At 58.0% G+C, this 922746-nt stretch carries 849 protein-coding genes, 14 tRNA genes, 3 rRNA genes, 3 other RNA genes, 4 pseudogenes and 3 riboswitches (2 of these 876 running past the window's edge); of the genes and pseudogenes, 530 read left to right on the plus strand and 343 right to left on the minus strand.

All coding sequences use genetic code 11. The annotated features are described in order from the left end of the window. From QY316_00270 to QY316_00295, 6 genes are all read left to right on the plus strand, one after another. Positions 1–300 carry the 3' end of a ParB/RepB/Spo0J family partition protein gene (locus QY316_00270; GenBank protein WKZ34131.1) on the plus strand. The gene continues 570 nt to the left of window position 1, outside the view, so only the last 300 of its 870 coding nucleotides appear in the window; its start codon lies off the left edge, out of view; its stop codon occupies positions 298–300. 111 nt (positions 301–411) lie between these two features. Beyond that, positions 412–870 carry a polymer-forming cytoskeletal protein gene (locus QY316_00275; protein ID WKZ32876.1) on the plus strand — a complete coding sequence of 153 codons (459 nt, stop codon included), beginning with the start codon at positions 412–414 and terminating at the stop codon, positions 868–870. A 9-nt stretch (positions 871–879) separates the two neighbouring features. Further along, positions 880–2313 carry a hypothetical protein gene (locus QY316_00280; protein WKZ32877.1) on the plus strand — a complete coding sequence of 478 codons (1434 nt, stop codon included), beginning with the start codon at positions 880–882 and terminating at the stop codon, positions 2311–2313. A gap of 6 nt (positions 2314–2319) precedes the next feature. Then, positions 2320–3672: a chloride channel protein gene (locus tag QY316_00285; protein WKZ32878.1), complete on the plus strand. Its 1353-nt coding sequence runs from the start codon at positions 2320–2322 to the stop codon at positions 3670–3672. After that, complete coding sequence (locus QY316_00290; GenBank protein ID WKZ32879.1) at positions 3662–4345, plus strand: endonuclease V; 684 nt, start codon at positions 3662–3664, stop codon at positions 4343–4345. Before QY316_00285 ends, QY316_00290 begins: the two co-directional genes overlap by 11 nt. Before the next feature lie 465 nt (positions 4346–4810). After that, complete coding sequence (locus QY316_00295) at positions 4811–5314, plus strand: type 1 glutamine amidotransferase domain-containing protein (GenBank protein WKZ32880.1); 504 nt, start codon at positions 4811–4813, stop codon at positions 5312–5314. On the opposite strand, the gene QY316_00300 is transcribed toward QY316_00295, so the two are convergent. Next, complete coding sequence (locus tag QY316_00300; GenBank protein ID WKZ32881.1) at positions 5311–8904, minus strand: EAL domain-containing protein; 3594 nt, start codon at positions 8902–8904, stop codon at positions 5311–5313. The genes QY316_00295 and QY316_00300 overlap by 4 nt on opposite strands. Positions 8905–9330: 426 nt before the next feature. Between QY316_00300 and QY316_00305 the strand changes: the two genes are divergently transcribed. The 11 genes from QY316_00305 (at position 9331) to QY316_00355 (ending at position 17135) form a co-directional block, all read left to right on the plus strand. Then, positions 9331–9798 carry a Na+/H+ antiporter subunit E gene (locus QY316_00305; GenBank protein ID WKZ32882.1) on the plus strand — a complete coding sequence of 156 codons (468 nt, stop codon included), beginning with the start codon at positions 9331–9333 and terminating at the stop codon, positions 9796–9798. A gap of 2 nt (positions 9799–9800) precedes the next feature. Further along, positions 9801–10055, plus strand: coding sequence for a monovalent cation/H+ antiporter complex subunit F (locus QY316_00310; protein WKZ32883.1), 255 nt, complete (start codon positions 9801–9803; stop codon positions 10053–10055). Next, positions 10055–10369 (plus strand): monovalent cation/H(+) antiporter subunit G, encoded by a 315-nt coding sequence (mnhG, locus tag QY316_00315; GenBank protein WKZ32884.1) that lies wholly within the window; start codon positions 10055–10057, stop codon positions 10367–10369. Before QY316_00310 ends, mnhG begins: the two co-directional genes overlap by 1 nt. Before the next feature lie 143 nt (positions 10370–10512). Further along, positions 10513–11076 carry a DUF4040 domain-containing protein gene (locus QY316_00320; protein WKZ32885.1) on the plus strand — a complete coding sequence of 188 codons (564 nt, stop codon included), beginning with the start codon at positions 10513–10515 and terminating at the stop codon, positions 11074–11076. Continuing rightward, positions 11073–11498 carry a Na(+)/H(+) antiporter subunit B gene (locus QY316_00325; GenBank protein ID WKZ32886.1) on the plus strand — a complete coding sequence of 142 codons (426 nt, stop codon included), beginning with the start codon at positions 11073–11075 and terminating at the stop codon, positions 11496–11498. Before QY316_00320 ends, QY316_00325 begins: the two co-directional genes overlap by 4 nt. Continuing rightward, on the plus strand, positions 11491–11853 hold the full coding sequence (locus QY316_00330) for a cation:proton antiporter subunit C (GenBank protein ID WKZ32887.1): 363 nt from the start codon (positions 11491–11493) through the stop codon (positions 11851–11853). The genes QY316_00325 and QY316_00330 overlap by 8 nt, the downstream gene beginning before the upstream one ends. Positions 11854–11926: 73 nt before the next feature. Then, positions 11927–13441 carry a monovalent cation/H+ antiporter subunit D family protein gene (locus QY316_00335; GenBank protein WKZ32888.1) on the plus strand — a complete coding sequence of 505 codons (1515 nt, stop codon included), beginning with the start codon at positions 11927–11929 and terminating at the stop codon, positions 13439–13441. A gap of 3 nt (positions 13442–13444) precedes the next feature. Continuing rightward, positions 13445–14932, plus strand: a complete 1488-nt coding sequence (locus QY316_00340; protein ID WKZ32889.1) for a monovalent cation/H+ antiporter subunit D family protein — start codon at positions 13445–13447, stop codon at positions 14930–14932. 4 nt (positions 14933–14936) lie between these two features. Further along, entirely contained in the window at positions 14937–15065 is a 129-nt protein-coding gene (locus QY316_00345; GenBank protein WKZ32890.1) for a hypothetical protein, read from the plus strand. Positions 15066–15100: 35 nt separating this feature from the next. Beyond that, positions 15101–15346 carry a hypothetical protein gene (locus QY316_00350; GenBank protein WKZ32891.1) on the plus strand — a complete coding sequence of 82 codons (246 nt, stop codon included), beginning with the start codon at positions 15101–15103 and terminating at the stop codon, positions 15344–15346. Beyond that, complete coding sequence (locus tag QY316_00355) at positions 15339–17135, plus strand: Na(+)/H(+) antiporter subunit D (protein ID WKZ32892.1); 1797 nt, start codon at positions 15339–15341, stop codon at positions 17133–17135. Before QY316_00350 ends, QY316_00355 begins: the two co-directional genes overlap by 8 nt. 71 nt (positions 17136–17206) lie before the next feature. Here the strand turns inward: QY316_00355 and typA are convergent, their stop codons facing one another. The 3 genes from typA to QY316_00370 all read right to left on the minus strand — a co-directional run bounded on the left by typA (position 17207) and on the right by QY316_00370 (position 20669). Continuing rightward, entirely contained in the window at positions 17207–19018 is a 1812-nt protein-coding gene (gene typA, locus QY316_00360; GenBank protein ID WKZ32893.1) for a translational GTPase TypA, read from the minus strand. Positions 19019–19279: 261 nt separating this feature from the next. Then, complete coding sequence (locus QY316_00365) at positions 19280–19729, minus strand: hypothetical protein (protein ID WKZ32894.1); 450 nt, start codon at positions 19727–19729, stop codon at positions 19280–19282. Positions 19730–19814: 85 nt separating this feature from the next. Next, positions 19815–20669, minus strand: a complete 855-nt coding sequence (locus QY316_00370) for a ribonuclease H-like domain-containing protein (GenBank protein ID WKZ32895.1) — start codon at positions 20667–20669, stop codon at positions 19815–19817. Positions 20670–20784: 115 nt separating this feature from the next. On the opposite strand from QY316_00370, the gene QY316_00375 reads away from it, so the two are divergent. Continuing rightward, positions 20785–21657, plus strand: a complete 873-nt coding sequence (locus tag QY316_00375) for an isoaspartyl peptidase/L-asparaginase (protein ID WKZ32896.1) — start codon at positions 20785–20787, stop codon at positions 21655–21657. Here the strand turns inward: QY316_00375 and QY316_00380 are convergent. Both QY316_00380 and QY316_00385 read right to left on the minus strand, forming a co-directional pair. Further along, entirely contained in the window at positions 21654–21992 is a 339-nt protein-coding gene (locus QY316_00380) for a cupin domain-containing protein (protein WKZ32897.1), read from the minus strand. The two genes, QY316_00375 and QY316_00380, sit on opposite strands and share 4 nt — an antisense overlap. Positions 21993–22037: 45 nt before the next feature. Then, positions 22038–23219 carry a hypothetical protein gene (locus tag QY316_00385; GenBank protein ID WKZ32898.1) on the minus strand — a complete coding sequence of 394 codons (1182 nt, stop codon included), beginning with the start codon at positions 23217–23219 and terminating at the stop codon, positions 22038–22040. A gap of 155 nt (positions 23220–23374) precedes the next feature. On the opposite strand from QY316_00385, the gene QY316_00390 reads away from it, so the two are divergent. Continuing rightward, entirely contained in the window at positions 23375–24781 is a 1407-nt protein-coding gene (locus QY316_00390; GenBank protein ID WKZ32899.1) for a diguanylate cyclase, read from the plus strand. Between the two features lie 176 nt (positions 24782–24957). On the opposite strand, the gene QY316_00395 is transcribed toward QY316_00390, so the two are convergent. Beyond that, complete coding sequence (locus tag QY316_00395; protein WKZ32900.1) at positions 24958–28365, minus strand: acyl-[ACP]--phospholipid O-acyltransferase; 3408 nt, start codon at positions 28363–28365, stop codon at positions 24958–24960. Positions 28366–28896: 531 nt separating this feature from the next. Then, positions 28897–29190 (minus strand): hypothetical protein, encoded by a 294-nt coding sequence (locus QY316_00400; GenBank protein WKZ32901.1) that lies wholly within the window; start codon positions 29188–29190, stop codon positions 28897–28899. A gap of 191 nt (positions 29191–29381) precedes the next feature. Between QY316_00400 and QY316_00405 the strand changes: the two genes are divergently transcribed. After that, positions 29382–30149, plus strand: coding sequence for a DpnI domain-containing protein (locus tag QY316_00405; protein ID WKZ32902.1), 768 nt, complete (start codon positions 29382–29384; stop codon positions 30147–30149). Here QY316_00405 and QY316_00410 read toward each other — a convergent pair. Continuing rightward, positions 30146–31300, minus strand: coding sequence for a deoxyguanosinetriphosphate triphosphohydrolase (locus QY316_00410; GenBank protein ID WKZ32903.1), 1155 nt, complete (start codon positions 31298–31300; stop codon positions 30146–30148). The two genes, QY316_00405 and QY316_00410, sit on opposite strands and share 4 nt — an antisense overlap. Before the next feature lie 33 nt (positions 31301–31333). Between QY316_00410 and QY316_00415 the strand changes: the two genes are divergently transcribed. Further along, positions 31334–31900, plus strand: coding sequence for a Slp/YeaY family lipoprotein (locus QY316_00415; protein ID WKZ32904.1), 567 nt, complete (start codon positions 31334–31336; stop codon positions 31898–31900). A gap of 440 nt (positions 31901–32340) precedes the next feature. On the opposite strand, the gene QY316_00420 is transcribed toward QY316_00415, so the two are convergent. The 7 genes and pseudogenes from QY316_00420 to QY316_00450 form a co-directional block, all read right to left on the minus strand. Then, complete coding sequence (locus QY316_00420) at positions 32341–32484, minus strand: hypothetical protein (GenBank protein ID WKZ32905.1); 144 nt, start codon at positions 32482–32484, stop codon at positions 32341–32343. After that, positions 32481–33167, minus strand: a pseudogene (queC, locus tag QY316_00425) (7-cyano-7-deazaguanine synthase QueC). The gene QY316_00420 and the pseudogene queC overlap by 4 nt, the downstream one beginning before the upstream one ends. A 33-nt stretch (positions 33168–33200) precedes the next feature. Further along, positions 33201–33515 carry an AAA family ATPase gene (locus QY316_00430; GenBank protein WKZ34132.1) on the minus strand — a complete coding sequence of 105 codons (315 nt, stop codon included), beginning with the start codon at positions 33513–33515 and terminating at the stop codon, positions 33201–33203. A 17-nt stretch (positions 33516–33532) separates the two neighbouring features. Further along, positions 33533–33886 (minus strand): AAA family ATPase, encoded by a 354-nt coding sequence (locus QY316_00435; GenBank protein ID WKZ32906.1) that lies wholly within the window; start codon positions 33884–33886, stop codon positions 33533–33535. Positions 33887–33928: 42 nt separating this feature from the next. Beyond that, a complete protein-coding gene (locus tag QY316_00440) occupies positions 33929–34072 on the minus strand; it encodes a hypothetical protein (protein ID WKZ32907.1) in 144 nt (47 codons plus the stop codon). A gap of 131 nt (positions 34073–34203) precedes the next feature. Next, the gene (locus tag QY316_00445) at positions 34204–34695 is read right to left on the minus strand and encodes a hypothetical protein (protein ID WKZ32908.1); all 492 of its coding nucleotides are present in this window, start codon (positions 34693–34695) and stop codon (positions 34204–34206) included. A gap of 26 nt (positions 34696–34721) precedes the next feature. Further along, complete coding sequence (locus QY316_00450; GenBank protein WKZ32909.1) at positions 34722–35024, minus strand: phosphoribosyltransferase family protein; 303 nt, start codon at positions 35022–35024, stop codon at positions 34722–34724. A gap of 391 nt (positions 35025–35415) precedes the next feature. On the opposite strand from QY316_00450, the gene QY316_00455 reads away from it, so the two are divergent. Both QY316_00455 and QY316_00460 read left to right on the plus strand, forming a co-directional pair. Further along, on the plus strand, positions 35416–36774 hold the full coding sequence (locus QY316_00455) for a DUF3426 domain-containing protein (GenBank protein WKZ32910.1): 1359 nt from the start codon (positions 35416–35418) through the stop codon (positions 36772–36774). Between the two features lie 19 nt (positions 36775–36793). Beyond that, on the plus strand, positions 36794–37534 hold the full coding sequence (locus QY316_00460; protein ID WKZ32911.1) for a hypothetical protein: 741 nt from the start codon (positions 36794–36796) through the stop codon (positions 37532–37534). Positions 37535–37707: 173 nt separating this feature from the next. Here the strand turns inward: QY316_00460 and QY316_00465 are convergent, their stop codons facing one another. The 47 genes from QY316_00465 to QY316_00695 form a co-directional block, all read right to left on the minus strand. Beyond that, positions 37708–38814 carry a DNA cytosine methyltransferase gene (locus QY316_00465; GenBank protein WKZ32912.1) on the minus strand — a complete coding sequence of 369 codons (1107 nt, stop codon included), beginning with the start codon at positions 38812–38814 and terminating at the stop codon, positions 37708–37710. Positions 38815–38816: 2 nt separating this feature from the next. Then, positions 38817–39575, minus strand: a complete 759-nt coding sequence (locus QY316_00470; protein WKZ32913.1) for a DNA adenine methylase — start codon at positions 39573–39575, stop codon at positions 38817–38819. Between the two features lie 161 nt (positions 39576–39736). Then, positions 39737–40051, minus strand: coding sequence for a hypothetical protein (locus QY316_00475; GenBank protein ID WKZ32914.1), 315 nt, complete (start codon positions 40049–40051; stop codon positions 39737–39739). Continuing rightward, entirely contained in the window at positions 40048–40296 is a 249-nt protein-coding gene (locus tag QY316_00480) for a hypothetical protein (GenBank protein WKZ32915.1), read from the minus strand. Before QY316_00480 ends, QY316_00475 begins: the two co-directional genes overlap by 4 nt. Before the next feature lies 1 nt (position 40297). After that, positions 40298–41392 carry a hypothetical protein gene (locus QY316_00485; protein WKZ32916.1) on the minus strand — a complete coding sequence of 365 codons (1095 nt, stop codon included), beginning with the start codon at positions 41390–41392 and terminating at the stop codon, positions 40298–40300. Continuing rightward, the gene (locus tag QY316_00490) at positions 41393–42256 is read right to left on the minus strand and encodes a hypothetical protein (protein ID WKZ32917.1); all 864 of its coding nucleotides are present in this window, start codon (positions 42254–42256) and stop codon (positions 41393–41395) included. A gap of 47 nt (positions 42257–42303) precedes the next feature. Next, positions 42304–42732, minus strand: coding sequence for a hypothetical protein (locus QY316_00495; GenBank protein ID WKZ32918.1), 429 nt, complete (start codon positions 42730–42732; stop codon positions 42304–42306). Between the two features lie 29 nt (positions 42733–42761). Continuing rightward, positions 42762–43115 (minus strand): hypothetical protein, encoded by a 354-nt coding sequence (locus QY316_00500; protein ID WKZ32919.1) that lies wholly within the window; start codon positions 43113–43115, stop codon positions 42762–42764. Positions 43116–43124: 9 nt separating this feature from the next. Beyond that, the gene (locus QY316_00505; protein WKZ32920.1) at positions 43125–43976 is read right to left on the minus strand and encodes a hypothetical protein; all 852 of its coding nucleotides are present in this window, start codon (positions 43974–43976) and stop codon (positions 43125–43127) included. Positions 43977–43985: 9 nt separating this feature from the next. Next, positions 43986–45671, minus strand: a complete 1686-nt coding sequence (locus QY316_00510; GenBank protein WKZ32921.1) for a hypothetical protein — start codon at positions 45669–45671, stop codon at positions 43986–43988. Further along, positions 45668–46435, minus strand: coding sequence for a hypothetical protein (locus QY316_00515; GenBank protein WKZ32922.1), 768 nt, complete (start codon positions 46433–46435; stop codon positions 45668–45670). The genes QY316_00510 and QY316_00515 overlap by 4 nt, the downstream gene beginning before the upstream one ends. Beyond that, positions 46435–48612 carry a hypothetical protein gene (locus QY316_00520; protein ID WKZ32923.1) on the minus strand — a complete coding sequence of 726 codons (2178 nt, stop codon included), beginning with the start codon at positions 48610–48612 and terminating at the stop codon, positions 46435–46437. The genes QY316_00515 and QY316_00520 overlap by 1 nt, the downstream gene beginning before the upstream one ends. A 238-nt stretch (positions 48613–48850) precedes the next feature. Continuing rightward, the gene (locus tag QY316_00525) at positions 48851–49276 is read right to left on the minus strand and encodes a hypothetical protein (protein WKZ32924.1); all 426 of its coding nucleotides are present in this window, start codon (positions 49274–49276) and stop codon (positions 48851–48853) included. Positions 49277–49302: 26 nt separating this feature from the next. Next, positions 49303–50238 (minus strand): phage tail tube protein, encoded by a 936-nt coding sequence (locus QY316_00530; protein WKZ32925.1) that lies wholly within the window; start codon positions 50236–50238, stop codon positions 49303–49305. Between the two features lie 34 nt (positions 50239–50272). Continuing rightward, on the minus strand, positions 50273–50686 hold the full coding sequence (locus QY316_00535; protein WKZ32926.1) for a hypothetical protein: 414 nt from the start codon (positions 50684–50686) through the stop codon (positions 50273–50275). Further along, positions 50687–51112, minus strand: a complete 426-nt coding sequence (locus QY316_00540; protein WKZ32927.1) for a DUF1320 domain-containing protein — start codon at positions 51110–51112, stop codon at positions 50687–50689. 24 nt (positions 51113–51136) lie between these two features. After that, positions 51137–51340, minus strand: coding sequence for an HI1506-related protein (locus tag QY316_00545; GenBank protein WKZ32928.1), 204 nt, complete (start codon positions 51338–51340; stop codon positions 51137–51139). 33 nt (positions 51341–51373) lie between these two features. Beyond that, positions 51374–52249, minus strand: a complete 876-nt coding sequence (locus QY316_00550) for a Mu-like prophage major head subunit gpT family protein (protein WKZ32929.1) — start codon at positions 52247–52249, stop codon at positions 51374–51376. A gap of 85 nt (positions 52250–52334) precedes the next feature. Next, positions 52335–52745 (minus strand): hypothetical protein, encoded by a 411-nt coding sequence (locus tag QY316_00555; protein ID WKZ34133.1) that lies wholly within the window; start codon positions 52743–52745, stop codon positions 52335–52337. Between the two features lie 182 nt (positions 52746–52927). Continuing rightward, positions 52928–53947: a phage protease gene (locus QY316_00560; GenBank protein ID WKZ32930.1), complete on the minus strand. Its 1020-nt coding sequence runs from the start codon at positions 53945–53947 to the stop codon at positions 52928–52930. Positions 53948–53950: 3 nt separating this feature from the next. Further along, on the minus strand, positions 53951–54457 hold the full coding sequence (locus QY316_00565) for a phage virion morphogenesis protein (protein WKZ32931.1): 507 nt from the start codon (positions 54455–54457) through the stop codon (positions 53951–53953). 107 nt (positions 54458–54564) lie between these two features. After that, positions 54565–55779 carry a phage minor head protein gene (locus QY316_00570; protein WKZ32932.1) on the minus strand — a complete coding sequence of 405 codons (1215 nt, stop codon included), beginning with the start codon at positions 55777–55779 and terminating at the stop codon, positions 54565–54567. A 121-nt stretch (positions 55780–55900) separates the two neighbouring features. Continuing rightward, the gene (locus QY316_00575) at positions 55901–57421 is read right to left on the minus strand and encodes a DUF935 domain-containing protein (protein WKZ32933.1); all 1521 of its coding nucleotides are present in this window, start codon (positions 57419–57421) and stop codon (positions 55901–55903) included. After that, complete coding sequence (locus tag QY316_00580) at positions 57421–58722, minus strand: terminase family protein (GenBank protein ID WKZ32934.1); 1302 nt, start codon at positions 58720–58722, stop codon at positions 57421–57423. The genes QY316_00575 and QY316_00580 overlap by 1 nt, the downstream gene beginning before the upstream one ends. Further along, positions 58722–59240, minus strand: coding sequence for a DUF3486 family protein (locus tag QY316_00585; protein WKZ32935.1), 519 nt, complete (start codon positions 59238–59240; stop codon positions 58722–58724). Before QY316_00585 ends, QY316_00580 begins: the two co-directional genes overlap by 1 nt. Before the next feature lie 4 nt (positions 59241–59244). Continuing rightward, entirely contained in the window at positions 59245–59565 is a 321-nt protein-coding gene (locus tag QY316_00590; protein ID WKZ32936.1) for a hypothetical protein, read from the minus strand. Then, the gene (locus QY316_00595) at positions 59562–59873 is read right to left on the minus strand and encodes a hypothetical protein (GenBank protein WKZ32937.1); all 312 of its coding nucleotides are present in this window, start codon (positions 59871–59873) and stop codon (positions 59562–59564) included. Before QY316_00595 ends, QY316_00590 begins: the two co-directional genes overlap by 4 nt. Before the next feature lie 25 nt (positions 59874–59898). After that, positions 59899–60486, minus strand: coding sequence for a hypothetical protein (locus tag QY316_00600; GenBank protein ID WKZ32938.1), 588 nt, complete (start codon positions 60484–60486; stop codon positions 59899–59901). Next, entirely contained in the window at positions 60470–60697 is a 228-nt protein-coding gene (locus tag QY316_00605; protein ID WKZ32939.1) for a hypothetical protein, read from the minus strand. The genes QY316_00600 and QY316_00605 overlap by 17 nt, the downstream gene beginning before the upstream one ends. A gap of 4 nt (positions 60698–60701) precedes the next feature. Further along, complete coding sequence (locus QY316_00610) at positions 60702–61106, minus strand: lysozyme (GenBank protein ID WKZ32940.1); 405 nt, start codon at positions 61104–61106, stop codon at positions 60702–60704. Positions 61107–61270: 164 nt separating this feature from the next. Beyond that, on the minus strand, positions 61271–61600 hold the full coding sequence (locus tag QY316_00615) for a Mor transcription activator family protein (GenBank protein ID WKZ32941.1): 330 nt from the start codon (positions 61598–61600) through the stop codon (positions 61271–61273). A gap of 113 nt (positions 61601–61713) precedes the next feature. Next, complete coding sequence (locus QY316_00620) at positions 61714–62145, minus strand: hypothetical protein (protein WKZ32942.1); 432 nt, start codon at positions 62143–62145, stop codon at positions 61714–61716. Further along, complete coding sequence (locus QY316_00625) at positions 62135–62509, minus strand: hypothetical protein (protein ID WKZ32943.1); 375 nt, start codon at positions 62507–62509, stop codon at positions 62135–62137. The genes QY316_00620 and QY316_00625 overlap by 11 nt, the downstream gene beginning before the upstream one ends. 336 nt (positions 62510–62845) lie before the next feature. After that, positions 62846–63100, minus strand: coding sequence for a hypothetical protein (locus tag QY316_00630; GenBank protein WKZ32944.1), 255 nt, complete (start codon positions 63098–63100; stop codon positions 62846–62848). Between the two features lie 46 nt (positions 63101–63146). Continuing rightward, the gene (locus tag QY316_00635; GenBank protein ID WKZ32945.1) at positions 63147–63674 is read right to left on the minus strand and encodes a hypothetical protein; all 528 of its coding nucleotides are present in this window, start codon (positions 63672–63674) and stop codon (positions 63147–63149) included. Beyond that, on the minus strand, positions 63671–63991 hold the full coding sequence (locus QY316_00640) for a hypothetical protein (protein ID WKZ32946.1): 321 nt from the start codon (positions 63989–63991) through the stop codon (positions 63671–63673). The genes QY316_00635 and QY316_00640 overlap by 4 nt, the downstream gene beginning before the upstream one ends. Then, entirely contained in the window at positions 63981–64508 is a 528-nt protein-coding gene (locus QY316_00645) for a hypothetical protein (protein WKZ32947.1), read from the minus strand. Before QY316_00645 ends, QY316_00640 begins: the two co-directional genes overlap by 11 nt. Then, the gene (locus QY316_00650; GenBank protein ID WKZ32948.1) at positions 64508–64792 is read right to left on the minus strand and encodes a SpoVG family protein; all 285 of its coding nucleotides are present in this window, start codon (positions 64790–64792) and stop codon (positions 64508–64510) included. The genes QY316_00645 and QY316_00650 overlap by 1 nt, the downstream gene beginning before the upstream one ends. Before the next feature lie 18 nt (positions 64793–64810). Beyond that, positions 64811–65329 carry a host-nuclease inhibitor Gam family protein gene (locus QY316_00655; protein ID WKZ32949.1) on the minus strand — a complete coding sequence of 173 codons (519 nt, stop codon included), beginning with the start codon at positions 65327–65329 and terminating at the stop codon, positions 64811–64813. Positions 65330–65342: 13 nt separating this feature from the next. Continuing rightward, positions 65343–66290: an AAA family ATPase gene (locus QY316_00660; protein WKZ32950.1), complete on the minus strand. Its 948-nt coding sequence runs from the start codon at positions 66288–66290 to the stop codon at positions 65343–65345. 19 nt (positions 66291–66309) lie between these two features. Then, entirely contained in the window at positions 66310–67893 is a 1584-nt protein-coding gene (locus QY316_00665; GenBank protein WKZ32951.1) for a hypothetical protein, read from the minus strand. A 3-nt stretch (positions 67894–67896) separates the two neighbouring features. Continuing rightward, on the minus strand, positions 67897–68727 hold the full coding sequence (locus tag QY316_00670) for a hypothetical protein (protein WKZ32952.1): 831 nt from the start codon (positions 68725–68727) through the stop codon (positions 67897–67899). Then, the gene (locus tag QY316_00675) at positions 68702–69034 is read right to left on the minus strand and encodes a hypothetical protein (protein WKZ32953.1); all 333 of its coding nucleotides are present in this window, start codon (positions 69032–69034) and stop codon (positions 68702–68704) included. The genes QY316_00670 and QY316_00675 overlap by 26 nt, the downstream gene beginning before the upstream one ends. A gap of 45 nt (positions 69035–69079) precedes the next feature. Continuing rightward, positions 69080–69295, minus strand: coding sequence for a hypothetical protein (locus QY316_00680; protein WKZ32954.1), 216 nt, complete (start codon positions 69293–69295; stop codon positions 69080–69082). Positions 69296–69332: 37 nt separating this feature from the next. Beyond that, positions 69333–69620, minus strand: a complete 288-nt coding sequence (locus QY316_00685; GenBank protein WKZ32955.1) for a hypothetical protein — start codon at positions 69618–69620, stop codon at positions 69333–69335. Then, positions 69613–69762 carry a hypothetical protein gene (locus tag QY316_00690; protein WKZ32956.1) on the minus strand — a complete coding sequence of 50 codons (150 nt, stop codon included), beginning with the start codon at positions 69760–69762 and terminating at the stop codon, positions 69613–69615. Before QY316_00690 ends, QY316_00685 begins: the two co-directional genes overlap by 8 nt. A gap of 2 nt (positions 69763–69764) precedes the next feature. Next, positions 69765–70247 (minus strand): hypothetical protein, encoded by a 483-nt coding sequence (locus QY316_00695; GenBank protein ID WKZ32957.1) that lies wholly within the window; start codon positions 70245–70247, stop codon positions 69765–69767. A 266-nt stretch (positions 70248–70513) separates the two neighbouring features. On the opposite strand from QY316_00695, the gene QY316_00700 reads away from it, so the two are divergent. Then, positions 70514–70984 carry a hypothetical protein gene (locus QY316_00700; protein WKZ32958.1) on the plus strand — a complete coding sequence of 157 codons (471 nt, stop codon included), beginning with the start codon at positions 70514–70516 and terminating at the stop codon, positions 70982–70984. A 143-nt stretch (positions 70985–71127) separates the two neighbouring features. Here QY316_00700 and QY316_00705 read toward each other — a convergent pair whose 3' ends face one another. Further along, positions 71128–71331, minus strand: coding sequence for a transcriptional regulator (locus tag QY316_00705; protein ID WKZ32959.1), 204 nt, complete (start codon positions 71329–71331; stop codon positions 71128–71130). Next, positions 71331–71717 carry a hypothetical protein gene (locus QY316_00710; protein WKZ32960.1) on the minus strand — a complete coding sequence of 129 codons (387 nt, stop codon included), beginning with the start codon at positions 71715–71717 and terminating at the stop codon, positions 71331–71333. Before QY316_00710 ends, QY316_00705 begins: the two co-directional genes overlap by 1 nt. An 81-nt stretch (positions 71718–71798) precedes the next feature. On the opposite strand from QY316_00710, the gene QY316_00715 reads away from it, so the two are divergent. Both QY316_00715 and QY316_00720 read left to right on the plus strand, forming a co-directional pair. Beyond that, complete coding sequence (locus QY316_00715) at positions 71799–72386, plus strand: helix-turn-helix transcriptional regulator (GenBank protein ID WKZ32961.1); 588 nt, start codon at positions 71799–71801, stop codon at positions 72384–72386. A gap of 150 nt (positions 72387–72536) precedes the next feature. After that, entirely contained in the window at positions 72537–73220 is a 684-nt protein-coding gene (locus QY316_00720) for a hypothetical protein (GenBank protein ID WKZ32962.1), read from the plus strand. A gap of 436 nt (positions 73221–73656) precedes the next feature. Here the strand turns inward: QY316_00720 and tatA are convergent, their stop codons facing one another. Together tatA and QY316_00730 are read right to left on the minus strand one after the other, a co-directional pair. Continuing rightward, positions 73657–73839, minus strand: a complete 183-nt coding sequence (tatA, locus tag QY316_00725; protein WKZ32963.1) for a twin-arginine translocase TatA/TatE family subunit — start codon at positions 73837–73839, stop codon at positions 73657–73659. 126 nt (positions 73840–73965) lie between these two features. After that, on the minus strand, positions 73966–74280 hold the full coding sequence (locus tag QY316_00730) for a hypothetical protein (GenBank protein WKZ32964.1): 315 nt from the start codon (positions 74278–74280) through the stop codon (positions 73966–73968). Between the two features lie 340 nt (positions 74281–74620). Between QY316_00730 and QY316_00735 the strand changes: the two genes are divergently transcribed. Both QY316_00735 and QY316_00740 read left to right on the plus strand, forming a co-directional pair. Continuing rightward, positions 74621–75058 (plus strand): energy transducer TonB, encoded by a 438-nt coding sequence (locus QY316_00735; GenBank protein WKZ32965.1) that lies wholly within the window; start codon positions 74621–74623, stop codon positions 75056–75058. Between the two features lie 132 nt (positions 75059–75190). Next, positions 75191–76543: a hypothetical protein gene (locus QY316_00740; GenBank protein ID WKZ32966.1), complete on the plus strand. Its 1353-nt coding sequence runs from the start codon at positions 75191–75193 to the stop codon at positions 76541–76543. A 1-nt stretch (position 76544) separates the two neighbouring features. Here QY316_00740 and QY316_00745 read toward each other — a convergent pair whose 3' ends face one another. Together QY316_00745 and QY316_00750 are read right to left on the minus strand one after the other, a co-directional pair. Next, positions 76545–77888, minus strand: a complete 1344-nt coding sequence (locus QY316_00745) for a glycerate kinase (GenBank protein ID WKZ32967.1) — start codon at positions 77886–77888, stop codon at positions 76545–76547. Next, a complete protein-coding gene (locus tag QY316_00750) occupies positions 77866–79599 on the minus strand; it encodes an NAD+ synthase (protein WKZ32968.1) in 1734 nt (577 codons plus the stop codon). The genes QY316_00745 and QY316_00750 overlap by 23 nt, the downstream gene beginning before the upstream one ends. A 105-nt stretch (positions 79600–79704) precedes the next feature. Here QY316_00750 and QY316_00755 point away from each other — a divergent pair, with 105 nt between their 5' ends. From QY316_00755 to bfr, 4 genes are all read left to right on the plus strand, one after another. Then, positions 79705–80733: a tetratricopeptide repeat protein gene (locus QY316_00755; protein WKZ32969.1), complete on the plus strand. Its 1029-nt coding sequence runs from the start codon at positions 79705–79707 to the stop codon at positions 80731–80733. A gap of 3 nt (positions 80734–80736) precedes the next feature. Continuing rightward, complete coding sequence (locus QY316_00760) at positions 80737–81546, plus strand: undecaprenyl-diphosphate phosphatase (GenBank protein ID WKZ32970.1); 810 nt, start codon at positions 80737–80739, stop codon at positions 81544–81546. A 186-nt stretch (positions 81547–81732) separates the two neighbouring features. After that, positions 81733–81915, plus strand: a complete 183-nt coding sequence (locus QY316_00765; GenBank protein ID WKZ32971.1) for a hypothetical protein — start codon at positions 81733–81735, stop codon at positions 81913–81915. Between the two features lie 87 nt (positions 81916–82002). Then, a complete protein-coding gene (gene bfr, locus QY316_00770; GenBank protein ID WKZ32972.1) occupies positions 82003–82482 on the plus strand; it encodes a bacterioferritin in 480 nt (159 codons plus the stop codon). Positions 82483–82552: 70 nt separating this feature from the next. On the opposite strand, the gene QY316_00775 is transcribed toward bfr, so the two are convergent. The 8 genes from QY316_00775 to aroD all read right to left on the minus strand — a co-directional run bounded on the left by QY316_00775 (position 82553) and on the right by aroD (position 91013). After that, entirely contained in the window at positions 82553–83161 is a 609-nt protein-coding gene (locus QY316_00775) for a M15 family metallopeptidase (GenBank protein WKZ32973.1), read from the minus strand. A 214-nt stretch (positions 83162–83375) separates the two neighbouring features. Beyond that, entirely contained in the window at positions 83376–85496 is a 2121-nt protein-coding gene (locus QY316_00780) for an acyltransferase family protein (protein ID WKZ32974.1), read from the minus strand. 495 nt (positions 85497–85991) lie between these two features. Continuing rightward, positions 85992–86076 (minus strand) — tRNA-Leu (locus tag QY316_00785). A gap of 138 nt (positions 86077–86214) precedes the next feature. Next, positions 86215–86547 carry a preprotein translocase subunit SecG gene (gene secG / locus QY316_00790; GenBank protein ID WKZ32975.1) on the minus strand — a complete coding sequence of 111 codons (333 nt, stop codon included), beginning with the start codon at positions 86545–86547 and terminating at the stop codon, positions 86215–86217. Between the two features lie 154 nt (positions 86548–86701). Further along, positions 86702–87457: a triose-phosphate isomerase gene (gene tpiA / locus QY316_00795; protein WKZ32976.1), complete on the minus strand. Its 756-nt coding sequence runs from the start codon at positions 87455–87457 to the stop codon at positions 86702–86704. A gap of 114 nt (positions 87458–87571) precedes the next feature. Then, positions 87572–88789, minus strand: coding sequence for a phosphoglycerate kinase (locus QY316_00800; GenBank protein ID WKZ32977.1), 1218 nt, complete (start codon positions 88787–88789; stop codon positions 87572–87574). A 76-nt stretch (positions 88790–88865) separates the two neighbouring features. After that, on the minus strand, positions 88866–89873 hold the full coding sequence (gap, locus tag QY316_00805) for a type I glyceraldehyde-3-phosphate dehydrogenase (protein ID WKZ34134.1): 1008 nt from the start codon (positions 89871–89873) through the stop codon (positions 88866–88868). Positions 89874–90320: 447 nt separating this feature from the next. Further along, positions 90321–91013 (minus strand): type I 3-dehydroquinate dehydratase, encoded by a 693-nt coding sequence (aroD, locus tag QY316_00810; GenBank protein WKZ32978.1) that lies wholly within the window; start codon positions 91011–91013, stop codon positions 90321–90323. A 339-nt stretch (positions 91014–91352) separates the two neighbouring features. On the opposite strand from aroD, the gene QY316_00815 reads away from it, so the two are divergent. After that, positions 91353–95963 carry a LysM peptidoglycan-binding domain-containing protein gene (locus QY316_00815; GenBank protein WKZ32979.1) on the plus strand — a complete coding sequence of 1537 codons (4611 nt, stop codon included), beginning with the start codon at positions 91353–91355 and terminating at the stop codon, positions 95961–95963. Between the two features lie 94 nt (positions 95964–96057). On the opposite strand, the gene QY316_00820 is transcribed toward QY316_00815, so the two are convergent. Continuing rightward, positions 96058–96582, minus strand: coding sequence for a hypothetical protein (locus QY316_00820; GenBank protein WKZ32980.1), 525 nt, complete (start codon positions 96580–96582; stop codon positions 96058–96060). A gap of 303 nt (positions 96583–96885) precedes the next feature. Here QY316_00820 and smc point away from each other — a divergent pair, with 303 nt between their 5' ends. Both smc and QY316_00830 read left to right on the plus strand, forming a co-directional pair. After that, a complete protein-coding gene (gene smc / locus QY316_00825) occupies positions 96886–100428 on the plus strand; it encodes a chromosome segregation protein SMC (protein ID WKZ32981.1) in 3543 nt (1180 codons plus the stop codon). A gap of 98 nt (positions 100429–100526) precedes the next feature. Continuing rightward, positions 100527–100883 carry a roadblock/LC7 domain-containing protein gene (locus QY316_00830; GenBank protein WKZ32982.1) on the plus strand — a complete coding sequence of 119 codons (357 nt, stop codon included), beginning with the start codon at positions 100527–100529 and terminating at the stop codon, positions 100881–100883. 156 nt (positions 100884–101039) lie between these two features. Here QY316_00830 and ppdK read toward each other — a convergent pair whose 3' ends face one another. Continuing rightward, positions 101040–103769, minus strand: coding sequence for a pyruvate, phosphate dikinase (ppdK, locus tag QY316_00835; protein WKZ32983.1), 2730 nt, complete (start codon positions 103767–103769; stop codon positions 101040–101042). 358 nt (positions 103770–104127) lie between these two features. On the opposite strand from ppdK, the gene gyrA reads away from it, so the two are divergent. The 8 genes from gyrA (at position 104128) to QY316_00875 (ending at position 118421) form a co-directional block, all read left to right on the plus strand. Beyond that, a complete protein-coding gene (gene gyrA / locus QY316_00840; protein WKZ32984.1) occupies positions 104128–106575 on the plus strand; it encodes a DNA gyrase subunit A in 2448 nt (815 codons plus the stop codon). A gap of 70 nt (positions 106576–106645) precedes the next feature. Then, positions 106646–107641, plus strand: coding sequence for an NAD(P)H-dependent glycerol-3-phosphate dehydrogenase (locus tag QY316_00845; GenBank protein WKZ32985.1), 996 nt, complete (start codon positions 106646–106648; stop codon positions 107639–107641). 204 nt (positions 107642–107845) lie between these two features. After that, entirely contained in the window at positions 107846–110206 is a 2361-nt protein-coding gene (locus QY316_00850; protein ID WKZ32986.1) for a response regulator, read from the plus strand. Positions 110207–110626: 420 nt separating this feature from the next. Next, entirely contained in the window at positions 110627–111988 is a 1362-nt protein-coding gene (locus QY316_00855; GenBank protein ID WKZ32987.1) for a class II fructose-bisphosphate aldolase, read from the plus strand. Positions 111989–112183: 195 nt separating this feature from the next. Continuing rightward, on the plus strand, positions 112184–112753 hold the full coding sequence (gene efp, locus QY316_00860) for an elongation factor P (protein WKZ32988.1): 570 nt from the start codon (positions 112184–112186) through the stop codon (positions 112751–112753). Between the two features lie 704 nt (positions 112754–113457). Next, a complete protein-coding gene (uvrC, locus tag QY316_00865; protein ID WKZ32989.1) occupies positions 113458–115305 on the plus strand; it encodes an excinuclease ABC subunit UvrC in 1848 nt (615 codons plus the stop codon). 80 nt (positions 115306–115385) lie between these two features. Then, entirely contained in the window at positions 115386–117812 is a 2427-nt protein-coding gene (locus QY316_00870) for a DNA internalization-related competence protein ComEC/Rec2 (GenBank protein WKZ32990.1), read from the plus strand. A gap of 87 nt (positions 117813–117899) precedes the next feature. Next, positions 117900–118421: a DUF4124 domain-containing protein gene (locus QY316_00875; protein ID WKZ32991.1), complete on the plus strand. Its 522-nt coding sequence runs from the start codon at positions 117900–117902 to the stop codon at positions 118419–118421. Between the two features lie 25 nt (positions 118422–118446). Here the strand turns inward: QY316_00875 and QY316_00880 are convergent, their stop codons facing one another. The 12 genes from QY316_00880 to QY316_00935 all read right to left on the minus strand — a co-directional run bounded on the left by QY316_00880 (position 118447) and on the right by QY316_00935 (position 133019). Beyond that, on the minus strand, positions 118447–119289 hold the full coding sequence (locus QY316_00880; GenBank protein WKZ32992.1) for an MBL fold metallo-hydrolase: 843 nt from the start codon (positions 119287–119289) through the stop codon (positions 118447–118449). 182 nt (positions 119290–119471) lie between these two features. Next, the gene (larC, locus tag QY316_00885; GenBank protein WKZ32993.1) at positions 119472–120647 is read right to left on the minus strand and encodes a nickel pincer cofactor biosynthesis protein LarC; all 1176 of its coding nucleotides are present in this window, start codon (positions 120645–120647) and stop codon (positions 119472–119474) included. Positions 120648–120823: 176 nt separating this feature from the next. Beyond that, positions 120824–121573, minus strand: a complete 750-nt coding sequence (gene larB / locus QY316_00890) for a nickel pincer cofactor biosynthesis protein LarB (protein WKZ32994.1) — start codon at positions 121571–121573, stop codon at positions 120824–120826. Next, positions 121570–123186: an ATP-binding protein gene (locus QY316_00895; protein ID WKZ32995.1), complete on the minus strand. Its 1617-nt coding sequence runs from the start codon at positions 123184–123186 to the stop codon at positions 121570–121572. The genes larB and QY316_00895 overlap by 4 nt, the downstream gene beginning before the upstream one ends. 97 nt (positions 123187–123283) lie before the next feature. Next, positions 123284–123643 (minus strand): response regulator, encoded by a 360-nt coding sequence (locus QY316_00900; protein WKZ32996.1) that lies wholly within the window; start codon positions 123641–123643, stop codon positions 123284–123286. Next, positions 123612–124076 (minus strand): chemotaxis protein CheW, encoded by a 465-nt coding sequence (locus QY316_00905; GenBank protein ID WKZ32997.1) that lies wholly within the window; start codon positions 124074–124076, stop codon positions 123612–123614. The genes QY316_00900 and QY316_00905 overlap by 32 nt, the downstream gene beginning before the upstream one ends. Positions 124077–124266: 190 nt before the next feature. After that, a complete protein-coding gene (locus QY316_00910) occupies positions 124267–125589 on the minus strand; it encodes a methyl-accepting chemotaxis protein (protein WKZ32998.1) in 1323 nt (440 codons plus the stop codon). A gap of 71 nt (positions 125590–125660) precedes the next feature. Next, positions 125661–126677, minus strand: a complete 1017-nt coding sequence (gene thiL / locus QY316_00915) for a thiamine-phosphate kinase (GenBank protein WKZ32999.1) — start codon at positions 126675–126677, stop codon at positions 125661–125663. An 8-nt stretch (positions 126678–126685) separates the two neighbouring features. After that, positions 126686–129109: an endopeptidase La gene (gene lon, locus QY316_00920; protein ID WKZ33000.1), complete on the minus strand. Its 2424-nt coding sequence runs from the start codon at positions 129107–129109 to the stop codon at positions 126686–126688. Positions 129110–129285: 176 nt separating this feature from the next. Further along, positions 129286–129735: an Hsp20/alpha crystallin family protein gene (locus tag QY316_00925; GenBank protein ID WKZ33001.1), complete on the minus strand. Its 450-nt coding sequence runs from the start codon at positions 129733–129735 to the stop codon at positions 129286–129288. 57 nt (positions 129736–129792) lie between these two features. After that, positions 129793–130653: a UTP--glucose-1-phosphate uridylyltransferase GalU gene (galU, locus tag QY316_00930; GenBank protein ID WKZ33002.1), complete on the minus strand. Its 861-nt coding sequence runs from the start codon at positions 130651–130653 to the stop codon at positions 129793–129795. Between the two features lie 179 nt (positions 130654–130832). Then, entirely contained in the window at positions 130833–133019 is a 2187-nt protein-coding gene (locus QY316_00935) for a UvrD-helicase domain-containing protein (GenBank protein WKZ33003.1), read from the minus strand. A gap of 200 nt (positions 133020–133219) precedes the next feature. Here QY316_00935 and glgA point away from each other — a divergent pair, with 200 nt between their 5' ends. The 7 genes from glgA to QY316_00970 all read left to right on the plus strand — a co-directional run bounded on the left by glgA (position 133220) and on the right by QY316_00970 (position 140836). Further along, positions 133220–134680, plus strand: a complete 1461-nt coding sequence (gene glgA / locus QY316_00940; GenBank protein WKZ33004.1) for a glycogen synthase GlgA — start codon at positions 133220–133222, stop codon at positions 134678–134680. Positions 134681–134797: 117 nt separating this feature from the next. Continuing rightward, positions 134798–135379 carry a response regulator gene (locus tag QY316_00945; protein ID WKZ33005.1) on the plus strand — a complete coding sequence of 194 codons (582 nt, stop codon included), beginning with the start codon at positions 134798–134800 and terminating at the stop codon, positions 135377–135379. A gap of 1 nt (position 135380) precedes the next feature. Further along, positions 135381–136085, plus strand: a complete 705-nt coding sequence (locus QY316_00950; GenBank protein ID WKZ33006.1) for a type 1 glutamine amidotransferase — start codon at positions 135381–135383, stop codon at positions 136083–136085. A 156-nt stretch (positions 136086–136241) separates the two neighbouring features. Then, complete coding sequence (locus QY316_00955) at positions 136242–137318, plus strand: porin (protein ID WKZ33007.1); 1077 nt, start codon at positions 136242–136244, stop codon at positions 137316–137318. 82 nt (positions 137319–137400) lie between these two features. Further along, positions 137401–138684, plus strand: a complete 1284-nt coding sequence (locus QY316_00960; protein ID WKZ33008.1) for an ammonium transporter — start codon at positions 137401–137403, stop codon at positions 138682–138684. A gap of 316 nt (positions 138685–139000) precedes the next feature. Further along, positions 139001–139339 carry a P-II family nitrogen regulator gene (locus QY316_00965; GenBank protein WKZ33009.1) on the plus strand — a complete coding sequence of 113 codons (339 nt, stop codon included), beginning with the start codon at positions 139001–139003 and terminating at the stop codon, positions 139337–139339. A 195-nt stretch (positions 139340–139534) separates the two neighbouring features. Then, positions 139535–140836, plus strand: coding sequence for an ammonium transporter (locus QY316_00970; GenBank protein ID WKZ33010.1), 1302 nt, complete (start codon positions 139535–139537; stop codon positions 140834–140836). A gap of 16 nt (positions 140837–140852) precedes the next feature. Here the strand turns inward: QY316_00970 and thiE (QY316_00975) are convergent, their stop codons facing one another. The 3 genes from thiE (QY316_00975) to QY316_00985 are packed head-to-tail and all read right to left on the minus strand — an operon-like array spanning position 140853 to position 144012. Then, the gene (gene thiE / locus QY316_00975) at positions 140853–141500 is read right to left on the minus strand and encodes a thiamine phosphate synthase (protein ID WKZ33011.1); all 648 of its coding nucleotides are present in this window, start codon (positions 141498–141500) and stop codon (positions 140853–140855) included. Then, entirely contained in the window at positions 141497–142927 is a 1431-nt protein-coding gene (locus QY316_00980; protein ID WKZ33012.1) for a sigma-54 dependent transcriptional regulator, read from the minus strand. Before QY316_00980 ends, thiE (QY316_00975) begins: the two co-directional genes overlap by 4 nt. Beyond that, a complete protein-coding gene (locus QY316_00985; GenBank protein ID WKZ33013.1) occupies positions 142924–144012 on the minus strand; it encodes an ATP-binding protein in 1089 nt (362 codons plus the stop codon). Before QY316_00985 ends, QY316_00980 begins: the two co-directional genes overlap by 4 nt. Before the next feature lie 137 nt (positions 144013–144149). Between QY316_00985 and QY316_00990 the strand changes: the two genes are divergently transcribed. Beyond that, the gene (locus QY316_00990; GenBank protein ID WKZ33014.1) at positions 144150–144554 is read left to right on the plus strand and encodes an NUDIX hydrolase; all 405 of its coding nucleotides are present in this window, start codon (positions 144150–144152) and stop codon (positions 144552–144554) included. A gap of 255 nt (positions 144555–144809) precedes the next feature. Here the strand turns inward: QY316_00990 and QY316_00995 are convergent, their stop codons facing one another. The 11 genes from QY316_00995 to QY316_01045 all read right to left on the minus strand — a co-directional run bounded on the left by QY316_00995 (position 144810) and on the right by QY316_01045 (position 159081). Continuing rightward, positions 144810–145322 (minus strand): hypothetical protein, encoded by a 513-nt coding sequence (locus tag QY316_00995; protein WKZ33015.1) that lies wholly within the window; start codon positions 145320–145322, stop codon positions 144810–144812. 128 nt (positions 145323–145450) lie between these two features. After that, positions 145451–145723 (minus strand): hypothetical protein, encoded by a 273-nt coding sequence (locus QY316_01000; protein ID WKZ33016.1) that lies wholly within the window; start codon positions 145721–145723, stop codon positions 145451–145453. A 13-nt stretch (positions 145724–145736) separates the two neighbouring features. Then, entirely contained in the window at positions 145737–146771 is a 1035-nt protein-coding gene (gene mtnA, locus QY316_01005) for an S-methyl-5-thioribose-1-phosphate isomerase (GenBank protein WKZ33017.1), read from the minus strand. Positions 146772–146940: 169 nt separating this feature from the next. Continuing rightward, the gene (locus tag QY316_01010; GenBank protein WKZ33018.1) at positions 146941–148179 is read right to left on the minus strand and encodes a molybdopterin molybdotransferase MoeA; all 1239 of its coding nucleotides are present in this window, start codon (positions 148177–148179) and stop codon (positions 146941–146943) included. Positions 148180–149219: 1040 nt separating this feature from the next. After that, positions 149220–150647, minus strand: coding sequence for a transglycosylase SLT domain-containing protein (locus QY316_01015; GenBank protein ID WKZ33019.1), 1428 nt, complete (start codon positions 150645–150647; stop codon positions 149220–149222). An 8-nt stretch (positions 150648–150655) separates the two neighbouring features. Further along, positions 150656–152161 (minus strand): radical SAM protein, encoded by a 1506-nt coding sequence (locus tag QY316_01020; protein ID WKZ33020.1) that lies wholly within the window; start codon positions 152159–152161, stop codon positions 150656–150658. Between the two features lie 290 nt (positions 152162–152451). Next, the gene (gene uvrA, locus QY316_01025; protein ID WKZ33021.1) at positions 152452–155274 is read right to left on the minus strand and encodes an excinuclease ABC subunit UvrA; all 2823 of its coding nucleotides are present in this window, start codon (positions 155272–155274) and stop codon (positions 152452–152454) included. Between the two features lie 119 nt (positions 155275–155393). After that, positions 155394–156194, minus strand: a complete 801-nt coding sequence (locus QY316_01030; GenBank protein ID WKZ33022.1) for a hypothetical protein — start codon at positions 156192–156194, stop codon at positions 155394–155396. Between the two features lie 351 nt (positions 156195–156545). Next, positions 156546–157247, minus strand: coding sequence for a transporter (locus QY316_01035; GenBank protein WKZ33023.1), 702 nt, complete (start codon positions 157245–157247; stop codon positions 156546–156548). Positions 157248–157373: 126 nt separating this feature from the next. Beyond that, complete coding sequence (locus QY316_01040; protein ID WKZ33024.1) at positions 157374–157997, minus strand: DUF5667 domain-containing protein; 624 nt, start codon at positions 157995–157997, stop codon at positions 157374–157376. A gap of 226 nt (positions 157998–158223) precedes the next feature. Next, positions 158224–159081 carry an MBL fold metallo-hydrolase gene (locus QY316_01045; protein ID WKZ33025.1) on the minus strand — a complete coding sequence of 286 codons (858 nt, stop codon included), beginning with the start codon at positions 159079–159081 and terminating at the stop codon, positions 158224–158226. A 140-nt stretch (positions 159082–159221) separates the two neighbouring features. On the opposite strand from QY316_01045, the gene pyk reads away from it, so the two are divergent. After that, positions 159222–160697 (plus strand): pyruvate kinase, encoded by a 1476-nt coding sequence (gene pyk, locus QY316_01050; protein WKZ33026.1) that lies wholly within the window; start codon positions 159222–159224, stop codon positions 160695–160697. Positions 160698–160800: 103 nt separating this feature from the next. Here the strand turns inward: pyk and QY316_01055 are convergent, their stop codons facing one another. From QY316_01055 to glgP, 4 genes are all read right to left on the minus strand, one after another. Then, complete coding sequence (locus tag QY316_01055; GenBank protein WKZ33027.1) at positions 160801–161820, minus strand: DUF481 domain-containing protein; 1020 nt, start codon at positions 161818–161820, stop codon at positions 160801–160803. A 54-nt stretch (positions 161821–161874) separates the two neighbouring features. After that, positions 161875–164763: a DUF748 domain-containing protein gene (locus tag QY316_01060; protein ID WKZ33028.1), complete on the minus strand. Its 2889-nt coding sequence runs from the start codon at positions 164761–164763 to the stop codon at positions 161875–161877. A gap of 87 nt (positions 164764–164850) precedes the next feature. Next, positions 164851–165294, minus strand: a complete 444-nt coding sequence (gene mscL / locus QY316_01065; GenBank protein ID WKZ33029.1) for a large conductance mechanosensitive channel protein MscL — start codon at positions 165292–165294, stop codon at positions 164851–164853. A gap of 163 nt (positions 165295–165457) precedes the next feature. Further along, the gene (gene glgP / locus QY316_01070; protein WKZ33030.1) at positions 165458–167173 is read right to left on the minus strand and encodes an alpha-glucan family phosphorylase; all 1716 of its coding nucleotides are present in this window, start codon (positions 167171–167173) and stop codon (positions 165458–165460) included. A 248-nt stretch (positions 167174–167421) separates the two neighbouring features. Between glgP and QY316_01075 the strand changes: the two genes are divergently transcribed. Continuing rightward, a complete protein-coding gene (locus tag QY316_01075) occupies positions 167422–169824 on the plus strand; it encodes a transglycosylase SLT domain-containing protein (GenBank protein WKZ33031.1) in 2403 nt (800 codons plus the stop codon). Here the strand turns inward: QY316_01075 and QY316_01080 are convergent. Continuing rightward, the gene (locus QY316_01080; GenBank protein WKZ33032.1) at positions 169739–170803 is read right to left on the minus strand and encodes a hypothetical protein; all 1065 of its coding nucleotides are present in this window, start codon (positions 170801–170803) and stop codon (positions 169739–169741) included. The genes QY316_01075 and QY316_01080 overlap by 86 nt on opposite strands. A 218-nt stretch (positions 170804–171021) precedes the next feature. On the opposite strand from QY316_01080, the gene QY316_01085 reads away from it, so the two are divergent. Next, the gene (locus QY316_01085) at positions 171022–172278 is read left to right on the plus strand and encodes a M48 family metallopeptidase (protein WKZ33033.1); all 1257 of its coding nucleotides are present in this window, start codon (positions 171022–171024) and stop codon (positions 172276–172278) included. Positions 172279–172770: 492 nt separating this feature from the next. On the opposite strand, the gene otsB is transcribed toward QY316_01085, so the two are convergent. From otsB to QY316_01105, 4 genes are all read right to left on the minus strand, one after another. Then, positions 172771–173556 (minus strand): trehalose-phosphatase, encoded by a 786-nt coding sequence (gene otsB, locus QY316_01090; GenBank protein ID WKZ33034.1) that lies wholly within the window; start codon positions 173554–173556, stop codon positions 172771–172773. Then, on the minus strand, positions 173501–174961 hold the full coding sequence (locus QY316_01095) for a trehalose-6-phosphate synthase (GenBank protein WKZ33035.1): 1461 nt from the start codon (positions 174959–174961) through the stop codon (positions 173501–173503). The genes otsB and QY316_01095 overlap by 56 nt, the downstream gene beginning before the upstream one ends. A gap of 139 nt (positions 174962–175100) precedes the next feature. Beyond that, on the minus strand, positions 175101–176315 hold the full coding sequence (locus QY316_01100; protein WKZ33036.1) for a glycosyltransferase: 1215 nt from the start codon (positions 176313–176315) through the stop codon (positions 175101–175103). Beyond that, complete coding sequence (locus tag QY316_01105) at positions 176312–176962, minus strand: DUF5752 family protein (GenBank protein ID WKZ33037.1); 651 nt, start codon at positions 176960–176962, stop codon at positions 176312–176314. The genes QY316_01100 and QY316_01105 overlap by 4 nt, the downstream gene beginning before the upstream one ends. 316 nt (positions 176963–177278) lie before the next feature. Between QY316_01105 and QY316_01110 the strand changes: the two genes are divergently transcribed. The 11 genes from QY316_01110 (at position 177279) to rimO (ending at position 188169) form a co-directional block, all read left to right on the plus strand. After that, a complete protein-coding gene (locus QY316_01110; GenBank protein WKZ33038.1) occupies positions 177279–180221 on the plus strand; it encodes a PAS domain S-box protein in 2943 nt (980 codons plus the stop codon). 271 nt (positions 180222–180492) lie between these two features. Then, positions 180493–180945, plus strand: a complete 453-nt coding sequence (locus tag QY316_01115) for an Rrf2 family transcriptional regulator (protein WKZ33039.1) — start codon at positions 180493–180495, stop codon at positions 180943–180945. A gap of 115 nt (positions 180946–181060) precedes the next feature. Further along, complete coding sequence (locus tag QY316_01120; protein ID WKZ33040.1) at positions 181061–182263, plus strand: FAD-dependent oxidoreductase; 1203 nt, start codon at positions 181061–181063, stop codon at positions 182261–182263. Positions 182264–182306: 43 nt separating this feature from the next. Beyond that, positions 182307–182633: a 4a-hydroxytetrahydrobiopterin dehydratase gene (locus QY316_01125; protein WKZ33041.1), complete on the plus strand. Its 327-nt coding sequence runs from the start codon at positions 182307–182309 to the stop codon at positions 182631–182633. Between the two features lie 60 nt (positions 182634–182693). Next, positions 182694–183446, plus strand: coding sequence for an SDR family oxidoreductase (locus QY316_01130; GenBank protein ID WKZ33042.1), 753 nt, complete (start codon positions 182694–182696; stop codon positions 183444–183446). Continuing rightward, a complete protein-coding gene (gene folB, locus QY316_01135; GenBank protein WKZ33043.1) occupies positions 183415–183777 on the plus strand; it encodes a dihydroneopterin aldolase in 363 nt (120 codons plus the stop codon). Before QY316_01130 ends, folB begins: the two co-directional genes overlap by 32 nt. After that, a complete protein-coding gene (folK, locus tag QY316_01140; protein WKZ33044.1) occupies positions 183777–184286 on the plus strand; it encodes a 2-amino-4-hydroxy-6-hydroxymethyldihydropteridine diphosphokinase in 510 nt (169 codons plus the stop codon). Before folB ends, folK begins: the two co-directional genes overlap by 1 nt. Before the next feature lie 173 nt (positions 184287–184459). Then, a complete protein-coding gene (locus QY316_01145) occupies positions 184460–184843 on the plus strand; it encodes a hypothetical protein (GenBank protein ID WKZ33045.1) in 384 nt (127 codons plus the stop codon). 598 nt (positions 184844–185441) lie between these two features. Then, positions 185442–186284 carry a zinc metalloprotease HtpX gene (htpX, locus tag QY316_01150; GenBank protein ID WKZ33046.1) on the plus strand — a complete coding sequence of 281 codons (843 nt, stop codon included), beginning with the start codon at positions 185442–185444 and terminating at the stop codon, positions 186282–186284. A 229-nt stretch (positions 186285–186513) separates the two neighbouring features. After that, positions 186514–186693: a hypothetical protein gene (locus QY316_01155; GenBank protein WKZ33047.1), complete on the plus strand. Its 180-nt coding sequence runs from the start codon at positions 186514–186516 to the stop codon at positions 186691–186693. 129 nt (positions 186694–186822) lie between these two features. After that, positions 186823–188169, plus strand: a complete 1347-nt coding sequence (rimO, locus tag QY316_01160; GenBank protein WKZ33048.1) for a 30S ribosomal protein S12 methylthiotransferase RimO — start codon at positions 186823–186825, stop codon at positions 188167–188169. Here rimO and QY316_01165 read toward each other — a convergent pair. Next, positions 188147–188458, minus strand: a complete 312-nt coding sequence (locus QY316_01165; GenBank protein WKZ33049.1) for an MTH1187 family thiamine-binding protein — start codon at positions 188456–188458, stop codon at positions 188147–188149. The genes rimO and QY316_01165 overlap by 23 nt on opposite strands. A 271-nt stretch (positions 188459–188729) precedes the next feature. On the opposite strand from QY316_01165, the gene QY316_01170 reads away from it, so the two are divergent. The 6 genes from QY316_01170 (at position 188730) to QY316_01195 (ending at position 193328) form a co-directional block, all read left to right on the plus strand. Further along, positions 188730–189062, plus strand: coding sequence for a cytochrome c (locus QY316_01170; GenBank protein WKZ33050.1), 333 nt, complete (start codon positions 188730–188732; stop codon positions 189060–189062). A gap of 273 nt (positions 189063–189335) precedes the next feature. Continuing rightward, positions 189336–189740 (plus strand): response regulator, encoded by a 405-nt coding sequence (locus tag QY316_01175; GenBank protein ID WKZ33051.1) that lies wholly within the window; start codon positions 189336–189338, stop codon positions 189738–189740. A gap of 42 nt (positions 189741–189782) precedes the next feature. Then, entirely contained in the window at positions 189783–189968 is a 186-nt protein-coding gene (locus QY316_01180) for a hypothetical protein (GenBank protein ID WKZ33052.1), read from the plus strand. A 44-nt stretch (positions 189969–190012) separates the two neighbouring features. After that, complete coding sequence (locus QY316_01185; protein WKZ33053.1) at positions 190013–191203, plus strand: porin; 1191 nt, start codon at positions 190013–190015, stop codon at positions 191201–191203. A 298-nt stretch (positions 191204–191501) separates the two neighbouring features. Beyond that, on the plus strand, positions 191502–192533 hold the full coding sequence (pstS, locus tag QY316_01190) for a phosphate ABC transporter substrate-binding protein PstS (GenBank protein ID WKZ34135.1): 1032 nt from the start codon (positions 191502–191504) through the stop codon (positions 192531–192533). Positions 192534–192647: 114 nt separating this feature from the next. Further along, positions 192648–193328: a response regulator transcription factor gene (locus QY316_01195; GenBank protein WKZ33054.1), complete on the plus strand. Its 681-nt coding sequence runs from the start codon at positions 192648–192650 to the stop codon at positions 193326–193328. 38 nt (positions 193329–193366) lie between these two features. Here the strand turns inward: QY316_01195 and arsB are convergent, their stop codons facing one another. The 8 genes from arsB to QY316_01235 all read right to left on the minus strand — a co-directional run bounded on the left by arsB (position 193367) and on the right by QY316_01235 (position 199365). Then, complete coding sequence (arsB, locus tag QY316_01200; GenBank protein ID WKZ34136.1) at positions 193367–194380, minus strand: ACR3 family arsenite efflux transporter; 1014 nt, start codon at positions 194378–194380, stop codon at positions 193367–193369. 57 nt (positions 194381–194437) lie between these two features. Then, entirely contained in the window at positions 194438–194866 is a 429-nt protein-coding gene (locus QY316_01205; GenBank protein ID WKZ33055.1) for an arsenate reductase ArsC, read from the minus strand. Then, positions 194863–195228 (minus strand): metalloregulator ArsR/SmtB family transcription factor, encoded by a 366-nt coding sequence (locus tag QY316_01210; protein WKZ33056.1) that lies wholly within the window; start codon positions 195226–195228, stop codon positions 194863–194865. The genes QY316_01205 and QY316_01210 overlap by 4 nt, the downstream gene beginning before the upstream one ends. A gap of 203 nt (positions 195229–195431) precedes the next feature. After that, positions 195432–195830, minus strand: coding sequence for a rhodanese-like domain-containing protein (locus QY316_01215; protein WKZ33057.1), 399 nt, complete (start codon positions 195828–195830; stop codon positions 195432–195434). Positions 195831–196019: 189 nt separating this feature from the next. Next, positions 196020–196829 (minus strand): metal ABC transporter permease, encoded by an 810-nt coding sequence (locus tag QY316_01220; GenBank protein ID WKZ34137.1) that lies wholly within the window; start codon positions 196827–196829, stop codon positions 196020–196022. A gap of 5 nt (positions 196830–196834) precedes the next feature. Next, positions 196835–197725, minus strand: a complete 891-nt coding sequence (locus QY316_01225) for a metal ABC transporter substrate-binding protein (protein ID WKZ33058.1) — start codon at positions 197723–197725, stop codon at positions 196835–196837. Positions 197726–197735: 10 nt separating this feature from the next. Further along, on the minus strand, positions 197736–198980 hold the full coding sequence (locus QY316_01230) for a hypothetical protein (GenBank protein ID WKZ33059.1): 1245 nt from the start codon (positions 198978–198980) through the stop codon (positions 197736–197738). 121 nt (positions 198981–199101) lie between these two features. Then, positions 199102–199365, minus strand: coding sequence for a hypothetical protein (locus QY316_01235; protein WKZ33060.1), 264 nt, complete (start codon positions 199363–199365; stop codon positions 199102–199104). Between the two features lie 300 nt (positions 199366–199665). Between QY316_01235 and ndhC (QY316_01240) the strand changes: the two genes are divergently transcribed. The 13 genes from ndhC (QY316_01240) to QY316_01300 all read left to right on the plus strand — a co-directional run bounded on the left by ndhC (QY316_01240) (position 199666) and on the right by QY316_01300 (position 214684). Then, entirely contained in the window at positions 199666–199995 is a 330-nt protein-coding gene (gene ndhC / locus QY316_01240; protein ID WKZ34138.1) for an NADH-quinone oxidoreductase subunit A, read from the plus strand. A 21-nt stretch (positions 199996–200016) separates the two neighbouring features. Continuing rightward, positions 200017–200628: an NADH-quinone oxidoreductase subunit B family protein gene (locus tag QY316_01245; protein ID WKZ33061.1), complete on the plus strand. Its 612-nt coding sequence runs from the start codon at positions 200017–200019 to the stop codon at positions 200626–200628. Between the two features lie 340 nt (positions 200629–200968). Further along, complete coding sequence (gene nuoC / locus QY316_01250; GenBank protein ID WKZ33062.1) at positions 200969–202726, plus strand: NADH-quinone oxidoreductase subunit C/D; 1758 nt, start codon at positions 200969–200971, stop codon at positions 202724–202726. Between the two features lie 10 nt (positions 202727–202736). After that, positions 202737–203210, plus strand: coding sequence for an NADH-quinone oxidoreductase subunit NuoE (gene nuoE, locus QY316_01255; GenBank protein WKZ33063.1), 474 nt, complete (start codon positions 202737–202739; stop codon positions 203208–203210). Further along, positions 203198–204493, plus strand: a complete 1296-nt coding sequence (gene nuoF, locus QY316_01260) for an NADH-quinone oxidoreductase subunit NuoF (protein ID WKZ33064.1) — start codon at positions 203198–203200, stop codon at positions 204491–204493. The genes nuoE (QY316_01255) and nuoF (QY316_01260) overlap by 13 nt, the downstream gene beginning before the upstream one ends. Position 204494: 1 nt before the next feature. After that, a complete protein-coding gene (nuoG, locus tag QY316_01265; protein ID WKZ33065.1) occupies positions 204495–207218 on the plus strand; it encodes an NADH-quinone oxidoreductase subunit NuoG in 2724 nt (907 codons plus the stop codon). A 10-nt stretch (positions 207219–207228) separates the two neighbouring features. Further along, entirely contained in the window at positions 207229–208224 is a 996-nt protein-coding gene (gene nuoH / locus QY316_01270) for an NADH-quinone oxidoreductase subunit NuoH (GenBank protein WKZ33066.1), read from the plus strand. Then, positions 208181–208723, plus strand: coding sequence for an NADH-quinone oxidoreductase subunit NuoI (gene nuoI, locus QY316_01275; protein ID WKZ33067.1), 543 nt, complete (start codon positions 208181–208183; stop codon positions 208721–208723). The genes nuoH (QY316_01270) and nuoI overlap by 44 nt, the downstream gene beginning before the upstream one ends. A gap of 12 nt (positions 208724–208735) precedes the next feature. Further along, the gene (gene nuoJ / locus QY316_01280) at positions 208736–209221 is read left to right on the plus strand and encodes an NADH-quinone oxidoreductase subunit J (GenBank protein ID WKZ33068.1); all 486 of its coding nucleotides are present in this window, start codon (positions 208736–208738) and stop codon (positions 209219–209221) included. A gap of 151 nt (positions 209222–209372) precedes the next feature. Further along, on the plus strand, positions 209373–209681 hold the full coding sequence (nuoK, locus tag QY316_01285) for an NADH-quinone oxidoreductase subunit NuoK (GenBank protein ID WKZ33069.1): 309 nt from the start codon (positions 209373–209375) through the stop codon (positions 209679–209681). A 151-nt stretch (positions 209682–209832) separates the two neighbouring features. Further along, the gene (gene nuoL, locus QY316_01290) at positions 209833–211686 is read left to right on the plus strand and encodes an NADH-quinone oxidoreductase subunit L (protein ID WKZ33070.1); all 1854 of its coding nucleotides are present in this window, start codon (positions 209833–209835) and stop codon (positions 211684–211686) included. Further along, on the plus strand, positions 211683–213257 hold the full coding sequence (locus QY316_01295) for an NADH-quinone oxidoreductase subunit M (protein WKZ33071.1): 1575 nt from the start codon (positions 211683–211685) through the stop codon (positions 213255–213257). The genes nuoL and QY316_01295 overlap by 4 nt, the downstream gene beginning before the upstream one ends. Continuing rightward, a complete protein-coding gene (locus QY316_01300) occupies positions 213254–214684 on the plus strand; it encodes an NADH-quinone oxidoreductase subunit N (GenBank protein WKZ33072.1) in 1431 nt (476 codons plus the stop codon). Before QY316_01295 ends, QY316_01300 begins: the two co-directional genes overlap by 4 nt. A gap of 8 nt (positions 214685–214692) precedes the next feature. Here QY316_01300 and QY316_01305 read toward each other — a convergent pair whose 3' ends face one another. Both QY316_01305 and QY316_01310 read right to left on the minus strand, forming a co-directional pair. Beyond that, positions 214693–215796, minus strand: coding sequence for a calcium/sodium antiporter (locus QY316_01305; GenBank protein WKZ33073.1), 1104 nt, complete (start codon positions 215794–215796; stop codon positions 214693–214695). Positions 215797–215915: 119 nt separating this feature from the next. Then, positions 215916–216893, minus strand: coding sequence for a DUF481 domain-containing protein (locus QY316_01310; GenBank protein WKZ33074.1), 978 nt, complete (start codon positions 216891–216893; stop codon positions 215916–215918). Between the two features lie 342 nt (positions 216894–217235). Between QY316_01310 and QY316_01315 the strand changes: the two genes are divergently transcribed. The 3 genes from QY316_01315 (at position 217236) to QY316_01325 (ending at position 221414) form a co-directional block, all read left to right on the plus strand. Then, a complete protein-coding gene (locus QY316_01315) occupies positions 217236–217628 on the plus strand; it encodes a hypothetical protein (GenBank protein WKZ33075.1) in 393 nt (130 codons plus the stop codon). A gap of 583 nt (positions 217629–218211) precedes the next feature. Next, positions 218212–219270 (plus strand): glycosyltransferase family 4 protein, encoded by a 1059-nt coding sequence (locus QY316_01320; GenBank protein ID WKZ33076.1) that lies wholly within the window; start codon positions 218212–218214, stop codon positions 219268–219270. Continuing rightward, positions 219249–221414, plus strand: coding sequence for a glycogen debranching N-terminal domain-containing protein (locus tag QY316_01325; GenBank protein ID WKZ33077.1), 2166 nt, complete (start codon positions 219249–219251; stop codon positions 221412–221414). Before QY316_01320 ends, QY316_01325 begins: the two co-directional genes overlap by 22 nt. Before the next feature lie 16 nt (positions 221415–221430). Here the strand turns inward: QY316_01325 and dauA are convergent, their stop codons facing one another. Continuing rightward, a complete protein-coding gene (dauA, locus tag QY316_01330; protein WKZ33078.1) occupies positions 221431–223173 on the minus strand; it encodes a C4-dicarboxylic acid transporter DauA in 1743 nt (580 codons plus the stop codon). Positions 223174–223550: 377 nt separating this feature from the next. Then, positions 223551–225353, minus strand: a complete 1803-nt coding sequence (locus QY316_01335) for a diguanylate cyclase (protein WKZ33079.1) — start codon at positions 225351–225353, stop codon at positions 223551–223553. A gap of 447 nt (positions 225354–225800) precedes the next feature. Between QY316_01335 and msrB the strand changes: the two genes are divergently transcribed. Further along, positions 225801–226196, plus strand: coding sequence for a peptide-methionine (R)-S-oxide reductase MsrB (gene msrB, locus QY316_01340; GenBank protein WKZ33080.1), 396 nt, complete (start codon positions 225801–225803; stop codon positions 226194–226196). 82 nt (positions 226197–226278) lie between these two features. Here the strand turns inward: msrB and QY316_01345 are convergent, their stop codons facing one another. Beyond that, positions 226279–228381, minus strand: coding sequence for a tetratricopeptide repeat protein (locus tag QY316_01345; protein ID WKZ33081.1), 2103 nt, complete (start codon positions 228379–228381; stop codon positions 226279–226281). 199 nt (positions 228382–228580) lie between these two features. On the opposite strand from QY316_01345, the gene QY316_01350 reads away from it, so the two are divergent. Next, positions 228581–229369 carry a glycosyltransferase family 2 protein gene (locus QY316_01350; GenBank protein ID WKZ33082.1) on the plus strand — a complete coding sequence of 263 codons (789 nt, stop codon included), beginning with the start codon at positions 228581–228583 and terminating at the stop codon, positions 229367–229369. Between the two features lie 93 nt (positions 229370–229462). On the opposite strand, the gene hemL is transcribed toward QY316_01350, so the two are convergent. Continuing rightward, a complete protein-coding gene (gene hemL, locus QY316_01355; GenBank protein WKZ33083.1) occupies positions 229463–230746 on the minus strand; it encodes a glutamate-1-semialdehyde 2,1-aminomutase in 1284 nt (427 codons plus the stop codon). Positions 230747–230999: 253 nt separating this feature from the next. Here hemL and QY316_01360 point away from each other — a divergent pair, with 253 nt between their 5' ends. From QY316_01360 to phoU, 6 genes are all read left to right on the plus strand, one after another. After that, positions 231000–232166, plus strand: a complete 1167-nt coding sequence (locus tag QY316_01360; GenBank protein ID WKZ33084.1) for a porin — start codon at positions 231000–231002, stop codon at positions 232164–232166. Between the two features lie 1148 nt (positions 232167–233314). Further along, entirely contained in the window at positions 233315–234349 is a 1035-nt protein-coding gene (gene pstS, locus QY316_01365) for a phosphate ABC transporter substrate-binding protein PstS (GenBank protein ID WKZ33085.1), read from the plus strand. A 102-nt stretch (positions 234350–234451) separates the two neighbouring features. Continuing rightward, the gene (gene pstC, locus QY316_01370) at positions 234452–235438 is read left to right on the plus strand and encodes a phosphate ABC transporter permease subunit PstC (GenBank protein ID WKZ33086.1); all 987 of its coding nucleotides are present in this window, start codon (positions 234452–234454) and stop codon (positions 235436–235438) included. Further along, on the plus strand, positions 235439–236281 hold the full coding sequence (pstA, locus tag QY316_01375; protein WKZ33087.1) for a phosphate ABC transporter permease PstA: 843 nt from the start codon (positions 235439–235441) through the stop codon (positions 236279–236281). Then, the gene (gene pstB / locus QY316_01380) at positions 236282–237037 is read left to right on the plus strand and encodes a phosphate ABC transporter ATP-binding protein PstB (GenBank protein WKZ33088.1); all 756 of its coding nucleotides are present in this window, start codon (positions 236282–236284) and stop codon (positions 237035–237037) included. A gap of 182 nt (positions 237038–237219) precedes the next feature. Beyond that, on the plus strand, positions 237220–237885 hold the full coding sequence (gene phoU / locus QY316_01385; protein WKZ33089.1) for a phosphate signaling complex protein PhoU: 666 nt from the start codon (positions 237220–237222) through the stop codon (positions 237883–237885). Between the two features lie 45 nt (positions 237886–237930). Here the strand turns inward: phoU and QY316_01390 are convergent, their stop codons facing one another. The 16 genes from QY316_01390 to QY316_01465 all read right to left on the minus strand — a co-directional run bounded on the left by QY316_01390 (position 237931) and on the right by QY316_01465 (position 255503). After that, a complete protein-coding gene (locus tag QY316_01390) occupies positions 237931–238338 on the minus strand; it encodes a hypothetical protein (protein ID WKZ33090.1) in 408 nt (135 codons plus the stop codon). Continuing rightward, a complete protein-coding gene (locus tag QY316_01395; GenBank protein ID WKZ33091.1) occupies positions 238339–238851 on the minus strand; it encodes a hypothetical protein in 513 nt (170 codons plus the stop codon). A 22-nt stretch (positions 238852–238873) separates the two neighbouring features. After that, positions 238874–239764, minus strand: coding sequence for a glycine--tRNA ligase subunit alpha (glyQ, locus tag QY316_01400; protein WKZ33092.1), 891 nt, complete (start codon positions 239762–239764; stop codon positions 238874–238876). A 175-nt stretch (positions 239765–239939) separates the two neighbouring features. Then, positions 239940–240710, minus strand: a complete 771-nt coding sequence (recO, locus tag QY316_01405) for a DNA repair protein RecO (protein WKZ33093.1) — start codon at positions 240708–240710, stop codon at positions 239940–239942. A gap of 1 nt (position 240711) precedes the next feature. Beyond that, positions 240712–242070 (minus strand): magnesium transporter, encoded by a 1359-nt coding sequence (gene mgtE / locus QY316_01410; GenBank protein ID WKZ33094.1) that lies wholly within the window; start codon positions 242068–242070, stop codon positions 240712–240714. Between the two features lie 399 nt (positions 242071–242469). Continuing rightward, positions 242470–243303: a universal stress protein gene (locus tag QY316_01415; GenBank protein WKZ33095.1), complete on the minus strand. Its 834-nt coding sequence runs from the start codon at positions 243301–243303 to the stop codon at positions 242470–242472. Further along, on the minus strand, positions 243300–245582 hold the full coding sequence (locus QY316_01420) for an ATP-dependent Clp protease ATP-binding subunit (protein ID WKZ33096.1): 2283 nt from the start codon (positions 245580–245582) through the stop codon (positions 243300–243302). Before QY316_01420 ends, QY316_01415 begins: the two co-directional genes overlap by 4 nt. A 217-nt stretch (positions 245583–245799) precedes the next feature. After that, the gene (locus tag QY316_01425) at positions 245800–246681 is read right to left on the minus strand and encodes a DnaJ C-terminal domain-containing protein (GenBank protein WKZ33097.1); all 882 of its coding nucleotides are present in this window, start codon (positions 246679–246681) and stop codon (positions 245800–245802) included. Between the two features lie 355 nt (positions 246682–247036). Then, positions 247037–248923, minus strand: a complete 1887-nt coding sequence (gene dnaK / locus QY316_01430) for a molecular chaperone DnaK (protein ID WKZ33098.1) — start codon at positions 248921–248923, stop codon at positions 247037–247039. A gap of 282 nt (positions 248924–249205) precedes the next feature. Next, on the minus strand, positions 249206–249814 hold the full coding sequence (locus QY316_01435) for a cytochrome c1 (GenBank protein ID WKZ33099.1): 609 nt from the start codon (positions 249812–249814) through the stop codon (positions 249206–249208). After that, positions 249807–251012: a cytochrome b/b6 gene (locus QY316_01440; protein ID WKZ33100.1), complete on the minus strand. Its 1206-nt coding sequence runs from the start codon at positions 251010–251012 to the stop codon at positions 249807–249809. The genes QY316_01435 and QY316_01440 overlap by 8 nt, the downstream gene beginning before the upstream one ends. 205 nt (positions 251013–251217) lie before the next feature. After that, positions 251218–251808 (minus strand): ubiquinol-cytochrome c reductase iron-sulfur subunit, encoded by a 591-nt coding sequence (gene petA / locus QY316_01445; protein WKZ33101.1) that lies wholly within the window; start codon positions 251806–251808, stop codon positions 251218–251220. Positions 251809–251951: 143 nt separating this feature from the next. Continuing rightward, positions 251952–252737 (minus strand): cytochrome c3 family protein, encoded by a 786-nt coding sequence (locus QY316_01450; GenBank protein ID WKZ33102.1) that lies wholly within the window; start codon positions 252735–252737, stop codon positions 251952–251954. Next, positions 252734–254017, minus strand: coding sequence for a polysulfide reductase NrfD (nrfD, locus tag QY316_01455; GenBank protein ID WKZ33103.1), 1284 nt, complete (start codon positions 254015–254017; stop codon positions 252734–252736). Before nrfD ends, QY316_01450 begins: the two co-directional genes overlap by 4 nt. Before the next feature lie 68 nt (positions 254018–254085). Further along, a complete protein-coding gene (locus QY316_01460) occupies positions 254086–255129 on the minus strand; it encodes a 4Fe-4S dicluster domain-containing protein (GenBank protein ID WKZ33104.1) in 1044 nt (347 codons plus the stop codon). A gap of 71 nt (positions 255130–255200) precedes the next feature. Next, positions 255201–255503: a hypothetical protein gene (locus QY316_01465; protein ID WKZ33105.1), complete on the minus strand. Its 303-nt coding sequence runs from the start codon at positions 255501–255503 to the stop codon at positions 255201–255203. 850 nt (positions 255504–256353) lie between these two features. Here QY316_01465 and QY316_01470 point away from each other — a divergent pair. The 4 genes from QY316_01470 (at position 256354) to QY316_01485 (ending at position 260507) form a co-directional block, all read left to right on the plus strand. Next, positions 256354–257820, plus strand: coding sequence for an NFACT family protein (locus QY316_01470; GenBank protein ID WKZ33106.1), 1467 nt, complete (start codon positions 256354–256356; stop codon positions 257818–257820). Further along, positions 257817–258275 (plus strand): hypothetical protein, encoded by a 459-nt coding sequence (locus tag QY316_01475; GenBank protein WKZ33107.1) that lies wholly within the window; start codon positions 257817–257819, stop codon positions 258273–258275. Before QY316_01470 ends, QY316_01475 begins: the two co-directional genes overlap by 4 nt. Before the next feature lie 11 nt (positions 258276–258286). Beyond that, a complete protein-coding gene (locus QY316_01480; protein ID WKZ33108.1) occupies positions 258287–259201 on the plus strand; it encodes a TIGR01212 family radical SAM protein in 915 nt (304 codons plus the stop codon). A 235-nt stretch (positions 259202–259436) separates the two neighbouring features. Next, the gene (locus QY316_01485; GenBank protein ID WKZ33109.1) at positions 259437–260507 is read left to right on the plus strand and encodes an aminopeptidase; all 1071 of its coding nucleotides are present in this window, start codon (positions 259437–259439) and stop codon (positions 260505–260507) included. A gap of 146 nt (positions 260508–260653) precedes the next feature. Here QY316_01485 and QY316_01490 read toward each other — a convergent pair whose 3' ends face one another. After that, entirely contained in the window at positions 260654–261841 is a 1188-nt protein-coding gene (locus QY316_01490; protein WKZ33110.1) for a hypothetical protein, read from the minus strand. A gap of 244 nt (positions 261842–262085) precedes the next feature. Between QY316_01490 and QY316_01495 the strand changes: the two genes are divergently transcribed. From QY316_01495 to QY316_01530, 8 genes are all read left to right on the plus strand, one after another. Then, on the plus strand, positions 262086–262670 hold the full coding sequence (locus QY316_01495) for a D-sedoheptulose 7-phosphate isomerase (GenBank protein WKZ33111.1): 585 nt from the start codon (positions 262086–262088) through the stop codon (positions 262668–262670). A gap of 163 nt (positions 262671–262833) precedes the next feature. Beyond that, the gene (locus QY316_01500) at positions 262834–263772 is read left to right on the plus strand and encodes a hypothetical protein (protein WKZ33112.1); all 939 of its coding nucleotides are present in this window, start codon (positions 262834–262836) and stop codon (positions 263770–263772) included. 1 nt (position 263773) lies between these two features. Then, positions 263774–265162, plus strand: coding sequence for an argininosuccinate lyase (gene argH / locus QY316_01505; GenBank protein ID WKZ33113.1), 1389 nt, complete (start codon positions 263774–263776; stop codon positions 265160–265162). Between the two features lie 440 nt (positions 265163–265602). Next, positions 265603–266886, plus strand: a complete 1284-nt coding sequence (lysA, locus tag QY316_01510; GenBank protein ID WKZ33114.1) for a diaminopimelate decarboxylase — start codon at positions 265603–265605, stop codon at positions 266884–266886. 8 nt (positions 266887–266894) lie between these two features. Next, positions 266895–267710 carry a diaminopimelate epimerase gene (gene dapF / locus QY316_01515; GenBank protein WKZ34139.1) on the plus strand — a complete coding sequence of 272 codons (816 nt, stop codon included), beginning with the start codon at positions 266895–266897 and terminating at the stop codon, positions 267708–267710. Positions 267711–267736: 26 nt separating this feature from the next. Then, positions 267737–268627, plus strand: coding sequence for a 4-hydroxy-tetrahydrodipicolinate synthase (gene dapA / locus QY316_01520; protein WKZ33115.1), 891 nt, complete (start codon positions 267737–267739; stop codon positions 268625–268627). After that, positions 268624–269433: a 4-hydroxy-tetrahydrodipicolinate reductase gene (gene dapB / locus QY316_01525; protein ID WKZ33116.1), complete on the plus strand. Its 810-nt coding sequence runs from the start codon at positions 268624–268626 to the stop codon at positions 269431–269433. Before dapA ends, dapB begins: the two co-directional genes overlap by 4 nt. Before the next feature lie 103 nt (positions 269434–269536). Then, the gene (locus QY316_01530) at positions 269537–270304 is read left to right on the plus strand and encodes a DsbC family protein (protein ID WKZ33117.1); all 768 of its coding nucleotides are present in this window, start codon (positions 269537–269539) and stop codon (positions 270302–270304) included. Between the two features lie 156 nt (positions 270305–270460). Here the strand turns inward: QY316_01530 and QY316_01535 are convergent. Beyond that, positions 270461–270535: transfer RNA gene (locus tag QY316_01535), tRNA-Thr, on the minus strand. Between the two features lie 97 nt (positions 270536–270632). On the opposite strand from QY316_01535, the gene QY316_01540 reads away from it, so the two are divergent. Beyond that, the gene (locus QY316_01540) at positions 270633–272084 is read left to right on the plus strand and encodes a diguanylate cyclase (GenBank protein WKZ33118.1); all 1452 of its coding nucleotides are present in this window, start codon (positions 270633–270635) and stop codon (positions 272082–272084) included. A 189-nt stretch (positions 272085–272273) separates the two neighbouring features. Here QY316_01540 and thiC read toward each other — a convergent pair whose 3' ends face one another. The 11 genes from thiC to QY316_01595 form a co-directional block, all read right to left on the minus strand. Beyond that, the gene (gene thiC / locus QY316_01545; GenBank protein ID WKZ33119.1) at positions 272274–273542 is read right to left on the minus strand and encodes a phosphomethylpyrimidine synthase ThiC; all 1269 of its coding nucleotides are present in this window, start codon (positions 273540–273542) and stop codon (positions 272274–272276) included. 51 nt (positions 273543–273593) lie between these two features. After that, complete coding sequence (gene thiE / locus QY316_01550) at positions 273594–274232, minus strand: thiamine phosphate synthase (GenBank protein ID WKZ33120.1); 639 nt, start codon at positions 274230–274232, stop codon at positions 273594–273596. A gap of 28 nt (positions 274233–274260) precedes the next feature. Next, a complete protein-coding gene (gene lgt, locus QY316_01555) occupies positions 274261–275046 on the minus strand; it encodes a prolipoprotein diacylglyceryl transferase (protein ID WKZ33121.1) in 786 nt (261 codons plus the stop codon). 8 nt (positions 275047–275054) lie between these two features. Beyond that, positions 275055–275819: a thiazole synthase gene (locus tag QY316_01560; protein ID WKZ34140.1), complete on the minus strand. Its 765-nt coding sequence runs from the start codon at positions 275817–275819 to the stop codon at positions 275055–275057. 50 nt (positions 275820–275869) lie between these two features. Then, positions 275870–276070 carry a sulfur carrier protein ThiS gene (gene thiS / locus QY316_01565; GenBank protein WKZ33122.1) on the minus strand — a complete coding sequence of 67 codons (201 nt, stop codon included), beginning with the start codon at positions 276068–276070 and terminating at the stop codon, positions 275870–275872. Beyond that, on the minus strand, positions 276070–277422 hold the full coding sequence (gene hydG, locus QY316_01570; protein ID WKZ33123.1) for a [FeFe] hydrogenase H-cluster radical SAM maturase HydG: 1353 nt from the start codon (positions 277420–277422) through the stop codon (positions 276070–276072). Before hydG ends, thiS begins: the two co-directional genes overlap by 1 nt. A gap of 104 nt (positions 277423–277526) precedes the next feature. Further along, positions 277527–277630: riboswitch (TPP riboswitch) on the minus strand. A gap of 126 nt (positions 277631–277756) precedes the next feature. Next, entirely contained in the window at positions 277757–278350 is a 594-nt protein-coding gene (locus QY316_01575) for a response regulator (protein WKZ33124.1), read from the minus strand. A 91-nt stretch (positions 278351–278441) separates the two neighbouring features. Then, positions 278442–279857, minus strand: a complete 1416-nt coding sequence (locus tag QY316_01580) for a hypothetical protein (GenBank protein WKZ33125.1) — start codon at positions 279855–279857, stop codon at positions 278442–278444. After that, complete coding sequence (locus QY316_01585) at positions 279850–280248, minus strand: DUF2304 domain-containing protein (GenBank protein ID WKZ33126.1); 399 nt, start codon at positions 280246–280248, stop codon at positions 279850–279852. The genes QY316_01580 and QY316_01585 overlap by 8 nt, the downstream gene beginning before the upstream one ends. 11 nt (positions 280249–280259) lie before the next feature. Further along, on the minus strand, positions 280260–281003 hold the full coding sequence (locus QY316_01590; protein ID WKZ33127.1) for a glycosyltransferase family 2 protein: 744 nt from the start codon (positions 281001–281003) through the stop codon (positions 280260–280262). A 296-nt stretch (positions 281004–281299) separates the two neighbouring features. Further along, positions 281300–281386: transfer RNA gene (locus QY316_01595), tRNA-Leu, on the minus strand. A gap of 168 nt (positions 281387–281554) precedes the next feature. On the opposite strand from QY316_01595, the gene fsa reads away from it, so the two are divergent. From fsa to QY316_01635, 8 genes are all read left to right on the plus strand, one after another. Beyond that, positions 281555–282199: a fructose-6-phosphate aldolase gene (gene fsa, locus QY316_01600; GenBank protein WKZ33128.1), complete on the plus strand. Its 645-nt coding sequence runs from the start codon at positions 281555–281557 to the stop codon at positions 282197–282199. A gap of 400 nt (positions 282200–282599) precedes the next feature. Continuing rightward, entirely contained in the window at positions 282600–282887 is a 288-nt protein-coding gene (locus QY316_01605; protein WKZ33129.1) for a Dabb family protein, read from the plus strand. Further along, a complete protein-coding gene (gene rnr, locus QY316_01610; GenBank protein ID WKZ33130.1) occupies positions 282877–285036 on the plus strand; it encodes a ribonuclease R in 2160 nt (719 codons plus the stop codon). Before QY316_01605 ends, rnr begins: the two co-directional genes overlap by 11 nt. Next, entirely contained in the window at positions 285033–286709 is a 1677-nt protein-coding gene (locus QY316_01615) for an AarF/ABC1/UbiB kinase family protein (protein WKZ33131.1), read from the plus strand. Before rnr ends, QY316_01615 begins: the two co-directional genes overlap by 4 nt. A 287-nt stretch (positions 286710–286996) precedes the next feature. Beyond that, on the plus strand, positions 286997–287932 hold the full coding sequence (locus QY316_01620) for a bifunctional riboflavin kinase/FAD synthetase (GenBank protein ID WKZ33132.1): 936 nt from the start codon (positions 286997–286999) through the stop codon (positions 287930–287932). 4 nt (positions 287933–287936) lie between these two features. Beyond that, complete coding sequence (locus QY316_01625) at positions 287937–288809, plus strand: shikimate dehydrogenase (GenBank protein WKZ33133.1); 873 nt, start codon at positions 287937–287939, stop codon at positions 288807–288809. Further along, positions 288806–289534, plus strand: a complete 729-nt coding sequence (locus QY316_01630) for a UDP-2,3-diacylglucosamine diphosphatase (GenBank protein ID WKZ33134.1) — start codon at positions 288806–288808, stop codon at positions 289532–289534. Before QY316_01625 ends, QY316_01630 begins: the two co-directional genes overlap by 4 nt. A 10-nt stretch (positions 289535–289544) precedes the next feature. Further along, positions 289545–289778, plus strand: a complete 234-nt coding sequence (locus tag QY316_01635; GenBank protein WKZ34055.1) for a YheU family protein — start codon at positions 289545–289547, stop codon at positions 289776–289778. A 452-nt stretch (positions 289779–290230) separates the two neighbouring features. On the opposite strand, the gene QY316_01640 is transcribed toward QY316_01635, so the two are convergent. The 12 genes from QY316_01640 to QY316_01695 all read right to left on the minus strand — a co-directional run bounded on the left by QY316_01640 (position 290231) and on the right by QY316_01695 (position 302781). Further along, the gene (locus QY316_01640) at positions 290231–290695 is read right to left on the minus strand and encodes an RDD family protein (protein ID WKZ33135.1); all 465 of its coding nucleotides are present in this window, start codon (positions 290693–290695) and stop codon (positions 290231–290233) included. Further along, entirely contained in the window at positions 290688–290894 is a 207-nt protein-coding gene (locus tag QY316_01645) for a DUF4177 domain-containing protein (protein ID WKZ33136.1), read from the minus strand. The genes QY316_01640 and QY316_01645 overlap by 8 nt, the downstream gene beginning before the upstream one ends. Before the next feature lie 34 nt (positions 290895–290928). Next, positions 290929–291732, minus strand: coding sequence for a chlorite dismutase family protein (locus tag QY316_01650; GenBank protein WKZ33137.1), 804 nt, complete (start codon positions 291730–291732; stop codon positions 290929–290931). Positions 291733–291839: 107 nt separating this feature from the next. Next, complete coding sequence (ahbD, locus tag QY316_01655) at positions 291840–293057, minus strand: heme b synthase (GenBank protein ID WKZ33138.1); 1218 nt, start codon at positions 293055–293057, stop codon at positions 291840–291842. A 170-nt stretch (positions 293058–293227) separates the two neighbouring features. Continuing rightward, on the minus strand, positions 293228–294202 hold the full coding sequence (hemB, locus tag QY316_01660) for a porphobilinogen synthase (protein ID WKZ33139.1): 975 nt from the start codon (positions 294200–294202) through the stop codon (positions 293228–293230). A 155-nt stretch (positions 294203–294357) separates the two neighbouring features. After that, a complete protein-coding gene (gene cobA / locus QY316_01665) occupies positions 294358–295911 on the minus strand; it encodes a uroporphyrinogen-III C-methyltransferase (protein WKZ33140.1) in 1554 nt (517 codons plus the stop codon). 109 nt (positions 295912–296020) lie between these two features. Further along, positions 296021–296482 (minus strand): hypothetical protein, encoded by a 462-nt coding sequence (locus QY316_01670; GenBank protein ID WKZ33141.1) that lies wholly within the window; start codon positions 296480–296482, stop codon positions 296021–296023. Positions 296483–296730: 248 nt separating this feature from the next. Continuing rightward, positions 296731–297675, minus strand: a complete 945-nt coding sequence (gene hemC, locus QY316_01675) for a hydroxymethylbilane synthase (protein ID WKZ33142.1) — start codon at positions 297673–297675, stop codon at positions 296731–296733. A 246-nt stretch (positions 297676–297921) separates the two neighbouring features. After that, the gene (gene hemA / locus QY316_01680; protein ID WKZ33143.1) at positions 297922–299229 is read right to left on the minus strand and encodes a glutamyl-tRNA reductase; all 1308 of its coding nucleotides are present in this window, start codon (positions 299227–299229) and stop codon (positions 297922–297924) included. A 228-nt stretch (positions 299230–299457) separates the two neighbouring features. Then, positions 299458–300276 (minus strand): c-type cytochrome biogenesis protein CcsB, encoded by an 819-nt coding sequence (gene ccsB / locus QY316_01685; protein ID WKZ33144.1) that lies wholly within the window; start codon positions 300274–300276, stop codon positions 299458–299460. 32 nt (positions 300277–300308) lie between these two features. Continuing rightward, positions 300309–300989, minus strand: coding sequence for a bifunctional precorrin-2 dehydrogenase/sirohydrochlorin ferrochelatase (locus QY316_01690; GenBank protein ID WKZ33145.1), 681 nt, complete (start codon positions 300987–300989; stop codon positions 300309–300311). Positions 300990–301317: 328 nt separating this feature from the next. Next, on the minus strand, positions 301318–302781 hold the full coding sequence (locus QY316_01695; protein WKZ33146.1) for a site-specific DNA-methyltransferase: 1464 nt from the start codon (positions 302779–302781) through the stop codon (positions 301318–301320). Positions 302782–303094: 313 nt separating this feature from the next. Here QY316_01695 and QY316_01700 point away from each other — a divergent pair, with 313 nt between their 5' ends. From QY316_01700 to QY316_01745, 10 genes are all read left to right on the plus strand, one after another. After that, positions 303095–303424 (plus strand): (2Fe-2S) ferredoxin domain-containing protein, encoded by a 330-nt coding sequence (locus tag QY316_01700; protein ID WKZ33147.1) that lies wholly within the window; start codon positions 303095–303097, stop codon positions 303422–303424. 396 nt (positions 303425–303820) lie between these two features. Further along, entirely contained in the window at positions 303821–304201 is a 381-nt protein-coding gene (locus tag QY316_01705; protein WKZ33148.1) for a hypothetical protein, read from the plus strand. Positions 304202–304325: 124 nt separating this feature from the next. Further along, complete coding sequence (locus tag QY316_01710) at positions 304326–305327, plus strand: VCBS repeat-containing protein (protein WKZ33149.1); 1002 nt, start codon at positions 304326–304328, stop codon at positions 305325–305327. Between the two features lie 45 nt (positions 305328–305372). After that, positions 305373–305448, plus strand: a tRNA-Met gene (locus QY316_01715). 94 nt (positions 305449–305542) lie between these two features. Further along, entirely contained in the window at positions 305543–305878 is a 336-nt protein-coding gene (locus QY316_01720; protein ID WKZ33150.1) for a hypothetical protein, read from the plus strand. Between the two features lie 435 nt (positions 305879–306313). Next, on the plus strand, positions 306314–307804 hold the full coding sequence (locus QY316_01725; GenBank protein WKZ33151.1) for a PIN domain-containing protein: 1491 nt from the start codon (positions 306314–306316) through the stop codon (positions 307802–307804). Then, on the plus strand, positions 307794–308186 hold the full coding sequence (locus QY316_01730) for a hypothetical protein (GenBank protein ID WKZ33152.1): 393 nt from the start codon (positions 307794–307796) through the stop codon (positions 308184–308186). The genes QY316_01725 and QY316_01730 overlap by 11 nt, the downstream gene beginning before the upstream one ends. 116 nt (positions 308187–308302) lie before the next feature. Beyond that, positions 308303–309382, plus strand: coding sequence for a hypothetical protein (locus QY316_01735; GenBank protein ID WKZ33153.1), 1080 nt, complete (start codon positions 308303–308305; stop codon positions 309380–309382). Between the two features lie 459 nt (positions 309383–309841). Then, complete coding sequence (locus QY316_01740) at positions 309842–310450, plus strand: peptidylprolyl isomerase (GenBank protein ID WKZ33154.1); 609 nt, start codon at positions 309842–309844, stop codon at positions 310448–310450. A 313-nt stretch (positions 310451–310763) separates the two neighbouring features. Next, on the plus strand, positions 310764–311174 hold the full coding sequence (locus tag QY316_01745; GenBank protein ID WKZ33155.1) for a universal stress protein: 411 nt from the start codon (positions 310764–310766) through the stop codon (positions 311172–311174). Positions 311175–311562: 388 nt separating this feature from the next. Here QY316_01745 and QY316_01750 read toward each other — a convergent pair whose 3' ends face one another. Both QY316_01750 and QY316_01755 read right to left on the minus strand, forming a co-directional pair. After that, complete coding sequence (locus QY316_01750) at positions 311563–312492, minus strand: hypothetical protein (protein WKZ33156.1); 930 nt, start codon at positions 312490–312492, stop codon at positions 311563–311565. A 110-nt stretch (positions 312493–312602) separates the two neighbouring features. Then, a complete protein-coding gene (locus QY316_01755) occupies positions 312603–314036 on the minus strand; it encodes a radical SAM protein (protein ID WKZ33157.1) in 1434 nt (477 codons plus the stop codon). A gap of 263 nt (positions 314037–314299) precedes the next feature. Here QY316_01755 and QY316_01760 point away from each other — a divergent pair, with 263 nt between their 5' ends. Then, positions 314300–314881, plus strand: coding sequence for a nucleoside deaminase (locus QY316_01760; GenBank protein ID WKZ33158.1), 582 nt, complete (start codon positions 314300–314302; stop codon positions 314879–314881). A gap of 110 nt (positions 314882–314991) precedes the next feature. Here QY316_01760 and QY316_01765 read toward each other — a convergent pair whose 3' ends face one another. The 8 genes from QY316_01765 to QY316_01800 form a co-directional block, all read right to left on the minus strand. Next, positions 314992–315762, minus strand: a complete 771-nt coding sequence (locus QY316_01765; protein ID WKZ33159.1) for a hypothetical protein — start codon at positions 315760–315762, stop codon at positions 314992–314994. Positions 315763–315870: 108 nt separating this feature from the next. Continuing rightward, positions 315871–316308, minus strand: coding sequence for a nucleoside deaminase (locus tag QY316_01770; GenBank protein ID WKZ33160.1), 438 nt, complete (start codon positions 316306–316308; stop codon positions 315871–315873). 413 nt (positions 316309–316721) lie between these two features. Further along, positions 316722–317273, minus strand: coding sequence for a DNA protection during starvation protein (gene dps, locus QY316_01775; protein WKZ33161.1), 552 nt, complete (start codon positions 317271–317273; stop codon positions 316722–316724). 150 nt (positions 317274–317423) lie between these two features. Beyond that, positions 317424–318011 carry a HupE/UreJ family protein gene (locus tag QY316_01780; GenBank protein WKZ33162.1) on the minus strand — a complete coding sequence of 196 codons (588 nt, stop codon included), beginning with the start codon at positions 318009–318011 and terminating at the stop codon, positions 317424–317426. Positions 318012–318139: 128 nt separating this feature from the next. Beyond that, positions 318140–318559 (minus strand): nickel-responsive transcriptional regulator NikR, encoded by a 420-nt coding sequence (gene nikR, locus QY316_01785; protein ID WKZ33163.1) that lies wholly within the window; start codon positions 318557–318559, stop codon positions 318140–318142. Positions 318560–318915: 356 nt separating this feature from the next. After that, positions 318916–318991: transfer RNA gene (locus tag QY316_01790), tRNA-Phe, on the minus strand. Between the two features lie 100 nt (positions 318992–319091). Next, positions 319092–320849: a YgiQ family radical SAM protein gene (locus QY316_01795; protein WKZ33164.1), complete on the minus strand. Its 1758-nt coding sequence runs from the start codon at positions 320847–320849 to the stop codon at positions 319092–319094. Between the two features lie 202 nt (positions 320850–321051). Beyond that, on the minus strand, positions 321052–321438 hold the full coding sequence (locus QY316_01800) for a cupin domain-containing protein (protein WKZ33165.1): 387 nt from the start codon (positions 321436–321438) through the stop codon (positions 321052–321054). A gap of 667 nt (positions 321439–322105) precedes the next feature. On the opposite strand from QY316_01800, the gene QY316_01805 reads away from it, so the two are divergent. The 44 genes from QY316_01805 (at position 322106) to QY316_02020 (ending at position 370745) form a co-directional block, all read left to right on the plus strand. After that, on the plus strand, positions 322106–325255 hold the full coding sequence (locus QY316_01805) for an SLBB domain-containing protein (GenBank protein WKZ33166.1): 3150 nt from the start codon (positions 322106–322108) through the stop codon (positions 325253–325255). A gap of 13 nt (positions 325256–325268) precedes the next feature. After that, the gene (locus tag QY316_01810) at positions 325269–326267 is read left to right on the plus strand and encodes an SDR family NAD(P)-dependent oxidoreductase (protein WKZ33167.1); all 999 of its coding nucleotides are present in this window, start codon (positions 325269–325271) and stop codon (positions 326265–326267) included. After that, positions 326236–327417: a LegC family aminotransferase gene (locus QY316_01815; GenBank protein ID WKZ33168.1), complete on the plus strand. Its 1182-nt coding sequence runs from the start codon at positions 326236–326238 to the stop codon at positions 327415–327417. Before QY316_01810 ends, QY316_01815 begins: the two co-directional genes overlap by 32 nt. Further along, entirely contained in the window at positions 327418–328047 is a 630-nt protein-coding gene (locus QY316_01820) for an acetyltransferase (protein WKZ33169.1), read from the plus strand. Beyond that, positions 328044–329048 (plus strand): N-acetylneuraminate synthase, encoded by a 1005-nt coding sequence (neuB, locus tag QY316_01825; GenBank protein ID WKZ33170.1) that lies wholly within the window; start codon positions 328044–328046, stop codon positions 329046–329048. Before QY316_01820 ends, neuB begins: the two co-directional genes overlap by 4 nt. Beyond that, positions 329049–330209: a UDP-N-acetylglucosamine 2-epimerase gene (gene neuC / locus QY316_01830; GenBank protein WKZ33171.1), complete on the plus strand. Its 1161-nt coding sequence runs from the start codon at positions 329049–329051 to the stop codon at positions 330207–330209. Continuing rightward, positions 330209–331096, plus strand: coding sequence for a methionyl-tRNA formyltransferase (locus QY316_01835; protein ID WKZ34056.1), 888 nt, complete (start codon positions 330209–330211; stop codon positions 331094–331096). Before neuC ends, QY316_01835 begins: the two co-directional genes overlap by 1 nt. Then, entirely contained in the window at positions 331093–331758 is a 666-nt protein-coding gene (locus QY316_01840; GenBank protein WKZ33172.1) for a PIG-L family deacetylase, read from the plus strand. Before QY316_01835 ends, QY316_01840 begins: the two co-directional genes overlap by 4 nt. Beyond that, positions 331758–332837, plus strand: a complete 1080-nt coding sequence (locus QY316_01845) for a sugar phosphate nucleotidyltransferase (protein WKZ33173.1) — start codon at positions 331758–331760, stop codon at positions 332835–332837. The genes QY316_01840 and QY316_01845 overlap by 1 nt, the downstream gene beginning before the upstream one ends. Then, the gene (locus QY316_01850; GenBank protein WKZ33174.1) at positions 332827–333603 is read left to right on the plus strand and encodes an SDR family oxidoreductase; all 777 of its coding nucleotides are present in this window, start codon (positions 332827–332829) and stop codon (positions 333601–333603) included. Before QY316_01845 ends, QY316_01850 begins: the two co-directional genes overlap by 11 nt. Next, positions 333600–334568 (plus strand): Gfo/Idh/MocA family oxidoreductase, encoded by a 969-nt coding sequence (locus QY316_01855; GenBank protein WKZ33175.1) that lies wholly within the window; start codon positions 333600–333602, stop codon positions 334566–334568. The genes QY316_01850 and QY316_01855 overlap by 4 nt, the downstream gene beginning before the upstream one ends. After that, entirely contained in the window at positions 334555–335271 is a 717-nt protein-coding gene (locus QY316_01860; GenBank protein ID WKZ33176.1) for an acylneuraminate cytidylyltransferase family protein, read from the plus strand. Before QY316_01855 ends, QY316_01860 begins: the two co-directional genes overlap by 14 nt. Then, entirely contained in the window at positions 335256–336080 is an 825-nt protein-coding gene (locus tag QY316_01865; protein ID WKZ33177.1) for a 3-deoxy-manno-octulosonate cytidylyltransferase, read from the plus strand. Before QY316_01860 ends, QY316_01865 begins: the two co-directional genes overlap by 16 nt. Next, entirely contained in the window at positions 336077–337108 is a 1032-nt protein-coding gene (locus QY316_01870) for a hypothetical protein (protein ID WKZ33178.1), read from the plus strand. Before QY316_01865 ends, QY316_01870 begins: the two co-directional genes overlap by 4 nt. A gap of 2 nt (positions 337109–337110) precedes the next feature. Continuing rightward, a complete protein-coding gene (locus QY316_01875) occupies positions 337111–338943 on the plus strand; it encodes a hypothetical protein (GenBank protein ID WKZ33179.1) in 1833 nt (610 codons plus the stop codon). After that, positions 338940–340484 (plus strand): hypothetical protein, encoded by a 1545-nt coding sequence (locus QY316_01880; protein ID WKZ33180.1) that lies wholly within the window; start codon positions 338940–338942, stop codon positions 340482–340484. Before QY316_01875 ends, QY316_01880 begins: the two co-directional genes overlap by 4 nt. After that, positions 340478–341164, plus strand: a complete 687-nt coding sequence (locus QY316_01885; GenBank protein WKZ33181.1) for an acylneuraminate cytidylyltransferase family protein — start codon at positions 340478–340480, stop codon at positions 341162–341164. Before QY316_01880 ends, QY316_01885 begins: the two co-directional genes overlap by 7 nt. Position 341165: 1 nt before the next feature. Next, positions 341166–342224: a class I SAM-dependent methyltransferase gene (locus QY316_01890; GenBank protein ID WKZ33182.1), complete on the plus strand. Its 1059-nt coding sequence runs from the start codon at positions 341166–341168 to the stop codon at positions 342222–342224. 13 nt (positions 342225–342237) lie between these two features. Further along, positions 342238–343185: a class I SAM-dependent methyltransferase gene (locus tag QY316_01895; protein WKZ33183.1), complete on the plus strand. Its 948-nt coding sequence runs from the start codon at positions 342238–342240 to the stop codon at positions 343183–343185. Further along, positions 343182–344939, plus strand: coding sequence for a hypothetical protein (locus tag QY316_01900; GenBank protein WKZ33184.1), 1758 nt, complete (start codon positions 343182–343184; stop codon positions 344937–344939). The genes QY316_01895 and QY316_01900 overlap by 4 nt, the downstream gene beginning before the upstream one ends. 223 nt (positions 344940–345162) lie before the next feature. Further along, positions 345163–345948, plus strand: a complete 786-nt coding sequence (locus QY316_01905) for an aldolase/citrate lyase family protein (GenBank protein ID WKZ33185.1) — start codon at positions 345163–345165, stop codon at positions 345946–345948. Next, a complete protein-coding gene (locus QY316_01910; GenBank protein WKZ33186.1) occupies positions 345945–346898 on the plus strand; it encodes a phosphoglycerate dehydrogenase in 954 nt (317 codons plus the stop codon). The genes QY316_01905 and QY316_01910 overlap by 4 nt, the downstream gene beginning before the upstream one ends. A 5-nt stretch (positions 346899–346903) precedes the next feature. Then, positions 346904–347533 carry an HAD hydrolase-like protein gene (locus QY316_01915; protein WKZ34057.1) on the plus strand — a complete coding sequence of 210 codons (630 nt, stop codon included), beginning with the start codon at positions 346904–346906 and terminating at the stop codon, positions 347531–347533. Between the two features lie 10 nt (positions 347534–347543). Next, positions 347544–348467 (plus strand): NAD(P)-dependent oxidoreductase, encoded by a 924-nt coding sequence (locus QY316_01920; GenBank protein ID WKZ33187.1) that lies wholly within the window; start codon positions 347544–347546, stop codon positions 348465–348467. 11 nt (positions 348468–348478) lie between these two features. Continuing rightward, the gene (locus tag QY316_01925) at positions 348479–350038 is read left to right on the plus strand and encodes a radical SAM protein (GenBank protein ID WKZ33188.1); all 1560 of its coding nucleotides are present in this window, start codon (positions 348479–348481) and stop codon (positions 350036–350038) included. 11 nt (positions 350039–350049) lie between these two features. Continuing rightward, the gene (locus QY316_01930) at positions 350050–351465 is read left to right on the plus strand and encodes an aspartate aminotransferase family protein (protein ID WKZ33189.1); all 1416 of its coding nucleotides are present in this window, start codon (positions 350050–350052) and stop codon (positions 351463–351465) included. Beyond that, a complete protein-coding gene (gene rfbF, locus QY316_01935) occupies positions 351462–352238 on the plus strand; it encodes a glucose-1-phosphate cytidylyltransferase (protein WKZ33190.1) in 777 nt (258 codons plus the stop codon). The genes QY316_01930 and rfbF overlap by 4 nt, the downstream gene beginning before the upstream one ends. Continuing rightward, positions 352229–353359, plus strand: a complete 1131-nt coding sequence (gene rfbG / locus QY316_01940; GenBank protein WKZ33191.1) for a CDP-glucose 4,6-dehydratase — start codon at positions 352229–352231, stop codon at positions 353357–353359. Before rfbF ends, rfbG begins: the two co-directional genes overlap by 10 nt. Next, positions 353356–353796 carry a dTDP-4-dehydrorhamnose 3,5-epimerase family protein gene (locus QY316_01945; GenBank protein ID WKZ33192.1) on the plus strand — a complete coding sequence of 147 codons (441 nt, stop codon included), beginning with the start codon at positions 353356–353358 and terminating at the stop codon, positions 353794–353796. The genes rfbG and QY316_01945 overlap by 4 nt, the downstream gene beginning before the upstream one ends. A gap of 10 nt (positions 353797–353806) precedes the next feature. Next, on the plus strand, positions 353807–354742 hold the full coding sequence (locus QY316_01950) for a glycosyltransferase family 2 protein (GenBank protein ID WKZ33193.1): 936 nt from the start codon (positions 353807–353809) through the stop codon (positions 354740–354742). Beyond that, entirely contained in the window at positions 354729–355703 is a 975-nt protein-coding gene (locus tag QY316_01955) for an aminotransferase class V-fold PLP-dependent enzyme (GenBank protein ID WKZ33194.1), read from the plus strand. The genes QY316_01950 and QY316_01955 overlap by 14 nt, the downstream gene beginning before the upstream one ends. Positions 355704–355809: 106 nt before the next feature. Continuing rightward, complete coding sequence (locus QY316_01960; protein ID WKZ33195.1) at positions 355810–356856, plus strand: GNAT family N-acetyltransferase; 1047 nt, start codon at positions 355810–355812, stop codon at positions 356854–356856. A 2-nt stretch (positions 356857–356858) separates the two neighbouring features. Further along, positions 356859–357884 carry a polysaccharide deacetylase family protein gene (locus tag QY316_01965; GenBank protein WKZ33196.1) on the plus strand — a complete coding sequence of 342 codons (1026 nt, stop codon included), beginning with the start codon at positions 356859–356861 and terminating at the stop codon, positions 357882–357884. Beyond that, positions 357874–358944: a glycosyltransferase family 4 protein gene (locus QY316_01970; GenBank protein ID WKZ33197.1), complete on the plus strand. Its 1071-nt coding sequence runs from the start codon at positions 357874–357876 to the stop codon at positions 358942–358944. The genes QY316_01965 and QY316_01970 overlap by 11 nt, the downstream gene beginning before the upstream one ends. Further along, positions 358926–360278, plus strand: a complete 1353-nt coding sequence (locus QY316_01975) for an O-antigen ligase family protein (GenBank protein WKZ33198.1) — start codon at positions 358926–358928, stop codon at positions 360276–360278. Before QY316_01970 ends, QY316_01975 begins: the two co-directional genes overlap by 19 nt. Beyond that, positions 360275–360901 (plus strand): YdcF family protein, encoded by a 627-nt coding sequence (locus QY316_01980; protein WKZ33199.1) that lies wholly within the window; start codon positions 360275–360277, stop codon positions 360899–360901. Before QY316_01975 ends, QY316_01980 begins: the two co-directional genes overlap by 4 nt. Then, positions 360898–362058: a glycosyltransferase family 9 protein gene (locus tag QY316_01985; protein WKZ33200.1), complete on the plus strand. Its 1161-nt coding sequence runs from the start codon at positions 360898–360900 to the stop codon at positions 362056–362058. Before QY316_01980 ends, QY316_01985 begins: the two co-directional genes overlap by 4 nt. Further along, entirely contained in the window at positions 362055–363515 is a 1461-nt protein-coding gene (locus QY316_01990) for a radical SAM protein (GenBank protein ID WKZ33201.1), read from the plus strand. Before QY316_01985 ends, QY316_01990 begins: the two co-directional genes overlap by 4 nt. A gap of 50 nt (positions 363516–363565) precedes the next feature. Further along, complete coding sequence (locus QY316_01995) at positions 363566–364735, plus strand: glycosyltransferase family 2 protein (protein ID WKZ33202.1); 1170 nt, start codon at positions 363566–363568, stop codon at positions 364733–364735. A gap of 5 nt (positions 364736–364740) precedes the next feature. Continuing rightward, complete coding sequence (locus QY316_02000; GenBank protein WKZ33203.1) at positions 364741–365739, plus strand: glycosyltransferase family 4 protein; 999 nt, start codon at positions 364741–364743, stop codon at positions 365737–365739. After that, positions 365736–367676: a nucleoside-diphosphate sugar epimerase/dehydratase gene (locus tag QY316_02005; protein WKZ33204.1), complete on the plus strand. Its 1941-nt coding sequence runs from the start codon at positions 365736–365738 to the stop codon at positions 367674–367676. The genes QY316_02000 and QY316_02005 overlap by 4 nt, the downstream gene beginning before the upstream one ends. Position 367677: 1 nt before the next feature. Further along, positions 367678–368547: a Wzz/FepE/Etk N-terminal domain-containing protein gene (locus QY316_02010; GenBank protein WKZ33205.1), complete on the plus strand. Its 870-nt coding sequence runs from the start codon at positions 367678–367680 to the stop codon at positions 368545–368547. After that, positions 368544–370061, plus strand: a complete 1518-nt coding sequence (locus tag QY316_02015; GenBank protein ID WKZ33206.1) for a capsule assembly Wzi family protein — start codon at positions 368544–368546, stop codon at positions 370059–370061. The genes QY316_02010 and QY316_02015 overlap by 4 nt, the downstream gene beginning before the upstream one ends. A gap of 249 nt (positions 370062–370310) precedes the next feature. Then, a complete protein-coding gene (locus QY316_02020; GenBank protein ID WKZ33207.1) occupies positions 370311–370745 on the plus strand; it encodes a peptidylprolyl isomerase in 435 nt (144 codons plus the stop codon). 76 nt (positions 370746–370821) lie between these two features. Here QY316_02020 and ligD read toward each other — a convergent pair whose 3' ends face one another. The 10 genes from ligD to QY316_02070 all read right to left on the minus strand — a co-directional run bounded on the left by ligD (position 370822) and on the right by QY316_02070 (position 381440). Next, entirely contained in the window at positions 370822–373392 is a 2571-nt protein-coding gene (gene ligD / locus QY316_02025; protein WKZ33208.1) for a DNA ligase D, read from the minus strand. A 9-nt stretch (positions 373393–373401) separates the two neighbouring features. Beyond that, positions 373402–374238: a Ku protein gene (locus QY316_02030; GenBank protein WKZ33209.1), complete on the minus strand. Its 837-nt coding sequence runs from the start codon at positions 374236–374238 to the stop codon at positions 373402–373404. A gap of 89 nt (positions 374239–374327) precedes the next feature. After that, entirely contained in the window at positions 374328–375668 is a 1341-nt protein-coding gene (locus tag QY316_02035; protein WKZ33210.1) for a deoxyribodipyrimidine photo-lyase, read from the minus strand. Positions 375669–375674: 6 nt separating this feature from the next. Next, entirely contained in the window at positions 375675–376619 is a 945-nt protein-coding gene (locus QY316_02040) for a DUF523 and DUF1722 domain-containing protein (GenBank protein ID WKZ33211.1), read from the minus strand. Between the two features lie 321 nt (positions 376620–376940). Further along, entirely contained in the window at positions 376941–377783 is an 843-nt protein-coding gene (locus tag QY316_02045; protein WKZ33212.1) for a tetratricopeptide repeat protein, read from the minus strand. After that, positions 377773–379215, minus strand: coding sequence for an adenylate/guanylate cyclase domain-containing protein (locus QY316_02050; GenBank protein ID WKZ33213.1), 1443 nt, complete (start codon positions 379213–379215; stop codon positions 377773–377775). Before QY316_02050 ends, QY316_02045 begins: the two co-directional genes overlap by 11 nt. A 289-nt stretch (positions 379216–379504) precedes the next feature. Continuing rightward, an RNA gene (rnpB, locus tag QY316_02055) (RNase P RNA component class A) lies at positions 379505–379874 on the minus strand. A 154-nt stretch (positions 379875–380028) separates the two neighbouring features. Then, positions 380029–380607: a ribonuclease HI family protein gene (locus QY316_02060; protein ID WKZ33214.1), complete on the minus strand. Its 579-nt coding sequence runs from the start codon at positions 380605–380607 to the stop codon at positions 380029–380031. Then, positions 380608–381339: a C4-type zinc ribbon domain-containing protein gene (locus QY316_02065; protein WKZ33215.1), complete on the minus strand. Its 732-nt coding sequence runs from the start codon at positions 381337–381339 to the stop codon at positions 380608–380610. Positions 381340–381364: 25 nt separating this feature from the next. Then, a tRNA-Ile gene (locus QY316_02070) sits at positions 381365–381440 on the minus strand. A 316-nt stretch (positions 381441–381756) separates the two neighbouring features. On the opposite strand from QY316_02070, the gene QY316_02075 reads away from it, so the two are divergent. From QY316_02075 to QY316_02090, 4 genes are all read left to right on the plus strand, one after another. Next, complete coding sequence (locus tag QY316_02075) at positions 381757–382527, plus strand: response regulator (GenBank protein ID WKZ33216.1); 771 nt, start codon at positions 381757–381759, stop codon at positions 382525–382527. Between the two features lie 626 nt (positions 382528–383153). Continuing rightward, the gene (gene glyS / locus QY316_02080; protein ID WKZ33217.1) at positions 383154–385340 is read left to right on the plus strand and encodes a glycine--tRNA ligase subunit beta; all 2187 of its coding nucleotides are present in this window, start codon (positions 383154–383156) and stop codon (positions 385338–385340) included. A 91-nt stretch (positions 385341–385431) separates the two neighbouring features. Then, entirely contained in the window at positions 385432–385989 is a 558-nt protein-coding gene (locus QY316_02085) for a DUF3365 domain-containing protein (protein ID WKZ33218.1), read from the plus strand. Then, positions 385986–386459 (plus strand): cytochrome c, encoded by a 474-nt coding sequence (locus tag QY316_02090; GenBank protein WKZ33219.1) that lies wholly within the window; start codon positions 385986–385988, stop codon positions 386457–386459. The genes QY316_02085 and QY316_02090 overlap by 4 nt, the downstream gene beginning before the upstream one ends. A gap of 51 nt (positions 386460–386510) precedes the next feature. Here QY316_02090 and QY316_02095 read toward each other — a convergent pair whose 3' ends face one another. The 5 genes from QY316_02095 to QY316_02115 all read right to left on the minus strand — a co-directional run bounded on the left by QY316_02095 (position 386511) and on the right by QY316_02115 (position 390132). Further along, entirely contained in the window at positions 386511–387401 is an 891-nt protein-coding gene (locus QY316_02095; protein WKZ33220.1) for a PfkB family carbohydrate kinase, read from the minus strand. Continuing rightward, positions 387398–387817, minus strand: coding sequence for a secondary thiamine-phosphate synthase enzyme YjbQ (locus QY316_02100; GenBank protein ID WKZ33221.1), 420 nt, complete (start codon positions 387815–387817; stop codon positions 387398–387400). The genes QY316_02095 and QY316_02100 overlap by 4 nt, the downstream gene beginning before the upstream one ends. A 615-nt stretch (positions 387818–388432) precedes the next feature. After that, positions 388433–388879, minus strand: a complete 447-nt coding sequence (gene dtd / locus QY316_02105) for a D-aminoacyl-tRNA deacylase (GenBank protein ID WKZ33222.1) — start codon at positions 388877–388879, stop codon at positions 388433–388435. Continuing rightward, positions 388880–389668, minus strand: a complete 789-nt coding sequence (locus QY316_02110) for an SAM-dependent chlorinase/fluorinase (GenBank protein WKZ33223.1) — start codon at positions 389666–389668, stop codon at positions 388880–388882. It lies immediately after the preceding gene. A 173-nt stretch (positions 389669–389841) separates the two neighbouring features. Beyond that, positions 389842–390132 carry a DUF1540 domain-containing protein gene (locus tag QY316_02115; protein WKZ33224.1) on the minus strand — a complete coding sequence of 97 codons (291 nt, stop codon included), beginning with the start codon at positions 390130–390132 and terminating at the stop codon, positions 389842–389844. 312 nt (positions 390133–390444) lie between these two features. On the opposite strand from QY316_02115, the gene QY316_02120 reads away from it, so the two are divergent. The 3 genes and pseudogenes from QY316_02120 (at position 390445) to QY316_02130 (ending at position 392338) form a co-directional block, all read left to right on the plus strand. Continuing rightward, complete coding sequence (locus tag QY316_02120) at positions 390445–391698, plus strand: HD-GYP domain-containing protein (protein WKZ33225.1); 1254 nt, start codon at positions 390445–390447, stop codon at positions 391696–391698. Between the two features lie 163 nt (positions 391699–391861). Then, positions 391862–392071, plus strand: a pseudogene (locus QY316_02125) (DUF2249 domain-containing protein). A gap of 42 nt (positions 392072–392113) precedes the next feature. Further along, a complete protein-coding gene (locus QY316_02130; protein ID WKZ34058.1) occupies positions 392114–392338 on the plus strand; it encodes a NifU family protein in 225 nt (74 codons plus the stop codon). Positions 392339–392590: 252 nt separating this feature from the next. On the opposite strand, the gene QY316_02135 is transcribed toward QY316_02130, so the two are convergent. After that, positions 392591–392743, minus strand: a complete 153-nt coding sequence (locus tag QY316_02135; GenBank protein ID WKZ33226.1) for a YHS domain-containing protein — start codon at positions 392741–392743, stop codon at positions 392591–392593. Between the two features lie 209 nt (positions 392744–392952). Continuing rightward, positions 392953–394170 carry a radical SAM protein gene (locus QY316_02140; protein WKZ33227.1) on the minus strand — a complete coding sequence of 406 codons (1218 nt, stop codon included), beginning with the start codon at positions 394168–394170 and terminating at the stop codon, positions 392953–392955. A gap of 204 nt (positions 394171–394374) precedes the next feature. Here QY316_02140 and QY316_02145 point away from each other — a divergent pair, with 204 nt between their 5' ends. The 47 genes from QY316_02145 (at position 394375) to QY316_02375 (ending at position 448532) form a co-directional block, all read left to right on the plus strand. Next, on the plus strand, positions 394375–395757 hold the full coding sequence (locus QY316_02145; GenBank protein ID WKZ33228.1) for an MBL fold metallo-hydrolase: 1383 nt from the start codon (positions 394375–394377) through the stop codon (positions 395755–395757). A 633-nt stretch (positions 395758–396390) separates the two neighbouring features. After that, positions 396391–396825 (plus strand): division/cell wall cluster transcriptional repressor MraZ, encoded by a 435-nt coding sequence (gene mraZ / locus QY316_02150; GenBank protein ID WKZ33229.1) that lies wholly within the window; start codon positions 396391–396393, stop codon positions 396823–396825. Between the two features lie 3 nt (positions 396826–396828). Then, positions 396829–397764 (plus strand): 16S rRNA (cytosine(1402)-N(4))-methyltransferase RsmH, encoded by a 936-nt coding sequence (rsmH, locus tag QY316_02155; GenBank protein ID WKZ33230.1) that lies wholly within the window; start codon positions 396829–396831, stop codon positions 397762–397764. Positions 397765–397991: 227 nt separating this feature from the next. After that, positions 397992–398336, plus strand: a complete 345-nt coding sequence (locus QY316_02160; protein WKZ33231.1) for a cell division protein FtsL — start codon at positions 397992–397994, stop codon at positions 398334–398336. Further along, a complete protein-coding gene (locus QY316_02165; protein WKZ33232.1) occupies positions 398333–400297 on the plus strand; it encodes a penicillin-binding protein in 1965 nt (654 codons plus the stop codon). Before QY316_02160 ends, QY316_02165 begins: the two co-directional genes overlap by 4 nt. 117 nt (positions 400298–400414) lie before the next feature. Beyond that, positions 400415–401944 (plus strand): UDP-N-acetylmuramoyl-L-alanyl-D-glutamate--2,6-diaminopimelate ligase, encoded by a 1530-nt coding sequence (locus QY316_02170; GenBank protein ID WKZ33233.1) that lies wholly within the window; start codon positions 400415–400417, stop codon positions 401942–401944. A gap of 20 nt (positions 401945–401964) precedes the next feature. Beyond that, complete coding sequence (murF, locus tag QY316_02175) at positions 401965–403335, plus strand: UDP-N-acetylmuramoyl-tripeptide--D-alanyl-D-alanine ligase (protein WKZ33234.1); 1371 nt, start codon at positions 401965–401967, stop codon at positions 403333–403335. Positions 403336–403387: 52 nt separating this feature from the next. Continuing rightward, entirely contained in the window at positions 403388–404458 is a 1071-nt protein-coding gene (gene mraY / locus QY316_02180) for a phospho-N-acetylmuramoyl-pentapeptide-transferase (protein ID WKZ33235.1), read from the plus strand. 14 nt (positions 404459–404472) lie between these two features. Continuing rightward, positions 404473–405846: a UDP-N-acetylmuramoyl-L-alanine--D-glutamate ligase gene (murD, locus tag QY316_02185; protein WKZ33236.1), complete on the plus strand. Its 1374-nt coding sequence runs from the start codon at positions 404473–404475 to the stop codon at positions 405844–405846. 29 nt (positions 405847–405875) lie between these two features. Further along, entirely contained in the window at positions 405876–406943 is a 1068-nt protein-coding gene (gene ftsW, locus QY316_02190) for a putative lipid II flippase FtsW (protein WKZ34059.1), read from the plus strand. A 6-nt stretch (positions 406944–406949) separates the two neighbouring features. Further along, positions 406950–408062 (plus strand): undecaprenyldiphospho-muramoylpentapeptide beta-N-acetylglucosaminyltransferase, encoded by a 1113-nt coding sequence (murG, locus tag QY316_02195; GenBank protein WKZ33237.1) that lies wholly within the window; start codon positions 406950–406952, stop codon positions 408060–408062. 21 nt (positions 408063–408083) lie between these two features. Then, positions 408084–409469 carry a UDP-N-acetylmuramate--L-alanine ligase gene (murC, locus tag QY316_02200; GenBank protein WKZ33238.1) on the plus strand — a complete coding sequence of 462 codons (1386 nt, stop codon included), beginning with the start codon at positions 408084–408086 and terminating at the stop codon, positions 409467–409469. A 2-nt stretch (positions 409470–409471) separates the two neighbouring features. After that, positions 409472–410410, plus strand: coding sequence for a UDP-N-acetylmuramate dehydrogenase (gene murB / locus QY316_02205; GenBank protein WKZ33239.1), 939 nt, complete (start codon positions 409472–409474; stop codon positions 410408–410410). 15 nt (positions 410411–410425) lie between these two features. Continuing rightward, positions 410426–411328, plus strand: a complete 903-nt coding sequence (locus QY316_02210) for a D-alanine--D-alanine ligase (GenBank protein ID WKZ33240.1) — start codon at positions 410426–410428, stop codon at positions 411326–411328. 11 nt (positions 411329–411339) lie between these two features. Further along, positions 411340–412167 carry an FtsQ-type POTRA domain-containing protein gene (locus QY316_02215; GenBank protein ID WKZ33241.1) on the plus strand — a complete coding sequence of 276 codons (828 nt, stop codon included), beginning with the start codon at positions 411340–411342 and terminating at the stop codon, positions 412165–412167. Further along, the gene (gene ftsA, locus QY316_02220) at positions 412151–413380 is read left to right on the plus strand and encodes a cell division protein FtsA (GenBank protein ID WKZ33242.1); all 1230 of its coding nucleotides are present in this window, start codon (positions 412151–412153) and stop codon (positions 413378–413380) included. Before QY316_02215 ends, ftsA begins: the two co-directional genes overlap by 17 nt. Positions 413381–413440: 60 nt before the next feature. Beyond that, a complete protein-coding gene (ftsZ, locus tag QY316_02225) occupies positions 413441–414601 on the plus strand; it encodes a cell division protein FtsZ (protein WKZ34060.1) in 1161 nt (386 codons plus the stop codon). Between the two features lie 267 nt (positions 414602–414868). Further along, positions 414869–416590, plus strand: coding sequence for a radical SAM protein (locus QY316_02230; GenBank protein WKZ33243.1), 1722 nt, complete (start codon positions 414869–414871; stop codon positions 416588–416590). 159 nt (positions 416591–416749) lie between these two features. Then, a complete protein-coding gene (locus tag QY316_02235; protein ID WKZ33244.1) occupies positions 416750–419284 on the plus strand; it encodes a TIGR03960 family B12-binding radical SAM protein in 2535 nt (844 codons plus the stop codon). Positions 419285–419323: 39 nt separating this feature from the next. Continuing rightward, positions 419324–420796 carry an Rne/Rng family ribonuclease gene (locus QY316_02240; protein WKZ33245.1) on the plus strand — a complete coding sequence of 491 codons (1473 nt, stop codon included), beginning with the start codon at positions 419324–419326 and terminating at the stop codon, positions 420794–420796. Positions 420797–421331: 535 nt separating this feature from the next. Beyond that, complete coding sequence (locus tag QY316_02245) at positions 421332–421997, plus strand: cytochrome c (GenBank protein ID WKZ33246.1); 666 nt, start codon at positions 421332–421334, stop codon at positions 421995–421997. Beyond that, the gene (locus tag QY316_02250; protein WKZ33247.1) at positions 421994–422365 is read left to right on the plus strand and encodes a c-type cytochrome; all 372 of its coding nucleotides are present in this window, start codon (positions 421994–421996) and stop codon (positions 422363–422365) included. The genes QY316_02245 and QY316_02250 overlap by 4 nt, the downstream gene beginning before the upstream one ends. Positions 422366–422420: 55 nt before the next feature. Next, on the plus strand, positions 422421–422630 hold the full coding sequence (locus QY316_02255; protein WKZ33248.1) for a DUF2065 domain-containing protein: 210 nt from the start codon (positions 422421–422423) through the stop codon (positions 422628–422630). 103 nt (positions 422631–422733) lie between these two features. Continuing rightward, on the plus strand, positions 422734–423855 hold the full coding sequence (locus tag QY316_02260; GenBank protein ID WKZ33249.1) for a SpoIID/LytB domain-containing protein: 1122 nt from the start codon (positions 422734–422736) through the stop codon (positions 423853–423855). Between the two features lie 55 nt (positions 423856–423910). Further along, complete coding sequence (gene queA / locus QY316_02265; protein WKZ33250.1) at positions 423911–424930, plus strand: tRNA preQ1(34) S-adenosylmethionine ribosyltransferase-isomerase QueA; 1020 nt, start codon at positions 423911–423913, stop codon at positions 424928–424930. A 239-nt stretch (positions 424931–425169) separates the two neighbouring features. Continuing rightward, positions 425170–426294 (plus strand): tRNA guanosine(34) transglycosylase Tgt, encoded by a 1125-nt coding sequence (tgt, locus tag QY316_02270; protein ID WKZ33251.1) that lies wholly within the window; start codon positions 425170–425172, stop codon positions 426292–426294. Positions 426295–426361: 67 nt separating this feature from the next. Beyond that, positions 426362–426682: a preprotein translocase subunit YajC gene (yajC, locus tag QY316_02275; protein WKZ33252.1), complete on the plus strand. Its 321-nt coding sequence runs from the start codon at positions 426362–426364 to the stop codon at positions 426680–426682. 136 nt (positions 426683–426818) lie between these two features. Further along, entirely contained in the window at positions 426819–428405 is a 1587-nt protein-coding gene (secD, locus tag QY316_02280) for a protein translocase subunit SecD (protein WKZ33253.1), read from the plus strand. A gap of 67 nt (positions 428406–428472) precedes the next feature. Then, positions 428473–429387 carry a protein translocase subunit SecF gene (gene secF / locus QY316_02285; protein WKZ33254.1) on the plus strand — a complete coding sequence of 305 codons (915 nt, stop codon included), beginning with the start codon at positions 428473–428475 and terminating at the stop codon, positions 429385–429387. A 340-nt stretch (positions 429388–429727) separates the two neighbouring features. Next, positions 429728–431293 (plus strand): diguanylate cyclase, encoded by a 1566-nt coding sequence (locus tag QY316_02290; protein ID WKZ33255.1) that lies wholly within the window; start codon positions 429728–429730, stop codon positions 431291–431293. After that, positions 431283–433496, plus strand: coding sequence for an ATP-binding protein (locus QY316_02295; protein ID WKZ33256.1), 2214 nt, complete (start codon positions 431283–431285; stop codon positions 433494–433496). Before QY316_02290 ends, QY316_02295 begins: the two co-directional genes overlap by 11 nt. After that, a complete protein-coding gene (locus QY316_02300) occupies positions 433480–433848 on the plus strand; it encodes an STAS domain-containing protein (GenBank protein ID WKZ33257.1) in 369 nt (122 codons plus the stop codon). Before QY316_02295 ends, QY316_02300 begins: the two co-directional genes overlap by 17 nt. A gap of 162 nt (positions 433849–434010) precedes the next feature. Next, entirely contained in the window at positions 434011–435237 is a 1227-nt protein-coding gene (locus QY316_02305; protein ID WKZ33258.1) for an HD-GYP domain-containing protein, read from the plus strand. Between the two features lie 322 nt (positions 435238–435559). Further along, complete coding sequence (gene recJ, locus QY316_02310; protein WKZ33259.1) at positions 435560–437272, plus strand: single-stranded-DNA-specific exonuclease RecJ; 1713 nt, start codon at positions 435560–435562, stop codon at positions 437270–437272. A 228-nt stretch (positions 437273–437500) separates the two neighbouring features. Beyond that, positions 437501–438112 (plus strand): lytic transglycosylase domain-containing protein, encoded by a 612-nt coding sequence (locus tag QY316_02315; protein WKZ33260.1) that lies wholly within the window; start codon positions 437501–437503, stop codon positions 438110–438112. Positions 438113–438300: 188 nt separating this feature from the next. After that, positions 438301–439236 (plus strand): agmatinase, encoded by a 936-nt coding sequence (gene speB / locus QY316_02320; GenBank protein ID WKZ33261.1) that lies wholly within the window; start codon positions 438301–438303, stop codon positions 439234–439236. Positions 439237–439301: 65 nt separating this feature from the next. Further along, positions 439302–439847 (plus strand): arginine decarboxylase, pyruvoyl-dependent, encoded by a 546-nt coding sequence (locus tag QY316_02325; protein WKZ33262.1) that lies wholly within the window; start codon positions 439302–439304, stop codon positions 439845–439847. A 171-nt stretch (positions 439848–440018) separates the two neighbouring features. Continuing rightward, a complete protein-coding gene (locus QY316_02330) occupies positions 440019–441032 on the plus strand; it encodes a D-alanine--D-alanine ligase (GenBank protein WKZ33263.1) in 1014 nt (337 codons plus the stop codon). Further along, positions 441029–442072, plus strand: coding sequence for an ATP-grasp domain-containing protein (locus QY316_02335; GenBank protein ID WKZ33264.1), 1044 nt, complete (start codon positions 441029–441031; stop codon positions 442070–442072). Before QY316_02330 ends, QY316_02335 begins: the two co-directional genes overlap by 4 nt. Then, positions 442069–442584: a GNAT family N-acetyltransferase gene (locus QY316_02340; GenBank protein WKZ33265.1), complete on the plus strand. Its 516-nt coding sequence runs from the start codon at positions 442069–442071 to the stop codon at positions 442582–442584. The genes QY316_02335 and QY316_02340 overlap by 4 nt, the downstream gene beginning before the upstream one ends. A gap of 1 nt (position 442585) precedes the next feature. Beyond that, positions 442586–443203, plus strand: a complete 618-nt coding sequence (locus QY316_02345) for a methyltransferase domain-containing protein (GenBank protein ID WKZ33266.1) — start codon at positions 442586–442588, stop codon at positions 443201–443203. A 13-nt stretch (positions 443204–443216) separates the two neighbouring features. After that, the gene (rimI, locus tag QY316_02350) at positions 443217–443687 is read left to right on the plus strand and encodes a ribosomal protein S18-alanine N-acetyltransferase (GenBank protein WKZ33267.1); all 471 of its coding nucleotides are present in this window, start codon (positions 443217–443219) and stop codon (positions 443685–443687) included. Positions 443688–443709: 22 nt separating this feature from the next. Next, complete coding sequence (locus tag QY316_02355; protein WKZ33268.1) at positions 443710–444528, plus strand: dihydroorotate dehydrogenase electron transfer subunit; 819 nt, start codon at positions 443710–443712, stop codon at positions 444526–444528. 23 nt (positions 444529–444551) lie between these two features. Further along, positions 444552–445448 (plus strand): dihydroorotate dehydrogenase, encoded by an 897-nt coding sequence (locus QY316_02360; GenBank protein WKZ34061.1) that lies wholly within the window; start codon positions 444552–444554, stop codon positions 445446–445448. A gap of 169 nt (positions 445449–445617) precedes the next feature. Next, positions 445618–445920, plus strand: coding sequence for a hypothetical protein (locus QY316_02365; protein WKZ33269.1), 303 nt, complete (start codon positions 445618–445620; stop codon positions 445918–445920). A gap of 135 nt (positions 445921–446055) precedes the next feature. Further along, a complete protein-coding gene (locus tag QY316_02370; protein WKZ33270.1) occupies positions 446056–447705 on the plus strand; it encodes a glycosyltransferase family 39 protein in 1650 nt (549 codons plus the stop codon). 38 nt (positions 447706–447743) lie between these two features. Beyond that, entirely contained in the window at positions 447744–448532 is a 789-nt protein-coding gene (locus QY316_02375) for a glycosyltransferase (GenBank protein ID WKZ33271.1), read from the plus strand. 82 nt (positions 448533–448614) lie between these two features. Here the strand turns inward: QY316_02375 and QY316_02380 are convergent, their stop codons facing one another. The 6 genes from QY316_02380 to QY316_02405 form a co-directional block, all read right to left on the minus strand. Next, on the minus strand, positions 448615–449667 hold the full coding sequence (locus QY316_02380; GenBank protein WKZ34062.1) for an Mrp/NBP35 family ATP-binding protein: 1053 nt from the start codon (positions 449665–449667) through the stop codon (positions 448615–448617). Positions 449668–449695: 28 nt separating this feature from the next. Beyond that, the gene (locus tag QY316_02385) at positions 449696–449881 is read right to left on the minus strand and encodes a DUF542 domain-containing protein (protein WKZ33272.1); all 186 of its coding nucleotides are present in this window, start codon (positions 449879–449881) and stop codon (positions 449696–449698) included. Further along, positions 449871–450113 (minus strand): DUF1858 domain-containing protein, encoded by a 243-nt coding sequence (locus QY316_02390; protein WKZ33273.1) that lies wholly within the window; start codon positions 450111–450113, stop codon positions 449871–449873. The genes QY316_02385 and QY316_02390 overlap by 11 nt, the downstream gene beginning before the upstream one ends. A gap of 1 nt (position 450114) precedes the next feature. Continuing rightward, positions 450115–450534 carry a hypothetical protein gene (locus tag QY316_02395; protein ID WKZ33274.1) on the minus strand — a complete coding sequence of 140 codons (420 nt, stop codon included), beginning with the start codon at positions 450532–450534 and terminating at the stop codon, positions 450115–450117. 152 nt (positions 450535–450686) lie between these two features. Further along, positions 450687–450896: a 4Fe-4S binding protein gene (locus QY316_02400; protein WKZ33275.1), complete on the minus strand. Its 210-nt coding sequence runs from the start codon at positions 450894–450896 to the stop codon at positions 450687–450689. Positions 450897–451018: 122 nt separating this feature from the next. Next, positions 451019–451243, minus strand: coding sequence for a NifU family protein (locus QY316_02405; protein WKZ34063.1), 225 nt, complete (start codon positions 451241–451243; stop codon positions 451019–451021). Between the two features lie 241 nt (positions 451244–451484). Here QY316_02405 and QY316_02410 point away from each other — a divergent pair, with 241 nt between their 5' ends. The 5 genes from QY316_02410 (at position 451485) to QY316_02430 (ending at position 459910) form a co-directional block, all read left to right on the plus strand. Further along, entirely contained in the window at positions 451485–452876 is a 1392-nt protein-coding gene (locus QY316_02410) for a cbb3-type cytochrome c oxidase subunit I (protein WKZ33276.1), read from the plus strand. Between the two features lie 78 nt (positions 452877–452954). Beyond that, positions 452955–453821, plus strand: a complete 867-nt coding sequence (gene cyoE / locus QY316_02415; protein WKZ33277.1) for a heme o synthase — start codon at positions 452955–452957, stop codon at positions 453819–453821. A gap of 125 nt (positions 453822–453946) precedes the next feature. Next, the gene (locus tag QY316_02420) at positions 453947–454279 is read left to right on the plus strand and encodes a cytochrome c (GenBank protein WKZ33278.1); all 333 of its coding nucleotides are present in this window, start codon (positions 453947–453949) and stop codon (positions 454277–454279) included. Positions 454280–454593: 314 nt separating this feature from the next. Next, complete coding sequence (locus QY316_02425; GenBank protein WKZ33279.1) at positions 454594–458823, plus strand: acyl-CoA dehydratase activase; 4230 nt, start codon at positions 454594–454596, stop codon at positions 458821–458823. 4 nt (positions 458824–458827) lie between these two features. Beyond that, positions 458828–459910, plus strand: a complete 1083-nt coding sequence (locus tag QY316_02430) for a DNA recombination protein RmuC (protein ID WKZ33280.1) — start codon at positions 458828–458830, stop codon at positions 459908–459910. Between the two features lie 3 nt (positions 459911–459913). Here the strand turns inward: QY316_02430 and QY316_02435 are convergent, their stop codons facing one another. Continuing rightward, entirely contained in the window at positions 459914–460390 is a 477-nt protein-coding gene (locus QY316_02435; protein WKZ33281.1) for a hypothetical protein, read from the minus strand. Positions 460391–460657: 267 nt separating this feature from the next. On the opposite strand from QY316_02435, the gene rpsU reads away from it, so the two are divergent. After that, positions 460658–460864, plus strand: coding sequence for a 30S ribosomal protein S21 (gene rpsU, locus QY316_02440; GenBank protein ID WKZ33282.1), 207 nt, complete (start codon positions 460658–460660; stop codon positions 460862–460864). Between the two features lie 301 nt (positions 460865–461165). On the opposite strand, the gene acs is transcribed toward rpsU, so the two are convergent. After that, positions 461166–463160, minus strand: coding sequence for an acetate--CoA ligase (acs, locus tag QY316_02445; GenBank protein ID WKZ33283.1), 1995 nt, complete (start codon positions 463158–463160; stop codon positions 461166–461168). Between the two features lie 480 nt (positions 463161–463640). On the opposite strand from acs, the gene hisS reads away from it, so the two are divergent. The 9 genes from hisS to QY316_02490 all read left to right on the plus strand — a co-directional run bounded on the left by hisS (position 463641) and on the right by QY316_02490 (position 474344). After that, positions 463641–464891, plus strand: coding sequence for a histidine--tRNA ligase (gene hisS / locus QY316_02450; protein ID WKZ33284.1), 1251 nt, complete (start codon positions 463641–463643; stop codon positions 464889–464891). Then, complete coding sequence (locus QY316_02455) at positions 464888–465142, plus strand: hypothetical protein (GenBank protein WKZ33285.1); 255 nt, start codon at positions 464888–464890, stop codon at positions 465140–465142. The genes hisS and QY316_02455 overlap by 4 nt, the downstream gene beginning before the upstream one ends. Positions 465143–465323: 181 nt before the next feature. After that, the gene (locus QY316_02460; protein ID WKZ33286.1) at positions 465324–467117 is read left to right on the plus strand and encodes a GspE/PulE family protein; all 1794 of its coding nucleotides are present in this window, start codon (positions 465324–465326) and stop codon (positions 467115–467117) included. Continuing rightward, positions 467114–467704 carry a ribosome biogenesis GTP-binding protein YihA/YsxC gene (yihA, locus tag QY316_02465; GenBank protein ID WKZ33287.1) on the plus strand — a complete coding sequence of 197 codons (591 nt, stop codon included), beginning with the start codon at positions 467114–467116 and terminating at the stop codon, positions 467702–467704. Before QY316_02460 ends, yihA begins: the two co-directional genes overlap by 4 nt. 165 nt (positions 467705–467869) lie before the next feature. Next, positions 467870–468592 (plus strand): tol-pal system protein YbgF, encoded by a 723-nt coding sequence (gene ybgF, locus QY316_02470; protein ID WKZ33288.1) that lies wholly within the window; start codon positions 467870–467872, stop codon positions 468590–468592. A 7-nt stretch (positions 468593–468599) separates the two neighbouring features. Continuing rightward, entirely contained in the window at positions 468600–469751 is a 1152-nt protein-coding gene (locus QY316_02475; protein WKZ33289.1) for a LysM peptidoglycan-binding domain-containing protein, read from the plus strand. Positions 469752–469835: 84 nt separating this feature from the next. Then, complete coding sequence (dprA, locus tag QY316_02480; protein ID WKZ33290.1) at positions 469836–470921, plus strand: DNA-processing protein DprA; 1086 nt, start codon at positions 469836–469838, stop codon at positions 470919–470921. 347 nt (positions 470922–471268) lie between these two features. Beyond that, positions 471269–473404 carry a type I DNA topoisomerase gene (topA, locus tag QY316_02485; protein ID WKZ33291.1) on the plus strand — a complete coding sequence of 712 codons (2136 nt, stop codon included), beginning with the start codon at positions 471269–471271 and terminating at the stop codon, positions 473402–473404. Between the two features lie 196 nt (positions 473405–473600). Next, positions 473601–474344, plus strand: a complete 744-nt coding sequence (locus QY316_02490) for a response regulator (GenBank protein WKZ33292.1) — start codon at positions 473601–473603, stop codon at positions 474342–474344. 64 nt (positions 474345–474408) lie between these two features. Here QY316_02490 and QY316_02495 read toward each other — a convergent pair whose 3' ends face one another. From QY316_02495 to ileS, 3 genes are all read right to left on the minus strand, one after another. After that, the gene (locus tag QY316_02495) at positions 474409–475911 is read right to left on the minus strand and encodes an MFS transporter (GenBank protein WKZ33293.1); all 1503 of its coding nucleotides are present in this window, start codon (positions 475909–475911) and stop codon (positions 474409–474411) included. Positions 475912–476321: 410 nt separating this feature from the next. Then, positions 476322–476819, minus strand: a complete 498-nt coding sequence (gene lspA, locus QY316_02500) for a signal peptidase II (GenBank protein WKZ33294.1) — start codon at positions 476817–476819, stop codon at positions 476322–476324. Further along, the gene (ileS, locus tag QY316_02505; protein WKZ33295.1) at positions 476789–479626 is read right to left on the minus strand and encodes an isoleucine--tRNA ligase; all 2838 of its coding nucleotides are present in this window, start codon (positions 479624–479626) and stop codon (positions 476789–476791) included. The genes lspA and ileS overlap by 31 nt, the downstream gene beginning before the upstream one ends. A 215-nt stretch (positions 479627–479841) precedes the next feature. On the opposite strand from ileS, the gene uvrB reads away from it, so the two are divergent. Continuing rightward, complete coding sequence (uvrB, locus tag QY316_02510; protein WKZ33296.1) at positions 479842–481848, plus strand: excinuclease ABC subunit UvrB; 2007 nt, start codon at positions 479842–479844, stop codon at positions 481846–481848. Between the two features lie 4 nt (positions 481849–481852). Here uvrB and QY316_02515 read toward each other — a convergent pair whose 3' ends face one another. Beyond that, positions 481853–481996: a hypothetical protein gene (locus QY316_02515; GenBank protein ID WKZ33297.1), complete on the minus strand. Its 144-nt coding sequence runs from the start codon at positions 481994–481996 to the stop codon at positions 481853–481855. Positions 481997–482305: 309 nt separating this feature from the next. On the opposite strand from QY316_02515, the gene QY316_02520 reads away from it, so the two are divergent. The 5 genes from QY316_02520 (at position 482306) to QY316_02540 (ending at position 488272) form a co-directional block, all read left to right on the plus strand. Beyond that, positions 482306–484735 (plus strand): homocysteine S-methyltransferase family protein, encoded by a 2430-nt coding sequence (locus tag QY316_02520; GenBank protein WKZ33298.1) that lies wholly within the window; start codon positions 482306–482308, stop codon positions 484733–484735. Between the two features lie 278 nt (positions 484736–485013). Beyond that, complete coding sequence (locus tag QY316_02525) at positions 485014–486342, plus strand: class I SAM-dependent RNA methyltransferase (GenBank protein WKZ33299.1); 1329 nt, start codon at positions 485014–485016, stop codon at positions 486340–486342. 31 nt (positions 486343–486373) lie between these two features. Further along, positions 486374–486865 (plus strand): transcription elongation factor GreA, encoded by a 492-nt coding sequence (gene greA / locus QY316_02530; protein WKZ33300.1) that lies wholly within the window; start codon positions 486374–486376, stop codon positions 486863–486865. Between the two features lie 81 nt (positions 486866–486946). Continuing rightward, positions 486947–487714, plus strand: coding sequence for a carbonic anhydrase family protein (locus tag QY316_02535; GenBank protein WKZ33301.1), 768 nt, complete (start codon positions 486947–486949; stop codon positions 487712–487714). A gap of 135 nt (positions 487715–487849) precedes the next feature. Further along, complete coding sequence (locus QY316_02540; protein WKZ33302.1) at positions 487850–488272, plus strand: EamA family transporter; 423 nt, start codon at positions 487850–487852, stop codon at positions 488270–488272. 2 nt (positions 488273–488274) lie between these two features. Here the strand turns inward: QY316_02540 and QY316_02545 are convergent, their stop codons facing one another. Then, positions 488275–489402 carry a site-2 protease family protein gene (locus QY316_02545; GenBank protein WKZ33303.1) on the minus strand — a complete coding sequence of 376 codons (1128 nt, stop codon included), beginning with the start codon at positions 489400–489402 and terminating at the stop codon, positions 488275–488277. A 188-nt stretch (positions 489403–489590) separates the two neighbouring features. On the opposite strand from QY316_02545, the gene QY316_02550 reads away from it, so the two are divergent. Together QY316_02550 and QY316_02555 are read left to right on the plus strand one after the other, a co-directional pair. After that, complete coding sequence (locus QY316_02550) at positions 489591–490322, plus strand: ABC transporter ATP-binding protein (GenBank protein ID WKZ33304.1); 732 nt, start codon at positions 489591–489593, stop codon at positions 490320–490322. Next, entirely contained in the window at positions 490319–491116 is a 798-nt protein-coding gene (locus QY316_02555) for an ABC transporter permease (GenBank protein ID WKZ33305.1), read from the plus strand. Before QY316_02550 ends, QY316_02555 begins: the two co-directional genes overlap by 4 nt. A 571-nt stretch (positions 491117–491687) precedes the next feature. On the opposite strand, the gene QY316_02560 is transcribed toward QY316_02555, so the two are convergent. From QY316_02560 to QY316_02575, 4 genes are all read right to left on the minus strand, one after another. Then, positions 491688–492035: a rhodanese-like domain-containing protein gene (locus tag QY316_02560; GenBank protein WKZ33306.1), complete on the minus strand. Its 348-nt coding sequence runs from the start codon at positions 492033–492035 to the stop codon at positions 491688–491690. A 174-nt stretch (positions 492036–492209) separates the two neighbouring features. Further along, positions 492210–492746, minus strand: a complete 537-nt coding sequence (locus tag QY316_02565; protein ID WKZ33307.1) for an O-acetyl-ADP-ribose deacetylase — start codon at positions 492744–492746, stop codon at positions 492210–492212. A gap of 32 nt (positions 492747–492778) precedes the next feature. Further along, the gene (locus tag QY316_02570) at positions 492779–493348 is read right to left on the minus strand and encodes a methyltransferase domain-containing protein (GenBank protein ID WKZ33308.1); all 570 of its coding nucleotides are present in this window, start codon (positions 493346–493348) and stop codon (positions 492779–492781) included. Beyond that, positions 493348–493821, minus strand: coding sequence for a DUF4149 domain-containing protein (locus QY316_02575; GenBank protein ID WKZ33309.1), 474 nt, complete (start codon positions 493819–493821; stop codon positions 493348–493350). Before QY316_02575 ends, QY316_02570 begins: the two co-directional genes overlap by 1 nt. Before the next feature lie 181 nt (positions 493822–494002). On the opposite strand from QY316_02575, the gene QY316_02580 reads away from it, so the two are divergent. Beyond that, positions 494003–494179: a DUF1328 domain-containing protein gene (locus QY316_02580; protein WKZ33310.1), complete on the plus strand. Its 177-nt coding sequence runs from the start codon at positions 494003–494005 to the stop codon at positions 494177–494179. Between the two features lie 232 nt (positions 494180–494411). On the opposite strand, the gene QY316_02585 is transcribed toward QY316_02580, so the two are convergent. Further along, complete coding sequence (locus QY316_02585) at positions 494412–494798, minus strand: hypothetical protein (protein WKZ33311.1); 387 nt, start codon at positions 494796–494798, stop codon at positions 494412–494414. Positions 494799–495087: 289 nt separating this feature from the next. Between QY316_02585 and QY316_02590 the strand changes: the two genes are divergently transcribed. The 9 genes from QY316_02590 (at position 495088) to QY316_02630 (ending at position 502416) form a co-directional block, all read left to right on the plus strand. Then, positions 495088–495480 carry a hypothetical protein gene (locus QY316_02590; GenBank protein WKZ33312.1) on the plus strand — a complete coding sequence of 131 codons (393 nt, stop codon included), beginning with the start codon at positions 495088–495090 and terminating at the stop codon, positions 495478–495480. After that, complete coding sequence (locus QY316_02595; GenBank protein WKZ33313.1) at positions 495467–495766, plus strand: YtxH domain-containing protein; 300 nt, start codon at positions 495467–495469, stop codon at positions 495764–495766. Before QY316_02590 ends, QY316_02595 begins: the two co-directional genes overlap by 14 nt. 158 nt (positions 495767–495924) lie before the next feature. Beyond that, complete coding sequence (locus QY316_02600; protein WKZ33314.1) at positions 495925–497025, plus strand: fructose 1,6-bisphosphatase; 1101 nt, start codon at positions 495925–495927, stop codon at positions 497023–497025. 38 nt (positions 497026–497063) lie between these two features. Further along, on the plus strand, positions 497064–498119 hold the full coding sequence (locus QY316_02605; protein ID WKZ33315.1) for an AIR synthase family protein: 1056 nt from the start codon (positions 497064–497066) through the stop codon (positions 498117–498119). Positions 498120–498138: 19 nt separating this feature from the next. After that, on the plus strand, positions 498139–498675 hold the full coding sequence (locus QY316_02610) for a BCAM0308 family protein (protein WKZ33316.1): 537 nt from the start codon (positions 498139–498141) through the stop codon (positions 498673–498675). Between the two features lie 24 nt (positions 498676–498699). After that, a complete protein-coding gene (amrS, locus tag QY316_02615; GenBank protein WKZ33317.1) occupies positions 498700–499713 on the plus strand; it encodes an AmmeMemoRadiSam system radical SAM enzyme in 1014 nt (337 codons plus the stop codon). A 678-nt stretch (positions 499714–500391) separates the two neighbouring features. Next, positions 500392–500700 (plus strand): MTH1187 family thiamine-binding protein, encoded by a 309-nt coding sequence (locus QY316_02620; protein WKZ33318.1) that lies wholly within the window; start codon positions 500392–500394, stop codon positions 500698–500700. Between the two features lie 5 nt (positions 500701–500705). Then, the gene (gene rtcA, locus QY316_02625) at positions 500706–501656 is read left to right on the plus strand and encodes an RNA 3'-terminal phosphate cyclase (GenBank protein ID WKZ34064.1); all 951 of its coding nucleotides are present in this window, start codon (positions 500706–500708) and stop codon (positions 501654–501656) included. Positions 501657–501816: 160 nt separating this feature from the next. After that, positions 501817–502416 (plus strand): MarC family protein, encoded by a 600-nt coding sequence (locus tag QY316_02630; protein ID WKZ33319.1) that lies wholly within the window; start codon positions 501817–501819, stop codon positions 502414–502416. 481 nt (positions 502417–502897) lie between these two features. On the opposite strand, the gene argC is transcribed toward QY316_02630, so the two are convergent. The 3 genes from argC to rplM all read right to left on the minus strand — a co-directional run bounded on the left by argC (position 502898) and on the right by rplM (position 504854). Further along, a complete protein-coding gene (argC, locus tag QY316_02635; GenBank protein ID WKZ34065.1) occupies positions 502898–503926 on the minus strand; it encodes an N-acetyl-gamma-glutamyl-phosphate reductase in 1029 nt (342 codons plus the stop codon). Positions 503927–504007: 81 nt separating this feature from the next. Then, positions 504008–504397 (minus strand): 30S ribosomal protein S9, encoded by a 390-nt coding sequence (gene rpsI / locus QY316_02640; GenBank protein WKZ33320.1) that lies wholly within the window; start codon positions 504395–504397, stop codon positions 504008–504010. 28 nt (positions 504398–504425) lie between these two features. Further along, complete coding sequence (gene rplM / locus QY316_02645; protein WKZ33321.1) at positions 504426–504854, minus strand: 50S ribosomal protein L13; 429 nt, start codon at positions 504852–504854, stop codon at positions 504426–504428. Between the two features lie 176 nt (positions 504855–505030). On the opposite strand from rplM, the gene ligA reads away from it, so the two are divergent. After that, complete coding sequence (gene ligA / locus QY316_02650) at positions 505031–507040, plus strand: NAD-dependent DNA ligase LigA (GenBank protein ID WKZ33322.1); 2010 nt, start codon at positions 505031–505033, stop codon at positions 507038–507040. A 67-nt stretch (positions 507041–507107) separates the two neighbouring features. Here ligA and QY316_02655 read toward each other — a convergent pair whose 3' ends face one another. From QY316_02655 to QY316_02670, 4 genes are all read right to left on the minus strand, one after another. Continuing rightward, on the minus strand, positions 507108–507563 hold the full coding sequence (locus tag QY316_02655; GenBank protein WKZ33323.1) for a hypothetical protein: 456 nt from the start codon (positions 507561–507563) through the stop codon (positions 507108–507110). A 130-nt stretch (positions 507564–507693) separates the two neighbouring features. Further along, complete coding sequence (locus tag QY316_02660) at positions 507694–508173, minus strand: flavin reductase family protein (GenBank protein ID WKZ33324.1); 480 nt, start codon at positions 508171–508173, stop codon at positions 507694–507696. Then, the gene (locus QY316_02665; protein WKZ33325.1) at positions 508160–508942 is read right to left on the minus strand and encodes a DUF3047 domain-containing protein; all 783 of its coding nucleotides are present in this window, start codon (positions 508940–508942) and stop codon (positions 508160–508162) included. The genes QY316_02660 and QY316_02665 overlap by 14 nt, the downstream gene beginning before the upstream one ends. 165 nt (positions 508943–509107) lie before the next feature. Further along, positions 509108–509605: a ribonuclease H-like YkuK family protein gene (locus QY316_02670; protein ID WKZ33326.1), complete on the minus strand. Its 498-nt coding sequence runs from the start codon at positions 509603–509605 to the stop codon at positions 509108–509110. Between the two features lie 188 nt (positions 509606–509793). Between QY316_02670 and QY316_02675 the strand changes: the two genes are divergently transcribed. Together QY316_02675 and QY316_02680 are read left to right on the plus strand one after the other, a co-directional pair. Then, entirely contained in the window at positions 509794–510003 is a 210-nt protein-coding gene (locus tag QY316_02675) for a helix-hairpin-helix domain-containing protein (GenBank protein ID WKZ33327.1), read from the plus strand. A 19-nt stretch (positions 510004–510022) separates the two neighbouring features. Further along, a complete protein-coding gene (locus QY316_02680) occupies positions 510023–510277 on the plus strand; it encodes a hypothetical protein (protein WKZ33328.1) in 255 nt (84 codons plus the stop codon). Between the two features lie 10 nt (positions 510278–510287). On the opposite strand, the gene QY316_02685 is transcribed toward QY316_02680, so the two are convergent. Beyond that, positions 510288–510734, minus strand: coding sequence for a hypothetical protein (locus QY316_02685; protein WKZ33329.1), 447 nt, complete (start codon positions 510732–510734; stop codon positions 510288–510290). A gap of 110 nt (positions 510735–510844) precedes the next feature. Beyond that, positions 510845–511057, minus strand: a complete 213-nt coding sequence (locus QY316_02690) for a hypothetical protein (protein ID WKZ33330.1) — start codon at positions 511055–511057, stop codon at positions 510845–510847. Between the two features lie 24 nt (positions 511058–511081). Between QY316_02690 and QY316_02695 the strand changes: the two genes are divergently transcribed. From QY316_02695 to QY316_02720, 6 genes are all read left to right on the plus strand, one after another. Next, a complete protein-coding gene (locus tag QY316_02695) occupies positions 511082–511501 on the plus strand; it encodes a 3TM-type holin (protein ID WKZ33331.1) in 420 nt (139 codons plus the stop codon). Between the two features lie 4 nt (positions 511502–511505). Next, positions 511506–512846, plus strand: coding sequence for a hypothetical protein (locus QY316_02700; protein ID WKZ33332.1), 1341 nt, complete (start codon positions 511506–511508; stop codon positions 512844–512846). A 9-nt stretch (positions 512847–512855) separates the two neighbouring features. Next, complete coding sequence (locus QY316_02705) at positions 512856–513119, plus strand: hypothetical protein (protein WKZ33333.1); 264 nt, start codon at positions 512856–512858, stop codon at positions 513117–513119. Further along, positions 513119–513244 carry a hypothetical protein gene (locus tag QY316_02710; protein WKZ33334.1) on the plus strand — a complete coding sequence of 42 codons (126 nt, stop codon included), beginning with the start codon at positions 513119–513121 and terminating at the stop codon, positions 513242–513244. Before QY316_02705 ends, QY316_02710 begins: the two co-directional genes overlap by 1 nt. Continuing rightward, positions 513244–513798, plus strand: a complete 555-nt coding sequence (locus QY316_02715) for a hypothetical protein (protein ID WKZ33335.1) — start codon at positions 513244–513246, stop codon at positions 513796–513798. The genes QY316_02710 and QY316_02715 overlap by 1 nt, the downstream gene beginning before the upstream one ends. A gap of 200 nt (positions 513799–513998) precedes the next feature. Continuing rightward, entirely contained in the window at positions 513999–514232 is a 234-nt protein-coding gene (locus QY316_02720) for a hypothetical protein (protein WKZ33336.1), read from the plus strand. Between the two features lie 56 nt (positions 514233–514288). On the opposite strand, the gene ssrA is transcribed toward QY316_02720, so the two are convergent. The 4 genes from ssrA to QY316_02740 all read right to left on the minus strand — a co-directional run bounded on the left by ssrA (position 514289) and on the right by QY316_02740 (position 517933). Further along, positions 514289–514642, minus strand: a transfer-messenger RNA (tmRNA) gene (gene ssrA / locus QY316_02725). Between the two features lie 76 nt (positions 514643–514718). Beyond that, positions 514719–515180 carry an SsrA-binding protein SmpB gene (gene smpB / locus QY316_02730; GenBank protein ID WKZ33337.1) on the minus strand — a complete coding sequence of 154 codons (462 nt, stop codon included), beginning with the start codon at positions 515178–515180 and terminating at the stop codon, positions 514719–514721. An 84-nt stretch (positions 515181–515264) separates the two neighbouring features. Then, positions 515265–515699, minus strand: coding sequence for a SoxR reducing system RseC family protein (locus QY316_02735; protein WKZ33338.1), 435 nt, complete (start codon positions 515697–515699; stop codon positions 515265–515267). A 113-nt stretch (positions 515700–515812) separates the two neighbouring features. Then, complete coding sequence (locus QY316_02740) at positions 515813–517933, minus strand: methyl-accepting chemotaxis protein (protein WKZ33339.1); 2121 nt, start codon at positions 517931–517933, stop codon at positions 515813–515815. 207 nt (positions 517934–518140) lie between these two features. On the opposite strand from QY316_02740, the gene rsmB reads away from it, so the two are divergent. After that, the gene (gene rsmB / locus QY316_02745) at positions 518141–519478 is read left to right on the plus strand and encodes a 16S rRNA (cytosine(967)-C(5))-methyltransferase RsmB (protein WKZ33340.1); all 1338 of its coding nucleotides are present in this window, start codon (positions 518141–518143) and stop codon (positions 519476–519478) included. Positions 519479–519501: 23 nt separating this feature from the next. On the opposite strand, the gene QY316_02750 is transcribed toward rsmB, so the two are convergent. From QY316_02750 to QY316_02820, 15 genes are all read right to left on the minus strand, one after another. After that, a complete protein-coding gene (locus tag QY316_02750; protein ID WKZ33341.1) occupies positions 519502–519840 on the minus strand; it encodes a flagellar basal body rod C-terminal domain-containing protein in 339 nt (112 codons plus the stop codon). Positions 519841–519968: 128 nt separating this feature from the next. Then, a complete protein-coding gene (locus QY316_02755) occupies positions 519969–520580 on the minus strand; it encodes an L-threonylcarbamoyladenylate synthase (GenBank protein WKZ33342.1) in 612 nt (203 codons plus the stop codon). Positions 520581–520584: 4 nt separating this feature from the next. Then, entirely contained in the window at positions 520585–521082 is a 498-nt protein-coding gene (purE, locus tag QY316_02760) for a 5-(carboxyamino)imidazole ribonucleotide mutase (GenBank protein WKZ33343.1), read from the minus strand. A gap of 37 nt (positions 521083–521119) precedes the next feature. Further along, complete coding sequence (purD, locus tag QY316_02765) at positions 521120–522406, minus strand: phosphoribosylamine--glycine ligase (protein WKZ33344.1); 1287 nt, start codon at positions 522404–522406, stop codon at positions 521120–521122. A gap of 28 nt (positions 522407–522434) precedes the next feature. Then, positions 522435–524018 carry a bifunctional phosphoribosylaminoimidazolecarboxamide formyltransferase/IMP cyclohydrolase gene (gene purH / locus QY316_02770; protein WKZ33345.1) on the minus strand — a complete coding sequence of 528 codons (1584 nt, stop codon included), beginning with the start codon at positions 524016–524018 and terminating at the stop codon, positions 522435–522437. 233 nt (positions 524019–524251) lie between these two features. After that, the gene (locus tag QY316_02775) at positions 524252–525496 is read right to left on the minus strand and encodes an ASKHA domain-containing protein (GenBank protein ID WKZ33346.1); all 1245 of its coding nucleotides are present in this window, start codon (positions 525494–525496) and stop codon (positions 524252–524254) included. A gap of 422 nt (positions 525497–525918) precedes the next feature. After that, positions 525919–527457 carry an MlaD family protein gene (locus tag QY316_02780; GenBank protein WKZ33347.1) on the minus strand — a complete coding sequence of 513 codons (1539 nt, stop codon included), beginning with the start codon at positions 527455–527457 and terminating at the stop codon, positions 525919–525921. A 103-nt stretch (positions 527458–527560) separates the two neighbouring features. Next, the gene (locus tag QY316_02785) at positions 527561–528322 is read right to left on the minus strand and encodes an ABC transporter ATP-binding protein (GenBank protein WKZ33348.1); all 762 of its coding nucleotides are present in this window, start codon (positions 528320–528322) and stop codon (positions 527561–527563) included. A 6-nt stretch (positions 528323–528328) separates the two neighbouring features. After that, positions 528329–529102 carry an ABC transporter permease gene (locus QY316_02790; protein ID WKZ33349.1) on the minus strand — a complete coding sequence of 258 codons (774 nt, stop codon included), beginning with the start codon at positions 529100–529102 and terminating at the stop codon, positions 528329–528331. Between the two features lie 7 nt (positions 529103–529109). Next, positions 529110–530228, minus strand: coding sequence for an alanine racemase (gene alr, locus QY316_02795; GenBank protein WKZ33350.1), 1119 nt, complete (start codon positions 530226–530228; stop codon positions 529110–529112). 446 nt (positions 530229–530674) lie between these two features. Further along, positions 530675–531478, minus strand: coding sequence for a sigma-70 family RNA polymerase sigma factor (locus QY316_02800; protein WKZ33351.1), 804 nt, complete (start codon positions 531476–531478; stop codon positions 530675–530677). Between the two features lie 205 nt (positions 531479–531683). Continuing rightward, on the minus strand, positions 531684–532016 hold the full coding sequence (gene atpE, locus QY316_02805; GenBank protein ID WKZ33352.1) for an ATP synthase F0 subunit C: 333 nt from the start codon (positions 532014–532016) through the stop codon (positions 531684–531686). A gap of 305 nt (positions 532017–532321) precedes the next feature. After that, positions 532322–532978 (minus strand): F0F1 ATP synthase subunit A, encoded by a 657-nt coding sequence (gene atpB / locus QY316_02810; GenBank protein ID WKZ33353.1) that lies wholly within the window; start codon positions 532976–532978, stop codon positions 532322–532324. Further along, complete coding sequence (locus QY316_02815) at positions 532971–533381, minus strand: ATP synthase subunit I (protein ID WKZ33354.1); 411 nt, start codon at positions 533379–533381, stop codon at positions 532971–532973. The genes atpB and QY316_02815 overlap by 8 nt, the downstream gene beginning before the upstream one ends. Beyond that, positions 533371–533589 (minus strand): AtpZ/AtpI family protein, encoded by a 219-nt coding sequence (locus QY316_02820; GenBank protein ID WKZ33355.1) that lies wholly within the window; start codon positions 533587–533589, stop codon positions 533371–533373. The genes QY316_02815 and QY316_02820 overlap by 11 nt, the downstream gene beginning before the upstream one ends. 413 nt (positions 533590–534002) lie before the next feature. Between QY316_02820 and QY316_02825 the strand changes: the two genes are divergently transcribed. From QY316_02825 to coaBC, 3 genes are all read left to right on the plus strand, one after another. Continuing rightward, a complete protein-coding gene (locus tag QY316_02825) occupies positions 534003–536516 on the plus strand; it encodes a mannose-1-phosphate guanyltransferase (protein WKZ33356.1) in 2514 nt (837 codons plus the stop codon). Next, positions 536501–537148 carry an MBL fold metallo-hydrolase gene (locus tag QY316_02830; GenBank protein WKZ33357.1) on the plus strand — a complete coding sequence of 216 codons (648 nt, stop codon included), beginning with the start codon at positions 536501–536503 and terminating at the stop codon, positions 537146–537148. The genes QY316_02825 and QY316_02830 overlap by 16 nt, the downstream gene beginning before the upstream one ends. 390 nt (positions 537149–537538) lie before the next feature. Beyond that, on the plus strand, positions 537539–538726 hold the full coding sequence (gene coaBC / locus QY316_02835) for a bifunctional phosphopantothenoylcysteine decarboxylase/phosphopantothenate--cysteine ligase CoaBC (GenBank protein WKZ33358.1): 1188 nt from the start codon (positions 537539–537541) through the stop codon (positions 538724–538726). A 543-nt stretch (positions 538727–539269) separates the two neighbouring features. Here the strand turns inward: coaBC and QY316_02840 are convergent. After that, positions 539270–540106 (minus strand): zinc dependent phospholipase C family protein, encoded by an 837-nt coding sequence (locus QY316_02840; protein ID WKZ33359.1) that lies wholly within the window; start codon positions 540104–540106, stop codon positions 539270–539272. Between the two features lie 225 nt (positions 540107–540331). Between QY316_02840 and QY316_02845 the strand changes: the two genes are divergently transcribed. From QY316_02845 to QY316_02860, 4 genes are all read left to right on the plus strand, one after another. Continuing rightward, entirely contained in the window at positions 540332–541063 is a 732-nt protein-coding gene (locus QY316_02845; GenBank protein ID WKZ33360.1) for a hypothetical protein, read from the plus strand. 168 nt (positions 541064–541231) lie between these two features. Further along, complete coding sequence (locus tag QY316_02850) at positions 541232–542524, plus strand: nodulation protein NfeD (protein ID WKZ33361.1); 1293 nt, start codon at positions 541232–541234, stop codon at positions 542522–542524. 186 nt (positions 542525–542710) lie between these two features. Continuing rightward, positions 542711–543481: a slipin family protein gene (locus QY316_02855; GenBank protein WKZ33362.1), complete on the plus strand. Its 771-nt coding sequence runs from the start codon at positions 542711–542713 to the stop codon at positions 543479–543481. Between the two features lie 4 nt (positions 543482–543485). Beyond that, positions 543486–544169 (plus strand): JAB domain-containing protein, encoded by a 684-nt coding sequence (locus tag QY316_02860; GenBank protein ID WKZ33363.1) that lies wholly within the window; start codon positions 543486–543488, stop codon positions 544167–544169. 741 nt (positions 544170–544910) lie between these two features. Here the strand turns inward: QY316_02860 and thiD are convergent. The 4 genes from thiD to QY316_02880 form a co-directional block, all read right to left on the minus strand. After that, positions 544911–545657, minus strand: coding sequence for a bifunctional hydroxymethylpyrimidine kinase/phosphomethylpyrimidine kinase (thiD, locus tag QY316_02865; GenBank protein ID WKZ33364.1), 747 nt, complete (start codon positions 545655–545657; stop codon positions 544911–544913). After that, entirely contained in the window at positions 545654–546259 is a 606-nt protein-coding gene (locus QY316_02870) for a DUF445 family protein (GenBank protein WKZ33365.1), read from the minus strand. The genes thiD and QY316_02870 overlap by 4 nt, the downstream gene beginning before the upstream one ends. A gap of 263 nt (positions 546260–546522) precedes the next feature. Then, complete coding sequence (locus QY316_02875; protein WKZ33366.1) at positions 546523–546798, minus strand: DUF507 family protein; 276 nt, start codon at positions 546796–546798, stop codon at positions 546523–546525. Between the two features lie 140 nt (positions 546799–546938). Then, the gene (locus QY316_02880; GenBank protein ID WKZ33367.1) at positions 546939–547220 is read right to left on the minus strand and encodes a DUF507 family protein; all 282 of its coding nucleotides are present in this window, start codon (positions 547218–547220) and stop codon (positions 546939–546941) included. 250 nt (positions 547221–547470) lie between these two features. Here QY316_02880 and QY316_02885 point away from each other — a divergent pair, with 250 nt between their 5' ends. The 5 genes from QY316_02885 to ilvA all read left to right on the plus strand — a co-directional run bounded on the left by QY316_02885 (position 547471) and on the right by ilvA (position 551446). Further along, the gene (locus QY316_02885) at positions 547471–547881 is read left to right on the plus strand and encodes a PA2779 family protein (GenBank protein WKZ33368.1); all 411 of its coding nucleotides are present in this window, start codon (positions 547471–547473) and stop codon (positions 547879–547881) included. A 239-nt stretch (positions 547882–548120) separates the two neighbouring features. After that, entirely contained in the window at positions 548121–548690 is a 570-nt protein-coding gene (locus tag QY316_02890) for a cysteine peptidase family C39 domain-containing protein (protein WKZ33369.1), read from the plus strand. Next, a complete protein-coding gene (locus QY316_02895) occupies positions 548687–549319 on the plus strand; it encodes a tetratricopeptide repeat protein (protein ID WKZ33370.1) in 633 nt (210 codons plus the stop codon). The genes QY316_02890 and QY316_02895 overlap by 4 nt, the downstream gene beginning before the upstream one ends. Beyond that, positions 549316–550050 (plus strand): 23S rRNA (guanosine(2251)-2'-O)-methyltransferase RlmB, encoded by a 735-nt coding sequence (gene rlmB, locus QY316_02900; protein WKZ33371.1) that lies wholly within the window; start codon positions 549316–549318, stop codon positions 550048–550050. The genes QY316_02895 and rlmB overlap by 4 nt, the downstream gene beginning before the upstream one ends. Before the next feature lie 187 nt (positions 550051–550237). Next, complete coding sequence (gene ilvA / locus QY316_02905) at positions 550238–551446, plus strand: threonine ammonia-lyase (protein WKZ33372.1); 1209 nt, start codon at positions 550238–550240, stop codon at positions 551444–551446. A 329-nt stretch (positions 551447–551775) separates the two neighbouring features. Here ilvA and QY316_02910 read toward each other — a convergent pair whose 3' ends face one another. From QY316_02910 to hisIE, 3 genes are read right to left on the minus strand one after another with little or no spacing between them, the layout of a single operon-like run. Beyond that, on the minus strand, positions 551776–552054 hold the full coding sequence (locus QY316_02910; GenBank protein ID WKZ33373.1) for a zinc ribbon domain-containing protein: 279 nt from the start codon (positions 552052–552054) through the stop codon (positions 551776–551778). A 22-nt stretch (positions 552055–552076) separates the two neighbouring features. Then, on the minus strand, positions 552077–552415 hold the full coding sequence (locus QY316_02915) for a histidine triad nucleotide-binding protein (GenBank protein ID WKZ33374.1): 339 nt from the start codon (positions 552413–552415) through the stop codon (positions 552077–552079). Further along, the gene (gene hisIE, locus QY316_02920) at positions 552412–553101 is read right to left on the minus strand and encodes a bifunctional phosphoribosyl-AMP cyclohydrolase/phosphoribosyl-ATP diphosphatase HisIE (GenBank protein ID WKZ33375.1); all 690 of its coding nucleotides are present in this window, start codon (positions 553099–553101) and stop codon (positions 552412–552414) included. The genes QY316_02915 and hisIE overlap by 4 nt, the downstream gene beginning before the upstream one ends. Positions 553102–553276: 175 nt before the next feature. Here hisIE and pdhA point away from each other — a divergent pair, with 175 nt between their 5' ends. The 3 genes from pdhA (at position 553277) to QY316_02935 (ending at position 556867) form a co-directional block, all read left to right on the plus strand. Then, positions 553277–554344: a pyruvate dehydrogenase (acetyl-transferring) E1 component subunit alpha gene (gene pdhA / locus QY316_02925; GenBank protein WKZ33376.1), complete on the plus strand. Its 1068-nt coding sequence runs from the start codon at positions 553277–553279 to the stop codon at positions 554342–554344. After that, entirely contained in the window at positions 554332–555294 is a 963-nt protein-coding gene (locus tag QY316_02930) for an alpha-ketoacid dehydrogenase subunit beta (GenBank protein WKZ33377.1), read from the plus strand. The genes pdhA and QY316_02930 overlap by 13 nt, the downstream gene beginning before the upstream one ends. A 253-nt stretch (positions 555295–555547) precedes the next feature. Beyond that, positions 555548–556867, plus strand: a complete 1320-nt coding sequence (locus tag QY316_02935; protein ID WKZ33378.1) for a dihydrolipoamide acetyltransferase family protein — start codon at positions 555548–555550, stop codon at positions 556865–556867. A gap of 812 nt (positions 556868–557679) precedes the next feature. On the opposite strand, the gene QY316_02940 is transcribed toward QY316_02935, so the two are convergent. The 5 genes from QY316_02940 to QY316_02960 all read right to left on the minus strand — a co-directional run bounded on the left by QY316_02940 (position 557680) and on the right by QY316_02960 (position 561255). Beyond that, positions 557680–558294 carry a superoxide dismutase gene (locus tag QY316_02940; protein WKZ33379.1) on the minus strand — a complete coding sequence of 205 codons (615 nt, stop codon included), beginning with the start codon at positions 558292–558294 and terminating at the stop codon, positions 557680–557682. Positions 558295–558638: 344 nt separating this feature from the next. Continuing rightward, positions 558639–558974, minus strand: coding sequence for a phage holin family protein (locus tag QY316_02945; protein WKZ33380.1), 336 nt, complete (start codon positions 558972–558974; stop codon positions 558639–558641). 140 nt (positions 558975–559114) lie between these two features. After that, positions 559115–559900 carry an inositol monophosphatase family protein gene (locus QY316_02950; protein ID WKZ34066.1) on the minus strand — a complete coding sequence of 262 codons (786 nt, stop codon included), beginning with the start codon at positions 559898–559900 and terminating at the stop codon, positions 559115–559117. Positions 559901–559964: 64 nt separating this feature from the next. Next, positions 559965–560729 (minus strand): inositol monophosphatase family protein, encoded by a 765-nt coding sequence (locus QY316_02955; GenBank protein WKZ33381.1) that lies wholly within the window; start codon positions 560727–560729, stop codon positions 559965–559967. A 274-nt stretch (positions 560730–561003) separates the two neighbouring features. Then, positions 561004–561255, minus strand: a complete 252-nt coding sequence (locus tag QY316_02960) for a zinc ribbon domain-containing protein (GenBank protein ID WKZ33382.1) — start codon at positions 561253–561255, stop codon at positions 561004–561006. 231 nt (positions 561256–561486) lie between these two features. On the opposite strand from QY316_02960, the gene QY316_02965 reads away from it, so the two are divergent. After that, a complete protein-coding gene (locus QY316_02965) occupies positions 561487–562788 on the plus strand; it encodes an MFS transporter (GenBank protein WKZ33383.1) in 1302 nt (433 codons plus the stop codon). On the opposite strand, the gene QY316_02970 is transcribed toward QY316_02965, so the two are convergent. The 6 genes from QY316_02970 to QY316_02995 form a co-directional block, all read right to left on the minus strand. After that, positions 562778–563785 (minus strand): peptidase U32 family protein, encoded by a 1008-nt coding sequence (locus QY316_02970; GenBank protein WKZ33384.1) that lies wholly within the window; start codon positions 563783–563785, stop codon positions 562778–562780. The two genes, QY316_02965 and QY316_02970, sit on opposite strands and share 11 nt — an antisense overlap. Positions 563786–563826: 41 nt before the next feature. After that, a complete protein-coding gene (locus tag QY316_02975; protein ID WKZ33385.1) occupies positions 563827–566709 on the minus strand; it encodes an EAL domain-containing protein in 2883 nt (960 codons plus the stop codon). Positions 566710–566916: 207 nt separating this feature from the next. Further along, positions 566917–567330 (minus strand): single-stranded DNA-binding protein, encoded by a 414-nt coding sequence (locus tag QY316_02980; GenBank protein ID WKZ33386.1) that lies wholly within the window; start codon positions 567328–567330, stop codon positions 566917–566919. 136 nt (positions 567331–567466) lie between these two features. Beyond that, positions 567467–568978: a tetratricopeptide repeat protein gene (locus QY316_02985; protein WKZ33387.1), complete on the minus strand. Its 1512-nt coding sequence runs from the start codon at positions 568976–568978 to the stop codon at positions 567467–567469. 26 nt (positions 568979–569004) lie between these two features. Continuing rightward, positions 569005–570798, minus strand: a complete 1794-nt coding sequence (locus QY316_02990; GenBank protein WKZ33388.1) for a tetratricopeptide repeat protein — start codon at positions 570796–570798, stop codon at positions 569005–569007. Positions 570799–570876: 78 nt separating this feature from the next. Then, positions 570877–572724, minus strand: a complete 1848-nt coding sequence (locus QY316_02995; protein ID WKZ33389.1) for a tetratricopeptide repeat protein — start codon at positions 572722–572724, stop codon at positions 570877–570879. 361 nt (positions 572725–573085) lie between these two features. On the opposite strand from QY316_02995, the gene QY316_03000 reads away from it, so the two are divergent. From QY316_03000 to QY316_03030, 7 genes are all read left to right on the plus strand, one after another. Beyond that, positions 573086–573799, plus strand: coding sequence for a lysophospholipid acyltransferase family protein (locus tag QY316_03000; protein WKZ33390.1), 714 nt, complete (start codon positions 573086–573088; stop codon positions 573797–573799). Positions 573800–573808: 9 nt separating this feature from the next. Beyond that, positions 573809–575470, plus strand: coding sequence for a ribonuclease J (locus QY316_03005; protein ID WKZ33391.1), 1662 nt, complete (start codon positions 573809–573811; stop codon positions 575468–575470). Between the two features lie 166 nt (positions 575471–575636). Then, positions 575637–576740: a DUF362 domain-containing protein gene (locus QY316_03010; protein ID WKZ33392.1), complete on the plus strand. Its 1104-nt coding sequence runs from the start codon at positions 575637–575639 to the stop codon at positions 576738–576740. Between the two features lie 36 nt (positions 576741–576776). Further along, the gene (locus tag QY316_03015) at positions 576777–578654 is read left to right on the plus strand and encodes an ATPase, T2SS/T4P/T4SS family (GenBank protein WKZ33393.1); all 1878 of its coding nucleotides are present in this window, start codon (positions 576777–576779) and stop codon (positions 578652–578654) included. A 331-nt stretch (positions 578655–578985) separates the two neighbouring features. After that, complete coding sequence (locus QY316_03020) at positions 578986–579504, plus strand: cytochrome c3 family protein (protein WKZ33394.1); 519 nt, start codon at positions 578986–578988, stop codon at positions 579502–579504. Next, the gene (locus tag QY316_03025; GenBank protein ID WKZ33395.1) at positions 579504–580088 is read left to right on the plus strand and encodes an autoinducer binding domain-containing protein; all 585 of its coding nucleotides are present in this window, start codon (positions 579504–579506) and stop codon (positions 580086–580088) included. Before QY316_03020 ends, QY316_03025 begins: the two co-directional genes overlap by 1 nt. A gap of 24 nt (positions 580089–580112) precedes the next feature. Further along, entirely contained in the window at positions 580113–580844 is a 732-nt protein-coding gene (locus QY316_03030; protein WKZ33396.1) for a LuxR C-terminal-related transcriptional regulator, read from the plus strand. On the opposite strand, the gene QY316_03035 is transcribed toward QY316_03030, so the two are convergent. Next, positions 580783–581460, minus strand: a complete 678-nt coding sequence (locus QY316_03035; GenBank protein ID WKZ33397.1) for an acyl-homoserine-lactone synthase — start codon at positions 581458–581460, stop codon at positions 580783–580785. The genes QY316_03030 and QY316_03035 overlap by 62 nt on opposite strands. Positions 581461–581684: 224 nt before the next feature. Between QY316_03035 and radC the strand changes: the two genes are divergently transcribed. Continuing rightward, on the plus strand, positions 581685–582398 hold the full coding sequence (gene radC, locus QY316_03040) for a DNA repair protein RadC (protein ID WKZ33398.1): 714 nt from the start codon (positions 581685–581687) through the stop codon (positions 582396–582398). Between the two features lie 401 nt (positions 582399–582799). Here radC and QY316_03045 read toward each other — a convergent pair whose 3' ends face one another. Further along, positions 582800–585010 (minus strand): PAS domain S-box protein, encoded by a 2211-nt coding sequence (locus QY316_03045; protein WKZ33399.1) that lies wholly within the window; start codon positions 585008–585010, stop codon positions 582800–582802. Between the two features lie 327 nt (positions 585011–585337). Between QY316_03045 and QY316_03050 the strand changes: the two genes are divergently transcribed. Continuing rightward, positions 585338–586102 (plus strand): hypothetical protein, encoded by a 765-nt coding sequence (locus tag QY316_03050; protein ID WKZ33400.1) that lies wholly within the window; start codon positions 585338–585340, stop codon positions 586100–586102. Between the two features lie 834 nt (positions 586103–586936). Then, positions 586937–587671 carry a DUF72 domain-containing protein gene (locus QY316_03055; GenBank protein WKZ33401.1) on the plus strand — a complete coding sequence of 245 codons (735 nt, stop codon included), beginning with the start codon at positions 586937–586939 and terminating at the stop codon, positions 587669–587671. Between the two features lie 16 nt (positions 587672–587687). Here QY316_03055 and QY316_03060 read toward each other — a convergent pair whose 3' ends face one another. The 3 genes from QY316_03060 to QY316_03070 all read right to left on the minus strand — a co-directional run bounded on the left by QY316_03060 (position 587688) and on the right by QY316_03070 (position 590320). Continuing rightward, a complete protein-coding gene (locus QY316_03060) occupies positions 587688–588557 on the minus strand; it encodes a sugar phosphate isomerase/epimerase family protein (GenBank protein WKZ33402.1) in 870 nt (289 codons plus the stop codon). Next, a complete protein-coding gene (locus QY316_03065; GenBank protein ID WKZ33403.1) occupies positions 588554–589762 on the minus strand; it encodes an inositol-3-phosphate synthase in 1209 nt (402 codons plus the stop codon). The genes QY316_03060 and QY316_03065 overlap by 4 nt, the downstream gene beginning before the upstream one ends. Positions 589763–590140: 378 nt before the next feature. Then, complete coding sequence (locus tag QY316_03070) at positions 590141–590320, minus strand: hypothetical protein (GenBank protein WKZ33404.1); 180 nt, start codon at positions 590318–590320, stop codon at positions 590141–590143. A gap of 276 nt (positions 590321–590596) precedes the next feature. Here QY316_03070 and QY316_03075 point away from each other — a divergent pair, with 276 nt between their 5' ends. The 34 genes and pseudogenes from QY316_03075 to ccsA all read left to right on the plus strand — a co-directional run bounded on the left by QY316_03075 (position 590597) and on the right by ccsA (position 624866). Next, complete coding sequence (locus QY316_03075; GenBank protein WKZ33405.1) at positions 590597–592099, plus strand: hypothetical protein; 1503 nt, start codon at positions 590597–590599, stop codon at positions 592097–592099. A gap of 45 nt (positions 592100–592144) precedes the next feature. Next, complete coding sequence (locus QY316_03080; GenBank protein ID WKZ33406.1) at positions 592145–593344, plus strand: nucleotide sugar dehydrogenase; 1200 nt, start codon at positions 592145–592147, stop codon at positions 593342–593344. Further along, the gene (locus QY316_03085; protein WKZ33407.1) at positions 593344–594363 is read left to right on the plus strand and encodes an NAD-dependent epimerase/dehydratase family protein; all 1020 of its coding nucleotides are present in this window, start codon (positions 593344–593346) and stop codon (positions 594361–594363) included. The genes QY316_03080 and QY316_03085 overlap by 1 nt, the downstream gene beginning before the upstream one ends. A 238-nt stretch (positions 594364–594601) precedes the next feature. After that, positions 594602–595345: a glycosyltransferase gene (locus QY316_03090; protein ID WKZ33408.1), complete on the plus strand. Its 744-nt coding sequence runs from the start codon at positions 594602–594604 to the stop codon at positions 595343–595345. A gap of 9 nt (positions 595346–595354) precedes the next feature. Then, complete coding sequence (locus QY316_03095) at positions 595355–596614, plus strand: hypothetical protein (GenBank protein ID WKZ33409.1); 1260 nt, start codon at positions 595355–595357, stop codon at positions 596612–596614. A 72-nt stretch (positions 596615–596686) separates the two neighbouring features. Further along, the gene (locus tag QY316_03100; GenBank protein WKZ33410.1) at positions 596687–597949 is read left to right on the plus strand and encodes a hypothetical protein; all 1263 of its coding nucleotides are present in this window, start codon (positions 596687–596689) and stop codon (positions 597947–597949) included. 83 nt (positions 597950–598032) lie between these two features. Further along, positions 598033–599088 carry a hypothetical protein gene (locus QY316_03105; protein ID WKZ33411.1) on the plus strand — a complete coding sequence of 352 codons (1056 nt, stop codon included), beginning with the start codon at positions 598033–598035 and terminating at the stop codon, positions 599086–599088. Between the two features lie 288 nt (positions 599089–599376). Then, positions 599377–600174, plus strand: a complete 798-nt coding sequence (locus QY316_03110; GenBank protein ID WKZ33412.1) for an RNA methyltransferase — start codon at positions 599377–599379, stop codon at positions 600172–600174. Next, a complete protein-coding gene (locus tag QY316_03115; GenBank protein ID WKZ33413.1) occupies positions 600155–601072 on the plus strand; it encodes a diadenylate cyclase in 918 nt (305 codons plus the stop codon). Before QY316_03110 ends, QY316_03115 begins: the two co-directional genes overlap by 20 nt. 267 nt (positions 601073–601339) lie before the next feature. Beyond that, positions 601340–601539, plus strand: a riboswitch (cobalamin riboswitch). Between the two features lie 162 nt (positions 601540–601701). Beyond that, positions 601702–602061: pseudogene (locus QY316_03120) on the plus strand (CbiX/SirB N-terminal domain-containing protein). A 3-nt stretch (positions 602062–602064) separates the two neighbouring features. Next, positions 602065–602730: a precorrin-8X methylmutase gene (locus QY316_03125; protein ID WKZ34067.1), complete on the plus strand. Its 666-nt coding sequence runs from the start codon at positions 602065–602067 to the stop codon at positions 602728–602730. A gap of 193 nt (positions 602731–602923) precedes the next feature. Then, positions 602924–603895 (plus strand): cobalt transporter CbiM, encoded by a 972-nt coding sequence (gene cbiM, locus QY316_03130; GenBank protein ID WKZ33414.1) that lies wholly within the window; start codon positions 602924–602926, stop codon positions 603893–603895. Continuing rightward, the gene (gene cbiQ / locus QY316_03135; GenBank protein ID WKZ33415.1) at positions 603883–604752 is read left to right on the plus strand and encodes a cobalt ECF transporter T component CbiQ; all 870 of its coding nucleotides are present in this window, start codon (positions 603883–603885) and stop codon (positions 604750–604752) included. The genes cbiM and cbiQ overlap by 13 nt, the downstream gene beginning before the upstream one ends. Further along, the gene (locus QY316_03140; GenBank protein ID WKZ33416.1) at positions 604749–605570 is read left to right on the plus strand and encodes an ABC transporter ATP-binding protein; all 822 of its coding nucleotides are present in this window, start codon (positions 604749–604751) and stop codon (positions 605568–605570) included. The genes cbiQ and QY316_03140 overlap by 4 nt, the downstream gene beginning before the upstream one ends. A gap of 200 nt (positions 605571–605770) precedes the next feature. Beyond that, a complete protein-coding gene (locus QY316_03145; GenBank protein ID WKZ33417.1) occupies positions 605771–605938 on the plus strand; it encodes a CbtB domain-containing protein in 168 nt (55 codons plus the stop codon). 11 nt (positions 605939–605949) lie between these two features. Then, positions 605950–606369, plus strand: coding sequence for a hypothetical protein (locus QY316_03150; protein ID WKZ33418.1), 420 nt, complete (start codon positions 605950–605952; stop codon positions 606367–606369). Then, complete coding sequence (gene cbiD / locus QY316_03155) at positions 606356–607441, plus strand: cobalt-precorrin-5B (C(1))-methyltransferase CbiD (protein ID WKZ33419.1); 1086 nt, start codon at positions 606356–606358, stop codon at positions 607439–607441. Before QY316_03150 ends, cbiD begins: the two co-directional genes overlap by 14 nt. Then, entirely contained in the window at positions 607438–608652 is a 1215-nt protein-coding gene (cbiE, locus tag QY316_03160; protein ID WKZ33420.1) for a precorrin-6y C5,15-methyltransferase (decarboxylating) subunit CbiE, read from the plus strand. Before cbiD ends, cbiE begins: the two co-directional genes overlap by 4 nt. Further along, a complete protein-coding gene (cobI, locus tag QY316_03165; GenBank protein WKZ33421.1) occupies positions 608649–609365 on the plus strand; it encodes a precorrin-2 C(20)-methyltransferase in 717 nt (238 codons plus the stop codon). The genes cbiE and cobI overlap by 4 nt, the downstream gene beginning before the upstream one ends. After that, complete coding sequence (gene cobM, locus QY316_03170) at positions 609358–610134, plus strand: precorrin-4 C(11)-methyltransferase (protein ID WKZ33422.1); 777 nt, start codon at positions 609358–609360, stop codon at positions 610132–610134. The genes cobI and cobM overlap by 8 nt, the downstream gene beginning before the upstream one ends. After that, positions 610131–610523, plus strand: coding sequence for a VanZ family protein (locus QY316_03175; protein ID WKZ33423.1), 393 nt, complete (start codon positions 610131–610133; stop codon positions 610521–610523). Before cobM ends, QY316_03175 begins: the two co-directional genes overlap by 4 nt. Before the next feature lie 46 nt (positions 610524–610569). After that, on the plus strand, positions 610570–611286 hold the full coding sequence (locus QY316_03180; GenBank protein WKZ33424.1) for a creatininase family protein: 717 nt from the start codon (positions 610570–610572) through the stop codon (positions 611284–611286). Continuing rightward, positions 611270–612337: a cobalamin biosynthesis protein gene (locus QY316_03185; protein WKZ33425.1), complete on the plus strand. Its 1068-nt coding sequence runs from the start codon at positions 611270–611272 to the stop codon at positions 612335–612337. The genes QY316_03180 and QY316_03185 overlap by 17 nt, the downstream gene beginning before the upstream one ends. Next, entirely contained in the window at positions 612271–613074 is an 804-nt protein-coding gene (gene cobJ / locus QY316_03190) for a precorrin-3B C(17)-methyltransferase (protein ID WKZ33426.1), read from the plus strand. Before QY316_03185 ends, cobJ begins: the two co-directional genes overlap by 67 nt. Continuing rightward, a complete protein-coding gene (locus tag QY316_03195) occupies positions 613074–614249 on the plus strand; it encodes a phosphopentomutase (GenBank protein WKZ33427.1) in 1176 nt (391 codons plus the stop codon). Before cobJ ends, QY316_03195 begins: the two co-directional genes overlap by 1 nt. Positions 614250–614723: 474 nt before the next feature. Beyond that, positions 614724–615167 carry a PilZ domain-containing protein gene (locus tag QY316_03200; protein ID WKZ33428.1) on the plus strand — a complete coding sequence of 148 codons (444 nt, stop codon included), beginning with the start codon at positions 614724–614726 and terminating at the stop codon, positions 615165–615167. A 50-nt stretch (positions 615168–615217) separates the two neighbouring features. Then, positions 615218–616609 carry a PAS domain-containing sensor histidine kinase gene (locus tag QY316_03205; GenBank protein WKZ33429.1) on the plus strand — a complete coding sequence of 464 codons (1392 nt, stop codon included), beginning with the start codon at positions 615218–615220 and terminating at the stop codon, positions 616607–616609. A gap of 76 nt (positions 616610–616685) precedes the next feature. Beyond that, positions 616686–616817: riboswitch (molybdenum cofactor riboswitch) on the plus strand. A gap of 49 nt (positions 616818–616866) precedes the next feature. After that, positions 616867–617631 (plus strand): molybdate ABC transporter substrate-binding protein, encoded by a 765-nt coding sequence (gene modA, locus QY316_03210; GenBank protein ID WKZ33430.1) that lies wholly within the window; start codon positions 616867–616869, stop codon positions 617629–617631. Continuing rightward, positions 617632–618288 (plus strand): molybdate ABC transporter permease subunit, encoded by a 657-nt coding sequence (gene modB, locus QY316_03215; protein ID WKZ33431.1) that lies wholly within the window; start codon positions 617632–617634, stop codon positions 618286–618288. Between the two features lies 1 nt (position 618289). Continuing rightward, entirely contained in the window at positions 618290–619378 is a 1089-nt protein-coding gene (locus tag QY316_03220; protein ID WKZ33432.1) for an ABC transporter ATP-binding protein, read from the plus strand. A 160-nt stretch (positions 619379–619538) separates the two neighbouring features. Then, entirely contained in the window at positions 619539–620489 is a 951-nt protein-coding gene (locus QY316_03225; protein ID WKZ33433.1) for a cation diffusion facilitator family transporter, read from the plus strand. 201 nt (positions 620490–620690) lie between these two features. Continuing rightward, positions 620691–623174, plus strand: coding sequence for an ATP-binding protein (locus tag QY316_03230; GenBank protein ID WKZ33434.1), 2484 nt, complete (start codon positions 620691–620693; stop codon positions 623172–623174). Continuing rightward, positions 623161–623802, plus strand: a complete 642-nt coding sequence (locus QY316_03235; protein WKZ33435.1) for a radical SAM protein — start codon at positions 623161–623163, stop codon at positions 623800–623802. The genes QY316_03230 and QY316_03235 overlap by 14 nt, the downstream gene beginning before the upstream one ends. Positions 623803–624083: 281 nt before the next feature. Beyond that, a complete protein-coding gene (ccsA, locus tag QY316_03240) occupies positions 624084–624866 on the plus strand; it encodes a cytochrome c biogenesis protein CcsA (GenBank protein ID WKZ33436.1) in 783 nt (260 codons plus the stop codon). A gap of 185 nt (positions 624867–625051) precedes the next feature. Here the strand turns inward: ccsA and QY316_03245 are convergent, their stop codons facing one another. From QY316_03245 to QY316_03265, 5 genes are all read right to left on the minus strand, one after another. Continuing rightward, entirely contained in the window at positions 625052–625801 is a 750-nt protein-coding gene (locus tag QY316_03245) for a methyltransferase domain-containing protein (protein WKZ33437.1), read from the minus strand. 17 nt (positions 625802–625818) lie between these two features. Next, on the minus strand, positions 625819–629145 hold the full coding sequence (locus QY316_03250) for an AsmA-like C-terminal domain-containing protein (GenBank protein ID WKZ33438.1): 3327 nt from the start codon (positions 629143–629145) through the stop codon (positions 625819–625821). Between the two features lie 189 nt (positions 629146–629334). Next, a complete protein-coding gene (locus QY316_03255) occupies positions 629335–630063 on the minus strand; it encodes a DUF3047 domain-containing protein (protein WKZ33439.1) in 729 nt (242 codons plus the stop codon). Positions 630064–630280: 217 nt separating this feature from the next. Continuing rightward, positions 630281–631411 carry a DUF362 domain-containing protein gene (locus QY316_03260; GenBank protein WKZ33440.1) on the minus strand — a complete coding sequence of 377 codons (1131 nt, stop codon included), beginning with the start codon at positions 631409–631411 and terminating at the stop codon, positions 630281–630283. Positions 631412–631435: 24 nt separating this feature from the next. Next, the gene (locus tag QY316_03265) at positions 631436–632227 is read right to left on the minus strand and encodes a hypothetical protein (GenBank protein WKZ33441.1); all 792 of its coding nucleotides are present in this window, start codon (positions 632225–632227) and stop codon (positions 631436–631438) included. Positions 632228–632367: 140 nt separating this feature from the next. Between QY316_03265 and QY316_03270 the strand changes: the two genes are divergently transcribed. Further along, the gene (locus QY316_03270) at positions 632368–633192 is read left to right on the plus strand and encodes an aldo/keto reductase (GenBank protein WKZ33442.1); all 825 of its coding nucleotides are present in this window, start codon (positions 632368–632370) and stop codon (positions 633190–633192) included. A gap of 263 nt (positions 633193–633455) precedes the next feature. Here the strand turns inward: QY316_03270 and QY316_03275 are convergent, their stop codons facing one another. From QY316_03275 to QY316_03285, 3 genes are read right to left on the minus strand one after another with little or no spacing between them, the layout of a single operon-like run. Further along, positions 633456–634172 (minus strand): pirin family protein, encoded by a 717-nt coding sequence (locus QY316_03275; GenBank protein WKZ33443.1) that lies wholly within the window; start codon positions 634170–634172, stop codon positions 633456–633458. Positions 634173–634188: 16 nt separating this feature from the next. Then, the gene (tpx, locus tag QY316_03280; protein ID WKZ33444.1) at positions 634189–634719 is read right to left on the minus strand and encodes a thiol peroxidase; all 531 of its coding nucleotides are present in this window, start codon (positions 634717–634719) and stop codon (positions 634189–634191) included. An 8-nt stretch (positions 634720–634727) separates the two neighbouring features. Next, positions 634728–635363 (minus strand): nitroreductase family protein, encoded by a 636-nt coding sequence (locus QY316_03285; protein ID WKZ33445.1) that lies wholly within the window; start codon positions 635361–635363, stop codon positions 634728–634730. A gap of 162 nt (positions 635364–635525) precedes the next feature. On the opposite strand from QY316_03285, the gene QY316_03290 reads away from it, so the two are divergent. The 6 genes from QY316_03290 (at position 635526) to tatC (ending at position 639430) form a co-directional block, all read left to right on the plus strand. After that, positions 635526–636017 (plus strand): DUF3568 family protein, encoded by a 492-nt coding sequence (locus QY316_03290; protein WKZ33446.1) that lies wholly within the window; start codon positions 635526–635528, stop codon positions 636015–636017. Next, the gene (locus QY316_03295) at positions 636014–636688 is read left to right on the plus strand and encodes a rhomboid family intramembrane serine protease (protein WKZ33447.1); all 675 of its coding nucleotides are present in this window, start codon (positions 636014–636016) and stop codon (positions 636686–636688) included. Before QY316_03290 ends, QY316_03295 begins: the two co-directional genes overlap by 4 nt. Before the next feature lie 13 nt (positions 636689–636701). Further along, positions 636702–637856: a nicotinate phosphoribosyltransferase gene (locus QY316_03300; GenBank protein ID WKZ33448.1), complete on the plus strand. Its 1155-nt coding sequence runs from the start codon at positions 636702–636704 to the stop codon at positions 637854–637856. Between the two features lie 101 nt (positions 637857–637957). Further along, positions 637958–638422 (plus strand): universal stress protein, encoded by a 465-nt coding sequence (locus QY316_03305; GenBank protein ID WKZ33449.1) that lies wholly within the window; start codon positions 637958–637960, stop codon positions 638420–638422. Between the two features lie 4 nt (positions 638423–638426). Next, positions 638427–638666: a twin-arginine translocase TatA/TatE family subunit gene (locus QY316_03310; GenBank protein WKZ33450.1), complete on the plus strand. Its 240-nt coding sequence runs from the start codon at positions 638427–638429 to the stop codon at positions 638664–638666. Further along, positions 638663–639430, plus strand: a complete 768-nt coding sequence (tatC, locus tag QY316_03315; GenBank protein WKZ33451.1) for a twin-arginine translocase subunit TatC — start codon at positions 638663–638665, stop codon at positions 639428–639430. Before QY316_03310 ends, tatC begins: the two co-directional genes overlap by 4 nt. A gap of 45 nt (positions 639431–639475) precedes the next feature. Here the strand turns inward: tatC and QY316_03320 are convergent, their stop codons facing one another. The 3 genes from QY316_03320 to QY316_03330 form a co-directional block, all read right to left on the minus strand. Further along, positions 639476–640339, minus strand: a complete 864-nt coding sequence (locus tag QY316_03320; GenBank protein ID WKZ33452.1) for an NYN domain-containing protein — start codon at positions 640337–640339, stop codon at positions 639476–639478. A gap of 278 nt (positions 640340–640617) precedes the next feature. Further along, a complete protein-coding gene (gene gyrB, locus QY316_03325; protein ID WKZ34068.1) occupies positions 640618–643041 on the minus strand; it encodes a DNA topoisomerase (ATP-hydrolyzing) subunit B in 2424 nt (807 codons plus the stop codon). A gap of 201 nt (positions 643042–643242) precedes the next feature. Then, positions 643243–643318, minus strand: a tRNA-His gene (locus tag QY316_03330). Positions 643319–643453: 135 nt separating this feature from the next. On the opposite strand from QY316_03330, the gene QY316_03335 reads away from it, so the two are divergent. Then, positions 643454–646141, plus strand: a complete 2688-nt coding sequence (locus tag QY316_03335; protein ID WKZ34069.1) for a PD-(D/E)XK nuclease family protein — start codon at positions 643454–643456, stop codon at positions 646139–646141. Next, positions 646119–649436, plus strand: a complete 3318-nt coding sequence (locus QY316_03340; GenBank protein ID WKZ33453.1) for a UvrD-helicase domain-containing protein — start codon at positions 646119–646121, stop codon at positions 649434–649436. The genes QY316_03335 and QY316_03340 overlap by 23 nt, the downstream gene beginning before the upstream one ends. A gap of 230 nt (positions 649437–649666) precedes the next feature. Here the strand turns inward: QY316_03340 and QY316_03345 are convergent, their stop codons facing one another. Beyond that, a complete protein-coding gene (locus QY316_03345) occupies positions 649667–650098 on the minus strand; it encodes a bacteriohemerythrin (GenBank protein WKZ33454.1) in 432 nt (143 codons plus the stop codon). Between the two features lie 276 nt (positions 650099–650374). Here QY316_03345 and QY316_03350 point away from each other — a divergent pair, with 276 nt between their 5' ends. The 7 genes from QY316_03350 (at position 650375) to QY316_03380 (ending at position 658181) form a co-directional block, all read left to right on the plus strand. After that, positions 650375–652867: a PAS domain S-box protein gene (locus QY316_03350; GenBank protein WKZ33455.1), complete on the plus strand. Its 2493-nt coding sequence runs from the start codon at positions 650375–650377 to the stop codon at positions 652865–652867. A gap of 19 nt (positions 652868–652886) precedes the next feature. Then, positions 652887–653306, plus strand: coding sequence for a response regulator (locus QY316_03355; protein ID WKZ33456.1), 420 nt, complete (start codon positions 652887–652889; stop codon positions 653304–653306). 5 nt (positions 653307–653311) lie between these two features. Next, complete coding sequence (locus tag QY316_03360; protein ID WKZ33457.1) at positions 653312–654694, plus strand: sigma-54 dependent transcriptional regulator; 1383 nt, start codon at positions 653312–653314, stop codon at positions 654692–654694. Positions 654695–655056: 362 nt separating this feature from the next. Further along, the gene (locus QY316_03365) at positions 655057–655749 is read left to right on the plus strand and encodes a response regulator (protein ID WKZ33458.1); all 693 of its coding nucleotides are present in this window, start codon (positions 655057–655059) and stop codon (positions 655747–655749) included. Then, positions 655746–656732, plus strand: coding sequence for an RNA polymerase sigma factor RpoD/SigA (locus tag QY316_03370; protein ID WKZ33459.1), 987 nt, complete (start codon positions 655746–655748; stop codon positions 656730–656732). Before QY316_03365 ends, QY316_03370 begins: the two co-directional genes overlap by 4 nt. A gap of 274 nt (positions 656733–657006) precedes the next feature. Then, entirely contained in the window at positions 657007–657429 is a 423-nt protein-coding gene (locus tag QY316_03375) for a hypothetical protein (protein WKZ33460.1), read from the plus strand. A 344-nt stretch (positions 657430–657773) separates the two neighbouring features. Further along, a complete protein-coding gene (locus QY316_03380; GenBank protein WKZ33461.1) occupies positions 657774–658181 on the plus strand; it encodes a bacteriohemerythrin in 408 nt (135 codons plus the stop codon). Here the strand turns inward: QY316_03380 and QY316_03385 are convergent. The 9 genes from QY316_03385 to QY316_03425 form a co-directional block, all read right to left on the minus strand. After that, the gene (locus QY316_03385; GenBank protein WKZ33462.1) at positions 658159–660039 is read right to left on the minus strand and encodes a hypothetical protein; all 1881 of its coding nucleotides are present in this window, start codon (positions 660037–660039) and stop codon (positions 658159–658161) included. The two genes, QY316_03380 and QY316_03385, sit on opposite strands and share 23 nt — an antisense overlap. An 8-nt stretch (positions 660040–660047) precedes the next feature. Continuing rightward, positions 660048–660620 (minus strand): hypothetical protein, encoded by a 573-nt coding sequence (locus QY316_03390; GenBank protein WKZ33463.1) that lies wholly within the window; start codon positions 660618–660620, stop codon positions 660048–660050. An 8-nt stretch (positions 660621–660628) separates the two neighbouring features. Beyond that, positions 660629–664345 (minus strand): hypothetical protein, encoded by a 3717-nt coding sequence (locus tag QY316_03395; protein ID WKZ33464.1) that lies wholly within the window; start codon positions 664343–664345, stop codon positions 660629–660631. Continuing rightward, a complete protein-coding gene (locus tag QY316_03400) occupies positions 664335–665279 on the minus strand; it encodes a class I SAM-dependent methyltransferase (protein ID WKZ33465.1) in 945 nt (314 codons plus the stop codon). The genes QY316_03395 and QY316_03400 overlap by 11 nt, the downstream gene beginning before the upstream one ends. A 92-nt stretch (positions 665280–665371) precedes the next feature. Beyond that, on the minus strand, positions 665372–666307 hold the full coding sequence (locus QY316_03405; protein WKZ33466.1) for a glycosyltransferase family 2 protein: 936 nt from the start codon (positions 666305–666307) through the stop codon (positions 665372–665374). A 5-nt stretch (positions 666308–666312) separates the two neighbouring features. Then, positions 666313–667239, minus strand: a complete 927-nt coding sequence (locus QY316_03410; protein ID WKZ33467.1) for a glycosyltransferase family 2 protein — start codon at positions 667237–667239, stop codon at positions 666313–666315. Then, positions 667229–669094, minus strand: a complete 1866-nt coding sequence (gene asnB, locus QY316_03415; protein ID WKZ33468.1) for an asparagine synthase (glutamine-hydrolyzing) — start codon at positions 669092–669094, stop codon at positions 667229–667231. The genes QY316_03410 and asnB overlap by 11 nt, the downstream gene beginning before the upstream one ends. Then, a complete protein-coding gene (locus tag QY316_03420) occupies positions 669082–669774 on the minus strand; it encodes a class I SAM-dependent methyltransferase (protein WKZ33469.1) in 693 nt (230 codons plus the stop codon). Before QY316_03420 ends, asnB begins: the two co-directional genes overlap by 13 nt. Positions 669775–669777: 3 nt before the next feature. Continuing rightward, the gene (locus QY316_03425) at positions 669778–670527 is read right to left on the minus strand and encodes a class I SAM-dependent methyltransferase (protein ID WKZ33470.1); all 750 of its coding nucleotides are present in this window, start codon (positions 670525–670527) and stop codon (positions 669778–669780) included. Between the two features lie 151 nt (positions 670528–670678). Between QY316_03425 and QY316_03430 the strand changes: the two genes are divergently transcribed. After that, entirely contained in the window at positions 670679–670846 is a 168-nt protein-coding gene (locus tag QY316_03430) for a hypothetical protein (protein ID WKZ33471.1), read from the plus strand. A gap of 352 nt (positions 670847–671198) precedes the next feature. On the opposite strand, the gene QY316_03435 is transcribed toward QY316_03430, so the two are convergent. The 3 genes from QY316_03435 to QY316_03445 all read right to left on the minus strand — a co-directional run bounded on the left by QY316_03435 (position 671199) and on the right by QY316_03445 (position 671920). Next, positions 671199–671275, minus strand: a tRNA-Arg gene (locus QY316_03435). 45 nt (positions 671276–671320) lie between these two features. Continuing rightward, positions 671321–671397 (minus strand) — tRNA-Pro (locus tag QY316_03440). 190 nt (positions 671398–671587) lie between these two features. Beyond that, a complete protein-coding gene (locus QY316_03445; protein ID WKZ33472.1) occupies positions 671588–671920 on the minus strand; it encodes a cytochrome c in 333 nt (110 codons plus the stop codon). Between the two features lie 851 nt (positions 671921–672771). Between QY316_03445 and mdh the strand changes: the two genes are divergently transcribed. The 22 genes from mdh to QY316_03555 all read left to right on the plus strand — a co-directional run bounded on the left by mdh (position 672772) and on the right by QY316_03555 (position 694705). Next, positions 672772–673707, plus strand: a complete 936-nt coding sequence (gene mdh / locus QY316_03450) for a malate dehydrogenase (GenBank protein ID WKZ33473.1) — start codon at positions 672772–672774, stop codon at positions 673705–673707. A 54-nt stretch (positions 673708–673761) separates the two neighbouring features. After that, positions 673762–674598, plus strand: coding sequence for a fumarate hydratase (locus tag QY316_03455; GenBank protein WKZ33474.1), 837 nt, complete (start codon positions 673762–673764; stop codon positions 674596–674598). Beyond that, positions 674598–675158: a Fe-S-containing hydro-lyase gene (locus QY316_03460; GenBank protein WKZ33475.1), complete on the plus strand. Its 561-nt coding sequence runs from the start codon at positions 674598–674600 to the stop codon at positions 675156–675158. The genes QY316_03455 and QY316_03460 overlap by 1 nt, the downstream gene beginning before the upstream one ends. After that, the gene (locus tag QY316_03465; protein WKZ33476.1) at positions 675155–675562 is read left to right on the plus strand and encodes a 4Fe-4S dicluster domain-containing protein; all 408 of its coding nucleotides are present in this window, start codon (positions 675155–675157) and stop codon (positions 675560–675562) included. Before QY316_03460 ends, QY316_03465 begins: the two co-directional genes overlap by 4 nt. Before the next feature lie 188 nt (positions 675563–675750). After that, on the plus strand, positions 675751–676620 hold the full coding sequence (locus QY316_03470) for a CoB--CoM heterodisulfide reductase iron-sulfur subunit B family protein (GenBank protein ID WKZ33477.1): 870 nt from the start codon (positions 675751–675753) through the stop codon (positions 676618–676620). Positions 676621–676735: 115 nt separating this feature from the next. Further along, entirely contained in the window at positions 676736–678709 is a 1974-nt protein-coding gene (locus QY316_03475; GenBank protein WKZ33478.1) for a CoB--CoM heterodisulfide reductase iron-sulfur subunit A family protein, read from the plus strand. A gap of 71 nt (positions 678710–678780) precedes the next feature. Then, positions 678781–679254: a hydrogenase iron-sulfur subunit gene (locus QY316_03480; protein WKZ33479.1), complete on the plus strand. Its 474-nt coding sequence runs from the start codon at positions 678781–678783 to the stop codon at positions 679252–679254. 45 nt (positions 679255–679299) lie between these two features. After that, a complete protein-coding gene (locus QY316_03485; protein ID WKZ33480.1) occupies positions 679300–679515 on the plus strand; it encodes a type II toxin-antitoxin system HicB family antitoxin in 216 nt (71 codons plus the stop codon). 75 nt (positions 679516–679590) lie between these two features. After that, entirely contained in the window at positions 679591–680484 is an 894-nt protein-coding gene (locus QY316_03490) for a 4Fe-4S dicluster domain-containing protein (GenBank protein WKZ33481.1), read from the plus strand. Between the two features lie 36 nt (positions 680485–680520). Next, complete coding sequence (locus tag QY316_03495; GenBank protein ID WKZ33482.1) at positions 680521–681531, plus strand: 4Fe-4S dicluster domain-containing protein; 1011 nt, start codon at positions 680521–680523, stop codon at positions 681529–681531. 114 nt (positions 681532–681645) lie between these two features. After that, positions 681646–682479: an FAD/NAD(P)-binding protein gene (locus QY316_03500; GenBank protein ID WKZ33483.1), complete on the plus strand. Its 834-nt coding sequence runs from the start codon at positions 681646–681648 to the stop codon at positions 682477–682479. Positions 682480–682516: 37 nt separating this feature from the next. Then, a complete protein-coding gene (locus QY316_03505) occupies positions 682517–683305 on the plus strand; it encodes a 4Fe-4S dicluster domain-containing protein (protein ID WKZ33484.1) in 789 nt (262 codons plus the stop codon). An 87-nt stretch (positions 683306–683392) separates the two neighbouring features. Beyond that, positions 683393–685042 carry an FAD-binding protein gene (locus tag QY316_03510; protein WKZ33485.1) on the plus strand — a complete coding sequence of 550 codons (1650 nt, stop codon included), beginning with the start codon at positions 683393–683395 and terminating at the stop codon, positions 685040–685042. A 186-nt stretch (positions 685043–685228) separates the two neighbouring features. After that, the gene (gene sucC / locus QY316_03515; GenBank protein WKZ33486.1) at positions 685229–686401 is read left to right on the plus strand and encodes an ADP-forming succinate--CoA ligase subunit beta; all 1173 of its coding nucleotides are present in this window, start codon (positions 685229–685231) and stop codon (positions 686399–686401) included. A 26-nt stretch (positions 686402–686427) separates the two neighbouring features. Then, a complete protein-coding gene (sucD, locus tag QY316_03520; protein ID WKZ33487.1) occupies positions 686428–687303 on the plus strand; it encodes a succinate--CoA ligase subunit alpha in 876 nt (291 codons plus the stop codon). A 118-nt stretch (positions 687304–687421) separates the two neighbouring features. Next, positions 687422–687625: a 4Fe-4S binding protein gene (locus tag QY316_03525; protein WKZ33488.1), complete on the plus strand. Its 204-nt coding sequence runs from the start codon at positions 687422–687424 to the stop codon at positions 687623–687625. A 56-nt stretch (positions 687626–687681) separates the two neighbouring features. Further along, positions 687682–688815 carry a 2-oxoacid:acceptor oxidoreductase subunit alpha gene (locus QY316_03530; protein ID WKZ33489.1) on the plus strand — a complete coding sequence of 378 codons (1134 nt, stop codon included), beginning with the start codon at positions 687682–687684 and terminating at the stop codon, positions 688813–688815. Positions 688816–688864: 49 nt separating this feature from the next. Continuing rightward, complete coding sequence (locus tag QY316_03535; protein WKZ33490.1) at positions 688865–689725, plus strand: 2-oxoacid:ferredoxin oxidoreductase subunit beta; 861 nt, start codon at positions 688865–688867, stop codon at positions 689723–689725. A gap of 25 nt (positions 689726–689750) precedes the next feature. Further along, a complete protein-coding gene (locus tag QY316_03540) occupies positions 689751–690296 on the plus strand; it encodes a 2-oxoacid:acceptor oxidoreductase family protein (GenBank protein ID WKZ33491.1) in 546 nt (181 codons plus the stop codon). Positions 690297–690906: 610 nt separating this feature from the next. Further along, positions 690907–692577 (plus strand): FAD-binding protein, encoded by a 1671-nt coding sequence (locus tag QY316_03545; protein WKZ34070.1) that lies wholly within the window; start codon positions 690907–690909, stop codon positions 692575–692577. A gap of 281 nt (positions 692578–692858) precedes the next feature. Then, positions 692859–693827 (plus strand): succinate dehydrogenase/fumarate reductase iron-sulfur subunit, encoded by a 969-nt coding sequence (locus QY316_03550; GenBank protein WKZ33492.1) that lies wholly within the window; start codon positions 692859–692861, stop codon positions 693825–693827. A gap of 2 nt (positions 693828–693829) precedes the next feature. Continuing rightward, positions 693830–694705 (plus strand): CoB--CoM heterodisulfide reductase iron-sulfur subunit B family protein, encoded by an 876-nt coding sequence (locus tag QY316_03555; GenBank protein ID WKZ33493.1) that lies wholly within the window; start codon positions 693830–693832, stop codon positions 694703–694705. 404 nt (positions 694706–695109) lie between these two features. Here QY316_03555 and QY316_03560 read toward each other — a convergent pair whose 3' ends face one another. Next, positions 695110–695577: a YbhB/YbcL family Raf kinase inhibitor-like protein gene (locus QY316_03560; protein WKZ33494.1), complete on the minus strand. Its 468-nt coding sequence runs from the start codon at positions 695575–695577 to the stop codon at positions 695110–695112. 387 nt (positions 695578–695964) lie between these two features. Between QY316_03560 and QY316_03565 the strand changes: the two genes are divergently transcribed. The 4 genes from QY316_03565 to QY316_03580 all read left to right on the plus strand — a co-directional run bounded on the left by QY316_03565 (position 695965) and on the right by QY316_03580 (position 701036). Continuing rightward, entirely contained in the window at positions 695965–696852 is an 888-nt protein-coding gene (locus tag QY316_03565; protein ID WKZ33495.1) for a diacylglycerol kinase family lipid kinase, read from the plus strand. 264 nt (positions 696853–697116) lie between these two features. Then, on the plus strand, positions 697117–698373 hold the full coding sequence (locus QY316_03570; GenBank protein WKZ33496.1) for a glycoside hydrolase family 15 protein: 1257 nt from the start codon (positions 697117–697119) through the stop codon (positions 698371–698373). Between the two features lie 41 nt (positions 698374–698414). Continuing rightward, on the plus strand, positions 698415–699266 hold the full coding sequence (locus QY316_03575; GenBank protein WKZ33497.1) for a cation diffusion facilitator family transporter: 852 nt from the start codon (positions 698415–698417) through the stop codon (positions 699264–699266). Between the two features lie 159 nt (positions 699267–699425). Continuing rightward, on the plus strand, positions 699426–701036 hold the full coding sequence (locus QY316_03580) for an ATP-dependent helicase (GenBank protein ID WKZ33498.1): 1611 nt from the start codon (positions 699426–699428) through the stop codon (positions 701034–701036). Positions 701037–701049: 13 nt separating this feature from the next. Here the strand turns inward: QY316_03580 and QY316_03585 are convergent, their stop codons facing one another. Next, a complete protein-coding gene (locus QY316_03585) occupies positions 701050–701601 on the minus strand; it encodes a DJ-1/PfpI family protein (protein ID WKZ33499.1) in 552 nt (183 codons plus the stop codon). A 396-nt stretch (positions 701602–701997) separates the two neighbouring features. Between QY316_03585 and QY316_03590 the strand changes: the two genes are divergently transcribed. Next, positions 701998–703794: a thioredoxin domain-containing protein gene (locus tag QY316_03590; protein ID WKZ33500.1), complete on the plus strand. Its 1797-nt coding sequence runs from the start codon at positions 701998–702000 to the stop codon at positions 703792–703794. Here QY316_03590 and QY316_03595 read toward each other — a convergent pair. The 4 genes from QY316_03595 to QY316_03610 all read right to left on the minus strand — a co-directional run bounded on the left by QY316_03595 (position 703748) and on the right by QY316_03610 (position 708235). Beyond that, complete coding sequence (locus QY316_03595; protein WKZ33501.1) at positions 703748–705007, minus strand: glycosyl transferase; 1260 nt, start codon at positions 705005–705007, stop codon at positions 703748–703750. The genes QY316_03590 and QY316_03595 overlap by 47 nt on opposite strands. Positions 705008–705447: 440 nt before the next feature. Then, positions 705448–706140, minus strand: coding sequence for a hypothetical protein (locus tag QY316_03600; GenBank protein WKZ33502.1), 693 nt, complete (start codon positions 706138–706140; stop codon positions 705448–705450). After that, on the minus strand, positions 706137–707411 hold the full coding sequence (locus tag QY316_03605; protein ID WKZ33503.1) for a glycosyltransferase: 1275 nt from the start codon (positions 707409–707411) through the stop codon (positions 706137–706139). The genes QY316_03600 and QY316_03605 overlap by 4 nt, the downstream gene beginning before the upstream one ends. 2 nt (positions 707412–707413) lie before the next feature. After that, on the minus strand, positions 707414–708235 hold the full coding sequence (locus QY316_03610; protein ID WKZ33504.1) for an HAD-IIB family hydrolase: 822 nt from the start codon (positions 708233–708235) through the stop codon (positions 707414–707416). A gap of 155 nt (positions 708236–708390) precedes the next feature. Between QY316_03610 and QY316_03615 the strand changes: the two genes are divergently transcribed. From QY316_03615 to QY316_03640, 6 genes are all read left to right on the plus strand, one after another. Continuing rightward, positions 708391–709200 (plus strand): N-acetylmuramoyl-L-alanine amidase, encoded by an 810-nt coding sequence (locus QY316_03615; GenBank protein ID WKZ33505.1) that lies wholly within the window; start codon positions 708391–708393, stop codon positions 709198–709200. Beyond that, entirely contained in the window at positions 709196–709918 is a 723-nt protein-coding gene (gene rph, locus QY316_03620) for a ribonuclease PH (protein ID WKZ34071.1), read from the plus strand. The genes QY316_03615 and rph overlap by 5 nt, the downstream gene beginning before the upstream one ends. A gap of 92 nt (positions 709919–710010) precedes the next feature. Next, positions 710011–710619, plus strand: a complete 609-nt coding sequence (locus QY316_03625; protein ID WKZ33506.1) for an XTP/dITP diphosphatase — start codon at positions 710011–710013, stop codon at positions 710617–710619. Between the two features lie 166 nt (positions 710620–710785). Further along, a complete protein-coding gene (locus QY316_03630; protein ID WKZ33507.1) occupies positions 710786–710995 on the plus strand; it encodes a cold-shock protein in 210 nt (69 codons plus the stop codon). 158 nt (positions 710996–711153) lie between these two features. Beyond that, the gene (locus QY316_03635; protein WKZ33508.1) at positions 711154–712305 is read left to right on the plus strand and encodes a citrate synthase; all 1152 of its coding nucleotides are present in this window, start codon (positions 711154–711156) and stop codon (positions 712303–712305) included. Continuing rightward, positions 712302–713165 (plus strand): ChaN family lipoprotein, encoded by an 864-nt coding sequence (locus QY316_03640; GenBank protein WKZ33509.1) that lies wholly within the window; start codon positions 712302–712304, stop codon positions 713163–713165. Before QY316_03635 ends, QY316_03640 begins: the two co-directional genes overlap by 4 nt. Here the strand turns inward: QY316_03640 and QY316_03645 are convergent. Beyond that, positions 713141–714256, minus strand: a complete 1116-nt coding sequence (locus QY316_03645; protein WKZ33510.1) for a response regulator — start codon at positions 714254–714256, stop codon at positions 713141–713143. The two genes, QY316_03640 and QY316_03645, sit on opposite strands and share 25 nt — an antisense overlap. Positions 714257–714530: 274 nt before the next feature. On the opposite strand from QY316_03645, the gene QY316_03650 reads away from it, so the two are divergent. Next, positions 714531–715820, plus strand: coding sequence for a peptidoglycan DD-metalloendopeptidase family protein (locus QY316_03650; protein WKZ33511.1), 1290 nt, complete (start codon positions 714531–714533; stop codon positions 715818–715820). Between the two features lie 74 nt (positions 715821–715894). On the opposite strand, the gene QY316_03655 is transcribed toward QY316_03650, so the two are convergent. Both QY316_03655 and QY316_03660 read right to left on the minus strand, forming a co-directional pair. Continuing rightward, entirely contained in the window at positions 715895–717058 is a 1164-nt protein-coding gene (locus QY316_03655; protein ID WKZ33512.1) for an acetate/propionate family kinase, read from the minus strand. Positions 717059–717142: 84 nt separating this feature from the next. Further along, positions 717143–717556, minus strand: a complete 414-nt coding sequence (locus tag QY316_03660; protein ID WKZ33513.1) for a hypothetical protein — start codon at positions 717554–717556, stop codon at positions 717143–717145. Positions 717557–717725: 169 nt separating this feature from the next. Here QY316_03660 and QY316_03665 point away from each other — a divergent pair, with 169 nt between their 5' ends. Further along, on the plus strand, positions 717726–718253 hold the full coding sequence (locus QY316_03665) for a methylated-DNA--[protein]-cysteine S-methyltransferase (protein ID WKZ33514.1): 528 nt from the start codon (positions 717726–717728) through the stop codon (positions 718251–718253). On the opposite strand, the gene QY316_03670 is transcribed toward QY316_03665, so the two are convergent. Then, positions 718250–718723, minus strand: a complete 474-nt coding sequence (locus tag QY316_03670; GenBank protein WKZ33515.1) for a hypothetical protein — start codon at positions 718721–718723, stop codon at positions 718250–718252. The genes QY316_03665 and QY316_03670 overlap by 4 nt on opposite strands. 144 nt (positions 718724–718867) lie before the next feature. Between QY316_03670 and QY316_03675 the strand changes: the two genes are divergently transcribed. From QY316_03675 to QY316_03690, 4 genes are all read left to right on the plus strand, one after another. Then, entirely contained in the window at positions 718868–719365 is a 498-nt protein-coding gene (locus QY316_03675) for a hypothetical protein (protein ID WKZ33516.1), read from the plus strand. A gap of 114 nt (positions 719366–719479) precedes the next feature. Next, the gene (locus tag QY316_03680; GenBank protein WKZ33517.1) at positions 719480–719902 is read left to right on the plus strand and encodes a transcriptional repressor; all 423 of its coding nucleotides are present in this window, start codon (positions 719480–719482) and stop codon (positions 719900–719902) included. 21 nt (positions 719903–719923) lie between these two features. Then, positions 719924–720523, plus strand: a complete 600-nt coding sequence (locus tag QY316_03685) for a peroxiredoxin (GenBank protein ID WKZ33518.1) — start codon at positions 719924–719926, stop codon at positions 720521–720523. A gap of 123 nt (positions 720524–720646) precedes the next feature. After that, positions 720647–721543, plus strand: a complete 897-nt coding sequence (locus QY316_03690) for an RNA polymerase sigma factor RpoD/SigA (protein WKZ33519.1) — start codon at positions 720647–720649, stop codon at positions 721541–721543. Positions 721544–721716: 173 nt separating this feature from the next. Here the strand turns inward: QY316_03690 and QY316_03695 are convergent, their stop codons facing one another. Continuing rightward, the gene (locus tag QY316_03695) at positions 721717–723159 is read right to left on the minus strand and encodes a rhomboid family intramembrane serine protease (protein ID WKZ33520.1); all 1443 of its coding nucleotides are present in this window, start codon (positions 723157–723159) and stop codon (positions 721717–721719) included. Positions 723160–723403: 244 nt separating this feature from the next. Here QY316_03695 and QY316_03700 point away from each other — a divergent pair, with 244 nt between their 5' ends. The 3 genes from QY316_03700 to QY316_03710 all read left to right on the plus strand — a co-directional run bounded on the left by QY316_03700 (position 723404) and on the right by QY316_03710 (position 725390). Then, a complete protein-coding gene (locus tag QY316_03700; protein WKZ33521.1) occupies positions 723404–724186 on the plus strand; it encodes a hypothetical protein in 783 nt (260 codons plus the stop codon). Then, positions 724176–724868: a hypothetical protein gene (locus QY316_03705; protein WKZ33522.1), complete on the plus strand. Its 693-nt coding sequence runs from the start codon at positions 724176–724178 to the stop codon at positions 724866–724868. Before QY316_03700 ends, QY316_03705 begins: the two co-directional genes overlap by 11 nt. 279 nt (positions 724869–725147) lie before the next feature. Beyond that, on the plus strand, positions 725148–725390 hold the full coding sequence (locus QY316_03710) for a hypothetical protein (protein WKZ33523.1): 243 nt from the start codon (positions 725148–725150) through the stop codon (positions 725388–725390). 64 nt (positions 725391–725454) lie between these two features. Here QY316_03710 and QY316_03715 read toward each other — a convergent pair. The 4 genes from QY316_03715 to QY316_03730 all read right to left on the minus strand — a co-directional run bounded on the left by QY316_03715 (position 725455) and on the right by QY316_03730 (position 727457). After that, a tRNA-Pro gene (locus QY316_03715) sits at positions 725455–725531 on the minus strand. A gap of 21 nt (positions 725532–725552) precedes the next feature. Further along, positions 725553–726644 carry a tyrosine-type recombinase/integrase gene (locus QY316_03720; GenBank protein WKZ33524.1) on the minus strand — a complete coding sequence of 364 codons (1092 nt, stop codon included), beginning with the start codon at positions 726642–726644 and terminating at the stop codon, positions 725553–725555. After that, the gene (locus QY316_03725; GenBank protein WKZ33525.1) at positions 726644–726901 is read right to left on the minus strand and encodes a hypothetical protein; all 258 of its coding nucleotides are present in this window, start codon (positions 726899–726901) and stop codon (positions 726644–726646) included. Before QY316_03725 ends, QY316_03720 begins: the two co-directional genes overlap by 1 nt. A 238-nt stretch (positions 726902–727139) precedes the next feature. Then, the gene (locus QY316_03730) at positions 727140–727457 is read right to left on the minus strand and encodes a helix-turn-helix transcriptional regulator (protein ID WKZ33526.1); all 318 of its coding nucleotides are present in this window, start codon (positions 727455–727457) and stop codon (positions 727140–727142) included. Positions 727458–727574: 117 nt separating this feature from the next. Between QY316_03730 and QY316_03735 the strand changes: the two genes are divergently transcribed. The 13 genes from QY316_03735 (at position 727575) to QY316_03795 (ending at position 749953) form a co-directional block, all read left to right on the plus strand. Continuing rightward, positions 727575–728717 (plus strand): tyrosine-type recombinase/integrase, encoded by a 1143-nt coding sequence (locus QY316_03735; protein WKZ33527.1) that lies wholly within the window; start codon positions 727575–727577, stop codon positions 728715–728717. Between the two features lie 215 nt (positions 728718–728932). After that, the gene (locus tag QY316_03740) at positions 728933–729553 is read left to right on the plus strand and encodes a hypothetical protein (GenBank protein WKZ33528.1); all 621 of its coding nucleotides are present in this window, start codon (positions 728933–728935) and stop codon (positions 729551–729553) included. A gap of 270 nt (positions 729554–729823) precedes the next feature. Then, the gene (locus QY316_03745) at positions 729824–731938 is read left to right on the plus strand and encodes an N-6 DNA methylase (protein WKZ33529.1); all 2115 of its coding nucleotides are present in this window, start codon (positions 729824–729826) and stop codon (positions 731936–731938) included. Next, the gene (locus tag QY316_03750) at positions 731935–733161 is read left to right on the plus strand and encodes a restriction endonuclease subunit S (protein ID WKZ33530.1); all 1227 of its coding nucleotides are present in this window, start codon (positions 731935–731937) and stop codon (positions 733159–733161) included. Before QY316_03745 ends, QY316_03750 begins: the two co-directional genes overlap by 4 nt. A 76-nt stretch (positions 733162–733237) precedes the next feature. Beyond that, a complete protein-coding gene (locus QY316_03755; protein ID WKZ33531.1) occupies positions 733238–734209 on the plus strand; it encodes an ATP-binding protein in 972 nt (323 codons plus the stop codon). Positions 734210–734215: 6 nt separating this feature from the next. Then, positions 734216–736702: a S8 family peptidase gene (locus QY316_03760; GenBank protein ID WKZ33532.1), complete on the plus strand. Its 2487-nt coding sequence runs from the start codon at positions 734216–734218 to the stop codon at positions 736700–736702. 18 nt (positions 736703–736720) lie between these two features. Further along, complete coding sequence (locus QY316_03765) at positions 736721–739990, plus strand: type I restriction endonuclease subunit R (protein WKZ33533.1); 3270 nt, start codon at positions 736721–736723, stop codon at positions 739988–739990. Between the two features lie 373 nt (positions 739991–740363). Then, positions 740364–741812 carry a toll/interleukin-1 receptor domain-containing protein gene (locus QY316_03770; GenBank protein WKZ33534.1) on the plus strand — a complete coding sequence of 483 codons (1449 nt, stop codon included), beginning with the start codon at positions 740364–740366 and terminating at the stop codon, positions 741810–741812. After that, positions 741812–743338, plus strand: coding sequence for a hypothetical protein (locus QY316_03775; protein WKZ33535.1), 1527 nt, complete (start codon positions 741812–741814; stop codon positions 743336–743338). The genes QY316_03770 and QY316_03775 overlap by 1 nt, the downstream gene beginning before the upstream one ends. A 142-nt stretch (positions 743339–743480) precedes the next feature. Continuing rightward, positions 743481–744592 (plus strand): IS3 family transposase gene (locus tag QY316_03780; GenBank protein WKZ33536.1). Its coding sequence is split into 2 segments (ribosomal slippage): positions 743481–743742 and positions 743742–744592, totalling 1113 coding nucleotides; the frame shifts between segments, so codons are not numbered across the junction. A gap of 122 nt (positions 744593–744714) precedes the next feature. Beyond that, a complete protein-coding gene (locus QY316_03785; protein ID WKZ33537.1) occupies positions 744715–745872 on the plus strand; it encodes a hypothetical protein in 1158 nt (385 codons plus the stop codon). A 2-nt stretch (positions 745873–745874) separates the two neighbouring features. Continuing rightward, positions 745875–747653, plus strand: coding sequence for a hypothetical protein (locus tag QY316_03790; protein ID WKZ33538.1), 1779 nt, complete (start codon positions 745875–745877; stop codon positions 747651–747653). Beyond that, entirely contained in the window at positions 747650–749953 is a 2304-nt protein-coding gene (locus QY316_03795; GenBank protein WKZ33539.1) for a DEAD/DEAH box helicase family protein, read from the plus strand. Before QY316_03790 ends, QY316_03795 begins: the two co-directional genes overlap by 4 nt. Positions 749954–750704: 751 nt before the next feature. Here QY316_03795 and QY316_03800 read toward each other — a convergent pair. Next, complete coding sequence (locus QY316_03800) at positions 750705–751289, minus strand: PAS domain-containing protein (protein WKZ33540.1); 585 nt, start codon at positions 751287–751289, stop codon at positions 750705–750707. 365 nt (positions 751290–751654) lie between these two features. Here QY316_03800 and QY316_03805 point away from each other — a divergent pair, with 365 nt between their 5' ends. Further along, the gene (locus QY316_03805; protein ID WKZ33541.1) at positions 751655–751903 is read left to right on the plus strand and encodes a hypothetical protein; all 249 of its coding nucleotides are present in this window, start codon (positions 751655–751657) and stop codon (positions 751901–751903) included. A 12-nt stretch (positions 751904–751915) separates the two neighbouring features. Here QY316_03805 and QY316_03810 read toward each other — a convergent pair whose 3' ends face one another. After that, positions 751916–752530, minus strand: coding sequence for a hypothetical protein (locus QY316_03810; GenBank protein ID WKZ33542.1), 615 nt, complete (start codon positions 752528–752530; stop codon positions 751916–751918). 150 nt (positions 752531–752680) lie between these two features. On the opposite strand from QY316_03810, the gene QY316_03815 reads away from it, so the two are divergent. From QY316_03815 to QY316_03835, 5 genes are all read left to right on the plus strand, one after another. Continuing rightward, a complete protein-coding gene (locus tag QY316_03815; GenBank protein ID WKZ33543.1) occupies positions 752681–753940 on the plus strand; it encodes an oligosaccharide flippase family protein in 1260 nt (419 codons plus the stop codon). A 322-nt stretch (positions 753941–754262) separates the two neighbouring features. Continuing rightward, positions 754263–756752 (plus strand): hypothetical protein, encoded by a 2490-nt coding sequence (locus QY316_03820; protein WKZ33544.1) that lies wholly within the window; start codon positions 754263–754265, stop codon positions 756750–756752. A gap of 34 nt (positions 756753–756786) precedes the next feature. Then, positions 756787–757323, plus strand: coding sequence for an HAD family hydrolase (locus QY316_03825; GenBank protein ID WKZ33545.1), 537 nt, complete (start codon positions 756787–756789; stop codon positions 757321–757323). A gap of 28 nt (positions 757324–757351) precedes the next feature. Beyond that, positions 757352–758743: a hypothetical protein gene (locus QY316_03830; GenBank protein ID WKZ33546.1), complete on the plus strand. Its 1392-nt coding sequence runs from the start codon at positions 757352–757354 to the stop codon at positions 758741–758743. A 207-nt stretch (positions 758744–758950) separates the two neighbouring features. Further along, entirely contained in the window at positions 758951–759844 is an 894-nt protein-coding gene (locus QY316_03835; protein WKZ33547.1) for a PIG-L family deacetylase, read from the plus strand. A gap of 160 nt (positions 759845–760004) precedes the next feature. On the opposite strand, the gene QY316_03840 is transcribed toward QY316_03835, so the two are convergent. Then, positions 760005–760781, minus strand: coding sequence for an ion transporter (locus QY316_03840; GenBank protein ID WKZ33548.1), 777 nt, complete (start codon positions 760779–760781; stop codon positions 760005–760007). 291 nt (positions 760782–761072) lie between these two features. Here QY316_03840 and QY316_03845 point away from each other — a divergent pair, with 291 nt between their 5' ends. From QY316_03845 to QY316_03870, 6 genes are all read left to right on the plus strand, one after another. Further along, positions 761073–761879 carry a glycosyltransferase family 2 protein gene (locus QY316_03845; GenBank protein ID WKZ33549.1) on the plus strand — a complete coding sequence of 269 codons (807 nt, stop codon included), beginning with the start codon at positions 761073–761075 and terminating at the stop codon, positions 761877–761879. After that, positions 761876–763132 (plus strand): hypothetical protein, encoded by a 1257-nt coding sequence (locus QY316_03850; GenBank protein WKZ33550.1) that lies wholly within the window; start codon positions 761876–761878, stop codon positions 763130–763132. Before QY316_03845 ends, QY316_03850 begins: the two co-directional genes overlap by 4 nt. After that, positions 763129–764097, plus strand: coding sequence for a glycosyltransferase (locus QY316_03855; protein WKZ33551.1), 969 nt, complete (start codon positions 763129–763131; stop codon positions 764095–764097). The genes QY316_03850 and QY316_03855 overlap by 4 nt, the downstream gene beginning before the upstream one ends. Continuing rightward, positions 764094–765602, plus strand: coding sequence for a radical SAM protein (locus tag QY316_03860; protein WKZ33552.1), 1509 nt, complete (start codon positions 764094–764096; stop codon positions 765600–765602). Before QY316_03855 ends, QY316_03860 begins: the two co-directional genes overlap by 4 nt. A gap of 108 nt (positions 765603–765710) precedes the next feature. After that, positions 765711–766745 (plus strand): glycosyltransferase, encoded by a 1035-nt coding sequence (locus QY316_03865; GenBank protein ID WKZ33553.1) that lies wholly within the window; start codon positions 765711–765713, stop codon positions 766743–766745. 10 nt (positions 766746–766755) lie between these two features. Then, a complete protein-coding gene (locus QY316_03870; GenBank protein ID WKZ33554.1) occupies positions 766756–768180 on the plus strand; it encodes an oligosaccharide flippase family protein in 1425 nt (474 codons plus the stop codon). Here QY316_03870 and treY read toward each other — a convergent pair. From treY to QY316_03890, 4 genes are all read right to left on the minus strand, one after another. Next, entirely contained in the window at positions 768167–770953 is a 2787-nt protein-coding gene (treY, locus tag QY316_03875; protein ID WKZ33555.1) for a malto-oligosyltrehalose synthase, read from the minus strand. The two genes, QY316_03870 and treY, sit on opposite strands and share 14 nt — an antisense overlap. Position 770954: 1 nt before the next feature. Then, complete coding sequence (locus QY316_03880; protein ID WKZ33556.1) at positions 770955–773378, minus strand: DUF3536 domain-containing protein; 2424 nt, start codon at positions 773376–773378, stop codon at positions 770955–770957. After that, positions 773379–775214: a malto-oligosyltrehalose trehalohydrolase gene (gene treZ / locus QY316_03885; GenBank protein ID WKZ33557.1), complete on the minus strand. Its 1836-nt coding sequence runs from the start codon at positions 775212–775214 to the stop codon at positions 773379–773381. It lies immediately after the preceding gene. 126 nt (positions 775215–775340) lie between these two features. Then, positions 775341–777749, minus strand: coding sequence for a phosphoketolase family protein (locus QY316_03890; GenBank protein WKZ33558.1), 2409 nt, complete (start codon positions 777747–777749; stop codon positions 775341–775343). Positions 777750–778238: 489 nt separating this feature from the next. On the opposite strand from QY316_03890, the gene QY316_03895 reads away from it, so the two are divergent. Next, entirely contained in the window at positions 778239–780284 is a 2046-nt protein-coding gene (locus tag QY316_03895) for a sodium-translocating pyrophosphatase (protein ID WKZ33559.1), read from the plus strand. 593 nt (positions 780285–780877) lie between these two features. On the opposite strand, the gene QY316_03900 is transcribed toward QY316_03895, so the two are convergent. Beyond that, positions 780878–781519, minus strand: a complete 642-nt coding sequence (locus QY316_03900; GenBank protein ID WKZ33560.1) for a DedA family protein — start codon at positions 781517–781519, stop codon at positions 780878–780880. A 354-nt stretch (positions 781520–781873) separates the two neighbouring features. Between QY316_03900 and QY316_03905 the strand changes: the two genes are divergently transcribed. The 7 genes from QY316_03905 (at position 781874) to QY316_03935 (ending at position 789016) form a co-directional block, all read left to right on the plus strand. Beyond that, complete coding sequence (locus QY316_03905) at positions 781874–782041, plus strand: DUF1328 domain-containing protein (protein WKZ33561.1); 168 nt, start codon at positions 781874–781876, stop codon at positions 782039–782041. Positions 782042–782391: 350 nt separating this feature from the next. Further along, positions 782392–784527 carry an AAA family ATPase gene (locus QY316_03910; GenBank protein ID WKZ33562.1) on the plus strand — a complete coding sequence of 712 codons (2136 nt, stop codon included), beginning with the start codon at positions 782392–782394 and terminating at the stop codon, positions 784525–784527. Between the two features lie 11 nt (positions 784528–784538). Beyond that, positions 784539–784874: a hypothetical protein gene (locus QY316_03915; GenBank protein ID WKZ33563.1), complete on the plus strand. Its 336-nt coding sequence runs from the start codon at positions 784539–784541 to the stop codon at positions 784872–784874. An 8-nt stretch (positions 784875–784882) separates the two neighbouring features. Continuing rightward, the gene (locus QY316_03920; protein WKZ33564.1) at positions 784883–785068 is read left to right on the plus strand and encodes a hypothetical protein; all 186 of its coding nucleotides are present in this window, start codon (positions 784883–784885) and stop codon (positions 785066–785068) included. A 91-nt stretch (positions 785069–785159) separates the two neighbouring features. Continuing rightward, the gene (locus tag QY316_03925; GenBank protein ID WKZ33565.1) at positions 785160–785729 is read left to right on the plus strand and encodes a 4Fe-4S single cluster domain-containing protein; all 570 of its coding nucleotides are present in this window, start codon (positions 785160–785162) and stop codon (positions 785727–785729) included. After that, positions 785726–788380 (plus strand): Hsp70 family protein, encoded by a 2655-nt coding sequence (locus QY316_03930; protein ID WKZ33566.1) that lies wholly within the window; start codon positions 785726–785728, stop codon positions 788378–788380. Before QY316_03925 ends, QY316_03930 begins: the two co-directional genes overlap by 4 nt. A 204-nt stretch (positions 788381–788584) precedes the next feature. After that, positions 788585–789016 carry a hypothetical protein gene (locus QY316_03935; GenBank protein ID WKZ33567.1) on the plus strand — a complete coding sequence of 144 codons (432 nt, stop codon included), beginning with the start codon at positions 788585–788587 and terminating at the stop codon, positions 789014–789016. Positions 789017–789061: 45 nt separating this feature from the next. Here QY316_03935 and hemW read toward each other — a convergent pair whose 3' ends face one another. The 4 genes from hemW to QY316_03955 form a co-directional block, all read right to left on the minus strand. After that, positions 789062–790243 carry a radical SAM family heme chaperone HemW gene (gene hemW, locus QY316_03940; protein WKZ33568.1) on the minus strand — a complete coding sequence of 394 codons (1182 nt, stop codon included), beginning with the start codon at positions 790241–790243 and terminating at the stop codon, positions 789062–789064. Beyond that, on the minus strand, positions 790210–790683 hold the full coding sequence (locus QY316_03945) for a CBS domain-containing protein (GenBank protein WKZ33569.1): 474 nt from the start codon (positions 790681–790683) through the stop codon (positions 790210–790212). Before QY316_03945 ends, hemW begins: the two co-directional genes overlap by 34 nt. A 22-nt stretch (positions 790684–790705) precedes the next feature. Further along, positions 790706–791986, minus strand: a complete 1281-nt coding sequence (locus tag QY316_03950) for an ArsB/NhaD family transporter (protein ID WKZ33570.1) — start codon at positions 791984–791986, stop codon at positions 790706–790708. A gap of 87 nt (positions 791987–792073) precedes the next feature. Then, positions 792074–792949, minus strand: a complete 876-nt coding sequence (locus QY316_03955) for a phosphatidylglycerol lysyltransferase domain-containing protein (GenBank protein WKZ33571.1) — start codon at positions 792947–792949, stop codon at positions 792074–792076. A 279-nt stretch (positions 792950–793228) separates the two neighbouring features. On the opposite strand from QY316_03955, the gene QY316_03960 reads away from it, so the two are divergent. From QY316_03960 to QY316_04020, 13 genes are all read left to right on the plus strand, one after another. After that, the gene (locus tag QY316_03960; protein ID WKZ33572.1) at positions 793229–793666 is read left to right on the plus strand and encodes a hypothetical protein; all 438 of its coding nucleotides are present in this window, start codon (positions 793229–793231) and stop codon (positions 793664–793666) included. 683 nt (positions 793667–794349) lie between these two features. Beyond that, on the plus strand, positions 794350–795375 hold the full coding sequence (gene hrcA, locus QY316_03965) for a heat-inducible transcriptional repressor HrcA (protein WKZ33573.1): 1026 nt from the start codon (positions 794350–794352) through the stop codon (positions 795373–795375). Between the two features lie 280 nt (positions 795376–795655). Continuing rightward, complete coding sequence (grpE, locus tag QY316_03970) at positions 795656–796225, plus strand: nucleotide exchange factor GrpE (protein WKZ33574.1); 570 nt, start codon at positions 795656–795658, stop codon at positions 796223–796225. A gap of 3 nt (positions 796226–796228) precedes the next feature. Beyond that, positions 796229–797344 carry a molecular chaperone DnaJ gene (gene dnaJ / locus QY316_03975; protein WKZ33575.1) on the plus strand — a complete coding sequence of 372 codons (1116 nt, stop codon included), beginning with the start codon at positions 796229–796231 and terminating at the stop codon, positions 797342–797344. Beyond that, complete coding sequence (locus QY316_03980) at positions 797341–798912, plus strand: penicillin-binding protein activator (protein ID WKZ33576.1); 1572 nt, start codon at positions 797341–797343, stop codon at positions 798910–798912. The genes dnaJ and QY316_03980 overlap by 4 nt, the downstream gene beginning before the upstream one ends. Positions 798913–799283: 371 nt before the next feature. Continuing rightward, on the plus strand, positions 799284–799757 hold the full coding sequence (moaC, locus tag QY316_03985; GenBank protein WKZ33577.1) for a cyclic pyranopterin monophosphate synthase MoaC: 474 nt from the start codon (positions 799284–799286) through the stop codon (positions 799755–799757). Positions 799758–799862: 105 nt separating this feature from the next. After that, positions 799863–800225 carry an RNA polymerase-binding protein DksA gene (dksA, locus tag QY316_03990; GenBank protein WKZ33578.1) on the plus strand — a complete coding sequence of 121 codons (363 nt, stop codon included), beginning with the start codon at positions 799863–799865 and terminating at the stop codon, positions 800223–800225. Between the two features lie 85 nt (positions 800226–800310). Further along, positions 800311–801309, plus strand: coding sequence for a galactose-1-phosphate uridylyltransferase (galT, locus tag QY316_03995; GenBank protein WKZ33579.1), 999 nt, complete (start codon positions 800311–800313; stop codon positions 801307–801309). A 36-nt stretch (positions 801310–801345) separates the two neighbouring features. Then, complete coding sequence (locus tag QY316_04000) at positions 801346–802587, plus strand: ATP-binding protein (GenBank protein WKZ33580.1); 1242 nt, start codon at positions 801346–801348, stop codon at positions 802585–802587. 31 nt (positions 802588–802618) lie between these two features. After that, entirely contained in the window at positions 802619–802981 is a 363-nt protein-coding gene (locus QY316_04005; GenBank protein ID WKZ33581.1) for a response regulator, read from the plus strand. Then, entirely contained in the window at positions 802978–803865 is an 888-nt protein-coding gene (locus tag QY316_04010; protein WKZ33582.1) for a complex I NDUFA9 subunit family protein, read from the plus strand. Before QY316_04005 ends, QY316_04010 begins: the two co-directional genes overlap by 4 nt. A gap of 159 nt (positions 803866–804024) precedes the next feature. Beyond that, positions 804025–804100 (plus strand) — tRNA-Ala (locus QY316_04015). 123 nt (positions 804101–804223) lie between these two features. Beyond that, on the plus strand, positions 804224–805912 hold the full coding sequence (locus QY316_04020; protein WKZ33583.1) for an ATPase, T2SS/T4P/T4SS family: 1689 nt from the start codon (positions 804224–804226) through the stop codon (positions 805910–805912). Positions 805913–806050: 138 nt separating this feature from the next. On the opposite strand, the gene QY316_04025 is transcribed toward QY316_04020, so the two are convergent. Together QY316_04025 and QY316_04030 are read right to left on the minus strand one after the other, a co-directional pair. Beyond that, a complete protein-coding gene (locus tag QY316_04025) occupies positions 806051–806509 on the minus strand; it encodes a phosphate-starvation-inducible PsiE family protein (protein ID WKZ33584.1) in 459 nt (152 codons plus the stop codon). 132 nt (positions 806510–806641) lie between these two features. Then, complete coding sequence (locus tag QY316_04030; GenBank protein ID WKZ33585.1) at positions 806642–807274, minus strand: thioredoxin fold domain-containing protein; 633 nt, start codon at positions 807272–807274, stop codon at positions 806642–806644. Between the two features lie 351 nt (positions 807275–807625). Between QY316_04030 and QY316_04035 the strand changes: the two genes are divergently transcribed. The 3 genes from QY316_04035 (at position 807626) to QY316_04045 (ending at position 810415) form a co-directional block, all read left to right on the plus strand. Beyond that, on the plus strand, positions 807626–808003 hold the full coding sequence (locus tag QY316_04035) for a response regulator (protein WKZ33586.1): 378 nt from the start codon (positions 807626–807628) through the stop codon (positions 808001–808003). A 630-nt stretch (positions 808004–808633) separates the two neighbouring features. Next, complete coding sequence (locus tag QY316_04040) at positions 808634–809677, plus strand: DNA polymerase IV (GenBank protein WKZ33587.1); 1044 nt, start codon at positions 808634–808636, stop codon at positions 809675–809677. Between the two features lie 120 nt (positions 809678–809797). Then, entirely contained in the window at positions 809798–810415 is a 618-nt protein-coding gene (locus tag QY316_04045; GenBank protein WKZ33588.1) for an outer membrane beta-barrel protein, read from the plus strand. A 60-nt stretch (positions 810416–810475) separates the two neighbouring features. On the opposite strand, the gene hflX is transcribed toward QY316_04045, so the two are convergent. Then, positions 810476–812005: a GTPase HflX gene (gene hflX, locus QY316_04050; GenBank protein WKZ33589.1), complete on the minus strand. Its 1530-nt coding sequence runs from the start codon at positions 812003–812005 to the stop codon at positions 810476–810478. 273 nt (positions 812006–812278) lie between these two features. On the opposite strand from hflX, the gene QY316_04055 reads away from it, so the two are divergent. The 20 genes and pseudogenes from QY316_04055 to rrf all read left to right on the plus strand — a co-directional run bounded on the left by QY316_04055 (position 812279) and on the right by rrf (position 832031). Continuing rightward, complete coding sequence (locus QY316_04055) at positions 812279–812842, plus strand: HdeD family acid-resistance protein (GenBank protein WKZ33590.1); 564 nt, start codon at positions 812279–812281, stop codon at positions 812840–812842. 391 nt (positions 812843–813233) lie between these two features. Next, positions 813234–814655 (plus strand): aldehyde dehydrogenase family protein, encoded by a 1422-nt coding sequence (locus QY316_04060; GenBank protein WKZ33591.1) that lies wholly within the window; start codon positions 813234–813236, stop codon positions 814653–814655. 341 nt (positions 814656–814996) lie between these two features. Then, positions 814997–815176, plus strand: a pseudogene (locus QY316_04065) (4Fe-4S binding protein). Positions 815177–815430: 254 nt separating this feature from the next. Beyond that, positions 815431–816378 carry a CoB--CoM heterodisulfide reductase iron-sulfur subunit B family protein gene (locus QY316_04070; protein WKZ33592.1) on the plus strand — a complete coding sequence of 316 codons (948 nt, stop codon included), beginning with the start codon at positions 815431–815433 and terminating at the stop codon, positions 816376–816378. Positions 816379–816393: 15 nt separating this feature from the next. Continuing rightward, positions 816394–816873: a 4Fe-4S dicluster domain-containing protein gene (locus QY316_04075; GenBank protein ID WKZ33593.1), complete on the plus strand. Its 480-nt coding sequence runs from the start codon at positions 816394–816396 to the stop codon at positions 816871–816873. Then, positions 816870–817946: a glutamine amidotransferase family protein gene (locus tag QY316_04080; protein WKZ33594.1), complete on the plus strand. Its 1077-nt coding sequence runs from the start codon at positions 816870–816872 to the stop codon at positions 817944–817946. Before QY316_04075 ends, QY316_04080 begins: the two co-directional genes overlap by 4 nt. 55 nt (positions 817947–818001) lie before the next feature. After that, positions 818002–819510, plus strand: coding sequence for a glutamate synthase-related protein (locus QY316_04085; GenBank protein WKZ33595.1), 1509 nt, complete (start codon positions 818002–818004; stop codon positions 819508–819510). Positions 819511–819844: 334 nt separating this feature from the next. Continuing rightward, entirely contained in the window at positions 819845–820576 is a 732-nt protein-coding gene (locus tag QY316_04090; protein ID WKZ33596.1) for a hypothetical protein, read from the plus strand. Positions 820577–820953: 377 nt separating this feature from the next. After that, the gene (zapB, locus tag QY316_04095; protein ID WKZ33597.1) at positions 820954–821184 is read left to right on the plus strand and encodes a cell division protein ZapB; all 231 of its coding nucleotides are present in this window, start codon (positions 820954–820956) and stop codon (positions 821182–821184) included. Between the two features lie 7 nt (positions 821185–821191). Next, complete coding sequence (locus tag QY316_04100; protein ID WKZ33598.1) at positions 821192–821461, plus strand: cell division protein ZapA; 270 nt, start codon at positions 821192–821194, stop codon at positions 821459–821461. Positions 821462–821469: 8 nt separating this feature from the next. Continuing rightward, a non-coding RNA gene (gene ssrS, locus QY316_04105) (6S RNA) lies at positions 821470–821648 on the plus strand. A 212-nt stretch (positions 821649–821860) separates the two neighbouring features. Beyond that, entirely contained in the window at positions 821861–822502 is a 642-nt protein-coding gene (locus QY316_04110) for a 5-formyltetrahydrofolate cyclo-ligase (protein ID WKZ33599.1), read from the plus strand. A 50-nt stretch (positions 822503–822552) separates the two neighbouring features. After that, the gene (gene rny, locus QY316_04115; protein ID WKZ33600.1) at positions 822553–824121 is read left to right on the plus strand and encodes a ribonuclease Y; all 1569 of its coding nucleotides are present in this window, start codon (positions 822553–822555) and stop codon (positions 824119–824121) included. Positions 824122–824330: 209 nt separating this feature from the next. Then, complete coding sequence (locus QY316_04120; GenBank protein WKZ33601.1) at positions 824331–825131, plus strand: TIGR00282 family metallophosphoesterase; 801 nt, start codon at positions 824331–824333, stop codon at positions 825129–825131. Positions 825132–825137: 6 nt separating this feature from the next. Further along, the gene (tyrS, locus tag QY316_04125; protein ID WKZ33602.1) at positions 825138–826334 is read left to right on the plus strand and encodes a tyrosine--tRNA ligase; all 1197 of its coding nucleotides are present in this window, start codon (positions 825138–825140) and stop codon (positions 826332–826334) included. A gap of 455 nt (positions 826335–826789) precedes the next feature. After that, positions 826790–828347 (plus strand): 16S ribosomal RNA (locus QY316_04130). A gap of 184 nt (positions 828348–828531) precedes the next feature. Next, a tRNA-Ile gene (locus QY316_04135) sits at positions 828532–828608 on the plus strand. Between the two features lie 48 nt (positions 828609–828656). Continuing rightward, a tRNA-Ala gene (locus QY316_04140) sits at positions 828657–828732 on the plus strand. Between the two features lie 126 nt (positions 828733–828858). Continuing rightward, positions 828859–831833: ribosomal RNA gene (locus QY316_04145) — 23S ribosomal RNA — on the plus strand. Positions 831834–831914: 81 nt separating this feature from the next. Continuing rightward, positions 831915–832031: ribosomal RNA gene (gene rrf / locus QY316_04150) — 5S ribosomal RNA — on the plus strand. Together the 16S, 23S and 5S rRNA genes with 2 tRNA genes alongside form the textbook arrangement of a ribosomal RNA operon. A 59-nt stretch (positions 832032–832090) precedes the next feature. Here rrf and QY316_04155 read toward each other — a convergent pair. The 3 genes from QY316_04155 to QY316_04165 all read right to left on the minus strand — a co-directional run bounded on the left by QY316_04155 (position 832091) and on the right by QY316_04165 (position 835732). Beyond that, positions 832091–833029 (minus strand): response regulator, encoded by a 939-nt coding sequence (locus QY316_04155; GenBank protein ID WKZ33603.1) that lies wholly within the window; start codon positions 833027–833029, stop codon positions 832091–832093. A 49-nt stretch (positions 833030–833078) separates the two neighbouring features. Continuing rightward, positions 833079–835184, minus strand: coding sequence for a methyl-accepting chemotaxis protein (locus QY316_04160; GenBank protein ID WKZ33604.1), 2106 nt, complete (start codon positions 835182–835184; stop codon positions 833079–833081). A 293-nt stretch (positions 835185–835477) separates the two neighbouring features. Then, positions 835478–835732 carry a hypothetical protein gene (locus tag QY316_04165; GenBank protein WKZ33605.1) on the minus strand — a complete coding sequence of 85 codons (255 nt, stop codon included), beginning with the start codon at positions 835730–835732 and terminating at the stop codon, positions 835478–835480. A gap of 254 nt (positions 835733–835986) precedes the next feature. Here QY316_04165 and QY316_04170 point away from each other — a divergent pair, with 254 nt between their 5' ends. The 5 genes from QY316_04170 to QY316_04190 all read left to right on the plus strand — a co-directional run bounded on the left by QY316_04170 (position 835987) and on the right by QY316_04190 (position 843329). After that, positions 835987–837687, plus strand: a complete 1701-nt coding sequence (locus tag QY316_04170) for a glycosyltransferase family 39 protein (GenBank protein WKZ33606.1) — start codon at positions 835987–835989, stop codon at positions 837685–837687. Between the two features lie 113 nt (positions 837688–837800). Then, positions 837801–839453: a glycosyltransferase family 39 protein gene (locus tag QY316_04175; GenBank protein ID WKZ33607.1), complete on the plus strand. Its 1653-nt coding sequence runs from the start codon at positions 837801–837803 to the stop codon at positions 839451–839453. A gap of 49 nt (positions 839454–839502) precedes the next feature. Further along, entirely contained in the window at positions 839503–839859 is a 357-nt protein-coding gene (locus QY316_04180) for a pyrimidine dimer DNA glycosylase/endonuclease V (GenBank protein ID WKZ33608.1), read from the plus strand. Positions 839860–840098: 239 nt separating this feature from the next. Continuing rightward, on the plus strand, positions 840099–841037 hold the full coding sequence (locus QY316_04185; GenBank protein WKZ33609.1) for a DmsE family decaheme c-type cytochrome: 939 nt from the start codon (positions 840099–840101) through the stop codon (positions 841035–841037). Positions 841038–841106: 69 nt separating this feature from the next. Further along, positions 841107–843329 carry an MtrB/PioB family decaheme-associated outer membrane protein gene (locus QY316_04190; protein ID WKZ33610.1) on the plus strand — a complete coding sequence of 741 codons (2223 nt, stop codon included), beginning with the start codon at positions 841107–841109 and terminating at the stop codon, positions 843327–843329. Between the two features lie 198 nt (positions 843330–843527). On the opposite strand, the gene QY316_04195 is transcribed toward QY316_04190, so the two are convergent. Next, on the minus strand, positions 843528–844166 hold the full coding sequence (locus QY316_04195) for a plastocyanin/azurin family copper-binding protein (GenBank protein WKZ33611.1): 639 nt from the start codon (positions 844164–844166) through the stop codon (positions 843528–843530). Positions 844167–844306: 140 nt separating this feature from the next. On the opposite strand from QY316_04195, the gene QY316_04200 reads away from it, so the two are divergent. The 3 genes from QY316_04200 (at position 844307) to nth (ending at position 846996) form a co-directional block, all read left to right on the plus strand. Further along, entirely contained in the window at positions 844307–845167 is an 861-nt protein-coding gene (locus tag QY316_04200) for a TIGR02757 family protein (GenBank protein ID WKZ33612.1), read from the plus strand. A gap of 191 nt (positions 845168–845358) precedes the next feature. Continuing rightward, positions 845359–846333: a polyprenyl synthetase family protein gene (locus QY316_04205; GenBank protein WKZ34072.1), complete on the plus strand. Its 975-nt coding sequence runs from the start codon at positions 845359–845361 to the stop codon at positions 846331–846333. Between the two features lie 6 nt (positions 846334–846339). After that, on the plus strand, positions 846340–846996 hold the full coding sequence (gene nth, locus QY316_04210) for an endonuclease III (protein WKZ33613.1): 657 nt from the start codon (positions 846340–846342) through the stop codon (positions 846994–846996). A 9-nt stretch (positions 846997–847005) separates the two neighbouring features. Here the strand turns inward: nth and QY316_04215 are convergent, their stop codons facing one another. After that, positions 847006–848679 carry an ABC transporter ATP-binding protein gene (locus QY316_04215; GenBank protein ID WKZ33614.1) on the minus strand — a complete coding sequence of 558 codons (1674 nt, stop codon included), beginning with the start codon at positions 848677–848679 and terminating at the stop codon, positions 847006–847008. A gap of 265 nt (positions 848680–848944) precedes the next feature. On the opposite strand from QY316_04215, the gene QY316_04220 reads away from it, so the two are divergent. Continuing rightward, the gene (locus tag QY316_04220; GenBank protein ID WKZ33615.1) at positions 848945–849901 is read left to right on the plus strand and encodes an alcohol dehydrogenase catalytic domain-containing protein; all 957 of its coding nucleotides are present in this window, start codon (positions 848945–848947) and stop codon (positions 849899–849901) included. Positions 849902–850266: 365 nt separating this feature from the next. Here the strand turns inward: QY316_04220 and hypE are convergent, their stop codons facing one another. From hypE to QY316_04255, 7 genes are all read right to left on the minus strand, one after another. Continuing rightward, positions 850267–851286 carry a hydrogenase expression/formation protein HypE gene (gene hypE / locus QY316_04225; GenBank protein WKZ33616.1) on the minus strand — a complete coding sequence of 340 codons (1020 nt, stop codon included), beginning with the start codon at positions 851284–851286 and terminating at the stop codon, positions 850267–850269. Next, entirely contained in the window at positions 851283–852374 is a 1092-nt protein-coding gene (gene hypD / locus QY316_04230; GenBank protein ID WKZ33617.1) for a hydrogenase formation protein HypD, read from the minus strand. The genes hypE and hypD overlap by 4 nt, the downstream gene beginning before the upstream one ends. Further along, positions 852371–852586 (minus strand): HypC/HybG/HupF family hydrogenase formation chaperone, encoded by a 216-nt coding sequence (locus QY316_04235; GenBank protein ID WKZ33618.1) that lies wholly within the window; start codon positions 852584–852586, stop codon positions 852371–852373. Before QY316_04235 ends, hypD begins: the two co-directional genes overlap by 4 nt. 6 nt (positions 852587–852592) lie before the next feature. Continuing rightward, on the minus strand, positions 852593–854863 hold the full coding sequence (gene hypF / locus QY316_04240; GenBank protein ID WKZ33619.1) for a carbamoyltransferase HypF: 2271 nt from the start codon (positions 854861–854863) through the stop codon (positions 852593–852595). A 158-nt stretch (positions 854864–855021) separates the two neighbouring features. After that, a complete protein-coding gene (hypB, locus tag QY316_04245; GenBank protein ID WKZ33620.1) occupies positions 855022–855684 on the minus strand; it encodes a hydrogenase nickel incorporation protein HypB in 663 nt (220 codons plus the stop codon). Positions 855685–855758: 74 nt separating this feature from the next. Continuing rightward, entirely contained in the window at positions 855759–856091 is a 333-nt protein-coding gene (locus QY316_04250; GenBank protein ID WKZ34073.1) for a hydrogenase maturation nickel metallochaperone HypA, read from the minus strand. Positions 856092–856160: 69 nt separating this feature from the next. Next, positions 856161–856682, minus strand: a complete 522-nt coding sequence (locus QY316_04255) for a HyaD/HybD family hydrogenase maturation endopeptidase (GenBank protein ID WKZ33621.1) — start codon at positions 856680–856682, stop codon at positions 856161–856163. Positions 856683–857086: 404 nt separating this feature from the next. On the opposite strand from QY316_04255, the gene QY316_04260 reads away from it, so the two are divergent. The 4 genes from QY316_04260 (at position 857087) to QY316_04275 (ending at position 861848) form a co-directional block, all read left to right on the plus strand. Then, entirely contained in the window at positions 857087–858865 is a 1779-nt protein-coding gene (locus QY316_04260; GenBank protein ID WKZ33622.1) for a cytochrome ubiquinol oxidase subunit I, read from the plus strand. After that, positions 858858–859379, plus strand: coding sequence for a hypothetical protein (locus QY316_04265; GenBank protein ID WKZ33623.1), 522 nt, complete (start codon positions 858858–858860; stop codon positions 859377–859379). Before QY316_04260 ends, QY316_04265 begins: the two co-directional genes overlap by 8 nt. After that, the gene (locus tag QY316_04270) at positions 859376–860125 is read left to right on the plus strand and encodes a cytochrome c (protein ID WKZ33624.1); all 750 of its coding nucleotides are present in this window, start codon (positions 859376–859378) and stop codon (positions 860123–860125) included. The genes QY316_04265 and QY316_04270 overlap by 4 nt, the downstream gene beginning before the upstream one ends. A gap of 217 nt (positions 860126–860342) precedes the next feature. After that, the gene (locus QY316_04275) at positions 860343–861848 is read left to right on the plus strand and encodes an ethylbenzene dehydrogenase-related protein (GenBank protein WKZ33625.1); all 1506 of its coding nucleotides are present in this window, start codon (positions 860343–860345) and stop codon (positions 861846–861848) included. Between the two features lie 178 nt (positions 861849–862026). On the opposite strand, the gene QY316_04280 is transcribed toward QY316_04275, so the two are convergent. The 6 genes from QY316_04280 to QY316_04305 form a co-directional block, all read right to left on the minus strand. Continuing rightward, complete coding sequence (locus QY316_04280; protein WKZ33626.1) at positions 862027–862200, minus strand: hypothetical protein; 174 nt, start codon at positions 862198–862200, stop codon at positions 862027–862029. 26 nt (positions 862201–862226) lie between these two features. Next, positions 862227–863438, minus strand: a complete 1212-nt coding sequence (locus QY316_04285; protein ID WKZ33627.1) for a radical SAM protein — start codon at positions 863436–863438, stop codon at positions 862227–862229. Next, on the minus strand, positions 863435–864610 hold the full coding sequence (locus QY316_04290; GenBank protein WKZ33628.1) for a universal stress protein: 1176 nt from the start codon (positions 864608–864610) through the stop codon (positions 863435–863437). Before QY316_04290 ends, QY316_04285 begins: the two co-directional genes overlap by 4 nt. A gap of 336 nt (positions 864611–864946) precedes the next feature. Continuing rightward, positions 864947–865630 carry a carbonic anhydrase gene (locus QY316_04295; GenBank protein WKZ33629.1) on the minus strand — a complete coding sequence of 228 codons (684 nt, stop codon included), beginning with the start codon at positions 865628–865630 and terminating at the stop codon, positions 864947–864949. 75 nt (positions 865631–865705) lie between these two features. Continuing rightward, the gene (locus tag QY316_04300) at positions 865706–866962 is read right to left on the minus strand and encodes an endonuclease Q family protein (protein WKZ33630.1); all 1257 of its coding nucleotides are present in this window, start codon (positions 866960–866962) and stop codon (positions 865706–865708) included. A gap of 197 nt (positions 866963–867159) precedes the next feature. Continuing rightward, complete coding sequence (locus tag QY316_04305) at positions 867160–867930, minus strand: enoyl-ACP reductase (protein ID WKZ33631.1); 771 nt, start codon at positions 867928–867930, stop codon at positions 867160–867162. Between the two features lie 168 nt (positions 867931–868098). Between QY316_04305 and QY316_04310 the strand changes: the two genes are divergently transcribed. The 3 genes from QY316_04310 to QY316_04320 all read left to right on the plus strand — a co-directional run bounded on the left by QY316_04310 (position 868099) and on the right by QY316_04320 (position 870317). After that, entirely contained in the window at positions 868099–868590 is a 492-nt protein-coding gene (locus QY316_04310) for a ferritin family protein (GenBank protein ID WKZ33632.1), read from the plus strand. Between the two features lie 126 nt (positions 868591–868716). Continuing rightward, the gene (gene galT, locus QY316_04315) at positions 868717–869712 is read left to right on the plus strand and encodes a galactose-1-phosphate uridylyltransferase (protein WKZ33633.1); all 996 of its coding nucleotides are present in this window, start codon (positions 868717–868719) and stop codon (positions 869710–869712) included. 179 nt (positions 869713–869891) lie between these two features. Continuing rightward, positions 869892–870317 carry an NUDIX hydrolase gene (locus QY316_04320; GenBank protein ID WKZ33634.1) on the plus strand — a complete coding sequence of 142 codons (426 nt, stop codon included), beginning with the start codon at positions 869892–869894 and terminating at the stop codon, positions 870315–870317. Between the two features lie 305 nt (positions 870318–870622). On the opposite strand, the gene QY316_04325 is transcribed toward QY316_04320, so the two are convergent. Then, positions 870623–871279 (minus strand): outer membrane beta-barrel protein, encoded by a 657-nt coding sequence (locus QY316_04325; GenBank protein WKZ33635.1) that lies wholly within the window; start codon positions 871277–871279, stop codon positions 870623–870625. Between the two features lie 176 nt (positions 871280–871455). Here QY316_04325 and QY316_04330 point away from each other — a divergent pair, with 176 nt between their 5' ends. Both QY316_04330 and QY316_04335 read left to right on the plus strand, forming a co-directional pair. Then, on the plus strand, positions 871456–871893 hold the full coding sequence (locus QY316_04330; protein WKZ33636.1) for a hypothetical protein: 438 nt from the start codon (positions 871456–871458) through the stop codon (positions 871891–871893). A 132-nt stretch (positions 871894–872025) separates the two neighbouring features. After that, on the plus strand, positions 872026–872553 hold the full coding sequence (locus tag QY316_04335) for a hypothetical protein (GenBank protein ID WKZ33637.1): 528 nt from the start codon (positions 872026–872028) through the stop codon (positions 872551–872553). Positions 872554–872769: 216 nt separating this feature from the next. Here QY316_04335 and gatB read toward each other — a convergent pair whose 3' ends face one another. The 3 genes from gatB to gatC are packed head-to-tail and all read right to left on the minus strand — an operon-like array spanning position 872770 to position 876016. After that, complete coding sequence (gene gatB / locus QY316_04340; protein ID WKZ33638.1) at positions 872770–874209, minus strand: Asp-tRNA(Asn)/Glu-tRNA(Gln) amidotransferase subunit GatB; 1440 nt, start codon at positions 874207–874209, stop codon at positions 872770–872772. Positions 874210–874239: 30 nt separating this feature from the next. After that, positions 874240–875700 carry an Asp-tRNA(Asn)/Glu-tRNA(Gln) amidotransferase subunit GatA gene (gene gatA, locus QY316_04345; protein ID WKZ33639.1) on the minus strand — a complete coding sequence of 487 codons (1461 nt, stop codon included), beginning with the start codon at positions 875698–875700 and terminating at the stop codon, positions 874240–874242. A 28-nt stretch (positions 875701–875728) separates the two neighbouring features. After that, the gene (gene gatC, locus QY316_04350; protein ID WKZ33640.1) at positions 875729–876016 is read right to left on the minus strand and encodes an Asp-tRNA(Asn)/Glu-tRNA(Gln) amidotransferase subunit GatC; all 288 of its coding nucleotides are present in this window, start codon (positions 876014–876016) and stop codon (positions 875729–875731) included. Positions 876017–876152: 136 nt separating this feature from the next. Between gatC and QY316_04355 the strand changes: the two genes are divergently transcribed. The 56 genes from QY316_04355 to QY316_04630 form a co-directional block, all read left to right on the plus strand. After that, complete coding sequence (locus tag QY316_04355) at positions 876153–876314, plus strand: hypothetical protein (protein ID WKZ33641.1); 162 nt, start codon at positions 876153–876155, stop codon at positions 876312–876314. A gap of 161 nt (positions 876315–876475) precedes the next feature. Beyond that, the gene (locus QY316_04360) at positions 876476–877267 is read left to right on the plus strand and encodes a nitrilase-related carbon-nitrogen hydrolase (protein WKZ33642.1); all 792 of its coding nucleotides are present in this window, start codon (positions 876476–876478) and stop codon (positions 877265–877267) included. A gap of 206 nt (positions 877268–877473) precedes the next feature. After that, positions 877474–877839 (plus strand): NADH-quinone oxidoreductase subunit A, encoded by a 366-nt coding sequence (gene ndhC / locus QY316_04365; GenBank protein WKZ33643.1) that lies wholly within the window; start codon positions 877474–877476, stop codon positions 877837–877839. 47 nt (positions 877840–877886) lie between these two features. After that, positions 877887–878462: an NADH-quinone oxidoreductase subunit B family protein gene (locus QY316_04370; protein ID WKZ34074.1), complete on the plus strand. Its 576-nt coding sequence runs from the start codon at positions 877887–877889 to the stop codon at positions 878460–878462. 37 nt (positions 878463–878499) lie between these two features. Beyond that, on the plus strand, positions 878500–878973 hold the full coding sequence (locus tag QY316_04375) for an NADH-quinone oxidoreductase subunit C (GenBank protein ID WKZ33644.1): 474 nt from the start codon (positions 878500–878502) through the stop codon (positions 878971–878973). Between the two features lie 87 nt (positions 878974–879060). After that, positions 879061–880260: an NADH dehydrogenase (quinone) subunit D gene (gene nuoD, locus QY316_04380; protein ID WKZ33645.1), complete on the plus strand. Its 1200-nt coding sequence runs from the start codon at positions 879061–879063 to the stop codon at positions 880258–880260. Between the two features lie 12 nt (positions 880261–880272). Further along, a complete protein-coding gene (nuoE, locus tag QY316_04385) occupies positions 880273–880743 on the plus strand; it encodes an NADH-quinone oxidoreductase subunit NuoE (GenBank protein WKZ33646.1) in 471 nt (156 codons plus the stop codon). A gap of 99 nt (positions 880744–880842) precedes the next feature. Then, positions 880843–882105, plus strand: a complete 1263-nt coding sequence (gene nuoF, locus QY316_04390; GenBank protein ID WKZ33647.1) for an NADH-quinone oxidoreductase subunit NuoF — start codon at positions 880843–880845, stop codon at positions 882103–882105. A 16-nt stretch (positions 882106–882121) separates the two neighbouring features. Next, complete coding sequence (gene nuoG / locus QY316_04395; protein ID WKZ33648.1) at positions 882122–884593, plus strand: NADH-quinone oxidoreductase subunit NuoG; 2472 nt, start codon at positions 882122–882124, stop codon at positions 884591–884593. Between the two features lie 47 nt (positions 884594–884640). After that, positions 884641–885114 carry a cyclic nucleotide-binding domain-containing protein gene (locus tag QY316_04400; GenBank protein WKZ33649.1) on the plus strand — a complete coding sequence of 158 codons (474 nt, stop codon included), beginning with the start codon at positions 884641–884643 and terminating at the stop codon, positions 885112–885114. 24 nt (positions 885115–885138) lie between these two features. After that, positions 885139–886173: an NADH-quinone oxidoreductase subunit NuoH gene (nuoH, locus tag QY316_04405; protein WKZ33650.1), complete on the plus strand. Its 1035-nt coding sequence runs from the start codon at positions 885139–885141 to the stop codon at positions 886171–886173. Then, positions 886170–886742: an NADH-quinone oxidoreductase subunit I gene (locus tag QY316_04410; GenBank protein ID WKZ33651.1), complete on the plus strand. Its 573-nt coding sequence runs from the start codon at positions 886170–886172 to the stop codon at positions 886740–886742. The genes nuoH (QY316_04405) and QY316_04410 overlap by 4 nt, the downstream gene beginning before the upstream one ends. A gap of 61 nt (positions 886743–886803) precedes the next feature. Next, entirely contained in the window at positions 886804–887292 is a 489-nt protein-coding gene (locus QY316_04415) for an NADH-quinone oxidoreductase subunit J (protein WKZ33652.1), read from the plus strand. Positions 887293–887294: 2 nt separating this feature from the next. Then, positions 887295–887597, plus strand: coding sequence for an NADH-quinone oxidoreductase subunit NuoK (gene nuoK, locus QY316_04420; protein WKZ33653.1), 303 nt, complete (start codon positions 887295–887297; stop codon positions 887595–887597). A 3-nt stretch (positions 887598–887600) separates the two neighbouring features. Then, positions 887601–889127: an NADH-quinone oxidoreductase subunit M gene (locus QY316_04425; GenBank protein WKZ33654.1), complete on the plus strand. Its 1527-nt coding sequence runs from the start codon at positions 887601–887603 to the stop codon at positions 889125–889127. Then, complete coding sequence (locus QY316_04430; protein WKZ33655.1) at positions 889124–890581, plus strand: NADH-quinone oxidoreductase subunit N; 1458 nt, start codon at positions 889124–889126, stop codon at positions 890579–890581. The genes QY316_04425 and QY316_04430 overlap by 4 nt, the downstream gene beginning before the upstream one ends. A gap of 18 nt (positions 890582–890599) precedes the next feature. Next, entirely contained in the window at positions 890600–892066 is a 1467-nt protein-coding gene (locus QY316_04435) for a monovalent cation/H+ antiporter subunit D family protein (GenBank protein WKZ33656.1), read from the plus strand. Further along, positions 892063–892311 carry a hypothetical protein gene (locus QY316_04440; protein ID WKZ33657.1) on the plus strand — a complete coding sequence of 83 codons (249 nt, stop codon included), beginning with the start codon at positions 892063–892065 and terminating at the stop codon, positions 892309–892311. The genes QY316_04435 and QY316_04440 overlap by 4 nt, the downstream gene beginning before the upstream one ends. Before the next feature lie 20 nt (positions 892312–892331). Next, positions 892332–894083, plus strand: a complete 1752-nt coding sequence (locus QY316_04445; GenBank protein WKZ34075.1) for a Na(+)/H(+) antiporter subunit D — start codon at positions 892332–892334, stop codon at positions 894081–894083. Between the two features lie 7 nt (positions 894084–894090). After that, a complete protein-coding gene (gene ispE, locus QY316_04450) occupies positions 894091–894942 on the plus strand; it encodes a 4-(cytidine 5'-diphospho)-2-C-methyl-D-erythritol kinase (protein ID WKZ33658.1) in 852 nt (283 codons plus the stop codon). A 34-nt stretch (positions 894943–894976) separates the two neighbouring features. Continuing rightward, a tRNA-Gln gene (locus QY316_04455) sits at positions 894977–895051 on the plus strand. A 188-nt stretch (positions 895052–895239) separates the two neighbouring features. Continuing rightward, complete coding sequence (locus QY316_04460; protein WKZ33659.1) at positions 895240–896178, plus strand: ribose-phosphate pyrophosphokinase; 939 nt, start codon at positions 895240–895242, stop codon at positions 896176–896178. Positions 896179–896216: 38 nt separating this feature from the next. Beyond that, positions 896217–896864 carry a 50S ribosomal protein L25 gene (locus QY316_04465; GenBank protein WKZ33660.1) on the plus strand — a complete coding sequence of 216 codons (648 nt, stop codon included), beginning with the start codon at positions 896217–896219 and terminating at the stop codon, positions 896862–896864. Positions 896865–897012: 148 nt separating this feature from the next. Then, on the plus strand, positions 897013–897567 hold the full coding sequence (pth, locus tag QY316_04470) for an aminoacyl-tRNA hydrolase (GenBank protein ID WKZ33661.1): 555 nt from the start codon (positions 897013–897015) through the stop codon (positions 897565–897567). 65 nt (positions 897568–897632) lie between these two features. Further along, positions 897633–899651: a sodium-translocating pyrophosphatase gene (locus QY316_04475; protein ID WKZ33662.1), complete on the plus strand. Its 2019-nt coding sequence runs from the start codon at positions 897633–897635 to the stop codon at positions 899649–899651. A 241-nt stretch (positions 899652–899892) separates the two neighbouring features. Beyond that, positions 899893–900984 (plus strand): redox-regulated ATPase YchF, encoded by a 1092-nt coding sequence (ychF, locus tag QY316_04480; protein WKZ33663.1) that lies wholly within the window; start codon positions 899893–899895, stop codon positions 900982–900984. A 210-nt stretch (positions 900985–901194) separates the two neighbouring features. Further along, positions 901195–901461 carry a hypothetical protein gene (locus QY316_04485; protein ID WKZ33664.1) on the plus strand — a complete coding sequence of 89 codons (267 nt, stop codon included), beginning with the start codon at positions 901195–901197 and terminating at the stop codon, positions 901459–901461. Next, entirely contained in the window at positions 901388–901675 is a 288-nt protein-coding gene (locus QY316_04490) for a hypothetical protein (protein WKZ33665.1), read from the plus strand. Before QY316_04485 ends, QY316_04490 begins: the two co-directional genes overlap by 74 nt. 136 nt (positions 901676–901811) lie before the next feature. Continuing rightward, positions 901812–902006, plus strand: a complete 195-nt coding sequence (locus QY316_04495) for a hypothetical protein (GenBank protein ID WKZ33666.1) — start codon at positions 901812–901814, stop codon at positions 902004–902006. 23 nt (positions 902007–902029) lie between these two features. Continuing rightward, on the plus strand, positions 902030–902467 hold the full coding sequence (locus QY316_04500; protein WKZ33667.1) for a hypothetical protein: 438 nt from the start codon (positions 902030–902032) through the stop codon (positions 902465–902467). After that, the gene (locus tag QY316_04505; protein WKZ33668.1) at positions 902385–903656 is read left to right on the plus strand and encodes a hypothetical protein; all 1272 of its coding nucleotides are present in this window, start codon (positions 902385–902387) and stop codon (positions 903654–903656) included. Before QY316_04500 ends, QY316_04505 begins: the two co-directional genes overlap by 83 nt. Before the next feature lie 40 nt (positions 903657–903696). Next, positions 903697–905058, plus strand: coding sequence for a hypothetical protein (locus QY316_04510; GenBank protein WKZ33669.1), 1362 nt, complete (start codon positions 903697–903699; stop codon positions 905056–905058). Between the two features lie 75 nt (positions 905059–905133). Continuing rightward, positions 905134–905796, plus strand: a complete 663-nt coding sequence (locus tag QY316_04515; GenBank protein ID WKZ33670.1) for a hypothetical protein — start codon at positions 905134–905136, stop codon at positions 905794–905796. 29 nt (positions 905797–905825) lie between these two features. Further along, positions 905826–906689 (plus strand): hypothetical protein, encoded by an 864-nt coding sequence (locus tag QY316_04520; protein ID WKZ33671.1) that lies wholly within the window; start codon positions 905826–905828, stop codon positions 906687–906689. A gap of 88 nt (positions 906690–906777) precedes the next feature. Then, a complete protein-coding gene (locus QY316_04525; GenBank protein WKZ33672.1) occupies positions 906778–907119 on the plus strand; it encodes a hypothetical protein in 342 nt (113 codons plus the stop codon). A gap of 6 nt (positions 907120–907125) precedes the next feature. Continuing rightward, on the plus strand, positions 907126–907281 hold the full coding sequence (locus QY316_04530; GenBank protein ID WKZ33673.1) for a hypothetical protein: 156 nt from the start codon (positions 907126–907128) through the stop codon (positions 907279–907281). 155 nt (positions 907282–907436) lie between these two features. Further along, a complete protein-coding gene (locus tag QY316_04535; protein WKZ33674.1) occupies positions 907437–908324 on the plus strand; it encodes a hypothetical protein in 888 nt (295 codons plus the stop codon). Further along, positions 908321–908755 carry a hypothetical protein gene (locus tag QY316_04540; GenBank protein WKZ33675.1) on the plus strand — a complete coding sequence of 145 codons (435 nt, stop codon included), beginning with the start codon at positions 908321–908323 and terminating at the stop codon, positions 908753–908755. Before QY316_04535 ends, QY316_04540 begins: the two co-directional genes overlap by 4 nt. A 76-nt stretch (positions 908756–908831) precedes the next feature. Further along, entirely contained in the window at positions 908832–909923 is a 1092-nt protein-coding gene (locus tag QY316_04545; GenBank protein WKZ33676.1) for a phage tail tube protein, read from the plus strand. A 49-nt stretch (positions 909924–909972) separates the two neighbouring features. Further along, the gene (locus QY316_04550) at positions 909973–910347 is read left to right on the plus strand and encodes a hypothetical protein (protein ID WKZ33677.1); all 375 of its coding nucleotides are present in this window, start codon (positions 909973–909975) and stop codon (positions 910345–910347) included. A 68-nt stretch (positions 910348–910415) separates the two neighbouring features. Then, the gene (locus tag QY316_04555) at positions 910416–910745 is read left to right on the plus strand and encodes a hypothetical protein (protein ID WKZ33678.1); all 330 of its coding nucleotides are present in this window, start codon (positions 910416–910418) and stop codon (positions 910743–910745) included. Between the two features lie 7 nt (positions 910746–910752). After that, a complete protein-coding gene (locus QY316_04560) occupies positions 910753–911652 on the plus strand; it encodes a hypothetical protein (protein WKZ33679.1) in 900 nt (299 codons plus the stop codon). A gap of 15 nt (positions 911653–911667) precedes the next feature. Further along, a complete protein-coding gene (locus tag QY316_04565; protein WKZ33680.1) occupies positions 911668–912441 on the plus strand; it encodes a hypothetical protein in 774 nt (257 codons plus the stop codon). A gap of 8 nt (positions 912442–912449) precedes the next feature. Continuing rightward, positions 912450–914264, plus strand: coding sequence for a hypothetical protein (locus QY316_04570; protein WKZ33681.1), 1815 nt, complete (start codon positions 912450–912452; stop codon positions 914262–914264). A gap of 70 nt (positions 914265–914334) precedes the next feature. Further along, on the plus strand, positions 914335–916053 hold the full coding sequence (locus QY316_04575) for a hypothetical protein (protein ID WKZ33682.1): 1719 nt from the start codon (positions 914335–914337) through the stop codon (positions 916051–916053). 9 nt (positions 916054–916062) lie between these two features. Next, positions 916063–916512 (plus strand): hypothetical protein, encoded by a 450-nt coding sequence (locus tag QY316_04580; GenBank protein WKZ33683.1) that lies wholly within the window; start codon positions 916063–916065, stop codon positions 916510–916512. Positions 916513–916521: 9 nt separating this feature from the next. Further along, positions 916522–916848, plus strand: a complete 327-nt coding sequence (locus QY316_04585; GenBank protein WKZ33684.1) for a hypothetical protein — start codon at positions 916522–916524, stop codon at positions 916846–916848. A gap of 2 nt (positions 916849–916850) precedes the next feature. After that, a complete protein-coding gene (locus QY316_04590; protein ID WKZ33685.1) occupies positions 916851–917084 on the plus strand; it encodes a hypothetical protein in 234 nt (77 codons plus the stop codon). Between the two features lie 13 nt (positions 917085–917097). After that, a complete protein-coding gene (locus QY316_04595) occupies positions 917098–917451 on the plus strand; it encodes a M15 family metallopeptidase (protein WKZ33686.1) in 354 nt (117 codons plus the stop codon). A gap of 156 nt (positions 917452–917607) precedes the next feature. Next, positions 917608–917823, plus strand: a complete 216-nt coding sequence (locus QY316_04600) for a DUF2905 domain-containing protein (GenBank protein ID WKZ33687.1) — start codon at positions 917608–917610, stop codon at positions 917821–917823. A gap of 134 nt (positions 917824–917957) precedes the next feature. After that, complete coding sequence (gene lpxC / locus QY316_04605; GenBank protein WKZ34076.1) at positions 917958–918875, plus strand: UDP-3-O-acyl-N-acetylglucosamine deacetylase; 918 nt, start codon at positions 917958–917960, stop codon at positions 918873–918875. A 246-nt stretch (positions 918876–919121) separates the two neighbouring features. Further along, positions 919122–920060 carry a PhoH family protein gene (locus QY316_04610; GenBank protein ID WKZ34077.1) on the plus strand — a complete coding sequence of 313 codons (939 nt, stop codon included), beginning with the start codon at positions 919122–919124 and terminating at the stop codon, positions 920058–920060. Next, positions 920060–921772 carry an HDIG domain-containing protein gene (locus QY316_04615; protein WKZ33688.1) on the plus strand — a complete coding sequence of 571 codons (1713 nt, stop codon included), beginning with the start codon at positions 920060–920062 and terminating at the stop codon, positions 921770–921772. The genes QY316_04610 and QY316_04615 overlap by 1 nt, the downstream gene beginning before the upstream one ends. Further along, positions 921762–922103, plus strand: a complete 342-nt coding sequence (ybeY, locus tag QY316_04620) for an rRNA maturation RNase YbeY (protein WKZ33689.1) — start codon at positions 921762–921764, stop codon at positions 922101–922103. The genes QY316_04615 and ybeY overlap by 11 nt, the downstream gene beginning before the upstream one ends. A 5-nt stretch (positions 922104–922108) precedes the next feature. Next, complete coding sequence (locus QY316_04625) at positions 922109–922624, plus strand: YIP1 family protein (protein WKZ34078.1); 516 nt, start codon at positions 922109–922111, stop codon at positions 922622–922624. A 9-nt stretch (positions 922625–922633) separates the two neighbouring features. After that, a protein-coding gene (locus QY316_04630; protein ID WKZ33690.1) for a diacylglycerol kinase crosses the window boundary here: on the plus strand, positions 922634–922746 show its 5' end (the start). 616 nt of this gene lie beyond the right edge of the window; 113 of the gene's 729 nt are visible here — the first part of the coding sequence; its start codon is at positions 922634–922636; the stop codon falls past the right edge of the window.

A 922746-nucleotide genomic window follows, 5' to 3' on the forward strand; every position in this document is an offset into this window, starting at 1 on the left:
GCGCTCCTTTCGCTTGAAAGCCACTCGGCGCAGGCCGAGCTCTGCAGGCAGATAATCACGAAGGGTCTTTCAGTACGCGAGGCCGAGGCCCTTTCCTCTGCCCCGAAAAAGGAGAAGGCCGGAAGGCCCGCAAAGGACGGCGGGAGCGGGAATACGGAGCTCGAGGACGAGCTCCGGGGGATATTCGGCACAAGGGTGGCGCTAAAGGACAGCAAGGGGAAGGGGAAGATAGAGATAAGCTATTTCTCCGTTGACGAAAGGGAGAGGATACTTGATCTCCTCCGCTCGGCCGGCGGCTGATGTGACCCGGGTCCTTGCATTCCTTTCCGGCACCCCTTATAACAAACCCCGAACGAGCCCGTTTGCGTGAATTAAATCGAACAGGCCCAGCATGGAATAAGGAGGTCCCTGATGTTCCGAAAGGAAAAGGACAGGAATGAGAAGAGCAAGACCGCTGTAGCGGGCGATATCACCGGCTTTATCGGCAAGGGCGTTGCCATGGAAGGGAGGCTCTCGTTTGAGGAGACGATGCGGGTCGACGGAAGCTTCAAGGGCGACATCTCGGCCCCCTCGGGCGCGCTCGTGGTGGGAGAAGGCGCCCATATCGAAGGGGATATAAGGGTCGGCACGGCTGTCATCTCCGGGACGGTCAAGGGGAAGATAGAGGCGGCCCAGAGGGTGGAGCTCAAGTCCCCGGGCAACATGGCCGGAGAGATAAAGACCCCGACCCTCATCATCGAGGAAGGCGTCGTCTTTGACGGCACCTGCACCATGTTAAGGAAAGACGGCACTGCACGGGAGACGGTCGAGTACGGCGAGGTCCCGCAGGAGGCGACCATAGTAGGTGGCTGGGCCGGGCCGTCCTCATAAGGAGTTTCGATGAAGGATGAGAGCCAGGCAGGGTCCGGCCGTACAGGTGGAAAGGACCTCTGGGCCCTGCTCGCGATCGCGGCTATAGTCTTTGCCGCGAAGTTCAACACGATAACCCTGCCCTTCCACTGGGACGAGCTCGGGGCATATGTCTCTCCTGCCTACTGGCTCTCCCAGGCGGGCCTCTACCGCGCCCTTCCGGGCCTTCACCCTCACGAGGCCTTCTTCGGACACCCGTTCGCGCTTTATCTCACCCTCGCGGCTCTTTTCAAGGCCTTCGGCGCGTATCAGATAACCGCACATGTTTTCATCCTGGCCATGGCAACACTGGGGCTCTGGTATACCCTTTTGCTCGGCAAGCTCCTACACGGCTGGATGGCCGGGGCGATAGCAGCCATCTTCCTCTTCCTCTTTCCGATGTATTTTGCCCAGGCCGGGATAGTGACCGGAGACATCGTCGTCACTTCCCTTGGCGTAGCAACGGTCTATTACGCGCTCCTGAAAAAACAGCTTCAATATGTCGCCTTCGCGACCGTCCTCCTCCTTACAAAAGAGAGCGCGATGGCCATAGTCGCGAGCGTAATCGCATACCTCCTCATAACCGATCCGTCTGCCCGGAATTGGAAGGCCGTGGCCGTCTACTGCGCCCCGATTGCCCCCTTCATACTTTTTTTCGCGGCACAGAAGGCCGCAACCGGGCAATTCCTCCCAAACCCCTATTTCACCCACAACAGCTTCGCCGAGTTCGGGTTCGAAGATGCGGTGAGGAATTTCAAGAACGTCGTCTACTTCGGCTTCTACATGCAATACAGGGTGGTACTCTTCGCCGCCATACTCCTTAACTTCGTGGTGTACGGGTCCCGCGCATTCCGGAGGGAGCACCTGCTCTTCTTCTTCCTTTTCGCTTCCTTCGTCGCCGCACATACCTTCATATACTATATAGGCAGGTACATATTGCCGGTCCTGCCATATTTCGCGATAATGGCGGCAGCCTCGATCGTGATGCTCGCAAGGACAAGGGCCGTGGCGGTTTTGGCGGCAGCGCTTATAATCGTGCTATTCATAACCAGGATGCACGGGCGCGACGACGGCTGCCTGAGCTGCGAGGCTGACCTGCAGTATACGGATATTGTAAAAGTCCACAAGGAGGCGAGCGTCTTCCTCGAGGAACACCACCCCGGAAAGAGGGTCCTTACAAACTGGCCCCTTTATCACGCGTTCACCAGGCCGTATCTCGGGTATGTCCGCAATCCGCTTCAAACGGTCTTTTTCGAGTCCGCGGACAGAACGGGCCCCGACGATTACGATATAATCGCCTATACTCCCCAGAGCATCGATTCGAGGGCGGGACTCAAGGAGCTTGCAGAGCGCGAAGGGATGGTCTCCGCCGGGGCGTTTGCCAGGAACGGCAAGACCGTTGAAATCTATATCAGGCCTGAATAGGATGCGATGCAGAGGAAAATCAAGGAAGAGACCGTAATATTCATAAGCGTCCTCAAGTGGATATTTCTTGCCACGGTCGTAGGCGCGATCGTCGGCCTCTCCACCACTCTTTTCGTCAAATCCCTGAATTTCGGGGCGGAGCTCGCGGCCCGTTACGATTATTTTTTCGTCATAATGCCCCTCGGCCTCCTTGCGAGCGTCCTCATAATAAAGTACGTCTTTCCGCAGGCTGCCGGACACGGCGCGAACATGGTCATATCGAGCATCCACAAGAACGACGGCAAGATAAGACCGCTCGTCATACCCGTGGAGTTCATCCGCACCTTCATAACGCTCTCCACCGGCGGCTCTGCCGGAAAAGAAGGGCCGAGCGCGCAGATAGGAGCGGGGCTCGCGTCGCTCGTAGCCGACCTCCTCCGGTTCGACGGCTCGGACAGAAGAAAGCTCGTCATCTGCGGCATAAGCGGCGGCTTCTCCTCTGTCTTCGGCACCCCGCTCGCCGGCGCGATATTCGGCATGGAGGTCCTTTTCGTGGGGAGCATACGCTACGAGGTGCTCCTCCCTTCGTTCGTCGCCGGGATCATAAGCTACCAGGTCTCGTCATGGATGGGCCTTACCTATTTCTACAACCCCATTACATTCATACCTGTTTTCAGCGAGGCCTTTTTCATAAAGGTCATAATCGCAGGGGCCCTCTTCGGCCTCTGCTCCTTTCTGCTCGTAGAGACGCTACGGCTCGGGAAGAAGGCCTCTAACGCCATAAGCCTCAGGGAGGAATACAAGGCGCTCCTTGCCGGGAGCGCCCTCGTGGTCCTGAGCTTTATCTTCTCGGGCAAGTACCTGGGCCTGGGCCTCGACGTGATACAGTCGGCCCTCGAGGGCGGGGAGGTCCCCTGGTACGCGTTCATCATGAAATCGTTCTTCACCTCCGTGACCTTGAGCTTCGGCGGCAGCGGCGGCATCGGCACGCCCATATTCTTCGTCGGGGCGACGGCCGGGTCCGCCTTTTCGAGGCTCCTCGACATGGACCCGGCCATGCTCTCGGCTATCGGGTTCGTGGCGCTCCTTGCCGGGGCAGCCAACACGCCCATAGCCGCGAGCATAATGGCGGTCGAGCTATTCGGGGCCGAGGTCGCGCCCTACGCGGCCGTCGCATGCGTCATAAGCTACATTATCACCGGGCACAGGTCCGCTTACCCTTCGCAGGTCCTGGCTGTAAAGAAATCCGGCTCCATAGCGATCGAGGTCGGGGCCGAGGTCTCCGGCACGAAACCGGATGTCGAGTACAGGGACCGGAGCGTGATAGGGATTATCAGGCAGATACTTGAAAAAAGCCGGAACGGCCGCAGTGGACCCTGAAATAATAAGGGGCCTCAGATGGCCCGCCGACAAAGAGCGTATCAGGGATATACAGGCCGAAATAGCCAAGAGGAAAAATATAACGCCCTTGAGGAGGCGTCCGTGCCTGGTAGCGGGCATTGACGCCTCTTTTTTGGATGATAAGATTATTAGTGTAGCCTCGCTCTTAAGCTTCCCCGCTCTTGAACCGCTCGAAGAGAGCATCGTTGTTGGAAAAGCCGAGTTCCCGTACATTACGGGCCTCCTCTCCTTCAGGGAGGGGCCTGCAGTGCTGGACGCGCTCAAGGGCTTGAAGAGAAGGCCGGACCTCATCATCTTCGACGGACAGGGCATAGCGCATCCGCTGGGTCTCGGGATTGCGGCGTTCATGGGCGCGCTCTTGGACGTGCCCTCCATAGGCTCTGCAAAAACTAGGCTTGTTGGAGAGTACAAAGAACCCGGGCAGAAGAGAGGCGATTTTTCCGACCTGGTATATAAGGGGACGGTCGTGGGCGCGGTCGTCCGGACCAGGGATAGCGTAAAGCCCCTCTTCGTATCCCCGGGGCACAGGATAGATGTAGCGGGCTCTGCGGAGATGGTGCTTGAATGCGCCCCGCGCTTCAGGATTACAGAGCCGGTCAGGAGGGCGCACCTCCTTGCGAGGAAAATGAAGAGGGAGCTAATGAGAAAGTGAGGATTTTGGGATTCAGTTTGGAAAAACATGCTCTTTGCAAAAGGCCTTTTAACGCGCTGCCGCGCTCTTTTTGGGCATAAGGCTCCGCTCCCTTTCCGCCTCCATCCTCCGGGCTCGGCCCTTAAGTCGCTCGGCCCTTTGGGGCCTCGCTCCTGCTGCCCCGCCTCGCCCGCCCCTCCTCCATCCCTATGTTCGCTCCGCCTTATGCCCTGGGTTGTTTTAAATGCAAAAACAAAAGTGCTGTAAAAGTCCTTTTTTGTCTTGAAACAAACCCCGGAGGGTAAGGCGAGCGTAGCATAAGGGAGGAAGAGCGTGAACGGGCCGGGGAAGCCAGGAGCGAAGCGACTTTGGGGGTCCGTTCACGGGGTGGGGGAGGGGGTTAGCAAGCGAGCCTTACCCTCGAAAACCGCGCGGAAGCGCGGAAAAGGCCGCTTTTCGAAAAAAAGCTACTGAACAGGAGCCATCATGGCAAACGTAATCATGCTCATCGAGAACGGGTTCGAGGACGTTGAGGCCCTGTATCCCTTCTACAGGATGCAGGAGGCGGGCCACAAGGTCACTGTAGTGGGACCGAAGCCGGGCACATACAAGAGCAAGCACGGCTATCCGATCGAAGCCGTAAAGGGGGCAGGGGAGGTGCGGGCCGCGGATTTCAAGGGCCTCATCATACCCGGAGGACAGGCGCCGGACAGGATGAGGATACACGAAGACATGGTAAGGCTCGCAAGGGAGGCGGTCGAGAAGGGGCTTGTTGTGGGCGCCATCTGCCACGGCGCGCAGCTCCTCATAGAGGCTGACGTGCTCAGGGGCAGGAGGGCGACCTGCTATATATCCGTCAAGACCGACGTCATAAACGCGGGCGCCGTGTACATGGACGCTCCTGTCGTTGTGGACGGCAGGCTCGTCACCTCAAGGAACCCCGGCGACCTGCCCGTCTTCGGCAGGACCCTCGCCGAGATGCTGGGCTAGCCGGAAATACCGGCCGGGAGGGGCCCACTTTCCTTCCCGTCCGTCACAAGGCCGGGCGAGGGCTTTCCGATAAGGTACCCTTGCGCGTAGTCCACCCCGAAGGACCTGAGTATCGAAAGCGTCTTTTCGTTCTCGACGAACTCGGCGATGGTCTTTATCCGGAGGCCCCGGGCCATCTCGGTCATCGCCTTCACAAGGACCTGGTCATCGGGGTTCTCGTCGAGCTTCCTTATGAAAGAGCCGTCTATCTTGATGTAGTCGACCGGCATCTCCTTTAGATAGGTAAAAGAGGTGAAGCCCACGCCGAAATCGTCTAAGGAGAACCGGCAGCCGGTCTCCTTCAGCGATTTCACGAACCTGATGGCCTTTTCGAGGTCGCCTATCGCGGCGGTCTCGGTTATCTCGAATACGAGCATTTCAGGCTCAGCCCCGGTCTCCATTATCTTCCGTTTTATGAAATCAAGGAGCTCCGCGTCGCCCAGGTCCTTTCCGGAAAGGTTCATGCCGAAGGATAGGCCGCGCCCCGCTTTCATCTCTTCCGCCTGCGTGCGCATCGTCTTCTCTATGATGACCCGGTCTATGAGGCCCACAATGCCGAACCTCTCGGCGATGTCTATGAACGCGCCCGGCAGGAGCACCTTCCCGTCCTCCGAGACGAGCCTCGCCAGGGCCTCGTAATGGTGTATCCCGTCAGTTTTCAAATCCAGTAGGGGCTGGAACCAGGGCACGAACCGGTTCTCCCTTATGCCCTTGAATATCCTTTCCTTCCACGCGAGCCTCGAATGCATCTTTTCAAGGTCCTGGTCCTCGGGCCGGTAGGCGTGGGTCCTGTTCCTTCCGAGCTCCTTTGCGCGGTACATGGCGGCGTCCGCCTTAGAGAGAAGCTCTTTCATGTGGAGTCCGTGGTCGGGGTAGAAGGCAACACCGGCGCTTACGGTAAGCGTGCTCGACGCCTCCGTGAAATAGAAGCCCTCGACCTCGGCCCTGACCGACTCGATTAATTCCATGCCCCTTTTCCGGTCGATACCCGGGAAAAAGACCGCGTACTCGTCCCCGCTAAGGCGTGAAAGGAGCGGACGTGAGTCGAATGCGGCCGGCTCCTCCCCGTATTCCCTGTCCAGGAGATCCTTGATGACCTTTCCGAGCCTCCTCAGGTACTCGTCCCCCGCGCCGTGGCCGAAGGTGTCGTTAAGGAGCTTGAACTGGTCCATGTCTATTATCGAGAGCGCGGCTGTAACGCCCTTGGGCCCCGCCTCCAGCATCCACGCCTCAGCCTCCTCGATGAAACGGGAGCGGTTCATGAGCCCGGTAAGCTCGTCGTGCACCGCGAGGTAATTGAGCCGCTCCTCGTTCATCATCTTCTCGGTCACGTCCTCCTGCACGGCCAGGAAATGCGTTATCTGGCCCTTTTCGTCCCTTATGGGCGTGATGACGGAGTTCGCCCAGTAGTATGTGCCGTTCCTCTTTCTGTTCTTGAGGGTGCTCCGCCAGGTCCTGCCCGAGAGGATGGTATTCCATAGCTCCTGGTAAAGGGCGTTCGTTCCATCTCCCGATGAGAGCACCCTCGGGGTCTGGCCGATTATCTCCTCCCTCGTGAACCCGGTGACCTGCTCGAAGGTGGGGTTCACGTACTGGATGGCGCCGTCCCTGTCGGTTATGAAGAGGAGGTTTACGCTGTGCTCCAGCACCGCGGAAAGCTTCCTCTGCTCGAATTCAGCCGTCTTCTGCTCGGTCAGGTCCTGGACCGTGCCTATCATCCGCTGCGGCCTTCCCTGCGGGTCTGGCAGGACCTCCGCCTCCTCGTGCACTATCCGCACCGTTCCGTCCGGGCGCATTATCCTGTGGTCGATGGAATAGGGCCGTCTGTTCTGGAAGGCCTGCGCGACCGAATTCTTCACGAACTCCCTGTCGTCCGGGTGCACGTATTCGAGAAAGGCCTCGTAGGTCGCGCCGAATTCCCTGGGCTTAAGGCCGAATATGCGGTAAATCTCGTCGGACCACCAGAGCGTGTTCTCGCGGATGTCCCATTCCCAGCTCCCCATGCGCGCGAGCTCCTGGGCCTTTCTCAGGCGCTCCTCGCTTTCTCTCAGGGCCGTTTCCACGCGTTTCCTTTCGGTTATGTCGGTAGAGACGCAGCAGATGGCGTACGGAAATCCCTCCTCGTTTAAAAGGGGGAATTTCATCGATATATACGTGCGGACCCCGCCGGGCAGGGGCAGGCTTTCTTCGAACTCGAGCCTCAATCGGCGTTCAAGGACAATCGAGTCGTTCTCCTTGAGGCTATCGGCCGCCTCCTTGGGCAGGAGGTCATGGTCCGTCCTGCCGGCCATCTCTTCGGAAGAGGTCCTGAAAAGGAGCTCGAATTCCTTGTTGACCAGGATGTACCTGCCTTCAAGGTCCTTCATGTATACCAGTGCCGAAGAGTTGTCCAGTATGGATTTCAGGCGCTTTTCGCTCTGTGCAAGGGAGCGGCCCCGTTCCTTTATCTGCCGGGCCATCTCGTTGAAGGCCCGCGCGATTTCGCCGATTTCGTCGCTTGTTCCGTCCCTGAGGCCCGTGTCGTAGTTGCCTTTTGCGATCTGGGCGGCCGCATTGGTCACGGCCTGGAGCTTAAGGACCACCCGGCGATGGAATACGATGAAGAGCAGGGCCGTAAGAAGGGCCACAACGAGGGCGGTAAGCCCCGCGGACCGGCCGATCCGCGATACCGGGAAAAGGGCCTCGCTTGAATCTATTTCGACCAGGAGGGTCCATCCGAGCTCAGGCAGGCACATGGACGCGCCAGCGACCTCGACCCCTCTATAATCTGCATAGAGGCCAGTCATCTCGCCGCCCCGCTCCAGGCAGGCAGAAACAGGCAACGTGTCCACGCGCTGGTCGAATGCGGCCCCGTCCCTGAAGATAGAGTCGGTTATCATGAGCCTGTCGCGGTTTACAAGGTATGCCTCGAAGGTCTCGCGGCGGTCGAGGCGGGAGCTTAATGCGCCGAGGTTTCTCGCAAGCTCGCCCGAGAGGAGGCCCCCCAGTTCGGAGGCGCTCACGAAATTGACCAGCACCCCGATGAGCTCGCCCCCCTCATTCCTTATGGGTGCGGAAAAAGCGAGGTCCGGGCCCCCCCGCAAGCCCTGCCGCCTCTCGGAAACCGCGACGCCGAGCCCGCCCTTCTTAAAGAAGTCTTCCTTCGAAAGGTCCGCGCCCCGCAGCGACCCCTCGCTTGAGACGATCACTTTTCCGAGCGGCGAAATGACCGCTATGGCGCTAATCTCACCGTTCAGCGGCAGCTTTTTCGATATTACATGGCGCTCGATTCCGTCAGCCGACCGGCTGCCAACCGATGCCCTTTCAAGCTCGGATATTATAAGCCCGTCGCTTGCGAAGTCCTGTGCCCTGCGCTTCCCGGCGTCGAGGAACTGGTAGACCTGGACCTCTATAGCCTCTGCCATTAGCGCCAGGTCGTCGAGGAAATACCTCTTGAGCACTTCCTTATTGTCCCTGAACCCGGCAGCAAAGGCGAACAGGATGGGCAGGAGTATTATGACGACCGCCAGGAAGGCCTTGGCCGATAGGGAAAATTTCAGTCTTTTCTTCATTATCAGGGTTTGCCGGTTTTGGGAGAGGGTCGTCAAAGGCGTGCTTTCAGGCGAAGCCCTGCCGTTCGGGAAAACGGCGCTGAACCGATTCTGCCCGGCCTTTGCAAATCATATAATCAAAGCCTGAAAAAAGCAAACGGAACCACTGCCCCCTACTCTTATCGACAGGAACATGGAGGGGTTTAGCCATATATTGGGCCTTTTGCGCGTCCAGGCGCGGAATTCGCCATCGCCTGACCGAAAAGCCTTGACAATTCCGGACGAAAAAATTATTTTTACTGTGAATTGAAAAAAGATGCGAAGAGGCTTGGGCCGCGCGGGATTTGGGCGCCTGCCTTTTTAATGGCATGACGAATTCCGGACGGATTCTCCGGGACCCGGGGAGGAGCGTGACCCGGTGGGTTTGAAACCAAGGAAGCGATTCACATGAGCTTTGTGCTGACTGCAATAATAATGTTCGCCTTCTGGCTGCTCCTTTCCGGGGAGTTCGCTCCCATTCTACTCGGCGCCGGGGCGGTATCCTCTCTCCTGGTGGCTTACATCTCCCACGACATGCTCTTCGGGAATGTCCGTTTCAGCGTGCTGGCGGGCCGGTTCTGGCGCTTCCTCCTTTATCTCCCCTGGCTCTTCAAGGAAATAGTGGTCGCGAACTTCGACCTCGTATACAGGACCCTCCACCCCGGGATGCCCATAGACCCCGAGGTCACGAGGTTCCAGACCGGCCTCAACACGGACACCGGGATCACGATGCTCGCCAACTCCATCACGCTTACGCCTGGCACGGTCACGATGGAGGCCAGGTCCGACGGCTCCTTCACCGTGCATTCGCTCGTGCGCGGCTCCGACGCAGAAGACATGGAGAGGCGCATCAAAAGAATAGAGGGGGGCGCGTAGCCATGTTCACTGGAGCCGCCCTCGTGGTGGTGTTCGCAGCGGTGCTAGTCCTTTACAGGGCGATAAAGGGGCCCAGGGTCTACGACAGGCTCCTGGCAGTGAACGTCATCGGCACGAAAACGGTCATACTCATGGCGCTTATCGGCTTCATGTACGAGCGTCCGTATTTCCTGGACGTCGCGCTCGTGTACGCGCTCATAAACTTCATAGCCACAATAGCTTTTCTCAAGTACAGGGAATTGGGGAGGCTTGACTGATGGACCTGAGGGTGGTTCTGGCGGGGCTCTTCATAGCAGCAGGGTGTTTTTTCCTAATCGTAGCCGCGATCGGCATACTAAGGTTCCCGGACTTCTACACCCGCATGCACCCCGCCGGAAAGGCCGACACGCTCGGCCAGGCCCTCATCATAGCGGGCCTCATCATCTACTGGGGCATAAACCTCGTAAGCGTGAAGCTGCTCATCATCGCGCTCTTCCTCATGGTGGCCAATCCCACCGCGGCGTACGCCCTTGCTAACGCGGCCTACTCCTCGGGGATAAAGCCGTGGAAAAAGGGGGAGGAGCGGAGATGAGAAAGCCGTCGTACTGGCCGGCCCTGTAATGCCCGGCCCGTCGCGGCCTGGCCGAGCCCTTTTCCGGGCGTCCGTCCGGGCACGGGCGCGCAGCCGCGGACAGCGGCTGCCTCCGGTTCAAGGGGCCGGCATATAGGTTTGAAATGGGCGGAATAATAATCGACATCGTGCTCCTTTTCTTCCTGGTCGTCTGCGCTCTCGCCGCGGTCAGGATGAAGGACCTCCTTAGCGCCACTGTGGTGCTTGGCGCCTACAGCCTCATCATGGCCGTCATCTGGACCGTGCTGAACGCGGTCGACGTCGCGTTTACCGAGGCGTCGGTCGGCGCCGGCATAACGACGGTCCTCCTGCTTGCGGCGCTAAGCAGGACCAGGAGGGGCGAGGCGGGGTTCGACAGCGCGCCCAAAAGAAAGGTCGTGACCGGCTTCAGGCCCGGGAACCTGGTCCTCTTCCTCGTGGCCGTATTCACGTTCGCCATGCTTGTCTACGGCTCTACCGACCTGCCTGCTTTCGGCGACCCTGAAGCCCCGATCCATACCCATGTCGCGCCGCGCTATATCGAGAGCGCCTATAAGGAGACCGGGGTCATCAACCTCGTGACCGCGGTGCTGGCGAGCTACAGGGGATATGACACCCTCGGGGAGACCACGGTCATCTTCACGGCAGGCCTGGCGGTCATAGTCCTCCTCAGGAGGACCCGGGAATGAAAGAGCATGTGGTATCGAAAACGGTCGCCAAGCTTCTTATACCGTTCATACAGCTCTATGCCCTGTACGTCCTGGCCCACGGCGAAAACGGCCCGGGCGGAGGGTTCCAGGCGGGCGTCATCTTCGGCGCCGCCCTCATCCTCTACGTGATCTGCTTCGGCATCGACGAGGGGAGGAGAAGGTTTTCGGAGAAGACGGGTGACATACTGAAGTCGCTCGGCGTCCTCATATTCGCGGGCATCGGCATTGCCTGCCTGTGGGCCGGGGGCGCTTACCTCGAGTACGCGGCCCTGCCGCTCGGCGCTCCCAAGCTCGCAAGCCATTTGGGGATATTCGGCATCGAGATAGGCGTCGGGATAGCCGTCGCCGGGGTCATGATAACCATATTCTTCGAGACCGCGAGGAAGGACGAGGATGATTGAGCTCATCCTGGGCAAGTACAATTACTGGATATGCATTGCCCTCATGATGGTGGGTTTCTACGCCATGATAGCGAAGGAGAACCTCATCAAGAAGGTCATAGGGATGAACATATTCCAGACAGCCGTTTTCCTCTTCTACGTCTCGGGCGCGAAGGTCAACGGCGGCACCGCCCCGATATTGACGGAAGGAGCGAAGCTCTACGACAACCCGCTCCCCCACACCCTGATGCTCACCGGGATAGTCGTGGGCGTAAGCACCACGGCAGTGGCGCTGGCTCTCATAATAAGGATATACAAGGCGTTCGGCACCATAGAGGAAGACGAGATACTGAAGATGCGGGAAAAGGACGGATAGCGTCCGCTCCCTCCACCCAGCCAACCAACAGCGGAGAAGACAGGGCATTGGACCGGGCCCGTAGCATAAATTGATGCTTGCAGACAACTATCCTATCCTCGTAATAGTAATCCCGCTCATAGCGGCCGTAATCGCCTTCCTGGCCGGGCTCCTGAAAAAAGAGCTCGCCTGGTATGTGACCGCCCTCGCGTGCCTGTCGTCCTTTCTCATGGCCATGTCCATGCTCCTTTCCGTCCTCGGCGGCGAAACCATAAGCTACCGTCTCGGCGGGTGGGAGCCGCCCTGGGGCATAGAGTACGTGGTCGACTACCTGAGCGCCCTTGTGCTCGCGATAGTCACCTTCATCGCGCTCGCCGTGACCCTGTACGCGAAGCGGAGCGTCGAGCATGAGATAGTCCCGGGCAAGCATGCGCCGTTCTACGCCCTGTACCTTCTCATGGTAGCGGGCCTCCTCGGCATGACCATAACCGGGGACGTCTTCAACCTGTTCGTATTCATCGAGATCGCGTCGATATCAGGGTACGCGCTCGTGGCGATGGGCCGCAGCCGCGACGCACTCATATCGAGCTTCAATTACCTCATCCTCGGCACCGTGGCCGCCACCTTTATTCTCATAGGAATAGGCTACATCTATATGGTCACCGGCACGCTCAACATGGCGGACCTGCGGATTAGGCTCCCGGAGCTTTACGACACCAGGGCAGTGAGGACCGCTTTCGCCTTCCTCACGGTGGGCCTGAGCCTGAAGCTCGCGCTCTTCCCGCTCCACATATGGCTCCCGGGCGCCTACACGCACGCGCCCTCGGCCGTATCGTCCCTCCTTGCGGCTACAGCCACCAAGGTAGGGGCTTACGTGCTACTGAGGTTCATGTTCACGGTCTTTACCGTGGATTTCGACCTGGAGATAGTGCCGGTAACCAGGATATTCATAGCGCTTTCGTCCGCGGCCATAATACTGGGCTCTGTGCTGGCGATCTCCCAGACGAACCTCAAGAGGATGCTCGCGTATTCGAGCGTGGGACAGATAGGCTATATAGTGCTCGGGGCCGCCCTCGTGAACGAGCTCGGGCTCACCGGGAGCATCATCCACATCTTCAACCACGCGCTGATGAAGGGCGCCCTTTTCATGGTGGCGGGCGCGGTAGTCCTCCGGACCGGTTCCGAGAAGATTTCCGACCTTAGGGGCATTGGGAGAAAGATGCCCTTCACCATGGCCGCGTTCACGGTAGGGGCCCTTTCCATGATAGGGGTGCCCCTGACAGTGGGGTTCGTGAGCAAGTGGTACCTGGCGCTCGGCGCCCTCGAGGCCGGGATGTGGTTCCTGGTGCCCGTGATACTCGTAAGCTCGCTCCTCACGGCGGTCTATTTCTGGAGGATAGTGGAGGCCATATACTTCCGCCCTTACGAGGCGGCCGCCGCCAGGCCGGGGCACGCGTTTGACGGCGCCGGACGGCCCGTAAGCGAGGCGCCTTTCACGATGGTCGTGCCGATGGCGGTCCTGGCCGCGCTCTGCATCGTATTCGGGGTCGCCGCCCACCTGCCGGTCTCGGTCGCAGGCAAGGCCGCGAGCCTTCTACTGGGGAGCTAAACGGTGGAGATCATCCATTCCATAAAGCCGCTCCTGGCCGTATCCGTCTCGCTCGCGGCAGTGCTCCTTATCGGGCTCTCGTCGAGGCGTCCGGACATCCGGGAGTCCTGGACGGTCCTGGCCGCCCTGGCCAAGTTCATAATAGTCGCCTCGATGCTGCCGGAGGTCCTCTCGGGCAAGTCCCTTGCCATCCATCTTGCGACGGTGGCCCCCGGGCTCGAGATAAAGCTACAGGCGGACGCGCTTTCGCTCGCCTTCGCGGCCACGGCCTCTTTTCTCTGGATAATCACCTCGTTTTATTCCATAGGGTACATGCGCACGCTGAACGAGCACGCGCAGACCAGGTACTTCATGAGCTTCGCCCTTGCCATGTCCGGCGCCATGGGCGTGGCCTTCTCGGCAAACATGTTCACGCTCTTCATCTTCTACGAGATGATAACCTTCTCGACGTTCCCGCTCGTCGCTCACAAGGAAACCCCCGAGGCCATACAGGGCGCGAGGCGCTATCTCGTCTATCTCCTCGGCACCTCGCTCGCGTTCCTCCTGTTCGCCATGTTCCTCACCTACCAGGCAGCCGGCACGCTGGATTTCAGCCCCGGCGGCATACTCGACGGCAAGGCTTCGGACGCGCTCATAGCGGTCATCTTCATACTTTTTATCGCCGGGATAACCAAGGCCGGCATGATGCCGTTCCATTCGTGGCTGCCCGCCGCCATGGTCGCGCCCACCCCGGCGAGCGCGCTCCTCCATGCCGTGGCGGTCGTGAAGGCCGGGGTCTTCACCGTAATTAAAGTCGTCCTTTTCATATTCGGCACGGACGTGCTCTCCAGGATCGGGCTCAATGAAGCGCTCATGTACTTTGCCGCCGCGACCATAGTCATCTCTTCCATAGTGGCCCTGAAGCAGGACAATTTGAAGAGAAGGCTCGCCTACTCGACGATAAGCCAGCTTTCGTACATAGTGCTGGCCGTGGCCATACTCACGCCCGGGGGCATTACCGGGTCGGTTATGCACATAGTCGCCCACGCCTTCGGCAAGATCACACTCTTTTTCGCAGCCGGGGCCATATATGTGGCCCATCACAAGACCAAAGTAAGCGAGCTCGACGGCATAGGGAGGAAGATGCCATTCACAATGGGCGCCTTCGCCGTGGGGTCGCTATCCATGATAGGCGTGCCGCCTTTCGCGGGCTTCATAAGCAAGTTCTACATCTTTACCGGGGCGATAGAGGCCGGGCACCTCGTGGTGCTCGCGGTTCTTGCCGTCAGCACCGTCTTGAACGCCTGTTACCTCCTCCCGATAGTCTACGCGGCGTTTTTCAAAAAGCCTGCACCGGCCCCGCGCGACTACCCCTTGAAGCCCGACCTGCACGAGGCGCCGACCCTGATGCTCATACCTCTTGTGCTTACGGCGGCGGCGACGCTGGTCTTGTTTTTCTATCCGTCGGTCTTTCTCGAGCTCGCGGCCTCGGTGGCCGGGGCGGGGAGGTAAGCGCATGAAGAGCGAAGAGGGAAAGGAAATACAGGTGCTTCAGCATGACGAGGTGCCGGGGTACAGGACGGCGTTCTATATCGTCTTCGCCGTGGCCGTCATTTATTTCTGGGCCATCATAAGCTACGGTTAGCCAAGTCGGCGCGGCTGCGCCGGGGAGAGATCGCAATGTCAGGTGAGAATCCGCTTTTCAAGAGCCCGCGCACCCTGAAGGTGCTGCTAAGGGTGTTCTTCGCCTCTCTTGTCGGGCTGGTAATCCTCGATTTTTTCATAGAGAAGCACCCGGAATTCCCCTGGGAAGGCTATCCGTCCTTTTACGGCACCTATGGCTTCGTAGCCTGCGTGGTTCTGGTGCTCGCGGCCAAGTACATACTGCGCCCGCTCGTGAAGCGCAGGGAGGACCACTATGGTTAGCGCCGTGCACCCTGGTGCGCTCCTCATAGCCGGCGCGCTCCTCATCCCCTTCCTCCGGGGGAGCGTGAAGCAGGCGTATCTTCTGCTCCTCACTGCCGGCGCGTTCCTTGCGGCGATAAGCCTGCCCGAAGGCGTTTACTGGACGGTCGAGTCCGGGTTCCTGGGCCACGACCTCGTATTCGGAAAGGTGGACAGGCTTAGCCTGGTATTCGGCTACATCTTCACGCTCATGGCCTTCATAGGCACGCTCTTCGGTATACACATGAAGGACGACGGCGAAAAGGTCGTGTCGCTCATCTACGCCGGGAGCTCCATAGGGGCGGTGTTCGCGGGGGACATGCTGACCCTATTCATATTCCTGGAGGTAATGGCCCTGACCGCCACCTATCTGGTCTGGGCCAGGAAGACCGCCGCCTCTTATCTGGCCGGGCTCCGCTATTTCACGGTGCACGCCATAGGCGGGCTCCTTTTCCTCGCGGGCCTCATAATGCACTCGTACGAGACCGGCTCCATAGCCTTCGGGCTCATCGGCCTCGATTCATTGGCGTCCTATCTTATACTCCTGGGCTTCGGCGTCAACTGCGCCTTCCCGCTCCTTCACGCGTGGCTGCCCGACGCCTATCCGGAATCGACCATACTGGGGACCATCTTCCTGAGCATCTTCACGACCAAGACTGCGGTATACCTCCTGGCCAGGGCCTTTCCCGGGACCGAGGAATTAATCTACATAGGGGCGGTCATGACGGCCTTCCCCATATTCTATGCGGTCATCGAGAACAACATGAACCGCGTGCTCTGCTACAGCCTCATAAACCAGGTGGGGTTCATGGTCGTGGGCATAGGCATCGGGACCGAGCTCGCCGTGAACGGCGCGGTTGCGCACGCCTTTACCAACATACTCTTCGAGGGGCTCCTTTTCCTCTGCATGGGCGCGGTATACCACCAGACCGGCAGGATAAACGCGACCGACATGGGCGGCCTCTACAAGACCATGCCCCTGACGGCGTTCTTCTGCATCATAGGCGCGGCCTCGATATCCGGCTTCCCGCTCTTTAGCGGCTTCGTCACGAAATCGATGATAGTGAGCGCCTCGGCGCACGAGGGGCTCGCCATAATCTGGTTCACGCTCCTCTTCGCGGCCGCGGGTGTTTTCCACCACGCCGGCATCAAGATACCGTTTTTCGCGTTCTTCTCGCACGATTCGGGCCTCAGGCCCAAGGAGCCGCCCGTCAACATGCTCATCGCGATGGGAATAGCCGCGTTCCTCAGCGTCTTCATAGGCGTCTACCCCTCGTCGCTATATTCGATACTCCCGTACCCCGTCGATTACGTGCCTTATACCGGGGCCCATGTGATGGCTCAGACCCAGCTCCTCTTCTTCTCGGCGCTGGCCTTCACGCTGCTCATGCTCGCGGGCATTTATCCCGCCGAGATGCGCGCCATAAACATCGACGCGGACTGGTTCTACAGAAGGGGCGCGGCCTGCTTCATGTGGCTTCTGCGGAACACCTTCACCCGGTTCGGCGAGGCCGTATCCAGGTTCGCCTTCGCCACGGTCCCCGGCGCGGCCATCCTTCTCAGCAGGAACCCGGTCGCGGCCCTCAAGATAGCCGGGGACACCCTGGCCGCGAGCTTCAGCTCCGAGCCCAGGAGGACCGTCATAAAGAGCCGCATCAGCCACGAGAAGGCCATATACCCGGGCGACATCATAAAGCACTGGCCGATAGGCGCCACCATGCTGTGGATAGCAATCTTCCTCGTGGCCTACCTTCTACTGTACTATATCTGAGCGTCCGAATGAAAAAGGGCCGCCGTTATCATAACGGCGGCCCTTTTGTTTTTACGGTATAAAAACCGGCCTCAATCCGCTTTCTGCTGCTTCGGCCTTTTCCCGGCCTGGAGCACCCTTTTCCGTATCCTTATGGAGGCGGGCGTGACCTCCACGAGCTCGTCGTCCCGGATGAACTCCAACGCCTGCTCGAGCGTGTGGGACTTGGGCGGGAAGAGGAACATCGAATCGTCCGAGCCAGACGCCCTCATGTTCGTGAGCTTCTTCTCCTTCACCACGTTCACGTCCATGTCGTTTTCACGGGAGTTCTCGCCTATTACCATGCCCTCGTAAACCGGGGTGCCTTCCTTAATGAAAAGCGTTCCCCTGGGCTGGAGGTTATAGAGGGCGTATACCGTCGAGGCCCCGGCCCTGTCGGCCACAAGAGCGCCCGTTGCCCTCGTGGACATGGGGCCGTGCCACGGCTCGTACCCGTCGAAGAGGTGGTTCAAAAGGCCCGTGCCCTTTGTGTCGGTGAGGAACTGGGAGCGGAAGCCTATGAGCCCCCTAGATGGTATCCTGAACTCCATCCTCACCCTGCCGTGGCCGTTGTTCTGCATCTTCTGCATCCGGCCCTTCCTGGCCCCGACCTGCTGCGTGACGACTCCTATGAACTCCTCGGGCACGTCTATAACGAGGTGCTCCATGGGCTCATGGAGCTTCCCGTCTATTTCCTTTGTGATGGTCTCGGGCATGGAGACCGAGAGCTCGTAGCCCTCCCTCCTCATCATCTCGATGAGGATCGCGAGCTGCAGCTCCCCCCTGCCCATCACCCTGAAGGCGTCGGCCTTCTCGAAATCCACCCTTATCGAAACGTTATATAGGAGCTCCTTTTCGAGCCTCTCGCGGAGGTTCCTTGAGGTGACGAACTTCCCTTCCTTTCCGGCGAACGGAGAGGTGTTAGGGGAGAAGATCATCGATATGGTCGGCTCGTCCACCTTTATCCTCGGCAGGGCCTTCGGAAATTCTGCTGAAGTGATGGTATCTCCTATGCAGACGCCCTCCATGCCCGCGAGCGCGACTATCTCTCCGACACCCGCCAGGGCGGCGTCCTTCCTTTCGAGCCCCTGGAAGACATACAGGGCCGAGGCCTTAGCCTTGATGGTCCTTCCGTCCGCGTGCACCATTGCGACGGTGTCCGCCGCCTTGATGGTGCCGCCGAATACGCGGCCCACCGCGAGCCTCCCTACATAGTCGCTGTAGTCGATATTGGTCACAAGGACCTGGAGCGTCGCCTGGCAGTCGCCCCTGGGCGGCGGCACGGTCTTGATTATGAGCTCGAAGAGCGGCCTAAGATCAGGCGAGTCCGCCTGAAGGTCCAGGGTCGCGGTGCCCTTTTTCGCGTTGGTGTAGACGATGGGGAAGTCGAGCTGCTCCTCTTTTGCGTCCAGGTCTATGAAGAGGTCGTAGACCTCGTTTATGACCTCCTGTATCCTGGCGTCAGGCCTGTCTATCTTGTTTATGACTATGATGGGCACGAGCTCCAGCTCAAGGGCCTTCTTGAGGACGAACCTCGTCTGCGGGAGCGGCCCCTCGGAAGCGTCGACAAGCAGCAATACCCCGTCGACCATCTTGAGGGTCCTCTCGACCTCGCCGCCGAAGTCCGCGTGCCCGGGCGTGTCGACGATATTTATCTTTACCCCGTCGTACTCTATGGCCGTGTTCTTGGCCATTATGGTTATGCCCCGCTCGCGCTCAAGGTCTATGTTGTCCATGACGCGCTCCTGGACCTTCTCGTTTGCGCGGAAGGTCCCTGCCTGCCTGAGCATCGCGTCAACGAGGGTCGTCTTCCCGTGGTCGACGTGCGCGATTATGGCTATGTTCCTCAAATGGGTCTGTTCCATGTTCACCGGCTCTTTCTTAAGTTTTTTGGCCCTGAAAAGAATCAGATATTTTAACCTGAAAGGGCCGCGTAGTAAAGAGAAAACAGGCACATACAAAAGAAAGGCCCCTTTGGGAAAAGGGGCCTTTCTCGGGTCACTAAAAAAATTCCGCTTACTTGTCGAGTCTATATCACTCCTTCCCCTTGATGGGGAGGCTGTGAGGGGTATTCGCCAACCCTCTCCAATCCGTCTGCGGGGCAGTCCAGTTGCCGCGGAGATTGTTCAGGGCCTGAAGACGGAATGGCAGCTTACGCAGCCGTCGAGGAGCTTCTTCGTAAGGCCGCTCATCTTCTGGATGTCGCTTGAGTGCGCGGCCTTCGCGAGTGATTCGAGGTCGGCGTGGAACTCATGGTCCATGCGCTTGAACTCCTTTGCCTTTGCCGCGTTTTTCCTGAGCTTTACCTCTCCGTGGTGGAGCGCCTCCTGCGTTTTTTCCATGGTCCCGTGAAGGGAGTGGACAGCTTCATGCACCCTGTGCCCGTCGCCGAGGGCGACCGCCGATACTATCTCCCTGAACGCGGCGTCGAGCTGCCGCATCTCGTCGATAAGGGCGTTTGTCGAAGCGCCTTTCGCCGGTGCCTGGTGATCGTGCCTGTGGTGGTCGTCAGCCGCAGAGGCGATGCCCGGGGCGCATAGCAGGAAAGCAAGAAAAATAGCGGATAAGTTTTTCATCCTTTCACCTCCTGTGAATGGGCAAGCAGCTTATCATCTCCCGTTGGATGCATATATGACAAGGGTCATATTCGGGGGGGTGCGCTCAGGTATTCAAGCTGAAAGACGCCCTCCCAAGCCCTGCCCTGATCCTCTCAATAGTTTCGGGATCCGGCTTGAAGGGGAGGTCTGTTTGAGGAGCGGGCATCTCTATCCGGTAGTCGCCTTCAAAGGGGGTCGAGGAGACCTTGAGGTTGTGCGCGGTGACCATGAGCGGCTCGAGGTTCACAACGTCCTGTATGTTGTATGCCAGGAGCGTTTCGAGCGCCTTGGGGTTCCTGTTCCTTCTGTAATCCTTCCAGAGGAGGACCGCGAAGTATCCGTCAACTCCGTCGAGCCCGCCGCGGTCGATGCCTATGAGCTTTTCGCAGCCCTTGAGGCCTCCCTTGAATCCCAGGTCGCGGAGCACGAAACGGAGGTCGATGTGCGCATGGGGGAGGCGGATATCCATGCTGCTTTCGATAAAGGGTATGTCAAAACACCTGCCGTTGTAGGTGACGAGGAGCTTGTACCCGAATATGTCCTTCTTGAATTTGTCGAGGTTCTCGCCCCGTATGTAATAGCGGACCCTCCTTCCGTCGTAAAGGGAGATCGCGGTTATGTAGCCGTGGCTGCCCACATAGCCGTTTGTCTCTATATCGATATAGGCGACGTCATCCCTGAATTCCGAAAATATCCTCCATGACTCCTTGGGCGGAATCAGCTTTCCGAAAAAAGCAGGGTCGCCTTCGAGAAGTTTCAGGCGGGATTGGTCCAGGACGGATTGAAAGACGCCTTCGGCGGTCCTCCGGAGCTTGAAATCCCCGAGCGGGGAGTCCCAGTCCACGATGCCGTTTTCCCAGAGCCTCCGCTCGGTCTTCAGCCCCACGCCCGGGATATGGCAGAAGGTATTCTTGAGCATCAGGCGTATTCTAACATGGAAAGATTTACGGTAAAAACGAAAATGGCGTATATACTTAAAAAATCCGGCAGCACAGGCCCCGCAATGGGCATTGCCGGTCTGGGGGGGGCGCGTAATGATAATACTTGTCCACGGCGGAGCGGGCGCAAAGAGGCCCCTTAAGAAGGCCCTGCAAGGGATAGGCGAGGCGCTTAAAACCGGATATGGCGTGCTTGAGCGCGGGGGAGCAGCGCTCGACGCGGTCACCGGGGCCATCTCGTTGATGGAGGACTCCGGCCTATTTAACGCCGGTGACGGCTCAAACATCCAGCTCGACGGAGTAAGGCGGCTCGACGCAGCGCTCATGGAGGGCGAAAGCCTCGGGGCAGGCGCGGTCATCGGCCTCGAAGGCTTCAGGAACCCGATAAGGGCCGCAAGGGAGGCTATGGGGCTTCCGAATAATGTATTCACGAATACGGGGGCGGCAGGCATAGCCGAAAAGGCCGGACTTCCGCGCCTCGGGCCGCCTACCGCGAAAGTCCTTGAACGGCTCGAGAGGGCGCGGAAAACCGAGCCGGGCAAGCTATACGAAAAATATTTCTCGACGGTCGGCGCGGTCGCGATGGACAGGGAAGGGAACCTCGCGGCAGGCTCCTCCACCGGAGGTGTCTTTGCCATGCTCCCCGGGAGGGTGGGAGACACTCCGCTCATAGGCTCCGGCGTCTACGCGGATAATAGGCTCGGGGCGGTCACGTGCACCGGAAGGGGCGAGGAAATACTGAGGGTTTGCCTTGCCAAGGAGGTCTCCATGCTCATGGGCGGATGGACCGCGCCGGAAGCTGCCAGGGCGGCGTTAAAAAGGCTTGTTGGCCTTGGCTTCCAGGCAGGGTTCCTGGCCCTGGATAGAAGCGGGAGCTACGCGATCGCGCATACGACCGCTTATATGGCGGCAGGCACCGCAAGCCCGGAAGGGGTCTTCGTCGGAACCAGCTTCGAAGCCGCCGGTTAGCCGGTTGCCGAGTCGACCATCAGATAGACCATCTCGGACCCGGCGCTTACCTCCACTATGGCGTGCTCCTCTCCGGGCTCTACCACAAGGAGGTGTCCCCTTCTTAAAAGGACGCGCTCGCCCATGACGCTAAAGGTAATAGCGCCACTTACGCAATAGAAGATCTCTGATGAGCCCTCGTGCGTGTGGGCCGAGGCGGTCGCGCCCTGCTCGAGAACGATATGGCTTATCTTCTTAACACAGGAGACCGGTTCATCGAGGAGGACCCTTTTTTTAAGCTCCGGGTCGTGGGATACCGGCCTTTCAGGAGCGCCTTCGAGAGAGTAGTGCCTCATGTGGAAAGGATATACGATGCCGGGGTTATTTCAAGGACCTGCGCCTTATTCAATGACCAGGACCGGCACCGGCGAGGAGAAATCGGTTCCGTCCCCGAGCTGGCCCGAGGTATTCCTTCCCCAGCAGGCTATCCTTCCGTCGTCCAGGCCCGCGCAGGAATGGAAAAAGCCCGCTGTTACGGAAGTAGCCGTTGCGATTCCAGCCGCAGGCACCGGGTTTATCGTGGTGGTCGGCGGAGCGCCGGACCCGGGGGGAACGAACCCCGCGAAGCTCCCGTTTCCAAGCTGCCCGTCCGCGTTTTCACCCCAGCAGAAGACCCTTTTATTCGAGAGCGCGGCGCATGAATGCGAAAGGCCCGCGGCAACTGAAACAGCCCCGGACAGACCCGGCGAAACTGGCGTGCTGGAGGAGATAAGGTCCGGGGCGGGCCAGAACGAGCCGAGCTGCCCCGAGGAATTATCCCCCCAGCACCTTATCGAACCGTCTCCGAGAAGGGCGCAGGTGTGGCTTTCCCCGGCGCTCAATGAGACCGCGTTCGAAAGGCCGGTGACCTCCACAGGGGAGAGCGAGCCTGAGCCGGTCGGTATGCCCGCGTTGCCGAGCTGGTCAAAGAGGCTCGAGCCCCAGCACCGGACTTCGCCGCCTGAAACGAGGGCGCAGGTATGGGTGCCGCCCGCTGAAACGGCCGTGGCCCCCGTGAGGCCGGTGACCGCGATTGGGGAGGCCGAGTGCGCGAAGGAGCCGTTACCGAGCTGCCCAAACTCGTTATTACCCCAGCACGCGACCGTGCCGTCGGAGAGAACCGCACAAGTGTGCGAGTTTCCAGCGGAAGTCGAAGCCGCCCCAATAAGGCCGGATACCTCGATTGGAGTGGTCGAGCTCGCAACCGTTGCGTTGCCGAGCTGGCCAAAAGCATTTCTTCCCCAGCACCGGACAGTGCCGTCCGGAAGGAGGGCGCAAGTGTGCGCCCTTCCCGAAGAGACCTCGACAGGGGCGGACAGGCCCCCTACGGTGACCGGGAAGGGAGAATCGAGCCTTCCTCCATTGCCGAGCTGGCCGTCCGAATTTTCACCCCAGCATACGGCCGAATCGCCCGAGGCGGCGCATGTATGGAAGCCCCCGGCAGAAATTAGCGTTGCCCTGAGCTCAGTGCCGTCGTCCCCGTTACCGCAGCCCCAGAGGGATGGGAGGAGAAAAATAATAAGTAGAAACGGCTGGATTCTCAATATTTTCGCTCCGGATGCGCTCGTTTCCCGGCCCGATTAAGTATTCCGCAAAAAAGGGGCGTGTCAAGGGCCTAACCCGGATGAGCCCGGATGCTTGTAATTGACCGGAAGGCCGTTTTCTGCTATTTTAATCTGAGTTTCCAGCAGGGGTATTCATGGGCAAGGGAAGGATTCTCGTAATCGATGACGACGCGTTCTTCAGGGTCCTTTGCTCTGACATGCTGACGGGCGGAGGTTACTCCGTAATAACCGCGTCCTCCGGAAAAGAGGCCCTGGCCGTCATGGAGGACGAAAGCTTCGACATCGTCATGACCGACCTCGTCATGCCGGACCTAAGCGGCATAGAGGTGCTGGAAAGGGTAAAGCAGAAAAACACGCTCACGGACGTAATCCTCGTAACCGGCCACGGCTCGATAGAGTCTGCCATAGCGGCCTTGAGGAGCGGCGCTTTCGACTACATAATGAAGCCGCTCAACGAGGCCGAGCTCCTCCATACGGTCGGGAGCTGCATGGAGAAGCGCAAGCTCCTCGAAGAGAACCAGGAGATGCGCCAGTCGCTGCGGCTCTTCGAGGTGAGCCGGGCCATAACCACCACCCTCGACATACCCAGGCTTTACGAGCTCACCCTCGACGCGCTCCTCCAGACCGTCCCGTCTGACTCAGGCATCGCCACCTTCTATGAAAGCGACTTAAGGACCCTCGCGGTAAAGGCGTCAAGGCACATAGACCCGGACCAGGCCGAGCGGCTTGCAGGACTCTTCAAGTCCATATTCGAGAGGGACTACGAGGCCAAGCCCGAGATACGGGTCTTTCCAAAAGAAGGGCTGGGCTTCGCGGAGAACGGGCCGCTTAAGGGGTTCGAGTCCTTCATCGTCGCGCCACTGGCCAGGGGGCAGAAGGCCATCGGCTACTTCATCCTCCTCTCCCGCAAGCGGAAGGAGGAATACTCCGAGAAGGACCTGCTGAACGCCTCTTTCATATCGGAGCACGCCTCGACCGCCTATGAAAACGCGGAGAAGTACGCGGACGCCAAGGAGATGGCCTTCATAGACAGCCTCACGAACCTCTATAACGCCAAGTACCTGGACCTCGTCCTCGACAAGGAGATAAAGAGGGCGGACAGGCTCAGGATGCACGTGACGGTCCTCTTCCTCGACCTCGACAACTTCAAGAACGTGAACGACTCTAACGACCACCTCGTCGGCTCAAAGGTGCTCATTGAGCTCGGGCATCTCCTCTTGAAATGCGTGAGGGAAGTGGACACCGTTATAAGATACGGAGGCGACGAGTTCGTAATCATACTGGCGGACGCGGACCACAAGGCGGCGATGCAGGTCGCGAACAGGATACGGGCGGCCATAGAAAGGCACGAGTTCGTGCAGGCCGAAGAGAAGCTTGTCCTCAAGATAACCGCCTCGATCGGGGTCGCGACCTACCCCACCCACACGAGGAACATGCGCGAGCTCCTGAAGACCGCGGACAAGGCCATGTACAAGGCCAAGGACCTTTCCAGGAACACGGTATTTCTCGCGCCGATACCTGAAATCGTGGTTCCCAAATAGGGACGAATTCCCCCACAAAAAGACAGCCCTGCCATTTTGCGGAAAAAGCAAAATAGTTTAGCTGCTGAAAAGCTCCGGATGCGCGGCCCCAATAACAGGGAAGCGGGGAATCAGGAGTATTATCGTATAAGCCGGAGTATCGATCGGCAAGAAAAACGAAGCGGATTTCCAGCAGCCTAAAGGAAGCTCCCGCCTGCCCGGGCGAGCTCCGCCGCAAGCCCCCGTATCCTCTTCATGTCGGTTTTTCCGGTCGCTGTGACCGGAAGCTCCTCAATGAAAAAGAAGCTGTCCCGCTTGGGGAGCCATAGCCGCGGCAGGTCCGTATCGGCCAGCGCCTTCCATGCCTCTTCCGGGGCCGTATCCTTTTTCGTGTAAAAGGCCACGAGCCGTTCCCCCCGCGCCATGTCCGGCACAGCCGTTACGACGCAGTCCGAGGAGAGGGCGTTTGCGAGGGCTTCCTCTATCCTTATGTGCGGTATCATCTCGCCGCCTATCTTGCTGAACCTGGCGAGCCTGTCGAGTATCGTGATGAACCCGTCCTCCCCTATCGAGGCTATGTCCCCGGTAACGTACCACCCGTTCCTTAAGACGCGCGAGGTGGTCTCGGGGTCGCCGAGATAGCCGAGCATGAGGTTCGGCCCTTTTACGAGGAGCATCCCTTCGCCCCCGGGCGGGAGCTCCATTCCAGTTTCAGGATTAACCACCTTTGCCGAGACCCCGGGTATGGGGTGGCCTACAGTGCCCGTACGCGAGCCCCTCTGGCGCACCCCGCCGTGCTCGATATCAGGGATGTTGACCGAGACGACGGGCGACATCTCAGTTGCGCCGTAGCCTTCGAGGAGGTCGATGCCGAACCTTGATTTGAACTCCGCGGCCACCTGTGGCTTAAGCTTCTCCGCGCCGGCTACGGCGTACCTCAAGGATGTGAAATCCCCGGGCTCGCACTTCTTCACGTAATGGGAGAAGAAGGTGGGCGCGCCCATTATCATCGTCGCGCGGTATTTACGCGTAAGCTCGCCTATGCCCCTCGCGTCCATGGGGTTGGGGTGGTATACCGCGCGGAATCCCGAAAGGAGCGGGAACCAGATTGTGGCCGTGTAGCCGAATGAATGGAAGAACGGGAGCGTGCCCATTATGGTGTCCCTGTGGGAATGGACGAATATCTGCTGGAGCCCCTCTACGTTGGAGATGATGTTGTGGTGCGACAGCATCACGCCTTTAGGGATCCCGGTCGAGCCGCTCGTGAATATGATGGTAGCGAGGCCCTTTGGGTCTTTGTTCACGCAGTAAAGGGCCGAAATGAGGCGGGCCGGGAAAAGCAGGGCGGCGGCCATGCCGAAAAGGCGCCCGGTCCCGGAGACCTTTGCCATCACGTCCTCGAGGAAGAGCATCCTGCCGTCCATCTCGATGCCCGCCTTTTCGATAAACGCCCTGGATGTGACTATCTCGCTCGCGCCGCTTTGCGAGACGGCTGACTGCACGGCCTCCCTGCTCGCGGTGAAGTTGAGGTTAACCGGGACCTTGCCGGCCATGAGAAGCGCGATATTGGCGAGCGCCCCTGCAACGCTCGACGGAAGGAGCAGGCAGACCTTCTCTCCCTTGAGGTTCGAGGCGGCCCACTTCGAGAGGATGATGCTCCCGGCAAGCGCGCGCGCCCAGGATAGCTTCTTTCCTGTAGAGTCGGCCATGCAGAACGAGAAGAGGCGCGAGCGGGCCTCTTTTATGAAACCCGAATGCAAGAGGTCGTCCTGAGAGCGCCTGTGGTCATGGGCAGCGCTCCCGAGTTCCATAACGGCCTGCCTCGCCTCCAGGGCCGCTGCGCCCCGGAGGGGTTTGCCGAATGAGACCGTGACCGGGTAAGGGAAATGCGCGGGGAACTTCCAGAAGAACTTCATGCCCTTGAAGCTGAAGACCGAGCCCCAGACCCGGTCGAGGTGGACCGGTATCACCGGGACGTCGAGGCCGTCTATTATCCTCTCGAAACCCTTCTTGAAGGGCAGGAGGTTCCCTGTCCGCGTTATCGCGCCCTCGGCGAATATGCAGACCATGTGTCCGGCCTTGAGTTCATCCCTTGCCCGCGAGATCGACTGAAGCACCTCTTTCCTGTTGCCGTCGGCTATGGGCAGGGCCTTCATGAGGCGTAAAAGCCACTGAATGGGTTTTATGTTGTAGAAGTACTCGTAAATGAGGAAACGGATGAAGCGCTGAACGCACGCCCCCACAAGAAAGGCGTCAACGAACGACATGTGGTTCGAGACGAGGAGCGCGGGGCCCGTAAGCGGCACGTTCTCCTGGCCGACCACCTTTATCTTGTAGAGGGTATGGGTAAGCATCCAGAGTATGAAGCGCGTAAGGAAATCCGGCAGGGCCTTGAGTACAAATACGGTCGAGAGGAGCGTTACCACGCCGAAGATGAGTATTATCTTATCCGCCGCAAGTCCCAGCGTCTCTGTCGCTACCCAGAGCACGCCCGAGGCGGCGAGAATGCCGCATGTGTTGAAGAAGTTGTTGGTCGCTATTATGCGGCCCTTCTCTACCGCCGCGCTCTTCTGCTGTAGAAGCGCGTTAAGGGGAACGATAAAGAGGCCGCCGGAAAAGCCGAGCATGAGCATGGCCGCCCCGGTTCGCGGGTACGAGTCCGGCGAGAAGGCGAGGAGGAGCGAGAATAGCCCCATGCCTATCCAGCCGAGCGGCACGAGCCCCGGCTCCACCTTGTCGCCGGAAAGCCTCCCGGCGGTGATGCTCCCCAGCCCTATGCCCACCGCGAGAAAGACTATCAGTATCCCGACCCATAGGTCGGTAAGGCCCATTACCTCCTTTCCGAGGAGGATTATGACCATCTGGAGGAGCGAGCCGAGGAACCAGAAATACGTTATGCCGCCGACGGTGAAGAGGAGGAGCCTGTTCTTAAGAAGGCTCCTGGAGCCTTTCCCTATCTCGGAGAAGGGGTTCCATTTGAAGCGCTTGACTGCGCCGGAATCCTTGACGACCGGCACACCGAAGCTCATGAGCATGCCTACAAGGGCCGTTACCACGAGGACGAGGCCCACGACCGTGAGCCTGTCGCTCCAGGCCGAATACATTATCGTGCCGAGGGAGGTGCCCAGTATTATGGCAAGGAAGGTGGACATCTCAAGAAGGCCGTTTGCGCGGGATAAGTCCCTGTCCGGGAGCATCTCGGGCACTATGCCGTACTTTGCGGGGCTGAAAAATGTCGAGTGGAGCGCCATGAGGAAGAGGGTGCCGAGCATGAGCTCGATCCTCCCGGACCAGAGCGCGGCGAGCCCGAAGAGCACCGCGACCACCTCGAAGCCCTTGGTAGCTATTATGACGGTCCGCTTGTTGAAAACATCCGCAACGTGGCCCGCATAACCGGAAAAGAAGAAGAAGGGGAGTATGAAGACCGCGCCCACCATTGAGAGGTAAGCCCCGCCCGAGGCGCCTTCCGAGCCCGCGATGTTCACGGCCACGAGGGACAATACTATCTTGAAGGCATTGTCGTTGAACGCGCCCAGAAACTGGGTCCAGAGGAAGGACTGGAAGCCCATTGATTTTATGAGGTCTTTATATCTGCCTATGCTCATTTATATTATTCATGGAGTTATCTTTTTTATTCCACGGGTTCAGCTCTTGCGAGGATCGTATCGGGTTCCGACGGGCATCACGGCAAATGAACCTCCCCTCAGGAAGCTCCGGGGCATCTTCAAACACCCCTCCCCATTAACAAGCAGGCGGGAGGGGATAGGAGGGGAGGGTTGCTTATCCTTCACCCCCTCCCAAACTCCCCCATCAAGGGGGAGGAGTTAAAGACAGCGCAGCAAGCTGCGTGGAATTTGACCTGAACATGATTAAAAAGCGAAGGTCTATTATACCCCAAGAGGGCCCCGGATGGGGCAAAAAGCCGGGCCGCCCTGGATGAAAGGCGCTTGCTTTATACCCGGCATTCGGGCCAAAGGGCTTTTCTGGCAATCGAGCGAAATCAGGGGAGCGCAGGGGTGGAAAGGGATCGTTCAGGAGTGCTGGCTTTTCCGGTCCCTGGCATCCGCGCCATAAAAGCGGACTCCCGGCAAATAAAAAACCCCTCAGGGACTGAGGGGTTTTTCTTTGAAAGGGGATTACCTTTCGTGTGGGAGCTTGTAGCCGACACCGGCGAACTGGATGTTCTCCGGGTCGTCGCACCTCGGGGGGGATACCGCGTGCACGCCGCCGCACTTGGGGCACTTGCCGACGAAGGTCTTCAGGACGAAGGCCTCGCCGCAGCCCTGGCACTTGGCGTTAAGGCCGCCGTCCGGGATGGGGGCATTCCTCACCCCGCCGCCGTGCGCGTGATAGACGAACTCCACCAGCTCAAGACCTTCCGAGAACGGGCCGCCGCCGGCAGGCCCGCAACTTCCGCAACCGTCACCCATAAGACCTCCTGAAAAATAGAAATAAGCTATTGGAAAACTTACATTAAAGGATACTACACTTCTTGAGGTCGTTCAAACAAAAATGTTCACCGACCCGTATAATCTCATAACCTGTTATTTCATTCTTTCTTCAAGGGAACATCGGTAAAACCGCTTGTCTTAACGGAGATGATTTTGTATCCTGATTCCCGGTGGACCTGTATTTCGACATAAGTAAATCCAGGGGGTACAAAAGCCCCTCGCAGATCGCCCGCGTCCTGACCGAGGACTGGGGGAGGCGGAACCTTTTCTGCGCCTCGTGCAGCCGCAATAGCCTCGTGTCCTCGAAAGACAACACGAAAGTACACGACTACGCTTGCGGGTGCTGCGGCGAAACCTACCAATTGAAGAGCCAGCGGAATCCGCTTGGAAATAAGTTCGTGGATTCAGCTTATCTCCCGATGATAGAATCCATTCGGGAAAACCGCGCTCCGAACCTGCTCCTTCTGCATTATCATCCCACGGAGCGCTGCGCGGAAAACCTTATTATCGTCCCCAGGTTTTTTCTATCCGAATCGTGCATAGAGGCGAGAAAGCCGCTTTCGGAATTCGCTCGCCGCGCGGGCTGGGTGGGCTGCAATATAGTCCTTAAGCAGCTCCCGCCTGACGGAAGGATCCCTATTATAAGAGATAGGCAGGCAATGAACAAAGGCCTGGTGAGGCGGGAGTTCAGCAGGTTCAGATTCCTGCTCGAAAAGAGGAGCGAGCTACGGGGCTGGACCTCGGACGTGCTTAAGGTCGTAAGGGATTTGGGAGAAAGAGAGTTCAGCCTCGAACAGGTATATTCCCGTGAGGATGAGCTTTCAAGGCTTCACCCGCATAACAGTCATATAAGGGCCAAAATCCGCCAGCAGCTCCAGCTTCTGAGGGACAAGGGGGTTGTGAAGTTCCTCGGAAACGGGCGTTATGGCCTCCTCTAAACCCTCTCGTACGGGTCCCACAGTTTCTTGAACTCATCCAGCGCGAACCTGTCCGTCATGCCTGCTATGTAGTCGCAGATCACCCTTTCCTTGCCGTGTCTCTCTATTTCCATGCAGGTCTTGGGCGGCAGCAGCTTCGGCTCCCTCATGTAGACCGTAAAGAGGTTCCTTAATATCCTCCGGGCCTTGTCCGCCATCCTTATCACCCTGTGGTGGTTGTAGAGGTTGGCCTTCAAAAACCTCTTAAGCTCCCGGTTTTTGGCGTCCATCTCCGGGCTGAAGCCCGCGATGTTCGCCCCGCGCGCCCTCACGTCATCGATAGAGCCGATGCCCTCGTCGGTTATGGCCTTAATGATGATCCCCACGAGGTCGGTAACCTGCGCATTGATTATCCTTATTATGGTCTGGGAGACGAGTATCCTCCGGTCCTCTCCGGGATAAAGGGCCTTCACCTCTTCAAAGTGCTCCTTCCAGAGCGCCACTTCCCTGAGGGAGTCGATTTCCAACATGTCGGACGAGAGGCCGTCGTCTATATCGTGGTTGTTGTAGGCGATCTCGTCGGCTATGTCCACTATCTGGGCTTCGAGCGAGGCGGAGCTCCCGCCGTCGTATTCGGAATTGCGGCCGGGCCGGTCGTGCTCGGAAGAGTGCTTCACGATCCCTTCCCGCACTTCATAGGTGAGGTTGAGGCCGTTGAAGCCCGGGTATTTCCTCTCAAGCTCCTCCACTATGCGGAGGCTCTGCCCGTTGTGCTCGAAGCCGCCGTGCCCTTCCATCAGGTGGTTTAGCGCGTCCTCGCCCGTGTGGCCGAAGGGCGGGTGCCCTAGGTCGTGGGCCAGGGCTATGGCCTCGGCAAGGTCTTCGTTAAGGCCGAGGGCGCGCGCGATGGTCCGGGATATCTGGGCCACCTCGATGGTGTGCGTAAGCCGCGTCCGGTAGTGGTCTCCCTCGTGGTAGACGAAGACCTGGGTCTTGTATTCGAGCCGCCTGAAGGCGTGGGAGTGGATTATCCGGTCCCTGTCCCTCTGGAATGGGGTCCTGAACGGGTGCTCGGCCTCCGCGTGCCTCCTGCCCCTTGTAGCCCCGCTCCAGGCCGCGTAGGGCTGAAGCCTCCTTGATTCCGCCTCGATGTAATTCTGGGCCTTTGCCATTGACTTTTCCCCGGAAGATAATAGAATTAATGCATGAGAACTCTCGTCCTCATCCTGGCAGTTGCGGTGCTTGCGGGCTGCTCGGTCATGCCCAGGGGCGTCCTGAAGGCCGTGGACCGCGATATCACGCTCGACCAGGTCCAGGCCAACCCCGACCGCTATCTCGGCTCGAACGTCCTCTGGGGCGGCATAATCCTCGGCGCCGAAAACCTCGAGGACGCTACAGAGATAGAGGTGCTTGAGACGAAACTCGGGTTCGACGAGCGCCCCGGTAACGGAACATCAAGGGGCAGGTTCATAATCCGGGCGAGGGGCTTCCTCGACACCAACATCTACTCCAAGGACAAGCGGATAACCGTTGCCGGTACCGTAAGGGCCGTCGAGATGAGGAGGATAGGCAGGATGGAATACCCCTATCCGGTCCTCGAGCCCATAGAGGTACGGATTTTCGACCCGATCGAGGACAGGTACGTTTACCAGGACCCCTTCTTCTACGGGCCGTTTTACCCATACGGTCCCTACGGGCCCTTTCATCCCTTTAACCCCTACTACCCGTTCGGCCCGAGGCGGCCTTACTATCCCTACCCGTTCTTCCCTTAAGAGGCAACCTCTAAAAATTGATCTTTTCCCCGGATTCTGGGTAGTTACGGGAATAAAAATGCTCACATATTATCATATATGCTCCGCTTTTTATTCCCGGCCTTCCTCGACTGCGGGAAAAATCTCTAATTTTTAGAGGTTGCCAAGAAAGATTCTTCGGGTCGAAAAAAGTCCGTTTGTCATTGCGAGAAGCGGTTTTGCGCGGCGAAGCAATCTCCTGATATTTGATTTTCCTGAAAACGAGATTGTTTCGCTTCGCTCGCAATGACGGAAAACCTTGGGAACCTCTGATTAATTCGCAAATGTTGTCATTCTGAGCGCAGCGAAGAATCTCGTATTTAGAAAAATCATCAAGTTACGAGATTCTTCGGTCGCTTACGCTCCCTCAGAATGACAGAAAACGGAATCAATCAGACCTTCCCTTGTTTTTAAGCGAACCGCTAATCCTTTACCGGCGAGCAGCCGTCCTTCAAGCCCCGAAGATATTCCATATACTCGTCGTAATAATCGTCCATGAACTCGAAGACGTTCCTGCCTTCGGTGTCCAGCCCTTTTTTGATTTTCAGGAACTCCTTGAAGGTCATTGCCTTCCCCTTTTCGTAACGCTTAAGCGATAGGGTATTGGGTCGGTTACCCCTGCCTCCCTGAACCCCCGGAGCCGGAGGAGGCACGAGTCGCACTCCCCGCAGGCGGCCTCCTCGTCGATGTAGCAGGACCACGTAAGACGGAACGGCGCCCCGAGCTCAACGCCCTTTTTTACTATATCGGATTTCCTGAGGCTTATAAGCGGGGTTACTATCGTTATCCTCGTCTCTGCCGGGTGCCGAGGTTCGCCGCCCCCTCGAATGCCTTGAAAAAATCGAGTGTGCAGTCCGGGTAACCGGAGCCGTCCTCCTCGACCGCGCCTATGTAAATCTCCCTTGCGCCCGTAACCTCGGCCCATGAGACGGCTATTGAAAGGAGGTGCGTTCCTGAACGGGACATAGGTCGCGGGCACATCTTTTCTATCGAGCTCCCCGCCCGGCACATCGATATTCCTGTCGGTCAGGGCCGAGCCGCCTATGAGCCTCAGGTGGCTTATATCCACGACGAGCCTTTCCGTTACGCCGTAGAAATCGGCTATCGCGTTAAACGACTTAAGCTCCCTCGACTCGGTCCTCTGGCCGTAGTTCACATGGAGGAACGCGCATCCGCCCTTTTTCGCGGCAAATGCCGCCGTCACAGTGCTGTCCATGCCCCCGCTCAAGAGGACTATCGCCTTGCCCATAAGGGAGATTAAAGCACATAAGGCTTGGACGGCTCAACCGAAAATTATGGAGAATACGTTCCTGACCCGCTCCTGTAGGGGGTCCTCTGCCCAGGAAACGAAGTGAGGCCCGGATATCTGCTCGAAGAGGGCCTTCTGCCTGAGATAGATGTCCCAGTCCGCGTCAGAGACAGCCTTGCCCGGCTCGGCGAGCCTCGCCCTCAGGCGCTCCCGTATCGTGGAATTCCGGGCGGTGCATTCGACGGTGTTGACGAAAACGCGGTTCCGTGCCGCCATTTCACTGGCCCTCAGAAGGTGCTTCCGTTTTCCGAACGTCGCGTCCAGGATGACCGAACGGCCCTTTTCCAGCAGGTCAGAAGAGCGCCTTATGAGCTCGTCATATGTCCTCTCGTGAAGTCATCGGAATAAATACCCTCTCCGAAGGGCTCCTTCCTCCTCTCGCCGGGAGAGAGCCCTGCCAGCTCCTTCCTGACCGCGTCCGAAGAGAGGTGGACGAAACCGGTATGCCCGGCTATTTCGGCTGCCAGAGTGGATTTCCCGGTCCCGGAAGGCCCGGAGACTATAGCATGGGGCCTGAAACCCGCCCGCGGCGTAGAGCCCGGAGAGGTGGAAATGGTAGGCGGCGCGGAGGAATGAGGCTTCCTTCTCGGCCCCCTTGACCTCCGGCTCCGAGGCCTTGAAGCCCTCGACCTTGCCCCGGACGAATGCGCCGGTAGCACCTGTAGAAGTCTATGAGGCGGCCGCCTTCGTAATCCCCGGTTTCATGGAAGTACGCTTCGTCGAAGGCGGAGGAAAGGCCGTGGCTGTTGAGGAAATCGAGGGTCCATCGAGAGAAAGGCGGCGTCGGCGATAACGTCCGAGTACCTGAAGCGCTCGTTGAACTCTATGCAGTCTATTATCTGCACTCCGCCGTCGATGAAGACGTGCTCGGGAATGGATGTCGCCGTGGCAGTCCCTTATGAAGCCGTTCCTTATCCTGCCTTGAAGGAGGGGGGCCTCGAAGGAAAGGAACCCCTCGGTATGGTCTTTTATCAACTTATAGAGCCGCTCGCTCAGTGTCTTTCCGATAAATGGAAGGGTCTGGGAGAAGTTCTCGCCGGTATTTTTCTTTATGGCCTCTATCGAGCCGAAGCCTGAGATATGCGCGTCCCGTGCGGGCTTTTTGATGGAACGAGGCTATGGCGCGCGCGACTTGCGCTACGGTCTCCGGTGCAGCCCTGTCCGACGCGATGAGTGTCGAGAGGCACTGCCCGTTGTCGAGCCGCTTCATCTTGACGGCGTATTCGACGGTCTTGCCCGGCCCGTCAACGAAAAAGGCCCCGCCCTCCTCGGTCACACGCGAGACACCCAGGTATGCGCCGGGCGCAAGCCGGCGGTTGAGCCTGACTTCCTCCTCGCAGAAGAAGCGGCGCTTCTCGAGGCTGGTAAAATCCAGAAACCCGAAGTCAACGGGCTTTTTTATCTTATAGACGAAATCCGGCGTGAACAGTAGATATGAGACGTGAGTCTGGCGGAGTTCGATTTCCAAAGGGCGCTCAGGGAACGCCTCGGGCCTCAAAGCCCGCCTATGAGCCTGGCAGGTCCATCCACTGCTCCCCCTCTTCCTGAACGGTGTAGAGGGCCGGGAAGGCCCCTCAGCCTCTCCTTGTAGTCCATCCCGTAGCCGACGACGAAGCCGGGCCCGATTATCGCTCCCGTGTAGTCGGCCTTAAGCTCCGGGGCCCCGCCTTCGCGCTTGAGGAGCGTGCAGAGCCTTATGGAGGCCGCGCCCCTGTCGGAGAAGTACTTCATGAGCGCCTTCGCAGTGTGCCCCCTGTCGATGATGTCCTCCACAATTATCACGTCGCGCCCGCTCAAGTCCGCTGTTATGTCCCGTACTATCAGTACGTCCGCAGCCGGGGTGTCGCGGTGCCCGTAGCAGGGAGGTCTGGATGAAGTCTATCTCGTGCTCGATATCGAGCTTCCGTACGAGGTCCGAGAGGAAGAGAAAAGCGCCCTTGAGCACGCCCACGAGCAAGGGCGTCCGTCCGCTGTAATCGCTATTTATCCCGGCGGCGAGCCGCCTTACTATCTCGTCTATCGCTTCTCGCGGGATGCAGGGCTTAAGGTTCATATTGTTTGAGGAGTCCGATTTTAGTAAAGCATATAATCCCGGCCCTCCGGTGTCAAGCGGAGTTGGACTTGAATTGGGGTTCTCCGGTGTGCTACATATTTACAATAACTTAACCCTCAAACGCAGGGGAGAAGAATGATAATACATTGCGACAGGTGCGGCACCAAGTTCCGCCTGGACGATTCACGTATAACCGGCAAGGGGGTAAGGGTCCGGTGCACCAAGTGCCAGAACGTCTTCGTGGCCGCCCCGCCTCCGCCGGTCGAGGAGATACAGCTGGAAGATATCTTCGGGGCCTCGGCAGGCGAAGCTGCGGCGCAAGCGGATGCGCCGAGGCGGGATAAGGCCGGGCGAAAGACTGGCGGGGACGAAAAAAGAGAGAACCTCGCCTTTGACTTCAGGGAGGGTTCTGAAGGGACCGAGGCACGTGAAGCCGCCGCGCACGAGTCCGTAAACGAGCAGGATACGGGAGGCGGCTTCGGTTTGGATGCCGGGCCGGATACCGGTTCGGATAGGGTCGATTCCGGTGTCGCAACAGGCCAGGGCTTCGAGTTCAGCCCCGAAGACAAGGCTCATGAAGAGAAAAATGAGTGGGGCCTCGGGGATGAGAAGGACGATTTCAGCTTCGGCTTCGAAGGCGCTGAAAAGGATCGCCGTGCCGAAGAGGAAAGGGAGCCGATAAAAGAGGAACCAAAAGAGGAAGAGGACGATATAAACTTCAGCTTCGAAACCCCCGAGCTCGTCAATAGAGAGGCGGCCCCCTCCCTCCAGGGCGCTATCGCGGCAGAGGCGCCGCAAGCGGCAAAGGCAGCCAATGAGAAGGTGGAGAAGGCGATACCTTTTTCCGCCTCGGGCTACGCCAAGGAGGCCCTTGCCCCTGAAAAGGGCAAGCAAAAGGCCCCGGATGACGATTTCAAGGAGATACTCTCCCAGAACCTTTCGAGAGAAGACCTTCCGGCCTTTGAGGATGGCGGAGAGGAAGAGGAGCGGGAGAGGGGAGGCAATAAGACGGCCCCGCAGCGGCCCGCCTCTTTCGGCCTTATAGTAGCCGCGCTAATCGTACTGATAGGAGGCGGCCTCGTTTACTTCACCGGGGCCATAGACAAGCTCGCGCAGGCGCTTACGCCCGGAGAAGCGAAGGCCAAGACCGTAGGCATAGAGACCATTGAGGGCTATTATGCCGAGAATGGGAATGTCGGAAGGATATTCGTCATACAGGCGCGCGTAAGAAACCTGACCGAAGAGCCCCAGGAGATAAAGGCCGCAACCGGGGCCATCTACGACCGGAGCGGCAAAAAGCTGGGCTCGCGCTCTGTATCACCCGGCAGGGTGGTATCGCTCGAGGAAGTGGGGAGCCTCTCGAGGGAAGACCTCCTCAAGGCCTTCAAGGACCCGTCCGGCGGCGTCATACCGCCCAGGGGCACGGTGCCTGTTATGGTAGTCTTCACCGAGGCGGAGGGAGTGGCCGAGTACGGCATAGACATCGTAAGGTAACCGCCCTTCGGAAAACTCGATGCGCCGCCTTGAGGGCATAGCAGAGAACCTCCTTTCCGGCCTTTCGGCCCTGCCCGAGAAAAGCATGAGACTCGGGCTCTTCGCAAGGACCCTGGCCGCCCTGCCGCCCGAGGACGCCGCCAACCTCATCGAGATAATCTACGGGATGGACCCGCGCGGCGCGGGCGTTTCGATAGTCCGCGCCATGATGGTGGACCATGACGCGCTCGGGAAGGCGCTTGGCCGTGCCGCGGATTCCATCTACCTCTCGGCGCTCAGGCTTAATCTATCGAGGGTAGAAAGGCTATTCAACTATTTCGAGCCCTTCAGGGAAGGGGTGAGCGGCTATGAGGATGAGGAATTCGTCAAGACCGGCCACCTCACTCTCGGAGAGCGGAGAAGCCTCTCAAAATCGCACCGCTACAAGGACATAGAGAGGCTCCTTACCGACCCGGACCCGGTCATCGTAACGAACCTACTAAATAACCCCAGGATAACCGAGAGGGAGGTCTTGAAGATCGCCTCCAGGCGGCCAAACTCGCCACATGTCTTGAAGCTCGTCGCCCTTCACGGGAGATGGTCGGGCAGGTACGAGGTCCTTAAGGCCGTATCGAGAAACCCGTACGCCTTTCCGAGGGTGTCGATGGCCCTCATCGAGGGCCTCCTTGCCCAGGACCTCAATGAAATAGCCGAAGACAATACCCTTCACCCGGAACTTAAAATAGCGGCAAGGGACCTGCTGGATAAAAGGAAAGGCTGATTAAAGGCAACCTCTAAATCGGTCTTTTCCCCGGACTCCGCGTAGTTACGGGAATAAAAATGCTCACATATTGAATATATGCTCCGCTTTTTATCCTCTCTGTAGCGCGTCGAGATAAAAAACGGGAAAAATCGCGATAACTGCCTTTTCGCCTCCGTTTGACCCAGTAAAACCTATTTTGAATTCCAGCCCGCTATCAGCCTTTCCCCTATGGCCCTGACCACCGGAACGCTCACCGCGTTCCCGAGGCATTTATACCTCTGCGTGTCCGAAACCCCTTCCGTCCAGCCGTCCGGGAATCCCTGGAGCCGCTCACATTCCAGCGGGGTCAGTCTCCTTATCCCTGTGACGGTCTCAACGGCCTGCCCGTTCCCGCTATCCAGGCAATAGGTGTTACCGTCCTCCCTGCTTAAAGGCCCGCTCCCGCCCGAGGACGTCTTGTTCCTCAAGGAGGGCCTGTCCGGGCTCCTGGGCTGAAGGGAGTGAACGATGATCCCGTGCCTGTCATGGCAGGTCAGCGTGAACATGGGCTCCTCCGGCTCCTTGAAGCGCCTGCCGCCCCAGACTTTCTCATTAGCCGCGCTCTTTACCGGGATGACGTAGCCACATAGGGGTCCGTCCGACCCTGCTTGGCATACCTGGCCGTCAGGGTGCCCGCCACCTGGTCCTCGCCTTTGGGCTTGCATTTGCCCCCGAAGCCGCCGTTGTAGCTCAATAATCTCCGGGTCGCCTTCTCCGAAAGGGAATACTTTGGGGCGGGATTTTCCTCTAAGATGTCCGATAAAGTAGACGCGTTCTCTATTTTGGGGTAGAAACCACTGTGTATTAAGCAGCTGCCATTCGCATTCATAAACCCCAAGGTCGGCAATTGCTCGCAGGACGGCCGTAAAGTCTCGCCAGTCCGATGATGATAGGAGCCCTTTGACGTTTTCAAAGATAAAGACCGTGGGGCTGGCAGCTTTAATGATTTGCACAGCCTCAAAAAAGAGCCCACTCCGTGCCGCATGAAGTCCTCTTCGTTTTCCTGCCATTGATAGATCCTGGCATGGAAACCCGAACGTAAAGAGGTCGAGTCGACCCGGCAATTTTCCAGCAGGGATAATTGTTCTGACATCGCCCATATCCTCCGCACTCGGAAAGTGCTTTTTGTAGATCTGTTTAGCGTACTTGTCTATCTCGGAAAAACCGACCCACCCGAACCGAAACCCGGCTTCCTCGAGTCCTCTATGGAAGCCTCCTATTCCGGAGAACGCGTCAAGGTAATTAAGCGGCCTGGCCATAATCAGAAGTTCCTCACCAGGAGCTCGCCTCTTGCCGCCGCCTTGCCGCATTTGCTCCCCAGGCTGTAGTCGGTTTTGAGGGCTGTCTGTTTAAGCCCCTTGAACGCCTTCCTCATCTCCGGGATGTCGTTTACGCTTATAAGCATCTTTCCCTTTACGGACCTGGCCTTCTCGGCCAGGAGGTCGTACTGCTCGAGGCCGAAGTCCACCCCATACCCTTCCGTGCCCCAATAGGGCGGGTCGCAATAGATGAAGGTGTGCTCCCGGTCATATTTCTCGATGCATTCCTGCCAGCTAAGGCGCTCCACAAAGACCCTGGAGAGCCTCAGATGGGCTTCGCTCAGCTCCTCCTCGATCCGGAGGAGATTAAGCCTGGCCGGGGATGTGGTCGCGGTCCCGAAAGACTGTCCCCGGACCTTCCCGCCGAAAGAAAGCCTCTGGAGGTAATAGAACCGGGCGGCCCGCTGGATGTCGGTCAAGGTCTCGGGCGGGGTGTCCTGAAGCCAGTCGTATATTTTCCGGCTGGTAAGCGCCCATTTGAACTGCCGAAGGAACTCCTCGAGATGGTGCTGGACCACCCTGTAAAGGGTCACCAGGTCCAGGTTGACATCGTTAAGGACCTCCACCTTCGAGGGCTCCTTAAGGAAAAAAAGGGCTGCGCCCCCGGCAAAGGGTTCGCAATAACAGGTGTGTGTTGGAAATAAAGGCAGGATTTGCTTGGCTAACCGGCGCTTTCCGCCGATCCACGGGATTATGCTCATTACAGGAGGCCCCTCCTTATCAAATAGGATTTGATTTCCATGAGGGTGCCCTGCTACATTAAATCCGCCCTTGCGCGAGGGTGCGGATAGTAGCGGGCAACCGTCCTGTGTTATTGCACAGGGTTGGGGAGGGGCAAACTCCCCGACTGCTATCCGCTCTGCTATTTCAGCTTGAAAGCCTTCTCTTCTGTCGTCACGTCCGTATAAGTCCCGTCACCCCCTTTGCACTTGGCCTTGTATTCCCCGGTAAGCCAGTTTTCCGCCGTCTGGCAGATGTAATAATACTTCCCGACCTGGCCATCTTTCTTCGTCATGGTCGTTTCAGCCACCTTTTCCACATTCTGCGGGTCCAGGATCGCGATAGTCGGCAGGGTAGGAGGGTCGAAATACTCGATGGCTCCAAACGGGGTATTTCTTTTGAACTCGACCTGGATCAGGATCGCCGACCCCCTGTCCTTGGTTACTATGGCACTCATATGTCCTCCTGCGCCTGTATTGCTATTTGAATGTTTCTACAGGCAGAAAATTCCGGATTAATGAAGCGCTCCGCGTTAATAAAGGTGTCTCCCAGGCCAATCCCGAGCATCGAGGCATTGAGGAGCTCCTTTCCATCAAGATCCGCGTCAATGAGGTTCTCCGCCTCGATAGCTGTCTCATCCCTTTCAGCCCCGGATATGAAGGCCTCCAGGAGACCTTTTGAAAGCAGGAACTCCCCGTCCATATCAGTAATCCGGCACCGTTATAGTCGTTTGAACGTAGGGTTTTATTCTGATCAGAGAGTAAGGTACGGCCGTCGACATTCCTCCGGACCAACCCCAAAACGCGATGCTGTCCCCGCCTGCTCTCCAGCCCCAAAAGGCCGGGTCTATCTGCCCTGATTGCTCCGCGGCGGAATCCAGAACCCAACTCAAGAAGGCCGCCCTGCCGCCCAGGACCAGCCCGCCCTGGCCATGTCTTACTGCCCCGCGCTTTATAACGGCCGTCCCGCCGAGAATAAAGCCGCCGCTCCCGGTTATGGACGGGCTGGCGGGCTCCCCTGTCATGTCGGCCGACCCGCCGAGAATGAAACCTCCGGTTCCCGCCAGGGATTGCGTTTGCGGTATATGGAGGTCTACGCCCCCCATTTCGCCCGACGAATACCTTTGCGCGCGGTTGCAGATGTTCCATAGCGCCCAGTAGTTATCGCCATATACGAACTCATCAATCTCTCGGTCGAAATCGAGCGTTAGCGTGGTGACCAGGTTTGTCCGCGCCGCATCGCTGAAGAGCTTGAGGTTTACTCTTCCGTAGGTTCCGCCGTCCACCCTCTCGAATCGGCCATAATAGCCAGTGTTAAGGGAGATGGTCGCCTCGGTTGAATAGGTCTCCGGATTGACCCCTATCTCCTCCGTATACGAAATCGAAAAGAATGCCTTTAGTGGCCCGCCTTCTGTCTCTCTCCTTATGTCGGCATACAGGTATGTTTTGGCCCAGTTCTCCTCCCAATTCGGGTCCCATATCGGCGCGGAAGTAAGCTCATAAATCTGGAGCCTGTGGGTGCCGACTGTCCCGCCGCCCTCGAACTCGGTAATCTTGAAATAAAAATCATGCCGGAAATTCCCGCATGGAGTTCCCGAAAGAGCTGCCAGCTCCCGTGCGCCATATGCGGTCGCCTCGTCGCCGTATTCGGTGCCGCCGTAGCTCGGCCCGGCAAACAATTTCGTCCAGGTAAAGTAATCCTGGTAGACCGTAAATACAGGGTCGTAAGGAGGGTCGGGCTGAAGCCGTGCGGAGTAGAACTCCCACGGCGGCTGCTGTAAAAGGTCCTCGATGGCCATTTATTCCACTATGACAACTTTGCTGCGGACCTTGGTGGCCGGGTTGTACTCGTAGGTCATCACGGGGTATTCGCCGTTTGCATCAAACGCAGCCCAAATTTCAATACCTTCAGGAGTTACAGATATTCGAGCAAACTTGTGAGTCATAAGCACGTAAATCGTTTCTATCTTGGCCGCCAGCTCGGGCGATATGCTCGGTTCGCTGTAGGGCGTACCTGTCATCGTCCCCGAGCCGCCGAGCACGAAGCCTCCTGAGCCGTTTATGGTCTGGTCCTGCGCCTGCCCGGCTGGCGTACCTGTCATCGTCCCCGAGCCGCCGAGCACGAAGCCTCCTGAGCCGTTTATGGTCTGGTCCTGCGCCGAGCTCTCCTGATAGATGATCCCTTCGATACGGGAATCCCTTGTGGAATTACCGTAAGTGAGCTCCGCCTCGCCCCATTCGGCGGCATCGGCAAAGGTCCATCTGATAAAATCCCATGTGGCCGCGCTCAATACCCCGTCAAAGCCGAGCTGGGCTGAAATCCATGTCCTGGTGTATGTGTTGGCTCCTATAATGAGCTTTTCAACGACCTTGATGGCATCTGTTGAAACGACAGAAACATTATTATTGAGCGTAAAACCGGCGTTCTGATAGCCTTCGCCATCTGCACTGCGCGAAACGGACGCGACATCCGTGCCCAACGAGGTTTCAGAGCCGTTTGAATGGCGAATAGAAATATTCGCCCGCCAGGTAACCGTCCCGCCGGAATACCCGGCTCCATGCGCCTCCGGGTCTCCGGACGTCTGGACGGTGTCGAGCTTTTTTCCGGCCTGCCCGTTTATAGTGACGTCGGTTTTTGTATGGTGAAGGATCAACTCTGCCATCAGAAGCTCCTAAGGGGGCCGGAGCCCCCTCGTGGATTTTAGAAAGATCAGGTCGGCGTGCCTTTGGATGCCTGGATTTTCAGATTGATCTTATAGGTATCCCCGTCGCCGGCCGGGGTGAACGGATTCGGGTCCCTCTCTGCATAGATATGCACCCCGTCGGCGTCCAAAACCTCATATCCATAGATGGTCGCGCCTCCGTTAAGGGGTCCCGTGAAGGTGAATGTCTGTTCGGGGTAGATCGCCTGGTCTATTCCGCCGACATTCGAGACCGTGAACGAGCCGTTGGCGAGCGTCTTGGCCGCATACCCCCCGCCGGCTGCCTCGGTGAAATTGCCAGCCGTGTGAGAGTCCAGCGGAGTTATGTCGTTCGTGAAGAGCTTCAGTTGAAAATTGCTTCCTCCAGCGGGTCTCACATTGTTGAAGTAAGTATTAAGTATTGCATTTGCCCCTGAATCGCCAAGTACGAGTGCCATTTTTTATACCTCCGTTTAAGGTTCAAATTTCAATCCCGCCTTACCAGCCGCCGCACCTTCATCCCCTCGGGGATCAGGACTCCCGGAGGCGGGGTGAATTCGTAGGCCGTGTCCACCTTGTAATTCCCCATGACGTATTCGGCCCTGTCCACGTTCACAATTTCGGGCTGGCCGGTTTCAGGGTTCAGTGCGGCCTTCTGCCCGCTTGCTCCGTCGATTTCCATCGCGGTGAGCGTGTCGATATTTATCCGGGTCTGCTCATAGCCTTCCGGCACGCCTTCGCGGATCGTGAACAAAGGCGCCCCGCTATTCACCGGCAGGGAATCGGTGCAGTAGCAGCCGAGAATATTGCCCTCCGAGTCGTGCAAAACCTCCAGATACATAAGGCCTCCTTAATTGCTGTGGTAGTCCCAGTAAACTATAAAGGTCTCGCCGTTGCCGATTGGCATACTCAACATGACCTGTCTGGCGGCTCCGGTTGAGACAAGGTCGGTCTGGCAGATCATTCTGCCGCTGTAGACGCTTCCGTACTTGTACAAATCCGGGTAATGAGAATACCTATGGACTGTGATATATACGTCCCCTCCGAAAGCATACGAATAACTTCCCTGAGTCATCTTGAGCTTGGAAAGGGTTATGGCCGTATCCGGCGACTGGAATAGCTGGACACCGTCGAAGTAGGTCGAGCCCGCCACGTCAGTATCCGTATACCCGCCTATCAAACGGATTTTGATATAACGCGCGTTCGCCGGAGGGGTGAAGTTATAAGAGAGCGACCGGGCATTGGCATCCGGGGCCGTGGCGTTGTAAAGGTCCGCTGAGGAAAGGAAGACCTTGTCTTTATCGAAATAGCGGACCTGGACGATGTTCCTTATGCCCGAAACCGAGGACCTGATGTTGAGCTTGATCGAGTTCTGGTCGAGGCTCGAGACCTCTACATAATCGCTGTCGAGATAGCCGCCGCCGTTCCCGCCGCCTCCGGGGTGAGTGAAACGGTACGCCCTGGTCCCGTGCATCGGGTTGTCGGTGTCAAACCCGGCAGACCCGCCCGGATACAGGCTCCGCGTCCAGTTGTCCGGGATGCCGTCCTCGTCCGTGTCCGTTTCAAAGGAGCCGTTCTTAAGCCCGCCTTCCACTGCGATGCTGAAAAGGTGCTCGAAGTTCCCCTTGATCTTCTGCCAGAGGCTCCTTTTGGCCGGGCGTCCCACGACTATGTCGTTGTCTGTTATCGCCTCGTAAGCCATCCTGCTCTCCTAATATATGTGGTAGCCGGGGCTGCCGTCGGGCATGAGCCCGTCGTCGTCGCAGATATACCCGTACTCTTTGTCCTCTTCCGTCGCCTGGTCCCAGTCGGGAGCGTCATCGGGGGCGATTATGTCGATCTTCCTCGGGCTTATCCGGAGGGCCCTGAGAGCTATCCTCTTGCCCTTGAATTCGCGCTTGATTATCTGGAAGGGCGCCCTCACCAGGGGGCTTCCGTCCGGCTCCACGACCTCGTCGGTCGAGAGCCTTATGTTCTCTCCGGTTTTTGCATCGGCGTCCTTCAGGTGCGCGTCGAAAGAGACTATCGGCATGGGGTCCCTCTGCCGCCAGACCTGACGCATTGCAAAGTCCTTTATGAAGCTCGCAATCGTCTCCTCCTGGGCGTACCAGGTACCGAGCCAGCGGCAGAAGAATTTCTTCTCGGCCGCCGTGCCGTATGAATTCGCGCTCTCCGCGTCCGGGTCCACGGCCAGGTCGAGCCTGCCGTATGATCCGGGCGAGTCGAGCTCGCCTATGGGGCTTTTGTCCCAATAGACCAGGACCCTCGATACTCTTGACGACTTGTTATCGTCCACCCCGGAAGAACCGTTGATGATATTAGCCTCGTCGCTGAATTCCCTGTACGACCGGCCGGGCTCGTTAGGGATGTTCCGCCGTATGGTGACCTTGAGGTCCTCGCCCACCCATGATTTGCAGTCCAGGAGGTCTACTATCTCGAAATAGAGCTCTTTGAGCTTGGTCGGCTCTGAGACGACGGCCGAGAAATCGACCTCGCCGCCCGGCCAGTCCCGCCAGTAATCGAACCCGTCCGAATCCACGCTCCCGGCGTCGTAGCCCGCGTCCTCGAGGAGCATCTGCTTCAGGATGTCGAAGGGATTCGCCGGGGCGTAGTACCTTACCTTCTGCACCTTCTCTCCGGGGCCGTATCCGGCGGCGATGGTGCCGAAGTGGCCCCTCTGGCAGCCGGTCAGCTGGTTTGCCTGGGCGCTTGCCCCGGTGTAGCTGATTATCTCGTCTCCCATCCTGATATAGCCCGAGGGAGATTTCAGCCCTTCGACCGTCGTAAGCGTCATCTCATTCGCCGCTTCGTCCACGGCGGCCACTAACTTTATATCGAGCTTCGGAGGCACTTCGATCTTGTCGAGGGCCTTCAGGAGGTCCACTATCTCCACCTCCACGGTCCCCTTGCCGCGCTTGATGTTCTCGATCCTGCCGATGAAGGTCTGACGGAACTCCTCTTCCGGGTCTCCCAGGTTACCCTCATAGACCCTGGCCTCGCGGCCCTCGTAGTTTTTGTTCCTGGCCAGGAGCTTCTTCCAGTAGGTGCCCTGCACCGAGGATCTCTGAGAGACATACGGGTCTATCCCTATGTCGGTGTCCGGCTCGTCGTATAGGGTCGCCTTCACTCGGGCGCTCGCGGTCAGGTTGTCCTTTATCTCCGTGGGCATATAGGAGATCTTCTCGATGTACGGCCGCTCCCCGCTCCTGAAAGGCAAGGCGGCATCATTCGATGTGAATTTATAGTCCCTCGTCTGCCTGAGATAGGCGCTCTTGTACCTGCAGGTCGGGTAAGTGTTGTAGCACGGCTCGCCGGTCGCCAGGCACGGGTTCGCGCCGAAAGTCCTGCCGCAAAAATCGAGCGTGAGTATGAGCATGGAAACCGGCGTCACGTTCATTCCCGCGTTCCCTCCATGTCGAGGACCAGCTCGTCTACCAGGCTCAGGACGCTAAGCGGCGTCTGGTAGGTAGCCCCGTCCTTCATCTTGACGAAGAAGGCGTCCTCCGGAAATTCATCAAGGTCCCAGGAGTAGAAGAACTGGTTCATGCCCCGCGCGTGCCCTTCCCAAAAAGGGGCGTACTCCTCGAAGACAAAATCCCGCGGCAGGTTTGCAAAACGCGCGTTTATCTCTATGGGGCTGTACCTTATGACGGTCCCCAGGGCGTGCCCTTTTTTGCTCCTCGAGGTCTCGGCCTCGCCGATCTCCTTGAACGGTATATAAGGCGACTCGGGCGGGTAGGGGAACTGAAGCCTTTTCCCGAACATAAGGACCGCCATCTTTGGGGCCGCGCTCATGCCTGTTATCCGGAGCCGCCAGTGGCGCTTCCATTCCTGGGTAAAGCACCGGAGGATCGACTTGTCGTTCTCCGGGGTGAGACTCATTACGGTTTCCCTGTTGCCGCCCCATTGCTCGTCAGGGCACCACTGGAGGTCTATGGTGGCGCCGATGCTTCCGAGGTTGTGCCCTGCTATCCCGAGGCAATCGACGGGCCGGGGCTCGCCGCAGTCGATGGTAATGGTCTGCTCATCGGTATTCGCCGCCTGCCAGAAGGTATAGGTACGCAGATCCCGCAGGTTCAGGACGCTCGTGCCAGTGGCCTCGCTTGTGGCCACGGGCGCCCCGTCATTCAGCCGGTTATCGTAGAGGATCACGGGCTCCATCAGTGTACGTTGTCCTCCACGGCCTTCTGTATCGAGGGAAGCATTATGCGCGCAAGCTCGTCATGGCTGTTGAGCACGTCCCCGTAAATATGCACCTCCACGGCTATGGGCCGTTTCTCAGGCTCGAGCCTCTGCGGGACAGGGTACGCGTTCGGCGAGCCGCCCCCGTATGACGGAGTGGCCGAGCCGCCCGCGCTGATGCTCGCAGTGCTGCCCGGCTGCTGCGATTTAATGGCCTGCACCCTTGCCATGCCCGCAGCGATCGCGGCAGCCGCCGCCGCAACGCCCAGGGCAGGGCCGACTATCGGTATCGAAGCAAGCGCCGTGTATGCCTGCTGTGCGCCCTTATACGTCGATATGACCGTCTCCGCGATCGCAAAGACCTTCATGGCCTCGAACATGGCCTTGTTCTTCGAGCCGGTCGCGGTATAGAGGTTTTGCAGGATGTTGGACATGGCGCCAGCCGCACCTGCGGCATAGGAGAGTTTCAGCTCATTTTTCTTTTTCTCCGTCTCGGTCTCCAGGTGGCTGTACATCTCAAATATCTGCTGTTGAGAAGCCCCTGAGTCGATCATCGCCTGGATGACCTGGGCGTTGTAGTCGTGCAAGGCCCCGAGCTTCTGCTGGTATTTGGCCTGTAGAGCGCCTATCTCGTTATCGCCCTCGAAGTTCTCGATCGAGGGCTCGTAAGGGCTTTCCTGCTTCAATTTCACGAGGTCCTGTTCAGCCTGCCTTTTGCTCTTTTCCTCTTCGATAGCCCTTTCTATTTCAAGCTGCCTTTCTCTGGCGGCAACATATCTCTCGACTTGCTCTGTAGTGGCCCCCTGGCCCGAGAGTTCGAGGCTTTCGAGTTCCAGCTGCCGTTCCTTGCTCGCGTTAAGCTTTTCAGTAGCCACCCCGACAGAACGAATCCTCTCCTCGGCGCGTGCCTCGGTTACTTCAGCCTCCTTGGCTGCCTTAGCCTCGTTGAATTTTTGCTGTGCCGCCGTGAGCTCGTTTACCAGCTTTATATCCGCACCCTTGGCGACGAGGCTTTTACTCTGCGCCTCGGAATACGCCGAGGCGCTCATCGTAAGCCTGTTGTATTCGTCACTGAGCTTTTCGATCTCCGACCTGAGTGATTTATTAAGTTCCTCTATTTTCTTTGAGGTGGATTCGCCCTCGTTTTTCGCCTGCTGCTGAGAAGCGGCATACGCGGCCATGACGGTCTCGCTTGATTCAAATATCGTTTTAAGGTTCTCCTGCGACTTCTTGGCCAGATCGTCTGCGGCCGCAAAAGCGGCCTCCGCGTCCATCTCCCATCTCTGTGTAGCCCCGGATGTTATTCCGAGCCAGTCGGAAAGCTTTGACAGCGCGGATATCATCTTGAAGATGCCGCCCGCGAGGAAGAGCGCCGCGGCGGCAGCTCCCTGGAAAATCCCGTATAAGGCTATCCCGCCTTTTACTACAAAAGCACCTGCCATGAGCTTGAGATTCCCTATCGTGGCCGTGAGCTGCTCCATTTTCTCCTTGGCGGTAAGGACCTCGAGGTTGTGCCTGCTGAGGGCCTCTTTCCCGGCCTCCAAGGTGGAGTTCAAGATCGCGAGCTTCTGGTCCTTGGCCGAGAGCTCCTCGACCGACTTTCCGAGGGACCTGGCCATCGCCTCGTTCGCCTCGCCAAGTCTGAGGGTAAGGCCGAGGTTATCGATGATCATGGGGCTTCCGCGCCCGATGCCAGTAGCGAGGTCGTTGAACGCCTGGGTGGTGGATATCCCCATGTCCCTGGCCTTGGCCCTTGCCACGAGCATGAGGTCTCCGAGCTTTTCGACCGGTATCTGAAGGGACATGGCCCTGTTGGCAGCTTCCGTAAGGGACTTGTTATCGATCATCCCTGCAGAGAGGGTCCTCAGGCGTCCAAAGACCTGCTCCGCATCGTGCCCCATGCCCTCGACCATCGAACGGAAAGCGGCCCTCGACTGCTCGTACTGCGCAGCCTGCTCGGCGAGGTTCCAGGCGCCCTGCAGAGCTTTCACGGCTCCGTAGACCGCTGCCGAGACCTCGAGCCAATGCTTCTTGATCTTCCCGGTGAGCCCGCCGGTAGAAGTCTCGAACTTCTCGGTCGATTCCTCGACCTTCTGCATGTTCTCGATGTAGGCCTTGCCGTTCGCGTCGATTACTATCGTGACCTTGTTAGCCATAGCTCGAATTCATCCTTTAAGACCCCGATATCGGTCCACTCCTGGAGCGTCAGATCATCCGCCTCGAAGGGAAAGCCGCCGCGCTGTAGCCTGAAAAGGTTCCATATATGGCCGAACCACCTGCCCGGCTCATAGGGCTTTGAGAGCGGGCATCTGGCGCACATCGTTGCGAGGTGAGGCCCGGAGTTTGCCGCGCACTCTTTTTTCTTCGCCGTCGTGCACCTGTCGAGAAACCTCTTTAGTTCTTCTCCAAAGGGGCGGGCTCTTCGTCAATGACCTCCTCGATATCGATATCGTCCGCGGAATCCACCCTTACCCCCTCGAATACCGCGAGTGCGAGCGTACGCACTATGTCGGACGCGCCCTCGGCCACTATCATCTTCCAGTCATCCCGGTAGTTCGGGTCGTTCGGGTCGCTCGATATGGGCTCGCCGCCCACGCCGAAGTCGCCGGTCCTGAAGCCGGTGAGTATCTTTAGGCCGAATTCCGCTCTCACATCGAAGGAACGGACGACTATCTTGCCGCCCTTCTTTTTCATAAGCCTGGACTGATAAAGCGCCTCCTCCCTGGACGTGGGATTCCGGTAGTAAAGCTCTATCTCCGAGCCGCTCCGGGAGTCGAGGACAGTCAAAGTGTTTTTTTCGCTTCTGGTGAGTTCCCTCATCTGTTCATCCTCCGCTTTCTTCTTTTTTACTGGAATGAAAGGCTTATCTCGTCGTTGCCCGCGTCCGGCGTGAATATGATGGGGAGCGCGTAGGTGAGTATGTTCTCCCGGTCGCCGTACTTGGGCACGTCGAGCTGGACCTTGGGTGCAGTTATCACGCATTTGTTCCCCGCCGCGCTCCCCACCGTGGCCGAGAGCGCAACCTGGGCCGACGTCTCCCACATGGACCAGAAGTTTTTGGTCGCGAGCGCCACGGCCTCAGGGTCGCACTCGCCCTTGATGGATCGCCCCTTGATGAAATACTCGAGTATGCCCGTCGCCGCGTTCGCGCTGTTCCGCCTGGCTATCTCGTTCCCGGCGTCGAATTTGAAGTTCTCGATCACCGCCGCGTACCCGTCGATGGCGAAAGCCGCGGAAAGGACCCTGGCCGGGTCGGTTTCGTTGAAGACCGGGTCCGCCGGGATGTTCTGGTCCACCGGCCCCTGCCACAGGCCCGTAAAATCGAATTTGACGTTCCCGTACTCCCCGGCCTTGAGCTCGACACCGAAGGTGCCCCTGCAGCCCGAGACCTTATGGAGGATGTTGTGCCGGTAGAAATAGATGGTGACCGACTCGCCGGTAGACGCGTCCGAGTTGGGGTCGTAGTCCACCTGGGTATCCGGCGTGACCGTCTCCGTGAAGTTGCAGGCCCTGAGAAGCGGCCCGATTTCCGGCGCGACACCCAGAGCGCCAGATCCCTTGAGCTCGGTGGTGAACGATACCTTCACCCCTTCGCCGATGTTGAACCCGGTCTGCGCCCCGTAATGCGGCTTCACGTTTGCGCGCTCTATCCTCCTCCCGAGAGATTCGACCTCGGGCGCGGAACAGAGTATTGCGTTTGCGGCGGCCGTGGGCACCGGGTCCACCCCGTAGCCGCCCGCTTCAAGCTTCACGAGCACGACCGCCTTGCTTTTCTGGAGCATCTTTTATTCTCCTTTCTTGCCCTTGCCGGTTTTCCTAAGCCGGTATGGGAAGGTACTGCCTGGTCCTGAATCTCACCGCGTACTCGATGACCCCGGACTCATACCCCGCGATCTCCCGTGATACGCAGGCAAGCGGCTCGATGTCGCTAAAGCCCAAAGTATTGCCGATGAGCGCGTCCCTCACCGCGTCCATTATCGAGTAGGCGTCCCTCGCGGCATCCTTCTCAGACCTGAGGTTCTTGACCGCGACCACCACGTCATATACGAGCTCGACCACCGGCCTCGGCTTCGTCCCGGTATCCCTCTCCGAGACGAAGTAAACATAGGCCGCAGGATGGGATATGGACGCGGGGATTTCCTTCCTCCCCACGGACCAGACACCTTTGAAGATTTCGAGGCCGGTAACCGCCTGGATGATCCTGTCCTCGATGTCGGCGATCGTGCTCACCTAAAGGTCCTCCATCCTGCTCCGCGAGAAAATTCGGGCCGGGCCGCTTATGTCCGGCCGCTCGCTCTGCGTACCCGACTGGGGAGGGGGGTCCACTCCGAGAGATATGGTCCCCTTCGATATCCCCTCGAGCTGGCGGATGGCGTTCCGATATCTATCCGTCCTGGTCTGCGGTATTTCCTCGACACGCCTCGAATAGAGGTTATATACGGCCAGGTCCACGGAGCACTTCCTCAGCAGGTCCGGGACCGGGTCGAACGGGACCCTGTATTTAACGGCGCAGTACGAGTCGATCTCGGCGTCTGCCTGGGCTATCGCTTCGTCCACCCGGCCCTGGTCGACGGTCCCGTTCCCCTCATCGTCGGTGAGCTGGATAAGTATTTCCTCGGGTAGGAGCTTCTTTATGTCGTCGAGCGTGCAGTACATGACCGGTCCTCAGGAGAAGGGCGCTTAAGCGCCCTTCTCCTTCTTGTCTTCCTTGCCTTCTTTCTTTTTGTCTTCCTTCTCTTGCAGGACCTCGACCGCTAACATGGGCTCGTCCTGGAGGACCTTGAGCGTCTTTTCGTCGACCTCGACCACCCTGGCCTCCCGAGTGAACTCCATCCCGGCGCGCCTGAAGCGCTCGGGCCTTGAACTGACTTTTGCCTTAGGCATTATTTTCCTCCGCTATTTTTTATGCACTGCGCATTACAGCCAGGGCGTTACGAGCAGCTCGGCCGTGGCCCTCCATGAGTTGGTGGCTCCGGCGTCATCCCGCTCGTTAAGGAGTATCGCCCTCCCATTGCCCTCGAGCGAAGGCGGTACCACGAGGAGGTTCGGCTTTATGCCGAGCGGCTTGCCCTCATCGTCCTTGAAGGACATCATGGCAGCCCTGGCCGCGGCATAGTTTGTTGCGTCGAGCGTCTGCTTGGAGGCATAGGCCAGCTGCCAGAGGCCGAACCCGGCGTTGTCCCTGCAGTCCACGCCATAGATGTATTCCTTCCTCATGAAGACGTTCTCGTCCGTGGGCCTGTCAAGGGAGATGAACTCGGCCGGTTTTCTCTTCTGGAGGATTATGGGCTTTATCGCCCTGGTCGTATCCAGGAGGTACCAGGCCGCGCCCGCGCCGCCTCCGTAGTTGGAAACGACTCCGGCCCCGACCGGATGATCGGTATCGAAGAAATACTGGCCGTCGTAACAGAGGGCGGTCAGGCCGAGGGGCAGCATGGAAAAGGAGAGCTCGTCGTAATGCGCCGCAGAGGACCGTCCCATCTCTGCTATGAACGGGCGGCATACCCCGTAGGTGTCGTCTTCTATGCTGTTCCTGTTGACGGCGACCGAAGACTCCCAGTCCTTGTTCTTTATGGAGTAGCCGTGCGCCTCGAGGTTCTTTATGTGCCTGTCGCCTATCCACTCCCTGAGCTTGGGGAAGGCGCCGAGCCATCCGTACTCCTCAGTGCCGGTCGATGACGGCACTGACATGGCTATTTTCTCCCATTCCGGGGCGACGCCCTGGAACGCCTCGTTGTATATGGTTTTGAAGCTCTTGTAGACGGCCGCAAGGGCGGCCTGATTGAGTTCCATTTTTTGCCCTCCGTAGTTTTAAAGTGAACGGCCTCGGTCCGGAAGAGGCCGTGTTGCTACTCAGTCCTTAAATCCGGGAACCTTTTTAGCCGAACTTCACCCAGACGCCGTTCGCGTCGACATCGAAGACCTTTCCGGCCACGCTCCTTGTATTGGTGCCGTTCGTCTTGGCCACGGTCTGGTCGTCGACGATATAGCAGTCCGCGCCGATATCTGCCGTAGTAATGGCGTCACCGGCTCCGGAGTTGCCGAACCTGAAGATGCCCTTTTCTATCCTTACGCTCCTGGCTCCGGCTGCTCCGTCCGTATTGTCAACGAACTCGGCGAAGCGTCCGATGCCGAGCAGGGTGGTCGCCACGGCTCCGGGCGTTACATTGCCGTCGGCATCCCTTGCCGCGAGCCCTCCGGCGAAGCACTTGACGTCGGCCGCGACCGGGAGCACTAATGAATCCCCGCTCCTCTTCAGCGTGTTCCTGTCGGCTGTAAGGGCCGCCAGCCCGAAGACCGGGAGCGCCGAGGCCGCAATCGTCGTTTCAGTCGAGGAAAGGACGCCGACGCCGTAGAGGACTATCACCGCCATGAGGGCCAGCGCAAGACATGCCCAAATGCTCTTTCTCATTTTCAAATCTCCTTTGAGTTTTTAGTATCACTTTGCCGCCTCCGGCAAAGTGATCAGGATCAGTTCCCGGCGTTGTGCTTCTTGAACGCCTCGTCCGAGACGCCGAGGTTCTTGTTTACGAGCTTCTGGATTTCGTCCGCGTCCTCTCCCTTCCTGGCACCGCCGCCGGGCAGGGCGTCCACAGGCACCACCTTCGGTGCCTTGTTGACGAATATCCGGAACCCGTCGGGGTCGCCAAGGGCGTAGGCCTCGGCCCATTCCTTCTGGGCGGCCGTTATCTTGCCTTCCTTCATGGCATGGGCCACGAGCTCGTCCCTGTTCCTTTTTGCGAGGTCCTCCTTGAGCTTCCTGAACTCCTCGACGCTTACTACGCTCCCCGGCTGTTTCATGGCCAGTATAGTGGCCTTGGCCTCGGACGCGCTCGCCCCTTCCTGGAGGCCCAGGACCTCCGTTATTTCTTTCGGCACAGCCCCTTTGTTTGCCAGTGCGGCGGCTTCCGTCTCCGCGCCCTTTGCCAGGAGCGCCTCGACGGCCTTCAGCACGTCCTCTTCCGTGGCGCCCTCCGCAAGCTTGAACGCCTTAATGAGTTTTTCCAGCATCTCTTCCTCTCCTTTCTCGTTTGTTAGTTCGAGCTTGTTGACTATCGGCACCATGCCGTCTATCTGAGGCGTATTCGTGAGCCCCGCGGAATGGAATATCGAGGGGCGCCAGAACCCGTCCGCGTCTTTTTTCTTCGAAAGGAGCACCGGCGAGAGATAGCGGTACTCCTTGTTCCTGAGATACTCCTGGGCCCTGCCGGTCCATTCCACGACTCCCCATAGCCCGCCCTTGCCCTTATTGATGTACTCCTTCACCCATCCGGCTGCCGGGGCCTCGGAACCCGCCAGGGTCTGGTGCTCGTAGTCAATTACCGCGTCGTTCACCTTCCCGGCTGCGTTCGCGATGATCGCTTTGACATCCTCTTCCGTCACCCTGAAGGGCCTGCCCTCGGAGTCCTTAAACTCCCCGAGCGGAGAGAGCTGTATCTCTGCCGGGGTTTCGTCAACCTGCATGGTTTTGAGTATCAGAAAGCGCTTCACCTGCTACCTCCCTTTCTCTGCCGCCATGATATGCGCCGTTATCGCCGTCCTGATCTCGGCTATGTCCTCGTTTTGGACCATGAGATAGGGGCGGGCGGGGATCATGACTCGCTTCCGCTTCCTCCCAGCCTCTCCGCCGAACTGATGTATAGCGGCATAGACCTTGTTTGTCCCTACCTCGACCCGGTTTGCAGAAGCCCTCCAGTTCACCGAGCCCATAAGGTGCGACTCCTTTATAAGCACCTTCCTGTTCCGGAACTTTTCCTCAACGCCTTTCCTGAACCGGCCTCTTTTGGTTACGAACTTGCTCTTTTTTCCCGCGAAGAGGGTAGCCATCGAAAGCGGCGCCCATCTCTCCGGGCGGCCGCCCTCACGGAAGTTCCGCTTAACGGATTGCGTTACCGTCGCCCCTATCCGCTTCATGACTGGGGTAAGGTCTCCGCCCGCCTTCCTGAGCCTTCTAAAGAGGTCCCTGACTCCGGCGAGGTCCATTTTGATGTTTATATCCATACTTGAAAAATCAAACCTTATTTGGTATATTCAGATTGCAGGCACCGGTTGGGCCGTACTCCTATAATCGGTTGCCGGGCGACGTGCCCTGTACGGGGGGCATAGTCTCAGTCTCTTCCATATAGAAGCCTGCCCTTGCGCAGGTTTTTTAATGCCGTAACGCTCCCCCGAAAGAATCCCTCACCGGTCCACAGTCCATTCCTTGTTTCGGCATACATGCCAAGAACCCTGTCCTTTTCATCAAGGCGAAGCAGCTTGACATACCTCTTCCGTATCGCGACCCTGCCCGACATCTCGCTTTTTGCGAAACCGACCCATATCTCGTAGGGGCTCTCGATCAATTCCGGTATGAAAGGGAAGTAGGCTTCACGCCCGTCCAGTCGACGCGACACCTTTACCATATGGTCCACTATGGCCTGCGTAACCAGCGCTCCTTCGCCTGTCGGGTCCCTGAACGTCTTCTCATCTCCGCCGATAGCTTCTTTCAGTGCGCGCCTGACGCCTTCTATCGTGTCTGAGGGCTTACCGAGATCGGCCTTGGGCTGGTCCGCCGGAATCCGCTCTCGCCTCCCATAAGCCGCAGGCCCCCGCGGGTCCAGGTCCACCCACGGCCCTTTGTCCTCCATGAGCCTCAGCGCCTCGTTGCGCCCCCAGGCCGCCTCTCCGGGGTTGTAGCCCCAACCTGGGTCTATGCCCTGAGGCACCTTGATAACCTCGCCGGTACGCGGATTGCTCCATTCATAGCTCTTCACAGGAGGGGCCTTGCTCACCTTGAGGCCCTGTTTTTCCAGCTCACGCCCAGAGAGGCTTATCACCTTGCACTTGCATCCCCATCCGTTTGGCGGGTAATGAGTCTTCCACCACGGGTCGTCGGCTGGCAGCACCATGCCGTTCCATTCAAGGTGCTCGGGCCTCGGCTCGGCGGAGAGGCCGCCTATGTATTGCCAATACGGCCGCTCGCTAATGACATCCGGGTCGGTCATCTGGCTGTAATGCCCGGTCGCGTAGGCCGTCCTCATGTTCGTGTTGAAGATCGTCGCGGTCCTCCAGCCCCTGCCGCCCTTGTAGCTCCATCCGTGCTTCTCCACGGTCTTGTCAAAGGACTTCCGGAACTCCTGTATAGTGGTGCCCTTGGCTATGGCATCGTCCACCGCCGTCCTGAGGTCCGAAAGCAGTTCCCCCTTCATGGCCCCTGCCACTACAAAGGCCCTCGAATGCATGCCTTCCCAGAGGTCCGTCCACCTCTCGGTCGGGAGGTTGACTTTCTGCCTGAAAAACTCGATGGCCTTATCAAAGGGAAGGCTTGTGAATCTTGCGTCCATTTTGCCCAAAAAGTCCCACAGTGGATTTTTCGCCTGAGCCGCCTTTTCGAGGTCGGCCCTGCCCACGGGCCGGGTTTTGGAACCCGGCCCGCCGTAGCCCGTTTATAAACGCTCTGAGGGGCTATTCTGCCTCATACCTGCCGAGCATCTCGGCTGCCGCAAAAGCCCTTTGGAGGAGGTTGCCGAGTTTTACCGGGTCCATGCCCTGAAATGCGTCCAGGAGACGGTCCCTGAAATCCTCCATGCTCCCCGCCTCGGCAAGGAGCTTCCTGACCGGCTCCATGAGCGCGTCCAGGTCGGCCTCGTCGAGGAGCCTTTCTGTCAGTGCGTCTACCGCGTCCGATTTGCTGCCCGCCTTGTTGACCAGGCGGGAATACCCGGCCTTCATCGGAAATGCCGGCGCCGGTGCAGCGGGCGCCACTGTCTCCTCGCCTTCCTTAGGCATCGGGATACCGAACCTCTCATGCACCCACTTTACCGGTATGGTCTTGACTCCGGCCCGAGTGAGCACATCGATCTTCTCGGCCTCGACTTTCAGGTCCTCCTCGGGCTGGTATTTGAACCTGAGCCAGGGAAGCCCGGCATCCCACCCGAAGTTGAAGCCCACGAGCGGCCTGAAAATGTCGCGCCTCACGGTCTTCGATACCATCTCGCAGTCCGCGCGCTTCAAGTCCTGCCTGACCTCTCCGGCCTGGTTCTCGTTACCGAGCTTCCCTGCCGTTGAGTCCGCGCCCGCGGAGTGGCCGAGGACCGCCTTGGACATCTGTGCGTCGCAGAACCTTGCGAGCGCCTCGTAGACGGCCTCTCCCGAGTTCTTCACCGCCTCGACGAACTCGATCTCCGTGGACTTCGATATCACGCCCGCCGCGTCATGCCCCAGGGACCGGACCGCCTGTATGAGGGCGTCCCTGTCGTCCTTGGTTGCGCCGGCGTCGTACTTCCCGAGCCGGAGCGGCATGCCGTAGACCTCGGCGAAGGCCACCCAGTCCTTTATGTCGTAGTTCTTGAAGAGGTACATCCATGCACAGGTGCGGAGCACACCCTGCCTGGTGGGATAGCCCGACCTGGCCTTATGGAGATGGAAGACGAACTTGAAAGGCGGCAGGTCTATCCCGTTGGCCTGCGCCTCTTCGGTCAAGAGGCGAGGTTGAAGGGAATTCGCCCAGGTGAACCTTTTCGGATGCACCCACTCAAGATGGCGAGCTACGTTTTTCCCCTCCCTTACCTCCCAGTATATTTCGAGGGCGGAGAATCCCTTGCCTATGGCGTCCAGCATGTCAAGAAGGTTGTCCTCGAAGTCCGGAAGGTCGAAGATCGCCTTCCGCACGAACTCCGCTATCTCGATGTCTTTCCTTTCCTGGGAGAATGGCTCGACCTCGAAGTCGAGGCCCGTGACCGCCAGCTTCCGGGTCTGCAGGATCGAGAAAAGGTGCCCGTCTTTTTCCTCCATCTCCTCGAAGAGCTCCGCCTGCCTGTAGACGTCCCCGGAGTCGGCCTCCCTGAATATCGCGCCGAGCTTCTCCGGGGTGAGCCCCTTCGAGGGATACCCGCTCCAGCGGTCCCGAAGCGTTGCGACCGCCAGGACCCTTTCGTCCGGCCTCTTTACCGGCCTTACTTCTCTCCCGAAACCGTCGTAGAGCATCAGTACGCTCCCGCTCCCTGCATCTTCCTGCCTTCGACCTTCTCGTATTCGGGCTTCTGGTAAGGCGTGTGACCGCCGTAGAGGCCCAGGAACCCGGCCCAGGTCCTGTCGGCGTGCCCCTTCGTCTCGCTTCCGTCCACGTCGAACCTTATGTTTCCGGCCTGGGTGGTGACCTTCCTGAGGGAATGGAGGTCGCCTCTAAGCTCCCTGTCGCCCATAGGTATCCTGACCTTGCGGTCCTCGAACATCTGCTTGCCTATGGTGGCGAGGTGCTGTTTTGATGCAATGGTAAAGAGCACGCCCTCGGTTCTTGCCGCGCCGTACCGCCTGATCGCGTCCTCGACCGGCTTCTCTCCCATGCCGGTCTGGTCCATCGAAAGCCTTACAACCCTGTACCGACCCATCAGCTCGTCAAGCACCGCATCCTGCTCTGCAAAGGACTTTCTCTTCAAAACTCTTATATCCCTGGTCCAGAAGACGTCACCGACCTTCTCCCAAACCCATGCGACCCAGAGGTCGTTTCGCCTTCCTATGTCGTTTCCTATATAGCAGGGGCCTTCCTGGTAAAGCTCCGGGAGCCCGGCCTCATCGTGCTCGACGCTGTTTATGAGGTCGTAGTCCAGCCAGGCGCTCGCCTCGTCGAGCCACTTGAGTTCGTACTCCTGGGACCATGCGTCCTCGTCGTTCAGTCCGGTCCGGAGCTCCTCGATATTCCTCGGCAGCCCGTCGGCCACAGCCTGATAGATGTCCGTGGTCTGCCTGTACCAGAGGTCGTCCTCCCCGGTCATGATGTCGTAGAACTTGTTCCCCTTGCCGTTGGGTGTCGATACGACCCGCAGCTTGTGCCCTGCCGATATGACCGGGAAGAGCGCCTGCCAGATCTTCCGGCTATCGGCATGGAAGGCGAATTCGTCCAGGAAGACGTTGGCCGAGAAGCCCCTGGCCGTGTCGGGGTTTGCCGGAAGAGCCGTTATCCTGGACCCGTTCGGGAATACGACCTCGAGGGATTTATACGTCGCCTCCCCGGTCCATTCCCCCTCGATGGCGGTTATTCCGGCCCCGTATGCCTGACAATGGCGCTTTACGCCTTCCTCGACCGCCTCCTTGGCCTGCCGCTCTCCCCTTGAGAGGATTACCCACCGGGCCTTCCTGCCAAGCGACTCGGCCTCTACGCAATCGTCGACTATCTCAAGAGTGGTCGTAAAGGTCTTTCCCGTTTGCCTGGCGAACATTCCGGCCTTGAAACGGGAGCGGTTCTTGAACCACCGCTGCTGGAATCCGTAAAGGGTGATAGCTGGCACTAAAACACTCCGTATATTTCTTCCCGCACCCGCTTAAGGGTGGCCGGGTCGAGCTTGCCGTTCTTTCCTGCCTCCGCCTCAAGGGCCTTGAGCCTGTCTTCCATCCTGCCCCGGACTTCGGCCCGGTACTTTTTAAGGGTCACGGACGACCGGTTCAGGTCGGCCACCATCTTTCCTATCGAGGCCAGGTTCACCTTGCCGGGGTCCTCGAGCTTCATGAGCGCCTCAAAGGCCTTCTGCTGGACGACTTGGGCGAGGGCGTCGCCGAGCGCGTTCTCCTCGTCCCCGACCTCTTCTACCACGGCCCTTGCCTGCTCGGTCGCGAGCTTAATGGCCGCGAGCTTTGATTCGAACTCCCTCCCGTACCTGTGTATCGAGCTCTTGGAGATTGAAAAACCCTTCTCCTTGAGCGTCTCCTCGAGGGCCTTGTAGTCTGAGAAGTTGCTCTTTATGAGCGCCTGGTCCAGCCAGGCCTTGACCTCCGGAGGGAGCCCCTTTACCGCGCTTCTCTTCGGCATGGCCTCAATCCCACCACTTGGGCGGCCTGGCGATGCCGGGGTCGCATTCGACCGTATATTCCACGACATCAATGCCGGCCCGCGTCAGGTTCGCGAACCATTTTCTTGACGGGTCGGATTTGCCTTCGATGGAGATGAGCCCCCTGGTCTCGAGGTACCCCATCTCCTTTCGCAGCTCATGGCGGGTTATCTGCACGGGCACGGCATTGATAGCAGAAAGGACCATGTCCTCGTTCGCGCCCATAGGCCGCGCAATGTCCAGCGTGGCGAGTATCAGCCACCGTACCTGCTCGCGTATTTGTTTCTGCACATCAAACCCGTTCATGTCCCGCGCCTCCCCCAAATCTCCATTTTCTCGGCCAGGGCGTCGAGCTTGGCGTTTATAACGACCTCCTGCCTGATGGCGTCCTCGCGTCGGACATATTCCATCGGGAGGTCGGCCTTGAGCTCGAGGAGCTCCCTTTCTATGCGCTGCCAATCCCTTGCCTCTTCTTCGTTGGCCTTTTCAAGGGTTGAAAACCTTTTATCTATGTGTGCCTGGTTTCTGTCGAGCAATGTTTTAATAATCCCGATGAGAAGACCGCTCCAGGCGAGCAGTACGGTCACCAGCAATGCGATTATCTCTATTTCCACTGCGCTCCTTTCTTACTCCAGAAATTCAGAACCTCAGCCCGGCCTTGAGCCTTATGTCAAAACCGTATGCCTCCGACTGGTTAAGCTCGGCTCCCACGCGGAAGGGCCCGAAGTCGCGGTCCACGAACGCGCCATATCCCCGCCCTACCGGGCTCATGGTGAGCCCGGCTGCCCACTTGGGCTCCTTCACCTGGCGCGCCGCCTCGACAGGGATATCCACCCCGGCCACGACCTCGCCGTTTACGCTCGATGCTATGACCCTCCTGGTCTCGTCCGGCAGCTTCACAAGCGAGAGGTCGACCTGCACCGGCGGACAGTCTACTTTTTCCCCCTCACCCTTGCCCTCTCCCGCCAGGGGAGAGGGGATTACAGGCCGTGACTTTATAGCCAACTTGACCACGCGCTCGACTTTCGCGCCCGCAGGAATCTGATGGACCGGCTTTGCAGCCGCATCGGGCTTCCGCTCGAGGAGCGCGCTCCCGTCCGCCTGTTGCTCTGCAGCCGCGTAGGTCTCGATGACGGGGGCCTTGTGCCAGAGCCTCCAGTTGACCAGGGAGGCCAGGGCCGCGCCCGCGATGAAGGCGATGATGATGAGGTTACGGTTTGCGATCATTGCCGCCCCCGAGGTTTATGTTCGCCGTGTTGAACCCGTATAAGCCGACGAGGAGTCCCGCCAGGCCGTATGGCATATCAGGGATTGTATGCCTGGCTATGACTATGACTGTCGCCCATCCGATGTAAGAGATGAGGATGAGGAATATCGTGAGCCGCGTCATTGAGAGCTGGCCGCTCTCTTCCTGGAGGAACTCTTTCATCCTTCCCATATTCCTACCCCCTCCCGGTCCTCATCATCTCCACGAGCTCCGGCCCTCTCTTGCCGACCTGGGTGAACCAGGCCGAGAGCACCATTTCGGCTGAGGCCGCGTGATAGTCTCCGGCCTCAAGGGCGGCGATGGTCTTTTTGAAGCCCAGGAACCTCGACAGGCCAAGATTGAAGACCATGCTGGCGACCACGGTCTTCCTGACGTTATCGAGACTTTCATACCAGGGAAATGTCTGACATTCCCGGATGGTCTCCTTGATGTCGTTTTCGAGCATGTACATGGCCTCGTCGTTCGAGATGCCCCGGTCTTCGAGGTTCCTGCCGACGCCGATGGTAAGCTTTCCTGCCGTGCACCTGTACGGCTTGAGCTTCAGCCCTTCATGCTTGATGAGCAGTTCCTTGAGCGTCACGCAAATGTCCTTTTTTTTAGGGGAGGTGGGGCGGCCACTCGCCGCAAAGTGGACCGCCCCGGTTGGATAAAGATCAAGCGTGAAGATTCTAACTCGGGGGATATGAAGACGGGAATACGAAGCCCTTCATATGAAGGGCTTCCGGTGCTTCGTTTCGGTTTTGGTCAGCGGGATTTTTCGAAGAGGGTAAAAAGGGGCAGGGGCAAGTCGGCCCTGTCAGTGCCGGAGAGGATGTCGCTGATCCTCCTGTCGGTAAGATTGAACTTTAATGCAAGCGCTCGTATATCACATTTTCCGGAGTCGTACAACTCCCTGATCTTCCGGTTACGCATTTCCCTGAGCAGGTCCTCGCACTTCGGCACGTGGATGTAGGTGCCCCCGTACCTCTCCACCAGGCGCATGGTCAGCTCGACGCCTATCAGCTCGGCCACGTCCTTTAGGTCGCCGGGGAGCTGCTCTATGATTTCATTCTGCGCGTTTTTCTTCTTGCTCATTTCGACGAAGCGAGGCTCCTTTGTATTTTATCCAGGGAGAATCGCAGTGAGCGCATCTTCTTTTGAAAGTATCAGACCGGCTCACTTCAAAGACCTTTCTGCATTCCAGGCATTCATATTCCATGTTCGCCCTCTTTCTTGTTCAGTTCCTTTATCCTTTCCTTGAATGCCTTTAGCTCCGCGACCTTCATGAACCTGTAATGCGTGTAGGCGCCCTTGAGCCCGTGGCTGTTGATGAACGCCAGGAGAGGCTTCTTGAACTCCTCGCCCCACCTGGCCCTTGCCGCGGCCTCGAGCTCGAGGAGTAGCCCGGTCTTGCTGCTATCGAATTTCTGGTAGCCGGACTGCATGTATATTTTGGTCACATGGTCAAGGACCTTGAAGAGTTCTTTGGAGGATGCCTCGGACAGGCGCTTCCCTATCACGGAGGGCGCTATCCTTTCGCGCAGCTCGTCGGATTCAATGCCGTACTGCCTGGCCTTGGCGAATAGGGACTGAAGCAGCCTCTGCCTCGGCTCGGTCTTCGGGAACGATTTACACTCCATCTATGTCCAGCCTCCCTTGCCTGAATATCTCCTCGATGCTCGACTTCGAGAGCGCCGCCGCCCGGACCAGGCACATGATGCCGCGGTGCCTAAGGCTCTTTATCTGCCGGTCGAGCTCCGCCTGGTCGGTTATGACGTAAAAGCCCGGCGGGTTGCCCGTGCTGCTGCCTATCAATTTGCCGTGCTCCCTGATGAGGTGCGAGACTATCTCCCGGACCTTCACTCCCTCGATCCCGGTCTTCCAGGCGAGGGCGTCCGCCTTGATGGCGTTATCCCGGCCCCTGTGCGCCTCGATGATCTCCCAAACCCTGTATTCCTCGGCGCTCAAACCCTGCTGGAATATGTCGAGCTGGTCAGCGGTCATACCTGATACAAAAACCCCTACTGAGTATATCCAGTGCATAGACCCCGGCGCCCGGACAGCTATGATGATTCCAGTAGTTCAGAAATTTTTCTCTTTTCCCCGAACACATGGAGCGTAAGATCATGCGCACCTTTCGCCAATCATCTGCATGGGACTTCCGCATCATCTCCAACCATGAATCAAGACTTTCCTGCATCCTATTCTGGTATTCTTCTGCGCATTTGACCAGGGCGGGGAACAGCGGTACTTTTTGGAGTTCTCTTTTGCGCCTGCGCTCCCCATATCCGGGCTTTATTTTTCTCCTCCCCGGCTTTAATAGCTGGCAACGGCTAAATCTCAAGTGCGCTCCTTATTTTTTCTGGCTTGATCCCATCCCATCAAGGCAGCAGTTGCCTCGTTAGAGATGCGAATTCCAAGCATCTTCAGATATGCAATCGCAAGCGTCTGCCCCGGCTCCGGGGCTTCCATTTTTTTTGCATACCTAATAAGGCGTTTCGTCGCTTTTAAATCACCGATGAGCTTTGTAACCTTTTTCCACTCAGGTGATTGTGTTCTCCGTCTTTTCTTTCGCATGCTTCTCCCGGTCATCATCAGGCACCGCCTTACGGTGCGACGGGGCTTAGCCCCGTTTCGACCTTTATATTTTTGGCTCTTCTGAAGATGCGGAGCTCGAACAGCCACCAGTGAGCCTCTTTTCGATCTCTTCCGTTTTAGCAGCCTGCCCCTTCTGGTAAGGCATCCAGACGGCATAGCCATCTTCGTTCGGAACAGCCTCGCCCTGAACGAGCTCGACACCGATGTGGCTGTGCCTCTCTCCGCACTCGTCGAAGACGACCAGGTTTACGCAGGTTTCGGAATGGACTTTAGTGATGAGGGCAGCAAGCGGTTCCTCGGCACCAACCCCCCTGTTCCTGTAGTAATGAACGACCCTTCCTACTGTCGGACGTATTACCGGTCCGGTCTTTACTATTTTCTTCTCTTCCATCTTTTTCACCTCCTTCCTCTCCTTGTAATCTTTACACTTCCGTCCCGGCTCGACCCATGCCCCTTTCAAGGCACACCAGATTTTTCCCTTCTTATAGCCCATCGGAGCCCAATAGAGGCACGTATCGAGACAGAAGGGCAGAAGCCCTTGTGTCTCCTCCTCCGTCCACATCGGGTTCACGCGGCCCTCCTTTTTCTATCGTGTTCAAGGAGCCGGAGAATCCTCCCGCATCTCTCTTCCGTCATCTCTATAAAGGAAATCCCCTGACGAATCTGCGAAAGGTTTTCCTTGAGGCCGGTGAGCCCATGCCGGAGCTGGTCCTGCATTGCAAGAGCGAAGGTATCCAGCTTTCCGTATCCCGCGCCCACGAGCGTATCTGCTATCTCGCAGGCGAGCTGCTCTGTTGCAATAGACTTGTGTTTTTTGAGCACGTCGAAGACTATCTCCATCATGCTCGCGTAATCGTTCGGCACATTCTTGACCGTTTCATTGTTCATCGTTTCTCCTCCACGGCAGTTTACTGATCGCCTCTCCTATCGGAGCCGGTCTGTCCCCCGGCTCGACCGGCCCCTCCCTCCGTCCGGTCCGGAGCCGCGCCTCCCTCTCCCTCAATTCCTTCTCCGCCTGTGCCGAGCGGCGCTTTGCCTCTTCTTCCGATATCGAGATGAGGACCTTCTTAAGGTAGTTGTGGTTCTCAAGCCCCGCCTCGAAGCGCTTGTTGCAGACCGTCTTCATGCCCTGGACGATCCCGGCCTTCGATATCTCATAGACCCGCTTCTGAAAGGCGAACTTCTCGCCGGTCCAGATATCGCGCACCTCGGTAAGTATTCGGAGAAGCTTGGCTGGCTTGAGCGGCCTGGTGGTCTGGAAGAGCTCCGAGTACTCGAAGACGAGCCTGCTGTGCGGGGCGAAGTCGGCCTGCATCTCTATGATCGCGATGAGGTCCTTATCCTTCGTCGCTTCCCGCACGTCGTACTCGTAAATGCACCTCGGGCATTTGAGCTTAAAGGACATCAGGCCCTGGGCCTCCGTACCGGTCCTTTTGCGGCGACCCTCCTGTACTCCTCGAGTACCGCCCTCTCCACCATCTCCCGCGCGCCGCGCGTCACGGGGAAGGCCAGGTCCTTATGAGATCCGTCCTTGAGCTTTTTGGAGGGCATGGCGACTATCATGCCGCCCGGCCCCTCGACCACCCTTATATCCCTTATGGCAAAGCTTCCGCCGATGGTTATCGAGGCGTATGCCCTGAGCCTGCCGCCGTCCGAAAATGGAGTAACCCTTACCTCTGTCACCTGCATCTGCGTCCTCCTCTTCGCCTAAGCTTCCTCGTTTTCCGCGCCCTTGAGGAGCGCGGCCACCATTTTCTCAACGTCGCTGGCCACCGGCTTTATGACGACCACATCCCCGGTCTCCTCGACCGACACGCCGAGCCTCCGCAGGTCCCTCGCGTCCAGGCCGTCCAGCGCCTGCTTGTCCGGAGTCTCCTTCGTTCTGATCAGTAGCTCGACCTGCTCCGGAAAGTGCTTCTTTATAAGCTGGACGACCATGTCCGGGTCGCTCCATTCCAATTTGCCCTTGCCCTTCTTGAAGCCCACCTTCACGCCGTGGAAGATAAGCGTCTTCGGTTTTACGAACGCCTCGGGGTGGGCCTCAAGCGCGGCCTTGAGTTTCTGCTCGGCCTCGGCTACCTTAGCGAGCGTCTTCCTGATGCCGGGGAGCTTCTGCCTCTTTATGAGGTCCAACTCGTCGTTGAACGCGCTCACGCGCTCAGAGAGGAGGTCCCTCAGCTCCGAGTATGCCCTTGTGAGTCCTTCGATATGCTCGACTGCTGACATTGCCGTTCTCCTTTTACGCTACTCCCTTGCGCCTGAGCACGTCGGTTATCGCCCGGCGCGCGTCGTGGTAGGTGTCGTCCGTGAGCGTGCCCTGCTTTTCGTTCGTGACCAGACTGAGGGTCGATTTGGGTATGCCCGTTTCCGCCGCGAGCTCCCCGAGGGATATATTCACGCGCTTCATGACTTCCTTGAACCCGCCGCCGTATAAGTCGAAGACTTCGAGGACCGAGACGGTCTTTTGCCCGATCTCTATGGCCTTGCTCATGAGGTTGAGGAGTATCTCCTGGAGGTCGAGGTAGTTCCTGGTGCCGGTGAGACGGGAAACGGCCTCCACGGCGTCCGGCTCGAAGCTCTTCCCGACCGTGTTCCTGGTATACTCGCGGACCTCCGAGTCGGTGAGCCCCTTCATGAAAACGGTGTCGCTCCTGAGCCGCACCTCGTCTACATACTTCTTCCGCATGGGGTCGTACTGTCCTATCATGACGACTGTGAAGAGCGGGCTCTGCCCCATCCACTCCATCTCCCGGAAGGTCTTCAAGGCCCGGAGCGTCTGCCCGTGCATGCGGTGGGCCTCCTCGAGGATGAGCACTATCGGCTTCTCGCGCGAGGCCTCGCCTAATATCCTCCGTATCTGCCTGGCGCGGACCTCCTTGGTCCGTTTGCACGACTCGTTCGATAAGCCGAGGATAAGGGCCTTCTCTATGTCCGAGACGACCACGCGCTCCTTGTCGGGCGTTATGAGCCTCACCATGTGCGCGTCTATCTCCCGGAAGGCTATCTCAAGGGCGCTCGTTTTCCCGAAGCCCCAGGACGCCACCACCGACACCATAGCTTTGGATTCAATAGCCATCTTGAGGAGCCGCTTGAGCCGCAGGCTGTCGGCCGTCTCCATCCTGAAGCCTTTGAAGGGGTCTTTCGAGTAACCGAATTCCGCAAGCACTTCCAACCTTGATACTGCCATCTCTCCACCTCCGAGTTAGTTAACCGGCGCTTGCGCGCCTGATCTCGATCTCCGCCCTGAGCTCAAGGGCAAAGTCCCTCACGAATTCCTTTTTCATGCCGTTTTCTGCGATCAGCTCCTCTATGCCCCTCCTTTCGACCGCCGATATCCCGGTTCCCACTATTGAGATAAGCTCCCTGAAAGCCTCTTCCATGCTGGCGTATGTCGTGGTGTCGAACGGGTCCTCGATTTCGCGCTCGGTCTCCCTAATAGGCAGCTCGACTATGCGCCCGTCCTTTTCCCGCGATTCCGTATAGGGCAGGGCGGCGTCCGAGATATTGAGGCTCGCCGCTTCCTTTACGGCCTTCTGGTGCGGCGTTTCCGGGTGGGCCCTGTATTCCCCAAGGGGGACCGGCGCGAACCTCATGACTTCGTATTTGTCACCGGTCGATATCTCCTGGACTACGAGCCTGTCCTCAAAGACCCCTTCAAAGACCCATACCTCGGCCTCATGCAGGCCCTTGACCTCGTATATGCCACCCTCGTATTGCAGGATACCGTCCGCGCCGACCTTCCTCTTTGCCCGGCGCGCCGCTGTCGCCAGCGCGTTCTCGGGTATAGTGACAATGCCTCCGTGCAGGCGTATCCTGCCCCACGCCTGCATCCGGGTTATCTCCCGCTCGAAGCGGTGCGGCATGCTGTTGTACTCTTCAAGGTATGCATCGAGCCGCCTGTTAAGCTCCGCCTCGGTAATCTCGTATTTCTGCCAGTCGTCCACCGCGAAGAAGGGCTTCTCGAACCGTTGCCATGCAGTCCGCCAGGGCCGCTCTATCTTGCCGTGAGCTTCCTTTTCGTATGGCATCATCTCCGGCAGGGCGACATCGAGCCGTCTTATGAGGTCCTGCGAGGGGAGGCCTTTTTTGAGGACGCCCTGGTCCGCGAGGAGTTGCTCGGGAAGGCCTATCTCCGACCACGCCCGCTGGAGGAAGAGGAGGGCATCGGCCATCGATTCGCCGGCGGCAATCGTGTAGCGGGCGAGCATGCGCCCCGAGTGGTCGTCCACCAGGCCGTATATCCAGGGCCTTAGCCGGTCGCACGGGATCGGCTTGTTCTTGTAGCCGTTCGCGCCGGGCCGGTGGATCCTGAGCACGTAGTCGTTGCCGACCCTGCGGTGAACGTAGAAGAACTTCGACGATGAGGCGTCTATGTGGTGGGCCAGGTTGGGCCTCTCGGCCTGGTAGCGTGTGAAGCGTCGCTTCCTTCTCGTCACGCCGGTTTCCCGCATTATCCTGTCGAAGGTGCCGATTGCCACTGATAGGGCCTCTTCCGGTATGAGGCCGCGCCTGGCGGCTATCTCAACGGCCTGGTCCGTCGATATCTCCCCGGCGCCGTCGGGCGGGCGCTTCTTAACCATCGCGACTGCCTTCGCCCACGCGCGGTATTCGGGCCGCCGCGCGCTTGACGACCGGGCCTTTTTCGGGCCGTCAGCGGCAATGCGGTACACCTGCTGGAGACTTACGCCAAGGACCTCGGCCCACCGCCGGGCTATGACCGACTTGTGTCCGTGCGGGGCTTCCCGGAGCTCGCGCCTTATCTGCTCGACTATCGCGGACGAGACCGCCATCGGCTATTGGGCCTCCCCGTTCACATAGGCATCCCAGTCCGAGACGAAGAGCTTGAAGCGTTTCTCAACCCTGGTCTGGATGGCCTCGACCTTTGCCTGGAGTTCCGGGTGGTCGAGGATGCGCGAGTCTTTCATGAACCTCCGGAGCGCCGTGTCGAACTCGTCGGCGAGCTCGTCAATGAGCTGCATCTGCCCGACGCACCAGGAGGCGTCCTTGCCCTCGGGGTCGAAGGCCTTGAGGCGCTCGACCTCCTTGATCAGGGCCTTTTTCTCGGTCTCGATGTTCTTGACCTCGGCCTTGACGACCTTCTCTGTCTCGTTTTTGAGCTTTTTAATGAGGTCGCGCATTTCCTTGACGGACATGCGATGGAGTTCATCGATGGTGTTTCCTGCCAGAACCCCCTTAGACTCAAGCTCTTTCAGGTCTTCTTCTGGGGCTTCGAGGAGGGTATAAACGTTGCTCAAATTCCCAAGTTTGGGAAAACTGGAGGCTAAGGTTGGGTACTTTTCAGCTTTTAAGGCGGCGTTCATGAATCGGTAGGCCGTCGTATGAGGAATGCCGATCTCTTCCTCGAGGACCTTCACGAACTCGCCATAGCCTTCTTTTTCCTTGATGACAAGGAGCCTTTTGCCTGCCTCGACAATACCCTCGGCGGTCCTTTGCATATAGAATTTCACGCCGTCAACATAGACTCGCCTTGAGTAAGGCAGGTCGCCCTCGATCTGCATTGTCTTGGATGCCCTCGCGAGCTTCTCGATGTCGTTCTTTTTAAGCGCCTCCCGTATCTCGGGCGATACCTTCCCGTGCTTATCCTCTTGCTTCTTGTTCGCCATGCTGCTTTCCCTCCTCGACCGGTACCAGGTATTTTTTTAGCGTATCCGCGACCGCCTGCCTGAGCCTGTCCGCCATGAGCGTGAGGCGGGGGCTCAGGCGGTAGCCGTAGGCCCCTTCCTCGACCCACCCCACGTCCTTCAGGTTCCAGAGGGTCCTGAAGGTGACGTCCCTCGATAGGTTGAGGGCCTCCATGACCTCCTTCATGGTCTTGGGCGTGAGGATGTCCTGCGCGAGGTACATGGTCACCCGCGCCATGTTCTGCTGGTTCTCGTTCGTGTACTGCCGCTTGTCTTTCGCTTCTTCCATCTCCGCCTCCGCATCCGCTTTTCCCCCTCCCCGATGGGAGGGGGATTACCTTCCGAACATCCTGTCGAGCCGTGCATCGTCATTGTGCTGCGAAAGGGCTATGTAGCTCGCCCGCCTGAACCGCGTCGCGTCGGGCAGGCGCCGGTTCCTCCGCCTGGCAAGGGCAGTCGCTATGCGCTCCCAGGCAAGGAGGCCGACGAGCACAAAAGCCGCCCCCGTGAAAAACCCGCTTGCGAAACCCTGCTGGAATAAGGTGAACATCCGTTCCTCCTGTGTAGGGTGGGCACCGCCCACCGGCTCAACCGCAGAACTCGCATGTGGTGAAACCCGCCCTGGCTTCCTGCGCCGAAAAAAGGCGTCCGCACCTCTTGCATGGCGTGCCTGAGAATTGCGGGCCCGCGAGCGGTATAAGACAGTTGATGCAGACCTCCGGCGCTGCCTTCCGGCTTGCCTCGCACGTCGCGTCGGTAATGCCCATCCCCGTTGCCGGGCAGACGAATCTCCTGGCCTCGGGGGTGGGCGTGGCCGCGAACCCCCTGAACCTGTAAGCGGTTTTTTTGTGCACTTCCGTCAATGCCTCATCCATTGCCATCCACCTCCTCCATCGATTTTTCAGCGTTCTCGTTCAGGACGGAAGCCGAATAGAGCAGGGCATATCCTGCAACCCCGAACAAGAACACCGCCAACACAGCGCCGGTCAGTTTCCCCAGGTAAACCCACTCTTCCATCCTCACCTCCTGTTCTTGCCCCCGAGCTCTTCGAGGGTCTGCCTTACGAGTTTTTCCTTTTTCGCCAGCTCTTCCTTGGTCTTCTCGATGCGACCGAGCTCTGTTAATAGCGCGTCCTCGCCCTCGACCAGGTAGCAGCCGGTCATCTCTGCCATGACCTTGAGGATTTCCCTGTCGCCGGTGGCCTCGATGAATGCAGGCAGGTACTTGGCCGGGAACCTGTGCTTGGCCTTGGAGCTCGCGGTCCATGCATCTATCGTTGTTTTGGTTATCTCTTCGCCGGTGAGCTCGCTCATTTTGCCTGCCACGAGCTCCCTGGAGAGGGGGCAATGCTTGAGGGCCTTTGAAAGGAGGGCGTTCAGCCGGTGCTCCATGCTGAACGATCCGGCAATGGTGCGGTCCTCTTTTTTCCGCTCTTCTATCTTTTTGATAACGTCGAAGAGCGACAGCTGGTTCGTATCCGCTTTTTTCTTTTTCGTAGACATCCGACGGCCTTCTCCGGCTTGCGACGTGCTTCGCGTGTCTATTTTTAATTCGTACTTAGATATGTACTTTTCTTCCCGGTTTTGGTAATTTCACCTAAACAAAAAGTGGGACGGGCCGTCCGCCCCTTAAACGTCCGGCCCGCCCCCGCGCGAACACCCGTTTTTCTTCCTCTCCCCTTGCGGGAGAGGACTGAGGAGAGGGGGGGTAGCCCCTTTCCTGTTCCGGGCGTTCCCTTGTCCCGCCCTTTTGGGGCAGGAGGTGAAAGGTGAATGAAAGTCCCCTTGTTAATTACGACCTGTACCTGATTGCAAAGCATCTTAAAAATGTTGGCTTTGATATTGAGCTGCCTGATCCAGTGCCTATCGGGCCTCATATGCCTGGCAATTACAGGGTATATTTCGCTACCTCGCGCGGGGAAGTCATTGCTGGCTTTGATGGCCCTGGCAGCACAAGCCTCCTCTTTACCAAGGCTGTTGCCAGTGGACGCAAGGGCACCTGTTTCATTTTTATATTCAGGGATACTCATTTAATCGAAATCCTCACGCCTGAGCCGGAGCAGATGGCCCTTGCGCTATCCGCTTTCGCAGGATCAAACGTATGTTCTCCTCTATTTCAGACCAACTTACTGGGGACAGTGTCCCTCTGGAGAGAGCGGCTGTGGAGAGAAGGTATGGCTGATATTGCCCAGCTTTCCGATGACGATCTCCTGGACTGGCTTTACCGCGATCAGTCATAAGGATCGCGGTTTCGGTTCTCGGCTCTTTATTCATGTGGCTTATTCTCCTGTGCGGGTTTGGCTTCTTTTAGGATTGACCGCGGTTCATCGGTTGCCGCCGCGAGCTCTTCTAAGGTGATCCGACTATGGTCCATAATGTCTCCTTATGCGGCTTTATTGTTCCCGTTCGGCCAGAGGTCCTCGACCGTCATATCCAGGGCCTCGGCAACTGCCTTCTGTATCCGGCGGGACTTGCCCTTGCCGGACAGGACGACATATACGGTTGTGGGGCTGACTCCGAGTTTCTTCGCTATATCCACGCCCTTGATGTTATTGAGGACCATCAGGGCTTTTACTTTGCGATTCATTAGAGGACTCCATCTATGCCGAACTCTTTAAGTTCGCCTGCCTTCGCGCTCAGCCAAAAGCGGTGGGCCGCTGATTTGGACACATGTTTTTCGGGCTCGTTGGGGAACGCCTTTTTCACTGCGACTGCAATATCTATAAACGCCATGCCTGAGGCGCGTAATTTAAGAACCAGTTCCCTTACATCTGAATGTCTGAAGGCACCCTCTCTGCGCCAGTTGGGGCTTTTGTTTCTACCTTTGGATTCGAGCAACTCTATGGGTGATTCCGGGATTGGAAAATACAAACACTGCCCCTTGAATTTTCCAACGACCGACTTTGTTGCCGTAGCCCCAATAAGGTCATGGAGTTCTTGATACAGCTCATGCCCAAGGAATTTTTCGCTCATATTTTTTTTGCCCTCTGGCGTAAAGGTTGCTTTATGCAGAAAGCATATTAATCAAATTTTAAATAGTGGTCAAGTAAAAAAATGAATAATAGGGATTCCAGTTATAAAAAAATTGATTTAAAGGCGCTTGGAGAACGCATAAGGGGACTGCGCGGAGTGGAAAGCCAAGGCTCATTTGCTGAGCGATTTGGGGTGTCTCAAGTGGATGTTAGCCGCTTGGAAAGGGGCTCTGTTATAAACCCACCCCCGGAATTATTATTTAATATTTGTATAAGATTTAATGTAAATTTTGATTGGCTTCTTACTGGAGAGGGGCCTAAAGAGAAAGAACTCCAGGTGTTTAATCTTATTAGGCGGGCAGAGGAATATGGAGCTTCCCTTTATGCCACAAACGAGGGCCCCCTCCCAGAATGTTTGATCGAGGAACGATTAGGTTTAGAAGCAGGAACACTTGATAATTGGCTCGCTGGAAAAAAAGAAGGTGTTGAGAAACCTGAATTGAGCGAGGAGGATCAAATATTAAAAGGTCTTTTAGATAAGGCAAGGTCCGTCTATAAGGAAGGGGACTTCGATGTTAAAGCCCGGTTACGAGGAACTATTGATATTTTATATGATGAACTGATGGCAAAAAAGAAGAGTTCTACTGAGAACATTAAAAAAGGGGCATAGTTGTCCAATTGTACAGTTTCCTCGACGCCTGCGCTCATGGTATTCTGAGCGGATAAAAGGCAGAGGTGCCCTTATCGTTTACTCCATTAAGGACAGAGGGCCAGTGTTTATATTGGTTTAGTATTAAAATACCGAATAGGGAGGGGGACTATGAAAAGGCTTTTTGCGTGTTTATTTGCGGGGGTATTACTATCAAGCTGTGCTGCTGTCACTCCGGTTTTTATGCCGCTCGAGCATAAAAAAAGCACATCTTTTCAGCTTGGAGAAATTCAGGAGGCGAGCCTGGGTGATGCCATGGTTGTTGAAGAGGATATTTTTTTCTATGAGGGCATGGTTGCATCAGACGATTTTCAGCCGCCAGCTCAATTGGGCTCCCCCGCATACCCGATGATTCCTAAGGGATCTGCATTTAAAATCTACGGCAAATTACAGAACGGGACAACTCTATATAAGGAACCTATGAAGCTGGTTTCAAGGGATGGCGTTTGGAGTTATTGCCTGGCGGTGAACAAAGTGAACCAGGTCTATGGAGATACGGCCTGTGAAATAGGTCTAATACGGGATTGGAAACTACCAGAAACTCCTTTTAAGCTCTCGAAGGTTTATGAGAAAGGGTCTTTCAAGTCTGAGTTGCTCTATAACGGAAAATCTGGCGATACAATTAAAGTCTCATATCGCGAATACAAGGACGATCTGGCACGCCCGTCCTTTTACCAGGACATCTCCTATGACCTCTCAGAGTCCACTGAGATTGGCTTCAAAAAGATGAAAATAGAGGTCCTCAAGGCAACCAACTCCTCCATAGAATATATCGTTAAATCACCTATGAATTGAATTATATAAGAGCGCATGCCTCAGGCGGCCCTGGGGTGTGCGCTCTTACTGAACTTTGTGAGTCAAAAAAATGTTGATTCTATCCCGCATCAGCACGCATCATTCATGCAAGTCCCACACGCCGCGGCGCGATTTTTAGCATTTCCCCTTACTTCCTTTAACAATCCCCAATACTCTTAGGGTTCACAATACCCCGGCGGCTTGCCACGTTTTTCCCCCTCCCCTTAATCCCCTTCCGTCGAGGGAGGGGAAGTATAAGGAGACACACCCGGCTTGCTGCGGGGTAGTTCATTCCCCGGCCTTCCGGGAAAAGCGGGAAAAATCTTCTGATTTTTGGAGGTTGCCTGAAGGTGTAGGTTAGAGCCGGCTTAAGGCGTACTTCGGATAAGGCAGGACTATACGGGGAATTTCGTCGGCCAGTACAGGCGGCGGGAGGCTACTTCAAATGCTCCTTTTTGTCCCTCGGGGCGGCGTCCATATCGGTTTCGCTTGAAGACCTCTTGAAATTCTTTATGGCCTTGCCGAGGCCAGAGCCTATCTCAGGCAGCTTCCCGGCCCCGAAGATGAGTAGGACCACGACCAGTATCAGTATAAGCTCCGTTGTGCCGAGCCCGAACATTGTATTACCCCGCTCTTAAGTGTAAAATACGGATAGGCCACTTAACAGGCTGCTGAAAAAGCCCAATCTGCGGCGTCGTCTTCAAAATTCGTCATTGCGGCGTACAAGGAGAGTACGCCTCATTCCTCATTTTTCGACTCCTTGCATCTTGAGCTTTTTGAGCAGCCTGAATATGATTTTGAGTTTTTTAACTGTTAAGTCAACCCACTTGAAATTCTGACAGAAATACAGGTGCATGTCAATCGAAACCTTCCAGGGCCCCCAGGGCCATATGCCGCGTACCTTTTTGATTTTCCTTGCGCTTTCCGTGCTCTTGCACGTCCTTGCGCTTTGGGCGGCTACACTTTTCCCGAAGGACGCCGTCCGGAGCAGGGAGGCTGCCGCGCCCATACCCGTGGAGATACTGGACCCGCCCCGGCCAGTAGAGGAAAAGAGGAGCATCCCCGTAGCCGAGGCCCCTCAGGCCGAACCGGATAATTTATCCCCCCTAAAAAAACCGCCTTCGGTCTTTGCGGACAAAGACCAGAGCGTTAAAAAGGAGACCGTGCCTCCTCCGGCCCCGCCGGGCCCGATGACCCAAAGAGCCCGCCCGGCAATGCCGGAGAGCAAGCCGTCGTTGGAGGAATCCGGGGACAAAACCGGGGAGGCCGGGAGAGGTCCCGGAGCAAGCGCCGGAAAAACAGGCGAGAAGCCGGGCCCCCCTGCCGCCGAAATTGACGGACCGGTCCGGACCGGTCCGGATAGGCCCGCCTCTCCGGGAGCACAGGCGGAGCCGCGCATATTGCAGGGAGAACAGAAAAGGCCGAGCCTCTTTCCCTCTGACGAAAGGATAGCCGAGCTTACCAGGAACTACGAGGCCGGGACCCATGAAAAGGAGACGGGCAAGACCCTTCAGCTCAATACGGCGGAGCTCAAGTACCAGAAGTACCTCCTGGACATGAAGAGGAAAATTGAGTTCTACTGGGACTACCCGGCCCTGGCGGCGCGTAACGGCTGGCAGGGGAGCCTCTTCATAAACTTCACGATAAACAGGGACGGCACCGTATCAGGGGTACGCCTCGAAAGGTCTTCGGGCTACCCCATGCTCGACGACGCGGCAATAACCGCCATCAGGCTTGCGGCCCCGTTCCCGCCCTTCCCGGCCGACTTCACTGTCGAGGACCTGAGCATAAAGGGGCAGTTCCAGTACCATATCGTCTCGACGAGAGGCGGCGGTTAGGCAGAGTTTTCGGCAAACTGCTGAAATAACAGAACGATTCTCACACCGCCTTCCGCCTTGAAAGACCTGCCTGAAAAAGATAAGATGCCGTTTCAGAAAGAGAATTCAAACCGTTCCGTTCCTTCTCGATATATGGCTTATATTTCAGAAGAGACCATAAAGGCGTACCCGCGCCGGGCCTTTGCTTTCGCATTCCTTGTGCTTGCGAGCGCCGCTGTCTTTCTTTCGCTCGTCCTTGTGGTCGACTCCCGGATGGAGATTATCCATAATAGCGACGACGGGCATTATTTTTCGTACGTCAGGTCGGCTGTCATCGACAGGGACATGGACCTTCTGAACGAATACGAGCGCCTCGGCATCACGGATTTCCGCCTGACGCCCGCGGGGCTCCCCGCGAACAAATATTCGATAGGCCTTCCGCTCGCGGTCCTGCCCTTCTATGCTTTAACACACACGGCCGTGCTCGCATTGAACGCGCTCGGGCTCGCTTTCGACAGCTCGGGTTATTCCATCCCCTATCAGCTGTCGTTTTCCCTCGGGAGCATCTTTTACGGGTACCTCGGGCTCCTTGTCTCGTACAGGCTCGCAAGGAGGTACTACCCGGAAGCGGTCTCCTTCCTCTCAACGGCCTTCATCTTCCTGGCCTCGAATCTCGTCTACTACTTCATGAGGGAGCCGTTCATGTCGCATCTGGTCTCCTTCTTTGCGGCGGCCCTATTTTTCTACATGTGGAGCGTTACGAGGGAGGGGGAGGGCGGCAAGAGGGCCTACTTCGTGATGGGGCTTTCCGCCGGACTCATGGTCATAACGAGGCAGCAGGACGCGGTATTCCTCATGGTGCCGCTCGTGGACGGCGTTATCGGCTTTATCAGAGAGAGGAGGCTTCCCTGGTTCCTGGCCGCCGGAAGGCTTTTCCCGTTCATGGCCGGGCTCGTTCCCGCGGCCTTTGTCCAAACCCTTGTGTGGAAGCTCATATTCGGCTCTTTCCTCGTCTACTCCTATGGCGGCGAATCCTTCATCCATGCGGCCTCGCCGAAGGTGGTCGAGGTCCTCTTCTCCTCGAAGCACGGGCTCTTGAGCTGGAACCCGATAATAATATTCGCCCTTTTCGGACTTATTTGCTTCGTAAAGGCCGAGCGGCGGCAAGGAGGCCTGCTCCTCATGGCTTTCATGCTGCAGCTCTATGTGAACGCGTCGTGGTTCATGTGGTGGTTCGGGCATTCATTCGGGCACAGGGCCTTCATAAGCTCGGCTCCTATCTTCATCATCGGGCTCGCGGCGCTTTTTGAGAAGCTCGACAGCAGAATGCTCCTTGCCTGGGGCATAGGCCTCGCCGCCTTCCTCTCCGTCTGGAACATGGTGATGATATTGGCCTATCTTTCGGAGATGATACCTTACGCGGATTACTTCAGCTGGAAGGAGCTCTTCCTGAACCTACTGGAGCTGCCGGACGCGGTCTTTAAAAAGCTGCTTTCCCTTTCCTGATCTATTCCGAAATCCCGATTGCGATGTCCATAACGTTCGTGCCGGTCGGCCCGGTCATGAAAAGACCGCCCAGAGGTTTAAAGAAATTATAGGAATCGTTCCGGGAGAGGAAGTCCGCAGGGTCGAGGCCGAGGGCCGAGGCCTTTTTTAGCGTCCCTGGAAGGGCAAATGCCCCTGCGGCGTCTGTCGGGCCGTCAGTGCCGTCCGTGCCCGCCGAGAGGATGTATATCCCCTCTTCGCCGCCAAGCGCGAGGGCCGCGCTCAACGCGAACTCCTGGTTTCTTCCGCCCTTCCCCTTTCCGGCCACCTTCAGGGTCGTCTCCCCGCCCATGAGGAGGCAGACGGGCGGCCTTGCCGGGTTACCGGACCTCTTAATTTCCATGAGTACCGACGAGAAGAGACGGGCCGCTTCGCGCGTATTGCCGGTCGCCGTTGAAGATAGTATGAGAGGGCGATAGCCCAGCAAGGCGGCCTTCTCCTTTGCAGCCAGAAGGGCCGTTAAGTTGTCGGCAAGGACGATATTTGCTGTACGGCTGAACGCCTTGTGGCCGGGCTTGGGCGTCTCGGCTTCATCGCCTTTTGCGCCGCCATTGAGGAGCTTGAGCGCGTTTGCAGGTACTTTCTCTTTCAGGCCGTATTTCCCGATTATGCGGATACAGTCCCCGAAAGTCGAGGGGTCGGGCGCTGTCGGCCCAGAGCCGATCGAAGAGAGGTCGCTGCCGACTACGTCCGAGATGATGAGTGTGAGGACTCGCGCGGGCCACGCAAGCTCGGCGAGGCGTCCGCCCTTCAATCGCGAGAGGTGTTTACGTACAGCGTTTATCTCGTTAATCGAGGCACCGGAATTTATGAGAAGCCTCGATACGGCCTGCTTCTCCTTGAGGGTAATCCCCCCTGCCGGCGCCGGGAGCAATGCCGAAGCGCCCCCGGTAAGGAGGAACAGGACGAGGTCGCCCTCGCCCGCGTCTTCGGCTATCCTGATAATCCTCTCCGCAGCCCGTATACCGTTACGGTCGGGTATGGGATGGCCCGCCTCCACGACGTCCATGCTCTTAAGCGGAAGCGAGTGGCCGTACTTGGTCACGACGAGGCCGCCGGAAATCCTCTTGCCGAGGATGCCCTCCACTGCCCGGGCCATCGCAGGCGCGCCCTTGCCCGCGCCTATGACAAAGATCCTGCCCCCTTTTTCGAGGCCGATCGAAGTGTTTTTTATTTTGAGGACTGATTTACCGGCTGAACGGGCTAAGCGGAGGTTTTCACGGACTGCCGCGTAAGGCGAGGCGGCCCTGACCGCCGCCTCGAATATCTTCCTCAGAGGTGCCTTAATATCTGCCGCCGTTCTCATAGCGGTTCGTAATAGGCATGCGCCTGTCCTTGCCGAGGGCCCTCGGGGTTATCTTTATGCCTGGCGGGGCCTGCCGCCTTTTGTATTCGCTCCGGTCGACCATGCGGGCCACCTTCCTTACAAGCTTCATTTCAAAGCCCAGGGCCGCTATTTCCTCTATGGAGCGGTCCTCTTCAACATAGGCCTTGAGGACCCTGTCGAGCACGTCATAGGGTGGGAGCGTGTCCTGGTCGGTCTGGTTTGGCCGTAGCTCCGCGGTCGGCACTTTTGTAAAGACCCGCTCGGGAATGACCTCCCTGCCTTCAAGCTCGTTTATCTTTCCCGACACCTTGTATACGAGCGTCTTGGGAAGGTCCTTTATGACCGCGAACCCCCCTGCCATGTCGCCGTAGAGGGTCGCATAGCCCACGCTCATCTCGCTCTTATTTCCCGTCGTAAGCACAAGCCAGCCGAATTTGTTGCTCAAGGCCATGAGGATATTTCCGCGTATCCTGGCCTGCATGTTTTCCTCTGCCTCGTTGGGCCTCGTCCCCCTGAAGGCGTCCCTCATGGTCTCGAGATAGGCCTTGAAGGGCTTCTCTATGGGTATGGTAAGGGTCTTCATCCCGATGTTCCGGGCAAGGAGCTTCGCGTCTTCGATGCTCTCATTAGAAGTATACCTGGAAGGCATGAGAACGCCCGTGACGTTCTCTTTTCCGAGCGCGAGCCCGGCAACGCAGGCCACGAGAGACGAATCTATCCCGCCGCTCAGGCCTATTACCGCGTGCCTGAACCCGTTCTTCCGGAGATAATCCCGGGTGCCGAGTACGAGCGCCTTGAGGACCTCCTCCTTCTCTTCTATTATCAGGGGCTTCCGCTTCGGCAGGCCGAGGTTCGCTTTGGCCTTGCCGTTCCCGAGGTCTATGGTCCTGACGACGGGTGAGCCCCTCTTCCCGGCCTTAATCCTTTTTCTGCGTTCAAGGCGGGCCGCTGATACCGTGTCCGCGTCCAGGTCGGCAATGACGAGGTCCTCTTGAAAGGGCTTGCCCCTTGCGATGACCTCGCCTTTCTCGTTTACCACCATTCCGGCTCCGTCAAAGACGAGCTCGTCCTGTCCGCCAACAGTGTTGTTGTAGGCTATGATGGCGGTGTTGTCCGTTGAGCGGGCCTTTAAAAGATCCTCCCTTATGAGCGGCTTTCCCATGTGGTATGGTGAGGCGTTTATGTTCACGATGACCTCTGCTCCAGCGAGCGCCTGCGCCCTCGCGGGCCCTTCCGGGAACCAGATGTCCTCGCAAATCTCGAGGCCGAAGGTTATGCCGTTAAGGACGAAGTTCAAGGGGGTCTTCCCGGCACGGAAATAGCGCTCCTCGTCGAAGACGCCGTAGTTCGGGAGATGCATCTTGTGGTAGACCGCCGAAACCTGGCCTTTGTGCACCAGTGCCGCCGCGTTGTAGAGCCCGGCCTCCCTGTCCACAAAGCCGACGACGGCGGTTATGCCGCGTATTTTTCTGGCGAGGCTTTCGATGGCCGCGAGGTTATCGTCTATGAAGCGGGGCTTAAGGAGGAGGTCCTCCGGCGGATAGCCGGTAAGGGCGAGCTCAGGGAAAAGGACGAGCGCAGCGCCGGCCTTCCTGGCCTTTTCCGCGTACGAGAGGATCTTTTTGGCGTTGCCTCCGATGTCCCCGACCACCGGGTTTATCTGGGCCATGGCGAGCCTGAGATTGCGCATGGGTAGAAGATTATCAAAAGGGGTTTTCCGTGTAAAGGAGAAGGATGGGCCGCGGGCGCTCTCTCCTTTACAATCGCTCCCCGGAGGTCTATAATCACCATTCCGATGGGCAACCCTTACTCCATATTCGACAAGGCCGAGCGGAAAAGGTCTGTTTCCAGGTTCCTGGAGGCAATCCCCCTTTACCTCGAGGCAAGGAGGCTGGCCGGGCTCGACGACGAGCTGAAGAGCGCCTGCTATTTTTCGCTCGGCGACACCTACAGGATGGTCGGCGAGTTCACCAGGGCGGGGAAGTGCTATGCCGAGTCGCGGAAACTCCTTCTCGCCCTCGGCGACGAGGAAAGGGCGCTTGACGCTATGGTGGGGCTGGGCCTGAGTCTACGCGCAACCGGCGAGGTGAAAGAGTCGCTTGCCATATTCAACAGGGCGCTCAAGGCCTATGAAAAACTTGGCGACAGGGCAGGGGCCGCGTTCACGCTGTGGGCAAGGGCAGGGGCGCTCCGCTTGAAGGGCGACCTCAAGGCCGCGATTGCAGGCTTCAAGGAGGCCAGGAAAGGCTTTACGCGCCTCAAGGACAGGAGCGGTGTCGGCTACTGCCTTACCGGCCTCGGCGGCGCGTCGAGGGTGTCAGGCGACTTCAAAGCGTCTTTCAGGTATTATAGCGAGGCGAACGCCCTCTTCAGGGAGCTTAAGGACACGTTCGGGGTCGCGTACTCGTACTGCGGCATAGCAAACTCAATGCGCATGAACGGGGACTTCCCGGGGTCTCTCAAGTTCTTCAGGAAGGCCCGGGAGAACTATAAGAGGATCGGCGACAAGGTGAGCTACGCCTATACGTTATGGGGCGAGGGAACGGCCCTTCAGATGCTCGGAAGGGACAGGGAGGCGCTCAGGGATTTCGAGGAGGCCTGGTCGCTATTCAGGGAAACGAAAGACAGGAGAGGGCTTATCTATTGCCTTATCTCCATCGGAGAGCTTGATTTCAAAAAAGACCCTAAAAAGGGATTGCGCGCGTTCAATACGGCCCTCAAGAGGGCCGAGGCCCTCGGCCTCGGGGTGGAGGCGCGCTACGCCAAATCGCTCATCCAGGCCGGAATGAAGGAGCCGGGGGCGATACCCCTCAATCTTGCGTAGAAGATGGACATAACCCAGGCCCTTGTGCTCGCTCTGGTCCAGGGCATAACCGAATTCCTCCCAATATCATCGACGGCGCACCTCATCATGGTGCCGCTCTTTACAGGATGGCCGGACCAGGGCCTCCCCTTCGACGTCTCGTTGAATACCGCGACCTGGCTCGCGGTAGTCGTGTACTTCAGGAGAGACATTATCTGCATTTCAATGGGTTTCGGCAGGAGCCTCTCGGAGCGGACCCTTAAGGGGAACCACGAGGGCGCGCTCGCGTGGATGGCGATTGCCGCGACCGTTCCCGTATTGCTCGCCGGGGCGTTCGCCCACGACATCATAGCGCATGACCTCCGTACCTTCGAGGTCATAGGCTGGTCCTCGGTAATATGGGGGCTCGTGCTCTGGGCCGCGGACAGGAGGCCGGGGAAGACCGAGATAGAAGGGATAGGCTGGAAGGAGGCGATCCTGGTGGGCCTTGCGCAGGCGCTCGCGCTCATACCCGGGACCAGCCGCTCGGGCATTACGATCACGGCCGGGCTATTTGCCGGGCTTTCTCGGACCGCCGCAGCCCGGTTCTCGTTCCTGCTGGCGATCATCGTGGGCGCCCTTGCCGGCGCGCGCGAGGGCGCCGAAGTGGCAGGCGCGGGATATGAGGCGCCCTGGCCCGCCCTCATCGCGGGCTTTGTTGTCGCCTTTGCCTCGGCCTATCTCGCCATACATTATTTTCTTAAGCTCATCTCCCGCTCGTCCATGCTCCCCTTCGTGGTCTACAGGGTTGGACTCGGCGCGCTGATACTCGCATACGCATACGGCGCGTTCTGAGGGCGGCTGGCTTCCACAAAAAAAGTCAGACTAGAATAAGCCAAGCGCCTGTTCCTGCTGGGAAAACCGGGCCGCCCGCCCTCGCATGCGCGCGTCTTCAATAAGGAAAAATCCGATTGCAGAGCAGATCCAGCTTGACAATCCAAATGAAAATGATTATTATTTTCAAAAAGGGGGTGGAGCGCCATGTATATTTGCCTCTGCAAGGGAATAACGACTTCGGCCGTAAGGAGCGTCTGCCGCCCGGATATGTCCGCTGACGAGCTTGCCTCTTGCCTCGGGATAGACAAGGACGGGTGCTGCGGCAAATGCGTGCGTAATATCCAATCGATCGCCGAGCTCGCGTCGGGCGCACAGGCCGGGGTCTGAGCCCCGGCTTGACGTTATCCGCGGTTTTGATATGATTGTCCAGAAAACCCGAGTGGGTAAATCTTTCTTTGAAGGAGGCGTTCCGAGGTGAAGGCAAAAGAAGGTATACTGGATATGCTGAACGACATCCTTACCTCAGAGCTCACAAAGGTAAACCAGTATTTCGTGCACGCGGAGATGTGCCGCAACTGGGGCTATGAGAGGCTCTACAAAAAGATAAGGACCGAGTCGATACGGGAGATGAAGCATGCCGAAAGGATAATCGAGCACATACTGTACCTCGAAGGCGTGCCTAACATGCAGAGGCTCGGGGACGTGCTCGTGGGGGAGACGGTCCCGGAACAGCTTAAGCTCGACCTCAAGAAGGAGCAGGACTCGGCCGTGTCTCTCAACAAGGCCATAGCTAAGTGTACAGCCGCGGGGGACAACAATACCAGGCACAAGCTCGAAGAGATGCTCGAAGAGGCAGAGGAGCAGATAGACTGGCTTGAGACCCAGCTCGAGGCAATAAGGCAGGTGGGGCTTGAGAACTACCTGAGCGAGCAGCTTAAAAAAGAGGAGTCCTGAAGCAGCACCGGGAATAGACGATTTAAAGAAACGGCCCGCATGGGCCGTTTCTTTTTCTTCGGATACCGAGCTACTCTACTATCTGATAGGTTTTGCGTATGAATTTCTTGTCGAGCGCCTCGAAATGCCACCATTCTATCGGGATCCCCTGAAAACCCGCGGCGTACATCACCTTCCGGAGGAGCCTCCGGTTTGATAGCTGCTCTTCAGTAAGCTTTCCTTCCTTCAAGAACCTCTCCTCGAAGCGGGGCTCGGCGAGCTCCCCGAAATAATCTATAGGCGTGCCCATGTCGAGCCTGTTCCCCTCCATGTCGCAAATGGTTATGTCCACGGCAAAGCCGTAGTTGTGGATCGAGCCCCTGCTCGGGTCTGCCACGTAGCGCTGCATGGGGCTCCTTGAAAGGCGGGTCCACATCATTTGGGATACCCTCCTGGGACGGAGCGCGTCTGCCACAAGGAGCGTAAGCTCCGGTCTCATTTCCCTGAGATATTTGTTCGCGAGGGCGAGCTTTACTGCCGCCTCTTCCCGCAAATAGGCCCTCTTCAAGCCGCCGTATACGGCCTCGCGCATGAAATTGTCCTCGGAAGCGTACTTGAGCTCCACCCTGATATGGGGGTCGAGCGCCTGGACGTCAACGAAACCGAGCGGCACGAGGGCGGCTTCGGAAAAAGGAAGCATCTCACCGGCTGCCTGGGCCAGTGGATCGCTTTCAGCCTGTGCAGCAGAATGGGGGAAAAGAGGAACGAGCGAAAGCGCGAGCAAGGCCGGGAAAAGATGGAAACGGAAAGAAACCAATGAAGACCCTTTCTGGAATAAGAGTAAACCAGATTTCTTCCAATATTTCCAGAGGTTTGTGCGCCGGGAAGGATGCGGGTACCGTGGGGCCGTGAGCTTATCTCTTCTGACCCGCAAGCCAGGCAAGGCCCGCGTTGTAGACGACGTCATGGCTGCCCTTGTAGATCTTCACTACCGCGCTCTCCGATTCCCTTTCATAGAGGAACGGCACGCCCGCGTCCTCGTAAAGGCGGTCTGAATATGCGACGCCTCCCAGCCCTGAAGGGAGCGCGTGCCGCCTTGAGACGTACTCTATTTCTTCCTCGGAAAAACGGTCTTCCTCGTCTGCAAGGTCGTTGAAGGCGCGTAGCGAATGCGCGGGCGGAACGAACTTGTCTTCAGACCCTACGGCAATATAGACCGGGACCTTGCCCCTCGCGTTTTCAAGGTATGTGCTGGGGCTGCGCCTCCGGCATTCAGCCTCGTGCGCGGTGCCGGAGAGCGGCGGCCCGCCGCAGGAGCTTGCTATCTGGCTTGAGTAGTCGTGGGTGGCGTTCCTGGTATGCGCGTACCAGTCCACAAGGTCGTATACGGCGCCCCAGGCAACGACCCCTGCCCATTTTTCCGGGAACCTCCCGGCCATCAGGAGGGCCGCCATGCCGCCGCCCGAAAAGCCCGCCAGGTATATGCGCGACTCATCGATGCGGGCGCTCCTCTCGGCATATGCGAGCGCGTCCAGGATATCTTTGACCGCCGGTTCAGAGGCGGTTGAGAGCGGGTTTGTGAAGGCGCCCCTGAAATCGGGCTGGATAAAGACCCAGTCGTTTTTTACGGCCCAGAGCCCGTATGGTATGCCGAAGGACTGGAGGTAGTCCTCGCTCCAGCTGTGGAGGACTATGAGTAGCGGCTTTTTCCGGGGCGAGCCTGAATCATAAAAAAGGGCAGGCTGGCTGGTCCAGTCGTGGCTGGACTCGATTGAAACCATAGAGACCTGGGGGACGGCCTTTTTCCAGGCATCCCGCTCCGGCATGCCCCTGAGTGGCGTTTTGGCAAGGCGGGTCAGGGTCTTGAATTCTTCCTTTTCGATAAGGCCCGTCTCTTCCGCCGCGTAAAGTACCGGGTTTAAGACTGTGACAAGGATGAGGACAGCCGGGACCGTGTATTTGACGAGCGGCAGGACCTTGATGGCCATGACCACCGAGAGGGACGCGAGGAATATGCCCAGCGCGAATACGGGGATGCCTATGAAGGGGTCCATCAGGTCCGGCGTGAACCTGAAGCCAAGCATCCCCCTTTTGGCAACGGCGATGAATATGGCGTGCACGAGATAGATTCCTGGCACGCAGGCCGCGGTCAGGCGGATGAGCTTCCTGAGATAGCCGGGATTGCCGGAGAGGACCGAAAGCCGAAGGCCCTTTACCAGAACATATATGGAGACGGACATAAGAAGGACGCTGAAGCTGAAGTATTCGTAAAATATGCCGCTGAATTGGCCGTTGTTTTTTATAACACTCGCGATATACGTGCCGTAGGCGGTTATGAAAAGGCCGAAAAGGAAAAGCAGGAGGAAGAGGGATTTTTTCAAGGGCGTTAGCTTGAGGTCCTTGAGCATCCATCCCAGCGCGAAATACCCGACGAAGTTGAATACGGAATTCCCGGCGTCCGGAGTGAGATAGGTCGCTACCCCGCACCAGGTATCGATAAAGGTGAGGCCCGGGGCAAGCGCAACCCACAAGGCCAGATAATACCAGAGGTGGCGCTGGCGAGTGCCCCTTGCGTAAAGGCCGATAACGGGGGTAAGGATGTAGAGGCCTAAAATGAGGTACATGAACCACAGGTGGTAATAGACGGGCTCCTTGAGGAGCATGGGGATAAAATAGGAAAAGGAGAGGTCTTCGTTGTTCGCGTATATCCTCCAGAGGAAGTAAATCAAGCTCCATATGAGAAGGGGGACGAGGACCCTGGAGAACCTCCTCATGAAAAAGCTCCCGAGCTTCTCATCCCGGTAGTTGCCTATGAGAAAAAAACCGCTAAGCATTACGAAGACGGGGATGCACCATCTGGAAATCGAATCGTAGATATTGCCCGCCCACCAGCGGTAAAGGCTGCCGGCTTCCCCAAGCAGGAGATACGGGGCTGCGGTATGGATAACGATGACCGCGTAAACCGCGGCTATTTTGAGCACGTCCGGCCAGACGAGATGGTCTTTTCTTTCCGCGCCTCCGCTGTCGTTCGCCATTATTAAAGCTTAGCAGAGGCCGGAGGGGATGCAAAAGGCGATGGGACGGGATCTTATGCCGCTCGACCGCGTCGGATATGATCACATTGAATTGAAGAAAGTAAAAATGTTTTTGAAAGACTTAAAGCGGCGGGACTTTAAGGGCTCCGTCCGGCGCCCGGCCGTTCGCTCTGCCCCGCGTTTGCTCGCTTACGCGCCATCTCCCGATGGCGCTCATCCTCGCATCCGCTCGGCGCTCGCAAACTGTTCGAGTCCCGCCAACTTGATATCGAAATTAAAAAAACCGGCCGAAGCCGGTTTTTTTAATTTGGTGCCGAAGGGGGGACTCGAAGGCCGCCGCTCGATGCTCCCGCATCTCGCTCTGACCCGCGCGCCTTCCGGCCTTTCTCCCGAAAGGCCTCTTCCTCGCGTCCGCTCGGCGCAAAAGCGCTGTTCGAGTCCTACCGTCGCAAAAAAATAAGGGGCTTGGTCTTTTTTTGACCAAACCCCTCAATTTGGTGCCGAAGGGGGGACTCGAACCCCCACGGGTTTCCCCACTACCCCCTCAAGATAGCGTGTCTGCCAATTCCACCACTTCGGCTTTCAGAGGGACTTTAAGACTAAAAAAAGGCCTTTGCGGGCCCTTTTAGAAGCGTCTTACTCCTGTCCCGATGCGCCCATCGGTAGCTGAAAAATTAACATGAAGCCCTGATGCCAGTCAAGGGATTAATCCCCTTTCCTACTCTGCGGGCGTGCCCGGCTGTGTAGAAGGCGTTTCAGGCGGGGCTGCCGGCGCGGTCGCGGCCGGCACATCGTCCATTATCGACCTGGTCCGGTCTTTCCCGGACATGTAAGTCAGGGCAAGCGAGGTCAGCATGAAGGTCGCAGCGCACGCGTATGTTATCTTGGCGAGCATTGTCGCCGGCCCGGCGCTCCCGAAGATCGTCTGGGACGAGGAAGACGAGCCGCCGAATGTGGAGCCTATGGAAGCCCCCTTCCCGACCTGCAGGAGCACGGCCCCTATCATAACGATGCTAACAAGAATATGTATTATGAGGAGAACAGTAAACACCAGAATCCTCCGGAATGCCCGAATGCGCTTACGGCCTAACGGGCGCAGGTTTTGCCCTTAAAATAGGTATTTTAACCATACCGAAAGGAAAAAGCAAGAGGGAAGATTGCGGAAGCTGCGAAGGGGCTGTCCCCGGGGAAACCGGGCGGCTGTATCAGAGCGGCTGGAAGCCGACTATCCGGGCGAAGTCCTCGGCCTTGAGGCTAGCGCCCCCCACGAGCGCGCCATCGATGTTCGGCTGGGCCATGAGCTCGTCAATGTTGTCGGGCTTTACGGACCCCCCGTAGATTATGCGGACATTACGGACCGACTCGCGGTCAGAAAGCTCATGCAGGAGCTCGCGTATGGAGTTATGCACCTCCTCGGCCTCCTGGGACTTTGCCGTCTTTCCGGTGCCTATGGCCCAGACCGGCTCGTAGGCTATCGTGACCTCCTTCATCGCGGAGCCCGCTAGCCCCGAAAGTGCGCCGGAAACCTGCGTCCTTACCCTTGAGAGGGTCTTCCCGGCCTCCCGCTCATCAAGCGTTTCGCCCACGCAGACTATAGGCCTAAGCCCGTGCCTCAAAGCGGCAAGGACTTTCCTGTTGACGGTCTCGTCGGACTCGCCGAAGAGCTGGCGGCGCTCCGAGTGGCCGATTATCACATACTTGCATCCCGTTGACTTGAGCATCTCCCCGGATATCTCTCCGGTATATGCCCCGCTCTTCTCCCAGAAGAGGTCCTGGCCGGCGAGCTTGATGTCGCTATCGGCAAGGAGGTGGTTCAGGTGATGGAGGGATGTAAACGGGGGGGCTATTACTATTTCGACCGCATGGACGTTCCTGAGGAGGTCCCTGAGCCTGAAGACCAGGGCGGCCCCCTGGTCAATGTCCATGTTCATCTTCCAGTTTCCGGCAATTAGCGGCAGCATTCGGCAGTCCCGGGTAGTTTTCGGAGTGGTTTCCTGTCCTCTTCCGCGTTCATCCTGCAGGCGCGTATCGCTTGCGAATACCCCCTGCCTCGTGCCGAGGCGAGGAGGGATAAATCAGTTTGCCGCCCTGGGCTTTTCCTTCTTCTGCCTGAGCGCCGCTATGCCCGGCAGCTCGGCGCCTTTCAGGAGCTCGAGGAAGGCGCCGCCGCCTGTGGAAATGTAGCTCATCTTGGCGTACTCCCCGGCCCTGTGCACGGCGACGTCGGTATCGCCCCCGCCCACTATGGTCATTGCATAGGTGCTGGCAACGCTCGATACCATCGCAAAGGTGCCCCGGCTGAAGGCGTCTATCTCGAAAACGCCCATCGGGCCGTTCCATACTATGGTCTTCGCGTTCTGAATGGCCTCGGTAAAGAGGGTCACGGTGGCCGGGCCTATGTCAAGCGCCATCCATCCCTTGGGAATCTCCTGGTAGGTGACTACCTTCGTCTCCGCGTCCGCTGCAAACCTGTCCGCCACTACGAAGTCTACTGGCATGAAAAGCTTGATGTGCTTCTGGCGGGCCTTTTCAATGACCTCCCTGGCTGTATCCAGGGCGTCTTCCTCGGCGAAGGAGCTTCCCACCTCGTAGCCGAGCGCCTTGAAGAACGTAAGCGCCATGCCGCCGCCGATTATGAGCTTGTCGACCCGGTCGCAGAGCGAAAGGAGCACTCCGACCTTGTCAGAGACCTTTTTCCCCCCTATTATGGCCACGAGCGGCCTAGTGGGCTTTTCAAGGGCCATGCTGAAATAGGTGAGCTCCTTTTTCATGAGGAACCCGGCCCCTGCCTCTTTTACGAAGTTGGTTATGGCCACGTTCGAGGCGTGCGCCCTGTGGGCCATCGCGAATGCGTCGTTTATGTAGACGTCGGCGAGCCCGGCGAGCTTCTTGCCGAAGCCCTGGTCGTTCTTCTCCTCCTCGGGGTGGAAGCGGAGGTTTTCAAGGAGGAGGACGTCCCCGGGGCTCATCGCGTCCACCATCTTTTTCGTCTCGTCGCCCACGCAGTCCGGGGCCATTGCAACGTCCTTTTCAAGGAGCCTGCCGAGCCTCTTGGCCACCGGCGTAAGGCTCATCTCAGGGACCCTCTTCCCCTTGGGGCGGCCGAGGTGAGAGGCCAGTATGACCTTTGCGTTCTCGTCCAGGGCGTAGTTTATGGTGGGGAGTACGCCCCGTATCCGGGTGTCTTCCCTTATGTTCTGGTTCTCGTCGAGCGGGACGTTGAAGTCCACCCTTATGAGGACCCTTTTGCCCCTGAGATTGATCTCGTCAATGTATTTGAGCCCCTGGTTCAAAACCCACCTCCAGCCGCTGGAGACAATATGTCCGTTCGAATCGTCAAGAGTGCAGCAGATATCGCGCCGCCGAGGATCAAAGGCCCTTGCCGGCCATATAGAGCACCACGTCCCGCATCCTGCAGGAGAAGCCCCATTCGTTGTCGTACCAGGCCAGGACCTTGACCATCTTTTCGCCGATGACCTTGGTGGACTGTGCGTCGAATATGGAGGAATGGGGGTTGCCCTTGAAATCAACCGATACGAGTAGCTCCTCGGTATACTCGAGCACGCCTTTAAGGGTCGAGTTGGAGGCCTCGAGGAAAGCGGAGTTTATCTCGTCAGCGGTAGCCGCCTTCGATAGCTCGGCGGTAAGGTCCACGACCGATACCGTAGGGACAGGCACCCTTATGGCCATGCCGTCGAGCTTCCCCTTGAGCTCGGGAAGCACGAGCGAGACGGCCTTCGCGGCGCCCGTGGACGTCGGTATCATCGAAAGCGCGGCGGCCCTGGCCCTCCGGAGGTCCTTGTGCGGCAGGTCAAGGATCTTCTGGTCGTTGGTGTAGGCGTGGACTGTGGTCATGAGGCCCTTTACGATGCCGAACTTGTCGTTAAGCACCTTTGCCACCGGCGCAAGGCAGTTTGTCGTGCAGGAGGCGTTGGAGATAATGTTGTGCTTCCCGGGGTCATAGCTCTCGTGGTTAACCCCGAGGCATATGGTTATGTCTTCGTTCTTTGCAGGCGCGGATATGATGACCTTTTTGGCCCCGGCAGCAATGTGCGCCTCAGCCTTGTCCCGGTTGGTGAAAAGTCCGGTGCACTCGAGCGCGATATCTACCTTCAGCTCCTTCCAGGGGAGTTTTGCGGGGTCCCTTTCGGCGGTAACTTTTATTTCCTTGCCGTTCAGTATGAGCGAGCTGCCCTTGACGGATATCTCGGCGGGAATCCTGCCGAAAACGGAGTCGTATTTCAGTAGATGGGCGAGGGTAGGGGCGTCCGTGACGTCGTTTATGCAGACGAAGTCTATTTTGTCGAGATTGCCGAGGGAGGCCCTGAGTATATTCCTCCCGATGCGTCCGAACCCGTTTATCGCGACCCTAACCATCATTTACCTCCATAAGCCGTCATATTTTACCCCCTCAGGGGAGAAAATTCCGAGCGAAGACGTATCTTAATTCAACAGGCTTATAATGTCAATCGGACGGCACATGCGAATACTTTAGCAGGCTGCTGAAAAAGCCCAATCTGCTGTGTCGTCTTCAAACTTGGACACTCCGGCGTACAAAATAGTACGCCCCATTCCTCATTTTTCGACTCCTTGCATCTTGAGCTTTTTGAGCAGTCTGCATGATTTTGAGTTTTTCAGCACCCTGTTAGGCAACCTCTGAAAATTGTTCTTTTCCCCGGATTCCAGGTAGTTATGGGAATAAAGATGCTCGCATATTATAATAATATGCTCCGCTTTTTATCCCCGGCCTTCCTTGACTGCGGGAAAAACCCTAATTTTTTTATGAGGTTGCCTTGAATGATTCCTTCAGGCGCCGCCGCACGCTCAAAAACCGTAACGCTCGAATTCCTTTTTCAGGGCCCCAAGCGAGAGCTGGCCCGGGGCCGTCTTCCTTGAGACCGACCCGTACGTCACAAGGGAGCCTATCATGGGGAAAAAGACCCTTGAGGCGGCCCCAAGGGCGCCCATGCCGATAACGATCAGGTCTTTATGGGCGAAAAGGAGCCGGGCAAGCCTCCTCAAATCCCCAGGCGAGCCCACGAATGTAGCGAGCTTTATTATATCAGCGCCCGCTGAGCGGCCTGACTCGATGATTTCGTTGAGCTTTTTATCCCCGGGTGTGGACCTGAAGTTATGATAGGATGCTATGACCTTTTTTCTTTTTCCTTTGGCAGATTTTACCACATCTTTGAAGATCCCGCTTGAGCGGGCCTCTATGTCGACGTAATCCGCGTAAGGTATAAGCGCCCTGAATAATTCGAGCCGTTCACTTTCGGTCAGGCGGGCCGTTCCGCCCTCCGCCCTGCTCCTTATGGTGAGTATGACGGGCAACCCTGTGATTTTTTTCAATCTTTTGATCGAAGAAGAGACAGGGCCGGGGTCGAGCGAGCGGAAGGTGTCGACCCGGGCCTCGATGAGGCCCGCCCCGCCCGAGACAGCTTTCCTTGCCGCGGAATCGTTTGCCCCTCCTGTAATGACGGCGGCAGTCCTGGCCTTTCCAAGGCCCCTGGAAGACATGGCTGATATCCTTTAAACAAATTATTGAAGAGCGGCTGGCCGGAACATGTGAATCGGTATACGTTTACTTAAAAGAAGGCTGGAAGTCAAGGATAAAGCAACTTTCCGGAAGTCACTGGCGGGATAGAAAATTTTTTTAATGTAAACCATTTCCAAGATTTAATTTTATGGTTTGATAATATCCTCCGGATTGTATTCGGGGCCGCTCTGTCCCAGTCATGTTTTCGGCGGCTTTTTTTGCCCCGCACTATTGAAAATCGCAAGTTCCCGAGGTATAATCCCGCTACCGGAACAATTTTTTTCTGGCTTGAACCGATTCCAAACGCATTCGGAGTTTAGATGGGCGGCGTAGGCATAGTACTCGGTCTTTTTCTCGTCTTTTCCGTTGCCGTCTCCTGGGTCTCTGGAGACAAGGAGAAGAACAGGCTCGAGCTCTCCATGAAGGAGAGGGGCGCCAAGGAGAAGCAGCTCGAGGAAGAGATAAAGAAGGCCAAGATAAAGTTCGCACAGGACGCCGAGGCCCTGAAGGACATAGAGAGCAAGCTAAAGGCCGAGGTCGCTGAAAAGAGGAAGGTAGAGAGGGCGCTCGCGCAAGAGGAGCGCCAGAGGAGGATGCTCGAGAAGGCGGGCGCTACCGTCGATATAGAGCAGGAAAGAGAAAAGATCAGGTCAGAAATTGAGGCCAGGACGAAACAGGAGATCGCGAGCCTCGAAGAAAGATTGAACGCCGTCGAGGAGGCCAGGAAGAGGCTTGAGGCTGAGATGAAGCTCAAGCTTGAGGAGGGGGCCAGGAAAAAGGCCGAGGACGCCTGGACCCAGGCCGAGCTTGCCAGGGCAAAGGCGCAGGAGTCGGCTGCGCGAGCCGGCGAGCTGGAATCAAGGCTCAAGGAGCTTGAAAAGGCCGGGAAGGAAATGGAGGCCCGCCTCCAGCAGCACGAGTTCGCGAGGATGGACGCAGAGCGCCGCCTTGCCCAGGAAAAAGAGGCCAGGGACTCCATGGAAGCCATGCTCAAGGAGTCTGAAGAGGCCCTTGCGGCGGCGCGGGCCCAGGCCGAGGCCGTAAAGGAAACAGCGCTTGAAGAGGCTTCGCCAGCAAAGCCTGAACCAGCCATAGCAGCCCGGGAAGCGGCCGCGGAAAGGTCCGCATCCCCCACGGCTCCCGCAACCCCAAAAGATGACCGGCTCATCGCCGACCTCGAAAGCGCGAGAGACGAGGCCAGGGCAAGGCTCGACGAGAGCCTTGCGGCACTGACCAGGCTCGAGGGCGAGGTCGGCTCGCTCACCGCCGAAAGAGACCAGCTCAAAACAGATTCCGCTCAAAAGGAAGAGGTGATCGCCTCTCTACGCCAGGAGCTCGAAATGGCGCGGGAGTCGGAGGCCGGGCTCAAAAGGGAGCTCGCCTCCCTTAACGCCGCAGCCATTCAGGCCAAGGCCAATGCGGAGGCCGAAATAAGGGCGCGGCTCGAGGTCGAGACGGCGAAGGCAGCCGAGGCCCTTGGCCAGGCGGAGCTCGCGCTCAAGCAGGCAGAGGAGGCCGGGAAAAGGAGCGCGGAGCTCGAGATAAGGCTCGCCGAGACCGAGAAGATAAGCCAGGCTTTTGAGGCGACTCTTCGCGAGCAGGAAACCCTTAAGAAAGAGGAAGAGCTTAAGCTCGAAAATGCGCTCAAGGAGAAGGAGGCCATCGAGGCGAGGCTCGCCGAGGCAGAGGAGCAATTGAAAGCGGCCGTTGCTTCGGCGGAAGGTGCCGGGGAGCCCGCTCCCGGACCGGAGACGACTGTAGCCGCAGGGCCGTCCGGCGGTAAGGGGGCCGAGGAAGCGTTTGCAAAGGTCGCGGAACTTGAGAAGTCAAGGGACGAGGCCAGGGCGGCGCTCTCGGAGCTTGAGGATGAGCTCAAGAGTATTAACGCCGACCGCGAGCTCATGGCCGGCGAGATTTCCGGCCAGGCCGATACGATAGAGGCGCTCCGGTCAGAGCTCGAAGAATCGAGAAGGGCCGAGGCGGCCTTGAGGGGCGAGATAGAGGCGAGGCTTGCTGAGCTTGAGAACGCAAGGCTCGAGCTTGCCAGTGAGACTGGCCTTGGCAGCAAAGAGGAATCCGACAGTGTCAGGGCGGCTTTGGAAGAGGCCGAGATTGCGAAGAAGAGCGCCCGGGAAGAGGCGGCCAGGGGCGCGGCGCTGGAAGCCAAATACGCGGAGCTTGAGACCGCGAAAAAGTCCATGGAGGCTTCGCTTCGCCGGCACGAAGAGGTCCGGGCCGAGGCCGAGCTCAAGCTCTCGCGCGAAAAGGAGGCGAAGGACCAGCTCGAGGCCAGGCTCAAGGAGGCGGAAGAGGCTCTCATTTCGGCAAGGGCCTCGATGGACGCGGTAAGCGAGAAGTCCCTCGCGGAACCCGCTGATACCGATGTTACGGCCTCGATGGAAGAGGAGCTGGAAAAGGCCAGGAGGGAAGCAAGGGCGGCGGAAGAGGAAGCCGTCTCCGCAAGGAAAGAGACCGAGGCCGCGAACCTCATAATAGCAGAGCTCGAGAGGTCAAGGGACGAGGCCAGGGTAAGGCTCGAAGAGAGCATGGCTTCCATTTCCACGCTTCGCGAGGAGATGGCCAGGACACAGGGCGAGGCAGAGCTTATTAGGAAGAACGAGTCCGAGGGGGCAAAGGCGCTGGCCCTCCTCAAGGAGGAGCTTAAAGAAGCCCGTGGGGCAGAGGCAGGGCTCAAGGCTGAATTCGAGAGTCTGGAAGCCGTCTCCAGAGAGGCGCTTCTGAAAAAGGAGACAGAGAGGGAAGGGCTGGCAGCCAGGGCCGCGGCCCTTGAAGAGAAGCTCGCGGCCGCGGAAGCGGCCCGCGTGAAATCAGAAGAGGCCGCAAAGGCCGGCCTTGAGTCGATCGTGGCGCTCGAAAGGGAGGCCGCAAGGCTCAGAGACGAGAGAGAGCTTGCGGTAAATGACGCTGCCCATAAGGCCCAGGCAATTGCCGCGCTCAGGAACGAGCTTGACGAGACGAGAAAGGCCGGGGTCGGACCGGGGGAGAGGACAGAGGAGCTGGCCGCCGTGCCGGTTGAGACAGCGCCTGCGTCCGTTGAAGAGCCCTCGACGAGAATAAAGGAGCTTGAGACGAGGCTTGCGGAGGCGGTAGCGGCGCGCATGAGATCAGATGATGCCGCGAAAGCCGTAGCAGAGGCCCTCGCCGCGCTCGAAAAGGATTCCGCGCTCCTCAGGAAGGAGAATGAGCTTGCGGTGAACAAGGCGTCTCAGGAGGCCCAGGCAGCGGCCTCGCTCCGTAGCGAACTCGAATCTCAAAGGGAGAAAGAGGCAGCGCTTATGGGCGAGCTCGATGAAGCGAGAAGGCTCGCGTCCGCTGAAGCCGCCAGGCTGGAAGCGGAAGAGCGAGAGCTCGGGGGCCGGACGGCCGCGCTTGAGGAGAAGCTCGCCAAGGCCGAAGAGGCCCGCGTTAAGTCGGAGGAGGCCTCGAAGGCCGAGCTCGCGAGGCTCGGCGCCCTGAATATCGACCTGGAGGCCAGGAACCGGGACCTCGAGGAAAGGCTCAAGGAGACGAATACCGCGCTTGCCAGGGCAGAGGCCGCCGGCGAGGTCGCAAAGGAGCTCATAGTTAAAAATTCGGAGCTCGAGCAGAAGCTCAAGGAGGCCGGACTTGCCAACCTCCAGGGCAAGGCGTCAAGCTATGTCGCGCAGAAGCTCATAGAACGCAATACCGAGCTTGAGATGAGGCTTAAGAAGGCCGAGCTCGCGCTCGCGCAGTCTGAAGCTGCAAGGGCGCAGGCCGAGGCCGTAATCAGCAGGAATACCGAGCTTGCCTCCATGCTCAAGGAAGCTGAGATGACGCTTGCGAGGACGGGCGACCAGGCCCCCCTGCTTGAGACCCTGAACAAGAGGAACTCCGAGCTCGAGACGAGGATACGGGAGGCCGAGGGGGCGCTTGCCGAGGCCGAGGCGGCACGTTTCATGGTCGAGGAGCTTAAGGCAAGGAATAACGAGCTTGAGGAAAAGCTCAAGGCCGGCGGAAGCGGCGCGGACCCCAGGGCCTTTGATGAGCTGAGGAAGGCGAGGCTTGAAACCGAGGCCATGCTCAGGCTGGAATCCGAGGCCCGGAGCTCGCTTGAGGCGCGCCTCCGCGAGGCCCAGGCGGCCAAGGGCGCGGGCGAGGCGGCGATAAAGGAGCTTACGGTCATGGCCCGGGAGACCGAGACGAAGCTCGGCCAGGAGGCTGCCGCAAGGAGCGCGCTGGAGGCCCAGCTCAGGGAAGCGATTGCGTCGAGGGAGGCCAATGAGGCCTCGTTCACGGAGCTCAATGCCGCAAAAGCGGAGCTGGAAGCCCGGCTTGGCCGTGAGGTCGAATCCAGGCGCGTGATGGAAGCGCGCTTAAGAGACATGGAGACCTCCGAGGGCGCGCGGAAGGCGGCAATGTCGGAGCTTGAAAAGGCGCTTGCCGAGACAAGGGAAAGGCTCGCCAGTGAAACGGACGCGCGCAAGCGTCTCGAGCTCGAGATCTCCAGGCTCAGCAAGGAGACGGAGCTCGTTTCAAGGTCGGGCATGGACCCGGCCGGGCTTGCGAAGCTCCAGGACGAGTTCGCAAACCTCCGGACGAGCATCGCAAGGAAGCTCAAGTCAGGCGACATAAAAAGCGATGAGCTCATCAGGCTCATGCAGGCCGACGACGTCATAGGCTTCTACATAGTTAAGAAGGGAGACACGCTCTGGAAGATCGCCAAAGAGGATTCCTACGGGAACCCCTGGAAATGGCCGCTCCTTTACAGGTATAACGTGTCGAGGCTCAAAAACCCCGATATCATAAAGCCGGGGAACGTATTGATATTCATGAAGAACGTAAGCGAGAAAGAGGCAAGGGACGCTGTCAGGAAGGCAAAGCTCAGAGGTGACTGGAAGAAGTGGTCCGAGGGCGACAGGAAATCCTGGCTCGAAGACTGGCTGAACTGAAAACGGCCCTGAGGGGCCGCAAATAACGAAAAAAAGGGGGCTCAATCGAGCCCCTTTTTTATTAAATGAGTTTCATAAAGAGCCTTACGCGGTATCAGCCGACCATGTCCTCGTCCTCTGTCCCGTAGAGGACCTGTACGTGCACGACCTCGTTCGTCTCAGGGTTGCCAATGAGGAGCACCCTCTTGTCTTCCTCGGCAATAGGGCCTATCTCTTCTATGTTGGCGAGTATCTCCCATCCCCTTTCAGCCGCGAAAAAGGACTCGCAATTGAAGACAGACCTGAAGCATACCCCTATAGTGGTGTCCGGCCCGGTCTGGAACGGCACGTCCGCAAGCTGCGGCCCGAGGAGCCCCGGCACCTCTGTCTTCATGACGAGTTCGTTCCTTTCGGGGTCTATCCCGGTAAGGGTACCCATGTAAAAGACGCCCTCGCCCTCGCCTACCACGCCAGAGTCGAAGATAAGGTCGCCGCCGAGCGGCGGGGACGGCTCTGCCCCCTGGAAGGGCGGCTCTATTCTTGACGTCATGCCCGGGTCCTGGTGCTGGGCGCTCGCCGGAACGGACAGGAATAGCGCAAAAAGGATGGGCATTATTCCCAAACCCTTGATTATCTTCATTAAAAACACCTCCTTTACGGTTCCTTAATAAATTATAGCTCAATACAGCCATCCGGAGTTGAAGGGCTTCCTTATTCCTGCCTGATATGGCATCCGCATCCAAGACGGTACGGACCGGGCCGATTGGTCATCTTCCGGCGAGCGTCCTTCAAATCCAGGCCCTTCCTCCTTTTTGTGCCGCTCCTTTCCGCTACCCCTATATATGGTGTTTCTCTTTTCAAATTAACACTTTGTATTGTATTTTTCCGCTTTACAAGAATGAGAAACTCTGTTACCATTCACGGCTACAAACCCGGGTGAAAGATGAAAATAAAAAAACTCACTATCCACGGCTTTAAATCCTTCGTTGACAAGGTCACGCTGAATTTCCCTTCCGGCACTTCCGGCATAATAGGCCCCAACGGCTGCGGAAAGAGCAACATAGTGGACGCCATCAGGTGGGTCCTGGGGGAGCAGAACGCCCGGCACCTTCGCGGCAAGCAGATGGAGGACATTATCTTCAACGGCTCGGAGTCCAGAAAGCCCCTGGGCATGGCCGAGGTCGTCCTTACCTTTTCGAACGAGGAAGGGCTTGCGCCGGCGCACTTCGCCAACTTCTCCGAAATAGAGATATCGCGCCGCCTCTACAGGTCCGGCGAGAGCGAGTATTACGTAAACAGGGTCCAGTCGAGGCTCAGGGACATAGTAGACCTCTTTACCGATACCGGCATAGGAACCCGCGCGTACTCCATTATCGAGCAGGGGCAGGTGGGCTGGCTCATAAGCGCCAAGCCCGAGGACAGGAGAAGCGTATTCGAGGAAGCGGCCGGCATAAACAAGTTCAAGCACAAGAAGGACGCGGCGCTCCGGAGGCTCGAATCAACGAGGGAGAACCTCACCAGGGTAAGCGACATCATAAGCGAGGTAAAGCGCCAGCTCAATTCGCTCAACAGGCAGGCCAGGAAGGCCGAGAGGTACAAGGCGCTCCGGGAGGAGCTAAAGGAGCTGGAACTCCTCCTTTCATCGATAGAGCATTCAAGGATGAAGGCCGAGCTTTCAGACCTCATGAGGCGGCTTGAGGCAGTAAAGGACGAGGAGGTATCGCTCGGGGCGCTCTCCACTGCCAAAGAGGAGCAGGCGGAGGAGCTCAAGGTCGAGTTCCTCGGCGTCGAGGGCGAGTACAAGGCCATACGGGAGAGGTCCTTCGGGCTTGAGCGCTCCATCCAGGACGAGGAGAGGAAGAGCGCGCTCGCCGGAATGAGGGTAGAGGAGCTCAAGAGGGCGGAGGAGCGCCTTTCAACCGAAATAAGCGAGCTTTCAGGCGCAAGGGACGCGGCGGCGGCTGAAATAGAGGCGCTTTCCGCTTCTCTGTCGGCCCTGGGCTCCGAGATAGAGGCGGAATCAGGGCTCCTTGCCGGCCATTCGTCTTCATTAGAAGGCGTATCGTCCGAGCTAAGGGGCAAGGAAGAGGCGCGCTCGGGGCTGAAGGCCGAATCTCTCAAGCTGTCCACGAGGCTCACCGAGACAAGGCACGCCATCCAGAACTGCCTCCGGGAGGAGGAGGACCTTCGCGCAAGGGAAGCGCGTTCGAGGAAAGAGCTTGAGAACGTCTCCATTGAGCTCGCGTCCAGGGAGGGCCCGCTTGGGGCGCTAAAGGCCCGCATAGCCGAGGCGGAATCCGGGAAAGGCGCGATAGAGGCTGAAATAGGGGCCATAAGGTCCATGCTCGAATCCCTCGAATCCGAGCGGGCCGCAAAAAGCAACGAAACCCAGAGGGCCAGGGACGAATACTCCAAGGCATCCGCCACGCTCGCCACACTCGAGGAGATGGAGAGGAATTTCGAGAGCGTAAAGGGCGGGGCAAAGGCCATAATGCAGCGGGCGGACAGGTCAGGCGTCTACGGGCTCATAGCCGACTGCATCGAGACCAGCCCCGGATACGAAAAGGCCGTTGAGGCGGTCCTTGCCGACAAGCTCCAGTACGTGCTGGTCGAGAGCGCGAAGGAAGGCATCGAGGCCATAGAATACCTGAGGTCAAAGGGCGCCGGCAGGGGGAGCTTCGTTCCTGTAAGGGACGCCCGCCCCGTGGCGAGCCCTGTGCCTGCAGAGGGCTGGGGCGCCGGGAATATCCGCGCGCTCGGCTCCGAGATGAAGATAAAGAACGGCTACGAGGAGATAGTGAACTATCTCCTCGGCGACGTCTTCCTCGCGGACAGCCTTGAGGACGCGCTCTCAGCCTGGAGGGAAAGCGGCGGCTTCCGCGCCTTCGTAACACCCGAGGGCGACATGGTAGACGCGCAGGGCGTCATCACGGGCGGAGGGGCCATCTCAGACGGCGGCATCCTCCAGAGGAGGAACGAGACCAGGAAGGTGCGGGCCAGGGCCGGGGAGCTTGAAAAGGCCATAGCCGCGCTTGAAGAGGCGCTGCGCTCCGTCCAGGAGGCCATACAGTCAGAGGGCGCCCGCCTCGAAAGCTCAAGGGAAAGGCTCCATGCAGCGGACATAGAAAAGGTTAACCTCCTGAGCGAGCTCAAGAGGGAGGAAACCGAGATCGAGAGGCTCGGGCGCCTTCGGGGCACGCTTCTGGCCGAGTCCTCGCAGGCGGCGGAAAGGCTCCTCGGGACTTCCGAAAGAAAGGCTTCGCTCTCTTCGGAGCTGGAAGGGACCGAGCGGGAGCTTGCCGAAAAGGAGCGCTCCATCAGCGGCCTCTCGGATGAAATTGGCGCGCTCGCCGCAAGGAAAGAGGAGATCTCGAACATAGTGACCGAGGCCAGGGTGCGGCTTGCGAGCTCCAGAGAGCGCCTCGAGGCGCAAAAGAGGGCGCTTGCCGAGAAGGAGCGCGCGGTAAGCGATACCGGGCTTCGGATACAGTCCAGGCAGGCCGACATCGAAAAGGGCCGCGTTGAAGCGGAAGAGAAAAAAGAGGAGCTCGCCCTTATAAAGGAGCGGCTCGAAGGCCTGCTCGCAAAGGTCGACGAGATAAAGAAGGAAGAGACTGAGAAGGCGGAGGCGCTCGAAAACATAACGGGCCAGATAAAGACCGCCGAGCACGAGCTCAAGGAAGTAAAGGCCAGGTATTCCGAGCTCGGCGAGCTCAAGGGCGAACTGACGATTGAGATACGCGAAAAGGAGCTCGCCATCGCGAACCTCATCGAGAGGATGCGCGAGAAGTATTCTTCGGCGGTCGGGGAGTTCAGGCCAGCCGAGGGCGAGGCAATCCCGAGCGTCGAGGAGCTCGAGGAGAAGCGCTCGGATATGCGCGAAAAGATAGCCTCCCTCGGGGAAGTGAGCCTCTCGGCGCTCGAGGAGTACAACGACCTCGAGAGGAGGCACCAGTTCCTCCTCGACCAGCAGGCCGACCTGACGAAATCCGTCGAGAGCCTCCATACCGCCATACAGAGGATAAACAGGACCACCCGCGAAAGGTTCAAGACCACATTCGACGAGATAAACGCGAAGTTCCAGGAGACCTTCCCGAGGTTCTTCAGCGGCGGCAGGGCGGAGCTAAGGCTCACGGACGATTCCGACATACTCGAGGCCGGGGTCGAGATAGTGGCCCAGCCGCCTGGCAAAAGGCTCCAGAACATAACGCTCCTTTCCGGCGGCGAGAAGGCCCTCACCGCGACCGCGCTCATCTTCGCCATATTCCTCATCAAGCCGAGCCCGTTCTGCCTCCTTGACGAGGTGGACGCGCCCCTTGACGACGCGAACATCGACAGGTTCAACCTCTTCGTGAGGGACATGTCGAAGATAAGCCAGTTCCTCCTCATAACGCACAATAAAAAGACTATGGAGATGGCCGACTCGCTCTACGGCATCACCATGCAGGAGCCCGGGGTCTCGAAGGTAATCACGCTTAAGTTCTGATACCCAGGCCTGACATGCGCGCGAAGGAATGCATACCGGCCCCCGTCCAGGCATACCCGCCCTGAAAGCGTATTGGCCGTAACGCGAAGAGAAAAGAAATGGCGTTTGACAGCATACTCGAAGACCTTTCGATGAGGGCCGGGGCAAACGGCGCGATACTCATAGACTGGGACGGGGAGATAGTAGCTTCCTGGGCGGCATCCAGGGACGTCAATATCGACCTCATCGGCGCCCACCATGAGATTATCCTTGATATAGTGAAGGAGGCCGCCTCTCGCCACGACAGGCAGGATGTCAGGCATCTGGCCATAACGACGGATAAGGCCAAGCTCGCCATATCGACCGTGAAGGAAGGCTATTGCCTTGTTGTCGCGCTCGGGAATGAACGGCCAATGGGAAAGGCCCTCTTCGAATCGAAGAGGGCGGTGGAGAGGATAGAAGAGGAGATGGGATGAAAACGGGGCTTTTAGCGACCCGGGCTGGCTGTATGTAGTCGAAATGCAAGAAGGTCCGGATGAGGACCGCTTGAAAGCGATACGCAGGAAATGGGAAAAGGGGGCGAGCCTTTTTGGAGCTCGCCCCCTTTTTAATTATCGGTCCAGGCCTTTTTTCTATCCTACTATCTTCATCGTGACCTGGCGCTTGCCCTTGACTGGCATGGGGTGCCGTATCTCGGCCTGCGCTGCCGCGAGCCTTGCTATGGGGACCCTGAAAGGAGAGCACGAGACGTAGTCGAAATAGTTCAGATGGCAGAACCGGACAGAATCCGGGTCGCCGCCGTGCTCGCCGCAGATGCCGATCTTGAGCTTCTCTTTCCTGGCCCTGCCCTTCATTATCGCGAGCTTCATGAGGAACCCGACCCCGTCCTGGTCTATGGACTGGAAGGGGTCGCCTTTCAGTATGCCGGTCTTCTTCTCGTCTATGTAGTCGGGCAGGAACCTCCCGGCGTCGTCCCTCGACATGCCGAGGGTCATCTGCGTGAGGTCGTTCGTGCCGAATGAGAAAAAGTCCGCCTGCTCCGCTATCTGGTCGGCAAGGAGCGCGGCCCTCGGCACCTCGATCATGGTGCCGATGAGGAACTCCACGGTTATCTCCTGCTCCTTCATCACATCCGAGGCTATCTCCCTGGCCCTTGCCGCGAGTATCTGGAGCTCCTTGGCGTCTATTATGAGGGGGAGCATTATCTCCGGGAATACCTTTATCCTCTTCCTCTTGCAGTCGCAGGCGGCCTCTATGATGGCGCGTACCTGCATGTCGAGTATCTCCCTGTAGGTGATAAGGAGCCTCGAGCCCCTGTGCCCGAGCATGGGGTTCGCCTCATGCAGGCGCTCTATCCTCCGCTTTACCTGGTGGAATGGCACGCCGAGCTTGCTCGCGAGCTGCTTCTGCTCGCTCTCGGTATGGGGAACGAACTCATGGAGCGGCGGGTCTATGAGCCTTATGGTGACTGGTTTTCCGTCCATTGCCCTGAAGATGCCGACGAAGTCCTTCCTCTGGAAGGGCAGGAGCTCGTAGAGGGACTTTTTCCTGGTCTTCTGGTCTTCCGAGATTATCATCCGCTGGATGGCTAATCTCCGCTCCTCGGTATCGAAGAACATGTGCTCGGTCCTGCATAGGCCGATGCCCTCTGCCCCGAGCCTTATGGCGTTCTCGGCGTCGTATGGCGTATCCACGTTCGTCCGGACCTTGAGGCTCCGGGTCTCGTCAGCCCACCTCATGAGCGTGTGGTAGGCCTCGGGCAGCTCCGGCTTTATGAGGTTCATGGATGCCTTGAAGACCTCGCCAGTGGAGCCGTTTATGGTAAGGGGGTCGCCCTCCTTGAGGACGGTCTTCCCGACGGTGACGGTCTTGGCGTTATAGTCAATGTTCAGGTCCTCGCATCCTACTATGCAGCACTTGCCCCATCCCCTTGCGACGACCGCCGCGTGTGAGGTCTTGCCGCCGGTCGCGGTGAGGATCCCCTTGGCCGCGTGCATGCCGCCCACGTCCTCGGGGCTCGTCTCTTTCCTTACGAGGATCACGGCCTTGCCCTCGGCGGTCCGGTCCTCGGCGTCCTTGGCGGTAAATACGATCGAGCCGGTGGCCGCGCCGGGAACGGCGGCTATGCCTGTGGCAAAGAGGTTCTGCTGGAGCGTCTCTATCGGTATCTTGGGGTCTATTACGGGATAAAAAAGCCCTTCTATTTCCTTGTCGGAAATTCTGAGTATGGCGTCCTTCTTGGTTATGAGCTTCTCCTTCACCATGTTCACGGCGATCCTGAAGGCCGCCATGGGGGAGCGTTTCCCGGCCCTGGTCTGGAGGATGTAGAGTTTGCCAGTCTCGATGGTGAACTCGATGTCCTGCATGTCCTTGTAGTGCCGTTCGAGCTTCTTCCTGACGTCAAGGAGCTCCTTGTACGCCTTCGGCATGAGCTTCTGGAGGTCCGAGAGGTGGAGCGGCGTCCTTATGCCGGCTACCACGTCCTCGCCCTGCGCGTTCATCAGGAGGTCGCCGTAAAAGATGTTCTCGCCCGTATTCGGCTCCCTCGTGAAGCAGACGCCTGTGCCGGAGTTCTCGCCCATGTTGCCGAAGACCATCTGGACTATGTTCACGGCAGTGCCGCGCAGCCCGTTTATCTTCTCGACCCTCCTGTAGGTAACGGCTTTTTCCGCCATCCACGATCCGATGACCGCGTTTATCGCGCCCTCAAGCTGCTCATTTGGTTCCTGCGGGAAGGGCTTCTTCGTGTGCTCCTCGTAGACCTTCTTCAGGCGGGGTATGAGGACTTCCAGTTCCTGCTCGTTCACGTCCGTATCGAGCACTGGACGGGACCTCGGTATGTGGAGCCTGAGCCTGCTCTTCCTGTCCTTTATGTCGTCGAACTCGTAGTCGAACCTGTGCCTCGGCACCCCCATCGCCGTAGAGCCGTACATGGTTATGAAGCGCCTGTAGGCGTCGAGTGCGAACCGGCGGTTCCCGGTCTTCTTCGCGAGCCCCTCGACCGAGGAGTCGTTAAGGCCGAGGTTGAGGATGGTCTCCATCATGCCGGGCATGGACCTTGCCGCGCCCGAGCGGACTGAGACGAGTAGCGGGTCCTCGGGGTCGCCGACCTTTTTGCCCGTAAGCCTCTCAAGCTTCTTGATATTCTTCTCAAGCTCGACGTGGAAGCCCTGGGGGTATTTACGGTCGTTCTTGTAGAAAAAGTCGCAGACCTCGGTGGTGATGGTGAAGCCGGCAGGCACGGGAAGCCCGATGTTCGTCATCTCGGCGAGCCCCGCGCCCTTGCCGCCAAGGAGGTCTTTCATGTCCCCCCTGCCTTCGGCCTTTCCGCCGCCGAAAAAATAGACATATTTCTTGGCCATAATAAGGTGTCCTCCGGTATATGTCGAAAGATTCAGTAGAGAGCTGGAGGGGAACCCGCCTCATCAAAGGTTTTGAAGGGGCTCCTGATTCAAAACATTGAGATTAGCAAAATTAACAGGGAATGTCATTAAAAATGGGTAAAAAAATACCGTATTAAAGCCCTGGCCGGGGCTGTCCCGGGGACCTGTTAAACTCCTTGACACACTTGCAAAACCTTCGGTATTATTTAATATTGACCCATTAAGTATACACCCTATTTCCACGCCTTGCACCCTGGGAAGCCTCGGTTCAGGTCCTTCGGCGGTTGTCCGGGGTGGAATTTCAATAGCATTTTTAAAGCTTTAGGGAAGAGGAAAAATGGCACAGGAGCAAAGACCGGTCTATATAGAAGACGAGATGAAAAAGTCCTACCTGGACTACGCCATGTCGGTCATAATCGGCAGGGCGTTGCCGGACGTGAGGGACGGCCTTAAGCCGGTCCACAGGAGGATACTCTACGCCATGCACGAGATGGGGGTAGAGTGGAACAAGCCCTACAAAAAATCCGCCCGCGTGGTCGGTGACGTCATAGGCAAGTACCACCCCCACGGAGATTCCGCGGTCTACGACGCCATAACCAGGATGGTGCAGGACTTCTCGCTCCGGTACCCGCTCATAGACGGCCAGGGCAACTTCGGCTCCATAGACGGCGACCCTCCGGCTGCCATGAGGTACACGGAAGTCAGGATGGCGAAGCTTGCAAGCGAGCTCCTGAAGGACATCGACAAGGAGACCGTCGATTTCCAGCCTAACTATGACGAGTCGCTCAAAGAGCCGATGGTGCTCCCAGCGGCCTTCCCCTGCCTGCTTGTGAACGGCTCATCCGGCATAGCGGTCGGCATGGCTACCAACATGCCGCCTCACAACCTCTCCGAAATAATAGACGCGCTCATCCATATAATCGGAAAGCCGGAGGCGACCGTAAAGGAGCTGATGCAGCTCGTCCCGGGTCCGGACTTCCCGACAGCCGGGTTCATAAGCGGCAGGAAGGGCATAAGAGACGCCTACGAGACCGGGAGGGGAGTGCTTCAGCTCCGCGCAAAGGCCAGCATAGAGAAAAACCCCCGGACGGGCCGCCAGGCGATCGTCATAACCGAAATACCTTACCAGGTAAACAAGTCCAAGCTCATCGAGAGCATCGCCGAGCTTGTGCGCGAAAAGAAGGTCGAGGGCATCTCGGACGTCCGGGACGAGAGCGACCGCGAGGGCATGAGGATCGTGGTGGAATTGAAGAAGGACGAGGTCGCCGAGGTCATCCTCAACAACCTCTACCACCACACCCAGATGAAGACCTCCTTCGGAATAATAAACCTCGCTATAGTCGACGGCCAGCCCAGGGTCCTGCCCCTCAGCCAGCTCCTTAAGGAGTTCGTCCGGTTCAGGAAAGAGGTGGTCGCGAGGAGGACCGTATTCGAGCTAAGGAAGGCCCGCGAGCGGGCGCATATATTGGAGGGCCTGAAGATAGCCCTCGACAACCTTGACGCGGTCATAAAGCTCATACGCGCATCGAAGAGCCCGCAGGAGGCCAAGACCGGCCTTGTAAAGAACTTCAAGCTCTCGGAGATACAGGCCCAGGCCATCCTGGACATGAGGCTCCAGAGGCTTACGGCACTCGAAAGGGACAAGATAATAGAGGAGTACCGGGAGCTCCTCAAGCTCATAAAGATGCTCGAAGAGAGGCTCGCCAGCGAAAAGCTCCTCATGGCCGTGGTCGTCGACGAGTTGAAGGACATAAAGGAGAGGTTCGGAAGCGCCAGGCGTACCCAGATCGTGGACGAAGCCGGGGAGATAACCCTCGAGGACATCATCGCCGAAGAGGACATGGTGGTCACCATAACGAGCGGCGGCTACATAAAGAGGAACCCCACCAGCCTTTTCAAGATCCAGAAGCGGGGCGGCAAGGGGAAGACCGGCATGACCACCAAGGAAGAGGACTTTGTCTCGAACCTCTTCATAGCCTCGACCCACAGCCATATCCTCTTCTTCACGGACAAGGGCAAGGCCTACTCTCTCAAGGTCTATGACATACCGCAGGCCGGGAGGGCGGCCAAGGGCAAGGCCATTGTGAATATCCTCAATATCGCCCAGGGCGAGCACATAACCGCCTTCCTTCCTGTCCGCGAGTTCAGGGAAGGAAACTTCATAACCATGGCGACCGCCCACGGGGTCATCAAGAAATCCGACCTCATGAGCTTTTCCCACATACGCTCGGGAGGGCTCATAGCCGTGAGCCTCGACGAGGGCGACAGCCTCATCGCCGCGCGCCTGACCGACGGCAAGACAGACCTCTTCCTGGGCACCCGCCTCGGGCAGGCCATAAGGTTCCACGAGGACGAGGTGAGGGAGATGGGCCGCCAGGCCAGGGGCGTAAAGGGCATCAAGCTCGACGAGGGCGACCGCGTGGTCTCCATGGAGACAGTCGAGGAGAACTCGACCGTCCTTACCGTCACGGAGAACGGCCACGGGAAAAGGACCGAGTTCGCAGAGTACCGCGGCCAGGGCCGGGGCGGAAGCGGCCTCATAAACATCAAGATAACCGAGAAGAACGGGCCCGTCGCAGGCATAGTCAAGGTGACCGACGCGGACGAGCTCATGATTTCCACGAGTTCCGGGAAGATAATAAGGATAGCCATGAAGGACGTCCCGGTCATAGGCAGGAACACCCAGGGCGTCAAGCTCATGGACATCGAAAAAGGCGAGCATATATCCGGAATGGCCCCCATAGCCGAGAAGGACGATTCCGGCGAGGCGGAAGAAGAGGAGTGAGCCGCTTGGGTAACCGGGCCGGAATGCCGGGATTCGAGATGCCTGAGCGGGCCTTAAAAGGACGGGGCTGATGGGACGGATTGCCGTGCTCGGGGCAGGGAGCTGGGGAACGACGCTCGCCCAGGTGCTGGCCCATAAGGGAAAAGACGTAAGCCTGTGGGCAAGGGAGGAAGAGGTCAGGGCCTCCATCGCCGAAAGGCGCGAGAACAGCATGTATTTGCCGGGGGTGGAGCTCTCTTCGGGCATAACTCCCTTCACGAGCATTGAAGAGGCCCTGGACGGCTCGGATTTCATCGTAAGCGTCATCCCTTCCCACGGCTTGAGGGGCGTATTTTCCGGGGCCAGGGGCTTTATCCGGGACGGCGCACTCGTCGTTAGCGCCACCAAGGGCATAGAGGAAGGGAGCATGATGCCCCCTTCGGGTGTCATCTCCGAGGCCCTTTCAGGCAAGGCCTTTTCATTCGCGGTCCTCTCCGGACCCTCTTTCGCAAAAGAGGTTAGCCGCGCTCTCCCCGCGGCCCTGACCGCCGCATCCGCTTCCGTTGAGTCGGCCCGCAGGGTGCAGGACGAGTTCTCGACGAACTACTTCAGGGTCTATACTAACGACGACGTGACCGGCGTTGAGCTCGGCGGCGCTCTTAAGAACGTCGTTGCCGTGGCCTCGGGCATATCCGACGGGCTGGGGCTCGGCCACAACGCCAGGGCCGCGCTCATCACCCGGGGCCTTGCCGAGATGGCCCGCCTCGGCGTAAAGATGGGCGCGCGTAAAGAGACCTTCTCGGGCCTCTCGGGCCTGGGGGACCTGGTCCTTACCTGCACAGGGCCCTTGAGCCGGAACTATTCGGTCGGAGTCTCGATAGGCAAAGGCGAGGCAATAGGCGACATCACGGGCCGCATGCTCGAGGTTGCCGAGGGCGTCAAGACCTCGCGGGCGACAAGGGAGCTTGCCTTGAGAAACGGGGTCGAGATGCCCATTGCCGAGGCGGTATACAGCGTTATCTACGAAGGAAAGCAGCCCAGGGAGGCTGTGCTCGATCTAATGGGCCGCGACCTCAAAGGCGAGTAGCATCCTCCTCTCCAGCAGCCCCTTTTTTTTCTACCCGGCCCATTCAAAATGGGCTAAAATATTCCAGCTTTCGTCCGATAAGAGTAGATATCCAGAAAAGATAAAGCGCCTCTTCCGCGGTATTGATGGGAAAGTGCGCGTAAAATCAGCCTGAAAGGGGCCTCAGCGGGTCCGTTAGCCGAATCCCGGGCGCTCTGTATCGGTATGCTCAAGAAAAGCCTACATTCCAGGATACTCGTCCTCATCATCGGGCTCATCACCATCGGCGTCGTCATCTCCATATACTGGGAAATCAGCAACAAGGAAAGGGAACTCCTGGAGGAGAAGCTCCGGGCATCCCGGTTCATGGCCCAGCCCATACTTACCGCCATATACGAGGACATGATAGAGGAGAGGGCGGACCTCGCGCGCCACCTGATAAACTCCTTGAGCAAGACGCCGGGCATCGAGAGCGTCTACATAGTGCGGAGCAACGGCGTTGAAGAGGCCTTCAAGGACCTTAAGACCATAAGGGCCGTAGAGAAGGAGTTCGGCGAGATACGGCCGGAATGGCTCGCGGGCCACCCCGACCTTGAGGAGAGCCCCCCGGCCAGGGGCGTCGGCAACCCCGAGTTCAGGGACGCGCTTGCGAAGTTCAGGAAGGACTGGCAGAGAGGCGAGGTATACTACATAGACAGGAGCGGTCCGGAGCCGCTCTTCACCTATCTTCAGCCGATTGAGAAGAAGCCCAAGTGCCAGAGCTGCCATGTGAGCGAGGACGCAAGGGGCATACTCGTCATAAGGACCCCGCTTTCCGACATGTACGGGATGCTCTCGCAAAGCAGGAACCAGTGGGTCCTCTCCGGCATCTTCGCAATAGGCGTTGGCGGGATACTCCTTTCGCTGCTCATCCGCAAATCCATAACAGGCCCCATCAGGAAGAACGTCGAGATAATAAGGCGGATAGCCGACGGCGAGGCGGGCATAAACGAGCGGATAAAGGTCGAGGCCGAGGACGAGATAGGGTACCTGGCCACGGCCTTCAACAGCATGCTCGACTCCCTTGAGAAGAGGGCCGAGGAGAACACGAAGCTCTTCGGGCTCGTCATGAAGAGCAAGGAGGAGTGGGTCGCCACCTTCGACGCCATCCAGGACCTCATCTCCATTCACGATAACGAGTACAAGATAATAAAGATAAACAAGGCGCTCGCCCGTAAGTTCAACTCCACGCCCGAGGAGCTCATAGGGAGGAAGTGCTACCAGCTCCTTTACTGCAGGCACGAGCAGAAGGAGATGTGCCCCCATTCGAGGACCCTTGCCACCGGCGAGGTGGCCAACGCCGAGGTGGAGGACCTGGTTTTCGAGGGCAGCTATAAGATTACCACCTTCCCGGTCTTCAACGCCGAGGGGAAGGTATGGGCGAGCGTGCACGTCGCCAGGGACATAACCCACGAGAAGCTCCTGCGCGAGCAGCTCCTGCACTCCGAGAAGCTATCGAGCCTCGGAAAGCTCGTCGCGGGCATAGCGCACGAGCTCAACAACCCCCTCATGGGCATCATGGGATTCAGCCAGATACTCATGGACACGCCCGGGGACAAGAAGCTCGACGACATCAAGGACAAGCTCCGGAAGATCTACCACGAGTCGCTCAGGACCGCCAAGATAGTCCAGAACCTCCTTACCTTCGCCAGGGCCAAGAAGACCGAGAGGGAGTACCACAGCGTAAACGAGATAATAAGGCACACGATAGAGCTCAGGGAGTATTCGCTCAAGGCCAACAACATCCAGGTGGCGCTTAAGCTCGAGAACGGGCTCCCGCGGACGATGGTCGACCTCTTCCAGATGCAGCAGGTCTTCATAAACATCATAAACAACGCCGAAGACGCGATGGTCGCGAAGAAGGGCAAGGGCAAGATAGAGATATCCACCCGTGTAGAGGGCAAGAGGATCGTAATCTCCTTCAAGGACGACGGGCCGGGGGTATCGAGAGACGTCATACACAAGGTCTTCGACCCGTTCTTCACTACCAAGGACGTGGGCAAGGGCACGGGCCTCGGCCTCTCCATAACCCACGGCATAGTGACGGAGCACGGCGGCTCCATAGACATCACGAGCCCTGAGGAGGGAGGGGCCGTCGTGACCGTCGAGCTCCCGGTCGTCGAGATGGCGCAGTGGGCGGCAAAATCCGGGAAGCCCGCCGAGGCCGGGGATGTATCGGCCTCGGGGAAAAAGGTCCTCATAGTAGACGACGAGAAGTCCATAAGGGAGACCCTCGAGGACATATTCACCCGGGAGGGCTACAGGGTCGAGACCGCGAGGGACGGAAGGGAAGCCCTTGACATCCTGGACAAGGAGAAAGTGGCCCTGGTCGTCACCGACCTCAAGATGCCGGGCTACGGCGGGACAGACCTCTACGACAATATCCTCAAGAAGCACGCCTACCTTAAAGACAAGGTCATAATCCTCACCGGAGACGTCTTCAGCCAGGACGCGAAGGAATTCCTTTCCGGAAGCGGCTGCCCTTGCGTGTTGAAGCCCTTTGAGCCCAAAAAGCTCATAGAGCTCGCAAGGGAGCTCCTGAAATAGCTTTCACGTGAAATTATTCTGCTATACTGATTGGGCAACCTCTAAAAATTGATCTTTTCCCCGGACCCTGGGTAGTTACGGGAAGCGGGTAAAATCTCCAATTTTCAGAGGTTCCCGGATAAAAGCCGGGTCCGACAGTGGACTCCGGAAACTCCCCTTGATGGAACAGGCCTGTTGTGTTAGAAGGTAAAGGGGCGGGAACCAATATTCCCACGGGGCAGGTCGTTTTCCCAGCCGGCAGACCGAAATCCAGATGGGCGGGACAGGCGGCGTAATGTAAAGACCTTTCCTGCGCCCTTTCGAACCACCCTTCAAAAGGCTTAGAGGCGCTGTTATCCCGGAAGATGTTCCGGTTTTGTAGCAGCCTTGAAATTATCCAAAAATATGGTTTGACCGGAAGCGGCGAAAGGAGGTTTTTCAATGGAGTTCAAGTCCATCGGCAGTCTCTATGACGCCCTCAAGGGCGCCGTAAAGGAGGTCAGGGAAGGGGCGGTCGAGGTCCTCGACGAGAGGCTCGTGCGCGGCGCGGCCATAGACAGGCTCGTCTACAACGCCGTCTTCAGCTCAAATGGCGAGGTCCGGGACACCTCAAGAAAGCTTATAAAGTACATCGCGCTTGGGCTCGGCATACGCTCCGCCTCCATACAGGGCCTTTACGAGGCAATGGGCAGGGGCGAGTGCGGGGGCTTCACGGTCCCGGCCATAAACATCCGCGGCCTCACATACGATACGGCCCGGGCCATATTCAGGTCGGCCCAGAGGAACAACTCGGCTACCTTCATATTCGAGATAGCGAAGAGCGAGATAGGATACACCGAGCAGAGGCCTGCCGAATACACGGCCTGCTGCCTGGCTGCCGCCATAAAAGAGGGGTGGAGGGGCCCGGTATTCCTCCAGGGCGACCACTTCCAGATAAACGCGAAGAAATACGTCCAGGACAGGGAAGCGGAGATACGGGACCTCAAGAAGCTCATAAAGGAGGCGATAGACGGGGGTTTCCTCAATATCGACATAGACGCCTCGACCGTCGTGGACCTCTCGAAGCCCACCGTCACCGAGCAGCAGAGGCCGAACTTCGAGACCACCGCCGTCCTTACGGACTACATAAGGGAGAACGAGCCAAAGGGCGCGACCATCTCGGTCGGAGGCGAGATAGGCGAGGTCGGCGGAAAGAACTCGACCGAGGAAGAGCTTCGCGCCTTCATGGACGGCTTCCTTGCGGCCCTGCCAAAGGGCAGGAAGGGCATAAGCAAGATAAGCATACAGACCGGCACCTCTCACGGCGGGGTCGTGCTCCCGGACGGCACGATAGCGAAAGTGAAGGTGGACTTCGACACCATAGCGAGGCTCTCGAAGGTCGCGAGGGAGGCATATCAGCTCTCTGGTGTAGTCCAGCACGGCGCATCGACCCTTCCGGACGACGCCTTCGACCTCTTCACCAAGAACGGCGCCTCGGAGGTGCACCTCGCGACCGGCTTCCAGAACATAATCTACGACAACCCGGCCTTCCCCGAGGGGCTCAAGAAGGAGATTTACGCCCACCTTGCCGATAAGCACTCGGACGAAAGGAAGCCCGCGGACACCGAAGAGCAGTTCATCTATAAGACAAGGAAAAAGGGCTTCGGCCCGTTCAAGGAGAAGATCTGGACCCTCGACGAGGACAGGAAGAAGGCCATAGCAGATGAGACCGAGAAGAAACTCGACCTCTATTTCCGGACGCTCAACGCGCGGAATACGAAAGACCTGGTCTCCAAGTACGTAAAGGCAACCTCTAAAAATTGATCTTTTCCCCGGACCCTTTGTCAGGCCGGGAATAAAAATGCTCACATATTGTCATATATGCTCCGCTTTTTATTCCCGGCCTTCCTTGATTGCGGGAAAAATCTCTAATTTTTAGAGGTTGCCTAAAATAATGAAATACGGCGCGGCCGTATGTTATAATGTCCGCACAAGTTCTTGAAAGGAGCCGAGAGGCAGATGATAGCCGCAACGCAATTGAGAGTCGGGATGACGATCCTCTTCAACGGGGAGCCGTACAGGGTCGTATCCGTGCAGCACATAACGCCCGGGAACTGGCGCGGCATGGTTCAGACGAAGCTGAAGCACCTTAAGACCGGTTCGAGCGTCGAGAACAGGTTCCGCTCGGAGGACAAGCTCGAGAAGGCGCACCTCGAGCAGCACGAGATGGAGTACCTTTATAACGACGGCGACGACTACCATTTCATGAACAGCGAAAACTACGAGCAGGTCTCGCTCTCAAAGGAGATACTCGGCGACAACACCTTTTACCTCATACCCAATATCAAGTTCATGGTGGAGTACTATAACGACGCGCCAGTCGGGGTGGACCCGCCGAAGGTAGTGGAGCTCAAGGTGGTGGATACCGTCCCGTTCATGAAGACGGCGACCGTGACCGCGTCCCAGAAGCCGGCCACCCTGGAGACCGGCCTCGTCGTGAACGTGCCCGGATTCATAGAGGCGGGGGAGGTCATAAGGGTCGATACGACCGAGGGTAGGTACCTCGAAAGGGCAAAGGCGGCGCAGTAGACCGCCAGCTTAACGCGGACATCAGAAAGGCCCCGCCCGGAAACGGACGGGGCCTTTTAATTTCGGGATAGCAAGATCGGTAAATGCGAAAGGACGAGTAGCGTGCTGCCGCGTTTTATGGTTTATGCGAAAAGGCCTTTTCCGCACTGCCGTGCGGTTTTGAGGGTAAGGCTCGCTTGCTTAGCCCCCTCCCCCACCCCGTGAACACACAAAAGCGAGCAGAGACCCGAGTTTTATGGGGTCGAGCGAGCGGATGCAAATCCGGAAAACTTCCTCTTGTGTCGGAGATTCCCGGCGGAATGCCGGGAATCTTCAACGGGCCCCTAAAGTCGCTTCGCTCCTCTCATCCCCGGCCCGTTCACGCTCTTCCTCCCTTATGCTGCGCTCGCCTTACCCTCCGGGTTTTGTTTCAAGACATAGGAATTTACTGTTCTTTTGTTTTTGCATTTCAAGATAACCAGGGGCATAAGGCTTATGCGAATAAGGCTGGGGGAAGGGCGAGCGAGGCGGGGAAGCAGGAGCTCGGCCCCAAGGGGCCGAGCGACATAAGGGCCGAGCGAGGAGGATGGGGGCGGGTAGCGAGAGCCTTATGCCCAAAAAAGCGCGGCAGCGCGCAAAAGTTCTTCGCACAAGGGTTTTTGAATTGTGGATAGTATGAAAACCGGTTTGTATTCCAGAAATCTCCTGTGAGATAATATATCGATATGACCGCCATCGAAGAAAAACTCGCGAAACTGCCCCAGCTCCCTGGCGTTTACATGATGAAGGGAGCATCGGGCGAGGTCCTCTACATCGGGAAGGCAAAGGACCTCCGGGCGCGGGTGCGCTCGTATTTCAGGGAGGGCGGGGACGGCAGGTACGCCGTCAGGTTCCTCTCATCCAGGACAGCCGATATCGACTATATAGTCACCACGAACGAGAAGGAGGCCCTTCTCCTCGAAGACACGCTCCTTAAGAGGCACAAGCCCAGGTACAACATACGCCTCAAGGACAGCAAGACCTATGTGAGCATCAAGATAACGATGAAGGAGAAGTTCCCCCGCATACTCGTTACCAGGCAGAGGAAAAAGGACGGATCGAGGTACTTCGGCCCCTACATCTCGGCCCGCGAGGTGAGGGACACGATAAAGTTCATCCGGAGGATATTCCCGCTCTGCGTCTGCTCGGAGGGCGAGTTCAGGAACAGGGTAAGGCCGTGCCTCGACTACCAGATAGGGCTCTGCGCGGCCCCGGCTGCCGGGCTCATATCCGAAGAGGCCTACAGTGAGCTCGTGGACGGTGCGATAATGTTCCTTGAAGGGAAGAACAGGGAGCTCCTTAGAATGCTCCGGGAGAAGATGAAGGAGGCTTCGGCGGCGCTCGAGTTCGAGAAGGCCGCAAGGCTCAGGGACAGGGTGCTGTCGATAGAGGGGATGCTCGAGGAGCAGAAGGTGGTTGCGGCCAGGGCGGCCGACCAGGACGTTTTCGCATTTATCAGGGAAAGGGAATCGATAGTGCTGCAGGCCCTCTACATACGCGACGGCAGGCTCACGGGCGGGAGCGACTACTTCTTTCACGACGCGGGACTGCCGGACGAGGAGATACTCTCTTCGTTTGTCGCGGAGTACTACAGGGGCGAGCGTTTCGTGCCTGACGAGGCCATCGTGCAGACGGAGCTGGATGACAGGGAATTACTGGAGGACTGGCTCTCCGAGAAAAAGGGGAGAAGGGTCGCCATTACTATGCCGCATAGGGGCGGAAAGGCGAAGCTTCTTCAAATGGCCCGATCGAACGCGGCAGAGGCCCTCCGGAAGCGCTCCGAGGCCGCTCTTTCCAAGGCTGGTGTGGTAGAGGAGCTTCAAAAGAGGCTCCGCCTGAAGGGCGCGCCGCACAGGATCGAGGCCTTCGACATATCCAACATAGGCGGAAGCCAGGCCGTGGGCGCGATGGTCGCCTTCAGGGACGGCGAGCCGGACAAGGACTCCTACAGGCTCTTCCGGATAAGGGGGCTCGAAGGGCCTGACGACTATGCGATGATGTACCAGGTCCTGTCGCGGAGGTTCCTTATGGAGGGGGCCGGAAAGGGCCCGGGCTTCCCCGACCTCGTCCTGGTGGACGGGGGCAAGGGGCAGCTCAATATAGCGATCGAAGCCCTTAAGGAGCTCGGCGTGAGGGGTGTCGAGGCGAGGGCGCTCGCAAAGGACAGGGATAACGGGCCTCCGGCAAAGGGCGCCAAGCCAAAAGGCGAGCGTGTCTTCATCCCTGGAGTAAAAGACCCCATACTACTCAAGGAGGGCTCGAAACCGGACCTCCTCGTACGGAGGATACGGGACGAGGTCCACAGGTTCGCAATTTCCTACCATAGGAAACTGAGGTCAAAAGAGATCGGCTCGCTCCTTGACCGGGTGCCGGGCATAGGAGGAAAAAAGAAAAAGGCCCTCTTCGAGAGGTTCGGAGACCTGGAGTCTATACTGAACGCCGACTTACAGGAGCTCATGTCTATACCGGGGATAACGGAAAGGCTCGCGGAAGAGATAAGGAAGCTAAAGGGCCAGGGCAGCGGCGGGGAATAGGGCCGGCCTTCTTTTCCGTATTTAGTGCAAAAAAGGCCCGGCCTGTGTTAAAAAGGGACTGCCGACCCACAAAGCCCCTTATGCGCCCACTCGTCCCTGTTGCCCTTACCGTCCTGTCCGGGATAGTAGTCTCGGACCAGCTGGACTTTTCCTACGGCCCGGTGCTCGCCGGGCTTTCACTCTCAATAATCGCTCTCGTACTGGCGTACGCGTTCAGGCTCGGGTTCAGCCGCCTCGCGGTCCTCCCGATTTTTTTCTTTACGGGCGCGCTTCTGATCCTCCCCCACTCAAGCCCGGAAATCCCGCCGGGCCACATACTTGACCGCATCCGGGCCGAAAATATCGAAGCCGTAATGTTAGGCCACGCGATAGAGGGGCGCGTACTCGAGATCGAGCCGGCCGGAAGGAGGACCAGGTTTCTAATCGATATCGAGAGATACCGGGAAGGCGAAATTTGGGAATCTTCAAGCGGAAAGGCCCTTCTGACCGTCAACGGCAGGGTTGGCCTCAAGCCCGGGGATACGGTGCGGACATTTGCCATGCTCGGCGAGCCCCGTACCTTCGGCAACCCCGGAGAGTTCGACTACAAGCGCTGGCTCGGGAGAAGGGGTGTTTTCGTTACCGGGTTCATAAAGAGCGAGAGGCTAATAGAAATAACCGCGGAGTCCTCCGGAGGGCCGCTCAATGTCCACGGGATGCGGGACCGTATAGGGAAGTTCATCGAGTCGAGCGGGCTCAGGCACAGGGACTCCCTCAAGGCGCTCATCATATCCGGCCAGGGCGGCATAGACAAGGAACTCAGGGACGCGTTCGCCTCAACGGGCACGGCCCACATACTTTCCATATCAGGCCTCCATGTGGGCATGGTCGCGGCATTCTGCTACGGGCTTTTTCTTCTCCTCATGAAGCGGTCAGAAACGCTCCTCCTTGCGGTTCCGGCTAAAAAGGCCGCTCTTGCGCTCTCGGCGGCGCCGGTCGTTTTCTACGGGATGCTTGCAGGCTTCCCGGTCCCCACCCAGAGGGCGGTCATAATGGCGCTCGCCTTCCTCCTCTCCTTCGCGCTCGGCAGGGGAAAGGACTACATCAATACGCTCGCCCTCGCGGCCATAATCGTCATGGCGCTTGCCCCCTATTCCGTGTGGGACGCCTCCTTCCAGCTGAGCTTCGTAGCGATGGCTTCCATCATAACCCTCGTCCCCGGGATGAGGAGCTATCTTGAAGGAAGTGGAAAAAAGGAAAATGATGACGGGCAAAAGACATTCAAAGCGCTCTCCCTCGCATTCCTTAAAGAACGGGCCGTGCCTTTGGTCCTGGTGACTGCAGCCGCGGGAATTGGTACCTCTCCCATTCTTGCGTGGCATTTCAACAGGGTGTCGATAGTCGGGCTTGCGGCAAACCTCGTCGTAGTGCCCCTTTCGGGCATAGTCGTGCCCTCTCTATTCGTCTCAGCCGGGCTACTCCCTTTTTCAGAGGCCCTGGCCTTGATGCCGCTCAAGATAGCCGACCTTGTCTTCAGCATCATGGCGGGCGCGGCACGGATTTTCTCTGCCATCCCCTACGCCTCCTCGTGGGTATCCCCGCCCCCGCTCCACGAATTAGCGATATTCTACGCCCTCGTTGTTTGCGCTGTCAGGCTTGAATGGAGGCGCGCGAGGCTCCCGGTCATTGCCCTTGCGGCTCTTTTATTGGCGAGCTACGGGGGCAGGGGATTTTTTTACGAAGGGGATTCAGGCAAGCTCACGGTCACTTTCCTGAGCGTGGGGCAGGGAGACTCCTCTTTTATAGAATTCCCTGACGGCACGACCATGCTCGTTGACGGAGGCGGGCTCAACAACCCGGACTTCGACACGGGCGAGAGGGTAGTTGCCCCGTTCCTGAGGTCAAAGGGAGTAATGAAGATAGATTACATGCTCTTGAGCCACGCCCAGCAGGACCACATGGGAGGCCTGCCGTTCATAGCTGAAAACTTCAGGGTTGGCGAGTTCTGGTGGAACGGCCGCGGGGATCTCGGCAGGCTCGGGACTATCCTGGAAGAGAGGGGTGTGCGAGCCAGGGTCGTTAACGCCTCTACGCCTGAAATACCGATCGGCGGTGCAACGGTCGGAATACTCCATCCGGCTGAGAGCACGGAGGGCCTGGACCTGAACGAGTCGTCGGTTGTCATGAGGGTCTCATACGGCGAAGAAAGTTTCCTTTTTACCGGGGACATAGGGAAGAGCGAGGCGCTCCTTTCGGGCCCGGCCCTCGCCTCTACCGTGCTGAAGGTGCCGCACCACGGCTCCAGGAACTCGTCAAGCGCGGGGTTCCTTGCCGCCGTGGCCCCCGAGATAGCCGTAGTCTCGACGGCAAGGCTTAATTCCTTCGGGTTCCCTCACAGGGAGACGCTTGAGAGGTACTCGGCCCTGGGCGTACGGGTCATGCGGACCGACTCGGGCGGGGCGATCGTGGTCACGACCGGCGGCAAGGGTGTGGACGCAAGGCAGTATTTGACTGGCAGCGGCCCGTAGATTATACTTATTCAGCAATTTGGAATACCTCTTGAGAAGCACGGAAGGTTCAAATCCACCCCTGGCCCGCAAAGAAAGAGGCCCCCTATGAGGCTTATACCGTTTCTCCTCGCCGCGCTTGTCTTGGCCCCTCCGGCATACGCCGAGCTCTATTACTGGACCGACGGGCAGGGGAACGTCCACATAACCGACAGCCTGGAAAAGGTCCCCCAGGAATGGCGCGGCAAAGTGAGGGTTCAGAAGGAAGAAGAGGCTCCAAAAGGGCCTCAGTTCGAAACCGAAACACCGCCCCCTCTCCCTGTCGAGCCAGGGGCTGTCCTCTATGGCGACCAGACGTTCGATTGGTGGCGGATTTCGCTGGCCCGGAAAAAAGGCGAGATTAACGAGCTCCAGCAGGCGATCAACGTGAAAACGAATTACGTGGAGGTATTCGAGGCCGGAAGGAGGTTCGGGCAGGTCTTCGCATCCGAGCAGGTCGCGAAGTACAATCTCTACAAGGAGGAGCTTCCGGCGGACCTGAGGAACCTGGCCGCGTTGCGTGAGGAATACGGGGAGCTCCAGAGGAAGGCGCGGATAGCCGGGGTGCCCAAGGAGGCAAGGGAGCCCTGACGGGCCGGACCGCAAACGCCGCGCGTCAGATCTCTATTTCAGTACCAGCCGCAACGGCCAGGCATTCGAGCCCTGAGCCGTTCTTTTTTATAAGTTCCCTGCATTCCTCGACGATGCCGTCGACCTGGTCGTCGGTCCTGTCCTGGTTCTGGTGGAACAGCCCCAGCTTCCTTACGCCAGCTTCCATCGCGAGCCGCACCGCGTCAAGGTAGGCCGAGTGACCCCAGCCTTTCGTGCCGGCCTCGTATTCCTCTTTTCGGTACTCGGCGTCGTGGAAGAGGAGGTCCGCCCCCTTGCTGAACTCGCGGTATCCCTCGTACCCGAGGCCGAAGGGGTGCCGGTAGGCAAGCTCGTTGTCCGTAAGGAATACGAAGGCCTTTCCGTCCTCTTCGAGCCTGTAGCCCACGCCCATGTTGGGATGGCTGAGCGGTATGGTCGAGACATTTACCGACCCTATGGAGTAGCCGTTGAAGCCCATGCCGAGAAAACTTATGTCCGCCTTGATGTCCTCGAACTCTACCGGGAAGTTGGGCGCGGTCATTGTCTTTGAGATTATGCGCTTCAAGGAATCCTGCGTGGGCTGCGGCCCGTATATCTTTATCTCGCTCCCCTTCGAGTAAATCGGCTTGAAGAACGGGAACCCGAAGAGGTGGTCCCAGTGGGCGTGCGTAAGGAGGAGGTTTATCTTCCGGGTCCCGTTGTTGGAGAGCCTGTTCCCCAGGAGCCTTATGCCGGTCCCCGCGTCCAGTATTATGAGGTCGCCCGAGGCGCTCACGACTTCTACGCAGGTCGTGTCGCCGCCGTATTTTATGAACTCCCTGCCGGACACAGGGACGGAACCCCTCGAACCCCAGCACCTGATAAGCATGAAAATCCTTCTTGAAGACGAAAGTATGGAGGGAATTCTTGCCCTGGAGGGCTGCGGAAAGCTTGTCTTCCCGGCGTCCTGGAAAAATCATCCAGGCCGGAATCCACTCCAGGTAAAATTATAACACCGCATTATAAAAAGGTTTTGTGACTTAAGTCAACGGAGGCAGCCTCGCCTAAAATTTACCCCAATCTTTCCAGCGCCGCTGCCTTTGCGGAATCCATTACCACTTTAAGCGCCACGCCCTTCTTCTCGGCCAGCAAGCGGCAGTCCTCGTACTCGGGCTGCGCGTTTACGGCCCTGCCTGAAAGGTACGATGCCTTGACGCTTACGGTGCCAAAAGGGGTCCTGACCTTGAGGACCTTCCTGTCAAGGCAGTGCCTCTCCACCGGATAGGACCTTACCCCTATGGAGGTGGATTCCCTGAATATCATCTCCATGAGCCGCGCCCGGTCTTCTTCTTTCGCAAGGACAGTGAGGAGGACGCCGGGCCTGGACTTTTTCATCTGGACCGCGGTATGGAATGCGTCGAGCGCGCCGGAACTGATAAGCTTCTCGATAAGATAGCCCGAAAGCTCAGGGCTCATGTCGTCTATGTTCGTCTCAATGACGTGGAGCCTCTCGCCTTCGGGCCCGCCCAGGGCGCCTTTAGAGCCGAGGACCGCCCTTACGATATTCGCCCGCTCCTTAAGGTCTTTTTTCCCGGCCCCGTACCCGACCCTCTCGACTGTCATGGCGGGCATGGGCCCGAATGAGGCGGCAGCTTTCATGATGGCCGCGCCCGTGGGCGTCGTAAGCTCGAACTCGATTGGCGAGGACGCTACCGGAGCGCCCTTCAGTATCTCAAGCGTGGCGGGTGCGGGGATGGGGAGCTTCCCGTGCATGGTAGTTGTCCAGCCCGAGCCGAGCGGCAGAGGGGAGCATATTACCCTCTCCGGCCCGATCGCCTCGAGCGCCACAGCCGCTCCCACGATGTCGATTATCGAGTCCATCGCGCCTATCTCGTGGAAATGGACCTCATCCGCGCTTATGCCGTGGACCTTGCCCTCGGCCTCCGCGATTATCCTGAATATTTCGGTACTCAGTTTTTTTACGCCGGGCGAAAGGGAGCTTCCGGAGATTATTCTTTTTATGTCCCTGAAGGTCCTGTGGTGGCTGCTCTCGCGTAGTTTCACCCTGAAGGAGGTGCAGGATATGGAATGGCGAAGCTCTTTGCCCACGGCCACTTCTATCCTGTCGACCTTGAGCTTTCGGACCTCTTTCAATATGAGCCGCCTGTCGACCCCGAGGTCTATTAGGGAAGCAAGGAACATGTCGCCGCTTATGCCCATCGGGCAGTCGAAGTAGAGGAGTTTCATCTGAACCTTTCAGGCAACTTCTTAAAATTGATCTTTTCCCCGGACTCTGCGTAGTTACGGGAATAAAAATGCTCACATAATATCATATATGCTCCTCTTTTTATTCCCGGCCTTCCTTATTTGCGGGAAAAACCTCAAATTTTCAGAAGTTGCCTGTAGTCTGTCTTCAGGGGGCTTTATCCCCTGTTTATAAGGCTCGCCACGTAAGCAGCGCCGAAGCCGTTGTCTATGTTCACGACCGAGATCCCCGAGGCGCAGGAATTGAGCATGGCCATGAGGGTGGTAATGCCCCCGAGGTTTGCGCCGTAGCCCACGCTAGTGGGCACCGCGATTACGGGCCTTGAGACAAGGCCCGCGACCACGCTCGGGAGAGCGCCTTCCATCCCGGCCACGACTATTATGACGTTAGCGTCCCAGAGCTCCTCTTTCCTGTGAAGGAGCCTGTGTATGCCGGCGACACCGACATCGTAAAGCCGTTTTACCCGGTTCCCCATGCACTCGGCCGTTATGGCCGCCTCTTCGGCGACCGGCACGTCTGATGTGCCCGCAGATATCACGAGCACCGTGCCCTTGCCGGAGGGGGCTATTGCGTGCGACTTGACGAAGAACGTGCGCGCGATCTCGCTATGCTCCGCCCTGGGGAAGGCCCTCTTGAGGGCCCTTCCGCTTTTCGTGTCGAGCCTGGTAACGAGGACGTTCTCCTTCCTCTTCAGCATGCTCGTAATGATGGCCTTCATCTGGGGCACACTCTTCCCCTGGCCGAATATGACCTCAGGGAAACCCTGGCGTAGCGCCCTGTGTGTGTCGAGCGTTGCGAATTCGAGGTCCTCGAACGGGAGCTTCCTGAGCGCTTCGAGCGCGCCGTCAACGCTTGTTTTGCCGTCCTTCACGTCTTCAAGGAGCTTTTTTAAGATGCCGACATTCATATCGCCCTCTCAAGCGCCCTTGAGATCAGCTGCTGGACGTCAAGGAGAAAGACCGGGCTTCCGTCAACCATCATGGTCATGCCCGAGGCCCCCCAGAGCCTGGAGATGGGAGGGAGGAGGGGTTTCACGTACGCGTCTATCTCGGCGCCGAAGCCGTCCACCCTGAACGCGGCAAGCGGGCTTCCTCCGTCCTGCCCGAGCAGAGGGCTCCCGTCTACCAGCACGAGAGTATGGCCACCCCCGTCCCGCTCCGGGAGACCGAAAAGGGAGGCGAGAGAAACGACCGGGACCATTGCCCCCTCGTAGTTTAAGACGCCTCCTGCGCCCGTATCGGCCTCGATTACCTTCTCTATCTTTGATATCGGGATAAGGAAGCGCTCAGGGCCTATGCCCACGATAAGGGCCTTGGTTATCAGGGTAGTACGCGGCAGCTCCAGGATGACCTTCGTGCCCTTGCCCTCTTCCGATTCGATCTCGAGCGTTCCGCCGAGGCCTTCTATTGCGTCCTTTACGACATCCATCCCTACTCCCCTGCCAGATGTCTCCGATACCTTCCCGGCGGTCGAGAGGCCCGGCAGGCATACGAGCTTAAGGAGCTCCTTGTCGGGCATCGCGGCGGTCTTCTCAAGGGGGATCCCCCTTTCAGCGGCCTTTTTCCGGAGCGCCTCTTTCCGGATGCCCCTGCCGTCGTCCGATACCTCGATAACGGCACGGTCCTTCCGGGCATGGGCCCGGACCTTTATTGAGCCGATTGAGAGCTTGCCGCTGGCGATGCGCTCGCTTGACGTCTCTATGCCGTGGTCTATCGCGTTCCTTATGAGGTGCACGAGCGGCGAGGAGAGGCCTTCGAGTATGGCCCTGTCGAGGCTTATGTCCATGCCCTCCGTGTAAAGGGAGACCTCCTTGCCCGAGCCCGCCGTCAGGTCCCTTATTATCCTCGGGATGCCGGCTGCAAGGTCCTCAATGGGGAGCATGCGCGCTGAAAGAATGCTCCCGTGGAGCGAGCCGACGGTCTTCCCGAGCATGTGGACCCCGTCCTTGAGCTCTATTGAGCGCGACTCATGTGTAAGGGCCTTGAAGGAGGAGAGCACCATGAAGAGGTCGCCCACGGTAGCGAGCAGCTCGTCAAAGACCCTGCCCTCGACCCGCATGACATTCGAGAGCCTCAGGCCGCCCGCGTGCGCCGCTGCCATTCCAGGCAGGTTGGCTGAAGGCCTTGGGACCGGTGCGGGCCCGCCCCTTAAAGCGGCAGCCAATTCGTCAAGGAACGGGTCGATTGATACGTCAAGCGGCTCGCCGTTTTCGACCTTCCCGACCAGCTCGCGCTTAACGTCCAGGCATTTGAGAAGGGCCGAGGTCATCTCCCCAGTAAGGCCGAGCTTCCCTTCGCGGAGCTTGTCAAGCAAGTCTTCCTCGGCGTGCGCAAGCCTCATTATGGGCGTGTATCCCATGGACGCTGACATCCCCTTGATGGAATGGTAATGGCGGAAAAGGGAGTCGAGCGTGTCTTTCCCGTCCGGGTCCCGTTCGAGCGAGAGGAGCCCCGACTCGATATCGGAGAGGTGGGCCTTTGCCTCCTGCAGGTATATGCCTTTGTATTTGGAGGTATCCATGAAAGTATGCGCGGAGGTGCGCTGTTTGCGTTTTCCTCCTCCGCACGCTCCTCGGGTTAATGATCGAGAGCAAGGTCCCCGGCCTGCGGACGCCCCCTTAGAGGGCTTTCAGGGCGGCCAGGACCTTTGATTCTGAAGGGGGTTTGATTATGTAGCCCGATGCGCCCGCCTTTACAGCCTCCTCCACAATCGGCTCGTAGCCGAGCGAGGTGCACATGACTATCTTTAACGGCAGGTTCAGAGCGGATATGGCCCTCGCGGCCTCGATCCCGTTCTTGGCCGGCATGACGACGTCGAGTATGACGAGGTCGGGCCTGAGCGTACTTGCAAGCTCTATCGCTTCAGCCCCGTTCGAGGCCTCGCCCACAACCTCGTATCCGGCCCTTGACAATATGTCTTTCAGGGCGGCCCTGAAAAACTCGGTGTCATCTGCTATGAGGACTCTCTTTGGCGGCATGGTCTTCAGCTGAAAGCATCCTTAGCGTCTCGTCGTACAGGGCCGGCCAGTCGACAATGTCGATGGGGCCGGTCCCCGCGTGTATCCTTCCAGAGGTGTAGAGCCCTTTTTCGGCCGTTACCTTGCCTTCGATATTCTCCTTCCAGAGAAAGGAGACCACTGAGCTGCCGACGTCGACCCCCAATATCCGTCCCTTGTCCTTGAGCACTATGACCTTGTGCGAGGATGGCGGGGCGGACCCGAAATCGCCGAGCGCGGCCGGGAGGTCTATCACCGTAACGGGCTCGTTCCTGAAGGAGATTACGCCTGAAGCGAACCCCCTCCCGCCGGGCAGGAACGGGAGCCTCTCTTTTTCCACCACCCCTGCGACCGCGCTCGTGTCGAGCGCGTACCTGCCGAGGTCCAGGTCTATTACCAGCTTGTCTCCGCTCATGTCAGACCGCGAACCCGCCGGGGGCGAGCATACCTAACTGGATTTTGGACAAGTCCTTCCCGGACTTTTTCAACCACGGCCTGGCCGGAATGGATCCATCCGAGCCTCACAAACTGCCCGGCTGGGATATTCTTCGCGATTTGGCAATCCACCCGTGGATTGCCTGTCAGGGTGTTTTTAAACACCCTGACTAAAGGGTGAACCTGGCGACCACGGCCCGGAGGTCTTTTGAAAGCCCCGACAGCTTTTCAGACGCGGCAAGGGTTTCGCTTATCGCCGCCCCGTGCTTCTCGACGGCCGACTCGACCCGTTCGGTCGAGGCTACGTTTTCGCGGGCTATCTTGGCCACCTGCTCTATTATCTCGACGGTCTTTTCCGCCTTTTCCTTCTGCTTCTGCGTAAGGCCCAGTATTACCGTGGCCTTCTCGGCCACTTCCGAGGAGTAGTTGGTTATCTCGACGAGTATCTCGCGTATCTTCCGGAGGTCGTCCCTGCCGCCCTTCAGGTTCGCGGTCCCCTCGCTCGCCGAGGCCACGACCCGCTCGACTTCCATGCGGAGGTCCTTCACGATGGAAGAGACGTCTTCCACGCTGTTATTCGTGTTGTCGGCAAACCTCCTGACCTCCTCGGCCACTATGGCGAAGCCCCGGCCGTGCTCTCCGGCCTTTGACGCCTCTATCGTGGCGTTGAGCGCCAGGAGGTCGGTCTGCCTCGATATGTGCGTTATGACGTCGAGTATCCTCGGTATGTCGCCGAGCTTGTCCTTCAGGCGTATTGCCGCCCCCCCGGTGTTCTCGATGCCCCTGAATATGGTCTCCATTTTTTCCATGGCCGAGGTGGCCGCGGTCGCGCCCCTCTGCACCATGGAGTTCACCCTCTGCGAGGCGTTCGCGCTCTCGGTAACGCGGTCGGCAACGTCATCAGCGAGCTCTGACATGGATTTTACGGTGTGGGAGGCGTCGCCTATGTGGTTGGCCTGCTCGAGCGCGCCGTTGAAGATGTCCGAGGCGCCGGATATGACGTCTTTCGAGGTCTCGTGACCCCTGGCCACGACCGACGAGAACGATTCCTGCGCCTCGGAAAGATCCGAGGCGGTCGATTTTATCTGCGTGACGAGGGTTTTAAGGCTCTCGGACATGAGGGAGACAGCCTGCGAGAGTTCCGCTATCTCGTCCTTTATGAGCCGGGCCTCGCCTGAATCGAGCTCGCCCGAGCCGGTGAGGTCGCCCTTGCTTATCTTCCCCGCTATGGCGGCGATGCGGTTGAAGTCTCTCGTGAAATTGCGGGTAAACACGGAGCCCAGGACAAGCCCCGTGACGATGGCGACGAGGAAGCTCAGGGGCTGCTTCATCCATTCGGCTATTTCGAGCTTTTCGACGATGCCTGGCACGAAAGCCGCGGCCGCGACCACCGCGATGAAGCCGAGTATGAACTTGTATCCTATGGGTATCCTTATGGCCAGAACCCGCCTTTCTCCGATTTCGGCGGTATTATATGTCTCTTTCAAATCCATTGTCAATCCACAAGCGTTTTCCGGTATTTCGGACGTTAATGCCGTTTGCTTTAGGGCCGCCCGAGAGTCCCTCAGAAGTGCTCGAACCCTTCCCTTTCGAGCGCAACCGGGCTTCCGTCCTCGCCTAAAACGGTAACGGCCCTTGCCGCCCTTTTTGCCGGGACTATCCTGCCTATGGGAGTGAACGGGAGCGAAAGCCCCCTGGACAGCCTGGAAAGCCTGTTAAGGTTACTTTCAGGGGAGGTGAATAGGAGCTCGTAGTCCTCTCCGCCCGTAAGGGCGAACTCGAACATGCGTCTCCGCCCTGTCTGTTTGCCGAATTTTTGAAGCTCTTTTGAGGCCGGGAGAGAGCTCATGCTGACGACCGCGGCCCTGCCGCTCTCGATGCAGAGCCTTTTGAGGTCAAGGACGAGGCCGTCGCTTAGATCCATCATCGCGGTTGCAAGCCCGGAGGCTGCAAGCGCTTTTCCGGCCGATAGGCGCGGCTCGGGGTCGAGGTGTTTGTTTACGGATTCCCTGTAAGGCCCTCTTGCCGCCGCTTTCCCGCGCTCTCCGAGCGCCCAGAGGCCGAGCGCCGAAGAGCCGAGCTCGCCCGTAACGAATATAAGGTCCCCGGCCCGCGCCCCTTTCCTGTATACGACCCCTCCGGCAGGCGCCTCTCCGAAGACCGTAGTCGAAACCGTTATCCCGTGCCTGGATTTTGCCGTGTTTCCGCCGATAAGCAGGCACTTGCCCTTCCTGCCCGCCTCTCCGAGCCCGTCATAGAGCCCGTCGACGAACCTCTTGTCAGTCTCCGGCGGGAGCGCGATGGATACGAGGAAGAAAAGGGGCTCTCCGCCCATTGCGGCTATGTCGGAGAGGGATATCGATAGCGCCTTTCTGCCCAGGAGGCGGGGAGGGGTGTAGCTCTGCCTGAAATGGGTGTCCTCGATCAGTACGTCGGTCGTGGCAAGGAGGGCCCTGCCGCCGAGCTCCCTTACGACGCAGGCGTCGTCGCCTATGCCCTTTTCAAGGCGCGGGTGCCTGGCAGCGAACCTCCTGGCAATGGCCGCTATGAGGGCGTCCTCGCCCCAGTCCTCAAGGCGCATCCGGCTCTTCAGGGCCTTGCGTGCTTCCGGCCAGCGGGCCTGGCCTTTCTCGGCCCGGGCTTTTTCCCGCCGGGGAGCCTGTGCTTCCTGAATACGACCTTCAATACGTCATCCATGTGTTTTACGAATATGAAGTGTATCTTCTTTCTTATGTCCTTGGGTATGTCCTCTATGTCTTTTTTATTCCGGTCGGGGATGATTATGTTATTTATCTTTGCCCTTAGCGCGGCAAGGCACTTCTCCTTTATGCCGCCGACCGGGAGCACCCGGCCCCGGAGAGTTATTTCGCCTGTCATGGCTATTCCCTTGTCGAGCGGCGTCTGGGTGAGCGCCGATATGAGGGAAGCGGCCATGGTTATACCGGCCGAGGGCCCGTCCTTGGGTATCGCGCCCGAGGGCACATGGATGTGAATGTCAAGGTCCTTGTAGAAGTCCGGCGTGAGGTTGAAGAGGTCGGCCCTCGACCTGGCGTAGGAGAGGGCCGCGTGCGCGCTCTCCTTCATGACGTCTCCGAGGTGGCCGGTCAGCGTAAGCTGCCCCTTGCCGTTCATGATCGTCGACTCGATGTGGAGTATTTCTCCCCCTACCGGCGTCCACGCAAGTCCGGTCGCAACGCCTATCTCCTCGGATTCGTGCTCGGTCTCGGGCAGGAACTTGGGTATCCCGAGAAACTCCTGCACGAGCCTGGGCGAAACGGTCGTAAGGGTCGCTTTGCCGGAAGCCACCTTTTTCGCGACCTTCCTGCAAAGCGACGCTATCTCGCGCTCGAGGTTCCGAAGCCCCGCCTCCCTCGTGTACTGGGATATTATCTTCTTTATGGCCTCGTCCTGGACGGTTATGAGCTTTTTATTCAGGCCGTGCTCCTTGATCTGGCGGGGCACGATGAATTTGCGCGCGATCTCGAGCTTCTCCTCCTCGGTGTAGCCCGGGAGGTTAAGGAGCTCCATCCTGTCGAGGAGCGGCTCCGGGATGGGGTCGGTCATGTTCGCGGTCGTTATGAACATCACCTTCGAGAGGTCGAAGGGGAGGTTCAGGTAATGGTCGCTGAATGCGTAGTTCTGCTCGGGGTCCAGCACCTCAAGCAGGGCCGAGGACGGGTCTCCCCTGAAGTCCATGCCTATCTTGTCTATCTCGTCCATCATGAAGACGGGGTTATTCGTGCCCGCCTGCTTTATGCCCTGTATTATGCGGCCCGGCAGCGCGCCGACATAGGTCCTCCTGTGCCCCCGTATCTCGGCCTCGTCCTTTATGCCGCCGAGCGAGATACGGACGAAGTTCCTGCCCATTGCCCTGGCAATGGAGCGGCCGAGCGAGGTCTTTCCCACGCCCGGGGGGCCTACGAAGCATAGTATGGGCCCCTTTGTCTTTGGCTGGAGCTTCCTCACGGCAAGGTACTCTAAGATCCTCTCCTTGACCTTTTCGAGGTTGTAGTGGTCGGTATCGAGCACCTTCCTCGCCTTCTCTATGTCGAGGGTGTCCTTGGTCTGTTTGGCCCACGGGAGGTCCACCAGCCATTCTAAATAAGTGCGTATGAGGGCGGCCTCGGCAGCGTCCGGGTGCATCATCTCGAGCCTGTCGAGCTGCTTGCCGGCCTCCTTCTCGACGTCCTGCGGCATCTTCGCCTTCTTAATCTTCTCCCTGAACTCCTCGAGCTCCTCCGAGGGCTCCTCTATGTCGCCGAGCTCGTTCTTTATGGCCCTCATCTGCTCGCGGAGGTAGTACTCCCGCTGGCTCTTGTCCATTTCCTCTTTGGCCTGGGACTGTATCTTCACCTGCATCTGGGCGACCTGGAGCTCCTTTACGAGGAACTCGTTCACCTTCTCGAGCCTCTTCACGGGGTCGAGCGTTTCGAGCACGGACTGGGCCTCTTCGATCTTAAGGCCGAGGTTGGCGGCAACGAGGTCGGCCATCCTGCCCGGGTCGGCTATGTTGTCGAGGACCATCATGACTTCCTGGAAGACGACCTTCCCCAGGGTGGCGAGCTTCTCAAGCTGCTCCCTTACGGTCCTCATGAGGGCCTCTACCTCAAGGGAGAGCTCTGTTTCGTGCTGCTCTTCCACCTTCTCGATTGAGACGAGGTAGTTGGGCCTGGTCTGGGTAAAGCTGGCGATGTTTCCCCTGCTCAGGCCCTGGACGAGTATCTTGACCCTGCCGTCCGGGAGCTTGAGCATCCTCATTATCATGCAGACGGTCCCGGCCCTGTAGAGGTCCTCGGGGTCGGGGTCCTCCTTGGATATGTCCTTCTGGGTAGCCGTGAAGACGAGCCGGTCCTTAGTAAGCGCCGCGTCGACCGCGTTGATGGAGCGCTCCCGGCCCACGAAAAGAGGCACTATCATGAAAGGGAATATGACTACGTCCCTTACCGGCAGGAGCGGCAGCACGTCCGGTATCTCGAGCTGCTGCTCCTCTTCTTCTCTTTTATCTTCTGGCATTTAGTCTGTACTCTCCTTTTAGTCAATCTCTTAAGGCTACCTCTAAAAATGATTATTTTTCCTGATCTCTGTGTCAGGGCTGAAATAAAAATGCTCACATATTCCCATATATGCTGCGCTTTTTATTTCCGCCCTTCCTTGACCTCAGAAAAAATTCTTAATTTTTAGAGGTAGCCTTAAATGGATTCCACCGGCACCTTTTTCGTAGAGTTTCTCTTATCCTGGACCCTCGGAAGCGTTACAAGGAGTATGCCATTCCTGTACACTGCCTTTGCCCTGGCCGTGTCCACCGGGTACGGGAGGTCTATCGACCGGAAGAGCCTGCCGAAGGACCTCTCCATGCAGACGTAGTTTATCTTGTCCTCCTCGAAGCACTCGAATTTCACGGATCTGATGATGAGCTTGTCCCTGGACATGGTCAGGTCTATGTCTTCCCTCCTCACGCCCGGGAGCTCGACCTCGATTACGAGCTCGTCCTGGGTGGCGTACATGTCGAGGGCCGGCATGTGGGTTATGGGCTCGGGCTTGAAAAAGCTCTCGCCCTCGTCCAGGCAGTCGAAAAGGAAGCGGTTCAGGTGCTCTGTCTTTACTGGCGTCTTAGTCGGTTTTTTGGAGAATTTGGCCATAAATAGCTCAAAGGTGTCCTGAAACCATGCCCTTAGGCGAAAGCCCCTGAGTACGCGTCAGAGGGCGAGGCCCTTGAGGAACTTCCTCAAGTCGCCTTTCAGTTCAGGGCGCTTAAGGGCAAGTGAGATGTTCGCCTTGAGAAAGCCTAGCTTGTCGCCGGCGTCATACCTTGTGCCCTCGAACTCCAGGGCGTATATGTCCTGGCTGCGTAAGAGTATCTTGAGGGCGTCAGTAAGCTGTATCTCGCCGCCCTTTCCGGGCTTCGTCTCATCAAGCGCCGGGAATATGCCGGGGGTCAGTATGTACCGCCCTATTATCGCGAGGCTGGACGGCGGGTTGGACTTCGGCTTCTCCACAAGGTCCAGCACCTTGTAGATGCCCGGCGCAACCTTCTGCCCTTTTATCACCCCGTACATATGGGCCTGGCTCTTCGGCACCTTCTGCACGGCAAGGACCGAGGTTCCGAACTTACGGTTTACCTCGATCATCTGCTTCATCACGGGGACCTTAGAATCAATTATATCGTCCCCGAGGAATACCGCAAACGGCTCGTTATTTATGAGGTTCACGGTTATGCTTATGGCGTGGCCGAGGCCGAGGGGCTTTTTCTGCCGCGTATAGGCGAAATGGACGAGGCCAGAGACGTTCTCTATCATCCGGAGGAGCTCGTTTTTCCCCCTCTCCTGGAGGAGCTTCTCGAGCTCGAAGGAGGTGTCGAAGTGGTCTTCGATCGCGGTCTTCCCCATGCCCGTGACGATGACTATCTCGGAGAGCCCCGAGGCCTTGGCCTCTTCGACGCCGTACTGTATGAGCGGCTTGTCCACAAGGGGGAGCATCTCCTTGGGGATGGCCTTTGTGGCCGGAAGGAACCTGGTGCCAAAGCCGGCAGCAGGGAAAACCGCTTTCTTAAGCCTCATATCCCATCCTGTGGACGCCCGTCCGGGGCACAGCCGGGCAGTACGGTAATGTTTGCGAAGTTTAAGTCAGAAAAAATTACAGCGCGACTCAGGGAAAACCGTGAAGATTTTGCAGGAGCCAGGGTTTGCCATTGAGGGATGATAATAAGTTTTTCCTTATAAGTCAAGGGGTCGGGTCGTCAGGAAAGCGGGGTAAGCCCGGCGTACTTTACCGCGAGCTTTTTAACGCCCGAGGAGCTGAAATTTACCGTCACCTTCACGTCCTGGCCTGAGCCGCTCCGCTCCCTTATGATGCCCACCCCGAAGCTTGGGTGCGAGACCTTCATGCCCACCCTCCAGGGAAGGGCCTCTCCACCGGCGTCATTGCCGGGGCCTGAGGGGAAGTCCTCAGGAGAATAGTATATCTCATTAGGGGCCGTGTAGACCGGCTTCCGTTCACGGGACTCGCCTCCAAGAAACCTGATGCGGCCAGGGCATATCTCGTCGAGGAACCTCGAACGGGCCTGGTATCTCGTCTCCCCGTAAAGGGACCTTGAAGCAGAGGAGAAGAGATAGAGCTCCTCCTTGGCCCTGGTCATGCCCACGTAGCAGAGGCGTCTTTCCTCCTCCAGCCCCTCGGGGTCGTCAATGCTCCGGGAGTGCGGGAATATCCCCTCCTCCATGCCGGCGAGGAAGACGAGCCTGAACTCGAGCCCCTTTGCCGAATGCAGGGTCATGAGGGTCAATTTGTCGGATTTTTCCTCGTAGGAGTCTATGTCGCTTATGAGGGCGACCTGGTCGAGGAAGTCCGGGAGCGTCGCCCCCGGGTTGGCGGCCTCGAAATCCTTTATCGCGGAGATGAGCTCGAATATGTTCTCAAGCCTTTCCGAGGCCTCGTCCGTCCCCTCGTCCTGCCACATGGCCATGTAGCCCGAGTCCTCGAGGAGCCGTAACGCCAGTTCGTTCAGCGGCAGCTTCCCGAGCCCGGACCTGAAGGCGTCGCAGGCGTCGAGGAACTGGCGCAGCCTGGTCTTTCCGAGGAGGCCTCTTCCCAGGGCCGCCCTTGCGGCTTCGAGGAGCGGCGCCCCGAGCTCGTCGGCCAGGGATATGATCCTGTCGAGCGTTGCTTTGCCCACTCCCCGGGCAGGCCTGTTTATTATGCGCTGGAGGCTTATGGAATCGCCGGGGTTGGCTATCACCCGTATGTACGCGAGCGCGTCCCGTATCTCCATCCTGTCGTAGAACCTCGTCCCGCCGACGATGGTGTAGGGGATGCCCTCCCTTATGAGGAGCTCCTCGAATACCCTGGACTGGGCGTTCGTCCGGTAGAAGACCGCCGCGTCCCGGTAGGATATGGCGCGGTCCTCTCTCATCCTGGATTTCAAACGCGAAAGCACCCTCCGGGCCTCGTCGTACTCGTCTTTCGCCTCCTCGTGTACGAGCGGGTGGCCCTCGCGGTTCTCGGTCCACAGGGTCTTCTCCATCCTCCGCTGGTTCCGCTCTATTACAGAATTGGCGGCAGAGAGTATGTTGGCGGTCGAGCGGTAGTTCTGCTCAAGCCGGAGGACGGTTGAATCCGGGTAGTCCTTCTCGAAATCCAGTATGTTCGATATGTCCGCCCCGCGCCAGCCGTATATGGACTGGTCAGGGTCGCCCACGGCAAGTAGGTTCCGCGAGCCCGACGCAAGCAGGCCCGTAAGCGTGTACTGGGCCCGGTTCGTGTCCTGGTATTCGTCGACGAGAATATAGCGGAAGCGGTTCCTGTATTTATCCAGTACAGGCTCGTTTTGCCGGAAAAGGTTGATGGGTTCGCATATGAGGTCGCCGAAATCCAGGCAGCCCATCCCGCGTAGCTTCTTCTGGTATCTTGCGTAGACCTTGGCAATCCTCTCGGAGAAGAAGTCGTTCACGTGCGAGGCGTATTCCGTTGGCCCTATGTTCTCGTTCTTTGCCTGGTTTATGCGGGCAAGGACGGATTTGGGGGGCATGACCTTTTCGTTAAGGTCGAGCTCCTTCAAGACCTCTTTAATGAGGGCCAGCTGGTCGTCGTCGTTATAAACGGTGAGCTCGGAGGCGAGCCCGGCGGCCCTGCTCTCCCTGCGAAGAAGGCGCAAGCCCAGCGAATGGAATGTGCCGAGCCATACGGAACGGGCGCTTCCGCCGATTGTCCTCTCAAGGCGCTCGCGCATCTCTCCGGCGGCCTTGTTCGTGAAGGTAACGGCAAGGATGTTCTCAGGGGAGACATTCATCTTGGCGATGAGAAAGGCTATTCTGGAGGTAAGGACGCGCGTTTTGCCGCTCCCTGCCCCGGCGAGAATGAGGAGCGGCCCGTCGCCGAATGTCACGGCCTCGAGTTGGGTGGGATTCAAGGATTTTAAAAAAGGCATAATATTGTTTTTCTTAGAAATGCTGTCATTCTGAGCGAAGCGAAGAATCGCAGGTTGAGCTTGGCTACGATATCATTTCAAATTAACACAAAGGCGGGGGGAGGGCAATGGGAGAAAGGACGTTTTTGCAGTGCCTGTTGAGCGGGAAAGAGGCCTCCTCCCTTGAAAACCCGCCGTTTTTCTGCTAAGTTCAATCAATCATGGCGCTTAATGTGGTTATCGCGGCCCCTGAGGCCGTGCCTTTTGCCAAGACAGGCGGGCTTGCTGATGTCGCAGGGTCGCTTCCGGCGGCTCTCTCGCGCCTGGGCTTGAGGGTCGTCCTTTTCATGCCCTTTTACAGGCAGGTGGCGGACAAGGGCTTTGAGCTCGAGCCCACCGGCATAGAGGTGGCGGTCCCGATGGGGAGAAGGGTGGTCCGGGCAGAGGCCCTCCTGGGCCATCATCAGGGGGTTCCGGTCTATTTCATCAAAAGAGACGAGTTCTTTGACAGGACCTATCTCTACGGGACGCCCGAGGGCGACTACTTCGACAACCTTGAGAGGTACGCCTTCTTTTCAAGGGCAATCCTCGAGGTATTGAAGGCGCGGAATCTCTCCCCTGACATAATACACTGCAACGACTGGCAGACAGGGCTAATCCCGGCGTATCTAAAGGACATGTACCGGGGCGAGCCAATATTCTCAAAGACCGCCACGGTATTTACAGTCCACAACATAGCCTACCAGGGGCAGTTCCCGGCAAACCTCTATGACGCCACGGGCCTTAGCTTTCAGCTCTTCAACCCTGAGGGGGTCGAGTTCTGGGGGAGCATAAACCTACTTAAGGCGGGCCTCGTCTTTTCCGAGGCAATAACGACCGTAAGCAAGGCGTACAGCCGCGAGATACAGCGGCCCGAGTACGGCTACGGCCTTGACGGCGTGCTCCGTAAGAGGAAGGACGTGGTATTCGGCATACTCAACGGGGTCGATTATTCCGAATGGGACCCGGAGAGCGACCCGGCTATCCCGCAGAACTATTCCCCATCGGACATGAAAGGCAAGTCGGCGTGCAGAAAAAAGCTATTAAAGGCCTTCGGCCTCAAGGGGATAAAGGCTAAAACGCTCATCATAGGCATGATAACGAGGCTCGCGGACCAGAAGGGCCTCGACATACTCTCCGAGGCCATGCCCGAGCTCATGGAGATGGATATAGCTTTGGTCGTCCTGGGCTCCGGCGACAGGAGGCACCAGGAGGGCCTTAAGGAGCTCTCCGCCCGATATCCGGAGAGGCTCTCGGTCAGGATAGCCTTCGATAGCGAACTATCGCATCTCGTGGAAGCGGGCGCCGACGCGTTCCTCATGCCTTCGAGATACGAGCCGTGCGGCCTTAACCAGATATACAGCCTCAAATACGGCACTGTCCCCATAGTCCGCGCGACCGGCGGCCTCGACGACACTGTCCGCGACTACTCGGAGGAGGGCGGGAACGGCTTCAAGTTCAGGGAGTATTCGGCCTCAGCGCTCATCGATAAAGTGGCAGAGGCGATCGATGTATACTCCCGTAAAAAGGAATGGACCACGCTCCAGAGGCGCGGCATGGCCGATAACTTCTCCTGGGACGATGCTGCAGCCAAATACCTGGAGGCCTACAAGACCGCAAAGGCAAGGCTGCACAAAACTTAATCACGTCAAGCCTCAAAAACACGCACATCCGAATCCCGCCTTTATGAAGACCCGCGAATAAGCGCGCACCCGGGCCCCAAACCCTCCGTGGCACCCATATTGCTTTAATCACTTGTCATGAAAAGGATAGCCGTCGTGGATGATAGCGCCTCTGAAAGGCTTGTCCTTAAGGGTTTCATCGAGGCGGCCGGGTTTGCGTTCGATGGCGAGGGGGCAAACGGGCTCGAAGCGATCGAGATATGCAGGGAGAGGCGGCCGGACCTCCTGATTATGGACCTCCGCATGCCGGTGAAGGACGGCATCAATGCCGCGGAAGAGATAAGCCGATCCTGCCCGACGCCAATAGTGCTCCTTACGGCGGACGAGGACGGCGAGACCGCAAGGAAAGCGGCCCTGGCCGGGGTCATGGGCTATCTCGTCAAGCCGGTGAGGGCCGAGGAGTTAGCGCCGGTTATAGAGATGGCCATCTCGAATTTCAATGAGTTAAAGGCGCTCAAGGAAGAGAACGACAATCTCAAGAAAACCCTTGAGGCCAGGAAGATAATCGCGAAGGCGAAGGGTCTCCTCATGGAAAAAGAGAATCTCAGCGAAAGGGAGGCCTTCGGCCGCATAAGAAGGATAAGCATGGACAAGAGGAAGGGCATGGCCGAGATAGCCGAGGTGCTCATCATGGCGCTCGAAAAGGGCGGGAAGATTTAGCGTGGAGAGGGCGCTTGTCATAACGCACGTCGCCCATGAAGGCCTCGGCACATTCAGGAGGCCGCTTGAGAAGGGCTTTATCGTCGAGCGCCTCGATATGCACAGGGGCGCGCCCCTTCCGCCCAGGATAGGCGGCTTTGACGCGCTTATCGTCATGGGCGGGCCCATGGGCGTATACGAGGAAGAGAAGCACCCATTCATAAAAAAGGAATTGAGGCTCATCGAATCGGCCCTTAAGGAGAGGGTCCCGGTGCTCGGGGTCTGCCTTGGCGCGCAGCTGCTTGCCAGGGCCTCCGGGGCCAGCGTATATAAGGGCGGCGCAAAGGAGATAGGCTGGCACAGGGTCGTCCTCGAAGACGAGGCGGCCTCCGACCGGCTCTTCATGGGCTTCCCTGACGAGTTCACGGTCTTCCAGTGGCACGGCGATACCTTCGACGTGCCGCGCGGCGCCGAAAGGCTCGCCTCCTCCGCGCTCTTCCCCAACCAGGTGATAAGGGTCGGGCCGAACGCGTACGGAGTGCAGTTCCACTTCGAGGTCACGGAGGCGATGGTCAGGGAATGGCTGGCCCTTAATAGCGCCGAGGTGGCCGAGGCAAGGGTGGATGCCGGGGCCGTACTTGACGGGATGCCGTCCGTAATAGGAGAGGTCAACAGGCTCGGGAACATGCTCTTTTCGAGGTTCCTCCGCATGGCGGAAAAATGGTAAACGCATAGCCCTAACGGTATAAAAAATAAAGAACGGCTACAAGGGAGTGGCCATAAGCGAAAAAGGCAACGGCGCCTTCTTACGGGAAGTGTGCCGTTTTTTATTTGGCGCAAAAAAAATTCGAATGGAGGTCTTAAAGAGATGGGAAAGGCATTGATGAAGATTCTTCTCGTAGCAGCGCTCCTGGTCCCCCTGCCTGCGTGGGCCCAGGAGAAGCTCACGGCCGCGGACATCCTCAACGGCACGGAGCTGAATGGTTTCTTTTCCGCGGGGTATAACTACAACTTCAACACCCCGGGCGGTCAAGCCATCGACCTCCGGCCTTTCAACGACACCCACGACAGCTTCGCGCTCGAACTGGCCCAGCTCGTATTCCACAGGGACGCCGAAGAGCCGGGGAGCGCCGGGTTCAGGCTTGACCTGAACTTCGGCTACACTGTTCCGGCGGCCATTCATTCGACCGGAGCGAACAGCTCAGATGATTTCGACATCCGCCAGGCCTATATCTCTTACATGGCCCCGGTAGGGAAGGGCCTCAGGCTCGACTTCGGCAAGTTCGTTACAGACCACGGCCTCGAGGCCATAGAGGGATACGAGGGCTGGAACTGGAACTATTCGCGCTCCTTCCTCTTCTATTTCACAATACCCTTCACGCACACTGGGCTCAGGGCAACATACGAGGTAGACGACAGGATAACCCTCTCCGGCGCAATCGTAAACGGCTGGGACAACGTGAAGGACAACAACACAGCAAAGTCGCTCCACCTCCACGCGGCGCTCTCCCTTGCGGACGAGAGCACGGTCAATGTCAAATACATGGCCGGGCCCGAGCAGGACGACGACACCGGGAACTGGAGGCACCTTTTTAACCTCAATCTCTCGACGGCCATCGGCAAGGCGCTGGTCATGGCCGACCTCGTATACGGAAAAGAGGAGGACGTGCCCAGCATTGGCGACAGCACGTGGAGCGGGGTGGCCGGGTATATCCGTTATCCGCTGAGCGAAAAGTTCTTCCTCAACGCGCGCGCCGAGCTCTTCTCCGACGACGACGGCGCCAGGACAGGCACTGCACAGGACCTCTGGGAGTTTACAATCACCCCCGAGTACATCGTGAACGAAAACCTTGTCGTCCGGGCCGAGTACCGCCACGACTCCTCCGACAAGAAGGTCTTCGACAGCGGAAGCACCAAGCGCCAGGACACGGTTGGCTTTAACGCGGTATTCCATTTCTGAGCGCATTGAAAGAAGCCGGCAAGGCCGCCCGCGCCCATAAGGGGGCTTCAGAGATCAAGGGAGATCAGGAGGAAGTCGAAAAATGAAGAGCCATTTGAAAACGGTTATGCCGGGGGCCGCGCTCCTTGCGCTTCTCGCCTTTACCGGCGAAGCGGCTGCCGGAGAAGCGGCGATAGACAAGGCCGACACCGCATGGGTACTCGTATCAACGGCCCTGGTGATGTTCATGGTGCCGGGGCTCGCGGTCTTCTACGCGGGCATGACGAGACAGAAGAACGTCCTCTCGACCATCATGCAGAGCTTCTTCATACTCTGCCTCATAACGGTCCAGTGGGTCATAGTCGGGTACAGCCTCTCATTCGGGCCTTCAAGCGGCTGGCCCATAGGCGGCCTCGATTACTTCGGCCTCTCGGGCGTGGGGGTCGAGCCCAGGGGGACCATACCGCACCTCCTCTTCATGGCATTCCAGGGCATGTTCGCGGCCATAACGGTCGCGCTCATAACAGGGGCATTTGCAGAGCGGATAAAGTTCTCGGCGGTAGTCCTCTTCAGCCTCCTCTGGGCGTTCATCGTCTACGACCCGCTCTGCCACTGGGTCTGGGGAGGCGGGTGGCTGCAGTCGCTCGGGGTGCTCGATTTTGCGGGCGGCATAGTGGTCCACATAAGCTCAGGCGTATCCGCGCTCGTCGCCGCCCTCTATATCGGCAAGAGGCGGGGCTGGCCGAGGGAGCTGATGCCGCCGCACAACCTGACGCTCACGGCCATAGGCATGGGCATACTCTGGTTCGGCTGGTTCGGCTTCAACGCCGGGAGTGCGCTCGCAAGCGACGGGGGCGCGGTCATTGCCTTCGTGGCGACGAACATAGCGGCAGCGGCAGGCACGCTCGTCTGGGCCTTCCTCGAATGGGCGCACAGGGGAAAGCCCACCATGCTCGGCGCGGTATCGGGCACGGTCGCGGGCCTCGGCTCAATAACGCCGGCAGCAGGGTTCGTTACGCCGATGGCGGCCCTCCTCATAGGCCTTGTCGGGGGCGTCCTCTGCTACGCGGCGGTCATAATCCTCAAGCCTAGGTTTGCCTACGACGACACGCTCGACGTCTTCGGCATCCACGGGGTCGCGGGCACATGGGGGACCCTGGCGACCGGGCTCTTCGCCTCCATAGGAGCAACAGGCCTCTTCTACGGCAACCCGGCGCAGTTCATGGCACAGGCCATCGGGGCGGGCGTGACGATCGCGCTCTCGGTCGTGGGCACCCTGTTGATACTGCAGATAGTAGACATGACTGTAGGCATAAGGGTAACGAAGGAGGAGGAGATTCAGGGGCTGGATCTTACGCAGCACGAGGAGCGGGGATACTCGCTCTAGGCTCTAAAAATTGATCTTTTCCCCGTACTCTGCGTCAGTCCGGGAATAAAAATGCTCACATATTATCCATATATGCTCCGCTTTTTATTCCCGGCCTTCCGGGAAAAGCGGGGAAAATCTCTAATTTTTAGAGGGTGCCGCAGCTGGAGCTTTTTGAGCAGCCTGAATTAAAACGGAGGAGCTGATTTTCAGAATCACCTTTGGATAAAAAACGATCCGGCACAGGGCTGTGCCGGGACACAAGGCAAGGGCGCCTTCGGGGGGACGGGTCAAATCCGTATTCTGGGGCGCCCTTAATTTTTTCAAGGAGGCGTAAATGAAGAAGGTGGAGGCAATAATAAAACCGTTCAAGCTGGACGAAGTGAAAAAGGCGCTCGGGGATATAAATATCGAGGGCATGACCGTCTCGGAGGTCAAGGGCTTCGGCAGGCAGAAGGGGCATTCCGAGTTCTACCGTGGCGCGGAGTACACGCTCGATTTCCTGCCCAAGGTAAAGGTGGAGGTGGTGACGACAGACGAGCTTACGCCGAAGGTGGTCGAGGCCATCATGAACGCGGCAAAGACCGGGAAGATAGGGGACGGCAAGATATTCATTAGCCCGATAGAGGACGGGGTGAGGATACGGACGGGTGAGCGCGGGAGCGACGCCCTGTGACAGGCTGCTGAAAAAGTCGTTCTCCGTCGAAGTGCTACGTCGCTCGTAACTCCGGCGTACACGAAAAGTACGCCTCATTCCTCGCTCCCCTGTTTAAACGGGGCCTCGCATCTGGAGCTTTTTGAGCAGCCTGAATAAAAACGGAGTTTTTCAGCAAGCTGCTAAGAAGAAAAAAGAGTAACCGAGGAGGAAAAAATGAAAACCGTAATATACGCTCTTTTGGTCCTTGTTCTGCTGCCGCTTGGGGCCGCTGCGGAGGAAGCGCCATCCATCGATACGGGAGACACGGCCTGGGTGCTCGTGTCCACGGCCTTCGTGCTCCTTATGACCGCGCCCGGGCTCGCGTTATTCTACTCGGGCCTCGTGAGAAGGAAAAACGTCCTTTCAACGATAATGCAGAGCTTTGCCGCGCTCTCGATAGTGAGCATACAGTGGGTGCTCTGGGGCTACAGCCTCTCCTTCGGCCCGGACCGCTGGGGCCTCATAGGCGGGCTCGAGCTCATCGGCCTCAATGGCGTCGGGCCCGAGCCTGGAGGCTACGCGGCTACCATACCCCACCAGGCCTTCATGGTCTTCCAGATGATGTTCGCGGTCATAACCGTCGCCATAATAACCGGCGCTGTCGCGGAGAGGATGAAGTTTTCTGCCTTCGTTGCCTTCGCGCTCCTCTGGACGACCTTCGTCTACGACCCGCTCGCGCACTGGGTCTGGGGCGGCGGCTGGATAGGGAAGATGGGAGCGCTGGATTTCGCGGGCGGCACCGTCGTTCACATAAGCTCGGGGGTGGCCGCGCTTGCAGCGGCCATTGTGACCGGGAGGAGAAAGGGATACGGGACCGACCTCATGCTGCCGCATAGCCTCCCGCTTACGCTAATCGGCGCCGGGCTTCTCTGGTTCGGCTGGTTCGGCTTCAACGCTGGTAGCGCACTCGGCGCGAACGGGCTTGCCGCGACCGCCTTCATGGTCACTAACACCGCGGCTGCAGCTGCGGCCCTCTCCTGGATGGCTGTCGAGTGGCTCCACAGGGGAAAGCCCACGCTCCTGGGCCTTGCCTCGGGCATAGTTGCAGGCCTGGTCGCGATAACGCCCGCAGCCGGCTTCGTGGGCCCGGTATCGTCGATATTTATCGGGCTTGCAGCCGGTGCGGTCTGTTATCTCGCGGTTACGCGGCTCAAGCCGCTCCTCGGATATGACGACTCGCTCGACGCCTTCGGCATCCACGGCGTCGGCGGCGTCTGGGGCGCTATCGCGACCGGCCTCTTTGCCTCGACCGCGGTGAATGCGGCCGGAGCTGACGGCCTTTTCTTCGGAGGGGCTGGGGCCGGGCTCCTTCTTAAACAGCTCATAGCGGTCGGCGCGAGCGCGGCCTACGCCTTTGTCCTCACATTCATAATCCTCAAGGCGCTCGACTGGGCGATCGGCCTCAGGGTCGCGGAAGAGGACGAGGTGCAGGGGCTCGATATCACCCAGCACAGCGAGAGCGGATATTCGCTTTAGGGGCGCGGCTAAGCCTTCAGCCGTGGTTACGGGCCCTGGATATGAGCGCCGATATCGATGCCGCCTTGGCCTTTATGCTCGGCGCAAGGAGTATGTCGGATATAAGCGCGGCTGAACAGGCGCCGGATTCCAGGACAGATACTATCGTTTCCCCTGTTATGCCGCCGATTGCGACCACCGGTATGTGCACGCTCGCGGAGACCTCCTTGAGCCCCGATAATCCCTTCGGCGTGTCCGCGTCTGTTTTAGTCCTTGTGGGGAATATGGGGCCGAACGAGATGTAGTCCGCTCCTCCGGCCTCGGCCTTTTTCGCCTCTTCGCGGTTGTGGGTGGATACGCCTATTACCGAAGAGGGGAGGAGCCTCCTTGCGTCCTTCAGCGGTATGTCGTCCTGGCCGAGGTGCACCCCTTCGGCAGAGGCCATGAGGGCTATGTCGATCCTGTCGTTTACGATGAAGATGGCCCTTCCCGCAAGGGCCTTCCTCATCTCCAGCGCCGCCCTGAGCATGGCGCCGCTCGTTTCCCCCTTTGCCCGGAGCTGCACGATCCTTGCGCCGCCAGAGGCGAGCTCGTCAGCGCATTCGCCCGCCCTTTCAAGGCTCACGTAGGCCGAATCGACAATGGCGTACAGGCCCGAGATGAACGTGGGATGAGAGTTCTTCATCCTTTGAGCTTCCCCATGCTTATATCGAGCTCCCGTATCTTCTTCCGAAGGGTGTTCCTGTTTATGCCGAGCATCTCCGCGGCCTGCACCTGGTTGCCCCTGGTCTTCTCCAGCACAAGCTTTATGAGGGGCCTTTCCATGTACGGCATGATGAAGGAGTAGAGCTCCTGCCTTGAGCGGTGGTCCGTCTTGTCGATGATGGGCCTCAGGCGCGCGGCAATCATGTCCTCGATGGACTCTTCCCTCCTTGCCCGCTTCTCCGGGAGGGCAAGGTCTTCGTCCTTGATGCTGACGCTCCGCGACATCAGGACGGCCCGCCTTACGGTGTTCTCAAGCTCACGGACGTTCCCGGGCCACTGGTAGGCCTCGAGCGCCTCGAGGGCGGATCCGTCGAACGACCTCGGCCCGCAGTTGAATTCCCTGCTGAACTTCTCGAGGAAGTGCTGCGAAAGCACCGCGACGTCTCCCCTCCGGTCGCGTAGCGGCGGAAGAGTAAGCGTTATGCCGTTGAGCCTGAACAGGAGGTCCTCCCTGAAGCCCCCCCCGGCAACGGCCTTTTCAAGGTCCTGGTTGGTGGCCGCTATTATCCGGACATCCACGCGCACCGGCTCCCTGCCGCCAACGCGGTAGAACTCCCTCTCCTGTATGACGCGCAGAAGCCGCGCCTGCAGGTCCGGGCTCATGTCGCCTACCTCGTCGAGAAAAAGGGTGCCTTTGTCGGCAAGCTCGAACTTCCCTTTTTTCGATTCGACAGCGCCGGTAAAGGCACCCTTTTCGAAGCCGAAGAGCTCGCTCTCCATGAGGTCCCTGGGCACTGCCGCGGTGTTTACGGCAACGAAGGGGCCCTCGGCCCTCGGGCTGTTCACGTGGATGAGCCGCGCAAGCAGCTCCTTGCCCGTGCCGCTCTCGCCGAGGACGAGGACGGTAACGTCCCTCGCGGCGACCTTCCCGGCCTTCTTGAAGACCTCCTCCACGGCCTTGCTCTTCCCGATGAAGACGGTCTCGTCCGAGAGCTTCTGGAGGAGCCTTTCCTTCAGGGTAGAGACCTTTTCCTTGAGCCTCGAGTTCTCGATTGCCCGCTCGACAGTGAGCTCCACCTCGGCGAGGTCAAAGGGCTTGGTTATGTAGTCGAAGGCGCCGAGCTTCATGGCCTCGAGAGTGTTCTTCATGCTCGGCTCGGCGGTCATTATGATGAAGGAAGCGCCGAGGCCGGCTTCCCGCGCCTCTGTAAGGAGCTTCAAGCCGTCCTTGCCCGGCATGTTTATGTCAAGGAGGGCGAGAGAGACCTCCTGCCCCGAAAGTATCTTCCAGGCCTCGCCGCCGTCCGAGGCCCTGACCACATCAAGCCCCTTCTCCCTGAGAAACCTCTCCAGCACCCATAATACGCTCTCGTCGTCGTCCGCAACGAGCACCCTTTCCGCGCTCATCCCGCCCCCCTGTCCTCTACCGGGAGATAGACAAGGACCGAGGTGCCTTCTCCCTGCTCTGAAGCTATCTTCAAGTGACCGCCGTGCTCTTTGATTATTTTAAGGGTGATTGCCATGCCGAGGCCGCTCCCCCTGGGCTTTGTGCTGAAAAAGGGCGTAAAGACGTTTTCAAGGTCTTCGGGCTTTATCCCGCACCCGGTGTCCCGGACCTCTACGGATACCATGCGGCCCGTGCCGCCCTCGCCCATGTGGAATTCGGTTATGGCCCTTGTAGAGACGCTCACGATGCCGCTCTCCGAGACGGCCTCGATCGCGTTCTTTACCAGGTTGAGGAAGACCTGCTTGAGCTGCCCCTCGTCCCCGGCGACCTCCGGGATGCTCGGGTCGTAGCTCTTTACGAAGGCGCAGCGCCCTGCCCCCTCTCCGAGGAGGAGGACCACGGAGTCGAGCACCTGGTGTATGTTGACCGGCTTTTTAACGAGCCTGGCGGGCCTTGCGAAGTCGAGCATCTCGTTAAGTATGCCGTTCAGGCGGTCGGCCTCTTTTATGATCACTTCCATGTATTCGTTGAGGCCCTTGTCAGGGGCCTTCCTCGAGAGGAGCTGGGCGGCGCCCCTTATTCCGCTAAGCGGGTTTCTTATCTCGTGCGCGAGGTTTGCGGCGAAGGCGCCTATGTACGCGAGCCGCTCCTTCCGGAGGGCGCTCGTTTCGAGGGGCTTTATGCCCGAGAGGTCTTTCAATAACGCAACGGCCCCCCTCAGGCCGCCTTCGGGGTCGAAGACGAGGCTTGTGGTCACGCTCACCGGCAAGGCGTCGCCTGTGATCCTCCTCCAGAGCTTCTCTTCGTACTCGGCGAAGATGCGACCCTTGGCCAATGTTTCCCGGAGCATCTCGGCTATGCGCGGGTTCCGCTTTAAGCATGCGTCAAGCGGCTTGCCGAGCACAAAGGAACGCGAAAGCTCGGTCATCTTTTCAGCCGATTGGTTGAAGACGCAGACTTCCATGTCCGGGCCGACGGCGATCACGCCCTCGGCCAGGCTTTCGAGTATGTCTTCCAGGGAAAGCTGGGATGGGTGGGTAGTCATGCGCACTCTGCCTATTTATTAGGCAATGATAGCAGGGCCGCTCTATAAACGCAACGGAAAACAAGGGGATAGGGAATGGGACCCGGAGAAATGCAATAGTGATTGTTTTCTGTTCCTCCCGAAAGCATAATGTCTCCATGCGCGAGATGTCCGCAGGAATAATCATAAAGGACAAGAAGGTGCTCCTCGTACATAACGTGAAGCACGGGCTGAGGGTCGAGCCTCCGGGCGGAAAAAAACTGTCAGACGAGGGCTGGGAGGAATCGGTCACGAGGGAGATACGGGAAGAGCTCGGGGCGGAGGTGCGGGTCACAGGGCTGTTCGGCGAATACAGGACCCATTCGCCCGAGGGGGATTTCATTGTCAGGATGTATTTCTGCGAAATAGTTTCCGGAGTACCCAGGATAATGGAGCCGGAAAAAATACCCTCATTCGGGTGGTATTCCCTTGAAGACCTGAAAAGGCTCTCAAGCGAGGGCACGCTCGTCCCTAACATGCGTCTTGCCCTGGACGATTTTGAGGGCCTCTTGTCCGGGAAATAAAAAAGCCCCGCCTTGAAGGCGGGGCTTTTTTTATGAGCTGGGTGTTGAAAAAACACCCCGCTAATCAATCAACGGATGGACTGCAAAACTGCGAAGACCATCCAGGTCGAGCAATTTGCGAGGCTTGGACTAGATTCTCCGAGGCGCTCGCCAAGCAACGCGCGGAAAGGACCCGAGGCCCCTTTCCGCCTGTTTGCCTGTGGTTCCAATCTGCCCGGGAGCCCGGCTTTTTGCCAGGCCCTGAACCGGCCTGCGTCAGTAGGACTGGCCGGTCTGCCCGGCGTCGCCGCTCATGGTGCCGCCGGCAGCGCCGCCGCCCGTGGTTCCGCCGTCCATTGCACCCTCACCGCCCGGCATACCTGCAAGCTGCGAATCCACGCTCGCGCGTATGTCGCTGCCGAGGTCGGCAGGGTCGGCCACCTCGCCCTCGCGGGCCTGCACCTGGTCGCGGAGCGTCTGTGAGACCATGTCATGGGCGTCGGTATCAGAGAGCCCCCTCTGCATGGCGCTGCTCATGCTGGCGAGAACGTCCCTAAGGCAAGGGCCGGTGCAGTCGTTGTCAACGGCCGTCTTGGCCAGGTCAGATACGGCCTGGGGGTCCGCGTCGTGCTGGGCGAACTCGTTAAGCTGGGGCTCTATTGCGTCGATGTCGGCCTGGGAGAGATCGGTGTTTTCCTGTATCTGCGTCTTGAACTTCTCTACGTCCGCTCCGGCGCCGGTCCTCTCGCCGGCAGCGTAGGCGGAAGGTGCGGCAACGGCTAATACCAAGCCAAAAGCTGCAGCCAGTCGGAAGAAATTGCTTTTCCTCATTTCTGCCCCCCTCTTTTTAAAGTTGCTGGTTTTTATGCCGCATATAAAAAAGTATATACCAGCATCGGAGGGCGTCAAGGGAGGGCTTACGGATTGCCGCGTTTTTCCTTTTCTTCCATGCTGTCGTAGCCGTAAAAAAGGAAGTATACCAGTACCCCGGCCAGGGTTATGAACATGAATATGCCGTTTGAGGTGGCATACCAGAGGACCCCGCCCGCGATTCCAACTATGAAACCAATCCAGTTCAGGGTCTTTACCGTGCCCGGGTCCATCTTCTTCACCAACCGGTCGGCGTACTTGTAGACGAGTATCATGGCGACTACCACGCCTACCGTTATCATGAAGCCGGTTATGGACATAAGCAGCCTTTCGTCATTTAAAAAGCGCCTTGAGACCCTTCTTATAAGGGGCCCGCACGACGCCCTTCTCGGTTATTATGCCGGTTACGAGCCTTGCGGGCGTGACGTCGAATGCGGGGTTTCTTACGCCCACGCCCTTCGGGGCTATCCGCCTCTTCTGTATGTGCGTTACCTCCGAAGGGTCCCTCTCCTCGATGGGGATGAGGTCGCCGTGCGGGGTCTTCAGGTCGATGGTAGAGAGCGGGGCCGCCACATAGAACGGGATGCCGTGCTCCCTCGCGAGCACCGCGACCGTGTAAGTGCCTATCTTGTTGGCAACGTCCCCGTTCGCGGCTATCCTGTCCGCGCCGACCACGACCGAGCCTATGAGCCCTTTTTGCATCATGTAGCCGGCCATGTTGTCGGTTATCAGGGTCACGTCTATCCCGTCCTTCTTTAGCTCCCATGCGGTAAGCCTTGCGCCCTGCAGGAAAGGCCTGGTCTCGTCCGCATATACCTTTATCTTTTTCTTCTGCTCGATAGCGCCCCTTATGACGCCGAGAGCGGTCCCGTACCCGGCGGTCGCAAGCGCCCCTGCATTGCAATGAGTAAGGACGGCGGAGCCGCTCTTTAGAAGCCTCCCCCCGTGCTTGCCGATAAGTCGGTTTATCTCGATATCCTCCCTGTGCATCGTCAAGGCCTCCTTGACGAGCCTCTTCTTGAGTGCCGGCACATCCAGGCCCGGGGAGGATTCCACGACCCCCCTCATCCGCTCTATCGCCCAGAAGAGGTTCACGGCCGTGGGCCGGGCCGAGGCGATCAGCCCGGTTGCCTTGTCGAACTCCTTCCTGAAGGCCTTCATTCCCCCGGCCTTTATCCCGAGGGCGCCGAGGGCCGCGCCCATTGCCGCGGCAACGCCTATTGCCGGGGCGCCCCGGACCACCATGTCCTTTATGGCCCCGGCAACGTCCTTGTGCGAGCGGTATCTCCTGTAAACTTCTTTTTCGGGAAGGAGCCGCTGGTCTATCATCACAACGGAATTGTCCTTCCACTCCACTGTCTTGAACATCGCATTCTCCTATCAGGCTGCTCAAAAAGTCCATCTGCTTCGTTGTCTTCGTCGCTCGTCACTGCGGCGTATACAAAAAATACGCCTCATTCCTCGCTTCTCGACGCCTCGCATCTGGAGCTTTTTGAGCAGCCTGAATGTGGTTTGAGTTTTTCAGCTAACTGCCATATCAAAAGGCGGGGACAGCGCTTCCGAGGACTGTCTCGTCAAATGGCTGCACCTGTACGGTCTCTCCGGCCCTGAACCCCTCCCCGCCCTCCGGGACTATGATAAAGGAGTTTGCCCTGACCATGGTGGATATCATGCCCGAGCCCTGGCCGTCAAGCGGGGTGGCGGCAAAGCCTTTTTCCTCGAGAAAGAGCTCGGCCCTTATGAAGTTCATCCTGCCGGGCTTGATCTTCAGGTCTTTCGTAATGCGCGCCTTGATCGCCCGCCTGAAAAGGTCCTTCCTTCCGGACATCTTGAGAAGAGATGGCCTCACAAACTGCTCGAAAGCCACCATCGACGAGACCGGGTTCCCGGGGAGCCCGAAGGCGGGCTTTCCGCCGATAACGCCGAAGGCGAGGGGCTTTCCAGGCTTCATGGCCACCTTCCAGAATATCATCGACGAGCCCATCTCCTTCAAGACGTCCTTTACGAAGTCGTAATCGCCGACCGAGACGCCGCCCGAGGACACGATGCAGTCCGAAGACATCGCGGCCTCGAGCCTTTCGCGAAGGCTCTCCCTCGTGTCCCGCGCTATCCCGAGCTGGACCGGCGCCGCACCTGCGGCCTTTACGAGCGCCGAGAGTGCGTAGCCGTTGCTGTTCGTTATCTTCCCGAAGCCCGGAGCCTCGAATATGTCCGAGAGCTCGTCGCCCGTCGATATGACGGCCACGCGGGGCCTTTTGTGAACGAAGACGAATGGCACGCCGACCGTGGCGAGCATACTCACCTCCGAGGGGCGGATGAGCGCGCCTCTCCCAATGACGGTCTCGCCCGCCTTGAAGTCCTCGCCCTGGCGCCTTATGTTATCGCCGGGCCGGGCCTGGGCCTTTACGAGTACGTACCCTTCGCCCGGCTCGGTCCTCTCGACCATTATTACCGAGTCCGCGCCCTGAGGCACGGGCGCGCCGGTCATTATGCGGACAGCGGACCCTCCCGCGACCGGCTCCCCGGGCGTCTGGCCCGCCGGAAGGTCGTAGAGCACCTTGAGCCTGACGGGCTTTTCCGGCGAAGCGCCGGAGGTGTCGGCAGCGCGTAGCGCGTAGCCGTCCATGGCGGAGTTGTCCCACGGGGGATTTCCGCCCCTGGCCTTTATGTCCTCCCCGAGCACCCTGCCGAGCGCCTCCTCAACAGGGACGCTCTCTACACCGAGCGGCCTTATTTCCCTGAGTATGGTCTCGAGGGCTTCTCTTACGGAGATCATGACATACCCTTTCAAGGCAACTCTCAAAAATTGATCTTTTCCCCGGACTCTTTGTCATGCCTGGAATAAAAATGCTCGCATATTGCCATATATGCTCCGCTTTTTATTCCCGGCCTTTTATTGCGGGAAGATCTGCAATTTTTAGAGGTTGCCTCAATTTAATCATAGCAGGGTGTTGAAAAACACCCTGCTATGCAATCCACGGATGGATTGCCAAATTGCGAAGACTATCCAAGTCGAGCAATTTGTGAGGCTTGGACGTATTCATTCCGGCCAAGCCGTAGTTGAAAAAATCCAGGAAGGACTTTTTCAACATCCTGATAGTGTAAAACATATCACCATAAGGCTTGCGTGTAAATGGGTAAGAAGATACAGAAGGGCCAGGGAGAGACACACTGCTCGAAGGCAGATCAAAAAGAGCTTTAACGCGCTGCCGCGCTTTTTGGGCATGAGGCTCCCCTCCATCCTCCGGGCTCGGCTCTTATGTCGCTCGGCCTTTGCCCTCGCTCCTGCTGCCCCGCCTCGCCCGTCCCTCCTCCATCCCTATGTCCGCTCCGCCTTATGCCCGGGGTTGTTTTAAATGCAAAAACAAAAGTGCTGTGAGATTTTTTATCTTTAACAAACCCCGGAGGGTAAGGCGAGCGCTGCATAAAGGAGGAAGAGCGTGAACGGGCCGGGAAAGCAGAACTAGGCCCTTCCCCTTCGTTTCACTCGCTCAGGGTAAACTCCGCGACTTCAGGGGCCCGTTGGAGATTACCGGCATTCCGCCGGGAATCTCCAACGCAAGAGGAAGATTTCCGTATTTACATCCGCTCGCTCGACCCAGAAAAAACTCCTGGGTCTCTGCTCTGGTTTTGTGTGTTCACGGGGTGGGGGAGGGGCTGGCAAGCGAGCCTTACCCCCGGACCGCGCGGAAGCGCGGAAAAGGTCTTTCGTTTCGCGTGAAAAAAAATCGCATCGCGTCAAAACGGTCTAGAAGAAGGGAATCGGATTAAGAGCTGAATGGGAAGGGTTCGTTTCAGTCAAAAGCTGACGTGCTATCAGCCCTGCGGCTCCGTAACGGTTACCGCTTCAAACGCCGCGAAGGGGCTCTCCAGCGACGCGCTGCGGTCTGCCCTGACCGGTATCATTATTACGGTGCCGGGCCTGAGCCTCTTCGGGTTTAGGTTTTCGTTAAGGTGCATTATGGGTTTTATCTCGGTCCCGTACCTGGCGGCTATCCTGCCGAGCGTGTCCCCGCGCTTTATCTTGTGCTGCACGAAAGAAACCCTTTTCGCGGGCGGGACCTTCTTCATGTTCTCTACGAACATCTCCGCCGTGCCCGCAGGTATTTTAACCTGGTAGCCGGGATAATCGGGCGGGGTGAACCAGCGCAGGAGCTCGGGGTTGAGCTTCCTTATCTCCTCGACGGTCGTGCCGGCGGCGGCGGCGATTACACGGAGGTCGGTCGCCTGCTTAACCGGGACCTTGTCATAACGGAGCCCTTCGTTGAAGACGACGGGGCTGAAGCCGTATTGCTCCGGGTCCTTCGCTATGGTGAGGGCGGCAAGGTACTTGGGCACGTATTCCCGCGTCTCCCGGTGGAGGACCTTTTTCTTGCTGGCGAGCTCCCAGAAGTCCTCGGTGCCCTGCTTCTTTATGGCCCTGGCGACCCGTCCTTCCCCGGCGTTATAGCCCGCAGCCGCAAGGTACCACGAGCCGAACATCCCGTATAGGTTCTTAAGGTAGCTGGCGGCAGCGTACGTGGCCTTTTCGGGGTCCATCCTCTCGTCTATCCACCAGTCCACCCTGAGGCCGTACCTGACGGCCGTGCCTTTTATGAACTGCCACATGCCTACGGCGTTCGCGTGGGACCTTACGGTCGGGTTTAGCCCGCTTTCTATCAAGGCTATGTAGGAAAGGTCCTCGGGAAGGCCGTTTTCGCGCAGTATCGCCTGGAGCATGTGCATGTAGTCCGCGCTCCTAACGAGCCATTTTTCAAAGTGTTTCCGCCCGTTAGTCTGGAAGTACCTTATGAAGGACTCGACGTTCTTGTTGACAACGATGGGGATTTCCGGAAGCCCGGGCACCTCTTCGGCTTCCACCGCCTCCTCTATCGAGGCCTCGGCCACGAGGAACGGAGGCAGGGCATGGCCGGAGGCAACCTGGCCTGCCGCCTGGCATGAGGGCGCGTTCACCGCCGGCGCGGAACCGGTGTAGTCAAAGTGCATTACGCCGGTATCAGAGTTGGCATCGCATAGGTACAGCGCGTAAGCGTACCTTAAAGTGGTGATGTTCTGGAAGGGGACTTGTCCGGCGGGCGCGCCGAGCCCTTCTGTCGAGAGCCGCCCGGAGCTATCCTGGACCAGGGAGGCAAGCTGCGACCCTCCCTCCGCCACGGCCGGCCAGCCCGCGTCCGTGGTCGAAGCCCACGAGGGGGCGGCGAAGAGCGTCAACGAGAGCGCGGCGGCAAGGAGAGTCGGTTTCATCGTCACCTTCAGCGGTTGTACGGGGACCCGGCGCTCTGTCCGGGGATGCCGCCCGCAAGCTCTATCTGCCGGAACTTCTCCTTGACGTCCTCGGCTGTCTTTTTTGCCGCAAGCTCTATCTTTTTGCCTGCGCTGGTGAGGGCCCTGGTGTAATCGACGAAGTACTGGTTGTTCTTTATCCACTTCTTGGTAAGGCTGTGTCCGTAGGTCTTTATGCCGACATTGAAGAGGTCGAAGCGCGCGGCCCTCCTCGCTATCTGCCAGAGCGAATAGAATTCCTTGGTCGCCCTCATGGTCTCGGTCTGGAGCTCGTAGTAGCTCATGAGCTTGGGCTCGAAGACCACGTGGTGGGCGTCGTAGAGGCTCCAGTCCTTGCTTATTATGCGCCCCTCGCTTTCAAGGTCCCTGTAGCACTTGGTGCCCGGCAGCGGCGTAAGGATAAGGAACTGGACCGATTCGAGGTCGTTCTTCTTCGCGAACTTCACGGTCTCGGCTATGGTGTCGGTCGTGTCCTGGTCGGAGCCGAAGACGAACATGCCGTGTATCCTTATGCCGTTCTTATGGAGCGTCCTTATGCAGTTCGTTATGTCCTCGACCGACTGCTGCTTGTTATAGAGCTTTAGGGTCTGCGGGTTTATGGACTCGAGCCCTATGTAGACGGTGTGGCATTTCGATTTCCGCATGAGATCCAGGAGCTCCTGGTCTTTCGCGATCTCCACCCTGACCTGGGCCGTCCAGTTGGGCGTCAGGCGCTTTTCTATCATCGTGGAGAGGAGTTCCTTGGTCCTCTTCTTGTGGGCGCAGAAGTTGTCGTCGTAGAAAAAGACCCAGTTCCCACCGTACCTCCTGTGGTTCTCGAGCTCTTCTATGACCCTTTCCTTGCTCCTGAACCTGTACTTCTGGCCGAACATGCCGGTGACCGAGCAGAAGCTGCAGTCATAGGGGCACCCCCGCGAAGTCATTATAGGCGCTATGGTGAGCTTCCTTATGTTCTCGGTCTCCATGCCGCTTATGAGGCTGAAGTCCGGGGCAGGGAGCGTGTCCAGGTCCTTGCAGAACGGGGCGGTGGAGTTGTGCTTTATGGCGCCGTCCTTGTAATACGAGAGCCCGGCTATCTTGTCGAGCCCTTTTCCGGTCTCTAACGCCTTTATGAAATCCACGATGACGTCGTCGGCCTCGCCGCGGAGCACGTAATCCGCGTACTGGAGGGCCTCCTCAGGGAGGTAGGTTACATGGGGGCCGCCCATTGCAACGGGTATTCCGGCCTTCCTCACGAGCTTGGCTATCTCGTAAGACCTGCTGGATGTCGAGGTTATGGTGGAAATACAGACCAGGTCGGCGCTCAGGACGTCCTTGAGATCGAGTTCTCCCACGGACTCCACATAGCTTTTCACCTCATAGCCGCTCTGCCTGAGCCTTGTGCCCAGAAGCACCGTGCCGAGCCGCGGAAGGGGCATTCTCGTAAAGATATGAAAATCAGGGGGGTTAGGCTCGATGAAGACGATCTTTCGCATTAGCAGTAGTCCTTTTCCACATGAATGCCATTCATCTTACCCGCGTACAACCGCACTGTCAAGGAAAATGCCTGCCCCGCTCTCCTCTGAAAAACGCCTGAATCACGGGTTTTTTCAGGAAAATCCAGCTCCTCCGGCCAGCTCTGCCGTCCCTTTCGGGAATGCATCATACGCTTGTTTCCGAAATGAATATGTGAGTTGAGGCACGGATTCCAGATGAATATGGAAAATAATCCGGATGCCTTGTTTTTACATCGGAGTTTTCGGGGCTGACTTGAGCCGCACGGGCTTTAAAAGGGTGTGTTTTTCTGCAGGGCCTTTTTCAGGTATTTCGCGGTTATGCTCCGGGGGTTCATCGAGACCTCCTCGGGGGAGCCGGCAGCCACTATCCGACCCCCTTCATCTCCGCCCGAAGGGCCGAGGTCTACTATGTGGTCGGCCGTCTTCATGCAGTCGAGGTTGTGCTCTATCATCAGGACCGAGCTCCCGGAATCGACAAGCCTTCCGAGCACCGCGAGTAGTTTTTTCACGTCGTCCATGTGGAGCCCCGTTGTGGGCTCGTCGAGTATGTATAGGACGTCCCCGGAGGACTCCTCCACGAGTTCCCGTGCAATTTTCAGCCGCTGGGCCTCGCCTCCGGAAAGGGTGGTCGCGCTCTGCCCGAGCTTAAGGTACCCCAGGCCAACTTCCCTGAGGACGGAAAACCTCCTCTGTAGCGCGGGCTCGTTCGGGAAAAGCGCCATCGCGTCCTCGAAAGTCGTCTCAAGTACATCGTATATGCTTTTTCCCCTGTATTTGACGTCGAGGACGTGGCCCTTGTACCTCCTGCCCCGGCATACCGCGCATTTTACGTATACGTCAGGGAGGAAATACATCTCGAGCTTCTCAAACCCCTCTCCCTTGCACGACTCGCACCTGCCGCCGGCGACGTTGAAGGAGAAGTCCCCGGGGGAAAGCCCCATGACGCGGGCAGATGAGATCCCGGCGAATATCTTCCGTATGTCGTCAAAACCGCCTATGTAGGTGAGGGGGTTCGAGCGCGGCGTCCTTCCTATGGGGCTCTGGTCGATGAGCTTGACGCCCGAGACCCTGTCAAGGCCCTGCACGGACGAGTACGGGAGAGGCGGCTCCGACTTCTCGCCGAAGTGCGCGGCGAGCACCGGGTATAGCGTGTCCACTATGAGCGTGCTTTTGCCTGAGCCGGAAACTCCGGTAACGCACGTCATGGTCTTCAGCGGCACTTCGAGGTCAACGGATTTCAGGTTATTGCCCGAGGCGCCCCGGATGACGAGCGACCTGCCGCTCCCCTTCCTTCTCCATCTGGGCACGTGTATGGTCTCCCGGCCCGTGAGGTAATCAGAGGTCAGGGTGCGCGCCGATTCAAGGAACTCGCGTGTGGACCCGGCCCATACTACCCGCCCGCCCTTTTCGCCGGCGCCGGGGCCGAGCTCTATTATGTGGTCTGATTTCGCCATCATGGACGGGTCGTGCTCGACGGTTACGACGGTATTCCCGATCGAGGAAAGCCTCTTAAGCTGGTTTGTAAGCAGGTCAATGTCGACCGGGTGGAGCCCTATGGACGGCTCGTCGAGTATGTAGAGGACGCCGGAGAGCGAGGACGCAAGCTGGGTCGCTATGGTGACCCTTTGCGCCTCCCCGCCGGAGAGGGTCTTTGTGAGCCTGTCCAGGGTTATGTAGCCGAGCCCGGTCTGGCTGAGGAACTCGAGCTTGGTCCGTATCTGCTTGAGGACCTCCTCCGAGACCGCGGCCTCGAAGGGGGCGAGCTCCAGGGATGAAAAGAACGAGAGTGCGTCCTTTATAGTCAAAGCGCTGGCCTCGGCTATGTTGAGACCGCCGATCTTCAAGGAGAGCGCCTCTTTCTTGAGCCTTGCCCCCTTGCAGGCTGAACAGGTTACCTGCCCCTTGTAGCGCGAACTGAACACCTTGATGTGCAGCTTGTATTTCTTGCTCTCCAGGTAGTCGAAGAACTCTTCTATCCCCTCGAAGCCGGGCGCGCCGCCGAAGACGATATCCCGCTCCCTGGCCGTAAGCTTCCCGAAAGGCTTGTCTATATCGACCCCGTGTCGCGGCGCGTGCTTTATGAGCTCTTCGTGCCACCACCGGTAGGACGGCTTTGTCCATGGCTCGATAGCGCCCTCGCGGAGCGTAAGGGACTTATCGGGCACGACCTTTGCCTCGTCGAAGCGGAGCACATTTCCGAAACCCTTGCACTCCGGGCAGGCGCCCACCGGGTGGTTGAAGGAGAGGGAGATGGGAGATGGCCTTTCGACCCTGGCGCCGCAGTTCCGGCATGAAGGCTCTTTTGAAAAGGCCTCTTCGCCCTTTTCCGGCATAAAGGCCCATGCCGAGCCGCCGCCTTCCCTGAAGGCCGTCTCAAGCGCCTCGGTGAGCCTGCGCCTCTCGCTATTCTTGATGAAGAGCCTGTCCGCAACCACCTCCAGGCGGCCCTTGAGCCCGCCAGGAACGCCCTCGGATATGTCGATTATCTCCGAACCTTTTCTTACGCGTATGTAGCCCTTCTGGAGGAGCATGGAGACGGCCTCCTCAGAAGTCCTGCCGTTGAGGGGGAGGTTGAAACCTATGTACGCGCGCTCGCCCTCGTATTTCGAGAGGAGCTCGTCAGCGGCATGGCCCGGACCGCCCTGGCTCACCGGAAACCCGCAGGCCGGGCAGTGGAGCCTCCCGGCCCTGGAAAAGAGGAGGCGCAGGTAGTCGTTAAGCTCGGTAGTCGTGCCGACGGTCGAGCGGCTGCCGCGGACCGGGTTTTTCTGCTCGACCGCTATGGCGGGCCGGATGTTCCTTATTGCGTCCACGTCCGGCCTGTCCATCCTTTCGAGGAAAAGCCTCGTGTAGGTGGAGAGCGACTCTATGAACCTCCATCGGCCTTCGGCAAAAAGGGTGTCGAAGGCGAGCGAGGACTTCCCCGAGCCGCTCGGCCCGACTATGGTCGTTATGAGGTTATGCGGGATGCGGACCGAGATATTCTTGAGGTTATTCTGCTTGAGCCCCTCGATTACCAGCTCGTCTTTGCCAAGGGGGAGCGGGGATTCGAAGGAGATGGCCTCGGCCTTCCCTGTCTTTTTTCTCGCCATGCGTATATAGCCGTCTTTGAGCTTGATTTAACTACTGATTATAGCTCATTAAATGGGAGCATGACCAGAAAAAAAGCCGGACAAAGGGGGGTGAGTCGCATGAAAATGGGTGTGCTCTTCTACATCCTTCGCGAGATACTTACGCCGAACCCGAGATCGGGGCTGCCTTTGGACCATCCTTTCAGGATGTATCCATACAGGTCAAGCACAGGGGACAGCCTTTGTCTCACGAATACGGTCGTCTCCAGAGGAGAAGGGACCCCGGGCGAGGCGGCCTGGCGCCACTCCAATATCAGGCCAGCGGCCGATTCCCTTGCGTACGGGTAGGCGCCGCCCGCCCTCATGAAAATCGCGTTCTTCAAGGTGAAGGCATCGGGGCTCCCGAACGACTCATACCCGATGGCGCCGAAAAGGGATAAATCGTTCAGTGCCGTTAGAGCGTCGGCCTGCAATGAGTAATCTGTTTCGCCAGTGCCGAGGCCCTTTGACTCGTCAGCGGTCGGGAATTTGAAATTCATCGCGAGGCTCAAAAGTAGCGGCCGCTCCGGAAGGTACATCACATTGTAAGACGCCCCGGCCACTATGTCGCCCAGGCCGGAATTCTCCCGGCGCTCTCCGGGCCTTCTGCCCACTACAGGAATTGCGTTCACCCCCGCAGGCACCACGTTCCCGGGGCCGATTACCTGCCTGTACGGAATGACGAGCTTCAATCTGAGCGGGCCTCTTTCGTACGAGGCGGAGACCGGCACCTGCACTATGTCGCTGGCCTCGCGCCCGCCGTAGTCGCCTACGCTCAGGTCAAAGCCGACGCCCAGCTTGATAATCCTGGGGGCTTCATCCGCCGCGCTCGAGGGCCGCGCCGTCATCGTAAGAAGAGACGCGAACACGAGAAGGCTGATAATGACGATGGGTTTTTTCACAAGCTGCCCGTTCCCGATCTCAAGATCTAATGCCAGTCAGTAAGCGTCCAGTCTTATCGTTTCTCGACGGTCCCGCAGATGCTCCGGGCTTGTCTCGCGGCATCCGCAGGCCTTGGCTAAAGGGCTATTGACCAGCCCACATAGCCTTTATACCACAGACCGATTGCGATTTGGAGCTTAACAGTACGGGCTTTACCTGTTGAGATGACTCCACGGTCTGAAAAAAAGCCGGTCCGGATTCCCGGGCCGGCTTTTTTATATGCTTCTTGATTGCCTGCGGTATCGCCGCGGTGAGCGCGGCGGCTCAATCTCGTTCCCGCCGTGCGCTTTCATGTCCGGCTCAATTTAGACTCACATCCTCCACGAGACACTGAGGCCGAACCCGAAGTCCGGGCTCCCGTCTGACCAGCCTTTCAAAATGTACCCGGACAGGTTCAGGTCCGGATACAGCTCGCGGCTCAGGTACACTGTCGATTCGAAGGGCGCCTGGGTCCCCGGCGAGGCGGCCTGCCGCCAATCGAATATCAGGCCAGCGACCGTGCCGGAGGCATGCTTGTAGCCGCCGCCAAAGCTCGCGAAAACTGTGTCTTCCAAGGCGAAAGCGTCAGGCTCGCCAAAGACCTTGTATCCGACGGTACCGAAAAAGGTGACCTCTTCCCGGACCGTTACTGCATCGATTTGAAAGGAATAGTCAATCTCGCCCGTGCCGAGCCCCCTTGTTTCGTCAGCGGTCGGGAGCTTGACATTTGCGGCAAGGTCGACGAGGAGCCGGCTCTCCGTGAGGTCCAGAACATTATATGCCACTCCGGCCGTTATGTCCCCAATGCCGGATTCCGTGCGGCGCGCCCCGTCCCTAATGACAACCACGGGTGAACCGTTCGCCCCTCCGACCACCACGTCACCTGGGCCGGTGACTTTTATGTAGGGGATGGTGAGCCTCAACATCACCGGGCCGCTTTCGTACGCGGCGGTAACGGGTATCTGCAGTACGTCGGTCGAGGAAGAGGAGCCGTACTTGCCCGTGCTGAAGTCGAAGCCGATGCCAAGCTTCACCCGCTCCGAAACCGTTTCAGCCGCTTGAACGCCGCACACCCCGGCTGCTAAGGGAAACGCCGCTAAAATGAGACTGACGAATATTTTTTTCACGAATCGACTGGTCCCTTCTTCTGTCAAGCAGGTTCAGGGGCGCCCGGGCCGCGCGGGAATCGACGGGCGCTCTATCGCGCCGGACGGCAACCCGGCTGGACGCTCGGGCCTCTCAATGCGTACGGGCTTCTCGATGCGTTCGGGCCTGGCAGGTTCCGAGGCGCGTATCCTTTCGAGCGCGCCAAGGGCATGGTCCCGTCCTGTTCTCGACACCTCCATGGCGTGTTCGATGGCGGGCCTGGCCTCAGCAGGCACCTTTTCGAGCAGTCCGGCCAGCACCTCGGTGTGCTTCATGGTCGCGGCCTCGACCCGCTCAAGTGCGCTCCCCGCATCCATTCCCAGGCTTTGGGCCAGCTCCGCCTCATCCATCGCCGCCCTGACCGAAGCCCCATACCTGTCGGCCAGTCCCCGGGCGAGCCCGGGTTTTGTCGTGCCTATTTCCTGCAATTCAGCGAGCCTGTTCCCGGCAAACTCGGTATGCAGGGCCGCCTTTTCAAGAGGGTCTACCGCGGCCCTGAGTTTCGCCTCCTCGGTGCTTATCTTCGCCTGGTAGAGCGGGTCGTCCGGCAGGGTCCAGTCCGATGCAGAAGGGCTTGAAGTAAAGAGAACTGCCGTTACAAGGAGAGTGAGGATAAACGCTGCCGCTTTGGTTCCCATAAGCACCTCCTGTTTTTGATGCTGCCGTTTGACCCCGTCTTTGGGCCGAAGAAGGACTATACCACAATCAGACCGCCATTTGGAGCGCAGCGTTATAACACGACCCTCCCGGTTGTTTAGTGACTTTAGTCGGTGAGGATGGAAAAAATCCAATCTATGCTGCCCGGCTTCGACGCAGGCCTGCATGCATTGCGGCGCGTAAAATCGCGTTTTGCTCTTTGCAAGGTCAGATTCCTGACGGCCCCGGGCCTTGCGGCACTATCTCAAGCACCGGGTCCTTGCCGATAAACCGCACATAGCCCATTTCCATGGCCGGGTCGTGCTCGAATATGAGGAGCCATCTGTTTTCGGCGGCCTCGGAGAGGAGTTCCTTTTTGGCTTTCAGAGTGTCGAGGGGGAAAAGGTCATAGGCGGTTATGAAGGGGATGCGGAGGTGCCTCGTGGTCGGTATCAGGTCTCCAGTGAAAACGGCGGTCATGCCATCCGAGCGGACGCTCACGATCTGGTTGTCCCGGTTGTGCCCGCCCGTCCTTATGACGGATACCCCGCTTACGACCTCGCAGTCGCCTTCGATAAGCTCCAGCTGCCCGGCCTCCAGGAGAGGCAGGAAATCGTCGGGACAATAGCTTCCTCTTGTCCTTTCGTTCGGGTTGAGGGCCGCCTCCCATTCCCCGCGCTGGACGATATAGCGCGCTCTCGGGAACGCGGGCCTCAAGGCCCCGTCCTCCTTTACCGTATTGCCGCCCGCATGGTCGAAATGGAGGTGGGTATTGATGACGATGTCGATATCCGAGGGGGAGAGCCCGATAGACTCAAGCGACCCGGAGAGCGTGCGGCCCCTCTCTACAGCGTAAATGGACCTGAACCGCGCATCCCCCTTGTCCCCTATGCCGGTATCGACGAGCACGTTCTCGCTCCCGGTCTGGATGAGGAGCGGCCTTATCGAAAGTGGTATGCGGTTTTTCTCGTCCGGCTGGCAAAGGGGTTCCCACATGGCCTTCGGGACCACCCCGAACATGGCGCCGCCGTCAAGCCTGAAGGAACCGTCGCTTAATGAGAATATCCTGAAACGGCCGAAATCCATCTTTCGATTCACCTGTCTGCTTGAAATGACTTAGGGGGGCAGAGGGCAATGTAAACCCCTGGGGGAGGTTTTGTCAAGGAGGGGCCGCAACCAGTTGACTCCGTCCTTTCGGAGTGGGATAATACGCTGGACGGAAAAGTATGCCCATACCTGAAAGAAAGACAAGGATTATCGCAACGATAGGTCCCTCGTCGAGCTCGCCCGAGGTCATAGAGAAACTCATGCTCGCGGGGGCGGACGTATTGAGGCTGAACCTTTCCCACGGCACAAGGGAGGTGCACGGCAAAGTCATCTCCTCCATCCGCGCCGCCTCCAGTAAGCTTGACCTCCCCATAGCCATACTCCTCGACCTCCAGGGCCCCAAGATACGGGTGGGCCGCCTGAGAAAGCCTTCGATAGAGCTTGTCCCGGGCCAGGAGATATCCATCTCCGCGAGCGAGCCGGACGGCGACGAGCGGATGATATCCACTACCTACGCCGACCTTTACAAGGACGTAAAGCCCGGGGACAGGATACTTATGGACGACGGCCTCATCGAGGCGTCGGTAACGGGTGTCGAGGGCGATGTGATACGCGCCAGGGTCGTCTACGGCGGGGCGCTCAAGGAGAACAAGGGCATGAACCTCCCGGGCGTTGCCGTGAGCGCGCCCTGCCTTTCGGACAAGGACCTGGCCGACCTGGCATTCGGGATCGAGCAGGGGGTCGACTATATCGCGCTCTCTTTCGTAAGGAGCGCATCCGACATAGCCCGCATAAAGGGGATAATAAGCGGGTCTTCAGCCGACATCCCCGTGATAGCCAAGATAGAGAAGGCCGAGGCCGTCGAGGACCTCGACGCGATACTCGAGGAGTCGGACGGCATAATGATAGCGCGCGGCGACCTCGGGGTCGAGCTCTCGACAGAAGAAATTCCAGTGCTGCAGAAAAAGCTCATCACCAGGGCCAACGAGGCCGGTAAGGTCGTCATAACCGCCACACAGATGATGGAGTCGATGATAGGGAACCCGAGGCCCACCAGGGCCGAGGCGTCGGATGTGGCGAACGCCGTATTCGACGGCACTGACGCCCTGATGCTCTCGGGAGAAACGGCGGTCGGCGGGTGGCCAGTGAAGGCGGTCGAGATAATGGTGAGGATAGCTACGGAGGCCGAGGAGGCCGCGCTCGCCCACAAGCACCTCCTCCGGAGGAGGAAGGCCCCGGCAGGCTCGTTCTCCTTTGCACAGGCCGTGGCCCATGCCGCTACCGCGGCATCGGAAGAGGTCGGGCCCAAAGCCGTCGTGGTCTTCACGCAGACCGGGGAGACGGCCAGGCTATTATCCAAGCTCAGGCCGATAACGCCCATAATCGCATTCACGAACCAGGAAAACATCCGGAGGAGGGCCGCGCTCCTTTGGGGCGTCACGCCCTTTACAGTCGAGTTCGGCGAGCATACCGACGAGATGATATGCAGGGGGGAGGCCGCGCTCCTGGACCGCGGGCTCGCGGACTTCGGGGACACGATAGTGGTCGTCTCCGGGAGCAAGGTGGGCATGCGGGGCGCTACCAACATGATGAAGATAGACTGGATAGGGAGCGAGGAGTGCAGGGTCTATCTCAAGAGCGGCAGAGTGCCTTGACCGGAAGCTCCCTCCCCGTCTCCCCTCCTAGATCGAAGTACTATCACCCGGGACGCCAGCCCTCTCCATTCAGGAGACCCGCCCAATACGGCTCATCCAATTCTCAAAAAGAGTACTGCAGCGCGAGTATCCAGAAAAGGTCGGTTGACTTGACTCCCTCTGAAGGTTCGCTGTCGTACTCCACTATATTCGAGAGCTTCATGGCCCAGTCCGCGCCCAGCGACGTAGTTATCGCGGCCTCGTTCCGCAGCTGGTAGTCGTCGGGCTGGTCGAGCCTGTTGTTCACCACCAGGCTGTCGCTGAACTCGAGATTGCCTGATAGCTTCCACCTGAGCGCTGCCGCGGCGCGGGAAGTGGCCCAGGAGTCGTCCGCGCCGAGGTAGAGGTCCTCTGAGAAAAAGGCCGCGCCGAGCTCAAGGCGGAGCGACCGGGCGTCGTCGTCCCACACCTGGTAGCCCGCGCCAGGGCCCACGATGCTCCTGAGCTTTATGTCCCTGAACCTGTCGGAGAGCATCTCTACGCTCACGTATCCGTAAAGGCGGCCGGTGAAGAAATAATCGTATTTGAGCATCCCGTATACGTTCCGCGCCGACATGCTGCCGCCCTCCTCGGCGTAGTTATAGAGGAGCTTGAATGTGGCGCGGTCGATGTCCGACTTCTTGACCGCCTCCGCGCCTATGGAGGCGCTGGTCCTGTCCGTGTTGCCGGACTGCGAGTTCGCCCCGATGGAGACGTTGCCGGTCCACTTGACCTCTTTCGCGGGCGGGTTCAGAGATTCTATCTTGTCCCAGCTTATCGCTACAGCGCCCCTGCCCTCGCCGGGCTCGACGACCACCTGGCCGGGTGTCGTCGTGGAAAGCCTCCCCCGGACCACCTCGCCACCGGATAGATGAATATCGACAGCCTCGTCGGTCGTAATCCTCGCGACCTTGTCGGTAGTGATGCTCACGGGCTTCGAGTATGTCGTAGAGACCGTCAGGACACCGTTCTCGATCCTCGTCACCTTCCCGGTGATGGTGTCCCCGTTTTCGAGGACGACTTCATCCGCGCCGGCGGGCGCGGAGAACGCGGCAAGAAAAAAAGCGCATGCCAGGCAGAGCATGTAGATACGGCGAGTGGCCATTTGTAACCCCCATTTTTTGTATTCTCGTTACTGGCGCGGCCCGACACCCGCGGGTCACTCCAGCTTGAACTCGACGCGGCTGTCCCTGACCCCCTCCTTTTTGCCGGCTTCGAGGTCCCCTGACCAGAGGATGAAGACCCGCGAAGGCTCGACCTTGCCGGTACCCAGTATATAGTCCCTGACCGCGTTGGAGCGGCTTCCCGCAAGGCTTCTCAAATCGTCGCCGGTCGCCAGGGTATGTTCCCTTAAAAGCCTCTCAAGCTCGGGAGCCGGGAGCTTTTTCACCATGCCCAGGAAGTTCTTCTCCTTGTGGAATTCAGCCCTCTTGTAGGCGAGGAACAGATATTTCTCAAACTCGTCATTGCCGATTTCAACATCGTCGATGGAGCGGCCGCCGCCCCCTGCGGCGGCCTTGAGCTTTTCGGCCTTTAGCGCCCTCGTGAACTTCTCTTCGGCGACGGCCCTTGCGTCTTCTTCATAATCCGCGTACCCCTCGATTTCGAGCTTCAGGCCAGGCCGTTCGTAAAGCGCGGACACAAGCGCATCGAGCTTTTTGACGGAGTCCACGGTGAGCGTGCGGCTTCCAGCGGAGAACTCCACGTACCCGAGGTCTTCGCCTCCCCCGAATAGCCCTCCGATAAGCGCAAAGGGCGAGGTCACCGCCTTTTCCACGAGGTTGAAAATGACCTGCACAATGAGGGCGCCGACACTGAACTCCGGGTCGTCAAGTGAGCCGGAAAGGGGCAGGTCCAGGGTTATCTGCCCCTTCCTGTCCTTGAGGAGGCTTATTGCGAACGCGACCGGAAGCCCGGTCGCCTGCGGACTGTCCACTTTCTGCCCGAGTGTTATCTGGTCTATAAGGACCTCGTTTGCGGCCTTGAGCGCCCTTTTTTCGATACGGTAACCAAGGTCCAGGAAAATCTTCCCCTTTTCGACCACGTACCCGATGTGCCTGCCGGAATAGGGCGTGATTGAGCTTAGCTCATAGCCGTCCAGCTTGATGCGCATGTCGATGAAGAGGTCGTCCTTATTCGGGTTGATCTTACCCTCGGCCTCGAGGTGCGCGTACTTATCGACCTTGCCGGAAAGTGCCAGCTCCGCAATCCTGCTGCCGTCAAGGAAGAGCCCCCTCATATTGCCGTTAAGCCCCTCGATGCTCGTGGAAAACGCGGGCTCGACCTGCAGGTCGGTGAAATCCACTCTGCCGTTTCTGAGCGTGACAGAGTCAATCCTCATGTACGAGGGCCCGTCCGCTCCCGGCCCTGCCGCAGGGGCCGGTGCGTCCGCATTGCCGGCATGCATGGGCTTCATTATCGCGGCGACGTTCAGCCCTCCCTCGCGGCCTGTGACGACTCTCGCGTGGAAATCCGAAAGCATGACTGACCTGGCAACGAAGCGGAAAGGGGCAAGGTCGAACTCGACGCCGTTCAGGGCAAGAGAGCCGAACCTCATGAAAGGTTCGACGTTCAAGCCGTCGAGCGCTGAAAATCCGGAAAGGCCCCCGTTCCCCTTATAGGAGATGCGCATGCCCGAATGCCCGAGCCCGGCAAGAAGCTTACCCGAGGCAGAGGCCGCGCCCCTTGTGATTTTCATATCGAGAAAGCCGTCGATGTACGGCTCGAGCGGCCTTACATCCAGGGCCTCGGCTTTCAACTCGAGCTCCGCCTCCAGCGGATTAACGGAGAGGCTCCCTTCGGCCAGCACGGCCTCCCCTGAAGGCGCCCTGTAATCGAGGCGCGCCGTTCCGGGCCTGCCCGGCAGGGTGGTAAAGCCGGTCAGAGAAAAATCTACAGGGTCGAATGCGAGGCGGACGGGCCTGCTTCCCGTCAAGTCAGTAAAGGAAAGACGCGCCCTGGAGACCTCTATGCTATCGACCTCAAGGCTGGACCCGGCGTCACCTTCGCGAGGTTCTCTTTCGGCAGAACCGGGGAAAAGCGAGAGGAAGTTTATGGCGCCGTCGGCTCTCCTTACGAGCGCGATGTCAGGCCGCGAGAGGGTAACGGAAGAGAGGCGCGCCTTTCCGGCGAAGATATCGACAGAGGCGATGTCGATGTCCAGCTCGGGCGCCTTTGCGACCTCTCCGCCATGCTCGTCCCTCAGGTCGAGGTCCCTGAGCTTAAGCGCGCCCTTCAAGGCAAGCTCGGGAGACCTGTCCCTGTATTGTATGTAAGAGAGCCCGAGGTCCGCGAAAAGCGTCCCTGAAGGCATCCTCAACTTGAGCGGAACAGGGGAGTACGCGAGGTACTCGGGAAGGCTGAGCGCCTCAATGCTTATGGCGAGCGACGTCTCGAAAGAATCGGCAAAGGGCTTGCTCTCTCCCTTCAGGTCAAAAGGCGTCCCGTTCACCTTTGCCGAGAATGAAGGCTTTACGAATATTTCGACCTCGCTCGGTATGCTGGAGATGAACGGTATCTCGACGTTCATCTCCCTTACCGCGTGGGACTTGCCCTTTGGCAAGTCGATGAAATCCACGCTTCCACCGGTCACGCGGATGTTGTTGAGGGAGAACTTGAGAGGCTCCCCCGACGCCGCCTCCTTTTCATCGGGAGCACCCTCGGGGATGAGGTCGGAGAAATTATAGCTCATGTCCATGTTATGGACGGCCCTCAGGTAAGGCTTGTCAAGGGCGAGTTCCTTCACGGTGATCCCGCCCTTCAGGAGCGACCTTGCCTGCAGGTTCACCCTGAGCTCGCCGAAGGACGCGAACACCTCCGCCTTGCCGGGCTCCATGACCCTGAAGCCGGAGAGCCTGAAGCTGAAGCTGTACGGATTGAAGCGGACCTCCTCAAGAGAGGTCTCGCGCCCGAGAAGCTCCGTAAGCTTCTTGGGCGCGAGGGATTGTATAAGATACGGGACGAGGAGGAACCCCAGAAGCGAATAGACCGCAAATGAGGCGAGAAGGGCCGCGAGGAGCTTATTGTACCAGTATTTATTCCATTTCATAATGGCCCCTCGCGGGAGGCAACCGGGCAGCCGGGGCCGGCTTCAAGAGGAGAGAAGCAGGTCATGGGCGCGGCATCCGAGGCACACTCAACCGATGCCCGAGGTGCAGTGGGGGCAGCGGGTGGCCTTCAAGGGCACGACTGAAAAGCAATACGAGCATTCCTTGGTCGCCGGAGGGGGCGGCGCCGGGGCTTCGATCCAGAGGCTCCTTACGCCCTTTATGAGGAGGAACATGGAAAAGGCGACGATCAGGAAGTTGACGACCGTGTTTATGAACGCCCCGTAGTTGAGCGTGACCGCGGCGGCCTTCTTGGCTTCCGCGAGCGTGGGATAGGGGCCGGCGAATGTCCCGCTCTTGAGCGTGATGAAGAGGTTGGAGAAATCATAGCCGACCAGAAGGCCCATCGGAGGCATGAGAATGTCTGCAACGAGGGAGTTGACGATGCCGCTGAACGCCACCCCGATGATGACGCCTACAGCCATGTCGATGACGTTCCCTCTTAAAGCGAACGTCTTGAACTCCTTGAGCATTGTCTACCCGCCCCCGCTTCCCGGCAGCTTGAGATAAGTAAATGACTATGGGAATCTATCAGCTATCGCCCCTGGTGTCAAGCAGCGCTGGCTGGCGGGAAACGGGCCTTTCGGAAGGGCGGCTGGCTTTGATCGGCTGACTTAAAACGCGGGAGCGCAGAGTCTATCTTATATACGCCTCGGTCACATACCTTCTCATCATCCTGTGAGAGTTGAAGTAGTAGGCGACCTTGCCTATGGAGTTCTCCATCATCTTTATCCATATCCTGCGGTTGTCATAAAAAGTCGGGATGACGTCCTTTTCGAGCTTCCTGTAGAGGTCGTCGGCGTCCGCCTCGTCGGTCGAGAGCGCAAGCGAGCTCTCAAGCGGCTGGGGGCCTATGGACCAGCCGGTATAGCCCTCGATGTGCCCCTCTATCCACCAGCCGTCAAGGATGCTGAAGTTCAAGACCCCGTTGTGGGCGGCCTTCATTCCGCTCGTGCCCGAGGCCTCCCTGGGCCGCATCGGGGTATTCAGCCATACGTCCACGCCCGAGATCATCTTCAGGGCGAGGTCCATGTCGTAGTTCCCGAGGTACGCTATTTTGATATCGTCAGCGAGCTCGCGGGCGGTCTTTACGATGCGCTCTATATTCCTCTTGCCTTCGATGTCCCTGGGGTGGGCCTTACCGGCGTAGATGACCTGAACCTTTTTCCTGCCGATCTTCCGGAGGCGCTCGACATCCCAGAGGAGCAGGTTCGACCTCTTGTAGGCAGTGGCCCGCCTGGCGAAGCCTATGGTGAGGGTTTCATAGTCCATGCCGGCGCCGGTTTCGCCGTTCACGAAGTCTATGAGCCTCCTTTTCGCCTCCATGTGCGCGCCCCAGAGCTCTTCTTCGGGGATACGGGTTATCCTCACGAAAAGCTCGGGCTCGTTGGCCCAGCCGGGCAGGTACTTGTCGTAGAGGCGCGCGAAGGGCTCCGAGACCCAGGTGAAGGTATGCACGCCGTTTGTGATGGCCTGTATCTTGTAGCCGGGGAATAGGACCTTCGAGACCTCGCTGTGCTTCTTCGCGACCCCGTTCATGTACTGGCTCAGGTTCATGGCAAGGAGCGTCATATTCAGCTTGTTCGCGCCGCCAAGCTCCTTCAAGACGTCGAAAGGCACGTCCTCGCCGAGGACCTCCCGCACGAGGTCGTAAGAAAACTTGTCGTGCCCGGCCTCGACCGGGGTGTGCGTCGTGAATACGCAGAGGTTTTTGACGCGCTCTATGTCCCAGACCTCGCGTTCGTCCCAGACCGCCTCTATGTCGCGCTTGTATCTCTGCAGTAGTTCGAGCGTAAGGAGCGCCGCGTGTCCTTCGTTCATGTGGTATTTCTTTATCCTGAATCCCAGGGCCCTGAGCATGAGCACTCCGCCCAGGCCGAGCACCACCTCCTGCTTGAGCCTGTAGCGGTCGTCGCCGCCGTAGAGGTGGTCGGTTATGGCCCTGTCCTCGGGGGTGTTCTCCGGGAGGTCGGTGTCGAGGAAGAAGATCGGCACATTCCACTTGGTGACCAGGCTCCGTATGGAATAGACCCAGGCCTGGACAGCGACCTCCCTCCCTTCTATCGTGACCCTTATCCGCTGGGGCAGCAGCTGCATGTGCTCTGCCGGGCTCCATTTCTCCGGGTGCTCTGTCTGCTTTCCGTCCTTGTCAAGCTCCTGCCTGAAGTACCCCTTCCGGTGTATGAGAGTGACCGCCACCATGGGAAGGTTGAGGTCTGCAGCCGATTTTATCGTGTCTCCGGCAAGCACCCCCAGGCCGCCGCTATAGGTGGGTATCTCGTTCCTGAAGCCCACCTCCATTGAGAAATAGGCTATCTTGGATTCGGCTGTAAGCTCTTCAAGCAATGACATGGGTTCCCCTGAAAAGTTGGATTGTTAAAAACGAGCTTTCCCACCGCCGGGCCGGAGCAAGATATTTCCCTTATTAATTTTTTTATTCCGCCAGCCGATATATAAAAAGTTGTGTTTTATCAAATCCGTAGTCGACCGCAATTATACATCAGGACCTGCCCCGATTACAGCTTTTCCGGGCCTCGCTCGTCCTGTCCGCTCTTGAAGGAGAGCGGACTTGTGGTATAATGCGGCGGTGGAGGTGCCCGATGGCTTCGATTAAAAGGAGCCTTCATATACCGGCCCTGGTTTCCGCGCTTTCGCTCCAGCTCTTTTTTACCGGACCCGCTCACGCCTTTTTCGTAAAAACCAGCCAGGTAACGGCCCCCGAGGCCGCTCAATCCCTATTTCGCAAGGCCGGGCCTGAGCCGCTTTTCATGTTCGCGCTCAAGATGAAGGACGAGGGAAACAAGGCCGAGGCCAGGAGGTCCTTTGCGGAGGTCCGCAAGCTCTTCCCGGATTCGGCATGGGCCCCGAGGGCGGCGTTTCTCCTGGCCCTTATTGCCCTGGAGGAGGGGGACCCCGGCGCGCTTGCCTATCTTGAAGAATCCGCAGGCCTTTCGGGCATCGACGATTACCGCCTCTTTTACAGGGCCAAGGCCCTTTCCGCGCAGGGCCTCCATGCGGAGGCTGCCGGCGCCTATGAATCCATTATACTATCCTATCCGTCATCTTTGCTTGCCGAAAAGTCCCGGTATCTCGGCGCCGCGGCCCTTTTCGAGGGTGCTGCCTTCCAGAAATCCGCGGAAGCATTCGAGAAATTCCTGAAAACGCACCCTGAAGGCCCCCTTTCCGCGGACGCGGCCCTCATGCTTTCCGATTCCTACATCAAATCCGGCGCGCCGGAAAAGGGTGTTGCACGCCTTAAGGGGCTGGCGCTCGGGCAGCCTGCCGCCGCCTCCGGGCAAAAGGCCCATAAGAAGCTCGCCCAACTCGATTCAGAGGGGGTGAAGGGCGCAAAATTGACTCCTGAGGAAAGGTTCAGGAGGGCAGAGGGGCTCCTCAGGGCCGCCTCATTCGAGGCTGCCATCGGGGAGTATAAAAGTTTGAGCGGCTCGCCCGAATTCAAAGGCAAGGCGTCCGTCAAGACCGCGGTCGCGCTCGCAAGGCAGAAGAAGTACGGCCAGGCCGAAAAGCTCCTTAAAGAACATCTTTCAGCCGAGAAGCCGTCCCTTGAGGCGGAAGCGCTCTACTGGTACGCGCTGACTTCGATAAGGCAGGGAAAAGATGGCGGCGCCCTGGAGGCCCTTAAGAGGCTTTCAGTGAAATTCCCCAGAAGCGACGAGCGCGGAAGGGTTATGATGCTCCTCGCCCGCTTCAAGGAAGAAAAAGACCTTGAAGAGGCTGTGAAGCTTTATAAGACGGTAATCTCGGATTTCGCCGGCAGCCCCGTATCGGATGACGCGTTCTGGAACCTTGCATGGGGCGCGTACGCCTCCGGCAGTTATGAGGACGCCTACGAAGGCTTCTCGCGATATCTCGCTGCGAAGCCCGGCGGCAGGGATACGACGAGGTCGCGCTACTGGAAGGCCAGGAGCGCTGAGAACCTCGGGAGGGGCGGGGAGGCGGCAGGCGGGTACGAGGAAGTTTGCGCCAAGGCCCCGGATACCTTCTATTGCCTCATGGCCGCATCGAGGGCAAGGGAGCTTGAAAAACGGACTGGAGCGGTCCTGGCCGGGGCGAGGGCGATCCCGGCAAGCGCATTTAATCCAGGCACGCGGCCTTCTACCGATGGATTGCAAGGCGAAAGCGTTTTCGCGGGGGTTCCAGGGTACAGGGCTGCCGTGGAGCTTCTCGCTCTGGGCTTACGGGAGGAGGCCGCTGACGAGCTTGAGAGGATAGCGTCGCTTCATTCGGGGAAGCGGGCGGACCTTGCCGAGATCGCAATGCTCCTCTACGAGGCAGGGGACTACTACAGGGCCTTCAGGATATACAGGCTCCACCTCTCGGCGGATAGGGATTTCAACCACCTCGGGTTCCCGCTCCGGATAGTCGAGTCCGTCAGGGAGAAATCCGGAGTTCCAGTTGACCCGTTCCTGGTGGCTGCCGTAGCGCGCGAGGAGAGCCATTTCAACCCCGGCGCGGTCTCGCCCGTTGGCGCGCTCGGGATGATGCAGATAATGCCCTCGACCGGAAAGGGCATAGCCGCCAGGCTCGGAGAAAGCTTCGCGGAGGGGAGCCTTTTCGAGCCGGCCACGAGCATCAGGTTCGGGTCCTGGTACCTCGGGCATCTCCTTGAGAGGTTCAACGGCGACCTGGCGCTCGCGATATCTGGCTATAACGCCGGTCCGAACGCGGCAGAGAGATGGGCGAGGAGCCTGCCATTCGAGCTCGACGAGTTCGTGGAATCCATTCCCTATAACGAGACAAGGGCCTATTCGAAAAGGGTATTGAGGAGCTATGCCGAGTTCCTGAGGCTTGCAGGGGAGGACCCTGTCGAGCGGATAAGGAGGGTTGAGCCGTACGGCGGCAAGGCAAAAGACCCTGGCGAGGCCGACGCAAGCGGGGTAATGCCGGTTTACGCCTCTACAGGGAGCGGGCCGGGTCTTCGCCCTTTTTTCCCTTTGACCTTGCTTTCCGCACCTTTTCAGCGAGCGATTCCGCTTTTTTGATAAGCTGCCTGTTCCCCGAGAGGTTGAAGAATTCGAGGGCCTTTTCCGGCTCGTTCTCCTTCATTGCGGCATACCCGAGCTCATCCGCCCTCTTCGCCACCTTCGCCACCGGCTCGCCCTCGCCGGCAAAGGAGTAGAATTCTATGGCGTCGTACAGGTCGTTTACGGAAGTCCTTTTGACGGCATCCTCGGCCCTGCGCGCCGCGCGCGAGTAGACCCGCGCCTTTCCTGGCTCCCCGATCAGGGCGGCCCATTTCAGGGCCGACTCGAGGATAGCCAGGGATTCCTCGCAGTCACTCGTCCCGGCATACGACCGTTCCTCCTTCAGCAGCAATGAATCCAGGCTCGAGGAGGCGGCCCCCCTGAGCCCGGCCAGATGGGCCGGGTCCACGGAGTAGCCCGGGAGATTCAGGCGCTCCCTCGACCTGAAGTGCCTGAAGGCCCTTTCGGCTGAATCAAGGTCGGCAGGGGCTGATTTCACGGACTTCATGACGAGCGAGTCGGATTCCCTGTAATTGTAAGTGGCCTCATACCAGTCGTACGCGCCGGCTGAGCGCTCGATCTCAACTCTCATTCCGCCGGAGGATGCCACGCAGAGCCCGGGCACGGCCGTCTCGTACGGGTTAGGCGAAATCAATATGTGCCTGGCCCATCTCCGGCAGTCCTCGTCAGGCACCCTGGCCAGTATGTTCTTCCCGGAAAAAAACCTGCCTTCCTTTTCGGCAGATGACCCCATCCTGGCGCCGATGCGCTGAAGGCCTTTTCTGGCCTCGGCGCGTTTTCCGCAGAACGAGTCCGCTGCCCTGAAAAAAAGGAGCGCCTCCAGCGCGTGCCCGGCCTTTTCCGCAGCCAGGCCGTTTTCAAGATAGGAGTCGAGCTTCTCGACGTCAGCGTGGTTGCACATGGCGTCGCCGTAAGCGTGGCCCGAAAAGGTTAGGGCCGTGAAGATGACGATCATAGACTTTGAAAGGATTCCCATGCGCGAGTCAGCATTCGGGCGGCCACGGCAGAGGCTGCCCGCTCTCTTTTTCTGGATGATAATGAATACAGGCCGGCGGCCGGATGCCCGCCTGTCATTTCGGTTTCAGGTTGGACTGGGACATGCTATCCTTAGCACGACCAGGGCCGTCTGTCAAGGCGTAACGCCCTGCCGTGGCGCGGCTTTGAGCCCCGGGAATTCCGGTGTACAATCAAGGTATGGACCCTTCGCCTGCGCTTATCTTCATAGTGGGACTGTATCTGGCCTCAACGGGGGCCGGTCTTGTCCTCGAATTTCTGAACATCAGGAGGCTTAACGAGAGGTGGGGCGAGGTGCCGCCCGGCTTCGAGGGGCGCATCGACCGGGATTCCCTCGCGCTCTCAAGGGAATACACGGTCGAGAACGCAAGGCTCGCGATGGCAGAGAAGCTCGCCGGGTCTCTTGCCTCGGCCGTTTTCGTGCTATTCCTCCTCAAGCCCTATGACAGGTGGATAGATTCGCTGGGGGGCGGCTTCATAGCATCCGGGGCGGTCTTTTTCATGCTCCTTCTGCTTGCGGAGACCCTGCTGAGCGCGCCTTTTGCCTTCTGGCGCGTCTTCAGGATAGAGAGGAAGTTCGGGTTCAGCGCAATGACCCCGGGGCTATGGGCCGCCGACCTGGCCAAGTCCATAGCCGTCTCGTCGGCGCTGGCCCTCCTCTTCATATGCGCCGCGCTCTGGATAGTCTCACTCAGCCCGGGGCTATGGTGGTTCTGGCTATGGCTCCTTTTCATCGGGTTTACGGTATTCATGATGTACGTTTCGCCGCACCTGATAGAGCCGCTTTTCAACAGGTTCGACGAGGTCGACGACCCGGGCCTCAGGGACGGCATAAGGGAGGTCCTTAAAAAAGCCGGCATACGGGCCGGCAAGGTCCTCAAGGTGGACGCATCGAGGCGCACCTCGCATACGAACGCCTATTTCACCGGGATAGGGAGCGTAAAGAGGATAGTGCTCTACGATACGCTTTTGGAAAAGCTCGGGAAGGAGGAGATAATCTCGGTCCTCGCCCACGAGGCCGGACACTGGAAGGGGCGCCATCTCCTCAAGGGCCTGACAGCGACGGCGCTCATCGGACTCGCGGCGCTACATGTCTCCTACAGGGTGATTGGAAGCGGACTTCTCGAGAGGGCCTTCGGATTCGAGGGCGCCTCGCTTTACGCGCAAATCGTGCTCCTGGGCTTACTCGCATCCATAGCCGCCTTCTTTTTTATTCCCGTTTTCACGTGGCTCTCCAGGCGGCGAGAGATGGGGGCTGACCGGTTCGCAGCCGAGATTAGCGGCGACCCGTCCTCGATGGCATCGGCGCTAATTAAGCTATCCAGGGACAACCTCTCGAACCTGCACCCGCACCCGCTTTATGCCGCGTTCCACTACTCGCATCCGCCAGTGGCCGAACGTGTAAGGGAATTGCGGAAGACTGGAGAGGGAACCTGAGCCTCATAGTAATGGGAGCGAAAGGCCCTAAAGCAGGCGGCTTTCGGCATGAGCAAAAAACTTTTTCCGCGCTGCCGCGCGGTTTTCGAGGGCAAGGCTCGCTTGCTAACCCCCTCCCCCACCCCGTGAACGGACCCCTGAAGTCGCTTCGCTCCTGGCTTCCCCGGCCCGTTCACGCTCCGCCTCCCTTATGCAGCGCTCGCCTTACCCTCCGGGGTTTGTTTCAAGACAAAAAAGGACTTTTACAGCACTTTTGTTTTTGCATTTAAAACAACCCAGGGCATAAGGCGGAGCGAACATAGGGTTGGAGGAGGGGCGGGCGAGGCGGGGCAGCAGGAGCGAGGCCAAAGGCCGAGCGACTTAAGGGCCGAGCCCGGAGGATGGAGGCGGAAGGGAGCGGAGCCTTATGCCCAAAAAGAGCGCGGCAGCGCGTGAAATAGGTCTTTTCGAGAGAGACCGATTTGATCCGAACACAAAAGGCCGTGGTTACCCTCAGCGCGCCGCCTCATGGGTGTCGAGCAGGAGCTTAAGGAACATCTTTACCTCGTCCTGCGCTATGAGGTGGAAGGCGGCCTCATCTGCCTCGCACCCCACATGCACCGAGAGCCCTTCAGGGCCGAGCGCCCTGTAGGCGTCCTTGTCGGTCTCGTCGTCGCCGATAAAGATGGGCGTCGTGCCCCTGAAGCGTTTTCTGCCGAGCATCCAGAGTACCGCCCGGCCTTTGTCCCAGTTGACCCTGGCCTTTATCTCGAAGGCCCTCTTGCTCTCCGCGAGGCGGACCCGGCCCCGCGAAAGGGCGGGAGCTACGGCCTTGTCGAACCCCTCCTTGAAAAGGGGGAACTGCCGCGAGCCGAGAAGCCTGTAGTGGACGGTGTGCGAAGCACCCTTGTTTTCGAAAATCACGCCCTTCCACCTCTCCTCCAGCTCCGAGAGCGCGGGCGCGAGCCCGTCCAGCTCTTCTCGCGCGGCGCGCCCTATGTCGTATGTCATGGTGAAGTCCGGAGCGGCGGCCTCAAGGCCGTGGTTCCCGGCGTACGCGACCCCGTCGATGCCGACTAGGGACATTATGTCCGCAAGGCCCCTGCCCGAGACTATCGCCACCGGCATGGAGACGGCGAGCGTCCTGACGAGCTCCTTCATCTGGAAGGAGAGGCGCGCGTCCTCGGGCCTGCCGGCCACCGGGGTAAGCGTGCCGTCATAGTCGAGGAAAAGGGAGACGTCCCTATCTTTTAAGCACGACCGCGCTTCCTCCATGGATTTCAGAAGGTATCTGCTCATCCTGTATCCTTTTCATCGCCGAGAATATGTCTTCCACCCAGCGGTAGATGTCGTGCTTTCTCACGTGCGCCCTGGCCTGCAAGAGCTTCCTTTTCCTGCCTTCAGGGTCGGTCTCCAGGGCGGCCTTCATCGCGTCAACGCAGGCCTCGGTGTCGTAGGGGTTTATGACGGTAACGCCCGGGATCTCCTCTGAGGCGCCGGCGAACTCGCTTATGAGGATGCTCCCGGAGAGGTCGAGCTGGGAGGCGAGGAACTCCTTGGCGACGAGGTTCATGCCGTCATAGACGGAGCTTATGACCCCGAGGTCGGCCCTCCTGTAAAGGGCGGCAAGCTCGGTGTGCGAGAGGTTCGAGGTGATGTACTCGACGGGCCTCCAGCCGTCGCTTCCGAAACGCCTGTTTATGGATTCCACCTTGCGCTCGACCCGCTCCATGTAGCTTAGGAAGGGCTCGACCTTCCGGGTGGGGACCGCGACCTTTATGAACGTGAACTTTCTCCTGTACCTGGGGTATTTGGTGAAGAAGAGCTCAACCGCCTCAAGGCATTTTATTACGCCCTTGGTGTAGTCGAGCCGGTTGACGCTAAGGCCCAGCTTGAGGTGCCCGAGCTCCCGCTTCCTCAAAAACCTCGTTATGAAGGATTCTGCTTCAGGTGAAGCGGCAGCGGCCTCGAACCAGCCGAAGTCCACGCTAATGGGGAAGGTCCGGAGACGCGTAAGCCGTCCCTTATGCCTTATTGCGCCTTCGACCGGGTCCACCTCGGCGCCCAGTTCCCTTTCCGCGCAGGTCATGAAATTCTGCATGAAACTCGGGAGCTGGAAACCCAGCAGGTCGTTCGCGAGGAGCCCTTCGAGCAGCTCCTTTTTCTGCGGGCATATCCTGAAGACCCCGTGGGGCGGCCAGGGTATGTGCCAGAAGAGCGAGACGAAAGCCTCAGGCCGGAGAGCCCGTATCCCCGCAGCGGCAAGCGCAAGGTGGTAGTCCTGCAGCCATATTATCGAGTTTTCCCCGGCTTCCTCGGCAACGGCCTTCGCGAAAAGACCGTTGACTCTCGTATAGCTCCGCCAGTACGAGCGGGTGAGGTAGATCCTGTCGAGAGTTATATGGCAGAGCGGCCAAAGGAACCGGTTGGAGTATCCGTTATAGTAGCCTTCGATGTCGTTTGAGCTCAGGGGAACAAGGCGCAGGGTGTAGGACGGGGAGTCGGGCGGCACCTGGATCCTGAGCGGCCCGTCTTTCTTATCGCCTTTCGGGTTTGAGGCTATCCAGACGCCCCTTGTGGCCTGCATCAGCGGGTCGAGCGCGGAGACCAGCCCGCCCACGGTCTTCTGGAGTCTGCCCTTGTTTAGGCTGTAAGGCTCCCGGTTTGAGACGATGATTATTTTTTTTTGGTCGAGTCCTTCCATAAGTAAGCTTCTTTTTCCTGCCCGCCACGAGAACAGGCCAGCATCTATTTTAGCGGTTAAGGGCAGGAATGCAACACTTAATAGATTTTATGAAAAGAAAACAGGGGGTTAGGAGGTGTTCAGGCGGGGTGGAGGGGCCTCAGATATAGATCACCTTCTCATCCCTTCTTTCAAGGGCTGTCCAGATCCCGAGGTAGTTTCTGATGTTGCGGGTCGTAAGGAAGTTCCTCCTGATATGTTCCCTCCCTGCCTCGCCCATCCTCTCCGCCCTTTCCGGATTCTCAAGGAGCTGCCGTATCCTGTATGCGGTCCCTTCCACCGAATGGACCAGGAACCCCGTGACGCCTTCGATGACCTGGAGCGGTATGCCGCCCGCGTCACCGGCTATCACCGGCTTTTTCTTCCAGAGCGCCTCTGCGACGACCAGGCCGAAGCCCTCGCGGGTCGATTTCTGAAGGACTATGTCGGCCCCCCTCTGGAGCGCGTTCACCTCCCGGTCGCTGAAGGGCGGGAGAAGCAGTATGTGTATGTCCGGGTCGCCTGCCGCTTTTTCCTCGACCTCGGCGAGCACCTTCTCTCCCTCGGGGTCGTCTGTCGCGGTCCCTCCGGCGAGGACAAGCCTGCAGTCGTGGTATTTTTTCGCGAGCTTATAAGCCTCTATGACGCCCAGCGGGTCCTTGAACGGGTCGAACCTCGAGACCTGCAGGAGCACAGGCTTGTCGAGCGGCACGCCGAGCCGCTCGTATATGCCCCGCACCTCCTCGTCCTCGATGTGGACGTTCTTTTCGGCAAGGGGGTCTATGGTGGGCTGTATGAGAAATTGGTGGATGGGGAGTGACTGGGCGAAGTTCGCGACCGAGAATATCGACCCGTCGTACTTTTCGACCATGTCCTTCAGCTGGTGCCAGGTGCTCCTGTCGGGCGAGGAGATGTCGATATGGCACCTCCATATCCAGGTGCCCCTTTTTCTGTAATCGATGAACATGGCAGGCTGCGGGTCGTGGATTACGACGAAGTCCGCGTCAAGGTCTATCCGCCCCGCATTCTCCCTGTTCACGCGGGCGTATTCCTCCCACATATCCTTCGTGAGTGGCCTCCCCCTGCCCTGCAGGGAATTATGGATGTTCTTCGTTACCTCGAAGAAGGGCCGGTCTGCCTGCATGACCTCCCACCTTACGTCCAGGCCGATGTCCTTGAAAAGCGGCACCATCCTGGTGAGGAGCTCCGCGACCCCGCCCCCTGCAGCTGTCGAGTTCACGTGGAGCATCTTCCTGCCCGCGAGGACCGAGGCCATCCGCTCTATCGCGCGGAGGTCCCCGGGCTCGGCTATGCCTTCGTAGTCCTTGAGGCTCACAGCGCCTCCTCGATAAGCGCGGCTATCTTGTCCCTGAGCACCTCGGTCGAATACATATAAGGGTCGAGCGATTTTATCCTTGCCGCTATGCCGGGGCGGTTGAGCGAGGTGGAAAGGTATTCGCTGAAGTCGTCCGTCGGCCTGCCGAGCCTGAGCCTTGCCTCGTAGAAATGGAAATATATGCTCGAGAAGTCGACCTCCCGGAGCTTCTGCAGGAAATCGTGGAGCTGGGGCCCGGACTCCATGGAGGTCGGCAGCACTATCGTGATGCCTTCGTTGAACATGAACTCGCGCCCTGGCAGGACCGGCCTCGGGGGCGGGTAATTATCGAGGTACTCGTGTATTATCCTCATGAGCTCGGAGCGAAGGTCCTCTGTTTTCGCGAACTCGAACGGGTTCACGTTCGCGAGCGCCTCGGCCAGGAGCGGCTCGCCTAGCGATTCCGAGACCCATACCGCGAAGTCGTTCGGGAACTCGGGCTCTACCGCGTGCGGCTTCAGGAAATACTGGTGCATGTGGTGGAAGATGGACTCGCGGCTTACGTCCTTCATTATGTCCAGGAGGTCGAGGATGTCCGCGGCCTTGCGGCCGGTAAGGGTCGTGAGCGCGAAGCACTCGTAAAACCTGAATGTCTTCTCCTCTGCCATTTGTCCCCTGTTATGCGCATGTAAGGCCCGGCAAATAACGGCGGTCCTTTTATCTGACCGTAACAGAGCGATTGCGCCATGTCAAGGATAAGCGGGCCGGCTGTCCGGAGATTAAAAATGGCCTGAACCCCGCCGACTGCGCGGATTCGGGCTATAATACCTCGTTGGAAATCCGGTATCAGCGCCGTTTAATAAAGACGGTGCGCAAGATGCGGCGTCAATCTTCCATTTAGGCCTGTTGCAATAAAACATTTAAAAGCTCAACGAGACTTGTTATATTTGGGAAGGCTCGGAGCGCGCGCGGGAGGTGAAGAGAATGGTGAACAGGGACTCCGGTATCGACTTCATCGGGCAGGTGCCCTGGGGCACGCATCTCTGCCAGTTCTACGGCACGGAAAACGACCACATGGACATGGCCGTCCCTTTCATAGCCGCGGGCCTCAAGTCGAACGAGCGCTGCGTCTTCATAGCCTCCGGAAGAGAGCAGCAGGAACGCGCGCTAAAGGCGTTAGAGAGGGCGGTCCCCGAGCTCGAGAAGCGCATATCAGGGCGTGAGCTCGAATTTCAGGGCCATGAGTGGTATTGCAAGGACGGGTCGTTTGAGCCCGAAGAAGTAATCCGCTCCTGGACCGAGATGCACGACAGGGCATTGAAGGCCGGATTCGAGGGGCTGAGAGTAGTCGGCAACACGCTCTGGCTCGAAAAGAAGCTCTGGAAGAGCTTCATGGAATACGAAGAGGCGGTCAGCGGCGTAATCAGGAAGCTCAATATGCTGGCCCTCTGCACCTACCCGGTCGGAGCGTGCGGGGCCGCGGAGCTCCTGGAAGCGGCCGCGAGCCACAAACCGGCCATAATAAAGTGCAACGGGCAATGGAGGTCGATAGAGGGCTTAGGGCATAAGGCCTCCGAGAGCGCCCTCAAGGAAAGCGAGCGCCGGTACAGGCTCCTTACGGAGTTCACGTCCGATATCGTCTTCAGGATGTCCATAAGGCCGGACGGCGGGCTGGACCTCGAGTGGATAACCGAGGCCTTTGAGAACGTATCGGGGTACGGCAACTGGGAGATATCCTCCTCCGAAAGCCTTGAGAAGCTCATTCACCCGGAGGACGCGCGGGAGTACCGGGACATGCTCGCGTCGGTATTGTCCGGCAGGCAGTCGGATTCGGAGGTCAGGTACATTTCCAGGGCCTCGGAGGTCCGCTGGCTCAAGCTCTATGCCCTGCCCGAATATTACGAGGGGACCAGGATAATAAAGGGGGTAATCGGGCGCGGCAAGGACATAACCCGGAGGAAAAGGGCGGAGGAGAGGCTTAGGGACTCCGAAAGGAAGCACAGGGGGCTCTTCGAGTCCATAAGCGAAGGGATACTGGAGACCTCGCTTGACGGCGCGGTCATCGACTGCAACCAGGCCTGCCTGGACATGCTCGGCTATTCGAGGGACGAGCTGAAGACGCTCTCGATCTCCGGGATTGCCGGGCCGCCGAAAGGGGGGGCATCGGATGAAAGCCCGTCCGGCGAGCGCGAATACGAATACGAGTGCCGCAGGAAAGACGGCTCAACCGTCCCGGTCTGCCAGAGGACCATGCCCATAAGGGACGCGTCAGGCGCCGTCGTCGGCGCGTGGCTGGTGCTCAAGGACCTTTCTCCCCTTAAGGAGGCCTGCAGGGAGCTCGACGCCAGGGTAGAGGAGGGGACCCGTGAGCTTAGGGAACTGGTCTCAATCCACAGGGCGGGCGAGGAGCGCTTCAGGGCCCTGGTCGAGACGACGAGCGACTGGGTCTGGGAGACCGATCCCGAGGGCGCGTACACATACGTGAGCCCGAAGGTCCTGGAGTTACTGGGCTACAGGCCGGAGGAGGTGGCCGGGAGAAACAGGTTCGATTTCATGGCCCCGGACGAGGCGCAATGCATGAGGGCCGCCTTCAGTGAGATAGCCGCGGTCAGGAAGCCCTTTTCTCTCGTCGAGATCCGGAAGACAAGGAAAGACGGAAGGATGGTCATCATCGAGACGAGCGGCGCGCCCATACTGGACCCCAACGGGAGCCTCCTCGGCTACAGGGGTGTCGACAGGGACATAACCGCAAGGAAGGTAGAGGAAGAGGAGCGGGGCAGGATACAGGACCAGCTCATCCAGTCCCAGAAGATGGAGGCCATAGGCGCCCTTGCCGGAGGCATAGCCCACGACTTCAATAACCTGATGGTGGTCATAAAGCTCAACGCCGAGCTTGCCCTGAAACGAGAGCAGCAGAAAGGCGACATAAGCGCCTTCCTCGAGCAGATAGGCATAGCCTCGGAAAGGGCCGAGAACCTTACGAGGCAGCTCCTCATATTCAGCCGAAAGCAGCCCACCCAGACGAGGGCCCTGAACCTCAATGCCAAGGTCGACAACATGCTCAGGATACTCAAGCGACTCATAGGCGAGAATATCCGCATAAAGACCTTCTTCGACCCCGGGATAAAGAAGATAAGGGCAGACAAGGTCAATATCGAGCAGATCGTAATGAACCTGGTCATAAACGCCAGGGACGCGCTCCCGAGGGGCGGGACCATTACCATAAGGACCGACAACGTCGAGGTCTCCGGGAGCGATTCGGCCCGGACAGCCTCTCTCTCGGCCGGCGCATACGCCAGGCTGACGGTGGAGGACGACGGGGTCGGTATTGAAGGCGGCGTCATAAGGCGCATCTTCGAGCCCTTTTTCACCACCAAGGGCCCGCGCGGCACAGGCCTAGGCCTCGCCGTAGTACACGGCATAGTTAAAGAGCTCAAGGGCTGGATAGACGTGGAGAGCAAGTCCGGAGCGGGCGCCAGGTTCGAGGTCTATCTGCCGGCCATGGAATGGATTGAGGAGGCGGAGGCAAAACGGCCCCCCGAAGGGCCGCTCCTGGGCAAGGGCGAAAGGGTGCTCGTCGTGGAGGACGAGAAGCTCCTCCGGAAAAGCGTTGCCGTTGTGCTCGCACGGAACGGCTACAGGGTCTTCGAGGCCTCCTCGGCAAAGGAAGCCATCGAGCTCTTTGAGAAGGAGAAGGGCATCTTCGACCTCGTCTTCAGCGACATGGTCCTCGAGGACAAGGACGGGGTGCGCCTCGTCGACGACCTCCGGGCAAGGAACTCCGCCTTCAAGGCGCTCATCACAAGCGGGTACCTGAACGTTGAGTCGCAGTGGCCGGCCATAAGGGACCGTGGGTTCAACTTCCTCCAGAAGCCTTACGAGGTGACCGACCTCCTGAGGTCGATACGGAACGCCATAGAGAACTGACCCGGAAGGTCCCGGGTTTAATCGTCGTGTTCCTGCGGGACGGATTTTCACTGCGGCCGTCATTCATTGCGAGGAGCGAATCGACGAAGCAATCTCAGCGCGCCTGATTTCCGAAAGATGAGATTGCCGCGCCCGCTCGCAACGAAGAGCGCTTGAATCGGTCGGGGTTTCACAAACGACCCGTCCCCCAGGCAGGCCGTCATATTTAGCTTGACTTTGGATGAAATAGGACTAAAATCCTCCTTAATGTCTTTTTTTAAGGAGTAGCCACATGCTTCAGCTCACCAGGAACGGCGAATACGCGGTCAGGGCCGTCCTTTACCTCGCATCCCAGCCGCCGGGCAAGCCCGCGCTCATAACCGAGATATCCGAATCGCAGGAGGTGCCGAAGAGCTATCTCTCCAAGATAATGCAGCACCTTGTGCGCGCGGGGCTCGTGCGGTCCCGCCGGGGCATAAACGGCGGCTTCACTCTCGCAAGGCCCGCGGAGAGCATAACCCTCAAGGAGACGATCGAGGCGGTCGAGGGGCCCATACACCTGAACATATGCCTTATAAAAAAAGGCGAGTGCCACAGGGACGACTTCTGCCCGGTCCACCCGGTATGGCAGGAGGCGCAGAGGAGGCTTTCCGAGGTGCTGGACGGAAAGTCGATGGCCGACCTCGCAAGGGACGGCGAGGCCATAAAGAACCGGCTGAAAAAAACCAGAAGAAAACAGAAGTGACGCGGTAATCCGGCCGCCTTCCCAGGGCCACGGCCCGGTGCGCGGCTTGAGCGAGGGCGTTCGTTATCTGCTAAAATGTATCTGTACTATTCCTGCATTTTCCAACGGAGACCGGATGAAAAAGGGATTTAAGTACGTTATCATCGGAGGCGGCCTTGCGGGGGCCTCGGCGATTAAAGGCATAAGGGGGCGCGATAAGGAGGGCGGGGTCCTCCTCATCGGCGCCGAGAGCGAGAGGCCCTATGACAGGCCCCCGCTCACCAAAAAGCTCTGGTTCGGCAAAAAGAAGGTAGATGAGATATTCCTTGACGAGCCCGGCTATTACGGCGAGAACGGGGTGGAGCTGAGGCTCGGGAAAAAGGCAGTGAAGCTCGACCCGGCCGGGAAGACCGTAACCGACGAGACAGGGGCCGAGTTCTCCTATGAAAAGCTCCTGATAGCGACGGGAGGGGTCCCGAGGAAGCTCGACCTGCCCGGAGCGGATATCGACGATATCATATATTACAGGAACCTCGGCGACTACACCCGGTTGAGGGAGAGGGCGGGGAATGGCGCCTCCGCTATCGTCGTCGGCGGCGGTTTCATCGGCTCCGAGATAGCCGCCTCGCTCAACATGAACGGGGTGGACGTAACGATGGTCTTCCCTTCGCCCTATCTCTGCCACAAGGTCTTTCCGGAGGGGCTTGGAAGGGCCGTCCAGGCGGAATTCGGGAAGAGGGGGATAAAGGTGTTCGCGAGCGAATCCCCGGCCTCCTTTGCCGGGGCGGGCGGCAAGCTGGTCGCAAGGACGACCGGCGAGATGGTCTTCCAGGCCGATGTAGTCATAGTGGGCGCGGGGATACTGCCTGCTGCGGACCTTGCCAGGGGCGCGGGGCTTAAGGTCGAGGACGGCATAACAGTGGACGAATTCATGAGGACCTCCGTGCCCGACGTATATGCGGCAGGGGACGTGGCCAACTTCCCCTATAAGGAGCTCGGGAAAAGGATGAGGGTGGAGCACTGGGACAACGCCCTCTCCCAGGGAACACTCGCCGGCGCCAACATGGCAGGGGGAGCCGAGCCGTACTATCATATGCCGTACTTCTTCTCAGACCTTTTCGATTTCGGGTACGAGGCGGTGGGCGAGGTGAACTCGTCTCTTGAGACCTTTGCCGACTGGCAGGAAGAGAACATGAAAGGGGTCGTATACTACCTGCGGGAAGGGCGAGTGAGGGGAGTAATGCTCTGCAATATCTGGGACAAGGTGGACGAGGCGAGGGATCTCATAAAGAAAGGTGAGCGCTTTACGCATTCGGACCTGAAGGGAAAAATAAAATAAGAAGGACTTCGTCGGCATCCTGAGGCAACAGGGAGGATAAGCCATGAAGCTTTCAGAAGAGAACTGCCGTCCGATTGAAAGGGGGGAGAGGCCCCTTTCCGGGAACGAAGTACAGGAGCTTTCGAGGGAGGTGCCGGGCTGGGCGCAAAGGAACTCGGCTATAGAGAGGGAGTTCAGGTTCAAGGACTTCAGCGAGGCCATGGAGTTCGTAAACGGGGTCGCGGGGCTCGCGGCCTCCGAGGACCACCACCCGGACATCTCGATAATGTACAACAAGGTAGGCCTCCGGCTCGAAACGCACAAGATAGGGGGCCTCTCCAGGAACGATTTCATACTGGCGGCCAAGATAGACGAGATGAAGGCGCATTGAGCATCTACCGAGCGGGTCATATGCAGGTCGCACCTACTAACTAATCGGAGCGGAAACCGGATGTCCTGGGATTTGAGGGGAAGGAACGCGCTCGTAACCGGCGGGGCGAAGCGCATAGGCAAGGCGATAGCCACAGCCCTTGCCAAAGAGGGCGCAAACGTATGCATCCACTACAGCAGCTCCGAGTCCGAGGCAAAGGGGGTTAAGGCCGCCCTTGAGGCCCTGGGAGTAAAGTCCTGGCTCTTGCACGCCGACTTCGATAAAAACGGGTATGAGGGCCTCGTCGAAAGGGCCGCCGAAGAGACGGGCGGCATCGATATCCTCGTAAATAACGCCTCCATCTTTCCGCAATCCACCCTTGGGGGCATGACCCTTGAAGGGCTCTTGTCAAATATACGCGTAAACGCCTGGGCGCCCTTTGTGCTCATACGCGACCTCGCGAGGATTTCGGAAAACGCAAGGGTGGTGAACCTCCTCGATTCGAGGCTTTCGGGCTACGACTGGACCCACGCGGAGTACATACTCAGCAAGCACCTCCTTTCAGTGATTACGAAGATGGCGGCCGTCGAGTACGCGCCAGGGCTCGCCATAAACGCGGTTTCGCCTGGCCTTATACTCCCGCCGCCCGGAAAGGGCATGGAATACATCGAAAAGCTCAAAAAGACCGTGCCGCTCAAAAAGCGCGGGAGCCCCGAGGAGATAGCGGCGGCGGCAATCTACCTGCTTAAATCCGAGTTCCTGGCCGGAGAGGTCATATACGTGGACGGAGGGAGGCACCTTATTGAATACGACAGGGGACCGCATCCGGATTGAAGGGCTTTCGGCCCGCTGCATTATCGGAATAAACCACGACGAGCGGAGGGAGAGGCAGGACGTCGTAATAGACATAGACCTTCACGCAGACCTCCGCGCCCCGGGGCGTTCCGACGACATCAATGACGCCGTCAACTACAGGGACATCAAGAAAAAGGTGCTCGGGCTCGTCGAGTCCTCGAGCTTTCATCTCATCGAGGCGCTGGCAGAGGGCATAGCAAGGGTCTGCCTTGAGCACCCGTCCGTTCAAGGGGTAAGGGTGAGGGTGGATAAGCCCTCGGCCTTGAGGTTTGCCAAGACCGTGGGCGTTGAAATAAACAGGGGGCGTTAGTGCCTTCGGCCTTCGTGGGCATCGGCTCGAACATGGAGCCCGAGGAGAATTTGAAGAAGGCCTTGCGGCTCCTTTCAGGAGAGGGGCTTTTTGCCCTCTCGACCGTTTACCGGACCGAGCCGCTTAATAGGCCCGGGCAGCCCAGGTTCCTTAACTGTGTTGCCGGGCTCAAGACGGAAAGGCCGCCACTTGAGCTAAAGGCCGCGCTCAAGGATATCGAGGCCTCGCTCGGGCGGGTGCGCACGGGCGACAGGTACGCGCCGAGGCCAATAGACCTCGACCTCGTCTCATATTGCGATACAAGGCTTGAAGAAGGCGGCCTCGTCCTCCCGGACCCTGAGATAGAGACCCGCCCGTTTATCGCAATCCCGTTACTTGAAATCGCCCCTGACGCCCTGACCCCCTCAGGCACTCCGCTTGAAAAGATCGTAAATGGACTTCCCGGGATTCATATGGAGCCGCTCACAGAGCTTACGGAGCGGCTCAGAAGCGACCTTTCACTCCTTTAACCTGCGCGACACGCCATGCCCTTTCTTAACCAGAATCGCTCGGTATGTATCCTGTTGTAAACCCTTAAGGGTTCGATTTCTCAAGAATTTTTTAATAAAAAGGTTGACATTCTACTTACAGTAGAATATTATGGGGCCTGGACTTGATCCAAATTCCAGGGGAGGATTTAACAATGCTATCCAGTATCGGAAAACATTTGAAGATAAGCCTTTTCATAGTGCTGGGCATACTAATGCTCCATGCCTATTCGGAAGCCGAGGCCATGAAGGCGGGGATAAAGGAGGCCGAAGCCGGCAAGGTCTGCATGGTCAACGACACTGTGATGGGCAAGCCCCAGATACCGGTGGAGTTCGAGGGAAAGACCTATTACGGGTGCTGCGCCGGCTGCGTTGAGAGGCTTAAGTCTGACAGGACTGTGCGATATGCCGTTGACCCCGTCACTGGCAAAGAGGTAGACAAGGCAAAGGCGGTAATTCTCGAAGGGCCTGGGGGCGAGGCTATTTATTTCGAGTCAGCCGATTCGGCAATCCGGTACAGGATAAACGCCATGAAATAAATGCCGGAAGGGGCGTACCCGCACAATGGACGGGACGTCTCCCGGAATGGACCCGTCCGCAGGGCAGCTCCGGGGTATCTTCAGGCGTCCCCTCCCATCAATTTAATCAGGCGGGAGGGGATAAGGAGAGGGTGGACTTATCTTAGGTTTCACCCCCTCCCATGCCTCCCCGTCAAGGGGAGGAGTTAAGGACAGCGCAGCAGGCTACGGGGAATTCGACCTGAAAATGATTAAAGTGCCCCGTTTTCCTTGACAATGCGGGCTATTTCTGTTAACATCCTACATCGTAAAGGGGAGTAGCTTGCAATGAACGCCGCCAGCACGGCCATCAGGCCCGGCGCCATTGGTTAGCGGAGCTAACAGCGAGACCTTTACCGCGCTTGGGAGGGTTTTCAGCTTCCCGCGGTATAAGGTCTTTTTCTTTAAAGGCAGCTCTAAAAATTGATCTTTTCCCCGGACTCTGTGTCAGGCCGGTAATAAAAATGCTCACATATTGACATATATGCTCCGCTTTTTATTCCCGGCTTCCTCTATTGCGGGAAAAATCTCTAATTTTAGAGCTGCCATAAACAAACAGTAAGGAACGGAGGCCAATAAAATGAACGGGCTCAAGACAGGAGTTCTCATGCTGACGCTTACGCTCATGCTGGTCGCGGTCGGCGCGGTCATAGGCGGGCAGAGCGGCATGACCATCGCGCTCGTCCTTGCCTTCGGCATGAACTTTTTCAGCTACTGGTTCAGCCACAAGATAATACTCAAGATGTATGGCGCAAAACCGGTCTCGGAAGCGGAGGCGCCGGAGCTCTACTCGATGGTCGCGAGGCTTTCGAGCGCCGCCGGGCTCCCGATGCCCGGGGTCTACATAATGGACCAGCCCCAGCCCAACGCCTTCGCCACAGGGAGGAACCCGGCCCACGGCGTGGTAGCCGTGACGACCGGCCTCATGAAGCTCCTCTCGCGCGAGGAGCTTGAAGGGGTCATCGCGCACGAGCTCGCGCACATAAAGCACAGGGACATACTCGTAGGCACCATAGCCGCCTCCTTTGCAGGCGCCATAAGCTATCTCGCGCAGATGGCCCAGTGGGCCATGATATTCGGCGGCAGGTCGAGCGACAGGGACGGCGGAAGCCCCATCGCGGCGATCGTCATGATGATAGTGGGGCCGATAGCGGCCATGCTCGTGCAGATGGCCATATCGAGGTCCAGGGAGTACAAGGCGGACGAAGGCGGGGCCACGATAGCCGGGAACCCCCTCTATCTCGCGAACGCCCTCAGGAAGCTCCACATGGCCTCGCAGAGGATACCGATGGAGGCTAGCCCTGCCACCTCGCACATGTTCATCGTGAACCCGCTCTCGGGCGGCGCTTTCTTCAAGCTCTTCAGCACGCACCCCCCCATAGAGGAGAGGGTAAAGAGGCTCGAGTCCATGCTGCTCGGCTGAACTATCCGGCAGACACCAAAAGCCCCCGCCGCTCACCCGGCGGGGGCTTTTTTTCATTTCAGATCGATTCCCCTGCCGTTTCGGCGGTGTAGTTCATTTCAGGCGGCCCAAGCGGGAGTTCTTTAAAATAAGCAACTTAAGGTCGAAATTCATTCAAGTCTTCACTCCATGCCTCCGAAGAGAAGGGTAAATGGCCGGCCAGGCCGGAAAGAACCAAAGGAGGAGAAGCATGGAAACCAGGTGCATCCATCTCGCCGGGGCCGTATGCAAGGCCTCTCTGAGCAGCATGGTCCCGAGCCTATTCGATTATGACGCGCTCTGCAAGTCCCATGTGCATTCGAGCTGCCCAGTGCTCAAGGCCTACAAGGAGCGCGGCGAGTTCGACGAACTCTATAAGATCGCCGTTTAGGCCTCAGTCCGTTACCTGAATTCTTGCACCGTCCGGAGCCTTCGGATGAAGCGGTTTTTTGACATTCCGCTTCCCAAGGGCGCCTTTAGCCTTGCCCGCCCCCGCCCCTTCAAGTTAAAATATCCAGATATGCGAAAGACAGCGGAAAAGGTCTGCCTCGTAAGCCTCGGCTGCCCCAAGAACCTCGTCGATTCCGAGGTGATGCTGGGCATCCTCAGGGAGGCAGGGGCCGAGCTTACGACTGACGAAGCGCTTGCCGACGTCATCGTGGTCAATACCTGCGGCTTTATCGGGGACGCGAAAGAGGAATCCATAGACGCCATCCTGGCCCTTGCCGAGAGGAAGAAGACCGGCAGGTGCAGGAGGCTTATAGTCGCGGGGTGCCTAACCCAGCGCTACAAGGAAGAGCTCGCGGATAGCCTGCCCGAGGTCGACTGCTTCATAGGTACGGGCGAGTACCACAGGATAGCGGAAGCGATACGTGAGGATTTCAGGGAGAGGGTGCTCGTCGGACTGCCTACCTATATACACGACTACACGACCCCGCGTATCGTCTCGACCCCGGGACGTTACGCATACGTGAAGGTAGCCGAAGGGTGCTCGAACCACTGCAGCTACTGCAGCATCCCTTCCATAAGGGGCGGGTTCAGGAGCAGAAGCGTCGATTCCGTTGTGAGGGAGGCGGCCTCCCTTGCCGAGCAGGGCATAAGGGAAGTTAACCTCATCGCGCAGGACACTACCTCTTTCGGCAAGGACAGGGGCGCGGGTCTCGAAGAGCTGCTTAAAAACCTCGTCCCCATTAAGGGGATAGAATGGATAAGGCTACTCTATCTCTATCCGGGGAGGGTATCCGACGGACTCATATCCATAATGGAGGCAGAGGAGAAGGTGTTGAGCTACATAGACCTTCCGCTCCAGCACATAAGCCCGCCGGTCTTGAAGGCCATGAACAGGCAGTACACGAGGGCCGAGGTGGAGGGGCTTATAGAAAAACTCCGCTCAAGGCTGCCTGGCCTGACCTTGAGGACATCCATCATAACCGGCTTCCCCGGCGAGACGGACAGGGACTTCGAGGAGCTTCTTGATTTCATCGATGCCGTCCAATTCGACAGGCTCGGCGTATTCATGTACTCGCGGGAGGAAGGCACCCCGGCCTACGATTTCAAAAGGCAGGTCCCGGCCAAAGTAAAGGCAGGGAGGATGGACGCGCTCATGAGCGCGCAGAGGGAGATTTCGCTCCGGAAAAACAGGGAGCTTATCGGCAAGGGGATAAGGGTGCTCGTTGAGGAAGGCCCGCGAGAGGGATATTCGCTCAAGGGCAGGGCCTCTTCCCAGGCGCCGGACGTGGACGGAGCCGTATACATGACGGCCACCCATGCCGCGCCCGGAGATATAATATCCGCGGTCGTGACCGGCGCAGACGACTACGACATCCACGCCGAGGCCACGGGGGCTACTTCCGCAGCTCCTTCCTGAGCCTCTTCTCAAGAGACTCGACCTTCGCGGATATCCGCCCCTTCTTCCCCTTCCTGTAGTCGACCTTTATGGAGACCGAGACGCGGCCGCAGTCCTTCCTCATACGCTCGAAGCACTTCCTCACCACCCCGAAGACCTCGTCCCAGTCGCCCTCGACCACCGTGCCCATGGGGTTCAGCCTGTACGGGAGCCCGCTCCTGTCGATGATCTCTAGCGACCTTGCGACATATTTGCTTACGCTCTCTCCCCTGCCGATGGGGGTCATGCTGAATTCCAGAAGGACCGACATGCGCTACCTCCTCCATACCGTTTTCAAGCCCCGCAGGACTTTGCGCAATTTTCCCAAACGCACTTGAAATTTGCAAGTCTTACGGATATGCTCTTATTTATTGGCAACCTCTAAAAATTGACCTGTACCCCGGACCCTGCGTCTGGCCGGGAATAAAAATGCTCACTATTACTCATATATGCTCCGCTTTTTATTCCCGGCCCTCCTTGATTGCGGGAAAAATCTCCAATTTTGGAGGTTGCCTGTTGTATTTAAACCAAAAGGAGGCCTTATGAACAGGATAATTTACTGTGCGGTTTTAACCCTGGCCCTGGCCGTTCCGGGAGCGGCCCTGGCGGCTGATGCGGGGGCGCTTTTCAAGTCCAGGTGCCAGCCGTGCCACGGCCCCGAGGCAAAAGGCACCGCAATCGCGCCGGGCCTGGCGAATAGCCAGTTCGTGCGTGACGCCTCCAGGGAGGAAATCGCCCAGACCATAACCAAGGGCCGCCAGGGAGCTGACAGGAAATACCCGCAGCAGTTCCCGGCAGGGATGCCCCCGCAGAAGCTTTCAGACGACGAGGTGAACCAGCTTGTAGACTATCTTAAGGGATTGCAAGGCAAATAAGGGCAACACCTGAAAAACATCTCTGATTTTTAGGTGTTCCGTAAGAAAAATTTTCGACTGGAAAGCGAAAAAGCCCGGCGGCAAAACCGCCGGGCTTTTTTTTCAATCGGGCCTGCGGCTTTCCGCACTGCCGGTCGGAAACCCATTTCCCGTACGGCCTCCCTCGCGACGAATCCCTTACTTTTCTTCCTGACTGCAAAACCTTAACGCGCCCGTAACCCCGTCTTTACCTGACTTCCCCATAATAAAAGAAAAAAGTAAAAAGGAGAGAGGATGGAGGAAAGGATATTGATAATCGAGGACGAGCTGGACCTGCTGGACCTCGTGGATTTCAATCTTACTCGAAAGGGCTATATCACACGCGGCGCTCTCGACGGAAGTGAGGGTTTAAGCCTCGCAATGTCGTTCGCGCCGGAGCTTGTGATACTCGATCTGATGCTCCCAGGCATCGACGGATGGCAGCTCTGCAGGCTCATAAAAAAGGAATTGGCCGGGGTCCGGGTGCTAATGCTCACGGCCAAGGGCCTGTCCGACGACATGGAAAAGGGCCTTGCGACGGGCGCCGACGATTATATGACCAAGCCCTTCAGCCTGGATGAGCTTTTTTCCAGTGTTGAACGCCTGCTTAAGGGAGGCGGCAGGAAACGGAACTATAACACCCCCGTCACAATCCCTTGACATTGGCCGCCTATACTCTTTTTAAAAACAAGGAGAAAAGAGATGGAATGTCCGTATCTGGAAAAGGGGAGGGTGGCCTTGTGCGGCGCGTCGATAACCATGATGGTCCCCTCGATCGAAGAGGAGAAGGCCTGGTGCAGCACCGAAGACCACTACCGCTGCCCGATGCTCGTAAGCCATGTGTTGAGGTCAGGAATAAGGAAAGAGCGCGTAAAGAGGACAGCTTAACAAATCCCCGCAGGGGCATATCAATAAGGAGGACGTACAAACAGATGAAGAGGAAACTTATCTGGACTCTCGCTTTCGCAACTCTCGGTGCCTGCCTGATATCAGGTGCCGCGGCCCCGGCCCACGCGGAGTACATATTCGGCGACGAGACAAAGGGAGTGAAAATCACGCAGAACGAATCCGACCTGAACATAAGGCTCAGGCTTCAGCCCAGGTTCGATTTCGGGGACACCATCAAGTCGAAGGACGGCAGCTCCTACGCGAGCGAGAGCGACCTGTATCTGAGGAGGGTGCGCCTTGAGCTCGGCGGGAATCTCCTTGCCAAGACCCTTAGCTACAACGTCACTCTCAGCGCCGACAAGTGGGACGCCGCCGGGGGCTCCAACGCCAACGTAAGCCTTTTATACGCCTACGTGAGGTGGCACGCTGACGACGCGGTAGCCCTGACCGCAGGCAAGGAGAAGCTCCCCTATTCGAGGGTCTCGCTTGCGTCCTCCGCAAGGCAGCTCCTTGTAGAGAGGCCGGTATCCACAGAAGCCGCAAAGAAGGTATTCGGCAAGACCGACGCCTACTACCAGCCGAAGCTTGCGGCGTCCGGCAAGCTCGCCGAGGGCGTTTTCGCGTACGAGGCGGCGGTCGCGGACGGCTGGCAGAACGGGGATGCGATACAGACCGGCAGGACCGTCTTCAAGGCAAGCCCGCTCTACGCGGCAAGGGTCGAGCTCTCGCCGCCTGGATGGGTCGAGAAGTCGAGGAGCGATGCCCACCTCGGCAAGGGGCGGCACCTGACCTTCGGCGCGAACGTCGTCAACCAGGGCGGCATAGAATACAAGGAAAACGGGTTTGAGGAGGACAGGACTCTCCTCGGCTTCGACATATCGGGCCACCTGAACGGGCTTACCGCCCAGTTCGAGTACAACGCGTGGGAGGTCGACTCGACCGACCCTGCCGTCGGGACAAGCAAACCCAGGGGCTGGTACGCGCAGGCAGGCTACTTCATAGACGGACCGAATATCGAGCCCGTTGCCAGGTACGAGGTCTATGACCAGAACTCGAACGCCGCGGACAAGGATGAGAAGGTAACGACCCTTGGTGTCAACTGGTACGGCAAGGGGCACAGCCTGAAGGTAGGGGCGAACTGGGTGCGTCACGAGTACGGCGGGAACGCGAGCGGCAAGCTTGCCAACGCCGACTCCAAGGACCTTTTCCAGGTGCAGGCCCAGATGTACTTCTAACAGGTTGCTGAAAAAGTCCATCTGCGTCGAAGGCTACGTACTTGATACTCCGGCGTACAGGGAAAGTACGCCTCATCCTCGCTCCCCTGTTCCAATAAGGCCTCGCATCTGAAGTTTTTTCGGGAGCCTGAATAAACGAAGTTTTTAGCAAGCTAAAAGTGATTTCAAAGTTTACAGGGCCGCAGACACCCTGTAAATACCCGCGAAAAAGTTGCGGGGCTTTTCATCCGGCAGGGCGGGAGCGTCCACCCTCCCGCCCTGCAAAAAAAACGACCAAGGAGAAGATATGAGAAAGGCGATGATCCTTACCGTCATATGCGCGGCGCTTGCCCTGCTGGCCGGAAATGCGCGGGCTGAGGCGCTCATAAACGGCGCGGGCGCGACCTTCCCGTACCCGCTCTATTCGAAGTGGGTCTACGAGTACGGGAAGATAACCGGCGCGAAGATCAACTACCAGTCCATAGGGAGCGGCAGCGGCATAAGGCAGATAAAGGCCAAGACCGTGGATTTCGGCGCATCCGACGCGCCGCTTGAGTTTAAGGACCTGGAGGAATCGGGCCTCATGCAGTTCCCGGCGGCGGTTGGCGGGGTGGTGCCGGTAGTGAACATCAAGGGCATCGCGCCCGGCGATCTCAAGCTCACCCCGGGCGTGCTGGCCGACATCTATCTCGGGAAGATAGAGAGATGGGACGACAAGGCCATACAGGCACTTAATCCCGGGCTTAAGCTGCCGTCGGATTCCATAACCGTCGTCCGCCGCTCTGACGGGAGCGGCACTACATGGATATTCACCAATTACCTCAGCAAGGTGAGCGCGGAGTGGAAAGACAAGGTCGGCTTCGGCACGGCGGTCAACTGGCCGGCAGGCGTCGGCGGCAAGGGAAACGAGGGCGTCGCGAATTACGTCAAGAGGATAAAGAACACCATCGGCTACGTGGAGCTTGTGTACGCGCTCCAGAACAAGCTCACCTACACGAGCCTCCAGAACAGGGAAAAGGCGTTTGTACAGCCGTCAAAGGAGAGCTTCATGGCCGCGGCATCCGGGGCGGACTGGAATGGCGCGCCAGGCTTTTCGGTTGTGCTCACCGACCAGCCCGGCAAGGACGCCTGGCCAATGGCCGGCGCGACCTTCATACTGGTCCACAAAAACCCGCAGAACTGCGGCAACACCAGGGCGGTCCTCGAGTTTTTCGACTGGGCCTACCAGAACGGCGCGGAGATGGCCACGGCGCTTGATTACGTGCCCATCCCCAAAAACGTTTACTCGATAGTGGAGGATGCCTGGGCGAGCCAGATAGCCTGCAACGGCGAGCCGGTCTGGAAGAAGTAAAATCCATCTGAAATATCCGGTATAAGAAAGCCGCCCTGCAAGGGGCGGCTTTCTTATTGGAATCTCAACCGGCCCGTAACATTACCTTAACAATAGCGGAATAGAATCGAGCATATGAGACAGACCATACTCGCGGTAGACGACGAAACCGATATACTTAAGCTCCTCAGGTATAACCTTTCCAACGCCGGGTATGGTTTCCTGGAAGCCGAGGACGGGCCCGAAGCCCTGGAGCTTTCCAGAAAGTCCTCTCCCGACCTGATACTTCTTGACGTGATGCTCCCGAACATGGACGGTAATGAGGTGCTCAAGCGGCTGAAGGCGGCCCCGGACACAAAGGGCATACCCGTTATCATGCTCACGGCCAAGGGAGAGGAGATAGACAGGGTGCTGGGCCTTGAGCTGGGCGCCGACGATTACATCGTGAAGCCATTCAGCCCGAGGGAGCTATTGCTGAGGGTAAGGGCGGTCATGAGAAAGGGGCAGGACGCCGCGCCGAAGGTAGCGGGCGCCGGGCCGCTTTCCATGGATACCGAAAGGTTCGCCGCGTTCGCGGACGGAAAAAGGCTCGACCTCACCGCTGCCGAGTTCAGGCTTTTATTGGCGCTCGTGGATTCAAAGGGCAGAATACTCGGAAGGCAGGCGCTTATCCGGCGCATTGGAACTGATGAGGCCGCCGCAGGCTCGCGGACCATAGACACGCACGTAAGGAACCTCAGAATGAAGCTCGGTGCGTACGCTGGGCTTATCGAAACCGTAAGGGGGTTGGGCTACAGATTTACAGGAGGCGAGTAGGCATTAGAAAAAACGGCGCGGAAGGAATGCCGGTCGCCTCAGGAATAGGGAGCCCTTAGCTTCAGGTCTGAAGCTTCGGCCCCGAAGAGCCGTTTTCTAAAGTAAACGGACACATTCACAAGGGCCATCATTACCGGCACCTCGACCAGCGGGCCGATGATCGCGGCGAAAGCCGCCTCGGAGTGGATCCCGAAGGTGGCGATCGCCACGGCTATTGCCAGCTCGAAATTATTGGAGGCCGCGGTAAAGGCCACTGTAGCGGTCCTTGGGTAATCCGCTCCGACCCGCCTCCCCATCCAAAAACTCACCAAGAACATGACGACGAAATAGACGAGGAGCGGCAGGGCTATGAGCGCGGCATCGAGAGGTATCCTCATGACTTCCCCGCCCTTCAGGCTGAACATCACGACAATCGTGAAGAGGAGGGCCGTAAGGGTCAGGGGGCTTATCTTGGGGATGAACGAGCCCTCGTACCAGTCGCGCCCTTTGAGCCTTACGAGAACGAGCCTGGTAACCATGCCGGAAAAGAAAGGTATGCCGAGGTATATGAGGACGCTCTCCGCGATTTCCGGCATGCCTATGTTGACGACCGCGCCTTCCGCGCCCAGAAGCGGAGGGAGGAGTGTTATGAAGAACCAGGCGTAGAGGCTGTAAAAGACTATCTGGAAGAGGCTGTTCACGGCCACTATGCCCGCAGCGTACTCCGAATCGCCTCCGGCGAGGTTGTTCCAGACTATGACCATTGCGATGCAGCGCGCAAGCCCCACGAGTATGAGGCCGGCCATGTACCCCGGGTGGTTTCCGAGGAAGAGGAGGGCCAGTCCGAACATGAGCGCCGGGCCGATAAGCCAGTTCTGCGTAAGCGACAGGGCGAGTATCTTCCAGTCCCTGAAGACCTTGCCGAGCTCCTCGTAACGGACCTTCGCAAGAGGCGGGTACATCATGAGTACGAGGCCTATTGCTATGGGTATGTTGGTCGTGCCGCTCCCGAGCGAGTCTATGAAGACCGAAAGCGCGGGGAATGCCCAGCCCGCCAGAACGCCCGCGCCCATGGCCAGGAGCACCCAGGCGGTCAGGAACCTGTCGATGAAAGAAAGCCTTGCCGTCAATTACGAACCCTTTTCGAGTATCTCGGGCAGTCTCTTTATGAATTCCCGTATCTCGTCCCTGACCCTTCGGTAATGCGCAATGGCCTCTTCGCGGCTCCTTGCGCTTTTTGCTAGACCTGGCGGGTCGTCAAAGCCCGCGTGCACTACCTTCGGCGCGCCGGGGAAAAGGGGGCAGTTCTCGTCTGCATCCGAGCAGACAGTTATCACAAGGTCGAAATGCCTTCCATTCACGGCATCCAGGCCCTTCGAGGCCTGGCCGCTTATGTCCACGCCGGCCTCCTGCATGGCCCCTACCGCGAGAGGGTCGAGCCCCTTGGGCCTTGTGCCAGCGGATTCGGCCTCAATGCGTCCGGCCCAGAAGTGGCGCGCCCAGCCCTCGGCCATCTGGCTCCTGCACGAGTTCCCGGTGCAGAGAAAGAGCACCCTCATTTTTTCGCCTGTGTCCTGCAAAGCTCCTCCTTTGAGACCCCGGTGATCTTTTTGAGGCTCAGCAAATCCCTCGTAACGGAACTGTCTGCCTCGAGCGCCTCCCTGACCCACTTCAGGGCCTTCCGCGCCGAGGGAGAGGCGTCCCGGCCCGCGAGCCTGAAGTACACCCAGCGGCCGTCCTTCCGGGAGCTTATGAGGCCGGCCTGATGGAGCACGCTGAGATGTTTGGAGACCGTGGAGGGCGCAAGCCCGAGGAGGCCGACTATCTGGCAAACGCAGAGCTCGCCGCCTGAAAGGGCCATAATGGCCCGGAGCCTTGCCTTATCCGAAAGAGCCCTTGCTATGGAGACCGTCTCGTTCATTCATAATACTATAATTCGCCACATGACGAATTGTCAAGGGCTATTGCGCAGGCATGGGCCGTGTGCCGGACAGGCGCATTTCAGGAAGGGTTCCCGCCCGTTAAAAGCACGGGACGCTTATCTGCCCCTTTTCAGAAAATGAATGATCTATTCGGAATGCTCGGGATATGGAGGCAGGCTGGAGCCTTTGGGAAGGATGTAGGTTATTTGCCCGGGCCGGAGACCGTCTCGCCCCCGGCTTTAATCCAGGCGTTTATGCCGCCCTCAAGGTCGCGTACTCCCTTGTTGCCTTTCCAGCCGAGGATGCCGCGGGCCGTCTGGCTCCTCTTGCCGGAGCGGCAGTAGAGGATTACCTGGCCGTCCTCGGGGAGGGGCTCTGCGTTCTCCAGGGTATCCAGCGGCATAAGGACGCTCCCCGGGATGTGCGATTCCGCGTGCTCCTGCGGGGTGCGGACGTCTATCAGTATCACGCGCTCCCCTCTCTCCATCATGGCCTTCAATTCCCCGGCAGTCACCCTGGCCGGGTCAGCCGCGATTGATACCGACGCGAAGCAGGCGATAAGGAACGCGAGGGGGATAGCCGTAAAAAGCAGGTTACGCATGGCCGCATTATACCAGTTCAGGCCCTGCGGGCAAAGTGTTTTTTGGCAACCTCTAAAAATTGATCTTTTCCCCGGACCCTGGGTAGTTACGGGAATAAAAATGCTCACATATTACTCATATATGCTCCGCTTTTTATTCCCGGCCTTCCTTGATTGCGGGAAAAATCTCTAATTTTTAGAGGTTGCCTTTTATCGGGAAAAGGCCTTGCCGCCAGCGCCTGAAAAGAGCCTCAGGGCGAGGAGCGCGAAGAACAAGACGCTCAGGGAGGCCACTATGAGAGGGGCCGCCGGCAGGTCGAAGGAATAGGAGAGGATGAGCCCCGAAAGGCTCGCCGCCACGCCAAGGGCCCAGCCCAGGAGCAGCTGCCATTTGAGCCTGCCTGTTAAAAGCTTTCCTGTGAGCACCGGTATCACCAGGAAAGCGAAGACCTGAAGCACCCCGGCCATCTGAACGGATTTTACGAGAACGAGCGCGAAGCTCAGGAAGAAAAGGAACTCCCAGGCACCGCCGCCCCGTCCCTCGAAAGAGAGCGAAAGGAACTTCCTCCTGAACGCGAACTGGAAGAGCCCTATCCCGGAATAGAGCGCGAAGGCCGCGAAAAGCTCACCGGGCGCGACCCACAGTATGCTGCCGTTCAGTATGGCCTTGAACTCTTCCATGCCGTGAGGCGTCCTGTCGAGGACGAGCATGCTCGCCGAGAGTGAAAAGATGTAGAGGACGCCTATGAAGGCTTCGATATTGGCAACCCTCGATATCGTCCTTGAGAAAGAAAGTATGAAGGCCCCCAGCACCGCGAAGCCCAGTGAAAAGGCCGCGCCGCTCCATTCGCCCCATCCCAGAAAGAACGAGAGCGCGGTCCCGAGCCCGATGAACTGGGCGAGCGAGAGGTCCACGAAAATTATCCCCCTCCGGAGCACATGCACCCCGAAGTAAGCGTGCGCGATTACGAGGAGCACGCACGCCAGGAAAGGGAAAAGGAGTATGCCGAGGGCCTCCATCACCTTTAATCTCCGCTTAAATCCTTAACCACCCTGTCCATGAGGCCGAACCAGTCGTCTATGCCTTTCTGGCTCCCGACCTCGTGGGGCAGGACTATCGCTTTCACGCCGGTCCTCTTCGAGAGGAAGCCGAGGGCCTTGCCGCCGTGATAGGAGGTGGTAAGGATAGCGTCCGGCCTCTCTTTCGACATCGAATCCACAAGCTCCGCAATGTGCCCGGAGGAGGGCGGGATGCCTGGCCGCTGCTCTATGTAGCCGGTTATCCTGAAACCGAGGTCCGCCGCCAGGTACTCGAAGAACCTGTGGAAAGCCACATAGCTTTTGCCCTTGAGCCTTCCATCCCATTCCTTCCTCCTCTCGGCGAGTTTTTTCTCGAAAGAGGCGAGGTTGGCCATGTAAAGGCCCCCGCTGCCGCTGTCGAGCGCCGAGAGGGCCTCTGCGATGCCCCTGGCGACCCTGCCCATTTGAGAGGCCGAGAGGTGGTAATGCGGGTTGCCGAGCGGGTGCACGTCACCCTGGCTCCTGTCGACCCGCTCCTGTATTTCTATTGGTTTGACGAATTTGGAGCAGTCCAGGTAGCCCGCCTTGCCCGGCTGGATACCGGGATTTCTCGACGACTCGATTATGACCGGAAGATAGCCGATTTCCAGGTCCAGGCCGTTGAATATGACGATATCCGCTTTCCTTGCCGCGGCTATCATGCTCGGCCTGGCCTCGATGTAATGCGGGTCCTGGTTCGGTTTTACGAGCACGGTAACGGTGACCCTGTCTCCGCCGATGTCCTTTGCGACGCTCCCTATCCATGGGAGCGTCGCAAGGACATTAAGCTCGGCGGCTAATGCCGGGCCTGAAAGGAAAAACATCGTGAAAACGGCCAAGAGAGCCCTTTTAAGCACGTATTCCTCCTTAGAACTTGTGGGCTGAGTGGGCGCCTATGCCGAATATGGCCTGCAAAAAGACCTCGCGGTTCGTCTCTCCGCCGCTTAAGCTCCTGTCGTGGTTATACTGGAGCCTGAGCCTCGTGAACTCGGAGGGGTTGTATTCGATTGCGGCAGTCGCCCTCCAGGGGTCGTTCCCGAAGTCCACAGGCTCGCCGTCGAGGATGTATTTGTCCTTAAAGAGCCCGAGGCCGTCGTATCTCGCGCCCAGCCTCCATCTGTCGACCCGGTACACGGCCTGTACATAGTAGCCGTCCTGCTTTCTCTCCAGCCCCTCAAGAGTCAAAAGGTTTCCGTCGTCGTCGAATTCCGACAGGTCGCCGTCCTGGTCCCTGTAGAGGTATTCGGCCTGGAGTTTGAAGGCCCTTTTTTCCGAAGGCGTCAATTTATAGGTGAGCTCAAGGCCCCATAGGGTGGAATCGCCCTCGAACCCGGTGTTTTCCCCGATGGAGCCGGTATTGGTCTTGCCAAAGGCTACTGAAGGACCGAAAAGGAGCGTGGACTTCTCGTCAAGGTCAAGAGACGCCTTCGCGAAAGCCGCATAGGCGCGCGGGCCGGTCGCAGCGTCTTCCCGGAAAAGAACCTCGTTCTCTCCCTGGAGCGCCTCAAGCCCCAACTCCGCATAGAACGGCAGGGCCGGGAGGTATGTGACCTGGACGCCCTTTTCTATCAGGCCCTCGTCGCCTAAAAAGGCCCTGTAGGGAAGAGGGGAGTCGGCAAAGTCCCACTGGTGCCGGTGCTGGCCGTTGAGCCTGCCGAAGCCGCTCTTGAACTTGCCGCCCTTGAGCTGCAGTCCCGCCGAAAGCGCCGTGGTAACGAAGTAAGCCTCCTCGAGCTCCACCTCCTCTTCCGTCACGGGGATCGTGGCGTAGAGGTTGAAATACGGGTCGACCGGCGCGAAGAAGAAGAGCTCCGCCGATTCGAGGTTGAAGCCCTTCTTATGCTCGAACTCCTCGTGGATATAGCCGGAGATCTCCCGCTCCTCTATCTCCGAAGGCGAGAGGTTTGAGCCGTAGAAGAAGGTGTCGAGTATGAGCGAGATATTGGGGTTCATGAGCGCGGAACCCCCGAAGAGGCCGCTTGACGCGCGCGAGTCCTTTTCTTGCGATTTGAGCGCGTCCTCAAGGTTCTTTATCCGGGTCTCGATATCATCGGCGTATGCCGGAAATGCAAGAACCGCCATCAACATGAAAGAGAGCAGGTATTTCAACACGTTATTCCTCCTCAGCAGGTGAAATAGATGTCCATAGACGGGAAAAGGCGGACGAGCCCGCGCGATTACGGATTACTTCCGCAGCCGGCTATGGCGGTTATGTAGGTTCTCTGGCTGGATTTCAGAAAAGAGGAGGGGCCCTGACTCTTTTGCGGCTCTGAATCTGAGCGGGCCTGTATATGAAGAAGGCCGTGGATAGTACGAAGAGGACGGATAAGGCCGGCGCCCACGATGCCGATGACGGCGTAACCGACTGATGGTGAGAGGCTACGGCGCAGACCTGGCAGTCCTTGTGGACGGCCCCGTCCTCGTGGTGGTGGATGCTCAGGCCGACCCCGGTAAAAAGGAAGACGGCGGCCAGGATTATAAGGAGCTGCCTTCTCATGACCGCGCCATTTTAGTTTACGCGGCCACTGCTGTCAACCGGAACCGGAAGCTCAGCTTCGGGAATCCATTTTTTCTGCACTGCCCCGCTTCCTTGACAATCCACCCTTGTGTGTTAGGGTTTTAAGTGAGAGCCGCATTCCGGGCGTGTCTACGCGTTCCCTCAGGAGGAGCGCGCCAGTTCAATCAATCTCGGTTTTTTTGAAAAGACAGGGGGTATGGCTTGAGCGCTGCTGCCCAATACGCGCCGCTTTGGCCGCTTGCCGTCTATTTCGTCGGGGTAGTCCTCCTCGTCGGGGCCATGCTCGTCCTCTCCCATGTGCTTGGCGAGCGGAGGAGGGAAAGGCTCACCTCCGTCCCCTATGAGTCCGGTGTCGTAGCGACCGGCTCGGCCCGCCTACATTTCGACGTGAAATTCTACATGGTAGCCATGTTCTTCGTGATCTTCGACATGGAAGCCGTCTTCGTATTCGCCTGGGCCGTTTCCGCACGCGAAGCAGGCTGGGCCGGATATATCGAGATGCTAATCTTCATAGGGATACTGCTTGCCGCGCTCTTTTATCTATGGAAGCTCGGGGCCCTCGAATGGGGCACCTCCATGAAGATAAGGAGGAAGACAGAGCCTCTCTGAAAATATCAAAGGGGGCGGGTCATGCGGTTGAATACCGGGCATGCGGAGATGCCGGCGGGCGTGGAAGCGCAGCGCCGGAACTTTTTGCTTACGAAGCTCGAAGACATGGTGGCATGGGGCAGGAAGAACTCCCTGTGGCCGCTTAACTTCGGGCTTTCGTGCTGCTATATAGAGATGGCCGCGAGCATAACGAGCAGGCACGATATCGCGCGCTTCGGCGCCGAGGTCCTCCGGTCAAGCCCCAGGGAGGCGGACCTAATGATAGTGGCAGGCACCGTGTTCGTAAAGGTGGCGCCCATGGTAAAGAGGGTCTACGAGCAGATGATGGCCCCCAAATGGGTGATCTCAATGGGCTCGTGCGCGAACTCCGGCGGCATGTACGACATATATAGCGTTGTCCAGGGCGTTGACTCGATACTGCCGGTCGACGTCTATGTGCCGGGATGCCCGCCGAGACCGGAGGCGCTCACTGAGGGGCTCATCCTACTTCAGAAGAGGATAGCCGCGGAGAGGAAACCCCTTACATGGATAACGGGTGAAGCCGAAACGAGGGGAAAAAAGCTCCCGGTCATGCGGGAGCAAAAAGGCTGGAGGAAAGAGGCGACCACGTTAAGGGAGCCTGACGAGGCCTGAAAAATGGCAGCCTCTAAAAATTGATCTTTTCCCCGGACTCTGCGTCAGTCCGGGAATAAAAATGCTCACATATTGCCATATATGCTCCGCTTTTTATTCCCGGCCTTCCGGGAAAAGCGGGAAAAATCTCTAATTTTCAGAGGGTTGCCATTAATTTACGCTCGTTTCGGCCATCCGTTCAGGCCCTTAAGCCTCATCAGGGTAGCATAACGTCTTCAAAATTGGCAACTCCGGCGTACAATAAAAGTACGCCTCATTCCTCCTAATTCGACTCCTTGCATCTTGAGCTTTTTGAGCCGCCTGAATATGATTTTAAATAAGCTTCCTCCAGCGGGGCGCTATGTCCATTGCGGCAGCATCGAACATATTGGAGGACCTGGCATCCAGGTTCGGCGAGGGCGCGGTTACGCCAGAGCCCACTGCCGACAGCTTGCCTACCTTCTGGACGCCGAAGGAGAAGCTGCTGGAGGTGCTCCAGTTCCTGAAGACCGGCGTCGAGGGGCCGTACAGGATGCTCTACGACCTCACGGCAATCGACGAGCGCACCCGCCGGAAGCGCAAGGGGCAGCCCGAGAGCGACTTTACCGCCGTTTATCACCTCCTTTCTTTCGACCGTAACGAGGACATAAGGATAAAGGTCGCGCTCAAGGGTGAGAGCCCGTCAATACCGTCGGCGACCGGGGTGTGGAGCTCGGCAAACTGGTACGAAAGGGAGATATGGGACATGTTCGGCGTCCGGGCAGAGGGGCACCCGAACCTCCGGCGCATACTCATGCCGCAGTCCTGGGAAGGGCACCCGCTCAGGAAGGACCACCCGGCGCGAAGGACGGACATGGAAAGGTACACCCTCCCGCTCGAGAAGGAGGTCAGGGAAGAGGCGGCGCTAAGGTTCGTCCCTAAAGAATGGGGGATATACAGGACCGAGGGGAACGGGACAGAGTTCATGTTCCTCAACATGGGCCCGCACCACCCCGGCACCCACGGGATATTCCGCATCATACTCGAGCTCGACGGCGAGGAGATAGTGAACGCCTTCCCGGACATCGGCTACCACCACCGCGGGGCCGAGAAGATGGGCGAAAGGCAGACCTGGCACACCTACATACCTTATACGGACAGGATAGACTACCTTGCCGGGCCGCTCAACAACTTCCCGTACGTGCTCGCCGTAGAGAGGCTCGCGGGCATAGAGGTTCCCGAAAGGGCCAGGATCGCCCGCGTGATGTTCGCGGAGCTATTCCGCATAGCGAGCCATCTCGTCTGGTACGGCACGTTCGCGCAGGACCTGGGGCAGCTCACCCCCGTGTTCCTCACCTTCAACGACAGGGAGCGCGCCTATTCCATAATAGAGGCCGTCTCCGGCTTCCGCATGCACCCGGCCTGGTTCAGGATAGGCGGCGTCCAATCCGACCTGCCCAGAGGATGGGAAAAGCTCGTAAGGGATTTCATCGAGTACCTGCCGCCCAGGCTCATGGAATACGAAAAGCTCGTGATGGAGAACGCTATAGTGAAGGTGCGGACAAGGGGCATAGGCACGCTCACACTCGACCAGGCAATCGACTGGGGAGTGACGGGCCCGAACCTCCGCGCGTGCGGCATCGAATGGGACTTCCGGAAAAAGCGCCCCTATTCAGGCTATGACCAGTTCGAGTTCGACATACCTACCGCCCATGAGGGCGACAGCTACGCGAGGGCCTTGGTAAGGGTCGAGGAGATGCGCCAGAGCCTGAGGATAATCGAGCAGTGCCTGGATAACATGCCTTCCGGGCCATATAAGAGCGACCACCCGCTCGCCACCCCGCCGAGAAAAGAGAGGACGATGCGGGACATAGAGACGCTCATAGGCCATTTCCTTTCGGTAAGCTGGGGGCCTGTCGTCCCGGCAGGGGAGGCCGCGATCGGCACCGAGGCCGCGAAGGGGAACAACACCTATTATCTCGTAAGCGACGGGGACACCTCTTCATACAGGACCCGCATACGCACCCCTTCATTTCCGCATTTGCAGGCGCTCCCTCTCATGTGCAAGGGCTTCGAGATAGCCGACCTCATCGCCATAATGGGGAGCATAGATTTCGTGATGGGCGACGTGGACCGTTAAGGAGGCGCGAGTGCTTTCCGACGAGGAGAGGCGCGAGATAGAGGAGGAGACCAGGCATTACGGGCAGAAACGGGGGGCTTCCGTCGAGGCGCTCATGTGCGTGCAGCGCCGCAGGGGCTGGGTGGACGACGAAACGCTCCGGGAGGTCGCGGACATGCTCGGCATGAGCGTTGACGAGCTCGACGGGGTCGCGACCTTCTATAACCTGATATTCAGGAGGCCCGTGGGAAAGAACGTCATACTCATATGCAATACCATAAGCTGCATGGTCATGGGCTATGAAAGGATACTCGCCCACCTGGAGGTAAGGCTCGGCATAAGGCTCGGCCAGACCACGGCCGACGGCCTTTTCACGCTCCTCTCCGTCCCGTGCCTCGGCGCGTGCGACCGCTCGCCCGTCATGATGGTCGGGGAGAAGCTCTATCCGGGCCTTACCCCGGAGCTTGCCGACGAAATACTGAGAGAGCACGGATGGCGGGGGTAGGGGAAAAGCCGCTTACGGGGCGCCTCAAGCCCGGCGGCGAGGCCCTGGATATAAGCGAGTACGAGGTTTATGGCGGGTATAAAGGGCTCCGTAAGGCCCTCAGGATGGACCCCTCCGAAATACGGAAGGAGGTCAAGGAGGCGAACCTCCGGGGCAGGGGCGGCGCGGGCTTCAATACGGGCCTCAAGTGGAGTTTCGTGCCCACGGGGAAGGACGCGCCGCGCCCCAAATACCTTATAGCCAACGCGGACGAGATGGAGCCCGGCACGTTCAAGGACAGGCTCCTCCTCGAGCGGAACCCGCACCTTGTCATAGAAGGCATGATAATAGCCTCTTTTGCCATCGAGGCGGAAACTGCGTTCGTATTTCTCCGCTGGGAATATACCCTTGCCGCGAAACGGATGAGGAAGGCCATAGCAGAGGCGTACGAAAGGGGTTATCTGGGGCGTAACATACTCGGCTCGGGCTTAAGCATCGATATACGGGTGCACGTGAGCGCCGGACGGTACATCTGCGGCGAGGAGACGGCCCTTTTGAACGCGCTCGAAGGGAGACGCGCCATCCCGCGCTCAAAGCCTCCCTTCCCGCAGACGAGCGGCCTCTGGGGCAGGCCGACGGTCGTAAATAACGTCGAGACGCTCTCGAACGTGCCGCACATAATCACCGGAGGCGCCGAGTGGTACAGGAAGCTGAGCCGCTCCGGGGACGGCGGGACCAAGCTCTTCGGCGTAAGCGGAAGGGTAAAAAGGCCGGGGCTTTGGGAGCTACCGATGGGCACGACCGCGCGCGAGATACTGGAAGAGCACGCGGGCGGCATGGCGGACGGGTTCAGCTTCCGCTGCCTCATGCCCGGGGGCGCCTCGACGGAGTTTATCTGTGAAGATGGCCTGGACGTAAAGATGGACTTCGATTCGGTGCAAAAGGCCGGGAGCAGGCTCGGCACGGGCACCATGATAGTCCTCGACCATACTGTCTGCCCGGTGGCCGCTCTCCATAACCTTGAAAGGTTTTTTGCAGAGGAGTCCTGCGGCTGGTGCACTCCCTGCCGGGAGGGGCTTCCGTGGGTTGCGAGGCTCCTCGGCGCGATAGAGGACGGAAAAGGCGAGACCGAGGATATTGAGACGCTCCGAGAGCATACGGGCTCGCTCTGGATGGGGAAGACCTACTGCGCGCTGGCCCCGGGCGCGATGGAGCCCTTGAAAAGCGGGCTTGCCGTCTTCCGGGAGGACTTCGAAAGGCACATCAGGGAAAAAGGCTGCCCCTTGAAAATGGAGCGGAGATGAAATGCCCAGGATATACGTAGACGGGAAAGATTACGAGGCGACAGAGGGGCAGAACCTCCTCGAGGCCTGCCTCGGCCTCGGCTTCGACCTCCCGTATTTCTGCTGGCACCCGGCAATGCGCTCCGTGGGCGCGTGCAGGCAGTGCGCTGTAAAGGAGTTCAAGGACGAGAGCGACACCAGGGGCAGGATAGTCATGGCCTGCATGACCCCTGTAACCGACGGCGCTCGCATATCCATAGACGACCCCGAGGCCAGGGCCTTCAGGGCGGGCGTCATCGAGTGGCTCATGGCCAACCACCCGCACGACTGCCCTGTCTGCGACGAGGGGAGCGAGTGCCACCTCCAGGACATGACCGTAATGACAGGGCACATATACAGGAGGCACAGGTTCAGCAAAAGGACTTACAGGAACCAGGACCTCGGCCCGTTCGTGAACCACGAGATGAACCGCTGCATACAGTGCTACAGGTGCGTGCGTTTCTATTGCGATTACGCCGGGGGGCGCGACCTCTCCGTCTTCGCCTCGCGCGACAGCGTCTACTTTGGCCGGAGCGGAAACGGGACCCTCGAAAGCGAGTTCAGCGGCAACCTCGTCGAGGTCTGCCCCACGGGAGTCTTTACCGACAAGACCTTCAAGAAGCACTATGCGCGGAAATGGGACCTCCAGACCGCGCCTTCGGTCTGCGTCCACTGCGGCCTGGGCTGCAATACGACTCCGGGCGAGAGATACGGGAAGCTGCGTCGCATAAGGAACAGGTACAACGGCTCGGTGAACGGGCACTTCCTCTGCGACCGCGGCCGCTTCGGCTATGAATCCGTAAACGGCGACAAAAGAATACGGCGGCCTGTATTAAGGATAAGACCCGGAGAAGAAAAGCACATCGATGCCGGCGAGGCCGTACGGCGCGCGTCCCTGATGGTCGGGAACGGCAAGAAGGTCATGGCCATAGGCTCACCCAGGGCCTCGCTCGAATCAAACTTCGCCCTGAGGGAGCTCGCTGGCCCGGAAAACTTCTTTTCAGGGCTGCCGGATGATGAGCATGGGCTTATCGCTCTCGTGCTGGACATCCTGAAAGGCGGGCCCGCGAGGTCTCCGTCCCTCTCGGAGGTCGAAAGGGCTGACGCGGTGCTTATCCTGGGCGAGGACGTCACTAATGTCGCGCCAATCGAGGCGCTCATGCTCAGGCAGGCAGCCCGGAGAGGGCCGGTCGAGAAGGCGATTGGCAGGAAAATACCGGAGTGGGACGCCTCTGCCATAAGGACCGCTATACAGAATGAAAAGGGGCCATTTCATGTGGCGGCCCCTTTTGCCACGAAGCTCGACGAGGCCGCTAAAACTGCCTATCACGCGCCGCCCGATGATATCGCCAGGCTCGGGAACGCCATAGCGCATGAGCTCGACGGGGACGCCCCGTTCCCAGAGGGGCTCGGAGAGGGGGCCGCTCGGCTCGCAAAGGACATAGCCGAAGACCTCAGGGCCGCAAAAAGGCCGCTTATCGTTTCCGGCGTGAGCCTTTCGGAAGCGGTCATAAAGGCCGCCGCAAACGTCGCCTCGGCGCTTCACGCAGCAGGAAGGAAGGCCGCGCTCTCGTATATCGTCCCCGAGTGCAACAGCATGGGCCTGGCCCTCATGCGCTGCGGAAGCCTCGACGACGCGCGCAAGGCCGCAGCCGGCGGTGGGTTTGACACCCTCGTGATACTCGAAAACGACCTTTTCATGCGCGCGGGCAGCGAGGAAGTGGAGGTCTTTTTCGAGTGCTTCGAGGACGCTATCGTTATCGACCATACCGCGACCCGGACTTCAATGGCTGCGGGGCTCGCATTGCCTGGCGCGGCCTTTGCCGAAGGCACGGGGACGCTCGTAAATTCAGAGGGGAGGGCGCAGAGGTTTTTCAAGGTCTTCAACCCTGATGGAGATATTGCCGAGGGTTGGCGCTGGCTCGGCAGTATTATGGAGGTATCGGGCGCGGGCACGGCCTGGAGCAATATAGACGAGGTCCTCGAATCGATGGCGTCCGAGATGCCGGAGCTGCAGGAGGCAATAGATGCCGCGCCGTCCGCAGGGTTCCGCATGGCGGGGCAGAAGATCGCGAGAGCGCCGCACCGGGTTAGCGGCCGTACGGCCATCCACGCCGGGAGGAGCGTCATAGAGCCTAGACCTCCCGAAGACCCGGACTCTCCGCTCTCTTTCTCGATGGAGGGCTTTCAGCCGAAGGGGCATGGTAAGGAACCGCCTTCGGAGCTTATACCGCATTTCTGGTCGCCGGGATGGAACTCCCAGCAGGCGGTCGTAAAATTCCAGGACGGGGTGAACGGGGGGCTCAGGGGCGGCGATCCTGGCGCAAGGCTCATAAATCCGGCAGAAGCAATGCCCGGGTATTTCAGGGGAATACCCGGGCAGTTCAGTCCCCGGAAGGGCGAATGGCTTATCATACCCGTTTATCACATATTCGGGTCCGAGGAGTTGAGCGCGCTTTCGCCGCCCGTTGCCGGGCTTATGCCGCGCCCCTATCTCGGCCTTAATCCCGGGGACGCGGGGGCGCTCGAGTTCCAACCCGGCGAGGAGGTCGCGCTGAACGCGGGGGGCCTCCTCTTGAAACTCCCGCTAAGGCATATGCCGTCGCTTCCGAACGGCGTTGCGGCGCTTCCGGTCCTGCCGGGCATGGAGAGGCTGAGGCTGCCGCAATGGGGCGTTGTCACGAGACCGAAAGAGAGCGCCGGCTGAGAGGGCCCGTATGCAGGGGATCACAGCGTCCGTCTTGACGATAGCCTTCGTCCTTATCGCGCTCCTTACGTCGAGCGCAGCGCTCATCTGGGCGGAGCGGAGGCTCCTTGCGCTCTGGCAGGACAGGTACGGGCCGAACCGGGTCGGCCCGCTCGGGCTATTTCAGCCGGTTGCCGACATGATAAAGATATTCACGAAGGACGACTGGGTGCCGCCGTTCGCTGACAGGGCGGTATTCGTGCTGGCCCCGGCCATAATCGTCGTAACGGTTCTGACCGCCTTTGCAGTCATACCCTTTGCGCCGGGCGTTGCCGTCGTGGACCTTGACATAGGGGTCATTTTTTTCCTGGCCATGTCGTCCCTCAGCATCTACAGCGTCGTCCTTGCGGGCTGGTCCTCGAACAGCAAGTACGCGCTCCTGGGGGGCCTGCGCGGAGCGGCCCAGATGCTGAGCTACGAGATATTCATGGGGCTTTCGATAATGGGGGTGGTACTCCTTGCCGGTTCCTTCAACCTCAGTGACATAGTCGAGGCGCAGAGGGGCATGTGGTTTTTCATCCCGCAGCTCCCGGGCCTTCTCATTTTTTTCCTCGCGGGGCTTGCGGAAACGCACAGGCTCCCGTTCGACCTGCCCGAGGCTGAAAACGAGCTGGTGGCGGGCTATCACACCGAGTATTCGGGCCTGAAGTTCGGGATGTTCTACATAGGCGAATACCTGGGCATTACGCTCATCGCCTCGATGATAACGGTCCTCTTCCTCGGGGGCTGGCTCGGCCCGGTGCTCCCGCCCGCCGCATGGTTTGTCCTGAAGACCGGGGCAGTTATCGCCGTCTTCATACTCCTCAGGGCCTCGCTCCCCAGGCCCAGGTTCGACCAACTCATGGGCTTCGGGTGGAAGGTGATGCTCCCGCTCGCGCTCATAAACCTGCTGGCAACAGGCGGCATCCTCCTCGCCTTGACGGATGCGACGCCATTACCGGATGGCACCGATGCTGAGCCTCTTTAAGACCGCGTGGGAGGTCTTCCTCCGCGCCTTTGAGCCAAGGGTGACGGTCAGCTACCCCGAAGAGAAGCCGTATCTTGCGCCGAGGTTCAGGGGTCGGATCATACTCTCGCGCGACCCCGATGGCGGGGAGAGGTGCGTTGCCTGCTATCTCTGCGCCGTTGCCTGCCCGGTGGACTGCATAGCCCTCGACGCGGCGGAAACGGAGGACGGCAGGCGCTATCCCTCCTTTTTCCGCATAAACTTCTCCCGCTGCATCTTCTGCGGGTACTGCGAGGAGGCGTGCCCGACGTACGCGATACAGCTTACGCCTGATTTCGAGATGAGCGAGTACGCGAGGCAGTCGCTGGTGTACGAAAAAGAGGACCTCCTCATAAGCGGGACAGGCAAATACCCGGAGTATAATTTCTACAGGGTCGCGGGGCTCGCGATAAAGGGGAAAGACAAGGGGGAGGCGGAGAATGAATCGCCCCCCGTGGACGCAAGGGGCCTCACGCCCTGATCCGGAGGCGCGGTGAACGGACTCTTCTACATAGCGTCGGCCATAGCCGTGATCGCGACCTTCAGGGCCCTGACCGGCTCTAACGCGGTGCATTCTCTCCTCTATCTCACGGTCTCGCTCCTTGCGAGCGCCGCTATTTTTTATTCGCTCGGGGCGCATTACATCGCGGCCCTCGAGGCCATCATATACGCCGGCGCGGTAATGGTCCTATTTCTCTTCGTGGTCATGATGCTCAGCTACGGGCCGGGCCAGGAGACCGAGGAAAAGAGGATAACCAGGCCGGGGACATGGGCCGGGCCTGCCGTGCTGGCGGCAATACTCCTCTTTGAACTCGTTTACGTCCTTATTGGCACGGACCTTGTCCCCGAGGACGCGGCAGCCCACGGGCCGAAGGCGGTGGGGATAGCGCTCTTCGGCCCGTACCTCATAGGAGTCGAGCTTGCCTCGGTGCTCCTCCTTGTGGGCCTTCTGGGCGCATACCACATCGGGCGCAAATGACCACGCTGGACTAAGCTCAAGGGTAGCCGAAGAGCTGAGTTGCAAAAGCGATATGCCTACGCTCGCCAAAAAGGTTGGTTCGCTCCGGACGGCCTATCATCCCTGGGTTCGAAAACCCAAGGTTTTACACGGCTTGATAAAAGGAGGATGCATGGCGACTGTCCCGGCTGAATACGCATTGGCGCTTGCGGCGGTCCTGTTTGCGCTGGGCCTTACGGGAGTGCTCGTAAGGCGGAACATGATATACGTCCTCATGTCCATCGAGGTCATGCTGAACGCCGCAGGCCTTGCCTTCATAGCCGCCGGGTACAGGTGGGCGGAGCCCGACGGCCAGGTGATGTTCGTCTTCATACTCACGCTCGCGGCTGCGGAGGTCTCGGTGGCACTGGCGGTCATCTTTAGGTTTTTCCACAGGACAGGCACCCTCGACCTGGACAAGGTCGGCAGCCTGAAAGGATAGAGATGTGGCAACCTCTAAAAATTGATCTTTTCCCCGGACTCTGTGTCAGGCCGGGAATAAAAATGCTCACATATTACTCATATATGCTCCGCTTCTTATTCCCGGCCTTCCTTGATTGCGGGAAAAATCTCTAATTTTTAGGGGTTGCCACATGAAAGAATTCCTATGGCTCATACCCGCCCTGCCATTTGCGGGGTTCCTGGCGCTCATCCTGGCTGGCCGCTCGATGCCGGCGAGGCTTTCCGCCCTCGTAGGGACAGGCGCGGTCGGCCTCTCGGCCATTTCCGTTTTCTTAATCGGAATCGATTTCGTCGGCTCGCCTCCGCCTGAAGGCTTCATGGCCCAAAGCCTGTGGACATGGGTGGAGCTCGGCTGGTTCAGGGCCGACGCCGCGCTCAGGCTCGACGCGCTCTCCCTTGCGATGGCAGCGGTCATTACGTTCACGGCCTTCCTTATCCTTGTCTATTCCGCCGAGTTCATGGCAGAAGACGAAGGCTACTCGCGTTTTTTCGCGTACATGGACCTCTTTGTCGCGTTCATGCTCGTCCTCGTACTTGCCGACAACTTTCTCTTTCTCTACCTGGGCTGGGAGGGCGTGGGACTTTGCAGCTTCCTCCTCATCGGGTTCCGGTACAAGGAGGGCCATACCGGGTACGCGGCGCGGAAGGCCTTCATCATGACCAGGGCAGGAGACACGGCCTTCCTGGTCGGAATCATACTCCTTGCGGCGAGCTTCGGAACGCTCGATATCCAGACAGTCATGGAAGCGGGGGAGGGTGCCGCCTCCGGGCAACAGGGTAGCGCCATTGCCGCGCTCGCGGCGCTTTTGATACTCGCCGGAGCGCTGGGAAAATCGGCGCAGGCGCCGCTTCAGACATGGCTTCCGGACGCGATGGCAGGCCCGACCCCTGTAAGCGCCCTCATCCACGCGGCGACGATGGTCGCCGCCGGGGTGTACCTCATAGCCCGCACCCACGCGATTTTCGATACGCCCCCAGTAATGTCCCTTATAGCCGCCCTGGGCGCGGCAACGCTCCTCGTCTCAGGCTTAAGCGCGCTCGTCCAGTCGGACATAAAAAGGGCCCTTGCCTACTCGACCATGGGGCAGGTGGGGTTCATGTTCCTCGCGCTCGGGGCAGGCTACTGGCAGGCCGCCATATTCCATTTCATGACCCACGCGTTCTTCAAGGCCCTCCTCTTCCTCTCCGCTGGCGCGGTCATAACCGCGCTTGGAGGCGAGCACGACATGCGGAGGATGGGCGGCTTGAGGAAAAGGCTCCCGCTCGCGTTCTGGAGCTTTCTGATCGGGGCGGCGTCGCTTTCGGCCCTGCCCCTCGTTACCGCCGGATACTACAGCAAGGACCTCATATTGAAAGGGGCGCTGGCCGGAGGCGGGGCCCTACTCTGGGGCGCCGGCATAATCGGGGCCTTAGTTACCGCTCTTTATGCGTTCCGCATGGTGTTCCTCGTCTTTTTCGGGGAGGCCGGGGCAGACGCGGCCAGGCGGACCGGCCTGGGCATTGCGGCCCCGCTCGTCCTCCTTTCGGCCCTGGCACTTTTTTCCGGCTTCATCGGCGTGCCGTCTTTTTTAGGGGTGGTAACGCCCCTTCCCGATACGGACGCGCTGGCTGGTGCGCCTCTGGCAGGGGCGCTTTCGGCCATCGTCCCGGTGCTGGGGGCAGCCGCGGCGTATTTCGTTTTTTTTAAGCGGCGCGGGGCGGTGGAAGGGCTCCCGGAAAAGGGCTTTGCCGCCGGCCTTCATGCCTTCATCCGCTCGGGCTGGGGCTTTGACCGGCTCTATGAAAGGCTCTTCGTCCGTCCGTATCTCCTGGCAGCGCGGGCGGGCAGAGAGGATTTCATGGACGCGCCGTATGCAGGCGCGGCAAAGGGGACAGAGCTGCTGAGCAGGCTCCTTGCGAAGACCCAGTCCGGGCAGGTGAGGCGCTATGCAGCCGGGATGACGCTCGGGGCTCTTCTGGCGCTCGGGGCGCTCGCATTCATATGATACTCGCATGGGCGGTCCTCATACCCTTTTTCGGAGGCGTCGCGGCCTGGGCCTCGACGCGGTTGGGAGGAGCCTTCCCGCGTTGTATTGCCCTCCTGGCGCTCGCGCTCGATTTTGCGCTCCTGCTTTCCGTTCTGGGCCGAGGGGATAGCGGCGGCCAATGGCTCGCTGAAACCCGTCTTGAATGGATGCCCGGCGTAGGAGCGGGCATCCACCTTGCCGCCGATGGCCTGAGCCTCGCCCTGGCCCTCCTTACGGCCTTCCTGGGCATGGCTGCGATCGCGGCCTCATGGACAGGCATAAGGGAAAGGACGGGTTTTTTCCACCTCTGCCTCATGTCCGTCATCGCCGGTGTCATGGGCGCCTTTCTCGCCCTCGACCTCCTTCTCTTCTACGTCTTCTGGGAGCTCATGCTCGTGCCCATGTTCCTGATGATAGCCGTATGGGGGCACGGCGGCCGGTACAGGGCGGCGCTCAAGTTCTTCATATTCACTCAGGCAGGAAGCCTCCTGATGCTCGTGTCGATACTGGGGCTCTATTTCGTCCACGGGACGGAGACCGGCAAATACTCATTCGACTACATGGAGCTCCTCGGGACCCCGATGGGCCGCGCTGCCGAGTTCTGGCTGATGCTCGGCTTTCTGGCCGCGTTCGCGGTAAAGCTCCCGGCAGTTCCTTTCCACACGTGGCTACCCGAGGCCCATGCAGAGGCGCCTGCCGGCGGAAGCGTACTCCTTGCGGGGCTACTTCTTAAGACCGGCGCATACGGCATGATACGCTTCCTTTTTCCGCTCTTCCCGAACGCGGCAGAGGCAATTGCGCCGGCCGTATATGTCCTGGCGGTCATCGGGATCATCTACGGCGCGGTCCTTGCGCTCGGCCAGACCGATTTGAAGAGGCTCATAGCGTACACGAGCGTAAGCCACATGGGGTTCGTGCTCCTCGGCATTTTCGCGTGGGAGGGGCTTGCCCTGAACGGCGCGCTCGTCCTCATGGTCTGCCACGGCGCGTCCACGGGCGCGCTCTTCATCATAGCCGGGGCCATAGAGGAAAGGGCGCATACGCGCGAGATGGCGAGGATGGGCGGTTTCTGGTCGTCCGCCCCGAAGATGGGCGGGGCGGCCCTTTTCTTCGCCCTCGCGTCCATGGGTCTTCCCGGGCTCGGGAACTTCCTTGGCGAGTTCCTGGTGCTCCTCGGCGTTTTCGGCGTAAACCCGCTGCTTGCCGCATCTGCGGCGCTCGGCCTCGTCGCCTCGGTTATCTATTCGCTCTGGATGGTGCAGAAAGTCTTTCACGGGCCTGCCTTGCAAGGGCCGGGCATATCCGACATAGGAGTGAGGGAGGCGGCAACGCTCGCCTCAATGGCAGCACTCGTCCTCTGGCTTGGCCTTTATCCCGCCCATTTTCTCGACAGGATGGGGATAAAAGAAAGCATCGGGGCAACGGCTATAGGGATTGATAGCAAGGCCGCGACGGGGACCGGCGCGGACGGCCCTGAAGCCGTACGCATTACGGAGCACCGCCCGGATATGGAGGGCGCAGCGGAGCTGGGAGGAATCAAGGGAAAATGAGCGCAGCGGATTTGATAGCGATACTCCCCATGCTGGTATTGACCATAGCCGCGGTCGTGGCAACTGTGCTCGCGGCCTTTCGCACGAGCCACGCCTTCAACGCGGCCCTGGCGGTCTCGGCCTTCGTGCTTGCGCTATTGTCTTTAGTGCCCGCCTCAAAGGCGGCGCCGAGGGCCGTCACCGCGCTGATTTCAGTGGACGCCCATTCGCTTCTCTTTACGGGCCTTTTGCTCGGCGCGGCAATCGCCGTAACCCTCCTCTCGCACGGATACAACGAGGGGCGCGAGGGCGGGCTCGCGGAGTTCTATATAGTCCTCCTCATCGCGACCCTCGGCGCGGTCGTGCTCGCCGCCTCGGCCCACTTCGCGGCCTTTTTTCTCGGCCTCGAAATACTCGGGGTATCCCTTTACGTGCTCATCGCCTATTTTCTCGGCGAGCGCGCGAACGAGGCGAGCGTCAAATACCTGATACTGGCGGGCATTGCGTCCTCTTTCCTGGTCTTCGGCATGGCGCTCGTCTATGCAGAGCTCGGCACAATGGAGTTTTCGGAGATGGCAGGGCGCGCCGGCGAATCCGGCGCGGGCCCGCTCCTTTTCGCAGGGCTCGCCATGATAACCGTTGCCGCCGGGTTCAAGCTGGCGGCAGCGCCCTTTCACATGTGGGCCCCTGACGTATACGAGGGCGCGCCCGCGCCCGTGGGCGCGTTCCTGGCGGCGGTCTCGAAGGGCGCGGTGGCGGCGCTCCTTCTCCGCTTCTTTTTCCAGACCGGCTCGCTGGCGCTTGAGCCGCTCTTCATCGTATTTGGCGCTATCGCCGTGGCATCCATGTTCGCCGGGAACATCCTCGCACTGTTTCAGACGAGCGTAAAACGGACGCTCGCCTATTCGTCCATAGCGCACGTCGGCTATCTCCTGATAGCTTTCCTTGCCGGGGGGCGCGCCGGAATGGTAGCGGCAGGCTATTATCTCGCCGCTTACTTCATATCCATCATAGGGGCGTTCGGCGCCGTGACCCTTCTTTCGGGGAAGGACAGGGAGATTGATTTATTGGACGACTACAGGGGGCTTGCATGGCGGCGCCCCTGGCTTGCCGGGGCCTTTACGGCCATGCTCCTGTCGCTAGCCGGGATGCCGCTTACTGCAGGCTTTCTCGGGAAGTTCTTTGTCGCGTCCGCCGGGGTGGGAGAGGCCCTGTGGCTGCTCGTAATCGCGCTCGCGGTAAACAGCGCCATCGCGATCTATTATTACCTGAGGATTATAATCGCGCTTTTCTCGCCGGCTTACGGGGAAGCCCCGGGGCCTCTTCCGCGCCTGCCGATCGCGGGGACTGTCGCGCTCGGGGCGCTTACGCTGCTTTTGGTCTTTCTCGGGGTCTACCCTGGTCCTTTACTGGCGCTCCTTGAGGAGGCGGCTTCGGCTTTCCTGTGAGAGGGTTTTCATTCCTCCTGCCGGTTCGTTTTGCTCCGGATAATCAATGCCCTTGCCGTGAGGACCGCGAGCGTTACGACCGTAAGCGGTATGACGAACGCGCCCATCGCGAACTTGAATGCGGAAAGGGAGGCGTGCCCCGTGGAGTTGAGGAAGATGAAGGATGTGTAGAGGACGTAGTAGGCCAAAAAGAGGGCGCCCTCCCACCGCGCTATCGTATAGCCGGTAAAGAGTATGGGGAGGCAGGCGGCAGAGACCGCGAGCACCACGGGGATGTCGAAGGAAAGGGCGCTCCCGGGCACTCCGACCCCGTTTGCGGATACGAGGCTCGTTATGCCCATGACGGAGAGTATGTTGAAGATGTTGCTGCCGATGATGTTGCCGACGGCTATGTCCCGCTCGCCTTTTATGCTCGCCATAACGGACGTCGCGACCTCGGGAAGCGAAGTGCCTGCCGCTATGATGGTGAGCCCTATTATGAGCTCGCTTACGCCCAGCCCCCTTGCCATATGGACCGCGCCGTCCACCAGCCACCTCGACCCCAGCACCAGGAGCGCGAGCCCGGCGATTGAGATAAGGACGTTGACGGCCCAGTCCCTTGCCGCCGACCTGCCCCTTTTATAAGAGAACTCCTCCTTGAACTCGTCCGTCGTCCCGTTTTCCTTTCTGCCAAGATAGACGAGAAACCCCGTGTACGCGAAGAACCCGGCTGTGAGTACGGCCCCTTCGAGCCGGCTCACGACTCCGTTCAACCCGAAGATGAAGAAAAGTACCGACACACCTATCATGACAGGCACGTCGAGCCTTATGAGCTGGCGCGACGCGGCAAGGGGAGTTATGGCGGCCGAGAGGCCGAGTATGAAGAGTATGTTGAAGATGTTGCTCCCGACCACGTTCCCGACGGCTATATCGGCCTGACCTGCAAAGGAGGATTTGACGCTCACCGCGAGCTCGGGCGAGCTTGTGCCGAAGGCGACTACCGTCAGGCCGATTATGAGCGGGGATATGCCGAGAAAAGAGGCGATCCTCGAGGAGCCCCTGACGAGCATCTCGGCCCCGATAATGAGAAGGAGTAGCCCTGCAACGAAGAATAATAATACCGAAAGACCCATCCAACCCCCCGAAATCATTCAATTTATTAGGATACTATAACCCGCATGCCATATCCAGAGGCAAAAAAAGAAGGCCGTTGCAGAGTCGAAATTCGGCTCTTCCGAACCTGCTCGCCGGGCTAAAAAGTGTACTGGAGGCTCAGTATCCAGTATATATCCGTCTTTTTAATATTAACCGGGGGCTTGCTGTCGTATTCGATGATGTTCGTGAGCTTCAAGCCCCAGTAGCTGTTCAGCCGCGAGTTCAGGGAGGCCTCGTTCCTTACCTGGAAGTTCTCAGGCTCGTCCACCCGGCTGTAGGCCTTGAGGTTGTCGGTAAAAGATGTGTCTTTCGTGAGCCCGAGGCTTAAATTGCTACCAACCCGGGCCGTTACCCAGGACTCGTCCCTGCCCGACCGGAGGTCCTCCCTTACGAGCGAAAAGCCAAGCTCAAGAAGGAGCGACTTCGAAGGGCCGTCCCAGACCTGATAGCCCGCGCCCGGGCCTGCTACGGCCCTGAGGTCGATGTCCCTGAACCTGTCGTTAAGCAGCTCGGCGCTCAGGTACCCGTAATAGGGGCTGGTGAAGAAGTAGTCGTATTTAAGGGCGGCATAGGTGTTCCTGGCGGTAGTTTTGCCGCTCTCCTCGGAGTAATTGAAGCGGACGCTTGCGCCAGAGCGGTCTTGCAGGGTCCTCTTCTCCGCGTCAAAGCCTATGTTTGCGCTGGCCCTCCTTGTATTCCCGGAGCGCATGCTCGCTCCAGCGCTTATTTTTCCGCCGAGCCTGGGGGGAGCGGGGTCTATCGCGCCGATATCGGCCCACGCCAGCTCCTCCCAGGGCCTTTCCACGGGCTTAAAGACTATCATTCCTGCTTCGTTTACGTGGAAGCTTCCGCTCAATACTTCCCCCGAAACCGTCCGCACCGTAACTGGCCCGTCGGTCCTCAAGGCGACCACAGACGATTTCCGTATCCTGACCGGCTCCGAATACGGCGTGCCCACGGTCAGAACGCCCTTTTCCATGCCCTGCACCCTGCCGGTTATGGTGTCCCCGTTCGAAAGGACCAGCTCGTCCGCCGAGGAGACGGTTGCTACGCCGGCAACGAGGGCTGAAGCCACCAAAATAATTTTCTTTACACCAGGCACTTTATGACCTTCCTCGGCTGAGGGGAAACAAAATACACGAAGCGGCTGGCACTGTCAAAGGGAATGGGATGACGCGCAAGGTCTTTTGCAAGCGCTGTAAAAGAGGGCTGTAAAAAAGTCTTTCCGGGTGTAAACCGGTTTTACTCCAGCGGGGATCGTGTAAACCGCCGAAAAACAGGTTCAAAATATTTTCCGCCCGGAGCGGCCCCGTAAATCCCCTTTACACCGGCATCTCGGCGACCTAAGAAATGCAGGGGAAAGCCTCTGGCCCGCGGCTTGCAATTCATTCCGTACATCAACAAAAAGGAGAAGCGCATGGAAAGGTTCATTGCCGGAATACCCGGGCAGATTCCCTTCTTATCAGGCAGGCTTGCCAGGAAGTTCGCCCCGCTTTGCGCTGGATTTTTTGCCCTGCTGCTTTTTGCCGTTCCCGCTGAGGCCATCACTACCGCCCCGAAGCAGTTCTGGTTCGGAGAGGAGCACGGCTCATGGACCTTTGCCGACGTATTTCACAATAAGGCCCAGGACAGGACCACGGCGCCCGCGAATTCAAGGCTGGCCGGGCAGGACCCGTCCGGTTTTGTGATAGACATTGAGATGCCGGGCACGAGGGAGGGCGCGCTTTTGCGGGGGACCGGGACGCGGGCCGATTGCCCCTGGTCTCCTGTGAAGAGGAAGTCCACCGCCTCGGCATGCGAGGGGATATAGCCTGCCGGGTCGCCTCCGGCGGTTCTTTTAAGGAAAATCTGAATTGGTGTATTCGTCATGCGAGCGGAGCGCGGCAATCTCATTTTTGGGATATCGGGTATTTTGAGTCGCTTCGTCGCTTCATTCCTCGCAATGACGCACAGATGGGAATCGATAGACCTTCCTAAAGCATACAGCAAAGCGGAAGAGCAAGCTTCAGTACCCGAGCCCGGCTGCCAGGCCCCCCCGCCATTGCCGCGGCCCTCGGCTGATGTCAGAAAGAGGATAGCCTTGCCCCGCCTCGGCGGATGCCCGGAAAGGGCATCCGCCGGCCTCTTTCTCCCGGAAACCGTAGCTTTCCCCCGCCCATTATTGACAAACCGCTCTTTTGGGACAGAATCTTAAGAGAGCGTCAAAAGCTCAATCCAGAATGCGCATGTGCCGCCCCAGACTCGTCTCCGGCGCGCGCGGAAGCCGAGCCGCGCCTCCACACGATCCCCGGCCCCATTCCCCCGGCTACCAAGGACGCTCTCGCAGGAACGATTTCAGTGCCGCATTGCCCAAGATAATCCCTTCGGAAAGGAAGAGAGGAGAACCTTCATTTATGCGAATAGCGCAGGTTTCGCCGCTTTTCGAGAGCGTCCCGCCCGCCATGTACGGCGGTACCGAAAGGGTGGTCTCGTACCTCACCGAGGAGCTCGTAAGCCTCGGGCACGAGGTCACGCTCTTCGCGTCCGCCGATTCGAAGACCCGGGCGGAGCTCGTGCCATGCTCCGAGCGCGCCCTGAGGCTGGACGAGAACACCCTGGACCCGGTATCCCTGCACCTCATCATGATGGAGGAGGCGCTCCGCAGGGCCGGAGAGTTCGATATCATCCATTCGCACGTGGACTGCATAGGGTTCATACTGGGGAGGAGAACCGGCGTGCCCGTCATCAACACCCTCCACGGGAGGCTCGACAACCCCGAGCACGAGTTCATATTCAGGGAGTACGGCAGAAGCCCCCTCGTATCCATATCGGACGCGCAGAGGGCCCCGAAGCCCTTCGCGAACTGGGTCGCCACCGTCCATCACGGCATCCCGGCGGACCTGTATGATTTCAGCGCCAGGGCGGGCGATTACCTCCTCTACATAGGCAGGGTATCGCCGGAGAAGAAGGTCGAGTCTTCGGTAGATATCGCCATGAAGGCCGGCATACGCCTGAAGATAGCGGCCAAGGTTGACAGGGTGGATAGGGATTATTTCGAAGCATGCCTCAGGCCGCACCTCAAAAGCCGATATGTGGAGTTCCTGGGCGAGGTGAACGACAGGGAGAAGAACGAGCTCCTTGGGGGTGCGCTCGCATTCCTGCACCCGGTGGACTGGCCCGAGCCTTTCGGCCTTTCCATGCTAGAGGCAATGGCCTGCGGCACCCCGGTCATCGCCCGGAGGAGGGGCTCAATTCCGGAAGTGGTGGACCACGGAGTTACGGGTTTCGTCTTCGAAAGGGACGAGGAGGCCGTGAGGATCGTAGAGGGCATAAGGGGCGGATTTTCAAGGGAGGGCTGCAGGAGGAGGTTCGAGGAAAGGTTCCTCCAGGGCCGGATGGCCGCGGATTACCTCATGGCCTACGAGCTCGTGATGGGGAGGTGCGGGAGCGGATGGCTCAAGTCAGCAGAATAAAGGACTCGTTCTTCATAGTCGCTACCTCGACCATAATAGACCCCTTCCGGCTCATCCAGAAGGACGGGGAGATATTCGGCATCTATGACAGGTTCGGGGACATACTGCCTCTCGGGAAGGGGGAGCAGGGCGTGTACTACAAGGGGACGCGGTACCTTTCCCATTACGAGCTGAGGATAAACGGCATGAGGCCCCTTTTCCTGAGCTCCAACATGGACGAGGACAACTTCCTCATGACCGTCGACCTCACGAACCCGGACATATATTCCGGCGGGGAGCTCCTCCTGAGAAGGGATTCGGTCCACATCCTCCGCGCGAGGGTCCTCTCCGGGACCAGGGTGTTCGAGCATATAAGGGTCAGGAACTTCGCCGAGGAGGACGCAGCCTTTGTCATTGAGCTCGGGGCAGATTCCGATTTCGAGGACATCTTCGAGGTGAGGGGGATCAAAAGGGCGGGGAGAGGCGCCCTCCACGAGCCCGAGTACGGGAAAAAGGAGTTCAGGCTCGCCTATGACGGCCTCGACAGCGTAAGGAGGACCATCGCCTTTACCTTCAGCAGGGGCCCTGACAGGATGAGCGGGAATACCTTCATGTTCTCGCTCAGGCTTAAGCCCAACCAGATCGAGGAAGTTTACGTCACCGCCGAGTGCGTCGAGGGACATTCAAAAAACGACGGCAGGGGCTATGTCGAGGTATTGAGGGACGCGAGGAAGCGCCTCAGGTCCAGACGGAAGTCGGGTGTTGAGATATTCACCTCGAACGAGCACTTCAATATCTCGATAAGGCGCTCGCTCGCGGACATAGAGATGATGCTTACAGAGACGCCGAAGGGGCTTTTCCCGTACGGCGGCATACCCTGGTACTGCACCCCGTTCGGCAGGGACGGCATCATAACGGCCCTGGAGTGCGCGTGGATAAAGCCGGACGTCGCTGCGGGCGCTCTCAAGTACCTTTCCCACATGCAGGCGACCGAGCGTGACGAGCGGAAGGCCGCGGAGCCAGGGAAGATAATGCACGAGACGAGGCACGGAGAGATGGCGGCGCTCGGCGAGATACCCTTCGGCCTCTATTACGGGAGCGTTGACGCGACCCCGCTCTATATAATACTCGCCGGGGTTTACTGGAGGAGGACCGGTGACACAGCCCTCATAAGAAAGCTATGGAAGAGCATAAGCGCGGCCCTTTCCTGGCTTGACGAGTACGGAGACGCGGACGGGGACGGGTTCCTCGAATACTCGCCTCACGCCGGCGGCCTCCGGAACCAGGGCTGGAAAGACTCCCAGGACTCGGTCTTCCACAGGGACGGAAGGCTCGCCGAGGGGCCCATAGCGCTCTGCGAGGTGCAGGCATATCTCTACGCCGCAAAGAAGGAGGCGGCGGCGCTCTCAAGGCTCATGGGCGACGACGACCAGGCCGACAGGCTCCGCCTGGAGGCCGAGGAGCTTAAAAAGAGGTTCAACGAGGCGTTCTGGGACGAGGAGATGGGCACCTACGTGCTTGCCCTCGACGGAAGGAAAAAGCCCTGCAGGGTGGTCTCGTCCAATGCGGGGCACGCGCTCTTCGCCGGGATTGCCGACCCGCAGAAGGCGCGGAGGGTCGCCGACATGCTCCTTTCAGAGAGCGTTTTTTCAGGCTGGGGCATAAGGACCATAGGCGACGGGGAGAAGCGCTATAACCCCATGTCCTACCATAACGGCTCGGTATGGCCGCACGACAACGCGCTTACGGCCTATGGGCTCGCGGCCTACGGATTTACCGAGCACTTCAACAAGGTCTTCATGGGCATATTCGACGCGGCCCTCATGTCAGACCTCCAGAGGCTCCCGGAGCTCTTCTGCGGGTTCCGGCGGCGTAACGGCATGGCCCCCACGCAGTACCCCGTGGCCTGCGCGCCCCAGACCTGGGCCTCGGGCGCGCTCCTCCTCATGCTCCACGCCTCGCTCGGCATCTACTTCGAGGCCGACAAGAGCATGATAATCTTCAAGGAGCCGGAGCTCCCGGCCTTCCTCACCTCCGTTTATCTCAAGAGCCTGCCCGTAGCCCCCAGAAAGACGGTCGACATACTTATATCGAGGTACGGCGAGGACGTGACCATAGAGGCCTTGAAAAAGCCCGACGACGTCCATATATTGATTATCAAATAAGGCCTGGCCGGTACGGCTAAGAGGTAAGCGGCGGGGCGGCCTCCCCGGGCGCATCCGTCTCTTCCCTCATCCTGAGGGCGATGTCGATGGCAGCGTCCATGTTCCTCGAGTACTCGAAGACGCCTTTTTTCGCCCTGAGCCCTATCCTCCGGAGCCTCAGTATGAGCCTCGGGTCGAGCTTGTTTATTACGAGCTTCAGGCCCCGCTTCTTGCAGCTTTCTACAATGGACTCCATGGCGACCATCGCGCTCATGTCGAGCATGGTGACGTCCGACATGTCCAGGACGACTATCCGTATCTCCTTCCTGATGCCGGTAAGGACGCTCAGGGCCTTCTGGGCCGAGCCGAAGAAGAGCGCTCCGTTGATGTCGTAGATGAGTATGCTCTCGGGCAGGGCCCTGTGCTCGTGCTGCCCGCTGCCCTTGTCGAGGAGCTTCGCGCCGCTCTGCTCGATGCTCCTGTGGATGAACAGCATGGCGGCGAGGAGCATGCCTACCGCGACCGCGACCTCCATGTCGAAGAGCACCGTGAGGGCGAAGCACGTGAGGAGCACCAGGATGTCGTCCCTGGGGGCGAACCTGACTATGCGGGCGAAGTGCTTCGTCTCGCTCATGTTCCAGGCGACCATGAGGAGCAGGGCCGCCATCGAGGCCATGGGTATGTAGGCGAGGAGGGGCGCAAGGACGAGTATCGACGCCAGGATGAAAAGCGCGTGCACGACCGAGGCGAGGGGCATGGTGCCTCCGGCGCGGACGTTCGCGGCAGTCCTTGCGAGGGCCGCGGTGGCCGGGATGCCGCCGAAGAGCGGGGCCACGATATTGCCGATGCCCTGGCCTATGAGCTCGTCGTTGGGGTTGTGCTTCTTGCCCGTTACACCGTCGGCCACGACCGCGCATAGGAGCGATTCCAGCGCGCCGAGCATGGCTATGGCGAAGGCCGGCGGAAGGAGGTTGCGTATAAGCTCAAAGGAGATGCCTATCGGGGTCCCGTCCCTGCCGGGGAGCTCCCAGGGCCAGGCAAAGCCCGGAAGGAAAGGGGGTATCCCGCTTCCGGTTATCCCGTTAATCTCGTACTCGAATCGCGAGCCGACGGTCGCTACCTGGAACTCGGGCATGAGCGCGCCGGCTGCAAAGGCCGCTGCCGAGCCTGCAAGGAGGGCCACGAGGTGCGAAGGGACCCGCGACCGCGTCTTCTTCCAGAGGAGCAGTACCGCGAAGGTCAGTATGCCTATCGCAGCCTCGGCCCACGAGATGGTGGGGAGCGAGAGGATGATGGTCGCGACATTCTCGGGGAAATGCCCGTCCAGCTCGGCTATGCTGAGCCCGAAAAGGTCCTTTATCTGGAGCACGGCTATGACCACGGCTATGCCTGCCGTAAAGCCGACCGTTACCGGATAGGGCACTATCTGTATGAAGTTCCCGAGCCTGGCAACGCCCATGAGCACAAGTATGACGCCTGCCATGAAGCCGCTTATGAGGAGGCCGCCGATGCCGTATTTCTGGACGATGGGGAGGAGTATGACGACGAAAGCGGCAGTCGGCCCGGATATGTTGACCTTGGAGCCGCCCGTAAGGGCGATGACTATTCCGGCTATTATCGCGGTATACAGGCCGGTTTGGGGGGGCGCGCCGACCGCGATTGCCAGCGCCATCGAGAGGGGGAGCGCTATTACTCCGACCGTGAGCCCGGCAAGGACGTTCGACTGCAGTTCAGAGAGCGAGGGCCTGGACGCGATGGACCTTCTTAGAGCAGAGAACATGTTGTTCTTCTAATAAAATAGCTCCCCTTTGAAAAGGGGAGCTGCAAGGGGAGACACGTCTTAACAAAGAGCGCGTCAGGTTTAATTTTCCGGTAGTATTTTACCCTTTGTAGAATGCCGTATTTAAAAAAAGGGAGCTGGCCTATTATACTCCCCGGCTTGTTCACCAGTCAAGGCCCTATATGGGGCTTGTAAGATTTTTCTTCATGGGACGGTTTGCTCCCTTCATTATTGAAGGGGAAGGGGAGTTTATATTGCAGGTGCGCTATGCGCCATTACAAATCCCACCTTTGCCCCCCGTTGAAGGGGGAACTTGATTCCGCCATCCTGAATTCTTCCCAGGACACCTGCCGGACAGAATGGATTTTCGGAGGCTGTCATTCCAGGTAGACGACCCTGTTCCGGCCCGAGGATTTCGCCTGGTAAAGGGCCTTGTCAGCCCTGCCCAGGAATTCGGCAACCGGCTCTTTTTGGCTTCGCACGGCCACCCCGGCGCTCGCCGTGATCTTCAAGCCCGCAAGCCCCCCGTCAAAGGCGAGCCCGGCAAGTTTTCTCCGTATCTTCTCGGCCACGATGACGCACTCGGCTGGCGTGCTGCCCATGAGGAAGACGGCAAACTCCTCGCCGCCGTAGCGGACGGCTATGTCGCTTCCCCTTATGGAGCCGAGCATGGCCGAGGCCGCCTGCCTTATGGCCTCGTCTCCGGCCGCATGGCCGTGCTCTTCATTAATGCCCTTGAAATGATCGAGGTCGAACAGTACGACCGATATGGCGTATTGAGCGTTCCGGTCGTGGGCGTGCGCGAGCCTCCTGAGGGTCTCGTCCATGTAGAAGCGCGTGTAGAGCCCGGTAAGCGGGTCTTTTATCGACTGCTCGTAGAATTTGCACCTCTCGGCTTCGAGCATGCGGTAGAAGGCCTCCCGCTCGACCGCTATGGCGAAGGAGCCGCTCATCTCGCCGAGCATCCGGTCCAGGTCCCGGTCCTCCCTCACGTCATGGGCAAGGCGTATGACGGCCATTGCCCCGGCCCTGCCGCCCTCGCGCGGGAATAGAGGTATGGCGAGGGCCCATTCCCTGACCCCTGCCTTGAGCTCGGGTAGCGCCGCCGGAACGAGCATCTTCCTGAAACTGCCGCCGTTTTCTACGGCCCACGCGCTCCTTTCAACGCCCAGGACGCCCTTGAGCACGGCCGGGGGCTCCTCAAGGGCCCCCCTGTAGCGCGTCCCGGGCGAGAGGCAAAGGGGCTCTCCCGCGCCGGTTTTCGCATAAAACTCTATCGAGACCGCCGGCAGCGTCCTCTTGAGTATGTCAAGGAGGGCGTTTGCGATGTCGCGGAAGTCGCGGTAGACGATGACGGTATTGGTGATGTCCTTTAGTGTCTTATTGAGGAACGAGAGGCGGCGTATGTCGGTTGAGTCGCCCGCAAGGGCGAAGATGCCGCATTCGAGCTGCTTGAGCCTGCCGATGACGAAGCTTATGAGCCCGCCGTATAAAAGGGAGCCGTGCTGCGGCGCTATCATCCTTACCGGAAGCTCTTCGAGCTTCAAGAGGCCGTGAAGCAGTATCTCTCGGCTCGGCATGTAGTGCTCGTGGAAGGGGCGTATGTCCTCGAAGTATGATTCGTCCCTCGCGACGAGGCTCCACTCGCGCGTCATGCCGCCGAATATGTCGCTTGAGAAGAGTATGCCGCTCTCCACGTCAAAGGTGCAGAAGGCCCCCGGGAAATGGAGGTAGGGCGTGAAGACGAAAAGGAGCAGCCTGCCGCCGAGGTCGAGCTGCCAGCCGCTCTCCTCGATGTCGATTATGGGCAGCCTTAGCGCGTAGTGCTTGAGGAGCGCCCGCGCCCGCCAGTGCGTTATGATCGCCGCCTCCGGGTGCAGGCCCGGAATGCCCTCGATGAGCTTAAGGGAAGCCGTTATGTCCGGGTCCTGGTGGTGGCATATGAAATAACGGATGCTGGAGAAGGGGACTACCTCCTCTACCTTGCTCCGCACTTTGTCGAAGGTAAGGTGGCCGCCGGGGTCTATGAGGACGGAGTTATTCCCGCGCTCTATGAGGTAGGCGTTGCACTGGAAGATGTCGTCAGGCAGATATTGCCCGACCCACCATACGCGCTCGCCTATTTCGACGGCGCGGCTTGTGTCAGCGGAGATTATCTTCCGTATGTCGATATCGGCCATAAGGGGCTGTTAGAGAATCGAAAAAGAGTAAAGGAACCTCTGATTGTTTCACGTGTTCGTCATTGCGAGCGAAGCGAAGCAATCTCATCTTCCGGAAAATGAAGCGCCTTGAGATTGCTTCGGAGCCAAGGCTCCTAAGCAATGACGACCGAAAACATAATGAATCAGGCCTTCCTTAAGGTTTTTCGGGGATGAGTCTCGAAGATGGGTTTACAGGCCGGGCCGTCCAAAGGACTCCCCCTTTTCCAAAGGGGGCAGGGGGGACTATCAGGATGCGATGACTTTCTCCCTTTCATAGGGAGACGGCCGGAGTCGATTGCCGGAATTGCCTGGATTAGTCGCGCCGGTTTCAGGTAGATTCTTGCACAAGAGGGAAAATCTGTCAAACGGACGTTAATTCAAAAAGGCGCCCTTGACACCCGGCCTCAAAAGGAAAAGAATAGTAGCATGGAGAAGATAAAGAAGAGCGACGAGGAATGGAAAGAGGAGCTTACGCCCGAGGAGTACAGGATAGCCCGCAAGAAGGGCACTGAAAAGCCCTTTACGGGGGAGTACCTGAATAAGAAAGACAAGGGGACCTATACTTGCGTCTGCTGCGGGCTTGAGCTCTTCAGCTCCGATACAAAGTACGATTCCGGCTCGGGGTGGCCGAGCTTCACAAAGCCGGTCGCGCCGGATGCGGTCGAGACCAAAGAGGACAGGAGCTTTTTCATGGAGAGGACCGAGGCGGTCTGCCCGAGGTGCGGCGCGCATCTGGGTCATGTCTTCGACGACGGCCCGCAGCCGACCGGGAAAAGGTACTGCGTAAACTCCGCGTCTCTCAAGTTCGTCCCAAAGGAGTGAGTCAGCGCCCCTGCCGCCTCCCACAGCCGGGCTCGCCCGCCGTTTCGAAAGCCACTCGCAACCGAGCCAAGACGAGGAAATCCTACCTGCCCTCTTGTATATAGGGGAGCGCCTCTGAAAGGCCGAGACCCGCGGCGGCCCTGAAGTGTCCTGAGGCTTCGGCGGGATCCCCCGTCTTCATGTACGCGAGCCCCAGGTTCATGTGCGTGCGCGCGTTGTCGGGCTTAAGGAGAAGAGCCTTTTTGAAGTCGGCTATGGCGCGGCCGTATTCGCCAGCGGCCGCGTATGTTTCCCCGCGGAGCGCGTACGCGCTCTCGTTTTCAGGGGCGAGCTCTATCAGGGCTGTGAGGGTGCTTGCGGCCTCCTTCTGCCTGCCCATGAGCGCGAGCGCGCGCGCCTTGTTCGAATACCCCTTGGGCTCCTTCGGGTTTATCCTTATAGCAGCGGTGAAGTCGGCGATGGCGGCGTCCATGAGGCCGAGCTCCGCCTGCGCTATCCCCCGCATGATATAGGCATCAGTATAGAGCCTGTCCAGGTTGATCGCGGCTGAAAAGTCCTCGACCGCCCCGCGGAGGTCCCTTGCGCGGCTCTTTACGCGCGCCCTGCCGAAATAGGCCGGCGCGGCCTCCGGATTAAGCCTGAGCGCCTCGTTAAAGTCGGAGAGCGCGGGGCCTGCCATGCCGATTTCCGAGTAGGCGGCCCCCCTCGCGGTATACGCATCCGAATACGACGGGTTTATTTCGATCGCTATCGAGAGGTCGTCGATGGCGCCGAAGTAGTCATTAACGGAAATTTTCGCATAAGCCCTGTTGCTGTAGACGAAAGTAACCCCCGGGGCGAGCCTCACGGCCTCGTCCAGGTCTGCAAGCGATTCCTTGTTCATGCCGAGGTCCTTGTAAGTTACCCCCCTCTTGTTGTACCCGAAGAAGTGGTCCGGATACAGCTCGACCTGGCGCGACCAGAGGGCGAGCGAGTCCTTCCATATCGCCGCCTGGCTCATGGTCCCGTACCCGAGGAGCGCAAGCAGGGCCAATGCCCCGGCCATGAACGGGGCCTCAAGCCTTTTGCCTTCCCTCCCGGCCAAAAGCGCCAGGACGCCGCCGAAAAGAAGAAAGAGCCCCAGAGTCGGGAGATACGTGTACCTGTCCGCCGCGGCCTGCTCGCCGGCCTTTATGATGCCGGAGACCGGGGCCAGCGTTACGAGATAAAAGAGCCAGGCCGCGAGCGGGGCCCTGCTGAACCTGAGGAGCCAGACGCAGGCGGCGGTGATAAGGGCGGCTACCGCGCCGTATACGATTATGGTAAGGGGCCCGGTGCTGAAGTCCACCGGATATATCGGGGCGAGCCCGACCGGCAGGATGAGCTTGTGGAGATAGAAGACAACCGCCTTCAGGGCTATGGCGAGCTTCGCGGCGAAGCCCATCGAGACTACCGCGCCGGCAGTCTTCTGGGTCAGCATGGTAATGACGCCGAGCAATATGCTGAGGGCCAGGAAAGGTGCTTTCTCGATAAGGGCCCGCCTTAGCCCCGGGCCGGCAAGACGCCTCAAAGGATAATAGTCGATTATAAGGAGCGCTAAAGGCACCGTCACCGCCATCGGCTTACTGAGGAGCGCCAGGATGAAAAACACTATGCTCAGGGCGTAATGGCGCTTAAGACGGCTTTCCGAATACGTGAAATACAATAGGAACGTGAGGAGGATGAAAAAGACCGAGAGGACGTCCTTTCTCTCCGAGACCCATGCGACGGACTCGACGTGCATGGGATGAAGCCCGAACAGGAGGGCCGGTATCCCGACAAGTAGAAAGAGGGGCTTTTGGCCGTATTTCCTGTTAGCTGCGAAGGCCGCCTTGAACGAGAGCACGCCGGCAAGAAAGGTGTTCATGGCATGGAGCATCGAGTTGGTCAGGTGGAAGCCGAAGGGGTTTTTCCCCCAGAAAAGGTAATCGACTGCGAGCGAGACCATTGTAAGGGGGTGCCAGTTGCCGCCGGTCGTGCTCATGAGGAGGTCGAGCCACGCTGAAGCGCCGTCCGGCAATCCTGCCTGTATCGCGACTATATATTGGTTTTTGAAGACGTAGTAAGGGTCGTCCCAGTTTACGAACCCGTTCCAGAGAGAAGGGATATACGCGGCGAAGGTCAATGCCGCGACGACCGCGGCTGTGAGGAAAGGGCTTTTTTTCATGAGGGACGGGACCGGGCCTTACATAAATTAAAAGAACGAAGATGAGCGGCTTTCAAACCTAACGCCGGGATATTATCCATGAAAAAACAAGCAAAGTCAAAATGTTTGAGGGTCTTGCGCCTCCTTTCCGGTTGACACTTCGCGGTCCTTTTTGAGATAATCCCCGTGCACCTATTCCGTTAAACGGACCCTTTTCACTATGCTGCATGGAAAAAAGATAGCCGTAGTCCTTCCGGCCTACCACGCGGGAAAGACCCTCGAAAAGACCTACAGAGACATCCCCCTGGACATCGTGGACGAGGTCGTGCTCGTGGACGACTGCTCCGGCGACAATACGGTCGAGGTGGCGCGGAAACTCGGCATAAGGAACATATTCGTTCACGACAAGAACAAGGGCTACGGCGGAAACCAGAAGACCTGCTATTCGCAGGCGCTGGCGCTCAGGGCCGACATAGTTGTAATGGTGCACCCGGATTACCAGTACACCCCGAAGCTAATAACGGCAATGGCCTCGATGATAGCCTCTGGCGAGTACGACCTTGTGCTCGCTTCCCGCATACTCGGCACCGGGGCCTTGAAGGGCGGGATGCCCGTCTACAAATACATCGCGAACAGGTTCCTTACCCTTGTCGAGAACCTGCTCCTCGGCGAAAAGCTCTCCGAGTACCATACGGGCTACAGGGCCTTCTCAAGGGAGGTGCTGGAGACGCTCCCCCTTGAGGAGAACTCCGACGATTTCGTCTTCGACAACCAGATGCTCGCGCAGTCGGCCTGGTTCGGCTTCCGTATAGGCGAGATAAGCTGCCCTACCAAGTATTTCAAGGAAGCCTCCTCCATTAATTTCAGGAGGAGCGTTATTTACGGCTTCGGCGTCCTCGGCACGGCTTTGAAATTCAAGCTCCAGAAGCTCGGGCTTAAGAGCTATGGGATATTCGACAACAAAGGCAGGAAGCTCGCCTCGCAAAAGGTACAGCCCCGGTACCGGTAAACCTGAATTTCTCCATCGGACATTCTTGAGGCTTAAAACCGAAGAGCCCCGCCGGAAACGGCGGGGCTCTTCTTTTCCCCTTTTGATTGCTGATTACAGTCCCTTGAAGGCCCTTTCAGCGGCCTCCAGGGTCTTTTCAAGGTCTGCCCTGGTATGGGAGAGGCCGACGAAGACGGCCTCGAACTGCGAGGGGGGTAGGTATATTCCGCTTTTGAGCATACGCGTGAAATACTTCCCGAACCTTGCGGTGTCCGAGCCTTTGGCGTCCGGCCAGTTCGTGACGGGCTTTTCAGAGAAAAAGAGCGTGAACATCGACCCTGCTACCGCCGTATGCACCGGCACCCCGCGCCTCTTCGCTATCTCAGCGAGCCCCTCGGCGAGGTAGCTGGTGGATTTGTAGAGCTTGTCGTATACGCCCCTGCCCTGCAGGAGCTTAAGGGTCTCTATCCCGGCGGTCATGGCCAGCGGATTGCCCGAGAGGGTCCCCGCCTGGTAGACCGGGCCTGAAGGCGAAAGCTTCTCCATTATGCCCCTCTTGCCTCCGAAAGCGCCGACAGGGAGCCCCCCGCCTATGACCTTGCCAAGGCAGGTAAGGTCAGGGTCGATTGAGTATATTCTCTGCGCACCGCCGTAGCAGAGCCTGAAGCCGCTCATGACTTCGTCCATTATAAGGAGGGCGCCGTTTTTTTTGCAGAGCGCCTTAAGGCCCGACAGGAAGCCTTCCTTGGGGAGCACGACTCCCATGTTGCCGGGAACGCCCTCTACTATGACGCAGGCTATGCCCTTGGGGACCTTGTCGAAGACGGCTTTCACCGAGCCGAGGTCGTTGTAGGTGGCGTTATAGGTGTGCCTGGCGAGGTCGGCTACGACACCGGGGCTGTCCGGCACGCCAAGGGTCGCGGCGCCCGAGCCCGCCTTTACGAGTAGGCTGTCGGCGTGGCCGTGATAGCAGCCCTCGAATTTTATTATCCCGTCCCGTCCCGTATGGGCCCTGGCAAGGCGGATGGCGCTCATGGTGGCCTCTGTGCCGGAGCTTACGAACCTTACCATCTCCATCGAGGGGAAGGCCTTCCGGGTCATCTCTGCTAGGGTGACCTCAAGCGGGGTCGGCGCGCCGTAGCTCGTGCCCCTGTCCACCGCCTTCTTTATGGCCTTCGATACCTTGGGGTGGGCGTGCCCGAGTATCATGGGCCCCCACGAGCCGATGTAATCGATGTACGCGTTCCCGTCTATGTCATATATCTTAGAGCCGCCGGCCCTGGAGATGAAGACGGGCCCCCCGCCCACGGCCTTGAACGCCCTTACGGGGCTGTTTACCCCGCCGGGGATGAGCTTCACTGCTTTCCTTAAGACCTGAGCGGATTTTTTCGTGCCCATCGCTCTCTCCTTTTATCCTGATTTTTCAAGGTTCTTCGGCCCTATATCCTACCCGAAGGGTTGAACGCGTGTCAACGCCAATTTAGTCCTTTTCCAAAGCAGGATGGCATAAGGCTACCTCGACCTCAGAAAAAATTCTTAATTTTTAGAGGCACCCATAATATAATGCGGAACGCTTAACCGCCGGCTATAATAGCAGCGACCGCGCGCCAGCATGGGCTTAAAAAGCATCCGGAAGAAGGAGGTTTGTGGAATGAAGAGAAAAGCCTTGATCGTCCTTACCGCTATGGCCGGGCTGTTTGGGGCCGCGCCCCCGTCTGCCGCCGAGTTCGCCTTCGGCGAGGAGACGAAAGGGGTCACATTGGCCCAGGGCGAGAGCGACCTCACGATACGGGTGAGGCTCCAGCCGAGGTTCGATTTCGGGGATATAATCACGAGCACCGGCGGAGACTCGTACGCGACAGAGAGCGACATGTATTTCAGGAGGGCGCGCCTTGAGATGGGCGGCAACCTCGTATCGAAGAAGATAAAATACAACGTGACCTTTGACGCAGACAAATGGGACAAGGCCGGGAACAACAATAAGATATCTCTCAAGTACGCGTATGTCGCCCTCACCCCGGACGAGGCCTATTCGTTCATGTTCGGAAAGGAGAAGCTGCCGTACTCGAGGGAAGAGCTCATATCAAGCTCGACCCTCCTTTTCATAGAGCGGCCCGCTTCTGTCGATGCGTCAAGGGACGTCTTCGGCGCGAGCAACGCCTATTACCAGCCAAAGGCGGCTGTATTCGGGAAGCTATTTGAAGGGGCCATCGGCTATGAGGTCGCCGTGGCAGACGGCTGGCAGAACGGGGAGGCGATACAAACTGGCCCGACCACGGTCTACAAGGCCGCGCCCCTTCTTGCGACAAGGGTCGAGATATCGCCGACCGGTTGGGTGGAGACGAAGAAACAAGGCTCATATCTCGGCAAGGGGCAGCACATAACGGCCGGGGTGAGCCTTGCCGTGCAGAAGGACATTGATTACGCGAGCGGCGGCGGTGAGGACAGGACCCTCTGGGGAGTGGACGTATCGACGCACCTCCAGGGCCTTACCGCGAGCGCGGAGTATATCTCCTGGGAGGTGGACTCAACCCTCGGCAAGACCAGGCCCGAAGGCTGGTTCCTGCAGGCCGGGTATTTCATGGAGGAGCTTAACATCGAGCCCGCGGCCAGGTACGAGGTCTTTGACGAGAACGCGAAGGCCGCTGACATGAAAGAACGTACCATGACCCTCGGCGTCAACTGGTATGGCAAGGGACACGGCTTGAAGGTGCAGGCCAACTGGGCGCATACCCGGTTCGAGTCCAATGCGAGCGGCGGGCTTTCGAACGACAAATCCAGGGACATACTGCAGATTCAAGGGCAGCTGTATTTCTAGATAGTAAGGCTGGGTGCGCGTTCTGCGCACCCAGCCTTACTATCTTTTACATGGCATAGGCAGAAGACCTTTTTCGTGCTTCCTCTATCCCGCGATTTATTAGGCGCCGTTCATCTCATTTTTCGTCATTCTGAGGGTGCCGTGAGTGACCAGGGAATCTCATATTCAACTATTGCAAGAAGGCCTTTTCCGCGCTTCCGCGCGGTTTTTGAGGGTAAGGCTCGCTTGCTAACCCCCTCCCCCATCCCGTGAACGGGCCCCTGAAGTCGCTTTGCTCCTGACTTCCCCGGCCCGTTCACGCTCTTCCTCCCTAAGGCTACGCTCGCCTTACCCTCCGGGGTTTGTTAAAGACAAAAAAAATCTCACAGCACTTTTGTTTTTGCATCATTGCTGTCCCGTTAACTTCCCCCCTTTTCTAAAAGGGGGGCGAGGGGGGATTAAAACATTCGAAAAATCCCCCTCTTATCCCCCTTTTTCAAAGGGGGATGATTCCGTATCTTATCTTCAGGTCGGAATTCATGTCATGAAAGCATAGCGCCGCAGGTCATAGGCAATAAAACACCTTCTTTTTGCTACGACCCCGTTACCTTATTGAATACCTTTAGAGAAACGGTCAGAAACCCCCGGCCTTCAGGCCGGGGAGCGGTTCATTAAAGATTAATGGGACAGCAGTGTTTTTGCATTTAAAACAACCCAGGGCATAAGGCGGAGCGAACATGGGGATGGGGGAGGGGCGGGCGAGGCGGGGCAGCAGGAGCGAGGCCGAAGGCCGAGCGACATAAGGGCCTAGCCCGGAGGAGGGAGGCGGAAAGAGAGCGGAGCCTTATGCCCAAAAAGAGCGCGGCAGCGCGATAAAGGGCCTTTTGGCAATAAGGCAAAGCAGGTGATGCCGCTCCTAAGGATGACAAAGGAGAGAGGCGAGACCCTCGAACCGCACGGAGGCGCGGAAAGGGTCTTTTCCGTATACTAAGAAAGCGCGGAGCCCTTATGCCCAAAAAGAGCGCGGCAGCGCGCAAAAAGGCCTTTTGCACCAGCCCTGGGTACCGGAGCGGTGCCCCCTTTTTCCATAGCGTAACCCGCCTGTAACACGGCTGTAACAATTCTCCTGTAAAGTCAGCTCAAAAAGCGGAATAAAAAGGAAACCGGATATGAAAAAGATACTACTTTTAGCGCTGATATTCCTGGGTTTGTCGGTCGGCACTGCCTCGGCCCAGCTCATAAACGGCGCTGGCGCGACATTCCCGTACCCGCTCTACTCCAAGTGGGCGTATGAATACAACAGGGCTACAGGGGTGAGGCTCAACTACCAGTCCATCGGGAGCGGCGGCGGCATAAGGCAGGTCACGGCAGGCACAGTGGACTTCGGCGCGTCGGACGCGCCCCTCGGGGCAAAGGAGCTCGGGGACGCGGGCCTCGTACAGTTCCCGATGGCGGTCGGCGGGGTCGTGCCGGTCGTGAACCTCGAAGGGGTGAGCCCCGGAAGCCTCCAGCTCACCGGAGAGGTCCTTGCCGACATCTTCCTCGGGAAGATAACCAAATGGAACGACCAGCGGATAGCCGCGCTCAACCCCGGGGTGAAGCTCCCTGACACTAAGATAACTGTCGTACACCGCTCTGACGGAAGCGGCACGACATGGATATTCGCGAACTACCTGTCAAAGGTGAGCCCCGAATGGAAGGGCAAGGTGGGCTTCGGCACGGCGGTCAATTGGCCCGCGGGCGTCGGCGGCAAGGGTAACGAGGGTGTGGCCATGTACGTAAAGAGGATGAAGAACTCCATCGGATACGTCGAGTACGCGTACGCCATCCAGAACAAGCTCACCCACGCAAAGCTCAGCAACAAGGCGGGGAGCTTTGTAGAGCCCTCCATGGAGACTTTCCAGTCAGCCGCGGCCAACGCCGACTGGAAGGGCACGCCAGGTTTCGGGGTAGTCCTAACGGACCAGTCCGGAAAAGACTCGTGGCCCATTGCAGGCGCGACCTTCATACTCGTAAAGAAAAACCAGTCGGACTGCAAAAAGGCTACAGAGGTCTTGAAGTTCTTTGGTTGGGCCTACAGGAACGGGGCGGAAATGGCGAAGTCGCTCGATTACGTTCCCATCCCGCCCGCAGTGTACGGCCTCATGGAGGCAGCGTGGGCGCGGGATATAAAATGCAATTCGCAGCCGGTCTGGGGCAAATAGGATTTCAAGCCGCGCCTGCAAGGGGCGGCTTTTTTGTGGAAACCGCGAACCTTTTGGAATAATATCAAGCCGATGCCGGAAAAAGCAGACGAGAAGGTACGGATGCCGTCAAGAGATATCCCCGAGAAAGGGGCTTCGGACAGGGGCCCGGCAGCCGCGGCGCGGAGATACGCCGCGGCCAGGGCAGGGGACGCGGTATTCAAGGGCGCGGCCTGGTTCTTCGCCGCATCTGTTATCGCCCTGATGCTCCTCATATTCGTCATCCTCCTAAAGGAGTCCTGGCTTTCCATCAAGACCTTCGGCCTCGGTTTCCTTGTAAGCTCCACCTGGGACCCGGTCGCCCTCCAATTCGGCGCGCTCCCGTCCGTTTACGGCACACTGGTCTCCTCCGCTATAGCGATAATAATTGCGCTCCCCATAAGCATAGGCATAGCGATATTCCTTACGGAGATGGCCCCCAAGCGCGTAAGCGGGCCGGTTGGGTCGGCAATCGAGCTCCTGGCCTCGATACCGAGCATCATCTACGGCATGTGGGGGCTATTCGTATTCGCGCCGGTGCTTTCCGAGCACGTCGAGCCGTTCCTTATCGACCGGCTGGGCTTCATCCCGCTATTTTCAGGCGCGCCGCTCGGCATAGGCATGCTCCCGGCGGGCTTCATCCTCGCCATAATGATAATCCCGTTCATATCATCCGTCACAAGGGACATCTTCCGCATGGTCCCTCCCATGCTCAAGGAATCGGGCTATGGGGTGGGGGCCACCAAGTGGGAGGTGATATGGAAGATAGTGATACCGTACACGAGGTCCGGGATAATAGGGGCCGTGATACTCGGCCTCGGCAGGGCGCTCGGAGAGACGATGGCGGTAACCTTCCTTATAGGGAACGCCCAGAACATAAGCATCTCGCTCCTCGACCCGGCAACTTCCATCTCGGCAACTCTCGCGAACGAGTTCACCGAGGCCTTCGAGGACCTCTATCTTTCAAGCCTCGTCGAGCTCGGGCTCATCCTTTTCCTCATAACATTCGTGGTGCTCGCGATAGCGAAGCTCCTGATCGCAAGGTTTTCGTACCAGGGCGGTAAATTCTAGATGAACGCGCATTATATAAAAAGGACGCTGGCCAATTACGGGGCGCTTACGGTCTCGGCCCTCTCGGCCGTTTTCGGCATATTCTTCCTTTTCTGGATATTGAAGGACGTGCTCGTCCTGGGCTTCAGCGCCATAAACCTTGATTTCTTCACCCAGCTCCCTGCCCCCGCGGGCATGGAAGGGGGCGGGCTCGCGAACGCCATTGCCGGGACCTTCCTCATAACCGCGCTCGCGACCGTCATCGGCGTTCCCGCGGGCATAATGGCAGGCACGTACCTTTCGGAATACGGACGGAAGAGCAGGATGGCATCGGTCGTGAGGTTCATATCCGACATCCTCGTAAGCGCGCCGTCCATAGTAATAGGCGTCTTCGTCTATGCGCTCCTCGTCAAGCCTTTCGGGGGGTTTTCCGCCATCGCGGGCGCGGTGGCCCTGGCCATAATAATGCTCCCGGTGGTCATTCGGACGGCCGAGGAGATGCTGAAGCTCGTGCCTGACGCGACCAGGGAAGCGGCCCTGGCCCTCGGAGCGCCGCACTGGAAGGTAACTGTCCAGGTCGTCTACAGGGGGGCTGCCCGCGGCATAGTCACGGGCGTAATGCTCGCGGTCGCAAGGGTCTCTGGCGAGACCGCGCCGCTACTATTTACCTCGTTCAATAACTCCTTCTGGAACTTCAGCCTCACCGAGCCCACGGCCACGCTCACGGTAACGATATTCAACTACGCTATGGGCCCCTACGAGGACTGGCACCAGAAGGCGTGGGCCGCGGCCCTCCTTATAACGGCTATTGTGTTGCTTGTGAACATCATTTCAAGGATAATAGTGAGAGGCAAGGCTGGATAGATGAAAGACAAGCTGACGATAAAGGACCTCAATTTCTGGTACGGCGACAAGCAGGCCCTGAAGGACATAAACCTCCACATCAGGGAAAAGCAGATAACCGCCCTCATCGGGCCGTCCGGGTGCGGGAAGACGACCTTTTTGAGGTGCCTCAACAGGATGCACGACCTCTACCCCGGGAACAGATACGAGGGCGAGATACTGCTTGAAGGCAGAAACATACTGGAAAAGGGCCTCGACCTCATAAAGCTACGGGGTAAGATCGGCATGGTCTTCCAGAAGCCCACGCCTTTCCCAATGTCCATTTACGAGAACATCGCATTCGGGCTTAAGCTCATGGGCATAAAGAGCAAGGGAGAGGTGTCCGGCAGGGTCGAGAAGGCCCTGAAGGACTCCGCCCTGTGGGACGAGATACGCGACAGGCTCCACGGGCCTGCCCTATCGCTCTCCGGCGGGCAGCAGCAGAGGCTCTGCATCGCCCGGGCCATCGCGGTCGAGCCCGAGGTCATCTTGATGGACGAGCCCTGCTCGGCACTCGACCCCGTTGCCACGGCCAAGATAGAGGACCTCATGACCGGCATAAAGGAGAACTACACGGTCGTGATAGTCACGCACAACATGCAGCAGGCCGCAAGGGTTTCGGAGTATACCGGGTTTTTCATGCTCGGCGAGGTCGTGGAGTTCGACACCACAGAGAAGATATTCACGGCCCCTTCTAATAAGCTCACGGAAGACTATATAACAGGGCGTTTCGGCTAGCAGGTTGCTGAAAAACTCATAGCACGTTCAGGCTGCTCAAAAAGTCCAAGATGCAAGGAGTCGAAAAATGAGGAATGAGGCGTACTCTCCTTGTACGCCGGAGTGTCCAATTTTGAAGACGACGCCGCAGATTGGGCTTTTTCAGCAGCCTGCCAGGCGGAAGCCTGCCTTAAGGAGGAAGAATGACCCGCGAAGCATACCACAAGTCGATGAAGGGCCTCGAGGCCGACCTTCAGCAGATGGCCGGTCTGGTCGTAGACGCGATAAAGGGCTCTATCGAGGCATTGAAGACGAGGGACATTGAGAAGTCCCGCCATATAGTGCGGAACGACATGGAGATAAACAGGAAGCGCTTCCAGATAGAGGAGAAGTGCATTAGCCTCATAGCGACCCAGCAGCCCATGGCCGTCGACCTACGCATACTCGCTGCCATAATAAACATCATAACCGACCTCGAGCGCATCGGCGACCACGCCGAGGGCATCGCCAAGATAAGCGTCTCGATTGGCGAGGAGCCGTTGGTCAAGCCCCTTGTGGACATGCCCCTTATGGCGGAGAAGGCCGTATCCATGCTTGAGAGGTGTATGAAATCGTTTATCGAAAGGGACGTAAAGGCCGCCAGGGAGATATGCAATGAGGACGACGAGGTCGATGCCTATTACGACAAGATATACAACGACCTTGTGCTGCTAATGATAGACAACCCGAAGCTCATAAAGGATGCGACATATCTCATCTGGGCCGCGCACAATATCGAGAGGATGGCCGACAGGGTGACGAATATAGCGGAGAGGGTGGTTTATATGGTCACGGGCAAGATGGAGGAGATGAACGTCTCGAAGTACTGAGTGAAAACAGTTGATTAAGTCTGGCCTTAATCAAAAAGTATAAGATTATCTTGCTAATCCACTTGGAAGACTTGCGGCGGTTTCGAGCACCTGTACGACATCAGTCCTAAAAATAATTGGAACAATTTCGCGATTATTCAAAATAGTTTCTTTTCGCCCCCAATGAACTGAATACAATTTTTCATTTGTATTTGGTAACGGCGTCACCGTTGGCTGGCCTGGACCAGTATAAATATATATCCAATCACCTTTATTAACTATTCCATCTCCAAACCAAAAAAGATTATCTCGAATAGGGAAGGCCGAACCGTTTCCTGCCCGTATCCCAAGCATGATTCCATACTGACCCAGGTTTAAATTTTCATTGATATAGAGTACAATTCTCTCTTGATTGGCTATTCCTCTATCATAAACATCAACTGTTTTGATTTCGGTTAAGAGATTTACAAACATTTAAGCGCCCTCGCCTTTGAAAAAACGATTAGAGAACCAGCCTAAAGTTGCAAGAAGTAAACCTATAAAAATTAGACCATAACCATACCAAATACCATCTATAGACATGTCGATTCCAAAACTAATAAGACCTGTTCCTACGACAATAATTAGATTGCCAAGATGTTTCTCTTTTAGAAAGGAATTTATGCGTTCTTGAAGAACAGCGGCTTTTATTCTGCTTGCGGAAAGATCCGCATGGGTTTGCTTCAATTCATTCCGGGCCTCTTTAAGCTCCGCATCCTTTGATTGGAGCTCAAACTGGAGTTGGTTGACTACACCCGCCACTAAGGTTGCGGTAACTTCTCCTCCCATATTTTTCGATTTCGTTGCCGCTAACCCTTCAATAGTTTGAGCGATTGGGAGGCCTTTTAATGGGCTTTCTTCTAAAGCTTGAACAATCTCGGGCTTCACAACCTGAGTGCCTGTCGAGCCAGTATTTGCTGGCTTAGGAATTTCAATCTCACCAACCATTTAGCTCCTCATCTCAAAAAAATCAAGCCCCCGCCTTTACGGCCTCTCCCCTCAATAGCGGAAACCCCAATTCCTCCCTGGTCTTCAGATACCCTTCGGCGGAGCCTCTTGCAAGGGCCCTTACGCGGCCTATGAACCGGGTCCTTTCGGCAACGCTTATCGCGCCGCGCGCGTCCAGGAGGTTGAATGAGTGGGAGCACTTGAGGCAATAATCATACGCCGGGAGGTAGAGCCCCTTTTCCATTAACTTCCCGCACTCCTTTTCGTACATGTCGAAAAGGGTGAATAGCATCTGGGTGTCGGCCTCCTCGAAGTTGTGCTTCGAGTACTCTATCTCGGTCTGCTTGTGGACGTCACCGTAGTTTACGTCCTTCGACCATTTGAGGTCGTAGACGTTGTCCACGCCCTGGAGGTACATGGTTATCCTCTCAAGGCCGTAGGTTATCTCGCCGGAAACGGGTTTTAAATCAATGCCGCCAGCCTGCTGGAAATAGGTGAACTGGGTTATCTCCATGCCGTCGAGCCAGACCTCCCAGCCGAGGCCCCACGCGCCGAGCGTCGGGGACTCCCAATCGTCCTCGACGAATCGAATGTCATGGGCGAGCGGGTCGATCCCCAGTGCCTTGAGGCTCTCCAGGTAAATCTCCTGTATCTCGTCGGGCGAGGGCTTCAATATAACCTGGAACTGGTAATAATGCTGGAGCCTGTTCGGGTTCTCGCCGTACCTGCCGTCGGTCGGGCGTCTCGACGGCTCGACATACGCCGCCTTCCACGGCTCCGGCCCGAGCACCTTAAGGAAGGTTGCAGGGTGGAAGGTGCCCGCTCCCTTTTCAACGTCATAGGGCTGCATTATTACGCAGCCCCTCTCGGCCCAGAACCTCTGAAGGGTAAGTATCACATCCTGGAAATACACTGTAAGTTCCTCCAATCAGGGCCTGATAAAAGACCTTGGCCCTGTGCCATTCTACAAAAAATAGAGCCTTTAAGTCAAAAGTGAATTCCTCGATTCCCCTCTTTGCTAAAAGAGGGGTGAGGGGAGATTATAACTCGGTTTTTTATGCCCCTTGCTCCCACTTGGAAAAAGGGGTTCATGCCGGGCACCCTGCTATGCGGAGCTTGGCCATGAAGCGGCGGGTCTTGAGCTCTTTTCCGAGCTGAAATTTTATGAAATCAGAGAGAAGGCGCTCGCTCTCGTCGAGGAAGGCCTGGTCAGGCCTAAGGCGTGTGAGCTTTCCTTCCTCAAGGCGCGCGGCCATCGAGAGTAGGCCCGCTGTCCCCGGGGAGACCGGCACGAGGCCGCTGATCCCTGTTGAGCAGCCCCTGCATACGGTGCCGCCCCTATCAGAGCTGAAAAAGAGCCTTCCGCCCTCGTGCGCCTTCCTGCATGCCACGCACCCGTTGAGGTGCGGCAGATACCCCGTATTGGAAAGGAGCCGTATCTCGAAAAACCTCAAGCACTCCGGGCCGGGGCCGCCTTCGAGCATCTTAAGGAACGCCGCAAGCTCGCGGTATACAGCCGGGAGCGCCTGCCCCTCGCGTGTCATCTCGGATGCGAGCTCAAGCATGTAGCAGGCTTCCGAATACCTTTCAATATCGCCCCTCAGCCCGGAGAATGCGTCTATGAGGGACGCGTCCTCTACCCGGGCGAGGTCGCTCGTCCCGTTATGGAAAAAGAGGATATCGATATGGGAGGCGGGGTCGAGGTTGCCGACGAAGCGTTTCCGGGACCTCCGCGCGCCCTTGGCGATGCCGCTCATCTTGCCGCGCCCCAGGGTGTAGAAGGTGAGTATGCGGTCTGACTCGCCGTAGTCCACGGAATTCAGGACTATGGCCCTGTCCTTGTAGGTGCCGCGCTTCATGCTAAAGTAGCCCCGTTTTCATGAATATTGTCGCAAGGCCGAGGAACGTGAAGAACCCGCCCACGTCGGTCGAGGCCGTTACGAATATGCTCGAAGATATGGCCGGGTCGAAGTTGTATCTCTTTAGTATCAGCGGCATTATCGAGCCTATGAGCCCGGCCACCATCATGTTCGCTATCATCGCGAGGAATAGGAGGAGGCCCACATAGACGCTCGCGCCGAGAAGGAAGGCTATGAAGCCCGCGACCGCGCCTGTAAGGAAGCCGTTCGAGAAGCCGACGACGACCTCCTTCATGAGCAACCATTTTGCGTTTTTGAAGGTTATCTCGCCGAGGGCCAGCGCCCTCACGACGACCGTTATGGTCTGGGTGGCCGCGTTCCCGCCCATGCCGGCGACTATGGGCATGAGGACGGCGAGTATTACGAGCTGCTCGATGGTGCCCTCGAATATCTTCACTATCCCGGCGGCTGCCGAGGCTGTTACGAGGTTAAGAAAGAGCCACGGCACCCGCATGCGTATGGCCCTTGCAGGCGGATCGAGCGCCCGGGCGCCTATGTTGAGGCCCGCCATTTTATAAAAGTCCTCGAATATTTCCTCCTCGAGGACGTCCACTATGTCGTCTATGGTTATCCGTCCCACTAGCCTGCCGTCGTTATCGACGACCGGGACGGATATGAGGTCGTATTTCTGGAAGAGCTTCGCGGCCTCCTCCTGGTCCATGTCGGTCCGGACGCGTATGGCGTCCCTGTTCGTTATCTCGATTATCCGGGCCCTGGGCCCGGCCAGTATGAGCCTGTCGAGAGGGACCGCGCCGATGAGCCTGCCGTTGCCGTCCACCACGAAGACGCTCGATATGTTCTCTATGACGGCGGCCTTTCTCCTGACTTCCTCTATCGTCTCCTCGACCGTGGCTGTCTCGGGCACCGAGGCGAGCTCGGCCTGCATCTTCCCGCCCGCCGTGTCCTCGGGGTAGACCAGGAGCTTCTGTACGGCCAGGGACTCCTGCCGGTCGATGCCTTCGAGCACCTGCCGCGCGTCCTCGACCGGTAGCTCGGAGATGACGTCAGCCGCGTCGTCGGTCTCCATCTCGTGGACGACCTCTATGAGCTCCTCGGATGAAATGGAGGAGATGAGGACCTTCCTCAGGCGCTCGTCGACCTCGAGGATGACGGCAGAGGCCTGCTCAGGCGGGAGCAGCCTGAAGACCCGCATGGCCTGCTCTTCATCGAGAGAGCCCAGGATCCTCCCGATATCCGATGAATGCAGGCTTTCGAGAAGGCGGCTGATTTCGGAATCGCGCCCCTCGTCGAGATGGCCCCTGATTTCGTCAGTATGGTCGTTTTTGGCTTCGATGCTCATGCCATAGGCTCTTTAAGAACGGATTCTGGTCCCGAACCGGGCATTCCAAGCGGGAAAATCCGGTAACAAGTCGGCAGGCTGTTGCGAAAAAAGTATATCCTTGAAAAATTAGCACCGGTGCAGATATAAGTCAATAGGGAATAAGGAGATTTTGAGGGCAGAAAATCGATTTGGTATCTGCGGATAACCGAGGAGGGGTAATTTAAAAAAAATGGGGAAGCTGGTCTTTTTTCTACTTTGTTACCAAGGTGGGATTAAATGAAAAATAATATCGTCAGCTAATTTATACAATGAAGATTTCCATGTCAGTTTTTTCTTGCGCTTGTAGTACATAAGGAGAGTAAAAAAAACCAGGAATAAAGCAAGGCTTGTGATAAGGAAGATTTCAAGCACAGAGTTTTATCGCTCTAAAAAGAAAGGCCCCATGACGGTCCGCATGACGTGCTCGGTCGTGGAGCCGAGGACCATCTCAACGAGCCTTGAATGGTGGGAGGTGCCCATGAAAAGGAGGTCGTGCCCGTTGTCCTTGTAGTAGTTCTCAATGATGATGGGGGCGTCGCCCTTCCTGTGGATGAAGCTCGCCTCTATGCCGTAGGGCTTAAGGTATGTGCGGGCGTCGTTCAGGAGGGGGTCTTCTTCCTCGCTGGACGATACGGTGAGGACCGTAAGCGAGAGGTCCAGGGTCTTGGCCCATTCCGCGGCGGAGTGCATTGCCCTGCTCGCGTTGGGGCTGCCGTCATATGCGAGAAGCGGCTTTTTAGGCTCCGAGAAGCGCTCGGGCACTATGAGGACCGGCTTGGGCGACCTCCTCAAGACGCTCTCGGTCGTCGAGCCCAGGAGGCCGTACTCGAACCGGGCGTTGACGCCCCGCCTTCCGATTACGACCAGGTCCGCGACCTTGGCCTTGTCCACTATTTCATTTGCGACGACGCCGAAGGATATCTGCGTTTCGCATTGCGTCCCGTTCTCCTTGCAGGTGTCCTCGAAGGCGGAAAGTATGGTCTTTCCCCTGGCCTCAAGGGCCTCGCGCATACGGGTCGAGAAGTTCATGAACGGCTCGAAGCCGAGGGAGCCCGATATGTCGTGGAGGAACGGCCCTTCGAGGGAGACGACGTCGACCACGTTCATGCCGACAAGCCCGGCGCCGAACTTCGACGAAAGCCACATCGAGTAGTCCAGCGCCGACTTGCCGTATACTGATCCGTCCTGCGGGACGAGTATCGTCTTTATCATGCCAGCGCCGGCTCGCCCATGTTCGATGCTTCCACAGTCACCTCGTCCCTCTCCGCGTCCACCTTGAAGAAGTCCCCCTCTTTCCATTTGAGGGTTATGGGGACCTTCACCTTCTCGTCCACGTGCCTCTTAAGGAACCTTGCACCGTACCGCTGGTTATAACCCTTCTCGACCAGAACGTCAACCGCTTTTTCGGTGACCGAGAGGTGCTTGCCGTAGCCTTCCATGTGCTCGCGTATCTTCTCGAGGTACATATGCGTAAGCTGCCTGACTTCGTTCCTCGTAAGGGGCGTAAAGACGATCACGTCGTCGATGCGGTTGAGGAACTCGGGGCTTAAGGTGTTCTCCACCTCTTTTATGATGTCTTTCTTGTAGGACCGGGCGTCCACATCGTTCTCGGTCATGAAGCCCAGCGGTTTCACGTACTTCCTGAAGACGTCCGCGCCGAGGTTGCTGGTCATGATAATGACGGTGTCGCTGAAGTAAACCCTTTTCCCCCTGCCGTCCGTGAGCCACCCCTCGTCAAAGACCTGGAGGAAGAGGTTAAGGACGAACGGGTGCGCCTTCTCCACCTCGTCAAGGAGCACTACCGAATAAGGGTTTTCGCGGACCGGGTTGGTGAGGAGGCCCCCCCGCTCCGAGCCCACTATGCCCCTCGGCATGCCGATTAGCTTATCTACCGCAACGCCCGAGTCCTTGTACTCGCTCATGTCCAGGCGTATCATCTTCTTTTCGTCGCCGAAGAGAAAGTCCGCGAGCGACTTCGCAAGCTCGGTTTTCCCCACGCCAGTGGGGCCCAGGAAAAGGAGCACGCCGTCGGGCCTTGCGAAGTTCTCCTTCAAGGGGCCCTTGTTGAGCCGGAGCCTCTTCGAGAGGGCGTTGATAGCCTCCTTCTGGCCCACGACCCTCCTTGCGAGGGTCTTTTCCATGTCCTTGAACCTGCCGACCGTGTCCCTGAAGATCATGTCCCTGGGTATTCGCGTCTCCTGGGAGATGACCTCTATTATGTCGTCCGGGCCCACGGGCTCGGACGGCCTGTTTATCTCGACCTTCACGCAGGAGGTGTCGAGCCAGCCGATGACCTTGTCCGGCATCTTGAGGCTGCGCATGTACCTCTGGCTCATGTCGAGGCCGGTCTCTACGGCCTCGTCCGTCACCTTGACCGAGTAGCTCTTCTCAAGCCTCGGCCTTATGCCGTAGAGTATCTTCCTCGTCTCATCGACGGACGGCTCCTGTATGTGGACGAGCCTGAACCTCCTGGCCAGCGCCTCGTCCTCGGCTATGAACTCCTTGTACTCGGAGAGCGTGGTCGCGCCTATTATCTGGACCTCGCCCCTCGACAGGGTCGACTTGAAGATATTGGCCGCGTCCGAAGGCACTCCCATTGCCGAGCCCGCGCCGATGAGCGTATGGGCCTCGTCGATAAAGAAGATTATGTTCTTCCTCTCCTTTATTTCCTTTATTATCTTCTCAATCCTGTCCTCGAACATGCCCCTGAAGATGGTCCCGGCCACGACCGAGTTCATCTGCAGGTTCACTATCTGCTTGTCGCGGAGGCGCTTCGGCACCCTCTTGGGCTCTAGCTCTATCCTCCTCGCGAGCCCCTCGACGACCGCGGTCTTGCCCACGCCCGGCTCGCCGATTATCATGACCGAGTTCGAGCGTTCCATGTGGCAGAGTATCTCCATCACCTGGTCTATCTCCGCGTCCCTGCCGATTATGACGGGGAGCTTGTCGAATCTCGCGAGCTTATTGAGGTTCACGGCGAAGTGCTTGAGGTTCGGCGGGAGCTCGTATTTCTTCTTGAGCTCCTCCTCCATCTCTTCCTTGCTCCTGACCTTCACGGTGATCCTCCGCATGACGTAGTCGGGGTCAAGGCCGAAGCTGCGGAAGACCTTCGCAGGGAGGCTGTGGTTTTCCTGGAATATGGCAATGAAGAGGTCGGTAGAGTCGAGTTCGTCGCGGCCCCACCTCTGGGCCTCCTCGCGGGCGAGCCTGAAGACGTTCCTTGTGGCGGGCGGTATCTTCAGGCCCAGGCCGATGTACTGGCGGGAGACGTTCAGGTGCTCGTTAAGGAAGTTTATTACATGGAAGATGTCGAGGTTCAGGTCCTCCATCACCTCGCGGAAGAAGTTCTCCTCCACCTTGGCAAAGGCAAGGAAAAGGTGCTCTACGCCGAGATAATAATGCTGGCGGTTCTTGCTCTCCTCTATGGCGGCGTCCAGAACCCGTCGAGCAGCCGGCGTAAGCTTCTCTTTTATCTCTTCAAGTTCGGTCATGATTAGCCTCTTTTGGCCCGCCGGGGGGGGTACCCGGGCGGACGGTTGGGGCCTGACAAGCCGTTCGGCTCATTAGGTTCAGGTTTTCAAGCTTTCCCTAATCGCCTTTTACGCTGCCGCTTTATGGGTTATGGGGCGGCTGTTTGCGCCCGCTTATGTTCTCGTCTCCAAGCGGCAGAGCCTTTTTTGCCCGAATGGGCAACGCCATTACTTAATTCTACCACAGTCCTTTTCGGGGTTCGTAGGGATTTCGGCTCTCGAATTCCTCCATTAGTTCCCTGGACCTGTCGTCTATCTTCCCGGGGACCATGATTTTAACGACCGCGTATTCGTTTCCGCGTGTGAGGCCGTACACTCCCTTGCCCGTGATCCTGAGCATCTGCCCGGACTGGGTCCCGGGCGGCACCTTTATCCTGACGCTGCCGTCTATGGTGGGCACTTCTATTTCGGCGCCTATGAGGGCCTCCTTTAAGGTTATCGGCACGTCCACGTATATGTCCCTGTTTTCCCTCCTGAAATAAGGATGCGGCCTTACTGCCAGGAGTATATAGAGGTCTCCGGGCGGCCCTCCTGCAAGGCCTTCGCCGCCTTTTCCCGCAACCCTTACCCTCGAGCCGGTCACGACTCCAGGAGGTATCCTGACCTTTAGCGTCTCGGCCCCGGTCGGCCTGGGTATCGTTATTTCTGTCTCAGCCCCCTTTGCGGCCTGGAGGAAATCCAGGGTCAGCCTGTACTCGAGGTCCTCACCCCTTTGCGCCACCCTCCTTCCGGGCCTGCCCCTTCCGAAGAGCTCGCCGAAAATGTCCTCGAAACCGAAGCCGAAATCCTCGAAATTGACCCCGCCGGGCGCGTAGCCCGGGGCGCCTGTGCCCGTCTCGAACCCGACGTGGCCGGTAAGGTCGTAGTCGGCGCGCTTTTTTGGGTCGTTAAGTACCTGATATGCCTCGTTTATATCCTTGAACTTCGCCTCCATCTCGGCCCTCTTGTCCGGATGGAGGTCGGGATGGAATTCCCGGGCGAGCCTTCTGTAAGCCTTTTTTATCTCTTCTTCCGAAGCGTTCCTCGGGACCCCGAGCGTTGCGTAATAGTCTTTGGCCATATCGGTCCTTCGATCCAGGCGGCGTCGGCTTCGAGATAAGGCATATAAGAACGGACGCCCGGCCTGGCGCGCCCCTTTTGATTTTACAAGCAGGGCGGGATTAGGGCAAGTCTCTCAGGCAAGCTCTATGTTAGATCTTTTCCCCGGAATCTAAGTAGTACAGGAATAAAAATGCTCACATATCGCCATGTTGCAGCATTTTTTAACCCGGCCATTCTTTAATAAATGAAATAAAATTCCAGGTCTCTGGAATTTTATTTCATTATCCACTTGCAGGCGGCCAGAAAAAAACCGGGGGCGGCTCGCCGCCCCCGGTCTCGTTCACGCCAAGGCAGATGAGGGTCGGTCCGTGGTTTTACTTCTGCTGGTCGTCCACCACCTCGGCCTCGACCACATCGCCCTCCTTCTTCTTCTCGCCTTCTTCGCCGGGCTGTTGTGCCGCGGTCTTGTAAAGGACCTCGGCTATCTTGTGCGAGGCTGCCGTGACCTTTCCTACGGCGTCCTTGAGGGTATCGGGCTCGTTTGACTCGAGCGCCTTCTTGCCTTCTGCAAGGGCCTCCTCCGCGGCCTTCACATCCTCTTCCGGGAGCTTTGCGCGGTTCTCGTTTATTATCTTCTCCGTCGAGTAGATGAGGGAGTCGAGCTGGTTTCTGGTCTCTATGGCTTCCTTACGCTTTTTGTCCTCATCCGCGTGCGACTCGGCTTCCTTGACCATCTTCTCGACCTCGTCTTTCGCAAGGCCGCTCGACGCCGTTATGGTTATCTTCTGCTCCTTGCCGCTGGCCATGTCCTTTGCCGAGACGTGCAGTATGCCGTTCGCGTCAATGTCAAAGGCCACCTCCACCTGCGGCACTCCCCTCGGCGCCGGAGGTATGCCCAAGAGGTTGAACCTCCCGAGCGTCCTGTTGTCGCGCGCCATCGGCCTTTCGCCCTGAAGGACGTGTATCTCGACCTGCGTCTGGTTGTCGGTCGCCGTAGTGAAGGTCTCCTTCTTCCTCGCCGGAATGGTCGTGTTCCTGGTTATGAGGGTCGTCATGACGCCGCCGAGGGTCTCTACGCCCAGCGAAAGCGGCGTAACGTCGAGGAGCACCACGTCCTTCACCTCTCCGGCGAGGACCGCTCCCTGTATGGCGGCGCCTATGGCCACGACCTCGTCCGGGTTCACGCCCTTGTGCGGCTCCTTGCCGAAGAACTCCTTTACGAGCTTCGTTATCGCGGGCATCCTGGTCATGCCGCCCACGAGCACGACCTCGTCAATGTCAGAGGGGCTAAGGCCCGCGTCGCGGAGCGCCTGCTCGCAGGGCCTCTTGCTCCTCTGCACCAGGTCGTCGCAGAGCTGATCGAGCTTGGCCCTAGAAAGCCTCATTACGAGGTGCTTGGGGCCGGTCGCGTCCGCGGTTATGAAGGGCAGGTTTATCTCGGTCTCCATTGTCGAGGAGAGCTCGATCTTTGCCTTCTCGGCCGCTTCCTTAAGCCTCTGCAGGGCCATCCTGTCCTTCGAGAGGTCTATGCCCTGGTCCTTCTTGAATTCGGATATGAGCCAGTCGATTATCTTCTGGTCGAAGTTGTCGCCTCCGAGGTGGGTGTCGCCGTTCGTGGATTTGACCTCGAAGACCCCTTCGCCGACTTCCAGTATGGATATGTCGAAGGTGCCGCCGCCGAAGTCGTAGACGGCTATCTTCTCTTCCTTTTTCTTGTCGAGGCCGTAGGCCAGGGAAGAGGCCGTGGGCTCGTTTATTATCCTCTTTACGTCGAGGCCGGCGATCTTGCCTGCGTCTTTCGTGGCCTGCCTCTGAGCGTCGTTAAAATAGGCGGGCACGGTTATGACGGCCTCGGTCACGGGCTCGCCCAGGTAGGCCTCGGCAGACCTCTTGAGCTTCTGGAGTATCATGGCCGATATCTCAGGCGGGGTGAATGTCTTTCCCATGTTGCCGGAAACGACGACGGCCCTGCCCTGGTCGTCCTTCTCGGTCTTGTAGGGCACCATCGTCATCTCCTCGGTGACCTCTTCGGATTTGCGGCCCATGAACCTTTTTATCGAGAAGATGGTGTTTTCGGGGTTAGTCACGGCCTGCCTCTTGGCGACCTGCCCCACGAGTATCTCCTTGTCCTTTGTAAAGGCGACCACCGAGGGGGTTATGCGGCTCCCCTCCTCGTTCACTATGACTTTCGGCTCCCCGGCCTCCATGACCGCAACGACCGAGTTGGTGGTGCCGAGGTCTATGCCGATGATCTTTCCCATCTTTTACGTTCCTCCTGGCTTTTTGAAGGCAAGCTCTAAATCTCCATTTTCTAAAGCTTGCCTGGATTCTTATATCGCCTTGGAGTCCACAGGCGCCCTTGGATAAATACGGCGTCAATGCCCCAGACATTTTTATTATTCTCTCTGAAAACAGGCTGTTCAGAGGCCAGGCACGCGGGCCCGGCCACGCTTATGGGTAAATATAGGTACGCGGGGCGCTTTTGTCAAGGGAAGTGCTCGAAATACGGAAATTTTTTTAGAACGAAGAGACAGGGGTATTCTTCAGACCTTGAGCTTCCTCTTCTCTTCTTTCCAGGTATAGCGGTTAAGGACGTAGAGGACCGCCGTAAGGAGGGCCATGTACCCTAAAACCCAGGGGCCCAGGCTTTTCCTGTCTGCAAGGGAGGGCTCAGAGACGAGATAGAGGAACGCGGCGATATCCCTCGACTTTTCCGAAAGCTCCGGGTCGTCCATCGGGATGGGGGGCGGCATTGCTATGGCGCCTTCGGTGTGGGTCTCCTCGGCAAAGGCGCGGTTCCGTATCTCACCGTCCGCTATATAGTAGGTGGTAAGAAGGTCGTATAAATACTCCGCGCCTTCAAGCCCCTTTCCCCTGGCAGAGGCCATGAGGGTCAGGTCAGGCGGCACTACACCGAATGCCGCCTGGGCGGACTCGGGGTCCAGTGCCGGTGGTATGCCGTCAGGCGCGTCCGGGCCCCTGAAGTACTTAAGCCCGTGGCAGGCAACGCAGTGCTGCATGTAAAGCCCCATGCCCCTTGAATAAGCCTCGGGGCCCAGGTCGAATTCCACCCGTTCCCTTTGCAGCTGGGCAAATGCCGGAGAGCTCAAGGCCGCAAAAAAGGCGATTACAATGAGAAAGGCCCTAGCCACGCCGCCCATCCTTTCCGGGCTCCGTTGTCCTTTCGAAATACGGCAGGACCGGGAGGAGCGCGAAATAGAGGAAGTAGATGATTGTCGCTACCATGCCGAGGACATACATCCTCACGCCGACAGGGGATATGAAGTCCGGCGGATAGAGGCCTATGTAGCCGAGGAGGATGAAATTCAGGAAAAACACCCAGGTGAGGACTTTCTTGATCGGCCTGTGTCTTCCGCTACGCACCTTCGAGCGGTCGATGAAGGGGAGGAGCGCCAGGATGAATATGGACGCGCCCATCGCAATGGCGCCGCCGAGCTTGTCCGGAATGGACCTCAGGATCGCATAGAAGGGGAGGAAGTACCACTCGGGCACGATGTGGAGCGGGGTCTTAAGAGGGTTTGCCGGCTCGTTATTTACGGGCTCCATGAATGCGTCCGGCCGGAAGAAGACGAAATAAAGGAATACTGTAAGGACAAGGCTCAAAAACCATGCGTCTTTGGTTATGAAATACGGTGAAAAGGGCACCATCTCAGGCCCCTTTTTATCGTACTCTATCCCTTCGGGGTTGCCGGAGCCGACCCTGTGGAGGGCGGAGAGGTGGAGGACTATAAGCCCCCCGAGTATGGCGAAAGGGAAAAGCGTCGTGTGGAGCGAGTAGAAACGTGTAAGCGTCGCGTCCCCGACGGCAAAGTCGCCCCGGAGCCAGACCGTAAGCCCTTGCCCCACGAACGGGATGGCCGTAAAGAGGTTGGTTATGACGGTAGCGCCCCAAAAGGACATCTGCCCCCAGGGGAGGAGATAGCCCATGAAGGCCTCTGCCATGAAGCCCAGGAAAATGAGGAGGCCTATCCACCATAGTAGCTCTCTTGGGCCTTTATAGGAGCCGTAGTAGAGCCCCCTTCCCATGTGCACATAAAGGGCGAAGAAGATGCCCGTTGCGCCGACTGCGTGGAGATAGCGTATAAGCCACCCGTAATGCACATCCCGCATTATGTGCTGGACGCTGTCGAAGGCGAGGGCCTCGTCAGGCTTATAGTACATGGCGAGCCAGACCCCGGTTACGACCTGTATCACGAAAAATACGCCGAGGACCGAGCCGAAGTTCCAGAAGTAATTGATGTTTTTCGGGGTGGGATAGCCCGTTATGTGCTTCTCGATGAACTCGGAGAGGGGAAGGCGCTTATCTATCCAATCGAGGTACCGGGCCATTTGGCTCCTATCAAGATGCTGAAAAAGACTGTTTGGGGGAAACTTTCTGTAGAAAGGTTTCCCCCAGACCCCCTTCAAAGACTTTTAGTTCCTGAGAAAACCCCCAGCTTCCGGGGGTTTTCTCAGGAAGAACTGAAAGTTTTTGGAGAGAGTTTGAGAGAAACTTTTTATAAAAAGGTTCTCTCAACAGTTTTTCAGCGCCTTGCTAAATTGCGGGCAGGTCCTGTATCTTCCTTACGTTCTCGCCGTAGCCGCCGAAACGCTCGGTGCCTAGTATGAGAGTCTGGCCCTCGACCCGGTAAGGGAGGAGCCTAAGGTTTTCCGGTGGCGGGCCGCCGAGCCTCCTCCCGATGCTGTCGTATTTCCCGCCGTGGCAGGGGCAGTAGAAGCCCGCGACCCCTGTCTCAGGCACAGCTTTCCTGAACTGCGGTATGCAGCCCAGGTGCGTGCATATGCCTATCGAGACAAAGAGGCCCGGGTCCACGGCCCGCTCGTCCGGCGCTGCCGGGTCTGCGAGGGTTGCCGGGCTTATGAGGGAAGCCTCTTCTATCATGGCCGGGGTGCGCCGGAGTATGAATACGGGCTGCTTTCTCCAGATTATGGTCCGGAGCTCCCCTTCGCGGAGGGTGGAGATGTCAACCTCCTGGACCCCTGCCGCGAGGATGTCCTTTGTAGGGCTCATGGCCTTTATGAAAGGGACCGCGGCAAAAGCCGCGCCAAGCGCTCCGAGGAACGCGGCAGCTCCGGTCATGAACTTTCGCCGGCTTACGATGCCCTTCAGGTCTATTGCCATCATTCCAGCTCCGGGGTAACTACCTTGAAGTATAGCAGAAAAAAAGGAGCTGAAAGCGGAGGGTGGCGGGTAAAGCCGGATGCGCGTGGCGCGAACGAAAAAAGCCGGGCAGAACGCCCGGCTTTGAATTGGTTATAATCTGAAAATCAGTGGCCCGCGCCGTGGCCTCTTTCGTGGTCAGCGTTGGCGCGTGTCCTCGGGTACTGGGGCCTGGGCTCCGGCGCTATGGGGTCGTACCTTTTTTCCTGGACCGTATGGGGGTTATGGCATTCGGTGCAGACCCACCACCTTTTCTTGCCGCCTTTGTCCCAGCCGCCGATCCTTTTCCCGTGGATGCCGTCCCGCCAGTCGGAGTATACCTCTCCGTGGCACTTGCCGCAGAGCCTCTGGGGCTGGTTGAGGCTGATCTCCCCGCCCCTGTGGTCGATTAGGGTGTCCCTGTTCCTCGCGTTGTGGCAGTCGAGGCACCATATCGCGCCCTGCCCGTGCTGGAGATTCATAGAGTCAGGCACGATGTCCTGGTGCATGGCAAGGGGCCTCGGGTTCTTGTCCTTGGGGTAGGGCACCATGCTTCCGTTGTGGCAGGCGGTGCAGGGCATATAATATTTGAGCTGCCCGGTCCTCGGCTTTACGACCGCCTCCTCATGGGTGTAATCCGCCTCGACGGGCATCTCGCCCATGGGCTCTGTGCCGTCGAATGGGTCTCCCCACCAGAGCACGCCGCCGGTCTTGTTCGAGCACTTTACGTTCGGAAGCCCGGGCTCGGCTTCGGTCCGGGTCACGTTCGAGTACCCGTCCCTGCTCTCGAAGCAGTCTGCTGGTTCCTGCTTGTTCTTGAGGTAATGTATGTACGTGTCCTCCGCATGGAGCGCGGGGGCCAGCAAAAGGACGGCCGTAAAGGAGGCCAGCATGGCGAGCGCGGTCTTCCTCATTTGCGTATCTCCTCGCTCGAATGGACGACGGGCTGCCACTCGCTTGAAAACTCGCTCGCAAGGTCCGTCGCCGCCCTGTACTTTACCTCTCCCAGGAGCACGCCTATCGCGCCTTTTGCGAGGACCGTGAATATGAGAAGGCCAGTCGCCCAGCCGCCGAGCGTATTTACTATCTCTATCGCCGAGGGCGTGTACTCCGATAGCTCGCCTATGGGCGAGGGGATGAACGCCGGGACAACGAGGCCCATGCCCTTGTCTATCCATACGCCAGCGAAGGTGAAAACGCAGGCGAGCGGGAGCCATAGCTTGTGGTTTTTCCTGAGGGACGGCGTAAGGAGCATGAAGAACGCCGCCAGGAGAAGTACGACCGCGCTCCAGTACCAGACGACCAGGCCCGTGAGCCCGTGCTTGCCGAATATGAGGTACTGGAGCGAGAACGAGTGCTCGGTCGAGGGATAGAGCTCGGTAACGACCTCGGACAAGCCGAGGAATATCGTTATTCCCAGGCACCAAGTGACTATCTGGGCGAGGGTCTCGATGGCCTCGTCGGCTATCTTGAGCTTCGTGAACTTGTTGATCACCAGAAAGGATAATATTATCATCGACGGTCCGGCTGCAAAGGCCGTGGCTATGAACTTTATGGGCAACGAGGAATGGAACCACATGGGCCTCGCTGGCATTGTGTTAAGGAGAAACGCCGTCACAGTGTGTATGGAGAGCGCCCAGACTATGGAGATGTAGACGAGCGGCATGTAGAAGAGCTTGTTGACCTCCCGGCCCGTGTACTTCATGTAGAGGTAATAGAAGGCGCATACCGCGTTCAGGCCGAGATAGCCGTTAAGGACGACGACGTCCCAGGTGAGCATGGAGTGCGGCCAGTTGAATATGCCTATCACGGGGATGAGGTGCCAGAGCCTGTCGGGCCGCCCCATGTGGAACATTATGAATATCATGACCATGCAGACCGCGGAAACGGCCAGGAGCTCGCCGAGGACCACGATCTCCTTCATCTTCTTGTGGTGGTAGACGTAGGAGGGGAATACGACCGTCACGGCCGCGGCTGCGACGCCGACAAGGAAGACGAACTGGGCCTCGTAGAGCCCCCAGCTCACCTGGTCGTTGTAGTTCGTGACGATCATGCCCTTTGTGAACTGCTCGTACGCGCCAAGGAGCATGAGGAACGAGAGAAAGCCCAGGAAAATTATCCAGCCGTAGAAGATTGCGCTTCCCCTGGCCACGTACATGGACGAGTCCAGGGCAAAACGGATAAGAGGCTTCATGCTATTCCCCTTCGTATTATGGAAAGACAGGGCCGCCCGGAAAAGGGCGCAGCCGTCTTTACGGGCGGTTAATCCATGAAATAGAAGAACTTCGGGTAGGTGTTGAGCTCGGCCTTGAGCCTGAACACCTTCTTCTTGTCGAGGATTTTTCTTACCTCGCTATTCGGGTCGAGGAGGTTCCCGAACTTCCTCGCGCCTACAGGGCAGACCTCGACGCAGGCCGTGTAGCGCCCCTGCCTGGTCCTCTGGAGGCAGAAGGTGCACTTCTCGGCTACGCCCTTCATCCTCGGGCGGTTCCCGAGGTAATGCGTCACCGGGTTCATCTCCTCGGCAGGGAGGTTGGGCTCGCCCCAGTTGAACCTCCGGGCCCAGTAGGGGCAGGCGGCAATGCACATCCTGCAGCCGATGCACCAGTTGTAGTCTATTACCACTATGCCGTCAGGGTCCCTGTAGGTGGTGCGGACCGGGCAGACCTTGACGCAGGGCGGCTTTTCGCACTGCATGCACTGCATCGGGAAATAGAAGTGCCCCTTTTCCGGCACCTCGGCGGGCTCGTAGTAGTGCTCGCCTTCGAGCACCACGCCCGAGTTCTGGTAGGCGTTCCCGCCGACCTGTATGCCGGCGGGGTCGGGGTAGCCCTTGTCCATGTTCTCGGCGAGGAAGTTCCCCTTTTCCATCTTCAGGACGCGTATCCACTGTATCTCGGGGTTGTCGCGGGACTGGTTATTTTCCTTCACGCAGGCGTAAACGCACCGCCTGCACCCGATGCACTTCTGGATGTTCAATGCGTAGCCGAAGAGGACCCCTTCCTGTGCAGGCGCGCTGTCGACGGTGGTCTTTTTCCCGAACTCCTCGGTATATCTCTTTTCGAGCCGGAGGACGGCCTCCCTCTTTTCGTCTTCGGTCATCAGGCGGTAGTTCTTCTGGAACCACTCGCCCCAGGTGGCCTTGGCCTCGGCCTCGTCCGAACCGGAAAGGAGCGCCCCCGCGCCAGAGAGGGCCGCGGCCGTGACGGAGAGCCCCGCGCCGCCCAGAAATTCACGGCGTGACGTTTCGTCCGGTTTAAGCGGCGCGTCCTTTTTCTTTTCGTCCTTGTCCCTGGGTTCAGACACTTTAAGTCCTCCGTCCGGTTCGAAGCAGCCGGCAATGACGCCGGAAAAAATCATTTCCTTAACGGTCCGCCTCAGGCGACCGGGTTCTTATGGAACTCGAAAAGACGCTTGAGGAAGTCCTTCTTTTCCTCTTTGGTCATTACGACGTATTGCCTTGAGGCGAGCACGCTGTCGCCCTGGGACAGATCGTCGAGATATGCCTTCTGGTGGTCTTCCTTGAAGATAAGGTCCCCGGTCTTCTTGGCAATTCCGGCTGTGGCCGCGACCGCCACGCCGGCGACAACGGCCTTTGAAAGGAAGCCGCGCCTGGACGTCCTGGCCATTGCCAGGGTGTCCGGGCCGGAGAGCGCCTTTTTGCCGTTATTATCGTTCATTGCGATTACCTCCGGTCCCGGTTCTCTAAATTATTTGAAGAGTTGAGGGGCGGTGGGAAGAGGGCCTTGCCCGGTCTCCGGGGACTCGACGGGCCTGCCACGCCATTGTGATTTGTTTTCGATAATATAATAACCGGAACTCGGTTGTCAAGCTGGTTTTTGTATACAGTATCCAGTGTTGAATCGGCGGCGAAATGTGCCTTATTCAGTATGAGATTTGGATATAGGGCCGCTTTTTTGATTTACCGAAAAGACCTTTTGCGCGTTGCCGTTATTTTTGCATGAGCAAAACACCATTAATCGCGCTGCCGCGCTCTTTTTGGGCATAAGGCTCCGCTCTCTTTCCGCCCCCATCCTCCGGGCTCGGCCTTATGTCGCTCGGCCTTGGGGCCTCGCTCCTGCTGCCCCGCCTCGCCCGCCCCTCCTCCAACCCTATGTTCGCTCCGCCTTATGCCCTGGGTTGTTTTAAATGCAAAAACAAAAGTGCTGTAAAAGTCCTTTTTTGTCTTGAAACAAACCCCGGAGGGTAAGGCGAGCGTAGCATAAGGGAGGAAGAGCGTGAACGGGCCGGGGAAGCCAGGAGCGAAGCGACTTCAGGGGTCCGTTCACGGGGTGGGGGAGGGGGTTAGCAAGCGAGCCTTACCCTCGAAAACCGCGCGGCAGCGCGGAAAAAGGGCTTTTTGCACTGAGGCTTGAATGCGAGATTTTGATGCTCCGCTCCATGTGGCCGTTGGGAGCGCAAATCACCGCTAAGGCGTATCTCCGTGAGGGAAGGGGCGCGAAGGGAATCAATCCCTTCCGGTCAGCGCGAATAAGATGATATAATCTCAAACTTATGGGGCCGCTCCTCTTGAAAAATGTCGTTTCCGAGCTGAATGAACGGCTTAAGGGCGGGGTGGTTTCCAAGGTCCATCAGCCGGATGACCGGAACATCCTTCTAAGGGTATTCGCAAGGGGGAGGGAGGAGAGGCTAATCATATCCGCCCACCACAGGCTCGGAAGGATGCACATTACGGGGCTGGAATTCAGGAACCCTCCGTCGCCGCTCCGTTTCTGCGCCTTCCTCCGTAGCAGGATAACTAACGCCCGCATAGAGGGAATTTCCCAGTCGGACCTCGAAAGGATAGCCCATATAGACTTAAGCGCCAGAAAAGGCGATGGTGAAAGGGAGGCGTTCAGGCTCGTCTGCGAGCTTACGGGCAAGTCCGCCAATATCATCCTCGTTGACGGTGAGGGGGTCGTGCTCGACGCATTGAGGTATTTCGAGCCCGAGACATCGGCCAGGGCCGTTATGCCGGGCCTACGGCTTTCACCCCTGCCGCCGCCGGAAAAGGCGTTTACGGAAGAGGCGATCCCGAAAGGGGAGGGGGAGGGCTGGAACGAGGCGGCGGACAGGTTCTACTCCGCTCTCCTCAGGGAAGAGGAATTCTCGTCCCGGAAGGGGACGCTCAAGAGGGTTATCAACGAGGCCGAGAAAAAGCTAAGGAGGAAGCTAAGGAACCTCGAAGGAGATAGAATAAGGGCCCTCTCTGAAGTCGAAAACTACAAGACGGGCGAGCTCCTTACAACGAGCTTCCACCTCCTTAAAAGGGGAATGAAGGAGGCCGAGGTCCTGGATTATGCGAAAGACCCGCCCGAGCCGGTGCTCGTAAGGCTCGATGAAAGGCTCGGCCCTGCCGAGAACGTTGAGAGGTATTTCAAGCGGGCAAGGAAGGCGAAGAAGGCGCTTAAGCTGCTTGAGGAGCGGGTCCCTGCCATCGAGGAGGAGCTTCTCTACGCGGGCTCCCTCCTCTATCAATTGGAGGAGGCGGCTGATATCGGGGAGCTATCGTTCCTTGAGGACGAGCTTCGAAAAGGGGGGTATCTCAAGAGAATGGAAAAGGAGAAGTTGAAAGAGGCGGCCAGGGCCGAGCCCATAAGGAGGTTCAAATCCTCGGACGGCTTCGAGATACTCTGCGGAAAAAGCGGGCCCGGAAACGACCTCCTTGTATCAGAATACGCCTCGAACGAAGATATCTGGTTCCATGCCAAAAACATGCCCGGCTCTCACGCGCTCATAAAGGCGGCGGGCAGGGCCGGGGAGATAACGAAGAAAACCGTCGAGGAGGCTGCCTCGATAGCGGCATTCTACAGCAAGGGGAAGAACGCGTCCAAGGTGGATGTAATCTACACCGAGGCCCGGAACGTCAAAAAGCCCAGGGGAGCCAAGCCAGGCATGGTCATGGTAAGGGAGTTTAAAAGCGTTGTCGTGAGGCCCGGCCTCCCAAAAGGCGCCCTTGAAGGAGAGGACAAGGCCGGAGGCGGAGGGGCGTCTTGAAGATAAAGCACACCTTCCTCCTTGAGGAGGGCTTCTGGATGGCCACAGGCGAGTATTTCGGCATGCACGGCGAGCCGGTCGCAATGGAAGGCACGGCCCGGATAACCCACGGGGAGGGGCTGTGGAGGAGCAGGGGCGTCATGAGGCTAAAGGAGCCGGGCAAGGACGGGATGGAGATAGAGAATAACTTCGAGATACGGCCATTCGAGGACAGGGACCACACTGGCTGGACATCCATGAACCCGGCGCTCGGGCGGCTTACGGGCCTTTTCGTCATCGTGGACGACACCATAGTCTCTACCATATCATCCGAGGACGGCCAGTTCTCGGGCATAGAGTGCCTTCAGAAGGTGACGGACTACCATTACCGGACAAGGGGCTTTATCTTCAAGGGCGATGAAAAGGTCTCATCCTGGGCGGCGGATTTTGTCAGGAAGACGGAGGGGATGCACTGAACCGGAGCGCCATGCCTGAACCCTACAATAATCTTTCATCCCATCTTAAATCCGTCTTCGGCTGCAGGGTCTTCAAGGTGAGTATCGATACGGGCCTTCCATGCCCGAACCGGCGCGGAGGGGCGCGGGGCGGCTGCACCTTCTGCGTCGAGTCCACGCTCGTCACAAAGACATTTAAAGCGGGCATGGGCGTAAGGGAGCAGCTTATCGCGGGGATGGAGTATGTCGGCAAGCGGTACAGGGCTGAGAAGTTCATCGCATACTTCCAGCAGGGCACGAACACGAACGCGCCTGCTGATGCATTGCGCGGGTATTTCAGGGAAGCCCTTGTCCCGGAGGTTGCGGCCATAGCAGTCGGCACAAGGCCGGATTGCCTCGGCGACGCCGCACTCGGGCTCCTTTCGGAGCTGGGCAAAGAGAGGCCGCTTTGGGTGGAGCTGGGCCTTCAATCGGCGAATGACGAAACGCTTTCAAGGATAAACCGGGGGCACACTGCGGCCCAATTCAAGGACGCCGTCCTCCGGGCGGCAGGTCAGGGCATAAAGGTATGCGCCCATGTGATAATCGGCCTGCCGGGAGAAGGTGAAGCCGACTACCTCAAGACAATGGACTTCCTTGCCGGCCTCCCGGTCTGGGGTGTGAAATTCCACCAGCTCCAGGTCGTAAAGGGCTCTCAGATGGAAGGAGAGTGGAGGAGGGGGGAGATACGGACCCTGTCACTTCCTGAGTACGCGGACGCGGTTGTAAAGTGCCTTGAGCGGCTTCCGGAAGAGGTCGTCATTCATCGGCTTTCCGGAGACGTCCCGGGGGAACTCCTCGTCTCCCCGGTCTGGGGCGTAAACAAGTTCATGGTAATGGAAAAGATACCCGGGCTTCTAATGGAACGTAATACCAGGCAGGGGGCAAAAATCCCCGGACGCCTTTAAAATCCGGAACGGCAGCCCGTTTTTTTGGTATACTGGCCAGAGCGTCTCGAAATCCATGATAGCTTAATGGCAACCTCTAAAAATTGATCTTTTCCCCGGATTCTGTGTCAGGCCGGGAATAAAAATGCTCACATATTATCATATATGCTCCGCTTTTTATTCCCGGCCTTTCTTGACTGCGGGAAAAATCTCGAATTTTTAGAGGTTGCCTAATATAAATCCCGGAGGTTACTGAATGGCAGACCCGCGCGTCAAAAAACTTGCGTCGATACTCGTCAACCACTCTCTGGGGGTCAAGAAGAACGATACCGTCCTCATAAGCTCCTCGACAGAGCTTGCCAAGCCCCTGGTGCTCGAGGTCTTCAGGGAGGTATTGAAGGCCGGAGGCCACCCCACGACGAGCATAGGTTTTGAGGAGACCTCCAACATATTCTTCGACACGGCCACAAAAGAGCAGGTCGCCTTCTTCCCCAAGACAAAGCTCTTCGAGGCGAAGAACATCGACTGCTTCGTCAATATCAGGGCCTCGGCCAACAAAAAGGCGCTCTCGAACGTGGACCCAAGGGTCGTGGGCGAGAGGAGCAAGGTATTACGGCCCATAAGCGAGGAGATCGTGAACCGCAAGAGGTGGATCCTCTGCAACTTCCCCACCAACGGGCTCGCGCAGGAGGCGGACATGAGCCTCGAGGAGTACGAGGACTTCGTCTATAGCGCCACTAATATCGACTGGAACAAGGTAAGGCAGAAGGAGATGAAGCTCAAGGCCGCGCTCGACAGGGCCAAAGAGGTGAGGATAGTCGGCAAGGACACGGACCTGAAAATGGGGATTAGGGGCAGGAAGGCCATCCCCTGCTACGGCGAGAGGAATATGCCAGACGGAGAGGTCTTCCTGTCGCCCGAGGAGGACTCTGCCGAGGGTTACATCTACTACGAGATGCCCGCCATATACCAGGGGCGCGAGGTCACTGGCATACGGCTCAGGTTCAAGGGCGGGAAGGTCGTTGAGGCGAGCGCGGACAAGAACGAGGACTTCCTCATAGCCATGCTCGACACGGACAAGGGCGCGCGCTTCCTCGGCGAGCTTGGGGTGGGCGTCAACTACGGCATCCAGAAGTTCACGAAGGACATCCTCTTTGATGAGAAGATAGGCGGCACCGTGCACCTGGCCGTAGGCAGGTCCTACGAGGAGGCCGGGGGCAAGAACATATCCGCCATACACTGGGACATGATAAAGGATTTGAGAAAGGGCGGGGCCATATATCTCGACGGTAAGGCGATACAGAAGAGCGGGAGATTTTTGATTTAGAGAAGGTCTGATTTATTCCGCTTTCAGTCATTCTGAGGGAGCGTAAGCGACCGAAGAATCTCGTACTTGCTGATTTTCTAAATACGAGATTCTTCGCTGCGCTCAGAATGACGACATTTGAGAATTAATCAGACCTTCCTTGGAACTTAAAGATCGCTCTTTTTTATCACCTCTATATGCCTGTCCGGGTTGATGGGTATCTGAACGCGGGGCTCCTCCCCTATGAGGCGGCTCCAGCCTGCCCAGTAGTGGTCTTCGAACGGCTCGGAACGGAAGCCCGAGACGAGCGACGATGCAAGGCCTGCCACCAGCAGCGCCTTTATGATATATCCCTTCCATGCCTCTTTCCGGCCCATGAGGGCTATGAGAGACCACGCCATCATTACATAAACGAGATAGGAATACCTTACCCCGTTTTCCGGCGGCACGAGCGTCAGCGGGTTTGATCTGAATTTAACAAGGGTTGCGAGAAGGACGGCTGACATGAGGCCCAGGAAAACCGCAATATGGAACCGCCTCGTCTTTTCGGACCAAAAGGCGAGATATGCGATAAAGAAGAGGATGAGCGCGAACGCCGCCGAGAGCATGAAGGGGTTCAGGTCGTAAGGTAGCGAGTTCCCCAGGAAGAGGTTCCCGAAGAACTTGCGCCCGATGACCGAGGCGAAAACAAAGAGGTTGTCGGGGGTCCGCTCTGCTTCCGGCGCATAGCTTGTGGCCATGAAAAAAACCTGCACGGACGCTGCCGCAAGGGCCGCAAGCGTTATCCCAGCGTTATATGGCGTCCTCTTTTTGTAGAACCTCACGATGAAAAAAGGCAGCAGAAATACTATGAACGGCCCGGTGAGGCCGCAGAATATGATCGCCGAGAAATCGAGGGCGGACTGCGCTTTCACATTGCCGTATTGAGGGCTGGGCTCGTCTTTGAGGAGCGTTATTACGAGTAGCAATGCAAGCACCCATTGGACATTGGTGATATTAAGGAAGACCTCGCCGCTAAAATGCGGCACGAGCACGACCGAGAGCGCGAGGAGGGGCTTGTTCCCCGCATCGAACCTTTCCGAGAAGACGCTCAGGACCACAAGGAGCGTTATAGCGAGGCTCAGGTAGTTATACGCGAATGGCGCGGCATGGTAGGGGAAGAAGGCATCCGTTAAGAGGGCCGCAAGCCTCGGGACGAGGTGAAGGTAGCCCGCGTAGGGGTTAAAGAGCGCGGAAGGGCCCTGGTTGTACTGCTCGATAAAGAATACGGTCGCGTCCTCGGCCCAGAACTGCGGGTACGTGAGCGCGCCGGTCTTCCTTGTGAACAGTATCAGGGCGGCTGCCGCAAGGACCAATAAGGGTGTGGCCCTTGAAAAGTATTCTCTTTTTTGCGAGGGATTCGACACGCGTGCTCTTGTCCCGGACAGGGGTCTGCAGGGTGGCGCGAAGGCCGGTTTTTCAGGTAGCTTTTCTCAAACATTATATTACCCGGATGTCTTGAAATCAAATATTAATTCGCCTGGAATTCTCTTGACTCCAAAATGCCTAAGAAGATATTATCTGAGTACTTGTCTTCGGCCATAAAGCCCGGAAATAAAGATGAAAAATGACGACATAGCCGCGAGATCATTTAAGGAGAGCATCAGGGCCAAGGAGAAGTTCCTGACCCCTGAAAACGTCTCGGCAGTCGTGCGCTCGGCCGAGATGATTTCCGAGGCGTTCAAGAAGGGCGGGAAGCTCTTGATCGCCGGGAACGGCGGCTCTGCCGCGGACGCCCAGCACCTGGCAGCCGAGTTCGTGAACAGGTTCGAGGTCGAGAGGCCGCCGCTCCCCGCCATAGCGCTTACGACCGATTCGTCAGCGCTTACGAGCATAGGGAACGACTACTCCTTCGACCAGGTCTTCTCAAAGCAGGTAACAGCGCTCGGCAGGCCCGAGGACGTATTGATAGCCATAACCACGAGCGGGAACTCCCGGAATATCCTCAAGGCAATCGAGGCCGCCGGGGCCGTTGGGATGAAGGTAATAATACTCACCGGAAAGGGCGGAGGGCTCCTTGCCGGAAAAGGCGACGTATTCATAAGCGTGGACGCCCAGAGGACCGCCCGCATACAGGAGGTGCACATCACCTTCTGCCACGCGGTATGCGAGCTGGTGGACCATATGCTATTCCAGAAGGTTTAGGCTGCTGAAAAAACTCGCTTCAAGGCGTCGTCTTCAAGACAGGACACTCCGGCGTACAAGGCAAGTACGTTTCGTTCCTCATTTTCGACTCCTTGCATCTTTAGCTTTTGGGCAGCCTGAATTTGATTTTGGCTTTTCAGCAAACTGTTAGGAAGCGTACTGAATGAAGTTCAAGCCTATCTCCTCCAAAGGCCTCAAGACCTACTCGATAAAAGACAGGAAAAGCAAGGTGAGCGTTGGGGACTTCGCCGTCCCCTCGACCAGAGGCTCTTCTTTTGCCGGTTTTCTCGAAAGCCTCCCCAACATACTCGCGGCCAGGGACTTAAAGGATATCGCGTCCGCGGTCGTCCATGCGAACAGGAACGGCAGGACGGTCGCCGTGGGCATGGGCGCGCATGTGATCAAGGTGGGGCTTGGCCCGCTTATAATAGACCTCATGGAGCGGGGCGTTATCTCGGCAATTGCCATGAACGGCGCGTGCGTGGTGCACGATTTCGAGACCGCTTTTGCCGGATGCACCTCGGAGGACGTCGACGCGGAGCTCGGGAGCGGCTCGTTCGGCATGGCCGAGGAGACCGGCAGGTTCCTTAACCAGGCCATAAGGAAGGGCGCTAAAAAAGGGCTCGGACGCGCGGTCGGCGAGATGATTTGGAAGTCCCGCTTCCCGCACAGGGACAAGAGCATACTCGCCGCAGGGGCGAGGCTCGGCATACCCGTAACCGTGCACGTGGCCCTCGGGACCGACATCCTCCACATACATCCTCAAATGGACGGCGCTGCAACGGGCACGGCCTCGACGATCGACTTCAAAATCTTCTCGTCGGTAGTCGCCTCGCTCGAGGGCGGCATATATGTAAACATCGGCTCTGCCGTGATACTGCCCGAGGTATTCCTCAAGGCGATTACTCTCGTCCGGAACCTGGGGCACGATATAAAGGGCTTCTCGACGGTCAACATGGACTTCATCCAGCACTACAGGCCCCTTACGAACGTCGTCCGGAGGCCCACGATGGGCGGGGGAAAGGGATACAGGCTCACCGGCCACCACGAGATAATGGTGCCGCTACTCTACGGGGCCATAATGGAAGGGCTTGGGGACTGAGATGAAAAAGAAGGCGTGGTCAGGCAGGTTCACCGAATCCACGGACAGGCTCGTGGAGGAGTTTAACGCCTCAATCGGGTTCGACTGCCGCCTCTTCAGGCACGATATAAGGGGCTCAATCGCTCACGCGAAGGTCCTTGTAAAGGCAGGCATCCTCAAGGAATCCGAGGCAAGGCGGATAATAAGCGGGCTTAAGGAAGTGGAAAAGGAGATAGCCTCGGGAAAGGCAAGGCTTGCGCCCGAGCTTGAGGACATCCATATGGCTGTCGAGGCGCTCCTTACAGGGAAGATAGGCCCTCTAGGCGGCAAGCTCCACACCGGAAGGAGCAGGAACGACCAGGTTGCCCTTGACGTAAGGCTCTATCTAAAGGACGAGATATTCGAGATCTTGGGTCTCGCGCACGGGCTTAAGGCCGCGCTCGTCGAGACCGCAGAGGCGAACCTGGATGCGGTCATGCCGGGCTACACGCACCTCCAGAGGGCGCAGCCCGTGCTCCTTGCGCACCATCTCCTCGCGTATTACGAGATGCTCAAGCGCGATACCGGAAGGCTCATGGACTGCCTTGAGAGGATGGACGAGATGCCGCTCGGCGCGGGCGCGCTCGCCGGAAGCCCCTATGCCCTCGACAGGCAGTACGCCGCAAGGCTTTTGGGGTTTTCCAGGGTTACCGGCAACAGCCTCGATTCAGTAAGCGACAGGGACTTCGCAATAGAGTTCCTCTCGGCGGCTTCAATTTTGATGATGCATCTGTCGCGCCTCTCGGAGGAGATGATACTATGGTCGTCGCAGGAGTTCGGCTTCATCGAGCTCTCCGACGCCTTCTCGACCGGCTCCTCCATAATGCCGCAGAAGAAGAACCCTGACGTGGCCGAGCTTGCGAGAGGGAAGACAGGCAGGGTCTACGGCCATCTCGTCTCTCTCCTCACCACCATGAAGTCGCTCCCGCTCGCCTATAACAAGGACATGCAGGAGGACAAGGAGCCGCTCTTCGATACAATCGACACCGTGAAGACCGTGCTGAAGGTATACGCGCCCATGCTCAGGACCATGAAGGTGAACCGGGAAAGGATGCTCAGGGCGACAGGCGCGGGCTTCCTTAACGCGACCGACGCAGCCGACTACCTCGTCCGCAAGGGCCTGCCCTTCAGGGAGGCGCACGAGGCCGCAGGCAGGGCCGTAGCCTACTGCATAAAGAACGACAAGACCCTTGAAGAGCTTGACATCAATGAATGGAAGGCGCTTTCGCCGCTCTTCAGGGAAGATATAAAAGATGCGGTCTCCATAAAGAGATCGCTCAACGCAAGGAAGGTCTACGGCGGCACGGCGCCGGAAAACGTCAAAAAGATGCTCCGGCTAGCTAAAAAGGAAATAGAAAAGGGGGCATGCTGATGAGGTATCTCATTATCCTCACGGCCCTTCTTTTACTCGCGACAGGGATTTCCGCCTGCGGCAAAAAGGGCCCGCCCTTGCCGCCGCTGGAGGAGGCAGCTTCAATAGGCCGGTGAGAACTTGAGAGAACCTTTTTATAAAAAGGTTTTAGAGCCGGTGGATGCAATAAGGGCTCAGGTGGCTTTTTGCCTCAAGCACTACAGTTGCATCCAGCGGACCTAACACCCTTTCCAAAAATTTTTATTTCTTCCTGAAAGGGGCCCCAAAACGGGGGCCCTTTCAGGAACTAAAAGTCTTTGAAGGGGGTCTGGGGGAAACTTTCTATAGAAAGTTTCCCCCAAGATTCTCGCCTGCCTATCCGAGCAGCCGTCCCGCGTTCGGTTTATATCCTATGAGCCGGGGAAGTTTTTTTGATAGAATAAATCTTTTGGAGGGCATTGATGCATTTTTTCGAGTACAAGGGCAAGGACTTCTACGCCGAGGGAGTACCTGTCGGGCGGATAATAAAGGAGATAGGCACGCCGGTATACATCTACAGCCAGAAGACCTTGAAGCGCCACTACAAAGCCTATGACGAGGCCTTCGGGAGTGTGGCGCACCTCATCTGCTACTCCATAAAGGCGAACTCCAATATTTCGGTCCTCCGGGCCTTTGCCGAGGAGGGTAGCGGCTTCGACATAGTCTCCGGCGGGGAGCTCTTCAGGGCCCTTAAGGCCGGGGCAGACCCGCGTAAGATAGTCTTTTCCGGCGTGGGCAAGAGGGAAGATGAGATAGAGTACGCGCTTAAAAGCAACATACTAATGTTCAATGTGGAGTCGGCCCAGGAGCTACGCGCCATAGACGCGATAGCCGGGCGCTTGAGGAAAAAAGCGGGGATAGCCATAAGGGTAAACCCGGACGTGGACCCCAAGACCCACCCGTACATATCCACCGGGCTCAAGAAGAACAAGTTCGGAATCGAGACGGGCGAGGCGTATAAGGAATACCTGAACGCCAAAAGGCGCCTTAAGAACGTGGACCCCATCGGCATAGACTGCCACATAGGCTCGCAGATAACGAAGATCGGCCCGTTCGTGGACGCGCTCCGCAAGACGACCGATCTCCTTAAGAAGCTCAGGGCCGAAGGCGTCGAGATAAAGTACCTGGACATGGGCGGCGGTCTCGGCATCACCTATGACAGGGAAGAGCCGCCGCACCCGAGCAGATACGGCGAGGCGGTCATGAAGGGCACGAAGGGCCTCGGCGTGACATTGATATTCGAGCCCGGAAGGTCTATGGTCGGGAACGCGGGCATACTCGCAACGACCGTCGTCTACACCAAGAAGAATGCCAGGAAGAACTTCGTGATAGTGGACGCGGCCATGAACGACCTCGCGAGGCCCAGCCTCTACGGCTCGTACCACGCGATAAAGGCTGTCAAAAAGAACGGCAAGAGGGAGATGGTCGCCGACGTGGTCGGCCCGATCTGCGAATCCGGCGATTTCCTCGCCAAGGACAGGGAGATGCCGCAGGTGTCGCCCGGCGACGCGATAGCCCTCATGAGCGCGGGCGCATACGGTTTTTCAATGTCGAGCAACTACAACACCAGGCCCCGGGCCGCCGAGGTGATGGTAAGGGGCAGGGAGTTCTCGGTAATAAGGAAGAGGGAGAGCCTCGAAGACCTCGTCAGGGGAGAGGAAGCGCGTCCCGCGATGAAAAGGAAAAAGGCAGCCCGGAGAAAGTAAGGATGAAGATAAAATTTTCCAAGATGCACGGCCTCGGGAACGACTTCATCGTCATAGACGCGAGGTCGAAGGAGATCCCGAGTATAGCCGGGAAGCTCAAGAAGCTATCTGACCGGCGGTTCGGGGTCGGCTTCGACCAGGCGCTCATACTGAAGGCCTCGAAAAAGGCGGACTTCAGGATGGACATCTACAACAGCGACGGCGGCAGGGTCGAGATGTGCGGCAACGGCATACGCTGCCTTGCCGAGTACATCTGGTCGAACGGGCTTTCGAGAAAGCGCCGGCTGGACATAGAAACGCTTGCGGGTATAATAAGACCCGAAAGGAAAGGGAAGCTCGTAAGGGTGGACATGGGCGAGCCGGTCCTGGAAGGGAGCCTCGTCCCGACGCTCGCGGAGGGCCGGATAATAGACAGGAGGCTTGCCGCGGGCGACAGGTCCTTCGAGATAACCTGCGTCTCGATGGGCAACCCGCACTGCGTGATATATGTGGATGACCTGGACGGGTTTCCGGTCGCGAAGTACGGCGCGCTCCTGGAGGTCAACAGGTTCTTCCCCAGGAAGACGAACGTGGAGTTCATCGAGGTCATGGGGAGGAAGAGGATAAAGATGCGGGTATGGGAGCGGGGCGCCGGAGAGACGCTTGCCTGCGGAACCGGGGCGTCTGCGGCGGCGGTCGCGTCCATTCTGAAGGGCCTTACGGACAACAAGGTCGCGGTCCTCCTGAAGGGCGGCAGGCTCGATATCGAATGGTCGAAGAAGGACAACCACGTATACATGACCGGACCGGCGGAAGAGGTCTTCAGGGGAGAGGTAAAGGTTTGAGAGGGAAAACCGGCAAGGAGGAAGAAATGTTCACAGGCTCGATAACCGCCCTGGTCACGCCCTTCAGGGACGGAAGGGTCGATGAGGAGGCCCTCAAGAGGCTCGTCGAGTTTCAGATAACTAACGGCTCGGACGGGCTCGTGCCGTGCGGAACGACCGGCGAGTCCGCGACCCTTTCCTACGAGGAGCATGACAGGGTAATAGAGCTCACCATAGAGGCCGCCGCCGGCAGGGTCCCTGTCATAGCCGGGACAGGCTCAAACTCCACGGCAGAGACCATAGCCCTCACGAAGCACGCCGAGAGCGCTGGCGCAAAGGCCGCTCTCCTCATAACGCCCTACTACAACAAGCCGACCCAGCAGGGCCTTTACGAGCATTACAGGAAGGTGGCCGAGGAGGTCTCCATTCCCATAATATTATACAACGTGCCCGGGAGGACCAGCGTAAACATGCTCCCGGAGACGACCGCGAGGCTTTCGGAGCTTAAGAACATAGTCGGGATTAAAGAGGCGACCGGCGACCTCAAGCAGGTGAGCGACACCATCGAGTTCTCGAAAAAGGGCTTCATCGTCCTCTCGGGAGACGACTTCACGACCCTGCCGCTTCTCGCGATAGGCGGGCACGGCGTGATATCCGTCACCTCGAACGTGGTCCCCGGCATGGTATCTGATATGATAAAGGCGTTCAGGCGGGGCGACCTCAACGGGGCCCGGGACCTCCATTACAGGCTCGAGCCCCTAAATAGGGCCATGTTCGTGGAGACGAACCCTGTCCCGGTGAAGACGGCCCTTTCCATGATGGGCATGATAGGCCCCGAGATGAGGCTTCCGCTCGTGGGCATGAAGGATGAGAATAGGGAAAGGCTCGCGTCCGTCCTGGACGGCTTCGGGCTATTGGCGAAAGGAGCCCGGAGATGATCAGGATAGCGGTGACCGGCGCTGCCGGGAGGATGGGCAGGGCCATAGTAAGCGCGATAGAGGCGAACCCCGCGACCTCCTTTGCCGGGGCCCTTGAAAGGGAGGACTCCCCGTACCTCGGGAAGGACGCGGGCGAGATGGCAGGAATAGGAAAATCGGGTATAAGGATAACCGACAGCCCGGAAAAGGCGTTCAGGAAGGCGGACGCGATAATAGACTTCAGCACCCCCGAATCTTCCATGAGGATACTGGAGCTTGCCGTAAGGTCCGGGAAGGCGCTGGTAATAGGGACTACCGGGTTCTCCTTCCACCAGCGGGACGAGATAAAGGAGATCTCCGGGGGCGGAAAGGTCGTGATGGCCCCTAACATGTCCGTGGGCGTAAACCTCCTTCTGAGGCTCGTACAGGAGGCGGCAATGGTCGTGGGCAGGGAATATGACATCGAGATCATCGAGGCGCACCACAGGCACAAGAAGGACGCCCCGTCAGGGACGGCGCTCCGGATAGCCGAGGTCGCCGCGAGCGCGGTGGGGCGGGACCTCGACAGCGTCGCGGTTTATGAAAGGAAAGGGATAATCGGCGAGAGGAAGCCCGAGGAGATAGGCATACAGACAATAAGGGCCGGGGACATAGTGGGCGACCACACCATAATATTCGCGGGGCCCGGCGAGAGGATAGAGATAACCCACAAGGCCTCGTCAAGGGACACTTTCGCGGCGGGTGCCGTGAGGGCCGCGGTCTGGGTGATGGACAAGCCGAACGGGCTTTATGACATGCAGGACGTGCTGGGGCTTAAGCGCCTCTAAACGGTTCCCGTGAGATAGAGTTTTCGATGTATCGCCCAGGAGTGTTTTTTTTAACCGGGCTTTCAGCGGGCCCGGTCAATCGGCCCAAACCAAAGGAGAGAAGATGAAAAGGATAAAGGTCCTGGCACTCGTTTCAGCACTGGCAATAGCCGCCTCGTACGCCCCCGGGGCCGGGGCCTTCGAGTCGAAAGGGGGGAACTGCGCCGAGTGCCATACACTCTCCAACGATGAGGCCTCGAAACTCCTTAAGGCCGACAAGTTCAAGGCCCAGGTCAAGGAGGTCCGCTTGAGCCCCGTGAAGGGCCTATGGGAGGTGGAGCTGGTCCAGGGAGAAAAGGTCATAATCGTCCACGTGGACTTCGCGAAAAAGACCCTCATAGAGGGGAAGCTCACGGAGCTGGCCGAGCTCGGCGAGCCGAAGCCGCTCCGGAAAGTCGACCTCAAGGACGTTTCGCTTGAAAAGGCCGTTGTCATGGGAGACCCCAAGGCGGAGAAGAAGGTTGTGGTCTTCAGCGACCCGGACTGCCCGTACTGCGCCAGGCTGCACGAGGAGCTCAAAAAGATAAACGCCGAGAGGAAGGACATCGCCTTTTACATTAAGATGTACCCCCTCGCGATACACCCCAACGCCTATGAGAAGAGCAAGGCCATCGCCTGCAAGAAGTCGATAAAGCTCCTTGAGGACGCCTTTGCCGGGAAGAAGCTCCCCAAGCCCGATTGCGAGACCCAGGAAGTGGACAATAACATCCGGCTCGCCGAGGGGCTCGGCATAAACGGCACCCCGGCCCTAGTCATGCCCGACGGCAGGCTCTTCCCCGGGTACGCGCCCGCGGATGTGCTCATCGGGGTCATAGACAACCGGAAGAACTGACATCCCGAAATAAGGCCTCAAGCCGGGCCTTCTTCAGGCCGAAGAAGAGGAATGAACTTGCTTTGGCAGAATTCCAGATTTGCCTTGACTTTTGCCGGTATAAAACGATAAGAAACAGGCAGGTCCGGTGCGTATCGCGCACGGGGGCGGAACGAATGGAGCCGGCGGGGGGAGTTGAACCCTCGACCTACTGATTACGAATCAGTTGCTCTACCACTGAGCTACGCCGGCTTTTTAAAAAATAAATGTTAAGGTAAAAGGCCTGTTTTGTCAAGTTTTTTTGAGTCAAAAAGGCCCTGGCCGCGGCTATTCCGGTCCTGAAAGGCGTATGGGCGTAGACACTATGACAATCGAGAGGACGAACAGCAACAAGGTCCTCATAATCGACGACAACCTCACCAATAAGGCCGCGATCGAGGACGTCCTAGCCGAGAACGGGTTCGAGACCAAAGCCGCTGCTGACGGCAAGGAGGGGCTCCGGATACTCCATGAATGGGTGCCGAATGTAATACTCCTCGACCTGGTCATGCCAGGCATGGACGGAATGAGCGTCTGCCGCGAGATCAGGCGGATGAACATCTCCCCCCGGCCCTCCATAATCATAATCTCCGTTAAGGACGACAAGGAATCCATCGTAAACGCGCTTACGAGCGGGGCCGACGACTTCATAGTTAAGCCCCTGAACGGGGCCGAGCTCGTGGCCAGGGTAAAGGCCCAGAAGAGGATATGCGAATTCTACAGTGAGCTCGAGGAGGACAAGAAAAACCTCGAGACGCTCCTCGACATCACGACGGCAATGGCCGCCACCCTCGACGCCTCGGAGATACTCGGCACCATAGTGGACAAGGTTGCCGCGACGACCAACGCCGTCAGGTGCTCGATTGTGCTGATATCAACGCACGAGAACGAGGGCTACGTGCTCGCCTCACACGAGGACCCGCAGGTAAAGGAGCTCAAGATCGACCTTTCCAAGTATCCCGAGATAAAGCAGGTCATGTCGAGCAAGATGCCGCTCGCGCTCGAGGATGTGCTCGGGAACCCCATAATGTCCCAGGTCCGCGACAATATAAAAGACCTGGCGGGCATGAGCATCCTCATCCTCCCCATAGTATTCAACGACGAGGTCCTCGGCACCCTCTTCCTCAGGACCAGGAAGAAAAAGAACGGGTTCACGCAGAAGGAGATAGACTTCTGCAGGATAGTGGCCAACGCCTCCTTCCACGCGCTCAGGAACGCTCGCCTCTTCGAGAAGGTGGTGAAGGAGAAGGACGTCCTGAAGGAGATGGCCGTAAGGGACCACCTCACTAACCTCTACAACCACAACTTCTTCTATTCGAGGCTCGAAGAGGAGTTCGAGAGGGCGGTTAGGTACGAAACGCCCCTTTCCCTCATAATGATCGACATCGACAATTTCAAGAACATAAACGACACCTACGGCCACAGGGTGGGCGACATGGTCTTGAAGGAAATATCCGCCCTCATCAAGAAGGGCGTGAGGAAGACGGACATAGTGGCCCGCTACGGAGGGGAGGAGTTCTCGGTCATACTCCCGCACACGCTTTTGAAGGGCGCGATCGACGAGGCCGAGAGGCTCCGCGAGATGATAGAGGCGCACGCGTACGCCGGGCTCGTGAACCAGAGGATAACCGTAAGCATCGGGGTCGCCTCATATCCGCAGAAGGGGGCAATGAACTCCGGCGACCTCGTGAACCACGCGGACGACGCGCTTTACAAGGCCAAGTGGAGCGGGAAGAACTGCGTTAAGGTGGCCGAGGTGTAAAGGCAACCTCCAAAAATCGATCTTTTCCCCGGATTCTGTGTCAGGCCGGGAATAAAAATGCTCACATATTATCATATATGCTGCGCTTTTTATTCCCGGCCTTCCTTGACTGCGGGAAAAACCTCTAATTCTTAGAGATTGCCATAAATTGTATTCGGGAAGGAAAGGCGGGCTTTGAGCCCGCCTTTTTTATTTCTGTATCTTTATCGCGCAGAGGCTCCCGCACATGGTGCAGACGCTCTCGTCCTCGGGCGGGCTCGTCTCCCTTATGGCCCTGGCCCTTTTAGGGTCTATCGAGAGCCTTATCTGCTCCTCCCAGTCGAGGGCCTTCCTTGCCCTGGCGAGCCTTATGTCGGCTTCCATAGCGCCCTTGGCCTTTTTCGATATGTCCCCGGCGTGCGCGGCTATGCGCGAAGCCATGACCCCCTCGCGGACGTCTTCGACCGTCGGCAGCCTCAGGTGCTCGCTCGGGGTAACATAGCAGAGGAAATCCGCCCCGGCAGCGGCGGCTATGGCCCCGCCGATAGCGGATGTTATGTGGTCGTATCCCGGCGCTATGTCGGTTACGAGCGGGCCGAGCACATAGAAGGGCGCGCCGTTACAGAGCCGCTTCTGGATGGTTATGTTCGCCTCTATCTGGTCGAGCGGCACGTGCCCCGGGCCTTCTATCATGACCTGCACGCCTTCGTCGAAGGCCATTTTCGCAAGCTCGCCGAGCGTTATGAGCTCATGTACCTGGCCCCTGTCCGTCGCGTCTGCAAGGCAGCCGGGGCGTAGGCCGTCGCCGAGGCTCAAGACCATGTCGTACTTTTTTGCGATCTTCAAGAGCCTGTCATAGCCCTCGTAAAGCGGGTTCTCTTTCTTGTTGAACTTCATCCACTCGGCCGTGAGGGCGCCGCCCCTGCTGACGATACCCATTATGCGCCCTTCTTGCCTTACCCTCTCAACCGAGCTCCGCGTAACGCCGCAGTGGACTGTCACGAAGTCCACCCCGTCCTCGGCATGGGCCTCGATAGAATCGAACATCTCATCCGGCTCGAGCTCTACAAACGACTTGCCTTTCTTTCTGGCGTCATAGGCGGCCTGGTAGATGGGTACGGTGCCTATAGGCACCGTCGATTCGGACATAACTGCCTTCCTTATGGCGGATACGTCCCCGCCGGTCGAGAGGTCCATCACGGCATCGGCCCCGGCTTCGATGGCGGCCCTGAGCTTTGTAAGCTCTTCCTCTATGTCGGCCCTGTCCTGCGAAGAGCCTATGTTGGCGTTGACCTTGGTCCTGAGGCCCCGCCCGACTGCAAGGCCCTGTATGGAGCGGTGCAGCCTGTTTTTCGTGATTACGACAGTTCCGTCCTCAACGCCCTTTCTTATGAAGTCCGGGTCTACGCCTTCGGAGGATGCCGCGCTCCGCATCTCTTCGGTTGTAACGCCCTTGCGGGCGGCCTCAAGCTGTGTCATTTCCGCTCCTTTTTTAGCAACCTCTGATTGTCTAACTTTCAGAGGCTGTCTTTATTCTGTCGTCTGTCTGCAGGCAAGGGCTTTGCCTATAAGCTCCCGTGTAGCCAGCTCCGTATCAGGGCTACCCATTATGGCCGATATGACGGCAATGCGTGCGCCCGCGCCCACTGCTTCTCGTAGGTTCTCTTTATTCAGGCCTCCGAGCGCGTATACGGGTATGGAGAGCGCGGCGGCTGCTTCCTTCAGCTTACCTGTCCCGAGGGGTTCCCCGTACTCAGCCTTTGAGGGCGTGTGAAAGACCGGCCCGAAGGTCACGAAATCCGCGCCCCCGGCCTCAGCCTCCATCGCCTCTTCAAGGGAGTGGGTGGATACGCCTATGAGTTTGCCCGGCCCGAGGAGCTCCCTTGCACGTGATGCCGCGTAGCTCCTGGAAGTAAGGTGCACTCCGTCTGCGCCTGAGATCGCGGCTATGTCCGCCCGGTCGTTAATGAGAAGTTTCGCTCCGTATCCGGAAGCCAGTCCCCGGACCTCCCTTGCAAGGCCAAGTAGCTCCGTCGCCGGAAGGTCTTTTTCCCTGAGTTGCAGAAGCCGTATCCCGCCCGAGAGCGCCGCCTTCAAGGCGCCGAGGAATGCGCCAGGCGGGGCGGCCTTCCTGTCCGTTATCAGATAAACCGGGGCAAGCTCTTTCATTCCAACCTATACCGTTTTGGAGGGCCTTTTATTTTCTCTTTTTTCCCGGGGCCTCCCAGAGCCTCTTGTAGAATATTATGATTATCCCGGCCAGGGCCGCGGCCACGCTTACCGCCTGGGCCGCGCGGAGCGAGTCGAGCATCAGGCTGTCGGCCCTGAAGTGCTCGACGAAAAACCTCCCCATCGAATAAAGGACGATATACGAAGCGAATATGAAGCCGTCCTTATGACCCTTCTTCCGGAGAAAAAACCAGAGTAACGAGAATATGCCCAGGTTTATGAATAGCTCATAGAGCATGACCGGGTGTAGCGGGATTCCCGGGAACTCCGAGCCCGCGGGAGAACCAGGCGGGAAGACGAGCCCCCAGGGAAGGTCCGTGGGCCTGCCGTGAGCGTCCCCGTTCATGAAGTTCCCAAACCTGCCGAAGGCCTGCCCGAGTATTATGGCCGGGGCGACCGCGTCGGCCATGCGCCAGAAAGGGACGCTCTTTTTCCTGAGATAAATCCATGCCGCTCCCAGGCCGCCCAGCAGGCCCCCGTGTATCGCGAGCCCGCCGTGCCATACGGCGGGTATCTCAAGGGGGTTCGCGCCGTAGTAGCCCCAGTTGAACGCGACATAATAGAGCCGCGCCCCGAATATGCCGCCCGCGACGGTCCAGATTATGAAGTTCATGATGTCGTCGCGGTTTAGGCCCAGGCCCTTTCGTTCCGCCTCCCGTATTATGAGGCGGCTCCCGACCAGTATCGCGATGACGTACATGAGCCCGTAGAACCGTATCTCCACCGGGCCGAACTCAAAGAGTACCGGGTGCATTACCTTCCCTACTCTATTACGCCCGAGAGCGGGCTCGATGCCGTGGCGTAGAGCTTCCTGGCTATCCTGCCGGAGCGGTAAGCGAGCCTTCCGGCCTCGACCGCCAGGTTCATGGCCCTTGCCATAGATACAGGGTCCTTTGCCCCGGCTATGCCGGTATTCATCAAGAGGCCGTCGCAGCCGAGCTCCATTGCTATCGCGGCGTCTGAGGCCGTGCCCACGCCAGCGTCAACTATGACGGGCACCTTAACGGTCTCGAGGATTATCCTAATATTGTACGGGTTCCGAATGCCTAAGCCGGAGCCTATGGGCGCGGCAAGGGGCATGACAGCCGCGCAACCTATGTCTTCGAGCTTCCTTGCCATGATGGGGTCGTCGTTCGTGTATGGGAGCACAGTAAAGCCATCCTTTACGAGCACCCGTGCAGCCTCAAGTAGCGCCTCGTTATCGGGAAAAAGGGTCTTTTCATCGCCTATGACCTCAAGCTTCACGAGGTCTGTCTCAAGCGCTTCCCTCGCAAGCCGCGCCGTCCTTACGGCCTCGTCAGCCGTGTAGCAGGCGGCGGTATTGGGAAGGAGCGTATATTTCGGGTCTATGTGGTCGAGGAGAGAATCGCTCCCGCGCTCGAGGTTCACGCGCCGCACGGCCACGGTTATGACCTCCGCGCCAGAGGCCTCGAGCGCCTTTACCATGACCTCGTTCGAGGGGTATTTGCCCGTGCCGACCATCAGGCGGGACTTGAATTCGTAATTGCCTATCTTCAATACGTCCATTGCTACGCTCCTGTCTTTAAGCCAGCCGTTATTTTTAACCCAAAACAAATCTATCCGCCGCCCACCATCCTCACTATTTCCACAACGTCGCCGTCCTTGAGGATAGTCGTGCTTAATAGCCTCTTCGGCACTATCTCGCGGTTCAGGTCTATTGCGATGCCCTGCCTCTTTACGGCGAGGAGATCGAGGAGGGAGTCTATAGTAATCCCCTCGCAGACCTCCATTTTCTCCCCGTTCACCTTTATCTGCATCAGAAATACTGGTCCCTTTTCCCCTTTTCAAGGGCTTCCATCTTCTCTGCGAGCGCCTTTTTTATGCCCTGGTCCTTTACCCCGGCGAGACCCTGGTCAATGGCCCGTTCGACGGAGTCCCTTGTGCCGTTACTGCAAAAGTCCAGGAGGTACTCCTTCAGGGTCAGGACGGCGTTCGCCTGGCAGAACTTCTCCATCTCGCCCGCGACGGTCCTCCCGGTAAAGTCCCCTCCGGTCCTCCCGGCCCTGTAGCATGCGGTGCAGAGGCTCGGGAGAAGGCCTTCGTCGACTACCGACTTCATCACCTCGGCAAGGCCCCTGTGGTCCGTGGTCGAGAACTGCTCGAGGCTCGCCTCCTTGCCGGCGTAGCCGCCGGGGCTGGTCCGGGATGCGGCGCTGAGTTGTGTCGCGCCGGCATGTATGAGCTCTGCCCTTAGACTTGCAGGCTCCCTCGTCGAGGCTACTATGCCGGCGGACGGCACGCTCAGGCGGAAAACCGCCACGATCTTTTTAAGCTCCTGGTCCGTGACGCCCATCGGCACATCCTTCAAGCCGTCCTCCGCTGGCCTGAGCCGCGGTATGGATATCGTATGGGCGTGCGCGCCGAATTTATCATAGAGGTGGAGGGAATGGGCGATGGCAGAGAGCGCGTCGAACCTGTAGTCGTAAAGTCCCAGGAGCGGGCCTATGCCCACGTCGCCGAAGCCCGCCTCCATTGCCCTGTCCATTACCCCGAGCCTGAAGGAGTAGTCCTTTTTCCTCCCGAAGGGGTGCATCTCCTCATAGGTGGGCCGGTGGTAAGTCTCCTGGAAGGACTGGTAGACCCCGGCTCCCGAGGCCTTGAGCTCCCTGAGCGAGTCCGTATCCATCGGGGGGGCGTTCACGTGCACTATGCGGATGCCCGTCCTCCCGTATATGGCCCTTACGCACGAGACGATGTAGTCGAGGCCCCACCTCGGGTCCTCGCCCGTCACAAGGAGGACTCGCTTGAAGCCCATTGACTCAAGAGCCTTTGCCTCTGTCACGGCCTCTTCAACGGAAAGGGCCTTGCGCGCTATTTCGCTTCCGCCGCTCCTGAACCCGCAATATTTGCAGCCGTTCGTGCAATGGTTTGAAAGGTAAAGAGGCGCGAAGAGGACGATGCGCTTCCCGAATACCTTCTCTTTTACCTCTGCCGCGGTCTTTATCAGGAGATCGATCAGGCTCGGCTCCCTTACGGCAAGGAGCATGGCCGCCTCTTCAAGCGAAAGCCCCTTTGCCATTGAGGCGGCCTTGAGCGCCAGGAGGGCATCGGCCTCATTCGGTTCAGGCAGGGACGCCAGGCGCTCTATATTTTCATGGTCGATGAACATCAAAAACCGGTTTCGTCATTAATAATGCGGTCCGGTCAATGCAGGGGGGGCGGGTAATAAAAAAGCCGCCAGACGGCGGCTTTCGGCAAAAATGCCTTTGATATCGAGTGTGTCAGCCGCTTCCCTACGCTGGCATTAACCAGATCAGGTCGTTAGGGTCTTCCCTTCCGGGAACTCTCAGTCCTTGCGGACTCCCCTAGCGTAATTTCCATTAAGGATAGCAGTCCCGGACATTCAAGTCAAATCGAAAAAATGCGGCTGTTTCGGGCGCTGGAATCTAAAAAGGCGTGCGGTTTGAAAGTGGCTTGCCAGGGATCAGGCTACGGGCAGGACGCTACATGAGCTTGCTGACGGAGATGATGCCCTCGGCTATCTCCCTCATCTTCTTGTTCTCTTTCTGGGAATGGGACTGGAGGAGCTTGAAGGCCTCTTCCTCGGAGATGTTGCACCTTTTCATGAGGATGCCCTTGGCGCGCTCGACGAGCTTCCTGGTCTCGATTGCGTCCTTCAGGTCATCGACCTCCACCTTGAGGCTCTTGAATTCCCTGTACCTTGCCATCGCGAGCTTTATGGCGGGCTCGAGCTGCTTTTTTGTGACCGGTTTTACGAGGTAAGCAAAAACGCCGGACTCAATGGCCTTGGTGGCCATCTCGTCGGAGGAAAGGCCTGTTATGAGGATAATCGGCACAGGCCCTTTTGATGTTATGGCCTTTGCCGCGTCTATGCCGTCCATCTGCGGCATCTTGACGTCGAGGATTATGAGTATCGGGTCCAGCTCGGCTGCCATCTCGACCGCAGCCTGGCCGTTTGAGACCGCCTCGACCTGGTAACCTAGAAGCTCAAGCTGGTTCTTCAGAAAAAGCCTGGTCTTTGGGTTGTCCTCGGCTATGAGGACCTTTTTTTCCTGCACAGCTGCCGTAGCCTTCATGACCTTTTATAGCCCTCGCGACTATTTGCGTTACAATAACCTATAACACTGCTTTCAGTCAATATTTTTTTAGTTCCAATGGGTTATGCCGCTACCCGCCGCGCTGCCCCTGCCTGGAGAGGCGAGCCTTCACTATAACGGAAATCAGGCGGAATGCAACCCAATCCAAAGCCAGCACGAAAATCACGAAAAAGCCGATGGAAGCGAGATAGAGCCTGTGCTCCACCAGGGCGTCCCTGATAGGCACGAAACTCGAGGTCGGCGAGAGGATGATGAAAAACCAGAAGACGGAAAAGCCAGCCACCCTTGCCCTGGAGTCCGGGCCCTTTTGCCTCCGGAAAAGGAGAAACAGGCCCAATCCTGCTATGGCCAGCAATATAATGAATGATGCAACCGGCGGAAGGACCGGTATGTTGAGGACCGTTCCCGGCGGGACCGGCGGCGACTTAAGGAACTCCCCGGCCCAGGGAAAATCATAGTCGATATTCTGGTTCACGGGCACAATAAGGAGGGCGATATAGTATACGATGGCATTGAACTGCGTATAGAGGTATTCCTTCGGGCTTACCCCGGAGATGCCGAACCCTGCCGAATCGCCGTATTTGCTCTTTTTTTTCAGATCCTCCGCCCTGTCCTGCGGAGGGGGCGCGCCCGCCTCTTCCGCGTTCGCCTCCGGGACCGTCAGGAATGCCGGGGCGCTTACGGTTTTGATGATCCGTAAGGGCAGGGCGGCTGCGTGCCTTTCCGAGGCCTCGATACTGCTCTCCTGGCCCGGGCGGCTTAAGCCGCCGAGCGGCGCTATGGTCGTCACCGTGAAATAGGCGAAGAGGGCGGCAAGCAGGCCGTATACCGGCCATCTCGAGAGCATCTCACGGCACCTACCCTTTGCCATGAAGCAGAGGTCATACAGGAGGATGACGGCAGGCAGGGTATAGGCGACCTCCTTGGAGACGAAGGCAAGGAAATAGGAGGCAGCAACACCCGCGTACATGAATGCCTTTTTCACGGGGGCGGATGAGGAGGCCCCCCGGACGAAGAGCAGGAGCGAAAGGAGATAGAACCCGGCAGACAGGGATTCCATCCGCTGCACTATGTATGTGACCGCCTGGGTCTGCACAGGGTGCACGGCAAAAAGGAGCGCGGAGAACGCGGCGAACCTCCTGGAGTCCGGCCCGTCCACATGGGCCAGCCTGAAGGTGGCAAGGAGGAGGAAGTAGGCCAGAAACGAGTTGAGGACGTGCACCGCGAGGTTGACCGCGTGGTAGCCCCAGACCTCAAACCCTCCTGCCGCGTAATTCAGGGCAAAGGTGTACTGGGTAAGGCCCCTGGTGTTCTCGACTATGAGCCAGAAATTGCCGAGGTCGCGAAGCAGCAGGTTCTCGAGCGTCTGCGAGTCGTCGAACTGAAGCGGCGCGCCAAACGAGTTGGAATAGGCGGCAAGCGTGAGGAGGGCCATGAAGAGCAGGAAGGCCGGGGTGAACCAGCGGTGCGAAAAAAGCCTAATCATCAGGGAGCCCCGCTCCCTTGCCCTTCCCCTTGCCTGAGAGGTCTATGCCGGACTCCTTCAGGGCGTTCTTGATGAGCGTAAGCTCCTGGCTCAAGACCTTGTTCTTCTCGTGGAATATCGAGATTACGACCGAGAAGTGGAGGTTAATGAGGAGCACGAAGAGAAAGGCCACGAGGAAGAGGAGCGAAGGGGGATAAGCGACCCCGATTTTTTCGGCGAAGGTGTCAAGGAGCTCTTTTTTTAGGGAGAGGGCCAGTATTATTATCGCCGCGGCAAGCCAAAGCACCGAGTATTTCTCCTTGAGAAGCCCCCGCCTGATGAAATCTATCACTATGCCGAAGAGCAGCACCGACCCGAGTATCGCGACTATCTGGACAAGGTACATGGTCATCCCCTCCGGGCCTAAGCCCTCTTAATGAGGTCCACCAGGATGGCCAGGAGGACCTTGGCCATGTAATAGACGGACTTCATGGGGGTTATCGAGGAGCGCCCGCCGGCCCTCTTGGCCATTTCAACCGGGACCTCCATTACCCGGAAGCCTTTTTTATGGAGGAGCACCAGCGCCTCCACCTCCGGGTAATCGTCGGGGTACCGGGAGCTGAAGAACTCGATGCAGCTCCTGCCTGCCGCCCTGAACCCTGAGGTGGTATCGGTCATGCGCTCCCTGATTATGGCCGAGACGAGCCTGGAGAAAAATACCATGCCTGCGCTCCGGGCAATGGACGGCCTGTATTCGCCCATGCCGAGGAACCTCGAGCCCACGACCATTTCCGCCTTTCCCTCGGCCACCGGCCTGACAAGGTCGATTATCTGGTCGGCCGGGTGCTGGCCGTCGCCGTCAACCTGCACCGCGATGTCGTACCCGCGGCGGAGGGCGTACTTGTACCCGGTCTGCATTGTGGCGCCGATGCCCAGGTTGTATATGTGATTGAGGACGGTAACGCCGAGCCCTTCCGCGACCGCGCCAGTGCGGTCGCTGGAGCCGTCATTGACTACCACTATGTCGGCCCCGGGGGCGTGCTTCCGGACAAGGGAGATTACGCCGCCAATGGAAGCCTCCTCGTTAAAGGCCGGGATTATTACGAGTATTTTCTTATCAGGCACCATTGGCGCGGGCAGGGTCCGTTGACGGAGGCGTTCTGTCATGACGGGGTACGGATTCCTCGCAGTGGTTCTCTTAAAAAGAAGGGGATAGGGCCTGTCTCCGGTTTCCGACTACTTTCCTCAATTGTTCTTTTTTACCGGCGCTCGCAAACTGTTCTCGTCCCGCCGCCTGAAACCAAATCTGGTGCCGAAGGGGGACTCGAAGGGCTCCGCTCCGGCCTCCCGGCCGTTCGCTCTGCCCCGCGTTTGCTCGCTTACGGCCTTTCTCCCGAAAGGCCTCATCCTCGCGCTGCTCGGCGCTCGCAAACTGTTCTCGTCCCGCCGACTGAAACCAAATCTGGTGCCGAAGGGGGGACTCGAACCCCCACAGGCTTTCACCCACAAGAACCTGAATCTTGCGCGTCTGCCAATTCCGCCACTTCGGCATCATTATCGGCGCTCCCGGCACTGGCCGCCGGACGCCAATTAAGCCTTGAAATGAAGCCCTGTTTCAGGCTATCATTCGGCTTTAAAAACCGGGCAATGCCTGAACATAGTCTCTCGACAATTTGAAATCTTCGCACAGCGGAAAACTTTAGTCAAGGGAGTTTTTGATGAAGTTCTTTATAGATACTGCCAATTTGGAGGAAATACGGACAGCGGACGAGTGGGGCCTCATAGACGGGGTTACGACCAACCCAACGCTTGTCGCAAAGGAAAAATGCGACTTCAGGGAACGGATACTGGAGATCTGCTCGATAATCGACGGCCCGGTAAGCGCCGAGGCCGTATCCCTTGACGCAGCCGGGATCATCTCCGAGGCCAGGGAGCTTGCGAAGATACACAGGAACGTGGTCGTCAAGGTGCCTATGACCCTCGAAGGGCTCAAGGCCGTGAAGGCCGTAAGCAAGGACGGCATCAAGACCAACGTGACGCTCGTATTCTCGCCTGTGCAGGCCCTTATGGCCGCAAAGGCCGGCGCCACATACGTGAGCCCTTTCATAGGGAGACTCGATGACATCTCGCATGTGGGCATGGACCTTATCGCCCAGATACTCGAAATATACTCGAATTACGGGTTCACCACAGAGGTCATAGCCGCGAGCATCAGGCACCCTGTGCACGTCCTCGATAGCGCGGTCATGGGCGCCCATGTGGCTACCATCCCGTTCAAGGTGCTTGAGCAGCTCTCAAGGCACCCGCTCACCGACTCAGGCATTGAGAAGTTCCTGAAGGACTGGGAAAAGGTCCCGAAGTAGGCCTGACCGGTCCTTTTTTAAAAAGCGCTGTACGAAAGCAAGCCGGAATCGACGAGACCAGCCGAAGCATGTTCCTTCAGGCCGCCCGGAATTGTGCGGCCCCATTCCTTTTACATTCGATGGATTCGCCCCCAAGGCGAGTAGCGGATATAATCTAACAGGTGGTTGAAAAAGTCCTTGCTGGACTTTTTCAACCACGGCTTGGCCGGAATGAATCCGTCCAAGCCTCACAAATTGCTCGACTTTTCAAGTTTTCGCAATTTGGCAATCCATCCGTGGATTGCTCGGCGGGGTGTTTTTCAACACCCTGCTAATATCGGGACCGCCCCCAGCCCGCTCACTCGGGTGCGCACCTTTATCCCAAGGGCTTTGGGCCGGTCTTCCGTGAAAGAGGTGAGAAGTGGTCGTCCATGTAGTGTTATTCAAGCTCAAGGACAGGTCGCCCGGCGCGATAGCCAGGGCGGCTGAAATCCTGAGAGGGCTCGAAGGCAAGGTCCCGGTCATAAGGAAGATGGAAGTAGGGGTGGACGTATTGAGGTCGGAACGCTCCTACGACATAGCCCTGACGGTAAGGTTCGAAAATCTCCATGACCTAGAAGCCTACCAGGCGCACCCCGAGCACGTAAAAGTGGCGGAGTACATCGCGTCTGTAAGGGAGTCGGTCGCGGTAGTGGATTATGAGGAATAACAAAAGGGAAGACCCGCGCAATATCGTGCTCCGGTTCATGGAGGAGGCCTCTCCCGGCCCCCTGACCCTGAGGGAGCTTGTCCATGCCTTCGGGGTCCCGAGGGCCGAGAGGGACGGGTTCAAGCGAGTTGTAAAGTCGCTCGTCTCCGAAGGCCTTCTTATAAAAACCAGGGGCGGAAGGTTCGGCCTGCCGTCGAGGATGAACCTCGTGACCGGCGAACTTATATGCCATCCGGACGGCTTCGGGTTCGTGGTCCCGGAGGAAAGGCGCGAAGAGGGGGATATCTTTATCGGGAGCCGCAAGCTCTCAGGCGCCATGCACGGAGATACAGTCGTCGCGAGGGTCGAAGGCAGCAAGCGCGGAGGCAAGCGAGAAGGCTCGATAATAAGGATAACCTCAAGGGCGCATAAGACCATAGTCGGAAGGTTTGAGCTCGCAAGGGGCTTCGGCGTGGTAATCCCGTCGGATGAGCGGATAACCAACCAGATAATAGTCCCTCTCAAGGAGGCAGCGGACGCGCCACACGGAAGGATTGTCTCAGCCGAGATAACCCGCTGGCCCGCGAGGGAGATGGCCGCGACGGCAAAAATTATCGAGGTGCTCGGCGACCCTGACGACCCGGACGTGGAAGCGGACGTGATACTCCGAAAATACGGGCTCTCGAACAGGTTCCCGGCCGCGGTCATGCACGAGGTCAAATCCGTACCGAAAGAGGTCTCCCCTAAGGAGATGCGGGGCAGGACGGACCTCCGCGAAAGGAAAGTCTTTACGATCGACGGCGAGACCGCCAGGGACTTTGACGACGCGGTCTCCATAGAAAAGACCCCCCGAGGCTACAGGCTCTGGGTCTCCATAGCGGACGTGAGCCATTACGTAACGGAGGGGTCCGGGATAGACAAGGAGGGATACGCAAGGAGCACGAGCGTATACTTCCCGGACAGGGCCATCCCCATGCTCCCCGAGGCCCTCTCGAACGGCATATGCAGCCTTAACCCGCGGGTCGACAGGCTGACCATGACTGCGGAGCTCGAGTTCGACGAAGCGGGTGTGCCCAAGGGGAAAAAGTTCTACGAGAGCGTCATCCGTAGCGTCGAGAGGATGACCTACACGGACGTTAAGAAGCTCATACTTGACGAAGACCCGGCGCTCTCTGCGAGGTACGCGCACATAGTCCCGGACCTCAAGCTAATGGCCGTGCTCGCGGAAAAGCTGCGGGAGAGGCGGGCCGAGAAGGGCTCCATAGACTTCGACCTCCCGGAGCCGCAGATAATCATCGATATCGAGGGCAGGGTCGAGGACATAGTCAAATCCGAGAGGAACATAGCGCACAGGCTCATAGAAGAGTTCATGCTCGCCGCGAACAGGGCGGTTGCCGAGGAGTTCTCCCGCCTGGCGCTCCCGTTCCTGTACCGCGTCCACGAGGAGCCGGGCGAGGACTCAATAGCGGACTTCAAAGAGTTCCTCTCGGCATTCGGCATACGCTTCAGCCCCGAGGGTCCCAAGTCCTTCCAGGCCGTGCTTGAGAAGGTAGAGGGGAGGCCCGAGGAAAAACTGGTGAACCATGTGCTCCTGCGCTCCATGAAGCAGGCGGTCTACTCCGAGGAGAACGCGGGCCACTTCGGGCTCGCCTTCGACGACTACACGCATTTCACCTCGCCCATAAGGAGGTACCCGGACCTCATCGTCCACAGGCTCTTGAAGCTACTCCTTAAAAAGAAATACGGGGCGGAGACCAGGGAGAGGATGGAGGCGTACCTGCCGTCAGCCGCGGGCCACACCTCGGCAAGGGAGAGGAAGGCGATGGAGGCCGAGAGGGAGATAGCTGACCTCAAGAAGTGCCAGTTCATGAAGGACAAGGTCGGCGAAGTATACGGGGGGCTAGTATCAGGGGTGACGAGCTTCGGCTTTTTCGTGGAGCTCAAGGACTGGTTCGTAGAAGGCCTCGTGCACGTCTCAATGCTCACGGACGACTATTACATCCATGACGAGAAGCGGCACGCCCTCGTGGGCGAAAGGACGAAAAGGGCCTTCAGGCTGGGCGACGAGGTAGTGGTCAAGGTCGCGTCGGTCGACCTTGAAAGGCGGCGGATTGAGCTCGTCCTTGACGAGGAGCGGCCCCAAAGGGCCGGGAGAAAGGGTCGCAGATGAGCCCTTTGAGGGTCCATATGGCCTATAAGAGCGCGAAGAGGCTCCGCGAGATCGCGAGCGTGCTCGTGCGCCACGGTTTCTATCCCCTCATGGAAAGACTCCGCCTTGCAAGGCTCGTATCCATACCCCTCAGGTTCGCCGGTAAAAGGAGGAAGGACCGGCTTACCGAGCCCGTGAGGGCCCGCCTCGCCATGGAAGAGCTCGGCCCCACCTTCATAAAGTTCGGGCAGATACTCTCTACGAGGCCCGACGTCGTCCCGCACGAATACATAATCGAATTCCTCAGGCTCCAGGACTCAGTAAGCCCGCTCCCCTTTGACGAGATGCGGAAGGTCATAGAGGCCGAGTTCGGCAGGCCCGTCGAGGATGTGTTCTCCTCGATAGACGAGGCCCCTGTCGCCGCCGCGTCCATAGCCCAGGTACACAGGGCAATCACCCGGGACGGCGGCGAGGTCGTAGTAAAGGTTAAGAGGCCCGGCATAGAGGAGGTCATAAACACCGACATAGCCATACTCAGGTACATGGCGCGCCTGGCCTTGAAGTACATACCGGAGAGCAGGCTTTATGACCCCGCAGGGATGGTCGAGGAGTTCTCGAGGGTAATAAGGAGGGAGATGGACTTCAGCCTCGAGGCCAGCTACATGGAGAGGTTCAGGGAGAACTTCTCCGGCGACCAGAGGGTGAAGGTGCCGAAGGTCTACTGGGACCTGACCGGCAGGGGCGTCCTCACGATGGAGCGCGTCACGGGCATAAAGGTCGACCAGGTAAAGAGGCTCAAGGAGGAGGGCATAGACACGGAGTCCATCGCCCACCTCATAGCGGACATATTCTTCAAGCAGGTCTTCGAGTTCGGCCTCTTCCACGGCGACCTGCATTCAGGGAACATATTCGTCCTCTCGAAGGACACCATAGCGCTCGTGGACTTCGGCATAGTCGGCAGGATCGGGCCGGAGATGAAACAGGACCTGGCGGACATCCTCATAGGGATAGCCACGCAGGATATCGAGTCCACCGTAAAGGTGTACCAGAGGATGGGCATACTGCCCGAGGCGATCGACAAGACCGCATTCGAGATGGAATACCATGATATAATCCTCCAGTACTTCGGAAGGCCGCTCAAGCACGTAAAGATAGGGGAGCTGCTGCTCGACTACATAAGGCTGGCCGCGCGCCACGAGATACGGCTTCCGAGGGAGCTCCTCCTTTTCGACAAGTGCATAATAGAGCTCGAAGGGCTCGCGCGGGTGCTTTATCCTGACGTGAACATCCTCGAAGAGAGCGAGCCTTACGCCAGGAGGCTCTTCGTGGAGAGGATGAGCCCGAAGTCGATCGCCGAGTCGGCGCTCTCGGCCGCGTCGGACTACAAGGACCTCGCGGCCGAGTTTCCCTCCCAGGCAGGCAGGCTTATGAAAAAGGTGCTGGACGATAGACTGAGGATAGAGTTCCTCCACAAGGGCCTCGAGGACTTCATGGGCGAGGTGGACAGGTCCTCTAACAGGCTCACCTTTGCGGTCATCATCGCGGCCCTCATAATAGGCTCCTCGCTCGTTATAGCGGCAGAGGCCGCGCCGAAGCTACTGGGAGTCCCGGCCCTGGGCGTCCTCGGGTTCGTAATAGCCTCGGTCCTGGGCTTCTGGCTGGCAGTACAGATACTGAGGTCGGGGAAGTTCTGAGCGACCCTGATGCAGCTCTAAAAATTGATCTTTTCCCCGGACTCTGCGCAGGCGCGGACTAAAAATGCTCACATATTGTCATATATGCTCCGCTTTTTATTCCGGCCCTTCCTTGATTGCGAGGAAAATCTCAAATTTTTAGAGAAACGGTCAGAAACCCCCGGCCTTTCAAGGCCGGGGATGAATGGCCGCCCGTAGCGAAGCCAGCGTAAGCTGGCGTAGCGGAGGCAATATCGCCTCACGGTTTCCCGATACCCCGGCCTTCAGGCCGGGGAGAGGTTCATAGCTTGCCTATCCATATGCAGATATACCGTGATTCGAAAAGACTGAGTAAAAAGATCGGGAACCCGGTCCTTACGCTCGGCAACTTCGACGGCCTCCACCTGGGGCACCAGAAGATTTTGAGAAAGGTAATGGAAAGGGCCAAAAAGCTCGGCTGCCCTTCGGTAGTCTATACCTTCGAGCCGCACCCGCTTAAAGTTATTGCCCCTGAGAAGAGCCCTCCTCTCATACTGGACCCGGCGAAAAAGGCCGAGCTCGTCGAGTCTTTCGGAATCGACTACATGGTCGTCGCGAGGTTCACGAAGGAGTTCGCCGCAAAGCACCCTGTGGAGTTCGTCATGGAGGAGCTTGTCCCGCTCGGAGTAAAAGAGGTCTGGGTGGGGCACGACTTCTCCTTCGGGAAAGGGAAGGCGGGAACGGTCGCATACCTTGAGGAGCTGGGCCGCGAGCTCGGCTTCAGCGTCCGTGTCACACCGGCATACCGGAAGGGCGGGGAAGTGGTCAGCAGCTCCCGCATAAGAAGGCTCGTTGGCGAGGGCAGGGTGGGCGAGGCGGGAAGGCTCCTCGGCAGGCCCTTTTCCATAAGGGGCAGGGTGGTGCGGGGCATGGACCTCGGCAAAAAAATAGGTTTCCCCACTGCCAACCTCGAGGCAAGAAGCGAGCTCCTGCCTGCCGACGGGGTTTACGCGGCCTTCGCCATCATCGGAGGAAAGAGGCATAAGGCCGTGGTCAACGTGGGGACCGCACCGACATTCGGCGGTAAAAAGCGTTGCGTCGAGGCCCATATACTTGGATTCCGGGGCGACATCTATGGTAAAGATATCGAGGTGGAGTTCGTAAGGAGACTCAGGGGCGAGAAGGCGTTCGCGTCAAGGGAGGCCCTTGCGCGCCGTATAATGATGGATGCGGAAAGGGCGGAAAGGTTGCTGATCTCAAGGTGAAGGGATGAAGATAAACGGCAACACGAAGATAACGGGGATATTCGGCGACCCCATAGGCCACACCCTCTCCCCGGCCATGCACAATGCCGCTTTCAACGCGCTCGGGCTGAATGCCGTGTACGTCCCGTTCCATGTGAAATCCGATCTTCCGGGCGGGCTCAAGGCCGCGGTGGAATCCATAAGGGCGCTCGGCCTTCTCGGCGTGAACGTCACAATACCACATAAGGAAAAGGTGCTTAAGTATCTCGACGAGATAGAGCCGCACGCAATGGACCTGGGCGCGGTGAATACCATCGTCAACAGGGGAGGGAAGCTCATAGGATACAATACAGACGGCGCCGGCTATCTCCTCAGCCTTCGCGACGAGACGGGCTTCAAGGCTGCGCGGAAGAGGGTCGTCGTCATAGGGGCAGGCGGAGCTGCAAGGAGCATTGTTTATTCCATGCTTGCGGCAAAGCCCGTTTCCGTAGTCATAGCAAACAGGACGCTCAGGAGGGCCGAGGTGCTTGCCGGGAGCTTTGCCCGGAAGTTCGGCTCGACCGACATAATCGCCGCCCCGCTTGATAAGGACTCCCTTTTCGAGCACTGCGTCAAGGCCGACCTCGTTGTAAACACCACATCAACGGGCATGATGGGAAAGGGCGAACTCGACTTGCCGCTTGGCGCGCTCCCGGCCAGGGCGATAGTATCTGATATCGTTTACAGGCCGTTAAGGACCGGGCTCATAAAAAGCGCCGGAAAGCGCGGGCTCAAGACCCACGGGGGGCTCGGGATGCTGGTACGCCAGGGCGCGATAGGGTTCGAGCTCTGGACCGGGAAGAAGGCGCCTGTAAAGGTAATGGAAGCGGCAGCTCTTAAGGCGCTCAGGATAAAATGAAGACGGTCTTTGTGGCTGACGCCCACCTGAAGGGCGAAGGCGACCCGCACCAGGCAAGCCTTGTAGGGTTTCTGGATTCCATCGATTCCGGGAATCTCGCTATCCTCGGCGACCTTTTCGATTTCTGGACCGGCTCGAATAGCGTTGTTGAGAGGGCCTACAGGCCGGTCCTGGAAAGCCTCCTGCGCCTCCGGAAGCGGGGTGTCGGGATCATCTACTTCGAAGGCAACCACGACTTCAGAATGGGCCCTTTCTTCACGAACGACCTCGGGGCGAAGGTCTGTCCCGGCATGGAAGAGATCTCAATGGACGGAAAAAGGTTTCTTGCGGGCCACGGGGACACTGTCTCAATGACGACGGGCTACAGGCTTTGGAGGGCGTATCTCAGAAGCCCGCTTTTCAGGGCAATGGCCGTTGCCGCGACCCCCGGGGGCGTATGGGCCATAGCAGGCATGCTCTCCAGAAAGAGCAGGGGAAACGCCCTCAGGTACGGCTCATCCGGGAACATCACGGAATCGGTTCTCAGAAAATTCGCTGCCGAGAAGATAGCGGGCGGGTTTGATGCGGTGGTCCTGGGCCATTCCCACGAGCCGGGCGTGCATGCAATCGAATCCGGCGGGAGAAAAGGCGTTTACGCGAACCCGGGAAGCTTTGCTTCCCGGGGCACCTATCTCGTTTACGAGAAGGGAGTGTTCAGCGTAAAGAGCTGGAAGGCTTCATGCTGAAGGATACATGATGGAGATACCATATCATCTTCTTACGGATGACGCGCTTACCGGGCTCATAGAGGAGTTCGTCACGAGGGAGGGCACTGACTACGGCCCGGGAGTCTATACCCTTCAAGAGAAAACCGCACAGGTCAGGCAACAGCTCGAAAAGGGGCTGGCTGTCATAGTGTATGACGAGCACAACGGGAGCTGCAGCATAGTGGCGGTTGATCGGCATGCGCCAGCAAAGGCTGGCCGATAAATATCACGAAACACTTCCAAAAAGCCATTTACGCGCTGCCGCGCTTTTCGGCATAAGGCTCCGCTCTCGTTCCGCCTCCATCCTCTCCCTCCCACAACCTGGCAAAGACCAGAAATTCATGGCGCGCACAGCGCGCCATGCAGTGGTACGCTCGCCTTACCCTCGCTGTTTTCTGAAATACAAAAAAATTCTGTTTTGTTTCCAGAAATAACCCGGGCATAAGGCGGAGCGAACATGGGGATGGGGGAGGGGCGGGCGAGGCGGGGCAGCAGGAGCGAGGCCCCAAGGGGCCGAGCGACATAAGGGCCGAGCCCGGAGGATGGAGGCAGAACGAGAGCGGAGCCTTATGCCCAAAAAGAGCGCGGCAGCGCGCAAAAGGCTTTTTGCAAAAGCGAAAAGCGTTTAAAAAATCTCGCCGGTCTAATCGATAAGAGAGGGATTTGTTGCAGACCCTATTTCTTCGAGACGGCCACAACCGTCCCCGCCACCCTGTCCCCGAACCTGGCCCCCCGTTCGTCAGTGTAGACGAGGACCAGCTCGAATGCGCCTACTGCGAGCGTGGCCGCAAGGAACAGGAGCTTCCCGAGATAGGGTATCCAGCCGACAATAAACCAGAATACGATGAGGAGCGCGAATGGCGAGTTCCGGATTATCGACCTCTTGAAGTCGCACGGTTCGCCTGTCTCAGCCAGAACGGCCCTGAGTCCTATGACTCGCTTGCCGAGGCTCTGCCCGCCCCATATGCCGTCGGAGATGAGGATGTATGTCAGGGCCGCGAGCGGCCCCACGAAGGTCGGGAAGGCGAAAAAGGCGCAGGTTATGAGGAGGTCTATGAACTTCGCGAGGAACCGCTCGAGCGCCTCGGCCTTCTGGAAGGGCACTGTTTCGGTTCCCATATATACATAACCATCAGTCACTGTCGCCTCCTTCTGCGGCTTCCCTTTCCGCCTCCTCGCGCGTGAAAAGGAGAAAGGCCATGGACGGCCTCTTCGAGGAATCCCTCATGGCGAAATGGAGGCTCTCGAGCCTCCAGCCTTCCGGTGTAAGCGAGTTGAGCGCCCCTTCGATTGTCTCGTCGGTTACTGTCGAGAGCTCTACGACCTTGTACCTGAGCATGGCTTTTTAACGTCCCGTTCGGCCCCTGGTCACTTCATTCCGCCTTCATCGGGCTCTGGTATGCGGCCCTCCCCACAAAAAAGGGCCCCATCTCCTGGATGTATGCCGAGGTCTGCCTTGTCCCCCTCATCGTCTGCACGAGAGCGGAAAGGGGGTGGAGCTCGTTTCCGATGAGCCCGATTACGAAGTCGTTGTCGTTCTGGTCGAGCCCGTTGGAGACGAGCCTTACGTCGTGGCCAAGGTCGGCCTTCCCGAATGCCCTGCCGATTACGCCGTGCTCCATAAGCATTGCCGCCTGCTCCTCCTTCGGGAGCCGGGCGAACTCGCCGGTCCTCCGGAGCGGATACCAGACCGCCCAGGGCCAGTCGGCGTTAAGGACCACACGCCTGGTCCTTTTAAGCAGCCAGTCCTCGAGGTCTTCCTCATGACCGAGGCCGTAGGTGCGGCCGAGCATCGAATACTCGCGCCGGAGCTCGAGTTCCCCGAAACCGGGGCCGTTCAGCATCTCCCTGAGCGCGGTCGTGAAAAATTCCGGGTCCTGGCTCATGGTGACGAGGCCTACGCCCTGCGGGTCGTGGATGTCGAGGTAGAGAGCCGCCTCGATACCGGCTTTCTCAATTGATTTTATCAGAGGTTTTGGGTCCTTGCAGCGGGTGAAGACGTTCAGCTGGACGAAAAGGCGCCTGTTGAGGCGCTGGCGCACCCCGTCCTTCATGCCGCCCTTTTCGCTTACATCCACGAGGGCTTCGAGGTCGATGCCCCCGCCCCCGGGCGGCTTCGCGCCAGGCGCGCCTCCGTGGTGCCTTCCAGGATGTCCGGGCTTCTCATTTTCAGTCATGCGTATCTCCAGCGTGAATAGGGGAATGGCGGGGAGTCCATGTGTTCTTATAGAAAAAAGGCCGGCTGGCAAATAAAACATCGCCGCCGGCCTGCTGGAATCGGTTTTCAGACCTTTTCGCCGTGACGCTCCGCGTGCGCCTTCTTCGCGGCGTCAGAGGGCTGATAGGTGCAGAACGGCTCCTCGTCCATGTAGTCCCCGGTAAAGGCGAAGGCCCTTGCCCTGCACCCGCCGCAGACCTTCCTGAACTCGCAGTAGCCGCACCTGCCGTTATAGTCGTCCCAGGCCCTCATCTCCTGGAAGACCTTGGAGTTGTCCCATACGACATGGAAGGGCTCCTTCCTTATGTCCCCGCACTCGACGTCAAGGAAGCCGCATATCTGTACCTTGCCGGTATTGGAGACGAAGGCGAAGGACTGCCCTCCCATGCACCCCTTGCTCATGGCGTCGAGGCCGTGGGTCTCGGGCGTTACGGTTACGCCCTTCTCGCGCTCCTTCTGCCTGAATATCCTGTAATAATGCGGGGCGCAGGTGGGCTTGAACTGGAGCGGCACCCTGTCCCTCATCTCGTAGAACCAGGAAAGGGACTTCTCGTACTCCTCCGGGGATATCTCCTGGTCTTTCAATTGCGCGCCCCTGCCGGTGGGCACCAGGAGGAACGGGTGGTGCGCGACCGCCCCGAGCGATATTACGAGCTCGAGTATCTTCGGAAGCTCAGCCAGGTTGTGCCTGGTGATGGTGGTATTTACCTGGAACGGGAGGCCGACCTTCTTTACGTTCTCGATGGCGGTCATGACGCTCGCGAACGCGCCCGGAACGCGCCTGAAGTTGTCGTGGCTTTCGGCGGTCGCGCCGTCTATGGAGAAGCTAACGCGCTGTATGCCGGACTCTATCATCTTCCTGGCGGTCTCCTCGGTCACGAGGAAGCCGCAAGGGGCCATGACCATCCTCAAGCCCAGCTTGGTGCCGTACTTGGCAATGTCCCAGATGTCGTCCCGGAGCATGGGCTCGCCGCCGGTCATTATCATTATGGGGTTCGAGAACGAGGCCACGTCGTCGAGGAACTTGAAACACTCCTCGGTAGTGAGCTCGTTGGGGTAGGGGCCGAACCTGGCCGCCGCCCTGCAGTGTATGCAATCGAGGTTGCATGACCTCGTAAGCTCCCAGGCGATGAGCTTCGGGAGCCACTTCCTTCCGCCGCTCTTGTCGTTCTGATTATGGCCCCCTCCGTGGCCGCCGGGATGTCCACCAGGATGTCCGTGGCCGTGCCCTCCCTTCATACCTGGCACCTCGTGGGGATGGCCTTTTGGCATGCTGCCGTGCATAAGGTACTCTCCTTTTTGCAGACTGCTGAAAAAATCCATCTGCTTCGTTGTCTTCGTCGCTCGTCACTAAGGCGTATACAAACATACGCCTCATTCCTCGCTCCCCTGTTCCTAATGGGGCCTCGCAAAGAGCTTTTTGAGCAGCCCAAGAATTTTGCGATTTCGCAAATTTACTTGCCGAGGAGCCTTGCCGCTTCCTTGGCGAAGTATGTGAGTATGAGGTCGGCCCCGGCGCGTTTTATCGAGGCCAGGGACTCCATCATGGCCCTGTCCCCGTCAAGCCAGCCCTTTGCGGCTGCGGCCTTTATCATGGAGTACTCGCCGCTTACGTTATATGCCGCGACCGGGTAGCCGAACTCGTCCTTTATTCTCCTTATTATGTCGAGGTACGGGAGCGCGGGCTTCACCATCACTATGTCCGCCCCTTCCTCTATGTCGAGCGCCGTCTCCCTCAGGGCCTCGTCCGTGTTGCCAGGGTCCATCTGGTAGCTACGCCTGTCCCCGAACTGCGGGGTGGACTCTGCCGCGTCCCTGAAAGGGCCGTAGAACGCGCTCGCGTATTTTGCCGAATAAGCCATTATGGGTATGTTCGAAAAGCCGCCCTCGTCGAGCGCGTCCCTTATGGCGCCCACCCTGCCGTCCATCATGTCCGAGGGGGCCACCATGTCGGCCCCTGCCTCGGCATGGGAAAGGGCCTCCCTGCACAGGAGCTCGAGTGTGGCGTCGTTGTCCACGTCCCTATCCCGTATGATACCACAATGGCCGTGGGAAGTGTACTCGCACATGCATACGTCGGTTATGACCGCGAGCTCCGGGGCCGCCGACTTTATGGCCTTTATGGCCTCCTGCACCGGGCCGTGGGGGTCGAACGCGCTCGTGCCCTCCGCGTCCTTCTTCTCGGGGATGCCGAAGAGTATTACGGAAGGGATGCCGAGGGAACGTATCTCCTTCGCCTCTTTCTTCATGTTGTCCACCGAGAGCTGGAACTGGCCGGGCATGGACTTTATCTCTTTCCTCACGCCCTTCCCGTAAGTGACGAAGAGGGGGAGGATGAAGTCGGCGGGGGAGAGCGTTGTCTCCCGGACCATCCTCCTTAACGTCTCGGTCTTCCGTAGTCTTCTCGGGCGGTAGATGGGAAAGTTCATTGTTTGTCACCTTCTCTCTTTTTTAGCAGGCTGCTCAAAATGTCCATCTGCTTCGTTGTCATCGTCGCTGGCTACGAAGGCGTATGCAAAAATACGCCTCATTCCTCGCTCCCCTGTTCCTAATGGGGCTTCGCATCTGGAGCTTTTTGAGCAGCCTAAGTGAATCTCGCCTTTTTCCGCAATCTGTTAGAGGCCCCCCTGAAATACTCCGCCATCGCCCTCGTAAGGGCGGGTATGGTGTAGTCCTTGGGCATAATGTCCACGGTCATGCCGAACCCCCGCGCAGTATCGGCTGTTATAGGGCCTATGCAGGCGACCGTGCAGCCCTTTAGTAGCTCCGGAAGCCGCTTTTTCCCGAACATGGCGGCGAAGTTCGTGACAGTGGATGACGACGTGAAGGTAACGATATCTATCGAGCCCTCAAGAAGGAGCTTTTCAAGCTCCCCGGCTTCCTTCGAAGGCTTAACGGTCCTGTAGGCCGGCGCGACGTCGATCTTGCCGCCGAGCCGCCTTATCTCCTCGGGCAATATCTCCCTGGCTTTCAATGCCCGGGCAAGGAGGAACCGCTTCCCTTTTATCTTGCGCCTGTCAAAGGCTTCGAGGAGCCCCTCTGCCTTGAACTCCTTAGGCATAAGGTCCACCCTTATGCCGAGCTTTTCTACGGCTTTGGCGGTCATGGGGCCTATGGCGCAGATCCTTACGTCCTTGAGCTCCCTTATGTCGTAACCGGTCTTGTAGAGCCTCTCGAAAAAGTATCTTACCCCGTTGACGCTCGTGAATATGGCCCAGTCGTATGTGGAGAGCCTCTTTATGGCCCTGTCGAGCTCTTTCCAGCTCGGCGGGGCCGTTGTCTTTATGGTCGGGAAGGTTATGGGCTCGGCCCCTTCCTTCTCCAGTATCTTCGTGAAGTCGCCCGCCTGCTCAAGGGCCCTGGTGACGAGCACGCGCTTCCCGAAAAGGGGCTTTGACTCGAACCAGTTGAGCTTTTCCCGGAGGCCCACGACCTCGCCGACCACGATAACGACAGGGGGCTTCAGGTCCTCTTCCCGGGCAAGCCCGGTTATGTTGTCGAGCCTGCCGATGATGGAGACCTGCTTGGTCATGGTGCCCCACCTTACGAGCGCGACCGGCGTAGACGGGGCCCAACCGTTCGCGAGGAGCTTCTCGGTTATGAGCGAAAGGTTTTTCCAGCCCATGAGGAAAACGAGCGTGCCTCTTCCCGTTGAGAGCCTGTCCCAGGCGATATTGGGCCTTTCCTTGAGGGGGTTTTCCTGGCCGGTTATGAAGGTCACGGCAGAGGAGAGGTCCCTGTGCGTAAGGGGTATTCCCGCGTAGGCCGGAGCGGCGACCGCAGAGGTAACGCCGGGCACGACCTCGAACTCTATTCCTGCGGCTGCGAGCTCTTCGGCCTCCTCGCCGCCCCTCCCGAATATGAAGGGGTCTCCGCCCTTTAAGCGGACTACGGTCTTCCCCTTACGCGCCCTATTGACTATGAGCCTCGAAATATCCTCCTGCGGGAGGGTCTTCTCGCTCCCCTTCTTCCCCACGTAGATGGTCTCTGCGCCGGGTTTGGCGTGCTCCAGGAGGCGCGAGTTCGCGAGGAAGTCGTATATCACGCAGTCGGCTTCCTTTATCGCCTCAAGGCCCTTCAGTGTAAGTAGGCCGGGGTCGCCCGGGCCCGCGCCTACGAGGTATGCCTTGCCAGCCATGTATTTCAAAGCTCCTTCATTCATTCATTCGTTTGACTAGAGACAGGGCCGGATAAGAAAAAAACAATTATTGGCGGCCCTGAAGCCAGCGAGCATTATGTCAGAGGCCTCAAACCGAGGCTTTTTTCTCTCCGGGCTTGACGGCCGCGAGGAAAAATACGGCCGGCACTGCCAGCGCAAGGACCACGGCCGCGGCCATGTTGAACTTGTTATAAAGCGCGAGCGCCTCTATGAAGCCCGAGGAAGTCACGAGCGAGCGGTAGGTCCTGGCATATATCACAAGCTGAGCTGCCTGGAATGGTATGAATACCGCGACGACTATCGCGAGCTTCGCCCTGAGCCACCCGGCCCCCTTGAGCCCTCCCGTGCTCCGCATGCACAGGCCGGTCGCCACGAGGACGAGAAAGGCCAGAAGTTCGATTAATATGAAGAACCTGTACTGCTCGATTATCCAGAGACGGAGCGAGACCTGCCTCCCGGCCAGGAGCATGAGCATATACGCCCCGGTGGAAGGGCCCAGCCAGGCAACTATGGCCAGAAGGTGGATGAATTTGGAGACCCTGTATTGCACGGTTCTATGGATGCCTCTGAAAATCGATCCTTTCCCCGGACTCTGCGTAGTTACGTGAATAAAAATGCTCACATATTATCTGATATATGCTCCGCTTTTTATTCCCGGCCCTCCTTGATTGCGGGGAAAATCTCTAATTTTTTAGCACCCCTATATAATTCCGGCCTGAACGAGCCGGATTCCTTTGTAAAGTGGGACTTCCGGATTCCCTTTGATCCAGTCCGCGTTGGGTATGGACCCGGGGTCCGTCAGGCCGACCCGGGGGGGCTTACCTCGTAAAGGTCCTTGAGGATCTCGTAGGCTCCGTTCTTCAAGAGCTTCTCCGCGAGCTCTACCCCGAGCCTCTCGCAATCCTCCCTGGGGCCGGAGACAGAGTCTTTTATTATATTTTTGCCGTCAATGCCGGCGACGAGGCCGGTAATCCTTATCGTGCCGCCCGTAAGCTCGCCGTGCGCGGCTATGGGTACCTGGCAGCCGCCTTCGAGCCTTTTAAGGAGCGCCCGCTCGCCCCTTACGCAGTAAGAGGTCTCCGGGTGGTCGAAGAAGGTGACGAGCCCGTTTATATAATCGTCGTCGGTCCTCGTCTCTATGCCGAGCGCGCCCTGGCCTATCGCGGGGAGGCTCACATCGATCGGGAGGAGCTCGGTTATCCTGTCTGCCCATCCGAGCCTCTTAACGCCAGCCCCGGCGAGTATGATCGCGTCGAATTCCCCGTTGTCGAGCTTTTTCATGCGCGTGTCGAGGTTCCCCCGGAGCTGGAGTATCCGGAAGTCGGGCCTTAAGTTCAATATCTGCGACTGCCTCCTCAGGCTCGATGTCCCGATGCTCGCGCCTTTCGGGAGGTCGAGGAGCTTCACATGGTTTCTGCTGAAGACCGCGTCCCTGGGGTCCTCCCTCTCGGTTATGCAGCGTAGGGATAGTCCCTCGGGGAAGAAGGTGGGCACGTCCTTCATGGAATGGACCGCAAGGTGGGCCCGGCCTTCAAGCAGCGCCTCCTCGATCTCCTTTACGAAGAGGCCCTTGCCGCCGACCTTGGCGAGCGGGACATCAAGTATCTTGTCCCCTGTGGTCTTTATCTTCTCGAGCTCGACAGTGAGCTCGGGGTGCCTCTTCTCGATCTCGGATTTCACCCAGTTGGCCTGCCAGAGCGCGAGCTGGCTCCCCCTGGTGCCTATGACGATCTTTTTTTTCAAAACGCGGTCCCCTTAGGTTTATTTACCCGGATGGAACGGGCCGGGTCTTCTAACAGGCTGCTGAAAAAGCCCAATCTGCCGTGCCGTCTTCAAACTTCGTCACCGCGGCGTACAAATAGTACGCCTCATTCCTCGCTTCTCGACGCCTCGCATCTGGAGCTTTTTGAGCAGCCTTAGCGAATTTTGCGTTTATCCGCAATCTGTTAGAATTTTATTGCCCGTCCTGACGGGCCGGAATCCATATGGTCAATCGTCGTTATTCTGGGCCGCCTTCCTGACGGCCTCCTCGTCTACCGCGAGGTCGAAGAGCTTCCGGATGGTGTCGATATAGAGGTCGCCCTCAATCTTGTTGGCCTCGCGCTTGAGGTGCGTTATCGGGTGGTGGAGTATCTTCTTCACGATGGCCGATGTCATTGCGTCGAGGACCTTCATCTCGTTCTCGCCGAGGCTCGAAAGCGAGCCCATTGCCCTGGCGAGCTCGGCCTTTCTCACGGAGTCGCAGGCCTGCCTCAATGCTATGATGGTCGGCACCACGTCGAGCGACTTTATCCACCTGTAGAACTTGTCTATCTCCTCGACTATTATGGCCTCGGCCTGCTCGGCCTCCTTGTGCCTCTCCTGCAGGTTCGCCACGACCACGCCCTGAAGGTCGTCCACGTCGTAGACGTAGCAGTTGTCGATGTTGTTCACCTCGGGGTCGATGTTCCTGGGGACAGATATGTCTATGAAGAACATGGGCTTGTTCTTCCTCTCCCGCATGACCTCCTGGACCTGCTCGGGCTTTATGATGAAGTTCGGGGAGGCGGTCGAGGCTACGACTATGTCCACGTTCTTCAGGTAATGCGGGAATTCCCTGAACATTATGGCCGTGCCCGAGAAGCACTTCACGAGCTCGACGGCCTTCTCATAGGTCCTGTTCGCGACCAGTATCTCGCGCACCCCGTTAGCCTGGAGGTGCCGGGCCGCGAGCTCGGCCATCTCTCCGGCGCCCACGAGCATGCAGGTCTTGCCGGTGAGGCTCCCGAATATCTTCCTTGCGAGCTCCACCGCCGCAAAGCTTATGGAGACGGCGGACTCGCCGATCTTCGTCTCGGTCCTTACGCGCTTTGCGACCTGGAACGCCTTGTGGTAGAGCTTGTTTACTATGACCCCGGCCGTATTCCCGTGGACCGCGTACCCGTAGGCGTCCTTCACCTGACCGAGTATCTGCGGCTCGCCCATTATCATCGAGTCCAGGCCCGCGGCGACCCTGAAGAGGTGCTTCACGGCCTCGTCGCCCTGGCGTACGTAAAGGTGGTCGTCGAGCCTCTCAAGGGGTATGGAATGGTAGTCCGAAAGGAACCTCTTTACCTGCCATGTGCCCTTCTCTGCGTCGCTCGCGACCGCAAGCACCTCGACCCTGTTGCAGGTGGACAATATGACGCCCTCGGCGAGCCCGTAATGGTTCGTAAGCTTCGCGAGCGGCTCGCCTATGGTGTGGGACGGGAACGAGAGCTTCTCCCGTATCTCCACGGGCGAGGTCTTATGGTTTAGTCCGACTATTACGAGGTTCATCTATCCCGCCTAAGAAAATTGATCTTTTCCCCGGACTCTGTGTCAAGCCGGGAATAAAAATGCTCACATATTGTCATATATGCTCCGCTTTTTATTCCCGGCCTTCCTTGATTCCGGGAAAAATCTCTAATTTTCAGATGTTGACTGTTCTCTTATGCTCCGCTATTTATTTTCGCCCTGCCTCGACCTCGCGAAAAATCTCCAATTTTCTGAATATAGCTTCAATCCTCAGCGCGAAAGGCCGTGCGCCCCCCCGGAGAGTATGTTTATTATGAAATACGAACCTATGAGGCAGGCGAAGGCGACAGCCGACAGTATGGCCGCTTTCCTGCCCCTCCACCCGGCCGTAAGCCTGCCGTGAAGGAGCGCCGCGTAAAGGAACCAGGTTATGAGCGACCATACCTGGCGGTGCTTCCACTGCCAATAGCTGCCGGTCGCGTATTCCGACCATATGGCCCCGGTTATGATGGCTGCCGTAAGGAGCGGGAAACCGTACTGAAGGCACTTATAGTTAAGCTCGTCGAGAGTTTCAAGCGACGGGAGGGCAAAGAAGAGGCCCTTGAGTTTCCTTGTCTTAAGGTATCTCTCCTGGATTATGTACATGACGCCCAGGAGGAAGGCCAGGGCGAAAAAGGAGTTTCCGAGGAAAGCGAGGCTGACGTGAACCGGAAGCCAGTAGCTTTCGAGCACCGGAGAGAGCGGCACAATCTCCTTTGGAAGGAGCGAGGCGGTTATGAGGAGAAGGAGCGCGAACGGGCTCACGAACGCGCCCAGGACCCGCTGCCTGTATTTTATGAGGAGGAAAAGGAACGCTAAGACCATCACCCATGAGAAAAAGGTGAGGGACTCGTGGAAGCTCGTAGCCGGGGTGCGGCCCGCTGCGGCCCAGCGGGCGATTATGGTGGCCGTATGAAAGGCGAAGCCCGCGACCATTGCGGCCTGGGCTACGGTAAGGAGCCGGTCCTTTCGCGAAAAGAGATATGCCGAATAGACAAGGGTAGCCAAGAGATAGACCGCCGCCGTTATATGGAAAAAGATTTCGCTCACGCCCTTTTATACACCCTTGCCGGATAGGGCGCTTAGCCTCGCCCTTCTCCTTTAAGCCTGACCCCGAGCTTCGAGAGGGTGTATCCTTGCCCCAGGGTTTCCCTGAGTACGGAATTCACCTCCCGGATGCGCCCCTCTTTGAGGAGCGCGGGTATCGGGGACTTAACCAAAGCCTTAATAATCCTTTCTTTTTTATCACGGCTGAGGCCGGTTTTCAATAGCTTCTTCCTGGCCGCCCCCAGTATCTCGATAAAGGCTTCGTACTCGGCCCCGATGCGCCCCTCGAATTCTTCCCTGAGGACGCGCGCAAGGTAAGGGCTCTTGCCCGATGTGGATATGGCTATGGTTAACGCGCCCCTCCTTACGACAGAGGGGACGATGAAGTTCGAGCGGGCCGGGTCGTCTACAATGTTCAAAAGACAGCCGAATACTTCCGCATCCCTCTGGACGGCCTCGTTGACCGCCCTTGAAGCCGTTGCAGCGACTACAAGGAAGCAGCCCTTCGAGTCTCCCGGCCTGTATGCCCTTTTACGGAGCGCTATCGTCTTTTCCCTTGCAAGCCCCTCCAGGGCTTCCGTAACCCTGGGGCCCACGACAGTCACCCTGGCGCCCGCCGCCAGAAGGCCCAGGGCCTTCCGTTCGGCAACAGGGCCGCCACCGACGACCAGGCAGGGCCTGTCTTTCAGATCAAGAAAGACGGGATAATAGCGCATATTCGCATTGAGGGAAGGTAAGCGGCCCCCATCAGCCGCCCGCGGGGGATTCCGCCCCCCTTACGGGGAAATCCCCCCTTCCCAATTCAGATTATCTCCCCGAATTATTAAAAGAAAGTGAAAGGGTTCTTTAAAAAATTGTAATTTGGCACCTCTAAAAAGAGATCTTTTCCCCGGACTCTGTGTCAGCCTGGAATAAAAATGCACATATTGACATATATGCTCCGCTTTTTATTCCCGGCCTTCCGGGAAAAGCAGGAAAGATCTCCAATTTTTAGAAGTTGCCATTCATTTTTAAATATGTGGAGACTCGCGTATCTCGCTCTTTTCAGGCCAGCTCCCCCAGAAACCACTTTTCGTTCCCGCATATGTCCGAAAAGACGAGCATTACCGCGCCTTTGACCTCTTTGAGAGGGAAACGCAGCTCGAACCCCTTTTCCCTAAGCTCCTCATTTGTGTGGAACGAGTCTATATGAAGGACATCTCCGTTGAAGTCCATGTCCAGGGCCACGGAAGAGAGCGCATCCAGCCCCGCGCCTTGCCGCGCACCAGGGCTTTTGAACCGCTCTATCTTTACGACGCACTCGCCGGTAGATTCGTCTATGGAGTAGCGGCACTTTACGTCAGGGCCGCGCTCCCCGCCGCACCCGCAGTCGTATTCTTCGGGGCATATCGAGAATACTTCAAAGGGGGAGCAGGCCTTTCCGTACCTTTTCGCCGGTTTTTCGATATGCTTTGAATCTTTTATGGAAAGGAGCCTCTTTTCAATGGTATGGATGGAAAGCGCACCGGAATCCACCCCCGCCCACCTCCTTCCGAGCTTTTCGGCAACGGCAAGGGTCGTCCCGGCCCCGGCAAATGCGTCGAGGACGAGGTCGCCGGGGTTTGAGGCGGCACTTATGATGCGGGAGAGAAGGGCCTCGGGCTTCTGCGTGGGGTAGCCGGTCTTTTCCGTCGCAGACAGATGCATGGCGTCAGGTATATCGTCCCACACATCTCCCACGAGCTTATTCTCAAGAAGGAAGTCGCCCTCCTCGCGGAGGAAATACTTAATCCGGACAGTGCCGTTCCTTGTACGATAGATGCGGCCCTCTTTTTCAAGGGCGCGTATGCTCTCGTCCGTATAGTCCCCCCTGGGGGAGGTCTTGAACCAGCGGCCAACCTCATCCTGCTTGAAGCCGCTACCCTTTTTGGGTATGGCCTTTTCGAAAGCGAGCTGGTTGAAGGTGTGTTTTTCGCCTCTCCTGTACCAGAGTATTATGTCGTGGTTACGCGAGAACTGCCCTGCGATGGCCTTTGCCCCCCTGCCGCCGTAGCTCCAGACGATGTCGTTAAGGAAGTTCTCTTCTCCGAAGACCTCGTCCATTACGGCCTTTATGTAGTGGGCCTTTTTCCAGTCGAGGTGGACGAAAATGGAGCCGTCCGGGGAAAGGACCTCCCTTAGCAGTATGAGCCTTTTTCTCAGGAACTCTATGAACTCCGCGCCGAGGACCTTGTCTTTATATGCCTTCTGGTTTTCCTTGCCCCTGAATTCGAGGTTTGTCGAGAAGGGCGGGTCTATGTAGACGAGTTTCGCGCCGGGTGTGCCGTCGCTGGATTTGAGCTGCCCGCTTCTCTTCATCTCAAGGAGGGAAGCGAGGGCATTGAGGTTGTCGCCCGAGATGAGTATGTTACGCCAGCCCGCAGGCCCCCTTATCGCCTTTATGCGGTTCAGCGGAAGGGCAGGGGTCGAGAGGACTTCGTCTTCAGGCGGCTTGCCCCTGTATGTAAGCTCGTAACTGGACCGCGTCAAAAGCGCGCCTCCGGGGTATGCGTGCGCGCTCATTATAGCAGAATAGCGCCCTGCAACCTCTAAAAATTGATCTTTTCCCCGGACTCTGCGTCATGCCGGGGATAAAAATGCTCACATATTGTCATATATGCTCCGCTTTTTATCCCCGGCCTTTCTTGATTTCGGGAAAAATATCTAATTCTTAGAGGTTGCCTTAATCTCCGAGAGGAACGGACATTTCTCCTTGATTTGATTGCGCTGAAATCGGATTATAATTGTATTTGCCGCCCCGAAGCTTCGGGGCTTAATGATCGGAACAGCCGGAGGGAGAGGCATGAAACCATACAGGCTCCACGCGTTCGTATGCCTTGGCAAGAGGTGCCTGAACAAGGGCTCTGAAGAGATATTGGAGGACATGAAGGGCAAGGTCAAGGCCGGGGGCTTGAAGGGCGAGGTGAAGGTATCGAGGTCCGGGTGTCTTAGCGTATGCAAGGAGACCGACGAGGAAGGGGAGTACTCTCCGGCCATGGTCGTCTATCCCGAGGGGGTCTGGTACAGGAACATCACCCTGAATGACGTGGACGAGATAATAGAGAGGCATTTCAGGAAGGGCGAGATAATCGAGCGGCTATTGCATTACAGGCTCGGCTCAAAAACAGCTTGACTCCTGTCGGTCTATGATTTTAAATCAAGCGCCGTATCCAACTCTAACTCAAATGATCGCTTCCGTGGCTAATCACGGGAGCTCTCTTTTTCTCCTCTCCCCATGATTTAATCAGGCGGGAGGTGATTAAGGGGAGGGTGGATATCTTCACCCCCTCCCGGCCTCCCCCATCAAGGGGGAGGAGCCAATAAGAAGCGCGGTAAGCCACGGGTATCAGACCCTAAAAGAGAATAAAACCTTTGTGCAAGGCAGGTCTTTCAGGATGAAATCATTTATAAGGCTATCGGCACTTTTTCTATTCGTTATTTTGGCGTTAACGGCCCCCTCCGGGCGGAAGCGGCCCCGGAAGAGAAGAAGATCGCGATACTCCCCTGGAACGTGAACTCGGCGGAAAAGATGGATTTCGTGAAGGGGGCGATGGCCGACATGCTCGCCTCAAGGCTCGGTGGCTCACTTGTAATCGTGCGGCATGACCTGGTGAAGGCCGCCCTTCCGGGGAATAAGGGCATCGAGGAGGGCGCGGCGCTTGAGGCCGGGAAAAAGCTCAACGCCGACCTCGTGCTTTTCGGTAGCGTCACCGTCTTCGGGAAATCAGTGAGCATGGACGCGAAGCTTCTGGATGTGGCAACGGGCAGGGCTACGCCTTTCGCCTCACAGGGCACCGGGGTGGAATCCATAATAGGACTTACGGATAAGCTCTCAACAGATGTGCTGGCCTCATTGAAGCCCAGGGCAACGGCACCGGCAATAGAGGAAAAGCCAGCCCTCGACAGCTGAGATAACGGCGCCGGCGATCACGGCGGCAATACCCGCCCCGACAGCCGAAGCCATTCCGGACGACGGCTTTATCGTAAAGCCCAAGGCAGGGCAGGACAGGCCCGTCTCGTGGAGGAGCGAGACGATGGAAGGCATGTACGTTGCAATGGACGCGGCAGACCTTGACCGCGACGGCAAAAAAGAGATAGTCGTCGTATCAGGGACGAAAGTAGTGATAGGCGCTTACGCCGAGAACGGCTTCCGCGTGCTCCACGAGATGGAGGACAAGACCGGGACGAACATCTCGGTTTCCATAATCGACATGGACAGGGACGGCGCGCCCGAGGTCTATATTTCGAGGATATCCGATAACGATGCCGCAAGCCTGGTAATCGAGCACAGGAACGGGAAGTATGAGGTAACGGCAAGCAACATCGGCTGGCTTGTGCGGACGGTGCGGGCCGGCGACGCGGCCCCGGCGCTCATAGGCCGGAAGTTCAGGAAGCTCGACGGCTTTTACGGCGGCGTTAGCGTGCTTGCGAGGGAAGGCGGCAAGCTCGTAGAAAAGGGAGAGTTCAGCATCGCTCTTCCCGGGGGCGCTGACATTTTCAGGTTCGAGGCGCTTGACTTCAGGGGCAAGGGCGGGCTCGACGTCATAGCCCTGGACGGGCGCGGGTATTTGAAGGTTTACGCCGCGGAGAAAGAGGGGGAATGGGCCGAGGAATACAGGAGCGCGGACTTCTTCGGCGGCACGCTCAATTATATTGTGCGGAAGGCCGACCGCCCCGGCACCACGGAATCCGAGCCGTTCCCGGTCGAGGGGAAGTTCTACCACCTGGATATGGACAAAGACGGAAAAGCCGAGCTGATAATAAAGAAGAACACGCCCGGCGGCCTGGGGCGTAGCGCCGCGCGGCCTGCCTCATTCAAGACCGGAGAGCTTGTAAGCCTCTCGTGGGACGCGATGGGCGGGACAGTGGCCGAGAACTGGCGGACGAGGCCCGTAGAGGGCTATATATCTGATTTCCTCATCGAGGACTTTGACGGCGACGGCGCGCCCGAGGCGGTGATGCTGGTCGTCACAGGGACGGGAAAGCTCTTCGGCACCACAAAAAGTTATATACTTTCCCACCGGATTTCATTATAATCTTCAGTCTGCGTCACCTGCATCTTTCCACAAGCCAGCAAACCCGGCGGTGTAGCTCAGTCGGCAGAGCAGGGGTCTCATAAGCCCCGCGTCGGTGGTTCGATTCCACCCACCGCCACCAGTTTGATTCTAATTAGATCTTTAAAAAATGATGTTGGTGGGCGTAGCCCGCCTAAATACTGGCTTCTGGTTGTATATCAATAAGGAGACTTAAAATGCAAACATTGATACAGGTTTTTTGTAGTGGAAGGGGTTCTCTTCGCGATGCAATTGCCGCTGACAAGAGAATAGAGAAATACGATTTGGTAGTTTCAGAGAAAAAGAATCGAAATAGATCAAGCGGATGGTCGAAAATCCACAGTCTTAATGGCTCTCATGGTGCCATTAACATCGAATGGGAAGCAAATACGAATATGTTGTTATGCAGAGTAATAACTAAGGGAGGAAATCAAAGCGATATAATTGCTGCCTTTATTAATTATCTGCTCTCAAAACATAAAAAACGTGTTCAGATGATAAATATTCGACCAATAGAGCATAAACACATATAAGCTATGTTGCATTTTTTGAAGCAGATATGTCATTTTTCAAGTAATTACGTTGTTATCATTTACGGCCGACGTCAGCTGTGCAAACTTTAAAGAAAATCACCAAACAGGCAATTTCTTCAAAAGACATAACCTCTGGATTGATAAGGCAAGACGGGAAACTCGGCCATAAGTTATAAAAAAATTATATTTTGCTGTTTAAGTCTCATGTGCCCCGTCGGTGATTCGATTCCACCCACCGTCACCAAAATACTACTTTCAAGAATTACTCAATTTTCGCTAAAGTCCTGTAGCCGGTTTAGAGCTTGAAAAACACTTTGTGGTTTGATTTACCTCTTCATCCGATTTCTAATGACTAAATGTAATCAGAAAGAATGCTCAATATGAATGAGGGATAAATAAATAAAAAATATTTTTAGAAAGATAAATATATAAAGAATGCGTATACTTATAGATACAAATATTATTATTCATCTAGAAGACTCATCGAAAATACTTGATGATAGCCTGAGTGAACTTTTTAGACTTGCGTATGAAAATAGACATGAGATCGTAATTCATCCAGCATCATTTGATGATATTAAAAAAGATAGAAATGAAAAAAGAAAAGAAATAAGCTTTTCAAGGGTTCGTAAATATCCTGTACTTAAAGGCCCACCAGAGCCTGGGGATCTCGAACTGAAAAGCTTAGGATTATCTGCAATAACGAAAAATGACCATATTGATAATTTAATTCTTTATGCTGTATATAAAGATGCCGTAAATATTCTTGTAACCGAAGATCGTGAAATGCACAAAAAAGCAGCATTTTTGGGGTTGTCGGACCGCGTTCATTATATACAGCAAGCCGCTGAATTTCTAAGAAGACTTTATAGTAGCATACCTGTATCTCTTCCGAACATTGAGGAAGCTGCGCTTTATCAAATTGATTTGAGAAATTCATTCTTTGATTCATTGCGTGAAGACTACTCGAAATTTGATGAGTGGTACAAGATGGCATCACGAGAAGGCAGAAAAGCTTGGGTTCATAGAAATGAAAAAGGCGAACTAGGTGCAATTTGTATTTATAAAGAAGAGAAAGATCCAATAATCACGACTGAAAATATCTCAATTCCTGGGAGAGTACTTAAGCTTTGTACTTTTAAAGTAGAGGAAAGAATGCGCGGGCGCAAGCTGGGAGAATTATTGTTAAAAGCGGCTTTTAGGTATGCTACTGATAATAAAATTGAGCATATTTATATTACCATGAAGCCAGGTAAGCAAAATTATTTGGAGGACATGTGTGAAGAATTTGGGTTCTATAGATTTGGAAAATATATTGATAATAGAGATGATGTATTTATTAAAGAACATTTTATTATGCCGCCTGATACCGAACTAACACCATTAGAATATAACGTACACTATTTCCCACATTTTAAATCTGATAAGAATGTTAAGAAATATATTGTCCCGATTAGACCCAAGTTTCATGGTATATTATTCCCTGAAATTGAACCTCAACCAAGCTTAATTGTAGGTTCAACGGCTGGTAATGCAATAAAACAAGCATACCTGTGCCATGCGCGTATTCATGGAATAAGCCCGGGAGACATTTTACTATTTTATAGATCACAGGATTTGCGAGCTATTACTAGTTTGGGAATTGTTGAGCTATCAACAGATCTTCAAGAGCTAGAAAAAATTATTCAAATAGTATCAAAGAGAACTGTTTATACTTTTACAGATATAAAAAAAATGGCTGAAAAAAAGACAAAGGTTATTCTTTTTAGACTATCTGAGCACTTTTCTCTACCAATATCTTATAAATGGTTAATTACTAATGAGGTCGTGCGCGGCAATATACAAACGATCAGAGGGATTTCACATGAGTCTTTTACAAAAATTATGCAAGAGTTCGCACCAAGTAGTTGCATTCATGCCCATTAAGCCAGTATATGCAATTAAATTGATGGAGGGGCTCAAAAAATATGAGTTTAGGAGGACTGCTATTAGGCAAGACATAACTCATATAATTATTTACGCGAGTTCTCCTGTTAAGAAAATTGTCGGCATAGCCGAGGTTGAATCAGTAAATGTTGCGAGTCCAACAGCGATTTGGGAAAGCACCAAAAGCTCTGCGGGAATAACTCGTAAAGAATACAGAAAATATTTTCAAGGAACAAGGCAAGCAGTGGCAATAAAAATTAAAGATGTAATTAGGTTAAAATGCGATATTGAACCTGATAAGGTCCGCGAGGGATTTAAAGTTCCTCAATCTTTTTTATATATAGATATGGATTTTGTAAAAAGAATGATTGGCAAGGGATGAGAAACATAGTAGCTATAGCTATTAATCATTGGTCTATGAAAAGATTTGTGCGCTGATTAGCAATCCTTGAGTGGTGCCTTGTCTGTCTTTAATTATTTGTTTTGGGGAGCTTGATTATGGGAAATGCTTTTCTTATAAAAAATGATGAAAACAAGGAGATTGAAATTGAGAAATTGCATGTAAATATTTGGCTTTTTAATAAAAAAACTATTTATCAAGAAATCGGTCTCATGTTGAAAATGAAAAAAGAACTTTTAATTAATGAAAGTAGCTTAACGTTCTCATTATCTGCTCCTTTTGCGATAAAAAATAATTATAAAGTGGACTTATACGAAAATTTGAAGAAAGATGAAATCCTGAGGCTTTTATTTAATGATGAAATAAAAGAAACGCAAAATATTGATCAATCAACAGAGCACGTAATTTGCAATAAAATTTTTAGATCAGGGGTCTGTTTCTTATTAATTAAACCAAAATTAAATATTTTAGAGAATAAAAAAGAGATCACGATAAAATTGGATTTAGAAAAAATCGATTCAGAAAAGAGTGAGCTTTTTTTTTCGGGAAAAGAAGTGCTGTATGTGTATGTGAGATTCAGATTAGAAATTGATGTAGAGAAATCAGATAATATATATATTGCCGAAAAATTTTTGAATCAAAAAATCCTATTTGATCTTAGATTTAATGAACTAAGGCGCTTTGATTATTATGCTTTAAATAAGTATAAAAAATTGCTACCAATTAAAACCATTCAAATTTTTTTAATCCAACCTGTGAGCTTTCGTGTGAGACTTGAAGATACAAAAGAAATTAAATATGTAAGATTTCTCGAAGAAAATGATATGTGGCGAGAATATATCGAAAAGCTGAAGAAGAGAAAAGAAAAATTTGTAATTTATTATTGGAAGGAAAGCCCTCGTAATAGTGCGTCATTTGATGTTCTAATCCCTACCGAGACAGAAAAAGACGAATTGCAAAGGCAACTTAATCTTTCTTCCCTTTTTGCACTATTTGCATTTTTATTTTTTATAATTCCCGAAAACCAAAGAATTATTTCAGAGGTAGAGAAATTAATTCCAAGGATAGGGGTTTATTTTAAAGGGATGTCATTATTTTTCTTAGTACTTGTTTTTTTTGTTTTTCTTTTTGGTATTATATCTTCTTTTTTTAAAAAATTATACGCTGTCCTCAAGTAAATGGTCTGTTCACCATGCCTGAGTCAGGGAAATTAGAAAGATGAATAAGTATTTATTTGCCTCTATGTCGGTTCGATTCCACCTGCGGGATTCAAGATTGGTAAGCAAAAAACGATACCGGCCCGTTCCTCTCCTTGCAAATCCCTTTCCCCCACTCCCGAACAAAGACGATCATCATTCTCCCCTCGAAAAAGCCAAAACATGACAAAAAGCATGTTTCAGGCCCGTTTGTAGGCGTATATTCCCAGCATAGCTTGAGGAACCCTTTAGGCCTCATAATTCAATTTAAGGAAGGTCTGATTGATTCCGTTTTCTGTCATTCTGAGAGAGCGAAGCGAACGAAGAGTCTCGTAACTTGCTGATTTTCCAACTACGAGATTCTTCGCTACGCTCAGAATGACAACCATTTGCGAATCAATCAGATATTCCTTAATATTTTTTACTCTATCGGAGGAGGGCATGAAAGGACGAATCGCATTATTTTTTCTACTATTTTTTATGCTGGCTGTGCCGTTCCTGGCAATCGCGGAAGAAGGGGAAGGGGATTCAAAAAGGGAAAAAAGGGCTATAATCGAGACGGTTTACGGGAGTATCGAGATACGGCTATTCCCCGATATAGCGCCGAAGCACGTCGAAAATTTCGTCCGGCTCGCGAAAGAGGGCTTCTATGACGGCACGATCTTCCACGAGGCAGTGCCGGGCTTTAAAATTCAGGGCGGAGATCCTTACACCAAGGCCAACTCCGGGAAGTATACCGGGTGCTGCCCGAGAAAAAGCAGGTACGGCCGGACCGTCCTGCCTTGGACGGTTCCCGCCGAGTTTAGTGACGTCCGGCACAAAAGGGGCATCGTCTCGATGGCGAGGTTCGAGGACGACCCGGACAGCGCGGCCTCGCAGTTCTTCATCGTTCTCAAGGACTCCAGCTCCCTTGACGGCGAATACACCGTATTCGGCGAGGTCACAAGCGGCATGGAAGTGGCCGACAGGATTGCCGCCCTTCCTAAAGACGAGGGCTATCCGAACCTTCCTGAGGAGCGGGTCGAGATGAAGGTGAGGATATTGGAGTGAGCGCGTCTCCTTTCTCTCTTTGTGCCTGAGACGGCAAGCTTGCCGTGACCGTATTTGTCCCTCCCCATTGGGGAGGCAGGGAGGGGGTGAAAAGAAACTAAACCTCTTTAATTCCACTCCCGTCAAGTGGGGGTTGGAAATATGCCGGAGCTTTATGCGGGAAGGTTCAACCTTCCCGAACCGGCTCAGGCCGCGAGGCCATCAGCCACGGACTCGCAGCCGGGAGTGAAGGCGCAATGCCCGGCTGCCGCAACCCTCTTTTAAGGAATTCGGTTTTGTCTTATAATAGCCTTAACCTTTATCGGAGGGACATATGAAGATACTCTTCTGCCATGACGGCTCTGAAAACGCCCGGAAGGCGCTGGATAAGACCCTGGAGCTTTTCAAGCTGGCCAAGCCGGAGATAATCCTCCTTACGGTAGTCGAGGGGGCAGCCGACGCCAGCATGGAAAACGAGGCGATATTCGAGAAGCAGCGCTCGGAGGGGCAGGATTTCCTGATGCGGACGGCCAAGCACATCATCGGCAAGGGGTTCGACGTGGACGCGATCCTCGCGACCGGCGACCCGAGGAAGATGATACTCGAGGCCGAAACCAACAAGAAGCCCGACATACTGGTGGTCTCGAAGCGGGGCGGAGGCATACTTGAGGACATGGTGCTCGGGAGCGTCAGCGCCTATGTCGTGCGCCATGCGAAATGCGCGGTGCTGGTATTCCATGCTTAGCAGGCTGCTGAAAAAGTCCATCTGCTTCGTTGTCTTCGTCGCTCGTCACTGCGGCGTATACAAAAATACGCCTCATTCCTCGCTTCTCGACGCCTCGCATCTGGAGCTTTTTGAGCAGCCTAACGAATTTTACGCACCCTGTTAGAAGGATTCTATCTTCTTGCTGAAATAAGATGAGTGAAATTTGACGAGCTTACTCCAGAGTATTCGAGCAGGATTGTTTGTTATTTTGTAGCTATATGCATTGAGGAATAGACGGAACGCATTCCGGGAGGTCTAATAAGCGGCAGTCATGCTCCGGGCCTCTTCTTTAAGCCTGAAATATTACCAGCCGTTCCCCGCCGAAATGCGTTCCGGTGAATTCAATCCCCGCCCGTAAGAATTTCAATCAAAGCCGCTCCCATGCCCTGCCGAACAAAAATCCGTAAGAACATACGGCGGCCATCGCGAACCCTAAAAGGACAAAGGGCGAAGGCTCTGGCACGGCAGTCTTTTTGATGGGGACCGCGAGGAAACCGTACCCCCTCTCATTGAATGTATAGCTCCCGACCAGATAGCCGAGGTCGTTGATGCCTGAAAGGCCTGAATAGGCCGCGCCCGGATAATTTATCGTGCTTACGCGGCCATTGGCGCTATCGAAGAGGAAGCCGCCTTCCATATAGCTTCCGACGACATACCCGGAGTCGTTTATGCTCCTTGCCCATATGTCCAGGCCGTAAGGCGAATCGCCGAAGACTATCTGGCTCAGGTCCTTGCCGTCATAGAGATAGGAGATCCAGAAATCCGGGTCGTAGCCCACCATCTGCCCGGAATCGTTCACATCCATAAATATCGTGGTGTTCGGAAATACCACCTTGGCCCCCTTTTCGTACAGGACGCCATTCGAGCTGTTTGTCGGCCAGTCATAATAGCCTCCGGCGGCAACGCCCGCGTCGTTAAGCCCGTTAATCGAGGTCTCGGTGTTGCCAGGGAACGAATGGGTCGAAAAACCCCTGCCATCAAGGATGAAATCGCGGTAGTTATGGCCGTTATTGTACTCGCCTACCATCTTGCCGGAATCGTTTATGTCCTTTATGCCCGTATTGCCGCCGCTGCCCGGATAATCTATGGTGAGGTATCCGGCGCCGTCGTAGACAAATCCGTGCGAGCCGGTCCCGTCCGAGTATGTTCCGACTATATGCCCGAGGTTATTTATCCCGTTCGCGCTCGTCCATAATGCGCCCGGCACCTCTATGGTTGTGAACTCATACTGGGTCGCGTACGCGCCGGAGGAAAGACCTGCTATGAAAAATACGGCTAAAAGCCATGTTTTTCTCATGTCGGCCCCCTTTTGAATGATATGTATCTGAGTATAGCAGAGAAGGACGGGGCGGTTTTTGAGCGCAGCGCTTGTTTGAGACTTGACGCCCGGAAGTGGAGAGAGGGGCTTTATTCCCCTCCTCCTGGGTTCGCGAAGAAAAAGCCGCGCACGTTCCTCACTCCAACGGAAATCATCTCGGAGAGCTTAAGGTTCTCGCTCCGGAGGAAGCACCAGCCGTAAGAGGCGAGGAACGCCAGGTTGAAGAAGAAGTTCGGCCTGAGCCGTATGAGCCGCTTTATGAGCGGAAGGAGGAACGGGAACTTGACCCCGTAAAAAAAGAGCTTCTGCAGGTTTATGAGCTCGTTCTTATGGGGAGACTTGAGCACGCTTTCCTTGAAGAATGACGGGTTCGCGCAGTCGGCCGAGGAATCGAGAAGGCCCTTTTCGCGCGCGTACTCCGCAAGCTCGGTGCCCGGGAAAGGGTAGAACAGGGCGCACCAGGGATAGTCGGTCTTTATCTCGGCGTTTATGGCAACCGTCCTGAAGGCGTCTTCAAGCGTTTCTCCGGGGAGGCCAAGTATGTTGTAGGTCCTGAACCTTATGCCGTATTTCTTTAGGAGCCTCCCGGTATTTACTATCTCCTGGTCGGTCACCTTCTTTTTCAGGAGCGAGTTACGGAGGTCTTCGCTCCCGGTCTCGACCCCGAAAAAGACGTTCTTGCACCCGGCGCGCTTTAGCCCTTTAATGGTCTCCTCGTCCGCAAGATCGGCCCTGACCAGGCAGATGAACGGGAGGCCGGCCTCTTTCGGGTATTTCGCGGCGAACTCCGCGAACCATTGCTTATTGAGGATGAAGGTGTCGTCCTGCATGTAGACGGTCCGGAGGCTGGTTGAGGAGCGCACCTCATTTATCTCGGCTATGAGGTTGTCAACGCTCCTGTACCGGACGGCCTTGCCCTTACCCTTGTAAAGTTTTATGAGCGCGTGGTTGAAGCAGAAGGTGCAGTCGAACGGGCAGCCGCGGCCGCCGATAAAGGCCCTCTGGGAACGGTTCAGGAAAGGATATTTGCCTGCGTAAAGGGTCCTGTCCGGGAATGGCAGCTCGTCAAGGTCCTCGATAAGGGGTCGCGGCTCGTTCCTGGTAATCCCGTCTTTCGTCTTGAACCAGAAGTTCCGGATGGAGAGGATGTCCTCTCCCCTGTCGAGCCTTTCGGCAAGTTCAAGGAGCGCGTACTCTCCTTCGCCCCTGCAAACGGCGTCTACAGGCTCCTCCTCTATGACCTGGGGGAAGTATGTCGCGTGCGCGCCGCCGAAGACCGTCATCACAGGCGCGGCCTTCTTGAGCCTGGAGGCGAACTTCAATGCCCAGATGTGCGCGCCCGTGGTGCAGGGGAAGCCCGCAATATCCGGACGGAAAGCGGCGATCTCTGCGAGGGCTCTCTCTTCGTCGCCGCTCACGATGAACATCTCGACAACGTGCCCGTGCCTTTTGAGGACCGCCGAAAGGTACATGACCCCGAGATATTCGAAAGCGATGTTCTGGATGAAGGCTATTCGAGCCATGCGGGGAACACTCGTGAGTGATTCTGAAACGCCCGAGAATATTCGAAGATTAGCATTTCAGGAGCGGAAAATAAAGACAATCGGGCCGAAGCCAGGCGGCCTGAATGCGGATCCGAAAACGAAAAAAGCCGGGCGAAAATCGCCCGGCCCTCGGCTTTACATGGTGGCCAGGGAGGTAATTGAACCCCCGACACCGAAAATTCCCTTGCCGTGCAGCGAATCGCTTTCTTTAAATCTGTGAATAATTTTGTTATAAGGCAGATATGAGCGACAAAGGACTGAAACTTGTATTGCCGAAATGGGTCGCCGGTTTTGTTGAGGACCGGGAAGCGTCATATCCGGATATAGAGGACAGGATGAGGCTTGTGATCGACCTGGCAAGGAAGAATATTGAGGCGGGCACCGGAGGCCCTTTTGGAGCAGCCGTATTCGATATGCGTACTCACAGGCTGATATCCGTTGGAATCAACCAGGTAGAACTCTTGAACTGTTCAGTCCTTCACGCAGAGATAGTGGCCTTGATACTTGCCCAGGAAAAATCAAGGAATTATGACCTTGGCGCGTCTGGAATGCCTGAGTGCGAACTTGTCTCCAGCGTGGAGCCATGCGCCATGTGTTTCGGCGCAATCCCCTGGTCTGGAATAAGGAGACTTGCATACGGCGCTTCGGAAAAGGATGTCGAAGCGATAGGTTTTGACGAGGGCGATAAGGTCGACGACTGGGCCGGCTCGCTTATCCGGCGCGGCATAGACGTCCAAAAAGAGGTCTGCCGGACCGAAGCCGATAAGGTGCTGAAGGAATATAAAAGGATGGGTGGGAAGATCTATAACCCCAGGCGGGAATGAAAAGATGGATTTGATTGCCCCTATTCGCTCGTCAGATGAATGTCGCCATTATGCCTTCCCCCTCTCTTTTTATCATCATGGCTGGTTATCTTCATATAGGCGGATACCGGCTAATTTTGCGGAACGGCGCTGACGATTATCACGAATTTCCATTGTGTAAGAGGGGATGTCAGGTATATCGCTTTTTTTATGGCATTGTCGAACTCGTAGGTCACTTCTCCGGAATCGCCTGCCAGCATCTCATTCGCGGCTTTTTTGAGGGTCTCGCTTCCAAGTTCCCTGGGGTCAAGAAAGTGGCGGTCCGTCTCGCTATGAAGGGTGGTCAGGCCGTTCGGGGCCAGGGCAAAAAATGCCAGGCCTGTCCGGAGGTCAAGAACATAGGCAATCTGCTCGGAGAGCTTATCGAGAAAGATCGTCGCGCCGACAGCGCCGGTTACCTTCCCTCCCTCTTTTATGGGGACCGCAATAACTGCGGAGCGCTGGCCGGTACTTTTGCTGACAACAAGGGCGCCGATTACTGTCCGGCCCGCCATGAGGTCCGGGAAATAAGCCCTATCGCTCAGTTTCTCGTCCATGATTCCCTTGTCAACAGTGTAATAGGCCCCGTCAGGGCGGAGATACCAGATAATGAGTCCTTTCTCAGAGTTTTGATAACCGCTGAAAAGTGTTTTCATGCGCTCCCAATCTCCCGACCGCGCTTCGTTCGTTGTGGCCAGCATTTCAAGGCTCTTTTGAACAGAGCTGATTCGTAAGTCCGTGTAAGACATGAATGCGTACAGCAGGCTCTGCGCATCCCTCTCCGAAGGGGACTGGGCGAAGGAAATGCAGGGCATTATCAGTAAGTACAAAAAGACACTTGGGAAAAAGCATTTTTTAGCCATAGGTTTAACCCCCTGAGAAGAAAATATGATTTCTTTGCCCCGTTTTCGCTGCTTCAAGCTGAATTCCGGGCTGAGCGCATTATGTAAGGTGGAACCGAAAAAAACCTGTCACTTGCCGATGTCTTCGGCCCAGAGATTAGGATGGCTCTGGATAAAATCGCGCATAAGCTGGATGCAGCGCTGGTCCTGGAGGACCTGGACCCTAACGCCGTGGGCTGAAAGCCGATGCTCTTCCCCCAAAAATGACCGGTTCTCTCCAATGACAACGCTTGGAATGCCGTAGAGCAGGATGGCTCCGCTGCACATGGAGCATGGCGAAAGGGTCGTGTATAGGGTGCACGCACGGTAGAATGCGGCGGATTGGCGCCCGGCGTTCTCGAGCGCGTCCATCTCGCCATGTAGAATAACGCTGCCCTTCTGTACGCGACGATTATGACCGCGGCCGACGATGGCGCCTGAATGCACGAGTATGGAGCCGATAGGTATGCCACCCTCATTCAGGCTGCGCTCCGCCTCTTCGATCGCAACGAGAAGAAACGGATCCATTAAATATCCTCCTCAATTCTCGGTATTTTTAGCTGATTGAGCCGGGTTCTCTTTTAACAGGATACTCGCGAGCGCTGATTTAGTCCAGCGGCACGGACCGCTGAAGTGCGTTCTCACCGGAACCCCTGCTATACAAAAACCATACAATCCAAAAAGAAAAGGGGTTAGCCAATGTCAGCTAACCCCTTGATTTTGATGGTGGCCAGGGAGGGAATTGAACCCCCGACACGGGGATTTTCAGGTTTCCTCCGAGCACCACCTGTCTTTTGCTTCCGTTTGTTTTCCTTTGCTCCTGTCTACCTTTTGTGGCTTTTCAGCGGATATCCTTTCGCTCCTTTTGGGTGGTTTTTTCGTCTATCTGGTATACAAAAACTATACAATCGGAGCAAGCAGGTTTCACGCACAATGGAGTTTTACTTCAGGAACTTCGAGACAAATGGAGACGTATCGCCCCTTCTCATAAAGTGGCCTGAAGCCCCTTCGCCCAGGAACTCGGAGAACCAGGACTCATGCTCTATCTCCTCGTTAAGAATAGAGAGCGCGAGATCGTATGTACGATGGTCCTTTCCAGCGGTCAGGTTACAAATGTTCGTATAACCCCTGACAGCGCACCTTTCTGCCTCTACCAGCACCTTAAGTATCGCCTTGACATCCCTCGGGTCTGCCGGCAGCCTGGCCGGCTTGCAAGCTGAAATGTCATGGAAGTCGTTCATGCTGTCCGGCAATTTCCCCCCAAGCTCGTAGATGCGTGGAACCAGGGCTTCGAAATGGTTTCTGTCCTCTATGCGGGCAGTCTCCGCTATCTCCTTGGCCACCTCCCCTTCCATGCCGATAAGGTTCACCCTGAGGATCGTATAATAATAATAGGTCGTCAGTTCCGCAGAGGCGTTTCTTATAAGCAGGTCCAGCAACTGACCGATGTCGATCCCTGCCTTTTCCACCATATCCCTCGCGACATTTGCCATGGCGACCTCCATTTTTTCATTAAAACGGATATATTTATTATATCAGATGCACCAAGATGTGCCGGTATTCGGACAAAAAAATCCCCCAGACCATACCGGCTTGGGGGATTATTGCATATAGCTTACGCTCACTGACAAAAAAAGGCAGCCCTATAACGCGAAGAGCAGCCAAGCCCCGCCTGCAGCTATCAGTCCGCCCGCGTAGCGCACCAGATGGACCCTGTTGAGGGCTTTAAAGGCGACTCCGATACCGATGCCGCAAAGATGCAGAAGAGCGGTCGAGATAACAAAACCGGCGCTGTAAGCGAGCCCAGACGCACTGCCCGGTATCTCTGCACCATGCGCGTGTCCATGAAAGACGGCAAAGACCCCGACTATCGCGACGCTTAGAGCGACAGGGAACCTGGCGGCAGCCGTTACAAGGAGCCCAAGAACCAGTACAGAAGTCGCAATGCCCTCCTCGATTAGTGGCACCGCAATGCCGCTCAGGCCCAGAAAGCCCCCGAAAGCCATGAGGCTGACGAACGCAGTTGGCACCGCCCATACCGCCCTGTTGCCCGCCTGTGCGGCCCATATCCCGACGGCCACCATCGCGAGAACATGGTCCAGGCCGCCCGCCGGATGTCCGAATCCATGCATGAATCCATGGGCATTCCCCATGCCAGTATGGGCATACGCCGCAGCGGGCGTCAACAAATACACAGCGGCAAGCAGTAGAGTTTTGCTTTTTAAATCCATTTTGCTTCTCCTCCCAATTTTTTCAGGAAAGCTGTCCCGCTTTCCATGTTTATCATCGCTTCTGCCGGACAAGCGATAAAATCATAGCACCATTTCAAAATTCGTGCCACCCATTTGAAGCAAAAAAACTACTTAAGCCCCTTTCCGCTTGTGGTGGCGGTAAACTTTCCGTGTTTCACGCCTTTAACCGACATCAGGCTCTCCGCAATCGACCTGACTTCGCGTGGCGCGCCGCGGACCACCAATACTTCGAGGCAATTATGTGCATCGAGGTGGATGTGCATCGTCGAAATCACCGACGCGTGGTGTCGGTGCTGCATCTCGGTCAGCTTCGATTGAAGCTCCTTTGAATGGTGTGAATAGATGATGGTAACGGTGCCTACGGCAGCTACGCCGTCTTCATCTTTCCATTCCTCCTGGACGAGACTGTCGCGTATCAGATCGCGTATTGCCTCACTCCTGTTCGCATACCCTTTTCTGGAAATGGACGTGTCGAACCTCTTAAGGAGGGCATTGTCCAGTGATACTCCAAATCGCTTGATGGACATGTAATTTTTCTGCCTCAGTATTTTTGCTTCCAAGATACCGTTTCAACCAAGGATGTCAAGATGTTTGTCCCTACCTGCTTTTGAACTCATGCAGCATAAAAATGGAAGGAAGGGAAGTCTCCAGCATACCTTCGCAAGTCAACTTGTAATGGCAGGAGTAGAACTTACCAAGGTAAAGGAGCTTTTAGGCTACAAAGCCTTTACCATGCTCCCCGCTACGCTCGCCTTGTTCCCTCTCATAAAGTTAAAGCTGTAAGTTATTGGTAGGAGCCTTGACTGAAAAGCCTGCTATACAAAAACCATACAATCCAAAAAGAAAAGGGGTTAGCCAATGTCAGCTAACCCCTTGATTTTAATGGTGGCCAGGGAGGGAATTGAACCCCCGACACGGGGATTTTCAGTCCCCTGCTCTACCGACTGAGCTACCTGGCCTTCTTCCGAAATCCTAAACCAACAAAATAATATTAACAGGCCGGGTTGTCAAGGCCATTTTCCATTTGAACGGACCCGAAAAGGACAGCCCGAGCCCGATTCAGCGCCCCCCTTTGGGGCCGCGTCTCTTTGCCCCTGAACCCCTTCTTTTTCCGGCATATCCGCCAAAGCCCTGGCCAAAAAGGACGGCCTTCTGCTCGTCCCTGCCCTTGCCGGTCCTCTCGACGAAGCATGGCTTTCCGGTAAACGGGTCGCGCCCTGTCCAGTACATGAGGGTCGAGTAGGTCGAGGGGGTTGGCGTAAAGACCTGCGCCTGCTCGGGGACCCCGCCGAGCTCCTTTATCGCGAACGCGCGGAGTTTCTTCATGTCATCGAGAGAGCAGCCGGGGTGGGCTGCCATGAGGTAATACGAAAGGAACTGCTTCAGCCCCGCCTCTTTTGTGAACCTGTAAAAAAGCTCCTTGAATTTCACGAGCGCGTCCTTGTCGCAGCCGGGCTTCCCCATCAGGCTAAGCACGTTGCCCTCCGTGTGCTCGGGCGCTACCTTCATCTGGCCCGAGACATGGTGAAGGACGAGCTCCTTAAGATAGCTCTCCCCGTCTTTCTTGTCCGCGAGCACCAAGTCGTGCCTGATGCCCGAGGCGACTACCACCTTTTTTACTCCCTTCACCGAACGGAGCGCCTTCAAAAGAGGTATCTGCTCCCCATGCCCCTGCTTAAGAAGCGGGCAGACATTCGGTGAGATGCAGCTCTTTTTCGGGCAGCAGCCCTCTTTTTCCATCCTCGTGCAGCCGCTTCCGTACATGTTGGCAGATGGCCCGCCCACGTCGTGTATCCTTCCCTTGAAAAGCGGATGCCTCGCCATCTCCTCCGCCTCCGCAATGATGGAAGCACGGCTTCTGCTCCTTACGCGCCTGCCCTCGTGGACGGCTATGGCGCAGAAGCCGCACTCGCCGTAGCAGCCCCTGTGCGTGGATATGGAGAATCGTATCGTCTCAAGGGCCTTTACATCGCCGTACTTCCGGTGAAATGGATGGAGGTCCCGTTCGTACCCGAGGGCGTATACGCGGTCAAGTTCCTCTCCGGTCAGATATTCCGCCGGAGGGTTCTGGACGAGATAGCGGTCGCCGTGCCCCTGGGCGAGCGGAAGTGCGGTAGCCGGGTCGTTATTCGCGTAGAAGAGGCGGAAGGCCCTGGTGAAGGCATCTTTTTCTGCCGCGCATTCCTCAAAGGAAGGGAGCTCTACCGCGCCTTCGGGCAGGTCTTTCGAGATGCGGCAGAGCCCGCGTATATCGGAGAGGTCTTTCCCTTCTTTAAGGCGGTTGGCAAGCTCTACAGCCGAACGCTCAGCCATGCCGTAAAGGAGATAGTCGGCCTTTGAATCGAAAAGGACCGACCTCCTTATGGAGTCGGTCCAGAAGTCGTAATGCGCAACGCGCCGGAGGCTCGCCTCTATGCCGCCAAGCACTATGGGGCGGGTCCCCTTGAAATGTCTTCTAATAAGGTTGGAGTAGATGATCGCGGCCCGGTCCGGCCTCCTGTCATTGGTGCCGCCCGGGGTGTAGTCGTCGCTTGCGCGCCGGCGGCCGGAGGCGGTGCGGTTTGCAACCATCGAATCCAGGCAGCCGCCGGTTACGCCCCAGAAAAGGAGGGGCTCGCCGAGGCGCAGGATATCCGCGCCGGATATGTCGGGCTGGCCGATAATCCCGACCCTGTAGCCCGCGTCTACGAGCACCTTCCCGATGACAGCGACCCCGATGAAGGGCGAATCGATGTAGCTATCGCCGGTCACGAGTATCACGTCGAGGCGGTCCCAGCCGAGCGCCTTGGCCTCTTTTTCCGTAGTAGGGAGAAACATCTTGATTAAGGCAACCTCTAAAAATCGATCTTTTCCCCGGACTCTGTGTCAGGCCGTGAATAAAAATGCTCACATATTGTCATATATGCTCCGCTTTTTATTCCCGGCCTTCCTTGATTGCGGGGGAAATCTCTGTTTTAGAGGTTGCCTTGACTATGATACAGGATAACCCGTGCGGCCGGAAGCGGATTATTCGAACTGTTCATTTCTTATGTTTCTCCCTCTCATAGGCCTCTGCCTCGGCCTTGCTCTTGTGTATCGTGCCGTGCGGGTGCTCCGGGGGCGAGTAGACGGTATAGAGCTTCATGGGCTCGCTCGAGTCGTTTACTATGTTGTGCTCAGTTCCCGCGGGTATGACGACCGCGGAGCCGTCCTGTATCTTGTGCTTCTTTCCGTCAAGCACGGCGGTGCCGGTCCCGGCCTCGACCCTTATGAACTGGTCAACGTCGTCGTGCGTCTCCATCCCGATGTCCTCGCCCGGCGCGAGCGCCATCACTACAAGCTGGCTGTTCGGGCCCGTAAAAAGGACTTCGCGAAAATACCCGTTCTCAAGCGATTTCTTTTCGATATCGGTCAGATACCCTGCCATGTCCGCCTCCTTTTCTTAGCCCTGCCCGGGCCGGGATTATGAAGAATATGTCACCAATTTACATTATATCAGGCAAGAGGCCTGGTTTTCAGGGGCTGGTCATTTCCAGTCAAACCGAGTCGAAAAGCATAAAGGCTTTTGAGATAGTTTAGTCCATCAATGAATGGTTTAGTTTCAGAGGGGTAATCACCTTGGGTTTTACTCACGAGGTTGACAAATTTCTGAAACCCCGCTATATATAAGCCAGCATCCGAGGAACCTCTTCAAGACCCCGCAACTGCGAAGTTTCCATCCCGCTCTCATCAAGGCAATCATCCGGAAATACGGCGATTCAACCCTCCTTTGTCCCTTCGGCTAAGGGTTGGTCCCGCTTCTGGCAGTTCCTTATCTGTCCGAAGCTCCACGAAACTCATCCTGTCATAGCGGAAAGTGCAGAGGTCAGAGTAGGCTCTGTCCACAATGTGCCCTGCCTGCCTTAGATTCCACTGATGGCACGGGTGCCTCAGGAAGTCAGACCTCTTCCGAGCTTCTAAAAAAGAGGTCATCTGGGTGCGTATCGTGCCTGGTCCAGGCCGCGAGTGTGCAGCCTGCCCATGCTGAGCGGGAAGACCTGCATTTTTTACGGAAAAAACCATGAAAGGGGCCAGGGTCCCAGGGGGTTTCAGGTTTGAGATCAGCCGTACTTTTTTTATCCATCCTGCTCTTTTTCAGCTCCGGGGTCTTTGCGGAAGATACTTGCGTCGAGAAGAGAGAGGCCGTAGGCGCGCTTACGGCTGAAGGGTTCGAGGCTTTCAGGGCCGATAACGAGTATATCGAATTAAGGCCCGAAGAAGCTGCAAAGGGAAGGGGCCTGCTTAAATCAAAAGACATCGGGAGCCAGCCGTTACCGCTGAAAGGCGAAGCTGGACGATTGCTGCCTACCGGCGCGGACAGGAGAGAGGCCGCAATGGAGCACAAGGGGGAATGCAAAGGCAGCGGACTCAGCCTCCCTGACGAGGCCGACAGGGGGAAAAAACCTTCCGCAAAGTCGCTCTTTGAAAGGTACCTCCCAAGCCCTGAGCCCCTTGAGGTCTCAACCAGCCTCGGCCCGTTCGGCTACGAGATCTTCAAGGCGAACCAGGCGGTCATTTTACAGGACGCTCCGGTCGCTTCGGATTACGTCATCGGGCCCGGAGACGAGATGAACGTCCTCGTTTGGGGCAGGATGAACGGACAGTACGCGCTTACCGTCAGCCGGGAAGGAACGGTACAGATGCCGGATATAGGGCCAGTCCAGGTCGGCGGCTTGACATTCGCTGAGATGAAGAAGGCACTTTCAAGCCGCATAAGTGGCGCGATAGGCACCGAGGCGAGCATCACAATGGGGAAGTTCAGGAGCATACAGGTCTTTGTCCTCGGCGAGGTGGAAAAGCCGGGGGCCTACGTCGTGAACGGGATGTCCACCCTGACCGGCGCGCTCATGCTCGCTGGCGGCCCTTCGGCCATAGGCTCTTTGCGGAATATCGAGCTCAAGCGCGGCGGAAAGCCTATGTCTTCCATGGACCTCTACGACCTCCTTTTGAAGGGCGACAACTCGATGGACACGCGGCTCCAGAGCGGCGACGTCATCTTCGTCCCTCCCGTCGGGCCGCTCGTGGGAGTGGCCGGAAACGTAAAAAGGCCGGCTGTATATGAGCTCGCCCGCTCCCTTGACCTTGCGGGCGTAATCGAGCTTGCGGGCGGGACCATGCCGACGGCGTTTACGCAGAGGGTGCAGGTCGAGAGGATCGAGGGGAATAAAAAAAGGACGGTCACGGACATAAACGCGGAAGACAGGGGCGCTGCGGGCGATTTCATGCTCCAGGACGGCGATCTCGTAAAGGTCTTCGCCATAACCGAGAAGGACGCGAACGCTGTCTTCGTCCGCGGTAAGGTAAAGAGGCCTGGGAAATATGAGCTCAAGGACGGCATGAGGCTGAGTGACATTTTAAGGGGCGAGGGCGACGTAGACGAAGAGGCCCATCTCGATTACGGGCTCATAAAAAGGCTCGAGCCGCCGGAGATGAAAGCCGAGCTCCTTCCGTTCAGCCTCGCCTCGGTCTTTTCCGGAAAAGACGACCCGCTGCTCAAGCCGCGGGACACGGTATTCGTCTTCTCAAGATGGTTTTTCTCCGAAAGGCCCAGGGTAAGGCTCGTTGGCGAAGTCAGGTGCAGCTCTGATTTCGTCCTTGAGTCCAGGGACCGCAAGGAAAAGAGGATGGAGCGGCGGGAAGCAGAGGAAAAGCCCGCGCCTTTTGAACCGGGGAAAGATGAGAAACCCAGGCAGAAGCCGGATAAGCAAGGAGATTTTAAAAAAGAGTTGAAGAAAGAGGGAGCAGTCCGTAAGGACGAGGACAGGCCCGGCCTGAAAGAAATCCGGGCCGAGCGGGAAAACCCGGCGCGGGACGCGAAAGAAATTCGGCAGAATGGCCAGGACCAGTCGGAGGAGGCCGGATATGAGGACAAAGGGGATCCCTCTTACAAGAGTTGCGAGCTCGAATACAGGGAAAATTTGACGGTCAGGGACCTGGTCCTCCTTACTGGAGGCCTCGCACCCGAGGCCTCTTCGGGCGGGTTCGAGGTGTACAGGACCGACCCTGAGACGCGGGCAATGGAATCAATGGAGCTCAATCTCTCAAAGGCGATGGCGGCGGACGCCGGGCACAATCTGAGGCTTCGCCCGGACGACCGCGTGGTAATACATTCAGTCCGCGAATCATCACCCAGGCGCTTCGTCTCGATAAGAGGGGAGGTCGGGAAGCCCGGGGAGTACGAGTACGCCTCGAACTGGACGGTAAAAGACCTTGTCTTTGCCGCCGGCGGAGTCCTCGAGTCGGCTTACCTCAAAGAGGCGGAGTTCGCCTCCGGCGTCGTCGAGGATGGCAGGTACGGTATAAGGCACATGACAATTGACATTGACAGCGCCCTGGCCGGCGACCCTGGGCATAACCTGCCCCTCAGCCCAAACGACAGCATACATGTGAAGAGGATACCGGAGTGGAGGGGCGAGATGTACGTTTCGCTCAAGGGGGAGGTCGCCTTCCCGGGCCGCTACATAATAAGAAAGGGAGAGGCCCTGAGCTCGGTAATAAGGAGGGCGGGCGGCTTCTCGGATAGCGCCTATCTCAAAGGCGCGGTCTTCACAAGGGAATCGGTCCGGAAGCTCCAGCAGAAGAACATAGACGACGCCATAGACAGGTTCGAGCAGAAGATACTGAGCCGGTCCGCCGATTCGGCGATGAGCGCGCTCGGCGCCGACGAGGCCCGGCAGATACAGAGCGCAAAGGAGCAGAAGATAGCGCTCGTCGAAAAGCTCAGGGCCGCAAAGGCGACCGGAAGGATCAGCATAAGGCTCGAAGGCCTCGAAAGCTTCGAGGGCTCGGTTTACGACATCGCGCTGGAGGACGGCGACGAGCTGCTCGTGCCGTCCCGGTCCGACCAGGTCCAGGTCATGGGCGCGGTCTTCAACCAGACGGCCTTCGTGCACGAGCCAAACGCGACGGTATCGTCCTATCTTGGAAAATCAGGAGGCATGACCTCCGACGCGGACAGGAAGGCGATCTATATCCTCAAGGTGGACGGCACGGCCAGAAGCGGAAGCGGCTGGGGCCTGAGATGGGACAGCTCCAGAGGGAGCTGGCTTTCAGGCGGGCTCATGTCCGAGCGGCTCGACCCCGGCGACACGATAGTGGTCCCTGAGAAGGTAGACAAGATAGCGTGGCTCAAGGAAACGAAGGACCTCACCCAGATACTCTACCAGATAGCGGTTACCGCCGGGGTCCTCATGGTGATGTTCTGACAGGGATACGCGCATGAAACTTTCAGGCAAGAGGGTGCTTGTGACCGGGGCGTGCGGCTTTATAGGCAGCCACCTCGTCGAAAGGCTCCTTGAGGAGGGCTCGGATGTGCGGGCCTTGGTCTGCTACAACTCCATGAATTCCTGGGGCTGGCTCGACCGCATCCCGTCAGAGGCGCTTAAGTCAGTCGAGGTCGTCAGCGGGGATATAAGGGACCCGCATGGCGTGAGGAAGGCAATCGAGGGCTCGGAAGTCGTCCTTCACCTTGCAGCCCTCATCGGCATACCCTATAGCTACCGCTCCCCGGAGAGCTACATGGACACTAACATAAAAGGGACTCTCAATGTGCTGCAGGCCGCAAGGGATTTTTCGATAGAGAGGGTCGTCGTTACCTCGACATCCGAGGTCTACGGCACGGCCATGTACGCTCCCATTGACGAGGAGCACCCGAGGCAGGCCCAGTCCCCCTACGCAGCGACAAAGATAGCCGCGGACTCCCTTGCCGAGTCGTTCGTAAGGAGCTTCGGCCAGGACGTCCTGATAGCGCGGCCATTCAACACCTACGGGCCGAGGCAGTCCGCTCGCGCTATCATACCGACCATAATCACACAACTCCTCTCGGGGAACAGGGCGCTGAAGCTTGGCGCGCTCCACCCGACCAGGGATTTCGTTTACGTCAAGGACACGGTCGAGGGCTTCGTGAGGATAGCGAAATCAGGGGCCAAGCCCGGGACTGATATCAACATCGCGACAGGGCAGGAGATATCGGTCCGCGCCCTCGCGGAGACGATAGCCGGGATCACGGGTGAGGGCGCGGAGATAAAAAGAGACGACAACAGGGTGAGGGTATCCGCGAGCGAGGTCGAAAGGCTCTGCGGAAGCGTCGAGCGGCTTAAAGGGCTTACGGGATGGGCGCCGATGCGCTCCCTGGGTGAAGGGCTCAGGGAAACTGTCGAGTGGTTCAGCGTCAGGGAGAACCTGAATGGCTACAAGCACGGCATCTACAATATCTAAGGGGGCACCCGGCAGGATAGCCCTTTCAGAGCCGGAAATATCCGGCAATGAATGGAAGTATGTAAAGGAGTGCCTGGACACCGGCTGGGTCTCGTCAGCAGGCGCATATGTTGCGCGCTTTGAGAAGAGCATTGCTGCATATACGGGAGCCCATGAGGCCGTCTCTACAGTAAACGGCACCTCGGCGCTCCACGTGAGCATGGTTGCGCTGGGGGTAGAGGCAGGGGACGAGGTCGTGGTCCCTGCCGTGACATTTGTCGCGCCGGTGAACGCCGTAAAATACTGCGGCGGAGAGCCAGTATTCATGGACTGCGACCCGGACACGCTCTGCATGGACACGGCAAAGCTCGCGGCGTTCCTCAAAAACGAGTGCTTCAGGGGCAAGGACGGCTTCACTTATAACGGCGCTACGAAACGGCGCGTGAAGGCGGTCGTGCCGGTGCATGTATTCGGCCACCCGGCGAGGATGGACGAGCTTATGGACGCGTGCCAGGGGAAAAACATCGAAATTATAGAGGACGCAACCGAGAGCCTGGGCTCGGAGTTCATGGGAAAGAAGACCGGCACATTCGGCGCGGCAGGGTGCTTCTCGTTTAACGGGAACAAGATCATCACGACAGGCGGCGGCGGGATGGTCGTAACGGACGACCGAGCGCTCGCCGCAAGGCTAAGGCACCTTACGACCCAGGCCAAGGCGGACGCCTTCGAGTACGAGCACGACGAGGTCGGCTATAACTACAGGCTTACCAATATACAGGCTGCGCTGGGGGTCGCGCAAATGGAGCGGCTGGAAGAGTTCGTCTCGGCCAAGAGGAGGAACGCCGGGTCCTACAGGCGGCTGCTCACGGAAAGCGCAGGGCTCATGTGGGAAAAGACCTGGGCCAAAAGCAATTTCTGGCATTGCACCATAAGGGCGGGGGAAGCGAGGCGGGAGGCCATTATCAGGCGCCTCTACGAAAAGGGCATACAGGTGAGGCCCCTGTGGAAGCCGGCCCACCTCCTTCCCATGTACAGGGGGTGCCAGGCATACAGGATAGAGAGCGCGGAAGCGGCTTACAGGAGCTGCCTGAATATCCCGAGCGGGGTTGCGCTGAGAAAAGAGGAGATGGAGCGCGTGGCAGGGGAGATAAATAGCGCGCTCGGGGGTTGAATGAAGGAGCGGCTGGTGCTCATAGGAGGCGGAGGCCACGCCAGGGTCCTTATGGAGCTTATATCATTATCCGATTCTTTAGAGGTTGAGGCTGTGCTGGACCCCAATCTTGCGCCAGGTACGTTTGTTTCGGGCATAAAGGTGGCCGGAGGGGACGGGCTCCTTCCGGGGTTGTTTTCGCGCGGCGTCCGATACGCATGCGTGGCAGTAGGCAGCGTGAAAGACAACACAAGGCGCGCTTCGATCTATAAAAAGCTCAAGGAGGCCGGATTCAGCCTGCCCCGTCTCATGCACCCGAAGGCATTTATTTCCGGAAGCGCGGACATAAACGAGGGCGCGCAGGTAATGGCGGCGGCTGTGGTGCAGGCAGGTTCTTCAATCGGTGCTAACACCATCGTAAATTCCGGGGCCATAGTCGAGCACGACTGCAGGATAGGAAACCACGTGCACCTTTCCCCGGGCTCGGTAATTTCCGGAGGCTCCGTAATAGAGGAGGGCGCGTTCGTGGGGGCCGGCGCGACTGTCATCCAGGGTGTGAGGGTCGGAGAGCGCGCAATAATTGCGGCAGGCGCGGTTGCAGTGGGTGATGTGGCGCCCGGCGTCCTTGTAAAGGGGGTGCCGGCAGCGTGAGCATATTCCTGATAGCGGAAGCGGGGGTGAACCATAACGGCAGCATTGAGATGGCGCTTCAAATGGTGGACGCTGCTGCGGATGCCGGGGCGGATGCGATCAAGTTCCAGACCTTCAGCGCGGAAAGGGTAGTAACGAGGCGCGCGGAAAAGGCCGCCTACCAGGTGAAGACTACCGATACTGGTTCGCAGCTTGAGCTGCTCAAGCGATACGAGCTGGATGAGAGAGCGCATCTCCGCTTGATAGGGCGCTGCCGTGAAAGGGGCATACGGTTCCTCTCGACCCCGTTCGACCTTGAGAGCATAGAGCTCCTTTCAAGCCTCGGGCTGGAACTATTTAAGGTCCCGTCAGGGGAGATAACGAATCTTCCATATTTGAGGAAGGTGGGCGGGCTTGGAAAGGAAGTAATCCTCTCGACAGGCATGTCGGAGCTGGACGAGGTAAGGGCGGCGATAGAGGCCCTTGCAGAATCAGGGACGCCGAAGGGGCGCATAGCCGCGCTCCACTGCAATAGCGAATACCCTACCCCTATGGAAGACGCGAACCTCCGGGCAATGGCAACCATGAGGGAAGCCCTTAACGTAAAAGTCGGGTACTCGGACCATACGCCGGGCATTGAGGCGGCGCTGGCAGCAGCCGCGCTCGGGGCAGAGGTCATAGAGAAGCACTTTACCCTGGATAAAACGATGGAAGGGCCTGACCACAGGGCGTCCCTCGAACACGGCGAATTGAAGGCAATGGTCCTCGGCATAAGGAAAGTCGAGAAGGCGCTCGGGGACGGCATCAAAAGGCCCAGCCGGTCAGAGGGGGCGAATATCACGGCCCTCAGAAAGAGCATAGTCGCGGCCAGAGGCATAAAAAGAGGCGAGACGCTTTCCGAGGAGGCCATTACCGTCAAAAGGCCGGGGAGCGGCTTAAGCCCCATGCTCTGGGACAGGGTCGTGGGCGGGCGCGCGAAGAGGGACTTCGCCCCTGACGAGCCCATAGAGGCAGAGGCTTAGTTGCGCAATATTGCGGTAGTCACAGGCACGAGGGCCGAGTACGGGCTCCTCTACTGGATGATAAAGGGCATACACGAAGACAGCTCCCTTGAACTTGGCCTCATAGCTACAGGAATGCACCTTTCCCCGGAGTTCGGGCTTACGGTCACGGAAATCGAGACGGACGGCTTCCCCATAGCCGAGAAGGTGGAGATGCTTTTAAGCTCCGATACCGAGCACTCTATAGCAGCGTCAATGGGCATCGGGGTCATGGGCTTTGCGAAGGCATACGAAAGGCTCAGGCCCGATATGGTCGTCCTTTTGGGAGACAGGTTCGAGGTGCTCTCGGCAGCTGCCGCCGCAGTGCCGTTCAGGATACCCATAGCCCACATACACGGCGGCGAATCGACCGAGAGCCTCATAGACGAGCAGATACGCCATGCCGTTACGAAGCTGAGCCATCTCCATTTCACCTCGACAGAGGCTTACAGGAATAGGGTGGTGCAGATGGGCGAGGACCCGGAAAATGTCATTTGCTCAGGCGCGCCGGGGCTGGAAAATATCCGGAGGCTCAGGCTCATGGGACGGGACGGGATTGAACGAGCGCTCGGGCTCCCGAAGGGCCGCGCAATCGGTGTGCTTACATATCACCCGGTAACTCTCGACGAGGACCCTTCTGGCGGCCTTGGAGAGGTCCTTAAGGCCGTGTCGGTTTTAAATGGCGGCCTTTTCTGGGTGATAACGCTACCAAATGCGGACACCGGCGGGCGCGCCATATCCAAAGAGCTTGAGAGGTTTGCGGAAAGAAACCCGGATAAAGCCGTGTGCTTCCATTCGCTCGGAAGGGTGGCGTACCTGTCGCTTCTCAAGGCCGCCTCGGTCATGCTCGGCAATTCATCAAGCGGCATCATAGAGGCCCCATCTTTCGGCCTGCCCGTCGTAAATATCGGCGGCAGGCAGGGGGGGAGGATACGGGCCGCAAATGTGATAGACGCGGCGCCTGAAGCAGCAGGGATATTGAAGGCCCTTAAAAAGGCCCTTTCGCCGGGGTTCAGGGGGGCGCTCGCGGGACTTCAAAACCCTTACGGCAACGGGGACGCAAGCGGCAGGATAATCGAGGCCATCAAAGGGGCGCGGATTGAGTGGCTTTTAAAAAAGAGGTTCAGGGATCTGTCCGCGTGATGAGGTATGTCTTCATAGGAGCGGTGGACTTCAGCGCGGCATGCCTTGAGACGATGCTCAGGATGGGCCTCGATATGGCCGGCATATTCTGTCTTGAAAAAAGGGCTGCTTCCGTGAACAGCGATTACTCCGACCTGGGCGAGGTGGCAAGGAAGCACGGGAAACCATGCAGGCACTTCAGAAGGATAAGGGACGAAGCAGAAAACATAAGGGCGCTTAAGCCGGATGTCATATTCGTCATGGGCCTGTCTCAGGTAATCCCGTCCGAGATACTCGGGATTCCATCTATCGGCACTATCGGGAGCCACCCGGCGCTTCTCCCCAGGAACAGGGGAAGGCACCCGATAATATGGGCCATCGCCAACGGTCTTACGAATAGCGGCCTTACGCTCTTCTGGCTCGATAGCGGCATCGACACAGGCGACATATGGGCGCAAAGAGAGTTTGCAATCGGGCCTAATGATGACGCCTCGATTGTCTACGACAGGGTAAAGGGGCTCGCCTCCGAGATGCTTGAGGCCCATATACCCGAGCTTGAGAAAGGGGTCGCGAGGAGTAGGCCGCAGGACGGCTCCTGTGCCAATACCCTGAGAAAAAGGACCGCGAAGGACGGCGAGATAGACTGGAGGATGGGGACAAAGAGGATATGCGACCTCATGAGGGCCCTTTACAGGCCGTATCCCGGAGCGCACTGCATGCACAACGGCAGGGAAGTGAAGGTGTGGAAAGGGAAGGAATTGAGGATAACCGGGGCTGCCCGTGATTTCGAGCCCGGGAAGGTGCTTTCGTCTGAGAGCGGGAGCATAGTCGTAAAGACCGGGGACAGCGCGATAGAGCTTGTTGAGCACGGCTTTGAACGCCTTCCGTCCGCCGGAGAATACCTGTGAGGGTGCTTGTCATATCGCCCCATCCGGACGACGAGACCCTCGGCTGCGGCGGCACCCTTTTAAAGCACGCGGCAAGGGGCGATGAGCTATTCTGGATGATTGTAACCGGAATGTCGGCTGAGGCGGGGTTTGAAATAGAGCGGGTGAAAAGAAGGGACGGGGAGATAGCCGCCGTTTCGAAGGCATACGGGTTCAGGGAGGTAATAAGGCCGGGCTTTCCCGCTGCCGGGCTTGATACGGTCCCGAGAGCAGGGCTTATCAGGAGGCTCTCGGAGGCGTTCTCTGCCGTAAAGCCGGAAGCCATATATATCCCGCACCCGGGCGACATACATTCAGACCACAGGGCCGCCTCCGAAGCGGCGCTCTCGGCTGCAAAGGCGTTCAGATGCCCGTGGATACGGAGGATAGCGGCTTTCGAGACCCTTTCGGAGACGGAGTTCGCGCCGCCGCTCGTTGGGCGGGCCTTCCTGCCGAACAGCTTCTCGGACGTGACCGGAGGCCTTGAACGGAAGATCGAGATAATGGAGACCTACGCCGGGGAGACGGCGGAGCACCCGTTCCCGAGGAGCAGGGACAGCATAAGGGCGCTTGCCGCCTTGAGGGGCGCTACCGCTGGCGTCAAGTACGCCGAGTCCTTCGTTGTATTGAAGGAGATATGGTGATGGACTCTCAGAAGGTCAAATCGCTTACCATAGGACCGGAGGCCACGATAAAAAATGCCATGCAGTGCCTGAACGACGCGGGCGAGAAGATACTCTTCGTTACGGACGAGCGGGGCGGCCTTATAGGGGTAGTCACGGACGGAGACATAAGAAGGGGCATAATCAACGGCCTCGACCTCTCGTCCCCGGTCGGGAAGGTGATGAGGCCGGATTTCATCTGCCTAAGCCGGGGGGTCCCTGACCTGAAAAAAAAGGCGAAGGCGCTGATGAAAAAGCACCTCATCGAATACGTGCCGGTCCTCAACCGGAACAGGGAGCTCGTTGACATAATCTCCTGGATCGAGTGCCTTAACGGGAACGGCAGGCCGCCGCAGGACATGCTCGGGCACCCTGTAGTCATAATGGCCGGGGGCATGGGCACGAGGCTTGACCCCTTCACGAAAATACTCCCCAAGCCGCTTATCCCATACGGCAGCAAGCCCATAGTCGAGCACATCATGGACGGCCTGCACGAGTGGGGCTTTCACGAGTTCATACTAGTCCTCAATTACAAGAAAGAGGTCATAAAGCTCTATTTCGGGGAGAACAGACGTCAATACTCGGTCGAGTTCGTGGAGGAGGACGGGTTCTGCGGCACCGCGGGGGGCGTAAGCCTCTTGAAAGACAGATTGAAGAGCACATTCATACTCACGAACTGCGACACCATCCTCGAGACCGACTACCGGGAGATACTCAGGTGGCATGGGGAGAAGGGCAACATGCTTACGATTATCGGCTCGCACAGGGAGGTTTCCATACCTTACGGCGTATTGAACATGGCAAACGGCTCTTTCGTGGACATAAGGGAGAAGCCCAAGCTCGATTTCTTCATAAACACCGGCACATATGTGCTTGAGCCCGAGGTGCTCGACTTTCTCGAAAGGGGAGGGCACGCGGACATGGACTCTCTCATAACCCTGGCCAAGAAGAGGTATCCGGAAAAGGTGAGCGTTTTCCCGAGCTGGGGGAACTGGTTCGACATCGGCAAATGGGACGAATACAGGATGAGCCTCAAGAGGATGGAAAGCGTTGAGAACTGAAAAGGGCATCTTCTCGTGCGAGGGCAAGGCCGCGCTCGTGGCGGGAGGGTGCGGCCTCATAGGGAAAGCTGCGGCCGCCGCGCTCGCGAAAGCAGGCGCATACGTCATCGTCGCGGACACGGACAGGCGGGCTGGCAGGGCCTTGAGCGGGTCCCTGGGGTGCGGTTTTGTGAGGCTCGACATCGGGTCAGAGGCCTCCATAAGGGCGGGCTTAAGGGAGGCGGTGAGAAAGGCCGGGCGAATTGACATACTCGTGAACTCCGCGTATCCGAGGACAAAAGACTGGGGCCGGGAGCCCGAAAAGACCGCCTTCAATTCATGGAAGAGTAACGTGAACAGGCATCTCGGAGGCTACTTTCTCCTGAGCCGCCTTGCATGCGAGGAAATGAAGGCAAGCGGCGGCGGAAGCGTCATAAGCATGGCCTCGGTATACGGCGTGGTCGGCCCGGATTTTTCGCTCTACTCAGGCACTGACATGACTATGCCCGCGGCGTATCCCGCGATAAAGGCCGGCGTACTCGGGTACACGAGATACCTGGCGTCGAGCTACGGCGGACATAACATCAGGGTAAACGCGGTATCTCCCGGCGGCGTCCATAACGGCCAGCCGGCGTCCTTCGTGAGGAGGTACTCGGCAAAAGTGCCGCTCAAGAGGATGGCCGCTCCTGAAGACATATCCGGGGCGATCGTATTCCTTGCTTCAGACGCTGCAGGCTACATAACCGGGCAGAACCTTATAGTGGACGGAGGGCTTACGGCAGTATGAGGGCTATTGTGGCGGGTTTCGGCTCAGCCGGGAAAAGGCACCTCTCGAACCTCCTCGATCTGGAGGGCATGGAGGTGGTGACGGTCCTTACCTCGCGCTGCTCAGGAGAGTGGTCGGGCCCGCCGAGCATTAAGTTCATAGGCTCGATTGACAAGGTCGGTAAAAGGGGCGCGCCCTCGGGCGCGGACTTCGCGATACTCGCCAATGAAACGGGGAAGCACCTTGAAACTGCTGTCGCGCTCGCTGAGAGGGGTATAGACCTTTTTATCGAGAAGCCGCTTTCGCACAGCCTTGAAGGGGTCGAATCGCTCGTAGATGCGGTCAGGGAGAGCGGGGTTAGGGTCTTCATGGCTTATAACATGAGGTTCATGGGAGCGATACGGAGGCTGAAGGAGGAGCTAAATAGGGGCGCCGTGGGTGCGCCGTATTTCGCGCGCATAGAGGCGGGGCTGTTCCTGCCGCATTGGAGGCCCGGGAGCGATTACAGGAAGGGCTACAGCGCGAGCAGGGAAAGGGGCGGAGGGGTGCACCTCGATCTCTCCCACGAGCTGGACTACATGCGTTTCCTTTTCGGCGACCCGCTCTCGTGGAAGACGGCCAGGGCGGGCGTAAGCTCCCTTGAGATAGACTCCGAGGACGTATTCGAGGGCATATACCGCTACGAGGACGGGTTCATCTGCAGCGTCCACCTCGACTATCTCCAGAGGCGGAAGACGAGAAAGATAATCGTCGTGGGCAGCCTCGGCAGGCTCGAATGCGACCTCGTCGAAGGGAGGATCGTCCTGGAGGCGAAAGGCAGGACGGAGCGGATAGAGGACGAGAGCCTCTTCGGCCTAGACGGCACATATAAGGACGAGCTTCGATACTTCCTCGGCGCGCTAAGTAGGGGCGAAGACCCGGAGCCCGGCCTCCACGACGGCATTGCCGTACTGAGACTATTGGAGGATTCGAGTGTACGGCAATAAAAGGGTGCTCTGCGTCATACCTGCAAGGGGCGGGTCAAAGGGGCTCCCGGGAAAGAACGTCATGCTGCTCGCGGGAAGGCCGCTAATCGCCCACACCATAGGACACGCGCGCGGCTCCCGCTACATAGACAGGACTATCGTCTCGACGGAAGACCTCGATATCGCGAGGGTGGCGCTGGAAAACGGGGCGGAGATCCCCTTCCGGAGGCCCGCGGAGCTTGCGGCAGACGACAGCGGCACCCTGGACGTGCTCGCCCACGCTGTGGAGGCGATGGAGACCGGGCACGGGTGCTCTTTCGAGATACTGGTGCTCCTGCATGCGACCGCGCCTCTAAGGAGGCCGGAGGACATAGACAACTGCATAGAGCTCCTTGCCGAAAAAGGCGCGGGGAACGTCTTCTCGGTCGCAAGGGCGCAGAGAAACCCCTATTTCAACATGGTTGAGACCAAGCCTGACGGCAGGGTGGGCCTCGTTAAGGACGGCTCTTTCACCACGCGGCAGGACGCGCCTCCGGTATATGAGATGAACTCGTCCATCTACGTATGGCGGATGGAGAGGTTCAAAAAGGAGAGGAGCATATTCTCAGGCGGGAGCGCAATTTACGAGATGCCGAGGGAGAGGTCGATAGATATTGACGACCGGCTTGATTTCAGGATGGCGGAGATGCTCATGGACGGGGAGGGCGCATGCCGGAGAGCGTGAGGGTACTATCGGAGACCGGGAGGGGCGTAATCGGGATAATACCGGCAAGGATGGCATCCACGAGGTTCCCCGGCAAGCCGCTCCGCCCCATACTTGGCATGCCCATGATAGGGCACGTGTACCTCCGGAGCAGGCTCTCCCCGGTCCTCGACGAGGTGTACGTGGCAACCTGCGACGACGTGATACGGGACTATATACAGTCGATCGGAGGCAAGGCCATCATGACGCTAAAAAGCCACGAGCGCGCCTCGGACAGGACCTCTGAGGCCATGCTCAAAGCAGAGGACATGGCAGGCAGGCGGGCTGAAATAGTCGTGATGATACAGGGAGACGAGCCGATGGTCACGCCGGAGATGATAGGAAGGGCCGTCGGGCCGCTCCTGGCCGATCCGGAGGTGAATATAGTGAACCTCATGGCCGAAATAAGCCAGTCTGAAGCCGCAGACCCTAACGAGGTGAAGGTGGTGGTCGACATGCGCGGCGACGCAGTCTATTTCTCAAGGGAGCCCATACCCTCGGGAGGCAAATACAAAGGCGGCCTCAAGCGCTTCAAGCAGGTCTGCGTCATCCCGTTCAGGAGGGGAGCCCTCATTAATTTCAACGGCCTTGGCCAGACTCCGCTTGAGATAATCGAATCGGTTGACATGCTGAGGCTCATAGAGAACGGCCTCAAGGTGCGGATGGTGGCTGCAGAGGCCGCGACCTGGAGCGTTGATACGCTCCAGGATTTAAGAAAAGTAGAGCAGGCGATGATGGGCGACCCCCTGCTCGCAAGATACATGGGCAAAGCGGCTGGGGCACGGGCATGAGGTTCATCAAGCCGCTCAGGATAGCGGAGGAGGTAATATTCGTGGACGGCCTCTGGGGCACGGGGAAGTCGATAATGGGGCCGGTCCTGGGGAGCTTCGAGAGGGTCGAGAAACAGAGGCTTGCGCCCATATACGAGCACCTTTCGGTCCTCGACCGCTTCGGCAAGATCGACCCGGACTCGGGCGCGGCCTTGATGCGGCTATACGCCGACATCGCGCTCTTCAACTCCATGATATCGCGCGAGGTCAACCTACGGCCCTTCGACGACTCGGGCCTTCTGAATAACCCCAGGCCGCTCGAATACCTGGCAAGGCTCCTCTACAAGGACGGCGACGCGGTCATGGAGAGGATAAGGAAAGAGAGGCCGATACTCCAGATAATGACCCACCAGATAATGCCGGCGGCCCGGCTCGCGTTCAGGTCCTTTGGCGAGAGCTTCAGGATAATCGAGATGGTCAGGCACCCGCTTTACATGGCCCGGCACTGGTTCAGCTACATCGAGAGGTGCGGGAGGGACCCCAGGGAATTCACGCTCTGGATAGAGGACGGCGGTGGCCCGCCACAGCCCTGGTTCTCAAGCGAATGGGGGGAGAGATACTCGAATCTCTCGACCATGGACAAGGTCGTCTACTCGATAAAGTGGCTCTACGAGGAATCGGAAAAGGCCCTGGGCGGCCTTTCAGAGGGAGAAAGATCGAGGGTTTTTTTCGTCCCGTTCGAAAGGTTCGTGAAAGACCCCTGGCACTTCATAGGGGAGCTGAAGGCCTTTCTCGGTGTGAACCCCACGGAGAGTACCAAAAGGGTGTTGAGAAAACAGAAGTGCCCGCGCGCGAACCTCTCGGCAGGGAAAGGGCATGCAAGCTACGGATGGAGCGGCCCCCTGGGGAGAGACGACGGCGAAGATTACAGGAGGCGGATGGAGCTCGTGGACGCCGAAGCAAGCCATGAGGCAGCAGCCGAGCTGAGGAGGATGTGCGAGGCATACGAGAAGCGGTTCCAGGTCTCCATACCGGGAAGGGGTGCTTGAAGATGGGGGGTGAAGACCTGCTTGTTCTCCTTGAAGACAGGGGCCAGTTCCTCGAGTACGAAAAGGCCATGCCCGATCATGCCTCCTTCAGGCACACGGTGCTTGCGCTGACCCCCCAGGCCATCGAGATATGCGAGTCGAGGGGGCTGAAGTACGTTACCCCTGAAGAATGCTTTTCCGGGCCGGAATACTACCGGCAGAAAAAGGCATCGGAAAAAGAGATACTGGGCATGGTGTCCGCGCTCGACTACCATTATGCGCGGCCCTCGGAAGACGAGATAGGTCTCCCGCTCGAGATTGGAAAGTATTTTTACCTGCAGCTCTATCTCCTTGCAGGCGCGCTGCACCTGAGGGCTTTCGTGCTGGAGAGGGCCATCGCGCGCTTCAATCCCGGCCTCGTTCTGGCCTTCATGCCGCGTTACGCGGAAAAAGAGATCGGAAAGGCTGAGAGGCACAGGCCTTATGCCGAGCTCCTCCTCAATTCGCCGTATGCCGATAGATGCCGGGTAATTGAATACGACCCGGCTCAACCCCCCGCCTCGATACAGGCAAGACTGAAGGGCGCGGCTGCCGGGGCTATCGGCAGGTCCCCGCTTCTGTCGAGCTACTACGCTCTCAGAAGAAACGGCCTGAGCGGCGCGCGGCGGCCCGGCAGCCCCAATATCCTGATCCTCGGGCCCCTTTACAACTGGAGAAGCGTCCTAAGCCATCCAATATTAAAGGACCGCGCAGGCCTCTTCTGGATACCGAGGGACCAGGCCGGGACTGTTGGGCGCAAATCCGGAAAAAACGGAGGAGCAAAGCAGCTCCATGACTGCAGATTTCTGGGATTCGACCTGAACCGTCCTTTAAGCGGGTTTTTCAGCGCGGCCCAGGCAACATTCGAAGAGCTTCTTGAAAACCATCATGACGTGGTCAAAACCGTTCAAAAGGCTGACGTTGTACTTGTCTCTGTCTTTACCTCGCCCAGGCTAAACCATGCCGCCCATGTCGCAAGGAGCATGGGGAAGCCCGTAATAGTATGCCAGCACGGAGAGCAGAACCTCTGGGACAACAGCCTCTTCCCGGAAGCGACCGAGCTCCTGTACGCCGACCACTACCTTTCTTTCGGGGACGGCGTAACCGGCAAGTACCTCGAAGCGGTTGAAAGCGGGAAGCTGAAAAGCGCCAGCTCCATCGGCTCCGCCTCGCTCGACGCGATACAGGGCGGGCAGGCAAGGGACGGGTATATCCTCTACGCCACAGGCAAGTACCACCGCTATTCCAGCCCGTTCATAAGCTCTTTCGGGCAGGACACGCGCCTTTATAATGCGCAGAAAAAGATACTCGGGTTTCTGGCCAGTCTGGTCCGCGCCGGAGGGCCGAGGGCGATATTCAAGAGGAACAACACCGCGAACCATAACGAACTGCCATTCGAGGTGGATAAAGCCATAGATGAGGCTCAGCCTGATGATAAATTCACCTCTCTTCTTTCAGGGGCCTCGCTCGTAATACTCGACGCGCCGGCTACCACCTGCCTCGAGGCCTGCTCCACGAAAAAGCCCCTCTTCGTCCTCCTTGACAGGGTCAAATGGAACGAAGGGGCCGAGAGGCTCCTTAAGAGAAGGGCTGTCGCGGCCTATACCCCGGATGAGCTTGTAATGAAAATAGAGGAATATTTGAAGACCGGGGAATACGGCGCGGACCTCGACGACCGCGAGTTTATAAGGGCATACGGCACGCACCTTGACGACGGGAGGAGCGCTGAGCGGGCAGCCGGGTCCATCATGAACCTTCTGTATGAGCGGCGTGATTCAAGGGACGTTTTCCCGAGGGGGTCTGAGTCGATCGCATGAACTCCGTGCGGGCAAGGTACTTCGCGAAGCTGTCGAACAACATGGTCGGGATGCTGGGAGGCATCGTCACCGCCCTTCTGGTCCCGAAGTCCCTCGGCCCGGCGCATTACGGGGACTTCAATTTCCTGAAGGACAGCTTCGACAATCTCGTGAGGACAATGGACATGAACGCCTCGACCGCCCATTTCACCTACTCGTCGAGAAATAAAAAAAGCGGCCCTGCGAACCAGGTCTATTTCTATTTTTCGATTTGCGTGGGAATTGCCCTGAGCTTTCTCGTTGGCGTAGCCGTTTATTCCGGCGCCGCACGCTCAGTCTGGCCTGGACAGGGGCCGCTATTCATATCCGCTGGCGCCGCGCTGGGGTTCCTTTCGTACCTCGCCTCGAACCTGACGAACCTGTCGGACAGCAAGGGCTTTACCGTGGCCATCGAGAGCCAGCGGAGGCTCGTAGCCGCCTTTTCCATTCTTGCGCTCCTTTCCATGTATTTTTCCGGGCTCTTGGGCTTCGCCGCGTTCTTCACATATTCGATAGCGGTGCAGGCGGCAATAGTGCTCCTTTCCGTGGCGCTCCTTAAGAAGGCGGGCGTCTTCGGCTTCGGCCTCGAAAAGGTGAGCCTGCCTGAAATAAGAAATACGGCGCGATATTTTTACGGGTTTTCATCCCCGCTCGTGGCTGCCCTGGCCGTCGGCCTGGTGCTCGGCTTCTTCGACAGGTGGCTTCTGCAGGCGGTCGGCGGGTCTGTCTCGCAGGGCCATTACAGCCTGGCGCTCAAGCTCTCGATGGTGTGCGCCCTTTTCACGAACTCAATGGCCCCTGTATTCTCGCAGAGCATCGCCTCGGCGCACGCCTCGGGGGACATGCAGCGGGTAAGGGATCTCTTCGGCAGGGTCAGGGTCTTTTACTTCACGGCGGCGTTCATCTCGATCTTCTTCGCGTTCCACGCGAAAGAGATAGTGTTCCTGGTCGGCGGGGACGAGTACGGGGGCGCGACTCTCCCGGTCACGGTCATGATGCTCTACCCCATTCACCAGGCCTTCGGCCAGCTCTTCGGGAGCGCGGTCCTCTCGATGCAGTTTACGGGCATTTACAGGAACGTGAGCATCCTTACATCGTCCGCCGGGCTCGTGCTCAGCCTCGTCCTCGTCGCGCCTCAAGGGTTCATCATACCCGGGCTCAACCTTGGCGCAGCCGGACTCGCGGTAAAGATGGTCGTCCTGCAGGTGCTCTCCTCCAACCTCATGCTTTTTTACGCGTGCAGGAAAGCGGACCTCGGTTTTACGAGGCTCGCCGCCATGCAGGTAATCCTGCTCGCGCCAGTGCTCGTTATAGGGCTCCTGAGCTCGTTTGCGGGAGGCCTCGTCACTGGCGCAGGCGGAATGACCGCGGCCAGGGCAATGGGGCGGCTCTTCCTGGACGGCTCGATGTACGCCGTCTGCTCGGCCCTCCTGTGCCTCGCCTTCCCGGCCATGCTGGGAATAAGGCGCGAGGATTTGCGCGGGTATGCCCGGGCTTTCCTGATGAGGGGGCGTAGATGGTAAGGATGACGGCGCTCGTCCCCATGAGGGGGAGAAGCGAAAGGATACCTGACAAGAACATCAGGGACTTCGGCGGCAAGCCGCTATTTTACTGGATACTCTCGACGCTCAGGGGCTGCCCGAGCGTGGACCGCATTTATGTGGACACCGACAGCACTGCCATAAAGGAAATGATAGGGGAATTTTTCGGCGCATCCATAAGGACGATTGACAGGCCCGCGCACCTCCTTGGCGAGCACGTTTCCATGAACAGGATAATAGAGCACGACATGTCCGTTATCGATGGCGGAGACCATTTCATGCAGACGCATTCCACCAACCCCCTTTTGAAGCTATCGACGATAGAAGACGCGGCCAGGACCTACTTCACCGGCATTGACAAGGGGCACGATTCCCTTTTCTCGGTGACCACGCGCCACTCGAGGTTCTACGACGCGGCCTTGAGGCCGGTAAACCACGACCCGGCGAGGCTTGAGCGCACGCAGGATTTGAAGCCGCTCTTCGAGGAGAACTCGAATTTGTATGCCTTTTCAAGGGAGAGCTTCAGGGCGTGCGGCGCGCGTATAGGCGCGAGGCCCTATGCCTACCAGGTGCCCAGGCTCGAAAGCATAGACATAGACGAAATGCTCGATTTCAAGCTGGCCGAGCTCCTTTTTAAGATGCAGCTCGAGGAGGCCCCGTAAAGTGGATTGCCGGAACGTGGAGGAAGCATTGGGCAGGTGCGAAATACCGGTATGGCAGCGGGCCGACGGCGTGCCTGCCTTCAGGTTGAACAAGACGCACCGCCGGTACAGGAAAAAGTTCATAAGGAGGCTGCGGGCCGGGCGCATAAGGCTTGAGCGGAGATACGAATGCCTCTGCGGCTCGGCGCATCTGATAAAGTTATCGGAGAAGGACAGGTTCGGCCTGCCCTTCATGAACTTCATCTGCGCCGATTGCGGGCTTGTCTCGCTCAGTCCGAGGATGGCCCCGGAGTCCCTTCCCGAATACTACGGCAGCATATACCATCCGCTCATATGCGGGATGCCTGCCGGGACGGTCCTCGAGGACCTCGTGAACAAGGGGCAGGGGCGAAGGATATTCGATTTCGTATACCCGCACCTTCCGAAAAGAGAATTGAAGGTGTGCGATGTGGGCGCGGCAAGCGGCTCAACCCTCGTGGAGTTCAGGGAGAGCGCCTCGGAAAAGGGCCTGGGATGCCACCTCCATGCGTGCGAGTACGAGGAAGGCTATCTCCGCACCGCGCTCGAAAGGGGGATAAAGGCGGTGAAGGGCGGGCCTCAAAGCCTTTCAAGACCCGAAAACGGGTTCGATATCATAATATTGAGCCATGTGCTTGAGCACTTTAACGACCCCTTGGCGGAGCTCGGCATCCTCTCGGGCCTCCTTGCGGAGGGCGGGCTCGTCTATGTGGAGGTGCCCGGCATAACGAACCTTGAAAGCTACGGGCATGACCTCCAATCGTACTTCGTGCACGCGCATAACTTCAGCTTCAACCTGTCGTCACTTGAGACCGTGCTCTCTCTTTCCGGGTTCATGCTCATTACTGGCGACGAGTCGGTCCGCTCAATCTTCATTAAAGGCCTTGGCCGCGCTCCGGAAAAGGGGAACTGCCAGCGGATCATGGAGTGTCTCAGGGAGGCCTCTTCAAAAAAGGGGCCGGAGAGGCATTCCGGCCTCAAAGGCGCTGTCCTGAAGGCGTATTACAGGGGCGAGGCGCTCCTCGGACTCTCGGGTTTCTGAAAGGAAGCTTGGAATGGCAAACAGGATAGAACTGCTGGATATCGCGCTCCTCAAGGACAGGGAAAAGCTCTGCCTCATAGACCGGTGGAAGAAGGTGCTCGACCTGGAGATAGGCTGGCATTACGACCTGGACATCATCTGGGCGCTGAGGGAGGTGGAAAGGCTCGGCCTTAAAAAGGGCGCACTGGTCATGGACGCGGGGGCCGGGAACGGGCTGCTGCAGTTCCTTCTCGCCGCGTCGGGGTATGACGTCCTGAGCGTTGATTTCGCGGAAAGAAAGGCGCCCTCGGCGGCAAAAAGGATATTCGAGTTGGTTGAAGAGGAGCACGATACCGGAGCCGACGACAACCCTTATCGAAATTTCATAAAACACAACCGCGCCGGCTTCGGCGCCCGAAAGGCGGCCAGATGGCTCAGGTCCCCGGTAAAGGCCGCGGGCGCGGCATCGAGAAAGGCGCTCAGGTTCATCGACCCGGACCTTATAAGCGAGCTCCTTTCGTCACGCAAGCGCTCATACGGGAAGGTCCGTTATGTGAAAGGCGATTTCAAGGAACTTTTGAAAATTGAGAGCAACTCGGTCGACTGCTTAGTCTCGATATCCGCGCTTGAGCACAACGGCTTCGATGGAATAAGGCAGTCGGTCGGGGAATTCACAAGGGTGTTGAAAAGGGGCTCCGCCATGGCAATAACGATAAGCGCGGCCCGCGATGCCGACTGGTACTTCAAGCCCTGCGAGGGCTGGTGCCTGAGCGCCGGGACCATAAGGGATCTCTTCGGCATGGGAGACTGCCCCTCGAACTTCGAGCGATACGACGAGCTCTTCGCGAAGCTCAAGGGGGCCAGGGAGATAAAGGCGAGGATATCGAGGCATTACAGGATGAGCGGCGAAAACGGGCTCCCCTGGGGCGTTTACGACCCGAAATACCAGCCGGTCGGCGTCTTTAAAAGGAAGGGACAATGAAGCTCGCACTTACGGTGCTGAAAAACAAGGGCGGCGGGCTCGAGGTCCTCGACTGCGAGACATTCCCCTTCAGGAAGGCCGGGTGGGAAGAGCCCGGCCTGAGGGAGTACATAGACGCCTTTTCAAGGATCGTAAGCGAAAATAAGGGCGACCTGAGATACATAGTATCCGACACCCTCTCGAGGCTTGACGGACGCACCCATTTCTATGACAAGCTCTCAAAATGTGTACAGCTCATTGAAGCAATAGAGAGCGCAAAGGGGGATCTCAGGATAGAGAACCTCGAACCGGCGCTCTATGCCGGGCTGAAAGACATACTCGGCAGAAGGGGCACAAGATGGAGCGGCGGCAGGGCGCGCTTTCTTCTCTTGAGAATAGCGAGGGCCGCACGCCTGCCCTTCAGGCTTGGACTTGCGTTCTTTCTGGATATCCTGCTCCTCATGCTCGCCTGGGTCATCCTGCCCAAGCCTGCGGAAATGGATTACGACTGCGCCTTTCTGAGCTTTTACGACTACAGGTGCAAAAAGGATGGCAGGTTCAGGGACGACTACTTCCAGCCCCTTATCGAGCGCGCTATAGGGCAGGGCGGCAGGGTCGCGGTATTCCTCGCGCTATACCTGAACCTCTCCCCCTGGAAGCCGGTGAGATATATGAAAGGCCACATAACGGCGCTCCGAGACATAGCAAGGATGTCAGGGGAAAGCGGTTTCGGCCTTTCGGTCTGCAACAGGTTCTTGTCCACAGGCGGCCTTGCGAGGGCCTATTTCAAATCCGCAGGCTCGCTGCTCAAAGCCGGAAAAAAGATCTCGCACCAGGGGCATAATGTCACAGCCCTCGTCAACGCGTCGATGGAGGAGGATTATTTCAGGTGCGAGCACATATACGCCTGGAAGCAGTTCTATTTTTTTGAAAGGCTCCTCTCGGGTTTTTCCATAAAGAGGATAGTCTACGCCTACGAGAACCATCCCTGGGAGAAGCTCCTTGCGTTGCAGAGGAACCGGATGAGCCCGGCTACCCGGCTCGTCGGTTTCCAGCACACCAGTTTTTCGATGAAGCTCCTGCAATACTTCCCCGGCGTATTCGAACGGGACCTCCCCTTTTATCCAGACAAGATACTTACGGCGGGGAGGGTGCCTGAGGAGGTGATGAACGGATTCGGCGCGTACGCCAAGGGCCTTGTCGAGCCTGGGTGCGCCCTCCGGCACGAATACATCTGGAAAGGGCGCTTCGGATGGGGGCGCGGCAGAGATGACTTCAGAAAAAAGGTGGCTTACGCCTTCTCCTTTGACATTAGCGTCTATCCGGCGATATTGGACGCCCTCAAGGACACTTTTCAGGGGAGCGAGTACACGGTCTACTTGAAGGTCCATCCAATAGTGCCGGTCGAGGCCGTTATAAAGGGGAAGCTCCCGGATAATTTTATCATGGCCAAGTACATGCCCTGGGAAGACATTTTCCGGGAGATAGACATACTTTTCTATGACGACAATTCGCTCGGCATAGAAGCCCTTAAGCACCCGGTCGACGTGGTTTATTTCGGGCTGGCCTGTTCGACCTATGACTGCGACAGGTTGTTTAAATACGGGAAAGAGAAGATAGCCGTCCACTCGAAAGAGGACCTCAGGAGGTTCATAAGCGGATATTACGGTGGCAGGACAAAGCCCGGAAAGGATCTCCGGCACAGGGCCGGATACCTCTCCCGATATTTCGCGCCAATTACGACTGAAAGGCTCGACAGGTTCCTTCATTGCTGAATGGCGGCCTTTTGCCGATATTCGGGGCGATTTGACAAAAATTACGAAATCGATAGAATTGAATTCGAGACAGGCGCGTATTGAAAAAAGGCCGAACCAGGGCGCCGTTTAGAGGTAAAGGTCAGCAGCCGGCAAGAGAAGTTCCATCCCGTTCAGTCCCCCAGTCCGGTCCTTTTCATCCGGGACACTCACCCAGGCAAATTCCAAAATCAAACGAAGGCACATGAAGGGAAAGCATAAGGCTCCCTTGCAAGAGCGCCTCCGGGCGGGCGAGCTCACCATCGGTTCATGGATAACGCTCGGCCATCCGTCAGTAGCCGAGATCCTGGCTGGTGCGGGTTTCGACTGGCTGGCCGTGGACATGGAGCATTCCGCCATCACGCTGAGCGAGGCCCAGGCGCTGATACAGGCCATAGAGCTTGGCGGCTCGGTGCCGCTCGTAAGGGTGGGCTCGAACGACCCGAACGAGATAAAGAGGGTCATGGACGCCGGGGCGCACGGAGTCATCGTGCCAATGGTGAATTCGCGGGAAGACGCAGTTCGCGCGGTGCGAGCCGCCAACTACCCTCCACGCGGCGCTCGCGGCGTCGGGCTCGCGAGGGCCCAGGGTTACGGCCTCGGGTTCGAGAGATACAAGGCGTGGCTCAGGGAGAACTGCGTGGTAATCGTGCAGATAGAGCACATCGAAGCCGTAAAAAACCTCGAAAGCATACTCGCCACGGAAGGCGTTGACGCGTTCATCGTGGGCCCTTATGACCTTTCAGGTTCGCTCGGCAGGCCCGGAGAGTTCGATCATCCCGAGGTGATCTCGGCGCTCGAAAAGGTTAAGGAGGCGGCAGCGGGGGCAGGCACGCCTTCCGGATTCCACGTCATACCTCCTGATTGGAGGGAGGCGTCGGCCAGAATAGCCGAAGGGTACAGGTTCATAGGGTTCAGCCTTGATACGCTCTTTCTGGGCGCTTCGTGCGGGGAGGGGCTCAAGAACCTGCGGAGCCTGAGCTTCGCGTGAAGGTGCTTATCTCTACCTCGACTTTCGGTGAATACGATCGCTCGCCGCTGGATGTCCTTAAGGGGAGCGGTTTCGAGCCAGTCATGAACCCGTACGGGCGGACGCTCAAAAGGCATGAGCTGAAGGCCCTCGCAAAGGACGCAGCGGGCCTCATTGCCGGGACAGAGCGCCTGGACGGCCCGGTCCTCGGCGCAATGCGGGGGCTTAGGATAATATCGCGCTGCGGCGCTGGGCTCGACAACATCGACCTCGACGCCGCAAAGAGGCTCGGTGTGGCGGTATATAATACTCCCTCCGGTCCCACTCTCGCCGTGGCAGAGCTTGCGGTCGCCCTTCTCCTGAACCTCGCGCGCCGGATAACCGAGATGGACCGCGATGTCCGTAAAGGGGTCTGGAGGAAATCAGCCGGGAGCCTCCTGAAAGGAAAAAAGGTCGGGATAATCGGTTTCGGCAGGATAGGGAGAAAGGTCGCTGCGCTCCTTTCTCCTTTCGGCGCGGAGATCCGTTACTTTGACCCGTGCAGGGACGAAAGTGATTCCGGATGCAGTCCGTCGGATATTGACGAGCTGCTTGCGTGGGCCGACGCAATAACAATCCATGCGTCTCTGGCTTCGCAGTGTATGAGGATACTCGGGCTGAGGGAGCTATCCCTTATGAAAGAGGGCGCAATCCTCGTAAATACATCTAGGGGAGGTGTTGTGGACGAGGCCGCGCTGTACGAGGCGCTCTCCTCAGGCAGGCTCTCCGGCGCCGCGCTCGACGTATTCGAGGAGGAGCCGTACAGCGGCCCGCTAACAGCGCTCCCTAACGTCATACTCACCCCGCACATAGGCTCGTACGCCCGGGAAGCGCGCTCGGAGATGGAAATGGAGGCTGTATCCAACCTCCTCAAGGGCTTTGGCGTCGCCTCTCTCGCGACCGGGGCGGAAAAGGGGGCAGGGCGATCATAAAGGCCATAGCATTCGATTTCGACGGCGTCATCCTGGAGTCAGCTCAAATAAAGACCGAGGCGTTCAAGGAGCTCTTCTCGAAATACCCGGAAAAGGTGGACGAGATAGTCGAGTACCACCGCGCCCACGAAGGGGTCTCGCGATACAGGAAGTTCAGGCACTTCTGCGAGAACATAATCGGGACCGAATATACCGAAGAGGCCGGGCGGAAGCTCGGGAAAGAATTCTCGGCCCTCGTGTATGGGAAGGTTCTCAATGCCCCGTTTGTAAAAGGCGCGTCTGAATTCTTCGAAAGGCACCACGCCGAATACCTCATGTTCATAGCCTCGGGGACCCCTGCGGAAGAGCTTGCCGATATCGTAAAGGCAAGGGGGATCGCCGGGTATTTCAGGGACGTTTATGGGAGCCCCATGCTCAAGGCAGACGCGCTTCGGGATATGATGGGAAGGCATGGCCTTTCAGGTGAAGAGATTGTTTTTGTCGGAGACGCAGCAGCGGACCGGGACGCGGCAATGGAGGCCGGGACCAACTTCATAGCAAGGGTTTCAGGCGACGGCGGCCCGCTTAAAAACGAACGGCACAGGATAAAAGACCTCGACGGGCTAATGGGGCTCATAAAAGGGCTTGGCCGATAAAGGAGCGGAGATGGGAAAGGCTGTCGTTTTCGGCGGGTCGGGCTTTTTGGGAAGCCATGTGGCGGATGAGCTCACGAATGCCGGGCTCGAGGTCGCGATATTCGATAGAAAGCGCTCGCCCTTTCTCCAGCCATCCCAGGAGATGCTCATAGGAGACATACTGAACGAAAAGCAGGTCAGGGAGGCCGTGAGAGGCGCGGACTACGTCTATAACTTCGCCGGGCTCGCCGACATAGAGGAGTGCCGGGCAAGGCCAATAGACACTGTCAAATACAATATCCTCGGGAACTCCATAATCCTCGAGGCCGCGGCCTCGGAAAAAGCTGAAAGGTTCGTGTTCGCGAGCACCATGTACGTGTACAGCGACGCGGGGGCCTTCTACAGGATAAGCAAGCAGGCATCCGAGTTGATGATAGAGGACTACAGCCGCCTCCATGGGCTCCCCTACACCATAATGAGGTACGGCTCGCTTTACGGCGAGCGCTCTGATGAGAGGAACAGCGTATTCCGGATACTCAAGGAGGCCGTAACCGAAGGGAGGGTCACATATTACGGGAGCGGGGACGAGGAAAGGGAGTTCCTGCACGTGAAGGACGCGGCGCGGTCGAGCGTAGAGGTGCTCGACAGATCCTTCAGGAACGAATGCGTGATAGTGACGGGGCACAAGGCGGTGAAGTACAGGGAGTTCCTCGATATGGTGGCCGAGATGCTCAAGGGCAGGGTCGTGGTCGAGTACAGGGAAAGAAAGCAGGACACGCACTACAGGATAACCCCCTACGCTTTCAACCCGAGGTTCGCGAAGAAGATGAGCCCCCCGCAGCACGTGGACCTGGGGCAGGGGCTCCTTCATTGCATAAACGAGATATACACTGGCATGCAGAGTGAGAAAAGGAAGTATGTGGAGCTGTCGCTCGGAAGCATGGACATGAGCTGAGGCCCGGGAAAGTGAAAAGCAGAACCGTCGTACTCATAAACCCCGGCCATGACGACGAGGTCGACCCGAAGGTCGCCAGGTCTTTCGGCGCAATGACGAGGAAGGTCCGGAGGGAGGACCCGCCCGTCTCGATCCTGAACCTCGGCGGCTATATACGCGACCACGGCTATGATGTCGTGGTGGTCGACACACACGTGGAACCGGAATACAGGAGAACAATCCAGGGCCTCCTCAGGGAGAAGCCGCTCGCGATCGGGTTCTCGGTAATCATAGGCAAGTTCGCGAAGAACGCGCTAGGCCTTACGAAGATGGCGAAGGAGCTCGCCCCGGATGTCCCGGTAGTATGGGGCGGGAAGCTAGTGCATCTTGCCGGGCGCCTCGCGCTCGAGCGCCCTGACATAGATTTCGTCATTACAGGCGACGGCGAGCTGCCTTTTCTGAAGCTTCTCGATGCGCTCAGGGAGGAAAAGGATTACAGGGGCATCCCGGGCGTGGGTTATAGGGAAAACGGGAGGCCAGTAATAAACGAGAACACCTTCAGGGTCGAGAGGCTCGACGACATATACATATCCAGGGATTTCGGCTGGGAGCTCGTGAGGAAGCACGTGAACAGGCAGCAAGTCCCCTATTTCATCAGCCTCTACACGAGCAGGGGCTGCAAGTTCAACTGCTCGTTCTGTTATCTCAAGGACATTAAGGAGCTCGAAAGCGGGATGCGCCTCCGGAGGAGGTCCGCGGAGAACATTATAAGCGAGATAGGCTACCTGCATGAGAACTTCGGGATAGACGTCGTCACCTTCGGGGACGACGACTTCCTTTCCGAGGCGGAGAAGATAGCGCCGGTATTCGACTACCTCAGAAGGAAGGGCATCTATATCGAGCACATCTGGACCAACATACATAACCTGAGGCCCGAGAACATAGCCCTCTTGAAGGGCGTCTGCCAGACCGTCTGCTACTCAATAGAGACCGCCTCGCCGAGGCTCCAGAGGATTTTAAGAAAGAGGATATCCGCGGAAAAGGCAATAGAGGTGAACAAGTCGCTCAGAAGGGCTGGCATAAATACCGTCCATAACTTCCTTTTCGGAGTGCCGACCGAGACGGACGAGGAGACGAGGATGAACATAGAGCTCCTTAAAAAACTAAAAGAGGTAAACCCCCACATGCGGGCGAACACGTATATTCTGAGCCCCATACCAGGCACCCCGATATTCCAGTATGCGGAGGAGCTCGCAGGAAAAAAGATGGAATGGAAGCTAGAGGACCTCGCTGATTTTCATTTCCGCTACATGGACGGAGTCGCCCCCAAGTTCCGCCCGTACTTTACGCCGGAGGATAACCTCCATTACGAGACGGTCTCGGAGATGGCGAATGAGCTCTTTGCCGAGCTCAATTCCGGCCCCACGGCGGAGCATCTGGAAAAGATAGGGAGAAGTCCGAGGCTCGGCTACATTTTCAAAGACATCGAATGCATCAGCAGGCCGAAGGGAAAAACGCGCAAGTACATCCTGGACCTCGTGCTCGAGGCCTCGGAGAGAGGGCTTGCGTCGCCTGCGATAGAACCGTTTTAGGAGACGCGCTGATGACCGATTTCAGGGACATAAAGGCGGCGGTGCAATGGGCCTCCGTGGAGGACGAGGCCTTCATTCGGGACCTCGGCAAGACTGAAGAGGAGATTGCCTCCAGGATGATACGGGAGCGCGGCTACAGGCACACTTCCTGCCACGGCAGGGTGAGCATAAACCCGCTGGTCTTCGAGTCCGGGCAGGGGAGCATCCTGAAAGACGCGGACGGGAACAGGTACCTGGACCTGGGCTCAGGCATCTACGTCACGAACCTCGGCCACTCGCACCCCAAGGTGTCGGAGGCTGTCTCAAGGCACGCGAAGACCCTCATGAACTGCCACGACTACATGACGCCCGTAAAGGCCGCCTTTCTCGAAAGGCTTGCGGGGCGCCTCGGAGGAGACCTCAAGAATATACACCTATACGACAACGGCACGACCGCAGTGGAGTTCGCAATTCGCGCGGCAAGGAACATAACCGGAAGGCACGAGATAATCTCGTTCTTCTCAGACCACCACGGCAAGACCTACGGCTCCGCCGCGCTCGGCCGCCTTACGTCCTCGAACGGGCCCGCACGTCCTTCCGGCTTCCACCTGGTGCCGAGGCCCGATCCTTACAGGCCGGTATGGACAACCCCGGACGGGAAGATAGATACGGACGCCTATATCGCCTTCTACGAGCAGTATATAAAGGAAGCGACCACGGGGCTCGTCGCGGCCTTCGTTCTAGAGCCCATCCAGGGATGGGGCGGCACCATAATACCGCCCGACGATTTCCTGCCGAAGCTTGCGCGCCTGTGCAAAACGCGCGGCATGCTCCTCGTGACCGACGAGATACTGACAGGCTCGGGGAGGACCGGGAAGTGGCTCTCGGCAGACTGGTGGGGCGTGAGGCCGGACATAACCGTACTCGGCAAGGGGCTCGGGAACGGCTTCCCCATGAGCGCGCTCGTGGTGAAGGAGGAGCACGCCTGGGCCCTCCCGAAGATAGCGCCCTCGACCACCTTCGGCGGAAACCCGATGGCCTGCGCCGCCGGGCTCGCGACAATCGAGGCCATCGAGGAAGAGGACGCAATGGAGCTGGCCGTCGAGAACGGGGGTCATCTCCTCGGAAGATTAAAGGAGCTGAAGGAAGCGCATCCCATAATAGGCGACGTAAGGGGCAAGGGCTGCCTCCTGGGCGTTGAGTTCGTCTGGGACCGGGAAACGAAAAAACCCTTTATAGAGGCGGCCTCGGAAATCTATGCCGAGTGCCTTAAAAGGAAGCTCATACCTGGCGTGCCGGTCGTCCATCTCCTCCGCCTTGCGCCGCAACTGACAATCAGGAGAGAGATGCTGGATGCTGCCGTCGCCATACTGGATGATAGCATCGGCAGGGTGGAGGAGAAGTTCGGGATGAAAGGCGGGCGTGAAAGGTTGAGGGCGACCGTATGAAGGTGGTCATACTCGCCGGAGGGCTCGGCACAAGGCTCAGCGAAGAGACCTCCTTGAGGCCCAAGCCCATAGTCGAGATAGGCGGAAAGCCCATCCTCTGGCACATCATGAGCATATACGGCGCGCACGGCTTTAACGAGTTCGTCATTGCCCTCGGCTACAAGGGCGGCCTCATAAAGGAGTATTTCCTCAACTACTACCTTCACCAGAGCGATCTCACGATCGACCTCGGCACAGGCATGGTCGAAACCGAAGGTAACGGGAAAAAGGACTGGAGGGTACACCTGGTCGATACCGGTGCGGACTCGATGACAGGCGGCAGGCTTGAAAAATTGAAGGATAAGCTAAAGGGATCGACCTTCATGCTCACCTACGGGGACGGCGTGGCCGACGTAAATGTGAAGAAGCTCCTCGAATTCCACAGGTCCCACGGGAGGACGGCCACGGTAACCGTCGTCCGTCCCTCGGCGCGGTTCGGCGAGGTGAGGTTCAACGGCGATTGCCACGAAATAATGGATTTCAAGGAGAAGCCGCAAACAGGCGAGGGCTGGGTGAACGGAGGGTTTTTCGTATTCGAGCCAGCCATATTCGACTACCTGGACGGGGACAAGACAGTTCTCGAGGCCGGGCCGCTTGAGACCCTCGCGAAAAGGAGGGAGCTCATGGCCTTCAGGCACGAGGGCTTCTGGCAATGTATGGACACGATGCGGGACAAGCAATTCCTGGAGAGGCTCTGGGAGAGCGGGAAGGCGAGGTGGAAGGTATGGAACTGAGCGGGGGCGAGATACAGCTCTTCAAGGGCGCGTATAGCGGGAAAAGGGTGCTCGTGACCGGGCACACGGGCTTCAAGGGCTCGTGGCTCGCCATATGGCTCTCCTCCCTCGGCGCCGAGGTCGCGGGTTTTTCCTCGTATCTACCTTCAAGTCCGTGCAACTTCTCGGCGACCGGCCTCGAAAAGATGATAGACCACCGATGGGGCGACGTACGGGAGTTCCCGGGGCTCAAGGCGGCTTTTGAGGACTTCCGGCCCGAGGTCGTCTTCCATCTCGCGGCCCAGCCCATAGTGCGGAGGTCGTATGCCGACCCCAAGCTCACCTTTGACACGAACCTCGGCGGAACCGTGAACGTCCTTGAATGCGTGCGCTCGTCCGGGCGGGTAAGGGCCGCTGTCATCGTTACGAGCGACAAATGCTACGAAAATACCGAATGCGTCTGGGGCTACCGCGAAAACGACAGGCTCGGCGGAACGGACCCGTACAGCGCCTCAAAGGCCTGCGCAGAGATAGCGGCAAGCGCGTACGCGAGGTCCTTCCGGCCCTCGGGCGGCGCGCCCAGGATTGCGACCGCAAGGGCAGGGAACGTCGTAGGCGGGGGCGACTGGGCCGAATCGAGGGTCATACCGGACTGCGTGCGTGCCTGGTCGGAAGGAAAGGAGGCTGTCATCAGGAACCCGGCCTCCACAAGGCCGTGGCAGCACGTGCTTGAGCCCTTGAGCGGATACCTCTGGCTAGGGGCGGACCTACTTGCCTCGGACAGGCTCCACGGCGAATCCTTTAATTTCGGTCCTGACCAGAAGGTAAATAAGCCAGTATCCGAGCTTATAGACATATTCACTTCACATTGGGGAGGGCCGGGATGGAGGCGCGGTGGCGTTGAGAACGGAAAAAAAGAGAGCGCGTTACTTAAGCTCTCGTGCGACAAGGCCCTGCACGAGCTCGGCTGGCGGCCAGTCCTCTCGTTCGAGGACACTATAAGGCTCACGGCGGAATGGTACAGGCGATATTACTCGGGCGAAAAGGGAATGTGCGCATTCTCGGAGGAGCAGATATCTTTTTACGTGTCCGAGGCCGCAAGGGCCGGGCTTCAGTGGGCAAGGGAGGGAGTGCCGGCGTGATCGAGGGCGTCATAACCGAGCCGCTTCTGCAGTTCCCGGACGACAGGGGGCGTGTCATGAGGATGCTAAGGGCCGACTCGCCGGGATTCGAGGGGTTCGGGGAAATATATTTCTCAACCGTGAATCCCGGGAAGGTAAAGGCGTGGAAGAGGCACATCAGGATGACCCAGCGCTTCGCGGTGCCAGTCGGTAGGATACGGCTTGTATTACATGATGCGCGCCCAGGCTCCGCCACCATAGGAGAAACGGCGGTCATGGAGACCGGCGAGTCGGATTACAGGCTCGTACGGATCCCGCCGCTACTCTGGTACGGCTTTATGGGCATATCCGGGGGGCCTGCGCTCATAGCCAACTGCACTGACATGCCCCACAGCCCGGACGAGACGGAACGCATGGGAATCGATAACGGGATTATCCGCTACGACTGGGATAACTGACGGGAGGCTGATGGCTGCGCCGAGGGTCAGCGTAATAATGAATTGCCTGAACGGGGCCGAATACCTCCGTGCGTCCATTGAAAGCGTCTACGCGCAGACCTTCAAGGACTGGGAGATCGTATTCTGGGACAACGCCTCGACTGACGGGAGCGGCGAGATAGCCAGCGGCTATGACCGGAGGCTCAGGTACTTCAGGAGCCCTGCGACTATCCCGCTCGGAAGGGCGCGGAACATGGCCATTAGGGAGGCCAGGGGCGAGCTCGTCGCCTTTCTCGACTGCGACGACCTCTGGATGCCCGAGAAGCTCCTGAAGCAGGCGCCGCTCTTTGATAAAAACCCGAGGACCGGCCTCGTCTTCTCGGACACCGTCTTCTTCAACGGCAAGGGGGAGGAAAGGCGGCTTTACGCCAACTCCAGGCCTCCGAGGGGCATGGTCTTTAAACGGCTCCTGACCGACTACTTCCTTTCCATGGAAACGGTCGTCATAAGGAGGAGGGCGCTCGACAGCCTGTCCGAATGGTTCGACGAGAGGCTAGAGGTGAACGAGGAGGCGGACCTCTTCATAAGGATAGCGTATTGGTGGGAGGCCGACTGCGTTCACGAGCCCCTGGCCAAATGGCGGGTGCACGCGGGAAGCCTCACATGGCAAAAGAAGGAACGGTTCGCGATTGAAAGCCAGATGATGCTCGATAAGTACATGAGGCTTTTCCCCGGCCTTGATGTTGAGGCCGCTGGAGAGGTCGAATGCATGAGACGGAGGATATTGAAGCAGAGGTTCATGAACTCCTGGGAAAGGGGCGACGGGAGCGTGAGAGGGATGCTCAGGCCCTATATCGGCAAGGACCCCAAGGCGCTGGCCCTGTACATGGCCTCGTTCCTGCCTTACAGGGCCGCCGCGCCGCTTATAGGTCTTTACCGGACACGGAGGGGCCTTGTCGCCCCTTGAAGGGATACTGGACCCGGACCGCGCCGTCCTCTTCGGATACGCAAGGACAGCGCTTGAGTACGGATACAGGCACCTGGGCCTGAAGCAAGGGGACGAGGTGCTATACCCGGACCTCATCTGCGACGTGATGATGGTGCCATGCCAGAGGCTCGGCTTGAAGGTCAAATTCTACAAAGTTAAAGATGACCTCGAACCCGACCTCAAAAGCGTTGCAAGGCTCATAACGGAAAAGACCAAGGCCGTACTCGCTGTCAACTACTTCGGTTTCCCGCAGGACCTGAAGGCCCTCAAGGAGGCCTGTTCGAGCAAAGGCCTTTATCTCATCGAGGACAGCTCGCACAGTTTCCTTGGCAAGGCGGACGGCATGGCTCCCGGGATGCGGGGAGACATGGGGCTTTTGAGCTTCAGGAAGCTCGTGCCTGTCTTAAACGGCGCGGCCCTCCTTGTGAACAGGGCGGATGAAGCCGCGAAGGGGCTTGAAGGCCTCAAGCGCATGAGCGCCGGGCTTCCAGCCGAGAAAAGGAAAAGGAGGCTCGTTTCCTATCTCAAGCTCGCTCAAGCAAGGTATGGCCTGCCCTTGGGCAAGCTCAGGAGAAGGGAGACGGTAACCCCCCCGCACGGGTCGACCGAAAGCGAGGCAATGGATTTCGGGGCTGACGAATGGAGCCTCTCGGTGCTCGCCGGATATCCTTTCGAAAAGGAGGCGAGGAGGCGGAGGGCAAATTACCGGAAATGGGTCGAGAGGCTCTCTGGAGAGGGCTTCAGGGCGGTGAAGGAGCTCCCTCTGGGGGTTGTACCTTCAAGCTGCCCGATGTTTGTGGATGAACGTGACAAATGGCTCAGGAAATATTCAAGGAAAGGCCACGGGGTGAGCGCATGGCCAACGCTCCCTCTTGAGGTCTGGAAGGCCGGCGGCAGCGCCGTCTCGATCTGGAAGAAACTCATACTATTTCCGGTTTGAAAGCGCGACGACGAGCCGGTTTCAGGGGACGATTATTATTACTCTATCGTTAAAGATAACTGAAAGGCACGAGGACCTGGAGCAACTGGTCGGGGCCTGGGAGAGATTGGCCGACGACGAGGGGCTGCATCTTTTTTCCAGGCCCGCATGGAACATTGCCTGGTGGAAGGCCTTTGGAAGCGGAAAAAGGCTCCGCATCTATGCCGGTTACGAGGGGGGCGAGCTTATCGGCGTGTGGCCCTTCTGCATAAGGAAGGGCTCTTTAAAAGACCTCCGCGGCACCATAGCCGAGACCCTCTCGGGCCGAAGCTCTGATTATGGATTGCCTACCGTAAGGTCAGGCCGTGAGGAGACATTCGTGGGTGCGGTCGTGGACAATATTCTATTCGAGGCCAGGGGGAGCGTTATCGACTTTCCGCACCTCCCGCTTGGCCATCCGGCCACGACCGCGCTTGCAGGGGCAATTAGGACAGCAGGCGCGCAAATCCACGAGAGGCGCTCGATATGCCCGAGGCTCGAATTCAAGGAGGACTACGCCTCGACTGAAAGGTGCTGGAAAAAGTCCCTGAGGACGGATTTAAGGAGGCAGAAAAGGAGGCTTGAAGAGGCCGGGCGCCTGGACCTCCGTGTGCCGGAGCGGAAAGACGAAGTTCTGACTATGCTGCCGCTTTTTTTCAGGATGCACTCGGCCCGCTGGAGGCGGAAGGGCTTCAACGTGAAATTCCTTGATAGGAATGAGGCGGAGTTTTACCGGGCCCTTGCGGAAGGGCTCGATAATAATAGGCTCCATTTTTCCGTCCTTTCATGCGGAAGCGAGGTCATAAGCATGCACTTCGGTTTTGTCTCGAACGGCTGGCTCCTCTGGTATACCCCGGCATACAACCCTGTATTCGAGAGGCACTCCCCGGGGAAGGTCCATATCGGGATGCTGGCTGAGAAGGGCTTTGCCAAGGGGCTAAAGGGTATCGACTTTCTCCAGGGCAACGAGCCGTATAAGCTCCAGTGGAGCACCGGAAATGTAGAGACGGTCTCATATACCTGCTCATCAGGACGTTCGATGCGCCTTAAGTGGCTCGCCTCGACAAGGCCTTGGCTCGTTCAGAAATTCGGGAGATTACTTGCGAGGAGGCCCGCGCCCCGGGCGGCGGTATAGCGATGGCGCTCTCTAAAATGAACAGGATAATTTCCGGAGGGCTCTGGTTTATCAGCAGGGCGCGGAGCGCGCCCAAGGGATACGCAATACTCCTATACCACAGGCTCCACGATAAAGACCCCTGCCCCTCGGGCCTATCGGTAAGCGCCGGGGAGTTCGAGAGGCAAATGCGGCTTGCAACGGAGATCGGGAGGGTCGTCCCGCTTTCGGATATGGTCTCGATGGTCCGGGGCCGGAGGAGCCCGGACAGGCTCTACATAGCCGTCACATTCGACGACGGCTATGAGGACGTCCTGAGGCTCGGGCTGCCTTTATTCAGAAGGCTTTCAGTGCCGGCCACATTTTTCATTTCAACGGCCTTTATCGACGATAGTTCGCGCGTGCCCTGGTGGGACGAAATCCACGAGATCGCGCGGTCGGAACGAAGCCTCACACTTGACGGACTAGGATACGACCCGCGCCCCGGGAAAAGAAAGGAGTTCATGGAGAGGGCCTCGATTAAGCTCAAGTATTCCGGGATCGACCCGCAGGTCATAATGGCAGGCCTAAGGCCCGCCGGCTGCAAAATGCCCGAGTCGAATGGGTTCGCGGATTGGGAAGGGCTCAGGAAGGCGGCACGGAGCGGCTATGTCGAGATCGGCGGGCACACGGTCACCCATCCCACGCTATCGATGGGCGGCTTGGGCGAGGTCTTGCAGGGAAAGAGAAGGCTTGAGGACGAGCTTGGCGCGAAGGCCAGGTTTTTTTCATACCCCTTTGGCGAGAGGAGGGATATTTCACCCGGGGCTGTAATTGCGGCGAGGAAAGCGGGCTTTCTGGCCGCGGTCACCTCCCAAAGCGGATTTAACAGGGCGGGAGACGACCTCATGTGCTTAAGGCGGATAAAGTTCTCGGGCGACAGGCCCGGTGATTTCGAGATCAATCTCAGGACCGGCGACATAAAAAGGGGCATAAACCGGGCCTATTCTTTCCTGTCCGGTCTTGGGGGAGCGGGGCGTTTCAATGGGTCCAGGGCCGATGGGACTTAGGGTTCTTTACATCGTCTCTATACTCCCGCCATACCCGGGCGGGGCGTCAGCCTGTTACGGCAACATGCTCCGGGGCCTTGTCGAAAGGCATGGCCGGGATATAAGGAGCATTACCGTCCTCACAGAGCAAGGCTGCGTAACCAGCTATGGAGAGCCGGTAAAGGTGCATGACCGGCTCTACAGGCATGATTCAGCCCCGGCAGCTGAAAAGAGCTTCCTTAAGCAGATCTTCAATTACATCCTGATCATGGGCTATATACTTTTTTCGGGTAACGACATAGTGCAAATACATGCGCGCTACGTTTACGCGAGGTACATGGGGAGGCTCGTCTGGCTCGCGCTCCTCCTCTCAAGGGCCAGAACAGTAATCGACATCAGGGACAGGTTCTACCGGAACTTCGGTTTCGGGCATAGCTTCATCGTTTGCTCGAAAGACCTCATGGGCTTTTACGGCTGGATACGGAACAAGGAATACATCCCCGTGCCAATGGATTTCCCGGAGCTTGAAAAAAGGATAAATGCGAAGCACCGGGTCGGCTATTTCGGGGCAATCGCGGAAAGCAAGGGCATCATGGAACTGATCGAGGGCTACAAGGAATACAGGGATGGATCGGACGAGCCGCTCGAGCTCCACATCTGGGGGCATAACGCGATGGGGCCGGGGTTCGAGGCCGCAACGGCCTCAATACAGGGCGTGAATTACAATGGGTGCGCGGCCCCGGACGAGGTCTTTGATCTGATGCTCGGATGCAAGGCGGTTATCATGCCGTCGAGGTCCGAGGGCATGCCGAGGGTGTGCCTCGAAGCCATGTACTCAGGACGGGTGGTCGTATGCCACAGGGCGGTTGAGTCGATAGCGTCCGTCCTGCCGGAGAGGTTCGTGCTCAAGGACCTCACGCCTGGCGAGATAAAGAGGGTCCTTTTCGAAGTGGAGTCGTTCAGCGGCCAGGCAAGCTTTGAATACGATTTGGAAGAGCATTCGAGGGGCCGGGTCGCCTCCTGCCTCGTCGATTTTTATGGAAGGGCGCAGAATAAAAGCCTATGCGGAAAGCCGTCATAAGGAGGCAAGCTGACGGTACGAACTTCACCCTGATAATCCTCTTCATCGCCTCAGCCTTTCTCGTCTCTTCATTCAAGATAGCGAAGGTCTCGTCCTCCGCGATGGTCGCAATGGGCATGCTGGCTGCCTTTGTCATGGGGGGCCTCCTCAGGGGCAGGTTCGTCCTGGCCGCGCATCCGGTGCAGAAGGGGATGCTTGCGCTACTCGCGTGGGCTTTCTGTTCGCTCCTCGTAAGCAGGGTCGACCCGTCAAAGGCCGTCCCGCCCGAGGCCTACGCCTATTCATGGGCAGGGGGGCTCTCGAGCCCTGACCTCAGGGGAGCGTCGTTCCTCGCCAGGCTTTTCCTCGCGGCATTCGCCATGAACTTCATAATAGAGGCCGTCAATACCGAGAGGAGGTACTTCAAGGCGCTCAACTGGTTTCTGCTTTTCTATTTCAGCGTCTCGGCGCTCGTGCTCGCCCAGTTCGCCCTGCTTGCTGTCTGGGGGGTCGAGGTCGGAGAGATAAGGCCTGCAAGCGTCGAGAGCGCGTTCCGGACGGGCGGGCACCTCGGGGAATCGAGCATACTTGCCGGGGTCCTGGCCAGCGGTTATTTCCTGACCATAGCATTTTCTGTCAAGGGCCACCCAGAGCTCTGGTTCCCTGATTGGCTCGTACGGGGCATGTGCGCTGCCGCGACTATGGCGCTCCTTACTACGCTTTCAGCCGCTTGGATAATCTCCGCGCTCCTGGCGTTCGCGCTCTTGGGCCACAGGCACCTGGGAAAGAGGGGGATTATTGTTCTCATCGTCTGCATGGCCTCCGCAGGCGCCCTCTTTCATGCCGAGATATACGACTCAGTCATGAGGAAGGCGCTTGGCGAGGTGAGCCAGTTGAATATAAGGACCTATTCGTGGCTGGCGGGTCTTTCAATTTTCATGGACCACGCATATACCGGGGTTGGAATAGGGCAGAGCGTTTTCTTTACGCCGGAATACCTCAAGGAAATCGCGGTGAGGCCGTTCCTTAATCCGGATGCCTTTACGGAGCTCTTCCTTGCCTCCCGCTTCCCGCCCTTGAACACCTATATACAATGGATGGCCGAGACCGGGGCAGTGGGACTGGTCCTCCTCTTCTATCTTTATTATCTCATCTATCGCTCCGGGAAGGGGATTACGGACCCGGAGCACGAGAGGGTGGTCAAATTCGGGATGGGCGGGGCCCTTATCGCGAGCGCGGTCGCGATCAACACCTCGCCCGATTACCTCTATGTGGGCTTCCTTGACTTCCTCGCGGCCATGTACGCCGCAGGCGGGAGGGTATTCGGTCGTGGGCGCCTGGAGCGGGGTGCATGAAAAATGGACTCGCGACGTTGTTGCCGGCCCTGGCCGCTGCCGTACTCATCCATGCCGCGCTCAATCCCGAGAGGGTGTTCAATTCCCCGGCAAGCCTCCTTTATGTCGAGACCTACGACGGGTGGCGCGCCGATGCCGCCATCTGCCTTTCCGGGGCGGAGGTCGAAAGGGTCGAGCACTGCCTGCGTCTCTATATGGCAGGAAAGGCACGGACGATCGTCGTGACAGGAGGGGGGCTTGAGGCGGGGCTCATATTTTACAGGCAAGGCGGCTCGCTCGCTTCCATTTCAAGGGACTGGCTTCTTGGGAATGGAGTTCCCGCCGGCTCTATTATCACCCTTGAAGAGGGTGCGAGCACCTATGAAGAGGCGGCGACGGTCCGCTCATTCGTCGAAGGGAGAGGAATGAAATCCATCGTGGTCGTGAGCTCCCCCTACCATATGAGGCGGGTCTCCCTCGTCTTCAGGAAAGCCTTTCAGGGTAGCGGCATTGAAGTGGGCTTTTCTCCTGCAAGGGGCTTTGACGAGGGCCTTGCCGGATGGTGGAGGCAGGAGGGGCTCGTAGCTGCCGTCTTCGGCGAATACGTGAAGCTCTTCATCTACGCCATGAAGAGATACATATGACGCTGGCGCACGTTTTGGGAAGGCCCGGCTTTTTCGCCCGGACGCTTTTTCTTTCAGGCGCGTCAACGCTGCAGGCCGGGGCGCACGCCCTGCATGAAAAGGCCTTTCCGGCGAGGCTCGACGTCCCGGAGCTTAAGGTGCTAGTCATCCAGCTCGGGCAGATAGGGGACTATGCGTTGAGCGAGCCGTTCCTCAGGGCCCTTAAAAGCCTGCCGGGTAAGGACGTGAGGATAACCGCGCTCATCGACCCGATAAATTACGGGCTCTGTAAAGGAGGGGGCGCGGCGGACGAGGTCGTCCTGTACGGGTCGAGGAAATACACGCGGAGAAAGCCGTCGCCCTTCCCTTCGGCCCTGCTCGATGAACGCAAGTTCGACTGCGCGGTATGGCTGAGAGGCGACTTGAACGTGCTCCTCTGGCTTATCCGCAAGGGAGTCCGGTTCGTAAGCGTAGCCAAGTACCCGATGCCGCTACGCCGCGCCTCTTTCGCGCTCATATCAGGCAGGCCGGCCAGGAAAAAATACCCGCATTTCACGGAATGCCTGGAAAGCCTCTTGAGGGAGCACTTCCCCGGCGCCCGGATGCCGGACAAGGAGCGGCCCCGGGCCGTGCGGCCTTCCGGCAAGAAGGTCTTTATCCATATAGGCTCGGGAAACTGCCTCAGGAGGTGGCCAAGGGAGAGGTTCGTTTCTCTATCGAGGATCCTCCTTGAGTCTGACAAAGCCCTGAAGATATGCCTTCTGGGCTCGGAAGCCGATTGCCCGGACGCGGAGGCCATACTTGGGGATATGGGGCTTTCATCGTATGGCGGACGGATAGAGGACCTGTGCGGCAGGGTGGGGCTTACTGAGCTTAAGAGGGTACTCTCCAGCGGCGCCCTCTTTATCGGGTTCGACAGCGGCCCGATGCACATCGCGGCCTCATCGGGGATCCCGATGGTGGTCATGATGGGCCCGCAGTCACCGATGACCTTCGGGCCGCGAGGGAACCCGAACGCGCGGGTCGTCTACAAGGCCCCTTTCTGCTCTCCGTGCTGGCAGTTCTCATGCGTCCGGAACGGCGGCGGGGCCGGGGAATGCGTCCTGGCAATAACGCCCGGCGAGGTCTTCAAGGAAGCGGTTTCATTGCTGCCAGGAAAAGAGGAGGCAAGGACATGAAGGCGCTCTTTCTTAATCCACCGTTCCTCCCGAGGTTTTCGCGTTTCTCGCGTAGCCCTGCCGTCACCAGGAGCGGGACCATCTATTACCCTATCTGGCACGCCTACGCGGCAGGGCTCCTTGAGAAGGAAGGGCACGAGGTCATGCTTATCGACGCGCCCGCAAGGGGGCTCGGAAGGGAGGACTGCTACAGGGCCGCCGCCGGCTTCAGGCCGGACATGGCGGTCGTCTATGCCTCTACCCCGAGCATCTATAACGACATAGAGGTCGCGGCTGAATTGAAGGAAAGGACGGGGGGCGCGTTCACGGTCCTTACGGGAACGCACGCATCGGCGCTTCCAGAGGAGACTCTAAAGCTCGATCCGAGGATAGACGCGGTAGCCCGCCTCGAATACGACCTTACGCTTTCGGAGCTGTTAAAAGGCATCGACGGGGGAAATGCATCCGAAGTCGCCGGCCTGACCTTGAGGGAAGGGGGCTCCGTAAGGTCTAACCCGGACAGGCCTTTCATCGACGACCTCGACACTCTCCCGTTCGTATCGAGGGCCTATAAGAAGCACCTGAGGATAGAGGACTACTTCTATGCCCACTGCCGGTACCCCGTGGTCTCCATCTTCACAAGCAGGGGGTGCAACGCCAGGTGCACCTATTGCGTCTACCCCCAGCAGGCCTTCGGAAGGAGGCAGCGCCAGAGGAGCCCGGAGAGCATTGTCTCCGAGTTCGAGTACATAGAAAAGGAGCTCCCACAGGCCAGGGAGGTGCTCATAGACGACGACACCTTCACCTCTGACCGCAGTCACACGCATGAGTTTTCCGAGCTCATGTTACGGAAGGGGATAAGGCTTCCCTGGACAGCCGAGTGCCGCCCCAACCTCGATTACGAGACCATGCGCCTCATGAAAAAAGCCGGGTGCAGGCTGATAGTGGCGGGGTTCGAGAGCGCGGACGACCGGGTGCTCCGGAACGTAAAAAAAGGCATCACGGTCGAGCAGATGAGGCGGTTCGTCGGGGACGCCAAGAGGGCCGGGATAATGTTGCACGCCTGCTTCATGGCCGGGAACATGGGGGAGACGAAAGAGAGCCTTAAAAAATCGCTCGCCTTCGCGAAGGAGATGCGCGCCGACACCTGCCAGTTCTTTCCGCTCATGGCATATCCGGGGACCGAGGCCTACAGGTGGGCCGACGAGAACGGTTATCTTGCCACGAGAGACTTCAGGAAATGGCTTACCGAAGAGGGCCTTCACAACTGCGTAGTCAGCACACCCGAGCTCTCCGCGGAGGAACTCATAATGTTCTGCGACCGTGCCCGGCGGAGCTATTACCTCGACCCGAGGTACATCGCCTACAAGCTCAGGCAGGGCATGAGGGACCGCCGCGAGCTTGTGAAGACACTAAGGTCTGCCAGGACCTTTGCAAGGCATCTCCTGGGCGGGTCTCGTAAGGGCGCGGCCTGCTGAGGGATGCGAGGGCGCATCCGAGGAATTCCGAAGAGAGGCTTATAAGACGCATGGGATGGCAGTTTACGCTTGAAGTCATTTTCTGGACAGGGGCCGCGGCCCTCTTCTATGCCTATATCGGGTACCCGCTGGTCCTCTTTTTCCTGAGCCGCGCTCTCGGCGAGGAAAGGAAGGCCGGTCGGGAGGGCGCGCCCCTTCCTTCGGTATCGGTCCTCATCGCGGCATATAACGAAGAGAAGACCATAGGGGAGAAGATACGGAACACGCTCAACCTCGACTACACCAAGGAACTCCTCGAAGTGGTCATCGCCTCTGACGGCTCGAGCGACCGCACTGCCGGTATAGTGAGGTCCTTTGCGGCAGAGGACGGCAGGGTGCGCCTGCTTGAATTCCCGAGGGGCGGCAAGGCCAGGGCGCTCGCGCTCGCAATGCCGCAGTTAAGGGGCGAGATAGTCTTTTTCTCGGACGCGAATACCGAATGCGAAAAAAACGCGCTCAGGCTCATAGCCGGGGCGTTCGGAGACAGGCGCGTCGGGTGCGTCTCCGGGAGGCTCGTCTACAGGAATCCCGGTGGCATCGTCAGCGGAAAAGGAGAGAGCCTCTATTGGCGTTATGAGACGTGGCTTAAAAGGCTCGAGAGCAGGCTCGGGTGCGTCTCGGGCGCTAACGGAGCCGCCTACGCCATAAGAAAGGAATTATTCGAGGCGCCCCCGTCGGGCACGGTAAACGACGACTTCGTCATCTCGACAATGGTGGCGGCCAGGGGCGGAAGGAGCGTCTACGAAGAGAGGGCCTTTGTCTACGAAGACGTGGCATCGAGCGCGCGGGGCGAGTTCAGGCGGCATGTGAGGGACGGGGCAGGCCATTACATCGCAATATGGCACCTCGCGCGCCTCCTCAACCCGTTCCTCGGGCTCCCGGCCTTCATATTCTGGTCGCACCGGGTTTTCAGGTGGACAGCTCCGTTCATATTGCCCGCCCTTTTAGTCCTGAACGCGATGCTCCTTGAAAAAGAGGTCTACAGGCTCGCGTTCGCGGCGCAGACGGCGTTCTACGCGGCGGCCCTCCTCGGATTTCTGGGCAGGGGGCAGGCGAGGTTGCCTTTCCTCTTTCACGCGCCCTTTTATTTCTGCAACTTGAACCTGGCGCTATTCATCGGTTTCGTAAGGGCCGTTTCAGGGAGGCAGAAGATGACCTGGGACAGGGCGGGGAGGGCTTAGGGCGGGTGGATACCTTCCTTGTCGCGATAACCGGCCTCGTTGCCGGGGCAGCCGGGCCCATGGCGATACAGAGGATCGGCAACGGCCTCGGCCTGATCGACAGGCCGAATGAGAGGAGCTCCCATTCCGTGCCGACACCGAGGGGAGGGGGCATCGGCATTGTTGCGGTAACGAGCGCCGCGGCCGGGCTCTCAGGAGATTACGCCTTCGGGCTGGTCCTTGCGACAATCGGCCTCTTGGGGTTTTTTGAAGACCTCCTCGGATTACCTGCAAAGCTCAGGCTCATTACGCAGCTCGGGCTTGCCTTCCTCCTTGCCGCATCCACGCTGGGCCTTCCGGCATCGGGCGCTGAGGCCGCGCTACTCGTCTTCTGGGCGGTCTTCATCGCCGGCACAGCCAACTTCTACAACTTCATGGACGGAATTAACGGCATGGCCGGAGCCTCCGGGCTCGTCGCCTTCGGCCTCCTCTCGGCGTTCGCGTATCTCTTCAGCCCGGAGCACTTCGCAGTCAGCCTTTTAGCGGCGCTCGCCTGCCTGGGTTTTCTTCCATTCAACGCGCCCAGGGCCAGGGTCTTCATGGGAGACGTCGGGAGCGTCTTTTTGGGGTTTCTCTTCGCCTCCCTGGCGCTCAAGATGGCTTCATCGCCCCTGGCCTTTATATGCATTGCTGCATTCCTCGCGACCTTTTACGCGGATGCCTTGACGACCGTCGCCGCGAGGGCGGCCAGTGGCGAGGACATATACAGGGCGCACAGGGGCCACCTGTATCAATATATTGCGAACGAGCTCGGCATCCCCCATTGGAAGGTCTCTTTCGGCTACGCGTCAGTACAGTTGCTGACCGGCGCCCTTGCCCTGCTCGCCTTTACAATGAGCGCAAGACGGTTCCTCCTTCCTGGCGCGCTCATCGTGTTTTCATTTGTCTTCGCAGCCGCATACCGGTCGATAAAATCCGCTCCACCGAAGGGCGAAGCCCTCGGCAGGACCCGGGGCGGCATATGAAGAGAGCCATCAGAAAAATCCTTAAACCGACCCCGGCAAAAAGGGCGGCCTTCTTTCTGGTTTCCGACGCCCTCGCGATTTCAGCGGCGCTGCTGCTCGCCTTCCAGCTTCGGATGGACTTTGCCATGACGCCTGAACATTATGCGAAATTCATGAGTTCGCTCCCGTTCTTTATTCCCTTGAAGGTTCTTATGCTCGCCTTCTTCAGGATATACAGCATGACGTGGAGGTACGCGGGCATAGAAGATTTCATGCGGATAACTGGCGCGGTCGCGCTCTCGGAGGCTTTGCTATTCGGGATCATCCACCTCATCATCCCGGCTTTCAGCGGTTTTTATTCGGCCTTGCCCAGGGGCGTTTTCTTCATTGACGCCGCGCTTTCCATATTGTTCCTTTCATGCCTCAGGGTCTCAAAGAGGGTAACCATTGACGCGGTCCGGAGGAAAAGGAGCAGGAAGAACGGGAAAAGGACCCTCATCATCGGCGCCGGAGACACAGGAGAGATGATATTGAGGGACATCATCAGGCAGAAGACGATGGGATGGGCCCCAATGGGCTTTATAGACAGGGACAGGAGCAAGCTCGGGAGCTCCATACACGGGGTGAGGGTCATCGGCGCGCCGGAAGACCTCGAGGAAATCGTTACGGCCAGAAGGATAGAGCAGGTGGTAGTGGCGGTCCCCTCGATGAGCGGAAAAGAGCTCAAAACCATATACGAGACGGCCAAGGACCTTGTCGAGTCCATAAAGGTGGCGCCGCGGATACACGACTTCCGCCACGAGAGCCCGGGCCTCAAGGGCCTTGAGGAGATAAAGGTTGAAGACCTCCTTGGAAGGCAGGCAGTGGAGGTGGACAGCGACAGCATAGGCGCGTTCCTGAGAGGCAAGGTGGTGCTCGTGACCGGGGCAGGGGGCTCGATAGGCTCGGAGATCGTCATGCAGGTGGCCGCGTTCCAGCCCGAGAGGCTCATACTCTTCGACATTGACGAGACCGAGCTCCACAGGATGGAGCTCAAGCTCAAGAAGACCTATCCGCAGCACTTTAGCGGAAATGGCTGCGCGGGCGGCAGGCTCGTTTTCGCCGTGGGAGACATAGGGAACTCCGAGAGGGTCGGGGGCGTATTCAGCAGCTACCGCCCGGAGATAGTATTCCATGCCGCCGCCTACAAGCACGTGCCCATGATGGAGCACAACCCCGGGGAGGCGGTAAGGGTCAACATGTTCGGCACTTATGTGCTGGCAGCTTCAGCCGCAAGGAGCGGGGTCAGGAAGTTCATCATGATATCGAGCGACAAGGCGGTGATGCCCTCGAGCGTCATGGGCGCTACAAAGCGTATGGCCGAGAACATATGCGCCGCCTTCGGCACCGGGAGGACCGCCTTCATATCCGTGAGGTTCGGGAACGTGCTCGGGAGCCGCGGCAGCGTCCTTCCCATATTCATGGAGCAGCTCAAGTCCGGCGGCCCTCTTACGGTCACGCACAGGGAAATAAAAAGGTACTTCATGACCATATCCGAGGCGGTCTCTCTCGTCCTCCAGGCCGCGGTCATAGGCAAGGGCGGGGAGGTGCTGGTCCTGGACATGGGTGAGCCGGTGAGGATTGCTGACCTCGCGGAAGAGCTCATAAGGATAAACGGGCTCGAGCCGTATAGGGACATAGCCATAGAGTTCACTGGGCTCAGGGCGGGCGAGAAGCTCTATGAGGAGGTCTTCACGGACGAGGAGGTCCTCAAGGTGAGCGCCCACAGGAAGATACTCGTAGCGAGGGGCGCGGCATCGTACTCCCTGCGCGACATAGATAGGATACTCGGGGAGTTCGAGCCGCATATCGGCGGGCAGGGACGCGGCAAGGAGCTTAAGGGCCTTTTAAGAAAATACGTCGAGCATACGGACGAAGCGGGGCTTGAGGAGCTTACGTTGCAGGGGAGGGTGGTTTAGGATGAGGGCCGGGAGATACGCGCGCGAAAAAGAGCTCGACCTTGCCGATTACTTGGCGGTGGTATGGAAGAGGAGGCTTGCCGTCCTCCTGGTCTCGGCTGTAATGACCATAGGATTTCTTGTCTACTCCCTTGCGATCCCCGACATGTACGAGTCCAGGGCCGTCATAATGCCCGTCGGGAGGGGCGCCGAGCAGGGCGCTGGTGCCTCCGCCCTCGCAGAGCGGTTCGGTTCCATACCCGGCATAACTCTCCCTGCCTCGGCCTCGTCAGCCGAGATAATGAGCCTTCTTAAATCAAACCGCCTCCGCGCCCGCGTCCTGGAGGAGCGCGGACTTCTTAAAATGCTTTTCACCGGGGAACGGGATGGGGTGGGCGCCGACGGCGGTCCCACAACCTGGGACGGGCTGAGGGCGCTCGATTCCATGCTCGAAGTGAAGAGCGACCTTAAGGACAATACGATCACCCTCTCAGCTACGCACGCCGACCCGCGCATTGCCGCGGACATGGCAGGGCACCTTATCGCCGCCCTTACAGACCACATGAGCGGCGAGGCAAGGAGGGTGGCAATAGCGAACAAGTCATACCTGGAGGCGCAGCTCGCCCATAGCCAGGACCCCATAATCAGGCAGAAGATATACAACCTCATCGCCCAGCAGATGGAGACGGCCATGATGTCCGAGATGAGGGAGAGCTTCGCTTTCAAGGTCGTGGACCCGCCGATGGTGCCTGACATGAAGATCTCGCCCGATAGAAGAAGGATAACGCATGCAGGGTTCCTCCTCTCCCTTGCGGCGGGGGTCGTCTCCGCCTTTCTTCTCGAGTTCAGGTCCAGGCGCGCCTCCGGAAAGCCTGCCGCGGGCAAATCTTGAAAGACGCCTTCCCAAAGCCCTGGAGCCGGGGCCTTATACCCAAGCTCATTTCAACCCTTGCCTTTTTAGCGGCCTTTACAGGGGTCCCTGAATGCCATGCCGCGCCGCCGGTCAATATACCGGTCAAGAGCCGTTTGTACGAGGATTTTGAGCTGCTTGAAATTAAAGGGCTCATCCGGTCGGGGCTACTCTCGACCCGCCCTTTCAGCAGGCTCGAGGGGGCTCGCCTTTCAAATGAGGCGGCTGAGGAGATCAAAAAGCGGCCAGGAGCGGGCCGAAGCGCCTTATCGGCAGTAAGGCGGCTCGAGAGGGAGTTCAGATTTAATGCCGATGGAAGCCATGCAGGGGCCGATATAAGGCCTCTGGAAAATGCCTATCTCCACGCGCTCTATTCGGATAAGGAGCCGGTATTTCCTTCCGCAAACGCTGGCGGAAGGCACTTTAATGGCAATATGAACCTGAGGGCCGGGTTACGGGCGAGCGCAGCCTTCAGTGATAAGGTGGTCCTTCATATAAACCCGGAGTACAGCCATTTCGAGGGCTCGAACGTCAGGCTTGAGGAGGGCTATCTCATGCTGAGCTTTCATGGAATAGAGCTTCTCGCGGGGCGCGACCACATGTGGTGGGGGCCTGGCTTCCACGGGAGCCTTTTGATGAGTAACAACGCAAGGGCCTTTGACATGGTCAAGGCGACTTCTGCGCACCCCTTTCTCCTGCCCTGGAAGTTCGCAAGGCTCGGGGTTTTGAGGCCGACACTTTTTTTGGCACGCCTTGAGAAGGACAGGGACCACCCTAACGCGAAGCTCCTCGGCATGCGGCTCGATATGAAGCCAGCCCCATCGTTCCAGGCAGGCCTGAGCCGCGTTTTCATGTTCGGCGGCAAGGGAAGGCAGCCCCTTTCCGGAGGGGACTGGCTGGACATATTGGCAGCTAAAGACAGCGCCGAGCACTCGGATTCGCCAGCAAACGGAAACCAGCTCGTCTCCATTGACGCCACATTCGTTTACGTGAACGAGGGCAGCCCTTTCATCCCCTTTTCAGGGGTGAAGATTTACGGGGAGCTGGGGGCCGAGGACTCATCGGGAAATAGGACCCCGACAGGCAGGGCGGTCATGTACGGCATGTTTCTGGACGGGCTGTTTTGGGCCGACGGGCTTGACATGAGGGTCGAGTACGTGAATACCGGCCAGAGCGAAAGGTATGGGCCGCTCTGGTATTCACACGGAGTCTACACGAGCGGCTACACCCACCGGGGCCGGGTTATCGGCCACCACATGGGCGGGGACTCGGAGGACCTTTTCCTCCGGGCCCGGTATCATTCACCCGCAGGCGTCGTCGGCCTTGAGGCGGATTTCGAGCGATTGAATATCCACGGCAACGGCAAAAAACGTGAATGGTACGGGGCGGACCTGACCATTCTGGGCGAAGGACTCATTTTTTCAATCGGAGCCGGGATTGAGAGGGACAACGGCCATAGCGGCGTCCTTTGGACGAAGGTAAGCCGGGGCTTTTAGCGCCATGCCGTTTTTTCCGTTTTTGGTTGAATCACGTTCTTCCATCTGGTAGGCTTGTGAACCTATGGCCTTGAAATTACGCTGAAACCGGGCTCAAGGTCCTTGACAGTGCTCAGGCCGGTGGTTAGAGTCAAGTATGGAAGCGTAAAGGCCGAGGAGCATGAAAGGATGTGCTTATAGCCTGAACGGCCGTGCCAGGCAGGGTTATTGCGCGCTCCTTGAATATAAAAAGAGCTTCGGGAGGGGAAAATGGCACAGGCAAAGCAAGGCGACATCGTAAAGGTCCATTACACGGGCACGCTCGAGGACGGCACCAGGTTCGATTCGTCGGACGGCAGGGACCCGCTTCAGTTCGTGATTGGCGAGGGCATGCTCATACCGGCTTTCGAGCAGGCAATCGTGGGCATGAACCCCGGAGACACGAAGCAGCTCCAGATTCCGTCTCATGAGGCCTACGGGCCGTACATGGACGAGCTCATCCTCGAGGTCGACAGGAACCAGATACCGCAGTATATCGACCCCGAGGAGGGGATGCAGCTCCAGATAACCCAGGACGACGGCAGCTCGACTATCGTGAAGGTCGTAAAGCTCACGAACGAGAAGATATACCTGGACGCAAACCACCCGCTTGCGGGCAAGGACCTTACTTTCGAGGTCAGGCTGGTCGACATAGTCCGCCACTGACCTGAGGCAGCTTCTTAATCCGACAACTCTTCAGGGCTTAAAGGCCGGACGACCTCCGGCCTTTTCCCATTTCAGCTCAGCGCCGGAGCCCCATCTTCTCTTCCATCTCGATGGTCACAGGCTGCTTGATGTCCATGTAGCCATCCCAGGGGTTCCCGGCGTCCCTTATCCGGTCCTTCATGTTGGCGAGCGTAAAAGACCCCGGCCCATAGAGCATGAGCTCGTCCCACCCGAGGGGCGCCGCGATCGGCGCGCCCGGTTTGGCCCTGGTCGAATATGCCTCTATGGCGGTTGCGCCCCTGATGTTTCTCATGTAGTCGATGAATATCCTGCCGGTCCTTCTCGATTTCGTCATCATTGACGTGAACCTGTCCGGAAGGCCCCGGGCCACGAACTCAGCAACGGCCCTCGTGAACCCCTGTATCTCTTCCCAGTCCCTTATTGGAAGGACCGGGACGACGACGTGGAGCCCCTTTCCGCCGGTCGCCTTTACGAAGCTTTTTAATCCAAGCTCTTCAAGGAGCGCGCGCATGAGGAAGACGGCCTCCACGAGCCGCTCCCACCCGACGCCCTCGTCCGGGTCTATGTCGAAGACGAGCCTGTCCGGGTGCTCGACCTTCACGTAGCGGCTGTCCCATGTGTGTATTTCAAGCGCGCCTATCTGGGCGAGCGCCATTAGCCCCTCTGGCGTATCTACCATCAGGTACTCGGCTTGCGTGCCGTCGTTCTCGGCAATGGCGAGCCGCTTTAGCTCCGGAGGCATGGCGTTGACGGAGTGTTTCTGATAGAAGCACTCCTTCCCGACGCCTTCGGGGCAACGCACCAGCGTAAGGGGCCTGCCGGCAAGGTGCGGCAGCATAAGCGGCGCGACCGCTTCATAGTAGCCTATGAGGTCCGCTTTCGTGTATCCTTTTTCGGGATAAAAGACGCGCCCGGGGTTTGTGACGCGCACGCTCTTTATTACCCGGACAGGACCCGGGTCTGCCGGAGGAGAAGGCGCGAGCCGCTCTTCCGTGGGCCCTACTGCCTCCTTCGCCCGGAGCGGGTCTTCGGCTACTACCTCCCTTGCGGGCTTGTCTTCCCGGAGCCCCTGGAAAGATGCGTGCCTCAAGACGCCCTCCGCCGTCCGCTGCCTGTACTCCACTTCGGCCACAAGCTCGGGCCTTACCCAGTGCACGCCCTTTGCCTCTGCCCCTGTAGGCGGGTCTTGGAAGGGGGGAGCAGCCGTCTCAAGCGGCTTAAGGCGCTCCCAGACTTCAGATATGGAGCGTTCGTTGAAGCCGGTCCCGACCCTGCCGCAGTAGATGAGATTACCGTCCCTGTCGTAAGCGCCTATAAGGAGCGCGCCGAACCCGCTCTTCCTTTCGCCCCCGGGCTCGGTATATCCGCCTATGACGAATTCGTCCCTTAGAAGGCATTTTGTCTTGAGCCACGACCTAGACCGCCCTTCGACATAGGAAGAATCCCGCTTCTTGGAGATTATTCCCTCTATCCTGTAGGTGCAGGCGTGCTCGAAAAACTCCGGGCCCTTGCCCTCTACGTGGCCGCTGAAACGGAGGAGCCTTGAATCGGCCCTTTCCGATTTGAGGATGGATTCCGCAAGTAGCTTTCTTTCGTAGAGGGGCGCTTCCATGAGGGAGTAGCCGTTGTAATAGAGGACGTCGAAGAGCATGTAAATAAGCCCCTCGTCTGTCCTCATGGCGAGCGCGTGCTGGAGGCCCTCGAAGCTCGTTATGCCTTCCTCGCCAATGGCAACGACCTCGCCGTCGAGCCATGCCTCTTTTAAGAAAAGGCGCGAGAGCGCCCCGGCAATGGACTGGAACCTGTCCGTCCAGTCGTTCCCGTTACGGGTAATAAGCCTTACGCTCTCTTCCCGTATTTCCGCGAGTATCCTGTATCCGTCGTATTTAAGCTCGTGCACCCATCCTCCGCCCGAAGGCGGCGCATCGACGAGGGTCGCGAGCGCGGGCCTCATCATCTCCGGCATGGGTTTTTTTTGATACCGCGCTTCGGACGGGAGGATCCGGGTTTCGTTCTCTTTGCCGCTCCACACGCCCTCCGGGAGTGTTGCGACCTCTTCGACGCTCCTGCCGCTAATGACGCTCTCCGGCCTTTCAATCGTCACGTCGCCCGTGACTTCCGAGTCCGCGTCCTCTTCTTTTATAAGGAGCCATTCGTCTTTTTCCTCCCTGTCCCTTTCGCCGGGCTTGAGCCGCACAAGCGCCCACCTGCCCCGGAGTTTTTTGCCGGAGAGGATGAACTTCATCGCGCCCTTTTGAAGCCCCCTGTCCGGGTCTTCCTCGGGCAGCCAGAAGCCCTTGTCCCAGACGATTACAGCCCCGCCGCCGTACTCTCCCCTCGGGATGACGCCCTCGAAACCGGCGTACTCAAGCGGGTGGTCTTCAACGTGCACCGCAAGCCGCTTGTCTTCGGGGTTTAGCGACGGTCCCTTGGGGACAGCCCAGCTCTTGAGTGTGCCGTGGAGTTCCAAACGGAAATCGTAATGGAGGGAGCGTGCTGAATGCTTCTGGACGACGAATATGCCCGCAGGGCCTTCGGCAGCCTGTCCTTCTGGCTCGGTGGTGCGGCTGAAATCTCGCTTCCGGCGGTACTCGCCGAGGCCGTCGCCTTGACTTTCGCTCCCCATCTTGCCGGGCTACCCGCCCGAGGCCTTCCGGGCCTTCACCTTCGCGGCCTCGGTCTCCTCGACGCTTTTCTTGAGGAGCGTCATTAGGTCGATGACCTCCGCTGTGGGCGCGGGCGGAGGGGCTGCCGCCTCCTCGACCCTGGCAGTCTCGCCTGCGGCGATCTTGCTTTTTATATAGGAGAGCAGTTCGTCCCTGTATGTGTCGTGGTATTTATCCGGCTGCCAGTCGGATATCATCGACTCGACGAGCCTCTCGGCCATCTCAAGCTCTTTTCCCGTAACGCCGAGCTTTTCAAGGTCTTCTTCAGGCACCTCGATTGTTTCCGGTTTCTTCAGCTCGTCGGAGTATCTGATGAGGTCGAGGACAAGGACTCTTCCGTAAGGGACCACTGCGCCGATGTATTCCTTCGAGTGGATGACGACCTTCGCTACACCGGCCTTTCCGGTTTTTTTAAGCGCTTCGCGTAGAAGCGCGTAGCCCTTTTCGCCCCTACCCACGGGCGCTAGAAAGTAGGGCTTCTGGAAGAATATGGGGTGTATGTCCTTGGAATCCACGAAGTCTATTATCTCGACGGTCTGGGTCGCCCTGGCGTTTGCGCGCTTAAGGTCCTCTTCGGTGAGGACGACGTACTGCCCCCGCTCGAACTCGTATCCCTTGACCATCTCGCCGGAGGCGACTTCCTTGCCTGTCCGCTTGTTGATTTTTTTGTAGCCCACGGGCGAGAGGTCGTTCTTGTCGAGGAGGTGGAAGTCGAGCTTCTTCTCCTTGCCTTCGGCGGTGAAGAGGCCGACAGGGATATTTACCAAGCCGAAGCTTATGGAACCTTTCCAGATGGGACGGGCCATGAAAAAAAACCTCGCTTTTTTGAAGGGCGGGGCGGGAAGGCGCCTAATTAGATTCTAAAGGAAAGGCGGGGCTAGTCAAGGGGCGGGATTTATCCGCCCCACCTCCGGATATAGGCGTCGACGTCGAATTTCGACCTGCTGCCTTTGTAGCTCATGAAGCGTATCTTCCCCGTCACCTTCCTTTCGGCCCACGCGCGGTCGTGCACCCCGCCTATGGCCCAGGCTATCCCGGCGTACCCGTTCGGGTCCCTGCCGTCGAGCTCGTATTTGTCGTTCAAGTAGATGGCGTTCCGGAGAGCGGCCTCCGGCGACCCGCTCCATTCGAGCATCTTCTTGGCCCAGTACATGCGCATGTAGCCGTGCATCTTGCCTGTCTTCACCATCTGCATCTGGGAGGCGTTCCAGAGCGGGTCGTAAGTCCGGGCGTTCTCAAGCTCGTCGAGTGAGAAAAGAAACTCGCGCCTGTCGGCTGAGTGGGCATCCAGTGTCTTTTTTGCCCAGGCTGGAAAACCTCTCGCGCTGTCGTAGTCGCGGTTATAAAGGCAGAAGTTGTCCGAAAGCTCCTTCCTGACGATGAGCTCTTCAAGGAAGGCCTTTTTGCCCTCGCCATCCGCGCCCTTTCGCATCACTTGAAGCGCGACGCGCTGCGCGGATATCTGCCCGAAGTGGAGATACGGCGAGAGGTTCGATTGCCCGTCCTTTGTGGGGTCGTTCCTGTCATCTGCATACCTGCCGAGCTTCTTTACTATGAAGCTTTCGAGCGCTTTCCGCGCCTCGCTCTCGCCGGGCTTAATCCAGTCCGCCTCTTTTACAGTGCTGTCGATTTCAAGCTCAGAGATGGTCTTTTCAAGTTCGAAACCCGCCTTGATCCCGGCATGGTGCGGGTGCCTCCTGAACCGGGGAAAATCAGTTAGAAAATCCTTGAGCCTGGCCTGTATCCTGGGCCTGAAGGTGCGCGCCGCGAACTCCTGCTTTGATGAGGCTATCCTGCAAGGCACGATATTATGCGCGTCTACCATATGGAAGGGTATGCCTATCCTTGCGGCTACGGCATCCCTCCAGCCCCTTTTAATCTTCAAGGGGTCGAAGTCGGTGACGAGCTCTGATATTTCATATCGCTTTATGAAGTCCGGCACCGCTATAGGCGGTTCGCCCTTAATGAGGACAAAAGGAACGGACCGCTCGGCAAGACTCTCTTCGACTTCCTTCAACCCCCGGAGCATGAACCCGTACTGCCGGAGCGCGGCCCCCAGGAAGGCAGGAGCAAGGCAAAAGAGCACGATGAGCTGGGCTTTCCGTTCGATTGCGAGCGACTGGGCAAAGAGGAGCGCCCAGTTGTCCTTCGACCTCTGGTCGCGGCTCATCCAATAGGCTACAGGGCCTTTCCGTAAAGCCCCATCCTTCAATGTCTCGTACCTACCCTCGAACATGAGCTCCTACACGTGGTTTCTGAGCATAAGCTCAATGGGGTGCGGGTTCAGGTAGTATTGCCTCTCAAGATAATGCTCATGGAAAAGGCGGACATAGTGGTTAATGAGCACTATCGGCACGATAAGGGGAATAAGCCCCTTCCGGTAGTCGCCGATGATCTCAAGCATCTCTTCTTTTTCCGTTTTGGAGAGCTTATCTTTAAAGTACCCAATGAGGTGATAGAGGACGTTCGTGTTCTTCCGCGTTGTCGCGGTAAGACGGAGCCCTTCCATGAGGGCCTTCCCATATTCGGAATAAAGCCCCTGACTTCCGGATTTCCCGGCCTTCGCAACCATCCTTCCGAGGCGCGAGTAATGCGGGGGGCTGTGCGCGAGGATCAGGAGCTTGTGCCGGGTGTGGAATTCGACGAGGCCGGCGGGGCCGGGCTTACGCATCAGCTCCTGCCAGCGCCGGTATACGAATACGCGCTCTATGAAGTTCTCGCGGAGCTTCGGGTCGTGGAGCCTGCCGTCGTCCTCCGCAGGTACGAGGGGGATGCGTTCGACGAACGCGCCGCCGAAGAGCCCCACTCCCTTTTTTGAGGGCTGCCCCGAAGGCCCGTAGAGCTTCACTCCGTAAAGGCCGGAGCTCGGCGATTTGGACTTGAAGATGAAGCCCGAGAGGGACTCTTTTTCAAGCTCGTCGAGTTTTTCCCTCACCCATTCGCGCATGCCCTCGGTGTGGTCTATGCCGGTCTTTCGCGTTACGAGGCGCTGGCCTTCGGGAGCGGCCTTCAGGCGCATGGCCTCTCTCGGCACAGGAAGGCCGTACTCCACCTCCGGGCAGACCGGCACCCATTCGAAGAACTTCCCGAGGGTGTCGGTAATGTACCTGTCCCTTTGGTGCGTGCCGTCATAGCGCACATTCTCTCCAAGTAGGCACGAGCTTATGCCGAGCTTTATCATTTGCATGGTTCGAGAAAAAGCCGGATAGAATCCAATTTCTGAGGAAGATAAGGGGCCTTACTTAGAGTTTAAGGGGGAGGCGGGTGGAGTCAAGGGGGGCTGTGGCATGTTATTGCTGATGTGTGGCGGAGCATGCTTTTTGATAGACGGCTGTCCCTGAACCATCATCGATGATTTTAATTGGATTACTGACGCAGGCGTGGTTGCGACACCGTTTAGATACATGAGTCGACTTGCATGACTGTCGTAGCAAAGAGCTTAATGCACACGGCTATTTTTGGATAGCAATGAGTCGAGCACCGGGAAGGCGGCTCGGCTCATATTTGCTTATCCCTCGCGCTGGTTTCCCCGTATCCTCTCGAACCTCTCGAGTATGACCTCGGCCCTGTACTTGTAGTCGGCGGCCACCCTGTTGGAAGGGTCGAGCTCCAGCACGATATCCCATTCCTTTATCGCGAGCTCCATCTCCTCGCTCTGGAAATATGCTATGCCGTTTCTCAAGTGCTTCTCAACCGCCTTGTCCCGCTCGGAGACGGCCCTCTCCAGGAGCTCCTTCGCGTTCATGTACGAGGGGACTATCCTCAAGGCCGCCGTAAACTCCTCGATGGCCCTGTGGTATGCGCTCGATTCGAAGTAGACCTTTCCCTTCAGGTAATGGAGGTTGGCGAGGTCCTCGGGCGCGTCGTCCTTGGATAAGATCCTTTTCGCCGCAGTGGCCGGGTTCGTGGCGGCCTTTTTCCCGGCTTGTACGGGGGCGGCGCGGGGGGCAGCCGTCTTTTGTGGCGCATCACCGGACCTCATCGCCTCGGTTACGAGCTCGAGCTTGCGCTTGGCGAGGAGGTTTTCCGGATTGTGGCGGAGAGAGTGCCTGTACTCTGCCGCTGCCTTCGAAAGTATTCCGGCCCTTTCGTAATCCTCGGCCATCTCCAGGTGCCTCCTGGAAAGCTGCATGGAAATGGAGTTAATGTCCTGGAGGAGCTTCCTGGACGCCTTGTAGTTCGGGTCGCCCTTGGGTATCCTGCCCGCCTTCTCCCGGGCCTCGGAGAGCCTGCCGCTCTCGTACAGCAGGACGGCCCTGTCGTACTCGGTGCCCTGCGCGTACCGCGAGGACATCTGCACGCATCCGGCCATGAAAACGAGGAGCGCTATCATCGACAGCCTAAATAACAAAGCCTTCCTCCCTGAGCACACTGCACGCGAGGCTTACGACCCCTTCCACCTCGTCCTTCCAGCGCGGGCCGAGCCCCGTTATGTTGTAGAGCGTAACCGGCTTGTCGAAGCCCTTCAGGTACACGCCCCGCATCTCCTCCGCGGCCACGTCAGCCGCCACCCTGCCGTAGATGAACTCGCTTACGAGTATCTCACCGCCCCTCGCGAGGTCGGTGAGCCTCGAGGCCGTGTTTACCGGGTCTCCCACGGCGGTATACTCCATCCTTACGCTTGAGCCCATGTTCCCGACGATGACCTCGCCTGAATCGAGGCCGATGCCCATCTCGAGGGCCGTCTCCCCGCGCTCGGCCCGGAGCGCGTTCATCCTCTCGACCGCGAGCTTCACGGCCATTGCCGCCTTCACGCCCTGCTCGAGGTGGGAGAGATTTCTGATGGGCGAGCCGAATACGCTCATGACCGCATCGCCGATGAACTTGTCTATGGTGCCCTCGAACCTGAAGACCATGTCGGTTACGACGGTGAAGTACCTGTTGAGGAGGTCGACTATCTCCTCCGGCTCCATCTTCCTCGACATGGAGGTGAAGCCCCGTATGTCGGCGAAGAAGACCGTTACCTCCCTCCTGTGGCCACCGAGCTTTACGCGCTCCGGGTCCCTGAAAATCTCGTCGGCCACGTGCCGGCTTACGTAGCGGTTCAATACCCCCCTCAGTATCTCCTTTTTCTTGAGGTCCGAGGCCATCCTGTTGAAGGAGGCCACCAGGTCCCCTATCTCGTCCTTCCTTATCTCTGGTATGCGGTAGTCGAAGTTGCCCAGGGCTATCTCCCTGGTGCCCTGGAAGAGCCTGAAGACAGGCCGGAGTAGCCCCGAGGCGAGGGGGATGGATATCAGCGTTACGGCCCCGGCAGCCATGAAACCCATTATGGTCACCCTCCTGACCGCGCGCCTTACCTGCTCCCTTATGAATGCCTTCGAAAAGGACAATACGGTATAACCGACGGTCGTGTCCCTGAACACTATAGGCGAGGCGAAGGTGATGGACTCCTGGTCGCCGTGGTCTATGGTCCACGGAGCCGCCTCGCCCTGCCTGGCCATTATGAGGCCCGTGTCGAAGAGGACGAAATCGCCTCCGGCCTCAAGCACGTCCTTGTGCGCCTCGACCTCGAACCTGTGGTTGAGGATATAGGCGTCGTGTATGCCGGGGTACTTGAGTATGTTCTGGACGGCGAGCGTCATGCCAAGCGTGTCCTTCTGCATGAAGGGCATCTTGGAGTCGTTCGCGAACTCGTGTGTTATGGTCCCGGCCATGGAGCGGAGCTGCTCCTCGAGGTCGGACTTGTGCTGCAAGACGAGCATCGCGCCTATGGAAACGGTCGCCGCGAAAAGGAGGGTGGAGAGCACGACCGCAAGCTTTATCTTGATGCCTATCTTCAAATCCGACCGCCACGGATGGAAGGGAAAACGCGCAATGCCGGCGGGCCGCGTCGAAGGGCCGCCCTAGCGCGCTAAAAAACCACAAATCACATGTAATGCCCGTGACCGGGGTCACGGAAAAACGCTTACGGGAAATGGGAGACTTTGGAGAGATTAAGGCCGGTTTATTAAATAACGGGGGCGCGGCTGATTAAATCCCTTTAAAAAACGGGCAGGACTGCCGAATCGGAGCGAACGCGTGCCGTACCTCTCCCAGTGCGATTACATCCCGAACACCTGATCTAAAAAAAGCCGGAGGCTGCCGTAAGCCGGATTCTGTTCCCGGCAAAGCCGGGCGGCGGCCATTCGTCTAGGCCTGCCGTTGCCGGCAGGCTCGAGCGGCCAACCCGTTCCGCCCTCCCGAAGGAAAAGGACGGGCAGTCCTTGATGCGGAACCTATTTGGCCTTGCACCGGGAGGGGGTTGCCAAGCCCTGCCGGTCGCCCGGCAGGCTGGTGGGCTCTTACCCCGCCTTTTCACCCTTACCGCCCTTTCGGGCGGCGGTATCTTTTCTGTGGCCCTGTCCCTGGGGTCGCCCCCGGTCGCCGTTAGCGACCTCCCTGCCCTGTGGTGTCCGGACTTTCCTCCGGCCCGAAGGCCGGCGGCCGCCCGGCAGCCTCCTGCGGATATTAATATTACACTATTCGGATGAAGATTTAAAGACCCGAAGGCCGGTAGCTCCGGATTCGATTGGCAACCGCAAAAACTTGGCAGGTTTTTCCTGCTTTTCCCGGAAAGGCCGGGGAAAATATCAATTTTAGAGGTTGCGCAATATTTACTGCCCCCGCCGTTCTATAGCCTCATTGGCCAGCTTGTCTGCGAGGCCGTTCTCTTCCCTGTAGACGTGGACTATCTTGGAGGTCCTGAAACCCTTCATGAGCCGCACCGCCTCCTCGTAAAGGGGCTTAAGCTCCTCGCTTTTTACCCTGTAGGCCCCTGTCATCTGCTTAACGACAAGCTCGGAATCGGCGAATACCTCTATGTCCCGTATGCCCATTGACCTGGCCTCTGCAAGCGCCATTACGAGGGCGCTGTACTCGGCCATGTTGTTGGTCGCGATGCCGAGGTATTTTCTTAGCTCCCTTACGACCTTCCCCTGCGGGTCTTTTATGACGGCGCCGGCGCCGGCCTCGCCCGGGTTGCCGCGCGACGCGCCGTCCACGCGGAGCTCATAAGGCCCGGAAAGCGGGGGCGCGAAAAGGGGCTCCTGGACCGGTTCGCCGGCGAGGCCCTTCAATATGGCCCTCGCCTCGTCCTCGGTAATGCCGAGCCTTTTTATAGCGGCCCGGACGTCAAGCGTGCTGGAAAGTTCTTTAAGGAATCTCGTTACGAGGCCGCTGTCCCCTCGGGACATCTATACGGCCTCTAATTCGGCCTGGGGCAGCTCTGCGTACAGGAGCCGGTGGCAGTGGGGGCAGGAATGGATCTCTTCGGTGCCTTTCTTAAGCATTATGAATATCTGCGGCGGGATGTGGGTGAAACAGCCCTGGCAAATCTCGTCCTTTACCAGTACAAGCCCGAGGCCGCCCCTACGGGAGCGGATCATCTCGTACTTCCTCATTATATCCGGCCTGACAGGCGCCTTCTTCTCGTCCCTGGACTTAAGCTTCTCTTCCTCGGCCGACCTCCAGCCGTCCTTTTTGGCCTCGAGCTCGCCCGCGAGCCTGTCGAATTCCTCCTGGCGGGCCCGGAGCTCCTCTTTTTTGACGGCGAGCGCCGCCTCTTTATCCTGGACCTTCGTCATAAGGGCGGCCTTCTCCTGCTCGCCCTGCTTCCTGGACTTGTTGGCGCCGTTAATCTCTTTTGTAAGCGCGTTGAGCTCCCTGTCGTTCTTTACGGAGTTGAGCCTGCCTTCGTCCTTCGATATCCTCTCGGCGCTCTCCCTTATCCTTTCCTCGATACCCTTGAGTTGCTCCTGGAGGCCGGCGAGGTCCTCTTCGAGGGCGGCTGCGGCCTTCCCGGCCCTTTCGAGCTCGGCCCCGAGCGCCTCCATCCTGCCCAGGTATTCCTTTTCCTCGTCACCAAGGGACTTTATTTCAAGGTCTATCCGCTGTATCTCTTCAAGGACTCTCAACGTCTCTATCAATAAAATGCCTCCAGGGCTGGAATTTTGGTGGGCCCACCTGGACTCGAACCAGGGACCGACCGGTTATGAGCCGGTGGCTCTTCCAACTGAGCTATGGGCCCTTATGGGTTGATTTGCGGCAATGCGGGGGCCCGGAAACGGAACGGATGCGGGCTGGTGAACTTCACCCCGTGAGTCAATATGTTATTTTAAGAAATAAAAGCTTTCCTTGTCAAGGCGTTTCTTGGGATTTCAAGCTGGAGGAGGCGTATTTCAGAATCTTGACAGCGATAATTAAACGATTAAGGTTTAAATAGGAGCCAATAAAGGGCCCGGGCCGGCAAAAGATAATCCCGCAGAGTTCCCTCTTTTCAACCAGCCTCCTCAAGCAACGCCGCCTTGACGCAATAGCCCGGGGCCTCCCACGAGGCGATATACATGGATGACGGGCAGGATAAAAAGAAAATACTTTTCGTGGACGACGACGAAAAGCTCCGGAGCTTCTGCTCCGAGGTCCTGATGGGGGCCGGCTACAATGTGGAGGTCGCGTCCAGCGGCACGGAGGCGTACGGGAAGCTCAGGGAATCGAGATTCGACCTGGTCATAACGGGCATGCGGATACCCGGGCTCGACGGCATGGGCCTTTACCTGAGCACGCTCAAGGTCTATTCCCACATGAAAGAGCGGTTCCTTTTCATGACCGAGGACACCTGCGCGGATTTCGAGAGCCAGGAGGTCATAACAAGGCAGAACGAGAAATACATCATAAAGCCGTTCGACATAAAGGAGCTCCTGAAGAAAGTCGAGAGCCTCACAGGGGCCAACCTCTCGGCGTTTTTCGCCAGATACAGGGACCTGAGCGAAAACAGGCGCGAGGAGAGGAGGCTTTGCTGGGCCGAAGACTGCAAGGTCTTCGAGGACGGCACATCTGCATCCAGGCCCTTCACACAGACGACCGACATATCCAGGCACGGGATGAGGATACGGTACATGGGGAGCCCGATAAAGGAGGACTCGACAGTGCGTGTAATCTTAAAGCACCTCGACGTGAGGAGCACCGGCCGCATAGTCTGGTCAAGCGCGTTGAACGGCATCGAGGCCGCGTCAGGCCTCTCGCTTTCCGAGCCCATACCCGCGACCGCCATCTCCATAGTCCTACGGGGCCGGAAGGCCTTCATACCGCCGCTCGTGTCGAGGGAGTCGGAATAATATTCCGAGATTGCACAAAGCGGACAACGCGGCAAAAAACCATTAACGCGCTGCCGCGCTTTTCGGCATAAGGCTCCGCTCTCGTGCCTCCTCCTTCCTCCGGGCTCGCCCTTATGTCGCTCGGCCTTTGGCCTCGCTCCTGCTGCCCCGCCTCGCCCGCCCTTCCTCCATCCCTATGTTCGCTTCGCCTTATGCCCGGGGTTATTTCTGAAAACAAAACAGAAGGTTTTTGTATTTTAAATAAACCAGAAAGGTAAGGCGAGCGCAGCATAGGAGGAAGAGCGTGAACGGGCCGAGGGAGATTTCCGGACTTGCATTTGCTCGCTCGACCCCGAAAAAACTCCGGGGCCTCTCTTCGCTTTTGTGTGTTCACGAGGTGGGGGAGAGGGCTAGCAAGCGAGCCTTACCCTCAAAAAACCGCACGGCAGTGCGGAAAGGCCTTTCGCTTATGCCCAAAAAGAGCGCGGCAGCGCGCAAAAGTCCTTTTCGGAAGACCGGATTTCATAACCGTCGCTGCCTTTTCCAAAAAGGCAGGACTCCTACCCTTTTTTAATCCCGTTAAAATAGGTTGAAAATAACCGTGGCTTTGGTAAATTTGTCTGCAACTCCTGTTGAACAGAGGGAAAATGGCGAAAGACCTGCTTTTCGAGTTAGGAACAGAAGAACTCCCGGCCGGGGTGGCGCCGAGGGCGCTTTCAGCGCTCGAAGGCTTTCTTAAGAAGGGGCTTGAGTCAAGGAAACTGAACTTCGGCGCAATCCGGGCGATAGGCACTCCGAGGCGGTTGACCATCGTCGTCGAGGGGCTCGATGAAAGGCAGCCGGATTCGCGCCTTGAGGTCAAGGGCCCGAACACGAAGGCCGCCTATGACGCGGAAGGCAACCCCACCGGCGCGCTCCTGGGCTTTGCGCGATCCCAGGGAGTTCAAGTCCCGGAGCTTAAGAGCGTAAAGACCGACAAGGGCGAATACGTAATGGCGATAAAGGAGGTCAAGGGCGAGGAGACCTCAAGGATACTCCCCGAGGTCATATCCGACATGCTCTCAAGGGACTTCCTCCCCAAGTCCATGAGGTGGGGCGCCCATGACATCTCGTTTTCGCGCCCCATACACTGGATACTCCTCCTCTTCGGCGGCGAGCCGGTCGACTTCAGCTACGGGCACGTAAAGAGCTCGCGCATCACATACGGCCACAGGTTCCTTTCGGAGCGCGAGGACTCGAAACTCAAGCCGATAAATGTTGACTCCGTCGGCTCTTACCTCGAAGGACTCGGGAAGGCCTTTGTCATTGCCGGCCAGGACGAACGGAAGCGCCTCATAGCCGAAGGGATCGAAAAGGCCGCCAGGGAAGCAGGCGGGAGCGTCATGCCCGACGAGGCGCTGCTTGAGGAGGTTGCGTGGCTTGTAGAATACCCTGTCGTGGTCAGAGGCTCATTCGACGGGGAGTTCCTTGAACTGCCCAGGGACATCGTCGTGAACGCCATGAGGGAGCACCAGCGGTACTTCTCTGTTCTCGACGCGAATGGGGGGCTCCTCCCTTATTTCATAACGGTCGCCAACACGCTCGCGAAGGACATGGACGTCGTGAGGAAGGGAAATGAGCGGGTCTTGAGGGCCAGGCTCAACGACGCCAAATTCTATTACGAGCAGGACATAAAAAAGCCGCTTACAGCGATGGCCGAAAAGCTCAAGGGCGTCGTATTCCAGGCCAGGCTCGGCACGTCATATGAGAAGGCCGAAAGGTTCACGGCCCTAGCCCTGACAATAGGCGCAAAGGCCGGTTTTTCAAGGCCGATCGAGGAGGGCGAGAACCCCTCTGACTACCTGACGGAGAGCTTCAACCCCGCCAAATTCGAACGAAGCGAAATCGACCCAGGCCTTTTCCAGAAGCTCGTAATAGGGAGGGCCGCCATGCTCGCAAAGGCCGACCTCACGTCCGGTGTCGTAGGGGAATTCCCCAAGCTCCAGGGCATAATGGGCTCGGTATACGCCAAAAAAGAGCGCGAAGCGCCGGAGGTGTGCGCCGCCATCCTTGAACATTACATGCCGGTATCTTCAGGCGGCGCGCTCCCGGCCTCGATCGCCGGCTCTGTCATAAGCATATCCGACAAGGCCGACACCATCGCCGGGTGCTTCGGGGTCGGCCTTGTCCCGTCCGGCGCGCAGGACCCCTATGCCCTCCGTAGGCAGGCGCTCGGCATCATAGCGATAATCCTCGAAAAGGACATCCGCCTCACGGTAGACGAGCTGGTTGACGAGTCTCTCAAGCTCCTTGCCCCGAAGCTTAAAAGGCCCGCCTCCGAGGTCCGCTCCGACGTGCTGGAGTTCTTCAGGGAACGGCTCCGTAACCAGCTCCTTTCGCAGGGCCTTTCGCACGACTCGATAGACGCCGTTTTGTCGGCCCCGTGGTCCGACCTCCCGGACGCGGTAAGGAGGATACGGGCGCTTGAGGGTTTCAAGTCGCACCCGGATGCCGGAAGGCTCGTCACCGCGTTCAAGAGGGTCTCGAACATACTGAAGAGCGTAGAGCCGGGCGGGGGCGGCCCTGACGCCGCGTTTCTCTCCGAACCCGCGGAGGTATCCCTTTACAAGGCAAGCCTTGAGATAGCCCCGGTAATGGAGGAGCGCCGGAAGATCGGCGAGTACGCAGGGGCCTTCGAGGCGCTCGCCTCGATAAAGGACAGGATAGACTCGTTCTTCGACGAGGTCATGGTCATGGTAGAAGACGAGAAGATAAAGGGAAACCGGCTCAAGCTCCTCGCCTCCGTAAGGGGGCTCTATTCCGGCATAGCCGACCTGTCGAAGTTGTCGATATAGCGGCGGGCATCAAGCACCGGACTTCCTGACATATGTCTTAAACATCCATTCCCGTTAATGGTATCCTGGAGTAAATTGAAGGAGGGGCAATATGAACTTCAAACTGCTGGCTGCGGCGGTTTTGCTTGCCGCGGCTCCGGCGTACGCAGAGACACCCCGGATGGAGGAGGCCTCCAAGGCCGCGGCTGAAATAATAGACATGCGCTCAAGCCTTGCAAAGTCCTTTATAGGGCCGGGCATGGAGATAACCCCGGAGACCTTCAAAAATGTATGCGGCAGGGTGGGGGCCCGCGCAAAAGAACTCTCCGAGACGCGGGGCATGAAGATACGCCACGCTGCCGAAAAATACAGAAATCCGGCCAACAAGGCGACCTCTGAAGAGGCCGCGCTGATAGCAAGGTTCGCCGGGGACAAAGACCTGAACGAAATCCGTGACGAGCTCTTTATCGACGGCGCGTCCTATTCGCGCGTAACCCGTCCAATATTCGTCGAGGAGGCCTGCCTTGCCTGCCACGGCGACGGGGACGCGAGACCCGCTTTCATAAGGGAGAAGTACCCGGATGACAGGGCTTTCGGGTACAGGCCCGGCGACCTCCGGGGCATCATATCCGTAACCGTACCTAAAAACCCCGAAGGAGAAAAGAGATGAAAAGAGCTTTAGCGTTCATATTGTCCGCAGGCCTCCTGGCGGCTGCGGGAATATCCCATGCCGCCGACCATTCGGCCATTCACGAGAAGATGATGAAGATGGGCGGGCCCAAGCCGGACGAGCGGGTGGAGCTTAAGCTCCCTGACCCCATGAAAGTGATGCAGAAAAGGATGATGCGCCAGCACCTTTACACGGTAAGCGAGATAGCCGCCGCGCTCGGCGCAAACGATATGGGCAAGGCCGCCTCCATTGCGCGGGGGCTGGGCTGGACGCCTGAGGAGGAGGAGCGCTGCAATGCGGTCGCAGAGCTGACCGGCGAGCCCGACTTCCTCTCCTTCGGGAAGGCGGTGCACGTTGCCGCGGACGAGCTAGCGGCATCGGCTGAGGCCGGCAACAGGGACAATGCCTTAATGGACCTTTCAAGGCTCATAAAGAATTGCAACGCCTGCCACGAGAAGTTCAGGCACTGAGGCGCGTTCAAAGCCGGCTTTTAATCAAAGGGCGGGAAACCGCCCCTTTTCTTATTTCGACTCCTTGATGAACCTCTGCGCTTCCGTGAGCGTCGGTATTCCTGCCCTGCCGCCGAGCTCCCTGCACTTCATGGCCGAAACCGCGGAAGCGAACTCAACTGTCTTCCTGATGTCCCATCCCTGGATAACGCCGTAGGCGTAGGCGCCGTGGAAGACGTCGCCCGCCCCGGTAGTATCGACCGCCTTCACCTTGAAAGCCTTCTGGAGGTAGACCTTGCCCTCTGAGAAGGTAAAGCTCCCCTTGTCGCCCACGGTAACGGTTATGGCCTTGGTCCTGCCGGTACTGAGCTTCTTGAAGGCCTCCTTTATGCTGAGCTTAAGGTCCGAGACGAACCGGTCCGAAGAGACCACGTAATCGCACATGGACGCGAGCTTCAGCATCCCCGGCCTCATGCTCCCGGCATCGAGCATGACAGGTATGCCGAGCCGGACCGCGCGCTCCGCGGCCTTGTATGAGGCCTCTGTCATGAGGCCGTCGAGGAGGAGAAAACCCGCGCCCTTAAAGAAAGCAGGGTCGACCTCGCGCTCCGAAAGAGGCTCGACCGTGGGCCTCTGCCAGCATATGGTCCTTGTGCCGGCCTTTTTGTTTACCATGACGACCGCCTGCTGCGACCTGCCTCCTGGCTTTGTAAGAAGGCCCTTCACGTCCACGCCCTCGGCCTTAAGCCCACGCCTTATCTCGTCGCCTGCCGGGTCGTCGGAGACCCGGCCTATCATGGCGGTCTTTACTCCGAGACGGCTCAGCGTCACGAGGGCCGTGGCCACCGGGCCGCCGCCCTGGACCGTGAAGTCGAGGACCTCTTTTTTCGCGTCCTCCGGCGGAAAACCGTCGAGCAGCGTTATGTAGTCCAGCGAGCACTGCCCTAGCCCTATTACCTTCATCTCTCTCCCATTGCCTGCACGACCACCCTGCGCTTTCTCGGCCTGTTGTCGAAGTCCACGAGCACCACCTGCTGCCATGTCCCGAGGGCCATGGAGCCCCCGATGACCGGTATGGTTATTCCGGGCTTAAGAAGTGCCGCGCGCACATGGGCAAAGCCGTTGCCGTCGCCCCACTGGCTGTCGTGCTTGTAGGGAATGCCCATCGGCGCCATGCGCTCTATCGCGCCCTTCAAGTCTTCAATGACGCCCTTCTCGTACTCTATCGTGGTAATGGAGGCTGTAGAGCCGACGACGAAAACCGAGACAAGCCCGTCCCTTATGCCTGACTCGCTGAGCGCGGCCTCGACTCTTGATGTGATGTCGATTATGTCGGAAAAGCCCCTTGAGCTTATGTCGATGTAGGAGGAGAAGGTCATGGTGGGGAAGATAGCACCTTAATGCAGGGCTGTCAAACCGGGGGTTTAAGACCCTTTCTAAATCGCTCTTGCTCGAAAGACCTTTCCCGCGCTTCCGCGCGGCTCGAGGGGCTCGCGCTATCCACCTCCCCCACCCCGTGAACACACAAAAGCGAAGAGAGACCCCGGATTTTTTCCGGGGTCGAGCGAGCGGATGTAAATCCGGAAATCTTCCTCTTGTGTCGGAGATTCCCGGCGGAATGCCGGTAATCTTCAACGGGCCCCTAAAGTCGCTTCGCTCCTACAGCCCCGGCCCGTTCACGCTCTTCCTCCCTTATGCTACGCTCGCCTTACCCTCCGGGGGTTGTTAAAGACAAAAAAATCTCACAGCACTTTTGTTTTTGCATTTAAAACAACCGGGGGCATAAGGCGGAGCGAGCATAGGGATGGGGAAAGGGCGGGAGGGGCGGGGCAGCAGGAGCGAGACCCTAAAAAGGGCCGAGCGACTTAAGGGCCGAGCCCGGAGGATGGAGGCGGAAGGAGAGCGGAGCCGCGCGAATGCGCGGAAAAGGTCTTTTAAATTAATGGAAGCATATCCCCGATAGAGATCGAAGTTGCAAAAAAGGCTATAGCAGACTAAAAGCTTTTCCTGCTGTCGAGCATGACCGTGACGGGCCCGTCGTTCACCAGCCTGACATCCATATGCGCCTGGAACTCGCCAGTCTCCACCAGGGCCGACTCGCGTAGCCTCTTTACGAGCGCCTCGTACATCTCCCTTGCCCTTTGCGGCTCCTCGGCCCTGACGAAGGAGGGCCTTTTGCCCTTCCTGCAGTCACCGAGCAAGGTAAACTGCGAGATGACGAGAAGCGACCCGCCGGCCTCTTTGACGTCCAGGTTCATCCTGCCCTCGCGGTCCTCGAATACCCTCAGGCCGGTTATCTTGGAGGCCGTGTACTCCAGGTCCTCCGGGCCGTCGCCCTTCTCGACACCGACGAAGACGAGGAGCCCTCTTTCAATGGCCCCTGTTATTCGACCGGATACGGAAACAGAAGCGGACGACACCCTCTGGACAACGGCCCTCATCTACTTCACTGTCCTCACCGCCACGGTGTCGCCCACGCGGGCCCCGAGGGCCTCTGCGGCGCTTCCGCAATTGACCGCGACCTCGAGATACCCTGTGCTTCCTATGAGAGCCGCCGTGGCGCCCTTCTCGAACATGGCGTACGTCTTTTTGAGGCCGGAGAGCGCGGCGCTTTTGACTGAAACCTCCACCGCGGCCCCGTCCAGGGCTGAAAGCTCCTCGCGCCGGATGTTCGTTATGAGGTTCCCGAAAGAATCTATATAGACGACCTCGCCCCTTATGCCGCCAGCCTCCGGGACCGTCCTCGGCAGATCGAGCGCACGGATCTTATCGAGGGCCTGCCCCATCTCCTCGGGATTTGCGCCCAGGCTTAAGTGGGCCGCAATTGGGCCGAATATGTCCCGTCCGTGAAAGGTGCTCGCTACCTCGTCCCTGAAGAACTCCATATTTGTAAGCTCTATGGCCCTTACGATGCCGTCCTCGCGGACCGAGGGGCTCAGGAGCCCGTTATCAGGGCCGACATAAAAAAACCTTTTGGTTTCGACCAGTATCGGTTTCCTGTCGCCCCCCACGCCGGGGTCCACGACCGCCACATGGATGGTCTTTTCAGGAAAATACCGGGAGGCGCCAAGCAGCACGAACGCGCCCTCGAGGATGTTCCCTGGCTGGACAAGATGGGTTATGTCGACGGTCCGAACCGCGGGGTTGACCGACAATACCGCGCCTTTCATGGCGCCCTGGTAGGGGTCCTTGAGCCCGAAATCGGTCGTGAGGGTGATTATCCGTTCCATTGCGGAATAGTCTATTACACGGGGGCCGGTTTTTCAATCCCGCAGGCGCGGGAGAGCGCGCCCCCGCCCGTGGCCCCGGTCAGGAATGCCTGGATAAGAATAAACGTGAAAGACGGGCAGACGGCGGCTGAAGGGCGTTCATGACCTCCAGCCACTACGATATTTTGAAGCCGTCAGCCCCTGGGGGAGAAGGTCTTGCAGTCCGCGTGCTCGCTGTGGTGGGAGACGTTGATGCCGGGAGCGGTGCACTCGTATGACTTGTTATAATTGCATTCGTAGGCCCTGCATGCCCCCACACCCCCTACGATGTCCGCCCCGCCCTTTGTCGGGGCCCTGTAAAAGGTGTCGCACGTGGCATGTCCGCCGTCGCCGACCGTGATGGCCATAGTGTGGCATTCGCTGTTTGTATTGTAAGCGCATTCCAGCACCGTGCAACTCATTATCTTCGGCATGGTAATGGCCATTGCATTCCCCCTTTTTTATGGATCCCGAGCAGCCCTTTACCCCTGTCAATTCTGAGTATAATCCCGTTCCTGGCCGTGTCAATCCGACTCATTAAGCCCTAAAGAATTTCTCCCGCCCTTCCGATAAATCTGAGTGGAGGCAACCTCTAAAAATTAGAGATTTTTACCGCAATCGAGGAAGGCCGGGAATAAAAAGCGGAGCATATATGGCGATATGTGAGCATTTTTATTCTCGGACTGACGCAGAGTCCGGGGAAAAGATCAATTTTTAGAAGTTGTCCGGATAAAATCGCCTTCGGACGGCCTAAATAGATGATGAAAAAAATAAGACTGAATGAGTTGGAAAAAGGCATGTATGTCTGCGGCGTCGAGAAGCGCGGCATGAGCCCGGTTTTCCTCGTAAATGACATCCTCGTGCGCTCGGATGACGACCTGGCGAGGATGTCGGCCAGGGGATACGCCCATGTATACATTTCACTGAATGAGGAAGCTCCCACCGGAAATCCCGCCAGTGGCGGGGCAGAAGACGGGCCTGCCGCCGTTCCTTTTTACCCGGAAACTGCTGCGCTGGCCGTGGCCGCTGAAGGGGCTGGGCAGGCCGAAGACTGCAAAACCGGCGCGTACGACCCCTATGGCGAGTTCAAGAAGGAGCTTACGGAGGCGGAGGCCATCCGGCACGACGCCGAACAGGTGGTGAGGGACTTCCTGCAGAACGCAAGGTGCGGCAATAGCATAGACTCGGAAAAAGTGCTTGAAACCGTGGGCCGCATGGTCGACTCGGTAATAAGGAACCAGGACGCCCTGACGAGCCTTGCACGCCTTAAGAGCTTTGACGACTACACCTTCGCCCATTCCGTGAACGTGTGCATACTCTCGCTCGCAGTGGGCCGCCACCTCGGCCTTGAAAAAGGCGATCTCGACCAGCTCGGCCTCGGGGCCATACTCCACGACATAGGGAAGATGCTCGTGCCCGGAGAGCTCCTTAACAAGCCCGGACGCCTTAGCGAAGGCGAATTCAATGTAATGAGAAAGCACACGGAGCTCGGCAAGGACGTGCTCGCCGGGATGAAATGCGTGAAGGAGCCCGCGTTGAAGGTCGTGCTCGAGCACCACGAGCGTTTCGACGGGAGCGGCTACCATATGCGCCTTTCAGGGAGCGGCATACACCTCTACGCGCGAATAGCGGGAGTGGCCGACGTTTACGACGCGATGACCAGCAACAGGGTCTACCAGAAGGGGATGAGGCCGGAAGACGCGCTCAAGAGGCTCTACCATTCACGCGGTTCGCTCTTCGACCCGGAGCTCGTCGAGAGGCTCATAAAGTGCCTCGGCGTCTATCCCATAGGGACCTGCGTAGAGCTCAATACCGGCGAAGCGGCCATCGTCAACATGATAAACCACTCGCACCCGCTCAAGCCCAGGGTGCTGCTTATTGCCGACAGTGAGGGCCTGCCCTTCCCCGAGCCCCTGGAAACCGACCTCAAGGAGGACGCCGGGAGGTGGATAGTCGGCTCTAAAAGACCCGAGGAATTCGGCTCCCGTATCTCTGCCCTCTGCGCCAACTGACCTGACGCTCGCAAAAAAAATGTCCGACCCCTCTACCTTTCCCTCTCTTTCAGGGCGGAGGCGCGTTGCCTCCGCCCTGAAATGCCGCCATTACACGCCTGTCGATAATCAGTGACCGCTCCGCGGAAATATTGTATATTGTAGGCCTGGAATGGAGGTAGCCATGAACGGACCAGTGAAGCTTGACCTGAGGGGCGCGCCCGTGCACGAACGCCACCCAATGGTATTCGACGGATGGGAAGGTCTCGGTACCGGCAAGGTCCTGCAGATAGTGAACGACTACGACCCGAGGGCCATCAGGTATATGCTTGAATCCGAATACGCCGGAAAGTTCGAATGGGAGTGCGTATCCAAAGGCCCCGAATGGGTTGTGAACATAACCAGGACGAGGCTTCCCGAGGCGACCGGCGAGGATCTGAGGAAAAAGGTCATCGCCGGGCTCGACAAGGTGAGGCCGCACCTGCAGGCCGACGGCGGCGACGTCGAGCTTGTGGAGATAGACGAGGCCGAAAAGGTCGTAAAGGTGCGGCTTACAGGCGCGTGCGGCGGCTGCCCCTCCGCGGCCATGACCCTGAAGTCGGGGGTGGAAGTCCAGGTGAGAAAATTCGCCCCGGAGATATTGAGGGTCGAGCCGGTTTAGGGCTTAGGGGTCGAGCGAGCGGATGCAAATCCGGAAAACTTCCTCTTGTGTCGGAGATTCCCGGCGGAATGCCGGGAATCTTCAACGGGCCTCTAAAGTCGCTTCCTCCCCCTTCCCCGGCCCGTTCACGCTCATCCTCCCTTATGCTACGCTCGCCTTACCATCCGGGGTTTTGTTTCAAGGCAAAGAAAGACTTTGCGAATCAGCATTCGTCTGATGAAAAGGTCCGATCCCTTCGCACCTGTTCTAAATTCATGCGGTCTTTTTCACGAAGCGCTCGGGCGCGTGCTCAAAGGCCTCCTTGCATGCCTCGCTGCAGAAGTAATATGTCTTGCCATTGTATTCGGCCGTGGCCTCGGCGTCCTCTTCGCTAAGCTCCATCTTGCATACGGGGTCGGCAGGCATGGCTCACCTCCTTTATGGTCACCCGGTTTGAGCCTTTGGGACGGCCTCGCTCAACAGGGCCCGGTTATGCGGAATTTTTCGGAAGGCAGTCTTCCCTCCAGCAGCACAGAAGCTGGTCGCATGAATCGCCTGCCGTCCCGAAGCACGGGAAATTTCCCTCTGCCCTCTGTATCTCCCTTATGAGTTCCCCTTTTCCCTTCCTCGACGTCTTAAGCCCGAGCCTCTTCGCCTTTTCCCGTACCTTTTCCATCTGCATCAGCGGCCTTCCTCCTTCCGTCTTCTTCCCGTGAAAACCCCCTGTGTATGTGCTTCAATACCCACTCAAGCCCCCTCGAATAGGTGTTGTAATAATGATAGACCTGGTAGTTGCATGTAGAAAGGCACTTGGGGTTGCACTCCTTTTTCATCTCGCGGAGCCTCGCATGGTCGAATGCCGGCTCCCAGACCCTGCCCCAGTCTTTCTCGGTCGAATACAGCTCGAAGCAGGGGGCGAGCGTGCCGTCGAGCCGTATTACAAGAGAGTTTGTCCCGGCCCTGCAGTCCCAGGGCCTGCCCTTTCCCCTCACGAATTCCTTCATGGAACGGAGGTGCTCGGCGGAGTTGACCATGGGCCAGCCTTCGAGGTTCCTCTCGACGAGCCAGTCTATGAGTTCGTCGGTCTTCCTGAAATGCTCCTCTGATATCCAGAAGCCCTGCTCAAGGTACTTGTAATGTTTCTGCTCGATGACGGGGTGCTCGTTCATGTGATAGTCGGTGCCGATGTCGTGGTCCCGGGCTATGCGGGTAAGCTCCTTTACGTCCTCGATGTTCTCGGAGGTGATGTTTATGTTGAAGAAAATGATATAGCCGTACTTTTCCCTGAGCCTCACGAGGTGCTTGAAATGCGCCTTTACCCTCTCGAAGCTCTTCGGCAGCCCCGGCGCTTCCTTTATCTTATCGACCGCCAGGTTTATTGCCGCCACACCCGCGTCCCCGGCCCGCTCGATGAAGTCCCTGTCCATGAGGATGCCGTTCGTGGGGAGGTACATGAAGAAATCGCGGTCGCTCCCGTATTTGATTACGTCCAAAATGAACTTCTTCCGAAGGAGCGGCTCGCCCCCCATCAGGGCCACCACCCTGCAGCCCACTGTCCGGAGCCAGTCTATTGACTTTCTCGCCGTCTCCGGGGTCATGCCCTTCACTTTGTTGTTCCAGGTGAAGCAGTACCAGCAGTTTACGTTGCATTTCCAGTCGGTAAAAAGGTAGGAGAGGAGCGGCCTGAACCTGTCGGAATAATACCTCGATTTCAGATACGGTATGTACCAGCAGCGGAGGCCCCTTACGAGGTTTTTCGCCGTGTTCCGCGTCCTTTTGGCCAGAAGCCTGCCCGTTTTCCCGTCATCATCGAAACCCTTGTCCGCACCCGTTCTGCCCGGCTTTGAAAGCATGGCTCCCTCCTCCGGAAAAAACGCGGTCTTCCCCGTTGCGGGGCCGCTCACCATCATAAATTAGGACAGCTTTTGTCCCTTCAGTCAACTACCCGGCGGGCTGAAACCGGAAAGGCGCAATTTTGCTCTGATTTTTTCGGCCCGCTTCCAAAGACCGGCATTAAAATGGTATGCTGTTGCCTTGTTCCGAGGGAGGGGGAAAACATGAAACTTACGTTCGTCGGCGGCGCGAGCACAGTAACCGGCTCCTGCTACCATATCGAGGTCGGAAAATTCAGGTTCCTTGTCGAATGCGGCCTTCACCAGGGCATGGGCTCGGATGAGCTCAACAGGAACCCCTTCCCTTTCGACCCGGCATCGCTCGACTTCATATTCGTAACGCACGCCCACATAGACCACTCCGGGATGCTCCCGAGGGCAGTGAGGGACGGCTTCAAGGGGAAGATAATCTCGACGGCTGCCACGAGGGACCTCCTCGAGCCCATGCTCTACGACGCGGCGAGCATACAGGAGAGCGACAGCGAATGGGCCACGCGGAAGGCCCTCCGCTCCGGCAGGCCGCCGCAGGAGCCCCTTTACACGAGCGAGGACGTCGAGAACGTGCTCCCTCTTTTTGAGATAAAGGAATACGACAAGATTTACCACCTCGGGCCGGGCGTGAAATTCCGTTTTCTCGATGCGGGGCACATACTGGGCTCGGCCTCGCTCGAGATATGGTACCAGGATAGCCCCGAAGAGAAAAAGATCGTCTTCTCAGGCGACATCGGCAAGAAGGAGAACCCCATAATAAAAGACCCCTCGGCGCCGGGCCTCGCGAATTACGTGGTGATGGAGTCCACTTACGGCAACAGGTCGCACAAGCCCTTGAACGAATCGATAAACGAGCTCGTAAGCGCGATAAAGACGACCTTCAGGAAGGGCGGGAACGTCTATATCCCTTCGTTCGCAGTGGGCAGGGCCCAGGACCTTCTTTATATCCTCAATAACCTGGTGCGCGAGGGCCGCCTATACAGGATAGACGTCTACCTCGACAGCCCCCTTGCCGAGGCCGTAACGAAGATTTATGTTGCGCACCCGGAATGCTTTGACGAGGAGGCGCGCCACCTCTTCACCACCCGGCAGTCGGATTCGTCGATAAGGCTCCACTTCGTCCGTACGGCAGAGGAGTCGATGAAGCTCAACAGGCTCCGCTCCGGCAATATCATCATAGCCGGGAGCGGCATGTGCGAGGGCGGGAGAATTAAGCACCATCTAAAGCACAACCTCTGGCGCTCGGAATGCAGCGTCGTATTCGTGGGCTACCAGGCAAAGGGCACGCTCGGACGGAAGATAGTAGACGGCGCGAAGTCCGTGACCGTCCTCGGAGAAGAAGTCCTTGTCCGCGCCTCCATCCACACCATAAACGGCTTTTCGGCCCACGCGGGCAGGGAGGGCCTCCTTGAATGGCTCTCGGACTTCGACGACTCGCCGGAGATATTCATCGTGCACGGCGAGGACGAGGCCGGGGAATCGTTCGCGGGGCTTATAAAGGAGAAGTACGGGTTTGCGACGAGGAGGCCGAAGAACGGGGAGACGGTGGAGATATAAGAGAATAACATTGATTCATAAATAGGAAAACCCAGATCACAAAAAGAAAAAAAATGGCATTTTTCTTCTATTCACATTGAGTCTAAGAATAAAAATCAATCAAGCTCCAAATTTCTGCAAAGGGCAACCCTGAAAACGGGAATTCATAGGCGCATGCCGTCTGTCAGCCAAATCGCTTCCATTCATTGCATTTGAATTGGGGTGGCCAGGCGCATCCGGCTTCGGCACAAGCTTGAAACGGATGGGCTGAGGCCCAAACGCTTGCAGTCCATAACAAGAGTAAAAAAGCAGTTTGTTTTTAGCTTTGCATATCTGCCACTCGCTCCTATCCCACTTCTGGCTGCAACACCCCACTTTAGATTGATCTTTCGAAGGAATTTTGTCACTCACCTGAGTCGAAGCCCCCACTAATAGTATACTTTGAAATCCCTTCTACAATAAGTTGAATACTGCTGATTTTCTGAGAATTTCTGAAGCCTTACCTTCTCAGATTTCCCTTGACAAAGAATTTCATCGGGAATATAGTTGACCAGCGTGTGGTATAAAGTGGTATTAAGTGGTATAAGAGGCCCCCAAGTGGAATGAATGCATTCCTTAACTTGCTGGTTCCATGCAGACCGGGGAAGATAAGCGATGTTCAAGGGCAGGTACGAGCACCTAATCGATTCCAAGGGCAGGATCAGCATACCCTCGAGGTTCAGGGAGACGCTGAACGAGAGATACGATTCCCGCCTCGTCGTGACCAACTACGACGGCTGCCTCATAGCCTACCCCCTTGCCGAATGGCAGAAACTCGAAGAAAAGATATCCGCCCTTCCGGAGTTCAAGAAGGACACGAAGGCGTTCCTCCGTTTTTTCTACTCCAGCGCGGCTGATTGCGCGATCGACAAGCTCGGGAGGATCCTCGTCCCGCAGACGCTCAGGGACTATGCGAAGCTTGAAAAAGAGGTCGTCCTCATCGGCGCGTTCAGGCACATGGAGATATGGAGCAAGCCCCAGTGGGAGCAGGCGGCCGCGGCAGCTTCGGATGACGAGATAGTGAACACCCTCGAGCGCCTGGGACTATAGGGAATGGCGGAGTTCGCGCACCTTCCCGTGATGCCCGCCGAGGTAGTGGATTTTCTCGGCTGCGCCCGGGCCGGGGCCTATGTGGACGGCACCGTGGGCGGCGGCGGCCACGCCTCAGAGATACTCAAGGCGAACCCCGGCAACAGGCTCATAGGCCTGGACAGGGATTCGGACGCGCTGGCAGCGGCTCAGAAGGCGCTCGCGCCCTTTACAGGAAGGTTCGTCCTGGTAAAGGAGAACTTCAGGAACGTAAGCGCTGTCCTCGAGCGCCTCGAAGAGGGGCCGGTGGACGGCATGCTCCTCGACCTGGGGGTCTCGTCATACCAGCTCGAAAGCCCGGAGCGGGGCTTCAGCTTCCGCTTCGATTCGAAGCTCGACATGAGGATGGACAGGTCCTCGGGGCTCACTGCCCGCGACCTTGTGAATACGCTCGAAGAAGGCGAGCTTTTCCGCATCTTCATGGAATACGGGGAGGAGGCCCACTCGAGGAGGATAGCTAGGGCCATCGTGAAGGCGAGGGCGGCTGGAACGATAGAGACGACCGGCGAGCTTCAGCGCATAGTCGTCGAGGCGGTCCCGGCGAAGTTGAGGGGCGGCAGGATACACCCGGCCACGCGCGTTTTCCAGGCCCTGAGGATAGCCGTGAACGACGAGCTCGGCAGCCTCAGGGAAGGGCTCGCAACAGGGATGGAGTCCCTTAAGCCAGGCGGCAGGATGGTGGTCATATCCTTCCACTCGCTCGAGGACAGGATAGTAAAGGCCGCGTTCAGGAAGGCCGCGACCGGCTGCATATGCCCTCCGAAGTTCCCGGTCTGCGTATGCAAGAGGACGCCGCAGGCGCGGCTCGTATCGAAAAAGGCGGTCGCGCCTTCGGAGGAAGAGGTCGGCGGTAACCCGAGGGCAAGGAGCGCAAAGCTTCGCGCCATCGAGAAGCTCTGAAAATGGCAACCCCTAAAAATTGCCGTTTTCACCGGGCTCTGCGTAGGTTACGTGAATAAAAATGCTCACATATTCACATGGATGCTCCGCTTTTTATTTCCGCCCTTCCGGGAAAAGCGGAAAAATCTCAAATTTTCAGGGGGGTTGCCTATATGCTGCCCAACGGCCTGGCCGGGGGCAGGATGTGGTGAAGGCGGAGTTCGAGGCAAAAAAGAGAAGGAGGCGTCATGGCTGAGGTGGTAAGCAAAAAGCTCGAGTTCCCGGGGGTGCTCCTCGGGCAGGACGTGAAGGCCAAGAGGGACCCGAGAGACCTGAATTTCATATACCTCGCCGTAGCCGCCTCGCTCGCCGCCATGCTTATCGTATTCGGCTTCGTCTGGAGCAGGCTCATGGTCGTGAACGCCGGCTACGAGATATCAAGGGCAAACAGCGCCAGGGCGGCCCTCATAGAGCAGAATAAAAGGCTCAAGCTCGAGTACGTGCGCCTTAAGTCGCCTGAGAGAATAGAGAGGATCGCGGCGGAGATGGGCTTCGACAACCCCAAGAGCGGGCAGATAATCGTCCTCAGATGAGGAGGAGAAAGCAGGCCAAGGGAGATGCTTACCTCAAGCTCAGGCTGTATGTCATCCTGGGCCTTTTCCTTGCGGCCTTCGGCGCGATAATCTTCAGGGCCGTCCAGCTCCAGATAGTGAAGGGGCCGGAGCTCAAGAAGATGGCCGACAGGCAGCACAGGAAGACCCTGAACCTCCAGTCCAAGAGGGGGGACATATACGACAGGAACCTCAAAGAGCTGGCCGTGAGCATAGAGGTGGACTCGGTGTTCGCCCAGCCCGACAAGATAGAATCCCCCAGGGCTACGGCCAGGGCGCTGGCTCCGGTAATCGGGGTGTCCTCTTTCGAGCTCGAAAAGAAGCTCTCCGGGGAGGGGAGGTTCGTGTGGCTCAAGCGCCAGGTCGACTTGAAGGGCAAGGACCGCGACATGATACGCGGCCTCGAAGGCATAGGGATAATAAAGGAGGGCAGGAGGTTCTACCCGAACAGGCAGCTCGCCTCAAACCTCATAGGCTTCACCGGCCTTGACGCAAGCGGACTTGAAGGCGTCGAGAAGTACTATGACACGATGCTGAAGGGCTCCTCGGCAAGGCTCACCGGCGAGAGGGACGCTATGGGCAGGGGCCTTCTCTACGAGGACCTCGACAAGACCGTGCCGCTCCGGGGCATGGAGGTCGAGCTTACGATAGACAAGTCGATCCAGTACATAGCCGAGAAGTCGCTCAAGAAGGCAGTCGACGCGTACGAAGCGAAGGGCGGGACGGCCATCGTCATGGACCCCATGACGGGCGAGATACTCGCAATGGCGACCCTGCCCTCCTTTGACCCGAACGACATACGGCGCTACGGCTCGGGGAGCTGGAGGAACAGGGCCATAGCCGATGTTTTCGAGCCGGGCTCGACTTTCAAGCTCTTTCTCATAGCCGCCGCCCTGGAGGAGAACATAGTAAAACCGGAAAACCGTTTCTACTGCGAAAACGGCAAGTACAGGGTGGCAGACAGGGTCTTCCACGACACCAAGGAGTACGGCTGGCTGACCGTAACCGAGATACTCAAGTATTCGAGCAACATAGGGACCGCCAAGATAGGAGAGGAGCTAGGCAGCGAGCAGGTTTACAGGTATTTGAAGGCGTTCGGCTTCGGCTCAAGAAACGGCATAGACCTGCCGGGCGAGGCTGCAGGCGTGCTCAGGCACCCGAAGAACTGGTCGAAAGTCTCTCTCCACACCATTTCCTTCGGCCAGGGCGTGTCGGTAACGGGGCTGCAGATGATCACGGCGCTTTCTTCGATAGCTAACGGCGGCTTCCTCATGCAGCCTTACGTGGTGAAATCCGTAAAGGAGCCCGGCGGCAGGCCGGTCGCCGAGACCCATCCGGTCGTCGTGAAAAGGATTATCTCCGATGATACGGCGAAGAAGCTTACGAGGATGATGGTCGAGGCCACCGGGAAAAAGAGCACGGGAGAGCTTGCGGCGCTTACTGATTTCGAGGTTGCCGGGAAGACCGGGACCGCGCAGAAGCCCGACTTCAAAAAGGGCGGCTATGCGAGGGGTGACTACATAGCCTCTTTCATGGGCTTTGTGCCGGCGGACGACCCGAGGCTTGCGATACTCGTGACCGTGGACGAGCCCCAGGGCGAGTATTACGGCGGCAAAGTGGCCGGCCCCGTGTTCAGGGAAATCGCCGAGGAGTCATTGGCGTACCTCGGGGTTTTCAGGGAAGGGCCCGGCGCGATGAGGGTCGAAAGGGCCCTCATGCATGAGGACGCGGCGCCTCTTGACGGGTACGCCGAGGAGCTTTCCGGGATACGGCCCATGGCAGTCCCGGACTTCAAGGGGAAGTCCGTGAGGATGGTGATGAGGATGTCAAGGGAGAGGTCCTTTGACGTCGAGGTAAGGGGGAGCGGCAGGGCCGTAAGCCAGAGCCTGCCCCCGGGCTCGTCAATACCGTCAAAAGGGCCGGTTATAGTGGAGTTCAGGTAAAAAGAAGGGTTTGAAAAGAAAGCCCCTCTTGTGAGACAATACCGCGTTGAAGCAGGCGCTCAGGCCCCGGCTTTCGGGAGCGTAAGCCGCCGGTTTCCTTAAGTTTTAAGAGGCAGCATGAAACTTGGCCAGATAACACCGTCTCTGGGCTGCAAGGTCCTCGGAAGCGTCGATATAGAGATTACCGGCATCTCCTCTGATTCTCGGAATATCGCAAGAAGCAGCCGACCGGGCGAAGGGGCACTCTTCGCCGCCATCCCAGGCGAGCACGTTGACGGCCATTCCTTCATACCCCAGGCCGTTTCATCCGGCGCTCCCGCCGTCCTTGCCGAGAGGGAGACCCCTTCCTTACCCGCCACCCAGATCATAGTGCCGGACGTGAGGGAGGCGCTCTCAAGGGCCGCTGACGTCTTCTACGGCGAGCCGTCAAGGGAAGTAGCCGTAATCGGCGTTACGGGCACGAACGGGAAGACGACAACCACGTATCTTATCGAGGCCATACTCCTCGAGGCCGGCAAGCGGCCCGGGGTAATAGGCACGGTCAACTACCGTTATAACGGAAAGGCCTTCAGCGCCCCGCATACCACCCCGCAGGCCCCGGAGCTGCAGAAGATGCTCCGGGAGATGGCGGACGCCGATGTTACGCACTGCGTGATGGAGGTCTCCTCCCATGCGCTCGAGCAGAAGCGGGCGGCGCATTTGAGGTTCAGGGCCGGGGCCTTCACGAACCTCACGCACGACCACCTTGACTACCACAAGACGATGGACGAGTACTTCAGGTGCAAGTCCATCCTCTTCGACATGCTCCGCTCAACCGGCGGGATACAAGTCATAAACATCGACGACCCCTGGGGGGAAAGGCTCAAGGAGGCCAACCCCGGCGCAATCACCTTCAGCCTCAGGGACGGCAGCGCACATGTCCGCCCGAAGAGCTACTCCCTCCTCGAAGGCCGGACCGAGGCCGTCATATCGACCCCCGCTGGCGAGGCCGCGATAGATGCGCACCTGGTCGGCGAATACAACCTGCAGAACATGCTATGCGCGATGGCGGTTGCCGTATCGATGGGCATAGAACCGGGGACCGCGGCCAGGGGCATAGGCAGGCTCGAACGCGTGCCCGGAAGGCTCGAGAAGCTCGTATCCGGCGGCGAGGGCGCGTTCAGGGCCTATGTCGATTACGCTCACACCGCGGACGCGCTGGAGCGGGCGCTTATTGCATTGAGGCCCGTGACGAGCGGCAGGCTCATAACGGTGTTCGGCTGCGGCGGAAACCGAGACAGGAAAAAAAGGCCCGTTATGGGCGAGGCCGCGGCCAGGTATTCGGACATAGTCATAGTCACGTCCGACAACCCGAGGGACGAGGACCCGCTGGATATAATAAGCGAGATAGAGGCGGGCATGAAGGGCGTAAGGAAGTTCGGCCCGGGGGAGAGGCCCTCAGGAAAGGGCTATATGGTGGTCCCCGAGAGGAGAGAGGCGCTACGGAAGGCCGTGAGCATGGCGGGCAAGGGCGACACCATACTCGCCGCGGGCAAAGGGCACGAGGACTATCAGATAATAAAGGGCGTAAAGCACCATTTCGACGACTACGAGGAGCTTCTCTCCCTCATCCACCCCGGCGGCATGGCCGCGAGACAGGCCCTGTGAGGCCCATGAAGGCCGGGGATATGGCCTCCGTAATCGGAGGGAAGCTTGTAAGGGGCGGCAAGGATGCGCTCTCAAGCGGCGTATCTACCGATTCGCGGAACATAAAGCCGGGCGAGGCCTTTTTCGCGCTTAAGGGGCCGAGGTTCGACGGGCACGCGTTCATTAAGGATGTCTTCGCAAAAGGCGCGTCCGTTGCCGTCGTGGAAAAAGAGGACGGCATCGCGGATCTTCCCGAAGTGGCAGCGGTCATAAAAGTAGAGGACGCGCTCAAGGCGCTCGGCTCCCTTGCGGCCCACGTGAGAAGCCTCCACCGCATACCTGTCGTGGCAGTCACGGGGAGCGCCGGGAAGACGACCACCAAGGAGATGATAGCCTCGATACTTTCGGTATCGAGGAAGGTATTGAAGACCGAGGGGAACAGGAATAACCTCATCGGCCTTCCGCTTACGATACTGGGGCTCGACCCCTCGCACGAGGCTGCTGTCCTCGAGCTCGGCATAAGCGAGGAGGGCGAGATGGAGCGCCTCGCGAGCATCTGCGGGCCCGACGTCGCGCTCATAACGAATATCGGAAGGAGCCATCTCCAGAGCCTCGGCTCAATCGATGGCGTTCAAAGGGAGAAGGGACGTCTTTTCGAGCTTCTTCCGCCGCACGGGGTGAAAATCGTGAACCTCGACGACCCTCGGGTCGTCGAGGCCGCAAAAGGCCCCGGCGAGACCGTCACCTTTTCAATGTCGGGGAAGGCCGACGTGCAGGTCGAAAGCCGGGATTCCGAAGACCCCTTCTCCGGACCCGTTGTTGTCTATAAAGTACGCGGAAAAAAGGTTGAGGCCAGGTTCGCCTCGCCCGGCGTCACCAGTGTAATGAACGGCGCCGCAGCCGTTGCCGCGGCGCTTGCGCTCGGGGCGCCTCTTGAAGACATGGCAGCCGGGCTTTCGGCCCCCCTTGCGGTCAAGGGGAGGATGGCGGTGGTGAAGGCCGGAGGGGTCGTTGTGCTTGACGACACCTATAACGCCAACCCCGAGTCGATGACGGCGGCCCTGAAGACCCTGGCCGGGGCGCGGGGCAGAAAAATCGCCGTGCTCGGCGACATGCTCGAGCTCGGGGACGTGAGCGCAGCGGAGCACGCGTCCATCGGAATGTTAGCTGCCGGGCTCGGGGTCGATGCGCTCGTCGCGATAGGGGAGTTCTCCCTGAACACGGCGGAGGCGGCGCGAGCGGCCGGGGTCGAGAAGTCGTTCGGCTTCGCTTCAAAGGAAGAGGCGTTAAATGCCCTCCGGGCCGTCGTATCGGACGGCGACACGGTCCTCGTAAAGGGATCGAGGGGTGTCGCGCTCGAGGAAGTGGTCGAATTCCTGAAGCGCATGGATTCCAGAAGGGCCTGCGGATAAGAATTCAAAAGGAGGCAATCTCTTTTGAGGTTGCCAGGAGAAACAGGAAGAGATGCTCTATTATTTTCTATACCCGCTGGCCAAGTACCATACGATATTCAACGTATTCCAGTACATCACCTTCAGGACCATCTACGCGGCCATAACCGCGCTCGTCCTGAGCTTCATCATAGGCCCGTACATCATAAGGAAGCTCAAGTCCCTCAAGGTCGGCGAGGTCATAAGGGACTGCGGCCCCTCGAACCACCAGAGCAAGGCCGGCACCCCGACCATGGGCGGCGCCATCATACTGCTCGTCGTCATAATATCGGTGCTCCTCTGGGGCAATATGATGAACGCATACGTATGGCTCCTCCTTTTCGTCACCCTCGGCATGGGGGCCATAGGCTTCGTTGACGACTACGACAAGGTCGTAAGGAAAAAAGGCGGCCTCCGGGCCAGGACCAAGTTCGTTTCGCAGGTCGCCGTCGCGCTCATCGCCGCGCTCTTCCTCTACTACAACGGCGTTGACACTGTCGTGTCCATCCCGTTCTTCAAAAACGCCTCCATTGACCTGAAGGCCTTCTATATCCCGTTCGTGGTCTTCGTCATAGTGGGCACCTCGAACGCGGTGAACCTGACGGACGGCCTGGACGGCCTGGCCATTGGGCCCATGATAATATCCGCGGCAACCTTCATGCTGTTCGCGTATCTCGTCGGGCACGTGAAGATAGCCAACTACCTGCATGTCCTGTACGTGCCCAAGGCCGGCGAGCTTACGGTCTTCGCCGGGGCCATGGTCGGCGCATCGCTGGGTTTTCTCTGGTACAACTCCTATCCTGCGCAGGTCTTCATGGGCGACGTGGGCTCGCTTTCGCTAGGGGGCGCGCTCGGCACCATAGCCGTCATCACCAAGAACGAGTTCCTTCTCCTTATCGTGGGCGGCATATTCGTGGTCGAGGCCCTTTCGGTCATCTTCCAGGTGGCCTCCTTCAAGCTCACCGGCAAGAGGGTCTTCGCAATGGCGCCGATCCACCACCACTTCGAGCTCAAGGGGTGGGCCGAGCCCAAGATAATAGTGCGGTTCTGGATAATATCCATAATACTCGCCCTTGTGGCGATAAGCACCTTGAAGATCAGATGATACGGAGCGCGGTCATGAAAGGGGACTGTATCGGCGCAGCCAGGACTTCCCTTGGCGGGAAGAGCGCCGTAGTGGTCGGGTTGGGCAGGACCGGCATTTCGGTTTCCAGGTTCCTCCGCAGCTCCGGCGCAATGGTCGTTGCGACCGACTCGAAAGACGCCGGGAAGATAGAGGGGTTCGATAGCCTGCTTTCCATGGGGGTCGAGGTAAGGGCCGGCGGCCACGAAGGGGTGGGCCTTGACGGGGTGGACCTCGTGGTCGTGAGCCCGGGGGTGCCTTCGGACCTGGCGCTCCTTGAGCGGGCAAGGGAGAACGGGGCCGAGGTCATAAGCGAGATAGAGCTCGCGTGGAGGTTCATGGACGCCCCTGTCCTCGCCATAGCCGGGACCAACGGGAAGACGACCGCCACCGCCCTCCTCGGAGAGGTGATGAATAAGGCGGGGTTTTCGACCTTTGTCGGCGGCAACATCGGCACCCCTGCGATAGAGTACGTCGAGAAGAACGGGGGCGCGGACTTTGTGGTCCTCGAGGTATCGAGTTTCCAGCTTGAGAATGTAAGGCATTTCAGGCCCCGCGTGGGGGCGCTCTTGAATATTACCGACGACCACCTCGACAGGTACAGGGACTTCGGCCATTACGCGGAGACCAAGATGAGGCTCTTCGAGAACCAGTCCGCGGGAGACTTCGCGGTCTATAACGCGAACGACCCGGCCATAACCGGAAGGGCGCGCCTCCTCGGGTGCGGAAGGGCCGTGCCGTTCACCCTGGAAGGCAGGGTGGACGAAGGGCTCTTCCTGGACGGTGGCTCGATCGTCTTTCGCCGTGACGGCGGAAGGGAGGAATACCCGGTAAGCGGAATTAAGCTCAAGGGGCTCCACAATATCGAGAACGTCATGGCGGTCATAGCCTCCGCGCGCCTTTCCGGCGCCGAAAGGGACGCGGTGCTGGAAGCGCTCTCGTCCTTTACGGGCCTCCGCCACAGGATGGAGGTCGTGAGGGAAAAGGGCGGGATAACTTACATAGACGACTCCAAGGGCACCAACGTCGGAGCGCTCATGATGGCGCTCAGGGGGCTGAAAGGGCCGGTTGTGCTCATAGCCGGCGGCGTGGACAAGGGCGGCGACTACGGCGTGCTCGCGGGGCTCGTGAAGGAAAAGGTCAAGCTCATGGTCCTCATCGGGGAGGCCAGGCCCAAGATAGAGAAGGCGCTGGGAGAGTGCTGCCGGACGGTCCTCGCTGGGTCGTTCGAGGAGGCGGTTGCGGCTGCGCATAAAAACGCGGCCCCCGGGGACACGGTCCTCCTTTCCCCCGCCTGCTCGAGCTTCGACATGTTCAGGGACTATAAGGAAAGGGGAGAGCGGTTCAGGTCGCTCGTGGAGGCCCTCTGATAAAGATAAAGGACATAGACAGGGTCCTCATAATCTCGACCCTGCTCCTCGTGGTGCTCGGGGTGGTGATGGTCTATTCCACGAGCTACGTGGTGGCGATGAAGAGGTTCGGCGACGAGTACTTCTTCGTGAAGAAGCACGTGACGTACGCCCTGGCCGGGGTCGTCATGATGATAGCCGCCTCAAGGGTGCCCTATGTCGTCTATAAAAAGATGGCCTACCCGATACTCATCCTGGCCGCCGTCTTCCTTGTCTTCATCTACATACCGGGCATAGGCTTTTCCGCCGGAGGCGCCCGGAGGTGGATACGGCTCGGCCCCATAGCGTTCCAGCCCTCGGAACCGGCGAAGCTCGCGGTGATATTCTTCCTCGCGTACTCGCTCGCCGCCAAGAAGGACCTCATAAAGACCTTTTCCCCGGGGTTTCTCCCGAACGTGCTCATACCCGGGGTGATAATAGGCCTTATCATGTTCGAGACCGACCTCGGCACCTCGCTCGCGCTCGCTTCGATCGTATTTCTCATGATATTCGCCGCGGGCGTAAGGCTCCGGTATTTGCTCGGCTCTCTCGCGCTCCTGGGGCTCGCCATCTGGGTCGTGGTGCACAATTTCAAGTACATGATGGACAGGATAATGATATTCGTCGACCCCTGGAAAGACCCGGAGGGCAAAGGGTTCCAGATGATTCAGTCGTTCCTCGCATTCGGCTCCGGCGGGCTTTACGGCGTCGGCCTCGGCGAAGGCAGGCAGAAGCTCTTTTTCCTCCCTGAGGCGCATACGGATTTCATCCTCTCGGTCATAGGGGAGGAGCTGGGCCTCATAGGCGTTACCGGTGTCGCGGCCTTCTTTCTCGTGATACTCGTCTGCGGGATAAAGGTGGCGCTCAAGGCAAGAGACCTGCACGGGCAGTACCTGGCCCTGGGCCTCACCTTCATGATAGTCTTCCAGGCCGCCATGAACATGGGCGTCGTGATGGGGCTCCTGCCCCCGAAGGGGCTGCCGCTGCCGTTCATAAGCTACGGAGGGACGGCGCTCATGGTGAACCTCATCGCGGTCGGGATATTGCTCAACATCTACATCAGGGAAAACGAGGCCTGAGGGGGAATGGCGGTCCGTGAAGAAAAGGCGAAAAAGGGCTTAAGTCTTGTCTTCGCCGGCGGAGGGACAGGCGGACACCTCTTTCCGGCGATCGCGCTTGCCGAGGAGTTCAGGCGGAGAGATCCTGGCATCGACATAACCTTCATGGGCGGCAGGGGCGGCCTCGAGGAGAAGGTCGTCCCGAAATACGGCTACCCTCTCAAGGTCTTCAAGGTCGAGGGGCTGAAGAGGAAGAAGGGCCTCGGGCGGATAAGGGCGGTCTTGAAGGCCGCCAGCTCCACGATGGAGGCGCTAAGGCATTTCCGCTCGACGAGGCCGGACGGGGTAATAGGGAGCGGAAGCTACTCGTCCGCGCCGGTCGTGACCGCGGCAAGGCTCCTGGGTATAAGGACGGCCATATTGGAGCAGAACGCTCTCCCTGGGCTCACGAACAGGGTCCTCGGCAGGTTCGTAGACAGGGTCTATATCTCCTTCGAGGAATCGAGGGGGTACTTCCCCGGAGGGCGCACGATATTGAGCGGCAACCCGGTGCGGAGGGAGATCGCAAGGAAGCTCGAGGACAGGAGGGTGGCGGACAAGTTCTCGATACTCGTCTTCGGCGGGAGCCAGGGCGCCACGGCCATCAACGCGGCGTTCCTGGACGCCATAGAGTTCCTCACCGACATCTGGAGCGGCCTCCGGATAGCGCACCAGACCGGGAAGGAAGGCTACGACGCGGTGGTCGCCGCTTACAGGAGGAAGAGCCTCAAGGCCGAGGTCTCGGTGTTCATAGAGGACATGGGGGGCGCATACAGCTCCGCCGACCTCGTGGTATGCAGGGCCGGCGCGACCTCGCTCGCGGAGATAACGGCATCCGGGCTCGCGGCCATACTGATACCGTATCCGTTCGCGTCGGACGACCACCAGGCCGTCAACGCCCGGTGCCTTGAAAAGGCCGGGGCAGCGGTGATGATAAGGCAGGACAAGCTTACCGGCGCGGTATTGGCGGAGGCCATAAAGAGGCTCTACCATGACCGACAGGCCCTGAGGGTAATGCGCGAGAGGTCGAAGTCGATGGGCAGGCCCAGGGCCGCGCAGGAGATAGCGGAAAATTTTTTGAGGTTATTAGGGGCGGCTTAGGCCCGCGAAAGAGGTGAGGCGGTGTACAGGGGCAGGATACGGAAGATACATTTCATAGGAGTCGGCGGCAGCGGCATGAACGGCATAGCCGAGGTCCTCGTCAACATGGGCTACAATGTGACCGGCTCGGACCTCTCCGAGAGCGAGACCACCAGGAGGCTCAAGGGCCTCGGGGTGACCATATTCATAGGCCACAGGGCGGAAAACGTCGTCGGCTCCGACTGCGTGGTCTATTCCTCCGCCGTAAAGAAGGAGAACCCGGAGATAAGGGAGGCCGAATCCAGCCAGATTCCAATAATCCCCAGGGCCGAGATGCTCGCCGAGCTCATGCGCATGAAATACGGCATAGCCATTGCGGGCACGCACGGGAAGACCACGACGACCTCGATGGTCTCGATGATACTCGCCGCGGCCAACATGGACCCTACTATCGTCACTGGCGGGAAGCTTAATAGCCTCGGCGCCAACGCGAAGCTCGGGGGCGGGGACTTCCTCGTCGCCGAGGCCGACGAGAGCGACGGGAGCTTCCTTAAGCTGTCGCCCACAATAGCCGTGGTCACGAACATCGACAGGGAGCACATGGACCATTACCGGGACATGGAGGAGGTCCGGGGCGCGTTCCTCGACTTCATGAACAAGGTCCCGTTCTACGGATGCGCGGTAATATGCCTGGACCACCCGGTCATACAGGGCCTCATACCGAAGATAACCCGGAGGTTCAGGTCCTACGGGCTCACGGCCCAGGCCGACTTCCACGCGAAGAGGATAGAGCCTGACGGCATGAAGACCTCTTTCGAGGTCTGGGACGGCGGCGCGCGCATGGGGGAGATAACCCTCAATATGCCCGGCGAGCACAACGTCTACAACTCGCTTGCCGCGGTCGCCGTGGCAAGGGAGCTGGAGATACCTTTCGAGAGGATAAAGGCCGGGCTCGAAGGCTTTACCGGCGTTGAAAGGCGTTTCCATTTGAGGGGAGAGGCCGCCGGCATAACCGTGGTCGACGACTACGGGCACCACCCCGAGGAGATAAAGGCCGTGCTCAGGGCCGCGAGGAAGGGCTGGACAAGGAGGGTCGTCGCGGTATTCCAGCCGCACAGGTTCACGAGGACCAGGGACCTCTTTAACGAATTCCTCTCCTCCTTCAACGACGCGGAGAAGGTCATCATAACAGAGGTCTATCCCGCGGGCGAGGAAAGGATAGAGGGCGCATCGGGCGAGGCGCTCTACAAGGGCATAAAGGCCTACGGCCACAAGGACGTATCGTACGTCCCCGAGCTTGCAAGTCTCCCGGAGCACCTGTCCGGCGTAGTCGAGACCGGGGACATTGTCATAACGCTCGGGGCCGGGGACGTCTGGAAGGCCGGGGTGGCATTCGTAAATACGCTTAAGAGCAGGGCGGGCGCGTAGCCGTGCAGGCCGGAAGGGGCAGGGAAGACAGGGATTCCATGCAGTATTCGTTATTCTTCATACAGCGCTTCAAGGGCAAGGTTCTCTTCAACGTGCCCATGAGCGAGCACACCTCGTTCAGGATAGGCGGCCCGGCGGACGTCATGGCCTTTCCGCAGGACGACGGAGACCTAAAGGACCTCGTTGCCTTTGCCGAGTCCAAGGGCTTCCAGTTCCACGTCCTCGGCGCGGGCACGAACCTCCTTGTGAGGGACGGCGGCGTCCGGGGCATAGTAGTCAACATGTGCGAGGGTTTTAAGGACACAAGCTGGCTCGACGAAGGGAAGGCGATAGTCGGCGCGGGGGTGAAGCTTCCGGAGCTGGTTTCGCAGGCCAGGGACAGGGGCCTTTCCGGGCTCGAGTTCGCGGTCAATATCCCGGGGACGGTCGGCGGCGCGGTCATGATGAACGCCGGCGCGTACAACGGCGAGATGGCGGACGTGGTGGAGGGGATAGAGGTAATAGGCCGGAAGGGGCAGAAGGGCTTCATACCGAAAAGCGAGCTCAACTTCTCGTACAGGAAGGCCGTGCTCCCGAAGGGAGCGATAGTGACACGGGCCCATATGCATTTCCGAAAGTGCGACCCCGGGGAGATAAGGGGGAAGATGGCGGAGTTCAGGGAGAGGAGAAAGGCGTCGAGCGCGATACCCTACCCCAACGCGGGCTCCATATTCAAGAACCCCGAGGGCAGGATAGCCGGGAAGCTCATAGAGGAGGCGGGCTTGAAGGGCGAGCGCTCGGGCGGGGCGATGGTCTCCGAGGCGCACGCCAACTACATAGTCAATGCAGGCGGGGCAAAGGCAAAGGACGTGCTCGCGCTCATGGCCCTCGTAAGGGACAGGGTCTTCAGCTCCCTGGGCATCGTGCTCGAGCCTGAGATAAAGGTTATAGGGGAGGATTAGGCATTGAGGCCCGGCATGCTTAAAAAGAAGAAGATAGGCGTACTCATGGGCGGGACTTCCGAGGAGAGGGAGATTTCCCTCAAGACCGGCAGGGCCGTCCTGGGCGCGCTCCTTGAAAAGGGCTACAGGGCCGTTGCCATAGACGCTGGAAAAGACCTGCCGGCCAGGCTCAGGGCCGGGAAGATAGAGGTGGCCTTTATCGCGCTCCACGGTAGACACGGCGAGGACGGCTGCGTGCAGGGCCTCCTCGAGGTCATGGGCATACCTTACACCGGCTCCGGCGTAAGGGCCTCTGCAATGGCCATGGACAAGGCGGTCGCCAAGAAGGTGATGGAGAGCCACAATGTTTCGACCCCGAAGTCCCTTGTCCATGACGGAAAGAGCGCCGTCACGCTCAGGCCCCCGCTCGTCGTAAAGCCCGCGTGCCAGGGCTCGGCGATAGGCGTGAGCATCGTAAAAGGAAGGTCCGGGCTCAAAAGGGCGCTTGAGCTCGCCGGCAGCTTCGGGGGCGGCGTGCTCGTCGAGAAGTATATAGAGGGAAGGGAAATTACGATAGGCATACTGGACGGCGCGGTCCTTCCGACCATTGAGATAAGGCCCAGGAAGGGCTTTTACGATTACAGGGCCAAGTACACGAAGGGCATGACCGATTTCCTGGTCCCTGCGCCGATCCCGAAGGCTGTCGAAAGAAGGGCGGCCAAGGAGGCCCTTGCCGCCTACCGGGCGCTCGGGTGCTCCGGCGCAGCCAGGGTGGACGTGATGCTCGGCAAAACCGGGACCCCTTATGTGCTGGAGGTCAACACGGTCCCGGGCATGACGGAGCTGAGCCTCCTTCCGAGGGCTGCGGAGGCGGCGGGCATGGACTATCCCGCGCTCGTGGAAAAGATACTGAGGGGCGCCGGGCTTAATAAGTTCTGATGAAAAGGATAATGAAAAAAAAGAACAGGAGGCTCAAGGAGCCCTTCAGTCTCCGGGCCGCCCGCGCTGCAAGGAGCACGGCCAGGGTCCTTGCCTTCGCGCTGCCCTTGCCTATCCTCGCCTTCGGCTCGTGGTGGGCGCATGGGAAGCTCACGACCGCCAGCTATCTGAACATAACCGGCATAAGCGTTGTCGGGGCGGAGAGGGTGGGCGAGGAGGACGTAATAGGGCTTTCGGGCCTCAAGGAGGGGCAGAACCTCTTCTCGTTCTCCAAGGACCAGGTCGTATCGAGCCTAAAGGCCAACGCGTGGATAGAGTCCGCGAGCATCGATAGAAAGCTCCCGGACAAGGTCGTCATAGAGATAACCGAGAGGCGGCCCGCGGTATTCGTGAAGACGGACGCGTTATACCTTATGGACGCGCGCGGGATAATATTCAAGAGGTACTCGGCGGAGGACGAGGGGCTCGACCTCCCGGTCGTGACCGGCTTCATTCCCGGGAGGTTCGGGGAGAGGGAAGAGGAGATGGAAGGCAGGCTCCTTGAGCTGATATCCCTGTTGAACAGCCGGAGCGGCTTCAATATAGCAGGCGTATCGGAGATAAGCGTAGACCCGGCGCACGGGCTCTCCATATTCACCCTCGACGAGGGGGTGAGGCTCGATGTGGGCCTGGACGGGTTCGAGGAGAAGCTCCTCTCCTTCGAGAGGATACTCGGGACGAGGGACGGGGTGCTCCGGGGCATAGAGGCTTTCGACCTCAAAAACCACCGCGAGGTGGTGGTGAGGTTTGCAACCGACGTTGTAAAGAGAGGCGGTGAGGCGAATGGCGAAAAGGGATAACATAATCGTCGGGCTCGACATAGGCACGACCAAGATATGCGCCATAGTCGGCGAGAAGACCCGGGAGGGGGTCGAAGTAATCGGCATAGGCACCCACCCCTCCAAGGGGCTCCGCAAGGGCGTGGTCGTGAATATCGAGAGCACGGTCGAGTCCATCCGGAAGGCGGTCGAAGAGGCCGAGCTCATGGCCGGATGCGAGATAAACAGGGTCTACTGCGGCATAGCGGGCGGCCACATACGCGCCTTCAACAGCCACGGCGTCATCGCCATAAAGAACAGGGAGATAAACCAGGCGGACATCGACCGCGTGATAGAGGCGGCCCAGGCGGTCGTGATACCCCCCGACAGGGAGGTGATACACGTCATCCCCCAGGAATACATAGTGGACGACCAGGAGGGCATACAGGAGCCGCTGGGCATGATAGGGATAAGGCTCGAGGTCAAGGTGCACATAGTGACCGCCGCCGTGACCTCCGCGCAGAACATCGTTAAATGCGCGAACAAGGCCGGGCTCGACGTCGCGGACATCGCCCTGCAGCAGATAGCGTCGAGCGAGGCGGTATTGAACCCGGACGAGAGGGAGATAGGGGTCGTGCTGGTCGACATCGGCGGCGGCACGACCGACATTGCCCTTTACCACGGCGGGACAATAAAGTATACTACGGTAATTTCACTCGGCGGGAACCAGGTCACTGGCGACATCTCCGTGGGTTTGCGGACTACCGCGAACGAGGCGGAGAAATTGAAGCGCGAGCACGGGTGCGCCATGACCGCGATGGTATCGAGGGACGACGTCATGGAGGTCCAGAGCGTCGGCGGGAACACCTCGAAGACCGTCTCGCGGTACATGCTCTGCGAGATAATCGAGCCGAGGGTCGAGGAGATATTCCAGCTCGTAAAGCGCGAGATAATGAAGTCCGGCTACGAGAACCTGGTCTCCTCGGGCGTTGTCCTCACGGGCGGCACCGCCGCGATGGAGGGCATAACCGAGCTCGCGGAGCAGGTCTTCAACCTGCCGGTTAGGAGGGGGCTCCCCATAGGCATAACCGGGCTCGTGGACGTGGTGAAGGGCCCCATGTACTCGACCGGCGTGGGCCTCGTACTCTACGGCGGGAAGCACCTTAACGGCACGCAGTTCATGAGGGGCTCGGACAGCACCCTTTTCAACAAGCTCTCTTCCAGGATGAAGGGCTGGATGAAGGAATTTTTTTGAGGCGCGGACAAGCGGATTTGAAAATACTCTCGGCGGCGGATATCAAGGAGGTGCTCGATGGTGATTGAAATGGACGAGAACTTTAATTGCGGCGCGAAACTCAAGGTCATCGGGGTCGGCGGCTGCGGCGGTAACGCCGTGAACACCATGATAGAGAGCGGGCTTGACGGGGTCGAGTTCATGGCGGCCAATACCGACAGCCAGGCCCTCGAAAAGTCGCTGGCGAGCATCAGGGTTCAGCTCGGCGGGAGCCTCACCAAGGGCCTCGGCGCCGGCGCAAACCCCGAGGTCGGAAGGAACGCGGCGCTCGAGAGCAAGGACCAGCTCGTCGAGGCGGTGCGGGGAGCCGACATGGTATTCGTGACCGCCGGGATGGGCGGCGGCACGGGCACGGGCGCGGGCCCCATAGTAGCGGAGGCCGCGAGAGAGGCCGGCGCGCTCGTAGTGGCCGTCGTGACCAAGCCCTTCGCCTTCGAGGGCCAGAAAAAGATGAGGCAGGCCGAGGACGGCCTTAAAAGGCTCCGCGAAGTCGTCGACACCGTGATCACCATCCCGAACCAGAGGCTCCTTTCAGTCGCCAACAAGAACACCTCCCTCAAGGACGCCTTCAGGAGGGCCGACGAGGTGCTCCTTCAGGCCGTCCGCGGAATATCCGACGTCATCACCATCCCCGGGCTCGTGAACGTGGACTTCGCGGACGTGCGCACCATCATGTCCGAGATGGGGCAGGCCCTCATGGGGAGCGGCTCCGCAAGGGGCGAGAACAGGGCAGCCGAGGCCGCAAGGAAGGCCATATCCTCGCCGCTCCTCGAGGACATCTCCATAAGCGGCGCAAAGGGCATACTCATAAACATCACCGGCTCCTCGGACATGACCATCCACGACGTGGACGAGGCGTCGAGCCTCATACACGAGGAGGCGCACGAGGACGCGAACATCATCTTCGGCGCGGTCATCGACGAGTCGATGGGCGAGGAAGTAAGGGTGACGGTCATCGCCACCGGCTTCGGAAGGGAAGGCCGCCAAAAAGAGGTGATCGCCCCTGCCATGGTCCTCGACGACAACCTCGACGTGCCGACGGTCCTCAGGAAGGGCTTTGACAGGGGCGGCTATGAGCTGAAGAGCACGGAAATAAGGAGGCTCGGAAAGCTCGGCGGCTTCAACGTGGACGACGAGGACCTCTATGATACGCCGACCTTCCTCCGGAAGCAGGCGGACTGACAAGGGCGGCCTCTGAAAATTGATCTTTTCCCCGGACTCTGCGTAGTTACGGGAAAAGCTTTTAGAGTCGCCGAAACCAGTCCGCCTCCGGATGGGGCGCTTTCAGGCGCCAGTCAGTAATGATGTGGAAAAGGACAAAGGCCGCTCTGTCCAGTGAGGACGGCCTTCGCCGCGCTCCAGCCAGTTTTCCCTGGGGCGCGCCTACCCTCCTTCCCGCCTTGTAAACCCGCAATCGCTATGGGATAATTTCAAGGATGCGTTCTATTATTGCCCGGAGGCAGCCCGATATCCTGGTCTATTAAAAAAAAGATAAGGGAGGCGCTCTCTATCGAGCGCGGGACCGTTTACAAGGAGCACGGCGGAAGGCTAAGGCTCGCCCTCGTCTACCCGAACACCTATGGCGTCGGCATGGCGAACCTGGGTTTTCAGTCGGTCTACATGCTCGCGAACGACATGGAGGACTGCGCGTGCGAGAGGGCCTTCCTGCCTGACAAGGACACCCTTCTTGAACACGAGAGGACCGGAACACCGCTCCTGTCCTACGAGTCGCAGACCCCCCTGGCGGATTTCGACGTGATCGCCTTCGCGATCCCCTTTGAAGAGGACTACGCCAATGCCATAAGGATACTCGATCTCGCGGGCATAGGGGCCAGGGCAGCGGAAAGGGCCGGACAGGGGCCGCTCATCGCCGCAGGCGGCGTGGGGGTCTCGCTCAACCCTGAGCCCCTGGCGGATTTCATGGATTTCTTTCTCATAGGCGAGGCCGAGGGCTCGTTAAGGCCGGTCCTTGAGGACATCAAGCGGGGTATTGAAACGGGCCGGGGCAGGGGTGAAACACTCGATGCCCTGGACTCTTTCAGCTGGGTATACGTGCCGTCTTTCTATGGGTTCACCTATGAGGGGGCGGCGATAAGGGAGATACGGCCCAGGCCGAACGCGAAACCCGTTGTAAGGGCGGCCAAGGCAATGGATGTGAACGGGCTCCCGGTCCCGCGTAGCTTCGTCTACACGCCACATACCGAGTTCAATGAAACCTATTGCGTGGAGGTCGAGCGCGGCTGCGGAAAGGGGTGCCGGTTTTGCGCAGCCGGGTTCCTGTATCTCCCGCCGCGCATGCGCGGTAGCGAAGCAGTGGCCGAGGCGATGGACGAAGGCATGGCGCGGGCCGGAAAAGTGGGGCTCGTGGGCGCGGCAGTATCAGAGTATCCGGAGATAAAGGACCTCCTTAAGAAGGGCATTGGGAAGGAAACGACCGTCACGCTTTCATCCCTCAGGCTCGACGAGCTTGACGAGGGGTTCCTATCGCTTCTCAAGGAAGCGGGATACAGGACCATAACGCTTGCCCCGGAGGCCGGGACCGAGCGGATGAGGGACATAATAAACAAGGGCATCACGGACGCCGGGATAATGGAGGCGGTCCGGCTCATAAGCGAGGCTGGTCTAAGGAGGGTAAGGCTCTATTTCATGGTCGGCCTCCCCGGGGAGGCCGACGAGGACGTGCAGGGCATAATCGACCTTTCGATTAACATAAGGAAGGCGCTCAAGGGCGGGGAGGTCAATCTTAGCCTTAACCCCTTTGTCCCCAAGCCCTGCACCCCTTTCCAGTGGCACCAGTTCGCCTCTCTCGAGGTCATCGAAAAGAGGATGAGCGCGGTCAAGAAGGCGTTGGGAAAGGCCGGAATAACCGTGAGGGAGCTCCCTGCCAAAGAGGCCTTTGTGCAGGCCTATCTTTCAAGGGCCGACAGGAGGGCCGGAACGATAATCGAGGCGGCCTCTCAAAAGGGCTGGAAGAGGGCGATAAAGGGGCAGGAGGAGTTTGTAAAGGAATCGGTATTCCACCCGAGGGGAAAGGACGAGATACTCCCCTGGGACATGATAGACCACGGCATAAAAAAGGACTACCTCTGGAAGGAGTACCAGAAGGGCCTTGCCGGAAAGACGACGCCGCCGTGCATTGTGGGGAAGTGCACGAGGTGCGGGGTTTGCTGAACCATCCAGCATAAGATCAAATTCTTCCCCCTTTGAAAAAGGGGGATAAGAGGGGGATTCAGATGTTTTTAATCACCCCTCGCCCCCCTTTAGAAAGGGGGAAGTTAACGGACAGCAATGCCATCGATGATTCAAAAAAAGAAAACGCGCAGACCGATAATGACCATTGACATAAAAAAACTCCTTCCCCTCGTAAGGAAGCCTTCGAGGTACGTGGGCGGGGAGGTCAATTCGATAAGGAAAGACCTCTCAAGGGTAAAGCTCGCCTTTGGCCTGGGCTTCCCTGACGCCTACGAAATAGGCATGAGCCATCTGGGCATCCAGATACTCTATCAGATACTGAACGGCAGAGAGGATATCGCATGCGAGAGGGTATTCGCGCCCTGGTCCGACATGGAGAAGCTCCTCAGGGAAAGGGAACTACCGCTATCCACCCTCGAATCCGGCATACCGCTAAATGAGCTCGACATACTGGGCCTTTCTCTACAGTATGAGCTTTCCTATACGAACGTCCTCAATATCCTCGACCTGGGCCGCATCCCCTTTTTCGCTAAAGAGAGAAAGAAAGACGACCCCTTTGTCATCGGCGGCGGGCCGGTCGCCTTCAACCCTGAGCCCGTGGCCGAGTTCTTTGACGCCTTCCTTTTGGGAGACGGCGAAGAGGCCGCATTGGAGATAGCCGACGCCGTCGTCGAGTGGAAGGAGAAAGGCAGGGAAAGGGAAGAGGCTTTAAGGGCCCTTGCCCGCATACCGGGCGTCTACGTGCCCTCTTTCTTCGAGCCGGAATATAACGAGGACGGCACCGTGAAGAGGATAGTCCCGCTCATTGAGGGATACGAGAGGGTCGTAAAAAGGACCGTCCCGGACATTAACGCCCTGCCGCTTCCGACCAGGCCGGTCGTGCCCTTCATGGAGACGGTCCACGACAGGGTGAGCGTCGAGATAGCGCGCGGCTGCACAAGGGGCTGCAGGTTCTGCCAGGCCGGGATGATATACAGGCCGGTGAGGGAACGGGAGCCGGCGCTCATAAAGAGGATCATCGAAGAGACATTGAGTAATACCGGCTACGACGAAGTATCGCTTCTTTCCTTGAGTACCGGCGACTATACGGACATAGAAGCGCTCCTCTCAGGGCTGATGAGGAGGTTTTCCGAGGAGAAGGTGGCGGTATCGCTGCCTTCCCTGAGGGTCGGCACCTTGAATTCAGCGCTGGCCTCCGAAATAAGGAAGGTGAGGAAGACAGGCTTTACCCTCGCGCCCGAGGCGGGGAGCGAAAGGTTAAGGCGGCTCATAAACAAGGGCATAACCGAGGAGGACCTCCATGCGGCGGCCCGCGACATATTCACGCTCGGCTGGAGCTCGGTAAAGCTCTATTTCATGATAGGGCTACCCACTGAGACGGAAGAGGACATGCTCCATATAGTCCGGCTTGCCGGGTGCGTTAAGAACATCGGCAAGGAGGCCTCGGGCAGGTGGCCGCAGATAAACGTGAGCGCGTCTTCCTTTATCCCCAAGCCCCATACCCCGTTCCAGTGGGAGCCTCAGATTATGATGGAGGAGGGGATTGAGAAGCAGGCGGTCCTCCGGCGGGAGCTTACGAAACTGAAGCTCGGCTTCAAATGGCACGACGCGGACATGAGCCTCATGGAGGGCGTATTCTCCAGGGGCGACCGGAGGCTCTCGAAGGCGGTTCTCATTGCGTTCAGGAAAGGGTGCAGGTTCGACGGCTGGAGCGAGTTCTTCGACTTTGCGAAATGGAAGGAGGGGCTTTCCGAGGCAGGCCTGGACCCTCATTTCTATACGCTACGGAAGAGGCGCTTTGACGAGGTCTTCCCCTGGGACCACCTTGAAACAGGCGCGACAAAGAAGTTCCTCATAAAGGAGTACGAGAAGGCGCTTGAGCTTGCGGGGACCCCGGACTGCAAGGCAGGCAAGTGCTCGGACTGCGGCCTCTGCGATTGGAAGGCCATAAGGCCCAGGTCCGCCTCCGGCGGGGCGGATCATGGCGCGGATGAGGCGAAAAGGCCCGTTCCGCCGGACGAGGTCTTCAGGACGAGGCTCAGGTATTCGAAAACCGGCGAGGCAAGGCTTTTGAGCCACCTTGAGCTCATGGCCGCTGTCATCAGGGGCATAAGGCGGGCCGGCCTCCCCATAAGGTACTCGCAGGGTTTCCACCCCATGCCCAGGCTCTCGTTCGGGCAGCCTTTGCCGGTGGGTATCGAGTCAGTGGACGAGTACATGGATATGGAGCTGTCCGGAAAAACGGAACCGGCCGGGCTGGTGGAGAAGCTCAACCGGGAAATGCCCGAGGGGATAAGGTTCCTCTCCGCTTCCTTCTTGCCCTTGAAACTTCCGCTCCCCTCTGGTATCATGACTGAGTATATTATCACATTGATGAAGGACGGCCCTCTGGGCTTGGATATAGATTCTGAACGAATTGATGGGCTTTTAAGGGATTTTTTAAGCAGGGACTCCATTCCGGTAAGTATCGAAAAGGAAGGCAGGACAAAGGACGTAGACTTGAGGCCGCTCGTCGGCGGGCTTTCCCGCACCGACGGCCTGACGCTCAGGCTTATGCTCAAAAAAGCCACGGGCGCGTCTGTCCGGCCTCACGACGTGCTCGCGTGCCTTCTCGGCCTGCCAAGGGAATCCGCCTCCTTAATCCCCATCCTGAAGACCAGGTCCGTCCAGTAAAGGCGCTCTTTACCGCTACCGAGAGCGTCCACCGCGGGTATGAAAAACACAAAAACAGAACTTGTTATAAGCTCTAACCCCTTTGAGACCAGGGTGGCGCTTATCGAGCAGGGCAGGCTCTCCGAATTCTACGTGGAGCGCGCCAAGGACAGGGGCATAACCGGCAATATCTACAAGGGCCGTATAGTCAGGGTCCTTCCGGGCATGCAGTCCGCCTTCGTCGAGATAGGCATCCAGAGGACCTCGTTCCTTCACGTCTCCGACATAAAGGAGCCGCCCGAGGGCTTTGAGGAGGACGAGGAGGAGCACAAGCGGCACGCGAACGTCCGCATCCAGGACATCGTGAAGGAGGGCCAGGAGATAATGGTGCAGGCCGCGAAGGAGCCCATCGGCACCAAGGGCGCCCGCGTGACTTCCTATGCATCTCTCCCGGGCCGCTACCTTGTCCTCATGCCCACCTACGACAAGATCGCAATATCGAGGAGGATATCGAGCGAAAAGGAGAGAAGGAGGCTCCGCGAGATAGTCTCTTCCATGCGCCAGCCCGGGTACGGCTTCATCATACGGACCGTCTGCGAGGGCATGAGGAAGGAAGACATCCAGGCGGACATGGAGTTCCTCATAAAGCTCTGGAAGGCCATCCTCAAAAAGAAGGAAGAGGTGCGGACGCCGGGGCTCGTCTGGGCCGAGCTGGACCTTACGCTAAGGACTATAAGGGACCTCTTCTCCGAGGACATAGAAAGGCTCGTAATCGACTCCAGGGACGAGTACGAGCGGGCGAAGAAATTCCTCGATGAGTTCATGCCGCACCTTGCCGGAAGGCTTGAGCTCTACGAGGGCAAGGAAGACGTATTCGACGCGCACGGCGTGGAAATAGAGCTCACCGACGCGCTCGAAAGGAAGGTATGGCTCCGCTCCGGCGGGCATATAGTGATAGACCAGATGGAGGCCTTGACGGCCGTCGACGTAAATACCGGGAAATACGTGGGCAAGAGGAGCTCCGAGGACACGATAGTAAAGACGAACCTCGAGGCGGTAAATGAAATTGTCTACCAGCTCCGCCTCCGGAATATCGGCGGCATCATCGTAATAGACTTCATAGACATGGCAAGGCAGTCCGACAGGGAGAAGGTCTATAACACCCTCAAGGAGGCGTTGAAGGCAGACAAGGCCCGCACCAACATATTGAAGATCTCGGAGCTCGGCATAGTCGAGATGACGAGGAAACGGGTGAGGGAGAGCCTCTCGCAGTCGCTCTGCGAGCCCTGTCCCTATTGCGACGGGAACGCCCAGATAAAGGCCAAGGACACCATAATAATGGACATATACAGGGAGCTTGCGAGGGAGCTTCCCTTGAGGAAGAAAAAGGCGACCATCTACGTGAGCCCGTCGATCTCCGAGCGCATAAAGGAAGACCCCGCGCCCATACAGGATATAGAGCGCAAATTCGGGAAAAAGGTCTTTATTAAGCCGGTAGAGAGGTTCCATCAGGAAAGATACGAGATCATCTGAAGGCAACCGTAAAAATTGATCTTTTTCCCGGACTCTTTGTCAGGCCGCGAATAAAAATGCTCACATATCATCATATTTGCTCCGCTTTTTATTCCCGGCCTTCCTTGATTGAGGGAAAAATCTCAAATTTTTAGCAGGCTGCTGAAAAAATCGTTCTCCGTCGTTGTCTTAGTCGCTTGGCACCCCGGCGTACACGAAAAGTACGCCTCATTCCTTGCTCCCCTGTTCCTAATGGGGCCTCGCAGCTGGAGCTTTTTGAGCAGCCTGAATTAAAAACGGAGGGTTTCAGCAAGCTGCTCATATTGATCTTTTCACCGGAGTCGGTGTAAAGCCGTGAAGAATGCTCACATATTATCATATATGCTCCGCTTTTTATTCCCGCCTTCCTCGTTTGCCGGAAAAAATCTCCAATTTTCAGGGGTTGCATGAACATCCCAGAAGCCCGTGTTTTGAAAGGGCTTTTCAGCTCAAAACCCTTGACAAAAGAAACCCGGCCCGTTACCATGAATCTGCACATCATTATCCGGGAGTGTAAATGCTTAGAGCCGTTTATCTAGCCGCCATTCCGGCCCTGGCCGCGGCGCTCTTCATATCGACCGGCGCCCATGCCGGGGTTGCTGAGGGTAAAAAGGCGTTCGAGGCCAGAAAGTGCGCCTCGTGCCACCAGGCCGCCGGCCCGGCGGCTGAAAAGACCATAAAGGACCAGCTCTCAAAAAAAGGCCCTGAGCTATGGTATTCCGGCAGCAAGTTCAAGGCCGGGTTCCTCGAGAAATGGCTCGCTGACCCGAGGCCCATAAGGCCCCTGGCCTATAACTCCGTGACCGAGAGGAACCCGGGCGGCCACCCGAGGCTTGCCGGGCAGGAGGCGGCGGACGTCGCGGCCTATCTGATGACCCTCAAGTCAGCCGACGTGAAGCCGCTCGGCATACAGGCGGCGGACAACCCCAAGGGCAGGATCGCATTTGTAAGAAAGCATTCATGCTACGGCTGCCACCAGGTGAGGACGAGGGGCAGTCTTGTCGGGGGCTTCTCCGGCCCTTCGCTCGCCGAGGCCTCCGAGAGGCTCAATCCCGACTGGGTGTACGCGTATCTCTCAAAGCCCTCGGTATTCAAGCCGGTAAAGATGATGCCGGTCTACGCCGGGGTAATCAACGACGCGGAGATAAAGGGGCTTGCAGCGTATGTGGGGAGCCTGAGATGATGGCCATGACGAAGGGGCTCCTGATAACGGCTTTTGCACTCATTGCGCTCGGAGCGGCGTATGAACCCGCTTATGCAGCTACCGCGGAGGAGAACTACAGGTTCCACTGCGCGCAGTGCCACGGCCTCGAGGGAAAGGGGAACGGCATAAACGCGACGAGGGAGATGCCCGTAAGCCCGAGAGACCACACGAGCGCGCTCGAGATGGGAAAGCTTACGGACGCGGACATAATAAACGCCATAACGGACGGCGGGCAGGCGACAAGCAAGTCGAGCCTCATGCCGCCGTACGGAAAGACGCTTTCAAAAAACGAGATACTCGAATTGAAGGACTATTTGAGGAAGCTCTGCAACTGCAAGGCAAGGTAAACCCTTCAAGCAAGCTTAGGCGGCCCAAAGCCGCCTTGGACAAAAGAGACTGGAAATGGCTTCAGAAAAGTTCGGCTTCCTCCTCATGGTCCTCGGGGCGGTCCTCGTAATAGAGGGCATCCCGTATTTCGGTTTCCCAAAGGCCGTAAAGGAATGGGCAGGGTTCCTTCACAGGCTCCCGGAGAAGAGGATGAGGCTCTTCGGCTTCACCATAATGGCGGTCGGCATCACCCTTCTTTTCGCCATCAGGGACATCTGGCGTTGAGGCGCGGATCTGCGCGGGTGACAATGGGCGCTTCTCCAGTACGGCAGCATAAAAGCATCCCAAGGCCGGACCTTCAGCCCTGGCCCGGTATAGAATCCATTAAATGACTGATTTCCTCAAGACAAGCCCACTCAGGCTCATATGTGTCCTTGCGTTCTTTATCGGGGGCTGCCTCCATGCCGCGCCAGGGCAGGCGGTCGGCGACGAGAAGGTAAGGGTGCTGATATTGAAATCCGGCGGCCAGGTCGAGCTCAAGGGCACCGACAGGGGCGACCTCGTCATGCGCCCCGGCACGAACGGCACGATACTCTTGAACGGCTCGCGGGCGGCGCTCCCACTGAGGCTCTCCCCCAAAGGCAGGTTCATCTCGGTAAACGGGAAGCCCTACAGGGGTGTTATCGAGATAGCGGCCAGCGAGGGGCAGGCGCTTGTAATAAACGTAATAGGGCTCGAAGCCTATGTGGCCGGGATAATCAATAACGAGATATCTTCCAAGTGGCCGGAAGAGGTGCTTAAAACCCAGGCGGTCATTGCCAGGACCTATGCCGTATACAACATGAGGAGGAGGTCGAGCCTCCCCTACCACCTCGAGAGCTCGGTCATGGGGCAGGTCTACGGCGGCGCATCCAGCGAGGACAGCGCCTCTATACGCGCGGTCATGGATACCAGGGGCGAGATTCTCGTCTTCGACGGCGAGCCGGCCCTTACCGTATACCATTCCAACGCCGGAGGCATGACGGAATCGGCAAGCGAGGTCTGGCTCAAGGGCTATCCGTATCTCGTCCCCGTCGAAAGCCCGTTCGACGGGGCGGCCCCGAGATACCTCTGGGAGTTCGCGGTCCCTGCCGAGTCGCTCGGCGAGGCGCTGTCCAGGGCAGGCCATCAGATAGGCACGCCCGAAGAGCTCAGGATTATCGAGACCACCTCTGCCGCGAGGATACGGACGCTGAGCGTCCGCGACCGCGAAGGCAGGGACGCCTGGCTTTCGGGGGAGGAGCTAAGGAAGGCCCTGGGCTATTCGAGCCTCAGGTCCGCGATTTTCGAGGTGGCAAAGGAAGGCGAGGTCTTCATATTCAGGGGGAGGGGGTCTGGCCACGGTGTAGGCCTTTCACAATGGGGGGCAAAGGGCATGGCCGAGAACGGGTATGCCTACAGGGACATACTCAGGCACTTCTATCCCGGCACCGAGCTCAAGCGGGGCCTCTCCTTTCGTAACCAGCCGTAAAATAAGGGTTTTATTCTACTTTCCTTTTGTTTAGAATATAAGGGACCGTTTTTGCATGGAGCTTTCGGATTTTCTGTTTGACCTGCCCGAGCACCTAATTGCCCAGCGCCCGCTCCCCGAGCGCGATGCATCAAGGCTCATGGCAGTCTCAAGGGAGGCCGGGACCATAGAGCACGGGTCTTTCAGGGACTTCCCCGGGTATCTCATGCCCGGCGACCTCCTTGTCCTTAATGATACGAGGGTAATACCCACAAGGGTCTTTGGAAAGAGGGCAGGGGGCGGGAAGCTGGAGCTCCTGCTGGTCGAAAGGATCTCCTCCTCCGGAGGCGAGGAATGGAGGTGCATGGCAAGGCCGGGCAAGGGGTTAAGGCCGGGTTCTGCCGTTTTCCTCGAAGGGGCTCAAGGCGAGATAACCGGAAAGGACGAGGAAGGGCTCTTCACCGTGAGGTTCGACGGCCCTGTCGACCTTGAGCGCATTGGGAATGTCCCGCTCCCGCCTTATATAAGGAGGGAGGCCGACGAGTCCGACAGGACGAGGTACCAGACCGTATTCGCAGGAGAGGACGGGGCCATAGCCGCCCCTACCGCCGGGCTTCACTTTACGCCAGGGCTTCTTGACGAGATAAGGAGCAAGGGCGTGCTCGTAAGGAGCCTGACTCTCCATACCGGGCCCGGGACATTCATGCCGGTACGCTCGGAGAAGATAGAAGAGCACAGGATGATGCGTGAGCGGTACTCGATCCGGGAGGACGTTTTCAAAGAGGTGGCGAGGGCCAAAAAAGAGGGCCGCAGGGTCGTTGCGGTCGGCACGACCGCTACAAGGGCGCTTGAGTCGAGCGCGATAAGCGGGCTCGATAGCCCTGTCCTTTCCGGCTCGACCGGGCTTTTCATATACCCCGGGTACGAGTTCAAGGTGGTGGACGCGCTCCTTACGAACTTCCATCTGCCGGGCTCGACATTGATAATGCTTGTGTCCGCTTTCGCCGGGAGGGGATTAATACTCAGGTCGTACGCGGAGGCCGTCCGTATGGAGTACAGGTTCTTCAGCTATGGGGACGCGATGTTTATCCGGTAGCAGGCTGCTGAAAAAGCCCAATCTGCCGTGTCGTCTTCAAAATTGGCAACTCAGGCGCACAAGAAAGTACGCCTCGTTCCTCATTTTTCGACTCCTTGCACCTTGGACTTTTTGAGCAGCCGGTATGTTAATTGATTTGGTAATGTATCAAAAAAAGTCTGCTATAATATTTTGCATCATTCGTTTCGGGTCTATATGCAACACGTTGATTTTCATCTGAAGAGAGGGACGCCTGTATAGTGAAGGGATTCGGATTCGAGCTTAAGAAGACCGATTCATCCGCAAGGCTCGGACGCGTAACAACTCCGCACGGCACGTTCACTACCCCGGTCTTCATGCCTGTGGGCACGAAGGCCTCCGTAAAGGGCATGACCCCGTCGGAGCTTAAGTCGATCGGGGTCGAGGTGATCCTCGCGAACACCTATCACCTTTACCTCAGGCCCGGTCACGAGCTTGTAAGGGACCTCGGAGGCCTGCACGGGTTCATGGGCTGGGACGGCCCCGTGCTTACCGATAGCGGCGGCTTCCAGGTCTTCAGCCTCTGCAAACTGAGGAAGATAACGGAGGAAGGGGTCCAGTTCAGCTCGCACATGGACGGCACCCGGTACACGCTCACCCCCGAGAGCGCGGTCGCCATACAGGAGGCGCTCGGCGCGGACATAATAATGCCGCTCGACGAATGCACGCCCTATCCGGCCGACAGGGAGTATACGGTGGAGTCCATGAACCTCACGCACAGGTGGGCCAGAAGGTGCAAGGAGGCCAAGGTCCCTAACGGGCAGGCGCTCTTCGGCATAGTGCAGGGGGGGATGTACCCTGATTTGAGGAAGGAGAGCGCCAGGGCCCTGGTGGACATGGGGTTTGACGGCTACGCCATAGGGGGCTTGAGCGTCGGCGAGGAAAAAGGGCTCATGAAGGAGATGGCCCTTTCGGCCCTCCAGCACCTCCCCGCGGACAGGCCCAGGTATTTGATGGGGGTGGGCACGCCCGAGGACCTCGTATTCGGGGTAGGTGCAGGGATAGACATGTTCGACTGCGTCATGCCGACCCGGAACGCCCGGAACGGAACCCTCTTTACAAGGCGGGGAAAATTGGTTATAAAGAATGCGCAATACGAGAAAGACCCCGGGCCCATAGAGGAGGACTGCGGCTGCTACACGTGCAGGAACTTCTCGCGGGCATACCTCAGGCACCTCTTCATGGCCGGCGAGATGCTCGCGCCCAGGCTGAACACCATGCACAACCTCTTCTATTACACCAGGCTCATGCAGGAGATGAGGGAGGCCATAGGGCAGGGGAGGTTCGAGGAGTTCAGGAAGAGGTTCCACGCCGACAGGTCGGAGCCCGCGATTGCGGCCCTGTAGCCGCGTAAAAAAGAAATAAAAGCCTCTCCCGGCATCCGGGGGCGGCCAAAACAAGGAGGACCGTATAGTGCTGTTTCTACCCGTTGCAACTGCTTACGCCCAGGACGCCCCGGCTGCCGCGCCGCTTTCCGGCATAATGAGCATAGCCCCGCTCATAATACTGTTCGTCATCTTCTATTTCCTCCTGATAAGGCCGCAGCAGAAGAGGGCCAAGGAGCACAAGCAGATGATTTCGGCCCTCCAGAAGGGCGACAACGTCATCACCTCCGGCGGCATACACGGCAGGATAACCGCCGTGAACGAGGACAGCGTGACCGTGGAGGTTTCCGATGGCGTGAGGATAAAGGTCTCGAAGGAGGCCGTTACCGTCAGGAAGCCCCAGTCATAATATTTAAATACAACGCCGCCGCCCCTGCTGAGAGATGCGCGGCGGTTTTTCTTGAAAAGGGTCCGCTGCAAACCGCCCCCGAGGGGGCGTGCGGCGGCTATTCCGGAGCCGGTTGCCGGCTTCATTCGGAGACGTAATGAGAAGTATCTTTTGGCGTGTCATCCTTGTCGCCGGTTTTACGGCGCTGGCGTTCATACTATTCCTGCCCTCTACACCGGTCTCAAAGAGGCTCCCCTCGTTCTGGGCTGACAATATCCCCAAGATAAACCTCGGCCTCGACCTCCAGGGCGGCATGCACCTGGTGCTCGATGTTGACCAGGACAAGGCCGTTGAGAACCATACCCAGAGGCTCGCGGGCTCCGTCGAGGACGCGCTCAAGAGAAAGGGTGTCGCGTTCTATAACGTCGTCCGCGAGGGGCTCGACAACGTGGCAGTCTCCTACCCGGACGAGAGGTCAAAGGGGGAGATATCCCGTGTCGTAAAGGACGAGCTGGGCGTCTTCGGCTCCCCTGCCGACCAGAACGGCAGGCTCCTCTTCACGCTCGACAAGGGCGAGAGCGAGCGCATACGGGAGTGGTCGCTTTTCCAGGCCCTCGAGACCATCAGGAACAGGATAGACAAGTTCGGGGTGGCCGAGCCCTTAATACAGAAGCAGGGCGTAAACGAGGTCGTTGTGCAGCTCCCGGGCTTGAAGGACCCCGAAAGGGCCATACAGCTCATAGGGAAGACCGCTGTACTCGAGTTCAGGCTCGTGGACGAGTCCATGAGCCCGTACACCGCCGAGACCCAGGGGGCCCCCTTCGGCTCGGAGATCGTATACCAGCAGGGCTACGACAGCCAGACCGGGATGGTCCAGAAAACACCGTTCCTAGTAAAGAGGGATGCCGCGCTCACAGGCGACTCTCTCTCAGACGCACGGATGGCCTTCGACACGCAGTATAACGAGCCCTACGTCTCGCTCACTTTCGACTCGAACGGCGCGCGCGTCTTCGAGAGGCTCACGACCCAGAACGTCGGGAAAAGGCTCGCCATAGTCCTCGACGGGAACCTCCACTCCGCGCCGCAGATACGGGAGCCCATAGCCGGGGGCAAGGCCCAGATAAGCGGCGGCTTCACCCCGGAGGAGGCGACCGACCTCGCCATCATATTGAGGGCAGGCGCGCTCCCCGCGCCCGTCAATATCGTTCAGAACGTCACCGTGGGGCCGAGCCTCGGCCAGGACTCGATTGAGGCGGGATTGAAGGCCGGTCTCCTCGGCGCTGCGCTCGTCCTTGTTTTCATGATTATTTATTACAGGGCATCAGGGGTCATAGCCGACTTTGCCGTCTTCCTTAATATCATAATGCTCCTCGGCGCGATGGCGTGGCTCAGCTCCACGCTTACTCTCCCGGGCATAGCCGGGATAGTGCTGACGATAGGCATGGGGGTCGACTCGAACGTCCTCATATTCGAGAGGATAAAGGAGGAGCTCCACGCCGGGCGCACCCCGAGGTCGGCCATAAACGCAGGGTTCGACAGGGCGTTTTGGAGCATCGTTGACGCGCACGTCACGACACTCATCACGGCTGCGGTGCTCTTCCAGTTCGGGAGCGGCCCCATAAAGGGCTTCGCGGTGACGCTCAGCCTCGGTATCCTCATAAACCTCTTTACGGCCCTGGTCGGCACAAAGCTCATGTTCGACATACAGAGCGAGAGGTTCAGGGTCAAGAGGCTCAGCATATGACGGGTAGATAACCCGGCTTTGAAACAAAGGGGTCTAAGCGGGAACGCCCGGGCCCCCTGGAGGATAGATGGATTTCGTACGGAATACGAATATAGACTTCATGAGCAAGAGGCGGATCGCCTTCGTCATCTCCGTCGTGCTCGCGGTAATCGGCCTTATAGCGGCGGTATCGATACCGCTTGGAAAGGCCAACCTGAGCATAGACTTCGAGGGCGGGGTGGCCGTGCAGTTCAGGTTCGAGCAGCCTATCGAAATAGACAAGATGAGGACGGTCCTCGCTGAAAAGGGTTTCAAGGACGCCAATCTCCAGCAGTTCGCCGAGCCCACTAAGCTTCTCGTGAAGCTCAAGGGCGGGGAGGGCGACCTTAGGGCCGTATCGAATTCCATCGGGAGCGCCTTTACCGAGAGCATGCCCGGAAACCCCTTCATCATCGACTCCACTTCCGAAGTAGGCCCGACCGTCGGCAGGAAGCTCCAGAAGGACGCGCTATGGGCGGTAATAGTCGCGCTCATAGGCATACTCCTTTATGTCGCTTGGAGGTTCGAGCTGAGGTTCGGGGTCGCGGCTGTGATAGCTACCTTCCACGACGTCCTGGCCGTCCTCGGGATATTCTTTCTCCTCGACAAGGAGATGAGCCTACTTATAGTCACGGCGCTCCTTACGGTCGCAGGGTATTCCCTCACCGACACCGTGGTCGTATTCGACAGGATACGCGAGAACATGAGGAAAAAGGCCAAGGGGGACTTCGCGGCCCTTTTGAACAGGTCGGTAAACGAGGTGCTTAGCAGGACCATAGTGACATCCTCGACCACCCTCCTTGCAGCCCTTTCGCTCACCTTCCTGGGCGGGGAGGTCATACATGATTTTGCCCTCGCCCTCTCTCTCGGGGTGGTGGTTGGCACCTTCTCCTCGGTCTTTGTAGCGAGCCCGCTCCTTCTTTTATGGAAAAACAAGAAAAAACCGGCCCTTGCAAAGGCCTGACCGGCCCCATTCCCATCATCCTGTATCCGGTCCCGAGAGGGATAAGGCCTCAGGGCCTCGGATTGCCCTGAACTCGCGGGTATTCAGCCAGGTTCACGCCCTTTCTCCCCGATAAACCTCAAAAAATCACGGTTGTAATTTTTCGGGATCTGTGCTATTCACAGGTATCGGCTGCGGCGGTCAAATCAATCGGAAGTTGAAGGAAAGCAACCGGCGCTGGATTGTTTTCCTTGCCGCATAATGGCTCACGATGGGCCGCGCCAGGCTAAGATGCCGTTAAACCTGAAGGTATTTTCGGCGTCTTTTTTTTGCTTGAAAAGGAGCAGCCATTCTCAAGCAGATGGAAAACAAGGACTGCATCCCGAAGGTCCTGCCGCCCCTGGACCTCTCCGGCTGGCGTGAATTCCAGAACGGGCTATCGTCCCTGCTGGGCATGCCGCTCTCCCTCTATGATCCCGGGGGAGCGCTGCTCGTGCCGCCTGCCAGGGAGCCGTGCGTCTGCAAGTCGATAGCCGGAAGCCCGCGGGGCGCCGAGCTATGCTCAGGCATGATAGCCCGCGTAATCAGGGAGGCGCTTGAGAAAAAGAGCGTCTATATCCATAAATGCCACGCCAACAAGTACATCTTCGGGATCCCGGTACTGCTTGATTCCGGCCATTCGTTCGTGATACTCGGGGGCCGCACCTATCTTAAGGGGACCGAGATACGGGATTTCTACGAAGGGGTGATGGGCTACGGCCTGGACGAGCAGGTCATATTCGGGCTCAGGGAGGAGATAAACCCTGTCCCGCCCGGTTCGATATTCATGGTCCCGGCCATTGTGAACGGCATGGCGGCGCCGTTTTTGCGGTGTGTCGTTACGTCCGCAGGCTCCTGCCTCGGTGAGTCCGGCCCAGTGGGCCTCAAGGGCTTCAAGGCGCTCGAGGAGGTGTACAAGTCGCTCGCGCCGGTCCTGGACAGGGAGGAGCTCTACGAGACGATCCTCGAGAAATCTTCCGAGCTCGTGGGCGCCGACAGGGGCTCGCTCATGATACTGGACAAGAAGAACAACGTCCTTTCGGTCAAGGCCGCCAAGGGCATGGACTTTAAAGCGGTCGAGAACCTGAGGATTAAGGTCGGCGAGGGGATATCGGGCGCAATCGCCGCAAAGGGGATGCCCGTCTTCGTAAGGGATATCGAAAGCGAGGTGCCGGCCTGGAAGAACAGGCCGAGGTACAAGACGAAGTCCTTCATATCCATCCCGCTCATGCTGGAGCGGAAGGTGATAGGCGTACTGAACGTCTCTGACAAGACTTCCGGCGATGTCTTCTCCGAGGAGGACCTCCACCTCCTCACCTCGTTCGCCAATTACGCCTCCATAGCGCTCGAGCGCGGGGCGTACTACAGCATGAGCGAGGAATTGAAGATGCTCTCCATGACCGACCCGCTCACCGGCCTTTTCAATAGGAGGTATTTCAGGGAAAGGCTCTTCGAGGAGGTCGAGAGGGTAAAGAGGCACAACGAGTGCTTCACTTCCTTCGTTATAGACATAGACAACTTCAAGACGTTTAACGACAGGTACGGCCACCTTGCCGGGGACGAGGTCCTGAAGGGGGTCGCGAGGGCCATCAGGGACGCGGTCAGGTCAATGGACGTGGTCGCGCGCTACGGTGGCGAGGAGTTCGCGGTCATACTCCCCCACACGAACAAGAAGGACGCCTACGTAATCGCAGAGAGGATAAGGCGGGGCGTGCAGGACTACAGGCCGCCGAACGCGGACCACGACGTATGGCCCACCATAAGCCTGGGGGTGGCCGAGTTCCCGGTGGACGCGAGCCACATAGACGACCTCATAAACAAGGCCGACAAGGCCATGTATCTCGCGAAGAGGATGGGAAAGAACAAGGTTGTCGTTTATGAAAGATAAGACGCTTTTCAGCACCTGCCCGGACGGCGAGTTCTTCGGCAGGGCGTCCGAGATAGAATACATCTGCGGGAGGGCCGGGGCCGCCCTGCCCGCGCCCGCCATATTCCTCTTCGGGAGACGCTGGACAGGGAAGACCGAGGTGCTCCGGAGGGTCTTCAGGGACCTCTTCTGGGGGCAGGCCAGGGTAGTGCCCCTTTATTACCAGTTCAAGGGAGGGCGGCCCGGGGATGAGTTCGCCGAGGACTACCTTAAAGAGGTTCTCAAGCAGTACCTGGCGTTCAGGCTCCGGGACTCAAGGCTCGTAAGGAACGAGTTCACGCTCGATAAAATCGAGAGCCTCCTTGTCGACAACGACCTCTACGACCTTGCCGACCTAGCGGCCGTCCACCGGGAGGCAAGGAAGGCCGGTGACGAGACCGCGGCCCTGAGAAATGCCCTCCAGGCGCCGGCTGCCGTATCGGCCCGCTCAGGGATCCCCGTATACCTCATCCTTGACGACCTTGACCGCGCGGTCTCGGGCGCAGGGCAGAGCGAGGCCATGCTGGCCAGGGAGCTTATGGACTCGCTCGGGCCGTCCTCGTTCGTGGCCTCGGCTTCTGCAAGGCGGCCCCTCGAAGGAGGCGTATTTAACGGCCCGGCAGAGGCCCTGGAGCTAGAAGGCCTCGACGAGGAGACCGCCTCTTCCATGATGATGGACCTTTGCCGCATCCACGGGGTGGGGTTCGACGCCGAAATAGTGAAGCTCGGGGCCCACAGGCTCGACGGCAACCCCATGTACATGAGGAACCTCGTCTGGGCCGCGGCAAAGGCCGGCACCGGGCTTACGACGCTCAAGGACTTCGCCGACGTCTATACGCAGGAGCTATTTGAGGGCAACACCGGGTTTGCGCTGAAGTCCGCGCTGAATCTTCGCGGCATCAACGCGCTCCGTGTGCTCCATGCATGCTCAATCGCAACTAAACCCCTTACGAGCGAGGAACTCTCGGAAAGGTTCAGGCAGGGCGAATCCGAGCTCGATACCATTATCGGGTCGCTTTCGGCAGGCGGCCTCCTCGAGGCGAGCCTCGGGTCGCTCAAATGGACCGGGGACGCTGCAGTAAAGGACTTCATCTACTTCGTCTACGAGACGAGGGTCAAGGGCAGGTCAACGGAAGAGGTGCGGACTTACCTCGCCAGGGAGGTCTTGAAGGAGGGGTTCAACTTCAGGAGCTCCAGGATAGCGGTCAACCTCAAGGACGAGGTCTCCGAGGCCCTCAAGTCGTTTAACGGCCAGAAGTCCAGGAAGGTCCTTTTCAGCCATCAGGCGTTTGCAGCCCGGTTCCAGAAAGGGGCGCTGAAGACAGGGGCGGGGGACGACGGCGAGCTTGCCTTCCCGCAGGTCGTGGGCTGCTTCGATTCCGAACGGCTCGAGGCCAATGAGTCCGGCCCTCCGATAATCGTAGCCCACGGCTTCCAGAACGGCAGGTACGATTCCGGGAACGAGGTCGTCTGGATGGCCGTTGTAAAGGACTCGGTCTCGCCGGTGAACATCGGGGACGTCGAGAACTTCCTCCGGAGGTCCCAGATACTCAGGGAGAACTTCAGGGCAGCCAGGGTCGTCAGGTGGATGGTCTCCAGGGAGGGCTTCACGGCCGAGGCCCTTAAGCGGGCCGAGGCTGAGGGCGTCCTCTCTTCCGATTCCGTGCAGCTTAAGATAATAAGGGAAAACCTGGAGAGCAGGGGCAAAGGCGCCGGGGCCGCCGAGATAAACGGGACAGCGCCGGTCAAGGAATTCGAGGTCGTCCTGCCCTCGGCCTCAAAGGCCGAGCTCGTCGCCGCGAGGGCCGTCGAGGAGATAGGCACGGAGATGGGCTTTGACGATACTGCCATAGGGCAGATAAAGGCCGCCCTCGTCGAGGCGTGCATAAACGCCTTCGAGCACAGCAGGGTAAGAACGGCGAAGGTGTACCTGAAATTCGTGGCCTCCGCGGAAAGGCTTACAATCCACGTCCAGAACGGCGGGGTGGACTTCGACAGCCTCTCGGAAGCGGCCTCGGCGCCCGCCGAAGCGGGGAAGCTCCCCAGGAAGCGCGGCTGGGGTTTCGAGCTCATGAAGGGGCTCATGGACGAAGTAAGGGTCGAAAAGGTCCGGGGCGGGGCCAAGGTCGTCCTGGTGAAGTACCTTGTCAGAAAAGGAGACGGCGGGAATGGTCAAGAGATATAGGAACTTCAAGGAGCTTGGCGATACGGTAGTCCTTTATCCCGACGACTACATAAACGATATCGAGGGGGAGAAGCTCGAAGACCTCTGCGCAAACTACCTCGACCGGGGTTTCAGGAAGATAGTGGTGGACTTCTCGGAGACCGAGCTCGTCAACTCGATAGGCGTGTCCATACTGATAGGCGTGATAGAAAAGGTCAGGGAAAGGGACGCGAGCATATACTTCTCGGGCCTGAAGCGCGTGAACTACGACATATTCAGCATAGTGGGGCTCACCAAGCACATCAGGATATTCGAGACCGAAGAGGATGCCCTCGGCACCGGCTCCAAGACGGCGGGCCAGGCGGTCCTGTGATGAAAATTGATCTTTTCCCCGGACTCTGGGTAGTTACGTGAATAAAAATGCCCACATATTGCTTATATGCTCCGCTTTTTATTCCCGGCCTTCATTGATTGCGGGGAAAATCTCTAATTTTCATAGGTTTCATGAATAAACACCAATCCCCTGGAGGCATGGATGTCCGAGACCGAACTGAGCCTTGAAAGGCTCCTCTTCAACCTTAACACCCTTGCCGAGCTCGGTGAAGAGATAACTTCCCCGAAGGACTTTACGCGCGTGGTGAAGTCCTCGCTCTATATGGTCATGGGCACGTTCTCCTCGTCCAGGGGGGCCATATTCCAGCACGAGAACGGGAGCGGCTCTTACATGCCGATCGCGTCCAAGGGCCTGGGCGACATCGGGGGCCTGAGGCTCAAGCTCGCCCCGGAGACCATAGCCGAGCTCCTGAAGCGCAGGGAGCCGGTCGAGCTCGGGGGCGGCAAGGACGCCGGTTTCCTCGGCGCCGCAAGGGAAGCGCTTGAAAGGATCGACGCGAAGGTCCTGGCCTGCCTGACGGTGAAGGACGAGCTGTTGGGCCTCATAGCCATAAACGGGAAGTTCTCCGGGGAGCCCTTCACGCTCTACGACCACCAGCTCCTTTCGGTCATGTCCCAGCACATATCGTTCTCGCTCCACAGCCATTCGCTTCTCATGAAGCTCATGCACAAGTACACGGAGAACAAGGGCCTTTACGAGAACTTGAGGCGCATATACTACGACACCATACACGCGTTCGCCGCCGCCATCGACGCCAAGGACTCGTACACGAGGGGCCATTCCCACAGGGTCTCGGCCTACAGCGCCGCGCTCGCGCGCGAGATGGGCTGGTCCAACGAGGAGGTGGAGGGCATAAGGATAGCCGGCCTCCTCCACGACATAGGGAAGATTACCGTCGACAAGACGATAATAAACAAGGCCAGCCCCCTTACGAGCTACGAGTGCAGGGAACTAAACTCACACCCGGTCATAGGCTACGAGATACTCTCGAAGATAAAGTTCCCCTGGAAGGGCATACCCATGATGACAAGGAACCACCACGAGAAGGTGGACGGCACAGGGTACCCCGACAGGCTCAGGAAGTCCGAGATACCGATTGGCGCCAGGATAATGGCGCTGGTCGACGCCTTCGACGCCATGACCACCGACAGGCCCTACAGGCCGAAGCTTTCCTTCAGGGAGGCGATATGCGAGGTCAGGGAGAACTGGAACAGGCAGTTCGACCCGGACGTGATACAGCCCTTCATATCGGTCATAAGGAAGGAAGTCAAGAGGGAGGCGGACAACCCCACTATAGTGCCGCTCCTTCAGGAGGAGCTTGACGCGGTGTCGCTTAACAGGATCCTCGAAGGGTTCCCCGGGGCCTGAATTCCGCAGGCGTTCCTGCCGTGAAATAACGCGTCAGGCGCGCCTGAGCAGTTCATCTTGAAAAAGGCTTTCTGCCCGCTGCCGCGCTTTTCAGGCAAGGGCTACTTTTTGCCTGCGGTCGTCCATAAAAGGCCGGACCAAATCCCGCACCCTCCGCGAAGCCGGAATTGATCGGCGAAAATCGGACCACGCCCCATGACTCCGGCGCGGCGCGTGCACCCCTTTTGCCGGGCATCCTTTCCTTGACCTTTGCTCCCTTTGAAAGTAAAATGGTCTCCGACCGACCCGTTTACTTATTTTCGGACAGGGTGAAGATTGATTGATGCTCGGAAGACGGTGGAAAATCAGCCCGGCTAACAGGGAACTGCAGGAGCGGCTGGGCAGGAAGTTGAACATACTCCCCCTTACGGCGCAGCTTCTCGTAAACAGGGGCCTTGTCGACGCGGACAAGGCCTTTTCTTTTCTCAAGCCGGACCTCGCCTCGCTCCACGACCCCATGCTCATGAAAGGCATGGACAGGGCCGTCGAGCGTATAGCCCGCGCGCTTCGCGAAAGGGAAAAGATTACCGTCTACGGCGACTACGACGTCGACGGCGCGACCTCGACGGCCCTTCTTTCCCTCTTTCTCCGCGAAATCGGGGCGGACGCCGCCACGTACATACCCGAGAGGCTCGCCGAGGGATACGGCCTTAACCCCGAGGCCGTGAAGAAGCTCGCTGCCTCGGGCTGCCGCCTGGTAATAACCGTGGACTGCGGCTCATCGAACAGGGCAGAGGTGGAACTGGCAAATTCGCTCGGCATTGACGTCATCGTAACCGACCACCATGAAATGCCTAAGGACGCGCCTCCCGCGCTCGCGGTCCTCAATCCCGGCCAGGAGGGGTGCCGTTTCCCTTTCAAGGGGCTCGCGGGGGTGGGGGTCGCTTTCAACCTCGCGCTTGCGCTCCGGGCATATCTCCGCGAGACGGGGTGGTTCAGGGAAGGCGAGCCTAACCTCAAGAGATACCTCGACCTCGTGGCCCTGGGGACGGTAGCGGACCTCGTCCCGCTCATGGACGAGAACCGCGTTTTCGTGCACTACGGCCTGAAGGAGCTCGAGGCAATGAAGAGGCCGGGGCTTAAGGCCCTCGTGGAAGGGGCCGGGCTCAAGGGCAGGCTCTCGGCCAGCCACATCGCCTTCCAGATGGCGCCGAGGCTCAATGCCGCCGGAAGGATATCCACCGCCGACACGGCGCTCAGGCTCCTTACGACCGAAAGCCCGGAAGAGGCCTCGGCCCTTGCGGCGGCCCTCGAAAAAGAGAACTCCTCGCGGCAGAGGATAGAGGCCGAGACCCTGGAAGAGGCCCTCTCCATGCTCGAGGGGCACAGGGACAGGGGCATAGTCCTCTATTCCGAGCGCTGGCATCCGGGCGTCATAGGCATAGTCGCGTCCCGGCTCGTGGACAGGTTCTCGAGGCCGGCGGTCCTCATAGCGCTTGAGAACGGGGTGGGCAAGGGCTCGGCAAGGAGCATACGCTCCTTCAACATCCTCGAGGGGCTCAAGGGCTGCGCTGTCCTCCTCGAACGTTTCGGCGGGCACAAGGCAGCGGCGGGCCTGACCGTCTCCGGCGAGATGGTCGAGGCCTTCAGAAAAGAGTTCATCAGGCAGGTGAACGGCGCCCTTACGGACGAGGACCTCGTATCTGAAATGACGCTCGACGCGGTCGTCTCCCTCGAGGAAGTCGGGAGAAGGCTCGTCTCCGAAATAGAGAGCCTCGCCCCGTTCGGCGCCTCCAACCACGAGCCGCTCCTTTGCCTGCCCGATACGCATATAGTGGAAACCGAAGTCGTGGGCGCAAGACACCTGAAGTTCAAGGTGAAGCATAACGGGCGCGTCCAGCGCGGCATAGGGTTCGGGCTCGCCGGCCTCCACCCGGTGCAAGGCAAGGGCTACGGCATAGCTTTTTCGCCTTACATGGACGAATGGCAGGGCAATACGAGCTTGAGGCTGAGGATAAAGGACGTCAAGCACGGGTTTGCAAATCCCTTGACATGAAACATGAAACAAAATATATTTTCGTGTTGCTTCAGGCTGCTGAAAAAGCCCCAATCTGCGGCGTCGTCTTCAAAATTCGTCACTGCGACGTACTAAGAAAGTACGCCTCATTCCTCATTTTTCGACTCCTTGCATCTTGAGCTTTTTGAGCAGCCTGAATGAGGTTTTAAGTTTTTGAGCAACTTGTTTGGAGATATCCTCTTGATGCATCTCGGGAAATCACATAAAATGATTCTCCGGAAAGGGCTGGCCGTCTTCGCCTTCGCCATCGTCCTCGGGGCCGTTTTCGCGCCGTCGCTTACGAGCGGGAAGTTCGTGGCCGGGGTCTTCCCGGATGGCGACAGGTCGCTTAACTCTTCAAGGCACTATGTGCTGGACGTATTGCGCGAGAACAGGACCGGGCTCGGCGCGCTCGAGGAGCTTAAGCTCGCGGAGGTCATAATAATGGAGAGCGTCGAACACAAGCTCGACCCTCTTTTCGTCCTCGCCCTCATAGAGACCGAGTCCACCTTCTACAACTGGTCAAGGTCGTTGAGGGGCGCAATGGGGCTCATGCAGATAATGCCCTCGACAGGGGAGGAGATAGCCCGCCAGCTCAGGCTTGAATGGAAGGGCGAGGAGACGCTCCTCGACCCCTATACCAACATAAAGATGGGCGTGCATTACTTCTCGAAGCTCAAGCGCAGGTACAAGGACGTCGGGTTGACTCTCGCGGCCTACAACGCGGGCCCGGGGAAGGTGGACGCGTGGATGAGGGACGGGATCGGGCCGTCCGCCTTTTACGCCGAGAGGGTATTGGAGAACTACAGGAGGTTTCTGGAAAGGGCCGCGTACAATTAACCGCGAAAAAGCCCGCTCCATTGATTTGCTTCAGAATCGGACATTCGTACAATGAGGATTCGTCTCGCCTGTTGCTTTTCGGCTCCTTGCGTCCGGGCTTTATAAGCGGGCTGCATGTGAGTTGCTTGAGTTTTTTTCGGCAGCATCATTGAGAACGGCAGCGGAATACGAACGATAAAGGCGGAGAAATGACCGTTAAGAGAAAGGCCAGCCCGGCCGAGGCGATGTTCAACTTCGGCGGGGTTTCAAGCGAGGTGTTCGAGGGGAAAAAGCCCCGTTATTCGGTGCTGCCGGTCCCCTATGACCTTACGGCCTCGTACATAAGCGGCATGAGGGGCGGCCCAAGGGCCATAATCGACGCCTCCACCCACATGGAGCTCTATGACGAAGAGCTCGGCTGCGAGCCGTACGAAGCCGGGATAGAGACCCTGCCCCAGCTTGAGGCCACGGCGCTCGGGCCGGAGGAGATGATACGGAGGGTCAGGGAGTCGGTCGCCTCCATCCTGGACGAGGGCAAGGTGCCCGTAATGCTCGGAGGCGAGCATTCGATAACGCTCGGGCTCGTGCAGGCACTCCTGGAAAGATACCCCGGCATGTCGGTCCTGCAGCTCGACGCCCATGCCGATATGAGGGACTCCTACCAGGACACCCCTTTCAACCACGCCTGCGTCGCCAGGAGGATATCCGAGCTCTGCCCCATAGTCCAGGTGGGGATAAGGAGCCTTTCGGCGGACGAGGCCGCGTTTCTCAAAGGTGAAAGAAAGGCGGGCAGGAAGGCCGGGACGCGCATAAAGACGTTCACCGCGCTCGATGTGCTGAAGGGCGTAAGCCCGAAGGCCATAGCCTCAAGCCTGACCAATGACGTCTGCATCACCATCGACCTGGACGTCTTCGACCCCTCGATAATGCCGGCAACCGGCACTCCCGAGCCCGGCGGGCTCGGATGGTACAACGTCCTGGATGTCGTTAGGGAAGCCGTCTCGAAAAAGAAGGTGGTGGGGTTCGACGTCGTCGAGCTCTGCCCGCTTCCGGGCAACATAGCGCCGGATTTCCTGGCCGCTAAACTCGTATACAAGATAATGGGCTACATGAACCGCGGCAGGAGGAGGCAGCGCCTGCCTTAAAACGTGCTCCACGGCCGCATCCGCGGCCTCAACCACATAATCCGCTATTCCGGGGGTATAGAAAAATGTTCGTTCCGAAAAGGGTGTTTTTTACAAAAGGCGTAGGGATACACAAGGAAGAACTCACGTCTTTCGAGCTTGCGTTGAGGGACGCGGGGATAGAGAAGTTCAACCTGGTGCAGGTCTCCAGCATTTTCCCGCCTGCAGCCAAGATAGTGCCCAAGACAGTAGGGCTCAAGAAGCTGTCCCCCGGCCAGATCGTCTTCTGCGTCATGAGCAGGCTCTCGAGCAACGAGCCCAGGAGGCTCCTTGCGGCCTCGGTCGGCTGCGCGATACCGATGGACAGGAAGCTATACGGCTATCTCAGCGAGCACCACGCCTACGGTGAGACCGACACCGCAGCGGGCGACTACGCCGAGGACCTTGCGGCCGCGATGCTCGCCTCGACGCTCGGCATAGAGCTGGACGAGAACCTCGGCTGGGACGAGAAAAAAGAGATATACAGGATAAGCGACAAGATAGTAAAGACGTCCAACGTAACGCAGTCGGCGATAGTAAAGAGCGACGGGAAGTTCACCACCGTCGTGGCCGCCGCGGTCCTCATACCTTAAGCGGCTCAAGGCCTGATTATCCGGCGCATCCTGTGCATGGGACAATAGAAGCGCAATGAGCCGGTTGCGGGGCCCTGCCCCATTCGCGTGGAGGAAGGACAAGCGATGTTTCTTCCCCGCCCGCGCCCTCTTTGCGCAAACCCGAGTTGATGCTGAGCCTGAACCCGGTACATGAAAATCGCACTTACCTATAACCTCAAGAAAGATCTCGGGGAGGCGCAGCGCCTCCCCGAGGACTTCTACGCCGAATGTGACGAGCCCGAGACCGTCTTCGCCGTCCGGGACGCTTTGGCCGGGCGCCACGGGGAGGTCCTCATGGTCGAGGCGGACGAGGACGCGTTCGAGAAGCTCAGGCGCGAGAGGCCGGACATCGTCTTCAACATGGCCGAGGGGCTCTGGGGCGAGAGCAGGGAATCGCAGATACCGGCCATGCTCGAAATGCTCCGGATCCCGTATACCGGCTCGAACCCGCTCACGCTGGGCCTCTGCCTCAACAAGGCGCGCGCCAAGGAGGTGCTGGCCTATTACGGCATCCCTACCGCAAGGTTCGTTGTCGCGCGGACGAACGGACTCGAAATCCACAGGCTACTCTCATTCCCCATGATAGTGAAGCCGCTTTTCGAGGGGTCGAGCAAGGGAATAAAGAACGACTCCATAGTATCCGGGCCCGAGGAGCTCGAACGGAAGGTCGCTTCCGTTCTGGAGGAATACTCCCAGCCGGCCCTGGTCGAGGAATACCTCCCGGGACGCGAGTTCACGGTGGCCCTAATGGGGAACGGGAGCAATATCAAGGTGCTCCCCATAGTCGAGATAAACTACTCGGCCCTGCCTGCCGGCGTAAACCACATCTATTCCTACGAGGCCAAATGGGTGCTCGACACCCCGGATGCCCCCCTCGACATATTCAACTGCCCTGCTGACATACCCGAAAGGCTGAAGACCGCCATAGAGGCCGTCTCAAGGGACGCCTTTACGGCGCTCGACGTCAAGGACTGGTGCAGGATAGACGTGAGGCTCGATACCTCCGGCCTGCCGCACGTAATAGAGCTCAACCCGCTCCCTGGGATACTCATGGACCCAAAGTGCAATTCCTGCTTCCCGAAGGCCGCCCGGGCCGCTGGCATGGACTTCAGCACACTGGTGAACGGGGTCCTCGACGCGGCGCGCGGGAGGTACGGGGTATGAGCCCCGCCAGGGTGAAGATAGTCTTCAACGATGACGGTAGCGATACCTACACCCTCGGCGAAAAAACAGTAGACCTGGATAACATACTTACGACCGTAAGCGACGTCGAGGGCGCGCTCCGCTCGAAGGGGTACGAGACCGCAAGGGTGCCCTTGAGGAGGCGCGAAGACCTCGAGCGGTTTACGAAGGAGATACGGGACCCGGAGGCGGTCGTCTTCAACCTCTGCGAGGGTGCGTTCAACAGGAGCTCGCTCGAGATGCACGTTGCCGCCCTCCTCGAGCTCCACGGAGCGAGGTTCACGGGCAGCGGACCGCTGACGCTCGGGCTCGCGCTGGACAAGGGGCTTACAAAAGACATACTCTCGAGGAGGGGCGTGCCCACCCCAGGGTACGCGGTCATGGCCGAGGCGTCCGGGAAGACCGGGGAGCTCGAGTTCCCGCTCATCGTCAAGCCGCTACGCGAGGACGCGAGCATCGGAATAGATTCCGGGGCCGTCGTCGAGAGCCCGGTGGAATTAAGGGAAAGAGTCGACCACATACTCTCGAACTACGCCCAGCCCGCTATAGTCGAGGAGTACGTGGACGGCAGGGAGTTCAATATCGCCGTCATGGGGAACGGGAACAGCAGGCGCGCCCTGCCCCCTTCCGAGATACTCTTCGTCGATTTCCCCGAGGGCAAACCCAAGATATGCTGCTACGAGGCTAAGTGGGTCGAAGAGAGCCCTTTTTACCGCAAGACCGTGCCTTCCTGCCCGGCGGAAATACCCGAGAAGCTCAAGGTAGAGCTCCAGGCGGTCGCGCTCAAGGCCTACGGCATGATGGGGTGCAGGGACTATGCCAGGGTGGACATGAGGCTCGGGAAGGACGGCAAGGCCAAGGTCCTGGAGGTCAACCCAAACCCGGACATATCCTCGGACGCGGGGTTTGCGAGGGCCGCAAAGGCCGCCGGCCTTGATTACCCGGACCTCATAGCCGCCATAGTGGATGCGGCCGTGTCGAGGTACGCGCCGCAGGCCGGAATGGCCTCGGGAAGGACATGAGCGGGAGCGGAGGCGGGATAACCGTGAGGAAGACGCTTCCCGGGGACAGGCCCGCCCTGGTCGACATTATAGAAAACTCGGAGAACCTGAGCAGGGAGGAGATGGATTGCGCGGCGGAACTCCTTGATATATACTTTAAAAACCCGCTTGAGACCGATTACCTCTTTCTTACGGCGGCAGACCCCTCCTCCTCTCCCGCGGGTTACGCCTGCTACGGGAAAAGGCCGCTAACGGACGCCGTATATGACATCTACTGGATCGTGGTGGACAGCCGCCAAAGGCGCGGCGGCATAGGGACCAGGCTGATCGAGGAGCTTGAAAAACTGCTCAGGGAAGAGGGGGCCCGGATGCTGGTGGCCGAAACATCGGGGCTCCCGGCCTATGAGGCCGCGAGGAGGCTCTATCTCAGGAACGGTTTCCGCGAAGAGGCCCGGATAAGGGAGTTCTACAAGCCCGGAGACGACATCGTCTTCTATACCAAGCGCTTACAAAAAACAAACGGGGACGCCTGAATTGGAGCTGGAGAGCATAAAGAAAATCTACGCCGGTTATTCGAACGTCTATGACGTCCTTTTCAAGGGGATATTCTATCCGAGGATAAAGCACGCCATCAACTATATGGACATCAAGCCCGGGGACAGGGTGCTCGACGTCGGTGTCGGGACAGGCCTCTCCCTTTCGGAGTTCCCGGGCTGCTGCAAGGTGGTGGGGATAGACCTCTCCACGGCCATGCTCAAAAAGGCCAGGGACAAGATACGGAAGCACGGGCTCGACCACATAAACGTCATGAGCATGGACGCGATGAGCATAGGCTTCAAGGACGACAGCTTCGACAAGGTATTCATCTCGCACGTGGTGAGCGTCGTGCCTGACCCCTACAAGCTCATGTCCGAGGTAAGGCGGGTCTGCAAGAAGGGCGGCCAGGTGGTGATAGTGAACCACTTCAAGTCGAGCAACAAGGTCGTGGAGGTCGTCGAGAAGCTCATAAACCCCGTCTGCAAGAAGATAGGGTGGAGGTCGGACCTCTGCCTCAACGAGTTCATAAACCGCTCGGGACTCAACGTCAGGCAGAAGTACATGCTCAAGAAACTGGACTTCTGGCACATACTCTTCGCAACGAACGAGAAATAAGCCCCGGGGGCATTTGCGTTCCAAGGACAATATCCTATCCGGCCATTCGATCCAGCCGATGTCCTCCGGGGACCTCGAAGAAGTCCTCAGGATAGAGAAGGCCTCTTTCCCGAAGCCCTGGACCAGGGGCATGTTCGAAGGGGAGATCAAGAACCCGGTCTCGTTCGCGTACACCCTGCGGGTGCGCGCCGAAGAGAGGGAAGAGATCGCGGCATATATCGTCTTCTGGATAGTCCACGGAGAGGCCCACATATTGAACATCGCGGTCTCCCCGGCCCTCCGTGGCAGGGGGGTGGCCTCCAAGCTCCTCGGCCTCATGCTCCAGCTCATGAAGCGGAACATGGTCTACGAGGTCTTCCTCGAGGTCAGGGTTTCGAACGACGCCGCCAGGAGCCTCTATAAGAGATTCGGGTTCAGGGAAGCGTTCGTCAGGAAAAACTACTACGGGGACGAGGACGCGATAGTCATGGTCCTCGACCTGTGAACGAAAATGGGAACCGGCAGGTTTGGAAATAAAAGCTGAGATAATATATAACGACAGGATGGCCAAGGGGTACTTCAAGCTCGGGCTTGCTTGCGCGACCCCCGAGGTGAAGCCCGGCCAGTTCGTGATGCTCAGGGTCTCGGACGGGCTTGACCCGCTCTTGAGGAGGCCTTTCGGCATCTATCGGATGCTTGGGCGTACTCTCGGGCGGGAGACCGGGGCCAGGGGCGCGTCCTCGAAGAGGAAGGGCATCGAGGTCCTCTACAGGGTGGTGGGAAAGGGCACGGCCATACTTTCTGAAAGAAGGCCCGGCGAGACGCTCGGGGTGCTGGGCCCGCTCGGGAACGGCTTTCCGGACACGCCCGAGGGCAGCAGTCCGGTGCTCGTCGCGGGCGGCATGGGGATAGCCCCTCTTTACCTCCTGGCAAAGAGGCTCGGAGGGGGGACGCTGCTTTTCGGGGCGCGCTCAAAGGCAGAGACGGCTCTCCTTAAGGATTTCAGGGGACTCGGCCTCAGGATAAAGACCGCGACCGAGGACGGGAGCGCCGGCATAAGGGGGCTCGTGACCGGCCTCCTTGAAGACGAGCTTACGCCGGAATCTATTGTATACGCGTGCGGCCCGGTCGGGATGCTGAAAGCCGCGGCTGCCATTTCAAGGAAGGCCGGGGCGCGCTGCCTCGTCTCCCTTGAGCGCTCGATGGCCTGCGGCATAGGGGTGTGCCTGGGGTGCGCGGTCAGGGCAAAGGCGCACAAGGAAGAGAAGGAGAACCGGTTTTACAAGATGGTCTGCTCTGACGGGCCGGTCTTCCGGGGCGAGGAGATAGATTGGGACCTGTTGTGAAGAAGACAAAGGCCGGGGCCGAGGTGACTATCGCGGGCTTGAAATTCAAAAACCCGGTGATGACCGCCTCGGGAACCTTCGGGTACGGGGTCGAGTTCGCGCCTTATATGGACCTCGGCAGGCTCGGAGGCATAGTGGTCAAGGGACTCTCCCTCTACCCGAGGCAGGGGAACCCCGGGCCGCGTATAGCCGAAACACCTTGCGGGATGCTGAACGCCATAGGCCTGCAGAACGTGGGCGTGGACGATTTCATCGAAAAGAAGCTTCCGCTAATCCGTACAGCCGACACGCACGTAATAGCGAACATCTTCGGCGAAACTGTCGAGGACTATGTGGAGGTCGCAAGGAGGCTCGACGGCGCTGAAGGGGTCGCGGCTCTTGAGGTGAACATCTCCTGCCCCAACGTCAAAAAGGGCGGCATCGTCTTCGGCACCGACCCGCAGGAGGCCTTCAAGGTGGTCTCCGCGGTACGCAAAGCCACGAGGCTCCCCGTCATAACGAAGCTCTCGCCGAACGTAACCGACATAAAGGTGATGGTAAAGGCCGCGGAGGACGGCGGCACGGACGCGGTCTCGCTCATCAATACCATCACCGGCATGGTTATCGACGTGGAGAGGAGAAGGCCCGTCCTTGCGACCGCGACCGGCGGGCTCTCGGGACCGGCCATAAGGCCCATAGCGGTACGCATGGTCTGGCAGGCGGCGCAGGCCGCAAGCGTCCCGGTAATCGGCATGGGCGGCATAATGACGGCAAGGGACGCCCTCGAATTCATGATAGCCGGCGCCACTGCAGTCCAGGTCGGCACCGCGAGCTTCATCGAGCCGGAAGCCGCAGTCAAGGTGGCCGAAGGCATAGAAGAGTACCTCTCCAAAAACGAAACCGACGTTCAAGACCTCATAGGCTCGTTAAGGCTCGCCTGAGCCGGTTCCCGCCTGCAAGCCATTTCAGAAGCTACGCGTTCCCTCTCTATCAGATGTTGAGGCAACCTCTAAAAATTGACTCTTTTTCCCGGACTCTGTGCCACTCTTTAGGGTTGAATTTTCCTCCTTTAAAGGTTAATTTATCCAAAACCGGTTGAAGGGAGGAAGCATGAAGAACCCGATAGAAAAGATCCTCAAAAGGTCCAGCATCACCTCCGAGATGTATCACAAGCTCTCGAAGCTCAGGTGCAGGCTCGACAAGGATATGGACGCAATCGGGAAGAAATTCAAAAAGGACCTCGCCAAGGCGGAGAAGATAGCGAAGAAAAAGCTCAAGGCCGCGGAGCAGCTGAAGGTCTGGAAAAAGGGCGGGTACGAGAAGCTCGCGAGCAAGGTCCAGAAAAAAGCCGACGCGCTTATGAGAGCGGCCAAGAAAGACTACAAGCTCGCGCTGGCGAAGCTCAGGAAATAAGAGTGGCTCCACCAAGGGCCGGCAGTCCTGCCGGCCCTTTTTTAGTGCCTGCTGAGTGTGCATGGTTCATGCGATCACATTCCTGAACCGGCCCTGAGAATGCAATTTTCGTCATGGCTCCCGCATATGGAACCAATGAAGAATGAAAACATAAGGCGCGTTTCCGTAGGCCTTTTCTTTGCCATTTTGCTGGCCATAGGGTTCGGAAGCTACCGGGATTACAACATATCATGGGACGAGCCGCTTCAGCGCGACATAGGCGCGGCGACTGTAAAGCACGTCTCCGAGGTTCTCGGTTCAGACCTCCTTGACGGCAGGTTTGCCAGCCTGCCGCCCCTGGAAGAATTCGTAGACAAGGACTATGGAGTCGCCTTCGAAGCGCCGGCCGTGGCACTGGAGGTGCTCTTTAAAATCCGGGGGGCGCGAGAGGCGATTTTTTTTCGCCACATACTCACATTCCTCATCTGCCTTTCCGGGGTCTACGCGGTCTACAGGTTAGCTTCCCGGCGCTTCGCTGACTGGAGGATCGGGCTTCTGGCGGCGCTTTTCCTCGTGCTCACGCCGCGTCTTTTCGCCGAATCATTCTACAACTCGAAGGACGCGGTCTTCATGGCTGTTTTCGCGATTGCCATGAACACGACAGTCTCCTTCGTGCTCAAGCCGGGCATGAGGACGGCTCTAATCCATGCCCTTGCGACCGCCGTCGCAATCGACGTGCGGATAATGGCAGTCATACTGCCGGCAGCCGCTGCGGCGATTCTGGCGGTCAGGCTGCTCAGGAACGAGCTGCCCGTCCGAAAAACGCTCATCGCGGCATCCGGCTATTTGCTCGCCTTATGCCTCTTTGTCGTCGTGTTCTGGCCCTATCTTTGGCAGGACCCGTTCGGGAATTTTGTGCAGGCCTTCCAGAACATGTCCAAATTCAGGTGGGATGAAGACGTGCTTTATATGGGGAGCTTCGTCCCGGCCACGGGCGTCCCGTGGCATTATATCCCGGCCTGGGTATCGATAACGACCCCCGTGCTTTACCTTGCGCTTTTTATCGCGGGTTCATTCGCAGCCATTCGGAGGATGATTTTCAATCTCATTGCGCGCCGGTTCAGGCTATGGACGAGCGAAGCCGAATTGCAGGATATTGTATTCCTCGGGTTGTTCGCGGCGCCGGTCGCGGCGGTAATCGCGCTCAACTCGACACTCTACGACGGCTGGAGGCAGCTCTACTTCATCTACCCGGCCTTTCTGCTCCTCGCGGTGAGGGGATGGGTGTCTCTTTGGGGTTTCCGTTTGCCCAGGAACATGAATAAGGCGTTATTGCTCGTCATCACGGCGGCGTCCGTATTTTTTACGGCCGCATGGATGTGGAAGGCGCACCCTCTGCAAAACGTGTATTTCAATTACTTTGCGGGCAAGAATATAAAAGACCGCTACGAGATGGACTACTGGGGCCTGGGCAACAGGAAAGCGCTTGAGTATATCCTTGAGAACGACAGGAGCCCGGTAATTCACGTCCGGGCTGACAGCGCCACACCCCTGAAATTGAGCATCTACATGCTGGAGCCGGATAAAAGGGTCCGCATCAGGGAAACAGATGAGATGACCGCCCCCTATTATGTCCTGAACAACTACCGGCTTTTCAAGGAGCCGCTTGAGTCAAAATACGGAAAGGAGTACGACCTCTTCTACGAATTGAAGGTCGGCGGCGAGGCCGTCCTGTCGGTTTTCAAGTGGAAGGGGGATGAAAGGCTTAGGTCCCCCTCTGTTGAATCCGATACAAGGACGAAATAGATACTGTTTGCATATCAAACGCAAAACCGGAACGAGCCATGCATAATACCGTCATAGTGGTGCCGTGCTACAGCGAGGAGAAGAGGCTCAACCGGGGCGCCTTCCTCGAATTCGCCTCGAGAAGCGAGGGCCTCCACTTCATCTTTGTAAACGACGGCAGCAGTGACGGGACCGCCGTAATTATAGAGGAGATGAGGAGGGCGAACCCCGCCAGGATATCCTGCCTCCACCTGGAGAGGAATTCGGGAAAGGCCGAGGCCGTAAGGCGGGGCGTGCTTAAGGCCATAGCTGACGGGTGCCGGAGCTTCGGCTACTGGGACGCCGACCTCGCGACCCCGCTTGAGGAAATCACAGTCTTCCGCAGGCTGCTTGAGGATGAGAGGTGGAAGGTGGTCATCGGATCAAGGGTGAAGCTCCTCGGAAAGGAGATAACGAGGAACGAGATGCGCCACTACGCGGGCCGGGTCTTCGCGACCATCGCAAGCCTCCTCCTGAGGATACCCGTATACGACACCCAGTGCGGCGCGAAGCTTTTCAGGAACACGCCCGAGGCCCGAGGGGCATTCAGCAAGCCCTTTAAAGTCAAATGGATATTCGATGTCGAGCTTCTTGCCAGGATTTCATTATTGGAAAAAAAGAACGATAATCCCGATTTCATCAAGAGCTGGATAGAGTCGCCGCTCGGGAAATGGACTGACATAAAGGGCTCGAAGGTCACTTGGTTCGATTTCTTCAAATCGGCTTTCGAGATGCTCAAGCTCTTTGTCCTGCTTTATGCGCCGGTTATAAAAGAACGATATGAGAACGAATTGCTGCAGGCCAGATAAGCGGGGATTGAGCTACAGGCATGAAAAGAAAAACCGGGAAGGCCCGCGCCTTCCCGGTTTTTACATTTCCATATCTGTCCGGCTATTCGAGATCCAGCACGCTCACCTTGGCTGCTACTGAACAGGCTATCTCGACAAACGATTTTGCATGGGCCGAACCCGGGTCCGCGTGCGTTATGGGCATCCCGGTGTCTCCGCCCTCCCTTATGGCCATGTCGATGGGGATCTTCCCGAGGAGCGGCACCTGGTACCTTTCGCTCGTCTTCTCGCCGCCGCCGTGGCTGAATATCTCGGACGTTCCGCCGCAGTGCGGGCAGACGAACTGGCTCATGTTCTCTATTATTCCGAGGACCGGGACCTTTACCTCCTTGAACATCCTTATGGCCCGCCTCGCGTCTATTAGCGCCACGTCCTGCGGCGTGGTAACTATGACGGCGCCTGTGAGGGGTATGGTCTGCACGAGCGTAAGCTGCGTATCTCCCGTGCCCGGCGGCAGGTCTATCACGAGATAGTCGAGCTCTCCCCATTCGACGCCGACGAGGAACTGCTTTATGAGCTGCATTACAAGCGGGCCGCGCCATATGAGCGGAGTTTCCTCGTCGAGCATGAACCCTACCGAGACGAGCTTGATCCCGTACTTCTCAAGGGGAACGAGACGCTCCTCGGGGGTGGCCTGCAAAGGCTCGTGTATGCCCATCATGAGCGGCAGGCTCGGGCCGTAGAGGTCGGTATCGAGGAGGCCCACCTTGGCCCCTGACTGCGCCAGCGCCACTGCCAGGTTCACGGCGACGGTGGACTTTCCGACCCCGCCCTTTCCGCTCGCCACGGCGATGGTGTTCCTAACGCCAGGTATAGGCGCCTTGCCCGGTACCCCTTTTGATTTCGGCACCTCGGCGCCGGTCGTGACGGAGACTTCGGTCACGCCGGGTATCGCCTTCACGGCGTTCACCGAGTTGGCCTCCAGTTCCTTCTTCAATGGGCACGCCATCGTCGTGAGCATGAGCGTGAAGCTCACCTTCCCGCCCTCGACCTTCACGTCCCTTATCATGTTGAGCGTAACGAGGTCCTTGCCGAGCTCCGGGTCCATTACGCCCCGGAGAGCGTCCAGCACGACGGCCTCTGTGATGTTGTTTATAGCCAAATCAATACCTCCGTTCCCGTGGTTAGGCCGAGGCGGCCTCCTTGAGCGCCGCCATGAGCTCTCCGAGCGGCGCGCCATCCCTTTTTGCCGCCTCCTCTATCGAGACCGCCCCACCGCAGCACGAGTCTATCTGGAAGCGCGTGAAGACCCCGATGGTCTTCGGATATTGCTTTATGCAGTCGTTTACGACCATTTTTTCACTTATCATCTCCATCCCCTTTTCCTTTCCCCCTTCCTTCCGCCGCTTCGTTAAGCTCCTTGAGGAGCGAGTCGATATCGGCGTTGTGCATGCCCGAGCCGAAGTCTATGTCCTCATAGCCTGACCCCGGGCAGTCGAAGCACCCCTTGCCGAAGTATTTCCTGAAGACCTCGGCGGTGCCGGGGTACTTCTCGATGACCTCGCCGATTATCATGTCCCTTGTTATCGCCGGGCCTGCCATTTCACTTCTTTACGGCCGCTGCGGGCGGCGCCGGGGCCGGCTTGATGGTCATGAGCATGTTAAGCGCGAAAAAGGCTATCGATACCGCCTCGACGAGCGAGAAGGCTATGAGGACAGTGTTGCCGCCGATATCGCTCTGGACTATCCAGCCCGCGGCCATCCCGACGAGCCCTATGTTCGCGAGCCAGAGCTGCGCGTACGCCAGGCGGTCGGAGTAGAGCGGGCGGCCGCTGAAACGGGGCAGTATGTGGTAGGCCACCCCGTATATCATCATGGACATCCAGCCGAGGAGGTTAAAGTGTGCGTGTATCGGCATCCACGGGTAGACCGGCCCTGCCGCGCTCATGTGCAGGCCGAGCAGCACTGACAAAAGGAAGTATATGATCGCGAATCTTATGAACCAGACTGTTATGGTGCTCATCTAATGCCTCCTGCTGGTTTGTGGCAACCTCTAAAAATCGATCTTTTCCCCGGACTCTTCGTCATGCCGTGAATAAAAATGCTCACATATTATCATATATGCTCCATATTTTATTCCCGGCCTTCCTCGATTGCGTGAAGAATCTCTAATTTTTAGAGGTTGCCTTGCTTTGTATTATCCATTTTTTCCCCTGGAGCGGCGGGCCGGCACGCATCGACCGGGCAAACCTCGGCGCACGCGCCGCACTCGGTGCAGAGCCTGTGGTCTATCTTGTATGGGGTCCCTTCGGATATCGCGCCCTCAGGGCACTCTGGCAAGCAGGCGCCGCAGGCGATGCATTCTTCGAGAATAAGGTAGGACATCGGCCCTCGCAGGAAACCGCTGGACATTAATACGATTTCTTTTCCGGGAAGATCCGCGCACCAGTGCATCCGGCGGAACCGCCGCACCGCCCGGAGTTATTCAGCTTGCAGGGCCTTTTTTATTAGACCGAAAGGACCTGCTTTATCTCCGGCACGCGCTCCTTTATCGCCCTTTCAATGCCCATCGCGAGCGTTATCTGCGCGCTGGGGCAGCCGGAGCAGGCGCCCTGGAGCTGTACCCGCACTATGCCCTGGGCCTCGTCCACGTCCACGAGCTCTACGTTGCCGCCGTCAGCCTGAAGGGCCGGCCTTATGCCGTTAAGAGCCTCTTCGACCCGTTCCCTGATCATAATATACTCCTCCGTAAGTGGTTATTGGAACAATATATTATAGCCCATAGTATACGGCCCTTTCAAGCCATAATAAATGATTTCCGTCATAATCGGGGGACTCCCTTTTACGCCCAGGGGGGCACATTTATGGCTGCCCGCTTGAATTGGGAGGCGTGTTCTGGTACTTTTGTATTGGCCCTTCCTGGGCTTAATGCGCTTAAGGGCCGTGGCGTACACCCGGACCAGTGCGGAGAAGATGAGAGAAGAGGCCACATACCATGCCAGGTCGGTGAAAGAAGAAAACCGCGCGCTCGCGCACGGCTGGCTCATCCTGGCGGTATTTTCCCTCGTATTTGCCGGTATCTTCGCCCTGCTTGTTGCGCTCGCGAGGACCCCTGTCATAGAGGAGATGCTCCCGCTCGGGAGGGACTACATCTATGTGGCGCTGGTCGGGCATGTCGTGCTTGCTGTAGTCATCTGGTTCCTTGCCTTCAAGGGCTTCCTATGGGTCTATTCGCTTCCCTCGGCAATATTCTCCCCTGCCCTGGGAAGGGCTTCCCTCGCGCTCTCGGCCCTCGGCATGGCCCTTGTAGTCATATCCGCGGTATTCGGGCTCGGCGAGGCCGAGCTCGCCAACTATGTGCCGGTCCTACTTACGCCGGTTTTTTACGCGGGGCTCTTGTCTTTCGGGGCCGGGGTGCTCCTTTCGCTCGTTAATTTCTTCCTTACCGTCTTCTTCGCAAAGGAGAGGCTCGGGGTCTTCACCTTCGGCATGCTCGCAGCCGGGGCGGCGGTAACGGTGGCCTTCGCCTGCTTCGCCCTTTCCGGCTGGTTCCAGCACGCGGGAGGGAAGATGCACCTGGATTTCGAGCGGCTCTTCTGGGGCGGCGGCCACATACTCCAGTTCGCGAACACAATGGCCATGTCGGCCGTCTGGCTCCTTCTCGTGAAGCTCGTACTGGGCAGGGAGGCCATAGGCCCGAGGACGGCAAAGGCCCTGTATGCCCTTTTCATCGTTTCCGTGCTGCCAGCGCCGGCCATATACTTCCTGCATGACATATCGAGCCAGGCCCATAAGGAGAGCTTCACCTGGCTCATGCAATGGGCAATCGGCCCCCTCGTAGCCGTATTCATCCTGGCCTCGATAGCGGCAATCGCCAGGACAAGCCCGAGGCCCTGGAAGGACCCGGCCTTCTCGTCCCTGGTCCTTTCCATATCCATCTTTCTCCTCGGCGGGTTCATAGGATTGAGCATAGACGGCGTCAACACCATCATCCCCGCCCATTACCATTGCGTTATCGGGGCCGTGACTATAGCCTTCATGGGCCTTTTCTACGAGGTGCTTCCCGGTTTCGGGAAGTCCCTATGGGGGAGGAGGATGGCGGCTATCCAGCCCTGGCTCTATGGCGCCGGCATCGTCCTCTTCGCAATCGGGCTCTTCATGGCCGGTTCGCACGGGGTGGCAAGGAAGACCTATGGCGGGGAGCAGAACCTCAATACGATAGGTAAGCTCATCGGCATGTCGGTCATGGGCCTTGGGGGGCTCGTGGCCATAGCAGGGGGAGTTACTTTCGTCCTTAACGCGCTACTCTCCCTTTTCGGCAGGAAAGCCCGTTCCCCCGAGCCCGGCATCCAGCCCGCACCTTGATAAGGGGCTCTCCCTGGCCAGGCCTGAATGGATTAGATGCAAGTTCAGGGCTTTATACATTAAAGGAGGGTTTTCTTTATGGAAATAGGCAGGTACCTTGAGCTCTTCAAGCTCAGGATATGCAGCCTCATAACCTTCAGCGCCATCGTGGGTCTCGTGGCCGCTTCATCGCCGGGAGCGACCCTCGGCACGGCCCTCTTTCTCGTAGCGGCCACGATGCTCGCCGCCGCCGCCGCGAGCGCCTTCAACCATTACTTCGACAGCGACATAGATTCCGTAATGAAAAGGACGAGGAAGAGGCCCTTCCCTTCAGGGGCCGTAGCCGGGTCAAAGGGCGTGCTCGTGGCGGCAGCCGGGCTTTTCCTGCTTTCAATCGCCATTTCAGTCGCCGCGCTCAACTATATGGTCGCCGTTCATCTCGCACTCGGCGCGTTCGTGTACGCGGTGGTATATACGGTCTGGCTCAAGAGAAGGAGCAGCCTTAATATCATAATAGGCGGGCTTGCCGGGAGCTTCGCCGTCCTTGCGGGCGGCGCATCGGCCAGCCCCGAGCTATGCGCGCCGCCCATGCTCCTGGCCGTCGTGATGTTCTTCTGGACGCCCTCGCATTTCTGGAGCTTCGCGATCTGCCACCGCGAGGAGTACGAGAGGGCGGGGGTGCCAATGCTGCCTGTGAGGGTGGGGGACTCGAGGACGGCCCTGTATATATTCATAAACACGGTCTTGCTTGTAATTTCCTCGCTGTCGCTATGGTTTTTCGGCAACAGCGGCCCGGTTTACCTCGCGGCGGCCCTGGCCCTCGGGGCTTATTTCATATACTGGAATATCAGGCTCCTCTTGAGCCCTGAAAAGGAGGTCGCGAGGAGCAATTTCCGGGCTTCCATGGTCTATCTGGGCGCGCTCTTTACGTCGGTTGTCGTTGACATGGCGATCAGGAACGTGTAATAATCAGGCCAGAGCAGGCCCGCAGCCCCGTTTTTGCGCGGGGAAAATGCATATAAAGTTCTTGACAACAAGGTGTTCCGGCGGTATTCTTCTTTTCCAAATTCTTTATCCAAGGAGGATCCAACATGCGTAAGTTATTCGGTATAGGCGTGCTCGCTCTCGGCATGGCCGCTTTCACCGTGCCTGCAATCGCTGCAGACGGCGCGGCAGTCTACAAGGCGAAATGCGTTGCCTGCCACGGCGCGGACGGCCAGGGCACCGCGATGGCGCCCGGCTTCAAGGGCAACGAGTGGATAAAGACCACGGCTGACGCCGAGATCGCCTCCGTTGTGACCGATGGCCGCGAGGGTGCTGCCAAGAGGTACAAGAACTTCGCAATGGGCATGCCCAAGCAGAAGCTCTCCGATGACGAGGTAAAGGCCGTCGTCGAGCACATGAAGGCGCTCGCCGCGAAGTAAGATCTGCCGATGAAGCATCAGAAAGGGCCCGGTCTCCGGGCCCTTTCTTTTTTCCGGTACCGGCAAAACAGCCCGCATCCGGCCCTCTGAATTCATAGAACGCTTCACTTCCATTCAGGGCAAAGCTCGTATTGACATCGGTTTGGAAATCGCAGATAATAAAAAATCGGGTTTTCCCCAATGAAAACCCATTATTCCACATTTTTTCTTTTCCGGAACTTAATACAGACTCATTCAAGCAAGCCGCGGCTCGTAGCTGAAAACGGAATACCGGACTATTCTTCTGCTGAACATGCAAACCTCGGAGGTGTGAGTTGGCTGGGTCAAAGTCTGTATACGTGGGCATCGACATCGGCTCGGTAAGCGCAAACACGGTAGTCCTCGATGAGAACAGGAACATACTCGAAGAGCACTATACGCGGACGAAAGGCGAACCGCTCGAGGCGGCCCTCGCAATCCTTTCCGAACTGATCGAAAAATACGGAAAAAACAGCATAAGGCTCGTGGCCGCCACCGGCTCGGGCGGAAAGCTCATAGCCCCCCTCATAGGGGCCGGGTTCACTAACGAGGTCATAGCCCAGGCCAGGGCCACCGAGGCCTTCCACCCCGAGGCAAGGACGGTAATCGAGATGGGCGGCCAGGACGCGAAGCTCATCTTCCTTGCGCCCGAGGGGGCGGACGGCAAGCTCCGCATAGCCGACTTCCAGATGAACTCGGTCTGCGCGGCAGGCACGGGCTCTTTTCTCGACCAGCAGGCCTACAGGCTCGGGCTCACCATCGAGGAGTTCGGAAGCCTCGCGCTCAAGAGCAAACACCCTCCGAGGGTCGCCGGAAGGTGCTCGGTCTTCGCCAAGAGCGACATGATACACCTCCAGCAGATAGCCACGCCCGACTACGACATCGTGGCCGGGCTCTGCTATGCCGTCGCCAGGAACTTCAAGGCCACCATAGGGAAGGGCAAGGAATTCGTGACCCCCGTGGCCTTCCAGGGCGGCGTGGCCGCAAACCTGGGCGTAAGGAAGGCCTTCAAGGACGTACTCGAGCTCGAGGACAAGGACTACATAATACCGGCCCACTTCTGCTCGATGGGCGCTCTGGGCGCCGTCTACACCTGCCTCGACATGGGGAAGGCCCTGGACGGGTTCAAGGGCGTGGATGATCTCAAGACTTTCCTTGCGTCAGGAAGGACGAGGGAGAGGTCCCTTGAGAAGCTCTCGAAGCCGGAGGGGCACCCCTCTGAGAGGAGGAGCGCCACGGGCTACCCGCTCGAGACCGGGAAGAAGATCCCCGCCTACCTCGGCATAGACGTCGGCTCGACCAGCACGAACGTCATACTCATTGATAAAGACTTCAAGCTCGTGACCAAGAGGTATCTCGCGACGGCCGGGCGCCCGCTGGACGCGATAAGGAAGGGCATCACCTCGGTAGCCGAAGAGTGCGCCGATTACGTGGACGTCGTGGGGGTCGGCACGACCGGCTCCGGTAGGTATCTCTCAGGCGACTTCCTCGGCGCGGACATCATAAGAAACGAGATAACCGCCCAGGCGACCGCGGCAGCCGCGATAGACCCCGAGGTCGATACCATATTCGAGATAGGCGGCCAGGACTCGAAGTACATAGCCATGAAGGACGGTGTTGTCGTGGACTTCGAGATGAACAAGGTCTGCGCCGCCGGGACTGGCTCGTTCCTGGAGGAGCAGGCGGAAAGGCTCGGCATAAGCATAAAGGGCGAGTTCAGCGATTTGGCCCTCGGCTGCGGCGCGCCCCCGCCCATGGGCGAGAGGTGCACGGTCTTCATCGAGTCCGACATGGTGCACTACCAGCAGAGGGGGGTTGAGAAGGACGGCCTTGTGGCAGGGCTCTCGTATTCGATAGTCCAGAATTACCTCAACAGGGTCGTCGGCGACAGGCGAATAGGGAACAGGATATTTTTCCAGGGCGGCACGGCCGCGAACCTCGGGGTCGTGGCGGCGTTCGAGAAGGTCACCGGGAAAAAGATCGCCGTGCCCGAGAACCACGACGTAACGGGCGCCATAGGAGCGGCCATACTCGCGGCCAAGGAGATGGCGCCGGGCGCCAAAACCAGGTTCAAGGGTTGGGACCTGAGCAAAAAGAAGTTCGGGATAGAGTCCTTCGAGTGCAGGGACTGCTCGAACATCTGCGAGGTCCGGAAGGTCGTCATGGAAGGCGAGGACCCGCTCTACTACGGCGGCCGGTGCGAGAAATACGACGTCAAGAGGGACACGAAATCGGGGAGCCACATCCCCGACCTCTATAAGGAAAGGGAGAAGCTCCTCTATTCCGCCTACGCCGGCAAGGCCGCGGGAAAAGACGCGCCGGTCATAGGCATCCCGAGGATGCTCTTCATGTACGAGATGTACCCGTTCTGGAAGGCCTTCTTCGACGTGCTGGGCTTCAGGATCCAGCTCTCTTCGCCGACCAACAAGGAGATAATAAGGAACGGCATAGAGCAGATAGTTACCGAGACCTGCTTCCCCATAAAAGTGGCCCACGGGCACGTGAACGAGCTCATGGAAAAGGGCGTGAAGAGGATATTCATGCCCTCGATAATAAACCTGAAGCCCGCGAAGGAGGGGCAGCTCTTCACGGCCCTCTGCCCTTACGTGCAGACCATACCCTATCTCTGCAAATCCGCCTACGACTTCAAGGAAAAGGGGGTCGAGGTGCTCGCCCCGGTATTCCACTTCAATGCGAAGGATTCCGATATAAGGAAGGAGTTCGTGGAATTCGGGAGGTCGCTCGGCAAGGACAGGGCAACGGTGGAGAAGGCCCTTGAGTCAGCCTGGGCTGCGCAGGACGAGTTCAAGAGAAAGCTCCTCGAACGCGGTAAGGAGGCCATAGCCGCCCTTAAGCCGGACGACACAGCCCTCGTCATAGTCGGAAGGGCTTATAATACGATGGACTCCGGCATAAACCTGGAGCTTCCGCAGAAGCTCCGCGATATGGGCACCATGGCCATACCCTTCGACATGCTCGACGCGGACAGCATCATCGACGGCGCGCTCGCCGAGGACATGTACTGGAGGAGCGGCCAGAGGATACTCGCCGCAGCCCAGCTCATAAAGGACGACCCGAGGCTCTTCTCGATATACATCACGAACTTCGGCTGCGGCCCGGATTCCATGATATCGCACTTCTACAAGGAGGCCTCGGCAGGGAAGCCCTTCCTCCAGCTCGAGATAGACGAGCACTCGGCGGACGCCGGCGCCATAACGAGGTGCGAGGCCTTCCTCGACAGCATAAGGAACACCAAGGGGAAGCTCAAGATAGAGTCGAAGGAAAAGCACGTCCTCAAGAGGACCAACATCAAGAAGAAGATATACCTCCCGAACATGTCGGACGGCGCGCACGCGCTTGCCGCCGCCTTCCAGGCCTGCGGCCTCGACGCTGAGGTCATGCCCGAGCCGGATGAGGAGTCTCTGAAGTGGGGCAGGCGCTATACCTCTGGAAGGGAGTGCTATCCCTGCATACTTACGACCGGCGACATGGTGAAGGTCGTGAGGCAGGAGGGCTTCTCGCCCGAGCGGAGCGCCTTCTTCATGCCATCGGGTAACGGACCGTGCAGGTTCGGCCAGTACAACCGCTATCACAGGATGATACTCGACGAGCTCGGCTTCAAGGACGTCCCGGTCTACGCGCCGGACCAGGACGGGAACTTCTACAAGGAGCTCAACATGGTCGGCGGCAATTTCTCCAGGCTCGGCTGGTGGGGCATAGCCTCGGTCGACCTCCTGGAGAAGGTGCTCTTCGAGACCAGGCCCTACGAGAAGAACAAGGGCGAGTCGGAGAAGGTCTACTGGGAATGCGTCCACAAGGTATGCGGGGCGATAAGGGAGAAGAGGTTCCCTGAACGGGAATTGAAGGAGGCCAAGGCGGCTTTCAGGAGGATACCCGTCCACGAGCCCGGCAGCAAGCCCGTCATAGGGATCGTCGGCGAGATATACGTCCGGAGCAACAGGTTCTCGAACGAGAACCTCATAAAGAAGCTCGAGGCCCTCGGCGCGGAGGTGCGGATGCCTACCATAGGCGAGTGGATATACTACACCAACTTCTGCAACAAGCGTAAGACCTGGCAGAGGGGGCAGATGGGGGACTATATCCGGACCATAGCGAGCGAGTTCTTCCAGAAGAGGGACGAAAGGAAGATGGAGAACATCCTTAACGGCGACCTCCGGAGCGGGCACGAGGTCCCGACAAAGGACCTCCTCCGTAACGCGGCGCCGTACCTCGACGATTCCTTCGAGGGCGAGGCCGTGCTCTCGATAGGTAAGACCATAGACTACATAGGCCGCGGCGCCCACGGCATAGTGAACGCCATGCCCTTCACATGCATGCCGGGCACTGTCGTGAATGCGATACTCAAGAGGCTCCGCGAGAATAACGACAACATACCCTACCTCCACATGGTCTACGAGGGCTCGGAAGACACGAACTCCATGACCAGGATGGAGGCCTTCGTCCACCAGGCGAGGGAGTTCAAGGAGAGGCGCTCCCCCGGGGTCCAGGCGGACGGAAGGGTCTGAGCCCATGCCCGAGGGCCCGCTAATGGTCGTTATCCTTGCGGCCCTCGGGCTCCTCGTCGCGCTTGCGGCTGCGTTCGCGGTAGTATCGGCTTCGCGGGCCAGGCGCGCCTACATCTCAGCCGAGATGTCTTCCATCAGGTCCGAACTCCAGGACTCGATATCCCAGAGCGTAAGGCACATAAACAGCCAGCTCATCATGCTTTCCGGGCAGGTGGCGGAGGAGCTCTCCGCCGTTACGGCCCAGATGAGCGCGTCTTCAGGCCAGATGAATTCCCGGATGGACAACTCGAACAGGACGGTAAGCGAGATAAAGCAGGCCCTAGGGGAGCTCTCGAAGGCGACCGAGCAGGTCTACGAGGTGGGAAGGAGCATATCCGGGCTTGAGAAGGTCCTCTCCGCACCCAAGGCAAGGGGAGGCCTCGGCGAGCTTTTTCTTTCCGAGCTCCTTTCCGAGTGCCTGCCCTCGAAGCGCTTCGAGCTCCAGTACGGGTTCAGGGACGGCGCCCGGGTGGACGCGGTCGTGAGGCTCAGGGAAGGGCTGGTGCCCATAGACTCCAAATTTCCGCTCGATAATTTCAGGCGCATCGTCGAGGCCGGGACCGACGAGGAGAGGCGCGCGGCTTCAAGGAGGTTCTCCTCGGACTGCAGGAGGCACATCGATTCCATCGCCTCGGCCTATATCCGCCCCTCGGAAGGCACGCTGGATTTCGCCCTCATGTACGTCCCCTCGGAGAGCGTCTATTACGAGCTCATAACCGGCAGAGAAGAATGCGGGGCCGCGCTTTCCGAGTATGCAGTCTCAAAAAAGGTCGTGCCGGTCTCCCCGAACAGCTTCTATGCGTACCTCCAGACCATAGCGATGGGACTCAGGGGCATGGAGATAGAGGCGAGGGCAGGGGAGATGCTGGCCCACCTTTCGGGCCTGAGGGGCGAGTTCGAGAAGTTCTCGGCAGACCTCGAAACCCTCGGGCGGCACCTGTCATTTGCCCGGTCCAAATACGACGAGCTTGAGAGAAAGGCGGGGCTGCTGAGTGAAAGGCTCGATTGGTCGGGGCTTGGAAGGGACAGTGAGCTGCGACAGCCTTGAGCCTTATTCCAACCGGGCAGGCTCAGGCCACCCTTCGGCGCTGCTCCCGAGAGGGACATCCGCTCCTGGCTCGGCGCTTTTTTCAAGGATGGCCTGGACACGCCGCTGCATCTCATTGAGCTTGAGTATCATCTCGTTCGCCTGCGAGCCCTTCAGGTTGGAATACACTATGAGCTTCAGCTCTGACAGGTCGTTTTGCAGGGCATTGAGGTCGCCCTCGAGCCTGCCGAGCTTTTCCTGGGCCGTGTCGTTCTGAGCCTTGATCTTCATGTACATCTCTGTGAGCCCGGAAAGGGTCCTGCCGCGCTCGCGGACCTTTGTCTCAAGGAGCTGTATCTCCGCGTTCTTTTCCATCCGCTCCCTGTGGAGTTGCTCAAGGAGGATGGTCACCCTGCCTTCGTGCGCCGTTTTGGATACGCAGCCTGTGAAAAGCCCAGCCGAGACGAGGACCAGTAACGTTGTAATGGTGCGTTTTTTCATTGTTTTTCCGTGATGCGCGTCGTGCTTCTAATGGTCGTTCGTTTCCGGGTCTGATTATACCAGACGAAGCGGCCGCTTTGAAGAGAATTGCACATGCAGGCCCGGCCCTTTCTGCTATAATCAAAAATGTGCCTTATGCCTGGAGGGTGAAAGTATTTGACTTGTCTCAGCGTTCTGGTATAATTTCGTGTCTTTCTACAAACAGGGCCTTTTCATCCAAGCCCGCAAAACCCGAATTAATTTCCATTGTGGAGGGGGTGTTAACTTTTGTCAGAGGTCAAGGTATTTGACGACCAGCTTGAGAAGGCGCTCAAGATCCTCAAGCGCAAGCTCGCTCAGGACGGGACCTTCAAAGAGATAAAGAAGAGAAGGTTCTACGAGAAGCCGAGCGTCAAGAAGAAGAGAAAGCGCCAGGAAGCGGCAAAGCGCCGCGCCAAGGCGTCGAAAAAGAGCGCCAGAAGGGTCCAGGAGTAAGCGGCTTTAGCCCCCTCTCGGAAACTTGGAACGGCCCCGGTTTACCGGGGCCGTTTTTTATTGAGGCAACCTCTAGCGGGCTGCTGAAAAAGTCGTTCTCCGTCGAAGGCTATGTCGCTGGCTACGAAGGCGTACACTAAAAGTGCGCCTCATTCCTCGCTCGCCTATTCCAACGGGGCCTCGCATCTGGAGCTTTTTAAGCAGCCTGAATAAAAACGGAGTTTTTTCAGCAATCTCTAAAAATTAGAGGTTGCCTTTATAGCAGTTCTCCGGATTTGGACATGCATGGCGTCCAGGGTGCTCATTCCCCCTCGCGTTCCAGTCCCTTCGAGCTTTCGCGCACAAGCGTCTCGACAACGGTTGGGTCCGCAAGCGTGGAGGTGTCGCCGAGTTCTGTGGAGCCCTGGGCTATCTGCCTCAAGATCCTCCGCATTATCTTGCCGCTCCTGGTCTTGGGTAGCCCGGTTGCGAATAGTATGCGGTCAGGCTTGGCAATGGGGCTTATCTCCTGTTTCACGTGGTCTTCGACGTGCCTCGAAAGCTCGGGCGAGGGGCTTACCCCTTCCTTCAGGACCACGAAGGCGTATATGCCCTCCCCTTTCACGGCATGGGGAAAGCCGACCACGGCCGCCTCTGCCACGGCCTCGTCGGAGACTATGGCGCTCTCTATCTCGGCTGTCCCCAGCCTGTGGCCGGATACGTTAAGTACGTCGTCTATCCTCCCCATGAGCCAGAAATCCCCGTCCTCGTCCACCCTTGCGCCGTCGCCGCTCGTGTAATAGCCCGGAAAGCGGCTGAAGTAGACCTCTTTTATCCGCTTGTTCTCCGGGTCGCCGTAAGTGCCCCTGAGCATGCCGGGCCAGGGCTTTTCAATTACGAGATAGCCGCCCTCGTTTACACCTGCCGGGCTGCCGTCCTCGCGGAGCACCCTGGGCGCTATCCCGAAAAAAGGCCTCGTCGCGGAGCCGGGCTTGAGCGTCGTCGCGCCCGGGAGAGGCGAGATGAGTATCCCGCCAGTCTCGGTCTGCCACCATGTGTCCACGATAGGGAGACGGCCCTTGCCAACGTGGAGGTGATACCACATCCATGCCTCGGGGTTTATGGGCTCCCCGACCGAGCCGAGGACGCGGAGGCTTGAAAGGTCGTATTTCCCTACCCATTCCGGCCCGCTCCGCATGAGCGCCCGTATGGCGGTAGGCGCGGTGTAGAATATATTGACCCTGTGCTTCTCGACTATCTCCCAGAACCTGCCGGGGTCGGGCCAGGTCGGGATGCCCTCGAACATGAGGGAGGTCGCGCCGCAGGCGAGCGGGCCGTAAAGTATGTAGCTGTGGCCGGTAACCCAGCCTATATCGGCGGTGCAGAAGTAGATGTCTTCTTCCCTGTAGTCGAATATCCATTTGAAGGTGAGGGCCGAGAATACGAGATAGCCGCCGGTAGTGTGTAGGACCCCCTTGGGCTTGCCCGTAGACCCGCTCGTATAGAGGATGAAGAGCGGGTCCTCGGAGTCCATGTCCTCGGGCTCGCAAACGCCCGTTATGCCAGGGGCTGCGGCCTCCTCGTGCCACCAGGCGTCCCGCCCGGCCTTCATGGGCACTGGAGCGCCGGTCCTTTTCGCGACAATTACCCTTCTTACGCCGGGGCATTCGGCAAGGGCCGCGTCGGCGTTCTCCTTCATGGGTATGTTCCTGCCGCCCCTTATGCCCTCGTCGGAAGTTACAAGGAGCCTGGAGTCGGAATCGAGGATCCTGTCCCTCAGGGACGCGGCGCTGAAGCCTCCGAAGACGACGCTGTGGATCGCGCCTATCCGGGCCGAGGCGAGCACCGCTATGGCGAGCTCCGGTATCATCGGGAGGTATATGGTTACCCGGTCGCCTTTTTTTACCCCGTTGGCCCGGAGCACGTTCGCGAAGCGGTTGACCTCATAGGAGAGCTGCTGGTAGGTGAAGGTCCGGTAGGAGCCGTCGTCGCCCTCCCATATGAGGGCGGCCTTGTTCCTCCTCGGGCCCTTCAGGTGGCGGTCGAGGCAGTTATGGGAGGCGTTGAGCCTGCCGTTCAGGTACCATTTGACGGAAGGTTTTTTAAAGTCCCATTCGGAGACCCTGTCCCAGGGCCTCGTCCAGTCGAGTATGCCGGCCATCCGGTGCCAGAAGCCGTCAGGGTCCTCGATAGACTCCCTGTAGAGCCTTTCGTACTCCTCCGGCCCCTTGACATGGGCCGATTCCATTATCTCCGGGGTCGGCGGAAAGAGCCTTTTTTCGTGAAGGAGCACTTCCAGGGACCTGTCGTTCTGCATCGCTGCACCTCCGAAGGGTTAGGCCCGGTCAAGCCTTCAAAGAAGATAAGGCTGCCTCTAAAAATGATTATTTTTCCTGATCTCTGTGTCAGGGCGGAAATAAAAATGCTCACATATTCCGATATATGCTGCGCTTTTTATTTCCGCCCTTCCTTGACCTCAGAAAAAATTCCTGATTTTTAGAGGCACCCATAACTTAACTTAACGCCAACCGGGTGTCAAGGGCGCGGGGTTTCACGGCCTTGCATAAAAACGGCGCATGTGTTAAGAAATCTTGATAGGCAACCTCTATAAATTGATCTTTTCCCCGGACTCTGCGTCAGGGCGTGAATAAAAATGCTCACATATTGTCATATATGCTCCGCTTTTTATTCCCGCCCTTCCTTGATTGCGGGAAAAATCTCTAATTTTTAGAAGTTGCCGATATTCTTAACGCAATCCGGTCCCGTTTAAGCCCAGGGGACATGAAAGGCTTTTTTGATGAGCATAGCCTCTGTCAGGGGTTTTAACGACATACTGCCGCCCGAGTCCGGGCTCTGGAGGCACATAGAGGAGACCGCCTGGTCGGTCTTCCGGACCTACGGCTTCTCTGAGATAAAGCTCCCGATCGTCGAAAAGACCGAGCTCTTCCTCCGCTCCATAGGCGAGACGACCGACATAGTCGAGAAGGAGATGTACACTTTCACCGACCGCCACGGCGACTCCATCACCCTGAGGCCGGAGGGCACGGCCCCGGCGGTCAGGGCCTATATCGAGAGGAAGCTCTACACCGCCCCTGTTACGAGGCTTTACTATACCGGCCCAATGTTCCGCTACGAGCGGCCGCAAAAGGGCAGGTACCGCCAGTTCTACCAGCTCGGGGCAGAGGTTTTCGGCGATGAGAGCCCGAGGGCGGACGCCGAGACCATTTCCATGCTCATGAGGTACTTCGGGAAGCTCGGGGTCGAGGGGGCCGCGCTCCAGATAAATTCCCTTGGGGACCGGAACTGCAGGCCCGCCTACAAGGAAAAGCTGTATAATTACCTGAAGGAGAGGACAGGGGACCTTTGCGAGAACTGCCTTAAGAGGATAGACGCGAACCCGCTACGGGCGCTCGACTGCAAGGTCCCGGGCTGCATAGAGGCCACGAAAAACGCCCCTTCGATACTCGAGTCGCTATGCGAGCCATGCGGAGGGCACTTCAGCGAGGTCAGGCGTTTCCTGTCGCTCTACGGCGTAACGCCCGTATTGAACCCGAGGATGGTAAGGGGGCTCGACTACTACACCCGGACGACCTTCGAAATAACAGCCGATACGGGACTCGGCTCCCAGAACGCGGTCGCGGCGGGCGGCAGGTACGATAATCTCGTATCCGAGCTCGGCGGCCCGGATACGCCCTGCTTCGGGTTTGCGGCCGGGATAGAGAGGCTCGCGCTCATAATGAAGGGCGGCGCGCCGGGAAAGCCCCTTACGGTATTCATCGCCCTGGGCGACGAGGCGGTCCGGAAGGGCATAGAGCTTATTTCCGCCTGGAGGGATGCCGGCATAAGGGTCGTCGAGGACTTCTCCGCAGGGGCGCTCAAGAACAGGATGAAGAAGGCCAACAGGCTCTCTGCCGACTTCGTGGTCATACTCGGAGAGAACGAATTAAAGACCGGGACCGTCACGATTAAGGACATGAAAAAAGCCGAGCAGGCCGATGTCGAGTGGCACAGGGCGGCCCTTGTAATCTCCGGAGGGAATAGGGAATGACGGACCTGCCGTTCAGCGAAAGCCTCCTCGTCGTCTTCAGCGCCGCGGCCATATTCATCGCCGTCTCCATAGGCGTACTCCTTATACTCTGGATAGCCCTGCCGTTCGCGGTATTCGGCATTAAGGGCCTCATAAGGGACCTGATAGGTGAGCAGGAGAAGACGAACCGGCTCCTTGGCGAGCTTCTGGCGGCCTTAAGGGATAAAGAAAAACCGGGGCCTGCCGAAAAGAGCGAAGGGCCGGGTTTTTAGGCCAGGCTAAAAGATCTTGGTCCCCTCTTTTCTAAAGAGGGGGTAGGGGAGATTATGAAGTCTTTTATAATCCCCCTTTGTCCCTCTTTAAAAAAGGGGGAAATTCAGTCGGGCTCTCAGCCGACCAAACAAAATGACCTGCTTCCAAGCCGCAGTGGGTTGGTTTTAAAATGGACTGTAAATGAGCGATAAAAAGACGCTTACGCTGGATTTCGTAACCGGGCTCCTTGTAAAAAGGAAGCTCCTGAGCCCTGCGGAGGAGAGGGAGGTCGCGATAAAGGGCGAGGCCCAGAGGGCGCGCCTCAGGAAATCCCACGATTCCTTCTATTCCTCAAAGCGCCTGCAGACCATATCCGAGACGGTCTCCCCCGCCGAGGTAATAGCCTCTTTTGAGATCCGGATACCCGGCACCGAGAAATACCTGACCGAGGACGCCATAACCGAGGCCATAGCCGCCGAGGTGGGCTTGCCGTATCTCAAGATCGACCCCCTCAAGCTCAACCTCGACATCGTCACGTCCCACATCCCGAGGCCCTTTGCCCAGCGCTATCTTGTGGTGCCGGTAGAGGAAAAAGCGGGTGTCGTCACCCTCGCCGTCGCGGACCCCTTCAACCTCGAGGCGGTCGAGAGCCTCAAGGCCACGAGGAAGATGAAAGTAGAGCTCGTCCTGAGCTCCAAGAGCGACATCCTGAAGATAGTAAGGGAGTTCTACGGCTTCAGGTACTCGGTCGGGGCCGCCGAGAAGGAGTCCTCGGCGATAGGCGACCTGGGTAACCTCGAACAGTACGTGAGGCTCAAGGGCTCGGTCGAGCTAGAGGCTACCGACCAGCACATAGTTAACGCGGTCGAGTACCTTCTCCACTACGCCTACGAGCAGAAGGCGAGCGACATACACATCGAGCCCAAGAGGGACAGGTCGGTCGTGAGGCTCAGGATCGACGGCGTCCTTCATTACATCCACACGGTGCCCAAGGCCGTCCACCCTTCAATCATATCTCGGATAAAGATGCTATCGAGGATGGACATAGCCGAGAAGAGGAGGCCGCAGGACGGGAGGATCAAGACCGAGTTCAAGGACAGGGAGATAGAGCTACGCGTATCAACCCTCCCCACGGCATTCGGCGAGAAGGTGGTCATAAGGATATTCGACCCGGAGCTCCTTTTCCAGGACATATCGTCGCTGGGCTTCACGCCGAGGGAGCTCGAGACCTTCAGCTCCTTTCTCAAGAAGACGAACGGCATAGTGCTCGTGACCGGCCCGACGGGCAGCGGAAAGACCACGACCCTCTATTCGGCCTTGAAGTCGCTCTCCTCCCCGGAGGTGAATATCGTCACCATAGAGGACCCCATAGAGATGATAGTCGAGGAGTTCAACCAGGTGGGCGTGCAGCAGCAGATCGGGGTGGACTTCGCCGGGAGCATCCGCACCATCCTCCGGCAGGACCCGGACATCATCATGGTCGGAGAGATACGGGACAGGGAAACGGCCGATAACGCGGTCCAGGCCGCTCTCACAGGGCACCTGGTCTTTTCCACGCTCCACACGAACGACGCGCCCTCGACGGTTACGAGGCTTGCGGACCTCGGGGTGCCCAACTTCCTCATAAACTCGACGGTAGCCGGGATAATCGCCCAGAGGCTCGTAAGGAAGATATGCGTGCACTGCCGGAAGGAACGGGCGCTCGAACCCGAAGAGGTCCAGAACCTGAGGCTCAGGAACGACCGCGAATACAGGGTCTGGTACGGCGAGGGCTGCCCCGAGTGCAGGGGCACCGGCTACAAGGGCAGGACCGGTATATTCGAGGTGCTCGAGTTCACCGAGAGGGTGAAATCAGTGGTCGCCAGGACGAGCGACACCAACGCGGTCTTCAAGGCCGCTAGGGAGGACGGCATGTCCACCCTCCGCGAGTCGGCAGTGAGGAAGATGCTGCAGGGCGGGACCACCTACGAGGAAATCGTGTCGGTCACCTCATGAAAATCGCGAGCGCAGAGTATATAGCGAGCGCGGTGAATATCGAGCAGTGCCCGAAGACCGGCCTCCCGGAGATAGTCCTCATAGGCAGGAGCAACGTAGGCAAGTCCTCGCTCATAAACTCGTTCACGGGGAAAAAGGGCCTCGCAAAGACAAGCTCCCAGCCCGGGAAGACCCGCACCATGAACTTCTACCTCATAAACGGGCGCTTCTACATCGTCGACCTCCCGGGTTTCGGGTACGCGAAGGTCTCCCGCGAGGAGAGAAAGAGCTGGGAGGGCATGACCGAGGAATATTTCAGGAGGCGCGAAAGCATCATGGGCGCGCTCCTCATACTCGACCCGAGGCGGGACATGGGCGAGGAGGAGGCGAACGTGCTCGAATGGCTGACTGAGCGCGGCATAGGCTGCAAGGTGGTCTTTACCAAGACCGACAAGCTCTCCGCAAACCAGCTTTCATCGAGGGCGGCCAGGCTGAAAAGAGAGTCGTCGATTGCCGGTCCGGTGCTCTTCTCTGCCGTGACCGGCGCTGGCAGGGACCTCCTGGGGAGGAATATAAAGGAGATGCTTGAGGGTGATTCGGGTCACTGACGCAAAGGCCCCTGAAGCGTAAGAATAGTCGCGCGAAACAGGCCTCTTGCCATCAGGCCCGGCCCCGCCAGAAGAAGCGTTCTTATGCCGCTTGAAACATGGGCTTTTGGCGTGGCGCGATGTTTTTTGCTTGACAACCCGGGCCAAGGGGATTACTTTTCCGGCATGAGGCTGAGTACGCTTATATTTGCAGTCGCGGTCTTTCCGCTCGCCGGGTGCGCCGGGGTCGGAGGCCAGCAGAAGTCCATGGACGAGCTTTCGAGGCAGGTCGCCGAGCTCAGGATTTCCATGTCAGAGGCAAACTCGAGGATAGACGACCTCGGCAACAAGATTGTGCTCCTGCAGGAGAAGATAGAGGAGACCAGGGCCGAGGTCGAGAACATGGGCACGGTCCCGGTCGCGCCTCCGGAGGGCCTCAAGGTGGTGCCGCTTTCGGAAGAAGGCGGAAAACGCGTCCCTGCCGTCAAGGAAAAGGGGCACGGCTGGGACAAGGGAGACGTTCTCCGCGACGCCTCGGCCTTGTACAACGAGGGGCAGGACCTCTTCATGGCCGGGAGATACGAGGAAGCGAGGAAGATCTTTTCGTCTTTCCTCGGCTCATATCCCAGGCATACCCTCTCTGACAACGCCCTCTACTGGATAGGCGAGACCTATTACTCGGCAAGGGAATTTGAAAAAGCCCTTGAGAAATTCTCGGAAGTGGTCGATAAGTACCCGGAAGAGAACAAGGCGCCCGATGCGCTCCTCAAGGCCGGTTTCTCGTACCAGGAGATGAAACGCGACAACGAGGCAAGGGCCGCCCTTGAAAGGCTAGTGAAAAGATATCCGGGCTCCCATGCTGCCTCGATTGCAGCGAAGGCCCTCGGAGGCCTGAAAGGCGAAAGGTAGGTACGAAATGTACTCCAAAAGGTTCGCGATCAAGCTCGGCTGTTCGGCCCTCGTCCTTTCCATCCCGCTTCTGTATGGCGGCGGGCTCATCGCCGGAGAGGCCGGAAAAACGGCCGGCGCTGAAGCCGGAGAGTCGGCGTATCACAAGATCGTCCCGAGGGACACGCTCTGGGACATCTCGGGGAAGTACCTTGAAGACCCGTTCAAATGGCCGGGCCTCTGGAAGATAAACCCCTACATCAAGAACCCGCATCTCATATACCCGGGCAACATCGTGAGGATTACCCCCGAAGGCATTGAAGTGCTCAGCCCCGACCAGAGGGCAGAAGGCCTCTACAGGGTCGAACTGAGCGAGGACGGTGAGCAGGTAGTGGTGCTCGAGCCGGAAGAGGCCGACGCCCAGTCGGAAGCCCTGTCGGAAGCCCCGGCGGAAAAGGTGGATACGGCGGAGAAGGCCGCTGACCAGGGGCCCAGGGTAAAGGACAAGGCAATGGCCCGGGGCGGTTTTATCTCCGAAGCCGAGCTCAAGGGGAGCGGCGCCATCGTGAAGCAGGAGGAAGGCAAGCTCTTCATGAGCGAGGGCGACAAGGTGTACGTCTCGTTCGGGGACGCCAGCGACGTAAAGGCCGGCGACCGCTTCACGGTATTCATGGAAGGTAAGAAGATAAGGCACCCCGATACCAGGAAAAAAATGGGGAGCGAGGTAGAGGTCATAGGGAGCCTCAGGATAACCAGGGCCGAGGCCCCGGCCGAGGGAGTGGTAGAGAGGTCGTTCAGGGAAATCCCCCTGAAGGCCAGGCTCAAGCCGTACACCCGGCCCGTGGTCGAGGTGGCGCTCACGGAGACCGACGCCGAAGTGAACGGCCATATAGTGACCGCCCTCGAAGCGAGGGAGAACCTCTCCGAGGGAGACATAGCCTATATAGACAAGGGCTCGGCCGACGGCATAAAGGCCGGGAACATAATGCGCATCTTCAGGCCGGTCCCGGAGGAGCTGGACCCAATGGCCCGTAAGAAGAAAAAGGTAAGCATTCCGCCTCTGGAGCTCGGCACACTCGTCATCCTGGAAGCGGGCCAGGCCACTTCCACCGGTGTCGTCCTGAAGAGCCAGAGACCCATAGTATGGGGAGACAAGGTCTCCACCGTCAGTACCCAGTAAGTTTTTCAAGCGGGGCGGCATCCGCCGCCCCGGTCACAAGCTCCCTTCACAAGCCGGGCATCGGATACGCCTCAGGGGTAATGGTTGGGTAAAGATAGGCTCGTATACTGGCTTGCCCTGAGCCTCCTCAAGGGCATAGATCGGCTCAATATAGCCGATTTACTTGAAAGATTCGGCAGTCCGGAGGATGTCTTTTCATCCAAAAGGAGCTCTCTTGACGCATATTCTCCGGAGCTCGCCCGGTCGGTAACGGAGTTCAATTCCTGGGACCGGGCCGAAGGGGAGCTTCTGCTGGCTTCGAAGCACGGCGCAAGGATAGTTCCATATGGCGGCCCGGGCTACCCTTCCGCCCTTATGAGGGTCTACGACCCACCCTGCCTTCTCTACATGAAAGGGCTTGAGTGGAGGGACGACCTTCCGTGCGTTGGCATAGTAGGCACGAGGCGCCCCACGCCCTACGGGCTCAGGATGGCCGAAACGCTCGCCTCCGGGCTTGCAGTGATGGGAGCTTCGGTCGTGAGCGGAATGGCAAGGGGCTGCGACTCTGCCGCGCACAAAGGCGCTCTCTCAGCCGGCGGGTTTACCGCGGCGGTCCTGGGCACGGGCGTTGACCTTGTATACCCGGGCGAGTCGAGGAAGCTCTACGAGGAGATAGCATCCAAGGGGACCCTAATATCCGAGTACCCCATGTCCACCCCGCCCCTTAAGCAGAACTTCCCGAGGCGGAACAGGATCATAAGCGGGCTTTCAAGGGGGCTGGTAGTGGTTGAGGCGCCCGTAAGGAGCGGCTCCCTCATGACGGCGAGGCTCGCGCTCGAGTACGGGAGGGAGGTCTTCGCCGTACCCGGCCAGGTGACATCCTTAAGGAGCAGCGGCACGAACAAGCTCATCAAGGACGGCGCCGGGCTTATCGAGAGCGCCGCGGACATAGCAGGGGCGCTTTCCATATGCCCCGCGAGAGTCGAAAGGGAATCGGAGGAGAGGCCGGTCCAGCTCGAAGGTGAAGAGATGCTGATCTTGAAGGCGCTTAAGGAAGGGCCGGAGCACATTGACAGCATACTCCATGCTACCGGGCTTACGGCGGCAAGGGCCTCTACGCTTCTGCTACAGATGGAGCTCAAGGGCTTCATCGAGCAGAAGCCGGGGAAATGTTTTCTCCGGAGGGTATAGCCGGGTTTTTGCGATTGCCCATGCATCGGCCCTGAATTATGTTATAATAAACTCGGCCTTCAGGCCGCTTGAAACCCGCAGGCGCGAAGCCAAGGCAGACCGCGCCACACTCCCCTGAAAGGATTTATGGCTACCTCTAAAAATAGTTATTTTTCCTGATCTCTGTGTCAGGGCTGAAATAAAAAAGCTCACATATTATCATATATGCTGCGCTTTTTATTTCCGCTCTTCGCTTGACCTCAGAAAAAATTCCTGTTTTTTAGAGGCACCCTTATTTTGAAAGTCATGCAGCCGGAAGGGCTGTGTCGTGAAACCTTGAGAAGGGAAATCGAAGGACAGATAGAGAGATGGGAAAATCGCTTGTCATAGTAGAATCGCCCGCAAAGGCAAAGACCATAAACAAGTTCCTCGGCAAGGACTTCAACGTGCTAGCCTCCGTGGGCCACATAAAGGACCTCCCCAAGAGCAAGCTCGGCATCGAGGTGGACAACGGCTTCGAGCCCCATTACGAGCTCATAAAGGGAAAGACCGCGACCGTCCGGGAATTGAAGAAGGCCGGGAAGGCGGCCGAGAGGATATTCCTCGCGCCCGACCCCGACCGGGAGGGCGAGGCCATAGCTTGGCACATAGCCGAGGAGATAGACAAGAAGAAGGAGAAGACCTTCCGGGTCCTCTTTAACGAGATCACGGAAAAGGCCGTAAAGGAGGCAATAGGCCATCCGACGGGCCTCGACCAGCACAAGTACGAGGCGCAGCAGGCCAGGCGCGTCCTCGACAGGCTGGTGGGCTACCAGGTGAGCCCCATACTCTGGGACAAGGTCCGCAGGGGCCTTTCAGCCGGGAGGGTCCAGTCCGTCGCGGTCCGCATAATCTGCGACAGGGAGCGCGAGATCCAGGCGTTCGTGCCGAGGGAGTACTGGTCGGTATCGGCGAGGCTCGAAACGCTCGGAGGGGCCGCTTTTACGGCGAAGCTCGCCAAAATGGACGGCCGGAAGATAGAGCTCAATAACGAATCCGAGACGAAGGCCGCGCTCGCGGACCTCGACGGGGCCTCGTACAGGGTGTCCGAGGTAGAGACCAAGGAGACGAAAAGGAACCCCGCGGCCCCGTTCACCACAAGCAAGCTCCAGCAGGAGGCGGCCCGGAAGCTCGGCTACACCGCGAAGAAGACCATGATGCTCGCGCAGCAGCTCTACGAGGGCGTCGAGCTCGGAAACGAGGGGCCGGTCGGGCTCATCTCCTACATGAGGACCGACTCGACCCGGATATCGGGAGAGGCGGTCGCGGCGGCGCGCGCTTTCATCCAGGAGAAATACGGGGCCGAATACCTCCCCAAGTCCCCGAACGTTTACAAGTCCAAGAAGAAATCACAGGACGCGCACGAGGCCATAAGGCCGACCTATTTCCAGTACCCGCCCGAGGCCGTCAAGGCCCACCTCTCAAGGGACCAGTGGAGGCTCTACCAGCTCATATGGAACAGGTTCATCGCCTGCCAGATGACGCACGCGGTAATGGACCAGACAAGGGCCCAGATAGAGGCGAAAGGCTATATCTTCTCCGCCTCCGGCTCTACCGTGAAGTTCCCCGGGTTCATGGCAGTCTACATAGAGGGGCAGGACGTGGAGGAGGAGAAGGAGGAGAGGCTGCCTGCCCTCAAGAAGGGGGAGGATTTGAAGCTCCTCGGGCTCGACCCGGCGCAGCACTTCACGCAGCCGCCACCGAGGTTCACCGAGGCCTCGCTCGTAAAGGAGCTTGAGGAGAAGGGCATAGGCCGCCCCTCGACCTACGCCGCCATACTTTCGACCATCCAGGACAGGGAATACGTCGTCAAGGACAACAAGCAATTGAAGCCCACGGAACTGGGCTTTACGGTAACGGACATGCTCATACAGAGCTTCCCCGGCATCCTCGATGTCGAGTTCACGGCCCACATGGAGGAGGAGCTCGACATGATCGAGGAGGGGCGCGCCGAGTGGCGCGAGACCATGAAGGAGTTCTACGGCCCCTTCAGGGAGAGCCTCGAGCGCGCGAAGAAGGAGATGAAGAACATAAAGGCCGAGGAGGTCCCGACCGACATAGCCTGCGAGAAGTGCGGGAGCATGATGGTCATAAAATGGGGCCGGAAAGGCAAGTTCCTGGCCTGCTCCGCGTATCCCGAATGCAAGAACACCAAGGACTTCACCATAGGCGAGGACGGCAAGGTCAAGGCGGTCGAGAAGACAGCCGAGGCGACCGACACGCCCTGCCCGACCTGCGGGAAGAACATGGTCGTCAAGAGCGGCCGATTCGGAAGGTTCCTGGCCTGCCCGGATTACCCGAGCTGCAAGACAACGATGTCGGTCTCAACGGGAATACCCTGCCCCAACCAGGACGGCGGCATGCTCGTCGAGAGGCGGACCAAGAGGGGCAGGGTCTTTTTCAGCTGCTCGAAGTACCCCTCCTGCACCTATGCCACATGGGAGCTTCCCAAGCAGGAGGAGTGACCCCGGATTGACCTATTGCCGGCTTTTCAGGTATAATATCCTGAAAGGCCGGTCAGTTTCCTCAGCAAGCCGATTCCATCCAGTTCCTCACCAAGAGATTACCCCGCGTAAACGCATCATAATAGCCCGGCTACCCAGTTTTGCGGGCGGCCCATAGCGAGCCCCTGCCGGCCTCTCGCAGAAAGGAAGGAGAGGGATGATAACCAGGGACTCCAGGACCGTCCTCGTGGCGGACGACTCCGTTTTTTTCAGGACCAAGCTGAGCGACATACTCGTCGAAGCCGGTCACAAGGTGAGGCTCGTGAAGGATGGAAGGGAGCTTATCGGGGAACTCAAGATAGACGCCTCGGGCATAGACCTCCTGATGCTGGACCTCCAGATGCCTGACATGGACGGCTTCAGCGTCCTCGACTGGATAAGCCTAAACGGCTTGAAGGGCAGGTTCCCGGTGCTCGTCATAACCGGCGCATACGAGCCGGGAGAGGTGATGGAGAAGCTGAAAAACCTGGGCGCGGACGGGCTCATGACCAAGGGGCTTACGCCGGAGCAGATCGTCTTCAGGGTCAACAGGCTGCTGTTCCCTGAAAAGGCTTCGGGGAAGCCGCGGCTAAGGGTCCCGGTCTCCATCCCCGCGGACTTTTCGGTCGGCGAAATGGTGAAGACCGGATATCTCTTGAACCTGAGCGAGACGGGCGCCTTCCTCAACGCCAGGGCCGAGCTTCTGGCCGGGGCGGTCTTGAGGCTCCGGTTCTCGGTGCCCGGCTCTTCGCGGGTGCTCGAGACCAGGGCTACGGTCAAGTGGTCCACCTCGGACGTCTCGACCAAGACCCTTTTCGGAGGCTATGGCGTGATGTTCACGTCCATTTCCGATGAGGACCTGAACGTCCTCAGGGAGTTCATCTCAGGGGAGTCGGAAAGGCTTGGGCTGGAGAAAGACTGACCCGGCCGCCGGGCCGGGTCAGGTAGTCGAAAGGCATCTCTTCGTGAAACCGCTGAGCGTCCGCTCAGAACTTCCCTGATTTCATAAGCTCCCTGTCGACTGAGGAAAGCTGGTACTCGTGCGCGAACGCGCCCTTGGGCTCCTTCAGGAAAAAGAGGCAGAAGATGAAAGTAGACAGGGCGGTCCCGCCTATGAAGAAGAAAAAAGCGCTGTCGCTCATGAAGGTATAGGCCGTGAGGTAAAGTGTCGCCCCGACGCTCCCGTAAGCGCCGACATACCCGGTCACCTGCCCTGTGATGCGCCTTTTTACGAGGGGCACTAGCGCGTAGGTCGTCCCGCAGCCGCCCGTAACGAAGATGGCGCAGAGTACTGTCACGAGCACGGCAGTCCAGAGCGGCCATTCCGGGCTTATGAGGCCCATGAGGCCGAAGGTTATGGTGATGCCCGCAAGGTACACGAGCATGACGCCCCGGCGCGAGGAGGACCTGTCCGAGATATACCCGCCGAGCGACCTCGAAAAGAAGTTCATGAACGCGAAGAGCGATCCTATGAGGCCCGCGTACTGCGGCGTAAGGCCGAAGGTGTTCTGGAAAAAAGCGGGGAGCATCGATATTACCCCGAGCTCCGCGCCGAAGGAGGCCATGTAGCAGGTGCAGAGGCAGGCGACGTCCGTGAACCTGTACCTGTCGTCAGCCGGGACACCCTTTTTAAGGATAGGCAGGTTTACGCGTAAAATCTGTATCGTCTGGTAGAGGACGACCGCCCCGATTACCGCGAGCGAGATTATCAGGGCATTCATGCCCATGAAGCCCATGTCGTAGATGCGCCATGCGAGAAGGGCCAGGATGCCTATTATGGGCACGGTCCAGATGATGGCGTTGATCATGCTGCCCCAGGTGCTCACCTCTATGGCCGCGGCCTTCCTTGTCCTGTGGCGGGTCGTGCCGGGCGGGCCGTCGGTGGTGGAAAAATAGTAGTAGAGGCCGAAGGCCATCATCACCACGCCGCTTGCGGCTATGGAGTAGCGCCAGCCCCACGCGCCGTGAAAGATATTGATGGCCAGGACCGGGAGGATTATGGCCGCTATGGAGGAGCCCCAGTTGCCGAGCCCGGCCTCCACGCCCTGGGCGAACCCTATGTCCCTCGGCTTGAACCAGAGAGAGGTCATGTGTATGCCGACTACGAAACCGGTGCCGACCACCGAAAGGAGAAGCCTTGAGACGAGCATCTGGGTGTAGGAGCTGCCGAATGCGAACGCGAAGCAGGGGATGGCCAGTACGAGCATTATGCCCGTGAAGGTCTTTCTCGGCCCGAACCTGTCCGAGAGCATGCCTATGATGACCCTGCCGGGCATGGTAAGGGCCACGTTGCAGATGGCCAGGAGCTTCATCTGCTGCATGGTGAGGCCGGTTTCCTCCGCTATTACCGTCGCGAGCGGGGCCATGTTGAACCAGACGAAGAAGGTAAGGAAAAAAGCGAACCAGGTCTTGTGGAGGACGCGTATGTCCATCCGCTTGAGGTCCAGCAGGTCTCCCCAGCCCAGCATCTTTTCATTCGACTTATTCATCACGACCTCCGGTACGTGTTTGTTCCGCGGTTGAATTGAGGAAAAACGACCTCGGGGGTCTTGTTTACTTGATTGCCTGGCCGGTTTGCGCCGTTAAGTAGCAGTGCATGGGAATTTCGCGCTTTTTTTGTTAAGTATAGCCTTAACCTGTGCTGCTTCAACTCAAGTGCCTCCGGCCTGCACGGTGCCGGCACTGGAGCTTTTTCCTGCTGAGGGCATTAACGCCTGGTTTTTTTAATTTTTTACAAGGAGGCCGGCAGATTCGAGTCAATGGGCGGACGGGAACGAACGGCCCGGGAGCTTCATTGCTCGACTTGCCAATCCATTCTAAAAGGAGTGCTGATTGTGCCACTTTTCAGGCCTGTTTTCAATAGTAAATCGGACAGGATAGGTCTTTAATGCGGGGAGATTTATTCGTGCCTTGAAAAGAAGTAGCTGAAGATGACGAGCCCCACCCCGACGGTAATGGCGGAGTCGGCCACATTAAAGGCGGGCCAGTGCCAGGAGGCGACATGGAAGTCCAGGAAGTCCACGACCGAGCCGAACCGTATCCTGTCGACGAGGTTGCCGATGGCGCCGCCAGCGACAAGCGAGAAGGCCAGGAGAGAAAGCCTGTCTTTGGACTGCCTTACAAGGACCGCAAGGAGCACGAGCGCGGCAAGGGAGACGCCTATGAGGAAGAGCTTTCTCAGGCTGCCCCCCTGGTTAAGTATGCCGAAGGCGGCGCCCTTGTTGAGATAATATACGATATTGAAAAAGCCGGGCACCACCTCGACGGCCTCGTAAGGATGGAGGCTCCGCATGACGGCGAGCTTAGTCAATTGGTCGAGCACGGCTATTCCAGCCGAGACCGAGGCGAATATTTTGTAGTTTGCCCTTATTTCAACGCCTCCACGCATCTTTCGCATATGGCCGGGTGCTCATGGTCCTTGCCTACATAGGTGCTGTAGTGCCAGCACCTCTCGCATTTCCCGCCGTCAGCCCTGCCCACAACGATATTGAGCCCGGGTATCTCCTCGGACGAGAACATGACGGATTTTCCGTCCCCTCCGATGGCGTCTCCGACCAAAGGCTGGTCGGAGACGATGAGCCTCGAGATGATGAGGACCTCTTCGAGCGCCTTCTCCTCGCTCCGGAGGAGGTCGAGGTCCTTCTCCGGCGGGTATACGACGGCCTGAGCGTCGAGCGGGTGGCCTATTATCTTTGCCTGCTGCCGCGCGGCCTCCAGCGCCCTGGATAGCTCGCCCTTGTACTGCATGAGCCTGTCCCATTTCTCCTCGAGCGACGGGTCGAGCCACTCTTTTTGAGGCTCGGGCAGGGAAGAAAGGTGCACGCTCTCGGCCTTTTCCCCGGGCATGAAGGCCCACGCCTCGTCGGTCGTGAATACCAGGACAGGCGCAGTAAGGCGGATCAGATGGTCGAGCACATGGTATATCGTGGTCTGTGCGGCCCTCCTTCCCCTTGAGTCGGCCCTGGCCGTGTAAAGCCGGTCTTTCACGACATCGAGATAAAAGGCCGAGAGGTCGACGGTGCAGAAGTTGTGCACGGTGTGGTATACGACATGGAACTCGAAATCGTCATAAGCGGCCCGTATCCGCTCGGTGAGCCGGGTGAGCTTGTGAAGCGTCAGCCTGTCCAGCTCCTCCAGCTCCTCGTAGCGGACCTGGTCTTTTTCAGGCTCGAAGTCGTAGAGGTTGCCGAGTATGAACCTGAAGGTGTTCCGTATCCTCCTGTAGGCCTCGGAAAGCCTCTTGAGTATCTCCTCCGATATCCTTACGTCCTCGCGGTAGTCCTCTCCGGCGACCCAGAGGCGCAGTACCTCCGCGCCATATTTGGAGATGACCTCCTGCGGCGCGACAACGTTCCCCGTGGACTTGCTCATCTTCCTTCCTGAGCCGTCTACCACGAAACCGTGGGTAAGTACCGCCGAATAGGGCGGGACCGAGCGCGTGGCCTCTGAGGCAAGGAGCGAGGAATGGAACCAGCCCCTGTGCTGGTCGCTCCCTTCGAGGTAGAGGTCCGCCGGGAACTTGAGGTTATCCCTCTTTTCGAGCACCGCCGCGAAGCTGACGCCCGAATCGAACCAGACGTCCAGGATGTCCTCTTCCTTCCGGAAATCTTTTTTGCCGCAATCAGGGCAGGAGATGCCCTCGGGCGCGAATTCTTTCAAGTCCCTTCCGAACCAGGCGTCAGCGCCTTCCTTCTCGACGACAGAGGCGAGCCTCTCGACAAGGCCGGCGTCGAGTACGGATTTGCCGCAGCTTACGCACTTGAGGGCCGGTATGGGCACGCCCCAGGCGCGTTGCCTTGAGAGGCACCAGTCCGGCCTGTTCTGCACCATATTATAGATGCGGTCCTTGCCCCAGGCGGGTATCCACCTGACCTTCCCGGCGATGGCCTCCAGGGATTTTTTCCTCAGGCCGCCTGCCTCCCCCGCCTCCCACGCTTCCATCGAAGCGAACCACTGCTCCGTTGCCCTGAATATAATGGGGGATTTGCATCTCCAGCAGTGCGGGTACGAGTGCCTTATATCTTCTTTCAAAAGGAGGGAGCCGTTATTCCGGAGAAGCTCCACTATGGCGTCGTTGGCCTTGAAGACGTGCTGCCCCGCGAACTCGGGCACGACCTGCATGAACTTTCCCGCGTCGTCAACGGGGTTGTATATGTCGAGGCCGTACTTAAGGCCGAGCTCGTAGTCGTCCTGGCCGTGTCCCGGGGCTATGTGCACCGCGCCCGTGCCCGCTTCGAGAGTGACATGCTCGCCGGGAAGGATGACGGAGTCCCTGTCTATGAACGGATGGCGGGCCTGCATGCCCTCGATTTGAGAGGCGCGGAACTTCTTCAATACATCAGGGGAGGTCCAGCCGAGCTTCTTCGAGACCTCCTCAAGGAGGCCTTCTGCCACTATGTACGATGCGCCCCCGGCGGATACCAACGCGTAGTCGAGCTCCGGGTGGAGGGCGATGGCGAGGTTCGCCGGAAGGGTCCAGGGCGTGGTCGTCCAGATTATGACATACGCCTTCTCGTCAGGTATGGCCATGCCCAGCTTTCTCTCAAGCCCGGCCTTGTCCATTTCGAACCGGACATACACCGAAGGCGAGGTCTTGTCAGCGTACTCGACCTCCGCCTCGGCAAGGGCGGTCATGCAGGAAGGGCACCAGTGGACCGGCTTCTTGCCCTTGTAAACGATCCCGTTCTCGGCGAACCTCTTGAGCTCCCGGAGAATCGAGGCCTGGTAGCCGTAGTCCATGGTGAGATAGGGCCTATCCCATTCGCCGAAGACGCCGAGGCGCTTGAAGTCCTCGCGCTGGACCTCCACGAATTTTTCCGCGTAGGCCCTGCACCTCTTCCGCAATTCCAGCTTGGATACGCCGTGTTTTTCCTTGCCCAGCTCCTTTTCGACCTGAAGCTCTATGGGGAGGCCGTGGCAGTCCCAGCCCGGCACATAGTCTGTCGAGAAGCCCGACATGAACCTGCTCTTTACCACGAAGTCCTTGAGGATCTTATTAAGGGCGTGGCCTATGTGTATCCTGCCGTTCGCGTAGGGCGGGCCGTCATGCAGCGTGTATTTGGGCCTTTCCTTCCCCGCTTCCATTATCTTTTTGTAAAGGCCCGAGTCCTCCCAGGCCTTGAGCGTTTCCGGCTCCTTTTTGGGTAGCTCGGCCCGCATCTGGAAGTCGGTCCTGGGGAGGTTAAGGGTCTCCTTGTAGTCCATCTGATGTTGCTCCTGTCATTTCCGCGTTTTTGCCAGAAATATTAAAAATAGCACAAGGAGGCGGGAAATAAAAATATATTTTGCCCTGCAGAGGCGAACCAAACCCCGGGAAGCCCCAAGACGCTGCCCGGGCCAGCCTGTTTACTCCATGAGGTTTTCGTGGTATCTTAGAGGGTAAACTTTTTAAGGAAATTCGAGTAATTATAAGGCGTTAGATGAGAAAAAAGGAATCTATCTTCAGGATAAAATCGGAGTTCACGCCCAAAGGCGACCAGCCTCGGGCCATAGAGGCCCTTGTAGATGGACTGAGGGGCGGCGAGCAATACCAGGTGCTCCTTGGTGTCACAGGCTCGGGCAAGACCTTCACCTCAGCCAAGGTAATAGAGGAGCTCGGCAGGCCGGCGCTCGTCATCGCCCCGAATAAGACCCTCGCGGCCCAGCTCTATGCGGAGTTCAGGGACCTCTTTCCGGATAACGCGGTAGAGTATTTCGTCTCGTACTACGATTATTACCAGCCAGAGGCCTATGTGCCGACGACCGACACCTTCATCGAGAAGGACGCCTCCATAAACGATGAGATAGACAAATTAAGGCACTCGGCGACCCACTCGCTCCTTACGAGGAGGGACGTCATCATAGTCGCATCGGTCTCCTGCATCTATGGGATAGGCTCGCCTGACGACTACGGCTCCATGCACGTCTACGCTGAAAGAGGCATGGAGACCGACAGGGCGGCGTTCCTTAAAAAGCTCGTGGACATGCAGTATTCGAGGAACGACGTGGACTTCCACAGGGGGACATTCAGGGTGAGGGGGGACGTGGTGGACGTCTTCCCGGCTTACGAGGCGGAGACGGCCCTCCGGTTCGAGTTCTTCGGCGATACCATCGAATCCATAACAGAAATAGACCCGCTCCGGGGCAAGCCCCTCCGGAAGGCCGAAAAGGCGCTCATACATCCCGCGAGCCACTTCGTCACGACCCGAGACAACCTGACGAGGGCCATCGAGGGCATAAGGGTGGAGCTACGCGAAAGGCTTAAGGAGCTTAAGGCCGCAGGGAAGCTCCTGGAGGCGCAGAGAATAGAGCAGAGGACGCTATTCGACATAGAGATGCTGCAGGAGATGGGCTACTGCCCGGGCATAGAGAACTATTCGAGGCACATCTCGGGGCGGCTCCCCGGCGAGCCGCCATATACGCTCATAGACTACTTCCCCGAGGACTATATCCTCTTCCTCGACGAGAGCCATATAACGGTGCCGCAGCTTAACGGCATGTACCACGGCGACCGCTCGAGAAAGGAAACGCTCGTCGAGTACGGCTTCAGGCTACCTTCGGCCCTGGACAACAGGCCCCTCAAGTTCGAGGAGTTCGGAAGGAAGATAACCCAGGCCGTCTATGTATCGGCCACCCCGGGAGAGTACGAGTACCGCATGGCCCGGGGGAGCGTCGTAGAGCAGATAATAAGGCCGACCGGCCTCATGGACCCGGAAATAGAGGTCAGGAGCGCGGCTGCCCAGGTTGACGACCTCCTATCGGAAGTAAAAAAGAGGGTAAAGGCCGGCGAGAGGGTGCTCGTTACCACCCTCACCAAGAGGATGGCCGAGGACCTGACGCAGTATTATTCGGAGCTTGGGATAAAGGTCAAGTACCTGCATTCGGACATCGAGACGCTCGAGAGGGTGGAGATAATCCGTGATTTGAGAATGGGGAAGTTCGACGTGCTCATCGGTATAAACCTTTTAAGGGAGGGGCTCGACATACCCGAGGTCTCGCTCGTCGCCGTATTCGACGCGGACAAGGAAGGGTTTCTCCGCTCCGAGAGGTCGCTTATACAGACTTCGGGCAGGGCCGCGCGTAACGTGAACGGGAAGGTCATTTTATACGCGGATACCGTCACTAAATCCATGCAGGCCGCGATAAACGAGACCGCCCGGAGGCGCGAGAAGCAATCCGAGTTCAACAGGGCTAACAACATCACTCCCGAGACCATAAAGAGCAGGATAAAGGACGTCCTGAGCTCCATATACGAAAGCGACTACGATACCGTGCCGGTAGCGGCGGAAAAGGCCGGGGAATACGTGCCGCCTCACGAGCTGCCGCGACTCATAAAGTCGCTTAAGAAAGAGATGGAGAGGGCGGCTAAGAAGATGGATTTCGAGAAGGCGGCGGAACTCCGGGACAGGATAAAGGAGCTCGAGGCGGCGGAGATACGGGTCGGCTGACGATTCAGCCGCGCCTGCTGTATATATAGGGGTGTATGAGCCTCTCCCATAACCGGGATAGCATGAGGGCCCTGGCCTTGCTCATCCCGAGGGAACGCATCCTGCAGAAGACGTGCAGGCTATTGAGGTAATGCTGTAAGAGGCGCATGCTCTCCACCCGCTTCAGAAGACCAGGATACCTACAGTTTGCTTTTCGGCAGTACTGTCCCGGAGCTTTAGAAGTTTTCAGGACTGAACTTCCTCTGCATAAAGCCTTGCGGATATCGGCATAAACTATTACAATTGCATGGGCAGCCTCTAAAAATTGATCTTTTCCCCGGACTCTGCGTAGTTACGGGAATAAAAGTGCTCACATATTATCATATATGCTCCGCTTTTTATTCCCGGCCTTCCTTGATTGCGGGAAAAATTTCTAATTTTTAGAGGCTGCCCATAGTCTGATTACATTCGGGAGAGTATGATGCGCGATTTTCTTTCAGAAATGGCGAAAAGGCCGCTCGTTTTCGACGGCGCAACCGGGACAATGCTCCAGAGGCTGGGGCTTAAGCCCGGCGGCTGCCCGGACGAGCTTTGCCTTAAGGAGCCGGGACTCGTCAAGAAGGTGCATTCGTTATATATCGAAGCCGGCTCGGACATAGCGACCACGAACACATTCGGCGCGAACAGGGTTAAGCTCGACGAGTACGGCCTTGCCCCGAAGCTCAGGGAGATAAACGTCGCGGCTGCAAGATGCGCGAGGGAGGCCGTCGGCCCGGAAAGGTTCGTGGCCGGAGGGCTCGGCCCGACCGGAAAGTTCGTCGAGCCGGTCGGCGACCTGCCCTATGACGAGGCAGAGGAGATTTTCAGGGAGCAGGCGATGGCCCTCAAGGAGGGCGGAGCGGACCTCGTAATAATCGAGACCATGATGGATCTCCGCGAGATGAAGGCCGCTATAAAGGGCGCGAAGTCCTCGGGGCTTCCGGTCGTCGCCACCATGACCTTTGACGAGACCATGAGGACGGTCCTCGGCACTCCCCCGGAGTCCTTCGCCATCGCCGCCGCATCCCTCGGCGCGGACTGCGTGGGCGCGAACTGCTCTTTGGGCATAGAAGGCATATACAAGGCGATACTCGCAATGTCGAAGGTCGTCTCCATTCCCCTTATAGCCCAGGCCAACGCCGGCATCCCGGTCCTCAAGGGCACCGAGACAGTCTTCCCTGCCTCTCCCGAGGAGATGGCAGGTTTTGTTCCCAGGCTCGCCGAGGCCGGGGTGAGGGTGCTCGGCGGCTGCTGCGGCACCACCCCCGAGCACATAAGGAAGATGGGCGACGCCTTCAGGAACTCGAAACCCGCGCCCGCGAGGAAAGCCGGTTTCACCGCGCTTTCGTCCCGGACCTCTTTCGTATCGTTCGGGGGCGGGTTCTCACCCATTATCATAGGCGAGAGGATAAACCCCACGGGCAGGAAGCTCCTTGCAGCGGAGATAAAAGAGGGGAAGACAGCCGGCATAAGGAACGAGGCCAGAGGGCAGGAGGCTGCGGGAGCCGACGCGCTCGACGTGAACGTCGGAGTGCCGGGCATTGACGAGCCTTCGGCAATGGCGAGGGCCGTCTTCGCGGTGAACGAGAATTCGATGCTTCCGATAGTCATCGACTCTTCCGACCCTAATGCCGTCCTTGCAGGCCTTAAGGCAGTTGACGGCAAGCCGCTCATAAATTCCATAAGCGGCGAGGAGAAGAAACTAACATCCATACTCCCCCTTGCCAGGGAGTACGGGGCTGCGCTCCTGGGCCTTGCACTTGACGACGACGGCATACCGGATACCGCCGAAGGCAGGCTGAGGGTGGCCGAGAAGATGCTTGACGCTGTAATAAGGGCGGGCATGAGAAAAGAGGACCTCGTAATAGACTGCCTGGCCATGACGGTGAGCGCCATGCCCGAGAGCGCGAAAGAGACATTGAGGTCCATAAGGCTCGTAAAGGAGCGGCTCGGCCTCTCGACCGTATTGGGCGTAAGCAACATATCCTTCGGCCTCCCGGCAAGGGAGGTCATAAACGCGAACTTCCTTACGATGGCGCTTGAGGCGGGCCTGGACGCGGCCATCATAAACCCGAACAACAAGGCCATGATGGACGCCTTCCACGCCTCTCTCGTACTCATGAACAAGGACGTCCGGGCAGAGAGGTATATAAGGAGGCACCAGGCGCTTACGGAGGCCCAGGCGGTAAAGGCGGAGGGCGCTCCTGTAATTGCCGCTCCCAATTCGGCGGACCAGTCAATCGGCGGCAGGCTCAAGCGCGCCATAATCGAAGGGGACGAGGAGAACATAACCGCGCTCGTCGAGGAGGCCCTCAAGGAGGGCTGGGAGCCGATAAAAATATCCAACGAGGCGCTCGTGCCGGGCCTCGAAGAGGTGGGGAAGCTTTTTGCCTCGAACAGGTATTATTTGCCGCAGGTAATGCTCTCTGCCGACACCATGAAGAAGGCATTCGCGAGGCTAAAGCAGGAGATGCAGGGACGGAAAGGACCTTCGCTCGGTAAGGTTCTCCTTGCTACCGTCGAGGGAGACATCCACGACATCGGAAAAAATATCGTGGCGACACTGCTTGAAAACCACGGCTTCGAGGTCATAGACCTCGGGAAAAACGTGAGCGCAGACCGTATCGTCGAGGAAGCCGAGAAGAACAAGGTGGACATAGTCGGCCTCTCGGCCCTCATGACCACGACGGTGCTTGAAATGGACAATGTCATAAAGCGGCTCAAGGCAAAGGGCATAAAGGCCCTTACCATAGTCGGCGGCGCGGTCGTGACAAAGGAGTTTTCCGACAAGATAGGCGCCGACGAGTACGGCGGGGACGCGCTAGGGGCCATAGAGAAGATAAAGAAACTTATAGGGCAGCACGCATGACCTTGGGGAAGGCCTGATCAATGACGAACAACGAAATAATCAGACCTTTCTAGTAATATGATATGTTCAATAGCGGGCCCGGTCTGCGGGCCCGCTATTATTTTGGGGCTGACATGTCGTTCGTCAATCGTAGCGGCTGATAACGAGACCCATTGGGAAAGTTTTCGGTCCCCCTCTTTCCTAAAGAGGGGGCATGGGAGATTATGAATACATTTATAATCCCCCTAATCCCCCTTTAGAAAAGGGGGATATTCAAGCAAACTTTCTTTAAGGTGCAAATGGCCGAAGTAGTCGAGATAACCTCCCTGGCTTACGGGGGCAAGGGCGTGGGCCGCATAGGCGGCAAGGTCGTCTTCGTGCCCTGTTCGGCGCCTGGCGACGTCGTCGAGGTGGAGCTCGTATCCGAGAAGAAGGGCTATTCGGAAGGCGAGATACTGCGGATCGAAAGGCCTTCGCCGCTCCGCGTCAAGCCTTTGTGCCCCGTTTACGGCGAGTGCGGGGGCTGCAGCCTCCAGCACATGAGTTACGCCGCGGAGCTCGAATGGAAGCAGAGGATACTCGAAGAGACGCTCAGGAGGGTGGGGAAGCTTGAGGTGAAAAGCCTCTACGGGGACGGCCTCCCTGCCGGTCCGCATGCCGTGCGGTTCGAGGAGCCGATAGCCTCGCCGAGGGAGTTCAACTACCGGTCGCGGGCGAAATTCCATTTCGACGGCAGGAGAGCGGGCTTCTTTGCGACAGCCTCGCACAGGGTCGTGGAAATGAATGAGTGTCCGCTCCTTGACCCGCTCATTAACGAAAGCTATCTCGACATAAAGGACGTACTCAAGTCGATCGACAGGCCGGGCATATCCTCTTTCGAGCTTGTTTTGAGCGAGCGTGACTCGAAAACCGTAGCCATTTTCAACGCGCATGAGGCCAGGCCCCTTTCATGGGCAGGGGCCCTTGCCGGGGCAAGGCATCTTAAGGGGTTCGAGGTCAGGGCTTCGGCGGACAGGAGCAGGAAGGGGAAGAGGGTCGCGATCGAGGGCGATATCACGGTTTCCTATTCGGCTAACGGGGTCGATTTTTCCGCCCCTGCCGGGATCTTCTCTCAGGTCAACAGGCTCCAGAACAGGAACCTTGCAGCCAAGGCCATAGAGTTTGCGGCGCTTTCCGGGAAGGAGACGGTCATAGACCTCTTCTCAGGGGCGGGGAACCTGACATTGCCGCTTGCGCGGAAGGCAAAAGAGGCCATAGGGGTCGAGGCGGACCGGGAGGCCGCAAGGCAAGGGATTGGCAACGCCGCCAGAAACTCGATAGAAAACGCGCGGTTCCATGCCGAGGACTCTGTCTTCTGGCTTAAACGCAACCTGAATATCCTTGAAGGTGAAGGGAACTCTGTGTTAGTATTGGACCCACCGAGAGGCGGAGAACCGAATATCGCGCGGTCCCTTTCAGGGGCAAGGCCCGGGAGCATCGTTTATATCTCATGCAGCCCGCCGACCCTCGCAAGGGATCTATCCTTTCTGGCGGGGCTCGGATACAGGGTATCCAGGGCCGTCCTGATCGACATGTTCCCCCGGACATACCATATCGAGAGCGTCACGGGCTTGAGGCTGGCTGAATAACGTTTTTCTTTTCAAGATTACGGAGAGGACAATGCACGAGCTTCCCATAATAAAACAGCTCCAGGAGGAGCTTCAGAAGGTCGAGAAAGAGCTCAGGGTCGACGTGCCCAAGGAGCTCCAGAAGGCGGCAGCGCACGGCGACCTCCGCGAGAACGCCGAGTACGAGGCCGCCAAGCACAGGCAGTCTTTCCTGCAGGCCCGCGCCGCGCACCTCTCCGCCAGGATAAACACGCTGAGCTCGCTTAAGCTCGACGACATACCCAAGGGCTCCGCGGGTTTCGGCTCGAGGATACATCTCGAGGACCTCTCCAGCGGAGAGGAATCCATCTTCGAGCTCGTCACCCCCGAGGAGGTGGACCCCAGGAACGGGAAGATATCCGTGAGCTCCCCAATCGGGAGGGCCCTTCTGAACAAGAAAACAGGGGACGAGGTGGTGGTGGACCTGCCTACCGGCAGGAAGGAATACGAAGTGACCGAGCTGTATACTCTCCACGACCTCCTTTTCAGGAAGCCGGACAGGTAGGCGGCGCTGCTCGCGCCGGTTATTTCGCCAAACGAGATCCTGGCCGTATAATCCCGTTCAAAACACATGAAAGGAGCGTCTATGATGGTCTCTGCAGGGAAGTTTTTGATTTCCGCGGTCGTCGCGCTCGGGTTGGGCTTCACGCCTGCCTGCCTCATGGCGGCGGACAAGCACGGCCCGCACTGGGCTTACGAGGGGGAGCATGGTCCCGAGCACTGGGGGCATGTCTCAAAGGAGTTCAAGGCCTGCTCCGATGGGAAGGCTCAGTCGCCGATAGACCTCTCGAACGCAGCGCCCGAGGCGCTTTCTGGAATAGAGTTCAAGTACGGCCCCTCAAGGCTCAATATCGTGAATAACGGGCACACCGTGCAGGTGAATTACGACGGGGGCAGCTCGATAACGGTGGACGGCTCCGAATACAAACTGGTGCAGTTCCATTTCCACACGCCGAGCGAGCACACGGTAGACGGGAAATCCTACGGGAACGAGATGCACCTCGTGCACAAGAACGACAAGGGCCAGCTCGCGGTCGTGGGCGTCCTTATAGAGGAAGGCGAGGAGAACGCCGCATACGGCGCGATTTGGTCGAACCTCCCGGCAAAGGCAGGAGAGGAGAGGTCGGTCGAGGTGGACATAAACGCAGGCGAGTTCATCCCTTCGGAGAGCGCCTATTTCACCTACGCCGGTTCGCTTACCACACCTCCGTGCAGCGAGAGCGTCAAGTGGATAGTGCTAAAGAGCCCCGTACAGATGTCCGCCGCCCAGATAAAAGGGATACGGGATATAATGAACAAGAACAACAGGCCGGTGCAGCCCTTGAACGAGAGGGCCCTTAAGGTCAGCCAGTAAAGGCTTTAGGAACCGGTTCAAATCTGCCTGACCCTGCCGCCCCCTGCGGCAGGGTTTCTTATTTTCCGCCTTTATAAGCGGCGTTGCGATGCGGTAGAATATGGGCTTATAGACAGGTTTTGAGGAGGGGTTTTAATGGACAAGTCTTTTATCTTCGCCATTCTGGCGGCCCTTGTGTGGGGCCTTGCGCCGGCATTCGAGAAGGTGGGCCTCAAGGGGCCCATAGACCCGTTCCTGGGCGTATTCATAAGGACGATACCCATAGCGGCCATAGCCGTCGCAGGCGTCTTTTTCATGGGGAGGATGGGCGAGGTCGCGAATGTCGACTTGAGGAGCGCCCTTTTCCTGGCAGCGGGCGGAGTGCTTGCGGGCCTTCTCGGCCAGTTCGCATTCTACTCCGCCTTGAAGGCCGGCGAGGCGTCGGTCGTGGTGCCGGTTGCCGCCACGTATCCCCTCGTGGCCCTCTTCGTCTCGGTACTTTTCCTGGGCGAGGCGTTCACCTTGCAGAAGCTCGCGGGCATAGCCCTCGTAGTCGGGGGAGTGGTGCTCCTCAAGTAGCGTCACTTTTCGAGGCCGGTCTTGAACTCGAGCATCTTCATTATGTCCCGCCTCGATATGATTCCCACGAGCTCGCCTTTCTTCAGGACCGGGAAGCGCCCGATGTGGTTATTGCCCATCATCCTGGTGAGGGCGTCCAGGGCGTTGTCGTCGGGGCTGAGCGAGTCCTCGGGGCCGAGCCGCTCCATTACCTCGCCGACCCTTGTCCCGCTCCATCTTTCCTTTTCGACCGACCGGACGTTGTTGAGTGTCAGGAGCCCCGATATATGGCCGTTGGAGGTCACCGGGTAGCTCGCGTGGTGGTGCTTGAAGAAATAGTTCTCCACCGCGTCCGAGACGGTCTTTTCCTCGCTCACGGTAATCACGGGCGAGGACATGAGGTCCCTGACCTTAAGCCCCTCGAGCGCCCTCTTGATGACTACCTGTTGGTAGCCGCTTTCCGCGGCCTGCCTTACGAAGACGCCGATGAGCACGAACCAGAGCCCTCCGATGAAGTTACCCACGAATATCTGCATGAAGCCCGCGACTATGAGGAAGAGGGCGAACCCCTTGCCGATGTCGCTCGCCACCCTCGTGGCCCTGTTGACGTCTCCGGTCTTGAGCCACCAGAGGGCCCTGAAGACCCTGCCGCCGTCGAGCGGGAAGCCGGGTATCATGTTGAAGACCAGGAGCACGAGGTTGATGAGGGCGAGATAGGCCAGTATGGAATTGAGGACCGGGTAGGCTTCGCCGCTCACGACCCGGGCGCTTATCCAGAAGAGCGCCGCGAGCACAAGGCTTGCAGCCGGGCCTGCTATGGCGATCTTCAGCTCGGTCCTGGCGTCCTCCGGCTCCTTTGTGAGCTGCGCGACCCCGCCGAATATGAAAAGGGTAATCTCCCTTATGTCCAGGCCAAGCCTGTTGGCAGTGTAGGAATGCGAAATCTCGTGTATAAGGACGCATACGAAAAGCAGCAGGGCCGAGACAATGCCCATTACAACGTAAGTGCCGGGGCCCAGGCCGGGCAGCGTGAAAGGGAAGTAGCCGTAGGCGAGGGACCAGGCGAAGATGGCGAATATTATGAACCAGGTATAGTCTATCGAAACCTGGATACCGAGCACCTTGAGGAGCTTTATTCCCCTGCCGTTCATTTCATTGCCCCCGGTTTCATTGCGTTACCGCCCGGCTTTATTAGAGTCTATCAGACGGGCAGTGGCGCCGCAAGACGAGGCTTCCTTTGAGCCGGCGCATTGTTTTGCGGTAGAATGCGGTAGAATAGGTTATACAACGCGCCTGACCGCAGCTCTGAAATAGCCGGTCCGGGCCGAGGGTTTATCGGATGAGCGCTATAGTCGAGGTAAAAGGGCTAACAAAGGTATTCAACAGGCGGAAGAAGGCCGTGGACGGCATCTCCTTCGAGATGCGCGAGGGCGAGATACTCGGACTTATCGGCCCGAACGGCGCCGGGAAGACCACCACCCTTCAGATGCTCCTCGGCCTCACTACACCCACCTCCGGCGAGATACGGATATTCGGCCTCGACATAAACACCCGGAGAGAGGAGATACTCCGGCAGGTCAACTTCTCGTCCTCCTACATATCCCTGCCGTATTCTCTCACGGTCGAGGAAAACCTGACGGTCTTCTCCCGACTCTACGGCGTGAGCGACAGGAAGGAGAGGATACGGGAGCTATTAACCGTCTTCGAGATAATCGAAATAAAGGACATGCCGACCCGCAGGCTCTCTTCCGGCCAGATAACGAGGGTGTGCCTCTGCAAGGCGCTCCTCAACAGGCCCAGGGTGCTATTCCTTGACGAGCCCACCGCGAGCCTCGACCCCGACATGGCCGACAAGACGAGGAGCCTCCTCAAGAAGATCAAGAAAGAGGAGGGGCTCTCGATACTCTATACATCCCACAACATGAAGGAGATGGAAGAGATGTGCGACAGGGTCATATTCATGGACAAGGGGAGGATAATCGCCGTCGGAGACCCGGAGAGCATACTCCGGGAGTTCGGGGGCAGGACCCTTGAGGAGGTGTTCATAAAGATAGCGAGGCCGGGGAAGTGAGCCGCAGGCGACAGAGGATACTGGCCTACACCATGCGCCATCTTTATCTCTACAAGAGGAGCCTCCCGAGGCTCATGGAGATACTCTACTGGCCGGTACTGGACCTCCTCGTGTGGGGTTTCGTGACAGTATATCTATCGCGGCAGGAGGGGTCGGTGCCGGGGTTCGTCACCTTCTTCATAGGCGCGCTGATACTATGGGACCTCCTCTTCAGGAGCCAGCAGGGCATATCCGTGTCGTTTCTCGAGGACGTATGGTCGAGGAACCTCCTCAACATATTCGTAAGCCCGCTGAGCGCGACGGAATACATACTGTCGCTCCTTTTCCTCAGCACCATAAAGCTCGTCCTTACCGCGACGGTAATGGTAACGCTAGCATGGCTCCTCTATGCCTTCAATATATTCGCTCTGGGGCTTACGCTCGTGCCGCTCGTCCTTAACCTGATCGTGATGGGATGGGCCGTGGGCATACTGACGACCTCCCTTATACTCAGGTTCGGGCAAGAGGCCGAGGTGCTCGCCTGGGGTGTCGCGCTCCTCTTCCAGCCGGTATCGGCCGTTTTTTATCCGGTCGAGGTCCTGCCGTGGTTCCTCCGCGCCGTGGCCAACTACATACCCGCGGCGCACGTCTTCGAGGGCATGCGGTTCGTCCTCAACACGGGCCAGTTCCCGGCCAGGGAGGTGGCGGCCGCAGCCGCGCTGAACATCGTCTACATCGCGCTTTCAGTCCTTTTCTTCTACTGGAACTTCAGTGTTGTGAGGAGGAAGGGGCTTCTTGCGAAGGTCGGCGAATAAACGTGCGCTAAGGCTTGAACCACGGGTTAGTTGCGGAAAAAGCCCGAAAGTGTCATTCTGAGGAGCCGAACGGCGACAATTCTTGCAGGACGGCAAAAATTGAATGCGAGCCTCCTGGCGAGGCAGCCCGATAGGTCAAGCTCCGGGACGGGGCGAGAAAGAATCGATTAACCTTGTGCAAAAAAACCTTTTAGCGCGCTGCCGCGCTTTCGGGCATTAAGGCTCCGCGCACTTTACGCATCCATCCTCCGGGCTCGGCCCCTTTTGGCCCCTCGCTCCTGCTGCCCCGCCTTATATGCCCCCGGGGTTGTTTTGAAAGGCAAGACAAAACAGAGCGGGGTGCGCTCCACGCACCTTTGTTTTGCATTCAACAAATCCCGGAGGGTAAGGCGTGCGTAGAAATAAGGGAGAGGAACGTGAACGGGCCTGCCTAGATTCTTCTCGTCGCTTCACTCAGGGCTTCGGCTCACACGCTCAGAATGACAGCTAAGACACTCTTTCAGCACCCTTAAAAGGCCGTCCCGGCAGGCCGCGTTTTCTTCGAGACCAGCCGGAACGGCCCGGGAAGGGGCTATGCCGCCTTCCCTTTGTATGCCTGCCCCTCGATGCAGTACCCTGCTTCCTTCCACTCCTTTATCCCGCCCTCGTACCTCCAGATGTCGCTGAAGCCGAGGGAGTCGAGCTTGTCGGCGGCTATGGCGCTCGCGACGCACCGCGGGCCGGAACAGTAGAGGACCACGGTGTCGTCCTTGTTCAGGATATTGAGCGCGTCCCTGCCTATCGTCGGGGCTGGGATGTTTATGGAGCCGCATATGTGCTCGTATTCGAAGTCCTCCGGGTCGAGCACATTTACGAGGACGAAGCTCTCGCCGCTGTCCATCATCTCCTTGAGCTCTTCCCTTGTCAGGTCCCTTACCATGGACGGTTACCTCCTGCGCGCCGTTTGAAACCCTTCGATTGCCCGGAAGGGAATGCAGCGCAAGACAAGCCTCCCGGAGCGGAAATTCAGTTCAGCAGGGTGTTGAAGAACATCCCGCTAATTGACTATAGCCGCTTCCGGAGGGTATTTCAACGCAGGCCATGTATTTGGGGGCTATTCCGTAAGCGAGAGGAGGGTCCGGCTGTATACGTCGTAGTCGGAATCGGAAAAGAGGACGAAACGGACGAGGTCCGGCCTGTTCTTGTTATCCATTGTGAAATCCAGCACAGTTGAAAGGGCGGTCTTTGAGGCAGCTTCCACGGGGTATCCGTATGCGCCGGTGCTTATGGAGGGGAACGCTACGGACTTGAGGCCATTTTGAACGGCGAGCTTCAGGCTTTCCCGGTAGGCGCTCTCAAGGAGCATGGGCTCGTTATGGAGGCCGTCCTTGTATATCGGGCCGACGGCGTGTATCACGAATTTTGCTCGGAGTTTTCCGCCCGTGGTGATGACGGCGCTCCCGGTCGGGCAGCCGCCTATCTTCCTGCACTCTTCCATTATGGCGGGGCCGCCAGCCCTGTGAATAGCGCCGTCAACGCCGCCGCCGCCCGCGAGCCGTGAGTTCGCCGCGTTCACGATCGCGTCTGTATCCTGCAGGGTGATGTCCCCCTTCACGAGAGAGAGCCTGGCGCCTTCGACGATTATCTCCAATACGGTCCTCCGGCGGTCTTTACTTCATTATATCAAACAGGCCGTCTCGCAAGGATACGGTAATGAGAGGGGTTGAGCTTTGAGGATTGGACCACGTCGAAGCCCGACTCTTCGACAAAAGACCTGGCATCCCCTGCCGATACGCGCTCTTCGAGAGGCGGGCCCTTGTCCTCGGCCTTTTTCTCCCAGTCAAGGAGAAGCAGCGTGCCTCCGGGCTTCATTATCCTTCTTGTCTCGCGAAGGAGGCGGCTCTTGTCCACGGTCTCGTGGAGCACGAACGCCATCAGCGCGAAATCAGCGGTAAAGTCGGCCAGCGGGATCTCGTACTCCTCGGATTTCATGAGGATTACGTTGTCAGGAGGGTTCTTCCTGTCCCTGAGGTATATGAGCATGTCCGCCTGTGTGTCTACCGCAAAGGCCATGCCGGTCGGGCCGATGATCCTCGCGGCGGGTATCGTGAAGAAGCCCGGGCCCGAGCCTATATCGGCAAAGGCCTGGCCTGTCCGCAGGCCTGATTCGCGCAAGAGCCGCTCGGGAGACAGGTCCTTTTCCCTTTCCGCGCTCATGAGCCTTTCGAGGTGCTCCGGGCTGAATTTGTGCATCAGAAGCCTCCGGTCCTGAGATAGGTGGCGAACAGGACTATAAGCAGGGCTATTATGAGGTTGGTCCTCCCGAATATCTTTGCGAGCCTCGAATAACCCGGCGAGCTCCGCGCCCTGGGGCCGAGCCAGAAGTCGTGGACGAGGCTCGATATTACTATGAGCGCGACCAGCGCGAGCTTTGCGGCAAGCGCCTGGCCGAAGCCCGTTGAGTGGAGGGCCGGGTCGATAATTCCGGAAGGCGGGATTGCCCAGAGGTAGTAAAGCATCACGGGGCCGGTCACGAGGAGCGTGACTATGGCCACCCAGCCCCAGAACCTGTACTTCTTGCCCACGACCTGGTATATCTGCGACTTGGCCTTGGGGTCAGGCACGCTCTTCAGATACGGTGCAATGACGATCACGAGGAAGAGCATGCCGCCTACCCAGAATATCGCGGCCAGAATATGGAGGAGAAGAGCTGCCTGAAGGATCATTCCAAAATGCCTCCTTTAATAAGTGTGTGTATAATATATCTTATTCCCGAGCGCCTTTCCATGACGTTAATCATCTGCTGACGGCCAAACCAGGGCCGCATTGACCGGCCCATACTTCCGGGACGGCAGGGCAGGCGCGGAACACAGGGTCTTGATATAATTAAATCAGGAGGTGAGGGAAATGCTCGGCTGGGCTTTGACTTTCCTGATAATAGCCATAATAGCGGGGCTTTTGGGTTTCACCGGCATAGCCGGCGCGGCAGCCTGGATAGCACAGGTTCTTTTCGTCATGGCGCTCGTCATCTTTCTGGTTTTCCTGTTCCTCGGGTATTCCGGGTACAAAAAGATAACGAAATGACCTGAAACCTCCGCCTGAAACAAAAAGGCCTTGCATGCCTAAGGCATGCAGGGCCTTTTTGAATTCCCTGACAGGCTGCTGAAAGTCCATATGCGTCGAAGGCTACGCCGCTGGCTACGAAGGCGGCGTACACGAAAAGTACGCCTCATTCCTCGCTCCCCTATTCCAACTGGGGCCTCGCATCTGGAGCTGTTGAGCAGCCTGAATAAAAACGGAGTTTTTCAGCAAGCTCCTAAAATCTTATACGCACAAGGTCGATACTTTCTATCTTCTCGACCATGTCAAGCTTCTCATCGTAGAGCTTCTGCGCCTTGACCACAGGGACCCCGATTTTTATTGTGCCGTCCTTTTCCACCTCGGCGAAGGACGAGTCATGCACGCTCCGGCCGATGCCGTAGGCGGCGCCGACAAGGACGCCTATGGCCGCGCCTGTCGGTATATACTCGATGTGGTCGCCGGGGTCGTCGGTAAGGAACATCACGGCAGTGCCCAGGAGGCCGCCTATGAGGCCGCCGTAGATGGAGTCCCTGAGGGTCCTCTGCATGGTGTCTTCTGCGAAAGCAGAGGTCGCGGAGGCGAAAAAGGCGACTGCCATGAAAAGAGCTACGATCTTTCTCATTATTATTACCCTTATGCGCCCGAGCGCTTTGAAACGGTGCCTTGGAGAGAAACGGATGACTGCCGCTCTCAAATATGATACAGTACGGAAACGAATTCTGTCAAGCGGTTAATCCCGTCTTAAACTGAGGGGACCAGCCGCACCCTTCCACATCCGGTTAAGGGCCGTCCGCGAGCGGACGGCTTCCTATCAAAAATTATAATAATTTTGAATAGTTACGAGCCAGGCGCGCGTCCCTGGAAGACTTGACATAAGTTTAATCATAGATATACTGAGAACAGGAGGGGAGATGACGATAAGTGCCGATATTTTCGACCTCGCTATCTTTTTAATCGGTTTAGGTTTTTTCATCATCGCAATAGCATTGATCCCCGCCGTTCTGCAGCTTAAAAGGACCTTCAAGGCGGTAGAGGACCTTACGCTCGAGGCGAGGAAGTCCGTCGAGATAATGAACTTCATAGGTGAAAAGGCCAAGGACCAGGCCGCTGACATAGAGGAGCTTCTGGCAAGGTTAAAGGAGTTAGGCATCAAGGTCACCGGCCTTGGCGAGCTCCTGGTCGACAACGTCAAGCTTCCGCTCATAAGTTTCCTCAGTTTCCTTTTCGGGGCCGAGGAAGGCCTGAGGAGGTTTTTCCGCAGGGACGCAGAAAAAAAAGGAGGGGAAAAAGATGAACAACTCTAAGGGCGTGGCCATGGCTTTCCTCATAGGCGGGGTTATAGGCGCGGGGCTTGCCCTGCTTTTCGCCCCGTCCTCCGGTTACGAGACCAGGAGGAGGATAAAGGACAGCGTTGAGGACGCAGGCGACTGGACCGTGGACAGGTACCAGGACGCGCGCTATAAGATGGCCGAGTCGTCGGGCAAGGTAAAGCAGTTCATAGGGGAGAAGAAAGAGGACCTCCAGTCAGCCTTCGAAGCCGGCAAAGACGCCTTTCAGAAGGGCAAAGAGCGACTTACGAGGGAATCGTAAGCAAAAGGCCCTGATATACAGGCACTCAAGAGCGCGGACCTGGGCAGGGCCCCGTTCCTCACGCTTATGCATCGCCCCACATCTTCGCCAGAGCGGAACCTGGTCCGGTTTTGAGAGCCGGCCTGCCTTGAGGTGCGCCTAAATGAGGAGCGGGGCTGATGGCTGACGAGCTGGTCACATTGAGCGTTTTCACCGCGGACGTCGGAGGGTTCGTCGGGCACGCGAGCAGCCACCCCGACGTGCTCGACACCGCAAGGGAAAGGCTCCAGGCGGCCCGTGGAAAAGGCAGGATAAAGGACTTCCACATCCTCCGGTGCGGCGACGACCTGAGCCTCATTATTTCCCACGCTGGCGGGCTCAATGACAGGGCTGTGCACGGGCTTGTCTGGGATACCTTCACGGCATGCAGGGAGACTGCCGAGGAACTCAAGCTATACGCGCCCCGCAGGGGCATGCTCGAGGACTTCGCGGGGAACGTGCGGTACATGGGCCCCGGCGTCGCCGAGATGGAGTTTGCCGAGCGCACAAGCGAGCCAGTCCTCGTCTTCATAGCGAACAAGATAGTGTCGGGCTCGTGGAACCTGCCCCTTTTCAGGGTCTTCGGCGACCCGTTCAATACCTCCGGACTCGTATCAGACCCGGCCATGCTGAACGGGTTCACCTTCAGGGTTCTTGACTTGAGGGAAAGGCATGCGATAGACCTCAAGACCCCCGAAGACCTGCACCTCCTCCTTGCGCTCATAGGCTCCACCTCGAGATACATCATTGCATCCGTAACAAGGAACACCGACGGCGAGATAGCGGCCGTCATATCCTCCGAGAAGTATGACGTCCTCGCCGGGACCGTATGCGCGGGGTGCGAGCCGGCTATGGTCGTAAGGTGCCAGGCGGGCCTGCCCGCGGTCGGTGAGGCGGTCGAGGCGTTCGCTTTCCCATATCTCGTGGCGGGCTGGATGCGTTATTCCCACATAGGCCCGCTCATGCCGGTGCCTTTTTACGAGGCCCACGCGACGCGGTTCGACGGCCCGCCCAGGGTCATCGCGGCCGGATTCCAGCTCTCGGGAGGCCGCCTCATAGGGCCCCTCGATATGTTCGACGACCCTGGTTTCGACCGGGCCAGGAAGGTCGCGAACGAGACGGCCGACTACCTCCGGAGGCACGGCCCATTCAGGCCGCACAGGCTTCCGCAGGAGGAGCTCGAGTTCTCCTCCATGCCCATAGTCCTCGAAAAGGTCAAGGAAAGATTCAGGAAGATATGAGGGTGAGGCGTCCCCGTCTTCCCCGCACGCCTGGGACGATGGCGCGAAGGCCGGCCCGGAAAGGCGGCGTCCCGGGAAGGAAGGGCGGACACCTGCCTGCGGGCAAGCTGCCGACCGCGCTCCTGGATAGGCTCCTTAAGAAGTATTCCGTTACCGACCCGAGCGTCGTCGTAGGCCCGGCAATAGGCATCGACGCCGCGATAATAGATTTCCCGGGAGAGTTCCTTGCGGCAAAGTCCGACCCCATAACTTTCGTTGCCGAGGACATCGGGTATTACGCCGTTCATGTAAACGCGAACGATATCGCCGTGATGGGCGGCACACCGAGGTGGTTCCTGGCTACGGTGCTCCTTCCCGAGGGGAAGGCTACGGCCAGGATGGCTGAGAGCGTATTCTCCCAGCTTAAGAAGGCCTGCAAGGACGCGGGCCTTTCGCTATCCGGGGGCCATACCGAGATTACCGGAGGAATAGACAGGCCCATGCTCGTCGGCCATGCCCTGGGCACGGTGCCCCGGGAGCGCGTCATAACCGCCGGAGGGGCAAGGCCCGAGGACGATGTAATACTCACGAAGGGGGTAGCCATCGAGGCCGCGAGCATAATCGCAAGGACCCTCGGGGAGGACCTCAGGAAGGCCTTCTCTCCTTCCTTCATAAAGAGGTGCAGGGACTACATACGAAGGCCCGGGCTCAGCGTCGTAAAGGACGCGAGGGCGGCCCTTTCGGCAGGCAGGGTGAACGCGATGCACGACCCTACCGAGGGAGGGCTCGTGGCGGGCCTCCATGAGCTCTCCATAGCCTCAGGCGTCCGGATCGCCGTGGAGCGGGACCTTATACCGATACTGCCGGAATCCAGGGCGCTTTCGGAATACTTCCGCATAGACCCGCTCGGGTCCATCTCTTCCGGAGCGCTCCTCCTCGCCGCCCCTCAGGAGGATTCCATTAGCATAAAGAAGGCCCTGGCTTTCGAAGGCATAGCCTCCGCAATAATAGGGCGCGTGGAGGGCAGGGGCAGGGGCGTAAGGATCATCGAAAACGGGAAATCAAGAACCCTTCGGCCTTTCGATAGAGACGAGATCGCCAAAATATTGCTATAATCAAACAGGAGCCTATATCATGCCAAAAAAGGCTGGCAAGGGCCTGATGCAGAAGGCAGCGCACATGATAAGGAGGAAGGCCATAGACCCTGGAGGGGACCCGTATCTCAATAAGGAGGCCCCGAAGGACATGGCCCTCTGCAAAAGGTGCGGGGCCGTATACCACGAGAAGAGGTGGTATGGGAGGGAGGGTCTTCCGGAGAAGCTTCAAAATAAGCCTAATACCGACCTGGTCTTTTGCCCCGGCTGCCAGAAGTACCGGGACAAGTACCCCGGCGGCTATCTGACGATCGAGGGCAGCTTCGTCGAGGAGCACGGGGACGAGATAGTGCGCCTCATAGAAAACAAGGAAGACAGGCAGATATATATAAACCCGCTCGAAAAGGTCATGGATATAAGGCGGCGGGACGGCCGTATAGAGGTCGAGACAACGACTGACAAGCTCGCCCAGAGGATAGGCCTTATCATCCAGAAGGCGTTTAACGGCGAGATAGCTTACAAGTGGAGCACTGACAACAGGATCGCAAGAGTCGTGTGGAGGAGGGACGATTCTTAGCTTTCCGGAGAAGGGCTTTCGAAGATGACGATGGAAGCAAGGCTTTACAGGAAGGTCGAGGGAGGCCGCGTACTCTGCGGCCTTTGCGCTTTCCGGTGCCGGATAGAGGACGGCAGGCACGGGGTTTGCGGGGTGCGGGAGAATATCGGGGGCGTCCTTTACACGCGGACATGGGGAAAGGTCGTTGCAGGGAACATCGACCCGGTGGAGAAAAAGCCGCTGTACCATTTCCAGCCCGGATCGCTCTCCTATTCGATAGCGACAGTCGGCTGCAATTTCAGGTGCCTTCACTGCCAGAATTCCGAGATATCACAGGCGCCCAGGGAGAGGAAGGTCTCCTCGGGCGAGGAGACCTCGCCCGAGGAGATAGCGTCGGAGGCTTACGAGACGGGCTGTTCGAGCGTTTCCTACACTTATACCGAGCCGACGATATTTTTCGAGTTCGCGGAGGACGCAGGCGCGCTGGCCAAGGGAAAGGGCCTCAAGAACATCTTCGTGACGAACGGTTACATGACCCGCGAATGCCTTGACGAGCTCGAAGGCCTGCTGGACGCGGCGAACGTGGACCTCAAGTCCTTCAGCGATTCGACTTACAGGAAGGTGTGCGGCGCAAGGCTCGCCCCTGTGCTGGAATCTATCGAGCGGATGCGCGAGCTGGGGATCTGGGTCGAGGTTACGACCCTCGTAATCCCCGGCATAAACGACAGCGAGGAAGAGTTGCGCGAAATCGCCAGATGGATCCACCGGACGGACAAGAGGACGCCCTGGCACATAAGCGCGTTCCATCCGGCTTACAAGATGGCGGACGTCCCGCCGACGCCCGTGGAGAAGCTCGAAAGGGCCCGGGACATAGGTCTCGAAGAGGGGCTCAGGTACGTCTATACCGGGAACATACCCGGCCACAAGGGCGAGTCGACCTATTGCTATAATTGCGGCGCGCTCCTCATCGAGCGGCTCGGCTTCAGGGTCAAAAATAATTTCATAGCCGAGTCGAAATGCCCGAAGTGCGGCGTTGTGATTGACGGGGTAGAGCTTTAAATCCGATTTGACTTAGAGCTCTTTATGGAATCCTTTTCCGCGCTGCCGCGCGGTTTTCGAGGGTAAGGCTCACTTGCTATCATCCTCCCCCACCCCGTGAAATGAGCCCTTTATTCGCTTCGCTCATCCAGCCCCGGCTCATTCACGCTCTTCCACCCTTATGCTGCGCTCCCTTACCCTCAGGGGTTTGTTTAAGACAAAAAACTCTGCTACGAGTAGCGCGATTGCGTTTCTTGTTCATCTCTTAAAACAACCCGGGGGGCATAAGGCGGAGCGAACATAGGGATGGGGGAGGGGCGGGCGAGGCGGGGCAGCAGGAGCGAGGCCAAAGGCCGAGCGACATAAGGGCCGGGCCCGGAGGAAGGAGGCGGATAGTGCGCGGAGCCTTATGCCCAAAAAGAGCGCGGCAGCGCGATAAAGGTCTTTTGCGACATGTTTGAATAAGAGAGGATAGCAAGCGAGTTTTCCCCTCAAAAAACTGCACGGCAGCGCGGAAAAGGCCTTTTACCATGCACGCCATTCAAGAGAATAAAAACCGCAAATCCTTCCAAAAAGCCGCGTTCTCAATCCACCTGCTATAATTGAATAAACGGCTTCGCATGGATTGCTGGAGGGGGTGGCGCTCTGCCCCCGACTAAACCAATAGCCTGTGCCCTGCGGGGCGGAAGGAGGGGCGAGATGCTTGCTGAGTTCAGCATAATGCCGATAGGCAAGGGCGAGAGCATGGGCGACTCGATCGCGAGCGTCTTGAAGATCGTAGACGAGAGCGGCCTTCCCTACAAGGCGAACGCGATGGGAACGGTCGTCGAGGGCGGATGGGACGAGGTAATGGGGCTCATAAAGAAATGCCACGAGGAAGTGCTTAAGACCGCGCCCAGGGCCACGAGCACAATAAGCCTCGACATAAGGCCCGCAAAGCCCGACGACCGCCTTGTCGAACGGCTAAGGAGCGTCGAGAGGCGACTCGGCAGGGAGGTCAAGAAATAATAGAGATAGACGGGAGCTACGGCGAGGGCGGGGGGCAGATGGTCCGCTCCGCCCTCGCCCTCGCTTCCCTTACAGGCCTTGCCGTGAAGGTTTATGACATCCGGGCGGGCAGGGAGTCGCCCGGGCTCAAGCCGCAGCACCTCCTGAGCGCCAGGGCCGCGGCAAATGTAACAGGCGGGGTCCTCAAGGGGGCCGAGCCGGGGTCAATGACTCTCGAATACCTGCCGGGCAGGCTTAAGCCCGGCAGGTATTCTTTTGACGTCGGCACGGCAGGGTCGACCGGGCTCGTCTTTCAGGCTGTACTGCCGGCGCTCCTCTTCGCGGGCGGCCCGTCGTCAGTCAGCATAGGGGGCGGCACGCACGTGCCCTGGAGCCCGGTTCCCGAATACATCGAAGAGGTATTCCTCGGGGCGGTCCGGCCAATGGGGCTTGAGGTCTCGTTGGGGATGCGCCTGCGCGGATATTACCCTGCCGGGGGCGGCTTGATCGAGGCGGATATCAGCCCGGTCGAGAAGCCCCTCTCCCGCATATCCATAAGAGAGCGCGGCAGGCTCAAGGGGCTTAAGATATTTTCAGCCGTCTCCAACCTGCCGTTAACGATCGCGGAAAGACAGCTCAAGGAGGCCCTTTCCGCCCTTCAAGACTTCTCAGGCCTTATCGAAGCCAGAGCATTGGATGTGTCGTCAGGGGGAAGGGGCACTTACGTCTTCGTCCTCGCTGAATTCGAAAACGTAAACGCAGGCTTCACCTCGCTCGGGGGCAGGGGCAAGAGGGCCGAGACCGTCGGAAGCGACGCGGCTGAAAGTTTCCTTCACTATGTGAAGAGGAGAGGCGCGCTCGACAGGCACCTTCCGGACCAGTTGATCCTCTTCGCTGCGCTGGCAGGCGGCACGTCTTTCTTTACAGCTTCCGAGATAACCAGCCACCTCCTTACCAACATACATGTCATTGAGTAGTTCCTGCCTGCCCGCTTCCATGTGGAAGGGGCCCTCGGGGGCGAGGGCTCGGTCAGGGTGGAAGGGGTCTCGTTTAAAAAGCCATGAAAGTTGGTGAAATCATCCCAGGCACTCTGGTATCCTTTGAAGGAATCCAAAAGAAACGGAGATTTTCATTCCGATGGAACCTGCCGCGTCGTTCATGCATGATTTTTTCCTTGTCCTCATCCCGCTCTTTGTCGCGATGGAGCCCGTGGGTTTGATACCCATCTATCTCTCGATGACGAGGGCCATGGACGAGGGGCAGAAGAGGAACGTCCTCTTCTATTCGGTCGTGACCGCCGCGGCCATTACCATAGCCTTCCTTCTGGTGGGGAGGGCGGTCTTCCTTGCCCTCGGCATAACGATATCCGATTTCCAGATAGCCGGCGGCCTCATCCTCCTTTCAATAGCCATCGTCGACATAGTCCATACCGCAAGGATGGTGCCGGGCGTGCCGGTAACCATCGGCGTCGGGATAGTGCCCATAGGCACCCCCCTCATAGCAGGGCCAGCGGCGCTTACAACACTTCTGATGCTGAGCGACCTCTACGGCTTTACCGTAACGCTCTCGGCGCTGCTCGTGAACCTCGTCATCGTCTGGCTCGTATTCTTCTTTGCCGAAAGGATAGTGGGCTACATAGGGGAGAACGGCGCGCTTGGGGTCTCGAAGGTGATATCCCTTCTCCTTGCGGCGATCGCCGTCATGATGATACGGAGGGGTTTGGAGACGCTCTTCTGACAGGCTGCTGAAAAAAACCAATCTGCTGCGTCGTCTTCAAAGTTCGTCATTGCGGCGTACCGAAAAAGTGCGCCTCATTCCTCACTTTTCGACTCCTTGCATCTAGAGAGCTTTTTGAGCAGCCTTCATGTGATTTTGAGTTTTTCAGCAACCCTGTTAAGGCAACCACTAAAAAAATGATCTTTTCCCCAGACTCCTGTGTCAGGCCGGGACAAAAATGCTCACGTATTATCATATATGCTTATTCACGGCCTTCCTTGACTGGAAAAATCTCCAATTTTAGAGAAACGGTCAGAAACCCCCGGCCTTTCAAGGCCGGGGATGAATGGCCGCCCGTAGCGAAGCCAGCGTAAGCTGGCGTAGCGGAGGCAATATCGCCTCACGGGTTCCCGATACCCCGGCCTTCAGGCCGGGGAGCGGTTCATAGGTTGCCTTGGAGCCGGAGGAGATAAACAAGGCCGGGGTCAAAAGCCCCCGGCCTTTAAATGGAAAGCGGCGGCGTAAGGAGGGCCTTTTCCTCGGGGAAGCCGAACATCAGGTTCATGTTCTGCACGGCCTGCCCTGAAGCGCCCTTGACGAGGTTGTCGATGGCGGAAACTACGATGACCCTTTTCCGGTCGGCATAGAGGCCGATGTCGCAGAAGTTGGACCCGCGCACCTGGCTTATGTCCGGGAAGGAGCCTTCCGGCAGTAGCCTTACGAACCTCTCGCCAGAGTAGAAATCCCCGTAGAGCGAAAAGAGGGCGGATGAGGTCAGTTCTTCCTTGAGCCCCGCGTAGGCGGTAGTGAGTATGCCTCTCGATGCCGGTATGAGGTGAGGCGTAAAGCGCACCCCGAGCGGGCCTCCTGCCGCGGTTGAAAGTTCCTGCTCAATTTCAGGCGTGTGCCTGTGGCAGCCGACCTTGTAGGCCTTGAAGCCCGAGGCGACCTCTACGAAAGAGGTCTCGACGGCAGCGTTCCTTCCGGCCCCGGACACCCCGCTTTTGGAATCAACTATGACCGTGCCTTCGGCGAGGAGGCCCTTTTTCGCAAGGGGCGCAAGTGCCAGCACCGCGCTCGTCGGGTAGCACCCGGGGTTTGCCACGAGGCGCGCCCCTTTTATCTCTTCCCTCTTAAGCTCGGGAAGCCCGTAGACCGCCTGCGAAAGAAGATTGACGGACTTGTGCTCCCCGTACCACGCATTGTACACGCCGGGGTCGCGGAGGCGGAAATCCGCGCTCAAGTCGATGACCCTCGAGCCCTTCATTAGCTCCGGCACGACCTCCTGGGATGCGCCGTGAGGCATGGCGCTGAAGGCAAGGTCGGCCTTCACTGCCTTCACGTTACCGGGGTCGCTGAAGACAAGTTTGTCGTAAAAACCCCTGAGGGCCGGGAAGACCTCGGGCACTGCCTTGCCTTTATATTGCCTGGACGTGGCCTCAACCACCTCTGCCCCGTCGTGCCGGGCAAGTATCCTCAGAAGCTCAAGCCCGGTATATCCGCTCGCACCGAAGATGGCGACCTTCATCAGAACCCTCCGAAATAAATGCGACTCCAAAATAAAAAAGGGGAAGGCCGGACCGGCCTTCCCCTAAAGGACGAATACAGGTAATTACCTCTTGGAGAACTGGAACCGTTTCCTTGCGCCCTTCTGTCCGTACTTCTTCCGTTCCTTCATCCTCGGGTCCCTGGTGATGAGGCCCGCCTTCTTCAAAACACCCCTGAAGGACTCGTCGGCAAGGCAGAGGGCCCTTGCTATGCCGTGCCTTACGGCGCCCGCCTGGCCGCTCTCGCCGCCGCCGTTCACGTTGGCGATGACGCTGAACTTCCCGGAGGTCTCTGTAAGGTTAAGGGGCTGCCTTACGATGCTCCTCAGGGTGTCGCGGCTGAAGAAGTCGTTCACGCTCTTCCTGTTTACGGTTATATCGCCGGCCCCGGCAAGGAGCCTTACCCTTGCGACCGAGGTCTTGCGTCTGCCGACTGCGCTGAATATGTCTGCCATTTACCTTCTCCAGAAATAAATTGAATTCTTATTTGGCCAGGGCGACGGGGCCCTGTGCCTGATGGGGGTGCTTGTCCCCGGTGTATACCTTGAGCTTCTTGAACATGTCCCTGCCGAGCGGCCCCTTGGGGAGCATGCCCCATACCGCTTTCTTTATGACCTCTTCCGGCTTCCCGGACGAGAGCTTCTCGAGCGGGACGGACTTCAACCCGCCGGGGTACATGCTGTGGTGGTAATAGACCTTGCCGGTCATCTTCTGGCCGGTAACGGTTATCTTCTCGGCGTTTACTACGACGACGAAGTCCCCGGTGTCGAGGTAAGGGGTGTAAGTGGGCCTGTGCTTGCCCCGGAGCACCGTGGCTATGCGGGTCGCGAGCCTGCCGAGGTTCTCCCCCTTGGCGTCTACAAGGTACCACTTCTTCGCGTTTGCGTCTACTTTCGGAATGAATGTCTTCATCTTAGTCCCCGAGTATCAATTTGAATTCTAAAATTTAAAGTATTCGGAGGACTTTGTCAAGGGTTAATTTCCGGGCCGCCGGGAGGAGGTCCGATACGGGCCCGGTCCGGCCAGCCCCCGGACACCCGCCAAACCCAGATTGACCAAGGGCCGGGTGTGTGCTAAGTATATCGTCCATGGACGAAAAAGCCGCCAGGGCCGAGATAGACCGGCTGAGAAAAGAGATAAATTACCATAATTACCGCTATTATATCCTGGATAGCCCCATAATAACAGATGCCGAGTACGACCGGCTCATGAAGGCCCTCCAGGACCTTGAAGCGGCATTCCCTCGCCTCATAACTCCGGACTCCCCGACCCAGAGGGTGGGGGAGAAGCCCCTTGCGGCCTTCGGGACTCTCAAGCACTCCATGCCCATGCTATCGCTGGGGAACGCGTTTTCCGACGAGGACGCGGTCGAGTTCGACCTGAGGATCAAGCGGCAGGCTAATCTCCCTCCTGACGAGAAGATTGAATACGTGGGCGAGCCCAAGATGGACGGGCTCGCGGTGGAGCTGGTATACGAGAACGGCTTATTTGCCAGGGGCTCCACCAGGGGCGACGGCGTCGTTGGCGAGGACGTTACCCAGAACCTGAGGACCATACGCTCGGTGCCGCTTAAGCTAAAGGGCAAGGCCCCTCAGTATCTCGAGGTGCGCGGCGAGGTCTTCCTGCCTCTTGAGGCGTTCAGAAAGATAAACCGGGAGCGCGAATCAAAAGGCGAGCCGCTTTTTGCGAACCCGAGGAACGCGGCCGCCGGGTCGGTGCGGCAGCTTGACCCGAGGATTACGGCTTCAAGGCCCCTCGACATATTCTGCTACGGGCTCGGCCTTGCCGAGGGCGTGGAGATAAAGACCCATCTCGAGTCGCTTGAGCTCATAAAAAGCCTCGGGCTCAAGGTGAACCCGTTCGTAAGGCGTCTTTCCGGGATAGAGGAGGCCCTCGGATACCATAATGAGATAGAGGAGAAGAGGGAGGGGCTAAACTACGAGCTCGACGGCGTGGTCCTTAAGGTGAATAGCATCGCTCTTCAGGAAAAACTCGGCATGCTCACGAGGAGCCCGCGCTGGGCGGTCGCGTACAAGTTCGCTCCAAAGCAGGAATCGACCCGCGTAAAGGACATAGCAGTGGGCGTGGGGAGGACCGGGGCGCTTACGCCTGTCGCGCTCCTTGAGCCTGTCCAGGTCGGCGGGGTTACAATCGAGCGCGCCACCCTCCATAACCTCGACGAAGTAGAGAGGAAGGACGTGAGGCCAGGGGACACCGTCATCGTGCAGAGGGCAGGGGACGTGATACCCGAGGTCCTTTCGGTAATTAAGGAAAAGAGGCCTTCCGGCGCAAAAGAGTTCCGTATGCCGGAGGATTGTCCGGAGTGCGGTTCGAAGGTGGAGAGGGTCGGGGCCATACACTACTGCACAGGGGGGCTACTCTGCCCGGCGCAGCTGAAGGAGAGCATCAGGCACTTCGCCTCGAAAAGGGCCATGGACATCGAAGGCATGGGGGATAAGCACGTAGAACAGTTCGTTGAGGCGGGACTCCTCAGGGATGTGGCCGACATCTACGTCGAGCTTACGCCGGATAACCTCCGTAACCTTGCCAAATGGAAGGAAAAGTCCATATCCAACCTCATGACGGCAATTGAAAAGAGCAAAAAGCCCACGCTTGAGAGGCTCATCTACGCCCTCGGCATAAAGGGCGTGGGCGAGCGGCTCGCGATTGTGCTGGCAAAGCATTATGGGTCGATTGAAAACCTCATGAAGGCCAGCGAGGAAGAGCTTGTCAACGTGCCGGAGATAGGCCCTGGCACCGCCAAGGCGGTGGTCGATTTTTTCGGGGAGCCGCACAACCGCCAGGTAGTCGAAAAGCTCGGGAAGGCCGGGGTGGCATTCCCCAAAGAGGAGGAGAAGGGAGGGGGCCCGCTTGCGGGCAAGGTCTTCCTCTTTACCGGGACGCTCGAATCGTTCACGAGGGACGAGGCAAAGGACCTCGTATTGTCGCTCGGCGCCGAGGCAGCCGGGTCTATATCGAAGAAGGTCGATTTCGTCGTGGCCGGCAAAGAGCCCGGCTCAAAGTACGACAAGGCCAGGGAGCTGGGTCTCAGGATAATAGACGAGGACGAGTTCAGGAGGATGGTGGGGAGGAAATAGGCGGGGCAGCCATAAAAGCCCCTTGTACGCCGCCCCATCCATCCCGGCTCGTCTTTCGCCCCCGGGCCTATTCCTGTATGACCGTTATTATCCTTGCCGGGTCCTCGGGCGAGCCGAGCGCGATTATCCGCGAGCCCTGGAGGTCTTCGGCGGGAAGGGACGCAAGGCTTTCCCAGCCCTCTTCGCCTACCCTCCTGCATTCCCCCTGGCTGCAGAAGTCCACTGCCGCCCGGTTGCCGATGCTTAAGGGCACGGAAACGCCCTCGGGCCCAAGAAAGCCCGGGACCTCGGATTGGAGCACCATCGTCCGGTTTTCAGGGTCCATTTCCCCGAGGTTACCGGCGTACATCGTCTCGTAGAATATCTCCCCCCCGAACTGCTCAAGGAAAGATGGCTTCTGGACCTGCGATGGCACGCCCGCCACATAGTCTTCGAGCCCGCCGAAATAATAGGCGCCGCCCTCCGAAGGCGCGAATACGATTAAAAGAGGGAAGATAAGCAAGGCCTTGAGCTTTTTCATCATCCCGGACCTCCTTTGTTGTAGCAGATACCCGGATGGCGCGGCGATGCGCCTCGCATATGCTATTCCCTAATTGTAGCAAAGATTTCAGGCCAGGGCGGGGAGGGTTGCCGGTCGTGCGGGATATGCGGGCTTATTTGAAAAAATTCTCCCTCTCGTAGATGAGCGGCTTCGCCCCTTGCCTCCTCACGCCGGCTTCCAATACCTCGCCGATGAAGAGGGTATGGTCTCCGGCATCATGGGACGAGGCGACCCTGCAGTCGAGCCATGCGGCGCATTCGACGAGGACCGGAGCGCCGGTTGCCTTTATTTCGTACTCTATCCCGGCAAATTTGTCTGTCTTCCTCCCGGTCTTGAGGCCGAAGTGCTTCCCGATGCTTACGTCCTCCGGGCCGAGTATGTTGACCGCGAATATTCCCGCATCCCTTATGAGGTCATGCGAGAACCGGGCCTTGCCGACCGAGACGGTCACGAGGGGCGGGACGAACGAGGCCCTCGCGACCCAGGCTGCCGTGAGCGCGTTGGCCCTGCCCTCATGCACGGTGCTTATTACATATACACCGTGGCTTATGAGGCCCTGGGCCTTTGATATCTCCTCCTTAACGCTTGACATCCGCGCCTCCGTCCGGTTTCCCGAGCGTTATGTCTCCATAGTACGCCACTGCCCTGCTCTTCGTGTTGTCGGTGTCCGTCATCAGCGCTATCCCTGCAATGGCCGGGGGCTCCTCCCCGAAGAGGCTCCTGTAGTCCTCGAGTACGTTCCTTTGCTCATGCACCCAGCTGCCTGAAAGCTCGGGGCCGCTCTCGACGGCCACCATCATCATGCTCTCGCTGAAGGGGCTTCTGATGGCCTCGCCCTTACCGAGCCCGCCAGCCCAGACATAGGCTATGGTATTACCGGTCGCCTCAAGGCCCAGGACCGTCTTTGCGAGCGCCTGCTTGAGTTTATCATAAGAGCTGGCCTTATCGGGCTCGTACTCGAATATCACGCAGAGTCTTGCCGCGTAATCGTCGCCGTCCCTCGTCCTTTCGTCCCCGGAAAGCACGTTCTCGACCTTCCATCTCCATGAGAGGAGGGGGAACTCCCCGGGGTCGGCGCTGAATTTCATATAGAGGGCGGAAGCCCCGTGCTCGCTCTCCGCCATAAGGGCCTGGTTCCCGCTATTCTCGACTATCCTGTACGTTGTGCCTTTCTTCTGCGGGAAGTCGAAAGGGACCCAGTCCCTGGGCAGCCCGGTCGCCGGGTCAGGGTTTGAGAACGTCTCCTGAAAGGCGTATCTCATGGCTCCGGCATGGATGGAGACGGCTGACGCGAGTATTGAGAAGAGGAGCGACGCGAAAAGGAAAAACGAAAAGGGACGCTGTGAGGGCCTGGATCGCATGAGTTTTCCCTGTCGGATTTCAGTTTTTTCGGGTATTGCCGTCGGGTCTGAAGAGATGTTTTTGAAGCCGGTCGTAAACCACCCCGGCCTTTCAGCCCAGGGATGAAATAACCGCTCGTGCTTGAAACTCGGTTCTCCGGTTATTCTGTATTTTAGTCCAGGTGGTCATTTCGAGTGCCTGTCTGCTACCTTGCTTGCCCCGAAAGAGTCGGGCTTGGTCCTTGCGGCGTAACCTGAGCCTGTCACCATGCCGACCACTTCCCTTATTATCTCCCTGGTCTCGCCGTTCTCGCCGATGTCGAGGTGTATCTCGAGCGGCAGGTCCTTGAGCCCCTTTTCGTTCAGCATCTTCCGTAGCACTGACGCAAGCTCTATGCTCATCGTGGCCTCGTAGAAGATGCGCTGCTTGAGGCTCTCCATCTTTCGTCGCTGCGACTTCTTGTAGAAGTACCTGCCGCCGTGCCCGACCCGGTGGACGACCACGGCGCTTACGAACAGGGTCTCGCTGTTGAGGAAGGAATCGGTTCCGATTATTACGTTGTAGGTCTGGTCCGGGCTATCGCTGACGTACTCTATGACCTTCTCGAACATTTCATCTATGCCAAGACGGCCGAAGGTGGGACTTGTGAAATCCTGGAAGCTCCTGTGGCAAGTAGATTCCATCAATAAATCTTACAATAAAACTCCTTTAAAAACAACGGGTTTTTAATAGGGTTCAGTCTCCGAAATTGTAAGCCTCTTCCGGGCGATGTTGAACATCCTCAGGGACCTGCCTATAGTTATTATAGGCGTTGGAATTAAAGAATGAAAGGCATATGGATTACAAGGAACCCGAGCAACTGGAGGGGCGGATGGCTTTGAACCTTAACACTGCCAGCATGGAAGACCTTGCGAATATCGGCGGTATAAGCAGGGAGAGGGCCCAGCTGCTCCTTGACTACAGGGAAGAGTACGGGGAGTTCAGGACCTGGGACGACGTAAGGAATGTGCCGGGCTTTTCCCAGCAGGTTGTCGAGCAGCTTAAGAGGCAGGGAGCTGCCTTCAAAGGGAGGAAGAGATAAGGAAAGGCGGGAGGGCATTATGCCCAGGTTTAGAAAAAATACGGTAAAGGGGCAATTCGACGAAACCGGGACCGTTCCGAAGGTAGAGTCTCCCGGGCAGTACAGGGGCGCTCCTGAAGAGAAGGTCCCGGCACCTGAGACATACATGGACATCGAGCACGGGCACGGGCCAATGGGCTTGAGGAGGCTCGGCAAGAAGTTCCTGCATATAAAAAGGAACCTCAGGAAGAAATACGACCGCAACAAGGCCCTGTTCGGGGGCTGGCGCTTTTAGCGGAATTAATCTAGAACCTTACGAGGAACGCAAGGAAGTTCCATCCCATGTTGTGGTCATCATGCGCGTTGGAAAAGTGCGTAAATTGTACGCGGAACCGCTCTCCAAGGTTTACTCCGGCCCCGAGCGAAAAATTGAAATGCGTCCCGTTTACCTCGCTTATTTTCGATATGTAGGCGCCCCCGAGGTTCAAGTCCCATTTCCCGCCCGGCAGGACGTCATAGTCCACAGCCAATGAGGTGTTCGAGCCGAACGGGCCGTCCCAGTACATGGCCTGCGCGCCGAGCCGCGTTTCCCTGTGGTCGTACCTGAGCACCACGGCGTTTGTCCAGGACGCCTTTATGAAGTCGGCGGCATAACCCGCGGAGACCTCGGCTCCCGCGCTATCATGGGTTGATATCAAGGCAAGCAGGGACGCGAAAAGACAGAAGGCGATCCTTCGTATCCTCTGGCTCATCCTCGGGCAATGGTTCCTTTCGCGATTTGGGCATAAGGCAACATCTGAAAATTGATCTTTTCCCCGGACTCTGTGTAGGTCACGCTAATTAAATGCTCACATATTTACATTTATGCTCCGCTTTTTATTTCCCCCCTTCCGGGAAAGGCGGGGATAATTTCTGATTTAGAGGTTGCATAGCTTATTATAGCCGATTTCAATAGTTTGTATTCAAGCCTTCCTGCATTTCCGTCCATCCCCCTTAATAAAAATCCGGGCAAGGCCATGAAATACGGACGGTCTTTCGGGGCAAGGCGGAATTTATGCACCAGGCTTATATCCAAGCTGCAAAGAAGGACGCATACCCGATGCCTGAGCCGGTCGTCGCCAGCATAGTCCAGGGCACCCTCGGAAGGGTCATAGACAAGCTTGCGGACAAGTACCTGCCTTCCTCGTTAAGCGAGAAGGAGAGGGAGGAGTTCCGCATAAGGGCCCTGGAGCTTGCACTGAAGGAGGCCGAGACCGAAGCAAGGGCCCTCGAATCGGTCAACGCCACTATCAGGGAAGAGGGCAGGAGCGAGCACTGGATGAGGTGGTCCTGGCGCCCGCTTATCGGGTTCACGTTCGCTGGTGTCATCGTCAATAACTACATATTTCTGCCTTACTTCAGAAGCCTGGGCCTGCAGCCAATCGACATACCCTCCGGCATATGGGAATCGATGCTGGTGATACTGGGCGTTGCCGCCGGCACCAGGGGGCTCGAGAAGTGGGCCCGGGAAAGGAAGTGAACGGATGGCGCTCTCAACCCCGTCAAGAGGAATGACCTCCGGGTCGTCCCCTGGACAATCGCTCGAATGGAACGGCTTCATCTGGGTGCCCCGGATGTCGGCCGGCCAGTCATGGCCTGAGGTCGCCTATGCGGGAAAAACGCATTACCGTACCGACAGGGACATAGCATACACCCGGAACTCATCGGGGGCATGGGTGCCTGTCGGGTCCTTCTCCGGAATGAGCATCTTCGTCGACCTCGAGAACGGGACCGACGACGCGGACCACGGCTTCGGGGCGGGCAGCGGCGCATTCGCATCCATCCAGTATGCGGTCGATTCCATTCCAGGCTTCCTGAGCGGAGACGTCCTCGTAAATTTGAGCAACGCTACATTTGCCGAAGACGTGGCCCTCGGAGGAAAGTATTTTACCGGCCCGTATACGCTGACCGTAAGGGGCGAGCAGGCGATAGAACTTTCCGAGACGGTTGCAACCGGCGGAACGAGCGGGAACGCCGACAACCAGGGCACTCTCGTGAAAACCGGGGCAGGATGGGCGATTGACCGATTCAAGAACATGTGGGTGCGCTTCACGGATGATACGCCCACGACAGCGCTCCGCGGGCAGGAATATCTGATAGACACGAACACTTCGGACACCCTCAGCATCTGCAATACCTTCCAGATAGGGATAAGGGGCTCGACAGCTGCGGCACCGGTGAATGGCGAGAAGTTTTCCATATACAAGGAAGGCACGAAATGGGGCATGGGCGGGAGCGGGCAGGCCTACCCGATATGGGTCAAGCCCTATCAGGCCAATGTCGTTTTCCACAGGATAGGATTCCGTGAAACTGTCCTCACTCCGCCGTCATACTTCATAGCCTGCGACGTGGGCTCAAACGTCGTCATGCAGGCCTGCTCGGACGTGTTGACCACCAGGATACTCAATATCTACGCATACACCGCCACCTTGATGCTCAAGGACTGTTACGTATTTACGGATATATCAGGAGGCAGGGGCGTATCAGTCCTTGTCGGGAGCACCGTCGATATCGAAGGGACCAGGGTCAGGGGGAACGGGACGGCAGGCAGCAGCTGGGCCGTATTCTGCCAGCAGAACGCGACCGTAAGGGTCTTAAGCGGCATTTTCGAGAACTGCAACAGGGCTTTCAACATGCGCTTCGGCGGCATAGGGAGTTTCGTCGGCAGCCCGGCCATACAGGGGAAGGCCCGCGTGAGAAACAGCACTACGGGGATATTCGCCGACACGGGCGCGGCCTTCGGGGTGACCTCGCAGTTCATCTTCTCCGGCAATACTACGGACAAGAACCCGTCAGGCGCATCCGACCCGGCGTACATAGATTAGGGGGTGGTGATGAGGCTTCTTTTCAATGCGGATGACGGAGAGATTTATTACGCCGTGCCGGAAAGGGATTGGTTCTGGTTCGCCCACACGACCAACATCCTCCTGTCCGAATTAGACATAGACGAGGTCGCGCCGGAGAACAAGGACATCTGCATGGACTTGAGGCGCGTTGCCGGGAAAGCCGATTCGGAAGGCAGGGGCAAGTACTACGTGGGATCGGGACAGCTGTATGAAAGGGAAGGGTGGGTTGAAGAAATGGTGGAGGTATACTGATGGCTGAAAGGCCGGTAATTATCGTCAGGGACGAGGACAAGGCCAGGCTTCAGGCGCCGGTCTGGACGCCCCAGGAAAGAGACGAAGCTCTGAGGATGCTGTTGAAAAAAGCGGTGGCCGGATAATGGCGAACGTTAAGCTCATCGAGCATTACGGAGATACGGGGCTCTCCCTGCATCTGAGATTGTTGCGCCTTTCGGATTTCTGGCTCCTCGACCCAGGCGACGGCGTTTTCAAGGCCGCGCCGGAGATGCCCTTCTCTCCCATGCCCGAGGACGGCACAAGAAAAGGGGAGTATGCGCTTTCGGAGAGCAGAGAGGAGTGGGAGGACGGGGAATACACCTTCGCGGTACGGAGGCAGGCCGGAGAGGCCCCGGCCTACATCGACCCGGTAGTCGGCTGCGGGAAGTTTTCCATCAAGGACGATAGGGAAGTCGTGCTGGACGTGAACCCTTCGACTAGGCTTGCCTCTATGGAATATGAGCCCCCGGATAACTTGGGCATAAGCGTCGTCCGCGAGGCCGTAACGACCCTCCGCAAGCACGCTACAAACAGGATGACCGAGGCCGACAACGGCGACGGCACAAGGACCTTCACCTACTTCGACGACGACGGCACTACCCCCGTCCTTACCTATTCCTACAGGACCGCCGAGAAGACGAGGGAAAAGGCGACATGAGCATCTCACCGGCTTTCCACGGGTGGTCGTCCGGGTATCTGAAGCCCGCCTTTTTGGGCTGGGAGCGGCATGAAGCTATTGCGTCAAATACGGCGGCGGGGAGGCTCGTCCACCATGGGCGCCTCATTTCAACATGCGCCCACGCAGGGTCAATTGCCCGCCTTGCGCACCAATCCCGCCATGTCTCTGGGATAAGCCCTATGGCGGCAAGCCATCAGATCGCGACCCATGCCGGGTGCCCGAAGGCGGTTTCGTCCGGGGACAATCCCGTGAAGGCCGTGCGCGGCAAAATGGCGCTTAAGATCTCCGCGCCGCTTGATACAGCCGCAATATCGATAAAGGAGGGAAGGGTCCCGCTGGTCTGCAACGGAGTCGATTCAACCTCAAAGGCGGTAAGGGACTCCGGGGACGCGCACCCGGCAGTAACCAGGTGAAAGCCCGAAATAAAGAAGGGGCAGCCTGTAATGGGCTACCCCTTCTTTATTTAAATTGGTGGAGGCGGCGGGAATCGAACCCGCGTCCGGCAACGCTTACCCGGTTCTTCTACATGCTTATCCTGTCAGGGTAAAATCTCGCTCTCCGGCCCCCTGAAGGCGTACGATCCGGAAAGCCAGCCCGGTTGAGTCTCGCTCCCAGGTCCTTCGGACAGAGCCCCGGAAGCCATCCTGCTAAGTGTCGTCCCTCAGGCCCCGCAGGAGAAAGCCTGAAAGACGCTGGCCGGCTTAAGCGGCCAGGGCGTAATCGTAGTCGTTGCCGACTGTTTTTGTCTATCTGATTTACGAGGAGATAGAGCTCGGCATGCTTCACCCGGATTCAGACCGTCCCGTCGAAGCCAGTCGCCCCCATTTTTCAAAGAACAAGATGCCTTTCCTGCATTCCTATTAATTATACCATACAGGCTGGAGGCTTAAAAGAGGTTTTCAGTTCTTCCCGCGCTTGCTGAGGGCCTTCTCCATCTCCCTCTTCACGTCCCGCTTCTTTATGCTCTCACGTTTGTCGTAGAAGGTCTTTCCCTTCGCGAGCCCCAGCTCCACCTTGGCCTTGCCGTCCTTGAAGTATATCTTGGTAGGAATGAGGGTGTAGCCCTTCTCGCGGGTCTTGCCGAGAAGCCTCCTTATCTCCTTCTTGTGCAGGAGGAGCTTCCGGGTCCTGTCCGGCTCGTGCTGCCGGAAGCCGTCAGCCTTCGAGTAGGGGCTTATGTGGGCGTTCAGCAGGAACGCCTCTTCGCCCATTATCTTGGCGTAGCCGTCCTTCAGGTTGGCCTTTCCCGCCCTGAGCGACTTTACCTCCGTGCCGGTGAGGATAATGCCCGCCTCGAAGGTCTCCTCTATGAAATAATCGTGGTAAGCCTTCCTGTTCTGGGTGACTATATCTATCGACACTGGCCTTAAGCCTCCGAATACATAGGGATCATGTAAAGGTGGTAGTTAAAGAATCGGGGAAAAGAACATATAACAGGCGGCTGATTATTCGACCCTCAGGACCCGGGGCCTTAAAGACCCGCCGCGCTCGGAAAGAATGCTGAAGCCTTTGAGCAGGCCGAAGGCGGCGGCTAAAAAGACCACCCCGGCCATGCCGGAGACGAGGTCAGGATGGTAGCCGGGCAGGAACCTCGGGAATACCGATTGCCCGAGAGCCACCCCGGCCATGAAACTCAGTATGGGAAAGAGATACAAGAGCGCCCCGGCCTTCAGGACCGACCCGGCGCTCACCGAGAATACGACCTTGTCGCCCACCTTTACGCCGACCGGGTCTATGGCATCGACGATGACCTCGGCGTCGGCAGCGCCCGCAGTCGCGCAGGACTTTTTCGAGGAGCAGCTCTCGCACGCGCCAGTCCTCGTCGCCCGTATGGCCACCCTGTCACCGTCCTTCCGGATTATCGTACCGTGCTCTTCCATCAATTTAAATCGTAACAAATAAGGGGCGGTTTTTCAAGAAACGCCGGGGCTCAAAAAAAAGCCCTGCCCCTTTCGGGGAGGGCTTTTTGACTCGTGTCTATTCCGCCGGTCAGCTAAGCCGCGTACTCTTCCGATTCGTGGTTGGCAAACGCGGCGGTCGCATTCTCGCGGTGTTTCTTGCTGATATTGAAGACCTCGACCTTTGATTTGAGGCCGGTCGCCAGCTCCGCAATCTCCTCGCTCGCCCTTGCTATCTGCTGGGCGCTTGCGGAAGTGTCGGTTATCACGTTGGCCATCGTGGCTACGTCGCCGCTTATCTGGTCGGTCGTTGTCGACTGCTGCTCGGCCGCTGCCGCGACCTGGTGCATCCTGGAGGTAACCGCGCCGACCTTCTCGACTATCTCCTGGAGCGACTGGCCGGCTGCCGTGGCGAGCTTGACCCCCTTCTCAACGGCCTTGACCTCGTGCTCCATCGAGGATATCGCCTTGCCGGTCTCCTCCTGCATGGCGGTTATCATCACGCCTATCTCCTTCGTTGCCTTCATGGTCTTTTCCGCCAGTTTTCTGACCTCGTCGGCGACTACGGCGAAGCCGCGCCCCTGCTCGCCGGCCCTCGCGGCCTCTATGGCCGCGTTCAGGGCAAGGAGGTTCGTCTGGTCGGCTATGTCGTTTATGACGCTTATGATGTTCCCTATCTCCTCGGAGCGGCTGCCGAGCTTGGATATCGTCTCGCTCGATTCCCGCGCCGATTTGGCAATGCCGTTCATGGAATCGATTGTCTCGGAGACTATCCCCCCGCCGCTTACGGCGACCTCGCTCGCCTCCCTGGCGGCTTCCGCGGCCCCGGAGACGTTCTTTACGACCTCGATGATGGTGGCGCTCATCTCCTGGGCGGCGGTCGAGACCTGGTTCGCCTTGAAGCTCTGCGACTGCGAGCCCCCGGCTATCTGGACGGCGGTGGCCGAGAGCTCCTCCGAGGACGACGCGAGTTGCTCTATGGACGTATGCAGCTCGTTCACTATGAAGCGGAACCTTTCCAGCATGCGGTTAAAGGCGTCGGCAGCCTTGCCGCTCTCGTCTTCCGATGAGAGGTCGAGCTTGAGGGTCAGGTCGTTCGTGCGCTCGACCTTTGACATCGCCTCCGAGAGGTAATGGAGCGGCATGACCACCTTGCCCTTGATCACAAGGGCAGAGCCTATCCCCAGGACGAGTACGACAAGGAGGGTCGCCGCGGAGACGACCATTACGGCCTTTGACGTCCTCAGGTCCGCGGCTATCCGGGAATTGACCATCTCGCCCACGGCCGCCGAGACTTCGAGTATGGTATCGATGCCCTTGGTGCTCTCTTCTATCCACTCCCGGCCCGTTATGCCGTAGTCGCCGGTCGAGCTTGCGGCCATCACGGAGCTCCGCACGCTCGCGAAGCTTCCCAGGAAGGTTGACTCCATCTTCGAGACCGCCTCGGTCACCTTCGGGTCGATGCCCTGGGTTTCCTTCAGGCGGAGGACCGGCTTGAGGTTGATATCTGTAATGGCGCGGAAGGTGTTGAGCTTTTCGCGGGTCGCGTCGTCAACCGGGACCCGCCTGGACACTACCCCTGCCATAGCGGCCCGCTCCCTGCCCGCGTACTCGCCCATGAGCCAGACCGCCTGCTTCACTTCCAGGTTCATCCTGAGGGCCTCCTGGTTGGTGTCGGTGCTGGCGCTTGAGGCGAAGGCGGCGAGCCTGGCTTCCGATGCGGCGTCTATGAGGGAGGTGGCGAACTTGAACCATTCCTGGGCCTGGTAGTCCTTGGCCGGCCTGGCTATGTTTGAGTCCACTCTGGCCCTTGTATTCGGGAGTTCCGAGCCGAGCCTTTCAAGTTCCTTTGTCCGGGCTATCAGAAGGTGGTTTCCCGGGTCCACGTCCATAAGCGTCCTGGACAGGTCCAGGGCGGCCTTGAGCGATCCGTCAAGCTGCTTCCGCACCCCTTCTATCCTGAGTACTATCGCGTTCTCAGCCGGCTTGTCGGATGAGAGGGCCATGAATGTCGTCCCCCTTTCCAGCGCGGCGAAACCGGCGGCGTCAAGGAGATGGTCGGAAAGCTCGTTGGCCTCCCCCATGCGGGTAGTCTCCTTGTATTTCTGGTAGCTCCAGAGAGTATTCCATGCGGAAAGGGTTGCGAGAGCCAGAACCAGAAAGCCTATTGCCGCCAACATGAAGTTCCTGATGCTCAAACGGTCTAAAAATCTCATACGGCCCTCCTCAGGTCCAAATACAAAAAAATATTGCGTTTTATTGAGGAATAGTAAGACGCGATATTTCGTTTATCGGGAGGTCTGCGCGGATACTTTAATTAATTTCATATATTGTTGCGTAAAAGCCGGACCGCGGCGCCGCTTTTTTAAATCGATTGAATTGCCGGTCACGCGTGGTAAACTCTTTGAAACGAGGAGGGTGAGTTGGCTGAAAAACATAAGAAAACCGGCGCGAGGGAAGCGGCCCTCAGAGTGCTTGAGAGGGTAGAGGGAGGGGCGTACGCGGACATACTCCTCGATAGGGAGCTCAGGAATCTAAGCTCCCTTGACGCGGGGCTCGCGACCGAGCTCACTTACGGCGTGCTCAGGTGGAAGTTGAGGCTCGACTACACCATAGACCTTTTCTCGTCCATAAGGGTTACGAAGCTCGAAAGGATGGTGCTGAACGCCTTGCGGTTAGGCGCATATCAGCTACTTTTCCTCACCAGGGTGCCAGCCTCGGCCGCCATCAACGAGTCCGTAGAGCTGGTAAAGCCCGATAGGAAAAGGGCCGGGTTCGTGAACGCTGTCCTGAGGAAGATACTTGCCGAAAAAGAGAGGATAGCCGTGCCCGGGGAGGACGGCCCGGTCCGGCGCATCTCGGTTTCCTGGTCCCATCCCGAGTGGATGGTGCGCAGGTGGGCGGGAAGATACGGCCTTGATGAGGCCGAGGAAATCTGCAGGGCAGGGCAGGAGCCTCCACCGAGGACAATAAGGGTGAATACCATTCTCTCGACCAGGGAACGGCTTGCCGTTGAGCTGAAAAGCGAGGGCTTCGAGGCGGCAGAGACGCGCTATTCGCCTTACGGGCTCGATATTCGCGGAGGCGGCGCGCTCGGGGCAAAGGATGCGAGGTACTATATCCAGGACGAGGCCTCTCAGCTCGTGCCTCTGCTACTTGCCCCAGGGCCAGGACAGGCCGTTCTGGACGCTTGCAGCGCCCCGGGGGGAAAGACCGCGCACTTGGCCCAGCTCATGGAGAACAGGGGCGCGATATACGCGCTGGACAGGAACGCTGCGAGGCTCCGGGCCGTAATTGAGACGGCTTCGAGGCTCGGCGTTGATAAGATAATAAAGACCTTCGAGGCGGACGCCTCAGCGCCGCTTGGTTTCATCGAAGAGGGCACAATTGACGCAATACTCTGCGACGCGCCCTGCTCGGGCCTCGGGGTGCTCAGAAGGGCGCCCGATTCCAAGTACAGGCGGAAGGAGGAGGATATAAGGGAGCTTGCCGGGATACAGGCGCGGCTTCTCGACAACCTCGCCGGGTATCTCAGGAAAGGCGGCAGGCTAGTCTATTCGGTCTGCACCTTCGAGCCAGAGGAGACGGAGGGGACTGTCTCCGGATTCCTTGAAAAGCACAGGGAGTTTTCGATAGAGGACGCTTCCGGCTATCTTCCGCCCCAATGCAGCGAACTCGTGGGCCCGGATGGTTTCCTTAGGACCTTTCCGCACAGGCACGGGATGGACGGCTTTTTCGCGGCGCGCCTCAGGAAGGATTAGACGATCGAACGGGGTGAAACCGTTCAGGCGATTATGTCGATGATGGACTTCTCCATCTCAAAGCCGGTTTTGAGGGCCGCCGCGTTTATCGAGAGCATGTGCTTTGCGGTCATGAGAGAGACCATCTCGTAAGCAAGCTCCACGTTCGAGGCCTCGGCAATGCCCATGTCGAGGTAGCGCGCGCCGGGGCTCGGGTCAATTGAGACCGAAGCCTGAACCCCTCCCAGAGGGGCCTCCTTGAATGATACCGAATGGCGCTTGAAGCCGTCGGTATTGGAGTTGGCGACATTGTGGGCCGTAGTATCGAGGAGCTTGAAAGAGGCGAAGATACCGGATGATGATATGCCGACAGGACGGAGCATATAAACCTCCTTTATGTATTATCGGCAAGCCGTCTTGAGACTTTAGGAAAAATGTTGTCGCAAGACGATTTTTTTGAATGTTATTATAAATGATAGTAAATACGAAGGGTTGCGGAGTCTGATTCCGTCTAATCGATTATCAAGGAGGAAGGTATCTCGCCCTCCCTGATTATGACGGGCGCTTCCCCTGTGGCGTCAACTATCGTCGAGCCTTTCCCGCCCTTTAACGCCCCCCCGTCTATGAGCATCCGGATGGAGCCGTCGAAAAAAGAGAGCACCTCTCCGGGCCTTGTGGCGGGCGGCTTGCACGAAGGGTTTGCGCTCGTTGAGGTTATTGGAGAGGATAGCATTACTGAAAGCCTCCTCGCGTGTGCGCTCCCCGAGAGCCGGACCCCGATGGTGCCGGTCCCGGCTGTGAGCCCCGGTGGAAGGGTTGGCGCGGCCTTGAGCACAAGGGTCAGCGGGCCGGGCCAGAACTTTTGGATGAGCTTATGGGCGAGCGGGGTGATAACGGAAGCGACGCCACCGAGCATGCCGGCATCCCCGATTATTAGGGGGATGGGGCTCGATAGCGGCCTGCCTTTAAGATTATAAAGGGCTTCTACCGCAGTTTCATTGAAAGGGTCGACGCAGAGGCCGTAGAAGGTCTCTGTGGGATACGCTATGACCCCTCCGGCCCTGAAGACCTCTATAGCGCCAGAGTAATCGGCGTGAGCCTGTATTATAGAGGTTCCGGGCATATACTCATGCCTTGAGCTTCTCCGCCTTTTCCTCGACCTGTCGGGCCATCTCTTCCCTGTGCCTCTTTAGGGCTTCTCTCAGGGAAGCGTCGCCAATTGAGAGTATCTGGACGGCGAAGATCCCTGCGTTCTTTGCACCGGCCTTTCCTATGGCCATGGAGGCAACCGGCACGCCGCCCGGCATCTGGACGGTCGAGAGGAGCGAATCGAGCCCCTTCAGCGGGCTTGAGTCTATGGGCACGCCTATTACCGGAAGCGTTGTCTCGGCGGCGAGGAAGCCCGCGAGATGGGCGGCGCTCCCGGCCCCGGCTATGACGACCTTTATGCCGCGGCCTTCCGCGCTCCTCGCGTAATCGAGCGTCCTCTTGGGCGTCCTGTGCGCCGAGGAGACGGTCATCTCGTAAGGGACGTTGAAACTTTTAAGTACCTTTGCGGCCTCTTCCATGACGGGAAGGTCCGAATCGCTCCCCATGAGTATGCCTACGAGAGGTGTGTTTGACATGCGAAATCTCCCTTGTGGGTTATTAAGTCGTAATCAATCAGGGCGCGTCGGTGCCGGTTCGTAGCGCTTTCTGCCCGATGTCCTTCCTGTAGTGCGCGCCCTCCCAGCTTATCATCGAAACCGCCTCATAGGCCCTGGCGATGGCATCTCTTATGGTGCCACCGAGGGCCGTGACACCCAAAACTCTGCCGCCCGATGTGACGACCATTCCGTCCCTCAGGGCCGTGCCTGCGTGGAAGACCATCGTGTCCTTGATGAGCGCGGCTTCCTTGAGCCCCTTGATCTCGGTCCCTTTTATGTAGTCGCCGGGATAGCCCGCGGCGGCCATGACAACGCAGACCGCGGCCTCGTCCTTCCACCGGATGAGGACTTCATCGAGCCTCCCGTCGACCGCGGCCATTAGCACGTCGATGAGGTCGGTCTCCATCCGCATGAGTATGGGCTGGGTCTCCGGGTCCCCGAACCTGCAGTTGAACTCCAGCACCTTCGGGCCTGCCTCGGTGAGCATGAGACCGGCATAGAGGACGCCCCTGTAGGGCCTCCCTTCGGCCTCCATCGCGCGCACTGTCGGCAGCATCACCGTGTCGGTAATGTACTTTTCCATCTCCGGCGCAACTACAGGGGCAGGGGAGTACGCGCCCATGCCTCCGGTATTGGGGCCCGTGTCGTTGTCATAAACCGCCTTGTGGTCCTGGGCAGGGGCAAGGGGCACGACGGTCTTTCCGTCGGTTATGGCCAGGAAAGACGCCTCCTCGCCCTTCAGGAACTCTTCGATAATTATCTTTTTCCCCGCGCCCCCGAAAGCCTTCCGGGTCATTATGAGGTCTACGGCATCGATGGCCTCGTCCCTGGTCTGGCATATTATGACGCCCTTGCCGGCCGCGAGGCCGTCGGCTTTTACGACAAAAGGCGGCTCGTGCTCCTGGATAAAGGCCTTTGCCGGGCCTGGTTTCTCAAACGACTGGTAGAAGGCCGTGGGGATGCCGTAGCGGGTCATGATCTCCTTGCTGAAAGCCTTGCTCCCCTCTATTTCCGCGGCGGCCTTCGAGGGCCCGAAGACCTTGAGGCCCGCCTTCTCGAACTCGTCCACTATGCCGAGCGTAAGCGGAAGCTCCGGGCCCACTACCGTAAGCGCGACCCCCTCTTTTAGCGCGAAGTCCCTCAAGCCGGGTATGTCGTCCGCGGATATGGGGACGTTCTCGCCGTGGAGCGCCGTGCCGGGGTTTCCCGGCGCGATGAATACCTTCTCGACCTTCGGGCTCTCCTTGAGCTTCCATGCGAGGGCGTGCTCCCTGCCGCCGCCGCCTACCACGAGTACCTTCATTTGCTGCCCTTCTCCGGTGAAATTTCCATCAATGCCTGAAATGCCTTACTCCTGTAAAGACCATTGCGATGCCGTGCTCGTTCGCCGCCTTTATTACCTCTTCGTCGCGTATCGAGCCGCCGGGCTGGATTATGGCGGTCACGCCGTGTTCCGCCGCGAGGTCAACGTTATCCCTGAACGGGAAGAAGGCGTCAGAGGCCATGACCGACCCCTTTACGGAGAGCTCGGCGTCCGCGGCTTTCTGCGAGGCTATGCGGGTCGAGTCTATCCTGGACATCTGGCCCGCGCCGATGCCGATCGTCCGCGTGTCCCTTGCGAAGATGATGGCGTTGCTTTTCACGTGCTTGCAGACGTTCCAGGCGAAGAGGAGGTCCTCGAGCTCCTTTTCATTCGGCCCGCGCTCCGTTACGGTCTTGAGGTCGGAGGCGCTCTCGATATCGAGCCCCTGGAGGAGCACCCCGCCGGAAACCCTCTTTATGTCGAGGTCAGCAGGGCCGAAGGAGAGGACTTCCGGCTTGATGTCGCCCATCTCAAGCAGGCGGAGGTTCTTTTTCGACGAGAGTGCTTCGAGAGCCTCGGGCGCGAACTCCGGGGCTATCACTGCTTCGAGGAATATCTTCCCCAGCTCCTCTGCGACTTCCCTGGTCACTTTTCTGTTGAGGCCCACGATTCCGCCGAAGGCCGAGGTCTTGTCGCACTCGTAGGCGAGCCTGTACGCGCCAAGGAGCCCGGCTTTCGATACTGCGGTGCCGCAGGGGTTATTGTGCTTTACAATCACCGCCGCCGGCTCGTGGAACTCGGCCGCGAGGTTGAGGGCCGCGTGGAGGTCGAGGATGTTATTGTAGGAAAGCTCCTTTCCCTGGAGCTGCTTCGCCCCGGCGAGCCCGGCCTGTCCCTTTACGCGCCTCCTGTAGAAGGCCGCTTTCTGGTGGGGGTTTTCGCCGTAGCGGAGGTCCTGCACCTTCTCGAACTGGACGGTGTAGGTGTCCGGGAACTCCTTCCTGGGCTCGGCCTCGGGGATGTCGGGCACGGTGCCGAGGTAATTCGAGATGGCCGCGTCGTAGCGGGCCGTGAGCTGAAATACCTTTTTCGCGAGCGCGAACCGCGTCATCTTCGAAAGGCAGTTCTTCTTCTCCTTCATCTCGGAGACTATGCCCGCGTAGTCCGAGGGGTCGACGACCACGGCTACGTCATCGTAGTTCTTTGCAGCGGCCCGTATCATGGTGGGCCCGCCTATGTCTATGTTCTCTATGGCGTCCTCGAGGGTCGCGCCCTTGGCGATGGTGTCCTCGAAAGCGTAGAGGTTCACGACAACCATGTCGATGGGGAGTATACCGTTCGTCTCCATCTCCTTCTGGTGCGCGGGGTTCGCCCGCATGCCGAGTATGCCGCCGTGTATCTTCGGGTGCAGGGTCTTGAGCCTGCCGTCGAGCATTTCCGGGAAACCCGTGTAGGACGAAATGGGGATCACGGTCACCCCGGCATTTTTTATAAGCTCGGCCGTTCCGCCGGTCGAGATGATCTCCACCCCGGCTGCCGAGAGCTCCTTTGCGAACTCGACCACGCCGGTCTTGTCGGTTACGCTTATTATCGCTCGCCTTATCCTCTTCATCTGTGTACCGCGGACCTCCTTATGTATTAAGAGCCGGGCCTCTGGCCCGGGTTCCAGGCATTTTAAGGCAACCTCTAAAAATTGATCTTTTCCCCGGACTCTTTGTCAGGCCGGGAATAAAAATGCTCACATATTGTCATATATGCTCCGCTTTTTATTCCCGGCCTTCCTTGATTTCGGGAAAAATCTCTAATTTTTAGAGGTTGCCTTAACAGCTATGGTCGCGGGATCCTTCAGAACCCCATGTTACTTATGAACTCCCGCTCGAACCGGGGGCTTCCGGAAAGCGGCACGTATCTGGCAGTTTCAGCCAGATCCTCGGCCTCTTTTTTCTTTTCGTCAGAGAGGGCCAGGGCCGCCCCCTCGAGCGCGGCGTCTCCGACGAATCTCACGTCCTGCCACTTGCTGTCCAGCAGGCCTATGCCCCGGAGGGCCGCCGGGCTCAGGTGGGCGCCGAACGCGCCCGCGACGTACACCCGCTCGACCTCTTCGGGCTTTACTCCGGCTTTTTCAAGCAGTACGGCCATACCTGCCCTGGTCGCGGATTTTGCGGTCTGGAGCGCCCTCACGTCCGCCTGGTTTATCCGGACCTCTCCTTTGGCGTCCCTGTAGAGGACAAAGGAGTTCCCGTCCTTTCCGGGTTTTATCCTGGATGCGAGGTTTGTCTTTACCTCGTCACTGTCCAGAATCCTCCCGGACCTGTCTATAGCCCCCGCATTTATGAGCTGGTGTATTGACTCAACCAGCCCCGAGCCGCATATGCCTCGGGCGGCAGCATTTCCTATGACATCGAGGCGTAGCGCGTCACCATCTATCCGGAGGCCCTCGATCGCACCAGGGCCGGCAATCATGCCCTGCTCGACTTCTCCGCCCTCGAATGCCGGGCCAGCGGCAGCGGAAGTGGCGAGGACGGTCCCGTTTACGCCAAGGAGTATCTCGCTATTCGTGCCCACGTCTATGACGAGCGCGGGCCTTTCAGCCTTTTTAAGCCCCAAGGCAAGCGCGACCGCAACCGCGTCGCCGCCGACAAAGCCCCCGATGAGGGGAAAAATGTAAACCTTTGCGTCGCAATCGAGCCCAGCCTCTGAGGCCGGGAGGCGCTTCGAATCCATGAAGACCGGCCTGTACGGGACTTTCGAGAGCGGCTCCGGCGAGATGCCGAGAAAGAGGTGCTCCATTACGGTATTACCGGCTATGGAGACCTCCTGCACGAGGTGCTTTCTCTCCCCCGCAAGCTTTTCGATCAGGCCGTTACATGCATTCCTGGCCGCCGCCGATATATCCCTGAGAGGACCCGGGCCTGCCAGGGCCGCATCCAGCCTCGATATCACGTCCCGCCCCCATGCGGCCTGCGGGTTGGGGAGCGACGAGGAAGCCTCGATGGAATTCGACCCGAGGTCAACGAGCGCGCCCGCGATCGTGGTAGTCCCGAGGTCTATGGCTATGCCTAAACCCGTTTTATCTGCTTTTTTGCTCAATTGGCGGGAGGGCCTGTCGTCTCCATAAAAGATTAAGGCTGGCCCGAGGGCCAGCCTTAATCTTTTATCCTTTTTCAAGGCGTAAGGCAACCTCTAAAAATTGATCTTTTCCCCGGATTCTGTGTCAGGCCGGGAATAAAAATGCTCACATATTATCATATATGCTCCGCTTTTTATTCCCGGCCTTCCTTGACTGCGGGAAAAATCTCTAATTTTTAGAGGTTGCCTTGAATCAAGGTTTTCACAAAGTGTGCGGGCGACTTGGTAGGCTGCGGAAACACGAATTCGCTCAGGCTGCTCAAAAAGCTCCAGATGCGAGGCCCCCATTGGAATAGGGGGGCGATGAATGTGGCGTATTTTTGTATACGCCGGAGTGTCCAGCGACGTAGCCTTCGAAGCAGATGGACTTTTGAGCAGCCTGCCTAGAACGACACGGGCGGCGCGCTTGAGAGGAGGAACTTCAGGTCCTCGTCCCTGAACTGGAAGCCTAGGCCCACGTACGCGGACCTGAGGCCGACGTTGTTCGTAAAGTCGTCGTATCCGGCGGTGAGGAAGAAGAACTTGTTCAAGTAGAGCGTGCTTCCGGCCTTCAGGTGCGCCCCGCCGTCGCGGCTGAAGTCGAACGCCTCGAGGGTGATCTTCAGCCTGTCCCGGAACATGTAGTAGTCCAGGCCAGCGCCCCCGGTAGACTCGATTATGCCGCCCCTTACGACGAAGTTGTCGAACCTCTTGGCTATCTGGGCCGATATCTTTATCTGGTCCGTGGTCTTTGTCTCGGTTATTGTGGACGGGACGCCGTCGGTTACGACCACCCGCGTCTCCTCGGTGATCTTGCCCCTCGGGTCGTCGACCACTTCGAGGAGGTAGTACTTGTCGGCCTTGGGCTGTATGCGGAGCGTGAAGTAGCTCTTGGTGTCGCGCGCGTCGAAGAGGTATTCGCCCCTGAACCCGATGAAGGTCTGGAAGCTTTCGGCCCGCTCTATGTAGCTGTTTATGCCGGAGACGGTCTTGTTTATGTTCTCGTGGAGAGTTTTGTCGTTCACGAGCTGCCCGAGCGTGCCCTGGCCCTGGTCTATCTTCTGCGTTATGCTCTTTACCGAGCTCATGGTGGTGCTTATGTCCGGGCCGAGCTCCCCTGCGACCTTGTTGAGCGTGTCCATGGCCTGCTGGAGGCTCAGGGACGCGGCCTTGAGGTTTTCGACCCCTTCCTTCAGGTTCCCGCGGTTCTCGGATATCATGCCGTCAAGGTTCTCGGAGGTCGCAAGGAGCGACTCGCTCAGGCTCTTTATGGCGGTCCTTAGCTCGGTCGTGACCTGTGGGCCTTCGCTGTTCAGGAAGGCCGTGAAGGAATCGAGGTTCCGCATGATGTTCTCGAACTGGTCGTCGTTCTTGGCGACTATCCTGTTCAGGCGGAATGTGAGGTCCTCGATGTTCTTCACGATGTTGCTCAAGGTCTGCTCGCCCGCTTCGCCTCCGAGGACGTTGCTCAGCGACTCAGTTATCTTCTTGATGTCGAGTGAGACGTCGCTCAGGATGGTTATGAGCCTGTCAATGTCCGCGTAGGCCCTGGTCCGGGTTATGTATTCGCCCTCCTTCAATGGGGGCGCGCCTGGCTGGCCGGGCAGGAGCTCCAGGTACTTTTCGCCGAGGAGGCCCTTGGTGGTGAGGACGGCGGTAAAGTCCTTGCCGATATTGATGTCCGGCCGTATCTGCAGCTCGAGAAGGGCCTTGTGGTCCACGAGGGAAATCTTTTTGACCCTCCCCACCTCGACGCCCGCCACGCGCACCGCCGCATTGGGGTCGAGCCCGGCGGCGGAATCGAACTCGACGAAAAGGGTGTAGCCTTCGGCGCGGCCCAGCTGTATGCCCCCGAGCCTCAACGACATGTAGGCGAGGAGTATCACCCCGAGGAGGACGAAGAGCCCTACCTTGGCTTCAGAACTGAGTTTTGGAAGCTCCATTTTCCTTCTAATCTCCGGGTCCGGTCCAGCCGACTGATTTAAACCGAAAAACGCTCAAGCCGGTATGACTTTTGTCCTTTTACGCAGGGCGAGCCGCCCCGGCTCAGTACACCTTTATCGGCCCCTCGGCCCTGCCCTCGAGAAACTGCCTGACGACGGGGTTTGGGTTCTTCTTCATCTCCTCGACCGAGCCCTGCTCGATTATCTTCCCCTCGTGGAGCATGGCGATCTTGTCGGCGATCTTGTAGGTGAACGGGATGTCGTGGGTTATGAGGACGTATGTCGTCTTGAGCTCCCGCTGGGTGTCGAGTACAAGGTCGGCGATGGAATCGCTCATTATGGGGTCGAGGCCGGTCGTCGGCTCGTCAAAGAGGACTATCTCCGGGTCCATCACTATGGCCCTCGCGAGCCCCACCCGCTTTTTCATTCCCCCGGAGAGCTCGGCTGTCGTCATCTTCTCGACCCCCACGAGGCCCACCCTCCGGAGCTTCTCCCCCACGACCTTCATTATGTCCTCATCGCTCAAGTCCGTGTGTTCCTTGAGCGGAAATCCCACATTTCCGCCCACGGACATGGAGTCGAATAGCGCGGCCCCCTGGAAGAGCATCCCGAAGCGCTTCCTCACCTCGTTGAACTCGCGCTCCCGCATGGCGGTTATCTCCTGGCCCTCGAGGAATATCTGCCCCTCGTCAGGCCGGAGGAGGCCTATGATGTGCTTCAAGAGGACGCTCTTGCCCTCTCCGCTCCGCCCGATGATGACGGTTATCTTGCCCTTCTCCACGTCGAGGTCCACGCCGTCGAGGACCTTCTTCGGGCCGAAGGACTTTTTAAGCCCGAATATCTTTATCAGGGCGGCCGGAGACATTGGGCCTCAGATCATGAAAGACGACATTATGTAGTCGGATACGAGTATCATCACGCTCGCAGTTACGACCGAAAGGGTCGCGGCCCTGCCCACGCCCTCGGCCCCGCCCGTCGTGTAGAAGCCGTTGAAGCAGGCCACCATCGTGGTTATGAGGCCGAACACGGTAGATTTGTAAAGCCCGGTCATGATGTCGCTCACCTGTACGAAGTCTATGGTGCGGCCCACGTAGACCCCGGGGTTTATGCCGAGGAGCTGTACGCCTATGACGTAGCCGCCGACCACGCCCACGAAGTCGGTGACTATCGTAAGGAGCGGGAACATCAGGACGCCCGCGATTATCCGGGGGACGACGAGGTATTTGACGGGGTTCACCGCCATGGTGACGAGGGCGTCTATCTGCTCGGTGACCCGCATGGTGCCGAGCTCGGTGGCCATCGCGCTCCCGGCGCGTCCGGTGACCATGAGGCCGGTGAGGACAGGGCCGAGCTCCCGCGCCATGCTGAGGGCGACCGTCGGCCCCACGAGGCTTTCCGCGCCGAACCTCTTCAAGGCGTTATACCCCTGGAGCGCGAGCACCATGCCGGTGAACGAGCCCGTAAGGACGACCACGAAAAGGCTCTGCACGCCCACGAACTCCATCTGCTTGAAGATGTTCCGGAACTTCACGGGGGGCGTGAAGACGAGGACAAGGGCGCGCATGAGCATGATCGCCATGAGCCCAGCGGCCTCGACGAAGCGCTGCGCGCTACGCCCTATGCTTTCGAGGTATGCCCTTATCATAGCCCTCTCAGGAGAGATAGACCCTCGGCACCCGCCGGGAGATGCCGCAGAATATCTCGTAGCTTATGGTGCCGGCCTTTCCGGCGACCTCTTCAGCGGTTATCGTCTCCGCGCCCTGCGAGCCGATTATGACGACCTCGTCCCCGGCCTTAGCGTCCGGAACGTCCGTCACGTCGGCCATCGCGAGGTCCATGCATATCGCGCCGACGAGAGGCACCCTTTTGCCGCCCACGAGCGCCTCGCCCTTGCCTTCGAGCCTCCTCGGCAGGCCGTCGGCATAGCCTATGGGGAGGGTCGCTATCATACTCTGCCTTTTTGTGGCGAACCTTCTCCCGTAGCTCACGCTGAAGCCCGGGGGCACGCCCTTCAAGTGCAGTATGCGCGTCTTGAGCTGAAGGACCGGCTTCAGTTCCAGCCTCTCCCTCAGGCGCTCGGCCGGGTAGGAGCCGTAGAGCATTATACCGGGCCTTACAAGGCTATGGTGGGAGCTTTCTAGGTCCACTATCGCCGCGCTGTTGGCTATCTCGGTAAACAAGGGGTCGAAGCCCATCCCCCGTATCTCCTCCAGGGACCTCTTGAAATCCGAGAGCTGCGACTCGGAAAACACCTTGTCCGCGCTTTCGGACTCGGCGAAATGCGAGAGCACGGCTTCGACGGTCAGGTTATGCAATTCCTTCAGCCCGGCAAAGAACCGGCCCGCTTCACTGGGCAGGAGGCCCAGCCTGCCCATGCCGGTATCGATTTTAACATGTATTTTTTTAATTGCTCCCCTTTTCCGGGCCTCTGAATCGAGCGAGCGCGCGGTCTTCATGTCGAAGACTACCGGGGTCAGGTCATAGTCGAATACATCACCGGCCTGGTCCGGGAAGATGCCGCCCAGGACGGCGACAGGCCTTTTTATTCCGGCCTCCCTGAGCCTCGCCCCCTCCTCGGGGATGGCTACGCCAAAAAACTCTGAACCCATTGCTTCGAGGACGCGGGCCACCTCGATATCCCCGTGGCCGTAGGCATCGGCTTTGACAACGGCCATCATGGCCGCTCCGGCAGGGATCCTGCTCCTCAACTGGCGGTAATTGAACCTGAGCGCCTCCCTGTCGATAAAGGCGGAGGTCGGCCTTTTTCCCAAAAGCGTTCTCCGGTAAGAAAAAAGCAAGTTTTAACGGGTACTTAATAACATTTTTGAATCGAGCTTGCAAAGGAAATCGTCAGTGGCGGGCGGGAATGGGGAAAAGATCCATTTCACGCGCTGCCGCGCGGTTAGAGGGCAAGGCTCGTTTGCCAGCCACCTCCCCCATTTGCATTTAAAACAACCCCGGGGCATAAGGCGGAGCGAACATAGGGATGGGGGAGGGGCGGGCGAGGCGGGGCTGTTAGGAGCGAGGCCAAAGGCCGAGCGACATAAGGGCCCGGGGGATGTAGGCGGAAAGGGAGCGGAGCCTTATGCCCGAAAAGCGCGGCAGCGCGTTAAAAGGCCTTTTATCAGCATGGCATTAATAGAGGGGGAAAAGACCTTATCCATGCGTTCGGCGAGGGGAGGGGAGGGGCTTTTTGAGAGGGAGAAAGCTTGGGCTATCAAGCGCCCTGCGGGAGCGCCTGCTTTATCCTGACAAGGGACTTTTCGAGCTTCTTCATAGCCTGGCTCTCTATCTGGCGGACCCTTTCCCTCGTTATCCCGAGGGCGTCGCCTATGACCTGCAGGCTCTCGGGCTCGTCGGACATGAGCCTTTTCTCCACGACCAACCGCTCCTTTTCGTTAAGGAGCGCGAGGGCGCTGGAGACCTCTTCCCTGACAATGAGGCTCTCCTGGCTCCGGGCAACGGCCTCGAGAGGGCCCGGCCCCTCGTCCCTCAGAAGATCGAGGTGCGTTGCGCTGTCGTCCCTTACAGGGGCGTCCAGCGAGAGGTCGCTCTTGAGCTCAATGTCGTCATGGGGTGCATAGGAGAGGTCTCCCCCTGCGGTCCCGTCCGCGAGAGCGGGGGTCCTGTAGAAGAGTTTCTTCTTGAGGGCCTTGGTGCTTTTCCTTACGAGCCCCCTTGACTTGAGTATATAGTCCTGTATGAACGACCGTATCCACCAGGTCGCGTAGGTGATGAGCCTGAAGCCCTTGTAGGGGTTGAACTTCTTGACGGCCGTCATGAGGCCGATATTGCCTTCCTGTATGAGGTCGGCGAGCCTGCACCCGTAGTTCCTGAACTCGAGGGCGATCTTGACGACATACCTCAGGTTCGAGGTGACGAGCTTGTGCGCGTCCTCGATGGCCCTGGTCTTATAGTAGCGCTCGGCTACCCGGAACTCGTCCTCGGCTGAGAGCATTGGATAACGGCTCACTTCAGCGAGATAGCTCTGGACCGAATCTGTTACGACAGGAAGACACATCAGATGACCGCCTCCATTTGGTTAGCACTCTTATTTGCCGAGTGCTAATATTATAAAGAGCAGGTTGAATTTTGTCAAGGCCGTCGCGTTTTTAATAGTGATTTTAATATGTTAAGGAAAGGCGGAGGGAGAAGCCAGCTGGCATGGCGAAAAAAAAGGGGCGGCATATTTGCCGCCCCTTTCTCTTCCCGTGTTCCTTTTCTTTTTAGACGACGAAAAGGAGGATAAGGGCTACGACGAGCGCGTAGATGGCAAGCGATTCCATCATGGCGAGACCGACGAGCATGGTCGTCATGATCTTGCTCGAATGGCCGGGGTTCCTGGCCATGCCCTCGAGGGCGCCCCTTACGGCGTGACCCATGCCGATGCCGGGCCCGATCGCGCCGAGGCCCATGCCGAGTCCGGCGCCGATGAATATGGCGGCCTGCACGAGCGCGCTCCTTCCGCCCTCAGCGGCCGCTTCCTGCGCAAAAGCCAGGTTGGAGCCGACGACGACGGCTATCAAAGCCAATACTGCCGTTACCGCGTACTTCCTCATCTTTGACTACCTCCTTGAGATTAGGGAGTCCGTATTCCGCCTGACCACATGGCCTCCTGTCGGACAGGCCGGGGATTGCCATCTTCCCCGGCTGACTCCCGGCCCCGTACGGCGCCAGGGTAAGGCGTCGTCTCCCTTTGAAAAAATCCAGGCAACCTCTAAAAATTGATCTTTTCCCGGCACTCTGCGTCATGCCGTGAATAAAAATGCTCACATATGGTCATACATGCTCCGCTTTTTATTCCCGGCCTTCCTCGATTGCGGGAAAAACCTCTAATTTTTTAGAGGCTGCTCCATTCTAAATATCAGTGCGCCTCTTCGAGCGCGCCCCCTATGTACATCATCGAGAGGAGCGCGAAGATGAACGCCTGTATGAAAATGACGAGCACGCCCAGCACCGTCGAGAAAGCGAGCAGCGGGTAGGCGAGCGGCATGAGTATCAGGAGGACGGCCACCACCTGCTCGTGGCCCATGATGTTCCCGAAAAGACGGAGCGAGAGGGAGACCGGCCTCGCGAGGTGGCCTATTATCTCTATGGGTATCATGAGCGGCATGAGCCACCAGACCGGGCCCGTGAAGTGCTTGAAGTATTTAAGCCCGTGCTCCTTGACCCCGATTATATGCGTTGCGACGAATACGATCAGCGCCAGGGCCGCCGTGGTGTTGAGGTTCGCGGTCGGCGGGAGAAGCCCGGGTATCATGCCGAGGAGGTTCGATATGAAGATGAATATCGCGAAGGTCATTATGAAGGGGAAGTACTTCCGGCCCTTGTGCCCCATTGTCTCGTCGACCATGCCCTCGAAGGAGGTCACGGTGAGCTCCACTATGGACTGGACCCTGCCGGGCACCAGCGCGAGCCTTCTCGCGAGAAGCAGCGAGAATATCGCGAGCCCTATGGTTATGTATATCGTGAAGGCTGTATGGGCGTGGAGCCCGAAGGTCGGCACTATCGTGTCATGCATGTGAAGCTTCCTCCCTGGCAAGGTATATCGTCGTGCATACCGTTATCAAAGCTGATCCTAAAAAGCCCCCGATGAGGGGCCACGGGCTCAAGACGCCTTTATACATGATGAGCGCGAGAAGCGCCGCGACCACCGCGAACCTAAGGCGGTACGCGGCGGGGATGAACCTGCCGGCCTTTTCCGGGTCCATGCGGACCCCCTTCCGGGCTATCCTAAGGAGCCAGAGCGTGCTCGCTGTCCCGATGAAGAACCCGGCTGCTATTCCAAAGAAGGCGTGCGTGCCTGCAAAGGCCAGCGCCAGGCCGGAGGCCGCGATGAAAGCCGCCAGGTTCGCGCCCAGGAGCTTAAGGGAAACCGTTGCTGAGAATGCCTCTGTGTCCGCTGTCTCCCGGCTATAGTCCATACTTCCTGGCCGTCTCGTACATGTTTTTAAAACCCGCGGCTATGCCGAAAAGCAGGAATATTATCGTGAGCCAGGGCTTGGTGCCTAAGAACTTGTCAAGGTATATGCCTATGGCCAGTCCTATGACCGTCGAGACCACCATCGCTATGCCCATCGAGGCGAGCATGGCGAGGCCCTTGTAAAAACCCCGGCCGTTGTCTTCAGGCATAAGTCCCCCTTGCCTTTGATTTACCTGCTGATTTTTCAGGGGGACGGCCCATGCAACCGGAAATCATTATCACATGGGGGAAAAGAAAGTCAAAGGAAATTTATCACGTCCGGGACGGAGTTATGCGCCCCGGAACCGCGTCCCATACGCATCAAGTCCCCCTTTATCCGATTATACTTTGATTTCCAATCTCAAGTGAAGCCGGGTTTTTCCCTGGCATGAGGCCTGGACAGGGGTTTCTTTCAGGTTTCCTTGACGCCCCGGTCAGATATGGTAAAATCCAAAGGCTTTCAAGCCTTCCATGACGTTCAGCCCTGTTCCGTGCGTGAGTTTTTAGTTCTGAATCTGTCGCCCCGGGGTCTTGCTTCGAGGCCCGGGCCTTCTTCAATACCATTTCAACCCAAGGAGAGAGCTTGAAAAGCATCATAATGGCTGGCGGGTTCGGCACCAGGCTCCGCCCCCTCACGAACAACCTCCCGAAGCCCATGGTGCCGATGGCGAACAGGCCCATGATGGAGCACATAATCGAGCTCCTCAAATCCCACGGGATAAAGGACCTTACCGCGCTCCTCTATTTCCAGCCCGAGATGATATCCGGCCACCTCGGGGACGGGAGCGCCTTCGGGGTGAAGCTCGACTATATAACGCTTACCGTCGACCTCGGCACAGCCGGAGCCGTCGGGAGCGCCATGAGGAAGATGGGCGGGGACGGGACGACGCTCATCATAAGCGGCGACGTGCTTACCGACATAGACCTCCAGAAGGCGGTAAGCTTCCACAGGGAGAGGAAGGCCGCGGCAACGATAGTCCTCACGAGGGTAGAGAACCCGCTCCCCTTCGGCATAGTCATAACCGACGAGGAGGGCAGGATCGTCAGGTTCCTCGAAAAGCCGAGCTGGGGAGAGGTCTTCAGCGACACCATAAATACAGGCATATACATCCTGGAGCAGAAGGTCCTGGACTACATACCCGCCGACAGGGAGTTCGACTTCAGCAAGGACCTTTTCCCTCTCATGCTCGACAAGAAGGAGCCCCTTTACGGCTACATAGCCGAGGGCTACTGGAAGGACGTCGGGAGCCTCGAGGAGTACAGGGCCGCGAACATGGACATCCTCCAGGGGGCCGTCCACGTCGAGGTGCCGGGCGAGAGGATAGACGGCAGGAGGCTCTGGGTCGGCAAGGGCTCGCGCATAGATTTTACCGCCAAGCTCGAAGGCTCGATAATCATAGGCGAGAACTGCCGGATAGGGGCCGAGGCCAGGATATCGAATTCGATAATCGGGCCCGGCTCCATAGTCGAGGAGGGCGCGGTAATCCTCGATTCCGTAGTCTGGGACTCGGCAAAAGTGGCCCACGGGGCGTCGCTTCACGAGAACGTGGTCGCGCGCGGAAGCGAGATACTCGACCAGGCGCACCTGGCCGAGGGCGTGATCGTGAGCGACCACTGCCGGATAGGAAGGAACGCTACAATAAAGGCAAACGTCAAGGTATGGCCATACAAGGTGGTCGAGGACGACGCGACACTCGCCTCGAGCCTCATCTGGGGCGAGAAGTGGAGCAGGAACATATTCTCGACCTACGGCGTCACGGGGCTTGCGAACATTGAGCTCTCGCCGGAGTTCGCGGCCAAGCTAGGGGCCGCCTACGGCGCCTCCCTCAAGAAGGGCGCGGCAGTGTCGACCAGCAGGGACGCGCACAAGACCTCGAGGATGATAAACAGGGCCATAATGACGGGCATACTCTCGACGGGCGTAAACGTACACGACTACGGCGTAACGCCCATGCCGGTCGTGAGGTTCCTGGCGAGGAGCGGGACCGAGGCCGGAGGGGTGCACACCAGGAGGTCGCCCTTCGACCCCCAGCTCGTCGACTTGAAGTTCTTCGACGGCAAGGGCCTCGACCTCCACCCCGGATACGAGAAGACGATAGAGAAGCTCTTTTTCAAGGAGGACTTCCTCCGCGCCCCAATGGAGGAGACGGGCGAGATGAGCTTCCCCGTTCACGGCTTCGAGTCGTACCAGAACGGCTTCCTTTCCATGATAGACTCGGAGACCATCTCGAAGGCCGGGTTCAGGTTCGTCGTGGACTACTCCTACGGCTCGTCATCGCGGATATTCCCCTACATACTCGGAAAGCTCAACTGCGAGGTCATAGCCCTTAACGCGAACCTCGACGGCAGCAAGACCACCAAGAGCCCGGAGGAGTTCCAGAGGGCGATGGACCAGCTGTCGTCGATAGTGCGCTCGCTTGACGCTGACATGGGCTTCTACCTCGACGCGGGCGGGGAGAAGGTATTTCTCTTCGACGAGACCGGCGAGGCCCTGGACGGCGACACGGCGCTCAATATAGTCACGCTCCTGGTCCTCAAGTTCAACAAGGACGCCGGGCGAAAGGGGCACATAGCGGTGCCGGTGACCGCCTCCCGCGCCATAGACAGGATGGCCGAGACCTACGGCTTCGAGGTGCGGAGGACAAAGACCACCCCGAGGGGGCAGATGGAGGCCGCGGCAAGCGAAGGGGCGCTATTCGTGGGAGAGCAGTCCGGCGGCTTCATATTCCCGGACTTCCAGCCGAACTTCGACGGCATGTACGCGATAGCGAAATTGCTTGAGATGCTCTCCAAGCACGGCACGAGGCTACACAGGCTCATGAGGGAGATACCGCCTTCCATTATAATAAAGGACAGGGTATCATGCTCATTCGAGAGCAAGGGCATGGTGATGAGGAGGCTTGCCGAGGACTCGCGGGACCTGGATACCGTGCTCCTCGACGGGATAAAGATAAAATTCGGCGAGGACTGGCTGGTGGCATACCCGAGCCAGGACATGCCCTACTTCAACCTTGTGGCCGAGGCCTCGACCGAAGAGGCGGCCCGGTCGCTCGTAAACAAATACGCGGAGAAGATAAAAGGATGGCAGAGATCCTGACATTGCCCGTCGGGCCGCTCGAGGTAAACTGCTATATCGTGTGGGACAGGGATAGCGGCGAGGGGGCCGTTATAGACCCGGGCGGGGACGTGGAAGAGATAGAGGCGGCCCTTAAGAAGGAGGGCGTGAAGGTCAGGTATATAATAAACACCCACGGCCACTTCGACCACGTGGGCGGGAACGGGCTCCTGAAATCCGCGGTGAAGGCCGAGATAGCCATACACGCGGATGACGAGCCCCTTCTGGAATACGCCCACGAGCAGGCGGTCATGTTCGGCCTGAAGACCCCGAAGCAGCCGAAACCGGATATCTATTTGGAGGACGGGGTCCTTCTTTCGTTCGGCCCCCTGAGCATCAAGGTGATACACACGCCGGGGCACTCGAAAGGCGGAGTATGCCTTTACATGGAGAAGGAGGGCGTCCTCTTTACAGGGGACACGCTCTTCGCGGGCTCGATCGGAAGGACGGACTTCGAAGGCGGCTCAATGGATGAGCTCATGGACTCCATATTCGAGAGGATACTTCCGCTCGGTGATAATGTGAGGGTGCTTCCCGGCCACGGCCCGGAGTCGACCATAGGCGAAGAGAGGGAGATAAACCCTTTTATCGCTGGAGTCAAAAGGGTAAAGTAAGAAAGGCAATTTGCTGGCCCCTCTTTCCTAAAGAGGGGCCAGGGGAGATTATCCGTAGCGTGCGCTATGCGCACCATTAATAAATCCCCTACTTTCCCCTTTAGAAAAGGGGGATATTCACTCAGGCGGTTGGGTCCACTGCAAATGAACTGCCCCGCCGCAAGCGCGGGTATCTAATCCTCCCCTCCCTTGATGGGAGGGGATAAGAGGGGAGGGTGAAATCCCTTCACCCCCACCCTACCCTCCCCCTTCAAGTGGGAGGGTAAAAAACGCCGCGAGAAATGGCGAATGACGAGGAAAATCGCAGGCGTACTTTCAGGTACGTCGATGATTTTCCGAGGAGTACAACGCAGTATGAAGCCATTTCTTGCGTCCTCGTGAAGGCGCAACGTGAGTTTACTTAAGGCTAAAAAGATCACCCTTGGCGTTACAGGGGCCATATCGGCCTACAAGGCCCTCGAGCTTGCGCGCCTTCTCGTGAAGGAAGAGGCTGTCGTCCGTCCAGTGATGACGAGGTCGGCGGCCGAGTTCATAAGCCCCTTGAGCCTGTCGACCCTCTGCTGCAACCCGGTCTCGATGGAGCTTTTCGATTCTATTGGAGAGGCCAGGATAAGCCACATCGAGCTTGCGCAAAAGGCCGACCTCATCATAGTCGCCCCGGCCACCGCGAACTTCATCGGCAAGGCCGCTGCCGGAATAGCCGACGACCTTCTTACGAACATAGCGATGGCCGCCTCGGCCCCGATACTCCTCGCCCCTTCCATGAATACGCGGATGTGGGAGAACCCTGTCGTAATGGAAAACGTAAGGAAGCTTGAGAGGGCGGGATATCGCTTCATCGGGCCCGAAGAGGGGGCGCTCGCCTGCGGCTATGAGGGCAAGGGACGCCTCGCAAAGGTGGAGGACATACTCGACGCAGCGATGGAGGCCCTGAGCCCAAAGGACCTTAAGGGCGAGAAGGTGCTCGTTACGGCCGGCCCCACGCGCGAGGCAATAGACCCGGTGCGCTACGTTTCGAACGCATCGTCCGGCAAGATGGGCTATGCCGTCGCAAGGGCCGCCCGGAGGCGGGGAGCGGAGGTGGTGCTCGTTTCAGGCCCTACTTACATTCCGAAGCCCGCAGGCATCACGCATGTGCCCGTGACCACCGCAGAGGAAATGCTGGATGCCTGCGAAAGGCATTTTGCCCAGTCGACGATAGTCGTAATGGCCGCCGCGGTCGCCGATTACAGGCCCACGAAGAGCTATCCCACGAAGGTAAAGAAGGAGGCAAAGACCCTTTCCCTTGAGATGGAGCGGACGCCCGACGTGCTGAAATACATGGGGAAGCACAAGAAGGAAGGCCAGCTCCTCGTGGGGTTCGCGCTCGAGACCGACGCGCTTGAGGAGAACGCCAGGAAGAAGCTCAAGGAGAAGAACCTCGACCTCGTGGTCGGCAACACCCCAGCAGGGCTCGACAGCGACTTGAACCAGGTGACCCTCATCGACCGCGACGGGAAGAAGGCGGTCCTGCCGCCTTTAATGAAGGACGAGGTCGCGGAGAGGATTCTGGACCTGGCGGCGGGCCTTAAAAGATGATCCACTGAATTCAGATGGAAAGCCTGTTAGTCCATGCCCCGGAAATTCTCCTGCCGGAGACTCTTAGGTAAAAAGATATTTGCCCTGCCGAGTTTTTAAGTATATGCAAAAGGGCCTTTTCCGCACTGCCGTGCGGTATGTGGGTAAGTCCTCGTTGCTATCCGTCTCCCCATTCCGGCCCGTCCACGTTCACCTATCTTATGTGCTTGCTCGCCTTACCCTCCGGGGTTTGTTGAATACAAAATAAAGGTGCGCGAAGCGCCGCTCGGTTTTTGTCTTTCCAAACAACCCAGGGGCATAAGGCGGAGCGAACCTAAGGTTGGGGGAGGGGCGGGCGAGGCGGGGCAGCAGGAGCTCGGCCCTCAATGGGCCGAGCGACATAAGGGCCGAGCCCGGAGGATGGAGGCGGAAAGAGAGCGGAGCCTTATGCCCGAAAAGAGCGCGGCAGCGCGCTAAAAGGTTTTTGCACAAGGCTAATAGATTCTTGTCTCGCCTCGTCCTGCTCAGAATGACAAGAAATAGAATTATCAGAGCTTCCCTGGCTCATATCCTCACCCACTTGAGCGCGCTCTCCATGGCTGTTTCCCAATCCCTGCCGCTCCTCTGGATGGTCTTCAACCTCTTCCTTATGAACTTCGCGGCATTGAGGGAATGCCTGCCGGTGGGGTCCTTCCTTATGCAGTGCGCCTTGTGTGAGAAGGTGAGGAGGTCTATGACGCTGTCGACCGATATGGCGAAGTACCGTTCCTTCTCTTCCTTGCTCAAGGCCCATTTGGATGAGGACGAGAGTAGGCCCAGCATCTTGTGCCACTGCTCGAACCTGTGGAGCATCAGCATGCTCGAGAATATGGTCTTGTTGGTGCGGAAGGAAAGGGGCGTGTCCTCGATGGTCTCGCCCATCAGTCGGTCGTTGTCCCGGTGGACTTCCTTTATGAACTTCCTGGGAAGCTGCCATATGCCCTTTTCAGCGAGCGCGTCGAACCTCATCTCCCAGTATATGTGGCGGAGGCTCCTTGCCGAGAAGCTCTTTATCATCATCTCGGGGATGAAATGGTTGTGGGCTATGGTATCAGCCGAGAGGTGGCTCAAATACCCGTAGGCAAAGGCCTTCTGGGAATCGGTCTCGGCCCTCCTGAGGAGCCTGAAGCCGACCTTCCAGTTGTGGCAGTGCTTGAGCTCTTCGACGAGGTTTTTCCCTATCACGATATCAGCGCTGATGTTCCCATAGAGGAAGTCATATGGGTAGGCAAGGAGGAGCGCCCTTATGGGCGGGACGAGGAGCTTTGTATTTTCAAGTATTGTCTTCCCGACCTCCAGGTGCGTTGCCGGCCCCCACGCGAGTGCCTCACCCGGAAGGAGGAGGACTGCGATAATTGTCATTATGGCTATTAAAATCATATAGTTATATGCTATAGAAAGGATTAACCGTTGTAAAGCGGAAAAAAAGATAGTAGGCTACCTCTAAAAATTGTTCTTTTTTCTGATCTCTTCGTTGAGGCGGAAATAAAATGCTCACATATTCACATATATGCTCCGCTTTTATTTCCGCCTCTGCCTCGACCTCAGAAAAAATTTCTAATTTTTAGAGGCACCCAGTAGATATTAATGATGCCACAGGATAGAGACGACGCTTCAATTGCCCTCGAATTGAGGGAGGTCGCGGATTCGCTCCGGACCCGGCTTAAGCTCCTCGGAGAGGCCGGGCTGTCGATAGTCCCCTTTGCCGGTGCCACTGCCCTGCGCTGCCCGGAAGGCCCGGTTGCCATGGAATGCGGGGAGTGCGGGCCAGGCGAGTTTGCGGCAATAAGCCCCTGCCCCTTGCACGCCTCCTGGGAAGGGGCCATTTTCGGGTGCTGGGAAATCGCCGACAGCCGCGAGAAATGCGCTGCGGTAATCTGGGGGGCGCCTGTATCCGTCAAAGGCCAGGCGTCCGAAAGGCCTTTGGAAGCCTTCCGCCCGGAAGAAATGGAGCAGTTCCTCCGAATGCTCGAATGGCTCTCGGGCGAGCTCGATGCCCCTCAGCCTGGTTCGTTCCGCATCATCGCGTCCGGTAAATGCCTTGAGAGAGGCAGGATAAGCGCGGAAGAGGCCGCCTCAGCAGCAGCGGCGGCCCTGGAGCGCAGGCTTTCGGCAATAAAACCAGGGGCAGTGCTTCTCATGGGAAGACATGCGGTCAGGGTCTTCTCTCAAAAAGATGAGGCGCCCGGCAAACCTTTCGAAAAGAACGGCCTTGTTTTCATGGCCACCTATTCGCCCGAGGAGATGCTCAAGTCCGGTCAGCGAAAAAAAGAGGCGCACGGACACCTGAAGGGGTTCATAAGGGCGGTAAGGCCCTAGCAGGGTGTTGGAAAACACCCTGCTAGGCGATCCACTGATGGATTGCCAAATCGCGAAGCAATACACAAACCGGGCAATTAGTGAGGCTTGGATGGTAAGCCGGACCTCACGGGCCCGTTTCAGCCGGTTCCGATTGAAACCCGCCCTTTTTCCTGCTAAAATCGGGGCATGGCAAATCTCTTAAGGCCCCTCCTCCTCCTTGCTGCCGCCATCCTCATACAGGCGTTCCCTTCCCATTCGTCAGCAAAAGAAATCCTATACGTAAAGGCCGAGGGTGTCGTGAACCCGGTCATGGCAGGTTTTCTCCTGGACAATTTCGAGGATGCCGCGGAGAGAAACGCCGAGGCCGTCGTTATTCAGCTCGACACGCCAGGCGGACTCGACCTTTCCATGAGGGACATCGTAAAGGCCATGCTCGCCTCTGAAGTGCCCGTTGTGGTCTATGTGGCCCCGGCAGGCTCGCGGGCCGGCTCCGCCGGGGTCTTCATGACCTATGCCGCGGACATAGCCGCAATGGCGCCGGGCACGAACATCGGCTCGGCGCACCCGGTCTCAATGGGCGGGGAAATGGACGAGACCATGGCCGAGAAGGTCGAGAACGACGCGGTCGCGTACATAAAGGGCATAGCCGCCAAGAGGGGAAGGAACGCCGAGTGGGCGGAGCTGGCGGTAAGGGAGTCGAAGAACATCACCGCCGAGGAGGCCCTTAACCTCGGGGTGATAAACATACTGGCCGCCGGCAGGGACGAGCTCATACAGAAACTCGACGGGATGAAGGTCGAGACCATAGCGGGCGAGAGGGCGCTTTCAACAAGCGGCAGCCGAGTGGTCGAGGTCGAGATGGACCTACGCTACAGGATACTCGGGGCCATAAGCAACCCCAATGTCGCCTATATACTCATGATACTCGGGCTCATAGGCATCTACTTCGAGCTCTCTAACCCGGGCGCGGTCTATCCGGGGGTCATAGGGGCCGTTTCGCTCATACTCGCCTTCTACGCCTTCCAGACGCTCCCGGTAAACTACGCCGGGTTCATCCTCATAGGGCTCGGCGTGATATTCTTCATATTGGAGCTTATGATCGTGAGCTACGGGCTTCTTGCGATAGCCGGTGTCGTTTCTCTACTTTTGGGGTCGCTCATGCTATTCGATTCGCCTGCGCCGTATTTCCGCATCTCCATCTGGGTGATACTCCCGGCAGTGATACTCATGACCGCCGTCGTAATAGGCGCCATGCTCTACGCGGTAAGGGTGCACAGGAGAAGGCCCGTAAGCGGGACCGACACCCTCGTCGGCTCGGTGGGGGTCGCCTCAGGGGACTTCGGGGGCGATGAAAAGGAAGGGAGCGTCTACGTCGAGGGCGAGTACTGGAACGCCGTAAGCGATGTGCCTCTAATAGTCGGGGAAAAGGTCAGGGTGGTCGAGGTGAGGGGGCTTTTGCTCAAGGTGACGAAAGCCTGACAGGCTGCTCAAAAAGCCCTTGAATGCGTCGTCTTCAAAATTGGCAACTCCGGCGTACAGGAAAGTACGCCTCATTCCTCATTTTTCGACTCCTTGCATCTTGGACTTTTTGCCTGAATAAAAACGAGTTTTCAGCAAGCTGTTAAAACCATTCGGATATCAAGGGCGGAAAGAAAGGGGAGGTAAATGGACATGGACTTCGGCATAGGCGCGGGTACGCTGGTACTGATTGCGCTGGCGGTGCTCTTTTTATGGAGCGCTGTAAAGATACTACCCGAGTACGAAAGGGGCGTAATATTCTTCCTCGGGCGGTTCCAGGCCGTAAAGGGGCCGGGGCTGACACTTCTCATCCCCGGCATCCAGAAGATGATGAAGGTGAGCCTACGTACTGTCGCGATGGACGTGCCTCCGCAGGAGGTCATAACCAAGGACAACGTCTCGGTGAGGGTGAACGCGGTCATCTATTTCAGGGTGGTGAACTCGGACAAGGCCGTAATCGCGATAGAGAACTTCCTCTACGCCACGAGCCAGCTTGCCCAGACGACCTTGAGGAGCGTCTGCGGACAGGCCGAGCTCGACGAGCTCCTTACCGAAAGGGAGAATATAAACAAGAGCATACAGGCGATACTCGACCGCCAGACCGACCCCTGGGGCATAAAGGTGAGCATAGTCGAGGTCAAGGCCATAGACCTACCCGAGGAGATGAAGCGCGCCATGGCAAAGCAGGCCGAGGCCGAGAGGGAGAAGAGGGCCAAGATAATCCACGCGGAAGGCGAGGCTGTTGCAGCCACCCGGATATTCGACGCAGCCGAGCTCCTCGCAAAGAACCCGGTATCGCTACAGCTCCGGTATCTCCAGACGCTTACCGAGATAGCCGCGGAGAAGAACTCGACCATACTCTTCCCGCTGCCCATGGACCTCATAAAGCCGTTTCTGAAGGCCTTGAAGACGGAATGACAGGATGGCCGAAAACCACCCCGCGTCAGGCCACAGGAAAAGGCTCAAGGAGAGGTTCCTCAAGTCCTCGCTCCAGGGCCTGCACGACTACGAGGCCGTAGAGCTCCTCCTTGCCTACGCCATCCCGAGGAGGGACGTAAAGCCCCTTGCCAAAAAGCTGCTTAAGGAGTTCAAGGGGCTTAAAGGGGTACTGGAGGCCTCTCCGGAGAGGCTCAAGGAAGCGAGCGGTCTCGGCGAGGCGAGCGCCCTCCTGCTGGCGCTCGTAAGGGAGGCGGCCAGGGCATATCTTTCGGAGAGGAGCACCTCCTTTAGGGGGGTCGTATCTTCCCCGAAGGACGCCGTGAGGGTGCTGCGAGATTCTCCGGAAGGCGCTGGAAAAGAGGGCCTTTTCGCGCTCTATCTGAACTCCAAGAACGAGGTCCTCGGAGTGGAGTCGATGGGAGAGGCTTCTGAGCCGGTTTCCCCCAAGACGGTCATCAGGAAGGCCTTCAGCCACAACGCCAGGTCGATGATACTTGTGAACTCGAAAAAGGGGAAGGCAGTTGCCGCGGCAGGGGAGCGGGGGCTTGCCGCGGAGATAGACGCCGCGGCCTCGTCCATAGACATACTCGTGCACGATTACATAATCGCTGGGGACGAGGGGTTGCTGAGCGCGAGGGAGCTGGGGTGGCTGAGGGCTAAGAATTGATTCAAGGGCAAGCTTGAAAAAATTGAGCTTTACCCGGATTCTGCGTAGTTACGGTAATAAAAATGCTCACATATTGTCATATATGCTCCGCTTTTTATTCCAGGCCTTCCGGAAAAGCGGGAAAAATCTCTAATTGTTAGAGGTTGCCTACAACGACTTGATTTGAAAATTGGTGCCCCTCTTTTTTGAAGAGGGGCAGGGGAGATTATCTTTCTTCCAGGCAGCTTCTTTATTCCATTTAGAGAAACGGTCAGAAACCCCCGGCCTTTCAAGGCCGGGGATGAATGGCCGCCCGTAGCGAAGCCAGCGTAAGCTGGCGTAGCGGAGGCAATATCGCCTCACGGTTTCCCGATACCCCGGCCTTCAGGCCGGGGAGAGGTTCATCAGCTTGCTGAAAAACTCCGTTTTTATTCTCTCTCGGGTTTAATACCCCGCAGCTTGCTGCGCTGTCTTTTAACTCCTCCCCCTTGATGGGGGAGGTTGGGAGGGGGTGAAGGATAAGTCACCCTCCCCTCTTATCCCCTCCCATCAAGGGAGGGGATGTTTGAAGATACCCCGCAGCTTGCTGCGGGGAGGTTCATTTCAGGCTGCTCGAAAAGCTCCATATGCGAGGCGTCGAGGAGCGAGGAATGCGGCGTACTTTTCGTGTACGCCGCAGTGACGAGCGACGAAGACAACGAAGCAGATGGACTTTTTCAGCAGCCTTTTCTGAAAAAGAAAGGATCCAGGTTTAGCCAGGCCTCAAGCGCGCGGCCGCTCCCTCAGGACCCTCACAAGGTATGCCCTTGCGTCAGCCACCGCCTCTCCAACGCCCTTGCCTTTGGCAAGCCCGGCGGCTATGCCTGCCGAGAGTATGCACCCGGTGCCGTGGAAACGGCCTATCCCGCCCTTAAGCCGCCTTCCCCTGTAGTATCTGAACGACAGCCCGTCGAATAACACGTCCACCGGCTCTCCCTCAAGGTGGCCGCCCTTCACGAGCGCGTGCCTCGCGCCCATTTCGAATAGCCGCCTTGCCGCGAGTTCCATCTCTTTTACACCGTTTATCCGCCTTACTCCAGTCAGGGCCGCTGCCTCGTCAAGGTTCGGCATGACGACATGGATTGATGCAAGGATGGACCTGATTTCAGAAAGGCCGTCCTTCGTAAGTAACGACTTCCCGCTCGTTGACCGGAGCACCGGGTCGAGCACCACGTTCGGGAGTGACCGCCTTTTTATCAGGTTCCTTATCGCCCGGAGGTTTTCGGGGCTGCCAGCCATGCCGATCTTTACCGCGTTGACCTCGAACTCTTCCAGAAGGGCATCGGCCTGCCTTGCCACAAAGCGCGGCGGTACAGGGAGAGCAGCCTTGAAGTCGGTAGAATTCTGGGCCGTAAGCGCCGCGGCCACCGAAAGGCCGCACACCCCGAGCTCGTGGAAGGTAAGGAGGTCCCTCTGGAGGCCCGCGCCGCCCGAGGGGTCTGACCCCGCTATGGTGAGGACCGTTTTCATGAAAGCCCGAAGAGGTAGGTGAAAAGGGACTGGAAGACGCCGATAATGAAGCCCATTATGCCCCCGAGGTATTCGAGATGCTTAAGCTCCCTGGTTATGAAGTCCGTAAGGAGCCTCTCGAACCTCATGAGGTCGAGCTGGTCTATGCGCGTTACCAGCAGCTCCTTTACGTCTATCCTGTCCCTGACCTTTGCCGCAAGCGTACCCTTTTTCCTGTCGAGGTGAGTTACTATCTCCCTCGTAAGGAGGAGCTTGATCTGGCTCTTGAGGTTCTCCGAGACGAGGCCCACGACAGGGAGCTTCAAGAACCTTGAGGAGAACCTGTGCTCCACGGCCTCCTCCACTGTCCTTTCGACCTCCCTTTCCCAGTTGAGCCCCGAGAGGGCCTTCCCAAGGTCCTCTGAGGAGAGGAGTTCTTTTTCTATGGTCCGGGCTATGGACCTTGCTATCTCCTTCCGCCTCTTCGGTATTATGCCCTGTATGCGGAAGCCGAGCACCTCCAGCGGGATATGCGGCCTGAAAAGCAGCTTTATCGCGACGTAGTTCGTGAGCCAGCCTATGGCGGCCCCGATTATGGGGGGGAGTATGAGATTAAGGTACATCTGTTGATTTTAGAGGCTGCTGAAAAGTCCATCAGCGTCAAAGGCTACGTCGCTGGACACTCCGGCGTACACGAAAAGTACGCCTCATTCCTCGCTCCCCTATTCCAACGGGGGCCTCGCTTCTGGAGCTTTTTGAGCAGCCTGTGATTTTGAGTTTTTTAGCAACCTGTCAGGTGTAAATCCCAAATTTTTAGAGGTTGATATAAGTTTCTTGGGGATGCTCAAGAGGGGTAACCGGCGGAGAGGTTGAGGGCGGGGCCTGCTCAGCGGAAGCCCTTTTTGGACGCCTCCTCCTCGAAATACTTCTTGTAGAGTATGTCCCACTCGCGGCTTCCCTCGGGGACATCTCTTGAGAGCGAGCGTATCTTTGCCCGGGCCGCGGTGTCGGCCTCGTCCTCGACCTTCAAATACCCGGTCATGGCCTTCTTTATCTCGGCAAGGGCCTTGTCCTCGTCGGTAAAGTCCACGAGGTCGTCCTTCCATACGCCGTCGAAAAGGAGGTGGGCTATGTGCGATATCCTGTCGTCCGAGAGCCTCAAGGCAACCTCTATAAATTAGAGTTTTTTACCGCTTTTCCCTGAAGGGCGGGAATAAAAAACGGAGCATATATGTGAATATGTGAGCATTTTTATTCCCGGCTGACACAGAGCCCGGGGAAAAGGCCATTTTAAAGGTTGCCTCAAAGGACTATGCCCCTTTCCCTGGCCAGCTTGCCCTTTATCATGTTGAACATCTTCCTGTAATCGAGCCTGTCCTTGTCGATCGCTCCGGCATGGCTCTGGAGAAGCCCCTCTACCTCCCTGTCGAGCTCGTCCTCGGCCCGGAGGTCCGCCAAAAAGACCTCGGTCATCTTCTCGAAGGCCTTTCTCTCGTCGGCCTTGAAGACCACGAGTCCCCCGTCTTTAAGCCTTTCGAGGACGTTCCTGACTATCTTCTCGACCTGGTCCCTGGAGAGTTTCATGAACCGAAAATATCACAGGATACCAATGTTTGCAAGGGTGTTGACACGTGGCCTTTTTTAGACTATAAATTATCGAATGCTCCTTGCGGAGCTCAGTCAAACGAGGCAAGCCCTCTTGCATTGAAAACCGAGGAAAAGCCCTCTCCCGCTATCGAGTTTTTTGCGGTCTTAAGCCCGCTATCATCGCAGGCAGTTTTGTGTATCTCTTTCGGCAGCGCACTTTTAACAACAGAAAAGGGGGAGTGCAGTTATGAAAGTCGTAAAAAGCTTCTATTTCAGGCAGGTCGCTCTTGTCCTTGCCTTCACAATGCTCGTCCTCGGAAGCATCCCCACAAAGAGCATGGCTCTTGTGATCGGCTCTGACGCCGTGGTCGCTGCCGTGGCCGCAGAAGAGGCCCGCGAAGCTGACATTGCCAGGGTTCAGAGGGTGCTTGAGAGCAAGCTCGTGGCGGACAAGCTCCAGCAGGCGGGCCTTTCGGAGGCCGAGATAAACGAGAGGCTGAGTAAGCTTTCGGACTCCGAGCTGCACTCGTTCGCCTCCCAGCTCGAAAGCCTCTATCCCGGCGGCGACGCCCTGAGCGCGATAATAGCGCTCCTTATAATCGTCATACTCGTGCTGGTGGTCCTTAAGCTCGCGGACAGGAAGATAGTCATAAGATAGCGCAACATGGCGGGGCCCGGGCTCAGGCCCGGGCCCTTTTTTTCTGGCCCCGGCTGGCCGGGGCCTCTTCAAGGAAAGCTTGCCGGTCCTCGATGGCAGCCTCTAAAGATTGGCCTTTCCCCGGACTCTTTGTCAGGCCTGGAACAAAAATGCTCACATGTTAATCATATATGCTCCGCTTTTTATTCCAGGCCTCCGGAAAAAGCAGGAAAAATCTCTAAATTTTTAGAGGTTGCCGCATGTCGCTCAGCAAGGCCCTTTTTCTTTCCGTTCTCCTGCTCTTCATCTCCGGGTGCGCCCCGGCAAGGGATGCCGTGCTCGAATCCCTCAGGGCCGACCCGGCTGCAGGCGCCTATATAGAAGGCGTGCCCTTTTTTCCGCAAGACGAATACCTGTGCGGCCCGGCAGCGCTTGCCGGAGTGATGGCCTTTTACGGCGCCGAAGAGTCGATGGACGGGGTGGCCGGGGCCGTATATAATGAGAAGCTCAGGGGCACTCTCCCGATGGACCTCCTCGTCTACGCAAGGGACAGGGGGTTTGAGACGAGCTATTACAAGGGGGGATTCAAAGACCTTTCGGAAAGGGTCGGGAAAGGCGAGCCCCTGATATTATTCCTCAACCTGGGCTATGACATCTACCCGGTCGGGCATTACATCGTGGCCGTGGGGATACGCGAAAAGGACGGCGTGGTCCTGGCCCACTCCGGGACTGAAAGGGAAAAGGTCTACGGCATGAAGGAGCTTCAAAAGGCATGGTCCAGGACAGGGTATTCGACGCTACTTGTCCGCCCAGAGGGGAGGGAAAATTGAAAAGGGTACACGCTCTCGCGCTTTTCGCGTTCCTTTCGCTTGCGTCGTGCGGGGTGTTTGAGGTCAAGGACTCGACCCCGCTTTCATTCGACGAGCACATGAGGCTCGGCTCCATCTACGAATCCCAGGGCAAATATGAGTTGGCGCTCCGCGAATACGAGAGCGCGCAGGCCATCGATACCAAGGAGGCCAAGGCCTACTTTGCCCTGGGGAATGTTTACCTGAGGACGGGCGAGTACGGCAAGGCGGAAAAGAGCTATGCCAGGGCAATCGAGCTCGGGCCGAGGCCCGAGTACTACAATAACCTTGCATGGGCGCTCATGGAAAAAGGCGACCTCCAGGCGGCAAGGGCCTCGGCTGAGGAGGCCCTTAAAAGCTCTCCTCCAAAGGAAAAATTCATCTACCTTGACACGCTCGGCGTCCTTGAGATGAGGGCCGGGGAGTACGTGTCGGCTGAGGAGAAGTTCCTGCAGGCCGCTGGCACGGTGCCAGAGGGGCGCGCAGACGCTCTCTCCGAGATATACAGGCACCTCCGCGAGCTTTACAGGGCAAGCGGAGAGCCGGAGAAGGCCTCCACAATCGACCGGAAGCTCGAAGTATTCAGGGGCGGAGACAAAGAAGGGCTTTGAGGACTGTATACGGAATAAACCCGGTGCTTGAGGCGCTTCGCTCGGGGGCCGTCATCGACAAGGTCTTGATCTCCGAGGGGAGGACCGGCAGGGCGGCTTCCGACATCATGAAGCTCGCGGGCCAGAAAAAGGTCGAGGTCGCAAAGGCCGCCCCGCACGAGATTGCGAAGATTGCCGGGACCGAGAGGCACCAGGGGGTAGTTGCGCTCCTGCATGAGGAGTTCAGGTATTCGGATATCGAGGACCTCATTGCCGCATGGAAGGCGAAGGGCGGGCAGGCCTTCTTTCTCGTGCTCGATTCAGTGCAGGACCCGCAGAACCTCGGCTCTCTCGTAAGGACCGCCAATGCCGCCGGGGTGCACGGGGTCGTCATACCGAAAGACAGGGCGGCCGAGGTGACGCCGGCTGTCGTCAAGGCCTCGGCAGGCGCGACCGAACACACGCTGATAGCCCGGGAAGTGAATATCACGAGGGTGCTGGAGAGGCTCAAGGAGGAAGGGGTCTGGGCGGTCGCCGTTGAGGCCGGGTGCAGGGACGCGCTCTGGGGCACTGACCTCGATAGAGATCTGGCCCTCGTAATCGGGAGCGAGGGAAAGGGCATAAGGAGGCTCGTCAGGGAAAGTTGCGACCTCTGCGCCTCCATACCGATGGCCGGCCAGGTAAATTCCCTTAATGCCGCGCAGGCCGGGGCCATAGCGATGTTCGAGGCCCTGAGGCAGCGGGGGAGATAGCAGGCTGCTGAAAAAGGCCAATCTGCTGTGTCGTCTTCAACATTGGCAACTCCGGCGTACAAAAAAGAAAATTATATTGTAGGGCGCGCTATGCGCACCATTACAAATCCCCCGCCATCCCCTTTAGAAAGGGTCTTAGGAAAGGGGGATAAATCCTTGCTGACGGCAAATCCAGAACATGGTGCTCATGTCCAAGGCCGTCCTTTCTGACCTCGTAAGGGAAGCAGCCGAAAGGCTCAAGGGTGTCATAAGCCCCACCCCGCTCATATACTCTTCCAGCCTTTCGAGGCTCTTGGGCTTCGAATGCCTCCTTAAGCTCGAAAACCTCCAGAAGACCGGCTCATTCAAGGCGCGCGGGGCCTACTTTAAAATCTCTTCTCTTTCAGACCGGGAAAGAGCAGCTGGCGTTATAGCCGCCTCCTCGGGCAACCACGCCCAGGGGGTCGCGTGGGCCGCGGCGCTACTGGGCGTGAGGTCGCACATAGTAATGCCCGAGACGACACCCATCGTGAAGTTCGTGGCGACAAAAGGCTACGGCGGCGAGGTCATAATACACGGCAGCAACTTCATGGAGTCTTTCGCTTACGCCAGGGACCTTTCAGCCAAAAGGGGCCTGACGCTAATCCATCCTTTTGACGACTATTCGATAATCGCCGGGCAGGGGACGATCGGCCTTGAGATAATTGAGGCGGCCCCGGAAGCCGACGCTATCGTCGTCCCGGTGGGCGGAGGCGGCCTCATCTCGGGGATTGCCTCTGTGGTGAAGGAGAAAAGCCCGGGCATGAAGGTAATAGGCGTTGAGGCAGCGGCATCGAGCTCGTGCATCGAGTCACTTAAAAGGGGCGGGCCATCGGAGGTAGAGGAGAGGCCCACCATCGCCGACGGAATAGCCGTAAAGCGCCCCGGTGAGAAGACCTTCAAGATAATAAGAGAGCTTGTGGACGAGGTCCATGACGCAGGCGAGGACTCGATCGCATGGGCGATAGTTCAGCTCCTTGAAAGGAAAAAGCTCGTGGTCGAAGGCGCGGGCGCGGTGGGCGTCGCAGCGGCCATCGAAGGGAAGCTCCCGAAATCCGTAAAGAAGGCCGTCTTCGTCCTTAGCGGCGGCAACATCGACGTGACCACCCTTGACAGGATAATAAGGCTCGGGCTGATACGCGAGGGGAGGATATTGAGGCTGTCGGCCCTCATACCCGATGAGCCGGGGGCATTGGCCCGGCTTACCGCCGACATAGCTGCGCTCAAGGCCAACATCCTCCATGTGATACACGAGAGGGAGGCCGTTTCCGCGCCCATCAACACCATCCGGCTCGAGATAGTTCTTGAGACCGAAGGTCACGGACATTCGGAGAGGATAAGAAAGGAGCTTGGGGGGAAGGGGTACCTGCTGGGTTGAATGTAAATAAGCCAGATTTGATTATCGCACCGTTGTCATTCTGAGCGTAGCGAAAAATCTGGCATTTGATATTTTGCGGCGCTTATGTCTTTTCTTTACGATCTCCTTGAATTCTCTGCGCCTTAACGCCGCGCTTCAGTTCGAAGACGAGCTCCGAGAGCGTGATGGCCTCCTAGATCTTCTTTCCGCGGGGCACTTCCGCCAGGCTTGCAGCTCTCTTTGCTTTAAATGTGGCGCGTATGGGTTTTATCAGCGTGCAGGGGCCTTAACAAGCGTCCAGGCTCCGATTCTCCGTCCAGGAAACGCGCTATTACCGGCGATAGCCGAAGCTACTTCCCCTGCCACCTCTTCAGGAGCTTCATCCTCCCCCAGGCCAACTCGCGGGCCTCTTCCTGGGAGATATTCTTTCCGATCATCATGGCGGACGAGAGCTTCTCGAGCATCTCTTCCTTTGTGATGTCCGGCTCGGTAAACTGCCCTTTCCAGTAGCAGTACCTGCAATAGAAGGTGTTCATCACGGTGAGGTTGGCCTCGCAGCCGAACTCATCCTTGTTCATTATGAGCATGCCGCAGCTGTGGCACACCGGGCCTGGTAGTATTTCAGCCATACTTTTTTACGCCTCCCTTTTCTTATCCCATCCTGCCGAGGAGCGTTCTCCCGGCCATGAAATGCATGTGCAGGTGGAAGACGGTCTGGCCGCCCTCCTCGTTGGTGTTTATTACGGTACGGAAGCCCCTCTTGTCCAGCCCGAGCTTTTTAGCCAGCGCCTTTGCGGTCTCAAGCATCTCAGCAAGGAGCTCCCTGTCGTCGCAGTCCATGAGCGTTTCGTAGTGCGCCTTCGGGATTATGAGGATGTGCGTTGGGGCCTGCGGGTTTATGTCCCTTATCGCAATGAGCCTTTCGCTTTCGAGGACGACCTCGGACTTGGCCTCTTTCCTCCCGATACGGCAGAATATGCAACCGCTCATTTCCCGCCCCGCGCCTCCTTCTCAGTTATGCCTGATATGCCGAAACGCCTCGCGAGTTCCCCGTATATCTCGTCCATGCCGATGCCCTTCTCTGAAAGTAGGACCATGCAGTGGAAGAGGAGGTCGGAAAATTCATAGACCACCTGGCCGTTCTCCTTGGAGCTTGCGGCTTCCAGGAGCTCGGCGGATTCCTCCTCTATCTTGTCGAGTATCTTCGTAAGCCCCTTGGCGTAGAGCGAGGCGACATATGATTTCGCCGGGTCGGCTTTCTTCCTTTCGGCGAGCACCTTCATGAGCTCCGTAAGCACGGCAGGCCCCGAGGGCTTTACCTCCTTGCCGTCCAAAGCCCTGTAGAAGCATGTCCTCTCGCCAGTGTGGCAGGCAGGCCCCCTGGGCTCGACGAGCAAGAGAAGGGTGTCCCCGTCGCAGTCGTACCTTACGGAGCGGACCTCCTGGAAGTTACCGGAGGTCTCGCCCTTCAGCCAGAGCTTCCCCCGGGAGCGGCTGAAATAGTGCGCCCTTCCGGTCGCAAGTGTCTTCTCGACGGCGACCCTGTCCATCCATGCCATCATAAGGACCTCGGAGGTCCGAGAGTCCTGCGCTATGGCGGGCACGAGCCCGCTCTCGTTGAACTTGACGGCGCTTATGTCGAACTGAATGGGTTCCACAGGCGGATATAATACCATGCGGATTTCCGTGAATTCCAGTGTTTTGAAAGGGTCCTCTTCCAGCCGGGCAATTGCGCCAGGTATGTTTTTTTTGCAAAGCCGGTTTTGCCGCCTGACTTACACGGGATACACTGGATTTACTCGCGCGCCGGGCCGCCTTGACGGTCAGGTTTTTGGCTGATAGACTACCTCTATGCCTACAAAGACCGTTTCAAGCTCCGAGACGAAAAACATCCAGATAATCAACGAGAAGGGCGAGGCCGACGGCTCCCTCGTAAGCCTGTTTGCCGAGGATGACTTCCGGCGTTTCTTCGAGACCATAATACTCGCCCGCACCTTCAACCACAGGGCCCTGAGCCTTCAGAGGGAGGGACGCCTCGGCACCTATGCCTCCATCTGGGGGCAGGAGGCCTCCCAGATAGGCTCGGCGCTCGCCTTCGGAGAAGAGGACTGGTTGTTCCCTTCATTCAGGGAGTCCGGGGTCTACATCGCAAGGGGCTACCCCGTCTGGATGCTCTACCGCTACTGGGCGGGGGACGAGCGCGGCATGCACGCCCCTACGGGCTTTAACCTCTTCCCCATGAGCGTGCCGGTCGGCACGCAGGTGCCGCACGCAACTGGCGCGGCCTGGGCCATGAAGCTCAAGGGCCACAGGAAGGCGGCTGCGGTCTACTTCGGCGACGGCGGCTCGTCAAAAGGGGACTTCCACGAGGGGCTAAATTTCGCCGGCGTCTTCAAGGTCCCTGCCATATTCATATGCCAGAACAACCAGTGGGCCATATCCGTGCCGAGGTCCAGGCAGACGACGGCGAAGACGATAGCCGAGAGGGCCTTCGGCTACGGCTTCGAGGGCGTCCAGGTGGACGGCAATGACATATTGGCCGTATTCAAGGTCACGAGGGACGCGATAGAGAGGGCCAGGGCCGGCGAAGGACCGACCCTCATAGAGTGCTTCACCTACCGCCTCGACGACCACACCACCGCCGACGACTCGTCGCGCTACAGGAGCGACGAAGAGGTCGAGTACTGGAAGGAGAGGGAGCCCCTTAAAAGGCTCAGGACATACATGGAAGGCAAGGGCTGGTGGACGAAGGAATATGAAGACAGTGTAACGAAAAAAGCCGAGGAGAGGATCGATTCCGAGATACGAAAGGCAGAGGCATTCGAGGCGCCAGACCCGGCGGACATCATAAAATACACGTACGGCTCCCTTACCCCGCGGCAGGCCCGGGAGCTGAAGGAGTTCAAGTGGCGAGGCTGAACCTTGTGCAGGCCATAAACCAGGCCCTCGCCCAGGAGATGGAGCGGGACAAAGACGTCATCGTCATCGGCGAGGACGTGGGAAAGGACGGAGGCGTTTTCAGGGTCACGCAGGGCCTCCTGGATAAATTCGGCCCCGAGAGGGTCATGGATACCCCACTTTCGGAGCTCGGCATCATAGGCGCGGCAGTGGGGCTTGCCGCATACGGCATGAAGCCGGTTGCAGAGATACAGTTCATGGGATTCACCTACGCAGGTCTTGAGCAGCTCTTCTCGCACGCCGCGCGCATACGCTCCCGTTCGAGAAACCGTTTCACCTGCCCGATGGTCGTCCGCACCCCTTACGGTATAGGCATAAAGCCGCCGGAGCTTCATTCGGAATCTACCGAGGCGCTGTTCTGCCACATGCCGGGCTTGAAGGTGGTCGTGCCTTCAAACCCGTATAGCGCCAAGGGCCTCCTTGCCTCGGCCATAAGGGACCCCGACCCGGTGCTTTTTCTGGAGGCATCGAGGCTTTACAGGTCCATTAAGGCGGAGGTTCCGGAAGAGGAGTATACGATACCCCTCGGCAAGGCCTCGGTTTATCAGGAGGGGAATGACATTACGGTCGTTTCCTGGGGCACCATGCTCCACAGGGCAGCGGAGGCCTCGGAGGATTTCGACTGCGAGATAATAGACCTGCAGACGCTCCGCCCCTATGACGAGGAGGCCGTAGTAAATTCCGTAAAGAAGACCGGCAGGCTCGTCATAGTCTATGAGGCGACGAGGATAGGGGGCTTCGGTGCGGAGATAGCGGCACTCGTAGCGGAGGAGGCTTTCGAGTACCTCAAGGCCCCTGTAATAAGGGTGGCGGCGCCGGAGGCCGTTATACCCATGGCAAGGCTCGAAGACCATTACATGCCCTCTCCCGAGAGGATAAGGGCTGCTTTCGAGAAGGTGATGCAGTACTGAGGCAGCCTCTGAAAATTGATTTTTTCCCCGGACTCTGTGTCAGGCCGTTAATAAAAATGCTCACATATTGTCATATATGCTGCGCTTTTATTCCCGGTCTTCCTCGATTGCGGGGAAAAATCTCGAATTTTTAGAGGTTGCCCTGGATTAAAAACCGCTCTTTTCCCCGATCTCTTAAGTAAAGAAGCACCCCATTTTGATATACGCGGGTAGCGGCGAATCTTATCTATCGCTTTTTTTCAGGAGGACCTTGATGGAATTCGAATTCCGGCTGCCGGACCTCGGCGAGGGCATAACCGAGGGCGAGGTGGTGAAATGGCGCGTAAAGGAGGGCGACCGCGTCGAGGAACACCAGGTCGTCGTCGAGGTGGAGACCGACAAGGCCATTGTCGAGGTCCCTTCGCCGAGGGGAGGGAAGGTCACGGGCATCAATAAGGGCGAGCGAGAGACGGTCAGGGTCGGCGAGACCCTTATGAGGATAGAGACGGAAGCGGCTGCCGAGGAAAGGGCCCCTGAGAAGAAACCTGAAAAGAAGAAAGCAGAGGAGCAGAGGGCGAGGCCTCCCTCGGTTTCGGTCGTGGGCGCATTGCCTGAAAAGGAGGAGGTCACCGCATCCCCCAAGGCGAGGGCGCTCGCCAAAAAGCTTGGAGTGGACCTTCCGGCTGTAAAAGGCACAGGGCCGGGCGGCATGGTAACCGAGGCGGACGTAAAGGCCGCATCCGAAGGCAAGGCGGCCCCTCCCAGGCCGCCGGAAAAGGAAGAGGCCGTCGAGAGGGCTTACGAGCCGAGGCTTGAAGAGAGGCCCGGGCCTCCAGGGGAAAAACGGGCCGAGGAAAGGCCGCCCTCACCGCCAGGACAGGACAAGTACGGGCCTGTCGAGCGGATACCCATAAGGGGCGTAAGGAAGGCCATAGCAAAAAACCTCCTCGCGAGCCAGAGGACCGCCGCGTTCGTAACGGGCATGGACGACGCGGACGTGACCGAGCTTTGGGCCCTCCGGAAGCGAGAGTCAAAGGTCGCGAAGGAAAGAGGGGTGCACCTCACCTTCCTCCCATTTTTCATGAAGGCCGCGCAGCACGCCCTTGCGGCCTATCCCCGCGTAAACGCCTCGGTCGACGAGCAGTCGGGCGAGATAATCATTAAGAAATACTACAACATCGGCTTTGCCGTGGACACGCCCGAGGGGCTCATGGTCTCGGTAGTGAAGAACGTGGAAAAGAAGACCATACTCGATCTTGCCGCGGAGCTGCAGGAGCTTTCGCTCAAGGCCAGGGAGAGGAAGATAACCCTTGATGAGCTCAAGGGCTCGACCTTCACCATAAGCAATTACGGGAGCTTCGGCGGCACCTACGCGACCCCCATAATCAACCACCCTGACGTTGCAATACTCGGCACAGGGAAGATAAGCGAAAGGCCCTGGGTGGTGAACGGGTCGGTCGCGATAAGGAAGGTGCTCCCGATATCATTCACCTTCGACCACAGGGTCATAGACGGCGCGGACGCGGCCCGGTTCGTGAACAGGATAGTAGCCTACCTCGAAGACCCGGGAAGGATATTCATAGAGAGCTCATGAGGACTGGCGCGGTATGCTTCAGCCCGGCAGGATTTTTTGTCATTCTGAGGGAGCGTAAGCGACCGATAATTTTTGCAGGACAGCAAAAATTGAATGCCGAGCCTCTTAGCGAGGCAGCCCGAAGGGTCGAGCCCCAGGACGGGGCGAGATAAGAACCTCGTATACAAGCCCCGTCGCAAAAAGACCTTTTAACGCGCTGCCGCGCTCTTTTTGGGCATAAGGCTCCGCTCCCTTTCCGCCTCCTTCCTCCGGGCTCGGCCCTTAAGTCGCTCGACCTTCGGCCTCGCTCCTGCTGCCCCGCCTCGCCCGCCCCTCCCCCATCCCCATGTTCGCTCCGCCTTATGCCCCGGGGTGGTTTGAAATACAAAAACAAAAACGAGTGAGATTCTTTTTGTCTTGAAACAAACACCGGAGGGTAAGGCGAGCGCAGCATAAGGGAGGAAGAGCGTGAACGGGCCGGGGCGGGAGGAGCAAAGCGACTTAAGGGGCCCGTTGGAGATTCCCGGCATTCCGCCGGGAATCTCCAACACAAGAGGAAGATTTCCGGATTTACATCCGCTCGCTCGACCCCCAAAAAAAATCGGGGTCTCTCTTCGCTTTTGTGTGTTCACGGGGTGGGGGAGGGGGTTAGCAAGCGAGTCTTACCCTCAAAAACCGCACGGCAGTGCGGAAAAAGGCAGTTTTGCACATATGGTCAATGTATGGCCATTTTCATTACCCCCAGCCTTGTAGAATTACCCGGCCTTCTCCCAAAAAAGAGCCCCGCCTTTTCAGGCGGGGCCTCCTAAAATCGTATCTTCCGAAGGCAGGCCTCAGCTCGCCGCCTCTTTCTGCACCTGGTCGAGGTCGACCCTGTCGAGCCTCTTCTGGCAGACATTCCAGTTGATGTTCTTCATGAACGCGTCGATATAGGGCGCCCTCTTCGCGCCGTAGTCCATGAAGTAGGCGTGCTCGTAGACGTCCATTACGAGCACGGGCACCACGTTCATCGGGACCTTCTCGTTGTGCGCGTCAAGGCAGTAGTTGTGGAGCTTGCCGTCGTAGAGCGAGAGGGCAGTTACCACCCAGCCCCTGCATGACATGCCGCAGGCCTTGAACTCCTCCGTCCACTTCTCGAACGAGCCCCATTCCCTCGCGATAAGGTCCGAGAGCTTCCCCGACGGCTTGCCGCCCTTGCCCATGAGGTTCTCGAAGTAGAGCTCGTGGAGGACGACGGCGTTATAGGCGAAGGTCTCTTCTATCTTCAAGGCCCTCCAGTCGGAAAAGACCTGGTTTGCCGTTCCGAGGTCGGCCTTCTTCTGCTTATCCTCTATCTCGTTCAATTTGTTTATGTAGCCGACGTAGAGTATGTCCCTGTGGTTCGATATCTGCGCCTCGGAGAGGCCCTCGGGCTTGAGGTCGAACTTTTTTGGCTGGTGCTGTGGCATGAGTCCCTCCCTTTCTTAAGTGGCACCCTCTAAAAATTGATCTTTTCCCCGGACTCTCTGTCAGGCCGTGAATAAAAATGCTCACATATTGTCATATATGCTCCGCTTTTTATTCCCGGCCTTCCTTGATTGCGGGCAAAATATCTAATTTTTGGAGGTTGCCAGGTGTTATTTGTGCGGACGCCTGAAAATGACAGTGCGTCGTAAGACCACTGTTTTAACTGGTTGCCGAAAAACTAAAAACACGTTCAGACTGCTCAAAAAGCTCAAGGCGACGCAGCAGATGTGGGCTTTTTCAGCAACCCGGTAGCTTAATTAAACCAGCTATCATGAATCTGTCAAGGTCAGACGAACCTGTTGAGGACTATGCTCAAGAGGCTTATGACGAGCGCCCCTACCAGGGCAGGCAGGAAGCCGGCAACCGCAAAGCCGCTTATAAGCCAGCCCACCGCCCAGAAAATGAGGCCGTTAAGGACGAGCGTAAAGAGCCCGAGCGTGAGTATGTTTATGGGCAGAGTGAGTACCAGGAGGACCGGCTTTATTATGAGGTTCATGACGGCCAGGAGGACCGCGGCCTTTATCGCGGGGCCGTAGCCCTCGACGTTCACGCCCGGGACCAGGTACGAGGCGAGGAATATCCCTGCCGTTAATATTATGAGCCGGAGTATGATGTTAAGCATCCCAATCGAGCCCCTTTAGGCTACCTCTAAAAACGATTATTTTTCCTGATCTCTGTGTCAGGGCGGAAATAAAAATGCTCACATATTACCATATATGCTGCGCTTTTATTTCCGCCCTTCCTTGACCTCAGAAAAAATTCTTAATTCTTAGAGGCACCCTTTAATACCTTTATCATTCGCTCGTGTATCAGGCCGTTCGAGGCGAGGCATTCCTTGCCGTAGATGGAAAAAGGGCCGCCGCCGAAGCCGGTCACCCGCCCCCCGGCCTCCTCGACTATTAGCGCGCCTGCCGCCACATCCCAGGGCCTCAGTTTCATCTCCCAGTACCCGTCGAACCTGCCCGAGGCCGTGTAGCAGAGGTCCAGCGCCGCCGAGCCCGCCCTCCTTATGGCCTGCGCCCTGAGCGAAAAGGCCGAGAAGTGGTCGAGGTTATTGTCGTCCGCCACGCGGAGATCATAGGGGAAGCCGGTCGCAAGCAGGCTCCTGTCGAGAGAGCCAGTGGAAGATACTTTTATCTTCTCGCCGTTAAGGGACGCGCCCCGGCCCTTCTCGGCCGTGTAGAGCTCATCGAGCATGGGGTCGTATACGGCCCCGAAAACGATAGCCCCTTCCTCCTCGAAGGCTATGGAGACGCAGAAGAAAGGGAAACCGTGGGAGTAGTTTGTCGTTCCGTCGAGCGGGTCTATTATCCATTTGAAAGGCGAGTCCTTCACTACCTCCGGGCTCTCCTCCGTAAGGATGCCGTGCCCGGGGAAGGCCTTCCGTATCTCGCCCATTATGAGGTCCTCGGACGCGCGGTCGGCCTCTGTAACGAGGTCTATCGCACCTTTGAACTCAATGCTCCGGGCCCTTCCCAGGTTTTCCTTGAGCAGGCCTCCCGCGCGCCTTATGGTCTCTATCGCGGTTTCCCTTACCTTGTTTCTCATCATCCGCCTTTTTGTGGATCCATATTTACAGAGTATATCCGAAAAAGACCTTATGAAATGTCTCTCAGGCTAATGCCTCGAGCACCCGTTCATGGATGAGCCCGTTCGTGGCAAGGCACTCCCCGGAATCGAGGGAAAAGGGGCCGCCCTCCAAGTCGGTTATCATGCCCCCTGCCTCGGTCAGGACGAGGGAGCCTGCCGCCGCGTCCCACGCATGGAACCTGGGGTTCCGGTATCCTTCGAGCCTCCCGGCGGCCACGTAGCAGAGCTCGAGCGCGGCTGAGCCCGCGCGTCTTAAGGCCTGCGCCTTTCTCGAAAGGGCGGCGAAGTCCCTGAATATCCCGCCCTCTTTTGCGGCCAGGTCCTTCGGAAAATCGCTTGCAAGGAGGCTTTTGCCGAGCTCCCCGGTCCGGGAGACATGAATGGCCTTACCGTTAAGCCGGGCCCCTTTGCCGGCCTCGGCCAGAAAGAGCTCGTCCCTGAGGGGATCGAATACCACACCGAGGACCACTTGCCCTTTCTCCTCAAGCGCTATCGAAACGGAGAAATGGGGGAACGAATGCGAATAGTTCGTCGTCCCGTCGAGCGGGTCTATTATCCAGCGGTACGTAAGGCTGCCCTTCTCTTCAGGGCTCTCCTCTGAGAGGATGCCATGCCCCGGGAAAGCCGAGCGGATCTCCTCCTTTATGATGCGTTCGGAAAGGAAGTCGCTCTCCGTTACCACGCCCTCGACGCCCTTGGACTCTACGGACAAGGGCCTGCCGAAACCCTCCCTGACGGCGGCGCCCGCCTTCAGGGCCGCCTTTGTCGCGACCTCTTTAAAGTCCATGCGGCCTCCGGGGGCTTTCAGGTTGAAAGGACCGGAAAAAATTCGGCCCGGGAAGACCCCGGGCCATGCCTATCAAGAGGATGCTGAAAAACCTTTTTGGGGAAACTTCTGTAGAAAGGTTTCCCCCATACCCCTTCAAAGACTTCTAGTTCCTGAGGAAGCCCCCCTTGGGGGCTTCCTCAGGAAGAACTGAAAGTTTTTGGAGAGTGTTTGAGAGAAACTTTTTACAAAAAGGTTCTCTCAAGGGGTTTTCGGCATTCTATGAAAAAGCTGCTCAGCAGGACGGGCACGACGAGCAGTCCGGCTTCGGCGCGTCCGATTCCTTTTTGGATTCCTTTGAAGCGCTCTTTGAGGCGTAATCGGTCTTGTACCAGCCCGAGCCCTTCAGGTGGAAGGCTGAAGAAGATATTTTCCTTTCGACCTTGCCCGAGCAGTGGACGCATTTCTTGAGGGGCTTTTCCGAAAACTTCTGCAGCGCCTCGAACTCCTTGCCGCAGTCCTTGCAGATATATTCATAGATCGGCATGAACCTATACCTCCGGGCCAGATTTTTCCTTTATATATTGTAGGTACGTGCGGCAGTAATGTCAATTTTAAAAAAAAGCTGCTTTAAGGGAGCCAACAAAAATCTGGCTAAGGTACTGATTTTATGGCAGAATGGGGGAGTTTGGCGGAACCCGGCTTCTGTTCGATCTCGCTCCTCTTACCCCGCCGCGACTTTTTCATGGACCCTGATTCGTTTAAAAAAGAAAAGAGCTTGCGATACTCAGTAAGGAACGGGGTGTTCGCGAGCATGATGAACGGCTTTACGCTCGACTACCTGACCCCGTTTCTGCTGCTCCTCGGCGGGACGATCAAGCACGTCGGGATATTGAGCGCCCTTCCGCACCTCTTCGCTTCCATCATACAACTGAAGGGCCCGGACATAACGGAGAAGCTCCGTTCCCGGAAACTCGCGGTGGGGCTTTTCATCCTCCTTCAGGCATTGATGCTCCCGCTGATGGTGGGGAGCTATTTCCTGGGCGACTGGAATGTCGCGGCCTTCATAGCGGCTGTTGCGCTCTTTACGGCGTTCGGCGCCATCGCGGTGCCGGCGTGGGGGAGCCTCATGTCCGATCTTGTGGAGGAAGACAGGAGGGGTGAGTTCTTCGGATGGCTCCAGAAGATTCTCGCCATAGTCACTGTAATAGCCACCTTCGCAGCCGGTTTCGTCCTGCACAGGGCCGAGAGGTCGGACGCGTTCTGGGGCTTTGCGGCAATATTCGGGCTTGCATTCGCCTTCAGGCTCGCCTCGTGGAGATACTTGAGAAAAATGCACGAGCCGCGCCTTGTAAGGAAGGAAGAGGACTACTTCTCGCTCCTGGACTTCGTCTCGAGGCTCCACAAGAGCAATTTCCTCAAGTTCGTGGTCTTCGTATCGGCCATGAAGTTCGCGGTCAATATCGCCTCACCGTTCTTCGCGGTCCTGATGCTCAAGAACCTGGGGTTCGGCTACATGACCTTCACCGTGGTCACCCTTGCCGCGACAATGGCGACCATATTCTCCATAAGGCGCTGGGGCGTGCACGCGGACAGGGTGGGGAACCTGAAGGTGCTCCGCTCGACCTCAGTGCTCGTGGCCCTGATACCGCTCTTCTGGCTCGTGAACCAGAACCCCGTTTACCTCTTTTTCGTGCAGGTCTTCTCCGGCTTTGCGTGGGCGGGCTTCAACCTCTCGGCCTCGAACTTCATATACGACGCCGCGTCGCCCGGCAAGAGGGAGAGGTGCATCGCGTATTACAACTTCTTCGGGGGCGCGGCGCTCGCCCTCGGCTCCCTTCTCGGCGGCTGGCTTGCCTGGGTCCTGCCCACGGGCTTTCTGGAGTTCAGGACCATGAACCTCATCCTAATATCCGCGATACTCCGCCTGGCGGTCGCGTTTTTTCTGCCTTTCAGGTTGAAGGAGGTGAGGGAGGTGGAGAAGATACGAACGCACGAGCTCCTCTTCAGCATGCTGAGGCTCGGGCCCGCATTGGCCCGGCTCGGGCGCGGGGCAGGCAGGAAGGGGTTTACTTCGTGAGGTACGAGCCCAGGGTCTCCCTCGTGCCCTCGAAGGTGGAGACGGTCTTTCTTGCCCACTCGGGCCTGACTTCATACCCCCTGCTGTCGGCGTAGCACGCGTCCACCGCTTCGCGGAGCACTCTGGTCATGGCGGCGACGTAGCTCTTGGTCCGCTGCCTGCCCTCGATCTTGAGGGCCGAAACACCAGCGTCCATAAGGCCGGGCAGGACCTTCAGGACGTTCAGCGATTCCGGTTCCTCGAAGGCGTACTCGTAGCTTCCGCCGGGCGTCACATACCTTCCCTTGCAGCAGGTGGGATACGGCGAAGACTCGTCCTTGCCGAGCCTGTTGAGGGTGACCCCGTTAAGCGCGATGGTCATGCCGCCGTCCGCGGAGGGGTTGAAGCGGACGAACCTTGAAGGGGAGCACGCCCCTTCCGTGTTGGTGGACGCGCCCGTGACCCAGGAGGATAGATAGCACCTGCCTTCGATGTTTATGCAGAGGCCGCCGAGGGCGAAGACCTCTATCTCTGCTTCCGTCCTCTCCTTCAGGCGCTTCATCTCTTCGATAGTGAGCACCCGAGGCAATACTACCCTTTTTATGCCGAAGTGCTTCCTGTAGAAGTTTATAGACTCGTAATTGGATGAGCTGGCCTGCGTCGAGAGGTGGAGGACCGAATCCGGGTGGCGTTCCCTGGCGTATTTGAGTATGCCGAGGTTGGCTATTATCACGGCGTCCGCGCCGAGCTCCACCGCGTGGTCCACGGCCTTGTACCATTTGACGAAGGTATCGCCCTGCGGGAAGGTGTTTATGGCTATATAGAACTTCCGGCCCTTGGACCTGACATAACCGATGCCGTCCGCCATTTCCGCGGGTGTGAAGTTGAGCCCCTCGAAGTTCCTGGCGTTCGTCGAGTCGCTGAAGCCCAGGTATACGGCGTCGGCCCCGCTGTCGATAGCGGCCTTGAGCGAGGCCAGGTTCCCGGCAGGGGACACGATCTCAGGTTTTCCTCTCATGAGGCCTCCGCGCTTTCCATAGTCCGCACCAATATACAATTTCACATATTCCCGGTCAAACCCGTTCTGAGGAGGGGCTCTATTTCGGAAGGACGGCCCGGTTTGCCGAAGTAGTATCCCTGGACGAAGTCGCACCCGTACTCTTCGAGAAGCTTGAGCTGCGCCTCGGTTTCCACGCCCTCGGCTATGACCTCCAGGTCGAGGCTCGAGGCCATCGCGATTATGCCCCTTGCCATTGTCATGCTCCCGGCATCCGATGCGAGGTCCTGTATGAACGACCGGTCTATTTTGAGCATGTCAACCGGGAGCCTGTTAAGGTAGCTTAAAGACGAGTACCCGGTCCCGAAGTCGTCTATATAGACGCGCACCCCGATGGACCTGAGCCTGTCGAGTATGCTGCTGAAGCGCGAGATATCGTCCATGAGCTCGCTCTCGGTAACCTCCACGGCAAAGCGCACCCCATCGGTTGCGCCGATATTTTTCGTCATCCCTTCAAGGCGCTCCGGGAAGCCCAGGTCCTTGAGCTGGCTGACGGAGACGTTTACGCCAACCTCCAGCTCTATCCCGAGCTCCTTCCATTCTCTTGCCTGGCCGAGCGCGGTCTGAACGACCCAGTCTCCTATCGGGATTATGAGGCCCGTGTCCTCGGCGATAGGGATGAACTTGTCAGGCGGCACCGGCCCTAGCCGGCTGCTATTCCACCTTATGAGGGCCTCTGCAGCCGCGGGTTTTCTGCCGGCAATTGCCATTATGGGCTGGTATACGAGCTCGAGCTCGCCTCGCGAGAGCGCGTATCTGAGCTCGTTCTCTATGGTCCGCCTTTCCTGCGCCTTCCTGTTTATCTCCGGGGAATAATAGGACGCGGCCTTGCCTTGCTCCGGTGCGGTCCGGGAATGGACCGCCAGGGCGGAGTTCCTCATGAGCTCGGCCGCGGTGCCGCCGTCGTCGGGGTATAAGGAGACGCCGACAGCGGCATTGATGACGACCTCTTCTCCGCCGGCCGGCACGGTATGCGGCAGCCCGCCGACTATCCTTTCAAGGACCGCCACGACATCGTCCCTGTCCGCCGCGTCGGCCAGCACAAGTCCGAAGTTGTCGTTCCCGAGCCTGGCGACGGTGTCGCCGTCCCTGGTCGAGCGCGAGAGGTATCCGGCTATATGCTTAAGCAGCTCGTCCCCGGCCCTGTGGCCGAGGGTGTCGTTCACCTTCCTGAACCCGGCGACATCCAGAGTTACAACGCCTACGCTCCTGCCGTAGTACCTGGCCCTCTGCACCGCGTGCCCCAGCCTGTCCTCGAATACCCACCTGTTGGAAAGGCCCGTGAGCGTATCGTATCTCGACAGGAAGTCCAGCCGTTCTTCCTTTTCAATGTTCTGAAGACCCAGCGAGGTGTCGGCCGCGAGCTCAAGGAGGAGGGCCATCTCCTCCCTGTCATTAAAGAAGCCGGGCTCGGCTGAATAGAGGCATAGCGCCCCTTTCGCCTCCCCTTCAGTCCGGAGCGGGAATGCCGCCGCCGACCTGTAGCCGAACTTCCTGGCAAGGTCTTTCCACGGGGCGAGGGCGGTCTCTTTTTCGAAATCGGTCCCGATTACATGGCGGTCGCCGGCGACCGCCATTAGCGAGAAGGGCATCGGCTTCCCGGGTGATGGTTCGAGGAACGGCGCGAGCGCGTCGAGGTACTCCTTGTCGCGCCCGGCGTGCGCGGCAGGGTAGAGCCGCCCGTTCTCGTCCTTGAGCGCCACCCATGCGAGGGCAAAGCCGCCGTGCTCGACGGCTATGCGGCAGGCCTCGTTAAGGAGGAAATCCCTTTCCCGGGCCCGGATGATGGTGCCGTTGATGGCGCTGAGGACCGAGTATATCCTGTTAAGGCGGGCAATCCTTTCAAGATGGAGCCGGGCTTCGCTTTCGCGCCTCTCCAGCGCCTCGGCCATTGAATTGAAGCTCCTGGCAAGCGAGCCTATCTCGTCGTTGCCGCCGACTGCCGCCCTGGCATCGAGCGCCCCTTCGCCGATCTTCCTCGTCGCTTCCACCAGGCCCCTTATGCGGTTCAGGACGAGCCTGTCGCCCCAGAAGACCGCCATGAGGAGGACGGCGATTATCACCGCCCCGGAGGTCAATATGTTCCGCAGAAGGGCCCTGTCCGCCTCCGCGTATGCTGTTGCGACAGGTATGCCGGCTATTACGAATATCCGGCTGTCCTTGCCGAGCCGTATTTCATTGAAGGCGTATATTCGTTTAATCCCGTCGAGCCCTCTTATGACAGCGTGGTCTTCGCTCAAGCGGCTTTTAAGGAGCTCCGAAAACTCGGTCCCCTCGATGCTCTGCCCGGCCCACCCGCTGCCTTCCGGGAACCTGGCGAGGACCGTGCCTTTTCCGTCCACTGCCGTTATTACGCTTCCGGGAGCAGGGCCGTCCGCCATAAGGGCATCCCGTATCCATGTTATCGGGAGCGCGGCGAAAAGGACCCCGGAAAGGGAGCCGTCCCTTCCAAGGACCGGGTATGAGAAGTTAAGGCCCGGCACGGATGTAATCCTGCCGACCTGGTAGTCGCCTATGGAGAAATCGAGGTCCCGCACTGCTTTCCGGAAATAAGGACGGTCGCCTAGGTACAGGGGGGGATCGGACGGAAGCGCGCTCGCAATGAGCATCCCGTCAGTGCCGATGAGGCCGATATTCGCGTAGACCTTCTGGTACTCCATCGTGTTCCTGAGCACCAGGGCCAGGTCTTCCCTGCTTACCGGGCCAACGGACTGGGAAAGCACCGATAGGAGGAGTTTCGTGTCGTTTATGAGCTTGCGCTGCTCTTTGGAGGCTTGCCGCACGACAGCGAGGACCGACTGTCTCGCTTCCTCGGAACCGATGCGGCGCTGCTCGAGGCTCGTGTATACGATAAGCGACAGCAGGGGGAGCGAGGCCAGGAGCACGAGGATTACCAGCCGCCCCCTCAGGGTCGAGAAGGCGCCTGAAAGGCGCGGCCGTTTTTCAGGATTTTCTTTCAGAAGCGTCCCCCCCCGTTCCCGGTATGCGCGGAGCCACCCCTCGGAGCTGTCCTTTACGAATTATCCTTTATCCTGAGAGAATCGTCAAAGGCGGGTATCCGTGCCGGCAACCCGGCACGGACCGAAGATAGATCAGAACGGCACGTCGTCCATGTCGCTTGACGGGATGTCGTCGGCCGAGACATCGGATGCTCCAGCGGATGCGCCGGACTCGCCCCTGGACCCGAGCATCTGCATGGTGTTGGCGAGGATCTCGGTCGTGTACTTCTTGTTGCCGTCCTTGTCCTCCCAGCTCCTTGTCTGGATCTTGCCCTCTATGTAGACCTGCTTGCCCTTTGAGAGGTACTCGCCGCATATCTCGGCGAGCTTGCCGAAGGCCACCACCCTGTGCCATTCGGTCTTAGTCTCCTTCTGCCCGTCCCTGTTGGCCCTGGTCTCGCTCGTGGCCAGCCTGAAGTTTGCCACAGCCATCCCGCCGGGAGTATAGCGCATCTCCGGGTCTGCGCCCAGGTTGCCGACCAGGATGACCTTGTTTATGCCTGCCATGTGGACGTTCTCCTTTTGGTAATATTTAAATCGATCTTCCCCGGCCTTCCTTGATTGCGGGGAAAATCTCTATTTTTTAGAGGTTCCTTCGATTGTGCGGCTATTATAACCATCAGAATGGCTTGTTTGCAAGCCATTATTCCCCAGGGCCCGTCCCCCATGCCTCAAGGTCCTTGATATACCTGTAGGCAGCAGGGTCCCCGAGCTCGTGAGCCTTTTTCATGCTGAGATATGAGTTCCTCATGTCGCCCAGGTGCATGTAGGCCTTGCCGAGGTCTACATGCGTCGAGGCGTCGGAAGGGTCGAGCTCAGCTGCCTTACGGAAGTCATCGAGAGCGTCCCCGTACCGGCCAGCGATGGCATGGGCCGTGCCGCGCCCCTTGAACCCCTGCGCGTTGTCCGGGTATAACGCTATCTGGCGTCCCCATAACGCGAGCGAGTCTTTCCAGACCGCCTGTTGCCTGAACGTCATGGCGGAGAAGAGGGCCGAGGCCACGAAGACGGTCAGCAGCACGGGGACGAAGGCCTTCGCGCGCCTCCGGACCGCCCAGCCTGCCCCTGCGGCGGCGAGCACCGCGAAGCCTATGCCAGGGATGTACATGAACCTGTCGGCGGCGGCGTGCATCCCAATCTGCAATATTCCGATTATCGGAAGGAGAGTTATAAGGAAGTAGGCCCATACGGAAATATAAACCCTGCTCCACCTGCAAAGGTAGAAGGCGAGCGCGGTAATTGCCGAAAGCGCAAGGGCGTAGACCGCGAAGATTGTGTCGAAGCCCGCGGTGAAATCGCGGGGATAGAGCGGGGCGAGGTTGACCGGAATAAGCGTTTTATAGATATAAAAAAGGTAGCCCCTTGCTGTGATGTGCAGGCGGCCCTCAAGCGGGAGCGCTTCCGTGGATACTATGACGCTGTCCACCGTATGAGACCAGACGTTCAGAAGCCCCGTTGCCATGCTAAACGCGAAAAAGGGGGCCTTCTCCAGCAAGAGCCTCTTCCAGCCGTCAGTCCCGGACCTCTCAAGGGGGTAGTAGTCGAGTATGAGGAGCACAAGAGGCATGGTGACCGTCATGGGCTTGCTCATAAGCGACAGTACGAAAAATATGAGCGTCAGCGCGTAGGACGAAGCCTTACGGCCCTTTACATAGCTCAGATAGGCATGCAGGCCCAGGAGGAAAAAAAAGGCGTTAAGGACGTCCTTTCTTTCACTTACCCAGGCAACCGACTCGACCTTGAGGGGATGGAGCCCGAAGAGGAGGCCCGCTGAAATGGCGATTATGAAGAGCACCCTCGGCTCCAGGCCGCCCCTTGCGCCAGCGAGCCTCGCTGCCAGCAATGCCACGAGGAAGGCGTTCGAGCCGTGGAGTATCGAATTTGAAAGGTGGTAGCCGAAAGGGTCGAGGCCCCAGAACGCGTAATCGAGCGAGAAGGAGAGGAGCGTTACCGGGATCCAGGCGCCGTTAGCGAATGAGGTGAAGATGGCCTTGAGGTTCAGGCCTCGTATGGCCGTGTTGTTATGGACGTACATGAGGTCGTCCCAGTTGACGAAATCGAACGAGAGCGAGGGGAGGTAGATGACGAAAGAGGCCAGGGCCGATATGAGTGCGGCAACAAGGACTATCTTCGGTTGTCTTCTGTTTTCATTCATTTCCGGTCCTGATCATCGGGGCCAGCTCATTTACCCGGGCCCTGCTCTTCGAGGTCCTTCAGATACCTTGAAGCTGCCGGGTCCCCGAGGTCATGGGCCCTTTTCATGCTGCGGTACGAGTTTTCGCTGTCGCCCAGGTGCATGTAGGCCTTTCCGAGGTCTATGTGCGCCGAAGGGTCCGCAGGGTCGAGCAGGACGGCGTTCTTGAAGTCCTCGACCGCCTTACCGTACTGGCCGGATATGGCATGTGCAACGCCGCGGGCCCTGTAAGCGGCCTTGTTCCGAGGGTCTTTGGCCAGGACGAACGTGAGGTCCGCGGTCCCCTCCTCGAACCTGCCTGCGCTTACAAGGGCGCCCGCGCGCTTCATATAGGCGTCGGTCGATACCGGGCCGAGCTCTATGGCCCGGTCCAGGTTTTCGATGGCAAGGTCGAATTTACCGAGGCTTATATACGCGTTGGCGCGGTTCATGAACCCGCTCGCCGTGTCCGGGGTGATCCTGCTAAGGTCCTCCATGGCGCGGTCGAGCCTCCCCTGGACGAGATAGGCGTTTCCCCTGTTTACATACCCGTATGGATGGTCCGGGAAGAGCCTTATCTGCTGGTTCCAGAGTGAGAAAGAGTCCTTCCATACGGATATCTGCTTGAGCGCAAGAATTGAGAGCAATGCCGAGGCCGCGATAATTACAGCCAGAACCGGCGCGAACGCGCCCTTTTTCCTTTCCGCCAGCCATCCGGCCCCTGCCGCGACGAGCACGGCGATTCCCATGCCCGGGATATATGTGTACCTGTCAGCCGCGGCCTGCATCCCAACCTGCACGAGCCCTATTACAGGGATCAGCGTTATCGCGAAATAGGCCCAGGCCGCGATGAAGGCCCCGCTCCGCCTCCGAAGATAGATCGCGAGCGCGGTCAGGGCCGAAAGCGCGAGCACATAGAGGGCGAAGAGGCCGTTGAGGCCAGCGGGGAAATCCCTGGGATATACGGGCGCGAGGTTGATCGGCACGAGGGTCTTGTAGATATAAAAGAGGTAGCCTCTGGCCGCGATATGGAGGCGGCTCCCGAAGGCGAGCTCTTCCGCCGGGACCATGGCCATGGCCTGGGACAACATGGTCGCGAGCACGGCCGCCAAGCTCATCAGGAAGAAAGGGAGCTTCTCGGTCAAGAGCCTCCTGAAACCCTCCTTCCTTTGCCTCCCGAGCGGATACAGGTCGAGTATGAGGAGCATGAACGGCATGGTGACGGTCATGGGTTTGCTCAAGAGCGACAAGACAAAGAAGACGAGCGTCAAAACATATGAGGAAGCCTTTTTGTTTCTGGCGTAGCCGAGATAGGAAAGGACGCCCAGGAGGAAAAAGAAGGCGTTAAGGACGTCCTTCCTTTCGCTTATCCATGCAACCGACTCCACCCTGAGGGGATGGAGCCCGAAGAGGAGCCCTGCTGAGATGGCGACTATGAAGAGCGTCTTTGCATTAAAGCCCCTTGTCCCCGCGAGCTTCGCGGCGATGAGGGCCACAAGGAAGACGTTGGCCGCGTGGAGAGCCGAGTTCGTCAGGTGATAGCCCAGGGGGTTCAGTCCCCATATGGCGTGATCGAGAGAGAGGGACAGGAACGTTACAGGGACCCACGTCCCGAGGATTACTGATGTAAAGGCCCACTTGAGGCCGGGCCCCTGCAACCGGGGGTTTTCATAGACATAGAGCTGGTCGTCCCAGTTTACGAAATCGAAGCCGAGGGAAGGGAGATAGAGCGCGAACGCGGCTATGGCCGATAAAAGGGCCGCGATAAGTATTATTTTTCCTGGTTTGCTTTCTTCCGGCATTCCGGACCCGGTCCATACGAAGATTGTTGAAGGTTTTCAGAAGTTTACCACCGCGCCCCGCCGGTTTGCAAGACGATACTACCTTTGTCCGGCGCCCCTGGCCTCGAGGTCCGAAAGGTATCCGGCGGCAGAAGGGGCGCCGAGCTCGAGCGCCATTTTCATGCTGGCGTATGATTTCTCGAAATCGCCGAGGTGCATGTATACCTTGCCGAGGTCTATGTGCGCCGAAGCGTCTCCGGGGTCGAGCTCCGCGGTTTTCAGGAAGTCTTCTAGCGCCTCCCCGTATTGGCCGGAAATGGCGTACGCGGTGCCGCGCGCCCTGTATATGGCCTTGTTCCCCGGGTCTGAACCGATGACTACCGTAAAATCCGAAATCCCCTCCTTGAACCTGCCGGCATTTACGAGGGCGCTCCCGCGGCTTGTGTATGCCGGCAATGTATTCGGCTCCAACTCTATGGCCTTATCGAGGTCCGGGATGGCCAGGTCGAACCTGCCGAGAGTGAGGTAGGCGTTTCCGCGGTTGAAATACCCGTGGCCGCTTTCAGGAGATATCTTCCGGAGGTCCTCTATCGCGGATTCGTTCATGCCAAGCGCGACATAAGCGGTGCTCCGGTTCACATACCCCTGGCTGTGGGACGGAAAAATCTCTATTTGCCGGCTCCAGAGGGAGACCGGGTCCTTCCAGATCATCTCCTGTCTGAACGTGAAAAAGGAGAGCAGTCCCGAGGCCGCCAAAACCAGCGCAAAAACGACCGGGAGCTTCTTGCTGTTCCTCTTTACAATCCATCCGGCCCCGGCAGAAACGAGAACCGCCAGTCCGATGGCCGGGATGTATGTATACCTGTCGGCAGCCGCCTGCCTTCCTACCTGCATAAGGCCTATGACAGGGAGCAGCGTGATCGCGTAATAGGCCCATGCGGAAATAAATGCCTTGCTCCATTTGCGAAGGTAAAGGGCGAGAGCGGTAATGAACAGAAGAGCCGCGAGGTAGATGACCGCCGAAAGGTTGAGGCCCGAGGCGAAGTCGCGGGGGTAAAGGGGCGCAAGGCCCGCCGGGACGACCGTCTTATATATATAGAATAGATAGCCCCTGGCCGCGATATGGATGCGGTCGGCGAACGGGAGCGCCTCCGGCGGCATCACGGCCTTTCCCTGCGACCAGATGGTCATTAGCCCAGCCATAAGGCTAAGCAGGAGGAAGGGAAGTTTTTCAATAAGCGGCCTCTTCCACCCTTCCCTCTTGAGCCTTTCAAGAGGATAGTAGTCGAGTATCATGAGCACGAGCGGCATGGTGACCGTCATGGGCTTGCTGAGAAGCGAAAAGACGAAAAGGACCAGCGTCAACACATAGGAGGATGCCTTTTTGTCCTTGGCATACCCGAGATATGCATGGAGGCCGAGGAGAAAGAAGAAGGCGTTCAGGACGTCTTTTCTTTCGCTGACCCAGGCCACTGATTCGGCCCTGAGGGGATGTAGCCCGAAAAGGAGCCCGGCCGAGAGGGCCATGATGAATGCCCCCCCTGCCCCAAGGCCGCCCCTTGTGCCGGCGGTCCTGGCGGCCAGGAAGGCCACAAGAAAGACGTTGGCGGCGTGGAGTATCGTGTTCGTGAGGTGGTATCCCAGCGGGTCCAGCCCCCAGATGGCGTAATCGAGGGCGAATGACAGGAACGTGAGCGGTATCCAGGTCCCCATGACGACCGCCGTGAAGGCCCACTTGAGATCAAGCCCCTGGATATCCGGGTTATCGGATACGTAAGCGGGGTCGTCCCAGTCCACGAAATCGAAGCCCAGGGAAGGCAGATAGAGCGCGAATGCGGCTATCGCGGATATGAGCGCCGCAAGAAAAATATGCTTTACATGGTAATATCTTTCCGGCATTCCTTTTCCCAGGCTCTTTATCAGGCTGCTGAAAAAGTCCATCTGCATCGTTGTCTTCGTCGCTCGTCACTGCGGCGTACACGAAAAGTACGCCGCATTCCTCGCTCCTCGCCGCCTCGCATCTGGAGCTTTTTGAGCAGCCTGAATAAAAACGGAGTTTTTCAGCAAGCTGTTACAAGAAAGAGCGGCCCTTTCCGGCTGGACTGCTTTGCGTTCAAATGCTTGCCAGCTTTAGGGAATTTACTCGGGACTCGTCCGTTCAGTCAGCCAGTATACCACTGCGCGGTTTTGGTTTGCAAGGGCGCTCCGGCCAGGGATTTTTTTGTGCTATTGGGGCGTTTTGCATGATATATTATGACGATTAAGCCCTGAGGAGAGACTACGCCCCGGCTGGGGCGCGCATTCGCCTATGACCGTTCTGAGGACCCTTGCCGTATGGCTCATGGGCCTGCCCATAACCATAGCCCTTTTCATCCTCGTCCTCTTTTCACTTCCGTTCGAAAGGCAGGGCAGGGCGGTCCATTCAATTGGGGCCTTCTGGTCGAGGGTGGTGCTCGCTCTATCAGGCGTAAGGGTGGACGTGAAAGGAAGGGAGAACGTCCCTTCGGGCAGGCCTGTTATCTTCGTCTCCAACCACCAGGGCGCCTTCGATATCCCCGCGCTCCAGGCCTTCCTGCCCGTGCAGTTCCGCTGGGTGGCCAAGAAGAGCCTTTTCAGGATACCCGTCATAGGCTGGAGCATGAGCCTCGCCGGGTATGTAGGCATCGACAGGGACAACCCCTCTGAGGCCATGAAGAACATGGATGAGGCTTCGGAGAAGATTCGGAACGGGACTTCGGTGCTCATCTTCCCCGAGGGCACGAGGTCCGGCTCTGCCCGGCTACTCCCGTTTAAGCGCGGGGCCTTTGTCCTCGCCAAAAAAAGCGGCGTACCGGTAGTGCCTGTCGCAATAGACGGCACTTCGGATATAATGAGGCGGGGGGGGCTCCTCATAAGGCCCTCGCGTGTCAGGATTCGCATAGGGAGTCCCGTGGAAACCGGGCCCCTTGGCGAGAAGGAGCTCCGGAACAGGATGAAGAAGGACATAGAAGGACTTTTGCAGGCCGGGTCAGGGAGGCCCTGAAGAGTATTCATGGGAGAGCCCCTTAGGATAATCCCTTTAGGCGGGCTGGGCGAGATAGGCCTGAACATGATGGCCATCGAGTACGGCGACTCCATCATAGTCGTGGACTGCGGCCTCATGTTTCCGGAGGACTACATGCTCGGGATAGACATAGTCATCCCGGACGTGAGCTACCTTAAAAGGAACCGCGAGAAGGTAAAGGCCTATTTCATAACCCACGGACATGAGGACCACACCGGCGCCCTGCCTTTCATCCTGCCCCAGGTCGACGCGCCTATATACGGCACCGCCCTCACCATAGGGCTCATAGAAGAGAAGCTCGCGGAGTTCGGCCTCGCCAAATCGACCTTATTCGAGACGGTCCGACCGAGGGACAGGGTATCCATAGGGCCCTTCGACATAGAGTTCATACGCGTCAGCCACTCGATAGTGGACGGCTGCGGCCTTGCCATAAGGACCCCCGTGGGCACCGTGATACATACCGGGGACTTCAAGATGGACCAGACCCCGGTGGACGGCGAGGTCATGGACTACGCCCGGTTCTCCGAGTACGGGGAATCCGGGGTGCTGCTTCTCATGTCGGACTCCACTAACGTCGAAAAGGAGGGCTATTCCCTCTCCGAGCGGGAGATAGGGAAAAACCTCGAGGAGATATTCAGGAGGTGCGAGGGGAGGATAATCGTCGCCGCCTTCTCCTCCAACATACACCGAATCCAGCAGGTCATGGACGCCGCCGCAAGGCACGGGCGGAGAGTGGTACTCAACGGGAAGAGCATGGTGGCTAACGTGCGGATAGCGCACGCCCTCGGGTATCTCAAGTACCCGGAAGGCCTCATGGCCGACCTGAAGGAAATAGACTCGATACCGCACGACCAGGTCGTGCTCCTTACTACCGGGAGCCAGGGCGAGCCCATGAGCGCCCTTACCCGCATGGCAATGGACAACCACAAGCAGATAAAGGTAAGGAAGGGCGATACCGTCATCCTTTCATCCAAGTTCATCCCCGGCCACGAGAAGGCCATATCCACCATGATGAACCACCTTTACAGGCGCGGCGCTGACGTCATATACGAGAAGGTCTCCGAGGTGCACGTCTCCGGGCACGCAAGCCAGGAGGAGCTTAAGATAATGCTCAACATGGTGCGCCCGAAGTACTTTATCCCGGTGCACGGCGAGTACAGGCACCTGGTCCTCCATTCGAGGCTCGCCGCGAGGATCGGCATACCGGAAGAGAACGTAATAATAGCCGAGGACGGGGACGTGGTCGAATTCGCCCCCGAGGGCGGGTTTGTCAAGGCCGGGAAGGTCGAGTCCGGGCGGGTCTTTGTCGACGGCAAGGGCGTGGGAGACGTGGGCGAGATGGTATTGAAGGACAGGAACCACCTGGCCCAGGACGGCATGGTGCTCGCCCTCGTTGCCATAAACGCCACGACCGGCGACATGGTATACGGCCCCGAGATAGTGACCCGCGGGCTTGTCCTCGAAGAGGGCAGGCCCGCGCTCATCGAGGACGCCAGAAAAGTGGTAATAGAGGCGCTGAACACCTTGAATGCCGAGGTCAAGACCGAGCAGCTTGAGATAAAGGAAGAGGTGCGGAGGGCGCTTCGGAGGTACTTCAATAAGACCCTGGAGCGGAAACCCGTCATACTCCCCATGATAATAGAGATTTAGGCTGCTCAAAAAGTCCATCTGCGTCATTGTCTTCGCGGCGTACACGAAAAGTACGCCGCATTCCTCGCTCCCCTGTTCCAATGGGGGCCTCGCATCTGGAGCTTTTTGAGCAGCCTGAGCGAATTTTGATTTTAACCGCAACCTGTTGGCCCGAGGTTTTTTTGAGATGAGCTCGAAAGTCTACTTCGCTGACCTCAGGACCACCCCCAAAAGAAATCTGCTCGATAAGCTCGATTCCCTTCTTGAGAATGCAGGCATAAGGGAGCGGTTCAGGAAAGGGCACCTTGTCGCCCTTAAGCTCCATTTCGGGGAGAAAGGGAACGCCTCCTATGTAAGGCCCGTTTTCGTGAGAAGGATAGTCGAGCGCGTAAGGGAAGCAGGCGCAAACCCCTTTCTTACCGACACAAATACGCTATATGTGGGCACAAGGGGCAATACCGTCGACCACCTGAGGACCGCCGTCGAGAACGGCTTCGATTTCGCCGTGGTCTCCGCTCCCCTCGTCATAGCCGACGGCTTAAGGGGCGCCTCCGGGACGCCGATAAGGGTAGAGGGGAAGCACCTCAGGGAAGTAAGCATAGCGAGCGAAATAGTCGCTGCCGACGGGCTCGTGGCAGTGACCCATTTCAAGTGCCACGAGCTTTCGGGCTTCGGGGGCGCGTTGAAGAACGTCGGCATGGGGTGCGCAAGCCGCGAGGGGAAGCTCGCGCAGCACTCGAACTGTTCCCCGATCGTAGACCCCGGAGGCTGCGTTGCCTGCGGCGACTGCGCCACCGCGTGCCCCTCGGGGGCCATAACGGTCGGGACCGCCGCTGTAATAGACGAGGAGGCCTGCATAGGGTGCGGCCACTGCATCGCCGTATGCCCGGAGGGGACGATAAAGGTAAGCTGGGACGAGACATCGGCGAGGCTCCAGGAGAAGATGGTCGAGCACTTCGAGGGGGCCGTCAAGGGAAAAGCTGGCAGGTGCGTATACATCTCCTTCGTGACCCAGGTTAGCCCGGCATGCGACTGCTACGGCCATAACGACGCCCCCATAGTGCCGGACGCCGGGGTGCTGGCCTCGACCGACCCGGTGGCAATAGACCAGGCCGCGGCGGACATCGTAAACGGAATGGAAGGCTTCAGGGGGAGCGCCCTGCGGAGCGGGCACGAGCCGGGGGGCGACAAGTTCAGGGGGGTCCACCCCTCCGTAGACTGGGAAGCACAGCTGTCATACGCCGAGGAAAGGGGCCTCGGGTCGAGGGATTACACCCTTGTTAAAATCTGATAATCCGGGTCTGGCCGTAAGCAGGATGGAGCGGAGATGGCGGTAAAGAAGATAGGAGAGCTCCTGGTCGAATCAGGGCTCATAACCGAGGAGCAGCTCGAGGAGGCTCTTGCCGCGGGCAAGGAAAACAAGGGCACCAGGACCGGCGCCCTGCTAGTGAAGCTGGGGTACGCAACGGAGATAGACATAGCCCAGACCCTGTCCTACCAGGTAGGGATCCCCTTTATGGACATGGCTTCCACGACAGTGGACCCGGAGAGCCTCAAGCTCGTTAGCGAGAAGCTAGCCCGGAAGTACCTCCTTGTGCCGCTCTACCACGACAAGAAGATCCTGAGGATCGCCATGGCAGACCCGCTGAACCTGAACGCCATAGACGACCTGAGGTTCTCTACCGGCATGGAGATACAGCCCTTCATCGCCACGCTCTCGGACGTCAATTCCGCGATATCGAGGTACTACCACCTGAACGAGCCCATGATGGACGAGATACTGGGCGATTTCAAGAAGGACAGGTACGTCGAGGTATTCCACGAGTCAGAATCGAACAGGGACCTCTCCGAGCAGGTGAAGAAGTCCGCCGCGCCGCCCATCATCAAGATGGTCGATTCAATACTGATACACGGCTTCGACAACAGGGCAAGCGACATCCATATCGAGCCGCAGGAAAAGGGCGTGAAGCTCAGGATACGGGTAGACGGGCTCATGCGCGAAACAAAGCAGCTTCCAAAATGGGTGCAGGGGCCCGTGGTTTCCAGGATAAAGATAATGGCTCGGATGGACATAGCCGAGAGGAGGACGGCCCAGGACGGCAGGTTCAAGGTGCGGATCGGGGAAAAGAGCATGGACGTAAGGGTCTCGTCGCTGCCGACCCAGCACGGCGAGACGATAGTCATGCGGCTCCTGGACCCCAAGGCCGCCATGATAGACATAGAGGGCATAGGGATAGGCAAGGGAGATCTCGACCGGGTTTTCGACATGATAGAGCGCCCCCAGGGTGTAGTGCTCGTGACGGGCCCCACCGGCTCTGGCAAGACCTCCACGCTTTACGCCATGCTCGCCCGCATAAAGAAGGAAGAGATAAACATAATCACGATAGAGGACCCCATAGAGTACGAGCTCAAGGACGTAAACCAGGTGGCCGTTAACGACAAGACCGGCCTTACCTTCTCATACACCCTTAGGTCGGTACTCCGGCAGGACCCGGACGTCATACTCGTCGGCGAGATGAGGGACGCGGAGACTGCGACGATCGCCCACCAGGCCTCCCTTACGGGACACCTGGTCTTCTCGACTCTGCACACGAACGACGCGGTCTCCTCGATAACGAGGCTCCGTAACCTGGGCGTGCCTTCGTACATGATAGCGTCGGCCCTGAACGGCATAGTGGGCCAGAGGCTCGTGAGGGTGATATGCAAAGGGTGCAGGGAGGAGTACACGCCGACCGGGCAGGAGATACGGAAGGCGGGGCTCAAGTGGTCCGGGAAGAGGCTCTACAGGGGCGCGGGCTGCAACCTCTGCGCAAATACCGGCTACTCGGGGAGGACCGGGATATTCGAAATAGTGACGGTAAACGGCGCGATAAAGAACCTCATAGCCGCCGATGCCCCCGAGCGCGAGATAATGGCCGCCGCCCTGGAAGGCGGCATGACCCCCATGCACATGGACGGGCTAGATAAGGTCTCTTCCGGCATAACCACGCTTGAAGAGCTCGCGAGAGTCATTTACATGGCCAAGGAACCGGTGTGCCCGGCTTGCCTCAAGACAGTCCCTGCCGGGACGGAGAAATGCGGCGAGTGCGAGGCGGGCGTAAAGGACGCCGCCTGCCAATGGTGCGGGAAGGAACGGGAGGAGGGCTGGGTAGCGTGCCCCTGGTGCGCGCACGAGTTCGCCGCCGCCCCTATAACAGGAGGTTGAAGAAGTCCTTCCTGGACTTTTCAGCCGCGCCTTGGCCGGAATGAATCCGTCCAAGCCTGACTCATAGGGGCTTTCCCCTGGCATCTCATGCCTCGGCGATCCTGATTGCATGCCAGCCTTTTTGGTTTGCGGAAAAGTTCCACTTGTGATATATTCCTGCAATCCATTATGTGAGCGAGTTCAGGCGGGGGGCCTTCCCAGAAGGCGCCACCTCGCGTTAATGCTTCTTGTTCCGAATCCGCTGCCCTGATATGCTGAAATCCTCGCTGACCACGCGCTCTTCCTTGCACTGGCTTGCATGCCGGGCTTCGCAATCGGGGAATTCTTTTCAATGGACCCGGCCCCGGCGGACAGGCCGTTCCTCGAACAGAAGAGAAAGCCGGGCGATATAAAGAAAGACAGGTACGGCCTCCCGGACCCCACTCCCGACGTAATCTCCCTTACGCACCTTCCAAACGACCGATACGGCTTCGTAGACTGGGCCGAGGCCATCTCCTCCGGCATAATCTCGCCGAAGTCGTCGATAGACGGCTCTCCCGCGAGGCTCGCTCCCGCCGACAGGGAGAGGTTCGACGGCGACGTCCTCTTGAGGTCCAAAAAGGAATTCATGCCGGACGTGCTATTCCCGCATTCGGCCCACAACGAATGGCTCAAGTGCTCCACCTGCCACCCCCGCATATTCGCGAAGAAGGCCGGCGCGAGCCGCATTACGATGACGGGGATATGGAAAGGCAGGTTCTGCGGAGTATGCCATGACAAGGTGGCCTTCCCGACCAGGAACTGCTTCAAATGCCATTCGGTCCCAAGAGAGGCCGGGAAAGCGTTCAAAGGGACCGGGCAGGTGCGCTAATGCATCAATATGACTACCTCTCCAAAAGCGAGCTGGTAAAGATACTCGAACTGATCGAGCAGTCGCTGAAGTGCGGCAGCCCGGACGACGTAAGAGACCTCATCATGTCGGCCCGGCAGCTCTTCGAAGCCGAGTTCGCCGTATGCGGCCTGCTTGAAGCGGGTTTGCCCCACATCACGGGTTTTGTGAACGGCAATTATCCGGACGAATGGATAAGCAGATACATGGCCGAGGGCCTTCAGAGGCACGACCCGGTCGTAAGGTTCCATTCGAGCTACGCGACTACCCAGATCTGGAAGGACGTCTTCAGAAAGTACGGCGACCCCGGGGCAAGGGAGCTTCTGAAGGACGCAAGCGACTACGGCCTGAAACACGGCATATCGAGCGCGATCTACGTGCCGGAGGCGGACAAGGTCGCGATAGTCACCTTCTCGGACAGGCAAGACAGGTTCAAGGGACGACACAAGAAGATAATCGACATCCTGAGCGCGCACCTTAACGGTGCGATAGCAAGGTCGGTCCTGAGCCCCGAGACCGGGGCTGGAGCCGGGACCACGGTTCCTCAACTGCTTCCTGGTATCTGACACCTGAAAGGGGGGATGCGGCAGATGTGCTACAAGAACTTTTCAAAAAGGGAATTGTCGGAGATACTCGGGATCATCCAGGAGACCCTTAAATGCAAGTCCGAGTCCGACATAGTGTCGCTTACGGGGAAGATAAAGGAACTCGTGTACGCCGACATGAGCGTATGCGCGTTGGGCGAGACTGCCACGGGCAGCCTGCTCAAGGTGGTGAACCATAACTGGCCGGACGAATGGGCTGGGATTTACACATCCGAGCAGCTCTGCAAGCGCGACCCTGTTTTCCTTTTCAATATCAGCCACCAGCAGGCCTATACCTGGTCAGAGGCGATGCGCAATTTTCCTGGCAAACCAGGCGAGGACGTAATGAACAAGGCCTCGGAGTTCAGGCTCAAGTACGGCCTCTCAAGCGGCATAAGCTCGGACGGACCAAAGGGGAGCATATTCTCATTCGCGGGAGACCGCGACAGGTTCACCAGCCACCACCTGATGATACTCGACATCCTGACGCCGCACCTTCATCAGGCGCTTGTACGGATATGCGGGAGCCGGTTCAAAGCCGATGCGCCTCTTTCGCACAGGGAAAGGGAGGTGCTGAAATGGGTCAGGGAGGGGAAGACGAACTGGGAAATATCAGTGATACTCAGCATAAGCGAACGCACGGTCAAGTTCCATATCCAGAACATAGAAAGAAAGCTCAATGCGGTAAACAAGGCGCATGCGATAGCGATTGCGCTCGATAGCGGTTTGCTGGCATAGAGATTACGGACATCCATTCATAATAGTCAGGCCTCCTGGCCGAGGCCTCCTTTTCGAACCTGCGCCAGTCCAGCATGCACACGGCGGCCTTCACGCCGTCGGGCATGGTTTTGAAATCCCCTACGGCTTCCACCGGCAGGCACCCGAGCCTCAGGATCCTATAGCACCTGTTGTCTACGACCATAGCCGAATACCTTACGCCGTTCATGATGTTCCAGTGATACAGGCCCTTGTAGAGAAGGAGGGTCATGTTATGGCCGCCCTTGTTCGAGCGGAACTCCTTCCTCACGCATAGTCTCGTTATCTCGGCGACATCAGGCGAGCGCTCTATCGTTTTGCCGTTTGGCAGAAGGGCGGCGAACTCCCTGTCTATCATGAACGGATTGGGCGGAAGTATCATCCGGAGGCTCCCGGCCAGGGTCATGTCTTCCCTGAAAACTCCGATCGAGTATGAGAACGCGTCATAGGGGTCCCTCTCCAGGCCGTCCGTGGCCTCAGGCACCCATTTGAGCTCCTCCGCGAAGACCTCGTGGCGGAGCTTAAGCGCCGCCTCGAACTCCTCCGGAGCTGAAATGGTCTTTATTATGAACTCGTCTTCCTCGAATATCAGTTCCATGCCCCCTTTTTAGCAGGAAGTGGCGGGGCCATGTAACTGTCAGGTATTGCAGTTCACTTTTATGCGGCGTAGTTGTAAAATAAAAAGTTTAATTTCGTGGACCCCTGTACCAAAGTGCAGGGGGACCTGGCGGGTAAATATAGTATAATGCCGCCGTTCCGGTTCAGAGAGGGCAGGGCAAAACCCGGCATTTGAGGCGTGCAGGCATCCTGAAAGGAGTTTGTATGGACGCTGATTACAGGAGGTGCCGTGAGACCGCTTTCAAAGCGCTCGTCGGTCCTTACGGGCTCGCGGAGTTCGGCAGGGAGCGCCTTCTGGAGCTCATGGTATCGTACGCCGCGCCCAGGAAAGACGCGCGGGCCGTCACCGACAGGCTCCTCAGCAGGTTCAGGGGCTTAAGGGGCGTGCTCGACGCCTCCCCGGAAGAGCTTGAGGCCGAGGGCTCGCTGGGCAACGACGGCATAGTGCTCGTAAAGCTCTTCAAGGAGATGGCTGGCGCCTACCTAAAGGAGCGGACGATCGGGCAGGAAGCCGAGGCCGGCATGGCCGACCTCCTCGACTACCTTTGCCTTACTCTCTCCGGCGAAAGGGTCGAGAAGTTCCTCGCGGTATACATGGGGTTCAGGAAAGAGATAATCTCCATAGACGTTCTGCACGAGGGCACCATAAACCAGACCGTCGTGTATCCCAGGAAGGCCATTGAGATGGCCTTCAGGCACAACGCCCGGTCGGTCATCTTCGTCCATAACCACCCGAGCGGCGACCCTACGCCGTCGAGCCAGGACAGGCAGCTTACACGGGTCCTGGACAGGGCCGCGGCCGCGGTCGACATACTTGTTCTTGACCACCTGATAATCGGCAGGGACAGAAACTTCAGCGCCAGGGAGAACGGCTGGTCGATGGGGCTTCCCTTCAACTGCATCGCCGCAAGCCCCTGAGGTCGCCTGTAAAAATTGATCTTTTCCCCGGACTCTGCGTCAGTCCGGGAATAAAAAAGCTCACATATTTTCATATATGCTCCGCTTTTTATTCCCGGCCTTCCTTGATTACGGGGAAAATCTCTAATTTTTTTTTGAGATTTCTTAAGGAAGGTCTGATTAATTCGCAAACGCTGTCATTCTGAGCGAAGCGAAGAATCTCGTATTGGGAAATTCGGCAAGTTATGATTCTTATCTCGCCCGTCCTGGGGGCTCGACCCTCGGGCTGCCTCGCCAAGAGGCTCGGCATTCAATTTTTGCTGTCCTGCAAAAATCGTCGGTCGCTTACGCTCCCTCAGAATGACAAAAAAAGGAATTATCAGATCTTCCTTAACTTGGTGCTCTTAAGAGCCGGCGCGTGTTCAACCCGACCTCTTAGAGCGTTCGAGCGCCTCTAAAACGGCCTTCAGAAGGCTTCCTACAGAATAGGGCTTGGGCAAAAAACTATAGCCTTTTTCCTTGAGGAGAGGCCTCGATGTCTCCTCGGCGTAGCCGCTGGTTATTACCACCGCCATGCCCGGCTTTTTCGTAAGGACCTCCTCTGCGAGGTTGAAACCGCTCTTGTCCTTGAGGACCAGGTCCGAAAAAAGGACCTTGAGGTCCGGTTCCCTCTGGAAAGCCTCCATCGCCTCTTTCGCGTTCCCGGCCTCGACGACCCTGAAACCGTTATTCGCAAGCGCGGCCTTCGTGAACTCCCTTACCGGCAGGTCGTCCTCGACGAGCAGCACCTTTTCCCCTCCGCCTTTCAAGGGCTTCGCCTCGCGCGCCTCCTCCCCTTCGCGCCGCCTGAGGACAGCCGGGAAATAGATCTTGAATATGGTGCCCCTGCCCGGTTCGCTCTTGACCGATATCCACCCCCGGTGCTGTTTTATTATGCTGTAGACTATGGAGAGCCCGAACCCCGTCCCCTTGCCCGCCTCCTTGGTTGTAAAGAAAGGCTCGAATATCCTCGGGAGGAACTCCTTTTCTATGCCGATTCCCGTGTCGGCCACGGTAAGGCAGACCGCCTCTCCGGGGCGGGCGTCCGGTACGGATTTGGCCCGGCGCTCGTCGATTACGATGTTTCCCGTTTTTATCGAGAGCGTGCCGCCCTGGGGCATGGCGTCCTTAGCGTTCAGGGCGAGGTTCATGATGACCTGCTCGATATTGCTCTCGTCGGCCTCTATGGTCCAGAGGTCCGGGGCCAGGTCGGTCGAGATGGTGATGTCCTCCCCGATTATGTGGGTGATCATGACCAGGAGCTCCTCGACGAGCTTGTTCACGTTGAGCGGCACGAGCTCGAAGGGCTGGCCGCGGCTGAAGAGGAGGAGCTGCCTCGTAAGCTTGGAGGCGAGCATCACGGAGTTGATTATCCCGTCCACGCGCGGGTACGAAGGATCGGACTTCTCCATTTCCTCTAGGGCCAGCTCGGCATTTCCCCTTATAGCCGTGAGGATGTTGTTGAAGTCGTGTGATATGCCTCCCGCGAACCTCCCTATGGCCTCCATTTTCTGCGACTGGCTCAGGCGGGCCTGTATGAGCTCCCTTTCACGCTCGGCGCGCTTCCTTTCGGTTATGTCGCGGACCATGGCCGTGAAATGGAGCACGCCGCCGAGGGTGAAGTTATTAAGGGCGAGCTCCAGTGGGAACAGCTCTCCGTTCTTTCTTACGCCCTCGTATTCGAGAATCCTGCCCTGTACCTTGCTCTCCCCGGTCTTCAAAAACGTTTCAAGCCCGACCTTGTGGGCCTTTTTGTACTTGTCGGGAACGATTACCGAGACGCCCTGCCCGACGAGCTCTTCCCTGGGATATCCGAATATCCGGGCGGCGCTCTCGTTGCAGTCGATTATCCTGTCTTTTGCGTCGGCAATGATAATGCCGTCGAAGGCGGTATTGTGGACTAGCCGGTACCTTGTCTCGCTCTCCTTCAAGGCCATCTCGGTCTTTTTCCTCTCGGTTATGTCCTCGCCGGAGCTCAGTATGCCTGTTACGGTCCCGTTCTCCGCGAGCACGGCATTGTGCCAGAGGACGTCCCTTTCCTCGCCGTTTCTCGTTAATACCGGGTTTTCGAAGTAGCCCTCGGCCTCCCTGCCGCCTGAGAGAAGCCTGTCGAACTCGAACCGGACCTCTTTCCTGACCCTCGCCGGCACGAAGTTCCCGACCCAGTCCCTGCCGAGGACCTCTTCCTCCGCGTACCCGAGCGTCTGGTAGGCGTTCCTGTTTATGAGGCTCACCTTCCCGTCCCGGTCAAGGACGACCACCATCACCCCGGCCACTTCGAGGTACTTCTGGAACCGGTCCCGTTCCCTCGAAGCCGCCCTCTCGGCCTCCTCGCGCTTTTCCGCCAGCGCAATGAGAGGCCTGAATATTAAAAAATAAAGGATGGGGGAGATGATGAGCACAAGGAGCGGGGCGTCTATGAAAATGGCATGGAGGGGCTCCAGAAAGTCACTGTAAAAATAGAGGAGCAGCATTATGAGGATCTCGACGAAAAAGACCGACAGGACAAGGATCAATATTATCTTTATTGGCGAATAGGTCCTGGCTTCCGTTTTCTGCTCCGGCTTGCCCTGGCTTGAGGTCTTCTCTTCCATTTTCCTTTTCCTGGAGAAATGTCCTGGCGCTTCTGAGGCGGGTTGAGCTCTTTCCAGGCTGTTATCCCGTCCGGGCCGCCTGGCGCCGGCGCGGGAAAGGGCTGGTTTGGTCTTGATTTTTGTTCCCAAACTGCGGCTTTTCGCGCGTAACGGGAATGATTACCCGCCCGGCCCTGTATGCCAGACTGCCCCCAGGAGGGACGGGCAGAAGGCCTGAACTAAATATTCTGTATTTCTCGGCTTTCGTCAAGCTTGACAGGCCTGAATCTCGGTGTAGATTCAACATAATGCTTTTTGCCAGCCCAATAAAGGAAGGAGAGCGGTATTATGAGAAAGGCGGCTTATTTAATGTTTTTCGCCATTGCCGCGCCGTCGGCTGCGTTCGCATACCCCAACGGGACACCCATGTACCTTACGGATACCGGCCCGTTTTGCGCGTCGTGCCATTCCGCCGTGAAGGCCGAGTACATGCCGGAAGCGCCGCCGGATTTCGCGAAGTCCGAGGTGCCTGAGGCCAAGCACTACGGCCAGGTGCGCGCCAAGCTCCCGCCTTCCCCTTATATAGAGCTTACGGATGAAGAAAAAGAGGAAGTCATACGGGTAGCCAGGCTTATAGATTCCCGGTCGTCCGTTGTTATTACGGCCCCGGAAAGCGTAAAGGCCGGGGCAGAGACGATCGTCGAGGTCAAGGCGAGGGGCGGAAACGGCCCGGCAATCGGCATCATGCTCGTGGACCGGGCCATGAGGTTCCAGTCCAGGCCTGTCTCATCCTCGGGATGGCAGGTGCTTGGCGAACCGGAGGTCAGGGGGCAGGACGGCAAGTCCCAGCGGAGCTGGTTTGAGAAAAGGTCAGAAGGCCTCCCCGCGAACCTCAATTACGCGGCCATAGAGGGGCAGGAATTCGACCTGGGAAGGGACCTCCTGCCCGGTGGTACCGTCACCTACAGGCTAAGGGCTCCTCTTGCCCCCGGCGTCTACACAATGGCCGCAGCCTTCCTGTACGGAACGGAAAACGCCGATACGGCGGGATTTTTCCAGCGGCCCTCAGGCAGGATACTGTTTTCCGAAGAGGTGAGGGTCCGGGTCGAATGAGCTGGAGCGCAAAAAAAATCATTTCTGGACGAAAAAACCGTTTTTTTTCTATTTACTCCGGACATGATTCAGGTTATCCTCGCGTCCATTATTCATATGGTTACGGCATATTGCCTGGTAATTCAAATCCTTTTTCGGCGCAGTCCGGCAAAGGATTTTTTATATAAGGGAGAATATATGCGCCTACGGGTTTCGCGTGGTGAAGTAGGCCCCTTGGGAAGGAGGCGGGTGAATCCTTTCAGGGGGGTTTGAAAAACCGTTGCATCAGGATTTTGCCAGGGGTAGTCAAAAACCAGAAGCAAAAAACTTTTAAAGGGAGAAGAAAATGAAAAAGCTCGGATTCGCTCTCGTAGTAGCGCTCTTCGGTCTCTCGACGCTCGTGACCGCCTGCCAGAGGCAGGAACCGGCCCAGGAACAGCCGGCACCCCCGGCAGCTGAGCAGCCCGCTCCTCCGACCGACCAGCAGCCTCCTGCCGATCAGGCCGCTCCTCCGGCTGACCAGCAGACGGCACCTCCGGCCGGACAGCCCCAGAACTGACCACGACCTGGCCTTAAGGCCGTAATGGTCTGAACCGAAAAACGGCGGATCGGAAGGGGGAAGACCCCCGGAACATCCGCCGCTTTTTTACTGGCTGCTGAAAAAGCCCAATCTGCTGTGTAGTCTTCAAAGTTCGTCACTGCGGCGAAAAGTACGCCTCATTCCTAAATTTTCGATTCCTTGCATCTTGAGATTTTTGAGCAGCCTGAACGTGGGTTTTGAGTCTTTTAGCAAGCCTTTAAAAGCCCAAAGCCGGTTCTGATTTCTGTCCGTCCATCAAGGCCGGGAGGCCTTCCATGGAAGAGAAGGGCGTCTACATAGCGACCTCCGGATGGCAGTACGGCCACTGGATCGGGCCATTCTATCCGGAGCATATCGCGAAATCGAAGCTATTCGAATTCTACTCCACCCGCTTCAATACCGTCGAGGTCAATAACTCCTTTTACAGGCTCCCCGAGAAGGCCACATTCGCCCACTGGAAGGAAAAAAGCCCTGAAAAGTTCATCTTCGCCCTCAAGTCGAGCCGCTTCATAACCCATGTGAAAAGGCTCAAGGACCCGGCAGTGCCGGTCAGGAACTTTATGGAGAGGGCCGTTGCGCTTGAAGAAAAGCTCGGGCCCATCCTATTTCAGCTGCCGCCCAGGTGGAACCTTAATACCGAACGGCTCGCAATTTTCCTCGAGGCCCTTCCCCGGGGTTTCAGGTTCGCATTCGAGTGCAGGGACCCGAGCTGGTTCCATCCCGAGGTATACAGGCTTCTTAAGGAGCATAACTCGGCCTTTTGCATATTCGATTTCGACTTCCTGCTCTCGCCCAGGGAGGTCACTGCGGACTTCATCTACATCAGGCTCCACGGCCCGGCGGGCAAATACAGGGGGCAGTATTCGGACGAGACGCTCCGTGACTGGGCCCGGTTCATAAGGAAATGGAAGGGGAAGGCCAGGGCCGTTTACTGCTATTTCGACAACGACGAGGCCGGGTACGCGGCAGCGGACGCACTGAGGCTCAAGCACATCCTTGGCCTTGAATAGCGCGCATCCCTGCCTATCAATGCGACGTTTTCCTCAGCACGCCGCCGGTACAGAGCTTCAAGGCCCTCAGTAGCTCTATCGTCCTCCTCGCGGCCTCCTCGGGCTTCCGGGGGTCGTAGAGGTCCACGGTTATGAAGCCGCGGTACGAGCGCCTTTCGAATAGCGAAAGAATTCCCTTGAAGTCCAGTTCGGCCGCGTCCGGCATGAAACGCAGGCGTTTTCTGCCCAACAGGTCCTCGAGATGGACGTGGAATATCCTGCCGTCAAGGAGGTTTATCGTGGACTCCGGCTCCTCTCCGAGGGCGTGGCTGTGCCCCAGGTCCAAATTGGCGCCCAGGAAGCGCGAGCCTATCTCGCTTATGAGGCACGATAGCTCGGAGCCGGATTCGATAAGCAGCCCCGGCTCGTACTCAAGGCCTATGAAGACCCTCTTCTCCTCTGCGTACCGCATGATGCTCTTAAGCGACCCCTTCAGGAACTCTATCCCCTCTTCCGGGGTCGTCTCGGGCTGTATCGGCCCGGAGGTCACGCTAACGTTCGATGAGCCGAGCGCCTTCGCGAGGTCTATGCATTTTTTGGTGTAGTCAACCCGCCATGCCCTTACGCCGGGGTCTGGGTCCGCTAGGCACGGCTCGAAGAGCGGCTCGTTGGCCCCCGATTCGTAATATCCACGGACCGTGTTCGCGTTTATGTTGGAGACCTGGATGCCGGTCCGCGCGAGCACCGTCTTGAGCCTCTTGAGCTCAGGTTCCTTCAGGCTGTGCATGTAGAGGTGGGGTATGTCTGCGAGTATCTCGACCCCCTCGTACCCTGCCGCGGCTATCTTTTCCACTGCCTCGAATACGGAGTAGCTTGTGAACGCGTTAGTGCTGAACGAGAACCTCATGTATGCACCCCGCTCTCTTTTGCTTTTTCAGCGTACCTGAAGAGCATCTCGGCCTGCTTGAAATAACGGTGCTCGTCCACGCCGACCGGCGCCTTGAAAAAAGAGGCGAGATGGGTCATGGGGCCGCCCTCGCCCCTTCTTTTCGAGAGCTCTGAAAGCCTTACGAGGTCGAGTATGAGAGGGGCCGCGAGCAGGGAATCGTATCCCTGCCATATGAACTGCATGGTCATCCGCGAGCCGAGGAAACCCCTGAAGTGGATGAAATTCCACGCGGTCTTCATGTCGTCGAGCGAGGGGACGAAGTCGATGCGGACCCTTGAATGGGGGGCGTACCCAAGTACCTTCTGGAGGATGCCGTCCTTGCTGAGTATCTTCGATTCCCTGTTCTCAGGGTCGCTCAGGACCCTCCCGTCCATGTTCCCCAGGAGGTTGACCCCTTCCCAGCTCAGCACCTCTAAATTCCTGTAGAGGAACATCGGCGCGAGTGCGGACTTGACGAGCGTTTCCCCGGTCTTGCCGTCGTTTCCCATGACCGGCACGCCGTTTTTGCCGGCGAGTTCCACGAGAGCCGGCAGGAGGGCGTTCGAGGGGGTGAAGTTTATGTACGGGCAGCCCTCGAGGATGGCGGCGTAGGCGTATATGGCCGAGGCCCGGACCTCTTCCGAACGGTCCTCCATGACGCATTCCTCGAAGCAGTCGGGAGTCTGGTGCGAGGGCCTCGCCTCAAGGGGCGGCTCGGTCGAGGCGAGGTTCACGACGACCACGCAGTCGAGAGAATTCCTTTCCCTGAACCCGGCTATGTCCTTCCTGAGCTTCAACGCCTGCGCTTCAAGGGTCATGGCCCGCTCTGTTGCGGCATCAGCCGAAAGGAGCTCTATCGTCCTCCCGCAGTTCGTGGTTATGCCGTGGCGGATGTTAGGCGAGACCTCGATGAGCCCGCCTTCGATGGCGGAGAGTAGCTCGGAGGGGAGCCCGGCCGACTTGAAAAGGGAGACGGCGCTCTCGAGGGGCGAGCCGGTCCTTATGTCCCATCCGCCGAATGCCATCTCCTCGGGCTCGGCGAGCGCGAGACCATTGAAGGGCGGAAGCTCCGTGACCATGCCGGTCCTGTCGGAAAGCCCCTTTTTAAGGGCCAGGGCGCCGGCGATGACGGCGGTAGCTATGTAGCCCGAGACGCCTATGAAGAACACCCCTGTCTTACCCATCGACAGGGCGCGCCTTCAGGACAGGACCAGCGATGACGGCCAGCATAAGAAATCGTACCATCCCGGCCTCCTCTTTTTCCAGGCACCGGGCCCGTTTTTCCGTGGGCCCCTTCCGCCTTTGGGGACCAGGCAGGGCCGGTCATCTTTTCTGTGGGGGTTTAAGGATTGCGTCCGGTAAAGAGCCGATCCGGGCGCAGTGCTCCTGGGCTGGCTGCCGGTTAAGGCCCGGCGTCGGTTACCCTTATTGGATTCTATGGCAAGAACGGTGTTTGTCAAGAAGCCGGGAATGTATTCCGTGGCCATGGAAAGGACGGCGAGCGCGGGGCCTCTACGGGCTGCATTGCGCTTGAGGGTTAAGGCGGTACACGGCCTGAAGGCTCAGGCGTTCCCGCCTTTTTCGAGGTTCTTTACCATATCCGTGAACATGGTGCCCCGTATCGTGGTCTGCTCTCCGCACTTGGGGCATTTTATGACCGCGCCGTCCTTCAATTCGCGCGCCTTCTTCTTGAAGACGTTCTCGCATACCGGGCAGGTTATGTCGATTATTACTTCGGACATTTCAGCGGCTCCCTTCCAGATGATTTCATCATATTTTTTAACACAAAAGGGGGCGGGATGGCAACAACGGTCCGGCTCGCCGGAACGTGGGCTGGTTTAGCCTGCCAAAGTAGAGTTTAGATACGTCCGACGATTACATGTTTGACAACCCTGATGAGATGGTGTTAGCATTTCGAAATCCTGAATACAATTGGCGCCTTCCGGGGTTGATGAGACGTGTTTTGCCTGACCCGACAGACGAATCCGAGGGGACTGGCCGTAAAGGCGATCTTCGCATTGAGCCTCCTCCTCGTAGCGTTCGCGGGCGCAAAGGGCTTCTACGGGCCGGTAAGCGAGATGCACGGCTTCCGGCAGGCCCAGACCGCCATATCCGCAAGCTACATCCTTGATGGCGGGCCGTGGCTCGCCTATGAGACACCGGTCCTGGGGCCGCCCTGGCCCATACCCTTTGAGTTTCCGCTTTACCAATGGGCGGTCGCGCTTGCCGCCAAGACCGGCCTTTTCCCGCTCGTCCAGTCCGGTAGATTGGTAAGCATACTTTTTTTCCTTTCGTCCCTCGTCCCGCTCTACGGGATACTGAGGATTCTCAAGCTCGGTAAAAACCAGGCCCTGGCAGTCCTCTCCCTCTATTGCGTGAGCCCGCAGTACCTCTTCTGGTCGCGCACGCTCATGATAGAGTCCACTGCCCTGGCCCTCGCGCTTTTTTATATATGGTCCGTCATGCTCTACTCGGAAGGGCGGGCTACGGATGCGGGCAAATGGGCGCTCCTGGTTTTTGCGGCGTTCACAGGGGCGCTTGCCGGGATGGTCAAGGTGACCACCTTCGGGGCTTTCTGGGCCGCGGCGCTCATTGTGCTCGGAACCCGCATCCTGGGCGACTCAAGGGATGGCCAAGCTTTTCTCAGGAGCTGGCGTCTCATCTTATTTGGCGCCGTAGTCCCGGTCATGGCAGTATACCTCTGGACCTCATACGCCGATTACAATAAGGCGCTCAACCCGTTCGGGGCGCACCTGACCTCTTCAGCGCTCAAGGCCTGGAACTTCGGGACCTTGAAACAGAGGCTATCGGTCGGGACTTACGAGACGTTCTGCCTGAGGGACCTGACCAATATTATCGGTTCGTGCCTGCTGATCGTCCCGGCGATTATCGCGGGCCTTTTCTGCGGGAAAGAAAGGCTCAAGGCTGCGCTTGTCCTAACGGCCCTTTTCGCCCTGCCGTTCTTCGTATTCACGAACCTTTATTTCGTGCACGATTATTACTCCTACGCAAACGGCGTTTTCCTCCTGGCCGCCATCGGAGTTGTTTGCATGGGCCTCATGGAGTCGGGCAGCCGCCTTAAATGGACCTCCGGCGTCCTCCTCTTCTCGCTTGTATACGCCTCTTCCGCATACCACTACGCCGCCAGGTACTGGCCGGTCCAGGGGACGGGCTACAGCTATTCGGACATGAAGGGGGATTTCGATGCCTACACCCATGCCGACGACGTTATAATCGCGTTCGGCGCCGATTGGTCGTCAGAGGCCCCGTTCTATCTCGAGAGGCGCGGCCTCATGATGGCAGAGTGGATGAAAAGGCGGAACCCCGGCATGGGCCTGAGGGATATTTCCCGTAACCTTGCCGGATACAGGGCAGGTGCCGTCCTTTTCTGCGGAAAGGCCAGGAACGACCATTCTTTTCAGGAGGAGGCGCTCTCCGGGCTCGGCTTGGCAGGCCACAAAAAGGTTGTGGAATATGAACGCTGCAAGGTTTATTATATGTCGGGACCGGACGGCGCGTGAAACCGCCCGCCCTCTGCTTTTGATTACGGCGTTCGAGGAGTCCTAATGGGAAACAAAGGGAGCGGACACGATATCTGCATAGTCGGCGGGCTCGGGCACGTGGGCCTGCCGCTCGGCATAGCCTTTGCCAGGGCCGGCCGGAAGGTGGTCCTCTATGACATAGACAAAAGGGCGAGCGAGCTGGTCTTAAGCGGCAAGCTCCCCTTCAAGGAGGCGGGCGGCGAAGAGGCGCTTAAACCCGTACTAGGCAAGACTTTATTCGTATCCAACGACAAAGGCTCGATATCGGACAGCCATTTCGTCATTATCGTCATAGGCACCCCGGTAGACGAGCACCTGAACCCAAAGTTCACCATATTCAAGAAGTTCTTCGACGAGATAGCCTCCCACGTAAGGGACGGCCAGCATGTAATCCTCCGGAGCACCGTTTACCCGGGCACGACGGAATTGGTTGAGAAGCTCCTCCGGGAGGCCGGGAAGAATGTCAGGGTCTCCTACTGCCCGGAGAGGATAGCGCAGGGGAACGCCCTGGAGGAGCTCAAGACCCTCCCGCAGATAGTCTCGTCATTCGACGAAGAGGCCCGGGCCGAGGCAGGCGGGCTCTTCGGCGACATAGCCCTGGAGATAATACGCCTCTCCCCGCCCGAAGCGGAGCTTGCGAAACTATTCACGAACGTATGGAGGTACATGCAGTTTGCCATCTCCAACCAGTTCTACCAGGTGGCGACCCAGTACGGCCTCGATTTCTACAGGATATACGACGCGATCACGCACAAGTACCCGCGCGCCAAGAGCTTCCCGTCAGCCGGGTTCGCCGCTGGGCCGTGCCTCTTCAAGGACACCATGCAGCTCGCAGCGTTCAACAACAACAACTTCTTCATGGGCCACGCGGCGATGCTCATAAACGAGGGCCTCCCGAATTTCATCGTGCAGAGGATAAAGGAGAGGCACGGCCTCAAGGACAAGACCGTCGGTGTGCTCGGCATGGCGTTCAAGGCCAATAACGACGACAAGCGCGAGTCCCTCTCGTACAAGCTCAAGAAGATTCTCGAGGTCGAGGCGAGGGAGGTCGTCTGCTCGGACGTGTACATAAGGGAGGACGGGTTCGTATCCGTTGACGAGCTCGTAAGGAGGTCAGACATAGTGATACTCGGCACGCCCCACCGCGAGTACAAGGGGCTCGACATGTCAGGCAGGATGCTCGTGGACATCTGGAACTTTTTCGGAAAGGGAGGGCTTTTCTGATGAGGATACTCGTTACCGGCGCTGCCGGTTTCATAGCGGGCTATGTGGTGGAGGAGCTCCTTAATAAAGGCCACGAGGTAGTGGGCATAGACAACTACTCGAAGTACGGCAAGGTCGAGAAGAGCTACGACAGCCACCCGAAGTACGCCTTCCGGGAGGGCGACGCGAAGGACACGGCCCTCATGAAGGAGCTCATATCCGACTGCGATCAGGTGCTGGCTGGCGCCGCCATGATAGGCGGCATTTCCTATTTCCACGAGTTCGCCTACGACCTCCTGGCCGAGAACGAGAGGATAGCGGCCTCCACGTTCGACGCCGCCATATGGGCGCACAAGCACCGCAAGCTCAGGAAGATAAACGTCCTTTCTTCGTCGATGGTCTTCGAGAATTCGGATACCTTCCCCACGCCCGAGGGAGAGCAGTTGAGGTGCCCGCCGCCTCTTTCGACCTACGGCTTCCAGAAGCTCGCCTGCGAATACTTCGCAAGGGGAGCGAACGAGCAGTACGGCCTCCCGTATACCATAATCAGGCCGTTCAACTGCGTGGGCACAGGCGAGAAGAGGGCCCTTTCGGACAGGGAGATAATGTCCGGGAACGTGAGCATGGCAATGAGCCACGTAGTCCCCGACCTCGCGCAGAAGATATTGAAGGGGCAGGACCCGCTCCACATACTCGGAGACGGCGCACAGGTCCGCCATTATACCTACGGAGGCGATTTGGCCGAGGGCATAAGGCTCTGCATAGAGAGCGAGAAGGCGGTAAACGACGATTTCAACCTCTCGACCCCGGTATCTACGAGCGTCATCGAGCTTGCCGAGCTTATCTGGAAGAAGATAAAGGGGGACGTCCCGTTCAGGTACACCTCGGACCCGCCTTTCAGGTACGACATAAGGAAAAGGGTGCCCTCGGTGGAGAAGGCGAAAAGGGTCTTGGGCTTCGAGGCGAAGACCTCGCTCTCGGAGGCCCTCGACGAGATAATACCGTGGATAGAGAAGCAGATAGCCGTGGGCGGGATATAGGCAACCCTAAAAATTGATCTTTTCCCCGGACTCTGCGTAGTTACGGGAATAGAAATGCTCACATATTATCCATATATGCTCCGCTTTTTATTCCCGGCCTTCCTTGATTGCGGGGAAAATCTCTAATTTTCAAGGTTGCCTACATGGTATCCAGAGCCCTGCATCCTGGGCTTTTTGAGCAGCCTGGATGTGATTTTGGGTTTTTCAGCAATCTGTTAGAAGGCAGGGTGTCATTTTGATGAGCCGTAAGAGGCAGGCCGGCATATCCATCGTCATACCCGTGTATAACGAGGGCGGCAACATCAGGGCGGCCCTGGCCGAGATAAAGGCCAAGGTCAGTACCCCGCACAATGTCCTCATAGTCTACGATTTCGATGAGGACGATACCCTCCCGGTCGTAAGGGAGATGGCGGCCAGGGGCGAGGTCGCCGGGCTTGCTCTCGTAAGGAACAAGTACGGCAGGGGCGTCTTGAACGCCATAAAGACCGGCTTCGAGAGCGCCGGGAGGGAGGCGGTCCTGGTCGTAATGGCCGACCTCTCCGACGACCTCGCGGTGGTCGACGGGATGTACGCGAAGCTGAAGGCCGGCTACGGCGTCGTCTGCGGCTCGCGCTACATGAAAGGCGGAAGGCAGATAGGCGGCCCTTTTCTCAAGAAGGCCCTTTCAAGGACAGCGGGGCTTACCCTTCACCTCATCGCCCGTATCCCCACCCACGACGCCACCAACAGCTTCAAGATGTATTCGAAGGTGCTCCTTGATAACATTGAGATAGAAAGCACCGGCGGCTTCGAGCTCGGGATGGAGATCGTCCTCAAGGCCCATTTCAAGGGCTACGGCGTAGCGGAAGTCCCCTCCACCTGGAAGGACAGGGTGGAGGGCGAGTCCAGGTTTATGCTCATGAAGTGGCTCCCGAGATACCTGCACTGGTACTTCTTCGCCTTCAGGAACGCGGCCTTCGGGAAGAGGCCGGGGAAGGCGTAACCGGTGCCGATGGCAATAGGCGTCCGGGATATCGCCTGGAAGGCACTCGTATTGGCGGCGCTCACCGCGCCTCCGGCTTTCTTCTATTTCACGGTCTTGAGGTTTGCGGTTAATGTGCCACACCATGACGATTACGATTCCATCCTCACTTTCTTGCTCAGTTATCAGGATGCTGACGGCCCGGTCTCAAAAATCTCTTTGATTTTCGCGCAGAATTTCGAGCACAGGATTGCGCTCGTATATGTTGCGTCGCTCGCCATTTACAAGCTTACGGGTGTCATTGATTTCAGCGCGATGATCTATTTCGGGACCCTTGGCCTGTCGGGTCTTGCCCTGGCGCTCTATTTGATGTTGCCCAGGATGGAAAGAAAGCCCCTTTATTTCATTCCTGTTATCCTGTTCATTTTTCAGATGCAGTACACGGAGACGGTCTTCTGGGCCATGGCCTCTATTTCCAATTTTTATGTGCTCTTTTTTTCTTTTTCCTCGCTCCTTCTTTTAAACAGGGAAGGACGGCATTTTTTCGCAGGGGCCTTTTTGCTGGCCGCGCTTTCGTCGGTTACGCAGGGGAGCGGCATTTTCACTTTCGCGGCCTGCGCCCTCCTCCTTGCCTTCAAAAGGGATTTCAGGGGGCTCGCGGTCTGGCTTGCGCTTTCGGCTGTTGTCCTGTCCCTGTATTTCGGTTTTTACGAGAAGCCGGGTAATCACCCAAGCGTAACGAAAGCCGTTTTCGAAGCGCCGGTCAGGTCCCTTGAGTATTTTATTACGTTCATCGGCGCATCCTTCCCATTTCCTTTCATCGCGGGCCTCATTTTAATCGCGCTTTTTTTGCTGTTAACGTGGATGGGATATCACCGAAAGAATAAGGCCGTGTACTGCGCGCTTATATTTATTTTCCTGACCGGGATTGCCGCTGCCATGACCCGTTCGGGTTTTGGCGTCGAGCAGGCGCTTTCATCGAGATATCGGATAGTCTCGGCGCTGTTCCCGATTTTCATTTACATGGCGTTACTGGAATGTTCCATCGGCAGCAGGCTCTGGAGCAGGTTCTCCTTTCCCGCAATCATGGCAGGGGCTCTTTTTTTCAATATTAACGCATATAACAGCAATGCCCAGAGCATTTCGGACCTGAATTACTTGCACAAGAGGGAAATGGGCAAGTGGGTAAATGGGTATCCCGCTCTCGTCAGCCATCCTGACCAGGCATATGCCAAATCGGTCCTGCAGCAGGCAGTCGAACGGGGCCTGTACAAGCCTGATTTCAAGTAGCTTTAAAATGCGTGTGTGCGTTCCAGGGGGCTGTCGAAAGCGAAATCGCTGTAAGAATTTCAAGGTGCGTCAATGCCAAACCGTATGCAGGGAACAAGGTCTTTTTTAAAAGCATTCGTATTCATTGCTCTTGCGGCGACTCCGGTCTATTTCTTTTCGATAATCTACAAATACGCCGCAAACGTCCCCTACTGGGACGATTACTCCGCGATACTTGATTTCCTGATAAGGTACCAGGACGCCGAAGGCGCGTTCCAGAGGCTCGGCATGCTTTTCGCCCAGCATAACGAGCACAGGATAGCGCTCGGCAATCTCGCAACCCTCGTCATGTACGAGCTCACCGGCACGGTTGACTTCCGGGCCATGATATTCTTCGGCAACGCCGCTCTGCTGGGGATGGTCCTGGTATTCTACCGCATGTTCGATGCGGACGTGAGAAAGCCCCTGTACTTCATCCCGGTGGTCTTTTTCCTCTTCCAGTTCCAGTTCGGGCATACGATATTCTGGGCAATGGCATCGGTCTCGAACTTCTACGTGCTCCTCTTCACTTTCTCCTCGCTTCTCGTGTTGGAGAAGGGGGGTCGGCCTTTTTACATGGCTGCCTTCCTCCTGGCCGCGCTCGCGTCGGTTACGCAGGGGAGCGGCATATTCGCCCTCGTCTCGTGCGCGCTGCTCCTTCTGCTGAAGAAAGACCTCAGGGGGCTCGCTGCCTGGGGCGCTCTCTCAGCGGTTGTGCTGGCCCTGTATTTCGGTTTTTACGAGAAACCGCCCGAGCACCCGAGCATGGTCAAGGCGGTTTTTGAGGAGCCGGTCAATACAGTCGAGTATTTCTTTACGCTCGCAGGCGCATCTTTCCCTTTCCCTTTCATTGCGGGCCTCGTATTCGCCGTACTTTTCGTCCTGCTTACCTTCAAAGGCTACTACCGGAAGAACCCGGCGCTCTACTGCGGCCTCGTCTATGTTTTCCTTACGGTTGCCGCGACCTCGCTCGCCCGCTCCGGCCTTGGAATAGAGGGGGCGCTCTCGTCGAGGTACAAGATAGTCTCGGCCCTCTTCCCCATCCTCCTGTACATGGCTTTTTTCGAGCACTTTAAGGAGAAGACGCCCTGGAGACGGGTATTCTTTCCGGCGGTCCTCGCAGGGGCGCTGGTATTCAACATACATGCAAACGCCACCGAGACCTACAAGGCCCGGAACCTCTATAACCTGCTGACCGAAGGCATGAAGTGGTGGGTGACCGGCGCCCCGTCCCTCAAGTACCCCGACCAGGAAACGGCCAACCGTATACTCGTCGAGTCCATCGAACGGGGCATATACAAGCCGGATTTCAGGTAAAAGGAGATTTTCGTATTCTCTTCCTTGCTTTTCTCCCGTCGAATCGCTAAAGCCCCCTCCTATTCTTTCCGATATGGTACCGTATGATAATCGCGGGTTCCGACATACAGATGGGCGCCGCACGTTCCAAGTCTGAGCACAGTGAGACAAGGAACGAGCTAAAAGTCTGGCTTGGCCCCAGGCCACCTGAAGGCGGAAGGGGAGCGGCCCGTCCGCTTCCGGCGCGCGACGTCCTCAATATTTCCGACGAGGCCAGGGCCAGGTTCGAGTCCATAAAGACTAAATCCAGGTCCCTGTACAAAGGCATGGAGAGAAAGCTGGATATCGAAGGGGGCGTGGACCACCAGACCTTCATAAGGAAGCTCCTCATAGAGGCGCTAACGGGCGCGAAGATAAATATAAAGGAACTGGTCACGAAAGCGCCTGAAAAGACCGAGGCGGAAGACCAGCAAACCCGCGAGGCCGGCAGGGGCGGCGAATGGGGCATGTCCTACGAATCAAGCACGGTCTCAGCGAGCTTCGAGGCCGTGGCCATCAGCGCCTCTGGCACCATAAAGACCGCTGACGGGGCCGAGATTGGCTTCTCGCTCGAGCTTGTCATGGCCAGGGCCTCGATAACCATGACCGACACTACCATAAGGGCGGGTAACGCGGTCGACCCGCTTGTAATAAACTACGGTGGCAAGGCCGCGGACCTTACTTCCATGCGCTTCTCATTCGACCTCGACGCAGACGGCAACCAGGAGCTTATCCCCTTTGCCGGACACGGCTCGGGGTTCCTGGCTCTTGACAAGAACGGCGACGGGATAATAAACGACGGCCGGGAGCTCTTCGGCCCCGCTACGGGCCACGGCTTCAGGGAGCTTTTACAATACGACTCCGACGGTAACAACTGGATAGACGAGGCCGACCCTGTATTCAAGGACCTCCGCGTCTGGACCAGGGACGCGTCCGGTAACGACACCTTTTCAGGCCTTGCCGATCTCGGCATCGGGGCCATTTACCTGGGCTGGGCCGAAGGGGACTTCGATGTCAGGGACCAGGGCGATAACGCCCTCGGACAGGTAAGGCGTACCGGCCTCTTCCTCGCAGAAGACCTGACACCCGGCACTGTCCAGCAGATAGACCTCATAGTCTGACAGGCTGCTGAAAAAGTCCATCTGCTTCGAAGGCTACGTCGCTCGTCACTAAGGCGTATACAAACATACGCCTCATACCTCGCTCCCCTGTTCCTAATGGGGCCTCGCATCTGGAGCTTTTTGAGCAGCCTGGTCGGATTTCGCGTTTTTCCGCAACCTGCCAAGAACTCTTCCGACAACCCTTTCCTCACGTTTACATGCCACTTCCAGTCCCCGTCAGCCATTCCAAAGATACCTTCTTTTTGTTATACTCTTAATCGTCGTTTCGATTGAAGGAGAGTCCGCATAATGAGAAGGAAGAACAGGTCCAGGCCAAAGGCGGAGCCCCCGGCCGTCAGCCGGAACATATCGATAGTGCTGGTAGAGCCGCAGAGCTCGGGCAACGTCGGAAGCACGGCCCGGGCCATGAGGAACACCGGTTTTTCCGACCTGGTGCTCATAAACCCGTGCGAATACAGGAATAACGAGTCCTATTCGATGGCCTGCAAGGCCGACGGCGTGCTTGAGACGGCCCGGGTCTTCCCGGACCTTGAAAGCTTCATCCCGGAGCCGCGCGTACTCGTCGGGACGACCCGGAGGATAGGCAGGCACAGGTACCCGGTACTGACCCTTTCCGAGGCTGTCCCGGAGATCCTCCGGCTTGCGGCCTCAAACAGGGTAGCCATACTCTTCGGCAGGGAAGACAAGGGGCTCCTTAACGAGGAGATACCCCTTTGCGACATGCTCGTGGAGATACCCACGTCCGACGATTACCCTTCCATAAACCTCTCGCACGCGGTCTTTACGGTCTGCCACCACCTTTACACCGGAGCCTCTCCCAAGGCGCCTACCATAAAGGTTGCGCCGAGAGGCGAGCTCGAGCAGATGTACGGGCACATGGAGAGGACGCTCCGTGGCATAGGCTACGGCGACAAGGGCGGGGAATATCTCCTCGAAGCAATGATGCGGAGCTTCAGGCGCCTCTTCGGGAGGACCGGCCTCATGGAAAAGGAGGTCAACATGCTCCGCGGGGTATTCACGCAGATAGAGGCCCGGACGACAAACACTGAAGACGGGGAAAAAGGGCATGCAGGAGCAGGAGCTTAACAGGAAGATGCTCGAGAGCGCTTCCGCGGCCCTGAAGGACGCGAAGGCCGAGGCGCTCCTACTTTTCGTCGACGCGGCGGAGGACAAGACCTTCTGGCGGAGGTCCAGGGCCAGGAAGAAGTTCATCCTCATCACGCAGGACGCCGAGACCGCCTCGGCCCTTGAATGCTTCAGAAAAGAGGTCAAGGCGGTCCTCAAGCTCCCGGTAGTGAGGCTCACCAGGGTTGGACAGGTAAAGCTCTCCCTCATCATGGGCGTGACCGAGGGGCTCATAAAAAGCTCTGACAAGGTCGTATGCGTGGCGGGCCTCCCTGTCCACGGCGTGCTCGATACACTCATGATAATAGACCTCGAGCGCGAGGCCGAGGTCTTCAGCGCCATGGGCATCTCGATGGACCTCCTGAAGAAGGTCAAGCCCGAGGTGCTCGAAGCGGTCCTGAACATCGCGCTCGAGCTTTCCAGCGAGGGCCGCGAGGGGAGGACCGTCGGCACGACCTTCGTCATAGGCGACAACGACAAGGTCATGGAGCTCTCACGCCCGCTCATAATGAACCCATTCAAGGGCTATCCCGAGGAGGCCCGGAACATACTCGACGAGGCGGTCCACGAGACCATCAAGGAATACTCCCTCCTTGACGGCGCGTTCGTCATAAGGGAGGACGGGGTCGTCATGGCCGCCGGGATCCACCTGGACGCGGCCCTCAAGGAAGAGGGGCTCATGCCGGGGCTCGGCTGCAGGCACATGGCAGCCGCGGGCATAACCGACGTGACCGGCGCAGCGGCCATAACCATCTCCGGCTCAACGGGCATTGTGCGCATATTCAGGAAGGGGAAGGTGCTTCTCGAGCTTGAAAAGCCGCTCGCCAAGCCCGTAAACAAGCCAGTATCCGCGCCTTGAAGCCTCGCGCTTGACAAGCGGCGCCTAGAAATGCAATCATCAGCCTGGAACTTATAAAGGCAGCCTTAAAAGGCTTCCTAAAGACATATCCTGGTAAGCCCGCAAGGGCTTGGCAGGCCGGCTTGGACTTTTGAGAGAACCTTTTTGTAAAAAGGTTCTCTCAAACTCTCTCCAAAAACTTTCAGTTCTTCCTTAGAGTGCCCCCTTTAGGGGGCACTCTAAGGAACTAAAAGTCTTTGAAGGGGGTCTGGGGGAAACCTTTCTACAGAAAGTTTCCCCCAAAAAGGTCTAACCGGCCTGTCAAGGGAATCCCGTGATCCGCCTGGGTGCGGAAAATCGGGAACGGACCCGCCACTGTGAGCGGATACGAAACCCGCATGAGCCACTGGCCTTAATGGCCGGGAAGGCGCGGGGAGTAGGTTGTTAATCCGCAAGTCAGGAGACCTGCCAGGATGTGCCTCACGGATCTTCGATGGTAAAGAAGGTGAGGGCGGTTGCGCTGGTTTTTCGAGTCTCCGCAGACCCTCCCTTCGTAAGAAGAGGGGGTTTTTTTATTTTCACGCGGTCATGGCGGTTTTGTCGAGAGCGCCTGGTTTCAGGGGCGTACATCTGAAGCGGAGCATATTGTGATGTCTGATGCGAGAGGTTCAAAGGCCGTATTGCTTCTCGGCCACGGGAGCAAGGCCGGCGAGGCCAACGAGACTCTTAGAATGGTTGCGCGGGCCGTGAAGGAGGCGGGCGGGTACGGCATAGTCCAGCCCGCGTTCCTCCAGATGGAGAGCCCGGACTTTCAGGAGGCCGTGGATATAATGGTCGATAAGGGGTTTGCGGACATAACGGTCATGCCGTATTTCCTCTACATGGGCCTCCATGTGACAAAGGACCTGCCCGAGGAGATAGAGCGTGCAAAGGAGAAGCACAAGGGGCTCAGGATTTCAGTCAAGGACAGCCTCGGCTTCCATGAGAAGCTCGTTGACATAACCATAGAGCGGATAGAGACGGGGGCCCCCAAGGCGGCCGGCGTCCCCTGCCAGCACCCGATAGAAAAAGAGAGCTTCAGGATATTATCCTCCGAAATGGACGATAGCGCTTTTTCGACCCTCGAGCTCCCGATAATAAGGAGGGTCATACACTCTACCGCCGATTTCGAGTACAAGGACCTGCTATGTTTCAGCCCCGGCGCTGTGGAGGCAGGGGTCGAGGCGCTGAGGGCCGGACGGGATATAATAACGGACGTAAGGATGATAGAGGCCGGGATATCGAAGGCAAGGCTTGCTCCCTTCGGCTCGGCCGTCCGCTGTTTCTCGTCTGACAGGGACGTGGCCATGACGGCTGAAAGAGAGGGGCTTACAAAGACGGCTGCCTCCATGAGAAAGGCCTCGAAGTGGATGGAAGGCTCGATAGTGGCGATTGGGAACGCGCCGACCGCGCTCCTTGAGCTTTTAAGGATTGTGAAGGAGGGCGGGCCGAGGCCCGCCCTCGTCATAGGCGTGCCCGTCGGTTTCGTTGGCGCAATCGAATCCAAGGAAGAACTCGCAAAAAGCGGCCTGGCGCACATACTCACGAGAGGGCGTAAGGGCGGGAGCACCGTTGCCGTGGCCATAGTGAACGCCATTGCGATACTCGCCTCCGAGCTCGCCCAAAGCAGGGCCAGGTAGTCCGGTGTAGAATTGAGGCAACCTCTAAAAATTGCTATATTCTGCGCAGGTTACGTGAATAAAAATGCTAAACATATTCGCATATATGCTCCGCTTTTTATTCCCGCCCTTCCGGGAAAAGCGGGATAAATTTCTAATTAGAGGTTGCCCTGAATCAGGCTTTTGCCTTTTTTGATCTCAATGGCGAGCGATAATGCACATACCTGACGGATACCTGAGCCCGGCGACCTGCGGCGTTTTTTACGCGGCAATGGCCCCGGTCTGGTACTTCGCCTCGAAGAGGGCGGAAAAGACCCTGAAGCCCAGGGAGATGCCTTTACTTGCGCTCGGCGCGGCATTCGTCTTCGTCATCATGATGTTCAACATCCCGCTCCCTGGCGGCTCTTCCGGTCACATGGCGGGCGGCGCGGTCGTGGCCATAGCCCTCGGGCCCTGGGCAGGGATAATCGCCATGAGCCTCGCGCTCGCGCTCCAGGCGTTCCTCTTCGGAGACGGCGGTCTCATGGCGCTTGCGGCCAACTGCTTCAATATGGCCGTTGTCATGAGCCTTTCGGGATACGGTATTTACAGGGCGCTCGCCTTCGGCGAGCCTGGCCCCGGGAGAAGGTTTTTCGCAGCGGCGGTTGCGGCATACGTCGCCGTAAACCTGGCCGCCCTTGCCGTGGCAGTGGAGCTGGGCATGCAGCCTCTTCTGGCAGCCGGGGCCGACGGCAGGCCGCTCTACGCGCCGTACCCGCTCTCCATATCGGTGCCGGCGATGATGCTGCCGCACCTCTTCTTTTTTGGGCCCATCGAGGCTGTCGGGACCGCCCTTGTGGTATCCTATGTGCACGGGATGAATAGGGGCCTGCTCCACGAGGGGAAAGGGTCGCTTAAGCCCTTGTGGATCGCGATGGCCGTTCTTGCGGTGCTTACGCCCGCAGGGCTTATCGCGTCCGGCACGCCCTGGGGCGAATGGGGAAAGGAAGAGCTTGCAGAGCTCATAGGCTATGTGCCCTCGGGGATGGAGAGGTACGGAGAGGCATGGAAGGGGCTTGTCCCGGATTACAGCCTTCCGCGGATGAGCGGCTTGCCTGAGCCGGTCGTATATATGCTGTCGGCCCTCCTCGGGAGCGCGCTCCTGGTCGCGGCCGTATACGCTTGGGGCAGGATATGGCGGAGGTGACCCTGCCGGAGTGGCTTAAAGGCCGGGAAGAGGCGCCCGCCTTCCTGAAGGCCGGGAGCGCGGGCTTCATTGAAAGGAGCCTCTTCAACTTCGCCTCGGCAATGAAAAGGGTATATGTTGCCGGAGACTATTCTTCGAGAAAAGGGGCGCTCCAGGCAATCGAGCCCAGGGCAAAGCTTGCTGGTTTTTTCTTCATCATAATAGCCGCCTCGCTTGCCCATAGCGCAATCTTTTTAGGAGGGGTGCTCGTCCTGGCCGTTGCCCTTTCATCCGTGTCGCGGATAGGGCCGGGCACCCTCGTTAAGAGGACGCTTCCGGCGTTCGTATTTACGTTCGTCATAGCCGTACCCGTTATCTTCGGCGCGGTTACGCCCGGGAAGGAAGTCCTGGACGTTTTCGGGGCGTCGGTCACTCGCGAGGGGCTCAGTAGCGCGGGTTTTTTCCTCTTGAGGGTCGCTGCGATGGTCTCGATTGCGATGCTCCTTTCGCTTACGACCAGGGAGGCTGATTTTTTCCGCGGGATCGGGAGGTTCGTCCCGGCGTTTTTCGCCAGCGCGCTCTTTTTGACCTTCAGGTACGCGTTCGTGCTTATAAAGATAGCCGAGGACTCGGCCCTCGCGAGGAAAGCGAGGACGATAACCGGAGCCCGCGGGGTTGAATCCCGGGCCTGGTTCGCCGGAAGGGCTGCGCTCCTCCTTAAAAAGGCATACGGCGTTGCCGAAGAGGTTGGCATGGCAATGGTATCGAGGGGCTTTGACGGGAAGCTTAAGGTCGCTGCGTCCCGGGCGCTCCGGGGAAGGGACTACCTCTGGCTCGGGTTCGCGAGCTTCGTCCTTTTCCTCTCCTTCGGCGCGTGAGCCGCGTAGCGGAAGAGGTCCTGAGGGCTGAAGGGGTAAGCTTCTCATACGGCCCGGCCCCGGCCCTCTCAGGCGTTAGCTTCAGCGTCGCCAGGGGCGAATGCCTGGCCATACTCGGGGCGAACGGGAGTGGGAAGTCGACCCTCCTCAAGCTCCTGGACGGCCTCATCTTCCCGTCCTCCGGAGGCCTCTTCTTCGAGGGCAGGCCGATAACGGAAGAGGCCTTGAAAGGCGAGTTCCTCGCCCGGTTCAGGTCAGGCGTGGGCTTCGTCTTCCCCGAGCCGGACGTGCAGCTCTTCTGCCCGACGGTCTTCGACGAGCTCGCGTTCGGCCCTCTCCAGCTCGGGCTGGGGGCCGGGGAGGCGGCGAAAAGGGCTGGGGACCTCCTCAGTATGCTCGGCATCGAATCGCTCAGGGACAGGCCGCCGTATTCCTTGAGCGGCGGAGAGAAGAAGAAGGTGGCAATAGCGTCGGTCCTGGCGATAAACCCGGGGGTGCTCCTCCTGGATGAGCCCACGAACGGGCTCGACCCGAGAAGCCAGGTCTGGCTCTACGAGCTCCTTCTCTCCTTGAGGGACTTGGGTAAAACGGTTATAATCGCAACCCATGACCTGAGCCTCGCGGGCGACCTCTCGGAAAGGGTTCTGGTGCTGGACGAATCGCATGCGATAGCGGCGGATGGGCCGGCAGGCGGGGTACTCAAGGACAAGGACCTGCTCCTTGCCGCTAACATCATACACGAGCACGAACACAGGCACGGCGATATAGTACACAGGCACAGCCACGGGCCGTTCTCCACGCATGACGAGCACGATTAGCTAAATCCGCATTGATAACAAACGCGGTTAAGGCTATCTCTGAAAATAGTTATTTTTCCTGATCTCTGTGTCAGGGCTGAAATAAAAATGCTCATATATTCCCTATATATGCTGCGCTTTTTATTTCCGCCCTTCCTTGACCTCAGAGAAAATTCCTGATTTTTAGAGGCACCCTTAAAACCAAAAAGGAGGCAGCAGATATGGAAAGGACACTTGAAAGGGGCATGGACGCGCTCATGCCTGGCATCATACTCGTGGCCCTGGCGTTCGCGATGGTGGTGATCGCCTTCGGGATGGAGTCGATCGCGCCCGGGGTGCACGACACCCTCCACGACTTCAGGCATGTGCTCGGAATGCCGTGCCACTGACCGGAGGGGCCATGACTTCGCTAAAAAGCAGCATCAAGGCCGGCGCCATAGCCGGGGTCCTCTGGGGGTGGCTCTGCTACCTTGCGAATTTCTTAAGCGGCGTCTTCCCCTTTGAAGGGAGCTTCGCGCAGAACTTCATCACCTTCTCGTTCGGCGGGGCCGTCTTCGGGGTCGTAACGGGCGGCCTCCTGGCCGTGGTCGGGAGGTTCCTGCCGTTCAGGAAGACGGTATTCAGGGCCGTATTCATCTCGGCGGCGCTGTGGGTCGTGTTGCGCCTTGCCGGTGACTTCCTCTCCATGATGGAGCCCGAGAGGTATCATCTCGTGAAGCCGGAGACGGTGCAGGGGTTCTTCCTTGCGCTCGCGCTCGGCGCCATACTCGGCCTTCTCCTTAAGAAAAACGAGAGGGCAACAGGGAATGCCGGAGCGTAAGCTCAGGAAAGGTTATACGACCGGGACTTGCGCCGCTGCCGGGGCAAAGGCAGCGGCGCTCTTGCTTCTGGGAGGCCTGAGGCCGGGACACGTGGATGTGCCGCTGCCAAGAGGCGGGACATTGCGGGTGCCGGTAAAGTCGGTTGCGGGCGGGAAGGGTTCCGCCAGGGCCGTCATAGTAAAGGACGCGGGCGACGACCCGGATGTGACGGACAAGGCCGAGTTCGTGGCCGAAGTCGAGACGCTCGGCGAGAACGCGAAGCGCGCATCCGTCAGGATCAGGGGCGGTCCCGGAGTAGGGGTCGTTACGAAACCCGGGCTGAAGGTCAGGCCGGGAAAACCCGCCATAAACCCTGTGCCGCTTGCCATGATAAGGCGGGCGGTCATTGAGGCTGCCGCCCTTTATGGGAGAAAGCCGATTTTCCTCGTGACCGTGTCGGTGCCCCGGGGTGCCGAGCTTGCCGCGAAGACCATGAACCCCCGGCTCGGCATCGTCGGCGGCATATCCATTTTAGGCACTACCGGCATCGTCGAGCCCATGTCCCTTGCCGCGTACACCCATTCCATCTCGTGCGGCGTGAGCGTGGCCGCGGCAAGCGGCCTTCATGAGGTGGTCTTCTCGACCGGGCGGTCGAGCGAAAAGGCCGTGGAGAAAAGGCTCAAAGCCCCGGAGGCGGCCTGCGTACTCACAGGCGACCACATGGGCTACGCCCTCAGGGACGCGGCCACGAGGCCGGAGATAAAAAGGGTGGTCGTCGCCGGCCAGTTCGGAAAGTTCACAAAGCTCGCGGCAGGGCATTTCGAGACGCACTGCGGCGACGCGCCCATAGAGCTCGATTTCCTGGCCGGGCTTTGCGAAAGGCTCGGCGCGGGGAAAACGCTGGCCAAACGGATAAGAGAGGCAAATACCGCGAGGCACGCGTTTTTCATCTTGAAGGAAAACGGCCTTGAGAAGGCGCTGGACGAGGTCTCTATTCTGGTAAAAAGGAATGCGGAAAGGATACTCGGCAAGGGGAAATCCGTGACCGCAATCCTTGTAGGGTATGACGGGGAGATATCTTCCATAAGATGATATACGTAATAGGTATAGGAATACAGGGAAGGGATAGCCTCCTTCCCGAGGCGCTCGGCATAATAGGGAGGGCGGGCCTCCTTGTCGGAGGGAAAAGGCACCTTGATGAATTCCAGGGCCTTGCCGCCGCGAAGGTCAGGCTTGGAGGGCTCGAAGAGGCCGCGCGCGAGATGGAAAAGTATCTCGGAAGGAAGGACAGGCGGCCCGTCGCGGTCCTTGCGACCGGCGACCCGCTCATCTTCGGCATAGGCTCGTTCATCATAAGGAGGTTCGGGAAAAAGCGAGTCCGGGTGCTCCCGAACGTGAGCGCTATACAGGAGGCCTTCTCGCGCATAAAAGAGGACATGAACGGCGTAAAGCTCCTTAGCGTCCACGGGAGGGAAGCGGATTACGCGCTACTCTCGAAAGAAGCGGCCTCAAACGCGAAGCTCGCCCTCTTTACCGACGGGGCCAACACCCCGGCCCGGATCTGCAGGGAGCTAAAAGAGCGCGGCCTTGAAGGCTTCAGGGCCTTTGTCTGCGAGTCCCTCGGAGCAAATGAAAGGATGACCGAGGGCACGCTCGAATCGATATCCGGAAGAAGGTCCTTTGCCCCGCTCAACGTCCTGATACTCATTAAGGATTCAAGGCCCGCTGCCCGTAGAACCGGTTTCGGCATCCCTGACAGCCTCTTTTCGCATTCAGGCGGGATGATAACGAAAGAGGAGTTCAGGGTCGTCTCGATATCCAAGCTCGGGCTATCCGAAGGCAGCGTGGTCTGGGACATAGGCGCCTGCTCCGGGTCGATAGCCATAGAGGCCGCGCTCCTTACAGGCGGAAAGGTCTTCGCCATAGAGCGCGACAGAAAACGTATCTCGGACATACGCGAGAACAAGGGCCGCTTCGGCTGCAGTAACCTCGACGTAATAGAGGGCGAGGCGCCGGGTGCACTAAAGGGCCTTCCAGACCCTGATGCGGTATTCGTGGGCGGCGGCGGCAAAGGAATAAAGGCGATACTGTCCTGCGCCGCAGGCAGGCTTAGGCCCGGGGGCAGGGCCGTCGTGAACGCGGTGACGCTCGAGACCGCCTCAGCAGCATTCGAATTTTTCGGGAAAAAGGGATGGGAAAAGGAGCTTATCCAGATGTCGATTACAAAGGCAAGGCCCGCAGGCGAGTTGAATATGCTCGCCGCCTGCAACCCGGTATTCATAATATACGGGAAAAAACCTTGACGAAGCCGGGCGTATTCTACGGAGTAGGAGTCGGGCCGGGCGACCCGGAGCTACTTACCCTTAAGGCCGTGAGGGTCATAGGGGCTGCGGGGGTGCTCGCAGTGCCGAAATCAGAGGGAGGTGAGGAAAGCCTCGCCCTCTCGATAGTCAGGAAGGCCGTTGACCTTGCCGGGAAGGAGGTCCTGCTGCTTCCTTTCCCCATGACAAGGGACTCCGAGTCGCTTGGGGAATCGAGGAGGAGCGCGGCCCGGCTCATCTCCGCGAAACTCAATCAAGGCATTGACGCGGCCTTCGTGACCCTTGGCGACCCGCTCATATATTCTACATTCAGCTATCTCATGCCCTTCGTAAAAGAGCTCTCGCCGGGCTCGGAGATAAGGGTCGTGCCCGGCGTTGCCTCCTTCTCGGCCTCCGCAGCCGCGCTCCCTGTCGCCCTTGCGGAAACCGCCGAGAGGGTTATAATTATACCTGCGGCCTACGAGCTCGACAAGGTGCGAGATGCGCTCGGCTCTGCCGAGACGATAGTTTTGATGAAGGTGAACAGGGCCCTTGACGGGGTGATCGACCTCTTGACAGAAGCCGGGCTTCTGGAGAGGTCTTTTTTCGTCTCAAGGGCGGGCTGGCCGGATGAAGAGCTTGTTACAGACTTGAGGGCCGTCAAGGGAAGCAAGCCCGGTTATTTTTCCATGATAATAGTGAGAAGGAATGGCTGAGGATAAAAATAGAGAGCCTTCCAGGGTATGGTTCGTGGGCTCAGGCCCAGGCGACCCGGAGCTTATAACGGTAAAGGGGATGAGGCTCCTCAAGGACGCCGAGGTCGTCATTTACGCCGGGTCGCTCGTGAGGGAGAAGGTGCTGGAGTGGTGCGAAAAGGGCCCTGAGGTGCATAACAGCGCCTCCATGGACCTCGGAGCGATAGTCTCTCTCATGATAGACGCATCCAGAAAGGGAAAGCGGGTAGTCAGGCTCCATACCGGCGACCCTTCCCTGTACGGAGCGTTGAGGGAGCAGGCCGAGGCCCTGGAAAAGGCAGGCGTCCCCTACGGCATAGTGCCGGGCGTCTCGTCGGCCTTTGCCTCGGCAGCGGCCCTCAAAAGGGAGCTTACGCTCCCGGGCGTGACTCAGACGGTCATTTTCACGAGGCTCGAAGGCAGGACCCCTGTCCCGGAGAAGGAGCGCCTCGGTTCGCTTGCCGCGCACGGCGCGACCATCTGCATATTCCTGAGCGTTTCCATGATGGACGAGGTCGTAAGGGAGCTTCAATGCGGCTACCCGCCGGACACGCCTGTTGCGGTCGTATACAGGGCCTCGTGGGAGGACGAGCTTGTGGTAAAAGGCACTCTCGCGGACATAAAGGAGAAGGTCGGGGAGGCCGGCATCAAAAGGCAGGCAATGATAATAGTCGGGAAGGCCATTGGCGACGACCCGGTAGAGCAATCGAGGCTATACGACCCGGGCTTCAGCCACGGGTTCAGGAAATGAGCGCGTTCCGGGGCTGGGGGCCGGTACTGCCGTATGCCTTCCTCATAACGGTGCTGTCGCTTTTGCCGTCAGCCGAGGCCGAGGACCACATCATCGGCATGGACAAGGCCTACCACGCGCTCGCCTATGGAGGACTGGCATGGCTCCTCATGAGGGCGTTCTCGGCTTCAATGCCGGGCTGGAAGGCACCCGCGGTCCTGGCGGCCTTTTTGGCGGCTTCCATCTTCGGGGCGTTCATGGAATTCCTCCAGTCCGCCCTGACATCGACCCGTACGGGCGACGTCTATGACGCGCTCGCGAACGGGGTCGGCGCGGCCCTGGGCTCCATAGGGTACCTGGCTGCAAAGCCGTTCAGGAAAGCCTCCCCGAGCCCAGAGGCCCGAAGGTAATAAGGTTCAGCTATTAGCGGAAGCTGCATTCGAAGGAGGTGACGCCATGCTCCTCGGCGAGTTGACGATGAAGGAATTCAAAAGGCTTGTGCCGAAAGCGGCCCTTATCGTGCCGTTCGGCACAGTCGAGGCCCACGGCACGCACCTCCCGTTGAATACCGATACTCTAATAATACGCGAGACGGTGCGGAAGGTCGCTTCCGAAAGAAAGGACGTAATAATGGCGCCGCCTCTCCAGTACGGCGTCTGCACCTCGACCGCAGAGCACCCGGGAACCATCGGGATAAGCGCGCCGACCCTGAGGGCGTTCGTAACGGACATGGTCCGTGCCGCCTATGAGCAGGGGGTCAGGAAGATAATCCTCGTCTCCGGGCACGGCGGCGGGATCCATGTGTCTGCCATGAAGGAGGCTTCCGAGGGGCTCGTGAAAGAGCTTCCCGGCTTGAGGCTTGCCGCCTTCTCGATATACGATGTCCTCGGAAAGGAAGCGGGCGAGATCGCGGAGACAAGGAACGACTCCCACGCCGGCGAGATGGAGACGTCCCTCATGCTCCACCTCGCGCCGGGGCTCGTAAACGGCAGGGCCAAGGAGGAGTACCCGGCGTTCCCGAAGCCGCTTGTCGTAAGAGACAAGCTCAAGTACTGGAAAGGGGCGGTCTGGGGAAACCCGGCAAAGGCTACCAAGGAAAAAGGCGAGAGGCTTTTCAGGCTCATGACCGGAAGACTTGAAGAGGTGATACGGGCAGTTGATCGGGCGAGCTGACGCAAGGGCCGGGATAGCGGTATTCGCGGTGACCCGTAGGGGGCTTAAGGTCTCAAAGAGGATTGAAGCCGCCTTGAAGGGCGTCAAGGTCTTCTCCCCGGAAGAGCTCAAGGACGGTGGCCTGAGGAAAAAGGCCGCTTTTGCCTTCAAGCGCTCAGGGGCGCTCGTCTTCGTCTCTGCAGTTGGAATAGCAATAAGGGCCATAGCGCCGCTCGTCAAGGCCAAGCACCTCGACCCCGCGGTCGTGGTCGTCGACGAGAGGGCGCGCTTCGCGATAAGCCTCCTTTCCGGCCACCTCGGGGGCGCCAACAGGCTCGCAGCGGAGTTAGCCGCTGCCCTCAATGCGGCCCCCGTCATAACGACGGCGACCGAGCTATGGGGCCTCCCCTCGGCAGAGGATATCGCGGAGGCCTTCTCGCTCTCGATCGAAAACCCGGGCGGCATCAAGGCCGTAAACTCCGCCATACTGGGCGGCATGACTGTCCACGTGGCCGATACCGACAAGGCCCGTCTCAAGGCCATTAGGGAACGGTTCGGGAATGGCTGTTTCAAATTCGCGAATGGCGCGCCCCGGCGGCTGAAGGAGGGCGAGGCAATAATACACGTAACGAGCGGGGTCCGGAAAAACTCCGGTCCGGAAGCGAAACGGACTCTGATATTAAGGCCCAGGGATGTAGTCGCCGGCATAGGCTGCGGAAAGGGCGTCCCGAAAGAGGAGATAAAAAAGGCGCTCCGGGCCGCGCTAAGGAAAGCCGCTGTATCGCCGCTTTCGATAAAGGGCTTCGCTACAGTAGAGCTAAAGAGGGGCGAAAAGGGGATAACGGCGCTCGCCAAAGAGATGCGGGTAAGCGTCGAGTATTTCGGGAGCGCGCGGCTTAAGAGGGTCGAAACCCGTTCGCCGCGCTCCGCTTTCGTTAAAGAGACCGCAGGCACATGGGGGGTGGCCGAGCCGGCCGCCCTCATCTCATCAGGGGCAAAGGAGCTATGCTTAAGGAAGATAAAACGCGGCAGGGTGACGGTGGCTCTGGCAAGGGCGCCGTTTACATCATAGGCATTGGGCCGGGAGGGCCCGGGCACCTTACCGGAAGGGCCCTCGAGATGATCAGGGCCGCCGACTGCGTCGTGGGCTATACGAGATACGTCGGCCTCGTAAAACACCTCGCAGAGGGGAAGAAGGTCTTCTCAACGGGCATGACCCATGAGGTCGAGCGCTGCGCCCAGGCGATCGAGTTTGCCAGGGAAGGTAAGAAGGTGGCCGTCGTCTCCTCGGGCGACGCTGGCATCTACGGCATGGCGGGGCTCGTCTTCGAGCTTCTTGCCGCCTCTGGAAACGGGGATTTGGAGGTGGAGGTCGTGCCGGGCGTCCCGGCATTTGCAGCGGCTTCGGCCCTTCTCGGCGCCCCGCTCATGCACGACTTCGCGTCCATCTCGCTTTCCGACCTTTTAACGGACTGGAAGGTCATAGAAGAAAGGCTCGATGCGGCTGCCAGGGCCGACTTCGTCCTCGTGCTCTACAACCCGAAAAGCTCCAAAAGGGTCGAGGGCCTCGGCAAGGCCCTTTCCATCATAGGCCGCCACAGGAAGGGCTCGACCCCGGTCGGCATAGTACGTAACGCTTCGCGCGCCGACGAGGACGCCGTATTGACCACCCTCGACAACGTCAGCGCCCTTTACGACAGGATAGACATGCTTACTATCCTCATAATAGGGAACTCATCCACCTTCCTCGCGCTGGGGAGGATGGTTACCCCGCGGGGCTACAGGCTCCAGGGAGGGGCCGGGGGCTGATGCCGCATTTCGACCGGGTAATCCTTATCGTGTTCGACGGCCTTGGAATAGGCGAGCTCCCTGACGCGGAGGCGTACGGCGACGAAGGCTCCCATACGCTCGACAATACCTCCCGCGCGGTCAACGGGCTCAAGGTGCCTGTTCTCGCATCCCTGGGCCTCGGGCACATCGATGGCGTGCGCGAGATACCGCGCGTTGAGAGGCCTTCCGGCTCTTTTGGCCGGATGAGGGAGGCCTCGCCGGGGAAGGACACCGCGACCGGCCATTGGGAGATGGCCGGGGTCGTGCTGGACAAGCCCTTCCCGGTATTTCCCCAGGGCTTCCCACCCGGGATAATGGAATCGTTCACGAACGAGACAGGCTGGGGCTGGCTCTGGGGCAAGACCGCCTCGGGCACCGACATCATCGAGCGCTTCGGCGAGGAGCACCTGAAGACAAGGAAGCTCATAGTCTACACCTCGGCTGACAGCGTCTTCCAGATTGCAGCGCACGAAAGCGTGCTGCCCGTGGAAGGATTATACAGGGTATGCGAAAAGACGAGGCTCATTGCCGACGCCTACAATATCGGGCGCGTCATAGCGCGCCCGTTCACCGGTGAGCCCGGTGCCTTCAGGAGGCTCCCGGCAAGGAAGGACTTTTCGGTCCCGCCGCCGTACAAGACCCTACTCGACAACATAGTAGAAGCCGGGCTCGAGGTGGCGGGCATCGGAAAGATCGGCGACATATTCGTCCACAAAGGCATTACCAGCGAGGTCCACACTTCGAGCAACGACGACGGCATTGACAGGACCATCGAGGTAATGGAGCGGAAGTCGCGCGGGCTCGTCTTCACCAACCTCGTGGACTTCGATACCTACTACGGCCACAGGAACGACCCCCGCGGGTTCGCGGAGGCATTGAGCCGCATGGATGCGCGCCTCCCTGAGATAATGGAAAGGCTCGGCCCGGATGATATCCTTTTCATTACCGGCGACCACGGCTGCGACCCCACGACCCCCTCGACCGACCATTCGAGGGAGCATGTCCCGCTACTCGTATACGGCGATGCCGTCCGGCCCGGAGAGGACCTCGGCACGCGCCAGACCTTTTCAGACCTGGGTGCGACGATCGCCTCCGCGCTCGGAGTAAGAGCCCCCCGGAACGGGATATCCTTCCTCGACCATATCCTCAAGTAGCTGTTGTAGGCAACCTCTAAAAATTGATCTTTTCCCCGGACTCTGTGTCAGGCCGGGAATAAAAATGCTCACATATTGTCATATATGCTCCGCTTTTTATTCCCGGCCTTCCTTGATTGCGGGAAAAAACTCTAATTTTTAGAGAAACGGTCAGAAACCCCGGCCTTTCAAGGCCGGGGATGAATGGCCGCCCGTAGCGAAGCCAGCGTAAGCTGGCGTAGCGGAGGCAATATCGCCTCACGGTTTCCCGATACCCCGGCCTTCAGGCCGGGGAGAGGTTCATAGAAACGGTCAGAAACCCCGGCCTTTCAAGGCCGGGGAGATGTTCGTAGGTTGCCTGTGTTATGTTTTTTTTAACCCGCAGGCACAATCCGCTCTTTTTTCGTAAAACTCCCTTGATTTTTTTATTATATGGTACTAAGCTATGTAGCTCGCTATAGCATATGCTTGGGCCTAAGGGGGGATGTGCTGGATATGGGTCCTGATGATATCAAGCGGTTGAGGTATTTATTCGGGTGGTCGCAGGAGAGGCTGGCGCGGGAGCTGGGAGTAAGCTTCTCGACGGTTAACAGGTGGGAGAAGGGCAGGTCAAGGCCGAGCCCGCTGGCAATAAGCACATTGGCAACTTTGGGGGCGGGCTTCTCGGTGAACAAGAGGTCGTCTCCGAGGTTCGCCTCCGGGCTTCCGCTGGACTTCAGAATAGCAGGCCATGCAGTCTCTTTCAGCTCGGTAATCGAGAACATAAGCTCAGGGGGGCTCATGTTCAACACCGCCGAGGAGCTTGGCCCTGGAGACCTGCTGACCCTCGGGTTCAGCCCGGACAGCGGCCCGCAGCGGGTCCTCGACGCGGATGTGGTCTGGGTAATGGAAAAAGGCGGGAACAGGCGTGTCGGGGTGCGCTTCCACCCGGGGATTTGATCCATCGGCCTTTTATTTCGAAAGGTCCTTCCATACAAGGGTAAACGAAGATGTTGAAGGAAGGCAGCCTCAGCCTCGACAGGCAGGGGCGCATAATAAGGTTCAGCCACAGCCTCGAGGAGATGCTCGGCTATTCATCGGAGGAGGTAATGGGAAGGGAGTTCTCCATCCTGGTCCCGCCCGGAGCGGAGTCCCCTGTAGAGGTTCTTCTCAACGGCCCCGAGGATGAGCCGCACCACGCTTCCAGAAAGACGGGCATACTCCGGAAGGACGGGACGGTCTCCGAGCCGTACATGTCAATACACCACTTGAGGGACCGCACGGGCGCGCTCTATTCCGTCCTCCTTACGCTGTCGGTCAGGAAGAGCGGTCTTCCTGCCTTCCTTACCGAGGAGTTCAGGCGCATATTCAAGTTCTCCAATGACGGGGTCGCCATAACCGACCGGGACGGCTCCATAATAGACGTAAACCCCGCTTTCCTCGATACCTACGGCTACCAGAGGCACGAGGTCCTGGGCAAAAACCCGCGCATCCTAAAATCCCATCACTCGACTGTGGGCCTCTACGAGACGATGTGGAATGACATTCTCGACCCCTCGAAAGGCTTCTGGAGGGGGGAGATAATAAATATCGCCCGGGACGGCACGGAGGTGCCGGTGCTCCTTTCGATAAACGCGATAAAGGACGAGCAGGGCGAGATAAGGAACTTCCTTGGCATCGCCTTCAACATGGCCAGGGAGAAGAAGCTCGAGAAGCTCCGGAAGATGTACATAGACCATATCGTCCATGACATCAGGGGGCCGCTTACCTCGATTTCCATAAACTCCGAGCTCCTGCTCATGGGCCAGGAGCTTTCTGAAAAGTCCAGGAAGAAGCTGAACGTGATACTCTCCTCGGCCCAGAAAATAGAATCCATGACCTCCGACATACTCGAGTTCAGCAGGGCCGAGAACGGCAAGCTGGCGTTGAGGAAGGGGGCCGTAAAGCTCCCGGACATCGTCAGGGACGCGGCCCTTCCCTTCGAGGGCTCGGGGAAAAAGCTTTTCGCCGGCGGCGCGCCCATGTCGGACGGATCCCTCGATTTCGAGGTCTACGCGGACGAGGACAAGCTGAGGAGGGTCATTTACAACCTCTTGAGCAATGCCTTCAAGCACGCCTCGGAAATCGTGGACCTCTCGGCGGAAGCAGGTCCTGACGGCCTCAAGTTCACGGTCTGGAACGACGGGAAGGGCATTCCCCAGGAGGAGGCTGAAAGAATATTCGACGCCTTCTACCAGACCGCCGAAGGTGTAAAGACCGGCGGCGCCGGGCTGGGACTCAGCATCGTAAAGAGTTTTGTAGAGGCCCACGGCGGAAGGGTCTGGGTAGAGGCCGGGAAAGAGAGGGGCGTTACCTTCGGCTTTACGATACCTTTCGAGGGGGCGAGCTCAAGCGCGCCTTGACTCGCATGTTTTTCCCGTGGTAATATTTTTTCGTTGAGGGGCTTATTCATCGCCGGGCCCCGGCTCTAAAAGTTGAATATAAAACGATCTCCGAGCCATCCTGCCTAAAGCCGGTCCTTTTCAGGGCCGCGCCACGGGGGTTGGCCGATAGGGCCCTGCTGGAAACGGTTTGGCCTCCCCACTGGAAAGGAGATTGACGTGCCAACCCCTTTCCGTGGCGGTTGGTTTTTTTTTTGCTTACGGAGGGGCGCAACCAGATGCTCAGGGCGGTATTCCTTTCATTCCTTTTTCTAGCGCAAGTAATATGTCCGTTCCCCACTGTAGCCGGAGAAAGGCAGCTAACGGTAGCTGGCGCCGCTGACCTTGCCTTCGCCTTCAGGGAGATGGCCGCTCTGTTCGAGAAGGAGACGGGTTGGAAGGTGGTGCTCTCGATGGGCTCGACCGGGATGCTCGCCAAGCAGATAGAGCACGGCGCGCCCTTCGACGCGTTTTTCGCCGCCAACAAGAGCTATATAGACTCGCTTGCAGAGAAGGGCAAGGTGATTCCGGAGACAATAGAGCCATATGCCAGTGGCCGGATCGTGCTGGCCGTCCGGAAGGGGCCGGGGATAAGGGTAGAGGGGCTTGAAGGCCTTGTCAATGGTACGTACAGGATAGCCATAGCAAACCCCGACCACGCGCCCTATGGAAAGGCCGCTATGGAGGCGATGAAATCCGCTGGTGTTTGGGACAAAGTGAAAACCAGGCTCGTCTACGGAGAGAACATAAGGCAGACGCTCCAGTTCGTCCAGTCAGGAAACGCCCCGGTCGGTATAGTGGCCCTTTCGGTCGCGGACGTGCCGGAGATAGACTACACCATCATACCCGAGGGGATGCATAGCCCCATCGACCAGGCTGCCGCAGTGGTAAGTACGTCGAAAGAGGCCAAAGCTGCAAGGGACTTCATAAGGTTCGTCAAGGGGCCGAAGGGCGCCTTGATAATGAAAAAATACGGCTTCATGCTTCCGGAAGGCTCTGAATAGATGGATCTCTTTCCGCTTTACATTACCGTAAAGGTATCGCTCACGGCGACTGTAATAACCGTCGCCGTAGGCCTTGTCCTCGCATGGGTCATGGCAAAGCGGGATTTTTGGGGGAAAAGTCTCGTCGACGTGGTCATAATGCAGCCGCTCGTCATCCCGCCGACGGTACTCGGATATTATCTGCTCACGGCATTCGGCAGGTCGGGCCGGCTCGGGGCCTTCCTCTCCGACACGCTCGGCATCGAGCTCGTTTTCACCTGGAAGGGGGCGGTCATAGCCGCGTTCATCTCGTCGCTCCCGCTTTTTGTAAAGCCCGCGAGGGCCGCGCTCGAAGGCGTGGGCTCAGAGCTCGAGGACGCGGCAAGGCTCCTCGGAAAGACCGAGCTGCAGGTAATAACGACCATAACCCTGCCGCTTGCGTGGCGGGGGCTATTCGCGGGCGCGGTCATGGCCTTTGCGCGCGCAACCGGCGAGTTCGGCGCAACGCTCATGATAGCAGGGAACATCCCGGGCCTCACCCAGACCCTCCCCATAGCCATTTACGACGCGGTCCAGGCCGGGGACTACGCGACCGCCAACCTGCTCGTCGGCATAATAACGCTTTTCTCGTTCACTGTGCTCTTCATAGCCAACAGGTTCAGCCGGGTGAGGTTCTGAGATGCTGGAGATATCCCTCCGTAAAAGGCTTTCCGGCTTCAGCCTCGACGTGGACCTGTCGCTAGACGAGGAGCTTCTGGTGCTCTTCGGCCCTTCCGGCGCAGGCAAGAGCCTGGTCCTGAAGATGATCTCCGGCATAGTCAGGCCTGACGAGGGCAGGGTGGCCGCCGGGGGCGAGACGCTTTTCGATTCGAATACCGGCGTGAACCTGCCCATGAGGGAGAGGAAGGTAGGGCACCTCTTCCAGGACTACGCGCTTTTCCCGCACATGACCGTATCGGAGAATATAGCCTACGGCATAGTGGGCGGGAACAAGGACGGGGCCCGGAAGAAGGTAGGGGAGCTTATTACCGTAATGAGGCTCTCGGGGCTTGAAAAGAGATACCCGCACGAGCTCTCGGGCGGGCAGAAGCAGAGGACGGCCCTCGCGAGGACCCTTGCGGCCGGGCCCAGGGTGCTCCTCCTTGACGAGCCCTTCTCGGCCCTTGACTACCAGGTAAGGGAAAAGCTCAGGGCCGACCTCCTCAATATCCACCGCATCTACCCCATTACGACGGTCCTCGTAACCCACGACCTCGAAGAGGCCTTCATGCTGGGCAAAAGGATAGCGGTCATAAATAACGGCGCTATCGAGCAGGCCGGCACCCAGGAGGACGTCTTTTACAGGCCGCTTACGAGGAACGTGGCCAGGTTCATGGGTGTGCGCAATATCTTTTCAGGAAGAGTTGCCGCCCTGGAGGGGCCGCACGTCATCATAGACAACCCGGACATAGGCATGGTAAAGGCCCCATTGCCGCCCGGCCCGGCACTGGGCCCCGGGACGGACGTCTCTTTCTGCATACGTCCCGAGGAGATACTAATCATCAGGCCGGACAGGGTGCTCGGGAAGGTCCAGGACAACATACTCGAATGCATGATAACGGGCACTGTCGGCAGGGGTTCGACCCACATACTCTACCTGGAGGCAGGGGAGGGCAGCACCCCGCTAAAGGCGGAGCTTCCCAATTTTGTGCTTAGAAAACTTGGACTTGCGGCGGGCCAGCGTATCAAGGTATCATTGAAGAAGGAGAATATTTGGGTAATCCGATAGGCAACCTCTAAAAATTGATCTTTTCCCCGGACTCTGCGTCAGGACGTGAATAAAAATGCTCACATATTCACATATATGCTCCGCTTTTTAATTCCCGCCCTTCCTTGATTGCGGGAAAAATCTCTAATTTTTAGAGATTGCCTTAATAAAAAGGGTCCTGATGGACATACATAAACATGACACTCACGGGCATGAGGGGGTTGAAGCCGACTCCGGCCTAAAAAAGCGCCTCCTCGTATCCATAACGCTTACGAGCATCATCTTCATCGCCGAGCTGGTAGGCGGTTTCCTTACGAACTCGCTCGCCCTCATGACCGACGCGGCGCACGTCTTCATGGACGTCTTCGCGCTTTCGCTCTCGCTTTTCGCAATATACATAGCCGAGCTTCCGCCGACCGAGAAAAGGACCTACGGCTTTCACAGGGTCGAGGTCTTCGTGTCGTTCATCAACAGCTTCGTCCTCGTCCTCATAACCGGCTTCATCTTCTACAAGGGCCTCCTCCGCTTCTCCAACCCCGAGCCCGTCGAGAGCGCCGGGGTGCTCATCGTGGGCTCCATAGGCCTGGTCGTGAACCTGATGGTCGCGAAGTGGCTCCACGGCCACGCAAAGGAGGACCTGAACGTCAGGAGCGCCTTCATACACGTCGTGGGCGACGCGGCTGCCTCGGTGGGAGTCATAATCTCGGCCGTCGTGATACATTTCACGGGATGGTATCCCATCGACCCGCTCATAAGCATGGCCATCTGCGCGCTTATCATAAACGGGGCGGTAAAGATAATAAGGGAGTCCTCTCACATACTCCTTGAGGGGGTTCCGAGGGACATAGATTTCGGGAGGGTCAGGGACGATATACTCTCGCCCGAGGGCGTATCAGGAGTGCACAGCCTGCACATCTGGTCCATATGCCACAACGTCTACGCCCTGAGCGCGCACGTGGACATAGTGCCGACCCAGAGGTGGAGGATGGGGGAGATATTCAATGAGATCAACGAGAAGCTCGCGCACGACCACCATATCTTCTACACCACCCTGCAGGCCGAGTGCTCCGGGTGCGAGCCAAACGACATATTCCGGAAGATAGCCCACAGGGGGCGCGGGCACCTGCATTGATGTGCGGCAACTCTAAAAATTGATCTTTTTCCCGGACTCTGCGTCAGGCCTGAAATAAAAATGCTCACATATTGGCATATATATGCTCCGCTTTTTATTCCCGGCCTTCCTTGATTGCGTGAAAAATCTCTAATTTTTTAGAGGTTGCCGCATTATGATATAATTGAATGCAGGCCCACAAATCCAGCCCAGGGAGGTGCCATGTCCAGAGAGAAGCGGTTGCCGGTCGAAGAGCTCGCCTGGAGGTGCAGCCCCGAGAGGTTCTCCTTCGCCACTACGAACGAGATCGCGTCCCTCCAGGAGATAATAGGCCAGGACAGGGCGCTCCGCTCCATCCAGTTCGGCCTCGGCATCACAAACCACAACTATAATATCTTCGTCCTGGGCGACACGGGGGTGGGGAAATCCACCTCGATAAAGGAGATTATCGAGGCCAAGGCCAAGGGCGAGCCAGTGCCGGACGATTGGTGCTATGTCTTCAACTTCGAGGACGTGGACACGCCGACGGCCATAAGCCTGCCGCCCGGCAGGGGTGCCGACTTCGCCGCCGAGATGGACGATCTCGTGGAGACGCTCCTGCGCGACATACCGAAGGTCTTCGAGTCCAAGGACTACGAGAAGCACAGGGACGAGATAATCGAGGGGCAGCAGGAACGGACAAGGGCGCTTTTTTTCAGGCTCGAGCAGAGGGCCATGGAAAGGGGGCTCGTCCTCAAGAAGACCGTCAGCGGCCTCGCGGTAGTGCCGGCCAAGAACGGCAAGCCCATGAGCCAGGAGGAGTTCGAGTCCCTGCCGCCGGAGCGGAGGGCGATAATCGAGCAGGACCTTGCAGTCATGCAGGACAAGCTCTCGGACGCCATAAGGGAGGCCCGGACGATTGAGAAGGAGACCAAGGAACGGATAAACGCCCTCGACAGGGAGGTCGTCCAGTACGTTGTGAACCCCGCGATAAACGAGCTCCTCGACAAGTTCAAGGAGTTCAAGGGGGTTGTGGACTACCTCTACAAGGTCAAGGAGAATATCCTGAACAACATCGACGACTTCAGGCCCAAGGAGGAGGTCCCGCTCGCAATCGGGGGCCTGAGGCTCCAGAAACCCGAGCCCTCCTTCGAGCGCTACAAGGTGAACCTCTTCGTCGGCAACAGGGAGTCCGAGGGCGCGCCTGTCGTGTACGAGTCCAACCCCACGTACACCAACCTTTTCGGGAGGATCGAGTACAAGGTGCAGCTCGGGGCCGCGACCACCGACTTCACGATGGTAAAGCCCGGGAGCGTGCACAAGGCAAACGGCGGATACCTCATCGTCAACGCCCTCGACATACTCCGGAACATATTCGTCTACGATTCCCTGAAGAGGATGATAAAGAACAGGGAGGCGCGCATAGAGGACCCGTGGGAGCAGTACAGGATCGTTTCGGCCACGACTTTAAAGCCGGCGCCCATCCCGGTGAACATAAAGCTCGTCATCATAGGCGAGCCGTTCATCTACTACCTCCTCTACAACCTCGATACCGAATACAGGAAGCTCTTCAAGGTCAAGGCAGACTTCGATACCGTCATGCCGAGGACCGATGCGAATATCGAGAAGTACGCGCACTTCATAGCCACCAGGTGCAGGGAGGAGGGGCTCATCCCCTTTGACAGGACAGGTGTGGCGAAGGTCGTGGAGTCCGGCGCGCGGCTTGCCGGCGACAGGGAGAAGCTCTCGGCCAGGTTCAACGAGGTGACGAACATAATCGTGGAGGCGAGCTATTGGGCCGGGGTCGAGGGGGCCGGGACCGTTTCGGCCTCGCACGTGGAGAAGGCCGATTCAGAGCGGGTCTACAGGAACTCGAAAATATCGGATAAGCTCCGGGACTACATAAGGGAAGATACGCTAATGGTCGCGACCGCCGGGAAGGTGGTCGGCCAGGTGAACGGCCTCGCCATCCTCGACCCGGGCGACTACGCCTTCGGCAAGCCTTCGAGGGTGACGGCCAGGGTCTTCATGGGAGATGCCGGGGTCGTAAACATAGAGCGGGAAGTGAAGATGAGCGGCCGCATCCACAACAAGGCCCTCATGATATTCACGAGCTTTTTGGGCGAGAGGTTCGCCCAGAGGTTCCCCCTCACCCTCTCGGCGTCCATAACCTTCGAGCAGCTATATGAAGAAATAGAGGGCGACAGCGCGACGTGCACGGAGATATACGCCCTCTATTCGGGCCTCTCGGGCGTACCGCTGGACCAGGGCATAGCTGTAACCGGCTCCATGAACCAGAGGGGCGAGGTGCAGCCCATCGGCGGCGTGAACGAGAAGATAGAAGGGTTTTTCGAGATATGCAAGGCCAAGGGGCTCACGGGCGGACAGGGGGTAATAATACCGAGAAGGAACGTCAAGAACCTCATGCTCAAGAGGGAGGTCGTTGAGGCCGTAAGGGACGGGAAGTTCGCGATATACCCGATAGAGCACGTTGACGAAGGCCTCGAGATATTGACCGGCATGCCGGTCGGAGAAAGGGACGAGAAGGGCGGCTTTCCTGAGGGGAGCGTGAACCGGCTTGTCGAGGCGAGGCTGGAGACGCTCGCGAGGAGCTTCAAGGAGTTCGGAAGGCCCCCGGCCAAAAAGGAGCTGCCCGGCGGCGGAATGGGAGAGGCCGCAAAGGGGACGGACGGGAAAGGCGGGAAAGAAAAAGATGCTGGTCTATGAGATATTCAAGAGTATCCAGGGGGAGTCGAGCTATGCCGGTCTACCCTGTGTTTTCATAAGGCTTGCGGGCTGCAACCTCGGGTGCAGGTGGTGCGACACCCCTTACGCCAGGGTCCCTGACGAGGCGAGCGAGCTTTCGATAGGCGAGGTCATGAGGGAAGTTGCGCGCTACGGCGACTGCGGGCTCGTCGAGATAACCGGGGGCGAGCCGCTCATGCAGGAGGAGACGAAGGAACTTGCCCGGATGCTCGCGGACAAGGGCCGAACCGTGCTCATCGAGACCAACGGCTCCGTGCCGGTCTCCGGCCTCGACGAGAGGGTCATAAAGATAGTCGATGTGAAGTGCCCTTCAAGCGGGCATGCCGGCTCCTTTCTACTTGATAACCTCTCCCACATAACCCCGGAGGACGAGATAAAGCTCGTGGTCGCCGACAGGGGCGACTACGACTGGGCCAAGGAGTTCATGGAAGAGGTGCTCCGGGGCAGGACCGAAAAAGTGCTCTTCGCGCCCGTGAAGCCCGATCTCGAACCCAGGGACCTCGCCGACTGGATAATCAGGGACGGGTTGCGGGTCAGGCTGCAGCTCCAGATCCATACCTACATATGGCCGGAGGAGCGCGGCAGGTAGGGCTTTACTTTCCGGGCCTCAACCTGTAAAATCCCTTTGATATGCAACCTCTAAAAATTGACCTTTTCCCCGGACTCTTTGTCAGGCCGGGAATTAAAATGCTCACATATTGTCATATATGCTCCGCTTTTTATTCCCGGCCTTCCTCGATTGCGAGGAAAATTTCTGATTTTTAGAGGTTGCATGAATGATGTGAACGGAGCCCGCCCGGGCTCTCGCAAAAGCGCCGGGCACATCCTGCCGGGGCCGGCCCGGACACTTAGGAGAATGTTGGCAGCACGATGAAGCCGTTCCTTATAGCCGCAATTACGTTCTACATCCTGAGCGTAATCACCGTCATAGTCCACCACGCCTCCGGCTCGAAAAAGCTCGGGAGCGCGTCCAAATGGCTCCTGGTCCTTGGCCTCCTCGTCCATTCCGGGGGGCTCATCGAGCGCATAGTTACGACGGGCCATGCCCCGATGGCCTCCATGTACGAAACTCTCGTCTTTTTCAGCTGGACGACCGTACTCGTGAGCGCGATCGTGATATTCAGGTACGACGAGCGGGAGACCGAGGTCATAACCCTGCCCGTGGCCGTACTCGCCCTCTTCTTCGCCCTCATGAACGAGAAGCCGGGCGGGCCGCTTACGCTCGTCCTCCGCACCATCTGGTTCGAGACGCACGTCATATCCTCGTTCGCGGCCTACGCGCTATTTACGCTCGCCTTTTCAGGGGCGGTCATATACCTCTGGAAGAAATGGAAGGGGGTCCAGGCGGAGGACATAAAGAAGTTCCAGGAGATAGCCGCAAAGAGCATACTGTGGGGCTTCTTTTTCTTTTCCGCCTCAATGTTCGCCGGGGCGGTGTGGGCGTATCTCGCCTGGGGCACCTACTGGCTCTGGGAGCCGAAGGTCATATGGTCGTTCATAGTCTGGTTCTATTACGCGGGGGCCATGCACGCGTGGTACGTGAGGGAGTGGCGCGGCGTGGGGCTCTCCATCGCTACGGTCCTGGGCTTCTTCGTGGTCCTATTCACCTATCTCGGCGTTTCCCTCCTCATGAAGAGCAGCCACAGCTTCTAGCAGGCTGCTGAAAAAGTCCATCTGCGTCGAAGGCTACGTCGCTGGCTACGAAGGCGTACACGAAAAGTACGCCTCATTCCTCGCTCCCCTGTTCCTAATGGGGCCTCGCATCTGGAGCTTTTTGAGCAGCCTGAATAAAAACGGAGTTTTTCAGCAAGCTGATAGACGCGTATTAATAGCCCTTTTCAGCCCTTTCCCTTTCTCCACCACATGACAGCCGACCTTTTGTGGAACTTCGCAAGCAGCACGCCCTTTTTCTTGACGAGCTTGCCTCCGAGATAGTCCCTTAGTTTCCTGTCGTGCTCCTCGGTCACGATGCCGATGTACTCCTTCCAGAATTCCACGGCCTCGTCCAGGTTCTCGAAAGGCTGGTCGAAATCGTATTCGATTATCTCGACGTTCGCAAAGACGCCGAGCGAATGGAGAGCGGAGTAGGTCTTGAAGTAGTCGGCCCTCTCGCCGAAAGGCTTGTTGAAGAGGAGCGGATAGAGCTCCCTGTAGTAGAACTTGTCGGCCATTGGGTCGGCGTTCTCGATGATGAATACCGCCTTCCTCGCAAGGCGGTCCATCTCCTTCAGGTTCTCCTCGGGGTCGGAAAGGAGCGTGGGGACGTTCGCGCAGATGACCGCGTCGTGCTGCTTTATCTCCACCTTCCCCCATTCCGCCTGAACAGGCTTTATGCCCCGTATCCTGTCCCTTGCCATGTCTTCCCTGAGTATCTCGATCATGGCAGCCGAAGAGTCGAGCGCAGTCACTCTTTTCCCGGCCTTCGCAAGCGGCATGGCAAGAGTGCCGCACCCAGCGCCTATGTCGAGGAAGGTCTTCGCGTCAGCGGCCCTCGTGAGTATCACGGAGAGGGCCTTCTCGGGGAAATCGGTGTGGTCGAGCCCCTTCCTGTACCAATTGGCCTTAAGCCTGTTCCAGAAACCCTGCATGGGGACTACCCTCCTCCTTATTCGAATAGTTTGAACGGGGCCCTCAAGAGCCTCTCGATGATGCCGAAGATGTTCCTTCTTATGGATTTCACGGGCATGGGCGTGACCGACGGCTTCCTCAAGTCGCCTTCCATCTCGAAATAGAGGCTCACGGTGCTGTCATCGTCCCCTGTTATCACCCAGCCCGCAAGCGGTATGTTGGATATTAGCCTGTCCAGGGTGACGAACGGGTGCAGCGCGATCGTAGCGTCTATGGCCAGCGCCGGGGTGCTTATCTCGCCTACGGCGGACATGCGCATGACGTTGCTGTCGAGGAAGAGGTCGTCCGTCGAGATAACGCCGTCAGTCATCATGAAGCTACCATCTATGCCCCTGTGCGGCAGGCCCGAGCCGCGCAGCAACTCGTCTATCGTGAGTATGTTCACTATGGCGAAGATGTCGGATATGAAGCCGAAACGCCAGAGCCTGCCGCCTCCCGTGGCCAGGGCCGCATAGCCGTTAAGTCCCTGCCGGAAGGGCTCGGCCCCCCTCGTGCCCGAGAGGAGCAGGCTTCCGCCGAGGGCGCCGGAGAGGACCCGCCTTTGAACGCCAAAGGCCTCAAGCATGCTCCGCGTCTGTACATTGGCAAGGTTGAGGTCAGTCGTGAAGACGAGGGGCTCGTCCTTGTCGATGAAGTATATCGCGCTCCCTGAAATTGTCCCCTCGTGCATGTTGATGGACGCCGGGTTGAAAATGGCGATATTCCTCCCTAGCTCGACGTTCGTAGAAAAGGACTCGAACCGGTGGCCCCAGAGGGTCCCTTCCGCAGCGCTTATCGAGCCCGCGCCATTAAGCTTTACCGCTTCCCTTCGGAGCCTTTCCCGGAACCCCTCCCCTCCGTCTTCCTTCTCCTCTCTCTTCCTCGGGAGGACGTCCGTTATATGGAAACTGGGGAAGTCTATTGAGAAGCCCACGATCCTTTCAGCGATATTGACGAGGTCTATCCTCCCGCTCATGCGCGTTGAGCCGGTTGCGATATTCCCTATCAGGAGAGAGGCGCTGTTGCCATCGAGCTCGGCTGTCGCCTCCACGTTCTCTACCGGGTTTTTAAGCAGCTCGGTCTCGAACCGCCCATCCCTTATGCCGACCGCTCCTTCATAAACCGGCCTTTCTCCAGGCGACTTTTGAGTCCTCACGGAAAAAGAAACGAGGCCCGATGACGGGAAGTCCCTCCTGAGTAGCGGGGAGACCTCGTCAAGGTCGGCTATGAGAAGCCCATCGGATTTGATGGAGAGGGCGTAATCGCCCGCGCCCCTGAACGAGCCGCTCCCGCTTACAGCCGACCCCCCCATGTTCACGCCGGCCTCTTCGATAACGGTCTCCCCGTCCCTCCGCCCCCCCGCGGCGTTTGCGCGGAGCGGGAAGCCTTCGGCCTTCTCGACCAGCCTCCCGAAGGATACCCGGGAGCCTGTAGCGTCGACCTCGGCCCTTGCGCTCCAGTCTTCCGGCCTGCCCTCAGCCGCCAGGGAGAACGGCATTGCCCCGGCGACCACGATGTCGTCCCTTTTTATAAACGCCTTGAGCGTTTCGGCATTCAGGCCTCCGCTCGCAGTCAGGTTAAAGCGCGGGCCGGGCCTCCTGTAGCCTTCGACAACGCCGGAAAGGGCGACGGTCGAGCCCTCGACGATCGCCCTTGATTCATGTACGCGGAGAGTGCCTTCATCGAACGAGGCCTTTGCGTCAAGGGAGCTTATTCCTGCGGGTATGCCCTCGTATGAGAGCGCGCCTTCCCTTATTACGGCGTCCCCTGAATATTCAAGCGGAACCCTTTTCCGCAGCGCCCCTGAAATACTGGCGTTCAAAAGCATGCTCCCTGTAACGTCAGCCTTTTCGAGCCTTTTTCTGGCCTCCCCTTTGGCGAAGCTCTGTATGAGGCCTGCGGTCTCTTCCATGTCCATCGACGCCTCGAACGAGGCGTCGAACGGCGCATCCCCTGAAAGGTCCTTTGCCGTGCCGCCGAGGCGCCTTACTATTTCTTTTCCGTACCTCCCGGAGAAACCGGATACGGTCAGGGCCGAGTCCTTGAAGGAGACCTTCCCGGATATGTCCTGGAAGGGCTTTTCGAGCCCCTTGTACCTGAACGCCGCGTTGTCGATGGACGCGGAAGCGGACGCGCTTACCTGTCCATCAAGGATGGGCTGCATTTTAAGCTCATCCAGGCGGCCCGCCATCCTCAGCTCGTCAAGCGTTACGGTGCCGCCGAGAGGCACGATCGTCTCTATCCTTTCAGCTGCCCTCGCCGGCATGGCCCTTATAGGCAGGAATTCAAGGAGTTTTTCGAGCGGGACCGGGCTCGTAAAGGCCTCGAGGGAAAAGGTCCTCTCGCCTCCCGGGCCGCTTACCTCGAACCGGCCCTTCACCCTGAACCCGGCCATCTCTATATCTATCTCCTCAAAGGCGAGGCCGGTCTCCTCGGCCTCCTCGCCGCGTGACACCCTCATGGTCCCCGAGCCCGACGGCGATACTATAGGTTCCCTGAAAAGGGAAGGGAGCGAGGCTTCAAGCCCACTGTACGAGAGGTCGGCCCTCAGCATGTCCTCTTTGTTAATGACATAGGAGAGGTCGAGGTCCACCCTGCCTTCGACGGACGCGCCCGGGACCTTCTCACGTATGTAGGGGTTGAAGGCGGAGAGCCGAAGCCCCTCGACAGACCCTCGCCCGTTTACGGAACCTTCCTCGTCTATCTTCCCCGAGAGGGCGAGCGGCGTTGTAGGCAGGAGCGTCCCGTCCGCGCCGAAGGTATATACGTCCCCGGTCCTTTCCGCCATCGCGTTGATCCCAGAGACCTCGAACCGCGCGGCCCTTTCAGGGAGCTCGTCAATAAAGACCGCCCGCCCGTTCCTCAAGTCGAGCGTCTTTACGAACACCTCCCGCTCGCGGTCCTCCTCGGGCGGCCTTTCGACCCCGAGGAACCTCGATATGTTCAGGGTCCCGTCGCCGTACCTCCTGAGCACAAGGTCGGGGTTTGCGAGCTCAAGCTTCTGGAAAACCGCATGCCCCCGGAGGAGCGGCAGGAGAGAGAGCCTGGCATGCGCGCGGTCCGCGGTAAAAAGCGTCTCGCCCCCGTGGAGGACCTCTGCCCTTGAGACTTCGAGGTCGGGGCTGGGAAGCACCTTGAGGACGACCCTCCCGAGCCGCACCTCGCCGTCAACGCGCGACTCGATAATCGATTCTATCCTGTGCGCATACCTCGTGAGGTCGAGCGGCATGAAAAGTAGATAAACGAGTATAGAGAGCGCCAGTACCGAGGAGCCGATTACCAGCCAGGGGAGTATCCGCCTTTTTTTTCGGGTCTGGTCTTCCAAGAAAGCGCCTTTCGGATGAAGGTGCCCTAAAGGGTTTCAGGTTTAAGGCAAACACTAAAAATTGATCTTTTCCCCGGACTCTGTGTCAGGCCGGGAATAAAAATGCTCACATATTATCATATATGCTCCGCTTTTTTATTCCCGGCCTTCCTTGATTTCGGGAAAAATCTCTAATTTTTAGAGGTTGCCTTAAGGTTTTTTTCCGTAAGGCGGGGCGTTAGAAAAGCGGATATCCCCGATAAAGGATTCCGCCGAGCTCCTTGTGTCATCGGAATCTATCATGACCGAAACCTTCCCGATCCGCGGGGGCTCTTCGTTGAAAAGCTTCTTGTAGTCCTCGTAGACGTTACGCGTTTCGCTATGCCAGGCTCCGAGCCCGTCAGGGCCGCTCTTCAATATTATATACCTCGTATTGCCTGTTTTCGTGCTTCTGACCGAGCTGCCCGCTGGGGCCGAGGTGTCCCAGATATAGCCCACCACCTTGCTGTTGACCGCGGCGGGCCACCTGGGGAAGATCACATAGACCTGCGCTGCCTGGTCGTCCTTCGATTTCTCCCGGACGTCAGCGCCCCGGGGAAGGCTCGCTACCTTCCATCTCCAGCTCAGATAGGGGTACTCCTTGAGCTCGAACTCAACGTCCTTGTAGAGCGCCGAAGAGGTACTTTCGCTCTTCAGGTGTATCGCAGGCCCGAAATCCTCCTGGACGACCTTGAAGTCGGCCTTGCCCTTCCACTCCTTCACCTGCCAGCCCTCGGGCGGCCCCTGCGGAGTTGGGTTTATGGGGACTTCGATGCCCCCTCCGGCAATGGCGTGGCCGAAAAGGAGGGAAGCGCCCAGCAGCGCCGCGACAAAGGCCTTAAGGCCTCGTGTTGACGGCGGCATTTTTGAATGGGTCCGTTCAGGCGAACATTTTTCCATCGCAGACGCCTTTATGCGCGGCAAAGGGGCCCGCGCGGTACTTTTGCCGTTTATTCGGGTAGTTACGGCTTCACAATCTTTGAGTATATATTAGAAATTCCCGGCCTGCAAGAGCCAATCCGGAGTCCTTGCCGGACGGTCAATTCGATTGGAGACGCTTTTTGCGGAAACCGACCCCGATCACGCCATGACACAAAAATGCCGTTACCTGAAGATTTCAGAACCCCGGTATAAGCCTTTTGAGCCAGCCGTCCCTCGGCGAGATGGCCCCCTCGGGGCATAGCTCCTGGCAGCAGTAGCACCTGATGCACCTGTCGTACTCTATCTCGATCCGGGACGTCTTCTCCATTACTCCTGCCGGGCATACGCCCACGCATACGCCGCAGAGCGTGCAATTTTTATCGTCAACATGGGGCCTTGATGTCAGGGCCTTTCTCAGCGACCTGTCGAGAAACCCGGGGAAACCGGCGGCGAAGTTGACGTTCGACTGCGGGGGGAAGACGAAGTCCCGTATCCTCAGCCTTGCCGGGTCCTCGCCCGAAACCGCGACCCTCTCCGGCCTGCATTCAAGCCCCCGTTTCGAAGCGGCCCTGAGTATGGGAACGTCCCTCCATGATGCGCCGAGTACCGAGGCCGCGGTCGAATCCATCTTTACGCAGTCCCGGCCCGCGAATATGAGGCCGAGCTCCCTTGGCTCTCCGCTACCCGGGCCGTTTCCCTGCATTGCCACGACGCCGTCCATCACTGTGAGCCTGGGGGCGAGGTAAAGGGAGAGGTCGAGGAGCATGTCCGCGAAGTACCGGCTCTCGACTCCGGCAGAGAGGTGCCACTGGGGCTTGAGCTTCCCGGGCACGCACCCGAAGAGGTTCTTTACCGCCATCGTAAGGTACATCTGTACGTGGGTCTTAAGCTTCGGGAGGTTTACTATTCCGTCGCACTCGATAGCCTCCTTCGCGACCTCGAGCCTCCTGAAAGTATGGCCGCCGGGGTTCTCGGCGATGACGAGGGTCGAAAGCTCTATTATCTCCACCCCCATCTCTTCCGCGATGTCGAGCACGCCGCACTTCTTGGCGACAGCCCTGGCGCTCCCGAAACCGGGGCTGTCGCCGATTACAGGCGTCGCCCCGGCCTCTTTTACGAGCGCGAGCACTGCCCTCACGACCTCGGGGTGGGTCGTGACAGCTGCATCCCGGGGCTTTGCCGCCAGTAGATTGGGCTTTACCAGTATGCGCTCCCCGCGCCTTACGAAGCTTTCAATGCCGCCAAGCAGGCCTACCGCGTCCTCGACCGCCTTCATGACAGCGGCCCTTTCGTAGGAGGCGCATCTGGTTATGGATACGTCAGTCATGGAATGTGTTCCCCTTAATGCGAGCTAATCAGCCCAGAACGCGCGGGGCCGCAGGTGCTCACGGACGCATAGCGCAAGGTTATTCACGAGCCCGGGGTGGCTGTTCGTGACGAATAGCCTCCCTTCGACCGTGAAGGTCTCTCCCTCTACCCTCTCGACGGCCCTGCCTTTGAGGAGGCCTTCGAAAAAGGGCATTATCTTGTCCTTCATCCTGAGGCGCGTATCCTCCAGGAATATCGCCAGCGAGGGGCGAAGCTCAAGGACCCTCCTTATGAACGCCGCTACCTCGGGCTCCTCTATGTTCTTCGGCGGAGAGGACTTTACCTCCACGTAGACGAGCCTCCCCTCGACCGACGCCACCACGTCGTAGTCTCCCCCGGCCTCCCCGCCCTTGAGCCGCACGCCCCAGAGCGCGGGGGAGGAGAACTCCCTTTCAAAGACGTTCGCCACGAACCATTCGAGGGTGTCCCCGAAGCTGAAGACCGCCTCGGCCTTCAACCTGTACGCGCCGCCCCCGGTCTCTTCGATTACCTTCCTTTCAAGGAGGAACTTGAGATACCTTTCGACCCATTCGAGGCTCGAATACTTCAAGAGGTCGCCTGCCATGAAAGACCGCCTGTTCCTTATGACGTCCCTTACGAAAAGCCTGAATGAGTATTTCTTGAGCATCCCGTAGAGCTCGTCCTCGAAAGGCCTCTCAAGGTCCGGCGGGAAAAAGAGGTATTGGGTCGGGTCCGAGACGAGCACGTCGAACCCCCTCCTTGAGAGCATGGCGGCTACAGGGTGCGGAGCCTTGTCCCTCGCCTCCTTTTCCACCGGACCTCCGAGCGGGATTTTATCAAACAAAACGGGTCAAGGGAGAAAAATCCGGTTTACCTCGGCCCACCTTTATTATATAACATCATGGCCCCGGCAAAAGGGGGAGTACGGGAAAGGACCGGTGCTATACTTAAAAGATGGAAAGGCCGATACCTAAAAGGAAGTTCGGTAGGACTGGGGCCGAGGTGACCATACTCGGCCTCGGAGGCGAAGGGGTCCTGAGGACCTTCGGCAAGGAGAAGGAGGCGGACGCGCTCATAAACGCGGCCCTGGACCTGGGGATAAACTACATGGAATCCGCCAGGGCTTATTCAGGGAGCGAGTCCTACTTCGGCCTCTCGCTCAGGGAACGCCGGGACAAGGTATTCCTCGCGAGCAAGTCGCACGCCCGTGACAAAAAAGGCGCGCTTGAGCACCTCGGCGAGACGCTCCGGAACATGAAGACCGACTATCTCGACCTGTGGTATATCCACGACGTCAGGACCCCTGACGACGTAAGCCGTATATTCGCCCCCGGAGGCGCGCTCGAAGCATTCATCGAGGCCAGGGACAAGGGGCTTGTGAAACACATAGGCGTAACAGGCCATCAGGACCCGGCGGTAATAAAGGCCTGCCTCGAAGCCTTCGACTTCGACGCCGTATTGGTCCCGGTAAATCCGGCAGAGCCCTTCTACAAGTGCTTTGTCGACGAGATTGTGCCGGTCGCCAGCGCAAAGGACACCGCCATAGCCGGCATGAAGGTCTACATGAAAGGCCTCTTCCAGGCCCCGAAAAGGCTTTTACTCAGCTACGCGCTCACCCAGCCCATCTCAACGGCCGTGGTCGGCTGCGACAATACCGACCAGCTCACTGAAAACGCCGAAGCAGCAAGCGCCTTTCAGCCCCTTAAGCTCAAGGAGGCCCGCCGCTTCTCCCAGATGATCGAACCCTACGCACGCCAGCTCATGTACTATAAGCCCTGACAGGCTGCCGGAAATTCTTGGGGGGAACTTTCTGCAGAAAGTTCCCCCCAAACCCCCTTCAAAGACTTTCAGTTCTTCTCCTGAGAGTCCCCCCTCAAAATGGAGGGGGGACTCTCAGGAGAACTAAAAATTTTTGGAGAGAGTGTTAGGTCCGATGGATGCGAATGTGATTCATGAGGCAATTAGCCTCCTGAGCCCTTTGTGCATACAACGGCTCTAAAACCTTTTTATAAAAAGGTCCCCCCAAGGCTCTCGGCGGCCTTTCAGGGTAATAGGGCGTCCACGAGGAGGAGTTCGGAGTCTTCGAGGGCTTTTATGACCAGCTCGTTTTCGTCTTCTGCCCTGGCCGCGCCGAGCGCTTCCACCTCATTGCCGTTGACGACGACCGGACCGCCTTCGACCACATAAAGGTATCCGCCCCTTTTGGGCCAGAGGGCGTAGGAAAGGCCATTTCCTTTTTCGAGATAGGAGGCGAGGACCCTGGCATCTGAGTTTATGCCGAGTGCGCCGTCGCCATCGGGCGAGACGAGCCTTGCGAGCCTGTTGGTCCGTTCGCGCCTTTCCACAGGCTTCTGCTCGACCGAGGGCTTGAGGCCCTTTCTGGAGGGGTGGAACCACATCTGGATGAAGCGCATGGGCTCGTCGGGGCTGTTGTTTATCTCTGAGTGGAGCATGCCGCTCCCGACGGTCGTATGCTGGACCCAGCCCTTTTTCAGCACCCCGCCTTTTCCGCGCTCGTCGGCGTGGCGGAACTCGCCCCTGGCGCAGTAGGTTACGACCTCTATCTCGCGGTGCGGGTGGAGGGGCCAGGTCGCGCCGGGCGAAAGGGTGTCGTCGTTAAAGACCCAGAGGGAGCCGAAGCCCGGGTTTTCAGGGTCGCGGTATCCGCCGAAAGGGAAGTGCCAGCGTCCGGTGAATGTGCCGTCCTGGATGGCCCCCCTGGCCTGGTAAATGTCTTCCTGGCGCCTGATTATGATCATGGCCGCGGAACGGAGCTTAGGCCGCCCTGCCGCCGGCTGGGAGCCCGGAGAGGGCCTTCAGCGCCCCGTCGAAGTCCACGCTGCCGGTTGACTCGGGCAATATCTCCACATAGGCGATATTGTCCCGCGAATCGACGATGAAGACAGAACGGGCAAGCAGCCGGAGTCCCTTCATGAGGACGCCGTAGTTCGTCCCGAAGGAGGCGTACCTGTAGTCCGAGAGCGCCATCGCGTTCTTTATGCCCGCGGTCCCGCAGAACTTCTTGAGCGTGAACGGCAGGTCCATCGTGACGTTCAGGACGGCTATGTCCTTGCCGAGCGAGGCCGCCTTTTCGTTGAATGTCCTGAGCTGTGAATCGCAGACGCTCGTATCCACGGATATGGCCACGCTTATGAGCTTTGTCTTGCCCTGGAAGTCCTTGAGGGTGACCTCGTTCATCTCGTTATTCACGAGCATGAAATCCGGGGCCTTGTCCCCGGCCTTGAGCTCAGGCCCGATGAGCGTGACCGGATTCCCTGAAAGCTTTATCCTGGCGTCTCTTTCCATGTCTTCCCTCACTTTCGGTATGTTTGGAATGACGCGAACTCGTCGAGCTCGCGCCTGAACGCCCTCGGCAGGAGGCTCCCTCCGGGCTTCAGCGTGCCGACGGCTATCAGCATCGGGATTATCTTGTCCTCGGGTATGTTGAACTCTTTCTTTATGCAGGCCTCGTCTATGCCGTCCATCGGGTGGCTTTCAAGGCCCATGCCCTTTGCGGCTATCATGAGGGTCATGGCAAAGAGCGAGGCGTTCTTCGCCGCGAAGAGCTTCCTGGTCAAGCTGTCCCTGGCGCCGTAAAGGCTCTTTATCATGTCCGCGTACGAGCCCCGCATCTCGGGCCTCATGTACCCGAGCGCCTGCCAGCTTTCAAGCACCCTGTCCATGTTCTCCTCGACACCGGCCGGGTCGGCTATGACTATGAGGACGGCCGGGGCCTCCTCCACCTTCTGCTGGTTCATGGCGCAGGCCCGGAGGGTCTTTTTCCTTTCCGGGTCCGTAACCACGACCACCTTCCACGGCTGGAGGTCGAAGGAAGACGGAGCTAGGTTCGCGAGGCCGAGGAGCTCCCTGATGGCGCTCTCTGAAAGTTCCTTTGCCGGGTCGAAGAAGTTGATGGAGCGCCTTTCCTTGATGGCCTGTACCGTATCCATCCTGCCCTCCTTTTTGGCCCTACCGGCCTACCTAAAGGTTATCAGATTACGAAATCCTGTCAATCAGGGGGGGCGAGGGGCCGGGCCTGGCCCTTGATGCTGCCATCGCTGGTATAATTATGGATCAGGGCCATAACCCGGCCTGAACTGGAAGGGGGCGCGATGAGGAGCGGCAAGGTTCCGGGCATATGCATGATAGCGGCGGCTTTTGCCGTGCTCATGAACGGGTGCGCGGCAGTGCCGGTCGCGCCGCTTCTCCCGGCGGCGCTCCCGGCGGTCCTGGCCGGCGCCGGCGGCGGCATCTCGTACACGCTGACGAACATCGCCTACAGGACCATAACGAGCCCCATTGAGGAGGTCGAGCGCGCGACCCTCGAAGCCTCGAGATGGATGGCCCTCAAGGTGGTCAGGCGCGAAAGGGAGCACAACAAGACGGAGATGACGGCCGTAACAAGGGCGCATACCATATATATAACCCTAGAGAGGCTCACCCCGACCTTGACAAGGATGTCCGTGAATGCTAAGAGAGGGTTTGTGTTCAAGGACAAGAACACGGCCTTCGAGATAATCTATCAATCGGAAATTGCCCTGATGGGCTTTGCCAGGGGAAATGAATACCAGGCCCAGCCGGGCTCAGGGCGGCCCCCGTCATGATACCTATCAGGGACGACATACCATCGAGGACATACCCGTACGTGACAGTGGCGCTCCTCGTCCTGAACGCGGCGGTCTTCCTCTATCAGCTCACCCTTGACGTAAACGGGCTCGAACGCTTCATATACGCGACTGCCGCAATACCCGCCGAGTTGACGAGCATGGCAGAGGTGAGGCCGGTTGACGTCCTCCCTGTGGAGCTTACACTCCTGACCGCCATGTTCGTCCACGGCGGGCTGCTCCACCTCGGCGGTAACATGCTCTTCCTCTGGATTTTCGGAGACAACGTCGAGGACAGGTTCGGGCACTTCAGGTTCCTCTTTTTCTATCTCGCGGCCGGCGTTGCCGCGAGCATGGTCCATATACTCATCGAGCCGGGGTCAATCGTGCCCATGGTCGGCGCGAGCGGCGCTATCGCGGGGGTGCTGGGCGCTTACTTCATGCTGTTCCCGAGGGCGCAGGTGCAGACCCTGGTCATCCTTCCGCTCTTTATAAGCATGGCGCGGCTCCCGGCCGTCCTCTTCCTGGGCTTCTGGTTCCTCTTCCAGGTATTGAGCTCGGGCCTTTCCGCCGGGGCGGGCATAGCCTGGTTCGCCCACATAGGGGGCTTCGTTGCCGGGGTCGCCGTGGCGCTCATGTACAAGGCGTTCCGGCTGGTCCGGTACCGTTAGCAAAGGAGGCCGCATGTTCCATATCTCCGACCCGGAGGCCATAAGGAGCGGCAGGGTAACCGACATCTACTTCGCGAGGACGCTCGAGATACTGAAGGCAAAGGGCGTGGACAAGCGCGTGAGGGCCGAGTTCTTCGCGAAAAAGCTCCCGGGCCCTTACGGGTGGGGCGTGCTCGCCGGGGTTGAGGAAGTGGCGCACCTGATGAAGGGGAAAAAGGTGAACCTGAGGTGCATGCGTGAGGGAGAGGTATTCCTCCCCTGGGAGCCTGTCATGGAGATAGAGGGGAGGTACCAGGAGTTCTGCGTCTTCGAGACAGCGCTGCTGGGGCTTATCTGCCAGGCTACGGGAGTGGCCACGAAATCCGCCCGCTTAAGGATAGCGGCGGGCGAGAGGACTATCGTAAGCTTCGGCGCACGGAGGATGCACCCCGCGATAGCCCCCATGATCGAAAGGGCCGCTTATATCGGCGGATGCGACGGCGTGGCAGTGGTCGTCAGCGCCGAGTTGCTTGATATCGACCCGATGGGCACGATGCCGCACTCGCTCATACTCGTCCTCGGGGACACGGTCGAGGCGGTTAAGGCCTTTGACGAGGTGGTGGACCCGAAGGTAAAGAGGGTGGCTCTCGTGGATACCTTCAACGACGAGAAGTTCGAGTCCATAAGGTGCGCCGAGGGCATGGAAGGGCGCCTCCACGCCGTCCGCCTCGATACGCCCGCGTCGAGGCGCGGCGACTTCTTGAGGATATGCGAGGAGGTGAGGTGGGAGCTTGACCTCCGCGGCTACAAGGACGTCCGCATATTCGCCTCGGGCGGCCTGGACGAGGACGAGGTCTCGAAACTCAGACCGCTCGTCGATGCCTTCGGGGTCGGGACCGCCATAAGCAACGCCCCGGTCGTGGACTTCGCGATGGACATAATGGAGATAGAGGGGGAGCCTCTCGCCAAACGGGGCAAGTGGTCAGGGGCCAAGGAGGTCGGAAGGTGCGTTGCCTGCGGAAGTAGGGTGATATCCCCCCTGGGCGGGCAGGCAAAATGCGCGTGCGGGGGCGAGTTCGAGATGCTCCTTAAGCCGCTTTTGAGGGAAGGGGAGGCTACTGAGGAGCTTCCGAAGCCTGCGGCGATAAGAGAGCGGGTCCTTGGGCGGATAAAGGCCCTTGCCATCTGAACCACGGACCGAATGCTGTTGAAAACACGGCGTTCTTGATATAAGATACTGAAAAAGAACGGAATTTCGGCTGACCAAACGTTCCTAAGGAAAGGAGCCCCATGCCGCCCAGGACGAAAAAGCCCAGGATACAGAAGATACTTTTTCCCACCGACTTCTCCGGTGCCTCGATACACGCCGCAGGGTACGCCCTCTCGCTCGCCGAGAAGTATAAAGCCAGGCTCCGGGTGGTCCATGTGATGGAGACGAGCCGCGAGGCAAGGGGCTTCTACCTGCCGCACCTCTCGTTCGACAAGCTCGACGAGGAGATGAGGGCGAGCGCGAAAGACATGCTCAGGAAGTTCGTGGAGACGAGGTTCAAGGGCTTTCCTGATGTCGAGACCGACCTCCTCGAAGGCGAGCCATACAAGGAGATACTAAAGCAGGTGAAGACCGTCGACCCGGACGTAGTGGTCATGGGCACCTTCGGCAAGGCGCGCGTGGACAGGGTCATATTCGGGAGCACCACCGAGCGGGTGATGAGGAAATCTCCTTGCCCGGTGCTCGTGGTGCCGCCGCCGAGGTAAAGGGATGTTCGGGATAGGGATAGGCGAACTCATACTGGTCCTCATCGTGGCCTTGATAGCCCTCGGCCCGGAAAAGCTTCCGGCAATGGCAAAGGCGCTCGGCAAGGCGTATACCGAGTTCATGAAGGCCGGGGAAGAGGTCAAGAAGAGCTTCAGGGAGGCCGCCGCCCAGACCGGCGCAAGAGGGCCGGAAAAGGCGCAGGCACCTGAGCCCGTCCCGGGGAAGGACAAGGAAGAGGCATGACGCCGGAAGACGGGAGGATGCCGCTTACCGAGCACCTCCGGGAGCTCCGGCGGAGGCTCATCTATTCGGTTGCCGCGGTCGCGGCAGGCTTCATCGCCTGCTATTACTTCTCGGAGAGGCTATACTGGCTCCTGGCCTCGCCGCTTGTCAGCGCCCTTCCCGAGGGGCAGGACTTCATGGTCTTTACGGGAGTCGTCGAGCCCTTCTTCATCTACCTGAAAGTGGCGCTCCTCGGCGGGATCATAGCCGCGAGCCCGGTGGTCCTCTATCAGGCCTGGGTTTTTGTCGCGCCGGGGCTGTACAATAACGAAAGGCGCTGGTTCCTCTTCACGGTCTTCTTTTCGGTCGTCCTCTTTGCCGGGGGCGCGGCCTTCGCCTTCGGGGTCGTCTTCCCGTTCGGCTTCAAGTACCTCTTGAGCTACTCTACCGAGGGCCTGAAGCCCTTCCTGTCGATGGGGCAGTACTTCTCCATCGCCACGCGGCTCCTCGTGGCCTTCGGGCTCGTATTCCAGCTCCCGCTCGCCATGCTCGTCCTCTCAAGGCTCGGGATAGTGTCTGCCCGTCAGCTCGCGCTCTGGTGGAGGTACGCGCTCGTCTTGATACTGGTCGCCTCCGCGGTCATAACCCCGACCCCGGACATATTCAACCAGATGCTCATGGCAGGGCCGCTTATGGTCCTCTACGGGATTGGAATAATAGTGGCATGGCTTTTCGGGAAAAAGAAGGCGCCTGCAGCTCAGCCGGAGGGCGCGGAAGGAAAGTAAACCGCTTGCAGGGAATAAAAAGCCCTTCGTCAGAAGGGCTTTTTATTATTTTGATTCAACAACCGCCTCAGGTCGCAGAGCAGCCGAAGGGTGTATCTTCACGATATTTGAAGCCTGCATCCCTTTTTCGCCCTGTACGAGCTCGAATTCGAAGATCATGTCCCTGCTCGGCAGGAGGTTTATCTCTGTCCCCGGCGCGAAACCAGACTCGTGGGCGAAAGCCGTGCCGTAGGGCGAATCGGCCCTCCTTGTGTCCGTTATCCAGAGGCCTGGGCCTATCTTTGACAGGTATCTCATGAAACCGAAGTTCTTGGAGCGGTTGTAGGTGTAGCAGATGCCCCTCACGCGGGATCCCACCTCGCCCCAGTTCTTTTTCGTATCCGCTTCCTGTATCGGAAGCAGATTGGGGATGAGATAGCCGGACATGAAGAGGTCCACTTCCCTCCTGAGGTTGGAGGAGACGTTCTGGAAGGCCACGGCCTCCACCCGGCAGCCCCTGTTCTGCAACGCCCGCACGACCTGTATGAAATCGCCGTCGCCGGTCGCCATCATGACCTTGTCGAGGTTCTCGGACTGGAGGAGCGCGTCAACGGCCATGTCGAGGTCGGCGTTTGCCTTGCCGAAGCGGTTCCCGGACTCGTCGGTGTACCATGCGACCGTCTTCTCTATGACCTTATAGCCGTAGTCCCTCAATGTCGAGTGGAAGTTGAAGGTACGCTCCCTGTAATCGGAGTCGGTCCTTGCCCTCTCCTCGTCATAGGCCACGTAGGCGTTAAGCCTTATGGGCTCGCCGTTGTCCCTGCACGCGAAGTCCCTCAAGACGTCGAACCGCATGCCGTAGCCGCCGTTACGCGTGATGTTGGCCACGTCTATGTAGAGCCCTATCCTCTGCGCCTTTTTGCTGTTCACGGTGGGTCCTTTTAGTGGGTCGCTGAAAACCTTTTTGGGGGAAACTTTCTGTAGAAAGGTTTCCCCAAAGCCCCCTTCAAAGACTTTTGGTTCCTGAACTGGCCCCCATTTTTTAGGGGGGCAGTTCAGGAAGAACTGAAAGTTTTTGGAGAGAGTGTTAGGTCCGGTGGATGCGAATGTGATGCATGAGGCTATTAGCTTTCAGAGTCCTCGCTGCATCCACCGGCTCTAAGAACCTTTTCACAAAAAGGTTCTCTCAAGAGTTTTTCAGTCGCCAGTTAAATGTCCAGGTTCGAGACCTCTAAGGCGTGTTTCTCGATGAATTCCCTCCTGGGCTCGACGATATCGCCCATGAGCTTTGTGAATATCGCGTCCGCCTCGACCGCGTCCTCGACCTTTACCTGCAGGAGCGCCCTCTTTTCCGGGTCCATCGTGGTCTCCCAGAGCTGCTCGGGGTTCATCTCTCCGAGTCCCTTGTACCTCTGTATGGAAAGGCCCTTTTTGCCGAGCTCTATCACGTGCTCGACAAGGCCCCTGAAGGTGAGGATCTCGGTATCTCCCTCGCCGTTCGTTACCGTGAAGGGCGGCTCGCCAGCCTCCTTGAGCGCCTTTGCAAGGGTCTTGAGCTCATGCATCTCGGCTGAGTGGAAGAGGTTCCTGTCTATGACCGTCTCGGTGGAGACGCCGTTACGCCTGGATAGGCACCTTATGGTGTATGAATCGTGCTCAGGGTCCTTCTCGTGCTTAAACGAGGGGAGGTTCTCAAGCGAAAGGGATTTAAGGTGCGCGGTCACGCCCTCTATTATCTTCCTGGCCTGGGCCTCGCTCTTCAGCGAATCCGGTCCAACGGAGTCGTTAAGGGCGAGCGCCTCTATGATCTCGGAGTCTCTGCCCCTTCTCTCTATCCGCGCTAGCCCCCTCCTCCACCTGGAGATGCTCTTAAGCATCGAAAGGAGGCCCTTTCCCTGGACCGGGGCCTTCCTGCCCCTGGGGACGATGGATATTCCGTCCTGGGCCTGCTCGAATATGAACTCCTCGAGCGCGGAGTCGTCCTTCAGATACCTTTCCTCCTTGCCGCGCTTCACCTTGAAAAGGGGCGGCTCGGCTATGTAGAGGTGGCCGTTCTCGGCAAGGGAGCGCATCTGGCGGTAGAAGAAGGTAAGGAGGAGCGTCCTTATGTGGCTCCCGTCCACGTCCGCGTCGGTCATGATGATTATGCGGTGGTAGCGGAGCTTGTCGGGCTTGAAGTCGTCGTTCCCGATGCCGCAGCCGAGGGCCATTACCATCGTCCGTATCTCTTCGTTCGAAAGGACCTTGTCGAAGCGTGCCTTCTCGACGTTCAATATCTTGCCCTTAAGGGGCAGTATCGCCTGGAAGCGCCTGTCGCGCCCCTGCTTTGCGGAGCCGCCCGCGGAGTCGCCCTCGACTATGAAGAGCTCCGAGAGGGCGGGGTTCGTCTCCTGGCAGTCTGCGAGCTTTCCGGGAAGGCTCGTTGAATCGAGAGCACCCTTACGCCTTATTATCTCCTTCGCCCTCCTGGCCGCCTCCCTTGCCCTGGCGCCCTCGACCGCCTTGGTTATTATCTTTTTACCGACCGTGGGGTTTTCCTCCAGGAACGTGGCCAGGACCTCGTTGACTATCATCTTTACATAGCCTTCGACTTCCGAGTTCCCGAGCTTGGTCTTTGTCTGCCCCTCGAACTGCGGGTTCGGGAGCTTTACGCTTATGACGGCCGTAAGCCCTTCCCTCACGTCCTCGCCCTGGAGCGATTCCTTGATGTCCTTGGTGAGGCCACGGTCGGTGGCGTAGCTGTTTATGGTCCGGGTGAGCGCGGACTTGAAGCCCGCGAGGTGCGTGCCGCCCTCGGTGGTGTTTATGTTGTTGGCGTAGGAATAGATGGTCTCGTTGTAGGAATCGGTCCACTGGAGGGCCATCTCCATCTGGACCGACTCCTTCTCGCCCGACATGTAGATGACCTTGTTGTGTATGGGGTTCTTGGACTTGGCGAGGTGCTCGACGAAACTGACGATGCCGCCCTTGTACTGGAACTCGTGGAACTTCTCCGACCTCTCGTCCTTGATTGTAATCCGTATGCCGGCGTTCAGGAACGAAAGCTCCCGCAGCCTCTGGGAGAGGGTGTCGAAGCTGAACTCGGTAGTCTCGAATATCTGGGCGTCCGGCTTGAAGGTTATCTGCGTGCCGGTCTTCTTTGTCTTCCCCTCGACGGCAAGGGGCTTTGTAGGCTTTCCGCGCTCGTACCTCTGGGTGAAGACCTGGCCGTCCCTCTTTATCTCCACTTCGAGCCACTCGGAGAGGAAGTTGACGACCGTCACGCCCACCCCGTGGAGGCCACCGGAGACCTTGTATGCCTTGTTCTCGAACTTGCCGCCCGCGTGGAGCTCGGTAAGGACCACCTCTACCGTGGGCTTCTTCTTCTCGGGGTGCATCTTTACGGGTATGCCCCTTCCGTCGTCGACGACCGTTACGGAAGAGTCCTCGTGTATCACCACGTCGATGTTCTTGCAGTGGCCAGCGAGCGCCTCGTCGACGGAGTTGTCCACTATCTCGTAGACGAGGTGGTGGAGGCCCATTGCGCCTGTAGAGCCTATGTACATGGCGGGCCGCTTCCTTACGGCCTCGAGCCCCCCGAGCACCTTAATGGATTTTTCGTCGTATGACGCGTTCGGGGATGGGGTTTCGATTTCGTCGGTCCGGTCTTTTTTCAATGACTATCTTCCTTTCTTCCGACATTCGGTCTAAAGCCCGGGAGTATAACCAGGGGCGGAAATTCAAACTCTAATTTTACCATGAAAAAAGGCATTTTTTCCAGAAAAAAGAGGGGACTCTCTGTGCCGGATAGGCTGGAAAACAAGTGAAAAATACAGGGGATTTCAGGAAAAAACTGGGGTGGACGAGGGGATTCGAACCCCCAACCCCCGGAGTCACAGTCCAGTGCTCTAACCGTTGAGCCACGTCCACCATGGATAGCGCTGAAACTAAGGAAGGTATCTAGATTTTTTAACACAAGGAGCCTGTAGTGTCAACACAAATGCTGGATATGGCGCGGGCTGATTCGGTTTTGATTTGGCGGTTTTTAATAGTATATTGTCCGTTATGGTAGACGAGCGCGTAAAAAGGCTCATAGCCTCCATGGAAAAGGGGGCGGTCGTCCTGACGGCGAACCTGAGGCTTTCGAGGCACTTAAGGGCCGCTTTCGACCGCGAGATGGCCCGTAGGGGGCTCCTTTTCTGGGCGAGCCCCGAGGTGCTTCCGCTTTCCTCCTGGGCGGCCTCTTTCTGGGAAGAGCGCGGCTCAGGGCCGGTATTGGGCAGCACCGCATCGCTTGCGCTCTGGGAAAGGACCGTTTCAGCCGGCGGCCCCGGAAACGGGGCTCTCGGGCCGGCGGTCATAAGGAAGTCCTATGAGGCATACGGGCTCATAAACGAGTACGGGATACGGCTCCCGGAAGAGATATACCTTACGGAGGAGGCCAGGGCCCTCAAGGGGTGGGCCGCCGCATATGAGAACGAGCTAAAAAGGCTCGGCTTCCTTGACGCATCCGGCATACCCGCAAGGGCCGCAGGGCTTATCAAAAAAGGCGGCTACGCGCTCCCGTCCGAGGTCGTGATCGCCGGATTCGATGATGAAATGAGCCCTGCTTTTTCCGGGCTCGTGCTTGCCCTCAGATCCGCAGGCGCCAGGGTCTCTTTCTGGCCGGGCGAGGACGCGACCGCGCCAGGGGAGGTCAGTGTAAGGGCCTACGAGAGCGAGGACGAGGAGGCCGAGCAGGCGGCCAGGTGGGCGCGCGAGGTCTTGAAACCCGGCATGAGGCTGGGTTTCATCGTGCCGGGGCTTGAAAGATACAGGGACGCGGTCTTGAGGGAGTTTTCCTCGGAGCTTTCCCCCGCGTCGGTCCTCCCCTGGGCCGGTGAAAGGGAGGTCTTCAATATCTCGCTCGGAATGCCCCTTGACCGCGAGCCCCTTGTAAGGTCCGCGCTCGACCTCCTTTCCATTGGAGAAAAGGAGGTCGAGCTCGATTTCATCAGCCGGGTGCTCAGGTCTTCTTATTTCACGGACGGGGGTTCGATCGAGTGTGCGAGGATAGACTATGCCCTGAAAGAAGATAACAGGTGCGCCCTTTCCGTCGAGGAGCTTAAGCAGATGGCAAGGCGCTACGGGGCCGCCGGTCTCGAAAAAAAGGCGGATGCCTGGGTCAATTGGTTAAGGGGTTCGCGGCAGAAGGACCACCCGTCGGGCTGGGCCAGGTCGTTTACCGACCTTTTAAGGAAAACGGGATGGCTATCGGGCATCAAGCTATCGAGTACCGAGTTCCAGGCACACAAGGCCTGGAACTCGCTGCTGGAGCGGCTTTCAAGCCTCGACGACATACTCGGCAAGGTGACCAGGGCCGAGGCCGCCCGGAGGCTTGCACTCCTTGCCGCTGAGACGATGCACCAGCCCGAGACCCCGGAGTGCAATATACAGGTGCTTGGCCTTCTCGAATCCTCGGGCCTGTCCTTTGACAGGACATGGATAATGGGTTGCCATGAGCACGCCATGCCCGGGGAGCCTTCTCCAAACCCCTTCATACCGGTCTGGGTGCAGCGGGAATACGGGCTCCCGCGCTCGTCGAGCGAACGGGAGTTGTCGTTTGCCAAGGCCGCTTTTGAAAGGCTTATCCGCTCGGCCCCTAATATTACAGTGAGCTATCCCCTGTTTTCCGATGAAAAGGAACGGAGGGTGAGCCCCTTTTTCAGGCCCTTCCCGGCAATGGACTCGAGGATAGAGGGCTCGTCGAGGCTCGAAGACCATGTTGCGGCAGGCCTGTCGGGAAGGCTCGAGGACGCGCCAGCCTGCGAGCCCCCCCCGGTCTCCGATGAGGAGAAGGCGCTCATCCGGGGCGGAACGCAGGTATTGAAAAACCAATCCCTCTGCCCTTTCAGGGCCTTTGCCATCCACAGGCTCGGCGCAAGGGCCATGCCCGAGGCGGAGCCGGGCCTCAAGCCGGAGGCAAGGGGAAGGGTGATACACGCGGCTCTCAAGCTCTTCTGGGAAAAGGTGGAGGGCTCGGAGCGGCTGAAGGAGCTTCATGATAACGGCGCGATCGACGGGTATGTCGAGAATATTGCGGACGAAGCCATGAAGGAGGCGAGAATAAAGCCCCCGTTCAAAAAACGCTTCTTCGAGCTTGAGAGGAAAAGGCTCGCATCACTCTTGAGGGGCTGGGTCGAAGTGGAGCTTAAGAGGGGGACCAGGTTCAGGGTAAAGGAGATCGAGGCCGAGAGGATAACGGATATCGGGGGCCTGGCCCTCCGGGGCAGGGTGGACAGGATAGACGAGCTCGAGGACGGAAGCGAATTGGTAATCGATTATAAAAGCGGGAAAGTCTCCCGCTACGACTGGCTTACGGAGAGGCCGAAGGAGCCGCAGCTCCTTATCTACAGCGCGGAAGGGAACTTCTCCGGGGTCTCCTTTGCCAGGCTCGTGCCCGGCGAGCTGAGGTTCGTAGGCATCTCCAAATATGAAGGGCTTCCGGGCATAAAGCCCTTTGAATCCGACGGCAACTTCAGGAAAAAGGCGGATGGGAAAGACTGGGACGGGCTGATGGCTTTCTGGAAGGCCGCCCTCGAGGGGCTCGTAAGGGATTTCATGTCCGGGCAAGCCCAAATCGACCCGAACGGCGGCGTTGCGGGGAACGAGAGCGCGTGCCGCTACTGCGAGCTTCCGGCGTTCTGCAGGGTCGCGGAGCTCCTGCCCGTTACGAGCGAGGAAGGGGAGGATGAGCTTAACGACGACCGATAGCGACATGCTCGCAAGGGAAAGGGCGCTCGACACTTCAGCCTCTTTCGCGGTGCAGGCGCCCGCAGGGTCCGGCAAGACAGAGCTCCTCATGCAGAGGTTCCTCGCGCTCCTCTCCGGGGTGGATACGCCCGAGCGCATACTCGCACTCACTTTTACGAGAAAGGCCGCCGGTGAGATGCACTCCCGGATAATCGGCGCCTTAAGGAAGGCCTCGGAAGGCTTTGTGGGCGAAAAGCCCCATGAGATGAAGACCATCGGGCTCGCGGCGGAAGCGCTTCGGCGGGACAGGGAACTGGGCTGGGACATCCTTTTGAACCCTGGAAGGCTCAAGGTGCAGACGATCGACTCGTTTTCATCCGTTTTGGCGAGGCAGATGCCGCTCCTTTCCGGGCTCGGGGACTATTCCATAACAGACGAGCCGGAAGAGCTGTATTCCAAGGCTACCGAGCGGACGATAGCCCTTGTCGAGGACGAAGGGCCTGACGGCGATTCTGTAAGGAGCGCGCTCGACCACCTCGACAACTCCGTAAGGGCGCTATCGGCAAGGCTCGTGATGATGCTCGGGAAGCGCGACCAGTGGCTCCGGCATCTCGAACGGGATATTACCGACGATGGGATGAGGGCCCTCCTCGAAGGCTCGCTTAAGAGGCTCGTGGAGGAGGAGCTTCGGAAGATAGAGGCAGGGTTCCCGGCGGGGCTCGAAGGCGCGCTGCTGCGCACGGCGAGGCACGCGGCAAAGAACATCGCAAATGAAAAGAGCGCTATCCCGGGCCTGTCCGGTCTCGAAAGGCTCCCGGGTCCGGTAGCGGAAGGCCTTCCGCTCTGGAAGGGCATACAGGAGCTGCTGCTTACAGGGAAGGACGAATGGAGAAAGCCGAAAGGCGTGAACGTGAAGCTCGGCTTCCCCAACGGCGACCCCTTGTCCGCTGCGATGAAAAAGGAATTCCAGGAGCTCCTTGAGTCCCTCTCAGGCAATGAGAGGCTCATGAAGGCGCTCGGAAGGGTGCGGGCGCTCCCCATCCCTGAATTCCCGGAAGAGGAGAGGGAGACGCTATTCGCGCTCATGCGGCTTCTCCCAATCGCGGAAAGGGAGCTCAAAAGGGTCTTTGCAGAGGCGGGGAAGGCCGACTTCCAGGCCGTCGCGCTCTCGGCCCTTGAGTCCCTCGGCACTGAAGGCGAGCCGACGGACCTCATGCTCGCGCTGGATATGAAGTTGCAGCACATACTCGTGGACGAATACCAGGACACCTCGCAGACCCAGCTCTCGCTCGTTGAGGCCCTCACGAGGGGATGGACAGAAGGCGACGGCAGGACCCTGTTCGTGGTCGGCGACCCCATGCAGTCCATCTATCTTTTCAGGGAGGCCCAGGTGGGCCTATTCCTCAGGGCAAGGAAAGAGGGTATAGGCCAGGTAAGGCTCATCCCGCTTACCCTCTCCCGGAACTTCAGGTCTTCAGAGCGCATAGTGGAATGGGTGAACCGGACCCTGGGCCCGGCCTTTCCCGCGGATGAGGACGTCTTTACCGGCAGAGTTGCCTACGCGCCGTCCGAAGCGGCAAGGGGGGCCGTCCCGGAGAGCGCTGTGGAGCTTACGCTTTTGCGTGAAAGGGACGACGGACTTGAGGCCGGACGAGTTGTTGCCATCCTTAAGAGGCTCCCGGAGAATGAATCAGCCGCGATACTCTGCAGGTCGAGGGCCCATGTGGACGGCATTGTCGAGGCGCTGAAGGATAACGGGATTCGGTTCAGGGCCAGGGACATAGACCCGCTTTCGGAGAGGCCCGTGATACTGGACCTGACGGCGCTTCTCAAGGCGCTCGAACACCCCCTTGACAGGGTGGCTTGGCTTGCGTGTCTCCGCGCACCCTGGTGCGGCCTTACCCTTTCAGACCTCCACTCTCTTTGCGTCGGAGATGCCTCATCGCCTGTCCGTGAGCTTGCCTCTGACGAGAAAAGGCTTGATGCCCTTTCCGAGGACGGAAGGAGAAGGCTTTCCGGGTTCGTTGAAAAGACCGGGAAGGCGCTTTCGCTTTGGGGCAGGAGGCCCCCTTCCGAGGTGCTCCGCGGCCTCTGGATCAGCCTCGGAGGGCCTGGAGCCGCCGGAGACGAGTGCGCCATTAATGACGCGAGGGAATTTTTTAAGCTCTTGAAGTCCGTCGAGGGGCCGAGCCGCGTTTCCATGGCCGAGCTTGAGAGGAGGATTGAAGACCTCTATTCCGGCGGCGGAAGCCAGGACGCCGCATTGGAGATAATGACCGTGCACAAGGCCAAGGGCCTTGAATTCGACAATGTAATAATCCCAGGGCTTGGAAAGGGTCCTCGGAACGAGGACAAGGGACTTCTCATCTGGCTCGAAAAGGATAAAGACCTCCTCTTTGCGCCCGGTCCGGGTACCGGGAAGGAAGGGTCGGTCATTTACGAATATTTATCCGGCATAATGAAGGAGAAGCGCGAACTGGAAGAGATGCGCCTCTTTTACGTTGCCGCCACAAGGGCCCGCAAATCGCTCCATCTCATAGGCCACATAAAAGAAGGCGAGGACGGGGAGATTGCTGCTACCCAGAGGTCTTTCCTGTCGAAGATCTCCCATGCGATGGGCGAAGGCAGGTTTATTGAAAGGAAGGAGGATGGCCCTTCTCCCGTAGCCGTTATCAGGCGGGCGGGGAATAGGCTACCGCTCTCATGGGAGCTGCCGGAGCCCGCCCCGCCGGTGCTCGTCGACAGCGCGGAAAGGGTGGTCGAGCAGACCGAGCCCGAGTTCTACTGGGCAGGCGAGGCAATACGCCACATGGGAACTGTCGTACACAGGTATCTTTGCCGCATAGCAAGTGAAGGGCTGGAAAAATGGGATAAAGGACGGATAGGTGGAGAGGAGCAGCGCCTTAAGGCCATGCTCCGCTCGCTCGGCCTCGGGGCCAGGGAGGCCGGGGAAGCCGCCAGGGAGGGCGTAAGGACGCTCCTCAAGGCTATATCCGACCCCAGGGGGCGCTGGATACTCTCGAAAAGGGACGGGGCGGGCACAGAGCTCCCGGTAACGGCGGTTCTTGAAGGCGGGATAACGCACATGGTCATAGACCGGACTTTCGTGGATGAGGACGGAGCGCGCTGGGTGATAGACTACAAAACCGGGGCGCACGAGGGCGGCTCGCTCGATGAGTTCTTCCGTAGCGAGCGCGAAAGGTACAGGCCGCAGCTCGAAAAATACGAGCGGGCGCTCAGAAAAGGCGGGGAGAAAAGAGAGATTAGAAAGGGGCTCTACTATCCTGCCCATGCGGAATTCTTAGAGGTAAAATAAGGCAATCTCTAAAAATTGATCTTTTCCCCGGACTCTGCGTAGTTACGGGAATAAAAATGCTCACATATTGTCATATATGCTCCGCTTTTTATTCCCGGCCTTCCGGGAAAAGCGGGAATCCCCAATTTTTGAGGTTGCCATAAAAAAGGCGCCCCTGAAAAGGGACGCCTTTAAATGTCTCGAAAAATGGATTGTGGATTTCTCCGTTCGCCTTGCTGCTCTTCCGTTTCTCAGCAGTTCACGACCACCTGCTGGTGCTTGAGTTCCTCTGCCCTGAGATATGAGCCGAGCGATTTGTCCATGTTCCCTATGTGGTTCATGAACCAGTCGATTATGCGCCTCTGCACCTTGAGTACGAGTGAGAGCCTGGCCCCGGTCTCGAATTCGCCCCTCAAGGCCGTAATCTCCTCGAGCAGTTTCCTGTGCTCTGCCGCGTGGGCCCTTTTCCCGGAGTAGCCTATCCGCTCCATCGCGGCCTCCTCAGCCTGGAAATGCCTTCCGAGATAGTTCTCCATGAACTCGTAAAGCTCCTCTATCTCTTCCCGCCCGCGCCCGTGCTCCATCGCGGCCACGAGCTTGGCAAACCTGGCGAAAAGCTCCCTGTGCTGCTTCTCCTGCCACCAGACCCCTGTAGAGAGCTGCTCTTTCCATCTTACCATCATGTGTTTGCCTCCTTGAGAATCCGGGCGTGAAAAAAAGAGACGGCCTTGTAAGGCCTTAATACCATATCGGATGCCCCGCGCCAGGCCTTTAGCGAAAAAGGATGTCCGGCAGTCCTTATGTAAGTAGCCGAATATCAAGATTAAATCGACCAGGTGCAGGGCCGGCGCCAGGTTTCTTGCGCTTGACAAAACGGAAAGGTACATAGTACCCTTTCTATGCTGGACGAACCCACAATGCTCCGGCCAAATATTCCGGCCAAAATATTCCGGTTTGATATGCTCCTTAAGAGATGGGTCCCCATCCTTGCGCTCCTGATCGCGCTCTCCGCGACTTTCCTGGTCTGGCGCGAGCTCTCAATTTCCGAGAGGGCCGGCCTCGCCCACCATACCGCATTGAAAGCCACTTCAGTAAAGGAAACCATAAGGGACGAAATGGTCCTCAAGGTGCAGGCCCTTGCAGAGCTTGCCCGGAGATGGGAGGCCGGGGCCGGTGCAGAGATAAAGTGGCAGGAGTGGGAAGATCTCCTGGCCGCGGAGCGCAAGCAGGGCCTCGCGGCGGTGGTCTTTACCCGCTCCGGCGGCGGGCCGGTTTTCAGGGCCGGCGAGGCGGGGATCAAGGCGATCGAAGACTTTAGCGCCCATGCGGAAGGGGTGAGCGGGGAGGGCGGCCCGGCCATCTCCGGGCCTGTCGAGTTTGAGGATGGGAGAAAGGGGTTCGTGGTCTCGGTGCCCGTGCGCGTAGACGGCATCTCAGCCGGAGCGCTCTCCGGCTTATTCGATTCACGGGATCTCTTCGGGGCGCTGTTATCCGGGAAAAGAGGCGAACTCCTCGGCTACTCCGTGGCGGTCTTAAGCGGCGCCACGGTCCTTTTCGCCGAATCCGGCTACATTGAGAGCGAGTGGACCAAGAGCCTTGAACTTAATATTCTGAACGCCGCCTGGACGGTAAAGGTGCGGCCCGGAGACGGCGTCATATCATCGGGAATCTCCGTCATACCGTCGGTCGTCCTCGGCATGGGCTCACTGGTCTCGGTTTTTCTCGCCTCCCTCATATATTTTGCCCAGTCGGCGAGGATAAAGGGCAAGAGCCTGGAAGTGGCCAACGAGATGCTCAGGGCCGAAATAGAGGAGAGGTCTGCGGCAGAGGAGGAACTGAGGAGAAGCGATGAGAAGTTCAGGGGCCTCGTCGAGACATCGAGCGACCTGGTATGGGAGCTGGACGAGGACTTCCGCTATACTTACGTAAGCCCGAAGGTCAGGGACATGCTCGGATACGGGGTGGAAGAGGTGCTTGGCAGGGCCCCCTGGGACTTCATGGAGCCCGAGGAGGCCGAAAGGGTCAGGGCCGAGTTCGAAATGGCGGCGTCGCAAAGGAGCCCGCTGGCCCTTTTCGAGAACGTAAGCGTGAGAAAGGACGGGGCCCGCGTCGTAGTCGAGACTAGCGGAGCGCCGGTCTTCTCTCCGAACGGGGAGTTCTCCGGCTTCAGGGGCGTAGACAGGGACATAACCGGGAAGAGGCTGGCCGAGGAGGACTTGAGGAAGAGCAGGGCGAACCTCGCGACCGCGCAGATGATAGCGCACATGGGGAGCTGGGACTGGGATATGATGAAAGGCGAGGTGTCCTGGTCCGACGAGATGTACAGGGTCTTCGGGGCCGAACCTGGCGGGCTCAGGCCCTCCTATGATTCCTTGCTTGGCCTCGCCCATCCGGGGGACAGGGAGGCCGTGAAGAGGAGCATAGACGAGTCGGTTAAAAACGGCGCAGCCTATTCGCTCGAGCACAGGATAGTCCTCCCTGACGGAAGCCTGAGGGTCGTCCATGAGCAGGGCGAGGCGGTCCTTGACGGGAAGGGAAAAGTCTCGCGGCTGGTCGGAACGGTGCAGGACATAACCGACAGGAAGAGGACCGAGGAGCAGCTTAACCTCTACCGCGAGCACCTGAAGGAGCTTGTGGATGAGAGGACCGCGGAGCTCAAGGAAGTGAACCAGAGGCTCGCTTTCGAGGTGGAGATAAGGAAAAAGGCCGAGAAGGCTATGGCCAGCATGAACGAGGACCTCGAGGAGAGGGCCCGCGAGCTCGAACGGGTGAATAAGGAGCTCGAGGCGTTCACATACTCGGCCTCTCACGACCTCCAGGAGCCGCTGCGGGTCATATCCGGCTATATACAGCTCCTCTCCAGGAGGTACAAGGGAAGGCTCGACGCCGAGGCGGACGAGTTCATCTCCTATGCCGTTGACGGGGTCGGGAGGATGCAGAGGCTCATAAACGACCTCCTCTCCTATTCCAGGGTCGGGAGGTTGAAGGCACTGAAGCCCGTCGACTGCAAGGAGGCGCTCGGTAGCGCGTCCGCGAACCTGAAGGCCCTACTAGACGAGAGCGGGGCGGTTTTGAGATACGAGGGGCTTCCGACCATCATGGCCGACTCGTCGCAGATAGAGCAGCTCTTCATGAACCTCATATCGAACGCCGTGAAATACAGGAGCGGGAAAACGCCAGTAATAACGATAAAGGCCTCGCAGAAAGGACGGGAATGGCATTTCTCCGTGAGTGACAACGGCATCGGCATAGACCCGAAATACTCGGAGAGGATATTCGAGCTCTTCCAGCGGCTCCACGGAAAGACCGAGTTCCAGGGGAGCGGCATCGGGCTCTCCATATGCAAGAAGGTGGTCGAGAACCACGGTGGAAGGATATGGGTGGAGTCCGCGCCGGGGGAGGGCTCGACCTTCCACTTCACCATACCTATAAGGGATGCGTCCAATGAATGACGGCCTCCGCGGACGTCCGATGGAAATACTCATGGTGGAGGACAACCCCTACGACGTCCGGCTTGCGATGGAGGCCTTCAGGGAAGCCAAGGTGGCCAATAGAATGCACCTGGCCGCTGACGGGGAGGAGGCCATCGAGTTCCTGAGGAGAAATGGAAGGCACCGTGACGCGCCGAGGCCGGACCTCATCCTCCTGGACCTGAACCTGCCGAGGATGAACGGCATGGAGGTCCTCTCCGAGATAAAGGCCGACCCGGAGACGAGGCGCATACCCGTCGTGGTTCTCACGTCCTCTGCCGACGAAAAGGACGTCATGGCCGCCTACGGGCTGCATACGAACGCATACATAACCAAGCCGGCGGACGTGGACCGGTTCATCATGATAGCCAAGGCCGTCGAGGACTTCTGGTTCTCGACCGCCAAGCTTCCGCCGGGGTGAGAGAGATGCAGAAGATAGAGATACTGCTAATAGAGGACAGCGACCCTGACGCGCGCCTCTTTAAAGAGATGCTCGCGGACTCGGGCTCGGGGGAAAGGTTTGTCCTCACCCGGGCCGTAAGCCTCTCTGAGGCCATGAAAAGGCTCTCCGAACGGCTGCCGGACGTGGCGCTCATGGACTTGAACCTGCCGGACTCCTCGGGGCTCTCTACCTTCCTTGCGCTCCAGGCCGCTTATCCGGCCATCCCGGTAGTGCTCCTTACAGGCCTTTCGGATGAGAACCTCGCGGCCAGGGCCGTGAGGGAAGGCGCCCAGGACTACCTGGTAAAGGGCCAGGTCGAGCCCGGGAACATGGCCCGTTCCATAATTTACGCGGTCGAGAGGAGCCTTTCGGAGAGGGCCGTAAAGAGCGGAAAGAAGGGGGGCGCTCAAGAGCGGGGCCTCTGCCCCGAGATGATAGGCGAGAGCGCGGCCCTCTCGGAGGTCAAGTCCCTCATTGCCATAATAGCCAAGACCTCCAGCACTTCGGTACTCATTACCGGCGAGACTGGCACCGGGAAGGAGCTCGTGGCGAACGCCGTACATTACTCGAGCAGCCGCCGGGAAGGGCCCTTCATAAAGCTCAACTGCAGCGCCATACCGGATACCCTCATGGAGGCCGAGATGTTCGGCTACGAGAAGGGGGCCTTCACTGACGCGCGCCAGGCTAAAAAAGGGCTCTTCGAGCTGGCCGACGGCGGCACCATCTTCCTTGACGAAATAGGGGATATGGACCTCCGGCTTCAGCCCAAGCTCCTGCAGGTGCTTGAGAACAGGACCTTCAGGAAGCTCGGCGGCGTCCAGGACCAGAGGGTGGACGTCCGCGTCATAGCCGCCACGAACCTGAACCTCTGGAACATGGTAAGGGAGAAGCGGTTCAGGGAGGACCTATTCTACAGGCTGAACGTGATGGTCGTGAGCCTGCCTCCCCTCAGGGAGCGAAAAGAGGACATCCTGCCTATAGTAAGGCACTTCCTTAAAGAGAACGGCGCCGGTCCAAGGCAAAAAGGCCTTAAAGACGGCGCTATAGACCTGCTCCTCGGGTATGACTGGCCCGGAAACGTAAGGGAGCTTAAGAACGTGGTTGAAAGGGCCCTGATACTCGCAGGGCCGGACGACATAGGCCCGGAGCACCTGAATATCAGCGCCCCGGCCCCGTACAATGCGGAGACCCAGCCGCCTGTCAAAGGCTACTCAAGCGAGATGACGCTCGAAGAGCTCGAAAAGGCCCACATCATGACCGTCCTCCAGAGGACCGGTTGGAATATCACCCATGCGTCAAGGTCGCTCGGGATTTCGAGGTTCACGCTCCGGGAAAAGGCTAAAAAGTACGGTCTTAGCAAGGAGTAATGGCAACCTCTAAAAATTGATCTTTTCCCCGGATTCTGTGTCAGTCCCGGAATAAAAATGCTCACATATTATCATATATGCTCCGCTTTTTATTCCCGGCCTTCCTTGACTGCGGGAAAAATCTCTAATTTTTAGAGGTTGCCTAATGTTAATAGCTCGCCGGTAATAAATTTACCACACCGATAAATAATTTATCGGCTCCACTGGTAAATTCCCTGCCATTTTTGTGCCCCAAAATAATACCCGACTGAATACCTTTCAATTCCTTATTCTTTTTCTCTGGCACGCTTGTTGCTATTTATTCCAGTGCGGAACGCACCTGTTCCGGCAACCCACCAAACTGGATTTACGCGGAGGCTCTCTTGAAGGCGCTCGTAGTCGACGATGAAGAGACGATGCTGGAGGTATGCTCGGAGATCCTCGAGTCCGCCGGTTTCGAGGTGAGACGGGCCCCGAGCGGGGAAGCGGCTCTCGGGCTCGTTCGAGAGGGATTGGACCTCGTGCTCACGGACATGGACATGCCCGGCCTGAACGGCATGGAATTTTACCGCAGGGCGGTCGGCCTGGACAAAGGCTTAAGGCAGAGGTTCCTCTTCATGACCGGGGGCGACAGGAAGGGGCTGGAAACGGCAAGCGCGGCCAACGCCCATTTCATAGTGAAGCCTTTCAGGGTGAAGGACCTTCTTGCCTCGGTAGAGCGCGTCATAACCAGCGCGCGCGTAAGCGGCAGGGCGGAGGCGAGGCAGACGATGCCAGGACGCGCCGTATCGGTTTCGGCGCGCGGCCTCGATACGGAGGCCTTTTCTGAGGACATATCCAGGCGCGGTATGCGGATAAGGTACCCGGGGAAGATGCTCGAACCCGGCTCGACCATCGGGCTGGCCCTTGCGGGCTTCTGCCTGAACCTCGTCAAGCAGGCGCAGGTGGTCTGGTCCGGGAATGGCGGTAAGGGCGGGTTTTCATCCGGGCTGCTCTTTACGATGCCGCTGCCTGATTCTGCGATAGTGGAACTGATTTTGGAGGGGCAGTACAGCTATGAAGGAGGATTGAGATGATGAGACAGGAAGTAAGGACGAGGAAGTCGGGGAACGGGGCGGCCAAGCCCTTTTACAGCGAAACGGGCCAGTCATGGCCCATGCCTTTTACGGAGGAGCCGTCCAGGGCGGGAGCGGCCGCGGCTGAAGTCGAGGGGAACGGGGCGGCATACGCGCCGACAGACTCCATAAGCATCTACTTCAGGGAGATAAAGAGGTTCAAGCTCCTCTCGGCAGAGGAGGAGCGAGGGCTTGCGAGGAGGATCGCCAGGGGAGACGCGGAGGCCAGGAGGAAGATGATAGAGGCAAACCTCCGGCTCGTCGTCAACATAGCCAAGAAATACGTCAACAGGGGGCTTCAGCTACAGGACCTCATAGACGAGGGGAACATAGGCCTCATAAAGGCTGCCGAGCGCTTCAAGGCCTCGATAGGCTGCAGGTTCTCGACCTACGCCACCTACTGGATAAAGCAGACCATAGAGAGGGCGCTCGCCAACAAGGGCAGCATGATACGGCTACCCATACACATCGTGACCGACATCTCGAAGATGGAGAGGGCGGCGAGGGAGTTCAGGGTCCTCTCGAACAGGGACCCGAGCGCCTCCGAGCTGTCGGAAAAAACCGGCCTTTCCGGGCGGTACGTTAAAAGGCTCGAGGTGATAAAGAAGCGGACGGTATCGCTCGAGTCCCAGTGCCAGGACGAATCGGACAGCAGCATCCTCGACAACCTGGAGGACGAGGCGGCGCCGGCCCCGGTCGAGTATATAGAGGAGTCGAGGAGGGCCGAAAGGGTGGCGAGCTGGCTGAGCCTGCTGGACGAGAACGAGCAAAAGATAATCAGCCTCAGGTTCGGCATAGGCGACTACGCCCCCAAGACGCTCGAGGTCATAGGCCGGAGGTTCGGGGTCACCAGGGAGCGCGTGAGGCAGATAGAAGAAAAGGCGCTCATGAAGCTGAGGGCAATAGCTACCGACCACGCGGGACATCCGTCTGACCTGCTTTAGGGCAGGCCGGCAGCCCACGGGATAATGCAGAGAATGGATTGGCATGGGGGTTGAAAAAAACCTGCCACGCAATCCATGATGTATTGCCAAATTGCGAAGACTATCCAAGTCGAGCAATTTGTGAGGCTTGGATTTGTCAAGTATCAGGATGGTGAAAAAGTCCCTCTGGAGTTTTCAACCCCGAGAGCCGTTTTCCGGTAGACAGGTAAGCATTCCAGGACGACACGGCAGCCTGAATCCGGCTGGTAAAGAGCGCCGGGAAAGGAGCGGCAGAATGATACGCGTCATGGTGTCGCTTGGAGACAGGCCGTATTCCGTTGAATTAATGGACCTCCTGGACTGCGCCGGGGGGATTGAAACGACTTTGGCTCCGGGTGGCGAAGAACCGGCTGGGGCAGCCCTCAGCTCCAGGCCGGATATCATCGTGGCAGACCCGGTAACCCTGCCTGGCATTCTCGGCTCGGGCTTTCCGGCAAGGATACTCCTCGTATACGGAGAGGGAGAAAAGCCCGCCCAGAACCTTCCCAACCCGCCTGTCTGCGGAATAATCAAAAAGGGGTCGGGCGGGCTGGTGCTGCAGACGGCCATAAAGGCGGTCGCAAGGGGTGTGGAGTGGGTCGAGGGCGCGCCCGGAGGCATTGAGGGCCTGAAGACCTCAGACGGCGGCAGCCCGGAAAAACAGGCTGCCCTGGCCTGATTCGCAGTCGCACGCTTAATTGATATAGAACGAATACGCCGCCATTGCCGCGATGCCGACCGCAAACAGGATCAGGACTTCGACGGAACCTTTCTGGTTTTTCATGCTGCGCGCTCCTTTTGAATGTAAATATTGAACGGTGCCGTTCCAGGCTCCGGCCCGGACCCAGGCCCCAGAGTGGCCTGGCGCCCGCCGCCGGGCCATTATACATACGGCTTCTTTTCGTGTAAAGGCCTATCCCATCCGCGCCGCCAGCAACCGGTTAAAGTACCGGGCAACGGCATCCGATAAGGTCTTGAAACCGCTAAATATCGGGTCCGCTGAGATCAATTCCCGGAGGGGTAATGGCGCTTTTTGAATGGAAAGAGGAGTTCAGTGTCAAGGTTGGGGCTTTTGATTCGCATCATAAGAGGCTGGTGGACCTCCTTGGCGCCTTGCACGACGCCATGGCGAAACGCAGGTCAGCCGAGGTGATAGGCGGCATACTGAAAGAGCTGCTCGCCTATACCAAGTACCACTTCTCGGAAGAGGAGAAGCTCATGACCTCGCTAGGCTATGCCGGTTTGCAGCAGCACAGGAAGGAGCATGTCTGGTTCACAGAAAAGGTCGCCCAATTCGCCCAAAAGCACCAGGAGGGCGGGCTCGGAGTCGGTATCGAGACCATGACCTTTCTCAAGAACTGGCTCATGGACCATATCCTCGAGACCGACAAGAAATACTCGGGCTTCTTTAATTCAAGGAATGTGAACTGATACCTGAACGGCGTCCGAATGGACTCATCCCGTCCGTCCCGGATTCGGACCGGCCCTCCCTGATTTCATACACGATTGTCGGGCCGAATTCATCTACCTTAATCAGCCGTTCCAGCACCTTCGAGAGGTCGGGCGGCCTGCCGTCGTTGTAGCCCTCCGGATAGAGCTTATCCCTCGGGGGCCTTGTTACCCAATCCATTGCCGCATACTCGTTTCCCCTCTCGTACTTGTGCCGGTGAAGCAGGATATATTTCACCCCCATACCGGCCAGCGCGTCAACCGTACGCGGGTCTGAGATATCGGCCACGCCTCTCAACCTCTTACCGTCTCCCGTGCTCCCGTTTACGAGCCTTTTTCCGTGCGCTCTTTGATGGAAAATGTACTCGTATGAGGTATACGGGTCATGGGGCGGGCCTATCGGGTACTCTACGACGGCGAAGTCGCCTCCTTGCCCGGCCAGAAAGCCATAAGAGTCAGGCACATCAACCCTGGTGACCCTGAACCCAGGGAATTCCGCGGACTCGACGGCCAGGACCATGCCAAGAAAACCGAGGAGGGCAGCCCTTTTTTTCGCGGAATTGGTACGGGCCAGGAGTTCCTTTATGCCGAAGGCCGCTAGCACGGAGACCCCGAGCCCGACGAACGCGCCGAGCCGGGCATAGCTCCTGAAATATGGAAAAAGGTGAAAGAGGTAGTATTGCGGGAGATACAACTTGTGCTCCGCCGAGACCTCTCTCGTGGCCGCGTCTACGGTAAATCCGCCGAATGGTATGAACGGCGGGCCCGAGAGGAGCGCGGCCGCAGCGGCCAGCACGAGAAAGGCGTATACATTTTTCCTGTCGCCATGTCCGGGAATGCGCCCGACCTTTTTGCACGAGACCCTGCATACGGCGTAAAGGCCGAGGGCCATGAGTGTCCAGCCCAGATATAGCGTGTGCTCGATGTACCTGTGCCCTTTTAGAGCGCCCAGGCCGAGGTCAGGGACGAATTGGCCCAGGAAGTAGTTGTGCCTCGAAGGGAGGAGGTAGTCGAGCGGCTTTGCCGAGAAGACGAAGAGGTCTGAAAGCGGGCGCGCCAGATCAAGAGTCCGTATCTCGGCCTCCGCCTTGCCGAGGCTCGTTAAAACCGGAAAGGCCATCGGAATGACGGCGGCGGCAAAGGCCACGGAAAAGGCGGCAAGGTTCACGGCTGCCGGGGCCAACGAGGCCCTTCCGGGCAGGCCCCATTTCAGGTTCATTGCGATAAGCACGGGCGAAAGGAGCGCGAAGAAGTAGGCGAAGTAAGTGCTGTCAACGAGGGCCAGCCCGAGCGCGAACCCGAAGGCCGCGTGGAGCCTCAAGCCGCCCTCCCTGAGCGTCCGGAGGAGGAGATATATGAGCAGCGGCGCCCAGAAGAGGTTAGGCTGGTGCGACATGAGGCGGACGGCATGCAATGGGGAAAAGGCGAAGGCAAGGGCCGAGAACATCCCTGCCCGCCAGTCGCGTACCAGGTAATTCATGAGCAGATAGGATGTGACGGCGAGGAGAGGGAAGCTCGATATCTTGATGATATTGTACGCGGCCACCTCGTCCGTAAGGAGCGTAAGCCCGAGGCCCGTGAGGTAATATGTGTAGAAAAAGGGCGCGTCCGACAGGTCGACCCCGGCGGGATACGAGCTGAACGCGTGCTCCCGGAAAGGGATGCCGTTCTCATACGCGAATCTGAACCACCAGAAGCTGTGGATGGAGCCGAGCGAGTCCCAGGGAAAACCGTAGAATGAGCCGGACATATCCGTTATCACCGGCCATGTATACAGCAGGGCCATGCATAGCGCGAAAAGGAAAAGAGCGGTTATGCGGACCGCCTCCGGGCGGCTCACAGGCGCACTCATCGCCCTTTGCCCGGGCTGAAAAGCTCGGTCGCGAGCCCTGAAAGCAGGAGAAAATATGAGACGTCAGCCAGGGTCTTCGCAGCCGGGTCATGCTGAAGGATTGCCAGCGCGCCGCAGGAGACGATGGATATGAAAAAGAGAAAGAAAAAGACGCCCGGCAGATCGGAGGCCAGCCTCCTTGCCTCGCGCGCCCATGCCGGAAAATTCTCTCCCGCATCCATGCCCGGGGCAAGCCTCGCAAACGCGGAGAAAGCCCATGAAAGCAGGGCAAACCAGGCCAGCGCGATATTGTGGACGAAGAGATAATGGCTGCCTTTCGGATAAAAGAAGGCGTTAATGGCCGCGCCGTAGATAAGGAATGGCATAAGCCTTTTAGAGAAAAACGGCCTTGAAAGGAAAAGGCAGGCGGCGCAGACCAGCAGGGCCTCGGGAAAGGAGGACTTGAGCGCGTCTCTCAATTCCATCGAGAGCGGGCTCAATGCCCTCATTATTTCCTTGTAGGTATTATAGGACAGGAAGAGGGAGAGGGCCAGGATGCCCAGGTCGGCTGCAAGCCTTCTAACAGGCATACGGGCTTTCATCGCTTTACCCTTCCGCCTGCAAGCGCAATCGCCAGCGCCGATATCAGACCGGCCGCGCTTATGAGAAGCCCGGCCTCCATCGCCATCTGCGGCCTGAACTCGATTATTACCGTAAACTCGCCGTCCCCGATTGCCTCGTCCGGCACGAGCCAGCCGTTCGCGTACCCGTTCGCGACGAAGTGCGTATCGAGCTCCAGTGCTCCGCGGCTTCTGAGCCGTTCTATCAGCATAGAGCCGCTGTCGCCATTGCCCGGCGCTGCCATATAGGCCCTCCACCCCGGGTGATAAGCCTCGAGGAACGCGAGCGCGAAGCCCTTGTCGGCCCCTTTGACATGGACCATGTGCCTCGCCGGGTTTATCCGCTCGAATCCGAGTTGCGGGCCTTTGCCCTCCGCGCCGGGTTCATCCTGGACGTTGACGGAGACTGAAGCGTTTGTAGATTCCGGCTCGATAGATATTGAGTATACTCCCGCCGAGCCCTTTTCAAAGACCTCTATGTGCTGCGTGCCTTTTCCCTGCAGGAAGGTCCCCTCATGGAAGCGCCCATCTCCGCGCGGCGTAAGACTGACCCTCGTGCCGTTCGCTTTGACAGCCGGCAACTCCCGGTCGAGCGCCCCGTTTCCTTTTTCAGAGTGCCTGGAGAAAAAAGCTATTGAGCGGAGACTGAAGCCTGGCCCCCCTGTCATCGCATTGGCGGGCCGTTTGTCATCAGCGCAATGGGCCATGAAACCGACTGCGGTCAGGTACGCCGTCCTTTGCTCCGGCATATGTGCCCGAAGGAGCGACAGGACATCCGTCCGGGACCTTTCGGGTTTTTTGGGCCTCCCGGCTGAAGCCCTGGCCGCGAGCGCTTTGCCAATGGAAGCGTCCGCTTTCCCGTCTCCGTCAGTATCCAGCATGAACGAGACCTCTATTCCTTCCGCTTCAATGGCATAGTCCATCGAGAAGACCGGATACCTCTCAAGGTCTATCCTGCCCACGTCCTTTGCAAAACTCGCAAGATAGCCGTTTACGCACTTGGCGCCGGGGGGGAACCCTATGCCCTCGGGCGAAACCGATGGGGGTTTTTCAATGCCGCCGTCTTCCGAAAGTCCGAGGTCCTTTCCGAGGACCGATGCGCGAAGGAGCCTGCCGAGGCCGAAAAGGGGACTGGCTTTATTTTCATCCAGGGGCCCCGGTTCCTTCAGGTATATCCGCAGATCGTTACTGCCCGGGAATAGGAGCACTTTTTTAAATTCCAAATCTACCGGGGCCGGCGCGCCTGATGGGGCGTTGGCGCTGCCTGCAGCGGCCTTCCTCCCGTTTATGTAAGCCCGTATCTCTTCAGTGTCGGAAAGCGGCATGACTGTGATGCCGAGGTCCGTAACGGCCACTTCCGCTGAATGGTTTATGACGTGTATCTGGCCGCCGCTCCTTAAGGTCCTGAAACGGCCGTCCGGAAACCGCGTGCCTGCTTCATCTTCTTCAGGCGCGTAGAGAGAGAGCAGTTTCCCGGGCTGGAAGCCTTGCGCCGCCGTTGCCGTAAAATCCTCATTGAAGGCGAACGCGCGGTATTTCGGCATCACGGAAACTGAGAGCCGGGCCTTTCCTGCGCCGCCCGGAAAGGATATTCTCTTGTATTCGCCCGGGTCAGTATCGTAAAAGACGCGGGTTACTGTGCCCCAGTTTGAACGAGAGATTACGTAGGAGCTGACTGCCGACCTGCTTTCAAAAGGAGGATGAGAGGAGTAGGATTTCATGTACATGGCATCCGAGGGTGCGAGCACGCCTCTGGCCAGGCCCGAAGCCTCTATCTTTTCGAGCACTGGCTGGGGCTGCTGAACCGAGAACGCGATCAAGGGCCTTTCATGGGAGCTTATAAATGAAAGGAGGGGAAGGGACTCCTCGAAATGCATCTCCTTCACAATGTCGAACCCCTCGGAAGCATATATCCGGGGAAGCCTTAGCGCGCCCTTGAGCCCGTATAGCTCTATGGGCCCGAAATCGCCGGTTTTTTCGATATGCGGCGAGTTCCTGACGAACCGGTACGCGCCCTCCATGTCTTCGGGCCTTTTATCATAGGAGCGGAGGAGCTTCGCGTCCGTGTCGCCGTGGAGGGTAACGTATTTAACGCCCCCGACCCTCATGAGCCACAGCCAGGCCTCGGGCGGGATGAATGCAAGCTCCGGGCTCATGGCTGAATCGAAAAGGGGGTTTACCCCGGCGCTCCCTGGATAGATTGGCCGGATTAGAGGCTTCCCGGACCAGAGGTTCAGGAACTGCCCGCCGAGGAAGCTCCTTTCCCATCCGTACGCGACAAACCAGTCCTGGCGGGTAAAGGCGGGCACGGCCAGTACCCTTGAGGCCTCTTCGTCATTCCTCAACGCGCTGCTCAGCTCAAGGTAATATCCGGGCACCTTGTTGAACTGTGACGACACGGCCTTTTCCCCGTTCTCAACGACCCTGCCGCTGAAGAACGGTTTTCCGTAAACGATTCCCGAGGCCGCCAGCATTGCCGCTACTCCGACCGCGGCCTTGAATGAGCGCGCGCGAGCCTTTTTGATTACAAGTCCGGCCCCTATCCCGATTAGGAGCGAAAAGGCAAGTACGGCTGCCAGCTCGAAATAAGCGGGGTTCCTGAAAAGCCTTGTCATGTACGGGTGCGAAAGGAATATGGCTTCCCCGAGCGAGTCGAAGGGGGCCTTGGTGCCTTTGGCCAGGAAAAGGGAGAGCGCGGCGGCCATGCCGGGGAAAATGGCCTTTTCCCTCCCTTCCCTTGAAAGGAAGGCGAGCCCGGCCATGGAGATGAAAAAAAAGAGGGCCGCGAGTGAAGCGGTCCTGTAATAGTCCGAGACCCACGGGAAGGAATTGGCAAGCTCCGGGATCGGGAGCATCATGAGACCGTTTATGAAGTCGAGGCCGAAGCCCCTCAGGAGGTCGGCATCCGAAAACCCCGGCTCAAGCCTGCTCGCGTACGCGTCGCCCAGGTCGAAGAGGAAAAGCCCCAGCCAGTACATGTTGACTGCCAAAAAGACCAGCAGGACGAGAGCCGTCCGCGCTGCCGTGCCTGCCCATTCGCGGCCTTCTCCGCGCATGAGGCGGCATGCCGAATATACCGCTATGAGAAAGAGCTGCAAGACGAAATACTGGAGGCTTGAGTAGCCCGGGGAGCCGAGGAAGAGGGCGGCAAGGGCGAAGAGCGCGATATTTTTCCTGAGAGCCATGCCGTTTATGACGCGCACCGCGATGGCGAGCACCACGGGCGCCCCGGCGTGGTAAGGAAGGAGGCGCGGGTTGAGGGGCTCTGTAGGCATTCCTGAAAAGATTATAGGGTTAAGCGTGTAGAACCCGGCGGCAACAAGAGACGGCGCTCTTCCGAGGCCGAGTGTGCGGGAAAGGAAGTAGACCCCGGCCATGCAGCCCGCGTAGCCCAAATAGAGGAAAAACGACTGCGCAAGGTGCGTATCCCCCAAAAGCCATGAGAGCGCCCCGGCATACAGGTAATAAAGAAAGCCGGCGGGCTCGGTATTGGGCCCGCCGAAGCCGCTGCTCTCGACCCACGCGAAAAGGTGCCCCGTCGAAATATCAAGGAGCCCTGCGGCGTCGGGCCAGGGATATACAGGGCCGTGCGCGAGCACGCTCCCTTTCGGAAGCCAGAATAGCGACGGCAGGGGAAGAGCGAGGATGAATGCGGCGGCGATGAGCCTCTTTTTCAATTCCCGACTATCGGGCATCGGATGGCCCCTTCCTCGCCTTTATCTGGAAGGAATCTCCGAGGCGGAAAAGGTTCAGCGCCTGCGCGAGCGCCTCGAGTGAGATGCCTACGAAAGGCCTGTAAAAAAAAGAGCCCGGCGTATACCTGCCGTTAAAGAGGTAATCGAGGCTCTGGGACCAGTTTGAGCCCGTGTATTTCAGGGACTCGGCCCTGAACCCGGCAGCCCGGAGCATTCTTATAAGGGCCTTTGGCGAGGGGACGAAAAAGTGCCTCGGCGTCTCGATTGGGGCCCATGCCCTCCCGAAGAGCTTTAGCCCGAGCGACCGGGCATTGGGGGCAAGGACTACGAGCTGGCCGCCGGGCTTTAGCATTTCGTGCGCGAGCGCGAGATACTCCCGTGGCTCTCTCAGGTGCTCTATCGAATGGCTCATGATGACGGCGTCGAAGTACCCGGAACCGAAGTGCCCGGCCCTGAGCTCGCCGGAAATCCCGTGGTGCCCCTTTCTTTTTACCAGCTCTATGGCCATTTCGCTTACGTCTGCGCCGTGCGTCTCCCATCCGGCCTCTTTCAGGAGGTCGAGGAGAAGGCCGAACCCGCAGCCGATATCAAGCACCTTGCCGCCAGGCACGAAATCCGGGATGCCCTGCACCCTGCCCCTGAGCGGATAGAGGAGGAGATAGGCGAAGCCGCGGCTTTTTCTGCCCGAGTAGAAAAGCTCTATGAGCTTTCTTTTGGCCCTGAGCTCGCTCGTGTTGCTCTCGTAGGTGGAATAATATGTTCCCTCCGGATAATACGCGCCGGGGTCGAGGGGGGCTTCCTTGAGGTACAGGGATGAACAGCCGGAACACTCGCGAACGGGGAAGGAGCCGGGCAGGTTATGGAGCCTGTCGAAGTTGATGAAGCCGCGGGAAGTCTCCTTCTCCCCGCAAAGAGGACAGCTCTCTACGGGCAAGGTTTTCTTATCTGAAATCAGAACGCCCATAAACAAACCAGCCGCGAAAAGGGCCTGTCAAAGGCAGCCTTCAGCCTGCTTCCTTTCCTCGATTAATATGGCCCCCGCCCCAGGTTCCATGCGAAGAAGTCCTTCACGCCCCGGAGCACCGCCAGGCCGCAGTCCGGCCTGCCTTTCAAGGTCAATACGGCCGAGCGGAGGGCTGAAATAAAAAGATAGTACGGCAGGAAATAAAGAAAGCTTGCGATGGACTTCTTGTAATACAGGAGCGCCACGTTCCTCGTGAGGTAATACCTCGCGTACGCGCCGCCCTTGCCCGACGTTATGCCGTAGAAGCCGCTCCCCGACTCGTGGACCACGCTTACCCCGGGGTTGTAAAGGGCATGGTAGCCGGCCCTCTTGAGCTTGAGCCCCAGGTCGAGCTCGTCGAAGTACATGAAGAACGATTCGTCGAGGGGGCCCAGTTCACGGAAGACCCGCACCTTCAGTGCGAAAACGGCCCCGTTCACCCAGTCGCATTTGGCGAGCCCGGTTGAGTCTTCGGGTATGTTCCTGCCCTTGGGGAACGCCCAGTGCCCGAGGAAGCCGCCCGGCATGACTACCGTCCTGACCCCGCCATTACGGTCTTTTGAGAGATGCAGTACCTTGCACCCGCATACGGCGGCCCGCTCGTCAGCCGCGAGAGGCGGTATGAGCCCGTCGAGTATGCCGCTTTCCACGCGGGCGTCGTCCGTCACCACGAGCATGTAGTCGAAGCCGTTTTCAATGGCCCGGCGGAGCCCGGCATTCACGCAGCCCACGTACCCCCTGTTCTCCATCGTGACAAGCGCAACGCCTTCGAAACGGCCGATTGCCTTATGAAGCTCAGCCGGGTCGGTGCCGCTGTCGACCACGACTGTTTCGACCGTCCGATTGCGCCGGTCGATGGAACGGATAAGCCCGAGGCATTCCTTTAGCCTCTCGGGGTTCCTGTAGCTCGGTATGCAGACGAGTATCCTTTCCCCCATGTTGTCCTTGCCGGAAGGCACCGGCCTCAGGCCGGGGTCTTCCGGAGAGCGCTCCCGCGTGAAATCCCGCTCAGGTAGCCTTTTATGTAAGCCTTCATAAGGTCGAACCGCCCCGAGGCTGCAAGAAGGCCGCAGTACCAGATAAGGAAAAGGTTGTTGTAGAGGAGAATGAAGGCGAGGTAGTCGCCTTTTTTAGCAAAGCGCCTCATGTAGAGCGCTCGGTTCCTTGCCGCGTAAAATATCCTGTATGGGCTGTCGAATCCTATTTTAGCCCTGAGCCCCTTTTGCTCACCCGGCAGCGGGATATCGTGGTATACGACCGCGCTCGGGCAGAAGAGCACCTTGAAACCTGCGAGCCTTGCCCGCGCCGCCCATTCCGCCTCGCCGTAGGTCATGACATACTCGGGGTCCATGCCGCCTATCGCGCCTATGACCTCGCGCTTCACGAGCCAGACGTTGGGGATGTGGTGCACCTCCTCCTCCCTGTCGTATTTGCCGGTGTCTATCTCGTTAAGCCCCCTGTAGCTCGTCCTGCTGGTGCGGTGGTCTATTTCGACCCCCGCGTACCATATCCTCCGGGGGTCGGAGCGGAAGTACATCTTGGGCCCCACGAAACCGGCCCTGGGGTCGCGCTCAGCCGTCCTTACGAGCTCCAGGAGGAAGTCCCTCCGGAGGAGGTTGTCGCTGTCCACGAAACAGAGGTAGCCGCCTTTCGCGTGTCTTATGCCCTCGTTCCTGCCGGTGACCGCCCCGGTATTCCGTCCGAGCCTCACGACCTTGACCGAAGGAAAGGAAGTCTCGATCGCCTCGGCAGTGCCGTCCTCGGAGGCGTTATCCACGACGATGACCTCGAAGGAAGGGTAGTCCGCGTCCATGAGGGACTCGAGGCAGGCAAGGACCTGCCTCTTCCTGTTGTGGGTCGGTATTATTACGGAGACGAGCTTACCTTCCATATCCCTCATACCAGCGGAGCAGCACGTAGAGGTTCCATATCTTCCCCGAGTTGTCAGCTCCGCCATTACAGTGCTCGCGTAGAAGCCCCAGGGCGGCCTTTCTATTTATGAAGGGCGCGGTCGAGCAGGCCAGCATTTCCCCGACCTGCTTGATCCGCCCTTCCCTGAGCCACCTGGCGATGGGGAGGCCGAACCCCTTCTTTTTCCTGTAGACGAGCTCTTCGGGCAAATACTTGAGCGCAAGCCGCCTGAGCGCCCGTTTTGTGGTAAGCCCGCGCACCTTGTCCACTGAAGGCATCCTGCACGCGAGCGCCACGACCTCCTGGTCGAGAAACGGGGAGCGGACCTCGAGGGAGTTCATCATGCTGGCCCTGTCCACCTTGACGAGGTACATGTCCGCGAGCATCAATTTCGAATCGAGATACATCATCTTGTCTATCAGGTCGCCGCCCCGGAAGAGGCCTCCCCAGAAATCCACCTCTTCCATGCAGTCCAGGTCCTGCGGCCCGGCCAGGCTCGATATGCTTTCGAGTTCATGGGCCATGAAGCTGCTCGTCCAGAGCTGGTTCTTGTGCTCGGGGCTCAGGCCAGAGCACTCCAGGAACTTCCTTACCTTGCCGTTGAGGACGGGGTTTTCGTATTTTAGCGGCACGAGGGCGGTCAGCCCGTGGGCGAAATTTTTTCTAAGAAAACCCGGGATCGAGTCGTAAAGGCGCGCGTACCTGTGTATGCAGTATTTGGGATAGCCTCCGAAGACCTCGTCGCCGCCGTCTCCGCTCAGCGCGACCTTTATATGGCCGCTTGCGAACCTCGATAGGAGATATGTGGGGATGAGGGACGGGTCCGAGAGCGGCTCGTCGAGGCGGCCGAGTGTTTCGTCGATGACAGCCATGCACTCGTCGCCCCGGAACACCTTCAGGTGGTGGTCGGTGCCGTACCGCTCCGCCACGGCCCCCGCGTACCCGGATTCGTCATAGGCCTTCTCGTCGAACCCGATGCTGAAGGTCTTTATCCTGCTTGCGGGCATGAGCCGGGCCATCATGCCGACTATGAGGCTGCTGTCTATGCCGCCGCTCAGGAATGCCCCGAGGGGCGCGTCCGTTACGAGCCTCGACCTCACTGCGTCCACGAGGGCGTCTTCCAGCGCGGCCTCGCCCCGCCCCGGCCCGTCCTTATGCGAGTAGTCGAAGTCCCAATATTGTGCGGTCCTGCACGACCCCGAGGCCAGGTCGTGAAGGAGGTAGTGCCCGGGCAGGAGTTTTTTTATGCCCCTGAATATGCTCTGCGGGGCCGGCACGAAGCCGTACACGAGGTATTTCGCGAGCGCTCCAGCGTCTATCTCTCTCGTAAGGAACGGAAGTTCCAGAAGGGATTTTATCTCCGATCCGAAGGCGAAGCGGTTTCCTGATTCGTAATAATGGAACGGCTTTTTCCCAAGCCGGTCCCGCGCGCAGAAGAGGAGCCGCCGCCTTTTGTCGTAAAGGCAGAATGAGAACATGCCCCGGAGCCTCTTAAGGCACTGCGTCCCTTCCTCCTCGTAGGCGTGGACTATGCTCTCCACGTCCGAGCGGGTCGAGAAGGCATGGCCTTTACGGGAAAGCCAGTTGGTCAGCTCCCTGTAGTTGTATATTTCGCCGTTACAGACTACCGTGATGCTCCCGTCCTCGTTCGAGACAGGCTGCTGCCCGGTGCTTAAATCGATTATCGAGAGCCTTCTTATGCCGATGGCGACTCTGTTATCCAGAAGCGCGCCATTTTCGTCCGGCCCCCGATGGCGGACGCGGCCGAGCATCCTTTCGAGCACCTTCCCCGGCTCCTCTTCCCGGGGATTATAAAAACCGGCTATTCCGCACATTCGATTTTTCTCATCTTCAAAAAGACGTTGGTCCAGCCGCCGGGGGACGCGAACTCCCGGTCTCTCCTGGACTCCAGAAAGTCCTTGAACGGGGTGTCTCTCCTGAAGCACCACTTGAAGACATAAAGGAGTATCATCGAAAAAAGCTCCCAGGCGCCGCCGCCGAAATCCACCCCTGCCACCTCGAACCCTGCCTTGCGGACGTACTGCTTAAGCTCGCCAAGGGAATAGTGCCTGTGCGAGACCAGCCACCACGCGGGGTCCAGCGCGCAGGCCCAGAAGGTCTTGTGCGGCGTTGAGAGGTAAAGGCAGCCGCCATTCTTAAGCACCCTGTTTATTTCCCTGAGCGCGTCTATTTCGCTGCCCTTCGGCAGGTGCTCCAGCACCTCCCATAGGACCGCCTTTTCAACGGACGCGCTCCGAAGAGGCAGCTTCAATGAGGACGCCCGCAAGTATGCCGCCCCCGGCGCCTCCGCCCTTGCTTCCCTCAATGTCATGGCATCGGGCTCTATGGCAATTACCTGGCTGCAACCGTTGTCGAGGGCCCATTTCTCGAACCAGCCGTACGAGCAGCCTACGTCGAGGACCTTGATGCCCTCGATGCCCTCGATAAAACGGAAGCTTTTCCTGTGCCTGCCCGTAAGGCGCTGGCCCGCGCTGTCTTCGTACCTGGCCGGCACCAATCAGGCCTTCCTTATCCTGGCCGTAAGGAAAGCGGCATGCCTGGGGTCGACTGCTGCGAAAAGCCCCGGCAACGGGAAGTAGCCCGCGCCCAGAAGCCGTTCCACCCTGAAGCCCTTCAGCTCGAAGAGCTCCTTGAGCCCGCGAAAACTAAAGACCCTCAGGTGCTGCCATGCCTCATGCGAGATGCGCTTCCCCCTGTGTAGCGCGAGCGGGTTTCCGATGCCGAGGTGCTGCGCGCTTACGTTCGTCAATGAGAAAGGCTGCCATCCGAGCAGCAAGGCCAGTATGTTGTGCCAGCTTGCGAGGTTTTCCGTGGATATGACGGCATACCCGCCCTTTTTGAGGACCCGGTGTATCTCATCAAGGAACATCTCCGTATTATGAAGGTGCTCTATTATCTGATTTGCGCAGACTACATCGAAGCTGCCGTCATTGAACGGCAGGCGGCCGTTCAGGTCAGCTGGCGCGGCCTTTATGCCTCTGTCCGCAGCGGCGGATATAGCGGCCGGATTTATTTCTATTCCGTGTACCTTTGACGTCCCTGCCTTTGCCGCGATTTTTTTTGTGATGGTCCCGTCGTCGCAGCCGCAGTCCAGGAGTACGGCTTCCGGGGCGCGCTCAATGAGGCACAGGATGTTGGCCAGGTTCTGCGCGACGGCCCTCTCGAAGGTCCGGTGCATGTACTGACTAAGCGGCTTCAATGCGTTCAGTGAGACGCGGAACCCCTCGGAAAGGGTGGTCTTTTCCATTCGGCTTTTCACCCGGCCAGGCCTGGAATAATCCGGGGGCGTGGCCCGTCAACGGACGTCCTCGTTTTGTAAAAAGACCATAATCCAAAAACGCGGTTTGTCAACCGGGGGGATTCGAAACATTCTGATGGATGCCGGGCGGCGCTTTTGAATGAGTGGCGGTGGGCTGTTAGACCCGGCAGAAGTTTTTGATGAAAAAATGGAAGATATGGAGACGAGAAAAGAGAGGAATGGACATGAATTCGAGCGTAAGTCAGATATTTTGATTGGAGAGCCTGGAGGGAAGAAAAGGTCGGTTCAGATTATCTGGTCATTCTGAGCGAAGCGAAGAATCTCTGTGATGCATATATGCGCCGAGATTCTTATCTCGCCCCGTCCTGGGGCTCGACCCTTCGGGCTGCCTCGCCAAGAGGCTCGGCATTCAATTTTTGCTGTCCTGCAAAAATTGTCGTCGTCTCCGGCTCCTCAGAATGACATCTCTCGGACTTTTCGGCGATTCTGTCAGTTTCTAAACTGGTCGGGGCAAGAGGATTCGGCTTCCGTTCATCGCCTCCTGGCTCTTCACTCCAGCCGTACGCCCTCGTTTACGGCCGCGTCCATGCGGCCTCTTCCTCGCTCCGCTCGGCACTCGGGCGTTTTCGAATCCCTTTGTTCCTTTGGAATGAAGTTTTTGGCGCGCCTGGAGGGATTCGAACCCCCGGCCCACTGCTTAGAAGGCAGTTGCTCTATCCGACTGAGCTACAGGCGCAATGGATGATGGGTAGTGCGGTTTTTGAAAGATGATTGAGAAAACTGGTCGGGGCGAGAGGATTCGAACCTCCGGCCCTCTGCTCCCAAAGCAGATGCGCTACCAGGCTGCGCTACGCCCCGAATAAGCCGTTTATGAAGGCCTTTCGGCCTGATTTTCCCGGCAAAATTTAATTTTTACCACGGATAAGTCTTGATTTGCAAGGGCTTTGACCGTCCTCTTGCCCTGGACGACTGGTCTTCTCAAGCCCTCAAAACAAAAAAAGGCCGGGTCGCCTGCCCCGGCCTTCCACAATCCTTGTGAGAAAGATCGTTAGCCCGCCATGCCCTTTATCTGGCTTATTACGGCCTTGAGCTCATCGTCATTGAGGGTCTGCTTCGGCATGCCTATCGCGAACTCCTTATACTTCTTGTCCGCGCCGTTACGCCCTTCCTTTATGACCTTTGCTATCTCATCGTCCCCGCTGTTCTTTACGAACGCGTTCCCCTTGAAGCCGGGGGCCATCGCTGTGCCCTGTCCCTCTGCGCCGTGGCAGGTGGAGCACTTCGACTTGAATACCGAGCCCCCGTCAGCGGCAAACGAAACGGAGCCCACGGTTATCGCTACTGCTGCGGCGAGGCCTAAACCGAATAGTCTTTTCATCATGAATCCTCCTTTTGGGTTCTCTGGCGCCCGCCTTTTCGGGGCATACGGGCTGTGTGCGAGGCAGGCAACAGGATTTTTAACAGGCTGCTGAAAAGCCCAATCTGCTATGTCGTCTTCAAAATTCGTCATTCGGCGTACAATAAAAGTACGCCTCATTCCTCATTTTCCGACTCCTTGCATATTGAGCTTTTTGAGCAGCCTGAATTCGAGTTCTTCAGCGACTTTTTAGAATAAGTATACTGCAATTTTTCCGCGGCGCTATCCGGCGCGCAGGTATTTATTCCAGGCGCACCGGACAGCGCGGGGGCCCAAGCCGTACCATCAATTGAAACCGCCTGTTTTTTCAGGGTTTTTCTTCAAGGCAGGGTATCATTCACTGCTTTTGCCAAAGATGGAGGGCCGTTTTTGTCCCTGCCCTCTTATTTCGCGCTCAGGCCAGTTCCAGAATTCCTCTTGACAGGGCAGGCGTATTTGTATACTGTATACAATGAAAACTAACCGGCCGTCTGGCCGGAGGGCATGGCGGGGCTCCCTGGAAAAGAAAGCCGGATTCAGCCTTAGTAATATTATTCCCCTTTTCGGCATTAATGCTTTCGGCTCCCTGGCCTTCCAAGGCCCGACCCGCCAGAAAAATCATTTTAGCTTCAAAAACCGGCTTTTTCGACCTGAATACAAGCGTTTTTGGCCGCGGTCCCTGTTTTTGTGTCAGAGGGCCGGGGCCTTGTCCGGCTGAAATTCCGCATCCCCGCGATATCCGGGAATGCAATCGAATCAATAAAGCTTCCTTTTGTGCCGAAGGTCCCCCAGAGTCACAAGGCCTTTCGCGGGGAGTTTTCGAATAAGGAGGTCGGATGGCCCGGAAAAAGATTACGGTAATAGGCGCGGGACACGTCGGCGCCACGGCGGCCCTTTGGGTCGCCACGAAGGAGCTCGGTGACGTCGTCCTCCTTGACATAGTCGAGGGCACGCCGCAGGGCAAGTCCCTCGACCTCATGGAGGCCGCGCCCATCGAGTGCTTCGACTCGAACGTAACGGGCACGAACGACTACAAGGACACCGCTGGCTCGGACGTCATCATCATAACCGCCGGCATCCCCAGGAAGCCCGGCATGAGCAGGTCCGACCTCATCAACACCAACGTCGGCATTCTCAAAAGCGTCATAGAAAACGCGGTCAGGCATTCCCCGAACGCGCATCTCCTCATAGTAACGAACCCCCTCGATGTAATGGTATACGCGGCATGGAAGCTCTCCGGCTTCCCGCCCGAGAGGATAATGGGCCTCTCCGGAGCGCTCGACGGCTCTCGCATGAGGTCTTTTATCGCGATGGAGCTCGGCGTATCCATGCAGGACGTACACGCGATGGTGATCGGAGGCCACGCCGACGAGATGGTGCCCTTGAAAAGGTACGCGACCGTCTCCGGCATACCCGTCACCCAGCTCATCCCGGCGGACAGGCTCTCCTCCATAATGGAGAGGACCAAGAAGGCGGGCGGCGAGATAGTCGGGCTCCTTAAGACCGGGAGCGCCTACTACGCCCCGTCAGCCGCCGTCGCGGAGATGTGCGAGGCCATAATAAAGGACAAAAAGCGCGTCATGCCCTGCGCCGCGTACCTTACCGGGCAGTACGGGGTAGACGGCATATTTATCGGCGTGCCGGTGGTCGTGGGCTCGGGCGGCGCGGAGCGGATAATAGAGATAGAGCTCGACAGCAACGAGAAGAAGGCCTTCAATGATTCGGTTTCCGCTGTCCAGGGGCTTATAAAGGACCTGCAGATAGGGAAGTAGAAGGTGCTGGAAAACTCGAAATTTCATTCAGGCTGGTAGGGAAGGGTTTCGGAATTGAGGCAAGTTTCAACAAAGGACATCACGGACAAGGTCAGGGACCTCTGCATAAGCGCGGCCTGCGACCTCGAGCCCGATATGTCAACGGCGCTCCGGGCCGCCCGCGAAAAAGAGGAGTCGCCGCTCGGCAAGGAGGTGCTCGGCCAGATAATCGAGAACTTCGAGATAGCCGGCGCCGAAGGCCTCCCCATGTGCCAGGATACGGGCATATCGGTCTTTTTCGTCGAGTTGGGAAGGGATGTCGCGCTTGACGGGCCGCTTTACGACGCCATAAACGATGGTGTGCGGCTGGGCTACAAAGACGGTTACTTGAGGAAGTCGGTCTGCCATCCGCTTAAGAGAATAAATACCGGGGACAACACCCCGGCCATCGTCCACACCTCGATAGTCGAAGGGGACAAGCTAAAAATAAAGATCGCCCCCAAGGGCGCGGGAAGCGAAAATATGAGCAGGCTCAAGATGCTCAAGCCCGCGGAAGGGGTCGAAGGAATAAAGGCGTTCGTGGTCGAGACCGTGAGGGAAGCGGGCGGAAACCCCTGCCCTCCGATAGTCCTCGGCGTAGGCATAGGCGGGAGCTTCGAGAAGTGCGCGATGCTCGCCAAGAAGGCACTTTTGAGGCCGGTCGGGACCAAGAACCCTGACCCTGACCTCGTTCAGCTCGAGGCTGACCTCCTTAAGATGATAAACGACCTCGGCATAGGCCCGATGGGGTTCGGCGGCAGGACAACGGCCCTCGCTGTGCACATAGAGGCGCACCCCTGCCACATAGCTAGCCTCCCGGTGGCCGTGAACATCCAGTGCCACGCCGGAAGGCACAAGGAAGCGGTGATCTGATGTCAGAGCCCGTAAGGATATCGGCCCCTCTGACCGACGAGATAGTCGGGAAGCTCAGGGCAGGCGACAAGGTACTCATATCCGGGGTGCTCTACACTGCCCGGGATGCGGCGCACAAGAGGCTTATAGAGCTCCTGGACGCCGGGAAGGAGCTTCCTTTCGATATCAAGGGCCAGATAATCTATTATGTCGGCCCCACGCCCGAGAGGCCGGGGCAGGTCATAGGCTCAGCAGGGCCCACGACGAGCGGCAGGATGGACGCCTACACCCCGAGGCTAATAGAACTGGGGCTTAAGGGCATGGTGGGGAAGGGCGCACGTAGCAAAGAGGTGCTCGACTCGATAAGGAAGCACAAGGCCGTCTACATGGCCGCGGTCGGCGGCGCCGCCGCCCTCATAAGGCGCTCCATAAAGAAGGCCGAGATAGTCGCTTATGAAGACCTCGGGCCGGAGGCCATAAGAAGGCTCGAGGTGGTCGATTTCCCCGCGATAGTGGTGAACGACGCGGAGGGAGGGGACCTCTTCATGCAGGGCGTTCAAAAGTACAGGAGGGTTTCTTGAAGATAAACCTTTCCAACCAGGACGTGCAGAGCGTAAGCGTAGGCAAGGTCGAGCGCCTGAGCGGCGAGGACCTTAAGAAGTGCTACCAGTGCGGGAACTGCTCCGGAGGGTGTCCGGTATCATATAAGATGGAGATACCCCCGACAAGGATAATGAGGATGCTCCAGCTCGGGAGGCTGGAGGAGGTGAAGGCCGCAAACTCGATGTGGCTCTGCGTCGGCTGCCTCCAGTGCTATTCGAGGTGCCCGAAAGGGTGCAGCGTCGCAGCGGTATTGGAGGCCCTGAGGCAGGAGGCCCTGAGGGAGAGCGCGGACAGGGTGGATGTAAAGGAGTTGCCCATGCCGCTACTCAAGAAGGCGCCGCAGCAGGCTATTGTCTGCGGGTTCAGGAAGTTCGTTAGCTGAAAGTCCGCGCTTGTAAACTGTCCGTCTGCGTTGTCAGGCGGCTCGGAAGAGTTTAGTGAGGCAGTAAATAAATTCATACTTGAAACATCCGGATGCGAGGAAGGACAAGGGATTGAACCGCAGCATACTTCATGTATGTGAGGATTCAAGCCCGAAGCACTGACGAAGCAGACGGATAGTTTGCAAGTATGAACCAGGTCCTTATGAAAATACCCTATTACCCAGGATGTACGCTAAACACGGTCGCCAAGCAGTTCGACTCCTCGGCGCGGGACTCCGCCCTTGCCGTGGGTTTCGAGATGGCCGAGCTCAAGCAGTGGAACTGCTGCGGCGCCACATTCCCGCTCGCCCCTGACAACCTGATGGGCCTCACTGCCCCGGCAAAGGTCCTCTCCGGGGCGCGCAAGGTTGGCGACACGCTCACGACCCTCTGTTCTGTCTGCTATAACGTCCTCAAGCGGACGAACTCCGTCATAAGGGAGAGCAAGGAGAAGAGGGGCGTCGTAAACGGCTTCATAGAAGAGGAGTACGACGGGAGCCTCAGCGTACTCCATTACCTCGAAGTGCTCCGCGACCGCGTGGGCTTTGACAAGGTAAAGGGGGCGGTGAAGAGGCCACTTAAGGGCATAAAGGCCGGGGCATATTACGGCTGCATGCTCCTTCGTCCTTTCGAGGACGTCGGCATAGACAACGCAGAAAGGCCGACCATATTCGAGGACCTCTTGAAGGCCCTCGGGGCCGAGCCGGTGGAGTTCCCTAACAGGATAGAGTGCTGCGGCGCTCACCTCGCCATGAACGACGAAGAGGTGGTTACGCGCCTTTCCGGTGCGGTAATCGACTCGGCTGCGGGCATGGGCGCTGAGCTTGTGGTGACGAGCTGCCCGCTCTGCCAGTACAACCTTGAAAAGAGCCGCGGCGCCGGCTCAAGCAACGGGGTGCCCGTAATATACTTCACCCAGGCCCTGGGTCTTGCCCTCGGCCAGGACATCGAAACACTCGGGTTCGAGAAGAACGCAACCGACGTAATGCCGCTTCTCAAGAAGAAGGGGATAGCTTAGGTCCGTCATTGCGAGGGGGTTTTCCCCGAAGCGATCTCATGATGAACAAAGCAGAAGTTGTAGAGTGGCTTTCAACCTGATGTGTCTTTAGTTATCGTTATCGAGGTTCATCGTTATGCCGAGAATCGGAGTCTTCGTCTGCCAGTGCGGGAATAACATAGCCGCTACCGTCGACACCAAAAAGGTCGCCGAGGAGATGGCCAAGATCCCGGGTGTGGTCTACACCTGCGACTACAAGTTCATGTGCTCGTCTCCCGGCCAGGAGACCCTGAAGCAGGCCATAAAGGAGAACGACCTCGACGGCATAATCGTCTCGGCCTGCTCTCCGCACATGCACGAGAAGACCTTCAGGAAGGCCTCAGAGGCAGCGGGCCTCAATCCCTACCAGTGCGAGATAACCAACATCCGCGAGCAGTGCTCGTGGGTCCACCACGACAAGACCAAGGCCACGGGGACGGTCAAGTCCATCGACCTTACCAGGATGACCATACAGAGGCTCAAGAAGAACCAGCCTCTCAAGAAAATAAAGATACCCGTAAAGAAGAAGGCTCTCGTCATAGGCGGCGGCATCGCGGGGATACAGGCGGCGCTCGACATAGCCGAGGGCGGCAGGGAAGTCATACTCGTCGAGAAGGAGCCCTCGATAGGCGGCAACATGGCGAGGCTCTCCGAGACCTTCCCCACGATGGACTGCTCGCAGTGCATCCTGACGCCCAAGATGGTCGAGGCCGAGCTTAACGAGAACATAACCCTCTACACCTACTCCGAGGTCGAGAAGGTAGACGGCTACATCGGCAACTTCACGGTGACCGTCAGGAGGAAGTCCAAGTACGTTGACGAGGAGCGCTGCACCGGGTGCGGCGAGTGCATAGAGAAGTGCCCGTTCAAGGTGGAGAGCGCCTTTGAGCTGGGCCTTAACAAGAGAAAGGTCATCTACACGCCTTTCCCGCAGTCGGTCCCGAACATCCCGGTCATAGACGCGCCGAACTGCCCCAAGATACAGAAGGACAAGTGCGGCGCCTGCGCCATAGTCTGCGGCCCCAAGTGCATAGACTTCAAGATGGAAGACAAGCTCGAAACCGTTGAGGTCGGGGCCATAGTCGTGGCCACGGGCTACCAGCTCATGCCCAACGAGCGCTTCGGCGAGTACGGCTACGGGAGGATCAAGGACGTCATAAGCGGCCTGCAGTTCGAGAGGCTCGCGTCGTCGTCCGGCCCGACCGGCGGCGAGATACGGAGGCCCTCGGACGGCAAGGTACCGGAGAGCGTCGTATTCATACAGTGCGTGGGTTCCAGGGACGAGAAAAAGGGCGTTTCCTACTGCTCTAAGATATGCTGCATGTACACTGCCAAGCACACCAAGCTCTATTCCCACAAGGTGCACGGCGGCCAGGCCTATGTCTTCTACATGGACATACGCTCCGGCGGAAAGCGGTATGAGGAGTTCGTAAGGGGCGCGATAGAGCACGACGGCGCCATGTACCTCAGGGGCCGCGTCTCGCGGGTGTACGAGAAAAACGGGAAAATAATCGTCCAGGGCGCGGACACCTTGAGCGGCTCGCAGGTGGAGATAGAGGCCGACATGGTGGTCCTCGCTACCGCCGTCGTTTCGAGGGAGGGCGCGGACGGGCTCGCCCAGAGGCTCGGCATAGGCTATGACAAGCACAAGTTCTATAACGAGTACCACCCGAAGTTGAAGCCTGTGGAGACGGTTACCGCAGGGATATACCTCGCGGGCTCCTGCATGGGGCCCATGGACATACCCGACTCGGTAGCGCAGGGGAGCGCCGCGGCGAGCAAGGTTCTGGCGCTCTTCTCAGCCGACGAGATGGCAAGGGAGCCCATAACATCGGTAGTGAACAAGGTCACCTGCAACGCCTGCTGGGACTGCCTGACCGCCTGCCCCTACACGGCCATCGAGAGGGACGCCATAAAGGACAGGAAGGGCAACATCGTGAAGTGGGTCGCGAAGGTGAACGACGGCGTCTGCCAGGGCTGCGGAGTTTGCGTTGCGGCCTGCAGGTCGAAATCCATCGACTTGAAGGGGTATACTGACGAGCAGGTGTTTGCGGCGATAAACACATTTTAGCCTTTCACTCCCCTTTTCTAAAGGGGGCTGGGGGGATTAGGTCAGCTTAAAAGAGGTTAAGAAGGTTTCAGATGAGCGCACATCTAGATAAAGACGAAACACCGGCTGCTTCAGGCTCTTTCGAGCCGAAGATAATGGCCTTTGTCTGCAACTGGTGCACCTACGCAGGCGCCGACCTCGCGGGCACGAGCAGGATGGAGTACAGGCCGAACGTGAGGATCATAAAGCTCCCCTGCACAGGGAGGATAGACCCGCTCTTCATCCTCAAGGCATTCGAGAACGGGGCCGACGGCGTGCTGGTCTCGGGCTGCCATCCCGGCGACTGCCATTACACGACAGGCAATTACCACGCCCGGAGGCGCTGGATAGGGTTCAAGAGCCTCATGGAGTTCGCGGGAATAGACATGAGGAGGCTCCATTTCTCGTGGGTCTCGGCCTCAGAGGCCATCAAGTGGGTGGACCTCATAAACAAGGTCACCGACGAGGTGAAGGCCCTCGGCCCCTTCATGGAGTACAGTGGGCTCAAGGAAAACGAACTTGAATAGCAGGGTGTTGAAAAACAACCTGTCCTGATAGAGGGTAAAAGGGGAATGGGAAAAGAGATATCTGTAAGCGCTGTGCTCATCGAGCGCGAGGACGGCACTTACAGGGCCAACTGCCCCGAGCTCGACGTGGAAACCGAGGGTGAAAGCTCGGAGGAGGCCTTCGAGAACCTCAAGGCCTCGGTCCAGTTGCACGTGAAAAAGGCGGGGGCAGAGGGGCTCAAGCAGGTAAAATGCTTCAAGTTCAAGGTGACCCTCGATTAGCGGGGGCCGGGTCTGATAAAAAACGGCGGGGCTGGAACGAAGCCCCTCGATGAAAGCGTAGAAAAGGCGCTCCAGATGGAAAACATATTAAGGCAGAAGGCTAAAGAGCTCCTTGCCTCGGGCGAGGTAAAGGTCGTAATCGGCTACGGCTGGAACAGGGCGAAGACGAGGACCACCCCGGTATTCATAACCGACGCGGCGGATACCGGCCAGCTCGTCTGGAACCCGCTTTGCGTAAACAATCTTTCGGTCTATCTTACGCGGAAGTTCAAGGACATCCAGGCCCTCGGAAAGCCCGCGATAGTCGCCAAGGGCTGCGACATAAGGAACATCGCCGTCCTTATCTCGGAGGCGCAGATAAAGCGCGAGGACGTTTATGTGATCGGCATGGCGTGCCAGGGCGTCGTATACAAGCAGGAGCTCTGGCAGGGCGAGCTTAAGCCCAACATAATGCCGACCAAGTGCCATAACTGCGACGTAAGGAACCCGCACCTTTCGGACTTCGTCGTGGGCGGGAAGGTCGATTTCACGCCTCCCGAAGAGCCTGCCGGAATGGTCTTCGACAAGATACGGGACCTCGACTCCAAGTCCCCATCCGAAAGGTGGGCCTTCTGGGTGAAAGAGTTCTCCAGGTGCATAAAATGCTACGCGTGCAGGCAGGTATGCTCGCTCTGCTATTGCGAAAGGTGCATAACCGAGAAGAACATGCCACAGTGGATAGAGACTTCGGCCCACCCGAGGGGGAACCTCTCATGGAACCTCATAAGGGCCATGCACCTTACGGGCAGGTGCACCTTCTGCGGGGAGTGCGAGAGGGCGTGCCCGGTGAACATCCCCTTGAACCTGGTGAACCAGAAGATGATAATGGTCGTGAAGGACGCGTTCGACTTCAAATCCGGCTATGACGAAAAAGTGCATCCGCCGATGATAGTCTTCAGCCCGGACGACAAGGAAAACTTCATTAAATGACCCTGCCCGCTTGTCGGGCGGATGAAAACGGTATCTATGGCTGACAAGACTCTTAAAAAGGAAGACCTCGGAAAGCTAGTCGACTCTGTAAGGGCTAAGGGCGGAAGGTTCGTAGCTCCCACCCTGCTTGCGCGCCAGGTCGTATTCAGGAGCGTTAAGTCCGCCGAGGAGGTCGCTACCGACTATATCCTCGCAAGGAACTCCTTCAAGGAGTTCCTCTTCCCGCAGACCGAAGTCATAGCCGAGTTTTCCATGAGCAAGGACTCGGTGGGGCTTAAGGGCGTCGAGGTCAACGCGCCTGAAACGGTCGTATTCGGCGCGAGGCCGTGCGAAGCCGCGAGCCTGAAGGGCCTGAGGGCGCTCTTTACATGGGACTTCGTGGACGAGTTCTACACCAAGAGGGAAGACAGGACGGTCGTCATAACCGTCGGCTGCACCAGCGGCGACGAGGCCTGCTTCTGCACCACGGTCGATCTCTCTCCGGAGTCTACCGAGGGCTCTGACGTGTATCTCAGGGAGACCGAGGACAACGGATACGCCGTGACCGGATTGACCGAGAAGGGCAAGAAGTTCCTCGATACCCACGCCGCGGTTTTCACCTCCGGCGCGGCAAAGGAAAAGCCGCTCTTCATGCCGGAGAAGCTGCCCGCGATAGACTTGAAGAGGATCTCCGAGAGGCTCAAGGACACGGCCCATTACGACGACCCCGTCTGGGCAAAGCTCACGATGAAGTGCATCGGCTGCGGTGCCTGCACGTTCGTATGCCCCACGTGCAGGTGCTTCGACATAACCGACGAGGGCACGGCCTTCGAGGGCGAGCGGAGGAAGAACTGGGACTCCTGCCAGTACGACTCCTTCACGCTCCACGCGAGCGGCCACAACCCCAGGGAGCACCAGCCCCAGAGGTGGAGGAACCGCTTCATGTGCAAGTTCAACTTCTACCCCGAGAAGTTCTCGTCAAAGGGTTGCGTGGGCTGCGGCAGGTGCATAAGGGTGTGCCCGGTGAGGCTGGATATAACCGAGGTGATGGAGGAGTTCTCGAAGTAGGAGAGTTTGCTCATAAAACACCTGCCTGCGTTGCCAGGACTGCGGGATTAATTCACGCATCAGCAGGCAGGGACAGGATTTAAAAAACAGGAAACGGACGAGAATCACTGCCTTATGAATAATATTTATCTTCCATATCTTGCGAAAATAGAGGAAATAAGGGACGAGGCCCCGGACGTCAGGAGCTTCAAGCTCGTATTCGAGGACCCCGCTCTCCGCGACTCGTTCGAGTTCAAGACAGGGCAGTTCGGCCTCTACTCGGCCTTCGGCCTCGGGGAATCGACCTTCTGCATAGCGTCTTCGCCCACGAGGAAGGGCTATATCCAATGCACCTTCAGGCGGACCGGGCGCGTTACCGGCGGCCTTGCCCAGCTATCGGTCGGCGACACCATGGGTTTCAGGGGCCCCTACGGCAACTGGTTCCCGGTCGACGACTGGAAAGGGAAGGACATAGTATTCATAGCCGGAGGCATAGGGCTTCCGCCGGTGCGCTCGGTCATATGGAACGTGCTTGACCGGAGGCAGGACTTCGGCAATATAACAATCGTATACGGGGCCAGGACGGTAGCCGACCTCGTCTACAAGGATGAGCTTAAGGGCTGGGACGAGAGAGGCGACATAACCCTCGTCCAGACCGTGGACCCCGGCGGAGAGACCCCGGAATGGAAGGGCAAGGTCGGGTTCGTGCCGACGGTCCTCGAGGAGGCCGCGCCTTCCGCGAAGAACGCGGTGGCCGTCACCTGCGGCCCCCCGATAATGATAAAGTTCGTGCTGAATTCGCTTCTAAAGCTCGGCTTTGACGAGGGGAGCGTATACACTACCTTAGAGAACAAGATGAAGTGCGGCGTCGGCAAATGCGGCAGGTGCAACGTGGGCGACGTCTATGTCTGCAAGGAAGGCCCGGTCTATACCGCCGCCGAAATAAAGAGGATGTACAACGATTTTTAATCCAGTTAATTTAATGCAGGAGCCCGGAGAATAAGCCATGGCAGACGATACCAAAAAGACCGCGACCCTAGCTACCGGCGACCGTACCATACCGCCGAAGGACGCGAAGATGATACCCATATACATAATGGGAAGGGAATACCAGGTCCCTGAGACCCTTACCATAATGAAGGCGGTAGAGTACGCCGGGTACTCGTATGTAAGGGGATGCGGGTGCAGGGGCGGCATATGCGGCGCCTGCGGCACCTTCTACAGGTTCCTCGGCGACTACAGGCTCCGCTCCGGGCTCGCCTGCCAGACCGTGGCCGAGCCGAACATGGTCATAATGCAGCTCCCGTTCTTCCCTGCGAACAGGCCGGGCTATGAAATAGACAAGGTGAGCGGCAACCCGCACGAGGAACTCCGTGCCCTCTACCCCGAGGTCTTCAAGTGCGTGGGCTGCGGCACCTGCACCAGGACCTGCCCCATGGACATCGACGTCATGGACTACATCGCGCTCATGAAGAGGGGCGACTTGAAGGGCGCGGCGCACAAGAGCTTCGACTGCGTCATGTGCGGCCTATGCGCCTCGCGCTGTCCTGCCCAGATATCGCAGTTCAACGCGGCCATGTTCGTAAGGAGGGTCTTCGGCAGGTACATGCTCCCCGGCGCCGGGCACCTCTCGAAGAGGGTCGAGGAGGTAAAGGCCGGGAAATACGAAGGCTCGCTCAAGGAGCTGACCGGCATGAAGCAGGAAGACGTAAAGAAGCTCTACGTCGAGCGCGAGAGGGAGCCGGACCTCGCCGAGTCCGGCAAGTGGATGCCCAAGGACACGAGCAAGCTTTGATCTGCGCAGCCCCCGGGCGGGAGCGCGCATAACGATATTTCCCGGAAAGGCAAACGGGTCGCTTCAGACGGCCCTTATGGAGGAAAGATGAGCGGATATACAACAGCTCTCAACGAACTCATAAAGAAGGTGGAGGCCACCAGGCCCGCCAGGGTCGAGAAGGCAAGGAAGGGAGACCACTTCCCGGCCCTCACCATGGAGCAGAGGCAGGAGTGGCTGAGGAAATACCACCCGGACTATAAAAACGACGGAAGGCGGCCTGTCGAGGTGGGGCCCAACAAGGGCACCGTTTACCCGGAAGAGGTCTCGACGCTGCTCGAATCCAAGAGCAGGCTGGATACCAAGGCAGTAGACCTTAAAAGGGTGGACTTCGACACAGACCTCCTTGTCATAGGCGCTGGCGGCGCAGGCACGGCCGCCGCTCTCGCCGCCGAGGAGGCGGGCCTGAGCGTCCTTGTGTCGACGAAGCTCCGCCACGGCGACTCCAACACCGTCATGGCCGAGGGCGGCATACAGGGGGCCGACCAGGAGGGCGACTCCCCGTACTTCCATTACCTCGACGTCATAGGAGGCGGACACTTCTCGAACCAGCCCGAGCTGGTCGCGGCCCTCACGAACGACGCGCCGCTCATCATACACTGGCTGGAGAGCCTGGGCATGATGTTCGACAAGCACCCGGACGGCAGGATGAAGGTAAGGCACGGCGGCGGCACCTGCAGGAAGAGGATGCACTCTGCGGGCGACATGACCGGGGCCGAGATAATGAGGGTCTTGAGGGACGAGGCCCGGAACAGGACCGGGAAGATAAAGATACTCGAGTTCACCCCCGCGGTCGAGCTTATCCTCGACGACAAGGGCAACGCGGCCGGGGCGGTCCTCTATAACCTCGAGACAAAGGAATATTACGTGGCAAGGGCCAAGGCCGTGGTCATATCGACCGGCGGCTTCGGCAGGCTCCACATACAGGGCTTCCCAACGACAAACCACTACGGCGCGACGGCCGACGGGGTGGTCATGGCATACAGGGCCGGGGTCGCCCTCCAGGACCTCGATTCCACCCAGTACCACCCGACCGGGGCCATATTCCCGGAGCAGAACGTCGGGCTACTCATAACCGAGAAGGTCAGGGGCCTGGGAGCGCAGCTCCTCAATACCGACGGCGAGCAGTTCTGCTTCCCGCTCGAGCCGAGGGACGTGGAGAGCGCCTGCGTCATAAGGGAGTGCATGGAGATCGGGAAGGGCATAATCACGCCGACCGGCAGGCACGGCGTGTGGCTGGATTCACCCATGATAGACATGCTCCACGGCGAGGGGACGGTAAGGAAGGAGCTCCCGGCCAAGTTCATACAGTTCAAGAGGTACGACATTGACATAAGCAAGGTGCCGATGCTCATCTACCCCACTCTCCATTACCAGAACGGCGGGATAAGGATAAACGAGTGGGCGGAGACGAGCGTAAAGGGCCTTTTCAGCGCCGGGGAGGTCGCCGGCGGCGTGCACGGCAGGAACCGCCTCATGGGGAACTCGCTCCTCGACGTGCTGGTCTTCGGCAGGAGGGCCGGACTACAGGCAATAGAGCATATCAAGTCCTCAAAGGCCGCGGGCAAGCTCTCGCTCGGGCACGTCGAGAAGTTCAATAAGGAAATCGACAAGGCGGGCATAGACAACGGGATACAGAGCCCGCTCATACTCCCGAACTACGCGCCCGACCATGTGAGGGCCAGGCAGATAGGATAGGTAATTTGTAAGGTATGGCTGAGGCCGGTCAAAACCGGCCCGTATCAAGCGGGCAAGCCTTGCCCGCTTGAGTTTTTTTTGGTATAAACACCCCGGGTATAGACGCTGCCGCCTCTAAAATGAAAGGGCGGACGGCGTGATGAGCCAAACAGAAAACGAACGAGAAATCTCTGGAGGTCGGCTTAGATGAACATTCACGAGTACCAGGCAAAGCAGATACTCGCCAGATATGGCGTGGCCGTGCCGAAGGGGAAGATAGCCTTCACGCCGGCCGAGGCCGAGGAGGCCGCCCGCGAGTTCATCGCCGAAAAGGGCGTATGCGTCGTGAAGGCCCAGATACACGCCGGTGGCAGGGGGAAGGCCGGCGGCGTCAAGCTCGCAAAGTCCAAGGAGGAAGCGGCCAAGATAGCCGAAGAGCTCCTCGGGAAGGTCCTCGTGACCCACCAGACCGGCCCGGCGGGCAAGGAAGTGAAAAAGGTATACGTCGAGGAAGGCTGCCAGATAGCGAGGGAGCTCTACCTGGGCCTCGTCGTGGACAGGTCCACACAGAAGGTCGTCATCATGGCCTCCACAGAGGGCGGGGTGGAGATAGAAGAGGTCGCAGAGAAGACGCCTGAGAAGATATTGAAGGAGCTTGTGGATCCGGCAGTCGGGCTTATCCCCTTCCAGGGGAGGAAATTGGCTTTCGGCCTGGGCATAGACAAGGCCCTTGCCGGGAAGGCCGTGAAGTTCATGACAGGGCTCTATAACGCCTTCGTCGCCTCGGACTGCTCTATGGCGGAAATAAACCCGCTCGTAATAACGAAAGACGGCGACATAATGGCGCTCGACGCCAAGATGTCCTTTGACGACAACGCGCTATTCAGGCACAAGGACATAGAGGGCATGAGGGACCTGGACGAGGAAGACCCCAAGGAGGTCGCCGCGTCGAGGTTCAACCTCAATTATGTCACGCTCGACGGCAACATCGGCTGCATGGTGAACGGCGCCGGCCTTGCCATGGCCACTATGGACATGATAAAGCTCTCGGGCGGCAGCCCCGCGAACTTCCTGGACGTGGGCGGCGGGGCCAACAAGGACCAGGTCACCGCGGCCTTCAAGCTCATAACCTCGGACCCGAACGTCAAGGGCGTGCTAGTGAACATTTTCGGCGGCATCATGAGGTGCGACATTATCGCCGAGGGCATCATGGCCGCCGCAAAGGAAGTGGGCCTCAAGGTGCCGCTCGTCGTGAGGCTCCAGGGCACGAACGTCGAGCAGGGGAGGAAACTCCTTGCAGGGTCGGGCCTCAATATCATAACGGCAGAGAACATGGACGAGGCAGCGGAAAAGGCCGTGGCGGCAGCCAAGGCTTCTTAAAGAGACAGAACACAAGGAGCGTTTCCATGAGCATACTCGTTAACAAGGACACAAAGGTGATCTGCCAGGGCATAACCGGCGAGCAGGGCACCTTCCATACCCGGCAGATGGTCGCCTACGGCACCAAAATGGTTGGAGGGGTGACCCCCGGCAAGGGCGGCACGGACGTGGACGGCATCCCCGTATTCGACACCGTTCACGAGGCCGTGAGGAAGACCGGGGCGAACGCCTCGGTCATCTACGTGCCCGCTGGCTTCGCGGCCGATGCGATAATGGAGGCGGTGGACGCGGGAATAGGCCTCGTCGTCTGCATAACCGAGGGCATACCGGTCCTCGACATGGTGAAGGTGAGAAGGTTCATGCAGGGGAAGGCCTCGAGGCTCGTGGGCCCCAACTGCCCCGGCGTCATAACCCCGGGCGAGTGCAAGATAGGCATCATGCCCGGCCACATACACAAGGCCGGGAGCGTGGGGGTGGTCTCAAGGAGCGGCACGCTCACATACGAGGCCGTTGACCAGCTGACGAGGCTCGGCCTGGGGCAGTCTACCTGCGTGGGCATCGGCGGCGACCCTGTGAACGGCACGAACTTCATCGACGTCCTCGAGCTATTCGAGAAGGACCCCGGCACGAACGCCATCGTCATGATAGGCGAGATAGGCGGGACCGCCGAGGAGGAGGCAGCCGAGTTCATACGGAAGAACGTCAAGAAGCCCGTCGTCGGCTATATAGCCGGGGCGACCGCGCCCAAGGGGAAGAGGATGGGGCACGCCGGGGCCATAATCTCCGGCGGCAAGGGCACCGCGGAGGAGAAGTTCGAGGCGATGGAGCGCGCCGGGATAAGGATAACCCGGAGCACCGCGGAGATAGGCAGGTCGATGTTGGAAGTGCTGCAGAAAGTGTGATAATATCAACTGTATTATGGTTGACTTGGATGGGGGCTTGTGATAAAAGGGGCTTCCTTTCAGGGGTTCCGGATTAATCCCCTTGCAAAAGCAGGGTCGAAAGAGAAGCGGAGGTGCCATGACTCAGGCGGCCAAGAAACTGCCAAGGATCGAGATAAACGAGAAGTTCTGCAAGGGGTGCAGCATCTGCGTGGACTTCTGTCCGACGGACGTGCTGGAGCTCAAGGGGCCTGTAGTGGCCGTGAAAAACCTGGAGGCCTGCACAAGGTGCCAGCTCTGCGACTTGAGGTGTCCGGATTTCGCCATACAGGTCTTCGATTAACGAACCGCGCCCGCCCCGGCGATGCCGGCGGCGGCCTTTCAGGGGGTTTGAATAAAATGGCTCAGAAAAAGAAGAGGCTCCTCCAGGGCAACGAGGCGTGCGTCGAGGGCGCCATATACGCCGGCTGCAAGTTCTACGCCGGCTATCCCATAACCCCCTCGACCGAGGTCGCGGAGGGCATGTCCGTGAGGCTCCCGAGGGTCGGGGGCAAGTTCATACAGATGGAAGACGAGATAGGCGGGATCGCCGCGGCCATAGGCGGCTCGCTTGCGGGCTTGAAATCCATGACCGCGACCTCGGGCCCGGGCCTTTCGCTCAAGCAGGAGTGCATCGGTTATGCCTGCATCGCCGAGGTGCCGCTCGTCATCGTGGACGTCATGAGGGGCGGCCCGGCCACGGGCTATCCCACCGGCCCGTCCCAGTCCGACATAATGGCCGCAAAGTGGGGCACCCACGGCGACCACCCCGTGATAGCGGTGACCCCGTCGTCGGTCCCCGAGATACTCACCGAGACGGTCCGGGCCTTCAACCTGGCCGAGCAGTACAGGACGCCCGTGATGGTCCTCTATGACGAGATAGTCGGGCACATGAGGGAGCCCATCACCATACCCGAGCCGGGCGAGCTCGAGGTAGTGGACAGGGAAAAGGTCACGTGCAAGCCCGAGGAATACTTCCCCTACGACGACCGTCATCTCGTGGCGCCGCTTGCGCCGTTCGGGTCGGGGTACAGGTTCCACGTGACGGGCTTGAACCACAAGCAGGACGGCTTCCCCACGAACGATTCCAAGGTGATAGACCGGAACAACAGGCGCATCATCGAAAAGATAGAGACGAACAAGGAGCGCATCTGGAAGAACGAGGAGACGGCGCTCGACGACGCGGAGGTCGCCATCTTCACCATCGGCTCGACCGCCCGCTCGGCCCGGTTCGCCGTAAACGAGCTCAGGAAATCGGGGCTCAAGGTGGGGCTTCTCCGCCCGCTCACCATATGGCCCTTCCCGGACGCGGCAGTGGCAGCGCTCTCCAAGAGGGTGAACGCCATAATCGTCCCGGAGATGAACCTCGGCCAGATGGTGCACGAGGTCGAGAGGTGCGCCAAGGGGAACTGCGAGGTGGAGGGCATAACCAGGGTGGATGGAGAGCCCATTACCCCGGCGCAGATAATGCACGCCGTGAGGAGATTCCTGTAACCCCGAAAGGGCAGGGCCGGTGGCCCACAACGAGCCTGGAGGCAATAGAATGTCAACTATAGCGGAAAAGAAGGAAAAGGTAAGCGTCCCCTTCGATTATAATAAATATCTCAGGCCCAATAAGCTCCCGCACATCTGGTGCCCGGGCTGCGGCCACGGGATAGTGCTGAAGGCAATGCTAAGGGCCATAGACAGGGCCGGGCTCGAAAAGGACAACATCTGCATGGTCTCGGGGATCGGCTGCTCGTCGAGGACACCGGGCTACGTGGACTTCAATACCCTCCATACGCTCCACGGGAGGGCGATGGCCTTCGCTACCGGCGTAAAGCTCGCGAAGCCGGAGATGAAGGTGATAGTCATAACCGGCGACGGGGACGCCCTCGCGATAGGCGGGAACCATTTCATACACGCCTGCAGGCGCAATATAGACATGACGGTGCTTGTCATGACCAACTCGACCTACGGCATGACGGGCGGGCAGTATTCGCCGACGACGCCCCTCGATGCCATCGCCACGACCAGCCGCTACGGCAACATCGAGCCTCCGTTCGACGCGTGCGAGATGGCCAGGGCGTCGGGCGCGACCTTCGTCGCCAGGGGCACGGCCTACCATACGATAGAGCTCGAAAAGACTATACACGACGCGCTGGTCCACAAGGGCACCTCGGTCATAGACGTCATCGACGCCTGCCCGACCTATTTCGGCAGGGCCAACAAGTACAAGAGCGCGACCCACATGATGGAGGAGATCGAGAAGGACGGCACCGTGAACGTCAAGCAGGCAGAGAAGCTTACGCCCGAGCAGAGGAAGGGCAAGGTGCTCCGCGGTGTGCTCCACAAGGTCGAGCGGCCCGAGTACTGCGAGCAATACGAGAACCTCATAATGCAGAAGGCTACGTCGAAAAAATAGTCCCGCAATCTTTGGAGGCTTGAGAATGAGCGACAGGTACGAGATAAGGTTGAGCGGCTCCGGCGGCCAGGGCATGATACTGGCAGGCATAATAATGGCCGAGGCCGCCGCCATATACGGCGACAAGAACGCGGTCCAGTCACAGTCATACGGCCCCGAGTCCAGGGGCGGCGCCTCGAAGGCCGAGGTCATAATATCCGAGGGGCCCATAGACTACCCGAAGGCGACCGCAATAGACTGCATGCTCGCCATGACCCAGGAGGCATGCACCAAGTACCACCACGACATCAAGGACGGCGGCATACTCATCGTGGACTCGGACAACGTGAAGACGCTCCCGAGCGGCGGCTTCACGGTGCACAGCTTTCCGATCACCACGATAGCCAGGGACGAGCTCGGGAAGATCATAGTCGCAAATATCGTCTCCCTCGGCGCGATGACCGGCCTTACTAGCGTTGTCAAGTACGAGTCGGTCGAGCAGGCGGTCCTTGCAAGGGTGCCCGCCGCGTTCGTGGACCTCAACAAGAAGGCCCTGCAGCGGGGGTATGAGCTGACAAAGGGCTTGAAATAAAATAATCCTTGTCCATTCTTAAAAGGGCGGCCTGCAGCAGGCCGCCCTTTTTTTTACTTTCCATTTACCCTTTATGCTGATTTATTCCTTCGCGCTAACGCAGAAAATCCTTTTCCGCGCTGCCACGCGGTTCGAGGGTAAGGGCTCGCTTGCTAGCCGCCTCCCCCACCCCGTAAACGGGCCCCTGAAGTCGCTTCGCTCCTGCCACCCCGGCCCGTTTACGCTCCGCCTCTCTTATGCTACGCTCGCCTTACCCTCCGGGGTTTGTTAAAAACACAAAAAGACATCTTTGTTTTGTGTCTTTGTGGAAGGAGGCGTAAAGAGAGCGGAACTCTTATGACGAAAAGCGCGGCAGCGCGTAAAAGGTTTTTAGCAAAAAGGGTGAGCCCAGCGCATCGCCTTTTTTCTCCCTTTGGGCCGATTTGACCGGGGCCTCCATTGCTGATATGCTTTCCTAAGCCGTTCGTTTTTTTACTAGCCATGCCGATAGCTTCTGAAAAATAGCTCTTCCATGCGCTCTGGATTCCTTATAGAGTGTCGTATGAACGGCAGCCGCCTGAAAAGGAGCTTGCTGCCGCATGCCCACGAACCGTGACGGAGGACAAGGACCCTGGTAACCCATGACTGCGTGATAATCGGCGCCGGCCTCGCCGGGATGAGGGCCGCCATAGAGGCTGCCAGAAGCGGGCTCGACACGGCCCTCGTGACCAAGATATATCCGGTGAGGAGCCATTCGGTCGCGGCCCAGGGCGGCATGAACTCGGCCCTCAAGGAGACCGATTCCTGGGAGGCGCACGCCTTCGACACCGTCAAGGGGAGCGACTGGCTCGGCGACCAGGACGCGATAGAGGCCATGTGCAAGGAGGGCCCGGGGGACATACTCGAGCTCGAGGGCATGGGAGCCATATTCAGCCGCGATATCAAAGGCCATATAGCCCAGAGGCCGTTCGGCGGGGCCGGCTATCCGCGGACCTGCTACCTGGCGGACAGGACCGGGCACGCCCTTCTTCATGTCATGTACGAGCAGGTCTTGAAGCACGGGGTCTTCATCTACGACGAATGGCACGTAACAAGGCTCGTCGTCGAGGGCGGCAAGGCCGCCGGGGTGATAGCGATGGAGCTCGATACCGGCAAGCTCCACAGGCTCCGCTCGAAGTCGGTCATAATGGCCACGGGCGGCTACGGCAGGGTCTACAGGACGACAACCAACGCGCTCTCATCCACGGGAGACGGACTAGGGCTCGCGCTTGACGCAGGGCTCCCGCTCATGGACATGGAGTTCGTCCAGTTCCATCCGACGGTCTTGAAGCGCACCGGCATACTCATGACCGAGGGCGCAAGGGGCGAGGGCGGCTTTCTCTTGAACTCGCTCGGCGAGAGGTTCATGGAGAAGTACGCGCCCAAGGTAAAGGAGCTTGCGAGCCGGGACGTCGTAAGCCGCGCCGAGCAGACCGAGATAGAGGAAGGGAGGGGCATGGACGGATGCGTCCTCCTGGATTTGAGGCATCTTGGCGCGGATACGATAAAGGCGAAGCTATCGCAGATAAGGGAGCTCGCGATGGACTTCGCCGGGGTGGACCCGATAGAGGCGCCCGTGCCGGTAAAGCCGGGCGCGCATTACTCGATGGGCGGCATCCAGGCCGACATGGACGGCCAGACCGGAATACCGGGCCTCTTCGCAGCCGGTGAGTGCGCCTGCGTAAGCGTACACGGCGCTAACAGGCTCGGAGGGAACTCGCTCCTCGAAGCCGTGGTCTTCGGCAGGCGCGCCGGAAAAAAGGCCTCCGAGCATGCGGAATCCGCCGGGCTTGCGCCTTTCCCGGATTCGGCCCTGCGCGATGCGGCAAGCGATGTCGCCGAAATACTCAAGAGGGAAAATGGCGAGCGGGTCTACGCGCTAAGGGACGAGATGGCCGGGGTCATGGAGGAGCACTGCGGGATATTCAGGAGCAGGGAAAGGCTCGGGAAAGGGCTCGACAAGATAAGGGACTTGAAGGAGAGGTACGGGAAAGCGGCCCTCGTGGACAAGGGAGACCGCTTCAACGCCGAGCTCCTTCATATGCTGGAGCTCCGGAGTATGCTCGACGCCTCGGAAGCCATCCTGGTGAGCGCGCTCAACAGGGAAGAGTCCAGGGGCTCGCATTTCAGGACGGATTTCCCGAAGAGGAACGACGCGGAGTGGCTCAAGCACACGCTCGTAGTAAAGCGCGGGAATGATTTCAGCGTCGGATACAAGGACGTGAAGATTACCAGGTTTAAGCCGGAGGAGAGAAAGTATTAATGTCTCACAATGGGATAAAACCCTCGCCTTCCCGAAAACTTCCAGTGTTTTGGAGGTGAAATTTGAGGCTGGTCAACCTCTAAAAAGACGATGCACAAGTTTTCCCCCTCTTTTTTAAAGAGGGGAAAGGGGAGATTATCTTATGGCGATGCGCCATGCGCACCATTATTAATCCCCCTTCGTCCCCCTTTAGAAAGGGGGGAAAATTGGCTTTCAGCCAATCAAGGCTTTGAAGTACCGCCTTCCTGCCGGTAGTGGTTCAATATAGGAGAATCCGCTTCATGGAAATAAAATTCAGCATAAGGCGGCACGACCCCATGGACAGGGAGAGCCCGGGGCCGTACTACCGTGAATATGTTGTCGATGCCGCAGAGGGCATGACCGTCCTTGAGGCGCTCCTTAAGATCTCCGAGGAGGAGGACCCCACGCTCGCCTTCAGGAGGTCGTGCCGCTCGGCCATATGCGGCTCCTGCGCCATGACGGTGAACGGGTTCGCAAGGCTCACGTGCAACCTGCAGGTTATACCCGAGTACGAGAAGATGGGCGCGATGAGAATAGAGCCCCTCGCGAACCACAGGGTCGTAAAGGACCTCGTGGTGGACATGGCCCCTTTCTGGGAGAAGATGGAGAAGGCCGCTCCGTTCCTCATGCCCGCCGGAGGCAGCGAAACAAGCCCGGTCACCATAGAGGACCAGGCACGGATAGACGAGAGCCAGAGGTGCATAATGTGCGGCTGCTGCAACGCCGAGTGCAACTCGCTCGAGATAGACGAGCGCTTTATCGCTCCAGCCGCCTCCGCAAAGGCGTGGAGGTTTGTGGGCGACGTGCGGGAAGGGCACCAGGCCAAAAGGCTTGAGAGGCTCTCCGAGGAGCACGGCATATGGGACTGCGTCCGCTGCATACATTGCACGCAGTACTGCCCCAAGGACGTAAAGCCGCTTAAGCAGATAGAGAGCCTCCGCTCGGCCGCGATGAAAGCGGGCGTCCTCGACAACCCCGGGGCCAGGCACGTCGAGGCGATGGCCGATTCGGTAGAGAGGTTCGGAAGGCTCGACGAGGCCGCCATGACATTCAAGACGCTGGGCTTCCTCCGCTCCCTCGGCATGATACCGCTCGGGCTCAAGCTTGAGAGGCACGGCAAGATGCCACGCCCGTACCTCTTCCCGCAGATAATGGAGATAGACGAGGTCAGGGCCATCTACGACGAGATTGAGAAGAAGTCAGGACTAAAGCCGAAGAAGGAGGAGTAGGGTTGGCCGAAGAACTGAAATACGCCTATTATCCCGGTTGTGTCTCCCAGCACATGACCAGGGAGACGAACGACGCGACAAGGCTCATCGCCGGCAAGCTCGGCATAGGGCTTTACGACATGCCCAGGGCCAACTGCTGCGGCGCCGGGCTCCTTACCGACTACGATTACAAGCTCTACCTGGCCCTCAATGCCCGCATATTCGCCGAGGCCGAGGCCATGGAGATGGACATAATGACCATATGCTCGACCTGCCTCATGGTCATGAGCGCGGCGAACAGGGACTTGAAGAGGGACCCGCGCCTCCTTGAGGAGACGAACCAGGTGCTCGCAGCCGCCGGGCTCCATTACAGCGGCAAGGTCGAGGTGAAGCAGCTACTATGGGTGCTGGCAGGCGACTATGGCCTGGAAAGGCTTAAAGAGCAGGTCACGAGGCCTTTGGGCCGGCTCAAGGTCGCGCCGTTTTACGGCTGCCACAGCCTGCGTCCTTCCGACGCCCTCGGGTTCGACGACCCTGAGAAGCCCTGGTCGCTCGAGGCCACGATAAGGGCGCTCGGCGCTGAGCCCGTGGAGTACAGGGGCAAGACCAAGTGCTGCGGCTTCCAGGTGGACCTTGTGGCGGAGAAGACCGCCACGAAGATGACGGGCGTCCGCCTCCTCGACGGGAAGAGGAACGGGGCCGACTGCTTCGTAACCCCGTGCCCTTTCTGCCACATAAACCTCGACAATTACCAGGGCCTTGCGGAGAAATCGGTCGATGAAAGGATCGACATGCCGGTCTTCCACCTTTCCCAGCTCGTGGGGCTCGCGATGGGACTGAGCCCGAAGGAGCTTGGTCTTTCCAGGCACCTGGTCTCGCCCGAAAGGGTGCTCAAGTAGCTTTAGGCAACCTCTAAGGATTGCCATTTTCCCCGGACTCTGCGTAGGTTACGTGAATAAAAATGCTCACATATTGTCAATATATGCTCCGCTTTTTATTCCCGGCCTTCCGGGAAAAGCGGGAATAATCTCCATTTTCAGAGGTTGCCTTTAGAACGCCTGCCGCCTATTCACTTCCAAAGTAAAAAAAGTCATTTTGCGCTACTGCCGAGCTTTACGGCAGAAGACTCCCTCTACCCGTCTTCGTACTCCTTGTATCGACCCCAACGCAGGGGTGCGCTCAACGCATTTAATTTCTGCTCTCTTTGCTTCTTTACGGGGGATGGGGGAGGCGGCTAGCGGGGTCGCCTTGAACCGCGCGGAAAGGATTTTTCAGAGGTGGGTTTGCTTGTCCGGTTCGCGTGCTATCTCTGGTATACCGCCGTTATCCGCGTCTCCGCGAGCACATGGCCTTTGAGCGCACGCTCGAGCTCGCTTCTCTTCGCGCCCTCGTCGAGGCCGAGCGAGGCAAGGTCGGTCGCCTTGAGTACGAAGCTGTACCTGTGCATGCCGTGCCCCTTGGGCGGGCACGGCCCCCCATAGCCAATCTGGCCGAAATCCGTCATGCCGTGTTTCATGCCGTTTTCGAGCCCTGCCCCGTTGTTCCCCGCGCCCCTGTAAAGACCGGTCAGGTCCGGAGGAAGGTCGAAGACGACCCAGTGGACGAAGGTCCCCATTGGAGCGTCAGGGTCTTCGAGCACGAGGACATAGCTTTTTGTTCCCGGAGGGGGGCCTTTCCACGCAAGCGGCGGCGAGAGGTTCTCTCCCTCGCAGGTGTATATCCTCGGGATGTGCCCGCCTTCCTTGAAATCAGGGCTCTCGATTCTGAACACGGCTGACCTCCGTTTTAGGGAGCTCTTGATGCTCTCGTACGAGTCCGCAATCATGCCGCATTTTCACCGGCACGGCAGGGGAGCCAATGAAAGCCCTTGTGTGTTAATATTACATATCTTACATGCAGTGTATAAAATTTGCAACTGTACCTTTTTACAGGCCCAGCCGCTCCCTCTTTAGTCCTTGCATCAAGGCCTGCTTCCAAATTATACTTTTCAGGCAATTTTTAAAAATCGATCTTTTCCCGGGACTATGGGTAGTTACGTGAATAAAAATGCTCACATGTTATCGTATATGCTCCGCTTTTTATTCCCGGCCTTCCTGGAAAAGCGGGAATAATCTCCATTTTTTAGAGGTTGCCTTTACTTTTACGGGAGGGCAGAAGCTTGAAGGTCCGTTTCATCCTCAACCCCTCTGCAGGGCGCTCGGGAAGGCTTAAATCCCTCTCCGGGGCTGTTAAAAAGGTGCTTGATGCGGACGAGGGCATATTCGAGATACGGTCCGCAGCCGACAGGTCAGGCATGAGGGACCTCGCAGCCGATGCGGCCGCCAAGGGATATGAGGTGGTCTTCGCCTGCGGAGGTGATGGCACCATAAACGACATTGCGTCCGAGCTCGTGGGCAAGGATACCGCCCTGGGCATCCTGCCTACAGGCTCAGGCAATGCTCTCGCGCGTGCGCTCAGGATACCCGAGGACGTGGAGGAAGCCGTAAGGCTCCTTAAGACCGGCAGGGTAAACAAAATGGACGTCGGAGTCGCGTGCGGCCGGTATTTCTTCTCGACCGCCGGCTTCGCCTTCGAGGCCCGCCTGAGCAGGCGCTATAACGAGGGCCGGCTGAGCAGGAGGTTGAGGGGGCTTTCGCCGTATTTCGTACTGGCGCTGTTTGAGTTCCTCCGCTTCAGGCCCGGGCCGGTCCGCCTGAGCATCGACGGCAAGGACATCGACGGCAGGCCGCTGCTTTTGACCGCCGCTAACACGAGCCACCTGGGAGGGGGCGCCGTGATAGCCCCTGGCGCAGAGAACGACGACGGCCTCCTTGATTTCTGTTTCGTCCACAGGACCGGCATCTTTTCGGCCCTGGGCCTCGCCCGGAGACTCCTCAACGGCAGCATAGAGAAGCACGGCAGGTACGAGACCGCCCGCGGCAGGAAGGCGGTCGTCATGGGCCGGGACATCAAGGACGCGCACGTCGACGGTGAGCCCTTCCAATGGAAGGGGGAGGTTGAGATATCCGTCCTGTACCGCAAGCTCAACGTGCTCGTGCCCTCCTAGCAGGCTGCTGAAAAAGTCCACCTGCGTCGAAGGCTACGTCGCTTGACACTCTGGCGTACACGAAAAGTACGCCTCATTCCTAAGCTCCCCTGTTCCAACGGGGCCTCGCATCTGGAGCTTTTTGAGCAGCCTGAATAAAAACGGATTTTTTCAGCAAGCTGATAGGGGCCATCCCGCAGGAATTGTCTGTAACCCTCCGAAATGCCTTTGATTTCACGCAGCAAAGTTGTTGAAGTACCCTCCTCTTTGGAGTATCATATGCGCATGATACCCATGGACAGGGCCCGCGCCAATCGCCATCTCTCCGTAAACATCAAGGAAGCTCTCAAAGGCCGGAGCTTCACCGATCTCAAGGACGACGAGAAGCTCATGCTCGCCTACAAGCACCTTGAGGAACTCCGGCAGCTTAACGGCGGCTACATCGCATCGGATTACTGCGGGGACAAGGGCGGCGACAGGTATAACGTCTTCTGGCTCAGGGACATAATGTACGCGACGTACGCGAACGAATACGTGGGCGCGTACGACAAGCTCATCGAGAGCTACCGGCTCATAATCAGGATATTCCAGAAGTACAGGCAGAAGATAACGAACGGCGCGAGGAAGCGCACCTATCTCGGGAGCTGCGCGGACGAGGTCATCCACGCCAGGGTGCACCCGGTGACCCTCGAGGAGATAACGAGCGAGTGGGGACATCATCAGCTCGATATCTTCGGCCTCTTCCTTTACAAGACAGGCGACCTCATAAAAAAGGGGCACAACGTAATATCGACAGACCAGGCCGAGACGCAGATACTCCTCCGGGATATCGTCCTCTACCTTACCACCGTCAGGTGGCATTCGGACCCGGACTTCGGGGTCTGGGAAGAGGGGCCGGAGCTGCATTCATCGAGCATAGGCGCGGTCCTCGCCGGGCTTACCATGTGGCACGACGACGGCTACTACCATTACAAGTACAAGGCCCGCATCCCCATACACCAGTACATGCCGGTTCCCCAGGAGTTCATAGAGCGGGGGAGGAGCGCCCTTGAGAGGCTCCTTCCTTCGGAATCCGCGTCGAGGCCCGTGGACCTTGCCCAATTGAGCCTTGTGTGGCCTTATTATATAATTAACGACAGCCAGGCCGTTCAGATAATCTCCAACGTGGAAAAAAGGCTCGTGAGGAGGCACGGGGTGATAAGGTACCCGGGGGACCTTTATTACAATGCCGACAGGACCAGCCCCGCCGGGAACGAGGCCGAGTGGCCGCTCGGGTTCGCATGGCTTTCCATTGCCTACTCGCAGCTCGCGATAAAGGCGCTCCGGCTCGGCGAGATATTCTCGCCGCCCGTGGAGTATATCGAGAAGTCCGAGCATTACCTCCGCAGGCTCGAATCGGTAATGACCCCCGAGGGCCAGGTCCCGGAGCTTTATACAGCCGGCAGGCCCAATTACAACGTGCCGCTCGCCTGGGCGCAGAGCTTTTACGTGGTGGCGCGCCAGAACCTTAACCGGCTGCACGAGAAGCTTAACCTTCGCTAAAGGGCCCTTTCCACCTTGCCCCCATTTCCCCGATGTTCGAGATGAACCCCATAGCCTTCAGGGCCACGATGCTGAACATCATCGGCAATGCGGGCCTACTGGCAATGAAGCTCGCTGCCGGCATATTGACCGGGAGCATCGCCCTCATCTCCGACGCCATAAACTCCTTTAACGACGTCGCCGCCTCCATCTCGACCTTCATATGCGTCTATATTTCCGACAAGCAGGCTGACGAAGGCCACCCGTTCGGACACAGCAGGGCCGAGCCCATTGCGGGCCTCATAATAGCGGTGCTGGCCGGGATACTGGGCTTCGAGGTCATAAGGGAGGCGGTCTCGCGCATAATCGAGGGGACGAGCCCGGAGGTCGGGCCCTATGTCCTCCTTGTCCCTATAGCGACGATGGCCGCGAAGGGCGGCATGTTCCTGTATTTCAGGAGGGTCGGGCGCATGTTCAGGAGCCCCGCCATAAACGCCACGGCATTCGATTCGCTCATGGACGTCGCGGTCGCGTTTGCCGCCCTCATCGGCCTTGCCGGGACGTTTTTCGGGCATGCCTGGCTCGACCCGGCGGCTGGCCTCCTCATAAGCGTATGGATAATGTACACGGGGTACAGGATAGGGATGGACAACATAGATTATCTCATGGGGCGATCTCCCGACCCCTGGCTCCTTAAGCAGATTAGAGAAGCGGCTCTCGACGTGCCGGGAGTGGAGGGGCTCGGGAGCGTAAAGGCCCACTATGTCGGCCCCTTTATCCATGTCGAGATACAGATACGGGTGGACAAGGGCCTGCCGACCGAGGAGTCCCACGCCATAGGCGAGGAGGTCTCGAACAGGGTCGAGAGCATAAGCACCATAGAGAAGTCCTTTGTCCACATAGACCCGGTCTGAGGAAGGTAAAATCGATCTTTTCCCCGGATTCTGCGTAGTTACGGGAATAAAAATGCTCAAATATTGTCATATATGCTCCGCTTTTTATTCCCGGCTTCCTTGATTTCAAAAAATATCAAATTTTTAGAGGTTGCCTGACCCATGGGAGGGCTCGCACCGATGAAGCTCGACAGCTCGCAGGAGAAGGCGGCCAGGTCTACGGCGAGGCGGATACTCGTTGTCGCCGGGCCTGGGAGCGGAAAGACCCGAGTTCTGGCCGCAAGGTTTTCGCACCTCGTCCAAAACGGGGCAAGGCCCGAAAGGGTACTGGCCGTCACCTTCACGAACAGGGCCGCCCGCGAGATGAGGGCGCGGGTCTTATCCACGCTCCCGGGCGCGAGGCCTGAAAACATCTCCACCTTCCATTCGCTCGGCCTTAGGCTCCTCAGGGAAGAGACGCCGTCCTTGAGGCTCCTTGCAAGGGACGAGTCAAGGGCCCTCTTGAAGGAGCTTGGCGCTCATGACCCGGATAAGGCCCTTGAAGGCATTTCCGCCCGTAAAAACGGCATGGCGGCGGACGGCGCCGGTGAGGGGCTTGCCTCCGCGTATGCCGACAGGCTTGCCTCGCTCAACGCGATAGACTTCGACGATATAATGCCCGCCTCGCTCAGGCTCGTCCTCTCAAGGGCCGGAAGGCCCTTTGACCACATCATGATAGACGAGTACCAGGACATCAACCCCGTACAGGCCGATTTATTGAAGGCCCTCGCCGAAGGCGCGGAAAGCCTTTTTGCGATAGGGGACCCTGACCAGGCCATCTATTCATTCAGGGGCTCGAGCCTCAGGTGCTTTCTCGATTTCGAGCGGGCCGGAGGCGCTGAAATAGTGCGCCTCGGAACTAATTACCGTTCCGGAAGGGCCATAGCCGAGGCTTCGAAGGCGCTTATCTCGAAAAATACCGAAAGGCTTCCGAACGAGGCGGCGCCCGCAAGGGGAGGGGGAAGCGTCGAGGAGGTCGAGTGCGGCGACGAAAGGGAAGAGGCCAGGCATATAGTCGGGGAGATCGAAAAGCTCATGGGCGGGCTCACGAGCCTTTCCGTTTCAGATGATATTGGGCTCAGGTTCTCGGATTTCGGGGTATTGGTCCGGACGAACCGGCAGGCGGAGCTTATCGCCGAGGAGTTCGCACGCTCTCCGGTCCCCTTCCATATAGTAAAGCCGCCCGGGCCTGGCCTGGCGGGGTTTGTCAAAATCCTGCGCGGCCTCGAAGCCCCTGGAGACATGGTCCTACGGGAGTTCGTAATGAGGGAGGCCCAAAAGGTCTGCCTTGATAGCGACGCGCTCGGCGTCGTCGGGGCCGCCCTGAATTGCGTGGCAATCCATGAAGGCAAGAAGGGCCTTGCCCGTTTCCTTGACGAGCTCATGCTCGATACGCCTTCCGACAACATCGACATAAGCGCGGACAGGGTGAACATAATGACGCTTCATTCAGCCAAGGGGCTTGAATGGAGATGCGTTTTCCTGGCCGGCGCCGAGGACGGCCTCATACCCATGCGGATAAAAGGCGAGTGCGACATCGAAGAGGAGAGGAGGCTCTTTTACGTGGGGATGACAAGGGCGATGGACAGGCTCTTTCTCCTTCGCGCCCGGAAGAGAAGGACATGGGGCGAGTCGAAAGAATGCAGGAGGTCGCCCTTCCTTGAGGAGCTTCCTGCTTCCCTCGTAGCAGTGAAGCGGATGGCCTCCAGGAGCATAAAAAAGAAACCCGTGCAGAAGGGGCTTTTCGAATAGAGGCTCCCTGGAGCTAAAGTCTTGCCAGCACCCCCTTGTTTACTTCCTCGCCTTTCTCTTTTCCGAAAAGGGCCTCCACAAGCCTGAACGCGAACTCCATCGCCGTGCCCGGCCCCTGGCTGGTCATGATGTTTCCGTCCGTTACGACCCGCTCATTTGAAACGGCCTCGTTCCTTGAGAGGAGCTCTTCGCGCACCGAAGGGTGGCTCGTTATTCTCTTACCGGCGGTTACGCCGATTGCGGATAGCACGGCAGGCGCGGCGCATATGGCCGCTACTTTCCGGCCTTTGTCCATGAGTCCGCTGATTAACCGTCTTACGCGCTCGTCTTTTTTGAGGTTTTCAGCTCCCAGTGCGCCGCCCGGAAGGACTACCATGTCGAAGTCCGCTCCGATGTCGTCCATCAAGGCGTCGGTGAGGATGCGTATTCCGCTCCTGCCCTCTATGGGGCCGGGGACCGTTCCCGCCGCAACTACTTCGGCCCCGGCCCTCCGGAGTATGTCGATGATGGTCACCGCCTCTATCTCCTCGAATCCTGGAGCTATGGGGACGAGCACCCTTGCCATGTTTTCCTCCTTCTAACAGGCTGCTGGAAAAGTCCGTCTGCTTCGTTATCTTCGTCGCTGGACACTCCGGCGCATACAAAACATACGCCTCATTCCTCGCTCCCTGCTCCTAATGGGGCCTCGCACCTGGAGCTTTGGGCAGCCTGAATATAAACGAGTTTTTCAGCGAACTGCTAAACGGGAACGGTTATCGGTCCTTAACCCGAGCTTCAGGGATTATACAACCGTTCAGCCCCGTGTCAAAGCCCGGCGGCTTGCGGTATAATTTAATTGGGATAAGCTTTTATCAAGCCGGTCGTAAAACCCTGGCTCAAGCGCAGGAAAAAAAGGTCGTCCGTAACAAGCCGTGGTTCAGTCCAGGTGCTCATTAAGATTTGCCTTAAAAAGGAGCGCGTAATGGCAAACGCACACCGCCAGGCCAACCACCTGAAAGACCAGAGGAGCCCGTACCTTAAGCAGCACGAGCTGAACCCGGTGGACTGGTACCCCTGGGGTAGCGAGGCCCTTCAAAAGGCGAAGAGGGATGATAAGCCCCTGATCATAAGCATCGGCTACGCTTCGTGCCACTGGTGCCACGTGATGGAGCGCGAGTCCTTCGAGGACGAGGAGACGGCCCGCATAATGAACGAGAACTTCGTCAATATAAAAGTGGACAGGGAGGAAAGGCCGGACCTCGACAGCCTGTATATAAAAGCGGTGCAGGCCATGACAGGGCACGCCGGCTGGCCGCTTACGGTCTTCGCAACCCCGGACGGCGTGCCTTTCTACGGGGGCTCGTATTTCCCTCCCGAGGACATGAGGGGCATGCCTTCCTTCAGGAAGGTGCTCCTGGCCGTGAGCCTCGCATACAGGAAGAACCGCGACAAGATCGAGACCGTTACGGCCGACGTCGAAAGGACACTCGGAGGCAGGGCCGAGATAGCGCCCATAGAGCTCCGGAGCGAGGTAGCGGACATCGCCTATGACGCCGCGCGCCTCTATTTCGACCCGATAAACGGCGGCTTCGGCAGGGGGACGAAATTCCCCCATGCGATGTTCCTCGACTTCCTGCTTCGCTACCATAAGAGGACCGGGAAGGAGGAGGCCATCTCGATGGTGAAGAAGACCCTGTCCTCAATGGCCAGAGGCGGGATATACGACCACCTGGGCGGCGGCTTTCACAGGTACTCGGTGGCCGAAAACTGGGACATACCTCATTTTGAGAAAATGCTCTACGATAACGCTCTCCTTTCATCCCTTTACACCGCGGCCTACAAGGAGACCGGCCTCGGGCTCTACCGGGAGACCGCGATTGAAACGCTATCCTGGCTCGTCCGCGAGATGCGGGGCGAGATGGGCGGCTTTTACTCCTCGGTGGACGCGGACGTGGAGGGCGTGGAAGGGGCCTACTATGTCTGGAGGCCCGAAGACATACGCGAGGCCCTCGGTGACGAGGCAGAAAGGTTCATGGAATTCTTCTCCGTCACGGACGAGGGGAACTACGAGGGGAGGAACACGCTAAGGGTAAACAGGCGGGAGAGGGATATCGGCGGGCCGGTCCCGGAGGACATTCGGAAGATGAAGGCGCTGATGCTCGAAGCGAGGGCGCGGAGGAAGCCGCCACAGTTCGACAGGAAGATAATAACGGCATGGAACGGGCTCGCCATCTCCGCGCTTTCCAGCGCGTCGGGCGCGTTCAGGAGGCGCGATTTCGAGGACGAGGCGAAGCGCACCGCGAGGTTCGTCCTCTCGTCGCTACGCGGCCGTGACGGACGGATGCTCCGGTACTTCCTCGACGGGAGCGGGGATGTGAAGGGGATGCTCGAGGACTACGCACTCCTTGCGGAGGGGCTCCTCTCCATCTACGACGAGACAGGCGAGGAGGAGTGGCTTTCAGAGGGGGAGAGGCTTGCCGGGAGGATGATAGAGCTGTTCCACGACGAATCGAGCGGGCTTTTCTATGATACCGGCGTCGACCAGGAGCGCCTCTTCGTCCGCGAGCGCGACCTCTACGACAACGACTTGCCGTCGGGGAATTCGGCAGCGTCGTCGCTCCTCCTCCGTCTTTACCGCGCAACCGGAAAGAGGAGGTACATGGAACTCTCCGAAAGCATCCTGCAGTCAATGGAGCGGCTCACGGAGGAGCCGATCTCCTACGGAAAATTCCTCACTGTTCTTGAGAGCTTCCTTGCGGGGGACGAGAGGCCGCACTGAATGCGAGCTTGTTGTCCTCCTCTATCACGGCCTTCAGGCGCTCGAGTATCCCGGGGGTCGCCGATATTACCCTGTTCCAGTTCGGTATCATGGGGGCCCCGAGCGGGCTTTCGCTTATCGTCTTCGCCGCCTCCATTATCGACCTCGTGAAGGCGTCGACCATCGCCGCCTCCTCGTGCCTGTCGTAGAAGAGGCCGTTTATCGCCGCGTCGCTCTCGTACTTCACTATGCTGTCCTCGGCCATCTTGAGGTAGGCGGCCATGAGCGACTTGAAGAACCCGTCGGAGAAGACGACCCCCTCCGACGCTACGGTCCTGAATATGGACTTCGCTATGTCTATGCTCATCTTCATGAGCCCTGTAGAGGGGTCCTCGGCCGAGAGTATCTGGTGCTTGTGCTCGTAGTTCTCGGCTATGTCGACCTGGCATACGCGCTTGGTCGTGTAGTTCCTGTAGACCTCGGCGAGCATCCCTACCTCAAGGCCCCAGTCCCAGGGTATCCTGTTTATCCTGGCCACGTCCACGGTCATGGAGAACTCACCGGCGAGCGGGTACCTGAAGCCGTCGAGAAAATCTATGAACGGCTGGTTGACGACCATCTTCTGGAGCGCCCTAACGAGCGGCGTGAGGAAGAGCCTCGTGACCCGGCCGTGCATCCTGTCGGTTATGCGCGCGTAGTAGCCCTTGCAGAAGACGTAGTCGAGGGTAGGGCTCACGACCGGGTAGCAGAGCCTCCCCAGGAGGTCGAGGCTGTAGTTCTGTATGTCGCAGTCGTGGAGCGCGATTATGCTCGACTTGCCGCTTGCTATGACGTAGCCGTATGCGGTCCATGCGGACCTGCCCTTGCCGTCCTTCCCGGGGCTTACGCCCTTCTCTTCGAGCGTCGAGTAGAGCTCCTTCATCCTCTTCCCGCTCGTGTGGATTATCGTCACCTCGTGCGGGAGGACCGACATGAACTCCTTCACGTTCCTGTACTCGTCGTCGGTAGCCGGGCCGAGCACCAGGACGATTTCCCTTATGAAGCGGGCCCCCTTGAGCTCTTCCCTTATCCCCTTCATGGCCTCGCTCATGACGTCAGAGTAGAGCGCGGGCAGGACCAGCGCTATCGGGCGCACGAGGCTGTAGAGCTCGAGCTCCGCGAGCAGGCGCTCGGTCTTCGGTCTCCCCAGCCTGTGGAGGGTCGTGATGGTGCCGGCGTGGTAGAAGTCAGCCATTGTGCCTCCTTATGGCAACCTCTGAAAATTGATCTTTTCCCCGGACTCTGTGTCAGGCCGGGAATAAAAATGCTCACATATTTTCATATATGCTCCGCTTTTTATTCCAGGCCTTCCTTGATTGCGTGGAAAATCTCTAATTTTTAAGAGATTGCCTTGTGTTGAGCGGCCCGTGTTCCCCTAAGCCGTTCCCTTCAAAAAGGATTCGCATGCCGCTCCGGATGGAAGGCCGTTATAGAAATCGCGAGTTCGGCTTTTTATTGGAGCCCGGCCATAACGCGCAAGCCGGGTCCTGGACGATTATCGAGGAAAACGGTGCAGCCGCTTTGAAAGTCCCTTGTGAAAAGTCATGGCTATTGTAGCACCATGAGGGCCGTCATGCAACGCGGTTCAGCCCTGCCAGGATGTGAAAGAGTCCTTCATGGGCCCTGCCAGCGGCTTTAAAGCTGGTCAAGGTTGTCCCCCTCGCGCCTCGAAAGGAGGAAATCCAGCGCCTTCTTCGCGTACGACTTGCCGGCCATGCCGAAGGCCACTGCCACGGCGAGCCCTATGGAGCCGAAGAAAATGACGAAAGCGGCAAGGACTATCCTCGGGGCTATCGCGAGCTGCTCAAGGGCCATGGCGAAAGCCAGTACGAGAAGGAGTATGCGGACGAGCTCGCTCAAGGCCTTCGAGTATTCGATGCCAGAGTTTACGCCCGCGATAAGGACGGCCCTTGCGAGGAAGTTCGCGATGAAGTACCCGAGGAGCACTATGATCACCGCCGAGAAGAAGCGCGGCAGATACAGGAAAAAGACGGAGACAAGCGCGTCGGTCACGCGGAAGCCCAGGGTCGCGAACCCTGCGACGAAGAAGAGGACCACGATGAACCAGTATATGAATGAGCCTATGAAGCGCGACGGAGGGCTCGTTATCCCCGCCTTCCTGAACGCCGTGGTAAGCCCTATCTGGTCGCTCCAGGTGTCGAACCTTATTGCCCGGAAGCCCTTCTGTAGAAGGCGGCTCACCAGTGCGGCGGCGATAAAACCCGACAGCACTATGATGATTATGACGAGGAGGTCCGGGATGAACCGAAGTAGCTGCTCCCCGAATGTCTCAAGGTGTTCCGAAATCCGCTCTATTATCGTCCTCATGTTTTGACCCCCTCTCGCCAGTTACTGACCAGGTACTCTTTCTGCCGCTCGTACTCGGCTGAGACCTCCTCGACCACGGCCTCGGCCTCCTCGTCGTTCATGTCGACGGTTTCGAGGAAAAAGGACGCGGTCCTGCCGTAGTAGAGAGGTATGAGCGTTTTTAAAAGCTGCTCGGGCTGGAGCTTCCTCTCGTGGTAGGCCAGTATGTAGTCGTAGACGATCCTGACCCACATCTCCTTCGGGAAGCGGAACGAGGCCGCCTCGGCCCTGGCCATCGCGGCAAGCGCGTCCACCGTATCCTTTTCCATGAACCCGGCCCATATCTCTCCGAGGTTCTCGGCCCCGAGCCTGAAATGCCGGAGCATCCCCTCCACGCTCGCCTTTATGGGCACCACGCCGACCTGGTATTTGAACCCGAAGGTCGGGACATCTACCGAATCCGCGGCACTGCGCCACTGGGCGCTGTGCTTCTCCGTAAGCGACATGAGAGAGCCGACCACCTGCACGAACATGTCCCGGAGGTCCGCGCCAGGGTCCTTCGGGTCGTGTATCTTCGCGCCCAGGTACGCCTGGCATACCTTGAAGCGCCCCGCAAGGGCCTCGGTCGTCATCCATATGTCTATGCCGAAACGTGCAATGTCGGTGTTCCAGACGTCCTGGCCGACGTAGAACCGCGCCATCTCGCCGGAGAAGCCGAACTCCCCGCCGATGGGCTGGCGTATCTTCCTGCAATAGAGCGACCGCGTGAGCGGGTATATTATCGAGTTCGTGATGGTGCCGTCGTACTTGTGCCTGGCGTACAGGGGGGCGACGAAGTCGAAGCCCTCCTTGTATACCGGGGAGAGGAGGAGCTCTATCCACTCCGGCGTTATCGAGCGGAGGTCGGCGTCAACGACGCAGCAGGCCTTCGCGCCGAGAGCCGAGGCCATCTTGAATATGGTCCTGAAGGCGCTGCCCTTCCCCGGTATGCCGTGGTAAGGGGTCGTTATCCTGTTCACCGGGTGTATCCTGTGCGAAAGGAACACGGCCTTGTGGTCCACGCTCGCGCTTATGACGATCTCTGGCGTTTTGTCGTTCGAGCCGCCGTCCGAGTTTATTATGACCGCCCTTTCGGATGGAAAATATTTCGCGAGCCCCGCGTCAACGGCCCGCACCACGTGGCCGATGGTGCGCGAGTTGTTGTAGCTCGCTATCCCCACGACTATGTCGGCGCGGTCTGGGAGATTGCTCGCCTGGATTTCCCCTTCGGCTGTCTCGGTCCGCGTTTTCATGGTCAGCAGGTATACCCTTCGGAAGAGGACCTGATTGAGTCGAGTATGCCGGTCACTGCCCTGGCCCAGCCGGACGGGCCTACGCCCTCAGCCCTCACGACCCCAGGCATATCCCCTACGTCGCAATAGCCCCCGTCCTCGTTCATGACCAGCACCGGGTAGTCGACCTTTTTAAGGAACGGCGCGTCGTTCGGCCCGTCTCCCAGCCCGATCGTCGATATCCTGCCGTAAAGGGCCCTGTACATCGGAATGAGCGTCTCGACGGCCTTGCCCTTGTCGCTGGGCCCGGTAATGTGGAAGAGCCGCCCCATTGTGAACGAATACCCGGCAGCCTCGACGAGCTTTCTCGCCTCCTCAGGGGAGGCGCCTTCCATGAGGAAGGGCTCGTCAAATTCCCTCTCCTTCGAGAGCGCGGCATCCTCCGGGCCGAGGCCGGTGAGGACCCCGACCTCCTCAACAGTCATGTCTCCGAAGCCCTTTACGGCCTTCCCGGAAACGGCCCTTATGGAATCGAGGGCGCGGCGCAGCTCCCCGTAGTCGGAGCCGAGCCTCATTTGCACGAGCCCGTCCAGTTCCTCCCCATTCACTGGAAAAGGGAAGTACGAGCGCGGTATGTATACCCCCCCGCCGTTCTCGGTTATGAACGGGTGGCGGTTGCCGAGCTTTTCCCGTATTCGTTCAACCTCGCTCCGGGTCTTGCTCGTAACGAGAACCAGCGGGATCGCCTCTTCCGAAATCCTCTTGAGGGCCGCGGTAGCGGGCCCGAATGAGTATCCTGAATCAAGGAGCGTGCCGTCGAGGTCGGTGAAGATTACCGGTTTCATAATGGCTCCGAGGGAAGGTGGATAGGACAGAGTCCCATAATCATATCAAATCCCGGCGGTCAGTCAAATATGACTTCCGATATGCAGGCCGACGCGGCCCGGCAAAACTGGCCGGCCCCATTGACTTGGGCCGCCTTTGAATTTACAATAGGCCAATGGGAAAGTACCTCCTCAGCTTCTGCGTTCTGCTCATATCCATCTCTTTTTCCGCGGCAGCAAACGGCGCGGGGCCGAGGGAGTCCGGCCACATGGTGGTCGTCATCGACCCGGGGCACGGCGGAGAGGACACCGGCGCAAAGGGGCCTTCCGGCCTCGAGGAGAAGCACGTGACCCTCAGGCTCGCGCTGGGGCTCGCGGAAGCGCTTAAGAAAAGGGACGACATAAGGGTGCTCCTAACCAGGACCGCCGACGTCTTTATCCCTCTGGAGGAGAGGACGGCCTTCGCGAACAGGAACGGAGCGGACCTTTTTATAAGCATACACGCCAATGCCGCATTGAACAAGGACGCCGTCGGCATAGAGACCTTTTTCCTTAGCTTCGAGGCCACGGACGAGGACGCAAGGAGGCTTGCGGCCTTTGAGAACAGCGCCGGGCAGCTTGGCGGCGCCAGGCAGGCGGCAGCGGGCGCGGAGGACGACCTCAAGAGCATACTCCTCGACCTCGCGAACACGATGTCGCACCACGAGAGCTCGTCCTTTGCCGAAGTGGTACACACGACGATGGTCGGCGGCACCGGCAGGGAGAACCGCGGCGTCAAGCAGGCCCCGTTCACGGTGCTCGTGGGCGCGACCATGCCCGCCGTGCTCATAGAGGTCGGCTTCATCTCGAACCCGTCCGAGGAAAAATGGCTTTCAAGGACCGACGGCCAGGCAAAGCTGGCCGAATCGATAGCCGAAGGCATATTGAGCTTCAAGGACGCGCTCGCAAGGAAAAGGGGGTATATTGAAGTCAGCGGCAGGGATTGACAGGGCGGACGGGCGAAGGCCCGACGAACTCAGGAAGATAGCGGCAGAGCGCCGGTATCTCAAGTTCGCGGAGGGCTCGGTCCTCTTCGAGATGGGAGATACGAAGGTAATCTGCGCCGCGACCGTCGAGGAGAGGGTCCCGCCATTCCTCGCCGGCACTGGGAGGGGCTGGCTCACCGCCGAGTACGCGATGCTCCCGAGGTCTTCGAAGAAACGGATCCAGAGGGAGGCCGTCTCCGGGAAGGTCGGCGGCAGGACGCACGAGATACAGAGGCTTATCGGGAGGTCGCTCCGGGCAATCGCGGACATGCAGGCGCTCGGAGAGCGGACCGTCTACATAGACTGCGACGTAATACAGGCGGACGGCGGCACGAGGACCGCTTCCGTAACGGGCGCCTACATCGCCGTCCACGACACCCTGAGCGAGCTTGTCAAGCAGGGCCTCCTCGACTCCATACCGCTCAGGGACTCTGTCGCGGCAGTAAGCGTCGGGATAGTGGGCGGCGTGCCTGTCCTCGACCTCAACTACGAGGAGGACTCGAAGGCCGAAGTCGACATGAACGTCATAATGACCGGCGACGGCAGGTTCATCGAGGTCCAGGGCACGGCTGAGCTTTCGCCTTTCTCATCCGGCGAGATGGCTGAGCTCATCTCGCTCGCCTCAAAGGGCATTAAAGAACTCACCGCCTTCCAGAACAAGGCAATCTCTAAAAATTGATCCTTTCCCCGGACTCTGTGTCAGGCCGGGATTAAAATGCTCACATATTGTCATATATGCGCCGCTTTTTATTCTCCAATAGGGAACAAATAATGAAGCTCGTCATCGCCACCAGGAACAGGGGCAAGGCGAAGGAGATCGCGGCCATGCTCGAAGGCGCCGGGGTCGAGGCCGTATCCCTTAACGAATACCCTTCGCTCGCCCTCCCGCCGGAGACGGGCCGGAGCTTCAGGGAGAACGCGCTCTTAAAGGCCCGCTTCGTCGCTGAGGCCACGGGGCTTCCCGCGCTTTCCGACGATTCGGGTCTCGAGGTGGACGCGCTCTCCGGTGCGCCAGGCGTTTTTTCCGCAAGGTATGCCGGCGAGGGCGCGACCGACGCCGACAATTGCGCCAAGCTCCTGGCCGCGCTCGAAGGCGTGCCGGAAGACAAAAGGACCGCGCGCTTCAGGTGCGCGGTCGCCTTCGTCGAGCCGGGCAATACGGAAGAGGTCTTCGAGGGCGAGTTCGAGGGGAAGATAGCCGCGGAGCCGAGAGGCAGAGGCGGTTTCGGCTATGACCCTGTCTTCATCGTGCCGGGAACCGGGCTCACGGTTGCGGAGCTTAAGCCCGGGGAAAAGGACAGAATAAGCCACAGGGCAATGGCGCTCAGCGCTTTCCGGGAGTTCCTGTGCGCAAGGCAATCGAGGAGAAAAGAAGAGTAGCGAAAAATCCCGCCCCCTTCCTTGACAAGCCGCAGACCCTCAATTAGACTTACTCAGTAAGTAAGCTAGTAGCAGGGTTTGGAAGCGCGAGGTAATTGCAAAAGGACCTGAAGTGCGAAAAACCCCTATTACTTATGAATCCCAAGAGAAAGGAGGGTTTTTCTTTATGCCTTCAGGAAAGGTGAAGTGGTTTAACGAATCCAAGGGTTTCGGGTTTATTGAACAGGACACTGGCGAGGACGTTTTTGTCCATTATACGTCCATACAGGGTTCCGGGTTCAGGACCCTGAAAGAGGGGCAGAGGGTTGATTTCGAGATCACCAAGGGCCCCAAGGGGCTCAAGGCTGAAAACGTCAACCCCAATCCCATGCTATAGCAGCCCAAAGGGATTACAGGAGCCCTCATCCGGCGGGATGGGGGCTTTTTTTATGTACAACCCGGCGATAGTGTTATAGAATCTGGCTTGCAGGGAAGCAGGGGAATCCTCCTCGAACCCATGTGCGGGCTCTACTCCGCCAAAACCGGGTCACTGGAATGGACGAGAGACTTACAATGGACGTGGTCCCCGGGCTCGAAGGCATCCCAGCCGCCGAGTCGGCGATAAGCTTCATAGACGGGGAAAAGGGCATACTCGAGTACCGGGGCATACCGGTCGAGGCGCTTGCCGAGAAAAGCAACTTCGTCGAAGTCGCCTACTTCCTCCTCTTCGGCCACCTGCCGAAAAGGGCTGAGCTGGAGAAGTTCAGGGCCGACATCACCTTCCACACCCGCTTGAAGCTCAAGATACTCAGGATGATGGAGTACCTCCCGGAGAACGGCCACCCCATGCACTACCTGCAGGCCGTCACGTCCGCGATGGGCATGTACTATCCCGCAAGGGACACCCTGGACCCGGAGACCCGCTACTGGTCGTGCGTAAGGCTCATAGCCAAGCTCCCCACGATAGTCGCGGCCGTCCATAGGCTGAAGCACGGGGACGCTCCCATACAGCCGAGGAACGACCTCTCGCTCGCCGCGAGCTTCTATTACATGCTCCTCGAAAAGGAGCCCTCGCCGGTTATCGAAAAGATACTCGACTCCATGCTCGTACTCCACGCGGACCACACGATGAACGCGTCGACCTTCAGCGCCAGGGTCGTCGGCTCGACGCTCGCGGACCCATATACGGTCGTATCCTCCGCCATAGGCACGCTCTCGGGCCCGCTCCACGGCGGGGCCAACGAGGCGGTCGTCCGGATGCTCGACGAGATAGGGCCGAGCGGGAACGCGAGGGCGTACATAGAAGGCAAGCTCAGGCGGAAGGAAAAGGTCATGGGGGTCGGGCACAGGATATACAAGACGACCGACCCGAGGGGCGAGGTCCTCAAGGGCTATATAGCCCGGCTCGCGGAGCTCGACGAGATAGACAAAAACACGATTGAGGCCTCACGCGAGATAGAGGCTGTGGTCATGGAGGAGCTTGCGCCGAAAGGCCTATATCCGAACATAGACTTCTACTCCGGCATCCTCTTCCGGAGCATGGGCATACCCACGGAGCTCTTTACACCCATATTCGCAATGGGCAGGGTCGTCGGATGGCTCGCCCACTGGATGGAGCAGCTCAACTACAACCGCATATACCGGCCCGAGCAGAAGTACACGGGCCTCCGCTCCCGTCCCTACATCCCGATGGAAGAGAGAGAATGATGGAAAAGACCGTGAGCGCCGTCCCGGGGTGGCTCAAGGCGGCCTGTTTCCTTGCCGTGGTCCTGGTCTTCGCGGCAGGGTGCCGCGAGCCGAGGATAATCAGGGTCGCCGACCAGCAGGCCGTAAAGCCGGCGGACCTCGTGAAAGAGGCCTCGGAAGCGGACTTCATCTTCATCGGCGAGGCGCACAGCATGCGGCTCCACCATGAGGCGCAGCTCCAGGTCATAAAGGCCCTCAGGGGCCAGGGCGCCGACATCTCCATAGGCATGGAGATGTTCAAGACCGAGAGCCAGGACGCGCTCGACAAATGGGTGCGGGGCGAGATGTCCGAAGAGGATTTCAGGGCCGTCTACAAGAGCAACTGGAACATCCCGTGGCACCTCTATAAGGACATCTTCCTATACTCAAGGGAAGAGGGCATCCCGCTCGTCGCACTCAACATCCAGAAGAAGATAGTGAACCAGGTGCTAAAGGAGGGCTTCGAGTCGCTTACGCCTGAGGACCTCGAGAAGCTCCCGCCCGGAATCGAATGCAAGGTGGACGAGACCTACGAGAACTTCATGCGCGAGGCCCTCGACTCTCACGGCAAGCACGGGGTGGATTTCAAGAACTTCTGCGAGGCCCAGCTTGTCTGGGACAACGCGATGGCCCACAACGCCATAGAGTTCATGGACAGGAACCCCGGGATGAAGATGGTGGTGATGGCAGGGGGAGGGCATTCGTGGAAGAGGGGCATACCGGCCCAGGTAGGCAGGCTTTCCGCGTATTCGAGCGTCGTCCTGCTGCCCGACTCGAAGACCCTGGCAGTGGACCACGTGGGTCCCGAGGACGCCGACTATATCATAACCGGGCGGTTCTGAAGGTCGTCCCTGTTCTCGTCGTAGAGCCTCCGGAACTCCTCCGAGCAGTCCCTGAAAGCCGAGAGGACCCGCGGGTCGAAGCGCTCGGGGTGGCGGAAGATTATGTCGCAGGAGACCTCGTGGTCAAAGGACTCCTTGTAGGGGCGCACGCTCCTCAAGGCGTCGTATATGTCGACTATATTTACTATCCTCCCTGAAATCGGTATCTCCTCGCCCTTCAATCCCCTCGGGTATCCTTCGCCGTTCCACCTCTCGTGGTGCGTAAGCGCTATCTCCCTCGCAGTCGCCAGCAGTTCCGAGTCCGAGTCCTTGAGGAGGTCGGCCCCTATGGCCGAATGCGTCTTCATCACCTTGAACTCCTCGTCGGTGAGCGGGCCGGGCTTGAGGAGTATGGAGTCCGGGATGCCGATCTTTCCCACGTCGTGCATCGGGCTTCCGAAGAATATGGCCTCGACCGTCTCCTCCGGCAGGCGCATATACCTGGCGAGGAGCTGCGAATAGAGGCTTATCCTCCTTATGTGCCAGCCGGTCTCCTTGTCCCGGAGCTCGGCCGCGAGCGTCAACCTGTATACCGTCTCTATGTAGCCGGTCCGTATCTTGGCGAAGGCCTTTTCGAGCTGGACCGACTTGTCCTCCACCTCGTATTCGAGCCTCCTGCCGTGCTCGACAAGGTAGTCCTCGTACCTCTTTACCTTCAGAAGGTTCCTGAGCCTGGCCTTGAACTCCGATTCGTCAACGGGCTTCGAGAGGAACTCGTCCGCGCCGCCGAGAAGCCCCTTCATCCTCGAGGCCCTGTCGGAAAGGGACGTCATTATGACGACCGGCAGGTGGGTGGTGAGGGGGTCTTCCTTGAGCCTGCGGGTGACCTCGAACCCGTCCATCCCCGGCATCACTACGTCTATTATGAGGATGTCCGGCATGTGGGTGCGCGCCTTCTCAAGCGCTTCGAGGCCGTTCTGCGCGTGTATGCACTCGTACCCGAGCTCTGAGATGAGGTCCGAGTATACCTGCAGGTAGAAGCGGTCGTCGTCGGCCACGAGTATGCGGGCCTTGCCGGGCCGGAACGCTGCCTTGTCCAGATCCACCCTCATGGGGCGTATGTTACATCTTTACGCGACCTGTTTTCAAGCGGTCATTGAGCTGCTCTGAAATCACGCATTCCCATCCGCCTCTCCTCCCGCATATCCTCCTTTTTTTACTCACGAAAAAGCTTTTCGTTACCCACAACTTGTTGAAAAAGGTTCAACAAAGCCTTGACATTGGTCTTCCTCTTCATTATTATGTCCGGAACCCGCTCGGAAACGCGTCTCGGCGCACGTCGGAACGCGTCCAAACAGCATACCTGCATTGGGAGAGGACGGAATATTGACGGAATTCTCAAACAGGAATGAGAAGAAGTTCCACCTGAGGACCGCTCTTATAGTTTCGCTCGCAGGCCTCTCATTCCTCCTTTCATTCCTATTCATAGTAAGCCCGGAGGCATCGCTCAAATGGCAAGCCGTCCCCGAGCAGGAAGCCGGGGCCGAGGACGCCCCCAAAGGCCCTGAGCTTGTAAGGCATGACTTCAAGCTCGCCGGCAACAACACCTTCTACCAGATAATGTCCGGCCTGAACGTACCTGGCCCCGAAATACTCGAGATCGCCGAAAAGGCCCGTCCGATCTTCAGCATGAGGCAGCTCAGGAAAGACTCGGTCCTGACCATCTACACCCTCGAGGAAGCGGTCCGCAGGATCGAGTACAAGTTCAGCGACTACGAGTATCTCCTCATAGAGAAGACGCCCGAGGGCGGCATCTTCGCAAGCAAGGCCGAGCTCCCGAACGAGATACGGGAGGTAGTCGTATCAGGGACGATCGAGAACTCGCTCTACGAGGACGCGATGAAGGCCGGGGCCGACCCGCAGGCCGTGATGGCCCTCACGGACATATTCGCGTGGGACATAGACTTCACATCCGACATAAGGAAGGGCGATTCCTTCAGGATACTGAAGGAGGTCCTTTACGTCGAGGGAGTGCCGGTAAGGAGCGGGAAAATAATCGGCGCCGAGATGGTAAACGGCGGGAAGACGTACACGGCCGTATACTACGAGGGGAACGGCGGGACCGGCTACTATGACGGCGAAGGCAGGTCCTTGAGGAGGTCGCTCCTCAAAACGCCCCTCAGGTACAGAAGGGTATCGAGCCACTTTACCACCAAGCGGTACCACCCCATACTGAAGAAGTACAGGCCCCACCACGGGATCGACTACGCGGCGCCCGTAGGCACGCCAGTTGAGGCCGCCGGGAGCGGCATAGTCAAATTCGCCGGCACTAACAGGGGATATGGAAACTATGTGGAGATACGGCACAATAACGGCTACTCCACGCTCTATGCCCACCTCTCCAAGATAAGGAAAGGCATAAGGACCGGCGTCAAGGTGAGCCAGGGAGACATGATAGGCTATGTTGGATGCACCGGCCTCTGCTCCGGGCCGCACCTGCATTACGAGGTGCGCGTAAACGGCAGGCTCATTAACCCGCTTAGCATAAAACCTGTGCCGGATAAATCCATTCCCAAGAACGAATGGCAGGCCTTTGCCGCCGTAAGGGACGAGATAAGCGCGAAGCTCCTGACCGACGGAACTGCCATTGCCATGAGCTCGGAAAACCGGCAATAGCCCCTTCAACTCCGTCCGAACCCTTTCTCTTGTCGATGCATGACCGGGCTTCCACGCCCCCGGTCGTAGCCGGTTCAGCCCAGGCCCACTACCCTTCTGGCGTGCCGGGCTATCATAAGCTCCTCGTTAGTCTTCATGACCCGCACCATTACCGGCCCTCTTGAGATGACCGGGCCGTTAATCCTGTTCTCCTCCGGGTCGATTTCAATGCCCAGAAAGCCCAGCCCCTCAAGTATGCGCTCCCTTATGACCGGCGAGTTCTCGCCCATTCCGGCCGTAAAGACGAGCGTGCCTATGCCGCCCAGCACGGCGGCGAACGCGCCCAGGAATTTTTTGGCCTGCCTGCAGAAGACCTCCACGGCGAGGGCGGCCTCATTTGAGGAGCCCTCCTTTTCAAGGAGGTCGGACATGTCCGGGCTGATCCCCGAGATGCCGAGGAGGCCGGATTTGCGGTTCAGCACCTCATTGAGCTCGTCAGCCCCGAGGCCTTTCTTTTTCAGCATATAGACGATGACGCCCGGGTCGAGGTCGCCGGTGCGCGTGCTCATTACGAGCCCTCCGAGCGGCGTAAATCCCATGGTAGTGTCTATGCACATCCCGCCCTTTACCGCGCTCATGGAGGCGCCGTTACCAAGGTGCGCTATCACGACCCGGCCTGAAGCCCCCTCCGGGTCGATCCTCTTGAGCTCCTCCATAATGTATTCGTATGAAAGCCCGTGAAAGCCGTACCGCTCGACGCCTTCAGCCCTTATCTCGCGAGGTATGGAGAGGGTCCGGGAGGCTGGAGGCATGGATGTGTGGAAGGAGGTATCGAAGCAGGCTGCCTGGGGGAGTCCGGGAAGGTATTTCCCAACTGCATCAATGGCCTTTATCTCATGAGGGAGGTGCTCTGCCGCAAATGGCACGAGCGCCCTCAGGGTGTCCATGAGCTCCGGGTCGATCACCCGGGGCGAGGTAATCCTGCCGCCGTGCACGACCCTGTGCCCGACCGCCCTTATGCCCTCACCTTCGGGCCTTTTTTTAAGCCAGTCGAAGAGGGCCTTTAATGCGGGGACATGGTCCTGGAATCTCATCCTCTCTTCAAGAAGCGCGGCCCCGTTGCCGTCAAAGGCCAGGAACGCCCCCTCAGGCAGGCCGATCCTCTCGAGCCTTCCGAAGAGGAGGCGAGAGTTCCCGGGCGCGTACACAGAGAATTTGATGCTCGATGAGCCGCTGTTGATTGTGAGGACATTGCCCACTTGCGCACTCCCCGTGAACAGACTGCTGAAAAAGCCCAATCTGCCGTGTCGTCTTGAGCTTTTTGAGCAGCCTGAATGAGATTTTCAGCAAATTTTTAAGATGCAACTCCTTACGAGCCATGCGGCAAGGAGCGGCCCGGCTATCTCGGAGGCGAGCACAAGCGACCAGAGCCTCCCCTCCCAGATCCTGTAGTCCGCGAAGAGCCGCTCCCAGGGAAAGCCGAAGACGTAATGCCCGAAGATGAATTCGAAGACGACGCTGCACGAGAGCCAGAAGAATCCGGTCTTTAAAGCCGTCGATACGAGCGGGGGCCCGGCGAACCCGGCCATGTAGATGTATGAGCCTATGAAGATGACCGCGATTATGAGGATGGTCTTGTAGAGATGCGAGCCGTAGTCCCCTATGTGGCGTACGAGGACCTTCTCGGCGAAAAAACCGTTTCCTATGGCTATCAGCACCATAACGAACCAGAACGCGAATGCGACCTTGAAGCTCATCTTTTATGCCCTGCCCGGACCGTTACGGCCCTGCCGGGCCCGCGGGACTTCCTTTCTGCTTGTATTGCGCGTGCAAAGCGCATGGGTCTTAAAATAGCAGAAGCGGGGCGTTAAGTCAAAAGCCCGAATTCGGTTGCCTTTGCGATGCCATCTGTTTTATCCTTTTCGCATGGATAAGCTAAAGAGGATGGATTGGGCGGCCTTTGAGTCGCCGCTCGGCGTAATACTCGTCGCCTCTGACGCCAGTGGGCTCGCTCACCTCTGCATACGCGGCAGTAGAATTGAGTTCGTCGCTTCCTTGCGCGCGGAAGGGGCCGAGCCAATGGAGAAGCCCTCGTCATTTGCGGCCCTTTTCAGGACGCTCGATGAATACTTCAAAGGCAAGGACGTCGTGTTCAGTATTCCCTTGAGCCTCTCGGGCGCTGAATTCGACAGGGCCGTATGGGAAGAGCTCAGGCGTATTCCCCGGGGGAGTGTAAAGACCTACGGCGAGGTCGCGAGGTCTATCGGGAAACCGGGGGCCGCGAGGGCCGTGGGAGGCGCGTGCGGAAGGAACCCGGTCCCAATCGTCATCCCTTGCCACAGGGTCGTTGCGGCTGACCTGATGCTTGGAGGGTTCTCCGGCGGAATGGAAATCAAGAAGGCCCTCCTGGAGATCGAGGGCCTTGAGATACGCGGAAGGACTATAAGCCTTTAGCCGTGTGCGACGAGCACGCCTGCCGCCGAAGCTGCCAATGAAATCGCGACCATCACCCAGTGGAGCGTCTTTACCTTCCTGAATATCCCGTCTATGTCCATTGTCGCGCCTTCCCGGGCCATCCTGTCCAGCATCTTCTTTATAACGATGGGCTCGAGCCCTACGAGCATCACGAACCAGAAGACCCAGACGGCGGTCATGAAGGTGAGAGCCCAGCCGCCCGGCTGGAAGTAAAGCTCGTACCAGCCCGTCTGCCAGACCATGACGAAGCCGGTTATGCCGACTATTATGTTGTAGGCCTTCGCAAGGGGCGCGAACCTGTGCTCTATCCTCTGAAAGGTAAGCACCTTCTGGAGCGGGTCGGGCGTCTTTATCGCCATGGGGAGGACTATGCCCGTTACGAAGGCGAGCCCGCCTATCCACAGTATGACCGTAAGCACGTGGACCATGTGCATGGTAAGGAAGAGCATATAAAAACCTCCTTGATTCGGGGCCCTATTTGTTTTAGCTTATTCAAGGAATCTTAACTCAAAAAGAGACGCGAGGCCAGTCATTCGCGATCGTTCCATTGATAGCACGTCCGGCCCGGCGCGGAACATGACGGAAATCATCATATGACGATAGACAGGGGATTCCTTTCAGACCTCCGGCGTTCGAGCGTGATGGTCGCTGTCTTCGCGGCCCTGTTCGTGTTCATGTACGCGGGGGTCGTGCTGCTCCTCAAGTATCTGTATATCTACTTCAGGGGCTTCAGCCCAGAGGCAAGCGAGCACCTCCTTAGGGGCATCTTTTACGGATTGAGCGCCGCTGCCATAGGGGCCTCTGCCGCCATATCCAACAGGCGCTATTCGAAGGAGGCGCTGAGGGCCTTGGTCGGCGACGCTGACGCGCTCATGAGGCACCTTGTGCTGACGCCAGTGATATCTATGCTTTTCGCAGAAGCGGTCCTCATCTTCGGCTTCTGCCTTTTCTTCCTTAAAGCCATGTACCTGGACTTCCTGATACTGGCCTCCATCTCGCTTGGCCTCATAATATGGAGCATTCCCACGATGGATTTCCTGCGTGAGACCGTTAATAAGACAGGGGCAGGCGGGCCTTTCCTGCAAGATTAAATCAATAAAATCAATTAATTATAGATTTCACAATGAAGGCCTTGACATATATTTTTTTTGTTCTATAATAGAATTATTCTTAAGTAGTAATTGTTAGTACAAGAAGGAGCCGCGATGGAGAGGATAGTAAGGAAATACCGGGGCATGGGTTTCAAGCTCACGCCGCAGAGGCTTGCGATCCTCAAGTTCCTCGAGGGGAACACCAGCCACCCCACTGCGGAGGACATCTATACAGAGATAAAGAAGAGGTACCCGACGGTCTCCTTTGCCACGGTCTACAACACCATCCAGGCCCTCAAGGAGAGGGGCGAGATAATGGAGGTGACCATAGACCCGGAGAGGAAGCATTTCGATCCCAACCCGGCCCCGCACCACCATATCATGTGCACCGGGTGCGGGAGGATAGGCGACGTCTTCGTGGACTATTCGGCTTCGTTGAAGCTGCCGGATGAGGTTACAAAGGAGTTCACCACCACCGGCAACCATATAGACTTTTACGGCCTGTGCAACAGGTGCCGCATAAAGAACACAAACTAACAAAGAAGGAGAAAAATGAAAATGGCGGAGACAATGGCAGTAGTTCAGAACGAGGCCCCGGACTTCAAGGCGACAACGGTAATGGAGGACGGCTCGGTAAAGGAAATAAAACTTTCGGATTACAAAGGGAAGTACGTGGTGCTGTTTTTCTACCCGCTCGACTTCACTTTCGTATGCCCGACCGAAATAATATCGATGAGCGACAGGATAGACGAGTTCCACGCGAGGAACGCGCAGGTGCTGGGGGTTTCGGTAGACAGCCAGTTCTCGCACATCGCCTGGAGGAGCACCCCCAGGAAAAAGGGCGGCATAGGCGAGATAGAATACCCGCTCGTCTCCGACCTCGACAAATCCATAAGCAGGAGCTACGGCGTGCTTGTGGAGAAGCCGGGCATAGCCCTGAGGGGCTTGTTCATAATAGACAAGCTCGGCAAGATACGCCACATAACCATAAACGACCTCCCGCTCGGAAGGAACGTGGACGAGGTCTTGAGGGTGCTGGACGCGATCCAGTTCAACGAAAAATACGGCGAGGTCTGCCCGGCCAACTGGAAACAGGGAGAGAAGGGCATGAAGCCCGACCAGGCGGGGCTGGAGAAATACGCAGAGGCTAACTTCTGAGTCTGAAGGACCGGGAGCATTGGCTCCCGGTCCTCGTTTCTGATATGAATTGACCCGCTCTTCCCTGGATAAGTTGGCAATCCGCCGTAACGGCAGGCCCCGCCTGGAAAACAGGGGGAGGCCATGAAAGACGAAACATCGAGGCCGGCCCGGAGGGGCAGGCCGCCGTCCGCCGAGGCCGGAGAGAAAAAGACCTCGGATTCGGTAACGACGTACTTCAGGGAGATAAGGAAGATACGTCTCCTTACGGCAGCCGAGGAAAAGGCGCTCGCAAGGAGGATAGCAAAGGGCGACGGCGAGGCCAGGAGGACGCTGATAGAGGCTAATCTCCGGCTCGTCGTGAACATCGCCAAGAGGCACCTGAACAGGGGCCTTCCTCTCCAAGACCTTATCGAGGAGGGGAATATAGGCCTCATAAAATCGGCGGAGCGTTTCAGCGCCTCAAAGGGCTGCAAGTTCTCGACGTACGCGACCTACTGGATAAAGCAGTCGATTGACAGGGCCGTAGCAAACCAGGCGGACACGGTAAGGCTTCCGATACACGTCTCGACCGACCTTGCCAGGGTTTCGAGAGCCGAGAGGGACTTGACGAGCGAACTGGGCCGCGAGCCGGACATAAGGGAGCTCTCGGAGAGGACCGGCCTTTCAGGAAGGTATGTAAAGAAGCTCAACGGGATAACCCGGAAAAGCTATTCGCTTGAGGGCCCGGTCTCGGAGGACGCCGACCAGTCGCTCATGGAAAAACTGGTTGACGAGACCTTCCCCCCGCCGATGGAGGCCGTCGACATGGCGGACAGGGCGGCGAAGGTGAGGACGTGGCTCGAATGCCTGGACGAGAACGAGAAGGTGGTCATAAGGGAGCGATTCGGCCTTGACGGGGAGGAGCCAAAGACGCTCGAGACAGTGGGCAGGGAGTTCGGGCTAACGAGGGAGAGGGTAAGGCAGATAGAGGCAAAGGCCATCGGGAAGCTTAAGCGGATGGCGGAAGAGACCCATACGGAATACAGGGACGTTGCATAGGGGCTTAATACGCGATTGCGATAGAGTAGAGCTTATTCCCTCCTGACGACAGGACCGCAGCACATAGCCGCTTTGCCCCCCGCCCAATGACCGCAGTGCCCTTTAGGGGCGGCGACTTCGAGTCGCCGCCCCTAAAGTTTTTTGGGGCCGCCCAGCCGGTTAATTCGACCGGGTCAGGCGCTCTTCAGCTTGGCCTTTATCTTCGGCAGCGCGGGGGAATCAGGAAAGGATTCGACATAGCGCTCGTAGTAGCTCGTGGCAGCCTCGCTTAGCCCCATTTCCTCAAGAACGGCCGCGCACTGGTAGATGGCCCTCTCCAGTACGTCGGGAGGGGTGTCTTTAGAATTCGAGAGCATCTCGAGGCTCCTTGCCGCGATGTCCAGTTCCCCCCTCTTGTAGAGGACGCCAGAGAGCCTTAACTGCAGCACCGGCTCGACACCGGAGAGGTATTTCGAATAAAACTCCTTGAAGACGGTCGCGGCCTCCTGCGGGTTGGAGGCCGCAAGCGCCTTGACGGCTTTTGCATAGTAGTCTCTGCCTTCTTCCGTGGACGAAAACCTGGATTTCATGCGGGCCAGGCTCAGGAGCGCCTCGCCGTTAGCGGGGTTTTTCTGCAGGACGATCTTTAGGGACTCCTCGCCTTCGCCGGATGTCATGCCCTCATCCGTAGCCTTCACCCCTATGTCGAGGTGCCTTTCCTCGACGGCCTGCTCGCCGAGCCCGGTAAACCAGGCTATGCATATCCCGGCGATCATGCCGCCGATATGGGCCCAGTGGCCGATATTCGACATGACAGTGCCTGCCAGCTGCCCTATGCCGCCGCTCAGGTCGAGATAAAAGAATATACCTATTATGACGAGGGAGTTGAGCCGTATCTTGAGGGCCACGGGCAGGATGAGGGAGAAGATGCCGAGTATGGGAAGCGGGAATACCATGCTCTTGAAATAGCAGCGCACGGCGAAGAGGCCCATGACCCCGGAAATGGCGCCGGATGCGCCGAGCCCGTGCGAGACCTTTCCGAGGAAGATGAACGGGACCGATGCGGCAACAATCCCCGCCACTATGCCTGCTATCATGTACGAAAGAAGGAACCTCTCCCATCCCATCCTCTTCTCTACCACGGTGCCGACGACCCAGAGGAATATCATGTTGCCCCAGAGGTGGCCGTCATTGGCGTGGAGGAAAACGGCCGTGATCGCGCTTATGGGCACGTTCCAGAAATTCGGCTCCGGGGGCAGGAAAAGGAGGTTATTATAGACGAACTCCCTGTCTATGAGCGGATTCAACTGGAACATGTAAAAGACGGCCACGTTCATGGCGATAAGCAGATAAGTTACAAGCGCGACCCCTTCTTTCTTCCGTTCCCCCTCGGCATAGAAGACCGGCATGAAGGTGATATGCTGCTTCAGGACGCTGGTCGCGCTCTTGTTGGTGGCGATGGCCTTCAGCCTGATATAAAAGAGGAAAAGCACGGGAAAAATGAACATGATAATGCCCATGAAGGCGTCGATGTAGCCCTTGAGGGTGATTATCACGATTATGAGCAGGAAGACTTTCAGGAGAAATGCCTGTTCCTGATGCCTGCGGAAATAATCTGAGACGCCCAAGGCTTTCATCTTTCCCCCGTACTGGCCTGACAGGTTGTTAAAACGGAAGCTTTCCAGAATATCGTCTCTTCGGTGAATATTCTTAAGATGTTATTTAAGGCGAGCCGTAAAATTACAGTGCCTCCCGACGCCTCGGGGCGGGCCGTGTAATATTTAATGCGCGGTTTGACCCCGCCACGGACTCCGGCAAGCTAAAGATTCAGGGAAAGATTCCGATTAGTGAAGATGAATACTGACACGAAGGAGGCCTCTCTTGTCTGAAAGATTCTACAGGACCGCCGGCAGCGCGCTCATCTTTTTTCTGCTCATCATTCTAACGGGGTGCGACAAGCCCCCGAAAGCGGTCGGAAGCCAGACTGAGGCGGGCTACGGAAGCGGCGGGCTCTCGGTTTACCTTACCGGCCCTGCCAGGCTCGAAGGCGATATTAAGCAGCCGGGGGGCATGCAGTTCCCGATAAGGCTCAAGATAAACGGCCCTCCGGATGGCGCGGCGCGCATTGCCGCGGTCCATCCGCCGCTGGTCGACGGCTGCGACCTCGTAAAGAGCCTGCCCATGTATGTCGAGTTCGATGGCGCAGGCATTGCCGAGGCGGAAGGCACGGTGCTTTTCGCCTCGGACTTCGCTTGCACCTTTGGATTCGTCGTTCTGGCGGCGGCCGAGTTCGAGCCGGACGAGCGGCATTACGAGCTTTACGACCCGGTCGACGAGGCCGAGGTATCCATGACATTCACGCGCTTGGTCGAGCCCGGAAGCCCCCAGGCCATGAGATACACGGCAAGAGAGGAGTGCGAGGGGTTCGTGCGGGCCGAGCTCGAAGAGGACGGCCATGTGGAGTCCTTCCGGTGGAGCCCAGCCTCGGTAAGGAATATCGAGGGCAGCAGGTACCAGGCCGAAGGCTCGTTCTCGATCAATAACATGACATTCAATCACAGGTGCACAATGGACTACGCGAAGGGCTCCGGATGGAAGCTCGTGGAGCTTGAGGTGCCGGGGCTTAAGCAGTACAGGTCAGAGAGGGCGTCTCATGGGTTTTAAGATGAGCACGAACGCCTGTTCCCGTCATGTGTTTTTTGCGTTCCTCGCCGCAGTTGCCCTGCTCGCGGCCTCGGGGTGCACGCGCTCCTGCGGGTCTACGCCGGAGAAGGCTGCGGAAAATTACCTTAACGCATTTTTTGAGAACGACCTCGACACCACCTGGAACTGCGCCTCTGGGCGCGACAGGGCGGTAAAGGAGCGGAAGTCATACGACATGATTCACGAGGTGGAATCCGGCACAATAGCGGCCAAGCTCGCGAAGCAGGCGAAAGTATCGATAGTGAGCGCCGAGACCGAGGGCATGAGGTCCGTTGTGGCGGCCTCGGTGGTCATGCCGAGGCTCGACGTCGTCATGGGAGACATGCTCGGCTTCGCCTTCGGCGCGGCAACGAGCGGCATGGAATATGGCGAGTTTGACAGGGCCTTGAAAAAACGCTACTTGAAGGGTAGCGTACCCAGGGGGGCGAGCCCGGTAATCCTTTTCCTCGTCCGCGAGGAGGGCGACTGGAAGATATACCACGGCTGGGAGATGGACAAGGCCCTTGAGCTTGAGCGCTGGGAGAAATACGACGAGGCGCTTGAGCACTGGCGCGCCGTGGACAGGATAGTGCCCGGGCACCCGGTGGCTAAGGAGAGGATAGAGGAGATATACAGGAAGACAGGCAGGGCGGGCCCGTATTGAAGCGCGCAGCAATGGAATAAAGTTACCGGGCCGCCCAATTTGGGCTGGCCCTTTTTTATTCATCGTGCTTGTGAATTGCATCGGAATGCGAATGTGGAGTTAGAAGGCGTAGAAATAATTACCCTGCCGCAAGCCGCGGCAATTCAGACCTCCCCTCCCTTGATGGGAGGGGATAAGAGGGGAGGGTGAAATAACTTCACCCCTTCCCAGCCTTTCCCGTCAAGGAGGAGGCGCGAGCGACAGGAATTCAGCTTTGACATTTATAAGGCGGTTGCCCGGATGATAAAAGGCGTCTTTTGGGTCGTATTGCTTCTTAACGCGCTGGCTCTATTCCTGGCCTTCAATCCCTGGCTCCGGGAATGGGCGGCCCAGGCCATAGTATTGCTTGTGCTGGAAGCGGCCTTCCTCGTTATCATCGGAGTGCCGGTATTCATATATCATCTGCGGAAGGGACTGCGGCCAAAAGAGGCGCTGGCCGCAAGCCTGGATTCGGTGGTGAGTTTTCTTTCGGGATGGGTATAACTTAGGGTGGGCACTGCCCACCACAAAAAAGGGACCAGCCGTTTCCGGCTGGTCCCTTTTTAAATGGTCGGGGCGAGAGGATTCGAACCTCCGGCCCCCGCGTCCCGAACGCGGTGCTCTACCAGGCTGAGCCACGCCCCGATTTTCAACAAATTCAAGTACTTACGGCCTCGAAAAACGCCCCTGAATCACATTTTCGGAAGTTGTACCGCAATTTTGCCGCAATTCCGAAAAGCCCAATCCAAAATCCAGCTTGTCTACCGACTCCCTCAGGTCTTCCTTAACCAGATTAACATAAATCATTGTCGTCTCGATGTCAAGATGACCAGCGAGCTTCATGATCTTCTGGACAGGCACGTTTTTCCGGGCGAGCTGGGTACAAAAGGTATGCCGGAGGGAATGTATGTCCGCATCCGTGATTCCGGCCCTCTTATAGCATACCTTGAGGTTCCGAAGCAAATTATTTTTCCTCGGTTTCCCCATCTCGTTCGGGAAGACGTACCCGCTCGTGCCGGCCACCCTGTCCCTCTGGATCAGCAGGGCATTATAGGCGTCCTCGTTCAGCGGAACCGTCCGGGGCTGATAGTTCTTCGTGTGATAGTTATACTCAGGCTTGTTCCTGACGTAAACCATCTTGTCCTCGAAATCTATATCGACCCATTCCAGCATCACGAGCTCCATCTTCCTCAGCCCCAAATTGATCCCCGCGACGATAAACGCCCACATGGAGTCAGTGGCCAGGGCCAGAAGCGTCCTTATCTCGTGATCCCGGAGCCAGCGGGGAAGCCTTTTGGTCTTAACCTTGTAGAACTTGACCTCTTTTACAGGGTTCTCGACCAGGTACTTCTTTGAGACCGCGTACTTGAGCATGCTCCGTATATCCGAGAGCTCCCGGTTTACCGTATTCTCAGAGACCCTGGCCTTCCTGGATCGCTTATAGGCTTCGATCACCGACGGGGTGATCTTTTCCAGGAATTCAATTCTGGATATATGCTGCCGGAAGTGGTCCATCGACAGCAGCATCCGGACATAGCCATTATGCGAAGCGTGGTCTTTGAAATACGGCAGGAACTCGCGCATGAATTCCGAGATACTTATCTTGCTCGCGAACCCCAGACCATGGCGTTCCTTGCGGAGCTTCATATCCGCAATCCATGATTCCGCGTGACGCTTAGAGCTGAACCGCCTGGTTCTGCGGACCCTATTAATCATTACGCTTGCTTCATATGAGCCCTTTTTGAACCTCACGCCCATTATGGGTCAACCTCCTTCCCTGGACGCGGCTCATTCGGCAAGTTATCCAAAAAGATGATAACACTTTCGATTGGCAAATCAAGGGCCTTAAGGATTCGTACAATGGTCCGGGTCTTGGTTTTGCGCCCTCTGAATTTCATCAATGTCTGCCAAGCCTCAAAGGAAACTCCGGCCTTTTTGCAGATATCTTTGATGTCATACATTTTTTTGAGCCGTTGTAGCTCAATCTGTCTTACATCAAATTCCCTTGTGATCATTTGCAACCCCGCTGACAAGAACTCGCCATTTCTCCATGGCAGGAGTAATTATACGAGAGGGGCTGAAATAAAAATGGTCGGAAAAAGGGGAGTTTTGGAGGTATTTAATTTAAGATCCGCGGTGAGGTTTTCTCTTTGGCCTAAAAAGCTGAATGGGGGTACATCTGTTCTGAATTTATAAATGTAGTTAGAATCAAAGTTTGATAACCCCTATAGTTGCAGTAAAACTGAAATCACTTTATCGTGTCATAGCTTTAAGAAGTTTTACCGCGAGCCGAATTTTGCCTTCGTCAAAGTTCTTCAGTATTTTTTCCAATGCTTTTTTCAATTCCTCAGGATTTTCTTCGTGCTCATAAGCAAACAGTTCCCACGCATCAATTTCTAATGAATCTGCAAGCCTTATAAGTAGGTCAAAGGTAGGGTTTTCTTTGCCACGCTCGATACTGCTCAAATAATTAGGACTGATATTCATTCTTTCTGCCATGAATTCCTGAGTCCAGCCTCGATTTTCTCTTAAACTTTTTACTCTTATCCCGAATAGCTCTTTTTTGGTCATTTGGGCCCCCTAAATTTATAGGGTAATAATGTATTTTTGTGCAAGCTTTTTGAACAAGGCATTGCCTTTAGAAATATTGACAATTCAATGCTAATAGGATTAGAATATAGGTATTGGATGGAAAATACCCTTAAAATTGATGCTGATATATGTAATGGGTGCGCCATGGGATTATTTAAGCGCGGGAATATATGGTGGTTCAAATTTATGAGTAAAGGCCAACTAATACAGAGGTCTACTAAATCGCGGGACAAAAAATTAGCTGAACGAATTTATTGGAAGATACGCTCGGAAATAGTCGAGGCTCATTGGTTTGGAATGTCGGTTGCTGTTAACAAAACTGTAAGCGAGCTATTGGACAAATTTATTAAAGATTATGCTTCGTATCATAAATCTTCTAATACAGTTAAAAACGATTCAAGTATGTCTAAAGAGATAAAGGCATTTTGCGGAAATACTCGCTTGGTTGATGTGACTCCGAGCCTAATATCATCGTATAAAGATGTATGTAGAGAAAAAAAATTATCTCCGGCTTCCATTAATCAGCGGCTTACCTTTTTAAATAAGGCTTTCAAATTAGCCATTAAGGAATGGGAATGGTGTCATATAAATCCGATTGAGAAGGTCTCAAGGGAAAAAATTAGAAACGAAAGGGATAGATGGTTAAGCCTGGATGAGGAGAAGAGATTGATAGAGAAAAGTGTCCTTTATCCGACTATTAAGGGAAACAAGACGGAGCCGCGCTATTGGCTTCAGGAGGTGGTTGTTTTTGCCCTCAATACCGGGATGCGTCAGGATGAAATCCTTTCTCTTCAGTGGACTACTGTTGATCTTTTCAGGAGAACGGTAACAGTGATGAAATCTAAAAACGGTGAAAAGAGAACCATTCCTTTGAATCGGAAAGCATTCGATCTCCTTAAAAGAAAGTCAATAAGAAATCATATCGGCAGGGATTATGTCTTTACAAGCGAGACCGGAACAAAAATTTCGAGGCGAAATCTTTATAGAGCTTTTTCAAAAGTTGTTCGGCGAATTAAGATTGATGATTTCAGATTCCATGATCTGCGCCATACATTTGCAACCAGACTTACGCAAGCAGGAATTGACCTTTACAAAATAAGCAAGCTCCTAGGCCATAAAGATTTAAGGACAACTCAAAGATATAGCCATCATTGGACTGAAAGCTTACGGAGTGGCGTCGAGGTGTTGGATAAGGTAGATACCGATTTGGATACAACCGACAAAAAAGGTGGGTGCTGATATTGGAGTAATGTATTGATTTTTAAATAAAATAACCAATGTGCCTTCACCCCCTGACCTCAAGACTGCCAGTCTTGCGGTCCCCCCTCAGTATCTTATTACTACGGCGCCAGAACGTTTCAGAAAGTTACCCTGAGCTGACTGATATTATATACTAGCAAGAGTGAAATTATCAAAATAAATTTTGTTTAAAAACAACAGATGGAGGCAGGATTATGAAGAAGGATACAGATTTGAAATTGGATGTAGACACGATTGAACTCGATATATCTTTCAAGAATCGAGCTTCGAAATCTGAGCCGACTAATTTTGTTACTGACTACAGGATCAAGATTTCTGCTTATGATGTTGAAGAAGACATTGAATTTGAGATAGGTGAGGCAGATGTGAAATTGATTAGAGTTGAGGAAATGAATTGTCGTGATATGGATATTATCTATATGGTGGATGGAATCAGTCAGAAGATCTATGATATATATATGTCGCTTATTGATAAGAACGGGGAATATGTAAATGCCATAAAGAAAGCGGGCATAACACGTTTTGAAAATATCTTATATGTTGACGATATATGTTTAAACCCCGAATACGATGAAAAGGGTTTGGAAAAACTCATATTGAGTACAGTCGTTGAGGCTATATGTACTTGCAGGAATGGAATGATAATAATATGTTTACCTGATACGGATAAAGATGATCAGGAAGCTTGTTTGGCTGCCAGGGAATATTATAAGTCCTGGGTGTCTTTTGGTTTTAAACCGGTTTGCAAAAACAGTAGTGTCCTTTTCATGCGCATAGATTCCATAGCTCGGCCTTTTGAGCTGCTAAATGATTAATAATGCGGGGCGTTCGCTCGTGAACGCCCCAATTTTTTGCTGCCCGTCTGTCCAGTCATTAGGGCACCTGCGCTCGCCTTTCAAACTCATTCTTTATATCTAATCAGCAAACAACTTGAAAAGCCTTTTTCTTCTCGAAAAAAACGGGGGTATTTGCTAATATAGGGCCATTTCCTAAAGGGTCTGAAATATGTAGTGAATAGCCGTAAGGCTCTAATATCTTTTCATTTTAGAGCCTCAGAAATAGTATCGCGAATAGGAAGGCGACCCATGACCCAACTGGAACATATAGAAGCTATCGAAAAGCGTCTCTGGAACGCGGCGGATACGCTTCGGGCGAACTCCAACTACGCGAGCAATGAATACTTCCTGCCCGTGATGGGCCTGATCTTTCTTCGGCACGCCTACAGCCGGTTTCTCACTGTCAAGGACGATATTGAAGCAAATCTCCCTCAGCGTGGCGGCAAAACGCGAGCCCTGACCAAGGCAGACTTCTCGCAGAAAAGCGCGATCTTCCTTCAGCCTAAGGCCCAGTTTGACACCCTCGTCAGTCTTAAGGATAGCGACGATCGCGCAAAGGCCGTCATCGAGGCCATGGAGTCCATCGAAAGCGACTACGAGAACCTTCGTGGAGTCCTGCCCAAGAGTGAATACCAGGAGCTGGACAATGCCGTGCTCGGTCAGCTCCTGCGCACGCTCAATCCTGACGAACTTAAACGTGTCTCCGGTGATGTGTTTGGCCGAATCTATGAATACTTCCTTACCCAGTTTGCCGATCAGAAGGCCCACGATGGGGGTGAGTTCTTTACGCCAGTCTCGCTGGTCTCACTTATCGCCAATGTGCTTGAGCCAGGTGGCGGTACAGTTTTGGATCCTGCCTGCGGCTCAGGTGGTATGTTCGTGCAGAGCGCTCGTTTCGTCGAGCGGCAGCACGAAAGTCCCACCGACAAGCTCACTTTCCGAGGTCTGGAGAAAAACGCCACGACCATACGTCTGGCCAAGATGAACCTTGCGGTCCACGGACTGGAAGGCGACATCCAGAAGGCCATTACCTATTACGAAGACCCGCATGAGCTCCTCGGCAAGGCCGACTTCGTAATGGCAAATCCGCCTTTCAATGTCGATGAGATCGACGCCGACAAGGTCAAGAACGACCCCCGCCTGCCCTTTAGCCTGCCCGGAGTGAACAAGAAAGGCAAGGTCTCGAACGGCAATTATATCTGGATAAGTTATTTTTATAGTTACCTTGGTGAAACGGGCCGTGCGGGCTTCGTTATGTCGTCTCAGGCGTCAAGCGCCGGCCGCGACGAGGCCAAGGTGCGCCAGAAGCTCGTTGAAACCGGCGATGTCGACCTCATGATCGCCATCCGGTCCAATTTTTTCTATACCCGCACTGTGCCCTGCGAACTGTGGTTCCTCAACCGGGCAAAGCCCGAAAAGCACCGTGACAAGGTGCTGATGATAGATGCGCGGAACATTTACCGAAAGGTCACGCGGAAGATTTATGATTTCAGCTCGGAGCAGGAGCAAAACATCCTCGCTATCGTCTGGCTCTACCGGGGGCAGACAAACAAGTACCTTGACTTGGTGGCGGGCTATTGTCATAGGATGCTCAACGAGGGAACCGCGTGTTTTTCAGGCAAGGACGACGATGGCGAAACGATCGAGCCGCTACCGGCCTTTACCGCCTCACTTGATACGTTGCGCGACGCCATACAACCGTTTCTGAAAACCCTCGCCGAAGATGCCGCCCATGCCGAGGCACTGAAGGAACTGAACGATGCGCTACCTATCTTCAAGGCCGATGTAGAGACATTTAAAAAGGCGGTGGCCGGGGAACAGGCTGCATGGAAGAAACAGAAGGCCACTAATGGCGAGCTAAAAAAGGCGGTTGACCGCCTCGCGCCCCTTGCCGAGTCCAGCCGTGATCTCGTCAAACAGACCGATCTGCTCTACAAGCTCGCCTGTAGGTTTATCGAAACCTGTGAGAACAATTGCGACGCTCGCAACAGCGATACATGGGCCAATAGAGAGATCACACGCGCCCGTAAGGCTGCTGACGAGGCCCGTCAACTGGCTGTCGAACAACTTAAGCAGGTGAGATATTTCTGGAAACAGGCCCATTGGCTGACCGAACGCTTTCCCGAGGCGAAGCTTCGTAATGTGGAGGGTCTGGTAAAGCTTGTGGATAGAGCCGAGATCGAGGCCAACGACTGGAGCCTCACGCCCGGCCGATATGTGGGTGTCGCGCCTGAGGAAGTGGACGAGGACTTCGATTTCGAGGAAGCCCTGCGCGACATTCATATCGAACTCGAAGACCTCAACGCCGAGGCCGTCAAACTGGCTGCTACCATCAAGAAGAACTTTGAGGAAATGGGGATATGAGCTGGCGGGAATTTACGCTAGGAGATGCAATCCATATTAAACATGGGTTTGCCTTTAAAAGTCAGTACTTTACTGATGAAGGGCAATATATTGTTCTTACTCCAGGAAACTTCAATGAGAAAGGCGGGTTTCGATTAAGGCCCAATAAAGATCGGGCTTATGTTGGAGATATCCCTAAGAATTTTATTTTAACTGAAGGTGACTTGATTGTTGCAATGACCGAACAGGGTCCCGGCCTTCTTGGTAGTTCTGCTCTCATACCAGAGTCTGACCGTTTTCTCCATAATCAAAGACTCGGATTGATAGACACTCTAGATTCATCTAAAGTTAGCAAGCGCTTTTTATATTATTTATTCAATACTGAGATCGTCCGCGGACAGATTAACGGGAGCGCATCGGGGACAAAGGTTCGTCACACATCACCAGAAAGAATTTACAGGGTTAAAGTCACAGTCCCTGATATCAATGAACAGGAACGGATTGCCGAGATTCTCTCAGCCTATGACGAACTAATCGAGAATAACCAGCGGCGGATTCGGTTGCTGGAGCAGGCATCGAGGCTGCTCTATAAAGAATGGTTCGTCTACTTTCGCTTTCCAGGTCATGAGCACATCAAAATAAAGGATGGTGTGCCGGAGTGGTGGGAGAAGAAAATTATAGATGAAGTATGCAAGACTATCGGTGGGGGCACTCCGTCAACACAGAAGCCTGAGTATTGGGATGGAGGCGAAGTAACTTGGGTCATTCCCACTGATGTGACAAGAAATGACTGCATAGCTCTAATCTCAACCGAAAAAAAAATCACTGAATCTGGTTTGAAAGCTTCGTCTGCGCGCCTAGTGCCGCCAGATACAATTTTGATGACCAGCAGAGCCTCTGTTGGGTTTTTCGCAATGATTGATCAAGAGGTTTGTACTAACCAGGGATTTATTAATATTATTCCAAATGAAGAATGGATGAGAATGTGCCTCCTTCATAACTTGATGTATCGTGTTGAAGAAATCCGTTCGCACGCGGGCGGATCAACATATCAGGAAATCAGCAAGGGGCGATTCCGGCAGATGAGTATCCTAATTCCTCCCAAATCTATCGCGCAGGAGTTTAATGATTTTGCTTACCAGATACTTCAGCAAATCAGAGTTCTTAAAAAACAACAGATTGGATTGGTAAAGGCCCGCGACTTGCTTTTGCCGCGTCTGATGAATGGGGAGATCGCTGCATGAAGAATATCGCACTCATAAAATCATCTTACAATGAAATACGCTGCATATTTTAACGCGTGAATGAGGGGACATAACAATGGCTACAGCAGAGCAGATTAAAATTCTCATACGAGCGCACTTCGAAAATGATCTGGAACGATTTGTGACCGTTGCTCTTCAGATCGCTGCGCACGAGGCAAAAGCTGGGCATGCTTCGTTAGCGCATGACATTCGTAGGTATGTTGATAGGGCGAAACAGCGGTACGGACTATTGCCAGGTGTGAGCGTCAGTCGTGATCTTAGTGACATGCTACTTCAGACCAAACCAAGCGAGCATCTTTCCGAACTAATCGTCCATGAAGACTTGCGTTATCGAATTGCTCGCATCCTGGATGAGTATCGTCATCGCCAAAAGCTCAAGCAGCATGGCATGACCAATCGGCGACGCATACTATTAGCTGGCCCCCCGGGAACGGGTAAGACGATGACAGCTTCGGTATTGGCTGGAGAACTGCATCTTCCATTGCATACGATCTTGATGCATAAGCTAGTAACAAAATTCATGGGAGAGACCAGTGCCAAACTACGCCAAATTTTTGATGTTATTCAGGAAGAGCCGGGAATATACCTGTTTGACGAGTTCGATGCTATTGGCACACAGCGTGGGCGCGAACACGAAGTGGGAGAAATGCGAAGAGTCTTGAATTCATTTCTCCAATTCATCGAGCAGGATGCTTCCGAAAGCATGATTATCGCTGCTACCAATACCTTTGACGTTTTGGACACAGCTTTGTTCAGGCGCTTTGATGATGTGCTGTATTACGAATTGCCGGATAAGAATGAACGTGCTCAGTTGCTTCAAAATCGTCTTAATAGTTACATGTCATCTGCACTAAATATAGAATCCTTGGCCAATGAGGCTGAATCACTGAGCCATGCCGAAATTTCAAGGGCCTGCGATGACGCGATTAAGCAGGTGCTGTTAACCAGACAAAAAAAGGTCACGAAAAAACTACTTGTGAGCATGTTAGCTCATCGTAAAGCGATCTATAGCAAAAAACGGGGGTAAGCAGGAATGCCTGAGGTCGGCTATAAGCATATTTTTTTGAGTGATGATTACTTCGATCGCTTAAATTATACGCGTCCTCCGAGGCGATATGAAGGCAAGTCTATCCCAGAAAGAGACGTGTCTCTGCACAGTCGATTTCTAAGAAGAAGTCTGAACCAGGCCTGGGAGCAGGCCCTGAGGACTGCCGAGCAGCGAAAGGCAGTTGCACTTCCGACACGAACCGGGATTTATCTTGAGTTCCGTAGCGATCCAGGCATCGATCTTGTCACGAAGAGCTTGGAAGATAGGAAACAAGGCATTCGGCTGTTATCAGTAGCAGACCGGCAAATAGAAGGTGAAGACGAACCGGCAACTTTTGCGACCGTATTTGTGCCCGCGAATAAACAAGGGCATTTTTTGAGGAAAGTTGAGAAGTATCAAAATGAGCAAACCCGTAAAGGTAAGCCTAAGAATCGACCTTTGATAGACAGTATTGCTGATATTCGTTTGGCAATACTCTCGTCTTTTTGGCAGGATACTGCCGCTATGCCGGATGAGGAAGCGGCTTGGTGTGAAGCATGGATTCGCGTCGAAGCTGGTCAGGCTATGGATGCCGAGGGTCGATTTCGTGGATTACTTAGAGAATTTGATATCGAGGCATCCGAAGGAGCACTGGAGTTTCCAGAGAGGACTGTCATCCAAATATTCGCAAATGGCGAGCAGTTAGCAAATTTGCTGGAGGCAAGCGACGAAATTGCCGAGTTTAGATTGGCAAAGGAAACAGCTGCATTCTGGTTAGATCTACCGAATGTGGATCAAGCCCAGGCCGTGCAAGATCTATTGGAACGACTGGATGTGGTGGATACGGGTGTTGTTGTGTGTCTTCTTGACACAGGTGTTAATAATGGTCATCCGCTTATCCAACCTGTGTTGAACAATGATGATTGCCACTCAGTAGAATCGGCTTGGGGCGTGGATGATCACGATCGGCATGGAACGCTTATGGCGGGAGTGTCAGCATTTGGCGATTTGCAGGACATCCTAGCCTCGGGCAGACGTGTGCGTGTAACACATAGATTGGAATCGGCCAAGATCCTGCCTCGCTTCGGCCAGAACCCACATGATCTATACGGGTTTGTTACGGCACAGGGCATCAGCCGAGCCGAGATACAGGCTCCAGATCGTCGCAGAATCATTTGTATGGCGGTTTCGTCCACTGATGACCGTGATCGTGGTCGACCATCATCGTGGTCAGGAGAAATCGATAAATTAGCTTCTGGAGCTGAAGACGATAATCGCCGCCTTATTATTCTGGCCGCTGGAAATACTATCCACCCTGATGAATGGCAAAACTATCCAAATGCCACTTTGACAAATGAAGTTCACGATCCTGGCCAAGCGTGGAATGCTCTGACCGTAGGAGCTTGGACACAAAAGACCGTAATTCAGGACCCAGCATTCGCGGATTACATGCCAGTGGCTCCAGCTGGCTCCATTTCGCCATTCACAAGCACATCGCTAACATGGGAGCAGAAGTGGCCAGTAAAACCTGACCTTTTGATGGAGGGTGGAAATGCCGCCGCTGACACAAATGGTGACTGCTCAGACCTCGATGACCTTAGTTTGGTTTCTACGCATTATCAGCCAATAAGCCGTCTTTTCTCGGGCCATAACATGACCAGTGCAGCAACTGCTCTCGCAGCTCGCATGGCCGCTCGCCTTCAAGCTGCTTATCCTGAAGCCTGGCCTGAAACAATTCGGGCTTTAATGGTTCATTCTGCCGAATGGACTCCAGCAATGCGTGAGCGTTTCCTTGATGATGAATCTAAAATTAGTTACGGCAAACTCCTTCGCATCTGTGGTTACGGTGTGCCGAATCTTGAGCGTGCTCTGCGATGTGCTACGAATAGTCTGACCCTAGTCGCTGAGCGAGAACTACAACCATATGACAAGGAAGGCAATAATTTTAAGACTCGTGATATGCATATTCATGAGTTGCCATGGCCGCAAGGTGTGTTACTTGGACTTGGTGAAGCCCAGATAATGATGCGCGTTACGCTCTCGTATTTTATAGAACCCGGTCCCGGCCAAATTGGCTGGCGTGATAGATACAGGTATGCTTCTCATGGATTAAGATTTGAGGTGAATTCACCTGGTGAGAGCCGTGATGAGTTACTTATTCGTATAAACAAGGCTGCCAGGGAAGAAGGTGAATCCCCTGAAACTACGAGCGCGAGTGAACGATGGAAGATCGGCGCGACTGCCAGAGACCATGGGTCTATCCATTCGGATATCTGGTTCGGAAACGCTGCAACTATCGCCGGCTCTAACCTCATTGGAGTGTATCCGGTGGGTGGCTGGTGGCGCGAGCGTACACATCTTGGCCGATGGAATTGGAGGACTCGGTACTCTCTCATAGTGTCACTGCATACAGCTGAACAGAATGTTGACATTTACACGCCAGTCGCTACGCAAGTAGGAATCGTAACGCCGGTTGAGATCGAAATCGGATAAAAGTGGAGTAGCTATTCAATGTCCGGCGAATATAGCGAAGATACACTCGTCCAGCAAACGGCTGCCGAGTACCTTGAGCAGAAGCTCGGCTGGGACTCAGTTTACGCGTACAACACCGAGACGTTCGGTCCAGAAGGTACTCTCGGACGCATATCGGACCGCGAGGTGGTGCTGACGCGCTATTTGAGGGCTAAACTCATAGAGCTAAATCCGGGACTTCCGGATGATGCTTATGAAGATGCCATACGGCAGGTCGTGGCAGTCATGGCGACTCAAACACTGTTGTCGACGAACCGAGAAAAATACGAACTGGTCAAGGATGGCGTACAGGTTACCTTTCATAATGAAAAAGGCGAGCGAGTGCGCCAACGGCTTCGAGTGTTCGATTTTAATAATGCAGAGGACAACCACTTTCTCTGCGTTCGCGAGCTTTGGGTGCGCGGTGACCTTTACCGCCGCCGGGCTGACATCGTCGGGTTTGTTAATGGCCTGCCGTTGCTTTTTATGGAACTTAAGAATATCAGCAAGGACATCCGGGCTGCTTATGAACGGAATTTCAAGGACTACAAGGACACAGTCCCGCATTTATTCCACCACAACGCCTTCATCGTGCTGGCCAATGGCGTGGATGCGAAATTAGGGTCGGTGACAAGCCGGTTCGAGCACTTTCACGAATGGAAGCGCTTGGCCGAAGACCAGCCGGGCGCGGTGGATATGGAGACACTGCTTAAGGGCATCTGCGATAAGCGCAACTTCCTTGACCTGTTGGAGAATTTCATTGTCTTCGATGACTCTTCCGGCGAGCCGAGAAAGATACTTGCCCGCAACCACCAGTTCCTGGGCGTCAACCGAGCCATTGAGGCGGTGAGTGACCGTAAGAGCCGCCAGGGTAAACTGGGCGTATTCTGGCATACACAGGGCGCTGGCAAGAGCTATTCGATGGTGATGTTCACGCGGAAGGTCCACCGCAAGCTCGGTGGCAACTTCACCTTCCTGATCTTGACCGACCGAGAAGACCTGGACACGCAAATCTATAAGACTTTCGCTGGCTGCGGCGTGGTGGACAATGACCGCGACCCATGCCGCGCGAGTAGCGGCGATCACCTGAGCCGACTTCTTGCCCAGCACAAATCCCACATCTTCTCGCTTATTCAGAAATTTAATCAGGGCGTAACGCCTGACCAGAGCTATACGCAGAGAGACGATGTTATCGTCATTACTGATGAAGCACACAGGACTCAGTATGGAACACTGGCCCTGAATATGCGGAATGCTCTGCCGAACGCTAGTTACATCGGATTCACGGGTACGCCTCTATTCAAGGAAGATGAGATCACGCGGCGCGTTTTCGGCGACTATATCTCGACTTACGACTTCCAACGGGCAGTCGAGGACAAGGCCACCGTGCCAATCTACTACGATGCCAGGGGAGACAAGCTTGGCGTGGCCATTGGCGATCTAAATGAAAAGATCGCTGAAAAGCTCGAAGAACTGGAAACCGATAATATCGATGTTGAGCAGCGGTTGGAAAGAGAACTCAAACGAGATTACCACATCATTACCGCAGATAAGCGGTTGAACCAGGTTGCAAGAGATTTTGTCAACCATTACTCGACAGCATGGGAAACTGGCAAGGCGATGCTGGTGTGCATCGACAAGATAACTTGCGTTCGTATGTACAACCTGATTACCAAGTATTGGGATGAGCGTATCGCTGAATTGACTGCCGGGCTGGGTTCGGCCGCTGATGAGCAGGAGGAAGCATACCGTCGCCGTCAGATCGAATGGATGCGGGAGACACGGACGGCGGTAGTCGTCAGCGAGGAGCAAGGCGAAGTCGAGAAGTTCCGGCGATGGGACCTGGACATAACCCCGCACCGACGGTTGATCAAAGAGGGTATGGATCTGCCGGAGTCCATGAGGCAGAAGCCCCAGTTCCGTAACATGCAGCGCATGGCCCTGGATGAGGCGTTTAAGGAGGATGAGCATCCCTTCAGAATCGCCATTGTCTGCGCCATGTGGCTGACCGGCTTCGATGTGCCGAGTTTATCGACGCTCTACTTGGATAAGCCGCTTAAGGCCCACACGCTGATGCAGGCAATTGCCCGCGCGAATAGGGTAAACGAGGGGAAGAATAACGGCCTTGTTGTCGACTATTGCGGCATCCTCAAGAACTTGCGTAAGGCTCTGGCTACATTCGCAGGCCAGCCGGACAGTGGTCATGGCGAGGGCGGTGAAACAGAGCCGGCCAAACCCGAAGAAGAACTCCTGGCAGATCTGGTGGAGGCCATCTCGTTCGTTCGGAGTTTCCTGACTGAGCGCGGCGCCTCGCTCGATGACATTATCACGAAAACCGGCTTCGAGCGTAACGCGGCCATTGTGGCCACAAAGGAAGCGGCTAACGAGACTGACGAGACGCGCAAACGATTTGAGGTGATGTGCCGGGAGGTTTGCAAGAAGTTCAAATCGTGCATCAATGTCAAGGGGATCAATGCGCATCGTGTGGAGTACGATGCTATTAACGTCGTCTACAAGAGCCTCCAGCAGGACCGGGAGAAGGCTGACATCACCGACATCATTCGCCAGTTGCACCGGGTGGTAGACGAGGCCATCGAGACGCAGCCGGAACGAACTGGTGATGAATCCGAGGTCTACGACATCAGCAAGATCGATTTCGAACGATTGCGGAAGGAATTTGAGCGCAGCCCGGCCAAACGCACGACCGTCCAGAACCTCAAACAGGCCATTGAACGGAGGCTTCAGCGGCTCCTGGAGCAGAACCCGCTCCGCACGGACTTCCAAAGGCATTACGAAGATATCGTGGTCGAGTATAACCGAGAGAAGGATCGGGTGACGATTGAAAGGACTTTCGAGGCGCTAATTCGCTTTTTCAACGAACTCGATGAAGAAGAAAGCCGGGCTGTTCGTGAGGGTCTCGATGAGGAATCACTGGCAATCTTCGATCTCCTGAAGAAGCGGGACTTGAATTCCTCTGACATCAAGCGAATCAAGGCTGTTGCAGTCGAACTGCTCGCGAGGTTGAAGGCTGAGAAGCTGCGAATAGACCACTGGCGGGACAAAGAATCTACTCGTGATGCAGTGCGAATTGCCATCCGTGATTTTCTTTGGCGCGATGATACCGGGCTACCTGTGAGTAGTTATACCGAGGATGAGGTGAACGCGAAGGCAGAAGAGGTTTTTAGACATATTTATCGAGTTTACCCGACGCTACCGTCTCCATATTACACTGAACAATACGAAATCGACAGTAATTGCTGTCGTAAGTAGGATGATTTTTAATATGTTAAGTAAAAGAGCATTTGTCTGCGAAGTGATTCGAGTTGCCAGAGAGCTGGGTTATAAGATTGAAATAAATGCAAGGAATGGGATGGAACAAATTGACTTCGGAAACAAAAAACTCCACATAGGACACTTGGAAAATTTATATCCGACAATACTTGATCCAGGCGCCCATATACCGACATTGATAGAAAGGGTGGCGCCCGGACGTCCGTGTTCACACCGACCGATGCGAGAAATAATCGAGCAACTTAGACGAAAAAGGTAAGTGCTAAAGCATTGTAGCCTTTCAGAAAATATTCATAAAGGCGCTCTGAAAAAACAATTTTTGCCTGTGGGGTTGATCTCGGAGGGGTTGATTATGGATTTGAATAGAAAACTTATATTTATTAGTCATGCGAATCCGGAAGATAATGAATTTACATTATGGCTGGTTTCGCGCTTGAGTGCATTGGGTTATCTAGTATGGTCCGATCTAACAAAGCTTTTGGGTGCAGAAGTTTTTTGGAAGAACATTGAAGATGCCATACGTAATCATGCGGCTAAAGTGATTGTTGTTTTGACGCGCTCGGCACAGCAAAAAGATGGAGTACTTGATGAGGTTAATCTCGCTGTTTCAATTGAACGAACTATGAGCTATCCGCATTTCGTAGTTCCTATTCGGTTAGATGACCTGCCTTTCCACGATATCAGTCCTAATCTGGCGCGAAAAAATATTATCGATTTCAGTAAGGATTGGGCAGAAGGTTTCGGACAGCTTTTGAAGGTATTAGAGCGCGACAAGGTTGGAAGAGAACAGGATTTATCTACACAGCAAATTGCTATATGGATCGAAAACATCCGTGCCGGATATCAAAAAGTAGTTGCAGAGCCGCAGCAATTAATGACGAACTATGTTGAATTTATGCAATTACCTGAGAATCTGAATTTTTATAAAGTGGGCTTGCCTAACGATGTGCTACGACTCAGGTTTCAATCTTTTACATATCCACTGTATCATTATCAAGGCATGGTGGCAACCTTCGCCAGTAGTGAGGATATGAATGATTTTTTGGCGCAAGATCAATACGCTGCACTCGCGTATCAAATACCCGTATTATCAATTCTTAATAATGAATCTCATAATCTGTCTGAGCTTAAAAGACCGGAAGCAGTACATATGTTGTCGTTTTTAATCAGGACTGCTTGGGATAAAACAATGGAGATGAAAGGGCTGCGTGCGTATGAGCTGGCTAGCGGCCGAAAAGCCTGGTTTGCTGAAAATGGATATAGGTCTAATAACGTCATAAAATATTTTGATCTGAATGGCATAGAGCGAAGAAAAAGTTTGGTTGGCCGTAGTGAAAAAAGAAAGGCTTTCTGGCATTTTGCTATAGACGGATGGCCAACCATAGGCAAGGAACCTACGCTTATGCTTAGGCCACATGTCGTATTTACGGAAGATGGAAAAACACAATTTTCTGTTCAGTCAAGAATGCACCGGCTTCGCCGAGGATTTTGCAGAAATTGGTGGAATCCTCGCTGGCGGGATCTCATATTGGCTTATACAACGATGTTATCTGATGAATACCAAACAATTAAATTAAAGGTGGGTTCAGAACAATTCTTTTTTATAAATTCCAGACCCGCTTTGTTCAATTCGCCTGTTTCAGTCAGTGGTTTATCTAAAACTTATGTCCCGGTGGATGAGACCGATAGTCAACTTGATGAATTGTCAGAAGGATTCGGATGGGACATTGATGAAGAAAATGACGACCTGACGCTTGATACTGATGAGTCAATTGAAGCTGAAAATAGGGACAAGCCATAATGACTAAAGATTTGAATTTGTATTATATTGAGGAGCCAAGATTGGAATTTGGGCATGGTCAAGCCATGGAGGATCCCAAAGACGGTTTGATGTTTTTTGGTCCATTAAAAGATGCTCGGAGCCCTGTAGAAATAAGGGTGGGCGTAATAGGTTCTAAAGAGGGAATCAACAGATATCGTAAGTGGGTTGCTAAAATAAATAGTTATATTCCTGCTCTGAAGACGGAATCGGCACATCATACGGCTTATCCTGGTTTTAAAACGATTTTTGGATGTAAATGGTCTGACTCGCCGATCTGTGAATTGACTATTACGGAAGAGGAAATGCTGGGCCATCTGTATTTATCGGATCGGCATGAAGCAATTTTTAAGACAGTTGGACTTTTCGAGAATCGGATTAGGCGCTACATCAGGGAAGAAGATGCGCATATCGACCTTTGGTTTATAATAATTCCCGAGGAAATTTACAAATTGGGGCGGCCAAAATCTGTTGTGTCGAAAGACTTGCGTGTTTTATCGGCCATCAATATGACTGCAAAAAAAGCACGACAGATTCAAAAGCAGCCATCCTTATTGTTTGCCGAGGAAAACGAAGCTGCAGAATATTATAAATACGAACTCAATTTTCATAACCAACTGAAGGCAAGACTACTGGATACTAAAGCAGTATTGCAGATTGTACGGGAAACCAGTCTTTCACCAGAGGAGTTTGTCGTAGATGAGCGGCCCTTACGTAGAGTTCAAGATCCAGCTACACTAGCATGGAATCTTACAACGACGACTTTCTTCAAAGCCTCTGGCCGCCCTTGGAAGCTTGCCAATGTCCGAGAAGGAGTTTGTTATGTTGGCATTGTTTTCAAAAGAGATATGAAATCGCGTGATGCAAATAATGCGTGTTGCGGAGCTCAGATGTTTTTGGATTCTGGGGATGGATTAGTATTCAAGGGAGCTGTTGGCCCATGGTACTCAGATTCCACTAAGGAATTCCATCTCCCAAAGCAAAAAGCATACGAACTCATGAGTATGGTTGTGGATGCTTATACAAGAGAACACGGATTTGAACCAAAGGAACTTTTTATTCATGGACGGACACGGTTCAGTGAAGGAGAGTGGAGAGGATTCCAAGAGGCTGTCCCTAAGGTAACCAATCTCGTAGGAGTGCGCATACGAGATGACAAGAATTTAAAAATGTATGGGCCTGGGCAGGAAGCAGTTCTCCGAGGGACTGCTTTTCTTAAAACAAATAGGATGGGATTTTTATGGACCAGAGGATATATACCCCGTTTACAGACATATCCAGGGCGCGAAGTACCTAATCCGTTATCTATCGAGATTTGTAGAGGTAATGCAGAACTGAAGCAAGTTATGAGAGACATAATAGGGCTTACAAAGGTCAATTTCAATGCGTGTATTTATGCTGATGGATATCCAGTAACACTACGATTTGCAGACCATGTTGGGGAAATTTTGACTTCAACGCCAATCGCCCATGAGCTCCCGCCTTTGCCGTTTAAGCATTACATATAGTTCTCTAAAATATAGTATATCTTTCATCACGGAATCTATCTTCACCGAGCCTATTAATCGTAGGAGATAATCGTAAGCTTCCCTTAAAAGTAGACATGTGATAAGTAGAGCTTTCTGGCAAAATACAGCCGGGAGGTTCGAAATGAAGAAGTCGCGTTTTTCTGAATCACAGATTGTAGCGGTGCTCAAGGAGGCAGAATCCGGGGTTCCCGTTCAGGAGGTCTGCCGCAAGCACGGCATCTCGGATGCCACCTACTACAACTGGAAGTCGAAGTACGGCGGCATGGAGGTCTCGGACCTCCGGCGCATGAAGGAGCTGGAAGCTGAGAACTCCAAGCTCAAGCGCATGTACGCCGACATGGCTCTTGAGAACCGGGCATTGAAGGACCTGATTGAAAAAAAGCTCTGAGGCCGCCCGAGAAACGCGAAGCTGTCACTTATCTAGTCGCCGAGTACAAATTGTCGGTACAGAGCAGCTGCCTTTGTATTGGCATATCGCGGGCGGCCTATTACAGAGCGCCGGTCTACGCCGACCGGGATGCAGAGGTCATCAAGGCTCTGAACGCCCTGATTGAACGACATCCCAGGTGGGGCTTCTGGAAGTGCCACAAGGCCCTGAGGCGCAAAGGCCACTCCTGGAATCATAAGCGCGTCTATCGTGTTTACTGCGCCTTGAGGCTCAACCAGAAGCGCAGGAGCAAGAGAAGGCTGCCTAAGCGCTTTAAACAGCCATTGTCGATACCAAGGCAGCCGAACCAGGTCTGGAGTGCGGATTTCATGTGCGACAACCTCTATACCGGCAGCCGTTTTCGTACCTTTAATGTTATTGACGACTTCAACCGGGAGTGCCTTGCGGTTGAGATAGATACATCGATAACAGGCAGGAGGCTCACCCGGGTTTTCGAGCGCCTCAGGTCTGAGAGGGGTTTGCCGGAAGTACTGCGGGTCGACAACGGCCCTGAGTTTTTAAGCGGCGACTTTGTTGCCTGGGCCGAACAGGCGGGGATGGCTATCCAGTACATCCAGCCTGGGCAGCCGAATCAGAACGCTTATGTCGAGAGATTCAATAGGACGTACCGCGAGGAGTTTTTGAGCTTGTACCTGTTCCGTAATCTTCATGAGGTGCGGGAAGGAACCCACGCATGGAGGATCGACTACAATGAGCGCCGTCCCCATGATGCCTTGGGGGACCTTACGCCAGAGGAGTATCGTCAAAACAACGCCGGAAACTCTACTTTAAAACTGTCTACTTGACGGGGAAGCTTACGTAATGCCTTAACCGGCTTATCTGCTCTCCTAGGCGGAATCACGCTCACTTGGCAGATGCTACTGAATTATTTTTTCCAAAATTTGAATCTTTAATTGCGGAGTAGGCAATGTTTATTGTAGCCAAATGCGGAGGTGAGACACAAAGGTCCATTGACATTTTAGGGCTCGGTGCTGAGTACGAAAGAAACTACCTTTCTAAAATCATGCCTGGCATATCAGTCCTTACAACCCGTTTCGGATATATGGGGTTCATCTGTTGGGCTATCGATGGTGGCATCGACCCGAAGTCCGACAGCTTCCACACGCTCGAATATGCCCTCGCTAAGACAGAATATAATCTCAAAAAGGACAGGTACAAGGGTGTCAGGAATATCAAGCGGGGTATGGAGCCGCCATATTATCAGCAGTCGGTCTTTGGTGATTACAGGAACACCATGATGGGCATGGGAGTGCTGACCAAGAAGAACGAACTGACCGATGAAGGAGTACGGCTCGCCAAAGAATTTCAGAAAAGCCGCAATAAACTCTTGCCCCCATCGAAAATCCGTGGGACAACAGCCAGAAAAGGTTTTGACGTTAAAAAGAGCCTTTTACGACTTTCAGATAGCGAAAAGAAGCTTTACAAGAAAATATTCTTTTCTGGTGTGAATGGCAATAAAGAGACCGAAGGGAATGCACGGACAAGAAGGGCCCACAGGGCTCTATACGGCAACTTGATTCGTGAGCTAGATAATCTTTCATCTGGCGATGCCGACGGCGTGGCTGACGACAAGGCTGATTATGCGGCTATTGAGGGATTGAGAGGATGTAGTGGCGGTAGCAGAAAATACGCCTTGGCGAACGAGATGTCCCATTATCTCCGTGCAGTCTACTGCAGCATCACGGCGCTACATGATATTGTGAGCTACTTGAAAGATGACAAGGTGAAGTCAGGAGCTAAAAGTCTCAGCCTGACACAGGCTACGGGCATCAAGAGGGTCAGAAAGCACCTCGAGGAGGCCAGAAAGATAGCTGCTACTTTGAAGAAAAGGCGCGCAGGATCGCGGGCCAATGAGCTTATTGAGCTGTGCTCGGTGTCGTCGATTGAAGAGCTTCTGCGCAGATTAATCAAAAGAAATATGGATATCAAGGGTGAAAGGGCCTGGGTTGATTTGAAAAACAGCATGATCGTACTCAACCCGGCAGATCCATTCGTGCCCAGAAAGGCTGCAGCCTTTGGGTACAGACTATTGCCATATGCAAGCCTCATGAAGGACCTGCATTAATTATGCCTTCGAAAGACCTGAAAAGGGTTGCCCTGGCGCACCCCAAAAAAACAGAAAAGGATGCGTTCCCGAGGGAGCGGATTGGACTGCTCAAACATTTTTTTGAGCTGTCGAAAGATGCCTCGCCAAAGCTTCTTCTGGTCACGACCTTTCAGCTGGATGGAGAGTTTCTTGAAGACGAGGTGTTTGGGCAGGTGCCTGAGGTATGCAAGACTTTACTAATATATTCACCATTTTCAACAAACAGCAATTTCCAGGTCAAGGCAGAGCGCAGCAATATACGTCTGACTAGAGCCCGCTCGAGGGTCTTTCATCCGAAGTTCATTCTTGCCATCTCGGGAACCGACCTCCTTGTAGGTGTCGGGAGCGCCAATCTCACAAGAGGCGGCTGGGGCGGCGTTAACCAGGAGCTATTTCACTTCTTTGTCAATAGCAGGGATTTTTACTTAACAAAACACATGCCGACGCTTGATGGCACGATTCTAAGGTCTTGCCATGAATACCTTGACAAGCTGGCCGCTGAACTGCACCCCAGCTCATATCGAGACAGAGAATCAATAGAAGACATGCAGAAAGTACTCGGGAATGTAGACACAAAGACTAAAGCGCACGATGAGCGAAAGCTTTTATACAATTATTCCAAGAGCCTTCTCGATGTGCTGAAGGACATCCCCAGAAAACAGCTTATAAGCATACACATATTCTCCCCCATTCACTTCGACCAGACTGATTCAGAAGACCAGGATGAGTTCTGCGAGAACGACTACAAGCTCTTCGACTATTTTCGCGGTCTTTTCATGGGGAAAAACAAGCCTGACATATCATTCTATTCATCAAACGATGTCGCAATGAACTTTTTAGGTCAACGCGGGGTGAAATTTTTCAAAAATAACGTAAGCAACAGGTCTCATCTGAAGCTGGTCGCGCTTCTGACAACAAAGCACGCCTACATACTTTCGGGTTCTGCCAACTTTTCGGTAAATGCCTTTTTGAAAACGCCCTCCTCCGGCGGCAATTCCGAGTTGATGATTCTCGAGCGAAGGAATTTGAAAGAATGGAATGCCATAAAGCGCTCGCTTGTCGGCGAATCTCCCAAGGAGCAGATAGGTGCGCCAATAAAATTAAGAGCTAAGCCTGAAGACTCGCCGGAATTCGAGATATGGCAGATCGATATTGAAAAAACCAAAAGCGGCCACCAGGCACATATCTACTGCAACCCTTTCATCAAGGGTTGTCACTCAGTGCAGTTGCTATATAACTCTGGCCACAAAAAGATTGTCATCTCGGTCTCCAAACCATTGGAGACATTCAATTGCATAGGAAAGCAATGGCAGGAGCTAATCGAGGACGGACCGTTATTTGTCGTGTCTCGCAAGGGGCATAAAGACTTTGTTATACCAGTAAACTATGACCGAGGCGACTGTTTTGGGGAACCCATGACCGACATGGACCGGGAATATGCCGACCTTTTTTCCTTCATCGGGCTTAGGTGGAGTAGGCGTAACGCCATCGACGACCCGAGACAGACTGGACCAGATATCGGCGAGCTAGATGATCGTGAACCAGAGAACGTTTTCCAGTCTCAGAACGACAGATTCTATCATGAATGGAAGCATATCGACAGGAAGCTCCGGCAGGTCGACGAGGAGTTGAAAAATGTTTACCGTGAAAAGATCAAAGATTTTGTTGACCTGAACAAGGCACGCCATAGCGATAGCCGGAAGGACGCGCTCTTGACCGAGGTGCAGATAAAATTCATAGAAAACAGGATGCTCAAGTGAGCAGGAAGTGCATATTTAAGACTGAGGACTTCGAGTATCAGACCCTCACGGCTAACTACTTGGTCAAAGCGCTGCTCGCGAAGTCAAGGACTAAACGAATTCGGGGCGCTGTTCTCGGTGACGGCGTAGGCATGGGCAAGACGTATACGAGCCTTTTTACTGCTTTCTCGTACATGTCGAATGCGAAGCCCTACCTTAAAGATAGCAGGTTGAACAGAAAACACAAGACGTCCCTTTTGATAGTCGCGCCTAATGATATAGTCATGCAAAAATGGATTTCGGAAATAGAGCCTTACGCGAAGCCCGGAAACTTCAGCTCATACATAAAGAGGCTCGGCAATGGGCTCAAAATAAAGGACAAGCTCCTGGCAATAACACAGAACATCAATACGACTGAAAATCTCGGAAAAAAGTATTGCAAGCCCAACTGGTCAGTCATAGTGACGACGCGAGGCAAGCTTAAAAGACTTGACGATAATCGGCTTCAGATACTCAAGACCGTTACGGGCTTCATAATATTCGACGAAGCCCATCGCATGAAAGAGCCATCTTTTAAGCAGGCTTTTGAAAATAATAGATACCTGAGTGACCTTGTTTTAGGAAGAAACCATCCAAAGTTTCTTTTTCTGACAGCGACCCCGTTCCAGAAAAATATTGGACAGATGAAAACACTTTTTTCCGGATATTTCCTCGGCAGGGAGGATTGGGTTTTTAAGGATTTGAACGATTATGTTGTGGATGTCGGCAGCTACTTGAGGGGGGCACAGGAAAAAAGTGGCAAGTTGAAGGTTAAAAAAAGGGAGCTTGAAAAGGAGCTCAGGCAATTTTTTGTCATAAACAAGAGGCTGAAAAAACTCGAAGAGCGAAGGGAAGAGTATGTCAATGGTGCCCTGTGCAGTGACCGTAGCGCGAAATGCTACGTGCACCTGTTCAACGAAGACCCAAAGCTTGAGAAAAAATGGTACGAATTCCAGACGAAGTACCTATCGTACCGTTTTGAATCAAGGAATGGGCGAAAGAGTCGCGTTGAGCAGGACCTGACAAGGTTTACGAGCTTTGTAACCGAAAAGCACAAGAAGATAGTCGGCGATAACTACCCTCTAAAATGCGAAATGCTGGGGCGTATTATCGCCAGGCGCTTTCTGCAGGACCGCAAAAAATGGAACAGGAAGTTCATTATATTCTGTGACATGCTAAACGACAATGTGAGTCATAGGGATGGGAAGCTGCACGAGAGATTGAGGGACGCATGCGTGAGGACCATCGAGGGCTTTTTTGGGAAAACCCGAAAGGGCAAAGTCCCGCCGCCCAACCTAGAGCGCGTGATCGCAAGTGTCGTATTAAGAACACGAGTCAAAGGGTTCAGGGATGTTTTCTATTCTACGAGAAACGAGCGTCAACTGAGAGCCTCATGGACAAGTAAGATAGATGAATGGCAAAAGAGATTTAACAACTCTCTCCTGTATTCTTTTTACGGGGAGGATATAAAGGCCTACTATGAGCGCCTCTTCAGGGAAATGATCGGGCAGTATGCATGCATCGAGTTCCTGAGGAAAAAGATGCTCTCGGGCAGCATGATCCCCAAAAAAAGAAAAGCCTATATCAAGTCTCTTTTCGGAAGCGAAGGGATAGGAGATAAGAGCAGGTGGTTACTATATACCGAGGAAGACCTTAATGACCTCTGGGCTCTATATTATGGAAAACATCAGAAATCCGTGGTGCGCAGAAAAAGCCTTATTGAGAATACGAAGCGAGATATTGAGAGAATCTTTAAAAAAGAGCTAAAAAAAGTGCTCAGGCAATGGGACGAAGCTCTCCCCGGCAAGGAACTGGTATCTTGCTATAACGGGTCGAGCAAGAATGCGCAGGATCTGAAACGGTTCCAGTGGCCGCTGGAACCGTGCGCCCTGGTCCTGAGCAAGGCCTGCGAGGAGGGCGTTGATCTTCAGGCGTTTACAAGCGGTGTCATACATTATGATTTTGACTGGAGCCCGGGAAGAATGGTGCAACGGGAGGGTCGGGTTGACAGGATCGGCAGGGCCATTGATAAGAAGGGGGTGCACAAGATTTTTGCGGAAAAGAAGTTCAAGTCCCATCTCGACGACAGGCACCTACAATTTCACTATCTTGTCATGCCCAACACATACGATGAGCGCAAGTTCGTAAGAATGACCGAGCGTAGAAAACTGTTCAAGTTGCTTGTCCCTGTCAACTTGGAAGATGAGTATAAGTCTTTCCACACACAGAAGAATAGTCGAGATATTACAGGCCTGTCATTCGATCTGAGCGTTAGGCCCTAGTATTTCCTGAGCTGGTAAATGGGAGGAGATGTGTGCTCTACCTTCCATTCCATATGCCGATGAGGCCCAAAGATATTACAGGAAACGAAAACACGAATAAAATTATTAGCTATTTGAATTTGAAGGGTAATTTATTTGCTCTAGTCAGTATTTGCGTTTACAGTCAGTCTTTCGGTTAAGGCACTTCTGAGTCTACGTCATTACCCCTTTTCCTCCCGTCGTGTATAGACGTCCTTAAATATAAAACAGGGGGCCTTTCGAGCCCCCTGTGGATAACCGCCGCAATTTTGCCGCAATCCGGTCTTGATTTGTGCTTGTTTTCGATTCAGGCCGCTTAAGGTTGCCTCGGCCCGATTCAAGTTAATTGGCTGGAATGCTTATGGAATTGGGTTTGCTGAAGCCGGGTCGTTTTTCGATTCGGGCTTTCAGGTATCTTCCCGAACGCGGTGCTCTACCAGGCTGAGCCACGCCCCGATTTAAGGCAACCACTAAAAGTTGATCTTTTCCCCGGACTCTTTGTCAGGCCGGGAATAAAAATGCTCACATATTAACATATATGCTCCGCTTTTTATTCCCGACCTTCCTTGATTGCGGGAAAAATCTCTGATTTTTAGAGGTTGCCTTATTATTGTACCTGCAGAAACAAAAACGAGCTTCGCTTACGCAAAGCCCTCCAGAACTTCAACATGAAGAAATTAACACTTCTTTCAGGCTGAATCCAGCATTTTTTTTAAGGCTTCGCGCCAATGCGTCAGCCGGGGCCGTCCCCTTCGCCTTTTGTCCTTTCGATCTCCCTCATCGCAATGGCATGGCAGTCGGGGCAAATGCCGTGAGTAAGGCGGGGGAGCTTCTCCGCCCCGAAAAGGTCGAGCCTCTTTACGGCCTCCTCGGTTTCCACCCATTCCCCGTCCAGATTGATCCGCTTGCACCAGCCGCATATCTGGAGAAATTCGCTTGAGCGGTCGACAGCCGGGTCAAGAAGGGCGACGGGGAGCCTCCTCTCGGCCTTTAAGAGCTTGCACCTGAACTCGACGGCCCCCTCGGCGAGCGGGGCTATCTCCATCTCCATGAACCTCCTTAGCCCCGGTGAATCGCACCTGAAAGGGATGCGGACCTCTTTCCCGGACGACCTTACTCTCGTCAGTATCATCCGGTAGACCTGGCGGGTCTCCCCGTCTGCTATGAAGTCCCAGAGCGGCCTATTAAGGACAGCCTCCGGGGTCAGGGCCTCGGATTCGTTCCGGGCGGCAAAGGAAAGCCATGCCCGGTTCACATGGACTATCCTGTCAAGCGGGTCGAGCCTGTATATGTAAAGGCCTTTGGAGCTCCCTTCCATGCATATATTCTACCCGCTAATGGCCGCCTGTAAATATGCGGGAGAGGCCTGCACGCGGCCCGGCCTTGTGCTATATTCCTTATTAGCAGGCTGCTGAAAAAGCCCGATCTGCGTCGTCGTCTTCTAAAATTCGTCATTGCAGCGTACCGTAAAAGTACACCTCATTCCTCATTTTTCGACCTTGCATCTTGAGCTTTTTGAGCAGCCTGAATGAGATTTGGGGCAAGCTGTTAGCCGACGCCAGGCGTCCGGACGCGCAGGGCCTTTGAAATGAAAAGGAAATCAGGATAAATTCGACGTCTTGGCTGTGATGCCCGGGGGGAGCGCCCGGGGCAGGCGTAAAAAAATGACCAGGGGTGGGGTAAATGAACGAAGAAAACGTGGAGCTCTTCGACGCGCTTACGGAGTACAAGGACCGCCTTGAAGATATCGACCATCCGGACGAAGTCGAAAGCGTGCTTGAGAACATACTGAACGCGATATCCCATGACGAGACCATAGACCCCGACGAGCTTGAAGTGGTGGCTGATTTCGTGAGGGATTTCGACCTTGCGTATCCTGAAAGCGACGAGCTCCTGGACATAATAAAAGTGCATCAGGAAAGGCTCCACTGACAGGGGGCGGGCCTACGCCGCCTTCTTTTTCGCTTTTCCCGCGGACTCCATCTCCCTGTAGGCCCTTTCCAGGTCTTCGGGGCATATGCCGTGGCTCATCCTGGGTGGCCTTTTTGAGCCGAAAAGGTCGAGCCTCCTTATGCCGTCCTCAAGCGCCACCCACTCGCCGCCGGGCATCCTTATCCTCTTGCACCAGCTGCATATGGTCCGCCATTCGTTCGAGCGGTCCACGTCCGGGTCGATGAAGGCGACCGGCGTGCGGGCTTCGGTTTTGAGCGTCGTGCATACGAAATCAATCGAGCCGTCCGGGTGCGGGCTTATTTCCATCTCCATGAAGCGTTTGATTTCGGGAGAGTCGCACCTGAAGGGTATCCTCATGGTTGAGAGCGAGGCCCTCGCCTTCGAGAGCATGAGCCTGAAAAGGTGCCGGGTGTCGCTCCCCTCGATGAAATCCCAGAGGAACCTGCCTGCCACCCCTTTCCTCGTGAGCCGGGGCGCCTTGTTCTCCACCGCGAAAACGTCCCACGAGTCGCTCGCCTCCACTATCCTGTCCGCTGCGTCTATCCTGTAGGAAACGACGTTTTTGTCCATAAATCCGATTATAGCAGCCGCGGCCCGGTCCTTCATCAAAGCCGCTTGAATTCCGCGCCTGAAGCGCATGCCTTCCGGCCCTGAGCCGGGTTGACAGCCCATGAAACCCGATTATAGTTACTCCTTAACGGCATCGAACGGATTAATACCGGCGTACGCCCGAGAAACGGCCAGGGGGGTCTATGGATGAGCTTATTGAAAAACGGGAGCGTCCTCTTTGTAACCTCCATGGCCGGGAACTTCTGCAACTACCTCTTCCAGTTCTTCATGAGCCGGAACCTTGAGCTGACTGACTACGGCGCGCTCAATGCCGCGCTCTCAATCACCTCCATACTGGGAATACCGGCGGGGACGATCATGGTCGTGGTCGCAAGGTACGCATCCACATTCAACGCCCTTGGCGAGGGGGCGCGGGTTGCGCGCCTCTACAGGAACTCGTTTCTCTTTACGCTCGGCGCGGGCCTCCTCGTTTTTTTTCTGCTTGCCGCCGCGTCCGGGCCGCTCGCGGCCTATCTCCAGCTCCAGAGCGGAATTCCCATAGTCATAACCGGCTTCGGGCTCTTCCTCTCCTTCACCATGACCGTCAACATGGGCATGCTCCAGGGCCTTCAGAAATTCTGGCATTTCGGGGCCGGCATATGGGTGGGCGCGGCATCGAAGCTCGCGATGGGAGTCGCCTTCGTCTTCCTCGGCTTCGGCCTTAACGGCGCGGTCGCCGCCGCGGCCCTCCCCGGGCTTTTCGTTATCGCCATGACCTTGCTGCCGCTTGCCTCCGTCATCCGCCAGAGGCCCGGGGGGGAGAGGGTGACGCTCGATATCGCCTCCTACAGCGTCCCTGTCATACTGTCCTCGCTGGCCTTCACCGCCATGCTCAATATCGACATCCTCACCGTCAAGCACTGGGCGAGCCCGGAGGAGGCCGGGCTCTACTCGGCGGCCGCGGTGCTCGGAAAGACCATACTCTATCTCCCGGCAGCTTTCGTCATGGCGCTCTTCCCAATGCTTACGGACTCGCACGCCCGTAAGAGGGACATGCGCAAGGTGCTCGACAGGGGGCTCCTCGTGACCTTCGCGGTATCGCTTGCCGGGGTGCTCGTGCTCGCCGTTTTCCCCGAGCTCTCTATGACGATTCTTTTCGGGGCCAAATTCTCCGGGGCCGCGCCGCTCCTTAAATATTACGGGATAGCCATGATGTCGCTCGCAATTGTCAGCGTCCTCGTAAGCTACAACCTCGCGAGAGGGAAAAGCTCTTTCATCTATTCCCTGCTGGCAGGCGGCGCCGCGCACGCCCTCCTTTTGAATATCTTCCAGGGGAGCCTCGCCGCGACCGTAGTAATCCTTGCGGCCGTGAATATGCTTGTGGCCGCGTACAACCTGATAATGGTCCTGAGGGAGAGGCGGGCCGACTCCGGCCTGAGGACGACTGCCGAGGGAGTTATCCCATGAGGCGGTCGTTCTAAGGTCTCACAATGGGATCTGAAATCCCTGGCCTTCCAGGCGAAAACTTCCAGTACGTCATGGGAGGCTGATAATTTCAAGCCAGCGCTCAATAAAGATTTTTAGTCCCCCCTCTTTTCTAAAGAGGGGTCAGGGGAGATTATGTCGCAGGGTGCGCTATGCGCACCATTGCGAATCCCCCTTTCTCCCCTTTTAGAAAAGGGGGGAATTCAGTCGGGCTTTCAGCCGACCAAAACTCTGAACCTGCCGCCTTTCAGGCGGTAGTGGTTCAGTCATGGTGACCGCATTGAACGCTCAGGCGCTGACATTTATGCTCAGTAAGGATGCGGCGGCCTCCGCGGCGCTCATCCCGGCCGCGCTCGTGCTGGGCTGGCTGTCGTTCCGTCCCGGGCTCGCCGCTTTTGCCGTGGGAGCCGCCGGGACCGTGGCGCTTTTGCGCTTTGCATGCAGAACAGGCGTCCGGCCCGGGCCGGGCACGGCGCTTTCGCTCATAATCTACTCTGCGCTCCTGGCCGTGGCGACGGCTACGGTGAGGGAGGCCATCGGCCTCAACGCGCCGCCGGCTCTTCCCGGAAGCACCGAGCTCGCCGGGAATGAAATGAGGCGCATGGCATGGGAGTTCGCGCTCTTTTTCGTCCTCTATTCGGCAACCGTCCTGGAATGGGCCAGGGCATCCGGGGCGCGCCCCGGCCTTGAAAGGCTCAGCCCTGCCACGGCGATATTCGTGTTCGTGCTTTACTTTGCCGTGGTGAAGCTTCCTCCATACGAGCTCGACATGAAAGAGTGGGGAGTTTTTCTGGCATCGGCTTCGGCCGTTGCCGAAGGCAGATGGCCGTACCTACACCACTATTCGGTACAGCACGGGTTCCTCTATGCAGGCGCGCTTATGCTCTGGCTCAAGGCCTTCGGGCCCGCCACGATAGGGCTCGCGTCTTTCGTCTCCGCATTGACCGCGCTCTCAGGGGTCATCGCGTTCCTGCTCGTAAAGGGGCTTACTAACTCGCGCGGGGCGGCGCTCATAGCAGCCCTTGCCCTTGTGACGAATTTCCATGACATCGATGCGGCAATCGGGGCTCGGGGGCTCGGGGCCCTTCTCGGCCAGTTCCAGATCATTTCCGGGCTGTACCTCTTGTGGGCCGCGCTCAGGGCAGGCGCCTCGGCCAGGGGGTATGTCCATGCCTTTCTCTTTGGGGCGCTCTCCTTATGGGAGCCGGTCTTCGGTTTTTTCATGGCGCTTTCGTTTCTGTCGGTCACGGTCTACAGGGGCGTATCCAGGAAGGACCAGAGGCTGTTCTACCCGGTCGCCGCGCTCATAGCCGGTGTTCTCCTCCCTGTTGCGGCCCTGGCGGCACTCAGGCCCCCGGAGGTGAATATGTTTTCCGGGACTTCGATAGGCGTTTTCCTCTCAATACAGCAGGTTTTCACCCAGGGGCAGGGCGCGGCCCCGCGCAGTTTTTTCATCTGGGAAGCCTTTATCCTCTTTTTTTTCGCCGGGCTCATCATGACGGCGTACAGGCAGGTCTCCTCGGGCCGGAGCTTTACCAGAAGGCATCTCTTCCTCTTCGGGACGGCCCTCATGCTCCCGCCCTGGCTCGCATACAGGCTCGGGAGTCCCGTGCCCCTGGAGTCAAGCCCCATAGCATGGGTCCTTGCGCCAGCCCTTGCGCTCATTTTCCACGCCGCGTACAGGCATGCGGCCATGCACAGAAGCAGGCCGAGGCTGTACGCGGCGGCCGTGATCACTGCCGCTCCGTTGCTTACAGTGGACCTGGCCCGCCCTGTCGGGGAGGACATAAAAAGTTATCTCTTAAAATATGAGGACGAACGCGCCCGATGGATGGCCTCATGCGCGGACGGGCCGAAGCGCGGCGGCTGGTGCGGCCCTGAGGGCAGGCCCGGGCTTTCGTTTCATATGAAGGCCGCGCTAGAGACGGGGCTCGGCCTCGGGGCATACGGGCCGGCCGGGTTCAGCTATCATCCTCCGAACTTTTTTCTGGCAAGGGCCTGCCAGGAAGGCGTGCCGGTCATCTCGGACATGGCCGGGGCGATTTCGGCCTTGAACAAATGTCCTCAGCCGCACAGGTTCCCTGCAATGCGGAGTGCTGATTACAGCACAGTGCTCCCCGGGTACTTGAGCGAGATAAAGAAGTCCCGGAGAGTGGTCTTCGACGAAAGGCTCGCGGAGGGGCGTTCTTTTCCCGGGCTCCTGAGGAGGGTCAAAAGGGAACTGCTCGACGCCGGATACCACGTAAGCGAGCGGCACGGAGTGGTATCCGTCTTTTCGAAAGAGGGCGCGGCAGACGTCGCGAGCTGCATCATATGCTCCCCCCCCGCCGAATCGGTGAGGCTCGCCCCGGACGGCGGCTGGCTGGCGGAGAGGCCTTCCGGGGTAAAAAGGAAGCCGCTTGGCGCGCCGTCCTGGGACTCGTTCGTGTTCAGCGCCCTGGTCTGGGCCGACGGGCCCGCGGGCCTGGTCGTGGGGGAAACGGAAAGCGGATACGCCGCATTCTACATAGACCCCGCGAGCGGGACGGCAAGGCTTTCCGAGCTCCGGGGCGCGGACTTCATAAGAGAGCTTTCGATTGCCGAGCTCCGGGAAAAGAGCAAGGGAAAGGGCTCCTGGCACGACATGGAGGTCTTCGGCGGCAGAGGCGGGCATTACCAGTTCTTTGTCGACGGGGAGTTCGTGCTTGAAAGCGACGGACTGAAAGGGGCCGCCATCGGACTACTCGACCTTGCCGGGACAGCGCGGTTCAGGGAGGTCGAGATCTCAAGGGGGCCGGAGACCGGCGGCGCATAGGATTCGATACTCAAAGCAACTCGGGAGGCGTGGAATGAAGAGAGCAAGGGCGGTTTTTCTGGACAGGGACGGCGTGATAAACAGCAAGCTCAAGAAAGACTTCGTCAAGGACTGGCGCGAGTTCAAGTTCATACGGGGCGCGAGGAAAGGGGTGCGGCTCCTGAAGGAAACCGGGTTCCTCGTCATCGTCCTCACGAACCAGCGGTGCATCTCGAAAGGTTCCGGGACGCTCGACAAGCTCGCGGAGATACACGCCAGGATGGCCGGCGAGATCATCCGGGGCGGGGGGTGCATAGACGCCCTCTATTTCTGCCCCCACGGGGCGGACGAGGGGTGCGCGTGCAGGAAGCCCAGGCCCGGCATGGTCTTCAAGGCCTTGAGGGACTTCGAATCAAGAGGGCTCTCCATAGACCTTGAGAGGAGCTTCCTTGTCGGCGACGAGGAAAAGGACATGGTCGCCGGGCGACGGGCAGGCCTCAAGACCGTCAAGATAGGCGAGGCGCATCGCCTGGCCGACGGGCATGCCCGGAACCTCCTGGAGGCGGCAAGGCTCATCGCCGGTGCGCATTAAGGGAAGCGTTAAAGCGCCTGGGGCTGCTGTGAGCGGACATAGCCTCCTGTCCTCTGGCGGAGGAGGACTGCGGTTCGCGCTCGCGTACTTCCTCCTGGCAACCGTTCTCGCGCTCATATACGCCTGGCCGCTCGCGGCAGACCTTTCGGGCGCATTTTTTGGGTTCCCGGTGGATGCCCTGCCGGAAATCCGCGGCCCCGGAGCGGCACTGCCCCGTCCGTCAGCTATCATTCACCATGCGCTTTACACGGCGCTCGGCGGCGTGGCCGCGTTCAATGCAATGCAGCTGCTGAACATCCCGTTCCTGGCCCTTGCCACGTTCTCACTCCTCTTCTACATCACAAGGGACAGGGGCACGAGCGCCCTCTTCGGGCTGGCCGCGGCCTTTTCGCCTTTTCACGCGAGCCACATCATGGCCCATTCATCCGGCATCTACTGGCTTCCGCTCTCCATCCTGTTCATTTTAAAAGCCGTGAGAGAGGGCGGTTACGCGAACCCGGCAATCCTCGGGCTTGTTTCAGGTTTCCTTGCGGTCGAAAACCCGAGCTTCGGCCTTTTTTTCATTCTGCTCGTCCCGCTTTTCATCCTCTTCCATCTCCCGGCCAGTGCCGCGCTGCCATATGCCGTCAAGGCTTTCGCGATCTCCGGGGCCCTTTTCCTTGTAATCGTAGTCGTTATGGCCTGGCCCGTTCTATTTGGCCTTTTCCTTCCCGATTCAGTGGGCGAAGGGCTTGACCCGAGGAGGCTATCCGACCTGTTCATCTCTTCTGCCAAGCCTCTCGATTACATCCTTCCGTCGGTCCATAACCCGTTTATCGGCAGGTTCGCGCCTGAACCGGGCATCAACCCGCTCAAGGGGCACAGGTACGCTGAGCACACGCTTTTTCTCGGCTACACGGTCCTTTTTTTCTCCGGCTGCGCGCTTTACGATGCGCTACGGGCCGGAAAACGGGAGGCGAGGCGTACGGCGTTTCTTTTCCTTGCGGCCGCGCTCTTTATGGTGCTCATCTCATCCCCGCCTTTCCTGCCGCTCGGAGGGTTTACAATGGATATCGAGGAGAGGATGGTATCGTCTGACAGCAGGATATTCCTCCCCCAATATTTCCTTTTTAAAACGTTCCCATTCATAAAGGGCTATGCGAGCGCGGGCGGGGCGGCCATGCTGGCCTTTGTGGTCCTGGCTGCAATGGGCTTCTCTGCCATGTTCGGCCGTTCGCGGCGCAAAAGGACGGCCCTCTTGTGTGCGGCGCTCCTCCTTGCGTTCGAGTTTGCCGAATATCCCTCATTCCGCATATCGAGTCATGCCCCTGAGGAAAACGGAACAGCCGAAACCCGTTCCGGGGCGCGGGGGCCGGCTGCTCCCTTGCCTGAATCCGGGCCGGGTTTGACACTGGACGAATTCCGCTTAAGCTTGGAATAGCAGGTGTTGAAAAACACCTGCCAGGCAATCCACGGATGGGTTGCAAAATCGCGAAGACTATCCAGGCCGGGCAGTTTGTAAGGCTTGGACGGATTCATTCCGGCAAAGCCGTGGTCGAAAAGTCCAGGAATGCTTTGGCATCCTGATAGGGCTCCGGACAAAGAAGGCCGGGGACTCGGCAATCCAACCTGAGCGGAGGGCCATGCCATGACCGGGAGCGGGCCGTTGCATGACGGCTACGATGAGGCGAGCCTGCGGGCGGTCCTCGACGGCGGCCCCTCCACAAGGGTGCTCGTCATAGCCGCGCACCCTGACGACGAAGTCATCGGCATGGGCGGGCTCTTGAAGTACCTTACGAACGCCGCTTTCGTCCACATAACCGACGGCGCGGCAAGGGACACGCGGGCGGCCGCGGCAAGGGGCTTCCGGACGAGGGAGGGGTATGCGGACGCACGGAGAAATGAGCTTCAAAAAGCTCTCTCCCGCATGAGGGCCGCGCCTCTTGAGCTAATAGACCTCGGCACGCCTGACCTCGAATCTTCATATAACCTGGTCACTACCTCCGTTGCCGTCGCCGGGATAATGAAGCGCCTCAGCCCGGACCTCGTCTTCACGCACCCATATGAAGGCGGCCATCCCGACCATGACTCGGCGGCCTTTTCAGCGCGCGCCGCTCTTTCTCTTATAGAGTCCGCCGGCATGGCGTTGCCGCGCCTTATGGAATTCACCTCGTATCACGCCGACGGGAAAAAGCTTGCGGCCTCGCGCTTCCTGCCGGGCACCCCCCAGGGCCTCGGCATCGCGCTTACGGAGGAAGAGAAGGGATTCAAGGCAGGGATGTACGCCTGTTACGAGACCCAAAAGGGCGCGCTCAGGCACTTCCCGATAGGGGTAGAGAGGTTCAGGCCCGCGCCCGACTATGACTTCACGAGGCCGCCCCATCCGGGGAGGCTCTTTTACCAGAACTTCGACTGGGGCCTTAAGGGTGCTAAATGGTGCCGCCTTGCCGCAAGGGCGATGGAGGCGCTCGGGCTGCCTGGCCGGGAAGCCTTGCAAGCCCGGGGGCTCCTGGGGCGCCTTCTCTCAAGGCTCACTCCTTAGCAGGCTGCTGAAAAGTCCATCTGCTTCGAAGGCTGCGTCGCTGGCTACGAAGGCGTACGCGAAAAGTACGCCTCATCCCTCGCCCCACTGCTCCAGCGGGGCCTCGCATCTGGAGCTTTTTGAGCAGCCTGAATAAAAACTGAGTTTTTCAGCAAGCTGATCAGGGTTGCTTCCCGTCCTTGCCCCTGCCGAGGGCGGCCCTTACCTCCTCCAGCAATTTCCGGAGCTCCGCCTCCTCGACGCCCCTTTCCCTGAACCTGTCCAGGCCTATGAAGAGGCTTGCGAGTACGGCTGTCACGTACCCGAATACGGTGAACGCGTAAACCGCAAGCAGAAAGCAGAGCACCCTCCCTTCAGGTGTCTGGGGCCAGTATTGAGAGCCCATCGTGGTTACGATCATAGCAGACCACCAGAGAGACGAACCGAAGGTACTGAATCCCTCGCTCTCTTGTTCGAGCACGTTCATTCCAGCCGCCCCGGCCACGACGACAATGGCGGTGAGCGCGAGGACGTAGCCGAACTTCCTCCTCTCAAGCACCTCGGCGAGTATGCCCATGCTCCTGTTCACCGAGCCTATGACCTGGACGAGCCTTGCGCCCCTCACGACGCGCACCGCCCGGAGCGCGTGGAAAGCCTTTAAGGCCCGCAATATCCTGAGTGCCGGGACTGTAAGGGACACAATCGTAAGGAGGTTCCCCCGTACGTACGCCTTCTTGTCCGGGGCAAGGGCGAACTGAATGAAAAAATCCGCTATGAATATGACCCATATGGCGGTGCTCGCCGCGACGACCGCCCCGCCCGGCCCGCGCGTGAACTCTATGACGATGAGGACGAGCCAGACGAACCCCAGCACCATCATGGGGGTCTCAAGGATCTTCTGGTACCTCCTGAGCTCGGTCCATTTCTCTTCCTCTTCGCGCCTGTCTTCCGGAGCCATATGACATGACCTCCCGGTTTAAGAGCATGCCACCTCCGGCGCGCTTTGCAATAGCGGGGTGTTGAAAAACGCCTCAAAAAGATGCTGCCGCGAGGGTTGACAACTGGGAAAGTTGGATTAGAGTTATCACTATCGCTTCAGTGAAAAAACCCGTTTTTGACGCTTTTCTTCTTTCCTGGCCTGCCGCCCCCTCCGGGGTCCGCGGCGACTCTGCAAAAGGCGTTTGTCGATTTTTAGGTGCATTTCCGCGCATCGCGGCAGCGGTCTGCATTTGGAGGCGCGGCTATCAGGATGCATTTTCTCGCGCGGGGGGACATGCGGGTATTCAAGGGAAAGATATCCGTAATAATGCCTGCCTACAACGAGGGGCATCACATATACGAAAACCTCAGGGAGACCCATTCGGTCTTCAAAAGGTCGGGACGGAGGTTCGAGATAATACTCGTCGACGACGGGAGCCCGGACGCGACCTATGACCAGGCCCAGAAGGCCGCGCGGGAGCTGGGGAGCATCATCCCCGTTAGATTATGCGAGAACGGCGGAAAGGGCAATGCCCTTCGCGAGGGCTTCAAGCGCTCCGAGGGCGACCTCGTGATTTTCCTCGACGCCGACCTGGACCTCCATCCCGGACAGGTAATAAGCCTTTTCAGGGCCATGCTGGACACAGGGGCCGACGTGGTCATCGGCTCCAAGCACCACCCCGGCTCCAGGATAAGCTATCCTTCGTCAAGGAAGGCCCTGAGCCGGGCATACGCCCTGGCGCTCAAGGCGCTCTTCGGGATGCCCCTCATGGACACGCAGACGGGGCTTAAGGTCTTCACCCGCAGGGCTCTTGAAGAGGCCTTTCCCAGGGTGGTCTGCGGGAGATACGCGTTCGACGTCGAGCTGCTTGCCCACGCGCAGGAGGCTGGCTTCAGTGTCACCGAGGCCCCTGTCATCATGACCTTCAGAAGATCTGCCGCGTGGGGGAGGATACGGACAACGGACGTCGCAAGGATGGGGTTAGACACGCTCGCGATATTCCTGCGGCTCCATATAATACGGCATTACGGGACCGCCTTCGAATCCGGCACCTTCGCAATGGAGGGCGTCGTGTGATGGACGCCTTGAAGAGCGGCACCGTGCTCTTTTTCGCCACCCTCTCCGGCGGGGCCTTCAATTTTCTCTTTCAGGTCTTCATGGGCAGGGCGCTAACCGTAGAGGACTTCGGCTCGATGAACGCGTTTTTTTCGGTAATCCTCATAACAGGCATCCCGGCTGCCGCGATGGTGACGGCGCTCTCAAAAAAGATTTCGTCTTTGAACGCAGGCGGGCGGACAGGGGAGGCAGGGCGCCTTTACAGGGCCTCGTTCATCAGGATGGCCGTTTGCGGCGGCGTAGTCCTCAGCGTATCTGCGCTCCTGAGAGGGCCCATATCCAGGGCATTCGGGCTCGGGAGCGAATGGGTCCCGGTCATCGCTGGGGCCGGGCTCTTGTTTGCCTTCGTCCTTGCCGCCAATCTCGGGGTATTGCAGGGCCTGAGGAGATACCGTTACTTCGGGGCCGGGATCGGCCTTTTAAGCCCCCTTAAGCTCCTTATAGGCGGGTTCCTGGCTGCCGCCGGCTTCGGAGTAGGGGGCGCTGTCGCCGGGTTTTCATGCGCCATCCTGGCCGTTTTTTTCCTCACCATCATGCCGGTCCTTCGGCTCATTTCCTCCAGCAGCTGCATAGGAAGACCGGCAGCCCAAGCCCCGTGGCTAAGCTTTCAACAACTCGCATATGCTGCCGCCTTCGCGTTCGTAACGAACATCGACATGATAATGGTAAAGCTCTATTTCCCGGCAAGGGAGGCAGGGCTCTATGCAGCCGCGTCGGTCCTGGGCAAGGCCGTCCTCTACGCGTCCTCGTTCTCAACGGGGTCTTTCTTCGGGGGGTCATTCCATAAAAAGGTGCACGCGTTTAAGCTCCTGGACAGGGGCCTTTTCCGCACGTTCGCTGTATTCCTTCTTGTCGCTCCGGTCTTCGTGCTATTCCCGGGTCACTTGCTGGGCATGCTATTCGGCCCGGCCTTTTATGAAGCCGCCCCTGTGCTCAGGTATTATGCGGTCGCCGCCGGGTTTATGTCCATGGCAGGGCTCTTTATGGCCTACGGCGCATCGCGTCGGAACGCGGGCTTTCTCTTCAGGCTGATTGTCGTCTCAGCGCTTTTGCCGTTTGCGATAGCCGCGCTGCCGCAATCCCTGACCGCCGTCGTCCTGGCAGCCGGGACGGCGGCGTTTGCCCTCTCGGCCGCGGGCCTTGCGGCGGCAATAAGAGAGAGGCGATCCTTTAACGGGACGCAGGCGAAGCTGGAGGGCATAGCCGGAAGATGAACCCGACCGTATCCATAATAATACCGGTAAAGGAGATAAACGATTACATACGGGAGTCGGTCCCCCACATGCTCGCCCTGGACTACGATGATTTCGAGGTCGTCATTTTCCCGGATTCGGCTTCGGGTGACGCCTTCCCCGGGACGAGGATAATCCCTACGGGTCCGGCCGGCCCAGCCGAGAAAAGGGATCTGGCCCTTAAATACGCAAGGGGCGAGGTGTTCGCGTTCCTGGATGACGACGCGTACCCGGCCCGGGACTGGCTGAGGAAAGCGGTGCGGCATTTCAGACGACCGGACGTTGCTGCCGTCGGCGGGCCGGCCGTCACCCCCGGGCACGATTCGGTATGGCAGAAGGCCTCGGGGAGCGTCTTTTCATCATGGCTTGCAAGCGGCAGGTACGGCTACAGGTACCTGCCCGAGGGCGGGCTTAGAGAAGTGGACGATTTCCCGACCGTCAACCTGATCATAAGAAGGAGCTCCTTCGAGCGCGCCGGCGGCTTCGATACCGCCTATTGGCCTGGAGAGGACACGAAGCTCTGCCACGACCTCACGAAAAAACTCGGAGAGAGGATAATCTACGACCCCGAGGCGCTGGTATTCCACCACAGGCGGCCTCTATTTTCCGGCCATTTGAGACAGGTCGGCAGGTACGCGTTCCACCGGGGGCTATTCGCCAAGGCCCTGCCTGACACCTCTTTGAGACTTCAGTATTTCGTGCCGAGCCTCTTTGTCCTGTGGCTCGCGGCGGGCGGCCCGGCTTCCTTTATCTCAAGCTCGATGGGCGCTCTTTATATATCGCTTCTTTCCATCTACATCCTCCTCGTCTCGTCGGAATCCGTAAGGATAGGCCTCAAGGAGCGGGACTTCCGGGTTGGCGCGCTCTCGGCGCCGGGCATAATACTCACGCACCTCGTCTACGGGCTCAGGTTCATGCAGGGGTTCGCCTCGCGGAGGGGAAAATGAAAATCGCAATCTCCTACCCGCCTCTCGGGGACGGCTCCCGCGTGCCTCTCCTTACCCAGAACAGGCAGTTCCAGTGGTTTAAAAACCCCACATACATCTATCCGATGGTCCCGGCTTATGCGGCAACGCTCCTTAAAAAGGAGGGCTTCAGCGTATTCTGGGACGACGCCATAGCAGAGGGGCTCTCATTCGACGAATGGCTGGCCAGGATACGGAAGAAAAGGCCTGAAGTCATCGCTTTCGAGACCAAAACGCCGGTCGTAAAGAGACACTGGGCCATAATCAGCCTCCTGAAGGCCGAGGCGGCGAGGTCCTCATGGGACTTGAAGACCGTTCTCATGGGCGACCACGTCACGGCGCTTCCCGAGGAGTCTCTACGTAACTCTCCCGTAGACTTCGTGATAGCCGGCGGGGACTATGATTTCCAGCTCCTTAGCCTCGCGAAGGCGCTCGCGGCCTCCTCTGCCGCGCTTGCCGGTCTTGAGGCCGGCATATGGCTCAGGGAGAACGGCAGGCTCGTCAATACTAAGAATGCCGTAAAAAGGCGCGACCTCGATACGCTGCCGTTCATAGACAGGGACCTCACGAGATGGGAGCTCTACAGCTCGAAAAACGGGAACTTCAAGAGGAAGCCCGGCACCTACACCATGGCCGGAAGGGACTGCTGGTGGGGGAGGTGCAGCTTCTGCTCGTGGACGACCATGTATCCGGGCAGGGACTTCAGGAGCGTATCCCCGGAAAGGCTCCTTGACGAGGTTGGGGTCCTCATCGGGAAGTACGGCGTGAGGGAGATCTTCGACGACAGCGGGACCTTCCCCGCTTGCGAATGGCTCGAGGCCTTCTGCAAGGGCATGATAGAGCGCGGCTACGGGCGGAAAGTCTCCTTCGGCTGCAACATGAGGATAAACGCGCTCGGGATGCCAGAGTACAGGCTGATGGCAAAGGCGGGCTTCAGGTTCGTGCTCTTCGGGCTCGAATCCATGAACCGCGCCACACTTTCGCGGCTCGACAAGGGCCTCCGGCCCGAGCAGATAGCGAGGGGCTTCAGGATGGCAAAGGAGGCCGGGCTCGAACCGCACGTGACGGCCATGGTCGGCTATCCCTGGGAGACGAAGGAGGACGCGGAAGAGACCATAGCCTTCGCAAGGGAGATGTTCAGGAAAGGGTACATAGACTCGCTCCAGGCGACGATAGTTGTCCCGTATCCCGGCACGCCGCTTTTCGAGGAGGCGAGGAATAACGGCTGGCTTCTGACCGAGGACTGGGACAGATATGACATGAGCGGCTCGGTCTGGCGCTCCCCGCTCTCCGACGAGGACGCGATGAGGCTTACGCGGGGGCTCTACAAGGCGGCGCTCAACCCGGCGTTCCTGGCGAGGAAGGTCATGGGCATAAGGAGCATGGAAGACCTCAAGTTCCTGGTGAGCGCGGGCTTCAAGCTACTCGGCCATCTCTCGGACTTCAGGGCAAGGCCCAAGGGGCTCGGGAAAGACACGGCCACGTAGGTGCAGGCTGCTGAAAGAGCCTTTGGGGGAGACTTTCTACAGAAAGTCTCCCCCAAAAGGTTTTTCAGCGCTCTGATACGGCATCGGCATAGCGCGAAGGAGGGCCGCATGGAAAGCAATGCAGTGTTCCCGTCGGTTTCGGTCGTGGTACCGACCCTTAATTCCGGGAAGACCCTGGATGAGTGCCTGAAAAGCATCTCAGGGCAGGACTGGCCGGCAGATATGCTGGAGATAGTCATAGCCGACGGCGGCTCTACTGACTCTACCCTCGATATAGTGAGGCTCTCCGCGTCAAAAAGCCCTTTCGATGTCAGGGTGGTTCGGAACCCTTTGAAGACCGGCGAGGCCGGGAAGGCAGTTGGTATCAAGGAGGCCAGGGGGGAGCTCATCGCCTTCATAGACTCGGATAACGTCCTACCGGACAGGGGCTGGCTTAATAGGATGGCCGAGCCGTTCGCCGACCCCGACGTGGTCGGCGCGGAGCCGCTCGAATACGCGTGCAGGGCGGGCGACGGCTTCATAACGCGGTACTGCTCGCACCTCGGGATGAACGACCCTTTCTGCCTCTTCGCGGGCAACTACGACAGGTACTCGGCAGTCACCGGAAGGTGGACCGAGATGCCCTACAGGGCGGAGGACAAGGGGGGGTGGTTCAAGCTCGAATTAGACCCGGCCCGCTACCCGACGATGGGCGCGAACGGCTTCATCGTGCGTAAGCGCGCCCTCGAAGGCGCAGGCGAGTATTTTTTCGATATAGACATGGTGCGCGGTCTACTCAAAAAGAACCCGGGGTCGCGCCTTGCCAAGGTCAGGACAGGGATCGTCCATATCTTTTCAGGCGATACACGGACGTTCATAAGGAAGCAGATGAGGAGGATACGGGACTTCCGCCATTACGAGAGGCTCGGCATGAGGGAGTACCCCTGGAAAGGGGTAGGGAGGCATGCTGTCGCAAGGTTCGTCTTCTCATGCCTTACTGTATTGCCATTGATATCGCAGGCCGCGCGGGGGTACTGCCGAAAGCCCGACATAGCCTGGCTTTTTCACCCGGTAGCCTGCTGGCTTACGCTTATCGTATACGGCCTTGGCAGCCTGCCTTTTTTTACCGGGGAGTTCAAGCGGGAGGGCTGGGGCAATAACTGAAAGCCGCTTGATGGACAGAGTCTTTAAAAACACATTCTGGATGCTCCTTCCGAGCGCCTTCAACAAGGCCTCGAGCATATTGCTCGTTATTGTGCTGGCCCGCCACCTGGGAGCCGCAGGTTTCGGCTTGTTCTCCTTCGCTTTTTTCTATATCGTATTTTTCAGCGCCGTTACCGAGGCTGGGCTTACTACGGTCATGATACGGCGCATGAGGGCCGAGCCACAAAAGTCGGGGGATGTCTACCGTAAGGGGCTCAGGCTCGGCGCCGTCTCGACGCTTGCGGCTATTTCGGCGGCCATAGGGGGCGGAGCGGCGCTCGGTTTTGAAAAAGACGCGCTCTTGCTTACGGCCCTGGCCTCGCTGGGGCTCGTCTTCTCTTTCAGGGACGTGACCTTCAGGTGGTTCCTTGAGACGCCTTTCAGGGCGTCTCTCAGGATGCGCGTAAGCGCATTGCTTGGGATCGCCTCCGAAGGCCTCGGCCTTTTGGCTGTATTGGGGGCCGTTTACAGGGGCGCCGGTGTAGAAGCCATAACTGCAGTCTACGTCCTCTCGAACCTCCCCGGATTCGTGCTCCTCGGCGTCCTTTCATACAGGGCAGCCCCGGGCTCTACCGGGGAAAAGGTATCATACGCGGGTTTGCTCAGGGAGGCCCTGCCCATAGGGCTCTCCAACTCGCTCAATACGTTCTATCTCATGCTCGGCTCTGTCGTCCTCTTCCTCTACGGAAGTATAGAGGTGATGGGGTATTACGCGCTCGCGTTCAGGCTTACGACATCCCTCAGGATAATCCCCGAGGCCCTTATGCATTCGTTTTTCCCGCTCATGGCCTCTCAATCCGGCCAGGCGGGCCAGGCGGGATTGAACGCCTATTTGAGGAAGAGCGCCGGCATAATGGCGTTCACGGCCATGCCGCTGGCAATCGGGACTGCCGCGCTCTCGGACGATATTACCCGGCTCCTCGGAGGCGGCTCGTTCGGTCCGGCCTCGCTGGCCCTGAGCGTCCTCATATGGGCGACCGCGCTTTCTTTCTTCAATACATGCGCGAGGGCCGCGCTGAACGCGGCTGCCCACGGGCAGAGCAATCTCGCGGCCTCTTCGGTAATGGCGGCAGCTTCGGTTGCGCTGTGCTTCATTCTGATACCGGGATGGGGGCTTTCGGGCGCGGCCTGGTCGCTCGTGCTCGCGGAGGGGGCGGGGCTCGCGGCATATTCGGCGGTCATAGGGAGGCTGGGACTTGCTTTTCCGCTCCGGTTCACGGGGAAATGCCTCCTGGCAGGAGCCTGCATGTACGGCTGCATGACGCTATTGGACGGGCCGCTACTTAAGCTCTCTTTCGGCTTGGCTGCCTATCTCGCGGCTACAGCGCTGATGACCGGGACAGGACCAATCCGGGCCGCGAGGGCGCTTTCTCAAAAAGAGCCTACTTTTTTATAAGGAGCGCGATCGGGAAGGATTGGAGCGCGGCCCCGGCCTCCTGTACCCCGTTCAATGCCAATTCACGCCCGGTAAACGCGTCCTGCCACGAGGCGTCCCTGAGCCCCTCTGGCAGCCTCAGGAAGGTGCCCTCCCACACGTCCGGGCCTAATGGCCATTCCCGCTCGGGCACGACCCGGGCCATGAGGCGCGGGGCCACGACTATTGCCGCCTCTTCGCCGAGCACCCTTGCAAAGGCGGCGAGATGCCTCCTTAGCGCCCCTTCAGCCTCGATCGGCTCGTACGAGCCGTCCCTGAAAAGCCCGTGATGCGACCTTCTTTCATTAAGGGCCGCGTGGGTTGCGAATAGCTTGACCCTGCCGTCCTCGGGGGAGGCGAGCATCTCTTTTATAAGCGCACCCCGGTCCTCGGCGGCCCTGTTTCTTATCCCGTCAAGCAGGGCCTTTCTCAGTCCGAAGTCGACCGGGCGGCGGTTGTCGGGGTCCACGAGGCTCAAGTCCCAGAGCTCGGTCCCCTGGTAGAGGTCCGGCACCCCGGGCGAGGCGGCCTTGATGACGAGCTGGGATAGCGAGTTTATCATCCCGTACCATGCGGCCTTTCTCTGAAGAGGAAGGAACTCCTTCAGGAACCCGTTGTCAGGCGAGCCGAGTATGCCGTCTATGAACCGCATGAAGCCCTCTTCGTACTCAGTGTCGGGCCGCAGCCACGCGGTGTGTATCTTGGCCTCGCGGACGGCTTTTTTCATATAAGCCTTTATGCGTTCGCGGTATTCGGGGAGGCCCCCCTCCTCGAACGGGAAGCTGCCCAAAAGGGTCTGGTATAGGAAGTATTCGTCGTTCCTGTCAGGCACGCCGAGCCCCCCGGCCCTTTGCTTCTTTTTCCTGTTCACGGCGCTCCACCTGCGGAGGGCCGCTTCCCATTCGCCTGGCAGCTCGGAGAGGACGTTTATGCGCGCCCGCGCGTCCTCGCCCCTTTTCGTGTCATGGGTGGAGGTCGCGTTCATCGAATGCGGGCGTTCTTCGGCGGCCCTCCTGTTCCTCGAATGGAATTCCTCAAGGGTCATGCCGAATTGTCCCGGAGATGAGCCTACCTCGTTGAGGGAGATGAGCCTGTTGTAGACGTAAAAGAGCGTGTCCTCGATGCCCTTGGCCATGAGCGGCCCGGTGAACTGCTGGAACCGCATAACGAACTTGAGCCATTCGCCCTTTTCCTCCTCGCCCTGGTATTCCCTGAAATCCAGGGCCAGGACCTTCCCGATGAAGGAAAGCTCGTTGTAGAGGGCCGGGTTCCCGGCGATGGCGCTCTCGACGGCCTCCCTGATGTATTTCAAATCCGTCCCGGTGACCGACTCCGCGCATATGTATGTCCTGTAGACCGGGAACGCGGCCATTACCTCGACTATGGCCCTCTTGAGGCCGGGGAGAGTGATGTCGCTTCCGTGCCTGTCGCGGCTCAGGGTAAGCTTCAGGAGCTGCGCGAGGTTCGATACGTCGCTTGTCATGTCCATCTCTGTGATGAGCTTTTTCTTCTCGTGGAAGAGGTAGTTGTACCTGGATTTTATCCCGGTGAAGCTCGAGTATATGCGCGTCAGTCTCGATTCGTGGGTCGTATCGCATAAGACGCCGTTAAGGGCCGACATGAAATCATAGCCTGTCGTGCCCTCGACCGGCCATATCTCAGGCAGGGCCTCGCCGCTCCCGAGTATCTTCTCGACTATGATGTAGGCGTCCCCGGCCCGGTCCCTGAGCTTCCGTAGGTACTCAAGAGGGTTCTTCAGGCCGTCTATGTGGTCTATCCTCACGCCGGTAGCCCCGCTGTGGAGGAGCCGCAAAAGGAGGGCGTGCGTCTTCTCGAAGACCTCTTCGTCATCTGTCCGGAGCGTAATGAGGCCGTTTATGTTGAAGAACCTCCGGTAGTTCGTCTCCTCTGCAGCCACCTTCCAGAACGAGAGCTTGAAGGACTGCTCGGAGAGGAGCTTGTCGAGGAGGTTGTAGCTCTCCGGGTCGCCCGGAGAGCCGTTGAAGGCCGAGAGGCTCTCGTCGAGCTGCGACCTGAAATCCCGGTTCCCGGCATATAGCTCCCAGAGCATCCTCTTTACGAAAAGGGCCTGGTCCTCGATCTCGGCCTCGCCGCCCGCGGCAAGGGTCTTCAGGACGTACCGTATCCCGAGAAGCTTGACGTAGTCGGGGTGTTCCTTGCCGAGTTTCGTTACGAGCTTCCTGGAGAGGTGCGAGAGAAAGGCCTGGTAGGAGTCGATCTTAAGGGGGAAGCTCGTCTCATAGTATTTCACCTTCAGGCCGTCGTCCGAGTAATCGAGCCGTATCTCGCCACCTTCGAGCGCCTCGCCGTATATGCGGCCGAGGAAAGGGGCCAGCACCTTTTCCTTTATACCCTCGTACGGATGGTCCCATTCGATATCGAAGAAGCCCGAGTACTTCGATGCCCGCCCCTTTTCGAGCACGTCCATGAGGAACCGATTCTCGCCGTCGTAGGCCATGTGGTTGGGCACGAAGTCCTGGACCCATCCCATGCCGAAACCCCTGAGCCTGCCGAAAAGCGATTCAAGCTCCTCGATGGTCCCGACCTCGGGGTTGAGGCTCCCGTGATCCACGATGTCGTAGCCGTGCAGGCTCCCCTTCCGGGCCCTGAAGACCGGCGAGGCGTATACGTCCGATATGCCGAGGCTATCTAGGTAATCGATGATGCCTGAGGCGTTTTTGAAGCGGAAAGAAGCGTTGAACTGCAGCCTGTATGTGGAGGAGGGGACCCGCATGTCATGAGACGCTTACGTGGAAGTAGTTCCCGAGGTCCTCGAACGCCTCGACCCACCTCCCCGCGGCCTCGTCCCCTTCGGCGGCCTTCTCGCGGGCTTCGGCCAGCACCTTCCTCCCGAGCGCGAAGTAAAGGTTCTGCGCCTTCCAGAGCTTGAGCTTCACGGGCGTTGTACGGAGGAGCTTCAAGGCGTCCCTCAGCTTCTCTATCTCATCGAGCCTCATCGAGTCCCCGCTCACCTCCTCCATGCGCCCGGTCACCCACGCGCTCGCGAAGTAGCCTATGTCCTCGGGGTCTACCTGGACGGCAAGGTGCCTGGATTTCTTGATTATCCCGCGGAACTTCTCAAGGTTAAGCTCTTTCTCCTTCAGCACCTCTTCGAGGTCGTGGTTGAGGATGAATTCCGCCGAGACCCCGAGTGGCCTCGGGAGCGGCACCCCGAGCTTCCTGAGGAAGTCCATGGTGCCGTAATTGCTCTCGAATATCTGCCTGTGGAAGCCCTCGATGTCGCGGCTCGTCATGTGGAGTATCTCGTTCACGATCTTCCTCTGCTCGTCCCTGAAGAGGTGCCAGAGGGAATAGTTCGCCGCGCCGAAATGCCTGTCCATCAGCCTTATGGCCTCCGGTATTTCACCCCGGTCGAAGGCGGCCCTGAGCTCCTGCTCGGCGGCCATGAACTCCTCATCGCTCCTGAAGAACCTTATCCCGCAGTTTACGCTCATCTCGCCGAGGTGGAGCACCGCGGAGGAGAGCAGCGCCTCCTCCCACGAGACCCTCGACCTTATGACCGTCTTCCCGATTGCGAGCTTGTGCTTGCCGGCCTCTATCTTTTCGTAGAACTCGTTTTCGGCCTCGAAGGCGTATATGGAGGTCTTCTTCGAGTATTCCTCGAAGAGCGACGATATCGCGTGGTGCGCCCCGACCCTCAAGAGGTCGACACGGGAGGCCTTCACGAACCTGTCGTAAGCGTTCCCGGCGTTGCCGAAGACGTTGCTGGGAGTGCGCTCCAGTCTCGCTTTGAACCCGGATTCCAGAGAGACCCCGGCGGCCTCATCCGCGAGCTGCATGGCCATTGAGGCGTACATGATCACCTGGACGCCTTCTATGCCGGAGACCTCGTCGAAGAACCAGCCGCAGCTCGTGTACATGAGCTGGGAGTTCCTCTGCATCTCGAGGAGCTTGAGGGTACGCACCTTTTCGTCCTTCCCGAGCTGCCTCGCCGCGTGCCTTTTCAGGAAGGCCTCCACGTTCTCCCTGGACCTGTCGTTTATGACGTCTATGTACTCGTCCCTGGCGGCCCAGGGGTCGGCAAAAAGGGCCGAGGCCTCCCTTTCGTAAACCGGGGCGAGGGTGTCCCTCAGCCAGTCGAAAGCCTCCCTGAGCGGCCCCCTCCATGACTGGTTCCAGAGGGGGTATCCTCCCGTATTGCAGCCGCAGTCGGCCCTCCAGCGCTCCACTCCGTGTACGCAGCTCCAGGACGAGTTCTCGTGTATCTCGACCAGGTTTTCCGGCGGGAACTTCTCAAGGTACTCGCCGTAGTTTGTCAGCCTGGCAAGCCCCTTGGTCTCTATGTGGTAGAGGCAGTAGGAGAGCGCCATGTCGCCGTGCCTGTGGTGGTGGCCGTACGATTCCCCGTCGGTGGCTATGTGCACGAGGGCCGCTTCCCTTCCGTCCGACGGGAAGGCGTCCTCGAGCCTCTGCGCGAAGTTCTCGCCGTTGTCGAGGAGGTTCCCGAACCCCACGTCCCGCGATATCTGCCCGTTGTAGAAGAAGACGGCTATCGACCTCCCCGACGGCAGGTTGCAGAGGTACGGCGCCGTAGTGTCAACGTCCTCGCCCGATAGCTCCTTCCACCTTGCGCCCTTCTGGTTCTTCCTTATCCTCCGGGCCTGCCTCGGGGCGAGTATCGTGAACTTCATCCCGAGCTCGGAGAGGACCTCGAGCGTTTCGACGTCAACGGCTGTCTCCGGAAGCCACATGCCTTCCGGTTCCCTCCCGAACCGGGATACGAAATCCCTTATGCCCCAGACGGCCTGAGTGCGCTTGTCCGTTCTCGTAGCGAGCGGCATTATCATATGGTTGTAGACCTGGGCCATGGCGGAGCCCCGTCCCCCGTAGTTGCCCACGCTCATCCGGTCGGCCTCGATGATGTTCCTGTATACATCGGGGCTGTCGTTCTGCATGCTGTAGAGGAGGGTGGGGCCGAAATTGAAGCTTATCTTCGAATAGTTGTTTATAATTTCGATGATCTTGAAGTCCGGGCCGAGTATGCGGGCTGCCGAATTGGGCTCGTAGCATTCCTCGGTAATCCTCTGGTTCCAGTCGTGGTATGGGTGCGCCGAGTCCTGGAGCTCAATTCTTTCGAGCCAGGGGTTTTCCCTCGGGGGCTGGTAGAAGTGGCCGTGTATGCAGATGTATTTTTCCAATCAGGGCCCCTTTTTAAGATAAAGGGCGAAGCTCGTCGGGTGCAGGACGAAGTCCAGGTCATGAGCGCCGGATTCAAAAACCGCAGGCAGGAACGAGCCCGGCCCGTCCCATTCCTTCCCGGATGACTCAAGGACCCTGGCCCATTTCCCTTCTGGAAGCGTCCGGCTCATCCTTGCCTCGTCCGGGCTGAAATTGAAGGCCGCGAATACGGCCTCTCCGTCCGCCTCTCTTACAAGGAGCATCGCCTTCCCGACCTCGAGCGCGGTCGCTTTTACGCGCCCCTTTCCGGCCGCCAGGGCGGGGAATTCGCGGCGGAGCCTTATGAGCGTCCTGTAGAATCCGAGAAGGGTCCTGTAGCGTCCCGTGTCCCTCTTTTCCCAGTCTATTTTGGATGCAAGGAACGTCCCGATGCCTGCCGGGTCAGGCGGGTCCGCGCCCCATTCGAAGGCCTCGAACTCCTTTTTCCTCCCCTCCCTCACGGCGCTGACGAGCTCCTCGCCCTTGTGGTCCATGAAGTAAAGGAAGGGCGCATCCTCGCCGTATTCTTCCCCCATGAAGAGGAGCGGTATGCAGGGCGAGAGTAGGAGGAGGCCGGCGGCGAGCTTGAGCCCCTCGAAGGAGACGAGCCTCGAGAGCCTTTCTCCGAGCATCCGGTTTCCGACCTGGTCATGGTTCTGGACCGAGACTATGAAGCGGTCCTTCGGTATGCCCGCCGAGGGTCTGCCGAAGCAACGGCCCCTGTACTCGGAATACTGTCCCGAGTAGGTGAAGCCCTCGTTTGCCGCCTTCGCAAGGTGCCTGGCCTCTCCGAAGTCGGCATAATAGCCGCCCCGCTCGCCTGTTATGAGCGCGTGGACGGAGTGGTGAAAGTCGTCGGACCAGAGCGCGTCAAGGCCCAGGCCGTACTCGCCTTTTGATACCACCCTGGTGTCGTTCAGGTCGCTCTCTGCGAAAAGGCGGAATGCGCGCCCCTTTTTTGACGAATATCCGGCGACCCTGTCTGAGAGCGCCCGGAGGAACGGGTTCGCGCTCATGTCTATTATGGCGTGTATCGCGTCGAGCCGGAGCGCGTCGATGTGATAGTTTTCGAACCAGTGGATGGCGTTCCTTATGAAGAATTCCCGGACGTGGTCGCTCCCCCTGCCGTCGAAGTTGACGGCCTTTCCCCAGGGCGTCCTGTACCTGTCCGTGAAGTAAGGGCCGAATTCGGCTGTGTAGTTCCCCTCGGGGCCGAAGTGGTTGTAGACAACGTCCAGTATCACTGCAATGCCAAGCATGTGGCATTCGTTAACGAGGCGCTTGAGCGCCTCCGGGCCGCCGTAGGTGTTCTGGACCGCGAAAGGGAATACGCCGTCATATCCCCAGTTCCTTTCGCCCGGGAACTGGGCGACAGGCATGAGCTCTAGCGCGTTCACTCCGAGTTCCTTGATCGATTCGAGCCTCGGGACAATGGAGTCCAGGTCCCCTTCGCGGGTGAAAGCGCCGGGGTGGACCTCGTAGATGACCATCTCGGCCGGCTCCGGGCAAACCCATGCGCCGTCTTTCCAGCGGAACGACGCGTGGCCGACCACTTCCGAGGGGCCCTCGACCCCGAGCGGCTGGTAATGGGAGGCGGGATCAGCCCGTTCCCTGCCGCCGAGGGAGAAGCGATACCTTGTCCCGGCCCCGGCGCCCGTGACAAGTGTGCTCCAATAACCGGACCCGTCCCTCTCCATCGTGACGGCGCGCCAGGGCCCCTCTCCCGTGGCCTGTATTACGAGGCCCAGTACCGGGGCTTCTGGAGCCCAGACCGTGAACCGGCATCCAGCTTCTTCAATGTTCGCACCTATGTCCATCCGCCGGAATGTGGGCTGCGCAAAGAGGAAAAGTCCGCGCCATAAAGGGCCGAGCCCCTGTTGTTTACGTATAGTCTATATCCTAATCGGGATTAGTCAAACGGACACAACGGGGCGCGGGCGAAACTATCTCCCGCCCGCGCGGGCCTGCCATTTCCATTCCAGTATCTCGGGCGGGTCTACTCCGTAGCGGTCTATGTATGAGCTGTGGTCAAGGAGCTTTTTCGTATATTTCATGATGAGCTTTTCGGCAAGCCCGGCCCTTCCGGGGCTCACGAGCGCAATCTTTTCAGCGGCCTGGAGTACCAGGTGATAGCGGCTCGTCCGGTTCCGTACGTGCATGTCAAAGGGGGTCGTGGTGGTGCCCTCCTCCCTGTAGCCGTTTATGTCGAACCTGTCGTTTCCGGGTCTTTCCCATACGAGCTGCTTTATGGCCGCCGTATACCCGTGGAAGTTGAAGAGGACGGGGCAGCCGAGCGGGAATATCCTCTGGAACCGCGCCTCGTCGAGGCCGCCGGGGTATTTCTGTGGTATCCCGAGGACGAGTATGTCGACGACGTTCACGACCCTTATGCGCCAGTCCGGGGCCTCCTCGCGGAGTATCTGAGCGGCGGCCATGGCCTCGAGGGTGAGGTTATTCCCGCTTGCGGCAAGCACGAGTTCCGGGTCCTCGCCGCCGTTTGTGGAGGCCCAGTCCCAGATGCCAATGCCGGCCCTGCAGTTCTCGGCCGCCTCGGTCATGGTGAGCCACTGCACCATTGGCTGCTTGCTCGCTATGACGAGGTTTATCTGGTCGGTTGATTTCAAGCAGTTGTACATGGTGCAGAGGAGCGTATTGGCGTCGGGCGGCAGGAATATGCGGTATATGTGCCCTTTCTTGGTGAGGAGGTTATTTATGAAGCCCGGCCCCTGGTGGGAATAGCCGTTGTGCTCCTGCCTCCACGCCTCGGATGTGAGTATGAAGTTAAGGGACGATATGGGTTTTCTCCAGGGCACTTCAAGCGATGATTTGAGGAACTTGGAATATTGGTTCGCCATGCCGTCGACTATCTGGAGAAAGGCCTCGTAGCACGGGAAAACCCCGTGCCTGCCTGTAAGGAGATAGCCCTGGAGCCAGCCCTGGCAGTTGTGCTCGCTCAAGACCTCCAGCACCATGCCCTCGGGGCCTATCTTCTCCGAGCCGGGGGGGACCGGCCAGGCGTACTGCCTGCTGGTCACGTCCAGAACGGCCTCGAGCCTGTTCGATTCGAGCTCGTCAGGGCAGACGATGCGGAAGTTGCGCTCGCTGCGGTTCTCGACCATCAGCTCCTTGAAATAGCGGCCCAGGACCTCCATGGCGCTCGCCTCCTTCACGCCCTTTGCCTCCACCTTGACCCAGTGCTCGTCGAGACGGGGCATCCTGAGGGGGACCCTCCTTTCGCCGCCGAAGCTATGCGGGTTCATGGACATCCGGAGGTCGCCCTCCGGGCACTGTGAAAGTATGTCATCGGCGGGCCTGCCGTCCTTGTCAAAGAGCTCCCAGGGCCTGTAGGAGCGGAGCCACTCCTCGACCGCCTTGAGATGGGCGGGGTTTTTCTTGAGGTCCTTTCCCGGGACCTGGTGCGACCTGAATGAGCCTTCTACCATCTTGCCGTCCAGTTTCTTCGGGCCTGTCCAGCCCTTTGGCGTTTTAAGTATTATCATAGGCCATGAAGGCCGCTCCGGCCTCCTGCCTTTCTTTGAGTCTTCCTGGAGCTTCCGTATGGCTGCGTACGCCCGTTCGAGTGCGGCGTCAAATTCCTCGTGCACCCGGGGCCCCGCGGAGACTATCTCCACGGAATGCCCGTAGCCGGTGAAGAGGTCCGTAAGCTCCTTGTCTGTCATGGTGCCGAATATGGTAGGAGAGGAGATCTTGAAGCCGTTCAGATGCAGTATCGGCAGCACCGCGCCGTCGGTAGACGGGTTTATGAACTTGTTCATGTGCCATGCCCCGGCCGTCGGGCCGGTCTCCGCCTCCCCGTCGCCCACGAGGCACGCTGTTATGAGGCCGGGGTTGTCGAGGACTGTCCCGTATGACGTTGAGAGGGCGTACCCGAGCTCCCCGCCCTCGTGTATGACCCCCGGAAGGGCCGGGTTCAGGTGGCTCGGGAATTTGTCGGGCCAGGAGAACCATTTTATGAGCTTCCCGAGGCCTTCCCTATCGAGCGTAAGCTCGGGGTAGAAGGGCGTAAGCGCCCCTTCGAGGTACATGTTGGCGAGGTTCGCGGCAGCGCCGTGCCCCGGGCCGGTCACGAGGAGCACGCTCGCGCTTGTCTTGAGTATAAGCCTGTTGAGGTGCAGGCAGGTGAGGTTGATTCCGGGCGCCGTGCCCCAATGCCCCAGGAGCCGCTCCTTGATGTGCTCAAGCTTGAGCGGCTCCTCCATGAGCGGGTTGTCCTTCAGGTATATCTGGGCGGCCGCTATGTAATTTGCAGCCCTGAAATACCGCTCCGGGGCAGACGTCTTCGCATCAGCGCCCTTTCTCCCTGCCGCTCCTTTTCCAGCTCTCCCTTTCATCCGGCCCTCCTTCTGGCGTTCAGTGCGGTTGCCAAGGTCAACCGTCTTTCATATAAAGATAACTCTATCACATTTCATCGGGGCAAGTTATGCGGGGAAGGCGGTCCTGGGGGTTCCCTGCTATACTGTTTACCGTAAAAAATTCACAGGCATGAATACGCCCCAGAAATGGATTGATAACGGAAAGGGGAAATGTTAAAAAGGAACATCATCCAGAGTTCCGGGGCGGTATCTCCGTCTCCCCTCCGTTACAGCTACTTGCCGCCCAGAGAAAGCGTTTAAGCTCAATTGCATATTGTCGCTTAGCAACGCAGGTCCTTTAACGTAATTCAGAACAAACGAAAAAACAGCCACTTGTCACAGGAGAGAATCCGGTCAACTGATTGATGCGGCATCGCGGTTCCAGTTGTTCCGTTTTTTTTGCATGGCAGTGTCTCAATCGTACCAAGAGCAGTGTTCCACCATCCTTCAGCAAAGGAGAACCGGTAGATGGAAAGCTCTACAATGACTATCCTCTTTGCGCTGGGAGCAGCGGTGCTGGGCATTGTCTACGCGGCCTGGCTCGCGTTCTGGGTAAGGGGGCTCGATAGCGGCACGCCTGAGATGAGGAGGATCCAGGCGGCGATCCATGAAGGCGCAAGCGCCTACATGAAAAGGCAGTTCAAAACAGTAGGGGTGGTTGCGGCCATCCTTTTCGTCCTCCTCTGGGTGGCGGGCTCATGGTCCGGGCATTTCGGGCTCTTGACCGCCTGCGGCTTCCTGGTGGGCGGCGCGGCCTCCGGTATTTCGGGCTATGTCGGCATGATGGTGGCCGTAAGGGCCAACGCCAAGACCGCTCAGGCGGCACACAAGGGGCTTAACGCCGCGCTGGTGGTCGCATTCAGGGGCGGGGCCGTCACGGGGCTCCTTCTCATCGGCCTCGGGCTCCTCGCGGTCACCGGTTTCTACGCCGTGGCTATACGGGTAACCGACGAGACGCACGCCATAGCGTCGCTCCTTTCGCTGGGGCTCGGCGGAAGCCTCATATCGCTCTTCGCCAGGGTAGGGGGCGGCATATACACCAAGGCCGCCGACGTCGGTGCGGACCTCGTGGGCAAGGTCGAGGCCGGCATACCCGAGGACGACCCGAGGAACCCGGCGGTCATAGCCGACAACGTGGGCGACAACGTCGGCGACTGCGCAGGCATGGCCGCGGACCTCTTCGAGACATACGCCGTTACGACCGTCGCGACCATGGCGCTCGCGCACATCCTTTTCCCGGGCTCGGAGAACGCCATGCTCTTCCCGCTCGTGCTCGGCGGCGCGGCGATAATAATGACCATCATCGGGAGCTGGTTCGTTAGGCTCGGCTCCTCCAACAATATAATGACCGCGCTCTACAAGGGGTTCGTGGCAACCGCCGTCCTCGCGGCCGTGGCCTTCTTCCCGGTCGCGTACTATCTCATGGACGGGGTAGGGGGGGTGGGCTGGAGCAACTACTATCTATGCGCCCTTATAGGGCTGGCGGTCACCATATCGCTCGTCGTCATAACCGACTATTACACCGCCAAGCATTACAGCCCGGTCCAGCACATAGCCAACGCGTCCATCTCCGGGCACGCGACCAACATAATCGCGGGGCTCGCCATAGGCAAGGAGGCAACGGCCCTGCCCGTACTCGTTATCGCCGGGGCCATACTGGCGAGCTATGAGCTGGCGGGCCTCTTCGGAGTCGCGGTATCCGCCGAGGCGATGCTGACAATGGCAGGGATCGTCGTGGCCATAGACTCCTTCGGGCCGATAACCGACAACGCCGGCGGCATAGCCGAGATGGCCGACATGGGGGCCGGGGTGCGCGGCGTGACCGACCCGCTGGACGCCGTCGGCAATACGACAAAGGCCGTCACCAAGGGCTACGCCATAGGCTCGGCGGGGCTCGCGGCAATAGTCCTTTTCGCCGAATACACCCGGACCATATCGGCCGGAGGGGCGCAGGTCATCTTCGACCTCTCGGACCCGATGGTCCTCGTGGGCCTCTTCATAGGAGGCATGCTGCCCTTCTATTTCGCCGCCCTCCTCATGAAGGCCGTGGGAAAGGCCGCAGGCTCTATAGTGGACGAGGTAAGGAGGCAGTTCAGGGAGATTAAGGGCATAATGGACGGGAGTGCAAGGCCGGAGTACGGCAAGTGCGTGGACATAGTCACCTCAGCCGCCCTGCAGAAGATGATAGTCCCGTCGCTCATACCCGTTATCGCGCCGGTGCTCGTGGGCGTAATCCTAGGGCAGAAGGCACTCGGGGGCGTGCTCGTCGGAAGCATCGTGACCGGCCTTTTCGTCGCGATAAAGATGACCTCAGGCGGGGCCGCCTGGGACAACGCCAAGAAGTTCATAGAGGAGGGCAACCACGGCGGCAAGCACAAGCCCGCTCACCAGGCCGCGGTCACGGGCGACACCGTCGGCGACCCCTACAAGGACACGGCAGGGCCCGGCATAAACCCGATGATCAAGGTCATAAACCTGGTCGCGGTCCTTTTCGGGATACTCCTGTACTCGTAGGACTGGTTTTGCAAAACGCGCCGGGGTTTTCCCCCGGCGCGTTTTTTTTGTAGTAGCTATTTTGCAAAGGCCTTTTCCGCGCTTCCGCGCGGTTTTTGAGGGTAAGACTCGCTTGCTCGCCGCCTCCCCCATCCCGTGAACACACAAAAGCGAGCAGAGACCCGAGTTTTATGGGGTCGAGCGAGCGGATGCAAATCCGGAAAACTTCCTCTTGTGTCGGAGATTCCCGGCGGAATGCCGGGAATCTTCAACGGGCCCCCAAAGTCGCTTTGCTCCTGACTTCCCCGACCCGTTCACGCTCTTCCTCCCTAAGGCTACGCTCGCCTTACCCTCCGGGGTTTGTTAAAGACAAAAAAAAATCTCACAACACTTTTGTTTTTGCATTTAAAACAACCCGGGGCATAAGGCGGAGCGAACATAGGGATGGAGGAGGGGCGGACGAGGCGGGGCAGCAGGAGCGAGGCCAAAGGCCGAGCGACATAAAGGGCCGAGCCCGGAGGATGGAGGCGAAAGAGAGCGGAGCCTTATGCCCAAAAATAGCGCGGCAGCGCGCAAAAGGCCTTTTGCAGAGAGGTGTAAAGGAATGAAAGCCCTCAGGCTGGCTGGCGGCGCGCCCTTACGAACTCGATGATGCCGGGCATTATGGAAAGCACTATTATGGCGAGGATCACCATGGTGAAGTTCTCTTTTACGAGAGGTATGCTGCCGAAGTAGTAGCCAGCGAGCACGAATATGAGTATCCAGGCTATCGCCCCGGTAACGTTGTAGAAGAGGAACCTGCCGTAGGACATCGCGCCCACGCCGGCCACGAACGGCGCGAAGGTGCGGACGATTGGGACGAACCTGGCTATGACTATGGTCCTTGCGCCGTACTTCTGGTAGAACCTGTGCGTCTTGTCGAGGTATTCCTTCCTGAATATCAGGCTGTCCTTCCTGGAGAAGACCTTCGGCCCGAGGTAATGCCCGATCGCGTAGTTTACCGAGTCGCCCAATATCGCCGCTACGGTAAGCCCGGCTATCACGTACTCCACTTCCAGATACCCCATCGCGGCGAAGGTGCCGATGGCGAAAAGGAGCGAGTCGCCAGGGAGTAGCGGCGTTACCACAAGCCCCGTTTCGCAGAAGATTATGAGGAAGAGGATGAGATAGGTCCAGGCCCCGTAGGCCTGTATGACAGCCCCCAGGTGCTTGTCTATGTGCATGAATATGTCTATGAACTCTTTTAGAAGCTCCATCGCCTTTTCACGGAAATCCGAAGGTATAGATTATATCAGGCCGCCTGAAAAGGCAACAAATAAGCGTTTGGAATCGTACGCGCGGCTGATTTGACATGGGTTGCCCCCAATATATAATCAAATAAGACGGAATCCTTATGGCAACCTCTAAACATTGATCTTTTCCCCGGACTCTGCGTAGTTACGGGAATAAAAATGCTCACATATTGTCATATATGCTCCGCTTTTTATTCCCGGCCTTCCTTGATTTCGGGAAAAATCTCAAATTTTAGAGATTGCCTATGTTGCAGGGGCTCTGCCCTCCAAGACGCCCGGCCGCCGGAAGCGCGCGCCGGGGGAAAGAAGGTGGCTCGAATGCTTTCATGGGCGATAACCTTCCTCATAATAGCCGTAATCGCGGCGGTCCTGGGCTTTGCAGGGGTCGCGGGGACCGCGGCATGGATCGCAAAGGTGCTCTTCGTCGTATTCCTGGTGCTTTTCGTAGTCTCTCTCATCGCTGGCCGGGGCAGGCCGGCGGCATGAGGACAGGCGGACAGGCATAGAAAACGAAATAGATGGTCCATGATGCCGGAGGCGGCCTGCGCGAGTTTCCGGCATTCATTTGAGCGCGGCATAAAAAAGAGGTTACGGTCGTCCCGTAACCTCTTTTGTTTGAAGCGGGTCCGGGGCTCATGTTATATTGTCCCAATCGACGACAGGCCGGACCGGGACAAAAGCCCTTTTCAAACCGAGGTTTTCAGGTTTGAAAGAGGGGCGTAATATGGTATGATGTTCTGAGCTGCCCGGGCTCCCAGGCAGGCCCGCTTCGGAAATGCTGCATCCTCGTCCTTGAGGCTCTAATTTAACCGGACCGTCTGAAAGGTGCGCCTTATATGAACGCCAGGGACTTCGAAAACGAGATACGGATACACGTCGAGGCCAGGTATCCCATACTCTGGCTCGTCTCCTTCGAGGAGAGAAGGGTCGAGAGGATAGTGGAGTCGCTATGCGACTCCATGAAGCTCAATTTCTGGTCATGGTCGGTTTCCAGGGGCCTCTACGGGGGCGAGAAGAAGAAACGGGAGCCAATGGGCCGGGAAAAGATACTCTCGGTCATAGAGGAGAAGATAACGAAGGGCGAGAACGTAAGCAACCTCTTCCTTTTAAAGGACATAGCCTCGTATTTCAACTCCCACGAGTTCCTCCGCAGGTTCAGAGACCTCCCGGCCATAATAGACGAGCGCCACACCGTCAATACCGTCTTCATCCTTTCGCCCACGCTCGGCGAGATACCGCCCGAGCTCGAAGAGGACATAGTGGTCCTGGAGCTCTCGCTCCCGGACTACGACGAGATAGCCGACCTGGTCTCCCGGACTTACGGCCACCTCATCCCGTCGAGCTGGCACGCCTCCACCAGGTCGATACTCTACAAGTCCCTCCAGGGCCTTTCCCTCGACAACATAAGGAGGGTCATAAGGAAGGCCATCAGCCTCAATAACGGCTTCCTCAACGAGGACTGCATATCCTACATACAGGACGAGAAGCAGCAGATAATAAAAAAGCAGAAGATACTCGACTACTATCCCCACAGGGAGAACATAGAGAACATCGGGGGCCTTAGCGAGATAAAGAAGTGGTTCATCGAGAGGGAGAACGTATTCAGGCTTTCGAGGGACAAGATAACGACCCTGGGCCTGGACATCCCCAAGGGCCTCCTTCTCATAGGCGTGCCCGGCTCGGGCAAGAGCCTCTGCTGCAAGGCGCTCGCCGGCATATGGAACCTCCCGCTCCTCCGGCTCGACGTCGGCAGGCTCTTCGGCTCTACGGTGGGCGAGTCGGAAAAGAACATCAGGCGGTGCATACAGCTTGCCGAGGCGGTAAGCCCGTGTATACTCTGGATAGACGAGATTGACAAGGCCTTCGGCGGCATCGGGGGCTATCAGGGCGACTCGGGCACGCAGATGAGGGTCTTCGGAACCTTCATCACCTGGCTGCAGGAGAAAGAGCACCCTGTCTTCGTCATCTCCACCGCCAACGAGCCCAGGAACCTCCCGCCCGAGCTCTGGAGGAAGGGGAGATACGACGAGGTCTTTTTCGTCGACCTCCCGAGCCAGGAGGAGAGGGAGGAGATATACAGGATCCACCTCGAGAGGAGGATACAGAACCTTTCGAAGATGGACGTGAAGGAGCTTTCCCAGAACAGCCAGGGCTTTACCGGCGCGGAGATAGAGCAGGCCGTAAAGGACGCGGTCGTCTCGACCTTCAACCACCTTCAGGAGGAGCACGCGGGAAGGAACATGGAAGAGGTCGTGGACGGGCTTCTCGCTCTCGACGTGACCCAGGAAAGGCTTCTTAAGTCCATACGTCACATAACCCCGCTCTCGGTACTGAAAAAGGAGGAGATAGAGGAGCTCAGGGCATGGAGCCACCAGAGGGCCAGGCCCGCGTCCAAGTCCCTCTTCCTCCAGAGGGCGGAGTCGCTTTCGGAGACCGAGAAGAGGAACATCGCCCTGCACGAGGCCGGGCACGCGGTCCTCATGAAGCGGTACTTCAACCGCACCCCGGCGTTCGTCAGCATAGACAACTACAAGCCCTACTCGGCCTTCATACCGGTCGACGAGGCCATAAGGACGACCTACACCAAGAGCGACCTCGAAAAGGAGATAGGCGTCATACTCGGCGGCATGGTCGCGGAGGACGAGCTCATAGGGAACGACTCGAAGACCGTCGGCGCCTCACACGACCTCATCCAGGCGACCGGCATAGCCCGGAAGATGGTCATAGAATACGGCTTCGGCGAAATAATGAGGAACAAGTCCCTCATGGTCCTCCAGGACTACGCCCTTACCTCGGGCGGGGACGTGCTCGACGACATACAGAAGATCCTCGATTCCGCCAAGGAGTCGACCTCCAAGGTCATCTCCGAGAACAAGGAGGTCATCCATGCGCTCGTCGAGAAGCTCATGAAGGAAGTCCTCATTAACGGCGAAGGGCTCAACCGGTTCTTCAGGGAAAACCCCGTGCAATAAGGAGGAGGCAGATGTCCTTCTATACCGTCATAAAGACCGAGCTCTCTGTAAGGAAGTACCTGATATGCGCCCTCGAGGAGCTCAAGAAGCGCGGCGAGATAACGAGTTTCGTCGCAAGCGAGCGCAAGGACACGATCGAGGTGGACAGGGACGGCGACATCATCAATATCTCCAGGGAGAAGACAGGCTACCAGCTCGGCGGCGACAACCGCGTCGTGAACTCTTTTTCCAACAGGCTTAAGCAGATGTACGCATACGAGTCCATAAAGGACAACCTCCCGCTCGATTTCGAGATATCGAGCGAGACCGAGACAGCGGGCGAGATACAGATAGTCCTGAAAGGCTAGGGGGCTCTATGGACAGGCAGATACGGATACGCATAACGCCTGACGGCAAGGTGGAGATAGATTCGAGCGTCTACAACGACTGCAGGGAAGTGGCCAAGCAGCTCACTAAGCACCTCGGCACGATGGAGAAGTTCGTCGAGAAGGACGAAGTCTTCGGCGGCGAGGTCCGGATAAAGCTCGAATCCGGGGATTAGGGCCGCAGGGCGGCCCTGTCCCGCTATATCCTTGCGCATTGTTCTCCGCGCACGCGCGTTAGCAGGGTGTTGAAAAACACCTTAGACTCCGATGGACAGCACCCTTCTTAACATACACGCCATTCTGCCCGGCTCCAGGGTGAACGGCCCCGGCCTGCGGCTCGTCGTCTTTTTCCAGGGCTGCCTTAGGGGATGCGACGGCTGCTTCAACCCTGCCACGCACTCCTTCGAGGAAAAGGAGCTTTTGCCCGCGGCCTCGCTCATCGACGGGCGCATGGCGCCGGGTGTCGAGGGCTTGACCGTAAGCGGCGGCGAGCCGTTCCTCCAGCCCCGGGGCCTAAGGGAGCTCCTTGCCGCCGCAAGGGCCAGGGGCCTTTCGACGCTCGTATACACAGGCTTTACGCTCGAAGAGCTTGAGGCCGGCCTTCTCACGAGGGAATGCCTCCCGCTCATAGACGTCCTTGTGGACGGGCCTTATCGAATTGACATGCCCGAGAAGACGCTCCTCCCGCGGGGCTCCACGAACCAGAGGTTCCATTTCCTTACCGACCGGTACTCCTTGAACGACCTCATGCTGCCCGGCAGGGTCGAGCTGTTCATCTCCGGCGACGGGACCGTGAAGGAGACCGGGTTCGGCAGCCTGACCCGGACGGTTTTATGAAGACGAGCCTCGAAGCCCCGAGACAGTATTTGAGCATAGCCAGGGGCACTGACGACAAGTCCGCCATCCGGAGCCTCATCGTGCGCGCCGGCAGGGAGCTTCCGAAGACCCCCGAGGCCCTCGATCTCTTCGCTTCCGCGTTCGAGCTCCTCGACCGGATAGAAGACCCCGCCGAAAAGAGGCTCGCACTCCTCGATTTCGCAAAAGAGGTCCCTTGCACCCCGGCCTTCAGCAGGTTCTATTTCAAGGCCGCCGAAGCTGCCGTTATCGCTGCCGACGCGCTGGACGAGAAGCAGAGGAGGATAACGGAGCTCCTCCGGCTCGCCAACGAGATCCCGAAGGCCCCGGAGTTCACCGGACTCCGCCTCCTCGCGTGGAGGCTCGCCCTGGGACTTCCGGACAGGCCCAGGTTCGCGGAGCCCGACATAGAGAGGATGGCGAGCGAGCTCCCCAAGGCGAGCGACATCTCGTTTTTCGCCGGATATGCCCTCCTGGGCGTTGCGAGATTGATGCCAAAGGACGGGCCGTTCCTCCCTGTTTACAAAGAGGCGATGGAGCTCGCGATACGGGCCGCGGACGCGATAGCCGAGCCGTACTACAGGAGGTACGCCTGTTTGTCCATAGGCGACGAGCTCCCCAAAGACGGGGAGTTCGAGGCGCTCCGCTTGAAGGCCTTTGAGGGCGCGTACAGGGCCACCCTCGCCGTCGCCGACCCGTTCGGACGTGAATACTGCCTTATAGAGCTCTTCCAGGCCACCCCGAAGATGCGCGACTTTTTCCCTCTCATACAGAAGATAATAGAGGACGCGCTCTCCTTCTTCACGGTGCGGAAATGGATGGAGGACGTCGAGGTCTTCGACGTGGTCGATTATATACTGTCGGCCGAGGACAACGATATATCGGACTCCAAGAAGAACAGGTTCTCGCGCGAGAAGTACTCCAAGGCCATGTCGAGGGAGCTCCTTAAATTCGGCGAATCCCTTAACGACACCCGTTTCATAGAGACGCTCAGGCCTTATACGCACGTCTGGATACGCCCCCAGGCGCTCCGCGATTCCGTCAAAAAAGTCGTGGCCCGCCTCGAGTCCCTGAAGTCCACCTACCACGGGGCCGAGGTCGAGAGGCCGGTCTTCGTATCGGAGCTGCACCCTGAAACCGGCGTTGCGGTCGTCAAGCAGAAGGACCTTGCGCCGAGGGAGTGCATCTCCATAGACCTCGGGGCGACCAATACCGTCGTCATGCGGAAAAAGAAGGACGAGGCCCCGGATTTCATGCACCTGGGCTCCATATGCAGGCAGTACGATTCCATCCACATCGTGCCGACGCTCCTTAGCACGGAGACCAACAACATAGGCGCGGAGGCCTCCGGAGGCAACCCGGTCTCAAACATGAAACAGATGCTCCTGGAGGGGAACCCCAGGGGCAGGGAGCACATGGAGAGGTTCATAAGGATACTCTACCAGCACATGAAGAAGGCTGCCGTAAATACCGGCTGGTTCTCGATCCTACCCAGGAACGCAGCCGAGGTCGTCTACATGACCGTGCCGGTCGGCTACCAGGACTACAGCTCCGCGGTCCGCGAGATAGCCTCGAAGGTCATGAGGGGCGCAAGGGTGGAGCTGATCGAGGAGCCGCTCGCCGCTGCCGTGGGCTACCAGGTGGCCGACGACAGGGACAGGCTCATAATGGTCATCGACTTCGGCGGAAGCACGCTCAATACGATGGTCGTAAGGCTCAACATGGACGAGGTCCATATAGTGGCAAAGCCCGAGAGGGCGCTCATGCTGGGCGGCCACGACATCGACCACTGGCTCGCCGGGCACCTCTCGGCAAAGGCCGGCATAACCGGCGCTTCCCGCGAAAGCCTCCGCCTCGCGGCGGAGGAGGTGAAGATTAGGCTCTCCGAGAGGAGCGAGGCGCCGTTCGTATGGGACGGCATGGAGGCAGCCAAGGTCACGAGGGACGAATTCGAGGAGGTCCTCGAAAAAAGGGAGTTCTACGCGACAGTCGACCGCGCCATCATAAACGTCATAAAGAGGGCTGAGAAGGTCGGCGTGAGGAAGGAGGCCATAGAGGCCATACTTCTGACGGGCGGCTCGTCGCAGATACCGTCATTCAAGGACAAGATAGGCGACATTTTCCCTGAGCTCAGGGCAGGAAACCTCATCTACGACCACAGCCCGCTGACGGCGGTCGGCATGGGGGCGGCCTTCTACGGCACAAGGGACGTGACGGACAGGCACCTTGCGATGGCGTACGCCCTACGCTACGCGCCGCACGAGAAGGACGTAACGCACTCCTTCTGCATCGTGCTTGAGAAAGGCGAGCAGCTCCCGCTCGAGAAGGCGTTCAGGCTCAGGCCCGCAAGGAAGCTCGGACTGCAAAGGGAGATAACCCTGGAGCTCTTCGAGATACCCGAGAGGCTCCTTGCGAGGAGATGGGTGGTCGAGGACGGCATAGAGTACCTTAAGCAGGAGCTTAAGGAGACGGCCGGGGAGGCCCTTCCCGGGCTCAAGCCCTTTACGCTTGTTTTCGATGAGGCCGTTCCCGACGAGGTACACGTGGCATTTTGCGTCAGCGGGTCGGGAGAGGTTTCCCTCAAGTACGGCCCGCACGGAAATACCGTGGAAACCGGCCTCAAGCTCCAGTAAAGCAGTGATTTCAATGGGTTGCGCCATCTTTTAACCGTTCCACCCCTTCCCCTTTTGTTGCTACGGCCTCCCTTTTGTGACTACGGTCACTTAAATAAATCCGGCCCTGGTTTATAAGAAATACAGAGATTCACCTTCGGTTTTCGGTCTCCCCTTCATGCATGAGCGGCATCGGTTTTCAGATAATTCCAGAGGAGGACTATTATGAGCACTGAGGTTATCGAAAAGGGGATAGGGCTTGCGCGAGAGGGGCTCTTCGATGACGCTGTCAAGGTTTTCGACCAGGACCTCTGCTTCACGCAGCACCCGACCGCAATGTCGTATTACGCCGTGAGCCTCGCCAACTCGGAGGGCAACTTCGACAAGGCCATATCGCTCTGCCTCATGGCGGCGGAGAAGGAGTTCTATAACCCCGAGATATACCTTAACCTCGGGAGGATATTCCTCCTTAACGGGCAGAAGTCCGTTGCAGTGAGGGCCTTCAGGAAGGGCCTCAAGCTCGATAACGACAACTTCGCCCTCCTTAGCGAGCTTAAGAGGCTGGGCGTAAGGAGAAAGCCGGTCCTTACGTTCCTTCCAAGGCAGAACCCGGTCAACAAGCTGCTTGGCATGCTCGCCTGCAGGGTTACGCGCTGAAAAAGCGCTTGAAGCCCCGCGCCCTTGTGGGCAGCGGGGCTTTTTTTATTGCATCCTGGCCGTGACCTCGTTAAGGAGGAGAAGCCCGGATTCGGTGGCCAGTACGTCCTCCCCCCTTTTACGGACCAGGCCTTCCTTAATAAGCGCTTCAAGGCCGGGAAGGGCCTCGCCCGGATATAGCCCGAACTTTTCCCGGAATTTTTCGCCGCTTACGCCATCGTCCACCATCCGGAGCCCCAGCATTACGGCTTCGAGCATGGCCTCTTCCCTTCCGAGTTCCTCTCCTCCGGCTGAGGCGTCCATGACGGCCTCGACCCTTTTCATATACTCTTCAGCGCTGGTCTCGTTCCACCATCTCCGGCCCCAGCCCGGCCAGGGGAGGTATGAATGGGCGCCGGCCCCTATGCCGATATACGGGGCCCCTTTCCAGTAGAGGGTGTTGTGGACGCTTTCGCGCCCGGGGAGCGCGAAGTTCGAGACCTCGTAATGCCTGTACCCGGCTGACTTGAGAATTTTTATTGCCATGGTGAACATCCCGGCTTCGGCCTCCTCGCCGGGAAGTCCGGTCTTTCCGGGTCCGTACCTGCGGTGAAACGGGGTGCCTTCCTCGATGGTCATCCCGTAAAGCGAGATGTGCTCGGGTTTCAGGAGAGCGGCCTCTGAAAGCTCCTCTTCCCATCTGGCATGGTCCTGGCCGGGAGTACCGAAGATGAGGTCTATGCCGATATTGTCGAAGCCGGCGTCCCTGCCCCAATTGAATGCCTGGGTTGCCCTTCCGGCGGTATGGGTCCTGCCGAGCGCGGCGAGCCTGGCGTCATCGAGCGACTGGAACCCGACGGAGAGCCGGTTTACGCCATGCTGCCTGTATCCGGCGAGCCTGGACGGGGAAAGTGTGTCCGGGTTGGCCTCGAGCGTGGCCTCGATCCCGTGCGAGCCGGCAATCCCGAAGAGCTTGATTGCGGAGGACAAGAGCTTCCCTATTGCCTCAGGGGAGAAGAGGGTCGGGGTGCCGCCGCCGATATAGAAGGTGCGGAGCGGGCCCGGAATGCCCTCTTTGCCGGCCCTCGCCCCGAGCTCCTTTAAAAGGCATTCCACGTACCTGTTTTCGTATGCCCGTGCGTCTCCAGCGGCGACCGAGTTGAACGCGCAGTACGGGCATTTGCTGAGGCAAAAGGGTATGTGGGCGTAGACGCCTATCCCTTTTTCTTTTTTTCCGAGTAGTCCCACAGCCTCCTGAAAACGTCCCAGGGCGATATTATCCCGAGCAGCCGGTTCCCGTCGTCCACCACTAAGACCGAGTCCGCGTGCTTTCCGGGGTTTACGAGCAGGGCAGCGACTTCCATCGTCGATGTCTCCGGCCGGACGGCGACGAAGTCCCGCTCCATGAGGTCAACGACCTTTTTCAAGGCAAGCGAATCGATGTTCCTTATGAAATCCGGGAGCTCAGGAGCGAACTTTACGTCAGCGACAAGCCCGTCGCTTACGTATTTCGGCAGTATCGCCTTCATGAGCGCGCGCGGGGTTATGACCCCCATGACCCTGTTTTGCCCGTCAAGGACGGGTATCTGCCTTACTTTTTTTTCCTTCAGGAGCCTGAATGCGTCGAGCATGGTCCCGGAACCCGGTATCGTAAGGACCTCTTTGGTCATTATGCCTGCGGCCGTCATCTCGATTCCCTCCTCCCGGGCTCTATCCCAGGTACCTTATATACATGTAGGCCGTCGCGATTGCTATCGAAAAAAGCATGAGCGGATAAGCAAGCAGCATGAACTTTACAAACCCTATCCCGTGCCCGTTCCTGTGCGCAATCCCGGCAACCACCACATTGGCCGAGGCGCCGATGATCGTGCCGTTCCCTCCGAGGCACGCGCCCAGCGAGAGCGACCACCAGAGCGGCAGCACCGCCGCGTCTCCCCCGAAGGACGGGGCCATGCCATTTATGAGCGGTATCATCGTCGCGACGAACGGGATATTGTCCACTATGGACGATGCGATAGCGGACCCCCAGAGTATCACGAACCCTGTCGTAATCAACCGCCCGCCGGTCGCCTCAAGCATCATGTCCGCCATGAGCCTTATGAAGCCCACCTCTATAAGACCGCGCACGACTATGAACAGTCCTATGAAGAAGAATATGGAGGTCCACTCGACCTTCTCCATGACGCCGTGCAGGTCCTCCTTCGATATCATGAGCAGTACCGCTGCCCCGAAGAGGGCTGTCGTGGCCGGCTCGAGGTGGAGATGGCGCTGGAGCATGAAGCCGCCTATGACCATCCCGAGGACCGCGAGGCACTTCATCATCAGGGGCCTGTCGGTCAGGGCCTCCGCTTCCCTGAACTCCATTATCCGCTTCTTCCTTTCATCCGAGACCCTGAAGGACTTGCCGTATATGAGCCTCAAGGGTATCAGCGTGCCGACGGCCACGAGAGGCACGACAGGCCCCACTCCGAAGACGAAGTCCATGAAGGTGAGCCCGGTTGCGCTACCTATCATGATGTTCGGCGGGTCGCCGATAAGGGTCGCCGTGCCGCCTATGTTGGACATGAGTATCTGGGAGACCAGGAACGGATCAGGGCTTACTTCCAGCTCCTCGGTTATGAGTAGCGTGATGGGGACGGTTAGGAGCACAGTCGTCACGTTGTCGAGGAGGGCCGAAAGGACCGCGGTCACGACCGAGAGGGACACGAGTATCCTCCAGGGGTCGCCCCTGGACATCTTGGCCCCTTTTATCGCCATGTACTGGAACATCCCCGTCTTCTGCGAGATGAAGACTATTATCATCATACCGATGAGGAGGCCGATGGTGTTGAAGTCGATCCCCTCGATTGCGGCCTCCTGGCTGATGACTCCGAAGACTATGAGTGCCGTTGCCCCCAGGAGCGCGACAACCGCCCTGTTGAGCTTGTCCCAGATGAGGAGGGCATACACCAGCGTGAATATCGCGATTGCGATATAGAAGTTGAACTCCATAGACCAAATACTCCGGATTATCGGGAGTTTTTGAAGAGGGTTGTATTTGACGGTATTTTGACATTAAAAAGCTGTAAAATCAAGCACTTATAGCTCGCGATTGCCTTTGGACACCCTGTATTTCCTAACGAACCCTGTCGGCCTGTAGCTCATCTTGGCTTTCCGGAGCCCAGCGAGGCCCAGGTCCTGCTCCCTGTTTATGAGCTCGTATTTCTCCGGGAGTATGGAGGCGAAGCTCTTGTTCACGAACTGGAGGAGCCCCTTGAAGCCGGGCGCCCCCTTTTCGAAGTGTATGACGAATGTGCGGGTGTTGAGCTCTTCGCCCAGCGTGTATGCGGCGGGCCTGCCCTCGACGAAGTATATCCCGCCGCAAAGCCCGAGCTCCTCCGAGAGCTCGAGCCCCTCCCTCGCCGCCTCGTAGTCGCCGGGGCCGTCCTCTCCTGCCCGCCACTCCTCCAATATGGCGAGGGCGTCTTTCCCGTGTTCGGGAAGAAGAGGCCCGGCCTCGTACCTGTATCGCCCCGTAAAGTAGTTCACAAGGTTCTTCTTCCTGTGATACCTACGGCCTGCAAGGCTTGAAAGCTCTTGCCGCGAGTACAGGTAGTCGAAATTGTCCCTGTCCTCGGCAACACTGAAGCCCAGCTCCGAGAGCTCCTTCGCGCGATTTTCCGTAACGCACTTCATCGAGCCGAACCTCCGGAAAAGGTCTGCGAGCAGTTCGATCGGGGGAAGGACCGCGGGCAGGATGAAGAATGCTGCCCCGTCGTCTTCCCCGGATATGACCGGGCTGCCGTCAGGGAGCGCGGATAGCATGTACCCGTGGGCCTTCCTGAAGAGATAAAGGTTTGCGAAGGTGAGCTCAGAGACCTCCGGCTCAAGCGCCTTGAGCGCCGGTTGCAGGAAATCTCTTGCCTCCCGGTTCAATCCTGCGAACTTTGGGTATTTGGGCGGGGTAAACGGCAATAGGTGTCTCCTTTTCGGACGCGCTCCAGGCAAGGAGAGATGCCCCCTGCCATCCATATTATTCTATCGCATGCAAAAACAGGTAGTCTACGGGTATTAATACGGAGGGCTTTATTATATCTTTGGTATAACCCTTGAAATTCAAGCACTTATAGGCCAAAAACCCTTAATCTTGTCTTGAGTTTTTTCCTTGTTTTGTGACCCATGTCACTGCCGGTTGCGTGATTGCGGTGATATAACATGGGCGTGTCATAAAATGTAAAGGAGGATAGATGGGCCATGAAGAGAATTAGCCGGTTTTTCGCCCTCTCAACCCTGTTCCTGTTCGGAGCTCCCGCAATCGCCGGCGCGGAGCTTGTCACGATCTATGGTCCCGTCTATGTGGCGAAGACGAATAAAGACGCGAGGAGCGGCACCAAGGAGGCCAATTTCGTTTTCACGGCCCCGGTCCCCGGAAACGGAAAGGTTATCGTCAGAAACGGCGGCGACGCCGGCAGGAAGTCCAGGGTCAGCAGCGCTACGATAGACCTGAACGGCGAAGGAGTCGCCGGCAGGAGCGACTTCAACAACACCGTCGAGAGCCTCGATTACGACGTTGTGCTACTTCCCGATAACAACATGGCAGTCAGGGTGAATGCCTGCAACGCTTGCGAGCTTGAGATAACGGTACTCGGAGAAAAGCCTGCTCCCCCGCCCATAACCAGGTGGGTAAGGTAGCGTCCAGTTTTTTTTGACCGTCCTCCAAAACCTTCATCGCCTGAGCTGACGACGGCTCCAGCTCTTCAGAACACCCTCACAGGCCCCGCGCCCACACCCCCCTGAGTCAAAGGGCGCGGGGCCTGCCCCCCCCTTTCTTTTCGGCAGGCATGAAACACCCGGCATTGGAAGCTCGCGAAAGACTTTTGGGCCTTTCGGTTCCGGCACGCCGACGGGCCTGTGCAAGGGGCCTCGCATCACGCCCTTCTCGCTTGACAAGCATTTTAGCGGCTGTTATTTTTGTTGGGCTATTCGGGGGAATCGTATATAATTGATTAAGGCAACCTCTGAAAATTGCTATTTTCCCCGGACTCAGCGTAGGTTACGTTAATAAAAATGCTCACATATTCACATATATGCCTCCGCTTTTTATTCCCGGCCTTCCGGGAAAAGCGGAAAAAATTTTAATTCTCAGAGGTTGCCTTAATTGATACATCGCGGGCAAAATGGTTGCCCGGCAAGGCTTTAGCGGGGTGTTGAAAATACCCCGCTCAGGCAATCCATGGATGGATTGCCAAATTGCGAAGACTATCCAAGTCGAGCAATTTGTGAGGCTTGGACGTATTCATTCCGGCCAAGCCGTGGTTGAAAAAGCCCAGGAAGGACTTTTTCAACATCCTGATAGGGTTCCCGGAGGGGCCGTCATGCAGGGATTTTCACAACGCACAAGCAATGTCCTTAGGGCGATTGTACAGGACTTCATCAGGACCGCGGAGCCGGTAAGCTCCAAGGCCATCTCCACGAACTATTCCCTCGGCATAAGCCCGGCCACCATAAGGAACATCATGGCCGAGCTCGAGGTCCACGGGTATTTGAAGCAGCCGCACACGTCAGCCGGAAGGATACCCACGGAAAAGAGCTTCAGGTACTATATCGACGGCATGCGGGAGCTCCGTGAGCCGGAGAAGGAGGACAAGGACCTCTTAAGGAAGAGCTGCGAGCGGGCCGCCGGCCTCGAAGAGATGCTCTCGGACACCGCAAAGGCGCTCTCGTCCATAACCAGCTGCGCCGGGCTCATGTTCATTCCCAGGAGGGAGAGTTTCGTAATAAAGCACATAAGCCTCCTCCCCATAGACGCGTCCGGTGTCATAGTGCTCCTGGTCTCGAGGCACGGGCAGGTCGAGAGCAAGATCGTCCGCATGGAAGGGATAGCGAAGCTCGAGCTTGAGAGGATATCCAATTACCTGAACTCCTTTGCCGGCGGGCTTACCCTCAAGGGCCTCCGGGCCCGGATAATCGACGAGATGCAGAGGGACAAGAACCTCTATGACGAGCTCCTCCTGAAGGCCCTGCGCCTCGGGGCCGAGGCGCTCGAAGACAGCGGCAGGGCCGGGGAGAACGACATAGTGGTCGAGGGAAAGATCAATGTCCTGGAGCAGCCGGAGTTCAGGGACGACGTCGAGAGGATGAAGAAGATATTCTCCGCCTTCGAGGAGAAGAGCCTGCTTGTAAAGCTTCTGGACAAGAGCCTTGACGAGAGCGGCATCCGCATATACCTCGGCTCCGAGAGCGCGGTCGAGGAGTTCGAGGGGCTGGGCTTCGTTACGGCCCCCTACGGCAGCAGGGAAGCGCTCGGCACGCTCGGCGTGGTCGGCCCGGTCCGCATGGACTACTCCAGGATAATACCCCTGGTGGACTACGCCTCCGGACTGCTTACGAAGGTCCTTTAGCCCGGGCGACCTCTAAAAATTGATCTTTTCCTCTGACTCTGTGTCAGGCCGGGCATAAAAATGCTCACATATTTTCATATATGCTCCGCTTTTTATTCCCGGTCTTCCTTGATTCAGTGAAAAATCTCCAATTTTTAGAGGTCGCCATTAACGTTTTTGTTCCAGGGGCGCGCCTCCCGGGTTGATTTTCCGGGCGCACGGCACTAAATTTTATTCTGATTCCGAGCGGGGCCATTTTTTGCCGCCCCGGCATGACTAAAAAACAAGAAAAGGGATTGTGATGGACAGGGACGAAGGCACGGAAAAAGAGGCCCGGAGGGATGAGGGCGCGGCGGATGAAGGCGCGCCGATTGCCGAGACGCCGGAGGAGGAGATAAGGCGCTTAAGCGACCAGCTCGAGGCCAAGTCACTGGAGGCCGCGGGGAACTACGACAAGTACCTGAGGGCGCTCGCGGACCTCGAGAACTACAGGAAAAGGGCCGAGAGGGAGAAGGCCGAGGCCATAAGCTTCGCGAACGAGAGCCTCATGGAGGAGATACTGCCCATAGTGGACAATTTCGAGAGGGCCCTTGCCCACGCGAACGGCGAGGGTAGTACGGAGTCGCTCAGGCAGGGAGTGAAGCTCACCGTGGACCAGGTCTACGGCGCGCTCAGGAAATTCGGACTTCAGGAGATAAAGGCGGCAGGGGAGAAGTTCGACCCCGCGCTGCATCACGCGATATCCGAGGAGGAGACAGGGGAGGCCGAGCCCGGGACGGTCGTGAAGGAGTTCCAGAAGGGCTATCTTTTGAAAGGGAGGCTCTTGAGGCCGGCCATGGTGGCCGTTGCCAGGCGCCCGGCCGGCTCATAAAAGATGATGGACGAAAAGGATTTCTATAAGATACTCGGCGTTTCCAGGGACGCGACCGTTGACGAGATAAAGAAGGCGTACCGGAAGCTCGCGCACCAGTACCACCCCGACAAGCACGCCGGGGACAAGGAAAAAGAGGACAGGTTCAAGCTCATAAACGAGGCCTACGAAACGCTCAAGGACCCGCAGAAAAAGGCCAATTACGACAGGTTCGGCTATGCCGGTTCCGGCGCGGGCTTTGGCGGGGGCGGAGCCCCCGGCGGCTTTGGCGCGGACTTCCAGGACATCTTCGGCGAGGTCTTCTCCGACTTCTTCGGCGGAGGCGGAAGGAGGCGGCCCGGGCCGGAGCGCGGGGCGGATCTCCGCTTCGACCTCGAGATAAGCTTCGACGAGGCGGCCTTCGGGACGGAGAAGACCGTGAAGGTGGAGCGTACCGTCGCCTGCTCCGCCTGCTCCGGGAGCGGCGCAAAGCCCGGCACCCATCCGGTGACCTGCTCGACCTGCGGCGGGGCCGGCCAGGTCAGGTTCCAGCAGGGGTTTTTCAGCATAGCCAGGACCTGCCCGGCGTGCCAGGGGCAGGGGAGCGTCATAAAGGACCCCTGCGGCGAGTGCAGGGGGAGCGGCAAGACCAGGTCGGTTGCGCCGCTTACTATCAAGATACCCGGCGGGGTCGATACAGGCTCGAGGTTAAGACTGGCCGGCGAAGGCGAGTACGGCGACAGGAACGGTCCGTCCGGGGACCTGTACATCTTCATCACGGTCAGGCCGCACCCGATATTCAGGCGCGAGAAGGACGACGTAATCTGCGAGGTGCCGATAAGCTTCAGCCAGGCCGGGCTCGGCGCCGAGATAGAGGTGCCCACCATAGAGGGCCCGGCCAAGCTCAAGGTGCCTGCCGGCACCCAGTCCGGGAAGTTGTTCAGGCTCCCGGGCAGGGGCATAGCCTCGGTGCACACCGGAAGGCGCGGCGACGAGCAGGTCATTATAAAGGTAGAGACGCCGACAAAGCTCAACAAGAGGCAGAAGGAGCTCCTCCAGGAGTTCGCGGAGATAAGCGGCGAGGACACGACCCCGCTGAGAAAAAACTTCTTCTCAAAGGTCAAGGAAATCTTCGAATGAGAAAAGCCATAATAGCCTTTCTGGCGCTCCTTCTCCTGGCCCCCGGGGCCGACGCCTTCTGGTTCAGCGACAAAACGAAGACTGACGACCTCCTGGTGATTTTCGAGGAACTCGACCTGAAGGGCGCGGACGCCGAGACGGTCCGCAAGCTCGAGGGCTACGTGGACTCGAACCCCCGGTCCGACTACATGGACGAGGCGCTCCTCAGGCTCGGCCGCATTTACAGGGACAGGAAGGAGCTCCCGAAGGCCGCCGAGACGTACAGGCTGCTCCTTTTCAGTTTCCCCGCGAGCAAGTTCAGGCACGACGCCTCGATAGAGCTCGGGTTAATCGAATACAGGACAGGCAGGCTCGACCAGGCAAGGGAGGCGTTCGAGGCGGTCAGGAAGGACAGGGACGCTTCCATCGCGCAGCGCGCCAAGGCCGCAAGGTTCCTGTCTGAAATAGAAAAGGCCTCGTTCGGAATAACCGTCCCCTCGAACCTCCCGGCGATCGGGGTGCTCCTTCCCTTAAGCGGCGATTACGCGTCGTTCGGAGAGGAGGCGCTCTCGGGCATCCTCCTCGCGTCCGGCATATTCGGCCCGAGGGCCCGGCAGGTGGAGGTCATAGTGAAAGACGTCTCGGACCCGGCCTCGGTATCCGGGGCGGTCCAGGAGCTCGCCTCGAACCCGAGGGTCCTGGGCCTCATAGGGCCGCTCCTAAGCACCAACGCGCTCGATGTCGCAAGGCAGGCCCAGATGAACAGGCTTCCGGTAATCACCCTTTCGCAGAGGGAGGGGGTCACCGACGCCGGAGACTACGTATTCAGGAACTTCCTCACCCCCGAGGACCAGGCGCGGGCGCTCGCCGCGCACGCGTCAAAGGAGCTGGGCGCCAGGCGTTTCGCCGTGCTCCATCCGCAGAGCTCCTATGGGACCGAGCTTGCCAGGCACTTCGAGATGGCCGTAAAGGAGAACGGAGGCACAGTCGTCCGTAAGGCCTCCTACCCCCAAGGCACCGCGGATTTCACCGACACCGTGAGAAGGATTTTCGGCGTGCAGACGAAGGAGCGGAAGGAAGGTAGGCGCGTAATAAGGGAGTTCGAGCCGACTATCCAGGCGGACGCGCTCTTCATCCCCGATTCCCACGAGCAGGCCGCTCTCATCGCGCCGTACCTCGAATACTTCAGCATCAAGGGCGTGAGGCTCCTCGGCTCGAACGGCTGGAACTCGCCGAGGCTCGTGGAGCTTGCCGGCAGGAACGTCGAGGGCGCGGTCTTCGTGGACGGGTTCTACGCCACGAGCAGGAGGGGCGGGACCGAGGAGTTCGCGCGCGACTACAACGCGACCTTCGGGAAGAGCCCCGGCATACTCTCGGCCCACGCCTTCGACTCGGCCCGCATGCTCCTCCATGCCGTCGCGGGATCAGGCCCCGGCTACGGCAGGGATGACGTGAGGGACAGGCTGAAGGGGCTTAAGGAGTTCAGGGGCGCAACGGGCGCCATTTCCTTCAACCCGAGGAGGGAGGCCGTAAAAAGGCTCTTCATCCTCACGGTTGAGAACGGCCGCATCGTGGAGGCGGGCTACTAGCAGGATGTTGAAAAAGTCCTTCCTGGACTTTTTCAACCACGGCTTGGCCGGAATGAATCCGTCCAAGCCTCACAAATTGCTCGACTTGGATAGTCTTCGCAATTTGGCAATCCATCCGTGGATTGCCTAACAGGGTGTTTTTCAACACCCTGTTAGGCGCGGTCCCGGGCGGCCTGGACGGGGGTCGCGGCCGGCGGATTGCCGAAAATTCAAATCTCATGCAGGCCGCTCAAAAGGCTCAAGGTGCAAGGATTCGAAAAATGAGGAATGAGGCGTACTTTTTTGTACGCCGGAGTGTCCAATTTTGAAGGCGACGCATTCAAGGCCTTTTTCAGCAGCCTGAGGCTTTATTGCGTAAAGGAGGGCTTCAGATGGCTCTTACCCACATAGACGGGCGCGGAAAGGCCCGCATGGTAGACGTGACGGCCAAGGACGTGACCGAGAGGGTCGCGACGGCAAGGGGACGCGTGCTTATGAAAAAGGAGACCCTGGACCTCGTCCTCGCGAACGAGGTGAAAAAAGGGGACGTCCTCGGCGTCGCAAGGGTGGCTGGCATAATGGCGGCCAAGAGGACAGGCGAGCTCATACCGCTCTGCCATCCTCTTAACATTACGAGCGTGGATGTGGAGTTCGAGCCGGTAATGGACCCGCCTGGCATCGACATCTCGGCGACAGCCAGGGTGGCCTCAAAGACCGGCGTTGAGATGGAGGCGCTCACGGCAGTGTCTGTCGCGGCCCTTACCATATACGACATGTGCAAGGCAGCCGACAAGGGCATGGAGCTCACCGACATAAGGCTTGTAAGCAAGACCGGCGGCAAGAGCGGCGATTACACCCGCGAGTGAGCCCGTCGCGTTTTTTTTCTTTCACAAGGCCGCGCAAGTCGGCGAAATTAAAGAACATAGATTATTATTTACATCAGGAGGCCTTTTCAGTTATACTCTTTGATTATGGAAAGGGACAGGCTCGAGTACTTCAAGATCCTCCTCAACGAAAAATTCGAAGAGCTCTTGAGCGAGGCGGGAAAGACCGTTTCAGGGATGAGCGGAAAGGAAGAGAACTTCCCGGACCCGACCGACCGCGCCTCCCTTGAGACGGACAGGAACTTCCTGCTCCGCGTCAAGGACAGGGAAAGAAAGCTCATAACCAAAATCAAGGAGGCCCTGAAGAGGATAGACGACGGCAGTTACGGCGTCTGCGAACTCTGCGGCGAGGACATATCGGAGAAGAGGCTCGAGGCAAGACCGGTCACCACCTGCTGCATAGAATGCAAGAAGGAAGAAGAGGAATTCGAAAAAGCGAGAAATGCTTAACCAGTAACCGGCTCTCCCTCGATCCATTCGTCTCCAGGCTCCCGCACACCTCCTCAAATCGCCTCTTTTTCCGCGGGGAAAAATAATGCCAGAATTAAGAAAAGACCCGATTGTCGGAAGATGGGTCATCATCTCGACCGAGCGCGGAAAGCGCCCGTCGGAGTTCGAGTTCACCCAGCCTACGCTTAAGGCAGGCTTCTGCCCGTTCTGCCCGGGGAACGAACCGAAGACCCCGTCCGAGGTGCTCGCGTACAGGAAGAACGGGGGTTCTCCCAATTCCTCCGGCTGGCACGTGCGCGTGGTCCCGAACAAGTACCCGGCCTTGAAAGTGGAGGGCGAGCTCAACAGGGAGGGCGACGGCGTCTACGACAAGATGAGCGGCGTGGGGGCCCACGAGGTAATAATAGAGTCGCCGCAGCACACGGACACCCTCGCCCGCATAGCGCCGCAGCAGTTCGAGGAGGTGCTGTGGGCTTACAGGGACAGGATAATAGACTTGAAGAAGGACCAGCGCCTCCGCTATATACTGATATTCAAGAACCACGGCGAGGCGGCCGGCGCCACCCTTGAGCACAGCCACTCGCAGCTCATTGCGCTCCCCATCATACCCAAGAGGGTAGCCGAGGAGCTCGACGGCTCGCTCGAATACTTCAACTTCAAGGAGCGGTGCGTCTTCTGCGACATAATAAGGCAGGAGACGATGCAGGGCGTGCGCGTGGTCTCGGAGAACAGGGACTTCCTGGCCATAACCCCCTACGCGCCGAAGGCACCCTTCGAAATATGGATAATGCCCAAGGTCCACGAATCGAGCTTCGAGAACTCGCAGAAGCACCAGTACGAGAACCTCGCGCTCATTTTCTCGGACGTCCTGAAGAGAATAGACAAGGTCCTTAACTTCCCGCCGTACAACTTCATCCTGCACGCCGCGCCCGTAAAGGACGGCTCGTCCCAGTTCTACCATTGGCATTTCGAGCTTATACCGAAGCTTACGAAGCTGGCGGGCTTCGAGTGGGGCTCGGGCTTTTACATCAACCCGACCCCGCCGGAGGAGGCGGCCAAGTTCCTAAGAGAGGCTAAGGTCTGACGCCCCGTTTCCGAACCGCTGTAGGCCGTGGTTTCAATGGAATATGATATAATAGAGAAAGTAAACGAGCTCGCCGCTTCCGGCGGAAAGCTCGAAGAGAGGCTTGAAAGCGCAGCCAGGCTCTTTGCCCTGAAGTTCCATTTCGACGAGTGCCTTTTTTTCCTGGCAGGCGAGGGCGGTGCTCTCAAGCTCGCCGCCTCGTCGAGCGGGCTTTGCACGACGGGGGTCCTCTCCTACGGAAAGGGCGAGGGGCTTCCGGCGTTAGCGGTCGAAAGAGGGGCCCTGGTCGAGGCGCAGAAGGAGCCCCGGGGGGCCGAGTGGGAGGGGATACCGGACCGCGGCCTCGAGGGCGTCAGTACCGCGCTCGTATATCCCCTCGGCGGCAAGGCGCCGTTTGGCGTCATTTATCTGAAGTCGAGGGAGAGGACGAGGCCCTCGCTCGTAAAAAAGCAGCTCCTTAAGGTCGCGGCGATACAGGCGTCGCTCATGGTAAGGAACGCGGCGCTCATCGAGGACCATAGAAAGGCCCATTCGGAGCTGATGGAGATACAGGCCAGGCTAGCAAGCTCCGAGAAGCTCCTTGCGCTGGGCGACATGGCGGCCACGATGGCGCACGAGATACGGAACCCGCTTCTGAGCATCGGCGGCTATGCGGCCAGGCTCAAAAGGCAGCTCCCGCCAGGCTCCCCCGGCCTTGTCTATCTCGACAAGATGTCGCACGAGATAGGCCGTATCGAGAAGATAATGAACGGCATCATCCGGTTCCTCAAGGACAACCTCGTGGAGCTTAAGCCGGATGACCTGAACGGCATACTTGACGAGGCGCTTAACGTCTTTGCCGACGAGTTTTCGGCCCACGGCATAACCGTCGAGAGGCGCTCCAGGCATGCGCCGCTTCCGGTGCTCGCGGACAGGGAGCAGATGAAGATAGCTTTTGACAACATAATAGCCAATGCGATACAGTCGATGGAAAAGGGAGGCGCGCTCAGGGTGGTGACCTCCCGCTCGGGCGATTTCGCGGTCGCGGAGGTCTCGGACACCGGCGGCGGCATCGACCCGAAGCACATCGGGAACATCTTCAACCCCTTCTTCACCACGAAAAAGCACGGCACCGGCCTTGGTCTGCCGATAGCCAACTCCATCATAACGAGGCACAGAGGGGGGATCGAGGTCCGTAACGAGGGCCGCGGGGCCTCTTTCACCATTAAGCTTCCGTATTCGGGCGCGGCTCGGCCGGGCGCCGGCGTCCCGCCAGTAGAGGCGGGCCGGGCGGTCTGACCCGCCGCGGATTTCACGGAATGGAGTTTTTATGAAGAAAAGGATCCTTGTTGTCGACGACGAAGAGGGGCTCCGGCTCCTTTACAAGGAGGAGCTCGAGGACGAGGGCTGGGAAGTCGACCTGGCCGCCTCGGGCGAAGAGTCGCTGGAGAAGCTCGAAAAGGACTCGATAGACCTGGTGCTCCTTGACATCAAGATGCCGGGCATGGACGGGGTCGAGGTGCTCCGCCGCGTCAAGGAGAAATGGAAGGACCTGCCCGTGATACTCTGCACGGCATACCCGCACTACAAGCACGACTTCGGCACATGGGCGTCCGACGCCTACATCACGAAGTCGTCCGACCTTACGGAACTCAAGCAGACCATCAAGGAAATCCTCGGAAAGAAACGATGATCCTCGTTACCGGCGGAACAGGTTTCGTCGGTAGCAGCCTGGCAAAGGAACTCCTCCGCGACGGAAGGAGCGTGCGCTGCCTCTCAAGGCGCCCGGAAAGGGCGGCTGGGCTAAGGGAGGCCGGGTGCGAGCTCTTCAGGGGCGACGTTACGAGCATCTCGACGGTATTGAAGGCCATAACGCCTGAGGTGGAGGCAGTCGTCCACCTCGTCGGCATACTGAACGAGTCTAGGGGCTCCACCTACAGGGCCGTCCACGTCGACGGGACGCGTAACGTTATCGACGCCTGCAGGGGGATGGGGGTTTCCCGGCTCATACACATGAGCGCGCTCGGGGCCAGGGCCTCGTCCGGTAGCGTTTACCACAGGACCAAGTGGGAAGCAGAGGAGCTGGTACGCTCGTCGGGGCTCGACTACACCATATTCAGGCCCTCCGTGATATTCGGCAGGGGGGACCATTTCACGACCGTCTTCGCCAGGGCCATGTCGTGCCTGCCGGCTGTATTCGTGCCAGGGGACGGCAGGAGCAGGATGCAGCCCGTGTCCGTAAACGACGTCTCCCGCGCGTTCGCAATGTCCCTCGCGAAGAAGCAGGCGAAAGTGAAAACTCTCGACCTGGCGGGGCTGGAAGCTCTCACGCTCGACGAGGTAATCGACAGGATAGGCGCAACGATCGGCAGGAAAAGGAGAAAGGTCCACGTGCCCATGCTCCTTATGGACATTAACGCCTTCCTTCTGGAAAAGATCCTTCCCAGGCCCCCCGTCTCAAGGGAATCGCTCAAGATGCTCCTTGAGGACAATACCACCTCGATGAACGCCATAGTAGAGGTGTTCGGCATGGTCCCTGAAAGCCTTGAAACCGGGATGAAGGCGTATCTCAACTGACCTCGGGCCCGTGACCCTGGCTTTCGCCCATTCGGAATCATGTCTTTCTACTCCCAGACTCCACTCGTACCATAACCGCATTCTTTTTGCCCGGACCGGCCCAATAAACACTTGCGGGGATTCCTTTTTTTTGATAAGAATAGCTATTGTGTCTTTCCCGGGGGGTTAGCTCAGATGGGAGAGCGGCTGGTTCGCAATCAGCAGGCCACCGGTTCGATCCCGGTACCCTCCACCAGACCTTTCCCGCGCCCGAAGAGGGTGTCTTTCGGGCGCGCTCAGATACTTCTTGTCATATTTTAAAAGCGGGTGAAGTCATCCTGAAAACCGTGCCCTGGCCCGCAAGAATGTGAACTAACCGATGGCGGTCAAAAAAATAGGCGAAATCCTCGTCGAGTCCGGGCTCTTGAGCAGGGACCAGATCGAAGAGGCGCTTAAAGAGAGCAGGCGCAAGGGTAAGCGGCTCGGCAGCATACTCGTGAGCAAGGGGTATGCGACCGAAATGGACATCGCCCAGACGCTCTCATTCCAGCTCAACCTGCCCTACATAGACATCGATTCGGCGATAGACCCTGAAGCCCTCAAGCTCGTCCCCGAGTCCATAAGCAAGAAGTACCTCCTCATCCCGCTCTCCAGGGATGGGAAGGTCCTGAACGTAGCCATGTCGGACCCCCTGAACCTCAACGCGATAGACGACCTGCGTTTCTCGACCAGCCTGGAAGTGAAGCCCCATGTCGCGACCATCGCGGACGTTACGACCTCCATAAACAGGTATTACCGCCTGAACGAGCCCATAGAGAACCTTGTCCAGGACCTGAGGAAGGACCAGTACGTCGAGGTGGTGCACGAGCCGGAGTTCGACGACCTCTCGAACTTCATACAGAAGAGCACCACCCCTCCCATCATCAAGATGGTGGACTCCATAATCATCCAGGCAATAGACCTCCGGGCGAGCGACATTCATATCGAGCCCCAGGAGAACTTTGTAAGGCTCAGGTTCAGGATAGACGGCATCATGAGGGAGATAATGCAGCTCCCGAAATGGGTCAGCGGGCCGGCGGTCTCCAGGATAAAGGTGATGGCCAAGATGGACATCGCCGAGAGGAGGACCTCCCAGGACGGGAGGATAAAGGTGAGGCTCGGGAAGAAATCCCTGGACCTGAGGGTCTCCACCCTCCCCACGCAGTACGGCGAGACGGTCGTAATGAGGGTCCTCGACCCAAAGGCCGCGGCCCTCGGCATAGACAGGCTGGGCTTCTCCAAGACCGACTCGAAGCGCCTCCTCGGCATAATAAAGAGGCCGCAGGGTGTGGTCATAGTGACTGGCCCCACGGGTAGCGGGAAGTCCTCGTCGCTCTACGCGATGGTCTCCCACATAAAGAACGACAAGATCAACATAATCACCATAGAGGACCCGATAGAGTACGAGCTCAGGGACGTTAGCCAGGTGGCCGTGCACGAAAAGGCCGGGCTGACCTTCGCCCACACGCTGAGATCGGTCCTCAGGCAGGACCCCGACGTGATACTCGTGGGCGAGATGAGGGACGAGGAGACCGCGCTCATTGCCCACCAGGCCTCCATGACGGGTCACCTCGTCTTCTCGACGCTACACACCAACGACGCGGTCTCCTCGGTTACGAGGCTCAAGAACATGGGGATACCGGGGTACATGGTGGCCTCGGCCCTGAACGGCATAGTCGCGCAGAGGCTGGTAAGAAGGATATGCGACCACTGCAAGGCCCCGTACGCGCCCGCGCCCGACGAGGCCGCGTATTTCCCGCCGAAGACCAGGCTTTTCCGCGGAAAGGGCTGCGGCAGGTGCGGAGGGAGCGGCTTTTACGGCAGGGTCGGCGTTTTCGAGATACTGGTAATGGACCGGAAACTAAGGAAGCTCATATCAGCCGACGCGCCCGAGGAGGAACTCTATGAAGCCGCCCTGGAAGGTGGAATGGTAACCCTCCAGAAGGACGGGTTCCAGAAGGTGCTTGAGGGCGTTACCACGCTCGACGAGCTCGGAAGGGTCGTGTATCTGAACGAGGACAGGGAATAGGGGTTCTTAAAAGGCGGAGAAGAAAGCTCATATTGACACCGCCCTGCCTCGAATCGTGAAACATGTCTGATTTTTAGAAATCCATTCAGGGGCGCGGACCATCCCGCGCCCTTTTTTTGCAGCAGCCCTACTTCCCTTTCAGTCCGCGGGCTTGGCCTGCACCTTCGAGTAGACCAGGAGCCCGATTACCAGCACCAGCACTATAAGCGCGTGGACCGAGAGCTGTATGACGGCGGTCTGCCAGTCAGCCTCGCCGAGCCCGAGGCTCATCTGGGTAAGGAGCAGGCCCCTGATGCTCGCGATGACGCCTATGTAGATGAACGGGTTTAGCGAAAAAGCCTGCCTGTTTATCTGGCGCATCACCTGCCTGAAGAGCTCCATTATTATAAGCACGAACATGAGGTCGCTTATGATGTGTGGGATGGAATGGTCCGACAGGTAGACAAAGTCGCTTGCCGCCTCGACCAGGAGCAACACGGCGGCAGCGATTATGCCCAGGGCGACCGCCACCAGTATGAGATCGTCGAGGCGGGGTAGATATTTGTAAACCAGCGGCAATAATGTGCCATTTCCTTTTTCAATCCTGATTTCTGCCATAAGCCCCCTCTTTAAGGTTTCGTTCCCTCCGGCTCCATCTATATTTTATTACTTACGGACAGGGAATTCAAATAAATGAGGGGGCGCGGGTTTTGCCCGCGCCCCCTCTGTGCGCCTGTTATCCTCGCCCGCTCAGTAGGCGCCGCTCCCCGCGGACCCGCCTCCGTCGTACCCGACGAAGGGCCGGAGGTAATTCGAGTCGCGGCCCCAGAGGGAGCACCTTTTAGTCCAGGTGCTCTCCGGGTGCGTCATAATGAGGTCGCGGCAGACCTCCGTGAGCTTGTTGGTCTCGCCCGTGAGCTTGAAAGTCGCCGCGCCGAGATAGTACTCGGCCTCGGGGACGAGCTCGGAGCGCGGATAGTCCTCGACCAGCATATTGAACTCCCTGGCGGCCTCCTCGTGCCTGCCGAGGTGGAAGGCGGAGAGGCCCTTGGCGAGGATGAGCTGCGGGATGAAGTCCTCAGCCGGGATATACCCTTCCCAGCGCTCGAGGGCGTTCCCTTCCTCGTCGCAGACCACGAAAGCCGGAGTCCAGCCTACCCTGAAGCGCTCGGCCATCTCGTTGTTCTCTTCCACGTCTATCCGGACCGGCACGCACTCGCGCTCGATCGCGGCTATGACGGACTCGTTGGTCAGCACCTCGTTCATGGTCTTCTCTGAGCCCGCGCAACCCTTGGCGGTGAAGACCATCAACGGGAGCCTCGTGCCCCCCCTTGCCTCATCAATAGCCTCGGAAAGGCTTCTTTTCCACTCAAGGCTTCTCATAACCCACCTCCGTTTGAAAAAGGAAAAATCGGCTTGTGTCGATATTGAAAGTCATTTTCATTATATCGCCAGCCCAGAGGTTGTCAAATACCGTCAAAACCGTAACCGGGCACTGAGCCCCGGCCAGCCGTTAACGGCTTGGCAGGGCCGGCCCCCCTTGACATATCCCGCCGGATGTCTATAATTTGAACGAAAACCGCCTCGATAAAAAACCCTTGGACCACATCAGAAGAGCCCTTCATCCAGAGCCCATATTCTTCCATGCAGATTTCAAAAATATCGAGCAGGGCGGAAGAGTCCGCGTGGGAAGAAGTTAATTCGAGATATCCCCGGGACGAGACCGGAGGCCCAGTGTCGGAAACGAAGCAAAGGAAGATACTTGTCGTCGACGACGAGGAGACCGTGGGCCTCGGGATGAGCGAGATATTGAGGGATGAGGGGTTCGACGCCGCATACGCCGTGAACGGCAAGGAGGCGATAGAGGCGGTGAAGGACAGCCCCTACTCGCTCATCTTCATGGATATAATCATGCCCGGGATGAACGGCCTCGAGACCTTCAGGGAGATAAAGAAGATAAGGCCCGCCGCCAAGGTCGTCCTTTTTACCGGGTACTTCAGAGACGCAGAGGACGCGATACTCCAGGGCGTGAGGGAGGGCATGATAGACGAGTTCATAAGGAAGCCGTATTTCGCCGACGAGATAGTGCGCTCGGCAAACAAGTACGCCTGAAGAACCCTTCCGGGAAGACCTTTTCACCTAACAGGCTGCTCAGAAAGTCATCTGCTTCGAAGGCTACGTCGCTGGCTACGAAGGCGTACACGAAAAGTACGCCTTATTCCTCGCTCCCCTGTTCCAACGGGGGCCTCGCATCTGGAGCTTTTTGAGCAGCCTGAATAAAAACGGAGTTTTTCAGCAAGCTGCTTATCTAATCGTTTGAGAATCCTTCCACCCCATGCTATACTGCCGGACGCCTGAAGGCCCTGGGAACCCCCACGGCCTTCAATTTTTTTGCTCACATATTTTCATACATGCTCCGTTTTTTATTCCCGGCCTTCCGGAAAAAGCGGAAAAAATCACAAATTTTTAGAGGCTGCCTTTTATCATATACGGGTCAAATTCCCGGCACTTGCTGCGCTGTTTTTAACTCCTCCCCCTTGATGGGGGAGGCCGGGGAGGGGGTGAAGGATAAGTCACCCGTCCCTCCATCCCCTCCCATCAAGGGAGGAGAGGTTTGAAGATACTCCGGAGCTTCCTGCGGGGGGATTCAATTTTTTTTTGATACCGCAATATCGAGCTTCCGGAAAGCGGACCTCCGGGTATGGGATTAGAATTGAGTAATCCGGGAATATTGGGGGAGAGATGGGGAGAGCTGTCATACACCTGGACCTTGACGCGTTCTTCGCGTCGGTCGAGATAAAAAAGAACCCTGAGCTGCGCGGCAGGCCCGTGGTGGTCGGGGCCGACGGCGACCCGTCGAAGAGGGGGGTCGTCTCCGCCGCCTCCTACGAGGCAAGGAAAGACGGGGTAAAGGCGGGGATGCCTTTGAGGCAAGCGCTGAGGCGTTCTCCTTCGGCGGTCTTCCTGCCCGTTGATTTCGCATCATACGAGCGCGAATCGGAAAGGTTCATGGCTATCCTCCGGGACTATAGCCCGCTTGTAGAGTCCTTCGGCCTGGACGAGGCCTTTGTCGAGCTTGCGCCCATGCCCGGAGAGGACCCGTTTCCCGCCGCGATACGCCTTGCGAGGGAGATGAAGGGGCGCATAAGGAGGGAGCTCGGGCTTTCGGTATCGGCGGGCATCGCGCCGAATAAGCTTTTGGCGAAGATGGCCTCGGAAGCCGGAAAGCCCGACGGCTTTTTCGTAATCGAGGAGGCGGGTGTCGGGAAGTTCCTGAGGGACCTGCCGGTAAGGAGGCTCTTCGGGGTAGGCCCGGCTACCGAAAAGAGGCTTAAGGACCTCGGCATCGAAACCGTCGGCGAGCTCGCTAGGACCCCGGTCCGGCACCTTGAGAGGAACTTCGGGCCGGAGCGGGGGAAGACCCTCAACGAGCACGCAAGGGGGCTGGACGAAAGCCCTGTCGTGCCTTTCCACGAGCCGTCGTCACTGAGCCGCGAGGTCACGTTCGATGAGGACGCCTCGGACCTGCATATCATAAAGGAAACCCTCAACGAGCTCACGCAGGACCTGGTCAGGAGGCTTAAGGCCGGGAGGCACAAGGCGCGCTCCGTGGGCATAAAGGTCCGGTTCAATAACTTCAGGACCATCACCAGGTCCGAGGCCCTGGAGTCCGCCTCGGACTCGCAAAACGACATCCGGGCCACGGCATTGAGGCTCATCGATTCTGTGGACATGGAGAGGCCGGTCCGGCTGGTGGGCGTGAAGATTTCGAGGCTCGAGGCTTGATAAACCGGAAAACGGGATTATACTTTTTTGTAATGCGCAGCGCACGGTAACTTGCAGGAGGTATTTGCCGGCCAGCAGCGTCCAGAGACGGATGCGAAAAACTTTCAACCGGAGGCGAGCATGCTAAGAGCGACCTTTGCGCTGGTGGTTGGCTGTATTTTTGCATTTTCTGTCCCGGCCCACGCGGAGCCTTATGTCGCCGCCTATTTCGGCGCGGCGATGCCGCATGATTCTGACGCGAGCGACAACGCAGGACTGGGTTTCAGAGGCGAGTTTACCTTTGACACGGGGATTGCCGCAGGCGCAAAGATAGGCTGGATGGCGAGGGTCGCAGGGTTGGAGCTGGACCTTAACTGGCACGAGTCCGACCTAGACGAGATAACAACCGACAGCTTCGGTGTAGGCGTGGACGCGGATATGAAGGTCTACTCGGCTACGGCGAACCTGATTTTCCGCTACCCCGGTGAGATAATAAGGCCGTATATCGGGGCCGGCGGTGGCTATTTCCGCGGAAAGATCAATAACGTCGGAGTCCAGGGAGAGACTTTCGCCGGAGATGACGACGAGGAATGGGGCTGGCAGGCGCTGGCCGGCATAGATTTCCTTATTACTCCCAGTCTCTCGCTCTTCGCTGAGTACAAATACAGCCGTGTCGATTTCAGCTTCGGAGGCGAGATAGAGGTCGACCTCGATTACGAGGCAAGCCAGGCCTACGGGGGTATTTCGTATCATTTCTGAAAATGAACAGGCTTCTACGGCTGGAAATGTGAAAAAGGCCGCCCCATCGGGCGGCCTTTTTTAGTTTGCGGCTGACGACTCGGGGGCCTCTCCGGGCCAGAGCCGTTTTTCGAGCTCCTTAAGGAGCGGCCCGAGCGTCCGCGGGTCTGTCGCGGATATGGCGACCGCGCCGAACCTCCGGGCAAGGTTATTGGCGACCTCCGGGTCCATGAGGTCGATTTTGTTGAATACCAGCAGGCGAGGTATATCCTTAAGCCCTATCTCGTCCAAAATCTTCTCGACCGTCTCCATCCTGGCCTCGAACGCCGGGCTGCTCGCGTCAACGACATGCATTATGAGGTCCGCGTCCTCCATCTCCTCAAGAGTGGCCTTGAAGGCCTTGAAGAGGTCGGCAGGCAGGTCCCTTATGAAGCCGACAGTGTCGGTAATGACCGCGTCGCGCTCCCTCGGGAAACGGAGCCTCCTGGAGGCGGTATCGAGGGTGGCGAAGAGCTTGTCCTCGGCCAGTGTCGAGCTTCTGGTAAGGGCGTTAAGGAGCGTAGATTTGCCCGCGTTCGTGTAGCCTGCAATGGATATTATCGGTATGCCGCTCCCGGCCCGCCGCCTTCTCCTCTCGAACCTGCCGCGGCTCAACGACTTGAGCTCCTTTTCAAGGTGCGCGATCCTGTCCTGCACCCGCCTCCGGTCCACCTCCAATTTCGTCTCGCCCGGGCCCCTTCCGCCGATTCCGCCCATGAGCCTGGATAGCGAAGTGCCCTTTCCGGTGAGCTTCGGGAGGAGGTACTTGAGCTGCGCGAGCTCGACCTGCACCTTGCCGTCCCTCGAGTGCGCCCGTCTCGCGAATATGTCGAGTATGAGCTGGGTCCGGTCGATTACCTTAAGCTCCGTTATCTCGCCGAGCTCCCTCGTCTGCGTGGGCGTAAGCTCCTGGTCGAAGATGATGAGGGTCGCGTTCTTCTGGAGGGCCTTTATTATGAGCTCCTTTATCTTCCCCGTGCCCATCAGGTACTTGGGGTTGAGGCGCTCGGGCCTCTGGCAGACCATGTCCAGGACGTCCACCTGGTCGGTCCTGGCGAGCTCCTTGAGTTCTTCAAGAGACTCCATCTGCTCGTCTTTCGGACGGGTAGCCACGCTCACCAGTATGGCCCGCTCCCTCCTGTCGCTTACGTCCCTTGTGACCGCGCGCCCCATCTCCTCCTCAAGGGAGACGATGAAGCTCTCGGCGTCCGTGTCGAGGGAGTGGAACGGCACCGGGGGACCTGCATCGTACGTCGGGCCGTCCGGGTAATAGGGTAGGAGGTGCGCGGTATAGGCGTCGGCAGGGAGGCCGTCCTCTTTTACGCCTATGGCGGTCATGAGGTCGAGCCTGAGGAGCGCCAGGTCAGTGAGGTCGTCCTGCGTAAGGGGCTCGTTCTTCAAATGCGTATGCACGCACCGCAGGCCCCTCAAGAGCCTTCTTCCGAGGGGATAATCCGGGAGGACGGGGATGACGATCTCCCTTTCGTCTCCGATTATCACCGCGACCACGGCACCCCTGCGGTTTATGATTACGCCTATCTGCCTCTTGATTTCCCTCGAAAGCCCCGCCATGTACCGGCCGAGCTCTGGGGTTATTACCCTCGAAGGCGGGACCCTCCGTTGATATATCCTCTCCGCGGCCTTGAGCTGGCCCGCTTTCAGGCCCGAAAGGTTTCCGAATAGCTGTGCTATTTGAGCGCCTCCGTGTAAACTTTTGAATAAATTATAACACGACGGCCTCCGGAGGCGCAATGGCGGAGGGGGACGCGGACTGCCGGGGAAGTGTCCGCCGGGAAGGAACTCCAAAATGGATGTAAACTTTAACAAGTGTGAAAGGAGGTTCCCATGATCAATAAAAATCCGCAGGAAATAGAGGAGTTGGGCCTTCCTGAGAGATGGAGCGTGCTCCTGTCTGAAGGTCTCCTCGCAATCGTATTCGGCATCATCATTCTGGCGTGGCCGGGCATATCGCTGCTGGTAATGGTCACGCTCTTCGGCATATACGCCATAATCGACGGCATATCCGCCATATGGCTCGGTATCACCGGAAAGCGCTCCTTTCTCTTCATGCTCGTAATCGGCCTCATAGGCGTGGGCGCGGGCCTGGTGATACTCGCATGGCCCGGGCTTACGCTCTTCGCGCTACTCGTCATCATGGCCGTATGGGCGATCGGCAAGGGGCTCGTCCAGGTCGTGAGCGCAATAAGCCGCCGGCAGGAGGAGAATTCCTGGCTGACCGGCGTTGCAGGCACGCTCTCTCTCGTTTTCGGCGTCCTGCTCCTGGCATGGCCCATAACCGGGTTGCTGGTGCTGGTCATGCTCACCGGCCTTTATCTCATACTCTTCGGGATCACGCTGGCGTTCACGTCCATCCAGCTTAAGCACATGAGAGAGGCGAAGGCGAGGTGATTCCCCGCGGCGCCGGGGCGAAGGCAGCGTACGCTCTTGCCCCGCCCGCCCCTTTGCCGCCTTCTTCTTATCTCGAATGAATTGACGGGCGGGCTCTTTTTTGTTAAGAACTCGAGAGGGCCGGCTTGCGCGCGCCTGGAGGCTTTACATCAATACTTTTCCGGCGGGGATGCTTTTTGAGCGTACAGCATCAGCTCCGTAAAGGTGCAATCATTATTGTCGGGGGGACGGCATGGAACAATATTTTCTGATAGCCACGATAGTGGTCGTTGCGATATTCTGGATAATAATCCACAGGCTAAAATGAGCCTGTTTGCGGAAGCTCGCATGGGCCTGCCGCATCAATCTTTTAAGAGAAGGCAAGGTTTTTCAAGCCAGGGGGAGGTGCGAGATGGTCGGGGATTTGAGCCTGCTTATCGGTGGAGAGCGGAAGACCTCAGGCGACGTGCTGGAGGTGAGGAGCCCTTATGACGGACGCCTCGTGGGAAAGACCTTCCTCGCGGACGACGCACAGATAGAGGTGGCGCTCGCATCATCCGAGGCCTCTTTCCAGAAGCTCAGGAAAATGCCCGCGTACAGGCGCTCGGAGATAACAGCCGCGGTCGCCCGCGGGATAGAGGAGCGGGGCGATGAATTCGCCAGGACCATCTCCCTCGAATCCGGCAAGCCGATAAAGGAGGCCAGGGCAGAGGTCAAGAGGGCGGTAACGACCTTCCAGCTCGCCTCAGAGGAGGCGAAGAGGCTGGGCGGCGAGGTCATACCGCTCGATATAAGCCCGGGCTCAGAGGGGAGGTTCGGCATCGTAAGGAGGTTCCCGGTCGGGCCGGTCCTGGGGATATCCCCGTTCAACTTCCCCCTGAACCTCGTGGCCCACAAGGTCGCGCCGGCAATGGCTTCCGGGAACCCGATGCTCCTTAAGCCCTCGCCAAAGACCCCGCTTACGGCCCTCATGCTCGGGGAGATAGTGGCTGGTGCCGGCTGGCCGGCAGGAGGCCTGAACGTCATAAACTGCACGAACGAGCAGGCCGGGAGGATATGGAAGGACGAGCGGGTAAGGAAGCTCACCTTTACCGGGAGCGCGAAGGTGGGCTGGACCCTGAAGGCCCTCGCGGGGGAGAGGAAGGTCACTCTCGAGCTCGGCGGGAACGCCGGTGTCATCGTGCACGGGGACGCGGATATCGAGTCCGCCGCGAAGAGGTGCGCGCTGGGGGCCTTTTCCAACGCCGGCCAGGTATGTATATCGGTGCAGAGGATATATGTCGAAAAACGCATATTCGAGGAGTTCAGGGACAGGTTCCTGGCGAACTGCAAGGCATTGAAGGCAGGCGACCCGCTCGACGAGACGACCGATATCGGCCCCATGATAGACGAGGCCTCGGCTAAAAGGGCCGAGGAATGGGTTATAGAGGCCGTTGCCGGCGGAGCGAGGATAATCTCGGGCGGCAGGCGGAAAGGGAACATGATGGAACCCACCGTGCTTACGGGTACGAGCCCCTCCATGAAGGTCTGCTCAGAGGAAGTGTTCGCGCCGGTAGTATCCATTGAGCCTTATGTCTCTTTCGAGGAGGCGATAGGCAACGTGAACAGGGGGCGCTACGGGCTCCAGGCAGGGGTATTCACAAGGGACATGGGCAGGGTTTTCGAGGCCTTTGAGACGCTCGATGTCGGGGGGGTGATTGCCAATGACCTTCCTACCTACAGGGTGGACAACATGCCCTATGGAGGCGTAAAAATGAGCGGATTCGGCAGGGAAGGGGTAAGGTACGCGATAGAGGAGATGACAGAGCCGAGGCTCCTGGCCGTAAATTACTGATTGGAGGCAAGCTCTATTTTACAGGCTGTTTTTTCAACCAACTGATAGAGATCGATAATTTCCCGGACTCTGCGTCAGGGCGGGAAAAATTCTCAAATTCGGAGTTTGCCTGCCTGAAGTCGCTCTTGCCCGGCGCCTGGAAAAAATCTCTTTTTCCAATCGGTATTGGTCGTTAAAGCTCAGTTTTCCATGCAAAAGCGGCAGGGAAATGGTATAAAGAGAGGAAAGCCTTCCAAAAAAAATGTTGTAATTCTTTTTTCGGTGGGTTAGTATACTGTATACAATGGAGCCTCGTCCCGAGGCTTGTCTTGAACAAAAATCCTGAAGGGTGGTGATAGATTTTGTCTCTTAAGATTACAGAAGATTGCGTTGCCTGCGGGGTCTGCCTGCCGGAGTGCCCTGTTAACGCCATTTCCGAAGGGGATATATACGTAATCGACCCCAATCTCTGCATAGAGTGCAAGGGCCATTTCGACACCCCGAAGTGCGCCGAGGTTTGCCCGGTCGATTGCTGCGTGCCTGCCTAAGGCGTTATTCCCGGGCTCCGGGGCCTGCTCAATAATAAATCCTGAATACAAAAGAGCGGCGATAAACCGAAGCTTTTTATCCTGGCATTTAGCACCGAAACCCGGCCCTGCCGCAAGGCAGGGCCGGGCATAGTATGGTTTCCAGACGGCTGTTATGACCCCGGTTGCCGGGGTTCTTTTTTCTTTCGTGTAAGTTCCTCGTTCCTTTTTCGAGTTGCCGCCGGGCTAAGGCGGCGGAAGGCCGTGAAATGAGAGAATTCGCTGTTTTCTGGGGCTGCACCATACAGGCCCGCTTCCCCTTCATTGAAAAGTCCACCCGCCTTGTCCTCGAGAGCTTCGGGCTCCCGTACAGGGACATAGACGGGTTTACCTGCTGTCCGGAGAAGTCGCTCGTCAACAACGTCGACCGGGGGGCCTTCGTGCTCACGGCCGCAAGGAACGTCGCCCTTGTGGACGAGCTCGGGCTTGACCTCGTAAGCCCCTGCACCGGCTGCGTTTCCAATCTCGCGACGGTCAAGGGCGAGCTTAACTCCGACCCCCGCGAAAAGGCCGAGGTGAACGGGCTTCTCCGCGAGGCGGGCCGCGAGTTCAAGGGGACCTCGAAGCTCCAGCACCTCGTCCCGTTTTTCCACGACACCGTGGGGATACACAGGATAAAGCAGAAGATAAAGAGGGACTTCAGCGGCATGAGGATAGCGCTCCATTACGGCTGTCACATGATACGGCCATCCCACGCGCTTAAGAACGACGACCCTCTGAACCCCGTAAAGTTCGACAACATCATACGGGGCCTTGGGGCCGAGAGCCTCCAGTTCATGACCAAGCTCATGTGCTGCGGCCAGGGCCTCGACAGGGTGGACGCCCACGACAGGGCCCTCGATTTCGCGCGCGTGAAGTTGAAGGAGCTGAAGGCCATAGGCGCGGACGCTCTGGTGCTCTGCTGCCCGTCGTGCTTCCTCCAGTTCGACAACAACCAATTTCTGATGGTCAAGGAAGGGGAGAAGCTCGGCGTGCCCATAATATACTTCACCGAGCTCCTGGGGCTGGCGCTCGGCTACGATGCCGCCGAGCTCGGGATGACGAGCCACAGGATAGATTGCTCCCCATTCATCGCCAAGTGGGAGGCGCTCGCCGGAAGGCCGTCGCCTTCCGCCGGCATAGAGGCCGGGCTTACGGGCCCGAGCGCGTTGGGCTAAGGAGGTCTGAATCCGATGCTCGAAAGAACGCTCAATTTCAAGCTCCTCGAGATGTGCTCCAAATGCGGCGCGTGCTATTCGATATGCCCGTCCTGCATGAACATACCGGGGTACGACCCCAGGGCTGTCATAAAGGACATACTCTCGGGCGACCACGAGAAGTGGCTCTCCTCCCGCCACATATGGGAGTGCCTCGAGTGCCACTATTGCGTCGAGATATGCTACCAGCATTACGGTTTCGAGAACGCCATGACAGCGCTCCGTAACATCGCCACGAGGAAGGGCATGCACCCGCCGCAGGTCAAGAGGGGCTGGGACATGTTCGTGAAGACCGGCAAGCTCGGCGAGCCGGCGCTCCCGGCAAGGAAGAAACTGGGCCTTCCGGAGCCCAAGGCCTCCGGCGGGGAGGAGCTTAAGAAGCTCTACTCGCTCCTCAAGGAGAGGCGCTCTGGCGAGGGCTCTGATATTACTGCAGAAGAAGGTGGAAAGCCGTGAACCATAACTACCAGAAGGACATATCGGGCTGCGGCCTCACAGGCCTCATAAGCAGGAAGAGGAGGAGGGTGAGCGGGAGCCACATAGTAAAATCGCTCTGCCTCATGACCGACAGGGGTAACGGCCTCGGCGCCGGATACGCCGCCTACGGCATATATCCGGAGTTCAAGGACTTCTACGCGTTCCACATAATGTACGACGAGCCTTCGGTCAGGCGGACCGTCGAGGAGGTCCTCAAGGCCAGCTACCATATCGAGAAGATCGAGGAGATACCGACGAGCCCTGTAAAGACCATACCCATAAGCCCGCTTCTCGTAAGGTACTTCGTCCAGCCGCTCAAGGAAAAGCTCGTGGGTGATGTGCTGGAATCGGACTTCGTGGTCTCAACGGTCATGAGGGTCAACTCCGAGATCGAGGGAGCCTACATATTCAGCTCCGGCAAGAACATGGGCGCATTCAAGGGCGTAGGAAACCCCTGCGACATCGCCGAGTTCTTCAGGATGGAGGAGTACGAGGGCTATATCTGGACCGCGCACACCAGGTTCCCGACGAATACGCCGGGCTGGTGGGGCGGCGCGCACCCGTTTACGCTCCTCGACTGGTCCATAGTGCATAACGGCGAGATATCGTCATACGGGATAAACAAGAGATACCTCGAGATGTACGGCTACAAGCTTACGCTCCTTACCGATACCGAGGTCGCGGCCTATCTCCTGGATCTCCTCATAAGGAGGCACGGGCTTTCGATACCCGTTGCCTGCTCGGCGCTCGCCTCGCCCTTCTGGAAGAACATAGACCGCATGGACGAGGGTGAGAGGGAAGCGCTTACGGCATTGAGGCTCACCTACGGGAGCGCGCTCCTTAACGGCCCCTTTTCGATACTCTTCGGGCACAGTAACGGGCTCGTCGGAATAAACGACAGGATAAAGCTCAGGCCGCTCGTGGCCGCCATAAAAGACGACATAACGTACATGGCCTCCGAGGAGTCGGCCATAAGGGCCATATGCCCAGCGCCCGAAAAGGTATGGGCTCCCAGGGCCGGAGACCCGGTCATAGTGGACCTCGAGGAATGAATTCGCGGGCCGCTTTAAGGCGCGGCCCATTGAGCAATGCAGGAGGAATACGGTAATGTTCAGAAGCCTTGCCCCGCCTGAGTATCTGGCGACTATAGACAGGGTAAAATGCATAAGGTGCAAAAGGTGCATCCAGAACTGCGGCTGGGGGGTATACTCCTGGGGCGGTGATAAGGTCCTCATCGACACCTTCAAGTGCGTCAAGTGCCTCAGGTGCTATCACTACTGCCCCGAGGAGGCGATAGAGATAAAGGACAACCCCACCCGCTTCAAGCAGAACGCCTATTGGGGCTACAATAACATAAGGAACATCAAGAAGCAGGCCGAGACCGGCGGCATCCCGCTTACGGGCATGGGGAGCGACCTCCCGTACACGATACTTTTCGATAACCTGCTTATCGACGCCTGCCAGGTCACGAACCCCTCCATCGACCCGCTACGCGAGCCGATGGAGCTGCGGACCTACCTCGGCAAGAAGCCGTCGAGCGTGAAGATAGAGAAGGGGAAGGACGGCAAGCTCAAGCTGGCGGAGCCGGCCCCGCCCCAGATAAAGCTCGAGGTCCCGATAATCTTCTCCCCCATGTCCTACGGCTCAATAAGCCTCAACGCCCAGAAGGTGCTCGCGACCGCCGCCAGGGAGTGCGGCATAGTGATGAACACTGGCGAGGGGGGGCTGCACGAGGACCTCGTGCCGTACAGGAAGAACATCATCGTGCAGGTCGCATCCGGCAGGTTCGGCGTTAACCCCGATTACCTGAACGCGGGCGTGGCCGTGGAGATAAAGATAGGCCAGGGCGCAAAGCCGGGCATAGGCGGCCACCTCCCCGGGGAAAAGATCCCGCTCGAGGTCGCGAAGACCAGGATGATACCCGTGGGAACGGACGCTCTCTCTCCGGCCCCGCAGCACGACATCTATTCGATCGAGGATTTAAGGCAGCTCATATATGCCATAAAGGAAGCCACGAACTACAAGCCCGTGTCCGTAAAGATTGCCGCGGTGCATAACGTCGCGGCCATTGCCTCGGGAATAGTGCGGGCAGGCGCCGACATAGTGTACCTGGACGGCTTCAGGGGCGGCACCGGCGCCGCGCCCTCCATCATAAGGGACCACCTCGGCATACCCATTGAGCACGCGCTCGCGGCGGTCGACGACAGGCTCAGGCAGGAAGGCATAAGGAACGAGGCCTCCATCATAGCCGCGGGCGGCATAAGGTCGAGCGCTGATGTCGCCAAGGCCATAGCCCTCGGCGCTGACGCGGTCGGCATAGGCACAGCCGCCCTTATCACAATGGGCTGCACCACCTGCGGCAAGTGCTACACAGGGAACTGCTCCTGGGGCATAACCACCCAGAGGCCCGAGCTTACGGCCAGGCTCGACCCCGAGGTCTACGCCGAGAGGCTCATAAACCTCATACACGCCTGGACGCATGAGCTTAAAGAGATACTCGGCGCCCTCGGCATAAACTCCATAGAGAGCCTGAGGGGTAACCGCGAAAGGCTCCGCGGAGTGGGGCTTGATTCCTTTACTCTCGACATACTCGGCGTCAAGCCGGCGGGCAGATAGTTGGCAACCTCTAAAAATTGCTATTTTCCCCGGACTCTGCGTCAGGGCGTGAATAAAAATGCTCACATATTCACATATATGCTCCGCTTTTTATTCCCGCCCTTCCTTGATCGCGGGAAAAATTTCTAATTTTTAGAGGTTGCCAGGTATTGATATTTAAGTTGCTGAAAAACTCAAAATCTCATTCAGGCTGCTTAAAAAGCTCAAGATGCAAGGAGTCGAATCAGGAGGAATGAGGCGTACTTTTATTGTACGCCGGAGTGTCCAATTTTGAAGACGACGCCTTGAAGCGGGCTTTTTCAGCAGCCTGTTAGAACCCGAAGGGAATCGGAAGATGGTCAAGATAGACGCAAAAGGGACATATTACCGCGACCTCAATAAAAAGGTCCGCGAGGCCGTCGAAAAGGGCGAGAAGGAGATAGTCCTCGAGAACGTGAACGGCCAATACTACATAGGCGACGGCTTGAGGGCCAAGGTCTCCATAACCGTTGAGGGCGTGCCTGGCAACGACCTCGCGGCTTTCATGGACGGCCCGACCATAAGGATAAAGTCCAACGCGCAGGACAATATAAGCAACACCATGAACAGCGGCAAGGTCATCATCGAAGGGCACGCCGGTGACGTCCTCGGCTACGGCATGAGGGGCGGGAAGCTCCACATAAGGGGAAACGTGGGCTACAGGGTCGGCATCCACATGAAGGGCGACAAAAGGCAGGGGCCTACCATAATAGTCGGCGGCACTGCGGGCGACTTTTTCGGCGAGTACATGGCCGGCGGGCTCCTCATACTCCTGGGCCTTGACGGCGACGGCCCGATCGTGGGCGATTACCTCGGCACCGGCATGCACGGCGGGACCATATTCGTACGGGGCGAGGTGGACGAGGATATGTGCGGTGCTGAGGTCGGGGTCATGGAACCTGACGAGGACGATATGAAGGTCCTGAAGGACGCGCTCACGGACTACTGCGCCGACCTGGGCCTGAAGCTCGAGGACGTGATGGCGAAAGGGTTCAAGAAGCTCGCTCCGGTGTCGGCGAGGCCGTACGGCAACCTCTACGCTTACTGACAGGCTGCTGAAAAAGTAAAAATTGATCTTTTCCCCGGACTCTTCGTCAGGCCGGGAATAAAAATGCTCACATATTTTCATATATGCTCCGCTTTTTATTCCCAGCCTTCCTCGATTGCGGGAAAAATCTCTAATTTTTAGAGGTTGCCATTATCAAGGCCGCTTTTAGAGGCCTGGAACTCGTCAAATTCGGCCCGCATAAGCGAACCGGCCTGAAAACCCTCTGATCCGAGGGTTTTTTTGCGCCCTGCTGAGAGGAAATGCGGGCGCGCAGCAGGTTTTTTCGGCCTCTCCGAGAGGGGTGGGAGCAAAACCTATTATCCTTGACTTGTCAGGTTGAAAAAAGTACCATATAAATGGACCGGAGGGTATTTTGAATGGTGATCGAACAATTTGAAAGGCTGGAGGCAGGACTTCTCCGCCTTCTGGCCGCTCACGAGGCAGCTTCCGCCGAAAAAGAGGCCCTCAAGGCCGAAATCAGCTCCAAAGACATTGAAATAGCTGAATTAAAAAAGAACCTGAAGAGACTCGAAGGCGAGCGGGACCAGGTCCGGGAGAAGGTGGACGGGCTCCTCGCGAGGCTTGAAACCCTCATACAGGGAGCGTGAGGCGGATTTGAAGAAGGTCGCTGAGCTCAAGATTTTCGGCCACAAGCTCCTTGTCAAAAGCGAAGAAGGCGAAGAATACATCCGCGCTGTCGAGGATTACCTGAACACTAAGATAGAGGAGGTAAAGGAGAACACAAAAGCCGTATCTACCTTGGACCTGGCGCTTTTAGCCGCCCTGAACATAACGGGCGAGGTCATCAAGACAAAGGAGATGCTCGAAAGGCTGGGAAGGAAATCCGAAGAGCTTGCTCAAAAGATAGACAGAAGGCTGGTTTAGTTAAGCCTTCCCCCCTGCCGGGTTAGTGATCTGTCGGTATATTTAGAACCAACACTCTAAATGAGGGAGCCTTCACTGGCTCGCGGACGGCACGTCCCCCTGCGGGAAAGCCGGAAACATGCCACAGGGCGCCCACCTGTCTCTGACAGGTTCAAATTACAGTCGACACGGCCCGCGCGGGGGGGATTAAAAGGCAAACCGACTTAAAGCAGGAAAAGTCGTTACAGATACATCGTTTTGAGGCCCTTAAAGGCCGCAATGTACAAAATCAAAGGAAGCAGTGAGGAAATAGAACGCCCTTAAGGTACGAAGCCCCGCGCCAGCCGGGCGCGTATCAGTCTATCCTTTCCGTTCCAGCAAAGCCCTTCCAGTTTTCCAACCAGTCCTTTCACAAGGTCAATGGCGAGGTCTGCCGAAAAAGCGCTCCTTAGAAGCGAGCTTCTCGAAAAGAGAAGAAGGCTCCCGTTCGAGGAGGTCCGGAGGCTGAGCACGATGGTGGGGAAGCGGTTCCTGTCATCGGGTTACTACCGGGAATCGCGCCGTGTCGCCCTCTATTCGAGCTTCGGCAACGAGGTCCTTACGGACGATATCTTTGCCGCTGCCATGAGGGACGGCAAGGAGGTCTTCTATCCTAGGATAGTCAGGCCGGGGGGCGTGGAATGCGGCTTCGAGAATGCACGCCGGTTAAGGTTCTTCAGGGTGCGGAGCCTTGATGAGCTCTCCACAGGGTCGTATGAGCTCAGCGAGCCTCCTGCCGGTAACCAGGCGTCCGATGCAAGCGGCCTGGACCTGATAGTCGTCCCGGGAGTGGCGTTCGACGAGCGGGGCGGAAGGCTCGGGTTCGGCAAAGGCTACTATGACGCGGCGCTCGCATCGGCCAATTGTCCTAAGATAGCACTGGCTTACGATTTTCAGGTATTAAAAGTGAATATCCCCCTCGAGCCCCACGACGTGCCAGTCTCGGCGATAGTGACCGAGAAACGGGTCATAGTGGCGAATGCTTCAGAGGGGGCGCAAAAGGGCGGAGCGCGGCGCGTTTAAGCGGCGGCCCCGTACCCTATTAAATACACGGCAGAAGGGGGAAGTCCTGTATGGAAATATCGACCATCGTCATCGTTGCGGTTATAGCTGTCTTTGCGATTATCATAGGGGTCGGGATCGGTTACGCCTTAAAAAGGAAGATGGATAACGCGAGCCTCGACGCCGGCAGGAAGACCGCCGAGGCTATCGTGGCCGACGCCAAGAAGGAGGCCGAGAACGTAAGGAAGTCGGCCGAGCTCGAGGCCAAGGACATATTGTTCGAGGGAAAGAGCGAATTCGAGAAAGAGACGAGGGAGAGGAGAAAGGAACTCCAGTCCCTTGAGAAAAGGGTCCAGCAGAAAGAGGAGAACCTCGACAAGAAATTCGAGGCAATAGACCGGAGGGACGCCGAGTTCCAGAAGCGGGAAAAGGCGCTCACCGCCCAGGAAAAGAAGATAAAGGACGACGAGGCCGAGATGGAGGCCCTCATCGCCGGGCAGAAGGCCAGGCTTGAGGCCCTGGCGGGCATATCCGCCGATGAGGCCAAGAGGATGCTCGTCGAACAGATGGAGAACGAGGCCAAGCACGAGGCCGGGAAGCTCATAAAGAGGATAGAGGAAGAGACCAAGGCCGAGGCCGACAAGAAGGCCAAGGACATAATCGCGCTCGCCATCCAGAGGTACTCCGGCGAGTACGTGGCCGAAAGGACCGTCTCGGTCGTGAACCTGCCGAACGACGAGATGAAGGGGCGCATCATAGGCAGGGAGGGCCGTAACATCCGCGCCATCGAGGCCGCGACAGGCATAGACGTCATAATAGACGACACGCCAGAGGCCGTCATACTCTCCGGCCACAACCCGGTGAGGAGGGAGATAGCCAAGCAGTCGCTAGAGCGCCTCATCACCGACGGCCGGATACACCCTTCGAGGATAGAGGAGATAGTCTCGAAGGTCGAATCAGAGGTCAACCAGGCCATAATGGAGGCCGGGGAGAGGGCGATATTCGACACGGGCCTCCACGGCATCCATAAGGAGATACAGAAGCTCATAGGAAGGCTCAAGTTCAGGACGAGCTACGCGCAGAACGTATATTCGCATTCCATGGAAGTGGCCTTCATCTGCGGGGTAATGGCGTCCGAGCTCGGGCTCCCGGCAAAGACCGCAAGGAGGGTCGGGCTCCTGCATGACATCGGAAAGGCCGTGGACCACGAGGTCGAGGGGCCGCACGCCGCGATCGGGGCGGAGCTTGCCAAGAAATACGGCGAGTCAGCTAAGATTGTCGCCGCCATAGGCCAGCACCATGACGACACTCCGGAAAACATCTTCGGCATACTGGTGCAGGCCGCGGATACGCTCTCGGCGGCAAGGCCCGGCGCAAGAAGGGAGATGCTCGAGAGCTACATAAAGCGTCTTGACGACCTGGAGAAGATAGCAAAAGGATTCGGCGGAGTGGAGAAGGCGTACGCCCTGCAGGCCGGAAGGGAAGTCAGGGTAATAGTCGAGACCCAGACGGTGAACGACGACTCCGCCGTGGTACTCTCAAAAGACATAGCAAAGAAGATAGAAAAAGAGCTCACCTACCCCGGACAGATAAAGGTCACCGTCATACGGGAATCCAGGGCAGTAGAGTTCGCGAAGTAAACCAGGCTGCTGAAAAGACCTTGAGAGGACCTTTTTGTAAAAAGGTCCTCTCAAACTCTCCCCAAAAACTTTCAGTTCTTCCTGATAAGCACCCCCAAAAGGGGGTGCTATCAGGAACTAAAAGTCTTTGAAGGGGGCTTGGGGGGAACTTTCTACAGAAAGTTCCCCCCAAAGGACCTCTTTCAGCAGTCATCGTCAAGGGCCGGGGGATGGAAGAGGTAAAGGTATTATTCATAGGGGATATCGTGGGGCGGCCCGGGAGGCTTGCGGTCAGGGAGCTTTTGCCGAAGCTCGTTGGGAGGCATTCGCCTGATATCGTCATAGCGAACGGGGAGAACGCCGCGGGCGGCTTCGGCATAACGCCGGAGATAGCCGAGGAGCTTAAAAAGCTCGAGATAAGCGTCATAACCACCGGTAACCACATCTGGGACAAGAAGGAGATATACGACTACATCCGCTCTGAGCCGCGGCTTATAAGGCCCGCCAACTACCCTCTCGGCGCGCCGGGGAACGGGTGGGGCGTCTACGAGACGCCCTCGGGCGTAAAGGTCGGCGTCGTAAACCTCATGGGCAGGGTCTTCATGGAGTGCCTTGAGTGCCCGTTCAAGGCAGGAGCGGATATCGTAAGGAGGCTCAAGGCCGAGACGCCGATAGTCATTATCGACGTGCATGCCGAGACGACCTCCGAGAAGACGGCCCTGGCGTGGCACCTTGACGGGCTCGCAAGCGCGGTCATCGGCACGCACACCCACGTGCAGACCTCGGATGAGAGGGTGCTCCCGGGCGGAACGGCGTTCATAACCGACGCGGGCATGACCGGCCCGACGGATTCCGTCATAGGGATGAAGAAGGAGACGGTACTCGAAAGGTTCCTGCGGCAGATGCCGGTAAAGTTCGACGTGGCGACCCGGGGGATCGAGCTGCAGGGCGTTGCCGTGACGATAGGCGCATCCGACGGAAGGGCAAGGTCGATAGAGCGCATAAGAGAGCCGCTTGAAAGGGAAGGCTGAATAGGGATGGAACCCAGGAAGCAGATCGAGATAATTAAAAGGGGTGTTGCCGGGATAATCTCCGAGGAAGAGCTCATTAAGAAGCTCGAAGGCTCGGCCAAGACCGGAAAGCCACTGAGGATAAAGGCCGGGTTCGACCCGACCGCGCCTGACCTCCATCTCGGGCACACGGTCCTTATCCGGAAATTGAAGGACTTCCAGGATCTCGGACACCAGGTGCTTCTCCTTATAGGCGACTTCACCGGCATGATAGGCGACCCCACCGGCAAGAACGAGACGAGGAAGCCCTTGACCGCCGATGAGGTAAAGAAAAACGCCCGCACGTATACGCAGCAGGCATTCAAGATACTCGACGAGAAGAAGACCGAGGTGGTCTTCAACAGCGAATGGATGGGACGACTGAGCTCGGTGGACATGATAAACCTGGCGTCGAGGTATACTGTCGCAAGGATGCTCGAACGGGACGACTTCCAGAAGAGGTACACGGAAGGGAGGCCCATAGCCATACACGAATTCATATACCCGCTTATACAGGGATACGACTCGGTGGTGCTTAAGTCAGACGTGGAGCTCGGCGGAACCGACCAGCTCTTTAACCTGCTTGTCGGCAGGGAGCTTCAGAGGGAGATGGGGCAGGAGCCGCAGGTGGTCATAACCACCCCGCTACTCGAAGGCACGGACGGCGTGCAGAAGATGAGCAAGTCCCTCGGTAATTATATCGGCATAACCGAGCCCCCGGGAGAGATATTCGGCAAGGTCATGAGCGTCTCGGACGAGCTAATGATGAAATATTACGAACTCCTTTCGAGCGCCCCGGCAGAGCGGGTAGGGGAGATACGGGCCGGAAAAGCGCACCCGAGGGACGCCAAGGAGTCCCTCGCGAAAGAGCTCACTGCGAGGTACTGGGGAGAAGCCGAGGCGGAGAGGGCTGCCGTTGAATTCAAGGCGCTTTTCTCGCGGAAGGAGATACCAGAAGATATCGAAGCCGTTGAGATACGCGACTACCCGAACAGGGGCCTCCTTACAGCCATGAAGTGCGCGGGCCTTGCCGCGACCACCTCCGAGGCCAGAAGGCTTGTCGAGCAGGGCGGGGTAAGGGTGGACGGCGAGAAGGTGACTGACTGGAAGATTGAACTCCCGCAAGGGAAGCAGGTGCTAATACAGGCGGGCAAGAGGTTCTTCAAGAAGGTCTCCTTCGCATAGGATTGACCTGCTTGCTGGAAGGGGCTGGGTAGAGTTGCTTGGTGCAAGGCCGGGCCGCATAAAACCTGCATGGTTTCAGGCAGCCAGGCCTGCCTTGAAAAACATCTTATTTTTTTGTTTTTTTGTGTTGACATGGTCCAGGGCATGGGTTATATATATAGACCCTGCTGGTGAACGAATGGGCTTTCAACTGTCTGCCCGCCAGGGCTGACGGGGGCGGGCCGAAGAAAAAAACAGGGTTGCCGAAAAAAGTGCTTGACACGGCAAATCTGAAAATGTAAAATGGTTAGATTCGCTGGGGTTCCGAGATTCACCATAATCCTTGCATGGAACACTGCGAAATGATATTTTAAAAATGTATCAGTAAGACTTTTAAGCCTTCTGCTCTTTGAAAACTAAATAGCAAGCACAGTCAAAACCCTAAATCACCCCCTTTAAATTCCAGAATCAGAACTTAATTGGAGAGTTTGATCCTGGCTCAGAGCGAACGCTAGCGGCGCGCTTAACACATGCAAGTCGCACGAGAAAGAGGGGCAACCCTTGAGTAAAGTGGCGCACGGGTGAGTAACACGTGGGTAATCTACCCCCGAGACTGGAATAACCCGCCGAAAGGTGGGCTAATACCGGATAAGACCACGGGACATAAGTCCTGCGGTCAAAGGCGGGTCGGCAACGGCCTGTTACTTGGGGATGAGCCCGCGTCCCATCAGCTAGTTGGTAAGGTAACGGCTTACCAAGGCTAAGACGGGTAGCTGGTCTTAGAGGACGATCAGCCACACTGGCACTGAAACACGGGCCAGACTCCTACGGGAGGCAGCAGTGGGGAATCTTGCGCAATGGGCGAAAGCCTGACGCAGCGACGCCGCGTGAGGGAAGAAGGTCTTCGGATCGTAAACCTCTGTCGGAGGGGAAGAAACCTTCGGGCGCTAATACCGCCCGGAATTGACGGTACCCTCTGAGGAAGCATCGGCTAACTACGTGCCAGCAGCCGCGGTAATACGTAGGATGCAAGCGTTGCTCGGAATTATTGGGTGTAAAGGGCGCGTAGGCGGCTTGGCCAGTCACGGGTGAAAGCCCCCGGCTTAACCGGGGAATTGCCTGTGATACTACCAAGCTTGAGTACGGGAGAGGGAAGTGGAATTCCTGGTGTAGCGGTGAAATGCGTAGATATCAGGAGGAACACCGGCGGCGAAGGCGGCTTCCTGGACCGATACTGACGCTGAGGCGCGAAAGCGTGGGTAGCAAACAGGATTAGATACCCTGGTAGTCCACGCCCTAAACGATGGGCACTAGGTGTGAGGACCTTTTATGGTCTTCGTGCCGAAGCTAACGCATTAAGTGCCCCACCTGGGGAGTACGGCCGCAAGGTTGAAACTCAAAGGAATTGACGGGGGCCCGCACAAGCGGTGGAGCATGTGGTTTAATTCGACGCAACGCGAAGAACCTTACCTGGGCTTGACATCCGGAGAATCCCCTGGAAACAGGGGAGTGCCCGCAAGGGAGCTCCGAGACAGGTGCTGCATGGCTGTCGTCAGCTCGTGCCGTGAGGTGTTGGGTTAAGTCCCGCAACGAGCGCAACCCTTACACTTAGTTGCCACCGGGTCATGCCGGGCACTCTAAGTGAACTGCCGGCGTTAAGCCGGAGGAAGGTGGGGATGACGTCAAGTCATCATGGCCTTTATGCCCAGGGCTACACACGTGCTACAATGGCTGGTACAGAGGGCTGCAAAGCCGCGAGGTGGAGCTAATCCCTATAAAGCCAGCCCCAGTTGGGATTGCAGTCTGCAACTCGACTGCATGAACTTGGAATCGCTAGTAATCGCGGATCAGAACGCCGCGGTGAATACGTTCCCGGGCCTTGTACACACCGCCCGTCACACCACGAAAGTCGGTTATACCAGAAGTCGGTAAGCTAACCCGCAAGGGAGGCAGCCGCCTAAGGTATGGCTGGTGATTGGGGTGAAGTCGTAACAAGGTAGCCGTAGGGGAACCTGCGGCTGGATCACCTCCTTTCTATGGAGAACCGGTCCGCGCCCTCGCTTCGGCGGGGCGCGGGCTATAATCCACACGAAAGACCTTTGAAGGGGTTCGGGTTAGACTGTCGCTTGCTATTTAGTTTGCAAAGAGCAGAGCGTTCTTTCGCAAGATGGGCCAGGGCCCTCAGGCCCGGGAATCGAATGCGGCCCGCACGCAATAAGGGCCTGTAGCTCAGCCGGTTAGAGCACACGCTTGATAAGCGTGGGGTCGAAAGTTCGAATCTTTCCAGGCCCACCAAAAACCGTGATCGTAACCGCCGCCTCGTTCGGAGGACGTGCCGGTTCCGGGGGTATAGCTCAGCTGGGAGAGCGTCTGGTTTGCAACCAGAAGGTCAGCGGTTCGATCCCGCTTACCTCCACCAAATTACGGGCAGCGAGACAGGCTTTTAAGGGTTCAAAAACATAGTTTCACGCTCTTTGACAATCGAATAGGGTAATAAATCTTCAAGACGCTGAAGAATCAATAACCAAGCGCACAAGTATCTCTTGGTCAAGCTACTAAGGGCATACGGTGGATGCCTTGGCGTCAGAAGGCGATGAAGGACGTGGTAAGCTGCGATAAGCCCCGGGGAGCCGCAAACAGGCTTTGATCCGGGGATCTCCGAATGGGGCAACCTGGCCGGATAAACTCCGGTCATCCCAGGCTGAATACATAGGCCTGGGAAGCGAACGGGGGGAAGTGAAACATCTCAGTACCCCCAGGAAGAGAAATCAAACGAGATTCCCTGAGTAGTGGCGAGCGAAACGGGAATAGCCTAAACCGGGTGGACGCAAGTTCATCCGGGGTTGCGGGACCCCGTCGTGGGACCCAGATGGATAGTGGAAGGGCCTGGAAAGGCCTGCCATAGCGGGTGATAGCCCCGTACACGAAATCCTGAAGGGCCCTAGGGGTATCCCAAGTACCACGGGACACGAGAAATCCTGTGGGAATCCGGGAGGACCATCTTCCAAGGCTAAATACTCACTGACGACCGATAGTGCACCAGTACCGTGAGGGAAAGGCGAAAAGAACCCCGAGAGGGGAGTGAAATAGAACCTGAAACCGTATGCCTACAAACAGTTCGAGGGCTATGCCCGCAAGGGAATGCCTGAGAGCGTGCCTTTTGCATAATGACTCAGCGAGTTACTGTACGTGGCAAGGTTAAGCCGTTAGGCGGAGCCGCAGCGAAAGCGAGTCTGAATAGGGCGAATAGTCGCGTATAGTAGACCCGAAGCGTGTTGATCTACCCATGGCCAGGGTGAAGGGTCGGTAACACGGCCTGGAGGCCCGAACTGGTGATTGTTGCAAAAATCTCGGATGAGCTGTGGGTAGGAGTGAAAGGCTAATCAAAACACGTGATAGCTGGTTCTTCCCGAAATATATTTAGGTATAGCCTCGCAAATTAAGCGCCGGGGGTAGAGCACTGGATGGGCTAGGGCCCCTCACGGGGTACCAAACCTAACCAAACTCCGAATACCGGCGACTTCTATTGCGGGAGTCAGTCAGCGGGGGATAAGCTCCGTTGTCGAGAGGGAAACAACCCAGACCGCCAGCTAAGGTCCCTAAAGCAAGCTAAGTGGGAAAGGATGTGGAACTACTTAGACACCCAGGAGGTTGGCTTAGAAGCAGCCATCCTTTAAAGAAAGCGTAATAGCTCACTGGTCTAGTGGTTCTGCGCCGAAAATGTACCGGGGCTCAAGCTTGCTACCGAAGCTGCGGGTTGGCAGAGCAATCTGCCAGCGGTAGGGAAGCTTTCCAGTAACCTGTGAAGGCAGATCGTGAGGACTGCTGGAGGACCTGGAAGTGCTTATGCTGAGATAAGTAGCGTAAATGCGGGTGTAAAACCCGCACGCCGAAAGCCTAAGGTTTCCTGGGGAAGGTTAATCCGCCCAGGGTTAGTCGGGGCCTAAGCCGAGGCCGAAAGGCGTAGGTGATGGGAAACAGGTTAATATTCCTGTACCACCTGACAAGCGTTTGAGCGAAGGGGTGACGGAGCAGGGTAGGTCATCCGGGTGACGGATGTCCCGGTTCAAGCCCGTAGGCGGGGAGGATAGGCAAATCCGTCCTCCCGTTAACGCCGAGAAGTGATGAGGAGGAAAGCCGCAAGGCGGACCGAACTGGCTGATCCCATACTCCCAAGAAAAACCTCGTAGTGAGCTTGTCGGGTGCTCGTACTGCAAACCGACTCTGGTAGGCGAGTAGAGAATACTAAGGCGCTTGAGAGAACCCTGGTTAAGGAACTCGGCAATCTAGCCCCGTAACTTCGGGAGAAGGGGTGCCTTTGCCGGTTGCCCGGACTTGCTCCGGGAGGCTGGCAGAGGTCGCAGTGAAATGGGGGTTGCGACTGTTTAACAAAAACACAGGACTCTGCTAACTCGTAAGAGGATGTATAGGGTCTGACTCCTGCCCGGTGCCGGAAGGTTAAGGGGACGGGTTATTCACCTTCGGGTGGAGAAGCTCGGAACCGAAGCCCCGGTAAACGGCGGCCGTAACTATAACGGTCCTAAGGTAGCGAAATTCCTTGTCGGGTAAGTTCCGACCTGCACGAATGGAGTAACGATCATCCCCGCTGTCTCGACCAGGGACTCAGCGAAATTGAACTGCCAGTGAAGATGCTGGCTACCCGCATCAAGACGGAAAGACCCCGTGCACCTTTACTATACCCTGGTATTGGACATTGGGATAGTCTGTGTAGGATAGGTGGGAGGCTTTGAACCGGAGGCGCTAGCTTTCGGGGAGCCATCGTTGAAATACCACCCTGATTATTCTGATGTTCTAACCTCGGCCCGTAATCCGGGCCAGGGACAGTGCCAGGCGGGTAGTTTGACTGGGGCGGTCGCCTCCCAAATCGTAACGGAGGCGCGCGAAGGTTCCCTCAGGCTGATTGGAAACCAGCCGTCGAGTGTAAAGGCATAAGGGAGCTTAACTGCAAGACCTACAAGTCAAGCAGATGCGAAAGCAGGTCTTAGTGATCCGGTGGTCCCGCGTGGAAGGGCCATCGCTCAACGGATAAAAGGTACGCCGGGGATAACAGGCTGATCGGGCCCAAGAGTTCACATCGACGGCCCGGTTTGGCACCTCGATGTCGGCTCATCGCATCCTGGGGCTGGAGCAGGTCCCAAGGGTTCGGCTGTTCGCCGATCAATAGCGGTACGTGAGCTGGGTTCAGAACGTCGTGAGACAGTTCGGTCCCTATCTGATGTGGGCGCAGGAGATTTGAGGGAAGCTGTCCTTAGTACGAGAGGACCGGGATGGCGGGACCTCCAGTATTCCAGTTGTCCTGCCAAGGGCAACGCTGGTTAGCTGTGTCCCGAAGGGATAACCGCTGAAAGCATCTAAGTGGGAAGCCCCTCCCAAGATAAGATCTCCCGGGCCGCAAGGCCCCTAAAGGTCACTTGGAGACTACGAGTTTGATAGGCCGGGTGTGTAAGCCCTGTAAGGGGTTAAGCTAACCGGTACTAATCGACCGTGAGGCTTGACCAATTATACTTGTGATGCTTGGTTATTGATTCCCGGCGTTTTGAAGAAATTACCCTGTTCGATTGGAAAGCTCGAATTACGCTTTCCCGTGGCCATACCGAGGAGGTCACACCCGTTCCCATCCCGAACACGGCAGTTAAGCTCCTCAGGGCCGATGGTACTGCATGGGCAACTATGTGGGAGAGTAGGACGCCGCGGGATTTAAATCAAAAAAGCCGCCAGAGAAATCTGGCGGCTTTTTTTGTCCAATGTCGTTTTTTTTAAGTACCAATTACCCCCAGCATCTCCGAGACCTTCTCCCTCAGCCCGTATATGGACACGGGCTTCAGCATGAATTCGACTCGGTTCGCCGTGAAGAAATCCCTGACCACGTCGTCCGGCGAGCCTGTAAGGAAGAGGAACCTCCGTTCAAGCCCCGGGCGCATGGCCGAGGCCCTGCGGTAGAGCTCCATGCCGTCCATGACCGGCATCCTGACGTCCGAGATCACAAGGGAGTAATCTTCCGTCCCGAGGGCTTCGAGCGCGGCCTCCCCGTTCTCCGCCGCATCGACCCGCGCATTACCCTGGATAATAATCCTCAGGAGCGAGAGGACGGTTTTTTCGTCGTCCACCACAAGGACGCTTCGTCCGTCAAGCTCCGGGAAGCTTTCAACCCTTTCAAGAAGCCCCTTGAGCCCGGGCTTTGAGCGGAGATGCCCGGTTATCCGGTCCCTGTGCTTCCTGAGCGACTCGACCAGGTCCGTGAACTCCGCGGGAAAGTTCCGCAAGGCGTTTACCACGTAGGCGAAGAGCTCGTTATGCTCCGAGAACTCGAGGGCGACCACCATCTCCATGAGGCCGGCCTCGCTTATGGTACCTGCCTCGACCTCCTCCTCGAACATGCGGATTATGGGCGAGATGCCGTCTATGACCGTGAGGTCGACGGGCAGGGGGCGGGCGAGGCCGCTTATCTGCCTGCCCGCGCTTACGAGCATGTCGAGGTGCGCGCTCTCATCGACCGAGAGCTCCTCAAGCAAGGCGGATAAATCCCTGTTCGAGGCAAAGAGCCGGGCGGCCTTCGCGTAGAGCGCTCCGGCTCCGGCTTCGGCGCTGACCAGCCACTCTACGGCGTCGTCAAGGTCCAGGGGAGCGGCGTTTCCCGGATTTGCATCGTGGCCCGCGTCGGTAACGCGGCGGCGGTCGTTATGTCCTGAAGTCATGGAAGTCCTCCTGCGCCTCTGTCTCTGTGTACGGATACAGACGCACCTATTAAGCCGCGCAGAGGGGCCGGTCCCCGGGCGTAAACGGCCGCCCGGCGCCGGGCTCGGGTTTCGCGGAGGTGTTGAAGGCCTGCACATTAGTCTGAAGCACCGCGGCAAGCTCGGCGATTTCGTTGCTGGCCGCGGCTATCTGGCCAGCGCTCTGCAACGTCTCGGACGCTACCAGCGAAACGTTTTCGATATCCGAGCTTATCTGTTCGGCGGCAGCCGACTGCTGTTCCAGGGCGACAGTTATCGACTCTATCATGGCGGTCGCGCCCGAAGACTTGTCTATTATCTTCCTGATCGTATCGCCGGTCCGGGCCGCTAGGGCTGCCCCGTCGCGCACGGCGCTTATCTCCCTGTCCATCGAGGCGGTGGCCTTATCTATGCCTTCCTGCATGCCCGTTATCACGGCGTCTATCTTCCTTGTCGCGCCTATGGTCTTCTCCGCGAGCTTTTTCACCTCGTCGGCGACCACGGCGAAGCCCCTGCCGTGGGCCCCGGCCCTGGCTGACTCGATTGCGGCGTTAAGGGCCAGGAGGTTTGTCTGGTCGGCGATGTCCTCTATTACGGTAATGATCGAGCCGATGTCCTTTGACGAGGACTCCAGCGCCATCACGATGGCGCTCGATTCCCCGGCGGCCCTGGATATGCTCTCCATCGCCTCTATAGTGGTCTCAACGATGGCCCCGCCGTCCTCAGCCGCCTCTCTGGCCTCCCTGGAGGCCTTTGCCGCGGACGCGATGTTCCTGGATATTTCGTTTACCGTAGCGCTCATCTCGTTAGAAGAGGTCGAGACCTGGGCCGCCTTGGAGGACTGAAGCCCCGTTCCCCTCTCTATCTGCAGGGAGGCCGCCGATAGCTCCTCGGCGGCTGATGAAAGGAAGCCCACAGACTGGCATATGCGGCTTACCACCCCGTGGAAGCTTTCTATCATCCTGTTGAAGCTCTCGGCCATCTGGCCGCTTTCGTCAGCCGACGAGGACCTTACCTTTATCGTAAGGTCGCCCGTGCGCTCGACCTCGGCCATCATTTCCTTAAGCGAGCGCATGGGCTCTATTACCTTCGTATTTATAACGAACACCGCGCAGGAGCCCATGAACGCCACCGCGGCCATGATTACCGCAGCAGTGGCGGCGTTCCGCCTCGAGGCGGCGACCTCGGGCGCTATCTTCGAGCCCACCATCCTCCCTACGGCTGCCGAGACCGCCAGGATGGAGTCGATGGCCTCGCTCGAGCTCCGTATCCATTCGTCACCGGAAATAGGATAATCGCCGGTCGGGCCGGCTTGCAGGACAGCCCTCCTCGTCTCCTCGAACCTGTCGAGGAAGACCGTCTCCAGGTTCGATATGGCTTCAAGGACTTCCCTGCTCGTGTTCGAGTCTTCCTTAAGGCGGAGTATCGGCTTCAGGTTTATCTCCACGATGGCCCTGTACGTGTTCAAGGCCTCGATATCGCCGTTATCGAAGGCCTTGCCGGTCGATATGAGCCTCGCAAGGTGCGCCCGTTCCCTGCCCGCGTACTCGCTTACGAGCCAGACGGCGTTCTTGAGCTCGATATTATACCTGAGCCCGTCGAGGTCCGCGCTCAGGCCGGAGCCGCTGGTGAAGGCGGCCCCGCGTATATCGGAATTCGCGTCTATGTAAGAGGTTATGACCGTGCTCCATTCGCGCGCGGTGTAGTCCCCGGAGCCCGCGAGCCCGAGGGAGAAATCAGCGCTCCTCCTTGCGGACTCGAGGCGGCCAAGTGCCGTTTCCGCCCTGTCGAGCGCCGCGTCAAGCGCAGGGTTGCCGCCGTCCATCTCAGAGAGCATTCTCGCCCTGTCGTACGCGCCTTCCGAAACCCGCCCGCTTTTTCCCCTCAGCTCGGCTATCGTCCGCATTGTATCGGGGCCGGCGGCATTGCCGGACGAGAGGGCCATGGCGGTCACTCCGCGCTCCTTGGCCAGGTAGCCTGAGGACTCGATTATCCCGTCCACGAGGGCGTTTGCGGCTTCCATCCTGGCCATCGTCCTGCCTTCGCCCCTTGTTTGCATCAGGTTGTACAATGAAAACCCCATTAAGAGGAGCGCAAGCAGGCTGACCGTTCCGGTCAGAAATGCCTTTATGCTCATGTCTTTGAAAAATTTGCGAATTAACCGCATCATCCCTCCCTCACTCGTCCCTGTGATTCCGCCCTGATGCATGCCAGATTGAACGGGTTGATTTATATATCGGCCAAAGTATTTAGAACTTTATAGGCCAAAAGGATGAGGTAGAAAATCATCCCTGGGCCTGTCAGGATTGAAAGTCCCGACTAATCTCCTTATGTGACTTGTGAGATTCAGGGCCGTTCGGTGGTCAGGAAAGGACGGCAACGGCCCGCCTGAAAGCGGGCCGTTGCCTTAAGCTATCGCGGAAAAGGCGTTTAATGGAAGGACCTTATCTGGTCGGGCGAGAACTTGTCTACCTGGATGACCTTGGCCTTTTCCCTCACGAAGTCAGGGATCATCTGCTTGACCTCTGATTCGTTCTTCGCGTCTACTATGGCATAGGCCGTGTGGTCGCCCTTGCTGCAGCCCCAGTAGAAGTTATCGAGGGTCTTTTCGCCCTTTGCCAGTATCCCGTCCATCTCCCTTGCGCACTCTTCTTTCGTATGGGGTGATTCTATGAGATATTTCATGGCCTAACCTCCTTAGAGAGAACATATTTGATTCTTTATTCGGAATCATCAAAAGTCAACTTGCGATATCCCGTCCCGCATGGCGCGCGTGCGTGCTGCCGGTAATCTCCTGGTACGCGCTGGCCGCCTTGACCTGCTCTCTTGGCCCGTAAGGTTTTGAATTGAAACGGATACTTCTGCTGTGTTAGAGTTCATGTCAGGACAAAATCCATGAAAAATCCGACAATTGACGGGTTTTCCCGGGCAGTTTGCAGATGAAATCAGGGCTCAAGGCAAGCCACATACTTATCGTATCCCTTGCGGCCGTGCTGCCGCTCATCCCTTTCATTGACAAGGCCTTCCACATAGACGACACGCTCTTTATCTGGACCGCCAGGCAGATACTCGAACGGCCCTGGGACTTCTACGGCTTTACCGGGAACTGGTTCAGCTATGAAAATACAGCGCCCACGTTCATAAAGAACCCACCGCTTACGAGCTATTACATTGCCTTCATAGCCCTTTTCACCGGGTTTTCCGAGCGGGCGCTCCATGTCGCCTTTCTTGTCCCGGCGCTCTTTGCCGCGCTCGGCGCCTATGTGCTGGCGCTCCGTTTTACAAAGATGCCTCTGGCTGCGGCGCTTGCGGCTGTAGCTACCCCGGCCTTCCTGGTATCATCGACCAGCCTCATGTGCGATGTCATGCTGCTTGCCTTCTGGAACTGGGCCATTGTCTTCTGGATAAGGGGGCTCGACAGGGGCAGGGGCCTTGACCTCGCAATAGGCGGCGTGCTTATCGCCCTTGCCGCGCTCACGAAATACTTCGGGGTGAGCCTCATACCCCTCCTTGCGGCCTATTCCGTATTCCATGGAAAGAAGGGTTTCAAGGCGCTCGCGTATCTCTTCATACCGGTAGCCGCGCTCGCGGGGTATCAGTCCTACACGCAGCACATGTACGGGAGGGGGCTCCTTGTCGACGCCGCGGACTATGCGAGCGGCATAAAGGTCTTTAGCGCCATGCCGCAGCACGAAAGGGCCTTTACAGGCGTTGTTTTCGTCGGCGGCTCCATAATAGCGGCCCTTTTCCTCATCCCCTCGATATTCGGCTTGAGGGCTGTCGCGGCTGGCATCGCGCTTGCCGCAGCCGGGGCAGCGTACGCGTACCTCAAGGGCTCGTTCGAGGAAGAGGATATCGTCCTCTTCAAGCCCGGCTTCGGCTGGGGCTACATAGCGCAGCTCGCGGTCTACTGGGCTGCAGGTGCCGGGGTGCTCTGCCTTGCCGTATATGATTTCATGAAAAGGAAGGACGCAGGTTCTGTGCTTCTTCTCTTATGGGTGGCCGGGACATTTGTCTTCGCGGTATTCGTAAACTGGTCCATAAACGCCAGATCGATACTGCCGATGGTATCCGCGGTTTCCATAATTCTAATGAGGGCGGCCGAGGGAAAAGGCGCTCTCAGGGCCTATTTGCCCATAATCCCTGCGTTCGCTTTCTCCTTTTTCGTAACCCAGGCCGATTATATTTTCGCTAACAGCGCAAGGACAGCCGCCCGGCTGATCTCGGAAGGCTATTCCGGGGAAGGGGCGCTCTGGTTCCAGGGGCACTGGGGTTTTCAGTATTACATGGAGAGCGCGGGCGCGGTCCCGATAGACACGGGGGGGAGCATAATAACAAAAGGAAGCATGGTCGCCATTCCATATAACAATTACGGCCTGAAGCGCTTCCCGGACAGGCTCGACAAGACGGGCATGGTCGACAGCTTCCCGCCCCAGTACGTGGAGACCATGCCCCTTGGCGGGGGCGCCGGGTTCTACGCGCACCAGTGGGGCCCCATGCCGTTCATGCTCTTTCCTCCCAGGGGGGAGACCTATGTCGTATTCCGGATGAACGAGGACTGGGTCCTGCCGAGGGACCTCCTGGCCGAGGACATGCCGCAAAGGGTCGGTTTCCCGGTGAGGCCGCGTGGCACTCCCTGAGCTTGATCCTGATTTTGCAGGCCGGCGCTGTCGGTCCTAAGCCGATTACATGGCCTTTTTAGAATTTAACAGAAGAGCGGGGTTTGAATTAACAGCGCCGGCCCCGGAGGAAAATGAAAACAGGCATCCGAAAAAGCCATCTGATAATAGTCTCGCTTGCGGCCGTCCTGCCGCTACTGCCTTTCATTGACAAGGCCTTTCATGTAGACGATACGCTTTTTGTCTGGACAGCTCGGCATATACTCGAGAATCCCTGGGATTTCTATGGCTTCACCGGTAACTGGTGGAGCTATGAGAGCGCCGCGCACGACTTCATAAAGAACCCACCGCTTACGAGCTATTACATTGCCTTCATAGCCCTTTTCACCGGGTTTTCCGAGCGGGCGCTCCATGTCGCCTTTCTTGTCCCGGCGCTCTTTGCCGCGCTCGGCGCCTATGTGCTGGCGCTCCGTTTTACAAAGATGCCTCTGGCTGCGGCGCTTGCGGCTGTAGCTACCCCGGCCTTCCTGGTATCATCGACCAGCCTCATGTGCGATGTCATGCTGCTTGCCTTCTGGAACTGGGCCATTGTCTTCTGGATAAGGGGGCTCGACAGGGGCAGGGGCCTTGACCTCGCAATAGGCGGCGTGCTTATCGCCCTTGCCGCGCTCACGAAATACTTCGGGGTGAGCCTCATACCCCTCCTTGCGGCCTATTCCGTATTCCATGGAAAGAAGGGTTTCAAGGCGCTCGCGTATCTCTTCATACCGGTAGCCGCGCTCGCGGGGTATCAGTCCTACACGAATTTCATGTACGGGAGGGGTTTGCTTCTCGATGCTGCCGGTTACGCCACAGGCGCCACTGGCGGCAGCAGGGGGATTACCGCAGAGAAGGCCTTTATCGGGGTCGTCTTTACCGGCGGCTCCGTATTAATGGCCTTATTCCTACTCCCCTCAGTCCTGGGCCTAAGGGCCGCCCTCATAGGGTTAGCGCTTGCCGCGGCTGGGGCCGCATACGTCTATGGAAAGGGCATAATAGGCGGCATAGCCCTTTTCGAGCCGGGCTTCGGCTGGGGCTATATAGCGCAGATCGCGGCTTATTGGGCTGCCGGGGCCGGCATACTCCTGCTTGCAATATCAGACCTCGTTAAGAGGAGAGACGCGGCATCGGCCCTTCTTTTCCTATGGATTGCCGGCACCTTCGTCTTTGCGGTATTCGTCAACTGGACGATAAACGCAAGGTCGATACTGCCGATGGTGCCTGCAGCCGCGATCCTCGCCGTCAGGGCGGCCGAAGGAAAAAACCTCATGAGGGTGTATATTCCCCTTGTCCCTGCGCTCGCCCTCTCGTTTTTTATCGCCTGGGCGGATTACGCCTTTGCCGAGAACGCCAGGGCAGCCGCCAAGTCCATCTCGGATAAATACTCCGGCATGGGGAAGCTCTGGTTCCAGGGGCACTGGGGTTTTCAGTACTACATGGAAAAGAAGGGCGCGTTCCCCATAGACGTGAGGAAGAGCACCGTGGCCGGAGGCAGCCTACTTGCGTTCCCGCTTACTAATAGCGGGCTCAGGGCCTTCCCCGACGGCCTTGACAGGATGCTGCTGGATGAGTACGTTTTCCCGGCGGAGCTTTTGGCCACTACGGCCTCGGGGACCGGCGCGGGCTTCTACTCCAGCCTCTGGGGCCCGGTACCTTTCATGCTCTTCCCCCCGAGGGCCGAAACCTACATGGTCTTCTACATTAGGGAGGACTGGTTCATCCCCGGGGATTTCCTCCTTCCACAGTAGGCGTCTGCTCCTTTGTCCCACCTGTTCCTTGTGACGCTATAATGTATTCATGAGGATATGGGACATCCCGCCCGAGCTCCTTTGCGACAGGCATCTTCTCGGCGAGCACAACGAGGCGCACGCGCTCTGGAGCATAATAATAAACGGCCTCAAGGGGTTCTCCAGCCACCCTGAGACCGCCCGGTGGCGGGGAAAGCTCAGGGCCCTTTACCTGAGGCACGAGGCGGACGCCAGGGAAATGGAGCGGAGGGGCTTCAGGCACCAGAGCCCGCTTGACGAGGCCCTCGCGACCGGCAAGGCGGTCCAGGACGAGCTCAAGGACACGATGGAGGCGCAGGAGAGGCTCCTTTCGGAACGGGACCAGGACTGCGCCGAAAGGATACGGAAAAGCAAGCGGCGGCCCTGAAATCGCCTGCCTCCTCCGGCCACGTTTGACAAATCAATCGGTATCTGATATTCAATACTCAACCTGTTCTTCCTGACCCGGGACCGTTCAGTTCCCCATCACGACAATTCCGCGGAAACATCCCGTCCAGTTCAAATCCAGGCACCTTGACAGGGCTCTCTCGCTATTTGCGTTACGGAGTAGTCTGCGTCGCATGGGGCAGCTCTGCCCAAAACAAACGCAGAAGAAAAGGGGGAGAGATGAAAAGAGGTTTCCTGTTCCTGCCTCTCGGCCTTGCGGTATTCCTTTTCATGGGCCAGGCCGCCGTGTCCGCCTCCGGGCCGGACTGGGGGCGGCTCAATCCCGCGCAGAAGGACGCGGCCTTCGTGGGCGACAGGGCCGTTTGCGCAAACTGCCATCCGCAATACGTCGAAAGCTACGCCGGGACCCGGCACGGCAAGGTATTCCCGCACCGGGGCGGCAACGACTGCGAGTCGTGCCACGGCCCCGCTGGCAAGCACGTGGAGGCGCCTTCAAGGGAGCACATCTTCTCGTTCAAGGACCGCTCGATAAGGCCTGAAAAGAAGAACGGTGTATGCCTGAGCTGCCATGAAAAGGGCATAAGGATGCACTGGAAGGGGAGCTCGCACGACGTTGCGAACCTCACGTGCAACTCCTGCCATTACGTGATGGAGAAGAGGAGTCCCAGAAACCTTTTCGTTAACGAAGACTCGAAAAAGGCCTGCTTCCAGTGCCACAAGGAAAGGAGGGCCCAGCTCCAGAGGTCCTCGCACATGCCGCTGCGCGAAGGGCTCATGGACTGCGCTACATGCCACAACCCGCACGGCGGCCCGGGGCCGAGCCTCCTTAAGACCGCCTCGGTGAACGAGACCTGCTACCAGTGCCATGCCGAAAAGAGGGGTCCGCTCCTTTGGGAGCACCCGCCCGTAAGGGAGAACTGCGCGAACTGCCACGACCCGCACGGCTCCAACCACGAAGCGCTCCTTAAGACGAGGGCGCCGTTCATCTGCCAGTCCTGCCACTCGGTCCAGTTCCATCCGAGCACCATCTACGAAGGGAGCAAGATAGTCGGCGGGGGAGGGAGCGTTGCCCAGCAGCTCGTGGGCAAGGCTTGCCTTAACTGCCATACGCAGGTGCACGGCTCCAACCATCCTTCGGGGCCGAGGTTCCAGAGATAGCCGATCCCGTCATGACCTCCATCCGCGCGGCAAATCGATTCCAAAATGCCTCATAAGCAAGGAGGATATATGAATAGGAAGAAACTTGGGTTGCTGGTACTGGGGCTTGCGGCGCTCTGGTGGCCCGCATTTTCTTCAGCGGAGGACGGCCTCGGCGGGAGCGTGACACTGGGCGGGGGCTTTATAGACGCAAAGGACGAGTCGTTCAAGCTCGGCGAATATACCGGGTTATCGAAAGACGAGGCGTTTCTCCTTGCCGGGGCTGATTTGAGCTACGGCGACGGCGCGTATTACCTCGATTTCCGGGCCTATGACCTCGGGCTTGACAACCGGCGGGCGTATGCCGAGGCAGGGAGGCGCGGGTCATACAGGCTCTTCATAGAGTACGCCGAGACGCCGAAGCTCATATCGAACAATAGCGTGACCGTGCTGGAAGGCGCGGGCTCGGCGAACCTTACCCTTCCCGGCGCGTTTACGCGGGGCACGAACACGAGTCTCGCACAGATGCCCGACCTCGCGGACCACAGGCGAAGCGTAAGGCTGAAGCTCGAAAGGAAATCCGGCAAGGCAGGTTTTTATAAGGTGTCAGGCGATACCGAGATGGAGCTTTCGGTCGAGCGTGAGCGTAAGGAAGGGATAAAGTACATAGGCGGCACATCGGGGTACTCCGGAGGGCAGACCCGCTCAGTGGGGCTGCCCGAGCCGGTGGACTATACGACCGACGTCCTCAAGGCAAGGGCCGCCCACACGAAGGAGGCTTACCAGGCCGAGGTCCAGTACGCGCTATCGGATTTCTCTAACGGCAGGAAATCCCTGGCATTCGCAAACCCGTTCGACGTCAACGCGGGCGGCGCGGTGCTGTACGACTACTGCGACGAGTGCAGGATATCGCTTCCGCCGGACAACCGCCACCACAGGCTGAGCCTATCCGGGGGCTTAAGCCTTCCGTACCATTCGCGCATTTCGGCTACTTTCGAGTACGGGATAATGAAGCAGGATGACGACCTGCTGCCTTACTCCCATAATCCCGGGAGCACCGTTACGGTGGCGGTCCCGAGGGGCAGGGCCGACGCGGAGATAGACGTTACGCACCTTGCGCTCAACCTCTCGTCAAGGCCTCTCTCCGGCCTCGGCCTCAAGGCCGGGTACAGGCTTTACAAGACCGAAAACAAGCTCCCGCGCGCGCTCTTCCGCTACGTAAAAAACGACACGGCCCAGCCGCAGGCCACGCTGACCGAGGCTCACGCTCTCTATAGCCTCCCCTACGACTACACCCAGAACCAGGTGAAGCTCGACGCATCCTATGCGGTCTTCCCGGCGACAACCGTGAGGCTAGGCTATGCCCGCGACATGATCGACCGGGACCTGAGGGAGGTCGAGAGGACCGCCGAGAACTCTTACAAGGCGGCGGTCACGTCGACATACGTGCCGAACGTGTCCGTGGGGCTTGACTACCTGCAAGCTGAAAGGAGGGGCACCGATTATGACGAGTCGCTCCTCTATGACCAGTACCACACGCAGGAGTACATGGATGACGTGGTCGCAACCCTCGGGGCAGCGGCGCAGTTCGACAACCACCCGCTCATGAGAAAGTTCGACGTGGCGAACAGGGACAGGCTCCGCTACGGCGCGAACGCGACGCTTACCCCGACACATAACTCGTCCCTCTCTCTTTTTGTAAACTACGGAAAGGACGACTACAAGGACTCGGCCCTTGGCCTTCAGCAGAGCAAGACCGGCTCAGTGACCCTTGACGGCGCGATAGCGCCTTCGGAGAACGCGTCCATATACGCCTTTTATACCTGGGAGGACCTTAGTTCCAGGCAGGAGGGCTGGGCCTACAGCGGAGGGGCATCGAAGCTTACCCATACAGCCGACGCCAACAGGAAGTGGGCTGCCTTCCACGACGACGACATCGAGACCTGGGGCGTGGGCGCGAAGCTCGCGTTTCTGGAGAAAAGGGCCGACCTGGACCTGGACTATTCCTTTTCGAGGAGCAGCGGGAGCATACGCCACACTGCGGGAAGCGCAATATCTTCGGCGGTCATCCCGACCGATCTCCCGGAGCTCAAGACGAGGCTTAAGACCCTGAGCGTCACTGGCAAATACATGGTCCGCCCGAACCTGAGCGTGGGGGCCGGGTACAGGTATGAGGACTATAAATCAGACGACTGGGCGGTTGACAACTACGAGCCGTCCTCGGCGGCCATAACGAACGTGCTTACGCTCGTAGGCCCTGTAGCCGACTATGAGGCCCATACGGGGATGGTCTTCCTTACCTATTCGCTATAGGAGGCTGCTGAAAAAGTCCATCTGCGTCGTTGTCTTCGTCGCTCGTCACTGCGGCGTACACGAAAAGTACGCCTCATTCCTCGCTCCTCGACGCCTCGCATCTGGAGCTTTTTGAGCAGCCTGAATTGAAAATAGAGTTTTTCATCAAGCCACTATGGGTTTTTCTCCGGGGTGCGCCTTCCGGGCGCGCCCCTTTTGCTACTCCTCCACTGCGACCTTCCCTATCATGCCCCTATGTATGTAGCAGATATAATAGTATTCGCCGGGCTCGTTGAAGACGAACTCCCAGCTTCCTCCCGGCTTTATGCCGGGGGCCGAGATGCCTCCCTTTCCTATGAGCGGCATGGACGAGAAGACGTGGTCTATGCCGTCGTTATTGACCCACCTGACCGTCTCGCCTTTTTTGATTATGATGTTGTCCGGCCTGAATATATCCCTTGAGTCCGCATCTGCCCTGGGTATGTCTACGATGTGGACGCCTTTTCCAGGCATAGAGCGCACCGGTTCCGAGAGCCTTGAATCGAAGGACCTCTTCTTGACCTCCAGGAGAAGCGCGGTATCTCCGGTAGCGTCCTTGTATGCCATCGCCATCTCATCCGCCAGGTAGAAGAGCCCTTCTTTCTCTTCCGGGGCGGCCTTTTCAGCCGAATCAAGCACGGACCTGACCTCCGCCGGGATGGAGTCCCTGTTCGCGTCTACGAGTGATGCCAAAGCGGCCCTGTCCCTCTCCTTAAACGCTTCCGAGAACTTGTCCGCTATCTCCCCTGAATGGACTGCGCGTGAGACGAGTACGGCCAGGGCCGCGAGCGCGGCCACGGTAAGGACGGCTCTTTCCATAATGTGACCTCCTTTTCGGATATGCGCCGGGTCCTGTCAAATTCCTGTATGGCCGGCGCTCGAATGATTGTATAATTATATCGGCAATAAGCCCGCTCGCCACGCCGGGCCGGAAAAGGGCCCAGGATACGGAAAAACAGATGGACGTGAAAAAGCTCAAAAAGCATCTGGACCGGCTCTGCCGCACCTTTGACCGCTCTTTTCTTGCCTCAGACCCCCTTGAGTTCTTGCACAGGTATGATAGGCCGGAGGACCGGGAGATAGTCGGTCTTGTGGCGTCATCGCTGGCCTACGGCAAGGTCGAGACGATAAAAAAGAGCGTCTCAAGGGTGCTGGAGGCGGCAGGGCCGTCCCCGTACCGGTTTGCAAGGAGGTTCGAGCCCGGGAAGGGGCTTGCGCTCTTTAACGGCTTCGTCCACAGGTTCAACAGGGGCGAGGACATCGCCTGCCTTTTCTGGTTCGCAAGGCAGATGATAGAGGAGGCGGGCTCCATAGGCGGCTTTTTCATGAAAGGGCATGAGCCGTCCCGGAAAAACATAAAGGAGGCGCTTTCGTCCTTCTCGGAACGCGCGCTTGCCCTTGATTCGTCTGCGATATACGGAAGGAAGAGGCTCCTTCCAAAAGCGGGCATAAGGTTCTTTTTCCCGAACCCGGCGGACGGGAGCCCGTGCAAGCGCCTGAACCTCTATCTCCGGTGGATGGTAAGGAGGGGCGACGGGCTGGATTTCGGCCAGTGGAAGGGCGTGGAGCCCTGCAAGCTGGTCATGCCGCTCGATACACATGTCGCAAGGATATCGAGGAACATAGGCCTCTCCGGCAGGGCCAACCCGGACTGGAGGATGGCCGAGGAGGTCACGGACGCCCTGAAAGCGCTCGACCCGGCTGACCCGGTCAAATACGATTTCGCCATTTGCAGGCTCGGCATACTGGACAGGTGCCCGCGAAAGGCCGACCCGGGCAAGTGCTCCGAGTGCCTCATAAGCCCCATCTGCGTCCTTTAACGCCGAATCCATTGTTTTCCCTTGGAAAATAAAACTTTGACAGAAACATGTACTTGGGGTAACATCTGTCGATAATATCCCTTATTGTTCCCGGCGGGGCCCCATGCGGCCTGAAGGGACAGGTATCGGAGTTTTATATTTTGGCGCAGACGACTGGACTCAAGGAAAAGAACGAGACGGCCCCGGCCCGGATGGACATCCAGGAGGTCTTCGATCTCGTAAAGGCCGACATAGCGGAAATGGAGCGGGGCTTCAAGGCCAGCCTGAACTCGAACGTCTTCCTCGTAAGCAAGGTAGGGGAATATATCCTTAAGAGCGGCGGGAAGAGGTTCAGGCCCATGGTGATGCTCCTCGCATCGAGGCTCTGCGGCTACAGCGGAGAAAGGCACATACCGCTCGCGGGCGTAATAGAGTTCATACATACGGCAACGCTCCTCCACGACGACGTGGTCGACAACGCGAACCTCCGGAGGGGGAGCGCGTCAGCCAACACGGTATGGGGGGACGGGGCCAGTATCCTTGTCGGGGACTACCTCTTCTCCAAGGCCTTTTTCCTTACGGTCAAGTACGGGGACATGAGGGTGCTGCAGGTCCTCTCCGACACCACGACGCGCATGGCCGAAGGGGAGGTATTGCAGCTCCTGAAGCACAGCGACGCGGACACGACCGAAGAGGAGTACCTCGACGTCGTGACTAACAAGACAGCGGTCCTCATATCGGCTGCGGCCCGCATAGCCGCGATACTCGCCGGGTCGGGACCTGAAAAAGAGGCGGCCCTCGCAAGCTACGGCATGGGCCTCGGCATAGCCTACCAGCTCATGGACGACTGCCTCGACTACGTATCGACCGACGAGAGCCTCGGCAAAACCGTGGGCAACGACCTCAAGGAAGGCAAGGTAACGATGCCCCTTATCCGCGCCGCCCTCCTCGCCTCGGAGGACGAGAGGGCGGTCATAAGGGAAGCTGTCGAGGGCGACGACCTGGACCAGACCGGGCTAAAGAAGGTCATTTCGATAATAAACAGGTACAATGGCATCGAGTACACCATCGACCGCGCCAAGGCCTACGTGGAAGAGGCCAAGAGGGAGCTCGATATATTCGAGCCCGGCCTTGAGAAGGCGGCCCTTCTGGCAGTGGCCGATTTCGTGCTCGACCGGACGCACTGATAGGCCGTGGACCCCAAAGAGAAGGCCCGGAAGGTCCTGGACATACTCGAAAAGGAGTTTCCGGACGCCCGCACCGCCCTCGAATTCAAAAACCCGCTCGAACTCCTCATAGCGACCATCCTCTCCGCGCAGGCTACCGACAAGCTCGTAAACAAGGCCACGGGCCCGCTCTTTAAAAAATACCGGACCGCATCGGACTACGCTGAGGCAAGCCTTGAAGGGCTTGAAAAAGACATAAGTTCGATAAACTTCTACAGGAACAAGGCCAAACACATAAAGACCTGCTGCGCGAAGCTCGTCGTGGAGTTCGGCGGCAAGGTGCCGGATACCCTCGAAGCCCTCGTGGCCCTGCCGGGTGTCGGAAGGAAGACCGCCAATATAGTCCTGGGGAACGCCTTTGGCAAAAACGCCCTCGCAGTGGATACGCATGTGAAGAGGGTTGCCGGGAGGCTCGGCCTCACGTCATCTGACGACCCTGACAGGATAGAGGCGGACCTTGCAGCCATAATCCCTCCTGAAAGATGGACGAAGACCACCCACCTTTTCATCCTCCACGGCAGAAGGACCTGCAAGGCCGTTAACCCGGACTGCCTCAACTGCCCCATCCAGGCCTACAGCGTTTATTTCAGGGAAGTCTACTCGAAGGATAAAAAGAAGAGATAAGCGCAGGGTTCATGCCGCGCTCGCGGCGAGCCCCCTGGACTGGCATTCGACCAGGCTCGCGTAATAGCCGCCGGTCTTTAAAAGCTCATGGTGGCTTCCGGTCTCGATGATGTTCCCGTCCTTCAGGACCATTATCCTGTCAGCGCCGACTACCGTCGAAAGCCTGTGCGCTATCACCAGGGTGGTCCGGCCCCGCATGAGGATATCGAGCGCCTGCTGGACCGCCATCTCGGATTCGGCGTCGAGGGCGGATGTGGCCTCGTCGAGTATGAGGACCGGCGGGTCTTTTATGATGGCCCTTGCGATGCTTATCCTCTGCCGCTCGCCGGCCGAGAGGAGCCCCCCCCGCTCCCCGATGAGCGTATCGTAGCCCTTCGGAAGGCGCGCTATGAAGTCGTGCGCGTTGGCCAATTTCGCGGCTTCCATGACCTCGTCCGCAGACGCGCCGGGCTTGCCGTATGCTATGTTGTTCATTGCCGTGTCGTTGAAGAGAAGGGCGTCCTGCGATACGACACCTATCCTGGCCCTTAGCGAGCGCTGCTTAAGGTCTCTCAGATCAGTCCCGTCGATGAATACGGCGCCGGAGGACGGGTCGTAAAGCCTCTGGAGGAGAGCGGCGATTGTGGATTTGCCCGCGCCGCTCGGGCCGACAAGGGCCACGCATTCGCCGGGCTTAAGGTGCATGCTTATCTCGGTCAGTATCGGCCTCTTGCCGTCGTAGCCGAAGGAGACGCCGTCGAAGAGGACGTCCCCGCGCAGCGTCTTTACTGGCGCCGCGTGGGGCGCATCGGACATGTGGTCGTCTGCGTCGAGGATGGAGAATATTATGCCGAGCGAGACAGTGGCCTTCCGCATGGTCTGGTACGCGCCCGTAAGCCCCTGGACCGGCGTGAACAGGCCGGTTGCGTAGCCGAGGAAGGCGACGAGCGTGCCGGCGGTTATCTCGCCCTTTATGACGAGATAGCCCCCGGCAAGGAGGGCCGAGACCCTGGCCAGGACGCCTACGATGTTCTTGGCCGCGCCGACGCCCGTGTCAATGCCGACGCCGCGGAGCACCATCCGGTTGGCCTTCTCGACGCCCGTCATGAAACGGCGCTTTTCCGCGTCCTCCATCGCGAAGCTCTTTACGGTGAAGATGCCTGTGAGGACCTCGTTAAAGCGGGAGAATATCCTCGTCCACCGCTCCATCAGCATACGCTCCCTCTGCGTCTGCTCGTTCGCGGCCCACATGCCTATGATGGCCGGGAGCGGCGCGAAGAAAAGGACGATGAACGAGAGCCTGTGGTCCAGCCTGAACATGACCGCGAGAGAGATCACGAGGTAGACTATCCCCGGGAAGACGTTGAAGGCTATGTCCGAGACCGCGCCAACGAAGCCGTTCACGCCCCTGTCGAGCTTGGTCATGATGCCCCCGACCGTCTCCTCCCTGTGGTAGGCCACGGGAAGAGCGTGCAGGCGCGCCACGGTCGCATCGAGTATGCCGTGGTTGACCTTGAGGCGCACCTTCCAGGCGAGCCAGTTCGACAGCCCGCCCAAGCCCTCGCGCGCGAGGCTCAGGCCTATGAGCATCCCGATGCCGTAGAGGAGGGGAGACATCGTGCCCGTCCCGAGCTTGTCGAAGATGTATTTCATGACGAGCGGCTCTAGCGCGCCGAGGGCCGCCATAGCCAGGGTAAGTGACATGATGAAGGCTAGCGCCCACCTGTGTGGTAGGATGAAACCGAGGGCGCGGCGCGCCTGTGGCAGCCAGTTTACGTTAACTTCATGTGGGATATGCATGAGGGGTCTACAGTCCTTGCAAGCTGAATCACGTTAGTCAGGGCGCGGCGCCCCCGAAAATCGATGCATTCATGATAGGTTCATTGCAAGTACCTTAATGTGATAAAAGTCACGCCCTGCATTTTTCCGGGTGCTTTGGATGCGCGACATTTGATATAATTTACGCATCATGAAGGCGATCGTTTTTGACGGCGGGAAACTCCGTTTCGAAGGGGCGCGCACAGCACCCAGGCCCGGGCCCGGAGAGGCGCTCATAAGGGTTGCGCTCGCGGGCATATGCCGGACCGACATCGAGATAGCCGGGGGCTACATGGGCTTTAGCGGCATCCCCGGCCACGAGTTCGTCGGCGTCATAGAGGAATGCGGCGACGAAAGGCTCAACGGGAAGCGCGTGACCGGGGAGATAAACATCCCTTGCGGGAGATGCGCGTACTGCAGGCGGAGGATGGGGAACCACTGCCCGGAGAGGAAGGTTCTGGGGATACTCGGAAAGGACGGCGCGTTCGCCGAGTACCTTACGCTCCCGTTCAAGAACCTGCACCCGCTCCCGGATTCCATCTCGGACGAGGAGGCGGTCTTCATAGAGCCGCTCGCCTCGGCTTATGAAATACTGGAGCAGGTGAGGGTGGACGAGGACACGAGGGTCTGCGTCCTGGGCGACGGCAGGCTGGGGCTACTGGTCGCGCAGGTACTGGCAGGGACGGGCTGTTCGCTCCTTGTGGTGGGCAGGCACGAAGAGAAGCTATCCATACTCAAGCCCAGGGGCATACCGACGAGGACGAGCATAGAGGGGCTTGCCAGGGAGCTTGACCTGGTCATAGACTGCACCGGGAGCGCGGAGGGCATAACAACGGCCCTTGAACTCGTGAGGCCCGCAGGGACCGTGGTCGTAAAGACGACGGTCGCCGGAAAGAGCGAGATAGGCCTGAGCCGCGTCGTGGTCGACGAGATAGCCCTTATAGGCTCGAGGTGCGGCCCGTTCCAGCCCGCAATACAGGCGCTCGAGGAAAAGAGTGTGGATGTCAGGCCCCTCGTATCGAAGGTCTTCCCGCTTGACGAGGGAGTCGAGGCGATGAGATACGCGGCTGAAAAGGGCGTTTTGAAGGCGCTCCTCAAGATGAGTTAAGCGGTTCCGTGTCCGTGATGATAGGGATTTAAAAATGGGCCGTAAAGCTACGGCCCATTTTTAATTTCAGGCAACCCTCTAAAAATTAGAAATTTTTCCCGCAATCAAGAAAGGCCGGGAATAAAAAGCGGAGCATATATGACAATATGTGGGCATTTTTACTAACGGCCTGACACAGAGTCCGGGGAAAAGATCAATTTTTAGAGAAACGGTCAGAAACCCCCGGCCTTTCAAGGCCGGGGATGAATGGCCGCCCGTAGCGAAGCCAGCGTAAGCTGGCGTAGCTGAGGCAATATCGCCTCACGGTTTCCCGATACCCCGGCCTTCAGGCCGGGGAGAGGTTCATAGGTTGCCTTCAATTATGGTCAGCAGATCCTCGGTAGCTGCTCGCCCGAGAGCATGTCGAGTATCCTTCTATTCCCTATCGAGGTCTCGATAAGGACCCTGGCTTTCGGCCCTTCCTCGACAGTTCCAATGACGGCGGCGTCCCTGCCGTACCGGTGGGAGCGCATGGCGTCCAGGGCCGCGTCCGTCGATTCCTTCGAGACGACTGCAACGAGCTTCCCTTCGTTCGCGAGATAGAGCGGGTCGAAGCCGAGTATCTCGCAGGCCCCTCGCACAGCCTCCTTTACCGGGATGTCGTCCTCCCGCACAGATATCGAACGCCCCGACGACGCGGCGAACTCGTTAAGTACCGTCGCGAGCCCGCCTCTCGTGGGGTCGCGCATGGCCCTTACGCCCGAAGGGGCGGCTTCGAGAACGGCTTTCGCGAGGGTGTGGAGGGGCGCGCAGTCGCTCTCTACGGGCGTTTCCATCCGTATGCCTTCCCTGTGGGTGAGTATTGCGATGCCGTGGTCGCCCATTGTCCCGGAGACGATGACCGAGTCTCCGGGCTTTATACCGGAAGGCGCAAGGTCAAGGGAGCCGCTTATCCTCCCTATCCCCGCTGTATTGATGAAGAGCTTGTCTCCCTTGCCGCGCTCTACGACCTTGGTATCTCCCGTCACTATCATGACCCCTGCATCGAGAGCGGTCTTCGCCATCGAGGCGACGACCCTTTCGAGCTCGTCCATTGGTAGTCCTTCTTCGATAATAAACGAGGCGCTTAAATAAAGCGGCTCCGCGCCGCCCACGGCGAGGTCGTTTATGGTGCCGCAGACCGCGAGCTTCCCTATGTCGCCGCCGGGGAAGAAAATGGGCTTTACGACGTAGGAATCCGTCGTGAATGCGAGCCGTCCTGAAGGGGAGGCGAATACCGCCTGGTCGTTAAGCGGCGCAAGGAGCGGGTTGGTGAAGGCCTTTGCGAAGACGTCCTCCACGAGCCTCCTCGAGTGGCTTCCGCCGCTGCCGTGCGCAAGGAGTATGGTCTTTATGTCCTTCGTCATGCGGCCCTCCTGTACTTGAAGAAGGCCGCGCAGGTGCCTTCGGATGATACCATGCATGGGCCTATGGGGAACTCCGGCGTGCAGGCCTTCGCGAAGAGCGGGCAGGCGTCGGGCGTAATTAGCCCCTTCAGTACCGAGCCGCACTTGCAGCCCCTGGGCTCCGCATCCTCACCCGGAGGTATCGAGAACCTCTTCTCCGCGTCCATGTCCGCGAACTCGTCCCGTATCCTCAAGCCGCTGCCGGGTATGTTGCCGATGCCCCTCCAGAGGCTGTCCGCGGGCTCGAAGACGCTGCGCATTACCTCCTGGGCCTTCAGGTTCCCGTCCCAGGTGACCACGCGGTCATACTCTATCTCGATGTCCTTCCGCCCCTCTTCGAGCTGTCTTACGAGCATGTATATGCCCATTATGGCGTCTATGGGCTCGAACCCGGCGACCACGCAGGGCGAGCCGTATTCGGTCGCGAGGAAGCCGTAAGCGCCCGCGCCTATTATGGCCGTAACGTGCCCGGGGCAGATGAACCCGTCTATGTCTATCTCGCCCGTGTCCATAAGCGCCCGCATTGCCGGGGGAGTGAGCTTGTGGAGCGAAAGTACCGAGAAGTTCTTAAGGCCCTCCTCCCTTGCCGCGAGCATGGTCGCGGCTACCGTCGGGACGGTAGTCTCGAAACCGACCGCAAAGAGGACCACCTCGCGGCCAGTGTCCTCCCTTGCGATATCTAGAGCGCCGAGGGGCGAGTACACTACTCTTATGTCTCCACCCCGGGCCTTTTCCTCCTGGAGAGAGGAGGACGAGCCCGGCACCTTCATCATGTCCCCGAAGGTGGCTATGACGACGTCGCGGCGCGACCTGCTGAAGTCCAAAAGGCGGTTTACGTCCGCCGCGGATGTTACGCATACAGGGCAGCCGGGGCCGGATATGAGCCGTATGTTCGGAGGGAGCGCCTCCCTTACCCCGTACTTCGATATGGAGTGGGTGTGCGTGCCGCATATCTCCATTATGCTCACTTCCCTGCGTGATATCTCGCGGATCTTCCTCAGAAGCCCCTGCGCCTCTTCCCTTTTCCTGAATTCGTCAACGTATTTCATTTGCCCGCTATCTCCTTTATGAGGTCAAGCGTATCCCTGGCCTTGGCCTCGTCGACCTTTTCTATCGCAAAGCCCGCGTGGATTATGACGAAGTCTCCGGGCCGCGCCTCCTGCATGAGGCGCAGGTCAGCCTCTTTCATCGCGCCTGCCACATCGACCCTTGCGACGAAGCCGTTTATCTCTATTATTCTCCCCGGTATTCCAAGACACATATTCGTTTATCTCCCTTTAATAATTTCAATCGCGACAGCGGCCTGGCCGAGCGATATGCCGCCATCGTTTGCCGGGACGCGCTCCTGCCGGTATACCTCAAACCCCGCGGCCCGGAGCTTCCCTTCCGTAAGCTCCGAAAGGAGCCTGTTCTGGAAGACCCCGCCGCTCAGGACGACATCGTTTATGCCTGTCTCGCTCCTGAGGATTTCGGAAACCCTCAGGACCATCTCCGCTATTGTCGAGTGGAACCTGCCGGCCATCCTGCCCACGGGTATTCCTGAGTTAGCGTCTTTCACCATCGCCCTTATTAACGGCCGCGTGTCTATTGTAATCGGCCCTTCCCCTTCCAGCTCGAACTGATAGGCGTCTTCCCCTTCGGAGGCGATGCTCTCGAACTCTATCGCGGCCTCGGCCTCGAAGGTTATATCATCCCTTACCCCTGCAATCGAGGCCGCGGCGTCAAAGAGCCGCCCCATGCTCGACGTGAGAGGCGAGTTTACGCCCTTCTTTATCATCTCGGCGACGATCCCGGCTTTGCCGCCGATGCGCTCCTGGAAGCCCTTGAGCGCATCCATCGTGCCGCACGAATCGACAAGGCAGGATAGCGCCATCCGCCAGGGCTCTTTTGCCGCCGCATCGCCACCCGGGAGCCTCATGTAGCGGAGGTGCGCCGCCCTCTTGAAGTCTTTTCGTGTCGCTACAAGAAACTCGCCGCCCCAGATGTTGCCGTCCATCCCGAGGCCGGTGCCGTCGAAAGATATGCCTATTACGGGGCCGGAGAGCCCGTGCTCCGCCATTGCGCTCGCAATATGAGCATGGTGGTGCTGGACCGCTATGACCCTTTCATCGGGGATGCCGTGCTCTTTCGCGTACTCGACGGCAGACCTGGTGCTCAGGTAATCAGGGTGGAGGTCGTGGGCGACTACGGCCGGCTCGGCCCTGAAGGTATTCTTCAGGTTCCTGAGGGTCTCGCGGTAGAATTCGAGCGCCTCGATATTTTCGAGGTCGCCCATGTGCTGGCTCAATATCGCGTTCCTGCCTTTTGTAATGCAGAAAGTGTTCTTGAGGAGCGCGCCCGCCGCGAAGACCTCAACGGAACCGCCCCCCATGTCAATGGGCTCCGGCGCGAAGCCGCGCGCCCGCCTCAAAACCATCCTCCTTTTCCGCTCGACCCTCGCTATAGAATCGTCCACCCTCATGTAGATGTCCCTGTCATGCAGGAGGAAGTGGTCCGCGAGGCCTGATAGCTTTTTAAGGGCTTCACCGTTGGATATGACTATGGGCTCCTCAGAGAGATTGCCGCTCGTCATCACGAGGGCCTTGAGTCCCGAGGCCCGGAAGAGGAGGTGATGGAGCGGCGTATACGGAAGCATGATTCCGAAATGGCCGTTCCCGGGCGCGACCGCTTCGTCTATCCCGGAAGCGGTCTTTTTCTTCAGGAGCACTATGGGCCTTGTACGGTCAAGGAGCGCGCATTCCTCTTCAGGAGAGACCTCGCTTATGAGCTTCGCGGCATCCAGATCAGGGACCATGAGCGCGAAGGGCTTATTCGAGCGCCGCTTCCTTTCCCTGAGCCTCGAAACCGCAATGGGGTTCATGGCGTCGCAGGCCAGGTGGAAGCCGCCGAGCCCCTTTACCGCGACGATTGCGCCCTCTTTGAGGAGCTTCCCGGCTTCCTCAATAGCCGCGTAATTATTCTCGGCCCGGTTCCCGTGCATCCACGCAGAAGGCCCGCAGGCCGGACACGCGTTGGGCTGCGCGTGGAACCTCCTGTCAGCCGGGTCGTGATACTCTCTGGCGCAAGCCGGGCACATCTCAAAGCCGGCCATCGTGGTCTTCGGCCTGTCATAGGGTATGTCGAGTACGATAGAGTACCTCGGCCCGCAGTTCGTGCAGTTGATGAAGGGGTATAGGAAGCGCCTGTCCGATGGGTCGAGCATCTCTCTCAAGCAGTCAGGGCAGACTGCCATGTCCGGAGAGACGAGGACGGATTTGCCTGGTACAACCCTGCTCTCGCGTATGGTGAAGTCCTCGTACTCGGTCCCGTTTTCGAGCCGTTCTACCTTTATCGAATCTATCCGGGCAAGCGGGGGAGGGGACTCCCTTAGCTCGTCGATGAACGGGCCGATGGATGCGCCCTGCACCTCTATGACGACGCCCTCGGAGTCGTTAAGGCAATATCCCCTCAGGCTGTGCCTCGACGCGAGCCCGTAGACATAGGGGCGGAAACCAACGCCCTGCACTATGCCTGTTATCTGTATCCTTGCGCTTTCCATATCTTATCAGGCTGCTGAAAATGCCCAATCTGCTGTGTCGTCTTCAAAATTGGACACTCCGGCGTACAAAAAAGTACGCCTCATTCCTGATCTTTCGACTCCTTGCACCTTGAGCATTTTGAGCAGCCTGCGTATGATTTTTAGATTTTTGCAACCTGTTATCTCTTGCCTCTAACGGCCACGGCGAGAAATCCCGCCCATTCCGCGACCCCCGCGCCTGTCCTGCATGAGGTCTCGAATACCTTCAGATACGGGTTTACCTTGAGCGCGTTATCCCTGGCCATCTTGATGTCGAAATCCGTATGGGGCGCGAGGTCGGTCTTGTTTATTATGAGCACCTCGGAGGCGGCGAAGATTGCAGGGTATTTCAGGGGCTTGTCGTCCCCTTCGGCAGCGGACATGACCATGACCTTCATGTCCTCGCCGAGGTCGTACTCGGCGGGGCATACCATGTTCCCGACATTTTCGATAACCAGCAGCTCTATGCCGGTCTGCGCGAATACCCAGGGGAGCGCGTGGCTGACCTGGTGGGCGTCGAGGTGGCAGGCCCTGCCGGTGGTTATCTGGAGCGCCGGGATGCCGTGCCTCTCTATCCTCCTTGAATCGAAGTCGCCTTCGAGGTCGCCTTCCACTACCGCGAAGCCGATTCCGATAGCCTTCAGCTCCGCAGCCATCCGTTCTATGAGCGAGGTCTTTCCGGCTCCGGGCGCGCTTACCATATTAATGGCGTAGACGCCTTTCCCCGAGAGGGCCTTCCTGTTCCGGGCCGCTATCTCGTCGTTTCTCGCAAGTATCTTTTTCTCTATCAGTATCTCGTGCATATTCATGATTCCTTACGGGAAGCCCGGTCGCTTTCTGACTTTGATCTCCGGACACCCTGACGATAGCCAGGTGGTCAAACGCCTTCCATCGATACCAGGTCGAGCTCGTTACCCCCGGCTATTTCTATGGAGCTGCCGCCGCACCCGGCGCAGTTCCTCTCGAAAAGGGCCATCCTGAATACATTGCCGCAGTCCTTGCACCTGCCCCTGAGCGGAGCTTCTTCGATTTCAAGGGCCGCGCCCTCGAAGGGGGTGCCCTTTATGGACGCCTCGAAGCAGAACCTGAGGGCCTCCGGCTCAACGGCCGTAAGCTCGCCCACCCGTATACTGACGCTCCTTAGCTCCTTGAGCGCCGCCTTGTCCATCTCCGCCCTGACGGCATCGAGGAGGCTCCTCGTTATTGACATCTCGTGCACTTGCGAACCGCCCTATTAGAATCGACCGTGTTGTCCACGGGTAATCCGAAAATCCCCCTCTTATCCCCCTTTTTCAAAGGGGGAGGGTTTTTTCCTCTCCGCCTTGAAACCGAACCTCGAAAGCTCTTCCCTTACGGCCTCGGCAGCCTTGGGCACGGATTCAGCCGTCTCAGGGGTAAGCTCAAGGCCCGGAGTAATGTCCTTAGGGATTATCCCTATTATTACGAGCTCGGGGCTCAGGCCCTGGAATCTGGCTATTTCGATTAAGTCCCTGAGGCCGATCTGATGGGCGCTGGTCGACTTTAGCGCGGGCCATTTTGCGACCTCCTCCCCGGGTATCCGGATGACCTTCCCGGGAGGGCCGCTTGCTGCCACTGCGTCGACCACGATGATGTGAGAGTAGTCTTTTATATAAGAGAGAAGGCCCAGGCCCGAGGTGCCGCCGTCAAGGCAGTCGACGTCCGGGCCGAAGCCGTAGCGTTCAGAAAAATACTCTATCGCCCTTACCCCCAGGCCCTCGTCCCTCAGGAGCACGTTCCCTATCCCGAGCACAAGGGCCCTTTCACGTTTTGCATCATTCATTCGCAAAGAGGGGCATCAAAGAGGCCTGTATAATGGTATTTTATCAAAAAATGGCGGCCAGGCCAATCAATAAACTCTTGTAAATACAAGGAAATCCGGATTATAATCCCATCCGGGAAGGCTTCAGGAAAGGAAAAAAAGAAGGACGAGCCCGGCTATGACGATGAGGTTCACTGCCGCGCCGATGAATATCAGGATATCCGCGGCCCCGGCCTTTTCAAAAGCTCGTCCAAGCATCCCCATAGATTAATCCAAGGGCATTTTTTTGTCAAACCGCGAATTATGAAAACAGTACTCGCATTCATAGCGTCGGTCTTGGGTTTCGGCGCGCTCTTTCTTGTCCTTGACCTCCTCCTCTTCAATGCTCAGGGCCTGAGCTTATTCTTCAAAGGCTGAGGGGACTGATGCCGCTTCCGATGAACAAGGGCCCGATCAGAAGTTCCCTTTCAAGCCCGGCGCTCATCACGCTGATCCTTTTTCTTGCCTCGTCCGCGCTCTTTTCGTCCGAGGCGTCCGGTTCGGCGTATGCGCCCGCCCCTATTCTCGGTCCTGGCGACTACCCCTCGGTCAAGGGCTTGAGCCCGAGGCTCGCAGTATGGCTCGCCGCTCAGATGCACGTCTGGTTCGCGGCATTCGTCCTCGCGGTCCCGATATTCGTCGTGATACTCGAATTCATCGGGATGGTAAAGAAGGACGCCCGCTACGACAGGGTCGCCTACGAGTTCCTCAGGATCAGCACGACCGCGTTTTCGCTCACCGCCATAACCGGCGGCATGCTCCTTGCCGCGCTCATCGTGTTCTATCCGGGCCTCATGAAGTACCTCGCCTCGATCTTCGGCCCCACCGCGATCTTTTACGCGCTCTTTTTCCTCCTGGAAACAGCGGCCCTCTATACCTACTACTACGGCTGGAAGCGCATGGCCGAAGGCCGGTTGAAGCTCCTCCACCTTGCCGTGGGCCTCGGGCTGAACATCTCCGGGACCGGGCTAATGTTCGTGGCCAACGCATGGGTGACCTTCATGATGACGCCGTCGGGCGTGGACGCGGCCGGCGTATTCAGCGGCAATCTCTGGGAAGCGGTCAATAACCACCTCTGGAGCCCCATGAACCTCCACAGGTTCATAGCGAACATAGCCTACGGCGGCTCCATCGTCGGCGCGTACGCCGCGTACAGGTTCCTCGGCGCCTCAGGCGAGGAGGAGAGGGCGCACTACGACTGGATGGGCTACACCGCGAGCCTCATCGCCATAGGCGCGCTCCTGCCGCTTCCCTTCGCCGGGTACTGGCTCACTGCCGAAATCTACGCCTTCAGCCAGCAGATGGGCATAACGCTCATGGGAGGGGTCTTTGCGTGGCTGTTCATCATACAGGCCGTAATAATAGGCGCGCTATTCCTTGCCGCGAACTATTACCTGTGGTGCGGCTTCGGGAGGGGCGCCTACGGGGAGGCGTATCTCAAGTACGTAAAGTACATCGCCCTGGTCGTTGCAGCCTCTTTCCTCGTCTGGTTCACCCCTCATACGCTGATACTCACGCCGTCGGAGGCGCGCGCCATCGGCGGGCAATACCACCCGTATCTCGGGCCGCTGGGTCTCATGCCGGCCAAGAACACGGCCGTGAACATAATGCTCCTTTTCACGTTCCTTTCTTTTATCCTTTACAGGCGGGCCCACAGGAGGCCCGTCGCCGCATGGGTTAAATACGGAAACGCGCTCCAGGCAGGCCTCTTCACCGCCGCGGTGGCGAACATATCCTTCCTCGGGGTCTACTACGGCTATTTCACCAACACTGTATACAAGGTGGCCTCGTCGGTGCCGCAGGTGGCGACTACCCTTTTCGTAATCCTCGCCTGCCTTGTGATCGAATGGCTAATGGGCCGTGGCGGCAAAAGAGAGGATTTCAAATGGGGGCGCATGCCCGAGAGGAGCCAGTACGCGCTCATACTCATAGCCGTCTCGTTTACCTGGCTCATGGGGTTGATGGGGTTCGTCCGTTCGGCCATAAGGCAGCACTGGCACGTATATTCGGTAATGAAGGACGCGTCGGGAGAGGCGTTCACGCCTTCCATAGCGTACGCGGCAAAGGTTGTCTCGACGGGCACGATAATCTTTCTTGCCATCATCGTATTCATTTTCTGGCTCGGCGGCATGGGGCAGGGAAAGGAGGCCGGAAAAGATGAGTAGGTTCATAAAGGCCGCGGCCTTCAGCCTCTTTATCATCGGCCTCTATACCTTCTATTCGGTATTCGTGATACCGCCCATAAACCCCGGCGGTCCGCCATCCGAAAGCGCAGCCTCCGACGAGCCTGCCACGATCGAGGAGATCCTGGCCCTCGGCGAGGAGGTCTACAACGGAAAAGGGGCGTGCTCGCTCTGCCACACAAAGGATGGAGGCAGGGCCCCGGCGCTCGACGACTCGGCGCTGGTCGCGAAGGCCCGGCTTTCCACGCCGGGCTACTCCGGCAAGGCCGCGGACATCGAGAGCTACCTCTACGAGTCGCTCGTCGACCCTTCGGCCTATGTGGTTCCGGGCTACGGCGTAAGCGGCACCGAAGACCGCTTAAGCCCCATGCCCGGCGTGAGGGAAAGCTCGATAGGGCTGAACGAGACGGAAATACTGGCCGTGATAGCCTATCTCCAGAGCATCTCGGGGGTGGAGATAACGGTAGCGCTTCCGGGAGAGGGGAAAGGGGAATGAGGCTACTCAAGTTCATCCTCATAAACCTCTTCTTCTACGCGCTCCTCAAGATGCCAGGCCTCCTTGCCGGGAAGCCCATCCCGTCGAGCGTAATCACGATGTACATGTTTTTTATCATCGTGACGGTCCTGCTCGTCATGACCATCACGGACGAGGGCGCGGAAGATCTTTTCGCGCCGGCAAGGTCGCTTCTGGAGGACCCCTCAAAGGCGTTTGCCCGGAATGTCCTTTTTGCCGTTCTCCCCATAGTAGCCGCGCTCTCGGTTTATTATTTGGCCGCCGAGCCTGCCCCTCCGTTTGAGCTCCGTAGCGCGCACCCGGCCCCGCCAGGCGCGGTGCGCGCCTACGGGAAGGTCTATGAGCTTGACGGGCTTGAGAACCCGCTCCGGTCGATCGAGAAGGAAGACCCCGCCGCCTTTAAGGAGATGGTCCGCGAGGGCGGGGAGGTCTACTTCAGGAACTGCCTTTTCTGCCACGGCGCCAAGCTCGACGGCAGGGGGCATTACGCCCACGCAATGGACCCGCTCCCAATGCCCTTCACGGGGAGCGATACCATCGCGCAGCTAAAGGAGTCCTACCTTTTCTGGAGGATCGTAAAGGGCGGGCCCGGACTGCCGAGGGAGGGCGGCCCGAACATATCATCAATGCCCGCGTGGGAGGATGAGCTTACGGAAGAGGAGGTCTGGAAGGTGATACTCTTCCTTTACGATTACACCGGGAACAGGCCCAGGAGCTGGAAGGACTGAGATGGCGCTCCCGAAACGCTATTTAACTGTATTACTGGTCGATTCGCGAGGTGTCATTCTGAGCGGAGCGAAAAATCTCGCGGCGATAATGGAATCGGCGAGCGCTGAGATTCTTCGGTCGCTACGCTCCCTCGGAATGACAGGAAAACGCGCGGGAAAACCGCCATATTGTATGAAGCCAGTCCGCGCAATACTGATTCTATACACGGCTATTTTTTTGCCCGCTATAGCGGCCCAGTCCGCTTCGGCCTCGGACGGCGGCCCGGAAAAGGGCAGGGCTATCTACGAGAAGCGCTGCTCCTGGTGCCACGGCATCGATGGCGCGGGCGACGGCCCGGCAGCCGAATTCCTCAACCCGCCCCCGAGGGACCTTACGTTCGGCCTGTACAAGTGGAAGTCCACCCCTTTCGACGAATACTCCCCCTCGGACGAGGACTTTGAAAAGATGATCGCCGGAGACGGTTCTCATGCAGGCATATCCGGCTGGGACGGCATGAGCGGGACCTCGATGCCCGGATGGAAGGATGTGATGGGTCCTGAAGGGATACGGCACATGGCCGCCTACATGAGGTCGCTTTCAGGGCTTGGCAAGGCCGAGATGCCGGCTATAAGCCTTGCCGGAAAGATACGGCCAGGCCCGGAGAGCATCGAGCGGGGCCGCGTACTCTTCAAGGACAGGTGCGCCGAGTGCCACGGCCTTGACGGGAGGGGCGACGGCACGAAGAAGCTCCGTGACGATTGGGGCGCAAGGACCTGGCCCAGGGACCTCACAAAGGGATGGACCTTCAGGGCAGGGAGCGGCCCCGAGGACGTCTACACGCGGGTGACGGTCGGCATACCGGGCACCCAGATGCCGAGCTTCGCGGACCCGTCTTCAAAAAAGGCGATGACCGAGGAAGAGAGGTGGGACGTTGCCAATTACGCCGCCTCCCTTGACGAGCCTTCGCGAAGGCCCGTCCCGGAAACGGTGGTAAAGGCCTTAAAGGTGGAGGGGGGCCTTCCCCTCACGCACTCGGACAAATTGTGGGATTCCGCGCCCGAGGCCAACTACTTCCTTTTTCCGCAGATAATAGCCGGGGAGAAGGCCTTTACGCCTTCGCTTGACTCGATTTCAGTAAAGGCCGCACATAACGGCAATGAGATCGCCTTCCTGCTCGAATGGAACGACCCGACGAATTCGATGCCGTGGGACCCTAAAGCCGTCGAGGTCGCCGACGGCCCGCTCTTTCCGGACGGCGCGGCTATCCAGTTCCCCGCCGGCGAGGTCAAGGGCGGACGGCCGTACTTCGGCATGGGCGACGGCAGGAAGCCGGTCGAGATATGGCATTGGAGGAGCCCAGAGGACCAGTCGGGTAAAGAGGCCTTCGGGGTGCTGGAGGCAAAGGGCTTCGAGCGCATATCCCGGAAAACTGTTTCCGAAAAAGCGGGCTTCGAGGCCAGTGGCGTATACGAAAACGGCAGGTGGCGCGTCGTCTTTAAAGGCCCGCTAAATTATGAAAACGGCCCGGCCTTCGAAGAGGGCGCTTTCACGCCCATTGCCTTCGCCCTGTGGGACGGCTCCAACGGCGACGAAAAGGGAAAGCACGTCATGACCGGATGGGAATGGGCGAAGCTCGAAAAAGAAGCACCCGGCCCCTCATACATGTGGCCGCTCGCAGTGGGCGGCTTCGCCCTCGCAGCCGAGTTGCTCTGGCTCTTCCTAAGGAAGGGCATGAAGGATTGAAGGGGCTGGATACTGCTGGGGGAACCTTTCTGTAGAAAGTACCCCCTTCAAAGACTTTTAGTTCCTGGGAGAACCCCCTTATTAGGGGGTTCTCCCAGGAAGAACTGAAAGTTTTTTGGAGAGAGCCTGAGAGAACCTTTTTTACAAAAAAGGTTCTCTCAGGAAGTTATCCGGCCCTTCAGCCTTTTTGCCCTTTTCGGGAGCCGAAGGCGATGAGGGCCGCGCCTGCGGCGGCCATTGCGATGTAGAAGGGGTCGAGGGGTGAGGCGGCCCTTGCGTTTAGGAGGATGTTCACGAGGCCGAGCGAGACGAGGGCCGCGCCGATGAACCTGGGCGCGGCGCTTTTTTTCATGCCATTTCGGTTTCCGTTAGCCCCGGTCATCTGCCTGCCTTTTCCCGGAGCTCTTTCATGAGCTCAGGGGTGATCAGCTTTATTCCCTTATGCGAGGCGTATCGTTCGAGCCCCTTTTTTATCGTTGGCCTTATGAAGGCAGGCACGTTCTTGAGCCTTTCCTCGGCATCCGGGCTCCATGCGGGCGGGGCGCTTGTCTCTTTTTTAACGCCCTTCGGCTCGTGCATGCACCAGGGGTCTTCGGCCATAAGGTCGCCCCTTGTGGCAAGGGCCCTTGCCCTGCAGCCGCCGCATGAGTCCGAATATTCGCATTCCGCGCACCTGCCCTTGTAGACGGGGCTCCGCAGCGTCTTGAATGCCGCGTCGTTTTCCCATATCTCCAAAAGGGGCTTTTCCCTGAGGCTCGGCGAGCCTTCGCTTACAGGTATGTAGGGGCAGGGGGTTACAAAGCCCTCGGGTGAAATCCTCAGATACCCCCTGCCGGCTATGCAGCCGCTTGTGCCGCCTTTAAGGAGAGCGCTTTCGGGGTCGGATTCGCCTGCCGCCCGGACCAGGTGCGGGGCGCACCGCGCCCTGACCATTATCCTTCCCCTGTATTCCTTTTCTTTGGCGGCAATGGAGCCGAGCGCGGATTCGTACTCGGCAGGGGTGAGGTCGGTCGTCTTCTGGCCGCGCCCGGTGCAGACGAGGAAAAAGAAGTTTACCGCCCTTGCCCCCGTCTTTTCTGCGAACTCGACAAAAACCGGGATCTCATTCACGTTTTCCTTTGCGAGCGTGAACTGGAGCTGGAAGGGTAGTGAAGACCCGGACAATGCCTCTATGCCCTTTAATGTCCTTGCCCATGCGCCTTCGACACCGCGGATGCGGTCGTGGAGCGCGGGCGTAAGCGAATCGAGGCTTACCCCCGCGCCCTGCACGCCTGAGCCGAGGAGCTTCTTTATCGTTTCGCCAGTAAGAAGCGTCCCGTTCGTGCCTATGACAGGGGAGAGGCCGAGTTCCGATGCGCGGCCTGCAAGCAGGAATATGTCTTCCCGGAGTAGCGGCTCGCCGCCGGTCAGGACGAGCATGCAGCCGGGCGAGAGGTTTCCTATCTGGCCGATATAGGAGAGGGCTTCATCCGTGGGGACGGCGTCGGCCCCGGAGAGCTCGCAGGCGTCGAGATAGCAATGGCCGCAAGAGAGGTTGCACCTTTTCGTTACGTTCCATGAGACGAGGAAGGGGGGTGCGACGAGGCTCATCCTTCGATATTCTTTCTGACCTTACGCATGAATTCAGGCGTTATCTCCGCCACAGCCTCTTTCCGCGCGGCGTCCTCGACCATGTTCTTCACGATGCCGCTTGCGAACTTCGGTATGCGCGAGAGGATCTCCAGGGCGTCTTTTGTCCATGCCGGGGCGTCTTTCGGGGCAACGGGCACGGGTGCGGACTCTCTCGCCGAGACGAGCACGTGGCAGGGGACTTCCCTCAGGCAGTTCTCGGCGGTCGAGCCTATGTCCAGGCCTTCGACCGCGTGCGCGCCGGTCCTCCCGAGGACGAGCAGGAACGGCCTGGCCTTTCGCGCGTATTTGATTATCTCGTCCGAGGCCTTCCCGGAAAGGAGGGCCGTTTTTATTTTTTTCCCTTTTGAGGCCGCCAACCTTTCGGCGGCCTCAAGGTGGCCCCTGTAGATGCGGGCCAGGCCCTTGTCTATTATCTCGTCATGGAGCCTTTCCTGCTCCCTGAACCTGAAGAGCCTTCCGGCCTCTTCGGTAAGGATGCCTGCGATCGAACGGAACGCCGCCTGGTGGAACACGGGGTCAAAGGCGCTAATTGCCTCCACTTCGAAGCCGAATACGTCCGATAGTTCCAGCGCGGTAAGGAGGCCGCCGAAAGAGGCAGGGCTTCCGTCTATGGCGGCTATTATGCCGCGCCCGTCCCCGACTCGCTCCTGCGAGACGAGGACGTCTTTCCGGACCCTCCGGACGACCCTCTCGCAAACGCTCCCGATCCTGCTCGTGCCGGTCCTCCCGAGGCCCATAAGTCCCATTACGACGAGGTCGTAATCGGCTTCGCCGGCCTCCTTGACTATTTCCTCGAAGTTTTTCCCTTCCCTGCTTACGCCTCCGGCATCAAGACCCGAGCATTTTGCCCTGGCCTGGAAGACGGCCATGTACGAGTCGGATATTATCTCGAGGCCCCTGGTTATGAGCGTGTCATGGACCTCGCGCGTGTTCTTGAGAGCGTCCTCTTTCCTGTAGGCCTCGGGCAGCCCGTCCTCCATCTCGATAAAGCGGGAATTGTGGAGCCTGGCCGCGTAAACGTGGCATCCGGCAAGGCGGGCATCCGATGAGCGCGCAAGCGCAATCGCCAGGTCGGCCCCGGCATTGGCGTGGTCGGAATTATCAAGGCAGACGAGTATATTACGGTACATACGCCCATATTTTATCCCAACCGCGCTCCGGTGAAAAGGTTTTAATTCCCAAGTGGAAGGCTTATCAAGAGAGGATAAGGACGAACTCGACGAGGGGCGTAGAAGGCCTCCTCGACCGTGAAAGTCACGGGGTAGGAGGCCTTGAAATAATCCATTTCCTTAGGGTAGCGGCAGGAACCGTCCCGATGAGAGGGCCGTGCAGGCCGCCATTATGGTTGTACGGAGCGGCCTGAATGTTTTTCGCCGGCCTGTGCAGCTTGCCCTGTTCACATGAGTATAGCCGAGGAGTGCGTGGCGGCAAAGGGGCCTGAAAATCGATGCAAGGGTGAGCGGCGCTCAGGGCATATCCTTGCATTCCTCCTCGCCGGAGCACGGCGCGCCGTATTCCTCGCACTTGCATTCTACCTTCTCATAGGCCCCGGTCTCTTCGTTATAGGCGTGGACGATACCGGCGCCTATCCCATAATACCACCCGTGGAGCCTTAACTTGCCGTCCTTCAGGGCCCGGGCCACGAGCGGGTAGGTCTTGAGGTTTTCGAGCTGCTGGATTACGTGCTTCTTGGCCGTCATCTCCATCTTCGAGGCGTACGAAGGGTCGTTGCTGTGCTTCAATACATAATCCTTCACGCCTGAGGCGCTCTTTATCCATTCCTGCAGGTTGTCCATGCAGGCCAGTTCCTTTTCGTCGCACCAGAGGGCGTTCAAGGCCCCGCAGTCCGAGTGGCCGCATACGACGATGTCGGTTATCTGTAGCTTTATGAGGGCGAACTCTATGGCGGCTGCCGTGCAGGTTTTCTTTGTGGCGCCGTCGTTCGGCGGCACCATGTTCCCCACGTTCTTGATGACGAAGAGGTCGCCGGGCTTGCTTTGGGTCAGGAGGTTAGGGTCCACGCGCGCGTCCGAGCACGCGATGAAGAGGATGTCAGGGGACTGCCCCTTCCCAATTTTCCTGAAGAGGTCCTGTTCCTGCTTGTAGAAGGTCTGCTGAAACTTGCGGATGCCTTTGTAGAGCCTGTCCATGGTAACCTCCCTGCCTGGAACCTGGTTTGAGCGCAGGGCTCTTGTGCAAACGGCCCTTTTCGACGCGCTAAGGGATCAGAAGAGGGACGGATGGTGCTCCGCGTCCTTCTCTTCCGTGGCCTTGTGGCCGAAGATGCTGATGCGCCCGAACTCCCCATCGAAGCCGGGGGTTATGGAAATTTCGCCCTCCCTTACTTTCATTATGGCTGAGGCGACCCTGTCTCCGGCGGCCTCCCGTATCTCGCTCTCTCCCATGTCCAGAAGGTAGCTGAACTCGGGAGCCAGCGCCGTAAGCCTCCTGTATTCGCGCTGCACTTTCTGGCTACCTACCCCTGCCCCGATGGACTCGGACAGTACCTCCTCCAGCGGCACGAGGCGCCTTGCCGGTATGGCGTTCTCCGGCCGCGCTCCCTCCGGCCTGTCGGCAAGCTCCTCGACCCTTGAGAGAACCCCTACTGTAAGGGGCTTGGCGCAGGAGGGGCAGACGCCTGAAAGGGCCTTTGTCTCAGCGGGCTTGAAGCTAACGCCGCAGGCCCTGTGGCCGTCCGAGTGGTACTTGCCTTCCTCGGGGAAGAACTCCACGGTGAAGAGGAACCTCGACTTGTCCTTTTTTACAAGGATATCCCTTATTTCAAAATAGTCCATAGGGCAGTCGAAGACGTTCGCCTCCCTGCCGAGCTTGGATGGGGAGTGGGCGTCCGAGTTGGATATCAGGGCTATACGGTCGAGGGCCGAGACCCTCCAGTTCATCTCCGGGTCCGAGGAGAGCCCTGTCTCCATGGCGTGTATGTGCCTCGAATATTCCCCGAAGCATTCCTCGATGGAGTCGAAGCCCGATTTCGAGCCGAAGATGGAGAACCAGGGCGTCCACGCGTGCGCAGGCACGAGCATCGCCTCTGGCGAGGCGTCGAAAACGATCTTCGCGAGGTCTTTTGCCGAAAAGCCGAAAATCGGCCTGCCGTCCGAGCTTATGTTGCCCAGGGACTTGAACGCGGCGTTCATCTTCCTGGCCGCCTCAATGCTCGGAGAGAAGATGAGGCTGTGTACCTTCCTGGTCCGTCCGCCCTGCGAGAAGATATTGGATACTTCCGCGGTAAGCATGAAATGGACACGGTCTTCGCCCGGCTTCCCCTTGAGCGCGAAAAGGCCGGTCCCGGCCGGTTCGAGCTTATCCTCTATGGAGGCGAAATGGGCCGGGTGGGTGAAGTCGCCGGTGCCCACAAGACCTATACCCTTGAGCTTCGCCCAGGACGCAACTGATTCGAGGGACATCTCCCTGCTCGTGGCCCTCGAATATTTGCTGTGTATGTGCAGGTCGGCTATGATGCGCATGGCTTCTTGTCCGGTCGGGTGCGGTCTCCGGGCCCAAAGCCCCTAACAGGTTTCTTTAAAAGCCCAATCTGCTTTGTCGTCTTCAAAATTCGTCACTGCGGCGTACAAAAAAGTACGCCGCAGTCCTAATTTCTCGGCTCCCCGCATCTCGGACTTTTTAAGCAGCCAGTACATGGTCTTGAGTTTTCAGCAAGCTGCTAAATCCCCATTATGCTGTAGCCCGAGTCCACATGGATTATCTCTCCGGTTACTCCGCTTGAGAGGTCCGAAAGGAGGTACAGGGCCGTGCCCGCCACGTCCGCCTGGGTCACGTTCCTCTTCATAGGGGCCTTGGCCTCTACGACGTCGAGTATCTGCTTGAAGCCGGATATCCCCGCGGCGGCCAGGGTCTTTATGGGTCCCGCGGAAATGGTGTTCACCCTTATGCCGCGCGGCCCGAGGTCGGCGGCAAGGTAGCGGGAGCTCGCCTCGAGCGCCGCCTTGGCAACGCCCATTACGTTATAGTTCGCGACGACCTTTTCGCTTCCGTAATAGCTGAGGCTCACGATGGACCCGGGCCTGCCTTCCATGAGGGGGGCGGCTGCCCTGGCGAGCGCTACGAGTGAGAAGGCGCTTACGTCGAGCGCGAGCCTGAAGCCGTCCCTCGACGTAGCAAGGAATTCGCCCTTGAGCTCCTCCTTTTTGGCGAAGGCGACCGAATGGACCAAGGCGTCAAGCCCGCCCCAGGCGCTGCGGATGGTCTGGAATACGGACTCTATCTGCTTGTCGTCGGTTACGTCGCAAGGGAGAATGAGCTTCGAGCCGAGCGTTTCGGCGAGCGGCCTGACCCTCGATTCGAGCGCCTCCCCGGCATACGTGAAAGCGAGCTCCATCCCCTCCCTTTTGAGGGCCTCGGCTATTGCCCAGGCTATGCTCCTCTCGTTGGCGACCCCGAATATCAAACCTTTTCTGCCGTCGAGCAAACCCATATGGGCACCCCCCTTGAATGGTAGGCCGCAGTGAGCCGGGGTTAATCGGCTTGGAAAAGCGGCATAATTTCTTATCATTAAACCGCCCGTCCTTTCAACAGTTTTCGTTTGCCCGGAAGGGGCAAGTACGATAAACTCATTACAGAGCGACCCAAGGAGGTACCTCCCATGTTCGAGCATATCGAGGAAAAAGAAGCTGTAAAGACGGCCGCCCTGATAGAGGTGAACGGCTACATGTTCTACAAGCTCCTCGCCGAGAAAACGGCGAACAGGGAGGCGAAGGCCATTTTGAAAAAGCTCGCCGATGACGAGAAGAGGCACCTTAAGATCATAGAGACGAAGTTCTTCCCGGAGGCCGGGTTCAGGGACCAGATAACGGAAGAGGAGATAGAGATAGAGGACTATATCGAAAAAGAGGGCAGGGCCGAGATGTTCACAAGGCGCATAAACGTCGACGAGCTCGTGCGTTCGCTCGACGACCCCAGGAAGGCGCTCCTCCTTGCCCTCGAGACCGAAAAGCACTCGGTCCGTTATTTCGACAGCCTCGCGGCCTTCTCTGAGACCGAGGAGGGAAAGCGCATGTACAGCGAACTCGCGGACGAGGAGAGGTCCCACGTGAGCCAGATAGAGGCCATGCTCGCCAATGGCTCCGGGATTTGAAAAAACCGAAACCAACCATTCGATGCGGGGCTGGATGACGCTTTCCTTAACTCGTTTCCGGCAGTCCCGCTTCATCCAATACAGGCTACCTGTCCTAAAAAACCAGTTTTCTGATATAATGCATCCATGCCCGAGCTGAGATTCAACGTGGTTACCAGGGAGTGGGTAATCATCGCCACCGAGCGCGCAAAGCGCCCCAAGGACTTCAGCAACAACAAGGAGGCCCGCTCAAGTCCTGAACGCCTGCCGACCTGCCCTTTCTGCCCTGGAAACGAGCACAAGACGCCGGCCGAGCGGTTCAGGGTCCCTGAAGGCGACGGCTGGAGGATACGCGTGGTCGCGAATAAGTTCCCGGCCCTTAATCCCGAGGGAGAGAAAAAACGGCTCGGGAACGGCCTCAGGACCGCGGTCACCGGAGTCGGCGTCCACGAGGTGATAATTGAAACGCCAGTGCATAACCTCCATACGGGCCTGCAGGACGTCGGCAATATAGAGGAGCTCATAAGGGTATACATGGCCCGCTTCGTGGAGGCGAACAGGGACCCCAGGGTAGAGCACGCCATCATATTCAAGAACCACGGAGAGGGGGCAGGCACCTCCCTCAACCATCCCCATTCGCAGCTCATAGCAACCCCGGTCGTACCGGTCCAGTTCAGGGACAGGGTCCAGGCGGCGCTACATTATTTCGACGATACGGGCGAGTGCCTTATATGCTCGGTCCTCAAGAAGGAGCTGCAGGACGGCTCAAGGACAATATACGAAACAGCTCATTTTCTTACGTTCATCCCTTACGCGGCCCTGTCGCCCTTCCACACCTGGATATTCCCCAAGAGGCACTCGGCCTCTTTCAGCTCGCTTACCGGCGAGGAGGCGAGCGACCTTGCCGCGCACCTCAAGAACATCCTCTCCAGGTTCCATTACGGGCTCTCCGACCCGGACTATAATTACGTGATAAGGTCCTCGCGACCCAAAGACGCGGTTAACGAGTATTGCCACTGGTACCTGAGCATCATTCCGAGGCTCTCCACCGCAGCCGGTTTCGAGATGGGGAGCGGCATGTTCATCAACACGAGCCTGCCCGAAAAGAACGCAGAGTACCTGAGGTCTGTAAGGCCTGAATAGTAGTCAGCCTGCAGGCTGCTGAAAAAGCCCAATCTGCCGGGTCGCTTTCAAAGTTAGACACTCCGGCGTACAGAAAAAGTACGCCCGTTCCTCATTTTTAGACTCCTTGCGTCTTGAGCTTTTTGAGCAGCCTTAATGTGATTTTGAGTTTTTCGGCAACCTGATAAAAGGAGGGCCTCATGCCGGAGTACAGGAACCCGCTCCCGACGGTAGACGTCATAATCGAGTCCGGCGGCGGCATAGTGCTTATAGAAAGGAAGAACGCCCCGGAAGGATGGGCCCTGCCCGGAGGGTTCGTTGATTACGGGGAGTCTCTCGAGGACGCGGCGATAAGAGAGGCCAGGGAGGAGACCTCGCTCGAGGTGACGCTGAGATGCCAGCTCCATGCCTACTCGGACCCGGCCAGGGACCCCCGGAAGCATACGCTCTCGGTGGTCTTCGTGGCGGCAGGAAAAGGCGTCCTTGAGGCCAGGGACGACGCGAAGGCGGCCGGCGTATTTACGGAGGAGACCCTGCCCGGCCCGCTTGTGTTCGACCACGCGAGGATAATCGGAGACTACTTCAGGTGGAAAAGGGAGGGGTGGAAGGCTTTAGGCTATCTCTAAAATAGTTATTTTTCCTGAGTCTCTGTGTCAGGGCTGAAATAGAAATGCTCACATGTTCCCATATATGCTGCGCTTTTATTTCCGCCATTCCTTAGACCTCAGAAAAACTCCTGATTTTTAGAGGCACCCTTTAGAATATCAAGCCCTCCATTTACGGTTTATTATTCACTCCTTACCCGTCCATGACATTGGGGGGATGCCGGAGGGTGAAGAGATAATCGCCTCCCGCCTGATTAACATCCGGGGAGGGATGGTCAAAAAAAAACCCCGCTGCTTGCGGCGGGGTTTTTTCATTGCCGGAAAAATCAGAAGCTGTAGGAGATGCCGCCGTATATCTGGCTTGCCTCGTAGTCGACGTCGAAATTGAGGTCGCCTCCGAATGAGAAGTCGGCCCTGGCGTACTTGTATTCCCCGAATATTGAAAAATTGGTTATGACCGGGAAATCCACGCCGGCGAGGAGATGCCATCCGAGGGTGTGGTCGGAATCACCTGAAAAGGTGTTTGATACTCCGAAGACAGGTGTGGCGAGGGTCCCGTTCGATATCCTCCCGAAGTACCAGCCGAGGCCGATGCCGGCATAAGGGCGCAGCGCCGGCTGCGTATAGCGCGCGATAGCGTTCACCGAGGCGGAAAGGACCCTCACGTCCGCGTCCATCGCCGCCCTTACTCCCCCTGCGCCCAACTCGTCCGTGTCGGGGAAATGCGCGTTAAGGTCGACCTGGAGCCCGAAGATGGAACTCGGGTCGCGGAACCATCCGCCTTTGACCCCGACCGACGGGCCAACCTCGAACTCCATCCTGCCCGCCTGCCCGCCGCCCTCTACATCAGCTTTGTGCGGGATCGCCGCCCCCAGGTAGGCCTGGATGTAATTCTCCGCCCTCGAATCCGTCGAAAGCCCAAGTACCGCAGCGGCCAGAATGAAAGAGTAGAATATCCTTTTCACCGCAGTCTCCTTTCTCACTATGAAGGTTTCTCCTGTATGTTCTTCAGTTTATAGCGGAAACCCCGGTTGTCAAATCAGGAAGAAGGTGTTTTGACCTGCCGGGGAACTGGCTGTATGATTTGATATGGGTGGAACCTGACGGAGCGCGGTCTTTCCTGAGCAATGCAGGTAAGCCGCGGGAAAGGATTCGGGCCATGAGAAAGAGCCTTGTCGCGATAGCGGTCATTCAGTTTTTCCTGGCGGCCTACACCTTCGCGTACCAGCCGAAGTTTTTCATGGATCTGGAAAACATAAGCGGCGGAGAAGGCTACGGCAGGTTGGAGGCGGAAAGGATGAAGTTCATGCCAGGGCTGAGGAGCATCGGGATCGACTTCTTCAGGTTGAGGCCGGATACGGTCTATTCGGTATGGCTCGTGAACGAGCGCGGAGAGAGGGCCCCGGCAGGAGTGGACAGGAGCCATTTCAGGACCGATGGCAGCGGAAAGGGGAGGTTCGTCACCACCACCTACGACGACCAGCTCTCCCGCTGGAGGTATATTGAAGTCTACTCGCATCCCGGCGGCGACCCGGCGAATACGCGGGACATGGTGGCGGAACTGAGGGGCGACCTGGTTTACGGGAGGCGGTCGTAAAGCGAGGAATTATAATGGCTATTTGTTTTTTCTTTTACTTATTGAAATAAATCCAGCCTAATGCTAAATTGTGAGTGCTTGTGATTTATTTTGTGATGTATGTTGTTTAAAATTTTCAATAAGGAGAAGTTTATGAAGTCACTGCTGAAATTTTCGCTACAGCTATCAACGCTGTTCTTCGTGGTCATGCTTTTCTATGGGTGTGCTTCAATTATAGGTAAAGGTTCCCCGCAGGTCGTAACCATCAATTCAAATCCATCTGACGCCAATTTGAAAATAGAAGACAGCAGGACCGGTTCAACAATTTACGCAGGTAAGACTCCCTATACGGCGACGCTTACCAGAGGGGCTGGGTATTTCAAGTCCGCCAGATACGATATCGTTCTAGAGAAGGACGGATACCAGACCAGGCAATTTATTATCCAAGGATCTCCAAATGGCTGGTACATAGGAGGGAACTTTATTTTCGGCGGTCTTATAGGATGGCTCATTGTGGACCCGCTTACCGGGGCCATGTGGACCCTAAGCCCTGCTTTCATCAACGCAGATCTCGGCACAAAATCATCTTTAATCAAAACAGGAGATGGCTTGGTTATCGTCATGAAGAGCGAGGTACCGGAAGAACTTCACGATAAACTGGTTCCGGTTGCTGAAAAATAATACTAAGGAAGCTCTGATTAATTCTCGTTTCTTGTCATTCTGAGGGAGCGTAGCGACCGAAGAATCTCGTAACTTGCTGATTTCTCAATTACGAGATTCTTCGCTACGCTCAGAATGACATACGTTTGCGAATCAATCAGAGATTCCCTAAGAAAGAAAAAGAGGGGCAGTTAAAACTGCCCCTCTTTTAAATTTCCAGCAGCATATGAAATCGTTTCAGCCCCCGAGCTTCTCCTTCAGGAGCTTGTTTATGACCTGCGGATTTGCCTTGCCGCGGGTGGCCTTCATTGCCTCGCCCACGAAGAAACCGAAGAGGGCGGTCTTTCCTGACCTGTAGCGCTCGACATTCTCCGGGTTTGCCGCGATTATGCCGTCTACTATCGCGGCGAGCTCAGCCTCGCCAGATATCTGCGTGAGGCCCTTTGCCTTGACTATCTCCTCCGGGGTATTCCCTGACCGGTACATCTCCTCAAAGACCTCTTTGGCTATCTTCCCGCTTATCTCGCCGGCCTTGACCATGCCCATGACCTTCGCGAGGCCCCTGGGGCTTACCGGGCATTCCCTTACTTCGCGGTTGTCCTCCTTCAAGAGCCGGAGGAGCTCGCCCATTATCCAGTTGGATGAGGCCTTAGGCTCGTCCGTCTCCTTTACCACCTCTTCATAGTATGCGGCGAGGTCTTTTGAAGACGTAAGGACCCCGGCGTCGTAGGCGGGGATGCCGTACTCTGTTACGAAGCGCTCCCTTTTGGCCTGCGGAAGCTCCGGGAGAGTAGAGCGCACCTCCTCGACCATTTCATCCTCCACGATAAGCGGAAGGAGGTCGGGCTCCGGGAAGTACCTGTAGTCGTGCGCTTCTTCCTTCGAGCGCATCGAGACCGTAATGCCCTTTGCCGAATCGAAGAGGCGCGTCTCCTGGGCGACCTTGCCGCCGGACTCCACGAGGTCTATCTGGCGCGCAATCTCGTAATCTATCGCCTCCTTCACGAACTTGAAGGAGTTCATGTTCTTAAGCTCCGCCTTTGTGCCGAGCTTGGATGAGCCCGCGAGCCGGATGGAGACGTTCGCGTCGCAGCGGAAGCTCCCTTCCTCCATGTTGCCGCTGCATATCTCGAGATAGACGAGGATGTCCCTCAATGCCTTGAGATAGGCCTGGGCCTCGTCGGAGGCGCGCATGTCGGGCTCGCTCACTATCTCTATAAGCGGCACGCCCGTGCGGTTCAGGTCCACGAAGCTGAAGGCTTCGTCTTCGGGCCCCTCGCCGTGGAGGAGCTTCCCGGCGTCCTCCTCCATGTGGATGCGGGTTATGCCTATCCGCTTCCTTCCGCCGTCGAGGTCGATATCGAGCCAGCCGCGCTCGGCAAGAGGCTCGGTATACTGGGATATCTGGTAGCCTTTTGGGAGGTCGGGGTAGAAGTAGTTCTTGCGGGCGAATACGCTCCGGCTATTCACCTTGCAGTTTGTGGCAAGGGCCATCCTGACCGCGTACTCGACGGCCTTCCTGTTCATGACCGGCAGCACGCCGGGGAGGCCGAGGCATATCGGGTCTACCTGCGTATTCGGCTCGGCTCCGAATTTCGTCGAGCAGCCGCAGAAGAGCTTGGAATCAGTCAAGAGCTGGGCGTGGACTTCAAGCCCTATTACAGCTTCGTATTTCATTTCTGTTCCTTTTTCGGTTTTATGGCAGCCTTATATGTTGGGCCTTCTCTTGTGCCACTCCGTCGCTTCTTCGTACGACCATGCCGCCCGGAGAACGGTCTCCTCGTCCAGATATCTTCCGAGTATCTGAAGCCCCACCGGGAGCCCGTCTTTCGTAAGCCCGCACGGGAGCGATATGCCGGGGATGCCAGCGAGGTTGCACGATATTGTGAATATGTCCGAGAGGTACATGGTAAGCGGGTCTTCGAGCTTCTCGCCAATCCTGAAGGCCGGCGTGGGCGCGGTGGGGGTGGCTATGACGTCGCAGTATGAGAAGGCCTTTTCGAAGTCGTCCTTTATGAGAGTCCTCACCTGCGAGGCCTTTTTGTAATATGCGTCGTAATACCCGGCCGAGAGGGAATAGGTGCCGAGCATTATCCTCCTCTTGACCTCCGGGCCGAAACCCTCGTCCCTGGTCCTTTTGTACATGTCGAGAAGGCTGCCGGTCTCGTCCACCCGAAGGCCGTACTTTACGCCGTCGTAGCGTGCGAGGTTGCTCGACGCCTCCGCGGTTGCTACGAGATAGTAGACCGCCACCGCGTACTCGGTATGCGGCAGGCTTATCTCAACGAGCTCTGCGCCGAGCGCCTTGAGAGTTTCGAGCGCCTCCCTTACAGAGGCCTCGACCTCAGGGTCCATGCCCTCGATGAAATACTCCTTCGGTATGCCCACCCTGAGCCCCTTTACGCCGGACATGAGGCTTGCAGTGTAATCGGGCGCCGGCGCGTCTATCGAAGTCGAATCGAGCGGGTCGTGCCCGGCTATTGCATTGAGCATGATGGCCGCGTCCTTGACGCTTTTCGTTATCGGGCCTGCCTGGTCGAGTGACGAGGCGAAGGCGATCATGCCGAACCTCGACACCCTGCCGTAGGTGGGCTTCAGGCCCACGACGCCGCAGCACGACGCCGGCTGCCTTATCGAGCCGCCGGTATCCGTGCCGACTGAGGCCGCGCACTCGGAGGCCGCGACCGCCGCCGCTGAGCCGCCCGAGCTTCCGCCGGGCACGCGGTCAAGCGCCCAGGGGTTGAGCGTTTTCTTGAAGGCGGAGTTTTCGGTGGAGGAGCCCATAGCGAACTCGTCCATGTTGTTCTTGCCGAGTATGACCGCGCCCGCGTCCTTGAGCTTCCTTACGACGGTCGCGTCATAGGGCGGCACGAAGTTCTCGAGTATCCTCGATGAGCAGGTCGTCCTTATGCCCCTGGTGCAGAATATGTCCTTTACGGCTATGGGGACGCCGGTAAGCGGGGTGACGTCCTCGCCCTTCTGGATGCGCGAGTCGGCTTCGGAAGCGGCCTTGAGCGCCTCTTCAGGCGTGACGGTAACGAACGCGGAGACCCGCCCCTCGACTTTGCCGATCCTTTCGAGATACGCCCGGGTCGCTTCAGTAGAGGAAAGCTCCTTTTTGCCGAGCTTCTCCGAAAGTGCGCGTATATCCAATGAGGTTATATCCAATTCCTTCTCTCCGTTGCCTGTTTGATTGTCATTCGATAATTTGAGGGACCTTGAAGCAGCCCCTTTCGGATGAGGGCGCGTTCCTCAGCGCCTCTTCGCTGGTAAGCGACTGGAGCACGCGGTCCTCCCTGAACGCGGTCCTCGGTGGAACGGTGTGGGTGGTGGGCTCAACGCCTTTGGTGTCGAGCTCCGAGAGCTTCACCACGTAGCCCAGGATGCGCTTTAGCTGCACCGTGTAAAGCTCCTTCTCCTTATCGGTTAGCGCGAGCCGCGCAAGCTCGGCCACGTGCAGCACGTCCTTTTCGGTTATCGACATGCGGGCATTCTCCTCGGGGTTTCCTTGAAATGGTTACTTAACACACAAGAGGAGATGTTGCAAGCCCGTTGCAGGAGCCGCCGAGGTGTTTTGAAAAAAAACTTAAAGAAAATCGTGTTGACAGCGAAATATAGTAATGTTAAAAGGGAAACAGGTTCTTTCTTCTCAACACCAAACCCAAAAGGAGGAAGTTGATGGCTACCGCAAAAAAAGCCGCCCCGAAGAAGAAGACCGCTGCAAAGAAACCGGCAAAGAAGACCGCAGCAAAGAAATCGGGCTGCTGCCGCTAAGAGCATGAACTGAACGGAAGGGGAGAGGCGGACCGCCTCTCCCCTTCCTGCCTCAAAACCACCGATACGCCCCGTTCCTCTTCCGATTGACAAACAAATCCCCGTTGATTATCATACCGTCCCCTTGAGTTCCGTCCCGATGTCTCTGATTCTTCATTCAGGAGGGAAGATGAGAGTAGCTTTCATACAGACGTCCCCGGTTTTCGGCGATATCGCCTCAAACGTCGAGAAGGTTGTAAAGAGGATTGCGCGCCTCGACGCCGAGCTTGTCGTACTCCCGGAGCTTTTCTCGACCGGATACCAGTTCAGGTCCAGAAAGGAGCTACTCGAACTAGCGGAGGAGGTGCCGGGAGGGTACGCCGTCAGAAGGCTTGCCGACGCCGCCAAATCCAAAGGGGCCTATGTAGTCGCCGGCCTTGCCGAGAGGAGTGGCAAGAAGGCCTACAACTCGGCGGTGCTCGTCGGGCCCAGGGGGCATATCGGGACGTACAGGAAGGCGCACCTATTCTGGGACGAGAAGAAGATGTTCACGAAAGGCGATACCCCATTCGCCGTTTACAGGGCCGGAAAGGCCAGGGTCGGGATGATGGTCTGCTTCGACTGGATCTTCCCCGAGGCCGCGAGGACGCTCGCCCTAATGGGAGCGGACATAATCTGCCATCCTTCGAATCTGGTGCTGCCGTACTGCCCCGAGGCCATGATAACCCGTTCCATAGAAAACAGGGTCTTTACCATAACCGCCAACAGGGTCGGGGCCGAGGAGCGAGTCGAAGGGAAAAGCCTCCGCTTCATAGGCTCGAGCCAGATAACATCCCCTGCCGGCGAGGTGCTCGCAAGGGCGGGAGGCCGGAAAGAGGAGGCGGGCGTAGTTGAAATAAACCCCTTTGAAGCACGGCGGAAGCGGATTACCCCGGTAAACGACCTTTTCGGCGACAGGAGGAAAGACCTTTTCAAGCTCTAGGCAATCTCTAATGACGGTTGCCGGGTGAGCGGCCACGCAGAGGCGCTTCCCGCGGGTTTCCGAAGGCATTTAATTGTATACAGTATACATTTTGCGCTTGACAAAAAAATCGAGTTGTTTTATCTTGCGGACTACCCTGGCGAGTTTATTGTAAAAATTGGAACACCGGCAAACCGTCCGTTTTCCGGTGAAAGAATGGGGTTTGAATGCTTCTTTCCTATCTGCCAGTTCTTATAATGATAGCGGTCGTAACGGCCATGGCCGTCGGGGCCCTTTTCTTCAGTTTCCTTTTGCGTCCGAAAAACCCGTACAGGGAGAAGCTCTCTCCCTGGGAGTGCGGCCTCGAGCCCATTGGAGACGCGAGCACCGGGCACTTCAGGATACACTTCTTTCTCATAGCCATCCTTTTCGTGATATTCGACGTCGAAACCCTTTTCCTTTTCCCCTGGGCCGTCAACCTGACCGACGAGGCCCTGGCAACACCCATATTCATCGAGATGATAGTCTTCATAGTGGTCCTGGGCATCGGCCTTGTCTACGCGTGGGCAAAAGGCGCCCTGGATTGGGTGTAGGGGACTGAATGGATAATATGCAGAAAACCATGAATAACAAAGGCTCCCTGTCGCCAGTCGAGAACCAGCTTCAGGAGTCGTTCCTGTTTACCACACTGGAGAGCGTCGCCGAGGTCCTCCGGAACAACCCGGTGCTGGACAAGGTGAGGGAGAACTACGTCGCAAAGACGGTGGCGAACTGGGGGCGCGCGTCCTCGCTATGGCCCATGACATTCGGCCTCGCGTGCTGCGCCATAGAGATGATAGCGACCGCCTGCTCGCGCTACGATACCGACAGGCTCGGCATAGTATTCAGGCCCTCGCCGCGCCAGTCGGACGTCATGATAGTCGCCGGGACCATGACCAAGAAGATGGCCCCGCTCGTAAAGAGGCTCTACGACCAGATGGCCGAGCCGAGATGGGTCATAGCCCAGGGCGGGTGCGCATCGGCAGGCGGCCCCTACAATACCTATTCGGTCGTGCAGGGCACGGACCTGGTCATCCCCGTTGACGTGTACATACCGGGTTGCCCGCCAAGGCCCGAGGCCCTCTTGTACGGGTTCCTCCTCCTCATGGAGAAGATAAACAAGGAGAGCCCGTTCATCCTCGAAAAGAGGAACATCAGTCCAAACAAGTTCGCCTAAGGTCGCGATGAGCCGTATTGAAAAACAGCAGGATATATTGAGGAAACTGAGGGACTCGTTCAGCCGGGACATCCTCGACATTACCGCGTTCAAGGGGGACGTCACCGTCCTGGTCGAGAGGAAGGCCGTCCTGAACGTCTGCAATTACCTGAAGGACGACCCCTCGTTCAGGATGAACTACCTCGTCGACGTACTGGCAGTCGACCACATGCCGCGCTCTCCAAGGTTCGACGTCATTTATTGCCTGTATTCAATCCCCAAAAAGCAGAGGATTCGCGTGAAGACAATGGTGGCCGAAGGCGAAAGCGCGCCCTCGGTGACCGGCATATGGCTTGGGGCCGACTGGCCTGAGAGGGAGGCGTACGACATGTTCGGGATCGTCTTCGAAGGCCACCCGGATTTGAGCCGCATCTACCTCCCGGACGACTGGGAGGGCTTCCCGCTAAGGAAGGACTATCCGCTGAGGGGCTATAAAGACAGGTACAACCCCTACGGAGAGGAAAAGGAATAACAGCGGCGGCGCGGACCGGCGGCTCGTTACAGGGTTACGCAGCCGGCTGATGCCTCCGGTTTTATATTAAAAAACAGTTACGCGGTCATGATAAAAGACAACAACGAAAACGACCTTTTAGCCACTAAGGAGCTGACCCTTCACCTCGGGCCGCAGCACCCTTCGAGCCACGGCGTCCTGCATCTCGTTATCGGGCTGCAGGGCGAGATGGTTACGAGCTGCAGGCCCGATATCGGCTATCTCCACAGGGGCACCGAGAAGATAGCCGAGAACCTCCTCTACCACCAGTTCGTCCCCTATACCGACAGGCTCGACTACATGTGCTCGTCAAGCAACAACCTGGCGTACGTCCTCGCGGTCGAGAAGCTCCTGGACATAGAGGTCCCGGAAAGGGCCAAGTACATAAGGGTGATAGCGGCCGAGCTTTCGAGGATAGCCGGGCACCTCATAGGCATAGGCGCCTGGGCGGTCGACCTCGGGGCCATGTCCATCCTCCTCTACGCCATAAGGGAGAGGGAGATGGTCCTGGACATATTCGAGAAGCTCTGCGGCGCGCGCATGACGCACTCGTACATGAGGGTCGGCGGCGTAAGATACGACTTCAACAATGTATGCAGGGAGGCCTGCGAGGAGCTCGTGAGGGTGCTGCCCGCCAGGGTGGACGAGTACGAGACCATACTCACCGGGAACAGGATATGGCTCGAGAGGAACAAGGGCGTGGGCCACATACCCCCCGAGCTCGCGATATCCATGGGCCTTTCCGGCCCTGCGCTCCGCGCGAGCGGAGTAAATTGGGACATAAGGAAGGACGAGCCCTACCTCGTATACGACAGGCTCGCCTTCGACGTCGCCCTCGGGGAGAACGGTGACTGCTTCGACCGCTACATGGTGAGGATGGTCGAGATAAGGCAGTCGCTCCGCATGGTCGAGCAGTGCCTCGCGGAGATGCCCGACGGTCCGATAAACGTCGACATACCCGAGATAGTGCCGCCGCCCAAGCAGGACGTATACAAGAACATGGAGAACCTCATCCACCATTTCAAGTACGTCTCGCAGGGCTTCAAGGTGCCGGAGGGCGAGGCCTACGCCTCGATAGAGGCCCCCAAGGGCGAGCTGGGCGTATTCATAGTAAGCGACGGCTCGGAGCGCCCCTACAGGCTCAAGATCCGGGCCCCGTCGTTCATGAACCTGCAGACGCTTGGCCGCGTCGTCAACGGCCTTTACCTTGCCGACGTCATAGCGGTCCTTTCGAGCCTCGACCCGGTCTTCGGTGAGTGCGACAAGTAAACAGGGAAGATTATGCTCTCAGAAGAGTCTAAAAAGGAACTGGAAGCGGCCCTCGGGAAGTACCCGAACAAGAGGTCCGCGGTCATGGACGCGCTGCGCATAGCGCAGAAGGGGAACGGCGGGCATTTGACGAAAGAGGACATGGACGAGATCGCGTCGATGCTCGAGATGCGGCCGGTCGAGGTGAACGCCGCCGCCGCGTTCTACACCATGTATAACATAGAAAAGCCCGTAGGCAAGTACCACATCCAGGTGTGCAGGAACATCTCCTGCTCGCTCCTGGGCGCTGAGCACTTGATAAAGCACATGGAAAGGACGCTCGGGATAAGTACAGGCGGTACGACCCCCGACAAGCGCTTCACCCTTTCCACCGTAGAGTGCCTCGGCTCTTGCGGAACGGCCCCCATGATGCAGATAAACGACGACTACTACGAGAACCTGACCGAAACGCGGATAGACGAGCTGTTGAAGACGCTGAAGTGAACGCGGAAGCTGGACTGGAGCTTAATCTTAAATCTCAAAGTTGAAGCGGATGGGGCCGAGGCACTGCAAAAGAGCCTTGAAGGATAATTAAGAGAGAAGATGGAAAGAGTGCTGCTTAAAAACCACGGCAAGCCCGACTCGCACAGGATAGCGGGCTACCTGGCGTCCGGCGGGTACAAGGCCCTCGAGGCCGCCCTCAGGATGAAGCCCGACAACATCATCCAGATGGTGAAGGACTCGGGCCTCCGCGGACGCGGTGGCGCGGGCTTCTCGACGGGCCTCAAGTGGAGCTTCATCCCTAAGGACCCGACCCTGCAGAAGTACCTCTGCTGCAACGCGGACGAGGGAGAGCCGGGCACCTTCAAGGACAGGGGCATCATAGACCACGACCCGCACCTCCTCATCGAGGGTATGATCATAACGAGCTACGCCATAGGCGCCACCAGGTCCTATATCTACATAAGGGGCGAGTTCGACTTCGGGGCGAAGAGGCTCGAAGATGCGATAAAAGAGGCGCACGCAAAGGGGTATCTCGGGAAGAACATCCTGGGGAGCGGCTTCGAGCACGAGATGTACGTGCACCGGGGCTACGGCGCCTACATATGCGGCGAGGAGACGGCCCTCCTCGAGTCCATTGAGGGCTACAGGGCCCAGCCGAGGAAGAAGCCGCCTTTCCCGGCGCTCGCCGGCCTATACGGAAAGCCGACCGTCATCAACAACGTCGAGACACTCTCGTGCATCCCGGCGATAATCGAGAAGGGGGCTGAGTGGTTCAAGAAGCTCGGCCCGGAGAAGAGCCCGGGGCCCAAGATATACTGCGTAAGCGGGCACGTCAAGAAGCCAGGCCTCTACGAGCTCCCGATGGGGACCACGGCAAGGGAGCTCATATACGGGCACTGCGGAGGGATGCTCCACGAGACGAGGCCCCTCAAGGCCTTCATCCCGGGCGGCGTGAGCGCGCCCATGCTGACCCCGCAGGACATCGACACCCCGCTCGATTTCGACTCGCTCGCGGCAAAGGGCTCGATGCTCGGCTCCGGCGCTGTCATAGTGATGGACAACTCGACCTGCATGGTGAAAATGGCGTACATCATCAACAGGTTCTTCAGCCACGAGTCCTGCGGCAAGTGCACGCCGTGCCGCGACGGCACGCCCTGGCTTACCAAGGTGCTCCGGAGGCTCGAGCACGGCGAAGGCAGGCCGGGGGACGTGGAGCTCCTCGAAAGCCTCTGCACGAACATATTCGGACGCACCTTCTGCCCGCTCGGGGACGGCGCGGTTATGGCCCTCCGGGGCGCGCTCAAGCACTTCAGGCAGGAGTTCCAGTACCACGTAGACCACAAGATGTGCCCGGCGTCATAAGGGCGGAAAAGCCAGAATGGTAACCGTAAAGATAAACGGCATAGAAGTCACGGTAGAGGACAACACCCTCATACTGGACGCGGCGAGGCAGGCGGGCATCGATATCCCGACCTTCTGCTACCAGGCCGACCTCATGGGCGTGGGCTCCTGCAGGATGTGCATCGTCGAGATCGAGGGGCAGAAAAAGCTCCAGCCCTCGTGCGTAACGCCGGTGCTGCACGGCATGTCCATTAATACCGAGACCCAGGCCGTGCAGGACGCGAGGGCCGGGGTGCTGGAGTTCTTCCTCGCGAACCATGCACTCGACTGCCCCGTCTGCGACAAGGCCGGCGAGTGCGAGCTCCAGGACATGGTCTACAGGCACGGGCCCCACACGGGCAGGCACGCGGAGCCCAAGTTCAAGTTCCATGAGAAGGACTACATACTAAGCCCCGTAATCGTAAAGAACTCGAACAGGTGCGTAAACTGCATGAAGTGCGTCCGGGTATGCCGCGAGGTCGTGGGGGCGAACGTATTGGGCGCGCTCGGCAGGGGCGACCACCAGGAGGCCACGAGCTTCGCGAGGGGCCTCCTCGACTGCGACCACTGCGGGAACTGCATAGAGGTCTGCCCGGTCGGGTGCTTCATGAGGCTCCCGTACAGGTACAAGGCCCGGCCCTGGGACCTTAAGGGCGCGGATTCCGTATGTTCGTACTGTGGAACCGGCTGCAGGATAGTGCTCGAGGAGCGGGACGGGGTGGCCGTAAGGTCCAGGGCCCAGCTCGGAGTGGGCATTAACAATGAAACACTCTGCGCGAGGGGCCGCTTCGGGTTCGACTACATGACGAACCCAGCGAGGCTTACTACCCCTCTTATAAGGAAATCCGGCGGTCTCGTGCCCGCAAGCTGGGAAGAGGCCTTCGAGTACATACGGGACGCGGCTGCTTCCATATCGCCGGATTCGATCGGCGGCATAGCCTCCCCGAGGCTTACGAACGAGGAGCTCTATACATTCCAGAAACTCATTAGGGAGGCGCTCGGAAGCCCTAATATAGATTCGAGCGCGAGATGGGACCACGAGGCGGTCGAGGGCTTCATCTCCGCGATGGCGATGGACAGGGGCGGGGTTTCGGTCCTCGACTGCGTGAAGGCCGATACCGTATTCGTCATAGGCGCGTATGTGTCCGAGGAAAACCCCGTAACCGATTACCTCATCAGGCGTTTTTCGGCTACCCGGAATATGAACGTCATCATAGCCTCGCCGAGGGCGATGAAGCTCGACAGCTCCGCAAACCTCGTCGTAAGGCACATGCCCGCGGCCGAGGGCGCGCTCCTCGACGCGGTCTCCGTTGCCATGAGCGGGCAGGAGCCTGACCCCAAGGCGCTCGGCCAGGCCGGGATTTCGGCTGACGAGGCGAAGAAGATAGCCGCGAAGCTCAAGGGCTCGGAATCCGTCAGCATAATGGCGGGGACGGACTTCCTCAGATACCCGTCCGGCATAGGCTCTCTTGCAAAGATATCGGCGGCCCTCGAAGGGCTCGGGAAAAAGGTGCTGAGACTGCCTCTCCTCGACAGGTGCAACCAGAGGGGCGCGTGGGAGATGGGCGTCCATCCCGCGCTTGGACCTGGATACAGCCGTCGCGAAACAGCCGGGGCCGGGACCGACAGCATGCTTGACGCCGCAAGGGCCGGGTCGCTTAAGATGCTCTATCTCGCCGGGACCGACCTCGTGGCCCTGAACGGGGACCGCGGGACAGCCCGGGACGCTCTCACGAAATTGAAGCTCCTCGTAGTGCAGGACATGTTCCTCACCGAGACTGCAAGGCTCGCGCACGTGGTCCTGCCCGGAGCGGCGCTCGGCGAAAAGGACGGGACCGTCACAAACCAGGAAGGCAGGGTGCAGGCCGTAAAAAGGCTTACCAGGCCGCCGGGCAAGGCAATGGCCGACCTCGACATCATGACAATGCTCGGGAACGCGGTAGACCCGGGCTTTCCTTCAAAGATCAAGAACGCATCGGTCTTCGATGAGATACGGCGGGAAGCCGGGGCTTACGAACTCGTAGACCTGGCCTTCAACAACAAGAAGAGCAAGGGTAACGGCCACGACAACAAGGAGGCCCTTGTAAGGGCCGCAGCGGCCCGGCTCGAGGCCAGGCTTGACCTCAATGCCGTAGCCCCGGCCGGGCCCGAGAGCTACCCATTCGTGCTCGTCACTGGGAACCATTTTTTCCACTCGGGGACTGTGTCGCTCTGGTCCGAGACCCTTGTCGGGCTTGCCAGGGAGCCGGTGGTCGAGATAGGCGAGGAGGACGCGAGGAAGCTCGGGCTCTCAGGCGGCGAGCGGGTGCGCGTGAGGGGTAAAAACCACGAGGCTACGATGCTTCTCCGCGTCCGGAAGGGCACGAAAAAAGGCGTGGCTTTCATGCCGGAGAATTTCGAGGGCGCCCCTGCCAACATGTTTTCCAGGCGGGGCGAAGGTATCCAGAGGGTCTTGATAGAGAGGTCGTGACGCATGATGCAGCGGCCTGGAAAGAGCCTCTCGGAAGGAGGTAGTAGATGATCGACCCGAAGTTGCTGAGAGAGGTGCAGTTTTTCGCGGACCTTACGGACCCCGAGGTGGCGGCGATATCCCCGATAGTGAAGAAGAAGAGCTTCAAGACAGGGGAGACCATCTTCAGGGAGTCCGAGGACGGCCAGTCGCTCTATATAATCAGGAAGGGCGAGGTCAAGGCCTGCAAGACGGCCCCGGACGGCGAGCTATTCACCCTGACCATAATGAAGGACGGGGACATCTTCGGGGAGATGAGCTTCCTGGACGGCAGGCCCCGGTCGGCCACCATCGTGGCGGTCTCGGACCTCGAGACTTATTACATCGACAAGAACGACTTCGAGACCCTGGTCGACGGGAACCCGAGGGTCATATACAAGCTCCTCCGTAACATCGTCTTCACCATACACTCGATAGTGCGCGGCATGAACTCAAGGTACATCGAGATGATAAATTACATGTGGGGCAGGAAAAGGGGTTAGCCCCCAAGGGCCCTGGACGGAAAAATGCCGGATTTAGCGACACTGCTTGAAATTCTTATAATCGTTGTGAAGGTCTCGGTGATAAGCGGGATCCTTTTCAGCCTCCCGTTGCCCCTCACCTGGATCGAGAGGAAGGTCGCTGGGCACATACAGGTGCGGCTCGGCCCCTGGAGGGTGGGCCCGCACGGCGTGCTCCAGCCGTTCGCGGACATGGTAAAGCTCCTCATTAAGGAGGACATAGTCCCGGACAGGGCGGACAAGTTCCTCTTCAAGCTCGCCCCGCTACTCTCGATGATACCTGCCTTCCTGGTATTCGTCGCCATACCGTTCGGCGAGAAGTTCGCCATCCCGTTCGTAGGGAAGGAAATAACGCTTTACCTCTCCGACATGAACGTGGGGATACTCTACATACTCGCGATAGGCGGGCTCGGAATATACGGCATGATACTGGGCGGCTGGGCCTCGAACTCGAAGTACTCGCTCCTCGGAGGCCTCCGTTCTTCCGCCCAGATGATAAGCTACGAGATATCCATGAGCTTCGCGGCCATAGGCGTCGTTATGCTCACGAATTCGCTTAACCTCCTCGAGATGGTGAGGAGCCAGTCGGGGAGCTTCCTCGACTGGAACATTTTCTACCTGCCGGTCGGGCCGGTGTGGTTCGTGATATTCATAATCGCGGCCCTGGCTGAGATAAACCGCATACCCTTCGACCTCCCGGAGGACGAGGGTACTCTTGCGGCAGGGTTCCATACCGAGTACAGCGGAATGAGGTTCTCGTTCTTCATGCTCGCCGAGTACGTGGCGATGGTGACGATATCGGTCTTGACGGTAATCATGTTCTTCGGGGGCTGGAACCCGCCCCTGGACATCTCGATATTCCACCTTGTGCCGTCGATATTCTGGTTCCTCGGGAAAGTAATCCTCTTCATATACTTCTTCATGTGGCTGAGGTTCACGCTTCCCAGGTACAGGTATGACCAGCTCATGACCATAGGCTGGAAGGTGCTGATACCGCTCTCGCTCGTAAACATACTTGTGACCGGGTTGATGATCATATGAGCAAAGGGCCGAGCAGGATAGCGGAATTCATAAAGAAAGCCCTCTTCATCGATTTCGTGAAGGGGCTCTCGATAACGCTCAAGTACAACGTTTCGAGGAGCATAACCCTCAAGTACCCGGACGAGGAGAAGTGGGTCCCGGACAGGAGGTTCCGCGGCCAGCACACCCTCAACAAGGACGAGAACGGCAGGGAGCTCTGCGTGGCCTGCGAGCTCTGCGCAAAGGTGTGCCCGACCAAGTGCATAACCGTCATCCCGATGGAGGACGACACGGGCAGGGGCATAGCCGACAGGGTGGCCAAGGTCTGGAAAGTGGAGCTAGCGAGGTGCATGTTCTGCGGCTACTGCGAGGACGCATGCCCCACGAGGGCGGTAAGGCTCGGGCGCGACTACGAGCTCGCCTGCCTGGACCTCTCGTGCACGACCAGGGAAAAGGACGAGCTCCTTAAGCCCCAGTCCATACCCGAGACGATACAGGGCGGCTTTGTCGTAAGGTCGAAATTCGAGAGGACGCCGGAGGGCATAAGGGTGGTGCCGGACCTCCGGATGCAGAAGAAAAGGAATATTTAGGAAGCCGAATAACGGCGGCCCGGCCCGGCCCGGCTCCGATGGAAAACAACAGGGAAGGCTGATGGAAAAGCTATTTTTCTTGATGTTCGCGGCGGTCGCAATCGCCTCGGGCCTGGCGGTAGTAACCGTCAGGAATCCGGTGCACAGCGCGCTCGCGCTCATAGTGTGCCTCATACAGGTCGCGGCGCTCTTCGTGCTCCTCCGGTCGCCCTTCCTGGCGGCGGTGCAGATATTCATATACGTGGGCGCGGTCATGGTGCTCTTCCTCTTCGTCGTCCTCATACTCGACATGAGGAAGGCCGTCCTTCAGGCGTTCCCGCCGGTGAAGAAGAAGTTCGTCGTCGGCGTCATCCTGGTCCTTATGGCGCAGATACTCGCATTCGTGTTCGTTACCCCGATGGGGCAAAACCCTGCCGAGGCGTGGGAGCCTACGGTCGAGTCGATCGGAAGGATGCTCTTTACCAAGTACCTCTTCCCGTTTGAAGTCGTTTCGGTGATACTCCTGGCCGCGCTGGTCGCGGCCATAGTCATAGCAAAGGAGCGTCGGTGACAATGGTCCCGGTTACCTGGTACATAGCGCTTTCCGCCGTCCTCTTCCTGATAGGGGCGGCCGGGGTCCTCACGAGGCGGAACGTCATCGTGGTGCTCATGTCAATCGAGCTCATGCTTAACTCCGTGAATATCAACTTCATGGCGTTCTCGTATCTCCTCGGGGACATGACCGGGCAGATATTCACCGTATTCACCATCACCGTGGCCGCGGCCGAGGTGGCGGTGGCGCTCGGAATCCTCATAGCGCTCGTAAGGAGCAACAAAACGTTCAACGTCGACGAGATCGACGCTCTGAAAGGGTAATTGATGTCCGGACACCTCTTGAGCTCAATCATATTCCTTCCGGTCCTCGGGGCGCTCGTGATCCTTTTCATAAAGGACGCGCGCGCGATACGGTGGGTGGCGCTCGTTACCCTTGCCGTGGATTTCGCGCTGGCCATACCACTCATGAGGGGCTTCGACGTCTCGACCCACAGCATGCAGTTCGTCGAAAGGCACGAGTGGATACCGTCCTGGAACATAACCTATTACCTCGGCGTGGACGGCATAAGCGTCCTGTTCGTGTTCCTGACGGCGTTCCTCGGGATAATATGCGTGCTCGCCTCCTGGAAGGCCATCGAGAAGAAGGTCAAGGAGTTCATGATAGCGCTCCTTATTATGCAGGCGGCCATGCTGGGCGTCTTCTCGGCCCTCGACATGTTCCTCTTCTACCTCTTCTGGGAGGCGATGCTCATACCCATGTACCTCATAATCGGGGTCTGGGGCGGGCCTAACCGCGTCTACTCGGCGATAAAGTTTTTCCTTTACACGCTCGCCGGGAGCATCCTCATGCTCGTGGGCATGATAGCCCTCTACTTCGCCGCCGGGAAGACCTTCGACATGCTCGTCCTCATGGAGTACAAGTACACCTTCACCTTCCAGGTATGGGTCTTCATGGCCTTCTTCGTGGCCTTTGCCGTGAAGGTGCCGATGTTCCCGTTCCATACATGGCTCCCGGACGCGCACGTCGAGGCGCCGACCGCCGGCAGCATCATCCTGGCCGGTGTGCTCCTCAAGATGGGCACCTACGGATTCCTGAGGTTCTGCCTCACCATGTTCCCGGACGCGTCGAGGTTCTTCGCCACCCCCATAGTAATAATATCGATAGTCGCCATAATATACGGGGCGTTCCTGGCGCTTGCGCAGAAGGACCTCAAGAAGCTCATCGCATACTCGAGCATAAGCCACATGGGCTTCATCACCATGGGCATATTCCTCTTCAACAAGAACGGAATCGAGGGCGCGATACTCCAGATGTTCAACCACGGCATAACGACGAGCGCGCTCTTCCTCTGCATCGGGCTCATCTACGAGAGGACGCACACGAGGCACATAGGCGACTACGGCTGGGCCGCTTCCCGCGTGCCGGTCTACGCCACGTTCCTGTTCATATTCACGCTCGCTTCTCTCGGCTTCCCGGGGACGAACGGCTTCATAGGGGAGCTGCTCATCGCCTTCGGCGCCTACGAGGTCTACAAGCCTTATTTGATACTGCTCCTCATCGGCATCGTGGGCGGCGCCGCGTACATGCTCTACATGTACAAGAGCATGGCCTTCGGCGCAGACAGCCACGGGCACGGCGGACACGGGCACGGCGGCTCGCATGACGACTCGCACGGGGGGCACAAGGTCTGGGACGTGGACTTCAGGGAGGCCGTAGCCCTCATCGCCCTCGTCGTCTTCGTCTTCTGGGTGGGCTTCCATCCCGAGGATTTCCTCAGCTATATGCACGAATCGGTAGGCAACCTGATAAACCAGGCCAATGCCAGCAAATTTGAGGGTCTTGGATTATGAGCTCTGAAGTAGCGACGTTCTTTTCGCCAGGGGATTTCCTGGCCATACTGCCGGAGATGGTCATAGCCGGCATGGCCTGCATTATCCTCATGGTGGACCTGGTTGTCCCGCGCTCGAAGAGGTGGGTAGTGCCGGCGCTCTCCGTCCTGTCGGTTGCGGCCGCGGCCTGGTTCTCCTGGAGCCTCGCAGGCTCGGGCGTTTCGGCCTTTTCGGGCATGTTCGTACTCGACGGCTATGCGGCATTCTTCAAGCTCATATTCTACATAGTCGCGGTCTTCGCGGTATTAGTATCGCTGCGCTACATAAAGACCGAGGAGATAGACCTCGGCGAGTATTACGTCCTCATGCTCTTCTCGCTCTCGGGCATGATGATAATGGCCTCGGGCTCCGACCTGCTGACCATCTACCTCGGGCTCGAGCTCGCGTCGCTCCCGGTCTACGCCCTCGTCGGGTTCCTGCAGACGAGCAGGAAGTCCAACGAGGCCGCGATGAAGTACGTCATTCTCGGCGCTTTCTCGTCGGCCATACTTCTTTACGGCATATCGCTCATATACGGGCTTACGGGCACCACCCAGCTCGCGGCCATTTCCGCCGCGCTTGAGACCGGGGCCGTAAGCGGGCCGCTCTTCACGCTGGCCGTAATAATGCTCGTCGCGGGCTTCGGGTTCAAGGTGGCCGGCTTCCCGTTCCACATGTGGGCGCCCGACGCCTACGAGGGCGCGCCCACGCCCATAACGGCATTCATGGCCGCCGGGCCAAAGGCCGCGGCGTTCGCGGTCATAATGAGGGTTTTCCTCGAGGGTCTCTTCCCGGCATACGATAATTGGCAGATGGCGATAGCCGCCGTAGCCGTGGGAAGCATGGTCGTCGGCAACATAACGGCCATAATGCAGACCAGCATAAAGCGGATGCTGGCGTTCTCCAGCGTCGGGCACGCGGGGTATGCGCTCCTGGGCCTCGTGGCCGGAAGCGAGGAGGGGATTGCGAGCGTCATGTTCTATCTCCTCGTATACGCCTTCATGAACCTCGGGATATTCGGGATCATCATAATGATGAGGAGGGACAGCCAGTCCGGGGACCAGATATCGCACTACGCCGGGCTCGCCAAGTCGAACAGGCTCACGGCCTTTGCGATGCTGGTGTTCCTGTTCTCGCTCGCCGGCATACCGCCGACCGCGGGGTTCGTGGCCAAGTTCTACGTCTTCATGGCGCTCATCCACAAGGGCATGATAGGCCTCGCGGTGATAGCCGCCCTCATGAGCGCGGTCGCGGCGTACTACTACATACGGATAGTCATGCTCATGTACATGAGGGAGCCTGAGAAGGAATTCCTGCTTGCAAGCTCGCGGGGCCTCCTGTGCGTGCTGATAATAGCCCTGGCGGCGGTCGTCGCCCTGGGCGTGTACCCGGCTTACTTCATAAACCTCGCCCGCTACGCGGCGTTCCCGCTGTAGGCCAGGGAAAGGAATGAGATGGAAACGATAGTATCCATAAGGCCCTTCATAGCGATCCTGGCCTCGGCAGTGGTCGTGGCCCTGATAATCATGTCGAGGAACAGGCCCAACCTGAGGGAAAGCTGGACCTACCTCGCGGCCCTCGTGAAGTTCGCGCTCGTGATATCGATGTTCCCGGACATATTCTCCGGGAAGATAATCGAGTATACGCTCTTTACGGTGCTGCCCGGCATAGAGCTCAAGTTCAGGGTGGACGCGCTCGGGCTATTCTTCGCTACGACGGCGTCGTTCCTCTGGATAATCGCGACCACCTACTCCATCGGGTACATGAGATCGCTCAACGAGCACGCGCAGACGCGTTATTACGCCTGCTTCGCCATAGCGCTCTCTTCGGCCCTCGGCGTCGCCTTCTCCGCGAACCTCTTCACGCTCTACCTCTTCTACGAGGTACTGAGCATAATGACGTATCCGCTCGTCGCGCACCACGAGGACGACGAGGCATGGGAGGGGAGCAAGAAGTACATAGTCTACCTCATGGGCGCCTCGAAGACCTTCCTCCTCGGCGCGCTCATACTCACGTACATGATAACCGGCACGCTGGATTTCCAGCCCGGCGGCATATTCACCACCGGGATGTCGCAGACGCTCGTAACAATCACCTATATCTGCTTCCTCCTCGGGTTCGCAAAGGCCGGCATAATGCCGCTCCATAACTGGCTCCCGTCCGCGATGGTCGCGCCGACGCCCGTTAGCGGACTTCTCCACGCGGTCGCGGTCGTAAAGGTCGGCGTCTTCTCGGTCGTAAGGGTGATGCTCGACACCTTCGGGATAGACGTCATGTCGGCCTTCAACCTCGGGATGCCTACGGTCTATTTCGTCTCGATAACGATACTTGCGGCCTCCATTATTGCGCTCACCAAGGACGACCTGAAGGCCAGGCTCGCGTATTCGACGGTAAGCCAGCTCTCATACGTCATACTCGGCGTTGCGCTCCTCACGCCCCACGGCATATCGGGCGGTATACTGCACATAGGGAACCACGCATTCTCGAAGATAACGCTCTTCTTTTGCGCGGGCTCGATTTTCGTTGCTTCGCACATAAAGAAGATAAGCAATTTAAGCGGCATAGGGTACAAGATGCCGCTTACCATGGCGGCGTTCACCATTGGGGCCCTGAGCATGATCGGCGTCCCGGCCATGGCCGGGTTCACGAGCAAATGGTACATGGGCATCGGCGCAATGGAGGCCATGGACACCGTCCCGCTCGTCGTGCTTCTGGCGAGCACGGTCTTGAACGCGGCATACTTCCTGCCGATCGTCTTCAAGGCTTACTTCGAGAGCCCGGAGGGGAACGTCCATCTGGAAGGCGTGAAAGAGGCCCCGAAGTTCGTGCTGGTCCCGCTCCTTGTGACCGCCTTCATAACCGTGGCGATAGGCGTTTACCCGGACTTCCTCCTGTCGCTCGCCGAAAGGGTGCTGCAATGAGGCTCGACAAGATATACGAGAACAAGGACACAATGAGGCTCCTGAAGTGGGCCTTTTACGCGGCCATGGTGGTATTCGTCGCGCTCGACTTCGTGACACCGAGGCATCACGTGTACTTCTACTGGGACGAGGTGCCGGGCTTCAGCGCCGTATTCGGCTTCATCTCCTGCGTCCTCATAATCATCGTCTCCAAGGCCCTCGGGAAGCTATGGCTCCAGAGGAAAGAGGACTATTATGAAAAATAGCCCCGGGGGAACAAATGGGAATATTTAACTGGATACACCCGGCCTTCATACTCATACTTGGCTCCGTCCTTATCCCGGTATTCCAGGGAAGGGTAAGGCAGGCCTATATCCTCCTTCTGCCCGCTCTCGCGTTCATAACGGTCGCCACCATGTCCTACGGTACCTACGGCGTGGTGCCGCTCCTCGGCCAGGAGCTGGTTTTCGGGCGGGTCGATAAGCTCAGCTACGTTTTCGCCTTCATCTTTACGCTCATGGCCTTCATAAGCGGGGTCTACAGCCTGCACGTCAAGGAGAGCGGGCAGCACATAGCGGCCTACGTGTACGCGGGCGGCGCCGTGGGCCTGGCCTTTGCCGGCGACTACCTTACGCTATTCGTCTTCGCCGAGTTCATGGCCTTCGCGTCGATGTGCCTCATCCTCTTCAGGAGGACCCCCGAGTCCACCAAGGCGGCCTACCGCTATATACTCGTCCATATATTCAGCGGCATATGCATGCTCGGGGGTGCGCTACTCCAGTATTCGCATTCCGGGAGCTTCGCCTTCGACCCTGTGACCGCGGGCGGCCTCGCGTCGGCGCTTCTCCTCATAGGCTTCATCACAAACGCGGCCGTCCCGCCATTCGGCTCGTGGCTTCCCGATGCCTATCCCATGGCCACCGTTACGGGCGCGGTCTTCATGTCGTCTTTTACGACAAAAAGCGCCATATACACCCTTGCGAGGGGCTTTGCAGGGACCGAGATACTCATAATCCTGGGGACGGTCATGGCCATCTACGGCGTCGTGTACGCCGTCCTTGAAAACGACATACGGAGGCTTCTGGCCTACCACATCATAAGCCAGGTCGGGTACATGGTGGCCGCGGTCGGCATAGGCACCGAGCTCGCCATAAACGGCGCTGCCGCCCACGCCTTCGCGCACATACTTTACAAGGGCCTACTCTTCATGGGCGCGGGTTCCGTGCTTTACATGACCGGCAGGTCCAAGCTTACCGAGCTCGGCGGCATATACAAGCACATGCCGTGGACCTTCATCCTCTACATGATTGGCGGCTTCGCGATATCGTCGGTGCCGCTCTTCAGCGGCTTCGTGAGTAAATCCATAATACTCTCGGCAGCGGGCGAGTCGCACATGGCAGTAATATGGCTCCTGCTTACGCTCGCATCCGCCGGCACGTTCCTGCATACCGGGCTCAAGCTCCCGTATTTCACGTTCCTGGGCAAGGACTCGGGAGTGCAGGCAAAGGACCCGCCGCTTAACATGCTCATCGGCATGGGCCTTGCCGCGTTCATGTGCGTTTTCGTGGGCATATACCCGCAGTTCCTCTACAGCCTCCTGCCGTACGCCGTTGAATACCACCCGTACACGGCGGAGCACGTGGTGTGGACCTCGCAGATACTCCTTTTCACGGCGCTCGGCTTCTGGCTCTACATAAAGAAGCTCGGCGGCGAACAGACGATGAGCCTCGATACCGACTGGTTCTACCGCAAGGGATCCGTCATGTTCATGAAGCTCACATACGGCCTCTTCGCCGCGGTCGACGACATCGTAAGCAACCTTTACAAGCCGATACTTTCAGGGGTAAAGAGGGCTGCGAACTGGTGCTGGGGCTTTGATTTCAAGTGGATTGACGGGATGGTCAACGGTGTGGCCGGGCTCGTGGTGTATGTCTCCGGAGACCTCCGCCGCTTGCAGACCGGGAAGCTCCAGCACTACGCTGTGACGATACTCCTCGGCCTCCTCTTCTTCATAAACCTGCTCCTTTTCTTCTCTTAACGTTCTCATGCACCTGAAGGTCTTTTCCCCTGCCAAGGTGAACCTTTTCCTCAGGGTGCTGGGGAAAAGGCCGGACGGGTACCACGAGATCATTTCGCTCATGCAGCCGGTCTCGCTCTATGACGAAATCGAGGTCGCCGTCTCCGAAGGCGACGGCATAGAAGCGGACTCGGACTCCCCTGAAGCCCCAGGCGGGCGCGAAAATCTCGCCTACAGGGCGGCCAGCCTGTTCCTTGAAAGGGCCGGGGTCCGGAAGCGGGTATTGATCAGCATAAAAAAGAGGATACCGGTCGGGGCCGGGCTCGGCGGCGGAAGCTCGGACGCCGCATCGGTCATAATGGCGCTGAACGGGCTTTTAGGGACCGGGTTTCCTGACCGGGAACTTATGGAGATGGGCGCCAAGCTCGGCTCGGACGTGCCTTTTTTCTTCCTAAAGGGCCCTGCCCTGGCCAGGGGAAGGGGCGAGGTGCTTGAGAGTACGAGCCTTCCGTCCCTTTATTACGTCCTCATAAACCCCGGCTTCCATGTGCCGACCGCGTGGGTTTATTCGAGTTTGCGCTTGACAAAAAAGGGCGAAAATAATATTCTTTTGTATTCTTCGGAGGTCTTCGCCGACAGGGATGGGCTTAAGAAAGCCCTCACTAACGACCTGGAGACGGTGACCATCGGAAGGTATCCTGAGATTTCCGCCATGAAGGAGAAATTGGCCGAGGCCGGCGCCTCCGGGACCCTCATGTCCGGGAGCGGACCTACCGTCTTCGGCGTTTTCCATTCCCGTGAGGATGCCATGCGGGCCTACAGGACGCTTGAGCCGAGGGTGGCCCTGCCTGCGCGCATTTTTTTCGCGGAAGGCCTGTGACCGGCTGAAATGGGCTTCGGGTGCATGCTCCGGCTGGGGCGTCGCCAAGCGGTAAGGCACGGGGTTTTGATCCCCGCATTCGGAGGTTCGAATCCTCCCGCCCCATCCAGTTATAAGGCAGCCTCGGCTGCCTCTAAAAATTAGAAATTTTTTCTGAGGTCAAGGAAGGGCGGAAATAAAAGCGCAGCATATATGTGAATATGTGGGCATTTTTATTTACGCCCTGACGCAGAGATCAGGAAAAAGAGCAATTTTTAGAGGTAGCCATAAAAGAATAGCCAGAGGTCGAGACAAAGGATGATCGAGAGGATAAAGGTATTCGCCGGTAATTCGAACAAGCCGCTGGCGGTCGAGATCTGCGACCACCTGGGGATAGAGCTCGGGAAGTCGGACGTAAGGAGCTTCAGCGACGGCGAGGTCTACGTCGACATACAGGAGAGCGTGCGGGGGGTCGAGGTATACGTCCTCCAGTCGACCTGCACCCCCACGAACGACAACCTGATGGAGCTCCTCATAATGCTCGACGCCTTCAAGAGGGCCTCGGCGTCTTCGGTCACCGCGGTAATACCATATTACGGATACGCGAGGCAGGACAGGAAGGTCGCGCCGAGGACGCCGATCTCCGCGAAGCTCGTAGCCGACCTCATAACAGTGGCCGGTGCAAAAAGGGCCGTCTGCGTAGACCTCCACGCCGGGCAGATACAGGGCTTTTTCAACATACCCGTCGACCACCTCTACGCGACGCCTGTTCTCCTGAATTACATCAGGGAGAACTTCCAGAACGACGTGGTGGTGGTGTCGCCGGACGCTGGCGGGGTCGAGAGGGCGAGGGCGTTCGCAAAGAGGCTCGGCGCGACCCTGGCCATAGTAGACAAGCGGCGCCCGAGCCCCAACGTCTCGGAAGTCATGAACATAATAGGCGAGGTCGAGGGCAAGACAGCCGTGCTCCTCGACGACATGATAGACACGGCAGGCACCATAACGCAGGCCGCCGCGGCCCTCCATGAAAAGGGCGCGAAGCAGGTCTATGCCTGCGCCACCCACGCCGTGCTTTCGGGGCCGGCGATAAAGAGAATAAACGAGTCGCCGATCAAGGAGCTCGTCGTCACCAACACCATTCCCAAGTCGCAGGGCGCTGATTCGCCCAAGATTAAGAGGCTTTCAATAGGCCCGCTACTGGGCGAGGCCATAAAGAGGATACATTTAGGCGAGTCGGTGAGCTCTCTTTTTGTTTGAGCGCCGCAGCCCTTAAGGAATAATACCGGAGGAAACAGATGGAAAAGATAAACCTTTCAGCAGAGCAGAGGAACGAGACGGGAAACGGACCGGCGCGGAGGCTACGCGCGAACGGCAAGGTGCCGGGCATCCTGTACGGCCCGGGCATTGAAAAAGCGCTCGCGGTTACCCTTGAAAAGAAGGAGCTCGACAAGACGCTCGGGACCGGCGCCCGCGGGAACGTGCTTGTGAACCTCGACATAGCAGGAGACAAGGTCCGCACCGTGATGTTCAAGGAGGTGCTCCGCCACCCGCTCAAGGGGACCGTGCAGCATGTGGACCTCCTCGAGGTGCAGATGGACCACAAGGTCGTGGTCGAGGTGCCAGTGCACCTTACCGGCAAGGCGGCGGGGCTCGCCTTCGGCGGCATAGTCCAGCACGAAACGAGGAGGATCAGGATAGAGTGCCTCCCTGGCAACATCCCGGACAGCATAGACGTGGACATCACCCGGCTCGGAGTCGGCGACTCGGTCCATGTCAGGGACATAGCCCTGAACGAGGGTCTTGAGGCTGTGGACGAGCCTGAGCTGACTGTAGTCTCGGTCGTTGCTCCGACAGCGGAGGCCGCGCCCAGGACCGCCGAAGAGGTTGAGGCCGAGCTTGCAAAGAGCTTCGAGGAAAAGGAAGGGGCCAAGAAGGAAGAGTAACGCCCGGGACGCTCCAGGCTTGTGCCGCCGCTTCCGTTCCTCTTCATGGCTTTCCGTGAGATGAGTATTGGCGGCCAGCCTTTCAAGCTCGGGAATCAGAGCCCCTTTGGCCCAGCTGCCAAGGGGGCTTTTAATTGAAGCTGACCGAATGACGCTGATAATCGGATTGGGAAACCCTGGCGGCGAGTACGCCCTTACCAGGCACAACGCCGGGTTCATGCTCGTGGACAGGCTCTCAGCCGAGTACGGGATAGGGCTATCCATCAAGGGAAAGGGGCTCCGGGGTATGGGCCGGATAGCCGGAGAGGAGGTGGCGCTCCTCAAGCCGCTGACCTATATGAACCGGAGCGGCCAGGCTGTTTCGGAATTCCTCCAGCTCCATCCAGTAGGGCCGGAGAATATCATCGTAGCCTTTGACGATTGCGACCTGCCTCTCGGGAAGATCCGGATTCGGGGGGGCGGCGGAAGCGGCGGCCACAATGGCCTGGCGTCAGTCATCGAGGCCCTCGGCACTAAAGACATACCTCGTATTCGGCTCGGGATAGGAAGACCTCACGACGGTGACGTAGTCGATTTCGTTTTGAGCCCGTTTCACCCTGATGAGCAGCCGGCCCTTGAAGGGATGCTCGGCAGGGCACGGGACGCGGTAGAATCGATAATAACCTGCGGAATGGCGCAGGCCATGAACAGGCACAATAACTGAAGGCCCGCCCATCATAAGAACCCGCAGCCCCCGCCAACGATTCTAACTTAAAGAGGGTATCAGTAATGTCCACTCTGGCAAATTACGCGCCCATTTTCGGCATCATCGGACTTGCCGCAGCCCTTTTGGTATACCGCCGCATCAAGCGCTTGCCCGCAGGGAACGCGAGGATGAGGGAGATATCGGACCTCATCCATTCCGGTTCCATGACATACCTCAAGCGCCAGTATTCGATAATCGTCATCTTCCTCGCCGGCGTTGCTTTGGCCCTGGCCCTCTCACTGGGGGTGCCGACGGCAATAGCCTATCTCTCGGGAGGGGCCCTTTCCATGCTCGCGGGCTTCATCGGCATGAAAGGGGCCACAAAGGCCAACGTAAGGACTGCCGAGGCGGCGCACATCCATAAGCCAGACGCCTCGCAAGCCCTGGCTGCCGCCTTTTACGGCGGCTCGGTAATGGGGTTTTCCGTGGCGAGCCTGGGGCTTGTGGGGGTCGGCATATTCTTCCTCGCGTTCGGCAGGCCGGAAGAGGCGAAAGTCATCAACGGGTTTGCAATGGGCGCTTCCTCCATAGCGTTCTTCGCAAGGGTGGGCGGAGGCATCTTCACCAAGACTGCCGACGTCGGAGCCGACCTCGTGGGCAAGGTCGAGGCCGGCATACCAGAGGACGACCCCAGGAACCCGGGTGTCGTGGCCGATAACGTCGGCGACAACGTCGGCGACGTGGCGGGGCTGGGGGCGGACATCTTCGAATCCTACGTGGGGGCGGTCATAGCTTCGGTCGCGCTGGCCGCGACCATACCGGTTGCCGAGCTTGCAAGTCTCGGGGAAAGGGAGGCGCTCATGTCCTATCCCCTGGTCCTTATAATGGCTGGGCTCGTATCCTCTTTCCTGGGCCTCTTTTCAATACGGGCTCTCGGAAGGCTCGGGCCTGCCCCGGCTTTGAGGTACTCTGCGATAATATCCGCAGGCGCTTTCCTTGTGCTCGCATATTTCGTGACCATATTAACGGGCTGCGGATTTGGCTGCTTCCTTGCGGTTGCGGCCGGGTCGCTCGGCGGGAGCCTGATCGGGCTCCTGAGCGAATTCTATACAGGAGGAAGGCCGGTCGGAAGGATAGCGAGGTCTTCCACCACTGGAGCGGGCACGAACGTAATAACCGGCATCGCTGTCGGGCTTGAAAGCTGCGTCCTTCCGGTCGTGGCGATCGGCACCGTGATATTCGCCGCCAACTACGGGGCCGGCATATACGGCATTGGCATAGCCGCTGTCGGAATGCTCGCGACCACCGGCATAACGATGAGCGTCGACGCATACGGCCCCATAGCCGACAACGCGGGCGGCATTACGGAGATGAGCGCGCTCGGGGACGACGTGAGGGCGATAACCGACACCCTCGATTCGCTCGGGAATACCACGGCCGCCGTCGGGAAGGGCTTTGCCATCGGCTCGGCCGCCCTTACGGCGATAGCGCTATTTACGGCATTCGGGCAGGCTGTTTCCGCGGCGACCGGAATGCCGTTCGATATAACCCTTTCGGACCCGCTCGTGGTAATAGGCCTCCTCGTGGGGGGGGCGATCCCTTTCCTCATAGGCGCGCTTACAATGACGAGTGTGGGGAAGTCCGCCATGAAGATGGTGGAGGAGATAAGGAGGCAGTTCAGGGAGATACCAGGGCTCCTCGAAGGCAGGGCCGGGGTAAAACCGGACGTCGAGAGGTGTGTGGACATAAGCACCAGGGCCGCCTTGAAGGAGATGATACTGCCGGGACTGCTCGCCGCCTCGGCGCCGGTCGCGGTGGGTTTTCTTTTCGGTGCCAAGGCGCTCGGCGGCATGCTTGCCGGAGCTACGGTGACCGGCATATTGCTCGCGATTTTCATGGCAAACGCCGGCGGGGCATGGGATAATGCGAAAAAACATATCGAAAAGGGCAGACTTGGCGGAAAGGGCTCTGCCGCGCACAAGGCGGCAGTGGTCGGCGACACTGTAGGGGACCCGTTCAAGGACACCTCCGGCCCTGCCATGAACATACTTATCAAGCTTATGAGCATCGTCTCGCTCACCATAGCGCCGCTTATCGTCTGAGCGTTACTAGTATTTGAGGGTCGACAGGGCACTCGTGCCCTGTTTTTATTTTGACAGGCTGCTGCAAAAGTCCATCTGCGTCGAAGGCTACGTCGCTGGCTACGAAGGCGTACACGAAAAGTTCGCCTCATTCCTCGCTCCCTTGTCCAATGGGGCCTCGCATCTGGAGCTTTTTGAGCAGCCTGAATAAAAACTGAGTTTTTCAGCAAGCTATTAAAGAACACAAAGGAGAGCAGGTCCAATGGGTTTCAATTGCGGGATAGTAGGGCTTCCGAACGTTGGAAAATCCACCATATTCAACGCGATGACCGCCGCGGGCGCGGAGGCGTCGAATTATCCGTTCTGCACGATAAACCCCAACATAGGGATGGTGCCGCTACGCGACGAGAGGATATACAGGATAGCGGACCTCGTCAAGCCGGAGAGGACGCTCCCGACCGCGGTGGAGTTCGTGGACATCGCAGGGATAGTGAGAGGCGCGAGCAAGGGGGAGGGGCTAGGAAACCAGTTCCTCGGGAATATCAGGAGCGTTGACATGGTCGCCCACGTGGTAAGGTGCTTCGAGGACGAGCAGGTCGTCCACGTGGACGGCAAGGTGGACCCCAATGGCGATATCGAGACGATAAATACGGAGCTGATACTCGCGGACATGGATTCCGTCGAAAGGAGGCTCGAAAGGGCCTCGAAGCTTGCCAAGAGCGGAGACAAGGCGGTTACAGAGGCGCTGCCGATATACCAGGAGCTCAAGAAGGCATTCGACGCAGGGAAGCCCGCGCGGAGCGTGCTTACCAGGGAGACCGCCCAGCTCGTGAAGGACCTGAACCTCCTGACGGCAAAGCCCGTCGTCTATGTTGCGAACGTCGGCGAGGACGACCTTTCCGGCGCCTCCCGGGCAGCCGCGAGGGTAAGGGAGGTCGCCGAGGCCGAGGGCGCTGGTTTCGTCATCATATGCGGGAAGATAGAATCCGAGATCGCGGAACTCTCAGAGGAGGAGAGGGCCGGGTTCCTTTCAGGGCTGGGCCTCTCGGAATCAGGCCTTGACAGGCTTGCCGCGGCAGCGTACAGGCTACTGGGCCTCATCACGTTCTTCACGGCAGGCAAGAAGGAGGTCAGGGCGTGGACGGTCGAGGAAGGCTCAAAGGCGCCGGCGGCCGCTGGCGTGATACACAGCGATTTTGAGCGTGGCTTCATAAAGGCCGAGGTGATAGCCTACGAGGACTTCATCAAATACGGCTCGGAAGCGGCGTGCAGGGAGAAAGGCGTCCTAAGGATAGAGGGAAAGGAATATGTCGTCAAGGACGGAGACCTGATGCACTTCAGGTTCAACGTCTGAGAATCTGCACACAAGTACAGTTGACAGGCTGTCCGGGCTGTAATGGCTTGACAGTGTACGGTCCTGAAAGTATAATTTTTTGCACCCGACATTCGACCGCGTATAGCTTCTCTCCGCTTCGGGCCTCAAGCGCCTGAACCAGAGAGGAGCTTTTTTCAGGCCGTGTGTGTTCGTATTACGCACTAAAAATGCAAAGGGGGAGGGGGCGAATTGACGAGGAACTGCTGCGATCCGGAGGTTTTTTACGAGGGGCTCAGGCATTCGGGGGTGGAGATAAGAGACCTGCTCTGGCCGCTGTCATGCCTGAGCGCAAGGGAAAGGGCGGTCTTCACCGAGTACCATTACTGGAAGACGCACATGAAGGTCATCGCTGAGAGCCACAGAATCTCACTCGGGAGGGCGTATGAGATACTCTACAGGGCAGAGGAGAAAATCGCGGCTTCAAGGACACAGGAAGAGAAGGAGAAAGCCGGTTGAGGCCACGGAAAAGCCCAAAGAAGAGCCGCCGGTGAGCCTTGTGGACTTCAAGATCATCAAGCAGTACCAGCCGCTCGGCGATATACTCGACAGCATGCGCATTTATGGTTACAGGGGCGGTATAGAAGAGCTGCTGAACAGGCCGTGGAACCCTTACGGGGATAGTTTTCAAGACTGGACTGCAAACGACATCGAAATGAAAGAAGGCAAATAGGAAGACATATAGCGCGATTGGAAAAAGGCCAGGCATTCAGCCTGGCCTTTTTTTTGTCTCCGTACAGAATAACTTTTGAGCTTTTCCTGTGAACCTACCGGAGGTTAGCGCAGGCCGGGTAGAAGCATTACACCATATGGCATCAAGGGAGCGGGAGGTGGCGTATGGGGTCTGGGGCCAGCGCGGAAAAGAAATCGCCCGGGTATTACAGGAGGGAGCATCAAGGGTCCTCCTGAGGGAGCCGGAGGCGTGCATGGAATGCAACAGGGTCTTCGTGAGCCTCTATCCGATAAGGAGCTGCAGGGAGCACGAGGGCCTTGATGAGATATGAAGAAAGCGGCACGGGGTTGATTGGTGAAAATAGACTGGAAGGCTGTAAAAAGGGGCTACCAGGGCGGTATGGGCGCGCCTGAGCTCGCAAAAAGGCACGGGTGCAGCGCCGAGACCGTTCGCAAAAAGGCAAGGAAAGAGAACTGGAGCAGAAAGGAGCTCGAAAAGAGCGCTGCAGGCACGGATGCCGGGGTTGACGCCGCGGCAGACCACAGGACGCTCCTGAACGGGGTGAGGAGGAGGCTCGTAAAAGGGCTCGAGAACGCGGACCTGAAGCTGGGGCTCGAGGAGCTCAGGGTAGCGAAGACCGCGCTGGAGGTACTCTCCGACTACCGGAAGGAGGAGGAGCTTGCGCTGGGGCTCGGGAGCGGGAGAGAAGATGAGCACTGCAGTGCGCTTGCCGCCGAGATGGCTGAGGCTACGGCCCCATCCGGAGCAGATGAGGCTCTGGAACGAGAATAAGAGGTTTGCGGTCGTCCCGGCGGGGAGAAGGAGCGGGAAGACCGAGCTCGCGAAACGTAAGCTCGTCATAGGCCTGAACGAAAAAAAGAACTGGACCGATCCGAAGTATTTCGCGGCGGCCCCGACGAGGGAGCAGGCGAAACGGATATTCTGGAAGGACCTGAAGGAGCTCACGCCGCGCGAATGGACAAAGAGGGTTTACGAGACAGACCTGTGCATAAAGACCGTTTTCGGCAGCGAGCTGTGGGTCGTCGGGGTTGATAAGCCGGAAAGGGTCGAGGGAGTGCCGTGGGACGGCGGGGTGCTCGACGAGTTTGCCAACATGAGGGAGACCGCCTGGACTGAGCACATAAGGCCGGCCCTCTCCGACAGAAAAGGGTGGTGCTGGTTCATAGGCGTGCCCGAAGGGCTTAACCACTATAAGGAGGTCGCGGACTATGCCGCGAGCGGAAGCGACCCGGACTGGGGCCTCTACACATGGCCGTCCTCTGAAATCCTGCCGCAGGAGGAGGTAGAGGCGGCAAGGAGGGTGCTTGACGCAAAGACGTTCAGGCAGGAGTACGAGGCGAGCTTCGAGGGTTCCTCAGGCCGGGCATATTACGCATACGACCCGGCGAAGCACGAAGACCAGGGGCTGTCGATAAATGAAACATTGAGGCTTGCTGTCTGCTGCGATTTCAACGTGGACCTCTGCGTGTGGGAAGTCGCGCAGACCGACGGCAGGTCGGTTTGGGTGCTGGACGAGATAGCCTTGAGAAACACGAATACGGCAGAGATGGGAAAGGCGCTCCTTGCGAAATACGGAGGACACAAGGCAGGGCTGGCCATATACGGGGACGCCGCTGGGATGAGCAGGTCCACGGCGGGCATGAGCGATTACGCCATACTCGACAGGATGGGTCTAAGGACGCAGAGGGTGAAGAGAGCAAATCCGGCAGTGCGGGACCGGGTGAACGCCGTGAACGCGATGCTTGAGAGCTCGAACGGAGATGTGAAGCTGTACATCCACCCGAGGTGCGCTCACTTAAGGAAGGACTTCGAGACGGTCGAATGGCGTTCTGGAGGCATGGAGATAAATAAGTCCGACCCGGAGCGCACCCACGCGTCTGACGCGCTCGGGTACTTTATGGAGTACGAGTTCCCGCTGAGGCTCAACAGGCCGGACCCGGCAAAAAGGTTCTATAAGTAGCGAAGCGGCATTTGACGAGTAAATAAAAGGAGGGGCGCGAATGACCCATGAGGAGCTTGAAAGGACGCATCCGCTTTACGCTGGCCACATAGACGAATGGCTCTTCTATGTCCGTTCCTACTTCGGCGGCAGGATGTACAAGACGGGCGACTACCTCCTGCAGCACCCTTTCGAGAGCGCGGCTAACTACGCCCGGCGAAAGGAGACGAGCTACTACTACAATTATTGCGGCCCGATAATCGATATCTTCGTCTCCCACCTTTTCAGGAAGGACGCGCTCCGCGACTTCGGGTCGCTCGCCGGGGACAGGCTCTTCCACATGTTCCTTTGCGACGCCGACCTCGAGGGAAATACGTTCAAGTCGTTCATGCGAGAGGCGCAGCGGTTCGCGAGCGTTTACGGAAGGGTATCGATAGTTGTCGATAAATCGCAGACACTCGCGGTCACCAGGGCCGAGGCCGAGGATTTCGGCATAAGGCCCTATATCGCGCTGGTTACGCCGGAGAACCTCCTGGACTGGTCGTTCATAAGGCTCCCCTATTCCGGAAGGCCCGTACTCGACAGCGTGAAAATAAAAGAGGCCCCGGATACCTACAGGATATGGAACAGGGAGGGCTGGGAGCTCTGGCAGGCCGCGGAGGGAGAGGCTGCGCTCCTGGACGCGGGCTGGCACGGGCTCGGCGAAGTGCCGCTCGTGAACCTCTATAACAAGCAGTCCGGTACGCGGATGGCAGGCGTTTCCGACATCCAGGACATAGCCGACATAAACAGGAACATATACTACCTCTGCAGCGATGCCCGGGAGATAATCGAGAACACGGCCTTTCCCATGCTGGCCGTCCCGTACTCGCGCGGGGAATCCGGCGAAAGGGAGCTCGGCCCCAGGAACATCCTCCAGTTCGACCCGGCAGAGCCGAACTCCAGGCCGTACTGGCTCGAGGCGCCGCACTCGTCGCTTTCAGAAATACGGGAGTGGGTGCGGCACGACATTGAAGAGATATACAGGATTGCGAAGCTCGGCGGTGTGAAGTCCGCCGAGGACTACGGGAGCGTGCGTTCGGGGGTCGCGCTCGAACTCGAGTACCAGCAGCTTTATTCCACCTTGAGCGAAAAAGCCGACAACATCGAGCAGGCGGAGACCAGGGTCCTCGAGCTATGGGCCAAGTGGGAGGGAAGGAAGTTCGACGGGCACATAGACTACCCGGATGATTTCTCCGTAAGGGACCTGGACAGGGAGCTTCAGAACGCCTTGAAGGCGCAGACAGCGCTTGTAGGCTCGGAGACCTTCATGAGGGAGCTTCAGAAGAGGATAGCGCATTCGGTCCTGCCCAAGGCAGGCGAAGACGTGATGTCGAGGATATACGAGGAGATAGAAAAAGGCGGCGCGCCGGTTAAGGAATAAAAAGCCTGCGCGGCGCCGGGCCGCCCAGCCACCCCGGGGCGCGGTTTGAAAAAAGGGGGTTCAAAGGAGGCAGGCATGGTTGACGAACTTAAAACGGTTGAAGGCGACGGCCATAGCGGCAGCGAGGAAGCCCGAAAGGTGATGTTCCTCCCGGAGCAGCAGGCAAAGGTGCAGGAGCTCATAGACGAGGCGTACAGGAAGGCCTACGCAAAGGCCCAAAAGGGAAAGGGCGGGAGCGAAGAGGTGGAGAAGTTAAAGGGCGAGGTCGACAGGCTCAGGGAAGAGAGGAAATCGGCCGCGCTCTTGAGGGCCATATCCAGGCACAACGTGGTCGACGCCGAGGAGGTATCAGAGCTCGTAAAACACCGGGTGAGGATGGAAGAGGACGGGAGCATGAGGGTGCTCGGCGACTCGGGGGCCGTGCGCATAAATACGTCCGGCCAGCCGATGACGCTTGACGAGTTCGTCGTTGACTGGCTCGGCGAGAGGCCGCACCACCTGCGGGCATCCGCCGGAACTGGGGCTGGTTCACAAGGCGCAAGGTTCGGCGCCTGGACAGCGCGGCATAACCTCTCGGACCCTGCCTCCTGGCGCACCATGCCAAGGGAGGAGCTCGACAGGCTTCTCAGGGAAGGATTGAGCGTTCAAGGCTCTGCCGGGCAGACCTACAGGTTCAGGGACGTGAAGAACCCTTTCCTGGAGGCCCGGAGAAGGAAGTTCAACACCGCGGCCGTCTGACGGCGCGGCATCAAAGGAGGAAAGTCTGAATGGCAAATGAAGTGACGACCGCCGCCGGGTCCGCAGGAGAGCTGGTGGCCGCAGAGATAGTATCGAGGCTCGTGATAGACGCGGCATACGCCGAGGCCGTGATGCCGCCGCTCGTAAGGGTTGCGGACATAAGCGGGGAGTCGACGCTCGCGGTCGAGTTCCCGAAATGGCCGCTCCTCATGGCCGCCGACCTCACCGAGGCGACGGACATGAGCAATACGGCGGTAAACACCACGTCTACGCTCGTTACCGCTGACGAGGCAGGCATCCTCATCACCGTGTCCGACATGCTCCTCAACGGGGCCGGTCTCGGCGGGCTCGAGCCCTTCGCCGAAGAGCTCGGCAAGGCGCTCGCGAACAAGATAGACGCGGACATCCTGTCGAGCGCGGCGAGCTTCACGAGCTCGGTCGGGACCTCGGGCTCGGACATGGACGAGTCGCATTTCCTCTCGGCCATCTACAAGCTCGAGCTGGGGAACGCCAAGGGCCCGTTCGTAGCGGTGCTCCACCCGTACCAGGTCAGTAATCTCAGGACCGCGATAGCGGCATCGACCGGCGCGGTCTGGGGAGGCCCTTCGGTCCCGGCGGCGGAAGTGGGCTCGCTTGGCACCCTTTACGGCGTGGACATTGTGCAGTCCACGAACTGCGCGTCGATAAACCTGGACGCGGACAGGCTCGGGGTGATGATGCCCATGGGGAACCAGTCGGGTCTGGCCTACGTGCTCAAGACCGGGGCAAAGACCGAATTCCAGAGGGATGCATCGCTTCGCGCAACCGAGATAGTCGTGACCGCGCTTTACGGCCACGGCTGCGTGAACGCCGCATCCGGCGGCGGCGTGAAGATCATAAGCAAGCACGAGTAGAAAAGAGGCGGAGGGGCCAAGCGCCCCTCCGCACGCTTAAAGGAATAGCATGGCACTTGATCCCGGCGCATTGAAAGAGAAAGGATATATGCCTATAGCCTACAACGGCTATGCTTCCATAGCCTGGCAAGGCGAGCTGGCGAATGACCTCTGGATGTGGACAGGGCAGTATATCCAGGGGCCGGCGGGCAGGATGTCATTGCAAACTGTCAGGATACGAGAACTGAAAGAGGCCGCGCTCAGGTATTGGAGGGACGGCTGGGTCCCGCTCAAATGGGACCAGGGCCTACTTCAGAGGATGGAGCACGCGCTCAGGGAGCACAAGGGGCTCAAGGCCGCCGGAGTACGCTTTCCTGAGGGACGGTTCCTTCCGGACCCGAAAGAGCTGCCGGATATCAACCGGGAAGAGGCTCCGGCAGAGGAGGCTTAAAGTTTTATGAGGGAAAGGCGAGCGGTCGAAAGGCTTGTGGAGAGGCTCTACAAGGACAGTGTCGAGCGCACGGGGCGGCTGCCCGAGGCAAAAGAGGTGCGCGATATGGAAAAGAAGGCGGCAAAAATAGCGAGCGTGAACGACAAAAAGGCGAGGAAGTAATTATTAAAGGCAACCTCTAAAAGTTTAAGATTTTTCCTGCAATTAAGGAAGGGCGGGAATAAAAAGCCGAGCATAAATGTGAGCATTTTATTCACGCCTGAGCAAAGTCCGGGGAAAATGGCAATTTTTAGATGTTGCCTGAACGCGGAGACGAAATGAGGCAGCAATTCCTTCTGAATACGCCGGACAGGTTCCAGACATATATATATGAGAGCAACAGGAAGCTCGTGCCGGATGCCGCTTTCATAACAATTTACACTCCCGGCGGCCTCCTGCTGGCCGAGAGAGCCTCCATGACGATAGCGGCCGACGGGCTATTGTCATACGAACTGGGACAGGAGGAAAACTCCATTGCGGCCCTCAACTACAAGGCAGTCATAGAGTACGCGCATGGGGCCAATACGCATTACGCCACCATCCTTTACGACGTGGTGAGGTCGAGGCTCGGGAAGGTGGTCACGGACGAGGACCTCATGGCGGAGCTTCCCCAGCTCAGGGAATCCAATTGGAGCGTCAGGGGAGTAGCGGAGTCCGGATCGGAGGCCGAGATAACCGACACCGGATTAAAGAGGTACGGGGACGGTTATTTCACCGGAGGGTCCGCGTATCTCCCTGCCAGGGGCGAGAGGAGGGAGATCACGGGTTTCGCTGCGGCAAGCGGGACGGTAACCGTTGAGGCCTTCCCGGAGCCTGTCTCGCCAGGAGACAGTTATATACTTTCAAGGTCTTTCGGCAAGGAGATACAGAGGGCGTTTGAAAAGCTGGAGGAGAGGCTAACGAGGCTCGGGAAAAGACCCCATCTCGTGCTCGACCCGTATGACCTGAGGGAGGCGCACATACTCCTTTCAGTCTCCGAGGCCTGCAAGGGGCTTGCCGTTGAGAGCAAGGGGCTCTGGTGGAACTTCTGGAAGGAGTATGAGAGGAAGGCGGACGAGGCCATTTCGGAGGTCACTTTAAAGTATGACCGCACCGGTGACGGCCTGATATCAGGGACGGAGGGGAGCCATAAGCTCAACAGCACCCTCAAGGCGGGCAGGAGATGATGACGGGTTACGAGACCGTAGCGGCCCTCACCGACAATATCGAGGCAATACTGAGGGCGCTGGGCATCAACTTCGCAAGGAAGTCATTTGAGCACCAGGAGGGCATACCCGCCGGTCTTCTGCCACTTGGAGAGATCTTCTACACGGGAGAGTCGTTCGGGCAGGGCCTGGGGCAGGGGCCAATGTATGCCGAGGCGGGCTTCGTTATAAGGGTGACAATGCCTCAGGGAGAACCTTCGGTCTTGATAAGAGAGGAACAGAAGATAATCCACATGATAAGGGGCGCCCTGACCGTTGACGCCTTGAACACGAATGCGCTATCGGACTCGAAGAGCGTCAGCTGGGTCAGGATCGAAAAGGGCGAGGTCAACGGCAGGAGCAGCAGGCCGGAAGTGAGCGTGAGGGCATCCGTAAGGTACAGGGTGAGATAGTTTTCCTTCGGGGCGCTCTGTCGGTCCATTTTGGAAATGGCTACTGTAATCACTTGAACCAGGATCAGGAGGGGAGATGGCCAGGAACTTGATATACGCGGCGCTTGGCGAAGAGGCTGAAAGGGGTATAAAGGAGTCAGGGACAGTAGGGTTCCTGCCGCTATTGAGCCCCGTAGTGCCCAAGTCCGAGTTCGACGACAGGAAGAGAAAGGAGTGGAGAGGCGAGGAGGCCGCCCTCGGCCCTCGCGCGGTCGAGAGGTTTTCCGAAAGATGGAGCGCGTCTCTCGATATGCCGTTCTTTACTGAGGCAAGTCCGGCCAAGGGCATGGTCGGGACCCTCCTTAAGCACTTTTTCGGGAAAAGCGCCTCCGGACAGAACGGCTCGACAGGGCAGTATTACCATATGATGTGCCCGGCTGCCGACCCATTCTCTGAGAGCCTGCTCGGCCACAAGGCCCTTACTCTCAACTTCAATATAAACGAAGGGGCGAACGTCAGGAACTGGCCGTTTGTAGGCGGCAGGGTAAAGGCCCTCACCTTCGAGCAGGAGGCGGGCCAGGCCCTCAAGCTCTCGGCCGAGATCTTCGGACAGAGAAGGGACGCGGACACGGTTGAACTGGGGAGCCCGGTATTCGCCGCTGAAAACCTGAGGTGCGACTACAATAACCTGTCGATCAGCACAGGGCTCATAAGCCGGACCGGGACCGCGCCGGACTTTACCGGTTTTTCCGCTGCCGGAGCTACGGCCATAAGGCCCGACAAGGTATCCATCAAGGTGGAGAACGGGATGGAGGACGCGCTAAGGCTCTCTGGAGCAGCCTACCCTGACAGGACACGCATGGGGGAGTTCAAGGTCTCGGTAGAGCTCGTAATAGACTGGGAGGACCCCTCGAACGGTTTCTCTTCCATAGCCGAGTTCAGGGAATGGGTATCAGGTGCGGGCACGACCAACCTCTTTTTCCACTGGGATACCTGCACGACAGCTGGCACAGGCGGGACCCACGGGCTCATTATAGACCTCCCCAGGCTACACAGGACCGGCGGGGAGCCTGAATACTCGCGCGAAAAGGACCCGATGGTAACGCTCAAGTACGAAGGCCTTTTCGACGGCGCTGAAGCCAGGTACATGATGGGGCTCATGCTCATCAACACGGCACCGACAGTTTGACGGCAGCCGTCCGCAAGAACCATCCTAAAACCGTCCGGGGAGGAGAGATATGGCCATAGTGAGTTTCGACAGCGAGAGCATCATCGATTATATGCCCGAGTATGGAGGGAACAGGGAGAGCCTGGACCCGTGCATAGTGAGCCTGAGGTTCGTCCCTTATTCAAGAGTGCAGGAATACTCGCGCCTTCTCGCGGCCAGGACAAGGGGGCTCGCAGACCAGGCAAGGATAGCGGAGCTTACGCACTCGGTCCAGAGAAAGCAGTTCGTCGAGAACGTCGAATGCATACAGGGATACTATGTAGGCGAGACCAGGGTCTCTGACCCCGGAGAGTTCTATGATACGGCGGATACGGACCTGGTGCTCGAGATAATAAGGGCAATGGAGTCGAATTCAAGGCTCTCGGAGGGACAGAGAAAAAACTGATTGCGGGCTTCCGCTGGGCCTTCAAGACCGCAGCCGGGAGCCCGTTTCAATGCGATAGCTGCGCCGAGATGGACAGGGAGGCCAGGAACTGCGGTAACTTCAGGGGCCTCTCCGAAGAGGCCCGGGCAGTGGAGGAATACACCCCGGGCATCACGGGGGAGCTCAAGAGAAAGCGCTGCCGGAAGGTCTTGGGCCTCGGGGGTATAAGGCTTTACGAATGCCCCCTGAGTTATTTTGACGAGGAGACGCAGAGGATAATCGGCCTTGTCTTCCGTCTTCAGGGCGCGGTGCAGTCCTACTTCGATGGAGGGCTTTCAAGCCAGCCCTGCTGGCTCGTCGAGGCAGTTGAGATATTCGAAAACGAAAGGTCCGCGCGCGAGGGAAAAGCGAATGACTGAGAGCGAGATGAAAGTAGCTTCACTGTCAAGAGATGTCCACCCTGGGCTTGACGGCTTGAGGGAAAACACCAGGACCGCTGTCGAGGAGATAGCGTCGGAGCTTGAAAAGCTTAACGCAAAAGGCTTCAGAAGGTTCTCGTCTTCCGCGGAAAAGGACCTGCTCTCGGTCGAGAGGGCGTTTTCAGGCCTTAAGGAGACCATTGCTGGACTGCCCCGGATAGAGCCCTTGAGCGAAGGCCTCGTGGCAGGAGAAGAAGAGCGGATGAAGAGGCTCAAGGACATGAACCGGCTCCGGATGCAAGAGAAGGAGATGCTCCTGTCAGAGGAGGCCGCGCTTACGGGCGGGCACCTCCGTCAAATAGAGGATATGGAAATGGCGTCATGGGCGACGAGGCTCATGTACGCCCAGACCGCGGCCTCCATTCTCACGAATACGCTGCAGAACCTTTTCGTAGCTACCGGGAGCAAGCACAGGGCCATGTTCGAGGCCATGAAGTCCTTTGCAATAGCAGAGACCCTGATACAGACCTACAGGGCGGCGCAGGGCTCGTACGCCGCGCTGGCCCCTATTCCCGTGGTGGGCCCTGCCCTCGGCGCGGCGGCTGCAGCCGCCGCGATCGCCGCCGGGCTGGCGAGGGTTGAGCAGATAAGGGGCACTACCCCAAAGGGCGCGACCTCTTCAATAAGCGCGGGAGGCAGGGCCAATCCGCAGTATTCGGGAGGCTCCCCTAGCGCATACCCGGTGCCGACGAGGATCGAGGACGAAAGGCCGACCCAGTACATAACGATCCAGATATACAACCCGCTTTCTGAGCAGAACTGGCAGAAGATAATCGAGGACAACGTAATCCCTGCCATGAGGGAAGCCGGCGACAGGAACATAGCCCTCAGCATGAGGACCATGTAGGGCCGAGGAGTCAGGATGGCGGATTGGGCGAAAATAAAATTCTTCTGGAGAAACATGCTGGGCAGCGAGGGATCGACCTTGAGCGCAAGCTCCACGTTTTCCGGTTTCGATGTGGCTTACATATCGAACATGATGGAGACTAACATGTGGGTCGCAGCCGATGCCGCCGGGCCGCATTACATAACGTATGACGCAGGGACAGGGAACTCGGAAGAGGCCGATTACCTGGCCGTATCCGGGCATAACCTTTCGACAACCGGGGCGCGCGTTTCGCTTCAGCACTCGAATGACGACGAGGTCTATGAGGATGCCCTGGCCCCCTTTATGCCTTCTTCTGACAAGACGTTCGTGAAGGAATTCCCGAACCCCGGGGCATACAGGTTCTGGAGACTCGTAATAGAGGACACGACCGCGGCCCCATGCATAACTATCTGCGCTCTCGGAACCGGGACCGAGCTCGATTACGCAACTTACTCGTTTGACCCGCATGAGGAGGAAACAAAGGCAAGCATAAATATAAGCCAGGGGGGCTACCTCGCAGGCGCGCATTCGCATTACATAGAAAGGTCGATATCGTTAAGGTTTGATGATGCGGACCCGGCCCTGTACGAGAAAATTGCCGAATGGCGAGTCTTGAGCGGGATCAAGAACTTCTTCGTCATGTGGGAGCCCTCCGGCCATCCGGAGGAGGTCTTCCTCATGAGGCCCGAGCCGAGGTTCTATAACCCCCTGAAGCAAGGAGGTAAACGCAGGGACATAACCCTTCACCTCACGGGAAGAAAGGAATAGGGATCTGAATGGAAGACCATCGCATAATGTATGACGAGGAGATGGTGGGGGCCGGGCACCCCGCAAAGGCCGATACGCTCAACAGGCTGGCGCTAACAGAGCACAACCCGGACGGGACGCATAGGGACACGAACGTATATCCGGACTTCCTGACCAAGGGCCCGTGGGTGGACGTGAGGGCGTTCGGGGCCGCTGACGACGGCACTGACGACAGCGAGGCCATACAGGACGCCATAGACCATATCGAGAGTCTCGGCGGCGGGACGGTTCTCCTGGGGCACAATCACGGCATAGGAAGCTCTATCGTCATTCCCGTAGGCGTAGACGTTATAGGGCATGGAAGGGGTACGACCATTTCGATCCTGCCTGGCGCATCCCTTACGGGCGATTTCGCCATACTCGTCAACAGCACTGACGGCTCGGGGTGGACAGCCCCTTATGCGGCTGCTCCCTGCAACCGCATCGGCAACTTCAAGATAAAGAACGACAACCATGCGACCGTCACCTGCCGGGGCATGTTCGTGGCCTCGGGCGCTGAGATTTTCGACATAAGGACGGATAACCTTCACCAGACCATAAAGACGACCTCCCAATACCTCGACCTCCTGACCTTGAGGCGAATCGCCTGTATGTACAGCAGGGGAGACGACTATCCCATAGAGATTGACAACCTGGGCGACGGCCTCGATATCTCGCAGGTAATTTTCACTGGAACGGGAGAGTGGCACTCGAACACGAAAGGGCTTTCCGTCAAGGGCTGTAACGGTGGCCAGGTCGGGAAGCTCATTGCAGGGAAGCACCAAATAGTCAACAGCGTGGGCGTAGTTTGCTCAGGCTGGCACAGCGAGGCCGAGGACGGCGTGATACTCACGATAGACAATAGCTCAGTCGTCCTCGATGGAATGTACCTCTGGGCAGGGAACGCGCCGAGAATTAAGCTCGTCTCGACGGTTGACAACCAGCATACGGTTTCCCTGCGGAACGTGAACTTCATTGTCAGGCATGACGAGATGCCGGACTCATACGACTGGTACGACTTGCAGACGCATCCGAATTTCCTCGTAACGGTCGAGAATTGCGGGAAGCTGGCCACGAAGATAGGGAACATAGCCCTTGCGGATGTGGGCGGTATGCTGGTCAAGGACAGTACGGGAGCCGCCCTTTCCTCCTGGAACAATTACTCGCATCTCTTGAGCAAGCGCGGCGTAATAGGATACCGGGAGACCCCGGAGCTTGACCACGCCTTCGACTGCGGGAGCGGGAACATATTCGTCGTATCGGCGATTCAGACCAACGTGGCTGTCACATGGGGCGAGGCGACAGGGACTTACTACTACAGGTGCCAGCTCCTCTATGACCCTGTGAGGATGGTGGGGGTGAGCGATTCGGGGAGCGAGTCAAGTCTTGCCCTTATCGAGGACGGAAACGGGGTCCTAATTACCATCACCTTCGGCATCCGGAAGCGGAACGCCATTTTGAGGGTCTACCGGGGAACTACTACCAACACCTATGACAAGTATGCGGACATCCCCCTCCTGGCCATAGAGCGGCTCTATGACGACGGGACGTATGTGAACGGCTACCCCTGGCAGGAAAGAAGCGCCGGGGCCGTGGACACGCTCTTTGCGGACCCGGTTTCGATTAAGTGGGCCGGGGCCTTGCTTGAGATGCGGGGCGCGGCCTCAGACCCCACGGCAGGGACATGGAAGGCGGCGGACATTATTTATGCAGGAGCACCCACGCCAGGGGGGAAAATAGGGCGGGTTTGCGTTACCGCCGGGACACCGGGGACATGGAAGCCCTGGGGCGGGATAGACGCATGAGCTTTTGTACATGTCATTTGAGGAACGCAATTCAGGGCCGGGTAACGAGATCTCCGGCAGGGGAGCCGGGATGGCGATAAGTCTCACAAAGAGATTCATGCGCGAGCTTGAGAGGGGAGTCAATTCGCCCAATGTGGTCGTGGAACTCGTTCTTGACGGCGGCACGGTCCGCTTCGGGTACCACGGGAGGAACGGGCACCCGATAATAAGGTTCCTGGCAGGCGGAGAACACGCTGCCGACGGGAGCGCGTTCGCAGCCGGAAGCGACGAGCTACCGGGTGTTGTACCGGCGCTCAAGGCTGTATCCTCGCTACAGAACAGGCTAGACCCCAGGGCCGGGTACTCGACCAGAGGACAACTTACCGCAATCATATCCGGAAGGGAGAACTTTACTCCCATTATTTCGGGGAAGTTCCTGAAGAACAGGCGAGCCGTCCGTAAGGACGGGTTCCTGGCCCCTGGTTTCACCTATCCCGACTACGCAGCGACGTTCTCGGGGAAGATTATAGACTGGTCCAGAAAGGGCGACGAGCTTACCATAGTCATCGCTGACGACTTGAAGGACGCGTCCGCCAAGATACCCGTAGAGAGCGAGTCCAGGACCGAAGCGATCGATTACACCGGGATGAACCCGGTCGACATAATGGCCGATATCCTCATAAACCGGCTCGGCATAGACCAGTCTTTTGTAGACCTCGGCGGCTTCGAGCAGGAGCGGGACATGTGGCTTGCCGGATGGCGCTTCGACAGGGTGCTCACGGAACCCAAGGAGGCCAACCAGTACCTGAACGAGCTGCAATCAGAGACTAATTCGTTCATCGTCCATGACGGAGAAAAGGTCTCGCTCAAGGTCTTCGCCCCGCCAGCGCCCTGGCAGGATGTAGAGGAATGGACGGACAGGACCATACTTGAGGGCTCCTTCAGCCTGAAGAGCGGCTCGCGCGAAAGCTTCTACAACAGGATAGTGGTCTATTACGACTATGACGAGTCCGGCGGGGACAGGGAGGAGAACTTCGAGTCCGCCATAATCGCGGCGGATGCTGCATCGCAGGACCAGTCCGAGTGGAACGAGGTAAGCACCAGGGTGATAAAGAGCAGGTGGATGCGCTCGCTGGCCTTTTCCCAGCCGGAAGGGATAAGCGGGTTAAGAGTCTATCATGTCTCCAAGGGCAACGGGTCGGGAGAGGGGAACCTATTTTACGACAGCACGGCGATGGCCCTTTACTGGAGGGCGCCCGGCGGCCTTCAAGGAGAGCCTGTAAGGCTCTCGCAGGACGGCAAGTACCAGGTCTTCGATACCGACAGGAACAGATACATACGGGTTATAGCGGTGATTTCGGAGCTGCCATACTCGGATGCGAGCGCCCCGGTCCTGATAACCGGCGGAAGGGGCGAGACGCATGCAGCGGCGCTCGCCCAGAAGCTCCTTAGCAGGTTCCGCGACCCTGTCGCCACCGCGAGCTTCGAGATAGACATGAACAGCATCGCCTTCATGGACCGGTTCATAAAACCATCCGACCTCAAGGACTGCACTACCGATGAAGCCTGTGGCATGGGAAGGACCGGCTGGGTAAGGAACCGGCTCATGCTTACGAGCGTAAGGCCGGATTTTTCGACGCACAAGGTCTCCGTCGAGGCCGTGGAGACCAAGATGCACAGGAGATACGCCTTTATAGCCGCGTGCGGCCAGAACGATTACGGGGAAGCCTCGGGAAAAGAGAGGGCATACGGATTCGTTGGCGGGGCAGGAAACTCGACAGGCGGCGAGGACGGATATTATATCTGGTAGGAGACCATCATGGCAGACCCGACGTATGACTGGAACGAGATAACCGAGGCGCAGACCGACGCGGACAGCCCCATTGACACGGCCCTTATGGAGGGGATAAGGCGGAACCTTGAGCATCTGAGGGAGTGGATGGGCGAAAGCTTTACCCCGGCAAGGGACCACGACCATGACGGGATGAACAGCAAGAGCGTCCTGCTCGCCGATTCGGTCGTGACGGTTGCCAAGCTCAACCTCATGAGTGGGAGCTTTTCAGCCGCGAGCGGGGGCGACTTCTACATAAGCGTCAGCAGGTATTCCCATGTCCCGAGCCTTACCAAGCTCGGCTCGGTTTACAATGTGCAGCTCTTTCTCCAGACGGACATGCATTCCACGGTTTCCGATATGCACGAGGTGCTCGTCCGTGCGCCGATCGGAAACGGCGAGACCTTTCACGTATTCTGGGACTATCACGCAGGCTAAGGAGGCGTTATGTATTCAGAGGTTTTACACGACGGTTCTGGCAACATCAAGGCATGCTACTGCGCAGACACTCTGCCTGTCGAGGCAAACGCCCCGATGTTCAGGTTTACAGGGGTGCCGGACGGGTTTGCGCACGCAAGGCTCAACATAGATACTCTCACCGCGATGGAGATAGAGGCCGGGTGCGGGACAAGGGCCGAGCTCGACGGAGGCGGCAACCCTGTGCTTGTGAACGTGGACAGGACCATGTACATAATGGAGAACTTCGTCGTGGACCTCGAAGCGGAACTCGCCCATGAGGGCCTGGTCCTCCGTGGCATAAAGAAAAAGGGGTAGACATGGACGCTCAGGGGAGGAAGGCTGCGGAGGAGATGGCGGAACTAATAGCGGAGAAGCTCTCGTCGAGTTTCGGGGCCTGCGCCTTTACGCCTTCCGAGCAGGAGGCCGTGAAGGACCTCCTTAGGACCAAGAGGAACGCGGTAAGGGCCTTCCTCTGGATATGCGGGGCGGTCATGCTCTGGATAATCAAGGACGTATACGTTTACCTTGCGGGGCATCTCACGCTCAAGTAGGAGACGATACCCTATGGAGCTTTCAGAGAAGCAGAGGCGGTTCACGGCCCGGGTGGCCGAGCTTATAAGGTTCGCTTACTCGAACGGCCTCGAGCTCACACTTGGAGAGGCATACAGGACAGAGGAGCAGCAGAAGCTCTATCTAAAATCCGGGAAAAGCAGGACCATGGCCTCGCCCCACAGGGAACGGCTAGCGGTGGACCTTAACCTCTTTATCGGGGGAAAGTACGTCTCGGACGGGGAGGCCTACAGGCCGCTCGGCGAGAAATGGGAGTCGCTCGGTGGAAGGTGGGGCGGCAGGTTCGGCGTGAGGAAAGAGGAATACGGGACAAAGGTCGGCTGGGACGCAAACCACTTCGAGTATTAAGGCCCTTACTTCCCCTTTCTGTTGACAGGCACCTGGCGCGAACCTATACTTAAGTAAGGTTCGCGCCCGCTCAGGGCCACTGAGTTGCGGGGCTGGCTCTACTGGCGGAAAGCGCCTGGATTCCAATGGGTTTCGCCCTTTAAGTTAAGGCCGTTTATGCCAGGAGTCGGCAAGACCTTAATCATAATAGGTATAATCATACTGATCATCGGGCTTTTCGTTTCTTTTGGCCCGAGGATACCGTATCTTGGAAAGCTGCCAGGAGACATATATGTAAAAAGGGACAATTTCGTCTTCTATTTCCCGCTTGCCACGTCCATTATTGTGAGCCTTGTCCTGACACTCATGCTATATCTCTTCTTCAGGCGATAGTTGTTGCAAAAAAGAGAAAAATAATCCTTTTTTGGTATTAAAGCTACACTGTCGCCATCTTGCAGGACAAAAATACCTGAAAACAAAAGGTTTCCTTCATGGCATACTTATTGCTACATACAACGTCAATGATGATGCAGCAGACTTTGAAAAACATAATAGAGTTCAGGGGGATCGGGCTCCATACCGGCAGGGAAGTGAACGCCAGGCTCGTCCCTTCCTGCGGAGATTCCGGAATAACCTTTTTCAGGCGCGACCTCCCGGGCGCTCCTGCCATAAGGGCGGTCTCCTCAAACGTTATATCCACGTCATACGCTACCACGCTCGGGGCGCGTGGCGCTACCGTCTCCACCATAGAGCACCTCATGGCGGCTTTCTATGGCATGGGCGTTGATAACGCGATAGTCGAGCTCGACGGACCGGAAGTGCCTATTCTCGACGGAAGCGCCACCGGGTTCGTCGGAATGATAGAGTCCGCCGGCCTTGTCCAGCTTTCGATGCCGCGGCGGTACATGGTCGTAAAGAAGCCCATAAAGGTCATCGAGGACGATAAATACATCTTCCTGCTCCCTTCGGACGGTTCCGGGCTCTCGATAAATTATTCAATAGACTTTGCGCACCCGTTCCTTGCGAAGCAGTCGTTTTCGAGGCCCTTCTCGAAAGACGTCTTCAGGAAAGAGCTCGGAAGCGCACGCACATTCGGCTTTCTCAAGGACGTTGAGATGATGAGGGCCAACGGCCTCGCGAAGGGCGGTTCGCTGGACAACGCCATAGTAATAAGCGATAACGAGATACTGAACGAGGGCGGGCTAAGGTATCCGGACGAATTCGTCAGGCACAAGGTCCTCGACCTTATGGGCGACATAGCCCTTGTGGGGGCTCCGCTCATAGGCAACATCGTAGCCTACAGGTCGGGCCACGCGCTTAACCATAAGCTCGCCCAGGAGATATGGAGAAAGCCGGGTAAATGGGAGTTCATGGACTCCCACTCATGGGACGACGGCATACACGCTCCGGCTCCCGTGCTCATGGAGAAGATGGCGAGCGTTTAGCGCCACTGGATAGATATGGAAAAGCCCCTTGCGGGGCTTTTTTTTTGCCTTCGCGGCCAAGGCGCGACAGGAACGCTTTGATTGCAAAAATGCATGATTTATGTTAATATTTTAAACTGATGTGAAATGGGATAATCCCTGTATCGGCCCCTCTACGGAGGGGTTTTGAATTCAAATACGAGAATGAGCTTGGAAAAGAACGGTATCGTAAAGAAGCAGTTCGCCTTCGAGGACAACAGCCTTGCCGTGCGTCTTTTCGGCGAGGGCGGGGAGAGCCTCAGGCGATTCGAGAAGAAGCTCGGGGTCGAGATCAACAGCAGGGGCTCGCTCGTGACGATTAGCGGGACCCCCGAAAAGGCGGAGCTCGCGGAAAGGCTCCTTAAAGAGCTCTATGATCTCCTGGCCAGGGGCTATCCACTCTACCAGCACGACCTGGACTACGCCCTGAGGATGGTCCTTGGCGACAAAGACGTGAAGCTGGCCAACGTATTCATGGATACAATCTACGTCTCGTACCGCAAGAAATCGATAGCCCCCAAAAGCGTTGCCCAGAAAAAGTACATAGACGCCATCAGGGAGAACGACATAGTATTCGGCATAGGGCCTGCCGGCACAGGCAAGACCTATCTCGCGATGGCAATGGCTGTCGCGGCCCTTACCAGCAAGGAAGTTGACAGGATAATCCTCACGAGGCCCGCAGTTGAAGCGGGAGAGAAGCTCGGGTTTTTGCCCGGCGACCTCGCGGCCAAGGTCGACCCGTACCTGAGGCCGCTCTATGACGCGCTCCACGACATGATGGATTACGAGAGGGCGCAGAAGCTCCTTGAAAGGGGAACGATAGAGGTGGCGCCGCTCGCCTTCATGAGGGGCAGGACCCTGAACGACTCCTTCATCATACTCGACGAGGCCCAGAATACCACGATCGAGCAGATGAAGATGTTCCTTACGAGGCTTGGCTTCGGCTCCAAGGCGGTGATAACCGGCGACATAACACAGATTGACCTGCCCCTTGCCAAGCCCTCGGGGCTCGTGGAGGTGCAGAAGATACTTGAGGGCGTGGAAAGGATAGAGTTCACAACCTTCTCCGAGACCGACGTGGTAAGGCACCCCATAGTGCAGAAGGTCGTAAAGGCGTTCGAGAAGATGGAGCAGAAAAGGAAAGCAGCGGCAGCGGAGGGCGCCTGATGCAGTCCAGGCAGGAACCGGTCTCTTCGAGGAAGAACCCGCGCCAGTTCGGGGACGCGGCCAAGGTTATAGGGCTTATGCTGGTCTTGAGCCTCCTGGCCACGGTGCTCTTTTTCCCTAACCTGACATTCCGCGGCTATGAATACGCCGCCGGCGAGGTCGCCCGCACGGATATCAAATCGCCGGTCGAGGCCAAGGCCGACGGGCTGGTCGTGAGAAAAGGAGAGACTGTCGTCCGGGAAGGGCAGGTCCTTACCGAAGACGACCTCATGAAGCTCCTCCTTATCGAGGAGTCCGTAAGGAAGGAGAAAACCGGGCTTCCGGCAATCGGGTTTTTCGTATTGACGGCGGTCCTCTTTGCCGTAAGCTATTACTTCTCCAGATGGAACATAAGGAAGTTCGCCTCTTCGGCCAAGGACATCCTTCTTCAGGCTACGGTCCTTTCCGGCGTACTCGTCATCATAAACCTCTCCGATACCGTCGCCCTGGTCATGACCGACCTCCTCCCCGGTTCAGCTTCGGCCTACAGGTACGTGGTCCCGGTCGCCATAGGCCCGATGCTCGTAAGGCTTCTCCTCAATTCCGAGACCGCCTACGTCTTCGCTGCCGTAAGCTCGATAATCACCGGGTTCTTCATGGGCGGGGTCGAGATGGCGGCCTTCGCCTTTGCGGGCGGAGTAACCGGGGCGGCTGGCGTAAGGCACTGCACTCACAGGTCGATAGTCATCAAGGCCGGTTTCGTGCTCGGCATAGTAAATGCCGCCGTCCTCCTCTGCATCTCCGCTTTGAAGGGCGGAGCGTTCGGCGGGCCGGTGCAGCTCGTATTCACCGGGCTCCTTAACGGCCTCCTGGCCTCGGTCCTGGCCATAGGCATCGCCCCGCTCCTGGAAGCGGTCTTCCAGTACACGACTAACATCAGGCTCCTTGAGCTCTCCAGGATGGAGCACCCGCTCCTTAAGGAGCTCGCCATAAAGGCCCCCGGCACGTACCACCACTCCCTTATGATCGGCACCCTGGCCGAGGCCGCCGCGGAGTCGATAAACGCAAATCCGCTGCTTGCCCGCGTCGCCGCCTATTACCATGACATCGGCAAGCTCAGGATGCCGCAGTATTTCATAGAGAACACTTCGGGCGAGAGCAGGCATGACAAGCTCAGCCCTTCCATGAGCGCCCTCATACTGTCGAGCCACGTAAAGGAAGGGGCGGACCTTGCCGGGAAATACAGGCTCGGCGCAGAGATAACCGACATAATAAGCCAGCACCACGGGAGCGCCGTAATAACGTATTTCTACCAGAAGGCAAAGGCCATGGAAGGGGACTCGGAGGTCAAGGAAGGCGACTACCGCTACCCGGGGCCCAAGCCGCAGACCAAGGAGGCCGGCATCATAATGCTGGCCGACGCCATCGAGGCCGCGAGCAAGACCCTGCCCGACCCCAGCCCGGACAGGATACAGTGGCTTACCCAGAAGATAGTGAACAGGATATTCTCCGACGGGCAGCTGGATGAATGTGAGCTGACGCTCAAGGACCTAAACGCAATAACGAAGAGTTTCAACAGGGTCTTTGTCGGGATGTACCACCAGAGGATCGAGTACCCGGAGCCGGTCGACATCTTGAAGGAGAAAGGCATTGAAGGTCCTGGTGCAGGGAAAAAAGCGGCGGACGACGGCAAAAAGGATGGCAGAGACCGCCTTAGAAGGCTTGGGGTATAAGGACCGCGAGCTTTCGGTCCTTTTGACGGACGACGCAGGCATAAGGGAGCTTAACTTGAGGTTCAGGGGCAAGGACAAGCCCACCGACGTGCTGAGTTTCCCGATGGAAGACCCCTCGCTCCTTGGAGATATCGCCATATCGATGGAGCGGGCCGGCGCGCAGGCCGCCGAATTTGGGGTAAGCGAGGACGAAGAGCTTGCAAGGCTCCTCGTTCATGGTATATTGCACCTTGCGGGCCACGACCATGTAAAGGGCGGCAGGCAGGCCAGGAAGATGAAGGAGAACGAGGAGACGCTCATGCGCCTTCTCAGGGAAAAGGGGCTTTATTGATAAGGATGAAGGTCTGGGGGGATTTCAGGAAGTACCTGCTGAAAGCGATAGAGATCGTAAAGCTCAGGAAGGAAGCGGCCAGGGAAGCCGGCTCGGACGAGGCGGCCCTGATCCCCGGGATACTGGTCCTGGCAATAGGCGGCCTGGCCGTGGCCATAGGGGCGATATTGCAGGGCGGCGCAAGCTCGCCGGTGGAGGCCGTTTTTTTCCTCTTCCTCGCGCCGGTACTCAATATCCTGGTCTTCTCTCTGTTCATATCCGTATTCCACGCCGTTGCGAGGCTTTTCGGCGGCAAAGCCTCGTTCCAGTCCTATTACAGGGCCGCGGCACTGGCTTCGATCGTAAGCTGGGCTCAGGCCATCCCAGTCGTCGGCTCCTTTATCGGCATATGGGGCATACCGGTGAACGTCATAGTCCTCGAGGGCGTCCATGGGTTGAAGCGCCTCGAGGCCGCCGCGGTCGTCTCCCTCATGATGGCGGCGGCCATGGGTCTTCTTTATTTTGCCGGCCTCTTGGGCTAAAATAGTCAAATGGACAGAAAAGAGGTCACAAGGCCGAAGAACTGGTTCGAGAGCCTGAACTACGCCATCGAGGGCGTAATCTACGCCTTCAAGACCCAGAAGCACATAAGGTATCATTACCT

The sequence above is a fragment of the Thermodesulfobacteriota bacterium genome (assembly GCA_030583865.1).
Classification (GTDB): Bacteria; Desulfobacterota; GWC2-55-46; order GWC2-55-46; family GWC2-55-46; genus UBA5799.

Coding starts and splice junctions, on each gene's coding strand:
- QY316_00275 (WKZ32876.1), top strand. CDS start 412: ATGTTCCGAAAGGAAAAGGACAGGAATGAGAAGAGCAAGACCGCTGTA.
- QY316_00280 (WKZ32877.1), top strand. CDS start 880: ATGAAGGATGAGAGCCAGGCAGGGTCCGGCCGTACAGGTGGAAAGGAC.
- QY316_00285 (WKZ32878.1), top strand. CDS start 2,320: ATGCAGAGGAAAATCAAGGAAGAGACCGTAATATTCATAAGCGTCCTC.
- QY316_00295 (WKZ32880.1), top strand. CDS start 4,811: ATGGCAAACGTAATCATGCTCATCGAGAACGGGTTCGAGGACGTTGAG.
- QY316_00300 (WKZ32881.1), bottom strand. CDS start 8,904: ATGAAGAAAAGACTGAAATTTTCCCTATCGGCCAAGGCCTTCCTGGCG.
- QY316_00305 (WKZ32882.1), top strand. CDS start 9,331: ATGAGCTTTGTGCTGACTGCAATAATAATGTTCGCCTTCTGGCTGCTC.
- QY316_00310 (WKZ32883.1), top strand. CDS start 9,801: ATGTTCACTGGAGCCGCCCTCGTGGTGGTGTTCGCAGCGGTGCTAGTC.
- mnhG (WKZ32884.1), top strand. CDS start 10,055: ATGGACCTGAGGGTGGTTCTGGCGGGGCTCTTCATAGCAGCAGGGTGT.
- QY316_00320 (WKZ32885.1), top strand. CDS start 10,513: ATGGGCGGAATAATAATCGACATCGTGCTCCTTTTCTTCCTGGTCGTC.
- QY316_00325 (WKZ32886.1), top strand. CDS start 11,073: ATGAAAGAGCATGTGGTATCGAAAACGGTCGCCAAGCTTCTTATACCG.
- QY316_00330 (WKZ32887.1), top strand. CDS start 11,491: ATGATTGAGCTCATCCTGGGCAAGTACAATTACTGGATATGCATTGCC.
- QY316_00335 (WKZ32888.1), top strand. CDS start 11,927: ATGCTTGCAGACAACTATCCTATCCTCGTAATAGTAATCCCGCTCATA.
- QY316_00345 (WKZ32890.1), top strand. CDS start 14,937: ATGAAGAGCGAAGAGGGAAAGGAAATACAGGTGCTTCAGCATGACGAG.
- QY316_00350 (WKZ32891.1), top strand. CDS start 15,101: ATGTCAGGTGAGAATCCGCTTTTCAAGAGCCCGCGCACCCTGAAGGTG.
- QY316_00355 (WKZ32892.1), top strand. CDS start 15,339: ATGGTTAGCGCCGTGCACCCTGGTGCGCTCCTCATAGCCGGCGCGCTC.
- typA (WKZ32893.1), bottom strand. CDS start 19,018: ATGGAACAGACCCATTTGAGGAACATAGCCATAATCGCGCACGTCGAC.
- QY316_00365 (WKZ32894.1), bottom strand. CDS start 19,729: ATGAAAAACTTATCCGCTATTTTTCTTGCTTTCCTGCTATGCGCCCCG.
- QY316_00370 (WKZ32895.1), bottom strand. CDS start 20,669: ATGCTCAAGAATACCTTCTGCCATATCCCGGGCGTGGGGCTGAAGACC.
- QY316_00375 (WKZ32896.1), top strand. CDS start 20,785: ATGATAATACTTGTCCACGGCGGAGCGGGCGCAAAGAGGCCCCTTAAG.
- QY316_00380 (WKZ32897.1), bottom strand. CDS start 21,992: ATGAGGCACTACTCTCTCGAAGGCGCTCCTGAAAGGCCGGTATCCCAC.
- QY316_00390 (WKZ32899.1), top strand. CDS start 23,375: ATGGGCAAGGGAAGGATTCTCGTAATCGATGACGACGCGTTCTTCAGG.
- QY316_00395 (WKZ32900.1), bottom strand. CDS start 28,365: ATGAGCATAGGCAGATATAAAGACCTCATAAAATCAATGGGCTTCCAG.
- QY316_00400 (WKZ32901.1), bottom strand. CDS start 29,190: ATGGGTGACGGTTGCGGAAGTTGCGGGCCTGCCGGCGGCGGCCCGTTC.
- QY316_00410 (WKZ32903.1), bottom strand. CDS start 31,300: ATGGCAAAGGCCCAGAATTACATCGAGGCGGAATCAAGGAGGCTTCAG.
- QY316_00415 (WKZ32904.1), top strand. CDS start 31,334: ATGAGAACTCTCGTCCTCATCCTGGCAGTTGCGGTGCTTGCGGGCTGC.
- QY316_00420 (WKZ32905.1), bottom strand. CDS start 32,484: ATGACCTTCAAGGAGTTCCTGAAAATCAAAAAAGGGCTGGACACCGAA.
- QY316_00455 (WKZ32910.1), top strand. CDS start 35,416: ATGATAATACATTGCGACAGGTGCGGCACCAAGTTCCGCCTGGACGAT.
- QY316_00460 (WKZ32911.1), top strand. CDS start 36,794: ATGCGCCGCCTTGAGGGCATAGCAGAGAACCTCCTTTCCGGCCTTTCG.
- QY316_00465 (WKZ32912.1), bottom strand. CDS start 38,814: ATGGCCAGGCCGCTTAATTACCTTGACGCGTTCTCCGGAATAGGAGGC.
- QY316_00470 (WKZ32913.1), bottom strand. CDS start 39,575: ATGAGCATAATCCCGTGGATCGGCGGAAAGCGCCGGTTAGCCAAGCAA.
- QY316_00475 (WKZ32914.1), bottom strand. CDS start 40,051: ATGAGTGCCATAGTAACCAAGGACAGGGGGTCGGCGATCCTGATCCAG.
- QY316_00480 (WKZ32915.1), bottom strand. CDS start 40,296: ATGGACGGGGAGTTCCTGCTTTCAAAAGGTCTCCTGGAGGCCTTCATA.
- QY316_00485 (WKZ32916.1), bottom strand. CDS start 41,392: ATGGCCATCGAGGACCTTTTACAGCAGCCGCCGTGGGAGTTCTACTCC.
- QY316_00490 (WKZ32917.1), bottom strand. CDS start 42,256: ATGGCAGAGTTGATCCTTCACCATACAAAAACCGACGTCACTATAAAC.
- QY316_00495 (WKZ32918.1), bottom strand. CDS start 42,732: ATGGCACTCGTACTTGGCGATTCAGGGGCAAATGCAATACTTAATACT.
- QY316_00500 (WKZ32919.1), bottom strand. CDS start 43,115: ATGTATCTGGAGGTTTTGCACGACTCGGAGGGCAATATTCTCGGCTGC.
- QY316_00505 (WKZ32920.1), bottom strand. CDS start 43,976: ATGGCTTACGAGGCGATAACAGACAACGACATAGTCGTGGGACGCCCG.
- QY316_00510 (WKZ32921.1), bottom strand. CDS start 45,671: ATGAACGTGACGCCGGTTTCCATGCTCATACTCACGCTCGATTTTTGC.
- QY316_00515 (WKZ32922.1), bottom strand. CDS start 46,435: ATGGAGCCCGTGATCCTCTACGATAACCGGCTGAATGACGGGGCGCCC.
- QY316_00520 (WKZ32923.1), bottom strand. CDS start 48,612: ATGGCTAACAAGGTCACGATAGTAATCGACGCGAACGGCAAGGCCTAC.
- QY316_00525 (WKZ32924.1), bottom strand. CDS start 49,276: ATGAGGGAACTCACCAGAAGCGAAAAAAACACTTTGACTGTCCTCGAC.
- QY316_00530 (WKZ32925.1), bottom strand. CDS start 50,238: ATGCTCCAGAAAAGCAAGGCGGTCGTGCTCGTGAAGCTTGAAGCGGGC.
- QY316_00540 (WKZ32927.1), bottom strand. CDS start 51,112: ATGTACTGCACGCTCGACGACATAAAGAAGCTCCTACCCGAGGAAATA.
- QY316_00545 (WKZ32928.1), bottom strand. CDS start 51,340: ATGCCTAAGGCAAAAGTCAGTTCAAGGCCCGAGCGCTTCAGGCGCGCC.
- QY316_00550 (WKZ32929.1), bottom strand. CDS start 52,249: ATGGAACTCAATCAGGCCGCCCTTGCGGCCGTCTACAAGAGCTTCAAA.
- QY316_00565 (WKZ32931.1), bottom strand. CDS start 54,457: ATGGATATAAACATCAAAATGGACCTCGCCGGAGTCAGGGACCTCTTT.
- QY316_00570 (WKZ32932.1), bottom strand. CDS start 55,779: ATGGACGCAAGATTCACAAGCCTTCCCTTTGATAAGGCCATCGAGTTT.
- QY316_00575 (WKZ32933.1), bottom strand. CDS start 57,421: ATGCTCTACGACGGTTTCGGGAGAGAAGTAAGGCCGGTAAAGAGGCCG.
- QY316_00585 (WKZ32935.1), bottom strand. CDS start 59,240: ATGCCGAAGAGAAGCGCGGTAAAGGGGCTCCCTCCGGAGGTCAAGGCC.
- QY316_00590 (WKZ32936.1), bottom strand. CDS start 59,565: ATGAACGGGTTTGATGTGCAGAAACAAATACGCGAGCAGGTACGGTGG.
- QY316_00600 (WKZ32938.1), bottom strand. CDS start 60,486: ATGATCGCAAACCGTAACCTCATCATCATCGCCTTCATCGCGGGCGCG.
- QY316_00605 (WKZ32939.1), bottom strand. CDS start 60,697: ATGGGAAGGATGAAAGAGTTCCTCCAGGAAGAGAGCGGCCAGCTCTCA.
- QY316_00615 (WKZ32941.1), bottom strand. CDS start 61,600: ATGAGCAAGAAGAAAAACGCGCAGAATGAAATCATAGAGCAGCTCCCC.
- QY316_00620 (WKZ32942.1), bottom strand. CDS start 62,145: ATGGAGTGTAAATCGTTCCCGAAGACCGAGCCGAGGCAGAGGCTGCTT.
- QY316_00625 (WKZ32943.1), bottom strand. CDS start 62,509: ATGACCGCTGACCAGCTCGACATATTCCAGCAGGGTTTGAGCGCCGAG.
- QY316_00630 (WKZ32944.1), bottom strand. CDS start 63,100: ATGATGACCGGGAGAAGCATGCGAAAGAAAAGACGGAGAACACAATCA.
- QY316_00640 (WKZ32946.1), bottom strand. CDS start 63,991: ATGAACAATGAAACGGTCAAGAATGTGCCGAACGATTACGCGAGCATG.
- QY316_00645 (WKZ32947.1), bottom strand. CDS start 64,508: ATGTCCTTTAAGCTCAAATGCCCGAGGTGCATTTACGAGTACGACGTG.
- QY316_00650 (WKZ32948.1), bottom strand. CDS start 64,792: ATGCAGGTGACAGAGGTAAGGGTTACTCCATTTTCGGACGGCGGCAGG.
- QY316_00655 (WKZ32949.1), bottom strand. CDS start 65,329: ATGTCAGCAGTCGAGCATATCGAAGGACTCACAAGGGCATACTCGGAG.
- QY316_00660 (WKZ32950.1), bottom strand. CDS start 66,290: ATGGCAGTATCAAGGTTGGAAGTGCTTGCGGAATTCGGTTACTCGAAA.
- QY316_00665 (WKZ32951.1), bottom strand. CDS start 67,893: ATGGCGGTCTCGTCCGCGATAGTCGAGCAGATAAGGCGCGAGCTCCGG.
- QY316_00670 (WKZ32952.1), bottom strand. CDS start 68,727: ATGGCGAACAAGAAGCAAGAGGATAAGCACGGGAAGGTATCGCCCGAG.
- QY316_00675 (WKZ32953.1), bottom strand. CDS start 69,034: ATGGAAGAAGCGAAAGACAAGCGGCAGTACACGAACGAGAACCAGCAG.
- QY316_00680 (WKZ32954.1), bottom strand. CDS start 69,295: ATGTTCACCTTATTCCAGCAGGGTTTCGCAAGCGGGTTTTTCACGGGG.
- QY316_00685 (WKZ32955.1), bottom strand. CDS start 69,620: ATGGATGAGGCATTGACGGAAGTGCACAAAAAAACCGCTTACAGGTTC.
- QY316_00690 (WKZ32956.1), bottom strand. CDS start 69,762: ATGGAAGAGTGGGTTTACCTGGGGAAACTGACCGGCGCTGTGTTGGCG.
- QY316_00695 (WKZ32957.1), bottom strand. CDS start 70,247: ATGTCTACGAAAAAGAAAAAAGCGGATACGAACCAGCTGTCGCTCTTC.
- QY316_00705 (WKZ32959.1), bottom strand. CDS start 71,331: ATGAATCGCAAAGTAAAAGCCCTGATGGTCCTCAATAACATCAAGGGC.
- QY316_00710 (WKZ32960.1), bottom strand. CDS start 71,717: ATGAGCGAAAAATTCCTTGGGCATGAGCTGTATCAAGAACTCCATGAC.
- QY316_00715 (WKZ32961.1), top strand. CDS start 71,799: ATGAATAATAGGGATTCCAGTTATAAAAAAATTGATTTAAAGGCGCTT.
- QY316_00720 (WKZ32962.1), top strand. CDS start 72,537: ATGAAAAGGCTTTTTGCGTGTTTATTTGCGGGGGTATTACTATCAAGC.
- tatA (WKZ32963.1), bottom strand. CDS start 73,839: ATGTTCGGGCTCGGCACAACGGAGCTTATACTGATACTGGTCGTGGTC.
- QY316_00730 (WKZ32964.1), bottom strand. CDS start 74,280: ATGCTCCTCTTTTCCTCTACTGGCCGGGGCGGGTCCAGTATCTCCACG.
- QY316_00740 (WKZ32966.1), top strand. CDS start 75,191: ATGGCTTATATTTCAGAAGAGACCATAAAGGCGTACCCGCGCCGGGCC.
- QY316_00745 (WKZ32967.1), bottom strand. CDS start 77,888: ATGAGAACGGCGGCAGATATTAAGGCACCTCTGAGGAAGATATTCGAG.
- QY316_00750 (WKZ32968.1), bottom strand. CDS start 79,599: ATGCGCAATCTCAGGCTCGCCATGGCCCAGATAAACCCGGTGGTCGGG.
- QY316_00755 (WKZ32969.1), top strand. CDS start 79,705: ATGGGCAACCCTTACTCCATATTCGACAAGGCCGAGCGGAAAAGGTCT.
- QY316_00760 (WKZ32970.1), top strand. CDS start 80,737: ATGGACATAACCCAGGCCCTTGTGCTCGCTCTGGTCCAGGGCATAACC.
- QY316_00765 (WKZ32971.1), top strand. CDS start 81,733: ATGTATATTTGCCTCTGCAAGGGAATAACGACTTCGGCCGTAAGGAGC.
- QY316_00775 (WKZ32973.1), bottom strand. CDS start 83,161: ATGCTTCCTTTTTCCGAAGCCGCCCTCGTGCCGCTCGGTTTCGTTGAC.
- QY316_00780 (WKZ32974.1), bottom strand. CDS start 85,496: ATGGCGAACGACAGCGGAGGCGCGGAAAGAAAAGACCATCTCGTCTGG.
- tpiA (WKZ32976.1), bottom strand. CDS start 87,457: ATGCTGCCGCTAATTGCCGGAAACTGGAAGATGAACATGGACATTGAC.
- gap (WKZ34134.1), bottom strand. CDS start 89,873: ATGGTTAGGGTCGCGATAAACGGGTTCGGACGCATCGGGAGGAATATA.
- aroD (WKZ32978.1), bottom strand. CDS start 91,013: ATGTCTTCCAGGGGCCTTGGAAAGGCCAGGACTGCCGCCGTCATTACA.
- QY316_00815 (WKZ32979.1), top strand. CDS start 91,353: ATGGGCGGCGTAGGCATAGTACTCGGTCTTTTTCTCGTCTTTTCCGTT.
- QY316_00820 (WKZ32980.1), bottom strand. CDS start 96,582: ATGAAGATAATCAAGGGTTTGGGAATAATGCCCATCCTTTTTGCGCTA.
- smc (WKZ32981.1), top strand. CDS start 96,886: ATGAAAATAAAAAAACTCACTATCCACGGCTTTAAATCCTTCGTTGAC.
- QY316_00830 (WKZ32982.1), top strand. CDS start 100,527: ATGGCGTTTGACAGCATACTCGAAGACCTTTCGATGAGGGCCGGGGCA.
- ppdK (WKZ32983.1), bottom strand. CDS start 103,769: ATGGCCAAGAAATATGTCTATTTTTTCGGCGGCGGAAAGGCCGAAGGC.
- gyrA (WKZ32984.1), top strand. CDS start 104,128: ATGGCACAGGAGCAAAGACCGGTCTATATAGAAGACGAGATGAAAAAG.
- QY316_00845 (WKZ32985.1), top strand. CDS start 106,646: ATGGGACGGATTGCCGTGCTCGGGGCAGGGAGCTGGGGAACGACGCTC.
- QY316_00850 (WKZ32986.1), top strand. CDS start 107,846: ATGCTCAAGAAAAGCCTACATTCCAGGATACTCGTCCTCATCATCGGG.
- QY316_00855 (WKZ32987.1), top strand. CDS start 110,627: ATGGAGTTCAAGTCCATCGGCAGTCTCTATGACGCCCTCAAGGGCGCC.
- efp (WKZ32988.1), top strand. CDS start 112,184: ATGATAGCCGCAACGCAATTGAGAGTCGGGATGACGATCCTCTTCAAC.
- uvrC (WKZ32989.1), top strand. CDS start 113,458: ATGACCGCCATCGAAGAAAAACTCGCGAAACTGCCCCAGCTCCCTGGC.
- QY316_00870 (WKZ32990.1), top strand. CDS start 115,386: ATGCGCCCACTCGTCCCTGTTGCCCTTACCGTCCTGTCCGGGATAGTA.
- QY316_00875 (WKZ32991.1), top strand. CDS start 117,900: ATGAGGCTTATACCGTTTCTCCTCGCCGCGCTTGTCTTGGCCCCTCCG.
- QY316_00880 (WKZ32992.1), bottom strand. CDS start 119,289: ATGCTTATCAGGTGCTGGGGTTCGAGGGGTTCCGTCCCTGTGTCCGGC.
- larC (WKZ32993.1), bottom strand. CDS start 120,647: ATGAAACTCCTCTACTTCGACTGCCCGATGGGCATAAGCGGCGACATG.
- larB (WKZ32994.1), bottom strand. CDS start 121,573: ATGAATGTCGGCATCTTAAAAAAGCTCCTTGAAGACGTGAAGGACGGC.
- QY316_00895 (WKZ32995.1), bottom strand. CDS start 123,186: ATGGATACCTCCAAATACAAAGGCATATACCTGCAGGAGGCAAAGGCC.
- QY316_00900 (WKZ32996.1), bottom strand. CDS start 123,643: ATGCCGCCAAAGAGAGTCCTCATAGCAGATGACACCGAGTTTTTCAGG.
- QY316_00905 (WKZ32997.1), bottom strand. CDS start 124,076: ATGAGCGGAGACAAGCTGGTAATAGACCTGGACCTCGGCAGGTACGCG.
- QY316_00910 (WKZ32998.1), bottom strand. CDS start 125,589: ATGGATTTGAAAGAGACATATAATACCGCCGAAATCGGAGAAAGGCGG.
- thiL (WKZ32999.1), bottom strand. CDS start 126,677: ATGCGCCTTGAGGACTGGGGCGAGGACGCCCTCATAGCGGCCATTGCC.
- lon (WKZ33000.1), bottom strand. CDS start 129,109: ATGCCAGAAGATAAAAGAGAAGAAGAGGAGCAGCAGCTCGAGATACCG.
- QY316_00925 (WKZ33001.1), bottom strand. CDS start 129,735: ATGGCCAAATTCTCCAAAAAACCGACTAAGACGCCAGTAAAGACAGAG.
- galU (WKZ33002.1), bottom strand. CDS start 130,653: ATGAGGCTTAAGAAAGCGGTTTTCCCTGCTGCCGGCTTTGGCACCAGG.
- QY316_00935 (WKZ33003.1), bottom strand. CDS start 133,019: ATGCCTTTTTTAAAATCCTTGAATCCCACCCAACTCGAGGCCGTGACA.
- glgA (WKZ33004.1), top strand. CDS start 133,220: ATGGCGCTTAATGTGGTTATCGCGGCCCCTGAGGCCGTGCCTTTTGCC.
- QY316_00945 (WKZ33005.1), top strand. CDS start 134,798: ATGAAAAGGATAGCCGTCGTGGATGATAGCGCCTCTGAAAGGCTTGTC.
- QY316_00955 (WKZ33007.1), top strand. CDS start 136,242: ATGAAGATTCTTCTCGTAGCAGCGCTCCTGGTCCCCCTGCCTGCGTGG.
- QY316_00960 (WKZ33008.1), top strand. CDS start 137,401: ATGAAGAGCCATTTGAAAACGGTTATGCCGGGGGCCGCGCTCCTTGCG.
- QY316_00965 (WKZ33009.1), top strand. CDS start 139,001: ATGAAGAAGGTGGAGGCAATAATAAAACCGTTCAAGCTGGACGAAGTG.
- QY316_00970 (WKZ33010.1), top strand. CDS start 139,535: ATGAAAACCGTAATATACGCTCTTTTGGTCCTTGTTCTGCTGCCGCTT.
- thiE (WKZ33011.1), bottom strand. CDS start 141,500: ATGAAGAACTCTCATCCCACGTTCATCTCGGGCCTGTACGCCATTGTC.
- QY316_00980 (WKZ33012.1), bottom strand. CDS start 142,927: ATGAGCGCGGAAAGGGTGCTCGTTGCGGACGACGACGAGAGCGTATTA.
- QY316_00985 (WKZ33013.1), bottom strand. CDS start 144,012: ATGACTACCCACCCATCCCAGCTTTCCCTGGAAGACATACTCGAAAGC.
- QY316_00990 (WKZ33014.1), top strand. CDS start 144,150: ATGCGCGAGATGTCCGCAGGAATAATCATAAAGGACAAGAAGGTGCTC.
- QY316_01000 (WKZ33016.1), bottom strand. CDS start 145,723: ATGTCCATAACCGGCTTCATGATAACGGTAGGCGTGGTAGTCGCCATG.
- mtnA (WKZ33017.1), bottom strand. CDS start 146,771: ATGTTCAAGACAGTGGAGTGGAAGGACAATTCCGTTGTGATGATAGAC.
- QY316_01010 (WKZ33018.1), bottom strand. CDS start 148,179: ATGATCTCCGTAAGAGAAGCCCTCGAGACCATACTCAGGGAAATAAGG.
- QY316_01015 (WKZ33019.1), bottom strand. CDS start 150,647: ATGAAACCGACTCTCCTTGCCGCCGCGCTCTCGTTGACGCTCTTCGCC.
- QY316_01020 (WKZ33020.1), bottom strand. CDS start 152,161: ATGCGAAAGATCGTCTTCATCGAGCCTAACCCCCCTGATTTTCATATC.
- uvrA (WKZ33021.1), bottom strand. CDS start 155,274: ATGGCGAGAAAAAAGACAGGGAAGGCCGAGGCCATCTCCTTCGAATCC.
- QY316_01040 (WKZ33024.1), bottom strand. CDS start 157,997: ATGGGAACCAAAGCGGCAGCGTTTATCCTCACTCTCCTTGTAACGGCA.
- QY316_01045 (WKZ33025.1), bottom strand. CDS start 159,081: ATGGATTTCGGCCGTTTCAGGATATTCTCATTAAGCGACGGTTCCTTC.
- pyk (WKZ33026.1), top strand. CDS start 159,222: ATGCCCATACCTGAAAGAAAGACAAGGATTATCGCAACGATAGGTCCC.
- QY316_01055 (WKZ33027.1), bottom strand. CDS start 161,820: ATGGCCACTCGCCGTATCTACATGCTCTGCCTGGCATGCGCTTTTTTT.
- QY316_01060 (WKZ33028.1), bottom strand. CDS start 164,763: ATGAAATGGAATAAATACTGGTACAATAAGCTCCTCGCGGCCCTTCTC.
- mscL (WKZ33029.1), bottom strand. CDS start 165,294: ATGCTCAAGGAGTTCAAGACGTTCGCTTTAAGAGGGAACGTCATCGAC.
- glgP (WKZ33030.1), bottom strand. CDS start 167,173: ATGTCATTGCTTGAAGAGCTTACAGCCGAATCCAAGATAGCCTATTTC.
- QY316_01075 (WKZ33031.1), top strand. CDS start 167,422: ATGGCTTCGATTAAAAGGAGCCTTCATATACCGGCCCTGGTTTCCGCG.
- QY316_01080 (WKZ33032.1), bottom strand. CDS start 170,803: ATGGGAATCCTTTCAAAGTCTATGATCGTCATCTTCACGGCCCTAACC.
- QY316_01085 (WKZ33033.1), top strand. CDS start 171,022: ATGGACCCTTCGCCTGCGCTTATCTTCATAGTGGGACTGTATCTGGCC.
- otsB (WKZ33034.1), bottom strand. CDS start 173,556: ATGAGCAGATACCTTCTGAAATCCATGGAGGAAGCGCGGTCGTGCTTA.
- QY316_01095 (WKZ33035.1), bottom strand. CDS start 174,961: ATGGAAGGACTCGACCAAAAAAAAATAATCATCGTCTCAAACCGGGAG.
- QY316_01105 (WKZ33037.1), bottom strand. CDS start 176,962: ATGGCAGAGGAGAAGACATTCAGGTTTTACGAGTGCTTCGCGCTCACG.
- QY316_01110 (WKZ33038.1), top strand. CDS start 177,279: ATGGTGAACAGGGACTCCGGTATCGACTTCATCGGGCAGGTGCCCTGG.
- QY316_01115 (WKZ33039.1), top strand. CDS start 180,493: ATGCTTCAGCTCACCAGGAACGGCGAATACGCGGTCAGGGCCGTCCTT.
- QY316_01120 (WKZ33040.1), top strand. CDS start 181,061: ATGAAAAAGGGATTTAAGTACGTTATCATCGGAGGCGGCCTTGCGGGG.
- QY316_01125 (WKZ33041.1), top strand. CDS start 182,307: ATGAAGCTTTCAGAAGAGAACTGCCGTCCGATTGAAAGGGGGGAGAGG.
- QY316_01130 (WKZ33042.1), top strand. CDS start 182,694: ATGTCCTGGGATTTGAGGGGAAGGAACGCGCTCGTAACCGGCGGGGCG.
- QY316_01145 (WKZ33045.1), top strand. CDS start 184,460: ATGCTATCCAGTATCGGAAAACATTTGAAGATAAGCCTTTTCATAGTG.
- htpX (WKZ33046.1), top strand. CDS start 185,442: ATGAACGGGCTCAAGACAGGAGTTCTCATGCTGACGCTTACGCTCATG.
- QY316_01155 (WKZ33047.1), top strand. CDS start 186,514: ATGGAAACCAGGTGCATCCATCTCGCCGGGGCCGTATGCAAGGCCTCT.
- rimO (WKZ33048.1), top strand. CDS start 186,823: ATGCGAAAGACAGCGGAAAAGGTCTGCCTCGTAAGCCTCGGCTGCCCC.
- QY316_01165 (WKZ33049.1), bottom strand. CDS start 188,458: ATGTCGGTCCTTCTGGAATTCAGCATGACCCCCATCGGCAGGGGAGAG.
- QY316_01170 (WKZ33050.1), top strand. CDS start 188,730: ATGAACAGGATAATTTACTGTGCGGTTTTAACCCTGGCCCTGGCCGTT.
- QY316_01175 (WKZ33051.1), top strand. CDS start 189,336: ATGGAGGAAAGGATATTGATAATCGAGGACGAGCTGGACCTGCTGGAC.
- QY316_01180 (WKZ33052.1), top strand. CDS start 189,783: ATGGAATGTCCGTATCTGGAAAAGGGGAGGGTGGCCTTGTGCGGCGCG.
- QY316_01185 (WKZ33053.1), top strand. CDS start 190,013: ATGAAGAGGAAACTTATCTGGACTCTCGCTTTCGCAACTCTCGGTGCC.
- pstS (WKZ34135.1), top strand. CDS start 191,502: ATGATCCTTACCGTCATATGCGCGGCGCTTGCCCTGCTGGCCGGAAAT.
- QY316_01195 (WKZ33054.1), top strand. CDS start 192,648: ATGAGACAGACCATACTCGCGGTAGACGACGAAACCGATATACTTAAG.
- arsB (WKZ34136.1), bottom strand. CDS start 194,380: ATGGGCGCGGGCGTTCTGGCGGGCTGGGCATTCCCCGCGCTTTCGGTC.
- QY316_01205 (WKZ33055.1), bottom strand. CDS start 194,866: ATGAGGGTGCTCTTTCTCTGCACCGGGAACTCGTGCAGGAGCCAGATG.
- QY316_01210 (WKZ33056.1), bottom strand. CDS start 195,228: ATGAACGAGACGGTCTCCATAGCAAGGGCTCTTTCGGATAAGGCAAGG.
- QY316_01215 (WKZ33057.1), bottom strand. CDS start 195,830: ATGCGTAACCTGCTTTTTACGGCTATCCCCCTCGCGTTCCTTATCGCC.
- QY316_01220 (WKZ34137.1), bottom strand. CDS start 196,829: ATGGAGGCCCTCGGCATACTCCTTTTCCCTTTCCTGGCGTGCGTGCTC.
- QY316_01235 (WKZ33060.1), bottom strand. CDS start 199,365: ATGAGAAGGCAGCTCCTTATAATCCTGGCCGCCGTCTTCCTTTTTACC.
- ndhC (WKZ34138.1), top strand. CDS start 199,666: ATGCTCGTCCTCTCCCATGTGCTTGGCGAGCGGAGGAGGGAAAGGCTC.
- QY316_01245 (WKZ33061.1), top strand. CDS start 200,017: ATGCGGTTGAATACCGGGCATGCGGAGATGCCGGCGGGCGTGGAAGCG.
- nuoC (WKZ33062.1), top strand. CDS start 200,969: ATGTCCATTGCGGCAGCATCGAACATATTGGAGGACCTGGCATCCAGG.
- nuoF (WKZ33064.1), top strand. CDS start 203,198: ATGGCGGGGGTAGGGGAAAAGCCGCTTACGGGGCGCCTCAAGCCCGGC.
- nuoG (WKZ33065.1), top strand. CDS start 204,495: ATGCCCAGGATATACGTAGACGGGAAAGATTACGAGGCGACAGAGGGG.
- nuoH (WKZ33066.1), top strand. CDS start 207,229: ATGCAGGGGATCACAGCGTCCGTCTTGACGATAGCCTTCGTCCTTATC.
- nuoI (WKZ33067.1), top strand. CDS start 208,181: ATGCGACGCCATTACCGGATGGCACCGATGCTGAGCCTCTTTAAGACC.
- nuoK (WKZ33069.1), top strand. CDS start 209,373: ATGGCGACTGTCCCGGCTGAATACGCATTGGCGCTTGCGGCGGTCCTG.
- nuoL (WKZ33070.1), top strand. CDS start 209,833: ATGAAAGAATTCCTATGGCTCATACCCGCCCTGCCATTTGCGGGGTTC.
- QY316_01295 (WKZ33071.1), top strand. CDS start 211,683: ATGATACTCGCATGGGCGGTCCTCATACCCTTTTTCGGAGGCGTCGCG.
- QY316_01300 (WKZ33072.1), top strand. CDS start 213,254: ATGAGCGCAGCGGATTTGATAGCGATACTCCCCATGCTGGTATTGACC.
- QY316_01305 (WKZ33073.1), bottom strand. CDS start 215,796: ATGGGTCTTTCGGTATTATTATTCTTCGTTGCAGGGCTACTCCTTCTC.
- QY316_01315 (WKZ33075.1), top strand. CDS start 217,236: ATGGAAAGGTTCATTGCCGGAATACCCGGGCAGATTCCCTTCTTATCA.
- QY316_01320 (WKZ33076.1), top strand. CDS start 218,212: ATGCGAATAGCGCAGGTTTCGCCGCTTTTCGAGAGCGTCCCGCCCGCC.
- QY316_01325 (WKZ33077.1), top strand. CDS start 219,249: ATGGCTCAAGTCAGCAGAATAAAGGACTCGTTCTTCATAGTCGCTACC.
- dauA (WKZ33078.1), bottom strand. CDS start 223,173: ATGTTCTCTGCTCTAAGAAGGTCCATCGCGTCCAGGCCCTCGCTCTCT.
- QY316_01335 (WKZ33079.1), bottom strand. CDS start 225,353: ATGGCCGATATCGACATACGGAAGATAATCTCCGCTGACACAAGCCGC.
- msrB (WKZ33080.1), top strand. CDS start 225,801: ATGGAGAAGATAAAGAAGAGCGACGAGGAATGGAAAGAGGAGCTTACG.
- QY316_01345 (WKZ33081.1), bottom strand. CDS start 228,381: ATGAAAAAAAGCCCTTTCCTCACAGCCGCGGTCGTCGCGGCATTGACC.
- QY316_01350 (WKZ33082.1), top strand. CDS start 228,581: ATGCTGCATGGAAAAAAGATAGCCGTAGTCCTTCCGGCCTACCACGCG.
- hemL (WKZ33083.1), bottom strand. CDS start 230,746: ATGGGCACGAAAAAATCCGCTCAGGTCTTAAGGAAAGCAGTGAAGCTC.
- QY316_01360 (WKZ33084.1), top strand. CDS start 231,000: ATGAAGAGAAAAGCCTTGATCGTCCTTACCGCTATGGCCGGGCTGTTT.
- pstS (WKZ33085.1), top strand. CDS start 233,315: ATGAAAAAGATACTACTTTTAGCGCTGATATTCCTGGGTTTGTCGGTC.
- pstC (WKZ33086.1), top strand. CDS start 234,452: ATGCCGTCAAGAGATATCCCCGAGAAAGGGGCTTCGGACAGGGGCCCG.
- pstA (WKZ33087.1), top strand. CDS start 235,439: ATGAACGCGCATTATATAAAAAGGACGCTGGCCAATTACGGGGCGCTT.
- pstB (WKZ33088.1), top strand. CDS start 236,282: ATGAAAGACAAGCTGACGATAAAGGACCTCAATTTCTGGTACGGCGAC.
- phoU (WKZ33089.1), top strand. CDS start 237,220: ATGACCCGCGAAGCATACCACAAGTCGATGAAGGGCCTCGAGGCCGAC.
- QY316_01390 (WKZ33090.1), bottom strand. CDS start 238,338: ATGTTTGTAAATCTCTTAACCGAAATCAAAACAGTTGATGTTTATGAT.
- QY316_01395 (WKZ33091.1), bottom strand. CDS start 238,851: ATGGTTGGTGAGATTGAAATTCCTAAGCCAGCAAATACTGGCTCGACA.
- recO (WKZ33093.1), bottom strand. CDS start 240,710: ATGAAGCGCGGCACCTACAAGGACAGGGCCATAGTCCTGAATTCCGTG.
- mgtE (WKZ33094.1), bottom strand. CDS start 242,070: ATGAGCATCGAAGCCAAAAACGACCATACTGACGAAATCAGGGGCCAT.
- QY316_01415 (WKZ33095.1), bottom strand. CDS start 243,303: ATGATAAAGACGATACTCGTCCCGCAGGACGGATCAGTATACGGCAAG.
- QY316_01420 (WKZ33096.1), bottom strand. CDS start 245,582: ATGACCGAACTTGAAGAGATAAAAGAGAAGCTTACGCCGGCTGCTCGA.
- QY316_01425 (WKZ33097.1), bottom strand. CDS start 246,681: ATGGCCAAAGACTATTACGCAACGCTCGGGGTCCCGAGGAACGCTTCG.
- dnaK (WKZ33098.1), bottom strand. CDS start 248,923: ATGGGAAAGATCATCGGCATAGACCTCGGCACCACCAACTCGGTCGTT.
- QY316_01440 (WKZ33100.1), bottom strand. CDS start 251,012: ATGGCCCGGTACCTCGATTGGATAGATAAGCGCCTTCCCCTCTCCGAG.
- petA (WKZ33101.1), bottom strand. CDS start 251,808: ATGATGGCAATAGACCTGAAGGGCATCGTAAGCCGGCGAAAGTTCATG.
- QY316_01450 (WKZ33102.1), bottom strand. CDS start 252,737: ATGAGGAAGACCGCGCTCGCCATGCTGGCCTCCTTTACGGCCGTCCTT.
- nrfD (WKZ33103.1), bottom strand. CDS start 254,017: ATGAAGCCTCTTATCCGTTTTGCCCTGGACTCGTCCATGTACGTGGCC.
- QY316_01465 (WKZ33105.1), bottom strand. CDS start 255,503: ATGAACGATAATAACGGCAAAAAGGCGCTCTCCGGCCCGGACACCCTG.
- QY316_01480 (WKZ33108.1), top strand. CDS start 258,287: ATGCCTGAACCCTACAATAATCTTTCATCCCATCTTAAATCCGTCTTC.
- QY316_01485 (WKZ33109.1), top strand. CDS start 259,437: ATGGCAGACCCGCGCGTCAAAAAACTTGCGTCGATACTCGTCAACCAC.
- QY316_01495 (WKZ33111.1), top strand. CDS start 262,086: ATGAAAAATGACGACATAGCCGCGAGATCATTTAAGGAGAGCATCAGG.
- QY316_01500 (WKZ33112.1), top strand. CDS start 262,834: ATGAAGTTCAAGCCTATCTCCTCCAAAGGCCTCAAGACCTACTCGATA.
- argH (WKZ33113.1), top strand. CDS start 263,774: ATGAAAAAGAAGGCGTGGTCAGGCAGGTTCACCGAATCCACGGACAGG.
- lysA (WKZ33114.1), top strand. CDS start 265,603: ATGCATTTTTTCGAGTACAAGGGCAAGGACTTCTACGCCGAGGGAGTA.
- dapA (WKZ33115.1), top strand. CDS start 267,737: ATGTTCACAGGCTCGATAACCGCCCTGGTCACGCCCTTCAGGGACGGA.
- dapB (WKZ33116.1), top strand. CDS start 268,624: ATGATCAGGATAGCGGTGACCGGCGCTGCCGGGAGGATGGGCAGGGCC.
- QY316_01530 (WKZ33117.1), top strand. CDS start 269,537: ATGAAAAGGATAAAGGTCCTGGCACTCGTTTCAGCACTGGCAATAGCC.
- QY316_01540 (WKZ33118.1), top strand. CDS start 270,633: ATGGGCGTAGACACTATGACAATCGAGAGGACGAACAGCAACAAGGTC.
- thiC (WKZ33119.1), bottom strand. CDS start 273,542: ATGACACAGCTTGAGGCCGCCCGCAAGGGCGTTACAACCGAAGAGATG.
- thiE (WKZ33120.1), bottom strand. CDS start 274,232: ATGAAAGAGCTTGCCCCGGTTTATCTGATAACGGACAGGAAGGCCGCC.
- lgt (WKZ33121.1), bottom strand. CDS start 275,046: ATGCACCCGGTACTCTTTGAGTTCGGCCCGGTGGAGATACGGTTCTAC.
- QY316_01560 (WKZ34140.1), bottom strand. CDS start 275,819: ATGGACGTATTGAAGATAGGCAATTACGAATTCAAGTCCCGCCTGATG.
- thiS (WKZ33122.1), bottom strand. CDS start 276,070: ATGCAGATAAAGGTGAACGGGGAGAAAATGGAGGTCTGCGAGGGGATT.
- hydG (WKZ33123.1), bottom strand. CDS start 277,422: ATGTTCATCGACCATGAAAATATAGAGCGCCTGGCGTCCCTGCCTGAA.
- QY316_01575 (WKZ33124.1), bottom strand. CDS start 278,350: ATGAAGGCTACGGCAGCTGTGCAGGAAAAAAAGGTCCTCATAGCCGAG.
- QY316_01580 (WKZ33125.1), bottom strand. CDS start 279,857: ATGATTAGGCTTTTTTCGCACCGCTGGTTCACCCCGGCCTTCCTGCTC.
- QY316_01585 (WKZ33126.1), bottom strand. CDS start 280,248: ATGACCATGTACCTTGTCCAGATAGTCGCGATACTCGGGTCGGTGCTG.
- QY316_01590 (WKZ33127.1), bottom strand. CDS start 281,003: ATGACAGAACGCCTCCGTCAACGGACCCTGCCCGCGCCAATGGTGCCT.
- fsa (WKZ33128.1), top strand. CDS start 281,555: ATGAAGTTCTTTATAGATACTGCCAATTTGGAGGAAATACGGACAGCG.
- rnr (WKZ33130.1), top strand. CDS start 282,877: ATGAGGAATAACAAAAGGGAAGACCCGCGCAATATCGTGCTCCGGTTC.
- QY316_01615 (WKZ33131.1), top strand. CDS start 285,033: ATGAGCCCTTTGAGGGTCCATATGGCCTATAAGAGCGCGAAGAGGCTC.
- QY316_01625 (WKZ33133.1), top strand. CDS start 287,937: ATGAAGATAAACGGCAACACGAAGATAACGGGGATATTCGGCGACCCC.
- QY316_01630 (WKZ33134.1), top strand. CDS start 288,806: ATGAAGACGGTCTTTGTGGCTGACGCCCACCTGAAGGGCGAAGGCGAC.
- QY316_01635 (WKZ34055.1), top strand. CDS start 289,545: ATGGAGATACCATATCATCTTCTTACGGATGACGCGCTTACCGGGCTC.
- QY316_01645 (WKZ33136.1), bottom strand. CDS start 290,894: ATGCTCAGGTACAAGGTCGTAGAGCTCTCGACAGTAACCGACGAGACA.
- QY316_01650 (WKZ33137.1), bottom strand. CDS start 291,732: ATGACTGAAAATGAGAAGCCCGGACATCCTGGAAGGCACCACGGAGGC.
- ahbD (WKZ33138.1), bottom strand. CDS start 293,057: ATGCACGGCAGCATGCCAAAAGGCCATCCCCACGAGGTGCCAGGTATG.
- hemB (WKZ33139.1), bottom strand. CDS start 294,202: ATGAACTTTCCCATCTACCGCCCGAGAAGACTACGGAAGACCGAGACG.
- cobA (WKZ33140.1), bottom strand. CDS start 295,911: ATGGCTGGCAAGGCATACCTCGTAGGCGCGGGCCCGGGCGACCCCGGC.
- hemA (WKZ33143.1), bottom strand. CDS start 299,229: ATGAACCTCGTAATAGTCGGACTAAACCATAAGACCTCGCCCGTGGAG.
- QY316_01690 (WKZ33145.1), bottom strand. CDS start 300,989: ATGCGCTATTATCCCGTCTTTCTTGATCTGAAAGACAGGCCCTGCCTG.
- QY316_01700 (WKZ33147.1), top strand. CDS start 303,095: ATGAAACCATACAGGCTCCACGCGTTCGTATGCCTTGGCAAGAGGTGC.
- QY316_01705 (WKZ33148.1), top strand. CDS start 303,821: ATGGATTTCGTGAAGGGGGCGATGGCCGACATGCTCGCCTCAAGGCTC.
- QY316_01710 (WKZ33149.1), top strand. CDS start 304,326: ATGGAAGGCATGTACGTTGCAATGGACGCGGCAGACCTTGACCGCGAC.
- QY316_01720 (WKZ33150.1), top strand. CDS start 305,543: ATGCAAACATTGATACAGGTTTTTTGTAGTGGAAGGGGTTCTCTTCGC.
- QY316_01725 (WKZ33151.1), top strand. CDS start 306,314: ATGCGTATACTTATAGATACAAATATTATTATTCATCTAGAAGACTCA.
- QY316_01730 (WKZ33152.1), top strand. CDS start 307,794: ATGCCCATTAAGCCAGTATATGCAATTAAATTGATGGAGGGGCTCAAA.
- QY316_01735 (WKZ33153.1), top strand. CDS start 308,303: ATGGGAAATGCTTTTCTTATAAAAAATGATGAAAACAAGGAGATTGAA.
- QY316_01740 (WKZ33154.1), top strand. CDS start 309,842: ATGAAAGGACGAATCGCATTATTTTTTCTACTATTTTTTATGCTGGCT.
- QY316_01745 (WKZ33155.1), top strand. CDS start 310,764: ATGAAGATACTCTTCTGCCATGACGGCTCTGAAAACGCCCGGAAGGCG.
- QY316_01750 (WKZ33156.1), bottom strand. CDS start 312,492: ATGAGAAAAACATGGCTTTTAGCCGTATTTTTCATAGCAGGTCTTTCC.
- QY316_01755 (WKZ33157.1), bottom strand. CDS start 314,036: ATGGCTCGAATAGCCTTCATCCAGAACATCGCTTTCGAATATCTCGGG.
- QY316_01760 (WKZ33158.1), top strand. CDS start 314,300: ATGAGCGACAAAGGACTGAAACTTGTATTGCCGAAATGGGTCGCCGGT.
- QY316_01765 (WKZ33159.1), bottom strand. CDS start 315,762: ATGGCTAAAAAATGCTTTTTCCCAAGTGTCTTTTTGTACTTACTGATA.
- QY316_01770 (WKZ33160.1), bottom strand. CDS start 316,308: ATGGATCCGTTTCTTCTCGTTGCGATCGAAGAGGCGGAGCGCAGCCTG.
- dps (WKZ33161.1), bottom strand. CDS start 317,273: ATGGCAAATGTCGCGAGGGATATGGTGGAAAAGGCAGGGATCGACATC.
- QY316_01780 (WKZ33162.1), bottom strand. CDS start 318,011: ATGGATTTAAAAAGCAAAACTCTACTGCTTGCCGCTGTGTATTTGTTG.
- nikR (WKZ33163.1), bottom strand. CDS start 318,559: ATGTCCATCAAGCGATTTGGAGTATCACTGGACAATGCCCTCCTTAAG.
- QY316_01795 (WKZ33164.1), bottom strand. CDS start 320,849: ATGTTTCTCCCTACTACGGAAAAAGAGGCCAAGGCGCTCGGCTGGGAC.
- QY316_01800 (WKZ33165.1), bottom strand. CDS start 321,438: ATGGCAGGGTATCTGACCGATATCGAAAAGAAATCGCTTGAGAACGGG.
- QY316_01810 (WKZ33167.1), top strand. CDS start 325,269: ATGAAACTTTCAGGCAAGAGGGTGCTTGTGACCGGGGCGTGCGGCTTT.
- QY316_01815 (WKZ33168.1), top strand. CDS start 326,236: ATGGCTACAAGCACGGCATCTACAATATCTAAGGGGGCACCCGGCAGG.
- QY316_01820 (WKZ33169.1), top strand. CDS start 327,418: ATGAAGGAGCGGCTGGTGCTCATAGGAGGCGGAGGCCACGCCAGGGTC.
- QY316_01835 (WKZ34056.1), top strand. CDS start 330,209: ATGAGGTATGTCTTCATAGGAGCGGTGGACTTCAGCGCGGCATGCCTT.
- QY316_01845 (WKZ33173.1), top strand. CDS start 331,758: ATGGACTCTCAGAAGGTCAAATCGCTTACCATAGGACCGGAGGCCACG.
- QY316_01855 (WKZ33175.1), top strand. CDS start 333,600: ATGAGGGCTATTGTGGCGGGTTTCGGCTCAGCCGGGAAAAGGCACCTC.
- QY316_01865 (WKZ33177.1), top strand. CDS start 335,256: ATGCCGGAGAGCGTGAGGGTACTATCGGAGACCGGGAGGGGCGTAATC.
- QY316_01870 (WKZ33178.1), top strand. CDS start 336,077: ATGAGGTTCATCAAGCCGCTCAGGATAGCGGAGGAGGTAATATTCGTG.
- QY316_01875 (WKZ33179.1), top strand. CDS start 337,111: ATGGGGGGTGAAGACCTGCTTGTTCTCCTTGAAGACAGGGGCCAGTTC.
- QY316_01880 (WKZ33180.1), top strand. CDS start 338,940: ATGAACTCCGTGCGGGCAAGGTACTTCGCGAAGCTGTCGAACAACATG.
- QY316_01885 (WKZ33181.1), top strand. CDS start 340,478: ATGGTAAGGATGACGGCGCTCGTCCCCATGAGGGGGAGAAGCGAAAGG.
- QY316_01895 (WKZ33183.1), top strand. CDS start 342,238: ATGGCAAACAGGATAGAACTGCTGGATATCGCGCTCCTCAAGGACAGG.
- QY316_01900 (WKZ33184.1), top strand. CDS start 343,182: ATGAAGCTCGCACTTACGGTGCTGAAAAACAAGGGCGGCGGGCTCGAG.
- QY316_01905 (WKZ33185.1), top strand. CDS start 345,163: ATGAAGGGAAAGCATAAGGCTCCCTTGCAAGAGCGCCTCCGGGCGGGC.
- QY316_01920 (WKZ33187.1), top strand. CDS start 347,544: ATGGGAAAGGCTGTCGTTTTCGGCGGGTCGGGCTTTTTGGGAAGCCAT.
- QY316_01930 (WKZ33189.1), top strand. CDS start 350,050: ATGACCGATTTCAGGGACATAAAGGCGGCGGTGCAATGGGCCTCCGTG.
- rfbF (WKZ33190.1), top strand. CDS start 351,462: ATGAAGGTGGTCATACTCGCCGGAGGGCTCGGCACAAGGCTCAGCGAA.
- rfbG (WKZ33191.1), top strand. CDS start 352,229: ATGGAACTGAGCGGGGGCGAGATACAGCTCTTCAAGGGCGCGTATAGC.
- QY316_01950 (WKZ33193.1), top strand. CDS start 353,807: ATGGCTGCGCCGAGGGTCAGCGTAATAATGAATTGCCTGAACGGGGCC.
- QY316_01965 (WKZ33196.1), top strand. CDS start 356,859: ATGGCGCTCTCTAAAATGAACAGGATAATTTCCGGAGGGCTCTGGTTT.
- QY316_01970 (WKZ33197.1), top strand. CDS start 357,874: ATGGGACTTAGGGTTCTTTACATCGTCTCTATACTCCCGCCATACCCG.
- QY316_01975 (WKZ33198.1), top strand. CDS start 358,926: ATGCGGAAAGCCGTCATAAGGAGGCAAGCTGACGGTACGAACTTCACC.
- QY316_01980 (WKZ33199.1), top strand. CDS start 360,275: ATGAAAAATGGACTCGCGACGTTGTTGCCGGCCCTGGCCGCTGCCGTA.
- QY316_01985 (WKZ33200.1), top strand. CDS start 360,898: ATGACGCTGGCGCACGTTTTGGGAAGGCCCGGCTTTTTCGCCCGGACG.
- QY316_01990 (WKZ33201.1), top strand. CDS start 362,055: ATGAAGGCGCTCTTTCTTAATCCACCGTTCCTCCCGAGGTTTTCGCGT.
- QY316_01995 (WKZ33202.1), top strand. CDS start 363,566: ATGGGATGGCAGTTTACGCTTGAAGTCATTTTCTGGACAGGGGCCGCG.
- QY316_02005 (WKZ33204.1), top strand. CDS start 365,736: ATGAAGAGAGCCATCAGAAAAATCCTTAAACCGACCCCGGCAAAAAGG.
- QY316_02010 (WKZ33205.1), top strand. CDS start 367,678: ATGAGGGCCGGGAGATACGCGCGCGAAAAAGAGCTCGACCTTGCCGAT.
- QY316_02020 (WKZ33207.1), top strand. CDS start 370,311: ATGGCACAGGCAAAGCAAGGCGACATCGTAAAGGTCCATTACACGGGC.
- ligD (WKZ33208.1), bottom strand. CDS start 373,392: ATGGGGAGCGAAAGTCAAGGCGACGGCCTCGGCGAGTACCGCCGGAAG.
- QY316_02030 (WKZ33209.1), bottom strand. CDS start 374,238: ATGGCCCGTCCCATCTGGAAAGGTTCCATAAGCTTCGGCTTGGTAAAT.
- QY316_02035 (WKZ33210.1), bottom strand. CDS start 375,668: ATGTTCGAGGGTAGGTACGAGACATTGAAGGATGGGGCTTTACGGAAA.
- QY316_02040 (WKZ33211.1), bottom strand. CDS start 376,619: ATGCAAATGATAAAGCTCGGCATAAGCTCGTGCCTACTTGGAGAGAAT.
- QY316_02060 (WKZ33214.1), bottom strand. CDS start 380,607: ATGTCCCGAGGGGACAGCGGCCTCGTAACGAGATTCCTTAAAGAACTT.
- QY316_02075 (WKZ33216.1), top strand. CDS start 381,757: ATGGATGACGGGCAGGATAAAAAGAAAATACTTTTCGTGGACGACGAC.
- glyS (WKZ33217.1), top strand. CDS start 383,154: ATGGCGAAAGACCTGCTTTTCGAGTTAGGAACAGAAGAACTCCCGGCC.
- QY316_02085 (WKZ33218.1), top strand. CDS start 385,432: ATGAACTTCAAACTGCTGGCTGCGGCGGTTTTGCTTGCCGCGGCTCCG.
- QY316_02090 (WKZ33219.1), top strand. CDS start 385,986: ATGAAAAGAGCTTTAGCGTTCATATTGTCCGCAGGCCTCCTGGCGGCT.
- QY316_02095 (WKZ33220.1), bottom strand. CDS start 387,401: ATGAAGGTAATAGGGCTAGGGCAGTGCTCGCTGGACTACATAACGCTG.
- QY316_02100 (WKZ33221.1), bottom strand. CDS start 387,817: ATGACCTTCTCCTCCTACATCGACATAAGCTCAAGGGGCTTTTCCGAC.
- dtd (WKZ33222.1), bottom strand. CDS start 388,879: ATGAGGGCCGTTGTCCAGAGGGTGTCGTCCGCTTCTGTTTCCGTATCC.
- QY316_02110 (WKZ33223.1), bottom strand. CDS start 389,668: ATGGAACGGATAATCACCCTCACGACCGATTTCGGGCTCAAGGACCCC.
- QY316_02115 (WKZ33224.1), bottom strand. CDS start 390,132: ATGGCCATTACCATGCCGAAGATAATGAGTTGCACGGTGCTGGAATGC.
- QY316_02120 (WKZ33225.1), top strand. CDS start 390,445: ATGATGAAAAAAATAAGACTGAATGAGTTGGAAAAAGGCATGTATGTC.
- QY316_02135 (WKZ33226.1), bottom strand. CDS start 392,743: ATGCCTGCCGACCCCGTATGCAAGATGGAGCTTAGCGAAGAGGACGCC.
- QY316_02140 (WKZ33227.1), bottom strand. CDS start 394,170: ATGCTTTCAAAGCCGGGCAGAACGGGTGCGGACAAGGGTTTCGATGAT.
- QY316_02145 (WKZ33228.1), top strand. CDS start 394,375: ATGAAACTTACGTTCGTCGGCGGCGCGAGCACAGTAACCGGCTCCTGC.
- mraZ (WKZ33229.1), top strand. CDS start 396,391: ATGTTCAAGGGCAGGTACGAGCACCTAATCGATTCCAAGGGCAGGATC.
- rsmH (WKZ33230.1), top strand. CDS start 396,829: ATGGCGGAGTTCGCGCACCTTCCCGTGATGCCCGCCGAGGTAGTGGAT.
- QY316_02160 (WKZ33231.1), top strand. CDS start 397,992: ATGGCTGAGGTGGTAAGCAAAAAGCTCGAGTTCCCGGGGGTGCTCCTC.
- QY316_02165 (WKZ33232.1), top strand. CDS start 398,333: ATGAGGAGGAGAAAGCAGGCCAAGGGAGATGCTTACCTCAAGCTCAGG.
- QY316_02170 (WKZ33233.1), top strand. CDS start 400,415: ATGAAACTTGGCCAGATAACACCGTCTCTGGGCTGCAAGGTCCTCGGA.
- murF (WKZ33234.1), top strand. CDS start 401,965: ATGGCCTCCGTAATCGGAGGGAAGCTTGTAAGGGGCGGCAAGGATGCG.
- mraY (WKZ33235.1), top strand. CDS start 403,388: ATGCTCTATTATTTTCTATACCCGCTGGCCAAGTACCATACGATATTC.
- murD (WKZ33236.1), top strand. CDS start 404,473: ATGAAAGGGGACTGTATCGGCGCAGCCAGGACTTCCCTTGGCGGGAAG.
- murG (WKZ33237.1), top strand. CDS start 406,950: ATGGCGGTCCGTGAAGAAAAGGCGAAAAAGGGCTTAAGTCTTGTCTTC.
- QY316_02210 (WKZ33240.1), top strand. CDS start 410,426: ATGCTTAAAAAGAAGAAGATAGGCGTACTCATGGGCGGGACTTCCGAG.
- QY316_02215 (WKZ33241.1), top strand. CDS start 411,340: ATGAAAAAAAAGAACAGGAGGCTCAAGGAGCCCTTCAGTCTCCGGGCC.
- ftsA (WKZ33242.1), top strand. CDS start 412,151: ATGGCGAAAAGGGATAACATAATCGTCGGGCTCGACATAGGCACGACC.
- QY316_02235 (WKZ33244.1), top strand. CDS start 416,750: ATGACCATTGACATAAAAAAACTCCTTCCCCTCGTAAGGAAGCCTTCG.
- QY316_02240 (WKZ33245.1), top strand. CDS start 419,324: ATGAAAAACACAAAAACAGAACTTGTTATAAGCTCTAACCCCTTTGAG.
- QY316_02245 (WKZ33246.1), top strand. CDS start 421,332: ATGCTTAGAGCCGTTTATCTAGCCGCCATTCCGGCCCTGGCCGCGGCG.
- QY316_02250 (WKZ33247.1), top strand. CDS start 421,994: ATGATGGCCATGACGAAGGGGCTCCTGATAACGGCTTTTGCACTCATT.
- QY316_02255 (WKZ33248.1), top strand. CDS start 422,421: ATGGCTTCAGAAAAGTTCGGCTTCCTCCTCATGGTCCTCGGGGCGGTC.
- QY316_02260 (WKZ33249.1), top strand. CDS start 422,734: ATGACTGATTTCCTCAAGACAAGCCCACTCAGGCTCATATGTGTCCTT.
- queA (WKZ33250.1), top strand. CDS start 423,911: ATGGAGCTTTCGGATTTTCTGTTTGACCTGCCCGAGCACCTAATTGCC.
- secD (WKZ33253.1), top strand. CDS start 426,819: ATGAGAAGTATCTTTTGGCGTGTCATCCTTGTCGCCGGTTTTACGGCG.
- secF (WKZ33254.1), top strand. CDS start 428,473: ATGGATTTCGTACGGAATACGAATATAGACTTCATGAGCAAGAGGCGG.
- QY316_02290 (WKZ33255.1), top strand. CDS start 429,728: ATGGAAAACAAGGACTGCATCCCGAAGGTCCTGCCGCCCCTGGACCTC.
- QY316_02295 (WKZ33256.1), top strand. CDS start 431,283: ATGAAAGATAAGACGCTTTTCAGCACCTGCCCGGACGGCGAGTTCTTC.
- QY316_02300 (WKZ33257.1), top strand. CDS start 433,480: ATGGTCAAGAGATATAGGAACTTCAAGGAGCTTGGCGATACGGTAGTC.
- QY316_02305 (WKZ33258.1), top strand. CDS start 434,011: ATGTCCGAGACCGAACTGAGCCTTGAAAGGCTCCTCTTCAACCTTAAC.
- recJ (WKZ33259.1), top strand. CDS start 435,560: ATGCTCGGAAGACGGTGGAAAATCAGCCCGGCTAACAGGGAACTGCAG.
- QY316_02315 (WKZ33260.1), top strand. CDS start 437,501: ATGATTCTCCGGAAAGGGCTGGCCGTCTTCGCCTTCGCCATCGTCCTC.
- speB (WKZ33261.1), top strand. CDS start 438,301: ATGACCGTTAAGAGAAAGGCCAGCCCGGCCGAGGCGATGTTCAACTTC.
- QY316_02325 (WKZ33262.1), top strand. CDS start 439,302: ATGTTCGTTCCGAAAAGGGTGTTTTTTACAAAAGGCGTAGGGATACAC.
- QY316_02330 (WKZ33263.1), top strand. CDS start 440,019: ATGAAAATCGCACTTACCTATAACCTCAAGAAAGATCTCGGGGAGGCG.
- QY316_02335 (WKZ33264.1), top strand. CDS start 441,029: ATGAGCCCCGCCAGGGTGAAGATAGTCTTCAACGATGACGGTAGCGAT.
- QY316_02340 (WKZ33265.1), top strand. CDS start 442,069: ATGAGCGGGAGCGGAGGCGGGATAACCGTGAGGAAGACGCTTCCCGGG.
- QY316_02365 (WKZ33269.1), top strand. CDS start 445,618: ATGAAGAACCCGATAGAAAAGATCCTCAAAAGGTCCAGCATCACCTCC.
- QY316_02370 (WKZ33270.1), top strand. CDS start 446,056: ATGAAGAATGAAAACATAAGGCGCGTTTCCGTAGGCCTTTTCTTTGCC.
- QY316_02375 (WKZ33271.1), top strand. CDS start 447,744: ATGCATAATACCGTCATAGTGGTGCCGTGCTACAGCGAGGAGAAGAGG.
- QY316_02385 (WKZ33272.1), bottom strand. CDS start 449,881: ATGATAAGTGAAAAAATGGTCGTAAACGACTGCATAAAGCAATATCCG.
- QY316_02390 (WKZ33273.1), bottom strand. CDS start 450,113: ATGGCAGGCCCGGCGATAACAAGGGACATGATAATCGGCGAGGTCATC.
- QY316_02395 (WKZ33274.1), bottom strand. CDS start 450,534: ATGAGCACCATAACAGTCTGGTTCATAAGATTCGCGATCATATACTTC.
- QY316_02400 (WKZ33275.1), bottom strand. CDS start 450,896: ATGTCCTACCTTATTCTCGAAGAATGCATCGCCTGCGGCGCCTGCTTG.
- QY316_02410 (WKZ33276.1), top strand. CDS start 451,485: ATGAGAGAAGAGGCCACATACCATGCCAGGTCGGTGAAAGAAGAAAAC.
- cyoE (WKZ33277.1), top strand. CDS start 452,955: ATGGAAATAGGCAGGTACCTTGAGCTCTTCAAGCTCAGGATATGCAGC.
- QY316_02420 (WKZ33278.1), top strand. CDS start 453,947: ATGCGTAAGTTATTCGGTATAGGCGTGCTCGCTCTCGGCATGGCCGCT.
- QY316_02430 (WKZ33280.1), top strand. CDS start 458,828: ATGCCCGAGGGCCCGCTAATGGTCGTTATCCTTGCGGCCCTCGGGCTC.
- QY316_02435 (WKZ33281.1), bottom strand. CDS start 460,390: ATGAAAAAACGCACCATTACAACGTTACTGGTCCTCGTCTCGGCTGGG.
- acs (WKZ33283.1), bottom strand. CDS start 463,160: ATGCAGAACGACAGGTCCCTGGAAGTGCTCCTTCACGAAAAAAGGCTC.
- hisS (WKZ33284.1), top strand. CDS start 463,641: ATGAGCATAGCCTCTGTCAGGGGTTTTAACGACATACTGCCGCCCGAG.
- QY316_02455 (WKZ33285.1), top strand. CDS start 464,888: ATGACGGACCTGCCGTTCAGCGAAAGCCTCCTCGTCGTCTTCAGCGCC.
- QY316_02460 (WKZ33286.1), top strand. CDS start 465,324: ATGAGCGATAAAAAGACGCTTACGCTGGATTTCGTAACCGGGCTCCTT.
- yihA (WKZ33287.1), top strand. CDS start 467,114: ATGAAAATCGCGAGCGCAGAGTATATAGCGAGCGCGGTGAATATCGAG.
- ybgF (WKZ33288.1), top strand. CDS start 467,870: ATGAGGCTGAGTACGCTTATATTTGCAGTCGCGGTCTTTCCGCTCGCC.
- QY316_02475 (WKZ33289.1), top strand. CDS start 468,600: ATGTACTCCAAAAGGTTCGCGATCAAGCTCGGCTGTTCGGCCCTCGTC.
- topA (WKZ33291.1), top strand. CDS start 471,269: ATGGGAAAATCGCTTGTCATAGTAGAATCGCCCGCAAAGGCAAAGACC.
- QY316_02490 (WKZ33292.1), top strand. CDS start 473,601: ATGATAACCAGGGACTCCAGGACCGTCCTCGTGGCGGACGACTCCGTT.
- QY316_02495 (WKZ33293.1), bottom strand. CDS start 475,911: ATGAATAAGTCGAATGAAAAGATGCTGGGCTGGGGAGACCTGCTGGAC.
- lspA (WKZ33294.1), bottom strand. CDS start 476,819: ATGCGAAAGATGCGTGGAGGCGTTGAAATAAGGGCAAACTACAAAATA.
- ileS (WKZ33295.1), bottom strand. CDS start 479,626: ATGGACTACAAGGAGACCCTTAACCTCCCCAGGACCGACTTCCAGATG.
- uvrB (WKZ33296.1), top strand. CDS start 479,842: ATGAGAAAAAAGGAATCTATCTTCAGGATAAAATCGGAGTTCACGCCC.
- QY316_02515 (WKZ33297.1), bottom strand. CDS start 481,996: ATGCGCCTCTTACAGCATTACCTCAATAGCCTGCACGTCTTCTGCAGG.
- QY316_02520 (WKZ33298.1), top strand. CDS start 482,306: ATGATGCGCGATTTTCTTTCAGAAATGGCGAAAAGGCCGCTCGTTTTC.
- QY316_02525 (WKZ33299.1), top strand. CDS start 485,014: ATGGCCGAAGTAGTCGAGATAACCTCCCTGGCTTACGGGGGCAAGGGC.
- greA (WKZ33300.1), top strand. CDS start 486,374: ATGCACGAGCTTCCCATAATAAAACAGCTCCAGGAGGAGCTTCAGAAG.
- QY316_02535 (WKZ33301.1), top strand. CDS start 486,947: ATGATGGTCTCTGCAGGGAAGTTTTTGATTTCCGCGGTCGTCGCGCTC.
- QY316_02540 (WKZ33302.1), top strand. CDS start 487,850: ATGGACAAGTCTTTTATCTTCGCCATTCTGGCGGCCCTTGTGTGGGGC.
- QY316_02545 (WKZ33303.1), bottom strand. CDS start 489,402: ATGAACGGCAGGGGAATAAAGCTCCTCAAGGTGCTCGGTATCCAGGTT.
- QY316_02550 (WKZ33304.1), top strand. CDS start 489,591: ATGAGCGCTATAGTCGAGGTAAAAGGGCTAACAAAGGTATTCAACAGG.
- QY316_02560 (WKZ33306.1), bottom strand. CDS start 492,035: ATGGTAAGGGACCTGACAAGGGAAGAGCTCAAGGAGATGATGGACAGC.
- QY316_02570 (WKZ33308.1), bottom strand. CDS start 493,348: ATGCACAAATTCAGCCCGGAGCACCTCGAAAGGCTCATGAGCGCGGAA.
- QY316_02575 (WKZ33309.1), bottom strand. CDS start 493,821: ATGATCCTTCAGGCAGCTCTTCTCCTCCATATTCTGGCCGCGATATTC.
- QY316_02580 (WKZ33310.1), top strand. CDS start 494,003: ATGCTCGGCTGGGCTTTGACTTTCCTGATAATAGCCATAATAGCGGGG.
- QY316_02585 (WKZ33311.1), bottom strand. CDS start 494,798: ATGAGAAAGATCGTAGCTCTTTTCATGGCAGTCGCCTTTTTCGCCTCC.
- QY316_02590 (WKZ33312.1), top strand. CDS start 495,088: ATGACGATAAGTGCCGATATTTTCGACCTCGCTATCTTTTTAATCGGT.
- QY316_02595 (WKZ33313.1), top strand. CDS start 495,467: ATGAACAACTCTAAGGGCGTGGCCATGGCTTTCCTCATAGGCGGGGTT.
- QY316_02600 (WKZ33314.1), top strand. CDS start 495,925: ATGGCTGACGAGCTGGTCACATTGAGCGTTTTCACCGCGGACGTCGGA.
- QY316_02605 (WKZ33315.1), top strand. CDS start 497,064: ATGGCGCGAAGGCCGGCCCGGAAAGGCGGCGTCCCGGGAAGGAAGGGC.
- QY316_02610 (WKZ33316.1), top strand. CDS start 498,139: ATGCCAAAAAAGGCTGGCAAGGGCCTGATGCAGAAGGCAGCGCACATG.
- amrS (WKZ33317.1), top strand. CDS start 498,700: ATGACGATGGAAGCAAGGCTTTACAGGAAGGTCGAGGGAGGCCGCGTA.
- QY316_02620 (WKZ33318.1), top strand. CDS start 500,392: ATGCTTGCTGAGTTCAGCATAATGCCGATAGGCAAGGGCGAGAGCATG.
- QY316_02630 (WKZ33319.1), top strand. CDS start 501,817: ATGGAACCTGCCGCGTCGTTCATGCATGATTTTTTCCTTGTCCTCATC.
- rpsI (WKZ33320.1), bottom strand. CDS start 504,397: ATGGCAGACATATTCAGCGCAGTCGGCAGACGCAAGACCTCGGTCGCA.
- rplM (WKZ33321.1), bottom strand. CDS start 504,854: ATGAAGACATTCATTCCGAAAGTAGACGCAAACGCGAAGAAGTGGTAC.
- ligA (WKZ33322.1), top strand. CDS start 505,031: ATGGACGAAAAAGCCGCCAGGGCCGAGATAGACCGGCTGAGAAAAGAG.
- QY316_02655 (WKZ33323.1), bottom strand. CDS start 507,563: ATGATGAAAAAGCTCAAGGCCTTGCTTATCTTCCCTCTTTTAATCGTA.
- QY316_02660 (WKZ33324.1), bottom strand. CDS start 508,173: ATGTCAAGCGTTAAGGAGGAGATATCAAAGGCCCAGGGCCTCATAAGC.
- QY316_02665 (WKZ33325.1), bottom strand. CDS start 508,942: ATGCGATCCAGGCCCTCACAGCGTCCCTTTTCGTTTTTCCTTTTCGCG.
- QY316_02670 (WKZ33326.1), bottom strand. CDS start 509,605: ATGGAATCTACTTGCCACAGGAGCTTCCAGGATTTCACAAGTCCCACC.
- QY316_02675 (WKZ33327.1), top strand. CDS start 509,794: ATGGCTTTGAACCTTAACACTGCCAGCATGGAAGACCTTGCGAATATC.
- QY316_02680 (WKZ33328.1), top strand. CDS start 510,023: ATGCCCAGGTTTAGAAAAAATACGGTAAAGGGGCAATTCGACGAAACC.
- QY316_02685 (WKZ33329.1), bottom strand. CDS start 510,734: ATGAGCCAGAGGATACGAAGGATCGCCTTCTGTCTTTTCGCGTCCCTG.
- QY316_02695 (WKZ33331.1), top strand. CDS start 511,082: ATGCCTGAGCCGGTCGTCGCCAGCATAGTCCAGGGCACCCTCGGAAGG.
- QY316_02700 (WKZ33332.1), top strand. CDS start 511,506: ATGGCGCTCTCAACCCCGTCAAGAGGAATGACCTCCGGGTCGTCCCCT.
- QY316_02705 (WKZ33333.1), top strand. CDS start 512,856: ATGAGGCTTCTTTTCAATGCGGATGACGGAGAGATTTATTACGCCGTG.
- QY316_02710 (WKZ33334.1), top strand. CDS start 513,119: ATGGCTGAAAGGCCGGTAATTATCGTCAGGGACGAGGACAAGGCCAGG.
- QY316_02715 (WKZ33335.1), top strand. CDS start 513,244: ATGGCGAACGTTAAGCTCATCGAGCATTACGGAGATACGGGGCTCTCC.
- QY316_02720 (WKZ33336.1), top strand. CDS start 513,999: ATGGCGGCAAGCCATCAGATCGCGACCCATGCCGGGTGCCCGAAGGCG.
- QY316_02735 (WKZ33338.1), bottom strand. CDS start 515,699: ATGGAAGAGCACGGTACGATAATCCGGAAGGACGGTGACAGGGTGGCC.
- QY316_02740 (WKZ33339.1), bottom strand. CDS start 517,933: ATGAGATTTTTAGACCGTTTGAGCATCAGGAACTTCATGTTGGCGGCA.
- QY316_02750 (WKZ33341.1), bottom strand. CDS start 519,840: ATGCTCCGTCCTGTCGGCATATCATCATCCGGTATCTTCGCCTCTTTC.
- QY316_02755 (WKZ33342.1), bottom strand. CDS start 520,580: ATGCCCGGAACCTCTATAATACAGGCTCACGCCGATTACTCTGGCGCT.
- purE (WKZ33343.1), bottom strand. CDS start 521,082: ATGTCAAACACACCTCTCGTAGGCATACTCATGGGGAGCGATTCGGAC.
- purD (WKZ33344.1), bottom strand. CDS start 522,406: ATGAAGGTACTCGTGGTAGGCGGCGGCGGCAGGGAGCACGCCCTCGCA.
- purH (WKZ33345.1), bottom strand. CDS start 524,018: ATGAAGAGGATAAGGCGAGCGATAATAAGCGTAACCGACAAGACCGGC.
- QY316_02780 (WKZ33347.1), bottom strand. CDS start 527,457: ATGGAGCTTCCAAAACTCAGTTCTGAAGCCAAGGTAGGGCTCTTCGTC.
- QY316_02785 (WKZ33348.1), bottom strand. CDS start 528,322: ATGTCTCCGGCCGCCCTGATAAAGATATTCGGGCTTAAAAAGTCCTTC.
- QY316_02790 (WKZ33349.1), bottom strand. CDS start 529,102: ATGATAAGGGCATACCTCGAAAGCATAGGGCGTAGCGCGCAGCGCTTC.
- QY316_02800 (WKZ33351.1), bottom strand. CDS start 531,478: ATGTGTCTTCCTGTCGTAACAGATTCGGTCCAGAGCTATCTCGCTGAA.
- atpE (WKZ33352.1), bottom strand. CDS start 532,016: ATGAGGAAGTACGCGGTAACGGCAGTATTGGCTTTGATAGCCGTCGTC.
- atpB (WKZ33353.1), bottom strand. CDS start 532,978: ATGCATGACACGATAGTGCCGACCTTCGGGCTCCACGCCCATACAGCC.
- QY316_02815 (WKZ33354.1), bottom strand. CDS start 533,381: ATGGACTATAGCCGGGAGACAGCGGACACAGAGGCATTCTCAGCAACG.
- QY316_02820 (WKZ33355.1), bottom strand. CDS start 533,589: ATGCCTGAAGACAACGGCCGGGGTTTTTACAAGGGCCTCGCCATGCTC.
- QY316_02830 (WKZ33357.1), top strand. CDS start 536,501: ATGGCAGAGATCCTGACATTGCCCGTCGGGCCGCTCGAGGTAAACTGC.
- QY316_02840 (WKZ33359.1), bottom strand. CDS start 540,106: ATGACAATTATCGCAGTCCTCCTCCTTCCGGGTGAGGCACTCGCGTGG.
- QY316_02845 (WKZ33360.1), top strand. CDS start 540,332: ATGATGCCACAGGATAGAGACGACGCTTCAATTGCCCTCGAATTGAGG.
- QY316_02850 (WKZ33361.1), top strand. CDS start 541,232: ATGGCAAATCTCTTAAGGCCCCTCCTCCTCCTTGCTGCCGCCATCCTC.
- QY316_02855 (WKZ33362.1), top strand. CDS start 542,711: ATGGACATGGACTTCGGCATAGGCGCGGGTACGCTGGTACTGATTGCG.
- QY316_02860 (WKZ33363.1), top strand. CDS start 543,486: ATGGCCGAAAACCACCCCGCGTCAGGCCACAGGAAAAGGCTCAAGGAG.
- thiD (WKZ33364.1), bottom strand. CDS start 545,657: ATGAAAACGGTCCTCACCATAGCGGGGTCAGACCCCTCGGGCGGCGCG.
- QY316_02870 (WKZ33365.1), bottom strand. CDS start 546,259: ATGTACCTTAATCTCATACTCCCCCCCATAATCGGGGCCGCCATAGGC.
- QY316_02880 (WKZ33367.1), bottom strand. CDS start 547,220: ATGAAACTCTCCAGGGACCAGGTCGAGAAGATAGTCAGGAACGTCCTC.
- QY316_02885 (WKZ33368.1), top strand. CDS start 547,471: ATGAAAGTCGTAAAAAGCTTCTATTTCAGGCAGGTCGCTCTTGTCCTT.
- QY316_02890 (WKZ33369.1), top strand. CDS start 548,121: ATGTCGCTCAGCAAGGCCCTTTTTCTTTCCGTTCTCCTGCTCTTCATC.
- ilvA (WKZ33372.1), top strand. CDS start 550,238: ATGTCCAAGGCCGTCCTTTCTGACCTCGTAAGGGAAGCAGCCGAAAGG.
- QY316_02910 (WKZ33373.1), bottom strand. CDS start 552,054: ATGGCTGAAATACTACCAGGCCCGGTGTGCCACAGCTGCGGCATGCTC.
- QY316_02915 (WKZ33374.1), bottom strand. CDS start 552,415: ATGAGCGGTTGCATATTCTGCCGTATCGGGAGGAAAGAGGCCAAGTCC.
- hisIE (WKZ33375.1), bottom strand. CDS start 553,101: ATGGTATTATATCCGCCTGTGGAACCCATTCAGTTCGACATAAGCGCC.
- pdhA (WKZ33376.1), top strand. CDS start 553,277: ATGCCTACAAAGACCGTTTCAAGCTCCGAGACGAAAAACATCCAGATA.
- QY316_02935 (WKZ33378.1), top strand. CDS start 555,548: ATGGAATTCGAATTCCGGCTGCCGGACCTCGGCGAGGGCATAACCGAG.
- QY316_02940 (WKZ33379.1), bottom strand. CDS start 558,294: ATGCCACAGCACCAGCCAAAAAAGTTCGACCTCAAGCCCGAGGGCCTC.
- QY316_02945 (WKZ33380.1), bottom strand. CDS start 558,974: ATGCTTAACATCATACTCCGGCTCATAATATTAACGGCAGGGATATTC.
- QY316_02950 (WKZ34066.1), bottom strand. CDS start 559,900: ATGAGAAACAAGGTAAGGGAAACCGCGATAGAGACCATAAGGCGCGCG.
- QY316_02955 (WKZ33381.1), bottom strand. CDS start 560,729: ATGGACTTTAAAGAGGTCGCGACAAAGGCGGCCCTGAAGGCGGGCGCC.
- QY316_02960 (WKZ33382.1), bottom strand. CDS start 561,255: ATGCCGATCTATGAATATATCTGCAAGGACTGCGGCAAGGAGTTCGAG.
- QY316_02970 (WKZ33384.1), bottom strand. CDS start 563,785: ATGAGAGGAAAACCTGAGATCGTGTCCCCTGCCGGGAACCTGGCCTCG.
- QY316_02980 (WKZ33386.1), bottom strand. CDS start 567,330: ATGGCAGGCATAAACAAGGTCATCCTGGTCGGCAACCTGGGCGCAGAC.
- QY316_02985 (WKZ33387.1), bottom strand. CDS start 568,978: ATGAATGAAAACAGAAGACAACCGAAGATAGTCCTTGTTGCCGCACTC.
- QY316_02990 (WKZ33388.1), bottom strand. CDS start 570,798: ATGCCGGAAGAAAGCAAACCAGGAAAAATAATACTTATCGCGGCCCTT.
- QY316_02995 (WKZ33389.1), bottom strand. CDS start 572,724: ATGCAGATGGACTTTTTCAGCAGCCTGATAAAGAGCCTGGGAAAAGGA.
- QY316_03000 (WKZ33390.1), top strand. CDS start 573,086: ATGACCGTTCTGAGGACCCTTGCCGTATGGCTCATGGGCCTGCCCATA.
- QY316_03005 (WKZ33391.1), top strand. CDS start 573,809: ATGGGAGAGCCCCTTAGGATAATCCCTTTAGGCGGGCTGGGCGAGATA.
- QY316_03010 (WKZ33392.1), top strand. CDS start 575,637: ATGAGCTCGAAAGTCTACTTCGCTGACCTCAGGACCACCCCCAAAAGA.
- QY316_03015 (WKZ33393.1), top strand. CDS start 576,777: ATGGCGGTAAAGAAGATAGGAGAGCTCCTGGTCGAATCAGGGCTCATA.
- QY316_03020 (WKZ33394.1), top strand. CDS start 578,986: ATGGACCCGGCCCCGGCGGACAGGCCGTTCCTCGAACAGAAGAGAAAG.
- QY316_03025 (WKZ33395.1), top strand. CDS start 579,504: ATGCATCAATATGACTACCTCTCCAAAAGCGAGCTGGTAAAGATACTC.
- QY316_03030 (WKZ33396.1), top strand. CDS start 580,113: ATGTGCTACAAGAACTTTTCAAAAAGGGAATTGTCGGAGATACTCGGG.
- QY316_03035 (WKZ33397.1), bottom strand. CDS start 581,460: ATGGAACTGATATTCGAGGAAGACGAGTTCATAATAAAGACCATTTCA.
- radC (WKZ33398.1), top strand. CDS start 581,685: ATGGACGCTGATTACAGGAGGTGCCGTGAGACCGCTTTCAAAGCGCTC.
- QY316_03045 (WKZ33399.1), bottom strand. CDS start 585,010: ATGGAAGAGAAGACCTCAAGCCAGGGCAAGCCGGAGCAGAAAACGGAA.
- QY316_03050 (WKZ33400.1), top strand. CDS start 585,338: ATGAGAAAGGCGGCTTATTTAATGTTTTTCGCCATTGCCGCGCCGTCG.
- QY316_03055 (WKZ33401.1), top strand. CDS start 586,937: ATGGAAGAGAAGGGCGTCTACATAGCGACCTCCGGATGGCAGTACGGC.
- QY316_03060 (WKZ33402.1), bottom strand. CDS start 588,557: ATGAGGTTCTCGTTCAGCACTAACGCGTTCACAAGCTACTCCGTATTC.
- QY316_03065 (WKZ33403.1), bottom strand. CDS start 589,762: ATGGGTAAGACAGGGGTGTTCTTCATAGGCGTCTCGGGCTACATAGCT.
- QY316_03070 (WKZ33404.1), bottom strand. CDS start 590,320: ATGTCCGAAGTAATAATCGACATAACCTGCCCGGTATGCGAGAACGTC.
- QY316_03080 (WKZ33406.1), top strand. CDS start 592,145: ATGGGAAACAAAGGGAGCGGACACGATATCTGCATAGTCGGCGGGCTC.
- QY316_03085 (WKZ33407.1), top strand. CDS start 593,344: ATGAGGATACTCGTTACCGGCGCTGCCGGTTTCATAGCGGGCTATGTG.
- QY316_03090 (WKZ33408.1), top strand. CDS start 594,602: ATGAGCCGTAAGAGGCAGGCCGGCATATCCATCGTCATACCCGTGTAT.
- QY316_03095 (WKZ33409.1), top strand. CDS start 595,355: ATGGCAATAGGCGTCCGGGATATCGCCTGGAAGGCACTCGTATTGGCG.
- QY316_03100 (WKZ33410.1), top strand. CDS start 596,687: ATGCCAAACCGTATGCAGGGAACAAGGTCTTTTTTAAAAGCATTCGTA.
- QY316_03105 (WKZ33411.1), top strand. CDS start 598,033: ATGATAATCGCGGGTTCCGACATACAGATGGGCGCCGCACGTTCCAAG.
- QY316_03110 (WKZ33412.1), top strand. CDS start 599,377: ATGAGAAGGAAGAACAGGTCCAGGCCAAAGGCGGAGCCCCCGGCCGTC.
- QY316_03115 (WKZ33413.1), top strand. CDS start 600,155: ATGCAGGAGCAGGAGCTTAACAGGAAGATGCTCGAGAGCGCTTCCGCG.
- cbiM (WKZ33414.1), top strand. CDS start 602,924: ATGCACATACCTGACGGATACCTGAGCCCGGCGACCTGCGGCGTTTTT.
- cbiQ (WKZ33415.1), top strand. CDS start 603,883: ATGGCGGAGGTGACCCTGCCGGAGTGGCTTAAAGGCCGGGAAGAGGCG.
- QY316_03145 (WKZ33417.1), top strand. CDS start 605,771: ATGGAAAGGACACTTGAAAGGGGCATGGACGCGCTCATGCCTGGCATC.
- QY316_03150 (WKZ33418.1), top strand. CDS start 605,950: ATGACTTCGCTAAAAAGCAGCATCAAGGCCGGCGCCATAGCCGGGGTC.
- cbiD (WKZ33419.1), top strand. CDS start 606,356: ATGCCGGAGCGTAAGCTCAGGAAAGGTTATACGACCGGGACTTGCGCC.
- cbiE (WKZ33420.1), top strand. CDS start 607,438: ATGATATACGTAATAGGTATAGGAATACAGGGAAGGGATAGCCTCCTT.
- cobM (WKZ33422.1), top strand. CDS start 609,358: ATGGCTGAGGATAAAAATAGAGAGCCTTCCAGGGTATGGTTCGTGGGC.
- QY316_03175 (WKZ33423.1), top strand. CDS start 610,131: ATGAGCGCGTTCCGGGGCTGGGGGCCGGTACTGCCGTATGCCTTCCTC.
- QY316_03180 (WKZ33424.1), top strand. CDS start 610,570: ATGCTCCTCGGCGAGTTGACGATGAAGGAATTCAAAAGGCTTGTGCCG.
- cobJ (WKZ33426.1), top strand. CDS start 612,271: ATGCTTAAGGAAGATAAAACGCGGCAGGGTGACGGTGGCTCTGGCAAG.
- QY316_03195 (WKZ33427.1), top strand. CDS start 613,074: ATGCCGCATTTCGACCGGGTAATCCTTATCGTGTTCGACGGCCTTGGA.
- QY316_03200 (WKZ33428.1), top strand. CDS start 614,724: ATGGGTCCTGATGATATCAAGCGGTTGAGGTATTTATTCGGGTGGTCG.
- QY316_03205 (WKZ33429.1), top strand. CDS start 615,218: ATGTTGAAGGAAGGCAGCCTCAGCCTCGACAGGCAGGGGCGCATAATA.
- modA (WKZ33430.1), top strand. CDS start 616,867: ATGCTCAGGGCGGTATTCCTTTCATTCCTTTTTCTAGCGCAAGTAATA.
- modB (WKZ33431.1), top strand. CDS start 617,632: ATGGATCTCTTTCCGCTTTACATTACCGTAAAGGTATCGCTCACGGCG.
- QY316_03220 (WKZ33432.1), top strand. CDS start 618,290: ATGCTGGAGATATCCCTCCGTAAAAGGCTTTCCGGCTTCAGCCTCGAC.
- QY316_03225 (WKZ33433.1), top strand. CDS start 619,539: ATGGACATACATAAACATGACACTCACGGGCATGAGGGGGTTGAAGCC.
- QY316_03230 (WKZ33434.1), top strand. CDS start 620,691: ATGTCCAGAGAGAAGCGGTTGCCGGTCGAAGAGCTCGCCTGGAGGTGC.
- QY316_03235 (WKZ33435.1), top strand. CDS start 623,161: ATGCTGGTCTATGAGATATTCAAGAGTATCCAGGGGGAGTCGAGCTAT.
- ccsA (WKZ33436.1), top strand. CDS start 624,084: ATGAAGCCGTTCCTTATAGCCGCAATTACGTTCTACATCCTGAGCGTA.
- QY316_03245 (WKZ33437.1), bottom strand. CDS start 625,801: ATGCAGGGTTTCTGGAACAGGCTTAAGGCCAATTGGTACAGGAAGGGG.
- QY316_03255 (WKZ33439.1), bottom strand. CDS start 630,063: ATGGAAAAATGTTCGCCTGAACGGACCCATTCAAAAATGCCGCCGTCA.
- QY316_03260 (WKZ33440.1), bottom strand. CDS start 631,411: ATGACTGACGTATCCATAACCAGATGCGCCTCCTACGAAAGGGCCGCT.
- QY316_03270 (WKZ33442.1), top strand. CDS start 632,368: ATGGAAAGGCCGATACCTAAAAGGAAGTTCGGTAGGACTGGGGCCGAG.
- QY316_03275 (WKZ33443.1), bottom strand. CDS start 634,172: ATGATCATAATCAGGCGCCAGGAAGACATTTACCAGGCCAGGGGGGCC.
- tpx (WKZ33444.1), bottom strand. CDS start 634,719: ATGGAAAGAGACGCCAGGATAAAGCTTTCAGGGAATCCGGTCACGCTC.
- QY316_03285 (WKZ33445.1), bottom strand. CDS start 635,363: ATGGATACGGTACAGGCCATCAAGGAAAGGCGCTCCATCAACTTCTTC.
- QY316_03290 (WKZ33446.1), top strand. CDS start 635,526: ATGAGGAGCGGCAAGGTTCCGGGCATATGCATGATAGCGGCGGCTTTT.
- QY316_03295 (WKZ33447.1), top strand. CDS start 636,014: ATGATACCTATCAGGGACGACATACCATCGAGGACATACCCGTACGTG.
- QY316_03300 (WKZ33448.1), top strand. CDS start 636,702: ATGTTCCATATCTCCGACCCGGAGGCCATAAGGAGCGGCAGGGTAACC.
- QY316_03305 (WKZ33449.1), top strand. CDS start 637,958: ATGCCGCCCAGGACGAAAAAGCCCAGGATACAGAAGATACTTTTTCCC.
- QY316_03310 (WKZ33450.1), top strand. CDS start 638,427: ATGTTCGGGATAGGGATAGGCGAACTCATACTGGTCCTCATCGTGGCC.
- tatC (WKZ33451.1), top strand. CDS start 638,663: ATGACGCCGGAAGACGGGAGGATGCCGCTTACCGAGCACCTCCGGGAG.
- QY316_03335 (WKZ34069.1), top strand. CDS start 643,454: ATGGTAGACGAGCGCGTAAAAAGGCTCATAGCCTCCATGGAAAAGGGG.
- QY316_03340 (WKZ33453.1), top strand. CDS start 646,119: ATGAGCTTAACGACGACCGATAGCGACATGCTCGCAAGGGAAAGGGCG.
- QY316_03345 (WKZ33454.1), bottom strand. CDS start 650,098: ATGATGGTAAGATGGAAAGAGCAGCTCTCTACAGGGGTCTGGTGGCAG.
- QY316_03350 (WKZ33455.1), top strand. CDS start 650,375: ATGCTCCTTAAGAGATGGGTCCCCATCCTTGCGCTCCTGATCGCGCTC.
- QY316_03355 (WKZ33456.1), top strand. CDS start 652,887: ATGGAAATACTCATGGTGGAGGACAACCCCTACGACGTCCGGCTTGCG.
- QY316_03360 (WKZ33457.1), top strand. CDS start 653,312: ATGCAGAAGATAGAGATACTGCTAATAGAGGACAGCGACCCTGACGCG.
- QY316_03370 (WKZ33459.1), top strand. CDS start 655,746: ATGATGAGACAGGAAGTAAGGACGAGGAAGTCGGGGAACGGGGCGGCC.
- QY316_03375 (WKZ33460.1), top strand. CDS start 657,007: ATGATACGCGTCATGGTGTCGCTTGGAGACAGGCCGTATTCCGTTGAA.
- QY316_03380 (WKZ33461.1), top strand. CDS start 657,774: ATGGCGCTTTTTGAATGGAAAGAGGAGTTCAGTGTCAAGGTTGGGGCT.
- QY316_03390 (WKZ33463.1), bottom strand. CDS start 660,620: ATGCCTGTTAGAAGGCTTGCAGCCGACCTGGGCATCCTGGCCCTCTCC.
- QY316_03395 (WKZ33464.1), bottom strand. CDS start 664,345: ATGCCCGATAGTCGGGAATTGAAAAAGAGGCTCATCGCCGCCGCATTC.
- QY316_03410 (WKZ33467.1), bottom strand. CDS start 667,239: ATGGAAGGTAAGCTCGTCTCCGTAATAATACCGACCCACAACAGGAAG.
- asnB (WKZ33468.1), bottom strand. CDS start 669,094: ATGTGCGGAATAGCCGGTTTTTATAATCCCCGGGAAGAGGAGCCGGGG.
- QY316_03425 (WKZ33470.1), bottom strand. CDS start 670,527: ATGGAAAAGACCACCCTTTCCGAGGGGTTCCGCGTCTCACTGAACGCA.
- QY316_03430 (WKZ33471.1), top strand. CDS start 670,679: ATGAGTGGCGGTGGGCTGTTAGACCCGGCAGAAGTTTTTGATGAAAAA.
- QY316_03445 (WKZ33472.1), bottom strand. CDS start 671,920: ATGATGAAAAGACTATTCGGTTTAGGCCTCGCCGCAGCAGTAGCGATA.
- mdh (WKZ33473.1), top strand. CDS start 672,772: ATGGCCCGGAAAAAGATTACGGTAATAGGCGCGGGACACGTCGGCGCC.
- QY316_03460 (WKZ33475.1), top strand. CDS start 674,598: ATGTCAGAGCCCGTAAGGATATCGGCCCCTCTGACCGACGAGATAGTC.
- QY316_03470 (WKZ33477.1), top strand. CDS start 675,751: ATGAACCAGGTCCTTATGAAAATACCCTATTACCCAGGATGTACGCTA.
- QY316_03475 (WKZ33478.1), top strand. CDS start 676,736: ATGCCGAGAATCGGAGTCTTCGTCTGCCAGTGCGGGAATAACATAGCC.
- QY316_03480 (WKZ33479.1), top strand. CDS start 678,781: ATGAGCGCACATCTAGATAAAGACGAAACACCGGCTGCTTCAGGCTCT.
- QY316_03485 (WKZ33480.1), top strand. CDS start 679,300: ATGGGAAAAGAGATATCTGTAAGCGCTGTGCTCATCGAGCGCGAGGAC.
- QY316_03490 (WKZ33481.1), top strand. CDS start 679,591: ATGGAAAACATATTAAGGCAGAAGGCTAAAGAGCTCCTTGCCTCGGGC.
- QY316_03495 (WKZ33482.1), top strand. CDS start 680,521: ATGGCTGACAAGACTCTTAAAAAGGAAGACCTCGGAAAGCTAGTCGAC.
- QY316_03500 (WKZ33483.1), top strand. CDS start 681,646: ATGAATAATATTTATCTTCCATATCTTGCGAAAATAGAGGAAATAAGG.
- QY316_03505 (WKZ33484.1), top strand. CDS start 682,517: ATGGCAGACGATACCAAAAAGACCGCGACCCTAGCTACCGGCGACCGT.
- QY316_03510 (WKZ33485.1), top strand. CDS start 683,393: ATGAGCGGATATACAACAGCTCTCAACGAACTCATAAAGAAGGTGGAG.
- sucC (WKZ33486.1), top strand. CDS start 685,229: ATGAACATTCACGAGTACCAGGCAAAGCAGATACTCGCCAGATATGGC.
- sucD (WKZ33487.1), top strand. CDS start 686,428: ATGAGCATACTCGTTAACAAGGACACAAAGGTGATCTGCCAGGGCATA.
- QY316_03525 (WKZ33488.1), top strand. CDS start 687,422: ATGACTCAGGCGGCCAAGAAACTGCCAAGGATCGAGATAAACGAGAAG.
- QY316_03530 (WKZ33489.1), top strand. CDS start 687,682: ATGGCTCAGAAAAAGAAGAGGCTCCTCCAGGGCAACGAGGCGTGCGTC.
- QY316_03535 (WKZ33490.1), top strand. CDS start 688,865: ATGTCAACTATAGCGGAAAAGAAGGAAAAGGTAAGCGTCCCCTTCGAT.
- QY316_03540 (WKZ33491.1), top strand. CDS start 689,751: ATGAGCGACAGGTACGAGATAAGGTTGAGCGGCTCCGGCGGCCAGGGC.
- QY316_03550 (WKZ33492.1), top strand. CDS start 692,859: ATGGAAATAAAATTCAGCATAAGGCGGCACGACCCCATGGACAGGGAG.
- QY316_03570 (WKZ33496.1), top strand. CDS start 697,117: ATGATACCCATGGACAGGGCCCGCGCCAATCGCCATCTCTCCGTAAAC.
- QY316_03575 (WKZ33497.1), top strand. CDS start 698,415: ATGAACCCCATAGCCTTCAGGGCCACGATGCTGAACATCATCGGCAAT.
- QY316_03580 (WKZ33498.1), top strand. CDS start 699,426: ATGAAGCTCGACAGCTCGCAGGAGAAGGCGGCCAGGTCTACGGCGAGG.
- QY316_03585 (WKZ33499.1), bottom strand. CDS start 701,601: ATGGCAAGGGTGCTCGTCCCCATAGCTCCAGGATTCGAGGAGATAGAG.
- QY316_03590 (WKZ33500.1), top strand. CDS start 701,998: ATGGCAAACGCACACCGCCAGGCCAACCACCTGAAAGACCAGAGGAGC.
- QY316_03595 (WKZ33501.1), bottom strand. CDS start 705,007: ATGGCTGACTTCTACCACGCCGGCACCATCACGACCCTCCACAGGCTG.
- QY316_03600 (WKZ33502.1), bottom strand. CDS start 706,140: ATGAGGACGATAATAGAGCGGATTTCGGAACACCTTGAGACATTCGGG.
- QY316_03605 (WKZ33503.1), bottom strand. CDS start 707,411: ATGAAAACGCGGACCGAGACAGCCGAAGGGGAAATCCAGGCGAGCAAT.
- QY316_03610 (WKZ33504.1), bottom strand. CDS start 708,235: ATGAAACCGGTAATCTTCACCGACCTCGACGGCACGCTCCTTGATTCA.
- QY316_03615 (WKZ33505.1), top strand. CDS start 708,391: ATGGGAAAGTACCTCCTCAGCTTCTGCGTTCTGCTCATATCCATCTCT.
- QY316_03625 (WKZ33506.1), top strand. CDS start 710,011: ATGAAGCTCGTCATCGCCACCAGGAACAGGGGCAAGGCGAAGGAGATC.
- QY316_03630 (WKZ33507.1), top strand. CDS start 710,786: ATGCCTTCAGGAAAGGTGAAGTGGTTTAACGAATCCAAGGGTTTCGGG.
- QY316_03635 (WKZ33508.1), top strand. CDS start 711,154: ATGGACGAGAGACTTACAATGGACGTGGTCCCCGGGCTCGAAGGCATC.
- QY316_03640 (WKZ33509.1), top strand. CDS start 712,302: ATGATGGAAAAGACCGTGAGCGCCGTCCCGGGGTGGCTCAAGGCGGCC.
- QY316_03645 (WKZ33510.1), bottom strand. CDS start 714,256: ATGAGGGTGGATCTGGACAAGGCAGCGTTCCGGCCCGGCAAGGCCCGC.
- QY316_03660 (WKZ33513.1), bottom strand. CDS start 717,556: ATGAGCTTCAAGGTCGCATTCGCGTTCTGGTTCGTTATGGTGCTGATA.
- QY316_03665 (WKZ33514.1), top strand. CDS start 717,726: ATGGATAAGCTAAAGAGGATGGATTGGGCGGCCTTTGAGTCGCCGCTC.
- QY316_03670 (WKZ33515.1), bottom strand. CDS start 718,723: ATGCTCTTCCTTACCATGCACATGGTCCACGTGCTTACGGTCATACTG.
- QY316_03675 (WKZ33516.1), top strand. CDS start 718,868: ATGACGATAGACAGGGGATTCCTTTCAGACCTCCGGCGTTCGAGCGTG.
- QY316_03680 (WKZ33517.1), top strand. CDS start 719,480: ATGGAGAGGATAGTAAGGAAATACCGGGGCATGGGTTTCAAGCTCACG.
- QY316_03685 (WKZ33518.1), top strand. CDS start 719,924: ATGGCGGAGACAATGGCAGTAGTTCAGAACGAGGCCCCGGACTTCAAG.
- QY316_03690 (WKZ33519.1), top strand. CDS start 720,647: ATGAAAGACGAAACATCGAGGCCGGCCCGGAGGGGCAGGCCGCCGTCC.
- QY316_03695 (WKZ33520.1), bottom strand. CDS start 723,159: ATGAAAGCCTTGGGCGTCTCAGATTATTTCCGCAGGCATCAGGAACAG.
- QY316_03705 (WKZ33522.1), top strand. CDS start 724,176: ATGGGTTTTAAGATGAGCACGAACGCCTGTTCCCGTCATGTGTTTTTT.
- QY316_03710 (WKZ33523.1), top strand. CDS start 725,148: ATGATAAAAGGCGTCTTTTGGGTCGTATTGCTTCTTAACGCGCTGGCT.
- QY316_03720 (WKZ33524.1), bottom strand. CDS start 726,644: ATGGGCGTGAGGTTCAAAAAGGGCTCATATGAAGCAAGCGTAATGATT.
- QY316_03725 (WKZ33525.1), bottom strand. CDS start 726,901: ATGATCACAAGGGAATTTGATGTAAGACAGATTGAGCTACAACGGCTC.
- QY316_03730 (WKZ33526.1), bottom strand. CDS start 727,457: ATGACCAAAAAAGAGCTATTCGGGATAAGAGTAAAAAGTTTAAGAGAA.
- QY316_03735 (WKZ33527.1), top strand. CDS start 727,575: ATGGAAAATACCCTTAAAATTGATGCTGATATATGTAATGGGTGCGCC.
- QY316_03740 (WKZ33528.1), top strand. CDS start 728,933: ATGAAGAAGGATACAGATTTGAAATTGGATGTAGACACGATTGAACTC.
- QY316_03745 (WKZ33529.1), top strand. CDS start 729,824: ATGACCCAACTGGAACATATAGAAGCTATCGAAAAGCGTCTCTGGAAC.
- QY316_03750 (WKZ33530.1), top strand. CDS start 731,935: ATGAGCTGGCGGGAATTTACGCTAGGAGATGCAATCCATATTAAACAT.
- QY316_03755 (WKZ33531.1), top strand. CDS start 733,238: ATGGCTACAGCAGAGCAGATTAAAATTCTCATACGAGCGCACTTCGAA.
- QY316_03760 (WKZ33532.1), top strand. CDS start 734,216: ATGCCTGAGGTCGGCTATAAGCATATTTTTTTGAGTGATGATTACTTC.
- QY316_03765 (WKZ33533.1), top strand. CDS start 736,721: ATGTCCGGCGAATATAGCGAAGATACACTCGTCCAGCAAACGGCTGCC.
- QY316_03770 (WKZ33534.1), top strand. CDS start 740,364: ATGGATTTGAATAGAAAACTTATATTTATTAGTCATGCGAATCCGGAA.
- QY316_03775 (WKZ33535.1), top strand. CDS start 741,812: ATGACTAAAGATTTGAATTTGTATTATATTGAGGAGCCAAGATTGGAA.
- QY316_03785 (WKZ33537.1), top strand. CDS start 744,715: ATGTTTATTGTAGCCAAATGCGGAGGTGAGACACAAAGGTCCATTGAC.
- QY316_03790 (WKZ33538.1), top strand. CDS start 745,875: ATGCCTTCGAAAGACCTGAAAAGGGTTGCCCTGGCGCACCCCAAAAAA.
- QY316_03800 (WKZ33540.1), bottom strand. CDS start 751,289: ATGGAAGGGAGCTCCAAAGGCCTTTACATATACAGGCTCGACCCGCTT.
- QY316_03805 (WKZ33541.1), top strand. CDS start 751,655: ATGAACGAAGAAAACGTGGAGCTCTTCGACGCGCTTACGGAGTACAAG.
- QY316_03810 (WKZ33542.1), bottom strand. CDS start 752,530: ATGAAGGACCGGGCCGCGGCTGCTATAATCGGATTTATGGACAAAAAC.
- QY316_03815 (WKZ33543.1), top strand. CDS start 752,681: ATGAGCTTATTGAAAAACGGGAGCGTCCTCTTTGTAACCTCCATGGCC.
- QY316_03820 (WKZ33544.1), top strand. CDS start 754,263: ATGCTCAGTAAGGATGCGGCGGCCTCCGCGGCGCTCATCCCGGCCGCG.
- QY316_03825 (WKZ33545.1), top strand. CDS start 756,787: ATGAAGAGAGCAAGGGCGGTTTTTCTGGACAGGGACGGCGTGATAAAC.
- QY316_03835 (WKZ33547.1), top strand. CDS start 758,951: ATGACCGGGAGCGGGCCGTTGCATGACGGCTACGATGAGGCGAGCCTG.
- QY316_03840 (WKZ33548.1), bottom strand. CDS start 760,781: ATGGCTCCGGAAGACAGGCGCGAAGAGGAAGAGAAATGGACCGAGCTC.
- QY316_03845 (WKZ33549.1), top strand. CDS start 761,073: ATGCATTTTCTCGCGCGGGGGGACATGCGGGTATTCAAGGGAAAGATA.
- QY316_03855 (WKZ33551.1), top strand. CDS start 763,129: ATGAACCCGACCGTATCCATAATAATACCGGTAAAGGAGATAAACGAT.
- QY316_03860 (WKZ33552.1), top strand. CDS start 764,094: ATGAAAATCGCAATCTCCTACCCGCCTCTCGGGGACGGCTCCCGCGTG.
- QY316_03865 (WKZ33553.1), top strand. CDS start 765,711: ATGGAAAGCAATGCAGTGTTCCCGTCGGTTTCGGTCGTGGTACCGACC.
- QY316_03870 (WKZ33554.1), top strand. CDS start 766,756: ATGGACAGAGTCTTTAAAAACACATTCTGGATGCTCCTTCCGAGCGCC.
- treY (WKZ33555.1), bottom strand. CDS start 770,953: ATGCGGGTCCCCTCCTCCACATACAGGCTGCAGTTCAACGCTTCTTTC.
- treZ (WKZ33557.1), bottom strand. CDS start 775,214: ATGGACATAGGTGCGAACATTGAAGAAGCTGGATGCCGGTTCACGGTC.
- QY316_03890 (WKZ33558.1), bottom strand. CDS start 777,749: ATGAAAGGGAGAGCTGGAAAAGGAGCGGCAGGGAGAAAGGGCGCTGAT.
- QY316_03895 (WKZ33559.1), top strand. CDS start 778,239: ATGGAAAGCTCTACAATGACTATCCTCTTTGCGCTGGGAGCAGCGGTG.
- QY316_03900 (WKZ33560.1), bottom strand. CDS start 781,519: ATGGAGCTTCTAAAAGAGTTCATAGACATATTCATGCACATAGACAAG.
- QY316_03905 (WKZ33561.1), top strand. CDS start 781,874: ATGCTTTCATGGGCGATAACCTTCCTCATAATAGCCGTAATCGCGGCG.
- QY316_03910 (WKZ33562.1), top strand. CDS start 782,392: ATGAACGCCAGGGACTTCGAAAACGAGATACGGATACACGTCGAGGCC.
- QY316_03915 (WKZ33563.1), top strand. CDS start 784,539: ATGTCCTTCTATACCGTCATAAAGACCGAGCTCTCTGTAAGGAAGTAC.
- QY316_03920 (WKZ33564.1), top strand. CDS start 784,883: ATGGACAGGCAGATACGGATACGCATAACGCCTGACGGCAAGGTGGAG.
- QY316_03925 (WKZ33565.1), top strand. CDS start 785,160: ATGGACAGCACCCTTCTTAACATACACGCCATTCTGCCCGGCTCCAGG.
- QY316_03930 (WKZ33566.1), top strand. CDS start 785,726: ATGAAGACGAGCCTCGAAGCCCCGAGACAGTATTTGAGCATAGCCAGG.
- QY316_03935 (WKZ33567.1), top strand. CDS start 788,585: ATGAGCACTGAGGTTATCGAAAAGGGGATAGGGCTTGCGCGAGAGGGG.
- QY316_03945 (WKZ33569.1), bottom strand. CDS start 790,683: ATGACGGCCGCAGGCATAATGACCAAAGAGGTCCTTACGATACCGGGT.
- QY316_03950 (WKZ33570.1), bottom strand. CDS start 791,986: ATGGAGTTCAACTTCTATATCGCAATCGCGATATTCACGCTGGTGTAT.
- QY316_03960 (WKZ33572.1), top strand. CDS start 793,229: ATGAAGAGAATTAGCCGGTTTTTCGCCCTCTCAACCCTGTTCCTGTTC.
- hrcA (WKZ33573.1), top strand. CDS start 794,350: ATGCAGGGATTTTCACAACGCACAAGCAATGTCCTTAGGGCGATTGTA.
- grpE (WKZ33574.1), top strand. CDS start 795,656: ATGGACAGGGACGAAGGCACGGAAAAAGAGGCCCGGAGGGATGAGGGC.
- dnaJ (WKZ33575.1), top strand. CDS start 796,229: ATGATGGACGAAAAGGATTTCTATAAGATACTCGGCGTTTCCAGGGAC.
- QY316_03980 (WKZ33576.1), top strand. CDS start 797,341: ATGAGAAAAGCCATAATAGCCTTTCTGGCGCTCCTTCTCCTGGCCCCC.
- moaC (WKZ33577.1), top strand. CDS start 799,284: ATGGCTCTTACCCACATAGACGGGCGCGGAAAGGCCCGCATGGTAGAC.
- dksA (WKZ33578.1), top strand. CDS start 799,863: ATGGAAAGGGACAGGCTCGAGTACTTCAAGATCCTCCTCAACGAAAAA.
- galT (WKZ33579.1), top strand. CDS start 800,311: ATGCCAGAATTAAGAAAAGACCCGATTGTCGGAAGATGGGTCATCATC.
- QY316_04000 (WKZ33580.1), top strand. CDS start 801,346: ATGGAATATGATATAATAGAGAAAGTAAACGAGCTCGCCGCTTCCGGC.
- QY316_04005 (WKZ33581.1), top strand. CDS start 802,619: ATGAAGAAAAGGATCCTTGTTGTCGACGACGAAGAGGGGCTCCGGCTC.
- QY316_04010 (WKZ33582.1), top strand. CDS start 802,978: ATGATCCTCGTTACCGGCGGAACAGGTTTCGTCGGTAGCAGCCTGGCA.
- QY316_04020 (WKZ33583.1), top strand. CDS start 804,224: ATGGCGGTCAAAAAAATAGGCGAAATCCTCGTCGAGTCCGGGCTCTTG.
- QY316_04025 (WKZ33584.1), bottom strand. CDS start 806,509: ATGGCAGAAATCAGGATTGAAAAAGGAAATGGCACATTATTGCCGCTG.
- QY316_04030 (WKZ33585.1), bottom strand. CDS start 807,274: ATGAGAAGCCTTGAGTGGAAAAGAAGCCTTTCCGAGGCTATTGATGAG.
- QY316_04040 (WKZ33587.1), top strand. CDS start 808,634: ATGGGGAGAGCTGTCATACACCTGGACCTTGACGCGTTCTTCGCGTCG.
- QY316_04045 (WKZ33588.1), top strand. CDS start 809,798: ATGCTAAGAGCGACCTTTGCGCTGGTGGTTGGCTGTATTTTTGCATTT.
- hflX (WKZ33589.1), bottom strand. CDS start 812,005: ATGGCGGGGCTTTCGAGGGAAATCAAGAGGCAGATAGGCGTAATCATA.
- QY316_04055 (WKZ33590.1), top strand. CDS start 812,279: ATGATCAATAAAAATCCGCAGGAAATAGAGGAGTTGGGCCTTCCTGAG.
- QY316_04060 (WKZ33591.1), top strand. CDS start 813,234: ATGGTCGGGGATTTGAGCCTGCTTATCGGTGGAGAGCGGAAGACCTCA.
- QY316_04070 (WKZ33592.1), top strand. CDS start 815,431: ATGAGAGAATTCGCTGTTTTCTGGGGCTGCACCATACAGGCCCGCTTC.
- QY316_04075 (WKZ33593.1), top strand. CDS start 816,394: ATGCTCGAAAGAACGCTCAATTTCAAGCTCCTCGAGATGTGCTCCAAA.
- QY316_04085 (WKZ33595.1), top strand. CDS start 818,002: ATGTTCAGAAGCCTTGCCCCGCCTGAGTATCTGGCGACTATAGACAGG.
- QY316_04090 (WKZ33596.1), top strand. CDS start 819,845: ATGGTCAAGATAGACGCAAAAGGGACATATTACCGCGACCTCAATAAA.
- zapB (WKZ33597.1), top strand. CDS start 820,954: ATGGTGATCGAACAATTTGAAAGGCTGGAGGCAGGACTTCTCCGCCTT.
- QY316_04110 (WKZ33599.1), top strand. CDS start 821,861: ATGGCGAGGTCTGCCGAAAAAGCGCTCCTTAGAAGCGAGCTTCTCGAA.
- rny (WKZ33600.1), top strand. CDS start 822,553: ATGGAAATATCGACCATCGTCATCGTTGCGGTTATAGCTGTCTTTGCG.
- QY316_04120 (WKZ33601.1), top strand. CDS start 824,331: ATGGAAGAGGTAAAGGTATTATTCATAGGGGATATCGTGGGGCGGCCC.
- tyrS (WKZ33602.1), top strand. CDS start 825,138: ATGGAACCCAGGAAGCAGATCGAGATAATTAAAAGGGGTGTTGCCGGG.
- QY316_04155 (WKZ33603.1), bottom strand. CDS start 833,029: ATGACTTCAGGACATAACGACCGCCGCCGCGTTACCGACGCGGGCCAC.
- QY316_04160 (WKZ33604.1), bottom strand. CDS start 835,184: ATGAGCATAAAGGCATTTCTGACCGGAACGGTCAGCCTGCTTGCGCTC.
- QY316_04165 (WKZ33605.1), bottom strand. CDS start 835,732: ATGAAATATCTCATAGAATCACCCCATACGAAAGAAGAGTGCGCAAGG.
- QY316_04170 (WKZ33606.1), top strand. CDS start 835,987: ATGAAATCAGGGCTCAAGGCAAGCCACATACTTATCGTATCCCTTGCG.
- QY316_04175 (WKZ33607.1), top strand. CDS start 837,801: ATGAAAACAGGCATCCGAAAAAGCCATCTGATAATAGTCTCGCTTGCG.
- QY316_04180 (WKZ33608.1), top strand. CDS start 839,503: ATGAGGATATGGGACATCCCGCCCGAGCTCCTTTGCGACAGGCATCTT.
- QY316_04185 (WKZ33609.1), top strand. CDS start 840,099: ATGAAAAGAGGTTTCCTGTTCCTGCCTCTCGGCCTTGCGGTATTCCTT.
- QY316_04190 (WKZ33610.1), top strand. CDS start 841,107: ATGAATAGGAAGAAACTTGGGTTGCTGGTACTGGGGCTTGCGGCGCTC.
- QY316_04195 (WKZ33611.1), bottom strand. CDS start 844,166: ATGGAAAGAGCCGTCCTTACCGTGGCCGCGCTCGCGGCCCTGGCCGTA.
- QY316_04200 (WKZ33612.1), top strand. CDS start 844,307: ATGGACGTGAAAAAGCTCAAAAAGCATCTGGACCGGCTCTGCCGCACC.
- QY316_04205 (WKZ34072.1), top strand. CDS start 845,359: ATGGACATCCAGGAGGTCTTCGATCTCGTAAAGGCCGACATAGCGGAA.
- QY316_04215 (WKZ33614.1), bottom strand. CDS start 848,679: ATGTCACTTACCCTGGCTATGGCGGCCCTCGGCGCGCTAGAGCCGCTC.
- QY316_04220 (WKZ33615.1), top strand. CDS start 848,945: ATGAAGGCGATCGTTTTTGACGGCGGGAAACTCCGTTTCGAAGGGGCG.
- hypE (WKZ33616.1), bottom strand. CDS start 851,286: ATGACGAAGGACATAAAGACCATACTCCTTGCGCACGGCAGCGGCGGA.
- hypD (WKZ33617.1), bottom strand. CDS start 852,374: ATGAAATACGTTGACGAATTCAGGAAAAGGGAAGAGGCGCAGGGGCTT.
- QY316_04235 (WKZ33618.1), bottom strand. CDS start 852,586: ATGTGTCTTGGAATACCGGGGAGAATAATAGAGATAAACGGCTTCGTC.
- hypF (WKZ33619.1), bottom strand. CDS start 854,863: ATGGAAAGCGCAAGGATACAGATAACAGGCATAGTGCAGGGCGTTGGT.
- hypB (WKZ33620.1), bottom strand. CDS start 855,684: ATGCACGAGATACTGATAGAGAAAAAGATACTTGCGAGAAACGACGAG.
- QY316_04250 (WKZ34073.1), bottom strand. CDS start 856,091: ATGTCAATAACGAGGAGCCTCCTCGATGCCGTCAGGGCGGAGATGGAC.
- QY316_04255 (WKZ33621.1), bottom strand. CDS start 856,682: ATGAATGATGCAAAACGTGAAAGGGCCCTTGTGCTCGGGATAGGGAAC.
- QY316_04260 (WKZ33622.1), top strand. CDS start 857,087: ATGCCGCTTCCGATGAACAAGGGCCCGATCAGAAGTTCCCTTTCAAGC.
- QY316_04265 (WKZ33623.1), top strand. CDS start 858,858: ATGAGTAGGTTCATAAAGGCCGCGGCCTTCAGCCTCTTTATCATCGGC.
- QY316_04270 (WKZ33624.1), top strand. CDS start 859,376: ATGAGGCTACTCAAGTTCATCCTCATAAACCTCTTCTTCTACGCGCTC.
- QY316_04280 (WKZ33626.1), bottom strand. CDS start 862,200: ATGAAAAAAAGCGCCGCGCCCAGGTTCATCGGCGCGGCCCTCGTCTCG.
- QY316_04285 (WKZ33627.1), bottom strand. CDS start 863,438: ATGAGCCTCGTCGCACCCCCCTTCCTCGTCTCATGGAACGTAACGAAA.
- QY316_04290 (WKZ33628.1), bottom strand. CDS start 864,610: ATGTACCGTAATATACTCGTCTGCCTTGATAATTCCGACCACGCCAAT.
- QY316_04295 (WKZ33629.1), bottom strand. CDS start 865,630: ATGGACAGGCTCTACAAAGGCATCCGCAAGTTTCAGCAGACCTTCTAC.
- QY316_04300 (WKZ33630.1), bottom strand. CDS start 866,962: ATGCGCATCATAGCCGACCTGCACATACACAGCAAATATTCGAGGGCC.
- QY316_04305 (WKZ33631.1), bottom strand. CDS start 867,930: ATGGGTTTGCTCGACGGCAGAAAAGGTTTGATATTCGGGGTCGCCAAC.
- QY316_04310 (WKZ33632.1), top strand. CDS start 868,099: ATGTTCGAGCATATCGAGGAAAAAGAAGCTGTAAAGACGGCCGCCCTG.
- galT (WKZ33633.1), top strand. CDS start 868,717: ATGCCCGAGCTGAGATTCAACGTGGTTACCAGGGAGTGGGTAATCATC.
- QY316_04320 (WKZ33634.1), top strand. CDS start 869,892: ATGCCGGAGTACAGGAACCCGCTCCCGACGGTAGACGTCATAATCGAG.
- QY316_04330 (WKZ33636.1), top strand. CDS start 871,456: ATGAGAAAGAGCCTTGTCGCGATAGCGGTCATTCAGTTTTTCCTGGCG.
- QY316_04335 (WKZ33637.1), top strand. CDS start 872,026: ATGAAGTCACTGCTGAAATTTTCGCTACAGCTATCAACGCTGTTCTTC.
- gatB (WKZ33638.1), bottom strand. CDS start 874,209: ATGAAATACGAAGCTGTAATAGGGCTTGAAGTCCACGCCCAGCTCTTG.
- gatC (WKZ33640.1), bottom strand. CDS start 876,016: ATGTCGATAACCGAAAAGGACGTGCTGCACGTGGCCGAGCTTGCGCGG.
- QY316_04355 (WKZ33641.1), top strand. CDS start 876,153: ATGTTAAAAGGGAAACAGGTTCTTTCTTCTCAACACCAAACCCAAAAG.
- QY316_04360 (WKZ33642.1), top strand. CDS start 876,476: ATGAGAGTAGCTTTCATACAGACGTCCCCGGTTTTCGGCGATATCGCC.
- ndhC (WKZ33643.1), top strand. CDS start 877,474: ATGCTTCTTTCCTATCTGCCAGTTCTTATAATGATAGCGGTCGTAACG.
- nuoD (WKZ33645.1), top strand. CDS start 879,061: ATGATAAAAGACAACAACGAAAACGACCTTTTAGCCACTAAGGAGCTG.
- nuoE (WKZ33646.1), top strand. CDS start 880,273: ATGCTCTCAGAAGAGTCTAAAAAGGAACTGGAAGCGGCCCTCGGGAAG.
- nuoF (WKZ33647.1), top strand. CDS start 880,843: ATGGAAAGAGTGCTGCTTAAAAACCACGGCAAGCCCGACTCGCACAGG.
- nuoG (WKZ33648.1), top strand. CDS start 882,122: ATGGTAACCGTAAAGATAAACGGCATAGAAGTCACGGTAGAGGACAAC.
- QY316_04400 (WKZ33649.1), top strand. CDS start 884,641: ATGATCGACCCGAAGTTGCTGAGAGAGGTGCAGTTTTTCGCGGACCTT.
- nuoH (WKZ33650.1), top strand. CDS start 885,139: ATGCCGGATTTAGCGACACTGCTTGAAATTCTTATAATCGTTGTGAAG.
- QY316_04410 (WKZ33651.1), top strand. CDS start 886,170: ATGAGCAAAGGGCCGAGCAGGATAGCGGAATTCATAAAGAAAGCCCTC.
- QY316_04415 (WKZ33652.1), top strand. CDS start 886,804: ATGGAAAAGCTATTTTTCTTGATGTTCGCGGCGGTCGCAATCGCCTCG.
- nuoK (WKZ33653.1), top strand. CDS start 887,295: ATGGTCCCGGTTACCTGGTACATAGCGCTTTCCGCCGTCCTCTTCCTG.
- QY316_04425 (WKZ33654.1), top strand. CDS start 887,601: ATGTCCGGACACCTCTTGAGCTCAATCATATTCCTTCCGGTCCTCGGG.
- QY316_04430 (WKZ33655.1), top strand. CDS start 889,124: ATGAGCTCTGAAGTAGCGACGTTCTTTTCGCCAGGGGATTTCCTGGCC.
- QY316_04435 (WKZ33656.1), top strand. CDS start 890,600: ATGGAAACGATAGTATCCATAAGGCCCTTCATAGCGATCCTGGCCTCG.
- QY316_04440 (WKZ33657.1), top strand. CDS start 892,063: ATGAGGCTCGACAAGATATACGAGAACAAGGACACAATGAGGCTCCTG.
- ispE (WKZ33658.1), top strand. CDS start 894,091: ATGCACCTGAAGGTCTTTTCCCCTGCCAAGGTGAACCTTTTCCTCAGG.
- QY316_04460 (WKZ33659.1), top strand. CDS start 895,240: ATGATCGAGAGGATAAAGGTATTCGCCGGTAATTCGAACAAGCCGCTG.
- QY316_04465 (WKZ33660.1), top strand. CDS start 896,217: ATGGAAAAGATAAACCTTTCAGCAGAGCAGAGGAACGAGACGGGAAAC.
- pth (WKZ33661.1), top strand. CDS start 897,013: ATGACGCTGATAATCGGATTGGGAAACCCTGGCGGCGAGTACGCCCTT.
- QY316_04475 (WKZ33662.1), top strand. CDS start 897,633: ATGTCCACTCTGGCAAATTACGCGCCCATTTTCGGCATCATCGGACTT.
- ychF (WKZ33663.1), top strand. CDS start 899,893: ATGGGTTTCAATTGCGGGATAGTAGGGCTTCCGAACGTTGGAAAATCC.
- QY316_04490 (WKZ33665.1), top strand. CDS start 901,388: ATGAGATACTCTACAGGGCAGAGGAGAAAATCGCGGCTTCAAGGACAC.
- QY316_04495 (WKZ33666.1), top strand. CDS start 901,812: ATGGCATCAAGGGAGCGGGAGGTGGCGTATGGGGTCTGGGGCCAGCGC.
- QY316_04505 (WKZ33668.1), top strand. CDS start 902,385: ATGAGCACTGCAGTGCGCTTGCCGCCGAGATGGCTGAGGCTACGGCCC.
- QY316_04510 (WKZ33669.1), top strand. CDS start 903,697: ATGACCCATGAGGAGCTTGAAAGGACGCATCCGCTTTACGCTGGCCAC.
- QY316_04515 (WKZ33670.1), top strand. CDS start 905,134: ATGGTTGACGAACTTAAAACGGTTGAAGGCGACGGCCATAGCGGCAGC.
- QY316_04520 (WKZ33671.1), top strand. CDS start 905,826: ATGGCAAATGAAGTGACGACCGCCGCCGGGTCCGCAGGAGAGCTGGTG.
- QY316_04525 (WKZ33672.1), top strand. CDS start 906,778: ATGCCTATAGCCTACAACGGCTATGCTTCCATAGCCTGGCAAGGCGAG.
- QY316_04530 (WKZ33673.1), top strand. CDS start 907,126: ATGAGGGAAAGGCGAGCGGTCGAAAGGCTTGTGGAGAGGCTCTACAAG.
- QY316_04535 (WKZ33674.1), top strand. CDS start 907,437: ATGAGGCAGCAATTCCTTCTGAATACGCCGGACAGGTTCCAGACATAT.
- QY316_04540 (WKZ33675.1), top strand. CDS start 908,321: ATGATGACGGGTTACGAGACCGTAGCGGCCCTCACCGACAATATCGAG.
- QY316_04545 (WKZ33676.1), top strand. CDS start 908,832: ATGGCCAGGAACTTGATATACGCGGCGCTTGGCGAAGAGGCTGAAAGG.
- QY316_04550 (WKZ33677.1), top strand. CDS start 909,973: ATGGCCATAGTGAGTTTCGACAGCGAGAGCATCATCGATTATATGCCC.
- QY316_04555 (WKZ33678.1), top strand. CDS start 910,416: ATGGACAGGGAGGCCAGGAACTGCGGTAACTTCAGGGGCCTCTCCGAA.
- QY316_04560 (WKZ33679.1), top strand. CDS start 910,753: ATGAAAGTAGCTTCACTGTCAAGAGATGTCCACCCTGGGCTTGACGGC.
- QY316_04565 (WKZ33680.1), top strand. CDS start 911,668: ATGGCGGATTGGGCGAAAATAAAATTCTTCTGGAGAAACATGCTGGGC.
- QY316_04570 (WKZ33681.1), top strand. CDS start 912,450: ATGGAAGACCATCGCATAATGTATGACGAGGAGATGGTGGGGGCCGGG.
- QY316_04575 (WKZ33682.1), top strand. CDS start 914,335: ATGGCGATAAGTCTCACAAAGAGATTCATGCGCGAGCTTGAGAGGGGA.
- QY316_04580 (WKZ33683.1), top strand. CDS start 916,063: ATGGCAGACCCGACGTATGACTGGAACGAGATAACCGAGGCGCAGACC.
- QY316_04585 (WKZ33684.1), top strand. CDS start 916,522: ATGTATTCAGAGGTTTTACACGACGGTTCTGGCAACATCAAGGCATGC.
- QY316_04590 (WKZ33685.1), top strand. CDS start 916,851: ATGGACGCTCAGGGGAGGAAGGCTGCGGAGGAGATGGCGGAACTAATA.
- QY316_04595 (WKZ33686.1), top strand. CDS start 917,098: ATGGAGCTTTCAGAGAAGCAGAGGCGGTTCACGGCCCGGGTGGCCGAG.
- QY316_04600 (WKZ33687.1), top strand. CDS start 917,608: ATGCCAGGAGTCGGCAAGACCTTAATCATAATAGGTATAATCATACTG.
- lpxC (WKZ34076.1), top strand. CDS start 917,958: ATGCAGCAGACTTTGAAAAACATAATAGAGTTCAGGGGGATCGGGCTC.
- QY316_04615 (WKZ33688.1), top strand. CDS start 920,060: ATGCAGTCCAGGCAGGAACCGGTCTCTTCGAGGAAGAACCCGCGCCAG.
- QY316_04625 (WKZ34078.1), top strand. CDS start 922,109: ATGAAGGTCTGGGGGGATTTCAGGAAGTACCTGCTGAAAGCGATAGAG.